Raw genomic sequence first — 915,996 nt, 5'->3', positions numbered from 1 at the left:
CGTGCGCTGGAGTTCGGGCAGCCGGGCGAGCGCCTGCCACAGGACCGCGCGCAGCTCCGTGCCGCGCATCGCGTCCGTGTCGCCGGGCGTCTCCGGCAGCTCCTCGGTCGGGTATTCGTTCAGCTTGCGGCGGCGCCACGCGCTGATGTGCAGGTTCGTCATGGTGCGGCGGAGGTAGCCCCCGACCGCGGCCTTGTCACTGATCCGGTCCCACGCCTTGTACGTCGAGAACAGCGCGCTCTGCAGCAGGTCCTCGGCCTCGAAGCGGTCACCGGTCAGGTGGTAGGCGGTGGCGTACAGGGAGGCGCGGCGCTCCTGGACGTAGGCGGTGAACTCCGCCTCCGACAGCGAACGACGCTCCCCCGTGTCCTCCCTGTACGACGATCCCCCGTGCGATTCCCCCGTGAAGGTGTCAACCACCGACATGTACGCGGTGTGCTGACGCCCGGTGCCGCGAGCGCACCCCCGCCCGCTCACGGCACCGGACTTGTCTGAACCCCGGCCCCCGTTCACGTCGTGGAGACGCGTGATCACTGCGCTAGTGCTGGTGCTGTGCAGCGTGTTCATCTCGCGCCCCCCGTCGTGGACTTCCGGTGTTCGGTCTGCCCGGGCGATGCCGCCTTGCCCGTGCCAAAAAGATTGCCCTCGCACCTTCATGGCCGTGTCCGCCGACTGTCACAGACCTGTCACAGGGGCTGGTCCCAGGAATTGCACAGCGGACCCACGGACGGGTGCCGTACGGACTCCCATGTCCCCACAGGTCGAACCGCACCCCCTCCATGGGCCAGAATGAGCCCGTGCCTTCCCTGTTGCTGATCGAGGACGACGACGCCATCCGTACGGCCCTGGAGCTGAGCCTCACGCGCCAGGGTCACCGGGTTGCCACCGCTGCCACCGGCGAGGACGGCCTCAAACTGCTGCGTGAGCAGCGGCCGGACCTGATCGTGCTGGACGTGATGCTGCCCGGTATCGACGGGTTCGAGGTGTGCCGGCGCATCCGGCGCACGGACCAGCTGCCGATCATCCTGCTGACCGCGCGCAACGACGACATCGACGTGGTGGTCGGGCTGGAGTCCGGCGCCGACGACTATGTGGTCAAGCCGATCCAGGGGCGGGTCCTGGACGCCCGGATCCGGGCCGTGCTGCGGCGCGGTGAACGCGAGTCGACCGACGCGGCGAGCTTCGGCTCCCTGGTCATCGACCGCGCGGCCATGACCGTGACGAAGAACGGCGAGGACCTCCAGCTCACCCCGACCGAGCTCAGGCTGCTCCTGGAGCTGAGCCGGCGGCCCGGCCAGGCGCTGTCCCGCCAGCAGTTGCTGCGGCTCGTGTGGGAGCACGACTACCTCGGCGACTCGCGTCTGGTGGACGCCTGTGTGCAGCGGCTGCGCGCCAAGGTCGAGGACGTGCCGTCGTCCCCGACGCTGATCCGTACCGTGCGGGGTGTGGGCTACCGGCTGGACACGCCTCAGTGACCGAAGCGCAAGGGGGGTTCCGCGACTGGTTCGCGGCTCGCAAGAGTGTGTGGTCACGGCTGCGTTTCACCAGTCTGCGGCTGCGTCTCGTCGTCGTCTTCGGCCTGGTGGCGCTGACCGCCGCCGTGTCCGCGTCCGGGATCGCCTACTGGCTCAACCGCGAGGCGGTGCTCACCCGCGCCCAGGACGCGGTCCTGCGGGACTTCCAGCAGGAGATGCAGAACCGCGCGGGCGCCCTGCCCGAGGACCCCACGCAGGACGAACTCCAGCTGGCGGCGGGACAGATGGCGGGCAGCAGCCAGCGCTTCAGCGTGCTGCTCGTGTCGTCCGACGCCGACGGGAAGACGGTGTACGGCAACTCGGGCGCCCTGGACGGCTTCACCCTCCAGGACGTGCCGGTCTCGCTGCGCGAGGCGGTGAACGAGAAGCAGTCCGTCAACTCCGCCAACAAGTACGCCTACCACCTGTACTGGCAGCGGACCGTGAACCACGACACCCCGTACCTGGTCGCCGGGACGCGGGTGATCGGCGGCGGCCCGACCGGGTACATGCTCAAGTCCCTGGAGCCGGAGGCCAAGGACCTCAACTCCCTGGCCTGGTCGCTGGGCATCGCCACCGGGCTGGCCCTGATCGGCTCCGCGCTGCTCGCGCAGGCCGCCGCGACGACCGTACTGAAACCGGTGCACCGGCTGGGCGTCGCCGCCCGGCGGCTCGGCGAGGGCAGGCTCGACACCCGGCTGCGAGTCTCCGGCACCGATGAACTCGCCGATCTCTCGCGGACGTTCAACTACGCGGCCGAGGCGCTGGAGAAGCGGGTCGAGGACATGTCGGCACGCGACGACGCCTCCCGGCGGTTCGTGGCGGACATGAGCCACGAGCTGCGCACTCCGCTCACCGCGATCACCGCCGTGACGGAGATCCTGGAGGAGGAGCTGGAGGCCGAGTCCGGCTCGATGGACCCGATGATCGAGCCGGCCGTGCGGCTGGTGGTCAGCGAGACCCGCAGACTGAACGACCTGGTCGAGAACCTGATGGAGGTCACCCGCTTCGACGCGGGTACGGCCCGGCTGGTCCTCGACGACGTCGACGTGGCCGACCAGATCACCGCGTGCATCGACGCGCGCGCGTGGCTGGACGCGGTGGACCTGGACGCGGAGCGCGGCATCCACTCCCGTCTGGACCCGCGCCGTCTGGACGTCATCCTGGCCAACCTGATCGGCAACGCCCTCAAGCACGGCGGCTCCCCCGTGCGGGTGTCGGTGCGCGCGGCGGACGACGAGGTCGTCATCCGGGTCCGCGACCACGGCCCCGGCATCCCCGAGGACGTGCTTCCCCATGTCTTCGACCGCTTCTACAAGGCCAGTGCCTCCCGCCCCCGCTCCGAGGGCAGCGGCCTCGGCCTCTCGATCGCCCTGGAGAACGCCCACATCCACGGCGGCGAGATCACCGCGGAGAACTCCCCCGAGGGCGGTGCCGTCTTCACGCTGCGGATTCCCCGGGACGCCTCGGAGCTGGCGGAACAGCTCATGGAGGCCAAGAAGGACGGCGACGGGGCGAAGAAGGGGGAGGCGTGATGGCGACGCGGGGACGGACACGGAGGGCGGGCACACCCCGTGCCGGGCTCACCGCACGGCGACTGCTGGCGCTCCCTCTGCTCGCTCTGCTGGTCGCCGGGTGCGGGATCCGGCCCACCGAGGTGCCCACCGACTTCGGCCCGGCGCCCTCACGGGTGCGGTGCTCGCTGTCCGAGCCGAACGCGGCCGCGCAGGCCTCGCACGGGCTGGCCGTGCAGGTGTTCCTGCTGTGCGGGGCGTCGCTGGTGGCCGTGGACCGCGCGCTGCGGGTGCAGGACGGCACGGCCGACTCTGAGCGGCGGGTGCTGGTCGCACAGGGACTCCTGGACCAGCTCGCCGAGACGCCGTCGGCGGCCGAGCGGGAGGCCGGGTACCAGACGTATGTGCGCGGCGGCATGACCGTCGGCGGACCGCGCCCCAAGGATCCCGAGGACACCCTGCGGCTGAGCACCCCGCCCACCGAGCTCTCCGCCTACGCCCTCGCCCAGGTCGTGTGCACCTTCTCCGACTCGGCCGCGGCCGAGGGCGACGGCTCCGTCGTCCTGGGCGGCCCCACGACCGCTCCCCTGCGCCGCTACGACTGCACGGACGAGGTCCGCTCCCAGCCGGGCAGCCACCAGCCGCCGTCGACCGAGGTGACGGGCGGCTGACGCGGGGCCGACCGCCACGTGTGGCGCAGACCTCACCCAGGTACCTCGGGGTCTTCCGGAACCGATCGTGCCGAGCGCGGCGTCTTGGGGATCGTGCAGCGTCAAGGCTTCGTCGGCGGCAATGCCGCCCTTCGCGTCCGTGTGGCAGGAGGTGCCCTCCTGGTCGCACACCTCGCGTTCGTCGCCTGGTTCACGCTGCGGCCGCTGGACGTGCCGTGGGTCGTCCCGGCCAACCTGCACCCCTTCGCCGGGATCCGCGCCGACCTCGCCCTCGGCGGGCGGGAGGCGGCCCGCCGGATCGGCGAGGGATTCGTTCTGCTGGCTCCGCTCGGCTTCCTGCTCCCGCTGGTGCACGGCCGCCTGTGGGCGTCCCCCCTCGGTTCCCTGATCCGCACCTGCGCCGCGGGCGCGCTGATCTCCCTGGGCATAGAGCTGCTCCAGACCGGCGTCCCCGGTCAGGTCGTCGACATCGACTCCCTGTTCCTGAACACCGCGGGCGTGGCTCTCGCGCACCTCGCGCTGGTGCCGGCGGTGCGCCACTCGCTCCGCCGCAGGACCGAGCACCGGCGGCGCACCGCCGTCCGCCAGGAGGAGCCGGCTCAGGGTAGGACCCCGACGATTCCCAGGGTCGGGATCGCACCGTAGAGCGACGCTTTGTGCTGTTCGTCTCCGTAGCGTTGGAAACAGCTGGAGAGGGTCACTCGGACCACTCCGACCGACGCTCACGAAGGAGCCGCAATGTCCCGCCTTGCCCGCCCCACCAACGGCCGCATGATCGGCGGAGTGTGTGCCGCGCTGGCACGGCGCTTCGGCACCTCCGCGACCACCATGCGCGTGATCTTCCTGGTGTCCTGTCTGCTGCCGGGCCCGCAGTTCCTGCTCTACATCGCGCTGTGGATCCTGTTCCCCTCGGAGGAGAAGGCGCAGGCCGCCTGGTAACACCCGTGCGCACGTACGCCGGTGGGGCGCACCCCGAGACCACGGGGTGCGCCCCACCGGCGCGTGCGAGGAGCGTCGGGCCTAGCCGAGCGGAAGGCCGTTCAGGCCGGTGCCGCTGCCGCCGCCGGGCAGGACCTTGCCGACCGGCAGACCGCCGAGGAGACCGGCGACGGGCGCGGTCGGGCCGTCGGCGAGCACCTTCTGGGCGGCGGGCTGGGCGGCCGCGAGGCCCGCACCGAGCGCCGGCTGGGCCTGCGCCAGCGCCTCACCGGCACCCGGCAGCGCCTTGGTGACGTTCTCGGTGGGGAGCCCCTGGGAGACGGAGCCGAGCGCCTGAGAGGCGTCCGGGACCGCCGGAGCGGCGTTCGCGGCACCCGCGCCGGCGGCGGCGAAGGCGGCACCGAGGGCGGCGACACCGAGGGTCTTGGCAGCAGACTGCTTCATGAAATGCGTCCTCGAAATGGTGTTACGGGGATGTGAGCGGTCCACGACCGTAAACATGGGAACCCGCCCGCCGCAAACATCGAAATGCGGACGGATTGTGAACACCCGCCCGCATTCCGTACCCGAGAATTCCCTCGGTCAGCTCTCCTCGGCCACAGAACCGCTGGTGGAGGCGGTCTGCTGGAACAGCCATTCGGACTTCAGCTCGGCATATCCGGGCTTGATGACGTCATTGATCATCGCGAGTCGTTCATCGAAAGGAATGAACGCTGATTTCATCGCATTGACGGAGAACCACTGCATGTCGTCGAGCGAATAACCGAACGCGTCGACAAGGTGCTCGAATTCCCGGCTCATGCTGGTGCCGGACATCAGCCGGTTGTCGGTGTTCACGGTGGCCCGGAAGTGCAGGCGCCGCAGCAGCCCGATCGGGTGCTCGGCGTACGAGGACGCGGCCCCGGTCTGGAGATTGGAGCTGGGGCACAGCTCCAGCGGGATCCGCTTGTCGCGGACGTAGGAGGCGAGCCGGCCGAGCTTGACCGTGCCGTCCTCGTGGACCTGGATGTCGTCGATGATGCGCACGCCGTGCCCGAGACGGTCGGCGCCGCACCACTGCAGGGCCTGCCAGATGGACGGCAGCCCGAAGGCCTCGCCGGCGTGGATGGTGAAGTGGTTGTTCTCGCGCTTCAGGTACTCGAAGGCGTCGAGGTGCCGGGTGGGCGGGTAACCGGCCTCGGCGCCCGCGATGTCGAAGCCGACGACCCCCAGGTCGCGGTAGCGGTTGGCGAGTTCGGCGATCTCCAGGGCGCGGGCCGCGTGCCGCATGGCGGTGAGCAGGGCGCCGACGCGGATGCGGTGGCCGTTCGCCCTGGCCCTGCGCTCACCTTCCCGGAAGCCCTCGTTGACGGCCTCGACGACCTCTTCGAGGGTCAGGCCCTTGTCGAGATGCTGCTCGGGGGCGTACCGCACCTCGGCGTAGACGACGCCGTCCTCGGCGAGGTCCTCGGCGCACTCGGCGGCCACCCGCGTCAGCGCCTCCCGGGTCTGCATGACGCCGACGGTGTGCGAGAAGGTCTCCAAGTACCGTTCCAGCGAACCGGAGTCGGCGGCTTCGCGGAACCAGACGCCCAGCCGGTCCGCGTCGCTCTCGGGGAGAGCGGCGTACCCGGTCTCCCGGGCGAGGTCGACGATCGTGCCGGGGCGCAGCCCGCCGTCGAGGTGATCGTGCAGCAGAACCTTGGGTGCCCGGCGGATCTGGTCCGAGCTCGGGGCGTTCCCCATCCGGTCAGTCTGGCTCGTCATCCTGGCACTGTAACTCCTACGCGCGTAGAGCGCCCGTTGTACGAATCCGCCGATACGTAACGGTGACCGCCCCGCCCCGTGTCGTACACCCGCGCTTCTGACACTGTTCTGTCATGGCACAGCAAGCGACGCCGGTTCGCAGCGCCCGACTGGGCAGGACACTCGGCCCGGAGCCGGCGGCGGTGAGCGGGGTGGTGCTGCTCCTTCCGGGCGGCGACGAGAACTCTCTGCGCAGACCCGCCTCGATGCGACTCCCCTCCGCCATCCGGGCGTTGGGACGGCGGCTGGCACGCGCGGGGCACTCCGAAGGGCTCGCGGCCCACCTGGTGCACTACCGCTATCGCGGGTGGAACGGCAGCGAGGCGCATCTCGCGCACGATGCCACCTGGGCAGCCGACGAGGTCGTACGGCGTTACGGCGACGTCCCGGTGTCCCTGGTCGGCGTCGACATGGGCGCGCGGGCCGCACTGCGGGCGGGCGGGCACGAGGCCGTCAACTCCGTGGTGGCGGTGGCTCCTTGGCTGCCCGAGGAGGATGTGGCGGCCACCCCCGAACCGGTGAAGCAGCTCGTGGGGCGGCGGGTGCTGTTCGTGCACGGGACCAACGACCAGCAGACGGACCCCGAGTTGTCGTTCCGGCTCGCGTCCCGGGCGAAGAAGGCGAACCGGGAGGTGTGCCGGTTCGAGGTGCACTCCGACGGACACGGGCTGCATCAGTACCGGGCCGAAGTGCAGGCGCTGACCGAGGACTTCGTGATGGGTGCGCTGTTCGGGCGGGCCTTGTCGCGGCCGGTTCAGGACGCCCTCGCCGCCCCGCCGCCGTTGGGGTTGCGGATGCCGCTGGCCTCAGGGTTCGGGCGTCGGCGGTAGGTCAGGGCAGCAGGTTGCCCCTTCTCGACAGCAGGAACTTCTTGAAGGCGGCCACCGGGGGCGTGTCCGGGTGACCGTCCAGCCAGGCGACCCCGATCTCCCGTACCGCTCGTGGCGCGGTGACCGTCAGCTCCGCCACCCCTGGGCGGGGGAAGGCCGGCGGAGGGAGCAGCGCGACCCCGAGCCCGGCCGCCACCAGGCCCCTCAGGGTCTCCGCCTCCTCCCCCTCGAAGGCGATCCTCGGCTTGAAGCCGGCCTCCTGACAGAGGTCGTCGGTGATGCGACGGAGGCCGTAGCCGGGTTCCAGGGTGACGAAGTGCTCCTCGGCGGCCTCGGCGAGGCGCACCCGCCTGCGCGCCGCGAGGGGGTGGTCGGTGGGGACCACGAGCCGCAGCTTCTGTTCGTCGAGGCGACGGGCGACGAGGTCGGGGGCGTCCGGGACCGGCGAGGTCAGGCACAGGTCCAGCTCGCCCGCGCGCAGGCGCTCGATCATCGCCTCGCCGTAGTTCTGGACCAGGCTGAAGCGGACGCGCGGGTGGTCGGCGCGGAAGGCCCGGATGAGGCCGGGGACCGTCTCCGAGCCCATGGTGTGCAGAAAGCCGAAGGCGACCTTGCCGGTGGCCGGGTCGGCGTCGGCGCGGACCTCGTCGGCGGCCCGCTGGATCTCGGCGAGGGCACGTTCGACGGAGGCGAGGAAGGTGCGGCCTGCGGGGGTCAGGGAGACCGTGCGGCCGATGCGGGCGAACAGGTCGACGCCGAGGTCGTGTTCGAGGCGGACCATGGCCCGGGAGAGCGTCGACTGGGGGACGTCCAGCTCCTGGGCGGCACGGGTGACGTGCTCGGTGCGGGCGACCCCCGCGAACTGGGCGAGCCGCGGGGCCAGCAACATCACCATGTCTTCTGTGTCACTGGACGGTGACGACCGCGGCTGTGACCTCTGCTGATGCTCCATGGGAACGATTATGGCGAATCCATGCATTGGACGGATCAGTGAGGTCGCCCGTAGCTTCGAAGCATGCCTGCCAGTACCGAGGCGTCCACCCGCGTGGGCGCCGTACCCCCCGCCTCTGCCTCCGTCGACTCCCGTCTGACCCCGGGCGGACCCGGCTACCGCCGGATGAGCTTCGCCCTCTTCCTCGCCGGTGTCGCGACCTTCGCGCTGCTGTACTCGACGCAGGCCCTCCTCCCGCTGATCTCGGGCGAGTTCGGGGTCGCGGCGAGCGAGGCGAGCTGGACGGTGGCGGCGGCGACCGGCGGTCTGGCGCTGTTCGTGCTGCCGATGAGCGCCCTCTCCGAGCGCTTCGGACGCCGTACGGTCATGACGGCCTCGCTGGCGGTCGCGGTGACGGTCGGGATCCTGGTCCCCTTCGCGCCCTCGCTGCCCGCGCTGGTCGTGCTGCGGGCGGTGCAGGGTGCGGCGCTGGCGGGACTGCCGGCCTCCGCGACGGCGTATCTCGCCGAGGAGGTCCGCCCGAAGGCGCTGGTCACGGCGATCGGACTGTTCGTCGCCGGCAACAGCGTGGGCGGGATGAGCGGCCGGGTCATCACCGGCTGGGTCGCTCAGGAGTGGGGCTGGCGGGTGGCCGTCGGGGTCATCGGGGCGCTCGCGGTGGCCTGTGCGGTGGCGTTCCGCCTGCTGCTCCCGGCGCCGAAGCACTTCGTGGCGGGTTCGCTGAAGCCGCGGGTGCTGCTGGGCACGGTCCGCGCACACCTCGGCGATCCGCTGCTGCGCCGCCTGTACGCCATCGGCGCGCTGTTCATGACGGTGTTCGGCGGCGTGTACACGGTGATCGGCTATCGCCTGACGGAGGCCCCGTTCGGGTTGCCGCAGGGCATCATCGGCTCGATCTTCCTGGTCTACCTGGTGGGCACGGTGTCCGCGTCGACGGCGGGCCGGCTGGTGGGCCGACTGGGCCGCAGGGGCGCGCTGTACGCGGCGGGCGGTACGACGGCGGCGGGTCTGCTGCTCTCCCTGGCCGGCTCGTTGTGGCTGGTCCTCCTCGGCCTGGTCCTGATCACCGGCGGGTTCTTCGCGGGGCACGCGGTGGCGTCCTCGGCGGTCAGCAAGACGGCCACCCACGGCCGCGCCCAGGCCTCGGCCCTCTACCAGTCCGCCTACTACATCGGCTCCAGCGCGGGCAGCACGGTCGGCGCGCTCGCCTTCCACGCGGGCGGCTGGGCCGGAACGGTAGGGGTCGGACTGCTGGCGGTGCTCGGCGTCGTGTCGATCACCGTCCTCGGAACACGTGCGGCCCGGACCCAGCAGCGGCTCGCGACGGCCTGAGCCGCACGTTCGGCTTCCCCCTGGTCGAGGTCGGTCGACCAGGGGGACGCTTTTTTGCCCCGCCGCCGGCAAGAACCCTCTGACCTGCACGTTCATCCACTCGGCACGCCATTGTCAGACCCCTGCGGTAGCTTCCAAGTACTGGGCGCAAAGGCGCGACGCAGCACGGCCACAGGGGTGGGTGGACGATGACGGACGGCACGGCGACGACGACAGACCTCGACATCAGGCTCGAGAAGCACCGCACCGAGCTGACGGGGTACTGCTACCGCATGCTCGGTTCCTCCTTCGAGGCCGAGGACGCGGTGCAGGACACACTGGTGCGGGCCTGGCGGAGCTACGACAAGTTCGAGGGCCGTTCCAGCCTGCGCTCCTGGCTCTACCGCATCGCGACGAACGTCTGCCTGGACATGCTCACGGCGGGCAACAAGCGCGCCCGCCCCATGGACCTCTCGGAGTCGACGCCCCTCGCCCAGGCCGCCCTCTCCCCGCGCCCGGACCACACCTGGCTGGAGCCGATGCCCGACAACCGCATCCTGCCGACCGTCGAGGACCCGGCCGAGGCGGCCGTCGCCAAGGAGACCGTGCGGCTCGCCTTCATGGCCGCCCTCCAGCAACTGCCGCCCAAGCAGCGCGCGGTGCTGATCCTGCGCGAGGTGCTGGCCTGGAAGGCGAGCGAGGTCGCCGAGCTGCTCGACACCTCCGTCGCCTCGGTCAACAGCGCCCTGCAGCGGGCCCGCGCCACCCTCGCCGAGCGGGAGCAGCACGGCGCCGACGCGGCCGTGTCCGACCCGCTGGACGAGGAGCAGCAAAAACTCCTGGAGCGCTATGTGAAGGCGTTCGAGGGGTACGACATGACGGCTCTGACGGCCCTCCTCCACGAGGACGCCATCATGACGATGCCGCCGTTCGACCTGTGGCTGACGGGCCACGACGACATCACCGGTTTCATGACGACCCTGGGCTCGGCCTGCGAGGGCTCCCGCCTGATCCCGGTTCAGGTCAACGGCCTGCCGGGGTTCGCCCAGTACAAGCCGGACCCGGAGAAGGGCGGTTACGCCCCGTGGGCGGTCCAGGTGCTGGAGATCTCAGACGGCCGGCTCACCGGGTTCCACTTCTTCCTCGACACCCAGCGCTGGTTCCCCCTGTTCGGTCTGCCCCTCCACCTCGAAGCGGAGGCCGACGAGGTCAAGGAGGGCGTATAGCGCGGGGTCGGGGTCGCGCAGCCTGATCCGGCCCCCGGCCCGCCGGGCCGCGAGCTGGAGCCGGGCGAGCAGGTCGACGGTGCCGAGCCCCGGCGGCCCGAGCCCGGCGACATCGCACACCACGACCCCGGCCCGGGTCGTCCGCAGCAGCGCCCGCACCTCGTCGCCCAGCCCCGTCACCTCGTCCCGGGTGACGGGGCCGGCCAGCACGAGTACAGCGGGTGTCATGGCGTCCACGATCGGTAGACCTGGCGGGCGGGCACAACTCATCGGCCCCGGCGCGAGGACAGCTGTCTCGGCGCGGACAGAATCACGTTGACCTGCGGGCCGCCTTCCCCCGAGGGTTACCTGTATGCGCCACCCATCAGCACCTCCCCGGATATGTCACGCCCTCCTCACCCTCGGGGAGTGCCCGTGCAGGGAGTGCTGACCGGCTTCGCGGTGATCGCGGTGGTGATCGGGGTCGGCTGTCTCATCGGCCTGCGCGGGTACCTCGGCGACCAGGGCCGGGAGGTCCTGACCAAGCTCGCCTTCCATGTCGCCTCCCCCGCCCTGCTGTTCACCACGCTCGCCAGGGCCGACCTGTCGGTGATCTTCTCCAGCCGCCTGCTGGTGACCGCGCTCAGCACGGCAGCGGCGGCGGGCGTCTTCGTGTCGGTGGGTGTCGTACGGGGCTGGGGCGTCGGCCGCACGACGATCGGCGCGCTGTGCTCGTCCTACGTCAACTCCGGCAACCTCGGCATCCCGATCGCGGTGTACGTCCTGGGCGACGCCTCGCTCGTGGCGCCGGTGCTGCTGTTCCAGTTGGTGGGGGTCACCCCGGTCGCGCTGACGGTCCTGGACCTGGCGTCGGGCGCGGGCTCCGGCGAGAAGCGCCCGCTGTGGCGGAGACTGCTGACCCCGCTGCGCAATCCGATCGCGGTCGGCTCGCTGGCCGGGGTCGCGGTCTCGGCGGCGGGCCTGAAGGTGCCGGCCCCCGTGATGGACCCCCTGACCCTCATCGGCGGCATGTCGGTCCCGGCGGTCCTCCTCGCCTTCGGCATCTCCCTGTGCGGCAGCACGATGCCCGGCCGGGGCCCGGACCGGCAGCTCGTCCTGCTCTCGGTCGCGCTGAAGTCGGTGGGGCAGCCGGCGGTGGCGTGGGTGTTGGCGGCCGGCGTCTTCGGCCTCCACGGAGCCCAACTCCTCGACGTGGTGGTGACGTCAGCCCTGCCGGCCGCCCAGAACCTGTACACCTACGCGTCGACCTACGGGGTGGGTGAACGCCTGGCCCGCGACTCGATCCTGGTGTCGACGGTGCTGTCGGTGCCGGTGCTGGTGGTCGTGGCGGCGCTGCTCGGGTGACTCACGTCTCGGGGAACTCGCCGGTGTCGATGACAAGGTCGAACGGCGCCGGGATGGTGAGCAGCTCACCGAACTTGGCGACGGCCAGCGGCCGGTAGACCTCTCCCTGGGGCTCTCCGTAGAGGGTCGCGGTGGGACCTTCGGGCGCCCAGCGATCGACGAGGAGATAGAGGGGGATGCCGGCGGATGCGTAGGCGGCCGGCTTGCTCACACGGTCGTGGCGAGCGTTCTTCCTGGAGGTGACCTCCACGACGAGTTCGGCCACGGCGCCCGGCAGATAGGTGTCCGCCTCGGTGCACTCCTGGACCGGGGCGACCAGGATGTCCGGGATGAACATGCCGAGCCGCGAGGGGACGGCGATGGCCTGTGTCTGGAAGATCTCCCAGTCTTCGGGGATCACGGAGTACAGGCGACGCTGGATGCGGGCCGCGATCACGTTGTGACGGGGTGCGGGAGCAGGTGACACGGTGATGATCCCCTCGATGATCTCCACCTTGCTGCCCTCGGGCCAGTCCATCTCCTCCCAGAACCGGACGAGGTCGTCCCAGCTCTGCTCGGGGTCGTGGCCCACGGTGAGTGCGCTCATGGCGGTCTCCCTCGGTTGCGTCACCGATCCCAGCATGCCGAACGGGACCGGCGGCGGTCCACCGATCCCGTTCACCCGAAAGGGGAAATGCCTGGTCAGGCGATACGTTCCAGCACAACGGGCGACGCCGTGAACGTCGTACCCGCCGCCCCGATGTCGTAGGACCCCTCGATCGACTGGAGCGCGTACTCGAAGCGTTCCGGGGTGTCCGTGTGGAGGGTCAGCAGGGGCTGGCCCTCGGTGACCGTGTCGCCGGGCTTGGCGTGCAGCTCCACGCCCGCGCCCGCCTGCACCGGGTCCTCCTTGCGGGCCCGGCCCGCGCCGAGGCGCCAGGCGGCCACCCCGATGCCGTAGGCGTCGAGACGGGTCAGGACGCCCGCGGAGGGTGCCTTGATGACGTGCTGCTCGCGCGCCACCGGCAGTTCCGCGTCCGGGTCGCCGCCCTGCGCCGCGATCATCCGGCGCCACACGTCCATCGCCGTACCGTCGGCCAGCGCCTTCGCCGGATCGGCGTCGCGGATGCCGGCCGCCGCCAGCATCTCGTGGGCCAGCGCGATGGTGAGCTCCACGACGTCCGACGGGCCGCCGCCCGCCAGGACCTCCACCGACTCGCGGACCTCGAGCGCGTTGCCCGCCGTGAGGCCTAGCGGGGTCGACATGTCCGTCAGGAGCGCGACCGTCCTCACGCCGTGGTCGGTGCCAAGGCCCACCATCGTGGACGCCAGTTCCCGCGCGTCCTCGATGGTCTTCATGAAGGCGCCGGTGCCGACCTTGACGTCCAGGACCAGCGAGCCGGTGCCCTCCGCGATCTTCTTCGACATGATGGAGGAGGCGATCAGGGGGATCGCCTCGACCGTGCCGGTGACGTCACGCAGGGCGTACAGCTTCTTGTCGGCCGGGGCCAGGCCGTCGCCCGCCGCGCAGATCACCGCGCCGGTGGTGTCGAGGACGTGCAGCATCTCCTCGTTCGACAGCAGCGCCCGCCAGCCGGGGATCGACTCCAGCTTGTCGAGCGTGCCGCCGGTGTGACCGAGGCCCCGGCCCGAGAGCTGGGGAACCGCCGCGCCGCAGGCCGCCACCAGGGGAGCCAGCGGCAGCGTGATCTTGTCGCCGACGCCGCCCGTGGAGTGCTTGTCGGCGGTCGGGCGGGAGAGGGACGAGAAGTCCATCCGCTCGCCCGAGGCGATCATCGCGGCCGTCCAGCGGGCGATCTCGCGGCGGTTCATGCCGTTGAGGAGGATGGCCATCGCGAGCGCGGACATCTGCTCGTCGGCGACCTCCCCGCGGGTGTACGCGTCGATGACCCAGTCGATCTGCTCGTCGCTGAGTTCGCCGCGGTCCCGCTTGGTGCGGATGACGGAGATGACGTCCATGGCCATGCAGGGCTTTCCTTCCGGGAATTACTTGGTGAGGTGCTCGGGCCCGAAGGCCTGCGGGAGCATCTCGGACAGCGGCAGGATGCCCGCCGGGGTCTCCAGGAGCAGGTCCGGGCCGCCGAACTCGTAGAGCAGCTGACGGCAGCGGCCGCAGGGGACGAGGACCTCGCCCCGGCCGTCCACGCAGGTGAAGTGCGTGAGCCGGCCGCCCCCCGTGTTGTGCAGCTCCGCGACCAGACCGCACTCGGCGCACAGGCCGAGGCCGTAGGAGGCGTTCTCGACGTTGCAGCCGGTGATGGTGCGGCCGTCGTCGACCAGGGCGGCGACGCCGACCGGGTAGCCGGAGTACGGGGCGTACGCCCGGGACATGGCGTCCCGGGCCCGCTCGCGCAGGGCGTCCCAGTCGACGTCGGACCGCGGGGTCACTTGCCCTGGCCCTTCCGGTAGCGCATGCCGTCCGCCTTGGGCATCCGCAGGCGCTGCGCGGACAGCGACAGCACCAGCAGGGTGACGACGTACGGGGTGGCGCCCACGAAGTCGCTCGGGACCTCGTCGGTGAGCAGGTACCAGACCAGGACGCCCGCGGCCACCAGGAGGCTGATGCCGCCCTGCCAGTGCGCCTTCTTGTACAGCTTCCAGCCTGCCATCGCCAGGAGCAGCACGAACAGCAGGAGCAGCAGCGCGTGGACGGTCTCGCCGCCGTTGCGCAGCTGGAGCGCGTCGGAGTAGCCGAACAGGCCCGCGCCCATGGCGAGGCCACCGGGCCGCCAGTTGCCGAAGATCATGGCGGCGAGACCGATGTAACCGCGTCCGCCGGTCTGGCCTTCGAGGTACGTGTGCGAGGTGACCAGGGCCAGGAAGGCACCGCCGAGGCCGGCGAGGCCGCCGGAGACGGCCACGGCCATGTACTTGTACTTGTAGACGTTGACGCCGAGGGACTCCGCGGCGATCGGGTTCTCGCCGCAGGACCGCAGGCGCAGGCCGAACGGGGTGCGCCACAACAGCCACCAGCTGCCGACGAACAGCACGGCCGCGATGACCGTCACCACGGACAGGTCGGTGACCAGGCCGCCGAGGATGCCGGCGATGTCGGAGATCAGGAACCAGTGGTGGTTCTCGATGGAGTGCAGTCCGCTGGACAGGCCCGGTACGTCGAAGTTGGGCAGCGAGTCGACGGGCGGGGACTGCTTGGGGTTGCCGCCCGCTTCCGCCGCCTTGCCGTCCACGAAGAACAGCTTGGCGAGGTACTGCGTGGTGCCGAGCGCGAGAAGGTTGATCGCCACACCGGAGACGATGTGGTCGACGCCGAAGGTGACGGTCGCGACCGCGTGCAGCAGACCGCCGACGACGCCGAAGCCGACACCGCACAGCAGGCCGAGCCAGGGGCTGGACTGCCAGCCGATCCAGCCGGCGCCGAAGGTGCCGAGGATCATCATGCCTTCGAGGCCGATGTTGACCACGCCGGAGCGCTCGGACCACAGACCGGCGAGACCGGCGAGACCGATCGGCACGGCGAGGCTGAGGGCCGCGGAGACCTGGCCCTCGGAGGTGAGCTGGTCGGAGCCGGAGATGACCCGGACCGCGGCGACGAGCAGCAGCGCACCGGCGACGATCATCAGGATCTGGCCGAGCGAGCGGCCCGACCGGGTGGCGGTGTCCGCCTTGGGGGCCGCGGGGGGCGGCGTGTCGGTCATCGTGGCAGTCATCACGCCACCTCCTGCTTCTGGGTCGGGGTGGCGGCCTGGGCGGCGAGCTCGGCGCCGACCCGCTGCTGCTGACGCTTGAGTCCGTAGCGTCGTACGACCTCGTAGGCGATGACGACGCACAGGACGATGACGCCCTGGATCACGCCGAGGATCTCCTTGTCGTAGCCCTCGAACTCCAGGTGGTTGGTGGTGCGCTCCAGGAAGCCCCACAGCAGGGCACCCAGCGCGATGCCGACCGGGTTGTTGCGGCCGAGCAGGGCGATGGCGATACCGGTGAAGCCGATGCCGACGGGGAAGTCGTTGCTGAACTGGTGGCTGTCGTTCAGCAGGGTCGGCATGCCGATCAGGCCGGCCACCGCGCCCGAGATCAGCATGCTGGTGGCGACCATCTTCTTCACCGAGACACCGCTCGCGGAGGCCGCGGACTCGGACTGTCCGACGGTGCGCAGGTCGAAGCCGAACCGGGTGCGGCCGAGCACGAACCAGTACGCGATACCGATGATCACGGCGATGACGATGAAGCCCCACAGCTCGCCCGACGCGCCGGTGTCGATCTGGAAGAAGTACGACGACTCCGGCAGCGGACTGGTCGAGACGACGGTGCCGCCGGCCTGGAGTTCGGCGAGCTTTCCGGGCTGGAGCAGGTAGGCGATGATCGCGGTGGCGATCGCGTTGAGCATGATCGTCGAGATGACCTCGCTCACGCCGCGGGTCACCTTCAGAACGCCCGCGATGCCCGCCCACACGGCGCCGGTGGCCATGGCGCACAGGATGATCAGCGGGATGGAGATCCAGCCCGGCGTGGTCAGCGCGCCACCGAGGACGGCTGCGAAGAACGCGGCGATGCGGTACTGGCCGTCGACGCCGATGTTGAACAGGTTCATCCGGAAGCCGATGGCCACCGAGACGCCCGCCAGGTAGTACGTCGTCGCCTTGTTGAGGATGTAGACCTGGCTGTCGCTGGCGGAGCCGTAGGTCAGCATGTCGCTGAACGCGGCGCCCGGGTTCTTGCCGGTGGCGAGGATCACCAGGGTGGTGACGACGAGCGCGGCGACGACCGCGAGCAGCGGGGCCGCGATGGCGAGGAGCAGCCGCTCCTTGTCGATGCGTTGGGTCAGCTTGTTCATCGGGCGTCGTCCTCGTCGTCCTCGGCGGAGACCGCTGCGGAGTCCCCTGTGGAGCCCTCTGCGTGCTCCAGGTGGCCGGTGACCGCGCCGGTCATGGCGGAGCCCAGCTCCTCGGGGGTGATGGTGGCGGGGTCGGCGTCGGCGACCAGTCGGCCGCGGTACATCACCCGCAGGGTGTCGGACAGGCCGATGAGCTCGTCCAGGTCGGCGGAGATCAGCAGCACGGCCAGGCCCTCGCGGCGGGCCTCGCGGATGTGGTCCCAGATCGCGGCCTGCGCGCCGACGTCCACACCGCGGGTGGGGTGGGCGGCGATGAGCAGCTTGGGCGAGTGGCTCATCTCGCGGCCGACGATCAGCTTCTGCTGGTTGCCGCCGGACAGGGAGCCCGCGGTGACGTCGATGCCGGGGGTGCGGACGTCGTACGCCTGGATGATGCGCTCGGTGTCGGTGCGGGACGCCTTGATGTCGAGCAGCTGGCCGCGGGAGTTGGGCCGCTCGGTGACATGGCCGAGGATGCGGTTCTCCCACAGCGGTGCCTCGAGGAGCAGGCCGTGACGGTGGCGGTCCTCGGGGATGTAGCCGACGCCGGCCTCGCGGCGGCGGCGGGTGGGCGCGTGGGAGATGTCGGTGTCGTCGAGGGTGATCGTGCCGGAGTCGGGGGTGCGGATGCCCATGATGGCCTCGACCAGTTCGGACTGGCCGTTGCCCTCCACGCCGGCGATGCCGAGGACCTCGCCCTTGTGGATGGTGAAGGAGATGTCGTCGAGGATGATCCGCTCGACGCCGTCGAGGTCGGTCTGGGCCAGGCGCAGGCCGTCCAGCTTGAGCAGCGCCACGTCGGTGACCGTGGACTCCTCGGTCTCCGGGGTGGGCAGTTCACTGCCGACCATCAGCTCGGCGAGCTGCTTGGAGGTGGTGCCGGCGGGCTCGACGGTGCCGACGGTGGTACCGCGGCGGATGACGGTGATCTCGTCGGCCACCGACAGGACTTCGCCGAGCTTGTGCGAGATGAAGATGACGGTGAGGCCCTCGGCCTTGAGGTCGCGCAGGTTGTCGAAGAGGGCGTCGACCTCCTGCGGCACGAGGACGGCCGTGGGCTCGTCGAGGATGAGGGTCTTGGCGCCGCGGTAGAGGACCTTGAGGATCTCCACGCGCTGGCGGTCGGCGACGCCGAGCTCCTCGAGGAGGACGTCGGGGCGGACGTTCAGGCTGTACGCGTCGGAGATCTCCCTGATCTTCGCGCGGGCCTTGGCGCCGATGCCGTACAGCTTCTCCGCGCCCAGGACGACGTTCTCCAGGACGGTGAGGTTGTCGGCCAGCATGAAGTGCTGGTGCACCATGCCGATGCCGCGGCCGATGGCGTCGGCGGGAGTGTGGAAGGTGACCGTCTCGCCGTTGACCGTGATGGTGCCCTCGTCCGGCTGCTGCATGCCGTAGAGGATCTTCATCAGGGTGGACTTGCCGGCACCGTTCTCACCGCACAGGGCGTGCACGGTGCCCGTGCGGACGGTGATGTCGATGTCCTTGTTGGCGACGACGCCGGGGAATCGCTTGGTGATGCCGCGCAGTTCGACGGCAGCGGGAGGGCTGGACGCGTTGATGGCGCACTCTCCTCGGGGAAAAGGGGCTGCGTAGGGGAGGGCAGGCGTCGGCGACGCTAGCGCGGCAACTCCATGCTACACGCGTAGAGTTGGCACATTGTTATGGCTCGACGAGGGGGTTGTCGAGGCCCCCTCGTCGAGCCCGGGTTCCGGCGGGAACCGTCAGGTCAGCTGGTCTTGACCGTGATGGTGCCGTCGACGATCTTCTTCTTCGCCTCGTCCAGCTTGGGCTGGATGTCGTCGATGAAGCCACCGCTGGTGGACAGGCCGACACCGCCCTTGGCGAGCGAGTAGAGCTGGTTGCCGGTCAGCGGCTTGCCCTCGTGGACGGACTTGACGAAGTCGTAGACGCCGACGTCGACGTTCTTGACCATCGAGGTCAGGATCGAGTTCTTGAACTTGGCCAGACCCGGGATGTTGTACTGGTCCGAGTCCACGCCGATGGCCCAGGCACCCTTGACGCCGGAGACGGCCTCGATCGAGCCGTTGCCGGAGGAGCCGGCCGCGGCGTAGATCACGTCGGCGCCGTTGTCGAGCATGCCGGACGCGGCCTCCTTGCCCTTGGCGGGGTCGGCGAAGCCGGAGAAGTCCGAGCCATGGGTCAGGTACTGGACGTCGACCTTGACCTTGGGGTTGGTGTCCTTGACGCCCTGGGCGTAGCCCGCCTCGAACTTCTTGATCAGCGGGGTGTCCACGCCGCCGATGAAGCCGACGTGGTCCTTCTTGGTCTTCAGCGCCGCGGCGACACCGGCCAGGTAGGAACCCTGCTCCTCGGTGAACGTGATGCTGTCGACGTTCTTGGCCTTCGCGACCGCGTCGATGAGGCCGAAGCTGACCTTCGGGTACTTGGCGGCGACCTTGTCGACCGAGGTGGCGTAGGAGAAGCCGACGGCGACGATCGGGTTGTAGCCCGCGTCGGCGAGGTCGGTCAGGCGCTGCTCGCGGTCGGCCTCGGTGTCGGAGCTCTTGGCGGTCAGCTCCTTGAGGGAGCCGCCGAACTCCTTCTGGGCCTTGTCGGCACCGCGCGCGGCGGAGTCGTTGAAGGAGCGGTCACCGCGGCCGCCGACGTCGTAGGCGAGACCGATCTTGATGCCGCCCTTGCTGCTGCCCGCGGAGGCGGACGAAGAGCTGTCGTCCTCGGAGGAGGTGCTGCCACAAGCGGTGGCAGTCAGTGCGAGAGCTGCGGTGGCGATACACGCAGCGGAAAGCTTGGCTACCCGGCGCACGGGAGGCTCCTTCACCTGACCTGAGCGCCTTGTCGGCGCTTCATGTGAGCACCATGCCAGTGCTCGGGCCCGGACGCCCCTGCGGCGTCGGCTTCGCGGCATCGTAACGCGCGTAGATGTCGGAAACAGACCTCTTCCGAAGCCGTTATCGATTCGAGGCAAACAGCGTCTGAACTGAGGGTCTTCCGGCCTCGCACACCAGGATTGCGAAGAGTGCACGATTGGCTTACGAGCATGTTGCGCCGGGCGGCGGAACGGCCCCCGAAGGGGCCGTTCGTCTCACTTCGCGGCGTCGATCAGTGCGGCGGCCGTGAACATCTCCACGCCTACGGTGATCGCGGACTCGTCGGCGTCGAAGTCGCCCTGGTGGAGGTCGCGCACGGTGCGCTCACCCGGAGTCCGCACCCCGAGGCGGGCCATGGCACCGGGGACGTGCTGCAGGTACCAGGAGAAGTCCTCGCCGCCGAGGCTCTGCTCGGTGCTCTCGATGGAGTCGACTCCGCGCCGAGCCGTCATGGCCGCACGGATCAACGCGGTCACCTCGGCGTCGTTGACGACGGGCGGCACGCCCCGCACGTAGTTGATCTCGGACTTGGCCCCGTGCAGATTGGCGACCTCGTCGATCGCGGCCACGACGACGTCCGGGGCCTGACGCCAGGTGTCGAGGTCCAGGCAGCGCACGGTCCCGGAGAGCTCGGCGTGCTGCGGGATGACGTTGGGCGCGTGCCCCGACTCGATCCGCCCCCAGGTCACGGCGAGCCCGGCCCGGGTGTCGACGCGCCGGCCGACGATGGCGGGCACGTCGGTGACGACGCGGGCGGCGGCGGTGACGAGGTCGGTGGTGAGGTGCGGCCGGGCGGTGTGCCCACCGGGCCCGTCGAGGGCGATCTCCAGGCGATCGCACGCCGAAGTGATCGCCCCGGTCCGCAGCCCGATCTTGCCGGCGTCGACCCGCGGGTCGCAGTGCACGGCGAGGATCTTCCCGACGCCTTCCAGCACCCCGCAGTCGATGGCGTCGGCGGCCCCGCCGGGCAGCACTTCCTCGGCAGGCTGGAAGAGCAGCCGTACGGGCCGCGGAAGCAGCCCCTGCTTGTCGAGCTCGGCGAGGACGAGCCCGGCGCCCAGCACCACGGCCGTATGCACGTCGTGCCCGCACGCATGCGCCCGATCGGGCACGGTCGACCGGTACGAGCACTCGGTCTTCGTGTCCGGGATGGGGAGGCCGTCGATGTCGGCACGCAGGGCGAGCATGGGCTTCTGCCCGTCCCACTCGCCGATGTCACATACGAGCCCGGTCCCGACGCCGAGCACCCGCGGCTTCAGCCCGGCCCGCTCCAGCCGCTCCTTGATCGCCGCGGTGGTGCGGAACTCCTGGTTGCCGAGTTCCGGGTGCATGTGCAAGTCGCGTCGGAAGTGGACGAGTTCGGCATGCAGCGCGTCACTCAGCATCCCGGGGAGCACGGCTTCCCCGGGCAGATCGACCTCGGACTCCAGTGACATCAGTTGCTTCACCCTCTAAAGGGTAGGACGCCGGGGCGACCAACCGACCCGAGATCAACAAAACTTCAACCCTCAGCGGGAAGAAAATTTGGCCGCTCGACGCATGGATGTGGTTTGAGGTGGGTAGGAACCTCGTTTCTCACACATACCATGCTGCGCATACCCCCGGTGGTTCTGTTCATCTGTCGAAACGGGATCGGGACGGGGTTGGGGCGCAGGACCGGAACGGTCACGACCGGATGCCGGGTGACCACGGGGTGTGATCGCGGGGTGCTGAGCAGGGATCTCCGGTGGTGAGGTGCACCCGCGCGGGGCGGTGGTGCAGGCCGGGACAGCGGCGGCGGGGGCACTGACCAGTCTGGGTGGACACGCGCCGAGGAACAAATGTCGTAAGCCCTCGGACACGATTCACCTGGCCGGCCGAGCTCCTCGCCCTCCCAGCACCGCCCACCCTTCCGGCGACTGCCCGATCGTCTGCACCCACAGTCCGCCGACCCTCGGCACCCACGCCCCGCTCGCCGCCGAACCCAGCCGCCGTAGCGCGCTACGCGACCGCGCATCCGGCAACCCCGGCCCACGACTCGACGACCCCGCGCAACCACCCACCCGGCCGCCGCTCTCCCCCGGCCGCCCGTTCGCTTCTCCACCGTGCTGGAGTGAGCCGAGTCAAGGGTGGCCCGCAGGGCCATCGCCGAAGGCGACGCGCGAGCGCCCTTTACTCGGCTCACGGAACCACGACACTGCCAAGGAAGCGGGCGACCCCACGGCCACGTCTAGGCAGCCGCCAGCTCACACCACACGAACTTCCCCCGGTTACGTGTCACTCGGCCCTGAACGGTCGCGCGACTTCATCCACAAGTTGGCCAAGGAGCTGTGAGGCGACCATGTCCACCCCTGACATCTGGCAGAAGTCGAGCTACTCCGGAGGCGGCGAAGGGAACGTCTGCGTGGAGATCACACACCGAACCACCCACGTAGCCGTCCGCGACTCCAAGACCCCGACCTGGGCCACCCTCACCTTCCCGGCCGGAGCCTTCACCGCCTTCCTGGAAGCGCTGAAGTCCCCACACCCCACCCCCCGATGACCGTCAGGGAAACTCCACCCTCCGCCCCGAGCCACCCCGCTAGGGTGCAGCCCGTGAACGCCGAGACCCCCGACTTCATACGGGCCACCCGCACCGCGTACGACACGATCGCCGAGCCCTACACCGAGCAGTTCTCCGACTGGGCCGGCATCCCCACGCTGGACAGAGCCCAGATCACCGGCTTCGCGGAGCTGGTGAAGGAGCAGGGCAAGGGCCCGGTGGCCGACATCGGCAGCGGCCCGGGACACGTGACCGCGGCGCTCCACGAGCTCGGCGTCCCGGTCTTCGGCGTGGACGTCTCCCCGAAGATGGTCGAACTGGCCCGCAGGGCCCACCCGGAGCTCCGCTTCCACGTGGGTTCGATGACGACCCTGGACCTGCCGTCCGAAACGCTGGGCGGAATCACGGCCCTCTACTCGATCATCCACGTCCCGGACGACCACCTCCCGCAAGCCTTCGCGGAGTTCCACCGAGTCCTCACCCCCGGCGCCCACGCCCTGATCGGCTTCCAGTACGAGCCGGGCGGCACCCACATGCACCTGGACGAACGCTTCGGCCACCGGATCTCCCTGGACTACTGGTTGCGCACACCGGAGTCCGTCGCCGAGCCCCTCACCGAGGCGGGCCTCCAGGTGATCGTCCGAGTACTACGAGAGCCCCTGGACGACGAAAAACTGTCCCGCGCCTATCTCGTGGCGAGGAAACCCGTATAGGGATCGCGGAAGGGGCCGGCATCACCTCCCGGCCCCGGCCTCTTGCCGACGCGGCCTGCTCCGGCATCCGGCACTCATAAGCAGGAGTTTCACCAAATCTGAGGCATCACCACGCCCAGCAGCAACTCCTGCGACGCAGGAGGTTGGACGAGGCTCATTGCCCGGTCATTGGTGACGCTGCTGCGACGGACTCACGATTGGATCAGAGCGAACCTGTCCTCTCAAGCCGTCGTGGAGGCGCTGTGTTCCAGCAGGGCGCCAGTAAGCGCAGCGCCACGGGGCCGATGCGAGCGCGGGAACCGCGAACAGAGAAAACCGGTTCCGCCGGCGGTGGTTCGCTATGGCAGGAGCTGGCCATTGGGTCCAACGCATCGCAGGCGATGGATCGTGCTGGTTCGGCGTGGCCACTGCATGTGCAACCCAAACTGACGATGAGCACGCCCGACGACCCGTTGGAGCAAGAGGCGGACCGATCCGCGGAACGGGCCGCCAGCACGGAGATCCGGTCAGCAGTCCAGCCGGTATCGGTCTTGTCGCGCGCCGCTGTTCCGGGCGTCAGGACGAAGCCGACTACCCAACTGGATTCCCGTATCGCCTCAACAAGTGGAGGCCGCCCCCTGCCGGGCAAATTACGCCGCGACATGGAGGCTGCGTTCGACGTGGACTTGTCCGCCGTCCGGCTGCATGACACCCAGCAAGAGCGCACCGACGTCGAAAGCATCGGGGCCCGCGCCTTCACCCACAAGCACCACATCTGGCTGGGGCGTGAGGTGAGGGATGACGACCGAGATCTGATGGCTCATGAACTCACACATGTCATCCAGCAGGGCACCACCGCGCGGCGCCCCAAGCGCAGCGAGTCGCAGGCTCGGCCCGATGTCACTGCCGACAGCCGCGCACCCAATATTCAGGGGGCCTGGTACAACGTCAGCATCCCGTTCACGGAGTACGAGTTCGACCCCTCCTGGAGCGGTGTCAAGACAGCCGTCGGACTGGTGAAAGATGTCGCCGTCGACGTCGGGCATGGGATCGGTACCGCGGCCGAAAAAGCCTTGGACGTCGGAAAGGTGCTATGGCAGGTCACCAAGGTGCTCTACAACGGTGCTGTTCATGCCTTGATCATGCTCATCGAAGCACCCGGCAAAGCTCTGGAGTACATCAAGGAATTCGTCGCTGGTCTCGTCGCGAAGGCTCCCGGCAAGTTGCAGGAGGTGCTCGCCGAGCACCTAGCACCGCGCCTCGGCAGTCCAGCGGACACCCCGGCTGGTGCCGTGGCAAGCATCCAGAACAAGGAGGAGCCGACGACGGCGACCGAGCCCGTTCCTGAGACGAGATGGCAGGCCGTGATGCGGCACCTGGGGGTCCGTGTCAGGTATCTGAAGGACAACTGGTGGCAGGTGATCAAGGACGCCGCGCTGGAGATCCTGGTTCCCGGAGTCGCGCTCTACCGCCACTTCCCAACAATGATCGAAGAATTAAGTGAGGCATACCGCAATCTGATGGCTGGCGAGTACAGCTCGAGCTTCGACCACCTGCTGGCCACTGCCCGCGCCGCGATGGCCATCGTCAGCTCGTTCATGGCCCAGGTTTCGATCGCAGCCTTCATCATCGGTTCGATCATCGGGACGCCGATTGTTGGCGTGGCCGCCCTGGAGACCATCGGGTTGGTCGTGATCACGGCGGACGCATCGATCCAGCTCCTCTCCTTGGGGCAGTCGATCGATAACCTTGATCGGCCGCGGAGTCCTGAGCAACACGAGACCGACTACGGACTGATCGCCGACTCGAGCATCGCCCTCGCGATTCTCCTCACTCTGCTCGCTCTCGGTGCAATCACGAGTGCGGCAGTGGAGGCCTTGCTGCGGCGCTTCCCAGGCATCACTGCCACCTTCGAGTCGGCGCGCACGCGCATCCGAGCTCGCCTCGGTCGCGGTGCCAAGGTCCCCGAGTCGCCGAAGCCGTCCGAACTGCGGGCCGTCGAGGCAACCATCCAGCGCGTGCCCGCCGCGTCGGAATATCCCGTGCGCGCCAGCTTGACGACCGAACAGCAACTGGCGTTCGACCGCTGGATCGCCGAGCGGATCAAGGAGGGCCTCGCCGACGGCAGATCGCTCGGCGACATCCGCGCCCATAACGATGCCGCGCTGGCTGGCAAGGATCCGGCCGCTGTGGCGCGGATGCTTAAGCAGCGGCAGATTCCTTGGGTCCAGGAACAGGAAGCGCAAGCGCGCCGGGCCAACACCCTACGTGAGGGAAACCCTCTCGATCCGAAAAGGGCGAACGGGCCCGTCGATCGGGGTGGTGACGTTTCCATCCGTTGGGATAAAACGGAGCCCTCAGAAATCGCCCAAGCACAGCGCCTCGCCGAAAGGACCGGCGAGCACGTCGAGTTGTTCGGGGACAATTACGAAGGCATAGACGGAACCATCGGAAAGCCGCCGCGGCCCCTCCAGCTCAAGGCGGACCCTGCGGCTGACGCAAACCCCGCAGAGATGGCACAGAAGGCGCTAAAGAATGCCAAGGGCGCTCCCTACACGCGGGTCGAAGTCAGCATCGAGGCCCCTGCTGTCACCCGAGCCCAGGCACGAAAAGCATTTTCCAGAGTGAATCCCAAAACCATCACTGATGGCACTTCCGTAAGCCGTGTCCGGGTCTGGTGCAAGGACGGCGTCTACGAGCCCACCTCATTCACACCGGTGCCGATTCCGCCACATCTGGACGATCCCGATGGCCAGTCCCCGTAGTACGCAGTTGCAGACGCTGGTCGGCGCTGACCTGCCGGATCCGTACGTGTCGTGCAGGTCTCCTGAACACCGGCGACGGGGAGATGCACGGCATCGAGGTGCAGGCCGTCGGACCACGGAACATCGACAGCCTCAACCGGCTTGCCCGCGGCGACGTCAGGTCCCGGCTACCCAAGGGCGGCGCGGTCGCGCGGGTGCCGCGCCGCAACACGGTGCGCTCCACCCGCACCGTCACCGATGTGGCAGGCAAGCGGCAGCTGACATCGTCGCTGGCCCGGGCAGTCAAGCGGCGCATCGTCTCAGGCGTCTCCCGGCTGTATCCGGTGATCGCCGAGGCCGCCGCGAACGGCGGGCGGATCGGCTTCACGGTGCGGGCGCTTCGCAGCACGTTCACCCACGACTCCGGCCGGCTCGCCGACTCCCCCGGGTGCGCCGCAGCGTGGTCCAGCGCCAGGACGGGACCGAGGAGCGCGCGGACGTCGGCGGCTCCGAAAGCTTCGACCGCGGCCGCAGCCTTGCGCGGCGAGTGACTCGGGCGGCTGGAGCGGTCGTACATGCTGGCCCATCCCAGCAGCCTTAGCAGTCCGCCCCCGCTCGACGGTGGTGTGGCTGACCTGGAACCGCTCGGCTGCCCGACGCAACGGACACCTGTCCTCGACCACACACCAGGCCAGACGCAGTCTGCCGGTCGGCGTCAGCGGGGCATTACGGTGGCGCATGAGGGCCGCCTGCCATCGGCCGGTCGATGCCGTAATCCCCACCGAATCCAGAAGGCCCTCACCCATGCAAGACCCGCGTGCCGTCACCAACGTGCCCGAACAGCACACCAGATCGGGCAGAGGTCAGCAGACGATTGCGTCGGCGGCCTGAGGTTGTCCCCTGATGTGCGGTCGCGGAGGCGCCGAGGCTGCGTTGTCCGAGGTCAAGAAGGAAGTTCAGTCGCAGTACATCGAGCCGGTCCGGGGCACCCACCGTCAGCTCGACCGGGCTGACGGCATCCGCGCTCTCGGGTGCCACCGTGCAGGCGTCGGCGGCGGGCAGGGCGTGGCTGAGGCAGACGAAAATTGCACTCAGCCCAATTTTTGCTGTTCCGTCAGCTCCGTCGGTGCACAGAAGACGCTCATCGCGATACTGCTGGCCCTTTCGGGTCTCGTAACCGTCCTCGCCGATTTCATTAAAGAAGGCCACTGACTCCTCATTGAAATTGCGATAACAGAATACTTTCCAGTACTGAGTGGCTATTTTGACAGCTCAGCCGGACCTGTCAGCGATACCAGTCCTCTCCCCCGGCGCCCAGGGCACTCCGCAGAAAGCTCTCAAGGGAAGGTGCGATCCAATTCCTGCCGTCCGTTTCATGATCCCAGACGAACACATCATCCCGTTCGGGCGTCCGCACGAAGGCGAATTGATCTCCACCTCCATTGTCACCAAAAAAGAGGAGCGGGTCGAACGGCATGTAGAGATTCCGGAGCTGGTCGTCATTGCGGAGCGAGGTGTTCTCCGCGAGAATCCGCTCGGCCGACCAAACAATCTCCACTCCATACTCGGCATTAATTCCGTCCGTCTCCGCGAGAAGCGATCGAAGTGAGGGCGGAAGCGGCTGCCCAAATCGTTCTTCAATGAGCAGCAAGGCGCCCTCGGAGGCCGGGTCATGCAACTCTACATTGGAAAAATCAAGGGTGATTTCACGCCACATTGGAATCCTCTGACAGTGCTGGACTATCTAATGCGCGGGCTGAACCAATGGCCAAGCATATCATCGACGTGAGTAACGTGATCGAGTACTTGCTGGCGGGTTGGGTTAGGATGTGCGCCGTAAAAGCGATTCCACGCGACGCGTATCTCGCTGAGATGCACTCTGCTGTTTATATCACCCTTCGGGATCCCTCGAAGATTTTCCAAGGAATGGATCTCGTCTGCCGAGAACAACCCGGGGTAACGCTTGAGGATTTGTTGTTCTATGGCATGGTGGACAACGACTTCACCTTCGAGTTTGGGGTTGGCGTTGAAGAACGTTCGCTTGTAGTTGTGGTCCGTGGTGCTGCCGACGGATGCCTCGGTTCGGGCCGGCACCGTCTTGCCCAGTACGGTCTCCTTCTTCTCCGCTGCCTTTTTCGCTGCTTCTTCGCACGGCGTGAGTCCGAGTGGGTCGGCCCAAGCCAGAGGGTTCTCCACATAAGCAGCCGGGTTAGGGGCCGGGGTGAGGCCCAGCGGGTCTGGCGTTGTGTACCGCGCGGTCTCAGGGTCGTAATGCCGGAAGTAGTTGTAGTGGAGACCGGTTTCAGGGTCGAAGTACTGGCCCGGGAAGCGGAGGGGGGTGTAGGCGGTGCTGTCCGCAGCCCAGGCTGTTGTACCCCAGAGGGTGCTCCGTTTATGCCACGCGATATCGCCCTGCTCGTCGATGAGTTCTGTCGGCGTGCCGACCAGGTCCGTGACGATGGCGAAGAAGCGGGAGTCGATCTCCTGCTGCGGGGCGTCGGCGGTTGCGATGCGTTCCGTCTGGGTCAGCGGGTGCAGGCCCTGGTGGTCCCATGTCAGGGTGACCGGGTCAGGGTGGGACGGGGACCTCGTCGTCTGTTCGCAGAGGGTCGTGCCGTCCCAGGTGAAGTCCACCTGTTCCAGGACCGATTCGCCGTCCGGGGCGAGGCGTTGCTTCGCGATCCTGCGGCCCAGCGGGTCGTAGAGGTAGCGCCACCTCGTGCCGTCCGGGGTTGTCACCGCCCGCAGACGGTCCTCCGCGTCCCACTCGTAGCGCCAGGTGTCCGGCTTGCGGGAGAGGCGGGTTTTCCGGCGGAGGGTGATGCGGCCCGCTGCGTCGTGTTCGTAGCGGACGTTTCCCGCGCGGGTGATGCGGGTGCCCACGTACTCGCGGGTGCCGGTCGATTCGCTGCTCGGGTGCTCGGCCGGCCAGGACGCTGAAGTCTGGTTGCCCGCCTCGTCGTACGCGTACGTCTCCGTCCAGTTCGTGGCGTGGACTGCGGTCACCCGCCCTGCCGCGTCCAGGTCGAAGTGGCTTGTGCCGTTCAGGTGGTCGTCGATGGCCGTGAGGTTGCCGTCGGCCCGGTAGGTGTACGCGCGGTGCTGGAGGCGGTTGCCGGTGGGGCCGACCAGGTCCTGTTTCGTCAGGCGGCCCAGAGGGTCGAAGGACTGGGTGAGGGTCACCGACTCGCCTATGTGACGGGCCAGTTCGCGGCCCGCCTCGTCGTGCGTGAAGGTGAGGGTGCGGCCCGAGACCACCATGCCGGTGCGGTTGCCCGAGGCGTCGTAGGACCACGTCGTCGTCGCACCGGTGGGGGTGGTGCGGCCCGTTCGGCGGCCCAGCTCGTCGTAGGTGCAGGTGAGCGTGCGGTCGTTCACCGTCTCCGACAGCACCCGGCCCGCCTCGTCCCGGTGAAGCCTCAGGACCGCGTCCGGGCCCGTCGCCTCCACCAGGGCGCCCGCCGGGTCGTAGGCGTATGTCGTGACCGCCCCGGCCGCCTCCTTGCGGATCACCCGGCCCAGAACGTCACGGGAGAAGGTGATCGGGTCGCCGGATGCCGTCGTACTGGCACTCAGTTGGCCTGCCGGGTCGTGCGCGTAGGTCAGGGTGCGGTCGTCGAAGTCCGTCTCCGCGATCAGGCGGCCCGCCGGGTCGTATGCGTAACTCCACGTCAGGCCCTGCGGGTTCACCACCTTCGTCAGGCGCAGTTCCGTGTCGTGGGTGAACTCGTAGCGCACGCCGTCCGGGCCGGTGCGGGCGGCCAGCAGGTCGAAGTGCGTGTACTCGTAGCGGGAGACCGCGCCCGACGCGTCCGTGTGGGCGGTGCAGTTGCCTTCGCCGTCGTACGTCCAGGACTCCGTCGAGCCGTCTGCGGCCCTACGGCGGGACATGCGGCCCTCCACCGTCCATTCCAGGGCCGTCACCGCACCCGTGGGGTCGGTGATCCTCACCGGTCGGCCGAAGGCGTCGCGTTCGTAGCGGGTCACCGCGCCCAGGGGGTCGGTGATCTCCAGGGGCAGGCCCGCCGCGTCGCAGCGCACCCGTGTGGTGTCCCCGAGGGCGTTGGTGACGGACTCCAGATGGCCCCGGTCGTCGTATGTGAAGCGGGTCGTCGTCCCCGACGCGTCGGTCACCGCCGTGCGGTTGCCGAACTCGTCGAAGTGCTGCACGACATGGCTGCCGTCCGCGCCGGTCACCGCGACCGGTAGTCCCTGGTCGTTGTACGCGACGCTGCTGTAGCGGCCGTCCGGGCGGACCGCCAGGACCGTGCGACCCGCCTCGTCGTAGGCGTAGCTCACCGTGCGGCCCAGTGGGTCGGTGACCGTGAGGGGGCGGTGGGCGCGGTCGTGGGTGGTGTGGGTCGTGGCGCCGTCCGGGGTGGTCACCGCCGTCACCTGTACGTCGCTGTTGATCTCGTACCGCGTGTCGTGGCCCAGGGAGTCGACCGCCGTGACGATCCGGTTGCCGGTCGCCGGGTCCGGGTCGCCGTAGGTGTACGTGTAGCTCAGGTGGCCCGCCTCGCCGCCCTGGGAGACGCAGCGGTCCTCGTCGTCGTAGGCGTAGTGGTACGACGAGTTGTTCGTGTCCGTCCATGCCGTGATCCGGCCGGACGGGTCGTTGGTGAAGCGGGTCGGCAGGCCGGAGGAGTTCGTCACCGTGGCCAGGTGGCCCTGGTCGTCGTAGCCGAAATGGACTAGCTCGGTGCCGTCGGCCAAATGGAGGGCCGTGATGCGGCCGGCCTCGGTCGTGATTCTCAGGTCGTATCCGGCCGAGTGCACGATCCCCGTGGGGGCGCCCTCGTCGCCGTACTCGAAAGTCAGCCACTGCTGCCCCGACCGGTCGATGATCTGGGAGAGCAGGGCGATGCCGTTGCCGTCGCCGCCCGGGCCCGCGAAGTCCCAGAGACGGCCGGTTTCCGGGTCGGTGACGGTGTAGTCGCCGTACGCGTCCACCGCCAACGGCCAGGAAGTGCCCGCGAGAGGCATCACCGGTACGCCGGGCGCCGGGTGGGGGTAGGCCAGCAGCGAGCCGTCCTCGCGGACGAGGACGACTCCCTCGGCGTCGATCTCCAGGCGCTGGTCGGCCGTCGACGTCCAGCACGGGCCGAACCAGCGGCCCGACCGGTACGACGACTCGAACTGGCGGGAGAACACCAACGGAAGCCGGGCGGGGAGCGTCACGTCCGTCTGGGGCAGGGACATGCGTCCGGTGGCCATGTCGATCGGGTCGCTGCCGAACAGCTTGCACTTCAGTTCCCGGGCGACGTCCGTGAGGCCGCGTCGTGTGCCCTCGCGCGCTGCTCCCGTCGCCGCGTCCTTGGCCGCCCCCCGCAGCGCGTCCTTCAGCGCCGCTCGGCCCACACCCCCCGCGCCCCTCCCGCCGATCAGGTTCGAGAGCAGATATCCGGCCGCGTCCCCCGGGTCACTCGACCACCCCGTCCCCAGCAGCGACATCGGCAGCCGCTCCGGATGCGCCGCGGTCCCCACCAGGCCCGCCAGCAGCAGCTGTGAGTTCTTCGACCACTCACCGGGGTGGGTGAGGTTGTACGGGTCCAGGGGGTTGACCGTGCGGGCGAGTTTCAGGACGTCCGTGCCGCCTCGCAGGAGGCCGCCCAGGACGTGGACCGAGTTGAGCTGGGTGCCGACGAACAGGTCCGCCGCGCCCGCGCCCAGGCGGTCGGTGAACTCCGGTTTCGGCGGGGCCGTTTCCAGGGCGGCGGCCATCGTGCGGCGGGCGTCCTGCGCCACGTCCGTGCGCTGGCGGCGGGCGCGGGAGAGGATCTCCTGCGCTTCCTCGCGCCCCGCCGTGCCAGGGTCGACGAAGTCGCCCGGTTTCGTCGGCTTGACGCCCGGGTCGCCGCCCGCCTCGGCCGTCGCGTTGTAGCGGTCGGCCGCCTGGTTGTACGCCGTCACGTTCGCCTTGTACGCGTCCGCCGCCCGTCGCGAGGCGTCCTGCGCGGCCCGGTACTTCTCGATCGCCACCCGCGCCTGCTCCTGCGCCCAGCGCACCGTGTCCGCGTACGCCTCCAGCGCTGCCGCCGCCGACGTGCACGCGTCCGCCGCCGTCAGCCACTGCTTGGGCTGTACGTCGAACTTCGCGCGGAACGCGTCCGCTGCCTGGCCCCGCCACTCGCCCGGGTCCAGCGAGCGCATGCCCTGGCCGACGTTCTCGAAGGCGGCCGCGAACTTCCGCAGGTGCTCTGCGCGTTCGCGGAGCGCCGGTTCGCTGCCGTGGACCAGTTCCCTCGGGTCCTCGGTCTCGCCCAGGGCGCGTTCGGCGACCGTGCCGCCCAGGCGGTTGTTGACGCTCTCGCCGAAGTCGCGGACCTTCTCGGCCGCCCCGTCCGCGCCCACCTCCGACAGCAGGCCGGCCGTCTTGTCCGTGCCCCAGTCGACCGCCTCGCCGACACCCTTGTTCAGGCCGTCGGCCGCGCTCTCCAAGCCGTCGCCGAGGCCGTCGACGAAATCCCCGAAGCCCATCAGCGCTCGCCCTCCCCGTCCGAGGACGCGGAAGGAGGCCCGCTCCACTGCCAGTCCGTGCGCGGATCGAAGAGCGCGTCCGGCGTCACCGTCGACGTCTCCACGTCCTCCGCCGCCTGCGACCAGGCCGCCTTCACCTCGTCCTGGCCCGACGTGAAGGACTCCGCGCTGTAGTCGGCGTTCGCCACCTGGCTGACCGGGTTGTCCTTCAGCGTCTCCGACCAGGAACGTTCCTTCACCTCGTCCGGGGAGAGGTACGGGTTGCCCGTGCCGGCCGTCCACACCGTCTTCAGGGTGTCGGAGACGTACTGCTCCTGCTCGTGGTAGATCCCCGCCGACAGGCCCAGCCGGCCCGCGAACTCGTTCGCGTCCTGCATCAGGGAGCGCACGCCCCAGCCCCAGCGGTCGCAGAAGTCGGCGAAGACCTGCTGGAGGGCGTCGTCGCCGACCTCCAGGCCGGTCATGGCGAGGTCGTCGAAGCCGCGGCCCAGGTTCGCCTCGATGTCGAAGCCGAACTCCTTCAGCTCCGCCATCGCCTGGTCGATGCCGCGGGTGATCCGTTCCATCGCCTCCGGATCGACCTGGTAGCCGTCGCTCACGCCGCCCCAGCTCCTTCCGGAGAGGCGTCCACGGCGACCGCGTCCGGCACGATCCCCGTCACCGGGGGGAGCACGAAGCCCGTCGGGCTGCCCGCGTCCACCGCGATCCCCGCCGGGCCGTCCACCCTCGGAATCACCTGGTCCAGCAGTCGCGCCCCGTACACCGGCACCCAGTCGGGCACGGCCTCGCCCCGCGCCTCGGCGAACCGTTCCAGCGCAGGGACATCCGTGAACGCAAACAGCCAGCGAACGCCGCCCGCCTCCGCCGACAGCAGCGAGCCGTCGACCACCGGCACCAGGACCTCCCCGCGCCGGAACTCGCCGATCTCCGCCCGTCGTTCCCGCAACGCCTCGGCACTCACGCCAGCCGCCCCCGTCGTAGACCTCATCGAACGTCGCACAAGTGAACGATGATGCTAGACGATTCAGTTGAGAGTCGCCCTCGGGGTTTCAGACAACCGGTACCGCCGTCACCGCCGACAGCCGGTGCACGTCCCGTGCCGTCCCCGTGACCCCCGACAGGAATCCCTGGGCCCGAGGCGAGGCCGTCTCCGTCAGCCAGTCCGGGTCGATGTCGCAGACGGCGACACGGACCTCCGTGCCGGCCAGGGCCAGCGGGAGCGTGTGGACCACCGTCGAGGGGAAGCTCAGGATCGTGCGGCCGATCGGACCCCGGCGGGCGATCAGTTCCAGGGGGAGGTCCGGGCGGACGATCTCCAGCCCCGTCTCCACGGCCAGCCGGTGGAGCTTCTCCGTCGCCTCGCGGCGGTGGGCGAAGTAGCGGGTCGCGCCATGGGTCTTGGCCAGGCCGGTCACGGCCTCCAGGTAGCGGTCGGCGTCCACCACACCCGTCTCGACGAGCGAAGTGCCCACCATGTCCGCGCCCTTGGTGATGCGCGGCGGGCCGAAGCGGGAGCGGGTCCAGGCGAAGGTGTTCGACGAGACCGTCACCCCTGCCGGTGTCTCCGCCATCGGCATCGAGGAGAAGATCTCGACTCCCCGGCCCTCCCCCGGCGTCAGGCGCTTGCGGGCCGCCGCCGAGATCGGGGCGAAGGCGAGGTCGCGCGGGCTCGGGCGGCCGCCCTTGCGGTGCCAGCGCACGAGGCGCTCACCGCGGGCCAGTTGGGCGACGAACTCCATCGTGGCCGTGCCGTCGTCGACGACGACCAGGTCGGGGGCGCGCGTGATCGTCAGCAGCAACTGCACGTAGCGCGAGAAGGGGTCGCCCAGGACGATGCGGTCCGCCCTGCGGAGCATCCCGGCCAAGCCCCCGATGGTCTGGAAGGGGGCCGCGGGGCCGCCCCTCGCCTCCTCCCAGCGGACCTCGTGGCCCTCCTCGCGGGCGAGTTCCGCCATCCGGCGCAGCTGGCCGCGGGTCATGGGGTCGGTCGGGGACAGCACGACGAGGGTGAGCTCCGCGCCGGGCGCGTGGCCGTGCGCCCACTCCAGCACGTTGAGCAGCTGGACCGGGCTCTCGACGAACGCGAGAGTGTGGGGGCCGGTGTTCCCGGCGCGGGGGCTCATCGACGTACGACCGTCCCGTCGTAGGGCGCTCATGAGGGGCGCGTAAGCGGAAGACGCGCCGGGTCCTCAGACGGACGACGTCTGAGGACCCGGTACCTGGTGGATCAGACCGAGACCGGCTCGCCCGCGGCCGCGGCGATCTCCGCCTCGGCGACGACGCCCGGGACGCGGCGCAGCTTCTTCATGGGGCCGAGCTCGGAGTCGTAGACCTTCTTGACGCCGTCGCCGAGGGAGGCCTCGATGGTGCGGATGTCGCGGACCAGGCGCTGCAGGCCCTGCGGCTCGACCGACGCGGCCTGGTCGGAGCCCCACATCGCGCGGTCCAGGGTGATGTGGCGCTCGACGAAGGTGGCGCCGAGGGCGACCGCGGCGAGGGTGGTCTGCAGGCCCGTCTCGTGGCCGGAGTAGCCGATCGGGACGTTCGGGTACTCCTCCTGCAGGGTGTTGATCACGCGCAGGTTGAGCTCCTCGGCCTTGGCCGGGTAGGTCGACGTGGCGTGGCAGAGCAGGATGTTGTCCGAGCCGAGGACCTCGACCGCGTGACGGATCTGCTTCGGGGTGGACATGCCCGAGGACAGGATGATCGTGCGGCCGGTGGCGCGCAGGGCGCGCAGCAGCTCGTCGTCCGTGAGGGAGGCGGAGGCGACCTTGTGGGCGGGGACGTCGAACTTCTCCAGGAAGGCGACGGCCTCGGTGTCCCACGGGGAGGCGAACCAGGCGATCCCCTTCTCCTTGCAGTACTCGTCGATCTGGCGGTACTCGTCCTCGCCGAACTCCACACGGTGGCGGTAGTCGATGTAGGTCATCCGGCCCCAGGGGGTGTCGCGCTCGATGTCCCACTGGTCGCGCGGGGTGCAGATCTCGGGGGTGCGCTTCTGGAACTTCACGGCGTCGCAGCCGGCCTCGGCGGCCACGTCGATGAGCTTGAACGCGTTCTCCAGCTCGCCGTTGTGGTTGATGCCGATCTCGCCGCAGATGTAGACGGGCTGGCCCGGACCGGCGATGCGCTCGGTGCCGAAGGTGCGCAGACGGGAGTTGCTCATGGCGGGGAGGTGTCCTTACTTGTCGAGGGAGTCGAGAGAGGGGCCGAGGATCCAGCTGGCGATCTCTCGGATCGCGCCGTCGCCACCGGGGAGGGTGGTGACCGCACGGGCGGCGCCGCGTACCACGTCGTGGGCGCTCGCGACCGCCACGGGCCAGCCCGCGAGGGCGAAGCACGGGAGGTCGTTGACGTCGTTGCCGACGTAGAGCACGCGCTCGGGCGCGATGCCCTGCTCCTCGCACCACTGCTTCAGCGCGAGGTCCTTCCGGTCGATGCCGTGCAGCACGGGGATCTTCAGCTTCCGTGCGCGGGCGGCGACGACCGGGTTCTGCTCCGTGGAGAGGATCAGCATCCTCAGGCCCGCATTGCGCAGGGCGGCGATGCCGAGCCCGTCTCCGCGGTGCACGGAGACGAACTCCTTTCCATCGGCGTCGATCAGCACCCGGTCGTCGGTCTGGGTGCCGTCGAAGTCCAGGACGACCGCGTCCACGTCCTCGAAGGAAGGCAGCGAACCGGGGCGGTCCGCGTCGAAGAGGGGGGCCAGCGCGCGGGCGCGGGCCAGCTCGTGGTGGTCGTCGATCTCCAGCACGCGCGCGGGGTCGGTGCGCACGAGTTCGGTGCGGCCGAAGAAGCGGTGCTGGTGCTTGCGGAAGCCGGGCGCGTCCATGCCGTAGACGGCGCCGGTCTCCAGGAAGTCCTGGGGGCGGTCCTGGCGGCGCGGCCGGAAGGACTTGTCGTGGTTGACGCCGTAGCCGCCGCCGACGGCCGCGTCGGCCTCCTCGACGGTGCCCGCGCGGGCCTCGTCGTCGGCGTCGCGCCACACGAAGCCGTGGAAGGGGGCGACGGTCATCGCGGAGTCCGCGCCGTTGTCGACGAGCGCGCCGACGACCGCGTCCACGTCCTCGCGGATGATGAACGGGCTGGTGCACTGCACGAGGAGCACCACGTCGACCGGGGCCCCGTGGAGCGCCTCGTGGGTGTCCATGGCGTGCAGGACGGCGGCCTCGGAGGTGGCGGTGTCGCCAGCGATGGCGGCGGGCCGCAGCACGACCTCGGCGCCGGCGGAGCGGGCCGCCGCGGCGATGGCCTGGTCGTCGGTGGAGACGACCACGTCGGTCACCAGACGGGAGGCCCGGCACTCGCGTACGGCACGGGCGACCAGCGGCACACCGCCGACCGGGGCGAGGTTCTTCGCGGGCACGCCCTTGGAGCCGCCGCGCGCGGGGATCACCGCGAGCACGCGGCGCACCGAAGGGCCGTGGCCCGCTTGCGGGTCGGACATGAGGTCCACTTCCTTGGATAGCGAGGGGAAAGACGTCACAGCTCCCCCATCCGCCGGATCACCGGAGCCACCCGCTGCACGCCGTGCCGGTAGGCGCCGCGGGCCGCGCGGCGGACGATCTGCCGTACCGGGCCGGGCTCCTTGTCGGCGGCGGGGGCGCCGGGCAGCGGGGTGCCGTCGGGGCCGAGGTGGTGGCGGGCGAGGATGCCGGGGAGGTATCCGGGGGCGGTGACGGGTGTGTAGTACGGGGTCAGCGGGGGGCGTTCGGGCGTGGCCAGCAGCTTGGTGATGCGCTCGCGGGCCGCGTCGAAGGCGGTCGCGTACGTGCCGTCCGCCACGACGCCCTGCCGGGCCACCCACTCCTCGTCGGGCACCGGCAGATGGCCGGCGTCCAGCTGGTCCCAGGAGGCGAGGCAGCCGGAGCCCACGAAGTGGTGGTTGCCGAGGACCTCGCGGATGCCCAGGTCGCTGAGGATCACCGTCGGGATGCGGCGGTGCAGGGACTCCAGGGCGGCGGTGGAGCTGATGGTGACCAGCAGGTCGGTCCGGTCGAGAACCTCGCCCATGTTGCCGTACACCAGACGGAAGTTGGCCGGCGGAGCGAGCCGCTGGATCAGCTTCTGGTACGGCAGCTCCTCGATGTGCGTGGTGTGTTCGCCGGGCCTGGAGCGCAGCTTGAGCAGCACCTCGCGCTCGGGGTGCAGCCGGGCGTGCCGCACGAGCCGCTCCAGCAGGTAGGTGCGGTCCCTGCGGTTGTCCGGCACGGAGGGCTGGACGGCGAACACCACGGTGTACGGGTCGTGTTCGCCTTCGTAGGGCGCACCGCCGAGGAACGGCAGCGCCACCTCGGTCACCGCGGAGGCGTCGGCGCCGACTCCCTCGTACACCGCGCGGAAACGCTCGGCGTCCTGGCGGGAGTTGGCGAGGACCAGGTCGGCTCCGTGCCGCAGGAGCAGGCCGTCGGCGAGCTTCTCGTAGACGACTCCGACATAGCCGGTGACGACGACGGGCCGCTTCTCCAGGCCGTCCCAGATCCGCGCCAGACCGTGCAGCATGGCCTGGACACCGCCTCCGACCAGGGCCAGGACGACGATGTCGTACGACGTCTCGGCCATGGCGCGCAGGAACTCGACCGCGGTGACCTCCCGCAGGGAGTCCGCGCGCACGCCGACCTCTTCGAGCTGGCGTGCGGTGGGGGTGGCCCGGCCGCGCAGCAGGTATCCGTCCAGCGCGAGGCCGACTTGCGCCCCGCCTCGGGGTCCGGCTTCCATGGACGGACCCGGGGCTATGCGGTCGGCGGTCAGCGCACCCCATTTCCAGCGGGTGTCGGAATCCGCGAGGACGGCGATTCGAAGGGACTTCGTTGTACTTGGCGGCACGACGAAGACGCTAGGAAGCAATTTCTAGGTGCGGCCCAACCGCGAATCAACGAAAAGTTAACAACAGCCCACCGAGAGCCGAACTGGCCCGCCGGGATCCGGGAAGTACACGGGATGCACCGATCCGTCACACCGAGTTCACCCGCAGTCTCTTTTCCCGAAAGTTCTGCTGCCGGACCGCCTCCTAGCGTTTCCCGGGTGCCTAAGCTCTCCGTCATCGTGCCGTTCTACAACGTGCAGCAATACGCCCCGGACACCCTCCGAAGTCTTCGTCTGAATGCCCGACGGGACTTCGAGTTCGTGCTGGTGAACGACAAATCCAAGGACGAAACGCCGGTCATTCTCGACCGTGCGGCCGAGGAGCTCTCGGACGTCGCCCAGGTGCAGGTCATCCACCACGAGACGAACGGAGGGCTCGCCACCGCGCGCAACACCGGCCTGGACGCGGCGCGCGGCGAGTACCTGACGTTCCTGGACGGCGACGACTGGCTCGCCCCGGGATACCTCACCGAACTGGTCTCCTCCATCGAGGAGTTGGGCTGCGACTTCGTCCGCACCGACCATGTGCAGACGGTCGCGCGCGCCCGCACCGTGCACCGGGTCCCGATCGGGCGGCGGAACGAGGTGATGAACCCCCGGGACGCGATCCTGCCCGCCGACCGCTCGACCTCCGTGGACTACGCGTACGCCTGGGCCGGCGCCTACCACCGCCGGCTGCTCGACAAGGGGCTGCTGCACTTCACCCACGGGCTGCGCACGGCCGAGGACCGGCCGTGGATCTGGAAGCTGCACCGCGAGGCCGAGTCGTTCGCCGTGGTGAGCCTGCTGGGCGTGTTCTACCGGCGCGGGGTGGCCTCCTCCCTCACCCAGATCGGCGACGCCCGCCAGCTCGACTTCATCCGCGCCTTCGACCAGGTCATCGAGGAGACGGCCGCGGACCGGGACGCCGATCTGCTCCTGCCGAAGGCGGTGCGCACCTACTGCGCGATCATCGCCCACCATCTCTCCGACGAGTCCAAGTGGGAGCCGTCCGTGGCCCGGCAGCTGCGGGCGATGAGCGCGGCGGCCGTCAAGCGGATGCCGCAGGACATGCTCGGTGACGTGCTCGACACCATGGACCTGCGCCGTTCCGCCAAGCTGCGGCGGCTGCGGCGGCGGGTCACCACTGCGAAGGCGGCCGCGTGATGTCCCCGACCGGTTCCCGTACGACCCAGATCTTCTGCGCCTCGACGCTGTACGGCGCGGTCACGCTGGCCGCCGCGGTCGACTCCGGCCTCTTCGAGGAGCCGGAGCGCCGGGTGCTGCTGGTGTTCAACAACACCGCGACGCCGGAGATCTCGGTGCCGCTGGACGCGATGCCGGGCTTCGCGCCGCTGCGCGACCACTTCGACGAGGTGCTCTCCTGGAACGAGGCCATCCGCCCCTTCCACCCGGGTTCTTGGACGCCCCGCCCGGACGACATCCCGCTCTTCGAACGCTATCTGCGCCTGCTGTGGGGCCTCGGCGACGACCGGGTCGAGCTGGTCCTGGAGTCCATCCAGGTCGCCCCCGCGCTCACCGTCGCCCAGATCTTCACCGGCGCCCCCGTCGACGTCTACGCCGACGGCCTGATGAGCTACGGCCCCACCCGCAACAAGCTCGACCCGCTGGTCGGCACGCGAGTGCGCCGCCTGCTGCACCTGGACCTGGTCGCGGGCCTCACGCCGCTGCTGCTGACCGAGTTCGACGTGCCGCCGGTCGTGGTGCCGACGTCCGCCTTCCTGAAGACCATGGGTGAACTGACCGCCGCCGTCGAGGAGTTGCCGCCGCTGCCGGACAACGCGGCACTGCTGCTCGGCCAGTACCTCTCCGCGCTGGACATCCTCTCCCCCGAGGAGGAGGAGGACCTGCACGTACGGATGCTGAAGGGGGCGGTCGCCCAGGGGCACCGCTCGGTCGTGTTCAAGCCCCACCCCAGCGCGCCGGCCCGTTTCAGCCGTGTCCTGGAGGCCGAGGCGGAGAGGCTCGGCGTGGACCTCACCGTCCTGGACACCCCGGTGCTCGCCGAGGTGCTGTTCGAGAGGGCCCGGCCCGCGCTGGTCGTCGGCTGCTTCTCCACCGCACTGTTCACGGCCTCCGCCCTCTACGACCTGCCGGCGGCCCGTATCGGCACGGAGCTGCTGCTCGAACGGCTGACGCCGTACCAGAACAGCAACCGGGTGCCGGTGGTGCTGGCCGACGCCGTGCTGCCGGACCTGGAGGGCCGAGGGGGGCAGGACGCGATTCCCGTGGACCAGCTCAACGCCCTGGTCACCGCGCTCGGCTTCACCCTGCAGCCGCAGATCCACCCGTCCCTGCGCCCGGCCGCGGAACGCTATCTCGCCCGGCACTTCGGCCCGCGCACCCGGCGCTACTTCCGGAAGAAGCGCCTGACCGCGCTGGGGCTGCCCGGGGGCATTCCGGGGCGGCTGACCTTCCTGCCGCACAACTCCACCGCGCGCCGGATGGTGCGGCGGGCGCGGGCGCTGAAGAAGGCTGTGAAGCGTTAGGCGAAACACTGGGTGAACGACGGGAAAACCGTGTGCGACTCTCCTCGAAAAGGCCAGGTCATATGTTTGCGATCTGGCCTTTTCGTGGAGGTGGGGATTCCGGGCGAACTCGGGAAGCCAAAACGACATTCAGGTGAACTCGCCGGGACCAGAAAGCCAATCGTTGACTCGGCCGGTAAGACATCGTCGTGATTCGGACTAACGTGCTGAGGCGCATCCACAGGAGTGACTTAGGCTCTTCAGAGCTTGCGAAGGGGATATCCGTGACCAGCATGACCGTCCGGCCGGCACCCGACCTGCCCCGGCGGCCGGAAGGGCCACAGTCCGCACCGCGCCCGCGGGAGAACCGGTTGCGGGCCCTGGACGGGCTGCGGCTGGTGGCCGCGCTGATGGTGGCCGCGTACCACTACGGCGGCCGCGGCGGCGAGATCACCCAGTCCTGGGGGGCCTCCGCCCAACGCCAGTTCCCGACGCTGCACACCTATTTCTCCTACGGCTGCCTCGGCGTCCAGGTCTTCTTCGTGATCAGCGGGTTCGTGATCTGCATGAGCGGCTGGGGCCGGCCCCTCACGTCGTTCTTCGCCTCCCGCGCCTCCCGGCTGCTGCCCGCCTACTGGGCCGCGGTTCTGCTGGTCACTGCGGTGTTCGCGTTGCCGATGGTCGCCCAGAAGGCGCTGTCGCCGAGCGACGTCATGGTGAACATGACGATGCTTCAGATGCCGCTGGGTGTCGACCGGGTGCTCGGCGTCTGCTGGACGCTGTGGGCGGAGGTCCGCTTCTACGTTCTGTTCGCGCTGTGCGTGGTCCTGCCCGGGGCCTCCCGGCGCCGGGTGATCATGTTCTGTGCGGGCTGGACGCTGGCGGCGGCGATCACGCAGACCGCGCACCAGCCGCTGCTCGACGTGGTGTTCATGCCGGAGTACGCCTCCTTCTTCATCGGCGGTGTCGGCCTCTACCTCGTCCACCGCGACCGGCGGGACGTGTACGCGTGGGGCATCGTGGTGGTCAGCTTCCTGATCGGGCAGCACTACGCGGTCCGGTCGCTGTGGAACGTGTCCGACCCCAACGCCTTCGCGCACCGCAGCTCGCTGGGCATCGTGCTGGTGGTCGCCTTCGGCTTCCTCGCGGTCGCGGCGATCGCGCTGGGCTGGCTGAAGTGGGCCAACTGGCGCTGGCTGACGGTGGCCGGGGCACTGACGTACCCCTTCTACCTGGTGCACGAGCACCTGGGCTGGGTGGTGATCAAGGTCCTCCACCGCGACCTGGGACTGCCGTCGGCCGTGACCTTCGCCCTGACGATCGCCTCGATGCTGGCGCTGGCCTGGCTGCTGAACCGCTTCGTCGAGGACCGGCTGACCCCGCGGCTGCGGACCGCGCTCAACAAGACGCGTTGAGCTGTTCACCTGACGTTCGTTTCGCCGACCGCTCCGCCGCCGCTGGATGAGCACACTGGTCTCATGGGTGACGCACAGCACACGTACAGGTATCCCGGTGAACTCCGTGATGTGCCCGGATGGTTCCCGCCGCTCGACCAGATGCTGTTCAGCTGGTTCCTGCAGCGCCAGGAGAAACCCGGTGACCTGCTGGAACTGGGCGCGTACATGGGAAAGAGCGCGATCCTGCTCGGGCGGCATCTGCGGGACGGTGAGCGGTTCACGGTGTGCGACCTGTTCGGGGGCGAGGCACCGGACGGCGCCAACCGCGCGGAGACCACGAAGTCGTACGCCTCTCTCACCCGGCAGGCCTTCGAGCGGAACTACCTCTCCTTCCACGACGCCCTGCCGAGGGTGATCGAGGGGCCCACCTCGGTCGTCCCCGGCGAAGTGGCGCCGGACACCTGCCGGTTCGTCCACATCGACGCCTCGCACCTGTACGAGCACGTGTACGGCGACATCGGCGCCGCCCGCGAGATCCTGCTCCCCGACGGCATCGTCGTCCTGGACGACTTCCGCTCCGAGCACACCCCGGGCGTCTCGGTCGCCGTGTGGGAGGCGGTGCTCAACCGCGATCTGCGGCCGATCTGCCTCAGCACGCAGAAGCTGTACGCGACCTGGGGCGATCCCGAGCCGGTCCAGGAGGAGCTCCTTGCGATGCTGCGGGAGCGGACGGACGTGGGCCTGAGTGTGCAGGAGGCGGCCGGTCACCGGCTGGTGCGGGCGCGGGCGCAGAAGATGCAGGCGCCGTCGTTCCCGCGCTCCCGGCACTACGTGGAGCCGGTGGCCGCGCCGAGTCCTCCTCCGCGCCCGCGCCGCTCTCCGGCCCGCCGTATCGCCGTGGACCTGCTGCCGCCCGTGGTCACGCGCGCCGTGCGGAAGGTCAGGTCCCGGTAGGCCGGTACCGCTGTTCGATCCCGGCCAGCACCAGCGCGAGGCCCTCCTCGTAGTGCCGGTCGAAGTCCTGGAAGATCTCCGCGCCCGCCGCCGCCGACAGAGGGAAACCGGACATCAGGCGGGCGCGTTCCGCCACGTCGAAGCCCTCCCGGCGTTCGCCGGGCAGCGGCTCCACGCCCTGTTCCTCGGTGACGAAACCGAGGGTGTAGAAGTACGACGTCGACGTGGCCCGGACCGCCTGGGCGAGGGTGAATCCGGCGGCCGTGAGGAGGCGCAGGGTCTCCTCCATCTGCTCGACGTGGACCAGCCCCGTGAAGCGTGAGCCGCTGTAGACCTTGGCGCCGTCGCGGTAGCCGAGCAGGGCGGTGCGCAGTCCGCGGTTGGACTTGAGCAGGCGTTCGCGCCAGGTGTCGGACGGGTCGAGCTCGGTCCCGGCGACCATCCGGCGGAACATCTCCGTGGCCATCTCGTCGAGCAGCGCCTGCTTGTCCTTGAAGTGCCAGTACAGGGCGGGGGCCTTGACGTCGAGTTCCTTGGCGATGGCACGCAGGCTGAGGCCGTCCAGACCCACGTCGTTCAGGAGCTTCAGGGCGGTGTCGGCGACCCTCGCGCGGTCGAGGGGCGGGCGTTTCTCCGTACTCACGCTTGACAGCTTAACAGCGTTAAGGGCACCCTCGTGGTCGATAGCACTTAACAACGTTAAGGAGACAGTCGTGAACACGGACGTACTCGTCGTCGGCGCGGGCCCCACCGGGCTCGCCCTCGGCATCGACCTCGCCCGGCGGGGCGTGGACGCGCTCGTCGTGGAGAAGGCGGACCGGCTGTTCCCGGGCTCGCGCGGCAAGGGCATCCAGCCGCGCACGATGGAGGTCTTCGACGACCTCGGCGTGCTCGACGCGATCCTCGCGGTCGGCGGGACCTACCCGGTCGGCATGGTCTGGCAGGACGGCGAGCGGGTCGGCGAGCACCGGATGTTCGACCCCGCCGAGCCCACGGAGGACTCGCCGTACAACGCGCCGTGGATGGTGCCGCAGTGGCGCACCCAGGAGGTGCTGTTCGCCCGGCTGGTGGAGCTCGGCGGGCGGGTGGCCTTCGGGCGGGAGGTCGTGGGGTTCGAGCGGGCCGACCAGGAAGCGGACGGGGTGACCGTGCGCTTCGCGGCGGGCCCGGACGTCCGTGCCCGGTACGTGGTCGCCGCCGACGGCGGCCGCTCGGTCGTCCGCCGGACGCTCGGCATCGGCATGACCGGCGAGACCGTCGACCCCAACCCGCTGCTCGTCGCGGACACCCGCATCACCGGCCTCGACCGCGACAACTGGCACATCTTCCCGCCCCGCGGCGAGCACGCCGGCTACCTCTCGATCTGCCCGCTCGCCGGCACCGAGGACTTCCAGGTCGTGGCGCAGTTCCCGGAGGGCACCCGCGTGGACCTGTCCGCCGAGGCCATCCGTGCGGTCGTCGCCGCCCGCTCCCACCTCGCCCCCGAGTCGGTGACGGAGGTCCGCTGGGCCTCCGACTTCCGGCCCCGCGCGGCCCTCGCGGACCGCTTCCGCTCCGGCCGGGTCTTCCTCGCCGGTGACGCGGCCCATGTGCACTCCCCCGCGGGCGGCCAGGGCCTGAACACGAGCGTCCAGGACGCGTACAACCTGGGCTGGAAGCTGGGCGCGGTACTGCGCGGCGGGGCCCCGGCCGCACTCCTGGACACCTACGAGGAGGAGCGCCGCCCCGTCGCCGCGCAGATGCTCGGCATCTCCACGGGCGTGCACCGGGGCGAGGTCCGCCGCGGTGAGGCGACCCGCCAGCTGGGCCTGGGGTACCGGGAGTCGTCCCTCACGGAGGAGACCCGCACGGCCCCGGCCGGACTGTGCGCGGGCGACCGTGCCCCCGACGGCAAGCTGGCCGGCGTACGGCTCTTCGACGCCTTCCGGGGCCCGCACTGGACGCTGGTGGCGGTCGGGGTCGAGGCACCCGAGCTGCCGGAGTCGGTGCGGGTGGTCACCGGCGACGAGCAGCCGTCGTACGGGAAGGGACTGTTCCTGGTGCGTCCGGACGGCTACGTGGGCTGGGCCGGCGAGGACACCTCGCGGCTGGCGGACTACCTCGACCGGGGGGTCACGCGCTAGCGAGCGACAGCTTCACGGCGAACCCGAGGAACAACGCCCCCGCCGCCGAAGTCGCCCCCGCGGACAGCAGCCGGCGCCTTCGGAACGCGGCCGCCAGCTTCGTCCCGCCGAAGATCAGCGCGGTCAGGTACAGGAAGCTGGCCACCTGAGCGAACGCCCCGAGCACGACGAACGAGATCGCCGGATGCGCGTACCCCGGGTCGACGAACTGCACGAAGAAGGCGACGAAGAACAGGATCGCCTTGGGGTTGAACAGGCTGATCACCAGGGCCTTGCGATACGGCCGCTCCCCCGGACCGGCGTCGGCGACCTCCGCCTCGGCCGTCGGCGACCGCCGCGACCGCCACATCCCCCACGCGGCCCGCAGCATCCCCACCGCGAGCCACGTCAGATACCCGGCGCCCGCGTACTTCACGATCCCGAACAGCAAGGCGTTGGCCTGGAGCAGCGAGGCGACCCCCGCCGCGGACAGCGTCATCAGCACGGCGTCCCCGCACCACACCCCGGCCGCGGCGGTGTAGCCGGCCCGGACCCCCCGGCGCGCGGCGACGGAGACGACGTAGAGCGAGTTGGGGCCGGGCAGCAGGACGATCAGGACGAGTCCTGCCAGGTAGGTGGGGAGGTCTATGACACCGAGCATGAGGAGGAGTGTCGCACTCAGAACGCGTCCGAGGGGACATGGGTGCCCCACACCTCGCGCAGCGCGTTGCACACCTCGCCCACCGTCGCCCGGGCCCTCAGCGCGTCCTTCATCGGGTGGAGGACGTTGTCCTCGCCCTCGGCGGCCTTCTTGAGGGCGGTGAGGGCCGCGGCCACCGCCGCGCCGTCGCGCCCGGCGCGGAGCCGCGCGAGCCGTTCGGACTGCTGGGCCTCGATCGCCGGGTCGACCCGCAGCGGTTCGTACGGCTCCTCCTCGTCGAGCCGGAAGCGGTTGACGCCCACGACCACCCGCTCGCCGGAGTCGGTCTCCTGGGCGATGCGGTAGGCGTTGCGTTCGATCTCGCCCTTCTGGAAGCCGTGCTCGATGGCGGCGACCGCGCCGCCGAGGTCCTCGACCTTCCGCATCAGGTCCAGCGCCGCCGCCTCGACGTCGTCGGTCATCGACTCGACGACGTAGGAGCCGGCGAACGGGTCGACCGTCGCGGTCACGTCGGTCTCGTACGCCAGCACCTGCTGGGTGCGCAGGGCCAGCCGCGCCGACTTGTCGGTCGGCAGGGCGATGGCCTCGTCGAAGGAGTTGGTGTGCAGGGACTGGGTGCCGCCGAGAACGGCGGCCAGGCCCTGGACGGCCACCCGCACGAGGTTGACCTCCGGCTGCTGGGCCGTCAGCTGCACGCCCGCCGTCTGCGTGTGGAAGCGGAGCATCAGCGACTTCGGGTTCCGGGCGCCGAACTCCTCCCGCATCACCCGCGCCCAGATGCGCCGGGCGGCACGGAACTTGGCGACCTCCTCGAGGATCGTCGTCCGCGCCACGAAGAAGAACGACAGACGCGGGGCGAAGTCGTCGACGTCCATGCCGGCCGCGACCGCCGTCCGCACGTACTCGATGCCGTCGGCCAGGGTGAAGGCGATCTCCTGCGCGGGCGAGGCGCCCGCCTCCGCCATGTGGTAGCCGGAGATCGAGATCGTGTTCCACCGGGGCAGCACGGTCCTGCAGTACTTGAAGATGTCGGCGGTGAGCCGCAGCGAGGGCTTCGGCGGGAAGATGTAGGTGCCCCGCGCGATGTACTCCTTCAGCACGTCGTTCTGGATCGTGCCGGTGAGCCGGTCGGCGGCCACCCCCTGCTCCTCGGCCACCAGTTGGTACAGGAGCAGCAGCACCGCGGCGGGCGCGTTGATCGTCATGGACGTGGAGACCTGGTCCAGCGGGATCCCGTCGAACAGCACCCGCATGTCCTCGACGGAGTCGACGGCGACACCGACCTTGCCGACCTCGCCGTGCGCGATCGGGGCGTCGGAGTCGTGGCCCATCTGGGTGGGCAGGTCGAAGGCGACGGACAGGCCCGTCGTGCCGTGGGCGATCAGCTGCCGGTAGCGGGCGTTGGACTCCGTCGCCGTACCGAAACCGGCGTACTGGCGCATGGTCCAGGGGCGCCCGGTGTACATCGACGGGTACACACCGCGCGTGAAGGGATACCCGCCCGGCTCGCCGAGCTTGTCCTCGGGGGTCCAGCCCCGAAGGGCCTCGGGACCGTAGACGGGTTCGATGGGCAGTCCGGACTCCGACTCACGCGTCATGCCCACCACCGTATTGCGGTCCCGGGCGATGCGCCGCCGGGTCGTTCGCGACCGGCCGTCCGGGGGGAGACATCCCAGAGACATCCCAGAGGATGCCGGTGAGACGACAGGGGGTCCGGATGCGTAGTACGGGCATGGGGAGATCGTTCGCCGCACTGCTGGTCCTGGCGATGGCCTGCGGCTGCACGGTGCAGACCGCCGACGGGGACGGCGACGGGAAGCGGCGTCTGCCGGTACGGATCGAGGTCCCGAAGCGCAGTACGCCACCGGCGGACGACGACCCGAAGCCGAGTGCGACACCGTCCGCCCCGGCCGCCGCGCCCGCAGTCGTGCTGTGGTCGCGGGGCGACTCCGGGCGGGACGTGCGGGAGTTGCAGGCCCGGCTGCGGCAGGTCGCGTGGCTCTACGACGGGCCGACGGGGTCGTACGACGACCTCACCGAACGCGCGGTCAAGGGGTTCCAGGGCAAGCGCGGACTGCCGAGGACCGGGAGGACCGACACGGTCACCTGGAAGCGGTTGAAGGCCATGACACGCGAGCCGGGCAAGTGGGAGCTGTATCTGATGGGCGGGCAGCCGGCCGACGCGCCGGACGCGCGCTGTCTGACCGGGCGGGTGCTGTGCATCAGCAAGACGAGCCGGACACTGCGCTGGATGATCGACGGTCGGACGGTGACGACCGTGCCGGTCCGCTTCGGCTCGGTGGGCACACCGACTCGTGAGGGCGTGTTCAGCGTCTACTGGAAGTCACGGCACCATGTGTCGACGCTCTACGACTCCCCGATGCCGTACGCCATGTTCTTCAGCGGCGGCCAGGCGGTGCACTACTCGGCCGACTTCGCGGCCCACGGCTACGCGGGCGGCTCGCACGGCTGCGTCAACGTGCGGGACGAGGCGGCGATCGCGGATCTGTTCAGCCAGGTGAGGAACGGCGACAAGGTCGTCGTCCACTGGTGAGGTGCGCGAGGAGGAGTTAGGGGCGCGGACGGGACCGGGGGAACGTGTCCCGCCCGCGCCAGGTGCACGAGCCGTAGGTACGGGGGGAACCCCGGCTCTGTGCGACGGCCGATGACCAGTCGGCTCACTCAGTACTGCGCCGCAGCGGCCGAAAACGTCACACCCACCTGCACCGAAAGCGCACTGGCTGAGAAAAGCGCAGGTCAGCGATGCGGGGAGGGCTCAGAGCGCGCTGTACGACGGACTCGGTCCCGGGTTCGGTGACATCGTTGCCCGGATCATGGTGAGCGGGGCGCCGGAGGTGCCGCCGTCGGGGGCGTGGTGGTTCTTGCGGGGGGACGTGAACCGGCCGCCGTCGCGGTCGCCGTGGTGACCGCTCTTGTCGTCGCGGCCGTCCCGACCGTCGCGGCCGTCGCGGCCGCCGTGGCCGCCGTGGCCGCTCTTGTCGCCGTCCTCGTGGTCGCCGGCGTCCTCGCCCTTGCCGTCGCCCTTGCGGGCGTCGGGGGCGGACTGGGGGTCGCCCTGGGCGCCGGCGCCCGACAGGACGCCCTTGCAGTACTTCCACACCCGCGAGCTGCCGCCCGCCGCGCCCTCCAGGGAGTGCCTGCGGGTCGGGTCCAGCTTCCTGCCGTCGCGCAGGTCCCGGCAGGCCGAGGCGGCGCCGTTCCAGTCGCCGCGGGGGCGTGCACCCCGCCTTTCGGCGCCCGTGTCGGGCGCCGAGCCGGTGTCGCCGCGCGCCGTGTCCCGCGAGCCGCCCCCACCGGAGGGGGAACCCCCGGGCGAGGGCACGGCCTCGGGGGCCGGGGTCGAGGGCGGGACGAGCGAACGGTCCGGGGTGGCGGCGGCCGACACCGACGCCGTGGGTTCCGGTTCGCCGTCCCCGAGGTGCGGCAGGACTCCGATTCCGGCCGCTGCGACCACTCCGCCCGCCATCCCGACGGCCAGTACGGCGGCCAGCGCGAGGTGCGCGGGACGCCGCCCACGGGGACGGCCGGCCCCCGCGTCCGGGGCGCCGATCCGCACGAGACCGGCGTCGACGGCAGCCGTCGCGGTCCGGTGCCGGCCCTGCGCGGGCGGGCTCACCCAGTCGTCCGCGCGCTCCGCGCGCACCTTGCGGAACGCGGCCAGCGCGGCCTCCTCACCGGGGAGTCCGTCGCTGGTCGGCGCGGGTTCCACGGTCAGCGCGTCCAGTGTTTTCGCGAGCCGTTCGGCCTGGTCGCGGGCGGCCTCGTCGACAGCTTCCAGTGACTCGCCGCGCAGCAAACGCTCCGCTGTCTCGAGGTCCAGCCACCTGTAGCTCTCGTCGGCCATCACATGTCCTTCTGCGTCCGCGGACGCATATGCGTCACACTCGCGGACGTCACCGCGCTGTTCTGCGGTTCTCGCTGCGGCGGCATGGCGTCGAGCACACCGGCCGATTCCGGATCCTCGCCGAGGAGCTCGGCGAGCCGCTTCAGACCCCGGTGCGCGGCCGTCCGTACCGCGCCGGGACGCTTGCCGAGGGTCTCGGCGGCGGTCTTGGCGTCCAGGCCGACCACCACGCGCAGCACCACGGCCTCGGCCTGGTCCTGGGGCAGCCGGGCGATGAGCGAGAGGGTGGTGTCGGTGGCCAGCGCCTCGATGGCCTCGCCCGCGGTGTCCGACTCGGCGGGCTTCCCGGTCAGCTCGGTCTCGTCGCCGCCGATGGCGGGGCGGCGGCCGCGCATCCGGATGTGGTCGAGGGCGCGGTTGCGGGCTATCCGGGCGGCCCAGCCGCGGAAGCGGTCGGCGTCCCCGTCGAAGCGGTCCAGGTCACGGGCTATCTGGAGCCAGGCCTCGGAGGCCACGTCCTCGGCGTCCGGATCACCGACCAGCGTCCGGACGTATCCGAGCAGCCGCGGGTGCACCGCGCGGTACACAGTCCGGAACGCGGTCTCGTCCCCGTCCTGTGCCGCAAGCACCGCGGCAGTCAACTCCGCGTCGTCCCCCAGCACCCGTGAATCCTCAATACGTGGTCGCGATCGATGGTCGCCGCTTCGAGCCGTCGAGGGGTTGTGGTGATCGTTCGAGAATCGCGTTGATCATTCAACTTCCGCGCCCGGCGCGAAAGGCACGTTACGACCTGAAACCGCTGCTCGTCCATGTCCGTACAAAATGCAACGACCTCGTGATCCGAGGGCGGGTCCGACGGGGTGTGACAGAAACCGCACTCATGGCGCTGAAGAAAGTACGGGCCGCCGCGCGGCCCGTGCCGCGCGACGGCCGGGGCCTCTCCTGTGGGGGGTGGCGGCCCCGGCCGTCTCCGCGGTGCGCGTCGCTGTGACCCGGGGCGGTGCGAGCCCACGTGGGCGGCCTCTGCCGGGCTTCCCGATGTACGCCTGGTCGATGTCGATGCGCACCCCTCCGTCGGCGCCTGTCCACCACCCCCTGCGGTTCATCCCGTTCACACCCAGAGCTTGACGGCTTCGAGCCAGCGCGTGTTCTCAAGGGCGCCACCGAAGATGAAGCCGGGGCGCGGGTCGGCGCAATCCGAACTGCCCCAGTCGTAGCCGTGGACTTTGGCGGTGCGGCAGACGTGGCCGCTGCCGATGTTGATGGCGAAGCCCGTCATGTACGGGGCGCTCGACTTCGTGCTGCCGATGTAGTTGTCCTTGCCGTCGCCGATGACGGCGGTCCACTGCGGTGCCCACTTGCCCCGGCCGTCGGTCGACCGGGCGTCGTGCACGAAGGCGTTGGCGGACGAGCCGTCGCCGCCGTGCACCGCGATGTTGAGGGCCTTGATCGGATGGCTTCCGCTCGTCGTTCCGGCCAGCGTGCCGTCGCACACCGGCTTCTGCCAGCCCTGTCCCGAGAGGTATGCGCGATAGCAGATGTGCCGCCCGGACGGGTCGTTGCGGTGGAGCCGGTTCACAGCGGTGGCGGCGGTGTCCTGCCGGGGCTTCGCGGTCACGGTGGCCCGCGGGGGCTTCGCCGTCACGGTGACCGTGACACCTCCCACCCCTCCCACCCCTCCCACCCCTCCCCCGCTCTTCGGGGCCTTCGCGCTCTTCGAGGCCTTCGGCCCGGCCGACGGCGAGGTGACTGTCACGCTGGGCAGTGGGGGCAGTCTGCTCGCGGAAGAGGAGGCGGTCGGCGCCGCCGCCTCGGCCTGAGGAATTCCGCTCGTCTCGGCGCTCGAACGCGCAGCCTGCTTCTGGTGCCCTCCGTCGTCCGACGCACCACTGCCCAGGACCACCAGCGGAACGATGACGAGGGCGGCCACGCCGAGGGCCACCGGCCCGACGACCAGCGGCTTGTGGAGCAGACCGGGCGACCCGTACTCGTCGTCCGACTGACGTGATCCGTTCCCCGGGGCGACCCTCGAGCTCGGTCGGGCGGCCAGGCGCGCGGGCGGGGGCGGCCAGGTGAGTCCGCGCTGCCGCTGCTGCTCCAGTGTGTACGCCTCTACGTCGAAGTCGTCGTCATCATCACCGTCGGTGGATTCGGATTCGTCGTCGGATTCGTCGTCGGCTTCGGCTTCGGCGGGATCGAGATCGTCGGCTTCGGTGAGATCGACGTCATCTTCGTCGTCAGCTCCGGCTCCGGCTCCGGAAAGGCCGGTTCCCGCTACGGGTCCGTACGACTGCGCGTGTTCGGCAGGCTCGACCACCTGCTCCTGCTGCTGCTCCAGAAGGCTGCTGGAACCGTCGGGGGCGACCTCGACGAACGCCACGTACCCCGCCGAGGGATCGGAGATGGTCGCCGTCACGGTGGTGTTCCGGTCGCGTGCGTACCCGTGCAGTGTGTCGAGGATCGCGGCGTCGACCGCCGCTCCCTCAGTCACCGGTACGGGTTCGCCGTCGATGGCGGCCGAGCCGTCCCCGGAGATGACCACCGCGTGGCGTGGGGCGGGCTCGGACACGTCCCCGGCGGATTCCGCCTTACCGAGACCCACTGGTTCCCCGGACACGGCGTGGTCGTCCCCCGTGGTCCGCTCGTCCGTCTCTTCACCCCGGCTCATGGCTTTTCCTTTCTGACGCTTCCCGGCCGCATGGACCCGGTAGGGAACGCCGTGACGGTCCCCGGCTATCGCAACGGGCGCCGCACGGGAACGGTTCAACTCCTGAGCCGACAGGGCAGCGACGACCGGAACGGGAGGGGCACGCTCCGTCAGATGGCTCTGGTGGAAATGCTGTTGAGTACAGTCAAGGGGTGAGCGGCTACAAGAACTGCGTGCGCTTCGCCGTGCTCGGGCCGGTCCGGGCATGGCGGGGTGAACAGGAACTGGACCTCGGTTCGCCACAGCAGCGGGCCGTCCTGGCGACGCTGTTGTTGCGACGGGGACGCGCTGTCGCACTCGCCGAACTCCTCGACGCGGTCTGGGGGGAGGAGCAGCCGACGGCTGCCGTGTCCGTCCTTCGGACCTATGTGTCACGCCTGCGCAAGGTGCTCGAGCCAGGACCGGAGGCGGCCGAGACCCGACCGATGGTCGTGTCGGTCGGGGACGGGTACCTGATACGTCTGCCGGAGGACGGACTCGATCTCGCCGTGTTCGAGCAGCGGGTCACGGAGGCGAGGAAGCTGCGCGCCGCCGGGGAGCTGTCCGCCGCCGCGGAGTTGCTGCGCGCAGCGCTCGACGAGTGGCAGGGAGCGGCACTGGGCGGTCTCCCCGGCCCCCTGGCCGAGTCCGAGGGCTCCCGGCTGAACGAGGAGCGACTGGCCACGCTGGAGACCTGGCTGGACATCGAAGTCGAACGTGGACGCCACGGCGAAGTGATCGCCGAACTGAGCTCGTTGACCGGCAAGTACCCGCTGCGGGAGCAACTGTGCCGACTGCTCATGCTGGCGCTCTACCGGTCCGGGAGGCAGGCCGAGGCACTGGCCGCCTATCGCAGTACGCGAAGCACCCTGGTGGCCGAACTGGGCATCGAACCCGGCGCGCCGCTGCGGGATCTGCACGACCGCATACTGGCGGCCGACACGACCCTGGACCCCCGCCCGCCCGACGGGCCGGCTCCCCCGGTGTCCCCCGCCTCCCCGCCCGTCTTACACGCGGCCCGCCCGGCACAACTTCCCGCAGACCTGCCGACGTTCGTCGGTCGATCCGCCGAACTCGACAAGATCCGGGCCCTGTTGCCCGAGCAGGGTGGCGCCCCGGCCACCGTGGTGATCAGTGCGATCGGCGGTATGGCCGGCATCGGCAAGACCACCCTGGCCGTCCACTGGGCGCACGAGATAGCCGACCGCTTCCCCGACGGACAGCTCTACGTCAATCTGCGCGGCTTCGATCCGACCGGCTCGCTCGTGACGCCGGACGAGGCCATCCGCGCCTTCCTCGGCGCGCTCGGTGTCCCGCCGATGCGGATCCCCGCCGGCCTCGACGCCCAGACGGCGCTCTATCGCAGCATGCTCGCCCGGCGGCGGATGCTGGTCCTCCTCGACAACGCCCGCGACACCGAACAGGTCCGCCCGCTGCTGCCCGGGTCCCCCGGCTGCCTGGTCATCGTCACCGGCCGCAACCAGCTCACCGGCCTGGTCGCCGCCGAAGGGGCGCATCCGCTGACCCTGGACCAGTTGACGCCCGCCGAGGCACACGACCTCCTGACGCGCCGTCTCGGCACCGCCCGGCCGGCGGCGGAACCACAGGCGGCGGACGAGATCATCACCCGGTGCGCCCGGCTGCCACTGGCGCTGGCCATCGTCGCCGCCCACGCCGTCGCCCACCCCGACTTCCCGCTCAGTGCCATCGCCGAGGAACTGCGCGACAGCCACGGCAGCCTCGACGCCTTCGCCGGCGGCGACGACATCACCACCGACGTACGGGCCGTCTTCTCCTGGTCGTACAAGGCGGTGTCCGCCCCGGCCACCCGCCTGTTCCGCCTGCTGGGCATGCACTCCGGACCCGACATCTCCGCGCCCGCGGCCGCCGCCCTGGCCGGGCTCCCCCTGCGGGAGGCCCGCGGTCTGCTCGTCGAGCTCACCCGCGCCCATCTGCTCACCGAGTACTTCCCTGGCCGCTACACCCTGCACGACCTGCTGCGCGTCTACGCCACCGAACGCGTACGCGCCGAGGAGACGCCGCTGGAGCGGAAGCGGGCCGTGGAGCGGCTGCTCGCCTGGTACCTGCACACCGCTGACGCCGCCTACCCGCACATCACCCCGCAGCGTCGCCGGATCAGCCTGGAACCGCCGCCGGCCCGGTGCCGGCCCCTGGAGTTCAGGACGCACGACCAGGCTCTGGACTGGTGCGAGACCGAACGGGCCAACCTGGTCTCCGCGGTGCACCAGGCAGCCGGGTCCGGCCTGCCGGGTATCGCGTGGCGACTGCCTGCGGTCCTGTGGGGGTTCTTCTACCTTCGAAGCCACACGCACGACTGGGTCGACACCGCGCGGACGGGACTGGCCGCCGCCCGCGCGGACGACGACCGCCGGGGCGAGGCGCAGGGTCTCGCGGACCTGGCCGCCGCGCTGCGCTGCTCGGGCCGGCTCGACGAGGCCATCGACCACATCTCCCAGGCGATGGTCGCCTACCGAGAGATCGGGGACACGGAAGGCAGAAGGTCGGCCGTGAGCAACCTGGGCGACGCGTATCTGCAGTCCGGCCGGCTCGACAAGGCCGTCGAGTACATCCGCCGGGGGCTGGCGAACGAACGGGCCACCGGCAGCGTCTGGGGGGAGGGAATCTCCCTGTGCAACCTGGGCGACGTCTACCAGCAGCTCGGCCGGCTCGACGAGGCCGTCGGCTGCCTGGAGCAGGCCCTGGACCTCCTGCGCGCCAACGGCAACCGCTGGGTCGAAGGCGTCGCCCTCGACATCCTCGGCACGACCCAACGCCGGCGCCACCGTTACGACGACGCCGTCGAGTACTACCACCAGGCGCTCAGAACGCACCGGGACATCGGCAACCGGTGGGGAGAGGGTCACACTCTGGGCAACCTGGGTGACGCCCAACTGGCGGCCGGTGAACCGGAGGCCGCCCGCGACAGCTGGCGGCAGGCACTGGCGATCTTCGTGGAGTTCGACCATCAGGACGCCGAGAAGATCCGCGAGCGACTCGACCGACCGGAGGACGGTCCGCCCGACTCCGACGTGCAGGGTGCTACGGCGGGGCGGGGTGCCTGACGCGGGTCTCCGATCGATCACGACCCGGCCGTGACCCCGGGGGCTGGGACACGGCCGGGCTGCACCCGGTCAGCTCACATCGTGGTAGACCCGGCCGCTGGCGTTGGCGGTCGTGCCGTCGTAGAGGCCGGTCGGGCTGGTCTGCGTGGACAACGTGAACCACGCGTAGCGCTCGACGAAGTCCAGGCCGTCCAGCATCTGCGCCGATGACTTGATGAAGTCGGTCTGCTCCTGCTCACTGGGGTAACGGGGAGCACCCTGGGAGAAGTCGATCAGCCCGTACTCGGTCAGCCAGATCGGCTTGTGATAGCGGTCCCGGACGGCCTGCAGGTAGCCGCGCAGCTGGTTGGCGGCGTCGGGGCCGAAGTCGGCGCCGTACCAGTGCAGGGGAATGAAGTCGACGCGCAGGCCGCGGGCGGAGGCTCCCTGCATGAAACGGTCCAGCCAGCCTCCGGCGACATCGGCGCCGGAGGCGACCGCGGGTGCGCCCAGGCGCAGACCGGTGGACTCCAACCGGGGCCAGAGGTCCAGGGCTTGCTCGGGCGTCATGTTGGACTGCCCGCCGTTGTCGGGCTCGTTGAAGCCGAGCAACTCCTTGCCCTGACTGGCCGCCGCGCCCAGTTCGGCGTCGGTGACCGAGCCGGGGCCCCAGATCATCGGGACGTAGTCCACGCCGTCCGGCTTGGTGACCGCGCCGGTGGAGGAGGCCCAGTTGAAGTACCAGGACGCGCCGGACTCGGCCAGCGCCTGGGAGGCACCGTCGACGGGGTTGAGACTGACGCCCTTGCGGGCCGAGGCGGCAGTGGTGACCTGGGTGGTGGCGGGGGCGGTGGTGGCGGGGCCGGCCGGGGCGGTGCTGCCGGTTCCGAAGGCGACGGTCAGGCCGCTGCACTTGGTGCACTGGTACATGACCTTGTTGCCCGGCTCGGCGTCCTGCTTGGACCAGGCGTACGCCGTGGGGCACTTCTGGTTGACCATGTCGCTGTACGGGGTCTTCGCATCCCGGTTCGGATTGACGCACACCAGCGGCTGCCCGGTGCCCGCGTCCTTGGTCAGGTTGTCGGCCGGGCAGGCGGACAGCAGATCCTCGACGCACCCCGCCACCGCACACTCGCCGCTCGCGGGCAGTGAGACGTCGTTCGGCGTGATGGTGACCGCGGCGGCCACGGCGTCCACGTAGCTGACGTCGTACCAGGGAGCCGCGGAGTCGGCCGGGTCGAAGTTGAACTCGGCAAGTCCGGTGGGCTGTTGACCGAGGGAACAGCGGTCGGCGTACGGTCCGCAGTCACCGACGGCACAGTGGAACGTGCTGCCGCTGTCGCCGGTGCAGCCCTGGCGGGCGAAGAAGGTACCGCGCCAGTGCCCGGCGCCCTCGTGCTCGGGGATGCCGACCGTGGCGGACTGCCCCGGGTCCAGCGTCGGCAGCCCGGTGAGCGCGGCCGAGCCGTCGGCGTTGACCTCGCTGCCGACCCAGATACGGCTGTCGGTGCGGTTCTGCAGGGTGATGGTGTGGTCGGCGACGGCGGCGGTCGTGGTTTCGTTGATGCCGGTGTCGCTTGAGCGGTGGGTCTGGACCAGTACGGCGGCGCCCGAGACACCGGCGACGACCAGGAGCAGTGCCAGAAGGAACGATGTGCGTCTGCGCATGGAGCGCAACGTGCGCATGGAAGAGGCCTCTCCTTGGGGCTCGTGGGGGTGGATGACGGGGTTTTCACTCGCGCAGGCACGACGGGCGGGGTGGGGTGGAAGGTTCAGCTGGTCGTGAGGCGACGGAACGGCCTACGCCGTGCGCGGCTCGAAGCCGGGCGGCAGCGGCGGCAGCAGCGGCATTTCGGAGACCGGCAGGAAGTGCTCAGGGCGCGGGGCGTCTTCCGCCGGCCGTGACGGAACCTGACGGGAGTACGGCCCATTCGCCTCCGCCGCGAACCGGCGCCGCTCCAGCAGACCCTGTGACGCGAATGGCCACACTCGGGCAACGGGCATGTCCGTACCTCCATGATCGATCAGCTGCGAGGGAGTGCCGGCCGGTCGCCGACATCGGTGCTGTCCACGCAACGGGCCACGCCCATCGGACGGTTCAATCCCTCACCCCGTCCGCGTACCGGTTCAGGCCGGGTAAGGATCCATCCCCGGCGCCTCCTTGGGGCGGTGTGAGCCCACCTTGCAGCCCGCGAAGGGGCCCGCGGGATCCCGCAAGGAGGCCATGACGTGGGTGAGATGGTCGCGGTGCCAGGTCGAGGGGCCACCGGCGGCGGAGCCGGGACCGGTGAGCTCCTGCCATGCCATCCAGAGTCCGTACAGTTGCGCCACCGCCTCCTTGTGCTGCCACCAGCTGGAGCACCAGGGGGCCATGGAGGTGACCTCCCTGCCGTACACCGGCAGCAGCAGATGGCGGACCCACAACGTCAGCCGGTGCAGCCCGTCCTCGTACTCGGATCCGTCCATGTAGACGATGAAGGCGGGCCCTTTCTCCTGCTCCTCCGCCGGTTCCGCCGCTTGGGTCGTCATGTCCGTGCTCCGTCTGCTCAGTGGGTTCTCGTCACCAGCACGACGGGGAGCCGCGCCCCGGGGGTTCAGCTCGCACTGAACCCCCGGGCGTGCACGGGCCGTTGTGCGTGACAGCCGGCGGCGCTGGGCCGCCGTCCCAGGGAGGTACCTGCATGCCCGAGCGTGATCCGGCCAAGGAGCCCGAGAGGGTTCAGATGATCTGGTTCGGAGAGGAGCTGAGCGACAACGCCAAGGCGGGACTGCGGGCGTTGAGCCAGCGGTTCCCGAACTCCCGGCGGGAGCTGGTGGTGCTGCCCCGGCGTCGTCCGGGAGACACCGGGCGCCGGCATGTGCAGGAACTCATGGACGGATACCGGGCGGAGGCGCAGGAGCACGGCGTCCAGGTGCGGCACGTGCGCGACGACACGAGGAAGCTGGCCGCCGGCCTCGGTCCGAAGTACAACCACCGGTCGATCGAGGACATCTTCAACATGGAGATGGGCAACGCGGGGTACATCGCCGCGAAGGACCTCACCACGTACCTGCTGCGGGGAAGCGAAACCGGTCTGAGTCTCGACCTGTCGCACCACCACATGACGGACGAGGAATGGCAGGCGGTCCAGCAGGACGAGAACTTCTCGCACACCGCGGCGGCGCCGTTCGACTTCTCCACCGCGGAGTTGAAGGTCGTCGACCTCTCGCACGGCCAGGACGCCAATATGCGCAACGTCCTGAACGCGGGCTTCCAGGCAATGACGGAACAGCACGGCGACGCGGACATCGAACCCCAGATGATGCGCCACCTCGACACCTTCGCCATCTACACACGCGAGGGCACCCGGGGGCAGGAGGCGGCCAGAACGGCCGCAGTCATGCACATGGGCTACCTCGCCAAGATGGCCCAGGACGAGGTCCTCAAGGGCAACGTGACCTTCAACCCGAGGGACGACGACAAGCGGTTCCGGCCCGACACGGTCAATCTTGCGGACGACAACGATCTGGGCGCGAAGTACAACACGCAGGACCCGAGGCGCGCGGACGTCATCGGGCGTATGAACATCAGCGCCCTCGCCGACGGCATTCACGCCGCCTTCGGCACACCCGCCACACCGCCCGGCGGTACCAGGACGGACATGCCGACACTCCAGGTGGACCAGGCGACCTGGGACGACATCACCATGCGGGCGTTCCAGGTCGGCAATGTGCGGGTGCTGCCGCAACTGAGCCTCGGCAAGGACAACCAGGGTGCCTGGCGCACCGAACCGACCCAGGACCCGAGCGACCTGACGAACCTCAAGGGCGAGAAGATCACCCTGGTCCAGGCCAGCAACATGGGTGTCAGCAAGGCGGCGGAGCTGGGCATGGAGGGGCTCAACAAGCCGGCCCACCTGCCCTATACGGTGGAGCGCTCCGCGTCAGCCGGTAACTCACCGCGCCGCACGCCGAGTCCGTCGTCCTCCTCGGACGAGAGCATGGGGCGGACCGCCAGTGAAGTGGCCGCTCTGCCGATGCCCCGGACGCCGTCTCCGGAGTCGTCGCACCTCACCGATGCCGCGGCTTCGACGACGGCCGCGAGGCCCAAGGTGGTGCGGGCGGCCACCACGCTGCGCTAGCCGTGCACGGGGAAGGCGGCGACGGGAACAGCTTCCCGTCGCCGCCTTCTTCGTGCAGGTCAGGTGCCGGCGCTGAGAGGATGTCAGCGGCGTCGTCCCGCGGCGTACTTGAGCCAGGCCGGGACCTCCTTGGTGGCCTTGGCCTTGCCCTTGTCGCCCCCACGACGGCGCGTCGACTGCGAGTCCGACGGCTCCTGGGCCGGCTGATGGGTCGGCTGATGCTCTCCCTGCGTCAGTGGAACGCCGCCACCGGCGGAGTCCGACGACGAGCTGTGCACCGAGTCCCCGTGTTCCGAACCCCCGTGCACCGAAGTCTCGGGCGGGCTGGGGGTCCTCTCCCCCAGCGGAACGCCGCCCGAAGAACTGGACGTCGTACTCCGCGCCGCGTAACGGGAGTCGTCATACGTGGGGCTGTACGCCGCGGTGTTCACCGGCGCCGAGGGGACGGGGTACGAGCTGCCACCGCCGAACGGGCCTCTGCTGTAGTGGCTGGGGTCGACCATGAACTGAGCGGGGCTCGTGGTCAACGGGGAGAACTCGCCGCTGGAACCGCCACTGACGGACATCCTGCCCATGCCCCCGGTCAGTTGGTCGGCGGTGAAGCCACTCAACGCCTGCATGGTGGGCATCGTGGGAACGGGGAAGGTGGTCGGGGCCTCACTGGCCCGTCGTTCCTGGGCCTCCCGGAAGCTCGTGATCTTCTCCTTGAGTGTCTGCCTGCCCTGAGCCAGAGCGGCCAGCTCGTTGCGCACGTTGGCCGCGGTCAGCGCGCGGCCCGTCAACCCCTGCGTGTCCTCCAGTGCGACGCCACCCGCGGACGAGGCCCTGGAGAGCGCTTCCGGGCTCTGCGAGATCTGACCGTCTCCCGCGTAAGGGTCGACCATGCAGACGATCGCCGAGGGGTCGTTGAACACCTCGTGGAAGTTCGCGAGTGAGAGATTGGACGAGGCGCTCTCGCCGGAGCTGCTGGGAGAACTGGACGAACTGCCCCGGGCGTTCCGTTCCTTCTCCCTGTTCCGCCACCGGTTCTGCTTGTCCGCGAAGTCGGAGTCGGGGGACGGGATGCGGTCGAACGTTCCCTGGCGTCGGACGTCGAAGCTGTCCCTCGTCGCCAGTGACCAAGTGGCCGAGTCGGCCGAGTCGCCCCTGAAACCCATCAACTTGACGTGCATGTGAGGGACCTTGCCGTCCTCGATGAGCTTCTTCAGGTGCGGCCACTCGTACTTCGTCAGTACGCTGCTCGCCACCCGGCCGCCGAGCATCACCGCGGTGACCGGCCCCTCCGCGCCATCCACGTAGTGGCCGGACATGTGCTCCCAGAGCCGGGCCTGCACGGGGGCGTCGGACCAGGATCCGAACCCGAAGTTCTTGGCGTTGAAGATCTTGCCGGGGGGCGACGTCTCCAGGATCAGCCCGCCGTCCTCCGCCGCCTTCTTCGCCGGATAGTACGGTTCCGACTTGCTCCACAGGTATTTGTGCTTCTTGGTCTCCGTCGCCATCGCGGCGAGTTCCCGCGTGGAGAGCTTGTTGTGCCCGTTGTCACTGTACTTGTCCCGCCACCACTTGGCCGGGACGTGCAGCGCCTGGAGGCGGTCGAACTGGGCCACGAGCTTGTCCGCCGCGTCACCGGCCCACCGCTCGTTGGGTGTGTGCCCTTCGGATATCCACCTTCCGTTTTCGGACAGCTGGTGCATGTAGCCGTCGAAGGCCGACATGAAGGCGGCATCCTTGTGGAGGCCGTACCTCTTCAGCTCTTTCCTTGCGGCCGCTTCATCCCTCTCGAATGCTGGCCGGTCGAATTCCGCCATCGTGAGGTTCCTCCTCTTCGGAGTGACAAGTGCTCTTGTTATGCGGCTGGGCGGTCTCGTGGCTTCAACGGGCCCCGCTCCCCTGCGGTTCAACCCGGCTTGCCGACCGGTGAACCGCGCGCCGCCCGGACGCGTTTCAGCCGGATGAAACCTGTGTCTGCACCGCACATCAGAAGGGAGCGTCACGATGACGGTCCGGGCCCCTGGCCTCGAAGACGCGACTGAAGCGCCGACCACAGCCTCCGGCGAAGCCCCGCAGCCCGCCTCCGCGCCGAAGTTCATCCTCTACTTGCAGGGACCTGAGTACGGGCAGTCGCTGCGTCAACTGACCCTGTGGGTGCATCACGTGCTGTTGCCGGTCTACGGCCGCGAGGTCACCTCCATGGCCCCGTGGTGCTCTCGCTGGTGGGAACACCCGGAAGCCGTGGCCCAGTTGCACGCCCTGTGGCTTGCCTGGGACGAGCTGAGCGACACCGGCTCCGAGTCCGGTCTGAGCGGTCCCGCCAGCTGGCACCGGGACTACTTGAACCCGGTCATGCACATCCTGCGCGACCCGACCGGCCCGTTCGCCGGCTGCAAGCCCGGCTCTCACCGTGCGAAGGAGTCGCCGCCCGTCGACGCCACCGACCCGTTCGGGCCGCCGCCCCAGCCGAAGAGCCGGACCTGACGATCGCGGCGAGTCGCGAACGCGATGAGGGGCGGGCCCCGTCCCGGCGGCTCGCCTCCTCGTCGCTGTCCCTGCCCGGCTGTCACGCGTCCGGCCGCACCACCCCCAGTATCTGCATCGACGCCGCCGGCGACTCGTACACGTACCGCCCCGGCCGCGGGGCCGAGATGATGTTCCCGCCCCCGACGTAGATCGCCACATGGCTCGCGTCGGAGAAGTAGATGATCAGGTCACCGGGTCGCATGTCCTCGACCGGGACGTGCTTCAGCTGGGCCCACTGCGTCTCCGACGTGCGGGGGATGGTGACGCCCGCCGCCAGCCACGCCTGGCTCGTGAGGCCGGAGCAGTCGAAGGAGTCGGGGCCCTCGGCGCCCCAGACGTAGGGCTTGCCGATCTGCTTCGCGGCGAAGGCGATGGCCTTCTGGCCGGCGGTCGTCGCGTCGGTGCCGACCTTCTTGAGGATGCCCGTGCTCTCCCACTTCGCCTGGGCCTGCTCGGACTGCTTCTTCTCCAGGTCGGCGAGGCGTCGGCGTTCCTTCGCCGCCAGCGAGGACTCCAGCAGCTTCGCCTCGGCGATGTGCCGCTCGACCGTCCTGCGCTGCGTGGCCATCGCGCGGCGGCTCGCCTGCAACCGCTTCAGCTCGGCCGCCGCCTCGTCCGTGCGGGCGCGCAGGGCCGACTTCGTCGTCTTCAGGTCGGTCAGCAAGTTCTGCGTGTTCTGCTGGGCCCGGAGAGCCAACCCCGCGTTGTCCAGGGCCCGTCCGGGGTCGCTGGCCAGGGCGAACTGCAGTTCGGCGGGCACGCCGCCGCTGCGGTACTGGGCCCTGGCCGCCGCTCCGGCGAGGGAGTTGAGGCGGGTCAGTTTCGCCTCGGTCGTGCGGACCTGGTAGTCGAGTGAACTGACGCGCTTCTTCTGTGCCTTCACCTTGCCGTCTGCCGCGTTGTACCTGTCGGTCGCCACCTCCGCCTGGTGGTACAGGCTCTCAAGCTCCTTCTGTACCTCGGTGAGGGTCTGGGGGTCGGCCTGGGCGCCCTGTTGGGTCGCCGCCGTGAGGGCGCAGGCCAGGGCGACTGCTGCCGCCGCCCGGTAGCCGTGGGTGCGCAGAGGCCGTCTCATCCGGGCCGAAGCTCCCTTCGTATGCGTCGGTCGGGGTTGGACCGTGGGGTCCGTCCGCACAACGGGGACCACCCGTCCGGCGGTTCAAGGAGGGCGTGAACCAGTGGCACCACGGCATCCGTTGTGCGCCGAGAAGAGGTGTACGGGTCGGTGAAGGGGACTGTATGAACGCCAAGCTGCTGCTGCTTGCCCTGAGCACGGGGCTCGGCCTCGGGTTTCTCCTGCTCGCCGTCCGGCAGTTGGTGACCGTGGCACGGTTGTGGGCACGTGGAGTGCTCGTGACGGGTGTCGTGACGCCGCGAGTGTCGGGCGACCGACGGCGGACCGGACTCGTGGTGTTCACCGACCACCTGGGGCGGACCTTCGTCATCGATCCGGGCGCGTACGGGTCGCTGAGCGGAATGCCGCCGGTCGGCGGGACCGTGCCCGTGGTCTATCCGCGCGACCGGCCCGCTGCGGCCAGGTTGTGGACCCCGCGGTATCTGCTGTCACCGGCGCTCGGGTGGTTCCTTTCGTCGACCGTGGCCTTCGCGGGCGGGACCCCCATGGTGACGCGGTGAGGGAGCGCGAGGCGGTCCGCTCGGGGCGGGTCCAGGACGTCGACGTGCTGCGCGGGTTCGCCCTGTTCGGCATCCTGCTCGTCAACGCCCAGCTGATGGCGGGTCCTTACACGGCGTTCGGGGGCGGCCCGCACGCCACCGGCGTGGACCGGGCCGCCGCCTGGGCGGTGACCGCGACCACCAACGTCTACCAGCTGTTCTCCTTCCTCTTCGGCTACAGCTTCGTCCTCCAGGAGCGCTCCGCCCGGGAGTCGGGAAGCCCGTCCGCCGCACACCATCTCCGGCGCGCCGCGGGGCTGTTCGGCCTCGGTCTCGTCCACGCCGTCCTGCTCTTTCCCGGCGACATCCTGATGACGTACGCCGCTCTGGGACTGATCCTGTACGGCCTGCGCGGCCTCTCCCCCCGGGCCGCCCTGCGGGTCGCGGTCTGTCTGGTGGCGGGCCTCGCCGTGCTGCTGCTCGGGTACGGGCTGCTGACCGTCGCCTTCACCGAGCCGGTCACCCCGGCTCAGTACGCCCCCGAGGCTGCGCGCTCCGTGAGCGCCTACCGCGGCGGTTTCCTGTCGGTGATCGGGACCCATCTGCGCGAGCTGCCGACGGCTCTCGGCGCGAACCTGATGTACGCCCCCGACATGCTGGCCGCGTTCCTGGCCGGCCTCGCGGCGGCCAAGGCGGGGCTGGTGGAGCGGCACGGGCGGGACCGGCGGTGGCTGCGAGGAGTCGTCGTACGGTGGCTGCCGGTCGGCCTGGCCGGTGGTGTGGTCACCGCGTGCGGTGCGAACGGGCCGCTGGACAACCGGTGGTTCCTCGTCGGACACGCGGTGTCGCTGCTGACCGCACCCGCGCTCACCGCGTCGTACGCCTGCGGGCTGCTTCTGCTGCTGAGCGTCGTGCGCCCGGCGGCGGCCCGCGTGCTCGCCGCCTCCGGGCGCATGGCCCTCACCCACTACCTCACCCAGTCGCTGGTCCTCGCGCTCGTCTTCACCGGGTACGGCTTCGGTCTCTACGACCGGGTCGGCACGGCCGTCGTCCTCGCCGGGTGCGTGATGCTGTACGGTGCCCAACTCGCCTTCGGCGCTTGGCTGATGGGTCGGGTCCGGTACGCACCGGCCGAGCTGGTGCTGCGGAGGGTCACGCCGGCGCGGTGTCCCGGTGGCTCTGCGCGGCGTTCTCCTTCTCCAGGGTCAGCCCCGGCAGCAGACGAGCCGCTGCGCGTTCCGTGATGGCCGCCGTCTCCGCCCTCGCCGCCGCCGAGATCTCACTGGCGCCGGGCTCCTTGTACCAGGGGCGCAGCCGGATCAGAGCCGGCTTGACGCCGGTGGCGAGGAGCAGGGCGGTGCCCTTGGGGAGGGCGCGGATCCTGTCGGGCGGCAGGACGGACTCCTGTCGGTAGGAGTACGAGCGTGAAGTGCCGTCCTTGCTGCGGGAGACGCTCGGGGTCCTCACATCGTGCTGGCCCACCAGCGTGGAGATCTTCTGGACGAAGTCGGCGTCGTCCAGGCCCGCGCCGAGGAGTTTGATGGTCGCCGCGCTCCACAGCGCGTCCATGCCGACCTCGCCCCACACGCGGGCGCCCTGGCGGTAGCTCTGGAGCAGGGTCACGACGTTGATGCCGCGCGAGCCGAAATGCGAGTAGAGGTCGGGGAGATCGGAGATGCGGCACACGTTGGCGGCTTCGTCGAGGACCGCGGTCAGCGGCGGGTCGAGCCGGCCGCCCATGCGTTCGGCGGCGACGACACCGGCCCGCATCGTCGCGTCGGCGAGCCCCGCGATGACGCCCGCCGCGGAACCACCGCCGTCCTTGGACAGCAGGTAGAGGGTGTCGGTGCCGAGGACGTGCCGGTCCGGGCGGAACTCCGGGAGTTCGGGGTCGGGAGTGACCCAGGCGAGGATCTCGGGGTCCAGGAGGCAGGAGGCGGTCTGCCGGGCGGTCTCGTAGATTCCGTCCCGGGTCTCCACCGCGCCGCGTACGGTGCCCTGCAACTGCTCGGCCATCGCGATGAGACCGACCTCGCGGAGCAGGTCGACCGGGGTGCGGTCGGCCGGGTCCGCGAGCCAGCCGAGGAGTTCCGGCAACGGGGTCCGGCTGCGCGCGGCGGCCAGGAAGAGAGCCGTCAGGGTGTTCTGCGCGGCCGAGATCCAGAAGTCCTTCTTCGCGGTGTCGTCGTTGACGGACGCCACGAAGTGGCCGGCCATCCGGCGGGCGCCCTCGATGGTGTGGCACTCACCGAGGATGTTCCACCACATGGCGCGCGGGGTGTGGGCGATGCCCTGCGGGTCGAACGTCCAGACCGCGCCCGCCTTCTCGCGCTCGGCGCGGGTGACGGCGTACACGTCGGACTTGTTGGAGGTCAGCAGGACCGCGCCCTGGGCGCGCAGCACCCGGGGGACGGCGATGCCGGTGGACTTGCCGGCGCGGGGCGCCATCAGGTCGAGCTCCACGTCCTCGTAACTGCTCCGCAGTTCGGGGCCCTTGGGGTCGAGGTCGCCGAGGAGGTTGCCGGTCTCGTCGGGGTGGAGCTGTTCGCGGCTCTTGAGGGTGGGGCGCAGTTCGCGGGCGCGGGCCTCGATGCCCTTGGGACACATGGCGGCGAGTTCGCGCCGGCCCGCGAGGCCCTTGGGCGCTTTGGCGCGGTCGATGAAGAAGGTGACGAGGAGTGCGGCGGGCACCGCGATGAGCGCCAGCATGCCGAACATGCCCGCGTAGAGCGCGGCGGCCGGTGTGCCGGGCCACAGCGCGGTCGGTCCGTGGACGGCCAGGGTGGCGATGCTGGACCTGGTGAACGGCGGGGCGTTCCACCCGTCGCCGGAGAGCCCGGCGCCGAAGGTGCCGCCGGCCCAGGCGATGGTGAACGCGAGGAGGCCGGTGCCGGCGACGGCGGTGATGGCCCACGGCAGTTGCTCACCGAGGTCGCCGCTGCGGGGTCCGCTCATGCGGTCCACCCCCCGGCCGATGCATCGGCGGCGGGGAACCCGGGGGCGCCGGGGAGGGCGAGGGGAGCCGGGTCGCCGGGGAATCCCAGCGGAATGGGCCCTTCCTGGGCGGCTCGTGCGACATCGGCGGCGGCGCGGGCGGCGGCCTGCTCGATGGCCGCCTCGTTGGTCGTCCAGCGGGTGTTGGTGTTGTGCAGTTCGCGCTCCGCGTCGGTGATGGCGACCTTGATGGGGATGCCGGGGCGACCGCCGACCTTGATGAGGAAGCGGCCCCGGCCCGGAGGTTCCTCGTCCTCGCCGCGGACGCCCCAGCCCGGGGGCGAGGACCAGGACGACACGAGTTCGATCTCGCGCCGGGACAGTCCGACCACCTTGCCGAGGTCCACCATCTCGGTCTTCGGCAGACCGGCGCACACCACCATCCCGGCCCGCTCGACGAAGCCGCGTGCCTTGGCGCGGTCGGCGTCGGTACCGAGTGCCTCGGCGTCCTTGAGGGTGTGGGTGATCTTGGCGTCGCCGAGGCCGAGGGAGCGGTTGAGGCGGGTGAGGGCGTCGATGCGGTCGACGATGCCGGAGGCGGCGCGCAGCGGGCGCCACAGCTCGTCGAGCACGGTGAAGAACCAGCGCCGGGGCGCGAGTCCGGCGTCCGCGAGGGCGTGCGAGGCGGCCACCGTGCCCAGCCCGTCGGACCAGGCGGCGAGCATCGCGGCGGCGGTGAGCTGGGTGTCGGCCTCGCCGATGCCGGAGATGTCGATGCACACGGCGGACGCGTTCGCGTCGATCCGGGTGGACGTCTCGGAGGCGAAGGTGTCGCCGAGCGGGCCGTCGAGGATGCCGAGCAGGGAGCGGTGCAGCGGGTCGACAGCGTCCCGGTAGCGGGAGTCGTCACCCCGGTCGAGTGTGACCGCGCGGACCCGGGCGGGGCCCTCGGTCAGGACTCGCAGCACGTCCGGCAGCAGCACCGTACGGCCGGGAAGGGTGCGTTCGCGCAGGTGGTGCAGGACCGCGGAGAGCACGGACTGCTCGTGGTCGTCCATGGGACGGCCGCGCACGATGGTGATGAGGGCGGCGACCATGTTCAGGACCCGGCCGTGGGCCTCGGCCCTGAGGACCTCGCCGGCCTCGCCGCCGATCTTCGCGGCGGCCTCGCCCATGGCGCCCGGGTCGAGGACGTTGATGCCGCCCCGGCCGCGGCCGATGGAGATGACCTGGCCGCCCAGCGCGCGGACGGTGTCGGCGTAGTCGGGCTTGAGGTCGCCGAGGACCAGCGGGACGACACCGTTCGCGGCGAGCCCGATCAGCATCCGGTTGATGAGGGTGGACTTGCCCAGGCCCGGCATGCCGAGCATGAAGAGTGAGGGGTTGGAGATGTAGCGGGCCCGGGTGAACCAGTTCAGCGGGTCGCCGCAGACCGTGGCTCCGGTGAACAGGTGCTGGCCGAGCGGCACTCCGGTCATGGGTGAGCCCGAACCGGCGGCGAACGGCCACATACCGCATGCCTGCACGGTGGTGGCGCGCCACATGGTGGGCGGGTCCATGTAGCCGACGCGTCCGCCGCCCGCACCCTGCCAGCCGCGGGCCGGGACGTACGGCTCCCTGGGCTTGGCCGGGGCCTTCTGCCTGCCGCCGCGCTTGGCGTCGGGGGTGGCCTTGGCCTGTGCGGACTTCTTCCCGGACGTCTGCGACCCGAACACGTCCGGGCCGAACCGGACCGGCCCGCCGCCCAGTTCCCCGAACGACTGTTCCTCGGCCAGGCGGTCCTCCCGCTCGGCCTGCTTCTGTTCGCTACGGCGGCTCACAGCGCCTCCTGCAGTTCGTGCGGGACGAGGGTCTGCTCCCACGGAAGGATCCCGGCGGGCAGGGTGCAGCTGAAGGCCGCCGCCTGCATCCGGTCGGCGGGGCGCATCAGCACCCGGGAGGCTGCGGTCAGATTGCGTACGGTGACGCTGGCGTCGGCCAGTTCCGCCATGCTGTCGACGGTGACCGTCAGCATCAGCGAGAACTCGACGAGTCCCGCGCCGGACGCCTCCTCGTTGGCGGTCTGTTCGGCCGCCCGCACCTCGGAGGCCGCGCGTGCCTGCACCATGCCCTTGCCGGACGTGGCCATGAACTGCGCACTGCGCCGGTCGGCCTCGACGATACGGGCCGAGGTGGCGGGGTCGATGGCCCGGTAGACCAGGGCGACGCGCTTGCGCCGGGTCCCGGGGGCCGCCTCCAGCATGCCGCGCAGCACCGAGGAGCGGACGGTGCCGCGCGGCGCCAGGGTCAGCATCCAGGTGCGGGAGACACCCGAGTCGTGCTGGTAGGCGTTCACCGTCTCCACGGCGGCGGCGGGGCCCGCGTCGTCCCACTCCAGGCCCGTTCCGCCGTCCAGGGCACGGGCGTTGAGGACGTCGGCGGCGACCGCGGGGTCGTAGGCGACCCGGACGACCTCGGCGATCCGTTCGGACGACAGCGGGTAGGCGGCGCCGCCGCCGGCCGCCACCAGGCCGCTGAGCAGGCCCGGGATACGGATGGCGAGTTCGGTGATCACGTCCTCCTTCTTGCGCTTCTGACCCGCCGGGTTGCCGTAGGTGAGGGTGACGTAGGTGTGCATCTCGGAGGAGGCGCTCGGGTAGCGCTCGACGACCTCCTCCATGACGGCGCGGGCGGCGGGCGGCGCGTCGGGGTGGATGCGGGGCAGCACCTCGTGGGCGAGCCGGGTGCCGGGGTCGGGGGCGGTCTCCACGATCACGGTGGCGCCCTTCAGCCCGGGTTCGTGGGAGAGCCGGGCCAGCCACTCGCCCCACAGCGCGACCCAGACGTCGACCTGGTCGGGGTCGATGAGCGAACCGCCGTCGGGGTCGCAGCCCAGGACGATCGTGTACAGGTCGCGCTGGGGATGGTGCAGGACGCCGAAGGGGCGGTCGTAGGCGTCACGTCCCTCGGTCGCGGTGACCTTGTTGAGCAGCCCCGGTGGGCGGAACCGGCCCCCGGGCCGCGCGGACAGCGGGCCCGAGACGTAGAGGTGCGCGCCCGCGGCCTTCCGGCGCCACCATCCGACACGCAGAGCGAACAACTGGTAGACGTTGCGGCCGTCCTGGGTGCGGATGGCGAGCGGGATGAGGAACAGGACGACGGGCACGAACACGATCACCGCCGCGTACAGCGAGATCAGCGACGCCAGCAGCGTGGCGACGAGTCCGCCGAAGATCACGAAGGTACCGAGGAGCCCGAGCGATCCGAGCCCCGCCCGCCTCGGCCTGCGCCAGTTCCCGTAGGTCGGATGGGAGACGGCTTCCGTGGACATGTGACCGGATTCCTTTCGTGAAGTGACGTGGGTACGGCGCGAGTTGGGGGGATGGGCTGACCGCCGGGCCCCCTGGGGGAAGGGGAGCCCGGCGGCCGTTCGTCAGGGGAGGCGGCGACGGGCGTACGGCTTGGGTGTCGTCGACTCCCCCGGGCTCACTTGTTGTTGCCGAGTTCGCCGTCGGCGCCCTCGACGGCGCCGGAGACGGTCGAGCCGGCGACCTGGGCCGCGGCCACGGCCGCGAGGACCGCGATACCGACAGGGCCGCCCATCGCGGCGGCTTCCTTGCCCGCGCCCTTCGCGACCTCGCCCCCACCGCGCGAACCGGATGAACCGTTGGCGCCGTCCGACCCACTGGAACCGGATGAACCGTTGGCACCGTCCGAGCCGCTGGAACCGGATGAACCACCGGACCCGGACGAGCCGCTGGCACCGCCGCTGCCGCTGCTGCTCGCTCCGCTCGGGCCCGCCTGTCCGCCACCGCCGGACCCGCCGCTCATGGCGCCGACCTGCACGGCACCGGTCGCCAGTTGGCTGCCCGCCTGGCCCGTGGCGGCCATCGGGTTGCCCGTGCCCATGGCCGCGGCGGCGGGCACGATGAGTTTCAGCAGCGCGGGCAGCGCGATGGCGGAGAGGAGCATCACGCCGATACCGGCGATGCGGGTGTTGACGCTGGCGCCCGTGTTGCTGTTCTGGCCCACGGTGATCATCGACATGCCGGCGTTCAGCACGAGAGCGACCGCGGGCTTGTAGAGCAGCCAGGAGATCATCCAGCCGATGTGCTTGCGCCACCAGCCGGCGCCCCAGTCCGTCATCGAGGCCGCGGCGGCGATCGGGAGGGTGCCGAGCATGATGATCATGACGCCGAGCCGGATGTACATGAGGATCGTGTGGAGGATGCCCGCGAGCAGCAGCAGGAAGGCGAGGACCAGCAGCAGGAAGGACTGGATGTTGCTGTTGTCGCCGCAGGCGCCGATGTTGTCCAGCGCTTTCTGCACGGAGTCGCCGAACAGGTAGGTGGAGTAGTTGTCCGCGATCCTCGCGGCGGCCAGGCAGATGGTGGTGGCGGCGCCCGAGACGAGGACGACGCGCATGATGCCCTTGAGCGCGGTGACGCCCGCGGTGCCCCTGCGCTCGATCGCCATCTTGCCGGCCGCGAACAACAGCGAACCGACGGCCAGATAAACCACGATCCACGATGTCTTGTCGCTGAGGTCGTGCGAGGTGGTCGTGTCGTCCAGGGTCGGAACGCTCTCGGCCAGCCCCGCGAACACCGCGATCGCGGCGGCGAGGATGCTCTTGGCGATCAGACCGATGACCGTCCCGACGGGGTCGCCGAGAAAGCTGAAGAAACCGGTGACCGCGTCGGCGAGCGGATTCCCGTTGCTGCAGGCCGCCACGTCAAACCCCCCAAAGCGTGTAGCCGACCGCGCTCTGCTCGGAGGCCAACTGCGAGTACAGTCCGCCGCTTCCGTCGGGCTGGATCTTCCAGTCGCCACCGCTCCAGCGCACCTCGACGCTGGTCCTGGCATAGCCCTGCGCGCTCTTGATCAACAGTCCGACGCTCGCCGCCGTGCCGGTGTACGAGGTCACCTGGAACCCGGCGTACGACGAGGTGGCCGGGGCGCTGTTCGTACCGTCCGTGTCCGGCACGCCGGTGCGCTGGAACACGAACAGTTCGCGTCCCTGCCCGGCGACGACCTGCTGGTCGGTGACGGTGCGCCACTGGGATCCGCTCATCTGGGTGGGGATCACGGTGGCGGCCAGCGCGGCGCCCATGGGTGTGTGCGCGAAGCACCACCACACGGCACCCTGGATTCTGGTCGGCCCCGCCGAGGCGGAGACCGGTACCCGCCCGACGTCGAGCGCGCGCCAGCTGATGTCCTTGGGTACGGATGTGGGGATCGCGTCGCCCGCGCTGTCGTCGGTACGGCAGCCGGCGGGGCGGCCGTCCTTCCTGGTGGAGGTACCGGAGAGCGGGCCGTTGGACGCCGACGACCTGACACGGTCGCCGCCGGTGTCCGAGCCGGACGTCAGCGCGGTGACCCCGCCCAGTACGACGACCAGCCCGAGGAACCCCGCCGATGCCTGCCAGCTGCGCTGCTTCCAGTACGGCCCGGCCTCCTCGGACCGCCGTTCTCCGCGCCGGAACAGACCAACTGCCCGTCCCATCAGAAGACGAACTTGACGAGCGGGCCGGCCGTGGCCACCAGGACACAGCCGCCGAGCACCATGCCGAGGCGGCTCATGTGCTCCGAGCTCTCACCCCGCTTGACGGATATGGCCATCATCGCGCCGGTGACCAGCACGCCGCAGACGCCGGCCGCGGTGCCGGCCCAGGCGAGGATGCCGAGGACGAGGTCGACCTTGTTGGTCAGTTCGGCGGGGGCGTTGCCCTTCGGCTGGGGAACTCCCGCGGCGAGGACGTTGGTGGCTTCGAGCAGTGCGGACATGGGGATTCTCCGAGGAGTCGGCGCCCGGCCTGAGCGGTGGGCGTGAGGGTGAACTTGCGTTACTGGAAGGCGTGTTGGCCTTAAGGGCCTTGAAGGGTCAGGTCGCCGAGGAACAGGACGAGCGGACCGGCCGTGGTGGCGATCACGCAGGCGAGGACGACGTAGAAGACACCGCGGAAGTGCTCGCCGCCCTCGCCCGGGTCGCCGCGGCGCAGCTGGAGCGCCATCTGCATGCCGACGATGATCAGCCCGGCGACGCCGCAGGCCGAGGCGCCCCAGCAGAGGACGTTGAGGATCATCTGGCCGTCGCCGCCCGGATCCCAGGCGGCCAAGTTCTGTGCGCCGGAAAGGAGTTGGCTCACGACACGGCTCCCTCGCCGTAGAGCTCGCCGCCCACCAGCTTGGAGAGCGTGACGAGTTGCCTGGGTACGTACTTCGGGTGGTCGCCGGTGCGCCACGCCGGGATCCACGGCACGCGGTGCACGCGGGCGACGGAACGCAGGACCCGGATCCGGCGCAGCAGACTGAGCGGCAGCCGTCCGGGGGCGTCGGCGAGGAGGACCACGGCCAGCAGTTCGAGCCCCTGCGGGGCCTTGCCGTCCTTGAGCGCGCCGAGCGCCTGGGAGACGGCCCGCAGTCCGGCCGCGCTGGTCCGGCCGACCAGCACGATCCGGTACGGCTCGCCGCGGGCGGGCTCCGGCCAGCGGGCACCCAGGTCCACTCCGCCGAGGGCCTCGACCAGCGAGGTCGCGCCGGACCCGCCGTGCGCCTTGACCCATCCGACGTCCTCCCGCGACCTGCCCCGCGCTGCCGTCCTGGGCCGCTTCGGCCGGCCCCGGCCGGCCTCCGCCGCGCGGGCCGGAGGGGCCTTGCGCGCGGGGGCGGCGGGACGGGGAGCGGCCTGCCGCGGGGCGGGCGCCGTGGTCCGAGGGGCGGCGGCCGGCGACAGGTCGGGGGCCGCGGGCCGGAGGGCGACAGGCGCCGCGGGCCGCGGCGCGGGCTGTGCCACGGCCTGCGCCCGAGGTGCCGGCGCCGCCTGCCGCACGGGTGCCGACGGCAGCCCTCCGCCGAAGCCGTGCTGCGGGGAGTACACCGACTGACCGACAGGGTCCTGGTGTCCGGCCGGTGCGGGAGGTCCGACGGGTGCGGGCGCGGGACCGTCCGTCGCCGGGGGTGCCGGCGGCGCCGACTGTGTGGACTTCGGTCCCCTCACCCATGACTGCGGGCCCGGCGGTGTCGCCGAAGGAGTGCCCATGATGTTCTTCCCGCCTCCCTCTTCGCTGCTCGTACTTCCGCTGCTCTGACTCATCCGGTTTTCCACTGGTTTGAACTTTTTGGCTGTGCGGCCCGTTTCGATCCACCGGGGCCGTCGGACGACACAACGGGCCATGCGGCCACAGCGGTTCAAGCCGAGATGAGAGAAGGCGGTTCAGAGATGGGTGCGGGAGAGAGCGAGGAGGGCGGCAGCTCGAAGGCCGTCATGTACGGGATGGCCGGCGCCGGCGCGGGCGGCTGCATGCTGATCCCGCTCTCCATAGCGGGCGCCGTGCCGCTCATCATCATCTTCGGCGGCTTCGGTGTCCTGCTGGCCCCGCTCATCGCGCTGATCCTGCTCTTCGGAGGAGGCGGCGGCAGCGCCGACAACTACAGCAGCGACAACGACACCGCGAACCGGATGCTGACCGTCCTCCAGGGCGACGGCAAGGGCGAGTTGGACACCTCCACCGTCCCCGAGGACCTGGTGGACCCCATCCAGAAGGCCGGCAAGCTGTGCGACGCCATCGGCCCGATCGTCATCGCCTCCCAGGTGGAGAAGGCGTCCGGCTTCAACGCGACCCTGGTCGGCCCCAGGGGCGAGGTGGGCATCTCGCAGCTGCCGCCGGACGTTTTCAAGCAGTACGGCAAGGACGACGACGACAACGGCAAGACGCAGGCGACGGACAACGCGGACTCGATCATGGCCCAGGGCCGCTACATGTGCGACCTGGCCGACCAGGGCCAGAAGTTGCTCGACGACGGCACGATCGTGAAGTCCACCGACGAGAACGGCACCACCACCAACAGCGTCCTGGACCTCGCTCTGACCGGCTACGCCATCGGGATGGACGCCGTGAAGACGGCCAAGGGAGTCCCGCAGTCGAACGACGCCCTGAGCTACGTCCTGTCCATCCGCGCCCAGTTCGCCAAGTACCAGGGCATCGCCGCCCCGCCCACGGGCGCCACCCCCGGCGTCACCCCCAGCTTCACCGACACCGCCGAACCCGCCGCATGAGGAGGACAGCCATGGACCACTTCGAGGTGTACATCTGCGACGAGGGCCTCGCCGAGATCGACGGCGACCCGCTCGTCCCCGCGCCGGGCCAGTCCGTGCACGAGGCCGTGCTGGACCAGTTGCAGCGCCACGCGGAGGAGCGCGACGCCGCCGTCGAGGCGACGGTCGAGAACGGTCCCGGCGCCGCCCACTTCGTCCTCCAGGTGCTGCCCGACGGCTCCAGCCACATCCTCGGGTACGACGCCGAGGAAGCACCGGAACCCGAACCGCAGCCGACATCCCGGCCGGAACCCGAGCCGGCCTTCGAGCCGTCCCCCGACGTCGCTCCCCCGTCCTCCACCACCCCCGGCGCCACCTCGGTGGCCGCCTCCGCCATCGCCACCGCGGTCGCCCGTGCCCGCGCCACGGCCGCCGCCCGTACCGCCGCGCAGGAACCCGCCCCCGCCGTCGACCTGCCGCCCGCCGAACTCGCCGAACAGATCGGCCGTATCAACGCGTTGGCGACCACCGGCCGACTCGACGAGGCGTTCGCCGACGCGACCGCACTGCGCGAGAGCCTGACCGGATCGGTGGGCGCCGAGCATCCGCACGCGGTGGAGGCGCGGGCTCTGGAGGCGTACCTCGCGCACCTGCGCGGCGACTACCGCGAGGCCGTCGTGCTGGCACTGGCCGTGGCCCGGATCCGGTGCCGGGCCGGGGACGAGCGGGCGCCGACGGAGGTGACCCGGGCGGCGGCGTCCTGGCAGCGGCTCGACGACGAACGGGCCTCCGTCGTCCATGGACGCGAGCTGCTGCACATGTGGGGCATGTTGAACCGTCGCGGTCCGCTGCCCCCCGGCCACACCGAACTCGCCCAACTGGTCCACAGGCACGTGGGAGCGCTGGAGGAGGTGTACGCCTGAATCCCGCGGGCCACCCCGCGCACTCCCTCCGCGCACCACCCCTGACCGGCCCGTCAATCGGCTCGTACAACGAGCGTCAAACGGACGTGGAACGTCCCTCGGAACACTCCATTCCCCCAGGAGACCCCGCTCCGGCCCGCGATCGGCCGGGGCAGGTCGACCCAAGGAGCAGGAGTAATCCATGAACGTGACGGCCATCGGATCGGCGAGCGCGGTCTCTCCCGAGGAACGGGCGCTGCGCGACCTCTACCTGGAGCACGGGCCGGCCCTCTACTCGTACGTACTGCGCATGCTGGACGGGGACACGCACCGCGCGGAGGACGTCCTCCAGGAGACACTGCTGCGCTGCTGGAACAGCCGGAACCTGACCGATGACGAGGGAATGGCCGTACGCCCGTGGATGTTCCGGGTCGCTCGCAACCTCGTCATCGACGCGCACCGGACCCGGATGGCGCGACCGTTGGAGATCAGCGGCACCAGCTGGCTGGGCGACATGTGCGCCGAGGTCGACGACATCGAACAGATGCTGTCGTCCCTGGTGCTGCACAAGGCCCTGCAGAAGCTCACGCCGGCACACCGTGAGGTGCTCCTGGCGACGTTCTTCGCGGACCGCACCACCCAGCAGGCCGCGGACGAACTCGGGATTCCGCGGGGCACCGTGAAGTCCCGCGTGTACTACGCGCTGCGCAGCCTTCGCCTCGCCCTGCGGGAACAGGGGATCGCGGTGCAAGAGGTGTGGGAGGAGGAGACCGACGTGGCTTGCTGACCGATGGGCAGGGCCTGTGAAGACGTCAGTGACCGGCCGCCGCGTCCGGCTCGTCGGCGTCCAGGCCGCGCAGGTCCACGCGCACGTCCTCGGCGTCGGCGTGGCCCATCTCCTCCAGCAGCGCGAGTGCCGAGCCCAGCGCCTCGCGGGCCGCGTCCCGGTCGCCGATGGCACGGCGGGCGGCGCCGAGGTGGCGCAGGACCTCGGATTCGAGAAAGCGGTCGCCGATCCCGCGGAAGAGCCGCGCCGACACCTCGAAGTGCTCGATGGCCGTTTCGTGCCGACCGAGGTGGTGATAGGCGTAACCGATGGTGTCCTGCGTCGCCGCCGCGCCGTAGGGGTCGCCCATCTCCTCGTAGAGGAGGAGGCCTTCCCGACCGCAGTCGAGTGCCTTGTCGTGGTCGCCGATCAGGATGTACGTCCACGCGACCTGGTTGAGCACCCCCGCTTCGCCGTTGAGGTCGCCCTCGGCCCGGAACAGCGCGCGTGCCTGTGCGTAGTGGTCGAGGGCGGCGAGGCGCCGGTCCGTCCGGTTGGCCAGGTAGGCGAGGCCACGATGGACACGGGCTTGACCGAACGGGTCGTCGGTGTCCCGGAACAGGTCCAGCGCACGTTCGAAGTACCGCAACGAGGCCTTCGCGTGGTCGAGCTGGGAGTGGGCCACGCCCAGCCCGCACAGGGAGTACGCCTGGCCTTTGGGATCGCCGAGCTTCTGAGCCGCTCCCAGCGCCACGCTGTTGATCTCCAGGAGGTCGTGCCAGAAGCCGAGCCGGTTGAAGTAGACGTCCAGGGCGGCGGCGGTGCGCCAGGCGTGTCGGTCGTAGCCGTGGGCGGCGGCGTGTTCGACGATCGCGCGCAGCACGTACCGCTCCGTGCGCAGCCAGGCGGTCGCCTGTGCCCGGTCGTTGAACCCAAGGGGCTCGCTGCCCGTTGTGCTCGGCAGCAAGGCGATGGTCTCGCGGAACGGATCGAGGACCGAGGAGGCGTTGTGGGCGGTGTGCAGGAAGTGGTCGTGCATCCTCAGCAGCGCCGCGCCGCGGGCGCTCTCACTGTCCTCGGTCTCGGCGAGTTCGCCGGCGTAGGCGCGCAGCAGGTCGTGGAAGACGAACCGGCCGGGGGCGCGTTCGATGAGCAGGCTCGCCCCGGTGAGCTCGGTCAGCAGAGCGCGGACCTCACGTGGTGGTGCACCGGTCAGCGCGGTGGCCGCGGCGGTGGTGATGTCGGGACCGGGATGCAGGGCGAGGCGGCGGAAGAGCCCGGCCGCCCCGGGCGACAGCGCCTGGTACGACCAGGAGAACACGGCACGGGCATCGCTACCGACGACGTCGCCGACGAACGCGTCGAGGCTGCCGTGGTCGTGCCGGAGCTCCTCGGCGATGGCGGCGAGCCGGAAGTGTGGATGGTGGGCGGCGCGGGCCGCCACGATGGCCAGGGCCAGCGGCAGCCGGGCGCAGAGATCGGCGATGGCGGCGACGGCCTCCGGTTCGGCGTCGACGCGGGCGCTGCCGAGCCGCCGGGTCAGCAACTCGAACGCTTCCTCGGTGCTCAACACGCCCAGCGTGATCGGATGTGCGCCGTGCCCGGCGACCAGGCCGCTGAGCCGGCTGCGGCTGGTGACGATCACGAGGCTGCCGGGTGTGCCGGGCAGCAGCGGCCGTACCTGCTCGGTGTCACGGGCGTTGTCCAGCACGATCAGGACGCGCCGGCCGGCGAGGACGCTGCGGTAGAGGGCGGCCTGCGCGTCGAGTCCCTCGGGGACGGCCTGCGGAGCCACACCGAGCGCGACGAGGAACATCTCGATCGCGGAGCCGGGAAGCATCCGGGAGCCGTGCGGGTCGTAGCCGCGGAGGTTGACGTAGAGACTGCCGTCGGGGAAGCGGTGGGCGATCCGGTGGGCCCAGTGCACGGCGAGAGTGGTCTTGCCCGTCCCGGCCATTCCGTCGACGACGCCGATGACCGCGCTGCCGGGCGGACCATCACCCTCGGGCAACAGGGTTGCGACATGGTCGAGTTCGGCGCGACGACCGGTGAACAGGGTCAGGTCGGCGGGAAGTTGGGCAGGGCCTATGGCCCCGGTCCGGCGGGCCGCTGACGAAGCGTCCGGTTCCTCGTGAGGCCCCGCACCGGGACTGTCCGGGGCATGGGTGCCGTCGGCCGGTGCGTGGAGCTTCGGCTGGGCGAGCGCGAGGTCACCGGCCAGAAGTCGTGCGTGTACGGCACGTAAGGACGGGCCCGGCTCGATGCCCAGCTCGTCGACCAGGGTGCGGCGCGTCCTGGCGTAGGCCTCCATCGCTTCGGCCTGCCGCCCGCACCGGTACAGGGCGGTCAGCAACAGCTCGCTCACGGCCTCACGCAGCGGATGCGCGTCGCGCAGCGCCAGCAGTTCCGGCACCACCGCCTCGTGCCGACCCAGCTCCAGTTCCATGGACAGCCGCAACTCCAAGGCGCCCAGCCGCCGTTCGGCCAGATCGGTCCGCGCGGCTTCGGCGAGGGGGCCGGGTACTCCGGCCAGCGCCGTACCCTCCCCGGTGGCCAGGACGGTACGCAGCAAACGGACCGCGCCGGGTCCGTCGCCGACCGCCCGGCGGCGCTCGGCCCGCGCCACCGCCTCCTCGAACTCGGCCAGGTCGCTGGAGACCCTGTCGGTCCGCAAGGCGTATCCGTCTCCGATGAGGACCAGCAGCGCGGACGGCTGTCCCGGTGTCCGCTCGGGCTCAAGCAGCCTGCGCAGGCGGGAGATGTAGGTGCGCACCATCGCGACGGCGCCCTGAGGCGGCTTTGCGCCCCAGATCCCGTCCACGAGATCGGGCACGGCGACCGCCCGCCCCCGGCTCAGCAGCAGGGCCGCGAGCACGGCACGCTGCTGAGGGGAGCCGAGTGCCAGTTCAGCAGCGCCCCGCCAGGCACGCAGCGGGCCGAGCAGCGAGAACCGGAGGGTCTCTGATCCACTTTCCTCCACGGTCCAGGACAGTAGCCGCCGATATGCCGAACGTCAGATCGAAAGGGTGATTCCGGCCAGGTGCCACGAGGAGGCCGCGGCGTCCGTAGCGACCTCCGACTGGTGGTCCGGGACAGCGACCTGGAGTGCGACGTCCAGGTGCAGAGCTTGACCCCCTTGACGGATCAGCAGGTCACGGCGGCCTGGCCGGCCATGGCGCAGACCGTCCGGGCGCTGCTGCCCAAGCTGCGTTCCTGAGCGGCGGCGGACTGACGCGAATCCTCAACCTCTCTTGACCACGGCGACCAGATGGCGCGGCGCCGGCTCCAGCGGTCACTGCTTGCCGGACGCGTTCCCGTCCGCGTTCTGCCCGCCACTCGCCTTGTCCTTCTGCTTCCCCGGTTTCGCGCCGCCCGCGTCCTCGGCGTTGCCTCCGCCGTTCGCGTTCGCGTTCGCGTTCGCCGTGCCCTTGGCCCCGTCCACGCTCTTCGCGTCGGCCGCGTCCGTCAGCGCGGCGCAGTAGGCGCTCACGTTCGCCTCGCCGCCGGCCGCCGCGACGAGCCGCCGGAACGCCGTGGAGTCCAGCGCCTTGCCGTGGTCCCCGAGCTTCTCGTACACACGGCAGTGGGCCAGGGTGTCCTTCGCGGTGGGCGGGCGGCCGGACGCAGCGGGCGCGGAGGACCGCGCGCCGCTGGGCGACCCGGCCGGGGCGCCCGCCGAGACGCTCGGGCGTACGTCCGTCTCCCGTGCCGCGCCCCGGTCATCACCGCCGCCCGCCGAGCCGATCGCCGCGTACGCGACCCCGCCGAGGGTGAGGCTCGCCAGGAGCACGGAGAGCGTGACCCTCAACGACCGCGCCCTGCCCCACCGCGTGCGGGGCCGCCAGTCGTCGCGCCGCCGCGTCCGCGCCCGATGCTCCCCCGCGTCCCTCGCCGCCCGGAAGGCGCCCACGGCCCGGCGCTCCGCCTCGTCCTCGCACTTCTCCCCACGGATGGCCGCGGCGAGCAGTGCTTCCAGGGGGCTGTCGCCGGACGGGGACTCGTGGCCGTACGACTCCTCCCGGCCGGGCACCGAGCCGTCGCCCCGTGCCCGCCCCCGCACGGCCTTCGCCGAGCGCGCATGCCGGCGGCCGGAGGCATCGCCGCTCCGCTCGTCACCCATGCCGTGTCCGTCCCTGTCCGACGTGGCGTCCTGGCCTGTCATGTCGACTCCCCCAGCGTCCGGGGGCCGTCATCCGTCACACTCTCGACGCCCAGCTGATGCGCGAGCCGCTTCAGACCCCGGTACGCGGCCGTACGCACCGCGCCGGGGCGCTTGCCGAGGACGCGGGCGGCGGCTGGGCCGTCCAGGCCGACCACCACCCGCAGCAGCACCGCCTCGGCCTGGTCCCTCGGGAGCCCCCGGACCAGGTCCAGCGCGTACTGGGTGGACAGGGACTCCAGCGCCTGGTCGGGCGTGCTGTGCGGGCCGGGCAGGTCCAGCATGTCCTGCTCCAGCGCCGCCGACCGGGGCCGCACCTTCTGCCGGCGCAGATGGTCCAGGGCCCGGTGCCGGGCGATGGTCGCGGTCCAGCCGCGGAACCCGGCCCCGTCGCCCCTGAACCTGCCCAGGTCCCGGGCGATCTCCAGCCAGGCGTCCGAGGCCACGTCCTCCGCGTCCTCCCCGACCAGCCCGCGCAGATAGCCGAGCAGTCCCGGCTGCACCAGCCGGTAGGCGACCGCGAAGGCGGTCTCGTCGCCCTCCTGGGCCCGCGCGACGGCCGCGCCCAGTTCCCCGTCGTACGCCTGCACGCGGCGGGGTTCCCCTCCCTGGCCCAAAAACTTTCCTGTCCGTGCCGGTTCGTGGCGGTTGCGCACCGTACGGCGCGGTCGCCCTTGCCCATGTCCCCCATGGTCAACAGCGCCGGGCTTCGCGGAAGTGTCACAGCTGGTCGGACATCCCGGGCACCTCTTGTCGAACACCAGTAACACCTGGCTGCGTTCGCACGCTGTGTAAGTGCCACCTGTGTGACAGGTGGTGTTTCTGTGACCAAATCAAAAGGGTGGGGCAGTGAGTCGTCGGAAGAGCCGTGCGTACAGACCGCTCAGCATGAAGCGGAGGGCGTGGCTGACACTCGGCGCGGTGGTCCTGGGGGGCGGCGGCATCGCGACCTATGCCGTGGCCAGTCCGTCGGCCGACGCAGCGCGGGACGTACAGCCCAAGCGGCCGGTGAAGGTCTACGACCTGACGCTGAAGAGCACCGCGACCGGAAAGCGGGAACTGCCGCGGACCGGGACCAAGGAGTTCTCGCTGCTCGGTGTCTCCTGGACGGGGGTGACCAGGCCGCTGGAGGGCACGGCGCAGGTGCGCACCCGCAGCAGCGCGACGGGCGAGTGGTCCGCCTGGCAGGACCTGGAGACGAACATCGACCCGCCGGAGGACCCCGAGGAGCGCAGCGGGGCGCGCGGCGCCTCCGAACCGCTGTGGGTCGGCCCCTCGGACGGCGTGCAGGCGCAGGTCGTCCACGAGGACGGCACCACGAGTGCCGGACTGCCCAAGGGACTCGAGGTCAACCTCGTCGACCCGGGCATCGCGACGGCCGCCGAGCAGCGGAGCGCGGGCGACGACACGGACCCGGCGGCGTTCGCCGTGGACGGGACGACGACGCCGACACCGACCCCGACGGACACCTCGACGCCCGACTCGACGCCGGCCCCCACGCCCACCTCGACGCCCACCTCGTCACCGACCGAGAGCGACAGCGCCTCCTCGTCACCGACGGACACGGCGACGGCCACCGTCTCCCCCACGCCCACACCGACACCGACGCCGACTCCGACCGCCACCGTCCCCACCGCGCCCCCGTCGACGGTTCCGGAGCCCTCGATCGTCTCCCGCGCCGGCTGGGGTGCCGACGAGTCGCTCAGCCCGGACCCGTCGGAGTACAACGCCGATGTGAAGGCCGTCTTCGTGCACCACACGGACGGCACCAACGACTACTCGTGCGCCGACTCGGCGGCGATCGTCCGGGGCATCTACGCGTACCACACGCAGACCAACGGCTGGAACGACATCGGCTACAACTTCCTGGTCGACAAGTGCGGCACGATCTTCGAGGGCCGCAAGGGCGGCGTGGACCTGCCGGTCCTCGGCGCGCACACCTACGGCTGGAACCGTGAGTCCACCGGCATCGCGGTCCTCGGCAACTACACCGACGCGGGTGCCTCCAACGCGGCCCTCACCTCGGTCGCCCGGATCGCGGCCTGGAAGCTCGGCCAGTACGGCGTCGACCCCAACTCCACGGTCCAGCTGAAGGCGGGCGCGACCCAGCGGAACCTCGCCGGTACGAGCTTCACCGCAGGCTCCCTCTACACCTTCAACCGGATCTCCGGCCACCGCGACGGCTACGCCACCGAGTGCCCCGGCACCTCCCTGTACGCCCAGCTGCCCACCCTCCGCGCCTGGGCCTCCGGCCCGGTGCAGGGGCTGAAGCTCACCTCGCTGACCGGCGCGACCCTGTCCGGCTCGACGTACTACTCGAAGGGCGCGATCACGGCGAAGTGGTCGGCCACCACGCCGGGTTCGCTGATCTCGAAGGTCGAGCTGCTGGTCGACGGCAAGGTCGTCGCCACCACCTCCGGTACGGCCACATCGGCGAGCACCACCCTGACCGCGGGCACCCACAAGGTCGCCGTGCGGGCCGTGCACCAGTCCGGCAGGACCGCGACGACCACCGCGCTGACCGTCGCGACCGACACCGCCGCGCCGGTCTTCTCCACCACCCCGAAGGTCACCCTGCGCACCGGCACGGTCAGCACCACCGCCGTCCCGGTCACTCTCGGCTGGAAGGCCACCGACTCCCAGGCCCTGAAGTCGGTGAGCCTGCTGTCCCCGACGACGGCCACCTTCGGCCCGACCACCACCAGCTCCAGCCGCACCGCCAAGCCCGGTACCGCGAGCACCTGGTCGATGAAGGCGTACGACGTCGCGGGCAACACCCGCACCTCGTCGCCGTCGTACACGCCGATGATCCTCCAGGAGACCTCGGCGACGAGGTCCGGCAGCTGGACCACCCGTTCGTCCACCAGCTACCTCGGCGGGAAGTCGTACTCCAGCGGTTCCAAGGGCGCGAGCCTGACCTGGACCTTCACCGGCCGGTCCGCCGCGTGGGTGGTCTCGCGGGCGTCCACCTCCGGGCAGGCGTACGTGTACGTGGACGGCACGAAGGTAGCCACCGTGGATCTGAAGTCCTCGACCACCGCCTACCGCCAGGCGATCTGGACCAAGTCCTGGTCGAGCAGCGCCAAGCACACCGTGAAGATCGTGGTGGTCGGCACCAGCGGCCGCCCGACGATCACCACGGACGGTCTGGTCTACGTCAAGTAGGGCCCCCGGCCCGGCGTGGCCACCGGCTCGGGCGTCCGCTTCCCCGCGTCCCGGGGAGCGGACGCCCGTTCCGCGTTCACCACGACGTGGAGGGTCAGCGCCGCACGCCACCCGTCGCGTCCCGGCACAGCAGCCGCAGCGAGCCGTCCCCGGCGAAGCAGCGGCGGGCCTCGTCCACCGGGTCCCACAGCCGTCCGTCGGGCGTACGGACCCAGTGCTCGCCGCCGCTCGTCCACCACTCGGCACCGGTCTGACGGACGACGACCTCACCGGCGTAGGCGCCGAACCCGCGCAGCACGGTCTCCACGGCGGCGTACGGCGCGCCTTCCCGCCGTATCTCCTCGATCAGCCGGTCGACGCGCCACAGGCTCTGCGCCGAGTAGTCGAGCCGGACGCGGGCGCCCTCGCGCAGGGCCGACACCGCGTCGGCCGCCCAGCGCACGGGCTTGGCCGCGGCGTGGTGTCTGGGGGTGGGCGCGGATGTCTGGCGGGTCGTCACATGAGCTGTCGTATGAGCCGTCACATCAGTCGTCACACGGGGATAAGCGTTCTGGCGAGGTGTTTCGTCACGTGAATCGGGGACCTTCCGCAGGACCGACGCACCTTCGCCGTATCCCTTGCCGGACGGTCACAGGACCCTTTCGGCAGCGAGGTTGACGGCAGAGTGACGATTCCCCGCTCCCCTGCGCTCCTGTCTCTGATGAGCGACTACTTCCATCTCCGCGCGGTGCCGCCCTCGGCCCTGCGCAACAGCGCGAACTGGATGCAACGGCTGTTCGAGGACGACTGGGACGCCGTGCGCGACCGCATAGGACGGCACCGGGAGGAGGTGCTGGACAAGTCCTATCTGGACCACGAACTCCTCTACGCCGGCGCCGAGGTGGTCCTCGGCGGCCTGCCCGTCTACCCGGGCGACCACGACAAGCCGCCCTTCCTGCTGCTGACCGCGGCCCGGGCCAACCGCGTCTCGACCTACCTGGACGCGGCCGACTTCGAGGCCCTGTGGGTGATCGCCCGCGAGGAGCTGCTGCCAAGACACGGCGGCGCGGCCGCGGAACGCGAGGCGCGGGGCGTGTTCGCGGCGGCGCACCGGGATCTGACGGCGTTCTACGGGCAGACGGCGCAGTACGGGGACGCGGTGGTCAAGTGGCTGATCCACTGAGCCGCTTCACCACCGAGCCACCGGTGCTCACCCCCGCCGGCGGCTCCTGCGGGACACCACCGCGCGCAGCACCCGCCGGCCCTCGGTCGAGACCTCCAGGGCCGGGCGCAGTCCTGCCGGGCCGTGTCCTGCGAGGAGTTCCAGGACGGTGATCTGGCGGCGCAGTTCGGCAGCGACGAGCGGGGACATGCCCTCCGTACGGCCCTCGCGGCGGGCGTCGACCGAGTCGCCGGCGTCCTTCAGGGGATCGAGCAGCCGGTGGATCCGCAGCGCGGCGACCGAGCAGGTGTCGGCCCACTCCCGGACCGCGGCGGCGGATCGTTCGACCGGCGCGGCGGCGAGCATCCGACGGGCCATCAGCACGGCCTCGTCCTCGCCGGAGCACTCCTCGTCGGCCGGCCCGAACTCCTCGCCGCCGCCCAGCTTCCCCCGCACCTGCTCCAGCCGTTCGCCCCACTCCTCGGCCCCGGCGTCGTCCGCGAGCCCCGCCCACAGCGGCCGGAGCACCTCGTCGTCGCCGCCGAGCAGTGGCACGCACCGATCCAAACAAGCCAACCCGCTGGCGGCCAGTCCGCGTTCGTCGGCCTGGCCGATCAGCTCCACCAGACTCATCCACGCCTCCCTCGCCAAGCGGTATTCCCTAACGGAACCCGCACTTCCCCTTACTGCGCGCGATGGCCCGGGAGTGTCACAGGGGCACCACACCGAGTCGGTCGAGCATACGGAAGAAGAGGTTTTCGGCCAATGGGTCGGGTTCGGCGCCCAGTACGTCGAGCAGCGGCCCCTCGGCCACTTGGTGCCCCGCCTCCGCGGCCCAGGCCACGGCCCGCACGGCCGCGTCGCGGGGTTCGAGGAAGTAGTCGTCCAGGTTCAGCCCCTCCTCGCCGCCCCCGATGAACCCGGCCATGGCGGCGCGGGCCAGACAGGTCGTCCAGGCCCCGCTCTCCGGCCCCGCCGCCTCCACCGCCACGGACGCGCTGTCCATGACGTATCCGAAGAGCGCGGGTGAACCGGTCTCCAGGGCGAGGGCGTTCATGTTGCCGACGTCGCCCTCGCCGCTCGCGTACTCCCAGACCTGCCATCCGCCGGGCGCCGACTCGCGCAGGACCATGCCCTCGGCGCCGGCCAGCGCGTCCAGCTCGGCCAGCGGCCGCTCCCCGCGGCCCACGACGAAGTAACCCCAGTAGCCCATCCCCGGCCCCCCGGCTGCTCGGTACCGTCAGGGCCCGAATACACCACATTCGTACGGCAGTTCGCAGCAGGACGGACCAAATCCGTCACACTCCGGCGGGTACCGCCGGTCCCCGCCGGGCCTTCTCGTCCTGCATCCGGGTCAGCCGCAGCACGAGCGCGGCGGCGAGCAGGGCGGCCACGAGGTCCAGACCGTCCGCGGCCATCATCTGCGCCGTGGAGTCGTGGATCCGCTGCGCGGTGTCGGCCTCGTCGAACGCGGCGTACAGGACCTGCCCCACCGTGTTCGAGATGAGCCACAGCGTCCACCAGGCGTTGATCAGGCCATGCCCCTCGGGCTTCTCCCGCGTGCTGCTGGCGTCCCAGATGTCGACGACGACCCGGCGCGGGTACCACAGGCTCGCGATCGGCACGACCCAGCCGGCGATCACCCAGGCGCGCGCCTTGCGGTGCCCGTCGGGGGCGAACACCTCGGCGTTGCGCCGGACCCGCCACAGCCAGATCACGAAGACGACGGCGCAGACGAACAGCATGAGCCCCTGGGCGACACCGGCCGCGTCGGTGAGCGTGTCCGCCAGGTCGGACCGGTCCCGTACGGCGGCACCGGTGCCGCCCCCGAGGATGTCGCCCGTGACGTCGTACAGGTAGAGGTCGGCGCCGAGGGCGAACACGTCGACGGCCGCGGTCACCGCCAGGAGTATCGCGGTGGCCCGCCCGAGCCCGACCGGCGAGCGCAGCCAGAGCTTCGGCGCGCCGGGCGGCGGGGCCTGGAAGCCGGGCGAGGCGGCGCACTGTGCGCACAGGACGCCGTCCGGTGCGGCTTCGAAGTGGTGGCAGCGCGTGCAGAGCATGGTGAGGTCCCCCGAGACGTGGATGTTCAGCGAGCTGCGGATGTTCCGCAGGCCGCGCGGGTTCTCCCCAGAGCCTCACGCGCGGCATGCGGAACATACGGTTCGCCCACCCCGTACGTCCACAGGGAATCGCCGGGAACCGCCGGTTCTCGGCTCGGCCGGTCAGCTCGGCCGGTCAGCTCGGCCGGTCAGCCCAGCCGGTCAGCCCAGCCGGTCAGCCCAGCCGGTCCGCGAGCGCCTTGAACCGGGTCCAGGTCAGGGCGGGCCTGCCCGGGGCCCACAGCTTCTGGGCGGTCGCCCGCAGCGGCATCCGGATGCCCGCCGAGACCTGGTCCTGGGTCTGCGCGTTCGGGAAGTCGCACCAGACCGCGAAGGACCCGCCGAGGATCTGGTCGTCGTACCTGGCCGGGACGGCCGCCGTGCCGCGGACGACTCTCGGGGTCCACTGCTCGTAGATCCGCTGCCCCGTCGGATAGAAGAACCTGTTGGGCTGCCCGAGGACGTAGTAGAGGAACTCGTCGTTGTAGTTGACGACCTTGCGGCCCGCGCTCAGATACTCCACCGGCTGCCGGGCGCCGATCTCCTTGCCCGTCCAGTACCCGACCCGGATGTCGCCGGCGGCACGGACGGCGGTGTTCCGGAAGAAGCCGTCGTTCCACGCGCGCGGGGTCTTGCCGTGCGCCCGGACGGTCTCGGCGCGGTCGTTGAGCCAGCCCGTGGTCAGGTCCTCGACGGTGGCGCCGGTGCCGTAGGCCTTGCGGGCGGCGGTGGCGAGCTGCGGGTAGGTCCCCTCGGGGTTGGACACCATCAGCGCGCGGTACTCGTCCCCGCCGAGGTGCCAGTCGGCGCCGGGGAAGAGACCGGCGTACTCGTTCAGCAGGTCGTCCACGATCTTCGCGGAGGCCGGATTGGAGATGTCGACGGCCCCGCGCGCCGCGTATCCCGCCGCGCTGCGCAGCTGGAGCTCGGGGTGCGCGGCGATGACGGCCCCCAGGTGCCCGGGCGAGTCGATCTCCGGTACGACGGCGATGTGCCGCTGTGCCGCGAGCGCGACGATCCTCTTGACCTGCGCCTTGGTCAGGTGCTGCGCGGACACGATCTCCGGGTGCGAGGAGGACTCGATGCGGAACGCCTGGTCGTCGGAGAAGTGCAGCTGGAGTTCGTTGTACTTCAGCTCGCCCAGCTCCCGGACCCGGTCCTCGATCCAGCCGGCCGTGAAGTTCTTGCGCGCGATGTCCAGCGAGAACCCGCGCACCGGCTTGGCGGGCTCGTCGCGCACGACGCCCTCCGGCGCCGTACCGCCGCCGTGCACCTCCTGCTTGAGCGTGCGGGTGCCGTAGAACACGCCCGCGTCACTGGGCCCGCTGATGGCGACCCGCCCGCCGCGCACGGTCATGCGGTACGACTCCGGGTTCGCCCCCTTGGCGGCGTCGATCGTGAGGCGTACGTCCCCGGCGCGGACGTCGTCCTTCTGCCCGGCGTACGTCAGCCCGAGTTCACCGGCGAGCAGGCGCCCCTCGTCGGCGAGGTCGGCGTCGTTCACGAGCACGCGCCGGCCGGCGGCGGGACGCCAGCCGGGGCCGCGCGCCGGGGTGTGGGCGCGGACGGCGGGAATGGTGCGCGGTGTGGTGGACAGCGGGTAGGACCGGGTGGGGCTGGGGGCCGGGCTCGGGATTCTCGACGGGGCCCGGGAGCCGTCCGTTCTGGTCCCCGAGGGCGACTGGGCCTGGGGCATGGCCGATCCGGCCGGGTCGCCGTCGCCGCCCGCCCACAGCCCGAGGCCCACTCCGGCCGCGACGGTGACGGCCACCGCCCCCGCGATCAGCCCCCGCGTCTGTTTCTCCGGTCGCTTCCTGTGCTGGCTCACATCGTCAACCTAGGGCCTCGGGAGAGGGGCACGCGTCCACAGGGGGTTCCGAAACTCTCCCGTGAGGGTGAAATCCGGGCATCCGTCGGACAGGTCATGTCCACACTCGATAACGTGACGTCACACCGCTCACAGCTTCCTCTGCCGAAACACACGTGACGCCCACACATTCTCCCGGCCGACTGGCCATACCGTCCCTGCCGACCGTCCTGGACGCCTTCAACATCGCGCCCGCCGACGAGGCGCGGCCCCTGCTCCTGGGCTGTCTGGGCAGCCTCCGCTGGGCGGAGCGGGTCGTGACCCACCGCCCCTATCCGACCGTGGACGCGCTGCTCGCGGCCGCGGACGAGGCGGCGTACGACCTGACCGCCTCGGATCTCTCCGAGGCCCTCGCGGCCGAGACGCTCCCCGTGCTGCCGGAGGGGGCGTACTCGGCGGCCCACATGGCCATGGGCGCGGCCCACGCGGCCTACGAGGCCCGCTTCGGCCACGCCTTCGTGATCTGCCTGGACGGCCTGCCCGCCGACGAGGCGCTGGACCATGTGCTGGCAGGCATCCGGTCACGATTGACAAACGATCCCGAGGACGAACGGGTCGTGGCGGCGGAGGAACTCCGCCGACTGGCCAGAGGACGTCTGGTGTCGTGCCTGAGGGGCGCGGGGCCGCAGGGCGCATAGCGGGACAGACCACCCCATTAGCCTCCCAGTTCCGCCATCTGCATGCCACTTTGATCACACAGGTAGGCCCCGGCTAAGCCCAGCGGCAGCGCATCGCTACGATGCTGGGGGCCGGTGGACCGTACCCGGCCGGGCCCGACCGACAGCACAAGCCGGCTGGCCCCGATACCCCGCTCCCGGAGGGACTTCCGTGCCGGCTGGAACGCTGTACCGCGGCCGGGAAGGAATGTGGTCCTGGGTGGCTCACCGAGTCACCGGCGTCCTCATCTTCTTCTTCCTGTTCGTTCACGTGCTGGACACCGCTCTCGTCCGTGTCTCCCCCGAGGACTACGACAAGGTCGTAGCCACGTACAAGACCCCGCTCGTCGCGTGCCTGGAGTACGGCCTGGTGGCCGCCATCCTCTTCCACGCGCTCAACGGCCTGCGCGTCATCGCCGTCGACTTCTGGTCGAAGGGCCCGCGCTACCAGAAGCAGATGCTCTGGACCGTCGTGGGCCTGTGGGTCGTGCTCATGATCGGGGCGATCTACCCCGTCCTCGGCCACGCCGCTCGTGAACTCTTCGGGAGCTGATACCGATGGCGACCACTGAAACCACCGCTTCCGGCATCGGCCCCGTGGAGGGCGACTCCGGCTACGGCGTCGACAACCCGGCGCCCCTCATCGAGGCCCCGCGCAAGCGCACGAAGAAGACCCCTCGCTCGACCCGTGGCAACTTCGAGATGGCCGCATGGCTGTTCATGCGCCTGTCCGGTGTCGTGCTGGTCGTCCTGGTCATCGGCCACCTGCTGATCCAGCTGGTGCTGGACGGCGGTGTCTCGAAGATCGGTTTCGCGTTCGTCGCGGGCCGCTGGGCGTCCCCGTTCTGGCAGGTCTGGGACCTGATGATGCTGTGGCTCGCGATGCTGCACGGCGCCAACGGCCTGCGCACGATCATCAACGACTACGCGGAGCGCCCGAACACCCGGCTGTGGCTCAAGGGCCTGCTCTACACCGCCACGGTGTTCACCATCCTGCTGGGCACGCTGGTGATCTTCACCTTCGACCCGAACATCCGCTAGGCACGGGGCTGCGAGAATCATGAAGATCCACAAGTACGACACCGTCATCGTCGGCGCCGGTGGCGCGGGCATGCGCGCGGCCATCGAGTCGACGAAGCGCAGCCGCACCGCGGTCCTGACCAAGCTCTACCCCACCCGCTCCCACACGGGCGCCGCGCAGGGCGGCATGGCCGCCGCGCTCGCCAACGTGGAGGAGGACAACTGGGAGTGGCACACCTTCGACACGGTCAAGGGCGGTGATTACCTGGTCGACCAGGACGCCGCCGAGATCCTGGCGAAGGAGGCCATCGACTCGGTCCTCGACCTGGAGAAGATGGGCCTGCCGTTCAACCGCACCCCGAACGGCACGATCGACCAGCGCCGCTTCGGCGGTCACTCGCGCAACCACGGCGAGGCCCCGGTCCGCCGGTCCTGCTACGCCGCGGACCGCACCGGCCACATGATCCTCCAGACGCTGTACCAGAACTGCGTCAAGGAGGGCGTGGAGTTCTTCAACGAGTTCTACGTCCTGGACCAGCTGATCACCGAGGTCGACGGCGTGAAGCGGTCGGCCGGTGTCGTCGCCTACGAGCTGGCGACCGGCGAGATCCACGTCTTCCAGGCGAAGGCCGTGATCTACGCGTCCGGCGGCTGCGGCAAGTTCTTCAAGGTGACGTCGAACGCGCACACGCTGACCGGTGACGGCCAGGCCGCCGTCTACCGTCGCGGGCTGCCGCTGGAGGACATGGAGTTCTTCCAGTTCCACCCGACCGGCATCTGGCGCATGGGCATCCTGCTGACGGAGGGCGCCCGCGGTGAGGGCGGCATCCTCCGCAACAAGGACGGCGAGCGCTTCATGGAGAAGTACGCGCCGGTCATGAAGGACCTCGCGTCCCGTGACGTCGTGTCCCGCTCCATCTACACGGAGATCCGTGAGGGCCGCGGCTGCGGTCCCGAGGGCGACCACGTCTACCTCGACCTCACGCACCTCCCGCCGGAGCAGCTGGACGCCAAGCTGCCCGACATCACGGAGTTCGCGCGGACGTACCTGGGTATCGAGCCGTACACGGACCCGATCCCGATCCAGCCCACCGCGCACTACGCGATGGGCGGCATCCCGACGAACGTCGAGGGTGAGGTCCTGGCGGACAACACCACCGTCGTCCCCGGCCTGTACGCGGCCGGCGAGGTCGCGTGCGTCTCGGTGCACGGAGCGAACCGTCTGGGCACGAACTCGCTGCTGGACATCAACGTGTTCGGCAAGCGGGCCGGCATCGCGGCGGCGGAGTACAGCCAGAAGGCGGACTACGTCGAGCTGCCGGAGAACCCGGCGGAGCTGGTGGTCGGCCAGGTCGAGGCGCTGCGCTCGTCCACGGGCACCGAGCGTGTGTCGGTGCTCCGCCGCGAGCTGCAGGAGACCATGGACGCCAACGTCATGGTGTTCCGCACCGAGCAGACGATCAAGACGGCGGTCGAGAAGATCGCGGAGCTGCGCGAGCGCTACAAGAACGTCTCGATCCAGGACAAGGGCCGTCGTTTCAACACGGACCTGCTGGAGGCGATCGAGCTCGGCAACCTGCTGGACCTCGCCGAGGTCATGGCGGTCTCCGCGCTGGCCCGCAAGGAGTCCCGCGGCGGTCACTACCGCGAGGACTACCCGAACCGCGACGACGTCAACTTCATGCGCCACACCATGGCGTACCGCGAGGTGGGCGACGACGGCGCCGAGTCGATCCGTCTCGACTACAAGCCGGTCGTCCAGACCCGCTACCAGCCGATGGAGCGTAAGTACTGATGGCAACCCCTGTTCTGGACAAGAAGGACGCGGCCGGCGAGCCCGAGCCCGGTTTCGCCGACTCCCCGTACATCACGGTCACCTTCCGCGTTCGCCGCTTCAACTCGGAGGTCTCGGCCGAGGCCACCTGGGAAGACTTCCAGCTGGAGATCGACCCGAAGGAACGTGTCCTCGACGCCCTGCACAAGATCAAGTGGGACCTGGACGGCTCGCTGACCTTCCGCCGCTCCTGCGCGCACGGCATCTGCGGCTCGGACGCCATGCGGATCAACGGCAAGAACCGTCTGGCGTGCAAGACGCTGATCAAGGACATCAACCCGTCGAAGCCGATCACGGTCGAGCCCATCAAGGGCCTGACGGTCCTGAAGGACCTCGTGGTCGACATGGAGCCGTTCTTCCAGGCGTACCGCGACGTGATGCCCTTCCTGATCACGAAGGACACGAACGAGCCGACGCGCGAGCGTCTGCAGACGGCCGAGGACCGCGAGCGCTTCGACGACACCACGAAGTGCATCCTCTGCGCGGCCTGCACCTCCTCGTGCCCGGTCTTCTGGAACGACGGCCAGTACTTCGGCCCGGCGGCCATCGTCAACGCGCACCGCTTCATCTTCGACTCGCGTGACGAGGCGGGCGAGCAGCGCCTGGAGATCCTCAACGACCGCGACGGCGTGTGGCGCTGCCGCACGACCTTCAACTGCACGGACGCCTGCCCGCGCGGCATCGAGGTCACGAAGGCGATCCAGGAAGTGAAGCGAGCGCTGATCACTCGGCGTTTCTGATCTTCTCCGAATAGCCTCAGGGCCCTGTTTCCGTCACTTCGGGAACAGGGCCCTCTGGCGTTTTTGTCCGGTTCCCGCTCCTGCCAGAGGGCACTTTCCGGCGTCACACTCCTTTCGGGACAGGGGGCAGGGCAAGGCGGTTGGTCGAGTCGGTTCAAGAGGGCGGGGGCTCGTGGGGACACCACCGGACGACCCGGAACCGGACGGCCTGCCGTTGGACAGCCTGGCACCGCCCACCTGGCAGCGCCCGACCCCGCTGGGGTACGGACACGGCTCCAAGGAGGCCCAGTTCGTCGCCGCTCCCCTGCTGGCGGCCGCCGCCCTCGGCCTGGCCGGAGTAGTGGCAGGGGTCAAGGAAAAGCTGTTCCTGCTGTCCGGCCCGACTCTCCTCGCTCTCGTGCTCTCGGCGATGGCCCTGATCTTCAGCATCCAACTGGCCTATCACGCACGGAAGTTCCTCTACTCAGGGCAGGACGTCTACGACTGGCATCGGCTTGAGGACCCCGACGAGCAGACTCTGGCGGAGCTACGGATCGAGCAGTACAACGACTTCCGCACCTGGACGAAATACAACAACCGGGCCAACAGCCTGTTCAACAAGGGCACTGTGCTGCTCGCGTTCGGTGTCGCCGCGGCGCTGGCCCCCGGGCCCGCGAGCGACCAGCGCTGGTGGCGATGGGGTGCGGCGTTCATCGTCCTGCTCTGCGCCATCGGGGAGATCTACTGGCAGGAGAAGCTCAAACGCGCCGTCGACGAACGAGCCACACCCGTCGGGCAAGGAGGCCCCGAATGACCATGCACGCCATGGTGCTCCCCGGCTATCAACCCCACTCGATCAAGTGCGGATACTGCCAGGCAGAACTCGGACTGGTACAGGGACGGTCCATCGTGCCACGCAGGGTGTCCCTCCTGAACGCTTGGAAGAAGGCACTCCAGGAGGGTCCGGCCGCCATCGACGCCTATCTCGCCGAGCACAACGTCAAGCACAAGCAGGTCGGCTGTCCCTTCTCCGATGTACCGCCCGCGGTGCACGCGTCGTGCGAAGGCCACGACGACGAAGGCAGGGACGCGTGGCACCAGCTCCTGCACGCCAGGGGGGAGCTGGACAGGGCCCGCGCCCGGGGCAACCGCCCCCCAGGCTGAACGGCGGACTCACGTCTGCGTGGGTCCGCCCCTGCGCTCGCGCCGCGCGTCCGGATGCTCGTACGCACGGCCCTCCCTCCGGACCCCGGCAAACAGGTCCGACACGTCGGAGAAGATCTCCTCCTCGCTCTCCCCGTCCGCAGGCAGCGGAAGGTGCAGCGCCTCCAGCAGGTCGAAGCGGTGCAGGTCGTACGCGACGTGCATGAGCCCCGAGTATCCCTGCGCCGTCGTCACCGCACCCTTGTACGCGACCGCCGCCAGCAGCAGACCGGTGCCGCACAGCCACCAGCGGGTCGGCTCGTCGTACAGAGCCGCCGCGCCGGTCACGGTCAGCGCGAGCAGGGACCAGCACAGGTTGACCGCCGTGTCGAGTGCGTCGCGGGCCGAGCGGAGGACCTCAGCCATGCGGTCGGACACCTGGAGGTAGATGCGGGGCCAGGAGGGCAGGGTGGTCAGGCCGTAGCGCTCTCCGGCAGTCAGCTCCCCGGCCCGCAGAGCGTTGCCCAGCGCCGTGGGCAGCAGGAGGTCGCCCGGCGGGCGGGCGGAGAGGCGGCGCAGGGCATCGTCACGCACGCGCCGGTGTCGGTCACCGCTCGCTGTCCCTTGCGCCCGCTGCCGCAATCCCCGCCAACGGTGGCGCTGGACACGCGTCAGCGCACCGGCCAGCCCCGCAGTGACCGGCCAGCGGTCCCAGTAGCCCTCGAGGACCCGCACTGCTCGCACCTGGAACGGCTGCAACAACAGACCTAGCAGCGACGCTCCGGCGACGACCGTCACGACCACTCCGAACACTGCCGCGGGCCGCTCCGGCCACACGGCGCCCCAGTCACTCCGGCCCGAGAAGCTGCCTGCTCGCACCAACGCGAGCACTCCCGCGACAAACAGCGCGCACGGCGCGAAATGCACCGACAGCACCCGTCGCACGAAGCTCGCCCTCCCCATCCGCCTCTGAGCGCTGTTCAGTATGAAGCGCCGTGTCAAGCTGATTGGAGGGAGGGTCCACAGTGCGATCAGGACATGCGAGTGGTCGGCACTGGTCAAGTCCTATGTGACTGCTGTGACTTGGGGGACTCCGGGCGCAGACTGGTCCCATGGCACTCAAGAGAAAAGCCGCCGCCGCGCTCTCAGTTGCCGCGGCCGCGTTGCTCGCGATACCCCCCACTGCCTCCGCAACCCCCACTCCCCACGGAACGCTCGCCCGGGAGAACTTTGACCGGCTCCCCCTCGGCCCCGTCACCCAGGGGCGTGGCTGGAGCACCGACTCGGCGAACGGCACGCTGACCGTCGTACCCGACGCCAAGGGGCACGGGCGGGAACTGCGTATCCGCACCGAGGGCAACGGGCGGGCCTTTCTCGTGTTCGACGAGCTCTCCCCGCCCGGCAACAGCTTCTGGGGGCGGGTGCGGCTGCGGGTCGGTGGGTTTCCCACCGCGCCCGACTGGGCCCACTGGACCATCGCCGAGGCGTCGGGGAAGGACTCCCCGACCCTGGTGCGGCCGCTCGGCGGGCAGTTCGCGCCGACCGACCACGGCAACTTCTGGGGCGTGGGGTCGGATCTCGGGACCACCGGGGACTGGACCTCCTGGAAGACCTCCTCGCCGGCCGTCGCCGGGGCGTGGCAGTGCGTCGAGTTCCACCTCGACGCCCGCGACAACCGCGTCACGGTCTATCTGGACGGCGTGGAGCACAGCGACCTGACGGTGTCCACGAAGGACCACGGGGGCACCGCGGACGACTTCGTCTTCCCGACCTTCGACAAGCTGAAGCTGGGCTGGCAGCTCTACCAGGCGAACCCGACACCGTCGTCGTACGACATCCGCATGGACGACATCGCGCTCAGCACCCGGCGCGTGGGCGGCTGCGGAACCGGCGGCTGAGCCCGGCATTGCGCCCCGGCGCACCACGTGATCCACTGCCGCGGTCATGATGAGCGGCCCTGGGGAGGGGCCGGGAACTCGGGGAGGCAGCGGTGCGTACCGCTGAAGAGGAGATCGTGTCGTCGTGCCCCCAGTGCGGGGTGGAGATCCGTTCGGACCGACGGTTCACCACGTGGTGCGCGGCCTGCGACTGGAACGTGGATCCGCAAGGGCCCGGAGACCGAAAGCGCGGGCTGGAGGGGGCGCGTCGCCGGATCGCGCAGCGGTACGGCGGGCGGCTGTTCGACGAGCTGAGCGCCGAGTCGAGCACCGGGGACGGAGGCCGGCGGACCGGGAGGACCGTCTCCGGGCTGCTCGCCTACGCGATGGCGCTCGCCGTGCACGGCCTGACCCTCGTCCTGGCCGCGATCGGCCTGCTGGGTGTGATCCGTGGCTGGGGCGGGCTCGGTATGGTGTTCGGGCTGTTCCTGCTGGCGCTGGCCTGGTCGCTGCGGCCGCGGCTGAACCGGCTGTCCGACGACGACCGCGTCCTGCTGCGCGCGGACGCGCCCGAGCTGTACGCGCTGGTCGACGAGGTCGCCGCCGCCATGGGCACCCGGGGCGTGGACGCCGTCGTCGTCGATGTCGACGCCAACGCGAGCGTGAGCCATCTGGGGCTGCGGAAAAGGCTCCTGACGCTGGGTCTTCCACTGTGGGAGGTGCTGAGCCCGCAGCAGCGGATCGCGCTCCTCGGGCACGAGCTCGGTCACTTCACCAACGGCGACACCCGCCACGGAATGGTCGTGGGCACCGCCTTCAGATCGCTGAACACCTGGCTCTATTACGTCCGGCCGATGCCGAACCCGAACGTGATCCAGGCCATCACCAACCTGGCCTGTGTCCCGCTCCGCCTGCTGATCACCGGGGTCATGGCGCTGCTCGACCTGCTGACCGCGCGGGCCGCCCAGCGCGGTGAGTACCTCGCGGACACGGCGGCGGCCCGCGCCGGGTCCACCGAGGGCGCGGTCGGTCTGATGGACCGGCTCATGATCACCGACTCGATCGTCACCACCCTGCTCCGCGAGACCAACAACCGCAGGCTGCGCGGCACGGGCCGGGGCGGGCAGCGGAACGCCGACGGCCTGTGGGAGGCGCTCGCCGCCCATCTGGACTCCGTCCCGCAGTCCGAGTTCGAACGCCTGCGCAGGGTCGGGGAACTGCGCGGGCACAGCGTCGACGCCAGCCACCCTCCGACCCATCTGCGCCGCCGACTGCTGCTGGGCCGCGCCCCGGTGCCCGCCGCGGTGACGGCGGACGCCGTCCGGACCGAGCGCATCGCGGGTGAACTGGCGCACCTCCGCGGGACGCTGGCCCGGGAAGTGGTCAGGGACGGTTACGGGAACCTGTGACGGCCTCCCTCGCGTGCCTTTCGACCGTCGCGTGCTTGCCCGCTTCGGCGGTCACAGCTGGCTCAGGATCGTCGGGTCCGTGATCTTCGTGTCGGCCGCCAGCATCATCGCCTTGCTGAGGATGACCGCGAGCATGCGGTCGCCCTCGTAGGGGAGGTAACCGGACTGCGGGGTGGCCGGGTTGGACTTCGGGACGATGCACAGGTACTGGTCGTTCGGCGTGCGCAGGATGTTGCCCGAGCCGAGGTGGATCTTGTACGTGTGCCGGTCGCCCTTGACGTGGAGGAAGCGTCCCTCCAGGGTGCAGCGGTCGGCTATCGCGAGCCTCGGGATCAGACGGTCCAGGAGGAGACGGCGGGTCTCGGCGCTCTGGTTGAGCTCTCCGAAGCCGTACGAGGTCCAGTACTCCTGGAAGCGGCCGCCGGGGCCGCCGTCCTGCCAGGTCGGGTCGTTTCCGATGCTGGCCACGCCGACGAACAGGTCGACGTCCCGCAGGACTTCGGACAGGACCAGGGGCGGGATGTCCGTCAGGGGCAGGGGGTCCACCGGGTCCGCGCCGTCGCGCAGCCACATGTGGTACTCACCGCCGGCGCAGTGTGCCGAGTTCTCCGGGGCGTCGATCGGATAGAAGCGGACCTGGTCGGTGCGCAGGCGCAGGAAGGTGCCGGAGTCGGTGATGTCCGAGTAGTCCGCGCCGCCGTCGCCCTCGATCCAGTACTCGGCCCGCAGGCCCCACCTGGGGAGGTCGCGGGAGGGCGGCGGCGCCTCGTCGTCGACGGCCAGTCGGAGTTTGTTGCGCCAGCCGCGCGCCGCCGCCAGGGAGTGGAACTGGTGCTGGCGCAGGACGTGGGCCGCGAAGCGGTTGGAGTAGGTGCCGGTGGTGCGCTCGGCGTCCGTCAGCAGGTAGACCTCCCGGTGGGCCTGCTTGAACGGCTGGGTGATGCCGTGGCGTTCCAGCCAGTCGCGCCAGGCGACGATCTCGGCGGGGCTGTGGTCCACCGGGTGCCACAGGCGGACCTCGGTGCCTTCGGTGAGGGGTTCGTCCGTGAGGGTGCGCAGGGAGCCCTCGGCGTAACCGGAGGTCGTGCCGTCGACCGTCCACAGCAGGCGGCGGGCGAGGGTGCCGACCAGGGGGTGGTCGAGGTAGCGCTCGCGCCAGATGGCGTAGGACCAGGTGCGGTCGGCCAGGAACTGCCGGTCCAGACGCTCGCTCTGGGCGGAGAGCATCTTGTCGATGTCCTTGACGGCCGCCTTGAGCTCCTTCAGCTCCTCCGCCTGGTCCCGTCGTACGGCCGCGGGCACGCTCCTGACCGGCTTGCCGCTCGCGCTCGTCCAGGTCAACACGGCTCTGGAGCCCTGGACCTCGAGGAGGGCGGTGGCCTCGCCGAGCCGGCGCTCCGCGCGTCCGACCTCGGTCAGGCCGTACGCCGGCACGGCCAGTTCCTCGATCTCCTCACGGCTGAGGCCGAGGGCGACGGCGCGGGTCTCCAGGGCCGCGTCCAGCAGCTTGGCGGTGTTCTTGTACGTCACCCGGGTGGCCAGGCGGGCGAGTTCGGCGAGGGCGGCCTCGCTGTCGATGCGGGCCAGGGCGTTGACGCCCGCGTTGGCGACCTTCGGGTTGCGGGGGCCGAGGCCGGCGACCTTCTTGAGGGAGGTCTCGACGAGGGCGCCGAGGGCGCGGGCGGTGTCGGGGTGCGGCGGGAGGAGGGAGAGCAGCCAGGCGAGGCCCCTCAGGGCGTTCGCGTTGTAGGGGTCGTAGGCGCTGTTGATGTCCGGTTCGTACGGGCCGCGTTCGAGTTCGAAGGTGCGGGGGCGGCCGGCGAGGGCGAGCCAGGGGAGGACGGTCTCGCGGACATGGTCGGCGCCGAGCGGACCGACGAGGGCGGAAGCCTGCTGGTCCCACTTGGCGGAGGGCTTGGCGGCGGTGGCGGTCGCCGTGTGCGCGAGCAGTTCCCGCCAGGCGGTGCCGGTCTCCCGCAGGGCCGCTTCGGCCCACTGCTCACCGACGTTGAGGGGTGGCTCGGTCAGCTTCTTCGCCGTCCTCGGCAGGTCCTCGTTCTGGTAGGCGTGGAGGACGGAACGGCGGACGGTGGCGACGACGGCGGGCGCGATGGGGCGGCCCGCGGCCAGCTCGGCCTCGATGAGGTTCTCGTAACGGGCGCCGTACCAGAACGAGTGCTGGCGGGAGATCTTGTCGAGCAGGGACAGGCGCTCCGCGGTCAGGCGGTCGTGGGGCGGCAGGCCGCGGGAGACGATGCCCAGCAGGATCAGCGCGTTCTCCCGTGCGTTCGGGCCGGCCTGCTCCGAGTGGTACTGGGTGACGAGGCCGTCGGCGACCCGCGCCCGCGCCTCAGGGGGCAGTTCGAGCAGCCTGGCCAGCACGCCGTCCCACAGCCCGGTCCAGTTGCCCTTGTTGGTGACCGCGGCCTTGAGCAGGTCGACGGCGAGTTCCTCGAGGTCGCCGTCGGCGGTCCGCTGCCGGATCAGGTCCTTGTATCTCTGGACGTGGCCCATGGTCAGCCACCCACCAGCGGGACGAGCTTCAGGAAGGTGACCTCGGTGCCGAGCACCAGGTCGATCTCCTCGTCGAGTTCGGTGACCTGGCGGTCGCCGACCAGGACCAGGAAGCCGTTGCCCGCGAAGGCCTTGAGGGCGAGCTCGGTCTGGGTCTCGGGGTCTATGCGGCGGGGCGTGCGCAACGCGTAGCCGTTCAGCACGCGTTCGGTGTCCTCGGGCTGGACCAGGCCCTGGAAGACGGCGGGTGTGCGCGCGTTGTACTCGGCGACCTCCTGGAAAACCCGGCGCCGGATCAACTCGCGCACGGCGAGCCGCTCCTCGGCGATCTCCAGCCCCCAGCCGTCGCTACGGCTCCCGCTTGTCGTCTCGTCGACGAACATCACGATTCCCATGCCGCCGACAGTACGAGGCACCACTGACAACGGGGCTGGAGCCTGTGCGATCAGGGGTGTTCGGGGGCGGAGGTGCCCGGGGGGCCGGGCGTGGCCGGGAGCCGGAGGTGGCCGGGGCCGGGCGTAGCCGGAGGGCCGGAGGTGCCCGGGGGGAGGTGCCGAGAGGGGGCGGAGGTGCCGGGGACCGGACGTGCCCGGAGGGCGGAGATGCCCGGGAGGCCGGACGTGCCCGGAGGGGGCCGGACGCCCCGAGTGGGAGGACGGGCCCGGAGTAAGCGGGCAGTAGACGGAGTGGGCGGACATGAGACGGAGTGGCGCGGAGCGGAGCTGGGGTGGCCGAACTGGCGCCGGTGGCGGACCGAAGCCGGTGGCCGGACTGGAGCCGGTGGCCGAGCCGAGGCCGGGGCGGCTAGGCGAGGTTGCGGGCCACCGTCCACGTCACCGCGACCGCGAGGACGGCCACCTGTGCCCGGGGGCTCAGCGTGGGGCGCCAGCGGCGGCCGTGCAGACCCTCCCACGCCCAGCGGCCCAGCAGGAAGAGGGCATACGGCGACGCGAGCAGCAGGGCCCGGTTGTCCAGCCAGGCCTCGGCGAAGTGGCCGTGCATCAGGTCGTACACCATGCGGGTGCCGCCGCAGGCCGGACAGAGCAGGCCGGTGAGGAGGCGGAAGGGGCACTGCGGGAGCACGTGGCCGGGCTCGTGCGGATCGGTGCGGTAGAGGTACGCGGCACCGGCGGCGCCCGCGGCGAGCACCGCCGAGGGTGCCGTCGCGGGGTGGCGGAGGAGGGAGCGCCGTACGGTCGCCGGGGGTTCGGGCCCCTCCGTCCTAGCTGCGGAGGATCCGGCCGTGTTCATCGGTGTGGTCGTTCCCGGTGAGCAGGAGGATGCCGTCGATCAGCGACCAGACGCCCAGGCCGCCGCAGGTGAAGAGCTGCGCGAGTCCCATCCCGACGTTGCCCAGGTAGAAGCGTCCGACGCCGAAGCCGCCGAGGGTGAGCTGGAGGATGCCCGCGATGACCTTGGACTTGTCGGAGTACGGCCGTCCGTACGGGTCGTAGCCGTAGGGGGCGTTGGGATCGCCTGTGTAGGTCCCCGGGGGCGGGTAGTAGCCCGGCGGCGGGTAGCCCGGGGGTGGGTAGCCCGGCGGCGGATACCCCTGCTGCTGGAATCCCTGCTGCTGATATCCCTGCGGCGGTTCGTCCTGCGGGCCGGCCTGCTGTTCGTGGCGGTGGTGATCATGACCGTGGTGGTCGTGACCGTGCTGTTCGCTCAAGAGGGACTGCTCCTGGGGGCCGAAGCGGGAGGACCCGCGAAAAGACGACAATGCGCCCGGTCATCATGCCCGACGGACACCGCGTCGCAGAAGCCCGTTCCGTCACCTCCCGCTTAATCTGACGACATGTCAGATGACCAGTCGTACGAACTGCTCGGTTTCGACAACGTGCTGCTGCCCGTCGGGGACCTCGGCGAGGCCGTCCCCTTCTACGAGCGCGCGGGCTTCACGGTGGGGTTCCGGCTCGACGAGGCCGGGATCGCACTGCTGAAGGTCGGCGGGGAGACGCCCGGGATCCTGCTCCGGCAGGAGGAGGGACTCGGGCACCGGCCGCCGCCGTGGCCCGCCACGCGCGTGTGGCTGGAGGTGCCGGACGCCAGGACCGCCGCCCGGGAGTTGCGCTCGGCCGGTGTCGAGCTGCTGGACGAGCCCTTCTCCGTGGCCACCGGCTGGACCGTCGAGGTCGCCGACCCCTGGGGGAACGTCCTCGGGTTCACCGACTACACCAAGCGTCCGGAACTCGCCCGGCGCGCCTGAGGCGAGGTGCGCGGCGCAACGTGACGCACACCTCTCCGCAGGCGAGTTGAACACGTTCAAAAGCAGGTCTAGAGTCTCTCCCGTCAGCGTTTTGAACGCGTTCAAGAAGGGGGAGGCGCATGGACCGCACGGTCGTCGCCTACGTCATCTACCTCGTCGTCAGCATCGCCCTGACCGTCTGGGTGGCCCGCACGCTCAGCAGGAACGGACGGGTCTTCCTCGCCGACGTGCTGCGCGGGAACGAGAAGCTCGCCGAGGCCGTCAACCACCTCCTGGTGGTCGGCTTCTACCTCGTGAACCTCGGTTTCGTCGCGCTCTACCTGAGCGGCGACGGGACCATCGAGGACACCCGCGGTGTCTTCGAGGCCCTGTCGACCAAGCTGGGCGTGGTGCTGCTGGTGCTCGGAGTGATGCACCTGGCCAACGTGTACGTCCTCAACCGGATCCGGCGGCGGGGTGCCATGGAGCGTGAGCAGGTGCCGCCGGTCGCGCCGCAGGACTGGGTGCGGGCATGACGGCGAACGCCATCACGGCGGACCGGGTCCCGGTCCGCCGGCTCACCGTCCTCTACGACGCCGAGTGCTCGCTGTGCGCCTTCCTGCGCGACTGGCTCGTACGGCAGCCGCAGCTGGTGCCGCTCGAGCTGGTGTCGGCCGCCTCCGAGGAGGCCCGGCGGCGCTTCCCCGGGCTCGACCACGGCGCCACGCTCGACGAGATCACCGTGGTCGGCGACTCCGGACAGGTCTACCGCGGCACGGCCGCCTGGATCGTCACCCTCTGGGCGCTGCGCGAGCACAGGGGACTCGCGCATCGCTTCAGCACCCCGTCGGGTGCGCGGTTCGCCAGGGGAGCCGTGCTCGCCGCGGCGAAGTGGCGCGGGGCGCAGTGGGGCGGGACGCGTCCGGGCGAGCCGGGGTGGGGCGGGCGGGTGTACCGGCGGAAGGACGGGTGGTCGTACGACCCGAGTCTGGGCTGGACCCACACTCCACCGGGGTGCGGCAACGGCACCTGCGCCACTGGCTAGGCTCTCCTGTTGTGCCCGCCAAGAACGAAGGCCCCGAAGAGGGCTCCGCGCCGTCCACCAAGTCCGAGCAGACTCGCGCGCTGATCCTGGAGACGGCCATGCGGCTGTTCCAGGAGCGGGGGTACGACAAGACCACCATGCGGGCCATCGCTCAGGAGGCCGGTGTCTCCGTCGGCAACGCCTACTACTACTTCGCGGGCAAGGAGCACCTGATCCAGGGTTTCTACGACCGGATCGCCGCCGAGCACCAGGTGGCGGTCCGGGAGGTCCTGGCCCAGGAGAACGACCTGGAGGCGCGGCTCGCGGGGGTGCTGAAGGTGTGGCTGGACATCGCGCAGCCGTACCACGAGTTCGCGGTGCAGTTCTTCAAGAACGCCGCCGACCCCGACAGCCCGCTCAGCCCCTTCTCGCCCGAGTCGGAGCACGCGCGCGTGGAGGCCATCTCGGTGCACCGGGAGGTGCTGCGGGGCGCGACGAGGACCAAGGTGCCCGAGGAACTCCGGGACATCCTGCCCGAGTTGCTGTGGCTCTCCCAGATGGGCCTCGTCCTGTACTGGATCTTCGACCGCACGGAGGGCCGCGAGCGGAGCTACCGGCTCGCGGAGCGAGGTGCCCGGCTCACCGCGAGGGGCGTGTCGCTGGCCCGGTTCCGGGTGCTCAGGCCGCTCGTGCGGGAGGTGCACGAGCTGTTCACGGACTTCCTGCCGGGGATGACGAAGGCGATGCCGGACCCCGGCAGGAAGGCGTAGCTCAGCTCAGTTGACGGCGTCGACCTCGCCCTCGGCCAGCTCGACGTCGTACACCAGCGGCCCCTCCCCCACGACGACGTGCCGCGCGCGTGAGCCGTACGAGGGCGCCGTGGCCGCCAGCAGATACGTCCCCGGCGCCGGGACCGAGACGATGTACGAGCCGTCGGCCAATGACTCCACCCGGTCCAGCTGACGGCCCCCGCCCGACAGCAGCGTGACGGCCGCGCCCTCCACGGGCTCACCTTCTACCGTACGGACGAAGCCGTGGACGGCCGATGCAGGGCCGCTCTCCGCGCGGGCCCTGTCCGAGGGCGCCGCCGCCGCTTCCTCCTTCGGCTCCACCGCCAGGTGCGGCAGCCGCTTCTCCAGCCATGCGGGCAGCCACCAGTTGGCGTTGCCGAGCAGATGCATCGCGGCCGGTACCAGGGCCGTGCGCAGGATGAAGGCGTCCAGGGCGACCGCGGCAGCGAGTCCGACGCCCGCCATGGCGGCCCCGTAGTCGCCGCTGAGCACGAACGCCAGGAACACGCAGACCATGATCAAAGCGGCGGAGTTGATGACCCTGCTGGTCTCGGCAAGACCCACGCGCACCGCGCGCGCGTTGTCCCTCGTGTGCACCCACTCCTCGTGCATCCGGCTGACCAGGAACACCTGGTAGTCCATGGACAGGCCGAACAGGAGCGACAGCATGATGATCGGGAGGAAGGCCGCGATGGGGCCCTCCTTGCCGAGTCCGAGCAGGTCGAGGCCCCAGCCCCACTGGAAGATCGCGACCAGGACACCGAAGGAGGCCGCCGCCGCGATCAGGTTCATGAGGGCCGCGGTCAGCGGGACCACGATCGAGCGGAACGCGATCAGGAGCAGCAGGAAGCCTAGGCCGATGATCGTCGCGATGAAGTACGGCAGCCGGTCCGCCGTCACCGACGCGAAGTCCTTGGAGACCGCCGTGACGCCGCCCACGTGCGCTTGGACGCCCGCCTGCGGGATCACCTCGTCGCGCAGGGTGTCGATGAGTTCGTCGGTCTCCTTGGCCTGCGGTGAGGTCGTCGGGACGACCTGGATGACCGTGATGCCGCCCGCGGGGGGCGCGGAGGCCGCCTGGGCCACGCCGTCCGTCTCGCGGATCGCCGTCACCAGGGACGCGCCCGCGTCGCCGTTCACGACGACCTGGAGGGGGCCGTTGAAGCCGGGACCGAAGCCCTCGGCGAGCAGGTCGTAGGCCTTCCTGGTGGTCGACGAGGCCTCGTCGTTGCCCTGGTCGACGGTCCCGAGGCGCAGGGACAGCAGCGGCAGGGCGAGCAGCGCCATCACGGCGACCGCGAGGACGGCCACCGCGCGCGGGCGGCGTTCCACGGTCGCGGACCAGCGGGCGGCGAGGCCGCTCGGGCGGTCCGTGTCGGGGCCGCTCGCGGCCAGCCTGCGCCGCTGGCGGCGGCTGAGCACCCGGTGGCCCAGAAGGCCCAGGAGCGCGGGCAGCAGCGTCACGGCCGCGAGCACGCTGAGGACGACGGTCAGCGAGGTGCCGATGACCACGCCGTCCAGGAAGCGCAGGTTGGTCACCAGCATGCCGGCCAGCGCGATGCACACCGTGCCGCCCGCGAACAGCACCGCCCGCCCTGAGGTGTTGAGGGCGGTGACCGCCGCCTCCTCGGGGTCCAGGCCGCGCTGGATGCCCTTGCGGTGCCGGGTCACGATGAACAGGGCGTAGTCGATGCCGACGCCGAGGCCGATCAGAGTGGAGAGCAGCGAGGCGAGTTCGGGCACGTTGGTGACATGGCTGATCAGCGTCGTGGAGAACACGCCGGTGCCCACGCCGAACAGGGCCACCAGGATCGGCAGCAGCATCGCGAAGAGCGAGCCGAAGGCCAGGAACAGCACGACGGCCGCCGCGAGGATGCCGACGATCTCGGCGGTGCCGGTGGGCGGCTCCTGCACGCGCGTGATGGCCTGTCCGCCCAGTTCGACCTGAAGGCCGTCCCCGCGCGCGTGCTCCGCCGCGTCGACGACGTCCTGCACCAGGTCCTTCGGTACGGCGTTCGCCTGCTCGGCGAAGGTGACCTGGGCGTACGCGATCCGCCCGTCCTTGCTGACCTGCGCCCCGCCCTGTGCCGCGTAGGGGTCGGTGACCTCGCCGACGCCCTTCATCGCCCCGATCTCCTTCAGCACGGGCTCGATCCGGGACCGTACGGAGTCGTCCCGTACGGAGCCCTCGTCGACCTTCCACACCACGGTGTCGGTGTCGCCCGCGCGCTCCGGGAAGGCCTTCGCCATCAGGTCGTACGCCGTCTTGGAGTCCGTGTTGGGCAGCGAGAACACGTCCGCGTAGTTCGTGCCCGCGGACGTGCCCGCCGCGCCGAGCCCGAACAACGCCCCCACCCACAGCAACAGGACCACCAGCCGGTGCCGATAGCACCAGCGTGCCAATACCGCCACGCTCCACACTCCCCTGTCGGTCGTCGGTCGGTCCCCCAGGTCCTGGGCAACAGGATTGGCTGCGGCACGCGCGCGTGGACACGAGATGCCCATGACTCTCAAGGAACTCCAAAGCGCGAACCGGCCCGACTGTCAGTGGCCCGGCCGATACTGGGGGCATGACTGGGGGAGAGACGAGAAGTCCGGGCACCGTGCTGGTGGTGGAGGACGAGGAGAGCATCGCCGACGTCCTGGCCATCGCCCTGCGCTACCACCGGTTCGAGGTGATGGTCGCGGGCTCCGTCCGTGAGGCGCTCGCGCTCACCGACCGGACCCGCCCGGACGCGGCCCTGCTCGACGTCATGCTGCCCGACGGCGACGGCCGGGCCCTCGGCCGTGAACTGCGCGAGCGGCGGCCCGACCTGGCCCTGGTCTTCCTCACGGCGCGGGACTCGCCCGCCGAGATCGTCGGCGCCCTCGGCTTCGGTGACGACTACATCACCAAGCCGTTCAACATCGACGAGGTCGTCGCCAGGATCACCGCGGTCCTGCGCCGCACCCGCCCTGCCGACGTCCTGCCGCAGCGCCCGCCGCTGCACTACGGCGACCTGGAGCTGGACGAGACGACGTACTCGGTGCACCGCGACGGCCGCACGGTCCAGCTCACCCCCACCGAGTACGCACTGCTGCGCTTCCTGGTGCGCAACGGCGGCCGGATCGTCCCCAAGGAGCAACTCCTGCGCCATGTCTGGCAGTACGAGCACACCCCGCCCGAGTCGACCGTCGTCGAGACCTACATCAGCTATCTGCGGCGCAAGCTGGACGCCCTGGGCCCGCCGGTGATCACCACCCGGCGGGGTGTCGGATACGGGCTCGCATGAGGTTCCGCACGCTTCGTCACCGGCACGGCATCCACTCCCTGCGCGGCAAGCTGACGTTGGCCAATGTGGTGCTGCTCGCGATCGGCATCGTCGCGGCGACCGCCGTGAGCGTGATGGGCATGCGGTACTACCTGCTCGACCAGATCGACACTCAACTCATCAAGACCCGCGACTCCCTGGGCGGTTCACAACTCACCCTGCGGCAGATCGACTCGCTGGGCATGCTGGGCTTCGTCCGCGACCGGCTCATGCCCGCGCCGGAGGACGAGGAGCGCTCGCCGGAGACCGTCTTCGCGGCCGTCGACGGCCGGGGCGAACCCGTCGGCATCCTCGGCTTCGACCCGACCGAGTCCCAGCGGGACCTGGCGAAGGCGGTGGGCGACCCGCGCGCGCTGGTCGCCGACTCCGAACCGCACGAAGTCAGCATGAACGGCTCCGCCTACCGCACCACCGCGGCCCGGCTCGGCGACGGCAGTTACGTCCTGCTCGCCGCGCCCACCGACGTCCTGCACCAGGGCGTCGCCAAGGCCGTCAAACTCGACCTCGCGATCGGGAGCCTGCTGCTCGCGCTGCTGGCCTGTCTGACGATGTTCAGCGTCCGGCGCCGGATGCGGCCGCTGGAGGACATGGTGGAGACCTCCTCGGCGATCGCGGAGGGCGATCTGACCCGGCGCATCCCCTCCAGCTGCAAGACCACCCTGGAGGTCGAGCAGCTGCGGGTCGCCCTCAACTCCATGCTCCACCAGGTCGAGTCGGCGTACCGCACGCGCGAGCGCAGCGCGGCCCAGCTGCGCAGCTTCGTGGCCGACGCCTCGCACGAACTGCGCACCCCGCTGTCCGCGATACGCGGCTATCTCCAGCTGTACGACAAGGGCATGCTGTCCGACCCGGACGAGCGCAAGCGTGCCTGGTCGCGAGTCCTGGCCGAGACCGACCGGATGGGGCGGCTCGTCGACGAGCTGCTCACCCTCGCCCGCCTCGACCAGCAGCCCGAACTGCGGTTCAGGAACGTCGACCTGAGCCGGCTGGTGCGGGACGCGGCCGAGGACCTGCGGGTGCAGCAGCCCGACCGTCCCGTGGAGGTCGCCGCCGAGGGCTCCCTGCTGGTGCGGGCCGACGAGTCGGGGCTCAGACAGGTCCTGGGCAACCTGGTGGGCAACGTGCGCACGCACACGCCCGCCGATGTGCCGGTGCGGCTGGGGGTGGAGCGCGCGGACGGGGTCGTACGGCTGTGTGTCGCGGACGAGGGTCCGGGGCTGCCCGCGGACGACGCGGCCCGTGTCTTCGACCGGTTCTTCAGGGTGGGCGGCGGCGCGGGCAGCGGCCTCGGTCTGGCGATCGTGCAGGGTGTGGTCCGGGCCCACGGCGGTGAGGTGGCGGTCCGCACGGCCCCGGGCGAGGGGCTGGCGGTGACGGTCACGCTGCCGGTGCGGGCGTGCGAGGGGCGGTGACCTCACGCGTACGTCCGCTCAGTGGGCCATCACCAGGGCCCAGACGGTCTGACCGTGCCGTCCCCGGCTCCACACGCCCCACGCGGCAGCGATGTTCTCCACCAGATGCAGTCCGCGGCCGGTCTCCTCGAACTCGCCGACCACCCGCAGCCGGGGTTCCAGCCGGCCCTCGTCGGAGACCTCTATGAGGCAGGAGCCGTCCGCGAGGGCGGTCACCGCGACCTCGAACTCCCGCTCCAGGAGCGGCCCGTGGCGCACCACGTTGGTGGCCAGTTCCGACACCAGCAGGATCGCGTCGGCCAGCGCGGGATCGTCCGGTCCGTGCCCCCAGTCGGCCAGATGGTCCCGGACCCTGCGCCGGGCGAGACCGACGGAAGCCGGATGCCGGGGCAGCCGGAAGGAGTTGCGTCTCAGCACGTTTGCTCCTCACCCCGCGCACACCTCCGTCACATGGTGCTGCGTTGAGTGGCTGCCCGGCGCCACTCGGGCGAATGTCAGTTTCACGGAAATGCGTCAGATACGGCGCGATAGCGACGGGTTCAGATCCAGTTCAGACGCCAGAGCCGGAAGACTCCGGTGCCGTCCGAGAGGTACTGGCCGCCACCGACGTCCTCGCTGGTCACGACGTAGTCCTTGGCCTGCCACAGCGGGATGACCGGGACGTCGTGGGCGACCGACGCCTGGAGGTCGTGGAAGTCCTGCTCGGCCTCGTTGCGGTCGGCGAAGCGCCGGCTGTCCTGAATCAGATGGTCGACCTCGTTGCTGCTGTAACCGGTGTTCATGGTGCCGTCGGTGCCGACCAGCGGGGAGCCGTAGGTGTCCGGGTCGGGGTAGTCGGCCACCCAGCCGACCGCGTAGGCGTCGAGCTTCCCGGTCGCCCAGCGCTTCTGGAAGTCGGTCCACTCGTAACCCTTGAGCGTCACCTTGAACAGGCCGCTCGCCTCCAGCTGCTTCTTGAGCTCCTTGGCCTCCGCGGCGGCGGAACCGCTGGTCAGGCCGTAGCCGTAGGTGAAGCTGACCGGAGTGGTCACACCGGCCTCGGTGAGCAGGGCGCGCGCCTTGCTGACGCTGGGCTCCGGGTAGTCGTCGAAGAACGACGTGGTGTGGCCCGTGATGCCGGCCGGGATCAGCGAGTAGAGCGGGTCGACGGTCCCCTCGTACACCGAGGCGGCCAGCTGCTCGCGGTTGATCAGCCAGGCCATGGCCCGACGCACCTTGACGTTGTGCAGCGGCTTGCCCGCGCGGGTGTTGAGGTAGAGGTTGCGGATCTCGGAGCTGTCGACCTCCGAGACACGCTGGCCGGGGTCGCTCGGGTTGAGTCCGGCCAGCACGTTCGGCGGCAGCTGGCGGTAGGCGACGTCGAGCTGCTTGGACTTCCAGGCGCTGTTCAACTTGTTCGAGTCGCCGTAGTACTCGAGCTCGACCGGGCGGCCGGTGCCCGTGATCTCGCCCTTGTAGTCGCCGTTGGGCGTGAGGACCGCCTTCTTCCCCTTCGTGTACGACGTCAGCTCGTACGGCCCGGTGCCGTCGACGCCGTTGTCGGTGCGCAGGGATGCGGCGGGGTACTTGGTGCTGTCGACGATGGCGCCGGCACCCGTGGCCACCTTGAACGGGAAGGTGGCGTCGGGCGAGGACAGCCTGAAGGTGACCGTGCGGCCGCCGGCGCCGACCGACTCCAGGGTGTCCAGCAGGGCGGCAGGACCGACGTCGGAGTTGATCTTCTTGACCCGGTCGAAGGAGTACTTGACGTCCTTGGCGGTCATCTCGCGTCCGCTCGGGAACGTGATCCCCTCGCGCAGGACGCAGCGGTAGGTGCGCAGATCAGTGCCCACGAACGCACAGCTCTCGGCCGCGTCGGGCACGGGTGTGACACTGCCCGGCTCGAAGGCCAGCAGCGACTGGAACACGTTGTTGAACAGCGCCCACGAACCGGCGTCATAGGCGCCGGCGGGATCGAGTGAGGTGACTTCGTCCGTCGTCCCCACCTTGATCGTCCTACCCGTTTCCCCGTCGGACGGGAGCAACTGCCAGCCCCCCACTCCCACGGCCCCCAGAACGAGCAGCGTCGCGAGAATCCGCATGCGAACCGACCGCATCGGTTTGCCCTCCCCGGACCCCTGTGGGTCCCAGTGCACATGCCACCCCCTAGTGGCGCGGATCACCTAATCACAGGTGTTTCACCTGGGGGAAGAGGGATTTGTCGAGTTGGGCAAGACGTTACCGCAAGGGGTTTCGGCCATATTTCACAGGGCGCTCACAGCCTCTGCGGACGAAGATCCTTCCGGGGTCGTGTCAGGCCTGTCTCGACGCCAGTTCGATCACCGTGATGTCCGACGGGGCGCCCACGCGCGTGGGCGGGCCCCAGGCGCCGGCGCCGCGGCTGACGTAGAGCTGGGTGTCGCCGTAGCGCTCCAGCCCCGCGACCGTCGGGTTCGCGGCCTCGGCGAGGAAGTTGCCCGGCCAGAGCTGGCCGCCGTGGGTGTGGCCGGAGAGCTGGAGGTCGACGCCGTGGTCGACCGCGTCGTGGATCTGGACCGGCTGGTGGGCGAGGAGCACGCACGCGCGTGCGGTGTCCCGGTCGCCGAGCGCCTTGGCGAAGTCGGGGCCCTGGCCCTCGCTCTCGCCCGCGATGTCGTTGACACCGGCCAGGTCGAACCACGCCAGTTCCGTACGGTCGTTCTCCAGCGGGCGCAGACCGAGTCGCCGTACCTCGTCGACCCACTGCTCGGCGCCGGAGAAGTACTCGTGGTTGCCGGTGACGAAGAAGCTGCCGTGCCGGGCCTTCAACCGCGCGAGGGGGGCGGCCGCCGGGCCGAGGTCCTTCACGCTGCCGTCGACCAGGTCGCCGACGACCGCGATCAGGTCCGGCTGGGTGGAGTTGATGGTGTCGACGACCTTCTGGGCGAACCCGCGGCCGAGCACCGGGCTCAGATGGATGTCGCTGACCACCGCGATCCGGTAGCCGTGCGCCGCGCGCGGGAGCTTCGCCAGCGGCACGGTGACCCGCTTGACCCCGGGTCCGCGCAGGACGCCGTAGGTGCCGTAACCGACGGTTCCCACGGCGGCCGCGGCGGCGGCTCCGGCGACGACCCGGGAGACGAACAGGCGGCGGGAGGGGGCGGCGAGGAGAGCGGCCGGGCCGGGCTCGCCCGGTTCCTCGGAGACCGGTCCACCTCTGCCCGGCTCCTCGGACGTCGGGCCGCCCGGCTTGCGGGGCGCACTCACGGCCTCGTGCTGCTCGGCGGGCGCTCCCGCCGGCACCCGCTCCGGCTGCGGTACGGCGGCCGCGGCCTGCTGCCCGCGCCCGTCCCGGCGTTCGAGGAAACGGCGCAGCAGGGGCCGTACGACCTCTCCCGCCACGACCGCGAGCAGCAGGTAGATCGACAGCGCCAGCCACAGGAAGCCGGGCCAGGCGAGCACGCGCTGGAGCCAGAAGGGAGCGCCGGTGCGCTCCGCGACCAGGGCACCGATCGCCAGCAGCCAGCCACCGCCGATGAGCACCGCGCCCACGCGGCGGGTCCGGCCGGGGCCGCTGGTGGTGTCGCGGAACAGGCGACGCCACAGGTACCAGTTGGCCGTCACCAGGACGGTCAGGGCGAGCAGTGCGAAGACGATGACCACGGACTGCTAACTCTCGAGGGTCGGCTGTGAGTTCCGGCGCAGTGCGCGCAGTCCACGCAACCCGATGAGCCCGACGACCGTCCCCAATACGAAGGAGACGACGGCCAGCAGCAGGTGCACCCAGAAATACCCTGTCGGGTCGCCCGCGTCGTCGAACGCGAGCCCGCTGGCGTCCTTGACGAGGTTCTTGACGAAAGTGATCCAGATGATCCAGCTCCACACCCCGAAGGCGAGCAGGAACCAGGAGACGGGGCGGCTGAGCTTCATGGGTCCAGTATCGCGGGCCGCCACCCGGTCCGGCGGCCGGGGTGGGGAGGGTGGTGGGACTTCACGCTCCGCGGCATGTACGTTCCTGAACGTGTCCGCACCCCAGAAGAAGACCACCAGGCGATCCCTGCTGGTCACCTCCGCCGCCCTGTCGTCCCTCGCGCTGACCGCGCCCGTCGCTCTCGCGGCTCCCGGCCCGTCACCGAGCGCCTCCCCGAGCGCGACTCCCCCGGCGAAGATGTCGACGGTGGGCGGCACGCGGCTGGGCCAGGCGGGTACGCAGGTCAATCTGGCGACCGGGGTCCCGGTGCTGCCGAAGGACATCACGGCGCGCTCGTGGATCGTCACCGACGCCGAGTCCGGCGATGTGCTGGCCGCGCACAACGCGCACTGGCGGCTGCCCCCGGCGAGCACCATGAAGATGCTCTTCGCGGACACCGTGCTGCCGAAGTTCGCCAAGACAGAGAAGCACAAGGTCGTCCCCTCCGACCTCGCGGGCATGGGCGCCGGCTCCAGCCTGGTCGGGATAAAGGAGGGCGAGACGTACACCGTCCACGACCTCTGGCTCGGAGTCTTCCTTCGCTCCGGCAACGACGCGGTGCACGTCCTGTCGGCGATGAACAAAGGCGTCGCCAAGACCGTCGAGGAGATGAACGAGCACGCCGAGGAGCTCCAGGCCCTCGACACGCACGTGGTCAGCCCCGACGGCTACGACGCCCCCGGCCAGGTCTCCTCCGCGTACGACCTGACCCTGTTCGCCCGCTCCGGGCTGCAGAAGAAGGACTTCCGCGAGTACTGCTCGACGGTCACCGCCAAGTTCCCTGGCGAGACGAAGAAGAACAAGAAGGGCAAGATCGTCCGCAAGCCCTTCGAGATCCAGAACACCAACCGGCTGCTGAGCGGCGACTTCGACATCTCGCAGTACCCGGGCATCGCGGGTGTGAAGAACGGCAACACCACCAACGCCGGCGCCACCTTCACCGGGGTCGCCGAACGCAATGGCAGGGTGCTCCTCGTCACCGTCATGAACCCGTCCAAGGAAGGGCACAACGAGGTCTACAAGGAGACCGCGAAGCTCTTCGACTGGGGTTTCAAGGCGGCCGGCAAGGTGGCGCCGGTGGGTGAGCTGGTGCCGCCGAGGGGCGCCGCGCAGCCGGGGAACTCCGGTGAGGCCGGGGGCGGTTCCGGAGGCTCCGGGAAGTCGGCGGACTCAGGGGCTTCGGCGAAGCCCGTCGCGTCCGCCACGGCCGACGGCGGCTCCCGCGGCATGGAGACCGCCCTCGCGATCGCCGGCGGCCTGCTCGTGCTGCTCGCGGGCGCCGCGTTCCTCGTCAACCGCCGCTGGCCGTTGCCGGTACGTCGTCGCTCGCCTCGTCCGTGAGCTCCTGCTCCTTGCTCCCCGTCGCCGTCCACGCGGCGCAGAACAGCACCAGTTTCGCCGTGAAGTTGATCCACAGCAGCAGGGCGACGGGGACGCCGAACGCGCCGTACATGCTCTTCGTCGCCACGCCCTGCATATAGCCGCTCAGCAGCAGCTTCAGCAGTTCGAAGCCGACCGCGCCGGTCAGCGCGGCCACGAAGAGCCGGCGGCGCCGCGGCTCGACCCCGGGCAGCAGCGTCAGGACGTACAGCAGGAGCAGGAAGTCGGCGAGTACGGCAACGCCGAAAGCGGCGATCCGCAGCAGGAGCCGGCCCGCGCCGCCCTCCTGGAGGCCGAGTCCGCCGCCGATCCAGTCGACCAGGGCGGAGGCCACGGTGGAGATGGCGAGCGTGACCAGGACCGCGCCGCCGAGCCCGACCAGGATGCCCAGGTCCTTGCCCTTGCGCAGCACCGGGTTCTCGTCCTCGTCGGGCAGCTCCCACACCGCGCGCAGGCACTCGCGCGTCGAGCCGGCCCAGCCGATGCCGGTGAACAGCAGGGCGGCCGCGGCGATGAGGCCGACGGTGCCGGCGTTCTGCACCAGGTCGTCGACGTTCAGCTGGTCGGAGATGCCGGGCACCTGGTCGGCGATCTTGTTCTGGAGGTCGTCCTGCTGCTCCGTGCTGAGCGTGGCCGCGGCGATCGCGGCGGCCACGGTGAGCAGCGGGAACAGCGCGACGAAGCTGGTGAACGTCATCGCCGCTGCCAGCCTGGTCCACTTCACCCGGTCCAGCCGTTCGTACGACCGCCACGCGTGCGTGGCCGTCAGGCGCACCCAGAGCGGCCCGACGACGGGGAGTTTCTTCAGCCAGTCCATGATCGGATCTTGCCCTCCCTGTGGAAGACCGATGTGTGAGTACCCAGAAAACGCGGAAGGGCGGCTCGTGGGGAGAGGCCGAGCGGGCGAGAGGCCGAGCGCGGGAGTGGGCGAGAGGCCGGGTGGACGAGCGGACAGGCCGGTGAGCGACTCGGGGTGAGCGGGCCGAGGGTGGCTACCACCTGGCCACTGCCAGGCCGTACATCGCCAGCCAGGTCAGGGCGATGAGGGCGAGGGCGCGGTCGCGCAGGACGACGTCCTCGGGTTCGCCCGCCGTGCCGCGGTCGGCGAAGACGGCGTATCTGAGGATCGCGAGGACGAAGGCCACCACGGACAGCTGACGCCAGGGCAGCAGACCGGTGTGCGGGGCGTTGTGGTCCTCCAGGGCCCACAGGCAGTAGCCGAGCACGGCGACCCCGGCCGCGAGCTGCCAGACGAAGCGCAGATAGCCGGTGGTGTACTCGGTGAGCAACGCGCGCGTGGAGCCCGCTTTCCCGGCCATCTGGACCGCTTCCGAGTAGCGCTTGGCCGCCACCATGAACAGCGCGCCGAACCCGGTCGTGATCAGGAACCAGCGCGAGAGCGGGATGCCGAGCGCCAGGCCGCCCGCCGCCGCCCGCATCAGGAAGCCGGTCGTGACGACGGCGAGGTCGACGACGAGAACGTGCTTGAGGCTGACGCAGTAGGCCAGTTGCACGGCGAGGTACGCCGCGAGGAGGACCGCCACGCCGGGCGAGGTCAGTCGGGCCGCCGCGAGCGGCGCGAGGAGGGCGAGGGCCCCTCCGGCGGCGTAGGCCACGGGGACCGGGACCTGTCCGGCCGCGACCGGGCGGTGGCGCTTGACGGGGTGGGCACGGTCGGCCTCGACGTCCCGTGCGTCGTTGATCAGGTAGACGGCGGCGGCGCAGGCGGTGAAGAGGACGAAGACGAGGGCGAGTCGGGTGAGCGCGGACGGGGCGAAGAGCCGGCCCGCTGCGGCGGGGGCGGCGACGACCAGGACGTTCTTGACCCACTGCTTGGGGCGAGCGGTCCTGAGCAGGCCCCGGAGGAGGCCGGCGGGGGTGCGCGGCCGGGGCCTCGGGGGGAGGCGTGGCGCTGTGCGTTGTTCCAGGAGCGCGGAGCGGGTGCCGCCGCCGTGAGCCCGGAGCGCCGGGAGAATGCGGTGGTCCATGCCGTCCATGGGGACCCACTGTTCACGGCCCGGCGGTCGGAACTCCGGCAATATTGAGCGACATCCCATTAATCACCCATTTCGGGGAGGGAAGTGATGTTTACGATCGAATTGCCGCCATAGCGACGATACGGTCACCGGCATGCCTGCCGACACCGTTCCCGTCACGGGATGGGGGCGCACCGCCCCCACCGCGGCCCACCCGATCCGTCCACGGAGCTACGAGGAGGCCGTGGCCGCCGTCCGGGGCTGCGGGGCCCGCGGGGGCATCCCGAGGGGCCTGGGGCGCGCCTACGGGGACGCGGCGCAGAACGCGGGCGGCGCGGTGTTCGACATGACCGCCCTGAACCGCATCCACGCGATCGACGTCGAGGGCGGCAGCGTGCTGTGCGACGCGGGCGTCTCCCTGCACCGGCTCATGGAGGTGCTGCTGCCGCTCGGCTGGTTCGTGCCGGTGACGCCCGGCACCCGCCATGTCACCGTCGGGGGCGCGATCGGCGCGGACATCCACGGCAAGAACCACCACGGGTCCGGCTCCTTCTCCCGCCATGTGGTCTCCTTCGAACTCCTCACCGCCGACGGCGAGATCCGCACCGTGCGACGCGGCACGCCCCTGTTCGACGCGACCACCGGCGGCATGGGCCTGACCGGGATGATCCTCACCGCGACGGTCCAGCTCCAGTCGGTCGAGACCTCGCTGATGTCGGTCGACACCGAACGCGCGCGGGACCTCGACGATCTGATGGACCGTCTGACCACCGGCGATCGCGGATACCGCTATTCGGTCGCCTGGATCGACCTGCTGGCCCGTGGGGCCTCGACGGGACGCGCGGTACTGACCCGGGGCGACCACGCGCCGTCGGAGGCTCTGGAGACGCGGGGGCTGCTCGGCGTCGCTCGCGCGCGCAGGGACCCGGCAGGGCTGCTCGACCGGGGCGCGGGCGCACGCAGAGATCCGGCAGGACTGCTCGACCGGGGCGCACGCGCACGCAGAGATCCGGCAGGACTGCTCGACGGAGGCGCACGCGCGCGTAGGGACCCGTTGGGGCTTCGGACTCCGCGCTTCCCGGCCCCGCCCCCCTTCCTCCCCGAGGGGCTCGTCAACCGCACGACCGTGGGGCTGTTCAACGAGCTCTGGTACCGGAAGGCGCCCCGCGCGCGTACCGGCAGCCTGCAGGGGATCTCCGCCTTCTTCCACCCCCTGGACGGCGTGCCCCACTGGAACCGGATCTACGGCCGCGGCGGCCTCGTGCAGTACCAGTTCGTCGTCGGACACGGCCAGGAGGAGACCCTGCACCGGATCGTGCGGCGGCTGGGCGAACAGCGGTGCCCGTCCTTCCTCGCCGTCCTCAAGCGGTTCGGGGACGCCGACCCCGGGTGGCTCTCCTTCCCGATGCCCGGCTGGACCCTGGCCCTGGACGTCCCGACCGGTCTGCCGGGCCTCGGCGCCCTCCTCGACGAACTGGACGAGGAGGTGGCCGGGGCCGGCGGGCGGGTCTACTTCGCCAAGGACTCCCGCCTGCGGCCGGACCTGCTCGCCGCGATGTACCCGCGCCTCGACGACTTCCGCGCGCTGCGCGCGGAGCTGGATCCGCGCGGGGTGTTCACCTCCGACCTGTCCCGCCGCCTGGCTCTCTGAGCCCGCGAGTCCTCCGAGTCGCCCGAATCCTCCGAGTCCCTCGAGTCCCCGAGTCCCCGAGTCCCCGAGTCCCCGAGTCCCCTGAAGATCCCAGGCCCCAAGGAGCTGTTCGTGAAGGACGCCTTCGGCATTCCCCAGTCCCTGCTCGTCCTCGGCGGTACTTCCGAGATCGCGCTGGCCACCGTCCGCCGCCTGGTCGTCCGCCGCACCCGCACGGTGTGGCTGGCGGGGCGCCCCTCCCCCGCCCTGGAGTCGGCCGCCGCGGACCTGCGCACCCTGGGGGCCCAGGTCCACACCGTCGCCTTCGACGCGCTGGCCCCCGAGTCCCACGAGGAGGTGCTCGGCAAGGTGTTCGCCGAGGGCGACATCGACATGGTGCTGCTCGCCTTCGGCATCCTCGGCGACCAGGCCCACGACGAGCGGGAGCCGGTCGCCGCGGTGCGGGTCGCGCAGACCAACTACACGGGCGCGGTCTCGGCCGGCCTGGTGTCCGCGCGCGCGTTGCAGGCCCAAGGTCACGGCTCGCTCGTCGTGCTCTCCTCCGTCGCCGGTGAGCGCGCCCGCCGCGCCAACTTCATCTACGGCTCCAGCAAGGCCGGCCTCGACGTCTTCGCGCAGGGGCTGGGCGACGCGCTGCACGGCACGGGCGTGCACGTCATGGTCGTCCGTCCCGGGTTCGTGCGCTCCAGGATGACGGCCGGTCTGGAGGAAGCGCCCCTCGCGACCACCCCGGAGGCCGTCGCGACGGCGATCGAGCTGGGGCTGCGGCGCCGCTCCGAGACGGTGTGGGTGCCGGGGGCGCTGCGGGTGGTGATGGCGGCGTTGCGTCATGCGCCGCGGGCGGTGATCCGGCGGCTGCCGCTGTAACCACAGGTATGGCTCGTGGAGCTGCGGTGACAGCGGCTGTACCAGGAGTTACAGCTGGCTCGTGGGCAGGGAGCCGCGCTCCACATGGCCGGCCTGGGGCGGCACGACCGCCCCTCCGAAGAGGAACTCGCGCAGCTTGCGCCAGACCCCGTCGGCGCCCTGCTCGTAGAGCGCGAAGCCGGTGCACGGCCACTCCGCCTCGAAGTCGGCGAGCTCCTGGAAGGCACGGTCCATGGCCGCCTCGTCGATGCCGTGGGCGACCGTGACGTGCGGGTGGTACGGGAACTGGAGTTCCCTCGCGACCGGCCCCGAGGCGTCACGGACCTGCTTCTGGAGCCAGGTGCAGGCCTCTGCGCCCTGGACGACCTGGACGAACACGACAGGTGACAGCGGCCGGAAGGTGCCGGTGCCGGACAGCTTCATCGGGAACGGCCGGCCCGCGGCGGCGACCTCGGTGAGGTGCGCCTCGATGGCGGCCAGCGCGGTGTCCGCGACCTCTGTGGGCGGCAGCAGGGTGACATGGGTGGGGATGCCGTGAGCCGCGGCGTCGCCGAAGCCCGCGCGCCGCTCCTGGAGCAGGCTGCCGTGAGGCTCCGGGACCGCGATCGACACACCGATCGTTACGGTCCCCACGTCGTCTCCTGTTCGTTCCTGTCGTCCTGTCGGATTCGTTCCCAGCCGTCCGCCTATCGACTGTACGGCCACGGCTGTGCTGTGGGCAGGCGCAGGCGTAGTGATGTGCAGCGCTCTGCCCGGTGGTGCTGGTGTGCGGTGGTGCGCCCGGTGCCCGCCGACCGGTGCCGACGGGCGCTTTCGGCGGCGATCAGTGCTTGGCGGGCAGGAAGCCCACCTTCTCGTACGTCTGGGAGAGGGTCTCCGCGGCGACCGCGCGGGCCTTCTCCGCGCCCTTGGCCAGGATCGAGTCCAGCGTCTCCGGGTCGTCCAGGTACTGCTGGGTGCGCTCCCGGAACGGCGTCACGAAGTCGACAACGACCTCGGCGAGGTCCGTCTTGAGCGCGCCGTAGAGCTTGCCCTCGTACTGCTGCTCCAGATCGGCCACGCTCGTGCCGGTCAGGGTCGAGTAGATGGTGAGCAGGTTGCTGACGCCCGGCTTGTTCTCGGCGTCGTAGCGGATGACGGTGTCGGTGTCCGTGACCGCGCTCTTGACCTTCTTGGCGGTGGCCTTGGGCTCGTCGAGGAGGTTGATGAGGCCCTTCGGCGTGGACGCCGACTTGCTCATCTTGATCGACGGGTCCTGGAGGTCGTAGATCTTCGCCGTCTCCTTGAGGATGTACGGCTTCGGGATCGTGAAGGTCTCGCCGAAGCGGCTGTTGAAGCGCGTGGCGAGGTCGCGGGTCAGCTCGACGTGCTGACGCTGGTCCTCGCCCACCGGGACCTCGTTGGCCTGGTAGAGCAGGATGTCCGCGACCTGGAGGATCGGGTACGTGAACAGGCCGACGCTCGCGCTGTCGGCGCCCTGCCGGGCGGACTTGTCCTTGAACTGGGTCATGCGGGAGGCCTCGCCGAAGCCGGTGAGGCAGTTCATGACCCAGGCGAGCTGGGCGTGCTCGGGGACGTGGCTCTGGACGAAGAGCGTGCAGCGCTCCGGGTCGAGGCCCGCGGCCAGGAGCTGGGCGGCCGCCAGGCGGGTGTTGGCCGTGAGCTCCTTCGGGTCCTGCGGAACCGTGATCGCGTGCAGGTCGACGACCATGTAGAACGCGTCGTGGGACTCCTGCAGGGCAACCCACTGGCGGACGGCGCCGAGGTAGTTGCCGAGGTGGAACGAGCCTGCGGTGGGCTGGATTCCGGAGAGCACGCGGGGTCGATCAGAGGCCATGCTCATCATTCTCTCAGGTGTCGGGGACCGATCCGGAACCAGTCGGAAACAGATGTGCCACGGGTGGGAACCGATTCGGTCCGGGCGGTGTACCAATCGTGTGAGGACGCGGGAGGGGGGCCGCATCGTCGATGAGGCCGCGGTGATCGCACGCGTACGCGCCGGAGACCCGGAGGCGTACGCGGAGCTGGTGCGGGCCCATTCGGGCCTCGCGATGCGGGCGGCCACCGCGCTCGGGGCGGGTGCGGACGCGGAGGACGTGGTGCAGCAGGCCTTCGTCAAGGCGTACTGCTCGCTGGGCCGCTTCAAGGACGGCTCGGCGTTCAAGCCGTGGTTCATGTCGATCGTGGCCAATGAGACGAGGAACACAGTGCGGACGGCGGCACGCCAGCGCACGCTCGCGGGCCGTGAGGCGGCCTTCGCGGAGGCCGAGCCGCTGATACCGGAATCGGCGGACCCGGCGGTCGCCGCCGTGGAGATAGAGCGCCGTGCCGCCCTGGCGTCCGCCCTGGAGAAGCTGAGCGAGGAGCACCGTCTGGTCGTCACCTACCGCTATCTGCTGGAGATGGACGAGTCCGAGACGGCCCAGGCCCTCGGCTGGCCCCGGGGGACGGTGAAATCCCGGCTGAACCGCGCACTGCGCAGGCTCGGCAAGCTGCTGCCCGATGTCGAGCCTCGGGAAGGGGGTGATGAGCGTGGATGAGTCCTACGGCGGTGAGGGCGCCGGCGAAGGCGGCCGTGAGCGTGCGTCCCGGTTGCCGGAGGAGCTGCGGGCGCTCGGGCGTTCGCTGGACGCACCGGGTGCGGGCGGGTCCGAGTCGATGGTGGAGCGGGTGCTGGAGCAGATACTCGCCGAGCGGCTGCCGGTCCCGGTGGCCCAGGCGCCCGGTCCCGGTGAGCGGCTGCGGGCGGTGCGGCGCTGGACGCGGATGCGCTGGCGTTCGCTGACCGCGACCCTGTGCGGGCTGCTGGCGGTCCTCGCGCTCACACCCCCGGTGCGGGCGGCGGTCCTGGACTGGTTCGACTTCGGCGGGGTCGAGGTGCGGTACGACCCGTCGGCGGTGCCCTCGCCGGGAGCCGAGGTGCCCGGCTGCGGGCGCTCGGTGTCGCTCGCGCAGGCCGCCCGGCGGGCGGGGTTCGAGCCGCTGGTGCCGGCGGCGCTCGGCGTTCCGGACGTGGTGACGGTGACGGCCGAGCCGCGGGGGCGGTCCCTGGTGAGCCTGTGCTGGCGGGAGCGGGGGCACACCGTCCGGCTGGACGAGTATCGGGCCCGTCTGGACATCGGCTTCGCCAAGAGTGTGCGGGAGCAGCCGGAGTGGCTGTCGCTGGACGGGGACTCCTCGGACCTCGGGGCGGCCGACGACACGGCTCTGTGGTTTCCGCGACCCCACCTGCTGAGCTTCTGGCTGGTGGACTCGACCGGCTCCCACTACACCCGCGAGCAGCGGACAGCCGGACCGACGCTGCTGTGGATGCACGGGGCGGGCGCCGTGGACATGCCGGACGTGACGCTGCGGCTGGAGGGGATCGCGTCGAAGTCGCGGGCCCTGGAGATCGCGAACTCACTGGGCGAGCCGGGCAGCGGAGGCGCCGAGAAGTCCCCGGATTAGTGCGAGCGGGGTGGGAACCTCACCGGGCCGGGCGGTGTACCAGAAGTGACACGCGGCTCGCGGACGAGCCGCACGGGGATCGTCTGATGGGGGTCGGCATGAAGAGGAGTGCGCGCGGTTGGAAGGGCCGCTGCCGTGAACTGGCGGCGGGACTGGGCGCGTTGGCGGCGGCGCTGGCTCTGGCTCTGTGGGGTGCGCCTGCCGCGTCGGCGGGCGGACCGACGAGCGTGCTCGTGGTCTCGCCGGAGAGCGGTGAGACGGCGTCGCTGTACTGCTCCGACGAGGAGTACGGCGAGTTGGAGCGGCTGCTCGGCCCTCGGGGTGCGGGGATCCGCACCAAACCACCGGAGGCGAATCTCCTGGCCGCCCGGCAGATCAATGTCACTTGGATGGCGCACGACGTTTCACCGTGGCGCCTGGACCAGGTCTTCCCGCTGGCCGACGGGGACGAGGTGTGGATACACAGCGCGGAAAACCTGCCGGAGGTGAACGGCCGTTGGCACCGCACGAAGAATCCCGCCCAACTGCGCGCCTTGCTCAAGGACTTGGGAGTGATGGGCAAGGTCTCCGGCAAGGGCCACGCCATCTTCCCGAGGCCCGCGCAGGAGCCGGGGAGCGACGCGGGGGCGGTGGAGGCGGAGGCGTCCGCGGTGGCGTCGTCCGCGGCGGACGACGGCACCGACTGGTGGTGGGCGCTTCCCGGTCTGGCGGCCGGGGTGGTGCTGACGCTGGTACTGCGGCCGTTCGCGCTGCGCAGGCCGTGGGACCGCCTGCGCGGGGAGCCGGGGCCGCGCCAGGAACTGCGTGATGTGTGACGAAAGGAGGGGCCCGCGAGCTGAAGACAGCGAGGCCGAGCCGATCGAGGGGGACGACAGTGCGGAGCAGACTCGCAGGACCGCGGCCCGGGCCGCGCAGGGCGTTGGCGGCGCTCGCACCGTTGGCGGTGCTGGTGAGCGTGCTCGCGGCGCCCGCGGCCGACGCGGCGACACCGCTGACGCGGAGGGCGGACGTGGACAGGCTCGACCTGGCGATGGTCGTCGCCGGCGGCTCGGGCCTGACGAAGGCCGTGCGTTCCGACGAGGCGTATTTCATGCGCCTGTGGCAGCTGCTGCAGCCGATGTACCCGGACACGGAGCGGGTGTCGGACGCCTGGGAGCAGGGCCGGTATCCGCCGGTGCGGTTCACCGTGCTGTGGGGGCTGACGGGGGTCGGCGGCTGGCCTCAGACGAATGCGCCGCCGGGTGGTGATGTGGCGCTGGCTCGCCAGGACCAGCTGTTCCTGGCGGAGGACGGCACACCATGGGTGCGCTCGGATCCGGCGCCGGAGCGGGAGGACGACGACATTCGCTGGCATCGGGCACCGCGGGCGGTCTTCGATCAGCTGGACCGGGCGGGCCTTGCGGGAGATGCCGGGAAGGGGCAGGACGAGGGAGGCGGGGGCCCGGTGCGTGGCGCGTGGTGGGCGGTGCCGGGGCTGCTGGTGGGTTTCGCCGTGGGAGTCGGCGGCACGCGGCTGATACGCCGCGCGGCGGTCGGGCCAGGGGCCGGACCGCCGCGCGATGAACCACGACAGGAACTCATCGATCTCTAGGAGTCGCCGGTCTTTGACAACTCAAGAGAGGACGTGGGTCAGCCGAGGTCGACCTCCGGATACAGCGGGAAGCCGGCCACGAGGTCGGTGGCCCGGTGGGAGATCTCTTCCGCGACCTTCGGGTCCAGGATGTGCTGGGCCTTGGAGGGCGCGCCCTTGCTGGTGGTGCCGGGCTCCGTGGTGGTCAGGACCCGGTCGATGAGACCGGCGACCTCGTCCATCTCGGCGGTGCCGAGACCACGGGTGGTCAGGGCGGGGGTGCCGATGCGGATGCCGGAGGTGTACCAGGCGCCGTTCGGGTCGGCCGGGATGGCGTTGCGGTTGGTGACGATGCCCGACTCGAGCAGTGCGGCCTCGGCCTGGCGGCCGGTGAGGCCGTAGGAGGAGGTCACGTCGATCAGGTTGAGGTGGTTGTCGGTGCCGCCGGTGACCAGGGTGGCGCCGCGGCGCATCAGGCCCTCGGCCAGGGCGCGGGAGTTGTCGACGATCCGCTGGGCGTAGTCCTGGAAGGAGGGCTGCCGGGCCTCGGCGAGGGCGACGGCCTTGGCGGCCATGACGTGCGGGAGCGGGCCGCCGAGGACCATCGGGCAGCCGCGGTCGACCTGGTCCTTGAGGGAGTCGTCGCACAGCACCATGCCGCCGCGCGGGCCGCGCAGGGACTTGTGGGTGGTGGTGGTGACGATCTGGGCGTGCGGGACCGGGTCGAAGTCACCGGTGAGGACCTTGCCGGCGACGAGTCCGGCGAAGTGGGCCATGTCGACCATGAGCGTGGCACCGACCTCGTCGGCGATCTCGCGCATGATCCGGAAGTTCACCAGACGGGGGTAGGCCGAGTAGCCGGCGACGATGATCATCGGCTTGAACTCGCGGGCCGAGGCGCGCAGGGCGTCGTAGTCGACGAGGCCGGTGGCGGGGTCGGTGCCGTAGGAGCGCTGGTCGAACATCTTGCCGGAGATGTTGGGACGGAAGCCGTGGGTGAGGTGGCCACCGGCGTCCAGGGACATGCCGAGCATGCGCTGGTTGCCGAAGGCCTGGCGGAGCTCGGCCCAGTCGGCGTCGGAGAGGTCGTTGACCTGGCGGACGCCGGCCTTCTCGAGGGCGGGGACCTCCACGCGCTGGGCGAGGACGGACCAGAAGGCGACGAGGTTGGCGTCGATGCCGGAGTGCGGCTGGACGTAGGCGTGCCGGGCGCCGAAGAGCTCCTTGGCGTGCTCGGCGGCCAGGGACTCGACGGTGTCGACGTTGCGACAGCCGGCGTAGAAGCGGCGGCCGACGGTGCCCTCGGCGTACTTGTCGCTGAACCAGTTGCCCATCGCGAGGAGGGTGGCCGGGGAGGCGTAGTTCTCGGAGGCGATCAGCTTGAGCATCTCGCGCTGGTCGTGGACCTCCTGGCCGATGGCGTCGGCGACGCGCGGCTCGACGGCGCGGATCACGTCGAGGGCGGCGCGGAAGGCCGTGGACTCGGTGGACAGGGGCTGCTGCTCTGACATGGCGGCCTCCGGGCTGCGTGGCTTGAAGCGGTCACGGATCACGGTTCGGCCCAGGCGCACGGCACTTGGTCACTCACAGGCCGCTCCCCGATGGTCCGTCCCATCCCAGCGCGCCAGTCACGGCCTGTCGGCCAGCCTACCGGGCACGTCGAGGCGCCTCGGCGTGGCGTCCACCATGCGAGCGACGGCTTCGAGGCCGGTCCACCGGGCCCGGACCTCGAAGCCGTGGCGGCGGTGAGGGTCAGAACAGTGTGTCGGCCAGGCGGTCGATCTGGTCGGTGTCCGAGGCCCAGCAGTAGAGCATCACCTCGTCGGCGCCGATGCCGAAGTAGGCGTCGGCGGCCTCGCGGATCTGCCGCGGTGCGGTGAGCAGGCCGGCCTCCATGGAGGCGACGTGGCCGCTGAAGGCGTAGTAGTCGCGAAGATTGCGGCGGGCCCCTTCCAGGGTGCTGTCCGGGCCGAGAGCGACGTTCGCCTGGGCGACCAGGCGCGGGCGGCCGGGGCGGTCGTGTTTCTGCCAGGCGGCTTCGGCGTCGCGGAACAGCTTGGACATGAAGGAGGGCGGCAGGGCGGCGCCGAGGAAGCCGTCGCCGAAGCGGCCGACGCGTTCGAGGGCGGCGGGAGCGAAGCCGCCGAACAGCACCTCGGGGCCGCCGGGGGTGGCGGGGGCGGGGCCAATGGGGCCGACGCCCTCGCCGTACGGTTCGCCGGACCAGGTGCGGCGCAGCAGAGTCAGCTGTTCGTCGAGGCGGCGGCCTCGGCGGTGGAGGTCGATGCCGGCGGCCAGGCAGTCGTCCTCACGGCCTCCGACACCGATGCCGAGGGTGAAGCGGCCGCCGGAAAGGCGGTCGAGAGTCGCGGCCTGCTTGGCGAGCAGGGCGGTGTTGTGCAGGGGCGCGATCAGCACCTCGGTCTGGACGCGGATGCGGGAGGTGGCGCCGGCGAGGGTCGCGAGGGTGACGAGGGGCTCGGGGTTGTCGTAGACGAGGCGGTCGAGCAGGCCGAGGGTGCTGAAGAGGCCCGCGTCGGCGCGCCGGGCCCAGGTGAGCAGCTGGGCGGGGTCGTCGATGGGGAGGCCGAGGCCGATGTTCATGGGAGAGTCCTCCGGAGGGCGTGCGGGATCCGCCGGTCGGCCGGATCCTGTGCCGCCCCTCCGTGGTGCCGCGCGCTGTGCGCGGACCTGCTCCCGTTCTGCGGCGTTGGTTCAAGAGAGCGAGTGCGTCAGAGTGCGGCGACCGTAACGCGGTCGAGCGGGACGCGACAACGTGTTTTCGACGGGCGCCTACGCCTGCATGTGGTCGGCAACAGCTCGTAGGACACCCCGGCCGCCCCGCCCCGAGCAGGCCACCGGCCCACCTGCGTCAACGCAGCCCGCATTGACGCAGCCCAGCCCATGTCGACCGCCCCGCCTCGGCCCCCTCAGAGGATCACATGCGGCAGGAACCGCGCGTACTCGTCGGTGATCAGGCCGGAAGACTCCCGGATGCCGAGGCCCGCCGACTCGTCCTCCACGACCCAGGCACCGAGGACGACGTGGTTGCCGTCGAAGTCGGGCAGGGGGGCCAGTTCCTGGTAGCAGCAGGCCTCTTCGCGGACCGTGGCATCGGTGCCGGGTTCGTGGACCGTCACCCCGGCTCCTTCGCGGCCGAGCAGCGGCTTGGCGACGTACCCGGTCGTCGTCGCCAGGTGCCGGGGGCCGTCGAGATAGGTGGGGAGGAGGTTCGGGTGGTCCGGGTACAGCTCCCAGAGGATCGCGAGGAGTGCCTTGTTGCTGAGGAGCATCTTCCAGGCGGGTTCGATCCACAGCGTGCTGCCGGTGCCGCCGCCGTTGTCGAGGGTGTCGAGGACGTGGGTGGCGAAGCGGTCGGTGGTGAGCCACTCCCAGGGGTAGAGCTTGAAGCAGCTGCGGATGAAGCGGAGCTGGTTGTCGACGAAGCGGCCGGAGAGGGAGTCCCAGCCGATCTCCTCCATGGAGATCCAGTCGGTGTCCAGGCCGGCCTGTTCGGCGGTCTCCTTGAGGTAGGCGACCGTCATGAGGTCCTCGCCGAGTTCGTCGGCGGACGAGTGGGCGAAGTAGAGGGGGCTGCCGGGCGGGAGAAGGGCGGCCTGTTTCTTCCAGGCGGCGACGAGCCGTTCGTGGAGAGAGTTCCACTGGTCGGCGCCGGGGAAGCGCTCCTCCATCCAGAACCACTGGGGCGAGGCGGCCTCGACGAGGGACGTGGGCGTGTCGGCGTTGTACTCCAGCAGCTTGGCCGGGCCGTCGCCGTCGTGGCGGAGGTCGAAGCGGCCGTAGACGGAGGGGAGTTCGGCGCGCCGGTGCCAGGACTCGGCAACCGCCTCGGCCACGCGCGGGTCGGTGATGCCGAGGTCGGCGAAGCGGTTCGTGGTGACGATGTGGTCGGCGGCCGCCAGGCACATGCGGTGCAGGTTCTCGACGACCTCCTCCAGCGCCTCCACCTCGGGGAGGGTGAAGGAGTAGTAGGCGCTCTCGTCCCAGTAGGGGTGCAGGGAGTCGTCGGGGTGGCGGGTGAGCGGGTAGACGAGTCCCTGGGCTTCGACGGTCTGCTGCCAGCCGGGGCGGGGGGTGATGGTGTGTCGGCGCATGGTGTTCGGCCGTCAGCCGCCGGAGCTTCCCTTGCCGGTACCGCCGTCGCCTCCGCCGTCGCCACTGCCTCCGCTGCCGAAGCCGCCGCGGTCGACACCGCTTCCGCTGCCGCCGGAGCTGCTCGACGAACTGCCGGATCCCTTGCCGGACTTCTTGGTGAAGGAGCCGCCCGAGATCCAGCCGCCCTTCTTCTTGCCGCCGTAGTAGTAGGAGCCGTTGACCGAGGTGCTGGACTTGCAGTTCTTGTCGCCGACGACCTGGTAGCCCTTGCCGAGGGTGTAGCTGTCGCGGTCGACGCAGCGCTTGTCGGGGTCGGAGGAGCACGCGGTCAGGGCCATGGCGAGCAGTCCCACGCCACCGAGTGCGACCGTGCCCGAGCGAAGTTGCCGGCGTGTGTCCGCCATGTCCGTGTCTCCCCCTTGGTCAGGCCGTGGGCCTGGTGTGCGTGTGTCCGGCGGACAGCTTAGAGATCAGTAAGAGCTCGTCCGGAGGCGGCCCGCCTCCCACCACCTCCCCTAAGGTCACTTTGTGCTCTTTGGAATGGTGTGCGCGCTCGGTGCCTCGGTCTGCTTCGGAACGGCCACCGTGTTGCAGGCGATGGCGGCGCGAGCGGCGGACGCGGACGGCGGTGACCGCGAGGGGACGGCGTTCGCGGTCACGCTGTTCCTGCGAGCGGTGCGGCAGTGGCGATATCTGGCGGGACTGGCCCTGGACGGGCTGGGGTTCCTGCTGCAGATCGCCGCACTGCGGTCGGTCCCGATCTACGCGGTCGGCGCGGCGCTCGCGTCGAGTCTCGCGGTGACCGCGGTGGTGTCGGCGCGGCTGCTGCGGGTCCGGCTGAGCGGGAGCGAGTGGGGCGCGGTGGGGGTCGTGTGCGCGGGGATGGCGCTGCTGGGGATCGCGTCGGGGACGGAGGGCGACCAGGCCGGCCCCGCGGCCTTGAAGTACGTGATGCTCGGGACGGCGCTGGCCGTGCTGGCGCTCGCGCTGCTGGGTGGGCGACTGCCGGAGCGGGGGCGGGCGCTGACGCTCGGGCTGGGGGCCGGGTTCGGGTTCGGGGTGGTCGAGGTGGCGGTGCGGTTGATCGACTCCCTCGCGCCGTCGGAGCTGCTGGCCAACCCGGCGACGTACGCGCTTCTCGTCGGTGGTGCTGCGGCCTTTCTGTCGCTGACCTCCGCGCTGCAGCGGGGGTCGGTGACCGCGGCGACCGCCGGGATGGTGATCGGGGAGACGATCGGGCCCGCACTGGTCGGGGTGGTGTGGCTCGGGGACCGCACCCGGGAGGGGCTGGCGTGGGTGGCGGTGCTGGGTTTCGCGGTGGCCGTCGCGGGGGCGTTGGCGCTGGCCAGGTTCGGTGAGGCCCCGGCGAATAACGCTCCGCAATCCGCTTCCCGAATTCCGTGAGCTTTGATCGAGTTACCGCCGGTACAACTCGGCAGAGCAAGTCATGCCGACCGAAAACCGATAAAGAGTCACGATCCGGACAGCCGAAGAAAGCTTCGTTGAATATTTGAACGAACCGTGAAGGTGCTGCGTATACGACGGGGTGAGCAGTAATCCCGTCACCGTCACCGTGGCCTATCACGTGGTGCCGGGCCGTGAGGCCGACTTCCACTCCTGGGGGTGGGCCATGCTGGCCGCGAGTGCGCGGCAGCCGGGCTTCCTGGGGGGTGGTGTTCTTGCCGACCGAGAGGCGGAGTGGCATGTCGTCTATCGCTTCGCCAGCGAGGGGACGGCCCGGGCCTGGGAGGATTCGCCCGCCCGGACCCAGTGGGACGCCCGGGCGGTGGGCTGCGCCCGGCAGACGGAGCGCAGAAGCGTGCGCGGCTCCAGGACGTGGTTCGACTCCCAGACCACCGCACCTCGGCCGCCCGCCCCGCCGGCGAAATGGAAAATGTGGTTCGTGAACATGAGCGCGGTTTTTCCGCCGGTACTCCTGTTCAATCTGATCGTTCTTCCTTATCTCGGCGGACTCAATCCGCTGATCCGCACGCTGTTGTTGTGCCTTTGTGTGACGGCTCTCGTCACCTGGATTCTCATGCCCCGGCTTCAGCGTTTCTTCAAGAAATGGCTGTATCCGCCGCTCCAGGCCCTTCGCGGACGGCACAAAAGACGGACCGCATAGGTCCGGAACGAACCGAGGGAGGTGGGCGGGTGAAGACCCTGCTCATCGACAATTACGACTCGTACACGTACAACCTGTTCCAGCTGGTCGCCGAGGTCAACGGCGAGGAACCGGTCGTCGTTCTCAACGACGAGGTCGGCGGCCTTCCCGATCTGGGGGCATATCTGGCGCAGTTCGACAATGTCGTGGTCTCGCCAGGCCCCGGGCACCCGGCCGACGGGCGTGACTTCGGACTGAGCGGCGCCGTTCTCGCCGAGTCGCCGATCCCCGTGCTGGGCGTCTGTCTGGGGCACCAGGGCATCGCGCTCGGCGAAGGCGGCCGGGTGGAGCCCGCCCCGGAGCCGCGGCACGGATATCTGTCGGCGGTCCGGCACGACGGACGGGATCTGTTCAGGGGACTGCCGCAGGACTTCACCGCGGTGCGCTACCACTCGCTGGCCGTGTCCGAGCCGCTCCCGCCGACGCTGGAGGCCACCGCCTGGGCCGAGGACGGTGTGCTGATGGGGCTCAGGCACCGCAGCCGGCCGCTGTGGGGCGTGCAGTTCCATCCGGAGTCCCTGCTCACCGACTACGGCCACCGCATGCTGGTCAACTTCCGCAATCTCACGGCGGAACGGGCCCGCAGGCCGCGTACGAAGAACACCGCCGTGCCTGCGCCCGAGGCGGTGATCCCCCGGCCCGCGCGCATCGTGCCGCAGCCCCGGCGGACCGCTCCCGCCCATCGGCTGCACACCCGGCGCATCGCGGGCGCGGTGGACACGGAGGCCGCCTTCACCCGGATGTACGCGGCATCGCCGCGGGCGTTCTGGCTGGACAGCGCCCTGGTCGAGGAGGGGCGGGCACGGTTCTCGTTCTTCGGTGACGACAGCGGTCCGCTCGCGGAGTTCGTCCGGTACGACGTCGAGAGCGGCCGGTGCGAGATCGAGCGGGCCGGGCGGCCGACGCGGAAAGTCGCGGCGAGTGTCTTCGACTATCTCGGACGGCAGTTGACGAGCCGCCGGGTGGACGGCTCCGGACTTCCCTTCGACTTCACGGGCGGCTATGTCGGCTACTTCGGTTACGAGACGAAGGCCGACTGCGGCTCGCCGAACCGGTACACCTCCGACGTCCCTGACGCCTGCTGGCTGTTCGCCGACCGGTTGATCGCCGTCGACCATCTGAAGAGGTTCACCTACGCGGTCTGCCTGGCCGAGGACACCCCGCAGGCCACGCGGGAGGCCGAGGACTGGCTGGAGAGCGCGCTGGCCCAGCTGACCTTCGTGGCCACCGAGCCGGACCCGGCGACCTCCCGGGCGAACGTCATGCCGACCGCCATGCCGACCACCCTGAGGACGGCCCCGACGACCGCCCCGATGACCGCCCTCGGACCATCCGCACCCGCCCCGACGAACGCCCCCGGACCATCCGCACCCGCCCCGCGGACCGACCCCGACCTCGGTGCCGCCGAGCCGTGGCTGGTGCGGGACCGGGCGGCCTATCTCGCCGACATCGAGGCCTGTGGACGCGAGCTGCGGGCGGGCACCAGCTACGAGGTCTGTCTGACGAACACGGCCCGGTTACCCGCCCCGCCGGACGCGTACGAGTTCTACCGGGTGCTGCGGCGGGTCAACCCGGCCCCCTACGCGGCGTTCCTGAGGTTCGGGGACGTCGACGTGGCCGGTTCCTCGCCGGAGCGGTTCCTGCGGATCACCCGCGACGGCGTCGCCGAGGCCCGGCCCATCAAGGGCACCGCACCGCGCGGGGCCGGACCGGAGGAGGACGCCCGGCTGCGGGACGCGCTGGCCGCGGACGACAAGACACGCGCCGAGAACCTGATGATCGTCGACCTGCTCCGCAACGACCTGGGGCGGGTGTGCCGGACCGGGTCGGTGCGGGTGACCCGGTTGATGGCCACGGAGACGTACGCGACCGTGCACCAGCTCGTGTCCACCGTGGAGGGGCGGCTGCGGGAGGGGATCGACGCGGTGAAGTGCGTGCGGGCCTGCTTCCCGGGCGGCTCGATGACCGGGGCGCCCAAGCTGCGCACGATGGAGATCATCGAATCCCTGGAGACCGAGGCCCGCGGGGTCTACTCCGGCGCCCTCGGCTATCTGGGGTGCGGTGGGGGCGCGGATCTCAACATCGTGATCCGTACGGCGGTGTTCGCCGACGGGCTGATGCAGCTCGGCGCCGGGGGCGCGATCGTCCTCGACTCCGATCCGGTCGCCGAGTACGACGAGATGCTGCTGAAGACGGCCGCCCAGATGCGGGCCCTGCACCTGCACACCGCGGACCGGACCGCGGAGCAGCGGCGGCACACGGCGCTGCACGCCGACGCCCGCGGGGGACACACGGCCACCGAGGAGCCCGTCCGATGACGACTGCGCATTCCGTGCTGTCCACGGCCGGCTTCGACGCCCCCGGCAATCTCGCCGCCCAGCTCGCCGATCTCGCGGAGCGGCACGGCTGGGTGGACCGGCCGGCCTTCCACCAGGGCCATCGGGCCTGGACCCACGGGGAGGTGCACGCGCTCGCGGCCCGGGCGGCCGGCGTGCTCGCCGGTCACGGCGTTCGGCCCGGCGACCGGGTGCTGCTGGCGCTGCCCGACGGGATCGCCTGGGTGACGGCCTTCCTGGCCGCCGCGCGTCTCGGGGCCGCCGCCGTCCTCGTCAACCCCGAACTCCCCGCGGCCGAGCACGCGTTCATGGCCGCGGATGCCGAGGCCGCGCTGTGTGTCACGGGGCCGGGTCTGGAGGACCGGTTCGCCGAGCGGCCCCGGCTCGGCGCCGACCAGCTGCTCGCGATGGCCGCCTCCGCCGCGCCGGCCGCCGCCCACCCGGTGGACGCGCACACGCCGCTGTACGTCCAGTACACGTCGGGCACCACGGGCCGTCCCAAGGGAGTCGTGCACACCCACGGCGACCCGAAGGCGTACCACGATCTGATCGGGCGGCGGCTGCTCAGGGTGACCGCGGACGACGTGACGCTCTCGGTGTCGAAGCTGTACTTCGCCTACGGGTTCGGGAACGCGTTCGTCTTCCCGCTGTTCTCCGGTTCCTCCGCCGTCCTGGTGGACCGCCGCCCGGCCCCGGCCGCCGTCGACGAGCTCGTCGTCCGGCACCGGGTGACACTGCTGTACTCGGTGCCGTCGGCGTACGCGGCGCTGGTGGCCGACCGGGGCAGCGGGCACCAGGCGTGCTTCGCCTCGGTGCGGGCCGCGGTGTCGGCCGGTGAGGGACTGCCGCAGGAGCTGGGCAGGCGGGTCTCGGACCTGCTCGGCGCGCCGGTGCTGGAGCAGATCGGCTCCACCGAGGCAGGTCACGCCTTCTGCGCCAACGGCTTCGACCACAACCGCCCGGGCACCGTGGGCAGGCCGGTGCCCGGCTTCGAGGTGGAGCTGCGCGACCGCGCGGGGCACCCGGCCCCGGACGGCACGGAGGGCGAACTGTGGGTGCGCGGCCCGACGGTGACGCCCGGCTATCTCAACCGGCCCGAGGAGACCGGGCGCGCCCTGGTCCGCGGCTGGCTGGCCACCCGTGACCGGGCGGTCCGGGAACCGGACGGCACCTTCCGGCATCTGGGCCGCGCCGACGACATGGAGATGGTCGGCGGCATCACCGTCTCCCCGCTGGAGGTGGAGGCCGTACTGCGCGCCCACCCGGCGGTGAAGGAGGTCGCGGTGGTGGCCGTCACCGACGGGGCCGGGGTGAGCCGGCTGCGGGCGTTCGTCGTCCCGGCCGTCCCGGACGGAACCGGCCGCGCGGAGGTCCACGAACTCCTGAGCCTCCAGAGCCCCCAAGGCCCTCAAGGCCCCCAAGGCCCCCAAGGCCTCCAGGGACTGCAGGAGGACCTCCTGCGGCTCGCACGCGAGCATCTGGCCGCCTTCAAGGTGCCCAGGAGCGTGAGCCTCGTCCCGTCCCTCCCCCGCACCCCCACCGGCAAGCTCCGCCGCCATCTGGTCCGGCAGGGCGCCTGGTGACCCGGCGGCAGACCCCTCGTACCCGCACCGCAAGAGAGGAACGGCCCCATGCGAGAGCAGCAACTCCCCTTCACCGACCGGGGGTTCTACCTGGGCCCGGTGTTCCGCCGGGCGGCCGACCGGCACGGCACGGTGTTCGTCACCCTGGACCGGCCGCTGGACACCCACCCCGCCCTCGGTGTCGATCTGACCTACCCGGCGCTGGCGGAGGTCGTCGAGGAGCTGTCCGGGCGGCTGTGGGAGGCGGGGGTGCGGCCCTCGGAACAGGTGGTCGTGCACAAGACGGACAACGTCGACATCGTGCTGCTGACCTGCGCGGTCTCCCGGATCGGGGCGGTGCCCGTGCTGCTCTCCCCCGGCCTGGCCGGTGAGGTGGCCGGGGAGCTGATCGAGCGGCTCGGGCAGCCGTGGCTGGTCACCGACCGGGCCAAGCTGGAAGGGCCGCTGAAGGGCGTCGGCCTCCGGGTGCGGCAGGTGCTGTCCGTGGACGCCGCGCCGGGAGCCGAGCCCCTGGAGAGGTACGCGGGCTGCGAGGTCCCGCCTCCCGTGCGCCTGCACCCGCGCGAACCGGCGCTGATCACCCACAGTTCGGGCACCACCGGCCTGCCCAAGCTCGCCGTGCACTGCGCGAACACCATGTGGAACCGGCTCGTACCGCAGAAGGCGATGGGCTGGCCGACGCGCGGGGAGACCGCGGCGCTGCACATGTCGTTCGTGCACTCGCGCTTCTACCATCTGCTCGGCGTCCTGCTGCACTTCGGGAGCCCGCTGGTGCTGATCACCGACCCCGATCCGGCCGCCGTGGGTCCGCTGCTCACCCGGCACCGGCCCGGCATCGTGGAGACGCACCCCAACACCTTCGTGCTGTGGGAGGAGCTGGCCGACGCGCCCGGTGCCCCGCTGTCCCGGGTGCGGTCGTACGGCTCGACGTTCGACGCGATCCACCCGCGCACGGTTCGGCGGCTGCTGAACGCCTCGAAGCGCCGTGCGCCCTGGCTGATCCAGCTGTACGGGCAGAGCGAGACGGGCCCGGTGGCCTTCCAGTGGTTCACCCGGCGCAGTGCGGCGCGCGCGGACGGGCGGCGGGTCGGGTTCGGCATACCCGGCTTCACGCGCGTGCGGGTGACGGGGCCGGGCGGTGAGCGGCTGGGCGCGGGCAGGAGCGGCCGCATCGAGGCCCGGACCCGGGGCCGCATCCTGACCTACCTCGGCTCCCAGGACCGCTACGACCGTCAACTGCACGACGGCTGGTGGGAGATGGGCGACATGGGCTACCGAGATCGCCTGGGCACCCTGCATCTGATCGACCGGGAGATCGACCAGATCGACTCGGTGCACAGCAATCTGGAGGTCGAGGACACCCTGATGGAGCGTCTGGAGGAGCTGCGGGAGGTCGTGATCGTGCCGGGCGCCGACCGGGAGCCGGTGCCGGTGGTGTGCGTGCGCGGGGAGCGGCCGCTGGACCCCGCGCGCTGGCGGGCGGCGACGGCGGATCTGCCGGCGATGGCCGAGCCGCGGCAGTGGCGGTTCGAGGAGCTGCCGATGACCGCGACCTGGAAGGTGAAGCGGGTGGAGATCAGCCGGATGCTCGCGGAGGGTGCGCGCGCGTGAGTCCGGTCGTGGTGGTCGGCGCCGGGCCCGTGGGCCTGTCGGCGGCGCTCGCGCTGCGGGCGCGCGGGCGGGAGGTCGTGCTGCTGGAGGCGGACCCGAAGGACCGTGAACGGCCGGGCAGCCGGGCCCTGTTCGTGCACCGCGAGACCCTCGCCCTGCTCGACGGGATGCAGCGGGGGCTGGCCGGCGAGATCACCGCGTACGGGCAGACCTGGCGGACCAGGAGGACCCTGTACCGGGGGCGCGAGGTGTACTGCCGCACCCATCCGCCCGCGCCGGGCCCGCCGCCGTTCACCAGCCTGCGCCAGGTGGACACCGAGCGCTTCCTGCGGGCCGCCTGCGAGCGGGCGGGCGTGGAGTTCGTGTGGGAGGCACGGGTGCTGGACGTCCGCACGTCGGCGACCGGGGTCCGGCTGGGCTGCGGGGACGGCAGGGAGTGGAGCTGCGAGTACGCCGTGGCCGCCGACGGCGCCCGGTCCGCGGTGCGGGACGCGCTGGGCATCGCGATGGAGGGCGAGCGGGGCGCGGGGTTCCATGTGGTCGTCGACGTGGCCCACCTGCCGGGTGCCGAGCCGCCGGCCGAGCGGGTCTTCCATTACGAGCATCCGGGCGTGGGCGGGCGCAGTGTGATGCGGGTGCCGTTCACCGGGGGCTTCCAGGTCGATCTCCAGTGCCGGGACGACGACACGGAGGAGGAGTTCGGGACCGAGGAGGCCGTACGGCGCTGGCTGCCGGCGGTCGTGGGCGAGGGTTACGGCGAGCGGATCCTGTGGGTGTCGACGTACCGCTTCCTGCGCAAGGTGGCCGCCTCGTTCACCGATCCGTACCGGCGGGTGCTGCTCGTGGGGGAGGCGGCGCATCTCTTCCCGCCGTTCGGGGCGCGGGGCATGAACAGCGGTATCGCGGACGCGGCGGCCGCGGCGCGGGCCGTCGTGGACGGGACGGTCGAGGACTTCGCCGACGTACGGCGGTCCGCGGCGCTGTTCAACAGTGCCGCGGCCGGTGCCGCGCTGGACCATCTGCGGCCCCGGCGCCGGATCGTCCGGGCCCGTCAGCGGGCGGCGGCCGCGCTCGCGCCGGTGCTGCCGTGGTGCGGTTCCTGGCTGGAGCACGCGCCCTACGGGCCACGGCACGGAGCGCCGGTGAACGCCGGCCGCAAGTACTGAGGAAGGAACGGCTGTGACACAACCGGTCATCGCGGAGGGGCTGTCGGCGTGGTCACCGGCCCACGGACTGGTGCCCGCCACGGAGCCGGCGCGGGCCCTGCTCGTCGCGGACTCCTGGCTGGTGCGGGACGGCAGGGTGCGTGGGCTCGAACGCCACCGCGAGCGGTTCCTGCGGGCCTGCGGCGAGGCGGGCGGACCGCCGTTGCGCAGGCTGCTGGAGTTCTGGCGGGACATGACCGAGGCGCTGCCCCGCTCCGGCGAGTGGTTCCCCCGCGTCGAACTCGCTGCCTCCTCACCGGAGTTGCGCCTGCTGCTGCGGCCCGCTCCCCCACTCGGGGCCGGCGTGCGGGTCTGGGCGGCCGGGCAGTCCGATCCGCGCACCGTGCCCCGCCGCAAGGGACCGGACCTCGCCGTCCTCGCCGGGGTGCGTGAGCGGGCGTCCGGTGCGGGCGCGGAGGAGGCGGTGCTGGTGGCGCCCTCCGGCAGTGTGCTGGAGGCGGCCACCGCGAGCGTGCTGTGGTGGGAGGAGGACACCCTGTGCCTGCCCCCGCCCCGGCTGCCGGTCCTGCCCGGGGTGACCGTCGCCCTCGTCCAGGAGCGGGCCCGGCGGGAGGGGATCCCGGTGGCGCACCGCGAGCGGACGGTGGCCGAGCTGGGCGGCCGTGAGGTGTGGCTGGTGAACGCGCTGCACGGAATCCGGCCGGTGACCGGGTGGATCGGGGGGCCGCTCGAAGCGGCTCCGGCGCAGCGCGCCCCACAATGGCGGGCATGGCTGGACAGCCTCATGGAGCCGCTGCCGAGCAGCTGAATTCCGCGGACGGAAAATGCGCCGGACCTCATGCGGTCCGGCGCATCAAAGGCTGCCCGAATTCAGTTCTTCGCTGCTTGAATTCAGCCCTTCGGGGCCGGTTGATAACCGCCCGGCACCATTCGCGTGGCGATGGCGATGCGGTTGTACGCGTTGATGACGGTCGCCGCCCAGATCAGCGCTGCGACCTGGGTCTCGTCGAAGACCTCCGCGGCCTCGGCGTAGACCGCGTCCGGCACCCGGCCGTCGTGGACCAGGGTCACGGCCTCGGTCAACGCCAGTGCGGCGCGCTCACGGCCGGTGAAGAAGGGGGTCTCCCGCCAGGCGTTCAGGGCGTGCACGCGCTGCTCGGTCTCGCCGGCCGCACGGGCGTCCTTGGTGTGCATGTCGATGCAGAAGGCACAGCCGTTGATCTGCGAGGCGCGGATCCGGATCAGTTCCAGGAGTTCCGGTTCGACCTTGGCGTCCTGGGCCGCCGAAACGGCGGCGGCATGCAGGGAACCCATCGCCGCGGACACGTCGGGGGTGATTTTCTTCAGGGCCACACGGGATATGGATACGTTCTCGCTCATGCGGTGACTCTATCCGCGCGACCCTATTCCGGAATGGCGAATCCCATGAACAGGCCGCGTTATTCGGGCAGTACCGCGCACAGTGCCTCCAGCGCTCCCGACCAGGCGTGGTCCGGTGGTGTCCCGTAGCCCACGACGAGCGCGTCGCGCCGCTCGACGCTGGCCTGCGGGTGCTGGTAGCGGTGCAGCCCGTGGACGGCGAGGCCCTGCCAGGCCGCCGCCCGCAGCGCCGGCTGCTCGGTGCCCGGGGGCAGCCGCAGCACCACGTGCAGACCGGCCGCGATCCCGGTGGCGTGGACCCGCGGGGCCCGCCGCGCGAGTTCGGCGACGAGGGTGTCGCGGCGGCGTCGGTAGCGCAGCCGGGCGGCGCGCACATGACGGTCGTAGGCGCCGGAGGTCAGGAACTCGGCGAGGGTCAGCTGATCGAGGGAGCCGCAGGCGTCGATGCCGCCCTTCGCCCGCAGCACCTCCTCCATGAGGCCGGGCGGCAGCACCAGCCAGCCCAGGCGGAGACCGGGGGCGAGGGACTTGCTGGCGGTGCCCGCGTGGACGACGTGGTCGGGGTCGAGGCCCTGGAGCGCGCCCACGGGCTGTCGGTCGTAGCGGAACTCGCCGTCGTAGTCGTCCTCGATGACCAGGCCGCCGGTGCGGCGCGCCCACTCCACGACGGCCGAACGGCGGTCGCGGTGCAGGGTGCCGCCCATCGGGAACTGGTGGGCGGGGGTGAGCAGCACCGCGTCCTGGTCGGTCAACTCCCCCGGGTCCGTGCCGCGTTCGTCGAACGGCAGCGGCACGGTCCGCAGACCGGCGGCCGCGAGCAGGTTCCAGTGGACGTCGAGTCCGTACGACTCCACGGCGACCGTGCGCGCGCCCCGGGCCCGCAGCGCCGCTCCGAGGAGGCGCAGGCCTTGCGAGAAGCCGGCGCAGATCAGAATGTGCTCGGGGTCGGCGCGCACCCCGCGCGCGCGGGAGAGGTAGCCGGCGAGGGCGGTGCGCAGTTCGACGCGGCCGCGCGGGTCGCCGTAGTCGAGGGCCTGGTACGGGGCGGTGGCGAGGGCGCGGCGGGCGGCCTTGAGCCACTGCGCGCGCGGGAAGGAGGCGAGGTCGGGGGTGCCGGGGACGAGGTTGTGGGCGGGCTGGCCGGGTGGACGGGAGCGGGGCGCGGTGCCCGTCGGCGGTACGGCCGTGCCGGCCCGCTGCCCCGATGGCGTGGGAGGTGCCCCCGCGGCGACTCGCCCCACGGCGACGGGCCCCGCGGCCACGGACCCCGTCGCGGCGTGCCCCGTCGCGACGCGCGTGCCCGAGCCCTGGCGGGCGGTGAGCCAGCCCTCGGCGACCAGGTCGGCGTAGGCGTCGGCGACGGTGTTGCGGGCGATGCCCAGGTCGGCGGCGAGGGAGCGGGAGGAGGGCAGCCGGGTGCCGGGGGCGAGGCGGCCGGTGCGGACGGCCTCGCGCAGGGCGTCGGTGAGGCCCCGCCGAATGCCTCCTCCGGTCGGTTCCAGGTGCAGGTCGACGCCGAAAGTGGCCCATGGTTTCGCCATGGAAGTGGACCATACCCTTGGGCTGCCCTGCTCGTAGGGTCGAGCCATGACCACAGAGCAGACCGTCCCGCACGCCCCCGAACACGCGCCCCGCCTGGCCTGGGCCCAGCACGCCCCCGAGGTCTACAAGGCGATGCTGCGCCTCGACACGGCCGCCCGGAAGGGTCTCGATTCCCGGCTGCTGGAGCTGGTGAAGATCCGGGCCTCGCAGCTCAACCACTGCGCGTTCTGCCTCGACATGCACTCCAAGGACGCCCTCGCCGCCGGTGAGAGCGTCGAACGGATCATCCAGCTCGGCGCGTGGGAGGAGTCGCGGCACTTCTACACCGAGAAGGAGGTCGCGGCCCTCGCCCTGACCGACGCCGTCACGGTCCTCACCGACGGCTTCGTGCCGGACGAGGTGTACGAGCAGGCCGCCAAGCAGTTCGAGGAGGCCGAGCTGGCCCAGCTGATCGCCGCGATCACGGTGATCAACGCGTGGAACCGGTTCGGTGTGACCTGCCGTATGGTCCCGGGCCACTACGAGGCGGGTCGGCACCAGTGAGTCGTACGGACGTCCTGGACCGCGAGGTCGCGCGGGCCCTGTCCGAACTCAGCGCCACCGCGAAACGGGGCCTCGGCGACCCGGCCCTCGCCGAACTCGTCGTCATCCGGGCCTCGCAGCTCAACCAGTGCGCGTTCTGCCTGGACATGCATCTCACGATCGCCCGCGAGCACGGGGTGAGCGAGCAGCAGCTGGATCTGCTCGCCGCGTGGGAGGAGGCCGAGGGGGTCTACGACGAGCGGGAGCGGGCCGCGCTCGCGCTGACGGAGGCGGTGACCGTGCTGACGGAGGGGGGCGTCCCGGACGGCGTGTACGCCCGAGCCGCCCGGCACTTCGACGACCGTGGACTCGCCCATCTCGTCGGCCTGGTCGTCGCCATCAACAACTGGAACCGGGTGATGGTTGCCCGCCGCGTCGCACCAGGGGGGTACACGCCGTGAGGAAGGTCGACGTCTTCCGTGCCCTGCACAGGAACCGCCTGCCGGACGACCCCCTCGTCCTGCCCGGCCCTTGGGACGCGGTCAGCGCGCGGGTGTGCGAGGAGGCCGGTTTCCCGGCGCTGGCCACGCCCAGCGCCGGGATCGCGGCCGCGCTCGGCCACGAGGACGGGTCCACGCCGGCCGACGAGATGTTCGCCGCGGTGGCGCGCATCTCCCGGGCCGTGGACGTGCCCGTGTCGGCGGACGTCGAGGGCGGGTACGGGCTGGCGCCGAAGGAGCTGGTGGAGCGGCTCCTCGAGGCGGGGGCCGTGGGCTGCAATCTGGAGGACTCCGAGAGCGGCACCCTCAAGGACCCGCGCCGGCACGCCGACTGGCTCGCCGAGGTGCGGCGGGAGGCCGGTGACGAGCTCTTCGTCAACGCCCGCGTGGACACCTTCTCCTACGGCGACGGCGACCCCGGTCGGGCCATCGAGCGGGCCGCGTTGTACGTGGCCGCGGGCGCCGACTGCGTCTATCCGATCGGCGCCCCGGAGAAGCTGCTGCCCCTGCTGCGGTCCGGGATCCAGGGGCCGGTCAACGTGTTCGGGCGCCTCGACGGCGAGGGCCCCTCACCCACCGAACTCGGTGAACTCGGGGCCACTCGCGTCACGTTCGGGCCGGGCCTGCAGCGCTGGGGGGCGCTGGCACTGCAGGGGATGGTCGGCGAACTGTCGAAACGGTGATCAGGACAGCCACGCCTTCCAGGTCGACGCGTGGCCGTCCACCCACTTCTTCGCCGCCTCCTCGGGCGTCAGCTTCTGGTCGGCGATCATCAGGGAGACCTGGTTCTGGTCCTCCGTCGTCCACTTGAACTTCTTCAGGAAGGCCGCCGCCTTGCCGCCGGACTTCGCGAAGTCCGTGTTGAGGTACTTCTGCAGCGGGGTGTGCGGATAGGCGCAGGCGACCTTCGCCGGGTCCGCGTCGCAGCCCTCCTTGTAGGCGGGCAGTTTCACCTCGGTCATGGGGACCTTCTCGAACAGCCACTGGGGGGCGTACCAGTAGGTCAGGAAGGGCTTCTTCTCCTTGGCGAACTGCTTCATCTGGGTGATCTGCGCGGCCTCCGAACCGGCGAACACCACCTGGTAGTCCAGCTTGAGGTTCTTCACCAGCGCCTTGTCGTTGGTGACGTAGGACGGGGAGCCGTCCATCAGCTGGCCCTTGCCGCCGCTCTCCGCCGTACGGAGCTGCGAGGCGTACTTGTTGAGGTTCTTCCAGTTCGTGACGTCCGGGTGCTGCTTGGCGAAGTAGGTCGGCACGAACCAGCCGATGTGCCCGGTCACGCCGAGTCCGCCGCCCGGCGTGATCGTCTTCTTGTCCTTGACGTACCGCTGTTCCTGCTCGGGGTGGCCCCAGTCCTCCAGGATGGCGTCGACCCGGCCCTGGCTGAGGGCGTCCCAGGCGGGCACCTCGTCGACCTGGACGGTGTCGACCCGGTAGCCGAGCTTGTGCTCCAACAGGTACTGGGCGACGGCCACGTTGGCCTGCGCGCCGACCCAGGACTGCACGGACAGGGTCACGCTCTTGGCGCCCTGGGCGTTGGCGAAGGGCGAGGCCTGCTTGGTCATGTCGGCGGCACCGCAACCGGTGAGCAGCATCAGGGCACCGACGCCCGCGATCGCACGTACTCGCATGTCAGGCTCCCTTCCCCGGGCGGCGTTCCGTCGGCTGGGTGACCCGGTCGAGCATCAGGCCGAGGCAGACGATCGCGGCGCCCGCGACCAGGCCGGTCGCCAGGTCGCCCTGGGCCAGGCCGAAGACGGTGTCGTAGCCGAGCGCGCCTCCGCCGACCAGACCGCCGATGACGACGACGGCGAGGACGAGGACCACGCCCTGGTTGACGGCGAGCAGCAACGCGGGCCGGGCAAGCGGGAGCTGCACCTGGCGCAGCTGCTGCCAGCTGGTCGCGCCGAGCGAGCGCGAGGACTCCATCGCGGCCGGGTCGACCTGGCGCAGGCCCTGGGTGGTGATGCGGACGACGGCGGGCAGCGCGTAGACGACGGCCGCCGCGGCGGCGGGCGCACGGCCCACGCCGAACAGGGCGACGACCGGGATCAGGTACACGAACTGCGGCATCGTCTGGAAGACGTCCAGGACGGGCCGGAGCAGGCGCTCGACGCGGTCGCTGCGGGCCGCCGCTATGGCGGTCGCGAAGCCCAGGACGAGGGTGACGGCGACGGCCGCGAGCACCTGCGACAGGGTGTCCAGCGCGGGTGTCCATACGCCGAGGACGCCGATCGCGGCCATGGCGAGGACCGCGGTGAGCGCGGTGCGCCAGGTGCCGATCAGCCAGGCGAGGGTGGCCACGACGAGCAGCACGGACCACCAGGGCAGCCCCTGCAGACCGTCGCGGACCGGGTCGAGGATCCAGGTGGTGAAGTGGGCCGCCCAGTCGGCGGTGCCGCCGATGACGGGAACACCGGAGTAGAGGTGGGCCGTCATCCAGTCGACGGCCCGGTTGACGGGCTCGGCGATGTTCAGGGTCCAGGCGTCGGGCCAGTCGACACGGCCGAGCAGCCGTCCGGCGACCGCCACGACGACGGTCCCGGCGAGGGCGTACGCCCATCCGGCGCGCCCCCGTCCCTCGGTGCTGTCGTCCGCCGCGCCCGCCGCACCGGTCACCCGGTCGAGGACGACGGCCAGCAGCACGATCGGGATGCCGGCCGCGAGGGCCGCGCCCACGTCGACCGAGGCCAGTGCCTGGTAGACGCGGTCACCGAGGCCGGCGGCGCCGATCACGGACGCGATGACGGCCATGGACAGCGCCATCATGATGGTCTGGTTGAGGCCGAGGAGGAGTTCCTTGCGGGCCAGCGGGACACGGGCGGTCAGCAGTCGCTGGCGGGCGGTGGTGCCGAGCGACTCGACCGCCTCCAGGACCTCCTTGTCGGCGCCCTGGAGGCCGAGCGCGGTGAGGCGGGCCATGGGCGGGGCGGCGTAGACGACGGTCGCGAGGACCGCGGCGGGCACGCCCATGCCGAAGACCAGGACCACCGGGAGGAGGTAGGCGTAGGCGGGCATGACCTGCATGGTGTCCAGGACCGGGCGCAGGACCTTGTCCATGCGGCGGGACAGCCCGGCGGCGAGCCCGAGCAGGACGCCGACGACGACCGAGGCGAGCACGGCGACGACCATCAGGGCGAGGGTCTGCATGGTGGGGACCCACATGCCGAGCAGCCCGCAGGCGAGGAACGCGGCCGCCGTGCCCACGGCGAGCCTGACGCCGGCGACCCGCCAGGCCACGAGGGCACCGAACGCGGTGACGCCGGCCCAGCCCGCGCCGAGCAGGACGAGGTACACGGCGCGTACGGAGATCACGACCGCGTTGCTGACGTAGCCGAAGAAGTAGAGGAACAGCGGGTGGCTGTCGCGGTTGTCGATGATCCAGTCGCTGGCGCTGCCGAGCGGCTTGGTGAGGTCGACGGTCAGGGCGGTCGGCCAGCTGCCGCTGGCCCAGCGGGCGTTGGCGAGGGGGACCAGAACGGCTGCGGCGAGGGCGATGAGCAGCAGCTTGTGGACGGCCCGGTGCCTGAGCAGACCGGTGGGCAGGGCGCGGGGTGTGGACGCGGTGACGGTAGCCATCAGACGGCCTCCTCGCGGAGCTCCGTTCCGGTGGCTCCCGGGCGGGGCCCCGTCCCTGCGGTCCCCCCGCGCAGCTCCGTTCCGGCGACCACGCCGAGCAGTCGCTCGTGGTCGACGACGCCGAGACAGCGTCCGTTCTCCACGACGCAGGCCGGCCTGCCGCTGCCGGCGACGACCTTGATCGCGTCGGCGACCACGGCGTTCGGGGCCAGCGCGCCCGGGTGGGTCGGGCCCGCGCAGTCGCCGGGCTTCATGGCCCTGCGGACCGTCATGACCTGCTCGCGCGGGACGTCCCGGACGAACTCGCGGACATAGCCGTCGGCCGGGGAGCCGACGATCTCCTCCGGGGTGCCCAGCTGGACGACCTTGCCGTCGCGCATCAGGGCGATGCGGTCGCCGAGCTTCAGCGCCTCGCTCAGGTCGTGGGTGATGAAGACCATCGTGCGGCCCTCCTCGCGGTGCAGGCGCACGACCTCCTCCTGCATGTCCCGCCGGATCAGCGGGTCGAGCGCGCTGAACGGCTCGTCGAAGAGGAGGACCTGCGGGTCCACCGCGAGCGCCCGCGCCAGACCGACGCGCTGCTGCTGCCCGCCGGAGAGCTGGGAGGGCTTGCGCTGCTCCATGCCCTCCAGGCCGACCTTGGCGACGACCTCGGCGGCCCGGGCCCGGCGCTCGGCCTTTCCGACGCCCTGGATCTCCAGGCCGTAGGCCACGTTGTCGAGGACCGTGCGGTGCGGGAGGAGGCCGAAGTGCTGGAAGACCATCGCGGCGCGGTGCCGGCGCAGTTCACGCAGCCGGGACTTGTCCATCGCACGGACGTCCTCGCCGTCGATGCAGATCGTGCCCGCCGTCGGCTCGATCAGCCGGGTCAGACAGCGCACCAGCGTGGACTTGCCGGAGCCGGACAGGCCCATGACGACGAAGACCTCGCCCTTGCGGACGTCGAAGCTCACGTCACGGACGGCGGCCGTGCAGCCCGTCTGCGCGCGCAGTTCGGCGGGGTCCAGGGCGGACAGCTCGCCGTCCTCGGGGACGCGGTCCGCCTTGGGGCCGAACACCTTCCACAGTCCGTCGACGGAGAACACGGCATTGTCCGTCGTCGGCGGCTTCTCCATGGTCGCGGTCGTACTCATCACGCACCACCTCCCAGCAGGTCCACTGCTTTCTCACCGACCATGAGCACCCCGATCATGGGGTTCACGGCGGTCATGGTCGGGAACACCGAGGCGTCCGCGATGCGGATGCCGTCCAGGCCGCGGATCCTCAACTCGGGGTCCACGACGGCCAGTTCGTCTTCGGCGGCACCCATGCGGCAGGTGCCCGCCGGGTGGTACACGGTGTGCGCGACCTTGCGCGCGTACTCGCTCAGCTCCTCGTCACCCGTGATGTCGGGGCCGGGGCACACCTCGCGCTTGAGCCAGCCGGCGAGCGGTTCGGTCGCCGCGATCTCGCGGGCGATCCTGATCCCGTCGACGAGGGTGCGGCCGTCGTAGTCGTCCTCGTCGGTGAAGTAGCGGAAGTCGAGGGCCGGCTTGACCTCGGGGTCCGCACTCGTGAGGTACAGGCGGCCGCGGCTCTTCGGCTTGGGGATGTTCGGGGTCATCGAGACGCCGTACGCCGGGCGTTCGTAACCGAGGCGTTCGGGGTTGTCGGTGAAGGGGACCTGGTAGAAGTGGAACATCAGGTCCGGGCCCGCGTGTTCGGGGTCGCGGCGCACGAACAGGCCCGCGTCGGAGTCCATCGCGGAGTTCTCGGGGATCGGGCCGTTCGTCTCCCAGACGATGACCGACTCGGGGTGGTCGAGGAGGTTCTCGCCGACGCCCGGCAGGTCGAGGACGACCGGGATGCCGAGTGCTTCGAGGTCCTTGCGGGGACCGATGCCGGAGTGCAGCAGGAGGCGGGGCGAGTCGACGGCGCCCGCGCACAGGACGACCTCGCGGCGGGCCCTGATCAGGCTCTCCTCGCCGTCCTTGGACCGCACGTGCACGCCCTGCGCTCGCGTGCCGTCCAGCTCCAGCCGGTACGCCCAGGTCTCCAGCAGGATCGTGAGGTTGGGCCGCTCGTCCATCACCGGGTGCAGATACGCCACCGACGCCGAGGAACGCTTGTTGTTCTCCGGGTGGTAGGCCAGGTCGAAGAAGCCGACGCCGTCGTCGAAGGGCTTCTTGTTGAAGCCCTCGATCCGGGGCACCTGAACGGCCTTCTGGGCCGCGTCGACGAAGTCGCGGGCGATGGCGTTGCGGTCCTTCTCGTCGACCGGGACGATGTTGTTCTTCAGCCGCGCGTAGTACGCCTCCATCGGCACCGCGCCCCAGCCCTTGGCACCGGCCTCCTCCCACTCGTCCCAGTCGGACGGCAGCGGCTTGAAGGCGATGAGGGTGTTGTGGGAGGAACAGCCGCCGAGGACCCGGGCGCGGCTGTGCCGGATGTGCGAGTTGCCGCGCGGCTGCTCGGTGGTGGGGTAGTCGTAGTCGAGCTCTCCGCCGAGCAGGCCCATCCAGCGGCGCAGGGTGAGGACGTCGTCCCTGCCGACGTCGCTCGGGCCGCCCTCGATGACGGCGACGGTGACGTCGGGGTTCTCGGTGAGGCGGGAGGCTATGACGGAGCCTGCCGTTCCGCCGCCGATGACGACGTAGTCGTACTCGTGTTTGGCATCGGGCATGGGGGTACTCCAGGGAGGTCTTGAGGAGGGGAGAGGAGGGCGAGTGGGCTCAACCGGCGAACCAGCGCACCGGCTTCGGCGCGAGGTTCTGGTAGACGTGCTTGCTCTCGCGGTACTCGGCGAGCCCGGCGGGGCCGAGCTCGCGGCCCACTCCGCTCTTGCCGAAGCCGCCCCACTCCGCCTGCGGGAGGTAGGGGTGGAAGTCGTTGATCCACACGGTGCCGTGGCGCAGCCGGCCGGCGACCCGGCGGGCACGGCCGGCGTCGGTGGTCCAGACGGCGCCGGCGAGGCCGTACTCGGTGTCGTTGGCGAGGGCGATCGCCTCGTCCTCGGTGCGGAAGGTCTCGACGGTGAGGACCGGTCCGAAGACCTCCTCCCGCACGACCCGCATCTCGCGGTGGCAGCGGTCGAGAACGGTCGGCTCGTAGAAGTAGCCGTCGGCGGGCCGCTCGGGCGAGGGCTCGGGACGCCGGCCGCCGGAGCGCAGCACGGCGCCCTCTTCCAGTGCGGAGGCGACGTAGGACTCGACCTTGTCGCGCTGCTGCTCGGAGACCAGCGGCCCGCACTCGACGCCGTCCTCGGTGCCGCGGCCGAGCCGGATCGCCGAGGCCCGGCGGGCGAGTTCGGCGACGAAGCGGTCCCGGACGGACTCCTCGACGATGAGGCGGCCGCCCGCGGAGCAGACCTGGCCACTGTGGATGAAGGCGGCGTTGAGGGCCTGGTCGACGGCGGTGTCGAAGCCCTCGGGGGTGGCGCAGGCGTCGGCGAAGACCACGTTGGGGTTCTTGCCGCCGAGTTCGAGAGCGACCTTCTTCACGGTGGGGGCGGCGGCCTGGGCGACCTTGGTGCCGCTGATCAGACCACCGGTGAAGGAGACCAGGTCGACATCGGGGTGCTCGGAGAGCCGGGCCCCGACGGTGTGACCGGGGCCGGTCACGATGTTGGCCACGCCTTCCGGCAGACCGGCCTCGACCAGCAGCTCGATGAGCGCGATCGTCGTCATCGGGGTGATCTCGCTCGGCTTGACCACGAAGGTGTTGCCGGCCGCGAGCGCCGGGGCGATCTTCCAACTGGCCTGGAGGAGCGGGTAGTTCCAGGGAGTGATCAGCGCGCACACACCGATGGGCTCGTGCACGACGACGCTGTGGATGTCGGGCGAGCCGGCGTCCACGACCCGGCCGGGCGCCTCGGCGGCGACGAGGTCGGCGAAGTAGCGGAAGGCGTCGGCGACACAGTCGATGTCGACCCGGCCCTCCTCCACCGTCTTGCCCGCGTCCCGGCTCTCCAGGAGTCCGAGCTCTTCGCGGTCGCGTACGAGAAGATCGGCGACGCGACGCAGCAGTGCGGCGCGTTCGGCGACGGGGGTGAGCGGCCAGGGGCCCTGACCTGAGTCGAAGGCCCGGTGGGCGGCGGCGACCGCCAGATCGGTGTCCTTCTCGTCACCCTCGGCGACCACGGCGAAGGGCCGCGCGTCGGCGGGGTCGAGGATGTCGCGGGTGGCTCCGGAGACGGCTGCGCGCCATTCGCCGCCCGCGTGGATGGTGTGCGGCTCCTGCCGCGCGTGCTGTCCGGCCATGATCGGTGTTGCCTTCCGTTCCTGTTCGACTCCCCTGGGTCACACGCGTGTCACTCACGGGGACCGTCGTCGCATGCCCCCGCGCCTCGATTGCATGCGCAATCGATGACCGAAAGTGTGCTGGCTCACTGGACATGCGGACAAACAGGGCGAAAAGTACGCTGGACGTGCCCACCGTGGAGGAGACGCCATGACACGGAGAGTGCGGACCGGCAGGGCGCTGCCCCTGCGGGTGACCGGCACGGCGGCGAGTGCGGCCCTTCTTCTGTCGTCGGCCCTTGTTCTGTCCCCGCTCCCTCTGTCTCCGGCCCTGGCCACGGCGGCTGCCGACGATCCGAGCGCCCGCGAGCTGGTCGACCAGGCGAAGAAGAACCTCCTCGACGCCGAGTCCGTGCGTCTGAAGCTGACGGACCGCAGTGCGCAGGCCCGGGCCGGCAGGACCCAGCCCGTCTCGATGGACCTCGCCCTCGACCAGGACGGCAACTGCGCCGGGTCGATGCGGATGGGCTCCGGCGGCGGCAGTGTCGAGATCGTCAAGCGGGGCGCCGAGGTGTGGATGAAGCCGGACACCGCGTTCTGGAAGGCACAGGTGCCGGGCGGGCAGGGCGACGCGGTCGCCGAGCTCTTCAAGAACCGCTACATCCACGGCTCCACCGACGACGTCATGCTCAAGGGCATGGCCGACATCTGCGATCTGACGTCCTTCCAGAAGGAGATCACCGCCGACTCCTCCGACGCGGAGCGGCTCACGAAGGGCCGGGAGACGAGGATCGACGGCACGGACGTGATCCCGCTGAGGGGCACGTCGGAGGGGAAGAAGGCGGTCCTGTACGTCACTTCGGACGCGCCGCACCGGCTGGTGCGGGCCACGCAGCGGGGCGACGGGACCGACATGGCCCTGTCCTTCTCGGACTACGGCAGGCCGGTCCCGTCGAAGACGCCCTCGGCGGACGAGAGCGTGGACGTGGGCAAGCTCCAGGACGAGTTGCAGGGCGTGTGACCGGCCCCGGCCGGGCCCGGGTTCGGTCGACCGCGTCCGGCCGGGCCCCGGTTCAGTCGACCGATGCCGCGTCGCAGGCGTAGGGCGCGCAGAAGCCGGAGAGAGCGGTGGTCAGCAGTTCCAGTTCGTCCGCGCCGCCGTCGTCCTCCTGACCGTACGCGGCGATCGCGTAGATGAGGCCGTCCTGGGCGACGAACCGCTCGTCGTAGACGTGCCAGGGGCCCACGTCCGGCTCGCCGCTGAGGGTGTCGGCCCGGTACTCCAGGCGTTCGCCCGTGAAACCGTTCTCCTCGACGGGCCGCAGGTCCAGCTTCTCGAAGCCGTCCGGCTTGGCGGTGTCGGCGGAGAGGTACAGCTCGAACGACGCCTCCGGGGACTCCTCCGCGACCTGGTACACCTGGATCCGGCGTTCGCCGTCCGCGCTGCGGAAGTTGACCACGTCGATGCCGAACCGGGACGCCACGGCGGTGCGCGACCAGCCCACGGGCCGTGCGATACGGAAGCCCTGTTGGTCCTCGTACAGCTCGTACCCGGCGGGGAGTTCGGGCGCCGAGGCGAGCGGGGACGCGGTGTCCTCGGTCGGTGAGGGGGCCGGCGACTCGTAGGGGTCGCTCTGCTGGGAGACGATCCCGGTGGGCGTCGGGCTCGCGCCGCCGGCCTTGTCGTCCCCGTCGTCGCCGACGACCGTCGTCAGCACCAGGGTCACGGCGACCCCCACAGCGGCGACCCCGACGAGCGCGGACCACACGAGCCGGCGGTTGGTCCCGGTGGGAGCCTCGGGAACGGCCGTCGGGACGGTGGTCGACCAGGCGGACCCCGACCACTCGGCCGACGGCACGGACCCGCCGCCGATCTGCTCGACCGAGGACCAGCCGCCGGAAGCGTCGGCAGCGCCGGGACCGTGCCAGGTGCTGCCACCCCCGGTTCCGGGCCAGCCGGCGGGAGGGGAGGGCGGGGGCGGGGGCTGCGGGGAGGAGGGCGGGCCGGCGTTCGGCCCCGCGGAGCCGATGCCCGCGCCCACGTCCACGGTCCGATCGGGGTCCGCCCCCATCCCGTCCGCCCCGTCCGCCCCGGCAGCCGGCGGCCAGACGGGCGCGACGGGAGGCGCCGTGGGTGTGCGGGGGCCGTCAGCCGACGGTCCGGCGCCCCCTTCGGCATCCCGGGCCCCGGGAACCCCCGGCGGCCACGTCGGCACCGCGCCCGGCAGGGCCGGTGGCGGCGGCGTGACCGGACCGGTCGCGGCCCCGCTCCCGTCCCCGTCCTCCCACCGCTGCGTCTCCTCGTTCCAGTACCGCGCTCCCCCGCTCATGGCGTTCCCTCCCCGCTCGCCCCGCAGCGCTCTCTCACAACCCCAGCAGCCCCGCCACGGCCCCCGCGGACGCGACCAGTCCGACCAGCGCCTGCGAGTCGTCCAGCAGTGCCCGCAGCCGTTCGCGACGGGTCGGTCCGGCCTGGCCCGTCGTGACGATCTCCTCCTCCGTCTCGGCCAGCGCGGTGTCCAGCGCGGCCGTCTCGTCGGTGGCCCGCAGTCGCGTGAGGTCCTCGCGGAGTTCCCGTACGGCGGTCAGGAGCGCCTCGGCGGCCTCGTCCCGCTGGGGCGTCGTACCGTGGTGGCTCTCGGCGTGCGCGTGGCTGCCGATGGCGAAGGTGCTGCCGTGCACACCGCCGCTGATGCTGACGCCTGGCTCATCCGTTGCCATTGCCGCTGGTTCCCTTCTGTGGCGCGGCCCCCGAGCCGCCGGTGGTGGAGGACGCGGTGGCGTTCTTGCCCACCGCGAACGTGCTGCCGTGGACGCCGCCCTCGACGTTCACACCGCCGCTGCTGATGTTCACGATCTTCTGGACGAACTCGCCGGTCTGGTATCCGGATTCGGCCAGCGCGGTCAGCACGCCGTGCGCGACCCGGTCCTGCACGCTCCGCAGGTAGCGGTAGGCGTCCATCTCCTGGAAGCGGGACCCCTCGTCCGTCGAACCGAGCTCCCGCACCGACAGCGCCGGACCGTCGGGCAGCGCGCCCGCGTAGCCGCCGGTCAGCAGCTTCCACGCGTACCCCACGCCCCTGCCGAGGGTGGCGAGGGAACGCGCCGCGGAGCCCGGCACGCGCGCCACCGCCCAGGCGGCCTTGCCGAGCACGTTGTTGTGCCGGTAGGTGTGGGCCGTGCGGTCGGCGTCCTTGAAGTCCTCGCGCACCGGCAGCAGCACATGCGGGGCGATCTCCAGCATGAGCATCCGGCCCTGGGTGTGGACGCGCACGAAGACCGTGACGACCAGCTCCTCCTCCCAGCCGCCGACCCGGATCCGCAGGAAGTGGCGCCGCTTCTCGGCGCCCTCCTCGACCGCGCGCGCCCGGTGGTCCTCGAAGGCCTGCGGGTGGTACGGCGCCTCCTCGCGCCGTCGCAGCCCCTCCGCGGGCAGGAACACGCACTCGTCGATCTCCAGCCAGCGCAGCCGGTCGCGGACCGTGTGCCCGGCGAACTCGGAGGGCAGCCGCAGCTGTTCGAGCAGCGGGCGGATCTTCTCCAGGACCGCCCGGTTGTTCAGCGGCAGTTGTTCCTTCTTCATCTCGTCGGGCCGCAGCTCGACGGCGATCACCCAGGTCTCGTAGGCGGCCCCGGCCCCGCAGAAGGGACGCTTCTCGTGGTACATGACCAGCGGCGCGTGCTGCTCGATCCGGATGCGCTGCTTGAGCCGCTGGAACCGCTGTCCCTCGGCGCGCTCGGCGGGGTCGCCGGCCGCGTCCGGGAAGCGCTGCGGGGACAGTTCCGCGCCCACCGCCCTGGCGAACTGGCCGCGCTGCGCGGCCACGCACACCGCGATCAGCGCGAAGACGACGACCAGCAGCCAGGCCTGCGCGGGCCCGATCAGCCCGCTGACCCCGTCGAAGTCGGGGAACAGCAGATCGGACAGGTCGGAGGAGTCGTCGTAGGAGCTGTACGAGTCGCCGAACGGGCCCGAGTCGCCGTAGGACGACGAGTCGCCCTCGCCCCCGCCGAAGGCGACGACGAGGGCGAGGATCAGGAACATCGCGAAGACGAGACGCCCCCACCAGCGCATGACGAAGGCCGGCACCCGGCGGTACAGCGGCGGGTTCACGCCCTTGCCCCGGACCCATGAGGCGGCCGCGAGCATCAGGCTGGGACCGAGGAACACGAACAGCAGCCCGCCGGTCAGCGGCAGCCCGATCACCCACAGGCCGAGGATCAGCCCGGCCCACAGCAGCTCCTGGCGCCGGGCCCGCAGCGCGTGCGCGAGCACGCGGGCCGCGTCGAGGCCCAGCGAGGGCGCCACGATCCGCTGTTCGTTCAGGTGCAGTTGCTCGATGACCCGATCCCGGTATCCGGAATCCAGGTAGGTGCCCGCGCACAGCAGCCGGGTCGCCTCGCTGGCGTGCGGCGGCGTGGCGGGCCCCGGCGGCGCCGCAGGAGGTGGCGCGCCGCCCTGCGTCGGCTGCGGTTGCTGAGGCACGGATGTAGTACTCACGCCACTCCCCCGATGCGTGCAAGGACCTTGCCCAGTGCTGTTGTTGACGAGGAATCAGCATAGGGGTGCGGGTGGGGTCGGGAAACCGGAATGTCCCGACCTGTGGACAACGACCGATTCCTTTGACTAATGTCAAAGATTATGGACCCGGTGTCGACAGAGCACGTGGCGGAGTTCCGCCGGTTCAACCGCTACTTCACCCGCCGTATCGGCGCCCTGGACGACCACTACCTCGGCCAGGACCGACCGCTCGGCGAGGCACGGCTGCTGTTCGAGATCGGCGAGGGAGTCTCGCTGCGCGAGCTCAGGACCCGGCTCGGGCTGGACGCCGGATACCTGAGCCGGATGACGAAGACCCTCCAGGCGCAAGGCATGGTCCGGATCAGCGTCCACCCGGCCGACAGCCGACTGCGCATGGTCGAGCTGACCCGCGCCGGAAGAACCGAGCTCAAGGAGCAGAACCGCCGGGCCGACGCCCTCGCGGCCGGCCTGCTCGACGGGCTCACCGGGCCCCAGCGCGAGCAGCTCACCGAGGCCATGAGCACCGCCCAGCGCCTGCTGCGCCTGGCCGCCATCACCGTGGCCCCGGTCGACGGCGCCGCCCCCGACGCCCGCGCCTGCCTCGACGCCTACGCCGCCGACATCGACGCCCGCTTCCCGGAGGGCTTCGACAGGTCCGACCTGGTGCGGCCCGAGGAGGTCTCCGGAGCCGCCGGCGCGTTCTTCGTGGCGTACGAGGAGGGCCGCCCGGTGGGCTGCGGCGCACTGCGTCGACTGGAGCCGCGGATCGGGGAGCTCCGGCATGTGTGGGTGCACCCGGACGCCCGCCGCCTGGGCCTCGCCCGACGCCTCCTCACGGCACTGGAGACGGAGGCCGCCGCCCGCGGCCTGACCACCCTGCGCCTCGACACCCACGCGTCCCTCACCGAGGCACAGACGATGTACCGCACCTGCGGCTACACGGAGATCCCGCCCTACGCGGAACACGTCTACGGCGACTACTGGTTCGAGAAGCGGCTGTCCGGCTGACCGCACGGCGATTCACGCACTATCGCGTGTGGCGCGGAACGAGTACTATCGCGTTCGTTCCTCCGCTGTCCGCCCCCGTCCGCAACCGATTGCCCCGAGGAGCCGCGGTGCCCTCTCTTCTGAACCCGGTCATCGGTCTGCTGATGCTCCGCGCACGCGTCGGGGGCGTGGCCTCGGCAGGTCCCGGTACCCGCGTCGGCGAACGGGATCACGGCCCGGCCGGCGCCCCTCCCGCCCCTCGTTCGTACGCGCGGTGCGGGGCGGCGGGCCGTCCGACGGCGGGCCGGGGCCGGGAGCCGCGTCGGCATGCGGGGGTGCGGTGGGCCGGGCGGTGCGGGTCGGCGGATCCCGGGGTTCGTTCGCGCCTCCCCCGGTATCGCCCGCCGTGTTCGGTGCGGCAGGGGGACCGGCTCGTGGGCGAGCCGCTCAGGCGCACTCCGTGTCCGCCGGGCAGAAGGAGGCCAGCGCCCTGGTGAGCGGCTCGCGCACCAGGGCGGGCGCGAGGGAGCCGGGGCCGGTGGCGCGGATCGCGTACAGCGTCCCGTCGGCGGCCTGGAAACGGTGGTCGACGACCTGACGGGCGCCGAGGTCCGTGTCGTCGTAGCGGTAGACGAGCTCGGCCCAGGTGGTGCCGGAGGCCCGGTCGACGACCCGGTAGCCGGGCTGACGAGCGAAGCCGTACCCGCGGTCGTTCTCGGCCAGGTCGAGCGACTGGGCCGGGGTGTCCTCCGTGATCCGGAAGACCTGGAGGCGGCGGCCGTCGGCGGGGGCGTCGTAGATGACGACCGGCGCCGACTGGCCCTGCTTCTCGGTGCGGGTCCAGCCCCCCGGGACGTCGAGTGTGTAGCCGACGGGGTCCTGGACACGGCGGTACCCCGAGGCGGTGGAGCCGGAGGGCGAAGGGGAGGAAGGGCCCGTGACGCTCGGGGCCGGACCGGCGCCCGTGCGGTCACCGGACCCGAGGGCGGTGCCTCTCAGGAGCAGCCAGACACCGGCACCGACCGAGACCCCGACCAGCACGGCCACCGCGAGCGCGGCGAGCACTCGCCGGACCCTGCGGGGTGCCCGCGGCGGGCCCGCGGGCGTCTGCGCCACCGGGGTCCAGGGCGGGAGCGGCGCGGCCTGCGTCCCGGCCGTCGCCCAGGGAGGCGCGAACGAGGTCTGGGTCTCCGCGGAGGCCCACGGCGGAGCGCTCCCCGTCTCTCCCGAGCTCCAGGCCGACCGGCCCCTGTCCTCGCTCGGCTCGTGTTCCGCTCCGGAACCGGAGCTGTAGCCGTTCCAGCCGTTCATCGCGAACCCCCCGAACCGCCCCATCGGGCACGGCTTCGACGGTAGGGCGAAAAACGGCCACGGGCCCCGTTCCGGAAGGAACCGGAACAGGGCCCGTGCAGGCTCGTGACAGAGCTGTGGAGAAAACTCAGATGAGGCCGAGCGCGCGGACCGCCTCGCGCTCCTCCTCGAGCTCCTTCACGGAGGCGTCGATGCGGGCGCGGGAGAACTCGTTGACCTCCAGGCCCTGGACGATCTCGTAGACGCCGTCCTTGGTGGTGACGGGGAAGGAGGAGATCAGGCCCTCCGGGACGCCGTAGGAACCGTCCGACGGGATGCCCATGGAGGTCCAGTCGCCGTCCGCGGTGCCGTTGACCCAGGTGTACACGTGGTCGATGGCGGCGTTGGCGGCCGAGGCGGCGGAGGACGCGCCACGGGCCTCGATGATCGCGGCACCGCGCTTGGCGACGGTCGGGATGAAGTCCTCGGCCAGCCACTTCTCGTCGTTGACGGTCTCGGCGGCGTTCTTGCCGGCGACCGTGGCGTGGAAGATGTCCGGGTACTGGGTGGCGGAGTGGTTGCCCCAGATGGTGAGCCGCTTGATGTCGGCGACCGTGGTGCCCGTCTTCTTCGCGAGCTGGGTCAGCGCGCGGTTGTGGTCGAGGCGGGTCATCGCGGTGAAGCGCTCGGCCGGTACGTCCGGGGCGGCGGCCTGGGCGATCAGCGCGTTGGTGTTGGCCGGGTTGCCGACGACCAGGATCTTGACGTCGTCCGCGGCGTGGTCGTTGATGGCCTTGCCCTGCGGCTTGAAGATGCCGCCGTTGGCCTCCAGGAGGTCACCGCGCTCCATGCCCTTGGTGCGGGGGCGGGCGCCGACGAGGAGACCGACGTTGGTGCCGTCGAAGGCGACGTTCGGGTCGTCCGTGATGTCGATGCCCTGGAGGAGCGGGAACGCGCAGTCGTCCAGCTCCATGGCGGTGCCCTCGGCGGCCTTGAGCGCCGGGGTGATCTCCAGGAGGCGGAGCTTGACCGGCACGTCCGCGCCGAGCAGCTGGCCGGAGGCGATGCGGAAGAGCAGGGCGTAACCGATCTGGCCGGCCGCGCCGGTGACGGTGACGTTCACGGGAGTGCGGGTCATGGCGTTCTCCGTATGACAGCTGGCGGTGGGGCGTCCCTGCCCCGGACGTTTGATCGATCTCTCGGCATCAAGAGATCCACCGGTCAGGCTATCGCGCATCCGGGGACCCGAACGTCCGGGTCCGTGTGGCCCAGCCCACAAAGCCCCGCGGACACCGGCCCGTGGCGCCCCACGAAAAGAGGCGGCCGCCCGTCCGGGAGAGGGGGACGAAGGCGGCCGCCGTATGGGGGTACCGATTGCCGGACTCCCGTGGGGGTACCGGTCGCCTGCCCCCGATTCGGCGACCCATGCGCACTCCGCGGACATTCACCCGGAGAACGGCCCCCGCAGGACCCTCAGCCCGTGCACCCCTGCTGCCCGGACGCCAGCGTCACGCACGCCTTGGCGTCACCCGCGGCCTTGACGGCCACCATCGGCGTGTACGCGATCGTGTCCCCGGCCTCGGTGATGCTCCCGCTCTGCTCGGTCGCCTTCCCGGCGCTCACCTCGACCTTGTCCCCCGGACCGGCCTGGGTGATCCGACCCCACGCCGCCCCGCAGGTCTTGCTGTACCGCACCTCGACCACGGTCGCCCCCACCGTCGCGGTGTTGGCCGTCGTGACCAGGTTTCCGCTGCACCCCATGGCCTCGGCGTCCTTCCCGGTGCACCCCGCGCCACTGCACTTCACCCCGGCGGGCAGCGAGACGGACGTGCTGGCGGACGGCGACGGCGACTTCCCGGCCTGCTTGCCCTTGTCCCCGCCCCGGTCGGTCAGGAAGAACACGGCGGCGATCACGACCAGCACTCCGACGACCCCGGCGAGGAACATCGTCAGCCGCCGCTTCCCCCCGCCGGAACCCCCCGGGTTTCCGGCGGACCCGTCCCCGGGACGGGCGTCCTGCGGCTCGTCGTACGGCCCCGGCGTCCCCGGCGTCCACCCCGGCCCGTCGGCGGAGACGGGCGCGGGAGCGGGCGTGGCCGTACGCCCCTGGGCCTGCGACGGCCCCTGATACCCGGCCACACCCCAGGAGTTGCCGCCCGAGGAGGAGGCGCTGTCCCCTTCCGACGCGGTCGGCTGGGGCGGCACCGTGGGTGCCACGCCCGCCGGCCCCGCCACTCCCGGCGTCGCCGTCGCGCTGCCGCTCCTGCGGGCCGTCTTGCCGCCCTTGGCGTTCGCGGGCGGTGCCCCGAACTCGCCGAGCGCGGCCCGCGCCTGGGAGATCCGGATGGCCTCCATGGTCATGTCGTGGCGCATCTCCGAACGGCTCCAGGCGCGTTCGGCGAGCTCCCACATCGTCGTCAGGTGAATGGGATTGGTGCCGGTGACCTCGGCCAGGGCGACGATCGCGCCCTTCGGCGCGAGCAGCCGGCCGTTCAGATACCGCTCCCAGGACGTCTTGCTGTAACCCGTGCGGTCGGCGACGGCCGCGATGCTCAGGCCGCTGCGGTCCACGAGCCGCCGCAGCTGGCTCGCGAACTCCCTGACCTGCGGATCCAGTTCATCCGGCAAGGCCCTCCAACGAGGCATTGCTCCCCCTCTTTCCCCCCGGTCGGTGCTGGCTGTTCCCCGCTCTTCCCCGTGCCGTAAGGATCTCAGCTCCCCGGGTGGGGGCGCACGGGAGCATCCGCAAGTTCGACACGTTAGCCGTGTCGTCGAACAGCTCCATATCAAATACGCAAACTTGTCGATACATCGTCACAGGCGGAACACACCGGAAATAACGGCCGTCACGCGAGTTCCCTGATCACCCGGACGCAACGGCACCGGCCACCCCGAGCAGCAGCAGGAGGACGAGCAGCAGCGCGGCGGACAGCAGCAGGCGGTTCGTACCGCTCGCGCGCTCCCCGGGGGGCTCGTCCCACCATGGCAGCGTGGGGTCGTCCTCGTACCGTTCCCCTTTCTCAGCCTCCTGGCCCTCCTTGCCCTCCTTGCCCTCGGCGGCCCGCACGGAGGTCGCCGCCGCCGGACGGGGCCAGGCCTGGACCGCCAGCTCCCAGCGCACACCGAAGCGCTCGGCCTCGGCGGTGTCGAGGCCCGCGATCCGGCACAGGGCGGCGACGGCCTGGCGGGGCGGGGGCTGGGTGGCGTTGAGATAGCGGTGCCAGGAGGACTTGCTGTACGCGGTGCGGGCGCCGAGCGAGACGAGGCTGAGCCCCGTGCGGTCCTTGAGCTGTCTGAGCTGCTCCACGAAATGCCGCACCTCCGGCGGCAGATCGTCGGGCAGCGCCTGCCAGCCACTCATCGCCCACCTCCGCGGCGTCCTCACCTGCTTCCAGGCAATTGACGACGTCAGAGGGCTGATCGGTTCCTGGGACCGGGACGGCTGTGGCACGTCACGCACACCGTGCCGGAACCGTCACCGCTGTGCCACAGCGAACGGACAGCGCTTGAACAGGCTGCTCACGGCGCGGGAGGCTGAGTCGTGACGGCGGTCCGTCCCTCATCGGGGGTGGGGGCGGACCGCCCGCCCGCTCCGGGTCAGCTGTTGCTGACCGTGAAGTGCAGGGTGTCCTTGAGGAAGGGAATCACCAGCCACGGGTTCGGCTGCACCATCATCGCCAGCAGAACGATGACGGTGCCGAGCACGCCGTAGGTGGCGATGTCGGTGAAGCGGGAGCGGACGGCGAGCATGCCGACGTCCGGCACCAGCCAGCGCAGCACGGCACCGGCGAGCAGGGCGAGACCGATGAGCAGGGTGCCGTAGCGGAACTGGTCGAGGGCCGTCAGCAGCAGTCCGAGCCCCACCGCCGCCGACACGGCGAGCACCGGCCACTGCCTGGCGGGCGCCGGGGCGTCCCGGGGCGCGGCCCGGCCACCGCCCTCGGGCCTCGCGGTGTCCCTGGTGAACAGCGGGAACCGGCGCGTGGCGCGCCGCGGCCGCCCGTCGACGTCAGGGGCGCTGATCGCGTCCCGTACGACGACTTCGGCCTCCGCCTCGGGATCCGGCACCTTGTCCTCCTGGTCGGCGTCACCGGACTTCCGGGCCGCACCGTCCGTCCGTGTCCCACCCACCGCCGCCTCCCGGGCCGACTGCCCCCGGGGCCCGGTGCCCTCCGCACCAGGCTCAGGCTCCCGGCGCGCACGCGCTCCGGCCGAGCCCGCGCCCTCTTCCCGCGGAGCCTGCGCCGACTCCGCAGCCGGCTCACGCGTCCCGCGGGACTCCGCGCCCGCCTCCCGGGAGATCCGCGCCGCGGTCGCCTCTGCTGTCGTTCCCCGCTTGCCGGGGTCCCGTGCGTCAGCCGGCACTGCGCTCCGCCGCCTCGACCACGTTGACGAGCAGCTGGGCGCGGGTCATCGGGCCGACGCCGCCGGGGTTCGGGGAGATGAAGCCGGCGACCTCGGCGACGCCGGGGTGGACGTCGCCCACGATCTTGCCCTCGGCGTTGCGGGAGACGCCGACGTCGAGGACGGCGGCGCCCGGCTTCACGTCCTCGGGGCGGATCAGGTGGGCGGAACCGGCCGCGGCGACGATGATGTCCGCGCGCTTGAGGTGCGCGGACAGGTCACGGGTGCCGGTGTGGCACTGGGTCACCGTCGCGTTCTCGCTGCGCCGGGTCAGCAGCAGCGGCATCGGGCGGCCGATCGTCACGCCGCGGCCGACGACCACCACCTCCGCGCCCTTGATCTCGACGCCGTAGCGACGGAGCAGGGTGAGGACGCCGTTGGGGGTGCAGGGCAGCGGCGCCGGCTCGTTGAGGACCAGGCGCCCGAGGTTCATGGGGTGCAGGCCGTCCGCGTCCTTGTCCGGGTCCATGAGCTCCAGGATGCGGTTCTCGTCGATGCCCTTGGGCAGCGGCAGCTGGACGATGTAACCGGTGCACGCGGGGTCGTCGTTCAGCTCGCGGACGACCGCCTCGATCTCCTCCTGTGTGGCCGTCTCCGGCAGTTCGCGCTGGATGGAGGCGATGCCGACCTCCGCGCAGTCCCGGTGCTTTCCGGCGACGTACTTCTGGCTGCCGGGATCGGTCCCGACGAGGATCGTGCCGAGGCCGGGCGTGACGCCCTTCTCCTTCAGCGCCGCCACGCGGGCGGTCAGATCGGACTTGATCGCGGCTGCGGTGGCCTTGCCATCGAGAATCTGGGCGGTCATGACCCCATCCTCCCGGATGACCCGGCCCCGGTTCCAATCCGGGTTCCCCCATGGCCCCGCTCATGATCGACGAGGTTGCACTTGCACAACACATACCGAATGAGGCTGGACAACAACACACCTGCCTAGAACCATGTCTGGCGCAGTATCGCGGTTGGTGTTCGGGGGGCAGACCGCTCATACATGACGTTCCTCCGCGCAGTCCCGCATTGTCCCCAGCTCGGCCAACGGAGGATCACCATGAGTTTCGGCTCGCCCAACAACCCTTACGAAAAGCCGCAGAACCCGCAGCAGCCGCCCCAGCAGCCGCAGCAGCCCGGCTACGGCTACCCCCAGCAGCCTCCGCAGCAGCAGCCCGGTTACGGCTACCCGCAGCAGGCCCCCCAGGGTGTGCCGCCGCAGCAGGGCTACCCCCAGCAGCAGGGATACCCGCAGCAGCCCGGCTACGGCTACCCGCAGGCCCCGCAGGTCCCGGCCTCCGCCTACGGCTACCCGCAGCAGCCGGGCTACGGCGCCCAGCCGCCGTACGCGAACTGGGGCCAGCGCTTCCTGGGCACCCTGGTCGACATGCTCGTGTTCGTGGTGCCGTACATCATCGTGGGCGTCGGTGCGGCCAACAAGACGGCCGCCCTGGTGATCATCGGCTACCTCGGCATCATCGGCCTCGCGATCTGGCTGCTGATCATGGAGGGCCGTACCGGCCAGACGCTCGGCAAGAAGGCGCTCGGCATCCGTCTGGTGCGGGAGAGCGACGGGCAGCCCCTCGGTGTCGGCATGGCCTTCGTCCGCCGCCTCGCGCACTTCCTGGACAGCCTCGCCTGCTACCTCGGCTGGCTGTGGCCGGCCTGGGACGCCAAGCGCCAGACCTTCGCCGACAAGGTCTGCTCGTCCATCGTCATCCGTACGAACTGAGCACCGCTTCACCACCGTCGGCGGCGGATCGCCACCTCGCCTTCTCGCCGCGCCTTTCCCCGGGGGCCGTGTCACGTCGTGACACGGCCCCCGGGGCGTCACCGGTGTCCGGTCCTTGCCCTGCGGCCGCGTTCCCCCCCGTATCCCGGCACGCCCCGGCGGCGGGGCGCTAGCCTCTCCTCAGTCAACTCGTGTGACGCGAGAGCACGTTGAGGAACGAAAAGGCAGGTCGGGGGGACCGTGACAGACATACCGGCGGCCGGTGACACCGCGCTGCGGCAGGCGGGCGCGGTCCCGCTGCTGCCCGCCGATCCCAGGCGCATCGGACCCTACGTCCCGCTCGGACTCCTCGGCAGCGGGGGCATGGGCCGGGTCTATCTGGGCCGGCGCGCCGACGACGCCCCGGGTCTCGCCGCCGTGAAGGTGATCCGGCCCGAGTACGCCGAAGGCCCCGACTTCCGGCGGCGGTTCGAGCGGGAGGCCGCCGTGCACGGGCGGGTGCGCACACCGCGCGCACCGCACCTGCTGGGCACCGGATTCGACGACGCGCTGCTGTGGATGGCCACCGAGTACCTGCCCGGCCTCAGCCTCGCCGAGGCGGTCCGCGAGTGCGGGCTGCCGGCGCCGGCCGGGGTGTGGCGGCTGGTGGCGGAGCTCGGGGAGGCCCTGTCGGCACTGACCGCAGCCGGGGTCGTGCACCGGGATCTCAAGCCCTCCAACGTGATCCTGTCCCCCCGGGGCGTGCACGTCATCGACTTCGGCATCTCCCGCGCCGCCGACAGCAGCGCGATCACCTCGACCGGAAACCGGGTCGGCACGGCCGCGTACATGGCGCCCGAGTATCTGCGCGAGGGCCGCTGCGACGCCGCCTCCGACGTCTTCTCCCTCGGCTGCACCCTCGTCTACGCCGCCACCGGCCACGCCCCCTTCGGCGACGGGACCGGCGTGGACGTCATGCACCGGGTCGCCTTCGAGGCACCCGACGCCGACATCATGGCCGAACTCGCGCAGGCGGATCCCGCGTTGGCCGCGCTGCTGTCGGCCTGCCTCGCCAAGGACCCCGCCGGGCGCCCCTCCCCGCGGCAGCTGATCGACGCGGCCACGGCCGCCGGACACGGCCGCGCGTCCCAGTGGCACGACCCGCTGGCCGCCCGGCTCCTGGAACGGCAGCAGGGGTGCGCGGTGCTGGAGGGCGGGCCCGTCCGGCAGTCCGCCCACTTCCGCACTCCCACGCAGCCGGTGGTCTCGCCCGTTCCCGCCCCGGCCGGAGCGCGGCCGAAGCGCCGAAGGCCCTATCTGGCCGGTGTCGCGGGCATCGCCGTCGGGGCCGTGGCCGTGGGCGCGTTCCTGCTCACCCGCCCGGGCCTGGACTCCTCGGCCGCCGCGGCCCCGACAGGCTCGCCCGGCGTCACCGCCTCCGCCGAGGCCGGCTCCGCCGGGCCGAGCGCCTCCGCCTCGCCCTCCGGCACGGACAAGGGGCAGAAGAAGGACGAGGGCAAGGACCGGAGCGAGGAGCAGCCGGCCGCCGACAGGAGCAGCAGCGAGCCGGAGCGGACACCGTCCGCGACCACCACCCCGGGCGGCGGCACAACGGGTGCGGGCGGGAGCACCGCGGCCCCCACCCCTGCCGCCACCGTCACCAGGACGGCCGCGCCCCCGGCCACCCCCGCCTGGATCTCCGGCTGCACCTACTACTCGGGCACCGAACTCACCGACTACGGCGACAAGGGCCAGCGGGTCGTCCAGGTGCAGTGCATGCTCACCAAGCGCGGTTACAGCGTGGGCAGTTCGGGTGTGGACGGCGAGTTCGGCCGGGCCACAGAGTCGGCGGTCAAGCAGTTCCAGAGCGCCAAGGGGCTGGAGGTGGACGGCCAGGTGGGGCCCAACACATGGGCGGCGCTGCGCAGTTCGACGTAGGTGTCGAGCGCGGCGCCGCCCTGTGCGGTGTCCGTCAGTGGAAGAAGTGGCGCGTCCCCGTGAAGTACATCGTGACGCCCGCCTTCTTCGCGGCCTCGACGACCAGCTCGTCACGGACCGAACCGCCCGGCTGGACGACCGCCTTCACACCGGCCTCCAGGAGGACCTCCAGGCCGTCCGGGAAGGGGAAGAAGGCGTCCGAGGCGGCGTACGAGCCCTGCGCGCGCTCGGCACCGGCCCGCTCGACGGCGAGCTTCGCGGAGTCGACGCGGTTGACCTGGCCCATGCCGACGCCGACGGAGGCGCCGTCCTTGGCGAGCAGGATGGCGTTGGACTTGACGGCCCGGCAGGCCCGCCAGGCGAACGCGAGCTCGGCGAGCTCGTCCGCGCTCAGCGCCTCGCCGGTGGCCAGGGTCCAGTGCGCCGGGTCGTCGCCCTCGGCCTGGAGGCGGTCGGTGACCTGGAGGAGCGCGCCGCCGTCGATGGGCTTGACCTCGGCGGGGTGCGCGGGCGCGGCCGGGGCCTTCAGGACGCGGATGTTCTTCTTCTTGGCGAGGGCCTCGAGAGCGCCGTCCTCGTAGTCCGGCGCCACGATGACCTCGGTGAAGATCTCGGCGACCTGCTCCGCCATCTCCTTGCTGACGGGCCGGTTGACGGCGATGACCCCGCCGAACGCCGACAGCGGGTCGCACGCGTGCGCCTTGCGGTGCGCCTCGGCGACGTCCGAACCGACCGCGATGCCGCAGGGGTTGGCGTGCTTGATGATCGCGACGGCGGGCTCGGCGTGGTCGTACGCGGCACGGCGGGCGGCGTCCGTGTCCGTGTAGTTGTTGTACGACATCTCCTTGCCGTGCAGCTGCTCGGCCTCGGCGAGACCGACCCCCGTGCCGTCGACGTAGAGCGCGGCCGGCTGGTGCGGGTTCTCGCCGTAGCGCAGGGTGCTCTTGCGCTCCAGGGCCGCGGCGATGAACTCGGGGAACGGGGAGTCGTCCGCGGGAGCGTAGGCGCTCGCGAACCAGCTCGACACCGCGATGTCGTACTCGGCGGTGTGCCGGAAGGCCTCGGCTGCCAGCCGCTTGCGGGTGGCGAGGTCGAAGCCGCCGTCCTGGACCGCCGCGAGGACGTCCGCGTACCGCTCGGGACTGGTGACGACGGCGACCGACGGGTGGTTCTTGGCGGCGGCGCGCACCATGGAGGGACCGCCGATGTCGATCTGCTCGACGCACTCGTCGGCGGAGGCACCGGAGGCGACGGTCTCGCGGAACGGGTAGAGGTTGACGACGACGAGGTCGAACGGCTCGACACCGAGCTCCGCGAGCTGCTCGCGGTGGCTGTCGAGGCGCAGGTCGGCGAGGATGCCGGCGTGCACGCGCGGGTGCAGGGTCTTGACGCGGCCGTCCAGGCACTCGGGGAAGCCGGTGAGCTCCTCGACCTTGGCGACGGGGACGCCGGCGGCGGCGATACGGCCCGCGGTGGAGCCGGTGGAGACGAGCTCCACGCCCGCCTCGTGCAGCCCGCGCGCGAGATCTTCCAGGCCGGTCTTGTCGTAGACGCTGACGAGCGCCCGGCGAAGGGGCCGCTTGTTGCTCTCGGCGGTCACTGGATAACTACCTTTCGTCCCTCAATGCGATAGCCGTTGCGGGCGAGCCGCCCCACGACCTCGACGAGCAGCCTTCGCTCGACTTCCTTGATGCGCTCGTGTAGAGCGCTCTCGTCGTCCTCGTCCCGGATCTCCACCACGCCCTGGGCGATGATCGGTCCGGTGTCGACGCCGTCGTCGACGAAGTGGACGGTGCAGCCGGTGACCCTGGCTCCGTACGCGAGCGCGTCGCGCACTCCGTGGGCCCCCGGGAAACTGGGCAGCAGTGCGGGGTGGGTGTTCACGAACCGCCCGCCGAAGCGCGCGAGGAACTCCTTGCCCACGATCTTCATGAACCCGGCGGACACCACGAGGTCGGGTTCGTACGCGGAGACGGCCTCGGCGAGGGCGGCGTCCCACTCCTCGCGGGTCCCGAAGTCCTTGACCTTGCACACGAAGGTCGGCAGCCCGGCCCGCTCGGCCCGCGCGAGCCCCTCGATGTTCGCGCGGTCGGCGCCGACCGCGACGATCTCGGCGCCGTACGACTCGACGCCGGTCGTCGCGATGGTGTCGAGGAGCGCCTGGAGGTTCGTACCGGATCCGGAGACCAGCACGACGAGGCGCTTGGCCTGCTTGGCCACGGTGGGGCCCTTTCTCGGGTGAGCTTTTGTACGGTCGTACGAATGCATCGAGCCCCGGGATACGGGGAAGTCTACGAAGCGGCCGACCGTCAGCAACGATACCGGCACACCGGAAGGCCCCCCACGGGACGGGGGCGTGGCCGGAAGGTAGCGTCTGCCTGGAGCCGGTCCGGGAACGCGGGTGGTGCGCGGTGCGTTCACGGGGTGACGGCTCACGCCGGACGCTTCACGTACTCGACGGACTCCAAGGGGAAGACGCTCACTTGATGTCGGACCGCAGCCTGCGACTCCTCACGCTCCCCCAGCATTCGGTGCAGGGAGGGGAGCGCAGCGGCGTGCTGCTGCGGGAGCAGCCCTCCTCTCCGCCGGACGCCCCTCCCTCCGGCAAGAAGCACGACGAGGGACAAGGCGGCAAGGCCGAGGACGACAACCCCTTCGCCCCGCCACCGGAGGGCACCCCGGACCGCCCGTGGCAGCCGCGCCGCCCCGAGGGCTCGGACGACGGCAGGGGCGAGGGCGGCGGTGGCCGCACCCCGTGGGGCAGCCAGTGGAGCGACCGCCAGCCGGGCCGCTCCGACGGAAGCTTCGGCCAGCGTCCGGGCGCGGGCCCCGGTGGCGGCCCGGAGGATCAGGGCACCAACGGTCCGGGCATGCGCTGGGACCCGACGGACCCCTCCCAGCGCCGTGCGCGCTACGCCCTGCTGTCCGGTATGTGGGCCTTCTTCTTCGCCCTCTTCGGCTGGTCGTACGTGGCCCTGCTGCTGGGCGCGCTGGCCATGCACTGGAGCATCAGCGCCCTGCGCGCCAAGCCCCGCACCCCGGACCCCGACACCCCGGCCCCGCCCCAGTCGGCCCGTCCGCAGACCACGGCGGCGGTGAGCGGCCTGGTCACGGCCTCGCTGGCGCTGGTCTTCGTGGCGGCGAGCTTCACCGCGAGGCTCGTCTACGACGACTACTACACCTGCCGGAGCGACGCCCTCACCACCCAGGCGGAACAGTCCTGCGCGGACCTGCTGCCGAAGCAGCTCCGTGGCGTGATGGGCGCGAACAGCTGACACGGCCGGGGCGGTGCGCCCGCCCCGGCGGTCAGTCGGTGGGCGACGACTTCCCGGGGGACTCCTCCAGCGGTACGGCCGCCTCCCTGAGGGCCGCCCAGCGGGACTCGCGTGACGCCTCGTCGTACCAGGGCGTCGGGGTGAGCCCGGGGTCCGGCCCAGGGGCGGGCAGGAAGCCGTAGGGCTCGTAGGTGTCGTCCTGGTCCTGGGGGGCGTAGATGTCGTCCGGGTCCTGGGGAGCGTAGGTGTCGTCCTGCTCGTAGGGGTCGTCCTGCGGGGGGCTCGCCTCCGTCGGGCCGGTCGCTTCCGTCGGGCCGGTCGCTTCCGTCGGGCCGGTCGTGGTGGTGGTTCCGGCGCCGTCCGTCTGCTTGCGCCGCGAGAGCCGACCCCGCACCGACGGCGCCCAGTTCCGCGGGCCGCTCCGTGAGCGGCCCCGCCAGGCGTGTACCGCCAGGGCCACCGGCAGGCCCACCGCCACGATCCACCCCATGACCGCCGCGCCGACCTGCCACCACACCGGGCCGAACCGGGACAGTGCCCCCACGCCCAGCGGTCCGCCGGACAGCGCCGTCAGCACGGCGAGGGCCGCCGCGCACAGCAGCGCCGTCCGCACCACCGCGCCGGCCGTCCGCCCCCGTGTCCACTCGGGGCCCGCGGCCCGCCCCACGAACCCTCCCACCACCGCCCCGGCCAGCAGCGGCACCGCCCCCGCGGCCCAGTGCGCCGGTCCTGTGGCCCCCGCTCCCGGGACCGCCGCCAGCAGCGGAAACGGCGGCAGCAGCGGCGCGGGATCCGAGGACAGCGGTCCCACGACATGCCCCGCGCCGAGGACGAACCCGGGTCCGGTCGCGTACCCGACCGCCCACACCGCCGCGTTCGGCACCAGCGTCAGACACAGCAGCAGCACGGCGAACCGCCCCGACCACCCCTCCGTGAGCTGGAGGAACGAGCCCCGTGTCGCCGTGCCGTGCGCCACCAGCGACACCCCCAGCAGCACCGCCCCACCGCCCGTGAGCACGGCGACCCCGGCCCCGGCGGCCCGTGCCGCCGCCGAGAGCCGGGCCCGCGCCTCCGCGCCGAGCACCAGCCTGCGGACCCCGGCGGGCAGCAGCACCAGTACCGCGTCCACCGCCTCGGCGGGACGGCCGTACGCCGTCCACACCCCCACACCGGCGGCGCCCATGACGACGGCGGGCAGACACACGCAGGTCTCCGTCCACGAGGGCCGCAGCGCCCCGCCGGACGCGTACAGCGCGGCGGCCGCGGCCACGGCGAGGTAGCCGAGCACGACCCCCGCCCACGCCGTCCGCCCGGACGCCTGCGGCGGCTCCTCGTCGCCGCAGGCGAGGTCGCGCGCCGCCCGGTGGGCCAGCCACAGCGGCAGCGCGAGCAGCAGCAGCGGGGTGACCCCGACGGGTGCCGGAACACCGGAGAGCGTGTCCGTCCGGATCAGCTCCGCCCCGTGCGCGAGCAGCCACAGCGCCGCGGCCACGTGCAGCGCGCCCCCCGGGCCGCTGTCGGGATACGGCGAACTGATCCACAGCACCATCACGAGCACGGCGAACGAACCGAGCCCCAGCCCGGCGGCCACCGCACCACCCAGGAGGCTGGCGGCCAGGCCGGGGGTCCGGTCGCGCAACCGGGTGAGCAGGGGCGACAACGACGTTCGGCGAGCGGTCATCTGGATCACGCCCGCCATGCTCCCAACGACACGGGCTTTCTCGTCGTAACAGGCGAACCCCCGAAGTGTCGCTCAATATACGACTATGTACTTTTTCGTACGGAGGGGCGCCCTGTGAAGCAGAGCCAACCGGAGCTCCCGGACACCCGCCTGACGCCCGCTCAGGCCTTCGACGCTCTGTACGCGTTCTGCGCGCCCGCCCTCGTCCGGCAGACCTACCTGCTCACCGGCCGCCGCGAACTCGCCCGCGAGTCGGTCGAGCGGGCCTTCCAACTCGCCTGGCAGCGCTGGCCCGAGGTGGCGGTGGACCGGGATCCGGCGGGCTGGGTACGGGTCATGGCGTACGAGTACGCCCTCTCTCCCTGGCATCGCTTCCGCCCCCGCTACCGCAGCCCCGAGGCACCCGTCGCCGATCCGTCCGACCGCGCGCTGATGGCCGTACTCCTGAGACTCCCGCCACCGCAGCGGCGCACGCTCCTGCTGTACGACGGTGTGGGCCTCGACCTTCCGGAGACGGCGGCGGAGACGGAGGCGAGCACGCCGACGACGGCGTACCGCTTGATGAACGCGCGCTCGGTGATCGCGGAACGGCTCACCGACCTGGCCGACCCGTCCGCCCTGCACGAGCGCCTGGTCTCGCTGGCGTCCAGGGAACGGTTGCGGGCCGCCCAGCCGCCCGCGGTACGGACCGCGAGCGAGCGCCGGGCACGCTTCTGGACGCGGGCGGCGATCGCGTTCACGGTGGCCTTGATCGGCACGACGGCACTCACGTTGCGGACGGCTCCCACGCACTACGAACCACCGGTGGCGCCGGGGGCGGAGATCCAGGGCGTGCCGGCGAGGGTGGGGCAGGGCGCGCTGTCGGAAGGCGAGGTGGAGCTGCGGGAGAAGCTGCGCGGGTCGACGGTGAGCGGTCCGGAGAGGCTGGTACCGGTCAGTCGTTGACGACGGGCCGGTGAGGGGTGCGCGGCCGGCCGGAACTCACCCGCAGCCGGCGGGCGACCCGGACCCGGCCCGGCACCCCGTGACACGGCGGTGGGCCCGCCCCCCGCACAGGGGAACGGGCCCACCGACCAGCGGCCAGGTGCTTCAGCCGGCGAGGATCTCGCGCGCGAGCTTCGCCGTCTCGGTCGGCGTCTTGCCGACCTTGACGCCGGCGGCCTCGAGGGCCTCCTTCTTCGCGGCGGCCGTGCCGGAGGAACCGGAGACGATGGCGCCGGCGTGGCCCATGGTCTTGCCCTCGGGCGCGGTGAAGCCCGCGACGTAGCCGACGACCGGCTTCGTCACGTTCTCCTTGATGAAGGCCGCGGCCCGCTCCTCGGCGTCGCCGCCGATCTCACCGATCATCACGATCAGGTCGGTGTCGGGGTCGGCCTCGAACGCGGCGAGCGCGTCGATGTGCGTCGTACCGATGATCGGGTCGCCACCGATGCCGACGGCGGAGGAGAAGCCGATGTCACGCAGCTCGTACATCATCTGGTACGTCAGCGTGCCGGACTTCGAGACCAGACCGATGCGGCCCGGCTTGGTGATGTCGCCCGGGATGATGCCGGCGTTCGACTGGCCCGGGGTGATGAGACCGGGGCAGTTCGGGCCGACGATGCGGGTCTTGTTGCCCTGCGAGACGGCGTACGCGTAGAACGCGGCCGTGTCGTGGACCGCGATGCCCTCGGTGATGACGACCGCGAGCGGGATCTCGGCGTCGATCGCCTCGACCACGGCGGCCTTGGCGAAGGCCGGCGGGACGAAGAGGACGGATACGTTGGCGCCCGTCTTCTCCATCGCCTCGGCGACCGTGCCGAAGACCGGGATCTCGTTGCCCTCGATGTCGACCGACGTGCCCGCCTTGCGCGGGTTCACGCCACCGACGATGTTCGTGCCGTCGGCCAGCATGAGCTTGGTGTGCTTCATGCCCGTGGCACCGGTCATGCCCTGGACGATGACCTTGGAGTCCTTGTTGAGGAAGATAGCCATGGCTGTGTTCCCTCGTCCTTACTTCGCAGCCGCGAGCTCGGCGGCCTTGTCGGCCGCGCCGTCCATGGTGTCCACGCGCTGGACCAGCGGGTGGTTGGCGTCGGAGAGGATCTTGCGACCCAGCTCGGCGTTGTTGCCGTCGAGGCGGACGACGAGGGGCTTGGTGACTTCCTCGCCCCTGTCCGCGAGCAGCTGCAGCGCCTGCACGATGCCGTTGGCGACCTCGTCGCACGCGGTGATGCCGCCGAAGACGTTGACGAAGACCGACTTGACGTCGGGGTCGCCCAGGATGATCTCCAGGCCGTTCGCCATCACGGCCGCGGACGCGCCGCCGCCGATGTCGAGGAAGTTGGCGGGCTTGACGCCACCGTGCGCCTCACCGGCGTACGCGACGACGTCCAGGGTGCTCATGACGAGACCCGCGCCGTTGCCGATGATGCCGACCTCGCCGTCGAGCTTGACGTAGTTGAGGTTCTTCTCCTTGGCAGCGGCCTCGAGCGGGTTGGCCGCGTCCTTGTCCTGGAGGGCCTCGTGTCCCGGCTGACGGAACTCGGCGTTCTCGTCGAGGGAGACCTTGCCGTCCAGGGCGATGACGTCACCGGAGGCGACCTTGGCCAGCGGGTTGACCTCGACGAGGAGGGCGTCCTCCTCGATGAAGGTCTTCCACAGGGTGACCAGGACGTTCGCGACCTTGTCGGCCACCTCGGCCGGGAACTTCGCGGCCTCGACGATCTGGCGGGCGACCTCGGGGGTCACACCCACGTTGGCGTCGATCGGCGTCTTGGCGACGGCCTCGGGGCGGGTCTCCGCCACCTCCTCGATCTCCATGCCGCCCTCGACGGACGCGATGGAGAGGAAGGTGCGGTTGGCACGGTCCAGGAGGAAGGAGACGTAGTACTCCTCCACGATCTCCGGGGCCGTCTCGGCGATCATCACCTTGTGGACCGTGTGGCCCTTGATGTCCATGCCGAGGATGTTGGTCGCGTGCTCGACCGCCTCGTCGGCGGTGGCGGCGAGCTTCACGCCACCGGCCTTGCCACGGCCGCCGACCTTCACCTGGGCCTTGACGACGGACTTGCCACCGAGGCGCTCGGTGGCTGCGCGGGCCGCCTCAGGCGTGTCGATGACTTCACCGGCCAGCACCGGTACATCGTGCTTGGCGAAGAGGTCCCTCGCCTGGTACTCGAACAGGTCCACGCGCTTCCGTCCCTATCAGTGATCTCGCGGTTCGTTGGATGCGTGGGCGTGCCGCGATGGGCAACGTGACGTCCGCCGTCTGTCACAAGGGAGGCGCACACGGTGTCCGAGCGCGCGGCATGTCCGTCTCGCAGGTTATCGCTGCTTGCAGGAGGCCCCTAAATCGAGGGTCACACCTGAGCGGTGATACCTGTCACATGATGCCGCGCTCACTGGCACCCCGTGCCGAAGGTGAAGGGCCTCACCGGGCTGGGGTCGGCCCGGTGAGGCCCCTTGAACAGCCCCTTCTTCCGTTCTCGAAGGGGCCTGGGCGGTAGATCCCCACCCCAATGGGGACCTCGTCGCCCTGTCCGTGAGGTTCCGGCAGGACAGACCGACGGCTTTCGGCCGTCCGGGGCCCGTCGCCTCACGGAGTCGGTGGAGGAGGACGGTCAGGCGCGGTGCCGGACGTCCTGTGCGTCACGCTGGATCTCGGGGCCTTGAAACGGCAGGGCGACCGGTCGACCGGAGCCGCGGGGCTCCAGGGGATCCGCCCGGAGATCTGAGGTGATCCGGGGGTGTCCGAACGGCTGGGCAGCCCTGTTCCGCCCCGCACGGCAGCTCGCCGGCGGGAGAAGGCCTGTCCTAGCCGGGGAAGACGGGGATGTCCCGGTGCCTGTCCCGGGTCCCGGCCGCGTCGACGCTCGCGGCGGCGCCGGGCACGAGCCGCAGCGGCGCCCGGTGCTCGGGGGTGACGGCATGCGCGTCGCCGTGTCGCGACGGGCCGTTGTCCACCGCCGACTTGCCGCCCAGGGCACCGCCCGGGTGGTCGGAGGGCGCCTTGTGCGCGGGCGGGTGGACGGTGGAGGCGGTGCGGTGGGAAGAGGCGTGCGCGCCGCTCCCGGTCACGGTGCCGTGACCGGCGAACCGCGGCCCTTGGACGGCACGGCCGCGGGGGCCGGTCACGTCGTCGCCGACCGGCTTCGTCACCGCGTGATCACCCGGCTGGGGCTGCGGTGCCGCGGTGACCGGGGCGGGTGCGGGGGTGGGTACGGGTGCGGGCAAGGTCTGGCCCGGGATCGCGGGCACGCCCGGCACCGTCGGAAGACCGGGCACCGTGGGCAGGGTCGGCCACGACGGGGACTCCGGGAACGACGGCGACGCCGGCCACTCCGGCAGTGTGGGCAGCGCCGGTATCCCCACTGTGTCGGTCAACCCCGTGGTCACCGTCTCGACCAGATCACCGACCGGCCGCACGACACCGTCGCCCACGGCTCCGACGACGCCCTCGATCACCGGACGGAGAACCTTGTCGTCGGCCGGGCGCGGGAGGGCGTCGGTGACCGAGCCGCCGGTCTTGCTTGGACCGACGGGTTCGGTGGGACCGACGGGTTCGGTGGGACCGGCGGGAGGGACGGGACCGATTGGTTCAGCCGGCTTGGCTGGCTTGGCCAGAGCTTCGGTGCCGGGCTTGGGGGCGACCGGCTCGGCCGCGGGTTTCGCCGGCTGACCGATGGTGCTGCCCGGCAACACCCCGAGACCGTCCGCCGCGTGCGCCTGCTCCCCGCAGAGGAAGCCGAGCACGAACAACCCGCCCACCAGCAGCCCGACTTGCAGCACGCGCCGCCCGACCGCCGCGCGCAGCACGCGCACAACGGCACCGGGGAGCGCAGCTGACCAGGTCAAGAGGGGGCGGGCCCTTCCGTGCGACGGAACGAAACGGAACGAAGCGAAGCGGAACGGGATGGAAGCGAAAGGAAAACGGAGGGGAAGGGGTGAAGACTGTGGAGAAGCCGATCCTTGCACGGGGTGCCCGAGGTCGCGCAAGTCCCCTGTTACCGATGCGTAGTCATGTCCGTTTTGCTGCCGAGCCGCAGGTCACCGGGTCGACAAATCACCAGCAGCGGGCTCGGGCTCACACTGGGTCAGGTATCGGCAACGGCCGCTTCTCGATCGCCGCCGCCATCACCTCGGGAAACAGGTCGGGAGTGCAGGCGAAGGCCGGCGCACCCAGTGCGGCGAGCGCGGCCGCGTGCTCCCGGTCGTAGGCGGGCGCCCCCTCGTCCGACAACGCGAGCAGCGTCACGAACTGCACCCCGGACGCCTTCATCGCCGCGACCCGCTTGAGCATCTCGTTGCGTATGCCGCCCTCGTAGAGGTCGCTGATGAGCACCATCACCGTCTCCGCGGGCCGGGTGATCTGCGACTGGCAGTACGCCAGCGCCCGGTTGATGTCCGTGCCACCACCGAGCTGCGTGCCGAACAACACCTCCACCGGGTCGTCGAGCTGGTCGGTGAGGTCGACGACCGCCGTGTCGAACACGACGAGCCGTGTGTCGATCGACCGCATGGACGCCAGCACCGCCCCGAACACGGACGCGTAGACGACGGAGGCCGCCATCGACCCCGACTGGTCGATGCAGAGGACGACCTCCTTCTTCACCGACTGCGAGGCCCTGCCGTATCCGATCAGCCGCTCCGGCACGATCGTCCGGTACTCCGGGAGGTAGTGCTTGAGGTTGGCCGAGATCGTGCGGTTCCAGTCGATGTCGTGATGGCGCGGCCGGCTGATCCGGGCGCTGCGGTCGAGGGCGCCGGTGAGCGTGGCCCGGGTGCGGGTGGCGAGCCGCTTCTCCAGGTCCTCGACGACCTTGCGCACGACCGCACGTGCCGTCTCCTTCGTCGTCTCCGGCATCGCCTTGTTGAGCGAGAGCAGCGTGCCGACCAGGTGTACGTCGGCCTCGACCGCCTCCAGCATCTCCGGTTCGAGGAGCAGGGCGGACAGCCCGAGCCGGTCGATGGCGTCCCGCTGCATGACCTGCACGACCGAGGAGGGGAAGTACGTCCGGATGTCCCCCAGCCACCGCGCCACGGACGGCGCCGACGCCCCGAGTCCCGCCGAACGCTCCTTCCCGGCCTGTCCCTTCCCGTCCCCCCGCCCGTAGAGCGAGTTCAACGCCCCGTCCATCGCGGCATCCCGCCCACTGAGCGCACACCCGGTGCCATCGGCCGCCTCCCCACCCAGCACGAGCCGCCAACGCCGGAGCCGCTCGTCGGAGGGAGAGGTGGGGACGGTGGGAGAGGTAGATGCGATGGGGGCGGTGGGTGCGGTGGAGGCCGCCGAGGCCGTGGAGGTGCTTGCGGCAGCGGAGACGCTGTCCGGGACGCTCGCCGGGATCCGCCGGCCCGAGCTCATGACCACATCTGTCGTCCTCTGCCTCGTCCTCGTCCTCGTCCTCTGCCTCGCCGAAGTCGTCACGTCGTTCGGGATGCCAGGGACTGCCCGATCGTTCGTCATGCCCGTGCCCCCGTTCGGAACCGGTCCCAGAGCGGGACCACGGCCACGCTCGTCACCGAGCCGTGCTTCGCCCGGAACCCGGTCCCTTTCCCGGGTGCGCCTCCCCGCCCGTCCCCGACCGCGGCGACCGACCTGTCGGTCCCACCCCTCGATGTCCGCGATACGTCGGTCGTCATCCCGCCACCCCCGCAAGGTCGTTGTCGTCGGCGTGCGCCAAGTCGTCGCCGCCATAGCCGTCGTTGTCGCCGCTTCCGTCGTTGTCGCCGTCGTGGTCGTCATCCAGGCCGAGCAGCAGTCGCACCACCGGCAGCACGGCATCCGCCCGGTCGCCGTCGAGGTCCGCCCCGAAACCCGGTATCCCGGAACCGGCTCCCGCCGCACTCCCCCGCTGTCCGGGACCCCGCCGGACCAGTTCGCCCAGGGTCCGCCGCACTCCCGGCTCGTACGCCGAGAACGTGCGCCGCAGCAGCGGCAGCACATCGGTGAACGCCTCCGCCGACACCCCCGTCAACCAGGCGTCGACGAGCCCGAGCAGCCGCTCGTCGTGCACGAGGAGCATCCCGCCGCCGGACCCGCCCCCGACGAACCCCTCGATCCACGCGGCCGCGTCCCCCGGTGCCGTCCCCGGTGACAGCACGAGTCCCATGAGCCGCGCCGCCTCGTCCTGCGCCAACTCCCCGTCGTCCAGCAGCAGTCGCACGGCCCGCCCCCGAATGACACCGGGCACGGTGTCCCGCAGCGACAGCACCTTGAGCACGGCCTGCCAGCGGCCGCGGAGCCCGAGGTCCGGGGCCGCCACCTCGCCCAGCAGCCCCACCGCCCCGTGGACCGCGTCCACATGACGCCGCATCTCCTCCGCCGCCTCCGCGTCCAGCGCGGCGCAGGCCGGAGGCAGGCCGACGAAGACGCGTTCGGCGAGCCCCGCGGCGACCTCGGTCAGGGCGCCGGTGTCGGTGCCGCGCACATCGCCGTAGCGCAGGGACCGGACGAGGGCCGGCAGGGCCTGGGCGAGGTGGCCGACGTCCGCGTCCAGCGCGGCCCGGTCGGCGAGGATCTGCATCACCGTGGGCAGGGCGTCCGGGAGTTCGGCCAGCAGACAGCGCTCGGCGAGGGCGGTGACGTCGGCGAGCCCGGACGCGGAGACGGCGTCCGCCTCCGCCTTGGCGGTGGCCGCGGCGAGCACGGTCGTGCCCCACACCCCCGCCTCGGCGACCCGCACCGACAGCTCCGGCTCCCATCGCAGCCGCCACGTCTCCCGGAATGTGCCCGTGCTCCCCCGCGAGGCCACCGGATCGCCCCACGCCACACCCAGCAGCCGCAGCCGGTGCAGCAGCCTGCTGCGCTCGGCGTCGTTCTCCTTGCGCAGGTCGAGTTCCAGCTCCCGCTCCAGCGCCTCCGGCTTGATCCGCAGCCGCCGCTGGATCCGGTCGAGGTCCCGCTGCAACGGCACCGCGGGCGCCGCCTGCGGCACCTCCCCCAGCACGTCCCCGACCACCAGCCGGTCGTGCACCAGCGCCAACGGCACGTCCGAGCCCTCGCACATCACCGCCCGCACGGCGTCGGTCGTCTCGCTCAGGCCGGGCAGGGGGCGGCCGCGCATTGCCGCGAGCGTCTCGGCCAGCCGTACGGCTTCGATGACGTGCGCCGAGGACACGATCCGGTCCTCGTCCCGGAGCAGCCCCGCCACCTTGGTCAGCCACCGCTCGACGGGCCGGTCCGGTGCGCCGAACAGATGCCCGTACCAGCCGGGCGAGTCGATCCCGGCGCCGTAGCCGCTGTGCCGCGAGAGCCTGCGGTACGTCCACGGCACCCACGTCATGTCCGCCTTGACCTTGGGGAGGCCCTTGAGGAGGGCCTTGTCGGCGGCGACCGTGCTCTTCCGCCGCAGTGCGGGCACGTGCCAGGCGCCGCACACGACGGCCACGTCGTCCCCGAACTCCCGCTGCGCGGCCCTCATCTGGAGCCGCATGTACGCCTCCCGCACGAGGTCCCGGTCGTGTCCACCGGTCCCGTACGTCTCCCGCAGCACCCCCATCGCCTCTTCCAGCACGGTGAACGGCTCGAACACGTCCCCCTGCCCCGTGCCCCGGTGCTCGACGACGTCCTCCCACCACCGCTCGGGGTCGTCGTATCCGGCGGCCTCGGCAAGCACACCGAGCGGGTCGACCCGGACGGCGTCATGAACAGCGGGCTCGTCACCCGAAGCGGCCGGCTCGTCGCCCGACGCCTCAGGCTCATCGCCCGGCGCCGCAGGCTCGACGTCCGACGCCGCAGGCCCCACGTCGGTGGCGGGTCCGTCGGGTCGGTCGGTGGGCTGTGCGGCCTCCTCGTCCCTCCCCCACACCAGCGTGTGCGTGGCCGGCAGGTCGATGAAGCGGGCCGGGACCTCGTGCTCCAGCGCCCAGCGGATCGCCACCCACTCCGGGGAGAACTCGGCCAGCGGCCAGAAGGCCGAACGGCCCGGCTCGTCCACGGCATGGGCGAGGAGCGCCACCGGCGGTCGCATGTCCTCCTCGGCTGCCAGCGGAATCAACGCGTCGGCCTCGGGCGGCCCCTCGATCAGCACGACCCGGGGCCGGGCCGCGTCCAACGCCGCCCGCACGGCCCGCGCCGACCCGGGCCCGTGATGCCGCACCCCGAGCAACAAAGGCCCCGTCCCGACCTCACCCACGTCGCTCACGCCGTCCCCCTGCCCTTCGGGGCCACTTGGAGTCGTCCTCGCCGACGGCCGCGATGCCACCCTGGCCGCCGTCCCGCTCAAGACCCGTCAGACCTGTCACACCCGTCCCCCTTGCTTCCGCGCGCCTCGGCAACCGGCACCGGCACCGCCGCTACCGCGGCCGCTCCAGGTGCCTCCGTGCGTCGTGCCCTGTGCGTCGTGGCCCCGTGCGTCCCCGCTCGACGAACCTCAGCCCGCGCCTTCTCCTCCGTGGGCTCCGGCCGTTCCAGCCCCTCGCGGCCCCGACTCAGGTCGTCCCTCACGCACTCACCTCCCGGCAGGCCCGATAGAAGTCCTTCCAGCCGTCGCGCTCGCGGACGACCGCCTCCAGGTACTCCTGCCAGATGACCCGGTCGGCCGACGGATCGCGGACGACGGCGCCGAGGATGCCCGCGGCGACGTCCCCGGCCCGCAGGACGCCGTCGCCGAAGTGGGCGGCGAGGGCGAGCCCGTTGGTGACGACCGAGATGGCCTCCGCGGTCGACAGCGTGCCGCTGGGCGACTTGAGCTTCGTACGGCCGTCGGACGTCACCCCGTCGCGCAGCTCACGGAAGACCGTCACGACACGGCGGATCTCGGTGATGCCGTCGGGCGCGGCCGGCAGATCGAGGGATCGGCCGATCTGGTCGACGCGGCGCGAGACGATGTCGACCTCGGCCTCGACACTCTCCGGCAGCGGCAGCACGACCGTGTTGAAACGGCGGCGCAGGGCGCTGGAGAGGTCGTTGACCCCGCGGTCCCGGTCGTTGGCCGTGGCGATGAGGTTGAAGCCGCGGACCGCCTGCACCTCCTGGCCGAGCTCCGGTATCGGCAGCGTCTTCTCGGACAGGATCGTGATCAGCGTGTCCTGCACATCGGCCGGGATACGGGTCAGCTCCTCCACCCGGGCCGTCATCCCTTCCGCCATGGCCCGCATCACCGGGCTGGGCACGAGGGCGTCGCGGCTCGGGCCGTTGGCGAGCAGCTGCGCGTAGTTCCAGCCGTAGCGGATCGCCTCCTCCGGTGTGCCCGCCGTGCCCTGCACGAGCAGTGTCGAGTCGCCGCTGACCGCCGCGGCGAGGTGCTCGGACACCCAGGTCTTGGCGGTGCCGGGCACGCCGAGCAGGAGCAGGGCGCGGTCGGTGGCGAGGGTGGTGACCGCGACCTCGACGAGGCGCCGCGGGCCCACGTACTTCGGGGTGATCACCGTGCCGTCCGGCAGGGTGCCGCCGAGCAGGTACGTCGCCACCGCCCACGGCGACAGCTTCCAGCGGGTCGGGCGCGGGCGATCGTCCTGCGCGGCGAGCGCGGCGAGTTCACCGGCGAAGGCTTCCTCGGCATGCGGCCGCAACGCCTCGGCCGGCTCTTCCTGCTTCGGTTCCACGCTCGTCGGTTCCACGGACACAGACATGGCTGAGGCCCCCTCCAGCTCGGCCGGTTCGGATCTGTCACCAACCGTGCACCACGCCACTGACAATGCGATCCGACCTGCGGAAACTCGCTCACGGGGGCCGGATCGCCGGTCAGCCCCGGGCCGATTGTCAGTGGGGGGATCTACCTTCGATGACATGACTCAGCAGGGGGTGCGCTGGACGGCGGATCAGGTGCTGGCACTGGCTCCTGACGCCGCCTCACGCAAAGCGGGAAGCAAACTCGGCGCGGCCGGGCCGTGGTCCGAGGCGGGGAGTTCCGACGAGGGGACGGTGTGGGGGCTGTGCAAGGGCAGTGGCAGCAAGCCGTATCAGACGGTCATCGACATCGCGGACGCCGCCGGTCCGGCGTACAAGTGCAGTTGCCCGAGCCGCAAGTTCCCGTGCAAGCACGCGCTCGGACTGTTGCTGCTCTGGGCGGGCGGGGAGGGCGCGGTGCCGCCGGGGCCGGTGCCGGACTGGGCGGAGCAGTGGGCGGAGGGCAGGAGGCAGCGGGCGCAGGAGAAGCGGGCGGCGGACGCGGCCGGTTCCGCCGCGGGGTCCGGTGACCCGGACGCGGCGCGGCGCAGAGCGGAGCGCCGGGCAGCGCGGATCACGGCGGGTGCGACGGAGCTGGAGCAGCGGCTGGCGGATCTGCTGCGCGGCGGCCTGGCGGGGGCGGAACAGGCGGGGTACGGCATGTGGGAGGAGACGGCCGCCCGCATGGTGGACGCCCAGGCCCCGGGACTCGCGGCACGGGTGCGGGAGTTGGGGTCGATTCCGTCGTCCGGGCCCGGCTGGCCGGTGCGGCTGCTGGAGGAGTGCGCTCTCCTCCACCTTCTCGACCAGGGCTGGCTGCGCCGCGAGCGGCTGCCGGACGGCCTCTCGTCGACGGTCCGTTCCCGCATCGGCCTGCCCGCCTCGGCGGACGGTCCTGCTCTACGGGACCGCTGGCTGGTCCTCGCCCAGTACGACACGGCCGACGCCCGTCTGACGACCCGCCGGATCTGGCTGCACGGCACGGACTCCGGCCGCACGGCACTGCTCCTTTCCTACGGCGCCGCCGGACGCTCTCCCGAACTGGCGCTTCCGGTGGGGCTGGAACTGGAGGCGGAGGTCTCCGCCTATCCCGGTTCCGGTCAGTCGCGTGGGGCGCTCGGCGAGCAGTTCGCGCCTCCGGTGCCCTCGACGGCCCGCCCGCCGGGAGTGACGACCGAACAGGCCGCCGCCCGCTACGGCGAGGCGCTGCGGGACGATCCGTGGCTCGACTCCGTCCCCATGACCCTGGACCGGGTGATACCGGCCCCGGACGGGGACGCCTGGCAACTGGCCGACGCCGAGGGCGACTCGGCGCTGCCGCTCACCGCATCCGCCCGCTCCCGACCAGGCCTGTGGCGCCTGGTCGCGCTCTCGGGCGGTGCCCCGGTGAAGGTCTTCGGCGAGTGCGGCCACCGCGGCTTCACCCCGCTGACGGCGTGGCCGCAGGGCGCGGGCGAGGCGGTGCGACTGTGCTGACCGGAACCGGCCCGGCAACCGACCGGACGGAAAGGAACCACATGGACAGGACCTCCGCTCCCGCGCCGGACGCCTGGGAGGAGCTCGTCACCTCGGCCCTGCTCGGCACCGCGCGCCGCACACCGCCCGGCGTCGCGGCCGGTCCCGAGGCACCGGTGGCGTTGTTGGACGCGGCGGCCGCGGAGACCGTACGGCGGCGGGCCGGGATCAGGCCCGCGCGCGCCGCCCAGCGGCCGCAGCCGGCGCCCGAGGACACACGCCCCGCCCTGCCCGCGGCGGCGGCCCGCCGGCTCGCGACGCTGCTCGCCGACCGGCCGGGCACGGGCGGTGGGGGCCGCCGGGGCACGGCACCGGATCTGATGGAGCTGCTGCCGCAGTGGCTCGCGACGGCGAACACCCGCGGTTACGCGGCGCCCCCGCAGCTGCTGCCCGCACTGCTGGACGCGGCCCGGGGGCGTACGGATCTACGGCCGGCGGCGCTGGCGTTCGCGGGCTCGCGTGCCATCTGGCTCGCCCGGTTGAACCCGGACTGGCGGTTCGCCCTGCGGGCGACACCGGGCGGTGGAACAGCCCTGCCGTCGCCGCAGGACACGGCAAGCGTCCGCCTGCTGTGGGAGGAAGGCCTGTTCGCCGAGCGGGTGGCGCTCCTCGCGGCGATACGGGCCCGGGAGCCCGCCGCGGCGCGTGAGCTGCTCGCCACGACCTGGGCGACCGAGCGGGCCGAGGACCGGCTGATGTTCCTCGACTCGCTGCGGACGGGGCTGGGGCCGGACGACGAGCCGTTCCTGGAGCAGGCACTGGCGGACCGCAGTCGCAACGTGCGGGCGACGGCGGCGGAGTTGCTGTCGGCGCTGCCGGGTTCGGCCCTGGCGGCGCGGATGGCGGTCAGGGCCGGGGCCTGCGTGGCGGTCGACCACACCGGGGACGCGCCGTCGATCCTCGTAGAGGCGCCGCACGAGTGCGATGCGGGCATGGAGCGCGACGGTGTCGTGGCGAAGGCGCCCTCGGGTCGGGGGGAACGCTCCTGGTGGTTCGGGCAGTTGGTGGAGGCCGCGCCCCTGGGGGTGTGGACGGGACGGCTCGGGGGGCGGACACCCGAGGAGATCGTGGCGCTGCCTGTGACGGACGACTGGCGGAACGACCTGCATGCGGCATGGTGCCGGGCCGCCGTACGACAGCGGGACGCCGGGTGGGCGCGGGCGCTGCTCGGGACACCCGCGGCACCGGAGGCCGGGGGGCCCGGAGCGGTGTCCCTGGCGGAGCGGGCCAAGCTGCTGAGCACCCTGGGGGCCGCCGAACGGGCCGAGTGGGTCGCCGGGTTCATCGCGACGCACGGTTTGTCGGAGGCGTTCCAGCTGCTGGGGGTGTGCGGGGTGCCGTGGGCCGCGCCGCTGGGGCGGGCGGTCGTCGACGCGCTCAACATCGCTCGGGACGCGGGGAGTTATCCGTGGAGCTTCAGCGGGGTGATGGGGCTGGCGGAGCGATGTCTCGATCCGGCCGAGGCGGGTCGACTGGAGGGGCTGATGGCGGTGCCGGACGAAGGGGAGGACGCGAGTCCCGGAGCGGGGGGCTACTGGGCGGAGGCGTTCCAGCGCTTGGTGACGACCTTGCGGTTGCGTGCGGCGATGGCGGAGGAGCTGGAGGTGGCGTAGCTCGCGACCTGTCCGGCGGCGAGGGCCCCGGGGCCTCTGCCTTCACTCTTCACGCGGAACAAGGGCGACCTGTCAACCGGCGCCTACCGACCCCACCCCAGGGGCGCGGGGAACTGCGCGACCAGCCCCCAACAACCCGCACCCGACCCCCGGACCGCCCCCGGCACCCGCACCCGCACCCGCACCCGCACCCGCACGCCCTACGCCCTACGCCCTACGCCCTACGCCCTACGCCCTACGCCCTACGCCCCAGCCGACGCCCGCGCATTCTCCCGCACCCAGTCCACGATCGACTGCGTCGTCGCCCCCGGCGTGAAGATCTCCGCGACGCCCTTCTCCTTCAGCGCAGGGATGTCCGCCTCCGGGATGATCCCGCCGCCGAACACCAGGATGTCCTCGGCCTCCCGCTCCTTGAGCAGGTCGATCACCGCGGCAAACAGCGTGTTGTGGGCGCCGGAGAGGATGGAGAGACCGATCGCGTCGGCGTCCTCCTGGATCGCGGTGCCGACGATCTGCTCGGGGGTCTGGTGGAGGCCGGTGTAGATGACCTCCATGCCCGCGTCGCGCAGCGCCCTCGCGATCACCTTGGCTCCGCGATCGTGACCGTCGAGCCCCGGTTTGGCCACCACGACGCGGATCGGACCGGCTGTCACACCCATCACTGCCTCCATGAAGCGACTGCGTCCATTCGTACCGACTAGTACCGCACAGACCGGGAATGTGAACGAACGTTATCGCTGCCATCACGCACCTTGCAGTTTCGCGGTGGACGCCGAGGGGGAAATCACACCTGGGACACGTTCGGGAGCCGCAACGAGGTCGCCGCACCGCCGGGCCGCAGGCCGCGCGTCACGGTGGTGCGGCGCGCCGGCGACGGCACGAAGGGCACGTAGGACAGGTAAGGCATGACAGCGGGCAGCCTCGTCGCCACACCGGCGGAGCGGCTCGTGACGTCACCGGCGCACCACCAGCACCGCGAGCACCATAGGCACCACCGATACGACCGGCTCAAGCCCCGGCACCGTCGGTACCGCCTGCATCAAACGCACCAACCGCACCACCGGCTCCGTCAGCTCCGCCGGCCCGTCCGGCAGCCCCGGAACCCCGCGCCGACCGCCGCACCCCTCTCCCGCGCTCCCCTCGCGCCACGCAGGCGTCGACCTCCGCCGCGACTCCCCATGAGCGCACACGGGGGACGGAGCAGTCCTCCCGTGTGCCGACAGGAGGTCGGCCATGAAGGTCACCAAGGCGGTGCTGCCCTTTCTTCCGCTCTGCCAGCGCCTGATTCCCAGCAGGCTGGCGGGACTCTCCCTGGCCCTCCTGAAGGCGACCGCCCTGGAGATCGCGATTCTCGCGGGACACCTCCTGCTCTACCCGTCCGGCATCACCCAGGAGCGCCGCTCCCCCCTGCCCGCGCTCCCCGCGCCGGAGGACGGCGCCGCACAGCTGCCGACGGAGGCCAAGCCCCCGGTCGTCCTGCTGCACGGCTTCATCGACAACCGCTCGGTCTTCGTGCTCCTGCGCCGCAGCCTCGCCCAGCACGGCAGGCAGCAGATCGAGTCGCTCAACTACTCCCCGCTGACCTGTGACGTCCGCGCCGCGGCCGAGCTGCTCGGCCGGCACATAGAGGAGATCTGCGAGCGCACGGGCAGTGAGCAGGTCGATGTCGTCGGGCACAGCCTCGGCGGCCTGATCGCCCGGTACTACGTACAGTGCCTCGGCGGCGACAGCCGGGTCCGCACCCTGGTGACGCTCGGCACCCCGCACTCCGGCACCCGGGTGGTGCCGCTGGCCAACGCGCACCCCATCGTGCGCCAGATGCGCCCCGGCTCGGAGTTGCTCGAGGAGCTCACTCGGCCGGCCCCTGGCTGCCGTACGCACTTCGTCAGTTTCTGGAGCGACCTCGACCACCTGATGGATCCGCTGGAGACCGCCTGTATCGACCACCCCGACCTCACGGCGCAGAACGTCCGGGTGAGCGGGATCGGGCATCTCGCCCTGCCCGTGCATCCCGCCGTGGCGACCGGCATACGGCAGGTGCTCGACACCGCGCAGGCCGGGGAGGAGACGGCCGGCCGCACAAGCGGACTGACCGTGGCGTAACGGTCGTACCGGCCACCGGTCACGGCCTGCGGTCACAGGCCGCCGACAGCTCGCCGACAGCCGCCGGAGCGCGGGCCGACATCGAACATCCTTCGAACACAGAGCCAAAGTCGCGCCCGCAGTCCCCCGAAACAGAGCCGAATGCCCGTTTCCTGCGCGCTCAAAACCAGTTGAAGATTGTCGCGCCCGCATACCGCCGGGTACAGTCGCCGCACTGCTCTGGCAGCCCCTGTTGTCGAGGCGAAAGAGAAGTTGGTGAACGACCGTCACCCGTCGGGGACCATGACCACCCCGGCCCCGGCTTCCGACGCCGACTCGTCGCACTACGCGACGTACGGCACCCAGGAAGCCCCGTACGGCGACTTCACCACGTACGGCAGCTACGACGCCACCGGTTTCGGCACCACCGGTCCCGATGTCTCGGGCACCGGCGCGCACGCCACCGGCAGCTTCGAGACCGACCCGCTCTTCGGCAACATGCCGGGCGACGCGACCGGTTCGTACGACGCCTCGACCTGGAACACCGGCGGTCACCAGACCCTGAACTACGACATGTACGCGGCCCAGCACCACGCCGCCTACGACACCGGCGCGTACGACGCCACCCAGTGGGGCGGCGACCACCAGCAGCTCGCCGCGATCCCCCCGCAGGGCGGCGCCGCCGACCACAGCGGGCAGTGGGACGCGAGTTCCTGGCACCAGCAGGACCGGACCGCGGGCCCGGCCGACCAGACCCAGCACTGGGAATGGGGCACGCAGACCTTCGACACCGGGGCGTACGACGCCACGCAGTGGAACTCCGACGGCACGGCGGCCGACCCGCAGCCCACGGCCACCTTCGAGCAGGTCGGCTACGACGAGACCCACACCTACGAGGAAGGCCAGGCGTACGAGGAGAGCCACGCGTACGGCGAGGCGAATCCTTACGGCGAGGCCTACGCCGAACACACCTCGCACGACGGCGAGTCGGCCGCCGCCGACACCACCGGAGCGGCCACCACCGCCACCGGCGAGATGCCCGTCGTCCACGACGAGGACGCCCCGCTCCTGGACGAGCAGGAGGAGCCGACAGCGGCCCCCGCTCCGGGCTCCCGTGTCGCCGCGCGCAACGCGAGCCGCTCCCGCCGCCGTATGCCCGCCAAGCGCTCCGCGCTGCTGACGATTGCCGTCCCCTCGGCGTGTGTCATGGGCGTCGCCGGGATCGCCGCCGCCTCGGTCGGCACCCTGACCGGCGACGACAAGGACACCGCGCGGACCCTCGCGGACGCCACCGCCGTTCAGCCGGCCGCCGCGAACAACAAGCTGGACACCCAGCTCGAGAGCCTCTCGGCCGGCGCCGACGACTTCGCCGACCGGGCCAGCCGTACGCAGGAGCGCATCGACCTCAAGGCCCAGCAGGTGGCCGAGAAGAAGAAGGCGGCGGAGGAGGCGGCCCGCAAGGAGCGGCTGCGCCCGAAGTTCGCGCTGCCGGTCGCTCAACGGGGTCTCAGCGCCTACTTCGGCCAGTCCGGCGTCAACTGGATGTCCGTCCACACCGGCATCGACTTCCCGGTGTCGTACGGCACCACGGTGATGGCCGCGACCGACGGCACCGTCCGCACGCAGTGGAACAGCGCCTACGGCAACATGATGGTCGTGACGGCGAAGGACGGCACGGAGACGTGGTACTGCCACCTCTCCAGCTACCGCGTGGCCTCCGGTACGACCGTCAAGGCCGGCGACCCGATCGCGTACTCCGGCAACTCCGGCAACTCGACCGGCCCGCACCTGCACTTCGAGGTGCACCCGGCGGGCGGTTCGGCCATAGACCCGCTGCCGTGGCTGCGCAGCCACGGGCTGGACCCGACGTAACCGGCCACCCACCGGCTGGACCCGATGTGACTCCCCGGGCCCAGCGCCCTTCCTGACCCGCCCGGTCTACAGCTTCTCCACCGGCGCGTACCGCAGCAGCAGCCGCTTCGGCTTGGCTTCCCCGAAGTCGATCGTCGCCTCGGCGTTGGCGCCCGTGCCCTTGACCCCGACCACCGTGCCGAGGCCGAACTGGTCGTGGGTGACCCGGTCGCCGACGGCCAGCGCGACCACCGGCTTCTCCGAGGTCCTGCGGGTGGCGAACCCGGACGCGCCCGACGCCGAGGAGCGCGAGCGGGAGGACGACAGCGAGGCCGCGACCCCCGAGACCGGTCCCGCGGGAGCGGCGACCGCCCCGGTGCGCTTCCAGTCGACGTGCTGCGCCGGGATCTCCTCGAGGAAGCGGGAGGGCGGGTTGTACGACGGCTGCCCCCACGCGCTGCGCAGTGAGGACCGGGTCAGATAGAGCCGCTCACGCGCGCGCGTGATGCCGACGTACGCCAGCCGCCGCTCCTCCTCCAGCTCCTTGGTCTGGCCGAGGGCGCGCATGTGCGGGAAGACGCCGTCCTCCATGCCGGTGAGGAAGACGACCGGGAACTCCAGGCCCTTGGCGGTGTGCAGGGTCATCAGGGTGATGACTCCGGAGCCGTCCTCGTCCTCGTCGGGGATCTGGTCGGAGTCGGCGACGAGCGCGACCCGCTCCAGGAAGTCGGAGAGCGAGCCGGTCTCCTCGCCCTCACCGGACTCCTGCTCGAACTCCAGGGCCACGGCCGCGAGTTCCTGCAGGTTCTCGATGCGGGTCTCGTCCTGGGGGTCGGTGGAGGCCTGCAACTCGGCGAGGTAACCGGTGCGTTCGAGCACGGCTTCCAGGACGGTCGCCGGACCCGCTCCGGACTCGACGATCGTGCGGAGCTCCTCCATCAGCACGTTGAACCGCTTGACGGCGTTGGTGGAGCGCGCGGCCATGCCGTACGCCTCGTCGACGCGCTTGAGCGCCTGCGGGAAGCTGATCTTCTCGCGCTGGGAGAGGGCGTCGATCATCGCCTCCGCGCGGTCGCCGATGCCCCGCTTGGGGACGTTGAGGATCCGGCGCAGCGGCACGGAGTCCTCCGGGTTGGCGAGGACGCGCAGGTAGGCCAGGACGTCCCGGACCTCCTTGCGCTCGTAGAAGCGGACGCCGCCGACGACCTTGTAGGGCAGGCCGACGCGGATGAAGACCTCTTCGAAGACTCGGGACTGCGCGTTGGTGCGGTAGAAGACGGCGACATCGCCAGCCTTCGCGTCGCCCGCGTCGGTGAGACGGTCTATCTCGTCGGCGACGAACTGCGCCTCGTCGTGCTCGGTGTCGGCGACATAGCCGGTGATGCGCGCGCCCGCGCCCGCGTTGGTCCACAGGTTCTTGGGGCGGCGGGACTCATTGCGCTCGATGACGGCGTTGGCGGCGGTGAGGATCGTCTGGGTGGAGCGGTAGTTCTGCTCCAGGAGGATCGTCGTCGCGTCCGGGTAGTCCTCCTCGAACTGGAGGATGTTGCGGATGGTCGCGCCGCGGAAGGCGTAGATCGACTGGTCGGCGTCACCGACGACACAGAGCTCGGCGGGCGGCAGGTCATGCTCGCTCGGGGGTACGTCCACCGGGTGCTCGGAGGTCCCGACCAGCTCCCTGACCAGCGCGTACTGGGCGTGGTTGGTGTCCTGGTACTCGTCGACCAGGACATGCCGGAAGCGGCGCCGGTAGTGCTCGGCGACATCGGGGAACGCCCGCAGCAGGTTGACCGTCGTCATGATCAGGTCGTCGAAGTCGAGGGCGTTGGCCTCGCGCAGCCGCGACTGGTACATGGCGTACGCCTGGGCGAGGGTCTTCTCGAAGCCGTCGGTGGCCTGGGCGGCGAAGTCCTCCTCGTCGATCAGCTCGTTCTTCAGGTTGCTGATCTTGGCGCTGAAGGACTTCGGCGGGTACCGCTTGGGGTCGAGGTCCAGGTCGCGGCAGACCAGGGCCATGAGGCGCTTGGAGTCGGCGGCGTCGTAGATCGAGAAAGAGGAGGTGAACCCGAGCTTCTTCGACTCCCTGCGCAGGATCCGCACGCAGGCGCTGTGGAAGGTCATCACCCACATCGCGTTCGCGCGCGGGCCGACGAGCTGCTCGACGCGCTCCTTCATCTCGCCCGCGGCCTTGTTGGTGAAGGTGATCGCGAGGATCTGGCCCGGGTGGACATGGCGCTCGCCGAGGAGGTGGGCGATGCGGTGGGTGAGCACCCGGGTCTTGCCGGAGCCGGCGCCGGCCACGATGAGCAGCGGGGTACCGGAGTGCACGACGGCCGCGCGCTGGTTCTCGTTCAGCCCCTCCAGGAGGGCGGCCGGGTCCACGACCGGGCGCGGGGCGCCGTCGCGGTAGTAGGCGTCCCGGTCCGGGGGCACGTCGAACTTCCCACCGAACAGATCGTCCGGAACCTGCTCCGGTACGTGCTCGTCCTCGGGCGGCGGCGGGGGTTCCTCCGCATGCCCGCGAGGGGCCTGGAGGTCCGCCAGGAAGCTGTCGTCAAAGAGGCTGCTCATCGCTCTCCGAGTCTAGGGCTCCCCACTGACAGCCCGCCGCCGCCCCGAGAACATCGCCCGAATCACCGTCCGACCGCGGCTGGCCGGAAGCCGACCCCGGAAAGCGGGCAGATATCGTCAACCAGACGAAATGAGCCCAGGAAAACAAATCATTACGAATCGAACACATGGAGCGGCGCCTGGGAGTTAGGTCACGAAAATGTATCGGGCATATCGAACATCAACCTTCACAGAGGCCACACCAGTTGGCTACCGTTCCGGGCAGGCCGTACGACCCCTTCCGGCGAACCTCGCCGGGCCGTACTGCCTCCGCCGAGTCCGCAGCGCCGCCGCGCGCCCGGAGCCGGGGACCCACCGAACTTGGGGTGAATCGGCCCACTCCCGCGCAGGGGAGCGCCGTAGGGCAAACCTTCCGAAGCACTTCGCCCGAACCCGACAGCTAACTCGGTAGGCGGAGCATGGGAAGGAGTCGCCTCCCTTGGCGTCGCACCGCAAGTCGCGTCCCGTCGGTACGCGCGTGGCAGGCATACGGACCCCGGCCCTCGCAACGGCCGCCCTCACCTCCGTGGCCCTGCTGTCCCAGTCGGCGAACGCAGCGCCGGCCGACGACAGGCCCAGCCTCGAAGAGGTCGAGAAGAAGGTCGACGACCTCTACCGCCAGGCCGAGTCGGCGACCGACAGCTACAACGCCGCCAAGGAGAAGACGACCAAGCAGCGCAAGCAGGTCGACACCCTCCTCGACGACGTCGCCCAGCGCACCCAGAAGCTCAACGAGGCGCGCGAGGAACTCGGTTCCTTCGCCGCGGCCCAGTACCGCACCGGCGCCGCCGCGCCCGACACCGCGACCTTCCTGCTCGCCGACACCCCGCAGGACTACTTCGACCAGGCGCAGCTGATGGGCCGTCTGACGAGCCGCCAGAAGGGCGCGGTCGACGACTACGTCTCCGAGCAGTCCGCGACGATGAAGAAGCGCCAGGAGGCCTCCCAGAGCCTTCAGACGCTCAGCGAGACGCAGAGCGACCTGAAGACCGCCAAGGCGACCGTCCAGAAGAAGCTCGCCGACGCGCGTGACCTGCTGTCGGAGCTGACGGCCCAGGAGAAGGCGCGTCTCGCGGCGATCGAGAAGCGGAAGCAGGAGGAGGCGGCCCGCAGGGCGGCGGAGCTGGCGCAGCAGCAGGCGGCCGCGGAGAAGGCGGCCCAACAGGAGAGCGCGCCGGCTTCCACCGGTTCGAGCACGTCGACGGCGCCCGACTCCTCGTACGCCACCAAGGCCGCCAAGGCCCTCGCCTTCGCCCGCGCGCAGATCGGCAAGCCGTACGTCTGGGGCGCCACCGGCCCCGACTCCTACGACTGCTCGGGGCTCACCCAGGCCGCCTGGAAGGCCGCCGGAGTCGACCTCCCGCGCGTCACCTACGACCAGGTCAACGCCGGCACCACGGTCTCCCTGGCCGACGCCCAGCCCGGTGACCTGGTCTTCTTCTACGACGACATCAGTCATGTCGGCCTCTACATCGGCAACGGCATGATGATCCACGCCCCGAAGCCGGGCGCGTACGTCCGCGAGGAGTCGATCTACTACGACGGCGAGTCGGGGATCCACAGCGTGGTGCGCCCGGCCTGAGCCACCGCTCGTCGGCGGCCCGCGCGGGCAGGATCCTTTCGTCCGCGCGGACAGAACCCTCTCGCCCGAGCCGACAGGCCCCTTCGCCCGCGCGGGCAGGACCCTTTCGTCCGCGCAGGCAGGACCCTTTCGTCCGCGCGGGCAGGACCCCTTCGTCCGCGCAGGCAGGACCCTTTCGTCCGTGCGCCGCGGAGGATTCCAGCGCCCGCGAACGGCGGCGGCTCCTGCGCCCGCGCGTATTTCCGCACGCGCGCGTGCGCGCCCCGCTCGCACGGCACGCGGGGCTTCCTAGCATCGGCACATGTCCGGCACCTCCCCGTACTCCCTGCTGAGCGCCTGGTGGACGCGGCGCCCGCCCGCGGCCGGGGCCGCCGTGATGGCGACCGCCATCGTGTCCGTCGGGCTGCACCTGGCCGGTCACGAGACGCTGTCCCGCATCGCCCTGGTGATCGGCTGCGCGGCCTGGCTGGCACTGGCCGCCGGCTTCGCCGTACGACTGCTGCGGGAGCGCGAGCGATGGGTCGCGGACGCCGGGACACCGGGCGCCCTGACGGCCGTGGCGGCGACCACCGTCCTCGGCACCCGCTTCTCGGCGCTAGGCCGGCAGACCCTCGCCGAGGCGCTGCTGGCACTGTCCGCGCTGCTGTGGCCGCTGCTGCTCGTGCTCGTCATGAGGCACTGGAGGCGGCGGATGCCCGGCGGGGTGTTCCTGTGCTGTGTGGCCACCCAGGGCCTCGCGGTCCTCGGCGCCACGCTCGCCGCGGCCGAGTCGGCGGCCTGGCTCGCGCACACGGCGCTCGTCCTGTTCTGGCTCGGCCTGGTCCTCTACGGTGTCGCGTTCTTCCGCTTCGACCTGCGCCAGGTGCTGGAGGGAGCGGGCGACCAGTGGATCGCGGGCGGCGCGCTCGCCATCTCGGCGCTCGCCGGCTCGAAGCTGATCGCCGCGGACAGCGCGCGCCTGTACCTGTGGAACGACGACGACCACGGCGTGCTGCGCGCGGTGACCGTCGCCCTGCTGATGCTCGACCTGGCCTGGTACGCCGTCCTGCTGACGGCCGAGGTCCTCCGGCCGCGCCCGCGCTACGACGTGCGCCGCTGGGCCACCGTGTTCCCCATGGGCATGACCGCGGCGGCGACCCTGGCGGTCTCGGCCGCCGTGGACCTCCCGTGGCTGAGGACGCCCGGTGAGGTGCTGCTGTGGGTCGCGGTGGCGGCCTGGCTGGCCGTCGCCGCGTGGGCGGCCGGCGCCGCCCGCACCGCCCTCAGGTCCACAGGACGGCGATGAAGACGTTGGCCGTGGTCAACGCGCCGACCAGGCCGAACAGGCTCTTGTCCACCGTCTCGTCGTCCCGCTTCACATAGACGAGGCCGAGGATCACGATCAGCAGGGCCAGCTTCACGCCGATCTTGATGTTGTTGACGTGCTGGTCGTCGGCCTGGTTGAGGCCGACCAGGATCACCCCGGTGACCAGCATCGTCGCGGCGCCGTGCAGCATCGCCGGGACGAACCGGGCGGTGCCCTGGCCCATCGCCTTCATCTGCGTGAGGAACCCGCCGAGCAGCGAGGCGATGCCGATGATGTGCAGGCCGACGAAGAGATGGATGAGTACGTCCATGAGGCCGGAGCCTATTCCTGGGTGCGGGGGACGCTCGCACCGGCCCCTCGCGCGGATCTTGCATATATGCGGCCCATAGCACTCCCCGCCCGTCACGGGCCCCGTTATCCCGGGTTCGGTCAGCGCACCGCGCGAAGTCGACGGTGCCCCCCGGGGATCACGGTCACCTTCGGTCACCAGGCGGTCCCCTGGCGGCAGTTCCGCACAACGCGTTACCTCCCGGACACGGTCCGGTTTAGCGTCCTCCACCAGGTGACCGGCTCCCCACCGCCGCCCGGGCCAGGGGCGGCAGTCGGCCACCACCGCCGAGAAGGTCCGGCGGCGGCCCGCTCCCCCTGTGCGAGCCGTCGCCGGACGCGCACACCGCCCCGGGCGGTCGTACGGCCGCTCCCCCCTGGCGTTCGTACGTCCCTGCGCCCGGGGCGGCCGATCGCAGGAAAGGACGTGCAGTCCACGTGGCAGCACACCGCAAGCCCCGCAGCCGCTCGGCCGGTGGCCATACGGTCCGTACGGCAGCGACGATCGCCCTCGCGGGGGCAGCGACCGCGACGGGTTTCGACGGGATCGGACACGCCGAGCCGCAGCTCACACCGGCGCAGGTCAAGGCGAAGGTGGACCGGCTGTACCAGGAGGCCGAGGCCGCCACCGAGAAGTACAACGGCGCGAAGGAGAAGGCGGAGGCGGCCGAGACCCGGCTGGGCGGCCTGCGGGACGAGGCGGCGCGCAGGACCGAACGGCTCAACGAGGCCCGGGACGCGCTGGGTTCGATGGCCGCGGCACAGTACCGCGGCGGCGGGATCGACCCCGCGATGCAGCTCGCGCTCTCCGACGACCCCGACCGGTACCTGGACGGCGCCGAGTTCGCCGAACGGGCCGGTGCCCGCCAGGCCACCTCGGTGGCGAACGTGCGCCGGGAGCTGCGGGAGATCGAGCAGCTGCGCGGGGCCGCGCACGTCGAGCTGGCCTCGCTGAAGTCGCGTCAGGCGGAGCTGAGACGCCACAAGGAGACGATCACCGGCAAGCTGGGCGCGGCCCGCCGGCTGATGTCCCGGCTGTCGGCCGAGGAGCGCGCGGGGCTCGCGGCGGAAGGGGATCGCGCCTCGCGGGCCGCGACAGGGGCACGCGCGGAGCTCACGACGCCCGGCGCGGCCACCACGGAGGCGCCCAACTCCCGTGCGGCCGCGGCCGTGTCCTACGCCTACTCCAAGCTCGGCAGCCCCTATGTCTGGGGGGCCACCGGCCCGGACGCCTTCGACTGCTCGGGGCTCATCCAGGCCGCGTACCGCTCCGCGGGCATCTCCCTGCCCCGTACGACCTACGCGCAGATCGACGCGGGGCGACGCGTCTCGCGCTCCGAACTCCTCCCCGGTGACCTGGTGTTCTTCTACTCGGGTATCAGCCACGTGGGCCTCTACATCGGCAACGGGCAGATGATCCACGCCCCGAACCCCTCGGCACCGGTGCGGGTGGCGCCCATCGACCAGATGCCGTTCGCGGGCGCCACACGCGTGGTGTGAACGCGTGTGGCCTGTGGCCTGTGGCCTGTGCGTCAGACCAGCCGGCGAGCCGTCGCCCATCGGGTCAGCTCGTGCCGGTTCGACAGCTGCAGCTTCCGCAGCACCGCCGAGACATGGGACTCGACCGTCTTCACCGAGATGAACAGCTGTTTGGCGATCTCCTTGTAGGCGTAACCGCGCGCGATGAGCCTCAGCACCTCGCGCTCGCGCTGGGTGAGACGGTCGAGGTCCTCGTCGACCGGCGGGGCGTCGGTGGAGGCGAAGGCGTCCAGGACGAAGCCGGCCAGGCGCGGCGAGAAGACGGCGTCGCCCTCCTGGACGCGGAAGACGGAGTTGACGAGGTCCGTGCCGGTGATCGTCTTCGTCACATAGCCGCGCGCACCGCCCCGGATCACTCCGATCACGTCCTCGGCCGCGTCCGAGACGGACAGGGCGAGGAAGCGCACGGGCTGCTCGGCGTCGGCCATCAACGGGGCGCACCGGCGCAGCACTTCGACCCCGCCGCCGCCCGGCAGATGGACGTCGAGGAGCACGACCTCGGGGCGGGTCGCGGTGATGACGGTGACGGCCTGCTCGACGTCCGCGGCCTCCCCGACGACCTCGACGCCGGTCTCCTCGGTCCTGCCGATCTCGGCCTGGACGCCCGTACGGAACATGCGGTGGTCGTCGACGAGGACCACGCGCACGTGCCGCTCGCCCGCGCCGCCGGCCGGCGTCGGTTCAACAGGGCCCGTGTTCGCCTCGGTGGGGTCGCTCATGACGTCTTCTCCGCCCTCTCCATCTCCAGCTCGACCTCCGTGCCGCCGTCCGGCACCGCACGCAGCCGGGCCGTGCCGCCATGGCGCTCCATGCGGCCGATGATCGATTCTCTGACACCCATCCGGTCGGCGGGTATCGAGTCGAGGTCGAAGCCGGGGCCGCGGTCCCGGACGGACACGAAGACCGTCCTGCCCTCGACTTCGGCGTAGACCTGTACGGCGCCGCCCTCGCCACCGTACTTGGCGGCGTTGACCATCGCCTCGCGCGCGGCCTGCATCTGTGCGCCGGTTCTCTCGTCGAGCGGGCAGTCGCCGACGACCACGACCTCTATCGGGACGCCGTGCTTGTCCTCGACCTCGGCGGCATTGCGCCGCACCGCGTCGGCGAGGTCGGTGGGTTCGTCGGCCTCGTCCTTGCCGGTGCCCTCGGGTTTGTACAGCCAGGTGCGCAGGTCGCGCTCCTGGGCGCGGGCGAGGCGGCGCACCTCGCTCGCATTCTCCGCGTTGCGCTGGATCAGGGTCAGGGTGTGCAGCACCGAGTCGTGGACGTGGGCGGCGACCTCCGCGCGCTCCTGGGCACGGATGCGCATCAGGCGCTCCTCGGAGAGGTCCTGGGTCATGCGGACGAGATACGGCCCCGCGAGGAGCGTTATCCCGACGAGGACCGCGAGGGCCGCCTGGAGGACGGAACCGAGGTGGGCGGTGGAGCCCTGGAGGACGAAGACCCCGGAGACACCCGCGGTGACGAGGAGGACACCGCCCGCGGCACGCAGCAGCGTCAGGGTGCGCCGACGGCGGCCCACCTCCATCCAGCGGGCGCGGCGGGCATTGTCCGCCTGGCGCCAGACCAGGGCGACGCCCGCGCCGACCAGGACGGCCGGCCAGAGGTAGGCCTTGGCCCCATTGCCCACCTTGACATTGCCGACGAAGACCATGGCGACGACGACCATGAGCAGCAGGGCCACGATCTGGCCCTTGTCCGGGCGGCGGGCGACCAGTCTGCGGCGGCCGTCGGGCGAGGTCTCGGTGGTGACCAGGGACGGGGGCCTCTGCCCCGCGACGCCGCCGACGCCGAGCGGCACGAAGAACCAGAACGCGGCGTACAGCAACGCACCGAGCCCGTCCGCCATGAACAGGCCGACGAAGACCAGCCGCACCCAGATCACGGGCAGCCCGAGATGCCCGGCGAGCCCCCGCGCCACACCACCCAGCCAGCGTCCGTCACTGCTGCGGTAGAGCTTGCGCGGCGGCCGCGGTTCGACGAGTGGCGCTGCAGCGGCTTCCGGCATGCCATCGATGGTCACACGGCCGGAGTCCGGGGGCATCAGGGTTGTCCCCCGAGACTCCCCTGATCTTCGAACGGCGCGCCGTCCGAACGCTTCCCCTCCCCCTCTCAGGGCCGATATCAGGGTCCGGCCAGGGTCGTTCCGACTCCCGCCGCGCCCCCGCGCCCGTCACCATGGACACATGACAGATCACCAGCACGCCGCGGGCGCCGGATCCGGCGGAGGCCCGGACCCGGGCACCGGCCCCGGCGCGGGCACGCCCGCCGACACCGGCGAGGCTTCGCGCGCGCACGGGCGGGCGGGCACGCGGCAAGAAGGAGGCACACCGGCGGACACTCCCACCGAACCCGTCGGGCACCGGACGACGACCGACACCCCCGCCCCGCCCACCACCGCACCCCAGGACACGGCTCCCGCCGAGGACACGCCCACCGCCCCCCTGCGCCTCCGGCGGGACCGACGACACAAGCTGCTCGCCGGGGTGTGCGCCGGACTCGGGCGCCAGTGCGACATGGACCCGGTGATCTTCCGCATCACGCTCGCCGTGCTGTCGGCGACCGGCGGCATAGGCCTCATCTTCTACGGCTTCGCCTGGCTCCTCGTCCCGTACGAGGACGAGGACGAGAACGAGGTGCGCAAGCTGCTCACCGGCCGGGTGGACGGCCAGGCGCTGACCGGCGTGCTGTTCGCCCTGGTCGGCTGCGGGGTCTTCCTGACCATGCTGAGCAACACCGGCGTGCTGGCCTTCGCCGTGGTCCTCTCCCTGCTCCTCGCGGGCGCCGGGTACTGGTCGCGCAACCGCGGCACCCCCGACCCCGACCCGCTCGCCGCGCAGGCCGTCGCCGACGCCCCGCCGGAGGCCCAGGCCCCGCCGGTGGCCGCCGGTTACCCGTCCTGGTGGCGCGACCCCATCGTCAAGGACGGCACCCACGTCGGTGGCACGGGCTATCTGTGGGGTCCGAGCGACTCCCGCGACCGCGACATCGCGGCGGCCGTCAACATCGGCCGGGGCGTCTCCTGGAGCCGCCGCGAGGACATCCGCGCGGCCGGCATCCGCCCCGCCAAGCCTCGCGGCCCCCGCTGGATCGGCGGCTGGGTCTTCCTGCTCGCCCTGCTGGCCGGCGGCCTAGGCACAGGAGCGACCTGGGAGGACCACGCCCTGGGCACCAGCCTGCAGACCGGTCTGTCCTGCGCGCTGATCGTCCTGGGCCTGGGCATAGCGATCAGCTCCTTCCTGGGGCGCACGGGAGCGGGCTCGATCTTCCTCGCGATCGTCACCGCGGGCCTGCTCGCCACCTCGGCCGCGCTCCCGAAGGACATCACCACCCACTGGGTCCGCACGAACTGGACACCGGCAGCGGCCCAGGACATCCGCCCGAGCTACGAACTCGGCACCGGAGTGGGCACCCTGGACCTGTCCCGCGTCGACTTCGCCAAGGGCCGCACGGTGACCACCCAGGCCGACGTCGGTGTGGGCCGGCTGGTGGTGATCGTGCCGCCGGACGTGACGGTGAAGGCGGTCGTCGACGTGGGAGTGGGCGACATCCAACTGCCGGGCGACGACCAGGCGGACGTGGACGTGGCCCCGGGCAAGCGCAAGGAGGTCACCTTGACACCGGTCTCGGGCGACAAGAACACCGGCACCCTCGACATCGACCTACGGGTCGGCATCGGCCAGGCGGAGGTGAGCCGTGCTGCGTCATGAGTTCCGACCGGGAAAACTGGTCGCCGGCGTCTTCCTGACCCTCGCGGGCATCACCTACGCCGGTGACGCGGGCGGCGCCTGGGACACCCCGTGGTTCGCGGTGATCCCCATGGTCGTGGGCGGCCTCTGCCTGGCGGGCGCGGTGGGCCTGCTGGCCCGAACCGTACGCAACCACCGCGACAGGCGCCGCAGGCCCACACCACCCGAGGCCGACCGGACACCGCCCCAGCCGTCCGTACCCCGCTGACCGCGCAGGAGACGCCGCCGCTCCCCCGTCACCGGTAGCTCCGCCGACCGGAGCTACCGGTAGCCTCCCGCCCGTTGCCGTCGGCGGCCACGCAAGGCGGCGTCCACGGAGAACATGGGGGCACCCGCGAGGACGAGCGGCAGCCAGGCCATCAGGTAGGCGAGGTCGTTGCCGTAGTAGTAGGGGTCGGATCCCCAGCTCACGGTCAGCCACAGGCTGAGCGAGATCAGCGCACCGCCGAGCGCGGCCAGGCGGGCGAGGATGCCGAGCAGGGTGCCGATACCGACGGCCAGTTCACCGAAGGCGATGGCGTAGCCGAAGCCGACGGGGTTCTTCAGCGACAGGTCGACCAGTGCGGGGATGGCCGAGGAGTCCCGAACCGTGCGCATCATGTCGCCGATGGAGCCCGAACCGGAGTCCTTCATGAAGGCGCTGTCGGTCAGCTTGTCCAGGCCGGCGTAGATAAAGGTGACACCCAGGAAGATCCGCAACGGCAGCAACGCGTACTGCCCGATGTTGTCCCGCCAGGACCGTTCGTCGTCGTAGTAGGGGGCATGCGTGTCCGTACGAAAACTGTGAGTCATCGCGTCGAGCCGCCTCTCACCAGCGTGCCGAGACCCCTCACAAGACGATACGCACGGGGGCGCTGCGCTGCTCAACACGAACCGAAGTTTGTGCCGGGCGCCTATGGGGGTGCCGGATCAGGTGGTCGGGCGGGTGCGGGTCCGTCGTGGCTGGTCGCGCAGTTCCCCGCGCCCCTGGGGGGTTGCAGTGACCCGGCGCCACCACGAGCCGTTCGCCGGATCGCGCGGTACCACGGGGCGTAAGCCGCGTACGGCGGGAAGGGGACGGGGTGGGGGGTGTCCGCCCGCAGCGGCCGGCGTCCGTCGCCAAGCGCATCTCAAGGCACAGCAACCGCCGGACCGAGGACGGACACCCCCCACCCCGGCCCCGACCCACCCACCGAACCGCACGCGCTACACACGCCCCCACCGAACCGAAACAGGCCGCCGCAGGCCCCCCTCAGTCCGTCACATCGATCGCGTACCGATTCGTCTCCACCCCCGCAGCCGTCACCACCTGCACCTCCACCCGCCCCGGCTCCACATCCGCCGGCACCGGCACGGTCAGCACCTCGTCCGTGGGGTTGCTGAACCCCCCGGCCACCGGCACCAACGGCACGTGCACGTTCACCGGCCCGATCCGCACCACCATCCGGGACAGCCGATCCGCCCGCTGCGCCCCCGGCGGCACGAACCCGGCGCCCCTGATCTCGATGTCGTCCCCGGTGCGGATGGGCCCGTCCAGGTCCCCCGCCTCACGCGACCGCACCACGGAGAGGATCACCGGCCGCCCGCCCTCCGCGTACTTCCCCGCCACATACGTGGCCGCGGACACCAGCACGACCACCGCCAGCCCCCACGGCAGATCCGGCAGCTGATCCGGCCGCCGGGCCAGCCGCACACCCGCGAACAGCAGGGCCACGGCGCCGATCACGACGTACTGAATGTCGGCGAAGGCCCCCCGCCCGGAGTCGTCCGTCAGCAGGTCGGCCGCGCGAGGCCGATCCGCCCGTACCTTCTGCAGCCGCTGCCCGAGCACCCGCAGCCCGACCACCCGCCGCACCAGCACAGCGATCCCGCACACCACGGCCAGCACGGTCACGACCCCCGCGCCCCGGGCCAGGTCGAGCCCGGCGATCAGCGCGTCCCGCTCACGACGGTCGGAGGCCGCGGCCAGCCGCCCCACCAGGACCAGCACCGCGTAGGCGACGAACAGCACCCAGGCCACCGCGACGGCCCGCGAGGTGGACAGCCGGTTGTCCTCGCCGATGACCGGAGCGAGCACCCCACCGCGGGCCCGGTGGAACCAGGACGCAGCGGTCAGTGCCCCCGCGACCAGGAGTGCCGCCAGCAGCCCGGCGGTGCGTGCCGCGGTCCACCCGGCCCCGATGGCGGTCAGCGCCTGGACGAGCAGCAGCACCACGACAGCGGCCCACACCGTGTACGCGGTACGGCGCCACAGCCGCGCGAGCCAGGCGGCGCCCTCCGCCCGCGCCCGCTCGGCCATGACCTCGGCGGACTGGGTCAGTTCCTCCGAGACCCACTGCCGGGAGGCCGACGCGGAGTGCGCCACGGCCGCGGGCAGGCCCTGCCCCGCGGCGAACTCGTCCCGTTTCAGTAGGAATTCGGCCACCGCCCGCCGGTGCCCGGCCCGCGCTCCGTGCGGGCAGTCCCCACAGGTGCAGCCGCCTTCGTGCGCACCGCCGGGCAGACCCCCGGCCGCGCCCTGTCTCGCTTCCTGCACCGCCACGCCCGACGCCCGCCTTCCCACGACTCTTGTGCCTCTCCGACCCCACATGACCGCACGGCCGACCGACTGCACCACGGACAGACCCACACGGCCGACCGCGGAACCCACAACCCCTGGCGCCCCAAGCCCGCAAAGCCCCAAGCCCCGCAAAGCCCCGAGCCTGGCGAAGCCCCAAGCCCCGCGAAGCCCCAAGAAGCCCGACGGACCCCCGGAACAACTCCCCCGCGATGACAGCGAATTGTGCCCTACCGCACACCACCCCCGTCCGCCAGGTCTGGTCAGCGCGGGTGAAGGGGGACCCGCCGTGTTGACCCGGCTGCGAGAATTTCCGTATGGCCGAGATCATCCAGCGTGACGGGACCTGGGCCTTCGACGGCACAACGGTCCGGATCACGCCGGGACTCCACCGCTCCGTGCCCCTGTTCCGGCAGACGTACGGCGAGGTCGCCGTGCCCCTGGAGGCCATTTCGGGCGTGGCGTTCGAGCCGGAACGCAAGCGCGGCCGGCTGCGGATGCGGCTGCGCGAGGGCGCGGACCCGCTGCTGCACGCGACGGGCGGACGCCTGCCGGACCCGGCCGATCCGTACCGGCTGGTCGTGGACGTCGATCGCGCCGGGGTCGCCGAGTACGTGGCGGAGGAGATCCGTCGTGCCCTCCTCCTCGACCAGATCCCGAAGGATCCGACGAAGACGTATCTGCTGCCCGGCCCACCGGTCCCGGTCTCGGTGCGTTCCTCCGACGGCACGGTCTCCTTCGACGGCACCCAGCTCCGTATCGACTGGGCCGACACCTCCGACCGCGTCAAGCGCGCGACGGGCCCGCGGATCATCAACATCGGTGACCTCGTCCAGGTCGAGTGGCTGCCCAACTCCGGTTACGAGGACGGGTTCATGCGGTTCGTGACGCGCGAGACGTCCTTCTCGAAGCTGCCGCCGGAAAAGGACCCGTACGCCCTCGACCTGTGGGGCAGCACGCGCCGCGACCTGCTCACGGCCCTGGTTGCGACGGCGGTCACGGCCCGGCTGCCGCACCCGTCCACCCGCGGCGACCTCGCGTACGACGAGGAACGCGCCCGCCGCCCCCGGCTCACCGCGGGCGCCGTTCCCCCGCCGGCCGACCATCACGACGTACTGCTGCGCAGACTGCGGGAGTTGGGCGAGCTGCATCGCGAGGGGGTGCTCACGGACGAGGAGTTCGCGATGACGAAGGCCGCGGTGCTGCGGGGTTTCTAGCTCAGCAGGTCCGGTTCGCTGCGGCTGATGTCCTGCCAGGTCGGCTGGTAGTTGATCCACGCCACCAGGTCCCCGCCCAGCTGTTCCCGGGTCGCCACCGCGGCCCGGTGCTCGATGAGCACGGGGCGTCCCGCCGCCCTGGCCAGCAGCTGCACCTGGCTGGAGCGCTCCAGCGACAGGAACCACCAGGCCGCCGCGTCCACCGAGTCCCCGACGGTCAGCAGCCCGTGGTTGCGCAGCACCAGCGCCTTCCGGGACCCGAGCGCGGCGGCGATCCGGCGGCCCTCGTCGGCGTCGACGGCGACCCCGGTGTAGGCCTCGTACAGGGCGTGGTCCTCGTAGAAGGCGCAGCTCTCCTGGGTGAGCGGGTCGAGGAGCTCGCCGAGCGTGGACAGGGCCCGCCCGTGCACGGAGTGGCAGTGGGCGACGGCGACGACGTCGGGGCGGGCGGCGTGCACCTGGGAGTGCACGGTGAAGGCCGCCTGGTTGACGTGGTAGCGGCCGTCGAGGACCTGCCCGTCGGAGTTGGCGAGCACGAGGTCGCTCACGGTGACGTGCTTGAACGGCATGCCGAAGGGGTTGACCCAGAAGCAGTCGGTGAATTCGGGGTCGCGTGCGGTGATGTGCCCGGAGACCCCGTCCTCGAAGCCGAGCCGGCCGAAGACGCGCAGCGCACCGGCGAGCCGCTCCTTGCGGTGCCGGCGTTCCTCCTCGACGGAGTCGTGCATCGGCGGCATCGCGAACTGCAGCTTCTCGGTGGGCAGCGGCATCGGCGGAGTGGGCCCGAGGGGCGTCTCGTGCATGTGCTCCTCCAGCACTGGGTTGCCTTACGGGGCGGAAGTTACCGTCGGTCCGCGCAAGAGAACAGGGGTGGTTTGTAAAGATGGCGCACACGATGGATACCTGACAGAAGATGTCGGGTATCGACGGAAGACTGCGCGGTATGAACTGGGCAGACTTCTCCTCCGCGGAACCCGACCTCGCCAGGACCGTCGAGGAGCGCTTCGGCGCCTTCACCCATCACACCCTCGCGACCCTCCGCAAGGACGGCTCGCCGCGCACCACCGGCCTGGAGGTCCGCTTCCTGAACGGTGAGCTCTGGCTCGGCATGATGCCGGACTCGCTCAAGGCACGCGACCTCGAGCGCGACCCGCGTTTCTGCCTCCAGGCCAACCCGGGCGAGGGCCAGACCATGGGCGGCGGGGACGTACGGATCAGCGGCCGGGCACACGAGGTCACCGACCCGGAGACCAAGACCCGGTACACCGAAGAGGTGGAACCGCCGGAGCCGTTCCACCTCTTCCGCACGGAGCTGACGGAGGTCGTGCGGACCTCTGTCGAGGACGACAAGTACCTCGTCGTCCAGGTCTGGAAGCCCGGAGAGCCGGTGCGCACGATCAAGCGCACCTGAGCCGCTTCACGAGGAAGGGCTCACTCCCACTCGATGGTCCCCGGCGGCTTCGACGTCACGTCGAGCACCACTCGGTTGACGTCGGCCACCTCGTTCGTGATCCGCGTCGAGATGCGGGCGAGGACGTCGTACGGCAGCCGCGACCAGTCGGCGGTCATGGCGTCCTCGGAGGAGACCGGGCGCAGGACGATCGGGTGGCCGTAGGTGCGGCCGTCGCCCTGGACGCCGACCGAGCGGACGTCCGCGAGCAGGACGACCGGGCACTGCCAGATGTCGCGGTCGAGGCCGGCCGCGGTCAGCTCCTCGCGGGCGATGGCGTCGGCGTCGCGCAGGAGGTCCAAGCGCTCCTTGGTGACCTCGCCGACGATCCGGATGCCGAGGCCGGGACCCGGGAACGGCTGGCGTTGGACGATCTCGTCCGGGAGCCCGAGCTCCTGGCCGACCATCCGCACCTCGTCCTTGAACAGCTTGCGCAGCGGCTCGATCAGCTGGAACTCGAGGTCCTCGGGGAGGCCGCCGACGTTGTGGTGGGACTTGATGTTGGCGGTGCCGGTGCCGCCGCCGGACTCGACCACGTCGGGGTAGAGGGTGCCCTGGACGAGGAACTCCACCGCGGGGCCCTCGTCCGCGATGATCTCGGCCTGGGCCTGCTCGAAGACCCGGATGAACTCGCGGCCGATGATCTTCCGCTTCTCCTCGGGGTCGGAGACACCCTTCAGCGCGGTGAGGAAGCGCTCCTCCGCGTCGACGACGACCAGCTTGACGCCGGTCGCGGCCACGAAGTCCTTCTCGACCTGCGCGGTCTCGCCCTTGCGCATCAGGCCGTGGTCGACGTACACGCAGGTCAGCTGGTCGCCGATGGCACGGGCGACCAGGGCCGCGGCCACCGCGGAGTCCACGCCGCCGGACAGACCGCAGATCGCGCGCTTGTCGCCGACGCGCGAGCGGATCTCGGCGACCTGCTCCTCGATGACGTTGCCGGTGGTCCAGTCGGGCTTCAGACCGGCACCCCGGTACAGGAAGTGCTCCAGGACCTGCTGGCCGTGCGTGGAGTGCATGACCTCGGGGTGGTACTGGACGCCGTAGAGCTTCTTCTCGTCGTTCTCGAAGGCGGCGACCGGGACGACGTCGGTGGACGCGGTCACGGTGAAGCCCTCGGGGGCGGCGGAGCAGGCGTCGCCGTGGGACATCCACACCGACTGCTCGTCGGGGGTGCCCTCGAAGAGGGTCGAGCCCGACTTCGATACGTGCAACGGCGTACGGCCGTACTCGCGCGCGCCGGTGTTGTCGACGGTGCCACCGAGGGTGGTGGCCATCAGCTGGAAGCCGTAGCACATGCCGAAGACGGGGACGCCGGCCTCGAAGAGCTCGCCGTCCAGGCGCGGGGCGCCCTCGGCGTACACCGAGGAGGGGCCGCCGGAGAGGATGATCGCCGCCGGGTTCTTGGCGAGCATCTCCGCGACCGGCATGGTGCTCGGCACGATCTCGCTGTAGACCCGGGCCTCGCGGACACGGCGGGCGATGAGCTGGGCGTACTGCGCGCCGAAGTCGACGACCAGGACGGTGTCGGGGGCGGCTGGGGTCGCTGATGACACGGGTTGCCTTCCGGCGGTGAGCGAGGTGTGTGTGGGGCCGAGTCTACCGGGACCGGCGGGGCCGGTTCGGGGGTGAGCCCGGTCTCAGGATGCGAACCGGCTTGGACACTCCCGTGGGGCCCTGCATACTGCTCCCATGCTCACGCAGACGACCTACCTGTTTACCTATGGCACCCGGCCCGCCGGCTGCCATGGTCGTGCTGCTTGAGCAACTGACAAGCGACTTCCCAGGCGCCCCGGGCCGACAAGGTCCGGGGCGCCTGCTGTTTTCCGGATCCTGTCGCCCGGGGGCACCCACCCCACCAGGAGCCCTGCGTGACCACCACACCGGAAGCAACCATCGCGGACGCCCGTGAGCGCATCGACGCGCTCGACGACCGGATCATCGGTCTGATCCAGGAACGGATGGCCGTCTCCTCCGTCGTCCAGCAGACCCGTATCGCCTCCGGCGGACGGCGGGTCCACCTTGCCCGCGAGATGGAGATCCTCGGCCGCTACCGCGAGGCGCTCGGCAAGCCGGGCACCCCGCTCGCCATGACGCTGCTCGAACTGTGCAGGGGTCGTATCTGAGTTCGGGCCCCGCCTCACCCGTACGGCGCGTGACCGCGGCGCGCACCGGCTCGTTGGTGGTGGTGTCCGTGCCAGCCAGGGGCGGGCCCGACAGAACCACGCGTGGCTCGCTGGAGCGATGAGGCGTACGGCACGTGCCGTGCGTCGTGGGACCTCGCTCCAGGAAGTGACCGGACGGCAGGGGACAGCAGCCCGGTCACCCAAGAGAACGGTCGGCTCCGGGGACGCCCGGGGCCGACCGGCGGGACAAGTACCGGCACAAGGCTGGGTCAAACGGTTGCGGAGGCCGCGTCCATCCAGCACGATGCCTAGAAAGCCCCCAAGTCCCTCCGCAGACAACCGCATTCGTATTGCGTCCGTGTACTGCCAGAGGTCCAGACCATCTGCGGGCACACACAACGGCACACAGAGCAAGCGGCGCAACCCCCCGGCGCCGCTCCCAGGCACCGGCGCTGCCCTGACGTCGGTGCTGACGAAAGAAGGGCCCCGCGGCTCCGTCCCGCGGGGCCCTTCGCCTGCTCGGCCCGGGAGTTGGGGCGCGTCAGACGCGGGAGACCGTCCCGCAGCCTTCCGCACGCTTCGGGTCGAGGGGCTTGCTGCGGTCGTACGGGTCCGTGGTCGGCCCCGTGGGGTCCGGCCCCGTGGGTTCGGCCGAGCGGAACGACGGGTGCAGATAGCCGTCGTACACCTCGCAGGCCGAGTTGTTGATGTCCTGATCCCAGTTCACGACGGAGAGCTTGCCCGGGGTGACCTGGTACTTGGCCGGGTCGGAGATCTCGACGTCGAGGATCCTGCGGATGATGGTGCGGGTCACCTCGGTGGAGCCGTTGGTCTGCACGACGGGGTAGACGAAGGTGTAGTCGGCGTGCACTGCCACCGAGGCGTGGTCGCCCGCCTTGAAGGTCATCCTGCCGCGGGTCTTCACGACGTCGCCGACCAGCCGGGCCTCCTTGGGGTCGAAGCGGCTGAACATCCACAGCGGGTCGTGCTTCTCGTCCGGCTTGCGCAGGGCGGTCTCCAGGAGGCCGCGAACGTCCTTCTGCAGCGGGTCCAGCACGTCGAGGGCCGCCTTGGGCCGTTCGCCGCGGAGCGTCGCCGGGTCGAGGTTCGACTCCACCAGCAGCTTCTTGGTCAGCTCCAGCGTCTTTGCGACCTGCGCCTGCGACCGGCCGCCGACGGCCTCGGCCTTCGGTACGGAGATCCCGGCGGCGCCGTCGGCCCAGCGCTTGGCGGGCGACCCTGCGAACGGGTCGTCCAGGGTGGGGATCGCGGAGGACTCGGCGGAGGGTGCGGCGGTCGGCGCCGCGGTCTCCTCGGGCAGCGGGGAGGACGCGGCCTCGGAGGAGGTTCTCCCGCCGAAGAGGTCGCCCGGCACCAGTGAGGGCTTCACCGCGACGACGGCCACGACGACCGCGACGGCGACACCGAGGACGCCCCACAGGCCGCGCCTGCTCTTCTTCTGTTGCCAGGCCGGCCCGGTGCGCCAGCCCTCGGGCAGTTCGCCGCGCTCTTCCTGTCGCCGCAGCCGCTCCGTCACCTCCCGGGCCCGTGCGGAGGGTTCCTTGGGGGCGGAGCCTCGGATGTCCCGTTCGGTGTCACGGGCGAACTGTTCCCAGACGTCGTCGGGAATCTTGGGGTCTTCTGACACGTGAGTCAGTTCTAGGGCCTTGGAAAGCGTGTTCACAAGAAGAACCTGTATGTGACTCAGCCCACATAAGTTTTCTGTGAATGCCCGCACAACCATTCACACCCGTCGTGGATCAAACCTCACGAACCACGGGCCCCACCCGCGCCCCACACGCGGAGGCCTCCCCTGACGCGTGCTGCGGACAGCGCAGTACACCTGACTTCCGAGGTCTTCATGAAGCTTCGTCGTGCACTGGCCGCCGCGGCCGCGACCGCCGCGATAGCGCCGCTGGCCCTGTTCGCCGCGCCGAGCGCGTTCGCGGACGAGTCCCCCACGCCGACCGCGACGGACAGCACCCCCGCCGCCGACACCACCGCGACGGACCCCGCGAGCACCCCGGCCGACCCGGCGACGACCCCGGACGACCCGGCGAGCACGCCCGCGAGCAGCAGCCCGTCCACGGGCGCGTCGAGCTCGGCCACCACCAGCAGCAGCCCTTCGGCGAGCGCGTCCAGCTCGGCCACCACGAGCAGCAGCCCCTCGGCGAGCGAGAGCGGCGAGCCTGTCGACGAGTGCGAGGTCGACGAGGACGGCGCCCCGGTCTTCAACGACAGCGACAAGCTGCACAGCTCGCTGACCGGTCTGCCCGACAGCATCGTGGCGGGCAGCGGCTGGACGAACTTCAAGTTCAACGTCAGCAACTCCGGCGACGAGACGATCAAGGACATCCAGCCCTTCGTCGGTGTCGGGGCGGTCGACTGGAACTTCGAGGAGGACTACAGCGACCTGGTCACCGTGCAGGTGAAGCAGGGCGGCAGCTGGGTCGACGTGGCCACGCAGTTCGGCGAGGGCGGTTCGTTCAACGCCTTCTCCCTCGACGGCGGCGACTCCCTCAGCTACCAGCTGCGGGTGAAGGTCGACCGTGAGGTCCCGAGCGCGATCGGCATCGCCATCGGTCTCGCCGAGTACCAGGACGACAAGGGCTGCTGGATCTCCGACGACGAGAACGCCGGCATCTACTACTTCGAGGTCCTGCCGGCCGGCTCCGACCCGGGCAAGCCGAACGACGCCAAGCCGCAGACCGGCGGCAAGGGTGCCATCTCCGACGTCAACGACGTGGACGTGGACGGCAAGCTCGCCGAGACCGGTTCGAGCTCGGCCCTTCCGGTCCTCGGCCTCGTCGGCGGCTTCGCCGTCGTCGCCGGTACCGGTGTGGTCTTCGCGGTCAAGCGCCGCAAGGGTGCCACCGGCGCCCACGCCTGAGTCGTAGGGCCGTAACAGCCGTACAGACAGCTTGACGCAAGAAAAAGAGAAGGACCTGTGCTCGGAGGGGGGTGCAGGTCCTTCTCTTTGGTTTCTTTCGGGTGCTACGACTTCTTCGGCACCGTGGGCATGCCCAGGAACGGCAGCTTCAGCGCGCCGAAGGCCTCCGCCGGGACCGCCGGTGAGGCGGGCTCGACGGGGTTCAGACGCTCGTAGGCCTGGCCCTGCGCCGGACGCGGGTCCCGCTCGCCCTTGTTGGGCCAGTACGACATCGCCCGCTCGGCCTGCGCGGTGATCGTCAGCGACGGGTTCACACCGAGGTTGGCGGAGACCGCGGCGCCGTCCACGACCGAGATGCCGGGGTGGCCGTAGAGCCGGTGGTACGGGTCGATGACGCCGGTCTCGCGGGAGGAGCCGATGGGGCAGCCGCCGAGGAAGTGGGCGGTGAGCGGGGCCCCCATCAGCTCGCCGACGTTGGAGCCGGGGAAGCCGTTGATGTCGGCCGCGATCGCGGACGCGGCCTCCGAAGCGGCCCTGATCTGCTTGGGGTTGGGGGCGCCGTGGCCCTGGCGTGCGGTGAGCAGGCCCTTGCCGACGCCGTCCGGTTTCAGGTACGTCGTCAGGGAGTTGTCCAGCGACTGCATGACCAGGCCGATGATGGTCTTCTCCGACCAGCGGCGGTTGGACAGGGAGCGCAGGACGAGCAGCGGGTGCCTCGCGGCGTTCGCCAGCCAGGCCATGACCCTCGACGAGCCCTCGGCGTACGGCACCTGGAGGATCGACAGTCCGCCCATCGAGTTGGAGCCCTTGCCGTAGCGGACCGGCTCGATGTGGGTGTTCTCGTCCGGGTGGATGGACGAGGTGATGGCGACGCCCCGGGTGAAGTCGACCTTCTGCTCGCCGGTGGCCCTGCGGTAGCGGCGGTTGTCGGTCTGCGCGCCGACCAGGGCCTCGGAGTTGGTGCGGGTGAGCTCGCCCAGCCGGTCCGAGAGGTACGGCAGTTGGCCGCCCGCCTTCATGCGGTGCAGCAGGGTCTGGGTGCCGTAGGTGCCGGCGGCGATGACGACCTGGCGGGCCTTGAAGGTGCGGCCCCTGGACGACTTGCGGCGGTCGTCGGTCGGGAGGGTCGCGATCGCGTAGCCGCCCTGCGAGTCGTCCGTGACCGAGACGACCGTGGTCATGGGGTGCACGACCGCGCCCGCCTTCTCGGCGAGGTGGAGGTAGTTCTCGTTCAGGGTGTTCTTGGCCCCGTGCCGGCAGCCGGTCATGCACTCGCCGCACTCGATGCAGGCCTTGCGGGTGGGGCCCGCGCCGCCGAAGTAGGGGTCCTCGACCTGCTCGCCGGGGCCTGCCTTGCTCCTGCCCTCGGCGTCCTCGCCGTCGCCGAAGAAGACGCCGACCGGGGCCATGTGGAAGGTGTCGCCGACGCCCATCCGTTCGGCGGCCGCCTTCAGATGGACGTCGGAGGGGGTCATCGTCGGGTTGAGCCGTACGCCGAGCATGCGCCTGGCCTGGTCGTAGTACGGCTTCAGCTCCTCCTGCCAGTCCGTGATGTCACGCCACTGGGGGTCCTCGAAGAAGGGCTTCGGGGGGACGTAGAGGGTGTTGGCGTAGTTGAGGGAGCCGCCGCCGACGCCCGCCCCCGCGAGGACCATGACGTTGCCGAGCAGGTGGATGCGCTGGATGCCGAACATGCCGAGCTTGGGCGCCCAGAGGTAGTTCCTCAGGTCCCAGGAGTTCTTGGGGAGCGTCTCGCGGGTGAAACGGCGGCCGGCTTCCAGGACACCTACGCGGTAGCCCTTCTCGGTGAGGCGAAGAGCGGTGACGCTGCCGCCGAATCCGGAGCCGACGACGACGACGTCGTAGTCGTAGGTGTCCTGTGCCACGTGCTCTCCTCGTCGAGAACGTCGTCTGGAACGGGTGTCTCTACTTGAAGCGGAGCGCCTTCATCAACCGCAGGCTCCGGCTCATGAACTGCGCGTACTTCTCGTCGTCCATGCCCAGCGAGGGCGCCATCGGCAGCAGGCGCTGCTGGGCGACGGTCTGGGCCTCGGTGTACTTGAGGATGCCCTCGGAGCCGTGGCGGCGGCCGAGGCCGGAGTCCTTCATGCCGCCCATCGGGGACTGGACGCTGCCGTAGGCGGAGGCGTATCCCTCGTTGACGTTGACCGTGCCGGCCCGCACCCGGGAGGCGATCTCGCGGCCCCGCTTGCCGTCCTTCGTCCACACCGACGAATTCAGGCCGTACGGGGTGGAGTTGGCGAGCTCGACCGCCTCGTCCTCGGTCTTGAACCGGTAGATGGACACGACCGGGCCGAAGGTCTCCTCGGCGCACACCGCCATGGGCTCGGTGACTCCGTCGAGAATGGTCGGCTCGAAGAAGTAGGGGCCGACGTCCGGGCGGGCGACACCACCGGCGATGACCTTGGCGCCCTTGGACAAGGCCTCCTCGACGTGCCGGGTGACGGTCTCCAACTGCCGCTCCCCGACGAGGGAACCCATGTCCGCGCCGTAGGCGAGGGACGTGCCGAGCCGCATGGCCTTCGTACGGGCGGCGAAACGCTCGACGAACGCGTCCGCGATCGACTCGTGGACGTACAACCGCTCGATGGAGATGCAGAGTTGGCCGGCCGAGGAGAAGCAGGCGCGGACGGCTCCGGCGGCGGCCTTCTCGAGGTCGGCGTCCTCGAGGACCAGCATGGCGTTCTTGCCGCCGAGTTCGAGGGAGACGCCGACCAGACGGGCGGCGGCGCCCTGGGCGACCTCGCGGCCGGTGCGGGTGGAGCCGGTGAAGGAGACGTAGTCGGCGTGCCGGACGACCTCGGGACCGACGACGGGACCCTCACCGAGGACGACCTGGAACACCTCGGCGGGCAGCCCGGCCTCGATCAGCAGGTCACGCGCCCACAGTGCGGTCAGGCAGGTCTCCGTGTCCGGCTTCATCACGACGGCGTTGCCCGCGACGAAGGCGGGAAGCGCGTCGCCGACGGACAGCTCCAGCGGGTAGTTCCAGGGGGCTATCTGACCGACGACCCCGCGCGGGTGACGCAGTTCGGTGACCTTGGTGAGGGTCGGCACGGCCCCGGTGTGCCCCTTGGGCTTCAGGTAGGCGGGCGCCTTGCGGCCGTAGTGCCGCGCCGCCACGGCGACCGCCTGCACCTCCTCGTGGGCGTGCAGCCGGGCCTTGCCGGTCTCCAGCTGGATGAGGTCGAGGACCTCTGCCTGGCGTTCGAGGATCAGGTCGTGGAAGCGGAGCAGGACGGCCGCGCGCCGCCGCACGGGGGTCTGCTCCCACACCGCCTGCGCCGTGCGGGCCGCCTCGAATGCCTTCTGCACGTCCTCGGGCGTGGACTCGGGCAGGTCGGCCAGCTTCTCGCCGGTGAACGGCGTGTGGTTGGCGGTACGGCCGGACCCGGTCACCCCCTTGGTGAGCTGGGCGACCAGCTCCGGGGTGACCACGTCGGCCGCGGTACGGGCGCCCTCCGGGGCGGGGGCGAGGGGGTTCGTGCCGGTCTTGGCCGGGGCCTGCGCGTCCGTCATGAGCCGCAGGGTATTCGGGAGCGGGGACTTTGGGTACCCGTCGGTAACGGGCCCTCACGACCTGCACACACCATGCCAGTGATGACTGGCGGTGAATGCGCTGATCAGGGGGTTGGGCGGGGGACGATCAACCGCGTTCGGGTTTTTTCTGCAGCAGCAGGCCCAGGGCGGACAGGGCGGTGAGGCGCCGGGGTTCGTGGATCGCGCCGGCCTGGTCCGGGGCGTCGGCCGGGGTCAGCACGGGGGCCGGCGTCGGGGCTTCCTCGGCCGCGGGCGCAGCGGCCGTCTCCGTGGCCCACTCCGGCAGTCCGGTCCCGGCGACCTCGGCCAGCACCTCGGCGGCCTCCCGAGCCGTCGGCCGTGCCTCCGGCTCGGGGGCGAGGAGCCGCGTCAGCAGGGGATCCAGGGGACCGGTCGCGCCGCCCGCGATCGCCGCGCGCAGCAGCGCGCCCAGCGACCACAGGTCGGAGGCGGGACCCGCGCCCCGCCCCGAGAGGGACTCCGGGGCGACGAAATCGGCGGAGGCCTCCGTGGCAGTGCTCTGGCCGGCGGCGCCTATGCCGAAGTCGGTCAGGACGACACGCCCGCTGCCCGCTTCGAGAAGGACGTTGGACGGCTTCACGTCACGGTGGACGATGCCGACGCCGTGGGCGGCGTGCAGTGCGCCGAGGACGGCGAGGGCGATCCGGGCGGCTTCGGGGGCCGGCAGTGGCCCATGGGCGGCGAGGGCCGTGTGCAGCGACTCGCCCTCCACCAACTCCATGACGATCAAGGGGAGTTCGTTTTCGAGCAGTACGTCGTGAATGGCAACGGCGGCCGGATGGTCGACGCGTGCGGCGGCGCGGGCCTCGTGGGGCAGCCGGTGCGCGGCCCGCCGCCGTTCCTCGCCCTCCGCGTCCCCGTTCAAGTAGGGCTCCTTGACGGCGACATACCGCTCGTCGTGCTCGTCGAAGGCCCGCCACACGGTGCCGCTCGGCCCGGAGCCGATCCGCCCGGTGAGCCGGTAGCGCCCACCGATCAGACGTCCGTCGGGCGGGTGTTCGCCGTCTTCGCTCATGGCACATGAGTACCGTGCGCGTCATGCCCTTGTCTAAGCGGCGGGCTCAGACACCCGACTCCGGCCACCGCAGCCGGATCAGCGGGTCGTCGGCCGAGGGAGCGGAGGGCGGGCGGACCACCGTGCCCTGGAACGTGGCGTAGGGCCACTCCTCGGTGCTGTCGGGTTCCGCGCCGACTCCGCTCACGAAGCCGCGCAGGATCCACCCCGGACCGTCGTGGCCGAGCACACGCGCGGTCTGACGGTCCTTGCCGGGAGGGCCCTGGACCCGTACGACGGCCTGGAGTTCGGTCCCCGCGGGGCCGAAGCGATCCTCCGCGGAGCCGCCCCGGCCGCGGATCGTACGGGCCAGATCCTCACGGACGGTCGCCCAGGAGGTGTCCCCGAGCGCGCGGAACGCCTGGAGCTGGATCGCCGTACGGCCGCGGATGACGGTGACGCCGACGATGGAGCCGTCCTCGCGGGACGACATGAGCTCGATCTTCAGACCGGGCTCCGTGGGCACCAACAGGCCCCCGAGATCGACCAGTTCGCCGCCCAGGGGGCGACGGTCGTCGCTCTCGTCCCACGGTCCGACGGCACGGCAGCTCTCCTCCGCGGCCTCCAGCAGGGCGTCCACCTCTTCCTCGGACATCGACTCCTCGGCGATCACGGAGGCCAGCAGCCCCAGCAGCCGGTCGAGGGTGATCAGATCGCGCCGTGAGGTCTCCGGAACCGCCGTCGCGTCCCCCAGCAGGGTCCTGAGCATCAGCCCCGCTTCCTCCTCGTCCAGTCCGCGCACCGGACGGCCGAGGTCGCTCCGGCCGTCCTCCGCGCGCAGCATGAGGAGTGTCTGAAGGGCGACGAGCAGCACTCGCCCCGGGGTCGTCCGGTCCCAGACCTCGAACTCCGTACGCTCCGCACTCTCCGGCGCGACGAACCCGTCGCGCCTGAACTGCGCGACCACGGAACGCGCCACGTCGCCTGCCTCGCCCATCCCACCGCCTCCTGAGCCCTTCGCACGGCCGTACCGTCCTCAGAGCTTGTCCACTCCCAGGTTCGCGATCGCCGTCCGGGCCACCTCCCGGCCCCGCCCGGTGAAGTCCCCCTTGCCCGGGTAGCTGACGGTGAGCTTGTACATGTCGCCGGTGGAGGCGCGGTAGTAGAAGATCTGGAGTTCGCGCGGGCGCGGGTTCTGGCTGTCGGTGGTCTTGTAGGTGACCGTGTTCTTCGCGGCCTTGCGGCCCTGGTACGTCTGGTCCTCGGGCCGGGTCTTCAGGGCCGGGGCCATGCCGAGGTCGTATGCGCCGTTCTCCTTGAACGTGCTGTCGTCGTCGTACATCTCGGCCGCCGCGGAGCCCGCGATGTTGTTCGCGGTGTCCTCGGCCTTCCGGTCCAGGCTCAGGCCGATCCATATGCTGCCGCTGTAGTCGGTGTACGTGATCCAGTGGGTCTTGTCCGTCTTACGGTCGGGCGTGGTGGGCTGGTAGTCCACCGGCACCGCCAGCGTCGCGGCGACGTCCTTGGTGTGCTTCTTCGTCCAGCCGTCCGGCAGGGGCCCCGCGAACGGGTCCGCGACCACCAGGTACGCCGCCACCGCGGCCGCGACGACCGCCGCGCCCAGGCCGAGCCACGCCGCGCGACCCAGCCGGAGACCGCCGCGCGCCGGGACCTCCACGGTCCGCACGATCTGTGTGGGCTCGGGGGCGGGCGGGTTCGCGGCCGCCTCCAGGAGCGCCCTGACCTGCGCGGCGTTCGGCCGGCGCGCCGGGTCCTTCTGGAGGAGGCCGTTGATGGCGTCGGCGAGCGGGCCGTGCGCGGCGGGCGGCGCGGGCGTGGCGTTGAGGACGGACTGGAGGGTCGCGGGGGTGTTGCTGCGGCGGAACGGCGAGACGCCCTCCGTCGCCGCGTACAGGACCACGCCGAGCGACCACAGGTCGCAGGCCGGTCCGGGGCGCTGGCCCAGCACCCGCTCCGGGGCGATGAACTCGGGCGAGCCGACGAAACCGCCGGTGTCGGTCAGGTTGGTCTCGCCCTCTATCTGGGCGATGCCGAAGTCGGTCAGGACGACCCGGTCGTGGCGGCCGAGCAGGACGTTGTCCGGTTTCACATCCCTGTGCAGAATGCCGGCCGCGTGCGCGGCCTCCAGGGCGCCGAGCACGTCCAGGCCGATTCTCGCCGCTTCCCGTGCCCCGAGGGTGCCCTCCTGCAGCACGTCGCCCAGCGAACGGCCCCGCACCAGCTCCATCACGATCCACGGCCGCCCGTCCACGACCGCCACGTCGTGCACGTTCACGACGGAGGGGTGGTCGAGCCGGGCCGCGGCCCGCGCCTCCCGCCGCATCCGCTCGAAGGCGTTTCCCCGTTCACGTTCGGGAAGATGATCCGGCACACGGGGTTCCTTGACGGCCACCTCGCGGTCCACCGTCTCGTCCTTGGCCCGCCACACCGTACCCATGCCACCGTGTCCGAGCTTGGCGAGCAGCCGGTACCGGCCCGCGATCAGCCGGCCGACACCGGGTTCCGCCTCCGGCTCGGGCTGAGGCGGTCTGGGAGGTTGCAGAACATAACTCGTCGTCTCGTCGGACTCGTGGCCGACTCCCCCGCTGGTGCTCATGGGTTCATCCATATCGCGCCGGACACGCACGTATCCAGAGGTGATGCATTCCGGTCACACACCCGTGACGTATCCCTAGGGCAGCGTGAACGTGTCGACCGCCACGTCGAAGTACTCCCTGGCCTCCCGCACCTTGCCGACCGGCGCCGACACCCAGACGTCGTACAGCCGCCCGTCCTCCTCCCAGCACAGGTCGTAGGTGTGCCGGGCGCCCTCGGCCGCGCTGAAGCCGTCCCAGGTGAACTCCCAGAGCGCGGCCGGGTGTCCCCGGTGCGTGACCGAGGTGACCCGGCCGTCGCGGTAACCGGGGTTGGCCTCCGGCCCCTTGGCGGCCGCGCGCCGCATCACGCCCAGGGGGCCGCCGGGTTGGGGGTCGGTGACCTTGACGCCGATGCGGAAGGTCTCCCCGGCCGACAGGTAGAAGACCCGCTCCCCCTGCGGCTGACGGGTGAACCCCTCGGGCACGGCGAGCGCGAACCCGGCGGGGTCCTCGGCGACGCGATAGCCGGAGGGGGCGGAGGGCAGGGTAGCCACGGGTGCGGAGGGGCGGGTCGCGCTGGAGGCGGAGGGGCGGGTCGCACCGGGTGCGGGCCCCGCCGTCGCCGTGGTGCCGCTCGCGGGCGTCCCGGGCGCCGAACTGCCGGCATCCGTACGGCCCCCGCCCTCGCCCCGGTCCGACAGCAGCACCGCCGCCGACGCGCCCGCGCCCGCCATCACCGCGACCAGCAGGGCCGCCGTGAGCACACCCCGTCTCGACCGCGCCGGTGCCACGGGCCCGCCGCCCCCCGAGGGCTCCGGCGCCGGGGACCGCCGTGGCGGAAGGAGCCGCCCTGCCGCGGAACGCCGTAGCGGAACATCCCGCTGGGTCGGCGTGTACGCGCGCTCGGGCGCCCGGCGCGGCGGGGTGCGGCCCGTGTCCCGGAAGGCCCGCAGCATCCGCTCCGCCTCCACGGCGTCCAGCCGGCGCTCCGGGTCCCGCTCCAGCAGCCCCCGTACGACCGGGAGGAGCGGCGCGGCCTGCGCGGGCGGCCGGATCTCGTCGATGACGACGGCGTGCAGGATGCCGCCCAACGAGTCGCGGCGGAAAGGCGATTCGCCGCTGAGGGCGGTGCACAACAGCGCGCCCAGGGACCACAGATCGGCCTCGGGACCGGTCCTGACCCCGGACATCCGCTCGGGCGCGGTGTATTCGGGCGAGCCGACGAACGAGCCGGTCTCGGTGAGGGTGGTGGCGCCCGCGACCTGGGCGATGCCGAAGTCGGTGAGGACGACCCGGCCGGTGCCGGACTCGACGAGGACGTTGGCGGGCTTGATGTCCCGGTGCAGCACCCCCGCCGCGTGCGCGGCGCGCAGCGCGCTCAGCAGGTCGGCGCCGATCCGCGCGGCCTCGGCGGCGTCGACCGGGCCGTCGGCGGAGATCCGGTCGGCGAGGGAACCGCCGTCGATCAACTCCATGACGATGTACGGCCGTTCGTCCTGCTCGACGACGTCGTGGACCACCATGATGTGCGGGTGGTTCAGCCGGGCGACGGCACCGGCCTCGCGCAGGGTGCGCTCGCGCTGGAGCCGGGCGTCCTCGGCGGAGAGTGTCTCGTCGAGCGGGATCTCCTTGACGGCGACCTGCCGGCCGAGCAGTTGGTCGGTCGCCCGCCACACCACGCCCATGCCACCGCGACCGATCCTCGCCTCCAGGCGATAACGGCCCGCGATCACACGGAAGGTGTCCCCCTCGGTCCCCATGAGCCCCATCATGCCGCAGCGGACGAACCCACTCCGGGGCGGTGACCGGCCAACTCCGTCAGTCGTGCGTCTCGCTCCAGCCCTGGAGCACCGCCGTGAACTGCTTGCTGGTGGTCGGCCAGCTCGACGCGGGCGCCGACATGTAGATCGCGTACTCGGCGCCGTCCCGGGACATGTACGTCTCCTCCACGGCCCGGCGCGGCCCGGGGAAGGCGATGTCCTTGGCCAGCGCGGTCCAGGTGTACTCCCACCGGGCGCCCGGACGGTCCCGGTAGGTGTTCTCGACCATGCTCACGCGGTGGTAGTCCTTGAGCCCGTCGATCTGCTTCTCCAGGTCGATCTGGTGCTGGAGGGGGTCGTCGAAGTCCGGCGAGGTGTCGACGGCGACCCGCAGGAAGTGCTTGCCCTTGTCCGGGGAGTAGTCGATCTGGGTCAGGCCGTCGGCGGGAGGGCTGAAAACCGTGCGCTCCCAGCCCTCGGGGAGCGAGACGCTGAAGCCCACGGGGTCGTTGTACCGGGTCCAGCCGGGCCGGCCCGCGTCCGCGCTCGCCGTCGGCGTGGTGCTGGGCGAGGTGTCCGACGAGGCGGACGTGCCGCCCTTGTCCCGCCCCTCGTCCCACTTCTGCAGCGCGACCACGGTCCCGGCGCTGACGATCGCGGCGAGCGCGACCACGAGCGCGACGGAGCGCAGCCGACGGCGCCTGGGCGGGGCCGTCGGACCGCTGCCAATGTGGTGCGGGGGGCCGATGGTCGTGGGGCCGGTGGCCGGCGGGTACGGCGTGCCCGAGTGGTAGGTCGGGCCCGAGCCCGAGGAGTACGCCGGGCCGGTGGCCGAGGGGTACGACGGACCCGGACCCGAGGGGTAGGACGAGCCGCCGACCGGTGCGCCCGGAACCGGAGTTCCCGGAACCGGTGTGCGCAGCCCACTGTGGGAGCCGCTGTGCGCTCCGGGCTCGTGGCGGGAACCCACATGTTGCGTCGGCACATAGGCCTGTGCCGCGTTCGGCCGTCGGCCCTCCGCCGCCTCGGCGAGCATCTGCTCGGCCTCGGCGGCGTCCGGCCGCGCGGCGGGGTCCTTGTGCAGCAGGGCGGCGATGACGGGCCCGAGCGGGCCGGCTTCGCGCGGTTCGGCGGGTTCCTCGTCGACCACGGCCTGCATGGTGGTCAGCGGGGTCGTACGGCGGAACGGCGACCGTCCCTCGACCGCCGTGTACAGCGTGGCACCGAGCGCCCACAGGTCGGCGGACGGCCCGGGGTCGGCACCGCGGACCCGCTCGGGGGCGAGGTAGTCGACCGAGCCGACGACCTCTCCGGTGCGGGTGATCGTGGTGTCGCCCTCGATCTGGGCGATGCCGAAGTCGGTGAGCAGGACACGGCCGTCCTGGCCGAGGAGGACGTTGCCGGGTTTCACATCCCTGTGCAGGACGCCGGCGGAGTGCGCGGCGCGCAGGGCCCGCAGCACCCACAGTCCGATCCGGGCCGCCTCGCGCGCCTCGATCCGGCCGTCCTCCTTGACGGCGTCGGCCAGCGAACGGCCCTCGACCAGCTCCATCACGATCCAGGGCCGGCCGTCGTGGTCGAGCACGTCGTGCACGGTGACGACGGCCGAGTGGTTGATCCGGGCGGCCGCACGCGCCTCCGCGCGGGTACGGGCGAGCAGGACGGTCTGGTCGCTCTCGGAAACATAGAGCGCGGCGGTCAACTCCTTGATCGCCACGGCCCGGTGCAGCACCTCGTCGTGGGCACGCCAGACCCGGCCCATGCCGCCCTTGCCTATCGGGTCGGCGAGCCGGTAGCGCCCCGCGAGGAGCAGGCCCTGCATCTGATTCACGTTTCCCCGCAATGCTCTTGACGCAGTCAGACTAAGGACCGGCCCGCGCCGAGGGGAACCAGGGGGGCGTCAAGGAGACCTCACTGTGACGGTTGTCGCTTCCGCGAAGGACGAGTGAACCCGCGGCGCCTGTACGGCGTCCGTGAGCCGCTACGGCGTCCGCGAGCCGGCCGGAGTCCGTCCAGCCGCCCGCTGCCGCGTCCGTCAGCCGGTCACCTGATACGTGGCCGACGCCTGCTCGTACAGCCGGGTCACCTCGTCGCGCTCCGCCTCGGGCCCGCGCACCTGCACCACGTGGTACTTCCCGCCGATCAGGATCGCGAGGTTGCGCACGTACAGCTCGCGTCCGTCGTCGGCGGTCCAGGTGAACTGCCCCTCGGCCATGCTCCTGGTGCCCACCTGGATCGACTTCAGCCCGGTGGCCGTGGCCCAGCTGGAGTCGCGGTACGGCTGGAGCTCGGGCTCCTTCTCCCGCTGGTAGACCATCGGATCGCCGCCGTTGGCCGTCGCGGTGTCCCGCCCGGGCACGACGATCAGCTCGAAGCCGCCCTTCGAGTAGACCACCTGACCGCGGCCGTTCCTCGGGGTGCGGTCCCAGCCGTTGGCCACCGCGATCTTGAAGCCCTCGGCGTCCGTGCGCAGGGTGAAGCCGTCGGCGACCTCGGGCCCGGCGGTCTGGGTCTCGGCGGCTCCGCTGGACTGCGACGGCTCGGGGGTGGTCGGCTCGGGTCGGGGGTCGCTGCCGGCCTCCGGGGACTGCGCCGGACCGGCCTGGCTGGTGGAACCCGTCTTCCGGGCGGCGCCGTCGTCGGGGTTCGACTTCGGCATGAAGTACATGGCGTACGCGATCGCCGCGGCCATCACCAGCAGGATCAGAAGCAGCAGATTGCGGCCGAGGCGGCGCGGGGAGGGAGCGGCCTCGTCCCGGGCCCGCTTGTGCCGTCCGTGCGTCGCGGGCAGGCCGGCGCGCCGCCTGCGCACCAACTCGCCCCGGCGCCGCACGATCGGCAGCCGGCTCGCGTCCACGGGCGGTGCGGCGACGACATGGGCGCCGGCCTCCGGCTCGGGGGCGGACCGCACCAACGACCGCAGCCAGCCACGCAGTTCCTCGAAGTCCAGCCGCTCGGTCGGGTCCTGCCGCAGCAACGACTCCACGACCGGCCGCAGCGGACCGCACTCCTCCGCGAAGGCGGGCGGCTCGGCGCACACCAGCTGCACCAGCTCGGCCGTCGACTCCTCGGGATAGGGCGCGTGCCCCTGGACGGCCCGGAACAGCAGCGCCCCGAGCGCCCACAGATCGGTCGCGGGGCCGATGGGCGCGGCGAGCTGCCAGTTCTCGTGCACCGGGCCGGCCTGTTCCGGTGCCCAGCGCTCGGTGACGGGTCCGACCACGGCCATCCGGGCCTGTCGTGCCCGCTCGGCGGCGAGCGCGGTGGTGGGGCCGCGGCGGGCGGGGGCATCGGCCGGGGGGAGGTCCTCCCAGCGGGTGGGCGCGGATGCCTGCTCAACGGCGGGCACGGCGTCCGGAGCGGGCACCTCACCCGCGGATGCCTCGCCCCCACCACGCGGCACAGCCCCGTGCCAGGGCGCGGGCCGCACTCCGTAGGGATCGGCTATCCGCCCCGGAGCCACGACCCCGGGCACCTGCTCGACGCCGTCCACGACCGGATACGGGGGCTGCGCAAGGCCGTTGACCGACGGCCCCGACGACTGCGCGCCGCCGCCCAAGGGGTACGGCGACTGCGAACCGCCGTTGGCCGACGGATACGGCGACTGCGAACCGGAGTTGCCGGACGGGTACGGCGACTGCCCCACCCCGTCGGCCGACGGGTACGGCCGCTGCTCCGCCCCGTTGCCCAGGGCGTACGGCGACTGCGATCCGGGATCATCCGACGGATACGGTGACTGCGGCCCGCCGTTCCCCGAGGGGTACCGCGGTTGCTCCACCCCGTCGGCCTGTACGGCAGGGTGGGTGTCCTGTGTGCGTGAGGTGGGGTCGGCTTCCGGTGCCGGGCGGGCTCCGGGCAGGGCGGCCCTGCTGTTCTGCGACTCCTGGACCCGGGCCGCGGCCCGCGCGCCCGCGCGATACGCGGCGATCGCTCCCGCCCGCGCCGCCCGGACGTCCGTACCGCCGTCGGGTTCCCTGCGGACGAGCTCGGCGGACGCCCCGGTCCCGTTGGCCGCCTCGACCCCGGCTCCGGGCAGCCCCCGCGCCTCCCGCGCCTCGATCGCGGCCCGCCGGGCCGCCTCGGGATCGCCCGCGCCGAAGGTGAGCGCACCACCCGGGCCCGGCCCGGCGTTTCGGGCGCCCAGCCCGAAGGCCGCGTCGGCGGCACCGCCCCCGAGAGCCGTACGGGCGCCACCCGCCCCGCCGGACACCCCGGCACCACCAGCCCTGCCCACGCCGCCGAGCCCACCGCCCGGCCCCGTCGACTGCCCCGGAACCCGGTGTCCACCAGGCCCTGCGGATCCACCAAGTCCTGCGGGTCCTACGGGTCCACCGCGCCCGTCGGCCCTACCGGGCCCACCGCCCCGGGCGTCAACCGCCCCGGCACCCGGCTCCCCGCCACCGGTGCCCCATTCGCCCGCCTCGATCGGCACCGGGTCGTAACCGCACAGTGCCTCCTCGGCCGCGCCGACCGCGAGGCCGGTCAGCATGACCCGGCCGTCGTCGCAGACGAGCACCGTGCGGGCGGTGATGTTGCGGTGCACCCAGCCGTGCGCGTGCAGCACCCGCAGCGCCATGAGCACGTCGGAGGCGACCTCGGCCGCCCGGTACGGCGTCAGCGGCTTCTCGGAGAGCAGCGCCGCCAGTGACCGCGCGGAGACCAACTCGCTGACGATCCACAGCGAGCCGCCCTCGGCGAACACGTCGAAGACCTGGTCGAGACGCGGATGGTCGGGGATCCGGGCGGCGGCCTGCGCGGCCTCGACGGCCCGCCGCACGGCGGGTTCCGTGGGCCGGCGCGCACCGCCCCGTCCCGAGGGTCGCCGCGCGCTCCGGGGATCGCGGGCCGTGAACCCTTCGGGCAGTCCTCCCGCGTCGAGCACTTCCGCCTCGACGACCTCGGGCAAGGGCACCTGCCGGACTAGGACTTCCTGCCCGCTGTAGGTGTCGAAGGCGCGCGTCTCGGTGAGTTCGTACTCGTCGGACGGGGGCAGCGGCAGGCGGTAGCGGTCGGCGAGCACCCGACCCGCATAGTCGTCCACGTTGCCTCCCCCGGCCGCCCGGTTGGTCAATTCCGTTCGCCTCGTGGCCCGTTCCCTGTCCGAACCTGGATGCGGACGGTCCACAAACACTCACGATACGTGCCGGAGGCAACCCGCAAAGAGGGGATGACAGATCTCACGGCGCAATCGCAGAACCCTTCACCGCACGACGCGTCACGACTTCGGTTCGAAGGTACGAGCGAGCGTCTGCCATGTGTCCTTGCGCAGCTCAGTGCCCCAGTTCGCGGCTTTCGCGGTGTACATCAGCGCATATCCGAGATGGCCGTTGACGACGAATCCACGGTCGATCGTCCGGTACTTCGTGCCGCTCTCCACATAGGTGAACTCCCAGTCGGCCGTGTTCCAGCCGCGGTAGCTCACCTTCTCTATTCGGATCTTGGTGTATTGCGAGCGGGTCATGCCGTTTTCCTGGTTCTCCCAGTCCGCCACCGGGTCACCCTTGGGCGTGCTGGTCCAGGCGACCAGGAGTCGCTGCCCGTCGGGCCCGGTGAACCGGTCGCCCGCGGAATCGCTGGTCCGGAACTTCCACCCCTCGGGCAGCCCGATCGAGTACCCCTGGCTCCCCCGGTGCGTCGAGGCCACGGCACCGTCACCGGCGGAGCCCCCCGAACCGGAGGACCCTTCCGAACTCCGGCCGCTCTCCTCGGTGCTCGGCGTGTTCGCGGCTCCCGCGCCCGCCTCCGACGAGGGGGACCCGCCGGTGGATCCGTCGGTCCGGGTGCCCCCGCTCTCGTCCTCCTTGGTGTCGGCACTTGCGCCCGTGCTCGCCGTCGCCTTGGTGCCGCCGCCCTTCGCCCCGTCGGTGCCGTCGTCCCCGCCGAGCGTGAGAGCCAGGACGATGCCGATGACCACCGTCGCCACGACCACCGCGATGATCACCAGCGTCCGCCGCGGCACCACGTCGGTCAGCGGCGCCCTGGGCACCGGCCTCGGCGCCAGGTCCGGCGGCGGCGTCATCACGGGCCATCCCGAACTCCGCCCGTCCGAGACCGCATTGGCCTGCTGCGTCTTGCCGTCCCGGACCCCGGCCGCCCCACTCGAAGCCGAGGCCGACGTCGACGCGGAGGCCGACGTCGAGCCGGACGCGGAACCCGACGTGGAGTCCGAGGCCGGAACCGCCCCCGAGGCCGACGACCCACTCGCCGCGCCCTTCCCCTGGGACGTGGAGGACGCCGAAGACGGCGGAGAGGCCGAAGAGGCCGGAGAGACAGAAGACGCCGGCGAGGCCGAACCCGACGGGGAGGCCGAAGCGGTCGAAGCGGCCGCGGCAGCCCCGGAAGCCTGAGCGGGCACCTTCCCGCCACCCGAGGGCGCCCCACCCGAGCCGGCCCCACCGGACGCCTTGCCGTCCGAACCCCCCTTACCGCTCCCGGACTTGGTGCGGGACGCAGCCGCGGACGTCGCCGCCGCCCCGGCCGCCTTCCGCACAGAACGCAGCGCTCCGCGCAGCCGCTCCCCGCCCGCACGCTCCTCCGGCTGCGCCGGCAACGGCACCACCCGGGTCGCGTCCGCCGGCGGCTCCGGCTCGGGCTCCTTCGGCGCGGGCGCGTGGATCACCGCGGTGAGCATGGCCCGCGCACGGCTGTCGTCGAGCCGCTGGGCGGGGTCCTTGGTGAGCAGGCCGTAGATGACGTCCTTGAGCGGTCCCGCGTTCTTCGGCTCCTCCAGCGGCTCGGTCATCACCGCCGTGAGCGTGGCGATCGCGGATCCCTTGTCGTACGGCGGGGCGCCCTCGACCGCCGCGTACAGCAGCCCGCCGAGCGACCACAGGTCGGCCGCGGGTCCCGGCTTGTGCCCGCGGGCCCGCTCCGGGGAGATGTAGGAGGGGGCTCCGACGAGCATGCCGGTGGAGGTGATGGACGGATCGCCCTCGACCTGGGCGATGCCGAAGTCGGTGAGCACGACCCGGCCGTCCTCGGAGATCAGCACGTTGGAGGGCTTCACGTCCCGGTGCAGGATGCCCTCGCGGTGGGCGGACCTGAGCACGTCGAGAATCGCGAGGCCCACCTCCGCCGCCCGCTTGGGCTCCAGCAGCCCGTCCTCCCGGATGACCTCGGCGAGCGACTTGCCCTCGACGAGCTCCATCACGATCCACGGCCGGTCGTCCTCGTCGACCACGTCGTACACGGTCACCGCGCTGGTGTTGCGGATCCGCGCGATCGCCTTGGCCTCACGCAGCGTGCGCGTGATCAGCCGGCGCTTCTCGTCGTCGTCGATGCTGGACGGGAACCGCAGTTCCTTGACGGCCACCGTCCTGCCCAGGGTCTCGTCCTCGGCGCGCCACACCGTGCCCATGCCACCGCGGCCGAGCACTCCTCCCAGCCGGTACCGGCCGGCGAGGAGACGCTCGCTCTCGTCCTGCCGGGATGCTCCCGCCCGCTCCGCGTCCGACATGCGTCCCCTCATGAACCCGCCCTGACAGAGCCTCCATTGTCCCTCACCCGACAAGTGCCCGACGCCCAGGGTGCCCCTGGCTCCGCCTCGCCCTCGGCGGGGCCCGGCGATGTCGGCACACAGGTCCCGTCGGCCCGCGGCCTTGCTCGACGCACAGTTCCCACCCGCTCACAGCTCACGCACCCCCGGACATCCCGAACGCCCCAATCCCCCTTCCTCGCACGGCCCCCGCGAGCCCCTCGCACCCCTGGACGCCCGCCCTCCGCCGGCACGGCACCCGCACCCGGCGGACCGGGTGAACGTCCCGCTCCGCGACCCTGGATGATGGCCTCCGACAAGGGAGGATCCGCGATGCCGCCGCTTCGGGCACTACTGGCCGTCCCGGTCTCCCTGGCGCTGCTCGCCCTGGCCCCGGCAGCCGCCTCCGCCCCGTCGACCGCACCCACGGACGCCCTGCTGCCGCTGCTGGTGGCGCGGGGCGGCGCTCCCGCAGCGGCGCTCCTGGCCAGGGAGCAGAGCGGGAGCCGTTACGCCGAGGCGGGTCCGGGAATCGCCCGCGCCGACCACTTCCGGGCGGGCAGCATCACCAAGACGTTCGTCGCCACGGTCGTCCTCCAACTGGCCGCGGAACACCGCCTGAAGCTGTCCGACACGGTGGAGCAGCACCTGCCCGGCCTGGTGCGCGGAGCGGGCAACGACGGCCGCACGCTGACCCTCAGGGCCCTGCTCACCCACACCAGCGGGCTGAGCGACTTCACCAGGGACACCCGGGGACTGGTCCCCCTGACTCCCGATCAAGCCGTCCGCATCGCGCTCACCCACCCTCCGGCCGCCCCCGGCCGCTACTCGTACTCGAACACCAACTACGTCCTGCTCGGCATGGTGATCCAGCAGGTCACCGGCGACTCCTACGCCTCCGAGGCCGAGCGTCGGATCATCGCCCCACTGCGTCTGACGGGCACCTCCTTTCCTGGTTCGCGCACCCTGCTGCCCGCCCCGCACGGCCGGGCCTACACCACCGGGGGATCCGAGATCACCGAGCTCGACCCGCGGGTGGCCGGGGCCGCGGGCGAGGTGGTGAGCACCCTCGCCGACCTGGACCGCTTCTACGCGGCACTGCTCGGCGGCCGGTTGCTGCCCCCGCACTGGCTGCACGAGATGACGGACACCCGCACCGCACACGGCCTGTACGGCATGGGGTTGTTCCCGGTGAAGCTGCCGTGCGGCACGACGGTGTGGGGGCACAACGGCCGCATCGCCGGCAGCTATGTGCGCACCGCGGCCACGGTCGGCGGCCGTCGCGTCCTCACCTTCCGTGTGAACACGACGTCGGTGGCAGACCCCGACCTCGAACCGGCCCTGCTCGCCGCCGAGTTCTGCCCCCGCACCTCGTAGAACGAGCTGGTTCCGAACGAAGATCCCGGCTCACGACACTCGTTCGAGTGATGTCGGCAGACCCCGCTTCCGGCGCGCCACAGCACCAGCACCAGCACTACAGCGGCGCGATGTCCGGCGCCCCCAACCGCGCCGCGTCCGCCGTCAGGTCGTCCGGCTGCCGCTGCGACTCGCGCTCCGCCTCGACCCGCTTCTCGTAGTGCTCGACCTCGCGCTCGATCTGGTCCTTGTCCCAGCCGAGCACCGGCGCCATCAGCTCGGCGGCCTCACGGGCGGAGCGCACACCCCGGTCGAAGGTCTCGATGGAGATACGGGTACGCCGGGTCAGCACGTCGTCCAGATGGCGCGCACCCTCGTGCGAGGCGGCGTAGACGATCTCGGCGCGCAGGTAGTCGTCGGCGGCCTGCAGCGGCTCGCCCAACGTGGCGTCGGAGGCGATGAGGTCGAGGACCTCCTCGGCGAGGCTGCCGTACCGATTCAGCAGATGCTCGACCCGGGCGACATGGAGCCCGGTCCGCGCCGCGATCCGCGCTCGCGCGTTCCACAGCGCCCGGTAGCCCTCGGCGCCCAGCAGCGGTACGTCCTCCGTGACGCACTCGGCGACCCGGGTGTCGAGCCCGTGCACCGCCTCGTCGACGGCGTCCTTGGCCATCACCCGGTAGGTCGTGTACTTGCCGCCCGCCACGACGACGAGCCCCGGCACCGGGTGCGCCACGGTGTGCTCGCGCGAGAGCTTGCTGGTGGCGTCCGACTCACCGGCGAGCAGGGGCCGCAGGCCCGCGTACACGCCCTGGACGTCGTCCCTGGTCAGCGGCACCGCGAGCACGGAGTTCACGTGCTCCAGCAGGTAGTCGATGTCCGCGCTGGAGGCGGCCGGGTGGGCCTTGTCGAGGTCCCAGTCGGTGTCGGTGGTGCCGATGATCCAGTGCCGGCCCCAGGGGATGACGAACAGCACGGACTTCTCGGTGCGCAGGATCAGCCCGGTCGAGGAGTGGATGCGGTCCTTGGGCACCACGAGGTGGATGCCCTTGGAGGCGCGGACGTGGAACTGCCCCCGCTCGCCGACCATCGCCTGGGTGTCGTCGGTCCACACCCCGGTCGCGTTGACCACCTGCTTGGCGCGGATCTCGTACTCCCCGCCCGCCTCGACGTCCTGCACCCGGGCCCCGACCACCCGCTCGCCCTCGCGCAGGAACCCGGTCACCCGCGCGCGGTTGGCGGTCTTCGCACCGTAGGCGGTCGCGGTGCGCACGAGGGTGGCCACGAAGCGGGCGTCGTCCATCTGGGCGTCGTAGTACTGCAACGCGCCGACCAGGGCGTCCTTCCGCAAGGCGGGCGCGACACGCAGGGCGTGACGGTGGCTCAGGTGCCGGTGCCTGGGCAGACCCCGGCCGTGCCCCCTGGCCATCGACATGGCGTCGTAGAGCGCGACGCCCGAACCGGCGTACCACCGCTCCCAGCCCTTGTGCTGCAAGGGGTACAGGAAGGCCACGGGCTTCACGAGATGCGGGGCGAGCCGCTCCAGGAGCAGTCCGCGCTCCTTCAACGCCTCGCGCACGAGGGCGAAGTCGAGCATCTCCAGATAGCGCAGGCCGCCGTGGATCAGCTTGCTGGAGCGGCTGGAGGTGCCCGAAGCCCAGTCACGCGCCTCGACGAGGCCCACGGACAGGCCCCGGGTCACCGCGTCGAGCGCGGTACCCGCACCGACGACGCCGGCTCCCACCACCAGGATGTCCAGTTCGCGCTCGGCCATTGCTGCGAGTGACTCGGCGCGCTGCGCCGGCCCCAGTGTCGCTGTCCTCACCACTGCTGCCTCCAGCTGTAGATCGCACCGGTCACCGTCCGGGGCCGGATCTCCCTTGAGGAGTGGCCCGGTCCGTATGTCCCATGCCCCAAATTCTGACCGGCTTGCCCGACTTCAGCCACCAGTCGCCCTCAGCCTGTGGATAACTTTCACCGCTGCGTAGGCCAAAGCTCACAACCCCACAGGAAGACACACGGAACCAATCCCGTATTTCGGTCATATTTACTCCTAGTCTGACATTGCGCTCGCTCGTCCAGTCCACAGGGCTTGCGCACCTGTCCCGCTTCGGTTACTGGGAAGGACGGCCCACGCCATGCCCGCAGATCTCGCCGTGATCGGACTCGGCCCCTACGGACTGCCCCTGGCCCAGGCCGCTGTCGCCGCCGGCATCTCGACCGTCGGCTACCGCACCGGCCCCGAGGCCGGCTCCCTCAGCCCCGCAGAACTGCGCCGGATGCTCTCGGGAGGCTTCCGCACGGCCGCAGGTCCGGCCGAACTCGGCCGCGTCCGTACGGCGGTCATCTGCGCGCCGACCCCACCGGGCCCGGACGGCCGCCTGGACCTGAGCCAGGTGGAGGCGGCCGCGCGCACACTGGCCACCCACCTGCGCCCGCACACCACCGTCATCCTGGAGTCCCCCGTGCCCCCGGGCACCACCGAGGAGTTCCTGCGCCCGCTCCTGGAGAAGGGCTCCGGGCTGCGCGCAGGCCGTGACTTCCACCTCGCCCACTCCCCCACCCGCGTCGACCCCGGCAACCGCGACTTCACGCCGGCCAACACCCCCAAGGTGATCGGCGGCCTCACGCCCGCCTGCACGGAGTCGGCGGCCGCCTTCTACTCGCGCCTCACCGACAAGGTGGTACGCGCGCGTGGCCCGCGCGAGGCGGAGACGGTCCAGCTCCTGGAGACCAACTTCCGGCACGTCAACATCGCCCTCGTCAACGAGATGGCCGTCCTCTGCCACGACCTCGGCGTCGACCTGTGGGACGTCATCCGCTGCGCGGAGACCAAGCCGTTCGGCTTCCACGCCTTCCGCCCCGGACCGGGCGTCGGCGGCCACGCGGTCCCCCGCGACCTGACCGGCGGCAGCCCGGGCGGCGGCCGCGCCCTGCGCATGGTCGAACTCGCTCGGCAGGTCAACGACCAGATGCCCCGATACGTCGTCCAGCGCGCCGCGGCCCTGCTCAACGAGCACGGCAAGTCGGCCCGCGCCGCCCGCGTCCTCCTGCTCGGCGTCACCTACAAGCCCGACCTCGCCGACCAGCAGGCCACCCCCGCCCAGGAGGTCGCCGTACGTCTGATGGAGCTCGGCGCCTCGGTCAGCTACCACGACCCCCACGTCCCGTCCTGGAGCGTCCTGGACCGCCCGGTACCGCGCGCGGACTCCCTCTACGAGGCGGCGGCCGACGCGGACCTGACGATCCTGCTCCAGCAGCACCGGACGTACGACCTCCAGGGCCTGTCGGTGAAGGCGCAGCTGTTGCTGGACACCCGGGGAGCCACGCCCACGGGGGCGGCGCACCGGTTGTGAAGGGGGGCGCAGAGCCCTCAGGGCATGCGGAGGGCCGGCCGCCCCACCCGGGACGACCGGCCCTCCAGCCGCCGTGAGTCCTACCGCTTGTGCTGCGCGTCGGCCACCGTGACCTCGACCCGCTGGAACTCCTTCAGCTCGCTGTACCCGGTCGTGGCCATCGCCCGCTTCAGGGCGCCGAAGAAGTTCATCGAGCCGTCCGGGATGTGCGACGGGCCGGTGAGGACCTCCTCGATGGTGCCGACCGTGCCGAGGTCGACCTTCTTGCCGCGCGGCAGCTCCTCGTTCACCGCCTCCATGCCCCAGTGGTGGCCGCGACCCGGCCCGTCCGTGGCACGGGCGAGCGGGGAGCCCATCATCACGGCGTCCGCGCCGCAGGCGATCGCCTTGGGGAGGTCGCCGGACCAGCCGACACCGCCGTCGGCGATGACGTGGACGTACCGGCCGCCGGACTCGTCCATGTAGTCGCGGCGGGCCGCGGCCACGTCCGCGACCGCCGTCGCCATCGGGACCTGGATGCCCAGCACGTTGCGCGTGGTGTGCGCCGCGCCGCCGCCGAAGCCGACCAGGACGCCGGCCGCGCCGGTGCGCATCAGGTGCAGGGCCGCCGTGTAGGTCGCGCAGCCGCCGACGATCACCGGGACGTCGAGCTCGTAGATGAACTGCTTCAGGTTCAGGGGCTCGTGCGAACCCGACACGTGCTCCGCCGAGACCGTCGTACCGCGGATGACGAAGATGTCCACGCCCGCGTCCACGACGGCCTTGGAGAACTGCGCCGTGCGCTGCGGGGAGAGCGCGGCCGCGGTGACCACGCCCGAGTCGCGCACCTCCTTGATGCGCGCGCCGATCAGCTCCTCCTTGATGGGGGCGGAGTAGATCTCCTGGAGGCGCCGGGTCGCCGTCTCCGAGTCCAGGCCGATGATCTCGTCGAGCAGCGGCTGCGGGTCCTCGTGCCGCGTCCACAGGCCTTCGAGGTTCAGCACGCCGAGGCCGCCGAGCTCGCCGATGCGGATCGCGGTGGCCGGGGAGACGACCGAGTCCATGGGGGCGGCCAGGAAGGGCAGCTCGAAGCGGTAGGCGTCGATCTGCCAGGCGATCGAGACCTCCTTCGGGTCGCGCGTACGACGGCTGGGGACGACGGCGATGTCGTCGAAGGCGTACGCCCGGCGGCCGCGCTTGCCGCGCCCGATCTCGATCTCAGTCACGATGTGTGGCCTTTCCCTGATGCGTTCAGCGTCTTCCAGTATCGCCGACGGGCACGACAAGGGCGGCCCCGGATGCTCCCGGAGCCGCCCCGTCGGACAGTTGCCTACTTACGGCTGTAGTTCGGCGCCTCGACCGTCATCTGGATGTCGTGCGGGTGCGACTCCTTCAGACCCGCCGAGGTGATCCGCACGAAGCGGCCCTTGGACTCCATCTCGTCGATGGTGGCCGCGCCCACGTAGCCCATGGTCTGGCGCAGCCCGCCGACGAGCTGGTGCAGGACGCTGGAGAGAGGGCCGCGGTAGGGCACCTGGCCCTCGATGCCCTCGGGCACGAGCTTGTCGTCGGAGCCGACCTCGGCCTGGAAGTAGCGGTCCTTCGAGTACGACTTCGCCTGGCCGCGCGACTGCATGGCACCCAGCGAACCCATGCCGCGGTATGACTTGAACTGCTTGCCGTTGATGAACTGCAGCTCGCCGGGCGACTCCTCGCAGCCGGCCAGGAGGCTGCCGAGCATCACGGTGTCGGCGCCGGCGGCGAGCGCCTTGCCGATGTCGCCGGAGTACTGCAGGCCGCCGTCGCCGATCAGCGGGATGCCGGCCGGACGGGCGGCGAGGGAGGCCTCGTAGATGGCGGTGACCTGCGGGACGCCGATACCGGCGACGACACGGGTCGTACAGATGGAGCCCGGTCCGACGCCGACCTTGATGCCGTCGACACCGGCGTCGATGAGCGCCTGGGCGCCGTCGCGGGTGGCGACATTGCCGCCGATCACGTCGACGTCGACGCTCGACTTGATCTTCGCCATCCAGCTGAGGGCGTTGCTGTTGTGGCCGTGCGAGGTGTCGACGACCAGGAAGTCCACACCGGCCGCGGCGAGGGCCTGGGCGCGCTCCAGCGCCTCGGGGCTGGCGCCGACGGCCGCACCGACGAGCAGACGGCCCTCGGCGTCCTTGGCGGCGCTCGGGTACTTCTCCGCCTTGACGAAGTCCTTGACCGTGATCAGGCCCTTGAGGACACCCGCGTCGTCGACCAGCGGAAGCTTCTCGATCTTGTGCTTGCGCAGCAGGTCCATGGCCTCGACGCCGGAGATGCCGACCTTGCCGGTGACCAGCGGCATGGGCGTCATGACCTCGCGCACCTGGCGGCTGCGGTCCGACTCGAAGGCCATGTCGCGGTTGGTGACGATGCCGAGGAGCTTGCCGGCCGGGTCGGTGACCGGGACGCCGCTGATGCGGAACTTGGCGCACAACGCGTCGGCCTCGGCGAGGGTCGCCTCGGGGTGCACGGTGATCGGGTCGGTGACCATGCCGGACTCGGACCGCTTGACGAGGTCGACCTGGTTGACCTGGTCCTCGACGGACAGGTTGCGGTGCAGCACGCCGACGCCGCCGAGGCGGGCCATCGCGATCGCCATGCGGGACTCGGTCACCTTGTCCATGGCGGCCGAGAGCAGCGGGATGTTCACCCGGACGTTGCGGGAGATGCGGGACGAGGTGTCGACCGCGTTGGGGAGCACCTCGGACGCTCCCGGCAGCAGCAGCACGTCGTCGTAGGTCAGCCCGAGCGTCGCGAATTTAGCGGGCACTCCGTCGACGTTTGCAGTCATGACACCTTCCCCAAATGGCCTTGATCGGTGCGGATGTCCATGCTAACGGGAAGCAAGGGTGGCAAATTCCACCGATTCCACGGTCCGGACCCGCTCCGGGCTTCGTATGTTCGTACGGAAACGGCGCGCCGCCCGTTCAGGAGCGCGCGCCACCGCGCCATCCCTACTGCTCGGCCAGCGCTCGCAGCCTGCTCAGCGCCCGGTGCTGCGCCACACGGACCGCACCGGGTGACATTCCCAACATCTGACCCGTCTCCTCCGCCGTCAACCCCACGGCGATGCGCAGCAGCAGCAGCTCGCGCTGGTTCTCCGGGAGGTTGGCCAGGAGTTTCTTGGCCCATTCGGCGTCACTGCTGAGCAGCGCGCGCTCCTCGGGGCCGAGCGAGTCGTCGGGCCGCTCCGGCATCTCGTCGGAGGGGACCGCCGTCGATCCGGGGTGGCGCATGGCCGCGCGCTGCAGGTCGGCGACCTTGTGCGCGGCGATGGCGAAGACGAACGCCTCGAAGGGGCGCCCGGTGTCGCGGTAGCGCGGCAGGGCGAGAAGGACGGCTACGCAGACCTCCTGCGCGAGGTCCTCCACGAAGTGCCGGGCGTCGCCCGGCAGACGGGACAACCGGGTGCGGCAGTAGCGCAGGGCCAGCGGGTGGACATGGGCGAGCAGGTCGTGCGTGGCCTGCTCGTCCCCTTCCACGGCACTGTGGACGAGCGCACCGATCGCCCCATGGGGATGAGCCGCCTCGTCGTCACGCATCGGTCCATGGTGCACTGGCGTCGTTGGATCCGTGGCATCGCGCTGGTTGTTGTGCACCGAAGCGTTATGAGCAGGTGCGCCGGAACTCATACCCTGCGCCCTCCCCTTCCGCTCGACCGACTCGTCCCCGAGAGACTCCACATCTCCAAGGATGCGGCATCCGCCACGAAACAAGCAGCGGGGCATCGAAGAGGCCGCTCGACCGCGCCCCTTCAGGGGCGCGGAGAACCGCGCGACCAGCCACAACGGGCCCGCACCAATACGACGACCGATCCGACCGGGTTCCTAGCGAACCAGACCCCACCGGAACCCGAGCGCCACCGCGTGCGCCCGGTCCGAGGCACCGAGCTTCTTGAACAGCCGCCGCGCGTGCGTCTTGACGGTGTCCTCGGAGAGGAAGAGCTCCCGCCCGATCTCCGCGTTGGACCGGCCGTGGCTCATGCCTTCGAGCACCTGGATCTCACGCGCGGTGAGCGTGGGCGCCGCCCCCATCTCGGCGGACCGCAGCCGCCGCGGGGCGAGTCGCCAGGTCGGGTCGGCGAGCGCCTGCGTCACCGTGGCCCGCAACTCCGCGCGCGAGGCGTCCTTGTGGAGGTAGCCGCGCGCCCCGGCGGCCACCGCGAGAGCGACCCCGTCCAGGTCCTCCGCGACGGTGAGCATGATGATGCGCGCACCGGGGTCCGCGGACAGCAGCCGCCGCACGGTCTCGACGCCGCCCAGACCGGGCATGCGTACGTCCATCAGAATCAGGTCCGAACGGTCCGCACCCCAGCGGCGGAGGACTTCCTCGCCGTTGGCCGCGGTCGTCACGCGCTCGACGCCGGGCACGGTCGCGACCGCGCGGCGCAGCGCCTCTCGGGCAAGCGGGGAGTCGTCGCAGACGAGGACGGATGTCATGGCCGCCCTCCGCAGCTGATGCACGTCACCTTGAGCCTCCAGGCTGGTACGAAATCGTCACCTGTGCGGTCGACCGTCTCGGACGCCTGCCCGAGCACTTGTTGTTTCAACCGCCTCCGCACTCTCAACGACGGTCACCCGAAAGAGTTACGGGGCTGTGCACTGTCTTCGGCACTCTACGTGAGGGCTCGGACACGGTGCAGACATGCGCGACGGACCCACAACGTTTCATCACAACCCATGCCCCATTCAGACCCTTTTCTTCCCATTTCCTGGTGTCTGAGGCTAGATTCGCAATGAGTCATATTTTCATCTCCTTAGATCGTAGTTGTACGGTCGTGGACACCGTATCCGCCCAGAACCGCTACAAGGGGTCACGCAATGGCAGATTTCTCCCGCCTTCCCGGACCGAACGCGGACCTTTGGGACTGGCAGCTCCTGGCCGCCTGTCGCGGGGTGGACAGCTCGCTCTTCTTCCATCCGGAGGGCGAGCGCGGTGCGGCCCGGAGTGCTCGCGAGAACTCGGCCAAGGAGGTCTGCATGAGATGCCCGGTGCGCGCGCAGTGCGCGGCGCACGCGCTCGCGGTGAGAGAGCCGTACGGCGTGTGGGGCGGGCTGACCGAGGACGAGCGCGAGGAGCTCATGGGGCGGGCGCGACACCGGCTGGTGTCCGCGTCATCCGTCGGGAGCGGCGCATCGAACAACTGAAGGAACGTTTCTCCTGGAAGGGCACGCGCGCGCGTGCCCTTCCTTGCTTTCGTCCCGCCCCTTACTTTCGTCCCGCCGCGATCGCGAGCTGCTCGAGCGTCGCCGCCACCGCGGGCACCTGGGCCAGGTCGGGCAGCGTGAGCGCGACGATCTCCCGCCGGACCGCCGGTTCCAGCGTCACCGTGCGCGCGCCCCGTGGCCGTACGGACTCGACGGCGAGCTGGGGCAGGACGGCGACGCCGAGGCCGGCGCCCACCAGGCCGACGACCGCCGGGTAGTCGTCGGTCGCGAAGTCGATGCGCGGGGTGAAGCCGGCGCTCTCGCACACCTCCACCAACTGGCCTCGGCAGCGCGGGCATCCGGCGATCCACGACTCCTCGGCGAGCTCCCCGATGGCCACCGACTCCGCGCGCGCGAGCCGGTGCCGCTCCGGCACGAGGGCGACGAGCCGGTCGGTCAGCAGGGGCCGTACGACGAGGTCGTCCCACTCGTCGCCGCCCGCGGCCCCCTCGTACCGGAAGGCGAGCGCGAGGTCGCAGTCGCCCTCCCTCAGCAGCCCGACGGACTGCGGGGGTTCGGCCTCCTCCAGGGAGACCCGGGTACCGGGGTGGGCGGCGCGCAGGGCGGCGAGGGCGGTGGGGACGAGGGTGGAGCTGCCGCTGGGGAAGGAGACCAGCCGGACGCGCCCGGCCCGCAGGCCCGCGATGGCGGCGACCTCCTCCTCCGCCGCCGTGAGCCCGGCCAGGATCCCGGCGGCGTGCCGCACCAGGGCCTGGCCCGCCTGGGTCAGCCGCATCTCGCGTCCGCTGCGGATGAGCAGCGGCGTGCCCACGGACGTCTCCAGGGCCTTCATCTGCTGGCTGACGGCGGGCTGGGTGCAGCCCAGTTCGCGCCCCGCGGCGGAGAAGGAGCCGGTGGCGGCGACGGCGCGCAGAACACGGAGATGACGGGCCTCGATCACCCTTCGAGGATAAGACGCGCTTTGACATGGCGCCCAATAATGCGTGGCACCTTTGAGTGCTGGTGTCCTACCGTGCCGCCATGAAGCTTCTGTCGGTGAATCTGGGCCGCGCGAAGGCCGTTCCGTACACGGACAATCCGGAGGGCGTCACCGGTATCGACAAGCGGCCGGCCGGCGGACCGGTGCGGGTGGCCGCGCCCGGTCCCAAGGGCATCGGCGGGAGCGCGCTCGCCGGGGACGCGGTGTGCAAGAAGCAGCACCACGGCGGCGACGACCAGGCGGTGTACGCGATGGCGCGCGAGGACCTGGACGAGTGGCAGGACGAGCTGGGCCGCACACTGGCCAACGGTGCCTTCGGCGAGAACATCACGACCGAGGGCATCGACGTCTCCGGCGCGCGGATCGGCGAACGCTGGCGCATCGGGCCGGACGTGGTGCTGGAGGTCACCAGCGCGCGGATCCCGTGCGGCACCTTCCAGGGCCACATGGGCGAGCAGCGCTGGGTGAAGCGGTTCACGCAGAAGGGCGCGCCGGGCGCGTACCTGCGGGTGATCCAGCCCGGTGAGATCCGTGCCGGGGACCCGGTCGAGATCGTGCACCGGCCGGACCACGAGGTGACGGTCGCCCTGGCGTTCCGGGCGATGACCACCGAACGGCCGCTGCAGCCAAGGCTGTTGGCGGCGGGCGAGGCGCTGCATCCGGAGGTGCGGCAGTGGGCGCTGGAGTATGTGGAGAAGCACGGCGCCTGACGGGTCCCCGGCAAGCGGACGCTGTCGGTCCCGGTCATTAACCTTGCGCCATGACAACGGCATTGATTACGGGATCGACCGCGGGCATCGGTGCCGCGTTCGCACGACGGCTGGCGGCTGACGGGCACAACCTGGTGCTGGTGGCCCGCGACACCAAGCGGCTCCAGGAACAGGCGACCGAGCTCCACGACCGCCACGGCATCGAGGCCGAGGTCCTCACCGCCGACCTTGCCACGGACCCCGGCATCGAGGCGGTCGCCGCCCGCCTCTCCGACCGCAGGTCCCCTGTCGACCTCCTCGTCAACAACGCCGGGTTCGGCAACAAGGGCCGCTATCTCGACGTCTCCATGGCGGACGAGCTGAAGATGCTCAAGGTGCACTGCGAGGCGGTGCTGCGGCTGACGTCGGCGGCGACGGAGGCGATGCGGGAGCGGGGGCGCGGAGGTGTCGTGAACGTCGCGTCGGTGGCCGCGTTCGTGCCGCGCGGGACGTACGGCGCCTCGAAGGCGTGGGTCGTGCAGTTCACTCAGGGCGCGGCGCGGGATCTGGCGGGGAGCGGGGTCCGGCTGATGGCCCTGTGCCCGGGGTTCGTGCGGACCGAGTTCCACCAGCGCGCCGGGATGGGCACGGACAACATCCCCGGCTGGATGTGGCTCGACGCGGACAAGCTGGTCGCCGCGGCCCTCACCGACCTGTCCCACGGCAAGACCCTGTCGATCCCGGACCCGCGGTACAAGGCCCTGATGGGGTTGGTGAAGGTGGCGCCGCGGGGGCTGCTGGGCGGGATCACGTCGAGGACGGGGCGCAAGTACGGTCCGCAGTGACCGTTGCGGCCAGCGCATGCCGCCATGCTGCCGACGGGCGGACAATGGTGCCGTAATGCCGGACCCAGGGGGGCCGGAGGCGATGGTGGCATGACCTTCGTACAGCTCATCGACTGCAGGACCAGCCGTTTCGACGAGATGGATCGGCTGATGGACACATGGGTCGAGCAGACCAAGGGCAAGCGGACGGCGACGCACGCGGTGGTCGGCAAGGACCGGTCCGACGCGTCGCACTTCGTCGAGATCGTGGAGTTCCCGTCGTACGAGGAGGCGATGCGGAATTCGGGGCTTCCGGAGACGGAACGCATCTTCCAGGGGATGGTCGCGCTCTGTGACGAGATGCCGACCTTCACGGATCTGGACGTGGTGCGGGACGAGCAGCTGAACCCGGGTGTCGCGCGGGAGTTCTTCGAGCACGCCGGGCGGGCCGGGACGGCGGAGCTGTTCGAGCGGTTCGCCGACGACTACCTCGACCACGATCCGGCCAACCCCGCGGATCTGGGGCTCGCGGCGGCGCGCGAGGAGTACGAGGGGTGGCGGCAGGCCTTCGACTTCACCTTCCGGGTGGACGACCAGATCGCCCAGGGCGACCGGGTGTGCACCCGCTGGACCTGGGCCGGCAAGCACACCGGCGAGTTCGTGGGCATCCCGGCGAGCGGACAGAACGTCACCATGACCGGCACCACCTGGCACCGGTTCCGGGACGGGCGGATCTGCGAGGGCTGGTGGCAGTACGACCGTGCGGGGCTGATGGAACAACTGGGGGTACTCGGGAAGTAGGGCCCCTCGGAACCGCGAAGACCCGAGAAGACCCACGGTGACCCACGAAGACCCGCGAAGGGGAAAGCCCCCGTTCCCTCAGAGGGAACGGGGGCCTCCTTGCGACCTGTGAGCGCTGGGCTCAGTGGGAGTGGCCGTGGCCGTGACCACCGGCGGCCGGCTCCTCCTCTTCCTTCTTCTCGACGACCAGGGTCTCGGTCGTCAGGAGGAGGGAGGCGATGGAGGCGGCGTTCTCCAGGGCGGAGCGGGTGACCTTGACCGGGTCGATGACGCCGGCCTTGACCAGGTCGCCGTACTCGCCGGTGGCGGCGTTGAAGCCCTGGCCCTTGTCGAGCTCGGCGACCTTGGAGGTGATGACGTAACCCTCCAGGCCGGCGTTCTCGGCGATCCAGCGCAGCGGCTCGACGACGGCCTTGCGGACGACGGCGACACCGGTGGCCTCGTCGCCGGTCTTGCCCAGGCCGCCCTCGAGCACCTTGGCGGCGTGGACCAGAGCGGAGCCACCACCGGAGACGATGCCCTCCTCGACCGCGGCGCGGGTCGCGGAGATGGCGTCCTCCAGACGGTGCTTCTTCTCCTTCAGCTCCACCTCGGTGGCGGCGCCGACCTTGATCACGCACACGCCGCCGGCCAGCTTCGCGAGGCGCTCCTGGAGCTTCTCGCGGTCCCAGTCGGAGTCGGTGTTCTCGATCTCGGCCTTGATCTGGGCGACACGGCCCTGGACGGCGGCGGAGTCGCCGGCGCCGTCGACGATCGTGGTGTCGTCCTTGGTGACCGTGACACGGCGGGCGGAGCCCAGCACGTCCAGGCCGACCTGGTCGAGCTTGAGGCCGACCTCCTCGGAGATGACCTCGGCGCCGGTCAGCGTCGCCATGTCCTGCAGCATCGCCTTGCGACGGTCGCCGAAGCCCGGGGCCTTGACGGCGACCGCGTTGAAGGTGCCGCGGATCTTGTTGACGACCAGGGTCGACAGGGCCTCGCCCTCGACGTCCTCGGCGATGATCAGCAGCGGCTTGGAGGCACCCGCCTGGATGACCTTCTCGAGCAGCGGCAGCAGATCCTGGATCGAGGAGATCTTGCCCTGGTTGATCAGGATGTACGGGTCGTCGAGGACGGCCTCCATGCGCTCCTGGTCGGAGACCATGTAGGGCGACAGGTAGCCCTTGTCGAAGGCCATGCCCTCGGTGAAGTCCAGCTCCAGACCGAAGGTGTTGGACTCCTCGACGGTGATGACACCGTCCTTGCCGACCTTGTCCATCGCCTCGGCGATGAGCTCGCCGACCTGGCTGTCCTGGGCGGACAGACCGGCGACGGCGGCGATGTCGGACTTCTCGTCGATCGGGCGGGCGGTCGCGAGGAGCTCCTCGGAGACCGCGGCGACGGCGGCGTCGATGCCCTTCTTCAGGGCGGCCGGGGAGGCGCCGGCGGCGACGTTCTTGAGGCCCTCGCGCACGAGCGCCTGGGCGAGCACGGTCGCGGTGGTCGTACCGTCACCCGCGATGTCGTTGGTCTTGGTCGCCACCTCCTTGACCAGCTGGGCACCGAGGTTCTCGTACGGGTCCTCGACCTCGACCTCGCGGGCGATGGTGACACCGTCGTTGGTGATGGTGGGAGCGCCGAACTTCTTGTCGATGACGACGTTGCGGCCCTTGGGGCCGATCGTCACCTTGACCGTGTCGGCAAGCTTGTTGACGCCGCGCTCGAGGGCGCGACGGGCGTCCTCGTCGAACTTCAGGATCTTCGCCATGGGAGCGGTTCAGCCCTCTCGAAAAACGTGGGTGAAACGAACTGCGCCCCAGACGCCCGGCTTCATAAGGTGGCGGGGGCCCGGGGCGCAGCTCACAAGCAGAATGTGCTTGAGGTGAATTACTTCTCGATGATCGCGAGCACGTCGCGGGCCGAGAGGACGAGGTACTCCTCGCCGTTGTACTTCACCTCGGTGCCGCCGTACTTGCTGTACAGCACGATGTCGCCGGTCTGGACGTCGAGCGGCAGACGCTCGCCGTTCTCGAAGCGGCCCGGGCCCACGGCCAGGACGACGCCCTCCTGGGGCTTCTCCTTGGCGGTGTCCGGGATGACCAGGCCAGAGGCGGTGGTCTGCTCGGCGTCGAGCGGCTGGACCACAATGCGGTCCTCGAGCGGCTTGATGGCAACCTTGGAGCTGGTGGTCGTCACGATCCGACCTCCCCCTTCGGAGATCTCACGGGGTTAACTGTCTGAGGTGGCGACCAGGTGGATCCGTCGTCGCGGGTGCCGGACCTGCCCGTCGCTGTGTTGGCACTCTCCAGGGGGGAGTGCCAGACCTGAGACTATGACCGCGATTAGCACTCGGTCAAGCGGAGTGCCAATCGCGTCTCCGGCGGGGGGTGCCGACGGGGCCTTCGCGGCCTCCTACAGATAGTCCTCCAGGCGCCCCACCGTCAGCCCCCGGCGGGCGATCTCCCGCAGCACCGCCACCGTCCGGTCCGTCAGGCCCGCCCCGGTCCCCGTCTCCTCCCCCGACGCCACCGACACGATGTCCCCGGCCCTCAGCGGCCGCTCCACGGCATCGCCCTCCACCGCCACGCTCCACAGCACCACCGCCGCCAGCCCGCAGTCGGCCGCCGCCCGCAGGGTCGTGCCGTCGTACGTGCCGTACGGGGGCCGGAAGAGCCGGGGCCGGATGCCGAAGCGGGAGCGCACCTTCTCCTGCTGGCCGCAGATCTCCGCGCGCTGGCCGCTGTACGGCAGGCCGCGCAGGGCGGGGTGGTCGAGGGTGTGGTTCTGGATGCTCGCGCCGACCGACTGGAGGCGGGCGAAGTGGCCGTACCCGGGGCCGACGACGCTGTCCGTGAGGAACATGCTGACGGGCAGCCGCAGTTCGCGGACCAGGTCGACGAAGCGCGGGTCCTTCTCGGCGCCGTCGTCGTAGGTGAGGAAGACGACCCTGTCGGACGTCTCGACCCGCCTGACGACCGGCGGCGGACCGCCCCGGCCGGCCGTGACGCGCGCCGGCACCCGCGGGGGTGCCGGCAGCGGAGCCGTGAGGCCCCAGTGGCGGTACGGCCGTCCGTCCGCGCCCGCGGGGCCGTACGACCCCACTCGCTGCGCCGCCTTCTTGCCCAGCCGTTCGATGGGGTCGACGGACTGGGCGCAGCCGGACAGGAGTACGACGGCCAGCCCCGCGGCGACCAGGGTCCGCGGTCTCACAGGTAGTCCTCGAGGCGGGCGACGGCGTATCCCTCGGCCGTGACCTTGTCCAGGAAGCGGCGGACCATGTCGGGCATCGTGCCCTTCCAGTCGCTCCGGCCGCGGAAGTGGCTGAGCACGATGTCGCCGGGGTGGATCTCCCGGTCCCACTCGCGGTACTCCCAGTGGTCGACGAAGACCTCCTCGTTCCAGATCGGCGCGTACTTGATGCCGCAGGACCTGGCCGCGCGCAGGGTGTTCTCGTTGTAGTTGCCGTAGGGCGGGCGGAAGAGCGCGGGCCGTGTGCCGTAGCGCTTCTCGATGACGTCCTGCATCCCGCAGATCTCGCGCTTCTGACGGGCGTACGACAGTCCGGGCAGGTAGGGGTGGTGGAGGGTGTGGTTGTTGAGGGTCACTCCCCGGTCCCGCATCCTCGCGAAGTACCCGTAGTCCTCCTTGACCAGGTAGTCGCTGAGGAAGGCGGTGTACGGGATGTTCAGGTCGCTCATCATCCGCAGGAACGCGGGGTCCTTCTCGGCGCCGTCGTCGATGGTGAGGAAGACGATCTTCTGCCGGGTCGGGATCGTGGTGAAGACCGGCGGCAGCCCCTTCTCCTCGTGACCGTCGACCTCGAAACCGCGGCGGGTGGTGATGCGGGGTTTCTCCGCGGGCGCCGGCGGGGCCGTGAGCGGGACCTGCTTGAGGCCCCAGCGTCTGGCGGTGGCGATCCGGGCCTGTTCGGCACGGAGCCGGGCGGCCTGGATGCGGACCTTGTCGGCCTGGACGTCGGCGCCGGGCGCCGGGGGTGCTCCGAGGGGGCGCCGCCCGCGGACGTCGGTGCCGTCCGGGCGGGCGCAGCCGGAGACCAGGGCGGCCACTGCCAGGAGGACGAGGCCGCTGCGGACCGACACCCTCAACACACCATTTTTATAGTTTTGTCCTACTGTTCCCATGGGGCCGGATCTTCGCAGGTCACGGCCTCGCGGCCGGGCCGACACCGCCGCCGGAGGCGGACCGTCCACCGACTGGCCCACAATGACCCGGTGAACGACCTCGCCCCCCTCCTCACCCCCGAGGGCCGTGCCCTCCTCGACGAAGTGCGCGGCACCGCCCCGGCCGACGAACTCGCCGTCGCCACCCGGCTGCGCCGTGAGCACCCCGCCGAACTGGTCTCCGCCGCGCTCGGCCAGGCCCGGCTGCGGCAGCGGGCGGCCGTGAAGTTCGGGGCCGAGGACGCGGGGCGGATGTTCTTCACCCCGAACGGGGTCGAGCAGGCCACGCGGGCGAGCGTGGCGGCCTATCGCGCCGAGCGCTTCGCCGCGCTCGGGGTGCGGTCGGTCGCCGACCTGTGCTGCGGGATCGGCGGTGACGCGATCGCGCTGGCCCGGGCCGGCATCCGGGTCCTCGCGGTGGACCGGGACCCGCTGACGGCGGCGGCCGCGCGGGCGAACGCGGACGCGCTGGGACTCGCCGGCCTGATCGAGGTGCGGGAGGCGGATGTCACGGAGGTCGACACGGCCGCGTACGACGCCGTGTTCGTGGATCCCGCGCGGCGGGGCGGCCGGGGCCGCATCTTCGATCCGGAGGCGTACTCGCCGCCGCTGTCCTGGGCCGTGCAGGCGGCCCTGAAGGCCCCGCACGCCGCGCTGAAGGTGGCGCCCGGCATTCCGCACGAGGCGGTGCCCGCGGAGGCCGAGGCGGAGTGGATCTCCGACGGCGGGGACGTGAAGGAGGCGGTGCTGTGGTTCGGCACCGCGCCGGAGGCGGTCCGGGCGACCCTGCTGCCGGGACCGCGGACCCTGCTCGGCCGGGGTCTTCCCGACCCCGAGGTCCGGCCCGTCGGGCGGTACTTGTACGAGCCCGACGGCGCCGTCATCCGCGCCCATCTGGTCGCCGAGGTGGCCGAGGAGGTGGGCGGCGGACTGCTGGACGCCACCATCGCGTACATCACGGCCGACACCCTGCGGCCGACGCCGTACGCCACGGCGTACGAGATCACCGATCGACTCCCCTTCAACGTCAAGAAGTTGAAGGCCCTGCTGCGGGAACGCGAGGTCGGGATCCTGACCGTGAAGAAGCGGGGGTCGGCCGTCGAGCCGGAGGAGCTGCGGCGCAAGGCGCTGCCGAAGCCGCAGGGGCCGCACTCGGCGACCGTGTTCCTGACCCGGGTCGCGGGGGCGCCGACCATGCTGATCGGCGCCCCCGCCGGGCCGCCTACTGGTGCTGGACCGTCCTGAGCGACTCCAGGTGCGGGTCGGCGCCCACCGGCCCGGTCCGCGCCGCGGTGGCGCTCCGGACCTCCTCGCCGGTGCGCAGGGCGCTCATGCGGGCGCCGGCCGGCTCGTCGCCGTTGCGGAACGGCGTGTAGACGACCTGTGCGCCGTTCGCCGCGACCGAGGCGCCCGCCGAGGAGAGGGTGCCCGCCGAGAGGTTGCCGGTGCCGCCGAAGGCGATCACGGAGTTGGTGCTCGCGGACTCGCGCAGCAGATAGCTCGTCAGCTCGGACGAGAGGCTGGCGCGGGAGGTCCACAGCAGCGGCCCGAAGACGTTCATCGCCCCGGCCGCGGACAGTCCGTCGCGCCAGGAACTGGAGTAGGCGAGGGCGACGTTGCCCGGCGTGCTCCACCAGAACTTGGCGACGGCCACCGAGAGGGCCGCCCGGGTCTTCCCCGAGATCGGGTAGTACGAGTACGAGGAGGGCCACCGCGAGAAGTTCGTGTGGGTCAGCGCGTACCGGGCGTCCGAACCCACCGGGATGACCATGGTCTTGTTGGGGTTCAGACCGTTGAGGTACGACTTCACCGACGACGTCAGCGTCTTGCCGTTGGTCAGGACCAGACCGCCCGCGCTGCTCGTGCCGTCGGCGCCGGCCGCGGCGGCGGCGGGGAGGGACGCGTAGGCGTCGGTGCCGGAGGCCAGGAAGACGTACTTCGGACTGGTGGTGATCGTCTTGGCGACGGCGACCGAGGTCGTGAAGCGGTCCGCGCCGGTCAGCCGCTTGGGCGTGAAGCCGAGGGACTTCACCTGAGAGGTGACCGCGGAGCTCAGGACGGACGTGTTGCCGAGGAGGTAGACGTTGGCGCCCCGCTTCAGCACCCGCTTCAGCTCGGCCTTCACCGCCGCCGACAGCCCGCCCTTCGGGGTCGCGAGGACCGGCCCCTGCTTCTTGCCGGCCAGCGCGGGCGCGGTCAGCGAGTACGCGGTGCTGTCCTGGTTGGTCAGCACGGCCGCCTTGGCGTCCATCAGGCCCGGCACGCTGGTGCCGACCTTGTTCCAGGTCCAGCGGGAGGCCGCGACGACGGTCGGGGTGCTGCCGGAGCCCCAGATCCGGGCGGTGTTGTTCTTGCGCAGCGGCTGCCAGCTGGGGTTGCTGCCCTGCGGGGTGCCCGGGACGGCCGTGCGCTCACCGGTGGCCACGTCGGCGTACTCGGTGGTCTGTACGTCGGTGCTGTCGCCCGTGGTGTGCGCGTCGAAGACGATGCGCTTGCCGGTGGGCGACCAGGACGGGTTGGCGGCGTAGCCCGGGCCGGTGGTGAGCTGCTCGACGCCGGTTCCGTCGGCCTTGGCCGTGAAGATCTGCTGCTTGCCGTCGGCGTCGGCGCGGACGAAGGCCAGCCTGCTGCCGTCGGGCGAGTAGGCGGGCTGCCCGGCGTCGGTGAGGACCCGCTTGACCGTCTTGGCGGACGGGTCGTACACGTACACGCCGGCGTTGTCGTAGCAGCCGTAGTTGATACGGCGTTCGAAGGCGACCGTGCCGGACGGGCTCACCGTCGGGTCGGTGTCGCAGACGGTGGACGGCTCCAGGGCCGACGACAGCAGCGGGCGGGGCGCCCAGGAGGCGTCGGAGGGGCCGTAGGCGAGCTGGCCGCCGGTCGAGAAGACGACGTAACGGCCGCCCCACCAGAAGGTGAGGTCCTGGTACTGGGCGCTGGAGCGCATTCCCTCCGCCCAGGGCAGGTCGAACTTCGCGCCGCCGCTGGGGCGGATGCTGCTGATCTGGCTCCAGGAGGTGACCAGCCGGCTGCCGTCCGGGGCCCAGGCGGCATACCAGCCGGCGGTGTTGGGCACCGCGGTCTGCTTGCCGGTGGCGGTATCGACGAGCACCGGGCCGTCGGTGAGGATCCGGCCCTCGGTGCCCGGCCAGGGCCCCGCGTCGTCGGCGGCGGCGCCGGGAGCGGCGGCCAGGGTGCCCACCGCGGCGAGCGCCGCCGCGGTCGCGAGCGCCGCGGCACGGCGGCGCATGGACTGTCTCAAGTTGTCGTCCCCCCATGGGATGTCACAGCCCCCGCACAGGGGGCCACGTCACTTTAATTCGCAAGGAAACAGGGGGGAACCGAGTTACTGGTAAACGCCTGTGCGAATTCAGGTCAAGATCCGCACTCCCGCGCCCGCTCGAGGAGCAGCTCCCGCTCCCGTTCGTTGCGGGTCAGCGCGGCCGCCCGTTCGAACTCGGCCCGCGCCTCCGTCGTACGGCCTAGGCGGGCGAGGAGGTCGCCGCGGACGCTCGGCAGCAAGTGGTAGTCGAGCAGGGCGGGTTCGTCGGCGAGCGCGTCGACGATCTCCAGGGCCGGGCCCGGTCCCTCGGCCATCGAGACCGCGACCGCGCGGTTGAGTTCGACGACCGGGGAGGGGGCGCGGGCGGCGAGCAGGGCGTAGAGGGTGGCGATGGCGGGCCAGTCGGTGTCCTCGTAGGAGTACGCGTGCGCGTGGCAGGCGGCGATGGTGGCCTGCAGGACGTAGGGGCCGGGGGCGCCGGATGGGGGTCCCCCCGGTCGAGCGAACCCGAGAGCGGGGGAAGTGGCCTCCGCGCGGGACAGGGCTTTGATGCCGCGCGCGATGAGCATGCGGTTCCAGCGGCTGCGGTTCTGGTCCCTGAGCAGGACGGGTTCGCCGCGCGGTCCGGTGCGGGCGGCCGTCCGGGAGGCCTGGAACTCCAACAGGGCCGCGAGGCCGTGCACTTCGGGTTCCTTGGGCATGAGCGCGGACAGCAGACGGGCCAGGCGCAGGGCGTCCTCGCACAGGGAGGGGCGCAGCCAGTCGTCGCCGGCGGTGGCCGCGTAACCCTCGTTGAAGATCAGGTAGATGACGTCCAGGACGGAGCCGAGGCGGGCCTCGCGGTCGGGGCCGTAGGGCACCTCGAAGGCGATGTTCTTCGTGGCGAGGGTCCGCTTGGCGCGCACGATGCGCTGGGCGACCGTGGCCTCCGGGACGAGGAAGGCGCGGGCGATCTCGGGGGTGGTCAGACCGCCGAGCAGGCGCAGGGTGAGGGCGGTGCGGGCCTCCGCCGACAGCACCGGGTGACAGGTGGTGAAGACGAGCCTGAGCAGGTCGTCGTCGATGTCCTCGGGGTCGGCGGGCTCCTCCGGCGGGGCGGTCTCCGACAGGTCCCGGCCGATCTCGGCCAGCTTGCGGGCGTAGTTCTCGCGGCGGCGGACCAGGTCCACGGCACGGCGGCGCGCGATGGCCATGAGCCAGGCGCCCGGGTTGTCGGGGACGCCGTCGCGCGGCCACTGCTCCAGCGCGGCGACCAGCGCGTCCTGGGCGAGTTCCTCGGCGATGCCGACGTCCCGGACGACCCGGGTGACGCCGGCGATGACGCGCGGGGACTCCATGCGGAAGACGGTCTCGACGGTGGAGCGGGCGTCGGTGCGGGAGGGCTGTGAGGTGGTCACAGCCCCCCATTCGACACCGTTGCGGCCGTACGGCCAAGGAAGACGAACCGATCCTGCCGGCTCAGCCCTCCACGATCTCCCGCACCTCGCAGGTGACCGTCCAGTGCTCCTCGTGGACCTTCAGGAAGCGCTTGGTCCACTCGATCGCCTCGGCCATGTCCTTGGCCTGCACGATCGCGTACCCCCCGACGACCTCCTTGGCCTCGGTGAAGGGCCCGTCGGTCACCGACAGCTCGCCCTTCTCCCAGCGGACCCGGGCCCCCTGCGCGGTCGGCATCAGCCCGGCGGTGTCGAGCAGCACACCGGCCTTCGTCATCTCCTCGATCAGCTCGCCCATCCGCTGCATGAGCGCGTCGCTGGGACCCTCGGCGGGAGCGGTCTTCTCGTCGATCTGGACCATCGACAGGTAACGCGGCATGGTGACTCCTCGGTCGCTGCGGGGCCGGTCCTTCCCGGCCTCTCACCAGTGCGTCGATCGGGAGAGGCCGGGATCGACAGACCCCGCGGATTTCTTCGGAGTTTTTTCCGGCCCCTCAAGCAGGGGCCTGACCTGCTACGACAGCGAGCCGCCGAACGTCGCCCGCTCGACCGGCGCCCCGACCGTGCGGGGCCCGAAGGTGAACGCCGCGTCCGTCACGATGCCCGTCGGACGCCCTCGCAGCGACCAGACCGCGCCTTCACCGCTGTTCCCGCCTTCGACCATGTTCTCGCGGGACGCCGCCGCCGCGAGGTCCGCGTAGGCGTTGCCGTTGATGTCGAGGACGCTGACCGCGTCGCCGAAGTTGTCGCTCGCCTCCGCGGCACCGGGGACGCCGTCGGTGTCCTGGGTGAAGCCCTGGGCGCCCGTGCCGGTCAGGCCGTCGCGGCTGCCGTAGAGGACGTTGACCATGCCGGCCCCGTCCTTGTCGCCGAGCTTCTCGCCGGGCGCGCCCACGGCCACGTCGGCGTAACCGTCGCCGTTGACGTCACCGGCGGCCACCGCGTAGCCGAAGGCGTCCTCCTCCTCCTTGCCGCCGGGGACCCCCTCGGTGTCCTGGCTGTACGACTTCCAGGTCGACGCCGGCTTCAGGCCGGAGGCGGAGCCGAGGGCCACGGTGACCGTGGAGTCGTTCGGGACGCCCCGGACGACGTCGTCGAAGCCGTCGCCGTTGACGTCGCCGAAGGCCACCTTGCCGCTGCCCTCGGGGCCCGCGGCATAGGTGAAGGCGCCTCCGGAGGCGTTGGCCACGTAGAGCTGGGAGCCGATGCCGCCGTCGCCGGTGTAGACGGTCAGCGCGAGATCGTCGCGGCCGTCGCCGTTGACGTCACCGGCGGCCGCGTACATCACGTCGTAGGGGTCCACCTTGGTCGAGCCGAAGTCCTGCGTGGCGGTCGGCTTCCCGGTCCTGGAGATCGGGCCCCGCCAGACGGTGGCCTTGGTGCCGAGCGGGTCGTCGCCCGAGGCACGGCCGCCGCGGAACAGGACCAGGTCCGGCCAGCTGTCACCGTCGAAGTCGCCTGCCTGGGTGGTCGCCGCGGGCACGGACACGCCGCCGGACAGGCCCTCCTTGGCGCCCCAGACGACGACCGCGTCCCGGGTCGAGGAGGCCTGACCGATGATCAGGTCGGTGCGCCCGTCGCCGTCCAGGTCCCCCGTGGACAGCTGGTAGCCGAAGTTCTCGCCCGCGGCGGGATCGCCCGGGATCCCGCTGGTGGAACGGCTGATGATGGTGCGGTGGTCCTTGGTCAGGCCGTGCGGGCCGCCGTACATGACGGTGACGTAGCCCGCCCCCTGCTTGCCGCCGACCGTGGCGATCGGGGCGCCGACGGCGAGGTCCTTGTAGCCGTCGCCGTTGAAGTCGTCCTGGACGGCCTTCGATTCGTCCGCCGCGGCGCTGCCGGCGAGGGCGGGGATCCCGCCGAGCGCGAGCACTCCGGCGATCAGCGGTACGGACCAAGCTTTGTACGAACGCGAGTTGGACATCGGTGTTCCCCCTGGTTACTGCAGTGTGGTCACCGCAACAGACACCACTGGACGCCCGCTGGTTGCAACAGGCGTCCAGATTTTCGGTGCACACGTCAGCGAGAACTCAGCGGAGCGACTCCCACAGCTCACTCGCCGCCGGTTCCTTCGCCACCACCCGGTTGGGGTTGGAGGGCGCGGTCACGACCGGCATGGTCACGGTCTTCACCTCGTCGCTCGACAGGCCCTTCAGGCTCTCGCCGAGGCTCATCAGTTCGGTCAGGGAGTCGAGGCCGGTGTCGGTGGTGAGGCTGCCGGTGATCGCGTCGGCGACGGAGTACAGCTTGGTGGGGCTGGTCAGCAGGTTCGTCGAGGAGATCTGCTCCAGCAGGGCCTTCACCAGCTTCTGCTGGAGGCCTATTCGGCCGAGGTCGCTGCCGTCGCCTATGCCGTGCCGGGTGCGGGCGAGCGCGAGGGCCCGCTTGCCGTCCAGGTGGTGGGTGCCCGCCTTCAGGTGCAGGTGACTGTCGTCGTCGTCGATGTCCTCGTCGGTGGTCACCGTGACCCCGCCGAGGGCGTTCACCAGCTTCGCGAAGCCGGAGAAGTCGATCTCGATGTAGTGGTCCATGCGGACGTTCGTGATCGACTCGACGGTCTTGACCGCGCACACCGGACCGCCCACCGCGTAGGCGCTGTTGAACATCGCGCCGTACGACACCGCCGTGGAGCCCCCGCTCTCCAGGGGGCACGACGGGCGGGTGACGAGGGTGTCGCGCGGGATGCTGACCACGGTGGCTTTGGTGCGGCCCGCGTCGACGTGGACGACCATCGCGGTGTCGGACCGGGCCCCGGTGCTGCTGCCGCCGCCGAGCGCCTGGTTCTCCTTGCCGCTGCGCGAGTCGGAGCCCAGGACCAGGATGTTGAGGGCCTCGGTGGGCAGCGCCGCCTCCTCCTGCGAGGCCGTGGGGGTGGGCGTCACCTTGGCGGGGCGGTCGTCGCCGAGCGCGCTGTTGATGTCGACGCTCTTGATGTTGTTGTTGAGGTGCCAGTAGACCCAGCCGGCCGTCCCGGCGCCCAGCACCAACAGGCCTGCCAGGGTGAGGCCGGCGGCCTTCATCAGTCTCGGCCGCCGGCCCGTCCGTCTGTCCTCGTCGTCTCCGCTCACAGGGAGGAACGTAAGTCCGAATTATTACGAGGAACGCCTCCGGGCCGACTTTCTTCGGAAAATCTCAGACTTCTCAACCGGCGCGGGCCGCCTCTCGCAGCGCCTCGAAAGTTTCGACCATGCAACCGATCAGCTTCGGAGGGGTGTGGCCGGAGGCGCCCCCGTGCTGCTGCGCACCACCAGGCTGGTCGCCAGTTCCACCCGCGTCGCGGCCGGGGTCTCGCCGTCCCGGCCCAGGTCGAGCACCAGCTTGGCCGCGGCCTCGGCCATCTCGGTCAGCGGCTGCCGTACGGTCGTCAGCGGCGGCCCCACCCAGGGCGCCACCGGAAGGTCGTCGAACCCGACCACGCTCAGGTCCTCCGGGATGCGCAGTCCCAGTTCGCGCGCGGCCTCGTACAGACCGAGCGCCTGGAGGTCGTTGCCGGCGAAGACCGCGGTGGGCCGGTCCGGGCGGCGCAGCAGCTCCAGGCCCTGCCGGTAGCCGGTCTCGTGGTGGAAGTCGCCGGGCATGATCAGCTCGGGGTCGACGGGCAGTCCGGCGGTCTCCAGGGCGGCCCGGTAGCCGTCGACGCGGGCGCGGCTGCACATCATGCGGGACGGTCCGCTGATCGCGCCGATCCTGCGGTGCCCCAGCTCGACCAGGTGCCGGGTGGCGGCGAGCCCGCCCTGCCAGTTGGTGGCGCCGATGGAGGGCACGTCGGCACCCGGGTCGCCGGCCGGGTCCATCACCACGAACGGGATCGACCTGCTGCCCAGCAGTGCGCGCTGGGACTCGTCGAGCCCGGAGAGCACGAGGACCACCCCGTGGGGGCGGCGGGCGGCGACCTGGTCGGCCCAGGTGCGCCCGGGGGTGAGCCGTCCCGCGCTCTCGCTCAGCACGACACTGAGCCCGGCGTCGCGGGCCACGTTCTCCACGCCGCGGATGACCTCCATCGCCCACGCGCTCTCCAGCTCGTGGAAGACCAGGTCGATCAGGGGCGAACGGCTGGCCTCGGCGCGCCGGCGCCGGTAGCCGTGCGCGCGCAGCAGGTCCTCCACGCGGGCGCGGGTCGCGGGCGCGACGTCGGCACGGCCGTTGAGGACCTTCGAAACTGTCGGCGCCGAGACGCCGGCCTCCCGGGCGATCTCGGCGAGGGTCGCGGTCTGCTGCGACCGTCCCACCGCAGGGGAAGTCGTCCGGGTTTCAGCGGGCTCCGGGGGTGTCATGGCGGCGATCGTATCCCTGCGCGACCTCTTGACGAACCCTCCTGACGGCCCTAGGTTCCCAAAACATTCGGATTACATATCGAAACATTCGCGAGGTTCGTCGACCCGACAGTCGAGCCCGACAGGAGTTACATGACCACCGCGCCCTGGCGTGACCCCGCCCTGACCGCCTCCGCCCGTGTCGACGACCTCCTCTCCCGGATGACCCTGGAGGAGAAGACCGCCCAGCTCTACGGCGTGTGGGTGGGCGCCGACACGGACGGGGACGGAGTCGCCCCCCTCCAGCGCGAGATGACCTCGGACTACGACTGGGACGAGCTGATCACCCGGGGCCTGGGCCAGCTCACCCGCCCCTTCGGCACCGCCCCCGTGGACCCGGCGCTGGGCGCGCAGGCACTGGCCCGCGCCCAGCGCCGTATCGCCGAGGCCGGGCGCTTCGGCATCCCGGCCCTGGCCCACGAGGAGTGCCTGGCCGGCTTCACCACCTGGCGGGCCACCGCCTATCCCGTCCCGCTCGCCTGGGGCGCGAGCTGGGACGCCGAACTGGTCGAGGAGATGGCCGGTGCCATCGGCCGCGACCTGCGCGCGGTCGGCGTCCACCAGGGCCTGGCCCCCGTCCTGGACGTCGTCCGCGACCCGCGCTGGGGACGGGTCGAGGAGACGATCGGCGAGGACCCGTACCTGGTGGGCACGATCGGCGCCGCGTACGTCCGGGGCCTGGAGCGGGCCGGGATCGTCGCCACGCTCAAGCACTTCGCCGGGTATGCCTCCTCGGCCGGCGCCCGCAACCTCGCACCTGTGCGGGCGGGGGTGCGGGAGTTCGCCGACATCACCCTGCCCCCCTTCGAGTTCGCGCTGCGCGAGGGCGGGGCCCGCTCGGTGATGGCCGCGTACACCGACACGGACGGCGTCCCGGCCTCCGCCGACCCCGGCCTGCTGACCGAACTGCTGCGCGAGGAGTGGGGGTTCACCGGCACGGTGGTCGCCGACTACTTCGGCGTCGGCTTCCTGCAGAGCCAGCACCGGATCGCCGGCACCGAGGCGGGCGCGGCCCACGCGGCGCTGGCGGCGGGCCTCGACGTCGAACTGCCGACCCTCAAGTGCTACGGCACCCCCCTGATCGAGGCCGTCCGCGCGGGCGAGGTCCCCGAGTCGCTGATCGACCGGGCGGCCCGCCGGGTCCTGCTCCAGAAGTGCGAGCTGGGCCTCCTGGACGAGGACTGGAACCCCGAGCCCACCGAGCGCATCGACCTCGACTCGACGGCGAACCGCGCCCTGGCCCGCCGTCTCGCCGAGGAGTCGGTGGTGCTCCTGGACAACCCGGACGGCCTGCTCCCGCTGGCCCCCGACACCCGGATCGCGGTCGTCGGCCCCCGCGCCGCCGACGCCCTCGCCATGCTGGGCTGCTACTCCTTCCCCTCCCACGTCCTCACCCATCACCCCGACATCCCGATGGGCATCGAGATCCCCACGGTCCTTCAGGCGCTGCGCACCGAACTCCCCGACGCCAAGGTGACGTTCACCGAGGGCTGCGGGGTCGACGACCCGGACACCGCCGGCTTCGAGGAGGCGGTGGCCCGCACGGCCGAGGCGGACGTCTGCGTGGCGGTGCTCGGCGACCGGGCGGGCCTGTTCGGCCGGGGCACCTCGGGCGAGGGCTGCGATGTGACGGACCTGCGACTGCCCGGCGTGCAGGGCGAGTTGCTGGACTCGCTGGTGGCGACCGGCGTCCCGGTCGTGCTGGTCCTGCTGACCGGCCGCCCCTACGCGCTCGGCCGCTGGCACGGCAGGCTCGGCGCGGTCGTCCAGGCCTTCTTCCCCGGCGAGGAGGGTGGCCCGGCCGTCGCGGGTGTGCTGTCGGGCCGGGTGAACCCCTCGGGCCGCCTCCCGGTGAGCGTCCCGCAGCTGCCCGGCGGCCAGCCCTGGACCTACCTCCAGCCGCCGCTCGGCCTCGCGGGCGAGGTCAGCAACCTGGACCCGACCCCGCTGTACGCCTTCGGGCACGGACGCTCCTACACGGAGTTCGTGTGGGAGGACTTCGGGGGAACGGCCCCCGAGCTCACCACGGACGGCACGTACGACCTGTCCCTGACCGTGCGCAACGCGGGGGACCTGGCGGGCGCCGAGGTCGTCCAGCTGTATCTGCACGACCCGGTGGCCTCGGTGACCCGCCCGGACGTCCGTCTGGTCGGTTACCGGCGGCTGGAGCTGGCCCCGGGCGAGTCCCGTCGCGTGACCTTCCGCTTCCACGCCGAGCTGTCGGCCTTCACCGACCGCAGGGGCCGCCGCGTCGTGGAGGCGGGCGACCTGGAACTGCGGCTGGCGGCATCGAGCGCGGACGTCCGGCACACGGCACGGCTGCGGGTCACGGGCCCGGTGCGGGAGCTGGGCCCGGACCGCCGGCTGCGCTGCGAGACGGCGGTGTCGTAGGAGCCGCCGTCACCGCACGGTCTCGAACCGCCAGCGGTGCACCGCCCGGGCCACCAACGCGCCGTCCGGCTCGGGCAGTTCGGGCAGCTCGGCGTCGTAGGCCGCGTCCCACCAGGTGATGACCAGGACGCGGTCCTGCGGTGCCCGCAGGGTCTCCCGCCGCAGGGGTCGTACGGGAAGCTCCTGGCGGCGGGCCCAGGCGAGCAGTTCCTCGCCGCGGCCCTCCGCCGCCCGGGCCTCCCACATCAGCGCGACCGTCACGAGTACAGGTTCTCCTTGCTGACCTCGTGGACGTGGTCGTGGCCCGGCACATGCGGGTCGGTCACCGGCAGGGAGGAGTCGGCGGAGAGGTCCCAGCTGGAGGCCGGGCGGTTGCGGGCCACCATCTCCGCGCCGAGGGCGGCGACCATCGCGCCGTTGTCGGTGCACAGCTTGGGCCGCGGGACCCTGAGCCGGATCCCGGCCGCCTCGCAGCGCTCCTGGGCCAGGGCCCGCAGCCGGGAGTTGGCGGCCACACCGCCGCCGATCATCAGGTGGTCGACGCCCTCGTCCTTGCAGGCCCGCACGGCCTTGCGGGTCAGCACGTCCACGACCGCCTCCTGGAAGGAGGCCGCCACGTCACGCACCGGCACCTCCTCCCCCGCGGCCCGCTTCGCCTCGATCCAGCGGGCGACGGCCGTCTTCAGCCCGGAGAAGGAGAAGTCGTACGCCGGGTCGCGCGGTCCGGTCAGTCCGCGCGGGAACGCGATCGCCGAGGGGTCGCCCTCGCGCGCGTACCGGTCGATGACGGGACCGCCGGGGAAGCCGAGGTTCAGCACCCGGGCGATCTTGTCGAAGGCCTCGCCGGCCGCGTCGTCGATGGTGGCGCCCATCGGCCGGACGTCGGAGGTGATGTCGCTCGACAGCAGCAGCGAGGAGTGCCCGCCGGAGACGAGCAGCGCCATCGTCGGCTCGGGCAGCGCCCCGTGCTCCAGCTGGTCGACGCAGATGTGGGAGGCGAGGTGGTTGACGCCGTAGAGCGGCTTGCCGAGGGCGTAGGCGTACGCCTTCGCGGCGGAGACCCCGACGAGGAGGGCACCGGCGAGTCCGGGACCGGCGGTGACGGCGATGCCGTCGAGGTCCCTCGCGGAGATCCCGGCCTCCTTCAGGGCGCGCTCGATGGTCGGCACCATCGCCTCCAGGTGGGCCCTGCTGGCCACCTCCGGCACCACTCCGCCGAAGCGGGCGTGCTCGTCGACGCTGGACGCGATGGCGTCGGCCAGCAGGGTGGTGCCCCGGACGATGCCGACGCCGGTCTCGTCACAGGAGGTCTCGATACCCAGGACAAGCGGTTCGTCAGCCATTGATCTCGGTTCCTCGTACGGAAGTTGAAGGGTCGGTGAGGCGCATCACCAGGGCGTCCACATTGCCCGGCTGGTAGTAGCCGCGCCGGAACCCGATGGCCTCGAAGCCGAAGCGCTCGTAGAGCTTCTGGGCGCGGATGTTGTCGATCCGGCACTCCAGCATCACTTCGGCGCACTCGAAGGCGGTCGCGGCCCGCAGCAGCTCGGTCAGCAGGGTCGCGCCGAGTCCGGTGCCCCAGTGGTCGCGGGCGACGGCGATCGTCTGGACGTCGGCGAGCTCCCCGGCGGAGGCGAGGCCCGCGTAGCCCACGATCCGCCCGTCGTCCTCGGCCACCACGTACCGCCGGGTGGCCTCGGGGCCCCGGGAGTGGGCGAGTTCGGACCAGAACATGCCCCGGGACCAGGCGTCCTCCGGGAAGAGGTCCTTCTCCAGCTCCAGGACGGAGTCGATGTCCCACCACCGCATCTCGCGCAGCACGGGAATCACGGGTGCGGTCACTTGGGGGTGACCACCTTGTAGTTCTTGGGGACCTGGGCGTCGGGCCGCCGCAGATACAGCGGCCGCGGGGCGGGCAGTTCCTCACCGGCCGCGATCCGTGCGGCGGCGAGGGAGGCGAGCGCGGCGGCGGAGACGTGCTCGGGGTCGCGGGCGTCGGGGAAGGTGTCGGGGTAGAGCAGCGCCCCGGCGCCGACGGCGGGCAGTCCCTCGACCTGCTCGGCGATGTCGGCGGGCCGGTCGACGGAGGGTTCACCGACCCGGGTGCGGGGGTCCTCGTACCGGGCCCAGTAGACCTCCTTGCGCCGTGCGTCGGTCGCCACGACGAAGGGTCCCTCGTCGAGGCCGGAGGCGTAGGCGAGCCCGTCCAGGGTGCACATCCCGTGGACGGGGATCCCGAGGGCGAGCCCGAAGGTGTCGGCGGTCATCAGCCCGACGCGCAGTCCGGTGTAGGGCCCGGGTCCGGTTCCCACGACGATCCCGGTGACGGCGTCCAGCTTCACCCCCGCGTCCGCGAGCACCCGGTCGACGGCCGGAAGGAGTAGTTCCCCGTGCCGCCGCGCGTCCACCCGACCGGCGGAGGCGACGACGTCCCGCCCGTCGTGCAGAGCGACGGTCACGGCGGGGGTGGCGGTATCCAGAGCGAGCAAGAGCACGCAAACAGCCTACGGCTCCCGGGGGCCCCGGGCGGCCGCAGTCCGTCTTCGGGGCGGTTGACGGCCGACAAGCTGCTACGGTCGCCACAAATCAGGACCAATCACTCAAGAGGTAACCGGTGGCACCCAGCAGCGCAGGCTTCGTAACCGCCCTCACCACCGCGGCCGTCGCGACGGTCGGCTTCCTCGCCTACCAGGCCTCCGCGACGGCTCCGACCAGGACGCACACCAGCGGGAGCGCCCCCGCGGCCGCCGTCGCCAAGGCCCCCCGTGACCGGCAGAACCCCACGGCCCTGCCGCCGGGCTCCGGGACCGGCGCCCGCGTCGTGTACTCCGTGGACGACAACCGCGTCTGGCTGGTCAACCCCGCGGGCCGGGTCACCCGCACCTTCGAGGTGGCCTCCGGCACCGTCGACCCCGCTCCCGGCACCTACGCGGTCACCTCCCGCTCGAACGCCGTGACCGGCACCGACGGCACCCCCATCGAGCACGTGGTCCGCTTCACCAGCGTGGACGGCGTGGCGATCGGCTTCAGCGCGGCCGTGCCGAGTGCGCGGCCCCCGATCCCCTCGGCCACCGCCGTGCGCACGGGCGGCATCCGGGAGTCACGCCCCGACGGCGACGCCATGTGGGCCTTCGCGACGATCGGCGCGAAGGTGGTCGTGATCCGCTGAGACCGCTCAGGCGGCCTTGGGCCGCTCGCGTTCCACGACCCTGTGGCCCGTCCCCGGATCGGGCAGCCGCGGCGGTGTCGAGACGGCCTCCGCCGCCGCGCAGGACGCCAGGAGATCGCGCATGGACACACCGCCGGCGATCGCGTGCGGCTGCGGCTGGGACCGGTTCTCGGTGGCCGACATGGACGCCTCCTCAAGTTCGGGGGCGGCGTAGTTAGGTACACCTAACTACGGGGTGGGTACCATGTGACCACGCACAAGACGACGAATGCAATATCTTGCCGACGTCTTGTCGGAACGTTCACGGAAAAGCGCGCCGAAAGGCGGAGCGGCCGCTCAGGCCGTGAGCACACCGAGGTCGGCCGCGGCCCAGCGCTCCCCGACCGGCGTCAGCGTCACGTGCCGCACCTCGTCGGTGGTGTCACCGACCGCGCGGTGGATCTGCACCTGGAGCCGGTCGTCGGTCAGTTCCTCGACCTTGCCCTCGCCCCACTCCACGACGATCACCGACTCCGGCAGGGACACGTCGAGATCGAGGTCCTCCATCTCGTCGAGCCCGCCGCCCAGCCGGTACGCGTCGACGTGGACGAGCGGCGGCCCGTCGCCCAGGGACGGATGCACCCGGGCGATCACGAAGGTCGGCGAGGTCACGGCCCCCCGCACCCCGAGCCCCTCACCGAGTCCGCGGGTCAGTGTCGTCTTGCCCGCGCCGAGCTCCCCGCTGAGCATCACGAGGTCCCCGGCGCGCAGCAGCTTGGCGAGCTTCAGGCCCAGCTCGCGCATCTGCTCGGGGGAGGTGACGGTCAGCTCGGTCTCAACCGGGTTGCGCGGTACTGCTTCCATAACCGCCAACGGTAGCCCCTGCGGGCACCGCCCCCGCGCGGGTGAGCAGGTCGGCGAGGCGGTCGGTGACCACTTCCGGGTGCTCCAGCATGACCAGGTGCCCGGCGTCCGGGACCAGCACCAGCTCCGCCTCCGGCAGCTGGGAGGCGATCGCCTCGCTGTGCTCGCTGGGCGTGACCATGTCCCCGACCCCGGCGAGGACCAGCACCGGCTTGTCGGCGAAGTGGACGAGGGCCGCGGCCTTGTCGTGGTTGTCGAACGCCGGGTAGTACTCGGCGACCACGTCGATCGGGGTGCCCTCGATCATCCGCTCGGCGAACCGGGCGACGGCCGGGTCGACGTCCCGGGAGGCGAAGGAGTAGCGCTTGATGATCCCGGCGAACAGGTCAGCGGTGGCCCGCCGCCCCTTCTCCACCAGGTCGGCCCGCTGCCCGAGCGCCTTGAGGACGCCCGGCAGCACCCGCCGTACGGCGTTGACGCCGGCGACCGGCAGCCCGAAGTTGACCTCGCCGAGCCCCCCGGACGAGGTACCGACCAGGGCCACCGCGACCACCCGGTCGCGGATCAGTTCGGGGTACTGGTCGGCCAGCGCCATGACGGTCATCCCGCCCATGGAGTGTCCGACGAGCACGATCGGCCCCTCGGGCACGGCCGCGTCGATGACGGCCTTCAGGTCGCGCCCCAGCTGCTCGATGTCGACCGGCACCCCGTCCTGCACCTGCCGCACACCCCGCCCGGACCGTCCGTGGCTGCGCTGGTCCCAGTGCACGGTCCGTACGACGCCCCGCAGCGCCGCCCGCTGGAAGTGCCAGGAGTCCTGGCTGAGGCAGTAGCCGTGGCTGAAGACGACGGTGACCGGCGCGGGGGCCTTGCGCCCGAACAGCCGGCGCCGGCGCGGCGACAGCGGGGGCACGGCCTGCGGGTCGACGTCGTCGACTTCGTAGTACAGCTCGGTGCCGTCGTCGGAGTACGCCTTGCCGGGGGTGCCCCGCAGGGAGCCGTACGGCCCGGTCGAGTCCAGGGCGAGCCGCGCCTTCTGCCGCATGCCTCGTCCGACGGTGAGTCGCTCGATGGCCACGCCCGCCGCGGCTCCTGCGGCGACCACGCCTATCGCGGCGCCCGCGATGCCGGTCGCCCGGCGCCAGCCGCCGCCCGCCGCCGTCGCGGAGGCGAGGGCCACCGAAGCGGCGGCGTCGACGACGGCCTCCGCACTGCTCTCGCTCACGTACCGCTCCTGTTCGCTGGGTCGGGTTTCGCCGGGTCGGGTGATACCGGTGACGCGGGACTGGCTGTTCTCGCACACGCTGTGCGATTACCCCGCTTGTTCCTCATTCACATAGACGCGCGGAACGCGTGTTCCGATGCGGGTCACGATTTCGTAGGCGATGGTGCCCGCGGCCTGCGCCCAGTCCTCGGCGGTGGGCTCGCCCCCGTCGCCGGGGCCGAAGAGGACGGCCCGGGTGCCGGCGGCTGGTTCGTCGCCGCCGAGGTCCACGACGAACTGGTCCATGGCGATCCGCCCGGCGACCGTGCGCCACTTGCCGTCGACCAGCACCGGTCCGGCGCCGGAGGCGTGGCGCGGGATGCCGTCCGCGTAGCCGACGGGCACCAGGCCGAGGGTCGTCTCGCCGGGGGTGACGTAATGGTGGCCGTAGCTGACGCCATGGCCGCCCGGGACGCGCTTGACCAGCGCGATCGACGCCGACAGCGTCATCACCGGGCGCAGTCCGAAGTCGGCGGGGTCACCGATCTCGGGGCTGGGCGAGATGCCGTAGACCGCGATGCCGGTCCGGACGAGGTCGAAGTGGCTCTCCGGGAGCGTGAGCGTGGCGGGCGAGTTGGCGATGTGCCGCACCTCGGGGCGCACGCCCTGGCCCTCGGCGTACGCCAGCATCTCCCGGAAGCGGGTGAGCTGGGCGGCGATGGAGGGATGCCCGGGCTCGTCGGCGCAGGCGAAGTGCGACCAGAGGCCGGTGACACTGAGGAGGCCCTCGGACTGTGCGCGCAGGGCCTCGGCGACCAGCTCGGCCCAGTCCTCGCCGGGCTGGCAGCCGTTCCTGCCGAGGCCGGTGTCGGCCTTGAGCTGCACACGCGCGGGCAGGCCGGTCTCGCGGGCCGCCGCGAGGAGTTCCCGCAGCGCCCACATCCCGCTGACGGACACGTCGAGGTCGGCCTCGATCGCCTCCCGCCAGGGTCCGCCGGGCGTCCACAGCCAGCACATGATCCGCCCCGGCAGCCCCGCCTTGCGCAGCGCGAGGGCCTCCTCCGGTGTGGCGGTGCCGAGCCACCGCGCGCCCGCCTCGACCGCGGCGCGGGCGCAGGGCACCGCGCCGTGGCCGTACGCGTCGGACTTGACCACGGCCATGACGTCGGCTCCCGACGCGCGGGCGCGCAGGGTCCGCACATTGGCCCGCAGCGCGGCCAGGTCGATCTCGGCGCGGGCGCGCAGCGGTGCGGTCGGGGCAGTTGCTGTCTCGTTCATGGCGCCCCCAGTGTCTCAGAGGCGACTGACACCACCGGTGAGCGCGTCCCCCGAGGCGCGCACAGGCGCGCGTCCCGCGTGTGTCACGCGTGCCTCACAGGGTCAGACCGTGCCGGGCCAGGTACTTCACCGGGTCGATGTCCGAGCCGTACGGGCGCCGGGCGCGCACCTCGAAGTGCAGATGCGGGCCGGTGGCACGACCGGTGGCACCGCTGCTGCCGATCCGGGTGCCGGCCTTGACCTTGGCACCGCGCGCGACCGAGATGCGGTTGAGATGGCCGTAGACGACGTAGCGGGAATCGCTCATCTTGATCGTCACGGCCTTTCCGTACGACCCGGACCAACTGGCCAGGACGACGACGCCGGTGCCCACCGCGTAAACCGGGGTGCCCTTCGGCACAGCAAGATCGACTCCGGTGTGGTATCCGACCAGCCAGTTTCCCCGCACCCGGTAACGCATCGTCACCCTGGCCCGCTTCTTGATGGGCCGGCTCCATTTCGCGGGTGCGAGGGAGCGGTCACTGACCTCGACGTCCTCGGCGGCCGCCAGCAGTTCCTCGAATTCGGCGTCGTAGTCGCCGCCGCAGTTCCCGCCGGGCTCTTCCTCCAATGGCTCCGGGTCGTCCCCGCGGAAACCGAGAACGGGACTCCCCAGTACGACTGCCGCGCCGCCCAGCAACTCACGCCGGGTGGTGCCGTGTATGTGTGGCTCATCCATGCGGCCAGCGAAACATCGCCCTTTCGGCGCCGCATATTCGGCCGACCGGTATTGGTCCCATCAGGTAGTAGTTCGCGGCTACGCGTCCATTTGGCCCGTTCACCGGTCCCCGGTCACGCGTCCGTCACGTCCCTCCAGGCCGCCGGAACCGCCTCGGCCACGTCGTGCGCCCCCACCGGGGCCCCGTCCGCCGCGAACCGTCCGGCCAGCCCGTGCAGGTAGGCGCCCACGCTGCCGGCGTCCGGAGCGCTCAGCCCGGACGCGAGCAGGGACCCCGCGAGACCGGACAGGACGTCCCCGCTGCCGGCGGTCGCCAGCCAGGCCGTCCCGGTCGGGTTGACGCGTACGGCACCGCCGCCGGCGTCGACGACGAGCGTGGTCGACCCCTTGAGCAGCACGGTCGCGTCGTAGCGAGCGGCGAGTTCGCGCGCCGAGGCCAGCCGGGCTCCCTCGACCTCCTCGCGGGCCACTCCGAGGAGCGCGGCGGCCTCTCCGGCGTGCGGGGTCATGAGGGTGGGCGCGGTACGCGCGCGTACGGCGTCCCGGTCGGCGAGCCGCAGTCCGTCCGCGTCGATGAGCACCGGCACCTGTGACGCCAGCACCTCGCCCACGGCCGAGGCGTCGTCCCCGGCTCCCGGTCCGACGACCCACGCCTGCACCCGCCCGGCGTGCTTGGGCCCCCGGTCGGAGACGAGCGTCTCGGGAAAGCGGGCGATCACGGCGTCCGCGGCGGGCCCGACGTACCGCACGGCCCCGGCGCCGCCGCGCAGCGCCCCGTGCACGGCGAGCACGGCGGCCCCCGGATACCGGGCGGACCCGGCGGCGATCCCGACGACACCTCGCCGGTACTTGTCGCTCTCGCCGGTCGGCACGGGCAACAGGCGCCGTACGTCGGCGTGCTGGAGGGCCTCGAGCTCCGCCTCGGCGGGCAGCACAGCGCTCAGCCCGATGTCGACGAGCCGCACCGACCCGGCGTACTCCCGGGCGGGATCGACCAGCAGTCCCGGCTTGTGCGTCCCGAACGTGACGGTGAGATCGGCCCGTACGGCCGCCCCGCGCACCTCCCCGGTGTCGGCGTCGACCCCGCTCGGCAGGTCCACGGCGACGACGGCGGCCCGGGACCGGTCGGCCACCTCCGCAAGCCGCGCGGCGTCGGGCCGCAGCCCGCCCTTGCCGCCGATGCCGACGATGCCGTCGAGGACCAGATCGGCCTGCGCGATGAGCCGCTCGACGGTGTGGGTCTCCGGGGCGGGTCCTGCGGTTGCCGGGGCGGATCCCGCAGTTGCCGGGGCGGATCCCGCGGTTGCCGGGGCGGATCCCGCGGTTGCCTGGGCGGCGGGTCCTGCGGTTGCCGGGGCGGGTCCCGCAGTTGCCGGGGCGGCGGGTCCTGGGGTTGGCGTGGCCCGCCCGTCGATCCCCACGGCCCGGCCGCCGGCCCGGCGCAGTGCGGCCAGCCCCGCGGAGTGGGCGCGGTCGGGCGAGAGCAGCACGGCGGTGACCCCGGCGCCCCGCCGCGCGAGCCGCGCCCCCGCGTACAGGGCGTCCCCGCCGTTGTCCCCGCTCCCGACGAGCAGCACGACCCGACGGCCGTACACCCGCCCCAGCAGATCGGCGCAGGCGGCGGCCAGCCCGGCGGCCGCCCGCTGCATCAGCGCGCCCTCCGGCAGCCGTGCCATCAGCTCCCGCTCGGCGGCCCTGACCGTCTCCACGTTGTACGCAGTACGCATGGGATCGAGTGTCCCCCGTCGGCGGCGGAGCCGAACAATGGAGAACCGGGCCCACCGGATATCGGCCCGGCGGTCGTCACCCTTCCGCGATCACCACGGCCGACGCGATCCCGGCGTCATGGCTGAGCGACACATGCCACGACCGCACCCCGAGCGCGGCGGCCCGCGCGGCGACGGTCCCGGTCACCCGCAGCCGGGGCTGCCCGGTGTCCTCGACGTAGACCTCGGCATCGGTCCAGTGCAGTCCGGCCGGCGCCCCGAGTGCCTTGGCCAGGGCCTCCTTCGCGGCGAACCGGGCGGCGAGCGAGGCGATCCCCCGCCGTTCCCCACTGGGCAGCATCAACTCGCTGTCCAGGAACAGCCGCCGGGCCATCCCCGGCGTACGCTCCAGCGACGCCGCGAACCGCTCGATCTCGGCGACGTCGATACCGACCCCGATGATGCTCATCCGGGCACTCTACGATCCACCCGGCACCCCTCGCGGTCAGCTCTGCCCATGCGTCATCACCGGAGCCGTCGTCCCGTGGGATCGCAGGCCAATGTGACCATGACCACGTCAGATGTACCTGTCGAGGAGACCACCACCGTGCAGCGTGAGACGACCGGCGCAGCGACCCGATACCTGTATCTCGTCCGGCACGGCGAGGCGTTGCCGGACGAGAGCGGACTGACCGAGGCGGGACAGCGGCAGGCCGCGCTCCTCGGCCGACGCCTCCAGGACATCCCCTTCACGGCCGTGCATCACGGTCCGCTGCCGCGGGCGGCACAGACGGCTCGTCTGATCCACGACCAACTGGCGAACGTCCCCCTGCTCGTCTCGGACGTCGCGGGCGACTACGTGCCCTACGTACCCCAGAGGGCCGAACTCCCGCCCGAATCAGCGGACTTCTACCTCCGCTTCCTCGCCGACACCACCGACGACGAGCGGGAGCAGGGCGCTGCGCTGGCCCGCCGGGCACTCGACCTGTTCACCGGACCGGTGGACGGCGGGGAGGACCGGCACGAACTGGTCGTCACGCACAACTTCCTGGTCGCCTGGCTCGTCCGGGACGCCATGCACGCCCCGAAGTGGCGCTGGCTCGGCCTCAACCACGCGAACGCGGCGCTCACGGTCATCCGCTACGCGCCCGGCCGAGCGGCCTCCGTCCTCGTCTCCAACGACATGCGACACCTGCCCGCCGAACTGCGCTGGACAGGCTTCCCTCCCGAGTCGCACATCTGACCGTGCCGGTCGAGCCGCGACCAGCTCGCACCACAGCCGTGCCTGGCCAACGGCTGCCAGGTGATCGTGGAGCCGACCCCGTTCGGCGACGTCACGCAGGAGCGGATCGCCGTACTGGACAAGGCCGTTCCCGCGACCCTGTGGCCCCCGTTCCTCGTCACCCTCTTCGTCGAGGGGAGCCACGAACCCGGGACGGAATACGCCGCGGTCAGCCGACTACTCCACAGTGACCGACTTGGCGAGGTTCCGGGGCTGGTCCACCTCGTTGCCCCGGGCCGTGGCCAGTTCGCAGGCGAACACCTGCAGCGGCACGGTCGCCACCAGCGGCTGCAGCAGGGTCGGGGTGGCCGGGATCCGGATCAGATGGTCGGCGTACGGCACCACGGTCTCGTCCCCCTCCTCCGCGATGACGATGGTCCGCGCCCCCCTCGCCCGGATCTCCTGGATGTTGGACACGATCTTGTCGTGGAGCACCGACCGCCCCCGCGGCGAGGGCACGACCACCACGACCGGCAGATCCTCCTCGATCAACGCGATCGGCCCGTGCTTCAACTCCCCAGCCGCGAAGCCCTCGGCGTGCATGTAGGCGAGTTCCTTGAGCTTCAGCGCCCCTTCGAGGGCCACCGGATACCCGACGTGCCGCCCCAGGAACAGCACGGTCTTCTTGTCGGCCAGCGACCGCGCGAGCGCCCGCACCGGCTCCATCGTCTCCAGCACCCGCTCGACCTCACCGGAGATGTGCGAGAGGTCCCGGATGACGGCGGAGATCTCGTCGCCCCACTTGGTCCCCCGCACCTGCCCGAGGTACAGCGCGACCAGGTAGCACGCCACGAGCTGGGTGAGGAACGCCTTCGTCGACGCCACGGCGACCTCGGGCCCGGCGTGCGTGTACAGCACGGCGTCGGACTCCCGGGGGATGGTGGACCCGTTGGTGTTGCAGATCGCCAGGACCTTCGAACTCTGCTCACGGGCGTGCCGCAGCGCCATGAGGGTGTCCATGGTCTCCCCGGACTGGGAGATGGCGATGACGAGGGACCGGGAGTCCAGGATCGGGTCCCGGTAGCGGAACTCGCTGGCCAGCTCCACCTCGCAGGGGATCCGGGTCCAGTGCTCGATGGCGTACTTGGCGATGAGCCCCGCGTGGAAGGCCGTACCGCAGGCGACGATGACGACCTTGTCGACCTCCCGCAGCTCGGACGCGCTGATCCGGACCTCGTCCAGCGTCAGGGAACCGGCCGCGTCGATACGGCCGAGCAGGGTGTCGGCGACCGCCTTCGGCTGTTCGGCGATCTCCTTGAGCATGAAGTAGTCGTAGCCGCCCTTCTCGGCGGCGGAGGCGTCCCAGTCGACGTGGTAGGAGCGGACGTCGGCAGGGCGCCCGTCGAACCCGGTGACGGTCACGCCGTCGCGCCGCAGCTCCACGACCTGGTCCTGACCGAGCTCGATCGCCGAGCGGGTGTGGGCGATGAAGGCGGCGACGTCGGAGGCGAGAAAGGCCTCCCCCTCGCCGACGCCCACCACGAGCGGCGAGTTCCGCCGCGCGCCCACGACCACGTCAGGCTCGTCGGCATGCACCGCGACCAGCGTGAACGCCCCCTCCAGCCGCCGGCACACCAGCCGCATGGCCTCGGCGAGGTCGGCGGTCGCGGAGAACTCCTCGGCGAGCAGATGGGCGACGACCTCGGTGTCGGTCTCGGAGGCGAGGGTGTGTCCTCGCTCCGCCAACTCGCCCCGCAGGGCGGCGAAGTTCTCGATGATCCCGTTGTGGACGACGGACACCCGACCGGCGTTGTCCAGATGCGGATGCGCGTTGGCGTCCGTGGGCCCGCCGTGCGTGGCCCACCGGGTGTGCCCGATCCCGGTGACCCCCGTCGGCAACGGCCGATCGACCAGCTCCTTCTCCAGATTGACCAGCTTCCCGGCCTTCTTCGCCGCCGCCAGCCCCCCGTCCGCCAGCACGGCGACCCCCGCCGAGTCGTACCCCCGGTACTCCAACCGCTTCAGCCCGGCCATCACGACATCGAGCGCCGACTGCGACCCCACGTATCCCACGATTCCGCACATGCGCGGCAGCCTAGGGGCCCAGGCCCACCAAAACACGGCACTTCGTGCCCGATTCCGGATATCCCCGAGAGACGCATACTCGACAACCGGGCCCGCCGAGTTCAAAGGAAGCACGTGAGCTACAGCCTGTACGTCTTGCGGTTCGTCGACGGACAACCCGCCCCCATGGACGAGACCGCGATACGCGAGGTGCTCGGTCCCGTCACCGTGGGCGGAATGCCGGCCACCGGCCTCCCGGAGTGCTGGGACCTCGAAGCCGAGGACGGCGGTGGGGCCGAGGTCCACGGCGACGCCCTCGGCCTCACGTTCAGCCGCTTCGCCTTCGGTGACGTCCTCGACCGCGTGGCCGCACTCGCCCGCAGAACCCGCGCGGGAGTCGTGCCGCAGGACTGCCCGATGATCCTCACCGACGAGGACGACCGCGGACACCTGCCGGAGAGCCTGCGTGCGGAAGCGCTCGTCGTGGCACCCGAGGCCCTGACCGGCCGGGCGATCCAGCACCTGATCTCCCCGCACCCGGAACCCCGCCGACGCCCGGCCCTCCCCCGGTTCCCCTACCACCCCAACCCCGTCGCCACCGGCTCCGTGACCCCCTCCGACGCCCCCTGCGTGTGCTGCGGCCAGGAACGCGGCTGGGTATACACCGGCCCCGTCCACGCCGCCGACGCCCCGGACAGCGGCATCTGCCCGTACTGCATCGCCTTCGGCAAGGCCGCCGAGCGGTACGACGCCACCTTCACCGAGGGCATCGAGAACATCGAGGGCGACGTACCCGAGGACGTCGTGGCGGCGATCCTCAGGCGCACCCCGGGATTCCCCGCCCGGCAGTCCCCGACCTGGCTCACGCACTGCGGTGACGGCGCCGAGTTTCTCGGTCCCGCCGGAGCGAGGGAACTCGAGAAGCACCCGGACGCCGTCGACGATCTCCGCCGTCGCTGCGCCGAGTGGACCTGGCCGCCGCACCAGGTCGAGGGCTTCCTCGCCTCCCTCGACAAGGCCGGCCGGCCCACCGCGTACCTCTTCCGTTGCCGCCTCTGCGCCGCCCACCTCGCCTGCGCGGACAGCCCGACGTGACCCACCCCACCCCCCACCCCGTTCAAACTCCGTTAACAATGGACTGTGATCTCTCCGGTCTCCCCGATGCCCCGGAGCGCCCACCGGCACAAGCCGGAGGCGACTCCTTACGTCGACCTCACCCGCGCCGAGTGGAGCGCGCTGCGTGAGAAGACTCCGCTCCCGCTGAACGCCGAAGAGGTCGAGAAGCTGCGCGGTCTCGGTGACGTCATCGACCTCGACGAGGTGCGGGACATCTACCTCCCGCTGTCCCGGCTGCTGAATCTCTACGTCGGCGCCACGGACGGGCTGAGAGGCGCCCTGAACACCTTCCTCGGCGAACAGGGCTCCCAGTCCGGCACTCCCTTCGTCATAGGGGTCGCGGGATCGGTCGCCGTGGGCAAGTCCACCGTCGCCCGTCTCCTCCAGGCCCTGCTCTCCCGCTGGCCCGAACACCCCCGCGTCGAGCTGGTCACCACCGACGGCTTCCTGCTGCCCACCCGGGAACTGGAGGCCCGCGGGCTCATGTCGCGCAAGGGCTTCCCGGAGTCGTACGACCGCCGCGCGCTGACCCGTTTCGTCGCCGACATCAAGGCCGGCAAGGACGAGGTCACCGCCCCCGTCTACTCCCACCTGATCTACGACATCGTCCCGGACCAGCGGCTCACCGTGCGCCGCCCCGACATCCTGATCGTCGAGGGCCTCAACGTCCTGCAGCCCGCCCTGCCCGGCACCGACGGCCGCACCCGCGTCGGTCTCGCCGACTACTTCGACTTCAGCGTGTACGTCGACGCGAGCGCCGAGGACATCGAGCGCTGGTACCTCAGCCGGTTCAAGAAGCTCCGCCGGACCGCCTTCCAGGACCCCGACTCGTACTTCAGGAAGTACACCCAGGTCTCGGAGGAGGAGGCCGTCGACTACGCCCGCACCCTGTGGCGCACCATCAACAAGCCCAACCTGGTGGAGAACATCGCCCCCACCCGCGGCCGCGCCACCCTCGTCATCCGCAAGGGCCAGGACCACAAGGTGCGCAAGCTCAGCCTGCGCAAGCTCTAGCAACCGGCGCCTGTTAGAAAGGCGTCATGCTGCATCTGCGCCTGATCACCCCGGCCGAGAAGACCGACGACGTGGTCCGCCTGATCGAGAACACGGTCGGCACCACTCACCTCGTCGTGGTGCCGGGCGCCGCCCGCAACCCGGCCGGCGATGTCGTGATGTGCGACGTGGCCCGCGAGGCGGGTGACGAACTCATCGGCGCGCTGCGGAAGTTGGACCTCGACAAGTCCGGGTCCATCGCTGTCGAGAACATCGACCTGTCGCTGTCCAAGCGCGCGGACAAGGCCGAGGACGAGGCTCCCGGCGAGGGCGCGGACGCGGTCCTGTGGGAGCACCTGACGGAGGCGACCCACGAGGAGTCGACGCTCTCCGTCACCTATCTCGCGTTCCTCGTCCTGGCCACGATGATCGCGGCCTGCGGTGTGGTGCTCGACAACGCGATCCTGATCGTGGGCGCGATGGCGGTGGGCCCGGAGTTCGGCCCGCTGGCCGCCCTCAGCACGGCGATCGTCCAGCGGCACCCGCGACTGGCGCTGCGCTCCCTGATCGCCCTGTTGGTGGGCTTCGCGGCGGCGATGGCGGTGACGGTCGGCTTCACCTGGTTCATGGACGCCCTGAATCTCTTCCACAAGTCCGACCTGGAGGGCGACCGCCCCAACACCGCGTTCGTGTACGCCCCCGACGCCTTCTCGTTCGTCGTCGCGGTCCTGGCGGGCATCGCGGGCACGCTCTCCCTGACCTCGGCGAAGTCAGGCGCCCTGGTGGGCGTGGCGATCTCGGTCACCACGGTCCCGGCGGCGGCCAACGCGGCGATCGCCCTGGCCTACGGCGACATGAGCCAGATGGTCGGCTCGACCAACCAGCTCCTGCTGAACCTGCTGGGCATCGTCCTGGCAGGCACTCTCACGCTGCTTCTTCAGAAATGGCTCTGGAAGCGTGCTTAGGGCTTAGGGGCGCGCGGGGAACTGCGCGACAAGCCCGACGCTCCCACAGCCCGCACAGCCCCACCGCCCGCACAGCACGGCCCCCACTGCCCGCACACAGCACGGCCCCCACCCCCGTCCGCCGACTCAGCCGAGCGCCGACTTCACCGCATCGGCGAGCCGCCCGGCAACAGTCCTGGCCTGGTCGATGTCCGCCGCCTCGACCATCACCCGGACCAACGGCTCGGTCCCCGACGGCCGCAGCAACACCCGCCCCGTGGCTCCGAGTTCACGCTCCGCCTCGGTCACCGCCGACGCCAGCTCCCCGGACGTGGCGACCCGCGAGCGGTCCACGTCGGGCACGTTGATCAGCACCTGAGGAAGCCGCTCCATCACGGAGGCCAGCTCCTTCAGCGACCGCCCGCTCTCCGCGACGCGCGCCGCCAGCATCAGCCCGGTCAGCGTCCCGTCACCGGTCGTGGCGTGGTCGAGGATGATGACGTGCCCGGACTGCTCACCGCCGAGGGCGTAGCCGTGCTGCTTCATCTCCTCCAGCACATAGCGGTCGCCGACCGCGGTCTGGACGAGCTTCAGCCCCTCCCGCTCCAGCGCCAGCTTGAACCCCAGGTTCGACATGACCGTCGCGACGACGGTGTCGGACCGCAGCGCCGACCGGTCCTTCATCGCCAGCGCGAGGACGGCCATGATCTGGTCGCCGTCCACCTCGGCACCGGTGTGGTCGACGGCCAGGCACCGGTCGGCGTCCCCGTCGTGCGCGATGCCGAAGTCCGCGCGGTGGTCGACGACGGCGGCCTTCAGGAGTCCGAGGTGCGTGGAGCCGCATCCGTCGTTGATGTTGAGCCCGTCCGGCTGGGCGCCGATGGTGATCACCTCGGCCCCGGCCCGCGAGAACGCCTCCGGCGACACCCGGGCGGCGGCGCCGTGCGCCTCGTCGAGGACGATCTTCAGCCCGTCGAGCCGGTTCGGCAGTACGGCGATCAGGTGCGCCACGTACTTGTCGAAGCCCTCGGTGTACTCACGGACCCGGCCGACACCGGAGCCGGTCGGCCGCTCCCACGGCTCACCGTGGCGGTGCGATTCGTAGACCGCCTCGATCCGGTCCTCCAGCTCGTCGTCGAGCTTGTGCCCGCCGCGTGCGAGGAACTTGACGCCGTTGTCGGGCATGGCGTTGTGGCTCGCGGAGAGCATGACACCGAGGTCGGCGCCGAGCACTCCCGTGAGATACGCCACGGCGGGCGTGGGCAGCACACCGACCTTCAGCACGTCCACACCGGCGCTCGCGAGGCCCGCGACCACGGCGGCCTCCAGGAACTCCCCGGACGCGCGCGGGTCCCGTCCGACCACCGCCGTCGGCCGGTGGCCCTGGAACGTACCCGCCTCGGCCAGCACGTGCGCCGCCGCGACGGACAGACCGAGCGCCATCTCGGCCGTCAGATCCGCGTTGGCGACACCGCGCACGCCGTCCGTGCCGAAGAGTCGTCCCACTTGTCCTCCTGAGGAAGCGTCAGATACGGAGATCATCCGATCACATGAGCCTTTGAGCGCCTTGTGCCGTTATACGCCTGAGGCTGTGATAAACGAACGCCCCGGCGGCACTGTGGCGTGCCGCCGGGGCGTTCGGACGTACAGGCAGCTGCGATTAACGCTTGCTGTACTGCGGGGCCTTACGGGCCTTCTTGAGACCGGCCTTCTTGCGCTCGACCGCACGGTCGTCGCGACGGAGGAAGCCGGCCTTCTTGAGGGCGCCGCGGTTGTTGTCCACGTCGGCCTCGTTCAGCGCGCGGGCCACGCCGAGGCGCAGGGCACCGGCCTGACCGGAGACACCGCCACCCGCGATGCGGGCGATGACGTCGTAGCGGCCCTCGAGCTCGAGCACCTTGAAGGGCTCGTTGACTTCCTGCTGGTGCACCTTGTTCGGGAAGTAGTCCTCGAGGGTGCGACCGTTGATCTTCCACTTGCCGGTGCCCGGGACGATCCGGACGCGGGCGATGGCGTTCTTGCGACGGCCCAGGCCGGCGGCCGGCTGCGGGTCGCCGAAGCGGGACGCCATGGACTCCGAGGTGTACTCGCCCTCGACGGGGACCTCGGACTCGGTGGTGTAGCTGTCGATGTCGACGATCTCTTCGCCCTCGACGGGCGTCTCGACGGTGGTCTCGGCCACGATTCTCCTCAGATTCTTTTCTGTCTTAGGGGGTGTGGCCGGAACTACTGCGCGACCTGGGTGATCTCGAACGGCACCGGCTGCTGCGCAGCGTGCGGGTGCACGTCACCCTTGTAGACCTTCAGCTTGGTGAGCATCTGACGGCCGAGGGTGTTCTTGGGAAGCATGCCCTTGATGGCCTTCTCGATGGCCTTCTCGGGGTTCTTGTCGAGGAGCTCGTCGTAGCGGACGGAGCGCAGACCACCCGGGTAACCGGAGTGGCGGTACGCCATCTTCTGGGTCCGCTTGTTGCCCGACAGGTGCACCTTGTCGGCGTTGATGATGATGACGAAGTCACCGGTGTCGACGTGAGGGGCGTAGATCGGCTTGTGCTTGCCGCGCAGCAGGGAGGCGGCAGTGGTGGCAAGACGGCCCAGGACGACGTCCTGAGCGTCAATGACGTGCCACTGGCGAGTCACATCGCCGGGCTTGGGGCTGTACGTACGCACTTCGCAGCCTTCTTCTTCAGTGGATGGGTGCTGACACATGGCATCACTGAAGCGATCGTGCAGCTGGGGACGACAATGGCCGGGACGATGCCCGTATGCCGCCCACTGGTAACTGCTCCAGGGAACCTAGGTAAAGGCCTCTCGCATGAGAGTGAGCAGGCCAATACACAACGAACCAGCAGGATACCGGGGTCGCACGGACGGGTCAAAACGAGGCCCTCGCGGCACCTTCGCGGCCGAGATGTGCAGCGGTGCCGGAAAGGTCCCCGAGGCCGGTGTCCACAGGCCCGACGGCACCTCCTGTCCCCCGTCTAAGATGCGCCCCATGAGCTTTGGGCAGCAGGGGGGACCCCCGTCCCAGTGGGATCCCTGGAAACCGCAGTCACAGCAGCCGTGGAGCAGCGGCGGGGGCGAGCAGACTCCGGACTGGGCCGCGCTCGCCGAGGCCTCGGAGATCCGTAACAGACGGCGCCGGCTGTTCTTCATCGTCGGCGGCGCGCTCGCCACGGTCGCGATAGGCACCGCCGTGGCGATGGCCGTCGTGTCGGCGGACGGCGGTGACGAGGCGAACAAGCCGACGTCCTCGGTGTCGGCCGCCGCGATCCCCAGCGCGACCGGGACCGCCCCGTCGTTCGCGCCGACCAGTGCCCCGCCGCCGCTGGACCCGAAGGACTTCATCGCCAGCAAGGCCAAGGACACGGCCCCGCTCAGCGCCCGGATCCTCTTCCCGGGGACCCAGCTGACCATGGGCTCGACCGTGTACAAGAAGGGCACGACCTCCGACACGAAGAACTGCGCGGCGACCGACACCGTCCAGGCCAGCCTCGGCAAGATCCTCAAGGCCGACGGCTGCACGCAGTTCATGCGCGTCAGCTACACCAAGGACGGCGTCTCGGTGACGGTCGGGGTGGCCGTCTTCGACACCGAGGCCCAGGCGGCGAAGGCGAAGGGGCAGGTCAACACCAAGAAGGACATCGTCAAGTCGCTGTCGGGCGGTGCGGTCAAGGCCTTCTGCAACTCCGCGATCTGCCGTACGACCTCGAACTCCTACGGCCGCTACGCCTACTTCACGATCGCTGGCTTCGCCAGCGGCAAGAACGTCACGGAGAAGGACACCGCGGTCTTCGGCATCGGCGACAACCTCGCCGAGTTCACCTTCCGCCAGATCCACCGCCGGGGCGAGGCTCAGGCGTCGACAGCCGCGGGCGAATGACACGGCGCGCGACCGTGTGAGAGCCTCCCCCTTCGCGATCACGCGCTGATCAGCTGTCCTTGGGGGGACCTGTCCATGGCCGCGCACCACCCGCCCGAAAACCGTCTGCTCACCGTTGCCGCCGGTCCGGGCCCCGGCCTCGGCGGCACCGCCCTCGCGGCCTCGGCCCTCGTACGGCTCCTCGTGGAACCGGCGTAGGGCGTTGGACATGCGAGGGCGGGCCAGGCTCCTGGGCGCGACGGCGGGGGCGGCCCTGCTGGCCCCGCTGGGGGTGTGGGCCTGGTCCGAGCGCGGCAGCCGACAGACCCCGCTCGTCCCCACCGACCTGCGCGACCGGGACCCGGAGGCGACCCCCGCGGCCCGCCGGGTCTACGCGCTGCTGGCCGGCCTGGAGAACGACGCCCGCCGCGGCCGTCCGTCCCGCACGGTCATCGGCCAGCACGTGGAGCTGCACAACGAGCGCTACAACAAGGCGTACGGCGACTTCCGGGGCACCAAGCAGCCCGGCTACTACTACCGCAAGGCCAGGGACATCACCGGGAAACTGCCCGGTTTCGTGGAGCTGGACCTCGGACCCGGCTACGGACAGCCGGGCTGGGCGGTGGGCACGGCCCGCTCGTACTCGAAGGCCTGGCCGGCCTGCCGCCCCTACTGGGGGTACGTCGACGATGCCGTGGACCTCGCCGTCGGCGTGTGGGCGGGGCTGCCCCGGGCGGCCGACGGCTCGTACCGCCCCTCCGGCACCCACACGGAGTGCGCGACCGGAGCCGAGGTCTCCCTCCCGCACAACGGGGGCGGGCCCGCGGGCATGGTCGGCTTCTCCTTCCACCAGCCGTATCCCGGCAGCCCGGTCAAGGGCTACGCGCAGACCCTGCACCGCAACTCCCCCGGCGCGCAGGACCGCGACTGGTTCGACCGGGTCGTCACGGACGGCACCGCGGAGCACCGGGCCCTTCTGCACGACCTGGACTTCCTCGCCGACCACCTCGGCTACCTCGCCGGCCGTGGGGTGCCGGTGCTGCTGCGGCCGTACCACGAGATGAACACCGCTCCGGGCCACGGTTTCTGGTGGGCGGGGCAGGACCCGGCAGCGTTCCACCGGCTGTGGCGGCTGACGTACGACCATCTCGTGCGCCGTCGCGGTCTGCACAACCTGGTGTTCGTCTGGTCGCCGAACTCCTGGAACGGCCCCTACGGCCGCGATCCCCGGCCGTACTACCCGGGCGGCCGTCACGTCGACGTCGTCGGCGTCGACGACTACAGCGGCTCCCCGGCCGAGCCCTTCGGCGACGGCGCCTGGACCGAGGTCTGGTACCGCGGCCTGGAGGAGTACCGCAGGCCGCGCATCGTGGCCGAATCCTTCCATGTGCCGCTCAACGCCGACCAGCCCCGGACGCTGGACCGGACCCCGTGGGTGCTGTGGACGGTGTGGGGTCAGGCCCTGTCGTACGACAACGTCACGCAGCCGAGCGGCAAGAACACCGCGGCCGATGTGAAACGCACCTATGGGTCACCGAGGGTAATCACGGGCGGACACCGGGTGTAGGTCGACCACTTCGGGCCGAGATCACTACACAAGACGTGACTTGATTAACTTTTGAGCACATCCTCCTCACAAGCGTTTTCAGTCCCACACATATGTGTAAGGATCTGTGTTCTGTTCGGTCAGTCTTCGGCCGCCCGGGGGGGCATCTGAGCGCGGCTGACCGAAAGCGCCAAAGAAGGCGTTGAGGGGATGGACCCGGAACCACATCATCTGTCACGGTGCGTAGCCATGCCGTGATCAAGATCCGTCGTGCCTCAACGCGCCACCGATCTCACGGAGAGTTCCGCAGTCGTCATGGCATCGACAGTCGTCGACGGGGGTGTGCCGCATTCGCGGCACAATCAGAAACTCGCCAAACGAACCGCCGCATGGAAGCCGGGAATCCTCCCGTTCCTGCTGCCCTTCATCCTGCTGGTCGCGTTCGGGCTGTGGAGCTACCGCCCCAGTTCGTCCGTGCTGAGCTGGGCCCTGTCCGTGGTCTGGACCCTGCCGGTGGTCGGCGTCCTGGTCGGAATCCAGGGTGCGCTGCTGATCCGCCGCCGGGTCCGCAAGAGCGACCGGATGATCCCTCCGGCACCGGCCGAGGAGGACTTCCTGATCGTTCTGTGCCCGACCATCGGGCGCAACGACACCTACCCGGCCCTGGAACGCTCGATCCTCTCGTACGTCGAGCACCTGCCCGAGTGGTTTCCGTACCTGCGCGTCGACATCCTCACCGAGGAGGGCTGCGAGGCGGCGGCGGACATCGACCGGCTGGCCGACTCCCACCCGCTGATCCGGGTGATCACCGTGCCCAAGGACTACGTCCCGGCCAACGGCACCCGCTTCAAGGCCCGCGCCAACCACTACGCCCACGAGCTGCGCATCGCCGAGGGCGAGGCCCTCGACTACGTCTGGGTGCTGCACATGGACGACGACACCGGTGTCGGACCCGACACCGCGTCCTCGCTCGCCCAGTTCATCAACCGCCAGCGCCGCGCCCACCCCGACGAGGCCAAGCACATGGCCCAGGGCATCCTCACCTACCCGCGCGAGAACGCGGTCAACATGTTCACGTGGCTCGCCGACGCGGTGCGCCCCGCCGACGACATCGCCCGCTTCCGCGCCCTGACCGGCATGGGCACCCCGGCCGCCGGCGTGCACGGCGAACTGCTGGTGCTGCGCGCGTCCATCGAGGCGACCATCGGCTGGGACTTCGGCCCCAAGGAGATCGTCGAGGACGCCCGTCTCGCCCTGACCTTCTGCCGGAAGTACCCCGGCAGGAGCGACTGGTTCAACGGCCGCTGCTACGGCGCCTCCCCCGCCACCGCCGCCGACTTCATCAAGCAGCGTGACCGGTGGGCCTGGGGCCTGGTGGCCCTCTGCTTCAACAAGGCCGTGCCCTGGCGCTACCGATGGTTCCTGTCGATCTGCGTGACCACCTGGATCCTCGGCCCGCTGCAGCACATCGGCGCCGTGCTGCTCATCGGCTGGCTCTTCAACGACATGAACACCTCGCCCGTGACCCAGTCCATCACCATCCTGTGGGCCTTCAACTTCGCCTATGTGATCTGGACCTACTGGGAGGGGCTGCGGCTGAACGCGCTCGCCTCGGTCAGCGGCCGGCGCAAGTGGTGGGAGCCGATCGTGGTGGTCGTCTGCATCCCGGTCTTCTCCGTGCTGGAGGGTCTCGGCGGCTTCAAGGGCTTCCTGAGGTTCGTCCGGCGCGAGGAGAACAAGTTCGTCGTGATCGCCAAGCCCGCCTGACCGCCCGGAAGACACCAGACTCATGCGCTCACGACTGCCCCTGCTCGCGATCTTCCCTGTGACCGTTCTCAGCCTCGTGCTGGGCGCCCCCTTCGTCCTCGGCGACCACCCGGTCCGCTGGGAGGCGGGTTCGGCCCTGCCCAAGGTCGTCATCGGCGACTCGGAGACCTCCGCGACCCCGTCCGGCAAGACGCCCGGATCCTCTCCCTCCGGCTCTCCCGCCTCCTCCTCCGCCACCGACGCCCTCCGGGTCGCCAAGCCCTGGAAGAAGGGCATGCCGCAGTGGGGCGTGCAGCTCTACTGGGAGGAGGAGACGAAGAAACGATCCGACACGTTCATCGAGAACCAGGCCCGCAAGCAGGCGAAGTACCTCATCGGCCTGGGTGCCAACTCGGTGTCCCTCTCGTTCCCCTACTTCATCGGCGGCCGCACGTCCGACGAACTGTCGGCCGGGGCCAAGACCCCCTCCCCCGAGCGCCTCGAACGGGTGCTGAAGGTCTTCGAGGACGCCGGGTTCCGCACCACGCTCCGCCCGATTCTGGACGAGGGCAACCTGAAGCAGAACAACGGCTGGCGCGGCAACATCGAGCCCGCCTCCCGCTCGGCCTGGTTCGCGTCGTACAAGAAGCTCCTCACGCCGTACCTCAAGACCGCCGAGGAGACGAAGACGAACACCTTCGTGATCGGCACGGAGCTCAACTCGCTGGAGGGCGACCCCGGTTGGGACGCCCTGGTGGCCTCCGCCGAGAAGAACTTCTCGGGCGAGGTCTCCTACGACGCCAACTGGGACAACTACGTCTCGGGCCGCATCAACATGCCGGTCAACCACCTGGGCGTCGACGCCTACTTCCCCGTCAAGGTGCCGGACACCGCCCCGGTCTCCGACCTGGTCGACGGCTGGAACACCTGGCTGGACAAGAAGGCCACCGGCCCGCTGCCGAACATCCTCGTGTCCGAGACCGGGATCGGCGCCATGAAGGGCGCCTATCACGCGCCGGGCGACTTCTACACCCGCCGGGCTCTCGTCCCCGAGGTGCAGGCCAACTGGTACAAGGCGGTCTGCGAGGTCGTCCAGGACCGGAAGATGCAGGGCATCTACTGGTGGTCGCTCTGGTTCGACGACGACCCCAACACCAAGCCCGACGACAAGGTTGCCTCCCGGCTCGACTTCGCCGGACGTCCCCTCTCCGAAAAGGCGATCAAGTCCTGTTTCACCTCTGACTACGCAGGACCCGGGACCGACACCGCAAGCTGACCGAGCGGAGGCAATCATGCAGGAAGCCATCATTCTGGTAGGCGGCAAGGGAACCCGCCTGCGCCCCCTGACCAACCACACCCCGAAGCCCTTGCTGGGCGTCGCCGGCTCCTCCTTCATCCGGCACCAGATCGCCAAGCTGATGGACGCGGGCGTCGAGCACGTGGTCTTCGCGACCTCGTACCTCGCCAGCCTCTTCGAGGAGGAGTTCAAGGACTTCTCCCAGGACCTGAGAATCTCGTACGCAGTCGAGGAGGTGCCGCTCGGCACGGGCGGGGCGATCCGCAACGCGGCCCGTCTCCTGCACGGCACCTCGCCGGACGCGCCGGTCCTCGTGCTCAACGGCGACATCCTCTCCGGCGTCGACCTGCGCACCCTGCTGGGGCGCCACGCGGAGCGGTCGGCGGACGTGACCCTGCACCTCACCCGCGTCCCCGACCCCCGCGCCTTCGGCCTGGTACCCACCGACGGGTCCGGCCGGGTGCTCGCCTTCCTCGAGAAGCCGAAGACGCCCGAGGAATGCGTCACCGACCAGATCAACGCCGGTTGCTACGTCTTCCGCCGCTCGGTCCTCGACGCGATACCGGCCGACCGCGAGGTCTCGGTCGAGCAGGAGACCTTCCCGCAGCTCGTCGCCGCGGGACGCCGGGTGTACGGCCACACGACCGAGGAGTACTGGCGTGACCTCGGCACCCCGCTCGCCTTCGTCCACGGCTCCGCCGACCTGGTCACCGGCCACGCGACCTCGCCCCTGGTGGGGCGGCCGTCCCAGGCCCTGATCCACCCCACCGCCGTCGTCGACCCGACCGCCCGCGTCACGGGCGGCTCGACCATCGGCCCGCGCGCCGTGATCGGCCCGCACGTGGTCGTCGACCGCTCCATCATCGGCTCCGGTGTGAACGTGGCCGAGAACACCCGGATCCACGAGTCGGTGGTGGACCACGACTCCACGATCGGCAGCGCCTCCGTCCTGCGCGAAGTGGTCGTGGGCTGCCACGCACACATCGGCGCGGACAACGAACTGCCCGCCCAGCTACGGCTGTCGTGCGGCATCCGCATTCCCGCCCAAGGTGTGCGCGTCAGCGGTACGGCTGCCGCCTGCCCGACGGTCCACTGAAGTCGTCTGCCTGCCAGCGTGCTCGACCGGAGAGTTCCTTGACAACCGACACCCGCACCCGCCGTCGCCCACCGGCCGCGCAGACAGACCGTCTTCGCAAGTACCGGCCGGACATCCAGGGCCTGCGTGCCGTGGCCATCATGATGGTCGTCAGCATGCACTGCGGCATCCTGGACATCCACGGCGGCGTGGACGTCAGCTTCGTGCTGAGCGGCTTCCTCATCGGCGGCCAGCTCCTGGCCGAGATCGACAAGACCGGCAAGGTCTCCCTGACCAAATTCTGGGCCCGCCGCTTCCGCCGGCTGGCGCCGGCGATGGCCGTCACGATCGTCGGCACAGCGGTCCTGGCCTGGTTGTACGCGAGCCCGCTGCGATTCCGCGGGTACGTGGAGGACGGTCTCGCTTCCTCGCTCAGCGTCATGAACTGGCGCCTCGTCGAGACGGGCACCGACTACTTCGCCAACGACGGCAGCCAGTCCCCGTACCAGCACTTCTGGTCGCTGGGCATCGAGGAACAGTTCTATGTGATCGCCCCGATCGCACTCGTCGTCACGGCCTGGCTCAGCCGCCTGGTCTTCCGCAACCGTGTGCTGGTGGCGCTGTTCCTCATGGCTGTCATCGGCGGGTCGTTCTACCTGGGCTACACGCAGACCTCGGAGAACCAGCCCCTCGCCTACTTCAGCACTCACACCCGCATCTGGGAGATCACCTTCGGTGTTCTCCTCGCCGTCGGCGCACAGCTGCTCTCCCGGATGAACACCGGGTTCGCGGCGGTGCTCTCCTGGCTGGGACTCGGCATCACGCTCGTCACCGCGCTCCTCATCTCCGCCGAGACCCCGCTGCCCGGGTACGCGGTGGCCGGTCCGGTGCTGGGCGCCGGCCTGATCATCGCCGGCGGGTGCGCCGCTCCCCGTCTCGGCGCGGAACGGCTCCTGGACAACCCTGTCTTCAACTTCATCGGGAGCGTCAGTTACGGCTGGTACCTCTGGCACTGGCCGCTTCTGATCCTCTGGCCGTACCTGGTGTCGTGGGAGGTCACCTACGCGGACCGGTTCCGGGTCGCCGTGGCCTCGTTCCTCGTGGCCGTCGCCATGCACTACGCCGTCGAACGCAGGTTCAGGAACAACGTGAAGTTGGTGGCCCGTCCCTGGAAGGGCATCCTCGTCGGCGGAACGGCCACCGCCTGCGCGGCCGGAGCCATGGTCCTGGCCACGATGGTCCCGCTGAACCTCGCGACGGCCGCCTCCGGCACGGTCGCCGTCGGATACACCGACGAGGCTTCGGTCGAGGCGGCCGCGCTCCGTACGAAGCTGTCCGCGACGGTGCAGGGGGCCCTGCCCGAGACAGCGGAGAACCACGCCACGCGCGGATGCATCGACGACACCGAGGTCGCCAAGTTCACGATGCGGGACTTCTGCGTCATCGGTGACCCGGAGGGGAAGAAGACGATCGTCCTCATGGGCGACTCCCACGCCTGGCAGTGGAACGACGCCTTCCACGACCTCGGGAAGAAGCTCGGGGCCAGAGTGGTGACCATGGCCAAGGGTGGCTGCTCTCCGCAGGAGTACCGCATCATCAATGACGAGCTGCACCGCGAGTACACCGAATGCGACAGCTGGCGGGACTCGGTGTTCAAGGAACTGGGCGACCTCAAGCCCGATGTCATCGTCGTCGCCGACCGGACGCGCCGCGAGGCGACGAGGGCGGGCGCCGAGGCCACCTTCAAGGTCCTCAAGTCGACCGGCGCCGAACTCGTCTACCTGACGGACACGCCCCAGCCGGGCCAGAACGTGCCCGACTGTCTCGCCACCCACGTCGACGACATCTCCTCCTGCAACAGGAAGCAGTACGAGGCGCTCGAGTACACCGACTTCCGGACCATGGAGCGGGAGGTGGCGGAGAAGTACGGCGCCTCGATCATCGACACCGTGCCCGCCTTCTGCACGAAGGACGTCTGCCCGAGCGTCATCGGCGACCAGGTCGTCTACTTCGACTCGAGCCACATCACGTCGAGCTACTCGAAGACCCTGGAGCCCTTCCTCGAGCCGACTCTGGAAGAGGCCCTGGCCGGCTGACCCCGTGCACCTCGCCGCGTACCCGGCGGGCCTGAAGCTGCCTCTCGGCCAGCTGATCGTCCGCCGGGTACGCGACCTCTTCCAGGGTCAGCCCGTGCGGTCGTACGACATGCACCGCACTGTCCCGCACCCGCGCGTCGAGGACCTTGCGCGGCCACTCCACACCCCGGTGCCCGTCCCCGACGAACAGCAGCGCCCCGACCATGGACCGCACCTGGTTGTGGCAGAAGGCGTCCGCCCGGACCTCGATCTCGACGATGCCGTCCGCCGTCCGCCGCACCCCGAAGTCGAAGATCTCCCGGACCGTCGAGGCACCCTCACGCTTCTTCGCGTACGCCGCGAAGTCGTGCTCGCCGACGAGGGACCCGGCGGCGGCGTCCATCACGGCGACGTCCAGCTCCCAGTCGTGCCACAGCACATGGTTGCGCAGCAGCGGATCGACACCGCCGGGCCGGTCCCCCACCCGGTAGATGTAGCGCCGCCACAGTGCGGCGAACCGCGCGTTGAACCCCTCCGCGGCCTCGGTGAGCCCCCACACCCGCACATCCTTCGGCAACCGCCCCGCCAGCCGCTTCAGCAGCTTCTCGCGATGCTCCTCCCACAGCCCCTCGGGAAGGTCCACATGGGCCACCTGCCCGCGTGCGTGGACCCCGGCATCGGTGCGTCCGGCGACCGTCAGTTCGTACGTCACGTCCCTCGACCGCGTCACCGTACGCAGCGCATCCTCGATCTCGCCCTGCACGGTCCGCCGGCCGCCGGCCTGCTTGGCCCATCCGGAGAAGTCGGTTCCGTCGTAGGAGAGGTCGAGGCGGACACGGACCCAACCGGGCTGTACTTCGTCGCTCACCCCCAGATCCTCTCAGGAACGCGGGACGGGCCCGCCCCGAGGGGCGGGCCCGTCCGGCCGAAGCCGCCGACGATCAGGGCCGGCCCCTCGGGTTCAGCACGATCGCACCGGAGTCGTTCGCCGGATTGCCCTCGTTCGGCATCGTGTACGCGAAGAACGCCCGGCCGGTGGCGTTCCTGATCACCTCGTCGACGCGCAGGGCGAAGGTGAAGGTGAGGGAGGCGTCCTCCAGGATCGGGGTGTCGATGTTGCAGAGGTAGTCGCCCTCGGCCCCCTCCCAGCCGGCGGCCCGGCAGGCCTCGGGGGCCGTGGTGGCCGTGGTTCCCGGGGGAAGGTCCACCCAGAAGGAGATCGGCTCGCCGCCGGAGCGGAGCAGGGCCAGCCAGGCGGGACCGTGGTTGGCGAAGCCGATGTCCACCGGCACCGTCTGGCCCTTGCGGGCCCGCAGCCGCTCACCGGTCAGGTCGAGGTCGAAGGTGTTCTTCGTCGGGAAGTCCATCTCCGCGTACCGGGTGTAGCCGGCCGGGTCGGCGTCCGGCAGCCGCACCAGCTCCAGATCGGGTCCGGACCCCGCCCGGTAGTCGCCCTCCGCCAGCAGGTCCGCGACCTGGTCGGCGGGCACCGCGCTGAAGGAGTAGGACATCGAGTCGTACAGCGCGAAGCCGGCCGTCCCGATCGGGAAGGGGGTGCTCAGCCCGTAGGCCGCCCCTGCGGCGAACTCGCTGTCGAAGACGCACAGGGCCGTGGACCACCCGCGCAGATCGGCCGGGTCACGCGGGTCGTACCAGCAGTTGCCGAACGTGCCGGGCAGGGAGAGGCCCCGGGTGCCGGAGACGCGCAGCACGACGCCCTTGCCGCCGAGGCCGCCGACGTTGCGGAAGCCCAGCGGCGCCTGGAAGGTGTCGCCGGCCTTGAAGCCCTCGGGCTCGGCCAGCTGCTTGTTCTGCAGCTCGGGGCCGCCGACCAGCACGTCCACCGTGTGCCCGGTGAAGGCCAGGCCCTCCCCGGCGGCCGTGACCTCGATGCTGCCGACCTCGCCCGCGGCGCTCTCGTCGGTCACGTCGAGACGGATGCCGCCCAGGTCGTTGTAGTCCCGGCCGGCGTAGATCTCGTAGCCGCGGCAGGTGGCGACCAGCCCCTCGACGGAGCAGCCCTGCCAGCCGCCGAGCCGGGAGAAGTTCACGGCGGCGACCCCGGCCAGGGAGCTCGCGTCCACGGTGACCGTGTACTCGCCCTGGTGGATCGGGTAGGTGACACCGTTCTCGTCGGGTACGGGCTCGCCGGGCGCCCGCAGTCCCAGATCGATCTGCGGCTCACCGGGCTCCCCCGGCTCCCCGGGCTCGGGGTGCAGCGAGAGGTTGACGCTGTCGGGACCGGTGACGGAGACCGGCAACGGCTCCTCCTCGGCCCGGGCCGGACCGGCCAGTGCGCCGGCGGCCAGCGCGGCCAGCGCGAACGCGGAGATACTGCGCCGCACAGCGGCGAGACTGTTCATGGGACCCCCGTGACTCGGACATCATGCGCACCGGATCGGCGACGCATCTGCATGACCTGTGAGTCAGCTGTGGGGTTGTGCCGCGTTTGAGCCACAACGCGAACGGGCCCGCTCCTCGAAAGGAACGGGCCCGCAATCGCCCTGGAGGCAGAACGCTTACGCGTCCTTCGACTCCTCGGCGGCGCTGTCCTCGGCCTCGTCGGCCTTGGTCGTGTCGACCTTGGTCTCCTCGGCGGCCGGAGCGGCCTCGGCGTCCTTGGCGGCACGCTTGGTGGCGGCCTCGGCCTCACCCGTCGCCTGCTGCGCGACCGTCAGGGCCTCGACCAGCTCGATGACAGCCATGGGCGCGTTGTCGCCACGGCGGTTACCGATCTTGGTGATGCGGGTGTAGCCACCGGGACGGTTCTCGTAGCGCGGGCCGATCTCGGTGAAGAGCGTGTGGACGACGCTCTTGTCCGTGATCACCTGGAGCACCTGACGGCGGTTGTGAAGGTCGCCCTTCTTCGCCTTGGTGACCAGACGCTCGGCGTACGGACGCAGCTTGCGCGCCTTCGCCTCGGTGGTGGTGATACGGCCGTGCTCGAAGAGGCTCTTCGCGAGGTTCGCGAGGAGGAGCTTCTCGTGCGCGGCGCTGCCGCCCAGACGGGCACCCTTGGTGGGCTTCGGCATTTCTTTCTCCTTGGTATCTGCCCCGGCCGTATCAGGTACCGGGGTCAGGAACCCGGCGAGCGGATGCTCACCGGCAACAACCGATCAGTACTGCTCGGTCTCCACGAAACCCGCGTCCGCGTCGTCGTCGGCGCCGAAGGCGTCGGCGGCGGCGGTCGGGTCGAATCCGGGCGGGCTGTCCTTGAGGGCCAGGCCCATGCCGGCCAGCTTCGCCTTGACCTCGTCGATGGACTTCGCACCGAAGTTGCGGATGTCCAGGAGGTCGGCCTCGGAGCGCGCCACGAGCTCACCCACGGAGTGGATGCCCTCACGCTTGAGGCAGTTGTAGGAACGGACCGTGAGCTCCAGCTCCTCGATCGGCAGCGCCAGGTCGGCGGCAAGGGCGGCGTCCGTGGGGGACGGGCCCATGTCGATGCCCTCGGCGTCGATGTTCAGCTCGCGGGCGAGACCGAACAGCTCGACCAGGGTCTTGCCGGCGGAGGCCATGGCGTCACGGGGACGCATCGCCTGCTTGGTCTCGACGTCGACGATCAGCTTGTCGAAGTCGGTGCGCTGCTCGACACGGGTCGCCTCGACCTTGTACGTGACCTTGAGCACCGGGCTGTAGATGGAGTCGACCGGGATACGGCCGATCTCCTGGCCCACCTGCTTGTTCTGCACGGCGGAGACGTAACCGCGGCCACGCTCGACCGTGAGCTCCATCTCCAGCTTGCCCTTGCCGTTGAGCGTGGCGAGGACCAGGTCGGGGTTGTGCACCTCGACACCGGCCGGGGGCGCGATGTCGGCGGCGGTGACCAGACCCGGGCCCTGCTTGCGCAGGTACATCACGACCGGCTCGTCGTGCTCCGAGGAGACGACCAGCTGCTTGATGTTGAGGATCAGGTCGGTGACGTCCTCCTTGACGCCCGGCACGGTGGTGAACTCGTGCAGAACGCCGTCGATGCGGATGCTGGTGACAGCAGCGCCGGGGATCGACGAGAGGAGGGTGCGGCGGAGGGAGTTGCCGAGGGTGTAGCCGAAGCCCGGCTCCAGCGGCTCGATCACGAACCGGGAGCGGAATTCGTCGACGACCTCTTCGGTCAACGAGGGACGCTGAGCGATCAGCATGTGTGGATCAGATCCTTCTTTCGTGGACGCCCGCTATTTGACGCCCGACGGACCCGCACCGGCGAAAGTGCGGGGTACTGCAAGGGTACGGGCGGCACCGCCCCGAAGAGCCGTACCGCCCGCAACCTCAAGACAACCTGGCCTGGAACGCGGCCTGCGTCAGACGCGGCGGCGCTTCGGCGGACGGCAGCCGTTGTGCGGGGTCGGCGTGACGTCCTGGATCGAGCCGACCTCGAGGCCGGTGGCCTGGAGGGAGCGGATCGCGGTCTCACGGCCGGAGCCGGGACCCTTGACGAACACGTCCACCTTGCGCATGCCGTGCTCCTGCGCGCGGCGGGCGGCCGACTCGGCGGCCATCTGCGCGGCGAAGGGGGTCGACTTGCGCGAGCCCTTGAAGCCGACGTGGCCGGCGGAGGCCCAGGAGATCACGTTGCCCGAGGGGTCCGTGATCGAGACGATCGTGTTGTTGAACGTGCTCTTGATGTGCGCGTGGCCGTGAGCGACGTTCTTCTTTTCCTTGCGGCGCACCTTCTTGGCAGCGCCCTGACGACCCTTGGGGGGCATCTACAAACTCCTACGGGGAGGTGGTCGGTCCTACAGCGAAGACCGCTGATGAAGCGTTGTCCGCTGAGGACTACTTCTTGCCCGGCTTCTTCTTGCCGGCGATCGCGCGACGCGGGCCCTTGCGGGTACGAGCGTTCGTGCTGGTGCGCTGACCACGGACGGGCAGACCACGGCGGTGCCGCAGACCCTGGTAGCAGCCGATCTCGACCTTGCGGCGGATGTCGGCCTGGATCTCGCGACGGAGGTCACCCTCGGTCTTGATGTTGTTGTCGACGTACTCACGAATCGCGACGAGCTGCTCCTCGGAGAGGTCGCGAACGCGGGTGTTCGGGTCGATGCCGGTCTCGGCCAGCGTCTGCTGGGAGAGGGTGCGGCCGATACCGAACACGTAGGTCAGGGCGACCTCCACGCGCTTTTCGCGCGGGATGTCAACACCGGAAACGCGTGCCATTCAATGGCTCCTGGTGATCTTCGGAGGTCTTCCACAGAACCGGCTCCCAGCCGCCGTACCAGGTACGAACTGGGTCCCCGGCCTCCGAACCGGGGGTGTCAGACGGACGTACGCCGCCTGGGTCCTGCGTATGAACATATTCAGCTTGCGTCGCGCGAAGAATTGCGGATGCAGAGGAAAAGGTCGGCGATCAGCCCTGGCGCTGCTTGTGGCGCGGGTTCTCGCAGATGACCATGACCCGACCGTGACGGCGGATCACCCTGCACTTGTCGCAGATCTTCTTGACGCTCGGCTTGACCTTCATGGGATTGAGGTTCTCCGGGTCAGAGGAATCTACTTGTACCGGTAGACGATCCGGCCACGGGTCAGGTCGTACGGAGACAACTCCACCACGACCCGGTCGTCAGGGAGGATACGGATGTAGTGCATACGCATCTTGCCGCTGATGTGAGCCAGGACCTGGTGGCCGTTCTGGAGCTCGACCTTGAACATGGCGTTCGGAAGAGACTCGACGACAGTGCCCTCGATCTCGATGGCACCTTGCTTCTTGGCCACGCTTCGCCCTTCGAATCGACTACCTTGATCGACTCTCCTGCGCTCCCCTCAAGGGGCGCATGCGGACATGCGGGTGCACGAGAGCCGACGAGTCAGTCTACTTCAGGGCTCCGAGAAAGACGAATCGAGGATTCATGCCCCGACTCGGAGATCCTTAAGCACCCCGAAAGGGGCGCGGGCCTGTGCTCATATGCGGCTACCGCCGCGCGGGCGCGACCGGCCACAGCCGGGCCCGCGGCCGGCACACGCCCTATGCCAACGGATCCGGAGCCGCAACGACCCCGTGCTCCGCAAGCTTCGCCTTCCCGCCGTCCGGGGACGTCAGCACCAAGGGCCCGTCATCCGTCAGAGCCACCGAGTGCTCCCAGTGCGAGGACCACGTCCCGTCCGTCGTGATGACCGTCCAGTCGTCCGACAGGACCTCCGTCTTCGGGGTGCCCAGGGACACCATCGGCTCGATCGCCAGGCAGAACCCTGTGACCAGCTTCGGCCCCTTCCCCCGGCGCCGGTCGACGTAGTTCAGCAGGTGCGGGTCCATGTGCATCTCGGTGCCGATGCCGTGGCCGCCGTAGTCCTCGATGATCCCGTAGCGGCCGCCGCCGGGCTTCGGCTGGCGGCGGATGTACGTCTCGATGGCCCGGGACACATCGACCAGCCGGGCGCCCTGCTTCATCGCCGCGATGCCGGCCCACATGGACTCCTCGGTCACGCGCGAGAGCTCGATGAGCTCCGGGGCGTGGCCCGAGCCCACGAACGCCGTGTAGGCCGCGTCCCCGTGCCAGCCGTCGATGATCGCGCCGCAGTCGATGGAGATGATGTCGCCGTCCTTGAGGACGACCTCGTCGGACGGGATGCCGTGGACGACGACCTCGTTCACCGAGGTGCAGATCGTCGCCGGGAAGCCGCCGTACCCGAGGAAGTTCGGCTTCGCGTCGTGCTCGGCGAGCACCTTGCGCGCGACCTGATCGAGATCCCTGGTCGTGGCCCCGGGCACCGCGGCCTCTCGGGTCGCCGCGTGGATGGCGGCGACGACCAGCCCCGCCTCGCGCATCTTGGCGATCTGCTCGGGGGTCTTGATCTGCACCATGCGGCGGGAGCCTTTCGAAGGAAGAGGGACGGGCGCATTCAACGATACGTGCACCCACACAGCAGCCGCGGCCCCCTCGGAAGGGAACCGCGGCTGTCGTACTGGAAAACCGCTGCGGGAGAACCGCTACGCGGCGTCGTCCTCGTGCTGGAGCGCCTCCATGGCACGGCCGGTGACGTCCTCCACCTTGCCGAGCGCCGAGATCGTGACCACCAGGCCCTGGGCCTTGTAGTAGTCGATGATCGGCTCGGTCTGGGTGTGGTAGACCTCCAGGCGCTTGCGGACCGTCTCCTCGGAGTCGTCGTCGCGCTGGTACAGCTCGCCGCCGCAGACGTCACAGACGCCGTCCTGCTTGGGCGCCTTGTACGAGACGTGGAAGACGTGCGCCGAGTCCTTGCGGCAGATTCGGCGGCCGGCGATGCGCTTGACGACCTCTTCCTCGGGTACCTCGAGGTCCAGCACCGCGTCCAGCTTCATGCCCTCGTGCTGCAGCATCTCGTCGAGCGACTCGGCCTGCGAGACGTTGCGCGGGAAGCCGTCGAGCAGGAAGCCGTTCTCGGCGTCCGGCTGCTCCATGCGGTCCTTGGCCATGCCGATGGTGACCTCGTCCGGAACCAGGTTGCCCGCGTCCATGTAGGACTTCGCGAGTTTGCCGAGGTCCGTCTGCCGGCTGATGTTGGCGCGGAACAGGTCGCCCGTGGAGATGTGCGGGATCGACAGGTTCTGGGCGAGGAACGCGGCCTGCGTTCCCTTACCGGCACCCGGCGGCCCGACGAGGACGATACGCATCAGCGGAGGAACCCTTCGTAATTGCGCTGCTGGAGCTGGCTCTCGATCTGCTTCACCGTCTCGAGACCGACACCCACGATGATCAGGATGCTGGTCCCGCCGAACGGGAAGTTCTGGCTTGCCCCGAAGCCGACCAACGCCATCGTTGGCACAAGAGCGATCAGACCCAAGTACAGCGAACCCGGCCAGGTGATCCGGTTGAGTACGTAGCTGAGGTACTCAGCGGTCGGTCGGCCAGCCCGGATGCCCGGGATGAAGCCACCATACTTCTTCATGTTGTCGGCGACTTCCTCGGGGTTGAAGGAGATCGCCACGTAGAAGAACGCGAAGAAAACGATGAGCAAGAAGTAGAGCGTGATGTAGATCGGGTGGTCACCCTTGACGAGGTTGGCCTCGATCCAGGTCTTCCAGCCCGAGTTGCCGCTCGAGAACTGCGCGATCAGAGCCGGGATGTAGAGCAGCGACGACGCGAAGATGACGGGAATCACACCGGCCTGGTTGACCTTCAGCGGGATGTACGTCGACGTACCGCCGTAGGAACGGCGGCCGATCATGCGCTTCGCGTACTGCACGGGGATGCGGCGCTGGGCCTGCTCGACGAAGACCACCAGGCCGACCATGACCAGGCCGACCGCGATGACGGTGCCGAACTCGATCCAGCCGTCGGCCAGGGTGCCCTGCTTCTTGATGGCCCACAGCGCGGACGGGAAGGTGGCGGCGATCGAGATGAACATCAGGATCGACATGCCGTTGCCGATGCCGCGGTCGGTGATGAGCTCACCGAGCCACATGACGACGGCCGTACCGGCGGTCATCGTGATGACCATGACGATCGTGGTGAAGATCGCGCGGTCCGGGACGATGCTCGACGCGACGGTGCAGCCGGAGAAGAGAGCGCCGCTGCGGGCGGTGGCCACCAGGCCGGTGCCCTGCAGGATGGCGAGCGCCACCGTGAGATAACGGGTGTACTGCGTGATCTTCGCCGTTCCGGCCTGGCCCTCCTTCTTGAGGGCTTCCAGGCGTGGGATCACCACGGTCAGCAGCTGCAGAATGATGCTCGCCGTGATGTACGGCATGATGCCGAGCGCGAAGATCGTGATCTGCAGCAGCGCGCCACCGCTGAACATGTTGACCAGACCGAAGAGTCCCTGGTTGCCGGACGCCTGGTCCACACACTCCTGGACGGACTTGTAGTCGACGCCAGGGATCGGGATGTGGGTACCCACGCGGTACACCACGATGATGGCGAGCGTGAAGAGCAGCTTCTTGCGCAGGTCGGGCGTCTTGAACGCCCGGGCGAACGCGGTGAGCACGGTGCCTCCTGCGACCCCCGCGCTACTGCGTCAAGGGTGACGGTCTTGAGGTTCGACGAATATGAGAGAAAGCAGTGCAGGCCACCTTACCGGCGACACGGCCTGCCGTGGAACGACCAACCGGGGATACCCCGTTGTGAGGTATCCCCGGTCGGGACTGCTTACGTCATCGAGACGCCTGCGGATCTCAGACGAGCTCGGTGACCGTGCCGCCGGCGGCGGTGATCTTCTCCTTGGCGGAGCCGGAGACGGCATCGACCGTCACCTGCAGCGCCACGGAGATCTCGCCCTGGCCGAGGACCTTGACGAGGCTGTTCTTGCGAACGGCACCCTTGGCCACCAGACCCTCGACGGTGACCTCGCCACCCTCGGGGTAGAGCGCGGCCAGCTTGTCGAGGTTCACGACCTGGAACTCGGTCTTGAACGGGTTCTTGAAGCCCTTCAGCTTCGGAAGACGCATGTGGAGGGGCATCTGGCCACCCTCGAAGCGCTCCGGAACCTGGTAACGGGCCTTCGTACCCTTGGTACCACGACCGGCCGTCTTACCCTTCGACGCCTCACCACGACCCACACGGGTCTTGGCGGTCTTGGCGCCCGGGGCGGGACGGAGGTTGTGGATCTTGAGCGGGTTGTTCTCCGCCATGATCAGTCGACCTCCTCGACCGTCACGAGGTGGCGGACGGTGTGCACCATGCCGCGGAACTCGGGGCGGTCCTCCTTGACGACCTGCGTGTTGATGCCCTTGAGACCAAGGGAACGCAGGGTGTCACGGTGGTTCTGCTTGCTGCCGATGTACGACTTCGTCTGCGTGATCTTGAGCTGAGCCATTACGCAGCACCAGCCCCGGCACGCGCACGAAGCAGAGCCGCGGGAGCAACGTCCTCGAGGGGCAGACCACGGCGGGCCGCGATCTCCTCGGGGCGCTGCAGGCCCTTCAGGGCCTCCACGGTCGCGTGCACGATGTTGATCGCGTTCGACGAGCCGAGCGACTTCGACAGGACGTCGTGGATACCGGCGCACTCGAGCACCGCACGCACCGGGCCACCGGCGATAACGCCGGTACCGGGGGACGCGGGCTTGAGCAGTACGACGCCGGCAGCCTTCTCACCCGTGATCGGGTGCGGGATGGTGCCCTGGATACGGGGGACCTTGAAGAAGTGCTTCTTGGCCTCCTCAACACCCTTGGCGATGGCGGCCGGCACCTCCTTGGCCTTGCCGTAACCGACACCCACGGTGCCGTCACCGTCGCCCACCACGACCAGCGCGGTGAAGCTGAAGCGACGACCACCCTTCACAACCTTGGCGACACGGTTGATCGCGACGACACGCTCAACGTAAGCAGTCTTCTCGGCGGCGGCTGCGCCACCGTCACGACCCTTACGGTCCCGCCGCTCGCCGCCACCGGCACCGCCACCGCGGCGCTGGGGTCCAGCCATTGGATTACCTCTCTCTTTCCGCTAGCTACGAGCGGCTCAGAACTTGAGCCCGGCTTCGCGGGCGGCGTCCGCCAGGGCAGCGATGCGCCCGGCGTACTGGTTGCCACCACGGTCGAATACGACAGCCTCGACACCGGCGGCCTTCGCACGCTCGGCGACCAGGGCGCCGACCTGCTTGGCCTGTGCCGACTTGTCGCCCTCGCCACCGCGGACCGTGGTGTCCAGGGTGGACGCCGACGCCAGGGTGTGACCCTTGATGTCGTCGATCACCTGGGCCACGATGTGGCGGTTGGAGCGGGTAACGACCAGACGGGGACGCTCCGCCGTACCGGAGATCCGCTTGCGGATCCGGATGTGACGGCGCTTGATCGCGGCGCGCTTGTAGGCGTCGCCCTTCAGGATCTTCTGTCCGTATGCCATGGCTTACTTACCCGCCTTTCCGACCTTGCGGCGGATGACTTCGCCCTCGTACTTGACACCCTTGGCCTTGTACGGGTCGGGCTTGCGCAGCTTGCGGATGTTGGCCGCAACCTCGCCGACCTTCTGCTTGTCGATGCCCTCGACCGAGAACCGGGTGGGGGCCTCCACCTTGAAGGTGATGCCCTCGGGGGCCTCGACGGTGATCGGGTGGCTGTAGCCGAGAGCGAACTCGAGGTTCGAACCCTTGGCCGTCACGCGGTAACCGACACCGCTGATCTCGAGCTTCTTCACGTAACCCTGGGTCACGCCGGTGATCATGTTCGCCACCAGCGTGCGGGACAGGCCGTGCAGGGCCTTGTTCTGACGCTCGTCGTTGGGGCGGGTGACGTTGAGAACGCCGTCCTCACCCTTGGCGATGTCGATCGGCGCAGCGACGGTGTGGCTCAAGGAACCCTTGGGGCCCTTGACCGAGACCGTACGGCCGTCGATGGTGACGTCCACGCCGGCGGGAACCGTGATGGGGAGCTTGCCAATACGCGACATAGCTGTTTCCTCCGATTCCTTTCCGCTACCAGACGTAGGCGAGGACTTCTCCGCCTACGCCCTTCTTGCCGGCCTGCTTGTCGGTCAGAAGACCGTGCGACGTGGAGATGATCGCCACGCCGAGGCCACCGAGGACCTTGGGCAGGTTGGTGGACTTCGCGTACACCCGGAGACCGGGCTTGGAGATCCGCTTGATGCCCGCGATGGAGCGCTCACGGTTCGGGCCGAACTTCAGCTCGAGGACGAGGTTCTTGCCGACCTCGGCGTCCTCGACCTTCCAGCCCGTGATGAAGCCCTCCTGCTGGAGGATCTCCGCGATGTGAGACTTGATCTTGGACGCCGGCATCGTCACGGAGTCGTGGTATGCCGAGTTCGCGTTCCGCAGACGCGTAAGCATGTCTGCGATCGGATCAGTCATGGTCATGAATTGGCCTTCGGCCTCTCTCGCCGGGGTTTCCAGGTGCCCATCCCTCTCCTCGATCCGAGACGAGGCGGGTGCGGTGCGGTGGACCTACGGCGTAGTAAGTCGTACGGGCGACCGTCAGGCGCCCAACCCTCCAAGCCTAAGCCATGGAGAGGAGGGCGCCTGACACGCCCATTGCTTACCGAGAGCTTCGGGAATCCCTAAAAAGCGGGATTACCAGGAGCTCTTGGTCACGCCCGGCAGCTCGCCACGGTGAGCCATCTCACGAAGGCACACGCGGCAGAGGCCGAACTTGCGGTACACGGAGTGCGGACGGCCGCAGCGCTGGCAGCGGGTGTACGCACGCACACCGAACTTGGGCTTGCGAGCAGCCTTGGCAATCAGAGCCTTCTTCGCCATCTCGCTCACGCCTCCTTGAAGGGGAAGCCGAGGTGACGAAGGAGCGCGCGGCCCTCAGCGTCGTTGGTCGCCGTGGTCACCACGGTGATGTCCATGCCCCGGGTACGGTCGATCTTGTCCTGGTCGATCTCGTGGAACATGACCTGCTCGGTGAGACCGAAGGTGTAGTTGCCACGGCCGTCGAACTGCTTGGGGGACAGACCACGGAAGTCGCGGATGCGCGGCAGCGCGAGCGACAGAGTGCGGTCCAGGAACTCCCACATGCGGTCGCCACGAAGCGTGACGTGGGCACCGATCGGCTGGCCCTCACGCAGCTTGAACTGCGCGATGGACTTACGGGCCTTGGTGACGGCCGGCTTCTGACCGGTGATCGTGGTGAGGTCGCGAATCGCGCCGTCGATCAGCTTGGAGTCGCGGGCGGCGTCGCCCACACCCATGTTGACCACGATCTTGACGAGGCCGGGGATCTGCATGACGTTCTCGTACTTGAACTCGTCACGCAGCTTGCCCGCGATCTCCTCGCGGTACTTCGTCTTGAGACGCGGAGTCGTGGTGGTAGCCATCAGATGTCCTCACCCGTCCGCTTGGCAACGCGGATCTTGTTGCCCTCGTCGTCGAAGCGGTAACCGACACGCGTGACGACCTTGTTGCCGTCCTTCTCAACGACCAGCTGGACGTTGGAGACGTGGATCGGCGCCTCGGTCGTGACGATGCCACCGGCCTGCGAACCGCGAGCGGTCGGGCCGGCCTTGGTGTGCTTCTTGACCCGGTTGACACCCTCGACCAGGACACGGTCCTCGCGGGGGAAGGCCGCGATGACCTTGCCCTGCTTGCCCTTGTCCTTACCGGTGATGACCTGGACCAGGTCGCCCTTCTTGATCTTCATGCTTACAGCACCTCCGGAGCCAGCGAGATGATCTTCATGAACTTCTTCTCGCGCAGCTCGCGCCCGACCGGGCCGAAGATGCGGGTACCACGAGGGTCGCCGTCGTTCTTCAGAATGACAGCGGCGTTCTCGTCGAAGCGGATGTACGAGCCGTCCGGACGGCGGCGCTCCTTGACGGTGCGAACGATGACCGCCTTGACGACGTCACCCTTCTTCACGTTGCCACCGGGGATCGCGTCCTTGACGGTGGCGACGATGACGTCACCGATGCCCGCGTAGCGGCGACCGGAGCCACCGAGCACACGGATGCAAAGGATCTCCTTCGCACCAGTGTTGTCGGCGACACGCAGTCGCGACTCCTGCTGGATCACGTCTATCTCCTGTTTGTCTGCCGGTTCCCGGCAGGGGCCCTGTTACGGAACCCCTGCCGAGCCTGGCGGAACTGACCTGCGGATTTGCCCCGCAGGAATTACTTGGCCTTCTCGAGGATCTCGACGACGCGCCACCGCTTCGTGGCGGACAGCGGGCGGGTCTCCGCGAGGAGGACCCGGTCGCCGACGCCGGCAGCGTTCTGCTCGTCGTGCGCCTTGAGCTTGTTGGTACGGCGGATGACCTTGCCGTACAGCGCGTGCTTGACGCGGTCCTCGACAGCGACGACGACGGTCTTGTCCATCTTGTCGCTGACGACGAGACCCTCACGGGTCTTGCGGAAGCCGCGGGCCTCTGCAGTCTGCTCAGTCACGTTGCTCTCACTCATCAGGCGCTCTCCACCGTCTCGATGCCCAGCTCGCGCTCACGCATCAGGGTGTAGATCCGCGCGATGTCCTTACGGACGGCCTTGAGCCGACCGTGGTTCTCGAGCTGACCCGTCGCCGCCTGGAAGCGGAGGTTGAACAGCTCTTCCTTGGCTTCGCGGAGCTTGTTCAGCAGCTCCTCGTCACCCAGTTCGCGCAGCTCGGACGCCTTGGTACCGGCCGACATCACGCTTCACCTGCCTCGCGCTTGACGATCCGGCACTTCATCGGCAGCTTGTGGGCTGCGCGAGTCAGGGCCTCACGGGCGATCTTCTCGTTGGGGTAGGACAGCTCGAACATGACCCGGCCCGGGTGCACGTTCGCGATCCACCACTCGGGGGAACCCTTACCGGAACCCATGCGGGTCTCGGCAGGCTTCTTCGTCAGCGGGCGGTCCGGGTAGATGTTGATCCAGACCTTGCCGCCACGCTTGATGTGGCGGGTCATCGCGATACGGGCCGCCTCGATCTGGCGGTTGGTCACGTACGCCGGCGTGAGGGCCTGAATGCCGTACTCGCCGAACGCGACCGTCGTACCGCCCTTGGCCTGACCACGGCGCTTCGGGTGGTGCTGCTTGCGGTGCTTGACCCTACGGGGGATCAGCATGTCGGTCAGGCCTCCGTTCCGGTGCTCTCAGCCGGAGCGGCGGCGGCGGGAGCCTCGGCCTTGGGGGCCTCGGCACCGGCAGCCTGCTGCGGCTTGCGACCGCGCCGCTCGCCACCGCGGCCACCACGGGCCGGGCGGTCGGCACCGCCACCGCGAGCCGGGCGGTTACCCGCACGGGCGGCAGCGTTCTCGGCGCGAACCTCGGCGATGTTCTTGACGTCGCCCTTGTAGATCCAGACCTTCACACCGATGCGGCCGAAGGTCGTCTTGGCCTCGAAGAAGCCGTAGTCCACGTTCGCGCGGAGCGTGTGCAGGGGCACGCGGCCCTCGCGGTAGAACTCCGAGCGGGACATCTCGGCGCCACCGAGGCGGCCACCGCACTGGATCTTGATGCCCTTGGCCCCGGCCTTCATCGCCGACTGCATGCTCTTGCGCATGGCACGGCGGAAGGAGACGCGGGAGGAGAGCTGCTCGGCGACGGCCTGGGCAACCAGCTGAGCGTCGGTCTCGGGGTTCTTGACCTCGAGGATGTTCAGCTGGACCTGCTTGCCCGTGAGCTTCTCGAGGTCACCGCGGATGCGGTCGGCCTCGGCGCCACGGCGGCCGATGACGATGCCCGGACGAGCGGTGTGGATGTCCACACGCACACGGTCACGGGTGCGCTCGATCTCCACCTTCGAGATGCCGGCGCGCTCCATGCCGGACGTCATCATCCGACGGATGGCGACGTCTTCCTTGACGTAGTCCTTGTACAGCTTGTCGGCGTACCACCGGGACTTGAAGTCCGTGGTGACACCGAGCCGGAACCCATGCGGGTTAACCTTCTGGCCCATTACCGGGTTCCTTCCTTGCTGCTGACGACCACGGTGATGTGGCTGGTCCGCTTGCGGATCCGGTAGGCACGGCCCTGGGCGCGCGGCCGGAACCGCTTCAGGGTCGGGCCCTCGTCGACGTACGCCTCGGAGATGAAGAGGCTGTCGGCGTCGGTGTGGTCGTAGTTGTGCGCGGCGTTGGCGATGGCGCTGTCCAGCACCTTGCCGACGGGCACTGAGGCGGCCTGCGGAGCGAATCGCAGGACCGCCTGAGCCTCCGTGGCGTCCATGCCACGGATAAGGTCCACCACTCGGCGGGCCTTCATGGGCGTAACGCGGATGTACCGCGCCTGGGCCCTGGCTTCCATGGTTGTCCCTCTCAGTTACTTACGTGTCTGAATGCGATCCGCTACTAGCGGCGCTTCGACTTCCGGTCGTCCTTGACGTGACCCCGGAAGGTGCGCGTCGGCGAGAACTCGCCGAGCTTGTGGCCGACCATCGACTCGGTGACGAACACCGGGATGTGGGTCTTGCCGTTGTGCACCGCGATCGTGTGGCCGAGCATGGCCGGGACGATCATCGAGCGACGGGACCAGGTCTTGATGACGTTCTTAGAGCCCGCTTCGTTCTGGGCGTCCACCTTCTTGATCAGGTGGTCGTCGACGAAGGGCCCCTTCTTGAGACTGCGCGGCATCTAAACCCGCTCCTAGCGCTTCTTGTTCGTCTTGCGGCGGCGGACGATGTACTTGTTCGAAGCCTTCTTCGGCGAACGAGTACGACCCTCCTTCTGACCCCAGGGGCTGACCGGGTGGCGACCACCGGAGGTCTTGCCCTCACCACCACCGTGGGGGTGGTCAACCGGGTTCATCGCCACACCGCGAACGGTCGGGCGGACGCCCAGCCAGCGCTTGCGGCCGGCCTTGCCCCAGTTGATGTTGCTCTGCTCGGCGTTGCCGACCTCGCCGACCGTGGCGCGGCAGCGCTGGTCGACCAGGCGGATCTCACCGGACGGCATGCGGAGGTGGGCCATGGTGCCCTCCTTCGCGAGCAGCTGCACCGAGGCACCGGCGGAGCGGGCGAACTTGGCGCCGCCACCGGGACGGAGCTCGATCGCGTGGATCGTGGTACCGACCGGGATGTTGCGGAGCGCCAGGTTGTTGCCCGGCTTGATGTCGGCCCCGGGACCGTTCTCGACGCGGTCACCCTGCTGCAGGTTGCGCGGGGCGAGGATGTAGCGCTTCTCGCCGTCCGCGTAGTGCAGCAGCGCGATGCGCGCGGTGCGGTTGGGGTCGTACTCGATGTGCGCGACCTTCGCCGGCACGCCGTCCTTGTCATGGCGACGGAAGTCGATGACACGGTAGGCGCGCTTGTGTCCGCCACCCTGGTGGCGAACGGTCACACGACCGGCGTTGTTACGGCCGCCCTTGCTGTGCAGCGGGCGGACCAGCGACTTCTCCGGCGTGGACCGCGTGACCTCGACGAAGTCGGCGACGCTGGAGCCGCGACGGCCCGGCGTAGTCGGCTTGTACTTGCGGATTCCCATTTCTCAGTCCTCGTCCGATATCGGACGATCCGACCCGCTTACGCGGTCGGACCGCCGAAGATGTCGATACGGTCGCCCTCGGCAAGGGTCACGATCGCGCGCTTGCTGTCGGCACGCTTGCCGAAGCCGGTGCGGGTCCGCTTGCGCTTGCCCTGGCGGTTGATCGTGTTGACGCCGGTGACCTTGACCGAGAAGACCGCCTGGACGGCCTGCTTGATCTGGGTCTTGTTGGCGCCGGGGGCCACGATGAACGTGTACTTGCCCTCGTCGAGAAGCGCGTAGCTCTTCTCGGACACGACCGGCTTCAGCAGGACGTCACGGGGGTCCGTGAAGGCCTTGCTCGCCGGAGTGACGACGGTGTTCTTGCCCTCGGCCTCGTGGCGGCGCGCCTTGGCGACGCGCGCGGCCTTGGCTGCCTTGGCGGCCTTCGAGGCGATGCTCGGGTGACGCGTAGCCATCAGGCTTCGCTCCCTTCGGTGTCAGCGGCCTTGGGGCCAGACACGAAGGACTCGAAAGCGGCCTGGGTGAAGACCACGTCGTCCGAGACGAGAACGTCGTACGTGTTCAGCTGGCCCGGCTCCAGGATGTGGACCTGGGGCAGGTTGCGAGCGGACAGCCACGCGGCCTCGTCGGCACGGTCGATGACGAGCAGCAGGTTCTTGCGCTCGCTGATCTTGCCGAAGAGCGTCTTCGCGGCCTTCGTCGAAGGCGACTCGCCCTCGATGACGCCGGAGACGACGTGGATGCGGTTGTTGCGGGCCCGGTCGGTGAGGGCGTGGCGCAGGGCCGCGGCCTTCATCTTCTTCGGGGTCCGCTGCGAGTAGTCACGCGGCGTGGGGCCGTGAACGACGCCACCGCCGGCGAACTGCGGCGCACGGGTCGAACCCTGGCGGGCGCGGCCGGTGCCCTTCTGGCGGTAGGGCTTCTTGCCGCCACCGCGGACCTCGCCACGACGCTTGACCTTGTGCGTGCCCTGACGGGCGGCGGCCAGCTGCGCGACGACGACCTGGTGAAGCAGCGGGATGCTGATCTTCTCGACGTCGAAGATCTCGGCCGGGAGCTCAACGGTCCCGGCGGTGTCGCCGGAGGGCGACAGAATGTCAATGGTGCTCATAGTCCTCAGGCCCCCTTGGCCGCGGTGCGGACCAGGACGAGGCCGCCGTTCGGACCAGGAACCGCGCCCTTGATGAGGAGCAGGCCCTTCTCCGCGTCAACGGCGTGAACGGTCAGGTTCTGGGTGGTGACCCGCTCGTTGCCCATACGACCCGCCATGCGGAGGCCCTTGAACACGCGGCCCGGGGTGGCGCAGCCACCGATGGAACCGGGAGAGCGGTGCTTGCGCTGGGTGCCGTGACCGGCGCCGAGGCCCTTGAAGTTGTGACGCTTCATGACACCGGCGAAGCCCTTGCCCTTGCTCTTGCCGGTCACGTCGACCTTGATGCCGGCCTCGAACACCTCGGCGGTGATCTCCTGGCCGAGGGTGTACTCGCTGGCGTCAGCGGTACGGATCTCGACGAGGTGGCGGCGGGGAGTGACGTCGGCCTTGGCGAAGTGGCCCTTGAGGGGCTTGTTCACCTTGCGCGGGTCGATCTCGCCGAACGCGATCTGGACGGACTCGTAGCCGTCGGTGTCGTTCGTACGGACCTGGGTCACGACGTTGGGACCGGCCTTGACGACGGTGACCGGAACAACACGGTTGTTCTCGTCCCACACCTGCGTCATGCCGAGCTTCTCGCCCAGGATGCCCTTGATCTGCTTAGCCATCGTTCAGATCACCGGCCTCAGAGCTTGATCTCGATGTCGACACCGGCCGGGAGGTCGAGTCGCATCAGAGAGTCAACGGTCTTGGGGGTCGGGTCGAGGATGTCGATCAGGCGCTTGTGCGTGCGCATCTCGAAGTGCTCGCGCGAGTCCTTGTACTTGTGCGGCGACTTGATGACGCAGTACACGTTCTTCTCAGTGGGCAGCGGCACCGGGCCCGCGACCGACGCACCAGTACGCGTCACCGTCTCGACGATCTTCTTCGCCGAGGAGTCGATGACCTCGTGGTCGTAGGCCTTGAGCCGGATGCGGATCTTCTGTCCCGCCATGGCTACTCCGTAGTCCTGTCTCTTACAGCTCTGGAACTCGGTGTCCCCTCGACTTCCGCCGACCCACGCGGTCGGGCGTGTCGCACTTTCACTGACACAGATGTCCCTTGTTCGAACATCCCTTGCCTGGGAAAGAGGTTCACCGAGCGCCTGGCCAGTGCCGCACCGCACTTCCCGAAAGATTCCCGTACGTCCGCCCCAGCGCTGCCGTACGGCAGTTAGGGCGACGAGTACTGTGGGACTCGCTTCCGGTCCTCCCGGCGGGAGGCGCGCAGCATCAACACTCGACCGAGCAACCCCGCTAGTCTGCCATACGGGGCACGGGCCTGGCCAATCGAGCCGGAGACAATACCCCGAGAGTGACGCAGGTCAAACACGAGTCCTCGCCGGCCGGCCCCCACAGCCCGGACAATCCCATGGGACGGTCCGGGCTCCCCGTTCCGCCCGTGTCGGTGCGGAGGGTGGGTCAGCGCACGTCCACGTGGTCCCCGCCGCTGGTCGTCGCTCCGGTCGTGTCGTTCCCGCCGTACGACCACCGCCACGTCCCGTCCTTCGAGGCGGTGACCGTGGTCTTCAGGGCTCCGGTGCTGCTCGTCGTGACCTTCTTGACCGTGACGAACGAGCTGGTGCCCGTCTCGCGGAACTGGAGGCTGACCGAACGGCCGCCGTAGCCGCCGTACTTCTTGGTCGCCCAGTCCGCCCGGGTGAGCTTCCCGGTGACGGTGATCTTCTTGCCCTTGGCGACCGGCTCGGGCGAGGCGTTCACGGTGACCTTCGCCGCCCGCTTGAGCCGGACGGTCAGCGACCGGGTCTCGTACTCCTCGGCCACGAGGCTCCCGCTGGCCCGGAAGAGGCGCAGGGCCACCGCGGTCCTCCAGGTGGTGGCGTCGCTGTTGGAGTCGACATGCTCCTGGCTGGGGTGGGGGTCGATGTAGAGGGACCCCTCGCACTCGGCCTTCCTGTCGCTCAGCTCGTAGCAGGTGTAGCCGCCCGGGCCGATGTAGTTGTCCCCGGTGTCGGCCGCGTGCGCCAGGCTTCCCCGGTAGATGAAGGGATGCGCGTCGTACCGGGACGGGTCGCTCGTGCTGTACCCGGACGGCAGGCTGATCTTGAAGGTGAGGGACGGCTCGACCGGCTTCGTCGTGCCGACCACGATCGGCTTGCCCTTGTTGATCACGATGTCGGACACGGTGATCCCGGTGTCCTGGGCCTGGGCCGCCGGGGCGTTCAGAAGGGTGAGGGCGAGGGCCCCCACGAGCGCGGCCCCGGTGGCCGTACGTCTGCCAGTGATCATTACCACCGCTTTCATGGTGCGGGAAAAGGAGCGGGCAGACTATCCCATGACCCGATCATGACGTGCGCTTGGCCTAAGGCCAGTCGACCAGCACGGTGAACAGGCCGTACACGCACGCCACCAGGACCGGTGCCGCGAGCGCGAACCCCACGCGGCGGGCCGTGCTGCGGCGCTCCCACGGCAGGGCCCAGCTCGCCGCGAGCAGGAACAGGGCGAGGCCCAACCCGCCGAGCAGCACCGGGAAGGCGACCCCGAAGCTCGACTCGAAGCGGTCGGCCTCGGCGCCCGCGCAGGAGTCGCAGGCCATCGCGGAGAAGCCGCCCACGAAGTAGACGAGCACGCAGGCGGGCAGGGTCAGGAGCGTCGAGACCAGCGGGGCGACCCAGGCGCCGGTCGCGCGGTCGTCGTCGAGTGTGAGGTCCGGCATGGGTCCATCACAGCGCGCGGAAACCCCCGACCGCATGAGCGTTCGTACTCAGAACACACGGTCGCCGTACGGAGTTCAGCCGCTCGCGTTCCGCAGGCGCGCGAACGACGTGTCCAGTCCCCGCTTCAGCAGCCGTGCCACCGGTCGCTCCACGAAGCGGTGCACCAGCCAGCTCAGCAGCAGGAAGCCGGCGATGACGGAGACGACCAGGAGGCGGGCGTCCATCGTGTCGCGGAGACGGTTGATCAGGGCCGTACCGGCCGCGTAGTGGATCAGGTACAGCGGATACGTCAGCGCGCCGGCCGTCACCAGCCACTTCCAGCGCACGCGGTCCGTGGCGCCGAGGGCGATGGCGACCATGGCGAGCAGGAACACGGTGAAGATCGCCACGCTCCCCCGCCATCCCGACACATGCTCGACCTCGTCGATCCGGATGCCCAGTTCGCGCTGGCCCATCAGCCAGGCCATGGCGAGGATGCCCCACAGCAGCAGGTCCTGGCCGAAGCGGTGCATCAGGTAGAGGGCGAGGCCCGCGATGAAGTACCAGGCGCCCTCGGGGTTGGCGACCAGTTCGAGGAGGGGCAGCTTCGAGACCGGGGCCAGCATGGCCGCGGCGCCCCACGCGCAGCAGAAGACGACGACCTTGCGGTAGGTCAGACCGCTCCACACGACGACCAGGAAGAGGAGGTAGAAGCGCAGCTCGGACCAGAGGGTCCAGTAGACGCCGTCGACGTTCATGACGCCCGAACCGGACTGCAGCATCGTGACGTTGAGCAGGACGTCTCGCATGCGCAAGCGGTCCCAGACGCCGGGCAGCAGCATCAGGACGGCGGTGGTGAAGGCGACGGCGAACCAGTACGCCGGGTACAGCCGGATCACCCGGGAGACGAAGAACTGCCTGGGCGTACGGCCCCAGCAGGACATGCAGATCACGAAGCCGCTGATGACGAAGAAGATCTCGACGCCGATCCAGCCGTAGGAGGCGAACCGGAAGACCGTCGGCATGATGTCGGAGACCGGGCGGTCCCAGATGCGGTTGCCCGGCTGGTCGACGCGGTTGGTGCCGGCGTAGTGGTGCACGGCGACCATGAGGGCGGCCAGGAGCCGGATGCCGTCGACGGCGTACAGGCGCCGGCCGGCGCGGTCGCGTACGGCGGCGGGCCGGGCGGCGGGAGCGGGCCGTCCCGGTGGGACGGGCACGGCGAGGGGCGGCAGCGGCTGCTGAAGACCACTGACGACCCGCCGGGGTATCGACCTTCTGCGCTCCGCGTCCTGTATCGACACCTGCGTGTCCGTCCGTCCTCGCGAGGGAATCCCGGGCCGGGAGTGGCCACCGGACGCCTCAGGCTACGACCCTCACAACCACCCCACAGTGACCAGAAAAGAACATTCCTCCCACGCCCACCCGGCAGTTGCCCGAACCCTCGCCGAAGCGCTTCACGAAGTTCGCACAGACTTCATTTGACAGGAGTCGGCGGTGACCCGACAGGGTGAGCCCATGAGCGACACCGTCTACTCGGTCATCCCGGCCGACCCCCACTGGCAGCCCGGCCGCGATGCCGGGGACCGCGCCGCGGCACTCGTCCTCCGTCTCGTCCCCGAGGACGACGGCGGCTTCGACACGGAGATCGAGGTCGACTGGTACGACACGGTCACCGCCGTCGACTGCGGACAGAACCTGACGAGGATCGGCTGTCCGTCCTGCGGGGCACCGATCGGCCACGAATGGTACGGGGACCTGCTCGACGCCCATGACGACGACGGCTTCGCCACCCTCGCCGTCACCGTGCCCTGCTGCGGGGCGGCGACCTCGCTGGACGCCCTGGAGTACGAACGGCCCTGCGGCTTCGCGCGGTTCGAGATCGCCGTATGGAATCCGGACCGGGAGCCTTTCGACGAAGGGGAGTTGAGCGCGATCGGGGAGGTCCTCGGGCATCCCGTCCGGCAGATCCTCGCCCACATCTGACGCCGGAAAGGCGAAAGGGCCCGCACGACCGAAGTCGTACGGGCCCCTTCAGAGACCTACGGGTCTCGGAGACCTGTCAGGTCAAGATCAGGCGGTGATCTTGGTGACCTGGCCGGCGCCGACCGTCCGGCCACCCTCACGGATGGCGAACTTCAGGCCCTCTTCCATGGCGACGGGCTGGATGAGCTCCACCTTCATCTCGGTGTTGTCACCCGGCATGACCATCTCGGTGCCCTCGGGGAGGGTCACAACGCCGGTCACGTCCGTCGTACGGAAGTAGAACTGCGGACGGTAGTTGTTGAAGAACGGCGTGTGGCGGCCACCCTCGTCCTTGGACAGGATGTAGGCCTGGGCCTCGAACTGGGTGTGCGGCGTGACCGAACCCGGCTTGATGATGACCTGGCCGCGCTCGACGTCCTCGCGCTTGATGCCACGAAGCAGCAGACCGACGTTCTCACCGGCCTGGCCCTCGTCGAGCAGCTTGCGGAACATCTCGATGCCGGTGACCGTGGTGGTGGTCTTCTCGGTCTTGATGCCGATGATGTCGACGGTCTCGTTGACCTTGAGGACACCACGCTCGATACGACCGGTGACGACGGTGCCACGACCGGTGATCGTGAAGACGTCCTCGATCGGCATCAGGAACGGCTTGTCGACGTCACGCTCGGGCTGCGGGATCGCCTCGTCGACGGCGGCCATCAGGTCCAGGACCGACTGGCCCCACTCCTTGTCGCCCTCGAGAGCCTTGAGCGCCGAGACCTTGACGACGGGAACGTCGTCGCCCGGGAACTCGTACTCGGAGAGGAGCTCACGCACCTCGAGCTCGACGAGCTCCAGGATCTCCTCGTCGTCCACCATGTCGGCCTTGTTCAGGGCGACGACGATGTAGGGAACGCCGACCTGGCGGGCCAGGAGCACGTGCTCCTTGGTCTGCGGCATCGGGCCGTCGGTGGCGGCGACCACGAGGATGGCGCCGTCCATCTGCGCCGCACCCGTGATCATGTTCTTGATGTAGTCCGCGTGACCGGGGCAGTCGACGTGGGCGTAGTGACGCGTCTCGGTCTGGTACTCGACGTGCGCGATGGAGATGGTGATACCGCGCTGGCGCTCCTCGGGAGCCTTGTCGATCTGGTCGAAGGCCGAGGCCTCGTTCAGGTCCGGGTACGCGTCGTGCAGCACCTTGGTAATGGCGGCCGTAAGGGTCGTCTTACCGTGGTCGATGTGACCGATGGTGCCGATGTTGACGTGGGGCTTAGTCCGCTCGAACTTCGCCTTCGCCACGGGGTCCTCCTGTGGAGTGGTTCTGAACGCCTTGCTTCATCGGCGCCAGGTGATCTTTGCTGGAAAGCCTCGGCCCGGGGGCACTCCCCCACAAATGCGGGTGAATGCCCCTCCGGGCTCCGGAGTCAAGCCTAAAGCGTGCGAACGCGGTGCGTTACTCGCCCTTGGCCTTCGCGATGATCTCCTCGGCGACGTTCCGCGGAACCTCGGCGTAGGAGTCGAACTGCATCGAGTAGCTTGCGCGACCCGACGTCTTGCTGCGGAGGTCTCCGACGTAGCCGAACATCTCCGAGAGGGGCACGAGGCCCTTCACGACGCGGGCACCGGCCCGCTCCTCCATGGCCTGAATCTGACCACGGCGGGAGTTGATGTCGCCGATGACCTCACCCATGTAGTCCTCGGGCGTGGTGACCTCGACGGCCATCATCGGCTCGAGCAGCACGGGGGACGCCTTGCGCGCGGCCTCCTTGAAGGCCTGCGAACCGGCGATCTTGAACGCGAGCTCGGAGGAGTCGACCTCGTGGTAGGCACCGTCGAGAAGCGTGACGCGAACGCCCGTCATCTCGTACCCGGCGAGGATGCCGAACTGCATGGCCTCCTGCGCACCGGCGTCCACCGAAGGGATGTACTCCTTCGGGATACGGCCACCGGTCACCTTGTTCACGAACTCGTACGAGGCGTCGCCGCCCTCGATCGGCTCGATCGCGATCTGCACCTTGGCGAACTGGCCGGTACCACCAGTCTGCTTCTTGTGCGTGTAGTCGACGCGCTCGACGGCCTTGCGGATCGTCTCACGGTAGGCGACCTGCGGCTTGCCGACGTTGGCCTCGACCTTGAACTCACGGCGCATACGGTCGACCAGCACCTCGAGGTGCAGCTCGCCCATACCACCGATGATGGTCTGGCCGGTCTCCTCGTCCGAGTGGACCTGGAAGGAGGGGTCCTCCTCCGCGAGACGCTGGATGGCGACACCCAGCTTCTCCTGGTCACCCTTGGACTTGGGCTCGATGGCGACCTGGATGACCGGCGCCGGGAAGTCCATGGACTCCAGGATCACCGGCTGCTTGTCGTCGGACAGCGTCTCACCGGTGGTGGTCTGCTTCAGGCCCATGACGGCGACGATGTCGCCGGCGCCCACCGAATCGATCTCCTCACGCTTGTTCGCGTGCATGCGGTAGATCTTGCCGATGCGCTCCTTCTTGCCCTTGACGGAGTTCAGCACCGCGGTGCCGGACTCCAGGCGACCGGAGTAGATCCGGACGAAGGTGAGCTTGCCGAGGTGCGGGTCGCTCATGATCTTGAACGCCAGCGCGGACAGCGGCTCCTCGTCGGACGGCTTGCGCTTGACGACGACCTCGGGGTCCTTGACGTCGTGGCCCTCGATGGCCTCGACGTCGAGCGGGGTCGGCAGGTAGCGCACGACCGCGTCGAGCAGGGGCTGGACGCCCTTGTTCTTGAACGCGGTGCCACAGAACACCGGGGTGACCGTGGTGTCCTTGGACTTGCCGGACGCGATGGTGATGCGACGGATCGCGGCGTACAGCTGCTCCACGGAAGGCTCCTCGCCCTCCAGGTACAGCTCCATGATCTCTTCGTCGTTCTCCGCGACGGCCTCGATGAGCTTGCCGCGGTACTCCTCGGCAGCCTCGGTGTGCGTGGCCGGGATGTCGACGGTGTCGTACATCTCGCCCTTGGCCGCCTCGGCGGACCACACGAGGGCCTTCATGGTGACGAGGTCGACGACACCCTTGAAGTCGGCCTCGGCGCCGATCGGCAGCTGCATGACGAGCGGCTGGGCGCCCAGGCGGTCCGAGATCATGTCCACGCAGCGGTGGAACTCGGCGCCGGTACGGTCCAGCTTGTTGACGAAGCAGATGCGGGGCACGCCGTAACGGTCGGCCTGACGCCACACCGTCTCGGACTGCGGCTCCACACCGGCGACGCCGTCGAACACCGTCACGGCACCGTCGAGAACGCGGAGCGAACGCTCCACCTCGACGGTGAAGTCGACGTGACCCGGCGTGTCGATGATGTTGATGGTGTGGTCGACGCCCTCGAGCGGCCAGTGACAGGTGGTGGCAGCAGAGGTGATCGTGATGCCACGCTCCTGCTCCTGCTCCATCCAGTCCATGGTGGCGGCGCCGTCGTGGACCTCACCGATCTTGTACGAAACGCCGGTGTAGAACAGGATCCGCTCGGTGGTGGTCGTCTTGCCCGCGTCGATGTGGGCCATGATCCCGATGTTGCGGACCCTGGCCAGGTCAAGCGAAGTGGTAGCCATAAGGCTTCAGTCTTCTCTCGGTCTCGATGGGGTCTGCGACTACCAGCGGTAGTGCGCGAAGGCCTTGTTGGACTCGGCCATCTTGTGCGTGTCCTCGCGCTTCTTGACGGCCGCACCGAGGCCGTTCGAAGCGTCGAGAAGCTCGTTGAGCAGACGCTCGGTCATGGTCTTCTCACGACGGGCGCGGGAGTAACCGACCAGCCAGCGCAGCGCCAGGGTGTTGGCACGGCCGGGCTTGACCTCGACCGGCACCTGGTAGGTCGCGCCACCGACACGGCGGGACTTGACCTCGAGGGTCGGCTTGATGTTCTCGAGCGCGCGCTTGAGCGTGATGACCGGGTCGTTGCTGGTCTTCTCGCGCAGGCCCTCCATGGCGCCGTACACGATGCGCTCGGCGGTGGAGCGCTTGCCGTTCAGCAGCACCTTGTTGATGAGCGACGTGACAAGAGGAGAACCGTAGACCGGGTCGATGATGACCGGGCGCTTCGGGGCGGGGCCCTTACGAGGCATTCTTACTTCTCCTTCTTGGCGCCGTAGCGGCTGCGGGCCTGCTTGCGGTTCTTGACACCCTGGGTGTCGAGCGAACCGCGGATGATCTTGTAGCGAACACCGGGCAGGTCCTTCACACGGCCGCCGCGCACGAGCACGATGGAGTGCTCCTGCAGGTTGTGTCCCTCACCCGGAATGTAAGCAGTGACCTCGATCCCGCTGGTCAGACGCACACGCGCGACCTTACGCAGGGCCGAGTTCGGCTTCTTCGGGGTGGTCGTGAACACACGCGTGCAGACGCCACGACGCTGAGGGGAACCCTCGAGTGCGGGCGTCTTGTTCTTCTCGACCTTGTCCTGCCGGCCCTTGCGGACCAGCTGCTGGATCGTAGGCACTACTTCTCCGGTTTCTGTGTGCCGAATGGTGAAGCTAACCTGGAACGTCGCCGACCCACGCGGTCGGGTGTGTCGAATCCGGCGGACTCCCGCCGCAAGGCGAAAAGGGCGCAGATTACGGTGGCCGCTCACGGCCCCCCTAGTGCGGTTCAAGGCACGCACGGGAGCCAGGGCACACCCCAGGCACAAGGTCTGAGCGTACCCAGCTCATTCGCTGCGGTCAAAACAGATGGACGACGGCACCCTCGCGGAGCGGTCGATGTCAAGCCCCTACGCCGTGGACGATCTTCGATTTCACATGGTGCACACGTGGGAGCGGCGCCTCCACGCGGCTCCTCGCGGCGCTCACCCGGAGGCGAGACCCACGGCGACCATCAGCGTCATCAGGACCGACCACGCGGCGATCGACAGCCAGCCGAACACCAGCCCGGTCAGCGCGAGCCCGTCCCCGCCCTCCCCCGTCCGCTCCATCTCCGCCCGGGCGGCATGACCGAGGATCACCGCCGGAATCCCGGTGAACCCGAAGGTCGGCACGCACAGCAGCCCGCACACCGCGGCTCCGACCGCCTTCCCGTTGGCCCGCGGCCGCGGGGCGGGCAGAAACGTCCGCGGTACGGCGGTGACGGGCGCCGGCTGCGGCACGGGCCCGAGAGGCAGGTCCGACACGAGCAGCGCCAGCTCGCCCACGGTCCGCGCGCCGTAGGCCCGCTCCACCCGCTTGTCGAACTCCGCCTTCTCCAGCCGCCCTTCGCCGTACCCGGCCCGCAGCACGTCGACGGCCCGCTCCCGGTCGGCATGGGAGGCGAGCATGGCGGAGGCGGCGGCCTGCGGGGCGGCGTACGGGGCGGTGTATCCGGGCCAGGGACGTCCCACCGGACCCCCCGCACCGGACCAGGGCCGGGCCACGGGAGCGTGCGTGCCGGACCAGGCATCCGCCGCCGGAGCGTCTCTGCCCTGCTCCGGCGACGACTCGTCGTTGCCCTGCCACGGTTGCCACGGCGGTTGCGACACAGGAGCACCCCCTGGGCGGTCGAATGCCTCCATGATGCTCCAACGCTGCGATACCGGGACAGGTTCCCGCATCCCCAACCGGAAACGCCCGGACAGATCGCCTCGGACGGCGACATCCCCTGGGCGGCTTTCTCGCCGCTTGCCGGCGCGCCGAGGGAAACGAGGGCTCCGCCAGGGTCGGCAGGGCCCTCGGGACGCCCTCAGGGGCTCCGATGACGGGTCCACGACCACTGCGAGCTCCTGAGGGAACGCCGAAGGGCGGCCACCCCGTAACGGAGTGACCGCCCCTCAGTCGTTCAGACGCAGGTCCTACTGGTTGTACGGACCGTAGTCGTAGTCCTCCAGCGGAACCGCCTGGCCGGAGCCCGTGCCGAACGGCGAGTAGTCGATGTCGTCGTAGCCGACGGCCGAGTACATCGCGGCCTTGGCCTCCTCGGTCGGCTCGACCCGGATGTTGCGGTAGCGGGACAGACCCGTACCGGCCGGGATGAGCTTACCGATGATGACGTTCTCCTTGAGGCCGATGAGGCTGTCGGACTTGGCGTTGATCGCCGCATCCGTCAGGACTCGGGTCGTCTCCTGGAAGGAGGCGGCCGACAGCCAGGATTCCGTCGCCAGCGAGGCCTTGGTGATACCCATCAGCTGCGGACGACCGGAGGCCGGGTGACCGCCCTCCTGGACCACACGACGGTTCTCGGTCTCGAACTTCGAGCGCTCGACCAGCTCACCGGGCAGCAGCTCGGCGTCGCCGGACTCGATGATCGTCACGCGGCGCAGCATCTGCCGGATGATGATCTCGATGTGCTTGTCGTGGATCGACACACCCTGCGAGTTGTAGACCTTCTGGACCTCGCCGACCAGGTGGACCTGGACGGCACGCTGGCCCAGGATGCGCAGCACGTCGTGCGGGTTGGTGGCACCCACGGTGAGCTTCTGGCCCACCTCGACGTGCTCGCCCTCGCTGACCAGAAGACGGGCGCGCTTCGAGATCGGGAACGCCGTCTCGTCGCTGCCGTCGTCCGGCGTGATGACGATCTTCTTGGTCTTCTCGGTCTCCTCGATCCGCACGCGGCCCTGGGCCTCGGAGATCGGGGCGACACCCTTCGGGGTACGGGCCTCGAAGAGCTCGACGACACGCGGCAGACCCTGGGTGATGTCGTCACCGGCCACACCACCGGTGTGGAAGGTACGCATCGTCAGCTGGGTACCGGGCTCACCGATGGACTGGGCGGCGATGATGCCGACCGCCTCACCGATGTCGACCAGCTTGCCGGTGGCCAGCGAGCGGCCGTAGCACATGGCGCAGGTGCCGACGGCGGACTCGCAGGTCAGGACCGAGCGGGTCTTGACCTGGGAGACACCGTGCTTGACGAGCTCGTCGATGAGGACGTCGCCGAGGTCGGTGTTGGCCGGGGCCAGCACCTTGCCGTCGACCGTGATGTCCTCGGCCAGCGCACGTGCGTACACGCTGGTCTCGACGTCGTCCGCCTTGCGCAGCACGCCGTCCGCGCCGACCTCCGCGATGTTGAGCTTGAGGCCGCGGTCGGTGCCGCAGTCCTCCTCGCGGATGATGACGTCCTGCGAGACGTCCACCAGACGACGGGTCAGGTAACCCGAGTCGGCGGTACGCAGGGCGGTGTCGGCCAGACCCTTACGGGCACCGTGGGTGGAGATGAAGTACTCCAGCACGGACAGGCCCTCACGGAAGGACGCCTTGATCGGACGCGGGATCGTCTCGTTCTTGGCGTTCGACACCAGACCACGCATACCGGCGATCTGTCGCATCTGCATCATGTTTCCTCGGGCACCCGAGTCAACCATCATGAAGATGGGGTTCGTCTTGGGGAAGTTCTCGTTCATCGCCTCGGCGACCTCGTTGGTCGCCTTGGTCCAGATCGCGATGAGCTCCTGAGTGCGCTCTTCCTTGGTGATCAGACCGCGCTCGTACTGCTTCTGGACCTTCTCGTCCTGCGCCTCGTAGCCCTTGACGATCTCCTTCTTCGCCTCGGGAACGACGACGTCGGAGATGGCCACGGTGACACCGGAACGGGTCGCCCAGTAGAAGCCGGCCGCCTTCAGGTTGTCGAGCGTCGCCGCCACGATGACCTTGGGGTAGCGCTCGGCCAGGTCGTTGACGATCTCGGAGAGCTGCTTCTTGCCCACCGAGTAGTCGACGAACGGGTAGTCCTCGGGCAGCAGCTCGTTGAAGAGCGCGCGGCCCAGCGTGGTGCGCAGGCGGAAGGTGTCCCCCTGCTGCCACTCCGGCTCGCCCTCCTCCTGCGCAGGCGGCGTCCAGCCACGCGGCGGGATGGTGCCCACCGGGAAGCGGATGTCGATCTGCGACTGGAGCGCCAGCTCGCCGGCGTCGAACGCCATGATCGCCTCGGCCGTGGAGCCGAACGCGCGGCCCTCGCCCTTGGTGTCACGCAGCTCGCCGTCGGTGGTGAGGAAGAACAGACCGAGGACCATGTCCTGGGTCGGCATCGTCACCGGACGGCCGTCGGCGGGCTTGAGGATGTTGTTCGAGGACAGCATCAGGATGCGGGCCTCGGCCTGCGCCTCCGCGGACAGCGGCAGGTGCACGGCCATCTGGTCACCGTCGAAGTCCGCGTTGAACGCGGTGCAGACGAGCGGGTGGATCTGGATGGCCTTGCCCTCGACCAGCTGCGGCTCAAAGGCCTGGATGCCGAGGCGGTGCAGGGTGGGAGCACGGTTCAGCAGAACCGGATGCTCGGCGATGACCTCTTCGAGGACGTCGTACACGACCGTGCGGCCGCGCTCCACCATGCGCTTGGCGCTCTTGATGTTCTGCGCGTGGTTCAGGTCGACCAGGCGCTTCATCACGAACGGCTTGAAGAGCTCCAGCGCCATCGCCTTCGGCAGACCGCACTGGTGCAGCTTCAGCTGCGGACCGACGACGATCACGGAACGCGCGGAGTAGTCCACACGCTTGCCGAGCAGGTTCTGACGGAATCGACCCTGCTTGCCCTTCAGCATGTCGCTGAGGGACTTCAGCGGGCGGTTACCGGGACCGGTGACCGGGCGACCACGACGACCGTTGTCGAAGAGGGCGTCAACAGCCTCCTGAAGCATGCGCTTCTCGTTGTTGACGATGATCTCGGGCGCGCCGAGGTCGAGGAGCCTCTTCAGACGGTTGTTGCGGTTGATCACACGGCGGTACAGGTCGTTCAGGTCGGAGGTCGCGAAGCGGCCACCGTCCAGCTGCACCATCGGGCGAAGGTCCGGCGGGATGACCGGGACGCAGTCGAGGACCATGCCCTTGGGGCTGTTGGAGGTCTGCAGGAAGGCAGACACGACCTTCAGCCGCTTCAGCGCACGGGTCTTCTTCTGGCCCTTGCCGGTACGGATGATCTCGCGGAGACGCTCGGCCTCCTCGTCGAGGTCGAAGGACTCCAGGCGCTTCTGCAGCGCCGCGGCACCCATCGAACCGTCGAAGTAGGTGCCGAAGCGGTCCCGCAGCTCGCGGTAGAGCAGCTCGTCACCCTCGAGGTCCTGGACCTTGAGGTTCTTGAAGCGGGTCCACACCTCGTCGAGACGGTCGATCTCGCGCTGCGCACGGTCGCGCAGCTGCTTCATCTCACGCTCGGCACCCTCGCGCACCTTGCGGCGCACGTCGGCCTTGGCGCCCTCGGCCTCCAGCTCGGCCAGGTCGCTTTCCAGCTTCTTGGCGCGGGCCTCGAGGTCGGCGTCACGACGGTTCTCGACCTGCTGACGCTCCACGGAGACGTGCGCCTCCAGGGAGGGCAGGTCACGCGTACGGCGCTCCTCGTCGACGTACGTGATCATGTACGCCGCGAAGTAGATGACCTTCTCAAGGTCCTTGGGAGCCAGGTCGAGCAGGTAGCCCAGACGCGACGGGACGCCCTTGAAGTACCAGATGTGCGTGACGGGGGCGGCCAGTTCGATGTGGCCCATCCGCTCACGACGCACCTTGGCGCGAGTGACCTCGACGCCGCAGCGCTCGCAGATGATGCCCTTGAACCGGACACGCTTGTACTTGCCGCAGTAGCACTCCCAGTCCCGGGTCGGACCGAAGATCTTCTCGCAGAAGAGTCCGTCCTTTTCGGGCTTGAGGGTGCGGTAGTTGATGGTCTCGGGCTTCTTGACCTCGCCGTGGCTCCACTGACGGATGTCGTCAGCGGTGGCCAGACCGATCCGGAGCTCATCGAAGAAGTTGACGTCGAGCACTATGCGTCAATCCCTCTCAGGGTTGTAAGTCTTGGGGTCTGATACGGGGGTCCTGGGGCCGGCCGGAGGATCCTCACCAGGGCCTCCGGCCGGACTCCCGTCAGACCTCTTCGACGCTGCTCGGCTCGCGCCGGGACAGGTCGATGCCGAGCTCCTCCGCCGCGCGGAAGACGTCCTCGTCGGTGTCACGCATTTCGATGGACATACCGTCGCTGGACAGCACCTCCACGTTCAGGCAGAGAGACTGCATCTCCTTGATGAGCACCTTGAAGGACTCGGGGATGCCGGGCTCGGGGATGTTCTCGCCCTTGACGATGGCCTCGTAGACCTTCACGCGGCCGGTGACGTCGTCGGACTTGATGGTCAGCAGCTCCTGGAGGGCGTACGCGGCGCCGTATGCCTCCAGCGCCCACACCTCCATCTCACCGAAGCGCTGGCCACCGAACTGGGCCTTACCACCCAGCGGCTGCTGGGTGATCATCGAGTACGGACCGGTCGAGCGGGCGTGCAGCTTGTCGTCGACCAGGTGGTGCAGCTTGAGGATGTACATGTACCCGATCGAGATCGGGTCCGGGAACGGCTCACCGGAGCGGCCGTCGAACAGCCTCGCCTTACCGGTCGGCTGCACCATGCGCTCGCCGTCGCGGTTGGGGATGGTGTGGTTCAGCAGACCCGCGAGCTCGTCCTCGCGCGCACCGTCGAACACCGGGGTGGCGACGTTGGTGCCGGGGGCGACCTGGTCGGCGCCGATCACCTGGAGGCGCTGCGCCCAGTCCTCGGCGAGACCGGAGACGTCCCAGCCGCGGCTGGCGAGCCAGCCGAGGTGGATCTCCAGCACCTGTCCCGGGTTCATTCGGGACGGCACACCGAGCGGGTTGAGGATGATGTCGACCGGGGTCCCGTCCTCGAGGAACGGCATGTCCTCGATGGGCAGGATCTTGGAGATGACACCCTTGTTGCCGTGACGGCCGGCGAGCTTGTCACCGTCGGTGATCTTGCGCTTCTGCGCCACGTACACGCGCACCAGCTGGTTGACACCGGGGGGAAGCTCGTCGCCCTCCTCGCGGTCGAAGACGCGCACACCGATGACCTTGCCGGTCTCGCCGTGCGGCACCTTCAGCGAGGTGTCACGGACCTCACGGGCCTTCTCACCGAAGATCGCGCGCAGCAGGCGCTCCTCGGGCGTCAGCTCGGTCTCACCCTTGGGCGTGACCTTGCCGACGAGGATGTCACCGGCGATGACCTCGGCACCGATCCGGATGATGCCGCGCTCGTCGAGGTCGGCGAGGACCTCCTCGGAGACGTTCGGGATGTCCCGGGTGATCTCCTCGGGGCCGAGCTTGGTGTCACGGGCGTCGACCTCGTGCTCCTCGATGTGGATCGAGGAGAGGACGTCGTCCTGCACGAGGCGCTGCGACAGGATGATCGCGTCCTCGTAGTTGTGACCCTCCCACGGCATGAACGCCACGAGCAGGTTCTTGCCGAGGGCCATCTCACCGTTCTCGGTGGCCGCGCCATCGGCGAGGACCTGGCCCTCGATGATGCGGTCGCCCTCGTTGATGATGACCTTCTGGTTGACCGAGGTGCCCTGGTTGGAGCGGGCGAACTTGGCCAGGCGGTACGTGATGTACGTGCCGTCGTCGTTGGCGGTGGTGATGTAGTCCGCGGAGACCTCCTGGACCACACCCGGCTTCTCGGCCTTGACCACGTCACCGGCGTCGACGGCGGAGCGGTACTCCATGCCGGTGCCGACGAGCGGGGCCTCGCTCTTGATGAGCGGCACCGCCTGACGCATCATGTTCGCGCCCATGAGGGCACGGTTGGCGTCGTCGTGCTCGAGGAACGGGATCATGGCGGTCGCGACCGACACCATCTGGCGCGGCGAGACGTCCATGTAGTCGACGTCGTCACCGGGGACGTAGTCGACCTCGCCGCCACGACGGCGGACCAGGACCCGGGCCTCCTCGAACCGCATGTCGTCGTTGAGCGTGGCGTTGGCCTGCGCGATGACGAAGCGGTCCTCCTCGTCGGCCGTCAGGTAGTCGACCTCGTCGGTGACCTGGCCGTCGACGACCTTGCGGTACGGCGTCTCCACGAAACCGAACGCGTTGACGCGGCCGTAGGAGGCGAGCGAACCGATCAGACCGATGTTCGGGCCTTCGGGCGTCTCGATCGGGCACATGCGGCCGTAGTGCGAGGGGTGCACGTCACGGACCTCGAAGCCGGCCCGCTCACGGGAGAGACCACCCGGGCCAAGAGCCGACAGACGGCGCTTGTGGGTGAGACCCGACAGCGGGTTGTTCTGGTCCATGAACTGCGACAGCTGGCTGGTGCCGAAGAACTCCTTGATGGAGGCGACGACCGGCCGGATGTTGATCAGGGTCTGCGGCGTGATCGCCTCGACGTCCTGGGTCGTCATGCGCTCGCGGACGACGCGCTCCATACGAGCCAGACCCGTGCGGACCTGGTTCTGGATGAGCTCGCCGACGCTGCGCAGACGACGGTTGCCGAAGTGGTCGATGTCGTCGGTCTCGACGACGATGTTCGTGCCGCTGTCGCCGACCGTCTCGGTCTCGCCCGCGTGCAGCTTCACCAGGTACTTGATCGTCGAGATGATGTCCTCGACGGTCAGGATGCCCGCGTCCAGCGGAGCCTCCGCACCCAGCTTCTTGTTGACCTTGTAGCGGCCGACCTTGGCGAGGTCGTAGCGCTTCGGGTTGAAGTAGAGGTTCTCGAGCAGCGTCTGCGCGGCCTCACGGGTCGGGGGCTCGCCCGGACGCAGCTTGCGGTAGATGTCGAGCAGCGCGTCGTCCTGGCCCTGGGTGTGGTCCTTCTCCAGGGTGGCGCGCATCGACTCGTACTCGCCGAACTCCTCGAGGATCTGCTCGGTGGTCCAGCCGAGAGCCTTCAGGAGCACGGTGACGGACTGCTTGCGCTTGCGGTCGATGCGGACACCGACCATGTCGCGCTTGTCGATCTCCATCTCCAGCCAGGCACCCCGGGACGGGATGATCTTGGCCGAGAAGATGTCCTTGTCGGACGTCTTGTCGATGGAGGAGTCGAAGTAGACACCCGGCGAGCGGACCAGCTGCGACACCACGACACGCTCGGTGCCGTTGATGACGAAGGTGCCCTTGTGGGTCATGAGCGGGAAATCGCCCATGAAGACCGTCTGGGACTTGATCTCGCCGGTCTCGTTGTTGGTGAACTCGGCCGTCACGAAGAGCGGGGCCGCGTACGTGAAGTCGCGGTCCTTGCACTCGTCGATGCTGTTCTTCGGCGGCTCGAAACGGTGGTCGCGGAACGTCAGCGACATCGACCCGGAGAAGTCCTCGATCGGGGAGATCTCCTCGAAGATCTCCTCCAGACCGGACTTGGTGGGGACGTCCTGACCTGACTCCAGAGCCTCCTCGACCCGACTCTGCCAAGCGGTGTTCCCGAGCAGCCAGTCAAAGCTCTCGGTCTGCAGCGCGAGCAGGTTGGGAACCTCGAGAGGCTCCTTGATCTTTGCAAAAGAGATGCGCAGCGGGGCGGTGCTGGCAGCGTTGTTCGTATTCGCGGTCGAGGCAGTGCGCGAGGCGGCCAAGAGGGGTCCTTCCGAGGGCTCGGACTCACTACGCGCTCCCCGGACCCTCACCGACGGCACAGAGACAGACCTCTTCGATTTGGCCGAAAGGCCAGGTCAGAGATGGTCCGGTCATCGATGCTGAGGCGAGGGCAGACCCCTGGTGACGGGCAGGGGGCAGCTAACAGGCAGCGCAAAGGGTCAGTGTAGCCACTTGGCGCACTGATGTCCAGTCCTGCTTTTCTGCCCGGTCTTCAAAAACTCTCGCTGCCCTCAACGTCCTCGGCATGGTGCCCTCAACGCACGTTGATACTGCCCTCTTCGTCGCCGATCCATGCCTCGGATTCGGACCGTTCTGGCGACGCGTCCTGAGAATTGCGCGCTGCGTGCGGTTCGTCAAGGCCCCCCAGCCCGAACCCTGGGGTCCGGGAGACACGACGAAGATCACCATACCCCCCGCCCGGGAAGCGGCAAGGTAACCGTGGCCGCGCCCCCAGGAACGCCGAAGAGCGACCACCCGGATGGATGATCGCTCTTCGGTGCTTGCGCGTTACAGGCCAAGCGAGGCCTGTGAGAGGTGTTACTTGACCTCGACGGAGGCGCCGGCGCCCTTGAGGGACTCGGCGGCCTTCTCGGCGGCGTCCTTGGCGACCTTCTCGAGAACGGGCTTCGGGGCGCCGTCCACGAGGTCCTTGGCCTCCTTCAGACCCAGGGAGGTCAGCTCACGCACGACCTTGATGACCTGGATCTTCTTGTCGCCGGCACCGGTGAGGATGACGTCGAACTCGTCCTTCTCCTCCTCGGCCGGGGCGGCGGCGGCCGGACCGGCCGGGCCCGCGACGGCGACGGCCGCGGCGGCGGTGACGTCGAACTTCTCCTCGAAGGCCTTCACGAACTCGGAGAGCTCGATGAGGGTCATCTCCTCGAACTGCGCGAGCAGGTCTTCCTGGCTGAGCTTCGCCATGAGGGGCGATCCTTCCACTAATTCGGCTGGTGCCGGGATGTACATGTCTGGCGGGCGTACGTTCGGCCCGCTACGACCACTTCCTGGGGCGGGCTGCCTCAGGCGGCGGTCATGATGCGAGCCGAGTTACTCGGCACCGCCCTGCTCGTCCTGCTTGGCACGGAGCGCGTCCACGGTGCGGACGAGCTTCGACGGGAGCGCCTGGAAGACCTGAGCAGCCTGAGTCTGCTTGCCCTTGAAGGCACCCGCCAGCTTGGCGAGCAGAACCTCGCGGGACTCGAGGTCCGCAAGCTTCTTGATCTCGTCGGCGGACAGCGCCTTGCCGTCAAGGACACCGCCCTTGATGACGAGGTTCGGGTTGTCCTTGGCGAAGTCACGAAGACCCTTCGCCGACGTCACCGGGTCACCGGTGATGAAGGCAACCGCCGTCGGACCGTTGAACAGGTCGTCGAGCGTCGAGATCCCGGCCTCGTTGGCCGCGATCTTGGTCAGCGTGTTCTTCACCACGGCGTACTGGGCGTCTTCACCGAGCGAACGACGCAGCGTCTTGAGCTGCGCCACGGTGAGACCCCGGTACTCGGTCAGCACGGCGGCGTTCGAGCTGCGGAACTGCTCCGTCAGCTCGGCTACCGCGGCAGCCTTGTCGGGCCTTGCCATAGAGCGTCGGCCTCCTTCCGGGTGATGAGGACCGCTCAGAAGGGGCTGGACAAACGAAACGCCCCGGCGCAGGCGCACGGGGCGTAGCTCGACCGGAATCACATACGCAATGCACGTGGTTCTGGGAGCACATCCACAGTCACCTGCGCGGGTCGTCCGCAATTTTCAGCGGATCCTTCGGCCACCGCCCCCTCTTGCGAGGACACGGCAACGACCAGCGGTCTTTGGCTTCTGTAGGAGCGTACGTGACCGGATCCCTGTCAAGCAAATCCGGTCCTGTGACGCTCAGCTGTTCTGGAGCTCCTTCATCATCTCGGCCAGGTCCGCGGTCTCCTTGGCGGGCGGCGCCTCGACGGTGACGGGCTTGTTGTAGTCGAGGAAGGTGAAGGTCATGTCGAACTTGCCCTTGGTGGCATCGCCCTGCATGCGGAACTGCTTGGCGTGGTCCTCGCCGTCGACCCACATGTCCATCTTGAACTTGTCCAGGCCCAGCTTCTCGAGCTGCTCGGTGCTCTTCTCGCGCTGCTCACGGACCGACTTGTCGGCGTCCTTGAAGGAGGCCTTGAGCTCGGCCAGCGTGACGTCGCCCGAGTAGTGGGTCGTCTTGACGCCCTCGACGGTCTCGGTGCCGACCTTCTTCACGTCCTTGGCGCCGTTGAGGAAGGAGGACATGGAGGCCGGGTTCTGGTCGGCCTGGCCGGCGCCGGGCGCGGTGGCGCCGAGGCCACCGTCCTTGCCGAGCGAGGACAGGTCGAACTTCATCCACTTCTTGCCGTCCATCTCCTTGGCCATCTCGGCGTTGCCGCCGATGTACATGGCCTTGTCGACGAGCCGGATCTCGGCGGAGCCCTGCCCGGCCGCGGTCATCTTCATGCTCATCGCGAGGTCGGGCTTGGTCCGCATGGAGGCCTCGGCCTGGACCTGGCCCTGCTCGGGCATCTCGCCCTTCATGCGGTAGCGGAAGGAGGTGATGTCCTCCGTGTTCTTCGCCGCCTTGGCGACCGCCGCCGCGGGCGTCATCTCGGGCGACTCGTCGCCCCCCTTGGAACAGCTCGCCGCACCCGCGGCGAGGGCCACGGCGGCGAGCCCGGCGCCGATGGTCTTAGGGCGCACGGAACGTCGTACGGAAATAGCCATTGATTCCCCCCAAGGAACACATGGTCGATTCACAGCAAGACCGCGAGCTTATCCGAGAGGGACGGGTGGGGTCCGTGAATTCCCTGCGGCTCAGGTGGGGTTGGTGCCCGACTGTGACAGGAGGGTCTTGAAGTCCTCGGTGTCGGCGGCCGGCGGCTTCTGTACGGCGACCTTGACGCCGTAGTCGCTGTAGTGGGCGGTCTGGGTCATCCGGCCGTTCGCCGTGCTGGTCATCTCGACCTTCTTGACCAGCAGGTTCTTCTCGTTGATCCAGATGTCGAGGGTCTCGGCGGTGACACCGGCGTCCTGGAGGCGCTGCTGGAGCTCGGTGTCGGTGACGTCCTCGACGTCGACGGTGCCGGCGTAGTGCGTGGTGGCCTGGCCGTCCACGGTCTGCCTGCCGAGCTCGCGCACGTCGTCGGAGTCCAGCAGCAGCCGCACCGACTGGTCGGGGGTGGTGGAGCGCATCTGGTCGGCGAGGTCGGCGCCGCCGCCGAGGGTCTTCAGGTCGTCGTAGGCGTACCTGAGCCAGTGCTTGCCGCCCGTCTTCGCGGCGAAGGTGTCGCCCACGCGCGCGTAGTAGGCGTCGGAGAGATAGCGGGCCTCCATGGAGGTGACGCCGAGGCCGCGCATCGTCTCGGCCGCGCTGCCGCCGGTGTAGTCGATGGTGAGGGCGCCGGAGAGGCCGTCGCGCCAGGAGAGGACGCCGTCGGCGGTGAGGGACAGCTGGGTGCCCAGCACGGTGGTGGAGCTCACCCGGGCCGTCTCGGCCCGCTCGGTGGAGCGCTCCGCGGTGCGCAGGGCCGGGAGGGCGGCGGGGGCCGAGGCCGTGGGCCGGTCCTGCTCCGGCTTCCCGGAGGAGTGGGAGGACGTGCAGGCGGTCAGTGCCGTCAGTGCGGCGGCCGTGGTGAGCCGGACCGTCGTCCTCTTCATGTGTCCCCCTGGTGCAAGTGCCCTGCTCGCACGCTAACCCAGAGCACGGCACCCGGACATGGGAACGGGCCCCGCACCTCGAAAGGTGCGGGGCCCGTGAACCTGCCGGTGGCTCAGACCGCGGCCGGGTCCTCCTCGACGAGGAGGTTGCGGGTGCGGTTGGAGTCCAGCGGAATGCCGGGGCCCATCGTGGTGCTGATGGCGGCCTTCTTGATGTAGCGACCCTTGGCGGCGGACGGCTTCAGACGGAGGATCTCCTCCAGCGCCGCGCCGTAGTTCTCCACCAGCTTGGTGTCGTCGAACGACGTCTTGCCGATGATGAAGTGCAGGTTCGAGTGCTTGTCGACGCGGAACTCGATCTTGCCGCCCTTGATGTCGTTGACAGCCTTGGTGACATCGGGGGTGACGGTGCCGGTCTTGGGGTTCGGCATGAGACCACGGGGACCGAGCACGCGGCCGAGGCGGCCGACCTTGCCCATGAGGTCCGGGGTGGCGACGACGGCGTCGAAGTCCAGACGGCCCTTCGACACCTCGTCGATGAGCTCGTCGGCGCCGACGATGTCGGCGCCCGCGGCACGAGCGGCCTCGGCACGGTCACCGGTCGCGAAGACCAGGACCCGGGCGGTCTTACCGGTGCCGTGCGGGAGGTTCACGGTGCCACGGACCATCTGGTCGGCCTTGCGCGGGTCGACACCCAGACGGAAGGCGACCTCGACGGTGCCGTCGAACTTGGACGTGGAGGTCTCCTTGGCGAGACGGACGGCCTCGAGCGGGGCGTACAGCTTCTCCCGGTCGACCTTGGCGTCCGCAGCGCGGAGAGCCTTGCTGCGCTTGCTCACAACTGCTCCTGTGTGTTCTGAAAGGAGTCGTGGTACGGGCCGAGCAGGCCCTGCCACTTCTGCTTGCCTTACGGGGGGTTGGGGCTCAGCCCTCGACCGTGACGCCCATGGAACGCGCGGTGCCGGCGATGATCTTCGCGGCGGCGTCCAGGTCGTTGGCGTTGAGGTCGGGCATCTTGGTGGTGGCGATCTCGCGGACCTGCGCCTGGGTGATCTTGGCGACCTTGGTCTTGTGCGGCTCGCCGGAGCCCTTCTCCACGCCCGCGGCCTTGAGGATCATCTTCGCGGCCGGCGGGGTCTTGGTGATGAAGGTGAAGGAGCGGTCCTCGTAGACCGTGATCTCCACCGGGATCACCCAGCCACGCTGCGACTCGGTGGCCGCGTTGTAGGCCTTGCAGAACTCCATGATGTTGACGCCGTGCTGACCCAGCGCGGGGCCGACCGGCGGAGCCGGGTTGGCGGCGCCGGCCTGGATCTGGAGCTTGATGAGCCCCGTGACCTTCTTCTTCTTGGGAGGCATAGCTCTCCGGGTCCTTTCGATTCGGGTCCTGCCTGCGAACGGGGACCACCCGAACGCAGGCATACCGCACAACGATAGCGGGTATAGATGCGCGGCCAAAAACCGAGCAGGTCAGGCAAGCTGTGAAAGCCCGCCTGACCTGGTCGGAAGCTCTTGCCGGAAGAAGCTAGTTCTTCTGGATCTGGTCGAAGGACAGCTCGACCGGGGTCTCACGACCGAAGATCTCGACGAGACCCTTGACCTTCTTGGAGTCGGCGTTGATCTCGTTGATCGTGGCCTGGAGGGTGGCGAACGGGCCGTCGGTGACGGTGACCGAGTCGCCGACCTCGAAGTCCAGGACCTGGACCTCGACCTTGCGCTGAGGCGCCGGCTTGCCCTCGGCCTCGGCGGCCTCGCGGGCGGCCTTCTCCTCGGCCTCCGGGGCGAGCATCTTGACGATCTCGTCCAGGGTCAGCGGGTACGGGTCGTAGGCGTTGCCCACGAAGCCGGTCACGCCGGGGGTGTTGCGGACGACGCCCCAGGACTCGTTCGTCAGGTCCATGCGCACCAGCACGTAGCCGGGGAGCTTGTTCTGACGGATCGTCTTGCGGTCGCCGTTCTTGATCTGGACGACCTCTTCCTGCGGCACCTCGGCCTGGAAGATGTAGTCCTCGACGTTCAGCGAGACGGCGCGCTGCTCGAGGTTGGTCTTCACGCGGTTCTCGTAACCGGCGTAGGTGTGGATGACGTACCACTCGCCGGGAAGGGTCCGCAGCTCCTCGCGCAGGGCGGCGACGGGGTCGACCGGCTCGGCCGGCTCTTCCTCCTCGGCCTCGTCCTCGACGGCCTCGACGTCACCGCCGGACTCGACCTCGGACTCGTCCTCGACGTGAAGGGCGGATTCCTCGGCGGGCTCGCCCGCCTCGGCGTCGGCAGCCTCGACCTCGTCCAGGTCCTCGTCCGCGCCCTCGACGATGTCGAGCTCGTCGTCGACAGACTCGTCGGGCTCGATGGCGTCGTTCAGGTTCTGGTCAGACACGGTGGCTGCTTCTTCCTGGATACATGGGGTGGAACATGCGAAAAGGGGCGCCGGTAACCTCGGCGCCCTTCGCTCTGTGCTCAGCCGAATACGTACTTGGCGGCGTGGTTGAGTCCATAGTCAATCACGGTCACCAGGCCGATCATGACGAGGACGAAGACGATCACCACGGTCGTGTACGTCGTCAGCTGGTTCCGCGACGGCCAGACGACCTTGCGGAGTTCGGCGACGATCTGCCGGTAGAAGGTCGCAAGACGCTTCAGCGGGCCCTTCTTGGCACGCTTGCCGCCCTTGCGGGCCTTCTTCTTGGACTCCGGCACTTCGTCCTGGGCGCCAGGCGTGTCGATGGAGCCCACGGCATCCGCCATTCGTCCTCACCTGTTCCCGGGTCGTGGCCGTGCCGCGCCCGGTTGGAGCCGCACGGCGGTGCATTGCTGTACGTACATGCGCACACATCCTGGCGGTGTGTGTAGCAGGGCCGGAGGGACTTGAACCCCCAACCGCCGGTTTTGGAGACCGGTGCTCTACCAATTGAGCTACGACCCTTTGTGTGTCCCCCAACGTACCGCATCCGACCGAGTGCTCGGTGTGCACCTGGACGCGCGGCTGCTGAAGGCCAACGAGGTGAGAGTGTACGTGGTCCGCGGCCCCTCGTCGAACAGAAAGCGCCCGTAGGGGCCTTGGGGGCGGAAGATCGCCCAGCGTGCGGCGCGAATCCGGACGGTTGTTCAGCCGTTGTTCAGTCTGTGAAACCCGTGTGCCGGGGAAGTTTCCGGTCTGGAACGATGGGCCCATGAGCGCTGCAACCCCTCCCACCGAGCGCCGGGTCTCCGCCCGAGTCGGCGCGATCTCCGAGTCCGCCACTCTCGCCGTGGACGCCAAGGCCAAGGCCCTCAAGGCCGCAGGACGTCCGGTGATCGGCTTCGGCGCCGGTGAGCCCGACTTCCCGACCCCGGACTACATCGTCCAGGCCGCGATCGAGGCCTGCTCGAACCCGAAGTACCACCGCTACACGCCGGCCGGCGGCCTCCCCGAGCTGAAGGCCGCGATCGCCGCCAAGACGCTGCGCGACTCGAACTACGAGGTCGACCCGTCTCAGATCCTCGTCACCAACGGTGGCAAGCAGGCGATCTACGAGGCCTTCGCCGCGATCCTCGACCCGGGCGACGAGGTCATCGTCCCGGCGCCGTACTGGACGACGTACCCGGAGTCGATCCGGCTGGCAGGCGGTGTCCCGGTGGAGGTGGTCGCCGACGAGACGACCGGCTACCGGGTCTCCGTCGAGCAGCTGGAGGCGGCCCGCACCGAGAGGACGAAGGTCGTCCTCTTCGTCTCCCCGTCCAACCCGACCGGCGCCGTCTACAGCGAGGCCGACGCCGAGGCGATCGGCCGCTGGGCCGTCGAGCACGGCCTGTGGGTGCTGACCGACGAGATCTACGAGCACCTCGTCTACGGCGACGCGAAGTTCACCTCGCTGCCCGCGCTCCTGCCCGAGCTGCGCGACAAGTGCATCGTCGTCAACGGTGTCGCGAAGACGTACGCCATGACGGGCTGGCGGGTGGGCTGGATCATCGGCCCGAAGGACGTCGTCAAGGCCGCGACCAACCTCCAGTCGCACGCCACCTCCAACGTGTCGAACGTCGCCCAGGTCGCCGCCCTCGCCGCGGTCTCCGGCAACCTCGACGCGGTGGCCGAGATGCGCACGGCCTTCGACCGCCGCCGCAAGACGATCGTCCGCATGCTCAACGAGATCGACGGCGTGCTCTGCCCCGAGCCCGAGGGCGCCTTCTACGCCTACCCCTCGGTCAAGGCCCTGCTCGGCAAGGAGATCCGCGGCAAGCGCCCGCAGGACTCGGTCGAGCTGGCCGCGCTGATCCTGGAGGAGGCCGAGGTCGCGGTCGTCCCGGGCGAGGCCTTCGGCACGCCGGGCTATCTGCGGCTGTCGTACGCCCTGGGTGACGAGGATCTCGTCGAGGGCGTCAGCCGGATCCAGAAGCTGCTCGCGGAGGCGCGGGACTGAGGTCGCCGCAGGAAAAGGGGCACCTCCTCGGGTGAGGAGGTGCCCCTTTTTTTGTGCGAGCAAGACCACTAAAGGGGAAAGCGGTACCGGGACGCCCGTGACGTACGGCAGGATCCTGGAATGGAGCGTGTACGTGATGTCTCTGAGCTGCCGAAAGCCCATCTGCACCTGCACTTCACCGGTTCGATGCGCCCGGGGACGGTTCTGGAACTGGCTGACAAGTACGGGGTACGACTGCCCGAGGCGCTGACCGAAGCACTGACCAGCGGGGAACCGCCCAGCTTGCGGGCCACCGACGAGCGGGGCTGGTTCCGTTTCCAGCGGCTGTACGACGCGGCCCGCTCGTGTCTGCGCGAGCCCGAGGACATCCGGCGGCTGGTGCGGGAGGCCGCGGAGGAGGACGTGCGCGACGGTTCGGGGTGGCTGGAGATCCAGGTCGACCCGACGTCGTACGCGCCCCGGCTGGGCGGGCTGATCCCGGCGCTGGAGATCATCCTGGACGCGGTGGAGACGACCTCGCGCGAGACCGGGCTCGGGATGCGGGTGCTGGTCGCCGCGAACCGGATGAAGCATCCCCTGGACGCGCGCACGCTGGCCCGGCTGGCGGTGCGGTACGCGGACAAGGGCGTGGTCGGCTTCGGTCTCTCGAACGACGAACGCCGGGGCATGGCACGGGACTTCGACCGGGCCTTCAACATCGCGCGGGAGGGCGGGCTGCTGTCGGCGCCGCACGGTGGCGAGCTGGCCGGACCGTCGTCGGTACGGGACTGTCTCGACGACCTGGAAGCGAACCGGATCGGGCACGGGGTGCGCGCGGCGGACGACCCGCGGCTGCTGAAGCGGCTGGCGGACCGGCAGGTGACGTGCGAGGTGTGCCCGGCGTCGAACGTGGCCCTCGGGGTCTACGAGAAGCCGGAGGACGTGCCGCTGCGGAAGCTGTTCGAGGCGGGGGTGCCGATGGCGCTGGGCGCCGACGACCCGCTGCTGTTCGGGTCCCGGCTGGCCGCGCAGTACGAGATCGCCCGGCAGTACCACGGCTTCACGGACGCGGAACTCGCGGAGCTGGCCCGGCAGTCGGTACGGGCGTCGGCCGCGCCGGAGGACATGAAGGCCAAGCTGCTGTCAGGGGTGGACGACTGGCTCAGTCACCCGGTCTCTTGAAGTGGGCGTAGGGCGGACAGGCCTTGAAGGAGACGACGACCTCGCAGGGGTGCCCGCCGCCGGGCCCGTCCTTGAGCCGGATCCCCGTCACCATGGCCGAGCGCCCTGCGGCGACGCCCTTCTGCCGCGGCCCCCAGCCCGCCGCGTACGCGAGGTTCACGGCCGTCAGGGCGAAGTCCTCCCGGCTGCCGAAGAGGAAGAACGTACGCGCGTGCGTGGCGTGGCGCGGTTCGTCCCGGTGGTCGGCGCGCGTTCCTCGTCTCAGGCGGGCGTCCGCATCTCTCTGCGTACGCGCCTCGTCGGTACGTACGGTCAGGGGGGCGCCTGCCTTGAGTGCGCGCCGGAGACCGGGCCACCTGCTGGGGCGCAGCCCGTACGAGTGGTGCGCGAGGACGAGGTCGACCCGCTCGCCCCAGCCCTCGTCCGGCGGGACCCCGTCCCGCAGCGGTATGTGAACGACGGTGTGGCGTGAGTACGCGGCGAAGGAGAACAGGCCGGCGAGCCGACTGAGTCCGTCGTGGTCGCCGAGGAGCAGGCCGATCGGTTCCGGTGCGGTCAGCGAGGTGTGGCGCAGGGTGTGCCGGGGCTGGACGACACGGTGTTCGTGGGGGCCGGTGCGGGGTCTGAACTCGGTGAGCCTCAGCCGCATGTGAGCCTCAGCCGCACAGCGGGGTCCTCGACGTCATGGGGTCAGCGTGACGGTCACGCCGAGTCCCCGGCAACCGAGATTCCGCGCAGCAGGGTGCCGACCAGCCGCCCCGCGAACTCCTCCACCGGCGGCCGTGCGCCGTCCGCCGTGGCGTCGTAGGCGAACGCCCGCTGCGCGCAGGCGCCGAGCAGCAGGGAGGCGGCGGCGAAGGTGTCGGCCTCGGGGGCGACGCGGCCGATGGACTGCTCGGCCCTGAGGTAGGCGTCGAGCCACTCGATCGGCTTGTGCGGGCCGGACTCCATCTCGCGCATCGCCTCGTCGTGGCGCCGCTTGAGCTGGGTCTCGGCGTACAGCGAGGCCGCGATCGGGAAGCTCTGCTCGTAGAACAGGGCGGCCTGGCGGGCGATCTCGGTGAGGTTCTCCGCCAGCGGGCGGCGGCCCGGCTCGGCGGCGAGCTCGCGCAGGAGGGGGGCGAGTCTCGGGAGCCGTTCCGCGAGGACGCGGATGAACACCTCCTCCTTGCTCGTGAAGTACTTGTACAGCGCCGCCTCCGAACAGCCGGCCGCCTTGGCGATCTCCTTGGTCGTGGCCCGGGCCAGCCCGACGGTGAGCATCAGGTCGTGGGCGGCGTCGAGGATGCGGACGCGGGCGGGCTTCGACTCCATGGCTGATTCGTCCCCTTGAGTTCGGTGGCGGGTCTTGACGAGTGGGTGAGTACTTACTCACTCTAGAGGAGGCAGAGGTGAGTGAATACTCACCCACCTACTTTCGAGCACGGGAGTACCCATGAAACTCACCGTTTTCGGCGCCACCGGCGGCATAGGGCGGGAGCTCGTCCGGCAGGGCCTGGCCGCGGGCCACGAGGTCACCGCCGTCGTACGGGATCCCGCCCGGCTGACCGTCACGGGCGAGCGGCTGGAGGTGGTCCGGGCGGACCTCACCGACGCGGAGGTGCTGCGGCCCGCCGTCGCCGGGCGGGACGCGGTGCTGTCCGGGCTCGGGCCGCGCGGCCGCAAGGACGCCGGGGTCGCCGCGCGGCTGACCCGGGTTCTGCTGGCCGCGACGGTGGCGGAGCAGGTGCGGCGGGTGCTGGTGGTGAGCGCGGCTCCGGTCGGGCCGGCGCCGGTGAACGACGGGGTGGTGGACCGGTGGATGCGGGGGCTCGTGTCCGCCGTGCTCAAGGACGTCTACGCCGATCTGAGCGAGATGGAGGCGGAGTTGGCGGCGAGCGGCACGGACTGGACGGCCGTACGTCCGCCACGCCTTCAGGACAAGCCGGTGACCGGGGTGTACCGGGTGGTGGTCGGGGGGTTTCCGGCTCGGGGGCGGTTCATCTCGCGGGCGGATGTGGCGCACGCGATGTTGGGGATGGTGGGGGACGCGGGGGTGGTGAAGCAGGGGGTGGGGGTGGCGTACTGAGGTGTCGGCGTCGAGGCGTCGGCTGCGGGGCGTCGGCTGCGGGGTGACGTCGACTACAGGGCTACGCCGACTGTCACGGGTTCGTTGACCAGGGTGATGCCGAAGGTGTCCTGTACGCCCGCCACGACCTCTCGGGCCAGGGCGAGGAGGTCCTCCGTGGTGGCGTTGCCCCGGTTGGTGAGGGCGAGGGTGTGCTTGGTGGAGATGCGGGCGGGGCCGGTGCCGTAGCCCTTGGTGAAGCCGGCCTTGTCGATCAGCCAGGCCGCGGAGGTCTTGGTGCGGCTGTCGCCCGCGGGGTAGGCGGGGGGTTCGGCGTCCTCGCCGAGGTGGTTCTTCACGCGCGCGTGGAACTCCGCGAACTGGGTGGCCGTGAGGATGGGGTTGGTGAAGAAGGAGCCTGCCGACCAGGTGTCGTGGTCGTCGGGGTCCAGGACCATGCCCTTGCCCGCGCGCAGCTTCAGGACGGTCTCGCGGGCCTGGGCGAGGGGGACGCGGTCGCCGGGTTCGACGCCGAGGGTGCGGGCGGTCTCGGCGTACTTGATCGGCGCGGAGAGGCCGTGGGCGTCCTCCAGGGCGAAGCGGACGCGGAGGACGACGTAGCGGGTGGGGTGCTCCTTGAAGCGGCTGTGGCGGTAGGAGAAGGCGCAGTCGTCGTTGGTGAGGGTGACGGTTTCGCCGGTGTGGCGGTCGTAGGCGATGACCTCGGTGATGGTGGAGGACACCTCCTGGCCGTAGGCGCCGACGTTCTGGATGGGGGTCGCTCCCGCGGAGCCGGGGATGCCGGCGAGGCATTCGATGCCGGCGAGTCCGGCGTCCACGGTGCGGGTGACGGCGTCGGTCCACACTTCGCCGGCGGCGAGGGTGAGGTCGGTGCCGGTGAGTTCGTAGCCCTTGGTGGCGATGACGAGTGCGGTGCCGTCGAAGCCCTTGTCCCCGATGACGAGGTTGGAGCCGCCGCCGATGACGAGGAGGGGCGTGCCGGTGGCGTCGGCCTCGCGGACGACCTCGATCACCTCGGCGTCGGTCGTCGCGGTGACGAGCCGGGTGGCGGGGCCGCCGAGGCGGAAGGTGGTCAGGGGGGCGAGGGGGGCGTCGTGTCGTTCCTGCACGCGGTACAGCCTACGGGGGTGGCCGGGGGTGCCTGCGGCGGCCTGTTTCGGCTCGGTGGGGGCGTGCGTAGCGCGTGCGGGTGCGTTGGGGGTCGGGGCCGGGGTGGGGGGTATCCGTCCTCGGTCCGGCGGTTGCTGTGCCTTGAGATGCGCTCGGCAACGGACGCCGGCCGCTGCGGGCGGACACCCCCCACCCCGTCCCCTTCCCGCCGTACGCGGCTTACGGCCCGCCGCGGGCGCGCGGTCCGGCGAACGGCCCGTCGTGCCGCACGGTTCGGCCACCGGCCCGTCGTGCCGCGCGGTCCGGCGAACGGCCCGTGGTGCCGCACGGTCCGGCGACCGCCCGTCCTGGCGCAGGCTCACTGCAACCCCCCAGGGGCGCGGGGAACTGCGCGACCAGCCACGACGGACCCGCACCCGCCCGACCACCTGACCCGGCACCCCAATAGGCGCCCCGCTCCAGCCCAGCGCAGCTGACCGCGACAAGCCCCCGCGCACCCGCACCCGCCCGATTACCGGACCGGGCACCCCATCAGGCGCCCGGCCCCAGCCCAGCCACTCAATCAGCCGGCCACCGTCTCCCGCACCCGCACCTCCTGCGACGGCTCCGTCACCGCACCCCGCTTCCGCGAAGGAATCAGCAGGGCCGCAACCCCCGCCACCGCCACCACCGCACTGCCGGTGACCAGCGCCGGTCGGAGGCCGTCGACGAAGGACTGTCCGCTCTCGTATCCGCCCTGCGAGGAGAAGATCGACGCCATGACGGCGATTCCCAGCGCCCCGCCGACCTCACGGAGTGCGTTGTTGGCCCCGGACGCTACGCCCTGCTCCTTGGGCAGCACGCTCGACATGACCAGGTTGGACGCGGGGGCGAAGAACAGGGCCATGCCGATGCCGCTGAGGATCAGACCGGGGAGCTGCGCGGCGTAGGACGCGTCGACGGTGACCACGGACGCCATGTACGCGAGGCCCGCCGCCTGGAGGAAGAGGCCCGTGGCCACGACCGGGCGGCCGCCGATCCGGTCGGAGAGGATCCCGGCGATCGGCGCGACGAGCATCGGCATGCCGGTCCAGGGCAGCATCCGCAGGCCCGCCTCGGTGGGCGAGTAGCCGAGGACGCCCTGCATGTACTGGCTGAGCAGGAAGATCGAGCCGAACATGCCGAGGAACATCAGGAGGCTGGCCGCGTTGATGCCGGAGAAGGCCCGGGAGCGGAACAGTCGCATGGGGAGCATGGGGTTCTTGGCCCGGGTGCTGTAGATAACGAAGGCCGCCAACAGCGCGGTGCCGGTGAACAGGGCCAGGAGGACGAGGGAGTCGGTCCAGCCGTCGGAGGGCCCGCGGACCAGGCCGTAGACGATGCCGAAGAGACCGCCGCTGGCGAGCAGGGTGCCGGGGAGGTCGAGGCGCGCGCCGGTGCCGTGGGACTCGGCGAGGCGCAGGCGGGCGAGGGGCAGCAGGGCGACTCCGAGCGGGACGTTCAGCCAGAAGATCCACTGCCAGGAGATGTGTTCGGTGAGGCTGCCGCCGATGAGGGGTCCGGAGGCCACCGCGAGTCCGTTGACGGCGCCCCAGATGCCGTACGCCATCCCGCGCCTGGCGGCGGGGACCGCTGCCGTGAGGAGGGTGAGCGTGAGGGGCATCATGATCGCCGCTCCCACGCCCTGGACCGCGCGGGCGGCGATGAGGGAGTCGATGCCGGGGGCCAGGGCCGCGGCCGCCGAGGCGCCGGTGAAGATCGTGAGGCCGATCAGGAAGAGGCGGCGTCGGCCGAAGCGGTCGCCGAGTGCCGCGCCCGTCATGAGCAGGACGGCGAAGGTGAGCGTGTAGGCGCTGATCGTCCATTCCAGGTCGTGCAGCGCTCCGCCGAGGTCCTCGCGGATGGAGGGGAGGGCGGTGGTGACGACGAGGTTGTCGAGGGCCGCCATGAATCCGGCGACGCTGGTGATGACGAGGGCCCAGACGGCTCCCCCGCGACGTGCGGTCGGTGCGGCTTGTGCTTGCTGTGACATCGCTCCCCCAGCGGGTGTGATCGGCGATTAGTTATTGATTACTAAGTTTCTCGATCATGAAAAGGCGCCGGTGACGCCTTGTTTCTCCGAAGTTCCTCAGTGCTCCAGTCGGCCCTTGGAGCGCGCCGACGGGTACAGGCCTTCCCAGACCCGGTGCTGGGGCGGGAAACCCATCGCCACCAGGCAGTTGATGAGCATTCCGTACGCCAGGAAGGTCGTCGTCTCGTTCATGTCGGCGCCGAGCGGCAGGTGGACGGTGTCCCACAGCCGCATCCAGTCGGTCCGCACCGCCTCGCCGAACTCGCGGTCGCCCTCCTGCTCGGCGGCCCCGACCGCGACGTACATCTGCATCTGCATCAGCAGCACCTCGGGCCGCTCCGTGATGACCCGGGTGTACGCGTCCGCCATGGCATGCAGGGCCTCTTCGCCCTCCAAGCCCTTCGAGGCCTCCGCGAAGGTGCGGATGGTGTCCTCCATGCAGCGCTTGGCCACCGCCAGGAAGATCGCCTTCTTCCCCGGGAAGAGCCGGAAGAGATACGGCTGCGAGACCCCGACCCGCTTGGCGATCGCCTCGGTCGAGGTGCCGTGGTAGCCACCGCGGGCGAACTCGATCGTCGCCGCGCGAATGACGCTCTCACGCCTCTCTTCTGCACTCATCCTGACCATGCAAGTAAGTTAGTACTCAATCACTAACTCCGTCAAGGGCTCCGGAACTCCTCCTCCCCCTCACCCGTTGTCGCAGGCAGGGGGCCAGACGCAGGTAAGGAGCGCCCCGCAATGGAGAGCGCCCCTTACCAACCAGACCCGACCCGGCCCAACCAGGCCCAACTCGGCCTGACCCGTCTCAGGCCAGCCGTACGACCGCCCGCGACATCCCCAGCACCTTCTGACCCGCGCTGGTCGCGGTGAGGTCCACACGGACCGTGTTGTCGTCGAGCTTGGCGGCGACCTTGCCGCTGACCTCGATCGTGGCGCCCTGGTCGTCGTTCGGGACGACGACGGGCTTGGTGAAGCGAACCCCGTACTCGACGACCGCGCCCGGGTCGCCGGTCCAGTCGGTGACGACGCGGATCGCCTCGGCCATGGTGAACATGCCGTGCGCGATGACGTCCGGCAGTCCGACCTCCTTGGCGAACTTCTCGTTCCAGTGGATGGGGTTGAAGTCCCCGGAGGCCCCCGCGTACTGGACGAGAGTGGCACGGGTCACGGGGAAGGACTGGGCGGGCAGTTCGGTGCCGACCTCGACGTCGCCGTATGCGATCTTCGCCGTCATGTTCTTTGTCACGCCTCCTCTGCCGCGCGCGCGACCAGCTTGGTCCAGGCGGTCACGACGTGTTCGCCGGCCTCGTCGTGGACCTCACCTCGGATGTCCAGGATGTCGTTGCCCGCCATGGACCGGATCGCCTCGATGGTGGAGGTGACGGTGAGGCGGTCGCCGGCACGCACGGGGCGGACGTAGGCGAACTTCTGGTCGCCGTGCACCACGCGGCTGTAGTCCAGGCCGAGCTGCGGGTCCTGCACGACCTGTCCCGCGGCCTTGAAGGTGATCGCGAAGACGAAGGTCGGCGGGGCGACGACGTCGGGGTGACCGAGCGCCTTGGCGGCCTCCGGGTCCGTGTACGCGGGGTTGGTGTCCCCCACGGCCTCGGCGAATTCGCGGATCTTCTCCCGGCCCACCTCATAGGGGTCGGTGGGCGGGTAGGTCCGCCCCACGAAGGACTGGTCGAGCGCCATGGGCTCGGCACCTCCTGGTTGCTCTACTGGCCGGTATCGGGTCTCTCAACGACGCGAGGCCGCCCCCGATCTCTCGGGGACGGCCTCGTGTACGAGCCTGATTTATCGCGTTTCGCGGTGCGCGGTGTGCGCGTTGCAACGCGGGCAGTGCTTCTTCATCTCCAGTCGGTCCGGGTTGTTACGCCGGTTCTTCTTGGTGATGTAGTTCCGCTCCTTGCACTCCACGCAGGCCAGCGTGATCTTCGGGCGGACGTCGGTGGCAGCCACAGGAGTGCTCCTTGACGAACGGATGGGACGATTAACGCATAGAAGAGTAGCCGATCGAAGGACCGACCCCACAATCGGCTACTGTCTGTAGCGGTGACCGGACTTGAACCGGTGACACAGCGATTATGAGCCGCTTGCTCTACCGACTGAGCTACACCGCTGCGATGCGATCAGTTCCCGTCTCGCGACGGGAACCTCTCACACCAGAGCCCCAATACGGAATCGAACCGTAGACCTTCTCCTTACCATGGAGACGCTCTACCGACTGAGCTATTGGGGCGAGCGATGAAGACATTACACGCTCCGCCGCCGTTCGCCCAAATCCGTTTCGCGGAGCCCTGGGTGCCTTGATCCACGGCGTTCCCGGCCGCCTCACCGGCCCCTCCCGTACGGCGGACCACACCGGTACGACTATTGCGCTCCTCCCCGTCAGGGGTGCGCCGCCACCCTAGGCTCGACTCACTCTGCGTGATCTTGCGTCCTCTTGCGCGGTTCCGGCGGCTCCGGGCCCCGCAGCCCCGAGCCCCTGGAGCGCGATGCCCGACAGCCACCCGCAGCCGTCCCACTCCTCGTCCTCGTCGGGTGCCGCGTCGTCGGGCCGGTACGAGGGCGCGGACCTCCTGTTGTGCGGTGCTCGGCTCACCGACGGCAGAACCGTGGACGTACGGCTGAGCGGCGGGCGCATCGAGGCGGTCGGCACCGCCGGGAGCCTGGCCGTGGGCGGCACGCGCGCGTGCGGTGCACGCGTGGACCTCAGCGGCTACCTCCTCCTGCCCGCCCCCGCCGAGCCCCACGCCCACGGCGACACCGCGCTGTCGGCCGACGTCGAGGGGCCCGTCTCCTTCGATCCGCGAGAGGTACAGCGGCGGGCCACGGAGGCCGCCCTCCTCCAGCTCGGGCACGGGGCGACCGCGCTGCGGGCACATGTCCGCGTGGGTGACGTCCAGGGGCTGGGCGCGCTGGCCGCCGTACTGCAGGCACGGCGATCACTGCGCGGGCTCGCCGAGTTGACGGCCGTGGCGATGCCCAGGGTGCTGACCGGGGTGGCCGGGGCGGAGGGGCTCGCGGTGCTGCGGGACGCGCTGAAGATGGGCGCCTCGGTGGTGGGCGGCTGCCCGGACCTCGACCCCGATCCGACGGGCTACGCCGAGGCGATCCTGGAGGTGGCCTCCGAGCACGGCTGCCCCGTCGACCTGCACACCGACGCCACCGACCCGGCCCGGCTCGCCCGCCTCGCCGCCATGGCCGGGGGGCTGCGGCCCGGCGTGACCCTCAGCCCCTGCGCGGGCCTCGACCACCTCCCCGCCGAGGTGGTCTCCCGCACCGCCGACCAGCTCGCGGCGGCCGGAGTCGCCGTGGTGTGCCTTCCGCAGGGCGGCTGCGCGGGCGTGGACCGGCGGGGCACGGCTCCGGTACGGCTGTTGCGCGCGGCCGGGGTCCGGGTGGCCGCCGGCAGCGGTGCGCTCCGGGACGCCTGCAATCCGGTGGGCCGCGGGGACCCGCTGGAGGCCGCGTACCTGCTCGCCTCGCGGTACGGGCTGCGGCCCGAGGACGCCTACGACACCGTCAGCACGTCGGCGCGGGCCGTACTCGGGCTGCCCGAGGTCCGCGTGGAGGCGGGTTTCCCGGCCGAACTGCTCGCGGTACGTGGCGACCGCCTGGCCGGCGCCCTCTCCCTGGCGTACAGCCGGATCGTGGTGCACCGGGGGCGCGTGGTGGCACGGACGAGCGCGGTGCGCGAGTACTGCAACTCGGCGGCGGCAGCGGAGTTGGGGCTGCCTCGGCAGGGGCGGGGGGAAGTGTCGTAGCGGCTGCGGGCGCCTTTGTGGGGCGCGGGTAGCTGCGCGGGCGGCGGGCAGGACGCAGCGGCACCCGCACGCGGTTTGCAGCCGCTGGCGAAGCGGCCCAAAGACCTACGGGCGCACAAGCGCACAGGCGCGCGCGGCTGTACCGGCGTACGGTCGAAGGCATGCGCATTGTCATCGCTGGTGGTCATGGTCAGATCGCGCTGCGGCTGGAGCGGCTGCTCGCCGCGCGCGGGATCAAGGCGGCGGGGATCATCCGCCGCGCGGAACAGGGCGACGACCTACGGGACGCCGGTGCCGAACCGGTCGTGCTGGACCTGGAGTCGGCCTCGGTCGAGGAGGTCGCGTCGGCTCTGCGGGGCGCGGACGCGGCGGTCTTCGCGGCCGGCGCGGGCCCGGGCAGCGGCGCGACCCGGAAGGACACCGTGGACAAGGGCGCGGCGGTGCTGTTCGCGGACGCGGCGGTCCTGGCGGGCGTACGGCGCTTCGTGATCGTGTCGTCCATGGGCGCGGACCCACGGCACGAGGGCGACGAGATCTTCGACGTCTACCTGCGCGCCAAGGGCGAGGCCGACGCCTACGTCACCAGCCTGGACGCGCTGGACTGGACGGTGCTGCGTCCCGGCTCCCTCACGGACGACGCGGGCACGGGCCTCGTGCGCCTGGAGGCACACACCGGCCGTGGCTCGATCCCGCGTGACGACGTGGCCGCCGTACTGGCGGAGTTGCTCGACACGCCCGCGACGGCCGGGCTGACCCTGGAGCTGGTGAGCGGTTCCACGCCGGTGTCGGTGGCGGTGAGGTCGGTGGCGGGCAACTGAGGACGGCCGCCGAACGGGATGTCTTCGCTCTGCCCTGCCGGGCCCGGACGTGGACTGGCCGAAGGTGCCGAACATGCCGAACATGCTGGACGGCGGCCGGCTGCATGGTCGTGAGGCGGTACGCGCGTACTGGGCACGGCAGTTCACAACGGGGCGTCCCCTCGTACGGCTGGAGGGGCTGCGGTCGGGCACGCTGCGGAGCGATTTGCGGAAGGTCCTGTGGGCGGGGGCGTAGGCGCCCGGCATGTCAGAACAGGGGCAGCTGGCCGGGTACGACGGGGACCGCGTAACCGTCCAACGACGGCTGTACCGCTCCGAGTTCCGCCGGTCTCCGAGAACCCGGACACGAGACGAGCTGCCCTCTCTCACGCGCACCGGGCGGATCGTGCCGGGCGAAGCGGCCGGCGACGACAGCAATCTCGCGACGGCACTCGGGGCAGAGCCTGCGACGACTGGACATGCAGTCAGTGTGCCCTGGGTGGGCGGGGTTTGTGCGTGGGGTCGTGGGGGTGGGTGGGCTGATCGGGTGTGCCGGGGGTGGGGGTCCGGGGTCCGGGAGGGGTGGGGTGCGTTGGGGAGGTGGCGTGCGCCAGGGCTAGGCGGACGGTGGGGGGCGATGTGGAGGGGAGCCGCGGTGGAGCGTGCGGTCGCGGTGGGGAGCGGGGGCGGAGTTCCAGCCACTACCGCTGCATGCGCGCAGCACTGCACGGGGACCACGATCGTGTGTCCTGACTCCGCGGCGACACCGCCCGGTGAGGCGCATCACCCTGTTCCGCCGCACCTTCCGGCGCCGGGACATGCGAAACGAAGAGATCCCCTCCGCTCTACGTTTCCGCAGTTCGGAGGGGATCTCTTTCTCAGCGTGGCGGCGCCAGGATTCGAACCTGGGAAGGCTGAGCCGGCAGATTTACAGCGGGCTACTCCGGCCCCGCGTCACCTGCAGCATTTCTTGACACATCCGTTCGTGGGGGAGGCTTGGGGGAGGGATCTCGGAATCAGCCGCTGTCCCCGGAGCGAGACTTCAGCCATTCCATAACCTGTAGGGACTGCTCTAGCTCTGGTCCGCGCACTTCGGGTCGGGACACGGCAAGGGTGCGGCTGATGCTGACGGCTTCTTCGACGGCGGCCAAACCGTCCTCACGCCAGCCGAGGTCCCCGAGCCGAACAGCGAGGTTGTTCAGGCTCGTGGCGAGGTCGGGGAGAAACGCGTCCGGGCGACCCTCCGCCAAGGCGCGGTAGACAGCAACGGCTTCTTCGATGGCGGCCAAACCGTCCTCATGCCGACCGAGGTCCCCGAGCCGAACAGCGAGGTTGTTCAGGCTCATGGCGAGGTCGGGGAGAAACGCGTCCGGGCGACCCTCCGCCAAGGCGCGGTAGACAGCAACGGCTTCTTCGATGGCGGCCAAACCGTCCTCATGCCGACCGAGGTCCCCGAGCCGAACGGCGAGGTTGTTCAGGCTTCCAGCGAGGTCGGGGAGAAACGCGTCCGGGCGACCCTCCGCCAAGGTGCGACGGATGCCGACGGCTTCTTCGATGGCGGCCAAACCGTCCTCACGCCGACCGAGGTCCCCGAGCCGATTGGCGAGGTTGTTCAGGCTCGTGGCGAGGTCGGGGAGAAACGCGTCCGGGCGACCCTCCGCCAAGGTGCGACGGATGCCGACGGCTTCTTCGATGGCGGCCAAACCGTCCTCACGCCGACCGAGGTCCCCAAGCCGAACGGCGAGGTTGTTCAGGCTCATGGCGAGGTCGGGGAGAAACGCGTCCGGGCGACCCTCCGCCAAGGCGCGGTAGACAGCAACGGCTTCTTCGATGGCGGCTAAACCGTCCTCACGCCAGCCGAGGGCCCCGAGCCGAACGGCGAGGTTGTTCAGGCTTCCAGCGAGGTCGGGGAGAAACGCGTCCGGGCGACCCTCCGCCAAGGTGCGGCTGATGCTGACGGCTTCTTCGACGGCGGCCAAACCGTCCTCACGCCGACCGAGGTCCCCAAGCCGAATGGCGAGGTTGTTCAGGCTTCCAGCGAGGTCGGGGAGAAACGCGTCCGGGCGACCCTCCGCCAAGGCGCGGTAGACAGCAACAGCTTCTTCGATGGCGGCCAAACCGTCCTCACGCCGACCGAGGTCCCCAAGCCGAACAGCGAGGTTGTTCAGGCTCATGGCGAGGTCGGGGAGAAACGCGTCCGGGCGACCCTCCGCCAAGGCGCGGTAGACAGCAACGGCTTCTTCGATGGCGGCCAAACCGTCCTCATGCCGACCGAGGGCCCCGAGCCGAACGGCGAGGTTGTTCAGGCTCATGGCGAGGTCGGGGAGAAACGCGTCCGGGCGACCCTCCGCCAAGGCGCGGTAGGCAGCAACGGCTTCTTCGATGGCGGCCAAACCGTCCTCATGCCGGCCGAGGTCCCCGAGCCGATTGGCGAGGTTGTTCAGGCTCATGGCGAGGTCGGGGAGAAACGCGTCCGGGCGACCCTCCGCCAAGGCGCGGTAGGCAGCAACGGCTTCTTCGATGGCGGCCAAACCGTCCTCACGCCGACCGAGGGCCCCGAGCCGAACGGCGAGGTTGTTCAGGCTCATGGCGAGGTCGGGGAGCTGCGCTGTATCGGCGGCCACCTGAGCGCGATGATGCTCGACGAGTCGGATGGTGAGCTGGAGTGACAGTTCGCCGAGGCGGTGACTGGTCTCGGGCAGGGCATCACACAGATGCTCAACAAGTTCGGAGGAGGTATCCGGGGATTCCGCGATGGTGTGCAGTGCGGCCAGCAGCGGCTGCGGATTCTCGGTCTGAGGGACGGCTTGCACAGCCTCGCTCGCCAAAACATCCGGCTTCGATACGCATAGCGCGGTGAGTGCCGCACCGAGTGGCTGGAAGGTGCGATGGCTGGTGGTACGGGCGTAGACGGCCACTAGCTGGGCGAGCTGGGTGTGGGTGGCGCCAGGAAGGATCGTCGTGGCCAGGCCGGGGTTCTTTTGCAGGCGTCGTCCAACATGTTGTTCGGCCAGGCGATCTGGTTGCAGGCTGCCGAATGGCAGCTCACCGCTCCCGGGATACAGGCCGGCGATCCAGGTCCGGGTGGCACTGATCCGGTCCGGGTCGGCGGTGCCGATGACGCGGCGCAGCAGCGCATCGGCCTGCTCGCGGTCACCGGCGCCGGCAAGGAAGACCGCGGCCAGGACGTCTTTGAGGCTCTCCAGCCGCGGCAGACCCGGCGCGTTGGCACCGCGCTGCCAGTAGCTGCCCTCGTGCGCCAGCAGGCGATCTTCCACCGAAGGGGCGAGCATGGCGGCGGACTGGTCGGCGATGACGGGATCGGCTGCGTCAAGGAGATCGGCGAGCGCAAGCATCTGCAAGGTCAGGGCATGGCCCAGTCCCGGATGGGCGGCAGGGGCGGACAACCGGGAAGCCAGCGCCCGCCAGTCGGACCGCTCCTGGCCGACGACTCGCGGCAGGCGTTCGGCGAAGGCGGCCACCGCCTGGCGGTAGGTCTCCGCCCACTCCTTGGGATCGGGCTGGAGCGGGGAGAGCGGGGTGGTGACCGCCGCGCCCAGCAGCTCCTGCGCCAGCCCGCTGGTCTGCAGGTCCTCCCACCACTCGCCGGCGGTACGCGCCAGCAGCAGCACCTTGAACGCTTCTCTCCCGTCGTGGCGGGCGGCGGCCTCCCACACATGCGTCAGCTGCTCGGTTCGGGTCTCGGCATAGTCCACCACCAGCAACAACGGAACCGAGGCGTCTTTGAGGGCCGCGATGTCGCCGCCGTCGGCGGTGCTCCGCAGCCATAGCGTCGTCCACCCGGCAGCCTCCAGCCGTGCAGCCAGCTCATACGCCAGGCGGGTCTTGCCCTGCCCGGCCGGCCCCGTGATCAATCTGACGTCGAAGCCGACCCGGGCACACCAGTCGTCCAGCTCCTGCAGCAGCGCCTGACGGCCGTGGAAGCTCACCACCTGCCGGTCGGCACGCAGCAGCGCTGCCGGCGACTTCGCAGGCCCGGAATAGGCCGACTCGGCCAGGTGCTGCCACTCCACCGGCTCCAACCGCGGCAGGGCGCCGTACCCGCCCTCCCGCAGGGCCTGACGGAACTCAGGATCGGCCAGCAGCACATGCACCGGCACCGCTTCCAGCTGGCTATGACGCCAGCCCCTGGGCGCGACGGCCAGGACAGCCGCCAGCAGGTCGCCGCAAAACAGCGCGGCCCCGGAAATCCCGCCCCAGGGCGAGGCGTCATCCTCCAACTGCTCCGGGGACTGGCCCCCGACCTGCATCACATAGCGCCCGCCGCCCGCGCGCGGGGCGGCCGTCACCCTTCCGAACGGATGCCAGGACAACTCTGGGCTGCCCTGGCGCTGCACCACCTGCGGATATCCCCAGCTCTCGCAGGCCACCCCGGGGGTGTCGGTGACCAACCGGCCCCAGCGAAGTGGCACGCCGCTGACCGGGACCCAGGCCTCATCCGTGATGTAGAGCAGTGCCGCGTCATCGGCCTTCTCCGGCGTGCCGCGCCAGACGGCCTTCGCCCGGTACTCCCGCGGCGGCTCGTGCCTCGGCAACTGCACCACGACATCGCCGCCCACGGCGGGGGTGCAGTGCGCGGAGGCCAGCACCAACCGCGGGCCGATCACATATCCGGACCCCACAGCGGGCCCGGCCACACACACCACCCGACGCTCATCCATGCCGCATCCCCCGCCAGCCGGCTCAGCCCCGAGCTCGGCCCACCGTCCAGTCGCCTCCGCCACGCTGCCGCGGCTGCAGCGAAATCGTCACCCGGTGCGTCCGCCCCTGCTCCACGGCGCCCCGTGCCTCCGCGCTCACCACCCATGCCTTAAAGCCGGCCTTGGCCTCCGCGCTCTCGCGCAACTCCACGGCGAACTCCAGCTCCACGGCACCAACCTTGAACTCCACGTCCTGCCCGACACCACGCGCGGCTGCCTCCAGCAGCTCATCACGCAACGCCGCGACAGCATCCGCCAGTTCAATCTCCATCCCCACTGCCTCCTCCGCACCCACGACGGTGCTCCCACGGCCGCCCGCGCGTGTGTCAACCAGCGGGCTGCCTGCGAGGTTGGCACAACGACTCTGTGCACTGCAGTGGATTCCGCATTTCTGACCAACACGTTGAGACCGAACTCCATGGACGCAGAGAGACGTTGTGACGTGGCGGCCTTCGAGGGGGATCTCGCGGCAGACGGACACCCCTCAGGTGCCCACCACTCGCAAGATCGACATAGGTAGACGCGCGCGCCATCCCGGGGGCACAGGTACCAAGACCGTCTCAAGGAATGAAGGCCCATCAGCAGACTTACTGCGGGCTCCGTTGGCCGCCTACGACCTGGGAAGTTCCGTGCAGCCTCCGCTGTCGGGGAACACCTGGGGGAGAAGCCGCTCAGCGACCGCCTCATAGCGGTGCCATGAATGTAGGAGGTACTGCGGTCCAGGCCGGCTGTGGTCATCTCGGGCCGCCCTCCGACGGCCTACAGCCGCCCCGCGCGGGGGCCCGGCGGATTTACTGTCCTCTCAAGATCAAACATTCGCACCCCGTCCGACCAGCAGGGATGCGCATGCACCGCTCAACATACCGACTTCTCGTCCACATCTCGTCCAGAGCCGGGTACCCGCTCCAGTTCTGCTGCGGCCCGGGAGAGGATGCAAGATCGCGTGGGCTGAGCCAAAGCTGAGCTGGCAAGTGACTGGAGCGCGGACCTCGAAGCACTCCCACTCCGCTCCCCACTGCGTCTCGCCGGTTGATGATTTGGGCTGGCCCTCTACCCCCACGGAAGCGCGAGGGGGCGCTTGCACCACTCACTCGCCGGTCGCGAGCCTTAGGCAGCTGCCGGCAACGAAGGTAAGTCGATTGAACTCGTTGCCGAGTGCCTCAAGGTCATCGATGTCAATACGCTCGAACTGACCTTCCGCCTTCAGGCGCCTGTTGCGCATAGTGCCAGCGATCCCGTCACCCTCCCAGCCGATCGCGCCGTGAACGTAGCGGTGACGCCGCTCGAAGGCCTGCTTCGCCTGGGCCAGCAAGGCCCTGAACTCCTCTTTGCCTTCCTCCGGTATGTCATTGCGAGCATCCACGAGGGCACGGCAGGCAGTAATGACACGGCTTGAGCTCTCACCACTGATCAGCAGAGCGCCATAGGGGCTGCCGCACAGCTGCTTGACGGTCAGCTCGAGGTACATCTCCAGCGTGGCGGCTTCGCGGATCATGCGCCCCAAGAGGTTGTCGAATCGCTGCTGTCCGCCTGTGATCCACTCGTTTGCTTTCGTCACTAGCACAGGGTATTGCGCTTCTAGGCGCCTCGCATCGACATATTCGAGCGCATCAGCCTCGCCCTCCCAGTCGCACGCGGTATGGGCTTGGACGCCTCTTCGAAGAGCCGATTTATCAACCTATGATGAGTTAGAGGCGAGTCGGAGAAACGCTCCGTGGATGGCGGCTCACCGCACCCATCGTCGGCATGGCGCTGAGGGGCACCTTGACTTGTCGCCGGACACCTGATAAATCGACCTGATGTCGCTGGACTTCTCTTGCCAGGCTGGTGGAGACTACCCCGCATTCGTCTCGCTCGCACATTGCGAGATGCGCGCCTGTACCTGTGGGTGTCCTACGATGTCTGCTGGCAGTCTGGTGCTCTCGCGAATATAGGCTCGGCAGATTTGTTCGGGAGTGACACCATGAGCGGTAGCCAGGTCCGCTCCTTCGAGATGGGCCCTTGTCAGCATCGCCCCGTCGAGATTCGCCGAGCTAAAGGTCGCCCCTTGGAGCCGGGCATCGCGGAGCTGCGCGCCAGAAAGGTTAGCCCCCGTGAAATTTGCTTGGCGTGCGTCGACCTTATTGAGGTCGGCATCGTAAAGGATTGTGCCTACTAGTTGGGCGTTTGCGAGTTGGCTACCCAGCAGGGCGGAGTCGTAAAGTTCGGCGTGAGAGAGGTCTGCACCTTTGAGGTTGCAATTGACCAGCACGGCATCATGTAGGTCGGATCTGTTGAGCGCGGCACCTGGCAGTTCCGAGGAAGAGAGTTGGACACTGGGCGCGTAAACTCCGACCATCTGCACCTCTCGAGCGTCCCAGCGAGTCAGGTCAAGAGTACGCAGGTCTGCTCGATAGGCTGCCTCTTCCCAATTCCGGCTAAGTACGGTCAGCGCAGCACGGATGTCTTCGGGAAGGGGAACTAGGGGTGGCGGGTCCGACGGTGGGGGGTCAATGCGGCCACCTCGCCTTCTTGCAGCCGCCAGTTCCTCTTCTTCCCGCAGAATTTCCATGATCTCGGGAGCAGACCCATCCAACCGCTTCCGGACATAGGCGGCCAGCACCTCGGCGATGGTGCCGCGGTCTCTTTCCGAGTCCCTCATGATCCGTTCGAGACTGTAAATTCCACCAAGCTTCTCGGGTGCCCGTTCAGCCGCGAGAAGCTTGATGGCTTCGACATAGCGACCGGTGACCTGTCCCTCTCGGGTGAGTTCAGCCTGCCGCTCATCGCGCCTTTGAGCTTCGCGGACGGTGGTCTCGAACTGCTTCTGACTTTCGGCGAACTGCTGCCGAGCGTGTTCGAACTGCTGCTGTTCGAGTTGGTGTTTCTTGTGGGTGTAATAGAGGCCAGCTCCGGCGACAAGGCCAGCTGCGAGGGCTACGAGGCCGGTGCGGAAACCGGTGATTACGACTCCGTCGGCGGGCCCGAGTTTAGTTTTGCGGATGTGGAGGCTGTCGAACCACCAGGGTCCTTGCCAGAAGAGGAGCACGAAGATGGTGGCGCCAGCGATGAAACCGAGCGCAGCGCGGCACAAAGGCCAGCGAGTTGGCTTCCGGTTTTGGCCATCGCCGTCTTTGGTGGTTTCCCCGGATTCCCTCAGGATGGACAGGAGCACCCAGGCAAGGACGAGGGCTGCAAGGACGAGGCCAGCGACTGGATAGTGCCGAGTCTGGGTCAAGTCGACGGCTAGTGCGGCGTTCATGCACAGCATGATGTCCCGCCTGGGAACAGGCTACGCGGGTACTGCCGGTTCCTGAGGAAAGGTTGAGGGTTTCCTCGGCAAGCCGCCCCAGCGTTGGACGGGATGATGCCTCCGTGCCCCTTTCCAGAATCGCTGGCGCCGTGATCACCCATGGTGGCCGTGTCCTGTTGAGCCGCCGCAGCGCCCCTGCGGGCGCACTGCTGTGGACGTTTCCCAGCGGCAAGGTCGAGTCGAGCGAGACTGCTGGCCAGGCGACAGCCCGTGAAGCGATAGAGGAGGCTGGCGTCGTCGTGGCACCGCTGGTCCTGGGCGAGCGGGTACATCCCGGCACTGGCTGGCGCGTGGTTTACGTGGGGTGCCGTCCCCTGTCCGGCACCGCCCACCCGGCGTCTCCGCGGGAAGTGGCGGAGGTGCGGTGGGTGCGGCTCGGCCAGATCCCGGAGCTCATCCCGGCCGGGCTGTATGGACCAGTACAGGCGTATCTGGACGGCGTGATGCGGTAGCCGCTCCGGGCGCACGGAGGCGCCCAACACAGAGTGGCGTGGGGCGCTTCACATCCTTTGATGAGCCGTCGCTTCTGTGCCTCGAACTCTTCATCGCTGATCAGCCCTTGTTTCCGGAGTCCGGCGAGTTTGGGGATCTCGTCGGCGACGGAGCTACTGAACTTGAACGGGTGAGCAACGTTCGCCCTGTCGTGATGTGTCTCCCAGTTGCTGCGCCGGCGGGCCCCAGACGGGTCTGGTGCAGGTTCGGGTGACAGGTCAGGTCAGGTCAGGTCAGGTCAGGTCAGGTCAGGTCAGGTCAGGTCAGGTCAGGATGTCACCCGATCGTGCGGCAGACCCTTGATGCGGTTCAGGGCCCTTCGGGGGCTTGGGTATCCGCCCCTACGCCAGCGCAGAGCGATCTCCGCGTCTCGCCTGTGCTCGTGCCGACGTCGCGCGTATCCTCCAAGAGTGACGTCTCAAGCCCTGACCGACTGGAGCGCCAAACGCGCACTGTGTATCGACCTTGCTTGGCAGATGCACTCGGCCCAGGTGGCGGCGACTACGGCCGGGTGGGAAGTCGACCAGGCGCTAGCAGTCGTTCTCCAGCGTATGGCGACGGAGTTTCAAGGATTTTGTCGCGCACTGCACGACGAAGCAAGTGAGTTCTTCGCAGTGACTGCATCTAACGGTAATCCACAGCTCGAAAGCACACTCCGCCAGCTACTTACTAAAGGCCGAGACGTCGACAAAGGGAATGCGCACAATGAAGCGATTGCGCGTGACTTTGCGAAGTTTGGATTCCTTTTTTGGCCCGCCATGACTGCGGCCGACAGTCGCGCCAGGACCTGGCCGACAGAACTCAAGAAAATTACCGAGATGCGCAATGGTGTCGCGCACGACGACGTGGCGAAACTGCGCACATTGGCGGGTGAAGGCTACTTCCTGAATGAGCCCACACTGAAAGCATGGCAGACAAATCTGGACGATGTCGCCACAGTGATGGACGACGTGGTTGGTCTATCCCTCGGGGCACTTTTGGGGGTTCCACGGCCATGGTGAGGAACGAAATGACTAATCGTGACTATGAAGTCGGCGATGCGATCCTAGTGCCATGGGGACTTGACGTCGTACAAGGAACTGTCACAGGAGCATACGGGGAGGGGCAAGGTCTCCGGGTGCTCGTTGAAGTGGACCTCGGAGACGGAAACACCGAAGTATTGCCGTTCCCTCCTCGCGTCCTTGAGGTTGCCCAACAGCCAGAAGAAAAAGGCCCACCAGGAACTTGGGTACAGGCGTCACGATATGAACAAAGCCTAGCTCGCGTACTGAGTAAGATCCTACATGCCCATGTCCACGAATGGGCTGGCGACGTTGAGGTTAACGCGCGACTCGGACAGAATCGCGAGATTGACCTTCTCGCACATTTGCCGGATCGCTTGCTTCTTGTTGAGGCAAAGCACTACGGAGAGACACAGCCTTTCAACATCTCCGTACTTAACCAAATGAGGACGTACCTGAGAGGGCAATACAGTACCCCCGGAGTCGGGTTGATCGTCACCAACGTCAAGGTGCATCCAGAGGTAGCGGTATACGCGGAAAAGTACCGCAAGACTGGTGTTCCCGTATGGGTTGTCAGTTGGCGCGAGTGGGACACTCCAGTGGAACTAGAGATGGCCCTGGCTGAGGCTCTTAGCTTCCCTGTTCCAGGATAAAATACTTCTGGACTAGTGGTGCCGCGCCGATACCGCTAACCCCCAAACACCACCCCCCTCGGCCGCAACTCGACGGACCGTCAAGGTAAGCCTCCGAGCCGACGACATGTGAGCCCTGGCTGATGCATATGCCTCAGCCAGGGCTCACACATATTAAGATTATGGCAATACTCCACAATTCGCACTATTAGCGCAAGCTTGCACAGACCTTCCCGGAGGAGAAGTGCGGCCGCACATGACCCTTTCATCGGCCTCTCAGGGCTGCTCTCAGCACGGAGCCACAGCAGCCTCGTGACGATGGAAACCGCGGCCACGATCGGCAACCAGCTTGCCGGGTAGCCAAACCGGCGTGCCCTCGCGTGCCCAAGTCGCCATACTTTAACCATGACACTGAACGTCTCCACCGAGCGCCCGTTCCGAAGCCCACGACAGCTACTTGAACTGGTTACAGCAATTCGCGATGCGGGCGAACACGATGAAAACGACTGGATCGAATGGAAATCTACCTACGACCTGACCAAGAAGGACGTCAAGGCAACGCTGGCCCGTCACATCATCGGCATGGGCAATCGGATGCCCGAGAAGTCATCATCAATTTGCCAGGGTTACAGTTACATTGTGATTGGAGTAGAACCGGGAAGTGTGGAAGGAGTCACAAGTATCGACCTGGCAGATCTTGACTCCGGACTTCAATCCTATCTTGGCCATCAGGGTCCTGAGTGGTCTGCAAGCTACGTAACCCTTGATGGCTTCACCATCCTAGTGATGACCATCGAGCCGCCGCAAATGGGCGACCCAATCCACACCCTGAATAAAGAATTTGGCAATTACGCCGCGGGAATGATTTTCGTACGACGTTCAGGTCGCACCGTCCAAGCGAACCCGGGCGAGGTACTCTCACTGACCCGAAGGGCAAAAGAATCCACATCCTCCACTCAAAACATGACACTCAGGCCGCGCGTCGAACCTGTTGAGATCCCTTTGTGGAAGCTGGACGAATACCTCAACCAGCAGCTCGCGGCACGAAAAGAACAAGTACTGCACCCCGCGAACATAACACGCCGATCTTCCCCTCTAGGTATGGCCAGCATGGACAGTCGCACCGAGGAGGACTACCTGGAGGAAGCAGACGAACACTTGAAGGAGTACAGCGAATATCTTCTGAACATTTCCAGGCAGTGGTACGCCCGAAAGGGGGCCGGGGAACTTGAGCTCACGATCTCCAACCCCGACCAAATCAGCCACCAAGGCGTCCGAGTAGAGTTGGGCTTCCCAGTGTGGTTGAAAGTGATTCTCGCGGAGGACTACACAGCGGAGGAATTCACGCAACCGCGCCCGCCAGAACCGCTGGGTACCAAATACCCCATCTTCACTGGAAATCACTTCGCCAGCTCGATCAATATTCCATATCGAGAGTCCGGCGAGATCAGTACTGCTATCGAGCCCGGCTCGGCTGTATTCAATGTAGCTAGTGTCAGGGCTGAAGGTCATGCACGATTGCCTAAGCTTCACGTCATCGCTGATTCATGGAACTATGACGAAGCAGTAATTACTTGGGCGATCACCGCCCTCAATAGCGGCGGTCGAGCTAAAGGAACCATTCATCTAACTCAAGTGGGTGAAGTGACTATTTCCCAGAATAGCGATTCGTGAACTTCATTCTCCGGAGGCCTTTGGCTCACGCAGACGAGACGCCGCCATCCGAATTTTCCAGCGAAATCTCATAAGGCGTGCACGGAAGCCGTATTCAGGCTCAACGAGACCGACACGGCTACTGTCCGGGCCAAGCCCTGCCGGCAGGATGGAACCGAGGCGCAGGGGGCTGCCACCTGCGATGAGGACTGAGTTGATTCGAGCCTGTTGCCGGTACCGCTCAATCTCCGAGGGGTCATGACACACCTCCGGGTTGGCACCCAACCGGACGGGGGCCAACGCTGGGTATCCGACATCGGAAACTCCCACAACCCAGGTCCGGTAGCCGCCCGGGCGACCGAAGTAGTGGCATTCCGCGTACGAGTACCGTTGGGCGCCCACAGCCCACAGGACGGGCCCTTCGACATCAGGGTTAGGAGCAGGCAGAGAAGACAGGCAGGACTTCCCTAGCCGGACGACATGGTCGGTACCGACCATGACCGCAGGTCGGAAGATCCTGCTACGAGTCGTGATGCTGTACATCTCGACCTCGTCGTCCTCACTACACCAAGTGGTCAGATAGGCCATCCTGCCCAGTGGCCAAGTGCGGACGGTCATCTCTCGTTCGACGGTCCCGAAGTCTCCGGTGTCGGGTACAACGGAGTACTCCTCGATGCTCCGCTTGTACTGCCACGCGGGCTCACCAAACAGGTCCTTGGCGTACTCGTGTCTGACGTGCGGAGCCAGCTTCCGGAGGTTCTTGACAAAGAACGCTCGTTTGCCAAGCGTGTGGCGCCACCACCCACGCACGGTGTTGTAGAGGCCGATGCTGGCGACGATGATCGCAGCAGTCGTCCAAACGTTGAGCTTGGTGTCGAAGGTTGGTAGCCACTGCACGGCAGCATCCTGCCGCAACAGGAGACATGGGAAGCTTGAATCGGACGGCGGGCAGACTGAGAGGGAGAGCGAGTGTCGCAGCAGGCCAGCCCCCGAGGGACTTATCTATGGGTCGCAGACGCGGTGAAGGCCAGGATTGAGGCGGAACCAACGATGACGGAGCTGCCGTCTGCTGCTGATCTGATGCGCGACTACAAGATCTCGCGCGGCGTCGCGCTCCGAGCGTTCGGGGTCCTCCATAAGAACGGCATCGCCGAGCCAGTACCGGGTGGGCGGTGGCGTGTAGTACGGGCCGGAGCACCAACAGATCAACGCCCCCTGGAAGAGCGCATCGCCGACATCATCACGGCTGAGGGGCTCGAAGTGGGGGAAGCCTTCCCGAGCGCTTCCGCTTTGGCTGGCCGGTTCGGCGTCTCGCGCCCCACCGTGACCAAGGCGCTGGAGAAGTTGCAGACCGCCGGCGTGCTGGCGGGCGGCGGACAGGGCAAGGTGCGGACCGTCCGCGCCGTGCCGACGCGAGAGGAGCGTTCGTAGCTTGCCGACGTTGACCGAGTGGGCCTATCCCCTGGCTGAGTCTCTGCTCGCCGAACCGCTTCCGCGGCGCTGGAAGCACTGCCTCGGCGTAGCCGAGCGGGCGCGGACGATCGCGCTCGTTCTTGACCAGGACGCGGATCTACTGGAGGCCGCGGCGGTACTGCACGACATCGGCTATGCCCCGGACCTCGCCAAGACGGGCTTTCACCCGCTGGACGGGGCTCGATACCTCCGGGATGCGGCTGGTGCCGATGAACGGGTCATCAACCTGGTTGCTCACCACTCCTGCGCCTGGCTGGAGGCGGAAGCCCGCGGCATGCGCGAGGAATTGGAGGGCGAGTTCCCCCGCGAGAGCGCGCACCTGAACGATGCGCTCTGCTACTGCGACATGAACACCACACCGGACGGCACGCCCACGAACCCGATCGATCGAATCAATGAGATCACCGGTCGGTACGGACCGGAGAGCCTGATCGGGCAGTTCATCCGCCGGGCCGAACCCGAGATCCTGGCTTGCACCTCGCGCGTGCTCGAACGAGTCGGCGCCGCCAAGCGTCAGCCGATGTAGGGGGTCGGGCGCGTCCGGTCCATGGCGTGCTCGATTCGGAGCCGCATCGTAGGGTGCACGTCCAACGTCGTCAGGTCCGCTGGGTCGACCCAGCGGACCTGAGTGGTCTCGTTGCTCGTACGAAGTTCGCCGCCGACCGGTCGCGCGCGAAAGCAGATGCTGAACTGCTGGCGCACCTCGCCGTCGTCGTACTGCATCACGTGCCCAGGGTCGGTGTAGATCCCGGACATGTCGACGACTTCGGCCTTTACGCCCGTCTCTTCCCAGACCTCGCGCACCACGGTGCCGCTAATGGACTCACCGACGTCGTGCCCGCCGCCGGGCAGGGCCCAACGGCCGTTGTCAGAGCGCTGGATCATCAGCACCTGTCCCGCATCGTTCTGCACGAATGCCACGACGGAAGGCACTACCGAGTTGGCCGGCGGGGCGTCGGGGTCGTGAAGGTAGTCGATGCGTCCCATGGCTCATGCTCCTGTGATGTCGTCTTCGGTCACTGGCCTTGCGCCTTCCCAGGTCTGCTGCACGCTATTGGCGAATGTCTCGAAGAGTCCCGCCCCGGGGAGTCGCCGTAGGTGCAGGACAGGAGCCAGGTAGGCGCCGATGCCGTACACATGCGTGTTCACGAGCATCTCGTCATCCGCTCGGTAGATCGAGTTGTAGAGCACGGTGTCGTGCAAGCGGAACGCGATGTCGGGGTGGCTAGTGAACAGAGGGCTGTAGTTGACCAGGGCGTTGCGAATCTTGCCGTCCATGATGCGGTGGCCTTCGTCGATGCCGCGCTGGATGACGGCCTCACACGCGGGGTCGCCCATCAGGACGCGAATCGCGACGCTCTTCGATTTCGCTTTGAGGACAGAGAGGAAGCGCGGATCTTCGGCAAGGCCGATGCCTGCGTAGACCAGGATGTCGATGCGCTCCTTGGCGCGCTCGCACATCTCCCGCCACAAGTCCGTCGGTACGACGTGGCGGTGCGGGTAGGCCGTGACGATCTCCGCTTTGCTCAGGTCAGTTGCGGACTCCTGAGTCCGGGAGTCGTCCCACAGCATCGTTACGTCGACCTGGAGTGCTGTCGCCGTCGCGTACTGGTGGCGCCGGTACGGCACCTTGCCCTGCGTGACCCAGCGCTCGATGGTCTTGGGGATCACCCCGATCTCGGCAGCCAGATCCTGGATCGTCATGCCGCGCGCCAACAGGGCAGACCTCAGTCGTTCGTTGGACACCTTTACCCCCGCGTGGACTTCTAGGGACTTCTTGACCGTAGCCAGATGATTTCGAGCTGTCTACGTACGGGGTGACTAACTCCCCTGACCTGGGGCGATTCTGAGTGTGCGCCAAGAAGTACCGGCGCGAAACCCAAGCGGATCCGTGCTTGTACTTGACGGACCACCATGCAGTACCTGTAAAACAGGTACTGCATGCGAACGGGCCCCGGATGGGGCAGATCCGGCGTGTGCACCAAGCAGGCCGTTCCTTGAGAACTGAAGAGTGATCGTGCGGGGCTGACGCGAGAGCGGCGGTCACGGCAGGTGCCTAGGGCGAGGGTCCGGGTGGCAAACCGCCGTGATGTACGAAGCTCTCCCCCTACGCGCCTGGCAGGCGCCACCCCATCGCGGGTGTGGGGAAGTACAGCAGGCCCCAACGCACGTGGCGGGATGAGAAGACCGCCCCCGAGACGACCGGGTGATGTCGTCGGCGGCGCAGCCACCTGCATCGGCTCTGGAGAACATCCCTTTGGGGTGCCACCTGGTGCATGCCGCCCTGCTGGCGTCAGAGCAGTGACGATGACGCGCCCGATTACCCGGCTCGGGACCGGTAGTCCGTAGCAACGGAGCGCCGGTGAAGCCGCATCCCTGCTACCTGAGGGAGGTCGGCGTGAGCCGACGACATACACGGGCGCTGCCGGGTGGACCGGTCGGCGGCGCTTGAAGCCCTCCCCGGTCCGCCTCTTCCTGGTCTCGCGGCGGCTTGCGCTGCGGCCGGTTGCCTCTCCTCGCCCGTCCGGCCCGCACCTGGTGCGCTGGCTGCATGGGCGGGGCGGGGGGAGCCGGAAAGTCCGGCCCTGAGCGGTCCCCCGGGGTGCGACCCGAGGGACCGCGAGCAGGCACCTGATGTGGAGGCACCTGTGATCACCAGTCTGACAGACGCGGAACGGGACGAACTGTCCCGCAAGGCAGGCGAGGCGAACAAGCGCAGCGAAGACAACGCCCGTGCTCGGGGCGGCCGTTGATGGCCGGCGGCGAGCACGAGAAGACGAAGGATCCGCTGCCGCCGCGTCCGCGCGGCCCGCACCCCTACTGAACATCTCCACCGCACTGACGGCTCCGGCCGGGTTCGACTCCCGGCCGGAGCACTCCGGCCCGCCGCATCGCGCGGCGGCGCCGTACTTCCCGGACCGGCCGCCGCCCTCTGGTGGGCGCGCTCGCGGCTTCCGGCTTTCTTCGTCCCTTCGACATGGGAGCTCCCATGCACAGTTACGTCGGCGGCCACCGGGCCGACACCCCAGAGGACTTCGTCGAACTCGCCCTTGGCACTCCCGCCGAACTCTGGCTCGGAGTCGACGGCGAGAGCGAGATGGAGCGCGCGGCCCGCCTCGACGCGGCCCGCGACATCCTGGCGGACCCCGAGTACGGCAGCCTGCCCGACGACCTGATCCGGCTGGCCGCGCGGGTAGTCGATGAGAACCCGGACCTGTTCAACGTGGTCCCGCTGCCCCGCCTCGCCCGCCGCCGTACGGCGCGTCGGGGAGTCGCGGCATGAGCGAGGGTCTGACATTGGACGACCTGGCCGTGCCGCTGCGGGCGCTGCGCCTGCTGGCTGCGGACTTCGGGTACCTGTCGGCGCCGGCCGTAGCGGTGTCGACCATCTACCCGGACCGGTTGGAGCTGTCGTTTCACGACGACCTGTCCGGCTTCGAGGCATGGCGCGAGGCCCTGGGCATCCCGCCGGAGGCCGTGGTCCACCGCGAGCAGAGCAACGGCCACACCCGCGTCCTGACAACAAGCGTCGGCCGCGCGGGCACGGTCGTGGACCTGGTCGGATACGGCAGCATCACCGCCCCGCAACCGGCCGGGGCGACGACCTGATGTCCGTCACCTGGGGCAAGTGCTATGACCCGAACGGCGCCCGCCTCGGCATCCCCACCTGGCCGTGGCGGTACGCGCCCGACGGACTGGCGACCAGACGGCAGTTACGGGCCCGCGGATTGCGCCCCGGCGGCCAGCCGATCGCCGGCCAGATACTCCGGCCCCGCTACCGGCGTGGACCGCTGGTCGCCTACCTGTACCGGCTCGACAAAGCCAAGCCGGTCCGGCCGATGACCCCGGCCAAGCGGCGGGCCCTGGCGTGCGCGATGCGAGCACGCCGGACCTGCCCGCAGTGCCGCAAGGACGCCGGATACGTCATCCCCTCATCCCTCGGGGTCTGCGTCCCCTGCGCCTACCCCGACGACCAGAACAAGGAGTGATCACATGGACTGGAAGGAAGTGCGAGCCGTGCTGCGCAGGACGGTGCATTGGAGTCTGCCGGCCGGACTGACCGGCCTCTCGCTGGGCTGGACGGTCTACGCGGTGGGGGAGATCCTCTCCCACCAGGCGCCGGCGCCGCTCGCCTACACCGTGGCCGGGATCTACGACGCGGTGTGGCTGTACGCGCTGGCCATGGAGACCGCCCACCGCCGTCAGGGCTCCAAGGCAACGCTGCCCACCGCCCTAGGGTGGCTGTTCCTCGTGACGTCGGTCGGAGTGCTGTTCACCCACGGCCTGCTGTACGCCACCGCGGTCGTCGCGGTCATCGGCGCCGTGGTCCCGGCCGCCGCCAAGGCCACGCTCATCATGGCCGTGGAACGGGACGCCACCCGAATCTCCCGCGAGGCACAGGCGCAGATCGACGCCGTGCGCAGCGCGACGCGGGACCAGGTCGCCATCGGCCGCGCGGTCACCCGCGCCAAGACCGACCGCCAGACCACCGCGGCCGTCCTGGAGCGCGAGGAGCACAAGGCCCGCGGCAAGGCACAGAAGGTGCGCCACGAGGCAGCCGAGGAGCTGACCAAGCTCACCGCGGAACACCCGGTGGCCGACGTCCCGCAGGCGGTACCGGCGCTGTTCTCGGACGAGGATCTCGCCCGGGTGTTGGGCCAGTGGTCGGACGGGGGTGTGTCCCCCGCCGTGTCCCCGGGTGTGTCCCCTGTGTCCCCCCAGGTCAGCCCCGTGTCCCCGGTACCCGAACTGACCGCTTCCCAGGGCGAGGGACACACCCCGCTCGACTGGTCGGCGCTCGCTCGGGTGGCGGCCGTGGCCGGCGTCGACACCCCCGAGCCAGGCGAGCCGCTGAGCGAGGAACAGCTCACCGTCGTGCTGCGGTGGCTGCGCCACTCCGAGAACCCCCCGCTCTCGTACCGCAAGGCCCTGGCCGCGTACCGCGCGGCCGGCTTCTCCGCGAAGGAAGAGCGGGTGCGCAAGGCCTACGCCGCGCTGATCGACGCGGAGGACGCACAGCCCTAAAGCAGCGTCCGGCACACACCAATGACGGCCAGCCCAGGACTAGTGGGCTGGCCGTCGTTGCGACTGCCGGAAGCAGTCGACACCAGTGAAGCAGACCCGGTGAGCCCCGGCGAGCGGCACGTTCGCAGACCCGGCGCAGACCCGGCGAGCCTCACGGAAACCCACCAGACCAAGTGCGGGCGGGCCGTGCCCGCTTGCGCGAGATCGTGAAGAACGGAGGGGTGTGGGAAGGAAGCCACAGCAGAGCAAGGGCGAGGACACCTACGGGCAGATGACCGGCGCGATCGGCGGCCTGGCGATTGCCTTTGGTGCCCTGGCCGCCATCAAGGACAAGTTGGGCCTGTCCTGGCCGGTCACGGTCCTGGGCACCGCCGGGACGCTGGTTGCGCTGGGCTATCTGGCCTGGAGGATCCGCACGGGCATCCCGCGCCTGTGGGCGCACCGCCCGCAGCCGAAGACCGGAGCCCCGCAGGTGGCTTTCACGCAGGAAGCCCCCGCCGTATGGCAGGGAACGCCTGAACAGGCCGCCGCAGCGGGGCCGACTCCCGGTGGTCCCGCAGGTGAGACGCAATTGCCTGCCGGAACGTCCCCGGGCGGGAGCGAGAGCCACCCGCAACTGACCATGCTGCTCAGCAGGGTCGGGGCGATCGCCAGGAACGAACAGGTCCGCGCCGGGGACGCCACCATCGAGACGCTGCCGGGCATCGGCACCGTCTACGACTTCCTGATGCCGGAGGGGCGCACGCACGACGACGTCGCGAAACGGCTCGACCGGATCGCGTCGATGTTCGGCGTCACCCGCCTGCACCTGAAGCTGGAGACATCCCGCCGCAGCGAGCGCCATGTGCGGCTGCTCGTGCTGAACGAGCCCCCGTTCAGCACCGCGTTCCCCGCACCGACCCGGCAGGAGATCCAGTCGTTCGCGGGGGTTCCCCTCGGACACGAGGTCACCGGCCGGCTCGCTGGGGTGCCGACGTTCGACAAGGCGTCCCTGCTCATCGCCGGCATGACGCAGATGGGCAAGACGACGCTGGTCAACGGCCTCATCACCTGTCTGCTCATCGCGTACGGCGAGTTCGATCTGTATCTGCTCGACGGGAAACTGTGCGGGCTGACCAAGTTCGAGAAACTCGCCGTCCGTTACGAGGCGTCCGACGATCCCGCCGTCCTGGAAGACATGCTCGATGAGCTGAACTCCCGCGTGGACCGCCGGTATACACAACTCCAGGACGCCATCCGCAACCGGCAGCCGGCACCGGTCTTCAAACCGGTGTTCTTCATCGTCGATGAGGCCGCCGACTTCTACACCGACAACGGAACCAAGGAATCGAAAGAGCAGGTCCGCCGGGTAGAGGACAAGTCCCGGTCCCTGGTCTCGAAAGCCCTGGAATCCGGAATCGCCACCGTGATGCTGACCCAGCGCCCGGCAAAGGACGCGATCCCGGTGAAGGTACGGGATCAATTCCTGTACCGAATGTGCCTCTACGTGGCATCGGAGGGCAGCGCGAAAGTGGCCCTCGGGGATTCGTACTTCGATACGGTCGCCCCGATCCACCCGGCGCTTCTGGACCCGGATGTCAAGGGACAGGCCGTGCTGTTCGCCAACGGTACGTCCACCCTGCTCCGGGGGTTCAATTTCGCGGATGAGGTCATCTGGGACGTGGTCGATGAGGTCCACGCCCGCCGCGAAGCAGCGATCCCGGATTCTCCGCTGAAGCAGGCAATCGAGCTGATGCGGAACACCGGAGTGGACTTCATGCCCACGCCCGACCTGGCCCCGGCCCTCGGGATCACGGAAACCGATCCGACCGAACGCGGAAAGCAGCTCTCGCGTCTTCTGGACGGGGTTCCGGCGCGCAAGACCACGCAAGGCCGCGGCTACCGCCTGACCGACCTCACCGCCGCCGCCATGGCCACCACCTGACCGCCACGGGCACCGCCCGCCCACCGCCACCGCACCGCCACAACCGCCACCCCATGGCGGTGGCATGGCGGTGCCCGGCCGAGGTGTGGCGGTGCCCTGACGGTCCTGCATGGCGGTGCTGACCAGCACAGACGATCACAAACCCAGGAAGGAGGGAGGAACCTCGTTGCGTGCCTCTACAGCCGTCACGATCGGCATAGGCGCGACCGCGGCCGTCGCCGTGGCCGCTTGCCTGCAAGCAGCCAGCGACGATCCCGCGGGAACGCTGCTCAGCCTGTCCGTGCCGAGCCAGTACAAAGCCCTGATCCAGGCCGCGGGCAGCACCTGTCCGGCGGTCACGCCGAACCTGCTCGCCGCGCTTCTCACCCAGGAATCGAATTTCAACCCGAAAGCGCGCTCGCAGGTCGGCGCGGAAGGCATCGCCCAGTTCATGCCGTCCACGTGGGAAGCCCACGGCATCGACGGAAACGGCGACGGTGAACGCGACGTGTGGGATCCCGCCGATGCAATCCCGTCGGCGGCCGAATACCTCTGCTCAATCGCCAAGGACGTCAAGGACGTTCCCGGCGACCAGCAGTCCAACATGCTCGCCGCCTACAACGCCGGAAGCGGAGCCGTCCGCAAATACGGGGGCATTCCCCCGTACAAGGAGACACAGAACTACGTCCAGTCCATCGAGGCACTCGCCAAACAACCCTCCAACGGAAAGACCGCAACCGCGGATCAGGGCGTCACTGCTCTCAATGCGGCGTACGCGATGCTCGGTACGCCGTATTCATGGGGCGGCGGCAATGCGAACGGTCCCAGCACCGGAAACTGTTGCTCGCCGATGGGCCGCTCCGGTGCCAAAATCACCGGCTTCGACTGCTCGGGGCTCACGCTCTACGCCTACGCGAAATCCGGAATATCCCTGCCCCGCACCGCGGCACAGCAGTACGCGGCTTCCGAACCGGTAAAGCCGGAAGACGCGCTCCCCGGCGATCTCGTCTTCTACGGAAAGACCGCCGCGGGAATCCACCACGTCGGCCTCTACATCGGCGGCGGCTACATGCTCGACGCCCCCCGCCCCGGCACGAAGGTCCGCATCGACCCCCTGGACACCATGACCGACCTGTACGCCCTCGCCCGCCCCACCCCCCAGCAGAACCAGGAGATCTGACCCATGAACAAGTCCCTCCTCCTCGCCAAACCCGTCGACATGTCCACCGGGTTCAAGGACTTCTTCGACAGCATCAGCCTGACCGGCGCCGGCCTGGTCACCAAGGGCATTGCCGCCGTCATCGCCGTCATCGCCCTCGGCATGCTGTTGAAGACGTCCAGCGACCCCAAGGGCGCCCTGCGCAAGGGGGTTGCCGCGGTCGGCACGCTGGCCGTTGCCGTCGTGCTGGCCCTCTACGGCGACACTCTCTTCTCCACCGTCACCCAGGCCAAGGGCTGACGCCCATGGCAGACAAGGAGAACAAGTGCAGTCTGATCGCTGGACCGATGCGGGGCCTCTGCGAGGAAGACGCACGGCGTCGCGCAGGCGGCGACAGTAGCACTGGCGGCGGCATCACAGACGGTGCCTCCGACAACGTCCGGGACTTCGCAGAGAGCATCATCAAGAAGATCAACGCGTTGGTCGCGCCGAAGGACGCGTGGGCGCCGAAGAGCGCGGACAGCGCCCTGTACGAGCCGTTCCTGTGGCTGGGTCAGCACCTGGCCGTCGCCATCTTCGCGTGCGTGGTCGTCGTGTGCGGCCTGACCGCCTGGCAGGGCGCCCCGCGCCTGCGCCAGATGGGCGCCTCGACGGGCTGGACCCTGGCGGCCGTCGCCGGCATGGCGACGGTCCCGGGGGCGGTGATGATGCTGAACAAGGCCGTAAGCACCGCTTTCACGGCCGCGTTCGACAGCAACGAGGCGACCCTGTTCAAGGCCATCCTCCATGACCTCCAGCACGGCGCGGACAAAGACGTCCCGCTCGCGAAGCTGCTGACCGTCTCCGCACTCGTGGTTGCTCTGGCCCCCGCCACACTGGTGTTCATCACCCGCAACCTCGGCATCCTCGCGTTCGTCTGCATGGCCCCGCTCGTGCTGGCCTCGCTGGCACGCGGGGGCGACACGACGGCCGTGAAAACGTGGGCGATGCGCCTGCTCGGGCTGATGTTCTGCCCGTTCGCCCTGCTGCTGGTCTCCCCATTCGTCACCCTCGCCCACGGCTCGCTCGTGGTCGACACCGTTCTCCTGCTCGCCGCGGACGCCCTGATGCTGCGCATGATCTTCCACGGGATCCCGTACTTCGGACCCCAGATCGCGCGCGGCGCCCGGACCTTCGTGGAACGGCGCACCGACAACCGGGCGGCCCACGCGGTCGTGCGGGCCGGCGCCCCGGACGTCTACGAGCAGGAGAACACCCCGCACCGCAGGCGCACCGTCAACACCCCCGGCCGGGCCGTGCACCAGGACCGCGGGGTCCTGCTCGCCGCCTACGGCGTCCGGCAGCCAAAGCGGCCGGGACGGTTCACCGCAGAGTCCGCCATCGCGCGCCGTCGGGAGCAAACAGCTGACTCCCGCTCCACAGCCCGAACCGCCGCACGCCGCAGCCGGTCGGCGGCTTCACCGCCCGCACCCGGCGGCTCTTCCACCCCGTAACGAGCCCCTCCGGGCCCGGCGTTCTCCCCTCCCGCCCGATCGCGGAAAGGGGCGGAGCGCCGGGCCCGGGGCGGTTCGCCCCAAGCTTCCGGAGGTTCTGCCCCATGTACTCCCTGACACCCGGCTACCGCATCCCCGCCCTCCAGCGCGGACTGAGCCCGGCCGAGACCCTGCTGACCCGGGTGAACGCCGGTGTCGGGAGCGCCGTCCTCGCGTCCGCGATGATCTCCCCGCCCCCGCTGTGGACGTTCGGAGCGGTCGGCGCCGCCGGGGCCCTGCTCAACCTCGCGCCCGGACCGCGCTCGGTGGCCCGGTGGGCGACGGTCGGATACCGGCACCTGCGCGAGCGTGCTGTGCCCGTATCGATGACAGCCCAGCCCGGCGCCACGGCGACATGGGCGCTGTACCCGGACCACGGCACCATGCAGGACGACCAGCGTCGCACCGCCTTCCACGAGGCGTTCTCCCGGGCGCTGACGTTCGCCGGCGGGCAGGCCCGCCACGCGGGCGTCCAGGTCCACGTCACCCACCACGCCGCCGTCGGCGAGTTCACCGACCACACCCAAACCATCTCCGTCCACGTCCCTAAAGGGCTGGTAGGACAGCCGGACCGGCTGCTGGCCACGCTGGAGGGCGAGTTCGCCCGCCTCGGAGCGCTCACCCCCATCGACCCCGAGCCGCTGCCCTCCGTCGCCGACCGCGGCCCCGGGTGGGTCGGATTGGAGGACGGACGGTACGCGGCCACCACCCGCATCACCGGCTGGCCGGACGAGACCGGCGGCGACCTGATGGGCAAGTTCCTGCTTGACGACCAGGCAGAGCGCTCTTTCGCGGTGCTGTACCGGCCGCTGCCCGCGGGCCAGTCCCGCAGGTCGGCGAAGTGGCAGGCCGCGGCGAGCGAGGCGTTCACTGCCGACAAGGTCAAGCAGGACGCCCACCAGATCGCCAGCGGCACCACCCACGGCGCCCTCGTGCAGGGCGCCACCCTCGTGGACATCGACGGCTACCTCACCGTGTGGGGCGACAGCCCCGAGTCCGTCACCGAGGCCCGCTGGCAAGCCTCCCTTGCCGCCGACCGGCACCGCATCCGGCTCGACTGGCTGCCCGGCCAGCAGCACCGCGCCCACGTGATGACCACCCCGCACGGCGCATCCACCCGGAAAGGGGCGATCCTGTGATCCGCCTGCCCTCCAACCACGCCGCGATCACCGCACCCCTCATCGCCTCCAACACGGCCTTCCCCGGCATCCCGATCGGCCGCTCCCTGCTGGACGGACGCGCCTTCCACCTCTCGCCCGTCCTGACCGACGCCGCGATCCTGCCGTCCACGAACTCGCTCGCGCTGGGGGGACTGGGCTCCGGCAAATCGACGACGGCCAAGACCCGCATCCGGCGGGAGATCCTTGACAACGCCCACCAGGCCGTTGTCATCGACTCCTTCGGCGAGGACAGCGCGAGCGGCGAATGGGCGCCCCTGACCCGCTCGCTTGGCGGCCGGGTCATTGAGGCCGGTTCCTTCACCCTCAACCCGTGCAGCGATCTGTTCCCGCGCGAGGTCCGCGAGCAGCTGGTGCGCTCCCTGATCGCCGCTGTCGAGCCCGGCGCACTGACACACCAGGCCGCCCACGCTCTTCAGCACGCTCTCGCCCACCCGAAAGCGACCTCGCTGAACGGGCTGGTGGATGCGCTGGTGGCGCCGGAGGACGGCCGGTGGCCGGCCGCCAAGCTGACCGAGTGGGGCGAGGGCCCGGCGATCGCCCTGTCCCGCTACACCGAAGGCTCCCTGACCGGCCTGTTCGACGGCCAGGACGCCAGCCTCCCCGAGACCGACCTGCCCGTCCTGTCCTTCGACTTCAGTCGGCTGGACCGCAACTCCCCGGCGATCCCGTCGCTGATGGCCGCGATCTCCTGCTGGGCTGAACATGTGTGGCTGCGCCAGTCCACCGCCGTGCACCGCCACCTGGTCCTCGAAGAGGCGTGGCAGATCCTGCTGTCACCGGCCACCAGCGAACTCATTCAGCGGTTGCTGAAGAACTCCCGCAAGGCCGCGCTGTCGCTGGACGTAGTGATGCACACCCTGTCCGACCTCGGAGAGGGCAAGGCGCAGGATCTGGCCCGGCTGTGCGAGATCGCCCACGTCGGACGCCTGGGACCGGAAGAAGCCGCGATCGTCGGCGCCCTGCTCGGACTGCCTCAGGCGCTCATCGACATTATCCCCACCCTTGAACCCGGCCAGGCGGTGTGGAAGGTCGGTCCCGACTACGTCGACGTCGTCCAGACCCTCCTCACAGAGGAGGAGCGCGCTCTCACGGACACGTCCTCGCAGCGCCGCAAGGCGCAGCAGGCCCTAGTCCAGGAGCTGGCTGTCGAGCAGGACACCGCCACCACCGCGGCAGAGCCGGTCACGAAGTCGAGTGAGGGCACCGCAGCCGTCGACCCAAGCGAAGACCTGTACGCGCCGTTCACCGCGGCCGACGACAGCTGGGACTGGAAGAGCCTGCCGCCCAACGTCATCGGCACCCTGACCCGGCACGAACGCGTCCTCCAAGCCGCGCTCGCCGGCCGGTGCGACGAAGCCGCTCAGCTGGCCGCCCTCTACGAGCGCGAGGACATCACCACCCACGGCCTCAACTCCCCCCAAGCGCTTGCCTGGTGGGAGACCCGGGCACAGGTGGCCGACCTTCGCGGAGAGCGCCGACAAGCCGGCCAACTGCGCGCTACCGTCGCCCGCATGGGCACCGACGACGCTGCATGGTTCGAGAAGACCGGCGACAGCACGTCCCCGCAATGGCACCGCGGCCCCCAGCCGTACGCCCCCCAACCCCAGGCCGACCCGCCGCCGCGGACGGGTCGGCGGGCCTGGCCCTACGTCGCCGCGATCGCAGCCCTGGGCATCACGATCGCGGGCGTCTACCAGTACGCGGCCGACGACCAGGAACAGCAGGCCCGTCAGGAGAAGGCCGCCGCCTACAAAGGCCGCTCGGGAGCCGCCCTCCAAGTCGACGGCGTCAACGCCGACCTGGTCGCCCACTGGAACAGCGACCGGGACCGCGTCTACCTGGAACTGCGCTCGTACTTCGACCGCAACGCGAAGTACCTGCGCATCGACGCCTCCGGCAAGACCGCACAGACCACGCGGGGCAATGACCGCTGGTACCCCAAGGCGCCCGAGATCGCGCTGTCGGTCACCGACCCCCTCGCAGACATCACCGTCCGCGTTTCAGTCGGCGGCAAGACCTGGAAGACCGGCACCCGAGCACAGTCCCGGACCATCCGCCTGTCCCCGACCGGCGACGCGTACGACGCAGAGACCGGAACCAAGCTCCCCTCCGATCTCTGACACGCGTTCCTTCATCACTCAGGGCCCGCACCCCGGCAGGGGGTGGGCCCTTTCGCATGCACCCACCCAGATGCTCCGCCTGGCCCTCGCTCCCCCGCTCCGGCGGGAGCGAGGGCCGGACAGGCCACCCGGCCGCCCACACCGCCCCCGAGAGACAAGGAGATCCCGTCTTGGCGCACATCCACGGCACCCACGGTGCCGACTTTCCGTTGCGGCGCTTCCTGTACCCGTTCGCGATCGCCGGCGCGGTCGTCGCCGGCGGATGGGGACTGGCCGCCGCCCTGGCCTGGCTGCTCGACTACGCCGCCCACACGGCCGTCTTCATCGCCCACACCGCCGGGCCCATAGGCGTCGGCGGCATCGCCCTCAAGCTCTTCAGCTCCAAGCGCTGACCTGCGAAAGGAGCACGGTGTTCGAGATCCGGATCATCTGCGAAACCGCGGACGTCCCCCGCGTCGCACAAGCCGTCCTCGGCAGCGTCGACGCCACCTCCATACGCCGCTACCCCACCCGCGACCGCACCCGGACCCGCCTCTACATCACCGCTGAGCACCGCGGCACTCACGCCGACTGCACGGTCTGCGACCAGGACGGCATGACCTTGTGGCTCCTGCCCGACGGCAGCGAACAGCGTCGTCCCTGCACCGGGATCGGCGATGAGGACATGCTCGCGGCCGGGCTCCTGGTGGGCTCCCGCCGCAGCGAGCCGTGGACCGCGAACGACCGCAGCACCCAAGCCCCCTTCTAGCCCGAAACCAGGAGACAGCATGTCGTTCGGAGAGACCCCGATCACCCTCGTCGGCAACCTGACCGACGACCCCGAGCTGAAGTTCACCGAGAGCGGCGCCGCGCTGGCGAAGTTCACCATCGCCGTCACCCCGCGCACCTTCGACCGCACCACGAACGCGTGGAAGGACGGCACCACAGCCTTCTACCGGTGCGCCGCCTGGCGCCAGCTTGCCGAGCACATCGCCGACAGCCTCAAGAAGGGCTCGCGCGTCGTCGCCAACGGCCGCATGCGGCAGCACGACTGGACCACCGACCAGAACGAGAAGCGCTCCATCCTCGCCGTCGAGATCGACGACATCGGCGCCTCGGTCCGCTTCACCACCGTGACCATCAACGCCAAGCGCAACGGACACAATGGCCCGGGGGGCGAGGACCCGTGGGCCGCGGCAGGTACCCCGGCCACTGCCGGAGCGGACACTGAACCGCCGTTCTAACTGCGCCCGGGGCGACCGCCCGTCTCGTCACAGATCCGCGGTCGCCCCGGTCTCACCCCCTTGCCCCATGAGGGACAAGGACATCGGTCAGCCGGCCCCGGCCGCTGACAGCGGGAATCCCGCAAACTCGCCCTCAGCCGTCATCGTCACCAACGCGATGCCCTCTACCTCCAACAGCTCCCGCACGTTCGCGGTGGGCTCCTCAGGCAGCAACACCGCAATGCGCAGCCCGTCAGGGACGTCGATGAGGCGCCGGTAGTCGAGCAACTGCCCGATCGCCATTCGCACGTGGCCGCGGTCGGCCTTGCCCTTAGCCTCGTACAGGACGTTGTCGGTCTCGTCGTACAGGTCGGTCAGCAGAGCGCCTCGCTCGCCGGCCACCGGGATCTGAAACCGGAATACAACGTGCCCGTGGGCCTCCAAGTGCGCCTGAAACGCCGTGGTCAGGCGTCCCTCGCGCCGGAAAACCGTCCGTGAACCGCCGATGATGTCCGCGGTGGTGGAGTCCGTGCCGTGCTGCTCGGTAGCAACCGCCGTCGCTACCGCGCTTGCCGGCTCCGGCTCCGGCTCGGCCGCCGGCACCGGCAACACCTCGGTCGCCGGCGCCACCTGCATCGAATCCTTCGCGGTCAGCGCGAGCGTGACCCCCGGGGCCGGCCGCAGTCGAAACACGAACAGCCGGCGGCCCGGCTTGCCGTCGACCTGCGTCCAGCGCTCCTCAAACGGCTGAATCGGGTCAACGACGACCTGCCCGATATAGCGCTGAACGACGGTGGCGCTGTTCGGCAAGGTGCCGTCCGCGACGAACAGGTGCACGTCCCGGCCGGCCTGCATGTGGTTGCGCAGGGCCAGGTTGCGGTCAGTCATCTGCTGATCGCCCGCCCCTTGTCCGGCGCCCGTGTACAGGTACAGGACGCCGAACTCATCGTCGTCCGCGCGGCCATCGAAGGTGTAATCATGCTCGGCCCCGGCCGCAGGGTCGGAGAAGACGAAAATGTTCTGCGACTTGTTGGCCGGCACGATGCCGCCGCCGTACTGCGAACCGCCGTACGCAGCCGCCAACTCCGCACGCGTCGCGGTGGATCCCTGAGCAAGGTCAAGACTCGACATGCCGCGAATCTAGCCGCCACCACTGACAACCCCATGATCTCGCCCGCCCTCAGCGGGCGCAGAAAGGGACGGCCCTCTCACGCCAATGATCCGGGCCGCCCCTTGATCCACCTGTCCCACAAGACCTGTGGAGGTCTCCAGCATGAACCACCCCACCGACATCCGGCGAGTGCGCGGTGAAGGAGCTGCACCATGAACGAGCCCCTCACTGTGTCCCCGAGCACCCTGCACCTGCTCGCCGCGGCACTGCTGTGCGGCGAGCGAGGTTGGCCCGTCATCCCCCTGGTTCCGGGCGCCAAGCGGCCCGCCGGACATCCCGAGCGCGCCTGCCCCAGCACCGGACGATGCGCCGGCGGGCACCGCACCCCCGAACAGCGAGCCACCACTGACCCCAACCTGATCCACGCGACATGGGCCCACCACCCCTACAACGTGGGGATCGCGACCGGACCGGCGGGCCTCCTGGTGGTCGATCTGGACATGCCGAAGGAGAAAGTGCAAGAAGGAGCGCCTGACGGCGCCACTTCCTTCAAGGGGCTCTGCGAGCGCGCCGGACAGCCGTATCCGTGCACCTACGAGGTGCGGACTCCCAGCGGGGGCCGGCATGTGTACTTCGCGGCCCCGCGCGGCGTGCGGTTGAAGTGCAGCGTCAAGCGGCTCGCCCCCCACATCGACACCCGCGCCTGGGGCGGCTACGTCGTCGCCGCGGGCAGCACTACCCCGCAGGGCGCCTACGAGGTCGCTGAGGCCGCCCCGGTGGCCGCCCTGCCCGTGTGGCTGGCGGCGCTGCTGACCGAACCGGCGAAACCGGCCACACCACCGACGCTCGCGCCGGTGCTGGACGGCAGCAAGGCCGCGCGCACGGCGCTGGAGCGGGAGTGCGCGGTCATCCGGGCCGCTCGCGAGGGCGGTCCGAACGGCCGCAACAACACGCTGCACCGCAGTGCGTGCAAGGTGGCCCGGTTCGTCGCCTGGGGCCACATCGACCGCCACACGGTCGAAGAGGCAATCCAGGCGGCGGGAGAGTCGACGGGACTGCCGGCTGTCGAGTGCCGCACCACGATCCGCAGCGCCATGGAGTGGATCGTCGCGAACGCGACACCGCGGGAGGTCGCGTGACCACCAACCGATCCCCCCGCCTGGATTGCCTCATCCCCACCCTCAACGGGCCGCAGGACGCCCCGCCCGCTCCGCCACGGCCGGGCCTGGGCGGCCGACAGAAGGTCGCCCGAAGGGCGTCCTTTCAGCTCTTTCCTCCGATCCACCGCACCGCGTGCACGACCCGTAACTCCGAAAGGAGGAACGCCGCATGACCAGCCCCAACACCCCCATCGACGGCGCCGCGCTACTCGATGAGGTCGAAGCGTTCCACCGCAGGTTCAACGTCTTCCCCACCGAGCACGCCTACGTCGCGGTCGCCCTGTGGGACGCGCACGCCCACTTGATCGACGCGTTCGACGGCACCGCCCGTCTCGCGTTTCTCTCCCCCGAGCCCGGATCGGGCAAGTCCCGCGCTCTGGAGATCGTGGAGACCCTCACCCCTCGGGCGGCCACCACCGTCAATGCCTCCGCCAACGCCCTGTTCCGGCTGGTGGAGGCTGACGGAGGAACCCCGACGCTACTCTTCGACGAGATCGACACCGTGTTCGGTCCCAAGGCCGGCGGCAACGAAGAGGTCCGCGGGTTCCTCAACTCCGGCTACCGGCGCGGCGCCAAGTCCCTGCGCTGCGTCGGCGACGGCTCGAACCAAAGCACCGAGTGGTTCTCCTCGTTCTGCGCGGTCGCCATGGCCGGACTCGGCTCACTGCCGGACACGATCCTGACCCGCTCGGTCATCATCCGCATGCGCAAGAAGGCCCCCAACGAGAAGGCCGAACCCTACCGCCGGCGCGTCCACGAGAAGCAGGGCCACGCTCTGCGGGATCGACTCGCCGACTGGGCCATCACCATTCATGACCAGGTCGCACAGGCCTGGCCGGAGATGCCCGAGGGTGTGTCCGACCGGCCCGCCGACGTATGGGAGCCGCTCCTGGCGGTCGCCGACGCGGCCGGCGGGCACTGGCCCGAACGGGCCCGCACCGCCTGCGTCGCGCTCATCAAGGCCGCTTCCCAGGGTGATGAGGCATCCCTCGGGGTGCGCCTGCTCACCGATCTGCGCGACCGGGTGTTCTGCGGGGCCGACCGCATGCCCAGCGCCGCCATCCTCGAAGTCCTGCTGGGACTCGATGACGCCCCGTGGGCCGATATGAGCGAGGACGGACAGAGCACCAAACCGCTCACCGCACGTGGCCTGTCCAAGCTCCTGAGCCAGTACGTACGCCCCGACAACACTCCCATCAAGCCCCGCGGCATCCGCGTCGGCAGCGGCACTCCCAAGGGCTACTACGCGGAAGACCTCAGCGACGCCTGGACCCGCTACTGCCCCCCTCCCCCCGAGAAGTCCGCAACATCCGCAACGTCCGCAACACTGCAGGTCAGCGAGGGTGAATCTGTGGCGGAAGACCCCTCCGAGAGCCGCCACATGTCCGCGGAAACCGACACACGGCAACTCCGCATCGCTGGCTGACCAGCCACAACCACAAGGTGCCGCCGCGCGCCCCGCGCGGCGGCACCTATCCGCAACACAACCGGCATCCGCCACAGAACCAAGCCGCTGACCAGCAATGTTGCGCTGTGGCGGATGTTGCGGATTCCTCAGAAGGCCCGAGACAAGGAGTCGCAACAATGGCTCGCCCCAAGATGCTCAAGCTCTCCGAAGTCCTCGAAGAGATCGACATGAGCCGCGCCGCCTTCTATCGAATGCGCGCACGGGGCAAGGCCCCGAAGCTGATCAAACTGCCCAACGGCCAGCTCCGCTGCCGCCGCGTCGACCTCGACGCGTGGTGGGCGTCCATGGAAGACGCTGCCGCCTGACCATCTCCCGCACGCACGAGACACGAGGGGCCCGCTTCCGGCGGGCCCTTCTGGAGTTCCTATGGCAATGACCTACGACGTTCGCCTCTACGCAATCGAGGTTCGCAAAGATCGTCCGAAGCCCTACCGCGTGCGCTGGCTGGTCGGGGAGCGCAAGCACTCCAAAAGCTACGCACTGAAGGTCCAAGCCGAGGGGCGTCGCTCGGAACTGATGTCTGCCGTACGGCGCGGCGACCAGTTCGATGAGGAGACGGGCCTCCCCCTATCTGAGTTGCGCGCCAAGCAGAGTTCCGTCACGTGGTACGAGCACAGCCGCGCGTACGTCGACCGCAAGTGGGCGCTGGCCCCGGCGAAGTCGCGGAAGAACTACGCCGATGCGCTGGCCACCATCACCCCTGCGCTCGTGAAGACGCAGGCGGGAATGCCCGATGCCGCGCTCATGCGACGCGCGCTGTACGGGTGGGCGTACAACCGGAAGCGTTGGGACGAGACCCCACCGGACGATGTGGCTCGTGCCCTCGCCTGGATCGCCAAGCACTCCATGCCGGTCACTGCGATGGAGGATCCAGCAACCGTCCGTCTCGCTCTGGACGCGTTGTCACTACGGCTGGACGGCAAAGAGGCATCACCGCGCACCGCGAAGCGCAAGCGGGCCTGTCTGAGCGACGTTCTTGGACTCGCCGTGGAAAAGCAGTACTTCACCATTCCGGTCAACCCGATCACGATCGTGAAATGGACCGCCCCGAAGTCGGTGGAAGCGGTGGACCCCGAGAGCGTCGCCAACCCTCGCCAGGTCCGCGCCCTGCTGGCGGGGGTGCGTGAGCAGGGCCCGCGTGGACGGCATCTGGAAGCGTTCTTCGGGTGCCTGTACTACGCCGCCATGCGTCCAGCCGAGGCCGCTGGACTGCGGGTGAACCAGTGCCACCTCCCGGAGACTGGGTGGGGGATGCTCACCCTTCGACAGGGAGTTGTCCGCGCCGGACGGAGTTGGACCGACGACGGCACGGCGCACGAGACGCGCCACCTCAAGGCCCGCGCGAAGAAGGACTCCCGTCCGGTACCGATCCCACCGCACTTCGTCCGCCTCCTGCGAGAACACATCTCCACGCACGGGACGGCACCCGATGGCCGCCTCTTCCGGACGAACCGCAACGGCGTTCTACAAGAGACCGGCTACGGCGAGGTTTGGGCCAAAGCCCGGAATGACGTACTGACCCAAGCGGAAACGTCCTCGCTGCTGGCCCGCCGTCCCTACGACCTCCGGCACGCCGGCGTCTCGTTCTGGCTCAGCTCCGGAGTGGACGCCATGGAATGTGCCCGCCGTGCTGGACACAGCATCGCGGTACTGCACAAGGTGTACGCCAAGGTCCTTGACCAGACGCGCGAGCGCGCGAACAGCCGGATCGACGCAGCACTTCGGGAGTGGAACGAGCCCGAGTGATGATGTTCACCCCCGGGGGACACCTGGGGGACACGCACTGATCGACGGTGGGATATGGGCGGTACGAGGTGAGACACGTCCACGTCCCGGCCACAGCGAATCGGACAGCGCGAGCAACGCAGAGACCCCCTCTCACCAGGTAATTAACCTGGTGAGAGGGGGTCTCTCTCAGCGTGGCGGCGCCAGGATTCGAACCTGGGAAGGCTGAGCCGGCAGATTTACAGTCTGCTCCCTTTGGCCGCTCGGGCACACCGCCGGGGTTGCTGCCCTTCGAACCGTCTTTCGGCGGTGCTCCGTGGCAACGACGTAAACAATACCCGATGCCGAGGGGTGCTTCGCCACCCGATTGATCTGCGCCCGGAGGCCATGGGGTGACTAGGCTTGGGCGGATGCGGCCCGGGTCCACGACGGGCTCGGCGCCCGCCCCCACGTACGCCGATACGCATCCGTACGCACGCCGATACGCACCCCGATACAAGGAGCCACAGGACATGGCCGACTCCAGTTTCGACATCGTCTCGAAGGTCGAGCGGCAGGAGGTCGACAACGCCCTCAACCAGGCCGCCAAGGAGATCTCCCAGCGCTACGACTTCAAGGGCGTGGGTGCCTCGATCTCGTGGTCCGGTGACAAGATCCTGATGGAGGCGAACTCCGAGGACCGGGTCAACGCCGTCCTCGACGTCTTCCAGTCCAAGCTGATCAAGCGCGGGATCTCGCTGAAGGCGCTCGACGCGGGCGAGCCGCAGCTCTCCGGCAAGGAGTACAAGATCTTCGCGTCGATCGAGGAGGGCATCTCCCAGGACAACGCCAAGAAGGTCGCGAAGATCATCCGTGACGAGGGCCCGAAGGGCGTGAAGGCCCAGGTCCAGGGCGACGAGCTGCGGGTCAGCTCGAAGAGCCGTGATGACCTGCAGTCCGTCATCGCTCTGCTGAAGGGCAAGGACTTCGACTTCGCGATCCAGTTCGTGAACTACCGGTGAGCCGCTGATCCACCGATCCACGAGGAAGGGTGGGCACCTGGCCGGTGCCCACCCTTCTCGCCTGCTGGCTGCGGTTCGGGGGTCAGTCGCGCGAGTTGCCGAACAGGAGACGGTAGGCGATCAGGAGCACGAGGGAGCCGCCGATCGCGGCGGCCCAGGTGGCCCCGTCGTAGAAGCTCTTGGTGACCGGGTGGTCCAGCCAACGGGCCGATATCCAGCCGCCGATGAACGCGCCCGCGACGCCGATGAGGGTCGTCCCGATGAAGCCGCCCGGGTCCCGGCCCGGCAGCAGGAACTTGGCGATGGCTCCGGCCAACAGCCCGAGGATGATCCAGCCGACGATGCTCATGCCCTGAACCTGCCCTTCCGCGCTGTGCCCGCACTGCCCGGGGACTGTGATCTTCGTCCCGGCAGTCAGGGCCAGTGCTTGTGCACATGGGTCGTACGTCTTGCTCGTGCGGTCTGCTCGCACGCCTGCTCGTACGTCCTGCCTGTGCGCCTTGCGTTCGGTCTTCGTCGAGCGGGTGTTCGCGTCCCGTTGTTGAAGAGGACGTCAGGGCCGCACCGCGCGGTTGCAGGGGATCAGTAGGGTGCGGCCCATGACGCATTCCGGTGCCGAGCTGCGGCGCACGCTGGGAGTAGGGGACGCCGTCGTCATCGGTCTCGGCTCGATGATCGGCGCGGGGATCTTCGCCGCCCTGGGGCCGGCGGCGCACGCGGCCGGATCAGGGCTGCTGCTCGGGCTCGCGCTCGCCGCCGTGGTCGCCTACTGCAACGCCACTTCCTCGGCGCGGCTGGCCGCCCTGTACCCGGCCTCCGGCGGCACCTATGTGTACGGGCGGGAGCGACTCGGACCGTTCTGGGGTTATCTCGCCGGCTGGGCGTTCGTGGTCGGGAAGACGGCCTCCTGTGCGGCGATGGCGCTGACGGTGGGGGCGTACGTCTGGCCGGGGCAGGCCCATGCCGTGGCCGTCGCGGCCGTGGTGGCGCTGACCGCGGTGAACTACGGCGGGATCCAGAAGTCCGCCTGGCTGACCCGGGCGATCGTGTCGGTGGTCCTCGCTGTCTTCGCTTCCGTGGTGGTCGTGTGTGCGGGCTCCGGTGCCTCGGAGTTCGGGCGGCTGGATGCCGGGGTCTCCGGTGGTGTGGACGGGGTGCTGCAGGCGGCCGGTCTGCTGTTCTTCGCGTTCGCCGGGTACGCGCGTATCGCGACCCTCGGTGAGGAGGTGCGGGACCCCGCACGCACCATCCCCCGCGCGATCCCCTTGGCCTTGGGCATCACGTTGGTGGTGTACGCGGCGGTGGCGGTGGCTGTCCTTTCCGTGCTCGGTGCCGATGCTCTGGGCCGTGCGGACGCACCGCTGGCCGAGGCCGTGCGGGCGGCCGGGGTGCCAGGGCTCGTGCCGGTGGTGCGGGTGGGTGCTGCCGTGGCCGCGCTCGGCTCGCTGCTCGCGCTGATTCTGGGTGTCTCAAGGACGACACTGGCCATGGCCCGGGATCGGCATCTGCCGGGCGTGCTGTCCGCCGTGCATCCCCGTTTTCAGGTGCCGCACCGGGCCGAGCTGGCCGTGGGCGCGGTGGTCGCGGTCCTCGCCGCCACGGTGGACGTACGGGGCGCGATCGGTTTCTCCTCCTTCGGTGTCCTGGCGTACTACGCGGTGGCCAACGCGTCGGCGTGGACGCTCGGTTCGGCTCCGGCGGCCCGGGGGGTGCCGGTGGTGGGACTGCTCGGGTGTGTGGTGCTGGCGTTCGCCCTGCCCGGGGTTTCGGTGGTCGCGGGCGCGGGGGTGCTCGCTATCGGCGTGGTGGCGTACGGCGCACGGAAGTGGTGGGCGGGGCGGTAGCTTCCGTGGGCTTGTGCCCCTGGAGGCCGTCAGGTCGCGTGGGCCGGCGGTGCCGTGCGTATCCGGAATTCCGCCCAAGGAGCCATCTCCAGCTCTTCGTTCATCTCCTCGTACCAGCCCGTGCCGTCGACCCAGGTCTGCAGCCAGTTCGTGAGGGTGGGGGCGTCGACGAACCAGGAGGTGTCGCAGTCGCCGGCGTTCGGCTCGAAGAGGAGGACGGTGGCTTCCGGGCTGTGGCAGTCCACGCACGCGTACATCGCGCAGCCCCAGTGGGAAATCGGCAGGACACCCTCGGGCCAGGGCCAGTCGGGGTCCTTGCTGCCGCTCTTGCGATTCTCCAGGTACTGGACGACGGCAGCGGGCTCGCCTGCCGGAGGGCTGTCGAGCAGTGGCAACAGGCCGTACTCGGGACCGAATCCGCCGTCTCCTATCCGCAGGTAGAGGTCGGCGAGCAGCGGCGGCAGGCGGAAGCCCAGCGCGGCCTCGGCGCGGGACAGGGTGGCCGCGTCCACCGGCTCGGGGAGGGAAGCCCAGCCCCACGGACGGGTGCTGCGGGCCTTGTCCGCCACCCGTGCCAGCAACTGCTCGCTCTCGGTCATGCATTCATCATGCAGGGCGGCACTGACAGTCGGGCAGACCTGTGGAGAACCTACGGGTTGTGGAAAACCCGGGGTGAACCTCGGGGCGAGCTCGGCCGGGGTGACACTCCACCGGCCCAGCGGCCCAACAGCCCACCGGTCTGCGGGTCACCCGGTCAGCGGGCCGCGAACGGCTCGTCCGTGGGGACGATTTCGCGGCCCAGCGGGAACAGGGACACGGGGATCAGCTTGAAGTTGGCGATGCCGAACGGGATGCCGATGATCGTGAGGCACAGGACGAGACCGGTGGCGATGTGGCCGAGCGCCAGCCACCAGCCGGCGAGGACCAGCCACAGGACGTTGCCCAGGCAGGAGGGCGCGCCCGCGTCGCGGCGCTCGATCGTGGTGTACCCGAAGGGCCACAGGGCGTAGACGCCGATACGGAAGGCCGCGATCCCGAACGGGATGCCGATGATGGTGATGCAGAGCAGCGCGCCCGCGGCCAGGTACGCGAGGAAGAGCCAGAAGCCGCTCAGGACGAGCCAAATGACGTTCAGGATGGTTTTCACTGGGGTCGACCTGCCATCTTCTCGAGCCGGGCGATGCGCTCCGCCATCGGCGGGTGTGTCGAGAACATCTTGGACAGTCCCTGGCCAGGGCGGAAGGGGTTCGCGATCATCATGTGGCTCGCGGTCTCGATGCGCGGCTCGGGAGGCAACGGCAGCTGCTTGGTGCCCATTTCGAGCTTGCGCAGGGCGCTGGCGAGGGCGAGGGGGTCGCCGGTGAGCTGGGAGCCGGACGCGTCCGCCTCGTACTCCCGCGAGCGGCTGATGGCCAGCTGGATGAGAGTGGCCGCCAGCGGACCGAGAATCATGATCATCAGCATGCCGAGGAGGCCCGGGCCGTCATCGTCGTCGGAGCGGCCGATCGGGATCAGCCAGGCGAAGTTGACCAGGAACATGATCACGGAGGCGAGAGCACCGGCGACCGACGAGATCAGGATGTCGCGGTTGTAGACATGACTGAGTTCGTGGCCGATGACACCCCGCAGTTCGCGCTCGTCCAGCATGCGCAGGATGCCGTCGGTGCAGCACACGGCGGCGTTGCGCGGGTTGCGGCCGGTCGCGAAAGCGTTGGGTGCCTCGGTCGGCGAGATGTACAGGCGCGGCATGGGCTGACGGGCCTGGGTGGAGAGTTCGCGGACCATGCGGTACAGCGCCGGTGCCTCGAACTCGCTCACCGGGCGGGCGCGCATCGCGCGTAGAGCCAGCTTGTCGCTGTTCCAGTACGCGTACGCGTTGGTGCCCAGCGCGATCAGGACGGCCACGACCAACCCCATGCGGCCGAAGAAGCTGCCGATGACGATGATGAGTGCGGACAGTCCCCCGAGGAGGACTGCTGTCCTGAGCCCGTTGTGCCGGCGGTGCACGGTACGCCCTCCAAGTGGTGCAGCAGGGGAACCCTTTGCTTGCTGGTCTCCGATGTCTTCCGATGCCACCGGTCCGTGGTGTCACGTCCAGTGGACCTTCCCGTCTTGCTCAACGCCAGGCGAGGGCCACTAGTTCCCTTGTGCGCACGGAGGCCCAGGTGGGCCGTCCGGGTGACGGCCCAGGAGGGGCGGTTCAGGTTCGGCAGGTCGCCGGTTCAGAAGAGTCCGGTGTCGGCGAAGCGCAGCACCAGTTGGGGTGCGCCCGAGAGGGCGACGCCGAGGACGCCGGTCAGGGCGAGCGCGGCGGTGAGGGGGGCGGGGACGCGGTGGCCGGCGGGTTCGCCCTCCGGGGCCCGGAACAGCAGCGTCGTCCACTGGAGGTAGTAGAACAGCGCGATCACGACGTTGACGGCCATGACCACGGCGAGCCAGCCGAGGCCCGCGTCCACGGCCGCCGAGAAGACGGTGACCTTGGCGAACAGGCCGATGATGCCCGGCGGCAGTCCCGCCAGGCAGAGCAGGAAGAAGGCCAGGAGGAGAGCGGCGAGCGGGTTGGTCGCGTAGAGGCCTCGGTAGTCGGTGATGCGGTTCGCTGCCTTCGTACGACCCACCAGGGCGGCCACCGCGAAGGCGCCGAGGTTCACGGCGGCGTACATGAGGGCGTAGGCGACGGTGGAGCCGACGGAGCGCTCGGCGTCGTCGGAGTACGCGGCGGCGGCGATCGGGACGAGGAGGTAGCCGGCCTGGCCCACGGAGGACCAGGCGAGCAGCCGTACGGCGCTGTACGCGCGCGTGGCCTGCTGCCGGAGGGCGCCGACGTTGCCGACGGTCATGGTGAGCGCGGCCAGCGCGGCGAGCGCCGGGCCCCAGACGTCGGCGTACGACGGCAGGGCCACGACGGTGATCAGGATCAGGCCGGAGAAGCCGACCGCCTTGCCGACGACCGACAAGTAGGCGGCGATCGGGAGGGGCGCCCCTGCGTAGGTGTCGGGCACCCAGAAGTGGAAGGGCACGGCGGCTGTCTTGAAGGCGAAGCCGACGAGGGTGAGGACGACTCCGGTCTGGGCGAGGGTGTGGAGCTGTCCGTCGACGTGCTGGATGCGGTCGGCGACCTGGGTGAGGTAGAGGGTGCCCGTGGAGGCGTACACGAAGCTGATGCCCATGAGGCTGACCGCGGTCGCGGTGACCGACGACAGGAAGAACTTCAGGGCCGCTTCGGAGGACTTCCTGTCGCCGTGCCGGATGCCGACGAGGGCGAAGGCGGGCAGGGAGGCGACTTCCAGGGCGACGATCAGGGTCGCCAGGTCGCGGGAGGCCGGCAGGAGCGCGGCGCCGGCGGCTGACGAGAGCAGCAGGAACCAGTACTCCCCTTCGGGGATCCTCTTGTCGGCGTCCTTGAGGGTGGTGACCGACAGGAGGGCCGCCAGGAGAGCGCCGCCCAGGACGAGGAACTGGATGACGAGCGTGAAGCGGTCGGCGGTGTAGCTGCAGGCGTCGGCGTCCCCGGTCAGGCAGAAGGTGCTGCGGTCGCCGTCCAGGAGGGGCAGCAGCAGGAGCGCGGAGGCGGCCAGACCTGCGACGGAGATCCAGCCGAGCAGGGCCTTCTTGTGCCGGTCGACGAACAGGTCGGCGACGAGGACGCCGAGACCGACGACAGCCGCGAGGGTCGGCGGTGCGATGGCGAGCCAGTCGACCGACTGGACCAGGTTCGCGGCCGTCGCGGCCGGCGGATCGGCCGGCGAAGCCAGTGGCGCGGTCGGCGAAGCCATTGACTGGGCCATGGCGGCCAGGGTGCTCATCGGGTGCCTCCTGCGAGGAGCTGCTGGACGGCCGGGTCGGTGAGGCCGAGGAGAGCCTTCGGCCACAGGCCCGCCACGACGGTGAGGGCGACGAGCGGCGTCCAGGCCGCGAACTCGTACGTGTGGACGTCGGCGAGCCGCGGGGCGTCCTGGGCCACGGAGCCCATGCAGACGCGGCGGACCACGACGAGCATGTACGCGGCCGTGAGAAGGGTGCCGAACGCGCCGATCGCCATGAAGGTGAGGAAGGCGGGGCGGCTGAGGTCCTCGGCGGGCTTGAAGGCGCCGAACAGCGCCAGCATCTCGCCCCAGAATCCGGCGAGGCCGGGCAGTCCGAGCGACGCGACCGCTCCGAAGGCCAGGAGGCCGCCGAGGCGCGGGGCCTTGCCGTACAGGGCGGCGCCGGTCTCCTCGGCGAGGGTGTCGAGGTCGGTGGTGCCCGTGCGGTCCTTGAGTGCGCCGACGAGGAAGAACAGGAGGCCGGTGATGAGGCCGTGGGCGATGTTGGCGAACAGTGCGCCGTTCACGCCGGTCGGGGTCATGGTGGCGATGCCGAGCAGGACGAAGCCCATGTGGCCGACGGAGGAGTAGGCGATGAGGCGCTTGAGATCGCCCTTCGCGCCCCGCTTGGCCAGGGCGAGGCAGGCCAGGGATCCGTAGATGATCCCGACGACGGCGAAGGCGGCGAGGTAGGGCGCGAAGTCGCGGAAGCCGTCGGGCGCGATCGGCAGCAGAATACGGACGAACCCGTACGTACCCATCTTCAGCAGGACGCCCGCGAGCAGGACCGAGCCGACGGTCGGCGCGGCGGTGTGGGCGTCGGGCAGCCAGCTGTGCAGCGGCCACATCGGGGTCTTGACCGCGAGCCCGATCCCGACCGCCAGAACGGCGATGACCTGCACGGATGTGGTCAGCGACCGGCCGTTGTCAGTGGCGAGTGCCACCATGTCGAATGTGCCCGCCTTGATCCCGATCAGGAGCAGGCCGAGCAGCATGACGACCGAGCCGAGCAGTGTGTAGAGGATGAAACGCCAGGCGGCGGCCTGGCGCTCCGCGCCGCCCCAGCGGGCGATGAGGAAGTACATCGGGATGAGCACCATCTCGAACGCGAGGAAGAACAGCAGCAGATCGAGGACGGCGAAGGTCGCGAGGGTGCCGGACTCGAGGACGAGCAGCAGCGCGACGAAGGCTTTCGGGGTCGGGCCCGCAGGCATCTTGAAGTACGAGTAGAGCGCGCAGAGGAAGGTCAGCAGCGCGGTCAGGACCAGAAGGGGGAGGGAGATGCCGTCGATGCCGAGGTGGATGCGCACGTCGAGTGCGGGGATCCAGCTGATGTCGGTCGTGGCCTGCATCTTCGAGGGATGGTCGTGGTCGAAGCCGAGCGCGAGGACGATCGCGGCCATGAGGATCACGCCCGTGACCGTCACACCGTGCCGCAGCACGGCCTGGTCGGGTGACTTCCCCTTCAGTCCGGGCGGGGCCGGCAGCAGGGCTGTGACGGCGCCGAGAAGCGGTCCGGCCACGATCAATGCCAGAAGGAACTGCATCACGGACTCGTTGATATCGATCACGCCTGCTCACGCTCCCGTGGCGACGAGGACGACGGCGACCGCGAGGACGACGGTGCCGGCGAGCAGCGCGCTCACATAGGTCTGGAGATTTCCGGTCTGGGCGCGTCGTACGGCGGTGCCGAGCCAGCGGGGCAGTGCGCCCGCGCCGCGTACATAGGTCTCGACGACCTCGCGGTCCAGGAACCGGACGAGGGTGGCTCCGGCCTGGACCGGGCGGACGAAGAGGGCGGCGTACAGGGCGTCCAGGTGGAAGCCGACGGCCGCGTGGCGGTGCAGGGGGCCGAGCAGCAGCCGTCCGGGGTCCGCGGGGTCGGGCGCCTGTGCCACGTCTCCGTACGCGGGCTCGTGGCTGGCGATGGCCTCGGCCTCGACGAGTCCGGCGTCGCCCTCGGGGTGGGCGGCGACCGCGCCGAGCGGGACCCGGGCCGCGACCGCCCTGGTGTGCCGCCAGGCGGCGTAGGTGACGATGCCGCCGATCAGGGCCACGCCCGTGCCGGTGACGGAGGTGGTGAGGGTCGGGGTGAGGTCGCGGCCGTCGAACCAGTCGGGCAGCACGCGGTAGGCGAACGCGCCGAGGGCCAGGGAGGGGGCCGCGAGGACCCACAGCACCACAGTCATCGTCAGCGGCTGGCGGCCGTGGTCGGGCGCTTCGACGCCCCGCCCGTAGAAGGCCAGCAGCCACAGACGGGTCGCGTACGCGGCCGTCAGCAGGGCGGTGAGGAGGCCGGCGACCAGGGTGATCCAGCCCGCGGCACCGGGAGCGTGCTCGGTGTGGCCGGTGGCGACGTGCTCGGCGGCGCCGAGGACGGACTCCTTGGAGAAGAAGCCGCTGAAGGGCGGGATCGCGGCGAGCGCGAGGAGCGCCACGGTCATCGTCCAGTAGGCGTCGGGGACCCGGGCGCGCAGGTCCTTCATCCGGGACATGGCGGCCAGTGAGTTGGTGCCGGCGGCGTGGATGATCACGCCGGCCGCGAGGAACAGCAGCGCCTTGAAGGCGCCGTGGGACAGGAGGTGGAAGACGGCGGCACCGCGGTCGCCGACGGCGAGGGCACCGGTCATGTAGCCGAGCTGCCCGATCGTCGAGTAGGCGAGGACTCGCTTGATGTCGTCCTGGGCGAGAGCGGCGAGACCGGAGCCGAGCATCGTGACGGCGGCCATGACGGCGAGGACCACCATCGCGGCCTGGGAGGCCTCGAAGACCGGGAGGAGACGGGCGATGAAGTAGACACCGGCGGCGACCATCGTCGCGGCGTGGATCAGCGCGGAGACGGGGGTGGGGCCCGCCATCGCGTCGGGAAGCCAGGTGTGCAGCGGGAACTGCGCCGACTTGCCCGCCACGCCCGCGAGGAGGAGCAGGGCGATCAGGGTCGGGTGCTCGAGTCGGCCGTGCGCGACGGCGTCGAGGACCTGCGTGATCCGGAAGGACCCTGCGTCGGTGGCCAGCGCGAACAGGCCGATCAGGAAGGGGACGTCACCGAGCTTGGTCACCAGGAAGGCCTTGAGGGAGGCGGCGCGGGCCTCCGGGGTCTCCCAGTAGTGGCCGACCAGGAAGTACGAGCAGATACCCATGATCTCCCAGCCGACCAGCAGCACGATCAGGTCGCCGGAGTAGACGACGAGCAGCATCGCGGAGGTGAAGAGGGAGACCAGGGCGGCGTACGAGGGGTAGCGCGGGTCGTCGCGCAGGTAGCCCGTCGAGTAGATCTGCACGCAGGTGGCGACGAAGGCGACCAGGACGGCGACGAGGGCGGCGAAGCCGTCGATGTGCAGGGCGAGTTCGATCGGGACCGAGCCGGTCGGGGTGAGTTCGGTGGCGGCGTTCACCGTCTGGTCGCCGCCCTGGCGTACGGCCACCACCGCGGCGAGCGCGAGGGCGGCCAGGGGCGGCAGGACGGCGAGCGGGCGGACGAAGCCGGGAGCCGTGCGGCCGAGGAGCAGGCCGGCGGCGGCGCCCAGGAAGGGAAGGAGGGGGACGAGGACGGCGAGGGTGGTCGTGGTCACGCGGTGGCCTCAGCCTTCCCGGTCCGCCCGGATTCCGCGGCCTGCTCGGCCGTGCGGGCTTCGTCGTCGGAGGCGTCGGGTTCGTGGCCCTCGGCCGTGTCGCGGAGCTTGTCGATGTCGGCGGTGCCGCGGTTGCGGTGGACGGCGAGGACGATCGCCAGGCCGATGCCGATCTCGGCGGCGGCGATGGCGATGGTGAACAGGGTCAGGGCCTGGCCGGAGTGCAGGGTCTCCTCGGCGGTCTTGCTGAGCCAGACGTCGAAGGCGACCAGGTTCAGGTTGACGGCGTTGAGCATCAGCTCGACCGACATGAGGACGAGGATCGCGTTGCGGCGGGCGAGGACACCGTAGAGGCCGGTGCAGAAGAGGAGAGCGGAGAGTACGGCGGGATAGGCGAGGTGCATCAGCGGGCGCCTTCCTGCTCGGTCGACTCGGATTCCCTGGCCGACTTGGTTCCCTTGTCCTGCTCGGTTCTCTTGTCCTGCTCGGTTCCCTTGGCCGACCCAGTTCCCGCAATCGGATCATTTCGCCTGATCGTGTGATTACGGGAATCAGGGACGGATGGGGAACCACCGGTCGCGGCTCGGGAGTTCACAGGGGGAGAACCCGACTCCGCCTTCGCCTTGCGGGACAGGACGATCGCGCCGACCAGTGCCGCGAGGAGCAGGACGGAGAGGGCCTCGAAGGGGAGGACCCAGTTCTGGAAGAGGCTCGCGCCGGTGGCCTCGGTGGAGCCGGCGGCGGGGCCGTCCAGGTCGATCCAGGTGGTGCGGAAGGCGTCGGCGACCACCCAGACCAGAGCGGCCGCCGCGGCGAGGGCCACCACCAGGGCGGCCCAGCGGTTGCCGGAGTCGGCGTCCGGGGAGCGGCCGATGGGGGCCCTGGTGAGCATCAGACCGAACAGAAGGAGGACGACGACGGAGCCCACGTAGATGAGGACCTGCACCCAGGCGATGAACTCGGCGGTGAGCAGGAGGTATTCGACGGCGAGGCCACCGAGGGCCACCACCAGCCACAGAGCGGCGTGCACCAGCTGCTTGGTGGTGACGGTGACGATCGCGGCACCGAAGGTGACCAGGCCGACGAGGAGGAAGGCGACCTCGACGCCGGTCGGGGAGAGGAAGCCGTGCGCCTCCTGAGCGAGGGTCACGACTCTTCCCCCTCAGGGCCAGCCGGCGTGATCGGCTCCGCCTGAGCCGCAGCCAGCTTCTCGGCGGTCTTGCGGGCGGTGGCGATCTCCTTCGGTTCCTCGGCACCGGGGTCCAGAGCCGGTGGGGCCGGGACGGTCCACATCCACTCGCGGAGCTTGTCCCGCTCGTGGGTGAGGTCACGGATGTCGGTCTCGGCGTACTCGAACTCCGGGGACCAGAACAGGGCGTCGAAAGGACACACCTCGATGCAGATACCGCAGTACATGCAGAGGGAGAAGTCGATGGCGAAGCGGTCGAGGACGTTGCGGCTGCGCTCGCGGCCGCCGGGGGTCGCCGCCGGGACCGTCTCCTTGTGGGAGTCGATGTAGATGCACCAGTCGGGGCACTCACGGGCGCACAGCATGCAGACCGTGCAGTTCTCCTCGAACAGGCCGATCACCCCGCGGGTGCGGGGCGGGAGGTCGGGCTGGGTGTCCGGGTACTGCTCGGTGACGGTCTTCTTCGTCATCGTGCGCAGGGTGACGGCCAGGCCCTTGGCCAGGCCCGAGCCGGGAATGGGGGCCATGGTTACTGGATCACCACCTTGACGATGCCGGTGAGGGCGATCTGTGCGAGGGAGAGGGGGACGAGGAGGGTCCAGGAGAGTTTCTGGAGCTGGTCCTCGCGCAGGCGGGGGTAGGTCACGCGGAGCCAGATGACGACGAAGGCGAGCAGGGCCGCCTTCAGGAGGGTCCAGACCCAGCCGAGACCGTCCGCGCCCCAGGGGCCGTGCCAGCCGCCCAGGAAGAGGACGGTGGTCAGGCCGCACAGGACGACGATTCCGGCGTACTCGGCGAGGAGGAAGAGGGCGAAGCGCAGGCCGGTGTACTCGGTGTAGGCGCCGAAGATGATCTCCGAGTCGGCTACCGGCATGTCGAAGGGAGGGCGTTGGAGTTCGGCGAGGCCGGCGACGAAGAAGACGATCGCGCCGACGATCTGCCAGGGCAGCCACCACCACTGGAAGGCGTCGAGGATGCCGGGGAGGGAGACGGTTCCGGCCGCCATCGCCACCGAGGCGGCGGTGAGGAGCATCGGGAGCTCGTAGGCGAGGAGCTGTGCGGCGGTGCGGAGGCCGCCGAGGAGGGAGAACTTGTTGGCGGAGGCCCAGCCGGCCATGAGGGAACCAAGGACGCCCACGCCCATCACGGCGAGCACGAAGAACACGCCGGCGTCGACGACCTCACCGACGGCGCCCTCGCCGGGGCCGATCGGGATGGCGAGGAGGACGAGCAGGTAGGGCAGGAGGGCGACAGCGGGGGCGAGTTGGAAGACACGGCGGTCCGCGCCCGCCGGTACGACGTCTTCTTTCTGGGCGAACTTCACGCCGTCGGCGACGAGTTGGGCCCAGCCGTGGAAGCCGCCTGCGTACATCGGGCCCAGGCGGCCCTGCATGTGGGCCATCACCTTGTGCTCGGTCTGGCCGATGAGCAGGGGGAAGGTGAGGAAGACGACGAAGACGATCAGGAGTCGCAGGGCGACGTCGAGAGCGTCGTTCACTGCGGGCCTCCTGCGGGCTTGTCGGGGGCGGGGTTGTCGGGGGTGTGCTTGTCGGGGGTCGAGGGCTGCTCGTTCGGGGGTGAGTTCTCGGTGGCCGGGGAGCTCTCCGAAGCCGGGGGCTTCTCGGAGGTCTTGCGCACGTCGGGCTCCTCGGTCTCCGCGGGCTCGTCGGCTTCCGCAGACTCCTCGGACTCCTCGGACTCCCCATAACGCTCGGAGGCTTCGCTGTCCCTGGACGAGGAAGGGGGTTCGGAGGCCCCGGTGCTCCCGGATGAGGAGGGGCTCTCGGGGACCCCGGTGTCCTCTTGTGTGGGGGGCCGCTTCAGTTCCTGGTCGTCGAAGGCCGGGCGGGCGTGGTGCCACGGTGCGTCCGGGCTGCGAGGGGTGGTGGGGGGCTTCGGCTGCTCGGGGTTCGCGCTCGCGTCTGCGGCCGACGACTCGGAGTCGGTCGCGGTGCCACGCCGGCTCGCGGATCCGCTGGAGGCGGTACGTGCTCGACGGGGCCCACTCGGGGCGCCGCCCGCCGCTCGCGGGTGCTGCGGTTCGGGGGCATCCGAGGCCGGGCCATCCGACTCGGGGGCGGGTGCGTTGGTCACCGAGGCGTCCGACGTGGACGCGGGCAGGTCCGTCGCCGGTGCCTCGGACTCGGACGCGCGGTCGGCCGGGGCTGCCGAACCGGCGTCGGTGCCGGCAGCTCCCGGTGCCGTCTGGCTGGTGGAGCCCTGAGCAGCGGTACGTGCACGCCGGGGCGCACCCGTCGGCGCGGTCACGGGAGCGCCGTCCGCCGCCCCGGGTGCGGTCTGGCTCGCGGAGCCTTCGGCCGCCGTACGAGCACGACGCGGGCCGCTTCCCGCAGCCCCGACCGCACTCGAGCCCCCAGACGCCTCCCCCTGACTCGCCGACCCTTCGGCCGCCGAACGCGCCCGACGCGGACCAGCCCCAGCCGCACCGGCCGCCCCAGGTGCCCCCGCGGCCCCCGGCGTCTCCGCCTGACTCGCCGACCCCTCCGCCGCCGAACGCGCCCGACGCGGGCCGCTTCCCGCAGCCCCGGCCGCAGTCGACGCGCCCGACACACCAGCCGCACCCGCCGACCCAGGCGCCCCCGCGGCCCCCGGCGCCTCCGCCTGACTCGCCGACCCCTCCGACGCCGAACGCACCCGGCGGGCGGGGCGGTCGGTGGTGGGGCGGGTGGGGCGTTCTCCTGGGGTGCGGGAGGGGCGGGTGGGGGCTGGGGGGAGCTGGCCCTTCTGGGGACCCCATTCGTTCGGGTCGGGGACTCCTGGGGGGAGCATCTGGCGGCGCTTGGGGCCGCCGTGTTCGGACTCGCCCGGTTCCTTGGCGCCGGGCCAGGCCTTGGCGACGCGGGCGGCCAGGACGAAGTCCTTGCGGAGGGGGTGGCCCTCGAAGGTTTCCGGCAGGAGGAGGTGGTTCAGGGAGGGGTGGCCCTCGAAGGTGACGCCGAACATCTCGTGGGTCTCGCGCTCGTGCCAGGCGGCACCGGCGTAGATGTCGACGGCGGTGGGCAGCACCGGGGTCTCGTGGGAGACCGTCGTGCGCAGGAGCAGGCGGCGTACCGGGGAGAGGGCCGCGACATGGGCGGCCACGCGGAAGCCGGTGCCGGGTTCGTCGACGGCGCTGAGCCAGTCGAAGTAGGTGCAGCCCAGTTCGTCGCGTGCGACGCGCAGTGCGGTGAGCCAGCTGGTGGGCGGGACGTCGACCGTCAGGACCTCGTAGGACTCCTCGGCGGTGGCCTCGGGGCCGAAGAGTTCCTCGGCGGGGGCGGGGAGCCAGCCGACGGCGGTCACCGTGCGTCCCCCTCACCCGGAGTCGGAGTCGGCGCTGGCGGCCTGACCAGCCCGCTCTGCAGCGCAGCCGTCGACGGGCCGGCCGCGGGCGTCCCGTACCGCTCCCCCAGCGACTCCCTGGCGATCTTCTCCTGGAGCTTCAGGATTCCCTGGAGGAGCGCCTCGGGCCGGGGCGGGCAGCCGGGGACGTAGACGTCGACGGGGATGATCTGGTCGACGCCCTTGGTGACGGAGTAGGAGTCCCAGTACGGGCCCCCGCAGTTGCTGCACGCGCCGAAGGAGATGACGTACTTCGGTTCCGGCATCTGTTCGTACAGGCGCTTCACGGCCGGTGCCATCTTGTCCGTGACCGTGCCGGAGACGACCATCAGGTCGGCCTGGCGCGGGCCCGGGGCGAAGGGGATGACGCCGAGGCGGATGAAGTCGTGGCGGGCCATGGACGCGGCGATGAACTCGATGGCGCAGCAGGCGAGACCGAAGTTGAAGACCCAGAGGGAGTAGCGGCGGCCCCAGTTGAGGATCACCTTCATCGGCTCGGGGGCGAGGCGGGCGAGGGCACCCAGCCGTTTCGGCTCCGGCAGCAGGACCGGTTCCGTGACGGCGGAGCTCTCAGAGGCCCCGGCGGCGGAGCTCTCCGGAGCCCCGGCGGCGGAGTCGGCCGCGGAGCTCGCAGAGGACCCGGCAGCGGCGGGGCCGGCCGCGGGGTTCACGTCCATGCCAGGACACCCTTCTTGTACGCGTACAGCAGGCCCACGGCGAGGAAGCCGAGGAAGATGAACATCTCGACGAGGGTCGTCGCGCCGTAGCCGGGGGCCGCGAAGACCGTCGCCCACGGGAACAGGAAGATCGAGTCGACGGCGAAGATGACGTACAGGAAGGCGTAGACGTAGTAGCGCACCTGGGTGTGGGCCCAGCCCTCGCCGACGGGGTCGACCCCGCACTCGTACGTCAGGAGCTTCTCGGGCGTGGGCACCACGGGTCGCAGCAGACGGCCCGCTCCGAAGGCGACGGCGACGAACAGGACGCCGACGACGGCGAGCAGTCCGACGACCGAGTACGACTGGAAGTAGTCCGCCGCGACGACGGTCGGATCGACGACGGTTGCATCGACGACGGTCGGTTCCGGCACGTCCGCCCCTCGCTCCCTGTGAAGACGCTGAACATGACTGTTCGACGATCTGTACGCACGGGAGTCTAGGCCCTGATAAAGGGACGGTAAGCAGCCCGTCACCCGAGGAAAGCCGCCCGAAAGGCCGAGGTGGGGTTTTCCCCAGCAAGCCGCGGCGGTCCGCCTCATGGCGCGCGGCCGTCTCGCCCGGCACGCTAGCCCATATGACCGAACGCCACTCGTCCCCGAGCCGTGCCGTGACCACCGGCAGAGACGGCGGAACCGACGACGGCCGGCCGCCGCCGGCCCGTATCGCCTTCGACGCGCACACCTGGAAGGAGATCGCGCATCTCCTGGCGAATCTCCCGGTGTCGATCCTCGGCTTCGTCTACGTCGTGACGGTGCTCTTCACCGGCTTCTGGCTGACCGTCACCGTGATCGGGTTCCCGCTGCTCGCGGCGGGTCTGCTGGGCGCGCGGCAGCTGGGCAAACTGGAACGGGCCCGGGCCCGGGCGCTGCTAGGGGTGCGGGTGGACGAACCGAGCCCCCTGCCGTGGCGCAGCAGGAACGGCGGCAACGGCTTCTTCGCGCAGCTGTGGATGGGGGTGAAGGATCCCGTGGGCTGGCGGACGGTGCTGTACGAGTTCATCCGGTTGCCCTGGGGAGTGCTCACCTTCTCCATCACGCTGACCTCGTTGTTCGTGCTGTGGCCGGTGCTGCCGTTCATCGCGCGGGGGCTCACCAACGTCGACCGGGCGATGGTGCGCGGTCTGCTGTCGCCCTCCGACGAGCTGGAACGCCGTATCGCCGAACTGGAGTCGGACCGGGGGGTCGTGGTCGACGCGGCCGCGTCCGATCTGCGGCGTATCGAGCGCGACCTGCACGACGGGGCGCAGGCCCGGCTGGTCAACCTGGCCATGGGGCTCGGCCTCGCGAAGGAGAAGCTCCTGGAGGACCCGGAGTACGCGCAGGCGATGGTCGCGGAGGCGCACGGCGAGGTGAAGCTGGCGCTGCAGGAGCTGCGGGACCTGGCGCGGGGCATCCATCCGGCCGTGCTGACCGACCGCGGCCTGGACGCGGCCCTGTCGAGCGTCGCCTCGCGCTGCACGGTCCCGGTGAAGGTGACCGCCGACCTCGACGCGCGGCCGGTCGCGGCGATCGAGGGGATCGCGTACTTCACCGTCTCCGAGCTGCTGCAGAACATCAGCAAGCACAGCGGGGCGCGGTCGGCGTCGGTCGACGTGTGGCGGACGGAGGACCGGCTGCTCATCCAGGTCTGGGACGACGGCCGCGGCGGCGCCGACCTCGACGGCGGCACGGGCATGCGCGGGCTGGCGGAGCGGCTCGACGCGGTCGACGGGCTGTTCGTCGTCGACTCGCCGCCGGGCGGCCCGACGGTCGTCACGGCGGAGCTGCCGTGGCGGGACCGGACCCCGGGCGAGAGGTAGGGAAAACCCCCCTTCCAAGACGCCGACGGCCTCCATGGTCCACGGACCTGCGGCGCAGCAGGGTGGAGGTACGACACCACAGGCGCGGGACGAGAGAAGAAGGACGACGTCGATGGCCACGGACTACGGGTACGACAGTGGGCTCGGGTTCCCCGAGACGGTACGGCGGCACCGGGTGCCGGCCGGGCTGCGGGCGCCGTTCGAGGGGCGGACCTGGCGGGAGTTCGGCTATGTGCTGCTGAGCCTGCCGATCAGCATCGTCATGTTCGTGTACGCCGTCACGATGGTCTCGCTCGGCGCGGGCCTGCTCGTGACCTTCCTCGGGATCCCGGTGTTCGCAGCGGGGCTCGCGGGGTGCCGTGCGCTCGGGGCGATGGAGCGGGCTCGGGCGCGGGGCCTGCTGGGTCTCGAGGTCGGCGATCCGGAGCCGCTCAGGAAGCGCGGGTCCGGGTTCATGGCGTGGGTCGGGGCGGTGCTGAAGAGCGGGACGTCGTGGCGGACGCTGCTTTACTCGGTGCTCCACCTGCCGTGGGCGACGTTCTCGTTCGTCGTCGCGGTGAACTTCTGGGTCTACGGCTGGGCGCTGCTGACGTATCCGCTGTGGTTCTGGGTCTTCCCGGCGTACGTCGGTCAGGACGGGCTGCAGCTGTACGGCGACGAGACCCACCACATCTACCTGGACAACCCGTTCGAGATCGGTGTGACGGCGCTGGTGGGGCTGCTGTTCACGCTGGCCACGCCGTGGATCGTGCGGGCGCTGACGACGGTGGACCGGGTGATGGTGCACGGGCTGCTGGGGCCGAGCCGGCTGTCGGCACGGGTGGTGGAGCTGGAGTCGGACCGGGGGGTCGTGGTGGACACGGCGGCGGCGGATCTGCGGCGGATCGAGCGGGATCTGCACGACGGTGCGCAGGCCCGGCTGGTGGCGCTGGCGATGGATCTGGGGCTGGCGAAGGAGAAGCTCACGGAGGATCCCGAGGCCGCGGCGCGGATGGTGGACGAGGCGCACGGTGAGGTGAAGACGGCGCTGCAGGAGCTGCGGGATCTGGCGCGGGGGATTCATCCGGCGGTGCTGACGGACCGGGGGCTGGACGCGGCGCTGTCGTCGGTGGCCTCTCGGTGCACGGTGCCGGTGCAGGTGGAGGTGGACCTTCCCTCGCGGCCGGCGCCGGCGATCGAGGGCATCGCGTACTTCACGGTGTCGGAGCTGCTGCAGAACATCAGCAAGCATGCGCGGGCGACGTTCGCCGCGGTGGATGTGTGGCGGGTGGAGAACCGGCTCATGCTGCAGGTCGTGGACAACGGGGTGGGCGGGGCCGACGCGTCCTCCGGGTCGGGGCTGGCGGGGCTCGCGGAGCGCTTGGACGCGGTGGACGGGATCCTGGTGGTGGACTCGCCTGCCGGGGGGCCCACGCGGGTGACCGCGGAGTTGCCGTGGCGGGGTGACCGGGTGTGACGGGGAGGGTGTGACGGGTTCCGTGGGTGCTGCGGGGCGGTGGGGGTGCTTACTCGCCCCGCCGCCCTTGCCCGTTCCCGTCCCAGGGACGCCGCCCCTTCGACCCCGGCCCCCTTCGACCCGGCCCCTTCGACCCCGGCCCCCTTCGACCCTTCGCCCTTGGACCCCTGAGGGCTGCGCCCCCGATTCTCGGCCCTTTGTTCGTATCTATCGGCCCCTAATCCCGTTGCCCGCGCCCGCCCGCATCCGAATGCTGGAATGCTGGACTTGTCCAGCAGGTGGGCAGGGAGTGGGCTGGGGGGCCGAGAGTCGTGGAGGACAGGGTGCGGGTGGTCATCGCCGAGGATTCAGTGCTGCTGAGGGAGGGCCTGACCCGGTTGTTGACCGACCGTGGGCACGACGTCGTGGCCGGTGTGGGCGACGGAGAGGCACTGATCAAGACCATCGGTGAGCTGGACGCTCAGGGCGAGCTGCCCGACGTCGTGGTCGCCGATGTGCGGATGCCTCCGACGCATACGGACGAAGGCGTGCGAGCCGCCGTACAGCTGCGCAAGGCACATCCCGGACTCGGGGTACTCGTACTCTCGCAGTACGTGGAGGAGCGGTACGCCACCGAGCTGCTGGCCGGGTCCAGTCGCGGAGTGGGGTACCTGCTCAAGGACCGGGTCGCGGAGGTGCGTGAGTTCGTGGACGCGGTGGTGCGGGTGGCCGAGGGCGGGACCGCTCTCGACCCCGAGGTGGTCGCCCAGTTGCTGGGACGCAGCCGCAAGCAGGACGTGCTCGCGCATCTCACCCCGCGGGAACGGGAGGTCCTGGGACTCATGGCCGAGGGACGCACCAACTCGGCGGTCGCGCGGCAGCTCGTCGTCAGCGACGGGGCGGTGGAGAAGCACGTCAGCAACATCTTCCTGAAGCTCGGGCTGTCCCCGAGCGACGGCGACCACCGACGGGTGCTGGCGGTGCTGACCTACCTGAACTCCTGACCATCTGACACCGTGTCAGACAGCAGGGGCGGCGGTCCGGCGGCCGGGAAAGGGCCGCTCGGACCGAGAACCGAAGAACGATGAGGGAGCGTCTTCAAGGAAAGCGCCGGGGGGCGAGCAAATCGTGACAAGTCAGGGTGTCGTAACGTCTCAAAACCGCGTCCATCATGCGAATGGCCGAGGGAAGGCGACCCTTGCGGTCGTAGGGTTGATCCTGGGAAGGCCTGCGGGAAGGCCGCTCCCGAACAGCCGCCTCGAGGGAGGTCCAGTTCAGTGACCAGTCAGGTCAGCAGCCCAGCGGAGCAGGCCGACGAAGCCGTCGTGGGAGAGCAGCGCAAAGAGGCAGGCGTGAAGGACGTCCGCCGCCTCGACCGGGTGATCATTCGATTCGCGGGCGACTCCGGTGACGGGATGCAGCTCACCGGGGACCGTTTCACCTCGGAGACCGCGTCCTTCGGCAACGACCTGTCCACCCTTCCCAACTTCCCCGCCGAGATCCGGGCCCCTGCCGGAACCCTGCCGGGTGTCTCCTCCTTCCAGCTCCACTTCGCCGACCACGACATCCTCACGCCGGGCGACGCGCCGAACGTGCTCGTGGCCATGAACCCCGCCGCCCTCAAGGCGAACATCGCCGATCTGCCGCGTGGCGCGGAGATCATCGTCAACACGGACGAGTTCACCAAACGGGCGATGCAGAAAGTGGGGTACGCGGCCTCGCCGCTGGAGGATGGATCGCTCGACGGTTACAGCCTTCATCCGGTCCCCCTGACCACGCTGACCGTCGAGGCCCTCAAGGATTTCGACCTCAGTCGCAAAGAGGCCGAGCGCAGCAAGAACATGTTCGCGCTCGGCCTCTTGTCGTGGATGTACCACCGGCCCACCGAGGGCACGGAGAAGTTCCTGCGGACCAAGTTCGCGAAGAAGCCGCAGATCGCCGAGGCGAACCTGGCGGCGTACCGCGCCGGCTGGAACTTCGGCGAGACGACGGAGGACTTCGCCGTCTCCTACGAGATCGCCCCGGCCACGAAGGCCTTCCCGGTCGGCACCTACCGCAACATCTCCGGGAACCTGGCGCTGTCCTACGGGCTGGTCGCCGCGTCTCGCCAGGCGGACCTGCCGTTGTTCCTGGGCTCGTACCCGATCACACCGGCTTCGGACATCCTGCACGAGCTGAGCAAGCACAAGAACTTCGGTGTACGGACCTTCCAGGCCGAGGACGAGATCGCGGGCATCGGCGCTGCGCTGGGCGCTGCCTTCGGCGGCTCGCTCGCGGTGACGACGACCTCGGGGCCGGGGGTGGCCCTGAAGTCGGAGACCATCGGCCTCGCGGTCTCCCTGGAGCTGCCGCTCCTGGTCATCGACATCCAGAGAGGCGGCCCGTCCACCGGTCTGCCGACCAAGACCGAGCAGGCCGACCTGCTGCAGGCGATGTTCGGGCGCAACGGCGAGGCGCCGGTGCCGATCGTCGCCCCCCGGACCCCGGCCGACTGCTTCGACGCGGCGCTGGAGGCGGCCCGGATCGCGCTGACGTACCGCACTCCGGTGATGCTGCTCTCGGACGGCTACCTGGCCAACGGCTCCGAGCCCTGGCGGATCCCGGAGCTGGACGAACTCCCGGACCTGACCGTGCAGTTCGCGCAGGGGCCGAACCACGTCCTGGACGACGGCACCGAGGTCTTCTGGCCCTACAAGCGCGACCCGCAGACCCTCGCCCGCCCCTGGGCCGTGCCCGGCACACCCGGTCTTGAACACCGCATCGGCGGAATCGAGAAGGAGGACGGCACGGGCAACATCTCCTACTCCCCCGCCAACCACGACTTCATGGTCCGCATCCGCCAGGCCAAGATCGACGGCATCGACGTACCGGATCTGGAGGTCGACGACCCGCACGAGGCGCGCACGCTGGTGCTGGGCTGGGGATCGACGTACGGCCCCATCACGGCGGCGGTACGACGGCTGCGGACGGCCGGGGAGTCGATCGCGCAGGCGCATCTGCGCCACCTCAACCCCTTCCCGCGCAACCTGGGCGCGGTGCTGAAGGCGTACGACAGGGTCGTCATCCCGGAGATGAACCTCGGGCAGCTCGCCACGCTGGTGCGGGCGAAGTACCTGGTCGACGCGCACAGCTACAACCAGGTCAACGGCATGCCGTTCAAGGCCGAACAGCTCGCCACGGCTCTCAAGGAGGCCATCGATGGCTGAGACGTCCACGGAAGGCACGGGCACGATCGAGGCACTCACGCTCGTCCCCAAGGCCGAGGGCCGCCAGAGCATGAAGGACTTCAAGAGCGACCAGGAAGTCCGCTGGTGCCCCGGCTGCGGTGACTACGCGATCCTGGCGGCCGTTCAGGGGTTCATGCCGGAGCTGGGGCTGGTCAAGGAGAACATCGTCTTCGTCTCGGGCATCGGCTGCTCGTCGCGGTTCCCGTACTACATGAACACGTACGGTATGCACTCCATCCACGGGCGGGCGCCGGCGATCGCGACGGGTCTCGCGGCCTCGCGCCGCGACCTGTCGGTGTGGGTGGTCACGGGTGACGGGGACGCGCTGTCGATCGGCGGCAACCACCTGATCCACGCCCTGCGGCGGAACGTGAACCTGAAGATCCTGCTGTTCAACAACCGAATCTACGGCCTCACCAAGGGGCAGTACTCCCCCACCTCCGAGGTCGGCAAGATCACGAAGTCGACGCCGATGGGGTCGCTGGACGCCCCCTTCAACCCGGTGTCCCTCGCCATCGGCGCGGAGGCGTCCTTCGTGGCGCGGACGGTGGACTCGGACCGCAAGCACCTCACGTCGGTCCTGCGAGAGGCGGCCGCCCACCCCGGCACCGCCCTGATCGAGATCTACCAGAACTGCAACATCTTCAACGACGGGGCCTTCGAGGCGCTGAAGGACAAGCAGCAGGCCGAGGAGGCGGTGATCCGTCTGGAGCACGGGCAGCCGATCCGCTTCGGGACGGACCTGTCCAAGGGTGTGGTCCGCGATCCGGCGACGGGTGACCTGAAGGTGGTCACGGTGACGCCGTCGAACGAGTCGCAGATCCTCGTCCACGACGCGCACGCGTCATCCCCGACGACGGCTTTCGCCCTGTCCCGCCTGGCCGACCCGGACACGCTGCACCACACCCCGATCGGAGTGCTGCGGTCGGTGGACCGGCCGGTGTACGACACCCAGATGTCGGACCAGCTGGACTCGGCGATCGAGCAGAACGGCAAGGGGGATCTGGGAGCGTTGTTGGCCGGGGGCGATACCTGGACGGTGGTCGGGTAGTACCGACGGACGGCACGACGGAGGGCCCGGGAGCATCACCGCACCGGGCCCTGTGCACGTCGCGCGGAGGCGGGTGCCTCACCAGGACCGACTCAATCGCCCGAGGCCACGACCCACCACTCCTCTAGGTCCTCGGGACGTTCGTCCATGATGGCGTCGATGGCTCTGCCTACTCGGGCCTCGAAGGATTCCGGGGCCAGGCAACTGCGCGCGGTGGCTGTGCGCTCCCAGTACTCAGCGAAGGTCGGGCTACGGCGAAGGATCTTCAAGTTCCCGAGGAGTGCGCTCCGGTCAATGGATCCGATCTGGTGAGCCAACAGAATGAGCCCGTACTGCGCGTTCGCATTGAGCATCTGCCGACGCTCCTCATCGGACAAGTTGGCGAATTCGCCCGTACTAAGCGAGTCCGCCAGCACGGGATCGTCGATCGCCCGATCCAAGCGCTCGAGGAAGAAGCCTCTCAGCTGGATCAGGTTTGCCCTGTGTAGTTCCGTCGCGATCCTGTCGTATCCGTCCGCCATACGGCCGAGCTGCTGGACGAGTGATTGAAGCAGTTCCTGCAATAGCTCTTCCTGTTTCGGCACGGTCAGTCCCACCCCCGATCCGACGGAACAACTCATCCCTCCTCCAGCGTGCAAGCCGGAGCGGGAAGCGGAAAGGGGGCGCGCGTCGACTGGCGCACCATGCAAGCCGAGGGCCTGGGCACCTTGCGCCTCAGGCAAGACACCCAGCCCCTCACTTTTCACACGTCGGGGATATCGCGCTTGGCGCGCAGGAGCGTCTCGCGCGTGATGACCACAATGCGTTCGTAGTCAGCACGGGCAGCGTCAGACGGGAGCAACGCATCCAGCTCTTCGGTCCGGTCGGTTCCGATCACCGCGAAGTCGCCATCGCTTAGTTCGAAGAGGTCCGGGCACGACTCGCCCGTCACCGATCCTCGTTGGCGGGGTGTGTCCCCGAGGCGGCGAGTGATGTGGACAGACCGGAACTCTTTGCTTGGCACTGGGGTGACCTCTTCCTAACAGGCCCCAACTCTGGGCCCCTCAGCCCCAAACGAAAAACGCTACCCCAAGGCACGCGGAGTCATCCGGGCGGGCTGCCGTCTGCCCCCATCCCGACAACCCACCACTCGTCAGGGTCTTCAGCAAGCTCTTCCAGGATCACGTCAACGGCCTTCCCCACCTCTGCCTCAAGGGTCCCCCTCGGAAGACTCCGGCGGTGTTCCACCGTCATCTCCCAGTACTCCTTGAAAACACGGTTGCGGGCCAGGATGCGCAGGTGGCCGATCAGTTCGTTCCAGCCGTAGACGCCGATGCGGTGGCCTAGCAGCACCGCGCCGTACTCTCGGTTGGCGAACAACACTTGCCGCCGCTTGGCGTCCGTCAAGCTGTCGAGCGTGCTCATTGCTGATGCCAGCGCCGGATCAGCCATGGCATGGTCCACCTGAGCCGCGACGATGCGGTGATGCTGTATCAGGTTGGCGTTGCGGATCTCCTCGGCGAGGCGTGTTACTTCGCGAAGGAGAGCCAAGGCCAGTTCTTCCTGCCGCCGTCGCCAGACTTGTCGCGGATAGGGGGTGCGCATCCGACCGGTCCTCACCCTCGCTGAAGAACCGATACTGCGCGCATCTGGATTCTGTGTGGCCAATGCGAACCCCCGGGTCAGGCGTCCGGCTGCCGGTCGGTGGTCTCGTGGGCGGCACGAGGACCGGCGCGCGGGTGGGCACAGCGCCCCGCCCCCAGGATGCCGGGCGACTCAAGTCGGCGTGGGAGGCGGAGAGGGGGCGCATGGGTTCATGTCAGCCAACGCCCTGACATGTATGTGCCCAGCGCGCGCCGTCCGCATTCGCCCAATGAACCCGCTACACATGCATCAGTCCTGCTCAGAGCCCCTCTTCCGCGCGTCGTACCCCTCCCGCGCCTCCTGCACCGCCCCCATCCGCCGCGCCGTCCACTCCGCCAGCCCGCGTACCTGTTCCGCTGCCTCGCGGCCGAGGTCGGTCAGTGAATAGTCGACCCTGGGCGGGATCACCGGCTTGGCGTCGCGGTGGACCAGGCCGTCGCGTTCCAGGGTCTGGAGGGTCTGGGTGAGCATCTTCTCGCTGACGTTGCGGCCGTAGCCGCCGATCGCGCGGCGGAGTTCGCTGAAGCGGTGCGGGCGGTCGAGGAGGCGGATCAGGACCAGGACGCCCCAGCGGCTCGTCACGTGTTCCATGACCAGGCGGTGGGGGCACATCGCCTCGCCCGGCGTCATCGTCTCCGAGAGGAGCTGCTCTGCACTTACCGTCATGCCAGTACCTTACTTCAAAGTGGGTACTTTCGCAGAGTTAGCGCCTCCTCTAGGGTTAGTGCCAACGCACCCCACAAGGAGATCCCACATCATGAGCATCGTCGTCACCGGAGCCACCGGACACCTCGGCCGCCACGTCGTCGAGCAGCTGCTCGAGAAGGTCCCGGCCGAGCAGGTCACCGCCGTCGTCCGCACCCCGGAGAAGGCCGCCGATTTCGCCGAGAAGGGTGTGCGGATAGCCGTCGCCGACTACAACTCCCCCGAGACCTTCGACAAGGTCTTCGCGGCCGGCGACAAGGTGCTGCTGATCTCCGGCAACGAGTTCGACAAGGGCCGCCCCGCCCAGCACCAGGTCGTCATCGATGCCGCCAAGGCCGCGGGCGTGGCGCTCCTCGCCTACACCAGCGCCCCGGGCAGCCTCACCGCCGCGCTCGCCGACGACCACCGGGCCACCGAGAAGGCGCTGCTCGCCTCCGGTCTGCCCTACTCGCTGCTGCGCAACGGCTGGTACAACGAGAACTACACCGAGAACCTCGCCCCCGCCCTGGAGCACGGCGCTGTCGTACAGGCCGCCGGTGACGGCCGTATCTCCACCGCCTCGCGCGCCGACTACGCGGCCGCCGCCGTGGCCGTGCTGACCGGCGAGGGGCACGAGAACTCGACGTACGAGCTCGGCGGCGACGAGCCCTGGGGCTTCGCCGAGTACGCGGCCGAGCTGAGCCGGCAGACCGGCAAGGAGATCGCCTACAACGCCGTTCCCGTCGAGGTCTACACCGAGATCCTGACCGGTGTGGGTCTGCCCGCGCCCCTCGCCGGGATCCTCGCCGGTGTCGACGCCTCCATCGAGAAGGGCGAACTGGTCGTCACCTCCGGTGACCTGGCCCGGCTGACCGGCCGACCCGCCACCCCGATCGCCGAATCCATCGCGGTCGCGCTCAAGGGCTGACCCTCCGCCGCCCCTCCCCGGCCCGCCCGCGAAGCCCCACCCCCGGCTGTCATGACCGTATAGCGATACGGGCATGACAGCCGGGGGTGCTCGGCGTTACCTTCGTGCAGGCGAGGACGGTGCGAGGAGGAGAGTCCGTGAAGTCGAGGGGCGAGCGGCACATAGGTCTGCTGAACGGCTTCGCGGCGTACGGGATGTGGGGGCTCGTCCCCCTGTTCTGGCCGCTGCTCAAGCCCGCCGGGGCCGCGGAGATCCTGGCCCACCGGATGGTGTGGTCGCTCGTCTTCGTCGCCGTCGCGCTCGTCTTCGTACGGCGCTGGGCCTGGGCCGGTGAGCTGCTGCGGCAGCCGCGCAGGCTGGCGCTGATCACCGTGGCCGCCGCCGTCATCACCGTCAACTGGGGCGTCTACATCTGGGCCGTCAACAGCGGCCATGTCGTCGAGGCCTCGCTCGGGTACTTCATCAACCCGCTGGTCACCATCGCGATGGGAGTGCTGCTGCTCAAGGAGCGGCTCCGGCGCGTGCAGTGGGCGGCGGTCGGGGTCGGCGCCGCCGCGGTGGTCGTCCTCACCGTCGGGTACGGGCGACCGCCGTGGATCTCCCTCACGCTCGCCTTCTCCTTCGCCACGTACGGCCTGGTCAAGAAGAAGGTGAACCTCGGCGGGGTCGAGTCGCTGGCCGCCGAGACCGCGATCCAGTTCCTGCCCGCGCTCGGGTATCTGCTGTGGCTGGGCAACCAGGGCGACCTCAGCTTCACCGCCGAGGGGCCGGGGCACGCAGTGCTGCTCGCCTCGACCGGCATCGTCACCGCGCTCCCCCTGGTCTGCTTCGGCGCCGCGGCGATCCGGGTGCCGCTGTCCACACTGGGGCTGCTGCAGTACCTGGCGCCGGTCTTCCAGTTCCTGCTCGGCGTCCTCTACTTCGGCGAGGCCATGCCGCCCGAGCGCTGGGCCGGGTTCGCGCTGGTCTGGCTGGCGTTGACACTGCTCACCTGGGACGCGCTGCGCACCGCGCGGACGCTCAGGAGGGAGATCACGAGGCCCGGCCCCACCATGACGACGACCGGCACGGTCGGCGCCGCGCGGCCGGCGGAGAGCCTGGCCTCGGGTCCGGAGCAGCTGGACTCACCCGCCGCGAGGCCGTAGGACGGCGCCCGCGATGAACAGCGCCGGGAGCAGCGCCGGGAGCAGCGCCGGCCAGGGCAAGTCCGCTCCCGGCATGCCGCGTCCCTGCATGCCGCGTCCCCGCATGCCGCGTCCCTGCATGCCGCGGTCCGCTCCCTCGCGGCCCGGGCCGCGGCGCACCAACTGGACATCGTGGCGGCGCGGGGCCGCTGTCAGTGGGCACCGCTATAAGTGACGGTATGACACCCGTGCACTGGAAAGTCGTGATCGACGCCGAGGACCCGCACGCCCAGGCCGACTTCTGGGCCGCCGCGCTGCACTACGAGACCGAGGACAACAACGCGCTGATCCAGCGGCTGCTGGAGCTCGGCGCGCTGCCGCGCGAGGCCACTGTCGAGTGGCATGCCAGGCTGTCCTTCCGGGATCTGGTCGCCGTACGACACCCGGACGATCCGTACGACAAGGACAGCGGCACCGGTCTGGGGCGGCGGCTGCTCTTCCAGCGCGTGCCGGAGCCGAAGACCGTCAAGAACCGGCTCCACCTGGACCTGCACCCCGGGGAGGGCAGACGAACGGCCGAGGTGGAGCGGCTGACGGGACTCGGGGCGAGCGTGCTGCGCGAGGTCAGCGAACCGTCGGGGGCCTGGGTGGTCATGACGGATCCGGAGGGGAACGAATTCTGCGTCCACTGATCGCAGGCAGTCCGGTATACGAACTCCCCTGACCGGATTCCGCCCTTGACGGAGAGTCAACCGCAGCTTCACCATCCAGGCACCATTCGCTGTGGAATCCCTGTGACTCCAGGGGTTCCCACGGAATTCGGAGCCCCCCACATGAAGCTCTCGGTTCCCGGACGCGTCACGGCCACCGCCGTCGTCGCCACCGTCTCCCTCTTGGCCGGCGGATCCATAGCCGGCGCGGCCCCCGCGGGAACACCCGCGTTGGCCGCGGCCCCGGACATCCCGGTGGCCAACGTGAAGGCGCATCTGACCCAGCTCCAGTCCATCGCCACCGCCAACGGCGGCAACCGCGCGCACGGCCGTGCCGGCTACAAGGCCTCGCTCGACTATGTGAAGGCCAAGCTGGACGCCGCCGGATACACCACCACCATCCAGCAGTTCACGTCCTCCGGGCGCACCGGCTACAACCTGATCGCCGACTGGCCGGGCGGCGACACCAACCAGGTGATCATGTCCGGCTCGCACCTCGACAGCGTGACGGCTGGTGCGGGCATCAACGACAACGGCTCCGGTTCGGCGGCCGTCCTGGAGACCGCGCTCGCCGTCGCCCGGGCCGGCCACCACCCCACGAAGCACCTGCGGTTCGCATGGTGGGGCGCGGAGGAACTGGGCCTGGTCGGGTCGCGGTACTACGTCAACAACCTGTCGACGGCGAACCGTTCACGGATCAGCGGCTACCTCAACTTCGACATGATCGGCTCACCGAACCCCGGCTACTTCGTCTACGACGACGACCCGGCCATCGAGAAGACCTTCAAGACGTACTACGCCGGCCTCGGCGTCCCGACCGAGATCGAGACCGAGGGCGACGGCCGCTCCGACCACGCGCCGTTCAAGAACGCGGGCGTTCCGGTGGGCGGGCTGTTCAGCGGGGCCGACTACACCAAGACGGCGGCGCAGGCGGCCAAGTGGGGCGGCACCGCGGGGCGGGCCTTCGACCGCTGCTACCACTCGTCGTGCGACACCACGGCCAACATCGACGACACGGCCCTGGACCGCAACAGTGACGCGGTGGCGTACGCGGTGTGGGAGTTGTCGCAGTAACGGAACCTCTCCGGGCTACTGGTCGGCGTCGGCGCTCCGGGCGCGTTCCGCGAGGCGGAGCATGCGGGAGCGGGCCGACTCCAGACGGTCCTGCTCGTCGGCCGCCGGGCCCTGTCCGGCGGCCAACTCCGTCCACAGCGTGAGCAGTTCGCGCCCGAGGGCAAGGCCCCGCAGCGGATCCCGCACGGCCTTCCACGCGGTGGCGGCGCTCTGCACGTTGCCGTAGGCCGCCTCGGCGTCCCCGGCACGGTGGTGGACATCGGCCAGATCGAGGGAGATCTCCGCGGCCCGCACCGGCTCGCCGCCCAAGTAGGCGATGTAGGCGGCGAGTTCTCGCACCCGCAGCACGTCGGGGTGCTCGGCGCCCAGGGTCTCGGACGCCTCGCCGACCACCCGCTCCGCCAACTCGGCGGCCAGGTCCGTACGCCCCTCCCGCACGGCCTCGCTGATCCGCCCGACGGGCTCCGCGAGCCCCGTGGCGTCGTCGACCACCAGCCCCTCTCCCATGACGGCTTCGGCCACGGCGTCGAACCCCCGCACGGGGGCCGGCTTCGGACCGGGATCGTCCAGTAGGACCGGATCGATGAGGGGTGCGGGTGCGGGACGGGGGGTGGGCGAGGCGGTGGGAAGCGGCTGAGGAACGGCCGCGAAACCGGCGGGCGGGAAGGGAACGGGCTCGGGGGTGGGAGTCGGGGCGGGCGCAGAGGGCGGCTGGGAGGCCGGCCCGGCGTCCACGGGAGGCGCGTCGGGACCCTCCACGGTCTCGGGGCGTGGCGAGGCGGGCGCCGGCGTCGCAACCGGCGGTGGTGCGTCGAGGCTCGGTGCGGGTGGGGCAGGGGTGGGCTGGGGCAGGGGGCCGGGGGTGTAGGCAGGGTCGGTCGGTGACAGCGGGGGCGGGGTGGGGGTCGAGCCCGCATCCATCACGGGCGGCGGGCCGAACTCGCCTGTCGGGGGTACGACCGTCCCGGGGGCCGGAGCCGGAGCCGGGTCGGTGGGCCGAGAGGGCGGCAGCTGTCGTCGGACCCGCGTCTCGGGCGGTTCGGCGTCCGTGGGCTGCGGCTCGGGCAGGTTCCGCAGCCGGAAGGTCGGGGCCGGGTCCGGCGTGGGCTCTTCGAGTGGCCGGAGGATGTCGGTGGGCCGGTCGTGCGGGGCGAGGCCCGCGGGCGGCCAGGGCTGCTCGGCGGGCTGCTCGGCGGGTTCCTCGCCCGCGGCGGACGGCAGCGGCCGGTCGTCCCACGCGGCGTCGGCCCCGTCCGCCTCCTCCGGCGCGGCCATCCGTACCGGCTCCGCCGTGAAGCGGCTGGCGCCGTCCGTCGCGACTTCCAGGGGGACCACATAGCCGATGCGGGCATCGTGGATCGTGGCGTGGACGGGGTGCCCGCTGCTGAGAGCGAGGCGGTGGAGGTGGGTCAGGACGGTCTGCTGGAGTTCCTCGCCGGGCGGCGCGGTGACCGGTGTTCCGGCCACGGTCGCGGACTCACCCGTCAGGGGGACGCGGACGTCGATCGGGGTGGCCCCCCGCTGGTGGTCCCGCTTCTTGTCGCGGCTGAGTCGAGACATCTCATCCCTCACGGTCGTGCACGTACTGTCGAGTCTCTCCGCCCGCCCCCGGTTCTCACGTCACCGTGATGTCACAGGCCTGTTCCAGGCGAGGGCGGCCGGATGGGATGACAGAGTCGGTGCATGGGCATGCGCACTGACGTGCGACGAGAGGCGGAGAGCGTGCAGCAGGGGCCGGAGATCTGGATCCGCGGGCCGGTGGCCCCGGCCGGGAGGCGGTTCGCATGGGTCGGCACGCACGGCGGTGCCGGTGTCTCCACCCTGGCCGCCGTCTACGGCGGTCACGACAGCGGACGCGACTGGCCCGGCCCGGGCGCCCCGTCCTCCGTCCTGCTGGTCGCCCGTACGCACGCCGCGGGCCTGCTCGCTGTCCGCCGCGCAGTGGAGCTCTTCCGGCGCGGCGAGCACCCGCCGGGACTCGACCTCGACGCCGTCGTCCTCGTCGCGGACGCCCCGGGCCGGCTCCCGCGCCCGCTCGCCCGGCAGGTCAAGGAGATCGAGTCCACTGTCGACGTGTACCGCGTGCCCTGGGTCCCCGCGTGGCGTCTCGGCGACCTGAACGGAACCCCGCCTCGCGGAACCGACGCACTGGTCCGGCTCACCCGGCCCACGGCCCCGTGACCGCCGAGGACCTCGACCTCGCCTCCCTCTCCGCCGTGGACATCGCGTCCGCGGTGCGTTCCCGCTCGCTGCGGGCCGTCGATGTCGTCGCCGCGGCCCTGGAGCGGATCCGGCGCGTGGATCCGCAGCTGTGCGCGTTCGTCGAGGTGTGGGAGGAGGAGGGGCTGCGGCGGGCGCGCGAGATCGATCTGCGCGTCGGGGCGGGTGAGCGGCCGGCGCTGGCCGGGGTGCCGATCGGGGTGAAGGGACGACACGGGCTGCGCGGTGCGGCACGACTGCTCGCGGCCGGGTGCGTACCCGTCGGCGCGACCTCCGTGCCCGGTCCCGGGACTCCCTGGCAGACCTGGGGACTCGGCGCGCACGGTCGTACCGTCAACCCCTGGCGCGCCGACCGCACCCCGGGCGGTTCCTCGGCGGGCTCCGCGGCCGCGGTCGCCGCGGGACTCGTCCCGATGGCGACGGGCAGCGACGGGGCGGGTTCGGTACGGATCCCGGCGGCGTGGTGCGGGGTGATCGGGCTGAAGACGACGAACACCGGGGGTGGGGACGAGGGCCGAGGCAGGGGCGAGGTCAGGGGCGGGAGCCCCGAGCGCATCGGCAACCGAGCCGACCGCGGCAGCTCCGGCTCCAGCACCCCCGATGGCACCGACAGCCCCAGCTCCGGCTCCGGCTCCGGCTCCGGCTCTCCAAGCATCCACGCCGGGACCGGCATCCCAGGCACCCCAGGCATCCCAGGCATCCCCCGCCTCAGCCTCACAGCCCCCGGCATCCTCGTCCGCCACGCCCGCGACGCGCTCGCCTACTGGCACGCGGTCTCCGGCGACGGGGACGGGGACCATGACCGAGACCAGGACCAGGACCGGGACCAGGACCGGCGCGGAGACAGCGGCCCGGACCGGCACCGAGAGCGCACCGCGCCTCCCTCCCCCCGCCCCGTCACCGCCCTCTGGTCCCCCGATCTCGGCTTCGCCGAACCCGACCCCGAGATCGTCGGGATCGTCCGCGCGGCGGTCGGGCGGCTGGTCGGTGCCGGTGTCGTACGGCCGGTCCGACCGTCCCGCACACCGCCGCGTCTGCACGACCCCGCCCCCGCCTGGCTCGCCCTGCGCACCCCCGGTTCGGACCTGGGGGACGCCGACCGGATCCGGGCCGCCAACGACCGTCTCCTCGACGAGGTCTTCGCCGGTACCGATCTGCTGCTGACGCCGACGACCCCCCACCCGCCGCACGGCCACGAGGGGCCAGGTGACCGCTACTCCACCGCTCTCACCTGGGCGTTCAACCTCAGCGGGCACCCGGCGCTCAGTCTCCCGGCCGGTCTCGGCCCGGACGGCTGCCCGGTCGGACTCCAGCTCGTGGCCCGGCACGGCGGCGAGGGGTTGCTGCTGGAGGTGGCGCGGGCGGCGCAGGTGTCTCTCTGAGGGGCGCACCGGCGCACCCCTGGACCTGTACTTGCGTATGCATATAATGCATGTGCGAGTACTTACGTACGCCGATCAGCCGGGAGATCTCCATGACGCGCCGTTTCCTGTTCGTGCTCGGCAGCAGCCGCAGCGACGGCAACACCGAACTGCTGGCCCGCCGGGCCGCCGAGCAACTGCCCCCGGACGTCGAGCAGCAATGGATCGACCTCGCGGAGCATCCGCTGCCCGACTTCGAGGATCTCCGGCACGACACCGACCACGTGCGTCCGACGATCGGCCACACGGCGCTGCTCTTCGACGCCACGCTCGCGGCGACGGACATCGTGATCGCCTCCCCGCTGTACTGGTACTCCGTCTCCGCGCACGTCAAGCGCTACCTCGACTACTGGTCGGGCTGGCTGCGCACGCCGGGTGTCGAGTTCAAGGCGACCATGGCGGGGCGCACGCTCTGGGGTGTGACCGCGCTGGCGCACGAGGAGTTCGAGGTCGCCGACCCGCTGGTCGGCACCCTCAACAACTCGGCCGCCTACCTGGGGATGCGCTTCGGCGGGGTGCTCCTCGGCAACGGCAGCAAGCCCGGTGACGTCCTGCGGGACACCGACGCGCTCGCCCGGGCGAAGACCTTCTTCGACCAGGAGCCCCCGCTCGCGCGATTCCCCTACGAGCAGGTCACGCCGTGATGTCCTTCGCCGTGAACCTCGCCCACGCGGCCGAACCGAACACCGCCGCGTAGAGCGCCTGGAGGCCGAGGTTCTTCACCAGGTCGTCCCAGTAGACCGGCTCACGCATGAGGTCGGCGAAGGACAGCCAGTAATGGGAGAAGAAGTAGGGCTGGAGGGCGTGCAGTTGGGGGATCTGGTCGAGGATCTGGACCGTGATCAGCAGGCCGACCGTCGTGGCCATCGCCGCGATGCCGCTGTTCGTGAGCGTCGAGACGAACAGGCCCAGGGCCGCCACGCCGGTCAGTGACGCGGCCACCACCAGGGCGATGAGCAGGGCTCTTCCCAGACCCTCCGCGAAGGTGATCCGGGTGCCGGAGATCGTCGTCAGGTCGCCCAGCGGGAACAGGATCGCGCCGACCGTCAGTGCCGACAGGGCGACCACGAGGGTGGCGAGCAGGCAGAACGTCATCACCGTCGCGTACTTGGTGAGGAGCAGACGGGTGCGGCCCGCCGGGGCGACCAGCAGATAGCGCAGGGTGCCGGCGTTGGCCTCGCCCGCGATCGCGTCGCCCGCGATGACGCCGACGGACATCGGGAGGAAAAAGGGGAGCGTCGCGGCGAGGGCGGTGAACACCAGGAACAGGCCGTTGTTGGTGATCTGCGAGATGAACGCGGGGCCTCCCCCGCCGCCGTCGCCCGCTGAGCCGCCGTCACCGGTCTCGATCTTCACCGCGATGCCCACGAGGATCGGGACTGCCGCGAGTACGGCCAGCAGGGCGAGGGTGCGCCAGCGGCGGAACGTGGTGTGCAGTTCGTTGCGGAAGAGGGTGCCGTAGAAGGTGGTACGGCGGCTCACGGTCCGTGGGGGCCGCTCGCGCAGTTCCCCGCGCCCCTTGAGGTCAGCCTGCGACATCGAAGCCCTCCCCGGTCAGCGCCACGAAAGCGTCCTCCAGGGAGGCTCGTTCGATGCCGAAGCCCCGGACCCGCACCCCCGCCGCGACCAAGGCGGCGTTGATGTCGGCCAGGTCGCCGTCCGGCGGGTCGGAGGTGACCCGGTCCTCGGCGAGGACCACATCGCCGACGCCCTGTTCCTTCAGCACCCGTGCCGCGTCCGTCGGGTCCGGGGTCGTCACCACCAGGCGTCCCTTCGCCCCCGCCGCCAGCTCCTCCACCGGCCCCTGTGTGATCAGGCGCCCTCGGGCCATCACCGCCGCGTGGGTGCAGACCTGTTCGATCTCGTCGAGGAGGTGGGAGGAGAGGAAGACGGTCGTGCCGTCCGAGGCCAGCTCTCTGACCAGAGAGCGGATCTCGCGCATGCCCTGGGGGTCGAGGCCGTTGGTCGGTTCGTCGAGGACCAGGAGTCTGCGGGGCTGGAGGAGGGCGGCGGCCAGGCCGAGGCGCTGTTTCATGCCCAGCGAGTACGCCTTCGCCTTCTTGCCCGCGGCGGCCGCCAGGCCCACCCGGTCCAGGGCCGACGCCACGCGGGCACGCCGGGTGCGGGGGTCGGCGGTCGGGTCGGCGGCGTCGTAGCGGACGAGGTTGTCGCGGCCGGAGAGGAAGCCGTAGAGGGCCGGGCCCTCGATGAGCGCGCCGACGTGCGGGAGTACGGCCCGGGAGGCGCGCGGCATGGGGCGGCCCAGGACGCGTGCCGAGCCGGAGGTCGGTTCGATGAGGCCCATCAGCATGCGGATGGTGGTGGTCTTGCCGGAGCCGTTGGGGCCGAGGAAGCCGAAGACGCTGCCCGCCGGGACGGTCAGGTCGAGACCGTCCACGGCGAGCTGTCCGCCGCGGTAGCGCTTGGTGAGGGCGTGGGTGTGGATGACGCTGTCACCCGCGCCCGCCGAAGCGCTCTCGTCCGACCCCTCCGGGTCCGGCTCCGTGGCGGACGGCTGGTCCATCGGCTCCCTCGATTCGTCGAGCAGGTGCGCCCCGGCGGGCCCTACTTCCCCGCGTCGGCGGCCTTCACCAGCGCGTCCTTGGTGACCGCGCCGACGTAGACCTTGCCGTCGTCCGTGATCAGGGCGTTGATCAGGCGGGTCTTGAAGACGGTGCCCTCGCCGAACTTGCCGGAGACCTTGTCGCCGAGCGAGTTCAGGAAGCCGCCGACGTCACCGCCGACCTCGGAGCCGGACGGAACGCCCTGGCCGCCGGTGTCGAAGGTGGCGATGGAGTCCCAGCCGTCCCCGATGACGTTCAGCCCCTCGGGGCCGCCCTTGCCGAACTCGCCGGCCGGTCCCTTGCCGAACTCGCCGGCCGAGCCCCTGCCGAGGCCCTCGGAGTGCTCGGGCGCCTTGCCGGCGTCCCCCTCCTCGACCTTCGCGCCCTTCGGCGGGGTGAAGTCGAAGGTGGAGGCGGCCGGCTTGGCGAAGCTGACCTGGGTGAAGCCCGCGTCCACCACGGCGGCACCGCCGCTCGCCGGGGTGAGGGTGAACTTCAGCGGCAGTCCGGTCGCGGAGTCCACGGCCACGGTGATCTGACCGACCGTCGAGCCGTCGTCCTTGGGCTTGATGACCAGGCGGTAGGCGTCCCGCCCGGCGACCTGCGCGGTGCCCTCCACGGTCACCGACGTGGTCTTGTCGGCGGCCTTCAGGGCTTCCTCGGCGAGGTCCTTGGGCGTGGCCGGGAGCTCTTCCTTCTGCTTCCCGTCGCTCTCGGAGGCCGTGGTGTGGAAGACCGAGTTGGACTTGCTGTCGTAGCCCCAGACGTCCTTGCCGTTGTGGATGAGGCTGTACTCGGCCGCGTTCTCCAGCAGCGAGATCTTCTGCTTGTCCTCGCCGTCGGCCGCGACGCGCAGCGTGTGCGTGCCGGAGGCGAGCTCGGTGAGCTTGGTGGACGGGTCGGCGGACGAGCCGTCGCCCGAGCCGGAGGGTCCGGCGGCGGAGCCGAGGGAGCTCTCCAGACCGCCGAGGTCCGGCAGTCCGAGATCGGTGGTGATCTTCACGGTGCCGGACAGCTGCTGCACGTCCGAGGCGGCGATCTTCTCGATGAGTTCCTGTGCGCTGATCTTCGGCAGGTCGGGGTCGCCGGAGTCGGCGAGCGCCGGGACGAGCCCGATGGTCGCCGCCGCGACCCCCACCACCGTGGCGGGCACGACGTATCGCGCGGCCTTGCGCCGGCGCGCCGCGCGCAGTTCCTCGGCGTCAGCGGCGGTCGCGCTGTCGTCGGATTCGTACGGTGCCATGTGTGCCTTACCTCCGTCGTCGGCGGCGGCTGTCAACTCCCCTGCGTCCACCCCGTAGCCGCCATTCTCACCCGAATCGGTGAGGAGTGGTGTTTTCCGTGGTGTCCATCTGACCAAATCGGCCATGAGCATGCGTCAGCCCTCGGGGCCAACTCCGTGTACACCTGGGGTATGACACGACATGCCGGCGCCCCCTACGACCCGTAGGGGGCGCCGGCTTTCGGGACGGTCAGCCGCGCAGGAACACGTAGTCGGCCTGGTAGGGGACGCCGACGATCGTGCCCGGCCGGCAGGAGCCTGCCGGGGCGATGCCGCCGACGGTGTTCAGCCGCAGGATCTCCGCGGTGCCGGCGAGCAGGCCGTGGTGGCGGCCGGACTGCGTGGCCCTGAGGTCGAGCTCGGGGATGTTCCGGTCCCCGTTGGGCGTCTTGGAGACGAGGGTGCCGGTGACCGCGCTGCGGTCGGGCGCGATCCACTGCGGGGTACCGGAGCCGGGCCGGACGAAGGAGTGCGCGATGCGGCCGCCGAGCACGGCGCTGACGTCCCGCTGGGCGAAGGCGTACCCGCCGCCCTCGGCCGGCTTGCACTGGTAGATCTGCTTGCCCTTGACCACGGACGCCTGGAAGTTGTGGAGCGCGGCGCGGAAGTCGAAGGCGGCGACGGTGACCTTGTGGAGCTGGCCGCGGACGGCTCCGCCCGGGAACTGAGCGGTGTGCAGGTTGGCGTAGAAGGAGTTCGGGTCGGCCTTGAGCCGTCCGAGCAGGGCCTTGTCCTCGACCTTCACGGTGCCGGTGACGGTGTGGTTGCGGCTGTTCTTCAGCAGGCCGGTGAAGTCGACCTTGATGCCGCCGTTGACGCCCCGCGCGCCCTGGTGGATGTGGAGGGCGGTGGGCCTGGCGACCCCGGCCCACTTCACGGCGACGGACACCTTGTCGCCCTTGACCTTGATGAACTCCAGTGCGGCGCCGTCCTTGTCGCCGACGGCGGGGCCGCCCGCGACGGGTACCTCGTTGGCCCCGCGCAGGCTCGCGGCGAGCAGTGTGCCGCCTTTGCCGCTCGTCGCGGCAGCGGCCGCGTCGCGGCTCACGATCTCCTGCCCGCTCCCCGCGTGGCCGGAGGGACCCTCGTGGCCGGAGTGACCGGCGCGCCCGGAGTGACCCGCGTGGTCGGCGCGGGTGGCTCCGGTGGCGAAGGCGGGTATCACCGCGGCGGCGATCCCGCCGGCGGCGGCCACCGCGACCGCGGTGACGACGAGGCTCTTACGGCGTGCCGAGAACGTCGTGTTGATGCCCATGATCCTGTTTTCTCCCCGTATTGCGGCCGACGCCCCCTGCGTCGGCTTCTGTGCATGCAATTCGGAGGAGATCTCAGGTTGGATTTAGTCCAACGTAGTGACGTACATCACTATCCCGCGCGGTGGACCACCGCGTCGCACAGTTCCATCAGCGCCGCCTTCGCGTCGCACTCCCGCAGCGGGGCGAGCGCCGCGCGCGCGTCCTGCGCGTAGCGCACGGTGTCCCGGCGGGCCTGCTCCAGCGCGGGGTGTCCGCGCAGGGCGGCCAGCGCCTCCGCGTGCCGTGCGTCGTCCGTGAGGTCGGAGTCGAGCAGCTCGCACAGGGCGATGTCCTCGGCGAGACCGAGCCGGGCGGCCCGCTCCCGCAGCCGCAGCACCGGCATCGTGGGAATGCCCTCGCGCAGGTCCGTGCCCGGCGTCTTGCCGGACTCGTGGGAGTCGGAGGCGATGTCCAGGACGTCGTCCGCGAGCTGGAAGGCCACGCCGAGACGCTCGCCGTACTGGGTCAGGACGTCCACGACCGTCTCGTCGGCGCCCGACATCATCGCCCCGAAGCGGCACGAGACCGCGACCAGCGAGCCGGTCTTGCCGCCGAGCACGTCGAGGTAGTGCTCGACCGGATCACGGCCGTCCTGCGGCCCCGCCGTCTCCAGGATCTGGCCGGTGACCAGGCGCTCGAACGCCTCCGACTGCACCCGGACCGCCTCGGGCCCGAGGTCGGCCAGGATGTGCGAGGCGCGGGCGAACAGGAAGTCGCCCGTCAGCACGGCCACCGAGTTGCCCCAGCGGGTGTTGGCGCTGTCGACACCCCGCCTGACCTCGGCCTCGTCCATGACGTCGTCGTGGTACAGCGTCGCGAGGTGGGTCAGCTCCACCACCACGGCCGACGGCACCACGCCCGGGGCGTAGCGGTCACCGAACTGGGCGGCGAGCATCACGAGCAACGGCCGGAACCGCTTCCCGCCCGCCCGCACCAGATGCTGGGCGGCCTCCGTGATGAAGGGAACCTCGCTCTTGGTGGCCTCGAGCAATCCCTCCTCGACAGCCGCCAATCCGGCCTGGACATCGGCTTCCAGAGCCTGGTCCCGCACGCTCAGCCCGAACGGCCCGACGACGGTCACGAGGGGTCTCCTGTCTGCTGGTGTCTTCTGGCGGTCACACGGAATGTCGATAGGTCGCTGCCATCACTCAAGTCAGCGTATCCGGTCACCTTTGGATCACCGATAGCGCCCGCCCCGTCCATGCCAGGCGGTATCGGATCACGACCGGTATGTTTTTGATCACCTGAAAAGAACGGATATCCATCGACTTGTAGGGAAGTAGTCGCGCGTGTCCCGAACCGGCGCCGAGATCGGGCCCCGGCCGCACCGCGCCGTGCTCCCGGTGCACTGAGACCGACGGGACCCCACCGATGCGCATCCGTACGTCCTTCCCCTACGAGACGGCCCACGAGGACATCCGTGTCCCGCTCGCCGACGGGACGCGCCTGTACGCACGCGTGTGGCGGCCCCTCACCCCCGAACGGGTACCCGCGATCCTCGAGTACCAGCCGTATCGCCTCACCGACCGGACCGCGCCCCGCGACCGGCAGCGCCACCCCTGGTACGCGGGCCACGGCTACGCCTCCGTCCGCGTGGACGTGCGCGGGCACGGCAACAGCGAGGGCGTCCCGGGCGATGCGTACTCGGCGACCGAACTCGCCGACGGGGTCGAGGTCGTCAACTGGCTGGCCGCGCAGCCCTGGTGCGACGGCCGGGTCGGCATGTTCGGCATCTCCTGGGGCGGCTTCACCTCCCTGCGGATCGCGGCCCTCGCACCCGAGCCGCTCAAGGCGGTCGTCACGGTGTGCTCCACCGACGACCGCTATGACAACGACGTGCACTACCTGGGAGGTTCCGTCCTCGCGGTGGACATGCACGCGTGGGCGGCGACGATGCTCGCCCTCGTCTGCCGCCCGCCGGATCCGCTGTACGCGGGCGAGGCGTGGCGGGACCTGTGGCTCGAGCGCCTGGAACAGGTCGACCCGTTCCTCCACACCTGGCTCGACCACCAGACCCGCGACGACTACTGGCGGCGGGGCAGCGTCCGCGAGGGCCTCGGCACGATCGGCGCGGCCGTCCTCGCGGTGGGCGGCTGGCACGACCCGTACCGTGACACGGTCCTCCGGCTCGTCGAGCACCTGCCGGCCGACCGCGTTCGGGGAATCGTCGGCCCCTGGTCCCACCAGTACCCGGACCGCGGCCGGCCGCCCGGCCCGGCGATCGGCTTCCTCCAGGAGACCCTGCGCTGGTGGGACCAGCACCTCAAGGGCGTCGACACCGGCGTCATGCGAGAACCGCTCCTGCGCTCCTACGTCGTGGACTCCCACTCCCCGGCGACGGTCCACGCCACCCTGCCGGGCCGCTGGGTCGGCGAACCGGCCTGGCCTTCCCCGAACGTGACGACGGTGTCGTACGGCCTTCAGGGCGCCCCCGTCCTGGTCCGCTCCCCGCAGCACACGGGCGTGGACGCCGGCCGGTTCCTCCCGTTCGGGAACGACGCGGACCTGCCGCCGGACCAGCGGGAGGAGGACGCCCGCTCGGCCTGCTTCGAGTTCGCGGTGGGCGAGGAGACATGGGTGCTGGGGCAACCCAGGGTGCGGCTCAGGGTGACCTCGGAGGTGTCGCGCGGGCAGGTCGTCGCGCGGCTGTGCGACGTGGCCCCCGACGGGTCGTCGACCCTCGTGACCCGGGGCGCGCTGAACCTCTCCGCACGCCATGGCCAGGACCGGGTGGTGCCCTGGGAGCCGGGGGCCACGCAGGAGGTGACGCTCGCGCTGAACGGCATCGGGCACGCCTTCCCGCCGGGCCACCGCATCCGGCTGGCCGTCTCCTCCGCGTACTGGCCGTGGATCTGGCCGCAGCCCGGGTCGCAGGCGGGGTTCATGTTGGACCCGGCGGGCAGCTTCCTCGAACTGCCGGTACGCGCGCGTGAGGCGTCCTCGGACATCGTGTTCGAGGAGCCGGAGCAGTCCGCGCCGCTGGGGGCCGGCCTCCCGGCCACGCTGGACGAGCCCCGCCCGGAGCGCCTGGTCGTCCGTGACGTGGCCAAGGGCGAGTGGCGCCTGGAGGTCGACCCCCGCGGCGGCGGCACGCGCGTGTACCCCGACGGTCTGGAGTGCACCGAGGAAGCGCTGGAGACGTACACCGTCGACGAGAACGATCCCCTGTCCGCCCGCACCCGCTCGGACCGGTCGATCCGGCTGCACCGGCCGGAGCTCGCGTGGGACACCACCGTCCGCTCCCGCTCGGAGATCACCTGTGACGGGACGGATTTCCGCACCGCGAACGAGGTGGTCTGCACCGAGGGCGGCGAGGTGGTCTTCCACCGGACGTGGGAGAAGCGGATCCCACGGACTGCCGGTTGACTATGAGTTGAGCCCCTTGCCCGTTTTGCACGTCTTGCGCACGGGCGTGACTTGACTCACTCGGGCTGACGGGTCGACGGATATCCGGAACCATTCAATCCGCCTTCCCTTGCGTGCCAGTTGAGGCTTGCGGCCGCAAAGGATCAAGTGCCCCAAATGCCACCGACCAAGGTCAATAGGCGCGGCATGTGAATTCACCACTTGTTCCGGACATGTGCTCTCGCATACGTTCCCGGCCTGTCGGGCGGACGCCGAATCCTGCCACCGCCCGTACACCCACCGAGATCCAGGGCAGGAGCGGGGGAACCAGGTAGGTCGCCGTACCGGGCGTCTTCGGACATACCGGCACGGCTTGGGGTGAAGTCGCGTCTTTCGTGGGCGTGGCCGGGCAGCTCCCGCCCGAACCCGACAGCTCACCTCGCAGGCGACGGAGAGGAACTTCGCCATGCCCGCTGCCGCTCAGCACCGCGCTCCCCGCAGGAACCGTCTCGTCCGCAAGCTCGCCGTCGCCGGCACCGGAGTCGCCGTCCTCGCGCTCCCCCTCATCGGCGCGACCAGCGCGTCCGCGGCCACCCCGACCGTGCAGACCGCAACCACGCTCGGCTACCCCAACACCCTCGACGGCTGGATCCGGGCCTCCCTCGCCGTCATGGCGGAGCACGGGATTCCCGGCTCCTACGACGGTATCTACCGCAACGTCATCCGCGAGTCCTCCGGCAACCCCTGGGCCATCAACCTCTGGGACTCCAACGCGGCCGCCGGCACGCCCTCCAAGGGTCTGCTCCAGGTGATCGACCCGACCTTCAACGCGTACCACGTGGCGAACACCTCGTGGGACCCGTACGACCCGGTCGCCAACATCACCGCGGCCTGCAACTACGCGGCCCAGCGGTACGGGTCCATCGACAACGTGTGGGGCGCGTACTAGGCCGTATCAGCCCTGCGGAAACAGTCTTTCGAGGACGACGGCGACGCCGTCGTCCTCGTTCGACAGGGTCACCTCGTCGGCCACGGCCTTGAGTTCGGGATGGGCGTTGGCCATCGCCACGCCGTGGGCCGCCCAGTCGAACATGGGGATGTCGTTGGGCATGTCCCCGAAGGCGATCGTCACCTCGGGTCCCAGGCCCAGGTGTTCGGCGGCCAGCGCGAGGCCCGTCGCCTTGGTGATGCCGCATGGCTGGAGTTCGACGGTCCCGGGCCCCGACATGGTGACCGTCGTCAACAAACCCACCACCGAGCGGGCCGTGACCGCCAACTCGTCGTCCGACAGGTAGGGATGGCGCAGCAGGACCTTGCTGATCGGCTCGCACCACAGGTCGTCGCGCCGGTTGACCCGCACCGCGGGCAGCGTCGGATGGGGCATCAGATAGCCCGGTTCGATCAGGGTGAGCCCGTCCACACCGTCCTGGTCGACGGCCGCGTACACCTGCCCCACCTCGGCCTCGATCTTGCCGAGCGCGGTCTCGGCCAGCTCCCGGTCCAGGGTCACCGACCAGAGCAGACGGTCCGCGCCGGCGTCGTACACCTGCGCGCCCTGTCCGCACACCGCGAGCCCCGTGCTGCCGAGGTCGTCGAGGAGCGGCCGCACTCTGGGTGCCGGCCGCCCTGTCACCACGAGATGCCGGGCCCCACTCGCCGCCACCCTCGCGAGCGCGGCCAGCGACCGGTCGGAGAGGGTGTCGTCGGCACGGAGCAGCGTGCCGTCCAGGTCGGTGGCGATGAGTGAATATGCGGTGGAGGCGGCCATGATCAGAGAATACGGATGGTTGGCCCCTCCGACTCGACGCGAACCGGACGGCTGCTGCTTTCACATCCGTTGACGGCAGTTCCGGTTCCGGGGGCGCGGCGGTGCGGGCATGTCCCCTACGGTTCCGCCCGGTTGACGCGGCGAGCCGGGTACGGCCGGGAAGTGCGGGACGGACTGTGCCGGCGTGCCCCGTGACACGGTGACCGTTCGCGCCCCCGCCTGCCCTGTGCCGCCCGGCCGTCGAACCGTCCAGTCCGCGGAGCGCTACGCCGAGTCCCGCACCACCAGTTCCGTCGGAAGGATCACCCCGGCCGTGTCCTCGCCGGCGATCTGGGCCAGCAGCATGCGGACCATCTCGGCGCTGATGCGGTCGAAGGGCTGGCGCATGGTGGTCAGGGCGGGGGCGATGGCGGTCGCCGCCGGGGAGTCGTCGAAGCCGCCGACGGCGATGTCGTCCGGGACCGAGCGCCCGGCCTGCTGCAGGACCCCCACCACCCCCAGCGCCATGAGGTCCGAGGCGACGAACACCGCGTCCATGTCCGGGGCCTGGGCCAGCAGTCGGCGGGCCGCCCGTTCACCGCCGCTGCGCCGGAAGTCGCCCTCGACGACGAGTGCCGGGTCGTAGGGCAGCCCCGCCTCCGCGAGCACGTCCCGGTAGCCGGCGAGGCGGTCGGGGCCACCCGGCATGTCCAGCGGCCCGGTGACCATGCCGACGCGGCGGCGGCCGCCCGCGAGGAGATGGCGCACCATGTCCTGGGCGCCCTCCCGGTCGGCCGCGGCCACGTAGCTCACCTTGGTCCCGCGCCCGATCGGCTTGCCGCACACCACCAACGGGATCCCGGCGTCGTGGAGTTCGGCCGCGACCGGGTCACCGCTGTGGTTGGAGAGCAGCAGTACCCCGTCGACGTGCCCCGAGGTGATGTACCGGGTCAGACGGCGCCGGTCGTCGTCGCTCTCGGCGAGCATGAGCAGCAGCGGGATGTCGTGCTGGGCGAGCCGCTCGGTGCAACCGCGCAGCAGGATGTTGAAGTTGGGGTCCTCGAAGAACTTCTCCTGCGGTTCCGTCAGCAGGAACGCCACCGAGTCCGACCGGCCCGTACTGAGGCTCCGGGCATGCCGGTTGACCACGTACCCGGTCTTCCTGATGGCGGCCTCGACCGCTCGCCCGGCGGAGGGCGAGACGTAGTGGCCGCCGTTCAGGAAGCGGGAGACGGTGCCCCGCGAGACGCCCGCCTCCCGGGCCACGTCGTGGATGGTCGGTGGCTTGCGGCGTCCGTTCGCGCTGGTGGTCATGTTCCTCGTTCGTGAAGGTGGATCCGGGGCCTCAGGCCTTGACCGAGCCGCTCAGCAGGTCCAGGGACCAGAACCGCTGGATCACGAGGAAGAGCGCGATCAGCGGGAGGATCGCGAGCAGGCATCCGGTGATGACCAGGGTGTACAGGGCCGGCTGGGAGGCGCCCTGGGCGAGCAGGGTGTAGAGGCCGAGGGTGATCGGGAACTTCTCGTCGTCGGCCAGCATGACGAAGGGCAGCAGGAAGTTGTTCCAGATGCCGACGAACTGGAAGAGGAACACCGTGATCAGGCCCGGCATCATCATGGGTACGGCGATCCGCGAGAAGATCCTCCACTCGCTCGCGCCGTCCATGCGGGCCGCCTCCAGCAGCTCGGCGGGGACGGCCGCGGCCGCGTAGATGCGGACCAGGTAGACGCCGTAGGGCGACAGGATCGACGGCAGCAGCATCGACCAGTAGGAGTCGGCCATGCCGAGCTTCGACAGCAGCAGGTACTGCGGTACGGCCAGCACGATGGACGGCACCAGGACGCCGGCCAGGATCATCTTGAAGACGGCCTCACGGCCGCGGAAGGCGAACCGGCCGAGCGCGTAGCCGCCCGCGGCGGAGACCGCTGCGGAGAGCAGGGCGCCGAGACCGGCGTAGAAGGCGGAGTTGGCCATCCACCGCCAGAAGATGCCGTCCCGGTAGGCGGTCAGGTCGCTCAGGTTCTGGAGGAAGCCGGTGCCGGGGGCGAGGGTGAAGGTGGAGAAGAGCTCCGACCGGTCCTTGGTCGCCGCGACGACCACCCAGGCGATGGGGATCAGGCAGTACAGCGCGCCGAGGACGAGCACGATCGTGGGCACCCAGGCGGTGCGGCGCGCTTTCGCGGTGGTGTCGGCGGTGAGGGTGAGGGGGGTCATGCCCGGTCCTCCCGGGTGTAGCGGTCGGAGATGCGCAGCAGGGTGAAGGAGAGGACGAACGTGGCCAGGGCCAGGACGACCGCGGTGGCGGAGGCGCCGTAGATGTCGGACTGCAGGAAGGCCTTGTCGTAGATGGCCATGAGCGGGCTCCACGAGCTGGGCAGGCCGTTGGTGAGCGGCTTGAGGGCCATCGGCTCGGTGAAGACCTGGAGGGTGGCGATCACCGAGAAGAAGAAGGTGAGCACCAGGGACGGCATCACGATCGGGATCTTGATCCGCAGGGCGATCTTCAGGTCGGACGCGCCGTCGATCCTGGCCGCCTCGTAGATGTCCGGCGGGATGGCCCTGAGCGCGGTGTAGATGACGATCATGTTGAAGCCGGTGCCGCCCCAGACCGCGATGTTCGCGAAGGAGAGGTAGAGGTTGCCGCCGTCGAACAGGTCGGGCTGCGGGAGGCCGAACTTGTCGAGCAGGTAGTAGAAGGGGCTGACGTCCGGCAGGTAGAGGAAGCCCCACATGAGGGCGGCGATGATGCCCGGCACCGCGTAGGGCAGGAAGATCATCAGCCGGGCGAAGGGCGCGCTGCGGGCCTTCGGGGTGTCCAGCATCAGCGCGAACAGCAGCGCGAGGCCCAGCATGGTCGGGATGACGATGAGGCCGTAGCCGAAGGCGCGCAGGACGCTGTGCCCGAACTCCGAGTCCTTGAGGACGTCGGTGTAGTTGCCGATCCCGTTCCAGACCTGTGAGCGGGCGCCCTTGCCGAGGCCGATGCCCTTCACCTGAACCCTGTGCAGGCTCAGCCAGATCGCGTACCCGATGGGCACCACGGTGAAGGCGGCGAAGAGGGTGAGGGTGGGCACCAGGAACCAGTACGGTGCGCTGCGGCCACGGCGGCGGGGGCGGCTGGGGCGGACGGACTGGGCGGTGCCGGTGCCGTCCGCCAAGGGGCCGGCCTCGGTGAGGTCGGCGCCCTTGAGCGGAGCGCTGGTCATGCCTCGGTCACCTCGAAGCCCTGCTTCTTCATGTCGCCGAAGGTCTTCGACTGCATGGTGGCGAGGGCGGAGTCGAACTGGGCCTCCTTCTTCGCCTTGCTGGCCTTGCCGAAGGCGTCCTGGAAGGTGGTGTAGGCCGTGTTGACGTTGGGGCCCCAGGCCGCGGCGGCGGTGGTCGCGGCGATCTCCCCGGCGGTCGTGTAGAAGTCCGCCTGGTTGGGGAAGAACTCGGGCGTGGTCAGGACGTCGCCGGACTGGCCCTTCGTGGCCGCCGGGTAGATCGCGACCTCCTTGACCAGGGCGGCCAGCGCCTCCGGGTCGGTGTTCAGCCAGGTGGCGAACTTGGCGGCGGCCTCGGCGTGCTTGGAGTCGGTGGAGACACCGGTGGAGGAACCGCCCCAGCTGCCGGTGACGTTCTCGCCGGACTTCCACTGCGGCAGCGGGGCCATGCGCCACTTGCCCTTGGTGTCGGGGGCGGAGGAGACCAGCACACCGGGCGCCCAGACGGCGGAGACCCAGGCCAGGTGGGTGCCCTTGTTGAGGGCGTTGTTCCAGGCCGGGGTGTACATCGGCTGGTTGTCGATGACGCCCTCCTGCACGAGCCCGCCCCAGAACTCGGCGACCTGCTGGGTGGCCGCGTCGTCGATGCCGACGGTCCACTTGCCGGCCGAGTCGACGGTCCACCACTTGCCGCCGGCCTGCTGGGAGAGGCCCGCGAACAGACCGGGGTCGTTGGCGGAGAAGGTGGTCAAGTAGGCGTCCGGCACGGCCTTCTTGGCGGCGCGGGCGGTCTCGGCGAACTCCGTCCAGGTCTTCGGGACGGTCAGGCCGTGCTTCTTGAAGAGGTCCTCGCGGTAGTAGAACATCAGCGGTCCGGCATCCTGCGGGATCGCGTAGAGCGCGTCCGTGCCGAGGGTGACCATGCCCCACAGGCCCTCGGCGAACTGGGACTTGGTGCTGTCCGCGTACTTGGTGATGTCGGCCAGGACGTCGTTGGAGACCAGGGTCGGCAGGGACTGGTACTCGACCTGGATGAGGTCGGGGGCGTTGCCGGCCTTCTTCGCGGTGATCAGCTTGGAGACGATCTCGCCGCCGCTGGCCTGCTTGGACACGGTCACCGTGATGTCCGGGTTCTTCTTGTTCCAGATCGCGGCGACCTTCTCCATGTTCGGAGCCCACGACCAGTAGGTCAGCTTGACGGGCCCGCTGCTCTCGCCGGAGTCCTTGTCGTCGGAACCGCCGCAGGCGGCGAGGGTGCTGGTGAGGCCGAGGGCTGCGGCCCCGGCAAGGATGCTGCGCCTGCTGATCTGGCGGCGGTTGATCGACATCTTCATCTCCCCTGACTTGGAACCAGCCGGTCTCGAGACGTCGCGCGTTCGCGGCAACCGCCGTGGGGGGAGGTTCTGCGGACGTGACCGAGAGGCTGTGCGCGAGGGCCGCGCGGCTCTGTGATCGTGCACAGTAGAGAATTGTTTCGGCCCCTTGTCAATGGCGGGACGGTGCGGTTATCTACTTGTTGCCCGCCGATGACAGGGGTGAGGGGAGCTGTGCACGATCACAGAAAATGAGGGTTTTCTGGATCGTCAGGCGGTTCAGCGGCTCCCCTCGCCCCGTGCCCCCGGCCTCCGCCCGGACCGCTTCCCGGCCCTTTCCCGGCCCGACCCCGGGGGCTGAGGTCACCGCGGAGCGGGTATCCGTGTGACCGTCCGCGAAAGGACCCTTTGACATGCGCAGACGCAGTGTTCTCACCGCTGCCGGAGCCGCCGCGCTGGCCGTTCCCGTGCTGGGGGCCACCCAGGCCGTGGCCGCTCCGGTTGCCTCCGGCTCCGCCGGCGGTGGCCGCCTGCGGATCCGCGGCATCGACATCTCCTCGCTGCCGAAGAACGAGGACCACGGCGCCGTGTACCGCACCGCCGACGGCCACCGTCAGGACCCGATCCGCCTCATGGCCCGGGCCGGCGTCACCCACGCCCGCCTCAAGGTCTGGGTGAACCCCGCGGACGGCTACAACGACAAGGCGCACATCCTGCCGCTGGCCCGCCGCCTCAAGCGGGCCGGCGTCGGCATCTGGATCGACTTCCACTACTCCGACAACTGGGCCGACCCGGCCCACCAGACCAAGCCGGCCGCCTGGGCGGGCCTGGACGTGGCGGGGCTGACCAGGGCCGTGTACGACCACACGGCGGATGTGCTGGGCGCCCTGCGCAGGCAGGGAACCCCGGCTCAGCTGGTGCAGATCGGCAACGAGCTGAACGGCGGCCTGATCTGGCCGGAGGGCAACTGGGAGCACTTCGACAACATGACCGCCTTCCTCAAGGCAGGTCTGAGCGCGGCCCGCGACACCACCCCGCGCGTCCGCACGATCCTGCACCTGGCGAACGGCGGCGACAACGGGCTGTACCGCTGGTGGTTCGACAACGTGGTGTCGTACGGCGTCGACTTCGACATCATCGGGCTCTCGTACTACCCGTTCTGGCACGGCCCGGTCGCGGACGCGGCCGCCAACATGGCCGACATCACCGCGCGTTACGGCAAGCCGTGCGTGATCGCCGAGACGGCGTACCCGTTCACGCTGGAGAGTGAGGACGGCGTCAACGACATCATGAACAGCCCGTCCCAGCTGACCGACGGCTTCCCCGCCACCCCCGAGGGCCAGGCCGCGTGGCTGCGCGCGGTGGCCGACCTCGCCGCCGGGGTGCCGGGCGGGCAGGGTCTCGGCTACTGCTACTGGGAGGGCCTGTGGACCTACCGCGCGGGCAGCGGCTGGGACTCCACGGACCCGTCCTCGGGCAACGCGTGGGAGAACCTGGCGCTGTTCGACTTCGAGGACAGGGCGTTGCCGGGGCTGCGGACGCTGGGGCGCTATCGGTCGTAGGACGGGCGGCGGGACCGCGGGGGTGCGGAGCTGCGGAGCTGCGGAGCTGCGGAGATACGGAGATACGGAGCTGCGGAGCTGCGGAGATACGGAGCTGCGGAGATACGAGACCGCAGGGGCGTGGGGGTGCAGTGGGCTACACCCGCATAGGCGGGCCGGCTCCCTCGTGGCCGTGGGCGGGCGGCGGAATCGTGGACGGCGTCGAATCCCGCCCCGAGAAAGGGTTGGCCACAGCCATGCGCCGTAGCCTCACCGCCGCCACCGCCCTGACCGCCGTCGTCCTCACCGCCGTCCTCGCCACCGGCTGCGACCCCGACGGCGTGGACGACTCCCTGCACTGCGCGTCGAACGCCGACGCCATCGCCGACAGCCTGAAGGCCCTCCACGAGGGCGACTCCCTCGACACGGTCGAGAAGAACCTCGACACCATCGGGGACCGGACGTCCGGCGACTCGGACCACGAGGTCGAGAAGGCCGTCAAGGACCTCGACCAGGCCGTCGAGGACTACGACAAGGCCGTCCTCGACGGGGACACCTCCCCGGACGCGAGCAGGATCGACGCGGCGGCCGGCAGGCTGAAGGACCTCTGCGGCTCGTGAGGCTAGCCGTGCGCCGCCGCCAGGTGCCGGGCCAGCCTCGGTGAGGCGAACTCCGTGCCGCACACGAACCGCATCACCGGGCCGTAGGAGGCCGCCGCCGGCAGACCGGTGAAGTACAGACCCGGCACGGAGGAGACGTATCCGGCGCCGAGCCTGGGCGTGCCCCGGCTGACCGCGAGGGCGGTGCGCAGTTCGTGCCCGAGGAAGTCCATCGCGGCGAGGTCGACGCGGTAGCCGGTGGCCGCGATGACGTGGTCGGCCGCCAGACGGTCCCTGCGGCCGGTGTGGCCGAGCACTTCCAGGACCGGGTGACCGTCGGACACGTCCGCGGTGACGATCCGGTCCACCTCGGTGACCTGCACCTTGCCCTCGAAGCGGTCGCGCAGCCACCAGGCGCCGAGCGGGCCGAGAACCCGTCGGACCAGGTAATGGCGGACGCCGGCCGGGAGCCTGCGGTAGGGGTGCGGGTAGTAGGTCAGGGCCCACAGCGACCAGGCCCGTCCGAAGGGCGACTCGGGGCGCAGCCTCGGCTGCTTCCACGGCGGCGCTCCGAAGTCCACGCTGCCGCGTCCGCGGGCGACCACCCTGACGCGGGCGCCCGCCTCCGCCGCGAGGGCGGCCGTCTCCAGCGCGGACTGGCCGGCGCCGACGACGATCAGTTCCCTGCCGGAGTAGCGGGTGAGGTCGTGGTGCTGGGAGCTGTGGGAGACCGGGGCGGTGGGGGCGGGTCCGTCGGGTGCGGCGGCGGCCAGTTCCGGGGGCAGGTGGGAGAGCCCCGACAGGCCGGTGGCGACGACGACCGCGCGCGTGGTGAACGACTCCCCCGAGTCCAGCTTGAGTTGGAAGCCTCCCTGTTCGCTGCGGTCCACGGACACGACCCGCACCTGTTCCAGCTCGGGCACCAGCTTCTGCTGGAACCACCTGCCGTAGGCGATGAACGTCTCCACGGGGACGATGTCCTCGTCCGTCACCAGCCGCGGGATTCCGGCCGCGTCGCAGTAGTCGACGAGGGTGTGCCCGCGCTGGGGCGCGTCGAGGTTGGAGGCGGCCGGGGTCGACTTGAGGAGCATGCCCGCGGGCATGTGGTCGCGCCAGCTGACCATGGGGTCGCCGAAGACGCGTACGGGTATGCCGCGCGCCCGCAGATGGGCCGCGGTCGACAGGCCGAAGGGCCCGGCGCCGATGACTGCTACCGGATGGATCACGAAGTCCCTCCCCAGGACGTCACTTCGTCACTTCGTGGTGGTGCCGCTGTTCTTCCGGCCGTGGTCCCCCCGTGCGGTTCTTCCGGCCGTGTGCCGCTGGTCAGCCGGTCGCGTTGCCGCGGCGGCTGGTACGCCACAGTTGGTAGAGATGCTTCGCGCCGGGCCGTACGAAGCGGCCGAGCATGGTGAGGAACGGCAGCGGGTCGTCACCCGCGAGCCAGGCCAGCTCGGTCCCACTGGGCCGCGCCGGCGCGTGCGGGGTCGTATAGCCGCTGCGGCGGTAGGCGAGCAGGGCGGGCAGGTCGATGTTCTCCACGACATAGCGGCGGCCGGCCCGCTGTTCCCCCTCCGGAACAGCCCGCCCTGTGAGGTCCAGGTGCAGGGCGCGGACGACGTCCACCCCCGACTCGCTCTCGAAGAGCCGGAACTGGGCGCCCATGCGTGGGTTGAAGTCGAGCAGTTTGTACTGGCCGTCGCGCCGGTCGAAGCGCAGGTCGAGGTCGATGATGCCGGTGTAGCCGATCTGTTTGATGAAACGCGCGGCGAGATCCGCGAGTTCGGGGTTGTCGACGACGTACGCGTTGGCCGTCATGCCCGCGTGCGGCGGCCAGGAGCGCACCTTGACGCCGGTGAACAGGGCCAGCGGGCTGGAGTTGGCGTCGAAGTATGCGTGCACGATCCAGTCCTCGGCCTCCTCTCGGGGCAGGTACTCCTGGAGGATCACCCCGGGCCGCTCGCCCCAGTCACGGGCGAGGGCGAGCAGCCCTTCACGGGTGGCGATGCGCGTGGTGCCGTTCACCGCGGGCCGTCGGCGCCGCACGAACGCCTCGCGGTTCTTGGCCACCACCGGGAAGCGGGCCTTCTCGGCGAAGGCCACGACGTCGTCGTACGACTGCGGGAAGGCGGCCTCGGGGCTCGCGATCCCGTGTTCCACGCACAGTTCGTGCAGGCCCTGTTTGCTGGCCAGCCGACGGGTGAGGGCGGGCTCCACGCGCGGGAAGAGGAACCGGCCGAAGAGGTCGCTCTGGTGCTCGGCGATCAGGACCGCCGCCTCCTCGTCGGTCGGTACGAGGACGGCGGGGCGGCCGATGCGGCGCCCGATCCGAATCAGTCCCTCGACCAGCCGGCCCGGGTCCTCGGTGCCGGTCGTCGGCCAGACGAACGCGCGGGTGAGGTACCGGGAGGCAGCGGCGGGCGTGCAGCGGTCCTCCGTGATGGCGTACATGGGCACGCCGAGGCGGCCCAGGCTGCGGATCGCGCCGACTCCGCCGTGGTGCAGCGGGTAGTCGCCGAACTTGACGATCAGGGCCGGGACCTCGCGGTCGGCCTCGAACGGCACACTGCTCGCGTTTCTGGCCACGGTCCCCCCACGCGTCCCCCAACGGACGCGACCCCACCCATCCCGTCCGTGTCTCGCAAAGGACGCTAAGCCGGAATGGAAGCCTCCGACCGTCTCTTAACGGGACATTGCTAACTCTTTAGGCACATTGCTAGCTCTTTAGACACTCCCACGACCGGCGCCTCGGCCGTAACGTGTGGCGCGACCACCCGGACCGCAACGTGTGCCGCGACCAGCAGGTCGGCACGGCACGCGCGAGAGTGAGGCAGCACCCCATGCCCCCCTTCGATGTCCCCTTCGACGTGCCCGAGGGCGACCCCTTCGGCCCGCACAACCTTCCCTACGGCGTCTTCTCGCCCGCGGGCTCCACCGACCGGACCGTCGGCGTCCGGCTCGGCGACCATGTCCTCGACGCGGGTGCGGCCGCCGCCGCCCTCGGTTCCCCGTACGTGTCCCTGCTCGCCCGGCCCTCCTTGGGGCCGCTCCTCGCCGCCGGCCGCACGGCCTGGTCGGACGTGCGGCGCGCGCTGACCGGGTGGGTGACGGTGCCGGCGCACCAGGAGGCGATCGCGGGCTTCTTCCACCCGCTGTCGTCGGTCGACCTCCATCTGCCCTTCGAGGTCGCGGACTACGTCGACTTCTACGCCTCCGAGAACCACGCGCGCAACGTCGGCCGGATCTTCCGCCCCGACGCCGCGGACTCCCTGACCCCCAACTGGAAGCACCTGCCGATCGGTTATCACGGCCGCTCGGGCACGGTGGTGGTCTCGGGGACGGATGTCGTACGGCCGTCGGGGCAGCGGAAGGCCCCCACCGACGAGGCTCCCGTCTTCGGGCCGTCCGTGCGACTCGACATCGAGGCGGAGGTCGGCTTCGTGGTCGGGACGCCGTCGCAGCTGGGCCGGCCGGTCGGGCTCGGCGACTTCCGGGAGCACGTCTTCGGACTGTGCCTGCTCAACGACTGGTCGGCGCGGGACATCCAGGCCTGGGAGTACGTCCCCCTCGGCCCCTTCCTCGGCAAGTCCTTCGCCACGTCGGTGTCGGCGTGGATCACCCCGCTGGACGCGCTGGAGGACGCGCGGGTGGCCCCGCCGGAGCGGACCCACGCGCTGCTGCCGTACCTGGACGACACCGCTGCCGATGTCGAGCCGGGCGGCTACGACCTGCGGATCTCGGTCGCCATCAACGGTCACACGGTGTCCGAGCCGCCCTTCTCCACCATGTACTGGACGGCGGCCCAGCAGTTGGCGCACATGACGGTGAACGGTGCCTCGCTGCGCACCGGCGACCTGTACGGCTCCGGGACCGTGAGCGGGCCCTCGGAGGGCGAGCGGGGGTCGCTCCTGGAGCTGACCTGGAACGGGCGGGACGCGCTGGAACTCCCGGACGGCAAGCGGACGTTCCTCGAGGACGGGGACGTGGTGACGCTGTCGGCGTGGGCTCCCGGTCCGGACGGGGCCCGGGTGGGCCTGGGGGATGTCGTGGGACGGGTGGTGTCCCGGGACGTGTGAGGCGTTCGGAGCCGTCCGAGTCCTGCCGCGGGGCGCCGTGTCACGGCATACTGGCGGCGGGCGGCACACGTGGGACGACGTGCCGGCCGCCCCGCAGCACTTCACCGCACAGCCCCACCCTCCCCTGTCTCCGATCAGGATGCGGAGCCCGTGGCATGACTCTCTGCCTGCTCCTGCTGAGCACCGTCGCCGTTGCGGCCGCCGTGCCGGTGCCGCGCGCGCTCACCCGGGCCGCGTGGCCCGAACGGGAACCGGTGGTCGGGCTGTGGGTGTGGCAGTGCCTGGTCGCGACCGTGCTGCTGTGCTGTCTGACGGCGATGGTGCTCGGGGCGGCGGCGGTCTTCCACACGGTCCGCGACCATGTGTTCGCCCCGGCGCCGCCGGCCGTGACCGCGGCGTACGACCTCTCGGCCGCGCCGGTCTGGGCGGTCGCGACGACCCTCCTGCTGGCGGCCGGTGCCGCCTGGACCACGGCCATGCTGGCCCGCGAACTGGTCGAGGCCCGGCGGCGCCGCGGCCTGGCCCGTGAACATCTGCGGGAGCGCGCGCCCGATCTGCCGGCCGGGCTCGGCGCGGCGACCCGCGGTCCGCTGCTGGTGCTGGAGGACGAGTACCCGGACGCCTGGTGGATGCCGGGGAATCCGCCGCAGCTGATCGTGACGACCGGCGCGCTGCACCGGCTGACCGATCACCAGCTGGACGCGGTCCTCACCCATGAGCGCGGGCACGCGCGGGCCCGCCACGACTGGCTGCTGCATCTGTCGACCGCGCTGGCCACGGGGTTTCCGCGGGTGCCGCTGTTCGCCCACTTCTGCGACCAGACGCACCGGCTGGTGGAGCTGGCGGCGGACGACACGGCCTCGCGGCGGTGCGGACACCTGACGACGGCGCTGGCGCTGATCGAGCTGAACCAGCACCGCGGGGTGCTGTCGTGCGCGTCCAGTCATCGGTTGCTGGGTGAGCGGGTGGACCGGTTGCTGGAGCCGCCGCCGCGGTTGCTGCGCAGGCAGCGGGCGCTGACGTCCGCGACGGCTGCGCTGGTGCCGTTGCTGCCGTTGCTGATCGTTTTCGGGCCGGGGTTGTCGGCGCTGGCGTAGGACAGGTCGGTTCTCGGCCGCCAGGTGGCACATCTCCCCCACAGGCAAGAAACCGCAGGTCAGACTCCGTCGACTCCCGTGCGCGCCCTGGTCCCGGCGACGACGGACTCGGACGCGGACGCTGACGTCAGGGCGTATGCCGGACGGGCCTTGTGACGGGCCGTACGGCAGCTGCGGTCAGGGACGGCGGAAGGCCGCGCTCGGCACCGTGATCCGCACGGAGCGCGGCGCCGGCAGCCGGAGCCCTGCGGCGGCTACATCCAGTCGTCCTCGGGCTCCGGCTCCGCGTCCATCTCGGGCCAGTGGTCGGCGCCGGGATCCTCGTCGCCGGCCCGGTCCGGTGTCTTCGCCACCGCGCCGCCGCCGGACAGTTCGGCGAGCACCCCGACCACGCCCTCCCCGTAGGTCGCGAGCTTCTTCTCTCCGACCCCGCCGATGGAGCCGAGCTGCGTCACGGACGTGGGCCACACCGTGACGATCTCCCTGAGCGTGGCGTCGTGGAAGATGACGTAGGCCGGGACGCCCTGCTCACGGGCCTGCTCGGCGCGCCAGGCCCGCAGTGCCTCGAACGCCGGCACCAGTGCCTCGGGCAGCTCGGCCACCGCGGCCCTGGCCCTGCCCCGGCCGGACGAGGACGAGGAGCCCGACTTGGCGGTCGCGGGCTTCTTGGGCTCCTTGCGCAGCGGCACCTCCCGCTCCCGCCGCAGCACCGCCCCGCTCGCCTCGGTCAGCACGAGCGTGCCGTAGTCCCCCTCGACCGCGAGCAGCCCCTGGGCCAGCAGCTGCCGTACGACACCTCGCCATTCGCCCTCGGAGAGCTCCTCGCCGATGCCGAACACGGACAGCTGGTCGTGGTCGAACTGGATGACCTTGCCGGTGCGCTTGCCGAGCAGGATGTCGACGATCTGCACCGCCCCGAACTTCTGCCCGCGCTCCCGCTGCAACCGCACGATCGTGGACAGCACCTTCTGGGCCGCGACCGTGCCGTCCCAGGTCTCGGGCGGGGTGAGGCAGGTGTCGCAGTTGCCGCAGCCCGTCGGCTCCGGTTCCTGGCCGAAGTAGTTCAGGAGCTGTCCGCGCCTGCACTGCGCGGTCTCGCACAGCGCGAGCATGGACTCCAGGTGGGCGGCGGCCCGGCGCCGGAACGCCTCGTCGCCCTCGCTGGACTGGATCATCTTGCGCTGCTGAATGACGTCGTTCAGGCCGTAGGCCATCCAGGCCGTGGACGCGAGGCCGTCCCGTCCCGCGCGGCCCGTCTCCTGGTAGTAGCCCTCGACCGACTTGGGCAGGTCGAGGTGGGCCACGAAACGGACGTCCGGCTTGTCGATGCCCATGCCGAAGGCGATGGTCGCCACCACGACCAGGCCGTCCTCGCGCAGGAAGCGGGACTGGTGGGCGGCGCGGGTGCCCGCGTCCAGGCCCGCGTGGTACGGGACCGCCTCGATGCCGTTGCGGGAGAGGAACTCGGCCGTGGCCTCCACCGACTTGCGGGAGAGGCAGTAGACGATGCCCGCGTCGCCCGCGTGCTCCTCGCGCAGGAAGGCGAGCAGCTGCTTCTTGGGGTCGGCCTTGGGGACGATCCGGTACTGGATGTTGGGCCTGTCGAAGCTCGCCACGAAGTGCCGGGCCGTCGGCATGTTCAGCCGCTGGGTGATCTCCTCATGGGTGGCGCGCGTGGCCGTCGCGGTGAGCGCGATCCGCGGGACGTCCGGCCAGCGCTCGCCGAGCACCGACAGCGTCAGGTAGTCGGGGCGGAAGTCGTGGCCCCACTGGGAGACGCAGTGCGCCTCGTCGATGGCGAAGACGGCGATCTTGCCGCGGGAGAGGAGGTCCTGGGTGGCGTCGAGGCGCAGCCGCTCAGGCGCGAGGTAGAGCAGGTCGAGCTCCCCGGCCAGGAACTCGGCCTCCACCACACGGCGCTCGTCGAAGTCCTGCGTGGAGTTCATGAAGCCGGCGCGCACACCGAGCGCCCTGAGCGCGTCCACCTGGTCCTGCATCAGTGCGATGAGGGGGGAGACGACGATGCCCGTGCCTGGTCTGACCAAGGACGGAATCTGGTAGCAGAGCGACTTGCCGCCGCCGGTCGGCATGAGGACGACGGCGTCCCCGCCGGCCACCACATGCTCGATGATCTCTTCCTGCTCACCGCGGAAGGCGTCGTATCCGAAGACCCGGTGCAGCGTGGCCAGTGCCTCGCTGTCGCTCGCGTCCGGTGTCCCGGTGATCCCTGGCATCTCGCTGATACCGCCCATCCCGCGCATCGTCCCGTCCCCCGTACGTCGTCCCTCGACCACTGCCCCCACGATAGGGGCCGGGACCGACAGTGCCTGAGTTATCCACAGGCCGGGCCGGTGACGTTGTGTGATCCATCGATCGGCCGACGTCACATGGCGCACTCGTTCGAGGCGGGGAGATGCTGCTGGGGCGGGCTCGGGAGGCCCGCCCGCCCCCTCTCGACGGACGGCGCGTGCCCTGTGTGCGCCGCTCCCGCCCCAAGGAGAACCACCATGGCTTCTCGGCCTCTGAAGGCACTGCTCGCCCTCGCGGCGGCAGCGGCCCTCTCACTGACCGCCGCCCCCGCGCACGCGGCCGACCCCGACCCGTTCGTCTGGACGGAACTCGCCGACACGTACGGGGCCACGGGCACCTACGGCTACGAGCCGTACGCGGTCGACGACAGCTTCGCTCCCGGGGCGTGCGTGCCCGGCATCGGCTACCGCTACGTCAACGAGGAGAACGTCGGGGAGACCGATCCCGACAAGCCCGCGGCGCTCCTCTACGAGAACGGCCGGAACGGGCTGCGGCTCGTCGCCGCCGAGTGGATCGTGAAGGCCGAGTCGGGGGTCACCAGGCCGACGCTGTTCGGCCAGACCTTCCAGGGGCCGGAGAACGTGCCCGGACCCGGCTCCAGCTACACCCTGCGCGCCTGGCTCTACAAGCCGAACCCCGACGGTCTCTTCAGTCCCACGCACCCCGACGTGACGTGCCCGTGAGCCCGGCCCCCTGACGCAGACGGTGGGCCCCGGCTTCCTCACAGGGAAACCGGGGCCCACCGAATGAAACGGGTCACGCAGCACTGGTCAGCGCACCACGGGTCAGCGCACGAAGACACCCGCCTGGTTCGCCAGGTCCAGGAAGTACTGCGGCGCCACACCCAGGACCAGCGTGACCGCCACGCCGACCGCGATCGCCGTCATCGTCAACGGCGACGGCACGGCGACCGTCGGGCCCTCCGGGCGCGGCTCGCTGAAGAACATCAGCACGATCACGCGGATGTAGAAGAACGCCGCGATGGCCGACGAGATCACACCGACCACGACGAGCGGTGCCGCCCCGCCCTCAGCCGCCGCCTTGAACACGGCGAACTTCCCGGCGAACCCGGAGGTCAGCGGGATACCGGCGAAGGCCAGCAGGAACACCGCGAACACGGCGGCCACCAGCGGCGAACGGCGTCCCAGACCCGCCCACTTGGACAGGTGCGTCGCCTCGCCCCCGGCGTCCCGGACCAGGGTGACCACCGCGAAGGCACCGATCGTCACGAACGAGTACGCGGCCAGGTAGAACAGGACCGACGACACCCCGTCCGGAGTGGTCGCGATGACACCCGCGAGGATGAACCCGGCGTGCGCGATCGACGAGTACGCCAGCAGCCGCTTGATGTCGGTCTGGGTGATCGCGACGATCGCACCGCCGAGCATGGTGACGATCGCGACGGCCCACATGACCGGCCGCCAGTCCCAGCGCAGGCCCGGCAGCACGACGTAGAGGATCCTGAGCAGCGCACCGAAGGCGGCCACCTTGGTCGCCGCCGCCATGAAGCCGGTGACCGGGGTCGGCGCGCCCTGGTAGACGTCGGGCGTCCACATGTGGAACGGCACGGCGCCGACCTTGAACAGCAGGCCCATGACGATCATCGCCGCGCCGATCAGCAGCAGCGCGTCGTTGCCCATGGTGTCGGCGAGCGCCGGGTCCACGGTGGTGATGGTGCCGTCGACGACCTGGGCGATGGTGCCGTAGGACACCGAGCCCGCGTAGCCGTACAGCAGCGCGATGCCGAACAGGGTGAACGCGGAGGCGAACGCGCCGAGCAGGAAGTACTTGACCGCGGCCTCCTGCGACATGAACCGCTTGCGGCGGGCCAGAGCGCACAGCAGGTACAGCGGCAGGGAGAAGACCTCCAGGGCCACGAACAGCGTCAGCAGGTCGTTGGCGGCCGGGAAGATCAGCATGCCGGCGACGGCGAAGAGCAGCAGCGGGAACACCTCGGTGGTGGTGAACCCAGCCTTCACGGCCGCCTTCTCGCTGTCGCTGCCCGGCACGGAGGCGGCCTGTGCGGCGAACGAGTCGACGCGGTTGCCGTGGGTCTCCGGGTCGAGCCGCCGCTCGGCGAAGGTGAACAGGCCGACCAGGCCCGCCAGCAGGATGGTGCCCTGCAGGAACAGGGCCGGTCCGTCGACGGCGATCGCGCCCATGGCGGCGATGCCCGCCTTGGTGGTCGCGTATCCGTCGGCGGCCAGTGCGACGACCGCCGCGAAGGCCGCGCACAGGGCCACGACGGAGACGAACAGCTGGGCGTAGTAACGGGACTTGCGCGGGACGAAGGCCTCGACCAGCACTCCGATGATCGCCGCGCCCACGACGATCAGGGTGGGCGACAACTGCCCGTATTCGATCTTCGGCGCGTCGATCTTCGAAATCGGGTCGGCCGCGGTTGTCCACAGGCTGTGGACGGCTACTGCGCTCACTTGGCCGCCTCCACCTCGGGCTTGGGGTCCTTCTTGTGTACGTCGGACATGGTCGACTTCACCGCCGGGTTCACGATGTCCGTGACGGGCTTCGGGTAGACGCCCAGGAAGATCAGCAGAACGACCAGCGGGGCGACGACCACGAGCTCACGCATCCGCAGGTCGGGCATCGCGGAGACCTCCGGCTTCACCGGGCCCGTCATCGTCCGCTGGTAGAGGACGAGGGTGTAGAGCGCGGCGAGCACGATGCCGAAGGTGGCGATGATGCCGATCACCGGGTAGCGCGCGAACGTGCCGACCAGGACCAGGAACTCGCTGACGAACGGCGCCAGCCCCGGCAGGGACAGGGTCGCGAGGCTGCCGATCAGGAAGGTGCCGGCGAGCACCGGGGCGACCTTCTGCACTCCGCCGTAGTCGGCGATGAGCCGCGAGCCGCGCCGGGAGATCAGGAAGCCGGCCACCAGCATCAGCGCGGCCGTCGAGATGCCGTGGTTGATCATGTAGAGCGTCGCGCCGGACTGGCCCTGGCTGGTCATCGCGAAGATGCCCATGATGATGAAGCCGAAGTGGGAGATCGACGCGTACGCCACCAGCCGCTTGATGTCCCGCTGGCCGACCGCGAGCAGCGCCCCGTAGATGATGCTGATCAGGGCGAGGACGAGGATGGCGGGCGTGGCCCACTTGCTGGCCTCCGGGAACAGCTGGAGGCAGAAGCGGAGCATCGCGAAGGTGCCGACCTTGTCGACGACCGCGGTGATGAGGACGGCGACCGGGGCGGTGGCCTCCCCCATCGCGTTGGGCAGCCAGGTGTGCAGCGGCCACAGGGGCGCCTTCACCGCGAAGGCGAAGAAGAACCCGAGGAACAGCCAGCGTTCGGTGTTGGTCGCCATGTCGAGCGTGCCGTTGGCCCGCGCTTCGGCGATCTCCTGGAGGCTGAAGTTCCCGGCGACCACGTAGAGGCCGATCACCGCGGCCAGCATGATCAGACCGCCGACCAGGTTGTAGAGGAGGAACTTCACGGCGGCGTACGAGCGTTGGGCCGCCGCGTTCTCGTCGGAGCCCGCGTGGGCCCGGTCCCCGAAGCCGCCGATGAGGAAGTACATCGGGATGAGCATGGCTTCGAAGAAGATGTAGAAGAGGAAGACGTCGGTGGCCTCGAAGGAGATGATCACCATCGCCTCGACGGCCAGGATCAGGGCGAAGAAGCCCTGCGTCGGCCGCCACCGCCTGCTTCCGGTCTCCAGCGGGTCGGCGTCGTGCCAGCCCGCCAGGATGATGAACGGGATCAGCAGCGCGGTCAGCGCGAGGAGCGCGACCCCGATGCCGTCCACGCCCAGTTCGTAGCGGACCCCGAAGTCGGCGATCCAGGCGTGCGATTCGGTGAGCTGGTAGCGGTCGCCGTCGGGGTCGAAGCGGACCAGGACGGTGATCGCGAGGGCGAGGGTGGCGAGCGAGACGAGCAGCGCCAGCCATTTGGCGGCGGTGCGCCGCGCGGCCGGCACGGCGGCCGTGGCGATGGCCCCGATCGCCGGGAGCGCCGCCGTCGCTGTCAGGAGAGGAAAGGACATCGGTATCAGACCGCCCTCATCAGCAGGGTCGCGGCGACGAGGATCGCCGCGCCGCCGAACATCGAGACCGCGTACGACCGCGCGAAGCCGTTCTGCAGCTTGCGCATCCGCCCGGAGAGGCCGCCGACCGAGGCCGCCGTGCCGTTGACGACTCCGTCGACCAGGGTGTGGTCGACGTAGACCAGGGACCGCGTGAGGTGCTCTCCGCCGCGGACCAGGACGACGTGGTTGAAGTCGTCCTGGAGCAGGTCGCGCCGGGCGGCCCGGGTGAGCAGCGATCCGCGCGGGGCGACGACCGGGACCGGGCGCCTGCCGTACTGGAGCCAGGCGATCGCGACACCGATGACCATCACGGTGACGGTGGCCGCCGTGACCGTGGCCGCGCTGATCGGCGCGTCTCCGTGGCTGTGCCCGGTGATGGGCTCCAGCCAGTGCAGGAAGCGGTCGCCGATGCTGAACAGTCCGCCCGCGAAGACCGATCCGAAGGCCAGCACGATCATGGGGATCGTCATGGACCTGGGGGACTCGTGCGGGTGCGGCTCATGGCCTTCCGCGTCCGGCTGCCAGCGCTTCTCGCCGAAGAACGTCATCAGCATCACGCGCGTCATGTAGAAGGCGGTGATGGCCGCGCCCAGCAGGGCGCAGGCGCCGAGGATCCAGCCCTCGGTGCCGCCCTTGGCGAAGGCCGCCTCGATGATCTTGTCCTTGGAGAAGAAGCCGGACAGGCCCGGGAAGCCGATGATGGCGAGATAGCCGAGGCCGAAGGTGACGAAGGTGACCGGCATGTACTTCCTGAGGCCGCCGTACTTCCTCATGTCGACCTCGTCGTTCATGCCGTGCATGACCGAACCGGCGCCGAGGAAGAGCCCGGCCTTGAAGAAGCCGTGGGTCACCAGGTGCATGATCGCGAAGACGTAGCCGATGGGGCCGAGGCCCGCGGCGAGGACCATGTAGCCGATCTGCGACATGGTCGAGCCCGCGAGGGCCTTCTTGATGTCGTCCTTCGCGCAACCGACGATCGCACCGAACAGGAGCGTGACCGCGCCGACGACGGTGACGACCAGCTGTGCGTCGGGCGCGAGGTTGAAGATGTTGGCGGAGCGGACGATCAGATAGACGCCCGCGGTCACCATGGTCGCGGCGTGGATGAGGGCCGAGACCGGGGTCGGGCCCTCCATCGCGTCCCCGAGCCAGGACTGCAGCGGCACCTGGGCGGACTTGCCGCAGGCGGCGAGCAGCAGCATCAGGGCGATGCCGGTGAGGGTGGCCTCGGAGGCGCCCTCGACGAGTCCGGGCTTCTCGTGGCTGCCGAGGACCGGGCCGAAGGCGAAGGTGCCGAACGTCGTGAACATCAGCATGATCGCGATCGACAGGCCCATGTCGCCGACGCGGTTGACCAGGAAGGCCTTCTTCGCCGCGGTCGCCGCGCTGGGCTTGTGCTGCCAGAAGCCGATCAGCAGGTAGGAGGCGAGACCGACGCCCTCCCAGCCGACGTACAGCAGCAGGTAGTTGTCGGCGAGGACGAGCAGGAGCATCGCCGCGAGGAACAGGTTCAGATAGCCGAAGAAGCGGCGGCGCCGCTCGTCGTGCTCCATGTACCCGATCGAGTACAGGTGGATCAGTGAGCCGACGCCGGTGATCAACAGCACGAACGTCATCGACAACTGGTCGAGACGGAAGGTGACGTCCGCCTGGAAGCCCTCGACCGGGATCCAGGTCCACAGGTGCTGGATGAGCGTGCGGTCCTCGGCGCTCTTGCCGAGCAGGTCGGCGAAGAGGATGGCGCCGAACACGAAGGAAGCGGCGGCGAGGATCGTGCCGATCCAGTGGCCGACGGCGTCCAGCCGCCGGCCGCCGGTCAGCAGGACCGCCGCTCCGAGCAGAGGCGCCGCGATGAGCAGCGCGATCAGGTTCTCCACGATTCAGCGACCCCTTACAGCTTCATCAGGCTGGCGTCGTCGACCGAGGCCGAGTGGCGGGAACGGAACAGCGACACGATGATCGCGAGCCCGACCACGACCTCCGCGGCGGCGACGACCATCGTGAAGAAGGCGATGATCTGGCCGTCGAGATTGCCGTGCATCCGGGAGAAGGCGACGAACGCGAGGTTGCAGGCGTTGAGCATGAGCTCGATGCACATGAACACGACGATCGCGTTGCGCCTGATCAGCACGCCGGTGGCGCCGATCGTGAACAACAGGGCGGCGAGGTAGAGGTAGTTCACCGGGTTCACTTCGACGCCTCCCTCTTGAAGGTGGCCGGTTCGATCTCGGTCCGCTCCAGGCGTTCCTCCGCGCGCTGCTCCAGCGCCTTGAGGTCGTTCAGCGCCTCGGTGGACACGTCACGGATCTGGCCGCGGTCGCGGAGGGTCTTGCTGACCGTGAGCTCGGAGGGGGTGCCGTCGGGCAGCAGGCCCGCGATGTCCACCGCGTTGTGCCGGGCGTAGACGCCGGGGGCGGGCAGCGGCGGGATGTGCTTGCCCTCGCGGACGCGCTTCTCGGCCATCTCGCGCTGGGTCAGGGCGCGCTCGGTGCGCTCGCGGTGGGTGAGCACCATGGCGCCGACGGCCGCCGTGATCAGCAGGGCGCCGGTGATCTCGAAGGCGAAGACGTACTTGGTGAAGATGAGGGTTGCCAGGCCCTCCACATTGCCGCCCGCGTTGGCCTGGGTCAGGCCGTTGAACTCCTTCAGGGAGGCGTTGCCGATGCCGGCGAAGAGCAGGATGCCGAAGCCGAGGCCGCACAGCAGCGCCAGCCAGCGCTGGCCCTTGATGGTCTCCTTCAGGGAGTCCGCCGCGGTGACGCCGACGAGCATCACGACGAAGAGGAACAGCATCATGATCGCGCCGGTGTAGACGACGATCTGGACGACGCCGAGGAAGTAGGCGCCGTTGGCGAGGTAGAACACCGCCAGGATGATCATGGTGCCGGCGAGGCAGAGCGCGCTGTGCACGGCCTTCTTCATGAAGACGGTGCACAGGGCGCCGATCACGGCGACGGTGCCGAGGACCCAGAACTGGAAGGCCTCACCGGTGGAGGTGGAGTAGGCGGCGAGCTGCGCGCTCATGCGCCCACCTCCTCTTCGTCGGGCTTCTCGCCCTTGGACACGGCGACCTGGGGGACCGTGCCGGGCGCGGCCTCGGTCACCAGGCCCCGGTAGTAGTCCTGCTCGTCCGTGCCCGGGTAGATGGCGTGGGGCGAGTCGACCATGCCCTCTTCGAGACCGGCGAGCAGTTGCTCCTTGGTGTAGATGAGGTTGGCGCGGCTGCTGTCGGCCAGCTCGAACTCGTTGGTCATCGTGAGCGCGCGGGTGGGGCACGCCTCGATGCACAGGCCGCACAGGATGCAGCGGGCGTAGTTGATCTGGTAGACGCGGCCGTACCGCTCGCCCGGGGAGTAGCGCTCCTCGTCGGTGTTGTCGGCGCCCTCCACATAGATGGCGTCGGCAGGGCAGGCCCAGGCGCACAGCTCGCAGCCGACGCACTTCTCCAGGCCGTCCGGATGGCGGTTGAGCTGGTGCCGTCCGTGGAACCGCGGAGCGGTGGTCTTCTGCTGCTCCGGGTACTGCTCGGTCAGCCGCTTCTTGAACATGGCCTTGAAGGTCACGCCGAAGCCGGCGACAGGGTTCATGAAACCGGGCTTGGTCTCCTTCGGCTCCTCAGCCATCGGACGCCTCCTTTCCATCCGTGGAACCGCTCAGCGATCCGTCACTCTGAGTATCGGGCCCGCCACTGACAATGAGCTCCCGCTCCTGGCGCGAGCGGCGCCTGGGCACCGGCGGCACCTCCTGTCCGGGCAGCGGCGGGACGGGGAATCCGCCGGCCATCGGATCGAAGCCGACCGGTTCCGCGGCCGGCCCGGTGGCCGCCTTCGACTTCTCGCGGAACATGTCGGCCACGAAGGAGAGCAGCAGCAGGACCAGGACTCCGCCGCCGATGTAGAGCGCGATGTCGGCGAAGTCGTAGTTCTCGTTGCGCAGGGTCCGCACGGTCGCGACGAGCATCAGCCAGACCACGGAGACCGGGATGAGGACCTTCCAGCCGAGCTTCATCAGCTGGTCGTAGCGGACGCGAGGGAGCGTGCCGCGCAGCCAGATGAAGAAGAACAGCAGCAACTGCACCTTGATCACGAACCAGAGCAGCGGCCACCAGCCGTGGTTCGCGCCCTCCCAGAAGGTGCTGATGGGCCAGGGAGCCCGCCAGCCGCCCAGGAAGAGCGTGGTCGTCACGGCCGACACCGTCACCATGTTCACGTACTCGGCGAGCATGAACAGCGCGAACTTGATCGACGAGTACTCGGTGTTGAAGCCGCCGACCAGGTCGCCCTCGGACTCCGGCATGTCGAAGGGGGCGCGGTTGGTCTCGCCGACCATCGTGATGACGTAGATGATGAAGGAGACCGGCAGCAGGACGATGTACCAGCGGTCCTGCTGCGCCTCGACGATCGCCGAGGTGGACATCGACCCGGAGTAGAGGAACACCGAGGCGAAGGCGGCGCCCATGGCGATCTCGTACGAGATCATCTGAGCGCAGGAGCGCAGGCCGCCGAGGAGCGGGTACGTCGATCCGGAGCTCCAGCCCGCCAGGACGATGCCGTAGATGCCGACCGAGGCGACCGCGAGGATGTAGAGCATCGCGATCGGCAGGTCGGTGAGCTGCATCGAGGTGCGGTGGCCGAAGATCGAGACCTCGTTGCCGGCCGGGCCGAAGGGGATCACCGCGATCGCCATGAAGGCCGGGATGGCCGCGACGATCGGTGCGAGGACGTAGACGACCTTGTCCGCGCGTTTGACGATGACGTCTTCCTTGAGCATCAGCTTCACGCCGTCGGCGAGCGACTGGAGCATGCCCCAGGGGCCGTGCCGGTTGGGGCCGATGCGCAGCTGCATCCAGGCGACGACTTTGCGCTCCCACACGATGGAGAACAGCACGGTCACCATCAGGAAGGCGAAGCAGAAGACGGCCTTGATGACGACGAGCCACCAGGGGTCGGTGCCGAACATCGAGAGGTCTTCCGCGGCGACGTACGGGCTGACGTGCGGGCTCATGCCTCCACCTCCTTGGGGGCGTCGGCTGCGAGCGTGGCCGGGCCGATGTGGACGAGGGAGCCGGGCACCACACCGGCGTCGGAGGCGACGCCCCCGCCGGTGGAGTTCAGCGGGAGCCAGACCACGCGGTCGGGCATCTCGGTGATCTGCAGCGGCAGTTCGACGACTCCGGTCTTGCCGGTCACGGCGAGGAGGTCGCCTTCCTTGACGCCCGCCTCTGCGGCCGTCGCGGCCGACACACGCGCGCGTGCCGCGTGCCGGGTCCCGGCGAGTGCCTCGTCGCCCTGCTGGAGCAGGCCCTGGTCGAGCAGCAGCCGGTGTCCGGCCAGCACGGCCTCCCCGGCGGCGGGCCGCGGCAACTGTGCCGCGCTCTCCAGCGGTTCGGTGCCGCGCGGTCCGTCCCACGGGCCGAGCCGGTCGATCTCCGCGCGCGTGGTGCGCAGATCCGGCAGGCCCAGGTGTACGTCCATGGCGTCGGCCAGCATCTGGAGCACCCGTGCGTCGGTGGGCGCGAGCCGGCGGGTCATCTGGTCGGGCTTGAGGGCCGCCTCGAAGAAGCGCACCCTGCCCTCCCAGTTGAGGAAGGTGCCGGCCTTCTCGGCGACCGCGGCCACCGGCAGGACGACGTCCGCGTGCTCGGTGACCTCACCGGGCCGCAGTTCCAGCGACACCACGAACCCGACCTCCTGGAGCGCCTCACGCGCGCGTGCCGGATCGGGCAGGTCCGCGATCTCGACGCCCGCGACCAGCAGCGCCTGGAGTTCGCCGGACAGTGCGGCGTCGACGATCTGACCGGTGTCCCGGCCGTAGCGGTGCGGGAGTTCGGCCACACCCCAGACGGAGGCGACCTCATCACGCGCGCGCGGGTCGGTGGCGGGACGCCCGCCCGGCAGCAGCGAGGGCAGCGCGCCCGCCTCGACGGCGCCGCGCTCCCCGGCCCGCCGCGGGATCCACACCAGCTGTGCGCCGGTCGCGGAGGCGGCCCGCGCGGCGGCGGTCAGTCCGCCCTCCACGGCGGCCAGCCGCTCGCCGACGACGATCACCGCGCCCGCCGTGCGCAGCGCCTCGGCGGCCCGGCTGCCGTCGTCCTCCAGTCCGACCCCGCCGGCCAGCGCGTCGAGCCACTCGGTCTCGGTGCCGGGCGCGGCGGGCAGCAGCGTGCCGCCCGCCTTCTCCAGACCGCGGGTGGCGTGCGTGGCGAGCGAGAACACCTTCTGGCCGTGCTTGCGCCAGGCCTTGCGCAGCCTCAGGAAGACGCCGGGCGCCTCCTCCTCGGCCTCGAACCCGACCAGCAGGACCGCCGGCGCCTGCTCCAGAGCGGAGTACGTGACGCCCGTACCGTCGAGGTCACGGCCGCGGCCGGCGACCCGCGCGGCCAGGAAGTCGGCCTCCTCGCTGCTGTGCACGCGCGCGCGGAAGTCGATGTCGTTGGTGTCGAGCGCCACGCGCGCGAACTTGCTGTACGCGTACGCGTCCTCGACGGTGAGGCGGCCGCCGGTGAGGACCCCGGCCCGGCCGCGCGAGGCGAGCAGCCCCTGGGCGGCGATCTGCAGGGCTTCCGGCCAGGACGCCGGCACCAGCTCGCCCTCGGGGTTGCGGACCAGCGGGTGCTCCAGCCGGTCGCGCTGCTGCGCGTACCGGAAGGCGAAGCGCCCCTTGTCGCAGATCCACTCCTCGTTGACCTCGGGGTCGTTGGCCGCGAGCTTGCGCATGACCTTGCCGCGCCGGTGGTCGGTGCGGGTGGCGCAGCCGCCGGAGCAGTGCTCGCAGACCGACGGAGAGGAGACCAGGTCGAAGGGGCGGGAGCGGAATCGGTACGCCGCCGAGGTGAGCGCCCCGACCGGGCAGATCTGGATGGTGTTGCCGGAGAAGTACGACTCGAAGGGGTCGCCCTCTCCGGTGCCGACCTGCTGGAGCGCGCCCCGCTCGATCAGTTCGATCATGGGGTCGCCCGCGACCTGGTTGGAGAAGCGGGTGCAGCGGGCGCACAGCACGCACCGCTCGCGGTCGAGCAGCACCTGGGTGGAGATGGGGACGGGCTTCTCGTAGGTCCGCTTCTTGCCCTCGAAGCGGGACTCGGCCTGGCCGTGGGACATCGCCTGGTTCTGCAGGGGGCACTCGCCGCCCTTGTCGCAGACCGGGCAGTCCAGCGGGTGGTTGATGAGGAGGAGCTCCATCACACCGTGCTGGGCCTTCTCGGCGACCGGCGAGGTCAGGTGGGTCTTCACCACCATCCCGTCGGTGCAGGTGATGGTGCAGGAGGCCATCGGCTTGCGCTGGCCCTCGACCTCGACGATGCACTGGCGGCAGGCGCCGGCCGGGTCGAGGAGGGGGTGGTCGCAGAACCGGGGGATCTCGATGCCGAGCTGCTCGGCGGCCCGGATGACCAGGGTGCCCTTGGGCACGCTGATCTCGGCGCCGTCGATCGTCAGCGAGACGAGATCCTCCGGCGGGACCGCCGCCTCTCCCCCGCCCGAGGGAGCGCTCGTGGTCACCGTCATGCGTTCACCTCCGTGCGGTCGGCCCAGGCCGTCGACTTGGCCGGGTCGAAGGGGCAGCCGCGGCCCGTGATGTGCTGCTCGTACTCCTCGCGGAAGTACTTGAGCGAGGAGAAGATCGGCGAGGCGGCGCCGTCGCCGAGGGCGCAGAACGACTTGCCGTTGATGTTGTCGGCGATGTCGTTGAGCTTGTCGAGGTCGGACATGACGCCCTTGCCGGCCTCGATGTCGCGCAGCAACTGCACGAGCCAGTACGTGCCTTCACGGCACGGGGTGCACTTGCCGCAGGACTCGTGGGCGTAGAACTCGGTCCAGCGGGTGACGGCACGGACCACGCAGGTCGTCTCGTCGAAGCACTGCAGGGCCTTGGTGCCGAGCATCGAGCCGGCGGCGCCGACGCCCTCGTAGTCGAGGGGGACGTCGAGGTGCTCGTCGGTGAACATCGGCGTGGAGGAGCCGCCCGGTGTCCAGAACTTGAGCCGGTGGCCCGGCCGCATGCCGCCGCTCATCTCGAGGAGCTGGCGGAGCGTGATGCCGAGCGGGGCCTCGTACTGGCCGGGGCTCGCGACATGGCCGCTGAGCGAGTACAGCGTGAAGCCCGGGGACTTCTCGCTGCCCATCGACCTGAACCAGTCCTTCCCCCTTTGGAGGATCGCGGGAACCGACGCGATCGACTCCACGTTGTTCACAACAGTCGGGCAGGCGTAGAGGCCCGCGACCGCAGGGAAGGGGGGACGGAGCCGCGGTTGGCCACGGCGGCCTTCGAGCGAGTCGAGCAGTGCGGTCTCCTCACCGCAGATGTACGCGCCCGCGCCCGCGTGCACGGTGATGTCGAGATCGAGGCCGCTGCCCAGGATGTTCTGTCCGAGGTAGCCGGCCGCGTAGGCCTCGCTCACGGCCGAGTGCAACCGCCGCAGTACGGGGACGACTTCACCCCGCAGATAGATGAACGCATGCGAAGACCTGATGGCGTAACACGCGATGATCATGCCCTCGATGAGGCTGTGCGGGTTCGCGAAGAGGAGCGGGATGTCCTTGCAGGTTCCCGGCTCCGACTCGTCGGCGTTGACAACGAGATAGTGCGGCTTTCCATCTCCCTGCGGAATGAACTGCCATTTCATTCCGGTGGGGAATCCGGCGCCGCCGCGGCCGCGCAGACCGGAGTCCTTGACGTACGCGATCAGGTCGTCCGGCGACATCGCGAGCGCCTTGCGGAGCCCCTCGTACCCCTCGTGCCTCTTGTAGACGTCCAGCGTCCAGGACTTGTCCTCGTCCCAGAAGGCCGACAGCACGGGTGCGAGCAGCTTCTCGGGGCTGGTGTCTTTGAGTTCGGGTGCCAAGGTCATCACTCCCCCTCCTCGGCGGCGGGCCCGGCCGGGTGGGCCGGGTCGGAGGCCGACGTGTCCTGTGGCGCGTCGTGTGAGCTCAGGTGCTCCGACGGGGACGGCGCGTGGGCGCCCCTGTCCTGCGGTGCGCCGTCGCGGTCCTGCGATGCTCCTTCGCGCGGATGGACCACGCGCGCGGGTGCGGTCTCTCCCTTGGCCAGGCGGAGGCCCACCAGCGACGCGGGTCCCGCTCCGCCGGTCGCCTCGACGGCTCCGGCCCGCTCGTCGGGGAAGCCGGCGAGGATCCGCGCGGTCTCCTTGAAGGTGCACAGCGGCGCCCCGCGCGTGGGCTCGACCGGACGCCCCGCGCGCAGGTCGTCGACCATGCGCTTGGCGCTCGCCGGGGTCTGGTTGTCGAAGAACTCCCAGTTGACCATCACGACCGGCGCGAAGTCGCAGGCCGCGTTGCACTCGATGTGCTCCAGGGTGACCTTGCCGTCGTCGGTGGTCTCGCCGTTGCCGACGCCCAGGTGCTCCTGGAGCTCCGAGAAGATCGCGTCGCCGCCCATCACCGCGCACAGCGTGTTGGTGCAGACGCCCACCTGGTAGTCACCGGAGGGCCGGCGCCGGTACATCGTGTAGAAGGTGGCCACCGCGGTGACCTCAGCCGTGGTCAGCTGCAGCACGTCCGCGCAGAACTGCATCCCGGTGCGCGTGACATGGCCCTCCTCCGACTGCACGAGGTGCAGCAACGGCAGCAGGGCCGAGCGGGAGTCCGGGTAGCGGGCGATGATCTCTCGCGCGTCCGCCTCGAGCCGGGCTCGGACGTCGTCCGGGTAAGCGGGCGCGGGCAGTTCGGGCATGCCCAGGCTGACGCCCCGCTCGGAAGAACTCGTGGTCACCGGTCGACGCCTCCCATCACGGGGTCGATGGACGCGACAGCGACGATGACGTCGGCGACCTGGCCGCCCTCGCACATCGCCGCCATGGCCTGAAGGTTGGTGAAGGACGGGTCGCGGAAGTGGACCCGGAAGGGGCGGGTGCCGCCGTCGGACACGGCGTGCACCCCGAGTTCGCCCTTGGGCGACTCGACGGCCGCGTACGCCTGTCCCGGCGGGACGCGGAAGCCCTCGGTGACCAGCTTGAAGTGGTGGATCAGGGCCTCCATGGAGGTGCCCATGATCTTCTTGATGTGGTCGAGGGAGTTGCCGAGCCCGTCGGGGCCGAGCGCGAGCTGGGCGGGCCAGGCGATCTTCTTGTCGGCGACCATGACCGGACCCGGCTGGAGCCGGTCCAGGCACTGCTCGACGATCCTGAGCGACTGGCGCATCTCCTCCAGGCGGATGAGGAAGCGGCCGTAGGAGTCGCAGGTGTCGGCGGTCGGGATGTCGAAGTCGTAGGTCTCGTAGCCGCAGTAGGGCTGTGCCTTGCGCAGGTCGTGCGGCAGACCGGTGGAGCGCAGGATGGGGCCGGTGGCGCCGAGGGCCATGCAGCCCGCGAGGTCCAGGTAGCCGACGTCCTGCATACGGGCCTTGAAGATGGGGTTCCCGGTGGCGAGCTTGTCGTACTCCGGGAGGTTCTTCTTCATCTTCTTCACGAACTCGCGGATGTGGTCCACCGCGCCCGGCGGCAGGTCCTGCGCGAGTCCGCCGGGGCGGATGTACGCGTGGTTCATCCGAAGGCCCGTGATGAGCTCGTAGATGTCGAGAATCATTTCACGATCACGGAATCCGTAGATCATGATCGTGGTGGCGCCGAGTTCCATGCCGCCGGTGGCGATGCACACCAGGTGCGAGGAGAGCCGGTTCAGCTCCATCAGGAGTACCCGGATGAGGGTGGCCCGGTCGGGGATCTGGTCCTCGATGCCGAGGAGCTTCTCGACGGCGAGGCAGTAGGCGGTCTCGTTGAAGAAGGACGTCAGGTAGTCCATGCGCGTCACGAACGTGGTGCCCTGCGTCCACGTGCGGAACTCGAGGTTCTTCTCGATGCCGGTGTGCAGGTAGCCGATGCCGCAGCGGGCCTCGGTGACCGTCTCGCCGTCGATCTCCAGGATCAGGCGGAGCACCCCGTGGGTGGACGGGTGCTGCGGACCCATGTTGACGACGATGCGCTCGTCGTCGGCCTTGGCGGCGGACTGGACGACCTCGTCCCAGTCGCCGCCGGTGACCGTGTAGACGGTGCCCTCGGTGGTCTCACGGGGAGAGGCGTGGGAAGTGCTCACGAGTACGACCTCCGCTGGTCCGGAGCCGGGATCTGGGCGCCCTTGTACTCGACGGGGATGCCGCCGAGGGGGTAGTCCTTGCGCTGCGGGTGGCCCTGCCAGTCGTCCGGCATCATGATCCGCGTCAGGGCCGGGTGACCGTCGAAGACGATCCCGAAGAAGTCGTAGGTCTCGCGCTCGTGCCAGTCGTTGGTCGGGTACACGGAGACCAGGGACGGGATGTGCGGGTCGGCGTCCGGGGCGCTGACCTCCAGGCGGATCAGCCGGTTGTGGGTGATCGAGCGCAGGTGGTAGACGGCGTGCAGCTCGCGGCCCTTGTCGTGGAGGTAGTGGACCCCGCTGACGCCGGTACAGAGCTCGAAGCGCAGGGCCGGGTCGTCGCGCAGGGTGCGGGCGACGCGCAGCAGGTGCTCGCGCTCGATGTGGAAGGTGAGCTCGCCGCGGTCGACGACCGTCTTCTCGATGGCGTTGTCGGGGAGCAGTCCCTGCTCCTCCAGGGCGCCTTCCAGTTCGTCGGCGACCTCGTCGAACCAGCCGCCGTAGGGGCGGGACGCCGGCCCCGGGAGGCGGACCGAGCGGACCAGGCCGCCGTAGCCGGAGGTGTCGCCGCCGTTCTCGGCGCCGAACATGCCGCGCTGGACGCGGATCTCCTCACCGCCGTCGCCGCGCTGGCCCGGGAGGTTGGAGGCGCCGAGATCCTTCTCGGGATTGACGCCGTTGCTCGTGCCGTTCGCGTCGCTCACCGCAGCAGCCCCTTCATCTCGATCGTGGGCAGGGCCTTGAGCGCCGCCTCCTCCGCCTCACGGGCCGCCTCCTCGGCGTTCACGCCGAGCTTGGAGGACTGGATCTTCTGGTGGAGCTTGAGAATGGCGTCCATCAGCATCTCGGGCCGTGGCGGGCAGCCGGGCAGATAGATGTCGACCGGGACGATGTGGTCGACGCCCTGCACGATCGCGTAGTTGTTGAACATGCCGCCCGAGGAGGCGCAGACCCCCATGGAGATGACCCACTTGGGGTTCGGCATCTGGTCGTAGACCTGCCTGAGCACCGGCGCCATCTTCTGGCTGACCCGGCCGGCGACGATCATGAGGTCGGCCTGGCGGGGTGAGCCGCGGAAGACCTCCATGCCGAAGCGGGCCAGGTCGTAGCGTCCGGCGCCCGTGGTCATCATTTCGATGGCACAGCAGGCCAGGCCGAAGGTGGCCGGGAAGACGGACGCCTTGCGCACCCAGCCCGCGGCCTGCTCGACGGTGGTCAGCAGGAAGCCGCTCGGCAGCTTTTCTTCGAGTCCCATGAGTTAAAGGCCCCTCAGTCCCATTCCAGGCCGCCGCGCCGCCATACGTACGCGTACGCGACGAAGACGGTGAGCACGAAGAGCAGCATCTCCACGAGCCCGAAAACACCCAGGGCGTCGAAGGTGACGGCCCAGGGGTAGAGGAAGACGATCTCGATGTCGAAGACGATGAAGAGCATCGCCGTCAGGTAGTACTTGATGGGGAAGCGCCCGCCGCCGGCCGGCGTGGGGGTCGGCTCGATACCGCACTCGTAGGCCTCGAGCTTGGCCCGGTTGTACCGCTTCGGACCGATCAGCGTGGCCATGACCACGGAGAAGATCGCAAAGCCTGCCCCGAGGGCTCCCAGTACGAGGATGGGCGCATAGGCGTTCACCGCTCCTCGCTCCTCTCAGTCGGCACTGACTGCTGGCGATGGCATCGGACTCACACCCGACTCATACGTCCCTCTGACCTCCGTCCGTTCCGACGAAGATCGCGAACATGTGAAGCAGGTCACAAGCCCAACTGACCCGCATCCTATGCCCGCCGGTCTGTGATCTGCGACACGGGGTATTGCACAAGCTTTGTGATCTCCACCACCCGACGAAGGATCATGAAGTCGGATCAGCAGTGATCTTCACACGAGATGCGCCCGAGTGATCACCAGAGGTGACATTTTCGCCAGTCGGCGCAGGTCGGAAGAGGCGTCTCAATATCAAGAGACTTCCCCTGCATGCAAATTGGCGCTGGACGCGACTGCTTGCTAGAGGATCGCGTTCACACATCAGAGGGAGGCGCGAGGACCGATGTGGACGCGTGCACACATTCACGAGCGCCGATCCTCTTCGGACGCAGCCACCGTCGTGACCGTTGCGTGACCTCCGCCACACCCGCAAGAGCTCCACAAGAAGGGGGCTTGGCCAACGGCAGCAACCGATGCTAGTTGCGGGGCAATTAGGGCGTAACAGCGAAAGCCCATGATCACAGGCTTGATCGCGTGCGTCCGCAATGTCCGTTACGGCGTCAATAAAGAGTGGCGCCCCATGATTTCGGGCCGCCGATTGAACAACTGTGGCGCAGCACACGTTTCTTGAAGGTATGGAGGAGCCCCTGATACCAGTTGGTCTCATGTCCCACACCGCTCACATACGCAGCCACCGGAAACCCCGCCGCAGCGCGACGACTTCGATCGCCGTCCGCGCCGGTGTCGCCGGTGGCGTACTCAGCATGGCAGCGGCGGGCGCGTCGGCTTCGGCGTTCGCCGCCGAGTCGACGACGCAGACCCTCGAACTGCCCACCCTCTCGGCCGACCTGGGCAGCCAGGTAGCCGAGTCCGCCGACGCCATGCAGCAGGCGGCCGCCAACTACCAGCTGCAGGCCGAGCGTGACGCGGCCGCCGCGAAGGCCGCGAAGCAGGCCAAGGCGGACCTCGCCGAGGCCAAGAAGAAGGCTGAGGCCAAGAAGAAGGCCGAGGAGGCGCGCAGGGCTGCCGCCGAGGAGGCCGCCTCGCGCAGCTCCGAGCGGACCACCCTGTCCGCCTCGGCGAGCGCCAGTGTCTCCACGAGCTCGTCCACGGCCACCGGTTCGGCCGCGGCCGTCATCGCCTTCGTGAAGGCGCAGATCGGTGACGCGTACGTCTCCGGCGGCACCGGCCCCAACTCCTGGGACTGCTCGGGCCTCGTCCAGGCCGCGTTCAGCCAGATCGGTGTCGACCTGCCGCGCGTCTCGCAGGACCAGTCGACGGCCGGCACCCAGGTCTCGCTGAGCAACCTGCAGCCGGGCGACATCCTGTACTGGGGCAGCGCGGGCAGCGCGTACCACGTGGCGGTGTACGTCGGCGACGGCATGTTCGTCGGCGCGCAGAACCCCTCGACGGGTGTCGCCGAGAAGCCGCTGTCCTACGACCCGCCGACCGGAGCGGTGCGGGTGCTCTGACACCGGGACACCCGGGGACATTTGGGTCACCGGGGCAGCGCGAACGTACGGAAGGGCCGCACCCGCTCGGGGGTTGCGGCCCTTCCGTTTCCTGTCCGGGGGTTGGATGGGTTCTGCGATCCGCATCCGCAGCACCTTCATGGAACAGGAGACATCACCATGCCCAGTGTGTTCGTCCAGGGCAGGCCCACCGACACGTACCCGCCGCTCGCCCCCGAGGCCCGGCGCGGGCGGGTCCGGCGCATCACCGAGGCCGGCGAGGGGGTGCTGCACAGGCCGTGCCGGGACGTGACCGAGTTCGGGCCCGATCTCGCCGCGCTGATCGACGACATGTTCCTGACGATGTACATCGCCGAGGGGGCGGGACTCGCCGCGAACCAGGTCGACGTCGATCTGCGGCTCTTCGTCTACGACTGCCCGGACGACGACGGAGTCCGGCATGTCGGACACATCGTCAACCCGGTGCTCGAGCAACTCGACCCCGCCGGGCGCAGGCTGCTCGAGGACGGCGAGGGGTGCCTGTCGGTGCCGGGTGCCGTCATGGTCGTACCGCGCCCGGACCGGGCCGTGGTGCGCGGGTTCGACCGGGACGGCGAGCCGCTCGTGATCGAGGGGACCGGGTACTTCGCGCGGTGCCTGGCGCACGAGACCGACCATGTGAACGGGCACGTGTATCTGGACCGGCTGTCCGGGCGGGAGCGCAGGGAGGCGCTCCGGCAGATGGCGGACCGGCGGGACGAGGTGTACGCCCGCCGGGCCGCCAACGTCGAGGCGCTGAACGGCGGCCAGGGCTCCGTCAGCGCCTGAGGGAGTGGACCAGCGCCCACACCGACACGGCGATGAGGATGACGAAGACGGGTAGCGCGACCCCTGCGTCCATCCCTCAAAGGTGCCGCACGCGGGGGCCCCGCGTCACGCCTTCGGCGCCACCTTGCTCAGCCCGTTGATGATCCGGTCCATCGCGTCGCCACCCGTGGGGTCGGTGAGGTTGGCGAGCATCTTGAGGGTGAACTTCATGAGCAGCGGGTGGGTCAGTCCGCGCTGGGCCGCGATCTTCATGACCTTCGGATTGCCGATGAGCTTCACGAAGGCGCGGCCCAGCGTGTAGTAGCCGCCGTAGGTGTCCTTGAGGACCTGCGGGTAGCGCTGCAGCGCGATCTCCCGCTGGGCGGGGGTCGCGCGGGCGTGGGCCTGGACGATGACGTCGGCGGCGATCTGGCCGGACTCCATGGCGTAGGCGATGCCCTCGCCGTTGAAGGGGTTCACCATGCCGCCTGCGTCGCCGACCAGGAGCAGGCCCTTGGTGTAGTGCGGCTGGCGGTTGAAGGCCATGGGCAGGGCGGCGCCGCGGATCGGGCCGGTCATGTTGTCCGGGGTGTAGCCCCAGTCCTCCGGCATGGAGGCGCACCAGGCCTTCAGCACCTCGCGCCAGTCGAGCTCCTTGAAGGAGTCGGAGGTGTTCAGGACGCCGAGACCGACGTTGGAGGTGCCGTCGCCCATGCCGAAGATCCAGCCGTAGCCGGGCAGCAGCCGGTCCTCGCCGGGCCCGCGGCGGTCCCACAGCTCCAGCCAGGACTCCAGGTAGTCGTCCTTGTGGCGGGGGCTCTCGAAGTACGTCCGTACGGCCACGCCCATCGGGCGGTCCTCGCGGCGGTGCAGGCCCATCGCGAGGGAGAGCCGGGTGGAGTTGCCGTCGGCGGCGACCACCAGGGGCGCGTGGAAGGTGACTTCGCGCTTCTCCTCGCCCAGTTTGGCGTGCACGCCGGTGATCCGGCCGGTGCGGTCGTCGACGATCGGGGCGCCGACGTTGCAGCGCTCGTACAGCCGCGCCCCGGCCTTCTGGGCCTGGCGGGCGAGCTGCTCGTCGAAGTCGTCGCGCTTGCGGACGAGGCCGTAGTCGGGGAAGGAGGCGAGTTCCGGCCAGTCGAGCTGGAGGCGTACGCCGCCGCCGATGATGCGGAGGCCCTTGTTCCGCAGCCAGCCGGCCTCTTCGGAGATGTCGATGCCCATGGCCACGAGCTGCTTGGTGGCGCGCGGGGTCAGGCCGTCGCCGCAGACCTTCTCGCGCGGGAACTCGGTCTTCTCCAGCAGGAGCACGTCGAGTCCGGACTTGGCGAGGTGGTACGCGGTCGTGGAGCCTGCCGGCCCCGCGCCGACGACGATGACATCGGCGGTGTTCTCGGACAGGGGCTCGGTCACGGCGGGATCTCCCCAGGCTCGGAATCAAGTTCGGAATCAAGTTCTGAATCCGCGTGCCGACCGGCACTGGACATGGGCAGTCTATTCAGCAGAATTGATCACCCGGCTGAAGGGCTGCCCCAGTGAACCGAGCTCTGCCCGTAGTACGGCTGCGCGTCCCCACCGACGAGGACGCCGTGGCCTGGCACCGGGTCTTCGACGACCCGGACGTCATGGAGTTCCACGGCGGCAGGTCCGCCGAGCTGTACGTCTACGAGGAGCTCACCGCGCGGCAGCGCCGGCACGACGCCGAGCGGGGTTTCTGCCTGTGGACCATGGTCGACGAGAGCGGGCAGGTCATCGGCTTCACCGGGGCCCAGCCGTGGCCGCAGGACTGGGGGCCGACGGGCGAGATCGAGATCGGCTGGCGGCTCGGACGCCGGTACTGGGGGCAGGGGTACGCCACGGTGGCCGCGCAGATGACGCTGGAGCGGGTCAGGGCGGCGGGTGTCACCAGTGTGGTGGCGATGGTCAGACCCGGGAACGAGCGGTCGATCGCGGTCACCAAGCGCCTCGGGATGGAACTCGCGCAGACCTTCCCGCACCCCCGGCTCGCGGAAGAGGCGCTGTGCTTCCGGCTGAGCCTGCAGCAGGGTCACGCACAGTAGCCGACTGCTACAGAAAGACACCTGGCACTTCCGGCCGCCACCGGGCCGGAGTTACCCTTCCAGTACCGCTGGGGGTGACATCTGTGCGCATAACACCCAATACGCCCGAAGTGCGCGTACCGCGTCTGGTCGGACTCATGGCCGTCGACGCACGCGAGACGGCCCAGGCGCAGGGCCTGTTCGTCAATGCGCCCGACCGGAAGGACTTCCATCTGGCCGTCGTCGACTACGTCGTACGGCAGTACCCGCAGGCCGGTGCCGAGGTGCCGCGGGACTCGGTGGTCTACGTCTGGTTCGACCTCGGCCCGGGCGAGGGCGGCGGGGGCGTCCATGAACCCCGCATCCCGAGGCCCCCCAGGGGCGGACTCCAGCGCGAGCTGGACGAGCCGGGCGATCCGCACCACGTCCGCTGCACGACGGGACTCTGACCGCACCCCGCGGGGAGCCGCTCAGCTCTCCTTGACGCCCCGGTGCAGGGCCACGATGCCGCCCGTCAGGTTCCGCCAGGCCACCTTCGACCAGCCCGCCTTCTGGAGACGCTCGGCGAGGGCCGGCTGGTCGGGCCAGGCGCGGATGGACTCGGCGAGGTAGACGTAGGCGTCGGGGTTGGAGGAGACCGCCCGGGCGACCGGCGGCAGGGCGCGCATCAGGTACTCGGTGTAGACCGTGCGGAAGGGCGCCCAGGTCGGGTGGGAGAACTCGCAGATCACGACCCGGCCGCCGGGCTTGGTCACCCGGTACATCTCACGCAGCGCGGAGTCGGTGTCCTGGACGTTGCGCAGTCCGAAGGAGATGGTGACGGCGTCGAAGGTGTCGTCCTTGAAGGGCAGCTTCGTCGCGTCACCCGCGGTGAACGGCAGCCAGGTGTGCTTGCGCTTGCCGACCTGGAGCATGCCGAGCGAGAAGTCGCAGGGCACGACATAGGCGCCGGTGCGGGCGAAGGGCAGCGAGGAGGTGGCGGTGCCCGCCGCCAGGTCCAGGATCTTCTGGGCGGGGCGGGCGTCGACGGCCCGGGCGACCTCCTTGCGCCACACCCGGTCCTGGCCGAGCGAGAGCACGTCGTTGGTCAGGTCGTACCGTTCCGCCACGTCGTCGAACATCGAGGCGACTTCGTGCGGCTGCTTGTTCAGGGAAGCGCGGGTCACGTCCCCATTCTTGCAGCACGCCCTCCCGGAAGAAGCTGCGGCTTCTTCTTCGCGGCCACGTCCTCCACCCATCCGCACATCAGGACGAACACGGCGATCAGCACCCACCCGATGCCGAACATGAACCACTGGCTCTCCAGCGGCAGCCATTTCTCGAAGGCCGGCACGTCCCAGAACCGGTCGATCAGCGGCACGGCGAGGATCAGCGCGATCTCGTGCCACAGGTAGATCGTCACCGCGCGGGAGTTGAAGACCGTGACGATCCGGTCGGTCCGCCGGAAGCGGGTCAGCCACGCGAAGTCGATCCCGAAGCACGACGTGGCCCACATCAGCAGCGTCACGTACCCGGCGGACCAGAAGGCCTGCGCGAGGGGGATGTCGTCGAGGTCGTACGACCCGGTCTCGGCCTGGTGGGTGAAGGCGTACCAGCCGCCGAACCCGATGGCGGCGAGCGAGAGCACGACGACGGCGACCGGCTTCAGCCGCTCCAGGACACCGTCCCGGTGGGCGAAGCCGAGCATCCAGCAGAACAGGAAGGTCGCGAGGTCGGTCAGGGCGCTGCCGAGGCGGTCGTCGGGCGGCTCCCAGAGGAAGTGGAAGGCCACGATCGGGGTCAGGGACAGCAGCAGGACCGGCACCGGGGCCGTCCGGAACAGCTTCAGCAGGGCCGGCGACAGCAGGACGAACCAGAGATACGTCCGCAGGTACCAGAGGATCTCCCAGGCCTGCTCGCCCCACGCGTTGCCCGGCGGGTCGCCGAGCGGTACGACCCAGTAGACGATCTGCCAGCCCGGCATCCAGTCGTGGATCAGCATCGCGAGGACCACGAAGAGACCCCAGAACCAGAACGGCGGCAGCAGCCTGCGCATCCGGCTCCTGACCACCTCGAGCGCCGGGCGCTCCAGGGACTTCGCCATCAGCGTGCCGGCCAGGCCGAACATGATCCCCATGGAGGGAAAGACCATGCCGGCCCAGGCCCACCCGAAGGTGTGATAGCTGACGACCCGGATCAGGGCGACGGCCCTGAGGGTGTCGAAGTAGCGGTCGCGGCCCGGGGGCCGAGACGGAGGCTTCTCCTCCTCCGCCTCGGCTTCAGTGGAGGGCGCGGTGACCGGTGGCTCCGGTTCCGGCCCCACCACCGGCAACGGATACGTCGCTTCCGGCACACCCTGCACGTGCTCGACGTACGGCTCGGGCGGGGCGTACGGGTCCACGACGTACGGCTCGGGCGCGACGTACGGCTGCCGCGCGTACTCCGAGTACCCGTACTGCTGGTCGTACCCCTGCGTCTGTCCCTGTCCCTGCCAGTACCCCTGCTGCTCCCAGCTCATCGGCCGACCCCCGCCGGGGTGCCGACCTCGCCGGTGCGCTTCAGCTTCTGCCAGCGCAGGCGGCCGCCGGTGAGCGCGGTGATGCAGGAGTGGATGAGGACGAGGTACATCATCTGGCGGTAGGCCAGCTGCTGGAGCGGCATCATCAGCAGGTACCGGTACTTCTCCCTGTCCAGCTTGAAGGCGTACGCGGCGCACACGAGCTGGACGCCGAGGACCGCCAGCCACGCGTACAGCGCGGCCTGGAAGTCGACGAAGATCATCGAGTAGGCGGTGAACACGTCGATCAGCGGGGCGAAGACCGGCGTGACGATCTGGAAGATCACCACCAGCGGCATGCCGACCCGGCCGAACCGGCCCGAGGGCCCCTTGTCCGTGAGGGACTTGCGGTGCTTCCACAGCGCCTGCATGGTGCCGTACGACCACCGGTAGCGCTGGGACCACAGCTGTTTCAGGGAGCCCGGTGCCTCGGTCCACGCGCGCGCGTGCTCCTGGTAGACCACCCGCCAGCCCGCGCGGTGCATGGCGATGGTGATGTCGGTGTCCTCGGCGAGGGTGTCCTCGCTCATGCCGCCGACCTGGAGAACGGCCTCACGGCGGAACGCGCCGATCGCGCCCGGGATGGTGGGCATGCAGCGCAGCAGGTCGTACATCCGGCGGTCGAGGTTGAAGCCCATCACGTACTCGATGTGCTGCCAGGCGCCGATGATCGTGTTCCGGTTGCCGACCTTGGCGTTGCCGGCGACCGCGCCGACCTCCTCGTTCGCGAAGGGCTGCACCAGCTGCCGTACGGTGTCCGGTTCGAAGACGGTGTCGCCGTCCATCATCACGACGATGTCGTGACCGGCGCTGCGGACACCGTTGTTGAGGGCGGCCGGCTTGCCCGCGTTCTCCTGGCGGACGACCCGGACGTTGGTCATGCCGAGTTGCTCGGCGGCGGCCCGGGCGATCTCCGACGTACCGTCCGAGGAGCCGTCGTCGACGATGACGACCTCGATCGGATGGGTGCTCCTCGCCAGCGACTCCAGGGTGTTGGCGATGCACTCCTTCTCGTTGTACGCCGGGACGATCACGCTCACCGGCCGGGTGACCGCGGGCCCCCAGCCGAAGCGGCGTCTGTTGCGCTGCCGGTAGTGGCGGCGGGCGAGGATCAGCATCATCCCGAACCGCCCCATGACGGCCACGCCCACCACGGCGAGCCCGACCGACAGGGTGGGCACGGCGTACTCGGCGACGGCCACGGCCCCGACGAGCGCCTTGCCCTCGTAGAGGGTCGCGCCGGTGGCCTCGCGGTGGGCGGCCTGAAGGCGGGCGGCACCGTCGCGGTCGGCGTTCTGGTTGCCGTTCTGGCTGGCGTTCCGGTCACCGCCCGGGAGCTGCGCGCCCATGTTCTGTGCCTCGATGACCCCGCTGATGGTGGTGAAGGTGTAGCCCTTCGCCCGCATCTTCTCGATGTACTTCGGCAGCGCCTCGATCGTCTGCTCGCGGTCGCCGCCAGCGTCGTGCATCAGCACGGAGGCGCCCGAGGTCCCGGACGGCGTGGACCACTTGACGATCTTCGAGACGCCCGGCTTCTTCCAGTCGTCGCTGTCGGTGTCGACGAAGACGCTGGTGTAGCCCTCCTCGCCGAGCTTCTCGTAGACGGGCCAGCTGTAGTTGTCGATCGCGTCGGTCTCCGAGGAGTACGGCGCCCGGAACAGCGTGGTGGTGATGCCGGCCGCGCCCGCGAGGGCCAGCTGCGTCTGGGTCATCTCGCGCCGGACGCGGGCGTCGCTCTGGTAGGAGAGGTCGACGTGGGTGAAGGTGTGGATGCCGACCTCATTGCCCTGGTCGACCATGTCCTTCACGATCCCCGGGTAGCGCGAGACCATCGAGCCCACCACGAAGAAGGTGGCCGGGACGTCGTACTTCTCCAGGATCTTCAGGACCTGGGGCGTGTACGTCGGGTTCGGGCCGTCGTCGAAGGTGAGCGCGATCGTCCTGGCCGGCACCGAGGTCGTGGTGGCCTGGCCGCCGCGGAAGCTGATGATCGGCCCGCCGTTGAGGATGGTGTCGGGGACCTTGCTGGAGCTGGCGCCGTCGCGCACCCGCTGGTCGCCGCCGACCTCGGCGCGCAGATAGCCGTCGAGCAGCATCACGCTGGTCAGGCCGAGCAGGAGCAGCAGGGCGAGGATGACCCGCGGTTTCTGCAGCGCCGCGGCCTTGCCCGCCGCCCGCTTCATGCGGGTGGGGGCGCGCCGGCGGCCGCGGGAGGGCGTCGTCGTGGTCATGTGGTGGCCCGTTCCGGTCAGTTGGAGGCCGCGGAGGCGGTCGCTGTCGGGGCGGCGCCCGTGGGCGGAGAACCGGTGGGCAGTGCCGGCGGGGTGCCGATGCCGCCCTGCGGCCTGATGCCGCCGGGGCCGGAGTCGGAGCCGCCGCGCGGCCCGCCGCCCGCGAAGGGCAGCAGGGTCGTGCTGGAGACGCCGATGCCCATGAACGCCAGGCCCAGCACGACGGCGTACCCGAGGGACAGAGCGCCGAGGAGGAGGCCGATCCGGCGCAGCATCTTGGAGCGGCGTCCGGAGTTGTCAACGAACACGGGTCCTTCGGCGGGCCCGTTACTACCGCGTTTGCGGCGGCGACCGCGCGTGTCCGCACGGCTTTCGGTGGCAGTCTCGGAATGCATTCCCCAGACGTTAAGGAGTCTTTATGTGATCGAGTCCGCACTTCTTGTGAGGCGCATATGGGAAACCCCTTAACCTGTCATTTCCCTGAGAGATTCCTCGAACGCCTGCGCAGGTCACCATGGAGGGAAGTGCGTCGAATGCCCAGTTCAGTTCGCCCGGTTGACCCGATTCGCGCAGTGCGGCCCATCGATTCTCTGTGCATCGACTGCCGCCTTGAACAACGGCTCCGTATGAGACGTTCTCCTTTCGAATGACCCCTTGTTTCGGGCCTGAGACGAACATCACGAGAGCGGATGCATGAAAAAAATGCGGGTATTCCTGAGGCCGACCGCCGGTCTCACGTGTCTGTTTGCCCTGGCCACCGCGGGGTGTTCCGACAGGTCCGAACCGGCCTCGTCGGCAGATACCTCGTACGCCCCGTACGTGAGCGCCACCGAGGCCTCGGACAACGACTCCGCGGGCTCGCCCTCGGTGTACAACCTCGCGTTCGTGATCGCCGACGGGAGTGACTGCGCGCCCTCCTGGAACGGCACGTCCGCGGTCGGCGACTCCTCGGTCACGTCCCGGATCAGCGCGCTGAAGGAGGACGGGGCTCAGGTCCGGGTCTCCTTCGGCGGGGCGTCCGGGAAGGAGCTGGCCGAGACCTGCTCCAGTGCGGCGAAGCTCGCGGCGGCCTACGGGAAGGCCCTGGACGCGGCCGGTTCCTCGCTCGCCGACTTCGACGTCGAGGGGGACGCGCTGGCCGACTCCGCCTCGGTGGATCTGCGGTCCGAGGCGATCGCGTTGCTCCAGGAGGAACGGAGCGATCTCGCCGTGACGTTCACGCTTCCCGTGATGCCGTCCGGGCTCGACGACGACGGTGTGGCACTGCTGGAGTCCGCGAACGACAACTCGGTCCAGGTGTCGACCGTCAACATCATGACGATGAACTACGGGGAGTCGTACGACGGGGACATGGGGGACTACGCGATCACCTCGGCGAAGGCGGCGCACCGTCAGTTGAAGGAGGTCTTCGGCACGTCCGACTCCACCGCGTGGCAGGGAATGGCGCTCACCTCGATGATCGGCACGAACGACGTGGACGGCGAGACGTTCACGTTGTCCGACGCGGCTCAGGTGCGGGAGTTCGCCGAGTCGAAGGAGGTGGCGTGGGTGTCGATGTGGTCGACGTTCCGGGACCAGGAGTGCGAGAAGGGGAACGCGGATGAGGATGACGCGTTGACCGACTGCAGTGGGGTTGCTCAGAGTTCGGGGGCGTTCGGGGAGGCGTTGGGCGGTTGAGTTTCGGGTGCGGATGCGTCGTGGCCGGTCGCGCAGTTCCCCGCGCCCCTGAACGTCTCACCTGCGCCGGTGCAGCAAGCGGCCCTTGATCACCGTTGCCACGCATGTCGTCAGGTCGGCCGTCTCGAAGACGGCGAAGGTCGCATCCGCGCCGGGAAGCAGCGGGGTCAGAGGGCCCTCCGGGAGGCTCTGTTCGATCGTCAGGCCCGACCTGTGGACGGCGTCGATCACCGCGGGACGGCTCAGCGGACCCACCACCGCCACCGTCCCGTGCGCCAGCATCCGCTGAACACCCCGCCGCGCACTCGCACCCCACCGGGCGTCGGTCATGCCCAGTGACTCCAGCGCCTCGCCCGAGACGGGCTCGCTGCCCAGGTCCTCACGCGGGTCCGGATGGTAGGCCTGCTCCAGGAGTTCCGGGCCGTGGGGGTTCACCAGGCCCGGGGTGAGAACTCCCGGCCAGCGGCGCACCCTCGTCGTCGGATGTGCGGCGGCCAGTTCCTCGTACACGTCCACGGCCGCGAGCCGCCGCCCCTCGACCAGTACCGCCCCACCGGGCAGCGGTGACTTTCCGCCGCCCGGGATCAGCAGGTCGGCGGTGTGGATCGTCAGCACGACAGGCCTAGTTGGACGTGAGGATCTTCAGCTCGGGATGCGCCGTGCCGCCCTCGATCGCCGTCGACGAGATGTGGGACACGATCCGCTTGTCGACGGGGTCGTTCGCCGGGTCGTCGTGGACGACGAGGTGTTCGTACGTCGTGGAGCGCTGGGCCGGGACGCGTCCCGCCGTACGGATCATGTCGATCATTTCCTGGAGGTTGGAGCGGTGCTTGGCACCGGCCGCCGAGACGACGTTCTCCTCCAGCATGATCGAGCCGAGGTCGTCGGCGCCGTAGTGCAGGGTCAGCTGGCCCGCGTCCTGGCCGGTGGTCAGCCAGGAGCCCTGGATGTGGGCGATGTTGTCCATGAAGAGCCGGGCGATCGCGATCATCCGCAGGTACTCGAAGATCGTGGCCTGGGTGCGGCCCTTCAGGTGGTTGTTCATCGGCTGGTAGAGGTACGGGATGAACGCCCGGAAGCCACCGGTGCGGTCCTGCACGTCACGGATCATCCGCAGGTGCTCGATGCGCTCGGCGTTGGTCTCGCCGGTGCCCATCAGCATGGTGGAGGTGGACTCCACGCCCAGCCGGTGCGCGGTCTCCATGATCTCCAGCCAGCGCTCGCCGGACTCCTTGAGCGGGGCGATGGCCTTGCGGGGACGCTCGGGGAGCAGCTCCGCGCCGGCGCCCGCGAACGAGTCGAGACCGGCCGCGTGAATGCGCGTGATGGCCTCCTCCACGCTCACCTCGGAGATCCGGGCCATGTGCTCGACCTCGGAGGCGCCCAGCGAGTGGATCACCAGCTGGGGGAACTCCTTCTTGATGGCGGCGAAGTGCTTCTCGTAGTACTCGACGCCGTAGTCCGGGTGGTGGCCGCCCTGGAACATGATCTGGGTGCCGCCGAGTTCGACGGTCTCCGCGCAGCGGCGCAGGATGTCGTCCAGGTCGCGGGTCCAGCCCTTGTCCTTGGCGGTGGGCGGGGCGTAGAAGGCGCAGAACTTGCACGCCGTGACGCACACGTTCGTGTAGTTGATGTTGCGCTCGATGATGTACGTCGCGATGTGCTCCGTGCCCGCGTACCGACGGCGGCGCACGGCGTCCGCGGCGGAGCCCAGCGCGTGCAGCGGGGCGTCGCGGTAGAGGTCGAGCGCCTCCTCGGGCGTGATGCGCCCACCCTCCGCGGCACGGTCGAGGACGGACTGAAGGTCGGCCTTCTCGCTCACCGGGGCGTGCCTTTCGTCAAGGGTTCGGACGGTCTCGGCCAGCCTACGCCAGCCCTGTGACGAGCCCGACCTCAGGCCGTGCGCCCCCGCTCTCAGGCCGTGCAGGCGCCGATCAGCAGTCCCGCGTACGCCCCCGCGATCAGGAACGGCCCGAACGGGATCGCCGTCCTGCGCCCGGCCTTCCCCGTCAGCACCAGGACACCGCCGTACAGCGCGCCGAGCAGGAAGCCGGCGAAGGTGCCGAGCAGCACGGTGTCCCAGCCGTACCAGCCGAGGACCGCCCCCGCGCCGAGCGCCAGTTTCACGTCGCCGAAGCCCATGCCACCGGGGTTGATGCGCCACAGCACGTAGTAGCCGGCGCCGAGCGCGAGGGTGCCCAGCGCGGCGTTCGGCCAGTTCCCGGTGTGCTCGGGCACGAGCGAGACCAGCCCGAGCAGGGTGAGCGCGACCGCCGCGAGGGGCAGCGTGAGCGGGTCGGGCAACCGGCGTACCCGCAGGTCGACGACGGCCAGCAGGACGCCCGCGGGAGCCAGCAGCAGCCAGACCCCGAGCTCCGGGCGGGTGCCGGTGGCCGCGGCGAGGGCGGCGCAGACGACGGCGGTGACGGTGGCGAGGAGCGGGGCGCCGGGGCCGTACGACTGCCGCGTGCCGCAGGTGCGGCAACGTGCCCGCCCGAGCCACCCGCCCAGGGGGTGCCCGCCGGGGCAGGTCCGCCGCCAGGGTTCCTCCGAGGGCACGGAGAACCGGTACGCCGGGCGCGGCAGCAGGGCGCCGGTCGCCGCTCCCCACAGCGCGGCGACGGCGATGAGCAGTGCGGTCACTCCCCGACCTTCGACATCCGTGCCTCGGGGTAGCCCTCGGCCGAGCTCTCCGAGGTGTACTTCAGGTCGTCGCCGGCCGGGGTGAGGCGGACCGTGTGGGCGATGGGGTTGCAGCCGGCGTGGTTGTCCTTCGCGCCGACGGCCGTGGTGACGAGCCCGGTGTCCGTGACCTGCTTCAGCGTGAGGATGTCGGTGCACTGGGCCCCGATCGGGTCGGTCTGCACCAGCCGGCCCAGCTCCTCGCCGACGGCCACCTTCTTGACGGTGATCCGGAAGGTCCCCATCGGCACGCTGCCGCCGAGTCCGCTGCCCTGGCCCTCCCAAGTGCCGAGGTAGCGGGCGGGGACCTTGGCCGCCCCGCTCGACGGCTCGCTCGACGCCTCGCTCGTCGTCCCGCCCGACGGCGACGGGGCGACCGAGGAGGACGCCGACGGTGCGGAGGCCGAGGGGGCGGACGTCGGCGCCGAAGAGTACGCGTCGCTGCCGGGCGGGGAACTCGCCGAGTCGTCGTCGCCCCGGCCCGGCAGCAGATCGAACAGGAACACCGACCCCACGGTCACCGCGGCCAGCGCCCCCGCGACGGCGAGCGCCACGGTGCAGCTCATCCGACGACCGCGACCGCCCTCCGCGGACGTGGAGGTGGCGGCCACGGAGACGGAGAGCCGGCCGGGACCGGCGCGCCGGTCGGAGGGCACGACCGTCTCGGGCGACGGGCCCGACTGCGGCACCGCGTCGCGGGGTTCGGGCACGAGCGGCGCGCCGGTGCCGTCCGGCGGTGTGATCGGGTGGGCCGCGGGCCCGAAGGCAGAGGCCGGTGGGGCGCCCGCGGACACGGCCGGCATCACCGGCGGCGGCCCGAACGCACCGATCGCCCCCACCGATCCCGACGCCTGCTCCGATCCCGTCTGCGACGCCCCCGCCGACCCCCCGCCCACCGAAGGGCTGCTGAACCCCACCGGCCCGGACGGCCGCTCGCCCGTCCCCTCCCCCGCCGCCTCAAGATTCAGCAGCTGTACGGCGCTGCGCCCCACCTGCTCGACCAGTGCCCCCGGCAGCCATCCCGCCGCCACCAGCCGAGCCGCGCCCTGGGGAGCCAGCCGCCGGGCCAGCTCGCCCGGAGTCGGGCGCTCCGGTGCCGACTTGACCAGGCAGGATTCCACGACGTCCCGCAACTCTCCGCTCAGCGGTCCGAGTTCGGGCTCCTCATGGACGACCTTGTAGAGGAGGGAGGCCGAGGAGTCCCCCGGGAACGGCGGCACTCCCGTCGCCGCGAACGCCAGTACCGCGCCCAGGGAGAAGACGTCCGCGGCCCCCGAGATGCCCTTGCTCAGGATCTGTTCGGGGGACATGTAGCCGGGTGAGCCGATGGAGACGCCGGTGGAGGTGAGGGACGCCGTGCCGTCCGTGGCGCGGGCGATGCCGAAGTCGATGAGGAGGGGGCCGTCGACGGTGAGCAGGACGTTGGAGGGCTTCACGTCCCGGTGGACCAGCCCCAGTTCGTGCACGGCCGCGAGCGCCTCGGCGAGGCCCGCCCCCAGCACGCGTACGGAATGCTCGGGCAGCGGACCCCCGTCCGCGACCGCCGTCGCCAGCGAGGGGCCCGCCGCGTAGCCCGTGGCGACCCACGGCACCGCCGCCTCAGGGTCGGCGTCGAGGACCGGCGCGGTCCAGGCCCCGCCCACTCGGCGCGCGGCGTCCACCTCGCGGCGGAAGCGGGCGCGGAACTCCTCGTCGAGCGCGAAGTGCGGGTGCACGATCTTGACCGCGACCGTGCGGCCCCCGGCGCTGCGGCCGAGATAGACCCGGCCCATGCCGCCGGAACCGAGCCGGCCGAGCAGCCGGTAGGGCCCCACGGCGGTGGGCTCGTCGACGCCGAGCGGCTGCATCCTGCCTCCCCCGTAAGTCCCCCGTTAGGTACGGATGCAGGTTACGGCTGAAGCAGTTCCACCTTCACGTCCCCGGGGAAACCCGTCGTCGGGCCCACCCGGCGCGCGAACTCCGTGACCGCCGCCAGTTGCGGGGCCCCGAAGCGGAAGTCCAGCGTGGTGAAGTACTTCTCCAGGACCTCCTCGTCGAAGGCCTCCCAGCGGGCCGCCTGCTCGGCGACCTTGCCGACCTCCTCCAGGGAGAGGTTCCGGGAGGCGAGGAAGGCCTCGTGGACCTTGCGGGTGATGACCGGCTCGCGCTCGAGATAGTCCCGGCGGGCGGCCCACACCGCGAAGACGAACGGCAGCCCGGTCCACTCCTTCCAGAGCGAGCCGAGGTCGTGGACCTGCAGGCCGAAACGCGGCCCGTCCAGGAGGTTCGCCCGCAGCGCCGCGTCTCCGATGAGTACGGCCGCCTCCGCCTCCTGCATCATCAGGCTGAGGTCGGGGGGGCAGGTGTAGTAGTCGGGCCGCACGCCGTAGCGCTCGGCGAGGAGGAGCTGGGCGAGGCGTACGGACGTGCGCGAGGTCGACCCGAGGGCCACCCTCGCTCCGTCGAGCTCGTCCAGCGGGACCTGCGAGACGATGACGCAGGACATGACCGGGCCGTCGCAGCCGACGGCGATGTCGGGGAAGGCGACCAGGTCGTCCGCGTTCTTGAGGAACTCGACGAGGGTGATGGGCCCGATGTCGAGATCTCCCTGCACCAGCTTCTCGCTGAGCTTCTCCGGGGTGTCCTTCGTGAGCTCGAAGTCGAGGAGCGTGCCCGTCCTCGCGAGCCCCCAGTACAGGGGCAGGCAGTTCAGGAACTGGATGTGGCCGACGCGCGGCCGGGTGCGAGAATTGTCCACATCGCGACACTAGACCCCCTGGGGTACGCTTCGGACTTCGGCCCTGGGGTCAACCGCCACGCGATCTTCAAACATCCGGGTGACGTGATCTTGGCCTCTATTGCTTTCGGCTGCCCGCGTGCTAGGCTCGCCGCAAGTTGCAGTTTGGTTTCCCTTGCAGTACAGAGCCTGCGGAGCATGTAACCGCGGGCTCTAGTCGTTTTCAGAAGTATGCAGTTGTGCGGCACTGTTTTCACACTTGCAGGTTCTGGAGCAGGGCAACCCTTTTGGGCCCAAGGAGGGCTTATGGCTACCGGAACCGTGAAGTGGTTCAACGCCGAAAAGGGCTTTGGCTTCATCGCCCAGGAGGGCGGCGGCCCCGACGTCTTCGTCCACTACTCCGCGATCAACGCGAGCGGCTTCCGTTCGCTGGAGGAGAACCAGCAGGTCTCCTTCGACGTGACCCAGGGCCCGAAGGGCCCGCAGGCGGAGAACGTCACCCCCGTCTGAGCGATCCCGTCTCATAGGCGCTCCAGCCTCTGATCCGGACCTGAATGCAGTACCCAAGGAGCCCCGCGCCGCACGGCAGCGGGGCTCCTGCCTTTTATGTGTGCTGCATGACCAGCACGAAGGTCGTGCCGGGCGCGAGTGCCTCGTACGAGTGGGCGATGTCCCCGCGGTAGGTCATGTAGTCACCGGGACCCAGCTCGGCCTCCTCCCCCGCCGGTCCGGCCGTCACCCTCCCGGAACTCACGATCAGATGCTCCACGGTCCCCGGAATGTGTGGCTCCGATTCACGCACCTCGCCCGGTTCGGCCCTTAGGTGGTAAATATCCCGGCGCGCCCCGGGCGGGCTGGCCGAGAGCAGGGTGGCTGCGAAGTCGGCCCGCTCCGAGGCGACGGTCGGCCCCTGCCCCGCCCTGACCACCCGCACCGAGGACACCGGCGGCTCCACGAGCGTGCTGAACGGCACCCCCAACGCCACCCCGAGTGCCCACAGCGTCTCCACGCTCGGGTTGCCGCTCGCGGCCTCCAGCTGGGACAGCGTGGACTTGGCGATTCCGGCGCGCTTGGCCAACTCGGAGAGGGAAAGGCCGGCGCGAGTGCGTTCACGGCGGAGCGCGGCGGCGATCCAGTTCAGAGGGCGTTCGGGCATGCTGTTCGCTCCATCGGTACGATCGTTCGCCTTGACGAACAGGACGTCTGGCGTCCAGTGTAGTGAACATGCGTACGGCAGAGCGAACGGCCTTGGTCCGTGACAGTGCGCTCGTGTGGCTCGCGAGCGGGGTGGTGGGCATCTCCTTCGGCGCGATCGCCGTCACCGGCGGGCTGCCGGTCTGGGTGCCGGTGGTGATGTCCCTGGTGGTGTACGCGGGCTCCGCCCAGTTCAGCGCGGTGGGGGTCCTGCTCGCCGGGGGCGGTCCGGTGGCCGCGGCGGTCACCGGGCTGCTCCTGAACACCCGTACGGCGGCCTACGGCCTGGCCGTCGCCGACCTCCTGGGCCCAGGCCGCGCCTCCCGCCTGCTGGGCGCACACCTCGTCACCGACGAAACGGTGGCCTTCGCCCTCGCCCAGCCCGACCCCGCCCGCCGCCGCGCCGCCTTCTGGATCTCCGGGCTCGGTCTGTTCGCCGTGTGGAACACGGGGGTCCTGCTGGGCGCGCTGGCGGGCAGCGCGCTGGGTGACACCGGCACCTACGGCCTGGACGCGGCCTTCCCCGCCGTCCTCGTCGCCCTGGTCCTGCCGACCCTGCGCACGGACGCGGCCGTACGACGTTCCGCGCTGCTCGGCGCCGCCCTCGCCCTGGCGGTCACCCCGGCGGTCCCGGCGGGGGTGCCGGTGCTGGTGGCGCTGGCCGGGCTGCTGGTCCACGGCAACAGGAGGCCGGTGTGAGCCCGACGGTCGCCATGATCCTGGCGCTGGCGGTCGGGACGTACGCCTTCCGGCTGGTCGGGCCGCTGCTGCACGGGCGGGTGGAACTGCCGGAGCGGGTGCGGGAGCTGCTGTCGGCGGGCGCGATCGTGCTGCTGGTGGCCCTGCTGGCGACGGGCGCGCTGACCGAGGGCGGCGGGTTCGCGGGGTGGGCGCGTCCGGCCGGGGTGCTGGTGGGGGCGGTGCTGGCGTGGCGCAGGGCGCCGTTCGTGGTGGTGGTGCTGGGGGCGGCGGCCACGACGGCGGTGCTGCGGGCGGCCGGGGTGGGGTGAGTGTCAGTGGGGGCCGTTAGGGTCCCCGGCCATGACCGACACCGACTTCGTGACCGCCACCCGCACCTTCTACGACGCCATCGCCGAGGACTACGCCGAGCGCTTCCGCGACGAGATCCCCGGCAAGCCGCTGGACCGGGCGGTGTTCGCCGCGTTCGCCGCACTGGTCGGCGAGGGCGAACCGGTGGCCGACCTGGGCTGCGGCCCCGGGCGGGTCACCGCACACCTCGCCTCCCTCGGCCTGTCCGTCTTCGGCCTCGACCTGTCGGAGTCGATGCTGGCGATCGCGCGCCGGGAGAACCCGGGGCTGCGGTTCGAGCAGGGCTCGATGCTGGAGCTCGCCCTGCCCGACGGTTCGCTCGCGGGCGCGGTGTCCTGGTACTCCTCCATCCACACCCCTGTGGAGGAACTCCCCTCCCTCTTCGCCGAGTTCCGGCGGGTCCTGGCCCCCGGCGGCCATCTGCTCCTCGCCTTCCAGATCGGCGACGAGCCCCGCCGCCACGAGAAGCCCTGGGGGCACCCGGTGACGCTGGACTTCCTGCGGCGGCAGCCGGACCGCATGAGCGAGCTGCTGACGGCGGCCGGGTTCGCGCCCGTCTCCCGGACGATCCGCGAACCCCACGACAACGAGACGACCCGCCAGGCCGCGCTGATCTTCCGGCGCGACTAGAGCACCCCGGCGAGATCCCGCGCCGCGATGTACCCGAAGGTCATCGCCGGGCCGATGGTCGAGCCCGCGCCCGCGTAACTGTGGCCCATGACGGCCGCGCTGGCGTTCCCGGCGGCGTAGAGGCCGGGGACGACGGAGCCGTCGGGGCGCAGGACGCGGGCGCGGGCGTCGGTCACCAGGCCGCCCTTGGTGCCCAGGTCTCCCGGGACGAGCCGGAAGGCGTAGTACGGGGGCAGCCAGAGCGGGGCCAGGCAGGAGTTCGGCAGGACCGAGGGGTCGGTGTAGTAGTGGTCGTAGGCGCTGTCACCGCGCCCGAAGTCCGTGTCGTCGCCCTTCAGGGCAAGGGAGTTGAAGCGGTCGACGGTGGCACGCAGGGCGGCGGCGGGGACGCCGATGGACGCGGCCAGGGCGTCGAGCGACCAGGCCTTGTGGGCGGCGCCGGAGCTGTACCAGTCGTCGGGGAGGACGAAGGTCGGCGCGATGTCCCTGAAGAGGTACCGGTTGCGGTAGTTCTGGTCCACGATCAGCCAGGACGGGATGTCGGGGTCGGTCGGGTTCCGGTCGTACATGGTGTGGACGACATCGCTGTAGGGGGCAGCCTCGTTGACGAACCGCCGGCCGGCCGCGTTGACGACGAGGCCGCCGGGGAGGGTGCGTTCGGCGAGGCAGAAGTAGGGCTCGTCGGGGAGCGGGATGGCCGGACCCCACCAGGCGTCGTCCATCAACGCCACGTCGGCGCCCAGCCGTTGCCCGGCCCGGATGCCGTCCCCCGTGTTCTCCTTCGCGCCGACGGTCCACTCCGTGCCGATGGGCTGCCGCTGGTACTGCGCCCGCATGGCCGCGTTGTGCTCGAAGCCGCCGGAGCCGACGATCACGCCCCGGCGGGCCCGGAAGAGACCGCCCGGGGTCACCGCTCCGGCGACCGCGCCGTTCTCGACGTACAGCTCGGTGAGGGGGGTGTTGAGACGGACGGGCACGTTCGCGTTCAGGAGGCCCTTGCGCAGGGCGGCCGCCAGTGACTGCCCCATGGTGAGCGGTGTCTGGCCGAGCAGGGCCGCCTTGGTGCCGCGTGCCAGGCATTCGGCGGCGACGGCGGCGCCCTTGAGGCTCACGGCGGACAGGGCCAGCCATTTGTAGTCGGCGCTGAAGACGACCAGGCCGGCGGGGACGTCGAGGTAGGGCGGGTTCAGGTGGGCGAGTTCGGCGCCGAGGAGCTTGCCGTCGAACTGGTCGGGTTCGATGGAGCGGCCGCCCGGCAGTCCGCCCGGCAGCTCGGGGTAGTAGTCGCTGTACCCCTCCATCCAGCGGAACCGCAGCGGGCTGTTGGCCATGACGAAGGAGATCATCGCGGGGCCGTGCGTGAGGAAGGCCCGCTGGCGGGCGACGGGGACGTCAGGGCCGACGACGGCGGCGAGGTAGGCGGCCGCCTTGGCGGGGGTGTCCGGGACACCGGCGGCGAGGATGACGGGGTTGTTCGGAATCCAGATCCCGGCGCCGGACCGGGCGGCGGACCCGCCGAAGGTCGGCGCCTTCTCCAGCACCACGGTGCTGAGCCCCTGCTTCACGGCGGTGAGCGCGGCGGTCATGCCGGCCGCGCCGGAACCGATGACGACGACGTCGTACGTCCCGATCGTCGGCAGGTCGGCGGCGCTCGCGCCGTGTTGCACCCCGGCGGCGACGGCCGCCCCGGCACCGGCGGCCAGCAGGTGTCTTCGGGTCACGCTCATGGTCGGGTCCCCCCTGCGGTTGGTATGGACGAAGAGGTCCGGAACGTCGCGCGGGGCTCTTGAGAAGTCAAGACGCGTGCGGTGTGCTCCGCGGGGAGCCGGGTGCGTGCGGATGTCCTCGAAGTGCCGCCCGGCGACCGCGGGTTCCCTCCGCCGCCCATCTGGACGCGGTCTGCGCGCGCTGTCGCCGTCGGCGCGGGCGTTCGCGGACACCGTGACGGATACTGCCGAACCCCGGTTCCTCACGATTGATCCGCTTTTTCTGCAATGCCTTGGGAAAATCATGGAACGGGCCATGGAACCCACGCACCGCATCCACCGTCACGCCCACACAGGCGGATTGACACAAAGGACCCAATCGGGACCCCGTCAGAACGGTGCAGCGCCCAGAATACTTTGATTTCTCTTGGCCATTCGACGAATACGTCTTGGCGGTTGCCAGGAATCCGTCACGGATGCGGCCTGCCCCCCTGTTACGTTCTGCGTCGCCCGCGATCACAGCGCCCCCACAGGCGGCGCACGTCGGGCTGGGGGAGAGGAAACGATGAAGCACGTACGCATGCGTGTGAAGGCTTCCGCGACCGTGCTCGCCGCCACCGCGGCCCTGCTGGTCACCGCGGTGCCCGCTCATGCCGGAACCTTCAAAGTGACGTCCAACTGCGATGTTCCATGGGTCAGTTGCTCCGACGAGCCCGAGCTCTGGGAGATGTACAACTCGAAGGCGCTCTCGGTCTCGGGCGGCAGCTACACCACGAGCTGGGCCGAGTTCTGGGGCGATGTCTACGACTACGACGGCACCAGTGAGTACCAGGGTTCGACTCTGGAGACCTACCGGTACATCTTCAACAGCAACGGCAGCGGCTCCGCACAGTACGTCAAGAACAACGCCGGCTCCATGCAGAACTGCTCCGAGGTGAACAACTACCGGGTCTATTTCAACTCGGGTTACGGCGGGCATTCGCAGTACATCCCGCACCGCGACGCGTACGCCGACTGCGTCTGGTACGACCTCGATTCCACGCTGAAGAACAACGAGGCCTCCCAGCACTTCGCCTGAATTCCACCCGGTCGAAAGGTACGTGTCCGATGCCCTTCCGCAGGACAGCCGCGGCGACAGCCGTCGTCGCCGCCACCGCAGCCCTCATCACTTCCTGCTCCGCAGGCAAACCCGGTTCCGCGGCCGCCGAGCCGCAGACGAGACCGGTCGCCAACTCCTCCTCCAGCGTGGACAAGAGCAACTGGCCCGAGGCCACTCCCACCGCCGGTCTCGCCAAGGGGCTCTCCCTGCCCCTGGAGGCCTACATGGAGACCTACCAGGACACCGTCGCTCTCGACGACGCCGAACGGCACCTGGAGACCCAGTGTCTGGCCGACTACGGCCTTCACGTCACGTTCCCGCCGGCGGGCCAGACCCCGCCGCCCAGCGCGGACGACTCCAACATGCCCCGCCGCTACGGCATCACCGACCGGGCGCTGGCGGAGAAGTACGGCTACGGACTGCCCGACGGCCTCCAGCACCAGGAGGGCACCAAGATGCCCGAGCTGACGAAGGACCAGACAGAGGTCCTCACCGGCCGCACGAGCATCCGCCACAGCCCCACCGACCCGGCCCCCGGGAAGGCCCCCTCCACCTACCAGGGCAAGGCGATCCACCAGGACGGCTGCGCCGGCTGGGCCGCCGACCAACTCGGAACCCGGGACATGGACTTCTCACTGGTGTCGCAGCTCGACGGGGAGAGCCTCACGCAGTCCCAGCAGACGCCCGCCGTGCAGAAGGCCATCGCCGCCTGGTCGACGTGCATGAAGGGCGACGGCTACACCGTCGACACCCCCTACCACGCCGACCAGATCGTCCCCCACACCGACGGCAGCCCCTCCAAGGAGGAAATCGCCGTCGCCGTCGCCGACATCGACTGCAAGAAGAGCACCGACCTCGTGAAGATCTGGTTCACCGAGGACTCCAGGATCCAGGAACAGCAGATCAAGGACCACCAGAACGCACTCGACGCCCTCCGTACCCGCCGTACCCAGGCGGTCGGTTCCGCCCAGAAGGCCCTGAAGGACTGAGCCATGCAGCACCTGCGCCCCCTCCTGGCCGGAGCCGCCGTGGTCGCGGCCCTCGTCGGTGCGGTGGTCTACGGCGGCGTACGCGCCTCGGATGCCTCCGGTACCGAATCGCAGGCCTCAGGCACCGGATCGCGAGTGTCGGACCACGGATCGCTGCCCACCACGCTCGTCACGCCCGGGCCCGCCGGAACACGCGCGCCGAGCACGTACGGCTACGGCGAGCCGTTGGCCCGCGCCCAACACGGCGAGGTCCTCGCCTACACCCCCCACCGGCTTCCGTACAAGCTGCTCCAGGTCCCGTTCACCATCACCAACAACGGTCCCGAAGCCGCCATGTACAGCGTGTACTTCACGGTGGAGATCGGCGACGGAGCCGACAAGGCCTCCTACCGGCAGGTCGTCACCAGCGGCGGCCTCGCGGCCCATCACACCATGGCGACCCGGGCCACGATCGGGAACGTCGACAAGCTGCCCGCCGGCGCGATCCGCGTCACGATCACCGACGTACAGAAGAGGACCCACAGTGACCTCCCTTCGTAAGAGACGAAGAGCGCTGACGATTCTCGCCGCCACCGCCGCCGTGGCAGGACTGATGCAGGTCCAGCCCGCCGCCGCGAAACCCGTCTCCCCCAAGCCCACGCCCACGTCGAAACCGGCGCCCGCTGCTCCGAAGGGGGCCGTCAAGGCTCCTGACACCATCCTGGGCAAGGGCTGGAAGACCTCCGGCGACCGGGCCGTGACGAGCGCCGCCGACAGCGACGGACTGCATCTGCTCGTCGCGGACAGCAAGAACGCCTACGCGTGGAAGACGGTCACGGTGCTGAGTGAGCCGCAGCTTCCGGCCGACACCTGGATCGGCAACAGCTGTGTCATGGACGACCACCACGCGGCCGTCGTCTACGCTCCCCGCACCTTCACCAACAAGCCGGACCTGATGATGGGCGGTGCGTTCACGGCGGTCGTGAACCTCGACGACGGCAGCGTCACCAAGCTGCCGTTCACCGCCTCCCTGGCCTACTTCGACCCGACCTGCAACCCGGTCACGCACACCGCCGCCTTCACCGCGCTCCGTGACGCCCAGACGCGCCTGGTCACGGTGGGCACCAAGGGCTCTACCATCGCCGACACCACGGCGAAGGGCGAGATCACCTCCGCCGTGCCCACCAAAGACGGGGTGATCGCGGCCGCCGGAAACCGGCTCGTCCACGTCGACCGCAAGGGCAGGACCGCCGAGCTCGCCGCCACCGAGCACGCCCCGTACGGCATCCGCGTGACCGGCGACGGCACGGTCACCTACATCGACCGCACCGGCGACACCGGCGCCGACGTACAGACCTACGCCCACGGCAGGAAGACGACCGTCGCGAGCGGCCCGCTCACCGCGATGAACCTGCGTCAGGGCACGGACGGCACCGTCTACCTCGCGGGGAAGGCCAGTCGCGGCAAGAGCTTCGCGGCCACTGGCATCAAGCAGTTGAACGTCTCACCCGACGCGGACGTCTCCACCCGCGGACGTCTGGCCGTCGACCCCGTCGTCTCCCCGGCGGTGCTCGCGGGCGTCGACAACATCGAGGACGCCGGCCGGGGCTTCAGCAGGACCACGACCAGGGAACCCGCGGCCCGGACGACACCGGGCCGGGTCAGCCACGCCCTGACCATCACCGGCACCGTTCCGGGCACGGGCAGGCGCACGACCCAGACGGCCGCCGCGCCCGGCACCACCGCGGGCGGCAGGACCTCCCCGGCGCTGACCGGCTCCTCGAAGCCGCAGATGTCGACGATGAGCATGCTGACCACGGCCGACGACGACCCGCGGGCCCACGACCCGGTCGACACCGACGCCTGGTGCTCCGTGCCCCGCAACGACACCGCCACCCAGGCTCTCCAGCCCACCCCGAACCAGGTCGAGTGGGCCGTGGACATGGCCGTCCGGGGCGACCTGCGCTCCGGCTACCTCACCCAGGGCGGCTGGCGCTCCCAGACCGGGCTCTCCACCATCGACCCGCAGGGCATGTTCCCGGTCCCCACGCTGAACACCGGCGGCAGCGGTCGTATCCCCGCACAGGTCGAACTGGGCATCCTCGCCCAGGAGTCCAACCTGTGGCAGGCCGAGTCCGGCGCCATCCCGGGCCAGATGGGCAGCCCGCTCGCGGCCGTCGACGGGTACTACGGACACCAGACCGGCGGCACGCTCGCCGACTACTGGACGATCCACTGGGACAAGTCCGACTGCGGCTACGGCGTCGGCCAGGTCACCGACGGCATGCGCAAGGCCGGATACGAGAAGTCGGGCGAAACCTCCCTCCCGGTCAGCACGCAGCGTGCGATCGCCCTCGACTACGCCACCAACATCGCCGCCTCGCTGTACATCCTCGCCGACAAGTGGAACGAGGTGCACGAGTCCGGCCAGACGATCACCGTGAACAACGACGACCCGGCCAAGCCCGAGAACTGGTTCGCCGCCGTGTGGAACTACAACCTCGGCTTCAACAAGAAGGCGGACGAGGGCACCAACGGCAACTGGGGCCTGGGCTGGTACAACAACCCGGCCAACCCGGTCTATCCGGCGTCCCGGCTGAGCTTCATGAACACCGACGTCGACCCCCTCGCCGCCAAGGACGCCGCCCAGCCCCAGAAGTGGCCGTACGAGGAGAAGGTGATGGGATGGGCCGCCTGGTCCATCGACACCGGTCACTCCTACGCCACCTCGGGCCGCCAGGACTGGCCCGGCGAGTCCGGCTTCTCCTCGGCCGGCTTCCGGCCCGCCTACTGGAACGGCGCCGCCGGCGCCTACACGATCCCGGGCAACGCGACGTACAACCGGGCCCACGTCTCGCCTCCGCTGGACACCTTCTGCAACGCGCAGAACGGCTGTGACGCGGCCAATCCGCCCAACTGCTCGGACGCCGCCTGCTACACCCCGTACTGGTGGAACGCCTCCAACGCCACCTGGAAGTCCGACTGCGCCACGACCTGTGGCTTCGAGAACATCAAGTACCAGACCCTGGTCAGCGAGCCCGGGCGTGGCTCTCGCCTCCAGTACGGCACACCCGTCTGCTCCGGCGCGCCCTCCGGTGCGAAGGTGGTCGACTCCGACCCCGCGGGCGTCAACACCTGGAGCAGCTGCGGAACGACCAGTACCGACGGCTCGTTCCAGTTCACCTTCTACCCCGATCCGAACGCCACCGGTCCGGGACTCGGCCAGTACGACGCCAAGGCCGACCTGCACCAGATCGGCGGCGGCTACCAGGGGCACTTCTGGTACACGCACGCACGCGACACCGACCACCTGGGAGGCGACGGCGGGCGCATGACCATCCTCGGCGACTGGAAGCTGAACTCGGCCGTCTCCGGCAGCCAGGCCAAGGTCTACGTGCACATCCCGGACACCGGCGCTCAGGTCACCAACGCCTCCTACCAGGTCGTCACGCCGTTCGGCACGGTGACCAAGACCGTCGACCAGAACGCCAACGAGTCCAACACCTGGGTCTCCCTCGGCGCCTACAACTTCAAGGACCAGGCGCCGGAGGTCCGGCTGTCCAACTCCACTCCGGACGGCGCCGCCGACAAGGACGTGGCCTACGACGCCGTCGCGTTCGTGCCCGGCGACTACAGCGGCATCCCCTCCGACCTGACCTTCCACGACCCCGACGTCAACGCCGCCCAGCCGGCGGACATCACCACCCCGACCGACGTCGGCATGAGCGTCATCGCCGGAGGCGGTCCGGCCGGACCGTCGGCCACCTCCGCCGCCTCCGTCAGCGCGGTCCTCGCCGACCGGCCGGCCAGCTTCGTCACCTGGTGCAACGTCGAACCCTTCAACCTCGGCCAGCAGTGGGTCAACCGCACCGAGGCCTGCATCAAGGACCACGTCACCGTCGTCATCGTCGACGAGGACCAGAACATCATCGGGACCATGGAGTTCGACGAGCAGGCGGAACTCAAGACCTACTCGGACAACGCGACCTCCAACGCCCTGCTGAAACTCATACCCACCGCGGCGACCGGTGTGGGAGCGACAGCGCCCGTCACCATCACCTCGGCCGCCGTCTGTTCCATCGACTGCACGACCGCCAGCCAGATCTGGAACACCTCCGACACCTGGGACTGGGCGACCGGAGACCGGCACGTCGGGGAGATACAGACGGCCATGATCTGGGGACAGTCCCTCTCGGTGGACCTGCTGGGCATGCAGTGGAAGCTCGGAGCCCTCGTCGCGGACGTACCGTCGGAGACCGAGGCCGCCATCGGCACCGACCGGTACTCCGAACTGCGCTGCGACACCACCGTCACCACGACGCCCGGCTGCATCTTCGACTACTACAAGCCGACCTACTCGATGAACTCCCAGAAGTTCCCGGCCGCGGCGGCCCACGCGTGGCTCGTCCAGCACGAACTGCCCGCCCACCTCGGGCTCAAGGGACAGGGCCAGGCGCTGACCTACCTCGGCGACAGCGTGATGTCCCCGTCCGATCCGACCAAGAAGCAGAGTGACGTGAACCGGGCCCTCATGTGCCCGACCGCCTGGGAGCGCAACCAGAGCGTCACGCTGTCACCGGAACTCTCCTCCAAGGGAACGGACACACCCAGCTGTGACGAGCTGGCCTTCGCCAAGAGCTACCAGAGTGGCGGGACGCCGAGCTCGCTGGGCGGCACCAATCCCGTCGGCTCCGGTGACGACTGCCTGCAGACCTACGCGATGAAGGACGCCGACGGCCTGTGGCGGCTCCACGCGGACCTGCGCTACCCCCTTCCGACCTGGAACGAGGTCTGCGGACGCGCGAGCATGTCCAACAACCAGAACACCCAGTCCATGTCGCTGTTCCCGACGTTCCGCCGGAACTACCGGGTGATGGACAAGGACGACTACTGGCTCGACGTGGCCAAGCCGAACTGAGGCATCCCGGTCAGTCCGTCCAGTGAAGCCTTCCCTCGGCGATGGTGAATCGCTCGTGCGCCACGACCGACCCCGGCGCCTGTCCGGTCTCCAGCAGATCGGACAGGGGCCGGAGGAAATCGCCGAGGGACGGCAGGAAGGAGGTCGGATAGTCGCCCTCGCTGAACCTCAGGAGAGGCGGCGGGCCGGACGGGTTCTGGGCGTCCAGGATGATTCCGTACGGCGCGTCGCTCTGCTCCATGACGGGGATCCACGGCGACTTCCAGTAGTCGTCGTCCCCGATGTCACGGGCGATGTACAGATACTCCGCGTGCTGTCCGGCGATTTCCTTGCAGCCGAGGAACCGCATACCGCCCGGGAAGATGACCGAGTCGCGGTGCGGGAAGAGGGCCGTCCCGCCTGGAATGGGCTTCTCCGTATCCTTCGCGGTACTCCCGTTGTTCATGCGGAGCCAGACCTCGAGAACGTCCGGGATGTCGAATCCCAGCTCCTCGTTCAGACGCGCGATCTCCTCGTCCGAGGCCCCGGGACGAAGCGCCTCCGCACTGGCCGGAGCATTCCTTCGGAGCCAACCGACGATGCGCTCCCATGCAGCGGCGACTTCATCGACCTGCGGCATATCGGTACGTCCTTTCTGAATCCCTCGTCCCGGAGGAAGACTCTCACGACCCCCTGAGGCCCATCTCGGCCCACACCGTCTTGCCGACGTCCCGCTCCGTGACGCCCCAGGTGTCGGCGAGGAGGGTGACGAGGATCAGGCCCCGGCCGTGTTCGCCGTCCTCGTCGTTGACGTACCGGAGCCGGCGGTCGCCTCGTGGATCACTCACCTCGATACGGAGCGTGTTCTCCGGGAGCCTGAGGAGGCGCAGCTCGAAGTCCCTTCCGGGTACGCGGCCGTGGGTCACCGCGTTGGCGGCGAGTTCGGCGACGAGGTGCTGCGCGGTGTCGTTCACCTCGGTGTCGTGGGGGTGGCCCCATGCCGCGAGCTGGGTGGCCGTGAGTCTGCGGGCCAGGCGGGCGCCTCGTGGGGTGGCGCTCAGACGCTGGGTCAGTTCGTCGGTGGGGGTGGAGATTTCGGCGTTCACGTGACTGAGCGTGCTGGCTTGTCTCTACGCTGACCAGGTGCGACTCGGCGACGCTGAGTATCTGTACGGGTGCGGTCGGTTCGGTGTACGGGTTGTCGCGTGGGAGGGGTGAGGCGCGTGGGTGAGCGGAGGCCGGAGACGCCTGCGGAGGCGGACGGTACGGCGGGGTTGTTCGTCGCACTGGGCAAGATGGTGAAGTTCTTGCGGGAGCGGAAGGGGCTCACGCAGAAGGAGTTCGGGGAGCTGGTGGGCTACGGCCCCGACGCGGTCTCCGCCATGGAGCGGGGAGTGCGGACCCTTCGGCCGGAGGTCTTGCTGAAGGCGGACGAACTGCTCGATGCCGGGGGCCTGTTGAAGGAGGTCCTCCCGGAGGTCGAGGAGGCCATGGCGAAGACCCGGACACGGCATCCGGAGTGGTACCGGAACTATGCCGGGCTGGAGGCGGAGGCGGTCTCCCTCTACGACTACAGCACCATGGGCGTGCTGGGCCTGCTCCAGACGGAGGACTACGCCCGGGCCGTGTTCACGCAACGGCACCCGCCGCTGGACGAGGAGACCATCGAGAAGCGGGTCGCCGACCGGCTCTCCCGTCAGCAGCTCTTCGAGAAGTGGCCGCCGCCGGAGTGCAGCTTCGTCATCGAACAGGCCGTGCTGGAACGGCCGATCGGCGGTCCGGCCGTGCACGCGGGTCAGCTTCGGCGGCTGCTGCACGTGGGGCGCATGCGGAACGTACAGCTTCAGGTGATGCCTACAGGGCGGGACGAACACCCCAGCCTGGGCGGCTCGTTCACGATGCTCATCCCCAAGGGAAGGGAGCAGGTGGCGTACATGGAAATCCAGGGCTACCCACGGTTGATCACCGACCGGGAAGAGGTGCGCGTCCTCGCCGCCCGTTATGGGATCATCCGAGCTCAGGCCCTCAACCCGCACGAGTCCCTGGCCTTCATCGAGAAGATGCTGGAAGAGCGATGACCATAGAGAAGCTGAACTGGTTCAAGTCGAGCTACAGCGACGGCGAGGGCGGCCAGTGCCTGGAAGCCGCCCGTACCCCCCACACCATCCACCTCCGCGACTCCAAGCACCCCACCGGCCCTCACCTCACCCTCTCCCCCACCGCCTGGGCCCCCTTCGTCGCGAAGGTCAGCGAACAGACTGGAATTGGTCAAGACCTCTCCTGACCCTCTGGTCACAGGAGGGGGACGCGGGTTCACTGCGGCGCATGAGAAGACCTCACCCTCCCCTGCGCCGGGCCGCCACCGTCCTCGCCGCCGCGCTCGCCTCACTGACCCTCGCGGCGGGCACGGCGGCCGCCGGCGGCCCCACGGTCCCCGTCGAGTTCGGCACCGACTACCACGACCCCGTCACCGCCGCCCCGCCGATCAGCACCCCGCACACCAAGGCGTGTTCGGTCACGGTCGCGGAGGCGCAGTTCAAGGACTTCACGCCGTACACGGGGACGTACACGCCTCCGACCGGCTGCGGCAGGCCCGGCCGGTGGTCGAAGGTCGTGCTGCGGATGGACGGGAACGTGAAGGGGCGCCAGTACGACCGGCTGGGATACCTCGACATCGGCGGGGTGCAGGTGTTCCGGACGTCCACCCCTGAGCCCTCGCAGGACGGCATCGACTGGTCGGTCCAGAAGGACGTGACCGAGTACGCGAAGACGCTGAGCAGCGCGCAGTCCGTCGACATGCTCATCGGCAACGTTGTCAACGACACTTACACGGGCGTGCTGGACGTCAAGGTGACGCTCACCTTCTACGCCCCCGGGCCCGGCCGCGCCTCGTCCGCCCCGGACCAGGTCATCCCGCTCAGCGACCAGGACAGCGTCACCACCGGCGCCTCCCTCACCGTCCCCCGCAACTCCGAGCGCATCCTCGCCGAGGTGTACGCGACCGGGTCGGGCGGCGGCTGCGAGGAGTTCTGGTACTCGGCCACGACCCCGAACGCGTCGTACTCCTGCCAGGGCGGCGACGACGGGCCGTACCGCGAGGTGCAGGTGAGCGTCGACGGGAAGGTCGCCGGGATCGCGTCGCCTTACCCGAACGTGTGGACCGGCGGCTGGTCGCCCTACCTGTGGTCGGTGATTCCGTCCCCGACCGCCTTCGACGTACGGCCGCTGACGTTCGACCTGACCCCGTTCGCGGGCCTCCTCAATGACGGCAAGGCGCACACTGTGGACGTCCAGGTGGTCGGAGTGCCGGCCGGGCAGACCGGGTGGAGCGCGCCGACCAACGTCCTGGTGTGGCAGGACGCCCACAAGTCGGTGGTGACGGGGGCCGTGACGTCGTACAGGAAGGACGCTCCCGCGGTGGGCAACACCTTCACCGACGGCTCGCTGCGGCACCTCGTGACCTCCGGCAAGGACCACCTGAAGGTCACCGGGTACCTGAACACCTCCCACGGCCGGGTCACCACGACCGTCGAGCGGACCCTGACCACGGCGATCGACCACCAGTGGACACCCGACGAGAACACGGACGACCAGACCGGCACGTGGACCGATCACCAACTCGTCACGTCCAACGGCCACTTGTCCCGCACCGACCGCACCTACACCCTCGACGGCCGCGCCACCATCGACAGCGCCAACCGGCTGCGGGTCGTCATGTCCATCAGCGACCACGCCCGGTCGGGCGCCACCCGCATCGACGACACCTACCAGGGCGACGCCACGTTCACCCTGGGCGTCGCCCGCGAGGACCGGCACGCGGTCGCCACCACGAGCGAGCGGTACCGCCTCCGCGCCCCCGGCAGCTGCTACGACCACACGCTCGCGACGGAACAGGGGGTGCTGACGAAGGACGTACGCGACTGCTGAGGAGGACCGGCAGCCCGTACGTCCCTACGCCTCCCTACGCCTCCTTGTGGCTCAGCCTGAGGTCGACCCCGTCCTGGCTGCCGTTCACGGTGACCTGGGTGGCCACCGGCGGGTATCCGCTGGCGATCACCGTGTACTGCTCGCTCGCCAGGTCGGTGAAGGCGTAGCCGCCGTCGACGCTCGTGGTGCGCGTCCCGACGACGTTGCCCGCGGCGTCGATCAGGGTGACCCGGGCATCGTCCAAAGCGCGTCCGTCCGGGGTGTGGACCGTGCCCCGCAGGGTCGCCGCGGCCGTCAGCTCGATGTCGAGGCGGGCGGTCTCGGCGGAGACGGCGGCGGGGACGGCCACCGGGCGGTGGCCGGGTGCGCTGACGCTCAGCGTGTAGTCGCCGGGCAGCAGGTCAGCGAGCCGGTAACCGCCGTCCGTCCCGGCGGTGGCGGAGGCCGTCACGTCACCGCGCTGGTCGGTGGCCACCACCAGCGCGCCGGGCAGGGGCTCGCCGTCCCCGCCGCGCACCGTGCCGGTGAGGCCGCCGGGGCTGGGCAGGATCACGAGGTCGTGGGAGACGGGCGCGCCGTTCACGCTCAGGGTGGCGACCTGCGGCTGGTGGCCCGGCGCCGAGCCGATGAGGACGAGGCTGCCGCGCTCGGCGGTGGCCAGGGCGTACGTGCCGTCCTCTCCGGAGGTGGCGCGGGCCAGTTGGCGGCCGGAGCCGTCGAGCAGGGTGAGGGCGGTGCGGGGTACGGGGGCGCCCGTACCGTTGCGCACCTGCCCGCGGATGACGGGCGCCGCCGTGTCCATGGTGGGAGCGGTGACCGTGGGGGCGGGGGCCGGTGCCTCGGCCTGTTCCGCGGGCGCGGTCTCCCTGCGCTTCGCGCGGAACAGCAGCGCCGTGATGAGCACGCCGACGGCGAAGAAGCCCGCCGACCACCAGTAGGCGACCTCGTAGCTGTGCAGGGCCGCGTTCGCCTTGACCAGCGGGTCGGACAGGTGGTCCTTCGCGTAGTTCGTGGCGGCGGTGGCGGCCAGGGTGTTCAGCAGCGCGGTGCTGATCGAACCACCCACCTGCTGGGTGGTGTTGAGGGCAGCGGAGGCCACGCCCTGGTCGTTCGCCGCCACCCCGAGGGTGGCGTAGCTCATCGCCGCGGGCATCGACATGCCGAGCCCCGCGCCGAGCAGCAGAAGCGGCGGCAGCACATGGGCGGCGTAGCTGCTGTCGAGGCCGAGCCGGGTCAGCCAGACCATGCCGCCCGCGGCCACCAGCATGCCGACGGGTACGACGATCTTGGGGCCGATCCTCGGCACCAGCCAGTTGGTGGACAGCTGCGCCATCACCATCAGCGCGCCCACCATCGGCAGGAAGGCCACGCCGTTCTTGACCGGTGAATAGCCCAGGGTCGACTGGAGGTAGTAGGTCAGGAAGAGGAAGACGCCGAACATTCCGGCGGACGAGATGAGGATGGTCGACAGGGCGGCGGCACGGTCGCGGTCGGCGAGGACCCGCAGCGGCAGCACGGGGTGCTTCGCGCGGGCCTGCCAGAGGAAGAACGCGACCAGCAGGACCCCGCCCGCGGCGAGGAAGCCCCAGGTCATCCAGTTGTCCCAGTCGTGCGTCTCCGCGTTGGCGAAGCCGTAGACGACGCCGAAGAGACCGCCGGAGACCAGGACCACGCCCGGGATGTCGAGGCGGGGCCGTTCGGCCGGGACGGAGCGGCCGATGAAGACGATCGCGCCGATCAGCGCGAGTACCGCGATGACGTCGTTGACGTACAGGGTCCAGCGCCAGTCCAGGTACTCGGTGAGCAGACCGCCGAGGACCAGACCGACGGCCGCGCCGGAACCGGCGATGGCACCGAAGATGCCGAACGCCCGGGCGCGTTCCTTGGGTTCGGTGAACGTCGTCGTCAGCAGGGACAGGGCCGCCGGGGCGAGCAGGGCGCCGAACAGGCCCTGCACCGCACGCGCGACGACCAGCATGGTGAAGCCGTTGGCCGCGCCGCCCACCGCGGAGGCGGCGGCGAAGCCGACGATGCCGACGATGAAGGTCGTCTTGCGGCCGAAGAGGTCGGCGAGGCGGCCGCCGAGCAGCAGCAGGCTGCCGAAGGCCAGGGAGTAGGCGGTGACGATCCACTGCCGGCCGTTGTTGTCGAAGCCCAGGTCCTGCTGCGCGGACGGCAGCGCGATGTTCACGATCGTGGCGTCGAGCACGACCATGAGCTGGGCGAGGCCGATCACGGCCAGCGCCCACCACCGGTGCTTCGACGGGGCGTGGGAGTGGCCGGACGGCACGGCCTGGGCGGTGGCTGCCGGAATGGCTTCCACGATGGTGCTCCCCTCATGGGGCTCGGATCGCTCGGACCCCATGGATCGGTCCGAAACCGTTTCGTACACCTAACCTAGGCCACAGTTGCAACGCGACGCAAACGTCTTCATGGGTTCTGCACCTATCGGGGCGCTCAGCGCTCGTAGAGCCCTTCGATCTCCCCCGCGAAGTCCCGCATGACCGCTTCCCGGCGCAGTTTCATCGACGGGGTCAGATGGCCGGCCGCCTCGGTGAAGTCGGTCGGGAGGATGGTGAAGCGGCGGATGGACTCGGGGCGGGAGACCATCTTGTTCGCCTCGTCCACCGCGCGTTGCAGGACGCTCCGCAACTCCTCGTCGCCGACCAGGAGTTCGGCGGGGACGGGGTGCTTGCCGTTCATCTGGCGCCAGTGGTTGACGCCGTCCATGTCCAGGCTGATCAGGGCCGAGATGTAGGGGCGGCGGTCGCCGAGGACCATGCACTGGGAGATCAGGGGGTGCGAGCGCAGCCAGTTCTCCAGCGGGGCCGGGGCGACGTTCTTGCCGCCGGCGGTGATCAGGATCTCCTTCTTGCGGCCCGTGATCGTCAGATAGCCCTCGTCGTCCAGCTGCCCGATGTCGCCGGTCGGGAACCAGCCGTCGGCCGAGGCGGGGGCCACCCCCTCGCCGTAGGGGTCCCAGTAGCCGCGGAACACCTGGCCGCCGTGCAGCAGGATCTCCCCGTCGGCCGCGATGCGGATCCGGGTGCCCGGGATGGGCCAGCCGACCGTGCCCAGGCGGGGCTTGAGGGGCGGGGTGCAGGTCGCGGCCCCGGTCGACTCCGTCAGGCCGTAGCCCTCGTAGATCTCCATGCCCGCGCCCGCGTAGAAGGCGGCGAGGCGGCGGCCGAGCGGGGAGCCGCCGGAGATGATGTGCCGGATGCGGCCGCCCATGGCGTTGCGGATACGGCGGAAGACGAGCGGGTCGTAGAAGGTGCGGGCCGCCTTCAGGGCCGCGCCCGGGCCGGAGCCGGTGCCCGCGTGGCGGGACTCCATCGCCTCGCCGTAGCGGACGGCCACGTTGGTCGCGCGGTCGAAGACGGTGACCCGGCCGCCGGTCTCCGCCTTGGCCCGGGCGTTGTTGAAGACCTTCTCCAGCATGTAGGGGATCACGAGGAGGAAGGTCGGCTTGAAGCTGCCCAGGTCGGCCAGCAGATCCTCGGCCTGGAGGCTCGGCGCGTGGCCGAGGCGGACACGGGCGCGCACACAGGCGATGGCGACCATCCGGCCGAAGACGTGCGAGATGGGCAGGAAGAGGAGGGTCGCGAGGTCGTCGTCCGACTTCGACTTGAAGACCGGGTAGAGGAGTTCGATCGCGTTGTCGATCTCGGCGAGGAAGTTGCCGTGGCTGAGGACACAGCCCTTGGGGCGGCCGGTGGTGCCGGAGGTGTAGACGACGGTGGCGACCGTGCCCGGGCCCAGCATGCCGCGCCGGACGCCGATCTCCTGGTCGGGGACGGCCTGGCCGAGCTCTCCCAGGCGTTCCACATGGCCCTTCTCCATGACCCACATGTGACGCAGGTCCGGGAGGCGGCTGAGTTCGGGGCCGAGGGCGGCGGCCTGTCCGGCCGTCTCCGTCACCAGGGCGACCGCGCCGGAGTCCTGGAGGATGAACCGGGTCTGGAAGACGGAGGACGTGGGGTAGATGGGGACCGTCACCAGACCCGCCGCCCAGGCGGCGAAGTCGAGGAGCGTCCACTCGTACGTCGTGCGCGCCATGATCGCGACCCGGTCGCCCGGCATCAGGCCCTCGGAGATCAAGCCCTTCGCGACGGCCAGCACCTGCCGCGCGAACTCCGCCGCCGTGAGGTCGACCCAACGGCCGTCCTCCGTACGGCGGCTCATCACCCGCTGCTCCGGCGCCGCCTCCGCGTTGTCGAACGGCAGGTCGGCCAGCGAACCGTGGGTCACCGGCGGGACCAACGGCGGCACCGACACCTCGCGGACCTCACCGTCCAGTCGCACGATCTCGGGTTCCACGAGCACGGGGGCGCCGTCGTAGTCGTGACCGGACACGTACGAGAGGGACATGGTCAACTCCTGGGACGTGCAGCTCGGTACCGCTCCTGCATGAGGTACGCAGGGGACGTACCGGGGCGTTCACCCGCGAGTGCGCCTGGAAGGGTTACCTGGGGTTAGGACGGTGATCCTAAGTGGCTCAAGTGGTGAGCCTGTGCGCGTTCGTTGATGGTCCGGAGCCGGGACTGTGCAACCTCGACCGCAAAGTGAGAGTTTGTCAGCTGTCTACGCCTACGGCCGCTCCAGGATCGCCGTCACCCCCTGTCCGCCCGCCGCGCACACCGAGATCAGCCCGCGGCCCGGACCCTCCCGCTCGGCCAGCAGCTTCGCGAGCGTGGCCACGATCCGCGCGCCGGTCGCGGCGAAGGGGTGTCCGGTGGCGAGGGAGGACCCGGCGACGTTGAGCCGGTCCCGGTCCACCGGGGCCAGGCCCCGCTTCTCCCAGGCCGCGAGGGTCGCCAGGACCTGGGAGGCGAAGGCCTCGTGGATCTCGACGAGATCGAAGTCGTCCATGCCGAGGCCCGCCCGCTCCAGCATGCGGGGGACCGCGTGGGCGGGGGCCATGAGCAGGCCCTCCTCCCCGTCGACGAAGTCCACGGCCGCCGTCTCGTACGCCGTGAGGTAGGCCGACACCTCCAGGCCGCGCGCCTTCACCCACTCCTCCGAGGCCAGCAGGACGACCGCGGCGCCGTCCGTCAGCGGGGTCGAATTCCCGGCGGTCATGGTGGGGTTGGCGTCCTTGACGCCGAACACCGGCTTGAGCGCGGCGAGCTTCTCGGGCGTCGAGTCGGGGCGCAGGTTCTGGTCGCGGGCCAGCCCCCGGAACGGGACCACCAACTCCCGGAAGAAATCCCGCTCGTAGGCCGCCGCCAACCGCTGGTGACTCGTCGCCGCGAGTTCGTCCTGGTCCTCCCGGGTCACTCCCCAGGCGGCGGCGGTGACGGCGGCGTGCTCGCCCATCGACAGTCCGGTGCGGGGCTCGGCGTTGCGCGGGATGTCGGGGACCAGGTGGCCCGGCCTGATGCGCGCGAGTGCCCGCAGCCTGGCGCCGGCCGATTTCGCGCGCCGGGCCTCCAGCAGGATGCGGCGCAGGTTGTCGTTGACGCCGAGGGGCGCGTCGCTCGCGGTGTCCGCGCCGCCCGCGATCGCGGACTCCGTCTGCCCCAGGGCGATCTTGTTGGCGGCGGCGATGACGGCCTGGAGGCCGGTCCCGCAGGCCTGCTGGATGTCGTACGCCGGGGTGCGCGGGTCCAGCTTCGAGCCGAGGACGGTCTCGCGGGCGAGGTTGAAGTCGCGGCTGTGCTTGAGGACGGCACCGGCGACGAACTCCCCCACGGCGCCCGGCTCCTGCAGTCCGTGCCGCTCCACGAGGGCGTCGAGGGCGGCGGTGAGCATCTCCTGGTTCGAGGCGGTCGCGTACGGGCCGTCCGAGCGGGCGAAGGGCACGCGGGCACCGGCGACGACCGCCACACGCCGGGCGACCGGCGGTTTCAGGGGGTTCATCTCCACCAGCTCCTCACCTCTGAAATCGACTTACCTACGGTAACCTTACTCCAGAGTAAGGAAACTACGACCGACCCGGGAGATGGACATGGCCGACCGCTATCTGAGCTTCACCGGAACCGCGCCGGGTCGGTTCCTCACCCGCCGCCTGGGGCTGCCCCAGCCGACGGTGCTGCGCCGCTGGTCACCGGAGACCCCGGAGCTCGAGGGCGGGGTACTGCATCTGACGGCGGGGAAGTCGCTGCTCGCCGGAGCCGACCTCGCCTCCCCCGGGGACACACCCGCCGCGGTCCTCCTCGACGCCACCGGGGTGCGGGACGTCGAGGACCTGGCCGAGGTGCACGCGGCACTGCACCCCGTCGTGCGGTCGGTCGCCGCGAGCGGGCGGGTCGTCGTCCTGGGGGCGCCGCTCTCTTCCGTGGATCACCACCAGGCCGCCGCCCAGCAGGCGCTGGAGGGGTTCACCCGCTCGCTCGGCAAGGAGATCGGGCGGGGCAGAACGGTCAATCTCGTACGGCTGACCGACATGGTCGCGGCCGAGTCGACCCTGCGTTTCCTGCTCTCCCCCAGGTCGGCCTACGTCAGCGGTCAGGTCATCGAGGTCGGGGAGGCCCAGGAGGCCGACGTCGACCGGGACTCCCCGCTCGCCGGGCGGACGGCCCTGGTGACCGGCGGTGCGCGGGGCATCGGCGCGGCGGTCGCCGAGACGCTGGCGAGGGACGGGGCGCGGGTGGTCGTACTCGATGTGCCCGGGGCCTCGGCGGACGCCGAGCGGCTGGCCGAGCGGCTCGGAGGCAGTGCGCTCGCGCTGGACATCACGGCCGCGGACGCGGGCGGGCGGATCGCCGAGGCGCTGCCGGACGGGCTGGACGTGCTGGTCCACAACGCGGGGATCACCCGTGACCGACGGCTGGTCAACATGCCCGCGGACCGCTGGAGTTCGGTGCTCGAGGTGAACCTGGCGAGCGTGCTGCGCACGACGGACGCCCTGCTGGAGTCGGGCACGCTGCGGCGGGGCGGGCGGATCGTCGCCACCGCGTCCATCGCGGGGCTCGCGGGGAACGCCGGGCAGACCAACTACGGCGCGAGCAAGGCCGGAGTCGTCGGGCTGGTGCGCTCCCTGGCGCCCCGGGCGCGGGACCGGTTCGGGGTCACCGTCAACGCGGTCGCCCCGGGGTTCATCGAGACGAGGATGACGGCGGCGATCCCGCTGTTCATCCGCGAGGCCGGGCGGCGGATGAACTCCCTCGGCCAGGGCGGACTGCCCATCGACGTGGCCGAGACGACGGCGTGGCTGGCGCATCCCGCGTCCGGCGCGGTGAACGGCCAGGTCGTCCGGGTGTGCGGCCAGAGCCTGTTGGGGGCGTGATGGAGATACGACCGGACGGCAGGCGGACCGGGGGGCCGGGGGCCGACGGGGGTGACGCGGAAGCGGGGGGCGCCGACGGAGTGCGCGACGAGGTCCGGGGACCCGCCGGAGCGGACCACGAGGCCACGCCCCTCGACGGCCCCGGCGGAGCACACGACGAGGACTCCGTTGCCGGCGACTCCCACGAGGACTCCGCCGACGGCGACTCCCGCGCGAGCTCCACCGGCCGAGGCACCCGCGAGACCCCATCCAGCCGAGGCACTCGCCAAGACCCGTCCGGCCGCCCCTCCCCCTCGCCCGTCGGCGACGGTTCGCGGGTCGTGCTCGGGCGGGTGCCCTCCCTCATCCCCCTCCTCGTCGTGGGCGCCCTGCGTTCCCCCTTCAAGCGGCCCTCGGCCAACGGGGAGTTCCCGAGGACCCGGCTGGTGCTGCCCCGGCTGCGGGTGGACCTGGGGCGGCTGGCCGCCTACGAGCGGGTGTGCGGGTTCCCGACCGGGGAGGACGCGCTGCCGGTGACGTACCCGCATGTGCTGGGCTTTCCCCTGGCCATGAGTCTGATGAGCCGGCGGGACTTCCCGCTGCCGCTGCTCGGGCTCGTGCACACGTCGATCGAGATCACCCGGTACCGGGAGCTGCCGGCCACCGGCGAGTACGAACTCACCGTGTACGTAGACGGCTTGGCGCCGCACCGACGCGGTACGGAGGTCTCCGTGGTCACCGAGCTGCGGGTGGGCGACGACGTCGTATGGGAGTCGGTGAGCACGTATCTGGCCCGGCACCGCACGGAGGGGACCGCAGCGGAGCCGGAGCGGGAGAAGCACGGCCCCTTGCCCGGAGTCGCCGAGTGGCGGCTGGCCGGGGACATCGGACGGCGTTACGCCGCCGCGTCCGGTGACCGCAACCCGATCCACCTGTACCCGCTCACGGCCCGCCTCTTCGGCTTCCCGCGGGCGATCGCGCACGGCATGTGGACGGTGGCCCGCTGCCTCGCGGCCCACGGCACACCTCAAGCGGTGCTGGTGCGGGCCGAGTTCAGGGCGCCGGTACTGCTGCCGGGGACGGTGACGTACGCGGCGGACGGGGAGCGGTTCGAACTGTGCGGCGGGGACCGCGTGCATGTGAGCGGGGGCGTGTACGCGCTGGCCTGAGGTGGGCGCGCCTCGCGGTCAGCCGACTGGCAAGGAGGACGCGGTCAGCCGGCCGCCACGGAGGGCGCGGGCTGCCGGTCCTGAGCGGGTGCGGCCGGGGCGGGCGGGTCCTGGAGGGTCCACGGCCGCCCCTCCATCAGGTTTCCGAGACCGGCCCACGCGAAGTTCATCAGCGTCGCCGCCGACTGCCGCGCCGTCACGCCCGCGGTCGCGTTGGCCCACGCGGCGAGGGACTCGGCGGCGCCGACGAGCGCCTCGGCGAGACCGGCGACCTCACCCTCGGGCAGATCGGGGTCGCGGTGCGCCTCACGGGCCGCGACCACGATCAGGTGGGTCACGAACGCGACGATCTCCTCGCGCATCGCGGTGACCTCGGCGGCGAACGCCTCACCGTGGATACGGGCCTGGAGATGCAGCACGGACCAGCCGTACGGGTGCTGCGAGGTGTGCGTGAAGAAGGCCAGCAGCCCGTCCCAGAGCTGCCGGTCGGCGGGCAGATCGGTCCGCACCCCGGTCCGCACGGCCTCGGTGAGCGCGGCCGCCTCCCGGCGGATGCACGCGGTGAAGAGGTCTTCCTTGGAGTTCAGGTACAGGTAGACCAACGGCTTGGACACACCGGCGAGTTCGGCGATCTCGTCCATCGACGCGGCCATGTACCCGCGCTGGCCGAAGATCTGCACAGCGGCGTCCAGCATCTGCTGCTCCCGCACGGCACGCGGCATCCGCTTGCTCTTCACGACACCCATGCCCAAAGCGTACGGTCACGCGGGCGCCAGGGCGCGGGCGTTGGGCTCAGGATGTCTGCGGGGCCTGGCCCTGGGAGGGAGTGGCCTCGTCCACGGCCTCGTCCTCCTGGCTGCGGTTCGCCTCCAGGTTGGCCTTCATGCGGTCGACGCGCTGGACGACCTGGATGGAGGCGCGGTCGCGCTCCTTGCGCAGGACCACGAAGCTGATGGGGGCCGAGAGCAGCAGGGAGAGCAGGACGATCCACATGCCGTTGGAGTCGCCGAGGCCGCGCGGGGCGAGTCCGGAGTAGACGAGGCCCCAGACGACCACGAGGCAGCCCACGAAGATCCCGAGGCGCATCAGCGTGTAGCGGAGCATGTCAATCCACTCTTCCGGTTCCAAAAAGGGGCACCGTCCAGTGAAGCACGCCGGGCACCCGATCTTCGACGGGGGTCAGGCGAGCGGCAGCAGCATGATCACGTCGTCACGGTCGTCCCCTGGAGCGACCCGTATGGCATCCGGTATGCGGCCGACCTCCTTGTAGCCGCAGGAGCCGTAGAAGCGCTCCAGACCGAGGCCGCCGCGGCAGGTGAGCCGTATCGCCTCGATGCCGTCGATCCCGCGGGCCGCGTCCGCGGCGGCGCCGAGCAGGTCACGGCCGTAGCCCTTGCCCTGGTGACGGGGGTGCACCATCACGGTGTACAGCCAGAGCCAGTGGGTCATCAGCCGGTGCGTGTTGAAGGCGAGGAACACGGCTGCGGCCACCCGGCCCTCGGTGTCCCGTCCCACGAGCAGCCGAGTGCGGCCGTCCGCCATCGCCGCGAAGTGCTTGACCAGCTCGGGGCGGACGGTCTCGCGGTCCACGGGCGGGACGAACCCGACGGCACCGCCCGCGTTGCTGACGTCCGTCCACAGGTCGAGGATGCCGTCCCGCAGTTCGGGCGTCACGGAGGGGTCGAGGGTGAAAGTAAGGGCCACGGGATGATCGTAGCCCTTACATCCCTCGGTCACGGGTGGCTGCTCACACCCGCATCGGCTGCGGTGCCTCCCGGCGTCCCGCGTCCGGGCCGTCGTACTCGCGGATGATCTCGTAGCGCGTGTTGCGCTCCACCGGGCGGAAGCCCGCGTCGCGGATGAGGTCCAGCAGGTCCTCGCGCGTCAGCTTGTTCGGCGTGCCGTAGTTGTCCGCGTCATGGGTGATCTTGTACTCGACCACCGAGCCGTCCATGTCGTCGGCGCCGTGCTGGAGGGCCAGCTGCGCGGTCTGGACGCCGTGCATGACCCAGAAGACCTTGACGTGCGGGACGTTGTCGAAGAGCAGGCGGGAGACCGCGAAGGTCTTCAGCGCCTCGGCGCCGGTCGCCATCTGCGTGCGGGCCTGAAGGCGGTTCCTGACCTTCCCGTCCTTCACGTCCACGAAGTCGTGCTGGTAGCGCAGCGGGATGAAGACCTGGAAGCCGCCGGTCTCGTCCTGGAGCTCACGCAGCCGCAGGACGTGGTCCACGCGGTGGCGGGGTTCCTCGATGTGGCCGTACAGCATGGTGCTCGGGGTCTTCAGACCCTTCTCGTGCGCCAGGCGGTGGATCCGGGACCAGTCCTCCCAGTGGGTGCGGTGGTCCACGATGTGCTGGCGGACCTCCCAGTCGAAGATCTCCGCGCCGCCGCCGGTGAGGGACTCCAGGCCCGCGTCGATCAGCTCGTCGAGGATCTCGGAGGCGGACATCCCGGAGATCGTCTCGAAGTGGTGGATCTCCGTCGCCGTGAAGGCCTTCAGCGAGACGTTCGGGAGGGCCGCCTTGAGCTCCCGCAGCGAGCGCGGGTAGTAGCGCCACGGCAGGTTCGGGTGCAGTCCGTTGACGATGTGCAGCTCGGTGAGATTCTCGCCCTCCATCGCCTTGGCGAGCTTCACCGCCTCCTCGATGCGCATCGTGTACGCGTCCTTCTCGCCCGGCTTGCGCTGGAAGGAGCAGTAGGCGCAGGACGCCGTGCACACGTTGGTCATGTTGAGGTGCCGGTTGACGTTGAAGTGGACGACGTCGCCGTTCTTCCGCGTCCGCACCTCGTGCGCGAGGCCGCCGAGCCAGGCCAGGTCGTCCGACTCGTACAGCGCGATGCCGTCCTCGCGGGTCAGCCGTTCACCGGCCCGGACCTTCTCCTCCAGCTCGCGCTTGAGCCCGACGTCCATGGGGGTCACACCTTTCTCCGACGACTCCGACAACCGTACGTCCTTGCCCCTACGCCTCTTCGGGCAGCTCTCCGACCCGGTTCTCCCACTTCGTGGAGAGCACGATCGTGGTACGGGTCCGGGAGACCCCCTCGGTCCCGGACAGCCGCCGGATGATCTTCTCCAGGCCGTCGACGTCCGAGGCCCGGACCTTCAGCATGTACGAGTCGTCGCCCGCGATGAACCAGCAGTCCTCGATCTCGGTGAGGTCCCGCAGCCGGCGTGCCACGTCCTCGTGGTCGACCGCGTCGGACAGCGAGATGCCGATCAGCGCGGTGACGCCGAGGCCGAGCGAGGCGGCGTCGACGGTGGCGCGATAGCCGGTGATGACCCCGGCCGCCTCCAGCCGGTTGATGCGGTCGGTGACGCTGGGTCCCGACAGACCGACGAGGCGCCCCAGCTCCGCGTAGGAGGCCCGGCCGTTCTCCCTCAGGGCCTGGATGAGCTGCCTGTCCACCGCGTCCATGCGATCGAAGCCTTCCGCTGAGAAGTTCCCGAAGTGATGAGAGGTACTGCCGCTTGCTCTGATGACCCGCTTGCTCCCGTGACCCGCCGGCTTTGCTGCCCGCCGGCCCCGGTGACCCGCATGCCCTAGTGACCCGACGTGCCGCCGCCCAGTTCGCCCTGCCAGCGCCGGTACAGGCCGTGTCCCACGCCCGCCGCGTCCAGCACCCGTCCGGCGACGAAGTCCACCAGGTCCTGGATGTGGGTGGCGCCCGCGTAGAAGCCCGGCGAGGCCGGGACCACGCTCGCGCCGGCATCGTCGAGCGCGACGAGGTGCCGGAGGGTCTGGCCGTTCAGGGGGGTCTCCCGCACGGCCACGACCAGCGGCCGCCGCTCCTTCAGCGTCACGCTCGCGGCCCGCTGCAACAGGTCCTTGGACAGCCCGAGGGCGACACCGGCGACACAGGCGGTGGAGGCGGGGACGATCAGCATCCCCTTGCTCGGATACGACCCCGAGGACGGCCCCGCGGCCAGGTCCCCGGCGTTCCAGTACCGCACGGCGGCGATGTCCGCCTCGAAGGTGCCGGGCTTGCCGTCCGCTCCACGGGCCAGCCATTCCCGCAGGTCCTCGCGCCAGTGCGCGTCCCGGAACGAGATCCCCGTCTCGTCCAGGAGGGTGAGCCGCGAGGCGCGGGAGACCACCAGGTCGACGCTCTCGCCGGCGGCGAGCAGCGCGCGCAGCACGGACGCGGCATACGGGGTGCCGGAGGCGCCGGACACCCCTACGATCCAAGGCGTACGCCGCGTCTCTCCTGGCTTGACTGGGTTCACACCCCCGAGCCTATCCGGCGACGCAGGGTGGGAACCGGCCAAGGGGGTCCGGTCGTTCCCCGTGAGGGGATGAGTGAGTGCTGGGGGTTGCCATGGTCGGCAAGGAACTCGAGTGGTCGCGCGGTGATCGTGCGAAGGCGGCGGCCAAGCTGATGGTGGGCTGGGTCGCCCTGCTGTGGCTGCTGGAAGTGGTGGACGTGGCGAGCGGCCACGCTCTCGACAGCCTCGGCATCACACCCCGCACCCCGTCCGAGCTGGTCGACGTCGTGCCGGCCGCGTTCATCCACTTCGGCTTCGCCCATGTCGCCGCGAACAGCGTCCCGCTGCTGGTCATGGGCTTCCTGGCGGCCCTGGGCGGCCTCCGCCGGTTCGCCGCCGTCTGCGCCCTGATCATCGTCGCCGACGGCCTGGGCGTCTGGCTCATCGCCCCGGCCCACACCAACACGGCGGGCGCGTCGGGCCTGATCTTCGGCCTGTTCGGCTACTTGGTGGTGAGCGGCTTCGTGGAGCGCCGCCCGCTGGGGGTGCTGGTGGGTCTGCTGGTCGGTGCCGTCTGGGGCACGTCGATACTCATGGGCCTGGCGCCCACGCAGTCGGGCGTCAGCTGGCAGGGGCACCTGCTGGGCCTGGTGGCGGGAGTGGCGACGGCGTTCGTGTTCAAGCGCCGGACGCCCGAACCCGCCTAGCGGCGCGGGGCCGTGTCAGACCGTCAGTCCCCGCACCAGCAGATCCAGCAAGGCGCACACGAACAGGGCAATGCCGATGAACCCGTTGACGCTGAAGAACGCCCGGTTCAGCCGGGACAGGTCATGCGGCCGCACGATCGAGTGCTCGTACACGAACGCACCCGCGACGATCATCAGGCCCACCCAGAAGAACCCACCGGCCTCGGTGGCGACGGCGTACCAGACGAGGAGCGACGTGGTCAGGAAGTGACAGACCCGCGCCCCCCAAATCGCCGCCGGGATCCCGAAGCGAGCCGGTACCGACATCACGCCGATCTTCCGGTCCGTCTCCACGTCCTGGCAGGCGTAGATCAGGTCGAACCCGCCGATCCAGATGCCGACGGCGAGACCGAGGATCACCGCGTCCCAGGACCACTCCCCGGTGATCGCGAGCCAGCCGCCCACCGGCCCCATGGCCTGGGCGAGGCCGAGGATGGCCTGCGGGAAGTTCGTGAACCGCTTGCCGTACGGGTAGACCACCATCGGGATCACCGCGACGGGAGCCAGCGCCAGGCACAGCGGGTTCAGCAGCGCCGCCGAGCCGAGGAAGACCACGACGGCGACCAGCGCCCCGGTCCAGGCGTGCTTCACCGACATCGCCCCGGTGACGAGCTCCCGCTGCGCCGTCCGGGGGTTCCGCGCGTCGATCTCCCGGTCGATGATCCGGTTGACCGCCATCGCGAAGGTCCGCAGTCCCACCATGCAGATCGTCACCAGGAGCAGCCGCCCCCAGTGGATGTTCTTGTCCCACTCGTACATCGCGGTCAGCGCGGCGATGTAGGCGAAGGGCAGCGCGAAGACCGAGTGCTCGATCATCACGAGGCGCAGGAAGCCCTTCACCTTCCCGGTCGGCTGCGACGCCGGGCCCGGGCCCACGACCCCGTCGGCGGTGGTCATCATGCGAGGCTCCCGAGGAAGGCGTCGAGGTCGGTCAGGAGTGCGGCGGAGGGCAGCGGTCCCGTCTCCACGGTCACCGGTTTCCCGGAGTCGTCGGGCGGGGTCACGTGCGCGGTGAAGGCGTATCCGTCCGGGCCGGCCGGAGAGGCGTCCAGTCGCAGCGCCGCTCCGCCGTCGACCGTGAACGGACCGTCCGCCGCGGCGAGTCCCGCGCGCAGCCGCTCCGCGAAGTCGGCGGGTTCCGCGTCGCGCACCCCGGGCAGCTCGAAGCCGTCGCCGTCGCCGCCGTGCTCGTAGAGAACCGCCCAGGTGTCACCGGGGCCGACGAGCTCCTCCGGTGTGACGCCCGCCTGTTCGGCGGCCCGGCGGACGCCCGGGTCGGCCGGATCCAGAGCGGGCCGCACCAGCGCCACGTAGTCGGTGTCGGTGCCGACGAACAGGGCCGGGCCGCCCACGGCGATGGGGCTCACAGTCCGTACTCCTTCCACCGGCGGTCGACCTTCGCCGCCGTCTCCGGGTCGGACAGCACCATGTCGGGCCAGCCGCCGTCCCGTGTGTAGCCCTCCTCGGGCCACTTCTTCGTCGCGTCGATACCCGCCTTGCCGCCCCAGAACTGCTGGTAGGAGGCATGGTCGAGGTGATCGACCGGTCCCTCGACGACCGAGAGGTCACGGGCGTAGTCCGTGTTGCCCAGTGCCCGCCAGGCGACCTCGTGCAGATCGTGGACGTCGCAGTCGGCGTCGACGACCACGATCAGTTTGGTCAGCGACATCATGTGTGCCCCCCACACCGCGTGCATCACCTTCTGCGCGTGCTTCGGGTACTTCTTGTCGATCGAGACGATCGCGCAGTTGTGGAAGCCGCCCGCCTCGGGCAGGTGGTAGTCCACGATGTCGGGGACGATGATCTTCAGCAGGGGGAGGAAGAAGCGCTCCGTCGCACGGCCCAGCGGACCGTCCTCCGTCGGGGGGCGGCCCACGACGATTGACTGGAGCAGCGGCCGCTTCCGCATGGTCACGCAGTCGATCTTCAGCGCCGGGAACGGCTCCTGCGGGGTGTAGAAGCCGGTGTGGTCCCCGAAGGGCCCCTCCGGCAGCATCTCCCCGGGCTCCAGCCAGCCCTCGATGACCACCTCGGCCTGCGCCGGGACCTGGAGCGGGACCGTCTTGCAGTCCACCATCTCGATCCGCTTGCCCGCGATGAACCCGGCGAAGAGGTACTCGTCGATGTCGCCGGGGAGCGGGGCCGTGGAGGCGTAGGTGACCGCGGGCGGGCAGCCGAAGGCGATCGCGACCGGGAGGCGCTCACCACGCCGGGCGGCGACCTGGTAGTGGTTGCGGCTGTCCTTGTGGATCTGCCAGTGCATGCCGATCGTGCGCTTGTCGTGGCGCTGGAGGCGGTACAGACCGAGGTTGCGGATCCCGGACTCCGGGTCCTTGGTGTGGGTCAGGCCCAGGTTGAAGAAGGACCCGCCGTCCTGCGGCCAGGTGAACAGGGCCGGGAGCTGGTCCAGATCGACGTCGTCCCCGGTGAGGACGACCTCCTGGACGGGGGCGTCCCCGGACTTCACCTTCTTCGGCGGCACGTGCGTCATCGCGCCGAGCTTCCCGAACGCCTCGCGCACACCCACGAAGCCGTGCGGCAGCTCGGGACGCAGCAGCCCGCCGATCTTCTCGGAGATCTCGCCGTACGACTTCAGGCCCAGGGCCTTGAGCAGTCGCCGGTCGGTCCCGAAGACGTTCATGGCGAGCGGCATCGCGGACCCGCGGACGTTCTCGAAGAGCAGCGCGGGACCGCCCGCCTTCTGCACCCGGTCGACGATCTCCCCGACCTCGAGATACGGGTCGACCTCGGCCTTGATCCGCTTGAGGTCTCCCTCGCGTTCCAGTGCCCTGAGCAGGGAGCGAAGATCGTCGTAAGCCATGGGGTCCAGTATCCCCGAGCCGCTACCCTGAGCCCGTCAGGGGCCTGTCACAGGCTCCACACAACGTTCCCTGGGGGCCAAACCGCATGTTCCGGCTGCTGATGTACCTGATCCCGCTGGCGCTGACGATCTACGCGTTCATCGACTGCCTCAACACCCCCGAGGACGAGGCGAAGCACCTCCCCAAGATCGCCTGGGTCTTCATCATCCTGCTGTTCTGGATCGTCGGCCCGGTCGCCTGGCTCGCCGCGGGCAAGCTGCGCACCCCGCCGGCGAACGGCCGCACCCCCTCCGAGTGGCACCGCAACCACCGCACGGAGTACGTCGCCCCCGACGACAACCCCGAGTTCCTGAACTCCCTCAAGGCCGAGAACAAAAAGGACGAGGCCCTGCTGAAGGACTGGGAGGCCGACCTGCGCCGCCGCGAGGAGGAGCTGAAGCGACGCGAGGCCGGCGAGGACCCCAAGGACGCCTCCTGACAAGGTGTACGTCGGCGGGCCCCCCGAAACGGACAATGCGCCCCTGGGCGCAGGCCGGTACGGACCGGACACTTACCTCGCATGACGACAGCTCCCGCCGACTCCGCCGGCACCCTCGCTCCCGCATACGGTGACAAGGTCATCGCCGTCGAGGCGGCGGGCTCGGAACCCATCCCCGAGTCCGAACGCCACGGCGGCCCGCTCCAGCTGCTGTGGACCTGGGCCTCCCCCAACATCGAGTTCGCCACGGTCTTCATCGGGGTGATCGCGGTCCTCTTCTTCGGCCTGAGCTTCTGGCAGGCCACGGCCGCGATCGTGCTCGGCACCGCCCTCGGCGCGATCACCCAGGGTGTCCTGTCCCTGGACGGGCCCCGGTTCGGGGTGCCGCAGATGGTGATCGGCCGCCTCTCCTTCGGGCACCGCGGCAACATCCTGCCCGCCGCGGCCAACGGCCTGGTGGCGGGTGTCGGCTGGTTCGCGGTGAACAGCGTCAGCGCGGCCTTCGCGCTCAACACGCTGACCGGGCTGCGGCCGCTGCCGTCCCTCCTCCTCGTGGTGGCCGCCGAGATCCTGATCGGCTTCATCGGCCACAACTTCGTCCACGTCTTCGAGAAGTACGCCTTCCCCGCCCTCGCGGTGATCTTCCTGCTGGCCGGGGTGTGGACCTTCAAGGACGCCGACCTCGGCGGGGGCGGCACGGGCGGCGGCATCGGCGGTTTCCTGCTCGCGTTCAGCGCGGCCTGGGGATACGCGGCGGGCTGGAACCCGTACGCCTCGGACTACTCGCGCTATCTCCCCCGTACGGCGAACAGGGCCAGGACGGTCCTGTACCCGGCGCTCGGCCTGTTCCTGTCGGTCACAGTGGTCGCGGTGATCGGCGCGGCCTCGGCGACCATCGTGGCCCCGAAGGACGCGACCCCGACGGCGGCCTTCACCGGCCACCTCCCCGGATGGCTGGGCGACCTGGTCCTGATCGCGATCATCCTGGGAGCGGTCTCGGCCAACGCCCTCAACGTGTACTCCGGCGCGATCTCCATCGCCTCCTTCGGCCTGAACCTGCCCGCCTGGCTGAGCCGGAGCGTGCTGGTCGTGGTGTCAGGGGTCGCGGGCACGGCGGCGGCGTGGGCCTCGCTCTCCGACGCGGGGGCGGCCTACGAGGCGTTCCTGCTGGTGATCGCGTACTGGGTGGCGCCCTGGCTGGGTGTCGTCCTGGTGGAGCGGTGGCTGCGGAGGAGCGTGCCTCAGGAGCGGTCGGCGGCCCTTCTGACCGACCGCACGTTCACCAACCTGCCGGGACTGGCAGCCCTGTTGATCGGCGTCGCGGTGTCCGTGCCGCTCTTCTCCAACCAGGAGGACTACGTGGGCTATGTGCCGGAGCACTGGCCGTCGTTCGGCGACATCACCCCCGTGGTCGGCTTCGCGGTGAGCGCGGTGCTGTACGCGGCGCTGCGCAGGCGGTCTCCGGTGGAGTGAGGGGTCAGCCCTCCTTCGCCGGGTCGCTCCCGTACAACTCCGAGGCGGTGACCGCCTGTCGGGCCGTGCAGGATTTCTGTTCGGCGGCCGGGGCGGTCCACAGGGGGATCAGGTCGGCGTCGGCGGACATGCGCAGGTAGTGGCAGACGCCGTTGACGCGCAGGGCGGCGGCGTACACGCCGTCGCCCGCGGCCTCGCCGGAGACGTCGGTCACCGTGTCCTTGGCGGCGACCAGGCGCTTGTCGTGCAGGAACCGCGTGGCACCCGCGGCGGTGTGGTCGTAGCCGGAGACCGACATCGCGCGGTAGTCGCTCGCGGTGTCGGGCTGCCGGGCGAGCAGTCCGCCCAACTGGGCGGCGAGACTGCCGGGTTCGCCGTCGGTCCGGCCGGTCGGGCAGGTGATGCCGGTGTCCCGCACGCTGTGGGTGCCGCGGGCGAAGGAGATGCGGTAGCAGCGGACGGGGTAGGCGTCGGCGTCGACGGCTGCCCCGGTGGGCGGTTCGAGGCCGAGCATCACCTCGGCCGTGTGGTTCAGGCCCGCGGACCGGACGCTCAACAGCGCCCCGCCGTGCGCCTCGACCCGGGCGACGAGCGTGCCCTCGGTGAAGGGCCCGCCGTAGGTGCCGCCGCCCGCCGAGTAGAAGCCCGCGTTGAGGTCCTTGCGCAGGTCCTGGACGATCGCGGCGGCCTGCGCGTCGACGGCCGAGGTGTCCGGGGCGGTGAGCCACTGGTGTCCCAGGGTGCCGCCCACTCCCGCGGCCCCGGCGACCAGCGCCGTCACCGGATACGACAGCCCCCGCAGGACGCTGCGCTTGCTCATGTCTCCCCCAGCTCCGAACCGCCCCCGGAAGGAAGGCCGTCGCACTGTATCCCCCGTGCGCGTGCCCTTCTCAGCCGACCGTGATCGAGTCCAGCTTGGCCCTCAGGTACACGTGGGAGTCGACGGGTTCGTACGCCACCCGCCCGACCGGTGCCGGGACGGACTCGACGGTCGTGCCGGGCGTGCACTCGCCGAAGTAGACCAGGGACATCAGTTCCTCGGCGGGCTCGTCCGCCGGCGGCGGCAGCACCCGGTGCCGTCCGGACCGCCAGCGGTCACCGGTCCAACGGGCCATCAGGTCACCGATGTTGATGGTGAAGGCCGCGGGGTCGAAGGGGGCGTCCTCCCAGCCGCCCTCGTCCGTGAAGACCTGGAGCCCGCCCTTGCCGGCCTGCCGGTCGAGGATCGTGACCGTGCCGAAGTCGGTGTGCGGGCCGATGCGGAACTGGCCGGGTTGCGGCTCGCCGGTCACCTCGGTCCCCGGATACCAGTTGATGTTGAAGCCGTACGTCGGATGATCCATGTGCCGGGAGAAGAAGTCGTCCTCGAGCCCCAGGGCCGTACCGAGCAGGGAGAGCAGCCGCTTCTCCAGCTCGCCCATCCGCGCCAGGTACTCCTCGCACAGCGTCCTGAGCTCCGGCACCTCGGCGGGCCAGACGTTCGGTGCGTACCACTCGGCGTTGACGACCGGGTCCTCGAAGGGCTCGTGGGTGGCGAAGGTCAGCGACTCCTTCAGGTCGGGCGGGGTCTCGGTGCCCTCCGAGTAGCCGTTGGCCTCGGCGCCGGGTCCCAGCCAGCCGCGGCCGCCGACCTTCGCCTCGTAGGCCCGCTTCGTCTCCGCGGGCAGCCGGAAGAAGGTCCGCGCCGCCTCCCGGATGCCCGCGCGCAGGGCGGGGTCGACACCGTGCCCGGTGACCAGGAAGAACCCCGCGGTCTGCAGGGCCTCGTCGAGCGTGCGGGCGACGGCGGCGCGGGCGTCGGGGTCCCCGGAGAGCCAGGGCCCGAGGTCGATGGTCGGAATACGGGGCTGGGGGGTGTCACTCACCGATGTCCTCATTCCACAGTGCCGGGTTCTTCTCGATGAAGTCGGTCATCATCCGGACGCACTCGGGGTCGTCGAGCAGCACGATCTCCACACCGTGCTCGGCCAGCCAGTCGTGGCCGCCGTGGAAGGTGGCGGCCTCACCGATCACCACGCGCGAGATGCCGAACTGGCGGACCAGGCCCGAGCAGTACCAGCACGGGGAGAGCGTGGTCACCATGGTCGTACCCCGGTACGACCGCTGCCGCCCCGCCGCCCGGAAGGCGGCCGTCTCCGCGTGCATGGAGGGGTCGTCGTCCTGGACGCGCCGGTTGTGGCCGCGCCCGAGCAGGGTGCCGTCGGCGCCGTAGAGCGCTGCCCCGATGGGGATGCCACCCGCGGCGAGCCCGGTGCGGGCCTCCTCGACGGCGGTGGCGAGCCACCGGTGTGCCTGTGCCTGATCCATGTCTCTCACTCTCCTGTGGCCGAAACACGAGGGCAACGTGCGGAAAGTACTCTCCCGGCAGCCCACAGCCGGACGAACTGTCGGGAGGCGCGCATGCCCGCACTCACCCTTCGCGAGATCCTCGCCCTCGATCCCGTGCGCGCTGCCGAGCCCGAGCTGCTGGCCGGACACACCGCCCTGGACCGTCCGGTCCGCTGGGTCCATTCCAGCGAGGTGTACGAGGGCGCGAACTTCCTGGACGGGGGCGAGCTCCTGCTCACCAACGGTTTCGGGCTGACCGACCCGGACGAGGAGACCCGCCGGCGTTACGTCCGGGAGCTGGCCGCCCGGGGCGCCGCCGGGCTGGCCGTGGAGGTCGGCCGGTCCCTGCCGGTCATGCCCGCCGAGGTGGTCGACGAGGCCCGCCGCCGTGGGCTGCCGCTGCTGGCGATGCACCGGGTCGTGCCCTTCGTACGGATCACGGAGGCCGCCAACCGGGCGATCGTGGCCCGTGGGCTGTCGGGCCGTTCGGTGGTACGGCCGTGGGGTGACGACCACACGGCGGCCCTGCTCGCCGACCTCGCCGACCGGGCGGCGCTGAACCAGCCGGAGGTGGAGGCGCGGGCGGCGCTCGCGGGCTTCCACCCCGGCCCCGGCGCTCGTCTGATCGGGGTGTCCCTGCACGGCACGCGGGAGGTGAGCGCGGTCGACCGCGTGCTGCGGCCGCTGGGCGGGGCGGGGGTGCTGCGGGCCGCGTTCCCCGGGGACGTCCTGGCCCTGCTGTCCCTGCCCGGAGGGCGCACCGGTGACCCGGTGAAGGCCGTCCAGGAGGCCTTCCGCACGACGGCGTCCCCCGGACTCACGGTCGCCGTGGGCCACGCGGTGAGCGGGAGCGACGGCTGGCTGCGCTGGAGCGACACGCTGCGGGCGGCCCGGACGACGCTGGAACTGGCGCTGACCGTGCCGGCGGCCGAACCGGCCGGTCCACAGGGCCCGTTGGTGACGTCGTCCAGGGCCCTGGCGCTGGAGCGGGAGCTGACCCGGGGTGGGGTGGACGCCAACCGGGACCGCCTCGCGGCCCTGGTCCAGCACACCCTGGGCCCGTTGCTGACCTGGGAGGCGTCCCACTCCAGCGAGCTGGTCCGCACCCTGGAGACCCACTTGCGAAACGGCTGCTCCCCGACCCGCACGGCCGCCCTGCTCCACATCGGCCGCCAGTCGCTGTACCAGCGCCTGGAGCGCATCGAGTCCTTGCTGGGCCTGGACATAGACGATCCGGACCTGCTGGGCGAGCTGCTGACGGCAACCTGCGCGCACCGGGTCGTGCAGGGCCCCGCGGGGGCGCGGGACCGTCACCCGTACGACTCCGCCGCGCGGGAACGACCGGCCACCGCGCTCCCGCACCCGGCCTACCCGCGAACCGCCTAGCGCAATGTCACCGGACTCGTCCCGTTGAATGGCGCGTAACACGTCACCGTGGACGGTGTCCGCAGCCCGTCCTCCTCAGCGAACACCTTCCGCACGGCCTCGAAGGACACCTCCCCGCTCACCACGGGCGCCACCCGGTCGTACAACTCCCGTGCGCTCGGCGGCAACGGCGTCCCCGGCTCCCCGTCGTCCGCACCCCACACGTCCCACAGCAGGGTCTCCACCTTGTTCAGGGCGGCGAGGTCGAGCCGGATGTTCCCCGCCACGAACCGCTCCCCGAAGAACGGTCCCTCCGTGGGCGGATGCAGCCCGAAGGCCGCCTCGTCCGCCCCTTCCTCCCGGATCGCCCGCCATGCCTCGCCGGCGACGAGGAAACGTGACCGGGGGACGTCCATCGGGTCGAAGTCCACCGGCCAGGCGGCGGTGATCACGGGGTCGGCCAGCTGTGCGTCCGCCAGCAGCCAGCCGCGTTCCCCGTCCCAGTACTCGGTGACCACGTGGTCGTGGTGGAAGCCGTCCGTCCCGAAGTAGTCGGCGAACCCGGACCGCAGCCGGGCCGGGACGCCGGCATGGCGCAGGAGCGAGACGTGCAGCAGGGTGAAGTCGCGGCAGATCCCGACGAACCGGTCGCCGGGCTCGCGCCGCACGGTCAGCGGGGCGTCGTTCCGGTCGACGACGATCCGCAGGATGTCGTCGATGTAGCGGGACTCCGCGTCGTTGTGGAGCCGGTCGGTCGGATGCGTGTGCCCGAAGAGGTCGCCCTCCAGCCGATGGATCATCACATCCCGTACGACACGCGCCAGTCGAGCCGGATCACGCGGCAACCCGGCGTAGTGAGCGGCGAGTTCACCCGGGTCGGAGAACACGCTCTGCTCGGCGTAGAAGGAGAGGGACACGAAGGGCCTCCCGAAAGGCGTCATCGACCACGTGTTCGATTGCGGGCCGGCGCACCCCACCGTGTCAAAATTCCCGGCGAAATGTCCAGGAGGTGGGCGACGAGCGGACTCTCGAACGGCCCCATGTCGACACTTTCGTAACCCAACGGACACCACGCGATCTAGTCCGAACCAACTCCCCCTCCTTACCCTGGGGTTGATACACAGCGCGCATGGGGGGAATGCGGGTGCACAGACAGCTGCACGGGCGCGGGGCGCTGTTCGACACGGAACCGGCGGGTCTCGCGCCCCGGCTCGTGGGACTGCGACCGCACCAGCACCGGGCCATCGCGGTCGAGCATCCGCAGGAACTCCCCTTCGTGGTGCTCACCGGCGCGCGCGGCACGGGCAAGAGCGCCCTGCTCCGCGAAGCGCGGGACGCCTACAAGGGGCACACCCCGGTCGCCCTGATCGACTGCGAGGCCGCCGAGTTCGCGGCACCGCCCGCGGGACGGGACGCCGAGTCCTGGTCGCCGGTGTCGCAGGCCCTGCTGGTGATCGCCGAGCAGCTCGCGGAGCCGGTGACCGGCGCGGGGCGGATCACCTTCCCACGGCTGATGTCGGGCCTGGTCGCGGTCGCCGCCGGAGGGTGGCGGGACGCCGACTCGGAGCGGATCAGGCGCGAGGTCGAGCGGATCCTGCTGCTCAACGAGAGCGGCTCCTGGATCGCCGGGTTCGCGGGGCGCTGGGCCGGAAAGGTCGCCGCCAACGTCACCGCGGCCGCCACCGGCACCGGGCCACTGCTGTCCTCGGCCATCGAGGCGACCCTGGAGTCCATCTCCGACAGTTTCGTCCACCGCCGCCGGCAGCGCGCCGCGACCTGGTGGCGGGACTACCCCAACGCGAGCCGCAACGCCCGGCGCGGACTCATGCTGCTGTCCGGGCACTTCAGGGCCGGCGGCACCTCCCGCGAACACGCCGAGCGGTACCTGGTCCGCGCGTCGCTCGCCGACCTCACCGACGCCTACACCGGTGTGCTGCCCCGCATGCAGCGCCTGGGCCGCCCCCTCGTCCTCGTCGACAACGCGCAGTCCGCGCCCGGCCCCGGACTCACCGACCCCGTCCTGCGCGACCGCTCCGAGGGCATCGCCGACCATGTCGTCTTCCTCACCGCGCTGCGCGGCTCCGGCCGCCCCGCCCTGCGCAACGCCGTACGGCGCACCCTGCCCGAACTCGCCCGGCGCACCGACTGGACGCCCGACCCCGCGTCCCCCTCCTCCCGGGCCCTGCTGGTCTCCCTGCCGCCGCTGACCGCCGACGACACCCTGCACATCGTCGACGAGCACCGGGTGCCGCCCGGGCTCCCGCACGCCGTCCACCGGTTGACCGGCGGCAACCCGCTCGGCATCACCCTGCTCACCGCGTCCGCCGCACAGAACGGCACGGCGTCCCTCGGTGAACTGCTCACCTCGGACGTACGGCTGCACGAGGACCGCGACGGCAGGCCCACCTACGTCGAACTCCTGGACCGGCTCGTGCCCGCCGACCGGCTGGAGGAGCTGACGGTGCTGGCCGCCGCCCACGACCACGACTCCGCCACCGCGCTCGCCGAGGCGCTCCTGCCCGACGACTTCGGTCCGGCCGACGTACGGGCCCTGCAGACCCGGCTCGTCCAGGAGGGGCTGCCGGAGGTGCCGGGCCGGTTCGTCGGCGACCCCTTCGTGCGGACGCTGCTGCTGCTCCGGCTGCACCACCGCTCCGCCGACCACGGGCGCTGGCGCGAGGCGCACGAGACGCTGATCGCGCACTACGCGCCCACCGACCCGGCCGAGGCCCACGCCCGCTACCGGCTGCACCACGAACTCGCCCTGGGCACCACCGAGTCGGCCGTCGCCCATCTGCGCGACACCTTCACCTGCCTGGACACCCGCATCTGGCTGCGCACCCTGCGCTTCGTCGCCTCGGCCCCCTACTTCCACGCCCACGACGCCGAGGGCCACGACTTCGCCGCCCGCGACGACCGGCGCGCGGCGATCGCGCTCGGCCACACCGACGCCGTGCACCGGGTGCCGGACTCCGTCGACCACGCGGTCGCCGCACTGCATCTGCGGATACGCCGGCTGCTGCACGCCGTGTGGCAGCTCACCGACCCGCTCGCGCTGCCCGACCCGAGGGTGTGCGACCGGCTGCGCTTCGAGCTGGAGCAGCTGTCCAACCTGCGTCCGGCCGGCAACGCCCTGCTGTGGCGGGCCTCGCGGGACTGGCCCGAGGACGCCCTCGCGGGGCGCCCGCTCAGGGTCCCGGACGGCAACGACGACGACAGCGGCGACGGCGAGGGGGAGGCGTGATGGCCGGCAGAGGCTTCGGTACCTGGCTGCGGGAGGGCGTGTGGGAGATCCCGCTGCGCCGGTACCTCGCGATCGTGCTCGGCGTGGTGGTGACGGCGGGTCTGGTCGTCGCCGTCCGCGCCCTCGCCCACGACGACCGCTCCTGTGCGGCCGGCGTCGTCAGACCGGAGGGCAGCGACGAGTGCGTCGGCGTCTCGGCGACCGGCTACGACTGGGGCCGGGCCCCGCTGCGGCCGGTGGTCCGGGCGATCGACCGGGAGAACCGGTCCATCAAGGGCCCGTACGTCACCGTCGCCCTCCTCGAGCCCTTCACCGCGACCGACGCCGACAACCTCGGGGACGTCCTGCACGAGCTCCAGGGCGCGTATCTCGCGCAGTACCAGGCCAACCACCAGTCCAACGGGACCGTCCCGGCGATCCGGCTGGTGCTCGCCAACCCCGGTGCCACCGGCGCCCACTGGGAGCACACCGTCGAGCAGCTGGAGGGCATGACCGGCGGGAAGGACAGGCTGCGGGCGGTCGCCGGGGTCGGGCTGAGCACCGCCAACAACAAGCGGGCCGTCGCCGCGCTCACCGCCCGTGGGATCGCGGTGATCGGCACCTCCATCACCGCCGACAACCTCGCCAACGGGCAGAACGGCAAGGACCCCTTCCCCGGCCTCGCCCGGGTCGCCCCCACCAACACCGACGAGGCCCGCGCGCTCACCTCCTTCGCCAAGGTCGCGGCCGACAAGGCGGTCCTCGTCTACGACCAGAAGGCGGACGACCGGGACGACGGCGACCCCTACTCGCTGACCCTCCAGCGCTCCTTCGAGAAGCTGCTCAAGGGCTCGCCGTACGCCCCCTGGTCGTTCAACCCGCCCGACGACCGCAGCCTGGAGGGCAGTACCGCCAACGACTTCGAGCAGATCACCCACCTGGTCTGCGACACGGATGCCGGCACCGACACCATCCTGTTCGCCGGACGCCACACCCAGCTGCGCCAGTTCATCAACGCGCTCGGCGAACGCGGCTGCCAGAAGCGGAGGTTCACCCTGCTCACCGGCGACGAGGCGTCCTACCTCACCGGCGACAAGGACCTGAACCGGGACGCCCTGAACCGCAACCTCACCGTCCGCTACACCGCGCTGGCCCACCCGGACGCCTGGACCGACTCCCCGCCCGCGACCGGGGGTTCGACGGCGGACGCCAAGGTCCTCCAGGAGCTGGTGGCGGCGGGCCAGGGCGACAAGGTGGGCCCCATCGGCGACGTCGACCTGGAGGACGGCCAGCTGATCATCGCCTACGACGCGATGCGGCTGACGTACCAGGGCATCCGGTTCGCCAAGGGCCCCAAGGACATCCCCACCCTCGAAGAGGTCCGCAACGAGTGGCGGCTCATCAAGGGCACCCAGCAGCGGGTCAACGGCGCGAGCGGCTGGATCTGCCTCGACAACCACGGCAACCCGTACGACAAGGCCGTACCGATCGTGGAACTGACCCCGCAGGGCACCGCCCGCTTCGTGCGGATCGCCTGGCCGGAGGGGAAGCCGCCGGCGAAGGAATGCCTGCCCCCGTCGTAGCGCGTCGTACCGGCCGGTCACACACCGTGACTGCCAGGATCGCCCTCATGAACAGCAAGACCTTCTTGAGACTGGCGCTCTGCGCGGTGAGCGCCCTGGCGATGACGATCTCGGGGGCCACGGCCGCCTCCGCCGGGGCGACCGGGTGCAACCAGCGCACCTGTGTGATCGTCGACGGCGCCGGACTGCGCGTGGAGACCGTCGCGGCGGCGACCACCTGGAACGGCGACTTCTCCGGCCACTTCCACATCTGGGGCGGCGGGATCGACACCAACAGCGCGACGCAGTTCTGGGGCTACCACCAGAAGTTCACCGTGCCGGTCCACCGCGACCTGCCCAACGGCGCGGTGCTGTGCGCGGAGGGCTGGGAGCACACGAGCACCGGCCTGGAGTCCCGCGGCCGCGCGTGCGCGGAGGTGCACTTCTAGAAAGAGAAGGTGCACTTCCAGAGAGAAGAGAAGGGCCCCGAACCGGGGCCCTTCCGTCCGTGTCGCTCCGCTACACGCCCGCGTAGGAGTGCTTGCCGGAGACGAAGATGTTGACGCCGTAGTAGTTGAACAGCCAGCAGCCGAAGGCGAGCATCGCCAGGTAGGCGGCCTTGCGGCCCTTCCAGCCGGCGGTGGCGCGGGCGTGCAGGTAGCAGGCGTAGGCGACCCAGGTGATGAACGACCAGGTCTCCTTGGGGTCCCAGCCCCAGTAGCGGCCCCACGCGTCACCGGCCCAGATGGCGCCCGCGATGATCGTGAACGTCCACAGCGGGAAGACGGCCGCGTTGACGCGGTAGGCGAACTTGTCGAGGCTCGCGGAGGCCGGCAGCCGGTCGAGGACGGAGTTCGCGAACCTGCCGGGGGTGCCGCCGGACGCGATCTTGTTCTCGTAGCTGTCCTTGAAGAGGTACAGGATCGTGGCGACCGCGCCCACGTAGAACACCGCGCCGCAGAAGATCGCGGTGGAGACGTGGATGTACAGCCAGTACGAATGGAGGGCGGGAACCAACTGGTCGCTGGCGGTGTACAGGACGGTGACGGCGAGGCCGAGATCGAGGAGGACCGTGGTCACCAGGAACAGCCCGAGCCAGCGCACGTTCTTCTTCAGGGCCAGCAGCCCCAGGTACACGGCGACGGCCACCGTGGAGAAGGTGATGTTGAACTCGTACATGTTGCCCCAGGGCGCCCGCTCCACCGAGGCCGCGCGGGCGATGACCCCGGCGAGCTCGACCAGGAAGGCGAGCACCGTCAGGGAGATGGCGATACGCCCGTAGAGGTCGCCCTGCTCGTCCCCGCCGTGCGCCCCGGGTCCGTCGGGCACGTCGCGCGCGCCCGCTGCCGACCGCACCACGACCTGCGGCCGCTCCAGTACGGCGGTGCTGCCGCCCTGGTTCACGGTGACGGCCGGGGCGTTCGCCTTCTTGGTGTCGGCCGTGAGCGCGGCGGCGGTGCGGCCGACCTTGCTGCGGCTGCCGAAGAGCCATTCGGCGATGTATGCGAAGAAGGCCAGGGTGTAGACGGCCATCGACGAGTAGATCAGCGTGTTGCTGATGTTGGCGAGGTGCTCGTTGGTCGCGGTGGCCAACTCGGTTGCGGCGGCGAGAGTCACTTCTCAGCCCCTTCGGAGGGTGCTTCTTGGGGTTCGGGGGTGGGGTGCGGGGTGGTGTCCTCGGTCGACTCGGCCGGGGTCTGGTCGTACAGGATCCCTGCCAGTTCGCCCAGCTCCTCCGGCACCTTCGCCGATTCGCTGCGGCCCAGGCCGGCCATCTCCACGACCGTGATCCCGTCGGCGCCGCGCACCGCCCGTACCCACACCCGGCGGCGCTGGATGAACAGGGACGCGGCGAGGCCGAAGATCGCGGTGAGGGCGCCGGCGAGGGCCCAGCCACTGGCGGGCTGCTGGACGACCTGGAAGTTCGCCCACTGCTTGGTGCCCTCGTAGGTGACCGAACCGGCGCCGTTCGGGAGCTTCATGGTCTCGCCCGGCTTCAGGTTCTCCCTGAGCTCCTTGCCCTTGGCGTCCTTGAAGTCCTTCACATGCGACTTGTCGAGCTGGTACACGCTCTGCGGGATGCCCGAGTCGACGCCGAGGTCACCGTGGTACGGCGTGAGGTTGAGCACCGGGTTGTTGAGCGCGGGGAAGGTGGAGGCCGTCTCGCTGCCGACGGTGTAGGTCGGCAGGAAGAAGGCCGAGATGCCCAGCTGCTCGCTGACGCCCTTGGCGTTCTTGTAGCCGTCGAGGACCTTGATGACACCGGTGGAGGTGACGTTGGAGTCGAGCGGCAGCATCGCGACCGCGTCGTGGAAGACGACGTTGCCCTTGCCGTCCCGGACCGTGATGAGGGGGGCGTAGCCGTGGGCCGTGAGGTAGACCTTCGCGTCGCCGATCTCCAGCGGCTCGTTGACCTTGACGAGGGTCTTGTGGTCCTTGCCGTAGGCGCCCTCGCTGTAGGTGATGGCGGCCTGGTAGAGGCGCGGAGTGCCCTTGTTGGGGCCGCTGGTCTCGTAGGTGCCGGTGAACTTGTTCAGCGTGAAGCTGAGCGGCACCAGATCGCCGGTGTCGAAGAGGTTCCCGGACTTGAAGTCGTCGTACTGGGTGAGGGTGTTGGAGAAGCCGTCGCCCTCGACGACGAGCTTGTTGCCCTCGGACTTGAAGAGCTGCCCCCAGGCGAAGGCGGTCAGCATCACGATCAGCGCGATGTGGAAGGCGAGGTTGCCGACCTCGCGCAGATAGCCCTTCTCGCCGGCGACGTTGTCCCCGGTGAGGTGGGCGCGGAAGCGCTTCTTCCGCAGCAGGGCGAGCGCGGCCTCGCGGACCTGCTCGGGCTCGGCCGTGGTGCGCCAGGTGGTGTAGGCGGGCAGCCGGGTCAGCCGCTTCGGGGCGCCCGGCGGACGGCTGCGCAGCTGGCCCACGAACTGCCAGGTGCGGGGCACGATGCAGCCGATGAGGGAGACGAACAGCAGGATGTAGATCGCGGAGAACCACACCGAGCTGTAGACGTGGAAGAGGCCGAGCTTGTCGTAGACGTCCCCGAGGGTGGGGTTGTTCTTGACGAAGTCGGCGACCTTCGTGGCGTCGGTCCCGGTCTGCGGGATCAGCGAGCCGGGGATCGCGCCGAGCGCCACCAGCAGGAGCAGCAGCAGCGCGACCCGCATGGAGGTCAGCTGGCGCCAGAACCAGCGGGCCCAGCCGATCACCCCCAGCGAGGGAAGGTTGGGCGGGCCCTCGACCGGCGCGGTGGACAGCTGGGAGCCGGCGGCGCCGAGATCCTGGTCGCCGGCGGAGGCGTCCGCGGCGCCGGAGGCGTCGGAGGCGGCGGGCGTGGTCTTGCTCATGGATCAGATCCCCACAGTGAAGCCGGCGGACCAGGACTGGATGTCCTGCACAAGGCGGTCCCACGCGCCCGTCAGCAGCAGCAGTCCGGTCACGATCATCATGGTGCCGCCGATGCGCATGACCCAGGCGTAGTGGCGCTTGACCCAGCCGAAGGCGCCGAGCGCCTTGCGGAAGGCGACCGCGGCGAGCACGAAGGGCACGCCGAGGCCGAGGCAGTAGGCGACGGTCAGTATGGCACCGCGGCCCGCGCTGCCCTGCTGGGAGGAGAGGGCGATCACCGAGGCGAGGGTCGGGCCGATGCAGGGGGTCCAGCCGATGCCGAACAGCGCGCCGAGCAGCGGGGCGCCGAGCAGGCCCATCGTGGGCTTGTTGTGGAAGCGGAACTCCCGCTGGGTCATCCAGGGCATCAGGCCCATGAAGAAGACGCCCATGAGGATCATGAGCACGCCCAGCACCTTGGACAGCACGCTCTGGTTCTCCTGGAGCGTCTGCCCGAAGTAGCCGAACAGCGCCCCGCTGGAGACGAACACCGCGGTGAAGCCGAGCACGAACAGGGAGGCGCCGGCGACCATCCGGCCGCGCCGCGCCTCGGCCAGGTCGGTGCCGGTGACTCCGGTCACGTAGGACAGGTAACCGGGGACCAGCGGCAGGACGCAGGGCGAGAAGAACGAGACGAGGCCGCCGAGGACCGCGATGGGCAGGGCGAGCAGGAGCGCGCCGTTGAGGACGGTGCCGTTGTAGCCCGTCTCGGCGGCGAGCGTGACGACTGCGGTCACGTCACTTCTCCGCGAGGACCGGGTCGATCATCGTGCGCAGCTTGCTCTCGCTCAGCGCGGCCAGTGAGCGGGCGGCGATCTTCCCGTCCCGGTCGATGACGAGCGTGGAGGGCACGGCCTGCGGGTTGAGGGTGCCCTTGGCGAAGCGGAGCATCAGCTTGCCCGTCGGGTCGTACAGGCTGGGGAAGGTGATGCCCATGTCCTTCTCGAAGGCGCGGGCGTTCTGGACGCTGGTGTCGCGGGTGTTGACCCCGACGAACTGCACGTCCTGGTCCTTGAGCTTCTTGTAGACCGCTTCCAGGTTGGGCGCCTCCGCCCGGCACGGGGCGCACCAGGAGCCCCACATGTTGAGGACGACGACCTTGCCCTTGTAGTCGGCGACGTCGAGCTGTCCCCCGTCGACGGTCTTGCCGGACAAGTCGGGGGCGGTGCCCCGGTCGCCCTGCTTGGCGGTGGAGATGCCGTCCGCGCCCATGATGAAGTTCGTGTCGCCGCCACCGCCCGAGGTGCCGCCGGAGCTGCAGGCGGACAGGGTCAGCGCCGCCGCTGCGGCACCCGCGCTGAGCAGGACGGTTCGGACTCGGGAGCGACTACGACTGGCGGCACTCATGTGAAAAGTTTCGCATGCCCGTTCCGGGGCTCTCGGGCACCCCCCTTGTGGGCGGAAACCCGCATTTCAGGCGGCTTGTCACCGGCCCGTTCAGGCTGCGTTCGAGGGGGTGGCCGAGGTGTCCTTCAGGAACCCGTTCCAGCCACCGACGGGCGCCTGGCCGACATCGAGCGTACGGAGCTTGGCGAGGACCTCCGGCTTCTGTACGTCCATCCAGTCGACGAACTGCCGGAAGGAGACCATGCGGACGTCCGCGCCCTTCTCCTTCTCCCGCGCTATGTGCGTGAAGGCCTGCTCGACGGCGTCCATGTAGATGCCGCCGTTCCAGTGCTCGAAGTGGTTGCCGACGAAGAAGGGGGCGCGGTTTGTCTCGTAGGCCCGCCTGAAGCCGTCGATGTAGGCGCCGGCGGACTGCTTGCGCCAGGCCGGGTAGTTGTAGGCGGGCGCGTTGGTCGAGTTGATCGACTGGTTGGCGAGCATGTTGTAGTCCATGGACAGGACCTCGAAGCTGCGGCCGGGGAAAGGTATCTGCTGAAGCGGCAGGTCCCATATGCCGTCCTTCTTCTCGGGCCAGACCTGACGGCCGCCGGGCGAGGAGGCGTCGTAGCGCCAGCCGAGCTCGCGGGCGGTGGGCAGCAGGTTGTTCTGGCCGAGCAGGCAGGGAGTGCGGCCGCCGACGAGTTCCTTGTCGTAGTCGAAGGGCAGGGCCGGCAGGTCGGTCCAGCCGGTGTTGGTGCGCCACTCCTTGACGAAGGCCTTCGCCTGCTGGATCTCCGAGCGCCACTGCGCCGGCGTCCAGTTGCCGACGGTGCCGTAGCCGGAGCAGAAGTGGCCGTTGAAGTGGGTGCCGATCTCGTGCCCCTCGAGCCAGGCGCGCCGGACGTTCGTCAGGGTCGCCTTGACGTGCTCGTCGGTGAGGTAGCCGATGTCGGAGGCGCCCCGGGGGTTGTTCGGGGGGTCGTAGAGCCGCTTCTTCGACTCGGGCAGCAGATACAGCCCGGAGAGGAAGAAGGTCATGTGCGCGTCGTGCCGCTTGGCGAGGTCGAGGAAGCGCGGGAAGAGGCCGTTGCCGACCTCGCCTGCGCCGTCCCAGGAGAAGATGACGAACTGGGGCGGGGTCTGACCGGGCTCCAGCGGCACGGGCCTGCCGGGCTGGTGGGGCTGCTTGCCGGTGAAGGAGGTGGAGCCGTCGCCGATGGGGCGGGCGGTGGGGGTCGGCTTCTTGCCGGGCGTGGCGCCGGCGCCGTGGGTGACCCCGTCCGAGCCGTCCGACCCGGTGAGGGTTCCGCACCCCGACAGTCCTACGGCGGCCGCGGCACCCGCGCCGAGCCCGAGTGCTCCCCTTCGGGTGAGTGAGTGCATGCTTCCCCGATTCGTCACGTTCTCTGGTGGTCACCCAGTCAGAGGAGACGAGGAGGGGGGAAGGTTCCGGCACTATTTCCGGATTCAGTAACAGAAGCGCGCCCCACAGGGGCGCGGGGAACTGCGCGACCAGCCACGACGGGCCCGCAGCTCCCCACCGCCTTCCTGCTCGGTTTCCCGCGGAGCGCTACGCCCCGAAAGCCTTGCTCTTGCCCTTCACCGGCTTGGCGCCCGCCCGGAGATGAACCGGCACAAGATCGATCGCGGGCTCGCTGTAGCCGACGGAGACGATCCGGTCGCCCTGGTAGGTGAACGAGGTGAGCGAGGCGAGCGTGCACTGCCGCTTGCGCGGGTCGTGCCACAGCCGCCGCTTCTCGACCCACGACCGCACGATCCAGATCGGCAGCTGGTGACTGACGAGCACGGCTTCATGCCCCCGCGCCCGGTCCCGCGCCGCGTCCAGCGCGCCCTTCATCCGGACGACCTGGTCGACGTACGGCTCGCCCCACGACGGCTTGAAGGGGTTGACGAGGTGCTTCCAGTTGTCCGGGTTCTTCAGCGCCCCGTCGCCCACGCCGAAGGTCTTGCCCTGGAAGACGTTCTCGGCCTCGATGAGCCGCTCGTCGGTCGCGATGTCGAGGCCGTGCGCCTTGGCGATCGGCGTGGCGGTCTCCTGCGCGCGCTCCAGCGGGGAGGCGCCGACGTGGGTGATGTCCCGGGAGGCGAGGTGCTCGGCGACCCGGTCGGCCATCTGCCGCCCGAGCTCGGAGAGGTGATAGCCCGCGAGACGGCCGTACAGCACCCCGTCGGGGTTGGCGACCTCGCCGTGCCGCATCAGGTGGACGACGGTGATGTCGCTGTTGGTCGAGGTGCTCATGCTGCCGTGGCCTCCGCCGCCGCTCGGGCCGCCGCCGGAAGGGCGTCGGCGATCCGCTGAACCGCCTGCTCGTCGTGGGCCGCGGACACGAACCACGACTCGAAGGAGGACGGCGGCAGGTAGACGCCGTTCTCCAGAAGGGAGTGGAAGAACGCGGTGAACCGGAAGGACTCCTGCGTCCTGGCGTCCTCGTAGTTGCGCACCGGCCTCTCGGTGAAGAAGACCGAGAACATGTTGGAGGCGTTCTGCACGGTGTGCGCGACGCCTTCCTTGCCGAGTGCCTCGGAGACCAGCGACTGGATCTGCCCGGAGACGGCGTCGATCCTGGTGTAGACGGCGTCGTCGAGCAGCCGCAGCTGGGCGAGCCCCGCGGCGGTGGCGACGGGGTTCCCGGAGAGGGTGCCGGCCTGGTAGACGGGCCCGGCGGGGGCGAGGTGGGCCATGACGTCCGCGCGCCCCCCGAAGGCGGCGGCCGGGAAGCCGCCGCCCATGACCTTCCCGAAGGTCATGAGGTCGGGCCGGACGCCGTCGATGCCGTACCAGCCGGCCCGGCTGGTCCGGAACCCGGTCATCACCTCGTCGGAGATGTAGAGGGCGCCGTTCTGCGCGCAGGCGTCCTTCAGTCCCTGGTTGAACCCGGGCAGGGGCGGCACGACGCCCATGTTGCCGGGCGAGGCCTCGGTGATCACACAGGCGATCTCACCGGGGTGCCGGTGGAAGGCCTCGTGGACGGCTTCGAGGTCGTTGTACGGCAGCACGATGGTGTCGCCGGCCTGGGCACCGGTGACGCCGGGGGTGTCGGGCAGCGCGAAGGTGGCCACGCCGCTTCCGGCCGCGGCCAGCAGCGAGTCGACGTGACCGTGGTAACACCCGGCGAACTTGATGACCTTGGTGCGCCGGGTGAAGCCGCGGGCCAGCCGGATCGCGGACATGGTGGCCTCGGTCCCGCTGGAGACGAGCCGCACCTGGTCGACGGGCTCGACGCGGGCCACGATCTCCTCGGCGAGCGCGACCTCGCCCTCACCGGGTGTGCCGAAGGAGGTGCCCTTCGACACCGCCTCCTGGACGGCGGCGATCACCTCGGGGTGCGAGTGCCCGAGGATCATGGGACCCCAGGAGCAGACGAGGTCGACGTACTCCCGCCCGTCGGCGTCCGTCATATAGGGCCCGGTGCCGGACACCATGAAGCGGGGGGTGCCGCCCACGGCACGGAAGGCGCGGACCGGGGAGTTCACGCCGCCGGGTGTGACGGCGGACGCGCGGTCGAACAGGGCCTGCGAGACAGGCGCATCGTACGAATAGGGCAATTCACTCATATCCTGCGACTACTCCGACCTTCTCCGGTTTGTTCGGCTTTCTCGACTCCGTTGCCGGTGACCACCTCAGGGTAGGCCAGCCCTCGAAAGCCCCCGGCTTCCCACGATCTGCGAAACTGGATGCAGATACACACAGCTCACGGAGACGATGGCACGGAGCCGTTTGTTCAAGGGCTGCGAAGATCCTGCGGACAGGTGTTTCAACGCACGTTTCGGCGCGCGGCCGTGGGGGAGGTCACTGACACGATGATCGGGTTGCGCGGCGGGGCCTGCGCGTCCTAGAAAAGCAGTCGGGTGGAGATATGCATCGCGGTGGCGGACTGGGCGAGGGGACTGATGACCTGGGTCCTCGACGTGCCCGGCGGGGAAGGCACCGGCGCGAGGCGGAGGAAGCGGCCGAGACACGTCAGGGACGCGGTGCCTCGGGCACCCCGGATGAGTCGGAACGCGACGAACGACGTATCGAACGTCGGATCGATCCGTTGAGGGCGGGAAGCAGGAATGGTGGTCGGGTGGGGGTGACGTACAAGTACTTCGGCGCGCCCGACGGCGCGACCGCGGCCCGCGTCCCGATCTCGATGCGCCCCGAGGAACTCGGCGGCGACGAGCTCGGGATGAACGGCATGTTCACCAAGATCAAGCCGGAGACCATGGCGGCCATGGTCCTCACCGGCATCGAGGGCGTCCCCCTCCACAAGGTCCCCCCGCTCGAACTGGTCGTCCTGCACCCCGACTACGCGGTGGTCAAGCTCCCCATGACGGTCGTGGACCCGCTGCGCGGGATAGGCGAGGAAGCGGTCGGCGCGGCGGCGTTCATCTGGTCCACGGTCCCGGACCGGGGCGGCCCGAGGGACGCGTTCAACGTCTACCAACTGCTGCACGAGTGGCAGGACTTCAGCCATCGGCTGCATGAGGCGGGGCATCAGCCCTATTGCCTTGTGTGGCCGTGAGCCGGGGTTTCGGCACAGCAGTGGGCGGGGTCCGAGGACCCCGCCCTTTTCCGTGCCGGGGAGCGCTCAGGCCGCCTTGCGGCCCTTCTCCGTGTGCGCCCGGATGATGTCCGCGTACCGGTGTCCCGTCCCCTTGATCGTGCGCCGCTGGGTCTCGTAGTCGACATGGACCAGGCCGAAGCGCTTGTCGTAGCCGTAGGCCCACTCGAAGTTGTCCAGCAGGGACCAGGCGAAGTAGCCGGCCAGGGGGGCGCCCTTGCGGGCGGCGGACGCGCAGGCGGCCAGGTGGTCGATCAGGTACTCCTGGCGTTCCGGGTCGTCGATCGTCCCGTCGGGGCGTACGACGTCGGGGTAGGCGGAGCCGTTCTCGGTGACGTAGAGCCTGCGGGCGCCGTACTCGTTCGTGAGCCGGAGCAGGAGGGTCTCGATGCCGTTGGCGTCGATCTCCCAGTCCATGCCGGTGCGCGGCACCCCGGGGCGGGCGACCTGGCGGGCTCGCGGGGCCGGTCCCGTGGGGTCGTCGGCGACGGTGACCGGCATGTAGTAGTTGAGGCCGAGCCAGTCCAGGGGTGTGGCGATGACCGCCGAGTCGCCCGGCTTCTCCGGGAGTTCGACGCCGTAGACCTCGCGCATGTCCGCCGGGAAGCCCCGGCCGTGGACCGGGTCGAGCCACCAGCGGTTGGTGTGGCCGTCCATGCGGCGGGCCGCGTCGAGGTCCTCCGGGGCGTCGGTGGCCGCGTGGACGGTGGAGAGGTTGGTGACGATGCCGACCTGGGCGGACGGGGACGCGGCGCGGATCGCCCGCGCGGCCAGGCCGTGACCGAGGAGCAGGTGGTAGGAGGCGCGGACGGCGGCCGTGAGGTCGGTCAGGCCGGGGGCCATCGTGCCTTCCAGGTGGCCGATCCACGCCGAGCACAGCGGTTCGTTGAGGGTGGTCCAGTGGTGCACCCGGTCCCCCAGCCGCCCGGCCACGACCGAGGCGTACGCGGCGAAGTGCTCCGCGGTGTCGCGCGCGGGCCAGCCGCCGCGGTCCTGGAGCACCTGGGGCAGGTCCCAGTGGTAGAGGGTGACGGACGGGGTGATGCCGGCGGCCAGCAGGGCGTCGATCAGCTCGTCGTAGAAGTCGAGGCCCTTGGGGTTGACCGGCCCGTCACCCCCGGGGATCACGCGCGGCCAGGCGACGGACAGCCGATAGGCGTTGGTGCCGAGCCGGCGCATCAGGTCGATGTCCTCGCGCCAGCGGTGGTAGTGGTCGCAGGCGACGTCGCCGGTGTCGCCGCCCGCGATCTTGCCGGGGGTGTGCGAGAAGGTGTCCCAGATCGACGGCGAGCGGCCGTCCTCCGACACGGCTCCCTCGATCTGGTAGGCCGCCGTGGCCGTGCCCCACAGGAAGTCGTGCGGGAGTGCGGCGAGGTCGATGCTCACGAAAGTCCTTTCACGATGGGTCACTTGACGGCGCCCGCCGTCAGCCCGGCGACGAGATAGCGCTGGAGCAGCAGGAACCCGGCGACCACGGGGACGCTGACGACCAGCGAGGCCGCCATGATCTGGTTCCAGTACACGTTGTTGAGCGTGGAGTAGCCCTGGAGGCCGACGGCGAGGGTGCGGGTGGTGTCGTTGGTCATCACCGACGCGAAGAGCACCTCGCCCCAGGCGGTCATGAAGGCGTAGACGGCGACCGCGACGATCCCGGGGATCGCGGCGGGCACGACGACCCGGAAGAGCGCGCCGAGCGGCCCGCAGCCGTCGACCAGCGCGGCCTCGTCCAGATCGCGCGGGACCGAGTCGAGGTACCCGATCAGCATCCAGATCGAGAACGGCAGGGAGAAGGTCAGATACGTCAGGATCAGCCCGCCGCGCGACCCGAACAGCGCGATGCCGGTGGCGTTGCCGATGTTGACGTAGATGAGGAAGAGGGGCAGCAGGAAGAGGATGCCCGGGAACATCTGCGTGGACAGCACGGTGACCGTGAAGACGCGCTTGCCGCGGAAGTCGTAGCGGCTGACGGCGTACGCGGCGAACACCGCGATCACCACCGAGCAGACGGTCGCCGCGCCCGCCACGATCAGCGAGTTCACGAAGTACCGGGCGAGCGGGATGGTCGACCAGATGTCGATGTACGGCCGGAAGGTCACCTTGCTGGGCAGCCAGTGGAATTCGCCCGTGACGTCGGCGAGCGGCTTCAGCGAGCTGGAGACCATCACGTAGACCGGCAGCAGGACGAAGCCGGTGAGCAGGGTGAGGAAGATCCGCCGGGACCAGAAGAACGACCGCGGCGGCGCCATGGGTGAGTTGGTGCTAGGCATCGGCCGGCTTCCTTCCCCGGGAGGTCAGCAGGAGGTAGACGCCCGTCACCACGAGCAGGAACAGCAGCAGGAGCACGGACATGGCGGAGCCGGTGCCGAAGTTCCAGGTGACGAAGGACGCCTGATAGATGTGGACCGAGATGAGGTCCGCGGCCTCCGGGGCCGACTTGCCGAACAGGACGTACGGCGTGTTGAAGTCGTTGAACGTCCACAGGAACAGCACCAGCAGCAGCACCTGGTTGACCGGCCGCAGGGACGGGAGCGTGATGCGGCGGATCTGCTGCCACATACCGGCGCCGTCCAGGGCGGCCGCCTCGTACAGCTCGCCGGGGATGTTCTGCAGTCCGGCCATGACGATGAGGAAGGCGAACGGCCAGCCCTTCCACACCGAGACGGTCAGCAGCGCCCAGAAGCTGTTGTCGCCGATGAGCCAGAAGGACGGCTTGTCGGTGAGGTGCAGCTGGTCGTGCAGGACGTGGTTCACCAGGCCGTTGTCGTGCTGGAACATGAACACCCAGGTGATGACGGCCGCGTAGACCGGCAGGGCGTACGGGATGAGGAACAGCGCCCGCAGCAGGCCCCGGCCGCGGAAGGTGTCCTGGAGGAAGACCGCCGCCGCCGTGCCGATCAGCCAGCACAGGCCGACCGACAGCAGCGTGAAGGCCACGGTGACGAGGAACGAGTGCAGCAGGGCCTCGCCGACCGGGGCGTCGAAGTCTACCGACACCTTGTAGTTGTCGAGTCCGGACCAGGGCGCGGCGCCCCAGTCCCGGATGTAGAACTGCGTGAGCTCCTTGAAGCTCATCACGATGCCGATCACCATCGGCACCAGATGGACCAGGAGTTCGAGGAGCAGGGCCGGCAGCAGGAGCAGATACGGCAGCCCGACGCGGCGGATCCTTCCGGGGCGGCGGCGGGGACCGGGCTGCACCGCCCCGGAAGGGGTCTTGTGCACCGCGGCCTCCGCGGCAGTGGTGGTGGTCATCGTGCTCACTTCGTCGGCATCTGCTGCTGGGCCTTCTCCAGCGCCGCCTTGACCGACTCGGTGGTGACCGCGCGTCCGGCGGCCGCGTCGGCGAACAGGTCCTTGACGGCGGTTCCCACGGCCGTCTCGAACTGCGACTCGTCGGCGACCTGGGGCAGGGCCGCGGCGCTCGTGGCGAGAGTGTCCTTGAGCACCTTGTTGGCGCCCGTGCTGAACACGCTCTCCGCCTGCACGGTCTTCACCGGCGGGATGGAGCTGTACGCGGTGTTGAGGATCTTCTGCTCGGCGTCGCCGGTCATGAACTTCACGAACTTCTTGGCGCCGTCGATGTTGTCGGTGTTCTTGAAGACGGCCAGGTTGATGCCCATGACGGCCGAGTTGACCTGGGTGCCGGTGCCGGGCGTGCCGGACTGCACCGGCACGGGGGCGATGCCGTACTTGTCCGCGCTCATGCCCTGCGACTCGAGGTTGGCGGACGCGGACTGCCACAGCAGCATGGCCTGGTTGCCCTTGGCGAAGTCGCTCACGGACTGGTTCTGGGCGTACTCGGCGTCGCCGGTCGGGATGACCTTGTCCTTGGCCATGAGGTCGACGTACTGCTTGACCGCGGCCACCACGTTGTCGTTGGTGAAGTCGGGCTCGCCGTCGGAGGTGAAGAAGTCGGCGCCGTGCTGCTTGGCGAAGACGAACACGTGGTGGATGTTCTCCGAGAGGTTCGCCCCCTCGGCGCCGAGCGCGGACTTGCCCTTGGCCTGGATCTTCTTGCCGTCGGCGATCAGCTCGTCCCAGGTGGCCGGGGGCTTGGTGATGCCGGCGTCGGCGAAGATCTCCTTGTTGTAGTAGAGGGCGTAGGCCATGGAGTAGAGCGGGACGGCGGCCGGGTCCTGTCCCTGGGCGCCGGTGGAGCCGAGGGCGGAGTCGACGAAGCGGTCCTTGCCGCCGATCGCGGCGAAGTTCTTGGCGTCCCAGGGCAGCAGCGCGCCGGTGGCCTGGAGGGAGGCGCTCCAGGTGTTGCCGATGTTGAGGACGTCGGGGCCCTGTCCGGAGGTGGTCGCGGTGAGGATCCGGTTGAGCAGGTCGGACCAGGGGACGACCTCGACCTTCACCTTGATGCCGGTCTGCTTCTCGAACTTGTCGAGCTCGGGCTGGAGCACCTTCTTGTCGACCTCGATGCTGGCGCCCTGGTTGGAGGCCCAGTAGGTCAGGGTCTTCGGCGAGTCGTTGGACCCGCCGCTCGTCGACGAGCCGCCGCCGCAGGCGGTCACGAGAGTCATGAGGGAAACGGTGACCGCCCCGGCGGCCGCGGCTCGGGTTCTGCGCATGGCTCTGGAGTCCCTTCCAGGGGAGACCTCCGGATGCGTTCGCTTCTCGAACACCGCCCCGGAGTTAATTTATGGCGTGATTTAAGACGCGAAGGAAAGTCGCGTCAAGAGTCGGCGCAGCGGTATCTTGCAGGTCGAGGCTGCTTCGGAAGGGATCCACATGGCGGGGCGGAACGGGCGGACGGTGCGTGACCTGCGGCGCGGCAATCGGGCCGCGGTGCTGCGGCGGCTGTATTTCGACGGGCCGATGAGCCGCTTCGAGCTGGCCCCGGCCACCGGTCTGAGCGGCGGCTCCATCAGCAACGTGGTCGCGGAACTGGTCGAGGACGGGCTGGTCGAGGAGGCCGGCACCGTCGAGTCCGACGGCGGCCGCCCCCGCACCCTGCTGCGCGTCGCCCCCGCCGGCGGCCACATGATCGGCGTCGACGTCGGCGAGACCCGCGTCCGCGTCGAGCTGTTCGACCTCACCCTGACCGAACTCGCCCGCACCGAAAGGCCCCTGGAACACCACGGCTACGACGTCGAGGTCGTCGTCGGTCACATCCGCGACGGCATCGCCGAGGTCCTCGCCGACACGGACGTCACCCCCGAACAGCTCCTGGGCGTCGGCATCGGGGTCCCCGGCATCGTGGCCCGCACGCCCGGGCAGGGCGCGGTGGTCCACGGGCAGACGATCGGCTGGGACGCCGTCCCGCTGGAGTCCCTGCTGCGTTCGACCTGTGAACTCCCCGACTCCGTCCCGTTCTTCATCGACAACGGCGCCCGCACGCTCGGCCAGGCCGAGCTGTGGTTCGGCGCCGGCCGGGGCGCCCGCAACGCGGTCGTCGTCCTCTTCGGCTCGGGCGTCGGCGCCTGTCTCGTCACCGAGGACGTGGACCACGGCCGCCCCCTGGAGTGGGGACACATGACCGTGCAGGTCAGGGGGCGCCGCTGCCGCTGCGGCGCCCTGGGCTGCCTGGAGGCCTACGCGGGCGCGGGGGCGCTCGTCGACCGCTGGCGCGAGGCGGGCGGCCGGCCGCCCGAGGGCGCCGACGAGGAGACCGCGCTGGCCGCGCTGCTCACCGCCGCCTATCCGACGGGGCGCGCCGAGGCCGATGCGACGGGAGGCGCCGAGGCCGAACCGACGGAGGGCGCCGCGGACCGTCCGACCCGGGGCGGCGAGGCCGACCCCGCCACCGCCCACCCGGCCGGACACGCCGAGCCCGATCCCACGGCCCTCGCCGTCCTGGAGGAGACCGCCGAGTACGTCGGCGCGGGCCTGTCCGACCTGGTCAACCTCTTCCAGCCCGAACGCATCCTCATCGGCGGCTGGGCCGGCCTCCAGCTCGGCCGACGCTTCCTGCCGGCCGTGCGCCGGTACGCCGACGCGTACGCGCTGCGCCACCCCGCCGAACGGGTCTCCGTCGACCTCGGCGAACTCGGCCCGGACGCGGTCACGGTCGGCGCGGCGAGCCTGCCCCTGACCGACTTCTTCGCCGCGGGCGGGCGCCGGGGTACGCGCGGCCGCGAACGCGAGGCGGCGAAGGGCTGACCGGGCGGCCCGGCCCGGTCAGGCCACCGGGTCGAGGAACGTCAGCACGGAGGCGTCCTCCTCGATCAGCGGGGTGAGCGCGGCGTTGAACGGACCGCCGTACGGGGCGTTCAGGTGCGCCTGGAAGGCGTCCTCGTCCCGGTAGACCTCGAAGATCCAGAAGGCGCGCGGGTGGGACGCCTTGGTGTAGACGTCGAAAGCGAGGTTGCCTTCCTCGGCCCGCACCTGGTCGGCGTACTCCACGATCATGCGGGCGACCTCGTCCTGCGCCCCCTCACGGGCGGTGAACTCGGCGAGCAGGGTCTTCTTCACGGATGCGTGTCCTTGTCCGTCGCGGTGGCCCCGACGAGTGTCAACGTTGACTTGTGTCATCGATGACAGCCGTGGGTCTGCATGATGAGCGCAACGCGATCGATACGTCAACGGTTCGGGCGCGAAACGGGCGGCCGCCCTCACCGTTGCGGACTTGTGACTGGCGCGGGGCATTGACGCCGCCGGGAGACGGGGTCATCATCCTCGGCAGTGTCAACGATGACATAAGTCAACGATGACACCCAGGGACGGCATGCTCCGATGCCGCCGCTCGCCCGCAATCCCGCTGGAGTCGTCCATGTCTCGCACCCCTCGACTGCCCTCCTCCCTGATCAGAGTCGCCGCGTGCACCTCGGTCGCGGCGCTCGCCCTGACGGCCTGCGGTTCCGGCTCCGGATCGGACTCCGTCGGCGCCGGTTCGGGCAAGGTCAAGGTCGGACTGATCACCAAGACCGACACCAACCCGTTCTTCGTGAAGATGAAGGAAGGCGCGGAGAAGGCCGCCAAGAAGGACGGCGTCCAGCTCATGACCGCCGCGGGCAAGTTCGACGGGGACAACGCCGGTCAGGTCACCGCCATCGAGAACATGGTGGCCGCCGGGGTGAAGGGCATCCTGATCACCCCGAGCGACTCCAAGGCGATCGTGCCCGCGATAGCCAAGGCGAAGGCCAAGGGCGTGCTGGTCATCGCCCTGGACACGCCGACCGAGCCGGAGAGCGCGGTCGACGCCCTCTTCGCCACCGACAACCTCAAGGCCGGCGAGCTGATCGGCGAGTACGCCAAGGCCGCGATGAAGGGCAAGGCGGCCAAGATCGCCACCCTCGACCTCGCCCCCGGCGTCTCCGTCGGCGTCCAGCGGCACAACGGGTTCCTCAAGGGCTTCGGTGCCGCCGAGAAGGACGTCGCGTGCGCCCAGGACACCGGCGGCGACCAGGCCAAGGGCCAGACCGCGATGGAGAACTGCCTCCAGAAGGAGCCCGGCATCAACCTCGTCTACACCATCAACGAGCCGGCCGCGCTCGGCGCGTACACCGCGCTGAAGGCCAAGGGCCGGGAGAAGGACGTACTGATCGTCTCCGTCGACGGCGGCTGCACCGGCACCCAGGCCGTCAAGGACGGGAAGATCGCGGCCACTTCGCAGCAGTACCCGCTGAAGATGGCCGCCGAGGGCGTCAACGCCGTGGTGACGTACGCGAAGGACGGCAAGAAGGCGTCCGGCTACACCGACACCGGCGTCACCCTGATCACCGACAAGGCCCAGACGGGCGTCGCCTCCAAGGACACCGCCTTCGGCCTGGAGAACTGCTGGGGCTGAGCCCCGCCCCGGGGACCGTACGACCTCGCCCCGCCGCTGAGCGGGGCGGCCGGCCCCGCACCTCCCCGCCCCGGGGACGGCCGCCCCCTTGTCCTCCCACCAGGACTTCTGTCTTCCGACAAGGACTTCGCATGACCGCCACGTCCACGCCCCCGAGCACCTCCTCGCCGTACGCCGAACTCAAAGCGCCGACCACGGCCCGCAGACTGCTCACGGCACCGACCACGGGCCCGCTGGTCGCTCTCCTGCTCGCCTGTGTCTTCTTCGCCGTCTCGACCGACCAGTTCCTCACCGGCGGGAACTTCTCGCTGATCGTGCAGCAGGTCATGGTCGTCGGCACCCTCGCCATCGGCCAGACCCTGATCATCCTCACCGCGGGCATCGACCTGTCGTGCGGAGCGGTGATGGCGTTCGGCAGCATCGTGATCGCCAAGATGGCCGCCGAGGGCTCGCTGCCGCCGCTCCTCGCCATCGCGCTGGGCCTGGTCGTCTGCGGCGGCTTCGGTCTCGTCAACGGGCTGTTGGTGCAGAAGATCCCGCTGCCGCCGTTCATCGTCACCCTCGGCATGCTCAACGTGGCGTTCGCGCTGACCCACATCTACTCCGAGGAGCAGACGGTCACCAACCTGCCCGGACCGCTGACGGCCCTCGGGCAGACCTTCCCGATGGGCCACACCGACATCACCTACGGCTCCCTGGTCACCATCGCCCTGTTCCTCCTGCTCGCCTACGCGCTGAGCAGCACCGGCTGGGGCCGGCACGTCTACGCCCTGGGCAACAGCCAGGAAGCCGCGCGGCTGAACGGCATCCGCACCTCCCGGCTGACCATCGGCGTCTACACCGTCGCCGGTCTCCTCTACGGCGTCGCCGCCCTGCTGCTCATCTCCCGCACCGGAGTCGGCGACCCGCAGGCGGGCCAGACCGACAACCTCGACAGCATCACCGCCGTGGTCCTCGGCGGCACCAGCCTCTTCGGCGGCCGCGGCTCGGTGCTCGGCACCTTCATCGGCGTCCTCATCGTCGGCGTCTTCCGCAACGGGCTCCAACTGATGGGCGTCGCCTCCATCTACCAGACCCTGATCACCGGTGTGCTGGTGATCCTCGCGGTGACCGTCGACCAGATCTCCCGGAAGAAGGCCCGATGAGCGCCCTCGCCTCCCCCACCCCCGTCCTCCAGGCCCGCGGTCTCGTCAAGCGCTACGGCCAGGTCACCGCCATCGACGGCGCCGACTTCGACCTGCTGCCCGGCGAGGTGCTCGCCGTCATCGGCGACAACGGCGCCGGAAAGACCAGCCTGATCAAGGCCCTCACCGGTGCGGTGACACCGGACGCGGGCGAGATCCGTCTCAACGGCGAGCCCATCCACTTCTCCGGCCCGCAGAGCGCCCGCGCCCACGGCATCGAGACGGTCTATCAGGACCTGGCCGTGGCCGCCTCGATGGACATCGCGTCCAACGTCTTCCTCGGCCGCGAGCTGCGCCGGCCCGGTGTCCTCGGGAGCGTGTTCCGCATGCTCGACAAGAAGCGGATGCGCCAGGAGGCCGCCGAGCACATGGCCGACCTGAAGATCGGCCTGCGGTCGCTGACCCAGGCGGTCGAGACCCTGTCCGGAGGGCAGCGGCAGGCCGTGGCGGTCGCCCGTTCCGTCGCCTGGGCCCGCAGTGTCGTCGTCATGGACGAGCCCACCGCCGCGCTCGGCGTCAAGGAGTCGGGACAGGTCCTCGACCTCATCCGCCGGGTCCGGGACAGGGGCATGCCGGTCGTCCTGATCAGCCACAACATGCCGCACGTCTTCGAGATCGCGGACCGGATCCACGTCCACCGGCTGGGCCGGCGGGCCGCCCTGATCAAGCCCTCCGACTACTCCATGGCGGAGGTCGTCGCCATCATGACCGGCGCGCTCACCGTCGATGAGGCCGGAGGTACTGTCGTAGCGGATTCCGAGGCCGCGAAGGCCGCGGGCGTCCAGGCCACCTGACCACAGCACTCGACACTCGACGGCATCCGGCCGAGGCCGCGGCCGGAACCGACGAGCACAGGAGACGGTTTCCTCCATGGCAGCGAACCGCCGCCCGACCCTGGCCGACGTCGCCCGCGAAGTGGGCGTCAGCGCCAAGACGGTGTCCCGCGTTCTCAACGAGGACGGACCCGCGTCGGCCGAGACCAGGGAACAGGTGCTGGCCGCCGTGGCCAAGCTCGGCTTCCAGCCGAACCTGATGGCCCGCAACATCCGCGTCGGCGGCCCCGACACCACGATCGGTCTGGTCATCCCGGACCTCGGCAACCCGTTCTTCGGCGCGGTGGCCCGCAGCATCGAGGACACGGTCCGCGACCGTGGACTGACCCTGCTCATGGGTTCCTCGGCGGACGAACCGGACCGGGAACGCGCCCTGACGGACAAGTTCCTGGCTCGTCGCGTCAGCATCCTGCTGGTCGTGCCGTCCGTCGGCGCCGACCACTCCCACCTCAAGACGCACCGCGCGACGGGACTGCCCGTCGTGTTCCTCGACCGCCCCGGAGCGGGCCTGGCCGCCGACAGCGTCGTCAGCTCCAACCGCACCGGCGCCCACGACGGCGTCGCCCATCTGATCGCCCACGGCCATCGGCGCATCGGCTTCGTCGGCGACCTGCCGGTCAAGCTCTACACCCGCCGTGAGCGTCTCGCCGGGTACCGCGAGGCCCTCGACCGGGCCGGCCTCCCCTACGACCGGTCGCTGGTCACCAACGCCCATGACCAGCAGGGGGCTTCGGCCGCGACCTCCCAGCTCCTCGAGCTGGCCGATCCCCCCACCGCCCTGTTCGCCGGCAACAACATCGTCGCCCTGGGGATAGTCGCCGAACTCGCCCGCAGCAGGCGCAAGGACGTCGCCGTCGTCTCCTTCGACGACGTCCCGCTGGCCGAAGCGCTCGAACCGGCCCTGACCGTCGTCGCCCAGGACCCCGAGGAGATCGGCAGAACGGCGGCGACCACGGCACTGTCCCGCCTCGACGGCGACCGCAGCCGGGCCCGGACCATCACCGTCCCGACCCGCCTGATCGTGCGCGGCTCGGGTGAGCGGCCCGCCCCGGAGTTGCAGCGGGCCTGACCCGTCAGCCCGCCTGCCCCGGCACCTCCTTCATCTCGTTCACGACCGCCCGCTGAGTGATCGCGATCGTGAAGTTCACGGTGCCCTTCGGGAAGGTCTCGCTCGGCTCGACCTGCACACTGCGCTCACCGAGGAACGCGTACGTCTTCTTGTCGAAGATCCACTCCGTGCGCTGTCCGCTCTGCTCGTCGAGCCGCGCGACGGCGACGCCGTGGCGGCCCGTCGCGTCCACCGCGACGACCCCCGGGATCCTGGCGGCGGCCTTGTAGAGCGCGGGGGTGAGGTCCGCGGGCGGGTAGCTCTCGGTCAGCCAGGCACAGCACCAGGACCTCGCGTTCGGGGCGTCTCAGCGAGCCGAGTGCGGTCAGCGTGGCGGCGATCCGGCGCCGGTCGTCCACCCGCCCCGCGGTCTCCTCGGCATGGTCGGCAACCTCTACGACACCCGCCTGGACCGCCGCGCTCGCCGCGGCCCGGTAACGCCGGTTGCCGTGGCCGTGGGAGCGGGAGACGTTCGTGGCGATGCCGAGCAGCCACGGCCGCAGCGAACCCCCTTCGGCCTCGATCGAGTCCCGGCGCCGCCATGCCTCCATGAACGTGGCCGACATGACGTCCTCGGCCACGGACCAGTCGGCGGTCAGCCGGAAGGCGTGGTTGTACACCGAGCGGGCGCACTGGCCGTAGAGCTCCGCGAAGGCGTCCGGATCCCCGGCCCGTATCCGGGTTCGCATATCTGTGGTCACGTCCTCAACTGCGCGTCCGGATCACCGAGCTCCAGTGACCCGCGTCACATCTCAGCTAATGTTGTGCACTTTATTGACGACGGTCACTAGACAGCCTAATTTCACGGTGTCCTTCCCCCCGCTCAAGGGAGACCGCGATGTCCCCGTCCCCCACCGCATCGGAACGCAGCCGCCAACTCCGCCGAGTCGCCCTCTCCGGACTGCTCGGCACCGCCGTCGAGTTCTACGACTTCCTCGTCTACGGCACCGTCGCCGCACTCGTCTTCGGCGAACTGTTCTTCCCCGGCGCCGACCCCGCAGTCGGCACGATCGCCGCGTTCGGCACCTTCGCCGCCGGATATGTGGCCCGCCCGATCGGCGGCATCGTCTTCGGGCACTTCGGCGACCGCCTCGGCCGCAAGAACATGCTGCTGCTCACCATGGGCCTGATGGGCGGTGCCAGTTTCCTCATCGGCCTGCTGCCCACGTACGACACCATCGGCGTCTGGGCGCCGGTCCTGCTGATCACCCTGCGCGTGCTGCAGGGCATCGCCATCGGCGGTGAGTGGGGCGGCGCGACCCTGATGGTCGTGGAGCACGCGGGCGACAAGCGCCGCGGTCTGTGGTCCAGTTTCACGCAGATGGGAGCCCCGCTCGGCTCCCTGATCTCCGCCGCCGTGGTCGCGATGGTCTCCACCCTCCCCAAGGACCAGTTCGCGGCCTGGGGTTGGCGCGTGCCGTTCCTGCTGAGCGTGCTGCTGCTCGGCGTCGGCCTGTTCGTCCGCCTCCAGGTGGTCGAGAGCCCGCTGTTCGCCGAGGTGAAGAAGGACCGCGCCGAGTCGAGGCTCCCCATCCTCGACGTCCTGCGCCACCCGCGCCCGGTGCTGCTGGCCTGCTGTGTCGGCATCGGCGCCTTCACCGCCCAGTCCCTGCTGACCAGTTACCTGATCGCGTACGCCACCGGCATCGGCTACCCCCGCCCCCAGGTGCTCACCGCGCTCACCGTCTCCGCCGCGGTCGCCCTGGTCGTCCTGCCCTGCGCCTCCGCGCTCTCCGACCGGATCGGCCGCCGCCCGGTCGTCCTCACCGGCGCGATCCTGTCCGCCGCGACCGCCTTCCCCGTCCTCGCTCTGGTCGACTCCAAGTCGTCGGGAGCACTGATCCTGGCCGTCGTCATCGGCCACGGCATCTCCCAGTCGCTGATGTACGGCCCGCTGGGTGCCCTGTTCAGCGAGATGTTCGGCACCCGGGTCCGCTACACGGGCGCCTCCCTCGGCTACCAGGGCGCGACGCTGGTCGGCGCCGGCTTCTCCCCGATGATCGCCGGAAGCCTGGTCGCGAGCAGTGGCAACGGCACCCCCGTCGCCCTCCTGCTGTGCGGCGGCTCGCTGATCACCGCGCTGACCGTGTGGTTCGTCCGCGAGACGAGCCGTACCTCGCTCGGCGAGGAATCCGCCCCCGAACTCCCCACCACCCCCCACACGGAGGAGATCACCGCATGAGGCACCGCACCCGCATCGCCTGCACGGCGGCCCTGCTGCTCACCCTGACCACCGCACCCGCCGCCACGGCGGCCGACGCGGGCCCCACCCACGTGGACGGCCGACTCCCCTCCGGGGCCACGTACATGATGGACGTCCCCACCACATGGAACGGCACCCTCCTCCTCTTCAGCCACGGCTACAACGCAGGCCCGGCGAACCCCGCCCAGGACGCCCCGGACGCCCCCACCAAGGCCCTTCTCCTCCAGCAGGGTTACGCCCTCATCGGCTCCTCGTACGCCAGCACCGGCTGGGCGGTGACGGACGCGGTTCCCGACCAGATGGCCACCCTGAGCGCCTTCACCGACCGCTTCGGCCAGGCCTCCCGCACCCTCGCCTGGGGACGGTCGTACGGCGGCCTGGTCACCACCGCGATCGCCGAGCGTCACCCGGACCGGATCGACGGCTCGCTCTCGATGTGCGGCCTGGTCCACGGCGGCGTCGCCAACTGGAACAACACCCTCGACCCGGTGTTCGCCCTCAAGACGCTCCTGGGATCCGACGTCCCCCTGGTGGACCTCCCGACCCAGCAGGCGGCCACCGACGCGGCGAACACCCTGACCGCCACGGTCGACTCGGCGCAGTCCACGGCCGAGGGCCGGGCCAGGATCGCCCTCGCCGCCGCCCTGCACAACATCCCGGTCTGGAACGCGCCCACCCAGACCCGCCCGGCCGCCACCGACTGGGACGCCCAGCAGGCCAACCAGTACGACGCCGTCAAGGGGCTGCTGAAGATCGCCGCCTTCAACCGGCGCCAGGAGGCCGAGGTCCGCGCGGGCGGCAACATGTCCTGGAACACCGGCGTCGACTACGCCCGGCTGCTCGCCAAGTCCTCCGTCCGCAAGGAGGTCACCGCGCTGTACAAGAAGGCGGGCCTCTCCCTGACCAAGGACCTCGCCGCCCTCGACCGGGCCCCGCGCATCACCGCGGACCCGGCCGCCGTCGCCTGGATGAGCGGCACCAGCAGCTTCACCGGCAAGCTGGCCAAGCCCCAGCTCTCCGTCCACACCATCGGCGACGCCCTGGTCCCCGTCCAGACGGAGAGCGCGCTGAAGCGGGCGGTCACGGCGGCCGGTTCCGGCCCCCTTCTGCGCCAGGCCTACGTCGACAACGCCGGCCACTGCACGTTCAGCCCCGCCGAACAACTCGCCGCCCTCCGCACCCTGGAGGACCGCCTGACCACCGGTACCTGGCAGGGCACCGACCCGGCGTCCCTCAACGCCCGCGCCACCGCGGCCGACCCCACCACCCCCACCCGCTACATCTCGTACCGCCCGACCCCCTACCTGCGCCCGTACGACCTCGCGCACCCCGCCGACGGCCGGTGACCTCCCACGACGTTCCACGACCGCCCGCCGTACCGTCGGCGGGCGGTCGTACCCTTGCCCCCGTGGAGGACGACGACATCCTGGACACCGCGGACGGGCCGCAGCCGCGCCCGCAGTCGCTCATGCTCACCTTCTTCGGCAACCACGTCCTGGAGGAGGGGGACCTGGGCGTCTACTCGGGCAGCATCATCGACGTCCTGGGCCGGGTCGGCGTGGGCGAACAGGCCGTGCGCTCCACCCTCACCCGCATGGTCAACCGGGGCCTGCTGCAGCGTCAGCGCGAGGGCCGCAAGATGTTCTTCGGCCTGACCCCGCAGGCCACCCGCGTCCTGATCGACGGCCGCACCCGCATCTGGAAGCAGGGCGCCGTCAACGACGACTGGGACGGCTCCTGGACCCTGCTCGGCTTCTCCCTGCCCGACTCCTGGAAACGCCAGCGCCACGACCTGCGCTCACGGCTCACCTGGTCCGGATTCGGCGCCCTGTACAGCGGTTTGTGGATCGCCCCCGGCCAGGTGGACGTCTCCGCGGTGGTCACCGACCTCGGCCTCACGGCCCACGTCAAGATCTTCCACGCGCGGGCCGCCGACGTGACCGACATCGAGCAGATGATCCGCGACACCTGGGACCTGGAGTCCATCGCCGCCCGCTATGTCACCTTCGACAAGCGCTGGAGCACCCACCTGGGCAGCGGCACCGACGACGACCCGATCGGCACCCGTCTGCGCCTGGTGAGCGACTGGCTCCGGACCATCCGCACGGACCCGAGGCTCCCGGCCCGCCACCTGCCCCCGGCCTGGCCGGCCCGCACCGCGCAGGAGACCTTCCACCGGGTCGCGGAACAGACCCACCCGGCACTGGAGTTGGCCCGAGCCGCACTGGAGACGACTCCCCTGCGCCAGGATCCCTGAAGCGCGTCCGCACCGCCGCACCACCGCCCCGCCCCGGCGATGCGCGAGGAGAGCCCGGGCGGCAGGGGCTGGGGGCTGGAGAGGTTCATCTCGAGGCGGGACGCCGACTGGTTCGGTTACCTCAGCGACGCCGAGGACTTCTACGAGAAGGGCCCCGGCTTCGCGGACAGCGACATCACGTACCGGATGGCGGACGTCCTGCTCGACACCTTCTTCGAGCAGGTCGAGGCCAAGCGCGCCGGCACCAGCGACCTGGGCGCCGAACTCCGCTTCACCCACGCCGAGGAGATCATCCCGCTGGGCGCGCTGATGGGCCTGCCGGGCAGCACCCGGGGCGCCACCCCGGCCACGCCGTACACGTACGCCACCAACCCCTGGAGGGGCGCCTCCGTGGCCCCCCTCGGCTCCAACATCCAGTGGGACGTGTGCCGCAGGGGCACCAGGTACCTGGTCCGCATGCTCTACAACGAGAAGGAGACGGCCTTCAAGCCGGCCTGCGAGCCGGTCGCGAAGGGCAGCAAGTTCTACGACCTGGACGAACTGGAGCGCTGCTTCGGCAGGACGGCGAACCGGTGATTCCCCCGGCGGCCGCGGGTGAGCCGTGGCCGACCGCGCGGCTCTCCGCTCACCCGCGGGAGGGGTCCCCGCCCACGGTGAACCCGATCACCGTGCCACCGCCGTCCCGGGGGAACGCGAACGGCGCGCCCCCGTGCGACAGCGCCACCTCGCGCACGATCGACAGCCCGAGCCCCGAGCCCGGCAACGAGCGGGCGTCCGCCGCCCGGTAGAAGCGGTCGAACACCCGCACGAGATCGGCGTCCGCGATGCCCGGCCCCCGGTCCAGCACCTCCACCCGGACCGGTCCGGCCGCGGTGAACGCCGACACCGAGATCTCGATCGGAGCGGCACCGTCCCGGTCGAACTTCGCCGCGTTCTCGACGAGGTTCGACACCGCCCGCTGCAGCATCGCGGGCCGCCCGTCCGTCACCGTCGACCCGTTCGCGTGCACCAGGATCTCCCGCCCGGTGCGCCGCCGGGCAAGCCCCGCCACCTCCTCGGCGACCTCGGCGAGATCGACCCGCTGCGGCGGCTCGTTGTCCGCCTGGCCGGCCGCGAGGTCGACCAGTTCGTTGACGAGATCGGTCAGCTCGCGGGCTTCCTGCGTGAGATCGGCGACCAGTTCGTCACGGGTGGCGGGCGGCAGCTCGTCGATGCGCCGCAGCAGGGAGATGTTGGTGCGCAGCGACGTCAGCGGTGTCCGCAGCTCGTGCCCCGCGTCCTGCACCAGCCGCCGCTGGTCCTCCTCGGACTGCGCGAGCCGCCCCAGCATCCGGTCGAAGGCCCGCCCCAGCCGCCCCACCTCGTCGTAACCGGTGACCGGCACGTCGATCCCGAGCCGCCGGGTCCTGGCCACGTCCTCGGCCGCGGACGTGAGGATGATCAGCCGCCGGGTGATCCGCCGGGCCAGCCACCATCCGAACAGCCCGGCGCCCACCACGACCGCCACCATGAGCAGGAAGGTCCGCTGCTGGAGGGCCCGCAGCAGATCCTCGGTGTCGCTGAACTCCTGGGCCACCTGCACGGCACCGCGGCCGCCGCCCAGCGAGACGGTGGCGATCCGGTACACGTCGCTGCCGACCGAGACCTCCTTGTGCAGGACCATCCGCCCTGCCGGGTCGGCGGCCGCGATCCGCCGGTCGCCGGAGGTCACCGGCAACCCGGGACGCCCGGGATCGGCGACTGCCCCGGTGGGTCCCAGCACCTGCACGTCGGTACGGGCGGGCCGCACGAGGTCGTGTCCGGGCGCCGAGGACGAGAAGTCCTCCGTCGTCATGCGTTGCTGGCGGACCTCGCTCCGCAGATCCTGCACGACCTGGTCGAACACGGACTCCTGGTCCACCCGCACGAGACGGGCGGCGGCGCTGTAGGACAGCACACCGACCAGGACGGTCACCGCGGCCGTCACCGCGGCGAAGGACACGGCGAACGTGGTCCGCAGGGACAGCAGCCGGGGCCGCGGGCGGGCCCACAGCCGGGCCAGCCGCCCCACTCAGTCCTCCCGGAGCACGTAACCCACGCCGCGCACCGTGTGGATCAGCTGCGGCGCACCGGGTTCGTCGAGCTTGCGGCGCAGATAGCCGACGTAGACGGCGAGGTTCTTGGAGCCCGGCCCGAAGTCGTAGCCCCAGATCCGGTCGTAGATCGTGGAGTGGTCGAGCACGATGCCCGCGTTGCGCACGAGCAGTTCCAGCAGCTCGAACTCGGTGCGGGTCAGTTCCAGCTCGCGCGTCCCCCGCCAGGCCCGGCGCGCCTGGATGTCCATGCGCAGTCCGGCCGCCTCGATCCGCCCCTGGGGCAGTTCGGGCGCGACGGCCTTGGGGGCGGCGCCGACCGGGGCCATTCCGTCGGGGCTGGTGCGCCGCAGCAGGGCCCGCAGCCGGGCGAAGACCTCCTCGACGTCGAAGGGCTTGACCACGTAGTCGTCGGCGCCCGCGTCCAGGCCGGCGATCCGGTCCTGGGTCTCCACGAGCGCCGTGAGCATGAGGATCGGCGTGCGGTCGCCCTCGGCGCGCAGCACCCGGCAGACCTGGAGCCCGTCGATCCCGGGCATCATCACATCGAGGACGAGCACGTCCGGTGGCGTCTTGTGGGCCTGCGCGAGCGCCTCGACCCCGTCGGCGACCGCGGTGACCTGGTAGCCCTCCAGGATCAGGGCGCGCTCCAGGGCGTGACGGATGGCACGGTCGTCTTCGGCGAGCAGCACGTTTTGGGGCACCTCCTCAGTGTGCCGTGCCCGCCGAGTCGTACGACGTGATGAGCAGCTCACCCGGAGCCCTTCTTACTGGCCTCTCACCCCGTCGGACGCAACGCGGCGAGCTGCTCCTCGAAGGGCACCACGTCCACGAAGCCGTCCGCGGCATCGGCCCGGGCGGGGGCGGGGCGGGCCGCCGACAGCCCGCCCATCAGCCCGGCGAGCTCCCGCGCGGCCCGCTCGATCCGTCCGTCCAGCCCTTCGGCGCCCCAGTCCTCCGAGGCGGCGTAGACCCCGGTCGGCACGACGACGGCCTTCAAGTAGGCGAAGAGCGGGCGCAGCGCGTGCTCCAGGACCAGGGAGTGCCGGGCGGTGCCACCGGTCGCGGCGATCAGCACCGGCTTCCCGGCCAGCGTCTCCGGTTCCAGCACGTCGAAGAACGACTTGAAGAGTCCGCTGTACGACGCCGAGAACACCGGTGTGACGACGATCAGTCCGTCGGCTTCGGCCACCGCGTCCTGCGCGGCGGCCAGCGCCCGCCCCGGGAAGCCGTTGGTGAAGTTCTGCGCGATCTCGACGGCGAGTTCACGCAGCTCCACGAGCTGCACGTCCACGTCGGCCGTGCGCTCCACGGCCGCGGTCAGCCGGTCCGCCAGCAGCCGGGTGGACGAGGGGACGCTCAGTCCCGCGGACACGACGACGAGCTTCATGCGACGACCTCCTTGTTCTGCTCGGCGGCCAGCAGGGACGCGTGGGTGGGGGCCTCCGGGACGTCCGCCGGGCGTCCGGCCGCGAACTCCTTGCGCAGCACCGGGACGACCTCCTCGCCGAGCAGGTCGAGCTGCTCCAGGACGGTCTTCAGGGGCAGTCCGGCGTGGTCGAGGAGGAACAGCTGGCGCTGGTAGTCCCCGGCGTACTCGCGGAACTTCAGCGTCTTCTCGATGACCTGCTCCGGAGAGCCCACGGTCAGCGGGGTCTGGTCGGTGAAGTCCTCCAGGGAGGGCCCGTGACCGTACACCGGGGCGACGTCGAAGTAGGGCCGGAACTCCTTCACCGCGTCCTGGGAGTTGCGGCGCATGAACACCTGGCCGCCGAGGCCGACGATCGCCTGCTCGGGCGTGCCGTGTCCGTAGTGGGCGTACCGCTGCCGGTACAGCTCGACCATCCGCTTGGTGTGGTCGGCCGGCCAGAAGATGTTGTTGTGGAAGAACCCGTCGCCGTAGTAGGCGGCCTGCTCGGCGATCTCCGGGGAGCGGATGGAGCCGTGCCAGACGAACGGCGCCACCCCGTCCAGCGGCCGTGGCGTGGAGGTGAAGCCCTGGAGCGGGGTGCGGAACTTCCCCTCCCAGTTCACGACGTCCTCGCGCCACAGCCGGCGCAGCAGGGCGTAGTTCTCGATGGCGAGGTTGATGCCCTCCCGGATGTCCTTGCCGAACCAGGGGTAGACCGGGCCGGTGTTGCCGCGGCCCATCATGAGGTCCACCCGGCCGTCGGCCAGGTGCTGGAGCATCGCGAAGTCCTCGGCGATCTTCACCGGGTCGTTCGTGGTGATCAGCGTGGTGGAGGTGGAGAGGACGAGCTTCTCGGTCTGCGCCGCGATGTACCCGAGCATGGTGGTCGGCGAGGACGGCACGAACGGCGGGTTGTGGTGCTCACCGGTCGCGAAGACGTCCAGCCCGACCTCCTCCGCCTTCAGCGCGATCGCGACCATGGCCTTGATCCGCTCACGCTCGGTCGGCGTCCGTCCGGTCGTCGGGTCCGGCGTGACATCGCCGACGCTGAAGATCCCGAACTGCATGGTCGCTCACCCTCCAGGTTGTTGACGGTTCAACTATAACCGCGTACCCGGAGAACGAGACCCGACCCCCACCTATTCCCACCCCGCACCCCGCGGGCCGGGCCTCACCCCCAGCGGGGATCCCTCCCCGTCGCCGCCAGCAACCGCTCGAACGCCGACGCGCCCTCGGCCACCGCCACCGGCTCCCCGAACACCCCCATCTTCCTGGCCGTCGGCTCCAGCGTGGCCACCGCTCCCGCCAGCTCCTCCACCACCGCCGCGTCCGCCTCGCCGTACTCCTGGCCCGTCGCCCGCGCCAGGTCCCACACGTGCACGGTCAGATCCAGCAGCGCCATCGCGCCGACCAGCCGCGCCGGCATGTCCATCGCCCCGGCCGTGCCCTCCTCCGCCCCGGGCGCCGACCAGGCCGCCACCAGCCGGCCCGTCTCGGCCACCAGCCGCTCACGCCAGTCCGCCCCCTCGGCCACCCGGTCGGGAGCGGCCGCGCCGAACTCCGACGGCTCCTTGGCCGCCAGCCGCTGGAACTGCACGACCACCTGGAAGAGATGGTTGACCAGCTCCTTCACGTCGTACTCCGCACAGGGGGTGGCAGCCCCGAGATCCGTGTCCGCGATCCCCCGCACCACCGGAACCGCCCGCTCCCGGGCCATCCCCAGCAGCTCACCGATGCCGTACGTCTTCTTCGCCGCGTTGGTGTCCATGCCCCGACCGTACGAGGGCCGGCGCCCGTCCTTCTTGAACAAACGCGACGCCCGACACCGGACGTACGATCCCCTCATGGCCGCCCCCCGCCGCGACACCCGCGGGATCGTCGACCCGGCCGGACTGCTGACCCGGGTGAGGTTCCGCCGCCACCCGCCCGCCGAGCCGCTGCGCCGGTACGTCGAGCAGTACTGGTTCATCGACTGGGACCTGCCCGAGCCCTACGTCTCCCACGTCGTCCCGCACCCGTCCGTCCACCTCACCTTCCAGAGGGACCGGCGACCGCCCTACGCCGAGCTGACCGGCATCCCCGTCGGCCTCTACACCAGGAGGCTCACCGGCCGGGGCCGGGTGTGCGGGGTGAAGTTCCGCCCCGGCGGCTTCCGGCCGTACGCCCCCGAGCACCCGGTGTCCCACTGGACGGGCCGGGTGCTGCCCGCGCCGGACGTGTTCCCGCGGATCACGGCGGACACCGCCGGTTCCGTGGTGACCCCCGCCGACGACGAGTCCCGCGTCGCCGCGCTCGACGCCTTCCTGCTCCCCCTCGCCCCGGCCGCCCCCGACCCGCGGGCCGACCTCGCCGCTGCCCTCGCCGACCGGGTCCGGGACGACCGCTCCGTCCGCCGCGTCGACGACCTCGCCGCCACGGCGGGACTCTCGGTACGGGCCCTGCAACGGCTCTTCTCGGCGTACGTCGGGGTACGGCCGAAGTGGGTCATCCTCCGCTACCGCATCCACGAGGCCCTGGAGCTCGCCGGCACCCGCGGCCAGGTCGACTGGGCCGCCCTCGCCGCCGACCTCGGCTACGCCGACCAGGCCCATCTGGTACGGGACTTCACGGCGACCGTCGGGGTCCCGCCGACCGCGTACGCCCAGGCGGCCGCGGGCTGACCCAGGGCCTGGCTCCGAAAAAAATCCGGCCGGCCTGTCACACTCCCGCTCCGCCCCGGGTCAACCCGGTGAAACCGAAGCCCGGAGCCCGAAGGAGCCCCCACGATGTCCGTCACCCACACCGTCGTCACCCTGCTCGCCGCCGCCATGGCGGGCTACTCCGGCACCGTCGTCCTCACCCGCGCCGACTGGATCGTCAAGGCCCTCACCGACTACCGCGTCCCCCGCGCCTGGTGGAACCTGCTCGGCACGGCCAAGCTCGCCGGCGCGGCGGGCCTGCTGGCGGGACTCTTCGTCCCTTACATCGGCCTCGCGGCCGGCATCGGCCTGGTCCTCTACTTCACCGGAGCCGTCGTCACCGTGGCCCGCGCCCACCGCTACACGCACATCCCCTTCCCACTGGTCTACGCGACCCCGGTGATCGCGACCCTGACCCTGACCTGAGACGGGGCCCCGGCCCGCCGGCCGGTCCACGGCCTACGGCACCAGCACGAGCCGCCCGCGCACCCCGCCCTCCTCGAGCCGCGCGTGCGCCTTGGACACCTCGTCCAGGGCGTACGCTCCGGCCACCCGGAGCGTCAGCACCCCCTCGTCCACCAGCCGCGCCAGCTCGGCCAGGCGTGCACCGTCCGCGGCCACCTCGACGGACCCCGTCCGCACCCCGCGCACCGATCCGGGGTGCGCTCCGGGCCGTACGCCGACATAGGCGCCCCCGTCCCGCACCCGCTCCAGCGCCGCCTCACCGAGCACCGCCGTGTCCAGGACGGCGTCGAAGGTCCCGGCGGCGACCGTGCTCGTGAACTCCGCGGCGCCCAGGGACCGTACGAACTCCTCGTCGTCCTGGCGGGCCAGCCCGGTCACCGACACCCCCCGGTGCGCGGCGAGTTGGACGGCGTAACCGCCGACGGCCCCCGCCGCCCCCGTGACCAGCAGCGACTGCCCCTCGGTCAACTCCAGCAGATCCAGGGCCTGTACGGCGGTCAGCGCGTTCAGCGGCAGCGTCGCCGCGTGCACCGCGTCGACCGTGGCCGGTGCCTGGGCGACCGCATCCGTGTCCACGACGACGTACTCGGCGTGCGTGCCCAGCGTCTTGGCCACACCGCCGTGCAGAGCCACCACCGCGTCCCCGACGCTCCACACCGTCGCGACGCCCACCGCGTCCACCGTGCCGGCGACATCCCAGCCGAGGCCGATCTGCTTGCCCGCCCCGCCGAAGAAGCCGCCCCGGACACCGAGGTCCACCGGGTTCAGGGCGGCCCCGGCCACCTTGATCCGTATCTGCCGGGCCCCCGGCTCGGGCAGTTCGCTCTCCACCACCTCCACGGTCTCGGGCCCGCCGAAGGTCCTCACCACTGCAGCACGCATGACTGGAAACTCCCCATTGGTAGCTGTTCGCGCCGGTATCTCCGCCGCTGCCAGCAACCCTAGGAAGAGCTACTATCCATTGGTAAGTAGTTACCCAAAGGTGCGTACGTACCCCGGAGGTGAGCCATGCCGACCATGACAGCGGCCCAGCGGCGCGAACAGGCGCGCGAGGAGTACGACGCGTTCATCAAGGGCTGCCCCACCAACCAGCTCCTGGACCGCCTCAGCGACAAGTGGGTCAGCCTCGTCGTCGCGGCCCTGTCGACCGGCCCCATGCGCTACAGCGACCTCAGTCGCAAGATCGCCGGCGTCAGCCCCAAGATGCTCACCCAGACCCTGCGCGCCCTGGAACGCGACGGCATCCTCAGCCGCACGGTCACCCCCTCGGTCCCGGTGCGGGTCGACTACGACCTGACGCCTCTGGGACGCAGCCTCGCGGGCCTCCTGACGGCGGTGAAGACCTGGGCGGAGACCCACATCGAAGAGGTCCACGAGGCAAGAGAGCGCTACGACACGAACTCCGGCTGACGCCCGCCCGGGGCCGTCAGAAGTAGTACTCGTCCCCGCTGTCCAGCACCAGCACCCGCTGCCGGTCGTTCTCCCGGTTGCGGTCCACCGTCCCCCCGTTCCACACCGTGTCGATCTCCAGCAGCACCTCCGACGGCACCCCCAGCAACCGCACCCGCATCTCGACCCGCTCCCCCACTCCGTCCGCCGCCAGTGCCCCCACCCGGCACAGCACCTCCCGCTCCTGCGACCGCGCACACCCCTGCGGCAGCGACTGTCCGTTCACGAGCGGCTCGGACCACCGCAGGCGCACGGTCGCGTCCGGCACCGCGGCGGGCCCGTGATTGCGCGGCGTGAACCGCACGTCCACCCGCCCCCCGGCCATGGACGCGGCCCCGTGATACGCCAGATCCGCCTCGGGCCCGGCCGCGGCGGCCGCCGTACCCCCGCCCGCCACCATCGCGGCGACCGCACCCCACACCGCAAGCATCCGCATGCCACCCACTCCTGTCTGCCGACGGCCGGCCGCCGTGGTCGCATGGATGTATCCCACGTACGGCAGCCGACAGGCGCCCTCCATCAGGTGACAGCGGGTGGACGGCCCCGGCACACCGGCATGCGAAGCTGACCCCCGTGCTCGTAGCCCGCTCCGCCGCCCTCTTCGTCGTCGCCGCCCTCTTCGAGATCGGCGGCGCCTGGCTCGTGTGGCAGGGCGTGCGGGAGCACCGCGGCTGGATGTGGACCGCGGGCGGTGTCCTGGCCCTCGGCGCCTACGGCTTCGTCGCCACCTTCCAGCCGGACGCCCACTTCGGCCGCATCCTCGCCGCGTACGGCGGCATCTTCGTGGCCGGCTCGATCCTGTGGGGCATGGTGGCGGACGGCTACCGCCCCGACCGCTGGGACCTCACGGGCGCACTGGTCTGCCTCGCCGGCATGGCGGTGATCATGTACGCCCCGCGGGGCGACTGAGCGGCCGCGGTCAGGAGGTCTCGCCGTCGGGCAGCAGCCCGAGCTGCCCCAGGAACTCCATCTCGTCGAAGTAGAGCCGGTAGTCCACGATGTGGCCGTCCCGCACCGTGGCGATGTCCACCCCGCGGATCCTGATCTCCTTCTGCGTCGCCGGGAGCGTCTCACCGGTGGGCAGCTGGATCGGCCCGGTGTTGCGTCCGCTGTAGACGCCCTCGTCGATGGCCGTGTCCCCGGCCTCGTAGGCGTGCAGCGACTCGAACCTGGCGTCCGGCACCGCCTCCGTCATCTGCCGCCAGTACTCCACGATGCTGTCGCGACCGCGGATCTCCCCCTCGTCCGGGGTCCGGGCGACCGCGTCCTCGGCGTACAGCTCGGCGATGACCTTCAGGTCCGGGTGCGTGGTGAGCGCATCGGTGAGCCGGTCCATGACCTCACGCGCTTCTCCCATGATCCACCTCCGCATGTCAGGGGACCACCCACCTCATCTTCTCACCGGCCCGCGATCCGGACCGCCCGAGAGGAAGGCCGGGCCGCCCGCCTATCCTGGCGAGGCCGGCTCATCCACCCGTCCGAGGAGCACCCATGCCCAGCGCAGCGTCCCGCATCGCCGTCGTCACCGGTGCGAGCAGCGGAATCGGCGCCGCCACGGCTCGCCAACTCGCCGCGGCCGGCTACCGCGTCGTCCTGACCGCCCGCCGCAAGGACCGCATCGAGGCGCTCGCGGAGGAGATCAACGCGGCGGGCCACCAGGCGACGGCCTACCAGCTGGACGTGACGGACCGGGCCGCGGTCGACGAGTTCGCCACCGCCTTCAAGACGATCGGCGTCCTGGTCAACAACGCCGGCGGAGCACTCGGCGCCGACCCGGTGGCCACCGGCGACCCGGCCGACTGGCGCACGATGTACGAGACGAACGTCATCGGCACCCTGAACGTCACCCAGGCACTCCTGCCCAAGCTCGACGCGAGCGGCGACGGCACGATCGTCGTCGTCTCCTCGACGGCGGGCCTCGGCACCTACGAGGGCGGCGCGGGCTACGTCGCCGCCAAGCACGGTGAACACGTCCTCGCCGAGACCCTGCGCCTGGAGATCGTCGGCCGCCCGGTCCGCGTGATCGAGATCGCGCCCGGCATGGTCAAGACCGACGAGTTCGCCCTGACCCGCTTCGGCGGCGACCAGGAGAAGGCGGCGAAGGTCTACCAGGGCGTGGCCGAGCCCCTCACCGCCGACGACGTCGCCGAGACCATCACCTGGGCGGTCACCCGCCCCAGCCACGTCAACGTCGACCTCCTGGTCCTGCGCCCCCGGGCCCAGGCCTCCAACACGAAGGTCCACCGAACCCAGTGACCCCTGACCGGAAAGACCCCCACGACGAACGCCAGATGTGGTGGTGGCTCGCCTACTTCCTCTTCGGCATCCACATCGTGGCGTTCGTCATGATCTACGCGGTGATGCACGCCCCGAAGTGAACGGCGGCAGTGCCTCACCCCTTCACGCACACGACCTGCTTCAGCTTCGCCACGACCTCCACCAGGTCCCGCTGCTGGTCGATGACCTGGTCGATCGACTTGTAGGCACCCGGGATCTCGTCCACGACACCGGAGTCCTTGCGGCACTCCACGCCCCGCGTCTGCTCCTCCAGGTCCCGCGTCGAGAACCGCCGCTTGGCCGCGTTGCGGCTCATGCGCCGACCCGCGCCGTGCGAGGCCGAGTTGAAGGCCTTCTCGTTGCCGAGGCCCTTCACGATGTACGACCCCGTGCCCATGGAGCCCGGGATGATGCCGTACTCGCCGGAGCCGGCCCGGATCGCGCCCTTGCGGGTCACGAGCAGGTCCATGCCGTCGTAACGCTCCTCGGCCACGTAGTTGTGGTGCGCGCTGATCTCCGGCTCGAAGGTCGGCCTGGCCTTCTTGAACTCCTTGCGGACCACGTCCTTGAGGAGAGCCATCATGATCGTGCGGTTGTACTTCGCGTACTCCTGCGCCCAGAAGAGGTCGTTGCGGTACGCCGCCATCTGCGGTGTCTGCGCGATGAAGACGGCGAGGTCGCGGTCGACCAGCCCCTGGTTGTGCGGGAGCTTCTGGGCCACGCCGATGTGATGCTCGGCCAGCTCCTTGCCGATGTTCCGGGAACCGGAGTGCAGCATCAGCCAGACGGCACCGGTCGTGTCCGTGCAGACCTCGACGAAGTGGTTGCCGGACCCGAGCGTTCCCATCTGCTTTCCGGCGCGTTCGTGACGGAACTTGACCGCATCCGCCACCCCGTCGAACCGCCCCCAGAAGTCCTCCCAGCCGGCGGTCGCGAACCCGTGCATCCGCCCCGGGTCGACGGGATCGTCATGCATCCCCCGCCCCACCGGAATGGCCTGCTCGATCTTCGACCGCAGCCGGGACAGGTCCCCCGGCAGGTCGTTCGCCGTCAGGGACGTCCGCACCGCCGACATCCCGCAGCCGATGTCCACCCCCACCGCGGCCGGGCACACCGCACCCTGCATCGCGATGACCGAACCGACCGTCGCCCCCTTGCCGTAGTGGACGTCCGGCATGACCGCGAGGCCCTTGATCCAGGGCAGAGTGGCCACGTTGCGCAGCTGCTGGAGCGCCACGTCCTCCACCGTCGCCGGGTCGGTCCACATACGGATCGGGACCTTCGCGCCCGGCATCTCCACGTACGACATATCGTCCTCATTCCCCCGCAAAACCAACAGAAGTCTTAAATCGCAAAACCGGCGCCAAGGTCGACGTATGGGATGACGGACCGGCGTTCACGGCAGTGCGTGCGATACACATTGTCTGCAGGGGGCGCCCCCGTGCGGCAAGCGAATAACCTGCGGGGACACTGAGATCCCCACGAGTCGGAGACAATCCGAGAGGAGCCCCACCGTGCAGCGGAAGGCCTACGTACCCGGCGTCGCCGCCCTCCTCGCGGCGCTGTTGGCCGGCTGCACCGGCAGCTCCGGCGGCGACGGCACGACGGACAACGCCAACCCCGGCGACGCCGGCACCGCCTCCGCCGTCGCCCAGCCCGGCAAGTACCGCACCCTGCCCGAGGCCTGCGGCGCGGTCGGCCAGAGCACCCTCGACGCGCTCCTGCCCGGCATCCAGCAAATCCCCGACGAGGACCAGCGCGCCAAGGCCTACGAGGGCGAGGCCACGCTCACCTACGACACGGACCGCAAGGTCGGCTGCCGTTGGAAGGTGGAGGCCACGGACGCCACCGAGTACCTGTCGGTCGACTTCGAGCGTGTGGTGTCGTACGACAACGCGGTCAGCGACGACAGCCAGGCGCAGCAGCTCTTCGCGCAGGCCGTGGAGAAGGCGGATCTGCCGGCGGCTACGTCGAGCGCCACCTCGGACGTGTCCGACAGCTCCACCCCCGGCACCCCGGCCTCCTCCACGGGCACCCCGAGCGGTTCGGCCAGTCCGAGCGCCTCGGCCTCCCTCACCCCGTCCGATCTCCAGCCCCGGCTCCTGGACGATCTGGGCGACGAGGCGTTCCTGGACGACGCGTTGAGCAACTCGGGTTCGACGGCCCAGCAGCGCAAGGTGACTGTGGCGTTCCGCACGTCCAACGTGATCGTGACGATCGAGTACGAGGAGCAGCCGACGACGATCGGCGTCACCCCGGACAGCAAGGAAATGCAGGACAACGCCCGGAAACTGGCCTCTCAGCTGGCCGGCTCGCTGTCCGGCTGAGCGCTCTCCACACAGCCCTCACCCGTGCGCACAAAGCATTCGAAGCTGGACCGCACGGCATCCTCACCGCGTACCGTGGCCCCTCGGACCCGATCCGACGGCAGGAACCACAAGCGTCATGAGTGAAGGAACCATGCAGCGACGAGCAGAGCGTGACCAGGTTGCCCAGCGAGCGAAGCGTCTTCACCGCGTCCTTGTCTGCGCGGCCGCAGTCCCGGTGATGCTGATCGCCACTGGCTGCTCCTCCGACTCCGGCTCCGGCGGCGACAGCGGGAGCGGCAGCGCGAACAGCGGCAAGGGCGCCGACAGTGGTGCGTCCGCCTCGGCGAGCGCGGCACCCACGGTGCAGGCGGCGGCGTACAAGTCGCTTCCCGACTCGTGCGGGGTGCTGTCCTCGAAGACCCTGAAGTCGCTGGTCCCGGAGGCGTCGAAGTCCGGCAAGAAGGGCACCTCGGAGGCGGGTACGCGCGGCAGTTGCTCCTGGAGCAGCCTCGACAACAACGGCGTGAAGGGTTCCCAGTTCCGCTGGCTGAACGTGTCGCTGCTGCGCTTCGAGTCGGACACCTCGCGCGGTACCGGCGAGGCGCAGGCGCAGAAGTACTACACGCAGCAGATCCAGGACGCCCAGTCGGTGGCCGGCGCGAAGAACACCAAGTCGCAGGCGGTGGCCGGGACGGGCGACACGGCGACGCTGGTGCGTTACGACCTGAAGAAGAAGGAAGGCTCCTTCAAGCAGCAGACGGTCGTCACGCGCGTGGAGAACGTCGTCGTCACCGTCGACTACAACGGCGCGGGTCTGGCCGGGGACAAGGCGCCGAGCGCGGACTCGCTGGCGAAGCTCGCGGAGCAGGCCGCCAAGGAGGCGGTGGGCGCGGTGTCGGCGGCGAACGGCGAGGGCGGAGCGGCGAACCCGGCCCCGTCCGAGTCCGCTTCGGGTTCCAAGGCCCCGTCGAAGAACTCCCCGTCCCCGTCCGCGTCGAAGTCGGCTTCGAAGTCGGCTTCTCCGTCCAAGTCGGCCGCGAAGACGAGCTGAAGTAGAACTGACGGCCCATACCGGCCACCCGTGCGCAGCACAAATGTGCCACTCTGTTGCGCGCAACAAGACGCACAGGGAGGGGAGTACGGGTGGCCGCGCCCATGCAACTGACTCGAACGCACCGCGTGCTCATAGGCGTGGTCGTGTTCGGCGCCGTGATCATCGCCGGCATCGGCTTCGCGGGGTCGTACGCGGCCGTCCGTGAACTCGCCATCCAAAAGGGCTTCGGGAACTTCAGTTACGTGTTCCCGATCGGTATCGACGCGGGCATCTGTGTCCTGCTGGCCCTGGACCTGCTCCTGACGTGGATCCGCATCCCGTTCCCGCTGCTGCGCCAGACGGCGTGGCTCCTGACGGCCGCCACGATCGCCTTCAACGGCGCGGCTGCCTGGCCGGACCCGCTGGGCGTGGGCATGCACGCGGTGATCCCGATCCTGTTCGTGGTGTCGGTGGAGGCGGCCCGGCACGCCATCGGCCGTATCGCGGACATCACGGCGGACAAGCACATGGAGGGGGTCCGCCTCACCCGCTGGCTCCTCTCCCCCATCCCCACGTTCCTGCTGTGGCGCCGGATGAAGCTGTGGGAGCTGCGCTCCTACGAGCAGGTCATCAAGCTCGAACAGGACCGTCTGGTCTACCAGGCCCGCCTCCACTCCCGCTTCGGCCGGGCGTGGCGCCGGAAGGCCCCGGTGGAGTCCCTGATGCCCCTGAGGCTCGCCCGGTACGGCGTACCGCTGGCGGAGACGGGCCCGGCGGGGCTGGCGGCGGCGGGAATCGAACCGGTGCTGCTGCCACCGGCCCCGGCGCCCGCGCAACTGCCCGCGGCCGCCCCCGTCGACGCGGCTGCCGGCAGTCGTGCGGCTGTGGCCGCTCCCGTCCCCCAGCAGGCGGCGCCCGCCGGCGAGCAGCGCCCCGCACCCGAGCCCGATCCCGATCCCGAGCTCGATCAGAGTCCGTGGTTCGAGACCCCCAAGCAGATCGAGTACCAGGGCGGCTACAACCCCAACTACGACCCCGCCGAGCAGTACGAGCGGTGGTACGAGGAACAGATCGAGGCCGAGCAGTACGAGCTCCAGCAGATCCAGTACGAGGAGCCCCCGCGGGAGCCCTCGATGGAGGAGACCGGCAGCTTTCCGATCCCGGTGACCAACGGCCGTACCCGCGAACTCGGCGAGGGCGGGGGTCCTCCGGAACCGACCGAGGACGACTTCTACCAGGTCTTCAAGAAGTCGATAGACGGCAGCTACCCCTCCCCCGGCCAGCTCAGGGGCGACGTGGAGGCGACCTACGGCGTGACGCTCCCGCAGCGTGAGGCCGAGCGCATGGTGAACCGCTTCACCAACCGCCACACGGCGGAGCTCGAGGAAGACCACATCGCCTGAGCCGGATGCCCAGGCAGACGGCAGACGCCAGACAGCAGACAGCAGACGGCGACACGAAAGGGGCCCTCGTCCGAAAACGAGGGCCCCTTCGTCGTACCGCCTACTCCCCGAGCAGCGCCCTGACCCGCTCCTGCCCCACTGCCAGCAGCAGCGTGGGCAGCCGCGGCCCGGTGTCCCGCGAGACCAGCAGCTGGTACAGCAGCGCGAAGAACGTCCGCTGGGCCGTCTTGATCTCGGCCGGCAGCTCCTTGGGCGTGGCGTCCGCGGAGAACCCGGCCTGCACCTTGGGCACGCCGTACACGAGATGCGTGAGCCCGTCGAGCGACCAGTGCGAGGCCAGCCCGTCCAGGAGCAGCCGCAGCGACTGCTGCGCCGCCTCGTCGAGGGACTTCAGCAGTTCGGCGTCGGGCTCGGCGCGCACGATGGTCCGCTGGTCGGCGGGCACCTGCGTGTTGATCCAGGCCTCGGCCTTGTCGTACCGGGGCCGGGCCTCGTCCAGCGCCGACAGCGGGTTGTCGGGGTCCAGCTCGCTGAGGATCCGCAGCGCCTGGTCCTCGTGCCCGGCGGTGATGTCGGCGACGGAGGCGAGCGTCCGGTACGGCAGCACGCGTGCCGTCCGGGGCAGTTCCCCGCCGGCCGTGCCCACCGCACGCGCATGTGCGGCGACGTCGGCGGGCAGGGCGGCCCCCTCGGCGACCTTGGCGTCCAGCTTGTCCCACTCGTCGTAGAGCCGCTGGATCTCCTGGTCGAAGGCGATCTTGAAGGACTGGTTGGGCCGGCGGCGGGCGTAGAGCCAGCGCAGGAGCTGCGGCTCCATGATCTTCAGCGCGTCGCCCGGCGTGGGCACCCCGCCCTTCGACGACGACATCTTCGCCATCCCGGAGATCCCGACGAAGGCGTACATCGGCCCGATCGGCTGCTTCCCGCCGAAGATCCCGACGATCTGTCCGCCGACCTGGAAGGAGGAGCCCGGGGACGAGTGGTCGACACCGCTCGGCTCGAAGACGACACCCTCGTAGGCCCACCGCATCGGCCAGTCGACCTTCCAGACCAGCTTGCCGCGGTTGAACTCGTTGAGCCGGACGGTCTCGGAGAACCCGCAGGCGTTGCAGGTGTACGACAGCTCGGTCGTGGCGTCGTCGTAGGAGGTGACCGTGGTGAGGTCCTTCTCGCAGTTGCCGCAGTACGGCTTGTACGGGAAGTACCCGGCGGATCCGGAGGACCCGTCGTCCTCGGCGGCCGCGCCGGACCCCTCGGCGGCCTCCAGCTCGGCCTCGTCGACGGCCTTCTGCTGCTGCTTCTTGGCCGGGGCCTTCTTGGTGCGGTACTGGTCGAGGATCGCGTCGATGTCCCCGCGGTGCGCCATGGCGTGCAGGATCTGCTCGCGGTAGACGCCGGAGGTGTACTGCGCGGTCTGGCTGATCCCGTCGAACTCGACACCCAGCTCGGCGAGCGCGTCGACCATGGCGGCCTTGAAGTGCTCGGCCCAGTTCGGGAACGCCGACCCCTTCGGGGCGGGCACGGAGGTCAGGGGCTTGCCGATGTGCTCGGCCCACGACTCGTCGACCCCGGGCACACCGGCCGGCACCTTCCGGTACCGGTCGTAGTCGTCCCAGGAGATGAGGTGGCGCACCTGATGTCCCCGGCGCCGGATCTCGTCGGCGACGAGGTGCGGGGTCATGACCTCGCGCAGGTTCCCGAGGTGGATGGGCCCGGAGGGGGAAAGCCCGGACGCGACGACGACCGGTTTGCCCGGGGCCCGACGCTCCGACTCCTCGATGACCTCGTCCGCGAAACGGGAGACCCAGTCGGTGGTCTCAGCGCTCTGACCCACGATCGGCACGTCCTCTTTTTACTGATGGCGTTGATGGAGGCTCCATTCTCCCAGACCGCCCCGCGCCGGAGAAAACCGCTTTACCCCCCATGGGATACTGACCGTGTCTATCTGATCCCCCGAGGAGAACGGCACCCACTCCCATGGCCCCGGTCACGTCCCTCAGCGACTCCGTCAACCAGCAGCTCGGCTCCGCGATCTCCGCCGCCCTGCCGGCGGCCTCCGCGGACCCACTGCTGCGACGCAGCGACCGGGCCGACTTCCAGGCGAACGGCATCCTGGCGCTCGCCAAGAAGGCGAAGGCGAACCCGAGGGAGCTGGCGACGCAGGTCGTCTCCGGGATCGTCACCGGTGACGTGATCAAGGACGTCGAGGTCTCCGGTCCCGGCTTCCTCAACATCACCCTCACCGACCGGGCGATCACCGAGAACCTCGCCGCGCGGTACGAGGACGGCGACCGTCTCGGCGTACCGCTCAAGGACGAGCCCGGCATCACCGTGATCGACTACGCCCAGCCGAACGTGGCCAAGGAGATGCACGTCGGCCACCTGCGGTCCGCGGTGATCGGTGACGCCCTGCGGGGCATGATCGACTTCACCGGCGAGAAGACGATCGGCCGGCACCACATCGGCGACTGGGGCACGCAGTTCGGCATGCTCATCCAGTACCTGATCGAGAACCCGGGCGAGCTGGCCCCGCCGGACGAGGTCGACGGCGAGCAGGCCATGTCGAACCTGAACCGGGTGTACAAGGCGTCCCGTGTGGTCTTCGACTCCGACGAGGAGTTCAAGGAGCGGGCGCGGAAGCGGGTCGTGGCCCTGCAGTCCGGCGACAAGGAGACGCTCGACCTCTGGCAGCAGTTCGTGGACGAGTCGAAGGTCTACTTCTACTCGGTCTTCGAGAAGCTGGACATGGAGATCCGGGACGACGAGATCGTCGGCGAGTCGGCGTACAACGACGGCATGCCCGAGACCGCCCGCCTCCTGGAGGAGATGGGCGTGGCGGTGCGCTCCGAGGGCGCCCTCGTCGTGTTCTTCGACGAGATCCGCGGCAAGGACGACCAGCCGGTCCCGCTGATCGTGCAGAAGGCGGACGGCGGCTTCGGCTACGCGGCGAGCGACCTCACGGCGATCCGCAACCGGGTCACCGACCTGCACGCGACGTCCCTCCTGTACGTGGTGGACGTACGCCAGTCCCTCCACTTCAAGATGGTCTTCGAGGCGGCCCGCCGCGCGGGCTGGCTGACCGACGAGGTCACCGCGCACAACATGGGCTACGGCACGGTGCTGGGCGCGGACGGCAAGCCGTTCAAGACGCGTGAGGGCGAGACCGTCAAGCTGGAGGACCTGCTGGACGAGGCGGTCGAGCGGGCCGCCGAGGTCGTGCGGGAGAAGGCACAGGACCTCACCGAGGACGAGATCCAGGAGCGGGCGGCGCAGGTCGGCATCGGCGCGGTGAAGTACGCGGACCTGTCCACGTCCCCCAACCGGGACTACAAGTTCGACCTGGACCAGATGGTCTCGCTGAACGGCGACACGTCCGTGTACCTCCAGTACGCGTACGCCCGTATCCAGTCGATCCTGCGCAAGGCGGGAGAGGTACGGCCGTCCGCGCACCCGGAGCTCGAACTGGCGGACGCGGAGCGGGCGTTGGGCCTGCACCTGGACGCGTTCGGCAGCACGGTCTTCGAGGCGGCCGCGGAGTACGCCCCGCACAAGCTCGCCGCGTACCTCTACCAGCTGGCCTCGCACTACACGTCGTTCTACGACAAGTGCCCCGTCATCAAGGCGGACTCCCCGGCCCAGGTCGAGAACCGCCTGCTCCTCTGCGACCTGACGGCTCGCACCCTGCACCAGGGCATGGCCCTGCTGGGCATCAGGACGCCCGAGCGCCTCTGACCGTCTTGTAGGCGGTGTGGCCGCGAGCTCACGGCAGCCCGAACTCGCACCACACCGCCTTGCCCAACTCCCGCTCCCGCACCCCCCACTTGTCGCTCAGCGCGGAGACCAGCAGCAGCCCCCGGCCGCCCTCGTCCCCGTCGTGCACGACATGCGGCACCCCGGGTCCGCTGTCGTGCACCTCGACGACCAGCGCGTGCACCTCGTGGCGCAGGAACAGCCGCAACTGCCGTCCCGGCGGCACCCCGTGCAGCAGCGCGTTGGTCACCAGTTCGCTCACGCAGAGCAGTACGTCGTCCGCCCGCGAGGTCTCCGCGAGCCCCCAGCCGGCCAGGGCCTCGGCCGTGAAGTGCCTCGCGGCCTGCGCGGATCGGCGTTCGCGTCGGAAGAACCTCTCGCGCAGGAGCGGTGGTCGGGTCGTCTCGTTCACGGGACGAGAGTTGCGGAGAGTGACTACGGTGGATCACTCGGTGAACCCGTACAGATCTTTTGTACGGGCTCGCACCCGGTGACGTACGTGTCCGGAGGGGGATGGAGACCGTCATGAGCGCCAGGAAGCCGCCGCGGCCGAAGAACCTCACGTCCATGAAGATGCTGGGCAAGCAACTCGGCACCGCCCGCCGCGCCGCGGGCCACACCCAGACCGCCCTCGCCGAACTGGTGCGCGTCGACGAGGAGACCATCGCGTCGATCGAGCAGGGCAGACGGACGCTGAAACCGGACCTGGCCGCGGTGCTGGACGAAGTCCTGGAGACGAAGGGGATGTTGGCGGCGGGGGTGGCCAACCTGCCGGACATCGACCAGTTCCCGATGTGGGCCGAGCTCTACATGGAGCACGAGCGGGAGGCCATCTCCCTGTCCTGGTACGACAACGCCGTGCTGCCGGGCCTGCTCCAGACCGACCTGTACGTCCGTGCCGTGCTCCGCAACCGGGTTCCCGCGTATGACGAGGACGAGATCGAGACGCGTACGGCGGCCCGCCTGGAGCGCCAGGAGATCCTGCACCGCAGGAATCCGCCGACGCTGAGCTTCATCGTGTGGGAGCCCGTGCTGCACATGAGGATCAGCGGGCAGGACGTTTGGAGGGAGCAACTGCGGCATTTGCGAGCGCTGACCGAACTCCCCTGCGTGTCCCTCCAGTTCCTGCCACTGAACAGTCCCTACAACGCCGGCCTCAACGGCCCCTTCACGCTCCTCGAAACACCGGACCACCAGCACCTCGCGTACACCGAGTCGCAGCGCGGCAGCCAGTGGGTTTCCGACCCGGATGAGGTGTCCAGGCTGGCGCGCAAATATGCGATGCTGCGGACACAGGCCCTGACCACACAGGACTCCAGGGATCTGCTCGACCGCCTGCTAGGAGAGCAATGAGCGCCGAAGCACTTCACTGGTTCAAGTCGACGTACAGCGGCGACGAGGGCGGCCAGTGCGTCGAGGTGGCCCTCTGCCCCCAGGCCATCCACATCCGCGACTCCAAGAACCCCGAGCCCACCCTCCAAGTCGCCCCCACCACCTGGACCGCCTTCACCACCGGTCTCAAGTAGTGCCGTCGGCCATTGTCAGTGGCTCCCCCTACAGTCACTGACATGGCGACTCTTCCCAACCCGCTGCCCACCCTCGCGGCAGACCCGAGCGGTCGTTCGCTCGGCCTCGGGCTCCCCCTCGGGAGACTGATCGACGCGACCGACGACGGCCCGTGGCACGAACCGCTGCTGTGGCATGCCGAGTACGCGGCCTCGTCCGGAGCGTGGACCGCGCTGGGCGCTCAGGCCGCGCGAACCGGGTTGCTGCCTGTGCTGCTGGACGTCGGTGGCACGCAAGGCGGGCCGGACGAGTGGGAGTTGATGCCCGGGGAGATGTCGTACCCCGGGGATCACGACCCGGAGGAACTCCTGGCGGAGTACTGGGCGTACGCGATCGAGGAGCCCGACGACCTCGACGAGACGATCGCCCCGTTCGACGAGACCTGGCCCGGCCCCGCCCCGGCCCCGGCCCCGGCCTCCCTGCCCGCCGACCCGGACACCCGCGCCGCCGAGACGGCCGACGCGCTTCTCGACGAGGGCTCGTGGTTCAAGGACCCGCGCCTCGCCCTGGTGCCCGCCCGCCGCAGCGCCGACATCCCGGCGGCCATCGGCTGGGCGGGCCCGCTGAACTACGAGGACGACGTGGCCCGTCTCTGCGCGATCCTCCGCTCCTGGGAGGACCGCTTCGGCATACGCGTCATCGCGCTCACCTTCGACCGGCTGATCGTGTCCGTCGCCGCTCCACCCACGACGCAGGACGAGGCGCAGGCCGTCGCCGCAGAACACTTCGCGTTCTGCCCGGACAACATCACCCAGGGACACCACGAGACCCTGTCCGAGTACGCCGACCACGCGGTGCTGGGCCAACGAGTCTGGTCCTTCTGGTGGGACTGAAAGGCAAATCAGAGGTCTCCCATGAGCAAATTGCCTTTCAAGTCACCTCCTCCAGCCTCGACTCGCCGAATCCATCGCTAAACTCCCTTCTCGTTTGCGGTCCTTAACAGGGGGAGGGCGCTCAGCATGCCGGACGGCTTTTCCGTTGACCTCGGCGCGCTGCGCAAGGCCGCCTCCGGGATCAGCACCACGCTGAACGCGATGGCCACCAAGAAGGTGAGCGACATCGACGCCCCCAAGGGTGACTTCGGGCACGACGAACTGGCCTCCGCGATCGTCGACTTCACCGACCGGTGGAACATCGGCGTCTCGCACCTGGCCTCCGACGGCGCCGAGGTCTCCGACCGGCTGAACCGCTGCGTCAAGAACTACGAAGCGGCCGAGGAGCACATCCAGCTCTCCACCGAGGGCATTCTCCAGTCGCCATCCGGAACAGACCCGGGGGCGTCCTGATGGCCCAGCTCGGCGAGACGTCGGACCCCCGCGCGCTCGTCCCCGGCTCACCGGACTCCCTGACCACGACCGCACAGGCCCTGCTCGCCTACGGCGACGTCCTCATCGAGGCCGGCGAAGGACTGGCGAAGGTCGACACCGAGGACGGCTGGCGGGGCCCTGCCGGCGACGCCTTCCGGGACCGTTTCCACGGCCAGCCCGCCCGATGGACCGAGGCGGGCAAGGAGTTCCACACCGCCGCCAACGCCCTGTACGACTACCTGCACACCCTGCGCGCGGCCCAGCAGCGCGCGGCCGAGGCCATAGCGCAGTACGCGCGCGGCGAGGCGGCCACCACGAACGCCAGGAACGCCCATGACCGGCAGGTCGGCGAGGCGCGCGGCAGAGGGGACAACACCGAGATCCCCTTCGACGACCCCGGTGAGGCGGACCGTGCCGCCGCCCGTGCGGCTCTCGACACCGCTCGCGGCAACGTGGAGACCGCCGGGCACACCGCCGCCGCGCTGGTGAGGAAGGCCACCGAGTCCGCCCCGGAGCGCCCGGGGTTCTGGTCCAAGGTCGGCGACTTCCTCGGCGACGTGGGAGACGGGCTGGTGGACGGCGGCAAGACGGTCGTCAACGACCTCGCCTCCTTCGGCAACGCCATGCTCCAGCACCCCGGCGACAGCGCGGCGATGCTCGGCGGCATGCTCCTGGCCGGTGTCAGCGCCGGCGGCGAAGGTCTCGGCGTCGCCCTGGACGCCACCGGGGTCGGTGCCATCGCCGGCGTACCCCTCAACGTCGTGTCCGCCGCCGGGATCACCGCGGGCGTCGGCCTGGCGGGCGCCGGCGCCGTGGACCTCGCCCAGCACGCCACGAGCGACTCCCAGGTCGAACCCCTCCGTATGAACAGCGAGGGCTCCGGCACCGGCGGCTCCTCACAGCAGCCGGCGTCCGACCTGATCAAGAACGGCCAGCAGTACAAGGGCACCGGCGGCCGCGCGGGAAACAACCTGCCGGTGGAGAACGGCCCGAAGGACGGCACCCTCTACAAGACGGACCCGCAGACCGGCAAGGTCACCAACTACACGACGTACGACTCCGAAGGCCGTGCGGTGAAGCGGGTGGACCTGGAGGGCCGTCCGCACGGCGGGGTGGACACCCCGCACGTCGTAGAGTACGAGCGCAACACCAACCCGAAAACCGGCCAGGTCTTCGTGCGCCCGTCGAACGAAGTGCGCGCCGCGTTCCCCTGGGAGATCCCGTGACCAGCAGCAAGCCGTCGTGGACCGACCGGAAGCTGCCGGCGTTCTTCACCCGGTGGCGTACGGAGTGGAAGGACGAGGGGCTCACCCCGGCCAACTACCTCGACTTCGAGGGCGGCCTGCGGTTCGTTCTGGCCGCGGCCTGGCTGTTCTGCCCCGAGACGGTCGAGTACCGCGGTGGTGTGTTCCTCAAGGAGCGGTTCGGTCAGGAGAACGTCGACAACTGGTTCACGAAGCTGGGCGACGACAGGGAACGTGTCGAGGCAGTCACCAACCAGGTCAAGTTGTGGGACACGTTCGTCAACACACCCCTGACGGACGACGACCAGCTCGGCGAGGAACTGCCCCAACTCGCGCTGGCTCTGGGGGAATGCTGGCAGGGCGTCCTGTCCTCCCGGTACCCCGACCTGGAGGTCACCGTCGAGGTGAGCGACGAGGAGGACGGGACCTACGGTCCGACCGTGACCTTCTGGACCTCCCCGTCCGTCACACCCTTCGGCTAGGGCCTGACAGTCCCTCCCCCAGCCTCCGCAGCCCCTCCCCGATCTCCTCCGGCGTCTGCGTCACGAAGCACAGCCGCAGGGTCGAGCGGTCGGGCGCACCGGCGTAGAAGGGCGCCCCCGGGACGTAGGCCACGTCCCGGGTCACGACCTGCGGGAGCAGCGCGGTGGTGTCGTACGACGACGGGAGCCGTGCCCACAGGAACATGCCACCCTCGGGACGCGTCCAGGCCGACCCCTCGGGCAGGGCATCGGCCAGGCCCGCGAGCATCGCGTCCCGCCGCTCCCCGTAGACCCCTGCCACGCGCCGGACATGCGCGTCCAGGTCCCGGTCGGCCAGGTAGCGCGTCGCGGCGAGCTGGTTGACGGTCGGGGTGTGGAGATCGGCGGCCTGCTTGGCGACCCCGCAGGCCCGCCGCAGCTCACCGGGGGCCCGCAGCCAGCCGAGCCGCAGTCCGGGGGCCATGACCTTGGAGAAGGACCCGAGCAGCACGACCCGGTCGCCGGCCTCCGCGTGGGCGGCGATCCACGGCACCCGCTCGCCCTCGAAGCGCAGCTCGCCGTACGGGTCGTCCTCGACGATCCACAGCCCGCACCGCGCGGCCACGGACGCGACGGCGGCCCGGCGCCCCGCCGACATGGTCCGCCCGGTGGGGTTCTGGAAGGTGGGCACGGTGTAGAGCAGCTTGGGCCGCTCCCGCACGACGAGCTCCTCCAGCGCCACGGGGTCGGGCCCCTCCTCGTCCCCGGGCACGGCCACCACCCGGGCGCCGGCGAAGCCGAAGGCCTGGAGGGCGGCCAGATAGCAGGGGCTCTCGACGAGGACCGTGTCCCCGGGCTCGATCAGCGCGGTGGCGAGCAGCGACAGCGCCTGCTGGGAGCCGGTGGTGACGAGGACGTCGTCGGCGCCGGTGGCGAGCCCGCGGGCCGACATCCGCTCGGCGAGGGCCGCCCGCAGCACGGGCTCGCCCTCGGTGGTCGAGTACTGCAGCGCCCGCGAAGGCGCCTCCTCCAGCACCGCCCGAAAGGCGTCGGCGATCCCCTCCGCGTCGAACAGCTCGGGGGCCGGCAGCCCGCCCGCGAAGTTGATCACCTCGGGCCGGGCGGTGACGGCCAGGATGTCCCGTACGGGCGACCCGCCGACCGCGCGGGCCCGGGCGGCGAGCGGCGGCACGGGGGCGTACGTGGGCACCGTCATGGAACGGCTCCTTCGGCTGCGACGACTGGGTGCAGCGCAGCCTAGGCAACTGAGTGCCGCCTACAAGCACCTTTCCGCGATGCGGACGCCACCGCGCGGCCGGCTCGCCCGGAACCGCCGCTCAGGCCTTGGTGCCGGTGGCCCCGTAGACGTTGATGTCGTCGTCCGTGACGTCGTTGATGTCGCGGTAGCGGATCTTCTCGATGTCGTCGAGGGACTCGAAGTCCTCCACGTCGATGGCGGGCGGCGCGGGCGCGGGCCCGGGGTGCCACAGGTGCGCGGGCACCACACCGGGCTCGTCCAGCGAGACACCCGGCGTCTCGGTGAAGAACCGCTCCACCTCGCTCCTGGAGCGGAACACGAAGGTGAACCCGCGCTCGGTGTAGGTCCGCTGGACCGCGCGGGCGGGCTCGGGATGCATCTCGTCGGTCAGATGGCTGAGCATGATCCGGCTTCCCGCGGGCAGGGCGTCCACGAGCCCGCGCACGATCGGATAGGCCTCCGCGTCCTCGACGAAGTGCAGGAGCGCGACCAGGCACAGCGCGATCGGCCGGTCGAAGTCCAGGGTCTTGGCGGCCTGTTCGAGGATCTGCGCGGGATTCCTGAAGTCGGCGTCGATGTAGTCCGTACGCCCCTCGGGCCCGCTCGTGAGCAGGGCGCGGGCGTGCGCCAGCACCACCGGGTCGTTGTCGACGTACACGACCCGCGAGTCGGAGTGGATCCGCTGGGCGATCTGGTGGACGTTCTCGGCGGTGGGCAGCCCGGTGCCGATGTCGAGGAACTGCCGGATCCCGTCCTGCCCGGCCAGCCGGTCGACGGCGCGGCGCATGAAGTCACGGTTGTGGCGCACGTCGAGATAGCCGCGGGGGTTGGCGGCGAGCGCGGCGGCGGCCGCGGCCCGGTCGGCGGGGTAGTTGTCCTTGCCGCCGAGGAAGACGTCGTAGACACGGGCCGGATGGGCCCTGGTGGTGTCGATCCTCTTGGCCAGCTCGGCCGGGTCCTGGCTCAGCGCGTCACCGGACATGGGCGTCTCCCCTGTGAGTGTGTCGGTCCTTCAACGGACAACCACCGCGTTGGTCAAGAACCTAACTCCCAGGCCGACTTGATGGTGCCCGGTGCCCCGGACACCCCGTCCCGCGTCCCACAGGAGACACTCGGGAAACCACATCTGCGCAGGTCGAAGCGGTCCCTGCGGCAAGGCCGTCCCGAATCCCCCACCAGGGCTGGCGATCGCGCCCGCTCCCCCGCAGCCTGATCCCATGCCCACCCGACCCCACACCCCCACCACCCCCACCTTCCTCGCCCTGCTGACCCTCCTCGCGCTCCTCACCCTCACGGGCTGCAAGGACGGCCAGGGCGTACGCGACGAGGGCCCGGCCGCGGACAAGGCGGCCGCGGTGAACTCCGCGGAAAGCCAGAAGGCCGCCCGGAACTGACCGGGCGGCCTCGAAGCAGAGCTGCGTCATCACACGTGCGCGGGGACCAGCTTCGGGTTGGGGCCGTACTTGTTGTCGCCCGGCTCGCTGTCGAGGACCGAGAAGACGAACAGGGTGATGCCACCGACGAGCGGAACGAGCCCGAACAGGATCCACCAGCCGCTGCGGCCCGTGTCGTGCAGACGGCGCGCGGTGACGGCCAGGCCCGGCAGCAGGAAGCCGAGGTAGGGGATCGCCACGAGCCACGACTGCTTGGTGACGACGCCGAGGACGGCGAACACGACGTAGATGATCCCGGCGAACAGGGCGAACATCCAGTATTCCTTGCGGCGCGCACGCCCGCTGAAGACCGCGTACTTCTTGAGAACTTCGATGAACCAGCTCATGGTGGTGTCCCCCCTGAGATCGCCGTTCGGAACCGTTCCGAATGGATCAGGCCAGGCGCAGAAGATATGGAGGATGTCGGGAACTCGTCAATTCGACGCATGTAAGCAGTCCATCAAAGCGAGGGCCTGACAAATCCACCGCATCCGGATGCGAATTACGGACAGAACACCAGAAGATCACCGGGCGAAGTGGGCGTTGTTATCCGGACGTTGGCCGGTTCGAGCTCTGCCCGTATCCGGACCGAGCTCGAACCGTTGCCGTGACACACCGTTCGGCGGCTCCGTCAGCGGAGCTTCTGCGCCACCTCGGTCGCCCAGTAGGTGAGGATGTTCTGCGCCCCGGCCCGCTTGATTCCGGTCAGTGCCTCCAGGATCGCCCGGTCCCGGTCGATCCAGCCCTTCTCGGCGGCGGCCTCGATCATCGAGTACTCACCGGAGATCTGATAGGCGGCGACCGGCACGTCCGCGACGTCCGCGACCCGCGCGAGGATGTCGAGATAGGGCCCGGCCGGCTTGACCATCACCATGTCGGCGCCCTCCTCCAGATCGAGGGCGAGCTCCCGCAGCGACTCCCGCGCGTTCGCGGGATCCTGCTGATAGGTCTTGCGGTCCCCCTGCAACGAGGAGCCGACGGCCTCCCGGAACGGCCCGTAGAAGGCGGACGCGTACTTGGCCGTGTAGGCGAGGATGGCGACATCCTCCCGCCCGATCTGATCGAGGGCATCCCGTACGACCCCGATCTGACCGTCCATCATCCCGCTCGGCCCCACGACATGAGCGCCGGCGTCGGCCTGCACCTGGGCCATCTCGGCATACCGCTCAAGGGTGGCGTCGTTGTCGACCCGCCCCTCGGCGTCCAGCACCCCGCAGTGCCCGTGATCGGTCGTCTCGTCGAGACACAGATCCGACATCACGAGCAACTCGTCCCCGACCTCGGCCCGCACGTCCCGAATGGCGACCTGCAGAATCCCGTCGGGATCGGTCCCGGGCGTCCCGAGAGCGTCCTTCTTCCCCTCCTCGGGCACCCCGAACAGCATGATCCCGGACACCCCGGCGGCCACGGCCTCGGCAGCGGCCTTCTTCAAACTGTCCCGCGTGTGCTGCACGACCCCGGGCATCGCCGAGATCGGCACCGGCTCACTCGCCCCCTCCAGCACGAACGCCGGAAGGATGAAGTCGGCAGGGTGCAGCCGGGTCTCGGCGACCATGCGCCGCATGACAGCAGTACCGCGCAGCCGACGGGGCCGGGTACCGGGAAAGGATCCGTACGTCGTCATACCCCTAAGCTACGCCCGCCCCACACCCCCCTTTACCGACGTCGCGTCGGGCGGTCAGCTGCGCGCTGGCCTTGGGCCGGGCGCCTATGGGGGTGCCGGGTCAGGTGATCGGGCGGCTGCCGGCCGGTGGGGGCTGGTCGCGCAGTTCCCCGCGCCCCTAGGGGGTTGCAGTGACCCTGCGCCAGGACGGGCCGTTCGCCGGACCGTGCGGCACCACGGGCCGGTGGCCGGACCGTGCGGCACGACGGGCCGCAAGCCGCGTACGGCGCGCAGGGGACGGGGTGGGGGGTGTCCGCCCGCAGCGGCCGGCGTCCGTTACCGAGCACAGCCACAGGCACAGCAACCGCCGGACCGAGGACGGACACCCCCCACCCCGGCCCCGACCCCACCACCGGGGCCCATGCGCTACGCACGCCCCCACCGAACCCGCAGCTGCGCCGCAGGCACCCGCACCCCGCAGACCCCCACATGCGCCACCCCACCCCCGGGTCCAAGCTGAAAACACAAGGCAGGAGGCCCCCCATGGCTGCACCCCACGAACCCCTCACCCACATACACGGCCCCGTACTCCACCCCGGCGACCCCACCTACGCCGACGAAGTCACCGGCTTCAACCTGGCCGCCCTCCACACCCCCGACATCGTCGTAGGCGCCACCAGCCCGGAAGACATCGTCACCGCCCTCCGCTGGGCCTCGGCCACCGACACCCCCGTCACCGTCCAGGCCACCGGCCACGGCGCCAACTTCCCGATAGAGAACGGCCTGCTGATCAACACGGCCCGCATGACCGACGTACGCGTGGACACAGACACCCGCACCGCCACCATCGCAGCCGGCGCGAAGTGGCGACACGTCCTGGAGCAAGCCACCCCCCACGGCCTCGCCACCCTCAACGGCAGCTCCACCGACGCAGGCGTCGTCGGCTACACCCTCGGCGGCGGCCTCCCCGTCCTCGGCCGAACCTACGGCTACGCCGCCGACAAGATCCGCTCCTTCGAGGTCGCCACCCCCGACGGCACCCTCCACCACACCGACCCCGACACCGACCCCGACCTCTTCTGGGCCCTGCGCGGCGGCAAGGGCAACGTAGGAGTGGTGACCTCCCTGGTCACCGAACTCCTCCCCCTCCAACGGCTCCTCGGCGGCGGCATCTACTGCGCGGGCGAGGACGCCGAACCCCTGCTGACCGCCTGGGCGAACTGGACGAAGGACGTCCCCCCGGAGATGAACAGCACCTTCAGCGTGCTCCGCCTCCCCCCGTTCCCGGAGATCCCCGAACCCTTCCGCGGCGGCTTCTGGGCAAGGGTCTGCCTCGCCTGGACCGGCGAGAAGGAGGCAGGAGAGAAACTCCTCGCCCCGCTCCGCGAGGCCGCACCGGTGGTGATCGACACGGTGGAGGAGATGGAGTACGCGGCCGTGGACCGCATCTACCTGGACCCCCAGGACCCCCTCCCGGCCCGCGAGTCCTGCACCCTGCTGCGCGAACTGACCCCGGAAGCGATCGGCACGTTCCTCGACCAGGCGGGCCCGGCGGCAGGCGCCGGCGACTACCCGCTCCTCATGGTCGAGATCCGGCACATGGGCGCCGCCCTGGCCCGCCCCGCGAACGTCGAGGACGCGATCTGCGCGAGGGACGCCGCGTACCTCATGGAGGCGGTGGGCGTCCTGGCCGCACCCCCCATGGCCGAGGCGGTCGAGCACGCCACGAAGGCTCTGAACACCGCCATGACCCCGCACGGCACCGGCCGCACCATGGTCAACCTGCACGGCACCCCGGGCGACGACACGGACCGCGCCCGCGCCTGGACCCCGGAGGTCTACGACCGCCTGCGCCGCACGAAGTCGACGTACGACCCGAAGAACCTGCTGCGCTACGGCCACACGGTGGCCCCGGCGGCCTGAACCAGGCCACCGGAACCACCGCGATCCGAGAACGTCAGGTCGTGGACCGGCGCCGCCGGGCCCCCGGCCGCCGCTCGCTCGGCCGTGTCACCGGGTCCCCGGCCTCGACCGCCGCCGCCCGCCGCTTCAGCCCGAAGTCGGCGAGGGCCTCGGCCAGTTTGTGCACGGACGGCTCGGGAGCCATCACGTCCACCCGCAGCCCGTGCTCCTCGGCGGTCTTCGCCGTGGCGGGTCCGATACAGGCGATCACCGTCACGTTGTGCGGCTTCCCGGCGATCCCCACCAGGTTCCGCACGGTCGACGAGGACGTGAAGAGAACGGCGTCGAAGCCACCGCCCTTGATCGCCTCCCGCGTCTCCGCCGGCGGCGGCGAGGCGCGCACGGTCCGGTAGGCGGTGACGTCGTCGACCTCCCACCCGAGTTCGATGAGCCCGGCGACCAGCGTCTCCGTGGCGATGTCCGCCCGCGGCAGGAACACCCGGTCGATCGGGTCGAAGACGGGGTCGTAGGGCGGCCAGTCCTCCAGCAGCCCCGCGGCCGACTGCTCACCGCTCGGCACCAGATCGGGCTTCACACCGAAGGCGATCAGCGCCTTCGCCGTCTGCTCGCCCACCGCGGCGACCTTGATCCCCGCGAAGGCACGCGCGTCGAGCCCGTACTCCTCGAACTTCTCCCGAACGGCCTTCACGGCGTTGACCGAGGTGAAGGCGATCCACTCGTAGCGTCCGGTCACGAGCCCCTTGACGGCCCGCTCCATCTGCTGAGGCGTGCGCGGCGGCTCGACGGCGATGGTCGGCACCTCGTGCGGCACGGCCCCGTAGGACCGCAGCTGGTCGGAGAGCGACGCCGCCTGCTCCTTCGTACGCGGCACGAGAACCTTCCAGCCGAACAGCGGCTTGTTCTCGAACCACGACAACTGGTCGCGCTGGGCCGCGGCGGACCGCTCACCGACCACGGCTATCACCGGCCGCCCGCCCTCGGGCGAGGGCAGCACCTTGGCCTGCTTGAGCGTCTGGGCGATGGTGCCCAGGGTCGCCGTCCAGGTCCGCTGGCGCGTGGTGGTGCCGGCGACGGTGACCGTCATCGGGGTGTCGGGCTTGCGCCCGGCCGCGACCAGCTCCCCGGCGGCGGCGCCCACGGAGTCCAGGGTCGTCGACACGACCACGGTCCCGTCGGACGCCCCCACCTCCGTCCAGCACCGGTCGGAGGCCGTGCGCGCGTCGACGAACCGCACGTCCGCGCCCTGCGCGTCCCGCAGCGGCACACCGGCGTACGCGGGCACACCGACGGCCGCGGCCACACCGGGCACGACCTCGAACGGAACGCCCGCGCGGGCGCAGGCCAGCATCTCCTCGGCGGCGTACGCGTCGAGCCCGGGGTCCCCGGACACCGCACGCACGACCCGCCTGCCGCCCCGCGCGGCCTCCATGACAAGATGTGCCGCATCCCGTACAGCGGGGGCAGGAGCGGTTGTTGACGTGCCGTCAACGACTGTCAGTTGGGGCGCGCCCGTGCCCGGAACCGGAGCCGAAGGCGACTCCGTGTCCGTGTCCACGACGGCGACGCCCGACCGAGCGTGGACGCGCACGACGTCGAGCACCTCGTGCCCGGCGACGAGAACGTCCGCGTTCGTGAGCGCCTCGACGGCGCGCAGAGTCAGCAGTCCCGGATCTCCGGGTCCGGCACCGAGGAAGGTGACGTGCCCGTGTTCAGGACCGGCGGGAAGGGTGGTGGGGCTCACTGTGCTCGCTCCCCCATCAGACCGGCCGCGCCCTGGGCAAGCATCTCGGCCGCGAGTTCACGGCCGAGCGCCATTGCTTGGTCGTACGTCTCGGGCACGGGACCGGTGGTGGACAACTGCACCATGCGCGAGCCGTCGGTCGTGCCGACGACGCCCCGCAGGCGCATTTCCTTGACAATCTGCCCGTCGGCCAGCAGGTCGGCCAGCGCGCCCACAGGAGCGGAGCAGCCGGCCTCCAGGGCGGCGAGCAGTGACCGTTCGGCGGTCACGGCGACCCGCGTGAACGGGTCGTCGAGCTCGCCGAGCGCTGCGATCAGGTCCGCGTTGTCCGCGGTGCACTCGATCGCGAGTGCTCCCTGGCCGGGAGCGGGCAAAACTGTGTCGACCGAGAGGAAATCGGTCACTTCGTCGATACGGCCGCTGCGCTGCAGCCCTGCCGCGGCCAGCACCACCGCATCCAGCTCACCATCGCGCACGAACCGCATCCGGGTGTCGATGTTCCCCCGGATCGCAACCGTCTCGATACCAAGTCCGTGCGCGCGGGCGTACGCGTTCAGCTGCGCGGTCCGCCGGGGCGAACCGGTACCGATCCGGGCACCTCGGGGCAGGTCGGTGAACTTCAGCGCGTCCCGGGCGACGAGTACGTCCCGCGGGTCCTCGCGCTGCGGGATCGCGGCCAGCGCCAGCTCGTCCGGCTGTCCGGTCGGCAGGTCCTTCAGCGAGTGCACCGCGAAGTCGACCTCGCCCTTGAGCAGGGCTTCGCGCAGCGCGGTCACGAAGACACCCGTGCCGCCGATCTGCGCGAGCGCCTCCTTGGACACATCGCCGTACGTGGTGATCTCGACGAGCTCGACGGGCCGTCCGGTCACCTGGCTCACGGCGTCCGCCACCTGCCCGGACTGGGCCATGGCGAGTTTGCTCCGCCTGGTCCCGAGCCGTAGCGCCTTGCTCCTCATGACGAGCCTCGGTCTTTCTCATCGGTGGTGCTGTCCTCGGCGCGGGAGACGGCGGCCACCGTCTCGGGGTCGAGGTCGAACAGGGTCCGCAGCGCGTCCGCGTACCCGGCACCGCCGGGCTCGGCCGCGAGCTGCTTGACCCGTACGGTCGGGGCGTGCAGCAGCTTGTCGACCACGCGCCGCACGGTCTGCGTGATCTCCCCGCGCTGCTTGTCGTCGAGGCCCGGCAGCCGCCCGTCGAGCCGCGCGATCTCATTCGCGACGACATCGGCGGCCATGGTCCTGAGCGCGACGACGGTGGGCGTGATGTGCGCGGCCCTGAGGGCCGCCCCGAAGGCGGCGACCTCGTCCGCGACGATACGACGGACCTGGTCGACGTCGGCCGCCATGGGAGCGTCCGCCGAAGCCTCGGCCAGCGACTCGATGTCCACGAGCCGCACCCCGGCGAGGCGGTGCACGGCGGCGTCGATGTCCCGGGGCATGGCGAGGTCGAGCAGGAAGAGCGAGGGTGCGGGCCGCGGAATCTCGGCGACGGGTTCCGGCTTGCGCCGCTCGGGTACCCGCCCGATGACCGCGGCGGTGGCGGCGAGCGCGGCGATGGCGTCGGCTTCCTCGACGGGATCGACGAGGGCGACGGATCCCTGCGGCCGGGGCGCGTTGTCCACCCAGGCGGCGTGCTGCTCCAGCTCGGAGGCGGCCATCCCGGCGACGGCGGCTTCGCCGAGGACGGAGAAACCGGCGGTGGAGGGCACGGGGGCGAGGTCCAGGGGACAGTTCTCCTCCGTCCCGTGGTCCGCGGGCAGTCGTGCCGCCTGCGCGGCTCCCGACCCGGAACGGGACGGCACCGCGTCAGCACCGGGCCACGCGTCCAGCCCCCGCCCGGCCGCGACGGCCTCGGCAGTCAGAACCAGCCCCGTGGCCCCCGTACAGGACACCACGACATCGGCACGTGTCAGCTCGTCCGGCACCGAACCCATCGGTACCGCACGGGCCACCACGTCCGAGTCGGCCCCGTCGTTGAGGATCTCCGCAAGCCGCTCGGCCCGCTCGGCGGTCCGGTTGGCGACCACGATCTCCGTCACACCGACGCGCGCCAGCGTCGCCGCGGCCAGCGAGGACATCGACCCGGCGCCGATGACCAGCGCCTTCTTGCCGAGAGCCCAGTCCTGCACAGCCGTACCGGAGGCCAACTGCTCCAGCCCGAAGGTCACCAGCGACTGTCCCGCCCGGTCGATCCCGGTCTCGGAGTGCGCCCGCTTGCCCACCCGCAGAGCCTGCTGGAACAGGTCGTTCAGCAACCGCCCGGCCGTGTGCAGCTCCTGCGCCCGGGCGAGCGAGTCCTTGATCTGCCCGAGGATCTGCCCCTCCCCGACGACCATGGAGTCGAGCCCGCAGGCCACGGAGAAGAGATGGTGGACGGCCCGGTCCTCGTAGTGCACGTAGAGATAGGGAGTGAGCTCGTCCAGCCCCACTCCGCTGTGCTGGGCGAGCAGCGTCGACAGCTCGGCCACACCCGCGTGGAACTTGTCCACGTCGGCGTACAGCTCGATCCGGTTGCAGGTGGCGAGCACCGCGGCCTCCGTGGCCGGCTCCGCCGCAACAGTGTCCTGGAGCAACTTCACCTGCGCATCGACATGCAGGGCCGCACGCTCCAGCACACTGACCGGCGCGCTGCGGTGGCTCAGCCCGACGACGAGGAGACTCATGCCGGCATCACGGCGGGTACGTCCCCGTCGGGCCCTTTGTCGGCGGACTCACCGCGCGCGGCGGCGACCGGACCGGCGCCGTCGGAGGCCGCGGCCTCCTCACCGGCCTTGCGCTGCTCGTGGAAGGCGAGGATCTGCAGTTCGATGGAGAGGTCGACCTTGCGCACGTCGACGCCGTCCGGCACGGACAGCACGGTGGGCGCGAAGTTCAGGATGGAGGTGACCCCGGCGGCCACGAGCCGGTCGCAGACGGGCTGGGCGGCACCGGCGGGGGTGGCGATGACACCGATGGACACGCCGTTGTCCTCGATGATCTTTTCCAGGTCGTCCGAGTGCTGCACCGGGATGCCCGCGACGGGCTTGCCGGCCATCGCCGGATCGGCGTCGATCAGCGCGGCGACCCGGAATCCACGGGACGCGAAACCACCGTAGTTGGCGAGAGCGGCGCCGAGGTTGCCGATACCGACGATCACAACCGGCCAGTCCTGGGTCAGGCCGAGTTCACGGGAGATCTGGTAGACGAGATACTCGACGTCGTAGCCGACACCGCGCGTTCCGTAGGAACCCAGGTAGGAGAAGTCCTTGCGCAGCTTGGCGGAGTTGACCCCCGCCGCGGCCGCGAGCTCCTCGGAGGAGACCGTGGGTACCGAGCGCTCCGACAGTGCGGTCAGCGCGCGGAGGTACAGCGGAAGCCTGGCGACGGTGGCCTCGGGAATCCCTCGGCTACGGGTCGCCGGTCGGTGAGTTCGGCCAGTTGCCACGGTGCTCCTGCGGGTAGAGCGGGGCTGTAGGCGGTCATGCGTCCCCAGACCGCCCCGTCGAATGCAGGCTATGTCTTTGTGAACGCGTGCACAAAGATGGTGTCCGATTTGCCCGGCCAACGTGACCGGGGTCACGCGCGTCTCTCTCGGAGGCAAAACCGCACACTTCCCTCATCAATCCCGCCCCCGAGGCCACATCACCATCGATCCTAAGCGACCGGCCGGACGAGTTGGACTAGTCGGTCAGGGCCTTGCGGAGGCGTTCCTCGTTCACCCGCCAGAAGGTGTGCTGCTCACCGTCGACAAGGACCACGGGGATCTGTTCCCAGTACTGCTCGTGGAGTTGAGGATCCTGGTCGATGTCCTTGTATTCCCAGGGAACCCCGAGATCTCCACATACCTTCTCGATCACCAGCTGTGCGTCATCACACAGATGACAGCCCGGCTTGCGGATCAGGGTGACGAGCCGGTCCTCGGGAAGCCTGGCCGCCCTGCGGCGGAAGATGGGACTCATGTCCGCCATTCTCGCCCTTGCTTAACGGCGCGGTCGCGGAGAGTTCACACCCTTCAAACCTCTCGACTCCGGAACCACCGAACAGACTGGCTATGCTCACGCCATGGCCGCTCTCGGATGGCTCACTCCCCGTAGGCGTTCCGCCACGGCGCTGAGCGTGTTGGCAGGCGAGGCCTCGGCGGAGGCTGCGCGCAAGTCGGTTCCGGACGAAGAACCGGAATTTCCGGTGCTCGGCGACGAGAAGGCAGCCGCGTTCTTCGACCTGGACAACACCGTGATGCAAGGTGCGTCCCTCTTCCACTTCGGCCGTGGCCTGTACAAACGGAAGTTCTTCGAGACCCGCGACCTCGCCCGCTTCGCCTGGCAGCAGGCCTGGTTCCGACTGGCCGGCTCGGAGGACCCCGAGCACATGCAGGAGGCCCGCGACTCCGCCCTGTCCATCGTGCAGGGCCACCGCGTCGCCGAGCTCCAGTCGATCGGCGAGGAGATCTACGACGAGTACATGGCCGAGCGCATCTGGCCGGGCACCCGAGCCCTGGCGCAGGCCCACCTGGACGCCGGTCAGAAGGTGTGGTTGGTCACAGCCGCCCCGGTGGAGATCGCCCAGGTGATCGCGCGACGGCTCGGTCTCACCGGCGCGTTGGGCACGGTGGCGGAGTCGGTGGACGGCGTCTACACGGGCAAGCTGGTCGGCGAGCCCCTCCACGGTCCCGCGAAGGCGGAGGCGGTTCGCGCCCTGGCCGCGGCGGAGGGGCTCGACCTGTCGCGCTGCGCGGCGTACAGCGACAGCCACAACGACATCCCGATGCTCTCGCTGGTGGGCCACCCCTACGCGATCAACCCGGACACCAAGCTTCGAAAGCACGCCCGTCAACTGGACTGGCGTCTGCGCGACTACCGCACGGGCCGCAAGGCGGCGAAGGTCGGCATCCCGGCCGCCGCCGGCGTGGGAGCCGTGGCGGGCGGCACGGCGGCGGCGATCGCCCTGCACAAGCGCCGCCGGTAACCAGGCAAACACACCAATCCACGGGTTTTATACGCGTAACTCCGTGTGCAGGCACATTGGCTGCACACGGCCACAACACGCCCCGTTCCCCGACAGAACATGACCGTTTTCGATCAACAACCGGTCACTCTGCGGTACTTGAAGAGCTCCCAATCGGTTACAGAAGCGACGTAATCGATGAATAGAGCAACTGGGTGTAGCAGTGCCTGCACTAAGCGTTATTCTCCTCAGACGCAATCCGGTACCCCTTCCGTCGCTACGACGGGTGAACGGTCCCGCACTGCACGTGATGGAAGCTCTGCCTCTGGGAGTCCCGTGTACCCACACGTCGGGGTTGACGCCTCGGGCCTGGCTACGCTGCGCGCTACGGTCCAAGACCTGTTGCGCGGCTTCGTCCCCACCGCGTACGCCGTCCCCGCCCTCGCCGTAGCCACGGCACCGATCGGCCCGTGCTACGCACTGGCCGACGGTTCCGCGGCCGTCGGCAGACGAGGGCGTTCGACCGGTGCCGCAACGGCCCGCCGTCCGGCCGCGGACAGCGACAGCGCCCGCATGATGGACCTGGTCGAACGCGCCCAGGCCGGCGAGGCCGACGCCTTCGGCCGCCTGTACGACCAGTACAGCGACACGGTGTACCGGTACATCTATTACCGGGTAGGAGGCAAGGCGACCGCCGAGGACCTGACGAGCGAGACGTTCCTGCGCGCGCTCCGAAGGATCGGCACCTTCACCTGGCAGGGCCGCGACTTCGGCGCCTGGCTCGTCACCATCGCGCGCAACCTCGTCGCCGACCACTTCAAGTCGAGCAGGTTCCGGCTCGAGGTCACCACCGGCGAGATGCTCGACGCCAACGAGGTCGAGCGCTCCCCGGAGGACTCCGTCCTGGAGTCCCTCTCCAACGCCGCGCTGCTGGACGCCGTACGCCGGCTCAACCCGCAGCAGCAGGAGTGCGTGACCCTCCGCTTCCTCCAGGGCCTCTCGGTCGCCGAGACCGCCCGGGTGATGGGCAAGAACGAGGGCGCCATCAAGACCCTCCAGTACCGGGCCGTCCGCACCCTGGCCCGCCTCCTCCCGGACGACGCCCGCTGAGAGCGCACGCCCGGTAACCATCAACTCGCTCTCGGTGAAAGTCCGTTGACTCCCCGATCCGATCATCCGCAGTCCGTAACCCAAGTGCCGCGCCGCTCGTTGTGCGGGATGCAGGCTCCCTGTGGTCACGCCCCGGCCGACATCGATCACTCGATCGTGTGCTTGTGGTCAGGGCGTGCAACCCTCAGGACCCCCTGGGGAGTCGACCGTCATGACGAGAGGAGGTGCCGCCAGTGATCGCGAACGTATCGGCGCACCGGCGGGCGAACGCCTTCGCCCAGGCCCTGGAGGAGCAGTCCGACCGGGACCCGGCGGCCGAGCAGTCCGAAGGACAAGCACCGGCCGCCGCGGGACACCCCGACCCGGACCGTCTCTTGGCACTCGCGGAGTGTCTCGGCGAGCTGCCCAGGCCCGAGCTGGACCCCGAGGTCAAGGTCGTCCAGCGAGCCCAGCTGGTGGCCGCGATGGAGGCCATGCTGCTGGAGGGCGACGGGGTGGAACCCGCGGTCCCCGAGCAGCGCTCCCATCGGGCCAAGGGCGCGCACCGGGCGAGTGGACTGGGCAAACTGCGACCGCGCTCCCGGCTCACCAAGGGCTTGGCCGCGGGCGGACTGAGCGTCGGGGTCGCCGCCGGCGCCTTCGGCGGAGTCGCCGCGGCCAGCTCGGACGCGCTGCCCGGCGACTCGCTGTACGGCCTCAAGCGCGGCATCGAGGACTTCAAGCTCACGTACCTGTCCGACGGGGACGACGAGCGCGGGGTCGCCTACCTCGACCAGGCCTCCACCCGGCTGAGCGAGGCCCGGCGCCTGATGGAGCGCGGCCGGGGCGGTCACCTCGACCACGAGTCCGTGGGCGAGATCCGCCGCGCCCTGTCCGGGATGCAGCACGACGCCTCCGAGGGCCACCGCCTGCTGCACGCGGCGTACGAGCGCGACCCCAACTCCCTGGGCCCCATCCAGGCCCTCGCCGGCTTCTCACGCTCGCACCGCGAGGCCTGGGGCGCGCTGCGCGACCGACTGCCCGTGCAGCTCGGCGACGTCAGCGACCAGGTGTCCGAGGTCTTCGACGCCATAGACGAAGAGGTCGCCCCGCTCGAGTCCCTCCTCCCCGAGCCCCCGGCTCAGAGCGGCGGCAAGGGCGGCGGCCAGCGCCAGGGCAGCGGTGCGGGATCCTCGGACACCTCGACCGGCTCCGACCGCTCGACGGCCCCGGGCAGTGGCGGCTCCGCCGAGCACAACGGCAGCACCGGCCCCAGCAAGTCGTCCCCGTCCGACGGCACGGACGACGGCCTGCTCGGCGGCAACACCGGCGGCCTCCTGGACCCCCCGAAGTCCACCGACACCACCACCCCGACCTCCCCGGCCCCCTCGGCCGACCCGGACGTCACCCTCCCGCCGCTCCTCCCCGGCCTCCTGCCGGGCCTGGGCATCAACGGCGAGGACGCCAACTAGCCCTTCCGGTACGACGTCGGGGGCGCCCTTCCTGCGAAGGGCGCCCCCGACGTCGTACGACGAACAAGCTCAGAAGAACACCGACCGCCGCTGCACCAGCAACTTGTACAGCGTGTGCTGGATCTGTTCCCTGACCTGGTCCGTCAGGTTGAACATCAGCATCGGGTCCTCGGCGGCCTCCGGCGGATAGCCGTCCGTGTGGATCGGCTCGCCGAACTGGATCGTCCACTTGGTCGGGAGCGGGATCGCGCCCAGGGGACCCAGCCACGGGAAGGTCGGCGTCAGCGGGAAGTACGGGAAGCCGAGCAGGCGGGCCAGCGTCTTCGCGTTGCCGATCATCGGGTAGATCTCCTCCGCGCCCACGATCGAGCACGGGATGATCGGCGTGCGCTGCCGCAGCGCCGTGGAGACGAACCCGCCCCGGCCGAATCGCTGGAGCTTGTAGCGCTCGCTGAAGGGCTTGCCGATGCCCTTGAAGCCCTCCGGCATCACACCGACCACTTCGCCCTGGCCCAGCAGCCGTTCCGCGTCCTCCGCGCACGCCAGGGTGTGACCGAGCTTGCGCGCCAGCTCGTTGACCACCGGCAGCATGAACACCAGATCCGCCGCGAGCAGCCGCAGATGGCGGTTCGCGGGGTGGTGGTCATGGACGGCGACCTGCATCATCAGCCCGTCCAGCGGCAGCGTCCCGGAGTGGTTGGCGACGATCAGCGCGCCGCCCTCGGCCGGGATGTTCTCGACGCCCTTCACCTCGACCCGGAAGTACTTCTCGTACACCGGCCGCAGCAGGGACATCAGGACCTGGTCGGTGAGTTCCTCGTCGTACCCGAAGTCGTCGACCTCGTAGTCCCCCGTGAGCCGGCGGCGCAGGAAGTTCAGACCCCCCGCGATCCGCCGTTCCAGACCGCCCTCGTCGTTCGCCTGCTGCGGCGGCTCTTCCTCACGCGTCACAGGAACATCATCCTGCGAGAAAGCCCCGCTGGGCAGGGGCTGGACCTCACGGACCAGCGCGGGCTCGGAACCCTTGCGCCGGCTCCCCGCACTCCGGCGCCGCGTCGGCCGCTGTACGGCGCCTGCGCGGGACCGGTCGTCGTCGAACGGAATGACCTTGGCGTCCGCCATCGTTGATGCGCTCCTCAGTTGGCGCTCTGCGTCGGGGGGTGGCCGCTGCCCGCCAGCGGCGGCAGCGCGGCGATCCGGTCGACGGCCTCCGCGACGGCCTCCGGCGGCAGCAGCCCGGGGCCCTGGCTGCGCGCGAAGTCCGCGAAGGCCTCGGCCGTCGTGTACTTCGGCCGGAATCCGAGCGTCTCCCGCATCTGGACCGTCGACACGACCCTGCCGTGGGTCAGCAGCCGGATCTGCTCGGGCGAGAAGTCCGTCATCCCCAGCGTACGGACCAGCGACCCGGCCCAGGTGACGGCCGGCAGCAGCAACGGCACGGTGGGGCGGCCCAGCCGCCGGGAACACTGCGAGAGCAGCAGGACCCCGTCCCCCGCGATGTTGAAGGTGCCGCTGTTGAGCGTGCCCCGCTCCGGTTCGTGCGAGGCGATCCTGAGCACCTCGATCACGTCGTCCTCGTGCACGAACTGCAGCCGGGGGTCGTACCCCAGCACGGTCGGCAGCAACGGCAGCGCGAAGTACGAGGCGAGCGGGGTGTCCGCCGTCGGTCCCAGGATGTTCGCGAACCGCAGCACGCACACGGCCACGTCCGGCCGCCGCCGCGCGAACCCCCGCACATACCCCTCGACCTCGACCGCGTCCTTGGCGAAGCCGCCGGAGGGCAGCGACTTGGGCGGGGTGGTCTCCGTGAACACGGCCGGATCGCGGGGCGCGGACCCGTACACGTTCGTACTGGACTTCACCACCAGCCGCTTCACGTTCGGCGACTTCTGGCAGGCACCGAGCAGCTGCATGGTGCCGATGACGTTGGTCTCCTTGACCGTGGTCCGGCTCCCGCTGCCCAGCGCCATCGCCGTCACGTCCAGGTGTACGACGGTGTCGGCGGCCGTCTCGGCCAGTACCCGCGCGATGCCGGGCTGCCTGATGTCCGCCTGGATGAAGTCGGCACCGCCCAGATGGTGTTCCGGCGACACCGCGTCCACGGCGATCACCCGGTCCACCTGCGGGTCACGCTGTATGCGTCGTACGAACCGGCCCCCGAGCTGTCGGGCCACTCCGGTAACGAGCACGACCTTTCCCAAGATCAGCGCCTTCCTTCCAGCCGTAGTCCAGCCCTGGTACAGCCCCAGTCCTGTGCCGCGTTCCCCGTGTCCGCCAACTTAGCGGGTCGATGTTGCGCTGTGATGACCGCCCACTGCATGAGGTGACGACATCCGGCCCTCGCGCAGGTCCCGACACGCATGTGGCCCCCCACCGGTTTCCGGGTGGGGGGCCACAAACACGCTTCCGCGGCGCCGCTTACTTCTTGTTGCGACGCTGAACGCGCGTGCGCTTGAGCAGCTTGCGGTGCTTCTTCTTAGCCATCCGCTTGCGCCGCTTCTTGATAACAGAGCCCACGACTACCCTCGCTCACTTCTCATCACTCGGTGCTGGGCATCATGGGCCCACACGACCTACGAGGGGCTAGCCTACCCGCCCGAGCGCTGAGGTCGTAATCGAGGTGAACCGGGGAGATCCCACAGGGGTCCACGAGTGCCCTGAGGCCCCTTGGCACCTCCCCGAGTCCGCTCGCCGTCAGGCTGTCTCCACCCCCACATAACTCTCGCGGAGGTACTCGTGAACCGCGTTCTCGGGGACACGGAAGGACCGTCCCACCCTGATCGCGGGCAGATGACCGCTGTGCACCAGCCGGTACACGGTCATCTTCGACACTCGCATCACCGAGGCGACTTCCGCCACGGTAAGGAACTGAACCTCGCTCAGAGGCCTCTGTTCAGCAGCCATGACACACCTGAACCTTCCGCACTCGACGGCCACCGGCTTCCCCTTCCGGTGACTCTTCGTCGCTGCGTGCTCACTCCCCAATGTAGGGGCGGGTGATGCAAGTGGGGAAGAGGTGCACCCATCGGCGGCCTACTGTGACAGACACGCTCGATTGAGTACGTAGCGGGTCAGCGGCAGGTAGTAATCAGACCGCACAGCGTCATCAAGTGGAACGACGACGGACACGACCCCCTCGGCCTCCCCCACAAAGAGGGCGGGGTCATCCGTATCCGCCGGCCCAATGGCCTCAAACCCCAGCTGACCTGCTCCGCAGACCCATCCGTGATCCCCGATCACGAGCTCGGGAAGCAGGCCGTCACTCTCCGCCGCGGCCGCCAGGGCGGTACGAACCGGGAGCGGTGAGTGCGTGTGTGCGCCGGGCTCACAACCGGAGCGCTGCGGGCCGGGTGGCCGCACGAGCGCGACTCCTCGTACGTAGTCAAGGTTGTACGTACGTAGACCGAACCGGGTCGTTATGTCGATACGGCGACCATGCGCAGGGGTGAGGACGGTACATCCCGCCGCCGAGAGGGCGTCCGCGATGGCGGCGTAGAACCCGAGCAGCCGGTGCGGATGACCCGTGCCGAGAAGCACGGCACCGCTGCGCTGGGCAACTGCCGCCAGCCGCTCGGCGAAGGCATCGAGCGCGACAAGCGTCCGGTCGGGATCGATCACATCATGGCCCGTTCTATGCCGAGGATCGCCCGAGACCCCGCACTTGTCAGCCATCAGACCGATCAGATCCCGCTCACTCCAGGACCATTCGGGATCAATCCCGATCAGCACTCTCGGGTCCCGTGCCGCGAACAACCGATAGCTCCGCAGACTCGCCTCCCGGGAGGTGGCCACGGGCCCGGCCAGACGAGCGGCCAGCAGATGGGCGCGGAGAGCGCCGGTGCTCAACACGGGAGCGATGGTGACGGATGAAGGGGGCGGGAGGGGACGGGAACAGCAAAACACCGCACAGTCGGAGTAACCCAGGGGCGCGGGGCTGTATCGATGTGCGGTTCCGCCGCGTGGGCGCGACCAGCCACAACACACCCGCAGACGCCGTACGACCGCACGCGGCACCCCGTGGAGCGCTAGGCCAGCAACCCCCGCAAAGGAAACACCGCCCGCCGAGTGGCCAGCACCGCCTGATCCAGCCGGTCCGCGGGGTCGTACCCCGCATCCCACTCCGCATAGGACACCGGCCACCGCCCGTCCGTCATCCGCGCCGGCGCCAACTGCCGGGTCCGCGCGAACACTTCCTGCCGCCACCCCTCGGGAATCATCGCCTCGGGCTCGATGGCCCGCCCCGCCGCGATCCCCACCAGATGCGTCCAGGACCGGGGCACGACGTCCACCACGGCGTACCCCCCACCCCCGAGCGCGATCCACTTCCCCCCGGCGTACTCGTGCGCCAGCTCATGACAGGCGACCTGCACGGCCCGCTGAGCGTCCAGCGACACCGCGAGATGGGCCAGCGGATCCTCGAAGTGCGTGTCCGCCCCGTGCTGCGTCACCAGCACATCCGGCCGAAAGTCGGCGATGAGCTCCGGCACCACCGCGTGGAACGCCCGCAGCCACCCCGCGTCCGCCGTCCCCGCCGGCAGCGCCACGTTCACCGCGCTGCCCTCGGCCGAGTCCGCCCCGGTCTCCTCAGGCCACCCGGTCTGCGGGAACAGCGTCCGCGGATGCTCGTGCAGGGAGATCGTCAGCACCCGGGGGTCCTCCCAGAACGCCGCCTGCACCCCGTCCCCGTGATGCACGTCGACATCCACGTAGGCGACCCGCGACGCCCCGAGCTCCAGCAGCCGCGCGATGGCGAGGGAGGCATCGTTGTAGATGCAGAACCCGGAGGCACCCCCCGGCATCGCATGGTGCAGTCCGCCCGCGAAGTTCACCGCGTGCAGCGCGTCCCCCCGCCACACGGCCTCCGCGGCCCCCACCGACTGCCCGGCGATCAGCGCGGACACCTCGTGCATCCGCTCGAAGGCCGGATCGTCCATCGTCCCAAGCCCGTACGACTGGTCGGCCGCCCCCGGATCCACGGAGGCCGCCTTCACGGCCTCGACGTAGTCCTCCCGGTGCACGAGCCGCAACGTCGACTCGCCCGCCGCCTTCGCGGACACGACCTCCACGTCCCGGTCCAGTCCGAAGGCATCCACCAGTCGCCGGGTCAGGTCGAGCCGGACCGGATCCATCGGATGGTCCGGACCGAAGTCATAGCCCGTTACTGCCTCGTCCCACATCAGCTGTGCGCGGCCGCTCATGCCCGCCACCGTATCGGTCCGGTTGAGCCGCGAACGACTTGGCGTACACCAGCGTCACCAGCACCAACACCATGGGCACGAGCATGGCCCCGCGATAGCTCCACGCGTCCCCCAAGGCTCCCACCAACGGCGAACCGATCAGAAAACCCACGTAGTTGAAGACATTGAGCCGAGCGACCGCGGCATCCGAGGCCCCCGGGAACAACCGCCCTGCCGCCGCGAACGTCTGCGGCACCAGCACACACAGCCCGAGCCCCAGCAGCGTGAACCCGAGCATCCCCACCCACGGCCCGGGCGCCACGGCCACCACAGCGAACCCCGCGGCCGCCACCAGCGATCCCGCCCGTACGACCGTCGCCGCCCCGAACCGCCGTACCCCGAAGTCCCCGATGGCCCGCCCCAGCAGGGTCGTCACCATGTAGACGTTGTACGGCACGGTCGCCAGCTGCTCACTGCTCCCGAGCACGTCCTGGAGGTACTTCGCGCTCCAGTTGGAGACGGTGGAGTCCCCGATGTAGGCGAAGGTCATCACCAGGCACAGCGGCAGCAGCAGCTTGAAGACGATGCCGTCCCCACCCTGCACCTTCTCCTCCACAGCGCCGCCGTCCCCGTCGACGTACCACCGGCTCCCCACCAGACACAGCGGCGCCAGCACTGCCACGACCGGCAGGTAGGACACGAACAGCGCGAGATGCCAGTGCGCCCCGACCCAGGCGAGGGAGGCTCCCACGATCCCGCCGAGGCTGAACACCGCGTGGAAGCTCAGCATGATGCTGCGCCCGTACGACCGTTGCAGGCTCACCCCGAGCATGTTCATGGACGCGTCGAGCATGCCGACGGCGAGCCCGAAGGCGGCGAGCGAGACACCCAGCTCGACCGTCGAGTCCCCGGCACCCACCCCGAGCAGCGCCAGGAGCACCACGGGCTGGGCGAACCGCAGCAGCCGACTGGGCCGTATTCGCTTCACCAGGTGCTCGGTCGAGACGCTTCCGACCCCGGCGAGGATCGGCACGGCGGCCAGGAAGGCCGGCAGCAGCGCGTCGGAGACGCCGTACCGGTCCTGGATGGCGGGGATCCGCGTCACCAGCAGAGCAAAGGCGACACCTTGCGCGAAGAAGCTGAACGCCAGCGAGGCCCTACCGCGCCGCAGCACATCTGTCATGGCGGCGAGCGTAGGGCCCCGACGTACTCGTGGGTAGATCAGCCAAAGATGAATTTTCCTCAGCTTTATCGGGCGAGGGCGACTTCGGGCCTCGCGGGGGTGCAGGTCCTCGTCTCCGCGATGAGCATCCGAGCCATGGGTCCGGCGCCGATCGCCCCGCTGACCAGGAAGGCAACCGCCATCGACACGATCATGACCACGGACCCGAGCCACACCATCGTGTCCACCGGCAGGGTGTAGGCGCCCACGACCCGCAGCACGCACTCAGCCAGCAGTACGACCCCCCACACCACGGAGAACCGCCGCTCGGCCCGCCGGAAGTCCTCCGACCCGGCGAGCAACCGGCCCCAGGCCGCCTCCCGTTCCGCGATCCCCTTCACCAGCCAGGGCTTCATCCCAGCGGTCATCATCGGCCTCCCCAACGCGACGGAGACGAGGATGCCGATCCCGACCACACTGCTGACCCCGCTGTCCTTGGCGAGCATCAGCCGCGGGTCACCGGCGACGAAGCTGAGCAGCAGCCCCGCGATGTTGACGACGAGGATGAGGGCGGCGAGACCGTTGCCCGTCCGCTCCTTCACCACGCTCCAGCCGGTCCGCACCGCGGGCACGACGCTGCTGAGGCCCAGCGCCATCAGCGTGCTCATCCCGAGCCCGTCCTTGAGCAGGTAGTACGCCCCGATCGGCACAGCCACGTCCACGATCAGGGGAACCAGGTTCGCGCGCTTCGAGTTCGTCTTCGTCGTCATGCCCTCAGCTTCTCGTCCGGCGAGGGTGTGCCAGTAGAAACGATCGTCCGGACCTCGGCATGACAAATGTCAGACGAGCAGGTCCACCAACTCATCCATGTCGGAGAAGAGTCGGGTGGCCTCGGCGAGCTTCGCGGCGGGCGTCATCGCGGTGAACCCGTACACGTCCATTCCCGCCGCATTGGCCGCCTGCACGCCCAGCGGGCTGTCCTCGACCACCACACACCGACCGGGCCGCACTCCCATCCGCTCGGCCGCGTACAGGAACAGATCGGGCGCCGGCTTCCCCCGCCCGACATCCTGCGAACTGAAGACCCGCTCGTCCTCGAACCACCGGTCGAGCCCGGTCGCCCGATGCCCCACCCTGATCCGCTCATGACTCCCGGAGGACGCGACGCAGTACGGCACCCCGTCCGCGGCCAGCTTCTCCAGTACGCCGGTGACGCCGGCCACGGCCTTCAACTCCCGCTCGAACGCGGCGAAGACCCTCGCATGGAAGACATCGTCGAACTCCGCCGGCAACCGCCGTCCGGTCCGCTCCAGGACGAGATCATGGATCCGGTGCATGGCCGAGCCCATGTAGTCCCGGATGGAGTCCTCATAGGAGGTCGGGTGCCCGAGCTCCGTCAGATAGGCGGCGAGGTGCCGATTGGAGATCGGCTCACTGTCGACGAGAACACCGTCATTGTCGAAGATCACTAGGTCGTAGCGCATGCCATCGACCCTAAACGCAGAAAACCCCCGTGCCGAATGGCACGGGGGTTTCCTTAAAAATTGTTCGGCGGTGTCCTACTCTCCCACAGGGTCCCCCCTGCAGTACCATCGGCGCTGAAAGGCTTAGCTTCCGGGTTCGGAATGTAACCGGGCGTTTCCCTCACGCTATGACCACCGAAACACTATGAAGTTAGACCGGAAACACAACACGGTCGTTGCCTCAGAACTAACACAGTGGACGCGAGCAAATATGGACAAGCCCTCGGCCTATTAGTACCGGTCACCTCCACCCATTACTGGGCTTCCAGATCCGGCCTATCAACCCAGTCGTCTACTGGGAGCCTTAACCCCTCAAAGGGGGTGGGAATACTCATCTCGAAGCAGGCTTCCCGCTTAGATGCTTTCAGCGGTTATCCCTCCCGAACGTAGCCAACCAGCCATGCCCTTGGCAGAACAACTGGCACACCAGAGGTTCGTCCGTCCCGGTCCTCTCGTACTAGGGACAGCCCTTCTCAATATTCCTACGCGCGCAGCGGATAGGGACCGAACTGTCTCACGACGTTCTAAACCCAGCTCGCGTACCGCTTTAATGGGCGAACAGCCCAACCCTTGGGACCGACTCCAGCCCCAGGATGCGACGAGCCGACATCGAGGTGCCAAACCATCCCGTCGATATGGACTCTTGGGGAAGATCAGCCTGTTATCCCCGGGGTACCTTTTATCCGTTGAGCGACGGCGCTTCCACAAGCCACCGCCGGATCACTAGTCCCGACTTTCGTCCCTGCTCGACCCGTCGGTCTCACAGTCAAGCTCCCTTGTGCACTTACACTCAACACCTGATTACCAACCAGGCTGAGGGAACCTTTGGGCGCCTCCGTTACTCTTTAGGAGGCAACCGCCCCAGTTAAACTACCCATCAGACACTGTCCCTGATCCGGATCACGGACCCAGGTTAGACATCCAGCACGACCAGACTGGTATTTCAACGACGACTCCACCTGAACTGGCGTCCAAGCTTCACAGTCTCCCAGCTATCCTACACAAGCCGAACCGAACACCAATATCAAACTGTAGTAAAGGTCCCGGGGTCTTTCCGTCCTGCTGCGCGAAACGAGCATCTTTACTCGTAGTGCAATTTCACCGGGCCTATGGTTGAGACAGTCGAGAAGTCGTTACGCCATTCGTGCAGGTCGGAACTTACCCGACAAGGAATTTCGCTACCTTAGGATGGTTATAGTTACCACCGCCGTTTACTGGCGCTTAAGTTCTCAGCTTCGCCACACCGAAATGTGACTAACCGGTCCCCTTAACGTTCCAGCACCGGGCAGGCGTCAGTCCGTATACATCGCCTTACGGCTTCGCACGGACCTGTGTTTTTAGTAAACAGTCGCTTCTCGCTGGTCTCTGCGGCCACCCCCAGCTCATGAAGTAAATTCAATCACCGGTGATGGCCCCCCTTCTCCCGAAGTTACGGGGGCATTTTGCCGAGTTCCTTAACCATAGTTCACCCGAACGCCTCGGTATTCTCTACCTGACCACCTGAGTCGGTTTAGGGTACGGGCCGCCATGAAACTCGCTAGAGGCTTTTCTCGACAGCATAGGATCATCCACTTCACCACAATCGGCTCGGCATCAGGTCTCAGCCACAAGTGCGACGGATTTGCCTATCGCACGGCCTACACCCTTACCCCGGGACAACCACCGCCCGGGCTGGACTACCTTCCTGCGTCACCCCATCACTCACCTACTGCAAGTCTGGTTCGTCGGCTCCACCACTCCCCTTTGCCCGAAGGCTCCGGGGCGGCTTCACGGACTTAGCATCGCCTGGTTCGATGTTTGACGCTTCACAGCGGGTACCGGAATATCAACCGGTTATCCATCGACTACGCCTGTCGGCCTCGCCTTAGGTCCCGACTTACCCTGGGCAGATCAGCTTGACCCAGGAACCCTTAGTCAATCGGCGCACACGTTTCCCACGTGTGTATCGCTACTCATGCCTGCATTCTCACTCGTGAACCGTCCACCACTAGCTTCCGCTGCAGCTTCACCCGGCACACGACGCTCCCCTACCCATCACAGCCGCCGTTGGGCGTATTGCTGCAATGACACGACTTCGGCGGTACGCTTGAGCCCCGCTACATTGTCGGCGCGGAATCACTAGACCAGTGAGCTATTACGCACTCTTTCAAGGGTGGCTGCTTCTAAGCCAACCTCCTGGTTGTCTCTGCGACTCCACATCCTTTCCCACTTAGCGTACGCTTAGGGGCCTTAGTCGATGCTCTGGGCTGTTTCCCTCTCGACCATGGAGCTTATCCCCCACAGTCTCACTGCCGCGCTCTCACTTACCGGCATTCGGAGTTTGGCTAAGGTCAGTAACCCGGTAGGGCCCATCGCCTATCCAGTGCTCTACCTCCGGCAAGAAACACACGACGCTGCACCTAAATGCATTTCGGGGAGAACCAGCTATCACGGAGTTTGATTGGCCTTTCACCCCTAACCACAGGTCATCCCCCAGGTTTTCAACCCTGGTGGGTTCGGTCCTCCACGAAGTCTTACCTCCGCTTCAACCTGCCCATGGCTAGATCACTCCGCTTCGGGTCTTGAGCGTGCTACTCAAACGCCCTATTAGGACTCGCTTTCGCTACGGCTACCCCACCCGGGTTAACCTCGCAACACACCGCAAACTCGCAGGCTCATTCTTCAAAAGGCACGCAGTCACGAGAATGAAAGCAAGCTTTCATTCCGACGCTCCCACGGCTTGTAGGCACACGGTTTCAGGTACTATTTCACTCCGCTCCCGCGGTACTTTTCACCATTCCCTCACGGTACTATCCGCTATCGGTCACCAGGGAATATTTAGGCTTAGCGGGTGGTCCCGCCAGATTCACACGGGATTTCTCGGGCCCCGTGCTACTTGGGTGTCTCTCAAACGAGCCGCTGATGTTTCGACTACGGGGGTCTTACCCTCTACGCCGGACCTTTCGCATGTCCTTCGCCTACATCAACGGTTTCTGACTCGTCTCACAGCCGGCAGACTGTGAAAGAGAGATCCCACAACCCCGCATGCGCAACCCCTGCCGGGTCTCACACGCATACGGTTTGGCCTCATCCGGTTTCGCTCGCCACTACTCCCGGAATCACGGTTGTTTTCTCTTCCTGCGGGTACTGAGATGTTTCACTTCCCCGCGTTCCCTCCACATACCCTATGTGTTCAGGTATGGGTGACAGCCCATGACGACTGCCGGGTTTCCCCATTCGGAAACCCCCGGATCAAAGCCTGGTTGACGACTCCCCGGGGACTATCGTGGCCTCCCACGTCCTTCATCGGTTCCTGGTGCCAAGGCATCCACCGTGCGCCCTTAAAAACTTGGCCACAGATGCTCGCGTCCACTGTGCAGTTCTCAAACAACGACCAGCCACCCATCACCCCGGAGCAACACTCCGAGTTCACTGGGGCCGGCATCGAGGGGGTTCATTCCCTCAGACACCCAACAGCGTGCCCGACCAGATCCCGTCCGGAGATCATGCTTTCCACGCTCTTGCGAGCAGTACTTGCAGCCTCCGACCCGTGAAACCGGCCGAATAATCAACGTTCCACCCATGAGCAACCACCGCAGAACGTTTGCCTGCGTAATGGCCCTGGACCACCAAGCACGCTTGGCGGCCTAGATGCTCCTTAGAAAGGAGGTGATCCAGCCGCACCTTCCGGTACGGCTACCTTGTTACGACTTCGTCCCAATCGCCAGTCCCACCTTCGACAGCTCCCTCCCACAAGGGGTTGGGCCACCGGCTTCGGGTGTTACCGACTTTCGTGACGTGACGGGCGGTGTGTACAAGGCCCGGGAACGTATTCACCGCAGCAATGCTGATCTGCGATTACTAGCAACTCCGACTTCATGGGGTCGAGTTGCAGACCCCAATCCGAACTGAGACAGGCTTTTTGAGATTCGCTCCACCTCACGGTATCGCAGCTCATTGTACCTGCCATTGTAGCACGTGTGCAGCCCAAGACATAAGGGGCATGATGACTTGACGTCGTCCCCACCTTCCTCCGAGTTGACCCCGGCGGTCTCCTGTGAGTCCCCATCACCCCGAAGGGCATGCTGGCAACACAGAACAAGGGTTGCGCTCGTTGCGGGACTTAACCCAACATCTCACGACACGAGCTGACGACAGCCATGCACCACCTGTACACCGACCACAAGGGGGGCACTATCTCTAATGCTTTCCGGTGTATGTCAAGCCTTGGTAAGGTTCTTCGCGTTGCGTCGAATTAAGCCACATGCTCCGCTGCTTGTGCGGGCCCCCGTCAATTCCTTTGAGTTTTAGCCTTGCGGCCGTACTCCCCAGGCGGGGAACTTAATGCGTTAGCTGCGGCACCGACGACGTGGAATGTCGCCAACACCTAGTTCCCACCGTTTACGGCGTGGACTACCAGGGTATCTAATCCTGTTCGCTCCCCACGCTTTCGCTCCTCAGCGTCAGTAATGGCCCAGAGATCCGCCTTCGCCACCGGTGTTCCTCCTGATATCTGCGCATTTCACCGCTACACCAGGAATTCCGATCTCCCCTACCACACTCTAGCTAGCCCGTATCGAATGCAGACCCGGGGTTAAGCCCCGGGCTTTCACACCCGACGTGACAAGCCGCCTACGAGCTCTTTACGCCCAATAATTCCGGACAACGCTTGCGCCCTACGTATTACCGCGGCTGCTGGCACGTAGTTAGCCGGCGCTTCTTCTGCAGGTACCGTCACTTTCGCTTCTTCCCTGCTGAAAGAGGTTTACAACCCGAAGGCCGTCATCCCTCACGCGGCGTCGCTGCATCAGGCTTTCGCCCATTGTGCAATATTCCCCACTGCTGCCTCCCGTAGGAGTCTGGGCCGTGTCTCAGTCCCAGTGTGGCCGGTCGCCCTCTCAGGCCGGCTACCCGTCGTCGCCTTGGTGAGCCATTACCTCACCAACAAGCTGATAGGCCGCGGGCTCATCCTTCACCGCCGGAGCTTTCAACCACCACAGATGCCTGCGGTAGTGGTATCCGGTATTAGACCCCGTTTCCAGGGCTTGTCCCAGAGTGAAGGGCAGATTGCCCACGTGTTACTCACCCGTTCGCCACTAATCCCCACCGAAGTGGTTCATCGTTCGACTTGCATGTGTTAAGCACGCCGCCAGCGTTCGTCCTGAGCCAGGATCAAACTCTCCGTGAATGTTTACCCGTAATCGGGTGCACACACACGAGAGCGGAACAACCACCGGAATAAGGCGGTCGTTCACAGCGTCCTCGCTGTGTTTTCTTCAAAGGAACCTCGCCCTCTCGAAACCGAGAGAGACGGGGTATCAACATATCTGGCGTTGATTTTTGGCACGCTGTTGAGTTCTCAAGGAACGGACGCTTCCTTTGTACTCACCCTCTCGGGCTTTCCTCCGGGCTTTTCCCTTCGGTCTTGCGTTTCCGACTCTATCAGACCGTTTCCGGTTCCGATTTCCTCGGTGCTTTCCAGGTTCCCGCTCTCGCGTTTCCCTTTCCGGCGGTTCCGACTCTATCAGATCCTTTCGGGCCTGATTCCCAGTCAGAGGGGCTTGCCTTCCCGGCTGTTGGGCCGTTCCGACGAGTGAGACTTTAGCGGATTCCCGGCTCCCGAGCTAATCGGGGGCCGCCGTCCTTTCGAACGTGGATTCCTCATTTCGCGAATACACACGCCAATACAGGGACGGCAGACAGAACGACTGTCGTCGTGTGTTGGTTGGTACTGCGGAATGGCTGTCCGGGGACCGACCGGAGTCGGCGCTCACGTCGGACAACTCGGAGAACACTACGTACCGGGCTGGGGAGTGTCAACTCAGGTTCGGGCGGGCCCCTGGAGGCGTAGGCTGGCACGTATGACAACGCGTACGTGCACCCAGCAGTGGTGGGCCGCCTGACGGCGGCCGTAAGCACGTATGCACTCAACGGCCGCCGCCTCGGCGGCCGTTCGCGTATCTCCCTCCAGGACTCCTGAGGGTCGGCCGGCCGGGGACGGCGGTCTCGACCAGGAGGTAAAGAGATGACGCGGGTCTTCAGCGGGGTCAAGCCGACAGGGCATCTGACGCTGGGGAACTACCTGGGAGCCCTGCGGCAGTGGGCCGCGGTCGACCAGCACCAGGCCGAGTCGCTGTTCTGCATCGTCGACCTGCACGCCCTGACCGTCGACCACGATCCGGCGCGGGTCCGCCGGCTCAGTCGGCAGGCGGCGACGCTGTTGCTCGCGTCGGGGCTGGATCCCGAGTTGTGCACCGTATTCGTACAGAGTCATGTGGACGAACACGCGCGGCTGTCGTACGTGCTGGAGTGCGTGGCCACGGACGGCGAGATGCGGCGCATGATCCAGTACCGGGAGAAGGCCGCTCGGGAGCGGACGCGGGGCGGGAGTGTGCGGCTGTCGCTGCTCACGTATCCCGTGCTGATGGCCGCAGACATCCTCGCCTACGGCGCCGACGAGGTGCCGGTCGGCGACGACCAGGCGCAGCACGTGGAGTTGACCCGGGATCTGGCGGTGCGGTTCAACCAGCGGTACGGCTACACGTTCGTGGTGCCCCGGGCCACCGTGCCGAAGGTGGGCGCGCGGGTCATGAACCTCCAGGAGCCGACCTCGAAGATGGGGAAGTCCGACGACTCCGGGCCGGGCATCGTCTATCTGCTCGACGAGCCGGACGTGGTGCGGAAGAAGGTCATGCGGGCCGTGACCGACAGCGGGCGGGAGGTCGTGTACGACCGGGAGGCGCGGCCGGGGCTGGCGAACCTGCTGGAGATCCTGGCGTCCTGCACGGGTGGGAACCCATCGGAGCTGAGCGGTGTATATGAGTCGTACGGCGCCTTGAAGAAGGACACCGCCGAGGCCGTGGTCGAGGTCTTGAGGCCCGTGCAGGAGAGGCACAAGGAGTTGTGCGCGGATCCTGGCTATGTGGAGGGGGTGCTGCGGGATGGCGCGGAGAGGGCGCGGGGAATGGCGCGGCCGACCGTGGATGCCGCCTATCGCGCGATCGGGCTGCTGCCGGCTGCTTCCGATACGGCGGCCACGAATACCGGCGTGATCGGCAGTGGTGCCGTGCTGGGCGCCGCCCGGTAGGCGCGGAGGCTGGTGGCGAGGCGCGATGCGCTGCGATGTACCGGCGGCGCCTCGCTGCCCCGCTGCCCCGCTGCCGAAGCCTGTACGGCGGCCTGAGCGGCGCGGGGCCGGCCGTCGCCGGCCCGAGGGTCAGTCCTTCTTGCCCGAGGCCAGTGCGCGGCTGCGGTCGCGGGCGGCTTCGAGAGCGGCGATGAGGGCGGCTCGTACGCCGTGGTTCTCGAGTTCGCGGATGGCGTTGATGGTCGTGCCCGCGGGGGACGTGACGTTCTCGCGGAGCTTCACCGGGTGTTCGCCGCTGTCGCGGAGCATCGTGGCGGCGCCGATCGCGGACTGGACGATCAGGTCGTGGGCCTTGTCGCGGGGCAGGCCGAGCAGGATGCCCGCGTCCGTCATGGCTTCGACCAGGTAGAAGAAGTACGCCGGTCCGGAGCCGGAGAGGGCGGTGCAGGCGTCCTGCTGGGACTCGGGGACGCGGAGTGTCTTGCCGACGGCGCCGAAGATCTCCTCGGTGTGGGCGAGGTGGTCGGCGGTGGCGTGGGTGCCGGCGGAGATGACGGACATGGCCTCGTCGACCAGGGCGGGCGTGTTGGTCATGACGCGCACGACAGGAGTGCCGGTGGCGAGGCGCTCCTCGAAGAAGGAGGTGGGGATACCGGCGGCGCCGCTGATGACGAGGCGGTCTGCGGGGACGTGCGGGGCGAGTTCGTCGAGGAGGGCGCCCATGTCCTGCGGTTTGACCGTGAGGATCAGGGTGTCGGCGGTCTTGGCGGCTTCCGGGTTGGTGACCGGGGTGACTCCGTAGCGGGTGCGGAGTTCCTCGGCTCGCTCGGGGCGGCGGGCGGTGACCAGGAGGTCGGCCGGGGCCCAGCCGGCGCGGATCATTCCGCTGAGCAGGGCTTCGCCGATCTTGCCGGTGCCGAGGACTGCGACTTTCTGACTCATGCGGTTCAGTCTGGCACCGGGTCGGGGCGTACCGGGTGGGTGTCCGGTGGGCGGGACATGCGGGACATGGAGATGGATGGCGGTGGTGGCTGCTCTTGGGAGGTCCTATGCGGTCCTGCGCCTCAGCGTGGCCGCTCCCAGTCCCAGGACCAGCAGTGCGCAGCCGGCCACGATCAGCGCGTCGCGTACGAAGGTCGCGGTCATGTCCGTGTGCCTGAGGACTTCGTTCATGCCGTCGACGGCGTAGGACATGGGGAGGACGTCGGAGATGGCCTCCAGGACGGGGTGCATGTTGTCGCGGGGGGTGAAGAGGCCGCAGAGGAGGAGTTGGGGGAAGATCACGGCCGGCATGAACTGGACGGCCTGGAATTCGGAGGCGGCGAAGGCCGAGACGAACAGGCCGAGGGCGGTGCCGAGCAGGGCGTCGAGCAGGGCGACCAGCAGCAGGAGCCAGGGGCTGCCGATGACATCGAGGCCGAGGAACCAGACGGCGAGGCCGGTGGCGAGGGCGGACTGGATGATCGCGAGGGTGCCGAAGGCGAGGGCGTAGCCGGCGATGAGGTCGCCTTTGCCGAGGGGCATGGCGAGGAGGCGTTCGAGGGTGCCGGAGGTGCGTTCGCGCAGGGTGGCGATGGAGGTGACCAGGAACATCGTGGTCAGCGGGAAGATCCCGAGGAGGGAGGCGCCGATGCCGTCGAAGGTGCGCGGGCTGCCGTCGAAGACGTAACGCAGCAGGAGCAGCAGCACGCACGGGACCAGGAGCATCAGCGCGATGGTGCGCGGGTCGTGGCGGAGCTGGCGCAGGACCCGGGCCGCGGTGGCGGTGGTGCGGGAGAGGCTGAGGGCACTGGTGGGAGCGGGCGTGAGACCCGGCGTGAGCGTGGTGGTCGTGGTCATCGCGTGTGCTCCTTGCTGCGGCTTGCCTCGACGGCCTGGTCGACCAGGTGGAGGAAGGCTTCCTCGACCGTGTCGCAGTGGGTGCGGGTGCGGAGGGTCTCGGGGGTGTCGTCGGCGAGGATCTCGCCCTCGCGCATGAGGAGGAGGCGGTGGCAGCGCTCGGCCTCGTCCATGACGTGGGAGGAGATGAGGAGGGTGGCGCCGCGGCGGGCGGCGATGTCGTGGAAGAGGTTCCAGAGGTCGCGGCGCAGGACGGGGTCGAGGCCGACGGTGGGTTCGTCGAGGACGAGGAGTTCGGGGGTGCCGAGGAGGGCGACGGCCAGGGAGACGCGGCTGCGCTGGCCGCCGGAGAGGTTGCCGGCGAGGGAGTCGGCGTGGGTGGTGAGGTCGACGTCGTCGATGGCGCGGGTGACGTCGGAGCGGCGGCGGTCGGCGGCGGCGCGGCCGGGGGCGAGGATCGCGGCGAAGTACTCGAGGTTCTGGCGGACGGTCAGGTCGTCGTAGACGGAGGGGGCTTGGGTGACGTAGCCGATGCGGGTGCGCAGGGTGGGGTGGCCGGCCGGGCGGCCGAGGACGTCGAGGGTGCCGGTGACCTTGGCCTGGGTGCCGACGATCGAGCGCATCAGGGTGGATTTGCCGCAGCCCGAGGGTCCGAGGAGGCCGGTGATCTGGCCGCGTGGGACGTCGAAGGCGAGGCCGCGCAGGACGGTGCGGGGGCCTCGGACGACGGTGAGGTCGCGGGCGTGGACGGCCTTGTCGGGGGCGCCGGGGTCTTCGGTGTCGGGTGGACCGGACACTTTATTCATCATGCGATGAATAATGCTCTCGCCCGGGTTGCCAGTCAAGCGCGGTGCACGGGACGGCGCAGGCGCGCGGTGGCGTGATCGGAAGCGGGTGATCCGGTTGCGCGCCTCCGAATTGCCCAGCGGCCGACGAGAAGCCGCTGACTGATCAACTGCCTTAACCGACAATGGATTTCAGTGCCGCACACTCCCCCGGTGCGGCACGCCCACGCATCTCCCGCTCGGTTCGCAACCGGAGGTGCTCCACTCATGCGCTGTCGCGTAGGCAAGGCCGATCTGTTCGCTTCTCTCGTCGTGTTTCTCGTGGCGCTGCCCCTGTGCGTGGGCATCGCCGTCGCCTCCGGTGTGCCCGCCGAGCTGGGACTCGTCACCGGCATCGTCGGCGGGCTGGTCGCCGGCCTGCTGCCCGGCAGCAGCCTTCAGGTGAGCGGGCCGGCCGCCGGGCTGACCGTGCTGGTCCACGAGGCTGTGCGGCACTACGGCGTCGAGGCGCTCGGAGTGCTGGTGCTCGGGGCCGGTCTGCTGCAGTTGGGGCTCGGGGCGCTGCGCCTCGGGCGGTGGTTCCGGGCCGTGTCCATGGCGGTCGTCCAGGGGATGCTCGCCGGGATCGGGCTCGTGCTGGTGGCCACGCAGGTGTACGCGCTGGGTGACGCGGCGGCGCCGGCGAGCGGGCTCGGGAAGCTCGGCGGGCTGGTGGCACTGCCCGGGCGGGCGGATCCGGTGGCGTTGTCAGTGGGGGCTGCCACTCTTGCCGTACTGCTGCTGTGGCCTCGATGGCGGCGGGGAGCTCGGCTGGTGCCCGCGCCGTTGGTGGCGGTGGCGCTGGCCTCGGTGGTGACCGGGGTGTTCGGCCTGGAGGTGCGGCGGGTCGAGGTGCAGGGGCTGGTGGATGCCGTACGGCTGCCGCAGGCGGCGGACTTCGGGCGGCTGACGGAAGTGGGGGTGATCGGGACTGTCGTGGCCTTCGCGCTGATCGCGTCGGCGGAGTCGCTGTTCAGCGCGGCGGCGGTGGACCGGCTGCATGCGGGTCGGCGTACGGACTACGACCGGGAGCTGATGGCGCAGGGGGCGGGAAACGCGGTGTGCGGGGTGCTGGGGGCCCTGCCCATGACGGCCGTGATCGTGCGCAGTGCCGCCAACGTCCAGGCGGGTGCGCGGACCAAGGCCTCGCGGGTGCTGCACGGGGTGTGGCTGCTGGTCTTCACCGTGGTGCTGCCCGGCATGCTCGGGCTGATCCCGGTGGCGGCGCTGGCCGCGCTGCTGGTGCACGCCGGGTGCAGGCTCGTGCCCGTGCGGGAGGTGCGCAAGCTGTGGCGGGGGCATCGGGGCGAGGTAGTGGTCCTCGGGGTGACGGCGGTGGCGATCGTCGTCGGGAACCTCTTCGAGGGCGTGCTGGTGGGGCTGGCACTGGCCGTGGCCAAGACGGCGTGGGACATCAGCCATGTGCATGTGGAGATCGAGGACCGGGGGGAGGCGGGGATCGTCGTACGGGTGCTGGGGCATGCCACGTTCCTGCGGCTGCCGAAGCTGCTGGACGAGTTGGAGGTGCTGCCGCGGGACCGGAAGGTGCGGCTGGAGCTGGGCGGGCTCCGGCATGTGGACCACGCGTGCGCGACGGCCCTTGAGGGGTGGGCCGTCGCGCGAGGTCAGGCGTTGACGGCGACGAGCAGTTCGACGTCGTAGGTCTCCTCGACGTTTCCGTCCGGGAAGAGCTCCAGCAGGATCCGCCGCTCCTCGGTGAGGAAGAGACCCGCGTGATCCTCACCCGCCACCAGGAACATCGAGTGGCTGCCGATGTTGGCGAGGTGGGTGTCGACGGACACGCGGCGGCTCCAGCGGACCACCCGGTGGGCGAAGTCCAGGCGCCCGCTGGGGTCGGCCAGAGTGGCCCGGGCTCCGTTGCCGTTCACCTCGACGGCCGGGTGGGCGCCGTAGTCCATGAAGTGCTCGGCGATCCGGCCGACCTGGCCGGAGATCCACGGGATGTCGAGGGCGTAGGTGTTCCACCACAGGGCGAGTGCGCCGCCCGGGCGCAGCGCGCGGCAGGCTTCCGGGACCGCGCGGGCGGTGTCGGTCCAGTGCCAGGACTGGGCGTAGGTCAGGAAGTCGACGGAGCCCGTGAGGAGGGGGAGGTCGTTGCCGTCGCCCCGGACGACCGGGAGGTCGGGGTGGGCGCGGCGGAACTGCGCGGCCATCCCGTCCCCGGGTTCCACGGCGACGACCTCCGCGCCCCGGGCATGCAGCAACGCGGTCGCGATCCCGGTGCCGGCCCCGACGTCGGCGACCCGGGCACCGGTGAGGCTCCGCCCGGCGAGCTCCTCGATCGCGTCGAAGAGGGCGGGCGGGTAGGAGGGGCGGTTGGCGGCGTACTGGGCCGCGGCGGCGTTGAAGGAGTGGGCCCGGGAGGTGTGGGAGGAAGCGGTCATGAGGCCATGGTGGCCGGGGTGGGTGTCAGGAGGCGGTGAGTTTTTGGTGAGAGGTGGGCATCGAGGGGCGCGAGGGGGCTGCCCCGGGGGGGTGCTCAGCGTTGGCGCTTCTTCTTGGATGGGTTTCCGGTCCGGCGGGCGCCCCGCTTCTCGTGTCGGCGCAGCGCCTCCTCGTACTCCTGTCGGTGCAGCTTCTCGCCCGGGGCCTCTGTGAGGGAGCGGAAGAAGTACGCGAGGAGGGATCCGACGAACCCGATGGCCAGGAGGCCGCGGAGGGAGGCCTGGCGGTCCGGGTCGGGGCGCTTGCCGAAGCCGTCCCAGGTGTTGCGGAAGGCCAGCGCGCTGCAGATCGCGAACATCGCGATGACCAGGACGGTCACGAAGCTGCCGGTGTCGGCGATCTGGAGACCTTCGTAGGCGAAGCGGAGGATCAGGCAGGAGGCGACGGCGGCGACGAGCGAGCCGGTGGCCGCGCCGGCGCGGCGGAGGGCGTAGCCCGTGCCGTGGTCCACCCAGGTCGTGCCGAAGAAGCGGATCGGTTCGGGGCGGGGGCCGCCGCCCTCGGGGGAGCCCGCGGGGATGTCCTGGGTGCCGGATTCGTCGCTCACGGGACGATTATGGCTCCGGGGCGGGGGCGGGCTCCCTTCGGGGATCAGGAGCAGCGGTCGGCTATGTAACCGTCGCTGCCGGTGTTCACGTACGCGTCGGAGATGTACTGACCGTTGGCGATGTTGTCCCAGATGTTCGAGGTGCCGTACGGGCCGACCACCGACGTCCCCGGCGTCTGGCAAAAGATCGCCACCTGCGTGCCCTCGGGCAGGACACGAATGATCGTGTACGACGTGCCGGGCCCGCTGCGGACGTTCACCCGGTAGCCGGGAGCCACCGGGTAGTACCGCAGTGTCGCGGCCTCGGCCGTGGCGGCGCCCACCATGAGGAGTGCGCCGGTGAGGCCCGCGAGCATGACGGATCGGCGTTTCAGGGATGGCACTGCTGGATCCCTTCGGGTGGGTGAGAAGGTCAGCCGCAGCGCGAGGCGACGTAGCCGTCGCTGCCGGTGAGGACGTAGGCGTCCGAGACGAACTCGCCGTTGGCGATGTTGTCCCAGATGTTCGAGGTGCCGTACGGGCCGACCACCGACGTCCCCGGCGTCTGGCAAAAGATCGCCACCTGCGCGCCCTCGGGCAGGACACGGACGATGCCGTACTGCGTGCCGGGGCCGCGGCGGACATTGAGGCGGTAGCCCGGTGCGACCGAGTAGTAGTGCACTCCCGCGGTCGCGGCAGCCGCCGTCGTGACGGCCTTGCTCTCGCCGCTCTCGACTTCTTCGATGCGGTCAACAGACATGAAAATCCTCCCCCGTTGGTCCCCATGACTGCCATGGGGACCCGTTGATTCCCCTGAATCACGCCATGAAACACATGTACGCAACTCGCACGCGGAGACTAGCAAGCCGCCTCTGTCCCGTTCGCTTCATCGACTAGGCTCCGTGCGTCGCGCGCGCGGACGATCAGCACGGGGGTGGTTCCATGGCGCCACAGGGCAACACCGGAGCGGGCGCGGAAGCGGAACTTCCCGAGTACGCCGGTCACTACCGGCTGGAGTCATGCCTCGGGTCCGGCGGTATGGGCGTCGTGCATGTCGCGCGCAGTGCTTCGGGGATGAAGCTCGCGGTGAAGGTCGTGCACACCGAGTTCGCCAAGGACCCTGAGTTCAGGGGGCGTTTTCGGCAGGAGGTGGCCGCGGCCCGGAAGGTGAGCGGGGCGTTCACCGCGTCCGTCGTCGATGCCGATCCCGATGCCGAACGGCCCTGGATGGCCACGCTGTTCATCCCCGGCCCGACACTCTCCGACGAGGTGAAGCGGAACGGCCCCATGCCTCCTGCCCAGTTGCGTCGGCTGATGGCCGGGCTCGCCGAGGCGCTGCGGGACATCCACCGGGTGGGGGTGGTGCACCGCGACCTCAAGCCGAGCAACGTGCTGCTCGCCGAGGACGGGCCGAAGGTCATCGACTTCGGCATTTCTCGGCCAAAGGACAGTGAACTGCGGACCGAGACGGGGAAGTTGATCGGGACGCCGCCGTTCATGGCGCCGGAGCAGTTCCGGCGGCCGAGGGAAGTGGGCCCCGCCGCCGACATCTTCGCGCTCGGATCGGTGATGGTGCACGCGGCCACCGGCCGTGGGCCGTTCGACTCCGACAGTCCCTACGTCGTCGCCTATCAGGTCGTGCACGACGAGCCGGACCTGACGGGCGTACCGGAGAATCTCGCCCCGCTCATCGTGCGCTGTCTCGCGAAGGAGCCCGAGGACCGGCCCACCCCGGACGAGTTGATGCGGGAGCTGCGTTCGGTCGCGGCCTCGTACGACACGCAGGCGTTCATACCGGCGCAGCGCACGGGTGACATACCGGTGCCCGAGCGGCAGGTCGAGGAGCCGGTACGACGGCCCGGGCGGCGCCTGCGCCTGCGCCGAAATGTCGTGCTCGCCGCCGGCGTGCTCGTCCTCGTCGCGAGCGGAGTGTTCGCCTCGATCCAACTGCTCGGGGACGAACAGCCCGCACCGACGGACACCAGCACGCCGGGAGCGGGGGCGTCCGCGTTCCGCGCGTGGGACGCGAAGCCCGTGGCCGGGGGCAAGGGCACGCCCCGGTGCTCGTACGGGGCCGGCAAGCTCTTCTGCGCCCGGGCGGGGCTGGTCTACGCCCTCGATCCGACCGACGGCACGCTGCTGTGGCGGCACTCGGCCGACACGAACCGCTGGAGCGTTCCGCCCGCTCTGTCCGGTGGCCTCGTGCTGCCGTTGGCCGAGTACGGCAACCGTCTGGAGGCGCTCGATCCCGCTACGGGCCGAACGCGCTGGCAGCGGAAGGTGCCGACGTACAACGGTCTGTGGACCGCCGGGGGCATGGTCCTGGTCGCTGGTACGGACGGGACGGTGGCCGGTGTGAACAGCACGTCCGGTGACACCGAGTGGAGCCGGAGGATTCCCGGCCACGCCACGCCGTCGGTCTCCACGTTTCCCGGGGACCCGCTGCTGTACGTGACGAGCACGTCCGTCGACGAGTCGACCACCCGGGTCACCGCCGTGGACGCGGCCACGGGCGATGTGCGGTGGGACGAACGCCTCGAGGGCGCTCTGACGCCGATCGGCTCCGAGGACGGATCCGTCTTCTTCCTCTCCGTCGACCAGGTCTTCGACTACGCCAGGGCTGTCGTCCGCTACACCCCGGCCTCCGGAGCGACCCGAACGGTGAAGTTGGCCGTGCCTCGCCAGGGTGCCCAGGCCACTGTGCGCGGCGGTGTCGTCTATGTGCTGGCCACGGTCGGGGCCATGGAGGCCATCGACGTCGACACGGGTCGGCGACTGTGGCATCTGGAGACGTCCGTGAGCCGGGGATCCGTCCCGGTCGCCGATGGCAGCCACGTCTTTCTCACTGCCTCCGACGGGCGGCTGCTCGCCGTGGACGCGCGCAAGGGGACACTCACCGGGCAGACACCGGTGCGGCTCGGCGCCGACGCGAGCGATGTGATCGCCACGCTGCCCGAACCCGTCCTCGCCCACCACCGCGTCTACGCCACCGCCCCCGACGGCACCGTGTTCGCCATGGACGCCCGCGAGCCCTCCGCCTGGTGATCGGGGCAACGCGAAGGGCCGCCCCGGAAGAGGCGGCCCTCGGGGTTCGGGTGCGTCAGCCGAGCTTCGACACGTCCCGCACCGCGCCCTTGTCGGCGCTGGTGGCCATCGCCGCGTAGGCCCGCAGTGCCGCCGAGACCTTGCGCTCGCGGTTCTTCGGGGCGTACACGCCGTCCAGGGCCGCCTCGCGACGCGCGAGCTCGGCGTCGTCGACCAGGAGCTCGATCGAGCGGCCGGGGATGTCGATGCGGATGCGGTCGCCGTCCTCGACGAGGGCGATGGTGCCGCCGGCTGCCGCCTCGGGGGAGGCGTGGCCGATGGACAGGCCGGAGGTGCCGCCGGAGAAGCGGCCGTCGGTGATCAGGGCGCAGGCCTTCCCGAGGCCGCGGCCCTTGAGGTACGAGGTCGGGTAGAGCATCTCCTGCATGCCGGGGCCGCCCTTGGGGCCCTCGTAGCGGATGACGACGACGTCGCCCTCCTTGACCTGCTGGGTGAGGATCTTCTGCACGGCCTCCTCCTGCGACTCGCAGACGACCGCCGGGCCCTCGAACGTCCAGATCGACTCGTCGACGCCGGCCGTCTTCACGACACAGCCGTCGACCGCGAGGTTGCCCTTGAGGACCGCGAGGCCGCCGTCCTTGGAGTACGCGTGCTCGGCGCTGCGGATGCAGCCCTCGGCGGCGTCCTCGTCCAGGGACGCCCAGCGCTCGGACTGGGAGAAGGCCTCGGCGGAGCGGACGCAACCGGGGGCCGCGTGCCACAGTTCCACGGCCTTCGCGGACGGTGAGCCGCCGCGGACGTCCCAGGTCTTGAGCCAGTCCGCGAGGGAGGGGCTGTGGACCGAGTGGACGTCCTCGTTCAGCAGGCCCGCGCGGTGCAGTTCGCCGAGGAGGGCCGGGATGCCGCCCGCGCGGTGCACGTCCTCCATGTAGTACGTGCGGTTCTTCGCCACGTTCGGGGCGACCTTCGCGAGGCAGGGGACACGGCGGGAGACCGCGTCGATCTCGGGGAGGCCGAAGGGGACCTCCGCCTCCTGGGCCGCGGCCAGCAGGTGCAGGATCGTGTTGGTGGAGCCGCCCATGGCGATGTCGAGTGCCATGGCGTTCTCGAAGGCCGCGAAGGTGGCGACATTGCGCGGCAGGACCGACTCGTCGTCCTGCTCGTAGTAGCGGCGGGTGATGTCCATCACCGTCTCGGCCGCGTCGACGTACAGCTGCTTGCGGGCCGTGTGCGTGGCGAGGACCGAGCCGTTGCCGGGGAGCGAGAGGCCGATGGCCTCGGTCAGGCAGTTCATCGAGTTGGCGGTGAACATGCCGGAACAGCTGCCGCAGGTCGGACAGGCGTTCTCCTCGATACGGAGCATGTCCGCGTCGGAGATCTTCTCGTTCACGGCCTCGGACATCGCGTCGACCAGGTCGAGGGTGCGGACCGTGCCGTCGACGAGGGTCGCGCGGCCGGACTCCATCGGGCCGCCGGAGACGAAGACCGTGGGGATGTTGAGCCGCAGCGCGGCGTTCAGCATGCCCGGGGTGATCTTGTCGCAGTTGGAGATGCAGATCAGGGCGTCGGCGCAGTGGGCCTCGACCATGTACTCGACCGAGTCCGCGATCAGGTCGCGGGAGGGCAGGGAGTACAGCATGCCGCCGTGGCCCATCGCGATGCCGTCGTCGACCGCGATGGTGTTGAACTCGCGCGGGATGCCGCCGGCGGCGACGATCGCCTCGGAGACGATCCGGCCGACCGGCTGGAGGTGGGTGTGGCCGGGCACGAACTCCGTGAAGGAGTTGGCGACCGCGATGATCGGCTTACGGCCGATGTCCGCACCCGGTACCCCGGAGGCACGCATAAGGGCGCGGGCGCCCGCCATGTTGCGGCCGTGGGTGACTGTGCGGGACCTCAGCTCGGGCATCGTCGCTCGCTCCTTCAGACAGTTCGGGCTGCTATCGAGCGTACGCCGGTCATCCAGGGGCCGGGACGAGGTGTCCGGAATGCGGGACGCCTGTCTCGCGATCACGGCTTCGTCAGATGCCCCTGCACCACCGGCGCGACCCGCGCGATGATCTGTTCGATGTCCACCGACGCCAGCGGCTCCACCTTGATCACGTAGCGCAGCATGGCCGTGCCGACCAGTTGCGCGGCGGCCAGCTCGGCACGCAGTTCGGCGTCCGGCAGCTCCAGCCGGTCGGCGATGCGGCGCAGCAGCTGGGTGGCGACGAGCCGGCGGAAGACGGTGGCCGCGGTCTCGTTGTTGACGGCGGAGCGGACGATCGCCAGGAGCGGCATGCGCGTCGCCGGGTTCTCCCAGACGCCGAAGACGAAGCGGGTCAACCGCTCCCCCACGTCCTCCAGGGGGCCCTCGACGAGAGCGTCCCGCGCGCCCAGCGCGGGGGCCGCGGCGACCTCCACGGCCGCCTCGAAGACCTGCTCCTTGGTGCCGAAGTAGTGGTGGACCAGTGCCGGGTCGACCCCGGCGGCCTTGGCGATGCCGCGCACGGACGTCTTCTCGTAGCCCCGCTCGGAGAACTCCTCACGGGCCGCGAGGAGGATGCGGTCGCGGGTGCCGGCCGCGTCCGACTCCGTACGACGGGGCCGGCCGCGCTTCCGGGCGGTGACGTCGCCGTTCGCCGGGGCGCCCTCACTCACGGCCTGGACACCTTGACCGCGGCCGGGCTGCCCACTGCCGCGGGCACCTTCACCATCGCTCGGCTGGTCATGGCCGGAAACACGTTCACGATCGCCCGGCTGGTCATGGCCAAAGGCACCTGCACCATCGCCCGGCCGCCCGCCGCCGACACCCTCGCCATCGCGCTGCCGCTCATGATCGGAGGCACCTGCACCATCGCCCGGTTCCTCATCGTCGGGGCACCTTCACCGGGGAGGCCAGGTGGAGGCGGGTGAAGGCCAGGGCCTCGGCGAGATCGGCCTCGCGTTCGGCGCCGGACATCGCGCGGCGGGTGTTGACCTCGATGACGACATGGCCGTCGAAGCCGCTCACCGCAAGGCGCTCCAGGAGCTCGGCGCATGGCTGGGTGCCGCGCCCCGGCACGAGGTGCTCGTCCTTCGCGGAACCCTTGCCGTCGGCGAGATGGACGTGGCCGAGACGGTCTCCCATGCGGTCGACCATGTCCATCGCGTCGGTCCGGGAGGTCGCCGCATGGCTGAGATCGATCGTGAAGTGCCGGTAGTCGTCCTTGGTGACGTCCCAGTCGGGGGCGTAGGCGAGCATCTCGCGGTCGCGGTAACGCCAGGGGTACATGTTCTCGACGGCGAACCGTACGTCCGTCTCGTTCGCCATGCGCCAGATCCCGCTGACGAAGTCGCGGGCGTACTGCCGCTGCCAGCGGAACGGCGGGTGGACGACGACGGTGCTCGCGCCGAGTTTCTCGGCCGCCGCCCGGGCCCGCTGGAGCTTGACCCAGGGGTCCGTCGACCACACCCGCTGCGTGATGAGCAGGCACGGGGCGTGCACGGCGAGTATCGGGATGCCGTGATAGTCGGAGAGGCGGCGCAGGGCCTCGATGTCCTGGCTGACCGGGTCGGTCCACACCATGACCTCGACGCCGTCGTATCCGAGGCGTGCGGCGATCTCGAAGGCCGTCGCCGTCGACTCCGGGTAGACGGAAGCCGTCGAGAGGGCGACCTTCGCATCCGGGATCCGTACGACTGGTTCTGCCACGTCGGTCAGCCTACGGCGTCCGGCGGGGTGGGACCGGACGCCTATTCGCCGTTGTGGTGTTTGCCACGGGGCGAGTTCAGGTACGTGGGGGCTGGTGGCGCAGTTCCCCGCGCCCCCTAGAGACCCTGCACGGACCCCATGTGGTCAAGTCGGCGCAGGATTACGCCCTCCCTGAGCGCCCATGGGCATATCTCGACCTTTTCCACTCCGAAGAGATCCATGGCACCCTCGGCCACCAGCGCCCCCGCCAGGAGCTGCCCCGCCCGGCCCTCCGACACGCCCGGCAGCTCCGCGCGCTGGTCCGTCGTCATGCCGGCCAGCTTCGGGACCCAGGCCTCCAGGGACTCGCGCTTGAGTTCGCGCTGTACGTACAGGCCCTCGGTGGAGCGGGCCGCGCCGGCCAGGCGGGCCAGCTGCTTGAAGGTCTTGGACGTGGCGACCACGTGGTCGGGGGCGCCGAAGCGGGCGAACTCGCCGACCGTGCGGGCGATCTGGGCGCGCGCGTGCCGTCGCAGGGCCCTGACGGCGTCCGGGTCCGGGGGGTCGCCGGGGAGCCAGCCGGCCGTGAGGCGGCCCGCACCCAGGGGCAGGGAGACCGCCGTGTCCGGTTCCTCGTCGATGCCGTAGGCGATCTCCAGGGAGCCGCCGCCGATGTCGAGCACCAGGAGCTTGCCCGCCGACCAGCCGAACCAGCGGCGGGCGGCGAGGAAGGTGAGGCGGGCCTCCTCGGCGCCGGCGAGGACCTGGAGCTCGACGCCGGTCTCGGCGTGCACGCGCGCGAGGACGTCGTCGGCGTTGCTGGCCTCGCGGACGGCGGAGGTGGCGAAGGGGAGCAGGTCCTCGACGCCCTTGTCCTCGGCCGCCTGGAGAGCGTCCTTGACGACCGAGACCAGCTTCTCGACACCTTCGGGGCCGATCGCTCCGGCCTGGTCGAGGAGTTGGGCAAGGCGCAGTTCCGCCTTGTGCGAATGCGCGGGCAGAGGGCGGGCGCCGGGGTGCGCGTCCACCACCAGCAGATGCACCGTGTTCGATCCCACGTCGAGGACACCGAGTCTCATGTAGGGAACGCTACTGCCAGCTGGGCGTTCGGCTGTCTCCGGAGGGGCCTCGGGCGACTTACCCTGGACGCGTGCCAAAGACGAAAAAGGTGAAGGACGACAAAACGGCCGTAACTGCCGACGGTCCTTCGCGGGCGAAGCCACCGAAGCAGTCTCGGAAGGCCACGAAGGCCCTGAAGGCCGACGAGAAGGGGCTCGACTTCGCGCGCGCGTGGGTGGAGTTCCCGGATCCGGCGGACGACGAGCAGGTCTTCCGCTGCGATCTGACATGGCTGACCTCTCGGTGGAACTGCATCTTCGGCAGCGGCTGCCAGGGCATCCAGGCGGGCCGCGCGGATGACGGGTGCTGCACGCTGGGTGCCCACTTCTCCGACGAGGACGATGAGAAGCGGGTCGCCGAGCACGTGGCGCGACTCACTCCGGAGATCTGGCAGCACCACGACGAGGGCACGGCGAACGGCTGGGTCTCCGAGGACGAGGACGGCGACCGGCAGACCCGCCCCTTCCAGGGCTCCTGCATCTTCCAGAACCGGCCGGGCTTCGCGGGCGGCCAGGGCTGCTCGCTGCACATCCTGGCGCTGCGGGAGGGCCGCGAGCCGCTGGAGACCAAGCCGGACGTCTGCTGGCAGCTGCCGGTGCGGCGGACGTACGACTGGATCGACCGGCCGGACGACACGCGCGTGCTGCAGGTGTCGATCGGCGAGTACGACCGGCGCGGCTGGGGTCCGGGCGGTCACGACCTGCACTGGTGGTGCACCTCGGCGACCTCGGCACACGGCGCCGGCGACCCGGTCTACGTCTCCTACCGCCCCGAGCTGATCGAGCTGATGGGCAAGGCGGGCTACGACCGCCTGGTCGAACTCTGCGAGGAGCGACTGGCCTCCCAACTGCCCCTGCTGGCACCGCACCCGGCGGATCCGACGGACTGAGCACGGCGGGGGCGGCGCCCGCCTGGGCACGGCGTCGGGGGCGGCGCCCGCAGGGAGCCGCCCCCCTGTCGCCCCGCAGGTCTGGGACGAGCCACCCTCCCGTCGCCCCGCGGGGCCGAGATCCTGCGGCTCCGTCCCGCACCCTCGCCCCGCAGGGGCATCGCCCCGCGACCCGCAGGGCAGCACCTCTCGCATCGCCCCGCGCCCCGCGACCCGCAGGGCAGCACCTCTCGCGTCGGCCCTCGCGCCCGCGCTCCAGGTGGGACAGGAACTCCTCGGCGTGCCCCGGCTCCCTGCGACCCGCAGAACAGCGCACCGCATAGCGGCGTCCCCGCGCCCCATCCCGCGCCTCTCGCCCCGGCACACCTCCCCCACCTTCCGCCCCCTCCCTGACCGCCCCGGCCGCCCACGGACCCCCAGCCATGGCCAGAATCCGGCTCGCCCTCCCCGCCCCGCCCCTCCCCTACGACGAGGACGGGCTCGGGTCCTCGGTTGCCGTCGGTGACGGTGTCTGGGTCGGTGGAGTGGACGGCGTGGGGTCGGTCGGGGTCGGGTCGGGGGTGGGTGGTGAGGACGGTGGGTCGCTGGGGGTGGGCGCCGAGGTCGTGGGGCTGGGGCCCGGCGCGGTCGGAGGTGTCGTCGGCTTGCCGGGGGTGCCGGGGCCGGACGGTGCGGGGGCCGTGCCGTAGCCCTGGATGGTGACGACGGCGCCCGCCGGTGAGATCGCCACGCGCGCGCTCCAGGGACCGGACGGCTCGCGCAGGTGGTCGACGTACACCTTGACCGTCAGCGACTCGCCGGGCTTCAGGGTTCCCGAGGACTGGCTCAGGTAGAGCCAGGAGGCCCCCGTGGTGGCGGACCAGCGGACCGGGGCGTCGCCGGTCGCGGTGAGGGTGACCAGGGTGGTGTCGCCGTTGTTGTCGGCGGCCACGTCCAGGTGCCCGGCGCCCTTCCCGCCGGCCCCTGCCACGCTGACGACCTCCACGGAGACGTCGGGCCGGCCGTCCTTGGTGAAGCGGGGGCCGGGTTTGACGGACGCGTTGCCGGCGTTCTGGTAGCCGCCGCTCGCGGTCTCGCCGTCCAGGCTGTCGGGGCCGTGCGCCTCGCTGGCGCTCGCGGGGTGGCCGTCGGCCCCCTCGCCGGGGCCGCCCCGGTAGGCGGCCCACAGGGCGAGCACGGGGGCGGCGACGACGGTGGCGACGACGGTCGTGGTGACGGCACGCGAGCGGAGGCGGTCACGACGGGCGGCCCGGTCCTTGGGATCCATCGGGAAGCCGCGCCGGTCGAAGCGGGGCACGGCGGCGCCACGCGCGCGTGGCGGGTGCGCCAGCGCCATGTGCAGGGCCGCACGCGGAGCTTCGAGCACGGGCAGCTCGGCCGGCGTGATCATGGCTCCGGGCCAGCGACCCGGAATCGCCCGCTCGGCACCGCGGCGGCAGCGCGGGCAGTCGTCGACATGGCGGACGAGTTCGCGGCGCAACGCGGAACTCAGCACGAACTGGTTGTCGCCGGTGAGTCGCGCCACACCCGGACAGTCGCCGGTCTCGACGACGGCGAGGGCCGCGCGTGTGCGCTCGACCTCGCAGGCGGCGGAGGCGAGCAGTTCCCGGGCGCCGGCGAGGTCCATGCCGAGGACGGCGGCGACCTCGTGGGCGGCGAGGTGATGGCGCACGGCGAGTTCGAGCGCCTCGCGCTGCTCCGGGGTGGTGCCGGCCGCCTCCGGCCAGGCGAGCAGGGCGAGTTCGCGGCGCCGCGCCTCCAGGACGTCCTCGGCGACCGGGAGTTCGGCCGGCTTCTGGGCGGCTCCGTGGCGTCCCGCCGCGTGTGTGGCCTGACGTTTCTGCTTGGCCTCGGCCAGCTTGCGCAGACAGGCCCAGCGGGCCAGCGCGTACAGCCAGGGCCTGCGGTCACCGGCCGCGTCCGGGCCGCCGCGCCGCTCGGCGAGCGCGAGGACGTCGCCGAGGGCGGCGGTCGCCGAGTCGTGGTCGCACAGCACGGACATGCAGTAGGTGAACAGGCCGTCCAGGTACGGCTCGTAGCGCGCGGGCGGCCGCTGTGCCAGCGTGCGCGCCGCACCGCGGTCGCGCTCCTGCCGTTGCGCCCGGTGCGCGCCGGTGGTGCGGGTCGAGGTCTCCGGACTGCTGCTCATCATCCGTGGACCGTAGGGCGCGGAAGATGGGCCCTACCTGCACCTTGAGCACTTTTACTCCGTACGGGTGAAACGATCCCTCAATAGGGGACAGGAACCCCGGATTCCGTGGCTCGTTCCCGGCGTGACATGGCCGGTTCGCGTGCCAAAGGCGCGGCGCGGACCGGGGCGGGCGGACCGGGGCGGGGCGGGCGGGAGTGCCTGCGGTCCGGCGGGAGTGCCTGCGGTCCGGCGGGCGCGCCTGCCGTCCGGTGGGCGACGGCCGCGTTGTCAGTGGTGGCGGTTACGGTTCGTGCATGGCCACCCGTACGAAGTCCGCCAAGGAGCGCCCGTCCTACCGCTGCACCGAGTGCGGCTGGCAGACGGCCAAGTGGCTCGGCCGCTGCCCCGAGTGCCAGGCCTGGGGGACGATCGAGGAGTACGGCGCGCCCGCGGTGCGTACGACGACACCGGGCCGCGTCACCACCTCCGCCGTGCCCATCGGCCAGGTCGACGGCCGCCAGGCAACTGCCCGCTCCACCGGCGTGCCCGAGCTGGACCGGGTGCTCGGCGGCGGTCTCGTGCCCGGCGCCGTGGTGCTCCTCGCGGGCGAGCCCGGCGTCGGCAAGTCCACACTGCTGCTGGACGTGGCGGCCAAGTCGGCGAGCGACGAGCACCGCACGCTCTATGTGACCGGCGAGGAGTCCGCGAGCCAGGTCCGGATGCGCGCCGACCGCATCCGCGCGATCGACGACCACCTGTATCTCGCCGCGGAGACCGACCTGTCCGCCGTCCTCGGCCATCTGGACGCGGTGAAGCCGTCCCTGCTAATCCTCGACTCGGTGCAGACGGTGGCCTCCCCGGAGATCGACGGCGCCCCCGGCGGCATGGCCCAGGTGCGCGAGGTGGCCGGGGCGCTGATCCGCGCCTCCAAGGAGCGCGGGATGTCCACCCTCCTTGTGGGCCATGTCACCAAGGACGGCGCGATCGCCGGCCCGCGGCTCCTCGAACACCTCGTGGACGTGGTCCTGAGCTTCGAGGGCGACCGGCACGCGCGCCTCCGGCTCGTACGGGGCGTCAAGAACCGCTACGGCGCCACCGACGAGGTCGGCTGCTTCGAGCTGCACGACGAGGGCATCACCGGCCTCGCGGACCCAAGCGGACTTTTCCTGACACGTCGTGACGAACCGGTCCCCGGCACCTGTCTCACCGTCACCCTGGAGGGCCGCCGCCCCCTGGTGGCCGAGGTGCAGGCGCTCACCGTCGACTCGCAGATCCCCTCGCCCCGGCGCACCACCTCGGGCCTGGAGACCTCCCGCGTCTCGATGATGCTCGCCGTCCTGGAGCAGCGCGGCCGGATCAGCGCGCTCGGCAAGCGGGACATCTACTCCGCGACGGTCGGCGGGGTAAAGCTTTCGGAACCTGCCGCGGACCTGGCGATCGCCCTCGCCCTGGCCTCGGCGGCAAGCGACACCCCGCTGCCCAAGAACCTCGTCGCGATCGGCGAAGTGGGCCTGGCTGGCGAGGTCAGACGGGTCACGGGCGTCCAGCGCAGGCTCTCCGAAGCACACCGTCTGGGCTTCACGCATGCGCTCGTACCGGGCGATCCGGGCAAGATCCCGTCCGGCATGAAGGTCCTGGAAGTCGCGGACATAGGGGACGCCCTGAGGGTCCTTCCGCGCTCCCGTCGGCGAGAGGCCCCACGGGACGAGGAGGACCGCCGGTAGACTTTGCCCTGGTCTCGCCCGTCCGTACGAACCGAATGTACGACACGGGAGCGTCCAAGACCCCGCGACCGGAGGAGAGCAGTGGCAGCCAACGACCGGGCAGCAGCTCCCGGAAAGTCCGGTGGGAGTGCCGGTTCCGATGGCCTGATGCGCGCCTCCCTGAGCGCCGTGGCCCCCGGTACCGCCCTGCGCGACGGCCTCGAGCGGGTGCTGCGCGGCAACACCGGCGGACTCATCGTGCTGGGCTTCGACAAGACGGTGGAGACGATGTGCACGGGCGGTTTCGTCCTGGACGTCGAGTTCGCGGCCACGCGTCTGCGTGAGCTGTGCAAGCTGGACGGCGGCATCGTGCTCTCGTCCGACCTGTCGAAGATCCTGCGGGCCGGCGTGCAGTTCGTGCCCGACGCGACGATCCCGACGGAGGAGACGGGCACCCGGCACCGCACCGCGGACCGGGTGAGCAAGCAGGTCGGCTTCCCGGTCGTCTCCGTCTCCCAGTCGATGCGCCTCATCGCCCTGTACGTCGACGGCCAGCGCCGCGTCCTGGAGGACTCGGCGGCGATCCTGTCCCGCGCGAACCAGGCCCTGGCGACCCTGGAGCGCTACAAGCTGCGCCTGGACGAGGTCGCGGGCACGCTCTCCGCGCTGGAGATCGAGGACCTGGTGACGGTCCGGGACGTCTCGGCCGTGGCCCAGCGCCTGGAGATGGTGCGCCGTATCGCCACGGAGATCGCCGAGTACGTGGTCGAACTCGGCACGGACGGCCGCCTCCTCGCCCTCCAGCTGGACGAGTTGATCGCGGGCGTGGAGCCGGAGCGCGAACTGGTGGTCCGGGACTACGTCCCCGAACCCACCGCGAAGCGCTCCCGCACGGTCGACCAGGCGCTGTACGAACTGGACGCCCTGACCCACGCCGAGCTCCTCGAACTCCCCACGGTGGCCCGCGCCCTGGGCTACACCGGCTCCCCCGAGGCGATCGACTCGGGCGTCTCCCCCCGCGGTTTCCGTCTCCTGGCCAAGGTCCCCCGCCTGCCCGGCGCGATCATCGACCGCCTGGTGGAGCACTTCGGCGGCCTCCAGAAGCTGCTGGCTGCAAGCGTCGACGACCTGCAGACGGTCGACGGGGTGGGCGAGGCCAGGGCGCGGAGCGTCAGGGAGGGCCTGTCGAGGCTGGCGGAGAGCTCCATCCTGGAGCGGTACGTGTAGGAGCTTTTCAGGGGCGCGGGACGGTATTCATCCGGGGCTGCGCCGCGGGGGCGCGATCAGCCCTCACGAAGCAGCGGGCGGCGAAAACCGTCCGCGGCACCCTCAGTCGTTCTCCAGCACGAACGAAGCCTGCACAGTCGCGTACCCGGGCGCCTTGACCTCCACCAGGTAGGTCCCGGCACCGGCCGACCCCGCGGGCGGCGTCGCACACTGCGGAGCACTCGGCTTGCGGTCCCACTTCACGGTGTAGGTGATGCTGCTCCCGGCCGGAGCCCGGTAGACCAGGTTCCCCGCGGTCCTGGGGCAGTCGGCGGACGACCAGTACGTGTCGTCCGAATCGGCCTGCGTGATCGTCAACACCGCGTTCCTGGGCCCGAGATCGACCTTGCAGTCGGTGCCGGAGGAGTTCGTCGCGGTCAGCAGCAACGTGGGCGTCTGGCCCGGGTCGTAGGCGTTGCGCACACTCCGCACGCTCAACTTCACCGCGCCCGCGGTGCAGTTGGGCAGTGCGGAACCGGCCGGGAGGGTGTCGCCCTGGCCGACTCCGGTGCCCGTACCGCCGCCGGCCGCGCTGCCGGACCCGCCGGCCCCGGCGGAGCCGCCCGTACCGGTCTCACCGCCGCCGCCCGAGGTGTCCCCGGCGCCGGAACCTGAGCCGGAGCCCGAGCCCGATCCGCCGCCGGTGTCCCCGCCGGTGGTCGACTCGTCGCGGCCGCCCGGGGCTTGGCTGATGGCCGGCCCGGAGCCGGAGGGCCCGGGGGTGATCGTCGAGGGGGAGGGATTCTTGCCGTTGGACCCGTCCGCGCCGTTCTTGTCGCCTCCGCCGCCGGAGCTGACGATCCACGCGATCAGCAGCGCCAGCACGGCGAGGACGGACAGCATGACGGCCCTCCGTCGCCAGTAGATGGAGGAGGGAAGCGGCCCGACCGGATTGCGCAGAGATCCCACGGCGCAAACTGTACGAGAGATCGGCGAGTTCGCCGCCCTCACCCGCCGCCCGGAGCCACAACTTTTCCGGATCATCATTCCGGAAACGGCAGTCCCCGCACCACCTTTCGCCAGCCATGACACGTGCCCACAACGCAGGGTGACCGAACTCGCGCACTGTGCACGGTCCGTGACCGTGAAGGTCTCCCCGTGCGGGTGACGACCCGAAAGGGGCACGGGGACGGAAGAGGCGTTCGCGATCGCAGCCTTGCACCCATGGCCATGGCTGCAGGCCGTACCTGTTCCGGACCGACCCGTCCCGCAGAACGCCCGTCCGCCTCCTTCGGCATGGCAGGATCGAAGGGCCATGACTGCGCCCATTAAGCCCCCGCACAGCAGCCCCGCCGACGGCGGCACCGATGCTCCCCTCGGAGCGGGCCTGCACTCCCCCGTCATCGACTGGTTCGACGAGCACGCCCGCGATCTGCCGTGGCGGCGGCCCGAGGCCGGGCCATGGGGGGTGATGGTCAGTGAGTTCATGCTCCAGCAGACACCGGTGAGCCGGGTGCTGCCGGTGTACGAGCAGTGGCTCGCGCGCTGGCCACGGCCCGCCGATCTGGCCGCGGAGGCGCCCGGTGAGGCCGTGCGCGCCTGGGGCCGGCTCGGCTACCCGCGCCGGGCGCTGCGGCTGCACGGCGCCGCGGTCGCCATAACGGAGCGGCACGGCGGTGACGTGCCGACGGACCACGCGCAGCTGCTCGCGCTGCCCGGGATCGGCGAGTACACGGCCGCGGCCGTCGCCTCCTTCGCGTACGGGCAGCGGCACGCGGTGCTGGACACCAATGTGCGGCGGGTGTTCGCGCGGGCGGTGACCGGTGTGCAGTACCCGCCGAACGCCACGACGGCCGCCGAGCGCAAGCTGGCACGCGCGCTGCTGCCGGAGGACGAGAGCGTCGCCGCACGCTGGGCCGCCGCCTCGATGGAGCTCGGCGCGCTGGTGTGCACGGCCAAGAACGAGACCTGTCAGCGCTGCCCGATCGCCGCCCAGTGCGCCTGGCGGCTCGCGGGCAAGCCCGAGCACGACGGACCGCCGCGGCGCGGGCAGACGTACGCCGGTACCGACCGTCAGGTCCGCGGCAAACTGCTCGCCGTGCTGCGCGATGCCCACGCGCCCGTATCGCAGACGGTCCTGGACCGGGTGTGGCACGAGCCGGTGCAGCGGGCGCGGGCGCTGGACGGTCTGGTCGCGGACGGGCTCGTGGAGCCCCTGCCGGGTGGTTTGTATCGGCTGCCGTTGACGTAGCCGACACGAGAACAACCGGCGAATCACCCCGAACCGGCACGAATGACCGCGCCGGTTTACCCCTTTTCGGTTTCCGTTACACAACCGACGGACAGCCGATTGCCAGCCGCGCGCTGCTTCGCACAGCTCCGTGACAACCGCTCCGTAGCTTCATTGCCATGCCGCACACCAGGTGACGGCGCAAGCGATGAGAACCGGCAGGGACTGCCGGAACGGGGATCAGGAGGCGGTCGACATGGCGCAGGGCGAGGTGCTCGAGTTCGAGGAGTACGTCCGCACCCGGCAGGACGCGCTGCTGCGCAGCGCACGCCGTCTGGTCCCGGACCCGGTCGACGCGCAGGACCTGCTCCAGACGGCGCTCGTACGGACGTACGGCCGCTGGGAGACCATCGAGGACAAGCGGCTCGCGGACGCCTACCTGCGCCGGGTGATGATCAACACCCGTACGGAGTGGTGGCGGGCGCGGAAGCTGGAGGAAGTGCCGACCGAGCAGCTCCCGGACGCCTCGGTCGACGACTCCACCGAGCAGCACGCGGACCGCGCCCTGCTGATGGACGTCATGAAGGTGCTCGCCCCCAAGCAGCGCAGTGTCGTGGTGCTGCGACACTGGGAGCAGATGTCAACGGAGGAGACGGCCGCCGCCCTCGGCATGTCGGCCGGTACGGTCAAGAGCACGCTGCACCGGGCGCTCGCCCGGCTCCGCGAGGAGCTGGAGGCCCGCGACCTGGACGCACGCGCGCTGGAGCGTGAGGAGCGGGAGCGTTGCGCGGCGGCCTGACCGAACCCGGGCCCACCCGGCCGGACCTCGCTCCGGTCCGGGGGATCTTCCAGGCGGCAAGCACGGCGGTGGTCGTGCTGGCCGCCCTCGCCCTTTTTGTCTCCGCCTGCGCCACCGGCGGCACCGGCACCCGCGACGAGGGTCCGGCGCACGCGGTCGCGGAGGACGGTGCCTCACCCTCGCCCCTGCCGTCCGTCGTGCGGTCCGCCCTGGCCTCCCCACGTCTGGACCGCAAGGGCGCGGTCGCTCTCCTCAAGTCGGACCCGAAGGTCTCCGAGGCGGTCAAGCGCGATCTGGAGCCCTGCGGCACCGACCAGTACCCGGTCGACCTGTTCTACGGCGACCTGACCGGCGGCTCGGCCGACGACGTCGTCGTCAACGTCGTGACCTGTGCGGATCTGGTGGGCGTCGGCTCGTACGTGTATCGGGAGGAAGACGGTTCGTACCAGAATGTCTTCCAGACCGAGGAACCTCCGGTCTACGCCGAGATCGACCGCGGCGATCTGGTGGTGACCAAGCAGGTGTACGAGAAGGGCGACGCGGTGTCGGACCCGTCCGGCGAGAACGTGATCACCTATCGCTGGGTCTCGGGAAGGTTCGCCGCGGTGTACCGGACGCACAGCGACTACAGCGACGTCGGCGGCACGGATCCGACGCCGGTGCCCGACAGCTGACGTACGGCACGGTCCGCCGGCGTACGGCGTGAACCGATCGGGCCGCCCGGAACGATCCCCCAGTGACCGCAACGACACCGAAGAGTGAGAGCACCCGGATGGCAGACCAGACCCATGTGCTGTTCGTCGAGGACGACGACGTCATCCGCGAGGCCACCCAACTCGCCCTGGAGCGGGACGGCTTCGCGGTCACCGCCATGCCCGACGGTCTGTCGGGCCTGGATGCGTTCCGGGCAGACCGTCCCGACATCGCCCTGCTGGACGTCATGGTCCCGGGCCTGGACGGGGTCAGTCTGTGCCGCCGTATCCGCGACGAGTCGACCGTGCCGGTGATCATGCTGTCGGCGCGCGCCGACTCGATCGACGTGGTTCTCGGTCTGGAGGCCGGCGCCGACGACTACGTGACCAAGCCCTTCGACGGGGCCGTCCTGGTCGCCCGGATCCGTGCGGTGCTGCGCCGCTTCGGGCACGCGGGCGGGGCCGACCGGGGCGAGGAGAGCGCGGACGCGGCCGCCGGGGGCGTGCTGACCTTCGGCGAGCTGGAGATCGACACCGAGGGCATGGAGGTGCGCAAGGCCGGGCAGCCGGTGGCGCTCACCCCGACCGAGATGCGGCTGCTCCTGGAGTTCTCCTCCGCGCCCGGCACCGTCCTGTCCCGTGACAAGCTGCTCGAACGGGTGTGGGACTACGGCTGGGGCGGAGACACCCGCGTCGTGGACGTCCATGTGCAGCGGCTGCGGACGAAGATCGGCCAGGACCGGATCGAGACGGTCCGCGGCTTCGGCTACAAGTTGAAGGCCTGAGCAGGGGGACCTGGAGCATGCGGGGGATCCTTCGGGGCCCGGTGACGGAGCGTGTGGTGGTGCGGACGGGCCTGAGATGGAAGCTCAGTGCGGCGATCGCGCTGGTCGGCGCGCTCGTGGCGATCGCGCTCAGCCTGGTCGTGCACAACGCGGCGCGGGTGTCGATGCTGGACAACGCGCGCGATCTCGCGGACGAGCGGATCCAGATCGCCCAGCGCAACTACGAGCTGACGGGCAAGCCGAACTTCCCGAGCATCGCCGTCGACGACCGTCATCTGCCGCCGCCGCTGCGCGAGAAGGTCGAGGAGGGCCGCCGGGCGACGTACGTCTCCGACCGGCCCGACCGCGGGCCGGACATCTGGGCGGCGGTCCCGGTCAAGGGCGGGCACGTGCTGTCGCTGCACACCGGGTTCACCGACCGCAGCACCGACATCCTCAACGACCTCGACCAGGCCCTGGTGATCGGCTCCATCGCGGTGGTCCTCGGCGGCAGCGCGCTCGGCGTGCTCATCGGCGGGCAGCTGTCACGGCGGCTGCGGAAGGCGGCGACGGCGGCGAACCAGATGGCCAAGGGCGAGACGGACGTCCGGGTGCGGGACGCGATCGGCGGGGTCGTACGGGACGAGACCGACGATCTCGCGTCCGCCGTGGACGCCATGGCGGACGCGCTCCAGCAGCGGCTGGAGGCGGAGCGGCGGGTCACCGCCGACATCGCGCACGAGCTGCGGACACCGGTGACCGGGCTGCTGACGGCGGCGGAGCTGCTGCCGCCCGGCCGGCCCACCGAACTAGTCCTGGACCGGGCGAAGGCCATGCGCACCCTCGTCGAGGACGTCCTGGAGGTGGCCCGGCTCGACGGCGCCTCCGAGCGGGCCGAACTGCAGGACATCCTGCTCGGTGAGTTCGTCGCCCGGCGGGTGGCGGCGAAGGACCCGGAGATCGAGGTCCGCGTGGTGCACGAGTCGGAGGTCATGACCGATCCGCGCCGCCTGGAGCGCGTGCTGTTCAACCTCCTCGCCAACGCCGCCCGGCACGGCAAGCCGCCCGTCGAGGTCACCGTCGAGGGCCGGGTCATCCGCGTGCGCGACCACGGCCCCGGCTTCCCCGAGGACCTCCTCGCCGACGGCCCGAGCCGCTTCCGCACGGGCAGCGCGGACCGCGCGGGCCACGGACACGGGCTGGGCCTCACCATCGCCGCCGGTCAGGCCAGAGTGCTGGGCGCCCGGCTGACCTTCCGCAACGTACGACCGGCGGGGGCACCGGAGGGGGTCCCGGCGGAGGGCGCGGTGGCAGTGCTGTGGCTGCCGGAACACGCGCCCACGGCCACGGGGAGCTATCCGCTGTTGCCGTGATCATCGGGCGGGCGGGGACGGTGGCCGCTGTCAGGCGGTGGCCGCCGTCACGGGGCGGACCCCCCGACGCCCTCCCTCACGCCCAGTCCTTCGAGAAGTCCAGCTCCTCGTTGCGCTGGGTCAGGGAGTACCAGTTGCCGTTGTCGTCGCGGAAGATCGCCTCGATGCCGTACGGCCGCTCCTGCGGTTCCTGGATGAACTCCACCCCGCGTGCCCGGAACGTCTCGTAGTCACCTCGGCAGTCGTCGGTCCTGAACGCTCCCGCGCCCATCACACCCTTGCCGACGAGTTTCTTCAGCGCCTCGGCGGACTCCGGGTCCAGGCCCGGTCCGTCGAGGCTCATCAGGGCCAGCTCGACGCCCTCCTGCTCCTTGGCGCCGACGGTGACCCATGTCATCTCGCCCATCGAGACCTCGCTGCGCACCTCGAAGTCCAGCTTCTCGGTGAAGAAGGCCTTGGTGCGCTGCTGGTCGAAGGTCCATACCGTGGTGATGCCCAGGCCCTGGATCATGGCTGCGCTCTCCTGTCCTCTGGGGGTTCCTCTCCGTCACCGTAGGCAGGGGCGGGATCGGGACGCTTCTCCAAAGTTGCGGTTCTCCGCCCGGCTCTCCCGGTGGGGAAGCCGCCGGCCCAGAGCATGGCGTAGCAGCCGGGGATCAGGGCGGCGCCGCGGCCCACGTGCCGGGCGCGGTACTCGCTCGGGGTGAGTCCGGTCCGCGTCTTGAAGCGGGCGCAGAAGGTGCCGAGGCTGCTGAAACCGACCAGATGGCAGATCTCGGTGACGCTCAGGTCGGCGCCCCGCAGCATCTCCTCGGCCCGCTCGATCCGCCGGTGCGTGAGGTACTGCCCGGGTGTCTCGCCGTACGCCTCCTTGAAGGCCCGCAGGAAGTGGTACCGCGAATACCCGGCATGCGCGGCCACGGCGTCCAGGTCCAGGTCCGGATCCGCCCAGTCGCGGTCCATGGCGTCCTTGGCGAGCCGGATCCGCCGCACCTTGTCCATGGAGCCGATGGTGGCACGCGGCACTGACATCGACCCCGCGAGCGCGCACGAGGAAGGCCCCCGGGGCGGACACCAGCCGGGGGCCTTCGGTTCGGGCGGGTCGGCTCAGACCTCGACCAGCGGAGCCGGCGCCGCGTCGTCCGCCGACTTCTGGGGGCCCGCTCCCTTCAGCGGCACCTCCTTGACGAACACCGCCGCCACCAGCGAGACCACGGCCACGATCGCGCCGAGCAGGAACGCCGAGTGCGTGCCGGCCGACACCGCGTACTGGTACGCCTCGCGCACCGCGTCCGGCAGCTTCTCCAGGCTCTTCGCGTCCAGCTGCGCGGACTGCTCGGTCACCTTGGAACCCAGCGCCCCGCCCCGCTCGGCCATGGTGTCCTGGACCCGGTGGTTGAACAGCGCGCCCATGATGGCCACACCGAAGGAGGAGCCGAGGGTACGGAACAGGGTGGTGGACGAGGACGCGACGCCCATGTCCTTCATCTCCACGCTGTTCTGCGCGACCAGCATGGTGATCTGCATCAGGCAGCCCATGCCGAGACCGACGACGGCCATGAAGACACCGGAGGTGAAGCGGGAGGTGCCGGTGTCCATCGTCGACAGCAGGTACAGCCCGATCACCATCAGGATGCTGCCGAGCACCGGGAAGACGTAGTACCGCCCGCTGTTGGTGGTGATCCGGCCCGCGACCATCGAGGTCACCAGCATCGCGCCGAGCATCGGCAGGAGCAGCAGCCCGGAGTTGGTCGCGGACGCCCCCTGCACCGACTGCTGGTACAGCGGCAGGAAGAGGGTGGCGCCGAACATCACGAAGCCGGTGATGAAGCCGATGATCGACATCAGGGTGAAGTTGCGGCTGCGGAAGATGTGCAGCGGTACGACCGGCTCGGCCGCCTTGGTCTGCCAGAACACGAACCCGACGAGCGCGGCGACACCGATGCCGATCAGCTCCATGATCCGCGCGGAGGTCCAGGCGTACTCCGTGCCGCCCCAGGTGGTCACCAGCACGATGGAGGTGATGCCGATGGTCAGCAGGGCAGCGCCCAGGTAGTCGATGCGGGCCTGTGCGCGCTTCTTCGGCAGGTGCAGCACCGCGCTGATCAGGCCGAGCGACACGACGCCGAGGGGCAGGTTGATGTAGAAGGACCAGCGCCAGCCCCAGTTGTCGGTGATGGTGCCGCCGACCAGCGGGCCGCCGATCATCGCCAGCGCCATGACGCCGGCCATCATGCCCTGGTACTTGCCGCGCTCGCGGGGCGGGATCAGGTCGCCGATGATCGCCATGACACCGACCATCAGACCGCCCGCGCCGAGGCCCTGCACGGCCCGGAAGCCGATGAGCTGCCCCATGTCCTGGGCCATGCCGCTGAGCGCGGAGCCGATCAGGAAGAGCACGATCGAGCTCATGAAGACGCCCTTGCGGCCGTACATGTCGCCGAGCTTGCCCCAGAGCGGGGTGGAGGCCGCAGTGGCCAGGGTGTAGGCGGTGACCACCCACGAGAGGTGCTCGAGGCCGCCGAGCTCGCCGACGATCGTCGGCATCGCGGTGCCCACGATCATGTTGTCGAGCATCGCGAGCATCATGGTGATCATCAGCGCGAGCAGGACGACCCGCACACTGCGCTGTTTCTTGTCCGGCTCCGTCTCGACCGTCTGCGTGTCCGCCATCGTTCCCACTCCCCTGAAGTCCTGCGGTACTGCCCTCGCCGGGGTACTTACTTGCCGCCCGGCTAGTTGATTACACTGGGGAAGGTAGACCCGTAACTAGCCGGGCGTCAAGTAAGTTTTATGGAAAGCCGAGGAGCACGAGGATGGGCGGCACCATGGACGTCACCAAGCAGCAGCGCCGCGGCAACACACGCCAGCGCATCCAGGACGTGGCCCTCGAACTCTTCGCGCAGCAGGGGTACGAGAAGACGTCCCTGCGGGAGATCGCCGAGCACCTGGATGTCACCAAGGCGGCGCTCTACTACCACTTCAAGACCAAGGAAGAGATCCTCGTCAGCATCTTCGACGATCGGACGCAGCCGATCCTGGACCTGATCGAGTGGGGCCGGAAGCAGCCGCACACACTGGAGACGAAGCAGGAGATCGTACGGCGGTACAGCGAGACGCTGGCCGGTGCGTCGCCTCTCTTCCGCTTCATGCAGGAGAACCAGGCGGCGGTCCGTGAACTGCGCGTCGGCGAGACCTTCAAGGAGCGGATGCAGGGGCTGCGCGAGATCATCGTCGACCCCGAGGCGGACCTGACCGACCAGGTCCGCTGCGTCAGCGCGATCTTCACCCTGCACGCCGGGATGTTCTTCCTCCAGGACATCACCGGCGACCCTGAATCCAAGCGCAAGGCGGTCCTGGAGGTGGCGACGGATCTGGTCACCCAGGCCCATCGGGGCGGTGGGGAGGAGTAGGGGCAGAGGTAGCGAGCGAGGGCGCCCCGGGGGCCGGCGCATGCGGATCGGCTCGGGGGCCCGGCGCACAGGGTTCGGCTCGGGCGCCGACACCAGCGGCTCACACCCGCGTACGAAACCCGGCAACCTCCGCGAGGACCCGGCCAGTTCGGGCAACAACCCGCCCGAGCGCGACGACACGACACCCCGTCCCGCGAAAGCCCGGCGTGCCCTACCGGCCCACCCAGCCCAACGGCCCACTCCGGCACACGCGCCGCGCGAACGACTCACCCGACAGCCCGCTCACGCCGGACCACGACGCCCGGCCCCCGGCATGCCCTGCCGGCTCGCGAACCACGCGAACAGCCCGCGATCGCCGTACGCCCCAGAGCAGTCCCAATGACCAACGCCGTCGGTCGCCCAGCCCTCTGGGACCAGCACGGCCCCCGGGACTGACGCGGACCACCGGCCTGCGCACCCCTCACCCAGCGGCACCCGCAAGACACGCGCACCTCGCACAACCGCCTCAGACGCGGACGCCCTTGGACCGCAGGAAGGCGACCGGGTCGATGGCGGAGCCGTAGTTCGGGGTGGTGCGGATCTCGAAGTGGAGGTGCGGGCCGCTGGAGTTGCCGGTGTTGCCGGACAGGGCGATGCGCTGGCCGGTCTTGACTATCTGGCCGACCTTGACGTTGATCCGGGAGAGGTGCGCGTACTGCGAGTACCTCCCCTTGCCGTGCTTGATCACGATGGCGTTGCCGTAGGCGGAACCGTCACCGGCACCGCCGGGACCCGCCTTCACGACGGTCCCGCCGTGCGCGGCGACGACCTTCGTCCCGCTCGGCACCGCGAAGTCCTGCCCGCTGTGGGTGGACTGCCACATGCCGCCGGCCTGCGCGTAGCTCGCGCTGAGCGTGTACTTCTTCACCGGGTCGACCCACGAGGGCGAGGACGACGCGGCCGAGGCGACTCCGGATCCCAGCACGGCCGAGGCGCCCACGGACGCGGCCATGACGGCAACCCGGGTGCGGACAAGGGACGTACGGGAAGAGCGGGGGGAGACGCGCTGGAACATTCGGAACCTCATGAAGCCGGGGACAGGAAACCACCCGGCGCACGACGGCGTCCGGATGGGGCATCCCTTGGTAACCCCGAAGGCCAAAGACCCCAAAACGGCCTATCTACGACGGACCGTAGTAATGGGTGCGGTAATGGAGTCCGATCGGTCGAGCGAGAAGTCCGCTTTTCGCCCTGACTCTCTCCACTATTCCGCCTAGTAATGGACAAATCGCCTGTGCGGCAAGTCACCGGCAGCCCCCAGGTAAAACCCGCGCCATGTGACGCACGCCTCTGGCCTCCTACCAATCAGTAACCCTACGGTTCCCCTCGCGCCACCCTCGCCCCCGAACATGCACCAGACAACGGCATACGGACGTGAGAGGACCCCCACGAACATGAGAAGCCGACGCCCCTGGGCGCGCCGCACAGCCGTAAGCATCGTTTCCGCAGCCGCACTGGTCGCCCTCGCCGCACCCGCCGAGGCCGCGACCACCACCACGAGCAGCTCCACGACCGCGACGGCCGCCGCCGAGGACGTCGACTACGCCACCTGGCAGACCGACTGCCAGGCCGTGATGGACCAGGCCCTCCCCTATCTGAAGGCGCGGATCGCCGCCGCCGGACCCGCGGAGAAGCAGGCCATCGTCTTCGACATCGACAACACCACCCTGGAGACGGACTTCGGCTTCAGCTACCCCTCACCGGCCAACAAGCCCGTCCTGGCCGTCGCGAAGTACGCCCAGGAGCACGGCGTCTCCCTGTTCTTCGTGACCGCCCGCCCCGACATCATCGCCTCGGTGACCGACTACAACCTCAAGCACGTCGGCTACCAGGTGAACGGCCTCTACGTCCGCAACTTCATCGACCTGTTCAAGGACGTCGCCGCCTACAAGACGGCCAAGCGCGTCGACATCGAGAACAAGGGCTACACGATCATCGCGAACATCGGCAACAGCACCACCGACCTGTCAGGCGGTCACGCCGAGAAGACCTTCAAACTCCCGGACTACAACGGCCAGTTGTCCTGACCCACTCGCGGCGGACCGCGTACGCGCACCTCGTGGGGCCGGTACCTTCGGGTACCGGCCCCATCACGCGTTCCGGCACAGGGAGGACCCATGAGCGCTGCGGACGAGTCACGCATCGAACTCGCGGACGCCGTACAGACCATCCGCGACGAACTGCTGACCGCGGCCCGGCGTTCGGCTGGACAGGACGTCGTCTTCGAACTCGGCGACATCCAGATGGAGTTCACGGTCGAGATCCGCAAGGAGATCAAGGCCGGCGCGAGGGTCAAGGCCTGGGTGGTGGACGCGGGCGCGGACGGCACCCGGACCGACAGCCGTACCCACAAGGTCTCCTTCACCCTGCGCGCCCAGGACGCCCGCACCGGCGCGCCCGTGAAGGTCGGCAACGACACCGAGGGCAGCGTCGCGGCGTTCGGCCGGGGCACCCCCACCCCGCGGTGATGCTGCGCTCGGCCGTCGAGCGGTCCGTGGTGGTGCTGGCGGGCTCGCAGGGCAGCGGAGTCATGCTGTCGCCCCGGCTGGTCCTGACCAGCGCCCACGTGCTGCGTGACAAGGAGTGGATCCGCACGGTCCACCCCGAGAGCGAACAGCCCCTGCCCAGCCGGACGGTGTGGGCGGACGAGGAGAGCGACGTGGCTCTCCTGCTCACCGGCGAGGAACTGGTCGATCCCGAGCGCTGGGCCCTGGCCAGGCTGCGGTGGGGGGCCGTCGGGACGCCCGATCCGCTGCCCGGCTGCCAGGTCGTCGGCTTCCCCGCCGTCCAACGCTACGGCCCCGACGAGCAGTTGGAGTACGACCAGCTCACCGGCACGGTCCTGCCGATGGCGGGGCGGCTGCGGTCGATGCTGGTGTGCGAGTTCGACCGGGCCCCGGTCGCCGCCCCGAAGCCGGGCCGGTCGCCGTTCGCGGGGCTGTCCGGCGCCCCGGTGTTCGCCGGCTCCGTACTGATCGGCGTGGTCACCCAGGTGCCCGAGGGCCGTGACCACCGGCGGGTCGAGGCGGTCCCCGTCCAGCGCATTCTGGAGGCGCCGGGCTTCCCCCACCATGTGATGGGCGCCGAGCCGGGTCATGTGCCCCCGGTGCTCGAGACCGTCGTACCGGATCATCACCTCCAGGACGAACGCTTCGAGCGGCACTACGCCCGCGCCCTGAAGACCCGTTACCGCAAGATCGAGATCTTCGGCATCGACGAGCTGGGCACCACCGAGACCAACTGGGACCTCGACACCGCCTATCTGAGCCTGGAGGCCCTGTCGGTCTCCGAGCCCCGGGAGGACGCACCGGTGTCCGAGGCCGCCGTCGCCCCGCGCCGCATCAACGACCTGCTCGCCGACCTGCCGCGCACGGTGCTGCGCGGTGAGGCCGGCGCGGGCAAGACCACGCTGGTGTGGTGGCTCGCCTCGCACGCCGCCTGCGGCGCCCTCGACCACGAACTCGCCGAGCTGAACGACCTGGTGCCCTTCGTCATCCCCATGCGCAGCCTGCTGTCCCGGGGGATGGCCTTTCCCAGACCGCACGAGCTGGCGACCGTCGCCGAGCTGCAGATCGACGAGATACCCGAGGGCTGGGCCCGCCGTGTCCTGGAGGCCGGGCGGGCCCTGCTGCTGGTCGACGGCATGGACGAGGTCCCGCCCGCGGACCGGGAGCAGGCCCGGCGCCGCCTCGCCGACCTCCTGTCGATGTATCCGCACAACCGCTGCCTGGTCACCGTCAGGCCGCTGGCGGTGGCCGCCGACTGGCTCGGCTCCGAGGACTTCGAGGAGTTACGGCTGCTGCCCATGCGGGACGAGGACGTCCTGGCGTTCTCGAAGGCCTGGCACGCGGCGGCCCGGCTGGAGTGCGCGGGCTTCCGCGACCCCCACCGGGCCGCCGCCGAGGACGAGAACCTCCATGCGCTGGAGCGGGCCCTGGAACAGGAGTTGGGCCGCAACCCCACCCTGCTCCATCTGTCCCGCACGCCGCTGCTGGCCGCCGTGGTCTGCGCACTGCACCGGCGCCGCCGCGGCTTCCTTCCCGAGACCCGCTGGTCGCTGTACAACGCGGCGCTGACCATGCTGCTGGGCAGCCGGGACACGCTGCGCCGGGTCGCGGCCCCGGAGGGCATCGCTCTCGGTGTGGAGGAGCACCAGCAGCTGCTTCAGCGGATCGCGGCCTGGCTGGCCCGCGGCGGATACGCCGAGTTCAACCACGAACAGGCCCGGCACCAGATCGAGCTCGCCATGCGGGGCATGCCCCAGGTGAGCCGCCAGGGCACCGCCGAGGACGTACTGACCCATCTGCTCAACCGGAGCGGACTCCTCCAGGAACGCAACGACACCACCATCCAGTTCATCCACCGCACCTTTCAGGACTACCTGGCGGCGAAGGAACTCCAGGAGAGCGACGGCCTGGGCGAACTGCTGAGCCACGCGGCCGACGAGGAGTGGCAGGACATCATCCTGCTGGCCGTGGGCCACTGCCACCGGGGCGAGGTGCGCCGGCTCATCGAGGGACTGATCGAGAAGGGCGACCGGGCCGAGGACCCCCGCACCCGCGGCGACATCCATGTCCTGGCCGCCCGGTGCGCCCTCGGCGCGGTGGTGCTGGAGGAGGAGGTACGGGAGCGGATCGCGCACCGCGTCCGCGCACTGATCCCCCCGCCCGACGACACGGCGGCCGCCAAACTGACGTCTCTGGGGTCCTACGTCCTTCCCCTGGTCCCGGACCCGGAAGGGCTCGAGGACCAGCAGGCCAGGGCGGTCGTCCAGGTGATCCGGGACATCGGCGACCCGGCATCCCTGCCACTGCTGCGGCGCTTCGCCGGGCATCCCTCCCACCAGGTCAGCGAAGTCCTCCTCAACGCCTGGTCCCGTTTTCCGACGGAGGAGTACGCCCGTGAGGTCCTCGCCCACATGCCGCTGGAGCACGAGGTGGTCGGCGTGTTCAACCCGGCCATGGCCGCGGCGCTGAGGCACTGCGGACCCATCGGCCTCGTGGTCGTCGGCATGACCGCCAGCGGACCCGAGCTGGCGAAGCTGCTGCCGGACCGGGGCATCCGCAAGCTGACCGTGCTCGGAAACCCCCTGCTCGACAGCCTCGCCTTCGTCCGCGGACTGTCCGGGCTGACGGCCCTGTCGCTCGCCCGGTGCCCCCGGGTCAGACGATGGCCGGCCCTCGAAGGCCTGCCCCTCACCTCGCTCCATCTGGAGCTCCACGAGACGGAGAAGGCCGACCTGGCCGTCCTTCGGACCCTCGACCGGCTGACCGACCTGTCGCTCAGGGGGACGCTGCTCGACAGCAGCATCCCGCTGCCCCCGGGCCACCCGACCGTGCGGCGGCTGCAGCTGAGCAGCCCGGCCAAGATGATGATCAACGACCTGTCCCAGTGGCCCGAGCTGCGCGAACTCGTCGTGTCCGGAGACTGCCACGCGCACTCCCTCCTGCTCGCGGCCTCCCGTGCCCCCTCGCTCAGCAGCCTCGACTTCTCGATCGCCTCGCTGCGGCTGCCGCGCCAGGTCGTGCCGCCGGTCCTCGACAAGGAGGACGGGGTGCTGCCGCGCAGGCCCCGCGAACTCGAACCCCTCCCGGCGATCCGCTCCCTGACCCTGCGGAACGTCACCCGGGGCGGCTCGGCCAGGGACCTCGCCCGGGTCTTCCCCTCCCTCACCCGGCTCACCCTGGAGAACGCGGACGACGCGCCCCTGGACCTGACCGCGCTGAGCCGTCGCACCGACCTGGTGATCGAGGTGAACGGACAGGTCGTGGAGCCGGGCAGGGTGTAGCGACGGACGGGATACGAGGCAGCCGCGTACGAGAGGGAGTGGCACAGGACCGACGGCATGCGAGAGGGGCCGGTGCTCTCAGAGCACCGGCCCCTCTCGTCGGCCCTGCGGCCGTGAGGCTTACGCCTCCTTGCTCAGGTTCGGTCCGGCACCGCCGGCCGCCTGCTCGATCGGCGGGACGTCGGGCAGCGCCGACTTCTCCTCGCCGCGGAAGGTGAAGGTCTGGGTCTCGCCCTCGCCCTCCGTGTCCACGACCACGATGTGACCGGGACGCAGCTCGCCGAAGAGGATCTTCTCCGAGAGCGTGTCCTCGATCTCGCGCTGGATCGTGCGGCGCAGTGGCCGCGCGCCCAGGACGGGGTCGTAACCCTTCTTGGACAGCAGTTCCTTGGCGGCCTGGGAGAGCTCGATGCCCATGTCCCGGTCCTTGAGGCGCTCGTCGACCTTGCCGACCATCAGGTCGACGATCTTGAGGATGTCCTCCTGGCTCAGCTGCGGGAAGACGACCACGTCGTCGACGCGGTTGAGGAACTCGGGCCGGAAGTGCTGCTTGAGCTCGTCCGAGACCTTGTTCTTCATGCGCTCGTAGTTGGTCTTCTTGTCGCCCGAGGCCGCGAAGCCCAGGTTGAAGCCCTTGGAGATGTCCCTGGTGCCGAGGTTGGTCGTCATGATGATGACCGTGTTCTTGAAGTCCACGACCCGGCCCTGGGAGTCGGTCAGGCGACCGTCCTCCAGGATCTGCAGCAGCGAGTTGAAGATGTCCGGGTGGGCCTTCTCGACCTCGTCGAAGAGGACCACCGAGAACGGCTTGCGCCGCACCTTCTCCGTCAGCTGGCCGCCCTCTTCGTAGCCCACGTAGCCGGGGGGCGAACCGAAGAGCCGCGAGACCGTGTGCTTCTCGCTGAACTCCGACATGTCGAGGGAGATCAGCGCGTCCTCGTCACCGAAGAGGAACTCGGCGAGCGCCTTGGACAGCTCGGTCTTACCGACACCGGACGGGCCGGCGAAGATGAACGAACCACCGGGACGCTTCGGGTCCTTGAGGCCCGCACGCGTACGACGGATCGCCTTCGACAGCGCCTTGACGGCGTCGACCTGGCCGATGACCCGCTTGTGGAGCTCGTCCTCCATGCGCAGCAGACGCGAGGACTCCTCCTCGGTCAGCTTGAAGACCGGGATGCCGGTGGCGGTCGCGAGGACCTCGGCGATCAGCTCGCCGTCGACCTCGGCGACGACGTCCATGTCGCCGGCCTTCCACTCCTTCTCGCGCTTGGCCTTGGCGGCCAGGAGCTGCTTCTCCTTGTCGCGCAGAGAAGCGGCCTTCTCGAAGTCCTGCGAGTCGATCGCGGACTCCTTGTCGCGGCGCACGCCCGCGATCTTCTCGTCGAACTCGCGCAGGTCCGGCGGCGCGGTCATCCGGCGGATGCGCATCCGGGAACCGGCCTCGTCGATCAGGTCGATCGCCTTGTCCGGCAGGAAGCGGTCCGAGATGTACCGGTCGGCCAGGGTCGCGGCCTGGACGAGGGCCTCGTCCGTGATGGAGACACGGTGGTGGGCCTCGTAGCGGTCGCGCAGACCCTTGAGGATCTCGATGGTGTGCGGGAGCGAGGGCTCGGCGACCTGGATGGGCTGGAAGCGGCGCTCGAGCGCGGCGTCCTTCTCCAGGTGCTTGCGGTACTCGTCCAGCGTGGTGGCACCGATGGTCTGCAGCTCACCGCGGGCCAGCATCGGCTTCAGGATCGAAGCGGCGTCGATGGCGCCCTCGGCGGCACCCGCACCGACCAGCGTGTGCAGCTCGTCGATGAACAGGATGATGTCGCCGCGGGTGCGGATCTCCTTGAGGACCTTCTTCAGGCGCTCCTCGAAGTCACCGCGGTAGCGGGAGCCGGCGACCAGCGCGCCGAGGTCCAGGGTGTAGAGGTGCTTGTCCTTGAGGGTCTCGGGCACCTCGCCCTTGACGATGGCCTGGGCGAGACCCTCGACGACGGCGGTCTTGCCGACGCCGGGCTCACCGATCAGGACCGGGTTGTTCTTGGTACGGCGGGACAGCACCTGCATGACCCGCTCGATCTCCTTCTCGCGCCCGATGACCGGGTCGAGCTTGGACTCACGAGCGGCCTGGGTGAGGTTCCGGCCGAACTGGTCGAGGACCAGGGACGTCGAGGGGGTGCCCTCGGCAGGCCCGCCGGCGGTGGCGGTCTCCTTGCCCTGGTAGCCGGAGAGCAGCTGGATGACCTGCTGCCGCACCCGGTTGAGATCGGCGCCCAGCTTGACGAGGACCTGGGCGGCGACGCCCTCGCCCTCGCGGATCAGGCCGAGCAGGATGTGCTCCGTGCCGATGTAGTTGTGGCCCAGCTGAAGGGCCTCGCGGAGCGACAGCTCCAGGACCTTCTTGGCACGGGGGGTGAAGGGGATGTGCCCGGACGGGGCCTGCTGGCCCTGGCCGATGATCTCCTCCACCTGCTGGCGGACCGCCTCGAGCGAAATCCCGAGGCTCTCAAGGGCCTTGGCGGCGACACCCTCACCCTCGTGGATCAGGCCCAGGAGGATGTGCTCGGTGCCGATGTAGTTGTGGTTGAGCATCCGGGCTTCTTCCTGAGCCAGGACGACAACCCGCCGCGCGCGGTCGGTGAACCTCTCGAACATCGTTAATCGCTCCTCAGAGCGGTCAGGCAGTGGGGGGAACTTCCCCTCCCTGTCCTTCCGCAGCTTAGTCCCGCAAGCGGGGACCGCTCATTCCAACTGCCGACACCGTCGATGGCCTCCTGACCCCGAACGCCGACATCTGCTCCAACCCGATGGTGCGAGACGATGTTCCCGCAGGCCAGGCAGTTACCCCAGTCGCCAGTACGCCGATGGCGAACGTGAGACGGCCTTTCCTGCGTGTCGCCCCCTCCCACTAGGGATGTCTTACCCGCTCGAACCGACAGTCCATGCCGTACGCCCCCCGTCCCTCCGCTATGGGCGAACAACCTTGCGCCGCACCGCACCCCCGAGCGCCCCCGTTTCAGCCACGCTTCGCACATGTCTGCACACCCAGCGTAACTCTCGCGCCTTTTCTGCGGTTGCACTTGGCATGGTCGGCAGCCACCCTCCTCTCGCCACGGATCTCACCGCGGTCCCGCTCCCCCGTCGACCGCTCGACGCGGCCGCCGACGGGGATCGGGTCCGCCGCTGGTACGAGAACGAACTGGGCTGGCCCACGGTGCCCGCGAGCGCGCCCGAATCTCCCGTACGACTGCGTCTGGGTCTGCGCTTCGACGTACTGGACGTCCCGGCCGAGGCGGGCCGCGCGGCGCTGCGCCATCTCGCCCGGACCTCTCCGGTGGCGGTGCGGGGCGACCGCATGCGGTTCCTGGTGGCAGCGGGCAGCGCGGAGGAGCTGCCGGGGCTGCTGGACTGGCTGGAGTGGGGCACGCTGGCGCTCGACCTGCGCGCGATCGGAACGGGCGGCGTGATGAGGGCACCGCAGCTGCCGGAGCCGGGGGCGGGGGCGGGCGGACTCGGAGAGGTGCCGTCGGTCGGAACCGGGCGTCCGGAAACCGACAGGGGCGGTCCTGGAAAGGTGCCGTCGGTCTCGCCCGAGCATCCGGAAACCGGGATGGGCGGACTCGGAGAGGTGCCGGCGGCACGTACGGGGCGTCCGGAAACCGACAGGGGCGGGCCCGGAAAGGTGCCCTCAGTCCCGCCCGGGCGGCCGGAAACCGGGATCGGCGGGCCCGGAGAGGTGCCGGCGGCACGTACAGGGCGTCCGGAAAACGATAGGGGCGGGCCCGGAAAAGTGCCGTCGCTGCCGACCGGCTGTCCGGAAACCGGCGAGGGGGAATCCCCGGCCCTGCCGTCGCTCCCGGGACCGGGCGGGCTCATGCCTCGGACCTCGGCCGGGGAGGACCGGGCGGCCGGGAGCCGGCGGCCTGTCGTCCTGGGCCGTCCGGGCACCCTGCAGGGGGCCGCCGTATGGCTGCGGCCCCCCGAGCCTGGGTGCGAGGTCGAGGCCTCGCTGCCGACGATGTCGGCGCTGGGGGCCGGTGGGGGCGCCCCCGATCTCGTACGCGTCGTGAACACGGTGGCGACGTGCTGCCACCGGCTGCGGCTGCGGCGCGCTCGGCCATAAGCCTCGTGGGCTTCGGCCTTCGTGGACCTGCCGATCAGGCGTTGGCCTTCTCGTAAGCCTCGCGAATGCTCGCCGGAACGCGGCCGCGGTCATTGACCTCGTAACCGTTCTCCTTGGCCCAGGCACGGATCTGAGCGGTGTCCTGGCTGCCACCGGAAGCGGCCCGCGCCTTTCCGCGCCCGCCCGAAGCACGGCCTCCAGTACGACGACCGCCCTTCACGTAGGGGTCGAGAAGGCCACGGAGCTTGTCCGCATTGGCGGTCGTGAGATCGATCTCGTACGTCTTGCCGTCCAACGCGAACGTGACGGTCTCGTCCGCCTCGCCGCCGTCGATGTCGTCGACAAGAAGGACCTGAACCTTCTGTGCCACCGGATTTCCTTTCATCCAATACTGGAGGGCCGGGGGTCTGCGGCGTCCGCCGTTTCGCCGTCCCCTGTTATATGCAGTACTGCAGTACGTCGGAAAGCAAACCGCTTTTGCTGAGAAAACACAAACCCTCGGGAGAGACCGAGAGGGGTCTCCCCGTCCGGAAACATGCGCGTTTCGGACATAGGGAACCTGGGCAGGGTCGAGCGCCGGAATCCTTGGCGATCACAGATGCAGAAGCATCCGGCTGTTGCCCAAGGTGTTCGGTTTCACTCGTTCGAGACCGAGGAACTCCGCCACGCCTTCGTCATAGGAACGCAGCAGCTCCGTGTAGACATCGGTGTCAACCGGTGTCTCACCGATCTCGACGAAGCCGTGCTTGCCGAAGAAGTCCACTTCGAAGGTGAGACAGAAAACGCGACGAACGCCGAGCCAGCGGGCCGTCTGCAACAACTTCTCCAGCAACTGATGCCCGACACCGGCGCCCTTCAGTCCGGGCTTCACGGCAAGAGTGCGCACTTCCGCGAGGTCTTCCCACATGACATGCAGGGCGCCGAAGCCGACCAGCTCGGCGTTGTCGTCGCGCTCGGCGACCCAGAACTCCTGGATGTCCTCGTAAAGCGTCACCGTCGCTTTGTCGAGCAGGATGCGGTCGCGGACGTAGGAGTCAAGGAGCCGACGGATGCCGGCGACATCGCTGGTACGGGCCCGCCGGACCGTGATGGCTTTTGCGGTGACTTCGGGGTTCTCGGCGGAGGGGCTCTTCGCGGACATGAGCGGACGCTATCGCCCGCCGTCCCGCGATGCCGAGTCGGGGTTCTCCACGGACGGCCCCTGGACCATGCGCACGGCGTCCTCGAGTGCCTGTCGCTGTTCCTCGCTCATCATCCCGAAGAAGGCGACGAGAGCGGCGGCCGGGTTGTCACTCTGGGACCAGGCGTCGTTCATCAGTGCGGCGGCGTAGGCGGCCCGTGTGGAGACCGCCTCATATCGATAGGCCCGGCCTTCCGCCTCACGGCGCACCCAGCCCTTCTGATGGAGATTGTCCAAAACGGTCATCACCGTGGTGTAGGCGATGGACCGTTCCTGCTGAAGGTCTTCCAGGACTTCTCGAACGGTGACCGGGCGGTTCCACTTCCACACCCGCGTCATGACCGCGTCTTCGAGTTCTCCCAATGGGCGAGGCACAGCTCAGCACAATAGTGGGAGATCCGGCTATCGGCGTGACGGACGGGCCCTTTCAACGTCAAACAGCAACAAAAAGGGCGTACGACGCCGAAAGCACGGTGGCTCGGGGAGTCGTACGCCGATGAGGGCGCGGCGGGTCAGTCGGCCTGCTTGGTCGCTTCCGCGCGCGCGAGCGCGGCGTCGACGGCCGCGTCCTCCTTGGCCTTGTTCGCCCCGCCCTGGGTCTTCACGATCACCCGGATCACACCGATGAAGAACACGGCCATGACGACCGGGGGCACGAGCGCGGAGACATAGTCCATGCGTCCAGGGTAGCCACGCGCAGGAGGACAACTCGGGCGGGGTGCGGGATTTCGCGCGTCGGCCCCCCGCGGCCTGCTGCCGCGGGGGACCGACTGTCGGCGCGTCTCAGCCCGCGGCCAGCTGCTGGGGCGGGTTCGCGGAGGGCGGGGTCGGCTTGCGGCGGGGGAAGACCTCGCCCGGGGTGGGAATGGGCCGGGAGGGCTTCGGGGCCCCGGGGGCGGGTTTGTCCGCGGGTTTCACCGGGGGCTTCGCGGGCTCCCTGCGCGGTTCGCGCCGCGGCTCCTTGGCGTCCTGCTCCGCCGGCCCGGACCGGGCACGCCCGACGGAGCCGACGGAAAGGCACTCGGAGAGGCCTCCGGGCAGCGCCAGGAGGCGGGTGCGGGAGGCGGGGACCACCGGGGCCGCATGGGTGCGCCGGGCGCTCGTGGTGCCCGCGAGGCGGGCCCGTACGTCCCGTTCGGCGAGCACCTGGCAGCGGCTCAGCAGCGCCGCCGCGACAGGGTTGCCGCGCAGCGCCCGGAGCGCGGCGAGATCGTCGGGCTCGGGCCGGTACCCGGCGCCCAGCGCCTCCTCCAGCAGGGTGAGGTACCCGGCGGCGGTGCCGGGCAGCGCGGCGCGGTACCGGCCGAGGTCGGCCACCAGGAAGGCGCGCAGCCGGGCACCCTCGTGCACCGCCTCGTCGAGGGACTCGGCGAGGCGGTGGCAGTCCTTGATGTCCTCGGCCGAGGCGGGGGCGGGGTGAAGGGCGAGGGCGAGAGCGCGACGGAGCACACGCAGCTCCTCCGCACCGAACGCCATGCCGCCGCGGGATCCGTATGGCGTGGGCATGCGGCGACAGTACGCGCTAATCAGACAAACTCGTCATAGGGGACGGGTGTGGCGTGACCGGGCCACCCCAATGCCGGTCCGCGCGCCCCGGCCCGCGGCTCACATCCGCGACACGTTCCGCTCGTACACCAGCCGCAGCCCCACCAGCGTCAGCCAGGGCTCGTGCTCGTCGATCACCGAGGACTCCCCCAGCACCATCGGCGCGAGCCCGCCCGTGGCGATCACGGTCACCTCTTCGGGGTCGTCCGCGAGCTCCCGGGCCATGCGGCTCACCACGCCGTCGACCTGGCCGGCGAACCCGTACACGATCCCGGACTGCATCGCCTCGACCGTGTTCTTCCCGATCACGCTCCGCGGCCGGGCCACCTCGATCTTCCGCAGCTGCGCCCCCTTGACACCGAGCGCCTCCACGGAGATCTCGATACCGGGCGCGATCACCCCGCCGACGTACTCCCCGCGCGCGGACACCGCGTCGAACGTCGTCGCCGTTCCGAAGTCCACGACGATCGCCGGGCCGCCGAAGAGCTCGACGGCCGCCACCGCGTTGATGATCCGGTCGGCCCCGACCTCCTTGGGGTTGTCGGTGAGGATCGGCACCCCCGTCTTCACCCCGGGCTCGACCAGCACGGCCGGCACGTCGCCGTAGTAGCGCCGCGTCACCTCGCGCAGCTCGTGCAGCACGGACGGCACGGTCGCGCAGATCGCGATCCCGTCGATGCCGTCGCCCAGTTCGTCCCCGAGGAGCGGATGCATGCCCATCAGTCCCTGGAGCAGCACCGCCAGCTCGTCCGCGGTGCGGCGCGCGTCCGTGGAGATCCGCCAGTGCTCGACGATGTCCTCGCCGTCGAACAGTCCGAGGACGGTGTGCGTGTTGCCTACGTCGATGGTGAGGAGCATCGCGACTACTCCGCCTCGCGCAGGTCGAGGCCGATGTCGAGGATCGGCGAGGAGTGGGTGAGCGCGCCGACGGCGAGGTAGTCGACGCCGGTGTCGGCGTACGCGCGCGCGTTGGCCAGCGTCAGCCGTCCGGAGGCCTCCAGCGCGGCCCGCCCGTGCACGAGCGCCACCGCCTCCTCGCACTCACCGGGGGTGAAGTTGTCCAGCAGGATCAGGTCGGCGCCCGCGTCGACGACCTCCCGCAGCTGGTGCAGGGTGTCGACCTCGACCTCGATCGGCACGTCCGGGAAGGCTTCCCGGACGGCCTTGAATGCCTGCGCCACGCCACCGGCGGCGACCACGTGGTTGTCCTTGACCAGTGCCGCGTCCGACAGCGACATCCGGTGGTTCACGCCGCCGCCGCAGCGCACCGCGAACTTCTCCAGCGACCTGAGCCCGGGGGTCGTCTTCCGGGTGTCGCGCACGCGCGCCTTGGTGCCCTCCAGCGCGTCCGCCCACGCGCGCGTGGCGGTCGCGATCCCGGAGAGCCGGCACAGCAGGTTCAGCGCGCTGCGCTCAGCGGTGAGCAGGTCACGCGTGCGCGTGGTGACCGACAGGAGCCGTTGCCCGGCCTCCACCCGGTCGCCGTCCTCGACGTGCCGCTCGACCTCGAACTCGTCCGTGCAGACCACCGAGACGACCGCCTCGGCGACTCTGAGGCCCGCCACGACGCCCGCCTCGCGCGCGACGAAGTCGGCGGTGGCGACGGCGTCCTCGGGGATGGTCGCGACGGTCGTGACGTCCACGCCGTGGTCGAGGTCCTCCTGGATGGCGACATTGGCGATGTCCTCGACCTCCACGGGGTCGAGCCCGGCGTCGGCCAGGAGCTGCGCGAGCGCGGGGTCGAGTCCGCACTCCAGGTACTCCTCGTCGAGGCCGTCGGAGGCGGCGCCACAGGCGCAGCCGTCGCCGCAGCCGCCGGACGAGGCGAGGGGAAGGTCGTCGGTGCTCACTGCTGTCACTGCTGTCACTGCTCCTGAGGGTGCTGCCGGGTCGGGGGGAAGTCTGCGGTATCGGTGGTGTGCACGGCGAGGGTCCGGTCCGGATTGAGTCGTACGACGATGTGGCGGCGCCATGCCGTGTCGTCGCGCTCGGGCCGGTCCTCGCGCCAGTGGCAGCCCCGGGTCTCCTCGCGCTGCAGGGCGGCGGCGACCAGGACACGGGCCACGCACAGGAGGTTGGTGGCCTCCCAGGTGTCGACGCCGGGCTCGGCCGTCTTGCCGTTCTCGGCGAGGGCGTCGCGGGCGTCGGTGTGCAGCTGCTGCAGCTGGCCGGCGGCCTTGGACAGGGACTCGGCCGAGCGCAGCACGCCCGCGCCCTGGGTCATGATCCGCTGGATCGCGAACCGGGCCTCGGGGGCGAGCAGCGGGTGGGCGGGCCGCTCGGGGCGCTCGACGGGGGCGGGCACGCGCGCGTGGAGACCGGCGCGGCTCGCCGCGATGTCGGCGACGATCCGCTCGGCGTAGACCAGGCCCTCCAGGAGGGAGTTGGAGGCGAGCCGGTTCGCGCCGTGCACACCGGTGCAGGCGACCTCGCCGCACGCGTACAGGCCCGGGACGGTGGTACGGCCCCGGGAGTCGGTGCGCACCCCGCCGGAGGCGTAGTGGGCGGCGGGCGCGATCGGGATGGGCTCGGTGACGGGGTCGATGCCGTGGGCGCGGCAGGCGGCGAGGATCGTCGGGAAGCGGTGCCGCCACATGTCGGCGCCGAAGTGCCGGGCGTCGAGGTACATGTGCTCGGCGTCCTGCTCCTGCATGCGGCGCATGATGCCCTTGGCGACGATGTCCCGGGGCGCGAGCTCGGCCAGTTCGTGCTGCCCGACCATGAAGCGCACCCCGCCGGCGTCGACCAGGTGGGCGCCCTCGCCGCGCACGGCCTCGGAGACGAGCGGCTGCTGGCCCTCCGCGTCCGGGCCGAGGAACAGCACGGTGGGGTGGAACTGCACGAACTCCAGGTCGCTGACCTCGGCGCCCGCGCGCAGGGCGAGCGCCACGCCGTCGCCCGTCGACACGGACGGGTTGGTGGTCGCGGAGAACACCTGGCCCATGCCGCCGGTGGCGAGGACGACAGCGGGGGCGTGCACGGCGCCCACGCCGTCGTGCTGCCCCTCGCCCATGACGTGCAGGGTCACCCCGGCCGTGCGGCCCTCGGCATCCGTCAGGAGGTCCAGTACGAGCGCGTTCTCGATCGTGCGCACACCCCGCGCGCGGGCCGCCTCGACGAGCGCGCGGGAGATCTCGGCGCCGGTCGCGTCGCCGCCCGCGTGCGCGATCCGGCGGCGGTGGTGGCCGCCCTCGCGGGTGAGCTCCAGGTCGCCCTGTTCGGACTCGTCGAAGTGGGCGCCGGTCGCGATCAGGCGGCGTACGGCGTCGGGTCCCTCGGTGACGAGGATCCGTACGGCCTCCTCGTCGCACAGGCCCGCGCCCGCGACCAGGGTGTCGTCCAGGTGCTGCTCGGGGGTGTCGCCCTCGCCGAGGGCCGCGGCGATGCCGCCCTGCGCCCAGCGGGTGGAGCCGTCGTCGAGGCGGGCCTTGGTGACGACGACGGTCCGCAGGCCCTCGGCCTCGCAGCGCAGGGCCGCGGTCAGTCCGGCGACGCCGGAGCCGACGACCACGACGTCCGCGTCGATGGACCACCCGGGGGCGGGCGCGTGCAGTCGTATGCCTGTGCTGGTCACGAGGCGGCTCCGAAGGTTTTGCCGAAGGTGAGGGGGATGTTGTCGATCAGCCGGGTCGTCCCCACCCGGGCGGCGACGGCGAGGACGGCCTCGCCGGTGAAGTCGTCGTCGATCTCGCCGAAGTCGGACGGGTCGACGAGTGCGAGGTAGTCCAGGGCGAGCGGCGGGTCCTGGCGCGCGGCGTCGTCCAGGACCAGGCGGGCGGCCGCGCGGACGGCCGAGGGGGCGCCCGGCAGGGCTTTGGCGACGGCGTGCGCGTCGGCGGCCGCGCGGGACTCGCCGAGGGCGCTCAGGGCCTCGGCACGCGCGTGTGTGGCGGGCACTTCGCGGGCCCGCGCACGCAGCGCCTCCTGTGCCGCGTGCCGGTCACGGCCCGCGAACAGGGCGCGGGAGAGCGCGAGTGCCGTGCGCCGTTCCCGGGGCTTGAGGTAGCGGTTGCGGCTGGACATGGCCAGGCCGTCCTCCTCGCGCACGGTGGGCACGCCGACGATCTCGACGCCGAAGTTCAGGTCGCGCACCATCCGGCGGATCAGGGCGAGCTGCTGGGCGTCCTTCTGGCCGTAGAGGGCGATGTCGGGGCGGGTGAGGTGGAGCAGCTTGGCGACGACGGTGAGCATGCCGTCGAAGTGGCCGGGGCGCGAGGCGCCCTCCAGGCGCTCTCCCATCGGGCCGGCGCTGATGCGCACCTGGGGTTCGCCGCCCGGGTAGACCTCGTCGACGGAGGGCGCGAAGACGGCGTCCGCGCCGGATTCCTCGGCGATCTTGAGGTCGGCGTCCAGGGTGCGCGGATAGCGGTCGAGGTCTTCGCCCGCCCCGAACTGGAGGGGGTTCACGAAGACGGTGACGACGACCTCGCCGTCCGGTCCGGCGATCTCGCGCGCGGTGCGGATCAGGGTGGCGTGGCCCTCGTGCAGGGCGCCCATGGTCATCACGACGGCCCGGCGGCCCACGCGCGGGCGTGCGTGCAGTTCGTCGGCGGTGCGCAGCAGGGCAGTGCTCATCGGGCGTCTCCCTCGGCGCCGTCGGTTCCGGTGGCGAGTACCCCGAGGAGGTCCTCGGCGAGCTCCGGCTTCAGCAGTCCGTGTGCCAGCGCCCGGTCGGCGGTCGCGCGGGCCATCGCCAGATAGCCGGAGACGGTCTGCGGGGCGTGCTTGCGCAGTTCCGTGACGTGCGCGGCGACGGTGCCGGCGTCTCCGCGCGCGACAGGTCCGGTGAGGGCCGCGTCGCCGGAGCGCAGGGCGTTGTCGAGGGCGGCGCCGAGCAGCGGGCCGAGCATCCGGTCGGGGGCCTCGACGCCCGCCGAGCGCAGCAGTTCCATGGCCTGGGCGACGAGCGTGACCAGGTGGTTGGCGCCGAGGGCGAGGGCCGCGTGGTACAGCGGCCGCATCTCCTCGTCGATCCACTCGGGCTCGCCGCCCATCTCGATGACGAGGGCCTCGGCGGCCAGCCGCAGCTCCTCGGGCGCGGTGACGCCGAAGGAGCAGCCCGCGAGGCGCTGGACGTCCACGGGGGTGCCGGTGAAGGTCATCGCCGGGTGCAGGGCCAGCGGCAGCGCGCCCGCGCGCAGGGCGGGGTCCAGCACCCTGGCGCCGTACCGCCCGGAGGTGTGCACGAGCAGTTGTCCCGGCCGCACGGCCCCGGTCTCGGCGAGGCCCTCGACGAGCCCGGGCAGGGTGTCGTCGGGGACGGTCAGCAGCACCAGGTCGGCCCGCTGGAGGACGTCCGCGGGAGCGACGAGCGGGACGCCCGGGAGCATCAGCTCGGCACGCCGCCGGGAGGCGTCGGAGACCCCGGAGACGGCCACCGGGCGGTGCCCGGCGAGTTGGAGGGACGCGGCGAGCGCGGGGCCCACGCGGCCGGCGCCGACGACACCGACGGTGAGCCGCGCGGGGCGGTCCTTGCTGTCTGGCTGTTGGGCTGTACTCACTCGACGGCGGCCTTCCCGTTCCAGTCCGCATCTGGGTACCGGACGATTTCTCGTCATGTTAACGCGATTGGTTCGAGGGGCGTCCGGTTGTCCACAGGCTGTGGGTTTCCGTGGGCCGTGCGTGCCGGAAATCGGCGTGCCCGTGCGCGCGGCCGCACGAGATGATCCGCGCATGAGTGACACAGCGGAGCAGAGCGCCGGACAGGCGGCGGACGAGGGACGACCCGAGCAGGTCACAGCGGCCGACGTGCCGGAGCAGCTCACGGAGGAGGAACGGCTTCTGCGCCGCCGCGCACGGCGCATCAGCGCCTATCACAAGGCAGAGCGCACGCTGGCGCGCCTTGGGTTGCTCGCACCCCTGCGCGAGCGCCTGGCTCTGCTCGACGGGGCGGACGCGCTCCACGACCTGGACGAGCCGGCCGACCTCTACGGCAACGGCGTCGTCGCGGCCCTGGAGGAGAAGGTCGCGGGTCTCCTCGGCAAGGAGGCCGCCGCCTTCTTCCCGACCGGCACGATGGCCCAGCAGGTGGCGCTGCGCTGCTGGGCGGGCCGCACCGGCAACCCCACCGTCGCCCTGCACGCCCTGGCCCACCCCGAGGTGCACGAGCGCAACGCGTTCCGGGAGGTCTCCGGTCTGCGCCCGGTCCGGGTGACGAGCGAACCGCGCCAGCCCACGGCCGACGAGATACGCGGCTTCGAGGAGCCCTTCGGGGCACTGATGCTGGAGCTGCCCCTCAGGGACGCCGGTTACGTGCTGCCCACCTGGCAGGAGCTCACCGAGGTCGTGGCGGCGGCGCGCGAGCGGGACGCGGTGGTGCACTTCGACGGGGCACGCCTGTGGGAGACCACCGTCCACTTCGACCGCCCCCTTCACGAGATCGCGGACCTCGCCGACAGCGTCTACGTGTCGTTCTACAAGTCCCTCGACGCCTTCGGCGGGGCCGCCCTGGCCGGACCGAGAGCGTTCGTGGAGGAGGCGAAGACCTGGCGGCACCGGTACGGCGGCGCGGTCTTCCAGCAGTTCCCGACCGTCCTGTCGGCCCTCGCGGGACTGGAGCGGGAACTGCCCAGGCTGCCCGAGTACGTGACCCACGCGCGCGTGGTGGCCGCCGCGCTGCGCGAGGGGTTCGCGGAGGCCGGGCTGCCGTGGGCCCAGGTCGCCCCCGAGGTGCCGTACACCTGCGACTTCCAGGTCTGGCTGCCGTACGGCGTCGACGAGCTCTCCGAGGCCGCCATCCGGCAGTCGGAGGAAACGAGGACGGCCCTCTTCATCAACCCCTGGGACGAGAAGGGGCCGGGCCTGTCCATGACCGAGGTCTACGTCCGGGCCGCCGCCCTACAGTGGACGGCGGCGGACGCGAAGGCGGCGGCCGTCGACTTCGTCGCCCGGCTGCGGGAGGTCACGGGCTGAGGGTCAGCAGCCGGGACGGGCCTGCCGGTACAGCCACCGGCACAGCGCCTGCCGGATCCGCCCCCGGGCCGGCCGCCCCGCCAGGACCGCCCGGAACCGCCGGTACTCGCGCAGTTCGCGCACGACCCGCGCGTCGTGGGTGCCGGGCGCGGGCGGGACGGGGGTGCCGAGGTGCCGGGCCCGGTGGGTGTCGAGAAGGTGCTGCTGGGTGAGGCTCATGGCTCCAGGCTGAGCCGCGAGCGGCGGCCGCGTCGCGTCGATTGACGGCCGTCGTCAATCGACGGCGGCGTTGTCAGTGGCGGGGTGCACCATGAGGTCATGAGCGTGCACATCGACATCGCGGGGCTGCGGCCGGAGAGGGTCGCCGTCGTGCCCTCCCCCCTGGCCGAGCTCGGCATGGCGCTGCACGCGCTGGCCGAACCGGGGCACCATCCGGGACTCCAGGCCTGGGTGACGGGCGTGACGGCCCGCCTCGACCCGCATCTGGCCGACCGGATGTGCGAGGCGGACTTCCTGTGGCGGACGACGTTCTCGGACCTGTTCATGCCGTTCGCCGGTGTCGCGGGCCGGACCACGCTTCCCGGGGCCTCGATGGCGGAGGACCTGGACCTGCTCGACAAGCTGACGGACGAGCAGTTCGTGGACGCGGCCCTGGAGTTCACCTGCGCCCTGCCGTACTGCTCGCACGGCCCGAGTGTGCTCTCCGACGGCGCGCTGCACCGGCGGGCGCTGGAGCTGGCCGCCTCGCGCGGGCCCCGGCAGGTGCGGTTCGCCGAGCGGCTGCTGGCCGACCCGCCGCGGATCCGGGCCTGGTTCCGGCAGTTCGCGGAGGACTGCGAGGAGGCATTCTTCGCGGACACCTGGTCCCGGCTGCGCCACCAACTGGCGGCGGACGCCCGTCACAAGACCGATCTGCTGCGCCGCAAGGGTCTCGCGGACGCGCTGACCGCGGTGTCGCCGGCGGTGCGGCTCGACGAGGCGAAGGGCCGCGTCACGGTCGACAAGCTGGGCACGGGACACAGCGCCACCGCGGAGGGCGGCCTGCTGCTGATCCCGACGAGCCTGGGCTGGCCGCACCTGAGCGTCCTGCACCGGTACGGCTGGCAGCCCGCCCTGCACTACCCGGTGGGCTCCCCCGAGCTCGCCTCGCCGCCCTCGGTCGAGCAGCTGGCCCTGCGGCTGACCGCGCTCTCCCACCCCGTCCGGATGCGTCTGTGCCGCCATCTGGCCCGCAGCGCCTACACCACGAGCGAGCTCGCTCAGGTGCACGGCATGACCGCCCCGGAGATATCCCGGCACCTGAGCGTCCTGAAGAAGGCGGGCCTGATCACCACCCGCCGCCGCGGCCGGTACGTCCTGCACCAGCTGGACGTCACCGTGGTGGCGCGGCTGGGCAGCGACTTCCTGGAAGGGATATTGAGGTAGCCGCTCCCGGGCCCCGGTCTCTCAGCCCTGCCCGCCGGCCCGCACCAGCCCCGTCTCGTAGGCGAGGACCACGACCTGGACCCGGTCCCGGAGGCCGAGCTTGGTCAGGATGCGGCCGACATGGGTCTTCACCGTCGCCTCGGACAGCACCAGCCGGGCCGCGATCTCGCCGTTGGAGAGCCCCTGCGCGACCAGCACCATGACCTCGCGCTCGCGCTCGGTGAGCCGCTCCAGCTCCTTGTGCTGGGGCTCCTTGCCGGTGGCGGGCAGCATCGGCGCGAACCGGTCGAGCAGGCGCCGGGTCGTGGAGGGGGCGACCACGGCGTCACCGCTGTGCACGGCACGGATCGCGGTGAGCAGTTCGCCCGGCGGCACGTCCTTGAGCATGAAGCCGGAGGCGCCCGCCTTCAGCCCGGAGAAGGCGTACTCGTCGAGGTCGAAGGTGGTCAGGATCAGCACCTTCGGCGGCTCGGGCTCCGAGCAGATGCGGCGGGTGGTCTCCACGCCGTCGAGCTTGGGCATGCGGACGTCCATCAGGACGACGTCCACGGCGGTCGAGCGCAGCACCTGGAGGGCCTCCACACCGTCCCCCGCCTCCGCGACGACCTCCATGTCCGGCTGGGCTGCGAGCACCATCCGGAACCCGGTGCGCAGCAGCACCTGGTCGTCGACGAGCATCACGCGGATCGTCATCGGGCCTCTTCCGTTTCCTCGGGTTGGTACGGCATGTCGCCAGGGGGCGTGACAGGTGTCAACAGGGGGCGTGCGTCGGTGTCAATGCGCTGCTTTGAGCGGCAGCAGCGCGCTGATGCGGAATCCTCCGCCGGGGCGGGGGCCCGCGTCCAGGGTGCCGCCGACCATGCCGACGCGCTCGCGCATGCCGATCAGGCCGTGGCCCGCGCCGTCGGCGCCGCCCTCCTCGTACAGCTCGTGCGGGGCGCCCTTGCCGTCGTCCTCGACGAGCAGGCCGAGGCCGTCGTCGAAGTAGACCAGGCGCACGCTCGCGCCCGCGTTCGGTCCGCCGTGCTTGCGCGTGTTGGTGAGCGCCTCCTGCACGATGCGGTACGCGGTCAGCTCGACCCCGCTGGGCAGCGGGCGCGGGGTGCCCTCGATCTTGAAGTCGACGGGGAGCCCGGAGCCGCGGCACTGCTCGACGAGGTCCTCGATCTGCTCGACGTCGGGCTGCGGGACGTACTCGCCGCCCTCCTGGTGCTCTCCGGTGCGCAGCACACCCAGCAGGCGGCGCATCTCCGCGAGGGCCTGGCGGCCGGTGGAGGAGATGGTCTCCAGGGCCTTCTTGGCCTGGTCGGGCGCGGCGTCGAGGACGTAGGCGGCGCCGTCGGCCTGGACGACCATGACGGACACGTTGTGCGCGACGACGTCGTGCAGCTCGCGGGCGATCCGGGCGCGCTCGGCGGCGACGGCGACCTTGGCCTGCGCCTCGCGCTCCTTCTCCAGGCGGGCGTTGCGCTCCTCCAGCTGGGCGAAGTAGGCGCGGCGGGTGCGGATCGAGTCGCCGAGCACCCAGGCCAGCGCGAACGGCACGGCCTGGAAGATCATGAGGGCGACGTTGCCGAGGCCGCTGGTGTTCTCGTTCCACCACCGCATCTGCGCTACCGGAGCCGCACAGAGGCCGACCGTCAGCGCCAGTCTGGAGGCCCAGCGGGCCCCCGTGGCGGCCACCGTGTAGACGATCACCAGGAAGGCGAAGTCGGCGCTCGTGGTCTCCACGTCCAGCGCGAGCTGCACCACGCCGAGCCCGACGGCCAGCAGGAGCATCTTCTCCGGCATGCGCCGACGCAGCGCGACGACCAGGCACAGGAGCAGCACCACCGGGATGATCGCGAGTAGGGAATCGGTACCCCGGGATTCCTGCCGGGCGGTTTCGCTGGCGAGCGAGATCCCGAACAGGAAGACGGCCCAGAAGACGTCGACCCCTGTCGGGTGCCTGCGGAGGAAGTCATAGAGGCGCTGCACGTAACCCAGCGTAGGGAAGCGTGATGTGTGCAGGGGTCAACCGGAGGACCGATCCGTACCGCCCGCGCGTACTCCCCAAGGTGGAGGCCCTGTTCGCCTGTGCCCCTAGCCTGACGGCGTGACCGATGACACTACGGCCGGGCCGACGGGTGACTGGACGGGCTGGCGGGCCGCCGCCGAGGTCGCCCTCTACGGCCCGGAGGGCTTCTACCGCAGGCCGGAGGGGCCGGCCGGACACTTCCGTACGTCCGTGCACGCCTCCGCGCTGTTCGCCGAGGCCGTGGCCCGGCTGCTGTGCCGCCTCGACGAGGCGCTCGGCCGGCCGCCCCGGCTCGACTTCGTCGACATGGCCGCGGGGCGGGGCGAGTTGGCCACCGGCGTCCTCACGGCGCTGCCCGCCGAGGTGAGCGCCCGCACGCGCGTGTACGCCGTCGACGTCGCCGGCCGCCCCGCCTCCCTCGATCACCGGATCGAGTGGCTGCCCGAGCCCCCGAAGAACATCACCGGGCTGCTGTTCGCCAACGAATGGCTGGACAACGTCCCCCTGGAGATCGCCGAGACGGACTCCGACGGCGTGCCGCGACGGGTTCTCGTACGGCGCGACGGTCGCGAACGTCTCGGGGAGCCGGTCGCCGGCGCGGAGGCCGAGTGGCTGGACCGGTGGTGGCCGCTGCCGGCCGAGGAGGGGCTGCGGGCCGAGATCGGACTGCCCCGGGACCGGGCGTGGGCGTCGGCGGTCGCGACACTCGCCCAGGGGCTCGCGGTCGCCGTCGACTACGCGCACACGGTGTCCTCGCGCCCCCTGTTCGGGACGCTCACCGGCTTTCGGGAGGGGCGCGGCACGGCACCCGTACCGGACGGATCGTGCGACCTCACGGCCCATGTGGCGCTGGACGCCTGCGCGCTCCCCGGAGGGCGTGTGCTGCCCCAGCGCGACGCCCTGCGCGCCCTGGGCATCGCGGGCGCCCGCCCCGCGCTCGCGCTCGCCTCCACGGACCCCGCCGAGTACGTCCGCGCCCTGGCGCGCGCCGGAGAGGCCGCCGAGCTCACCGCGGCGGGCGGGCTCGGCGACTTCGGCTGGCTGCTCCAGCCGGTCGGCATGGCCCCCGGAGCCGCGGACGGACCCCTCGCCGGCCTACTTGTCGATGTCCCCGACGACGAAGAACAGTGACCCCAGGATCGCCACCATGTCCGCCACCAGCGTGCCAGGGAGCAGCTCGACCAGGGCCTGGATGTTGTTGTACGAGGCCGAGCGCAGTTTCAGCCGGTACGGGGTCTTCTCGCCCTTGCTGACGAGGTAGTAGCCGTTGATGCCGAGCGGGTTCTCGGTCCACGCGTACGTGTGCCCCTCGGGTGCCTTGAGGACCTTCGGCAGCCGCTGGTTGATCGGGCCGGGCGGCAGCTCGGCGAGCCGGTCGAGACAGGCGTCGGCCAGGTCGAGGGCGTTGTGGGTCTGCTCCAGGAGGACCTCGAAGCGGGCGAGGCAGTCGCCCTCCTGGCGGGTCACCACCTTCAGGGTGTCCTGGAGCTCGCCGTACGCGAGGTAGGGCTCGTCGCGGCGCAGGTCGAAGTCGACGCCCGAGGCGCGCGCGATGGGCCCGCTCACGCCGTACGCGTGGACGGCCTCCGGGGCGAGGACGCCCACGCTCCTGGTACGGCCCCGGAAGATCTCGTTGCCGAGGACCAGGTCGTCGAAGCGGTCCATGCGCGAGCGCACGGCGGAGACGGCCGCACGCGCGCGTGTGCTCCACCCGGCCGGCAGGTCCTCCTTGAGGCCGCCGACGCGGTTGAACATGTAGTGCATCCGGCCGCCGGAGACCTCCTCCATGACGTTCTGGAGGACCTCCCGCTCCCGGAACGCGTAGAAGACCGGGGTGATGCCGCCGAGCTCCAGCGGATACGAGCCCAGGAACATCAGATGGTTCAGCACCCGGTTGAGCTCGGCGAGCAGCGTGCGGGTCCACACCGCGCGCGTGGGCACCTCCATGCCGAGCATGCGCTCCACACCGAGGACCACGCCCAGCTCGTTGGAGAAGGCCGACAGCCAGTCGTGGCGGTTGGCGAGCATGATGATCTGGCGGTAGTCGCGGGCCTCGAAGAGCTTCTCCGCACCGCGGTGCATGTAGCCGATCACCGGCTCCGCGCTCATGATGCGCTCGCCGTCCAGCACCAGCCTCAGGCGCAGCACGCCATGGGTGGACGGGTGCTGCGGGCCGATGTTGAGCACCATGTCGGTGCTCTCCGCGGCGCCGCCGATGCCGACCGTGGTCTCCGTCGTAGGAGTCATGGACACAGTCTCTCCTACGTACGCTGGCCACATGGAGACGGGGAGCGGGCAGAACACAGAGGTGGCGGACGGCGATCCGGTGTGGATCGGGCTGCCGCCCGGGCTGCTGCGGATGCGGCGGATGTTGCTGGTGGTGTGGCTGGGACTGCTCACCGTCGGCCTCGGTCTGCTGCTCGGTCTGCTCTGCGGGCCGGTGTGGGCGGCGTTCGCGCTGCTGCCGCTCGGCCTCGCCTGCTGGGGCTGGGTGGTGCTCGGCCGCAACTGGCGTTCCTGGCGCTACGCCGAGCGCGCCAACGACCTGCTGATCAGCCGGGGTGTGCTGTGGCGCGAGGAGACCGTCGTGCCGTACGGCCGCATGCAGCTGGTGGAGGTCACGTCCGGGCCCGTGGAGCGGCACTTCGGGCTGGCCAGCGTCCAGCTGCACACCGCCGCCGCGGCGACCGACGCGACCATCCCCGGCCTCGACCCCGCCGAGGCGGAGCGGCTGCGCGACCGGCTCACCGAGCTCGGCGAGGCCCGATCGGCGGGCCTGTGACGGCGCCGGGCGTCGACGACGCCGTAGCGGAGAAGCCGGAGCGGGAACCCGTCCCCGAGCGGCGCCTGCATCCGATAACGCCGCTCAGGCGGGCGTGGGCGCCGGTCGCCGTCGTCATCGGATGGGCCGTGCACGACCCCGACCAGGCGCAGCGCCAGCTGACCCGGCTGACGACCACCACACTGCTGATCGCGCTCGCCGTCGTCGTCCCCGCCGCCGCCCTGTACGGCTTCCTCACGTGGTGGTTCACCCACTTCGCGGTCACCGACACCGAACTGCGCATCCGGACCGGCCTGTTGTTCCGGCGCACCGCGCACATCCGCCTCGAGCGGATCCAGGCGGTCGACGTCACCCAGCCGCTCCTCGCGCGCGTGGCGGGTGTCGCGAAGCTCCGGCTGGACGTCGTCGGCACCGACAAGAAGGACGAACTGGCCTTCCTCGGGGAGCGCGAGGCGCGGGCGCTGCGCGCGGAACTCCTTGCGCGCGCCGCCGGGTTCGCCCCCGAGACGGCGCACGAGGTCGGCGAGGCTCCGGCGCGTGAGCTGATGCGCACGCCCGCGCGTGATCTCGCACTCTCCCTCGTGCTGACGGGCGCCACCTGGGTGAGCCTGGTCGCCGCCCTCGTCGTACCGCCGCTGCTGTGGTGGGCCACCCACAGCCTGTGGACGGTCCTGGCCACCGCCGTACCGCTGCTCGGCGCGGCGGGCGCGAGCAGTGTGGGGCGGTTCGTCAGCGAGTACGACTGGACGGTGGGCGAGTCCCCGGACGGGCTGCGCATCGACCACGGCCTCCTGGACCGCACCCACGAGACCGTGCCGCCGGGGCGGGTGCAGACCGTGCGGATCGTGGAGCCGCTGCTGTGGCGGCGGCGCGGCTGGGTGCGGGTCGAGCTGGACGTGGCCGGCTCGTCCAACTCCGTGCTGGTGCCGGTCGCTCCGCGCGAGGTCGCCGAGGCCGTCATCGCGCGCGTGCTGCCCGGAGTGACCGTGCCGCCGCCGTCGGCGCTGTCGCGGCCCCCGCGGCGGGCCGGGCGGTGCGTGCCCGTGTGGTGGCGCGGCCACGGACTCGCCGTCACCGACGCGGTGTTCGCCTCCCGTCAGGGGCTGTTGCGCCGGAGCCTGGCGCTCGTCCCGCACGCGAAGGTCCAGAGCGTACGGCTCGCGCAGGGGCCCTGGGAGCGGCTGTGGCGGGTCGCCGACGTGCATGTGGACACGGGGGCGAACAAGACCGTCACGGCCCGCCTGAGGGACGCTCAGGAGGCCGCCGAGCTGCTCGGGGCGCAGGCGGAGAGGTCACGGACGGGACGAAAGGGGGCACGGCCCGACCGCTGGATGGTCTGACCGTGCCCCTCGCGAGGAACCGTGCCCCTCGCGCGCGTCCGTACGTCCGTCAGGAGACCGCGCTGCGCAGTCCCTGCAGGTTGATCTGTTCCGTCTCGTCGTGGGCCGTCAGGTCGATGACCTGGCCGACGCCCCGCGACTCCTCGTCGGCCGGCTTGAAGTCCGCCTCCGCCTCGGCCTTGTGCAGGGCGAGGGCCTCCTGGCCGACGACGTCGGCGAGGTCCTCGTTCTGCACGGCCTCCAGGGCGTCCCGCGAGGCCCCCGCCTTCGTGCCGAAGAAGTCGAACCCGCCCTCGACGCGCGGCCGCCGCACGGGAGCCGCGGGCACGACCGCCACCGCGGTCGGCGCTATGAAGTGCCCGGCGGGCTGCTGCGGCTGGGCGGCTCTCGCCGTGGTGGTGGCGGCCGCGCGCTCATGCCCGTCGGCCGCCTCGGGCTTCCCCCGCGCCTCGTCCTCCTGCGCGGCCTCCGCCTCGGTACCGGCGGCGTTCGCCGCGGCGGACCCGGCGCTCACGGTCTGGGCCTCGGGTTCGGCCGGGACGTCCCTGCGGATCGCCTTCGAGCCCTCGAAACCGGCCTCGGGTCCGTGCTTGGCGCCGTCCAGGTTCTTGGGGCCGCCCGTGGGATCCGCCTCGGAGCCGGCCCCGACCTCGGCCTCGGCCTCCGAGTCCGTCTCGGCCTCGGCATCCGCGTCCGTGTCCGTCCCGGCGGCGACCGCCGTCTCGGACTCCGCGCCGGTCTCCGCGTCCGTGGTCCCGTCTATCTCCGTGGCCTCGCCGCCCTCGTCGAGCCGCTTCAGCGCCGCGTTCGCCCGCAGGAACAGCCGGGACCCCTCCGGGGAGAAGATCGCGGGCCGCTCCGGCTGCTCGTCCGAAGCCTCCGGCGCCTCCGACGCACCGGATCCCACCGACGCACCGGGAGTCTCCGTCGCCTCGGTCTCCACCTCGGCCCCGTCCTCGGCGGCCGCCGCCTCGGCCTGCTCCCCCGGCGGCAGCTCGTGCGCCGGGGCGGCCTCTATCTCCAGCAGCCGTCGGCCCTCCAGGGCGCTCGCCCGCTCGGTCTCCGCGGTGGCGTAGCGCCGCAGCAGCGCCGCGTGTTCGTTGCGCAGGCCCGCCAGCTCCGCGCGCTTGGCACGCAGCCGCTGTTCCAGCTTGACCCGCAGCTCACGCGACTCCTCGAGGTCGGTCTCGAGTTCGGCGACCCGCTCCTCGTGCCGCCACTCGTCGCTCGCACGCGCGCGCGTAAGGTCGGCGACCTGTTTGCCCGCCTGTCCGTCCCAACGGCGCATGACGGCCGCCCCGACGATCGCGACCGCCGCGGCGACCGCGGCTATCACGCGCAGCACGGCCTGCTGCGAGAACACCCAGGGACCGAAGGCGCAGACAAGGGAGACGCCTGCGATCGCCGACGGAGGCAGCAGCCTGTGCAAGGGCGGGGAATGGCGGTGACGTCCACGTGGCATGGCCAGAAACTTACCGCGAGTAGGCGAACCGTGGTGCCCCGCCCCGTAAAAACACAGCCACCCCGTTGCGTTCACACGACATCAGGAATCGGAACGGCCGCCGAATTCGGCTCATCGACCACTGAGCCGCCCGCTGATCCACTCTAAGGTCGCCGGGATCTCCCGCCGCCAGGTGTTGAAGTTGTGCCCGCCGCTTTCGAGGATGATCGACGAGATCCGGGTCGTTTCCGTCGCCTTCACCCGCTCTATGAACTTCAACGTGTCCTTGTAGTTCGCCTCACCCACCTTGCTGCTGCTGACGAGCAGTGAGGTGTCGGGCGCGGGCAGGTGTTTGAGGCACCACCACAGGTTCGCGCGGTCGCGCAGCGCCTTGTCGCCGTGGAAGAGATCGCCCGTGGTGGGGTCGACGGGGGCGTTGTAGTACGGGGACAGGCCCGCCCCAGCGGCGTACACCCTGGGGTGGTGCATGGCGAGCTTCAGCGCGCAGTAGCCGCCCGTGGAGTCCCCGATGATCCCCCAGCTCCCCGGCTCCTTGCCCACCCGGTAGTGCTCGGTCACGGCTTCCGGGAGGTCCTTCGCGAAGAACGACTCGGTCTGCGGACCGTCCGGAACGTTCGCGCACTCGGTGTCGCGCGGCGGCGCCACCGTCGGCCGCAGCATCACCAGGATCATCGGCTGCATACGGCCGTCCTTGGCGAGTTCCAGAGCCGTGCGCGGATAGTGGAGTTTGTCCACCAGCGCTCTCGCGGTGCCCGGATATCCCGTGAGCACCACCGCCGCGGGGAAGGTGCGCGACTGATAGCGCGCCTGGAAATACTCCGGCGGCAGATAGACGTACGCGGGACTGGCGATGTGCGACGTCGGGCCGACGATGTCGACCTTCTGCACCTGCCCGACCGAGGACGGCCGAAAGCCGCCCCTGCCGGGCACGTCCCCGACCTCGGTCACCCGAAGCGGGCCACCCGCGCGGGCGTCCGGATTGTGGTCGACCACCACGCCCTGATCGGTCTCCCGCCCCAACAGGTCCGCCCAGGAGGCGTAGAACCCGAAGCTCTGGTTGGCGGCGAGCCCCACACACACGAAGAGCGAGAGCTGCGTCGCGAGCAGCAGCCCCACCCGGCCGCTGACGGACCGCCAGCCCCGGCGCGCCAGCCGTGGCCAGAGCCACACCGTGCCGGCGAACAGCGCCACTGCGGCCAGGACCGCCAGCACCAGCGTGTTGTTGCTCGTGAGACCCATTGCTTGCTTTCGCTTTCCTCGGCCTTTGAAACGGCTTTGAGAAGATGAGTGAACCTCTCCTCACGAGACACCGTCCTAGAGGGCGCAATGTCGCCGGATGCCCGAATCAGGGCTCCGGATCCAAAGTCACTCGCAGAACCACGGGATGCGATGTCTGTCAGGACAGATGAGGAAATGTCGGGCGGGGTTCCGATCCGATCAACACGGCTGCGGCGTGCACTGCACGGACCGCGCCCCGAGGCCGTCCCCGTCCTCGTCGCCAGAGCCTGCGCTCTCGTAGGTCTTCTGGACATCGCCGCCGGCGTGTTCCCACGCTTCCGGCACAGCCGTATGCACACCCTGGCCGAGGTGCTGCCCGGCGCGCTCGGCCCGTTCGCGGCCGCGCTCTCGCTCAGCGCCGGCGTGCTGTTGCTGCTGCTCGCCCACGGCCTCAGGCGCCACAAGCGCCGGGCCTGGCGGGCCGCCGTCGTACTGCTTCCGGCCGGCGCGCTGGCGCAGTTCACGTACCGCCACTCACTCGTCGGGGCGGCCATCTCGCTCGCCCTGCTCGCGCCGCTGCTGCGCCACCGCGACCAGTTCAGGGCGCTGCCCGACCCGCGCAGCCGCTGGCGCGCGCTCGCCAACTTCGTCCTCATGGGCGCCGGTTCCCTCGTCCTCGGGCTGATCATCGTCAGCGTCCACCCGAACCGCATGGTCGGCGACCCGAGCCTGGCCGATCGCCTGACGCACGTCCTGTACGGGCTGTTCGGCTTCGAGGGCCCCGTCGACTACCAGGGCGACACCTCCTGGACCGTCGGCGCCTCCCTGGGCGCCCTCGGCCTGCTCACGGCGATCACGACGATCTACCTCGCCTTCCGCCCCGAGCACCCCGCCGCGCAGCTCACCGAGGAGGACGAGTCCCGGCTCAGGGCCCTGCTGGTCAAGCACGGCGGCCGCGACTCCCTCGGCCACTTCGCACTGCGCCGCGACAAGGCCGTCGTCTTCTCCCCCAGCGGCAAGGCGGCCGTCACCTACCGCGTCGTGTCCGGCGTGATGCTCGCCAGCGGCGACCCGATCGGCGACGTGGAGGCCTGGCCGGGCGCCATCGAGCGCTTCATGGACGAGGCCAAGGCGCACTCCTGGACGCCCGCCGTCATGGGCTGCTCGGAGACCGGCGGCGAGGTCTGGACCCGTGAGACCGGCCTGGACGCCCTCGAACTGGGCGACGAGGCGGTGGTGGACGTCGCGGATTTCTCGCTCGCCGGCCGCGCGATGCGCAACGTCCGCCAGATGGTCAAGCGCATCGAGCGGGCCGGTTACGAGACCCGGGTACGGCGCGTACGTGACCTCGGCGAGACGGAACTGGCACGCGTGCGCCAGGCCGCCGAGGACTGGCGCGGCACCGACACCGAGCGCGGCTTCTCGATGGCCCTGGGCCGCATCGGCGACCTCGCCGACGGCGACTGCCTCATCGCCACCGCCCACAAGACGGACGACCAGCCCGGCCCGTACGGCGACCTCAAGGCGATCCTGCACTTCGTGCCCTGGGGCACCGACGGCGCCTCCCTCGACCTCATGCGCCGGGACCGCTCCGCCGACCCCGGCATGAACGAACTGCTCATCGTCGCCGCCCTCCAGGCCGCCCCGAAGTTCGGCATCACGCGCGTGTCGCTGAACTTCGCCATGTTCCGCTCGGCCCTGGCGCGCGGCGAGAAGATCGGCGCGGGACCGGTGCTGCGCGCCTGGCGGGGCCTGCTGGTGTTCCTGTCCCGCTGGTTCCAGATCGAGTCCCTGTACAAGTTCAACGCGAAGTTCCAGCCCCGCTGGGAACCCCGCTTCGTCGTCTACCGCGCCTCCGGAGACCTGCCTCGCATCGGCTTCGCCGCCATGCAGGCCGAAGGCTTCGTCAACCTCGCCCTCCCGCTGCCGCGCTTCCTGCGCCGCCGCTCGCACCCCGCACGCGCATGTGCCCACGCCGTCGCGGAACGGGACGTACGAGCGGCGTGACCGGCCCCGGAACAGGCCCGGACGGAAGCCCCGCCCCTCCTCCAGCCCAGGGGCTTCCGTCCGGGCCGTGCGGTCCTGCGGCCCCGCACGGGGCCTAGGCTGAACGCATGAGCAAGCAGAGCGGACGCGGGCGCGTCGCGGGCCTTCCGGAATGGGACCGCTGCGCGGTCATGGGAGTCGTGAACGTCACCCCCGACTCCTTCTCCGACGGCGGCCGCTGGTTCGACACGACGGCCGCCGTCAAGCACGGCCTGGCCCTCGTCGAGGAGGGCGCCGACCTCGTCGACGTCGGCGGCGAGTCCACCCGCCCCGGCGCCACCCGCGTGGACGAGGCCGAGGAGCTCCGGCGCGTCATCCCCGTGGTCCGCGGCCTCGCCGCCGAGGGCGTCACCGTCTCCGTCGACACCATGCGCGCCTCCGTCGCCGAACAGGCCCTCGGCGCGGGCGCGGCCCTCGTCAACGACGTCAGCGGCGGTCTCGCCGACCCCGCGATGATCCCGGTCGTCGCGGCGGCGGGCGCCCCCTTCGTCGTCATGCACTGGCGCGGCTTCCTGGAGGGCGGCAACGTCAGGGGCGTCTACGCCGATGTCGTCGCCGAGGTCGTCGACGAGCTCCACGCGCGCGTGGACGCCGTCCTCGCGGGCGGCATCTCCCCCGACCGGGTCGTCGTCGACCCCGGTCTCGGCTTCTCCAAGGACGCCGAGCACGACCTGGTCCTCCTCTCCCACCTCGACCGCCTCCTCGGCCTCGGCCACCCCCTCCTCGTCGCCGCCTCCCGCAAGCGCTTCCTCGGCCGTGTCCTCGCCGGCCCGGAGGGCGCCCCGCCGCCCGCGCGCGAGCGCGACGCCGCCACGGCCGCCGTCTCCGCGCTCGCGGCGCACGCCGGCGCATGGGCGGTGCGCGTGCACGAGGTGCGCGCCACGGCGGACGCGGTACGCGTCGCCCGCGCCGTGGAAGGAGCGCGCACCGGGGTCGCGAGCACCGCGGACTACGGCACGGAAGGAGCCCGGTGAGCGCCCCCCACACCGACGTGGAACAGGTGGAAGCCGCCAACACCGCCTTCTACGAGGCACTGGAGCGCGGCGACTTCGAAGCGCTGTCCTCGCTCTGGCTCACCCCCGCCGACCTCGGCGTCGACGAGACCTACCACGACCCGGCCGACGTGGGCGTGGTCTCCTGCGTCCACCCCGGCTGGCCCGTGCTGACCGGGCGCGGCGAGGTCCTCAGGTCGTACGCGCTGATCATGGCGAACACCGACTACATCCAGTTCTTCCTCACGGACGTGCACGTCTCCGTGACCGGCGACACCGCCCTGGTGACCTGCACCGAGAACATCCTCAGCGGCGGCCCGGCGCCCGAGGGAGGCGAGGAGCTCGGGCCGCTGGTCGGCCAGCTGGTCGTCGCCACGAACGTGTTTCGCCGCACCCCCCGCGAGGGCTGGAAGATGTGGTCCCACCACGCCTCCCCCGTCCTGGCCGAGAACGACGAGGAAGAGGACGAGGACACCCCCTCCTGAACCCGAGGGGAGCAACAAGTGGTTGGAATCACGAACCCACGGGTATGGGCGGCTACCGACCCGTGAGCCGCCGGGTTCCCCCGGGGAAACACCCGGTGAAACCTCCGGTCCCCGGCACCGGCCCGCGTCCCGTGGCGCGGCCCTGTCAGTGCTCGCAGGTAGATTCGTTCGAGGCCGGTGTACCGCCCGCACACGGTACGGACCGGCCGTCACCGACGATTGCAGGAGTGATTCGCGTGGATCGTGTCGCGCTGCGCGGCCTGAAGGCCCGCGGGCACCACGGGGTGTTCCCCGAGGAACGCGAGGAGGGCCAGATCTTCCTCGTGGACCTCGTCCTCGGACTGGACACCCGACCGGCCGCCGCCGACGACGACCTGACGAAGACCGTGCACTACGGCGTCGTGGCCGAGGAGGTCGTGGCCGTCGTCGAGGGCGAGCCCGTCAACCTCATCGAGACGCTCGCCGAGCGCATCGCCCAGGCCTGTCTGAAGCACGAGGGGGTAGAGGAGGTCGAGGTCACGGTCCACAAGCCCGACGCGCCCATCACCGTGCCCTTCGACGACGTGACCGTCACCATCACCCGGAGCCGAGTATGACCGCGTCCTTCGCCGCGGGTCACAGCGACCCGACCGTACAGCCGGTGCCCGCCTCGGTCGTGCAGCAGGTGGACGCCGCCGACACCACCCTCCACAACCCGAAGCGCGCCGTGCTCTCCCTCGGTTCCAACCTCGGCAACCGCCTGGAGACCCTCCAGGGCGCCATCGACGCCCTGGAGGACACGCCCGGGGTCCGCGTCAAGGCCGTCTCCCCGGTCTACGAGACGGAGCCGTGGGGCGTGGCCGCCGACAGCCAGCCGTCGTACTTCAACGCGGTCGTCGTGCTGAAGACCACGCTCCCCCCGTCCTCCCTGCTGGAGCGGGCGCACGCGGTCGAGGAGGCCTTCAACCGGGTGCGGGACGAGCGCTGGGGCCCGCGCACCCTCGACGTCGACATCGTCGCGTACGCCGAGACGGTCTCCGACGATCCGGTCCTCACGCTGCCCCACCCCCGCGCCCACGAACGCGCGTTCGTCCTGGTGCCGTGGCACGACGTGGACCCCGAGGCCCAGCTGCCCGGCCGTGGCCCGGTGGCCGAACTCCTCGACTCCGTCTCGCGCAATGGCGTGGAAGCCCGCAAGGACCTGGAACTCCGGCTGCCCGAATAGCCGTTAAGGTCGACACGACCACTGTCCGTGGGACCGCCCAAGGACCTCGGGGGAGCTGAAGGGGCACCGTGAGAGAGCTGCGCATCAGGTTGCTGGTCGGCGTCTTCGCCGTGGCCGGACTCCTGTCCTGGGCGGGCGCCCGCCTGTGGAACTCGATCGGGACCCTGCCCAGCGTTCCGCTGGCCGCCCCCATCGTCCTCGCCCTGATCGCGGTGGTCCTCATGGCCACGGCGCTCTCGCTCCGCTCCCGCCTGAAGGCCCAGCGCGAGCGTGCCCCCGAGGCCAAGGGCGTCGACCCCCTGATGGCGGCCCGCGCGGTCGTCTTCGGCCAGGCCAGCGCCCTGGTCGCCGCCCTCGTCTCCGGCATGTACGGCGGCACCGGCGTCTTCCTCCTGGAATCCCTCGACATCCCCGCCCGCCGCGACCAGGCCATCTACGCCGGCTTCTCGGTCCTCGCGGGCATCGCGGTGATAGCGGCAGCGATCTTCCTGGAACGCGTCTGCAAACTCCCGGAGGACGACGACCGGAACACGGGGGCGGCTTCGGCGGCTTGAGGCCCGTCGGCAGACCGGCCGGTCAGCGCGCCATGATCAGGCTCATCGCCTCGTTGCGTGTCGCCGCGTCCCGCAGCTGACCCCGCACGGCCGAGGTGAGCGTCTTGGCACCGGGCTTGCGAATCCCGCGCATCGACATGCACATGTGCTCGCACTCCACGACGACGATCACGCCGCGGGGCTCCAGGATCTCCATCAGGGAGTCCGCTATCTGCGTGGTGAGTCGTTCCTGCACCTGCGGCCGACGGGCATAGACGTCCACGAGCCGGGCGAGCTTGGACAGCCCCGTAATCTTGCCTGTGGTGGCCGGAATGTACCCGACGTGAGCGACACCCCGGAACGGGACCAGATGGTGTTCGCAGGTTGAGTACACCTCGATGTCCTTCACGAGCACCATCTCGTCGTGCCCCAGGTCGAACGTCGTGGTCAGGACGTCCTCGGGCTTCTGCCACAGGCCTGCGAATATCTCCCTGTACGCCCGCGCCACCCGCCCCGGAGTCTCCCGGAGCCCCTCGCGGTCCGGGTCCTCGCCGACCGCGATCAGGAGTTCGCGGACGGCGTTCTCGGCTCGCTTCTCGTCGAACTCGCCGATGGAGCCGGCTCCGTCCAGCGTCACGGGGTCGGTCATCTGGTGCCTCGTTCCTAAGAGTCCCTCACGGCCGAAAAACGCCGCGCCCCCCAGGCTAAAACCTGGGGGGCGAGGCATCCATTCCGGGCCCGGTGAGGTCACCGGAGCGGGATGGGTGAGCATCAGCTCTCGGGGCGCTCCTCGGGAACGGCATCCGGGACCTGCTCCGACGCGGTGGCCTTGGCGGTGGTGATCGCCGGGGCCGCGCCATTGGCGCCGTTCGTCAGTGCGAGCTCCTTGGGGGAGAGCACCGGCGGACGGGTGGAGGGCGTACGCCGGGACGAACCGGTCCAGGCGGGCCGTGCCGGGCGCTTGACGATGGCCGAGAAGATCTCGGCGATCTCCTCCTTGCCCAGCGTCTCCTTCTCCAGGAGCTGGAGCACCAGGTTGTCGAGGACGTCGCGGTTCTCGACCAGGATCTCCCAGGCCTCGTTGTGCGCGTTCTCGATGAGCTTCTTGACCTCTTCGTCGACCAGCGCGGCGACCTCTTCCGAGTAGTCGCGCTGGTGAGCCATCTCACGTCCGAGGAACGGCTCGGTGTTGTCGCCGCCGAACTTGATGGCGCCCAGACGCTCGGTCATGCCGTACTGCGTGACCATCGCGCGGGCCGTGGCCGTGGCCTTCTCGATGTCGTTCGCGGCGCCCGTGGTCGGGTCGTGGAAGACCAGTTCCTCGGCGGCGCGACCGCCCAGCATGTAGGCGAGCTGGTCGAGCATCTCGTTGCGCGTGGTCGAGTACTTGTCCTCGTCCGGCAGGACCATCGTGTAGCCCAGAGCACGGCCTCGGGAGAGGATCGTGATCTTGTGGACCGGGTCGGAGTTCGGGGAGGCCGCCGCGACCAGGGCGTGTCCGCCCTCGTGGTACGCGGTGATCTTCTTCTCCTTGTCCGACATGATCCGGGTCCGCTTCTGCGGGCCCGCCACCACACGGTCGATCGCCTCGTCGAGCATCGAGTTGTCGATCAGCTTCTTGTCGCTGCGGGCGGTGAGCAGGGCGGCCTCGTTGAGGACGTTGCTCAGGTCCGCGCCGGTGAAGCCCGGGGTGCGACGCGCGACGGCCGACAGGTCGACGTCGGGTGCGACCGGCTTGCCCTTCTGGTGGACCTTGAGGATCTCCAGACGGCCCTGCATGTCCGGACGGTCGACCGCGATCTGGCGGTCGAAGCGGCCGGGGCGCAGGAGGGCCGGGTCGAGGATGTCGGGCCGGTTCGTCGCGGCGATGAGGATCACGCCGCCCTTGACGTCGAAGCCGTCCATCTCGACGAGCAGCTGGTTCAGCGTCTGCTCGCGCTCGTCGTGACCGCCGCCGAGGCCGGCGCCGCGGTGGCGGCCGACCGCGTCGATCTCGTCGACGAAGACGATCGCCGGGGCGTTCGCCTTGGCCTGCTCGAACAGGTCACGGACTCGGGAGGCACCGACACCGACGAACATCTCGACGAAGTCGGAACCGGAGATCGAGTAGAAGGGGACACCGGCCTCGCCCGCGACGGCGCGCGCGAGCAGGGTCTTGCCGGTGCCGGGAGGGCCGTACAGCAGTACGCCCTTGGGGATCTTGGCCCCGACCGCCTGGAACTTCGCCGGTTCCTGGAGGAACTCCTTGATCTCCTGGAGCTCCTCGACGGCCTCGTCCGAGCCGGCGACGTCCGAGAACGTCGTCTTCGGGGTGTCCTTGGTGATGAGCTTCGCCTTGGACTTCCCGAAGTTCATGACCCGGGAGCCGCCGCCCTGCATCTGATTCATCAGGAACAGGAAGACGACCACGATGAGAACGAAGGGGAGCAGGGAGAGCAGGATCCCGACGAAGGCGTTCTGCTTCGTCGGCGAGACGGTGTACCCGTCGGGGATCTGCTTGTCCTGGAACTTGTTCTGCAGCACGGTGGCGAGGTCACGGCCCTGGTCGCCGATGTAGCTCGCCTGGATCTTCGAGCTGCCCTCGACCTTTTCGCCGTCCTTGAGAGACACCTTGATGGTGTTCTCGTCGCCGGTGGTCAGCTTGGCTGATTCGACCTTGTTGTCATTGATCGCCTGGACGACCTGGCCGGTGTCCACCGTCTTGTAGCCACCGGACGAGCCGACGACCTGCATCAACACGACCACGGCAAGGACGGCCAGCACGATCCACATGACCGGCCCACGGAAGTATCGCTTCACGTCCATCCATACGGAGCGGTGTCGCCCCGTCCCTCCTGCCATAGTGAGTTTGATAAGACAGTTCTTCTGACGGTACCCCAGCATTGTGGACCGAAGCCGCACAGGAGGGCTTCACGAACCCGTCTGCATGCTCCAACGGCGCGAAACCGGCTGGGGTTCCCGATCGTCTTAGAGAGCTGGGGCCATCTGGCTCAGCCGCCGTAGACGTGGGGCGCGAGCGTACCGACGAACGGGAGGTTGCGGTACTTCTCGGCGTAGTCGAGACCGTAGCCGACGACGAATTCGTTGGGGATGTCGAAGCCGACCCACTCGACGTCGATGGCGACCTTGGCGGCGTCCGGCTTGCGCAGCAGGGTGCACACCTTGAGGGTCTCCGGCTCGCGCGAGCCCAGGTTGGACAGCAGCCAGGACAGGGTCAGGCCGGAGTCGATGATGTCCTCGACGATCAGGACGTGCTTGCCCTTGATGTCGGTGTCGAGGTCCTTGAGGATCCGCACCACGCCGGAGGACTGGGTGCCCGCGCCGTAGGAGGACACGGCCATCCAGTCCATCGTGACGGGGGTGGACAGTGCCCGGGCGAGGTCCGCCATGACCATCACCGCGCCCTTGAGGACGCCGACGATCAGCAGGTCCTTGCCCGCGTACTCCGCGTCGATCTTCGCGGCGAGCTCCACGAGCTTCGCGTCGATCTCTTCCTTGGTGATGAGTACCTCTTTGAGGTCGGCACCCATGTCTTTCGCGTCCACCCGCATCACTTTCGGTCGTCCAACCAGCCGTCCCTCGCCCCCCGGAGGGGGCAGCGAATCAGCCTTGCCGAATCACCAGTCTGCCACCCTGCCGCTGGGCGACCACTTTGCCCGGGAGATTGATCGCTCCCTGGCCGCGCCAGCCGGTGATCAGCCGGTCGACTTCCTCGATGTGGCGGGCGAAGAGCGATCCGGCCGGGGCGCCGGCCTCGATGGCCGCCTGGCGCAGGATGCGGCGGCGCACGGCGGGCGGCAGGGCGTAGAGCTTGGCGCACTCCAGGAGGCCGGCGGCGTCGCGTACGGACGCCTCGGCCTGGCGGGCCCAGGTGTCGAGGGCGTCGGCGTCGTCGCGGGAGAGCTGGGCGGTGCGCGCGAGGGCCTCGACGACTCCTTTGCCGAGTGCCTTCTCCAGGGCGGGCAGGCCTTCGTGGCGCAGCCGGGAGCGGGTGTAGGCGGGGTCGGTGTTGTGCGGATCGTCCCAGACGGGCAGGGACTGGACCATGCACGCCTTGCGGGCGGTCTGCCGGTCGAGCTCCAGGAACGGGCGGCGGTAGCGGCGGGCGGCCCCGGGGCCCCCGGACACGGCCGCCATGCCGGACAGCGAGCGGATGCCCGAGCCGCGGGCGAGGCCGAGCAGGACGGTTTCGGCCTGGTCGTCGCGGGTGTGGCCGAGCAGGACGGCGAGCGCGCCATGGCGTTCGGCCGCGGCGTCGAGGGCGGCGTAGCGGGCGTCGCGCGCGGCGGCTTCGGGTCCGCCTTCGCGGCCGACGGTCACGGCGGTGGACTCGACGGGGTCCAGGCCGAGTTCGCGCAGCCTGAGGACGACTTCCTCGGCGCGCAGGTCGGAGCCGGGCTGGAGGCCGTGGTCGACGGTGACCCCGCCGGCGCGCAGGCCGAGTTTGGGGGCCTCGAAGGCGAGGGCGGAGGCGAGGGCCATGGAGTCGGCGCCGCCGGAGCAGGCGACGAGCACGAGCGGCGACGGCGAGGGCTCGTGGGGACGGTGCTCGGCTCGGGCGTGGTGGTCGTTGAGGATGTCGTGGAGGACGCGGCGGACCGCCAGGCGTATCGCCGCGACCGCAGGATGGGGACCCATGTCCGGTTCCCTTCATGAAGTTTTCGGGGGTGAGCCCGAGGTTCGGTCACTCAGAGTGTGTAGATGGTGACAGAACCGGGGCGTTCCCCGAGCATTGCACGCCTACCCCTGCCCCACGGTCCCTCGGACGGGTGATTGAAGGGGCGTTCGCCTGCCGTCGGCCGAATTCCTCTCACGGCGTCCGCACACGGTTCACGACTCGGCCTTGCGGTGCACCCGCGCGACCCAGTCCGCCGGTTTGGCGATCTCCGACTTGGTCGGGAGGGTGTTCGGGGAGGTCCACACGCGGTTGAAGCCGTCCATGCCGACCTGGTCGACGACGGCCCGTACGAAGCGTTCGCCGTCGCGGTACTGGCGGAGCTTGGCGTCCAGGCCGAGGAGCTTGCGCAGGGCCATGTCCAGGCGGGAGGCGCCCTTGGCCCGCCGTTGCTGGAACTTCTCGCGGATCTCGGCGACGCTCGGCACGACGGCGGGGCCCACGCCGTCCATGACGAAGTCGGCGTGGCCCTCCAGGAGGGACATCACGGCGGTGAGGCGGCCGAGGATCTCCCGTTGGGCGGGCGTCTGCACGATCTCGACGAGCGAGCGCCCGCCGTCCTCCTCCTCGCCCTCGGGCCGTCCGCCGGCCAGCGACTGGGCGGCTTCCCGGATGCGTTCCAGGACGGTCATGGGGTCGACCTCGGTCTCCCCCAGGAACGACTGGATTTCGCCCTCGAGGTGGTCGCGCAGCCAGGGCACGGCCGTGAACTGGGTGCGGTGCGTCTCCTCGTGGAGGCAGACCCACAGGCGGAAGTCGTGGGGCTGGACGTCGAGTTCGCGTTCCACGTGCACGATGTTCGGGGCGACGAGGAGGAGTCGGCCGCCGCCGTTCTCCCCCGCCGGGAATTCGCGGGTGGCCGGGGCGAAGGTCTCGTACTGGCCGAGGACGCGGGAGGACAGGAACGACAGGAGCATCCCGAGTTCGACGCCGGTCACCTTGCCGCCGACGGCGCCGAGGACCGCGCCGCCGGGGGTGTTGCCGCGCCGCTCCTGCATCTTCTCCAGGAGCGGTTTGAGGATCTCCCGGAACCCGGCGACGTTGGCCCGGACCCAGCCGGGGCGGTCGACGACGAGGACGGGGGTGTCGTGGACGCCTTCCGTCCCCATCCGGGTGAAGCCGCGGACGTGTTCCTCCGAGGCCTTGGCGTGCCGGCGCAGTTCCGCGACGACGGCCCGGGCCTCGTCGCGGCTCACGTCGGGGCCCGGCCGCACGAGCCGGGTCGCGGTCGCGACCGCGAGATTCCAGTCGACCATCTCGGCACCACCGATGCTCGTCATGCGTCAACCGTACGTGAGCGTTCCCGCTTGGGGCAGGCCGCGCGGGCCGGGAGGGAGCCCGCGCGGGTCAGCCGCAGCCGCAGGCGGCCAGTGCCGAGGCCGTGCGGTCCAGCGCGCTCTGGGCCGCCGCCGGGTCCGTGGTGTCCGAGGTCAGGAACGCGAAGGCCAGCAGTCGGCCGTCCTGGTCGACGACCGTTCCGGCCAGGGTGTTCACCCCCGTCAGGGTGCCCGTCTTGGCCCGTACGACGCCTGCCGCGCCGTCCGTGTAACGGCTTGTCAGGGTGCCGGTGAAGCCGGCCACCGGGAGGCCGGTGAGGACGGGGCGCAGTTCCGGGTGGCCGGGGTCGCCGGCCTTGACCAGCAGGGAGGTCAGCAGGTTCGCGGTGAGCCGGTCGGCGCGGTCGAGTCCGCTGCCGTCGTGGAACGCGGCGCCGGCGAGCGGCAGTCCGAGTTTTTTCAGCTGGTCGCGGATGGCGGCGCCGCCGCCTGCGAAGTCGGCGCGTCGCTTGTCCGCGACCGCGGTCTGGCGGGCGAGGGCCTCGGCGATGTCGTTGTCGCTGTTGGTCAGCATGCGTTCGACCAGGGCGGACAGCGGCGGTGAGGAGACCTCGGCGAGGGTCTCGGCGCGGCCGGTCGCCTTGGAGGGGCCGGGGGCGGTGGTTTTGATGCCGTGGTCCGCGAGGAAGCGCGCGAAGGTGCGGGTCGCGTCCGTGGCCGGGTCGCCCACGCGGGCGACGGGTCCGCTGGAGGAGTCGTCGGTGCGGGCCTCGTCCACCATCAGGGCGCTGACGGGGGCCAGGTTGTCGTTGACCCCGATCGGGTGGATCTCGGAGCCCGCGTAGCGGGTCTTGTCGTAGGACAGCGTGACGGTGGTGATGTTCCGCTTCTTGAGGGCCGCGGCGGTGTCCTCGGCGAGTGCGCGCAGGCTCGCCCAGCCGTCGGTGTCGGACCGGGCGGTGAGCGTGGGGTCGCCGCCGCCGACGAGGACGAGCTCCTTGGTGTCGGGTTCGAGGGCCGCGCGCGTGGTGAGGCGGTGGTCGGCGCCGAGGGCGGACAGGGCGGCGACGGCGGTGGCGATCTTCGTGGTGGAGGCGGGGGTCAGGGCGGTGCCGGCACCCGCGCCGTAGAGCCGTCTGCCGCTGGCGACGTCCACGACGACGGCCGTGTGGCGGGCGCCGAGTGCGGGGGCGTCGAGGAGCGGGGTGAGAACTCCGGCGAGGGCTTTTCCGGTCGGGGCGGACTTCACCGTGTTGGCCGCGCCGCCGAGTCCGGTGAGCACGGACGGGGCGCTCGGGGCGGGACGCGGACCGGCCGCCGTCGTACCGGAATCGCCTTCGTGATCTGTGCCACCCGTCCGTCCGAGGGCGACCGCCCGGTCCCGCTCGGCCGTACGCTGACCCGAGGAGTCCCAGGGACCGGCGGCGGTCGCCACGGTGGCGGCCAGTGCCAGACCGGCAGTGGCGGCGCCCGCGGTGTACTGCCAGGTCCTGACGGTCCCCGGCCGGGCAACCCCGGCAAGCCTTGTGACCTGCGGTTTCACAGCAGCGGCGGTTCGTGCGAGATACGGCCGTACGGTGTCCGTGGCCCGGGTCAGTCCTGGACGTACGGCGCCCGCGGCGCGTGCCAGACGCGGTCGTACGGCGTTCGCGACCCGCTTCACATGCGGTCTCGCGCCTCGCCAAGGCCTCAGTTCAGGCACGACCAACAGCCCCTTTCGCGATCACACACCTGCGTGAGGGACACTTAACCACCAGAACTATGTGTTGATCATGGAGGAGTCACCGGTGGAGTTCGACGTCACGATCGAGATCCCGAAGGGTTCGCGGAACAAGTACGAGGTGGACCACGAGACCGGTCGGATCCGCCTGGACCGTCGACTCTTCACCTCGACCGCCTACCCGACCGACTACGGCTTCGTCGAGAACACCCTCGGCGAGGACGGCGACCCGTTGGACGCGCTGGTCATTCTTGACGAGCCGACGTTCCCGGGCTGCCTCATCAAGTGCCGTGCGATCGGCATGTTCCGGATGACGGACGAGGCCGGCGGCGACGACAAGCTGCTGTGCGTCCCGGCGACGGACCCGCGGGTGGAGCACCTGCGCGACATCCACCACGTCTCCGAGTTCGACCGCCTGGAGATCCAGCACTTCTTCGAGGTCTACAAGGACCTGGAGCCCGGCAAGTCCGTCGAGGGCGCCGACTGGGTCGGCCGCGTCGACGCCGAGGCCGAGATCGAGCGGTCCTACAAGCGCTTCAAGGACCAGGGCGGCCACTGAGCCCTGTGTCGCGAACGGGCCGCACGCGCACGCGTGCGGCCCGTTCGTGTGCCCGCGCATACTGAGGCTTACGGAATGTGTCGTTCAGGGAGCGTTACGGAGTGACGGAGGCGGAGCACCGCAAGCCGCAGTCGGACGAGGCCCGGGGTTTCTACGACTCCGAGATCACGTCCGAGTTCGCCGTTCCCGACGGGCTCGCCATGCCGAGAACCGTCGGCGGTGAGCCGGAGACCACGTCGGAGTTCGCGCTGCCGAAGGGGCTGGAGGTGCCGCAGCCGCCGGCCGTGGAGCCGGAGGGGTCGGCGTTCAGCACGCCCCGCACCTACAGCGCGAAGGACGCGCCGCCCGCGTTCACGCCGCCGACCGGCATACCGGTGGTCAGCCTGACCAAGGACGTGCCCTGGCAGGACCGGATGCGCACGATGCTGCGGATGCCGGTGGCCGAGCGGCCCGCGCCGGAACCGGTGCAGAAGTCCGAGGACGACGCCGGTCCGGCCGTCCCGCGCGTGCTCGACCTGACCCTGCGCATCGGCGAGTTGCTGCTCGCGGGCGGTGAGGGCGCGGAGGACGTGGAGGCGGCGATGTTCGCCGTCTGCCGGTCCTACGGCCTGGACCGCTGCGAGCCGAACGTCACCTTCACGCTGCTGTCGATCTCGTACCAGCCCTCGCTCGTGGACGACCCCGTGACGGCCTCCAGGACGGTGCGGCGGCGCGGTACCGACTACACGCGTCTCGCGGCCGTGTTCCGGCTCGTGGACGACCTCAGCGACCCCGAGACGGCGATCTCCCTGGAGGAGGCCTACCGGCGGCTCGCGGAGATCCGCCGCAACCGGCACCCGTACCCGACCTGGGTGCTCACCTCGGCGAGCGGACTGCTCGCGGGCGCGGCCTCCGTGCTGGTCGGCGGTGACCTGCTGGTGTTCGTCGCGGCCATGCTCGGCGCGATGCTCGGCGACCGGCTGGCGTGGCTGTGCGCGGGGCGCGGGCTGCCGGAGTTCTACCAGTTCACGGTCGCCGCGATGCCGCCGGCCGCGATCGGGATCGCGCTGACGCTGGCCGACGTCGACGTGAAGGCGTCCGCGGTCATCACCGGTGGCCTGTTCGCGCTGCTGCCCGGGCGGGCGCTGGTGGCGGGCGTCCAGGACGGTCTGACCGGCTTCTACATCACCGCGTCGGCCCGGCTCCTCGAAGTCATGTACTTCTTCGTGGGGATCGTGGTGGGCGTGCTGGTGATGCTCTACGTCGGAGTGCAGTTGGGGGCGCATCTCAACCCCGACGAGGCGCTGTCGACGGATCCGCGGCCCTTGTTGCAGACGGCCGCGTCGATGCTGCTGTCGTTGACCTTCGCGGTGCTGCTCCAGCAGGAACGATCCACCGTGCTGGCCGTCACGTTGAACGGCGGCGTCGCCTGGTGTGTGTACGGCGCGATGCACTACACCGGAGAGTTCTCCCCGGTCGCCTCCACGGCCGTGGCGGCGGGACTGGTGGGACTGTTCGGGCAGTTGCTGTCCCGCTTCCGGTTCGCTTCCGCGCTGCCGTACACGACCGCGGCGATCGGGCCGCTGCTGCCGGGATCCGCGACGTACTTCGGGTTGCTGTCGATCGCTCAGAGCCATGTCGACGAGGGGCTGGTGTCGCTGTCGAAGGCGGCGGCGCTCGCGATGGCCATCGCGATCGGGGTCAACCTGGGCTCGGAGATCTCCCGGTTGTTCCTGAGGGTCGGTTCTGCGGGCAAGCGGAGGGCCGCCAAGAGGACGCGGGGCTTCTGACCGCCGTGGCCGCCGCCCCGCGCCCCCGCGGGCGTTTCTAGTACCCCTGGTTGTTGTAGGGGTTCTGCTGGTTCTGGTGGCCGTAGGGCTGCTGGTCGTAGCTCTGCTGCTGCGGGTACTGCTGGGCGTACGGCTGCTGTTGGGCGTACGGCTGCTGCTGGCCGTAGTACTGCTGGGGCGGCTGCTGCTCGTCCTCGGACGGGATGCGGCGGAGCTGGGTCGTCGCGTCGTCCATGGGCTGGTACGGCTGCTGGGGCGGGGCCGCGGGGGTCTGCGCCGCGGCGCGCTTCTTCTTTCCGCGCTCGCGCAGGTATTCGATGAGGATCGGGACCACCGAGACCAGGACGATCAGGACGAGGATCGCCTCGACGTTCTTCTTGATGACGTCGATCTGGCCGAGCCAGTAACCGGCGAGGGTGACGCCCGTGCCCCAGGCCACGCCGCCGATGATGTTGTACGTCAGGAAGGTGCGGTACTTCATCCGGCCGGCGCCCGCCACGATGGGGGCGAAGGTCCGCACGATCGGCACGAAGCGGGCCAGCACGATGGCCTTGGGGCCGAACTTCTCCATGAACTCGTGGGCCTTGTCCAGGTTCTCCTGCTTGAAGAGCCTGGAGTTGGGGCGGCTGAAGAGCCTCGGGCCGAAGAACTTGCCGATCATGTAGCCGACCTGGTCGCCCAGGACGGCGGCCGCCACGATGAGCGTGCACACCAGCCACAGGGGCTGGGTGATGAAGTTCCCCTCGGCCACGAAGAGGCCCGCCGTGAACAGCAGGGAGTCGCCCGGCAGGAACGCGAAGAGCCCCGACTCGGCGAAGACGATCAGCAGAATGCCTGGCAGGCTGAAGGTCTTGATCAGATAGTCGGGGCTGATCCACTCGGGGCCGAGCGCGAGCATGGTCACGGGATTGTGGCTCCTGCTGGTGGGGCGGGCGGGGCTGGCTGCCCAAAAGTATCAACGCAGCCGTGGTGACCCAGGTTCCATGGGGCTCCCCAGGATGCATTGTGAGCCGTCCAGGACAAAGCTGTGAGCCATGGGTATTGACGAATACGGCGGCGGCCAGGGGCCCCAGCCCGATGTGCTCGTGGTGACCACGAACGACGTGCCCGGCCACCGGGTCCAGGAAGTGCTGGGCGAGGTGTTCGGGCTGACCGTGCGGTCCCGGCACCTCGGCAGCCAGATCGGCGCGGGGCTCAAGTCGATGATCGGCGGTGAGCTGAGGGGACTCACGAAGACACTGGTGCAGACCCGCAACCAGGCCATGGAACGGCTCGTGGAGCAGGCACGCGCGCGTGGCGCCAACGCGGTGCTCGCGTTCCGGTTCGACGTCACGGAGGCGGCGGACGTGGGCACGGAGGTGTGCGCCTACGGCACGGCGGTGGTCCTGACCCGGGAGTAGCCCCCGGGTCAGGGTCCCTAGGAGGCGTGCCGGGCGGCGTTCGCCCTGATCGCCTCCCTCAGGTGCTCGGCCAGGCCTGGGCGCATGGCGTCGTAGAACGCCTTGAAGCGCTCGTCCGAGACGTACATCTCGCCCAGGCCCTGGTGCATCTCGTACGGGCAGTCGTAGAACCAGCCGCAGATGTGCTGCCGGTGCTCCTCGGCCATGTCCATGGCCGCCGGGGAGGTCGGCGCGTCACCGGCGGCCATCAGGGCGTCGTAGCGCTCGCCCCAGTCGGCCACCTCGGCCTGCATGCGCTTCCAGTCGTCCTTGGTGTAGCGCGCGGCGCGACGCTGCGACTCGGCGTACGCGTCCGTGCCGCCCCAGCGCCGGCGCGCCTCCTCGGCGTACTGCTCCGGGTCCTTGTCCCCGAACACCTCGAACCGCTCCTCGGGCGTGAGATCGATCCCCATCGTGCGTGCCTCCATGGCGTGCTCCACGGCCGCCGCCATCTTCTGCAGCTTCTCGATCCGGGCGGTCAGCAGCTCGTGCTGGCGGCGCAGGTGCGCGCGCGGGTCCGCGGCCGGGTCGTCGAGCAGGGCGGCGACCTCCTCGAGCGGGAAGCCGAGCTCCCGGTAGAACAGGATCTGCTGCAGCCGGTCGAGGTCCTCGTCGCCGTAGCGCCGGTGGCCCGCGTGGCTGCGCTCGCTGGGCACGAGCAGGCCGATGTCGTCGTAGTGGTGCAGCGTGCGCACCGTGACGCCGGCGAAGCCCGCGACCTGTCCCACGGAGTAACCCACTTCGTCCGCTCCTTTTCTCGGTACGCGCTCCACGGTGGCTCCTCACGCCGCGTGAGGTGCAAGTCCGGCAGGGACACCTCCAGATGTCGCGCCCGTTTTGTCCGCTTATCGTGGGCCCGTGGCCCAGGACACCGCGCAGCAGGCACCCGCCTCCCCGGCGACCCCGGCGCGTGCTCTGCTGCCCTTGATCCTTCCCGCTCTCCTGGTCGGCGTGGGCGCGAGTCTGTTCTTCGTGGGGGTGAGCGCCGCGGCCGAGCAGCTCCAGCACGTGCTGTGGCGCAACCTGCCGGACGCGCTGGGGGTGGGCCGGTACTCCGTGCTGTGGATGCTGGTCGTGCTCACCGCGACCGGGGTGGCGGTGGGCCTGGTGGTGTGGAAGGTACCCGGGCACGCCGGCCCGGATCCCGCCACCACCGGCCTGGACGCCCCCGTGCTGCCACCCGTCGTGCTGCCGGGGCTGGTCCTGGCGACCGCGCTGATGCTCGCGGGCGGCCCGAGCCTTGGCCCGGAGAACCCGATCATCGCGGTGAACGTGGGGCTCGCCTTCTGGCTGGGGCGCAGGCTGGCCCCGCGGATGCCGCGCGGGCTGTGGCCGGCGCTGGCGGAGGCGGCGACGATCGGCGCGCTGTTCGGGACGCCGGTGGCCGCCGCACTGGTGATCTCCGAGGCGCTGGCCGGCCGGCAGCTCAGGGGCGCGCTGTGGGACAACGTCTTCGGTCCCCTGGTGGCGGCGGCGGCCGGCGCGCTGACGACCACGTTGGTGGCCGAGCCGAGTTTCGACCTGCACCTGCCCGCGTACGGGCGGCCCGGCTGGGGCGACCTGCTGGCGATGCTGGTGGTCGCGTCCGCGGCCGCGCTGCTCGGCATGGCGGCCGTGCTCGCCTTCCCGTACGTCCACGGCGCCTTCGCCCGGCTCAGGCACCCGATGCTGGCCCTGCCCGCCGGCGGGCTCGTCCTGGGGCTGCTCGCGGCCGTGGGCGGCCATCTGACGCTCTTCAAGGGGCTCGACGAGATCGGGGAGCTGGCGGCGGACCCGGAGGGCTGGTCGGCCGGGCAGTTCGCCACCATGGCGGTGGTGAAGCTGGCCGCGCTGCTCGTCGCCGCCTCCTGCGGCTTCCGGGGCGGGCGGATCTTCCCCGCCGTGTTCGTGGGCGTCGCCTTCGGGCTGTGCGCCCACGCGCTCGTGGACGCCGTGGACCCGGCCCTCGCCGTGGCGGCCGGGGTGCTCGGCATGTTGCTCGCCGTCACCCGGCAGGCCTGGGTGAGCCTGTTCGTCGCCGCCGTCCTGGTGGCCTCACCCGCGATCCTCGCGCTGCTGTGCATCGGCTCCCTCGCCGCCTGGCTGCTGGTGACCGGGCGGCCGCAGATGCAGCTGCGCGCGGACGGAACTCCCATCCGCTGACCCACGTTGATCCCTTCAGGAGGCACTGCCATGCCACTGCACAAAGGACCTCAGAAGTCCGACGAGCGCCCCTCGTCCATCAACCCCTTCTACGGCGAGGCCGATCCGGTCAGCGACATGACCGAGGCACCGCCCAAGCACCGGCTCCCCACCTCTCCCCTGCCGCCGTCGACCGCCTACCAGGTGGTCCACGACGAGCTGATGCTCGACGGCAACTCCCGGCTGAACCTCGCCACCTTCGTCACGACCTGGATGGAACCGCAGGCCGGGGTCCTGATGGGTGAGTGCCGGGACAAGAACATGATCGACAAGGACGAGTACCCGCGCACCGCCGAGCTGGAGCGGCGCTGCGTGGCGATGCTCGCCGACCTGTGGAACGCGCCGGATCCCTCGGTGGCGGTGGGCTGTTCCACGACCGGCTCCAGCGAGGCGTGCATGCTCGCCGGGATGGCGCTCAAGCGGCGCTGGGCCCAGCGCAACGCCGACCGGTACCCGGGGGCGCGGCCCAACCTGGTCATGGGGGTCAACGTCCAGGTGTGCTGGGAGAAGTTCTGCAACTTCTGGGAGGTGGAGGCCCGTCAGGTGCCCATGGAGGGCGACCGCTTCCACCTCGACCCGCAGGCCGCCGCCGAGCTGTGCGACGAGAACACCATCGGGGTGGTGGGCATCCTCGGCTCCACCTTCGACGGCTCCTACGAGCCGATCGCCGACCTCTGCGCGGCACTCGACCAGCTCCAGGAGCGCACCGGCCTGGACATTCCCGTGCACGTCGACGGGGCGTCCGGCGCCATGGTCGCGCCCTTCCTCGACGAGGACCTGGTGTGGGACTTCCGGCTGCCCCGGGTGGCCTCGATCAACACCTCCGGGCACAAGTACGGCCTCGTCTACCCCGGAGTCGGCTGGGCGCTGTGGCGGGACCGGGAGGCCCTGCCCGAGGAACTCGTGTTCCGGGTGAACTACCTGGGCGGTGACATGCCGACCTTCGCGCTGAACTTCTCCCGCCCCGGCGCCCAGGTCGTCGCGCAGTACTACACGTTCCTGCGGCTGGGCCGCGAGGGCTACAAGGCCGTGCAGCGGTCCACGCGGGAGGTCGCCCGGGGCGTCGCCGAGCGCGTGGAGGCGCTCGGCGACTTCCGGCTGCTGACCCGGGGCGACGAACTCCCGGTGTTCGCGTTCACCACGGCCCCGGGCATCGAGGCGTTCGACGTCTTCGACGTCTCCCGGCGGCTGCGGGAGCGGGGCTGGCTCGTACCGGCGTACACCTTCCCGCCGAACCGCGAGGACCTGTCGGTGCTGCGGGTGGTGTGCCGCAACGGCTTCTCGACCGACCTGGCCGACCTCTTCGTCGAGGACCTGGAACGCCTGCTGCCCGAACTGCGCCGCCAGCCCCACCCGTTCACCGCGGACAGGGCAGCGGCGACCGGGTTCCACCACTAGCGCCTGCCCGGCGGACCGCCTCGGCCGCGACGCGGTCCGCCGCACGGCGGACGACGACGGCGCGACCGGGGCCGGTCGGCTGCGGGCGGGCGGGCCGGCCGTGCGGCACCCGCGCGTGGGGCTCCGTCGGCGGACGCGGCGCCTCACCGACGGCCAGCCGGGGCCGGTTCTAGCGGCTCAGGCGGGCGAACCTCCGTACCGCCAGGGGGAAGAACACCGCCAGGAGGACCAGCGGCCAGGCGACGGCGGCCCACAGGTGCCCCGGTTCGCCGCCGGGGCCGCCCAGCTGGTCCCGGACGGCTGTCGCGGTCTGGGACATCGGGTTCCACTCGACGACCGTGGCCAGCCAGCCGGGCATGGAGTCGGGGGTCGCGAACGCGTTGGACAGGAAGCCCACCGGCCAGACCAGGATCTGCACGGCCTGCACCATCTCCGGCTTCCCGGCGACCATCGCCAGATGGATGCCGATCCAGAGCATGGCGAACCGGAAGAGCAGCAGCAGGCCGACCGCCGCCAGGAGTCCGGTGACGCCTCCGTGCACCCGCCAGCCGATCGCGTACCCGACGCCGATCATCGCGGCCAGGCTCAGCACGGACTGGAGCATGTCGGCGGCCGAACGCCCCACCAGGACCGCCCCGTTGGCCATCGGCATGGACCGGAACCGGTCGATCACCCCTTTGTTGAGGTCCTGGGTGACGGCGATCATCGTCGCCTCGAGACCGAACGCCATGGTCAGCGCGAGCATCCCCGGGACCAGATAGTCGACGTACTCCCCCTCGACGCCCCGGCCGCCGCCGACGAGGTAGCCGAACATCAGGAGCAGCATCACGGGGAAGACCAGCCCGACGACGACCCGCACCGGCTGCCGTGCCCAGTGGGCGAGTTCGCGCCGGGTCATGGTCCACGAATCGGTCAGCGCGTACGTGCTCACACGGCCTCCTTCACTCGGTTCTCGTCGCCGGTGAGGTGCAGGAAGACCTCGTCCAGCGTGGGCCGGCGCAGGACCACGTCCTCCGCCTCGATCCCGGCCGCCTCCAGGGCCCGTACGACACCGGAGAGCGCCGCCATCCGGTCGGTGACCGGCGCGCTGAGCAGCCGGCGGTCGGGGTCGACCGAGACGGTGGCGGCGTCGAGCGGCAACAGGGCCACCGCCGCGCCCAGTTGACCGGCGTCGCGCAGGACCACGTCGACGCGGTCGCCGCCGGTGCGCCTCTTCAGCTCGTCCGCCGTGCCGTCGGCGACGACCCGTCCCCCGTCCACGAGACAGATGCGGTCGGCGAGCTGGTCGGCCTCCTCCAGGTACTGCGTGGTCAGCAGCACCGTCGTCCCACCGCCGACCAGGGAGCGGACCGCGGCCCACACCTCGGCGCGGCCACGCGGGTCGAGGCCGGTGGTGGGTTCGTCCAGGAACAGCACCTCCGGGTCGCGGATCAGGGAGGCGGCGAGGTCGAGCCGGCGCCGCATGCCGCCGCTGTAGGCGCGGACCGGTTTGCGGCCGGTGTCGGCCAGGCCGAAGCGCTCCAGGAGTTCGCCGGCACGCACGCGCGCGTGGCGGGCGCCCAGGTGGTGGAGGCGGCCGAACATCTCCAGGTTCTGGCGGCCGCCGAGCTCCTCGTCGAGGGCCGCGTGCTGGCCGAGCAGACCGATGCGCAGCCGTACCTCGTAGGCTTCGCGCTCCACGTCGTGGCCCGCCACCCGGGCGCGGCCCTCGTCCGGGCGCAGCAGGGTGGACAGGACGCGGACCAGGGTCGTCTTGCCCGCTCCGTTCGGCCCCAGCACGCCGAGGACGCTGCCGCGCGTGACCGCGAGGTCGAGCCCGTCCAGGGCCGCCTTGTCGCCGTACCGTTTGCGCAGGCCTTCCGCGACGATCACCTCGGTCATCGGACCCCCTCCAGGATCAACACTGTAGTCAAACTTGACTACCTTCCCAAAGTAACCCCGCCGATGAGGTTAGTCAAACTTGATTAGCGAGCGTCCTCGGGATGCCGTTCACCGGTGGCGTACGGGTTCTCCTCACCCTCGGTGAGAACGCCGACGAACGGGTCGCCCTCTCCCGCGAAGGAGTACGCCCCGTCCTCGATCCGGGCGATGAGTCCCTGGGTCCACTCGGCCTCGGCGTCGGCCGTGTGGATCCAGAGCTTCATGATCTCGCCGATGTGCCCGAGCTGCTGCGGCCCCTCCTCGGGCACATAGTGCTCGGTGACGGCGGAGCGCCACTCCTCGATGCGCCGGATGCGCTCCTTGAGCAGCGACACCGCCTCCGCGCGCGGCAGGTCGACCATGAAGCCGATGGCCGCCGACTTGATGTCCATCTTCTGGTCGTAGGAGGTCAGCGCCTCACGCACCAGCCGGAGGAACTCCTCGGTGCCCGTGTCCGTGATCTCGTACTCGGTCCGCGGCGGACCGCCGGCCGTGGAGGGGGCGATCTCGTGCGCGTGCAGCAGCCCTTGCTTCGCCATCTGCTTCAGGGCGTGGTAGATCGAGCCGGGCTTGGCGTTGGACCACTCGTGCGCGCCCCAGTACTCCAGGTCGTTGCGCACCTGGTAGCCGTGGGCCCGCCCGTGCTGGCGCACCGCGCCGAGCACGAGAAGACGGATCGCTGACATGCGGTCCAGGTTAGGACGTCACTGTCCGGCCAGGGCAACCAGCTCGAACGCCGTCTTCCCGTCGAGGGACTCGCGGATGATGTCGGCGTGCCCGGCGTGACGCGCCGTCTCCCGGATCAGGTGCAGCAGCACCCAGCGCACGGAGACCCGGCCCTCGGGCGGGAACCAGGGCTGGTCCGGGAGCGGGAAGGTCTCGTCGAGGCTCGGCACCGAGCGGGCGAACGCCTCCGTCTCGGCGGCGACCTTCTCCCAGTACGCCAGCTGCGACGCGACGGTCTCGTCGCCGACCAGGGCGAAGCACTCGTGCCAGTTGGACGCCTCCCGCTCCACGGCCGGCTTCTCGCCCTTGGCCCGGGCGATCCAGCTCTGCTCCACCTCGGCGACGTGCTTGAGCAGCCCGCCCAGGGAGAGCTCGCTCGCGCTGGGCTTGGCGGCGGCCTGCTCGTCGGTCAGCCCGAGCAGCGAGCGCCGGATTCCGCCGCGCTGCTCCTCCAGGAAGGACAGCAGCGCCCCACGCTCGTCGCCGTACTCCTCCGAGGGAACGTGAGTGACCATGACCGTCGCCTTTCGTCGGGCTCGGGGGCCTTCCCCCCGACACCCATCAAGCTACGGGCCCTTGAGGACAGGTACGGTCCTCAAGGGCCCGTGGCGGCCGTCGTGCTCAGGAAATCAGAACGGGAAGCGGCTCCGGCCGTGCTGGACCGAGATCCACTTGGTGGTGGTGAAGGAGTCCAGCATCGTCTCGCCGTTCAGACGGCCGATGCCGGAGCGCTTCTCGCCGCCGAAGGGCACGATCGGCTCGTCGTGGACGGTGCCGTCGTTGACGTGGAACATCCCGGTGTCGATCTGCTTGGCGAAGGCGACACCGCGCTCGATGTCCGCGGTGTGGACGGCGCCGCTGAGGCCGTAGGGGGTGTCGTTGACCAGGCGGACGGCCTCCTCCTCGCCGTCGAAGGTGACGAGGAGGGCGACCGGGCCGAAGAGCTCCTGCCTGAGCAGGGGCGAGTTCGCGGGGAGGTCGGTCAGGACCGAGGGCTCGACCAGGTTGTCCGTGGTGGTGCCGTGCACCAGGGCGGTCGCGCCGTCGGCGATCGCCTGCTCGACGGCGCCCGAGATGGCGTCCGCCTGCGAGGAGTTGATGACCGGGCCGATGACCGTCTCGGGGTCGCGCGGGTCGCCGGCCTTCAGGGTCCTCACCTTGGCGACGAACTTCTCGGTGAACTCCTCGGCGACCGTACGGTCCACCAGGACGCGGTTGGCCGCCATGCAGACCTGACCCTGGTGGACGTACCGGCTGAAGACGGCGGCGTCGACCGCGTAGTCGATGTCGGCGTCGTCGAGGACCACGAGGGCGCTGTTGCCGCCCAGTTCGAGGACCGAGCGCTTGAAGTGCGAGGCACAGACGGTGGCCACGTGCCGGCCGACCTTGTCGGAGCCGGTGAAGGAGATGACCTTCGGGATCGGGTGCTCCAGGAACGCGTCGCCGATCTCCGCGATGTCGGTGATGACGACGTTGAGCAGACCGCCGGGCAGGCCCGCGTCCTCGAAGATCTTCGCGACCAGGGAGCCGCCGACGATCGGCGTGTTCTGGTGCGGCTTGAGGACGACGGCGTTGCCGAGCGCGAGCGCGGGGGCGACCGACTTGATCGACAGCAGGAAGGGGAAGTTGAAGGGGCTGATCACGCCCACGACACCGACCGGCACGCGGTAGACGCGGTTCTCCTTGCCGTCCACCGGCGAGGGGATGATCTTGCCCTCGGGGCGCAGCGACAGGTTGATCGCCTCGCGCAGGAACTCCTTGGCGAGGTGGAGTTCGAACCCGGCCTTCAGACGGGTGCCGCCGAGCTCCGCGATGATCGCCTCGGCGATCTCCCCCTCGCGCTCCTCGATCAGCCGGAGCGCCTTCTCGAACACCGCACGGCGGGCGTAGGGGTTGGTCTCGGCCCACTTCTTCTGCGCGCGGGCGGCGGCCTGGTACGCCTCGTCGACCTCGTCGACCGTGGCTATCGTGATCGACGTCAGCTTCTCGTCGTCGTACGGGTTGAAGTCGATGATGTCCCAGGAGCCTGTGCCCGGGCGCCACTCACCGTCGATGTACTGCTGGGCCAGGTCGGTGAAGTACGACGACATGTGATCCCCAAATCACTAGCAGACACACGATCAACGTCACGGTCTGATCACACGTCATCGTACTTGCGCGACACGCCAGTTGGGCACGCTGAGCAATCTTCTGGGGAGAACCCTAGGAATGCCGGTGGAGATTCCGTGCACCCGTCCGCGCGCTCGTCCCCGCCTCGTCCGCGCGCTCAGGAGAGCTGGAGCAGGCCGCGCAGCAGATCCCGGCTCTCGTCCGGGCCCGGACTGTCCTGCTGGAGCTCCTTGAGCGCCTTCTCGTACTGCGTGACGTCCTCGCGCTTGTCGAGATAGAGCGCGCTGGTGAGCTGCTCCAGGTAGACGACGTCGGTCAGGTCGGACTCGGTGAAGCTGAGGATCGTGAAGGCGCCGCTCTCGCCGGAGTGCCCGCCGAAGCCGAACGGCATGATCTGCAGCCGGACGTTGGGGCGTTCGGAGATCTCGATGAGGTGCTGGAGCTGACCGCGCATCACCTCGCGGTCGCCGTACGGCCGGCGCAGGGACGCCTCGTCGAGCACCACGTGGAACTCGGGCCCGCCCGGGTCGGCGAGGTGCTTCTGCCGCTCCAGGCGCAGCGCCACCCGCTTCTCCACGTCCGCCTCGCTCGCGCCCTTCATGCCACGCCGCACCACTGCACGTGCATACGCCTCGGTCTGCAACAGGCCGTGGATGAACTGGACCTCGTAGACGCGGATGAGGGAGGCCGCGCCCTCCAGGCCCACATAGGTGGGGAACCAGGTCGGCAGGACGTCGGAGTAACTGTGCCACCAGCCCGCGACGTTGGCCTCGCGGGCGAGGGAGAGGAGCGAGGCCCGCTCCTGCTCGTCCGTGATGCCGTACAGCGTCAACAGGTCTTCCACGTCACGCGTCTTGAAGCTCACCCGGCCCAACTCCATCCGGCTGATCTTCGACTCGGACGCGCGGATCGAGTAGCCCGCCGCCTCACGCGTGATGCCCCGTGCCTCACGCAGCCGCCTGAGTTGCGAGCCGAGCAGCATCCGCCGCACCACCGATCCGGGCTCTCCCGCGCTCACGTTCGCCAGCCTCCCCAACGTCTTCAGGGGCCGAAGTCTGCCACTAAAACACTCCGAGCAGTACTCGTCCGATTACAGATATGGAAAGAAGCCAAAGATTCTGCACAGGGCCGAGACAGCCAGAGGGGAGGGAGAGGCAAGAAAGAGGGGAGAAGATGGCGGAAAAAATGGCCAACAAGCGGTACGGGTGCCACCAATTCGGTCACGTGCACGTGCATCTGCACCTTGCATCTGCATCGCTCATCCGAAACCATGGTCCCGCGCAACCGCTGCATCGCAACGACCGCGAGTTCCCGGGAGTGCCTCGCATGGGGATGAATGGATCGACCATGCTCGAGCCGTTACGGCAGGGCCTTCCGCCGCTGGATCCCGCGGCCGTGTCCGACGCCGCCTCCTGTTCCCTGCCCGCCCGCTACGAAGCGGTGGGCGACGCACGGAGGTTCACCCGCAGAACGCTCGACCAGTGGGAGCTGGGCGACCACTTCGACGACATCTGTCTCGTGGTCTCCGAGCTGGTCACCAACGCGCTCCGGCACGCGATGCCGGCGAACAGCGTGCACGCCGGGGAGCACAATCCGCCCGTGCGTCTGCACCTGATGCGGTGGACCGAGCGACTGGTGTGCGCGGTGCGCGACCCCAGCCAGGACAGTCCGGTCGCGCGCGATTCCGACGACTTCTCGGCGGAGTCGGGGCGTGGACTGTTCCTCGTCGACTCCTTCAGCGACAGCTGGGGGTGGCACCCGATGGCGGGGACACTGGGCGGCAAGGTGGTCTGGGCGCTGTTCAGGCTGCAGCCGCACCCGGGCCCGGCCGCCACTTCCGCCGAGTGACGCACCGCGGCGTTTTGCGAGGCCATTTTTCTACGCGCGTCACACCGTGCACGAGGACGGTTACCCCGGGTCACCCTCAGGTGACCCGGGTTCAGCCCGCAATCAGGTGGTCGAACTCGCCGTCCTTGATGCCGAGGAGCATCGCCTCGATCTCCGCGCGCGTGTAGACGAGCGCCGGGCCGTCCGGGAAGCGGGAGTTGCGAACCGCAACTCCCCCGTCGGGCAGGCGCGCGAACTCCACGCAGGAACCCTGCGAGTTGCTGTGCCGACTCTTCTGCCAGGCCACCCCGTGCAGAGCCGTGGCCGTCATGCCGTTGTACACGTCGAGGTCCACAGGTCGCTCCCCGGTGGTGCGGTGGCCTTGTGGCCAATGATGCAGTGGTCAACTGTTCCGGATCATAGCTCTGTTCACGTGCAGATGCATGAGCAGATGCACGTGCACGCGGGGTGTTCCCATGGTTACAGATGTGACGTGTGGGGCACTAGATACGTTCCATCGTGTGCCCCAGAGCCCGCATCACATGCGTCCGCCAGCCCCCGTCCATGATCGTCCGGGCCATCAGCTGAGCGGGGTCGTCTGGATCGAATCCCTCGTGCACTAGGAAGAGACGCGTACCGCGCCCTTCCTGTTCCACCTTCCATGTGACGGTCCAGTCCGCGGAGTTGGCCGGATCGGAATCGGTCCAGCGCAGACTGAGCATCCGCTGCGGCTCGAAGGCGAGAACCTCCACGTCGACGGTGCCGGAGAAGTTCGAGTTGGGCCGCGGGACGGAGGTCATGGTGTACCGGTGTCCGACCTCGAGCCGGAAGGCCTCAGCCCCCTGCATCTGCCACTGCACGAGCAGCTCGGGCTCGGTGAGGGCGCGCCAGACCTTGGCGGGCGGGTGCGGGAAGTACTGGTCGACGCGGATGACCGTGAGGTCCTCGTCCGGTGCGTTGCTCATGTCACGTCATCGTCGGGCATGCGGTCGAGCAGCGCCCCGAGGTCCTTCAGCCGGCCGCGCCAGAACCGCTCGTACGGGTGGAGCCAGTCCTGCACCTCGGCGAGCGGGGCGGCCTCCAGCCGGTAGATGCGCTGCCGCCCGGAGCGCTGCTCGGAGACGAGGCCGGCCTCGCGCAGCACCTTCAGATGCTCGGACAGGCTCGGGCGGCGCATGTCGAAGTGGTCCGCCAGGGCCTGGACGGGCTGCGGCCCGCCGTCGCGCAGCAGGCGCAGCACCTCGCGGCGCACGGCGCTCGCGAGCGCGGCGAAGACGCGGTCCGCGTCGGCCTCGGCGGTCCCGTGCTCGACGGCTCCTGGTGCGGTCATGCCGGCCTTCCTACTGGTGTGCCTCCGTCAGCAGCATCAGACCATTGCCGTCGGGGTCCGTGAAGGAGGCCATGCGACCCCACGGCAGCTCGTCCGGTCCCTGTACGGGGGTCCCGGCCTCCGTGAGCCGTGCGCAGTCCGCGTCGACGTCGGTCGTGACCAACATGATCCCCCGGGCCGAGCCGGGCTCGAAGCCGCCCATGCCCGGGCCGGAGAGCGTGAAGACGGTCTGCGCGCCCTCCGGGGCGACCTGGAGCCAGCGCCCCTGGGGCAGATCGCGGTCGGCGGTGACGGTCAGGCCGAGGACGTCGGTGTAGAAGCGCAGGGCGCGGTCCTGGTCGGAGACGGGCAGGGTGACGAAGGAGGCGTGCGTGATGGTCATGGCACGAGAATAGGTAGGAGATTCCCTACGCGTCAATCGTAGGGAATCTCCTACCTATAGGGCCTCACCTGCTGGAGTAGGGAAGCAGTGCCATCTCACGGGCGTTCTTGATGGCACGGGACAGCTGTCGCTGCTGCTGGGCCGTGACGCGGGTGACCCGGCGGCTGCGGATCTTGCCGCGGTCCGAGATGAACTTCCGCAGCAGGTCGGTGTCCTTGTAGTCGATGTAGGTGATGCCGGCCACGTCCAGCGGGTTGGGGCGGTTCTTGGCGGGCTTGCGCTCGGGTTTGCGGGGCATGCGGGGTCAGACCTCCAGGAGGGTGTCGAAGGCAGGCGGGAGTTGTTTCCAGGCGTCGCGCCCGGCGGCGTACTCGGCGTCCGTCAACAGGCAGGACTCCAGGAGCCGTTCGAGTCCGTCGCGGTCGAGGCCGGGCGAGGTGAAGACGAGGTGCTGGCAGCAGTCGCCGTGCTCGGGATGCCAGTCCATCGCGGCGGCGGCCCGGCGCACCGGCGGAACCATGTCCCAGGCCGCGTCCGGGAGGGACGCCAGCCAGGGGCCCACGCTCTCCACGCACAGGGCGCCGCCGGCCGCGTCCCAGTGCAGGAGCACGTCCGGCTTGTCGGCGAGCCAGAACCGGCCCCTGCTGCGCGCGGCCGCGCAGGTGATGTCCTCCAGGGCCTCGTAGAGCCGCTCGGGGTGGAAGGGGCGGCGGCGGTGCCAGACCAGCGTGGCGACGCCGTGCGCGTCGGCCTCGGCGGGCAGCAGCGCGCACGCCGGGTGCTGGGCGGCGGCCGCGGACTCCACGTCGAAACCGGCGAGAGCGGCCCGGGCGAGCGCCGACCGCGCGGAGGGCCGTACCGGATAGCGGGTGCCCGCCGCGTCCGTGGGCCGGGCCCCGAAGCCGTCGGGCCGGACCCCGAAGCCGTCCGCGGACCGCTCCGTGAACCAGTCGGCGGGCCGGTCTGCGGGCTGCCCGGTGGGCCGGTCCGTGGGGTGATCCGCGGGCCGGTCCGTGGGGTGTCCCGCGGGTCGACCGTCCTCCCCGATGGGGACCTGGCGGGCCGTCGGGTGGAGTTGGGCGAGGAGTTCGCGGTCCTCCTCGTCGGCCTCCGGGGAGTCGAGGACGGCGAGGACGGGGGCGTACTCCAGCTGGCGGGCGAAGGTGTCGGCGACCGTGCGCTGGTCGGTGGCCGCGGCGGCGAGGCCGCGCTCGGCGAGGTCGTCGCCGTTGCCGAGGTACGGCAGCACGAGGGCCGGATCGACCGCGGTGATCACGCCGGTGACGGTGAGGCCGCCGGCCGCGACCACCTCGGCCATCGCCTTGGGCTCGACGGAGTCCCACAGCTCGACGACCGCGAGCCGGAGCGTGCCGGCCGCGTCCAGGCGGCGCAGCTCCGGGACCAGGTCCTCCCGCAGTGCGCAGCAGGCGCAGTCGTTGACCAGGGGTGTCTCGCCCGCGGACAGGATGCCGGTGGCGTCGCGGATCGTCCGTACGACGGTGCCGGCCGCGGCCGTAGCCAGGTCGTGGTGGAGGACGACGCTGCCCGGCACCTCAGCGAGCAGCTGGTCCACGGCGGCCTTGCGGGCGTCGGCGTGCAGCCCGCCGACGATCACGACGGAGAGCATCAGCCCTTCTTTCCGTACCGGCGCTCGAAGCGCTCCACGCGGCCCGCCGTGTCCAGCACGCGCGCGGTGCCCGTGTAGAAGGGATGGCTGACGTTCGAGATCTCGACGTCGACGACCGGGTAGGTGTTTCCGTCCTCCCACTCGACCGTCTTCTCGCTCGTCATCGTCGAGCGGGTCAGGAAGGCGTGGTTCGCGGCCCGGTCGCGGAAGACGACGAGGCCGTAGGCGGGGTGGATGCCCTGGCGCACGAGGATCAGCGCTCCTCTCGGAAGTCGACGTGGCGGCCGGCGACCGGGTCGTACTTCCGCAGGGTCATGCGGTCCGGGTCGTTGCGGCGGTTCTTGCGGGTCACATAGGTGAAGCCGGTCCCGGCGGTGGACCGGAGCTTGATGACCGGACGGAGTTCGTTGCGTGCCATGCTGCTATCTTACTGAAAATGAATTCCATTTACATAACCGCTTCGAGAGAGGTGCATCACCCGTGTCCGCCCACTGCATGCTGACCGGCGCCCGGCCCGGCTTCGGCAACCGCATCTCCCGTTCCCACCGGCGCACCTCGCGCCGCTTCGACCCCAACATCCAGTCCAAGCGCTACTGGCTGCCGAGCGAGGGCCGGTACGTACGGCTGCGGCTGAGCACGAAGGGCATCAGGACCGTCGACTCGATCGGCGTCGAGGCTGCCGTGGCGCGGGTCCGCGCGCGCGGTGTGCGGATCTGAGGGGAGCACCGGTATGGCGAAGAAGAGCAAGATCGCGAAGAACGAGAAGCGTCAGGAGATCGTCGCGCGGTACGCCGCACGGCGGGCCGAACTGAAGGAGATCATCCGCCGGCCCTCCTCCACGGACGCCGAACGGCTCGCCGCACAGGAGGAGTTGCGGCGGCAGCCGCGGGACGCGAGCGCCACGCGCGTGCGCAACCGCGACCAGGTGGACGGGCGGCCGCGCGGCTACTTCCGGGCCTTCGGACTGTCCCGGGTGGGGCTGCGGGAGCAGGCGCACGCGGGATATCTGCCAGGTGTCCGCAAATCGTCCTGGTAGTTCTCACGGGCGGTGCTGGTAGCTTGCTGCGATCGTCTGGGACCGCTACAGCTTGGGAGCTTCCAGTGACTTCGGCGATCTTCTCGCGCACCGCGTCGGGCACCGTGTCGGGTCGGCGGGCGGGGCTCGCGGCCGTGGGGCTGGTGGGCGCGCTCGCCCTGACCGCGTGCAGCGGCGGGGACTCGGACGACGGCGCGTCCCCGAGCTCCAGCACCTCCGTGTCCTCCTCGGCAACGGCCTCCGCGTCCGGTGGCACCGGTGGGGGCTCCGGCGGTACGTCGTCCTCGGCGTCCGGCGAGGTGGCGGGCAGCTGGCTGGCCACCACCGGCGGCAAGGCGGTGGCGCTCCTGGTCAACGGCGACCAGGCCGGGCTCTTCGTCACCGGCGGCACGGTGTGCAGCGGCAGCGCGAACGCGGAAACGATCCGCCTGAAGTGCACCGACGGCAGCACGGACCGGGCCGACGGGACCGTGGTGTCGGTGGGCAAGACCACGCTCAAGGTGAGGTGGACGGGCGGGATCGGCACCGAGACCTACAGGCGGGCCGAGGGCGGCCGACTGCCGAGCGGGCTGGCTACGGCGAGCCCTGGTTCCTAGGGCAGGCCTCCTGGCGCGCGGGATGCCGTGGTGAGGGGTGCCGAGGCCGAGGGCGTCGGTGGGGGCGGGCAACCGTGGTGTCCCGTCATGCGTGATGATCCATGCACCGGATCGCTCACATCAGAGGACTTCACATGCGCGCCGCCCCTCTCGCCGTCACCGCCTTCGCCGCGGCCCTGCTCCTGACCGGCTGCTCCAGTGACAGCGACGGCTCCGGCTCCGGCGGCGACAGCGCCGCCGCGAGCCCGAGCAACGGCACCACCTGCCGGATCGGTGACATGGACGTGGAGGTCGGACCCGCCAACGTGGCTCCCGCCGCCGGGGACACCGGCAACATCCCCGTCACGCTCACCAACCAGAGCGCCGACTGCACGCTGGACGGCTTCCCCGCCGTCGACCTGAACGCCGCGGACTCCACGGCGAGCCTCTCGCCCGAAGCGGGCGCGAAGTCCGCGAAGCTGACCCTGGCCAAGGGCACGGCCGCCACCTTCACGCTCACGTACACGCGCGGCGAGGCCGGCGCCAAGGCGAGCCTCGAGGTGAAGACGCTGGAGATCGGGCTGCCGGGAGCGGACACGCAGAAGAGCTTCAAGTGGTCGTACGGGCCGGTGCAGGGCAAGGGCGACAACGCCGGCGACCCGACCGCCTCCGTCGGCGCCTTCACTCAGGCCGGGGACTGAGCCGGGGCTTGTTGCCGACCTGCGCCCGGTCGGCCGCCCGGGCGCCCTCGGTCCAGCCCGCCTCGTCATTGACTCCGCGCAGCCGGGTCGTGGTGGTCCGCGGGAACATCCGGTCCATGCGGTCGGTGACAGCGACCTCGCGAGAAGCCAGCACCGGCAGCAGGTCTGCGGTCACCGGAGCCTCGGCGGCGGTGCGCAGGCGGTCGCCGACGCGGTGGGCGTAGGCCGCGAGGAAGGACTGCCGGAAGGTCTTGGTGCGCTTGCGGCCACCCGCCCGCTGGGCCGCCTCCGCCTTCGCCATCGCGGACTGCGCCTGCACGAGCAGCGAGGTGTACAGCAGCTCGACCGCCTCCAGGTCGCCCTCGAAGCCGACGACCGTGGAGAAGGCGAACGGTTCGTTCCACACGGCCCGGCAGTGATTGGCCGTGGCGACCGCGTCGAGGAGCACCGCCTTCGCCTGCTCGTACGGCGGCTCGACCCCGATCCGGCAGGCCCCGGGAGCGTCCTTCGCGGGTGCCTGGGCGTCGAGCAGCGCCTCGTCGACGCTGTGCCGGGCCATCAGCTCCTGCGCCTTGGCGGTGAGCGCCTCCGCCTCCTCCGGGTAGCCGGTCGCCTCCGCCTTGGCGAGCAGGGCGCGGATACGGCCGAGCATGCGGGTGTCGCCCCTGTGCTCCCTGTGCTCCCCGTGTCCCTTGTGGTCCTGCCGGGCATCCTCCAGCGGTTCCAGCGCGGGCAGGCGCAGCAGCAGGCGGTACAGCTCCAGTACGGCGGTGGCGTGCGTGAAGCGGTCGGGGCGCGGGGTGTTCTCGTCGGGCTCCTCCAGCTGGGCGAGCTGGGCGGTCCAGCGGGGGCCGCGCGGGCGGTCGTCCGGGGCCTGTGCGCGGATCAGGGCCGCGGTGAGCCGGACATGGGCGTCGTCCAGTTCGCGTCGCACGATCCGTACGACGTCGGCGGGCTGCCAGCCGCGCCGCCAGGCCTGGGCCACGAACTCGGCGCCGCGCCGGGCCAGTTCCGCGTCCGTGGCGGGGTCGGAGGCGAGCAGGGAGGCACCGGTGTCCAGCGCGGTGTCGTCCTGCGCGTAGAGGGCGGCCTCGAAGGCGCGGTCGACGATGCGGGTCGCGTCGCCGGCACGGTCGCCGCCCGTGCCGCTCGTGCCGCCCGTCGTGCCGTCGTTCCAGTTGCCGCGCTCGCCGCCGCTCGTGTTCCCGCGTTTGCCGCCGCCCCTGCTGCTCACAGGGCGATCGTCTCACTGCACGAAAATCGGTCGCCGACGTGGCGTTCCTGACCCGGTTCACGGGGAGGCAACCCTGGGTTGACACCCCTTGCTTGTCAACCTAGGGTTGACATCATGACGAACCCCGACATCACGTCATCCGTACGGCTCGACGACCTCATCACGGCCATCAAGAAGGTCCACGTCGAGCCCCTCGACCAGCTTCAGGACGCGGTGATCGCCGCCGATCACCTCGGGGAGGTGGCCGACCATCTGATCGGCCACTTCGTGGACCAGGCCCGGCGTTCGGGCGCGTCCTGGACGGACATCGGCAGGAGCATGGGCGTCACCCGGCAGGCGGCGCAGAAGCGGTTCGTGCCGAAGGAGTCGGCGGACCTCTCCGCCGACCAGGGCTTCAGCCGCTACACCCCGCGGGCGCGCCACGTGGTGATGTCGGCCCACAGCGCGGCCATCACCGCCCGCAACGCCGAGGGCCGTCCCGAGCACCTCGTCCTGGGCCTGCTGGCCGAACCGGAGGGCCTCGCCGCCAAGGCGATCGTCGCGCAGGGGGTCACCCTCGACGCCGTCCGCCGGGCCGCGACCGACGCGCTCCCGCCCGCCGTCGAGGACGCCCCCGAGCTCGTGCCCTACGGCTCCGACGCCAAGAAGGTCCTGGAGCTCACCTTCCGCGAGGCGCTCCGCCTGGGCCACAACTACATCGGCACCGAGCACATCCTGCTGGCCCTCCTGGAGTTCGAACACGGCACGGGGGTCCTGTCGGGCCTCGGCGTCGAGAAGGAGCCGGTGGAGAGCGCCCTCGCCAAGGAGCTGGAGGCCTGTGCGAAGGCGCGGGCGGAGCAGGGCGAACGGGACTGAAGGGGCGTCCGCCCACCGTTCCCGGACGGCTGGGACCCGTAGCCCGACGACGACGGATCGCCGCTGCCGGGAACCGGTCGATGTCCGGAAGGTCCGTTGTCAGAGGTGCCTGGCAGACTCGCAGACATGACCGACCGCTGGGCTCTCGCGCCGACCGAGGACGGTGGTGCGGAAGTCGCCGCCCTCGGGCCTGACGGGCTGCCCGTCGGCCCGGTGCGGTGGGAGCGGGATCCGGCCGAGGCCGTGCGGGGGCGGCCGGAGGTGGCGCGGTGGGTGTGGCGGTCCACCGCCGAAATCTATCCGCGCCTGCTCGCCGCGGGGGTCCGGGTGGAGCGGTGCTACGACATCGAGGACGCCGAGACCCTCCTGCTCGGCCACGCCGGGCGCTCCGGCGAGCCCCGTTCGGCCGCCGCGGCCCTGGCCCGGCTGCGCGGCGGCCCCGTACCCCCCGACCCGCCCCAGCGCGCCGCCGAGCCGGGGTCGCAGTCGTCCCTGTTCGAGCCGCAGAGCGTCCATCTGCCGCTGTCCGACCTCGTCGAGGTCTACGCCGACCAGCTGCGACGGCACGAGACCACCCAGCACCCCGACCGCATGCGGCTGCTGACCGCGGCCGAGTCGGCGGGGATGCTGGTGGCCGCCGAGATGAACCGCGCCGGGCTGCCGTGGAGCGCCGAGACCCACCGCCGGGTGCTGCACGAACTGCTCGGCGAGCGGTACGCGGGCGGCGGCGAACCCAGGCGCCTCGCCGAACTGGCCGACGAGGTGTCCGAGGCGTTCGGGCGCCGGGTGCGGCCCGATCTTCCCGCCGATGTCATCAAGGCGTTCGCGCAGGCCGGCATCAAGGTGAAGTCGACCCGGCGGTGGGAGATCGAGTCCCTCGACCACCCGGCCGTGAAACCCCTGGTCGAGTACAAGAAGCTGTACCGCATCTGGGTCGCCCACGGCTGGTCCTGGCTCCAGGACTGGGTGCGGGACGGCCGGTTCAGGCCCGAGTTCCTGGCGGGCGGGACCGTCACGGGCAGATGGGTCACCAACGGTGGCGGGGCCCTTCAGATCCCCAAGGTCATCCGGCGCGCGGTGGTCGCCGACCCCGGCTGGCGGCTCGTCGTCGCGGACGCCGACCAGATGGAGCCGCGGGTGCTGGCCGCGATCTCCCGCGACCCGGGGCTCATGGAGGTGGCGGGACGCGAGGGCGACCTCTACCAGTCCGTCTCCGACCGGGCCTTCTCCGGCGATCGCGCCCAGGCCAAGCTCGCCGTGCTCGGCGCGGTCTACGGCCAGACCTCGGGCGACGGCCTCAAGAACCTCGCCGCGCTCAGGCGCCGCTTCCCGAAGGCGGTGGCGTACGTCGACGACGCGGCCCGCGCGGGCGAGGAGGGCCGGCTGGTGCGGACCTGGCTCGGGCGGACCTGCCCGCCGGCGGCCGGGGCGGGTGACGCGGAGGAGGCGGGCATCCCCCAGGACGACCCGGCCGGCCGACCCGCTCCCGGCGAGGACGGCTGGGTGCCCGGGTACGCCTCCACCAACACCCGTGCCCGCGGCCGGTTCGCCCGCAACTTCGTGGTGCAGGGCAGCGCCGCCGACTGGGCCCTGCTGCTGCTCGCCGCGCTGCGCCAGGCCTGCGCGGGGATGGCGGCCGAGCTGGTCTTCTTCCAGCACGACGAGGTGATCGTGCACTGTCCCGAGGAGGAGGCGGAGGCGGTCGTGGCGGCGATCCGGGAGGCGTCGGACCTGGCCGGGCAGCTGACGTTCGGCCGGACGCCGGTGCGGTTCCCGTTCACGACGGCGGTGGTGGAGTGCTACGCGGACGCGAAGTGAGCATCGCGGGCCGGGGCCAGTGAGCACCGCAGGCCGGGGCCAGTGATCACCGCGGGCCGGGGCCAGTGATCACCGTGGGCGGGTAGCAGTGATCACCTGAGGCAGGAGTCATCGAGCAGTGCGATGAGTTCCTGGAGCACCGTCTTCTCGTCCGTGCCGTCCAGCGCGTCGAGAGCGGCCCGCCACTGCACGTACGCCTCCTCGGCCCTGCCCCGCTCGCGCAGCAGGAGCCCGTGCTGGTGGCGGGCGAGGGCGCCGGTGTAGCGGTCGGCGCGGGCGTCCGCGCGGCGCAGGAGTTCCGCGCACTCGGCGGCGGCGCGTTCGCCGTGGCCGATCAGGCGCAGGGCACGGACCAGGCCGAGGCGGCTCTGCGACTCGCCGTGCCAGTCGCCCGGGCTGCCGAGGATGCGCAGGCTCTCCTCGAAGTGCGCCAGGGCGGCGGCCGGTTCGCCGAGGGTGAGGTGGGCGTAGCCGATGTTGCAGTGCGCCGAGTACCGGACGACCAGGCTGCCGGTCTCCTCGCCGATCGCGAGCGAGCGGCGGTGCTGCTCCACGGCGGCCCGCGGGTCGGTGTGCTCGTACAGGTTGCCCAGGTTGCTGTGGGTGACGGCCTCGCCGAAGGGGTCGTTCAACTGCCGTGCGTAGGCGAGGCTCTGCCGCAGCGCCTCCCCCGACTCGGCGTACCGGCCCAGGCCCTCGAGCAGCAGGCCCCGGTTGTTGAGGCAGCGGCGGGTCCAGGAGTCCCTGCCCAGTCGCCGCCAGATCGTCAGCGCCCGGTCGTTGAGGACCAGGGCGTCGCGATGCCGGCCGGTCAGGAAGTGCAGTCCCGCGAGGTCGCCCAGGGCGCACGCCTCGGCCTCCTCGTCACCGAGCCGCCGCGCCACCGTGAGCGCGGCCCGGCCGAGAACCTCCGTCTCGGCGACCCGGCCGCTGCGCTGGAGGAAGGGCGAGAGCAGGCGCAGCAGGGTGGAGACATGAGCGGCGGTGCGCTCGTCGGGGGTGTCCGTGTGCCGTTCGACCAGGACGACGATGTTCTCCAGCTCCGACTCGCCCCAGGCGAAGGCCTTCTCGGAGGAGGGGAAGGGTGGAATGGCCAGCACATGGGCCGCGTGCTCCGGCGGCTGCGCGGCGGTGGGGCGGCGGCGGTCCTCCAGGTCGAGGCCGGGTTCGACGATCGCGGTCAGGGCGCGTTCGGCGACGGCCGCGTACCAGCGCAGGGCGGTGCGGGCGATGTCGGGGGCGTGTCCGGTGCCCGCGAGTTCCCTCGCGAAGTCGCGGACCAGACCGTGCGGGGCGTAGCGGCCGTACGCCGTCTCCTCCAGGAGGGCCACGTCGACGAGGCGGTCCAGCGCGTCCTCGGCGCGGGTCTCGTCGGAGCCGTCGGTGCCGAGGAGACGGGCGACCAGGGGGACGCCGTAGGAGGGCAGGTCGAGGGCGCCGATGCGGCACAGGGTGAGGGCGGCGTCGCGGTCGGACCTGCGACCGGAGGCGGCGAGGGCGTCGTGCGCGACGGCCAGGGAGCGGCGGACGGAGAGGTCGTCGTACTCCAGGTGCCGCAACCGGTCCTCGGCGGCGGCCAGTTGGTCGGCGAGGACGTCGGGGGTGAGGGCGTGCCGGGCGGCGAGTCGGGCGGCCACGACGCGGAGGGCCAGCGGGAGGCGACCGGTGAGTTCTATGAGGGGGTGGGTGGCGTCTATGGAGGTGGCGGCGTCCGGGGTGGGGCGGGGGTCGGTGTCGGGCGTGGGGCGGGGGTCGGCGTCCGAGGGGGCCGGGGTGGCCGGGGTGATGGGGCCGGCGGGGTCGGATTCGGTGCGGTCGGATTCGGTGCGGGGGGCGTCTCGGCGGTGGTCCCGACCGCCCCGGCCCGACGCGGCGCGCAGCAACTGCGCGCTCTCCTCGGCCGAGAGCGGGGAGAGCGGGAAGCGGTGGGCGTCGTCGAGGGCGGTCAGGGGGGAGCGGCTGGTGACGATCACCGCACAGCCGCCGCCGGCCGGCAGCAGCGGCCGTACCTGAGCGGCGCTCGCGGCGTCGTCCAGCACCATGAGCGTGCGGGTGGGCGCGAGCAGCGAGCGCAGCAACGCGGCTGCCGCGTCCGGGTGTTCGGGGATGCTGCGCGGTTCGGCGCCGAGGTCGCGCAGCAGGGCGGCGAGGGCCTGGGCCGGGGTGAGGGGGGTCATGCCCGGGGAGGCGCCCTGCAGATTGACGTAGAGCTGACCGTCAGGGAAACGTTCCCGCAGGCCATGGGCCACGTGGAGCGCGAGCGCGCTCTTGCCGACACCGGCCATGCCACTGACGACACCGACGGCCGGGCCGCCGTTGGGGGTGAGGGCACGGCGGAGGTCCTCGCGGGTGGCGACCCGGCCGGTGAAGTGCCCTGGGGGTGGCGGAAGTTGGGCGGGGCGGGGCAGGGCGAGGGGGGCCTGGTGACCAGGGGCCGACGGATCGGCCTCGGGGTGCGGTGAGGGGAGAGCGGGCGGGGCGTCTCCGCGCGTAGCGTCTGCGGGAAGCGCGCCGACGGACGCCGACCGACCCTCCTCGGTGTCCTCGCCGACGCGGACGGCCTGTTCTGGGCGGTCTGTTGCGACCTCCCCGCCGGTCTGCTCAGCCTCGCCGCGGCGAAGGGACGTGGCTGTCAGCGGCTCTGTCGGGGGGTGGTGATGAGGGGTGGACGCCGAGGGATCAGCAGGGTCGGACGAATCAGCGCCTTCGCTGCGGTCGCCGGCTGCGCCTCGGTCACCGGCAGCGCTTTCACGGCCGTCTGTGCTTCGACGGGTCTCGCCGTCCACCGGCTCCGCCGGGAGGTGGTGGCTGGAGGTGGACGCCGGTTGATCAGTCGGGTCTGCCGGGGCAACGCCTGCGCCCCGGTCACCTTCCTTGTCCCAACCGCCGTCGCCTGTCCCCGGTCGTCCCGGTCCGTCGGCTCGGCTCGCAGCCCTGCCGACCCGACCGCCGTCGGCTTTTCCGGCGTCCCTCCCGGCGGCCACTCCCCCGCGGAGCACCTCGACATGTGCCTCGCGGACCGCTGGGCCCGGTTCCACGCCGAGTTCCTCGACCAGGCGGGTGCGCAGGTCGCGGTGGACGGCGAGGGCCTCGGCCTGGCGTCCGGTGCGGTGGAGGGCGAGCATCAGCTGGCGGTGGTAGGACTCGCGCAGCGGGTGCTCGGCGGCCAGCGCGGCGAGTTCGGGCACGAGGGCGTCCGGACGGACCGGAGCGAGGGCGAGTTCGGCGTCGTAGTGCCACTCCAGGAGGAGCAGCCGGGCCTCCTCCAGGCGTTGGACGAGGGCGTATCCGGCGACTTCCGAGGGGACCCCGCTGAGTGGCGCGCCCCGCCACAGCGCGAGCGCCGCTGCGCACGCCTGGAGGGTCTCCGTCCAGTTCCCGGCGGTGTGCGCGCCGCGGGCCCGGGCGGCGTGGCTCTCGAACACCTGGACGTCGAGTTCGCCCGGCGTGACGCGCAGCAGATAGCCGGGGGCCACCGCCTGCAGCCGTTCGGGGTCGTCGAGCAGCCGTCGCAGCCGGGAGACGTGGTTGTGCAGGGAGGCTTTCGCCGAGGCCGGCGGGGCGCTGCCCCACAGCGCCTCCTTGAGGGACTTGGTGGAGACCACCCGGCCGGCTTCGAGAAGCAGCGCGGCCAGCAGGATCCGCTGCTTGCGGCTGCCGACGACCCGTACACCCGCGCCGCCGTGACCGTCGTAGAGGACCGGCGGCCCGAGCAGTCCGAACCGCAGCCCCGACTGCGATCCGCGCCCCATCACGCCGCCCAATTCTGGCGGAATTCCGCCCTCTCAACGGCGGTTTCCCGCCAGCCGTCCGACGCCGGCCGCTGCCGGAATCCGCTACCGCCCCGCGGCATCACACCGCCGGTTCCCCATCGCCGCCGTCGACTTCACGCCAACCGGCGAACATCAAAACGTGGATGCGTTGGCCAACATGTTAGCGATTTGTTGGCGCAACCTGATGTGATCACAACATCGGATCTGGCCCGAGGGCGCGCGCGTAGGACGCGCAACTCGGGGGAGTGTCGCCGTCGCGGCCGGATCCGTGGGACGCGAGAGGGTTCCGGTCGGTGGAGGTGAACGACCGGGACCCTCGTCCTGTCTCCGGGTCCGTCGGCCCTCAGATCACGGGCGGGCGTCCCAGCCGGGTGAGCCGCCACACCGTTCGCCACCGCATCGGCCGCCGTTCGCCGGCCGGTTCCCGCAGGCCCTCGACGAACCCGCCGAACCAGGCGCGCAGCCCGCTCGGCGACCGGGTCCGCAGCAGGGTGAGCGCCGTCCACACGCCCAGGTGCACGGGGATGAGCGGCAGGGGCAGCCGGCGGCGGACCAGCCAGACGCGGTTGCGGGCGTTGACCCGGTAGTAGATGGCGTGCCGGGCCGGAGAGGTCCTCGGGTGCTGGAGCAGCAGCTCGGGCGCGTACAGGATGTGCCAGCCGTGGTCGACCGCCCGCCAGGCGAGGTCGATCTCCTCGTGGGCGAAGAAGAACTCCGCGGGCCAGTCCCCGGTCTCGTCGAGCATGGCCATGCGGAAGGCGTGGCCGCCGCCCAGGAACCCGGTGACATGGCCGCCGCGCATCGGGTCGGAGGAGCCGACGCGGGGCACGTGCCGCTGCTGGGTCTCGCCGCTCTCGTCGGCGATCCGGAAGCCGACGATGCCGAGGCGCTCGTCGGCCGCGAACAACTCCTGTACGCGGCGCAGCACATCGGGGTCCGCGAGCAGGCCGTCGTCGTCGAGTTCCACTACGACGTCCACGTCGCCGAAGTCGCGCAGCCGGGCGAGGGCCACGTTGCGGCCGCCGGGGCAGCCGAGGTTCTCCTCGACGTCGACGGTGGTGACCTCGCCGGGCAGGGAAAGCCGCTCGGTGAACTCGGGCAGTCGGCAACCGTTGCCGACGATCACGATCCGGGCCGGGGCGATGTCCTGCTTGGCCACGGACCGCAGCAGGGCGTCGACCTCCTCGGGCCGGTTCCCCATGGTCACCACGGCCACGGCGATCCTCGACGCGCCCATGTCCCACCTCGTCCCTCGTCCCGGTCCACCCCGACGGGCACCGACCGGCGCGATGCTAGCCGTTCACGGTAAGGACTTCTCAGGTATGGGGATGCGTGGGCGGGGCGGGGGGTGGTGGGGGTAAGGGGGTTCACTCGATGGGGGGGCAGCGGGTGGGGTGGGCACTGGCGGGGCAGAGGGCGGTGCTGCCCAGCGGGTTCGCCCACTGCCAGGCGGAAGGCCCACCGCCGACCGCCGACCCGCGACCGCCGACCGCCGACCCGCGACCGCCGACCGCCGACCTGCGACCGTCGACCCACCGACCGCCGACCGGCCGCCCCACCGACCAGAACCCCGAACAGGCCCGCAGCGCTACTGCCGCACCTCGCCCGCCCCGCCCCGCCCCGCTCGCTCCCCCGGCCCTCACCCCCGCCGGTTCTCCCTCCGCCGTACGAACTTCAGTCCCGACCAGTCCTCCCCCAGGGCCGCGACCTTGACGTCCACGACTCCGAGGGGGAGGAAGACCTCCCGCAGGGCGTTCTCGGTGATGTCGCTGACGTGTCCGGCGGCCCTGCGTGGCCAGGCGATCCACAGTGCGGCTTGGTCCGCGAGCCCGGCGACCAGTTCGTCCGCCTCGGCCGCGAGCCGCGCATACTCGCGATGGAAGGCGAGCACGACATCCGCGCCGTGCGAACCGCCCGCGGCGACCTCGCACCCGTCGGGCAGACCGGGGATGTCCCACCCGTCGGGCGCGCCGTCGAGCCGTACCCGATGCCCCGCCTTGATGCCGAGCTTCTTGGCGAGGGGCGTGGCGGAGTACCCGCCCGCCGACGCACCAGCCGACCCGGTTCCTGACATACGGCACCTCCGCGCACTGATCCAGCCCGTCCACTCCATCGTGACGGCCCGGGCGGAGGATGCCGGTCGGGACACGGCCTCTGGGACACCGCGTCACCGAACACCGCGTCACAGCAGACAGACAGATGCAGGGGCTCGTCCCACGCGGAAGACCTGCCCCCTACCCCTACCGCACCACCCGCGCGAGCACCGTCGCGAGGTCGGCCAGGAACTGGAGCCAGGGTCTGGCCTGTTCGGCCCGGCGTCCGAACCGTCTGCCCCAGCCGCCGGGCCGGACGTCCTCCCGGCGCTGGACCGCCCTGTCCCGCACGCGTCGTAAGGACATGGCACGGGTCGTTCCGATGCGCTTGCGTCGCCTCATGTCCGGACGCTAGCCGGGACGCATCCGGCGGCGCAGGGCAGCGGACCGCCAAAGCCGGCGGGCGATTATTGGCGGTAACCGGTAACCAGCAACCAACCACCGCACCACAGCCGTCACCGCCTCACGAAGCCAGACCGATCCGCCGCAGCCCCGCAACCCTGTCCCCCACGAAGGCCGAGTACTGCGCGGACATCTTGTCGACGTAGGCGTGGAGGTGAGGTTGAACCACCGCTCCACGTGCCTGCGCCCCCGCTGTCCCCATCAGCCGAAGAACTCCGGATCGAGGATCAGGCTCCGCACACCGCTCCCCCAGCCCCCGCCCCCATCCACCTGCGGGTGCACCTCTCGGAGCACCCCCTCGTCCAGCGGATCGAGGAGGAGCTGGGGGACGGTTCCGGCCAGGCGCCGGGCGAGACCGTGGACGAGGCTCGTTCCTGAGATCCCGTCACATCCCTTGTAGTGCGTTCCCGGGGCTCCGTAGGATCGCGCCCGAGACAGCGGACTGAATCGTTTCAATGGCGAGCGAGGGACGCGTTCATGGGTGAGAGATGGAACCGCAGGAACTTCCTGCGAGGCACCGCCGCGACGGCGGGCACAGGCATCGTCGCGGCCGCCGGCGGCACGACGGCCGCGGCGGCCACCGGCGCACCGACGGCGGGCAGGGCGGCGCGCACACCGCGGGGCGGCGGGCTCGAGGTCGTGAGGACCAGCGTGGAGTACGCCGACACGCTGCTCGGCACGGACGCCGAACGGCCCCGGCTCTCCTGGGAGTTGGCGGCACCCGGGCGCGGTGCCCGGCAGACGGCGTACCGGATACGGGTGACCAGAGACCGCTGGGGAGGTCCGCCGGTCTGGGACTCCGGAAAGGTCACCTCGGACCGGACCGTCGGCATCGTCTACGACGGCCCCGCGCCGCTCCCCCGCACCCGCTACCACTGGCGGGTCCAGGTGTGGGACGCGGCGGGACGCGCGTCGCGCTGGAGCGAACCCCGCTGGTGGGAGACAACGTTGTCGCCCACCGACTGGAAGGCCCGGTGGATCGGCGCCGACGCCCCGGAGCAACCCCCCTCCTTCGAGGGGGCGTCGTGGATCTGGTCACCGGGCGCCACCACCTCCGACGCCCCGGAGGGACCACGCTGGTTCAGGGCACGGCTGGCACTGCCCGCGGGCACGGACGTACGCCGGGCCACCGTGGTCGCCACCGCCGACGACGACTTCACGCTGTACGTCGACGGCGAGCAGGTGCTCGGCGCCCCGCAGCAGACGGACGGCTGGCGCACCGGCCGGACGGCGGACGTCACCGCGCGGGTGCGGGCCGCCGGTGCGGAGGTCGTCGTGGCCGCCCTCGCCACCAACCGCGGCGGCGCGTCCGTCAATCCGGGCGGCCTGCTGGTGCGTCTGATCGTCGACACGGCCTCCGGGCCGCCCCTCCACCTGGTCACCGGGCCCGGTTGGCGCAGCGCCGAAGCCGAGCAACAGGGCTGGCAGCGACCGGACTTCGACGACTCCGGCTGGGCACAGGCCGTCGTCCTCGCGCCCTACGGACAAGGTCCCTGGGGCTCCGGCGTGACCGTCGCGGTGCCGGAGCAGCCCGCGCCCCTGCTCCGCCGCTCCTTCACCGTGCCCCGGAAGATCACCCGGGCCCGGCTGTACATCAGCGGACTCGCCTACTACGAGGCGGAGATCAACGGCCGCCGCGTCGGACACCAGGTCCTCGACCCGGGCTTCACCGACTACGACGAGACCGTGCTGTACGCCGTCCACGACGTGACCGGGCTGCTGAAGCGGGGCGAGAACGCCCTGGGCGTCACCCTCGGCCGCGGCTTCTTCGGCATGACCACCCCCAACGTCTGGAACTGGCACAACCCGCCCTGGCACGGCGAACCCCGCCTCCTCGCCCAGCTCGAGATCGACCACCCGGACGGCTCCCGCACGACCGTCGTCTCGGACGGCGACTGGCGGCTGACCGAGGGCCCGACCCGCTCCGACTCCCTCTATGCCGGCGAGACCTACGACGCCCGCCTGGCCCCGGCGGGATGGAGCAGCCCGGGTTTCGACGACACCGGCTGGCGCGTGCCGGGCGTGCAACCGGCGCCCCGGGGAAAGCTGCGCGCCCAGCCGCACGACCCGATCGAGATCGTGGAGACGGTACGCCCCAGCGCGATCAGCGAACTCGTCCCCGGTGTCCACCTCGTCGACATGGGCCGCACGATGGCGGGCTGGACGCGCCTGACCGTCCGGGGCGCCGCCGAGGGCACCGTCGTACGCCTGACCCACGGCGAGAAACTGCGGTCCGACGGCAGTGTGCACGCCCAGACCGACCACGTCCCCGGCCGCTTCCAGACGGACGAGTACATCTGCGCGGGCGGCCGCGAGGAGGTCTGGGAGCCGTCGTTCTCCTACAAGGGCTTCCGCTACGTGCAGATCAGCGGACTGCCCGCCCGCCCCACCCTCGACCAGGTGCTCGGCCGCGTGGTGCACACCCGGGTCGAGGAGGTGAGCTCCTTCGCCTGCTCCGAGCCGTTCTACGAGTGGCTGGACGGGGCCATGCGCCGCACGGTCCTGAACAACCTGCACGGCATCCCGACCGACACACCGATGTACGAGAAGAACGGCTGGACCGGCGACGCCCAACTCGGGGCGCCCGTCATGACGTACGCCTTCGGAGTGCACCGCTTCCTGTCCAAGTGGCTCGGCGACCTGGCCGACAGCCAGACCGGCGCGGGCCAGCTCCCGGTGATCGTGCCGAGCGGCGGCTGGGGCTACGGCGATCTCGGGCCCTCCCCCGAGTGGACCACGGTCTACCCCTTCGTGGCGCGCGAGATGTTCCGGGTCTACGGCGACGAGCGCGCCGCCCGCGACCACTGGGCCCCGCTGGTGCGCTACCTGGACTGGGAGCTGTCCCGGCTGAGGGACGGACTCGCGATCACCGCGCTCGGCGACTACCTGCCTCCCGGTTACGGCGGCAACCCGCCCGAGGACACCCGGCTGACCGCGACGGCGTACCTGCACCGCGCCCTGCTGCACACCGCCGAGCTGGGCGACCTGCTGGGCGAGGGACCCACGTCCGCCCGCTACCGACAGGCCGCGGACGGCCTCCGGACCGCCTTCAACGCGGCCTTCCTCGCCCCCGAGGGCCACTACCGCACGTCAAAGGACCCGGACTACCGGCAGACGTCCAACGCGATCCCCCTCGCCTTCGGACTCGTGCCCGCCGGCGCCCGCGCCTCCGTCCTCGACAGCCTGGTGAAGGACATCGAGCAGCGCGGCAACCACCTCAACACCGGGGCCCTCGGCACCAGCGTGCTGCTGCGGGTGCTGTGCGCGCAGGGCCGCCCGGACGTGGCCCACGCGATCGCCACGCAGCGGACCTACCCGAGCTGGGGGTACTGGCACGAGAACGGCGCGGACACCATGTGGGAGATGTGGCCCCTGGACTCCCGCTCCCGCGACCACTACTTCCAGGGCACGGTGGCGCAGTGGCTCTACGAGAACGTCGCCGGCCTGCGCCCCGGTGACGCCGGCTACCGCACCTTCACGGTCCGCCCCGACGCCCGTACGGGAGTGAACTGGGCCCGCACCTCGATCCGCACGGTCCGCGGGCCCGCCGCGGTGTCCTGGACCCGCGTCGACGACCGTCTGCGCCTGTCGGTACGGGTCCCGGTGGGCGCGACGGCGGACGTCCACGTACCGGGCACCGACAGGTCCCGGGTCACTGCTCCGACGGGTGCGCGACACCTGCGGACCGAACCCGGCTTCGTGCTGTACCGGGTGGCGCACGGGGAGTGGGAGTTCACGGGGGAGGCCTGAGACAGGGGCCTCACCCCAAGGCCTCCCGCCAAGGCCTCACGCCGAGGCCTCACGTCAAAAAAAGGCCAGGTCACCCATCGTGTGACCTGGCCTTTGCGGCAGAGCCGCCTTCGGGTGCGCGTCAGCTGATGTAGCCGGCCACGTCCGCGATCACGTGGGTGGTGCTGCTCGCGTAGAAGTCCACCTTGCCGTCGGAGCCGACTGGCACGATCACCTGGTTGGCGATGGTCCTGCCCTGCGCCCAGTTCAGGTTGGAGGCCGTCGGACGGCTGCCGCCGTCGGCCCAGGCGGTGAGGTAGCCACTGCCGGTGGTGCCGGTGACGGTGACGGTCAGCACGACGGCCTTGGCGCCGGTGGACGGGATGGCGTCCCGCCCCGAGACCTGCAGGGCCAGCGTCTTGCCGGCGCCCAGCGCCGTTGTCTGACGTGTGTCCAGCAGCCGCAGCGGGGTGACCGTGTCGAAGGTCGAGCCGCTGGTGGAGAAGTAGCCGGAGACGTCGGCGATGACGTGGCTGGTGCCGTGTACGTAGATGCTGACGTTTCCGTCGCTGCCGATCGGCACGACCACCAGGTTGGGGATGGTGGTCCCGGTGGCCGACCAATTGACGTTGGACGCGGTCGGGCGGGTGGCGCCCTCGGGGTAGGCCTCCAGGTAGCCCCCGCCGACGGTCTGGGTGGCCGTCAGGTTGAGCACCGCGGCGGTGGCACCGGTCGGCACGCCTCCATGGCCGCGGACCTTGAGGCTGATCACCGCGTTGGAGATCTTGGTGGTGGTGGAGATGCCGACCTTGGAGCGGGTGTCCAGCAGGCGGGCCGGGGTCAGCGGCGTGTACTTGGAGCCGGAGGTGCCGCTGGTGTAGTAGCCCTGGACGTCGGCGATCAGGTGGGTCGTACTGCTCGTGTAGAGGTCCACGACGCCGTCGTCGGCCACCTTCACGGTCGCCGATGCGGCGATGGTCTGGCTCGCGCCGGTCCAGTTGAGGTTGCTGGTCGACGGCCTGCTGGTGCCATCGGCCCAGGCGATCAACGAACCCGCGCCGGTGGTGCCGGTGACCGTGAGGTTGAGCACGACGGCGGTCACGCCGCTGCTCGGGATCCCCCCGGCGCCCTCGATCTTGACCGGGGCGGTGCCGCCCGCGACGAGGGGCTTGGTGGTGGGGATGGAACTGAGGCCCCAGCCGGTGCCGTTGCGGGTGTCCAGCAGGCGCTTGGGGCTGCTGAGGGGGTGGAAGGTGGAGGCGCCCGTGGCTGCCGTGCCCCGGGCCGCGCACAGTGCGGTGGACAGGGCGGCCCCCCTGGGCGAGCCCAGGCCGGTGACCTCGTCGTAGCCGGCCGCCGCCGTGTAGCCGGTGGCGTACACGGAGTTGTTGCCGCTGGTGACGTCCCAGAAGTTCGTCGGGTAACTGCTGCGCGCGGCCTTGTAGAGGGCGTTGTTCAGGAAGCCGACCCGGCCGTTGGCCTGACAGGCCGTGCCCGCATTCGCCTGGACGATCGCGGCGGCCCAGGTCGGGGCCGCACCGCTGGTGCCGCCGACGATGCCGGGGACAGGAGTGGGCGACTGGCTGTCGTCCTGGAGGTAGACCGGATACCCCTCGGCCGGGTCCGCCAGGGCGGAGACGTCCGGAACGGCACGCTTGGCGGTGGTGGCGACACCGCCCTGGTAGACGACGGGAGCCCAGCGGGAGGAGACGCCGCCACCGGTACCGCCGGCGTCGTTGTTCCACGTCGTCTGGGTCGTGGTGCTGCCCGAGGTGGTCATCGTGGTGCCGCCGACACCGGTGACGTAGGGCTGGCTCGCGGGGTCGTCGACAGCCTTGGCCGTGGAGCCGGTCGCGAGGTAGCAGTCGCTGGAGCCGTCGTCGCCCGAGGCGGCGACGATGCTCTGCCCCTGGGCGGCGGCCTCCGCGAAGACGGTGTTCTCGGCGGACGCGGTCGTGCTGCTCTCGACCGCCTCGCATTCGCCCCAGCTGGTGGAGATGACCTGCGCCTGGTCGTCGGTGACCATCCGCTGGTAGACGTCGAGCACGTTCTGGTCGGTCGCGGACGTGGCGTCCGGGCCCTGGTAGTCGATGATGCTCGCGCCGGGCACCAGACCGATCAGGTCCTCGATGTCGAGCGCGGACTCCACGCCGACCGATCCGTCGGTGGCCGGCGCACCGGCCCCTGATGTCGTGTCGACGTACACGTGGGAGACCGAGGTGTCGGTGCCGACGCAGGACTGGTACGCGGCGATGCTGGCGGCGTCGACGTTCTCCAACTCGAACACGGCCACGGTCTGCCCCGCGCCGGCGGTGGCGGAGCTGGTCATCTTGTAGGCGCCGGCCAGTTTGCCGGGGCTGTAGTAGTCGGTACCGTCGGTGAGGCCCGAGCCGGTGAAGTCGGCGCAGAGCGCCGGGGTGTACGCGTTGGCGGTCACCGTGTGCGAACTGCGTCCGGAGATGCTGCCCTTGACGGCGTCGGGCCTGCTCGTGCGACGCACCGCGGAGTGGCGGCTGCTGACGGTTTCGATGCTGCTCAGGCCGACGATCCCGGTCACCGAGGACGCCACGTTCGCGGGCAACGAGGGGGCCGCGGTGTTGAGGTAGTCGGTGGTGCCGTCCTTGAGCCGGACGTTCCGGAAGCCGGTGCCGAAGGCGTGGGACGCCTTTTCGGCGGTGGCGGTGACCGGGATGGACAGTCCGTCCGGGCTGACCTTGCCGGGAGTGAGACCGGCCGCCTTCAACGCCCGTGAGACTCCGTCGATGGTGGCCCGCGTCGGACCGAAGACCGAGGCGAACTGCCCCTTGCCCAGGTAGTGGTGGTACTGGGCGTTCCCCGGTGTGGACACCGCGGTGACGAAGTCCGCCAGCGACTGCGGGTCACGCGGGGCCATGTTCACGCTGAGGTGCAGCAGGGTTCCCGACGCGGTGGTGCCGGTCACCGTCGCACCCGCCGGGACACGCGGTGCCGTCCCTATTCGCTTCGGTGGGTTCGATCCGGCCGTTCCCCCTTGGGCGACCGCGCCACTGGCGGTCGCGGTGACGACGAGCAGAGCGACGGCAGCGGTGGACGCCGCCGTGATCACCCTTGGCCGTCTGCCGGTCTTGACCGCCGCGCGCCCGGGACGTCCCGGTGCAGCGTGAACCCTCTTGGCCATGCAGAAGTCTCCTAGGAATTGACGCATCGTCACGCCTGCGGCCGTGACGGTGGTCGAAGCGTCACTCGGGTCGGCGGGTGCATCCATGCCTGGAGCGCAGGAGCCATCCTTCTTAACCGGAGTGTGCGCATTTCCTATCAGGACAAGACAGTTGCTGGCACAGTTCGCGGGGGAACCATGAGCGGATCTTTACGCCACCATCGCAACGCGAGCGTGCGCGCCGCATCGGCGAGTGGTGACCGCACTACCGCGGATGGCTGCCGCACCGACTCGCAGGTCGGCGGGAACCGACGTGATCGTCTCCCCGGGTGCGGCGGATCGTGCTCCATGATCACGAGAGCTGCCCGCTCCTCAAGATCCACACCTCACCCGCGAGGTCCCGGCGACCGCCCGGCAGCCGACCTGCAGCCGACCTGCACGCTCGCGGCCACGCGCCCGATCGGCCCGCATTCCAAGGTCACCGCAAAAACCATGGACAGTCGCGCGGCCCTTGCGCGGCGCCGTCCCCGCATCCGGGAAAAGCAAAAGCCCCAGGTCACGGCGAGTGAGTCCTGAGGCTTCCACAGAGCCGCCTTCGGGATTCGAACCCGAGACCTACGCATTACGAGTCGAAAGAACCCCTTGACGATCTTGCTCGATCCTGCTCGATCTGTAGCGTTTTAGCAGGTCAGACGAGGTGTGGCGTACTGCTCTTGCTGGGTCTTTCTCGATCCTTCCCGGTCCTTCTGTTCCCCCAGCGTTCCCCTTGGTTCCCCGGCCGGCCCCGCGCAGAGCAGCCGCGACAGGCGCTGGCAGCAGATGCGCTGGCAAAAGCGGGGAATACGAACCTTGGAGCTACGCACGTCCATTGAGGCGAGTTGGGCTTCGCATCCCCTGCACCCGGGGTGGAGCCAGTGGCCGTTGTCACAGGTCAGCCGCGTGATGACAGCGTAGCGCAGTCGCGAACTGGTGAACCCTGCGACGGATCACGCGCGACCGCCAGCCTATGATCCTCGCCCAGCTCATGCCGTGCAGCCGGGCCCGCCACGGGTCCGGCTGCACCGACGCCGTTCGGTCTACCGGGAGTTGCGCAGACCAGGGATCAAGCGGCGGTCCGTGAGGAACCGATCCAGCTCGAAGCGGCCATGGAGGTCGGGCGGCCAATGGAGCGTCCGAACTCCCCGACGGCTACCGCCGGGTCGAGGTTGCTTTCTCAACGCGGGATGGCCCCGAGGGACGCGGGCGTGAGCACCGTTGCGATCTTGACGGCAGGACCGTTGTCACTGTTCAGGTGTCGGCATCCGGGAGTTCGGGCCAATCAAGCTCCATGAAGCCGGTGTTCTGATCTGCCCACATGTGCCGCAGGTCTCGCACGAACTCGTCCGGCGTGATCGCCTTTTCCGCATTCAGATCTCCTTCGATTGAGAAGGAGAGGCACTCACCAGGTTCATTGAGGAACGGTGGTGGAGAGCTGAGGTCATTCCAAATGCCATATCCGCCGCGAGCCAAGTCGCGCACGAACCAGACGAGATACTCCGTTGTGGCCCAGCCATCACGGTGAGGGCCAGCATCGAAGACGCGCGCACCCTCCTCGGCGGGGAGAACGCCCCACCCGATTCGCCACCATCCAGAGCGGGGGTGCGAATCTTGGACATCGGGCATATCGAAGTACAGCGGCACGATACCCGGCAGAACGGCGAAGACAGCTGCCGCACGGCGCATAGCGTCAGGAACTCGATCTTCGTCTGGGCCTTTCTCTGCCAGGAGCCGTCTCCATGTCTCAAGGGGCGGCGGCTCCATGCCTGCGGAGCGGTGGATGTACCGAGCCCGGTCTTCTGCTTCCTCCAGCACGGCGAACTCGTCGTCGCTGACGGCGCTGATGTCGTAGCTGTTCCGGCCTCGGAGAACAACGCGGGCCTGCATGAGCACATCGCGTGCCCGGAGACCCGGGGCTAGCTGATCCGCCGGCACCTCACAAACCCCGGGGCGCATGAGAATCTCCAACGCGCTCCGAAACAGTTGGCGATCTTGGGCTCGCGACTCAGAGACAGCCGCAGAGACTGCTTTGGCGCTGACGCCAAGCTCAGCGGCGACGGATTCACCTGTATGTCCTGGCCGCAACGTCGCTTCGTAGATCGCTTGGCGGCGCACCCGCCCAATGGCTCCTTGAACGCTCCGCGCCTGCTCAGCCAGGTCGTCTGCGCTTCGAACTCGAGCAATGGGGTCCGCGATCGCCGCCAGCCTCGCCAGAGCGCGCTCTGTACGCAGGCCCTGGGTGTAGTCATCGACGCCATCCGTGGGCGCGACATCAAGCACATCCCTGTCGCGCTGATCAGTCATCCTGAGGTCCACCGTTCCGGTTGAGATCTCCCGCTCGTTTACACATTACCCCCGCCCTGGACTTTATTCCAGGGCGGGGTCTAGCATGCGGACGGCGACGGCAGCCTCACACCGTCCTGCACCCGAACCGACCATGACTGAGGACTATGATCGATGAGCGACAACGTTGGTGTACGTGTCCTACTACTCCTCGTGGCAGCCCTAATCAGCCTGGTCGCCGCCTTGGTAACTGGTGCGCTTGCCCGCTCGGGTGGAGCGAATATGAGCAACGCGATCCAACGCGCGGGTGTCGCCTTCGGAGGCACAGCAACCTTGATCATTCTTGCCATGAGCTCCGTCGGCCTGTTCCCCTCCTGAGGGGCCATCCCGTTTCGTTGGGTAATGAAATTCATGCCGTTTCCGTCCAAGCTGACCAACGGCCACCGAGCAACGTGGCTACTAAGTTGTCCGCGCGGGAGGGTTGTGGGGCTCGGCACGCCACGGGTCGTTGGCTCCGGGGAGGCGACAGTCGAGGACTTTGGCCGCGACAATGGCACCGTACTGGTCGCGCTGTTCCTGGGCGCGTGCATCCTGTCCGTGCTGTAGGTCGCGGATGGTGTGATCGCCTGATGTGTGGTGTCGCTTCCTGCGCATTTCGAGGTTCCAGCGGTCGCAGTCGAAGTAGCCGATGAGATAGATGCCCGCGGTACTGGGGGCGCGCAGGTAGTCGCGGACAAGCTGGTCGGCCAAGGCGGTAGACAGGTCTCGGTGCCAGCACCCCTTGCATTCGATGACTACGGTCAGTGTGCCGTCGCTGCTGCTGGTGGGTGGGGCCGTAGCTTGGATCTGGATGTCGGTACGCCTGCCGGGAAACCCGGAGCGGTCAACTTGGACTTCGCGGTTGATCACGACGCGGTTTCCGCCGATGTCCTGGCGCAGGAGAGCTGCGACCATGTCGCTGAAGTCTTCTTCCCAGCAGGGCCACCAATCGGTGTGATCCACTGTCCAGGTGTCCCGGTTCCACAGGTTGACCACAAGGCCGTTGGACCCCTGAAGCACCGTCTGGAGACGGTCGAGGCTGGCCAGCACGATGTCCTGGAGATGGCGGGCGTCGGTGACGGTGCGCAGGTTGGTGTCTGCGGCCAGGCGCCGAAGTTGCTCCGGTACCAGGGGTTGAGCCTGGAGTTCGGCGACATCGCGGGCCGTGGCCTTGGCGTGCTGACGCAGGTCTGCAAGTTCGGGATAGCGAGTCGCGAGATCGGCCAACTCACGGACCGCTTCCGGGCTGGTCTTGGAGATCAACAGGCCCAGAAGCCCTCGGTGCAGGTTGCTGCGAGCATCGGTATAGAAGCCACCCTCGAACTGGTAGTCCAGGAGCCTGGCGATACCGATGTGGTCGGTAACCATGGTGTACAGGTCAGCGAGGGCAGCCTCGGGCAGTTGTCCGGTCCCGGGCGGCCAGGTTCCCTTGGGGTCGGTGGCGATAAGGCGCTCCAGGAGGGCAGCCAGAGCGTCGGGGGTAGCCAGGGTTGCCCTGATGGTGGGCCAGATCTCGGGCAGTTGTGGTTGTCCCATTAGCGCCGCAGCGGCGCGGGTCCATCGTGAGCTGCTCCGCGCGGCGTCTCGTTGAAGGTCGGGGTCGGTCACTGCGGCGGACAGGATTTCTTGGGCTGGTCGGTCTCCCGCCAGCGCGAGTGAGGTCAGGACGCCAGCCCACTGCACGTCGGTGCGGCTCGGATCGTTGGCCCAGTCTCGCAAGGTCTGAACCGCATCAGGAATGGTGGTGCGGGCGAACGCGGTTGCCAGACTGTTCAGTTCCGGCTCGCTGCAACCGTCTAGTGCCTGGCGGAGCAGGGTCGGCAGTTCGTGGCCGGCCAGTCGGGCGCACTGTGTGATCAGGCTGTGCTGTAGTGCAGTGTCGTCGGAGTCGTGGCAATCGTAGGCCGCCAGCGCCATGGCGGCCCAAGCCGCTCGACGGGGCTGGTCGTCGAATGCCTCAGCCAGGTGTGAGGCATCAAGCAGGGCCAAGGCAGTCAGGGCGGTGGCTGCCCGGTCCCAGTCTGCTGTGGCTGAAGTGGCCACTGCGCCATTGAGGGCTGTTGAGCGGCGGGTGACGGTGACAGCCGCGTCCAGCAGCAAGCGGTGCAGCTCGTTGCCCTCACGTGGGAAAGACGGTGCAGCAGCCACGACGCCCAGCCTGTCCGGTGGCGCTTGGCTGCCGTCCACGGTGCGGTACAGCTCGGTGGTGATGTGTTGCCATAGCCGCTCGGGTGATCCTTCTCCGGTACTGAGCGCGGTGAGAGCAAGCCGTAGGCGGGCTTCGTTGAATGCCAGCAGGTGGCGCTGTTCTTCCTGCTCGCGCTGTTGCCGGTCTTCTTCTTCCGTGCGGGTGTCCCACCGTGCAGTGGCGGCCTTCAGGTCCGGGTAACGCTCACGCAGTTCAAGGGCGGATGACAGGTCCGGATCCGCTGGATCGGGCCACGCTGTCACCAGGCACTCAGCGTGCCGGCGTGCGTCCGGGCTCAGTGTGGGCCACTGCAGAGTCCAGTACACCGAGTCGTCGTTGGAGAACAGGGCAGGGCTGCCTGACCAGGGTAGGAGCCGAGTGACCTGGTGGCCATCACCGCGTTCCAGGACACGCTGGCCCAGCTCTCGGCGGATGTCCGGCCGACTCAGCAGCACCTCGCCCACTGGTTGCGCAAGTTGGTGCCGGTCGTCGAAATCGGCACGTCCCGCCAGGGTGAGCAGGGCATCGGCGGCCTGGTCGAGCCGCCTGTACCGTTGTACAGAGTCGCTGTTGGTGTCGTCTTCGTCGAAGAGCGCGATCGCCTGGGCGAGGATGCGAACTGGCAGTCGCACGGACAACTGCGACTCGCCGGACTGGGTCAGGCCGGCCCGGGGGTGCCGCGAACCCAGAGTCTGGGTCGCCCACGCTACGGCTTCGTCGACGTCTTCGGGTCTCAGCAGGTTCGGGACCTTATGGATCAGGAGCCATGCGGAACGGACCTGCGTGGGGTTATCGGCGGGCGGGATCAGGTCCAGAAATTCGGGCAGCCGCAGATGCTGCGGCCACAACCGCTCCAGCGCGGCCGCCGCCAGGTCCGCGTCACCGCGCCAGGCCAGCGCCCTCAGCAAGGCCAGCCGCTCCGCGTCTTGTTCGAGGACCGCCAGCCGGCCCAGGTCCGCATCGTTGTGCTCGACCAATGACCTGAGGCGGGCCACGTGGTCCGCGTCCAGTTCGTCGCCGAGTGCTTGGACGGCTAGGCGGCGCAGTTTCGGATCGATCCCCTGTGTCTCGGCCAACGTCAGCAGCTGGTCGTTGAGCTCGGGCAGTTGGCAGGCTCGCGCGATGCGGAGCACTGTGGAGAGCAGCGGAGGTGCAGCCGGGAGAGACAGATGAGGACGGAGCTGAGAGGACAGCCCTGGGTGCTTCAGGCGGTGCATCAGCCCTCGGTCCAGTTGGACCGTGTCATCGCTGGAAACTAGGTCGAGGAGCCGGTCCACCACGGCCTCGCGCTGCTGATCGCGGAGTGCCGTGAGGTCAGCCAGCAACAGCACTTCGGGGTCGTACCTCAGGACTTCGGCGAACAGCTCCGTATCGTCCATCACCCGCCACGCGGCCACCTCGCGGTGTCGTTCCACAACATGACGGGACGTTCCGTCACCGATCCATAGCAACTGCCCCTGCGCGGCGTCGTGCATGTCGTGCCGTGCCAGGAACTGGGCAGCCAGGTACTGCTGGTAGCTGTCATGGGCGAAGGCCCAGCGGCGCAGCCCGACCTCGACCATCAGCCCGGAATCCACCAACGCCAGCAGTTCCCGCATCCCGCAATGGTAGAAAACCCCCGCCGCTCCCGGCTCGTCACCGCCGTCAAGATCAGCCAGTGCCACGTCAGTCTCCATGGCACTCGAGGTGTCATGGATCGCTGCATAGTGGCCGAACTGCATGGCGGCAGCCACTCGGCTCGCGAGTGCCGTCAAGTGATCGGGGGCCAGCGGATTTCCGTCGCGGTGGCCATGGGAGCTCAACTGCCGGCAGGCAAGCCGATAGGCGTCAGCCACCGTCGAAGGCAGGCCCCATCCTTCCCGTTCGGCTTCCAGCAAGGGTTTCAAGGTGATCGGGGACCAGGCCAGAGCCACCGCACCCTTCTGCTCCAGCCGCCGAGTGACTCTACGGCCGTCGAGACGATCGCAGGCGGCGGCCGTCTCCACATCGGACCGGGTCAGCGGCGTCACACCAACTACCGATACCGCCTCAGGCGCCCACAGCGACTGGAGATGCCCTTCCAGACCGCGGGGCCACCGGCCCGAACGGCAGGCGATACGCAGCCGTAGTCGACTTCTCCGCTCGTGGCCGAGCTCTTCCAGACAGCCGACCAGAATGTCATCGAGAACCCCGAGTCGGTCCAGCCCCTCGTCAAGGCTGTCCAACAGGACGTATCCCGGATCGCCGTCAGAAGCCCGCTCCAGGACCGCGTCCAAATCCCTCCGCGCACTGACCGCTTCGTAGAACCGTCCCCGCGCACTCAGGTCGACCAGCTCCACGACGTGCCCTTCGGACTGCAGCGCCGCGGCTTCCTCAATGATCAAGTCACTCTTGCCGCAACCGCGCTCGCCCCACACCACAAGCAGATTGTCCTCCCGCCGACCGGCAAGCGGGACCCCTGCTCGCTCCCACGGCAGGTCTACCAGCCAGCCAAAGCGGTCAACTTGTGGCGCCGAGCCAATCGCGTGCACACGGCGGATCCAGGGGTATCGGCCCCCGTCCTCCCCGACCTCGGCCATACCTCTTGCCCCGTCCATATCCGCAGACATTACGCGCGGTATGACCCCATGGGGACCAGAAGCACCGGACCGTTCTCCATACCCGGAGACAGCACACGCTGCCCATCTCCTTACTCGCCTTCGCAGCCCATACGAGCGCAAGGTGGGCACGGCCACCATGCGAGCCAGCCGTAGGCCATCCAGCTCCCAGCCCTGCCCTGCGTCGGCTGTCCTGTGGTCAGCCGACCAGAACTCGCAAAGCCTCATCGTTGATGAACACCCGGTCGTACTTCCCGTCGCCGTACTGGCGCAGCAGGTCGAGACTGACGAGCTTCTTCACAGCATTACTGACCGTCTGGTAAGTCACGTTGTACCTCTTCGATGCCCAGGTGATCGTGAGCATGGGGTAGCCGATCAGGTCCTCTGCGATGCGCAAGGTGACACCAGTGGACTTAGCCTGGTGCAGTGTGCCGAGCATCCGCTTCTTGAGGTCAACGAGCGTCCTGATGCGGTCCACGGCCTCTTTCGCCTGGGCAGTCGCCGCGGCGCAGATGAATTGGATCCACGGCTCGAAGTCGCCCGTTGCGCTGACCTCGAAGAGTAGATCCTGGTAGTCGCGTCGCCGGACCTCCAGCCAGGGCGACAGCGCAACGACGGGGTGCGCGAGCTCCCTCGCCCTCATTAGCTGGAGGAGCATCACGAGTCTGCCCAGGCGGCCGTTGCCATCATTGAACGGGTGCAGGGTCTCGAACTGGTAATGCCCGACAGCCATGCGCGCGATGAGGTGCATTTCGGGGCTGGCGTCGTTGACCCAAGCCTCCCAGTCGAGCAGTCCGTCCCTAAGGTGGTGGCCGTGTGGACAGGGAACAAAGCGTGCGGCCTCGACAGCGGCACTCTGGACGCCGATGAATGCGTCCGTCGTGCGTACATGTCCAGCCTGTGTGGTGCTACTGGACGTCCCGCTGACAAGGATGCCCTGCAGGTACTCCAGTAGCGCAACCGTGACCGGCCGATCCTTGATCGCTTCGGTAGCGATCTCAGCGACCTGGATGTAGTTACGGACCTCAGCTACGTCAGAACTGATGTCGGAGGCGTCCTCGAAGTCCGCTTGGAGGACTTCTTCCATCCCCACGTAGGTGCCCTCGATCGCGGAGGTGCTGCGGGCCTCCCGCAGGATCGCGAGTCGTGCCAGCAGTTCGGGATTGGGAAGCTCATTGACGGCCTGGTCCGCACGGGCGATCCAGCTCGCCGCCTGGGCGATGGCCAGGTGTGTCGGGGTACTGAGGTTGTCAAGCCGCTTGGGTAGCTGAGCAGGCAGGAACGCGTGAGTGTTGTACTCGCTCTGCGTGCGAGGGTCGAACCCGTTGATCGGAACGAGGGACCCGATCGGGGATTGACTGAGTCGAGAGATGTCCACAAAATTCAAGTCTACAAGGTCATACTTGAAAAGAAGGCCGCCGTTTTCAAGTCGCCACACGACAGCGCAGACAACCTGCCTGAGCTGGTGCTTAGCACGCATCTAGGCGGATGCCGACAACGCCAGACACCTTGAAGAGCTGGACCAAGAATTCAAGTCGATGCGCGAGCAGCCCCAGGCGGGCAGCTCACGCCCGGTAGTCGGCCGCACCAGATCCACCCCACCGCCACCCCACCCCCAGGTGGCGAACAGATCACGCACGTCGATGACAGTCGCAACTGTTTCCATACAGAACATAAGCGCCATAGCGCAGATAAGGGGCGCTCACCGTTCCCCCAATGTTCCCCTCAGGCACGAAAAAGCCCTCCGCGAACCTCGCGGAGGGCCTCACAACCTTCTGACCTGCACTTTTAAGAGCCGCCTTCGGGATTCGAACCCGAGACCTACGCATTACGAGTGCGTTGCTCTGGCCATCTGAGCTAAGGCGGCGTGCCGTGCACACCATGGTGCGATCAGCAACGTCGGTAAGTCTACACAGTTTCCGGGGGTGCTCCGCACCAGCCCTGGGGGCACCCCCGGACGCTCCGGTGACCTGGGCTAGGAGCAGCGTTTGCCGTTCTTCGGCGGGGTCCCGTGGAGCAGGTACGTGTCGATGGCGGAGTCGACGCAGGAGCTGCCGCGGCCGTACGCGGTGTGGCCGTCGCCCTCGTAGGTGAGCAGGCGGGCCGAGGAGAGCTGGGCGGCCAGGGCACGGGCCCAGCGGTAGGGGGTGGCCGGGTCGCGCGTGGTGCCGACCACGACAATCGGAGCGGCGCCCCGCGCCTCGATGCGGTGCGGCTCACCCGTGGCGCCGACCGGCCAGTACGCGCAGTTGAGGGAGGCCCAGGCGAGGCCCTCGCCGAAAACGGGGGACGCCTTCTCGAAGCTCGGGACGGCCTTTTCCACCTCCTCCGGACCGGCGAAGGCGGGCGGGAGGTCGAGGCAGTTCACGGCCGCGTTGGCGGACATCAGGTTGCTGTAGCGGCCGCCGGCGTCCCGTTCGTAGTAGCTGTCGGCGAGGACCAGGAGACCCGCGCCGTCCTTGTCCTTGATCGCCGACGTCAGCGCCTCCCGCAGCTGTGCCCAGGAGCTCTCGTCGTACATCGCCGCGATGACGCCGGTCGTGGCGAGGGCCTCGCCGAGCGTGCGGCCGTCCGGGTCGCCGGTGGGGACCGGGTGCGCGTCCAGCCTCCGGAAGAAGGCCGTGAGGTTGCGGCCGACCTGGGCCGTCGTCGTGCCCTTCGTGCCGAGCGGGCAGTCCGGCTGCTGCACGCAGTCCTTCGCGAACGACTGGAACGCCGTCTCGAAGCCCGCCGTCTGGTCGAGGTTCATCCGGCGCGCGGGCAGCGAGGGGTCCATCGCGCCGTCCAGCACCAGCCGCCCGGAGCGACCGGGGAACAGTCCCGCGTACGTCGCCCCCAGCAGCGTCCCGTACGACGCCCCCACGTAGTTCAGCTTCGCGTCCCCCAGTACCGCCCGCACGATGTCCATGTCACGGGCCGTCTCGACCGTCGACACATGCCGCAGCAGCTTCGCGGAGTGCGCGCCGCACCCTTCCGCGAACCTCTTGTAGGCGTCGACGAGTTCCGTGATCTCATGCGCGTCGTCGGGGGTGCTGTCCGTCTCCGTGTACGCGTCCATGTCCCGCCCGTCGAGGCATTCGACGGGCTCGCTGCGGGCGACTCCGCGCGGGTCGACCGCGACCATGTCGTAGCGGGCCCGCACCGCGGCGGGGTAGCCGATGCCGGCGTACGCCTGGAGGTAGCCGATCGCCGAGCCGCCCGGCCCGCCCGGGTTCACGAACAGCGACCCGATCCGTTCGCCCGGACCGGTGGCCTTCTTGCGGGACACGGCGAGCCGGACGTCCCCGTCGGCCGGCCGGTCGTAGTCGAGCGGGGCCTTCAGCGTCGCGCACTGGAAGCCTGGCACCCCGCAGCTGCGCCAGCGCGCCTTCTGCCCGTAGTACGGCGCGAGCGCGGCCGGCGTCGACCGCGGCAGCGGGGCCAGCGCCACGTCGGCGGCGGACGTGGCCGAGGTGGCCGTACTCGTCGAGGCGCCGACGGAGCAGGCCGAGACGAGAAGTGCGGTGGCCAGAAGGGTGCCGCCGGTGCGGAGGGAGCGGGAGCTGCGCCTGGTGTGCATCAGGCGAGAGTAACTCTGCGCGGTTTACTGATTGCCCTCTGTGTAAACAAAGCCTCGTACGAGTGACGGGGTCAACCGGCTCTGAGCGCCATCGTCATGGCCTCCACCGCGAGCAGCGGGGCCACATTGCGGTCGAGGGCGTCGCGGCACGCGCCGATCGCCTCGATACGCCGGAGCGTGGTCTCCGGGGAGCTGCCGCGGGCGAGCCGCTCCAGGGCGTCCTCGGCGTCCGCGTTGGCGATCGCCACCCGGGAGCCGAGCTGGAGGGCGAGGACGTCACGGTAGAACGCGGTGAGGTCGGTCAGGGCCAGGTCGAGGCTGTCGCGCTGGGTACGTGTGCGGCGGCGCTTCTGGCGGTCCTCCAGATCCTTCATCACGCCCGCGGTGCCGCGGGGCATCCGGCCGCCCTGGGAGGCTCCCATCGCCGCCTTCAGGTCCTCGGTCTCCTTGCCGTCCATCTCCTCGGCGAGCTGCTTGGCGTCGTCGGCCGCCGCGTCGACCAGCTCCTGTGCCGCCCTGAGACAGCCGCCGACGTCCTCGACGCGCAGCGGGAGCTTCAGCACGGCGGCGCGGCGCTCGCGCGCGGCCGGGTCGGTGGCGAGGCGGCGGGCCCGGTCGACATGGCCCTGGGTGGCGCGGGCGGCGGCCATCGCGGCGGCCGGCTCGACGCCCTCCCGGCGCACGAGCATGTCGGCGACGGCCTCCACGGAGGGGGTGCTCAGGTTCAGGTGGCGGCAGCGGGAGCGGATCGTCGGCAGGACGTCCTCGATGGACGGCGCGCACAGCAGCCAGACCGTGCGGGGGGCGGGCTCCTCCACGGCCTTGAGGACCGCGTTGGCCGACTTCTCGTTCAGCCGCTCGGCGTCCTCGACGAGGATGATCTGCCAGCGGCCGTTCGCCGGCGAGGTGAACGACTTCCTGACGGTGTCCCGCATGTCGTCGGCGAGGATCTGGGTGCCGACGGCGGCCACGGAGGTGACGTCGGCGTGGGTGCCGATGAGTGCCGTGTGGCATCCGTCGCAGAATCCGCAGCCGGGCACTCCCCCGAGGGCCCGGTCGGGACTGACGCACTGCAGCGCGGCGGCGAAGGCCCGCGCCGCCTGGTTCCGGCCCGCCCCGGGAGGTCCCGTGAACAGCCAGGCATGGGTCATCTTCGACGCCTCGGGCGGCGGGGCATCGGTGGCGATGGCGGTGACCAGGGCGTCGGCGTCCCGAGCGGCGGCCGCGAGCTGCTCGCTCACCCGCTCCTGGCCGACCAGGTCGTCCCATACGGTCATGGGTCACGCCGCCCTTTCATTGCGTCCGGTGCTTCGGTCCATTGTGGGGGCGAGCACTGACAACGGTCCGACGGCCGGTTGTCGGCTGCGGGCGGGTGGGGGGGTGGTGGGGGGCGATCGCGCAGTTCCCCGCGCCCCCCTGAGTGGGTACGGTCCAAGCCCGCCGAACAACACCCACTCAGGGGCGCGGGGAACTGCACGACCAGCCACGACGCACCCGCACCCGCGAGACGGACCGCTACCGTCCCCGCCGCCGGCCCCGATCGTCGCCGTATCCCTCGTCGTGCGGGCCGAGCAACTCGTCGGCCAGCGACGGCAGATCGTCCAGCGGCGTCTCCTCGGCCCAGTCCGACCGCGCCCTGCGCCGAGGCGTTCCCGTCTCGTCGACCTGCGGCAGCTCCCGCGTCCGCTCCTCGTCCCGGAAGTACCCCGGCGGCACCCGATCCGCAGGCCCGCCCCCGGAAACAGGCGGCAGCACAGCGGTCTCGTCCGCCGCACCCGGAGGCACCGGCGGCAACACAGCCGTCTCCTCGGCAGACCCCGGAGGCACCGGCGGCAGCACCGCCGTCTCGTCCGCCGCACCCGGCGGCACCGGCGGCTGCGGCAGTTCGGTCGTCGCCTCGGAGTCGGCGCCGCCGGAGGCGGAGCCCGGCTCACCGCTGCTCCCCTCCTCCTTCTCCGCCTTGTCCATGCGGACGCGGGGCAGCACGGCCGTCTCGTCCACCGGGCCGCCCGACGCGTTCGTCGGCGTCACGACAGGCGTGGGCACGGTCGCCGCGTCCATTCCCGCCCGGGGAGCGGCGGGCTGCTGGGGCCCCGCCTCCGCCGCCGCGGCCGCCGACTCGGCGAGCCGCCGGGCCTGCTCGGCCCTCAGCAGCGCCTCCTCGGCCTTGCGCTGCTTCTCCAGCCGGCGCTCCTCGGCCTCGGCGCGCAGTCGCGCCTCCTCTTCGGCCCGCTTGCGGGCGGCCTCCTCCTGGGCCTTGCGCCGGGCCTCCTCCTCCGCGCGTGCCTTCTCCTCGGCGAGGAGGCGTGTCCGCTCCTCCTCGGCCCGCCTGCGCGCTTCCTCGGCCCGCAGCCGGGCCTCCTCCGCCTGGCGTTCGGCCTCGCGGCGCTGGGCCTCCTCCAGCTCGCGGCGCTTGCGCTCCTCCTCCTCGGCCTTCAGCCGGGCGAGCTGCTCCTGGCGCTCACGCTCCAGGCGCTCCTCCTCGGCCTTGCGCGCGGCCTCTTCCTCGGCCCTGCGCCGCGCCTCCTCCTCGGCCTTGCGGCGGGCCTCCTCCTGCTCCCGGATCTCCTGCTCGGACAGCGGCAGCATCTGGTCGAGGCGGTGCCGTACGACGGTGGTGACGGCCTCGGGCTCCTGTCCCGCGTCCACGACCAGGTACCGGCCGGGGTCGGCGGCGGCCAGCGTGAGGAACCCGGACCGCACGCGCGCGTGGAACTCCGCGGGCTCCGACTCCAGCCGGTCCGGAGCCTCGGTGAACCGCTCGCGGGCGATCTCCGGGGACACGTCCAGCAGGACCGTCAGATGCGGCACCAGACCGTCCGTCGCCCAGCGGTTGATGCGGGCGATCTCCGTCGGGGACAGATCGCGCCCGGCGCCCTGGTAGGCCACCGAGGAGTCGATGTACCGGTCGGAGATCACGACAGCGCCGCGCTCCAGCGCGGGCCTGACCACGGTGTCCACGTGCTCCGCGCGGTCCGCCGCGTACAGCAGCGCCTCCGCGCGGTGCGAGAGCCCGGCGCTCGACACGTCCAGCAGGATCGACCGCAGCCGCTTGCCGACCGGGGTCGCCCCCGGCTCGCGCGTCACCACGACCTCGTGGCCCTTGGCCCTGATCCACTCGGCGAGCGCCTCGGCCTGGGTGGACTTCCCGGCTCCGTCCCCGCCTTCCAGGGCGATGAAGAACCCTGTGGCGGCGGGCACCGTCTCCGGGTCGTCGCCGCCGAGCAGCGCGTCCCGCAGGTCGTGCCGCAGGGGGACACCGGACCGGTCGTCGACCTTGGCGAGCACGAGTGCGGCCACCGGCAGCAGCAGCGCCCCGACCAGCATCAGGGTGAACGCGGCACCGCCGTGCGCGAACACGAACTTGCCGTTCACCAGCCGGTGCGGTCCGATCGCCGCGGCCACCACGGGGGCGACCAGCGCGCCGAGCGCCACACCGACCCGCACGACCGCGTGCAGGTGCTCGGTGGTCCGCGCCCGCCGGTACTCCTCGGTCTCCTGGTCGAGCAGGGTGTGCCCGGTGTTGGCCGCGACGCCCGCGCCGACACCGGCCAGCGCGTCGATCAGCAGCACGGTGGTGACGTCCGGGACGAGCCCGGCGGCCAGCAGGGCGACGCCGGTGAAGGCGATCGCCAGCGCGAGCAGCCGGCGCCGCGAGAGCGTGACCAGCACCTTGGGTGCCGTACGGACACCGACCACGACACCGCCGGTCAGCGCGAGCACCATCAGCCCGTACAGCACCGGGCCGCCGCCCAGGTCCTTGGCGTGCAGCACGGCGGTGGCCACGGCGGCCGCTATCGCCCCGGCGACGGCCGCGCAGGCCGGCACCAGCAGCGGGATCGCACCGGTTCGGCCCTTGTCGACACCGGTGCCGGTCTTGGGCCGGCGCAGTCCCTCCAGCGGCGAACGCGCGCGCGGGGTGCGGGTGTCGGGGAGCTCCAGGAAGGTCACCACGGACAGGGACGCGGCGAACAGCCCGGCCGCGACGTACGAGGCGAGGGCCGCCTGGTGCTGACCGAACCAGTCGATGCCGGAGCCCAGCAGGTTGTTGAGCAGGCTCGCGGCGACCAGCACGGCACCGGCCAGCGGGATCGCCACGAAGGTCGTCCGCAGCGACAGGCGGCGCAGGGCGTCCAGGTGGTCCGGCAGCGGTCGTACCGTCGCCCCCTCCGGAGGCGGAGCCGGCAGCAGGGCGGGCGCCGCGCTCTCCCTGCACACGGTCCAGAAACGCTCGGCGACACCGGTCACGAAGACGGTCACCAGGAGCATCGCGAGGGCGTCGGCCGGCATCCAGTCGATCCACAGCGGCGCGACGATGAGCAGCGCGAGCCGGACTCCGTCGGCGCCGACCATGGTCCAGCGGCGGTCGAGCGGCCCCTCCTGCGAAGTGAGCGAGGTCAGCGGGCCCAGCAGGACGGCGCCGAAGAGCAGCGTCGCCAGGATGCGCGTACCGAAGACGGTCGCCACTGCGAACGCCACGCCGCGGTAGCCGCCGCCGAACGAACCCTCGGCGATCGCCGCCTGAAGGGCCAGCAGTACCAGCACCAGCAGCGCGAGGGTGTCGCCGATCCCGCCGACGAGCTGGGCGCTCCACAGGCGTTTGAGCTGGGGCCTGCGCAGCAGGGCGCGGACCGCTCGCTCGCGGGAGTCCGCGACCAGGGCGTCGTCGGGGGCCGGTTCAGGGGCCGTTGGCTGCTCCGCACGAGTCATGCGTTCAGCCTATCGGGAGCCACCGACAGCCCGGGGTGCCCGTCCTGACGTGCGCACGTCCCGACACCAAAGTGATGCCGGGACGTTCGCAATGCGAAGCCTCGGTGGAGGAACAGCGCCGGACTCAGTCCTCGGACGCCGCCTTCGAAGCCGCCGCCTTCTTCGCGGTGGCGGTCGTCTTCTTCGCCGTCGTCTTCTTCGCTGCCGTCGTCGTCTTCTTCGCCGCGGTCTTCTTGGCGGCCGTCGCCTTCTTGGCCGGGGCCTTCTTCGCGGGCGCCTTCTTGGCCGTCTTCTTGGCCGGGCCCTTCGCCCGCTTCTCGGCGAGCAGTTCGAAACCGCGCTCCGGGGTGATCTCCTCGACGCTGTCGCCGGAGCGCAGGGTCGCGTTGGTCTCCCCGTCGGTCACGTACGGCCCGAAACGACCGTCCTTGACCACGACCGGCTTCTCGCTGACCGGGTCGGTGCCCAGCTCCTTCAGCGGCGGCTTCGCGGCGGCCCGGCCGCGCTGCTTGGGCTGGGAGTAGATCTCCAGCGCCTCTTCGAGGGTGATCGTGAAGAGCTGGTCCTCGGTCTGGAGCGAGCGCGAGTCCGTGCCCTTCTTCAGGTACGGACCGTAGCGCCCGTTCTGCGCGGTGATCTCCTGGCCCTCGGCGTCGACGCCGACGACCCGCGGCAGCGACATCAGCCTGAGGGCGTCCTCCAGCGTCACCGTGTCCAGCGACATCGATTTGAACAGCGAGGCCGTACGCGGCTTCACGGCGTTCTTGCCGGTCTTCGGGGTGCCCTCGGGGAGCACCTCGGTGACGTACGGGCCGTAGCGGCCGTCACGGGCGATGATCTGGTGGCCCGTCACCGGGTCGGCGCCGAGCTCGAAGTCGCCGCTCGGCTTGGCGAGCAGCTCCTCGGCGAGCTCGACGGACAGCTCGTCCGGCGCCAGGTCCTCGGGCACGTCGGCCCGCTGGTGGTTCTCGGAGTCCTTCTCGCCGCGCTCGATGTACGGGCCGTAGCGGCCGACCCTGAGCACGATGTCGTTGCCCACCGGGAAAGAGGAGACCTCGCGCGCGTCGATCGCGCCCAGGTCGGTCACCAGCTCCTTGAGACCGCCGAGGTGGTCCCCGTCGCCGTTGCCCGCGTCGGCCGCGCCGCCGGTCGCGCCGCTCTCGCCCTCACCGAAGTAGAAGCGCCTCAGCCACGGCACCGACTGCGCCTGCCCGGCCGCGATGCGGTCGAGGTCGTCCTCCATGCGGGCGGTGAAGTCGTAGTCGACGAGCCGCCCGAAGTGCTTCTCCAGGAGGTTGACCACGGCGAAGGACAGGAAGGACGGCACGAGTGCCGTGCCCTTCTTGAAGACGTAGCCGCGGTCGAGGATCGTGCCGATGATCGAGGCGTACGTCGACGGACGGCCGATCTCGCGCTCTTCGAGCTCCTTGACCAGGCTGGCCTCGGTGTAGCGGGCCGGGGGCTTGGTGGCGTGCCCGTCGACCGTGATCTCCTCGGCGCTCAGGGCGTCGCCCTCGGCGACCTGCGGCAGCCGGCGCTCACGGTCGTCCAGCTCGGCGTTCGGGTCGTCGGCGCCCTCGACGTAGGCCTTGAGGAAGCCGTGGAAGGTGATCGTCTTGCCGGAGGCGCTGAACTCGACGTCCCGGCCGTCGGCGGCGGTGCCGCCGATCTTCACGGTCACGCTGTTGCCGGTCGCGTCCTTCATCTGCGAGGCGACGGTGCGCTTCCAGATCAGCTCGTAGAGCCGGAACTGGTCGCCGGTCAGGCCGGTCTCGGCCGGGGTGCGGAAACGATCACCCGACGGACGGATGGCCTCGTGCGCCTCCTGGGCGTTCTTGACCTTCCCGGCGTACGTGCGCGGGGCCGACGGCAGGTAGTCGGCGCCGTAGAGCTGGGTGACCTGGGCGCGGGCGGCGGCGACCGCCGTGTCGCTGAGGGTCGTGGAGTCCGTACGCATATAGGTGATGAAGCCGTTCTCGTACAGCTTCTGGGCCACCTGCATGGTCGCCTTCGCGCCGAAGCCGAGCTTGCGCGAGGCCTCCTGCTGGAGGGTCGTCGTACGGAAGGGGGCGTACGGCGAGCGGCGGTACGGCTTGGACTCGACCGAGCGGACCGCGAACCGCGTCTGCTCCAGGGCGGCGGCGAGCGCGCGGGCGTTCGCCTCGTCGAGGTGGAGGGTGTTCGCGCTCTTCAGCTGTCCCAGGGAGTCGAAGTCACGGCCCTGCGCGACCCGCCTGCCGTCGACGGTCTGCAGGCGGGCGACCAGCGACGACGGGTCCGAGGGGTCTCCCGCGCGGCCGGTCGCGAAGGTGCCCGTCAGGTCCCAGTACTCGGCGGAACGGAACGCGATGCGCTCGCGCTCCCGCTCCACGACGAGCCGGGTCGCGACCGACTGGACACGGCCGGCCGACAGGCGCGGCATGACCTTCTTCCACAGGACCGGCGAGACCTCGTAGCCGTAGAGGCGGTCGAGGATGCGGCGGGTCTCCTGGGCGTCGACCAGCTTCTGGTTCAGCTCGCGCGGGTTGGCGACGGCGGCCTGGATCGCGGCCTTGGTGATCTCGTGGAAGACCATCCGCTTGACCGGGACCTTGGGCTTGAGCACCTCCTGGAGGTGCCAGGCGATGGCCTCGCCCTCGCGGTCCTCATCGGTGGCGAGGAAGAGCTCGTCGGAGTCCTTCAGCAGGTCCTTGAGCTTCTTGACCTGCGCCCTCTTGTCGGCATTGACGACATAGATGGGCTCGAAGTCGTGCTCGACGTCCACGCCGAGGCGGCGGACCTCGCCGGTGTACTTCTCGGGCACCTCGGCGGCGCCGTTGGGGAGGTCGCGGATGTGCCCCACGCTCGCCTCGACGACGTATCCGGGGCCGAGATAGCCCTTGATCGTCTTCGCCTTGGCAGGCGACTCGACGATGACGAGTCGGCGGCCGCCCTGTGCGGTCTCGCTGGTCGGGGACAACTTCGCTCTTCTCTCCGGTCGACGCTGGGCTCTCCCCAGGTCTTGGTTCCCGGGGTCGGGTCATGCTGACGCTGCGGAGTGTGACGGTACATCCCGCCCCCGTGTCAAACGGGAAAAGCCCGCAACGGCCACTCGAACGGTAACCCGACTACCGCCATTCCTGCCGCCCGGAGTACCCACCGGCCTTTTCGAGCTCATCCGGAGGGCGATCTCCCCATTACCGGTCGACCCTCTTGTGAAGACGTCCCGGCAGCCGTCCCGGATGCCGCCCGAGCAGCCGTCCTAGAGTCGGGTGAAGCACCACGCGGCGAGGGCCAGCGCAATGAGCGAGGCCAGAGTCGCGAGGGTCGCGGATGCGACGGGACTCACACCGTGGGCGACGCCTTCACCCTGGCGTACCCGGGCCGCGGTCCACACCAGCAGCCCTCCTCCGAACAGGGCGAACACCATTCCCGCGAAGATCGCCGGTCCGCTCTCCATGGTTCCCCGTGCCCCTTTTCTCCCGCTCCGCGCGTGTGTCTGCGACGGAGACTGGCACGCGCGGACGGCGGACAGACGAACCCCGGGTGAACGCCGCACCGACACGGTCTTCGGTTCCCCCTGACCGGTCCCCGCCACGCCCCCGCCACGCCCCCGACCGACCGCCGGCCCGCCGACGGAGCCACCGCGATCGCCCGCGGATCGCGCCCGGTCCCGCGCGGATCCCGTCCGGATCCCGTTCCGGATGCCGTCCGGTTCTCGTTCGCTTCTCGTCCGGTTCTCACCCGGATCCCGCACTTGTGGGACCGGACACGCACCGGATTCGGCACGGAAAGCGGCCGGATTCAGACCGCGCCGGGCGGGGGTATCTTCCCGCTCGACTTCTTGTTGTCGGTCAGGCTGACCGTGCACACGATCTTGTTGAATCCCTTCTTCCAGTCGTCCTCGTCGGCCACCCAGCCGTACACAAGGCGCTCCTGGTCGGGCGCCCAGGCCGACTCGAATTTGTTGCCGCACAACTTCGTCGCGTTGTCGGTGCCCTTCTTGTGGCTCATTCCGGCCGGGGCCTGAACTGTGCCGATCACCTGGTCGGTGTGGGGTTTCGAGCAGTCGGTGAGCGGAGCCTTGTAGCCGTCGTCGAGCTGCTGGTACACCCAGCAGTCGCCGAGGCTCATCTGACCCACCCACAGGTCCGTCCCGAGGTCCCGGAAGCGGCCCACCTCACCGCCTATCGCGGCATGGCGGCCGAGCACGAGACATGCCGTACCGCTGCCCGCCGCACCGAAGCCCTCCTCGGTGGGCACGACGGCGTAGCCGGCCGCGTCCGGCAGCGCGTCCACGACGGCCCGGGTCAGGTTCGCGCAGCGTTTCGCGCCCTGAGCCCTGGCGTCGGCGAAGTCGGTCGCCGTGTCGACCGCCACCACCTGGCCGTCCGGCCAGTCGTCCGCGCAGTCCACGACCCCCAGGTTCGGTGCCGACCTGAACGGCGTCCCCGACCACACCGCCTGCACGCAGTCGCCGGTCTCCAGGGGCTGGTCGAGCCCGACGACGTCGCCGTACGGCAGCACGGGCCCCGTGGGCGACGCCCCCTGTGACGTACGCCCGCTCGCGCTCGGCGAGGACTTGGTCGCGGTGTTCTTCCGGCCGTCGTCCCCGGTCAGCGACACGATCGCCCACGCGCCGCCGGCGATGACGAGGAGCACACCGACGACGAGCGCGACGACCGCGAGGCGCTTGCTGGCGGCGGGACGGGGTGGTGGGGGCGGAGGCTGGGGCGCAGGGAACGGCGCCATGCCTCCGGGGCCGCCGTGAGCGGTGGGCGCACCGGACGTACCGAGGGTGTCGGATCCGCCCGCCGCGCCGTATCCGCCCGAGCCGCCGTATCCGCCCGTCGGTCCGCTCCCGTACGGCTGCGAGTACGGGAGCGGCGTCGGAGCACCCTCGCCGTAGGGCGGCGGGCCGGCGTACGGGTTGGCCTGGCCGCCGCCAGGGGGCGGCTGCGGAGGCCCGCTCCCGTAGGGGCCGGGCCGGGCTTCACCGCGTGCGTACGGACCGGCCGGCGCATAGGGGTTGCCGGGTTCCGGTGTGTGCCCGGCGGCGGGTGGCCATGCGCCGTACGGCGGCGCCGGTGGCGAGCCGGAGGGCGTTCCCGGCGTGCCCGGCGTGGCCGGTCCCCTGGCGTGGAAGGCACCGTCGGCCGACCCTGCTCCGGCCGGGCCCGCGTCGACCGGACCGTCGCCTCCCGGTGCGGCCGCACCCCCCGCACGGGCTGCGGCGGAACCGGCGCCGGCCGCGTCCACCGGGGTGTGCGGTGTCTGTGGAGTGCCCGGAGCCGAACCCCAGCCCCCGGCCGACGGACCGAACCCTCCCCCGGGATACCCGTATCCCGGCCCCGACGCGACCGCACCGGCACCCGCACCCGCGGCCCCGCCCCACGCATCCGCCGTCCCCTGCAGGACCCGCTCCAGCCCCCGCTTCACCGCCTCCGGCGAGAACCTGCGCACGGGATCCTTGACCAGCAGTCCCAGCAGCACCGGCGTCAGTTCGCCGGACCGGACGGGCGGGGTGGGGTCCTCGCCCAGCAGAGCCGTCAGCGTGGCGAACTCGCCGTGGCGGTCGAAGGGGCCGCGGCCCTCGACGGCGGCGTACAGCGTGGCGCCGAGGGAGAACAGGTCGGCGGCCGGAGTGGGCGGTTCGCCCCGTGCGCGCTCCGGCGCGAGATATCCCGGCGTGCCGAGGATGCCCGCGGTCGCGGTGAGCCGGGGTTCGCGGGACTCGGGCTGGAGGGCGATGCCGTAGTCGGTGAGCAGCACGCGCGCGTGAGGGTCGCCCGAAGCGTCCGGTGCCAGAAGGATGTTGGCCGGTTTCACATCCCGGTGGAGGATGCCGACGCGATGTCCCGCGGTGAGGGCGTCGAGGACAGCGAGACCGACACGGGCCGCCTGCTCGGGCGACAGCGGCCCGGAACGCCGTACCTGGGCCTGGAGGTCGATCGCGTCGGGCACGTACTCCATGACGATCCACGGCAGCCCCTCGTACACCACCACGTCGTGCACCGTCGCCACATGCGGATGACCGCGCAGCCGGGCCGCGTGCCGGGCCTCGCTGCGGGCCCGGGCGATGCGCTGGGCCGTCTCGCCGGCGTCCATGGGCGCGTCCGGAAGCGCGATCTCCTTCATCGCGACCTCGCAGGCCAGCTCGTCGTCGTACGCCAGCCACACGCGGCCCATGCCGCCCGCGCCGAGCGTACGCAGCAGGCGGTACCGGCCGTTGATGGTCCTGCCTTCACCCTGATCCGGCGTATCCCCCGCCATCACGCCTCCCCCCGAGACCCGGACACCGGGTCCGAGACAGCGCGCCTCCCCCGAGAACGCGTCAGCTCTGTCTCTCGAAGGTAGCTTCGCACCCACCACTGACAGGAGCCCTTTTCCGGGGCAATCCCGCCAGAGCGGACACATGGGTCTCAGGAGCGCGAGTACGCCTCAGCGGCGGCGGGCAGGACGCCACGAGCTGCGGGGAAAGGTCGCCTCCGGCAGCGGCGGATCACCGGGCGCAGCGGGGCATCACCGGTCGCAAGGACGGATCACCGGTCGCGGGGCCGGATCACCGGTCGCTGGGACGGATCACCGGTCGCTGGGACGGGTGGCGCGGATTCCTGGAACGGCTCACGCCGGTTCCAGGAACCCCTGTTCCACCAGCACCCGGATCTGCGCGGGCGTACGGTCGCGCAGCATGACCGGGTCCTCGCCCATGAGCTGGGCGATCGCGTCGAGGATGCGGCCCGCGCTCAGCGAGCCGTCGCACACGCCGGCGAAGCCCGCGCCGACGGTGTCCACCTTGGTGGCCCGGCGCATCCCGCGGTGCTGGCGCAGCACGACGTGTTCCGGGTCCTCGGCCCCGGGCAGTCCGACCTGCTCCTGGATGATCTCGGGGGCGAGTGCGAAGTGCGCCTCCAGCAGGGCCGCGTCGTCATGGGCGCGCAGGTAGTCGAGGCGCTCGAAGTGCGCCCGGACGGTGTCGCCGAGCGGCTGCTCCACCGGGTGCGGCCACTCCTCGACGGTGATGGAGGGTACGGCGGAGCCCGTCCTGCGCAGGGTGATCCAGCCGAAGCCCACGGCCTTCACCTTGCGCGCCTCGAACTCGTCCAGCCAGGCGTCGTACAGCGCCTGGTACTCGGCCGGGTCGCCCCGGTGGTCGCCGGCGTCCCTGAGCCACAACTCGGCGTACTGCGTGATGTCCTGGACCTCGCGCTGCACGATCCATGCGTCGCACCCGCGCGGCACCCACGACCTGAGCCGGTCCTGCCAGTCCTCCCCCGCCACGTGCTGCCAGTTGGCGAGGAACTGCGCGAACCCGCCCTCGTTCAGCAGTTCCCCCGCTCCCTGAACGACCGAGCGGCACAGATCGTCCCCGCCCATCCCGCCGTCCCGGTACGTCAGTCGGGCACCGGGCGAGATCACGAAGGGCGGGTTCGACACGATGAGGTCGTACGTCTCGCCCTGCTTGAGCGGCTCGAACAGCGAGCCCTCCCGCAGATCGGCTGCGGGGGCGCCGGACAGGGCCAGCGTGAGCGCGGTGATGTGCAGCGCGCGCGGGTTGAGGTCGGTCGCCGTCACGCGCGTGGCGTGCCGCGCGGCGTGCAGGGCCTGGATGCCGGACCCGGTGCCGAGGTCGAGGGCGGACGAGACGGGCGTACGGATGGTGATCCCGGCAAGGGTCGTGGAGGCGCCGCCGACCCCCAGGACGACACCCTCCTCACGGCTCCCGATGCCACCGGCGCCGCCGACGGCACAGCCGAGGTCCGACACGATGAACCAGTCCTCGCCATCGGGTCCGCCGTACGGCCGTACGTCCACCGTCGCGGCGACTTCGTCCGCGCCGGCGCGCACCAGCCAACCGCTCTCCAGGCACGCGTCGACGGGCAGAACGTCCGCCACGCGCGCGTGGAGCACCGGTTGCTGGAGGAGGAACAGGCGTACGAGCACTTCCAGCGGGGTGTCCCCGCGGGTGGCCCGGAGCGCGGGCACGGTCTCGCTGCGGGCGAGCGCCGCGTACGCGGGGGCGCCGAGCAGCTCGAGCAGTCCGTCGGCGGTGAAGGAGGCCCCGAGCAGGGCGTCCCGCAGCCGGGCGATGACATCGGGACCGCCGGGGGCGGAGGCGGGAGCGGAGGGCAGCGTGGGCAGGCTGGAGATACTCACGCCCCCATTGTGGCCCGGCTCCACCGCACGGCACGCCTCACCGAACGCCTCACGGAACGCCTGGGCGGCTCACCGAGGCGGAAGCGAGCACGCAGGAGCGCGGGAGTGCAGGAGCACAGGACCGCGGGCCCACAGGGCTGCAGGCGCTCAACCGCCGACAGCCCGAAGGCCGGGTTGCCGACATTCAGCCGTCCGCGGCCCGGATGCGCCCGCGCCCCACGCCCCGAACCTGGTCGCCCGAGTGCGCACGCACCCAGCCGCCCACCGGGCCCGCCCGGAGCCCCCGAACGCACTCAGCTGTCGGTCGCCGACGCGGAACCCGCCGGTGACGTGGAGGCCTGCTTGCAGCCCGACTGTTCGGCAAGTGCCTGCTTGGTGTCGCCCGACTCGAGGTCCTTCAGCGCGGTGAGGGCGGTCTGGCGCTGCGTCTCCACCTTCTTCATCTCGGCCGAGACGTCCTTGAGGCCCGTCGCGAACTTCGCCTGGTCCTTGGTGTCGAGCCCGTCCACCTGTGTCTTCATGTCGGCGTACGCCGTGGCGAGGGCGGTGAGCTGCTTGACGGCGTCCTGGAGCTTCTTCGCGCCGTCCTCGGCACCGGGAGGCGCCCCGGCGTTGCTGATGACCGTGGCGCGCGCCTTGTAGCCGTCCGACAGATCCTGGAAGGCCTGGGAATCGGCCTTCTGGAGCTCCACCGGGGTGCTCTCGGTGTCCTCGGCCGCCTTGGTGATCGCGTCGTAGGCCGCCGTGATCTTCTTGTTCTGGGCCGGCACCAGGTCACAGACCTTCTTGGCCCAGGCGTCGAGTTCCTTGTTGTCCTCGCTGCCACCGCATCCCGACAGCGCCAGTACCAGTACCGCACCGCCGGACAGTGCGGCCGCGAGCTTCTTGTTCACCGGATTGGTCCCTTCCATGGCCTCTCGGCCACCGGACGTTACACGGCAACGGCACCACATCCACACGTCGAATGCCCTGAATGAGAGCTTTTGCCGATGTTTGCACCATGCGAGAGAAGGCTCACGGCTGAGGGGCGTACACACGGAAGGCGGGCGGGCGGCGCACCAACATGCGCCGCCCGCCCGCCTCTTGAGCTGGGCCTCGTGCCAGGACCTACGAAACCACCGCGGGATCCGCCGACTTGGCCACCTTCTTCTCGTTGTCTTCGTCACCCATGGCGATACCGCGCCGCTTGGAGACGTAGACCGCGCCGGCGATCACGAGGAACGCGAGCACGGCGATGAAGATCCGTACACCCATGCTCTTGTCGTCGCCGTAGCTGAACTTGATCACCGCGGGGGCGATCAACAGCGCCACCAGGTTCATCACCTTCAGGAGCGGGTTGATCGCGGGTCCTGCGGTGTCCTTGAAGGGGTCGCCGACCGTGTCGCCGATCACCGTCGCGGCATGGGCCTCACTGCCCTTGCCACCGTGGTGACCGTCCTCGACGAGCTTCTTGGCGTTGTCCCAGGCACCGCCGGAGTTGGCCAGGAAGACCGCCATCAGGGTGCCGGCGCCGATCGCACCCGCGAGGAACGCGCCGAGCGCGCCGACCCCGAGGGTGAACCCGATGAAGATCGGCGCCAGTACGGCGAGCAGACCGGGTGTGGCCAGTTCGCGCAGGGCGTCCTTGGTGCAGATGTCGACGACCTTGCCGTACTCCGGCTCCTCGCTGTAGTCCATGATCCCGGGATGGTCGCGGAACTGCCGCCGCACCTCGTACACCACGGAACCCGCCGACCTCGACACCGCGTTGATCGCCAGCCCCGAGAAGAGGAAGACGACCGCCGCGCCGGCGATCAGGCCGACGAGGTTGTTGGGCTGCGAGATGTCCATCATCAGACTCAGCGGCGCGCCGTCCCCGCTGAGCTTCTCGCCGACGTCCTGCGCGCCGGTCGTGATCGCGTCACGGTACGACCCGAAGAGCGCCGATGCCGCGAGGACCGCGGTGGCGATGGCGATGCCCTTGGTGATGGCCTTGGTGGTGTTGCCGACGGCGTCCAGGTTGGTGAGCACCTGCGCGCCCGCGCCCTCGACGTCGCCGGACATCTCGGCGATGCCCTGCGCGTTGTCGGAGACCGGCCCGAAGGTGTCCATGGCGACGATCACGCCGACCGTGGTGAGCAGGCCGGTGCCGGCCAGCGCCACCGCGAACAGCGCCAGCATGATCGACGTACCGCCGAGCAGGAACGCCCCGTAGACGCCGAGGCCGATCAGCAGCGCGGTGTAGACGGCCGACTCGAGACCGATCGAGATACCGGCGAGGACGACGGTGGCGGGCCCTGTGAGAGAGCTCTTGCCGATGTCCTGGACCGGGCGGCGGTTGGTCTCCGTGAAGTAGCCGGTCAGCTGCTGGATGACGGCCGCGAGCAGGATGCCGATCGCCACCGCGACCAGGGCGAGGACCCTCGGGTCGCCGCCCTTGCCGCTGATCGCCGTGTCGGTGACCCCGTCGAGGTCGGCGTACTTGCCGGGGAGGTAGACGAAGACGGCGACCGCCACCAGCACGAGCGAGATCACCGCGGAGATGAAGAACCCACGGTTGATCGCGGACATGCCGCTGCGGTCGGAGCGGCGCGGGGCGACCGCGAAGATGCCGATCATCGCGGTGATCACGCCGATCGCCGGGACGAGCAGCGGGAAGGCGAGTCCGGAGTCGCCGAAGGCCGCCTTGCCGAGGATCAGCGCGGCGACCAGGGTCACGGCGTACGACTCGAAGAGGTCGGCCGCCATGCCCGCGCAGTCCCCGACGTTGTCGCCCACGTTGTCGGCGATGGTCGCGGCATTGCGCGGGTCGTCCTCCGGGATGCCCTGCTCGACCTTGCCGACCAGGTCGGCGCCGACGTCGGCGGCCTTGGTGAAGATGCCGCCGCCGACCCTCATGAACATCGCGATGAGCGCCGCACCGAGACCGAAGCCCTCCAGGACCTTCGGCGCGTCGGCCGCGTACACCAGCACCACACAGGAGGCGCCGAGCAGACCGAGCCCCACCGTGAACATGCCGACCACGCCGCCCGTGCGGAAAGCGATCTTCATGGCTTTGTGGGAGACGGCGGTGAGATCCTTTTCCGGCTCGCCTTCCGCCGGAGTGGCTTCTCGGGCCGCCGCGGCCACCCGCACATTGCTGCGCACGGCGAGCCACATGCCGATATAGCCGGTGGCCGCCGAGAACCCCGCTCCGATCAAGAAGAACAGGGATCGGCCTGCGCGCTGATTCCAGTCGTCCGCGGGCAGCAGCATGAGCAGGAAGAACACGACGACGGCGAAAACGCCGAGGGTGCGCAACTGGCGAGCCAGATAGGCATTCGCGCCCTCCTGGATGGCCTTCGCGATCTTTTTCATGCTGTCGGTGCCCTCGCCGGCCGCGAGCACCTGGCGTACCAGGACGCCTGCCACCACGAGCGCCGCCAGGGCCACGACCGCGATGACCGCGATCAGCACCCGGTTGTCGTCGGTGAGCACCGCGGCCGCGAGGGTTGTTGTGGGCTGGTCCAACTGATCAGGGGTAGAAAGCCCCGCCATTCGTCCTCCTTGACGCTTGGGCTGAGCTCAAGATGTGGACGGATTGTAGGTACCCCGCCGTGATCAAAACAGGGCGCGGTAAACGGAATTAGCCTTTACGGAACCTGAAAGAAGTAATGCCTCGAAGGCATTGTGATCCATTTGCTAGATCGTGAATTGCTTCACGAAATGGATGCACAGACCACTGTAGGCACAGAAAGGGCCCCGTGACATGCCGAAGGGCCCTAACGGGTAGGGCCCTTCGGTGCAAGAAAACGCGGTGCGAGTCAGGGAAGCGTCGCGGCCGGCGGCGTGGTCGGCCAGGTCATACGGATCTGTCCGCCGTGCTCCCCTGCGGTGACCTCGACGTCGTCGACGAGGCCGCTGATGACCGCGAGGCCCATCTCGTCCTCCTCGGTCTCCACGTCGTGGTCCTCACCCGGCGCGCCCGATGCCCGGTCGCCCGGGGCCGAACGCGGCGCCTCGTCGCCGACCTCGATGGAGAACTGCTTCTCCTCCTCGATCAGCAGCACCTTGACCGGCGCGCTGATGCCGCCGCTCTGGTGCAGTCCGACGGCACGGGTACAGGCCTCGCCGACGGCGAGCCTGACCTCGTCGAGGACGGCCTCGTCCACTCCGGACCTGCGCGCCACCGCTGCCGCCACCAGTCGGGCGGTCCTGACATGCTCGGGCAGCGCGCTGAAACGGAGTTCAACGGTGGCCATGCGTCCCCCTCGGAACTACGGGCGTGCTGTCGAGGGACCGGGCCGCCGAAAGCCCGGACCCCCTCCTTTTGCTTCTACCGACGTCCTTCTGCCGATCCGGGCACGGGCCCGGGAATCAGGTCAGTCGGTCGCCGCCACCGCTTCCTCGACCGAGGTGTGGATCGGGAACACCTTGGTGAGGCCGGTGATACGGAAGATCTTGAGAATGCGCTCCTGGTTGCAGACCAGGCGCAGCGAGCCCTCATGGGCACGCACACGCTTCAGGCCGCCGACCAGCACGCCGAGTCCGGTGGAGTCGAGGAAGTCCACGCCCTCCATGTCGACGACAAGGTGGAAACTGCCGTCGTTCACCAGCTCGACCAGCTGCTCGCGCAGCTTGGGCGCGGTATATACGTCGATTTCGCCACCGACCCTGACGATCGTGCGATCGCCGACGGTCTCGGTCGACAGGGACAGGTCCACGGATCCTCCAGCACCTTGCTATCGAGCGGTCGCCCCTCGGGACACCTCGGCAGAGCCCCCGGGACGGTTCGCCAGCCGCGATGGCATTCAATCACTTACCGGCAGGCGTGCACGACGCCTTGGTCCCATTGTCCGTCACGCCAGTGACACACTCGGTGCCGATGGCCAAGAATCTCCGATCCGATCGACCCTCGACGGACGCCGGTCCCCGCCCCGCGCCGAGCACGGTTCTGGACCGGCTCGCCGCCGGGCCGAGCCGGTCTGCGCGCATCACTCATACGGAGCACTTGCCCCCACGTGCGGGTCGCCATGCCGTCTGGCCCGACCGGATCCGCCCCGAGGTCATCGCGGCCGTCCAGGCGTGCGGCATCGAGCACCCCTGGGCCCACCAGGCACGCGCGGCCGAGCACGCCCTGGACGGCGAGTCGGTCGTCGTCGCCACCGGCACCGCCTCCGGCAAGTCCCTGGCGTACCTCGTGCCGGTCCTGTCCACCCTCCTGGACGGCTCCGAGGCCCCGAACGGCCGCGGTGCCACCACGCTCTACCTGTCCCCGACGAAGGCCCTGGCAGCGGACCAGTGCCGCTCGGTGAAGGAACTTTCACAACCGCTGGGCAATTCCGTGCGTCCCGCGGTCTACGACGGCGACACGCCGTTCGAGGAACGCGAGTGGATCCGCCAGTACGCCAACTACGTGCTGACCAATCCGGACATGCTGCACCGCGGGATACTCCCGTCCCACTCCCGCTGGTCCTCCTTCCTGAAGGCGCTCAAGTACGTCGTCATCGACGAGTGCCACACCTACCGGGGCGTGTTCGGCTCCCATGTCGCCCAGGTGCTGCGCCGTCTGCGCCGCCTCTGCGCCCGCTACGGCGCCTCCCCCGTCTTCCTGCTGGCCTCCGCGACCGCCGCCGAGCCGTCGGTCGCCGCCCGCCGCCTGACCGGCCTGCCGGTGGTCGAGGTCGCCGACGACGCCTCCCCCCGCGGCGAACTGGTGTTTGCCCTCTGGGAGCCCCCGCTCACCGAGATGCAGGGCGAGAAGGGCGCCCCGGTCCGCCGCACCGCCACCGCGGAGACGGCGGACCTCCTCACCGACCTCGCCGTGCAGGGCGTGCGCTCGGTCGCCTTCGTGCGCTCCCGGCGCGGCGCCGAGCTGATCTCCGTGATCGCCCAGGAACGGCTGGCCGAGGTCGACCGCTCCCTGGCCCGACGCGTGGCGGCGTACCGCGGCGGCTATCTCCCCGAGGAGCGCCGCGCCCTGGAACAGGCCCTGCACTCGGGAGAACTGCTGGGCCTGGCCGCCACCTCGGCTCTGGAACTCGGCATCGACGTCTCGGGACTGGACGCCGTACTGATCTGCGGCTACCCCGGCACGCGCGCGTCCCTGTGGCAGCAGGCCGGCCGGGCCGGACGGGCCGGCCAGGGCGCCCTGGCGGTCCTCGTGGCCCGCGACGACCCCCTGGACACCTACCTCGTCCACCACCCCGAGGCCCTCTTCGACCGGCCGGTGGAGTCCACGGTCCTGGACCCCGACAACCCGTACGTCCTCGCCCCGCACCTGTGCGCGGCCGCGGCGGAACTGCCGTTGACCGACGAGGACATGGAGTTGTTCGGGCCGGAGACCGAGAGCCTGCTGGGGCAGCTGGAGTCCGCGAAGCTGCTGCGCCGCCGCACCAAGGCCTGGCACTGGACCCGTCGGGAGCGGGCCGCCGACCTCACCGACATCCGCGGGGAGGGCGGCCGTCCCATCCAGATCGTCGAGTCGGGCACCGGCCGCCTCCTCGGCACGGTCGACGCGGGCTCCGCCCACACCGCCGTCCACGAGGGCGCGGTCCACCTCCACCAGGGGCGCACCTATCTCGTCCGCTCGCTGGACCTGGAGGACTCGGTCGCCCTGGTCGAGGAGGCGAACCCGTCCTACTCGACGGTCGCCCGCGACACGACGGCGATCTCCGTCCTCGAGACGGACGTCGAAGTGCCCTGGGGCGAAGGCCGGTTGTGCTACGGCTCCGTCGAGGTCACCAACCAGGTCGTCTCCTTCCTCCGCAGACGCCTCATCACCGGTGAAGTACTGGGCGAGACGAAACTGGACCTCCCTCCTCGTACGCTGCGCACCCGCGCGGTGTGGTGGACGGTCACCGAGGACCAGCTCGACGAGGCCCGGATCAACCCGGAGATCCTCGGCGGCGCCCTGCACGCCGCGGAACACGCCTCCATCGGCCTCCTCCCGCTCTTCGCGACCTGCGACCGCTGGGACATCGGCGGGGTCTCCATCCCCCTCCACCCCGACACGCTCCTCCCCACGGTCTTCGTCTACGACGGCCACCCGGGCGGCGCGGGCTTCGCGGAGCGCGCCTTCCACACCGCCCGCGCCTGGCTCACCGCCACCCGCCAGGCCATCGCCTCCTGCGAGTGCGACGCCGGCTGCCCGTCCTGCATCCAGTCCCCCAAGTGCGGCAACGGCAATGACCCGCTGCACAAGAGGGGGGCGGTACGCCTCCTCACGGTGCTGTTGCGGGGGGCGCCGGAGGAGGGAGTCTCCGGGGCGCCGGGGACGGTGCCCCACGAGGTGCCGGAGGAAGGGCGCGCCGGGGCTCAGGAGGGAGCACCCCCTGGAATCCCGGATCCCGGCTCCCCGGAGCGGCCGGACCTCCAGGGCGCGGCGGGCTCCAGCCCCGAGAAGACGTAACCGCAGCGCCCTCTAGGGCTGGCGGAAGCGGCGCCTTTGGCGGAACCGGAGCCATTGGCGGAACCGGCCCCGCAGGTCCCGCCCGTGCCCTGACCTCCGCCGTGAACGGCCCCCGTCCCGAGGCCGCCGTCACGTCCGAGACCTCGCCGACCAGCGCGCACCTCACGAGCCGCGCATTCTGGTTCCGCGCCACCTCACCAGCCCGGGCGCAGGCCGCCGCGGGCCCGTCGGCCCAGTGGTCCGCGGCCGCGAGCGCCGCGAGATCCGCACCGCCGGCCGCCCGATGCCGTACGACGACGGCCTGCCCGAGAGCCAGCACGAACCCGAACACCACGCACAGCACCGCGATGGCACCGACACTCCAGACGGTGGCAGAACCCCGGTCCGAACGGCCGGCGGCGACATGCCCGCCGACGAACCGGACGGCAGCGCGGCGGACCCGGTCGAACCACTGACCGGCGGACCGATCGCCCCCTGCACGGCCGATTCCTGCGCGCCCGATCCCCGACCGCACGGTGGCGAACCGTGCTCCAGGACGCCGTCCCTGATTCCCCTTCATCCCCCTCCTCAGCCCCCTTCCCCCACCGTCGCCTCCACCAGCGCCACGGCCTCCTCCCGCACCTCGAAGGGCAGACCGTGCAGCGCGGGTGGCCTCGCCACGACCACGACACGGACCCGGTCGCCCTCCCGGGCGACCGTCACCTGCGCGTCGCGCGGTGCCGTGTCCCGAACCACCCGGACGACCGCCTCGTCGGGGTCCTCGCGAGCCGCCGCGCGGGCTCCCGTCCTGGCCGCATCCACGCACTGGATCTGCGCGGCCACCACGAGCAGCCCCCACACCAGCGCCATCGCGAACATCACCAGAACGGGCAGCACCATGGCCGACTCCGCCGTCACGAACCCCTGGTCCGCCGCCCCTTCACGCCTCCGCATCGAGCGCCCTCTTCACGATGGCCTCGAGTTCCGCGCTGACGGTCCCGCTCGTCACCACCTTGTAGAGCACCACCGCGAACGCCACCGCCGCGACAATCCCCATCGCGTACTCGGAGGTGACCATTCCGTCGTCCCCGCGCATCGACCGCGCCCGGCACACCGTCCTGCACACCAGGGCCCGCATCCGCGCCCGTACTGCCTTGTACATCTCAACCCCCGTAAGGTTCAGTCCCGTTGATCAGCGGTCCGACAGCTCGTCCGACCGCGCGTCCGGCTTCTCGCCCGACCGCTCGTGCACCTGCTCGCCTGTCTGCCGACGCACCCGGCTCATCCGACAAACCCGGCTCACCACCCGTCCGCCGTCATCGCCCACCCCCTCCCAGCACTCCTCCCGCGAGCCCGATCACGATCGGCAGCACGCCGACCGCGATGAACGCGGGCAGGAAACACAGCCCCACCGGCGCGGTGACCAGCACGGCGGCCTTCCGAGCCCGGGCCGTCGCGGCACGCCCCCAGTCGGCGCGGGCGTCAGCCGCGAGCCCGGCGACCGGTCCGGCCGCGGGCACCCCGGTCACGTCGGCGCGCTCCAGCAGCCGGGCCAGCGCCCCGGCGCCCGGTGTGGAGGCGAGCTTTCGCCAGGCCTCGCCCGGTGCACCGCCGAGGCGTACCTCCGCCGCCCCGCGCGCGAGTCCCTCTCCCACCGGACCGCCCAGTGCCTCGCCGACAGCCTGTGCCGCGATCACGGGGCCGGCGCCCGCCGCGATGCAGGCGGCCAGCAGATCGGCGGCGAGCGGCAGTTGCCGAGCCGCCTCGCGCGCGTCAACCTCTCCGGCACCGGCACCGGCACCGGCACCGGCGCTCTGCCGAAGCCGCCACCGCCACCGCCACAAGCCCGCCGCGACGACCAGTCCGACCACGACACCGGCGACTCCGCCGACCAGGACCCAGCCGGAACACCCGACGCCGAGCACGGGCAGCCACCGTCGCGCGAACTCCCGCCCTTCGAAGCGCGGGCCCTCGACCCCGGCCTCCGCGGCGGCAAGCAGCGCTCCGAGCCGTCGCCGCAGTCTCCGCTCACGCCGCACCTGCGCGGCCCACCGGGCGAACCAGGCGACCGCCAGCGCGGTTCCCAGCACTACCCCCAGCCTGTGGACAACTTCCGCGCTCATGCCGCCTCGGCTCCCCGTACGATCCGCGTCGCCCACCACATCCCGACGCCCTCCAGCAGGCCACCGACCAGCAGACAGCCCAGCCCGGTCCCGGTGTGCAGCAGGACGTGCAGGGGATCGGCGCCGAGCGCGGCACCGAGGCCCAGCCCCAGCACCGGCAGCCCGGCGAGCATCCACGCCGTGGACCTTGCTCCCGCCAACTGGGCGCGCAGGTCGGCCCGTTGGTCACGCTCGGCCCGCAACGCCCCTTCGAGCCGATCGAGGCCGGCCGCGAGCCCCGCGCCCTGGTCCACGGCCACCCGCCAGCACGCGGCAAGCCCCAGCAGTCCCTCGGCACCGGGCCGGCGGGCCGCCGCAGCGAGCGCGCCCGGAACATCCCCGCCGAACCGGGCCGCCGCCAGCACGGCGGCCTGTGTCTCCCCGATCCCACCGAACGCCGACGCTCCAGGACTGGACCCGACCGAACCGCCCCGGACGTCTCCCGAGTCTCCGGCCCCGGCCCCACCCGAGCCGACCCCGACGTCTCCCACGCGCCCGCCTCCGGCCCCACCCGAGCCGACCCCGACGTCTCCCACGCCCCCGCCTCCGGCCCCACCCGAACGGACCCCACCCGCTCCCCCAGGACCGCCGTCTCCCGCCCTCTCGAAGTCCCGCACCCCCCGCACCAGCGCCTCCCCCGGCTGCCGCCCCGCCCGTACCTCCCCGGCGACCACCGCGCACAGCGCGATCACCGCGTCGGCCCGTCGCTCACGCACCCGACGCTCCTCCCGGGCCAGCCGCACCCGCCGCAGCAACGGCACCCCGGCCGCCCCCGCCACGACCGGCAGCACCGAGGCCCCCAGCACGGCGAGCACCAACCCGGCGGCCACCGCCCACCACTCGAACCCCAGCCGCCGACGGACCCGCTGCAGCTCCCCAGCCACTCGCAGCCATGGCGCAGGCCCGGCTCCCACCACCCCGCCGCCCGCCAGCAGCACCTGCGCCCGCCGCATCCCGGAGCGCCGCCCGCCCCACAGCCACACAGCCGCCCCGAGGCACCCCACGGCCACACCCGTCGACACCACCGACATCTCCCCCATCCCGATCACCACGTCCTCCCACCGCCCGAGCCGTCCCGTCACCGGCCAACCGGCCCATCACCGTCCGAGCCGTCCCGTCACCCTCAAGCCGGCCCCGATCCCCCCGGGTCATCCGCCCTCCCCCGGCAGCCGCACCGCACCCCCGAGGAGCCCTCGCAGCCGCTCCCACCCCCGCTCGTACGCGAACGCCTCCGCTCCCCACCGCAGCGCCGGAACCGTCCGCACCAGCCCTGTGGCGTCCCGCTCCAGCACCCGCACCTCGGCGATCCGCCGCCGCCCGGCCCGGTCGCGCACGAGATGCAGGACGACCGACAACGCGGCCGCCAACTGGCTGTGCAGTGCGGCCCGGTCGAGGCCGGCCGCCGTCCCCAGCGCCTCCAGGCGGGCCGGCACGTCGGCCGCCGCGTTGGCGTGGACGGTCCCGCAGCCGCCCTCATGGCCCGTGTTCAAGGCCGCCAGCAGATCCAGCACCTCGGGCCCGCGCACCTCACCCACCACGAGCCGGTCCGGCCGCATCCGCAGGGCCTGTCGCACCAGGTCCTCCAGCGTCACGAGTCCGGCGCCCTCCTGGTTGGCGGGTCTCGTCTCCAGCCGGACGACATGCGGATGGTCCGGTCTGAGCTCCGCCGAGTCCTCGGCGAGCACGATCCGCTCGCCGGGTCCGACGAGCCCCAGCAGGGCGCTCAGCAGCGTCGTCTTGCCGGTGCCGGTCCCGCCGCTGATGAGGAAGGACAGCCGCGCGTCGAGCAGCGCCCGCAGCACCCGGTCCCCGCCCGGCGGGACCGTGCCGGCGGCGACCAGTTCGTCGAGCGTGAACGCGCGCGGCCGTACGACCCGCAGCGACAGACAGGCGCAGCCGACCGCGACCGGAGGAAGCACCGCGTGCAGCCGCGTGCCGTCCGGAAGCCGGGCGTCGACCCAGGGCCGCGCGTCGTCGAGGCGCCGCCCCGCCACCGCGGCGAGCCGCTGCGCGAGTCGTCGTACGGCGGCCGCGTCCGGGAAGGCGACGGCGGTCAGTTCGAGTCCGCCGCCCCGGTCCACCCAGACCCGGTCCGGGGCCGACACGAGGACGTCCGTCACCGACGGGTCGGCGAGCAACGGTTCCAGGGGTCCGCTGCCGACCAGTTCGGAACGCAACCTCTCGGCCGCGCCCAGCACTTCGGCGTCTCCTAGGACCCGTCCCTGCTCCCGCAGCGCCTGCGCCACCCGCGCGGGCGTCGGTTCGGCTCCGCTCTCGGCCAGCCACTGCCGTACGCCGTCGAGCATCCCGGGAGCCATGTCGGCACCGGCAGCCGAGGACACCACCGGCACGTCCGCGGGGGCCGACCGCAGCCGCCCTGAGGCAGCACCGGCCTGCACCTCACCCGACCACCGTCGCTCAACGGAACCAGAACCGGAACCGACGCCGACACCGACACCGACACCGACACCGACACCGACACCGACACCGACACCGACACCGACACCAGGATCATCCAGCCGCCCCCGCCCCGCAGCGCCGCCCCGCTGTGCTTCGCGGTGCGCACCGCCACGCACCTGCCCGAAGTCCGAGAACACGCTCATGCCGCTCCCGCCTCCGTCAGCGCGCGCTCCCAGAAGTCCTTGCAGAACCGCGCCAGCGGCCCCCGCACGGCAGCCCCCGGTGGTGATCCGCTCCCCTGGGCCCGCTGGAGACCCGACTCGACCGGGATCTCGCCCACCAGGGGAAGTCCCAGCAGACGGGCCACCTCGCGGTCGTCGAGTCCGGGTGCGTAGGGGCCGCGTACCGCCACCCTCAGATCGCGCAGGACCATGCCGACCGCCGAGGCCACCCGGCCGGCCGCGGCGACGGCGCGCAGTTCGGCGGGGACCACGAGGATCCCCAGGTCGATCTGGGCGAGTGCCTCGGCGACGCCGTCGTCGAGGCGGCGGGGCAGGTCGACGACGACGGTGCCGCCCCGGCGCCGGGCCGCGGCGAGCACCGCCCGCACGGCCTGGGGCGGGACGGCGATGCGGTCGCCGCGGTCCCAGCTCAGCACCCGCAGCGAGTGCAGCCGTGGCAGCGACTCCTCCAGGGCGCCGCCGCCGACCCGGCCGCGCGAGGCGGCGAACGCGGGCCATCGCAGCCCTTCGGTGCTCTCTCCGCCGAGGAGTACGTCGAGTCCGCCGCCCAGCGGATCTGCGTCCACGAGGAGTGTGCGCAGGCCCTCACGCGCGGAGGTGACGGCGAGGGCGCACGCGAGCGTGGAGGCTCCGGCCCCGCCGCGTCCGCCGATGACGCCGACGGTGAGGGCGGGCCGGCCGACGCCCTCGGTGACGTCGGCGATCCGGTCGACCAGCCACTGCTCGCCGTCGGGCAGCATCAGGACGTGGTCGGCGCCGATCTCGACGGCCCGCTTCCACACCCCGGAGTCGTCCTGGTCCCGGCCCACGAGCACCACTCCGCGCCTGCGGGCGGCCCCGCGCACACGTCGTGCGGCGTCGTCGCCGACCAGGACGAGCGGGGCGGCCTCCCAGCTGCCTCTGGGCTCCGGCACTCCGTGGTGGACCTCGGCCTTGGCCCCGGCCGCCGCGCACAGCCGCAGCAGGTCGTCGAGCAGGTCCTCGTCCTCCGTGACGATCAACGGCTGTCCCGGCCGCCCTCCGGCGGCGGGCTGCCCTTCAGGTGTGACGGCTGCGGTCACGGTCTCCATCCCCCTTCGCCGCGCAGCGCCGGGCCTCCTCGGTGAGCCCGCGCGACGCCTCTCTCACGCGGCCCCTTCGGCCCCGCGATTCCCATACATGTGAAGAACCGGCAACCGGCCTCCATATGAGCGGCCGATAGAAACCGGCCAAACACACCCGACTAACCAGAACCGGCCATGAAGTCGGCGGGAGCAGGGCGTGTGGGAATCACGGTGCAGCGGTCCCGGAAATCGTGTGGATCTTGGTCGATAACTGTGGACAACTCTGCGGTTGTGAATATCGCCGTCACCCATACCGGTGAGCCCCCTGGCGCCTGTGTACGACTTCCGCAGAGCAGCGCGACAGCTACCCACAGTGACGAATCATGGGCATGACGAAGGGGCGGCCGAAGCCGCCCGAAACGGTCGCGGGACCGCGGACAGAAGAGGAAAAACCCACCTGGACATGCGACGACCCCCACCGGGGGGGAGAGTGGGGGTCGTCTCCACGGCCGACTCGGGGGGGGAGGAGCCGGACCGCGTTAGCACGGTCGCGAACGATCCGTGACTTCCATGGTGTACCCGAGAGCCTTCTCAGGCAAACCCACGCGCCTCACCTTACGCCGAATGGGCTGCGCCTATGCTCGGGGTCGTGGAAAACCACTCCTTGCCCCGCACAGCCGCCTTCTTTGACCTGGACAAGACGGTCATTGCGAAGTCGAGCACGCTCACGTTCAGCAAGTCGTTCTACCAAGGCGGCCTGATCAACCGCAGGGCCGCCTTGCGGACCGCATATGCCCAGTTCGTCTTCCTCGTCGGCGGTATGGACCACGACCAGATGGAGCGCACCCGCGAGTACCTCTCCGCGCTCGTGCGCGGCTGGAACGTCCAGCAGGTCAAGGAGATCGTGGCCGAGACCCTGCACGACCTGATCGACCCGATCATCTACGACGAGGCCGCCTCCCTCATCGAGGAGCACCACACCGCCGGCCGGGACGTCGTCATCGTGTCCACGTCCGGCGCCGAGGTGGTGGAGCCGATCGGCGAACTCCTGGGCGCCGACCGGGTGGTGGCGACCCGCATGGTGGTGGGCGAGGACGGCTGCTTCACCGGTGAGGTGGAGTACTACGCGTACGGCCCGACGAAGGCCGAGGCGGTTCAGGAGCTGGCGGAGTCCGAGGGGTACGACCTGGAGCGCTGCTACGCCTACAGCGACTCGGCGACCGACCTGCCGATGCTGCAGGCGGTGGGCCACCCGCACGCGGTCAACCCGGACCGGACGCTGCGCAAGGAGGCCCTCGCGCGCGGGTGGCCGATTCTCGATTTCCACCGGCCGGTCCGGCTCAAGCAGCGACTGCCCGGATTCGCCGTACCGCCCCGCCCGGCACTCGTCGCGGTCGCCGCGATCGGAGCGGCGGCAGCGACGGCGGGCCTCGTCTGGTACGCGAATCGACGGCGGTCGACCGTGGCCTGAGGGGATTCCGCCTACTTGGCTCCTATTTGCGGATGTAAGTAAAGAACAGCCAGCAGGGGTTCCACTTGCCCGGGTCCAGGAGTACAAAGGGGTTAACGGCCCGCGAGACCAAGGACATCCGAGAGGATCACCTTAAAAACGCATTTGGCCCCACGGACCGAGCATGGACACCGAGCACCCACGCGACGTCGACCCGTCGATTACGGGCCAGCCGCACCAGGTGACGGGCAAAGTTCCCGACCTGATGGGCAATACATCGAGGACGCTTGGTAACCCGGTGAACATGCCAGCGGCGGTACGAGGATTCGTACCGCCGCAACCCTGTTCAGGGGTTTCTACGCCGCCCCGCGCTGAAGCGCCTCGCACACCGCCGTGGACTCACGCGCACCCAGTTCGATCGCGCTGCCGCAGTGGGCGATCCAGGCGGCCATGCCCTCGGGGGTGCCGGAGACGTAGCCGTCGAGAGCCGCCAGATAGGCCGCACGGCCCAGTTCGGCGTGACCGATCTCCGCCGGGCAGACCGACTTGGGGTCGAGGCCGCTGCCGACCAGGACGATCCGCGCGGCCGCGCGCGCGACCAGGCCGTTGTGGGACACGAAGGGCCTGAGGGCGAGGAGTTCTCCCTGCACGACGGCGGCCGTGACCAGGGCGGGGGCCGAGCTGCCCGCGATGATCAGGCCGGACAGGCCCTCCAGCCGGCCGGAGACCTCGGCCGCGTCGGGCAGGGGCAGTTCGATGAGCGGCTCGTCGACGCTCTCGCCGGCCTGGCGGGGACGCCCGATCTCGTCCTCGTCGGTCGCCGCGGCGACCAGATGCAGCCGGGCCAGCACCCTCAGGGGCGACTGTCGCCAGATGGAGAGCAGTTGACCGGCCTCGGCGGTCAGCCTGAGGGCCGCGCCCACGATGCGTGCCTCGTCGTCGACGCCGAAGTCGGAGCGCCGGCGCACCTCTTCGAGGGCCCAGTCCGCGCCGGACAGCGCGGCCGAGCCGCGGGCGCCGCGCAGGGCCGCCTCCGAGGTGATCTCATTGCTGCGGCGCCGCATGACACGGTGTCCGTAGACCCGGTCCACGGACTTGCGCACGGACTCCACGGACTCGGCCACACCGGGCAGCGAGCCCAGGGCCGCCAGCGGATCGGCGTTCGCGCCTGTCGTACTCATGAGTACGACCCTACGCAACCGAGCCCCGCACCCCTCGATGGAGTGGTCTTCCTCACGCCCGTCTGCCACATACAGCTATCACCCGACTACGCTTCGTGAACATGAAAATTGCTTTCGTCGGGAAGGGTGGCAGCGGCAAGACCACCCTGTCCTCCCTGTTCATCCGCCACCTCGCGGCCACCGGAGCCCCGGTGATCGCGGTCGACGCCGACATCAACCAGCACCTGGGTCCGGCACTCGGCCTGGACGAGGCGGAGGCGGCCGCGCTCCCCGCCCTGGGTGAGCGGCTGCCGCTGATCAAGGAGTACCTGCGCGGCACCAACCCGCGGATCGCCTCGACCGCGGAGATGATCAAGACCACTCCGCCCGGTGAGGGTTCGCGGCTGTTGCGGGTGCGTGAGGACAACCCGGTCTACGACGCCTGCGCCCGGCCGGTGGAACTCGACGGCGACGTCGTCCGTTTGATGGTCACCGGCCCCTTCACGGACGCCGACCTGGGGGTCGCCTGCTACCACTCCAAGACGGGAGCGGTGGAGCTGTGCCTGAACCACCTGGTGGACGGGCAGGGCGAGTACGTCGTGGTGGACATGACGGCGGGCTCCGACTCCTTCGCCTCCGGCATGTTCACGCGTTTCGACATCACGTTCCTCGTCGCCGAGCCGACCCGCAAGGGGGTCTCCGTCTATCGCCAGTACAAGGAGTACGCCCGCGACTTCGGCGTCGTCCTGAAGGTCGTCGGCAACAAGGTGCAGGGCCGGGACGACCTCGACTTCCTCCGCGCCGAGGTCGGGGACGACCTGCTGGTGACGGTCGGGCACTCCGACTGGGTGCGCGCCCTGGAGAAGGGCCGGCCGCCCCGGTTCGCGCTCCTGGAGGACGTCAACCGCCGCGCCCTGCACCGGTTGCGGACGGCCGTCGACGCGACGTACGACCTGCGCGACGCCGAGCGCTACACCCAGCAGATGGTGCACTTCCACCTCAAGAACGCCCAGTCCTGGGGCAACGAGCGCACGGGGGCCGACCTGGCGGCGCAGATCGACCCCTCGTTCGTCCTCGGCGAGAGCGCGGTGGCGGCCGTCTGAGGACAACCTCCGGTCGGCTGGCGCCGACTGGCCGCCGGACGGCTACCGTCGCCTGGCCGCTGGGCGCCTACCGCTGCTTCGCCGCCGGCGCCCCCGGTACGCCCTTCGGTGCCGGGGCGGGTCGGCCGGACAGGAAGGCCGGCCAGCCCTGCTTCGGTGCCTCGCCGACGCCGAGGGCGCGCAGCTTCTCCAGGGTGTCCGGGTCCTGCGCGTCCAGCCAGTCGGAGAGCTGCCGGAAGGAGACACAGCGCACGTCGGGCTTGTTGCAGACCTGCTCGATGGTCTCCTCGACGGCCCGCATGTAGGTGCCGCCGTTCCAGGACTCGAAGTGGTTGCCGATGATCAGCGGCGCGCGGTTGCCGTCGTAGGCCCGGTGGAAGCCCTTGAGCAGTCCTTCGCGCATCTGGTCGCCCCAGAACGCGTGCTTGCTCGGGTCGCCCTGGGTGGCGGTGCCGGACTGGTTGACCATGAAGTTGTAGTCCATGGTGAGCTGCTCGTAGGAGTGCCCGGGGAACGGCACGAGCTGCATCGACAGGTCCCACAGGCCCCGCTTCTTCCTCGGCCACAGCTGGTCGTTGACCCCGCTGGTGTCGTAGCGGAAGCCCAGCTCGCGGGCGGCCTCCATGAAGTTCTTCTGCCCCTCGAGGCAGGGGGTGCGGGCGCCGATGAGCTCCTTGTCGTAGTCGAAGGGCAGCGGGGAGGCCTTCGACATCCCGGTGTTGGTCTTCCAGGACTTGACGAACTTCTTGGCCTGGGCGATCTCGTCCTTCCACTCCGAGACGGACCACTGGCCGACCCCGCCGGAGCTGCCGCAGAAGTGGCCGTTGAAGTGGGTGCCGATCTCGTTGCCCTCCAGCCACGCGAGGCGCAGCTGCTTGACGGTGTCGGCGATGCCCTGCTCGTCGTTGAAGCCGATGTCGGAACGGCCCGGGGAGTGCTGCGGGGGCTTGTACTCGGCGCGCTTGTCCTCCGGCAGCATGTACACGCCGCTCAGGAAGTACGTCATCGTCGCGTGATTGGCCTTGGCGACCTCACGGAAGTGGGAGAACAGCTTCTGGCTGTCCTCGCCCGCGCCGTCCCAGGAGAACACCACGAACTGCGGCGGCTTCTCGCCGGGCTTGAGACGTTCGGCTCTGGGCAGGTGCGGCTGGGCTCCGGTGTACGCGGTGGAGCCGTCGCCGATCAGACGGAACACCCGCTTGGGCGGGGCCTGGGCGGGCTTTCCCTTCTGCGGGCCCGCAGCTCCTCCCTCGGTGACGTCGGTGCCGGTCGCGCAACCGGCGAGCGAGGCGGCGCAGAGCGCGGCGACCACGGCTCCCGCGGCAATCCTGTGGGTGGCGGCCATGTTCCGCCCACCTTCTTCCTTCTCTCGGGGCAACGACAGCGCCGCCAAGTTCGCATGAGCCCGAGAAGGAATTAGTACGACAAGCCGATGAAATTGCCACTTCACCCATTCAGGTGAGCCTTTAACCCATTTGCCCGGTAAGTCTATGCCTGGCCTTTACTCTGCATTACGATCCATTTACCGAGAGTTGATTCATCCCGCCGCTGCACGCCGTGACCCACGGCCGCGACCCGACCCCCGTCACCGACGGGGACCACCTGTTCCGCGACCGCGCTGCCCCGGAGGAGACGGGAAAAATGTCAGCCTGTGTTCCCACCCGCGCCACCGACCCGAGCGACTCGCACCACACGAGGCGCGCCCACCCACCCCACAGCCCCCCGCCGTCCCCGTCCCCGCCCCGCCGTTTCCGTATCGCGGGCGCCGACGTGTCGGCCTCGATCGCGGTCTTCCTGATCGCCCTGCCCCTGTCCCTGGGCATCGCCCTCGCCACCGGAGCTCCCCTCCAGGCCGGCCTCGTGGCTGCCGCCGTCGGAGGAATCGTCGCCGGCCGGCTCGGCGGCTCGCCGCTCCAGGTCAGCGGACCCGCCGCCGGACTCACCGTGGTCACCGCCGACCTGATCCACCGCTACGGCTGGCGGACCACCTGCGCCATCACCGTCCTGGCCGGAGTGGTCCAACTCGGCCTCGGCTGCCTGCGCGTGGCCCGCACCGCACTCGCCGTCAGCCCCGCGATCGTGCACGGCATGCTCGCCGGCATCGGCGTCACCATCGCGGTCGCCCAGCTGCACATCGTCCTCGGCGGCACCCCCCAGAGCTCCGTCCTGGACAACCTCCGTGCGCTGCCCGCCCAGTTGGCGCACCTTCAGCCCGCCGCTGTCTCGGTGAGCGTGCTGACCCTGGCGCTGCTCTTCCTCTGGCCGCGTGTCCCCGGCCGCGCAGGGCAGTTCCTGCGCAGGATCCCGGCCGCGCTGGTGGCCGTCGCCGGTGCCACTGCTGCCGCCTGCCTCGCCGGACTCACCGTGCCCAGGGTCGATCTGCCGTCCTGGAGCAGCCACGCGCTGGCCGGGCTGCCCGAGGGTCCCGTGCTGGGCCTCGCCGCCGCCGTGCTCACCACCACGCTGGTGTGCAGCGTGCAGTCGCTGCTCGGCGCGGTCGCCGTGGACAAGCTGGCGTCGGGCCGCCCCGACCTGATCGCCGCGAGCTCCGGGCCGGGTCACGACACCCGGGTCGGCCGCTCCGACCTGGACCGCGAACTGCTCGGGCAGGGCGCCGCCAACATCGTCTCCGGCTCCCTCGGCGGACTGCCCGTCGCCGGTGTGGCGGTGCGGAGTTCGGCGAATGTCCAGGCGGGTGCCGTCAGCCGGAACTCCACGATGCTGCACGGCGTCCTCGTAGTGATCGCCGCGCTGCTGATGGTCCCCCTCCTCGAGTTCATCCCGCTCGCCTCGCTGGCCGCCCTGGTGATGGCCGTCGGCATCCAGATGGTCTCCCTGCACCACATCCGCACGGTGACCCGTCACCGAGAGGTGCTGGTCTACGCCGTCACCACCCTCGGCGTCGTCGTGTTCGGCGTCCTGGAGGGGGTGACGCTGGGCATCGCCGTCGCCGTCGGGGTCGCCCTGCACCGCCTCACCCGCACCCGCATCACGCACGACGAGAGGGAAGGGATCCATCACGTACACGTCCGTGGGCAGTTGACGTTCCTCGCGGTGCCCCGCCTCAGCCGGGCCCTGCATCTGGTCCCCCAGGGGGCGGCCGTCGTCGTGGAGCTGGACGGGTCGTTCATGGACCACGCGGCGTTCGAGTCGTTGCAGCACTGGCAGAAGACGCACACCGCGCAGGGCGGTTCCGTCGAGCTGACCGGGCGCAGACCGGGGACGCGCATCGCCGAGCCGTCCGACGCGGCCGACTGCCGCTGCCGCCCCTGGACGGCCTGGCGCAACCACCAGTGCGAGCGCCCGCTCACCGGCCAGGAGGCCGCCGACACCCCAGTGCCCGGCGAGCCGGGCGCACCGGGCGGCACCCTCGCCACCCCGGGCTCGAGCGGGCACGAACTGGCGCGTGGCATCAGCGCGTTCCAGCGCAACACCGCCCCGATCGTGCGCGGTGAGCTGGCTCGGCTGGCACGTGAGGGCCAGCAGCCGGACCAGCTCTTCCTCACCTGCGCCGACTCCCGGCTGGTCACCTCGATGATCACCTCCAGCGGTCCGGGCGACCTCTTCGTGGTGCGCAATGTGGGCAACCTCGTCCCGCCGCCCGGCGAGGAGAGCGGGGACGACTCGGTGGCGGCCGCGATCGAGTACGCGGTGGACGTGCTGAAGGTGCGCTCCATCACGGTGTGCGGGCACTCCGGCTGCGGGGCCATGCAGGCTCTGCTCAACTCCGAGCCGGGCGGCGCCCGCACCCCGCTGAAGCGGTGGCTGCGGCACGGCCTGCCCAGCCTGGAGCGGATGGCCGACGCCGGTCGGCCCTGGGCCGGACTCGCCGGGCGGGCGCCCGCCGACGCCGTGGAGCAGCTCTGCCTGACCAACGTGGTGCAGCAGTTGGAGCATCTGCGCGCCCATGAATCGGTCTCCCGGGCCCTGCGGGAGGGGGCGCTGGAACTGCAGGGGATGTACTTCCATGTGGGCGAGGCCCAGGCGTACCTGCTCACCGGGGCGGACGGGGACGGGCTGTTCGAGCACGTGGAGGCGGCGGCGGACCTGCCGGCGTGACCCTCACGGGGTGTTCGGCCCCCTCCTGAAGGGGCCGAACACCGCTCGCTACGGCCCGCTCGGCGTCGGCTTCACCGGGACACAGGGCTCGACGTCCGCCTCGGTCGGGTAGACGTCGACCCTGTGCGGCAGTTCGCCGTCGTTGGTGTTCACGAAGACCAGCACATTGCCCGGGTGCAGAGTGGTCGGCTTGTTCAGCTTCAGGGCGGTGAGGGGGACCCTCTCGCCCTGCTGGGTGACCGCCCAGATCACCAGGTCGCCCTCGCAGACATAGCCGGGCCGGAGGATCTGCACCTCCACCGCGATCCCGTTCGGGCGCAGCCGCCTCGCCAGCGCACGCTGCGCCTCCACGTCGATGTCCTGGTCCTTGACCGTGAGGGTGACGGTGCCGTCGTGGTGGCGCTCCACGGCATACGCCGGAGACTGGGCCGGCGTGCCCGGCGACAGCATCACCGCGAGCCCGGCCGCCGCGCAGACCCCCGCGGCCAGGGCGAGTCGGCGACCGGTGAGCAGAGCGCGCCGCGCAGCGGGCACCGGCCCGGTCTCCCGCCGCTCGATCTCCCCCCGCAGCTCCGCCAGCAGTCGGTCCTCGAACGTCGTCCCAGTCGTCATGCCGCTCCCCCGGTCCCTTCCGTGACGTACGGCAGGGAGGTGCCGTACGGCTCCCCGCCCGATGATTCCGCCTGCTCCCGCAGGGACTTGCGCGCCCTGTGCAGCCGTACGCGGGCCGCCACCTGGCTGATTCCCAGGGCCGCCGCGGCCTCCGCGACGGTCAGTTCGTCGACGGCGACGAGTTCCAGGACGGCTCTCTCCCCCGCGGGGAGCCGTTCCAGAGCGGCCAGGGCGCGGCGGCCCGGGCTCTGTGCGTCGAGCTTGTCCTCCAGGCGTGCGATGTCGTCGGGTTCCAGCAGCCGGCGGCCCGAGATGCGCCGGGCGCGGTCGGTCTCGCGGGCGATCCGACGGCGTTCCCCGGCGACCGTGTGGCGCGCGATGCCGTAGAGCCAGGCCCGTTCGCTGCCCCGGGACGGGCGGTAGGTGTGGGCGGAGTCCAGGACCGCCAGGAAGATCTCGGCCGTGAGGTCGGCGACCGTGTGAGGGTCCGCGACACGCCGGGCCACGAAAGACGTCATCGCGTCCACATGGCGCCGGTAGAACTCTTCGAAGAGCTGTGGATCGCGAGCCGCCGCCCGCGGCCCGCCCCGTATCCCATCCACTCGGGCTCCCTTCACGAAATGCGTCGATGGCGCTTCACCCGTACTTGGGCGGGAGTGTGAAAGGCGTTACAGGCCCTGAACTTCGCCTGGTCGGCGTCCGTGGGTACGGATGAGCCGGCCGCCGGACTCGACGGGTCCACAGGTCTAAACCAATTTCCGGTCGACCCTTGTCATCGCACCCCCGGTCTGATGAGCTGTGGCTTGGGACACAACGGACACCCTGGGAAAGGCAGATGCCGTGAGCAACGAAAGCCTGGCCAACCTGCTCAAGGAAGAGCGCAGGTTCGCACCCCCCGCCGACCTGGCCGCGAACGCCAACGTCACGGCGGAGGCGTATGAGCAGGCCAAGGCTGACCGGCTGGGTTTCTGGGCCGCACAGGCCCGCCGGCTGAGCTGGGCCAAGGAGCCGACCGAGACACTGGACTGGTCGAACCCGCCGTTCGCCAAGTGGTTCCAGGACGGCGAGCTCAATGTGGCGTACAACTGCGTCGACCGGCATGTCGAGGCGGGCAACGGCGACCGGGTCGCCATCCACTTCGAGGGCGAGCCCGGCGACAGCCGCGCGATCACCTACGCCGAGCTCAAGGACGAGGTCTCCAAGGCCGCGAACGCCCTGCTGGAACTGGGGGTCGGGAAGGGCGACCGGGTCGCCGTCTACATGCCGATGATCCCCGAGACCGCTGTCGCGATGCTCGCGTGCGCCCGGATCGGCGCCGCGCACTCCGTGGTCTTCGGCGGCTTCTCGGCCGACGCGCTCGCGACCCGCATCCAGGACGCCGACGCCAAGGTCGTCATCACCTCCGACGGCGGCTACCGGCGCGGCAAGCCGTCCGCGCTCAAGCCCGCCGTCGACGAGGCCGCCGACAAGGCGGGCAACGTCGAGCATGTGCTCGTGGTCCGCCGTACCGGCCAGGAGGTCGCCTGGAACGACAGCCGGGACGTGTGGTGGCACGAGATCGTCGAGCGGCAGTCCGCCGAGCACACCCCCGAGGCCTTCGGCGCCGAGCAGCCGCTGTTCATCCTGTACACGTCCGGCACGACGGGTAAGCCCAAGGGCATCCTGCACACCTCCGGCGGCTACCTCACCCAGGCCGCCTACACCCACCACGCCGTCTTCGACCTCAAGCCGGAGACCGACGTCTACTGGTGCACGGCCGACGTCGGCTGGGTGACCGGGCACTCGTACATCGTCTACGGCCCGCTCGCCAACGGCGCCACCCAGGTCATGTACGAGGGCACCCCGGACACCCCGCACCAGGGCCGCTTCTGGGAGATCGTCCAGAAGTACGGGGTGACGATCCTGTACACGGCACCCACCGCCATTCGTACGTTCATGAAGTGGGGCGACGACATCCCCGCGAAGTTCGACCTGTCCAGCCTGCGCGTCCTCGGCTCCGTCGGTGAGCCGATCAACCCCGAGGCGTGGATCTGGTACCGCAAGCACATCGGCGCGGACCTGACGCCGATCGTGGACACCTGGTGGCAGACCGAGACCGGCGCGATGATGATCTCCCCGCTGCCGGGCGTGACCGCGACCAAGCCCGGCTCCGCACAGACCCCGCTGCCCGGCATCTCGGCCACCGTGGTGGACGACGAGGCGAACGAGGTCCCGAACGGCGGGGGCGGCTACCTGGTCCTGACCGAGCCGTGGCCGTCCATGCTGCGCACCATCTGGGGCGACGACCAGCGGTTCCTCGACACCTACTGGTCGCGCTTCGAGGGCAAGTACTTCGCCGGTGACGGAGCGAAGAAGGACGACGACGGCGACATCTGGCTGCTGGGCCGGGTCGACGACGTCATGCTGGTCTCCGGCCACAACATCTCCACCACCGAGGTCGAGTCGGCGCTCGTCTCCCACCCGTCGGTCGCCGAGGCGGCCGTGGTCGGTGCAGCCGACGAGACCACCGGCCAGGCCATCGTCGCCTTCGTGATCCTGCGCGGCACGGCGAACGCCGAGGACGAGGGCCTCGTCGCCGACCTGCGCAACCACGTCGGCGCCACCCTCGGCCCGATCGCCAAGCCGAAGCGGATCCTGCCGGTGCAGGAGCTGCCGAAGACCCGCTCCGGCAAGATCATGCGCCGCCTGCTGCGGGACGTGGCCGAGAACCGCCAGCTCGGTGACGTCACCACGCTGACGGACTCCACGGTCATGGACCTCATCCAGGCCAAGCTGCCGGCCGCGCCCAGCGAGGACTGACGTACCGCCTAAAAGGGGCGTCCGGCGCGCCGGGCGCCCCTTTTAGGTAAACTAAACAAAGCAGCGTGACCCTCAAGGTGAGCCGGGAAGTCTGGTCGGCAAGCAGCACTGTCCTGCCCACCCACCGGAGGTCCCCCCGATGCCCGCGCCCACCCGTAAGGTCCTCGGACGCCTCTCCCTTCCCGAGCGGACCTACGTCGCGGACGCCCTACGCACCGAGACGGTCGGCGGTGTGCTGCTGCTCGTCGCCGCGGTCGCCGCGCTGATCTGGGCGAACGTCCCCGCACTGCACGCCAGTTACGAGTCCGTCAGTGACTACCACCTCGGCCCCGCCGCCCTCGGCCTGGACCTGTCGATCGAACACTGGGCCGCCGACGGACTCCTCGCGATCTTCTTCTTCGTGGCCGGCATCGAGCTCAAGCGCGAGCTGGTCGCCGGTGACCTGAAGGACCCCAGGGCGGCCGCGCTGCCCGTGGTCGCGGCCCTGTGCGGGATGGCCGTACCGGCGCTCGTCTACACGCTCACCAACGTCACCGGCGGCGGCTCCCTGAGCGGCTGGGCCGTGCCCACCGCCACCGACATCGCCTTCGCGCTCGCCGTGCTCGCCGTCATCGGCACCTGGCTGCCGAGCGCGCTGCGCGCCTTCCTGCTCACCCTCGCCGTCGTCGACGACCTCTTCGCGATCCTGATCATCGCGGTCTTCTTCACCGCCGACATCAACCTCGCCGCGCTCGGCGGGGCGGCCGTCGGCCTCGCGGTCTTCTGGCTGCTGCTGCGCAAGGGCGTGCGCGGGTGGTACGTCTATGTCCCGCTCGCGCTGGTGATCTGGGCGCTGATGTACAACAGCGGGGTGCACGCCACCATCGCGGGTGTCGCGATGGGCCTGATGCTGCGCTGCACCACACGAGAGGACGAGAAGCACTCTCCGGGCCAGCAGATCGAGCATCTCGTACGACCGCTCTCGGCGGGCCTGGCCGTCCCGCTGTTCGCCCTCTTCAGCGCCGGCGTCTCCGTCTCCGGCGGCGCGCTCGGCGACGTGTTCACCCAGCCGGAGACGCTCGGCGTGGTGCTCGGGCTGGTCCTCGGCAAGGCGGTCGGCATCTTCGGCGGGACCTGGCTGACGGCCCGTTTCACCCGGGCCTCGCTCAGCGACGACCTCGAGTGGGCCGACGTGTTCGCGGTGGCGACCCTGGCCGGCATCGGCTTCACCGTGTCCCTGCTCATCGGGGAGCTCGCCTTCGACGGCGACGCGCGACTGACCGACGAGGTCAAGGCTGCCGTACTCCTCGGTTCGCTCACCGCGGCGACCCTCGCGACCGTGCTGCTGAAGCTCCGCAACGCCAAGTACCGCCGGCTGTACGAGGCCGAGGAGCGCGACGAGGACCTCGACGGCATCCCGGACATCTACGAGGAGGACGAGCCGGCGTACCACCTGCGCATGGCGGCCATCCACGAGCGCAAGGCCGCCGAGCACCGCCGCATCGCCGAGCTCAAGACCGCCGAGCGGCTTGCCGAAGTGGCGGGCGGGGCAGGCGAGGAGGACGACCGTCGGGCATGATCTGACGGGACGGTACAAAAGACACGGCTCACAAAGAGTTTCACTTGAGAGTCCCAGTGAAGAGGGAGATCGCGATGAGCGCACCCGACGGCAGCCCGGTCGGCGCCGAACGCAGCATCGGCCAGCTGTTCGCCTCGGCGACGACCGAGATGTCGGCACTGGTGCACGACGAGATCGCGCTGGCGAAGGCGCAGCTCAAGCAGGACGTCAAGCGGGGCGCGATGAGCGGCGGCGCGTTCAGCGTGGCCGGCGGGGTCCTGCTGTTCTCCCTGCCGATGCTCAACTTCGCGCTGGCGTACGGCATCCGGACCTGGAGCGACTGGAACCTCGCGGTCTGCTTCCTGCTGTCCTTCGCCGCCAACGTCCTCGTCGCGCTCGTCCTCGCGCTGATCGGCGTCGTCTTCGCGAAGAAGGCGCAGAAGAGCAAGGGTCCGCAGAAGGTCGCCGCCTCGATGAAGGAGACGGCCGGCGTGCTGCAGAACGCCAAGCCGCACCCGCGGCCCGCCAACGACAACAAGATCCTGGAGGAGCGAGTCCGGGAGACCAAGGCCATCGAGGCTGTGGCACGCTCGTCGTCATGAGCGATCCCGCCACCCCTTCGGCGCAGCAGCCCGCCTCTCTCGTGCGGCCCGACGGTCCCTGGACGCACCGGGACGTGGCCGCCAACGGCGCGCGCTTCCACATCGCCGAAATGGGCGACGGACCGCTCGTGATGTTCCTGCACGGCTTCCCCCAGTTCTGGTGGACCTGGCGCCACCAGCTGGAGGCGCTCGCCGACGCCGGATTCCGGGCCGTGGCCATGGACCTGCGCGGCGTCGGCGGCAGCGACCGCACCCCGCGCGGCTACGACCCCGCCAACCTCGCCCTCGACGTCACCGGCGTGATCCGCTCCCTCGGCGAGCCGGACGCCGCGCTGGTCGGCCACGACCTCGGCGGATACCTGGCGTGGACGGCGGCCGCGATGCGTCCCAAGCTCGTACGGCGCCTCGCGGTCGCCTCGATGCCGCACCCCCGGCGCTGGCGCTCGGCGATGCTCTCGGACGTCAAGCAGACGCGCGCCGGTTCCTACATCTGGGGGTTCCAGCGGCCCTGGATCCCCGAGCGGCAGCTGACCGCGGACGACGGCGCGCTGGTCGCCGAGCTGATCCGGGACTGGTCCGGCCCGCGGCTGCCGGACGACACGGCGGTGGAGACGTACCGCAGGGCGATCTGCATCCCCTCGACCGCGCACTGCTCCATCGAGCCGTACCGCTGGATGGTGCGCTCCCTGGCGCGTCCCGACGGCATCCAGTTCAACCGGCGCATGAAGCGGCCCGTCCGGGTGCCGACCCTCCATCTGCACGGCTCGCTCGACCCGGTGATGCGGACGCGCAGCGCCGCGGGATCCGGAGAGTACGTCGAAGCGCCGTACCGCTGGAGGCTGTTCGACGGTCTGGGGCACTTCCCGCACGAGGAGGATCCGGTCGCCTTCTCAACAGAACTGATCAATTGGTTGAAGGACCCCGAACCCGATCGGTGACCGAACGGCCACTTGCCCGGCGCATAGGCCAATTGGGGGGCGTGGGGGCGGTTATCGACCTTGGGGCAGGGGCACACGTCCGGGTATGGGCTGGACGCACGACTACAGTGACGCAGCACGCAATCGGCGCTCGGGGGCTGCCCTGAGCTCACACCATCAGGGCGGTGCCCCGCAATTGCCGGGCGGCACGGACCTGAGGGTGGGCATTCCGCGCATCCTGCGCCGCCGGGCCCGCTGGGTCTCGGTACGGCTGCGTCACCCTCGAGGCTGACGCACCCGCCTTCTGACACCTCTCACAGCGCGCAGCTGTCGCTGTCCACCTGCTGGTTCGCGGTGCGACCCGTAGCGATGTCGTCCTGGATCTCGTCCACGGTGAGCGCGTAGCCGGTGTCGGGGTCGTCGAGCGACTTCGCGAAGACCACGCCGTACACCTTGCCCTCCGGGGTGAGCAGCGGACCGCCGGAGTTGCCCTGGCGGACGGTCGCGTAGAGGGAGTAGACATCGCGGCTGACGGTGCCGCGGTGGTAGATGTCCGGTCCGTGGGCGTCGATGCGCCCGCGCACGCGCGCGGAGCGGACGTCGTACGAGCCGTTCTCCGGGAAGCCCGCGACGATCGCGTCGTCCCCGCTGGCCGCGTCCTCGGACGTGAACTGCAGCGCGGGCGCGTCCAGATCGGGCACGTCCAGGACGGCGATGTCGCGCTCCCAGTCGTAGAGGACGACCGTGGCGTCGTACTTGCGGCCCTCACCGCCTATCTGGACCGTGGGCTCGTCGACGCCACCGACGACATGCGCGTTGGTCATGACGCGGCGGTCACCGAAGACGAAGCCGCTGCCCTCCAGGACCTTGCCGCAACTCTGCGCGGTGCCCATGACCTTGACGATGGAGCGCTGGGCGCGGGCCGCGACGACGCTGTTCGCGAGCTTGGGATCGGGCGGCTGGACCTCCTTGATGGGCTCGTCGGAGAACGGGCTGAAGACCTGCGGGAAGCCGTTCTGCGCGAGGACCGAGGTGAAGTCCCTGAACCAGGTGTCGGCGCCGGAGGGCAGCGCCTCCTGCACGCCGAGGAGCACCTTGGAACCGCGGACCTCCTTGCCGACCGTCGGCATCGTGGTCTGCGCGAGGGTGGCACCGATCAGCCAGGCCACCAGGAGCATCGCGACGACGTTGACTAGGGCGCCGCCGGTCGCGTCCACGGCGCGGGCCGGGGACCAGGTGATGTACCGGCGCAGCTTGTTGCCGAGGTGCGTGGTCAGGGCCTGGCCGACGGAGGCGCAGACGATGACGACGACCACTCCGACCACGGCGGCGACCGTGCCGACCTCCGCGTGGTCGGTCAGCGCGTCCCAGATGACGGGAAGGGTGTAGACGGCGACGAGGCCGCCGCCCAGGAAACCGATCACCGACAGGATGCCGACGACGAAGCCCTGGCGGTAGCCGACGATCGCGAACCACACGGCGGCGACCAGCAACAGGATGTCCAGCACGTTCACCGGTTCGAGCCTCGCCTCATCACTTCGCGTTCACCACAGGTCGGCCGGAGGTACGGCCCGCCGCGAAGCGGCCATCGGAAACCGGGCTCCCCGGGAAGACACACCACGGACGCCACCCTGTCATGCGCGCCAGTCGAGCGGGACCTGCTTCTCCCGGTCCCAGGCCCGCTCCCAGCCCGCGAAGTGCAGGATCCGGTCGATGATTCCGGCGGTGAAGCCCCAGACCAGGGCGGATTCGACCAGAAATGCCGGACCTCGGTGGCCGCTGGGGTGGACGGTCGTCGCACGGTTGTCGGGGTCCGTGAGATCCGCCACGGGGACCGTGAAGACGCGGGCGGTCTCGTTGGGGTCGACGACCCCGACCGGGGTCGGCTCGCGCCACCAGCCCATCACCGGGGTGACCACGAAGCCGCTGACCGGGATGTACAGCTTGGGCAGCGCGCCGAAGAGCTGGACGCCCGACGGGTCGAGGCCGGTCTCCTCCTCGGCCTCGCGCAGGGCGGCCCTGAGCGGCCCGTCGCCCTGCGGATCGCCGTCCTCCGGGTCGAGGGCACCGCCGGGGAAGGACGGCTGCCCGGCGTGCGACCTGAGCGAGCTCGCCCGCTCCATGAGCAGCAGCTCGGGCCCGCGCTCGCCCTCGCCGAACAGGACCAGCACGGCCGACTGCCGCCCCGCGCCGTCCGCCGGCGGCAGGAAGCGGCTCAGCTGGCGCGGCTCGACCGTCTCCACGGCGTGCACCACCGGGTCCAGCCAGCTCGGCAGGCCGTCCTTGCTGAGCGTCACGCCCTTCGTACGGCTCGCCCGTGTCATCGCCACCCCCGTCGTCCTGCACTGCTCAACGCCCGAGCGGCCCTAGATCGTTCCGCCCGGACGGGCCGGTACGGCAGGCCGACCCCCGCAGGTCCTCCCGGCAGCACCGCCCGCACCCTCACTCGCCGGCCCCCAGCGGCGGTGCGGCCTTGCCGCCCGCGTCCAGGTAGGCCTGCGGTGGGTTCAGCCGCTGCCCCGGGAAGCCGCCCTTCTCGTACTTGAGGAGCTTCTTCGCCTTCTCGGGGTCCGTCTCGCCCTCGCCGTAGGCCGGGCAGAGCGGGGCGATGGGGCAGGCGCCGCAGGCGGGCTTGCGGGCGTGACAGATGCGGCGGCCGTGCCAGATGACGTGGTGCGACAGGTCCGTCCAGTCGCTCTTCGGGAAGAGCGCGGAGACGGCGGCCTCGATCTTCTCGGGTTCGGTCTCAGCGGTCCACTGCCAGCGCCTGACCAGCCGCATGAAGTGCGTGTCGGCGGTGATTCCGGGCCGCCCGAAGGCGTTGCCGAGGACGACGAAGGCGGTCTTGCGGCCCACTCCGGGCAGCGTCACGAGGTCTTCGAGCCGCCCCGGGACCTCACCGCCGAAGTTGTCCACGAGGGCCTTGGACAGCCCTATCACCGACTTGGTCTTGGCCCGGAAGAACCCGGTCGGCCGCAGGATCTCCTCGACCTCCTCGGGGTTGGCCGCGGCCAGGTCCTCGGGGGTCGGGTACTTGGCGAACAGCGCGGGCGTCGTCTGATTGACCCTCAGGTCGGTGGTCTGCGCGGACAGGACCGTGGCCACGATCAGCTGGAAGGGGTTCTCGAAGTCCAACTCGGGGTGGGCGTACGGGAACACCTCCGCGAGCTCGCGGTTGATGCGCCGGGCGCGGCGGACGAGGGCGGTCCGCGACTCGTGCCCCGGAGCCTTCGCGGCGACCGTCTTCGCGGCCGAGGCCTTCTTCACCGGAGCCGCCGCCTTCCTGGGCGCGACGGTCGCCTTCTTCACGGCGGCGGTCTTCCGCACCGGAGCCGCCTTGTTCGCCGCCTTGTTCGCCGAAGCCCTCTTCTCCACCGGAGCCTTCCCTGCCGCTTTTGCCGTTTTCTTTCCGCCCCCGGCGCCCTGTTCGCCCACAGCGGAATCTCGACGTGCAACCACCCGTCCAGCCCCCTTGGCCTGTGCTCTCACCGGCGTTTTGGACACCCGGCCAGCCTAGGGCCCGGCACTGACATCCGCCCCGGACCCCGAGGACCGGCCCCCAATTGGACCCCTGCCGCTTACCCCGGGACATGTGTGCGGCATCCTTGTGACAGATCACACTGTTTGGACCGTCCGGCAAAATGGGCACCGGGTTCCCCTGGTACCAAAGGGGAACAAGATCCCCTGAGCAGGTCGACAAGGAGAGAACTCGTGGACGACGTTCTGCGGCGCAACCCGCTCTTCGCGGCACTCGACGACGAGCAGTCCGCGGAACTGCGCGCCTCCATGAGTGAGGTGACCCTCGCGCGAGGCGACTCCCTGTTCCACGAGGGCGACCCGGGCGACCGGCTCTACGTCGTCACCGAGGGCAAGGTCAAGCTCCACCGCACCTCCCCCGACGGCCGCGAGAACATGCTCGCCGTCGTCGGCCCCGGCGAGCTCATCGGTGAACTGTCCCTGTTCGACCCGGGCCCGCGCACGGCGACCGCCACCGCGCTGACCGAGGTCAAGCTGCTGGGTCTCGGCCACGGCGACCTCCAGCCCTGGCTGAACGCCCGCCCCGAGGTGGCCACCGCTCTGCTGCGCGCCGTCGCCCGCCGCCTGCGCCGCACCAACGACGCGATGTCCGACCTCGTGTTCTCGGACGTCCCCGGCCGCGTGGCCCGCGCCCTGCTCGACCTCTCCCGCCGCTTCGGCGTGCAGTCCGAGGAGGGCATCCACGTCGTCCACGACCTCACGCAGGAGGAGCTGGCCCAGCTGGTCGGCGCCTCCCGCGAGACGGTCAACAAGGCCCTCGCGGACTTCGCCCAGCGCGGCTGGCTGCGCCTGGAGGCCCGCGCGGTGATCCTCCTGGACGTCGAGAGGCTCGCCAAGCGCTCACGCTGACCGCGGACCGCCGTACGACATCGAAGGGCCCCGCCGCACGGTGGGGCCCTTCTCGTACCGCCAGGACGACAAGCACGAGGACAGGGGCCACCGGTCGAGGAGGACGGCTGGCTGGCCACCTGCGGCGCCTCCCGCCCCTCCCCGCCTCCCCTTCCGCCCCCCTGACCACGTTCGGGCCCACACGCCCCGCCCAGGGCCGTAAATGACCTGCTCCCGGACCCGCGCCCGGGCACAGTGATCCCATGGCCGCCGAAGCAGCTCCCCCCATCGCCCCCACGGGACTCGACGCCCAGGGGTACATCGAGCGCGAGGGCTCCCTGGGGCGGATCCCGCAGCCCTTCCGTCCGGTCGTCGCCGCCGCCCGCGACCGGGTGCTGGACCTGTTCGGGCCTAGGCTGCACAGCGCCTACCTGTACGGCTCCGTTCCGCGCGGCACCGCGCGCGTGGGCCGCAGCGACCTCGACCTCCTGCTCGCCCTGCGGGACGAGCCGGCCGACGCGGACCGGGAGGGCGTACGGCAGCTCGGGGAGGCGCTCGACAAGGAGTTCGCGCAGATCGACGGCGTCGGAACGCTGCTGTACAGCCGCGATCTCCTGCTGAGCGAGACGGAACGGCACGACCTGGGCTGGTTCGTGGCCTGTCTGTGCACCCCGCTGCTCGGCGACGACCTGGCGGAGTACCTCCCCCGCTACCGCCCGGACTCCCTCCTGGCCCGCGAGACGAACGGCGACCTCGCCGTCCTGCTCCCCCGCTGGCGTGAACGGATCGAGACGGCGGACTCGGACGAGACCCGGACCCGTCTCGTCCGCTTCATGTCCCGGCACCTGGTCCGGACCGCGTTCACCCTGGTCATGCCCCGCTGGAACGGCTGGACGAGCGACCTCGCCGACATGGCAGAGGTCTTCGGCGCGTACTACCCGCAGCGCGCCGAGCAGCTCCGTACCGCGGCGGCCTTGGGCCACGCCCCGACCGCCGACACGGCCGTGCTGCGGACGTACGTCGACGATCTGGGCCCCTGGCTGGCGCAGGAGTACGCGCGCGTGCACGGCACGAAGACCCCTAGATGAGCCCGTGCTCCTCCAGGTACTCCATCTGGGCCCGCACCGACAGCTCGGCGGCGGGCCAGAGCGACCGGTCCACATCCGCGTACACGTGTTCTACGACGGCACCGGGCGTCCGGTATCCGTCCTCCACGGCCGTCTCGACCTGGGCGAGCCGGTGGGCGCGGTGCGCGAGATAGAACTCGACGGCACCCTGGGCGTCCTCCAGGACGGGCCCGTGACCCGGCAGGACGGTGTGGACGCCGTCGTCGACCGTCAGGGACCTCAGCCGCCGCAGGGAGTCCAGGTAGTCGCCCAGGCGGCCGTCGGGGTGGGCCACGACCGTCGTACCGCGCCCCAGGATGGTGTCACCGGTCAGGACGGCCCGATCGGCCGGGAGATGGAAGCACAGCGAGTCGGCGGTGTGCCCGGGAGTGGGCACGACCCTGAGCTCGAGGCCACCCACCCGCACCACGTCCCCGGCGCCCAGCCCCTCCTCCCCCAGCCGCAGGGCCGGGTCGAGGGCCCGCACCTTGGTGCCGGTCAGCCCGGCGAAACGGACGGCGCCCTCGGCGTGGTCGGGGTGTCCGTGGGTGAGCAGCGTGAGCGCGACGCGCTTTCCGGCGGCCTCGGCGGTGTCGAGGACGGCACGCAGATGCCCCTCGTCGAGCGGGCCCGGGTCGACGACGACCGCCAGCTCCGAGTCCGGCTCCGACAGGATCCAGGTGTTGGTCCCGTCCAGGGTCATCGCGGAGGCGTTGGGCGCGAGGACGTTGACGGCTCGCTCGGTGGCGGGGCCCGAGAGGACCCCGCCCCGTGGCTGGCCGGGCAGGGCTGCGGCGTCGGTCATGCGGGGGCTCCACCGGTCGGGATGTGTTTGGTGAACTCGTCGTGGCCCGGCCAGGAGAGCACGATCTCGCCGTCCACCAGCCGGGCCTGCGCGAGCACGGGCGTCAGATCCCGCCCGGGAGCGGCGGCGAGCGCCTCGGCGGCACTGCCGTACGCGGCGATCTGCCGCAGCGTGGCGATGGTGGGCGGCATCATCAGCAACTCGCCCTTGTCGTAGCCGTCCGCCGCGTCCTGGGGCCGGATCCACACCGTACGGTCGGCCTCGGTGGAGGCGTTGCGGGTGCGCTGTCCCTGCGGGAGGGCGGCGACGAAGAACCACGTGTCGTAGCGACGGGGCTCGAACTCGGGAGTGATCCAGCGCGTCCAGGCCCCGAGCAGATCGGATCGCAGCACGAGCCCCCGGCGTTCCAGGAACTCCGCGAAGGAGAGATCCCGCGCGACGAGGGCAGCACGGTCGGCCTCCCACTCCGCGCCCGTGGTGTCACCGATCACCGACTCGGCCGTCGGCCCGGCGAGCAGGACGCCCGCCTCCTCGTACGTCTCCCGCACGGCCGCGCACACGATCGCCTGAGCCGCCGTCTCATCCACCCCGAACCGGTCCGCCCACCACGCGCGCGTGGGGCCCGCCCAGTGGATGTGGTGCTCGTCGTCCCGCGGGTCGACACCACCCCCGGGATAGGCGTACGCCCCTCCCGCGAACGCCATCGACGCCCGCCTGCGCAACATGTGCACGACCGTCCCGGCCGGCCCGTCCTTCAGCAGCATCACGGTGGCAGCGCGTCTGGGCACGGCCGGCTCGAGCGAGCCGTCCGCGAGCGCACGGATACGGTCCGGCCATTCCGCTGGGTACCACTGCCCGTTTGCCATGGCCGGAGGCTAACTCCTGAAGAGCAGATGTTCGAGAGCGATCAGCTGCGCTGGGCTGGAGCGGGGCGCGTATGGGGGTGCCGGGCCAGGTGGTCGGGCGGGTGCGGGTGCGTCGTGGCTTGTCGCGCAGTTCCCCGCGCCCCTGGGGAGGTGCAGTGACCCGGCGCCAGGACGGGCCGTTCGCCCGGACCGCGCGGCACCACGAGCCGTTCTCCGGACCGCGCGGCACCACGAGCCGGTGGCCGGACCGCGCGCCCACGACGGGCCGCAAGCCGCGTACGGCGCGCAGGGGACGGGGTGGGGGGTGTCCGCCCGCAGCGGCCGGCGTCCGTTACCGGGCCCTGCTCAATAGACAGCAACCGCCGGACCGAGGACGGACACCCCCCACCCCGGCCCCGACCCCACCACCAGGGCCGATGCGCTACGCACGCCCCCACCGAACCCGCAGCTGCGCCGCAGGCATTTCAAGGGCGCGGGGCCCGCCCCCACCGGAGGACCTCACGCCGAAGTCAGCTCCACCTGCACCTCGACCTCGACCGGCGCGTCCAGCGGCAGCACAGCCACTCCCACCGCACTCCGCGCATGCACACCGGCCTCGCCGAGGACCTCGCCCAACAGCTCGCTCGCCCCGTTGATCACACCCGGCTGCCCCGTGAAGTCCGAGGCCGACGCCACGAACCCCACGACCTTCACCACACGCGCGATCCGGTCCAGGTCACCCGCCACGGACTTCACCGCCGCCAAGGCATTCAACGCACACGTCCGCGCCAGCGCCTTCGCCTCCTCGGCCGTGACCTCCGCCCCCACCTTCCCGGTCACCGGAAGCTTCCCGTCGACCATGGGCAGCTGACCGGAGGTGTACACGTACACCCCCGACTGCACGGCCGGCTGATACGCGGCCAGCGGCGGCACGACCTCCGGCAACGTCAGCCCGAGCTCCGCGAGCCGCGCCTCGACCGCCCCGCTCACGCCGCCTTCTCCCGCTTCAGGTACGCCACCAGCTGCTCGGGGTTGTTCGGCCCGGGCACGACCTGCACGAGCTCCCACCCGTCCTCGCCCCAGGTGTCCAGAATCTGCTTCGTGGCGTGGACGAGCAGCGGCACGGTCGCGTATTCCCACTTCTTGGTCATGCGGCCGACTTTAGCCGCTGCTCACCCCGGGCTCTGAGCCGCTCCGCACCCCGCGCTCCGGCCTCCCCCGACCCACAGTCCGCACCCGCGTTATCCACAGCCTCCTGCTTAGGTTCGCCGCCGACTGGTTACGCTCGAATACGTGAGCAGGCTCCAGGTCGTCAGCGGCAAGGGCGGGACCGGAAAGACCACGGTCGCCGCAGCCCTCGCGTTGGCCCTCGCCACCGAGGGGAAGCGCACGCTTCTCGTCGAGGTGGAGGGTCGCCAGGGAATCGCGCAGCTCTTCGAAACGGAGGCGCTGCCCTACGAGGAGCGGAAGATCGCCGTCGCTCCGGGGGGCGGGGAGGTGTACGCACTGGCCATCGACCCCGAACTGGCCCTTCTGGACTACCTCCAGATGTTCTACAAACTCGGCGGTGCGGGCAGAGCCCTCAAGAAGCTCGGCGCGATCGACTTCGCGACCACCATCGCGCCCGGGCTCAGAGACGTCCTCCTGACGGGCAAGGCGTGCGAGGCGGTCCGCCGCAAGGACAAGTCCGGTCGCTTCGTCTACGACTACGTCGTGATGGACGCGCCCCCCACCGGCCGTATCACCCGCTTCCTGAACGTCAACGACGAGGTCGCGGGACTCGCCAAGATCGGCCCGATACACAATCAGGCACAGGCCGTGATGCGGGTGCTGAAGTCCAAGGAGACGGCCGTCCACCTGGTGACGCTCCTGGAGGAGATGCCCGTCCAGGAGACCGCGGACGGCATCGCCGAGCTCAGGGCTGCCCAGCTCCCGGTGGGCCGGATCGTCGTGAACATGGTGCGCCCGGAGGTGTTGGACGGCACCGATCTGGAACTCGTACGGACCACACAGCGTTCAGCCGTGGCGAAGGCGCTGTCCTCGGCCGGACTCGGCGGCGCCCGCCGCGGTGGCAACGCCGAGAAGCTGGTCGACCCGCTGATCCAGCAGGCCGAGGAGTACGCCGAGCGGTACGAACTGGAGCACGAACAGCGCTCGGTCCTCGGCGAGCTGGGGCTGCCGCTGCACGAACTGCCCTTGCTGACCGAGGGCATGGACCTGGCGGGTCTGTACGAACTGGCCACCGAGCTGCGGAAGCAGGGGATGTCATGAGCCCGGACGCCCACGCGCACGACCGGCACCACCGTCTCTCCCCCGCCCCCGTGCTCGACCTCGATCCGCTGATCGACGATCCCGGCACCCGCATCGTGGTGTGCTGCGGTTCGGGAGGTGTCGGCAAGACCACGACGGCGGCGGCGCTCGGCCTGCGCGCCGCCGAGCGGGGCCGCAAGGTCGTCGTCCTCACCATCGACCCGGCCCGCAGGCTCGCCCAGTCGATGGGCATCGACTCGCTGGACAACGTCCCGCGGCGGGTGAAGGGTCTCGACGACTCGGCGAGCGGCGAGTTGCACGCGATGATGCTCGACATGAAGCGCACCTTCGACGAGATCGTCGAGGCGCATGCGGACCGCGAGCGGGCGGCCGCGATCCTGAACAACCCCTTCTACCAGTCGCTCTCTGCGGGCTTCGCGGGCACGCAGGAGTACATGGCGATGGAGAAGCTCGGGCAGCTGCGGGCCCGGGACGAGTGGGACCTGATCGTCGTCGACACCCCTCCCTCCCGTTCCGCCCTCGACTTCCTGGACGCGCCGAAGCGGCTGGGCTCGTTCCTCGACGGAAGGCTCATCCGGCTGCTCACCGCCCCGGCCAAGCTCGGCGGACGGGCGGGGATGAAGTTCCTGAACGTCGGGATGTCGATGATGACCGGCACCCTCGGCAAGCTGCTGGGCGGTCAACTCCTCAAGGACGTCCAGACGTTCGTGTCCGCGATGGACACGACCTTCGGCGGGTTCCGCACGCGCGCGGACGCGACGTACAAGCTGCTCCAGGCGCCCGGGACGGCGTTCCTGGTGGTCGCGGCCCCGGAGCGGGACGCGCTGCGCGAGGCCGCGTACTTCGTGGAGCGGCTGGCCGCCGAGAGCATGCCGCTGGCCGGCCTGGTGCTCAACAGGGTCCACGGCAGCGGCGCCGACCGGCTCTCGGCCGAGCGGGCGCTCGCCGCCGCGGAAAATCTTGAAGAGCCCCGCATTGTCGATCAGGAGGGCGGGAAAGCTGGACTTCGTAACTCTCCCGACACGTACGACAGTTCAGAATCTCCCGCTTCCGAGTCGGACTCCCCCGTCGACCCGGAGCGCACCGTCGACCAGCTCACCGCAGGCCTGCTGAGGCTGCATGCGGACCGTATGCAACTGCTCTCCCGCGAGCAGCGCACGCGTGACCGCTTCACCGCGCTCCACCCCGAGGTGGCGGTGGCCGAAGTGGCCGCGCTGCCCGGCGATGTGCACGACCTCGCGGGGCTGCGGGACATCGGAAACCGGCTCGCGGCCGGGCGGCCGGAGCTGCCCGAGCCAGGCACGGACGTCGGCTGAGCCGACCCTGCGCGCACCGTGAACCGAGGGTTGTGCCCTCAGCCCACCGCCGCGTAGTTCTCGTAGATCTCGTCGTCCTCGAGGGGCAGGATGCCGACCCCTCGCTCGTACTCGACGCGCGCCGTCTCCAGCAGCCTGCGCCACGACGTGACCGTCGGCCGCCGGCGCAGCAGCGCGCGACGCTCGCGCTCTGTCATGCCTCCCCACACGCCGAACTCGACGCGGTTGTCCAGCGCGTCGGCGAGGCACTCCGTGCGCACCGGACATCCGGTGCACACCGCCTTCGCCCGGTTCTGCGCTGCTCCTTGAACGAACAGTTCATCCGGATCGGTAGTGCGGCAGGCCGCCTGCGCACTCCAGTCGACTACCCAGCCCATACCGGCGCCGTCCTCTCCCGAATCGAGGCTCCCCCACGGCGGCAGCGGCATATTCACCGCCGCCAGTTGAGGACGTTACGGAAGGGAGGCACAGCGCAACACCCCCTTCGGGCCCAATCTTGAATGGCCCGAACGGACTATGCGTAAGCGGCAGATCACCCGGGGGAGTGAGGCCGCGACATACATGACTATCCCGGCAAACCAGGACACTTGTCTTGCGTCACAACGGGCACCTGATGACACACGAGGCGGATTCGGACACGTCCTCAACAAAAAAGTCGAGGAACGACCGGAACGATTCGGGGTCGCCGGACGTATTGATACGTGGCCCTACTGCTGTGACAGTTGAGAGCAGCTTAGGCCAAGGCCTGTGCGCGTGTCCGGCGAATGAGAAGGTAGGGCGCTCTGTCGTCATGCCCGCTCCGACGCGGTCGTGCCCGCTTCCGTCGCCATGCCGTGACATGGGCTCCCTCTGAACGCTCATGAGTACGGATTAGGCTGCCCCCTATGTCGAAGAAGCGCTCGGGCGGCGGTCTGTCGCCCACGCAGCAGGCCGCCAAGTTCCTCGGTGTCAGTGTCCTCGCGGGAGCGGTGATGGCCGGCATCGCGCTGCCCGCGGCCGGCGCGCTCGGGCTCGCGGCCAAGGGGTCGGTGGAGAGTTTCGACGAACTCCCGACCAACCTGAAGACCCCACCGCTGAGCCAGCGCACCACGATCCTCGACAGCGAGGGCGGCACCATCGCCACGGTGTACTCGCGCGACCGCACGGTGGTCGACCTCAAGAACGTCTCGCCGTACATGCAGAAGGCGATCGTCGCGATCGAGGACTCGCGCTTCTACCAGCACGGCGCGGTCGACCTGAAGGGCGTCCTGCGCGCGCTCAACAAGAACGCCCAGAGCGGCGGGGTCGCCCAGGGCGCCTCCACGCTCACCCAGCAGCTGGTGAAGAACGTCGCGGTGGAGGAGGCCGGTGACGACCCGACGAAGGTCGCCCAGGCCACCCAGCAGACCATCGGCCGCAAGATCCGCGAGCTGAAGTACGCGATCCAGCTCGAAGAGGAACTCGGCAAGAAGAAGATCCTCGAGAACTACCTCAACATCACGTTCTTCGGGCAGCAGGCGTACGGCGTCGAGGCGGCCTCGCAGCGCTACTTCTCCAAGCACGCCAAGGACCTCAACCTCGAGCAGTCGGCCCTGCTCGCGGGCATCGTCCAGTCCCCCAGCCGCTACGACCCCGTCAACGACGAGGCCGAGGCGACCAAGCGGCGCAACACCGTGCTCCAGCGCATGGCCGAGGTCGGTGACGTCTCCCAGGCGGAGGCCGACAAGGCCAAGGAGCAGCCGCTGGGCCTCAAGGTCAGCAAGCCGAAGAACGGCTGCATCACCGCGGTCAAGGGCGCCGGCTTCTTCTGCGACTACGTCCGTGAGGTCTTCCTGACCGACCCGGTCTTCGGCAAGACGAAGGAGGCCCGGGCCAAGGTCTGGAACCAGGGCGGTCTGACGATCCGCACCACCATGGACCCGCAGGCCCAGAGGTCGGTCCAGAAGTCCATCAAGGAGCACGTCTACCAGGACGACGACGTGGCCACGGCGGCGACCATCGTCCAGCCCGGCACCGGCAAGATCCTCGCGATGGGCCAGTCACGGCCGTACGGCATCAACAACAAGAAGAACGAGACGACGCTCAACCTCTCGGTCAACCAGGACATGGGCGGCGGAGCGGGCTACCAGCCCGGTTCGACGTTCAAGCCGATCGTGGCCGCGGCCGCCATAGAGGGCGGCACCCCGGCGACGCAGATCTACCCGTCGCCGTACAAGATGGACTACCCGGCCCCGGTCCAGGAGTGCAACGGCAACGTCTGGAACGAGAAGGGCGTCCCGGTCTCCAACGAGAACACCTCCGAGGTGGGCCCGTACGACATGAAGACCGCGACCGCGAAGTCGGTGAACACCTACTACGTGTCGTTGATCAGCGACATCGGCATCTGCCCGGTGACGGAGATGGCCGCGAAGATGGGCGTCCAGCGCGCCGACGGCCGCAAGATCCAGCAGGCTCCGTCGATCGCCCTGGGCACCCAGGAGATGTCCCCGCTGACCATGGCGAACGCGTACGCGACCTTCGCCTCGCGCGGGATGTACTGCACCCCGGTCGCCATCGAGTCGATCACCCAGCGGGTCGGCGAGAAGTCGAAGTCCCTCCAGGTCCCGAAGTCGACCTGCTCGCGGGCGATGTCGGAGAACACCGCGGACACGATCAACACGCTCCTCAAGGGCGTGGTCGAGGACGGCACCGGCTCGGAGGCGGGCCTCGGCGGCGGCCGTGCCAGCGCCGGCAAGACGGGTACGACCGACGAGCGCTACGCGGCCTGGTTCGTGGGCTACACGCCGAACATGGCCGGCGCGGTCTGGGTCGGCGACCCGGCGCACAAGCGCAAGATGCAGAACATCACCATCGGCGGCGTCTACAGCCAGAAGGTGTTCGGCGGCAAGGTCCCCGGCCCGATCTGGCGCGACATGATGAGCGGAGCGCTGGAGGGCAAGGACGCCCCGAGCTTCAACCTCGTCCACATCCCCGACATGCCGAAGAAGGAAGACCCCGGCAAGGGCGACGACGGCGACAACGGCGACAACCGCGGGAACGACAACGGCGGCAACGACAACGGTGGGAACGACGGCAACACCACCTTCCCGACGCCGACCTTCTCCATCCCGGAGGGCTTCATCCAGGGCACGAACAACGGGAACGGGAACGGCAACGGAGGCGGGCGCGGCTGACACCCGGCGGCCTCCCCGCGGGCGCGGCTGACACCCGGCCGCCTCACCGCGGGCGCGGCTGACACCCGGCCGCCTCACCACAGACGCGGCTGACACCCGGCCGCCTCACCACAGACGAGAGCCCGGTCCCGCGCATTCGGCGGGACCGGGCTCTTGTACGACTGGCAGGTGCCGTTCTCAGCCGGCCAGGAGCTTCTTCACGGCGGCGGCGACCCGGCCGCCCTCGGCCAGGCCCGCGACCTTCGGGTTCACGATCTTCATGACGGCGCCCATGGCCCGCGGGCCCTCGGCGCCGGCCGCCTTCGCCTCCTCGACGGCCTGGGCGACGATGTCGTTGAGCTCGTCGTCGCTGAGCTGCTTGGGCAGGTACTCGGCGAGGACCTGGCCCTCCGCCTTCTCCCGCTCGGCGGACTCGGCGCGACCACCCTGGGCGAAGGCGTCCGCGGCCTCGCGGCGCTTCTTCGCCTCCTTGGTGATCACCTTCAGGACCTCGGCGTCGGAGAGCTCCCGCTTCTCCTTGCCCGCGACCTCCTCGGTGGTGATCGCGGCGAGCGTCATCCGGAGCGTCGAGGAGCGCAGCTCGTCTCGCCCCTTGATCGCGGCGTTGAGGTCTTCCTGCAGCTTCGACTTGAGCGTGGTCATGGGTCCGATTGTCGCAGGTGTGGGGCGACGGGCGCCCGCCCATTTACCGTGCGGGCGGCGGCCGGTCAAGGATGCCCCCGCGATCTGACACGATGGAGGCATGCGCGCGCGATACGGAGTCCCCTTGGGAATCGCGGCGGTTGGCGCCGCCGGTCTGGTCTACTCCGCGGGTTTCGAAGCCCGCTCCTTCCGCCTGCGGCGGGTCACGGTCCCCGTCCTGCCGTCCGGCATGCGCCCGCTGCGCGTGCTCCAGGTCTCCGACATCCACATGGTCGGCGGCCAGCGCAAGAAGCAGCGCTGGCTGCGCTCGCTGGCCGGCCTGCGCCCGGACTTCGTGATCAACACGGGCGACAACCTGTCGGACCCGGAGGGCGTCCCGGAGGTCCTGGACGCGCTGGGCCCGCTGATGGAGTTCCCGGGCGCGTACGTGTTCGGCTCCAACGACTACTACGGCCCCAAGTTCCGCAACCCCGCCCGCTACCTGTACGAGAAGGCCCAGGGCCGCCACGGCCTGAACGGCAACGCACCCGCCGTGGGCGTCGTCCACAACCCGTGGGAGGACCTGCGGGACGGTTTCGAAGCGGCGGGCTGGCAGAACCTCACGAACACGCGGGGCATGCTGAAGGTCGAGGGCGTGTCGGTGGAGCTGACGGGCCTGGACGACCCGCACATCAAGCGGGACCGGTACGACGAGGTGGCCGGCGGCCCGTCGGGCGCGGCCGACTTCTCGATGGGCGTGGTGCACGCGCCGTATCTCCGCGTCCTGGACGCCTTCGCCGCGGACGGCTACCCGCTGATCCTGGCCGGCCACACCCACGGCGGCCAGATCTGCCTCCCCTTCTACGGCGCCTTCGTGACGAACTGCGACCTCGACACCGACCGCGTGAAGGGTTTGTCCACGCATGAGGCGGAGGGCCGCAGGTCGTACCTGCACGTGTCGGCGGGCTGCGGGGCGAACCGCTATACGCCGGTACGGTTCGCGTGCCCGCCCGAGGTGACGTTGCTGACGTTGGTGGGGCGGGGGTAGGTGTCCGTACGGGGACGTGGGCGGGCGTTCGGGTTCGGTGCGGGGCGTTGGTTCCCGTGCACTGGACGGGTGGCTTAACCCGCACGGCCCGCCCAAATCGCCCCTTTTGTCGCACATGTCTAGCGTGAGGGCATGACCGCGCCGATACCGAGGGACATCCCGGACCTCCCCGCAGTCCCGGGCATGCCCGTCTTCCTGCCCTCGCTCGTCCCCGCCACGGCGGTGGTGGCTCCTGTGCGCCATCCCGTCGCCGCCGCCTACCGCGTACTGGTGGCGATGGCGGCCGCGGGGGCGGTGACCGTCGAACTGCTCCTGAGCAGCCCGGTCCGCACCCTGAGCCACTTCTCGATCCAGAGCACGATCCTGCTGACACCGGTGCTTCTGCTGTCGGCCCGCAGGGCATGGACCGCCCGCCGCCCCCTGCCGTCGTCCGTGACGGGCGCGGCCCTCCTCTACGTCACGATCACGGCGCTGGTGTACCACCTGCTGCTGGTGAACACGGCGAGCCCTTTCGCCCTGACGGGCGCGGCGGCGAACCCGACGGGCTGGCACGCGGTGACCGCCCTCCTCCTGCACACGGTGATCCCCGCGGCGGCCCTGGCGGACTGGCTCCTGCTGACGCCCCCCGGCCGACTCCACCTGCGCCAGGCTGCGACCTGGCTGCTGTACCCCCTGGCCTACCTGCTGTTCTCCTTCACCCGAGGCGAACTGATCCCTCCGGGCACGGGCGGCCGCTACCTCTACCCCTTCCTGGACGTGGACCTGCACGGCTACAAGAGCGTCCTGGGCAACGCCCTCCTCCTCGGCCTCTCCTTCTACGCCCTCGCGATCCTCCTGGTAGCCCTGGACCACGCCCGCCCGAACCCCATCCGCCACCGCACCAAAACCGGATTTCGTCTCCAGCCACCGGTGGGCTAAAGTAAACGACGTCGCCGCGACAAGCAGCGACAATCGGGGTGTAGCGCAGCTTGGCAGCGCGCTTCGTTCGGGACGAAGAGGTCGTGGGTTCAAATCCCGCCACCCCGACAGCTAAAACAACAGGTCACCCACCTCCGGATTTCCGGAGGTGGGTGACCTGTTTCTGCGTGCGTGTCTATCTGCGTGACCAACGCTCCGGGCCCGGCTTGAAGATGCCGTCCATGACCACGGCGCCGGTCTGGATCACGGGCCGGATCTGCTTCCGGTAGACCTCCTCGGTGACCGCCGGCCGGGGCGCAGTGTTCCTCCCAGGCGTCACCGGCGGCGAGCCGGTCCCAGACCTGATCTTCGAATTGCTGCCAGAGAGCCTCGACGCAGCGTGCCGGCAGGGCGAGAGTGCGCCGGCTGCTTCTGCGAGAGGGGTAAAGATCAGACTAAGGACCTGACCGGTTGATTCCCGTCGTATGACTGGCCTGGCAGGCTCTCGGCGCAGAGGGAACGAGTCGCAGTGATGACGTGACGCGCAGATCCATGCCGACGAGGGGTATCGATGCTCAGGTTCATGGACTGGTCTGTCGTCGTGATGGGCTGCTTGCTGGTTCTTATCAGCTTCGGCCGCCGCTGGTGGGAGCGGGCAAAGATCCGCAAAGGAGCGCGCCCCCGCCAGGACATGCGCTTCTACTCGATATGGATGCCCCTGCTCATGGGTCTTGGCATGATCGTCGCCAAGGTGCCGCACATGGCCGGCGCACCCTTCGCCATCGTCATGGCTGCTGACACGTTGAACCTTGTGCTGGCGGTCACGACGGCGCTGGTCTTGGCTGTACAGGTCAGGCGTCGGACCGGCTCTGGGCCGTCCGCTGAGTGACGGCAATGCATGCCAAGGCCGCATGCGACGGCCGGCGCGAACAGCAGCGGTCGGCGCCGGACCTCAGCGGACGATCGACCGAGGGGCAGCGACCTTTGGTCGACATGATGTCCTTCATCGATGGACGGTGCCTGCCGCCGTGGCTCGACCCATTGTCTCCACCGACCTCACAGCGCCTCAGCTCAGGGCGAGGGCTTGAAGTCGGCGGACAGGTCGAGGTGGAAGGGGGAGCCTGGAGCAGTTGGGCTCCAGCCCTCACGAAGGGCACGTTTGATGGCTTGGGCAACGTCGGATGGCAGTACAGGCTGGGCCCCACGTCCGATCCAGTTGCTCGCATGTGGCTGGTTGGTGGTGACCACGAGCATTGTCCCGACGGCGTCTGCATGCACGACCGCGAAGCTGCACGGCGTCCAGCACAGCCCCTGAAAGTAGGTCGGCCTGCGTCGCAACCGCCAGCGGTAGGCCGTACTGTCGACGACGATGCGTCGCGATCCCTTGCGGCCCAGTGCCATGGCTCCTCCTCGAGACGAAGGATGTTAGCCAGCCCAGCCCGCCCGGGCTTCTCAGTTTCCGTCTCATTCAGCCCCGTTCACGGGCGCTCATCGAGGACCGCACGCCGAAATCGCCTCCCGGGCCAGACTCCCATGAACGCAGGTGAACGCCCCTGCACACAGCCCACCACCACAGTTGGAAAGCGTGCAGGTCCAAGGGCTGGAGGAGCGCCGGATAGGGCAGCTTGAGGCTTGGCTTTGCGAGGTGTCGGGCAGCTCACTCTCATGCGATCGCGTTGGAAGCGCGCAGGGCTGGCTGTTGGTCTTGTTCTTGTGGTGTGCGGATACGTCGTGCTGCTCTGGCAGGGGCCGTGGTGGCTGGACGGTGAGCATCTGAGAACAGACGACTTGCAGCCGGCCGACGGTGTTGTGGTCACGGGGGTGCGCACGGCTCTGGTTGCCCTCGGAGCGGGAGTGGTCGCGGCGGCAGGTCTCTACTACACCGACCGCAGCTTGCGGCATACGCGAGAACGGGATCGCGAACAGGCCGAGCTGTCGCGAGAAGCGCAGGTGACCGACCGTTATGTGGAGGCCATCAAGCTCTTGGCCTCGGATCGGACCGTCGAGCGGTTGGGCGGTATATACGCTCTCGAGCGCATCATGCGTGACTCCCCCAAGGACCACCTGACGGTGGTCGAGGTCCTTGCCTCGTTCATCAGGGAGCACACTCTGATGGCCGCAGGAGAAGGAGAGGCACTCCAAGCCGATCGTCATCCGACCGAGCCTGTTCAGGCGGCGTTGACCGTGCTGGGACGTCGGCCCGTAGCGCAGGAGCCCTTCCGCATCGACTTGCGGGCGACGGATCTGAGGGGCGCTGATCTCAAGCAGGCTCGGCTGGACCGTGTCCGTCTGGGCAGCGCGAGGTTGGACGGCTCGGACTTGACGGAGGCGCGGCTGGAGGACGCGTGGCTGCAAGAGACCGGGCTTGAAGGTGTCTGGCTGGACCGCGCCGACCTCAACAAGGCGAATCTGCGCGCCGCCAATCTGCGGGGCGCGAGTCTTGTGGATGCCAATCTGGCGCAGAGCAAGCTGATGGGCACCGATCTGTCGACAGCTCACGGGTGCACGGTTGAGCAGGTCCGGGCAGCTTCGGTGCTGGACGAGGCGACCAAGCTGCCCACCGACATCGCGGCCGGGCTACCTGCGATCGAGTGACGGCAGGACCGTGGTCACCGGCCCAATGCCGGGCGTACGGAGTCGATGGCTGCCGTGGACCGTCTCAGTCGCATGTGTGGGCCACCACGAGGCTGTCGAAGGTGAGGCGGTTGGACTGCCAGGCTGTGACTCGGAGGGCGGCGTCCTCGGTGGCGTCCTGGGTGGGGAGGCGGGTGGCGGAGATGTGGCAGGGGGTGGACAGGGCCACGGGGTGGTGGAAGGCGCTGCGCAGTTCGACCGGGAGGACGCGGTAGGGGGCGCAAGCCGCCTGGACGGCCTGGCGGGCGGCCTCCAGAAGGACCATGCCGGGCACGTCCCCCGTGGGGTGGTCGAAGAGCACGGGGTGGCCGGGGTCGATCCGCAGGTCCCAGGCGAGGCCGCGGCGCTCGGCGGCGGAGGCGGGGACGCCGAGGACCACGTCGTGTTCGTCCAGGCGTCCCACGATCGCGGGCGGGACCGGGTCCGGCAGGGGCGGGTACCCGCCGCCCTCCCCTGCGGCGGGGTCGCGGCGGTCCGACACGTGCAGGGTGAGGCGTCCCGCACCGGCGTAGTCCCCGCCGCGCAGCAGATCGGCCTCCAACGTGAGGGCGGTGAGGGTGCCCCGCCTGCGCCGTACGTCCGTCGCCGTGAACTCCAGGCGCATCTCCGCGGGCCTTGCACCCAGGAGCAGGGCTCCGGGCACCACCTCGAACTCCAGTTCGGCGATGGTGAAGTGGTGGTCGGCCGGGACTCCGTAGTACGTCTGCCCCACCAGGACGGACGCCTGGCGCAGCGACTCCGCGGCGAGCAACGGGTCGTACCAGGTGCCGGCGACCGGTGCGTAGAAGTGGTGGCCGCGCGGCCACTGCGCGCCCAGCCGGAACGTGTCGGGGCCCAGCTGCCGCCAGTCCGTGATCAGCACCTCGGCCACCGCACTGCGGGCCACGAGGTGGCGCGGGGCGGTCCGGACGTAGTCCAGGTCGCGGTCCAGGTCAGGGGCCACGTCGCGGTCGAGGTATGCCTCGGCCCTCGCGTCCGGTGGAAGGGGAAGGGTGGGTATGGGGTCGGTGGGGGACACGCGGGTTGCCTTTCTCATGGGCGTCGACGCGGGGTGTGGCGGACCGGTACGGGTGCGGTGCCGGAGAGGCCGAAGGCGGCGGTGACTTCGGCCGGTGGGCGTTCCGGCTGGCGGGCCCCTATGGGGGCCTGTAGGCGGGCCTCTGGCGTCGGGCGGCTACGAGCAGCGACGGCGGTGTGAGGTGGGGCGGTGGACGGACTGGGTGACATGCGGCGGGCCGGGGGCCCGAGGTCGGGGGCGGGTAGCCAGTGGCGGGTGGCCGGCACCGGTGTGCTCGATCGAGCGCGGTGGTGGCCGGTGGTGGGCAGTGCTCGGCTGAGCGGGATGGTCGGCCCGGTCGGCGGAGGCAGGCCTGTGGCGACTTGAGCGGGCGGGACGGCGAGACTGGGCTAAGCCGGATCGCGCCGAGTCTGTCAGGGCCGGCCTCGACACGTCGGGCCCAACTGGGCCGGGTTGGTCCGGGCTGCGCCGGGCCGGTTGACCTCGGCTGAAGGCCTCAGCCGGCCAGATCAGGACCTGCCGGATCCAGAACAGCAGGCCAGGTTGGCAAGGGCGGGTTGGGTAGGTCGGGTTGGCAAGGGCGGGTTGGGTAGGTCGGGTTCGGTAGTTCCGGATCAACAGGCCCGGTTCAGCAGACCCGGTTGGGCGGGTCGGGTTGGCCGACCTGGTTCAACAGGTCCAGTTGGACAGGTCGGTTGGGCAGGTCGGGCTGCTAGACCCGCTTCAGCAGGCCCGGTTGGGCAGGACCCGCCGGCCAAACCGTTTCGGCAAGCCGGGTTCGCCAAGACGCGTTGTCTAGGACGCATACGGCGAGACGGATCCGTCACCCCGGCACCTTCAACCCTGCACCACCACCCCGGCACCACCCCGGCACCACAACCCCGGCGCCTCCACCCCCACCGCACCAAGCCCCGCAGTGGCCGAGCGTCAGGCCGCCGCCAGTGCCGTGAAGCGGCCCGCGTGGAAGACCAGGGGGCCCGCCTGGTCCGTCAGGGCGCCCTCCAGGGCCTCGGCGATGACCAGTTCGTGGTCGCCCGCCCGGTGGAGCGTGCTGATACGGCAGTCCAGCCAGCCGAGTCCGTCGGTGGGGATCGGGTGTCCGGCCCGGGTGGCCGACCAGCCGTCGCCGGCGAAGCGGTCGGCGCCCTTGGTGCTGAACAGGCGGCACAGTTCGGCGTGCCGATCGCCGAGGATCGTCACCGCGAAGTGTCCGGCCTCGCGGATCGCCGGCCAGGTGGAGGAGGTGTCCGCGGCGCACAGGGCGACCAGCGGCGGGGTCAGGGAGACGGAGGTGAAGGAGTTGACCGCCATGCCCTTGGGGCCGTCGGCGGTGTCGGCCGTGATCAGCACCACTCCCGTGGTGAACCGGCCGAGTATGTCGCGGAACGAGCGTTGCTCCAGCATGAGTTCTTTCCGATCGGACGGGACGCCCGGCCGGGCCGGCAGACCGGCCCGGCGTGGCGTGAGCGGCGTGCGGTGAGCGGAGTGCGGGGTGCAGGGCGCGGAGCGCGGGCTTAGCGGTTGCGGCTGGCGATCGCGAAGTCCACGGCCTCCTGCGGGCGGGCGGCGGAGCCGGTGAGGCGCGGGGAGACGTAGCGGGCCAGCAGCTCCATGCTGCGGTTGGTCTTCTCCCAGGACGTCCAGTCGGCGACGTAGACGAGCAGGGTGCCGAAACCGCCGGTGATCTCCTGCAGTTGCTCGATGCCGGCGACCACGTCGTCCACGGAGCCGACGAGCGCTCCCCCGGCCTCGACCCGGGCCTCCAGCGCCCGCTCGCGGGGCACGTCCGGGCTGAGCACCTCGCGTCCTGCCGCCTTGCCGAAGTACTCGAAAAGCCAGCGGTCGTAGCCCTCGCGGACGTCCGCGTACGCCTCCTCGCGGGTCTCGGCCACGTGCACCGGCAGGGCGATGCGCCACTTGTCGCGGTCCAGGGTCTGTCCGTGCTCGGCGGCCGCCTCCTCCGCGTACTTCCACTGGTGGGCCAGATTGATGTGCGCGGGGGCGCCCGGCGTCAGCAGGGCGAAGGGCAGGGCGAAGGAGGTCATGCTGAGCCCGTACTGGCCGATCAGGCGCGGGCTGGACTGCGAGGTGCCGGAGGTCGCCACGGCCACCTCGATGCCCTGCGGGCTGAACCGCGGCAGCTGGAGCTTGGCCTCGCGCAGGTCGAACCAGTCGGTCTGCTGGGTGATCCGCTCGTCGCCGTTGACGAGTTCCAGGACGGTGGGCAGGGCCTCCTCCAGGCGGCGGCGCTGCACCGGCTGCTCCAGGCCGAACATCTTGGCGTCGAAGGGCACGCCGGGACCGACGCCCAGGATGTACCGGCCGCGGGTCAGATGGTCGAGGTGGACGGCCCGGCTGGCCACGTGGAAGGGGTGGTGGCCGGACAGGGGTACGACGCCGTGGGCCAGCTTGATCTGGCGGGTGCGCTGCGAGGCGGCGGCGATCAGGGTCTCGGGCGCCCCGACCAGGCCCCAGCCCAGCGTGTGGTGCTCACCGAACCACGCCTCGTCGAAGTTGAGGTCGTCGACGTACTCGACGAGGTCCAGGTTCCGGCGTATCGCCAGGTTCGGGTCCTGGCCGGTCTCGTGGACGGGGGACAGGAACAGACCGATACGGCTGTGCACGATGAGCCTCCTGAGAGAAACGAACCTGAGAAAAAGAGAGGGGGAGCTGGGAAGACGGGACGTCAGGCGACGACGTACACCGCGTCCTTCAGCGAGCGGACCTTCTCGTAGTCGGCCGTCAGCGCCGTCTCGTCCGGGGCCGTGAGGTACACCCGGAGAGGGGTGGTGAGCAGGTCGACCGTGGGGGTGATTCGGGCGCCGGGCGCGAGCTTGACCGTCGCGGAGAAGACGCTCTCCAGGGAGCGGATCTCCGCCACCGCCGTCCCGTCGACGGACTCCACGACCCCGTCGAGCTCGGTCGGGGTGTTGTAGACGACGGCCGGCTGGAGCCTGGCGTACGTCCGGCCGCCGTAGCGCGCGCGGAACTCCTCGGGCCTCCTGTACGCCTGTGCGGTGAGCGCCGCCTGGTTGTGGCCCAGGCACACGTCGTGGAAGGGGGCGCTGATGTTGCCGTTGAGGCGGGTGCCGATCTCGACCAGGACGGGGCCCTCGTCGGTGACGATGACCTCGGCGTGGGCCGGTCCCCAGGCGACGCCGAGAGCGGCGAGGACCTCGTCGACGTACGCGGTGAGTTCGGCGACGACCGGGTCGGTGTCCGGGTCGGCGAGCAGGTCGCGGTTGTAGATGTTCTTGCCGGAGGGCAGCAGTGTCTTCTCGTACTCCCAGACCCCGCACACATAGCGCTCGCCGCCGCAGCTGACGGTGTCGACGATGTACTCGGTGCCCTTGAGGTAGGACTGCACGAGGATCTCGGTGTTGGCGATGCCGAACATGTTGGGGGCGTCGAGGACGGCTCGGGCGGCGGTACGGACCTCGTCGGGGCCGGCGCACACGACGACGCCGTCGGAGGCGGCCGAGCTGAGCGGCTTGACGACCACCGGGTAAGTGCCCTGGCCCTCGGCCCAGTTCACCGCGGCGTCCGGGTCGTCGGTCTTGAACTGCGACACGCACCGCACCCCGGCCCGCCGCAGTGTCTCGGTCATCTCGTACTTGTCCCGGCGGGCCGGGGACTGCGCCGACCCGTTGGAGGGGACACCGACGGCCTCGCTGAGCCGGTCGGCGAGCGGCACGGACGACTCCTGGCCGGCGATCACGCACACCGGGTCGAGAGCGCGCAGTACGTCGACGAGTTCGGCCTCGTCGGTGACGACCACGGTGTCGTCGTACGCGCTGAGATCCGGCGGGGCCATCGCCGGGATCAGCTCCGGGGTGCTCTGGACGTGGACGACGGCCGTGCCGTACGCGGCGAAGGCGGCCGGGTAGAAGTTGCCGGCGGAGTAGCCGTCCACGACGACGGCGACGGGGCGCGGGGCATCCGTACGGGCCGCGGCAGGCGCAGCGGACGCTGCAGATGCGGCGGATACCGCGGATACGGCGGATACCGCGGATACGGCGGATACGGCGGACTCGGCGGACGTGGTGCTCATGCGTGGGCCTCCGATGCGGACACGAAATCGGGCAGGGACGCGGAGTGGACCTCGATCACGGGCCCGATCGCGGACTCCGCCCGGATGAAGCCGGCCAGGCGGGCGATCCCCTCGCGGATCGCGGCCGGGGTGAGGTTGCTGAAGCCGAGGCGCAGGGCGCGTTCGCCGCCGCCCTCGAGGTGGAACATGCTCATCGGCGCCCAGCTGACCGCGTGGTCGCGCGCCGAGCGTTCCATGGCGGGCAGGTCGGCCTCGAAGGGCACCTCGACGACCAGGAAGAAGCCGCCGCGCGGCCGGTTCCAGCGCACCCCGTGCTCGGCGTACCGCTCGGGCGGGAAGTGCTCGGCGAGGGCGTCGAGGGTGGCGGCGAGCCGTTCCTGGTAGATGGCGGCCAGATCGCGGGTCGCGGTGCGCAGGTCGTGGTCGGCGTCGACGAGGATGCCGCCGATCGCCGCCTGGGAGAGCGAGGACGAGCCGACCGTGAACATCGCCTTGGCCTTGGAGAGTTCCTGGGCGAGGGTGCGCCGGACGCCGTCCTCGCCGACGACCTCGCGGTCACCGACCAGATAGCCGAGACGGGCGCCGGGGAACGCGGACTTGGCGAAGGAGCCCAGGTAGACGACGTCGCCGCGGGTGTCCAGCGACTTCAGGGTCGGCAGCCGCTCCTCGTCGCTCGCGAACAGCCCGTACGGGTTGTCCTCCAGGATGGTGAAGCCCTCTTCGGCGGCCAGCGCGAGCAGCCTCCTGCGGGCTTCCAGAGGTACGACCGTGCCGGAGGGGTTGGAGAAGTCGGGGACCAGGTAGAGCGCGGCGGGGCGTTTGCCCTCGGCGCGCACGGCCCGTACGGCGGCGGCCACGGCCTCGGGCTCGAGTCCGTCGGGTCCCTCGGTGATGCCCTTGACCGGGATGTCGAGCATGCGGGCGGCGCCCCGGATGCCGACGTAGGCCGGGGACACGGACAGCAGCACGTCGTCGGGTGACCGGAACAGTCCGCGCAGGGCGACGAGCGCGGCCTCCTGGAAGCCGTGCGTGATCATGATCGCCTCGGGTGCGACATCGATGTCCTCGTCCCGGACGAGCATGCGGGCGACCTCTTCCTGGATGAACCCGTTGACGGGTCCGTACTGGAAATGCAGCCGGGTGATGCGCTGTTCGGGCACGCCCCGCTGCCGCAGGTGCCTGATGTACCGGTCGACGTGGTACGAGAGCTTCGCGAGGTCGTGGGTGCCGTCGTGGGGGGCTCCCGAGGAGAACGACAGGGCGTCGGGGAACCTCATCGCCGTCTCGCTGAGCAGGCGCATCGAGTCCATGTCCGGATCGACGATGCCGGCGTGCAGTTCTTCGCGGCGCAGGGTGGTGGCTTGCCGGACTGGCGTAGTGGACACGTCAGTTGGATCCTTCCGGGTTCACGGGCGGGGAGGGGCGGGGAGGGGGGCCGAAGGAGCGGGGTCAGGCCGCCGACGGCTCGGGCGCGGCGATCCACGTGCCCTTGCCGGGCGCCCACTGGCGGACGCGGACGTGGCAGACGATGCCGCCCTGGACGTAGGGCTCGGCGGCGAGGATCTCCTCCAGGCGCGCGCGGTCCTCGGCCTCGTAGACCAGCAGACCGCCGTTGGTGTCCTGGAGCGGGCCGGCGAGCAGGAGTACGCCGTTGTCGGTGAGGGTGCGCAGGTAGTCGGTGTGGGCGCGGTGCAGGGGCTCCCGGCCCGCGCGGTCGACGTTGTACTCGAATTCGACGACGAACTTCGCCATGGGTGTCTCCTGGAGGGGATCAGTGGGAGCGGCCGGGCTCACATGTAGAGGCCGCCGTTGATGTCGATGACGGCGCCGGTCGAGTAGCCGGCGCTCTCGGAGCAGAGGTGCAGCACACTGCCGACCGCTTCGGCGACCGTGCCGTAACGCCCCATGGGCAGCCGGGACATGACGTCCTTCTTGGACTCCTCGGTGCGGCGCTCGAAGGCGCCGGCCACGCGGTCGGTCGCGATCGGTCCGTGGGCGACGACGTTGGCCACCACGCCGGTGCCGGCCAGCTCGTAGGCCATCTGCTTGGTCATGCCGATCACGGCGGCCTTGGCGCCGACGTACGCGGCGTTGTTGAAGTGGCTGTACGTACGGCCGCCCGCCGAGGCGAAGTTGACGATGCGGCCGTAGCCGTCGGCGGCCATGCGCGGGGCGCACACCTTGACCGCGATCCAGCTGCTGACCACGTTCTCCAGGTACGTCTGGTCGAAGTGGTCCCGGGCCAGGTCGGCGTAGCCGATGACGCGGGTGTCGCCACCGACGCCGTTGACCAGGATCGACGGGGCGAACCGGTCGACGATGTCGGTCAACTGGCGTTCCGCGGCCGGGATGTCGGTGATGTCGCCGACGACGGCCTCGACCTTGGTGAGCCGGCCCAGTTCCTCGGCGAGCCGGTGCACGGCGTTCTCGTCACGGTCGAACAGGACGAGGGTGTGGCCCTCTTCGGCGAGTCGGCGCGAGACCTCCTTGAGGATGCCTCCGGCGGCGCCGATCAGCAGGGCGGTGCGGGGGGTGGGTGCGGACATGCCGGGTCACCTTGTCTCTCGGGTCAGCTGTTCTGCGGTGTCGAGGTGGTCGCTTGGGGGTGCCGGAGCCTTCGTGAAGCCCGTGAGCCGGGGCAGCAGGGCGAAGCCGAGCGTCACCGCGCACCCGAGGCCGAGGACGGACATCCACAGCGCTCCGTAGCCGTGGGCGTGGGCGAGGGCGAGGCCGGCGGGGCTGCCGACGACGAACGCGGCGTTCCAGGCGAAGAAGTAGGAGCCCTGGTAGGTGCTGCTGCGTCCGGCGGGTGCCCGGTCGGCGATGAAGGTCGCGGACATGGGGGCCCACAGCACCTCGCCGAGCGTCCAGACGACGGTGGCGAGAGTGAAGGAGACCATGCCGTCGGCCAGGACGTTGGCGCCGAAGCCGACGGCCATGAAGGCGGCGGCCATCATCAGCGGGACGTGCGGGCGCAGCCGGCCGACGAGCCGGGGCACGAGCGGCAGGAGCAGGACGGACAGCACCGCGTTGACCGCGAGGACGAATCCGATGCCCCCGGCGGTCAGCCCGCTGTCGCGCATGTCCAGCGGGAGCGCGGAGTTGACCTGGAGGTAGATGCAGGCCAGCAGGAAGGTCAGCAGCAGGAAGGCGACCAGGACCGGGGTGCGGAAGGGCTCGGCGATGCCGCGCGCCGCCGATGCGAGGGCGGCCGCGACTCCGCTGGGCCGGTCGGCGGCCCGGGGCACGGGGTCCGCGGGCACCGCGAACACCAGCGCCGCGTACAGCAGGCTGGAGACCGCCCAGACGACAAAGAGGGCGCCGGGGCTGACTTCGAGCAGGAACCCGGAGAGCACGGGGCTGAGCGACATGCCGATGTTGAAGCCCACCAGGAAGAGGCTGTACGCCTTCGAGAACTGCTCCGGGGGCACGATCGCGGAGATCAGCCCGGCCCCGGCGGGGCGGTCGACGGCCGACAGGAAACCGGTGATCAACGACAGCGCGCACAGCGCGACCACATTGTCGGCGACGGCGAACAGCAGGGCCATCCCTGCGGTGAACGGCTGGGCCGCGACGATGGTGCGCCGCGGTCCGATCAGATCGGCGACCGCGCCTCCCACCAGCCCGGACAGCACCACTCCGGCGCCGAAGAGGCCGACGACGAGCGGGGTCGTGCCGGGGGCGACGAGGCCGTTCTGCTCCAGGTAGAGGACGAGGAAGGCGGGGGCGAGGGTGCCGAGCCGGCTGACGGTCTGGCCGCACCACAGCAGCCAGAACGCCTTGGGGAGGGCCATCAGGAGCATCCCGTTCGTGTCGGTGTCGTCAGGGTCCGCGCCCGGCGTGGCGGACGGCCGGGCTGGGGTCCGCGCGAGGCGCGGGCGGGGCGGGTGGGGGGCATGGCCGCGCGGCCGAGGGCGCGGTAGGCGAAGGCGGCGGAGACCAGCGTCATGTGGTGGTGCCAGCCGGGGTACGAGCGCCCTTCGAAGGCGCGCAGTCCGAAGTCGTCGGCGAGCCGCTCCATGGTGTCGGCGGCGCCCGAGTGCAGCCGGGCCAGAGCCGGCACCTCGGATACGGGCCGGTCCACGAGGTCGGTGAGCCAGAACCGGTCGCCGCCGGACGCGCTCGGGCGCCGCTCGACGGTCAGCCGGAGGGGGACGGGGATACCGGGGAGACGCACGGGCACCACGGGCGCCGCCGGGGGCCGCCCCGCCGACCGGGCGTCATGGGCGGCGAGGAGCTCCCGCACGGGCAGACCACCACCGGGCACAACGGCCCGCACGGCAACGGCACCGGCGCCGACCACGCCCGAGACTCCGGGGAACCCGGAGGCCCCACAACCGCCGACCCCCCAGGAACCCCCCGATCCCCGGGCCCCGGCCTTGGCCGCGGCCCCGGCCCGGTCGGGTACGACCACCAGATCCCCGGGTACCGCCACCACGAAACGGCGCCGTCGGGCCACGAGCCCGGCGGCCAGTGCCGTGGTGTCCGCGAAGCCGACCAGGTCGGCGACGACGGGCACCCCGTCAGGCTCGGTGTCCGTGCCGGTTCCGGAGCCGGGCAGGCTGCGCTCGACCCCGTCCACCAGATCCAGCGCCTGGGCCGCGCCCGAGTCCTGGGTGCCGGCGGCGTTCTCGGGGACGCGGGCCCGGTCGCGTACCTGTGGGTCCGCGGACCAGGCTCCGGGCAGCAGCAACCGCCAGTCGACGGGGACCGTCGCCCGGTCCGCGGCGAGGAACGCACCGATGCCGACCTGGCAGTTGACGGTACGGCCCTCCTGCGGGACGAAGCGGCGGTGCACTCCGCAGGAACGGTCACCGCGCTTGGGCAGCACCGCCGTACCGAGGAGCAGGGCTCGGGGCCCCGACCTGCGCACCACCCAGTCGGCCAGCCGGGCGCGGACCGGCTCCCAGTCCCACGGGCTGGCGTTGACGAACTGGTGCAGGGCCTGGGCCGCCGTGGCCGAGTCCGACACGGAGGCCGCGAGCCGCCGTACCGTCTTGCGGCCCGGTGTCATCAGCAGGCCCCGCGTGTAGAGATGGGCCCATCGGCGCTGGTCGGCGCGGGGCAGTCGCTCGAAGATCTCCGCGACGAAGGCGTGGAGGGCATCGGGGGCGCCAGGAGCGGCGCCGGGAGCGGCGTCATGGGCGTCGAAGGCGGGGTGGTCCGGGGAGCCGGTCCGGACCCGCGGCGCGGATGCGGCCGTGCGCGTGGCCGCCGTAGCGCCAGGCCCGGGAGCCACCGTGGAAAACGCCCTCACCATGTCGCGTCCCCCTTTCTCTGGAGTGGGCGGACCCCGCCGGTTCGGAGCCCCCTCCAAAAAAATAGAGAACGAACTCTTTGTTTTCAAGACGAGGGCCGATCCCCGAGTACGACTTTGCCGAGTCGGCGTCACCGAACCGCTGTCACCTGCGGTTTCACAAACGCACGGAAACGGGCCGCGTCAGCACGGCCTCGCTCAGCTCCCGCTCCGCCCTCGCCGCCCAGCCCTCACCGAGCCCCCGTGAGGCGAGGGCCACGGTCAGAGCGCCCTTGAAGGAGGACAGATACAGCGAGCTCCCGGGCCTGCCTGCGCCACGGGCCGCGACGGTACGGAGCCCCGTGATCCTGGCGGCGTGCGGACCGAGCGCGGTGTCGACCGAACCGGCGTCGACGACGCACACCTCGGGTCCACGGGCCGTCGTCTCCCGCTCGACCGCATGACGGATCCCGGCGTGCGCCCGCCGCTCCGGGCGCCAGGTCCGCCCGGCCGAGCACAGCACCGCCGCGTTCGCCCGCGCCCGGCCCAGCGGATCACCGGCCGCCCCGGCGTTCAACCGGGCCCGCACGATCCCCAGGACACATCCCGGTTCGGCGATCAGCGTGCGCTCGGCATACCGCCGGCGCAGGGACATCGCCGTGGCCGCGGTGACCTCCGTGCGGCCGGTCTCCCGGGCGAGCGCGTCGGCCAGGACGGTCGTGAGGAACCCGCTCACCGTCACCTGCCCGGCCCCGCACCAGTCGCGCAGCCGACGACTCTCGTACGGTGTGAGCGCGAGCGTCACGACACCGGCCGCACGACCGTCACGTGGCCCGGCCCCCGACCCGCCCCGGAGCTCGGACACGGGCCCGGCCGCGCGTTCACCGACTCCCGAGGTCCGCCCGTGACTCCGCCGGTCCCCGCGCCCGTCCCGGTGCACTGTCGCCGCCCCGGTCCGTCGCGCCGAACCGGCCCCGCAGACCCCGCACACACACCCGCCGCCGCCCTCGTAGGTGAGTTCGTCGGTGTCGGGCGGCAGCGCCCGCGCCGAGCGGTCGGCGGCGTCGGGGCCGGGGGTGTCGAACAGGGCGTCCAGCAGGGGCCGTACGAAACGGCCGACGGAGTATCCGTCACAGATCGCGGGGTGGAGGGTCAGGCGGAAGCGCGTCGTCCCCGCCTGGCCCGGTCCTGCCCGCAGCCGCCACAACCGCTCCCCCGCCACCGTGTCGTCCGCCCCGGCCCACGTGGCGACGGCGGAGTCCACCGGATCCGGCTCCGTGCGGAGGGCGGCCGGTGTCCCCTGCCGGAAGCACAGCCCGCCCTCGGTGCCGGCGATCCGCAGCGACAGCAGCGGCAGCCGGCCGAGCCAGCGCCGGACGGCCCGCTCCACCCGCTCCGGTGCGAACGTGCCGTGCACCGTGAAGGAGGTGGTGAGCCGGCCGCCGCCGCGCGTCAGGGCGTGGGTGTAGGCGAACGCGGCCTCCGTGTCGCTGAGTGCGCGCTCCCCCTCGCGCCCGCTCACGCTCCCTCGCAGCGCACGGTGTTGGACAGGGTGACCCCGTGGCTCGCGAAGTCCAGGGTGACGCGGTCGCCGTCGGCGATCCGGAAGCCGGCGTGGAAGCTGCTGCGGTCGGCGCCGAGGTAGACGTAGTGCACCCGGCCCGGGGTGCTCAGGGCGTCGTAGGAGAACAGCTCGGACATGATGGCGTCGAGGCCGTAGTGCAGGGCCTTGGTGCCGGTGGTGAACTCGCCCCGCCACGAAGGCTCGCCGTCCCGCTCGATCGTCACGTGCCCGGTGACGTGCCGCGGGGGCTCGCCCAGGAACAGCCAGGGCGCCACGGCCGCGTCGCAGAGCTTGGCGTAGGACAGGTGGCCGCGGTGGCGCCGGAAGCGGCCGATGTCGGTGAGGTCGTTGCCGAAGGTGTAGCCGACATAACGGGGTTCGCCCGCCGCGTCGGTGACGTAGACGAGGACGACCTCCGCCTCCTCGGTGAGCGCGACGGACCCGGCGGGTGCGCGCAGGTCCTGCCCGGGGAGTTTCAGCACGTCACCGAGGCCTTTGAGGAACCAGTTCGGCTGGGCCGGGGTGTCCGCGTCCACCTTGACGTTGTGGGTCTGCATGAAGCCGCCGACCATCGCGCCGCCGGGGTGGTCGGGCAGCAGCGGCGGCCTGAGGGTCACCTCGCCGGCGGGGACGGTCACCGTCTCGGCGTCGGCGAGCTCGTCACCGGCGAGCAACAGGTCGGCCGGGTTCCGGTCGCCGAGCGGGACGAGGCGCAGCGGCTCGCCCTCCCGGGGCAGACCGAGGCCGAGGTGGCGGCGGCCCTGGTAGGTGCATTCGAACAGGACGGTCGTGGCAGCGGTCGGGGAAGCGGTCATGGGAGTTCCTGCCTTTCCGGCATGAGGGGAAGACGTCACGGATCGCGGTCACGGATCGCGGTGGCGTATCGCGGTCACAGGTCCCGTACGGCCCACCGCTCGGCGTGTCCGGCGAGGTCCATGCCCCAGCCGGTGCCGCCCGCGGGGCGCAGGGTGTTGGTGTCCCGGTCGACGGCCGGGGGCGGGGCGACGATCATCCGCGGGAAGAACCGGTCGGACTGCCCGGCCTCTACGGTGAGCGCGTCCGGGTGGGCGAAGGCCAGGGTCCGGCCCGCGTTGATGAGCGGGCCCACCTCGGCGACCTGGACGCCGAACTGGAAGCGGATGCCGTTCTCCCGGGCGTACGCGACGAGTCCGGCGGCCGGCAGTGGCCCCCCGTTCTTGGACACCCGGATGTTGAAGGCGTCGCAGGCCCCGGACTCGACCGCCGTACGGGCGTCCTGGGCCGTGCACACCGACTCGTCCAGCATCACGCGCACCCCGCCGTCCCGGCGCAGCGTGCGCAGGGCCTCCCAGGAGCCCTTGGGCAGCGGCTCCTCCACGTAGTCGACGCCCGCCTCGCGCAGCCGGCGGGCGTGACCGACGGCGTTCGCCGGGGTCCAGCTCATGTTGGCGTCGACCATGACGGGGACGTCGTCACCGAGCTTGTCGCGCAGGGTGCGCACGGTACGGGCGTCGTGCTCGACGTCGTACGACGCCTTGATCTTCACGAAGTGGAAGGGCCCGCGGGTGGCGAGGAACTCCTCGGTGTCCAGGCTGAGATCGAGCACCTGGGAGACGGGAAGGCGCCGAGCGGCCCGCTCCTCGGCCGGGCCCGGCGGCAGCAGGTCCCGGCCGCCCGCCTCCAGCCGTCGGCCCAGCCAGTCGAGGACCGCGGTCTCCAGCAGACACAGCAGGTTGTTGCCCCCGTCGATGCCGAAGGTGCGGGCGAAGCCGTCCTCGTGCAGCGACGCCAGCAACTCCCGCGGCGGACGTCCCGTCAGCCGGGCGAACAGGGCGTCGAAGTCGACTCGTTCCAGCGCGGCGCGCACGCTCGCGGTGGTCTCGCCGGTGACGTACGACCGCGGCGCGCACTCTCCGAGGCCCGTCGCGCCCCCGGCCGACAGGCTCAGGACCAGGCTGTCGGAGGTGGTGCGGCGGGCGGCGGGGTGGTCGAACGGCGTCCGCATCGGCAGCTCGACGTGGTACAGCCGGGCCCGCCCGGCCTCAGGCGCCACGGTTCACCCCCTGGAGCAGGGTGTACGTCGACGTCCAGTCGACGAGGTCGTCGCTGACGTCGGTGTAGAAGAGGTAGTGCCGGTCGGTGGGGAACCGCATGAGGGCGCCTCGCCCGGACACCAGGTCCTGGAAGACGGACTGGGCGGCGTCCAGGTCCACGATCGGGTCGGTGATCCCGGAGACGAAGGTGGCGGCGGGCACCGGAGCGGTCGTGGGCCCGCCGCTCAGATAGCGCCGTTCCAGGTCGAGCAGCACGGCCCGCGACTGGCGCGTCAACTGCCGTACGGCCAGGTCGTCGTGGTCGATGAAGTGCTGGTACTTGACCTCGTCGGTGAAGTCGCCGGCCTTGAGCCCCGCGTCCCACAGCTGTGCGCTCCGGTCCGCCGCGACGGCCTCGCGGGTGTCCGCGTCGAGGGTGGCGTGCATCCGGCCGAGCCAGGAGGAGCAGAACACGGCCGCGTCGTAGGAGGTGGTGAACCCCTCGTGGCACATCAGGGCCGCCATGAAGGACCCGCCGAGGCAGTGCCCGAACAGGGACAGGGGTACGGTCTCGCCGATCATCGCCCGGACGAACGCGACGGCCTGCGCGTAGTCGTCGAGGACGGTGTCGGCGTCCGGTATCACCCCCCGGGGGCCGGGGCTGATGCCGCTGCCGCGCCGGTCGAGGACGAAGAACGCGATGTCGTTGTCGGCGAAGCGCGGGCCCACTTCCCACAGCCACCCGGCGTGGCTCTGGAGTCCGTGGAAGTAGAAGACGGCGCCCTTGACGCGCTCCGGCCGCCAGACGTGCAGGGCGAGCCGGGCGTCGCCGCACGGCACGTCGATGATCTCGCGGCGGATGTTCTGCGGGGGCCTGATGGTCTCGATCACGGTCGACTCTCCTTGGGTGGAAGGGTGGTTGAACGCTCAGCCGGCGACGATGGCGTCGACGAAGTCGACGTCCTGCTGGAAGGGCTTGTACTTGTACTGGGTGGCGTTGCCCTGCTGCCGCCGCGACTCGACGTAGGCGGCGATCGCGCCCTGCCGCACGGTGCGCACCCGCAGGGCGGCCAGGCGCCCGCTGTCCCGCTTCGAGGCGTACTCGATGTTGATGACGGACAGCTCGCGGTCGATGGCGCCGGACAGCTCCCGGTCCAACTCCCGGTCGGGCTCGGGCACTTCGACGACGACGGTGTAGGACGGCAGCTCGTCCCAGCGCGGGCCGCACATGTACAGCCCGGTCTCCAGGCCGCTCGCCGCGAGGCCCTGGCGGATGGCCTGGGTGACCTGGCCCTCGGTGATCTTCTCGCCGGTGAAGGAGTGGAAGACGCCGTCGCGGTGGGTGAAGTGGATCCAGGGCGTGCCGTCCACGATCCGGTCGACGCGGTAGATGTCGCCGGTCCACAGCCGGTACAGGCCGTTGCCCTGGGACATGATCAGGTGGTAGTCGCGTCCCGCCTCCACCTCGTCGTACAGCAGCGTCTGCACCTTCTCGCCGGCGTCCAGGAGCGTGCCCAGCGGTACCTCGGCGGGGACGAACTCGAAGTACGCCTGGTTGACGGCGAGCGGCTGGCTCTCCAGCGAGTCGTCCACGGGGATGGTGGTGACGCCCTCGGTCCCGCAGCTCATGAACGGCAGCTTGGCGACGCCGGGCAGGACGGCGTCCAGCCGCGGCCGGTAGAGCTCGGCGGAGGCCGACAGCCAGCAGCTGTACAGGGTCAGCGACGGCCAGACGTCGACGAGGCTGAACTCGTCCTTCGCCAGCGCCCGTTCGAGGTGCGCGGCGGCCCGCTCGTCCGGGTCGGTCCACGGCCTGCCGTGCAGGGTGCCCTCGCGCAGGTCGCGCACCAGCTCGGCGCCGTGCTCCGCGATCAGGTCGCGCAGCGAGACCAGGGTGCTGGGGTTGATCGCCGAGATGTAGTGCAGGTCCTTGCCGACGAGGTGCCGCACCCGGTGGTACATCCGTCCGGCGTGACCGGTGGGCGAGTCGGGGCCGAACCAGGGCGACTCGTACCACGGCGGGTTCCAGTCCCGGCTGTTGAGCTGCGGATGCCGGTTGCTGATCGCCTGGTGCTCGACCCCGTGCACGAAGTCGTACACGTCCTCGCGGACCGTCTGGGTGTCGAGGGTGGCCCAGGGGTGCGCGAGGATCTCGGGGTGGTGCTCGAGGCAGGTGCCCCACATGGCCTTCATCGCGGGGATCCGGTACGTCAGCAGCCAGTGCAGCGTGTACGGGACCCGCTTGGGGGTGCCGGTCGTCCCGCTGGTCTTGAGCCAGCGCAGCACCGGACTGCACGACAGGATGCCGCCCTTGGTGCGGGTCTCCCGGTCGATCTCGTCGACGAAGTCGTTGTAGCGCATGATCGGCAGGACCGACCGGAAGCTGCCCGGGTCGGCGGCGATCACGTCGTAGCCCCGCTCCTTCCAGTGCAGCGAGGCGGCGCCGATGTCGATGAGGTCGTCGAGGACGCGGGCCTGCGCGGTGGCCGGGTCCTTCAGGTCGGCGAGCAGGTTCTCGCGGGCCCGCAGGCACTCGTCGACGAAGGGGTCGCGCCGTGCCTGCCAGTGCTGCTGCCACTGGGAGGTCTGCGGGAGCTGGGTGTTCTGCATTGTGTCCACTGCTGTCTCTCCTCGAAGAACCGCGCCGACGGCCTGTTTTCGGGCATGCGTCGGCACCGCGCGGCGGTGGCCGGACGGTGGGGTGAATGGGGATCTACGGGCGAGGGGCGGGGTGGGCCCCTGCGGGGTGCCTGTCGGTCAGGCGCCGTTCGCCGGGGTGGCGTCGTGCGCCCCGGCGGTGTCGCCGGCCACGAGCGCGGCGAGTTCGTTCAGGTCGTACAGGGCCTGGCGGCGTGTCCCGTAACGGGTGATCCTGCCGCGGCGGGCCCACTGGCGGATCGTGCCCTCGCGGACGTCGAGGGCGAGCGCCGCGAGCGAGGTGGGGACGCGTTTGCCGGGGGCGGGGTGTGCGCTGTTCATGCCGTCTCCTTGGCCTCGGACATCGACTGACGTCGGTTCAGAAGGAGCCACTGGCGTGGCGTCAGGACATGCCCGGCGCCGCACATCGGTCCGCGCAGCACCAGATCGTCGCCGCCCCGCTCGGGCAGTGTCACCTCGGCCTCGCAGCCCGGCTCGACGCACCGGCCGAGCGGTACGAGGTCGGGCTTGGGCGGTGCGACGACGAGCCGCAGGGCGGCGGCCACCCGGGCGATCTCGTCGGCCGCCGCGCCCGCGGCGGGGTGGGCGGCCAGCACGGGGACATGCCGGCCGAGGAACGCGGCCAGCTCGGGAACCGTGCGCTTCGGCGGCGCCTTCGCGGGCCCGGCCGCGTCCAGCACCAACCGGGCCCAGGACGCCAGACGTACGACGGCGTCGTGCCGGGCCTCCAGTGCCGCGTCGCTCACGGGCGGGGGGTCCGGGCGGTGACCGGTGACCCGGGCGAGGCCACCCTGCCGGGCGGGGAGCACCAGGTGCTGCTCGCTCTCGCGGTGGAGTGCCGGCAGGGCGGCCAGATCGGCGGCCAGGGTGCGCCTGCACGGTCCGCAGAGCCGGGCGTCCGGTTCGGCGGGCCTGCGCCGCGGGACACCGGCGCGGGCGGCCCGGCGGCAGCGGCTGGACGCGCACTGCGCCGGGAGGGGTCGGGAGGACATCGGGGCGGCCATGGTCGCCTCACCTTCGAAAGGGGCGGAGAAGAAAGGAGCGGAGAAGAGCGGAACCGGGGCAACAAAAAAGCGCCGCTCGACGGCGGCGCTACGGCAGTGCGGAAGGCTCCTGTAAAAGGGCAGACTGCCTCGCGAAAGAGTGTTACACGTCTGCTGCGTCGGGCACAAGGGGTTGTCGGAAAAGATGCGGCCCGGGAGAACGACGACGGCAGGTGCCGTCCGCCCGGCGGTCGCGGGGCGGACGGCACCTGCCGTCTGGGGGCACATGTCAGCGGAGCGCCGGCACACCGAGAACCCGGTCGCGCAGGGCGGGGAACTCGGCGCGCGTCTTCGCGACGAGCGCGGGATCGAGGTCGACGACGAGCGTCTCCTCGTCCGTCCCGGCCTCGGCCACGACCTCGCCCCACGGATCGACCACCACGCTGTGGCCGGCCTGCTCCACCCCGGCGTGCGTGCCGGCGGTACCGCAGGCGAGGACGTACGCCTGCGACTCCACGGCCCGGGCGCGGGCCAGCAGCGACCAGTGGGCGCGGCGCGCGGCGGGCCATCCGGCGGGGACGAGGAACAACTCCGCACCGGCGTCGACCAGCAGCCGGAACTGCTCGGGAAAGCGCAGGTCGTAGCAGGTGGCGAACCCGACGGTCAGCCCCGCCGCGGGACCCGCGGTCGATCCCGCCGCCGGACCCGCGGTCGGCCCCGCCGCCGATCCGGTCGCCGGTCCCGGCGTCGGTCCGGAAGCAGGGTTCGCCGTCGGGCCGGAAGCAGGGTTCGCCGTCGGGCCGGTCGCGGGTCCAGCCGTCGCGTCCCCGTCGAGCACGGCCGTGACGGTCTCGACGCCCCGGGCCAGCAGGGTCGCCTCGCCGCGGTCGAAACCGAAGCGGTGGATCTTCCGGTACGTGCGGCGCAGACGGCCGTCGGGGCCGAACAGCAGGGAGGTGTTGTACAACTCGCCCGCCGGACCGCGCTCGACGACGGAACCGGCGTGCAGCCACACCCGCGCCTGAGCCGCGGCCGCGCTCATCTCCCGGGCGGTGGGGCCGTCCAGCGACTCGGCGTGCTCATGGAACGCGTCGAAGGCGAAGGCCCCGACGGTCCACAGCTCCGGCAGCACCACCAGGTCGGAGGCGTCCTGGCGACGGACGAGGTCGCCGACGCGGGCCCGCCGCTCGTCGGCCGGTTCGTCGGGTCGTACGGCGATCTGGAGGACTGAGGCGCGCACGGGGTCTCCGTTTCCTGGTCGGTGGCTGGGCGGGGCTCGGGTGCGCGGATCAGCGCAGGTGGGAAGCGCCGTTGACGTCGAGTACGGCACCGCTGCACCACTCGGCCGGGGCGCTGCTCAGCCAGGCCACCGCGGCGGCGACGTCCGAGGGCACGGCGATCCTGCCGAGCGGACTCTGGCTGCGCACCTCCTCCTCGACGGCTCCGACGAGCATGGGTTCGGTGAGGTCGGTGCGGACGAACCCCGGCGCCACGGCGGTCACCGCGATGCCGAGCGGTCCCAGTGACTGGGCGAGCGACTGGGTCAGCGCGTGCAGGGCGGCCTTGGTCGCCCCGTAGGCGGGGGCGTCGGGTTCGCCGCGATAGGCGCCGCGCGAGCCGACGTTGACGACACAGGCGCCCTGCGGCCCCTGCAGACGGTGGCGCAGATGGTCGACCAGGCACCAGATGAGGTCGGCCGGGCCGAGGAGGTTGACGTCGACCAGGCGCCGCCAGTCCGCCTGCCAGTCCTCGTACGAGGTGGTGGCGACGGGCTGCTCGGCGTACACACCGGCGTTGTTGACGAGCACGTCGACCGTGCCGAGTCCGGCGACCGCGGAGTCGATGACCTCCCGGGCTCCGCCGGGGGCGCCGACATCGCCGGTGACCAGGATGTGTCCGGTGCCGGGCAGGCTGTCGAGGACGGCGTTCGCGGCCGCGGAGTCGGCACGGCAGTGGACGGCCACGCGGTGTCCCGCGGTGGCGAGTTCGGTCGCGACGGCGGCCCCGATGCCCCGGGAGCCGCCGGTGACGAGCGCACAGCGTCGAGTCATGGATCGAGCCTTTTCATGGAGGGGATTGCGGATCACGGGGACCGGCGCGGGATCAGGACGGCTCACGCAGGGGCGCGCCCGCCGAGCACTCCTGGCCCCCGAGCGGTGGTCCGGGAACGAGCACCAGGGCCCACAGGCACTCCAGTTGGGCGAGTACCTCCTTGCCGGTGCGGCCCTCCCGGAGCGCCGCCTCGGCGCCGGCCGTCAGGTAGACGGCCAGGAGTTCGAGTTCCGCGGGCCGGGGTCCGCAGCCGGGGCCGGAGGGTTCGGGGGCACGGGCCACCAGGTCGCGCAGGACGGCCCGCCAGACGGTGTGCCAGGGGGACGGGACGGCCCGTTCCTGGGTCAGCCGGGCCGCGGCGCGGACGGTGACCTCCTCGTCCAGCAGCCTGGCCACGACGAGGGTGAACTCGACGACCGGCAGGAGGGCGCCCACCGGTGCGAGCCGGGTCAGTGCGCCGCGGGTGATGGTCTCGGCCTCCTGGCAGACCGCGCTCGCCAGGTCGGCTTTCGCGCGGAAGTGGAAGGTGAGCGCGCCCATCGTCATCCCGCAGGCCCGGTGCACGGCGGACAGCGAGGTGCCGGCGTACCCGTGCCGGTCGAACTCGAGGGCCGCCGCCGCGATCAGCGCCTGGCGGGTGCGCTCCGCTCTCACCTGCTTGACCATGGGCCTGACCTCGGTATTCATCACGGGAACTGACTCCACGGGCCGCGGGATGGCGGGTTGCGTGCCAGATGGCCGAGGAGGGGGCCCGTCGTGGGCCTCCCGTCCGCTCGCGCCGCTGTGGATGACGGGAGGCCGCCGGCCCCGGTCCTGCGAACGTACCGCCGGTTCACCGCGCGGACACCTGCCGTGCCGCGCTCCGGGACGACTTGGCCAAGTTGGACGGCACTTCCCCGTCTTCCACCCGGCTTCCACACAACTGCCCCGATCCCCAAGGGACTTCGCCGAGCAGCCGCGGCCCACCCGCGATGACGGCGGCAGGTCCGTTCAGCCCGCCGCAAGGTGCCGGTTCAGCCCGCCCCGAGGTGGGCCCGGTACCACGGCGCCGCGTCGGCCAGCCGCTCCAGCGGGCCGGGGCCGGGTGCGCATCCCGCGAGTCGCCAGATCTCCTCGCTCTCGTAGAAGTGGTCGCGGGCCAGCAGGGCGAACTGGCGCTCGCTGATGCGGCCGGGCGCCTTCCGCAGTCGCTCCAGGCACTCTTCCCAGGTCAGGTCGTCGGTGACCGGTGGCAGCACGTCCAGTCCCGCGAGCCTCGTCATCAGGTCGCCGCAGCGCACCGGGACCGGGTGGCTGGCGTGGTGGACCCCTGAGGGCACGGCCTCCGGCGCGGTGGCCAGGGCCGTGACCAGCCGGGCCAGGTCCTCGACGGCCACGACGGAGATCTGCCCGCGCCCGCCGTCCCAGCGGGCCGGTACCCGCCGGAGCAGCTCGCGGAGTCCGGGCACGACCCAGCGGTCCCCGGCGCCGAGGACGAGACCGGGGCGCAGGACGAGGGCGCCCGCGTCGAGCGCGATCCGCTCGGCGGCGAGCCGGGTGCGGCTGGCCGGGGACACGGGCGCGGGCGTGACCCCGTCGACGGGGATGCCCCGGTGCGGGCCGGGGCCGTAGACCGCCGCCGTGGACAGGTGCACGACGCGCCGCACCCCCGCCCGCCGGGCCTCCTCGACGACGGCCCGGGTGCCGCCGATGTTGGTCCGTTCGCACTCCTCGTCCGAGCCGACCACCCGGGCGGCGAGGTGGACGAGGACGTCCACGCCGCTCGCCGCCCCGACGAGCGAGGCGGGATCCGAGAGATCCGCGCGCCACCACTCCACGCCCGCCCGCTCCGGGTGCTCCCGCTCCCGGTGCTCCGGGTGGCCTGCCCGCTCCGGACGATCTGCCGGTACGGCGCGGGCCAGGGCGCACACCTCCAGGGCGGCGCCGTCCGCCCGTTCGCGCAGCAGCCGGTCGAGGACCGCTCCGCCGACGAATCCCGTCGCACCGGTCAGCAGCACCCGAAGCGGTCTCATGGGGCGGTCTCCTCCGTGTCGTCGTCCGGCGTCCCGGGCTCGTCCTCGTGCCGGGGGAACTCCAGCGTGGCGATGACCTCCGGCGGCGCGAGGGCCGGCAGCAGGCAGCGCAGCATGGTCTCTATGCGTTCGGGCAGGTCGCCGCGGGCGCTGGAGAGCCGCGACATGATCTGCGTACCGGTGTACGAGGCGACGATCACCTGGGCGAACGCGGCCTCGTCGACGTCCGGGCGCAGCTGGCCCAGGTCGCGCGCCTCGGCGAGGTGGGTGCCGAACTGCTCGGCCCACCAGTCGTAGATCGAGTAGTTGAGCAGGTTCACCTCGCTCTGCTCGACGGCGAGCCGGACGCCGGCCCGGAACAGCACGTTGGAGCGCATCTCGACGGCCAGGTACTGGCACACGTCGATCAGCTGCTGCAGACCCTTCTTCCCGGTGGGCCACTTCAGCTCGGCGGCCTGTTCGACGATGACCGCACGAGCCAGTTCCTCCTTCGACTTGAAGTGGAAGTACATGGCTCCGGTTGTGGTCCCGGCCTCTCGCAGGATCGCGTTGAGACCCGCTCCGTGGTACCCGACCTGGTCGAACATCTCCGCGGCCGCGCGGATGAGTGCGGCCCTGGTTCGCTCTGCGCGCTCCTGCCGTTGTCGTGCCATCGGCAGACTCCCTCGTACCTGTAGACAAACAAAAAGAACGACCTCTATTTTATTCACGTCGACGCCGCCTTGTCACCGCCGGCGCTGTCGCTCATCTGCGCGTGCCCAACTCGGACGTCACCGCATCAGGGGGGAACACCATGACCATCGACCTCGCCCAGCACGGCCTCAAGAATCGTTTTGAGACGGTATCCGCCGATTACACCCACAAGACGAACCAGGACGAAATGCTGCTGCGCAGCTGGCGGCGGACCGGGGCCGACACCTTCACGGTGAGAGCCGCCTGGCCCGCCGCGCACCGGTTCTACGTCAGCCGCCTGGGCCTGTACGACCCGCTGCTGCTCAGCGAGACCGTGCGCCAGACGCTGCCACTGCTGTCCCACGGCGCCTACCGGGTGCCGTTCGGCCACCAGTTGCTGTGGAAGGACTTCAGCTGGACGCTCGACCCCGCGGCCGCGCAGACCGACGCCGGCCCGGCCGAGCTGGAGCTGCACATCAACTGCCACGACGTGACGTACCGTCGCGACCGCGCCTCCGCGATATCCGCGACCGTGGAGGTCGAGCGGGCCGGACGGCACCTGGCCACCGCGCACTCGCGCTTCACCATCCAGGACCGCACGGTCTACAACCGGCTGCGCGGGGCGTACGCCGACGCCACGGCGGCCACCGCGGGCGCGGTGCCGCTGCCGCCGCCGGCCGGTCTGACGCCCTTCGGCCGCGACCGCTTCGAGGACGTGGTGCTCGCCGCGACCGACCGTCCCGACCAGTGGCAGCTGAGGGTCGACACCACCCACCCCGTGCTCTTCGACCATGTGGTGGACCACGCTCCCGGCATGCTGCTCCTGGAGGCCGCCCGCCAGGCGGCCCTGGCCACCGCGCATCCGCGGCCGATGGCCGTCACGGGCATGGACTCCGACTTCGTCCGGTACGCCGAGATGGACGCCCCCTGCCTGCTCCGGGCCGAGCGCCTCACGGAGCCCGACCGGGTCCGGGTCAGCGCCCTGCAGCACGACCGGGAGATCTTCACCAGCGTGGTCACCCTGGCCGCCGCACCCGTCGCGCTGCCCGCCCCTCGCGACCTCGCCGCCTGACCCGCACGACCGCCGGCACCCGACCGGGACCAGGCGACTCGCGGCGGTGCGTGCGCCGGACAGGCCCCGCGGGGTACGGGTCACCACCCCGACAGCGCGCACCCGCTGCAGGATTCGGACCCGCACCCCGACCGCGCGCACCCGCTGCCGGATTCGAGCCCGCACCCCAACAGCGCGCACCCGCTGCCGGATTCGAGCCCGCACCCCGACAGCGCGCACGCCCCACCGGGTACGGGTCACCGCCCCGACAGCGCGCACGCGCCCGGGGATCCTCTCCAGCCCGGCGCCCCCGGCCGTCGTACCCGCCCGGCGACTCCCGCCCGTGTCCCCGGCCGCCGTACCCACTCAGCGACCCCTGGCCGTCGTACCCACTCGGCGGCCCCCGCCCGCCACCTCGCCGTTGGACCCGCGGTCACCGTGCCGCGGGTTCGTCGGCCGGTTCCGTCGCGGCCGCGTCCCGCAGGGCCGTCAACAGGCCCCGCAGGGCGGGCTGGTCGAGGGCGGTCTCGCGGGCGACCGCCGAGATGACCCGGACGGGCTCGGGATTGCGGACCGGTCGTACGACGACACCGGGGTGCCGGTTGCGCAGTCCCAGCCTCGGCATCAGGCCGACACCGAGGCCGGCCGCGACGAAGCCCTGCGCGGTGGCGTAGTCCTCGCTGCGGATGACGAAGTCGGGACTGAAGCCGGCCGCCGCACAGGAGTCGATCACCGGTTCCAGACAGGGCCCGGGCGGTTCGCTGCCGACCCACTGTTCCCCGGACAGCTCGTTGAGGTCGATGACCTCCCGGTCCGCGAGCGGATGCCCCAGCGGCAGGACCGCGGCGTACGGATCGTCGAGCAGGTGCACGAGACGGAAGCCGTCAGCCGCCCGGCCCCGCGCCTGGACCACCACGGCCAGGTCGGCCCGGCCGCGCACGACCTCCTGGAACGGGTCCTCCGGGTCGGCGAGTTCGAGGTCGACCCGTACGCCGGGGTGTTCCGCGCGGAGCCGGGCCAGGGCCGGGGCCACCAGCGTGGAGCCCGCCGTGGCGAAGTAACGGACCGACAGCGTGCCGATACGTCCGGCGCGGAGGTCGGCGAGGGCGGTCTCCGCCTGGGCGACCGCCGAGCTGATCAGGGCCGCGTGCTCGGTGAGCAGCAGACCGGCGGGGGTGGGCCGCACCCCGCGCCCGACCCGCTCGAGCAGCGCGGTGCCTGCCTGCTTCTCCAGCGCCGCCACCTGCTGGCTGACGGCGGACGGTGTGTAGCCGAGGTGGGCCGCGGCCGCGGTGACCGTTCCGCTGGTGACCACCGCCCTCAGGACCTGGAGGCGCCTCACATCAAGCATGTAGCACAGCTTAACAGACTAGGTAGAACCATTTGCTTGTCCTCACAGTTCGACTGGGGCATCGTCGAAGAACGGACAGGCAGGGGACGCACCGGACCGCGTACCGGGCCGCACGTCGACGGAATGGAGGAAGCATCGTGAACGCTGGGACACGGAGTCTGCGGGGCGGGGTGCGGGTGGCCGTGCTCGCCCTGCTGTGGGGCTCGACCTTCCTCTGGATCGAACTGGCGCTGCGCGGACTCTCCCCGCTCCAGGTCACGTTCGTGCGCTGCCTGCTGGGCGCGCTCGTCCTCACCGTCGCCTGCTACGTGTCGGGCCGCCGCATGCCCCGTGGCCTGACCGTCTGGCGGCACATCGCCGTCGCGGCCTTCTTCTGCAACGCGCTGCCCTTCGCCCTGTTCAGCCTGGGCCAGCAGACCGTCGACTCCGGCCTCGCGGGGGTCCTGAACGCCACGACCCCGCTGTGGTCGATCGCCCTCGGTCTGGCGCTCGGCTCGGAACGCGGGCTGCGCCCGGTCCGCCTGGCGGGGCTGCTGCTCGGCTTCGCCGGCACGATCGTCATCCTCGCCCCGTGGCAGTCGGCCGGGGCCACCGGCTGGGGAGCGCTGGCCATTCTCGGCGCGGCCGCCAGTTACGCCGTCGCGTTCACCTACATGGGCCGCACCCTGGTGCGCAGGGGCACCCCCACCATCTCGCTCTCCGCCGCCCAGCTCGTCGCCGCGAGCGGGCTGACCGCCGTGGCGCTGCCGGTCGGCGGTCTGGACTCGATCGATCCCGGCCCGGCGGTCGTGGTCGCGGCCCTGGTCCTCAGCGTCTTCTGCACGGCGATCACCTTCCACCTCACCTACCGGATCATCAACGACGAGGGCGCCACCAACGCGGCCGTGGTCGGCTATCTGCTGCCCGTGGTCTCGGTGCTCCTCGGCGCGGCTGTCCTGGGCGAGAGCCTGAGCGTCCGGGTCGTGCTGGGCATGGCCGTGGTCCTCGTGGGCGTCGGACTGACCCGCCGGAAGGACGCGGTGGCCGCGGCGGCGGCCCGGCCCGACGAGGGTGCGGCGCAGGACGCCCGACCGGCATCCGCCGAAAGCACGACCACCGCCGCCGACCCGGCCACCCCGCCCACCGCCCGTCGCGGCGCCCTGGAGAACGCGGTCTGACTTCCGGCGAACCCCGGCCACGGTCGGCGCTCCACGACCTGCCCGAGGGCACGGTCCGCACCGCCCCGCCACCGCCATCGGCCACGAGGCCTCCCCCGGCTTTCCGAGTCGGGGGGCCTCGTCGTCGCCGTCCCGGCATCCCCACCCCCGCCGTCCTGAGACGGCTCCCCTGGACGGTTGCGTGACCTCTAAACTGTCCGCGTGGACGCAGCGGAGACAGTGGAGACGGCCGACGTGACCGGATGGGAAGTCGCCGTCCTGGACGGCGGACCCGCCGACGGGATGCGGGTCAAGGTCGCCGACCGGCCCCGGGTCGTGCAGGTGTCGTACCCGTGCCGGGCCGAGGGCGCGCCCGCCGGGGTGCGGGTGGACGGCGTCTACGTCTACCGGCTCGATCACGGAGTGACGGAGGAACCCCTGCGGTACGGGTTCGACATCGCCTGCCCCTGACCCGTCAGCCCGCGGATCGCGCGCCCGTGCCGCGGTGCTCGTGACGCGCCCGGGCCGCGAGCAGGCCCACGGCGTACAGGGCCAGGACGGCCGCGAGCAGTCCGTAGTACACGCCGGGCAGCGGGCTCAGTCCCAGCGCGGCGCCCGGCGGTGAGGCGGGCAGGAGCAGACCGACGGCGGCCAGTGCGGCGGCCGACCAGGTCACCGGGCCCGGCCGCGGACCGCCCCTGCCGAGTGAGCCGGGCGACAGCAGCACCATCACCACGGCCTGCGTCAGCAGGTTCTCCGTGAACCACCCCGAGTGGAACAGTGCCTCGTCGTCGCCCGGACCCCGCAGCGCGAAGGCCAGAACCCCGAAGGTCGCCAGGTCCGCCACGGCGTTCAGGGCACCGAACCCGACGATGAACCGGAGCAGCGCCCGGGGGTCCAGGACGCTCGGCCGGCGCAGCGCGGACGGGGCCGGACGGTCGTGGGCGAAGGCGAGCTGGGCCGCGTCGAAGCACAGGTTCTGCACGAGGACCTGGGCCGGGAGCATCGGCAGGAAGGGCAGGAGCAGGCCCGCGGAGAGCATCGCGATCACGTTGCCGAGGTTGGAGGAGAGCGTGATGCGCAGATACGAGGCGATGTTGCCGCCCGCGTGACGGCCGGCGGCGACCGCGTGGTCGATCGCGGTGAGGTCCTTGCCGGCGAGGACGAGGTCCGCGCTCTCCCTGGTCACTCCGGCCGCGTCGCGCGGGGCGATGCCGACGTCGGCGGTGCGCAGGGCGGGCAGGTCGTTGACGCCGTCGCCGAGGACGCCGACCGTGTGCCCGCCGGCCTGCAGGGCCCGGGTGATGCGGGTCTTGTGCTCGGGTGTGCAGCGGGCGAAGACGGTGGTGTCGCGGGCCAGTGCGGTGAGTTCGGGGTCGGTGAGGGTGTCGAGGCGGTCGGCGGTGAGGACTCCTGCCACCGGGAGCCCCAGATCACGGCAGGCCCGGACCGCGGTGCCCGGGTGGTCGCCGGTGAGGACCTTGACGCCGACGCCCCGCGCGGCGAGCCGGGCCAGGGCCTCGGCGGCGGTGGGAGCGAGGTCGTCCCGCAGCGTGACCAGGCCGCGGAAGGTGAGGCCGCGTTCGACGGCCCGGGTTCCGGCGGGGCGTTCGGCGGTGGCGACGGCGAGGACGCGCAGCCCGGCCGCGGCCTGCTCCTGCGCCAGCTCGCGCAGCCGGGAGCGCTCCTCGTCGGACAGCGCACAGCGTGGCAGTACGGCCTCGGCGGCCCCCTTGGTGATGAGGGTCCGGGTGCCCAGCCGGCCGGGGGTGCGGACGATCACGGTGGCCAGGCGGCGGGCCGGGTCGAAGGGGAGGGCGGTGACGCCGTCGTACGCCATGAGGGCGTCCTCGTCGGCGGCGGCGAGCAGCGCCTCGTCGAGGGCGTCGGGGGCCGGGAGGTCGGCGAGCTGGAGCGACCACCAGGCGGCGGCCGCCGCCCAGCGCAGTACCTCGGGGTCGTCGTGGCCCTCGGCGTCCAGCGCGCGGTGGACGACCGGGCGGTCCTGGGTGAGGGTGCCGGTCTTGTCCACGCACAGGACGTCCATGGCGCCGATGTCGTGCAGGGCGGGGAGCCTGCGGACGATGACGCCGTGGGTACGGGCGAGGAGGGCGGCGCCGCGGGCCAGGCAGGTGGTGACGAGGACCGGCAGCATCTCCGGGGTCAGCCCGACCGCCACCGCGACGGCGAAGGGCAGGGTCTCCAGACCGCGGCCGCGCAGGGCGGCGTTGGCCATGAGCACCAGGGGCGGGGTCAGCAGCGCGAAGCGGATCAGGATCCAGGAGACGCCCTGGACGGAGCGTTCGAAACTGGTCGCCGGGGGCTTTCCGGTACGGCGGTGGGCGGCGGCGAAACGGGTGTCGCCGCCGGTCGCGGTGACCACGGCGGTGGCGCTGCCGGCGGCGACGCTGCTGCCCTGGAAGCAGAGCCGGGGGTCGTGGAGGACACCGCCGTCCCCCGGGTCCCCGTCCGCGGACTTCTCCACCGGTGCGGACTCCCCGGTGAGCGCGGCCTGGTGGACGGTGAGTCCGGTCGAGCGCAGCAGTCGTACGTCCGCGGGGACCAGGTCGCCCGGGCCGAGCCGTACGACATCGCCGGGGACGAGCTCCTCGACCGGGATCTCACGGGTGACGGGGGGCGCGTCCTCATCGGCCCGGCGCTGGACCGTGACGGTGGTGGCCACCAGGCGGCGCAGTGCCGCCGTGGAGCGGTCGGCCCGGTGTTCGCCGGAGGCCCGCAGGACGCAGCTCACGACGACCAGCAGGAGGATCACCGAGGCGGTGCCCCAGGCGGACACGGCGGCCGACACCAGTCCCAGGCAGAGCAGCACCGCGGTGAACGGATCCCGCAGACTCCGCGCGAACCGGCGCGGCCAGGAGGGATCCCGGGCCTCCGGAACCACGTTCTCCCCGAACCGCACCAGCCCCTCCGCGGCCCGCACCTCGCTCAGCCCCCGCGGCCCACTGCTCAGCCGCCGGAAGACCTCGAGGAGACTCCCGTCGGGATCACGGGCATCGGGACGCATCGCGGAACGGCGTTCGGGATCACCCACGGAAGGAAGACCACGCAGAGCCACGGGTTCGCCCGGCGCCCGCCCCGGCTCGGTCGTGCCCGGTGGTGAGGGGCGTTCTGTGCTCGGCACCCGGTGGACCGGGTCGGTCGGCGTGGTGGGGAGGGCCTCGTTGTCCTCCTCCCGCGCCCCCGACTGCTCAGACACCGGCCTCGCGCAGTCGGTCCGAGGTGCCGGAGGAGGTCTCGCGAGCGGTGAGCTGGCCGACCATGACGCGGACCACGGTCACGATGTCGGGGTCGTCGACGTAGTAGATCTGCCGACGGCCCTCGCGGCGGGAGCGGACGAGCCCGGCGAGTTTCAGCTTCGCCAGATGCTGACTGACCGCGGGCAGCGCCCCGCCGACCCGGTCGGCGAGACCGGTGACGTCGCTCTCGCCCTGGGACAGCGCCCACATGATGTGCAGCCGGGCGGAGGACGCGAGGAGTCCGAACACCGCGGCCGCCTCGGCGAGCACCTCAGCCGACGGGTCCTGGAAACCGCCGACGATCTTCGCCACAGCCCTCTCCCGTCCTCCCGGGCGATCGAACCGATCACCGAACCGACCACCGAACCGCCGGAGCAAGTGTAAAGGCGGCGCAGTGATCGTCCCGCTTCGTCCGGTACCGGTCCCTCCCCTCGTGGGGACCGGTACCGGAGGAAGCGGGTGACCGTGGGCGGAATGTGGCCGAGGAATTACGGCGCGCTGGTTGGAATGCGCGGCGCCGGACTGGTGGCCTGTCCTGGCGTCGTCCGACGGCCGCGCCGCAGGAGCATGATCCTGCCAGCCGGGTGACCCGGATGAGGAGGTTCCGGTACCGGAGCCGGTGCGTTACCGCAGGTCAGCCGTATAGGGTGAGTTTTCCGGTCCGGATTCAACCGCGTGGGAAGTAAGGGGTGGAAGACCTTGGGCTCCGACTCAGGAGCACGCACGGCCTTCGCGGAGCGTCTCGCACTGTTGTACAAGGAGGCAGGAAATCCGCCCCTCAAGCGGGTCTCCGAGGGCGTCGGCCGGCTCCAGCGCGTCGACGAGCGCGGCCGCCCCGTCCGGGTCTCCGCCCAGCGGATCAGCGACTGGCGACGGGCCCGGAACGTACCCGCTCAGTTCACCGCCCTCGCGGCCGTGCTGCACATCCTGATTCCCGAAGCCCGGCGGATCAGTCCCACCCCCGTCTCGGCCGGTCTGTACGACCTCGGCCAGTGGCAGCGGCTGTGGGAGCGCGCGCTGGCACCCGACGAGGACGAAGCCACCCAGCCCGAGACCCCCGCCGGGGTCTGCCCGTACCGCGGCCTCGCCTCCTACCGGCAGGAGGACGCCCGCTGGTTCTTCGGCCGGGAACGGAGCACGGAGGCACTCCTCAAGCTCCTCCGCTCGGCGACCGAGACTGGGACGGGCACCCGCACCGGCGGTCTGGTGATGCTCGTGGGCGCCTCCGGCGCCGGCAAGTCCTCGCTGCTCAACGCCGGCCTGGTGACCGCCCTGGAGGAGGGCGCGCTCGACGGTGACGGCGAGCACGGTGGCCGCCGCACGATCCTCCAGCTCGTGCCGGGCGCCGATCCGCTGACGGAACTGACCGGTCGTATCCCCGAACTGAAGACGGTCCTCTCCGCCACAAAGACCGCGGGACCGGACATCGACCATCCGCCGGAATTCGCGCACACCGTTCGGGAAGCGGTCGCCTCGTGGGCTCAGCGCGAGGCCGCCACCGCCCGGCCCGTCGTGATCGTCGACCAGTTCGAGGAGGCGTTCACGCTCTGCTCGGACGAGTCGGCCCGGCGCACCTTCGTCCGGCTGCTGCACGCCGCGTGCACGCCCGGCCCGGACACGCCCGCGCCCGCCCTCGTCCTCCTCGGTATCCGCGCCGACTTCTACGAACGCTGCCTCGACCACCCCGAGCTGGCCGACGCGCTCCAGCACCGGCACATGGTGCTCGGGCCGCTCACCGGCGGCGAACTGCGCGAGGCCGTGACCGGTCCCGCCCGGGCCGTGGGCCTGGAGCTGGAGCCGGGGCTCGCGGAGCTGATCGTCCGCGAGGTCAGCGCCGACGGCCCGCGCGGGGCACACGACGCGGGCGTGCTGCCGTTGCTCTCGCACGCCCTGCTCGCGACCTGGCAGCGCCGCAGGGCGGGCCGGCTGACCGTGTCCGGCTACCGCGCGGCCGGCGGTATCCAGGGCGCGGTCGCGGCGACCGCCGAGCGGGCCTGGTCCGCTCTGGACCCGGCGGCGCGCACGGCGGCCCGGTTGCTGCTGCTGCGCCTGGTGCGCCTCGGCGAGGACACCCAGGCCACCCGCCGGCGCGGCACCCGGCGTCAGCTGGCCGCCGAGTCGACGGACCCCGGCAAGACCGAGGAGTCCCTCGAGGCGCTGGTGCGCGCCCGGCTGGTGACGCTGGACGCCGAGACCGTGGAGATCACCCACGAGGCCCTGCTGACGGCGTGGCCGCGGCTGCGCGAGTGGATCGACGAGGACCGCAGCGATCATCTGCTGCGCCAGCGCATCGAGGAGGACGGCCACTCCTGGGAGGGCTCCAACCGCGACTCCTCGCTGCTGTACCGGGGCTCGCGGCTGGAACAGGCCCGTACCTGGGCGAAGTCCGCCGGGGACACCTATCTGACCCGCAGCGCGGTGGAGTTCCTGGCCGCCTCGGTCCGGCTGCGCCGGCGTACGGTCCTGCTCGCCCGGGGCGCGGTGTCGGCCCTGGTGGTCCTCGCGATGGTGGCCGTGGGTTCGGCGGTGGTGGCCTGGCAGCAGCGCAACGACGCCGTGTTCGAGCAGGTCGTCGCGGAGGCGGACCGGGTCCAGTACACCGACCCCTCGCTGTCCGCCCGGATCGACCTGGTGGCGCACCGCCTCAGGCCCGACGACGAGGGCACCAACACCCGGCTGATCTCCATCGTCAACGCGCCGCTGGCCACCCCGCTCAGCGGCCACACCGGTGCCGTCTACCTCACCTCGTTCAGCCTGGACGGCCGACTCCTCGCCACCGCCGGCTACGACCGGACCGTACGGCTGTGGGACGTCGGCGACCGACGTCACCCCAAGGCGCTGGGCGCACCCCTGGCCGGTGGCACGAGCTGGGTGAGCAGCGCGGTCTTCAGCCCGGACGGCAAGACGCTGGCCGCCGCCGGGGACGACGGGAGGATCCGACGCTGGGATGTCACCGACCCGGCCCGGCCGCGCTCCCTCGGTGCACCCCTGACCGGCCACCGCGGCACGATCTACCTCATCGCCTACAGCCCGGACGGGCGCACGCTGGCTTCCGCCGGCGAGGACCACACCGTACGGCTGTGGGACATGCGCGACCGGCGGCGTCCTGCCCCGCTCGGCGCGCTGACCGGGGCGGACGCCGCCGTGCGGTCCGTGGCGTGGAGCCCGGACGGGCGGCTGCTCGCGGCGGGCGGCGACGACACCGAGGTCCGGCTGTGGAACGTCACCGACCCGCGCCGGCCCGAGCGGTACGGGACGGCGCTGAGCGGCCACACCGGCCTGGTGCACTCGGTCGCCTTCAGCCCGGACGGCACCGTGCTGGCCAGCGGCAGCTCCGACGACACCGTCCGGTTGTGGAACGTCGCCGACCCCCGGCGGCCGAGCGGGATCGGCTCGCCCCTCACCGGCCACACCGGTCCCATCTGGTCCGTGGCCTTCAACTCCGCCGGGACCATGCTCGCCGCCGCCAGCGCGGACTCCACGGCGAGCCTGTGGAACGTGACAGATCCGGCGTACCCCTCGCAGATCGGCGAGCCCCTCGCCGGGAGCAGCGGTGAGATGTACGCCCTGGGTTTCAGCCCCGACGGCCGGACCCTGGCCACCGGCAGCGGCGACAGCAAGGTGCGCCTGTGGTCGATCCCGGCGGGAGACCTGGTGGGTAGCAGCGGGGCGTTCCGGCGGGACGGCAAGGTGCTCGCCACGGCCGGGCGGGACGGGCGCATCCGGCTGTGGAACGTCACGGAGCCGGCCCGCCCCGTGGCCCTGGGCAAGCCGTTCACCCCCGCGGTGCGCGACCCGGACTCCCAGGTGCTCTTCTCCCCCGACGGCCACACCCTCGCGGTGCTCACCACCGGCCGGGTCCACCTGTGGAACGTCACCGACCCGGCCCGCCCCGTCCCCTACGGTCCGGCGCTCGTCCTGCGCTCCCGGTTCATGGGCCCCGACGCCCTGGCGTTCAGCCCGGACGGGCGCACCCTGGCCACCGCCTACGACAGCCGCGACCTCCAGCTGTGGGACGTCAGCGACCCGGCCCACCCGGTCTCCCACGGCCCGATCGCCGGCCACCGGGGATACATCGACGGCCTCACCTTCAGCCCGGACGGCCGGACCCTGGCCAGCAGCAGCGCGGACGGCACGATCCGGCTGTGGAAGGTGACGGACCCGGCCCGCCCGGTCCTGCTCGGCAAGCCGCTCACCGGGCACACCGGGCCCGTCAACGTGCTCGTCTTCAGCCCGGACGGACACACCCTGGCCAGCGGGGGCGACGACGACACGGTCCGGCTCTGGGACGTGGCCGACCCCGCGCACGCCGCGCAGGCGGGCCCCGCCCTCACCGGGCACACCGAGGCGGTCGTGTCGCTGACGTACAGCCGCGACGGCGCCAGACTGGCCAGCGGCGGCAACGACAACACGGTCCGGCTCTGGGACGTGGCCGACCCGTCCGCGGCCGGCCCCATCGGGCAGTCGATGAGCCCCAGCGCCAAGACCGGCAGCTTCCTCGCCTTCAGCCCCGACAGCCGCATGCTCGGGATCTCCAGCGGCGCGGACACCATCCGGCTGTGGGACCTCGACGTCGACGAGGCGATCGACCACATCTGCGCCACGACCGAGAACGTCCTGACCCGCCAGGAGTGGGAGGAGTACCTGCCGCGGCTCTCGTACGATCCTCCCTGCGACTGAAGCGCATTACGTGATCCCGCTCACAACTTCTCCCCCCGGCTGAGCAGTCCGCTCCCGCTGTTCCATTTGCCTTGTTAGTCTTGGCCACAGCCCGACCGCTGGTGCATCCCCCGTCGCCAGCGGTCGGGTCTTTTCGTGCCTGGGGCACGTTCTAGGGTGAGGCGGTGCACATAACGATCATCACGGCCGTCCACGCCCCGTCCGCCCGCTTCCTGCCGGAGGCCCACGCCTCCCTGTGCGCACAGGAACTGCCCGGGGACTGGGAGTGGCGCTGGGTGATACAGGAGGACGGCCGGACGGACGAGGTGCGCCGGCACGTCCCCGACGACCCCCGGGTGACCTTCCGTCAGGGCCGCCCCGGCGGGCCGGGTGTCGCCCGCACCATCGCGCTCGCCCACGCGACAGGCCCGTACGTGAAGGTCCTGGACGCCGACGACCTGCTCACCCCGGGCGCGCTCGCCCGGGACCTGGCCGCGCTGGAGGCCGATCCCGCGCTCGGCTGGGCGACGTCCCGGGCCCTTGACCGGCTCCCCGACGGCTCCACGGTCGCCTCCCCCGGCGACCCCGAGGAGGGCCCGCTCGCACCGGGCGCGCTGCTCGCGCACTGGAAGACCCACGCCTTCCCGCCGGTCGTCCCCGGAACCCTCTTCGTCCGCCGTGAGCTGCTGCTCGCCCTCGGCGGCTGGATGGCCCTGCCCGCCTCCGAGGACACCGGCCTGCTGCTGGCCCTGGACGCCGTGAGCCGCGGCTGGTTCACCGCCGAGCCCGGCCTCCTCTACCGCAAGTGGGAGGGCCAGGTGACCGGACAGGCGGCGCACCTGGACACGGTGGAGCTGGAGGCCCGCATAGCGGTGACGGAGGCACGGGCGCGAGCACTGGCCGCCCTCGACTGGAGCCGCTGACCGCGCCACCCGACTCCCGGTCTCCCGGTCTACCGGTCTACCGGTCTACCGGTCGAAGTCGAGGTCGAGCATCCGGATCGCGTTGCCCCGCAGCAGCTTGTAGATCACGTCCTCCGGCAGCCCGGCCACGTGATCCTCGGCGACCTTCTTGGTGTGCGGCCAGGTCGAGTCGACGTGCGGATAGTCGGTCTCGAAGGTCGCGTTGTCCACACCGACGGTCTCGATGGACGCGATGCCGTGCTTGTCCCGGAAGAAGCAGCAGAAGATCTGCCGGTAGTAGTACGTCGACGGCGGTTCCGGGATCAGGTCCTTGACGCCGCCCCAGGCCCGGTGCTCCTCCCACACGTCGTCGGCGCGTTCCAGGGCGTACGGGATCCAGCCCATCTGGCCCTCGCTGTACGCCAGTTTGAGCCGCGGGAACTTCACCAGGACCCCGGAGAACAGGAAGTCCATCATCGAGGCCATGGCGTTGTTGAAGGACAGGGAGGCCTGGACGGCGGGCGGGGCGTCCGGGGAGGCGGCCGGCATCTGGGAGCTGCTGCCGATGTGCATGTTGACGACCGTGCCGGTCTCCTCGCAGGCCGCGAAGAACGGGTCCCAGTAGCCGGAGTGGATCGACGGCAGCCCGAGGTGGGTCGGGATCTCGCTGAAGGTCACGGCCCGTACGCCCCGTGCGGCGTTGCGGTGGATCTCCGCGACCGCGAGGTCGGTGTCCCACAGCGGGATCAGGCACAGCGGGATCAGCCGGCCCCCGCTGTCCCCGCACCACTCCTCGACCATCCAGTCGTTGTAGGCGCGCACACAGGCGAGCCCGACCTCCTTGTCCTTGGCCTCGGCGAAGGTCTGCCCGCAGAACCGCGGGAAGGTGGGGAAGCACAGGGACGCCTCGACATGGTTCATCTCCATGTCCTCGATGCGGGCCTTGGGGTCCCAGCAGCCCCGCCGCATCTGCTCGCGGGTGATCCCGTCGAGGGTCATCTCGTCCCGCGAGAAGCCGACGGCCGCGATGATCCGCTTGTACGGGAAGAGGTCGCCCTCGTACTCCCACCAGTCCGTCAGCTGTCCTTCGGGGTCGGTGGTGAACCGGTACTTCCCGCCGACGTACGCGAGGTCCCCGATGCCGGCGGTGAGCGGCTTCGGCCCCCTGTCGCGGTACTTCGCCGGCAGCCAGGTCTCGAAGAGATGCGCGGGCTCGATCACGTGATCGTCCACGCTGATGACTTTGGGGATGTCCCTGGTGCCCGGTCCCGTTCCGGTTCCGCTCTCGGTGGTGACGGCCATTTGCCTGCCCCCTAGCCGGTATCTGATGGGTCGTCAGATTGCAGGCTAGGGGGAGGTACCGGCATGGGCAAGGGCCAGAGGGGTCGCGCCGGTCGCGGTCAGTTGTTCCAGGTCTCGTCGTACGGGTCGTGCGGCGTCGCCACCGGCTTGGCCTCGGTGACGTCGAGGTACGGGATCGGGCCGCCGTTCACCGTGTCCTTGGTCCGCTTGGCCGTGTAGGTGCCGGTGACCTGGAGCCAGCCGTCCGGCTTGAGGACCGGCGGGATCCGCCCGGTGAGCCCGACCTTCACCGGCTGGGCGTCCGCCGCACAGCAGTTGAGGGCCATGCGGACCAGGTAGGGCGCGCCGGAGTGGTCCAGGGCGACGAACCCGGTGATGACGATCTGCCGACCGGCCAGGCCCCTGCCGTGCTCGTAGACCGCGCGGCCCGCGTAGTCGGCGAGGCCGAGCCGCAGGGGCCCGCTCTCCGGGAGCTTCGTGTAGCCGTACGACTGCTGCAGGGCCGTCCCCGTGCGCATGGCGCTGTAGGAGCCGAGGGCGGGCGGGGCGACGAGGATCAGGGCGAACAGGGGCAGGACGAGCAGCCAGGAGACCCGGGGTTCGCGATGGGCGTGCTCCCCCGCGTGCTCCTCCACGTGCTCCTCCACGTGGTCCCCTGCGTGCTCCTCCGCGTGCCGCTTCTTCTGCCCGGCCCTGGCCCGCCACTCGTACCAGGCCGTCGCCAGCGCCGTCGCGATGAGGACGACACCGGCCGCGAGGACCAGCGGGCGCAGGCCCGCCTTGACGTAGCGGAGGTAGAGGTCGGTCAGGCCCGCGTGCAGGAGGGCCGCGCCGAGGACGAACAGGACCGCCGACTGTGCCTGCCGGTTCACAGCATCACCCACCCGGTCAGGACCGAGACCACGATCGCGAGGGCGAGGGTGGCGGGGGCGAACCGCAGGGCGAAGGCGCGGCCGAAGGTGCCCGTCTGCATCGCGAACAGCTTGAGGTCGATCATGGGGCCGACGACCAGGAAGGTCAGCCGCGCGGTGAGCGAGAACTGGGTGAGCGAGGCGGCCACGAACGCGTCCGCCTCCGAGCAGATCGACAGCACCACGGCCAGGGCGGCCAGCGCCAGCACGGCGATCACCGGGTTCTCGGCCGCCGTACGCAGCCACGTCTGCGGCACCACGGCCTTCAGGGTGGCCGCCGCCATGGCGCCCACGACCAGGAAGCCGCCCGCGTGCATCACGTCGTGCCGGACCGAGCCCCAGAAGGCGGCGCCCCTGCCCTGGCCCTCGTACGCGTGCCGGGTCGGCTCCTTCAGCAGGTCCGTGCGGCCGAGGCGCAGCCACAGCCAGCCCATCGCGCAGGCCACCAGCAGGCTCGCGACGAGCCGGGCCACGACCATCTCCGGGTTGCGCGGGAAGGCCACGGCGGTCGCCGTCAGCACGATCGGGTTGATCGCCGGGGCGGAGAGCAGGAAGGCGAGGGCCGCGGCCGGAGTGACACCCCGCCGGACCAGGGCGCCCGCCACCGGCACGGACGCGCACTCGCAGCCCGGCAGCACCACACCCGCCGCCCCGGCCACCGGCACCGCGAGGGCGGGGTTCTTCGGCAGGGCGCGGGCGAAGAACGACGGCGGCACGAACACCGCGATCGCCGCCGAGAGCAGCACCCCGAGCACCAGGAAGGGCAGCGCCTGGACGAGCACGGCGACGAACACCGTCATCCAGCTCTGCATCACCGGCGCGCCCAGCGCCCCGCGGATCGGGCCCTGGCAGAGCACCACCAGCAGCATCAGCAGGGTCAGCACGAGCGGCGAGTTCAGGCGCCGCGCTTCCGGATCCGGCGCCGGACGCGGTGCGGGGTCCGGTGCCGGATGCCGGTCCTCGCCGGTGTCCCGCGTGTGCGGGGGAGCTTTGGTGACGGCCACGGCCGGGATCCTCCGGTGGTGAGGTGCTGGTTTCCCTCTTCGTGCGTACGACAGGGAAGGCCCGTTTGCTCAGTGTGCGCGGTGGTTTGGGGATTTCTTGGGAGATCAAATGGGCGTGCGCCTGTCAGTGGGGGCCGTTACCGTGCCCACAACTGACATACAGGGAGGGAAAGTTGACCACCACACGAAAAAGACCCGGCCGCCGGGGCGCGGTGCGCGCGCTCGTCGCCGCCGTCGGCGCGGGAGTGATCGCGCTCGCCGTGGCACCCGTGTCGTACGCGTCCGACCAACTGCGGGTGCAGTCCGCGAGCGGCGTCTCCGAGGCCCCCGGGTTCCTCCAGGTCACCGCCGAGTCCGGCAGCGACATCACCGAGGTCGAGGCACATCTCGTGTCGTACGCCACGGGCGCGCAGGTCGCCGAGCTCGGCCCCGGGGACTTCGCGCTCGCCTCCGGCACCGCCGCGAACGGCACCTGGCGCAGCAAGCAGCCGCTGGCCCTCGACAAGCTCGGCATCTACCGCATCGACGTCGAACTGACCGACGCCGACGGCGACCACGTCGAGAAGAAGTCGGCCGGCGACTTCGGGTACTGGGCCGCCACCCGGATCGGCGCGCTGACCGTGGACCGTACGTCGATCGACCGCGGCCACCGCGAGGTGACGGTCCAGGGCACCCTGTACGGCAACTGGCCCGCCCAGGCGGAGAAGCCGCTGGCCGGGTACCCCGTCGACATCGATGTCGACTACTGGCCGCAGACGACGGTCACCACCGACGCCGACGGCCGCTTCACCGCCACGGTCACCCTCGACCAGGCCACCGGAATCCAGGCGTTCTACCGGTACGACAACCAGCACCCCGGCTATGTGTACAGCGAGTCGGAGCTGCTGCAGATCGGCATCGACCAGATCCCCACCCGGTTCGTCACGGACGTCTCCGCCACGGACATCGACGACGGCGACCCGGTCACCCTGACCGCGAAGGCCGAGCAGCAGACCGCGGACGGCAGCTGGGTGCCGCTGGCCGGACAGTCCGGCGGGATCCTCTTCGGCGACCCGGACGGCCAGAGCGACTTCGTCGAGCGCTTCACCACGGCGGCCGACGGCACCTTCTCCACGACGTACACCCCGTGGGACCGCGGACGCTTCCTGCTCGCCCTCGACACCTCCGAGGACCCGTTCCTGGCCCCCGCCTCCGCGCAGAGCGCGCTGGTCCACGTCCACCACGCGGCCGCCTTCACCGCATTCTCGGCGACCCGGACCGACGCCGCCGCGGTCCATGTGGAGGGGCTCATCGACTTCACGGACGGCTTCACACCGGCCACCATCCTGGTCCACGTCCAGTACTCGGCCGACGGCACCCGGTGGAGCGACCTGACCACGGTCGAGGCGTACTGGGGCGGCAACGGCAGCGACTTCGCCGCGGACGTCGAGGGCAGCGGTCCCGGCCACTACCGGGCGGTCTTCGAGGGCGGCGACAGCTTCCAGGACGCCGTCACCGAGAGCGTGTTCGTCGACGGCTGACCACCCGGCCCGGACCCGGTCGTGGCACCATCCGTCCCGGTGAGGCAGTCTTCTCCCTCGTGGGGAGCGTTCCGAACCAGAGTCCCGGACTGCCGGGCGACACGGCCGCGCACATGGTGGTGTGCGGGGACGACGGGCTCGCGCACCGGCTGGCGGCCGAACTCAGAGGGGTCTACGGCGAACAGGTCACCCTCGTCGTACCGGCCTCCGAACGGTCCGTGCGGCCCCCGGTGGTCGTGCGGGCCAGGACCGCGTCCGCGCTGCTCGACCGGGTGGTGACCGCGGCCGCAGGACTGACCGGCAACGGCGGTGCGGGCGGCGGCAACGGCAACGGCGCTGTCGCCCCCACCGGTGAACCCCCGGGCGGGATACGGCTGATGGAGGCCGCCGAACCGAGCGAGGCGGCGCTCGCGGAGGCGGGCGTGGACCGCGCGGACGCGCTCGCGCTCGTGTACGACGACGACGAGACCAACATCCGCGCCGCCCTCACCGCCCGCCGCCTCAACCCCCGGCTGCGGCTCGTGCTGCGGCTCTACAACCGGCGCCTGGGCCAGCACATCGAGGAACTCCTCGACCAGGCCTCGGCGTTGTCCGCCGGCGGCCCGGCCGACGGCACCGGCTTCGACGCCTCCACCACCGTGCTCTCGGACGCCGACACGGCCGCGCCCGCGCTGGCCGCCACCGCCCTCACCGGCACCAGCAAGGTGCTCCAGACCGGCGGTCTGCTGCTGCGGGCCGTCGAACGGCCCCCGACCGCGGCCGGGCAGGGCGCCGGCCCGGGTCTGGCCACGCTGGCCCTGCTCTCGCCGACCGACACCGCCGGGCCCGCGGGCGATCAGGGTCCGACCCTGCTGCCGGACGCGGCGGCGGTACGGGACGGCAGCGGGCGCGCGACCGTCGTGCTGGAGCAGGTGTCGTACGCCGGGCCCGCGTTGCCCGACGGACGGGGCGTGATGCCGTGGTTCGCCTCGCTGTTCTCGCCGCGGCTGCGCTGGTCGCTGGCCGGGATGGTGGGGTGCGTGGTCGCGCTCGCCGTCGCGCTGTGGCTGGTGACCGGGATCCACCCCCTGCGCGCCTTCTATCTGACGCTGCTCGACCTGTTCGCGATCGACGACCCCGCGATCGGCCAGTCCGTCGGACGGCAGATCCTCCAGCTCCTGTCCGGATTCGCCGGACTGCTGCTCCTCCCGGTGCTCCTCGCCGCGGTCCTGGAGGTCCTCGGCACCTTCCGCACCGCGTCCTCCCTGCGCAAGCCGCCCCGGGGCCTCGGCGGACACGTCGTGCTGCTCGGACTCGGGAAGATCGGCACCCGGGTGCTGACCCGGCTGCGGGAGCTGAACATCCCGGTGGTGTGCGTCGAGTCCGACCCCGAGGCACGCGGACTGGCCACGGCGCGGCGGCTGCGGGTACCGGTGGTGCTCGGGGATGTCACGCAGGAGGGGGTCCTGGAGGCCGCCAAGATCCACCGCGCGCACGCACTGCTCGCGGTGACCAGCGCGGACACCACGAACCTGGAGGCCGTGCTCTACGCGCGGGCCGTGCGGCCCGATCTGCGGGTGGTGCTGCGGCTGTACGACGACGACTTCGCGACGGCGGTGTACCGCACCCTGCGGGCCGCGCACCCCGGTGCGTCCACCCGCAGCCGCAGCGTCTCGCATCTGGCGGCTCCCGCGTTCGCCGGGGCGATGATGGGGCGGCAGATCCTGGGCGCGTTCCCGGTCGAGCGGCGGGTGCTGCTGTTCGCGGCGGTGGACGTGGGCGGGCATCCGCAGCTGGAGGGCAGGACGGTGGGCGAGGCGTTCCGGGCGGGGTCCTGGCGGGTGCTGGCCCGGGAGGAGTCCGGGGACGCTCCGGGGCTGGCGTGGGATCTGCCGGACACCTATGTCCTGCAGGGCTCGGACCGGGTGGTGCTGGCGGCGACTCGGCGGGGGTTGGCGGAGCTGCTGGGGCGCAGGGGGCGGGAACAGGCGGGGGCATAGCCGCTCGGCGCGACCCGCCCCCACCCGCCCCCACGCATGCGCAGCCGGGAGTCCGCCCCGCTAGCCCAGATGCCGGGCCGCGAAGTCCAGTTCCAGCCTCACCTGCTTGATCCGCTCGTCCACCACCAGCGACCCGTGCCCGGCGTCGTACCGGTACACCTCGTGGACCGCGCCCCTCGACTCCAGCCGCTTGACGTAGTTGTCGATCTGGCGGATCGGGCACCGCGGGTCGTTGACGCCCGCCGAGATGTACACCGGGACCTTCACCTGGTCCACGTACGTCAGCGGCGACGACGCCTCGAAGCGCTCCGGCACCTCCTCCGGCGTGCCGCCCAGCAGCGTCCGGTCCATCGCCTTCAGCGCTTCCATCTCGTCGTGGAACGCTGTCACGTAGTCCGCGACCGGCACCGCCGCGATGCCCAGCGCCCATGCGTCCGGCTGGGTGCCCAGACCGAGGAGGGTGAGGTAGCCGCCCCACGAACCGCCGGTGAGGATCAGCCGGTCGGGGTCGGCGAGGCCGGAGGCGACCGCCCACTCCCGCACCGCCGCGATGTCCTCCAGCTCGATCAGGCCGACCCGGTGCTTCAGCGCGTCGGTCCACTCGCGGCCGTACCCCGTGGAACCGCGGTAGTTGACCCTGACGACCGCGTACCCGTGGTCCACCCAGGCCGCCGGACCCGCCGCGAAGGAGTCGCTGTCGTGCCAGGTCGGTCCGCCGTGGATGTCGAAGACCGTCGGCAGCGGCCCGGTCGTCCCGGCCGGCCTCTGGACCAGGGCGTGGATCCGGCCGCCCGGACCGTCCACCCACACGTCCTCCACCGGCACCGAACCGGGGGACTTCGGACCGGGCGGGTCCAGGACCACCTCGCCGGTCGTCGAGCGCACCGCCGAGGGCTCGGCGGCCGAGGACCACAGGTACTCGACACTGCCGTCGGGGCGGGCCGTCGCCCCCGAGACCGAGCCGGCCGGGGTCTGGACCTTCTCCAGCTTGCCGCTCTCCAGGTCGTACCGGAAGAGCTCGCTGCGGGCCTCGAAGCTGTGCACGACGAGCAGCCCGGTGCCGTCCGGGTACCACTCGGCGCCCACGTCACCGGGCAGGTCCAGGGCGAGGTCGCTCTCCACGCCGGTGGCCACGTCCCACACCAGGGGCTCCCAACGGCCGCGCCGCTGATGGCCGACGAGCAGCCGGGTGTCGCCGTCGACCGGGGCGAAGCCGAGGACCTCGAGGCCCAGTTCCTCGGTGCCGCCCTCGGTGTCGTCGAGCTCGGCGACCGCCTTGCCGTCGGGGCGCACCACGCGCAGCGCCGAGTGCATGGCGTCGCCGTGCTCGGTGTGCTCGATCGCGATCAGCGAGCCGTCGTGGGAGACGTCGCCGACGCCCGCCGACTCGCGGTGCCGGTAGATCTCCACCGGGTCCTCGCCGGTGCGCACGAGGTGGATGGAGGTGCCCTCGTCGTCGGTCGAGCGGCCCACGACCGCCGTACGGCCGTCCCGGCCCAGGGCCAGGCCCGCCGGGTAGGAGGCCTCGAGACCGGGCGCGGCGGGCTCGTCCGCGCCGCCCTCGAAGGGCTGGCGGCGCCAGATGCCGAACTCGTCGCCGTCCTTGTCGTCGAACCACCAGATCCACGCGCCGTCCGGGGAGAGCACGCCGTCCGTGGTGCCGTTCGGCCGGTCCGTGACCTGACGCTGTTCGCCGGTGACCCGGTCCCAGGCGTACAGCTCGTACGTCCCCGTGGCGTTGGAGACGAACAAGGAGCGGTCGGGGGCGTCCTCCGCCCAGTCGGGCAGCGACACCCGGGGGGCCCGGAAGCGCTGCTCCCAATCCGGCATCTCGTTCTTCCGCTCGGCCGCGGCGGACCCGTTGCTCTCAGTCATGACCCCATACTGCCTGCCTTCACAGACAATCCGCAGACGAGGTCCCCAGCCTGTGGACAACTTCTACCCGCCGCTTACCCGAACCCCCTGCCACCAGGGCCGAAAGCCCGGTCCGGGCCGATTGTCAGTGGCCCGGTGCAGACTCGGCCCCATGACCGATCTGCGCAAGACCGTCGAGAGTTTCTGGACCTCTCTGGAGGCCCGTGACTGGAGCACGTTCGCGGACACCCTCGCCGAGGACGTCGCCTACACCCTCCCGCAGACCCGCGAGCGCATCAGGGGAAGGGAGCGGTACGTCGAGTTCAACCGGGAGTACCCGGGCGACTGGCACCTGCGGGTGGAGCGGATCGTCGCCGAGCCGGACCAGGCCGTCGCCCGGGTCCACTTCACGGTGGGTCTCGAGGAGATGTACAGCATCACGTTCTTCACCGGGGACGAGAGCGGCCGTATATCCGCCGTCACCGACTTCTGGCCGGAGCCGTACGAACCCCCGGCGGGCCGGGACCACCTCGCCGAAAGGTACTGACCCCGCGCCCGGGCGGCCCGGGGCGGCCCCGTACCGTGGGAGTGTGTACCGGTTTCTGCTGACACCCCGCTGGTTTGGCATCAACGTCTTCGTGCTGCTCGCCATCCCGTTCTGCGTCTTCATGGGGTCGTGGCAGCTGAGCCGGTTCGAGGACCGGATGTCCGAGAGCCGGGACGCCGAGAAGCAGGTCGTCACCGACGTGCGGGAGGCCCCGCGGCCGCTGGCGAAGCTGCTGCCGGTGAACAAGGCGACCTCCGGCAAGCAGGTCACCGCGACCGGCCGGTACGACAAGCAGCTGCTCGTCCCCGACCGGCAACTGGACGACCGCGAGGGGTACTACGTCCTGGCGCTGCTGCGCACCGACGGCGGCAAGGCCCTGCCCGTGGTCCGGGGCTGGCTGCCGGGCACCCCCGATCCGTCGAAGGTCCCGGCCGCGCCGAAGGGCGAGGTCACCGTCACCGGCGCGTTGCAGGCGTCGGAGACCCCGGGGGACAACGGCGTCAGTGCGCAGGGCGGGCTCCCGGCCGGGCAGACCGCGGCGATCAGCGCGGCCTCGCTGATCAACCTCGTGCCGTACGACGTGTACGACGCGTGGGTCACCCTCAACACCGGCGACGCGGGGATGAAGGCCGTACCGGCGACCGCGCCCGCCGACAGCGGGCTGGACCTGAAGGCCTTCCAGAACCTCGGCTACACCGGTGAGTGGTTCGTCTTCGCCGGCTTCGTGGTCTTCATGTGGTTCCGTCTGGTGCGCCGCGAGGTGGAGTTCGTCCGGGACGCGGAACTGGGCATCCTCCCGGACGACGACGAGCCGCAGCCGCAGGAGCAGCCCCAGGAGAAGGCGACCGCCTGAACCGGAGCGTCCCCCGGCGCCCGGCACCGCGTCCGGGCCGGGGCACTCCGTCCGAGCGGGGTCACCCCTTCCCAGCCCGTGCACGCCGTCAGGACGACGTGAGCACTCCCGTCCAGTACACGACGCCCGCGCACGCGTTGGGCACCGTCGTCGACACGGACGGTCCGCCCTCCGCGGTGTTCGTCACCAGGACACTGCCGTCGAGGGTGCCGCCGTCCGTGAGGAGCTGGGTGGACGTGCCGGTGTCGCCGCCGGTGGAGGAGCCCGCGCTGGAGGAGCTGTCCGGGGACGTCGTGGGGTCGGGGGTGGGGTCGGTCGAGGGCTCCGAGGTGGGACAGGTCTCGGAGGGCACCCAGGCGAACTTCACGTCGTAGGACGAGCCCGGCTGGAGCACCAGCTGGGAGACCTCCTGGGACGGGTCGGGCAGCCCGGCCGAGGCCGCGTCACCGGACGTGTGCCGGACCGCGCTGATCTTGCTGCTGTCGGCGGCGCCCTGCGCGCTCCAGGTCAGGCTGCCGGGGCCGGTGACCGTGCAGGCGGCGGTGGAGCCGTTGGTGATGTGGAACGTGCCGTAGACCGTCCCGGAGGCGTCGGGCACCGTGGTGCCGGCCGTGGGTGTGCCGAGCTGGGCGGCCGTGCAGACCCCGGCGCTCGCGGCGGTCGAGGCGGACGGGCCGGTACCGCTGCTCGCTCCGGTGCTCGCGCCCGCGGTCTTGCCCTTGTCGTCGCCCTTCGACTCGCCCTTGCCCTTGTCCTCGGGCTTGCCCGCGGAGCCGCCGGAGGTGGACTCGCCGCCGTCCTCCTGCTTGCCCTGGCTCGCGCCGCCCTGCATCTGGGAGGTGTGCCCGGCGTTGGAGGTGTTGGCGTTGGTGCCGGTGGAGGAGACGTGCACGAGGGCGGGGATCGCGGTGCCGATGAAGAGGGCCGCGGCCGCCATGCCGACGAGGGCCTGGCGCTTGCGTGCCCGCCGTGCGGGCACCGCCCTGCGCAGATGGTCCAGGGTGCCGTCACGCGGTTCCATCTCCTGGACCGCCTGGTGCAGCATCCGTCGCAGTGCCAGCTCGTCCGAGTCGAACTCCCCCGTGGAGCTCAGATCGTCGGGGCCGTGATTCACAGTTCCGTTCCCAGCGTGCGATTGCTTCGGCTCTTCGGTTGCATCGGTCTCGGAGACCCATGCCGGCTCGTGCCGCCGCCCCCCGGTGTCCCCGGACCCGCTCATACCGGCTCCTCCATGGCGACCCGCAGTGCGGCGATCCCGCGGGAGCCGTACGCCTTCACGGAGCCCAGCGAGATGCCGAGCGTATCGGCGACCTGGGCCTCGGTCATGTCCGCGAAGTAGCGCAGGACCAGGACCTCGCGCTGACGGCGCTGCAGGCCCTTCATGGCCTTGATGAGCGAGTCGCGCTCCAGCTGGTCGTAGGCCCCCTCCTCGGCGCTCGCCATGTCGGGCATCGGCTTGGAGAGCAGCTTGAGCCCGAGGATGCGCCGGCGCAGGGCAGAGCGGGAGAGGTTGACGACCGTCTGGCGCAGATACGCGAGGGTCTTCTCCGGGTCGCGGACGCGCTTGCGCGCCGAGTGGACCCGGATGAAGGCCTCCTGGACGACGTCCTCGCAGGAGGCGGTGTCGTCGAGCAGGAGAGCGGCGAGGCCCAGCAGGGAGCGGTAGTGCGCCCGGTAGGTCTCGGTGAGGTGGTCGACGGTGGTACCGGCTGCCGCCGTGTCCTCGGCGTACTCGGCTCCGTCACGCTGACTGGGTATGCGGGCGGGCCGCGCTGCGGGCATGGGCGCGATCACCGGCATGCCACCGGGCGCCCCGGGCCTGCGGGGCCGGAGGACAGCCGCGCCGCTCGGCGCGGCAGGGAAGTCGAGTACCTGAGCCACGACAGTTGGACACGCTCACCCCGGTGAGGGTTGTACGCGGCCGTCCATCTTCTCTCAGGCAGCACAACTGACCGTGCGTCGAACGCGCTCATGCCTACCCGCTCTTCCCCTGTGTCCTGAATGGCCGAGGCGTCCCCACGCCTCGCATGCATCCCCGCACCCCCTGAAAGGGCGTTCGCAAAGACGCTCCCCGCCCTTCGCGCGGTTGCGGAGAGCGGGGAGGAAAATCTTCGGACGCCGAAGCGCCGGGATCAAGTGGTTCGGACCATTAGCCGCACCACATGTCGCACACAGATCCTACAAAGTGATCCGGCCATGGCCAGGACTTTTCCCGCAGGCGCAACCGCGGACCGGAGATCCGCAACCCGGCGTCACCCGAACTCGGCCGCCACGAGCTCCGCGATCTGCGCGGTGTTGAGCGCGGCGCCCTTGCGCAGGTTGTCCCCGCACACGAAGAGTTCGAGCGCCGTGGGGTCGTCGAGGGCCCGCCGGACCCGCCCGACCCAGGTGGGATCGGTGCCGACGACGTCGGCGGGGGTGGGGAACTCACCGGCCGCCGGATCGTCGAAGAGGACGACCCCGGGGGCGGTGGCGAGGATCTCGCGCGCCTTGCGGACGGTGACCTCGCCCTCGAAGCGGGCGTGGACGGTGAGGGAGTGCACGGTGACCACCGGGACCCGGACACAGGTCACGGCGACCGGCAGCGCGGGCAGGCCGAGGATCTTGCGGGACTCGTCCCGCACCTTCATCTCCTCCGAGGACCAGCCGTCCTCGCGCGGGGACCCGGCCCACGGCACGACGTTGAGCGCGACCGGCTCCGGGAACGGCCCGGTGTTGTCGCCGACGGCCCGCCGCACATCGCCGGGGTGCGTACCGAGCTCGGTGCCCGCGACCAGGGACAGCTGCTGGCGCAGGGTCTCCACACCGGCCCGCCCGGCGCCGCTCACCGCCTGGTAGCTGGACACCACCAGCTCCCGCAGCCCGAACTCGGCGTGCAGCGCGCCCAGGGCGACGATCATGGACAGGGTCGTGCAGTTGGGGTTGGCGATGATCCCGCGCGGACGCATCCGGACCGCGTGCGGATTGACCTCGGGGACGACGAGGGGCACGTCGGGGTCCATCCGGAAGGCGCCGGAGTTGTCCACGACGACGGCACCGCGCGCGGCGGCGACCGGGGCCCACTGCTCGGCCACCTCGTCGGGCACGTCGAACATGGCGACGTCGACCCCGTCGAAGGCCTCCTCCGACAGGGCCACCACCTCGACCTGCTCCCCCCGCACGGCCAGCTTGCGGCCGGCCGAGCGGGGAGAGGCGATCAGTCGGATCTCGCCCCAGATGTCCGCGTGCTGGGACAGGATCTGGAGCATGACCGTGCCGACGGCCCCGGTCGCGCCTACGACCGCGAGCGTCGGGCGTACGGTCATCGGCCGGTGCCTCCGTAGACCACGGCCTCGTCGCTGTCGGAGTCGAGACCGAAGGCGCTGTGGACGGCGCGGACGGCCTCGTTGACGTCGTCGGCGCGGGTGACGACCGAGATGCGGATCTCGGAGGTCGAGATCAGCTCGATGTTCACGCCCGCGTCGGACAGGGCGGTGAAGAAGTCCGCCGTGACGCCCGGGTTGGTCTTCATGCCCGCGCCGACCAGGGAGATCTTGCCGATCTGGTCGTCGTAGCGCAGCGAGTCGAAGCCGATGCCGGACTTGTTCTTCTCCAGGGCGTCGATGGCCTTGCGGCCCTCCGCCTTGGGGAGCGTGAAGGAGATGTCCGTCAGCCCGGTGGAGGCGGCGGAGACGTTCTGCACGATCATGTCGATGTTGATCTCGGCGTCCGCGATCGTACGGAAGATCACCGCGGCCTCACCCGGCTTGTCCGGCACGCCGACGACCGTGATCTTGGCCTCGGAGGTGTCGTGCGCGACACCGGAGATGATGGCCTGCTCCACCTTCTGGTCCCCTTGCTCGATCGGCTCACTGCTCACCCACGTGCCCTGCAGTCCGCTGAAGGACGAGCGCACATGGATCGGGATGTTGTAGCGACGGGCGTACTCCACACAGCGGTGGAGCAGCACCTTCGAACCGGAGGCGGCGAGCTCCAGCATGTCCTCGAAGGAGATCCAGTCGATCTTCTTCGCCTTCTTCACCACGCGCGGGTCGGCGGTGAACACACCGTCGACGTCGGTGTAGATCTCGCAGACCTCGGCGTCGAGGGCGGCCGCGAGGGCGACGGCGGTGGTGTCGGAGCCACCGCGCCCGAGCGTGGTGATGTCCTTCTTGTCCTGGCTGACGCCCTGGAAGCCGGCGACGATGGCGATGTTGCCCTTGTCCAGGGACTCCCGGATGCGGCCCGGCGTGACGTCGATGATCCGGGCTTTGTTGTGGACCGAGTCGGTGATGACGCCGGCCTGGCTGCCGGTGAAGGACTGGGCCTCGTGGCCCAGGTTTTTGATCGCCATGGCCAGCAGTGCCATGGAGATACGCTCTCCGGCGGTCAGCAGCATGTCGAACTCACGCCCGGCAGGCATGGGTGATACCTGCTCGGCGAGATCGATCAGCTCGTCCGTCGTGTCGCCCATCGCGGAAACGACGACGACCACCTGGTGGCCGTTCTTCTTCGCTTCGACGATTCGCTTGGCGACGCGCTTGATGCCCTCGGCATCGGCTACGGAGGAGCCTCCGTACTTCTGCACGACAAGGCCCACGTGCGCTCCTCGCTCAGTCCATTGGTGTCGGCTCAGTTTAACGAGCGCCCGGTTTCCACCTCTGCGGTATCGCATCGTGAGATTCGGACGCCCAGGTCAGCGCATGCCCAACTCCCGACCTTCGGAAAAGTGCACCGCGTCACACGACCATGTGAGGCGCAGGTGACAGCTGTGAATTAAGTTTCAAGGATTAAGGTGCGGCTGTGCGCGTACTCCTGGTGGAAGACGATGAGCCGGTCGCCCAGTCCCTGAGACGAGGCCTGGTCCGCTACGGCTTCGAGGTCGAGTGGGTCTCCACCGGCGGGGCCGCGCTCGGCCACGAGGGCCCCTACGACGTCGTACTCCTCGATCTCGGTCTGCCCGACACCGACGGCCTCGACGTGTGCAAGGCGCTGCGGGAGCGCGGTGACGTGCCGATCATCGTCATCAGCGCGCGCAGCGACGAGACGGACCGGGTGGTCGGCCTGGAGCTCGGGGCCGACGACTACGTGTCCAAGCCGTTCGGGGTCCGGGAGGTCATCGCGCGGATACGGGCCGTGATGCGGCGCGCGCGACCCCGTACCGAAGGCGCCGCCGCCGGCCCCGACGTCTACGGCTCCCGTCTGACCGTCGACCGCAAGGCCGCCCGGGTCCGCCTCGACGGCGAGGAGGTGGCCCTCGCGCCCAAGGAGTACGACCTGCTGGCCTTCCTCACCGAGGAGCCGGGCGCGCTGATGTCGCGCGAGCAGATCATGGAGGCGGTCTGGGACGCGAACTGGTTCGGGCCGACCAAGACGCTGGACGTGCATGTGGCGGCGCTGCGGCGCAAGCTTGCCGGGGCGATCGTCATCGAGGCGGTGCGGGGGGTCGGCTTCCGGCTGGAGATCGCCGGGGACGACGGGGCTTCATGAACCGGCAGCTCATCCGGAGTTACATCCTGCTGGTGGCGGTGGCCATCTTCCTGTTCACGGTGCCGGTCGCGTTCACGCTCACCGATCAACTGCGGGACGACACCCGGCAGTCGGTGCTGCGCGAGGCCAAAACGATGGCGCTGCTGCTGGGCAACGGCGACAGGGCCTCGTGCGAAGCGCTGACCAAGGTGGCCAAGGCGTACGGCGATGTGGAGGCGACGCCCACCGCCGCCTGTGACCCGCGGCTGGAGCGGCCCACCGCGGACGCGGCGCTGACCCGGGCCGTGGAGAGGGACGAGCCGACGACCGACTGGGGTGCGGACTTCGTCTGGGGCGAGAACCTGACGGTCACCGTCCCCGCCAAGGGCGACGCCGCCGTACGGATCGTCTACTCGACCTCGGACATGACCAAGCGGCTGTGGCAGATCTGGGGCTTCCGGGCCGGCCTCGCCGTGCTGGTGCTGGGCGCGGCCGCCGCGATCGGCGCGTTCGCCGCCCGCCGGATCACCGCCCCCCTTCGCGAACTCAACTCCATGGCGAGCAAGTTCAGCGACGGCGACCTCACCGCGCGCTCCCCCGTGACGGGCCCGCCGGAGACCCAGACCCTCGCCCGCACCCTGAACCAGGGCGCGGAACGCCTGGACACGCTGGTGGCCTCGCAGCGCATCTTCGTGGCGGACGCCTCGCACCAGCTCCGCACCCCGCTCACGGCGCTGCGCCTGTCGCTGGACAACATCGCGGACGGCGTGGACGACGAGTTCGTGCGGGAGGACGTGGAGCAGGCGACGGCGGAGGTGGTCCGGATGAGCCGTCTGGTCAACGGCCTGCTGGTGCTGGCGCGGGCCGAGGCGAAGGTGACCGCCGCGGAGCCGCTCGCGCTGCGGGACATCGTGGACGAACGGCTGACGGTGTGGAGGCCGGCCGCCGACGAGCGCGGAGTCACCATCGCGCTCAGGGGGAGTGTTGTCGACGACCGGCCGTCTGTGCTGGCCAGCCCCGGTCATCTGGACCAGGTGCTGGACAACGTGCTCTCGAACGCCCTGGAGGTCTCGCCGGACGGCGGGAGGATCACCGTGGAGGTCGAGTCCCGGGCGGACACAGTGGTGTTGTCGGTGCTGGACGAGGGACCGGGCATGCCCGATGCCGACAAGTCCCGTGCCTTCGACCGCTTCTGGCGCGGTCAGGGCCTGACCGGACGCTCCGGCTCCGGCCTGGGCCTCGCCGTCGTCAAACAGCTGGTGACCGACGACGGCGGGACCGTGACGCTGGCGGACGCTCCGGGAGGCGGGCTGAAGGTGGAGATCAGCCTTCGGGCATCGCCGAGGAGTGGTGGTTGACGATCTTCCACACGCCGTCGCGCTTCTCGTACTCGTACGTGTAGCGGGCCTCGACGACACGCTTGGCACCGGTCTTCGGGTCGGTGAGCGTGAACTCGTAGACGCCGGTGTCGATCGCGGAGTTGGTGTCGAGGACGTTGACGATCGTCTGGACCTTCTTGCCGACCGGCTTGTTCTGCAGGAAGTGCTCGAAGTAGTCGACGATGCCGGCGTGGTCGGTCCTGACCTTGTTGGAGACGGTGGGCAGCAGCACCGCGTCCTTGGCGTACAGGGCCGCCACCTTGTCGGGGTCACCGGTCTGCAGGGTCGCGTTCCAGCGGTCGAAGAGGGCCGCGATCTGCTTCTTGGAGGGCTTCTTCGCGTGCTCGGGACCAGCGGTGGCGGCGACGGTGCCGACGGTGCCGAGCGCGACCACGGCGGTGGCGGTGACGATGGCGGCGCGCTTGGTTATGGATCGACGGATCATCGCTGTCTCCTGCGGTGAGAGGTTGTGCTCTGGAGTGACTCCAGCCTCTCTTCGCGCTGGTTAGGGCCCGTGCAGCCCAGATGCAGGGCAGAGCCAGCGAACGCCCAATTCACGCCGTGTGACCGCCCGTTCGCCGTCCGCGCAGCAGGCCGACCCCGGCTCCCAGGGAGACGACGCCCATGCCCACGGCGGTCAGCAGACCCTGCGTTCCGTCGACGACGAAGGGGGCGGCCGCGGCGACGACGAGGTTGAACAGTAGGAGGAACCAGCGGACGGGGGTGGAGGAGAGCAGCGACTTCATGGTCGCTTCCTTCGGTACGGGGTGGTTGACCTGGCGCGTTCCACGATCCCGTGGGGCAGGGCCCGTCACGAGGGGGTGCTCTCCCGGACCGGGGGTGGAATGCGGTACACCATGCCTGTGACGGCTGATGTGCTGCTGACGGGAATCGTGCTGCTGGGCTCCTGTGTGCAGTGGCTCACCGGGATGGGCTTCGCGCTGGTGTCCGTACCGGCGCTGGTCCTGCTCCTGGGCCCGGCGGAGGGAGTGATCCTCGCGAACTGCGCGGCCGGGGTGATCTGCCTGCTCGGCCTGGCCGGGGGCGTGCGCCTGGTGCGCCCGCGCGCGATGTTCCCGCTGTGCCTGGCAGCGGCCTGCACGGTCCCGGCGGGCAGCTGGCTGACCCGCCGACTCCCCCAGTCCTGGCTGCTGTTGGTGATGGGCGCGCTGGTGACGGTGGCGGTACTGCTCGTCATGCGGGGCGCGAAGGCGGCCGCTCTGCGGGGCACGCGGGGCGCGGTGTGCGCGGGCGCGGTGGGCGGCTTCATGAACTCGGCGGCGGGCGTCGGCGGCCCGCCGTTCTCCCTCTACGCCCTCAACGCCGGCTGGACGGTACGGGAGTTCGTCCCGAACGCGATGTTCTACGGCGTGGTCGTGAACGCCTTCTCGGTGGTGTCGAACGGGGTGCCGGGGCTGACCGGGACGCAGTGGGTCCTGGTGTGCGCGGCGATGGGGGCGGGCGGGCTGATCGGGCGAGGGCTCGCGTCCCGGACGCCGGAGAGGCACGCCCGCGTCCTGGTGCTGTCGCTCGCCCTGCTGGGCGGGGTCACAGCCGTGGGAAAGGGACTGTGGGGACTGTGACCGGCCCCCCACCGGGGACCGTGACCGGTCCCCCACCCGGAGCGCCCCACAAACCTGGAGCGCACCACGAACCCGGAGCGCACCGCGAACCCGAAGCGCACCACGAACCCGAAGCGCACCACGAACCCGGAGCGCCCCCCGGCCCGTGGCTCACACCCGCCCGCCGAACAGCGACACCAGCCCGTGGTCCAGTTCCGCGCGCACGGTCTCCTCGCCCGCGGCCACGACCGTGTACGTACGGGCCAGGAAGCGCAGCAGGTCCGCGGAAGCGAACCGGAGCCGGGCCATGCCCTGCGCCGCGTGGAACTCCACGTAGGTGTGGGCCGAACCGGCCGGACGGACACGGACGTTGCCGATGCCGGCCGTCGCCCGCAGCCCCTCGCCCAGCAGGACGCGGGCGAACGTCCAGGTGGTGCCCTCGCCGTCGACCGTGACATGGGGCGGGAAGTCGATGTGCACGGCCAGCGGGTCGGCGGAGGTGTAGCGCAGGGTCGCGGGGATCGCGAGCACCTGGTCCGTGGCCGTGATCAGGCCGGCGCCTGTCGGCTGCTGGAGGGTGACGTGCATGAGGGGCTCCAAGTCGGCGGGGGCACGGGCCGGGTGTGGTCCGTTGTGCAGTCAGACCACCCCAGGTGCCCGCGCATTACGCCGTTCCGGAAGCCTTCTCCTATGACACGCGTCACACACGCGTCACATGAGCGCTACTGGGGGGAGCGCAGGCCCAGCGGAGCCGCGATCTCCTCCACCATCACCTTGCCCGCCTCGAACTCCAGCGTCTCGTCACCCATCGCCTGGTCGGTGTCGAGACCGTCCAGTTCCGCCAGCGGCTGGTTCAGGCGGACGTGCGCCACCACCGACTGGAGGGCGCGCAGGGTCGCGGACGCCGTGGAGCCCCAGTTGGAGAAGTACGAGAACTGCCACCACCACAGCGCCTCCGAGGTACGGCCCGCACGGTAGTGGGCCATGCCGTGGCGCAGGTCGGTGATGACGTCGGTCAGGTCGTCGGAGATCCGGGCCGGGACCGGGGCCTTGCGCGGCTCGTAGGGGTCGAAGACCTCGGAGTAGACGTCGATCGGGTCCAGCAGCCGGGCCAGGTTCTCGCGGAGCTCGTCCACGTCGGCGTCCGGGCCCGTGTCGGGCTCGTAGCGCTCGTCGGGGACGATGTCCTCGTGCGCGCCGAGACGGCCGCCGGCCAGCAGCAGCTGGGAGACCTCCAGGAGCAGGAAGGGCACGGCGGAATCGGGCTCGTCGCCCTTCGCCACCTCCATGACGGCCACCAGGAAGCTCTCGACCTGGTCGGCGATCTGGACCGCGAAGTCGTCCGGGTCCTGGGCAGTCGCGTGCAGTGCGGCGTCAGACATCTAGGAGTCGTCTCCCCTCGAAGGCGCGGCCGAGGGTCACCTCGTCCGCGTATTCCAGGTCGCCACCCACCGGGAGGCCGCTGGCCAGGCGGGTGACCTTGAGGCCCATGGGCTTGATCATGCGGGCGAGGTACGTCGCCGTGGCCTCGCCCTCCAGGTTCGGGTCGGTGGCCAGGATCAGCTCCGTGACCGTCCCGTCGGCCAACCGCGCGAGAAGTTCTCGTATCCGCAGGTCGTCCGGACCGACACCCTCGATGGGGCTGATCGCGCCCCCCAGGACGTGGTACTTGCCACGGAACTCCCGGGTGCGCTCGATCGCGACCACGTCCTTCGGCTCCTCCACCACACAGATGACGGAGAGGTCGCGGCGGGGGTCGCGGCAGATGTTGCACAGCTCTTCCTGAGCGACATTGCCGCAGGTCGCGCAGAAGCGGACCTTCGCCTTGACCTCCATCAGGGCGTGCGCGAGGCGCCGTACGTCCGCCGGTTCCGCCTGGAGGATGTGGAAGGCGATCCGCTGCGCGCTCTTGGGACCGACGCCGGGCAGCCGCCCCAGTTCGTCGATGAGGTCCTGGACCACGCCTTCGTACAACGGACTGCCGTCCTTCCTGGGTTCCTTGCGCTACGTACGCTAGTTGGCCGGGGCCTGTCTTAGAAAGGCAGCCCGGGGATACCGCTGCCGCCGCCGAGTCCCTGGGCGAGCGGACCGAGCTTCTGCTGCTGCAGGGTCTGGGCGTTCTCGTTGGCCGCCTGGACCGCCGCCACGACCAGGTCGGCGAGGGTCTCGGTGTCCTCCGGGTCCACCGCCTTCGGGTCGATCTTCAGCGCGCGCAGCTCGCCGGCACCGGTGACGGTGGCCCTCACCAGACCGCCGCCCGCCTGGCCGTCGACCTCGGTCCTGGCGAGTTCCTCCTGTGCGTTCGCCAGGTCCTGCTGCATCTTCTGGGCCTGCTGGAGCAGCTGCTGCATGTTGGGCTGGCCACCACCGGGGATCACGATCAGCTCCTGTGTCGGTACGGCTGTGTGGGCGAGGATTTCCCTCCCTGGCACGAGCCTACGTGGTCGGGACGGGCGTCGCCCCAGCACTCTTTCGAGTGAGTCGACCTGGAGTCCTATACCTGATCAAGGCCCTCTTCCGAGCGGAAAAGCGACCAAAGCACCCCCTTCGCCACCCATTGGGCGGTAGGAAGGTTCCCCGCACATCAGCATCAGGCGTCACGCAGGGTGACCGATCAGTAGGGAGCGCCGGGTGGGTCAGCCGGAGATGCAGCCCGAGGGCCCGCCTCAGGACGGACGGGCCGATCTGGCCGGGCGGCCGTTTCCGCTCGGCGACTGGGGCGAGCCCGCCGCACGGCTGGACGAGTTGTACCGGTGGGTGGAGCGCGGGGCGCTGGAGACGGCGTCCTGGTATCTCGCCGACCGGGTGTGGAAACGGCGCTGTGCGCGGGTCCTGCGGGGCGGCGCCGCGGCGGGGGCGGTGGCCGGGGCCGCGCTGCCGTTGCTGGGCCTGGCGGGGGTGGCGGGCGCCGGCCTCGCGCCCTGGGGTTATCTCGCGCTGCTGCTCGCGGTGGCCTGCGTGGCCGTGGACCGGTACTTCGGTGTGACCTCGGGCTGGATAAGGGACGTGGCCACCGCGCAGGCCGTGCAGCGGCGGCTGCAGGTGCTGCAGTTCGAGTGGGCCTCGGAGGGCGTGCGTGAGGTCCTGGGCCCCACGGAGGGCACGGCCGCGGAGGCCACCGAGCGCTGCCTGGGCGTCCTGCGGCGTTTCTCGGAGGACGTGACGGAGCTGATCCGCGTGGAGACGGCCGACTGGATCGTGGAGTTCCGCAACGGGTCGACGCCCATGGGCATCCAGGGCGCGGTGACCTCGGGCGGCCGCCAGGACCCCGGCGGCCCCCAGGGCCGCTTCCCCCTGCCCCCGGGCCCCCCGGCCCGCCCGAACATGCCCCGCCAACGCCCACCGGAGCCGCGGTGAGCCGTGTCGGGGCGGCGCCCGTGGTTCTCGGCACACACCGGCGGGGACTTCAGGGCGACGCCGAAGGGGGCGTCGGGGACGTGCTCGGGGTGTTCTCGTGCAGGACGCCGTAGACCGTTCCGCCGGCGCCCAGGGCCACCACGAGTGCGATCAGCAGCAGTGCCACCGTGGCGGCACGGCTGCGGGGAGCCGCCTCCGCGTCCGGGTCCGACGGGTACGGCGTCAGATAGGTGCCGGGCGCGGGGCGCTCGCGGGCGTGGCCGCGTCCCTCGCTGTCCGCCGGGCCGGCGGAGCCGTGTTCCTCCATCGCTGGTCCTCCCCCGAGACCGCGCGCCCGCACACCCACGCGACAGAAGACCAGTGTCTATGTCCGTCCGTCGGCCGTCGAGATCTGTTCGAGCGCCTTGGACAACCTCTCCAACATCCCTACGGTCTCAGCGAGTTCGGCCTCCCCGAGGACCTCCGCGAGCCGGTCGGCGAAGGCCGTGTGGCCCGGGTCGATCCGGCGCACGGCGGCCAGCCCCTCCTGGGTCGGCGCGAGGAGCTTGGCGCGGCGGTGGGCGGGGTTGGGCCGGTACTCGGCGAGCCCCCGCTCCACCAGCAGATCGGCGATCCGCTGCACGCTCTGCCGGGTGATGCCCATCTCCCGGGCGATCCCGGCGACCGGAAGCGGCTCCCGCAGCACCGCGCCGAGCACCTGCCACCAGGCCGCGGTGAGCCCGGCGGGTCCGGCCAGCTCCTCGGCCACGGCGAGGAACTGGCCGTTGAGCCGGAACACTCCGAGCGCGCCCCGGCTGAGCAGGTCCTGCCGCTCCCGGCTCACCGCGCGGCCGCCTTCTCCAGCACGGCGTACGCCTGCGGGTCGGAGTCGTGGAACAGCCGGTACCAGGCGTCCAGCACCTCGCCCTCGTACACCCCGAGCAGCCGGAAGATCTCCCGGGCGAAGGCGACGGGCTCGGTGGGCCCCGCGGTGATCAGGCGGCCGTCGGTCACGGCGTCCGCGTCGACGTACCGCTCGCCGCCGCCGTACCCCGTGGCCGCCAGATAGAAGGACACGGCACTGGTGTGCTCGCGGTCGTCGAGCAGCCCCTCGCGCGCGAGCCCCGCGGTGGCCCCGCAGATCGCGGCGACGGGGACCCCGGCGTCGAGGAACTCGCGCGCCTTGCGGGCGAAGGGGGCGAGGTCGTCGCCCGCGTCCCAGAGATCGGCGCCCGGGAGGATCAGCAGGGAGCTGTCGGACGGCCGCACCTCGTCCAGAACGCACGCGGGCTGCACCCGCAGGCCCCCGATGGAGTCCACCGGCTCGCGCGAGAACCCGACCGTCCGGATCTCGTACCCGGCGCGGGCGAGGTAGGCCGTGGCGTGGCCCGTCTCCCAGTCGGCGTAGGTGTCGTACACGGCAAGATGCACTGGCTTGAGGTTCATGACAGCATCCTGTCACTTCGACAGCAAGCTGTCAATCACGCGGTCCTCACGAGCCCTGGACAACCTGTCGCGGAAAGCTCCCGTCCACAGACAGGACGCCGATACCGCTTCCGCATCGCGGACATTTACGCTCACTCGCATGACCCCTCAGCCACACCCCGAGGTCGGCGCCGCCGTGAAGGCCGCGGACCGTGCTCATGTGTTCCACTCCTGGTCCGCGCAGGAGCTCATCGACCCGCTCGCCGTCGCCGGTGCGGAGGGGGCGTACTTCTGGGACTACGACGGGAACCGCTACCTGGACTTCACCAGTGGGCTCGTCTACACCAACATCGGCTACCAGCACCCGAAGGTCGTCGCCGCGATACAGGAGCAGGCGGCGACGATGACGACCTTCGCGCCCGCCTTCGCCGTCGAGGCCCGCTCGGAGGCGGCCCGGCTGATCGCCGAGCGGACGCCCGGGGACCTGGACAAGATCTTCTTCACCAACGGTGGCGCGGACGCCGTGGAGCACGCCGTGCGCATGGCCCGGCTGCACACCGGACGGGCCAAGGTGCTGTCCGCCTACCGCTCGTACCACGGCGGTACGCAGCAGGCCGTCAACCTCACCGGTGACCCGCGGCGCTGGGCCTCCGACAGCGCCTCCGCCGGAGTCGTGCACTTCTGGGCGCCCTTCCTCTACCGGTCCCGCTTCTACGCCGAGACCGAGGAGCAGGAGACCGCGCGGGCGCTGGAGCACCTGGAGACGACCATCGCCTTCGAGGGGCCCGCCACCGTCGCCGCCATCGTCCTGGAGACCATCCCCGGGACCGCCGGGATCATGGTCCCGCCGCCCGGCTACCTCGCCGGGGTCCGCGAGATCTGCGACAAGTACGGGATCGTCTTCGTCCTGGACGAGGTCATGGCCGGGTTCGGGCGGACCGGCGAGTGGTTCGCCGCCGACCTGTTCGACGTCACTCCCGACCTCATGACCTTCGCCAAGGGCGTCAACAGCGGGTACGTGCCGCTCGGCGGTGTCGCCATCTCCGGTGCCATCGCGGAGACCTTCGGCAAGCGGCCCTACCCCGGCGGGCTCACCTACTCCGGGCACCCCCTCGCCTGCGCCGCCGCCGTCGCGACGATCGACGTCATGGCGGAGGAGGGCGTCGTCGACAACGCCAAGCACCTCGGTACGGCCGTCCTGGAGCCGGCGCTGCACGAGCTCGCCGAGCGGCACCCGAGCATCGGCGAGGTGCGGGGCGTGGGCATGTTCTGGGCCCTGGAGCTCGTGAAGAACAAGGAGACCCGCGAGCCGCTCGTGCCCTACAACGCGGTGGGCGAGGCGAACGCCCCGATGGCCGCGTTCGCCGCCGCCGCGAAGAAGCAGGGCATCTGGCCGTTCGTCAACATGAACCGGACGCATGTCGTGCCGCCGTGCAACGTCAGCGAGGCCGAACTGAAGGAGGGCCTCGCCGCCCTGGACACGGCGCTCTCCGTGGCGGACGAATACACGGAGTAAGTCCGCCGGTCCTTCGAACGCGTAAGGTGGCGTGCTCGTAGACATGTGTACGAGCACGCCATCTGCACACGCGCGAGGGAGGCGCCCCGACGATGCCCGGCAGCAGCGGCAACGGTGCCGTCACCCGCAGCACGCTGCGGCAGCAGATCGCGGACGCGCTGCGCGACGAGGTACTGGCCGGGCGGCTCCAGCCGGGGCAGGAATTCACCGTGAAGGAGATCGCCGAGCAGTACGGCGTCTCCGCCACCCCGGTCCGCGAGGCGCTCGTCGACCTGTCCGCGCAGGGACTCCTGGAGGCCGACCAGCACCGCGGCTTCCATGTGCACGAGTACTCCGTCGACGACTTCCGGGGCATGATCGAGGCCCGCAGCCTGGTCACGGACGGTATGTTCCAGGCGCTCGACGCCGGTCACCGCATCCTCCAGGAGCTGGACGAACCCCGTACCGCCGCGGCCGTGGCCGGTGTACGGCGGCGCGGCGAGGAGGCCCAGCGGGCCGCCGCCGCGGGCGACCTGACCGTGCTGATCGGCTACGACCTGCGCTTCTGGCGCGAGTTGAGCGTGCTGTTCGGCAATCCCTATCTCGCCGACTTCCTGCACCGGCTGCGGGTGCAGACCTGGGTGTGCACCGTCCAGCACCTGCGCAGGCTCACCGATCTGCGCGGCAGCCTGTGGGCGGGGCACACCGAGATCGCCGACGCCCTGTACGAACGCGACACCAAGACCGCCCGCGAGCTTCTCACCGCCTACAACGGCCACTATCTGACCCTCATCGAGGGCCTGACCGCCGACTGAGCGCGCCGGTCACGGGTACAACGTGCACTACAGGAGCCGCCGGGGCGCCCCACCGACTACCCTGCCTTGACCACCGTATGAAGACATCCGCGCACCGCGAGTATCCGAGGAGCTGACTTTTGGCCTGTGACCTGTGGCTGGTGCCTCTCGTCGACGTCCTGTGCCACACCCCGGACAACCCGTTCGCCGAGGAACTCGCGCAATACAACAAGGTGCTCGCCGAGGCCGGGTTGCCGCCGGTGCCGGTGTACCAGTACATGCCGGGACTGTCCGGCGAGGTCGCCCCGGTGGCCGGTTTCGACTACGACGCCCTGCACTTCCTGCGCCGCGCCTATCTGCTCCAGGTCTGCGGGCTCGCGGTCACGCCGGTGGACGAACTCGGCGGTGACTACGAGCAGTTGCTGGAGATGTTCGAGACGACCGCCCAGCAGTCCCACCTGGTCTGGCACTACGACCACGCGGGCGCGTACGTCCCCGTCGACTTCCCGCACCCGCTGGCCAACGACGAACTCCTCGCGGGCGGCGGCCCCTTGGGCTCCTCACAGGCCCTGCTGCGGGAACTGGAGTTCGTGGCCCCGGTGATCGGCATCGATCCGGCCAATCCCCCGGCGCCCCCCGAGCCGCCGCACGCCCCGACCGAGCTGGAGGAGCCGGCCGTCGCGCCGCCGTACGACCCCAGCCCCTTCGCCCGCGAACGCCATGTCTGGCTGGGGCTGCACGCGGCGGCCACCCGGAGTCTCGCCCAGGGGTCGATGATCATCTTCAGCTGAGGGTCAGCGCCCCAGCTGGGCAAGCCCCTTCTGCAGGTCGTCGCGGTTCATCACCGGGGTGTAGCTGACCTTGGCGCCCAGGTTCATGAAGAACGGCTCACTGATCACCGGCATCAGTGAGCTGTCCTGCAGTTCGAAGAAGATGAAGGCGGTGCGCTGACCGTTCTCGGTGGTGAAGTAGGCCGCTTCGGGCTTGATCTGTTCCATCGACGCCTCGATCAGCTTCGGCAGGGTGCCGTTGCTGATGGCCTCGTTCGCCTTCTCGGTGTCCATGGACACCTTGAGCAGTACGCGCATCGCACTCACCTTCTCCGGATCGACGGACGCCGATGCACCCTCCCAGAATATGCCCGTATGCGGTATTTCTCCCTGGCGGCTCCGGAGGGAGCAGGCGCACGGCCCACCGGGGCTCACAGGTGCCCGCGGCCGTAGGTAGGCACCTCACGGCAGTTGAGTACCGCTACTCAGGCGGTGGCCGCCACCGCCCCGGCATCGTGGGGATCACGGACGGAGCCCGCAGCTCCGCAACGACTTCCTGGGGGTCCCCGATGAACGGTTCGCGCTACATCCTCAACCCGCTCTCCCTCGGCTACCTGCTCCTCGTGGCCGCCGTCGTCGGCTGGGTCGGCGTGGACACGCTGTTCGTCGAGCACGCCGACGCGAGCTTCGCCGGGGTGTGGGCGTTCGTGGTCACGGCGCCCGCCTCGCTGCTGCTCGTGATGGTGCCGGGAGCGGGGGCGTGGGCCGGGATCGTCATCGGGGCCGCGCTGAACGCGGTCGTGCTCGGCGCGGCATACCGGAGCATCGCCGGCCGCCGTCTGCGCCCCACCGCCTGAACCACGCTGAACCAGGCTGAACCGGGCCGAATCACCCCGGCCCGCCGCTCCGGACCCGCTCGAACCACCCCGGCCCGCCACCCCGGCCCCGCTCGAACTACCCCTCCACGAGCGCCACTTCCGTCTTCCGCAGCCGCTCCGGCTCGGCCACCACGTCGATCTCCCGGATGAGGTCGCCGTCGAAGGCGAACCGGAGCAGCACCCGCAGCCGGCCCTTCTCCAGCATCGCCATACCGACCTCGCCGTCGACGAGGACGAGCGCCGCGGACCGGGCCCGGCCCAGGGAGGCCATCGCGCCCTCGGCCACCGGGCGGGCACCCCGGACGAGGAGCGGCTCGGGGGTCGGTACGACGGCCCGGTCGGCGTGCAGCACCACGTCGGGGTGGAGCAGGGCGAGCAGTGCGTCGAAGTCGCCGCCTCGGGTGGCGGCGAGGTAGGCGTCGACGACCCGGTGGCGCCGCGAGGCGTCCGCGGTGGGCGCGGCGGACGCGGGGGCTCCCCTGACCCGGCGGCGGGCCCTGCCGGCCAACTGCCGGGTGGCCGCCGGGGTTTTCTCGATCATCGGGGCGATCTCGTCGAACGGCACCTGGAACATGTCGTGCAGCACGAAGGCGAGCCGTTCGGCGGGGGCGAGCGTGTCGAGGACGATCAGCAGCGCGAGTCCGACGGAGTCGGCGAGAAGGGCCTCCTCCTCCGGGTCCGTGGCACGTGCCGCCGACGCCGGGACCCGGTCGTCCGCCAGTTCCTCCTCGCGCCGGGCCTCCCGCGCCCTCAGCAGGTTGAGGCAGACCCGGGCCACAACCGTGGTCAGCCACCCTCCCGGGTTCTCCACGCCGGACGTGTCCGCGCGGTCCACCCGCAGCCAGGCGTCCTGGAGGGCGTCGTCCGCCTCGCCGAGCGAGCCCAGCATGCGGTGGGCGACGGCCCTCAGCCGCGGCCGGTGCTCCTCGAACTGCGCGGCCATCCCGTCCCGTTCGGACATGGCGTCCACCCCTCCCCCTGCTCCCCCGAACATCCCGACGCACCCTAGAGCACCGGCCGACGATGATCCACTGAACGGGTGAACGCCCGCATACGCCCACAAACCGGTGGGCATGCAGCGCGCATGCGCCCTGCCTTGATCACGTCCGTGCTGCTCGCCGCCCTCCTCCCGCTCGCCGCCCCGCCCGCCCACGCCGCCGCTGCCGTGCCGCCGGGGCACGTCTACTTCTGGGCCGAGCCGGGGCAGATGGGGCCGGGCGGCGCCTGGGACTACGCGCCGCCGGGGTACAGGGAGGCGGAGCCGCGGGTGAAGCGGCACGCGTACTCCTTCGACTCGCACGCGTCCGTGACCGTGTACGCGATCAGCTTCCAGGGCGGCGGCGCCTGTGTGTACCGGGCGATCCGGCCCGACGACTACTCCGACAACTGGGGCTGGGCCACGAAGTTCGACGGGGTCAGCGACACCACCATGGGCTGCGCGGCCGGCTGACCGTCCATGCGTGCCCGTACGGCGACGGCCCTGGCCGTCCTCATCCTGCTCGCCGGATCCGCCTGCACGGCCCGCCCGGCGCCCCCGCCCGACGATGTCATCAAGGCCGCCACCCGCGCACTCACCGACGACTGCCTGACCCGGCGGGGCCTCACCCCGCGGTCGGGCGAACAGCGCGTGTCCGACGCGCTGTTCGGCACGGGCAAGGCGGAGCTGTCGCTCCGACTGCCCAGCGGCTATGTCGTCCGCACCCACACCGACGGCTGCCTCGCGGCGGCCCAACAGCGGCTCTACGGCGACCAGGACCGCTGGTTCCGTACCTCGGTCGTCGTCAACAACCTCACCCCCGAGGCCGCCAGGACCGGCCGCCCGCTCTCCGAGGTCCGTGCCGCGCACCGCGCGGAGATCGCGGAGTGGCGGCGGCTGCGCGCCCGCGCCCTCACCACAGCGACCGCCCTGCTGGAGGGCGGCGGCACCACCCCGAAGGGAAACCAGTGAAGCGCTTCATCGCCGTCCTGTCCGCCGGACTGCTCGCCACCGGAGCCGTCCTCGCCACCTCGGCCTCGGCCCAGGCGGCGGCCTGCGGCAGCGGGAACTTCTGCGCGTGGACGGACGCCAACTACCAGGGCCAGAAGATCGAGTGGACCGGCGACGACGGCTGGTGGGAGGGCAACATCGCCGACCAGGACTCCTCCTGGGCCAACCACGGCATCTCGGGCCCCGGCATCAAGGACCACGTCAAGGTGTACGCCTCCGCCAACCAGCTCGGCCCGATGACGATCTGTCTCGCGCCCGGCCAGGAGGCCGGCTACAACGGCGTGGCCAACGACCGCGGTGACTCCCACATCTGGGCGACCGGCTGCTGAGACGCCGGACGCCCGAGCGGGGCGGGACTCCGGTCAGAAGACCGGCGTCCCGCTCTGCGTCAGCCTCCAGTTGGTGACGGCGAAGTCCTTCGGGTCCAGGGCGCCCTTCGAGGTCACGTAGTCGATCATCAGCTGGCGGATCTCGTTGGTGGAGCTGTAGGCGATGTCGGCGGCGGCGATGTGCGGGTAGCCGGAGCCGCCGTTGGCCCGGTAGTTGTTGACGGCGACGACGAAGACCTGGTCGTCGGTGACCGAAGTCCCGTTGTAGGACAGGTTCTTGATGCGGGAGCCCTCGGCCGCCGCGATGTCGATGTCGTACGAGACGCCCGCAGCGGTGTCGTACATGTAGTCCCAGAAGCTGTTGGCGTTGGTCAGGGTCGCGGTGTCGACCTTCGTGCCCGCCGGGACCTGGTAGTAGTACTTGGCCGCGTACTCCAGGTAGTCCTTGAGCTGGGCGCCGGTGAGCTTCTTGCCGTAGAGGGTGTTGTCGTAGATGTAGAGCCCGGCGATGTCCTTGATGGTGACGCTGCCCGCGGGGATGTCGGCGGTGCGGGAGAAGGGCGCGGCGACGGAGATGAGCGGGAGGGCGGCGTCGGAGGCGGAGAGTCCCGCCTTGACGGTGTCCATCTGGACCTGGTGGATGAAGTCCATGATGGGGACGTCCTTCCAGCAGGAGTCCGCCGCGGAGAGGTCCTCGGTGCAGGTGCCGACGGCCGTGTTGACGTACTTCACGACCAGCTCGTGGTCGGCCTCCAGGAGCTTTTTGATCTCCGGGTCCTCGTCGACCGTGTTGGGGTTGAGGGTCTGGGCGGTCTTCTTGGTGACCTTCCACTGCCCGCGCACGAGTTCCAGCTCGAAGTCGAAGACGCTGAGCCGGTAGCCCCAGCAGTACGGCTCGGACAGCAGGACGTCCTCGCCGGTCTCGTCGTTCTTCACCGTGTACGAGGGCACCTCGATGTGGGTGTGCCCGACCAGGATCGCGTCGATGCCCGGGACCTGCTGGGCGACGAGGTTGGAGGCGTTCTCGACGTACGGCAGCTCGTCGCCGTACGAGGAGGAGCCGTCCAGGCCGGAGTGGTCGGTCAGGAAGACGACGTCACAGCCGAGCGCGCGCAGCCGGGGCACGTACTTCTTCGCCTGCTCGACCAGGCCGGGGAAGACCATCTTCCCGCTGACGTTGTCCTTGTCCCACAGGGCGATGCCGGGGTTGGTGAGGCCGAGGATGCCGACCTTGATGTCGGGGGCGCCCGGCACGCAGATCCGCTTCACGGTGTACGGCTGGAAGGCGGGCTTCAGGGTCTTCGCGTCGAGCGCGTTGGCGCCCAGCAGCGGGAAGCGACACTGGCTCTCGAACTTCCTGAGCACCTCGATGCCGTAGTTGAACTCGTGGTTGCCGAGGGCGGCGGCGTCGTAGCGCATGTGGTTCATGGCGACGGCCATCGGGTGCTTCGGCGCGCCCTTGTCGGTGATCGGCTGCACGCGCGCGAAGTAGTACGCCAGTGAGGTGCCCTGGATGATGTCGCCGGCGTCGACGAGCAGCACGTGCTCCTCGCCCTTGGCCGCGCGCTGCTGCTTGATGAGCGTGGCGACGCGGGCGACACCCACGGAGTTGCCCTTGCTGTCGGAGTAGGCCTTGTCGAGGTAGTAGTCCCAGTCGAAGACATGGCTGTGCAGGTCGGTGGTGCCGAGGATGGAGAACGACCAGGTCCTCGGCGCCTTCGCGGGCTTGTGCTCGGCAGCCTGCGCGGGCGCGGCGGCCACGGTGCCCGCGGCGGCGACGGCCGCTCCGGTGACGGCCGACTTCTTCACGAACGCACGGCGGTTCATGGGACTGACGGGCATGGGGGACTCCTGGGAGCTGGAGAGGGCGGAGGGACGGAACTACCCGCGTAGATAGTTGCGTCCCGCCGGTCGCCCACGGAACCAGGAGCAAGCCATGGGCCGGTCAAGGAAGTCCATGACCGGCCCAACGACTGTCGAACAAAAGGGATTTACAGGAACGAGTTGATCTCGATCGTCTCGTCCCGGCCCGGGCCCACGCCGATCGCGGAGATCGGGGCGCCGGACATCTCCTCCAGCGCCTTCACGTAGTCCTGGGCGTTCTTCGGGAGGTCGGCGAAGGTCTTGGCCTTCGTGATGTCCTCGCTCCAGCCCGGCAGGTACTCGTAGACCGGCTTCGCGTGGTGGAAGTCCGTCTGCGAGTAGGGGAGCTCCTCGACCCGCTCGCCGTCGATCTCGTACGCGACACAGACCGGGATCTGCTCCCAGCCGGTGAGCACGTCGAGCTTGGTGAGGAAGAAGTCGGTGAGGCCGTTGACGCGGGTCGCGTACCGGGCGATCACCGCGTCGAACCAGCCGCAGCGACGGTCACGGCCGGTGGTGACACCCCGCTCACCGCCGATGCGGCGCAGCGCCTCGCCGTCCTCGTCGAAGAGCTCCGTGGGGAAGGGGCCCGAGCCCACCCGGGTCGTGTAGGCCTTGAGGATGCCGATGACCCGGCTGATCTTCGTCGGGCCCACGCCGGCGCCGGTGCAGGCGCCGCCCGCGGTCGGGTTCGACGAGGTGACGAAGGGGTACGTGCCGTGGTCGATGTCCAGGAGCGTGCCCTGGCCGCCCTCGAACAGGACGACCTTGTCCTGCTCCAGGGCCTGGTTGAGCACCAGGACCGTGTCGGCGACGTACGGCTTCAGCCGGTCCGCGTAGCTCAGCAGCTCCTCGACGACCTGGCCCACCTCGATGGCCCGGCGGTTGAAGACCTTGGTCAGGAGCTGGTTCTTGCCGTCGAGGGCCGCCTCGACCTTCTGGGTCAGGATCGACTCGTCGTACAGGTCCTGGATGCGGATGCCCACGCGGTTGATCTTGTCGGCGTAGGTGGGGCCGATGCCGCGACCGGTGGTGCCGATCTTGCGCTTTCCGAGGAAGCGTTCCGTCACCTTGTCCACGGTGACGTTGTACGGCGTGATGATGTGGGCGTTACCGCTGATCAGGAGCTTGGAGGTGTCGACGCCGCGGTCGTTCAGTCCGTTCAGCTCGGAGAACAGGACCGACGGATCGACGACGACACCGTTGCCGATGACCGGGGTGCACCCCGGAGACAGGATTCCGGAAGGGAGGAGGTGGAGGGCGTACTTCTGATCGCCCACGACTACCGTGTGGCCGGCGTTGTTGCCGCCCTGGTAGCGCACCACATAGTCCACCGAGCCACCGAGCAGGTCGGTCGCCTTTCCCTTGCCTTCGTCACCCCACTGAGCACCGAGCAGCACAAGTGCGGGCACGCGCGTACACCCCTTCCGGGCGGGGCATGTCCAAGGTCGGGGGCGTACGCGTACGGTTCCTCCGTCGCGTGCACCACGGCCGTCGTCGGCCGCTGCCCGTCGGACCCGGATGCCCCGGAATAGACGAAGCCCCTGGCGCAATAGCGCAAGGGGCTCTTGCACAAAGATGCTACCCGAGGAAGCGAGGCATGGCCGAGGTGGCGACTTCCGCGACTTCCGATCACCTGCTGGTGGTGATCGACCCGGTCGCCCGGCAGACGGACGGCGAGTCCGTACGGATCGTGAAAGACGTGCTCAGCGCGGGTGCGGCGACGAAGGTGTGTCTGCCGGAGGGGCCCGAGGAGTTCGCTCGGGCGCTGGCCCGGCGCGGCTCGCGGCGCCCGGTGGTGGTCGGTGACGACCGTGCGCTGATGCGGGCGGTGGTACTGCTGCACCGGCAGCGGGCGCTGGCCGAATGCGTGCTGTCGGTGGTGCCGGTGGGCGCGGTCCTGGGCGTCGCCCACTCGCTCGGAGTCCCCACGGGCGCGGTGGCCGCCGCCCGGGCGGTCCTGGACGGGGCCGAGCGGCGGCTGGACATGCTGGTGGACGACAGCGACGGGGTGGTCCTCGGAGCACTGCGGATCCCTGCCCTGGTGGCGCGGGAGGAGCCGGGGGAGGCCGCGCGGCCGTGGCTGCGGACCCAGCAGGCGGAGGCGGCGCGGCCCTGGCTGCGGACCTGCCAGTCCCTCGTACGGACCCTGGTGCCGGCTCGTCCCGCGCGGGACGCCGCGCCCGCCGTCGCCGGGCCCTCGCGGCTGCGGGTGGAGGTCGACGGGGTGACCCTGGTGGACCTGGACCAGCCCCTGGAGGCGGTCTCGGTGACACCGGGCTCCGGCACCGGGCTCGCCTCGGTGGAGGTGCGCCCGCTGTCGGTGGGGGCGGAGGCCTCCCCGCTGCTGGCCACCGGCAGGACGGTGACCGTCACCGGCGCGGACTTCCGCTACCGGGCGGACGCGGGGGTCGCGGGCCCGGTACGGAGGCGGACCTGGACCGTGCGGGAGGGGGCGCTGGGGTTGGTGTTGCCGGGGCGGTGAGGGGGGTTCGTCGCCAGGGTGGTGTGGGGGCGACTCCGGGCCCGTGAGGGGGCGACTCCGGGCCCGTGCGGGGGCGTCTCCGGGCCGTGCGGGGACGACTCCGGGCCGTGCGGGGACGACTCCGGGCCGTGCGGGGGCGACTCCGGGCCGGTGAGGTGGCGCGCCGCCGAGGGGGTGCCTGGGCGCGGCGGGCATCGTTGTCGACGGCGATGTCTGGGCGCGGCGGGCATTGTCGGCGGGGCGTCGCCTGTGTGGTGAAGGTGTCCGAGGCCGTCCGAGGGTGTCAGGTCTCGGTCATGCCTCCGTCACCTCTCCGCAGCCGCTCTCGTCCTTCAGCCCCACCCCCGTCACCCCCGACCGCCGTGCCCTCTCCATCAGCCCGGCCAGCTTCTCCGCCGCCCCCTCGTACGACAGCCCCAGCGGCGGCCTGATGTTGGACAGGCAGTTGCGGCCGGCGTCCGTCGTCACGCCCGGGACCGGCCGGTACGTCAGATACGCGCCGAGGGAGTCCGCCGCCGACATGCCGGGGCGTTCGCCGATCAGGACGACGACTGTCGTGGCGCCCATCGCGTGGGCGACGTCGTCGCCGAGGGCCACGCGAGCCTGTTCCGCGAGGACGACCGGGGCGATGTGCCAGGAGTCCAGACGGGCCGCCGTCTCGTGGACGACCGCCGCCGCGTGTGCGTGCACCGCCCGGCTGGAGAGCCCGTCGGCGATCACGAAGACCACGTCCCACTCCCCCACCGGGAGGTGGGCGCGGTCCGTCCGGTCCAGACGGCGGCCCAGGTCCGGTCGCTGGAGATACGTCGTCCGGTCGGGAGCCGCGCTGCGCACCCGTACCGTCGGCATCCCGGCCAGTCCCGCCGCGACGGCGCCCGGCTCGAACGGCGAGTGCACCGCGTCCCGGGCCGCCGCGTGGGCGGCCTGGAGTTCGAGGCGGTGGCGGGTGGGCAGGGCGGAACCGGCCCGGCCGAGGCCGATCCTGGCCTGGGTGCGGTGCCGCAGCGCCGCCCACAACTCGCTTGTCTGCAGGGTCACTTCGCTCATGCCGCCAGTTCCCTTCCGATCTCCGTCAGCGGGTGCGCGCCGACCTCGCGGATCGCGCCCCGCTCGTCCAGCAGCCCGATCGAGGCGAGCCACGCCTCGAACTCCGGTGCCGGGCGCAGGCCCAGCACCTCCCGCAGGTACAACGCGTCGTGGTACGAGGCGGACTGGTAGTTGAGCATGATGTCGTCGCCGCCCGGGGTGCAGATCACGAAGGACGCCCCGGCCACGCCGAGCATCGTCAGCATCGTCGCGATGTCGTCGTCGTCCGCGTCGGCGTGGTTGGTGTAGCAGATGTCCAGACCCATCGGCAGTCCGAGCAGCTTGCCGCAGAAGTGGTCCTCGAGGGCGGCGCGCAGGATCTGCCGGCCGTCGTAGAGGTACTCGGGGCCGATGAAGCCGACGACGGTGTTGACCAGCAGCGGGTCGTAGCGCCGCGCGACCGCGTACGCCCGTGCCTCCACCGTCTGCTGGTCCACCCCGTGGTGGGCGTCCGCCGACAGGGCGCTGCCCTGACCGGTCTCGAAGTACATGACGTTCCGGCCGACGGTGCCGCGCTCCAGCTTCGACGCGGCCTCGTACGCCTCGTCCAGCAGCCCCAGCGTCACCCCGAAGGACGCGTTGGCCGCCTGGGTCCCCGCGATGGACTGGAAGACCAGGTCGACGGGGGCGCCGCGCTCCATCAGGTCCACGCTCGTCGTGACATGGCACAGCACGCACGACTGGGTCGGGATCGCGTACCTCCGGATCACCCCGTCGAGCAGCTCCAGCAGGTCCCGTACGGCCCTGGGGCTGTCGGTCGCCGGGTTGATGCCGATCACCGCGTCGCCGGAGCCCAGCAGCAGTCCGTCCAGGAGTGCCGCCGCCACGCCCGCCGGGTCGTCGGTGGGGTGGTTGGGCTGGAGGCGGGTGGCGAGCCGCCCCGGCAGTCCGATCGTCGAGCGGAACGCGGTGACCACCCGCACCTTGCGGGCGACGGCGACCAGGTCCGCGTTGCCCATGAGCTTGGAGACCGCCGCCACCATCTCGGGCGTGAGTCCGGGCGACAGCGCGGCCAGCGACACGGCGTGCGCCTGCTCCGACAGCAGCCACTCCCGGAACCCGCCGACCGTCAGCCCGGCCACCGGCGCGAACGCGGCCGGGTCGTGGGTGTCGAGGATGAGCCGGGTCACGTCGTCGGTCTCGTACGGGATCAGCGGCTCGGTGAGGAAGTCCGCGAGCGGTACCTCCGCGAGCGCCCAGCGCGCGGCGACCCGCTCCCGTTCCGAGTCGGCCGCGAGTCCGGCCAGCCGGTCACCGGACCGCTCGGGGCTCGCGGCGGCGAGCAGTCGGGCGAGGGTGTCGAAGCGGTAGCGCTGACCGCGGAGAACGGACTCGTAGCTCATGCCCAGGACGCTACGAGTCGTGTGTTGCCACCAGATTTCTAAAGGTCTGGTTGACAAACATTTAACGGCCCGAGACCCTTGCTCGACTCATTCGGGCTACAGAGTTCCGGTCCAGTACGTAGTGACGGGCAAGGAGAGAGGCCACCCGATGGCAGTGGACGAGGGAGTCGCCCCGGCGGCGAAGACGGATGGCGACGGCACGGTTCATCGACTGAAACCCAATGCCATCGGCTTGCTCGGCGTGGTCTTCATGGCCGTGGCGACCGCCGCGCCGATCACCGCGATGACCGGCAACGTGCCTTTCATGGTCTCGGCGGGCAATGGCATCGGCGCGCCCGCGAGCTATCTCGTCGCAATGGTCGTCCTGGCAATCTTTTCCGTCGGCTTCACCTCGATGGCGAAGCACATCACCTCGACGGGCGCCTTCTACGGCTTCATCTCCTACGGCCTCGGGCGCACGGCCGGACTCGCGTCGGGACTCCTCGCCACCTTCGCGTACGTGGTCTTCGAGCCGGCGCTCATCGGCATCTTCTCGTCGTTCGCGACGGGGACGCTGAGGGACCAGACCGGGGTGCACATCCCCTGGTGGGCGTTCGCGGCCCTGATGCTCGCGGTCAACGCGATGGGCACCTGGTTCGGCGTCTCGGTCGCCGAGAAGCTCCTGGTCGTTCTGCTCGCCACCGAGGTGACGATCCTCGCCGCGATGGCGGTCTCCGTCGCCTTCCACGGCGGCGGCCCGGACGGCTTCGCCCTCGCCCCGGTGAACCCGGTCAACGCCTTCAAGGGCACGTCCGCCGGGCTCGGCCTCTTCTTCGCCTTCTGGTCGTGGGTCGGCTTCGAGTCGACGGCGATGTACGGCGAGGAGTCCCGCAACCCGAAGAAGATCATCCCCAAGGCGACGATGATCTCCGTCCTCGGCGTCGGCGTCTTCTACGTCCTCGTCTCCTGGATGGCCATCTCGGGCACCGGCCAGGCGAACGCCGTCAAGGTCGCCACCGCCGACCCCTTCGGGCTCTTCTTCGGCCCCACCGAGCGGTACGTCGGCCACTGGGCGGTCGACGTCATGCAGTGGCTGATGATCACCGGCTCGCTGGCCTGCGGAATGGCCTTCCACAACTGCGCCGCCCGCTACATGTACGCGCTGGGCCGCGAGGGAGTCCTGCCCTCGCTGAAGAACACGGTCGGCCGCACCCACCCCCGGCACGGCTCGCCGCACATCGCCGGCCTGGTGCAGACGGTCGTGACGGCCGTGCTCCTGCTGGCGTTCTGGGCGGCCGGCAAGGACCCGTACAGCGGCACGTACGTCCTGCTCGCCATCCTCGGCACGATGGCGATCCTGATCGTGCAGGCGGTGTGCTCCTTCGCGGTGCTGGTGTACTTCCGCACGCACCACCCCGAGAGCCGCCACTGGTTCCGCACCCTCGCGGCCCCGCTGGTCGGCGGCGTCGCGATGCTCGCCGTGGTCGCCCTGCTGGTCTCCAACATGGGCGCGGCGGCCGGCTCGGAGTCCGGATCCCTGGTGCTGAAGGCCACGCCATGGCTGGTGGCGGCCGTCGCGGCCCTGGGCATCGGGTACGCCCAGTACTTGAAGCGGCGCTCCCCCGAGCGGTACCTGCTGCTGGGGCGGACGGTGCTGGAGGAGACCAAGGAACGTTAGGGGCTCCCGAAGAGCTTCTCGCGGTGCGCCCGCCACCGCTCCATCATGGCCGCGACCTCGCCCTCGACGAACTCGAAGAAGGCGAGCGTCTCGGCCATGCGGCGTCCTGCCGGGGTGTCGGCGCCGAGGCTGCTGACACCCTCGCGCAGAGCGACCTCCCACCGCTTGAGGACTGCCTCACGGTTGGTCAGGGCCTCGTACCACTGGTCGCCGTGCACCCGGTAGCGCTCCCGGCGTGAACCGGGCTCCCGCTCCCGCGAGACCATGTGCGTCTGGGCGAGGTAGCGCACCGCCCCGGACACCGCCGCGGGGCTGATCTGCAGCTGCTCCCCCAGCTCGGCGGAGGTCATCGAGCCCTCGTCCGAGGACAGCAGCGCGGCGAAGACCCGGGCCGGCATGCGCTGCATGCCCGCCTCGACGAGCTGGGCCGCGAAGCCCTCCACGAACTTCGAGACCGCCTCCGGGTCACGACCCACCGCATCCGTCATGGTCACCACCCTAACGGGGCTTCATACGCTTCCTTAACTTCACAAATTTCTGAAAGAAGCGTACGTTCTGAAGCATGACGAAGGCAATCACGGTCTCCGGGCTCCACAAGTCGTTCGGCCGCACCCACGCCCTCGACGGCCTCGACCTGGAGGTCACCACCGGCGAGGTGCACGGCTTCCTCGGCCCCAACGGCGCCGGGAAGTCCACCGCCATCCGCGTCCTGCTCGGCCTGCTGCGCGCCGACTCCGGCGCCGCGCAGGTCCTCGGCCGCGACCCGTGGGCCGACGCGGTCGAGGTGCACCGCCGGATCGCCTACGTCCCGGGGGACGTGACGCTGTGGCGCAACCTCTCCGGCGGCGAGGTCATCGATCTCTACGGCCGTCTCCGCGGCGGCCTCTCGGTGACGAGGCGCGCCGAGCTGATCGAGCGCTTCGAGCTGGACCCCACCAAGAAGGGCCGCACCTACTCCAAGGGCAACCGGCAGAAGGTCGCCCTGGTCGCCGCGTTCGCTTCCGACGTGGACCTGCTGATCCTGGACGAGCCGACCTCGGGCCTGGACCCGCTGATGGAGGAGGTCTTCCAGCGCTGCGTGGAGGAGGAGCGGGAGCGCGGCCGTACGGTCCTGCTGTCCTCGCACATCCTGAGCGAGGTCGAGGAACTCTGCGACCGGGTCAGCATCATCCGGCGCGGCCGCACGGTGGAGTCGGGCTCCCTGGCCGAGCTGCGCCACCTCACCCGCACCAGCGTGACGGCCGAACTCGCGGGCGCCCCCAACGGGTTGGCACAGTTGCCGGGCGTGCACCACCTGGACGTCCAGGGCCGCCGGGTCCGGATGCAGGTCGACACCGACAAACTCGACCCGGTGCTACGGCAGTTGAGCGAGTCGGGAGTGCGCTCACTGACGTCGACACCGCCGACGCTCGAGGAACTGTTCCTGCGCCACTACCAGGACGAGGCGGCCGTGCGATGACCTCCCTCGTGGGCACGGGCGTGCTGCTCCGCTTCCACCTGCGCCGCGACCGGGTGATGATCCCGGTGTGGGTGGCGGTCAACGCGCTGATGGTCCTCTCCATGCCGAACACCCTGAAGGGCCTGTACGGCACCGAGGCCGAGCGCGCCGACCTGCTGCGGCAGGTGGCCACCAACTCCTCCCTGCGCGCGCTGATCGGGCCCGTCTTCGACGACTCCCTCGGCGCCCTCACCGCCTGGCGCGTCGGCGCCTACGCCGGGGTGCTCGCCGCCGTCACCAGCCTCCTGATCGTCGTACGCCACACCCGTGACGAGGAGGAGAGCGGGCGGCAGGAGCTGATCGCCTCGGGCGTGGTGGGCCGGCGGGCGTCCCTGACCGCGGCGCTGCTGGCGGCGGCCGTGGCGAGCGGTGCGCTGGGGTTGCTGGTGACGGCGGGACTGGCGGGCCACGGACCGGCGGGCGCGCTGGCGTTCGGCCTCGGGCTGGCCGCCGTGGGCATGCTCTTCGCCACGACGGCCGCGATCGTCGCCCAGCTGACGGAGAGCGCGCGGCTGGCGCGGGGGCTGACGGCCGGGGCCCTGGGCGCGGCCTTCGTGCTGCGGGCGGCGGGGGACTCGGGCTCCGCCGACGGTTCCTCGGTGCTGTCCTGGCTGTCACCGCTCGGCTGGCTGTCGCAGCTGCGGCCCTTCGCCGGGGAACGCTGGTGGGTGCTGGGCCTGTTCGCGGCGGCGATCGCGGCCCAGGCCGCGCTGGCGTACGTCCTGGCGGGTCGCAGGGACCTGGGCATGAGCTTCGTGCCGACCCGCCCCGGACCCGCGTCCGGCCGACTGGGCACGGCGGGCGCCCTGGCCTGGCGGCTCCAGCGGGGCGGTGTCCTCGGCTGGTCGATCGGCTTCTTCCTGGCAGGGGTGGTCTACGGCGGTCTGACGGACAGCGTGGCCGACCTGGTCGGCGACAACGACAAGGCCCGCGAGATCTTCGAGCGGATGGGCGGACGGTCCGGGATCACGGACGCCTTCCTCGCCTCGATGACCGGGATGCTGGGACTGGTGGCCGCGCTGTACGTCGTCGCCTCGGTGCTGCGGCTGCACGGCGAGGAGACCTCGATGCGGGCGGAACCGGTGCTGGCGAACGCGGTGGGCCGGCTGCGGTGGGCCTCGGGCCACCTGGTGATCGCCTTCGGCGGCTCGGCACTGATCATGCTGCTCGCGGGTCTCGGCCTCGCCCTCGGCTACGGCAAGGAGGCCGGCCCGATCCTCGGCGCCTGCCTGATGCAGGTGGCCGCGGTGTGGGTGATCGGCGGACTGGCGGTCCTGCTCTACGGGCTGGCCCCGCGCCTCGCCCCGCTGGCCTGGGGAGTCGCCGGGGCGGTGCTGCTCATCGGCTGGGTGGGTCCGGCGCTGGACGCCCCGCAGGTGGTGCTGGACCTCTCCCCCTTCGGCCACCTGCCGAAGCTGCCGGGCGGGGACATGGAGTGGGGGCCGGTGCTGGTCCTGCTCGGGCTCGCGGGGGTGCTGGTGACCGGAGGCCTGGCGGGGTTGCGGCGCCGGGATCTGACGACCTGAACCGCAGGCCGGGATCTGACGACCTGAACCGCAGGCCGGGATCTGACGACCTGAACCGCAGGCCGGGAACCTACGTCCCTTCAGACATGAAACGGCGTGTGGACAAAGTGGCCTGCGGGGGCTGTGTGCTGTCGGCGGCGGGGGCGACGGCGGCCCCCCTGCTGTGGCTGTCCATGCCCCGCACCTGGCGCCACCTGGGCGGCGGCTTCGAGAACGAGGGCATGGACTACACGGTCCTGCTGACGGAACTGCCGTTCGTGGTGCTGGGCGGAGCCTTCCTGCCACTGCTCGCGCTCACCGTGCTGATGCGGCTGCGGGACCGCCGCCGGCTCTAGCCGACGTGGACGCGCAGCCCCTCCAGTCCCCGGATCACGAAGTTCGGCTTCCTCTCCGGCTCCGCCGCCAGGCTCAGCGTCGGGGCCTTCTCCAGGAGGGCCGTCATGGAGGCGGTCAGTTCAATGCGGGCCAGGGGGGCGCCGATGCAGTAGTGGATGCCCGCGCTGAAGGAGATGTGCGGGTTGTCGGCGCGGGTGAGGTCGAGGCGTTCCGGATTCGGGAACGTGGCCGGGTCGTGGTTGGCGGAACCGAAGAGCAGGGCGACCTCGGCGCCCCTCGGGACGGTCGTCCCGTCGATCTCGATCTCGTCCAGGACCCAGCGTTCGAAGAGCTGGAGCGGGGTGTCGTAGCGCATGAGCTCCTCGACGGCCCCCGGGACGAGGGAGTGGTCGGCGCGCAGTTCCCGCAGTTGGCCGGGGTTGCGGAAGAGGGCGTACCAGCCGTTGACCGTGGCGTTCACAGTGGCCTCGTGGCCCGCGTTGAGCAGCAGCACGCAGGTCGAGATCATCTCCTGCTCGGTGAGCCGGTCGCCCTCGTCGTGCGCGGCGATGAGCCCGGAGATCAGGTCGTCGCCGGGGTTCTTGCGGCGCTCGGCGATCAGGTCGGTCAGGTAGTCGGAGAACTCGACCGAGGCCCGCACCGCCCTCGCCGCCACGTCCTCCGGCGGGTTCAGCTCGTACATCCCGCAGATGTCCGCCGACCACGGCCGCAGCGGCGCCCGGTCCGCCTCCGGGATCCCCAGCATCTCGGCGATCACCGCGACGGGCAGCGGCTCGGCGACATCGGTGAGCAGATCACCGCCGCCCTCCGCGACGAGCCGGTCCACCAGCTCACCGGCCAGGTCGGTCACATACGGCCTGAGCTGCTCGACCGTGCGCGGGGTGAACGCCTTCGACACCAGGCGCCGGATCCGGGTGTGGTCCGGCGGCTCCAGGTCCAGCATCCCGTGGTCGTTGAGCGTGTGGAAGGGCTCGTGCTCCGCCGGCGGTGCCGTGCGCCCGAAGTCCTCGTGCGTGAACCGGTGCTGATAGGTCCGCCCGAGCCTGCGGTCCCTGAGCAGCGCGGAGACGTCCGCGTGGTGCGGGACGAGCCACTGGTTCGTCGGCTCGAAGTAGTGCACACGGCCCTTGGCGCGGAGCTCGGCGTAGGCGGGGTAGGGGTCGGCGAGAAACGCCGGGTCCCAGGGATCGAAGGCGGTCATGCGGGGACGCTAGCCCGGGAGGGGGGCGTCTGACCAGGGGTGTTCTTTCAGGTGGTCGATGAGGGCGGCGAAGGCGGGGGTGGGGAAGGAGAGGGTGGCGCGGGCGGGGGCCTTGGAGTCTCGGACGGCTATCCGGGTGGGGAGGGGGGCGATCTCGACGCAGGTGTCGCCCTCGCCGCCATCGGAGTACGTGGACTTACGCCAGTTCATCAGAGTTCCTTCGCCATGCGGTGGATGAAGTCGCGCGACGCGATCGGGTCCAGCGACGCGCTCTCGATCCTACGAATCAGCGCCCGCATTCGATCCAGCTGGATTTCGGCATCGATGAACGCGACACCGGTGGGCGAGTCCCGCATGCCGGTGTCGAGCCGGGACACGGGACCTCCGGCATACATCATCGACGCCCCGGAACCGGCGAACCCGTCCTGATCAGTGGGGATGACGCGTACGGTGGCGCAGCCCCGCTCGACCATGGCCAGGATCTGCCGGAGTTGGGCACGCGACGACTCACGGTCAGCGACTCGAAGACGTAGCGCCATCTCATGGACGATCGCCTCGTACGGAGTGGGGTTGTCACCCTCGATCACCGCACGGCGCCTCATCCGGTACTCCACCTTCCTGTCCACCTGGCTGTCGGGGAGCCCGGGGTTCATGTAGGCGAAAACCGCACGGGCGTAGTCCGGCGTCTGAAGCAGCCCGGGGACGCGGGTGATGACGATGTCTCGCAGGTACGTCGCGTGGTGCTCCACCTCCGCCACGTCCAGGTTCACCTGCGGCAGGACTTCCCGGTACTCCTCCCACCAGCCACGCGTGCGATCGGTCGCCATGGCCACCAACGCCTCGACCAACGCGTCTTCCGTACAGGCGTAGTTGGAGGCGAGCCGACGCACGCGCTTGGCGCTCACGCCCACGGTGCCGGACTCGATCTGACTCATCTGGACGGAGTCCGCCTCCAGCAGCTCCGCGGCCTCCCGAGCCGTCAAGCCCACCGCCTCGCGCAGTTTCCGCAGCTCAGCACCTAGTCTCACACGCCGGGCCGTGAGATGCCTCTTCGGCGGCAACCGGTGCCTCCTCGCTCCAACTCCCCCGTGAACGTCCCTCGTTCGAGCGCCAGAATACGGCAACGGCTTGCAACTTCCTAAGCATAGGAAATACCGTCGGTGACGCGACGCACACGCCGCGGAACCCCGGGGTACCGGAAGCGCACCGCCCCGTCCTGCCATGACGGCGCGGCACTGCCACCGCCCGCCGACCGCAACCCCCCACCACCCCAACGGAGTTGCCGCATGCCCGAAAGCGAATCGGGACCCTGGGAGTACGTGCTCCACATCCCCAACGACCCCCGAGCCGTCACCGTCTGCCGCCGCACCCTTCGCCTGATCCTGACGATGCACGGCCTGATCACCCTGGTCGACACCGCGGAGCTGCTCGCCACGGAGCTGATCTCCAACGCCGTACTGCACACCAAGGGCCCCGCCGCCCTACGGGTGGGCTGGTCACCCCCCGGCACCCTCCGCCTCGGCGCGTGGGACACCGACCCCGAACCACCCCAGCCACCCGGCGCGTTGGACCACCTCACCGACGTCGAGAACGGCCGCGGCATCGCTCTGGTCCGCGCTTGCGCCGACCTGTGGGGCTGGCAGCCCCTGTCCAGAAACGGCAACCGCGGCAAGTACGTGTGGTGCGAACTGTCCGCGGCATGAGGGGCGAGCCCTGTGCCCGGGAGAAATACTCCGCGCGTGGCATGTCCATGCACCAGGATGCGTGCATGACGCAAAACACGCGTGCTCTGCTCTCTCTCCTCCTCCTGTCGGTGCTGCTCACGGGATGCGGTGCGGACGACACGGACAAGGAAGAGGGAACGGCACGGACCGCCGCCGGTCTTGACGCCGCCGCCAAGACCTGGGGTGTCGAACCGGAACTCGTCTATGTCACCGAGGTCTCCGGCTACACCGTCTTCCAGGAGTCGGTCGGCGAGTACAACGGCGAGTTCGCCGCCGCCTATCGGTCCGAGGACCGTGCCACCCGGTTCGGCCTCTTCGTGGATCGCCGAACGCTGACGGCCGAGAACTGCTCCGAGCAGGCGCTGGGCGAGGTGACGGCCAAGCGGGTCAGCTGTGAGCGCGACGGTGACGCCTGGTATCGCAAGGCGGGCGCTTCCCACGAGTACGCGATACCCCGCGACGGTGTGGTGATCCGGCTCATCGCCGACACGAAGAAGGTCGACCGCGCCGTTCTGCGCGAGGCGGCCGAGGCGGTCCACCGCCCGGACGACGCCGAGCTGGCCGCACTCCTGCCGGCCACGAACGGCGCGGGCATCTGAGCGGACGGCAGTCGCCCTGAGTCCGTCGCGCGGAGTGCGTCGCGCGGAGCGAGAATGCGCGCTCCGCCGGCGCCTCGCCCCGCGCGCCCACGGAGCCGGGTTGACCCTCGACCTTGTGCAGGGCCCAGAGTTCAGGGCGTGGAGAACGACATGCGCAGCATCGGCGAGACGGCCCGCGACAGCGGCCTCGGGGTGAGCGCCCTGCGGTTCTACGACCGTGCCGGTGTGCTCGTGCCCGCCTGGGTGGATCCCGTCAGCGGGTACCGCTGGTACGCGCCCGAGCAGCTCGAAGAGGCCCGGCTGCTGGCCGGGCTGCGCCGGGCCGGGATGCCGCTGGCGGACATCCGGCTGGTGCTGGCCAGTTGGGCCGGAACGGACAGCGATCTGGTCCGGAAACTGCTCACGGCCCATCTGCGCCGCCTCGAACAGGGGCTGTCCGATGCCCGCCGCGAGTTCTCCGCACTCCGAGCGCTACTCGACCAACGGGAGAACCTCATGACGTCGCTCCGTGCCGCCACCCTCCGGCTGACCGTCGCCGCGCCCGAGCTGGCGGCCGCGCTGGACACCGTCCGTTTCGCGGCGAGCACCGACCCGGAGCTGCCGATGCTCTGCGGGGTCCTGTTCGACATCGAGGGCGAGAGCCTCCATGTCGTGGCCACCGACCGGTACCGCATGGCCGTCGCGCGGGCCGGTGTCGACGGGCCCGAGGGCTATGACGGGAGCCGGGTCCAGGTCATCGTGCCCACCCCGCTCGCCGACGCGATGCGGGCGCTGTCGCACGGGGAGGGGCCTGTGCGGCTCTCCCTCGACGGTGACCAGGTGACCCTGGAGGCCGGGGACCGGCAGGCGGCCGGTCGGTGCCTCGACCACGACTTCCCCGACTACCGTCGTCTCCTGCCCCAGGCCGGTGACCGCCGCGCCCTGGTCGAGGTCGCGGACTTCCGCAGGGCCTTGGAGACGGGTCCTGCCCGCCGCGACGAGACCGGGACGCACGACCTGAGCGTGCTCAGGGTGGAGGAGGACGGCACGGTGGCTCTCTGCGGCGATGGCGACGACCGCGCCGAGAGCCGTCAGGGCCACGTCGCGGTCAACCGCGCGTTCCTGCTGGACGCGCTGGCCGCCGGGGGCCGGGACCGGCTGGTTCTGGAGGTCACGTCCCCCACCGCCCCGATCGCGATCCGCCGCCCCGACGACGAGGGCGGGTTCTCGGTCCTGATGCCGGTCCGCCTGGAGGACTGACACCCGCCTCACCGCAGAAGAGGTCCGCACGCCCACCCCTACCCCGGCGTCACCAGCCGCGCCTCGTACGCGAACACCGCCGCCTGGGTCCGGTCCCTGAGGCCCAGCTTCACCAGGATCCGGCTGACGTGGGTCTTGATCGTCGACTCGGCCACCACCAGGCGCTCGGCCATCTCCGAGTTCGACAGGCCCTGCGCGATGAGGACAAGGACCTCCGTCTCACGGTCGGTGAGGTCGCCGTAGGCGGTGTGGGCCGAGGCCATGAGGCGGGGGGACTCGGAGAGTTTGGAGAACTCCGTGATCAGGCGCCTGGTGACCGAGGGGGCCAGGAGTGCCTCGCCGGAGGCCACCACCCTCACTCCTTCGGCGAGCTGGCGGGCCGAGGCGTCCTTGAGGAGGAAGCCGGAGGCTCCCGCGCGCAGGGCCTGGTACACGTACTCGTCGAGGTCGAAGGTCGTCAGGACCAGGACCTTCGCCGTACTGTCGGCCGCGACGATCTCCCTGGTCGCCTCGATGCCGTTCAGCTCCGGCATCCGGATGTCCATCAGGACCACGTCGGGGGCGAGTTCGCGGACCCGGTCCACCGCCTCGCGGCCGTTGACCGCCTCGCCGACCACCTCGATGTCCGGCATCGCGTTCAGCAGCACCGAGAAGCCCTCGCGGACCATCATCTGGTCGTCCGCGACCAGGACACGGATCGTCATGCCTCACCCTCGTCCCTGAGCGGCACCGGCAGGAACACCGCCACCTCGTAGCCTCCCTCGTCCGTGGCGCCCGCCGTCATCTCGCCGTTCAGCATGGAGACCCGCTCCCGCATGCCGGTGATGCCGTGCCCCGCTCCGGGCGAGGGCTTCAGCAGCGACAGCTCGGGCCGCGGGCCGTTGACTATCCGCAGGCCCAGGCCGCCCAGGACGTAACCGATCTCGACCCGTGCGCTCGCCCCCGGGGCGTGGCGCAGGGTGTTGCTCAGTGCCTCCTGGACGATCCGGTACGCCGACAGCTCGACGCCCTGCGGGAGTTCGCGCACCGCCCCGGTGACGGCCTTGTCGACGCTCAGACCCGCCTCGCGGACGTTGGCGATCAGCCCGTCGAGGTCGGCGAGGGTGGGCTGCGGGGCGTCCGGCGCCTCGTAGTCCTCGGCGCGGACCACGCCGAGGACCCGGCGCAGTTCGGTGAGGGCCGCCACCGCGTTCTCCCGGATGGTGGCGAACGCCTTCTCCAGCTCCGGGGGCGGGTTCTCCACCCGGTAGGGGGCGGCCTCCGCCTGGATGGCGACGACCGACATGTGGTGGGCGACCACGTCGTGGAGCTCGCGGGCGATGGTCGTGCGCTCCTCCAGGAGGGTGCGGCGGGAGCGTTCGTGCGCGGTCACCGTCTGCTGGGCGGTCACCTCCTGCTCCGCCGAGCGGCGTATGTGCCAGACGGTGACGACGAGGAGGGACAGGGCCAGGACGACCAGCATGGGCCCGGTGTTCGAGGAGTAGTGGCCTCCCCCGATGGTGGTCTCGGACCCGATGCCGTAGACCGCGGTCAGGATCCACATCCAGCCCGCGGTGCGGGGCCTGGCCCGGATCGCCGCGACCGTCACCACGACCAGGTGGGCGACGAAGCCACCGGCCGGCCACGGCCAGTCGTAGGAGCTGTTGCCGAGCACCGCCGCGAAGGGGGCGGCCACCAGGGAGAACCAGAAGGCACCGATCGGGCGCAGCAGCACCAGCAGCACGGGGCAGAGGGCCAGCAGGGCGCACAGCAGCGAGCCGATGTCGCCGACCCCCTCGGCCGAGGAGGCCCCGATCAGCGCGGCCAGCAGTCCGGTGAACGCCACCACGGCGTGGGGCGTCCAGGCCGCGTACTCCTTGAGGCGCGCGGGCAGCCGCCGGGTCAGCGGTCCGTCGACCCTCATGGGGGCGAGCGGGCGGTAGGCGAAGGCGTCGTGGAACAGGTCCTGCCGCAGCCCGCGCAGGGCGTCCACGGCCAGCCGGAACTCCGGGCTGCGCGGCTTGTCCCCGCCCCCCGGCTGCGTCGGCTGCGTCTGGGTCGTCTCGGTCACAGGGAAACCGTAGGCGCTGCCCTGCGGCCCGGTCGTCACCAGTGAGAGGGGTCCTCGGCCGTCCCCCTCAGGTACTACGGGTACCGGGATCAGTACCCCGCCGGTCTCACCAGCCCCGACTCGTACGCGAACACCGCCGCCTGCGTACGGTCCCTGAGGCCCAGCTTCACCAGGATCCGGCCCACATGCGTCTTCACGGTCTGTTCGGCCACGACGAGCCGCCCGGCGATCTCGGCGTTCGACAGGCCCTGCGCGATCAGGGCGAGGACCTCCGTCTCCCGCTCGGTCAGCTCCTTGACCCGGCGCTTGAGCGGGGCGCGGGGCCGGTCGTCGAGGCGGGAGAACTCGGCGATCAGGCGCCGGGTGATGCCGGGCGCGAGCAGCGCGTCACCGGCCGCCACCACCCGCACGGCCTCGGCGAGCTGCTCCGCGGAGGCGTCCTTCAGGAGGAACCCGGACGCGCCGGCCCGCAGCGCCTCGTAGACGTACTCGTCGAGGTCGAAGGTGGTCAGCACCAGGACCCGGATCTGCGGGCGTTCGTCCGTGATGCGGCGGGTGGCCTCAATGCCGCCCAGCTCGGGCATGCGGATGTCCATCAGGACGACGTCCGGGACGAGTTCGTCGACCTTGGCGATGGCGTCCAGGCCGTCGACAGCCTGCCCGATCACCTCGATGCCGGGCTGGGCGCCCAGCAGCACGCTGAAGCCCTGCCGGACCATCTGCTGGTCGTCGGCGATCAGTACGCGGATGTTTCCGCTCGTGCCGCTGGTCATGCGGTGCCGTCCTTCGAGTCGGTGACCTGGTCGGGCGCGCCCGGGGGTGCCGTCGGAAGATACGCGGCGACCTCGTAGCCGCCGTCGGGGCGGGGGCCGGCGCGCAGGGTGCCGCCGAGCATCGCGGCCCGCTCCCGCATGCCGAGCAGGCCGTGTCCCGCGCCCGGGGAGGGCGGCACGCTGCGGGTGGGCCGTGAGTTGACGACCCGCACGTCCACCCCGTGCACGTAGTGGACGAGTGCGACGGTGGCGGTCGCGCCGGGCGCGTGACGCAGGACGTTGCTCAGCGCCTCCTGCACGATTCGGTACGCCGACAGGTCCACGCCGGACGGCAGCGGCCGCCGGGCGCCCCGCACGTCGACCTCGACGGTCAGTCCGGCCGCCCGGGTGTTCTCCACCAGCGCGTCGAGGCGGTCGAGGGTGGGCTGCGGGGCGTGCGGCGCGGTGCCGGTGGCGGGATCGGCGGACTGCTCCGGCGCCCCGGGGTGCTCGGCCCGCAGCACGCCGAGCACCCGGCGCAGCTCCGTCAGGGCCTCCAGCGCGTTCTGCCGGATGCCGTCGAGGTTCTCCCGGAGCTCGGCGGACGGGTTCTCCACGAGGTGCGGGGCGACCTGGGCCTGGATCGAGATGACGGACATGTGGTGGGCGACCACGTCGTGCAGTTCACGCGCGATACGGCTGCGCTCCTCCAGCAGGGTGCGCCGGGCCCGCTCCTCCGCGGTGAGGGTGGTCTGCTCGACGAGCGCCCTGCTGGCCTCCCGACGGCCGCGCAGGGCGGAGCCGAGCACCACCACCACGGTGAACAGGATGACCGCGAGCACACCGGTGGGCTGGAAGTCGGCCGCACCCAGCACACCCTCGATGAGGTAGGTGAGCAGCAGGGTGATCGCCAGCGCCTCGACGGCGACCCGGGCGGGCACCCGGAGGGCGAGGAGCAGCAGCACGGCCAGCTGCCCGATGAGTCCGGCCGAGCTCCAGGGCCAGGTGAATTCGTGCGCGCCACCGGCCAGCAGGTGCCGGCGGACCTCGAGGGCACCGACCACCATGGCCGTGGTCGAGAGCCACCACGCGGGGACCGGCCGCCACATCGCGAACACGACGGCGGCGCCCTGTGCGATACCGATCGCGAAGGCGAGGGAGGACCCCACCCCGCCGTTGTCCCCGAGCTGCGCCACGGCGCCGATCGAGACGCCGAGGGCGACCAGGCACAGCAGTCCGTGCGGCAGCCAGCGCAGCCACACCGAAGGGGGCAGTGGATCGACCCGCAGTGTGCACAGGTCCTCGCGCAGCACATGCAGCCAGCGCCGTATGCGGCCGGCCACCAGCTGCCGGCTCCCCGTCTCCGTCACGCCGACCACCCTAGGCACGACGCGCCTCCTCCACCGCTGCCCGCTCGGTACGGCGGTGGACCCGGATCACCCGTGACGTGCGGCCACCGACCCTGCGCGGCCCCTGCTCGAAGGACCGGAAGGCCGACCGGCAGACCGCCAGGACGAGGACGAACACCGGGATCCAGGCCAGCCGGGCCGCGACCCAGCCCAGTCCGTCGGGGACGGTGTGCAGGCCGGGGAGCCTGCCGAGGGCGAGGCCGGTGGCCGTGGTGGCCATCAGCGCCGTCTGGTGCCACAGGAAGATCGTCATCGCGGAGAGGTTGACCACCGCGACCGCCGCCCAGGCCACGGGGCGTCGCATGCCGCGGCGCAACCGGTCGCGCAGCAGCAGGGCCAGGCCGCACTGGGCCAGACCGAAGGTGACGGCGGCCAGCGTCGGCGGGTTCAGGTTGGAGACGGCGGCGCCCGGCACCCCGACCATCGCCGCCGGGTACCCGGCCCACGCGACGAGCGCCGCGGTCGCCACCGCACCGCCCCCGAGCAGGAGCAGGCCCGCGCGCCGCCCCTCCAGCTCGCCGCGGGTCCAGGCCGCGCCCAGGGTGTACGGGACCAGCCAGCCGGCCGCCAGGTTGACCCACCCGAGCCAGTCCGGGCCGCCGAGCCCGAAGCGCACGAGGTCCACGTGCAGGACCACGGCCAGCGGCCACAGCGGGTGCAGCCGCAGCAGCAGCGGGGTCGCCGCCGTCAGGGCGCCGAAGACCAGGAGGAACCACATCGGCGACAGGGCGAGCTTGACCAGGGTGCGGACCGTCCCGAACGGGGCGCCTGTCAGCAGCAGGGCCGTCGCCGCGACCGTCCACAGGGCGAGGACGGCGGCCACCGGCCTGAACAGCCGGGACAGCCGGCTCGTCAGCCACTGCCGGTACGTCGTCCCGCGGGCGCGTGCCGAGCGGTAGCCGCGGGTCGCCACATGGCCGCCGACCAGGAAGAACACGGCCAGTGTCTGGAAGACCCAGGAGATCGGGGCCAGCCAGGGCAGGTGCTGCAGCGGGCTCGCGGCGTGCAGGGCGGTGCCGTCGGCGACCAGGGCCGTCACCAGCCAGTGGCCGAGGACCACGCCGAGGATCGCGCAGGCGCGCAGGGCGTCGACGGCACGGTCCCGCTCGGGGGGTGTCGCCGCGTCGATCCGGTCGACGGCCCGGCGTATGCCGTGCGCGCCCTGGCGTATGCCGTCGCGTGCGCCGCCCCGGATGTGCTGGGTCTCAGGCACGGGTCACCTCCGCGGTGTCTCCGAGGACGATCCGGGCGAGGTTGCTCAGGGAGACCGAGCCCGGGCTGAAGTAGTCGCTGTGGCCGCCCTCGCCGGCGGCGAAGACGCGGGCGCCGTAGGCCGGGGAGAGCGGGTCGGTGCCGAAGCCGACGGTGACGCCGAAGAGGTCGGTCCTGACGTGGGGGACCTCGGCGACCCAGTCGTCCTTGCCCCGGGCCGCCCAGACGCGGGCGGGGGTGTGCAGGTCCGCGGCGGTGTCCGCGCCGGTGCCGGGGCTGCCGACGAGCGCCAGGTCGTCGATGTCGAGGTGGGAGGCGGCTCGGGCGCAGACCACCGTGCCGTAGGAGTGGCAGACGAGGGAGACGGTGGTGTCGCGGCCGACGACGCCGTGGAGTCGGCGTATGAACGCGCGCAGGTGAGGGGCGGCTTCGTCGGCCCGGTCCGCGGTCAGGACCGTGGTGCTGATCGTGTCCGGGGTGCGGTAGCCGAGCCAGGCGACCACCGCGGTGCCCGTGCCCCTGGGCGCGGTCCTCGTCAGTTGCCGTCGGAGGGCCTCGGCGGTCGCCCGGAAGCGGGGGTAGGTGTCCAAGGAGGTGTCGGAGCCGGGGACGAGGACCGCCACGTGATCGGCGTGGGCGAGGTCGCCGAAGACCTCCGTCGCCGTGCCGTCGCCCCGGCCGTCGAAGGCCAGGAGGTGACGGGAGGAGGCGGCCAGCTCGCCGTCGGCCGCGGCACGGTGGGTGTCGCCGTGCGCCGCGGCCATGCGGGCGGCCGCCGAGGCGTTGGCCCGGTTGGCGGCGTAGATCCCCTCGAGGTTGGCCGCGGTGGGCTTCGGCAGGGCGGCGGGGAGCGGGGCGGGGATCTCCGGGCGGGCCGCGGCGGAGAGGGGGACGACCACCGCGGCGGTGATCAGGCTCGCCAGGAGGGCCCGGCGCCACCTGTGGGTGCGGCGGCGCGGGAGCTCCGCGCGGTCACCCTCTGCCCGGCGCCCCTCGCGCCGTCCCCTCCAGCTGCTCCCCACAGTCCCCGTCCCTTCCCGCCGGCCCGGCCATCGGGCTTGCCTGGAAAGGAAGTTACGGAGCAGCGGCCGTCGACCGCGTCACGCCAGGGAGCTCATTGGCGTCGTAGCTCTCAGGTATTACGGGTATCACCGGGACGGGCCGAAGGAGGCTTTCGAACCGAGCTCACCACGCCAGTTGCGCGATCTCCTCCGCCACCACCGCGCACGCGTCCGCCGCCGGGTCGATCAGCGGGAAGTGGCCGACGTCCTCCAGCAGCGTCAAGCCCACCACCTCGCCCGCCTTGGCCGCCGCGTCCGCGTACGCCTCGGCGACCGCCTGCGGGACGACCGTGTCGGTGCGGCCCTGGACGAGGGTGGTCGCGATGCCCGTCGGGAGCAGCAGGGCGGGGTCGGCGTACGGCAGCCGCGCGGTGAACCCCTCGTCCCCGCCCAGGAGCTGACGGCACGCTCCGCCGCACACGTCCAGCTTCTCGGCGACGGTGAAGTCGGCGATCGGGGCGAGGGCGACGACCCCGCGCAGGGGCGCCGGGCGGTCGGTGCGCCACACGGCGTCGTCCGGCAGGAGGTGCCGGGCCGCGGCCCACAGCGCGAGGTGGCCGCCCGCGGAGTGCCCGGTGACCACCATGCGGCGCGGATCGGCCTGCGGGAGGAACTCCCGTACGAGCCCGGGAAGCGCGTCCATCGCGGCGGCCACGTCGTCGAAGGTCTCGGGCCAGCGCCCGGCGACGGGGCCGGCGGCCCCCGTACCGCCCCCGGCCGGGGCACCCTGCGCCGGCAGGGAGACCCCGCCGCGCCGGTACTCCACGTTGGCCACCGCGAAGCCCCGCCGGGCCAGGAAGTCGGCGAACGGGGTCACATGGCGCCGGTCGTACGGCGCCCGCCACGCCCCGCCGTGCAGGACGACGACCAGCGGTGTGAGAGCGCCGCCCGCCGGAGCCTGACCGCGCGGGGCGTAGAAGTCGATCACCTGGTCGGGGTCGGCGCCGTACGCCGCGGTGGCGTCGGGGTCGACCGCCGGGTGCGAGAAGGCCGACTCCTCCTCGGCCGTGGCGCGGGCTTCTGCGGCGGCACGGGCAGCGGCGTCGTCCGGCATGCTCCAACCTCTCAGCGACGAAACGGATTTGACGGACCGTGAAAGCATCCTGAAAGAGAATTCGGCCGTTGGCCGGGACGGTATCAGGCCGATGACGTGCGCGGACACGGGGATGTCACGCTCGGTGAGGGTTAAACGGTTCTGCTGTTTCGTTACGCTGACGGCGGGTCCGCTCCCGCGGATCCGGAGCGCGCCGAGGAGGCCGTTATGTCCGCCGAACCCGGCACCGTCCGTCCCGGAGGGCGTACCGCGCGTGTCCGAGCGGCCGTGCTGCGGGCGGCCGGGGACGTGCTCGTCGAGCAGGGATTCGACCGCCTCGATCTCGCCGAGGTCGCCCGCCGCGCGGAGGTCGGCAAGACGACCGTGTACCGCCGCTGGGGGTCGGTCACCGCGCTCGTGGCCGACCTGCTCGCCGACATGGCCGAGCAGTCGCTGCCCCGCGCCCGCTCCGGCTCGGTCCGCGAGGACCTGCGGGCCAACGCCCTGCTGGTCCAGCGGACGCTCGCCGACCCCCGGCAGGGCGCCCTGTTCCGCGCGGTCATCGCCGCGGCGGCCTGCGACGAGCGGACGGCCCAGGCGCTGCGGCACTTCTACGCCGTACGGATCGCCGAGTGGGCCCCGTGCGTGACGGAGGGCGTCGCGCGTGGGGAGCTCCCGGCCGGCACGGACCCGGCGACCGTCGTACGGGCGGTCTCGGCCCCCCTCTACTACGGCCTGCTCACCGCGGGAACGGTCCCCGACCCGGCCGACGCCGAACGCGCGGCGGACGCGGCGCTGGCCGCGGCGAGGGCCGGGGTGTACGTCAACCCGGCCTGACGCCACGACGAGCCGATCAGCTGACGAGCGTCTCCGCCAGCACCCGCGCGGCCCGCTCCACGTCCGCGAATCCGACGTACAACGGCGTGAAGCCGAACCGCAGCACGTCCGGGTGCCGGAAGTCGCCCACCACGCCCCGCTCGATGAGCCGCTTCATCACCTCGCCCGCGTCCTCGCAGCGCAGCGCGACCTGGCTGCCCCGCTCGGCATGGGCCAAGGGGGTCACACACGCGACCCGGCCCTCGTCGACGTAGGCGGACACGCACTCCAGGAAGAAGTCCGTCAGGGCGAGGGACTTGGCGCGCACCGACTCGACCGACACCCCGTCCCAGACCTCCAGCGCCGCCTCCAGGGCGAGCATGGAGAGGATGTCGGGCGTGCCGACCCGGCCCCGCAGCGCGCCGTCGGCGGGGGCGTAGGACGGGCTCATGCCGAAGGGGTCGGCGTGCGAGGTCCAGCCCGGCAGCGGGGAGTCGAAGCGGTCCTGGTGCTCACGGCGCACATAGAGGTACGCCGGTGAACCGGGCCCGCCGTTCAGGTACTTGTAGGTGCAGCCCACCGCGAGGTCGACGCCGTGCGCGTCCAGCCCGACGGGCAGGGCGCCCGCGCTGTGGCACAGGTCCCACACCGCGATCCCGCCCACCGCGTGCACGGCGGCCGTCAGGGATTGCAGGTCGTGCAGGCGGCCGGTGCGGTAGTCGACGTGGTTGAGCAGGACGGCCGCCGTACGGCCGCTCAGCACCTCCGGCACCTCCGCCGGGGTCACCGCCCGCAGGGTGCAGCCGGTCATCCGGGCGGCGGACTCGGCGATGTACCCGTCCGTGGGGAAGGTGGTCGCGTCGACGACCACCTCGTCACGACCGGAGCCGGGACCGCCCGCGAGCCGTACGGCCCCCACAAGTGCCTTGAAGACGTTGACACTCGTCGAGTCGCCGACCACGATCTGCCCGGCCGCCGCCCCGACCAGCGGAGCGATCCGGTCGCCGATCCGCTCGGGCGCGGTCCACCAGCCGCTCTCGTCCCAGGACCGGATCCGCAGGGACCCCCATTGACGGCGTACGACGTCCTCGACACGCCCCGGCACGGTGGCCGGGAGCGCGCCCAGTGAGTTCCCGTCGAGGTACACCACGTCATCGAGCACGAACCGGGAGCGCACGCCCGCCAGTTCATCTCCCGCGTCCAACTCCTGTGCCTTGAAAGCGAGTTCCTTGAAAGCTGGTTCCTTGAAAGCGGGTTCAGACATGGGAGCGCGCCGTCCACAGCTCAGGGAACACGTTCTTCCGCGCGCGCTTCTCCAGCCAGGCCACCCCGGCGGAGCCGCCCGTGCCGGACTTGGCGCCCATCGCGCGGCGGGTGGCGACGAGATGGTCGTTGCGCCAGCGCCACACCAGCTCGGCGACATCGGTCAGCGCCTCGCCGAGGCGGGCGAGTTCGTCGCCCTCGGGGCCGGAGTAGAGGGCCGTCCAGACGGCCTCGACCTCCTCCGACGGCTCGTAGCGGAGCGAGACGTCACGGTCGAGCACGGCCGCCGGGACCGCGTGCCCGCGCCGCGCGAGGAGCCGCAGCACCTCGTCGTACAGGCTCGGTTCGTGCAGCGCCTTCTCCAGCTCGGCGTGCACGCGGGGCGCGCCCCGGTGCGGCACCAGCATGGACGCGGACTTGTCGCCGAGCAGGAACTCCATGCGGCGGTACATCGCCGACTGGAAGCCGGAGCCCTCGCCGAGGGCCGAGCGGTAGGAGTTGAACTGCGCGGGGGTCAGCTGGCCGAGCGGCTTCCAGGAGGCGGTCAGCGCCTCCAGCTCACGGACGGACCGCTTCAGCGCGGCGACCGCCGTGGGGACGTCGTCGGAGCGCAGCGCGCCCGCCGCGGTCTCCCACTCGTGGACGATGACGGTGAACCACAGCTCCATGACCTGGGTCGTGACCAGGAAGACCATCTCTCCGGGATCGTCGGAGAGGGTGTGCTGGAGGTGGGTGAGCACGTCCGCCTTGACGTAGTCCTCGTACGGCGTCGTGCCTTGGAAGTCGAGATGCGGGGTCTCCGGCTCCTGGGATTCCTGAGCCTCGTGGGACGACATCGCTGTCTCCTGATGTGTACTCCGGGTAGCGGTCCGCCCTGCCGTTACCGACACGGGGCCCCGGTCCCCGCCGGGCATCCTCTTCCATGCTCCCCGGAAATGGCAAGGCCCACCTGATCGCACAGGCGGGCCCGGGAAGCGGTGACGGCTCAGCCCAGCGTCTCGGCCGCCGTGAGCGAGGAGTCCTTCAGGAACTGCGTGCAGCGCTCGTACTCCTCCTGCTCACCGATGGATCCGGCGGCGCGGGCGAGGGCGTGCAGGGCGCGCAGGAAGCCGCGGTTCGGCTCGTGCTCCCACGGGACCGGCCCGTGGCCCTTCCAGCCGTTGCGGCGCAGCGAGTCCAGGCCGCGGTGGTAGCCGGTACGGGCATAGGCGTACGACTCCACGACGCTGCCCCGCTCGAACGCGTCGTCGGCCAGCTGGGCCCAGGCCAGCGAGGAGGTGGGGTACTTCGCGGCGACATCCGCGGGGGCGGTGCCGTTCGCCAGGAGCTCACGGGGCTCCGGGTCGTCGGGGAGGTGGGTCGGGGGCGGGCCCCCGAGAAGGTTCTCGTGAATGGACATGGGTCCAGTCTCCCTCGCCGGTGCCACGGTTTCGTCCGCGGGCCGGTGGGGGCCGATGGGGGCCGGTGGGGGCCGGTGGGCCGGTGGGGGCCCGGTCGGCCACGACGCCCCCGCGGCCGCCCTACGACAGCCGCCCCCGAGTCCGCCCTACGACAGCCGCCCCCGAGTCCTCTCCCCCTCCAGCGGCGGCGCCAGCACGGCTCCGTGCGTCCGGCACTCCGGCTTCCGGCACCCCGGCGGCAGCGACCGTACCGTCGCGAAGGCCACCGCGGACCCCACCACCAGCACCCCCGCGCACACCGTCATCGCCCGCTGGAACGCACTGTCGAACGCCGTGGGCGACCGGTACGCCTCCTCCCCCATCCCCGCGACCAGCGGCAGCGCGGCCACCGCGATCAGGCCCGCCGCACGGGCCGCCGCGTTGTTGATGCCGCTCGCCAGACCCGCCCGCGCGACGTCCACGGAGCCCAGCACGGTCGCCGTCAGCGGGGCGACCAGCGTGACCATGCCGGTGCCGAGGACGAGCAGCGCGGGCACCACGTCGGCGAGGTACGAGGCCCCCGGCCCGACCCGCAGCATCAGCAGCATCCCCGCCGCGCACAGCAGCGGGCCCACGGTGAGCGGGATGCGCGGCCCGATGCGGTCGGCGAGGGCGCCCGAGCGGGCGGAGAACAGCAGCATGAGGGCGGTCGTCGGCAGCAGGGCCGTACCGGCCTGGAGGGCCGAGTAACCCACCACCACCTGGAGCTGGAGCGCGGCCAGGAAGAAGAAGCCGCCGAAGGCCGCGTACACGCACAGGGTCACCAGATTGACCGCGGTGAACTGCCGGGACGCGAAGATCCCGAGCGGCATCATCGGGTCGGGCCGGCGTTTCTCCACGGCGACGAAGGCCACCCCGGCGGCCACCCCCGCGACCGCCGTGACGGCGACCAGCAGGGACCCGGAACGCGCCTCGATCAGCGCGTACGTCACCAGCGCGAGCGCCAGCGCGCCGAGGACCGCGCCGAGCACGTCGAAACGCCCGTGATCGCTCCGGCCGTCCGCCGACTCGGGCACATGCCGTACGGCGATCGGCGCGCACACCAGGGCCAGCGGCACGTTGAGCAGGAACACCCAGCGCCAGCCAGGACCGTCCACCAGCCAGCCGCCCACGAAGGGGCCGACGGCCGCCCCGATGCCGCCGAACCCGGACCACAGGCCGACGGCCCGGCCCCGGTCGTCGGGGTGGAAGGAGGCCTGGATCAGGGCCAGGGACCCGGGGGTGAGCAGGGCGCCGCCCACTCCCTGCAGGGCCCGGGCGGCGATGAGGACCCCGGCGTTCGGGGCGAGGCCGCACAGCAGGGAGGCGGCCGCGAACCACACGACCCCGACCACGAAGACCTTGCGGCGGCCGTACCGGTCCCCGAGGGAGCCGCCGAGCAGGATCAGCCCGGCCAGCGTGAGCATGTACGCGTTGACCGTCCACTGCAGGGCGGCGAGGTCCGCGTCCAGGTCGCGGCCGATGCGCGGCAGGGCGACGTTGACGACGGTCGAGTCCAGCATCGCCATGCTGGAGCCGAGGACGGTGGTGAGCAGGATCCACTTGCCTTGCGGCGAGGCCAGCCGGACGTCGGACATGGCCCCAGGTATACAGCGAGCCCGGTGCTGTGGCACCGGGCTCACCGCAAACAGCCGTGAAGGGTCTTACTTGATCTTCGTGCCCGCCGAGCGCAGGTTCTGCGTGGCCTCGACGACCCGGGCGGCCATGGAGGCCTCCGCGAGCTTGCCCCAGGTGCGCGGGTCGTAGGTCTTCTTGGAGCCGACCTCGCCGTCGACCTTCAGGACGCCGTCGTAGTTGCGGAACATGTGGTCGGCGACCGGACGCGTGAAGGCGTACTGCGTGTCGGTGTCGATGTTCATCTTGACGACGCCGTTCTCCAGCGCGGTGCGGATCTCCTCCTCCGTGGAGCCGGAGCCGCCGTGGAAGACGAAGTCGAAGGGCTGCGAGCCGGCCGGCTTGCCGAACTTGGCGGCGACGCCGTCGTTCAGCTCCTTCAGCAGGTCGGGGCGGAGGACGACGTTGCCCGGCTTGTACACGCCGTGGACGTTGCCGAAGGACGCGGCCAGCAGGTAGCGGCCCTTCTCACCGAGCCCGAGGGCCTCGGCGGTCCGGATGGCGTCGTCGACCGTGGTGTAGAGGGAGTCGTTGATCTCGTGCGAGACGCCGTCCTCCTCGCCACCGGTCGGCGTGATCTCGACCTCGAGGATGATCTTGGCGGCGCGGGCGCGCTCCAGGAGCTCCTGGGCGATGGAGAGGTTGTCGGCGAGGGTCTCCGCCGAGCCGTCCCACATGTGCGACTGGAACAAGGGGTTGCCGCCGGCCTTCACGCGCTCCTCGGACACCGCGAGCAGCGGGCGTACGTACCCGTCGAGCTTGTCCTTGGGGCAGTGGTCGGTGTGCAGGGCGACGGTGACCGGGTACTTCTCGGCCACGATGTGCGCGAACTCGGCGAGGGCCACGGAACCCGTGACCATCTCCTTGCTGTACTGGCCGCCCAGGAATTCGGCGCCACCGGTCGAGATCTGGACGATGCCGTCGCTCTCGGCCTCGGCGAAGCCACGCAGCGCCGCGTGCAGGGTCTGCGTCGAGGTGACGTTGATGGCCGGGTAGGCGAACTTGCCCGCCTTCGCCCGGTCGAGCATCTCGTTGTAGACCTCGGGGGTTGCGATCGGCATCTGTCCGCTCCTTGTATCTGCGGGTTGGCGTACTACGTGCTTACGGCCCTGACCTAGACCTTGTGTGGGGGTTCGACGTCATCGTCGGCCCCATCCTTCCAGACTTGGCCGGATGGTCCATCCCCTGGTCAGTGCAGTCCCAGCTCGTCCTTCGAGTACGCGAAGAGGTACGGCACGCCCGCGCCCTGTTCGATCTTCTCCGCGGCGCCGGTCGCGCGGTCCACGATGGTCGCGACGGCGACGACCTCCGCGCCCGCCTCGCGGACCGCCTCGACGGCCGCGAGCGGGGAGCCGCCGGTGGTGGAGGTGTCCTCGACGACCAGCACCCGGCGGCCCGCGATGTCGGGGCCCTCGACCCGGCGCTGCAGGCCGTGCGCCTTGGCGGCCTTGCGGACGACGAACGCGTCCAGGCGCTGCCCGCGCGCGGCGGCCGCGTGCAGCATGGCGCCCGCGACCGGGTCGGCCCCCATGGTCAGCCCGCCCACCGCGTCGAAGTCCAGGTCCGCGGTCAGGTCAAGGAGCACCTGCCCGACCAGCGGGGCCGCCTCGCCGTCGAGGGTGATGCGGCGCAGGTCGACGTAGTAGTCGGCCTCCAGGCCCGATGACAGGGTCACCTTGCCGTGCACCACGGCCTTGTCGAGGATCTGCTGCTTCAGGGAGGCGCGTGCGTCAGTCATGCCTGTCAGCTTAGAGGCGGCGCCAGCTCCAGGTCGTCGAGGCCTCCAGCGGCTCCAGGGGCGTGACCAGGCGCGGCAGCGTGTTCAGTCCGTTGGGCGGCCCGGTCTGCGGCTCCACGCAGACGGCGGCCTCCTGCTCGTCGTACACCACGACCCACTCCTCGCGGCTGGTGACCTTCAGCTCCAGCTGCCCGGGCCAGGTGAGCGTGACGTCGACGCCGTCGGGCATGCCGAAGCAGTCGTCCCAGGGGCTCGGCCTGGGCTCGACGCGGTTGCCGGTCGGCAGGTGGTCGTCGCCGCGCTCCTCCTGCCAGGCGGCGGTGAAGTCGAGGCGCACGGGCTCACCGCCGTCCAGGGTGCGGTTGAACCAGGGGTGCCAGCCGATCTGGGCCGGGAAGGAGGAGTCGTACGTCTCCACGGACATCGTGAGCGTCAGGGCGTCCTCGGTGAGGGCGACGACCTGGGTGACACGGCCGGGGAAGGGCCAGGGGTCGACGAGGTCGTACGTGATGACCGCCTCGTCGGTGCCGCTGCGGGCGACGGTCCAGGCGCCGTCCCGCGCGGTGCCGTGGATGGCGTGCGGCGGGGAGTTGAGCGGCATCTGACGCACCGTCGCGCCGTCGCGGAAGCGGCCGTCGCGGATGCGGCCGCACCAGGGGACCATCGGGAAGCAGCCGAACCGCTCGCCCTGGCGCAGGAGTTCGGTGCCGGCGATGCGCAGACCGCCGATGCGTCCGCCGTTGGCCGGTTGTACGGTCACCTCCGCGGTGCCCGCGGTCAGCGTGATCTCTTCTTGGCTCACGGGGAGACAGTACTCAACGGCGTTTTCTCAGCACCCGGGTCACCACGATCGCCGATGCCAGGGCCACTGCCGCCGCCGGCGCCGCCCAGCGCAGGGTCGCGCCGGCGACCACCGTCTGGGGGGCCGGTACGGGGGCGTAACGGCCCCTCGGGGGCGCGTGGTCGACCTCCTCCGCGCTGCGGCCGATCATGGTCCGCCGGGCGTGGGCCGCCTCGGCCGGGGGTTCGGCGGGTTGCGTGAAGTCGTCGGCGAGGGGGGCCGGGGGGTGCTCCTCCTCCGGCGTCCGGGCGGTTTCCGGGGTCGTCTCGGGAGCGTCGGTGTCCTCAGGTGCCTCGGGGGCATCCGTAGCCTCAGGTGCCTCGGGGGCATCCGTGGTTTCAGGCGTCTCGGGAGCATCCGTTGTTTCAGGTGCCTCGGGAGTCCCCTCGGCCTCCGCCACCCGCTCCGGCTCCTCCCGGGCCTCGCCCAGCGCCTCCGCGAAACGGTTCAGCAGGCGTACGACGGCGGAGCGCACCGCGTCCTGGGGGAGTTCCGTGACCCGGCCGTCCGCCGTCGCCGTGCCGTCGAAGGTCAGGGTCGTGCCACCGTCCGTGTCGCGCAGGCGCAGGGTGAGGGCGAGTTTGACCGAGCCGGTGCCGCGGGCCTCGGTGGCGTCGCCCTCGACGGCGTAGGAACCGTCGTCCCGGGCCGAGACGTGCGCCGCGCCCCGGTAGGTGACGGAGTGGCTGCCGACCCGCACCTTCACGCGCCCCGCGACGGGGTCCGCACCGGCGTCCTGCTGGAGCCCGGGAACCGCCCGGGCGACCCTGACGGGATCGCCCAGGGCCTCCCGCAGCCGCTCGACCGGAACCGGAACGAACACCTCATGCTCCATGGTTGCCGAGCCTACCCAGGGGTGACGGACATGCACCCCGGTTGCGGGAAAGTGGCTGCGCCCGTCGGTCTCAGTAGCGCGGATGCAGCAGCGTGGAGGCCGCGAGACCCTTGATCCTGGTCGCCTCCGCCGCCCGTGCCGCGGCCTGCAGGGACTCCCGCGTCACCGTCGCCGTCTCCCGCGGGCCCGGTCCCAGCACCGGGCGGGCTCCCCGCGAGGCCAGCACGAAGCCCCAGTCGCCGGGGGCACGGGACGCGCCGGCCGTGCGGCCCGGTGCGGAGCCGGAGTCGAGGCCGTCGACGCGGTAGGGCGTGGTGCGCAGGCCCGCGGCGCGCAGGGTCGCGTCCACCGTCCAGAAGACCCGGGGGCACGAGGAGAGCGGTCCCGCGTGCACGACGAGACGGCCGCCGGGGGCCAGGACGCGGCGGACGAGGCCGTAGAACTCCTGCGAGTACAGCTTGGTGCTTGCGGTGGCGCCGGGGTCGGGCAGATCGGCGATCACCACGTCGTACGACGGCACGGGCGCCGCGGTACGCAGCAGACGGAAGGCGTCCGCGGTGCTCACATGGACGCGGGAGTCGCCGTAGACGTGGTCGTTGAGCCGGGCGAGTGCCGGGTCGCGGCGGGCCAGGTCGACCACCGCGGGGTCGAGTGCCACGATGTCGACCCGGCGCACCCCGGGGTACTCCAGCACCTCGCGGGCCGCGAGGCCGTCACCGCCGCCGAGGACGAGCACGCGCGCGTGGGGGCCGTCCATCGCGGGGTGGACGAGGGCCTCGTGGTAGCGGTCCCCGTCGTGGCTGCTGACGCGCAGGCGGCCGTCGACGTAGAGGTCGAGGGGGCGGCCGTCGGTGCCGCCGGTGAGGGCGATCTCCCGGACGCCGGTCCGCAGAGCGACGCGCACGTCCTTGCCGTAGACCGCCTCCCGCGCGGCCCGCTCGAAGTCGTCGGCGAGGACGGTGGCGGTGGCCAGCACACCGAGGACGGCGAGGTTGGCGACCAGCAGCAGCCAGCGGGCCCGGACGGACAGGTCGCGGCGGAACAGGCCGAGGACCAGGGCGCCGCCCACGACCGCGTTGACCGCGCCGGTGAGCAGCGTGCCGGTCAACTGGCCCAGCAGCGGCAGCAGGAGGAAGGGGAAGGCCAGGCCGCCGACCAGCGCGCCGACGTAGTCCGCCGCGAACAGGTCGGCCACCGCGCCGCCCGCGTCCTGGCGGCGGATGCGCTGGATCAGCTCCATCAGCAGGGGGACTTCGGCACCGATGAGCAGACCGATGGCGAGCGAGAAGGCGACCAGCAGCAGGCGCGGGCCGCTCGCCCACAGCCCGCCCCAATCACCGGTCCACGCGAACACGGCGTACAACGCCATCGCACTGCACCCGCCGACCAGCGCGAGCAGCGCCTCGAGGGCGCCGAACGCGGCCGCCGCGGTCCGGCGCAACCGCTTGGCGGCCAGCGAGCCGATGCCCATCGCGAAGACCATCACGGACAGCACCACGGACGCCTGGGTGACGGTGTCGCCGGTCAAGTACGAGGCGAGCGCGACCAGTTCGAGCTCGTACACCAGTCCGCAGGCTGCGCAGACGAAGACACAGGCGAGCACGAGGAACCGCCCGGTGCCCTGCCGGACCGGCAGCCGCGCGGGCCCGGCCCAGGGCGGCGGAGCGCCGGGCGGGGCAGGGGCGTGCGGCTCGATCACGGTGCGACGTTACGTCACGGCCATGGCACGCTTCGTCACCCACACGTGTGGAACTGGGAGTGAACCGGGAAACACGGGTTTGCCTGGCTCAGTGCGCCGTCCCCACCGGGACCCGGACCCCGACGCGCGTCCGCGTGGCCACCAACTGGCCGTCCTGCGGGTACGCGTGCCAGGTCCGCCAGTGCACCTGTCCGTCGTACCGCTGGGCCAGCAGGGCCGTGAACGCGTGCGGGCTCCCGGGAAAGACGCCGGCGAGTCCGTGCGGATGATCGGACACCAGTGCCAGCAACTCCTGTGCCCGGCCCGCGAACTGACCCGGCGACAGCACCTCCACGCGCGCGGCGAACTCGTACTCCCAGTCCCCGATCCGCTTGGCCACGCCCAGCGGCAACGGCGTACTGCTGCCGGCGATGCACGCCACCGTCTCCGAACACGTGCCACGGTCCTCCTCCAGGAGCACTTGGTGGGACGCGCCGAGAAGTCTCAACTGAAGCTTCGCCCCGGCGATCTCGAGGTCGAGCGTGGCGAGGGCGGGCAGCGGCTCACGCCCCAGGGCCCAGGCGAGGTCGGCCGCGCGCGTGTCGGTGTACGAGGTGTTCAGGGTCGTGAGCATGGGTCGGCTCCGCTAGCACGCAAAGAAAGGGTGGTGTGGGGTTCCGGCACACCCGGGCGACTGTGGGGGGATCGGCCCGGTCAGCCCAGTCGGAAGGTCAGGAGTTGTCCGTGTGACGTCCGAGGGGCTGTGTTGGTGTTTTAGAGGGAATCATGAACAGTGGCGCCACCACAGCGTTTTTACCCAAGTTCGTGGGGTTTCCATCCCTCCGTGGGCTCCTCAGCTCAACTGTTCAACCAAGGCGCGCGTCACGGCGGCCGGAGCGTATGCCGGAGCACCGGAGTTCCGGAGTGAAAGTGCGACAAGCGGGGGCGTGCGTCCCGACCCAGGTCAGGACGCACGCCCCCGCGCTCCCCCGTGCGGGGATGCGGTTCCCCCTGCCGGAGCTCAGCTGCCCCGTGTCAGCTGCCTCCCCCGCATCCGCCCCCGCCGCCGCAGGACGACCCGCCACCACAGGACGACCCACCGCCGCAGGAGTGCCCACCACCACAGGAGTGCCCGCCGTGGTGCCCCCCGCCGTGTCCCCCGCTGTGCCCGCCGGAGCTCCCGCCCGACGCCCCGCACGTCGAGCCGACACCCGTGCCACCTCCGGCCCACCAGCTTTCGCGGTGCACCCGGGTCCGTCCGCCGCGGGGCTCCTTGATCAGCCGGACCCGCTGCCTCTTGTTCGCGGCGGACACCAGAACCCCGACGAACAGGACCGCGAACACCGCAAGGATGATGCCGACGACCATGGCTCACCCTCCTTCCCTTACCCCCCGAAGCGACCCCCCGTGGGCGCCTCGCCGGTTGCGTGAGCTGGAGATGCCCCTCCGTCTCACGGGCCAAAGCAGAGTTGAGCTACTTCAGAGGCTTCTGTCGGGCCCGGGAGACCGGTATGGCCGTCGGGCGGCGACGACTTCAGTCGACGGGTGAGATTCCCGGCGACGGGCGACCGTACCCGCGGAATGCGCGGACCGGGTCGCCTGCGTCGTTCCGCGCGGGCTCCGGTCGGCGCTTGCGGCATCACTGGGCCACGTACGCGCCGTACTGGTCGGCGAGGACGTTCACGGCCGCCGAGCCGCCGTTGTAGATGTCGACGTACCCGTCCGAGCCGACCGGAGGCATGATCTCGTTCGGTGTCGTCCGCCCGGTGCCGTAGTCCAGGCTCGCCGTACCCGGCCGGGTGGTTCCGTCGGCCCAGGCGGTCAGGTAGCCGCCGGCGGCGGGGCTGACGGCGGTCAGCACCAGGTCGGCGGCCGTGGTGCCGGACGACGGGATGCCGTGGACGCCGCTGAACCTGAGCTTCAGCGTCTGGTGCGCCCCGAGCTTGGCGATGCGGCCCCCGGTGCCGGTGCCGTTCCGGGTGTCGAGGATCCGGGTGGGCGTGGACGGCAGGTAGACCGAACCCGTGCCGGTCGCGTCGGCGTAGCCGAAGACGTCGGTGACCAGTTGCACGGAGCCGCTGCTGCTGTTGTGCAGCACGACCTTGCCGTCGGCGAGCGGCACGACGGTCAGGTTCGACACCGTCTGCCCCTTGGTCCAGTACGACGTGGTGACGGCCGAGTCCGCGATGCCGTGCGAGGTGACGGTGAGCGACCCGGAAGCCTGGGTGCTCGTCGTCTGGACGTCGAGGACGACGGCCGCCGCGTCCGCCGGGATGCCGTGGGTTCCGGCGACGCTGACCGTGATCGACTTCCCGGACGCCACCGGGCCGGTGACGCCGCCCGTGCCGTTTCGTGTGTCGAGCACGCGGACGGGGGCGACGGGCGTGTAGGAGTGCCCGTACTGGGCGTGGCTGAAGATCCCGGCGGTGACGACCTTCACGCTGACGGAGGCCGCGCTGCCGTTGTAGAGGTACACGTCCCCGGAGGGGCCTGTCCTGACCGTCATGCCGTTCTCGGCGGTCTGGTGCGCGGCGAAGTTCACAGCGGAGACGGACGGCCGTGCCGTGCCGTACGGATAGAGGGTCAGATAACCGCCCGCGGTGCCGCCGGTGACCGTGACCCTCAGGGCGGCCGCGTCGACGCCGTTCGTATCGGTGTGCAGGGTGCTGCTGGTGAGGTCGAGGAGGCCGTGTGCCTTGACGGTGCCCTGGTAGTCGTACTCCGGCGGCGTCAGCGGCGTGTAGGAGTCGGCCGGCCGGAAGGTGGCGGTGGCGGTTGCGGTGCGCCCGAAGATGTCGGTCTGCGTCAGCTTCAGCAGGTAGCTGCGGAACGGCTCGTCGTCGTCGTAGTCGTGCCCCGCGGCTCCCCTGGTGACGGGCACGCTGTCGGACGAGGCGTCGCCCCAGGAGACCGTGCGTGAGGCGAGCTCCCAGTTGTCCGAGTGGTCGAGCGTGAGGGAGGCGCTTCCCGCGTCGACGGTGCCCTGGAAGATCTCCGGGCGCACGGTCAATGACGTGGCCGGAGGCGTCGCCGTACCGACGGTGACCTTCGCCGTCCGGGTCGCGCCGGACCCGTTGGCGTCGGTGACGGTGACCTTCTCGGCGTAGACGCCGGGGGTGGTGTACGTGTGCGTGACGGTCCCCGAGACGTCCGTGACGGCTGCGCTGCCGTCGCCGAAGTCCACCGTGTACGTCAGCGGCAGACCCCAGGAGCCGGGATTCCCGATGCCCGGTGTCACCGACACGCTGAGCGGGCCGATACCGCTGGACGACGTGGCTCCGCTGGGCATGGGGAGCGTGTCCTGCCGCTCGAAGGCCCCGCGGTCGTACGTCGTGTGCGCGCCGGTGCCGGTGTCCGCGACGAGGGGGTCGTCGACCCGGGGCGCGCCGTTCACGTCGGTGGCCGGTTCGCCCGGCGCGTCGGCGTCGGCCGAGTCGATCACCGGGGAGTTCTCGTCCGTGGCGTCCGGGTACGCGTAGCCGACGTGGTCGAGGTCATGGGCGCCCTGGCCGGTGGCCGCGGTGAAGGCGGCGACCATGGTGTAGCCGGTGCCGCCCCAGGAGTACTCGCTCCGGCCGCTGTCGAGCGCGAAGGCGTTGTAATCAGCGGCCACGGAGGCCGCCGAGTCGGCGGTGACGGAGAAAGCGGGGGCGGTCGGCGCGGGACAGACGGTGCCGTGCCCGACGCCCGTGAAGACGTTGTTCTCCACCGTCGCGGAGGAACCGCCGTCGATGGTGAGGCCCGGGCCGCACGCGTCGTCGAGCGTGTTGCCCGTCAGATCCGCGGTGGCGGTGCCGCTGACCGCGATCTCGGCGTACCTGCTGCCTTCGAGCTCGTTGGTCGTCACGGTGACGTCGTGCGCGCCGGACGCGACCTGGACGGCGTTCCCGTGGCTGTCATAGATCTTGCTGCGGGAGACGGTGACGTCCGACGAGGCGCCGTCGACGGAGACCCCGTCGGTGGCCGCGGTCGCGTCCTCGGGGCCCTGCTGGGCGATGTACAGACGGTCGAGCACCACGCCCTGCGAGCCTTTGACGTCGACGGCGTCGGTCGTGGTGTGGTCCAGCTGGAGGTTGGAGACGTGGACGTCGTGCACGCCCGACAGGGTGATCGTTCCGCCCAGGAGCGGCGGCAGGATCAGGGCGGCCGAGGTGCCGATGGGGTCGGAGGAGACGCCCTGGAAGGTGATCGGCTCGGAGGAAGTGCCGGACCGGGTGATGGTCACCGCCCCGCCGTAGCGCGGGGGGCCGACGATGTCGACCGTCTGGCCCGGCACCACCACGTCGGCGGCGGCCTGCACCGAGCAGAACGGCACGTCCTGCGTGCCCGGGCCCGTGTCGCTGCACCAGTCGACGTTCTGCACGTACAACGTCCCGGGCTGCCCGGTGTCCGCCGCGGCGGCCGGCGCCCCGGCCAGAGCGCCCACGACGACCAGCGTGCTCGCGGCCAGGGCGACGAAGCGTGACGTGCCCACCATTCCCCCCATGGATCAAATGCCCTGACGCGCAGTCTGGCACCGGCACCACAAAGAGGGGGTCTTGCGTTTCCCTTGATCCTCTATCCGCTTGAACGTGATTCGGTCAGGTCGCCCCTGGCACGGAGGACCGCTGCGGGTGGCCATCGAGTACCGCCCGGAGCCGGTCGGCGTCGGCCGGGGCCCGGATGCCGCGCTTGCGGCGGTTGCGGACCCGGTCCGCCGGGAGATCCACGTTCGCCACAAGCCCTAGTCGCCGGGCGCGGTCACGCACGGATGGTGCACGCATCCGTCCTGCGGCAGGGCATGGATTCCCCAGCGGATCGCGAACACCACGGCCGCCGCGGCCGCCAGGAAGACCAAGGCGTGGGCCGATCTGGCCCACCAGGCGTCCCACATCCTGACCGTCAGCGCCAGGATCAGGACGACCAGCCCCGAGAGGATCACGGCGGCTATGGCGAGGCCTGTGATGAGTAGCTGATACATGAGATGACGATGCCCACGCCCGCCCGTGCCCATCCTGGACCGGAGGTGCGGCGAGAGGCTCGCCCGGGCCTCTGGGCCGGGCCGTCCATGGGCCGTCTGGCGTCCGTGGGCCGTCCGGAAGCGGTCGACGCAGACGGACGACGACAGGGGCCGACCACGACAGGTGCCGACCGCTCTCCCCCTGCTCAGGGACGGTGCGCCGGGTCCCGCCAACGGGTGCCACTCCCCGGACGCAGGTTGAGGAACTCCGGAGCTTGGGCGCAGGATGGCCGGCATGACCTCCAGCGCGCGTCCCCTGCTCAACCGCCGTCTCGCCGAGTTCGGGACGACGATCTTCGCCGAGATGTCCGCTCTCGCCCTGCAGACCGGCTCGATCAACCTGGGTCAGGGCTTCCCCGACACGGACGGCCCCGAGGAGGTCAGGGAGGCGGCCGTGCGGGCGCTGCGCGACGGACGCGGCAACCAGTACCCGCCGGGCCCGGGGATCCCGGAGCTGCGCACGGCGATCGCCGCGCACCAAAAGCGCCGCTACGGCCTGGCCTACGACCCCGACACCGAGGTCCTGGTCACGGCCGGCGCCACGGAGGCCATCGCCGCCGCCCTGCTCGCCCTGGTCGAGCCGGGTGACGAGGTCGTCGCGTTCGAGCCGTACTACGACTCCTACGCGGCCTGCATCGCGATGGCGGGCGGGACCAGGGTCCCGGTCACCCTGCGGCCGCACGACGGCAGCTTCCGCCTGGACCTGGACGAACTGCGCGCCGCGGTCACCGACCGGACCCGCCTCCTGCTCATCAACACCCCGCACAACCCCACCGGCACCGTCCTCACCCGCGAGGAGCTGACCGCGATCGCCGAGCTGGCGGTGGAGCGGGACCTGCTGGTGGTCACCGACGAGGTCTACGAGCACCTGGTCTTCGACGAGGCCGAGCACCTCCCCCTCGCGACCTTCCCCGGCATGCGGGAGCGCACGGTCTCGATCGGCTCCGCCGGCAAGACGTTCTCCTTCACCGGCTGGAAGGTCGGCTGGATCACGGCGGCACCCGGCCTGGTCTCGGCGGTCCGCTCGGCGAAGCAGTACCTCACCTACGTGTCCTCCGGCCCCTTCCAGTACGCGGTCGCCGAGGCACTCGCCCTCCCCGACAGCTACTTCGCCGCGTTCCGCGAGGACATGCTGGCCAAGCGGGACCTGCTGGCCGCGGGTCTGGCCGACGCGGGCTTCGAGGTCTTCAGGCCCGCCGGCACCTACTTCATCACCACCGACATCCGCCCCCTGGGCGAGAGCGACGGCTTCGCCTTCTGCCGCGCCCTGCCCGAGCGCGCGGGCGTCGTCGCGATCCCGAACGCCGTCTTCTACGACGACCGGGAAGCGGGGGCACCGTTCGTGCGGTTCGCGTTCTGCAAGCGCACGGAGGTCCTGACGGACGCGGCGGACCGGCTCCGCAAGGCCTTCACACGCTGACCACGGGGCACAGTGAGTCCGGGTCGCCGGCGGGAGGCCGACCCGGGTCGGGGCTGTTGACCCACGGACACCGAGCACACAGTGCTCGCTTATGCCCGGTTTCCCATGCAATGTGCTGATGTGACCCAAGCCAGCACCCTCGCCCCGCCCACCGTCACACAACCCGGAACCCACCTCCGGACCACTCTCCGGCACCCCCTGGTGGCGGCCCTCGGGCTCTTCGCCGTCGCCCGGCTCACCGGGCTCGGCGTGGTCGCGGTGACCGCGTGGGCCACCGGTCACGGGCCGCTCGCGCTGCTCGGGCGGTCCTGGGACTCGCGGTGGTATCTGGGGATCGCCGCGCACGGGTACGGCCGCTCGCTCGACGTCCGGCCGGGTGTCGTCTTCAGCGACCTGGCGTTCTTCCCGCTGTATCCGGGGCTGGTCCGGGCCGTGACCGCGCTGACGCCGCTCGGCTGGGGCGCGGCCGGCCTGCTGGTGTCGTGGACCGCCGCCGCGGTGGCCGCCGCCGGCATCCACGCGCTCGCCCTACGTCTGCACGGACGCGCCGTGGCCGCCGCCCTGGTCCTGCTGTGGGGCCTGCTGCCGCACTCGGTCGTGCTGTCGCTGGCGTACACGGAACCGGTCCTGACGGCCTTCGCCGCGTGGTCGCTGTACGCCGTGCTGACCGGGCGGTGGGTGTGGGCGGGGGTGCTGGCCGCCCTCGCCGGGCTGTCCCGGCCCAACGGGTTCGCGGTCGCGGCGGCGGTCCTCGTGACGGCCGCGTACGAACTCGTGCGGGGCCTTCGAACAAACCGGGGTCTTCGAGAACACCAGGGCCTTCGGACAAACCGAAAAGTTACCCACAGGCTGTGGACGGGCGCCGCGCTCGCCCCGCTGGGCTGGCTGGGGTACGTGCTGTGGGTGGGCCGGCGCGAGGGTGATCCGCTCGGCGGCTACTTCGCGGTGCAGCGCCGCTGGGGCTCCCGCTTCGACCTCGGCCGGGGCTCACTGCGCTTCGTACGGCACCTGGTGCTCCAGGGCGACCGGCTCGTCTTCCCGATGGCACTGCTGCTGGTCGCCGCCGCCGTACTCCTGTACGCCCTGCTGCTCGCCGACCGCGCCCCTCTTCCGCTGCTGGTCTACAGCGGGGTCCTGCTGCTGGTCGCGCTCGGCGGGTCGGGGTTCTTCGCGTCCAAGCCGCGGTTCCTGCTGCCCGCCTTCCCGCTGCTGCTGCCGCTCGCGCGGGCGCTGGTGCGAACGGCGAGAGCCCGGCCCTGGCACGCGGCCGTGGTGGCCGGTGCCCTGGCCGGGCTCTCGTTCGCCTACGGCGCGTATCTGGTCGTGATCGCCGACACGCCGCTGTAGCGGGCGGAACGCCTACTCGTCGTCCTCGGGCTTCTCGGCGTCGTTGACCTCCTCCTCGAGGCCGAGCTGCTCGACGAGCCACTTGTCGAACTCGATGGCGGCGCGCACCCAGCTGACCGTCGAGGAGACGAAGTGCTCCAGGCTGACGCCGGTGCCGATGAGCATCTGCGCCTCGCCGATCAGGCGGACGGTGCCGTCGTCATGGGTGTGGCTGTAGACCTTGGGCCACAGGGTGCGCCGGTTCCAGTCGTCGATGGACTCCAGCAGCTGCGGCTTCTCGTCGATCTGGTGGGGCCGGTCGTAGAACGTCCGCACCGAGAAGACCTGCTGGTCACCCTCGCCACGGAACATGAAATACGTACGGAACTGCTCCCACGGCGCCGCGAGGTCACCCTCGTCGTCGACGACATACTTCAGCTCCATCTGGTCGAGGAGCTGCTTCACAAGATCCTGATCCGGGACGACGGGGCCCGCCGGTCCTTGCTGCGGCTCGGGCTGGCCCCCGAAGTTCGGAATCGAGGACGGGTCGATGGTCACCGTGAATTTCCCTTCGTACGGATTCCGCCATCCTCCCCCATCCGGGGAGGGGGGTGGCAAGCCCCGACAGACCCTGTCCTCCCAGGGCTGACATGATCCGGACAGACCTGGAAAGCACGTGTCGAGGAAACGGGGAAGACATGACACAGACGCAGACCGAAACGGTGGCGGAACAGGCCGAGCCGGGCGGGACCCGATGGGGGGTCTTCCTGGCGATCGTGGCCGTGCCGACGCTGGTGGTGGCGGGCCTGATCGCGCTGGGGATCGCCTGGCTGTTCACCGACGACTCGGTCGAGCCCGACGTGAAGAAGACCTCGTGCGCCGAGGCCCTGGCCTTCGGCGGGGCAAAGCTGCCGGCGGGGACACGCCACGCCTGGTGCGGGCTCCAGGCCGGGCCGGAACCCCGCTACGAGGCGCGTTTCCTGATGCCACGCGGCGAGATCGACGCCTGGGTGGCGGCAAGCTTCCCGCAGGGGCCGGAACTGCGGACCGCGCAGTGCGGCGACGCCCAGGTCGACGCGTGTCTGAGCGCGGGCCCGGTCGCAGGAGAGCGGGCCTCCGTGCAGATCGAGATCATCCACGACAGCCGCAAGTGGTCCGAGGTGCGGTTCGAGGCGTTCACGCTGTGAGGGGAGGGCGGCGCCGCCCCCGTGCACGCTGTGAGAGGACGGCCGCGCCGACCCTCGTTCACACTGTGAGGGCAAGGCAGCGCCGACCCCCGTTCACGCTGTGAGGAGGGGGCGGAGCCGCCCCCTCCTCACCACGCCCGTCAGAGCGTCTTGCCGGTCGCCGGGCCCACGATCAGGCCGTCGCCGAAGGCGTCCACCCGGACCGTGTCGCCGTCCTTGACCTCGCCCGACAGGATCTCCTTGGCGAGCCGGTCGCCGATGGCGGTCTGGACGAGGCGGCGCAGCGGGCGGGCACCGTAGGCCGGGTCCATGCCCTCGTCGGCGAGCCAGGCCAGGGCCTCGTCGCTGATCTCCAGGGCGAGCCGGCGCTCGGCGAGGCGCTGGGCGAGCCGGTCGATCTGCAGCCGCGCGATCCGGCCGAGCTCGTCCTTGCTGAGGGCGGAGAAGACGACGAGGTCGTCGAGCCGGTTGAGGAACTCCGGCTTGAAGGAGGCCCGCACCACCTCCAGGACCTGTTCCTTCTTCTCCGCCTCGCTGGTGATCGGGTCGACCAGGAACTGGCTGCCCAGGTTGGACGTCAGCACCAGGATCGTGTTGCGGAAGTCGACGGTACGGCCCTGACCGTCCGTCAGACGCCCGTCGTCCAGCACCTGGAGCAGGACGTCGAAGACCTCCGGGTGGGCCTTCTCCACCTCGTCGAGGAGCACCACGCTGTACGGCCGCCTGCGCACCGCCTCCGTCAGCTGGCCGCCCTCCTCGTACCCGACGTAGCCGGGAGGCGCGCCGACGAGCCGGGCGACGGTGTGCTTCTCGCCGTACTCGCTCATGTCGATGCGGACCATCGCCCGCTCGTCGTCGAAGAGGAAGTCGGCGAGGGCCTTGGCGAGTTCGGTCTTGCCGACACCGGTGGGGCCGAGGAAGAGGAAGGAGCCGGTGGGCCGGTCGGGGTCGGCGATACCGGCCCGGGTGCGCCGTACGGCGTCGGACACGGCCCGCACGGCCTCGCTCTGGCCGATGAGCCGCTTGCCCAACTCCTCCTCCATGCGCAGGAGTTTCTGCGTCTCGCCCTCCAGGAGGCGGCCGGCCGGGATGCCGGTCCAGGCGGCGACGGTGTCGGCGATGTCGTCGGCGCCGACCTCCTCCTTGACCATGGTGTCCTTGGCGGCCTCCTCCTCGGCCTCGGAGGCGGCCTCCAGGTCCCGTTCCAGGGTGGGGATCTCGCCGTAGAGCAGCTTGCTGGCGGTGTCGAAGTCGCCGTCGCGCTGGGCGCGTTCGGCCTGGCCGCGCAACTCGTCCAGCTTCTCCTTCAGTTCACCGACCCGGTTGAGGGACTGCTTCTCCTTCTCCCAGCGGGCGGTAAGGCCCCGCAGCTCCTCCTCCTTGTCGGCGAGGTCGCGGCGCAGCCGCTCCAGGCGCTCGCGGGAGGCCGGGTCGGTCTCCTTGACCAGCGCGAGCTCCTCCATCTTCAACCGGTCGACACCGCGCTGGAGTTCGTCGATCTCCACGGGTGAGGAGTCGATCTCCATCCGGAGCCGGGAGGCGGCCTCGTCGACGAGGTCGATGGCCTTGTCGGGCAGGAAGCGGGAGGTGATGTACCGGTCGGAGAGGGCCGCGGCGGCCACCAGCGCGCTGTCGGCGATCTGGACCTTGTGGTGGGCCTCGTAACGTCCCTTGAGCCCGCGCAGGATGGCGATGGTGTCCTCGACCGAGGGCTCGGCGACCAGCACCTGCTGGAAGCGCCGCTCCAGGGCGGGGTCCTTCTCGATCCGCTCGCGGTACTCGTCGAGGGTCGTCGCGCCGACCATCCGCAGCTCGCCGCGGGCCAGCATGGGCTTGAGCATGTTGCCGGCGTCCATCGAGGAGTCCCCGCCGGCGCCCGCACCCACGACCGTGTGCAGCTCGTCGATGAAGGTGATGATCTGCCCGTCGGAGTCCTTGATCTCGGCGAGGACGGTCTTCAGCCGCTCCTCGAACTCACCGCGGTACTTGGCACCGGCCACCATGGCGCTCAGGTCGAGCGAGACGAGCCGCTTGTCCTTGAGCGACTCGGGCACGTCGCCCTTGACGATCCGCTGGGCGAGCCCCTCGACGACGGCGGTCTTGCCGACACCCGGCTCGCCGATGAGGACCGGGTTGTTCTTCGTACGGCGGCTGAGCACCTGTACGACCCGGCGGATCTCCTGGTCGCGGCCGATGACGGGGTCGAGCTTGCCGTCGCGCGCGGCGGCGGTGAAGTCGGTTCCGAACTTCTCCAGGGCCTTGTACTGCCCCTCGGGGTCGGCGGTGGTCACCCTGCGCCCTCCTCTGGCCTTCTGGAAGGCGTCGATCAGCTTCTTCGGGGTGGCGCCCTGCTGGGTGAGCACCTCGGCGGCCGGTCCGCCCTTGGCGGCGATGCCGATGAGCAGGTGCTCGGTGGAGAGGTACTCGTCGCCGAGATCCTTGGCGCGGGCCTGCGCGTCGGCGATGACGGAGAGCAGGTCGCGGTTGGGCTGCGGGGGCGCGACGGTGGACCCGGCCACGCTCGGCAGCGAGCCGAGCGCCTTCTCGGCCCCGGCCCGCACGGCGGCCTGGTCGGCGTCGACGGCCGCGAGCAGATCGACGATGTTCTCGTTGTCCTGCCCCTGGAGCAGAGCGAGGAGCAGGTGGGCGGGGGTGAGGTCCGGGTGTCCCTCGGTCACGGCCCGGTTGCTGGCCGCGTTGATGGCGTCCCGGCTCCGGTTGGTCAGCTCGGCATCCACGTGTCCGTACTCCTCCTCGGGTGTCAGCTCCTGCACCGACTCTGCACTGACTCAGTCAGCGTACATAAAGTTGAGTCTATTCCACTCAAGGCCATCCGTGGCAGGGATGGGGGACTAGCGTCCCGGCATGACCTCCTACGCCCAGGATCCGGGTGCCCCGGACCCGTCGTTCCTCAGCTTCTGGCGCGAACGGCATCTGTGCACGCTGACGACACCCCGCCCGGACGGCAGTCCGCACCTGGTGCCCGTCGGGGTGACATACGACCCGGAGGCCCGTCTCGCTCGGGTGATCGCGAGCCGGACGAGCGCGAAGGTGCGGCACGTGCTGGCGGCCGGCGAGGGTGGGGCACGGGTGGCGGTGTGCCAGGTGGCGGGGCCGCGCTGGGCGACGCTGGAGGGCGTGGCGCACGTCAGCACGGAGCCGGAACGGGTGGCGGAAGCGGTGCGGCGGTACGCGGAACGCTACGAACGCACGCCGTTGCCGAACCCGCTGCGGGTGGTAGTCGAGATCTCGCTCACGGGAGCGATGGGGCGTTTTTGAGCCACGACTCGATCATGCGATAACCGGAAATGTCGCCTGAAACTGCAGCGGCGTCACCGTGTTCAGGTCACGGTGACGCCGCTGCGGGGGGAAGCACCTGAGCGATCTGTTACGACGGGGGAATCGCGTCAGGCACTGCGGGGGGTGGCTGAGATGGTCCGCGGGGTGGGGGTTTCCGGTTCCACCAGCCGATGGTCTCGTTGGTCCAGGTTCACAAAGATCATTCCGTACCGGATGGCACACCGAACAGGCTGCGGCGCCCCCCGAGGCCGCCGCAGACACCGGTACGCCCGTACGTCCTCGTCCTCGTCCCGCGTGACGACCACCGGTTCGCCGAAGACGGTCACCATCAACGAGTCACCGGGGTGGGGGATCGCGGTGACGAGGTCGATGAAGTGCCATCCGGAGCGATAGGCGGTGGCCATTTCCCTGCGGAAGGAGCGGTCGTCGGGTGGAGTAGTCATGTCAAGACCAGATGCTGTCGGCAGGGAAGAGCTGAGCACTCTCGTCGGCAGGCGCAGTCGACGCCACCGCCACTGTCCCGGCATCGCCGGCTTGCGCATCACCCTTCGCAGCAGAGAGGCCACTCAGTGTTCCGAAGGCCACAACGGCGGAGAAGGCGGCGACAAGCACCGAGCGAAGCATTCTCTTCCTCATAGTCGGCTTCGTCCTCACTTGAAGGTCCCCTCTTCCCCCGTCGGATAAGACGATGGCTCATTCAGGCACTTCATGGCCACACAATCAGTGCATCATGTTCCTGCATGTTCAGGACCCTGGGGGGTGGAGATTTGACAACAAATCGGACCAACGCGACACATCCCCATGCGATCACTGAACTGTGTGCAGAGGGGGAGCGCCTGTACGCCAGCGCCCTGCGCACGGGCCGCATCACCCGCGCGGACGTGGAACCCGCGCCCTGCCTGATGGAATACGCCCTCCTGCACCCCGATCCCGACGACGCGAACTGGCTGCGTCCGGTTCCCCCTTCCGTCGCACTGGCCCAGCGCCTCAACCCGATCGAACGCGAGATCTCCGAACGCCGCCGGACCTCGATCGAGCTGGCCGAGGTGTTCGAACCCTTCATGACGCTCAGCGCACAGGGGGCGGCACCCACCCACGCCATCACGGTGCTGGAGGGCCTGGACCGGATCAACGCGGCTCTCGACCTGGCCACGGAGCAGTGCCAGAAGGAGATGCTCACGATCCAGCCCAGCGCCAACCACCCCGAGCGCAGGGTCATCGAGGGACTGGAGCGCGACCGGACCCTCACCGAACGGGGGGTCCGCATCCGGACCCTGTACCAGCACACGGCCCGCTACAGCCCCGCCCGGATCGCCTACATGGAGCGGTTCGCCGACGGCAAGGTGGAGTACCGGACCATCGACGAGCTGGTGGAGCGGCTGATCATCTGCGACGAGTCCGTCGCCTTCCTCCCCGTCCGCGACGACCGCCAGGTCGCCCTGGAACTGCGCCACCCGGGCCTGGTCGGCTATCTCATCAAGGTGTTCGAGTTCATGTGGAGTCGCGCGGTACCGCTGAGCGCCGGCGCTCCGTACGAGACGGCCCCCGACGGCATCACCGACATCCAGCACTCCATCGCCAAGCTCCTCGTGGAGGGCCACGTCGACGAGGCGATAGCCCGCCGCCTGGGCATGAACGTACGCACCTGCCGGGCCCACATCGCCAAGCTCGCCACGGCCCTCGGCAGCGGCAGCCGCGCCCAGCTCGGCTTCCTCATCGCGCAGTCGGGCATCCTGAAGCCCGACCAGCCGATATCCGGGGGAGACGACCACCCGTGACCGCGGCGCACACGCACGGAGCGGAGGAACTGTGCGAGTCGGGTCTGGCCCTGTACACCCGCGCGCTGCGCGAGGGAGGGGTACGGGCCGCGGAGGCGGACGAGGCACCCTGTCTGGTCGACCTCGGTCTGCTGCAGCCGGACCTCGGGGATCTGCGGTGGCTGCGCCCCGTCACCCCGGCCTTCGCCCTGCACCGCCTGCTGCGCGGGATCGAGGACCGCATCGCGGACGAGCGGCGCCGTGAGGAGCGGCTGACGGCAATGTTCGAGTCGCTGGTGGCGATCGACGGACCGCACACCGCGGGGGCTCCGATGATCAGCGTCCTCAGCGGTCTCGACCGCATCGGACAGGCCATCCACCGCACGGTGGCGGACGCCTCGGGCGAGGTGCTCACCATCCAGCCCCACACCAGTCACACCCACTCCCCCGCCGAGATCCACGCCGAGGCCCTGGACCGCGACCAGGCCCTGCTCGACCGCGGCGGCCGTATCCGCGTCCTCTACCAGCACACGCTCCGGCACGCCCCCAGCATCCTGGCCCGCTACGAACGACTGCACGGCGACGTCGAGGCCCGCACGCTCGACGAGGTCACCCAGCGGCTGATCGTGGTGGAGCGCGAGGTCGCGTTCATCCCCGCCAACAAGGACCGCACCCTGGCCCTGGAGATCCGCCACCCCGCCATCGTGGAGTTCCTCGCGACCGCCTTCGACCGCCTGTGGCGCCTGGCCACCCCGATGTATCCCCGGGCCGTCCAGCAACCGACCCTCAACGGCATCACCCCCCGCCAGCGGGCCATCGCCGCCCTCCTCGTCGAGGGCCACACCGACGCCGTCATCGCCGACCGGCTCGGCATGAACATCCGCACCGCCCGCGTCCACATCGCCAAGCTCGCGGCGACACTGGGCAGCGAGAGCCGGGCCCAACTCGGCTATCTCATCGGGCAGTCCGGCATCCTCGACCAGCAGGACACGGGCGAGTGACCGGGGCGGCGCACCAGGAGCACGGCCGCGAGGACCCGTGCCCGCAGGGCATCGAGCTCTACGGGCGGGCCCTGCGCGAGGGCGGGCTCGGCAGCGAGGAGGCCGCGGCCGTCCCCTGCCTCGTCGGCACCGGACTGCTGCGGCCCGACGCCCGGGACCCGGCCCGGCTGGAACCCGTGCCGCCCGCCCTGGTCCTGCACCGCATGCTCCGCGCCACCACGGAGCGCACCGCGCACGAGCGGCGGCGGGAGGAGCGGCTCGCCGAGGCGTTCGCGCCGCTGCTGCGGACCGGTGGACGGATGGACGGGCGCGGCACGGCGGGCGCGGAGGACCCGGCGATCAGGGTCGTCAGCGGCACCGGCCCCATCAACGAGGCCATCACCGAGGCCATGACCCGCACCTCCCGCGAACTGCTGTGCGTGCAGCCCAACGTGCACTACAACGACAGCCGGGGCGCCGCCGCCCAGGTCGTGGCGATGGACCGGGACCAGGCACTGCTCGACCGCGGCGCGCGCATCCGCACCCTGTACCAGCACACCCAGCGCAACATGCCGCTCGTCCTCGCCCGGTACGAGCAGCTCCGCGGCGACGCCGAGGCCCGCTCCCTGGACGAGGTCACCGACCGGCTCATCGTCGCCGACCGGGACGTCGCGTTCATCCCCGCGGGCGGGGACGGGACGATCGCGCTGGAGGTGCGGCACCCGGCGCTGGTGGAGTTCCTGGCCGCCACCTTCTACCGGCTGTGGTGGCAGGCCACGCCCATGTATCCGCAGACCGTGCACCGGCCGAGCCTCAACGGCATCACCCCCCGCGGGCGGGCCATCGCCGGACTGCTCGTGGAGGGCCACACCGACGCCGTCATCGCCGACCGGCTCGGCATGAACATCCGCACCGCCCGCGACCACATCGCCAAACTCGCGGCGACACTGGGCAGCGAGAGCCGCGCCCAGCTCGGCTACCTCATCGGACGGTCCGGGATTCTTGACCGGGGAGCGTGATCGAGGAGACGGCGTTCGGGCCGTCCAGGCCCACCTGCGCTATCCGCACGCCCAGTTGCGTACGACTGGCCGCCCCGAGCGTCTCCGAAAGGCGCGCGATATGGGCCCGGCAGGTGCGCACGCTGATCCCCAGCCGTTCCGCGATCACGGCGTCCTGGTGGCCCTCGGCCAGCAGGGCGGCGATGGACTGCTCACGGTGGGAGATGCCCTCGATGCCGGTGTCGGGCAGCGGGGCGGTGAGGGGGATCGCCAGCCGCCACAGCCGCTCGAAGACCGTCACCAGGTACTCCACCAGCGCCGGGTGCCGCAGTTCCAGGGCGAGGGTGCGGTCGGCGTTCGCGGGGACGAAGGCCACCGTGCGGTCGAAGAGGATGAGCCGGTCGATGACCTCGTCCAGTGTCCGCGCCTGGACCGAGCCGCCCATCAACTCCAGGTAGTTCAGGAGCCCTTGGCCGTGCCGGGCCACATGGGTGTACAGGTCCCGCATCCGCACGCCCCGGCCGCGCAGGGCCAGCGCCCGGTGCAGACCCTCCGTCAGCTCGTGCTCGGGGCGGATGCCACCGGGCTGGACGGTGAGGACCTCCGTCGTGCACGCCTCGGTCGCCTCGTCCATCGCGGCCTGGATCCGGGACAGACCGTCGAGAACCCGGATCGCGGTCCCCTCGCCGGCGCCCGGGACGACGCTGGGCCCCAGGCCCGCGTACCGCTCCACGGCCGCGACCGCCGCGCCCACCCGCCGCTGGCTCGCGCTGACCTCGTCGTGGACCCCGCGCAGCAGCCGGGTCATGACCTCCTGCGGTGCCGTCGGCACCAGCCAGTCCATGTCGTCGGGGTCCGGGTGCAGCAGGGCCAGTTCGAGCAGACAGGGCACCGGTTCGGCGTCGGCGCGCGGCACGCGGCCGCGCCGTACGGCCCGGGAGTACACCCGGTCCCCGGCCTCGCACAGCCGGTCAGCACCGTGTGGATGGTTGTCCGCCCCGAGCCCGGCCATTGCCCATCCCACCCCCGGTTCCAGCGTCTACCGCCCTCTTGTCCTGTTCCCCAGCGGAGCCTCGAAGCCCCCTCGGCTCCGCAACTATGCGCGGCCCGGACCGGCTCCGCAACACGGCTCCTCGGGCCGGGGGCGGTGAAAACGGCCGGTATACCCCGTTACTTACGGGCCTCCGGCCGCCCGTCTGCAACAAGCTGATGGCGCCACGGCCACCCTCACGGGTGCATCGTGAAGCCGCGGAACATCCGGCTCCGTGTGTCAACTCCCGGAAACCACGCAGTGATCACCCCGTTACGTGCCGCACTTAACGTCAGCGCATGGCGGACATATTTGACGCATACGCGTTGGCCGACGCGTGGGACGAGATGTTCGAACGGCCGGGCGAGGTCAGGACCGCCTATGAGCCGGTGCTGGCGGCGCTTCAGCCGATCGAGCCGAGTGAACTCAGGTTCCGCGCCGACCAGATGGCCCGGGCCTTCACCGACCGGGGCGTGACCTACGCCTTCGCGGGCGAGGAGCGGCCCTGGCCGCTGGACCTCGTACCCAGGATCCTCGACGCCCTCGAATGGGATCTCGTACAACGCGGGGTGAGCCAGAGAGTCAGAGCCCTGGAGGCCTACCTCGCCGACGCCTACGGACCCGCCCGTGCCTTCGAGGACGGCGTGGTGCCCTGGCGGCTGCTGCTGAACTCCCCGCACTTCCACCGGGCCGCGCACGGACTGGAGCCCGTCAACAATGTGCGCATCCATGTCGCCGGCATCGACCTCGTACGGGACGAACAGGGCGACTTCCGGGTCCTGGAGGACAACGTCCGGGTGCCCAGCGGGGTGTCGTACGTCATCGAGAACCGGCGCGCCATGACCCGCGTCTTCCCCTCGCTCTTCGCCGAGCAGCACGTCCTCCCCGTCGACGGTTACACGCAGAAGCTGCTTGCCGCCCTGCGCGCCGCCGCCCCCGACGGCGTCCAGGACCCCCGGGTCGTGGTCCTCACCCCCGGCTCCAGCAACGCCGCCTACTTCGAACACGCCCTGCTCGCCCGGCTGATGGGCGTGCAGCTGGTCGAGGGGCACGACCTGGTGTGCCGGGGCAACCGGGTGTGGATGCGCACGACACGCGGAGAGGTGCCCGTGCATGTCGTATACCGGCGTCTGGACGACGACTTCCTCGATCCGCTCCAGTTCCGCCCCGACTCGGTGATCGGCTGCCCGGGCATCCTCGGCGCGGCCATGGCGGGCCACGTCACCCTCGCCAACGCGGTCGGCAACGGGATCGCGGACGACAAGCTGCTCTACACGTACGTCCCTGACCTGATCCGCTACTACCTTTCCGAAGAACCGATTCTTCCCAATGTGGAGTCGTTCCGCCCGGAGGAGCCGGGGCAGTTGGAAGCCGTCCTCGACCAGATCGACCAGCTGGTCGTGAAGCCGGTCGACGGGGCCGGCGGGCAGGGCATCGTCATCGGCCCCAAGGCCGACCGCGAGACCCTGGAGAGAACCCGCGAGGCCGTCCGGCGGGACCCCCGGGGCTTCATCGCGCAGCGCCCCGTCGCCCTGTCCACCTCCCCCACCCTCGCGGGCGAACGCATGGCGCCCCGCCACATAGACCTGCGTCCCTTCGCCGTCAACGACGGCAACGACATCTGGGTCCTGCCCGGTGGCCTGACCCGGGTCGCCCTCCAGGAGGGCAACCTGATCGTCAACTCCAGCCAGGGCGGCGGCTCCAAGGACACCTGGGTGCTCGCCGAGGGCCCCGCGGAGCCGCCCACGCCCGCGGACAGCAGTGCGCACCTGGACATCGCCCCACGTCAGCACGGTCCCGACGGCACCCCCACCGTCGTACAGGAAGGGGCGCAGCAGCAGTGAACGACGTGATCCTCTCCCGGATAGCCGAGGCACTGACCTGGACCGGCCGCTACGTCGAGCGGGCGGACAACACCGGCCGGATCCTCGACGCCTACCTCCACCGGATGCTGGAGGACCCGTGGCGCGACGAGGACGTGGCCTGCCGGTCGCTGTACGCGATCCTCGGCGTCGACGCGGGCGGCACCCGCGTCGACATGCAGCAGGTCCTGGACCAGCTCGCCTTCGACGCCCGCTCGACCTGCTCCATCGAGGGCGCGCTCGGCGCGGCCCGGCTCAACGCCCGCAGCGCCCGTGAGGCCGTCTCCTCGGAGATGTGGGAGTGCCTGAACTCCACCTGGCACGCCCTGGCCGACCAGCGCCTCGCGGCCCGCCGTACCGGCCCCTACGCCTATCTGGAACTCGTACGGCGGCGCGCGGCCCTCTTCTTCGGGCTCGCCGACTCCACCATGAGCCGCGACGACAGCTGGCGCTTCGTGGTGCTGGGCCGGAGTCTGGAGCGGGTGGACATGACCGTGCGGCTGCTGTCGGTCCGGGTCCTGGACGCGGCCCACGCGCCCGACTGGCCGACGCTGCTGAGCGCGTCGGGCGCCGACGAGGCGTACGCGCGCGTGTACGGCGGCTTCGGCGACACCCCGCGCGTGGCCGAATTCCTCCTCCTGGACCGGGACTTCCCGCGCTCGGCACTGCACGCCCTGACGACGGCGGAGGAGTGCCTGACCGCGCTCGGCCGCCCCCGCCAGGACCCCGCGCGCCGCCCGATCGGCCGGATGCGCACCCGCCTCGAATACCTCGACCTGCACGCCCTGGAAGAACAGCTCCCGCTGCTGCTGAGGGACTTGCAGACCGCCTGCATGGCCTCCGCGGAGGCGGTGGCGGAGCGGTTCTTCCCGTACCAGGGGCCCGTCGAGTGGGCCCAGGAAGGAGCCTGAGATGACCAGCCGGCTCCGCATCAAGCACGTCACACGGGTGGCTTACGCCCAGCCCGCGGCCTCCTCCCACAACGAGGTCCGCATGACCCCGCTGACCCTGCCCGCGCAGACCACCCTGGACGCCCGGGTCACCGTCAGCCCGACGACGCCCACCTGGTCGTACTGGGACTACTGGGGCACCCAGGTCACCGGCTTCGACCTGATGGACCCGCACGGCCATCTCACCATCACGGCCTCCAGCCTGGTCGAGACCCACCCGGCGGGCCCGCTCCCCGAGCCGCCCACCTGGGCCGAGCTGGCCGAACAGAAGGCGAACTCACGGCTGCTGGAGTTCCTCGACCCGACCGTCCGCACGACCGTCCCGGCCGAGCTGGTCGAGCGGGCGCGGGAGGCCTCGGCGGGCCTCGACGTCCACGCGACGGCGGTCGCCGTGTCCGCGCTCGTCGCCGACCGGGTCTCCTACCTGCCCGGCACCACGGGTGTGAACACCTCCGCCGCCGAGGCCTGGGAGCAGGGCGCCGGTGTCTGCCAGGACATCGCCCATGCCACCCTCGCCCTGCTGCGGGGCCTCGGGCTGCCGACGCGGTACGTCTCCGGCTATCTGCATCCGGAGCGGGAGGCGGAGCTGCACCGGCCGGTCGCCGGCCAGAGCCACGCCTGGGTCGAGTACTGGGCGGGCGAGTGGTGCGGCTACGACCCCACCAACCGGGTCCGGGCCGACGAGTCCCACGTGGTGGTGGGCCGGGGCCGTGACTACGACGACGTGACCCCGCACAAGGGGATCTACCGGGGTGTCCCGGGCGGGCCGCCGGAGGTGACGGTGGAGTTCACGCGGGTGGCCTGAACGGCCGGAGGGGGCCACAGGGGCGCGTCCCCTGTGGCCCCCTTCTGACGGCTACTTCAGGCCCGCGGCCGCGCAGGCGCTCGCGTACTCCGAGGTGCAGATGTCCTTGACGGTGTAGATGCCGTCCTTGACGACCGTGCTCTTGATGTTGTCCCGCGTCAGGGCGACGACCTGGACGAGCTGGGCCGGGATGTCCTTGTTGGTCGGGCTGTCGACCCGGTCCGAGGCGAGCGCGTCGAACTGGATGCCCTTGCCCTGGATCTTCGTCACGGCCATCTCGGCGGCGGCCTCGGCCTCGTCCGGGTAGGGCTTGTAGACGCTCATGTACTGCTCGCCCGAGACGATCCGCTGCACCGCGGTCAGCTCCGCGTCCTGGCCGGTGATCGGCGGGATCTTGGTCATGCCCGCGTTCTCCATCGCCTTGATGGCGGCGCCGGCCATGGCGTCGTTGGCGGAGTACACGGCCTTGATGTTGCCCTTGCCGATCGCGGTGATCGCCTCGGACATGTTCTTCTGGGCGATCTCCGGCTTCCAGCCGTCGACGTCGTAGGTCTCGGCGATCGTCACCTTGCCGTTGAGCTCCGACATCGCGCCCGCCTTGAACTGCCCGGCGTTCGGGTCGGACGGCGAGCCGTTGATCATGACGATCTTGTCGGAGGTGTCGATGTCGGAGCCGATCGCCTCGATGAGGGAGCGGCCCTGCACCTCGCCGACGAGCTCGTTGTCGAAGGAGACGTACCCGTCGATCGGTCCCTCGGCGAGCCGGTCGTAGGCGACGACCGGGATGCCGGCGTCCTTGGCCTTCTGCACCATGCCCGCGATGGCGTGCGAGTCCACCGCGTCCAGCAGGATGACGTCGACCTTCTCGTCGATCATCTGCTGCATCTGCGCGGCCTGCTTCTTGGCGTCCGCCTCGCCGTTGGCGTAGACGGTCTTGCCCTGCTTGTTCGTGAGCTCGGCGACCTTCCTCTTGATGATCGGGTAGTCGAACTCCTCGTAGCGGGTGTTCGTCTTCTCCGGCATCAGCACACCCACGGTGATGTCGTTGCCCTTGGTCGGACTCGCCTCACTCCCGCTCGCGGCGCCGAGCGCCCCACAGGCGGCCAGCGAGAGGGTCATCGTGGACGCGGCCACGGCTATGGCGATACGACGCATGGGGCTGCTCACTTCTGATGCTTTCCGGACGCGGGCGCGGCATTGCGGCCCATGTGACTGAAAAGCCAACGCGGGGCCGCCCATCGACGTCAAGCGGAATCACTTAACGAGTGCGCAACGCCACTCTCCGCCGATGGTGTGAAGACTTGGCGCGAACACTAGTACAACCAACTTCACACCTCGCGAGTCGTGATCACAGCAGCCCCACAACTGCTGTTCCGTGTACGACCAGAGGATCGAATGAAGTCAGCCAGACGGACGACCGCCAGCGCCGTCGTCCTCGCCACCGCCGGCACCCTCGTCACCCTGACGGCGGCCCCCGCCTCGGCGGCCGTGTCGTGCGCCTCACCCGTGTTCAAGCGGCAGTTCTACGCGAACACGTCCTTCTCCGGCACCCCGAAGAAGACCGACTGCGACGACGCGATCGACCAGAGCTGGAGCGGCGCCCCCGTCTCCGGTCTGCCGAAGGACAACTTCGGCGTCCGCTGGAGCGTGACCCGCGACTTCGGCTCCGGCGGCCCCTTCGCGCTCAACGCCACCGGCCTCGACGGGATGCGGGTGTACGTCGACGGCGTCCGCAGGATCGACCTGTGGAAGAACGTCTCCACCACGGTCAAGAAGACCGCCAACGTGACGATCCCGTCCGGCAGGCACACCCTGCGCATCGACTACGCCAACTGGACCGGCGCCGCCAAGGTCAAGGTCACCTACGCGCCCCGCACCTCGGCCGACGTCGACAAGGTCAGGCCGCTGGTGCCGACGGGCACTTCGGTGTCGTATGACAGGCCCACCGGCAAGGCCAAGGTCACCTGGGCGAAGAACAAGGAGATGGACCTCGCGGGCTACCGGGTCTACCGGCGCCTGAAGGGCACCTCCTTCGGCGGCACGCCGCTCACCACGACCACCTCGACGTCGTACACCGACAGCGCCCTGCCGGTGACCGGCGACACGTACTACTACGAGGTCCGCGCCTACGACAAGGCGGGCAACGAGTCCGGCGGCACCGCCGACCAGGCCGTGGCCACAGTCGACCGCACCGGCCCGGCCGCGGCCACCGGGACGACCGCGCTGGGCACCACGGCGGGCAACTCCGTCACGTGGCAGGCGTCCTCGTCGGCGGACGTCGAGCACTACGAGGTGTGGGCCGCGCGCAACGGCGATCCCGACCCGGACGGGCCCGAGATCGTGTTCGGCACGTCGTTCCTCGACAAGGTCGCGGAAGAGGGAGTGCCGTACACCTACAGGGTCCAGGCCGTCGACGGCGCGAACAACCTCTCGCCGGTCTCGGCCCCGGTGACCGTCACCCGTCCCGTCGCCTCGGCGGTTCCCGCCCCGACCGGAGTCACCGGCACGCCCGCCGACGCGTCCACCGCAGTGACGTGGACGGCGGCCGACGCCACCGGCTACCGCGTCTACCGCCGTACCTACGTCAACGGCGCCTGGAGCCTGCTGGGCACCGTGTCCGGGACGTCGTACGAGGACACCTCCGCCCCGAAGGGCAAGGCCTTCTACTACGTGGCCGCCGTCGACGCCCAGGGCGCCGACTCGGTGCCCTCCACCGAGGTCACCGTCGACCGGCTCACCCCGGCCACCGCGACCGGCCCGGCCGCGCCGAAGCTGACCCTGGTCACGAACGGAGTGCCGGCGCGCGCCCCCGTCCAGGTCACGGCCGCCCCCGGCACGGGTGACGAGGGCCGCGTCCTGAAGGGCTGGTCGTGGGAGATCTCGGGCGCCTGCGGATCCAGCGGCGTCCAGTTCTCCACCACCGGCACCCTCTCCTGGACGGCCCCCTGGAACGGCCCCTGCGTCGCCGAGGTGTACGCCGTGGACGCCTACGGCCGCCAGGGCACGCAGAGCGCCTCCCTGGAGTTCTTCAGCGGCCGCTGACGCCCAGCCGCTGACGGAAGCATGAAGAGCATGAGGAAGGGGCCCGGAGAGATCTCCGGGCCCCTTCTCGTGGCTGTGCATAGTCCTTGCTGTGCCTAGTCCTTGGCCTTCTTGGGCCGCCACACCACCAGCGCGCTGGTCTGCTGGACCTCCTGGTACGGGACCAGGTCGCGGCGGTACGACGCGTGCACCGCCGCCTCGCGCTGCTGCATGGCCGCCGCGGCCCCCTCGACGGCCGCCTGGAGTTCGGCCACCCTCGACTGGAGCGCCGCGACCTGGTTCTCCAGCTCGATGATGCGCTTGATCCCGGCGAGGTTGATGCCCTCGTCCTGCGACAGCTGCTGGACGGTGCGCAGCAGTTCGATGTCGCGGGCCGAGTAGCGCCGGCCCCGGCCCGCGGTGCGGTCCGGGGACACCAGCCCCAGGCGGTCGTACTGGCGCAGGGTCTGCGGGTGCAGGCCGGAGAGCTGGGCCGCCACCGAGATGACGTACACCGGGGTTTCCTCGGTCAGTTCGTACGGACCTCGAAAACCGTCACTGCGTCGACGACCGTCCATCTCCGTCATGCTCCCTTCGCGGCCTGGAACAGCTCCGCCCGTGGATCCTCACCCACGGTCGCCTCGCGATACGCCTCGAGCGCGTCACGAGCCTTCCCCGACAGCTCGGTCGGGACACTCACCTCGACGGTGACCAGCAGATCGCCCCGGGTGCCGTCCTTGCGGACCGCGCCCTTGCCCCGCGCCCGCATGGTGCGGCCGTTGGGCGTGCCCGGGGGCAGTTTCAGCGTCACGGCGGGCCCGCCCAGGGTGGGGACCCTGACCTCGCCGCCGAGCGCCGCCTCGGAGAAGGTCACCGGGACCGTCACCGTGAGGTTGTCGCCCTTGCGGCCGAAGACGGGGTGCGCGTCGACGTGCACGGTGACGTACAGGTCGCCCGCGGGGCCTCCGCGTTCGCCCGGTGCGCCCTTGCCGCGCAGCCGGATCCGCTGGCTGTCCGACACCCCGGCCGGGATGCGGACCTGCATGGTGCGGGAGGACTTGGCCCGTCCGGAGCCCTTGCAGATCTCGCAGGGGTTCTCCGCGATCAGGCCGCGGCCCTTGCAGTCCGGGCAGGGGTCGGTGAGGGAGAAGCCTCCCCCGGAGCCCCGCGCCACCTGGCCGGTGCCCACGCACGTCGGGCACACGCGCGGGTTGCCGTTGGCGTCGCCGGTGCCCGAGCAGGCCTTGCAGGGGGCCTGCGAGGACATCCTGAGCGGGACGGTCGCGCCCTCGATCGCCTCGGTGAAGCTGAGGGTGACCTCGGTGTCGATGTCCTGCCCGCGCCGGGGCTGGACGCGCGTAGTTCCGGAGCTGCCCCGGTTGAACAGACCCCCGAAGACGTCTCCGAGTCCGCCGCCGAAGCCACCGGCTCCCTGGCCCCCGCCCTGGGCGCCGCCTCCGAAGAGGTCGCCCAGGTCGAAGTTGAAGGAACCGCCCGCGCCGCCCGGCCCCGGGCGGTAGCCGCCGTTGCCGAACAGGGCGCGGGCCTCGTCGTACTCCTTGCGCTTCTTGGGGTCACCGAGGACGTCGTTCGCCTCGGAGATCTCCTTGAAGCGCTCCTCGGCCTTGGTGTTGCCCTTGTTGGCGTCCGGGTGGAACTCGCGGGCGAGCTTCCGGTACGCCTTCTTGATCTCGGCCTCGGTGGCGTCCTTGGGGACGCCGAGGACCTTGTAGTAGTCCTTCTCGATGAAGTCCTTGGTGCTCATCCTCGACGCGCCCCCTTTCCGGTGTCCCGATGGTTCTCTTCGACCTCAGCCCTCCTCAGGGCCGTTGTCCTTGTCGTCGCCGGCCTCGGAACCGTCCTCGGCCTTGACCGTCTGCGCGCCCGGCTGCGGCTCGGCCACGGCCACCCGCGCGGGGCGGATGGTGCGCTCGCCGATGCGATACCCGGGCTGCAGAATCGCCACGCACGTCGTCTCGGTGACGTCGGGCGCGTAGCTGTGCATCAGGGCCTCGTGGATCGTCGGGTCGAAGGGCTCGCCCTCCTTGCCGAACTGCTGCAGACCCATCTTCGCCGCGACGGTCTCCAGCGACTCACCGACGGACTTGAATCCGCCGACGAACTCGCCGTGGTCCCGCGCGCGGCCGATGTCGTCGAGCACGGGCAGAAGCTCGGTCAGGAGGTTCGCGACGGCGATCTCCTTGACTGTGATCCGGTCCCGCTCCACGCGGCGGCGGTAGTTCTGGAACTCGGCCTGGAGCCGCTGGAGGTCCGCGGTGCGCTCCTCGAGCGCCTTGCGCGACTGGTCCAGCTGGGCCGTCAGGCCGGCGATCTGCGCTGTTGCGTCCCCGGCCGGGGCCGCCCCCGCCTCCGAAGAGGGGGCGGCGGCCTTCGGCTCGGCGTCGTCGGGGGTGGCGCCGGAGGGGACGTCGGGCTTCTCGTCGAAGCCCGGGGTCTCCTCCGTCACGCGGCACCGTCCTTGCGCTCGTCGTCCACGATCTCGGCGTCCACGACGTCGTCGTCGGCCTTGGGAGCCTCGGCACCGGCGTCGGCGCCGCCCGCGGCCTGCGCGGCCTGGGCGTCGGCGTACATGGCCTGGCCGACCTTCTGCGAGACGGCCGCGACCTTCTCGGTGGCGGTGCGGATCTCGGCGGTGTCCTCGCCCTTGAGCGCGGTCTTCAGCTCCTCGACGGCGGCCTCGACCTCGGTCTTGACCTCGCCGGGGACCTTGTCCTCGTTGTCCTTGAGGAACTTCTCCGTCTGGTAGACGAGCTGCTCGCCCTGGTTGCGGGACTCGGCGGCCTCGCGGCGGGCGTGGTCCTCCTCCGCGTACTTCTCAGCCTCTTCGCGCATCCGGTTGACCTCGTCCTTCGGCAGCGAGGAGCCACCGGTGACGGTCATCTTCTGCTCCTTGCCCGTGCCGAGGTCCTTCGCGGTCACGTGCATGATGCCGTTGGCGTCGATGTCGAAGGCGACCTCGATCTGCGGGACACCGCGCGGGGCCGGCGGCAGACCGGTCAGCTCGAACATCCCGAGCTTCTTGTTGTACGCCGCGATCTCGCGCTCGCCCTGGTAGACCTGGATCTGCACGGAGGGCTGGTTGTCCTCGGCGGTGGTGAAGATCTCGGACCGCTTGGTCGGGATCGTCGTGTTCCGCTCGATGAGCTTGGTCATGATGCCGCCCTTGGTCTCGATGCCGAGGGACAGCGGGGTCACGTCGAGGAGCAGGACGTCCTTGACCTCACCCTTGAGGACACCGGCCTGCAGGGCGGCGCCGATGGCGACGACCTCGTCCGGGTTGACGCCCTTGTTGGCGTCCTTGCCTCCGGTGAGCTCGCGCACGAGCTCGGCGACGGCGGGCATACGGGTGGAGCCACCGACGAGGACGACGTGGTCGATCTCGTTGATGGAGACGCCGGCGTCCTTCATGACGTTGAAGAACGGGGTCTTGCAGCGCTCCAGGAGGTCCGCGGTCAGCTGCTGGAACTGAGCCCGGGTGAGCTTCTCGTCCAGGTGCAGCGGGCCCTCGGCGGAGGCCGTGATGTAGGGCAGGTTGATCGAGGTCTCGGTGGAGGAGGACAGCTCGATCTTGGCCTTCTCGGCGGCCTCGCGGAGGCGCTGGAGGGCCATCTTGTCCTTGGCGAGGTCCACGCCGTGACCGGACTTGAACTGCTGCACCAGGTAGTCGACGACGCGCTGGTCCCAGTCGTCACCACCGAGGTGGTTGTCACCGTTGGTGGCCTTCACCTCGACGACGCCGTCGCCGATCTCCAGGAGGGACACGTCGAAGGTGCCGCCACCGAGGTCGAAGACGAGGATCGTCTGGTCGTCCTTGTCGAGGCCGTACGCGAGCGCGGCCGCGGTGGGCTCGTTGACGATGCGCAGGACGTTCAGGCCCGCGATCTCGCCGGCCTCCTTCGTCGCCTGGCGCTCGGAGTCGTTGAAGTACGCCGGGACGGTGATGACCGCGTCGGTCACCTTCTCGCCCAGGTAGGACTCGGCGTCCCGCTTCAGCTTCTGAAGGATGAAGGCGGAGATCTGCTGCGGGTTGAAGGGCTTCCCGTCCAGCTCCATCTTCCAGTCGGTGCCCATGTGACGCTTCACCGAACGGATGGTCCGGTCCACGTTGGTGACCGCCTGGCGCTTGGCCACCTCGCCGACCAGCACTTCGCCGTTCTTCGCGAAGGCGACGACGGACGGCGTGGTCCTGGCACCCTCGGCGTTGGTGATGACGGTGGGCTCGCCGCCTTCGAGAACGCTGACGACGGAGTTAGTCGTGCCCAGGTCGATGCCGACCGCACGTGCCATGGTTGATTCCTCCAGCTGACTTGAGTGGAACGGACTCAAGTGTGCACGACACGTCCGGCTCGGTCAACAGACCTGAGTCGTGCGGGCTCAACTCTTATCCGTTCCTTACACGCAACTGGGCTCTGACCTGCGTCGATACCGGACGCGGAGCATTGCTGGGCCTGATGCGAAGCAGTGCGAGCACGACGATCAGGGCGCCCGCGGCGACCCACAGGGCCCCGGTCGCGGCGATCCAGCCCAGATGCACGAGGACTGCGACGAGTACCCCGGCGAAGGCCCCGACACCCAGGACGACGGACGCCCCCTGCACCGTGAGCCCGAGCCGCCGCAGCCGGTGCGCGAGATGGTCGGGCGCGGCCCTCAGCAGCGGCCGCCCGGACAGCCGCCGGGCCAGGACGACGAGGACGACGTCGGCGGCCACCAGCGCCGTCAGCGCGAACAACACCCCCGCGCCGGAGCCGAGTTCCCGCCCCGCGCGGGTCGTCACGGCCGCGGCCGCGAGCACGAAGCCGGTGAACAGCGCCCCGCAGGAGCCGAGCCCCACGCGCGCGGGATGCCAGTTGTGCATCAGGAACCCGGTCAGCGCGGCGGCCAGCACGCTCAGCAGTACGGCGAGCCCGTCCATCACCTCCGCCGCCGCGCAGGCCGCCGCCCCGAAGGCGGTGACGACCCCGACCGTCCCGGCGAGCCCGTCGGCGTGGTCCAGCGCCTTGAAGCCGAGGGCGACGAAGACGATCCAGCCGACCGCGAGGATCCCGGCGAGCACCCCCGTCTCCTCGTACGGCACGACACACGCCGCCGCCACGGCCGTACCGCCCACGAGGAACCGGGCCTTGACCCGACGCACGTCGGCGACGAGCCCGAGCAGGGCCACGCCGGCCGCGGCGACGAGCAGCCGGCCGGCCTCGGGCCCGAGCGGGACGACACCCCGCCAGTCCCCGACCAGGGCCACCCCGCAGGTGGCGGCCACCACCGCCGCCCCGCCGGACAGCGGCATGGGCCGCCGCCATCGCCGGTCGACGATGCCGAGGCGCAGGGCGGGCATCCGCAGCAGGGCGGTGAGCACGGCGGCGAGGAGCAGGGCGGAGGTGGCGGCGAGGATCCCGTAGAGCACAAGCCCAAATTAGCGCCGTATGTACCAATTCAGCACGAATAACACGATCGGGTTTTAAGGTAACCCTCAGCGATTCAGATCACCCCGTGCCCGGCTACAGTGCGGCGGAGGATGGGGGTAGTCTCAGACGGACTGCATAAGTTACCGCTTAGTAATGACGAGATCCCTTCTCACGGATCTCGCGTAGACCCCTCGCAGGCCCGAGGAGCCCCGAAATGCAACTCGCCGCGATCATCGTGTCGCTGGTACTGACCGTGGTCGGCGTGGCACTGCTCGCGCGCGCCATCGGCCAGTTCGTCCGGTACTTCAAGCTGGGCCAGCCGGTGCCCGCCGGAAGCAGGACCGACAACCCCTACGCGCGCAGCGTGACGCTCGTGAAGGAGTTCCTCGGCCACACCCGGATGAACCGGTGGGGCATCGTCGGCTTCGCGCACTGGTTCGTGGCCATCGGCTTCCTGACCCTGCCGCCGACCCTCGCCCAGGCCTTCGGCCAGCTCTTCGAGGCCGACTGGACGCTGCCGGTCGTCGGCGACTGGCTGCCGCTGGAGATGTACACCGAGTTCATCGGTGTGATGACGGTGCTCGGCATCATCGTCCTCATCGCGATCCGCCTGTCGAACCTGCCCTCGCGGCCCGGCCGCAAGTCCCGCTTCGCGGGCTCCAAGGCGGGCCAGGCGTACTTCGTCGAGTACGTCATCCTCACCATCGGCCTCGCGATCTACGTGCTGCGCGGCCTCGAGGGCGCCATCCACCACGTGGACGGCTACGACGCCTCGTACTTCGCCTCGTACCCGCTGGTCCTGGCCTTCAAGGGACTCAGCGTCTCCGCGCTGCAGAACCTGATCTACCTGGTCGCCATGATCAAGATCAGCACCTCGTTCATCTGGATGATCGTGGTCTCGCTGAACACCAACATGGGTGTGGCCTGGCACCGCTTCCTGGCGTTCCCGAACATCTGGTTCAAGCGCGAGGCGACCGGCGGGACCGCCCTCGGCGGCCTCCAGCCGATGACCTCCGGCGGCAAGCCGATCGACTTCACCGACCCCGGTGACGACGACGTCTTCGGTGTCTCCCAGGTCGAGCAGTTCTCCTGGAAGGGCCTGCTCGACTTCTCCACCTGCACCGAGTGCGGCCGCTGCCAGTCGCAGTGCCCCGCCTGGAACACCGGCAAGCCGCTCTCCCCGAAGCTCCTGATCATGTCCCTGCGCGACCACGCGCACGCCAAGGCGCCCTACCTGCTCGCGGGTGGCGGCAAGACCATGGAGGGCGAGGAGAAGGCGTCCGAGGAGCAGCTGAAGGACGTCCCCGCCGCGGCTCTCGCCGAGGCCGAGCGCCCGCTGATCGGGACCGTCGAGGAGAACGGCGTCATCGACCCGGACGTCCTGTGGTCCTGCACCACCTGCGGCGCCTGTGTCGAGCAGTGCCCGGTGGACATCGAGCACGTCGACCACATCGTCGACATGCGCCGCTACCAGGTGATGATCGAGAGCGCGTTCCCGTCCGAGGCGGGCACGATGCTCAAGAACCTGGAGAAGAAGGGCAACCCCTGGGGCCTGGCCAAGAAGCAGCGCCTGGAGTGGCTCAAGGAGGTCGAGTTCGAGGTCCCGGTCGTCGGCCAGGACATCGAGGACCTCACCGAGGTCGAGTACCTGTACTGGGTGGGCTGCGCGGGTGCCCTGGAGGACCGCGCGAAGAAGACCACGAAGGCCTTCGCCGAGCTGCTGCACATCGCGGGCGTCAAGTTCGCGATCATGGGCGGCGACGAGAAGTGCACCGGTGACTCCGCCCGACGCCTGGGCAACGAGCCCCTGTTCCAGGAGCTCGGCATGGAGAACGTCATGGCGCTGAACATGGCGTTCGGCGAGGAGCTGGACGACGACGGCAAGGTGGTCGCCGAGTCCGCCAAGCCGAAGTCCGCGAAGAAGATCGTCGCGACCTGCCCCCACTGCCTCAACACCATCGGCAACGAGTACCCGCAGCTCGGCGGCGACTACGAGGTCATCCACCACACCCAGCTGCTCCAGCACCTCGTCGACGAGGGCAAGCTGGTCCCGGTCACCCCGGTCGAGGGCATCATCACCTACCACGACCCCTGCTACCTGGGCCGCCACAACAAGATCTACACGCCCCCGCGCGAGATCATCGCCAACGTTCCCGGCCTGCGGAACGAGGAGATGCACCGCCACAAGGAGCGCGGCTTCTGCTGCGGTGCCGGTGGCGCGCGGATGTGGATGGAGGAGCGGATCGGCAAGCGCATCAACAACGAGCGCGTCGACGAGGCCCTTTCGCTGAACCCGGACATCGTCTCCACGGCCTGCCCCTTCTGCCTCGTCATGCTGACCGACTCGGTCAACGGCAAGAAGAACGACGGCAAGGCGAAGGAGTCCATCCAGGTCGTCGACGTCGCCCAGCTCCTGCTGGAGTCCGTCAAGACTCCGGTCGACCCGCAGGACACGGCGGAGACGGAGAGCGAGCCGGAGCCGGAGCCGGTGAAGTGACGCCGGTGAAGTAACGGTTACGACGGTGCTGTTCACGGCGCCCCCAGGTCCTGCCGGGCCCGGGGGCGCCGTCGTCCGTCCGGCTCCGCTTCGGAAGTGGGCGGCGCCCAGAAGTGGGTGGCGTCAGAAGTGGGCGGCGTTCAGAAGTGGGCGGCGTTCAGAAGTGGGTGGCGATCCCGAACACGCGCCGCAGCAGAGCCATGTCGTGCCGGTCGCGCTCCGTCGGCTCGTACCCCTGGTGGAAGCGGACCTGCTGTGCGGCGGAGAGACACGGGACGACCGTCCCGCCGATGATCCCGGTCACGAAACAGGAGGCCGGATACCGGAGGGGCCGTTCCGGCTCCCCGGACGCCTGCGCGGCGGAACCGTCCCCGGCGAAGACCAGCGGGTGCAGATCGATCTCCCGGCCGCCGGGCGCGGTGACCACGAACCGCACCGGCCGCAGGTCGAGGCTCTCCGTGAAACCCGCGCCGGCCAGGGCCGCCGGCACGGCGGGCTCCTGCTCCCGCCGGTGCATCAGGTCCAGGTCGCGATGGTCCCGGGTCCGCTCGCCCACCAGTGCGTCGATCCCCCACCCGCCCCCGACCCAGACCTCCGTCCCGGCCCGCCGCAGCAGGTCCAGGACGTGCAACACCTCGTCCGCCTCCACCACGTGACTCCAGGGTCGTACGGGGCTGTCGCCGTCTGTCGAACACGTGCATCATTGCCGGGGTCGTTGTCGATGATGCTGACGAGGTGAGCGGTGCGTGTGCGGATCGTGCGGAGAGACGTGATGGGCACGACACCCCCGGGCGGCACCCTGCGCACCGCCCTCGCGGCCGTCACCGCCGCCCTCCTCCTGGCCGCCTGCGGCCCCACCCAGCACACCGGTTCCACGGACCCCACCCCCGTACGGATCGCCGACGCACCGGCCAGGCTCCCCGTCCCGAAGGGCAAGGGCAGCAGAACGGCGGACGACTTCAACGGCGACGGCCACCGCGACCTCGTCCTGGGCGACCTGGTCAAGAAGCAGGCCCACGCCGACGACGCCGGCATCGGCATCGTCTACGGCAGCGAACGCGGACTCGTCCCGGGCACACGGCAGTTGATCACCCCGCGCGGACAGGGCGCGGCCACCGACGGCCAACTCCCGGCCGTGTTCGACGCGGAGGCCTCCTGCGACCTGGACAAGGACGGCTTCACGGACCTCGTCGTCTCCACCGACCCGCCCTACGACGGCCAGGGCCGTCCCCCGGTCCCGCTCCAGATCCTCTTCGGCTCCCCTACCGGCCTCACCGGCAAGGCCGTCCACCTCACCGTCCCGGCCGCCGCCCGCGTCGGCAACGACTGGCCCGACCAGCCGGTCTGCGGCAACTTCGACGGCGACGGCGCGAAGGACCTGGTCCTGCACGCCACCGGCGGCCATCTCACCTACCTGCGCGGTCCGTTCACCCGCAAGGGCGCCCCGCGCAAGGCCGGCGCCCCGATCACCTCGCCCGGCGAGGTCCCCACGGGCCCGGCGGCCGACGTCGACCGCGACGGCTACGACGACCTCATCGTCCGTACGACACAGGGCACCGGCCCCGCGGCCGTGGTCCTCGGCGGTCCGGCGGGCCCGACCCGCACCGGGGCCGTCCTGCCGTCCGGGATCGACGTGGCCCTCGGCTCCTTCGGCCGCGGCAAGACCCTGGACGCGGCCGTCGGCGCCATGGGCGGAACGTCACTGCGCTACGACCTCCCCACCGCGACGAAGGGCTCCCTGGCCTCCCCCGGCTCGGTCCTGGACTCCGCCGACTTCGACGGCGACGGCCTGAGCGAACTGGTCTCCAGCGGCTCGCGCCTGCGCGTCTTCGAGGGCCGTACGACAGGTCCGTCCACCAGGGCGACGGTCACCGTCGAACCCCCCGCCACCGGCACCACCCGGGTCGTCGCGGTCGGCGACTTCGACGGCGACGGCCGGGCGGACCTGGCGGTGCGGACGTACCGGAGCGAGACGAAGGACACCGTGGCCGTGTTCTCCGGGGCCAAGAAGGGGCTTCTGAGCCCCGAGCCCGCCGTGACGTTCTCCACGTCGGCGTTTCTCGGTTCCTGACACCACGGGTCTCGGTTCCTGACATCACGGGCGGGCGCGAACTCCCGTACAACCCAAGACGCTCGGCAGCAAGTTCTGGCGCGCCGGCGCGGTCACCGTCCTGCGCGGCGGACGGTCCGGTCTCACCGGCACCAACTCCCGCCAGACCGACTACACCACGCCCGGCTTCCAGCGCCCGGCCGTCGAGGGCGACTCCTGGTTCGGCACCTCGGCCCTGCTGCGCGACTACAACCGGGACGGCCGCGCCGAACTCGTCGTCTCCGCACCGGACATCGGCCGCCTGCACCTCTTCCCCGGCACCGCCTCCGGCCCGACGGGCACGGGCTCGACCACGCTGCCCGTGAACGGCCTGGGCCTGGGCAACCGCGCGTTCTTCGGCGGGGCGCTGGCTGACTGAGGTGGCGGGTGGCGGGGTGGGGAGCCCCGTACCCGGGATGCGGGGTCCCGTACCCCGGGTGGCGGGTCCCGTACCACCCCGGGTGCTGGAGCCGCGCACCCCTGGTACGGGAGCGGCGCAACGTGGGCGCGGGAGCCGCGCAACCTCGGTGTGGCAGTCCCGCATCCCCGGTGGCGAGCCCCGCATCCCCGGTGCGCGAGCCCCGCATCCCCGGTGCGGCAGCCCCGTAGGGGACGGCTGAGAACTCCCTTAAGGGATGTCACAGCTCGGCAGCAAAGCCGTCCCCGGGACGCCGGGCCGCGCACACCGTCCTCCGGGACCAGGTACGTTCGAAGACGTGGCTGGATTCAGGATCGGACGCGGCCGGGACAACGGCGCTCCTCACACGCGACCGCAACAACCTCCGTACGGGCAGCAGGCGCCCCAGGGACAGCCGTACGGCTATCCCCCCGCGCCGCAGCCCCACCCGGGTCAGTGGACCCAGGGCGGCGGTGGCGGCTACGACGAGCCGGAGTACTTCGGCGACGGCAGCGGCGCCCCGCATCCGCAGGGCGGCCATGACCCGTACGCGGCGAACAACCCGGGCCACACCCAGGCGTTCTCGGTCGATGAGGACCCCTACAACCAGGGCGGCACCTACCGCGCGGGCTCGGCCCCCGCCGGCCCGGTGGGCCCCCGCCTGCACTGGAAAGAACTCCTGAAGGGCATCCTGCTCTCGCCCAAGCAGACCTTCCTCCAGATGCGTGACTACACGATGTGGGGCCCGGCCCTCGTCGTGACCTTCTTCTACGGCCTGCTCGCGGTCTTCGGCTTCGAGGGCGCCCGAGAGGACGCGATCAACGCCACCCTGTCGAACGCGATCCCCATCGTCCTGACCACGGCCGTCGCCATGGTCCTCTCCGCCTTCGTCCTGGGCGTCGTCACCCACGCCCTGGCCCGCCAGCTCGGCGGCGACGGGGCGTGGCAGCCCACGGTCGGCCTCTCCATGCTGATCATGTCCCTGACCGACGCGCCCCGCCTGATCGTGGCCATGTTCCTCGGCGGCGACGCGCCCTTCGTCCAGATCCTGGGCTGGGCGACCTGGGTGGCGGCCGGCGCTCTGCTGACCCTGATGGTCTCCAGGTCCCACGACCTCCCGTGGCCGAAGGCCCTGGGCGCCTCGGCGATCCAGCTGATCGCGCTGCTGTCGATCGTGAAGCTGGGCACCTTCTAGGTTCCCCGGCACCGCCAAGGGCTCCCGACGCACTGCGGCCGGGAGCCCTTCGCCGTTGACGTCAGGGGCGTGTGGCACGATCTTCCCCGTGGAGTGGGGGACGCTTGTAGGAACGGCCCTGGGCGCGGTGCTCGGCATCGGGGCGACACTGGCCGGCGAGCACTTGCGGTGGCGGCGGACCGTCAGGCACAACAGGTTGCAGGACCGCCGGACCATGTACGCGGATTGCCTGGTGGCCCTTCGTCGCGCACACGAGGCCATGCGGCTCGCCGCCGACGAGGACTGCTCCGACCCTCAGCTGAGGGCGGCCAAGATACGGCAGGCGTTCCAGGCGTCGGGGTGCGACGAGGCGCGAGAACGGCTCGTCCTCACGGCACCGGACGACGTCTCCGAAGCCGTGGACGCCTCGTACCACGCCCTGCGCCGCATCCGGGAGACACTCGCGTCCGGATCCACACTGGCGTCCCACGAGTACGACGCAGCCCGCCAGGCCCACGGAGACGCAACCCGCGCGGCCCGCACGGTCTTCCGGCGGGACCTGGAGGCCCTGGAGTCCTGAGCACTCCGGTGCGACCGTTGCCCCTGGGAACCGTCCGGGACGGCGATCTCGAAGACCTGCTGTCGCCAAGGACAGCACGCGGATCAGGGGGACGACTTGCTGGCGAATCTGTTGCCGGGCCTTCGCGATGTCCGAGCACCGCTCGCGACAGGCTGCATCTGGCTCCTGACGCTCTGGCTGATCCTGGAGGACCGGGTCCCGACACCGCAGAAGGCACACGGCGTATGGGCTTCGCTGTATCGCCTCGGGGACTTGATAGGTCCCACCGGAGTGCTCGCGTCCGGAGCCTTCCTCGCCTACCTCATCGGCGCCATGCTCGCCGTTCGCGTGGTCACCGTGAACGCGCGGGAAGCGCCGAAGGCGGCGAGGTTCCGCAGCGGTGGCACAGCCCTCGCACCGCGCGTGTCGCGTCTCGCGTACGACGACCTGGTCAGCTTCCTGCAGGACCAGGGACGGCTGCCCCGCTCCGCGCCGGAGGCCACCGCGGCCGTGAACCCGGAACGCGAACGCGGCGAACGCCTCGTGGTCGGCCTGGCGGTACGGGACATCCTCGGCGAGACCCGCCAGCTGCGCACCAAGCTGCTGATCGCCAGCTACGACCTGTTCAACGAGTACGACCGAGCGGTGGGCGAAGCGGAGTTCCGCAAGAACGTCGCCTACGCCCTCCTGGGCCTGACAGCCACCCTCAGCTGGCTGCAGTCACCCTGGTGGGCCCTCCTCCTGGTCGTCCCCGCCCGCCTCTACACGGCGGGAGTCGGCAGCGAACGAGCCGCCAACGACGTCATCGTCCAGGCCGTGGTGGCGGGCCTGATCACTCCCCTGTCCCTCACGGGGTCCGCGGGGGTGCCGGCCGTTCCCACGGGACGAAGCCAGTAGAGAACCAAGGCGCTGCGCACAATCGACCGACCACCGCCCCGGCGACAGTTTGTATGCTGCGGCATCACGCGACTTACCGGGGGGAACGCAGTTGCACACCACGCTCGCGAGCGACACGAACTACGGCATCCCGTTCCTGATCATCGCTGTTCCCTTCGGCATCACGTCGCTCCTTTTCATCCCCCAGCAACTGCGAAACCGTCGGCTGCGGAAGAACGGGGTGGAAACCCTGGCCGTCTGCCATGAGCGCATACGCCGCGGCGGCACGGCGGTGGAGAAACTGAACTGTTCCTTTCGGACGGCCGACGGCGAGGAGGTCTGGGCGCTCGTCACCGCCCCCAAGCCACCGCCGTGGGAGGGTGAGGAGGTTCCCGTCGTGTTCGACACCCGCAAACCCTCGTCCGCCGAGAGCGCGTACTATCTGGCCTCTTTCGGATCCCACGTGGGTCTCGCAATCCAGCTGCTCGTCGCTTTGCTGCTCGTGGCAGGGGCCGTGGCAGGAGCACTCTCCTGACACCGTCCAGTGCACCTTCGATGAGCGACTTCGCCGAGACTCAAGCCGCCATCCACGTGCGCAGCCGGGTCAGAGCGCTTCCTTCGACGGGGTGAGCGGCTCCCCCGCCTTACGCACCACAGGCAGAACACTCCACGGAAAGTTGATCCAGTCGTCCGTGCGCTTCCAGACGTACTCGCACTTCACCAGGGACTGGGACTTCTCGTAGATGACCGCGGAACGGACCTCGGCGACGGCGTCGAGGCAGAAGTCGCGTACCAGTTTGAGCGTCTTGCCGGTGTCGGCGACGTCGTCGGTGATGAGGACTTTCTTGTCGGAGAAGTCGATGGTGTTGGGGACGGGAGCCAGCATGACCGGCATCTCCAGGGTGGTCCCCACACCGGTGTAGAACTCGACGTTCACCAGGTGGATGTTCTTGCAGTCGAGCGCGTAGGCCAGACCCCCGGCGACGAAGACCCCGCCGCGGGCGATGGAGAGCACGATGTCCGGCTCGTAGCCGTCGTCGGCGATGGTCTGCGCGAGCTCACGGACCGCGGTGCCGAACGCCTCGTAGGTGAGGTTCTCCCGTACGGCGCTCATACCTGGGTCCGGTGGAAGTTGAGGAAGGAGCGGGAGGCGGTGGGACCGCGCTGGCCCTGGTACCGGGAGCCGTAGCGCTCGCTGCCGTAGGGGAACTCGGCCGGCGAGGAGAGCCGGAACATGCACAGCTGGCCGATCTTCATCCCCGGCCAGAGCTTGATGGGGAGGGTCGCGAGGTTCGACAGCTCCAGGGTGACGTGCCCGCTGAAACCGGGGTCGATGAACCCGGCGGTGGAGTGGGTCACGAGCCCGAGCCGACCGAGGGAGGACTTGCCCTCGAGCCGCGAGGCGAGGTCGTCGGGGAGCGTGATGACCTCGTACGTGGAGGCGAGCACGAACTCCCCGGGGTGCAGGATGAACGGCTCGTCGCCCTCCGGCTCCACGAGCCGCGTGAGGTCCGACTGCTCGACGGCGGGGTCGATGTGGGGGTAGCGGTGGTTCTCGAACACCCGGAAGAAGCGATCGAGGCGCACGTCGATGCTGGACGGCTGCACCATGGATTCGTCGTAGGGATCGATCCGTACCCGCCCGGCGTCGATCTCGGCCCGGATGTCCTTGTCTGAGAGAAGCACGCCCCGAGGATACGCAAGGCGCGCGGACCGACCACAATCGGACGGACCCGCGCGCCTGCTACCGATCTCTACCGCTTCTCTTCAGTGCTTCTCCAAGGCCACCGGAACGACGCTGCGAAGCCGGGCACAGCGAGGACACCGGACGAGCCGTCCGGGACCGAGGCGCTCGGCCTGCTGCATCGGGAACGAAGCGGTGCTGAACACGTGCCCATCGGCACAACGGACGACGGTGCGCTCCATCAAGTCCTAGAGTCCCTTCCCCAAGAGCCGCGTCGGGCTACTGCTCACCTGACGACAAATGCCACATTACGGGATGGACGGGACGACCCTCCAGGCGGCACTCCGGTCCCGCCCGGACCCTCTTCCACCTCTCCACCGTACGCCCCAACTCCCGCGCCCCGCAGCCCCGTCCCACCCCCCGAACGCACTCAGGCCCCACGGCTTCAGCGCCGGGGGCCTGGCATGAGGTAAGGTAACGTTGCGTTCGACACCGGTTCCGTCCGGTGCCTCACGCGGGTGTAGTTTAATGGTAGAACATCAGCTTCCCAAGCTGAGAGCGCGAGTTCGATTCTCGTCACCCGCTCCACGACTAAGGCCCAGGTCAGAGACCCGGGCCTTTTTGCTGTCGGTGATGATCAGCGGTCGCGTGCCAGATTCGTGCCAGATGGATGATCGTCGTGGTCGGGGGTCTCTGGTTCTGGCACGGCAGCAGCTTCCTGCGCTTGCTTCTCCGCTTCCTGGCGTGCCTTGCGTACGGTCGCGTCGAGCCCGGCAGCAACTTCCTGCTGTCGGTCGTCGTCGGAGTGCTGGTAGATCAGCGCGGCCTTCTCGGACGACTGGCCGGCGCGGACCATCGTGTCTTTGAGGGTGGCACCCGAACGGGTCGAGAGCGTGTGTCCGGTGTGGCGAAGGTCGTAGAACCGGAAGCCCTCGGGGACGCCGACGACCGTGCGAGCCTTACGCCACTTCCGGCCGAAGCTGCTGCGCCGGAACGGGGCGCCCTTCTCGCCTAGGAAGACCAGCCCGTCAGGCCCCTTGCCCGCGAACAGCTCCATGTGGATGCGCAGCTCCGGGCGGAGGAACTCTGGCAGGTGGACGGCCCGGGTACCGGCCTCGGACTTGGTGTCGCCCGGGGCGCGACGACCGTTCGTACGCTCCGGCTCGGCGAGGCGGACCGTGATCTTCAGCTGGTCGAGGTCGATGTCCCGGCGGCGAAGACCCGCGAGTTCCTCGGGGCGGAGAGGGCCGTAGGCGCCGAGGAAGACCATGAGGCGCCAGCGCGGACCGAGCTGGTCGGCGAGGGCATCCACCTGGGCGACGGTGGCGATACGGCGTTCGGTCGCTTTCTCCTTTCCGGCGCCCTTGATCCGGCACGGGTTGCGCTTGATCAGGTCGTCGTCCACGGCCGTCTCCATGATGCCTTTGAGGAGGCGGTACGCCTTGGCGGTCGTGGTCTTGGCGCCAGTCTTACGAAGGCGTTCAGCGCGCCATTCACGGACGCGGGGTGCGGTGATCTCGTCGAGGTCCGATTCGCCGAAGGTCGGAAGGATGTGATCGTTGAGGAGGTAGCGGTAGAGGTCCTCGCTGAGGATCGAGAGTTCCCGTTCCTCCACCCACTTCTCCGCGTACACCTTGAAGTTGACCGAACCCGCCTCCGGGTCGCGCCACTCCCCCCGCCTGATCTCCGTCTGCTTCTCGGCGAGCCAGTCGTCAGCGTCCGCCGTGGTCGCGAAGGTGTCGGGTGCTGGACGCATCACGCCGTCCGGGCCCGGATAGCGCGCCTGGTAGCGGCCGGACGGAAGCCGTCTGATCGCGCCGAAGCGGCGGCGCCTGCCCTTGCTGTTGGCCATCAGGCAGCCCTCCTGTAGCTCGGGCGAGGCCGCCTCAGCGGCTGCACGGTCCGGGCCTGGATGAACTCCTCCACCGCGCTCTCCGGAATGCGCACATGCCGGCCGAGCTTCACGTACCGGATGCGCCGTTCCTCGATCAGCCGCCGGGGAAAGCGGGCGGTCGTGCCCAGCAGCTCGGCGACCTGGTCGACGGACAGGTAGCGATCGGTCATGCGGTGGGTTCTCCTTCCGTTCCGGGGGCGGGTTCGAGGGATTCGGACAGCCAGGCTTCGGTGTCAGTGAGGCCGGTACCGGCGAAGACCCAGTGGGCGAGGACGTATGTCGTCTCCGGCTGAGGGCTGGTGGCTGTTGCGGCTTGGGCGCGGCGCCATTCGGCGCGGGCGTTGCGGAGGGCGCCGAGGGTGGTGGAGTAGCGGCGGGACTTGGTGGAGAAGTGGCCGCGGAAGCCGAGCATGTGGGCCCAGGCGCGGAGGCGGAGGTGTTCGAGGCTCTTGCGGGCGCCGAGGGTCCAGGCGGTTCGGATGAGTTGGCGTGCGTGGTCGCTGATGTCGAGCTGGGCGAGTTCGGCGACGAACTTGAGCGGGCGGTCGAGAGCTCCCGTCGCGGTCTCGGCGCCTTTGGTGGCGTACTTGGCGATGTAGGCGGCGACGGCGCGTTCGGTCAGCTCCTGGCCGTCGTTGAAGTCGGCGGATCGGATGGTGCGGACGTCGAGTTGGCGGCCGAAGGTGAAGGTGTGAGTGCGGCCGTCGATGACCGGGCCGTTGACGCGCACCTTGGAGGCGGCGGTTTGTATGGCGTCGGTGAGGAGTTCGGCCGTGGCCCATGCGGGCGGTGAGGTGTTGCCGCCTCCCGGGCCGTCGATGCGGATGACCGCATGGAAGTGGACGGCTCCGCGCTTCTGGTACTCGGCGACCTTGGCGAAGGAGACGCGGGCGTGATCGCGGAGACGTCGTTGTGAGATCCCTGCGCGCTTGGCGACCTCCCGGCGGAGGTAGATCGAGAAGCGGCGCCAGAGGGCGCCTGCGTGGGCGTTCCAGAGAACGGCGGCTTCGTAGTCGTAGGTGTCGGGGTTGAGTGGAGTGCCGAGGGTGTCGTCCTCCTGGTCGTGGTGGAGGCCGCAGCGGCAAGGGCGTCCGTCGGTGCGGCGGTTGTGGACCGGGCCGAAGCCGGGGGCGGTGAAGGTGGCGAACACGCGGGGGTGGGTGCCGACCTGTTCCGGGGTGCCCTTGCCGCCGCGCAGTCCGGCGGTGATCAGGTGGAAGGTGTCGCGGCGGTAGACCTCGGCGCAGGCCGGGCAGCGGGTGACGCGGCGGTTGTTGCAGCGGACGAGGAGTTGGCCGGCGGGGAGGCTGGTCGAGTCGAGGTGGTGGAGGATGCGGCCGATCTCGCCGGTGGTGGTGTCGATGTCGTATTCGGTGCGGTGGCCGTCGAGGCGGATGGGGTGGGTGCAGCCGCCGAGGCCGGAGAGTTGCCGGAGGATACCGGGGAGGGTGCCCTGGGCGGCCAGGTTCGCGAGTTCCGGCATGGGGGCCGGGGTGGTGCGGGTGAAGATGGCGTTTCCCTTCTGACTGGCTCGGTCGGGAGGAAGGCCCCGGGGCGGCGTAATGCTTGGTCGTGTGCCGTCGCCCCGGAGGCCGGGCAGGTCTAGCGGCGGTGCTGGTCGCGGAGCATCGAGCGCAGGACGATCGCGGCCACGGCTACGGAGATGGCCGTGACGGCGACGGCGGCCAGGAGCGCGGTGAGGACGACTCCGCCGACGACCAGGACCGCAACCGTCTTCTGATCGATGGACACCGAGGGCAGCGAGCGGCGTGCGGGTGCCGTGTCGGTCGTTGCGGTGTGGGTGTGTGCGGGCGGCGGGGTCGGGTTGTCGGGGTACCTGGGGAGGAACACGGCCCGGACTCCTTATCTACTCGTCTAGATGTGTCAGCTGTTTATGACGGTCACGCCGGAGCGCGTGCCGGACTCGATGGCGGGGGCGAGGAAGGTGTGCGAGAGCCAGAAGCCGAACAGGGCGATCAGGACGACGATCCAGGTGCGGACGCCGAGGAACTTGACCGCTCCCCAGGCGAAGAAGCCGAGGACGACGACAAGCGGCAGGCTGACGGTCACGGGAGGGTGGGTCCTTTCAGCGGACGGGGCAGCGGTGGGTACGGGCGGCCAGTTCAGCGGCGGCGCGGCTGTCGTAGTCGGCGGAGAAGTTGCAGCGCGGGGCCGTGCAGGCGGCGGTGTGCTTCTCGCGACCCCTGCCGTCGTAAGAGGTGGCGACCTGAACAGGGCCGATGCGGGTGACGTTGCGGAAGCGGCGGTTGGCGGTCATGTGCGGGCTCTCCCTTCAGAGTTGGGTGGCGATGGCTTCGGCCAGGGGTGCAGGGACGCCGAGGCGGGCGCGGAGGGTCGGGGTGTCGATTGGTGCGCCGGTGCGGGTGTGGTGTTCGGCGGCGACTTTGCGGGCGTGGTCGACCAGGGCGGTCGGCACCGAAACGGGCGGGGTTGACGGGGATGGCTCGATGGCGGCGGGTTGGGCGGGCGTTTCGGGTGTGGCTTCGGGCTCGTCCTCCTGGTCCTCGATGAGCTCTGTGCCGTTCTCGTCGGTGGTCTCCTTGGGCGCCGAGTGGGCGAGGAGGGTCCCGCCGAGGAAGGCGACCGCGGGCCAGCCCGCGACGAGGATGCGCAGCCAGGCCGGCACGTCGGTCATGTCGAGGAGTCCGGCGGTGGCGACGTTGGCGCCGAGGGAGGCGGTGAGGGCGATGACGAACCAGCACCAGGCCGCCGCTTTGGCCGTACCGGTGCGGAGTCGACGCCATGCGGCGACGAGCAGCAGGTCAACGCTGATCGGGTAGGCCCACGCCTTCCATCCGTCCTGTCCGGCCGCCATGGCGATGTCGTGGATGTGGGCGAAGGACAGTGCGCCGGCGATGAGCGCCTGGACCAACACTGCATCGACACGAGCCAGATGAGCGCGCACGGTCCGGCTCCTTTCGGTTTCGGGCATGGCAGGGGTAGGGACGTGGCGTGAGGCGGTCACGCCGACCGGGTGAAGAGGGGGTGCGTCAGTCGGTCACCGGGTGCGGCAGGACTGCCGGGGCCGGAGTCTCGACGAGGCGTACAGGGATGTCAGGCCGGAAGGGCTTGAGCGCGGCCAGGTCGGGCACCAGGTGCGCCGATTCCCGGCAGATCTCGGCGGCGTCGCCGAGGGAGAGGTAGGGCGTGCGGATGCGGGACCAGCCGCCGGAGGTGTCGCCCGCGACGGCGAGGCCGGGCAGTTCGGGGGCGATGGCGCAGGCGGCGGAGACCGCTTCCGGGGCGATGTCGCCGAGGGCCATCTTGGCGGAGGCTTCGTCGTTGACGCGGTGGCAGACCCGGCCGGTGAGCTGGGCCCGGAGCATGGTGGCGCCCTTGCCGAGTTCTGCGCCGAAGCGTTGCCCGCAGACCTCCAGGTAGATGCCAGCCGCGCGGCCGAGCTGGGCGAGGCGGATGAGCTGGGTGACCATCTCGTCCCGGCGTTCCTCGTCCTTGCGGGTGGCGGTGAGGAAGAGTTCGGCCACCTCGTCGACGAACAGGACGACGGGAGTGGGCCGTTCACTCTCGGGCAGGCCCCAGATGTCGGAGGTGATCTCCTCGTCCGGGGTGTCGGGCGCGATGCCCTGCCGGGCCTTGATCAGGTCGTATCGGTCCTCCATTTCCTTGACCAGTGCGGGCAGCAGCTCTGCGGCTTCGTCCGGGTCGGTGGCGAGGGCGGACAAGCGGGCGGCGAAGGGCGCCAGCTCGACGCCCCGCTTGCAGTCGATACCGACGAGGGCGACGGCCTGAGGAGCCAGCCCTGTGATGAGGTGGCGCAGGTACATGGACTTGCCGGACAGGGTGGCGCCGAGGGTGAGTTGGTGGGGAACGGTTCGGTAGTCCCGTACGAAGGGCATGGCGTCCTCTCGCAGGGCGACCGGCACCTTGAGGAACCCGGAGTCGGTCTTGCGGGGCATGCGCACCCTCCGCAGCACGTCGTAGCCGACGAGGCGCAGTTCGACGACACCCGGCTTGACCGTGGTGACGTAGACGGCGTGAACGCCCCAGGCGTGCCGCAGCCGTTCGGCCGAGGCCGCGACATCGGCGGGTTCCTGCCCGGGTGCCAGCCGCAGCCGGATACGCAGCCCGGTCGAGGTGGGACGGATGAGCCCCCGGCGGGGCGGGACCGGCCGGACCTCCCGCCGAGTAGTGGCCTTCACGGCGAGGACCCGCAGCCGGGACGGAGCCACGGTCAGGCCGCACGCCTCCATGACGGAGCTGTACGAGCTGAGCAGGCGGGCAGTGGATATCGGGCCGCCGACGGCGGACCAGTAGACCGCCGGGTACTTGGCCCGGGTGTAGGCAGCCCCGCCGCCAAGCGCGGCGAGGGGACCACCCACCTCCAGGAGCGTCGTCAGGTCGGTCATCAGGCAGTGGCCCCCATGGCGGCCGGGAACGCGGCCGGAGTGATGGCGGCAGCCCGGAAGGCGATGCCGTGCCGCTGCTGCCCGTTGAACACCGACTCCCACGGCCGGGCGACGAGCCCCGGCAGCGAGACCGGAGCACCCAGGTTCAGGCCCTCGGAGACACCGCCCTCGGGCAGGGTGACCTTGATCAGCGAGGACTCGCCGTCCTCGATGTAGACGACGCCGAGCGTCATCAGCGCCTCACCACTGACGGCGTCCTTGGCGATCTCGCCGGTCTGACGGTCGCGGACCTTGGGCTCGGGAGCCTCGGTGAGGAGGATCGTGGCGGCGGAGGTCTCAACACGGATGGTGCGCAAGGCAGTTTCCCTATCTACTCGTCTACACATGTAACGATCTATGAACCCGATCTCCCGGGCTCACGACGATCACCCTGCCACACAACTTGCCCACTCGTCTATACGAGTATGCATGCTGAGGTGTACGAGTTCGGGAGGGCGTCTCAGCGCACCATCGCAAACCGGGACGATCAGGTCGCCGGAAGCTGATACGACAGCACGTAAGCGTCCGCCGCCATGACCGTGTCGCACACCTCGACGGCCCGTCCCTCGGTGTCGAAGGCGGTGCGGATCAGGTGGATGACGGGCACGCCGGAGGCCAGCCGGAGCGTCTTGACCTCGTCCGGCGAGGGCATCCGGGCCCGAATCTCCTCCTCGAAGTGGTCCAGGCGGTGACCGAGTTCTTCGAGGCGGGCGTAGATGCCACCCGGGCCGGGGTTCGGCTCGGCGATCTGTGTACCGCGGGCGATGTCGAGGGGGAGGTAGGAGGTGGCGAACTCGACCGGCTTCCCGTCCAGCAGATACCGGCGCCGGCGGGCGAGCACCCGTCGTACGGAGCCGAGCCGGGTGGAGATGTCCTGACTGGCCTTCTCTTCCTTGACCTCAAGGCTGTCGACCTGGGGATGGCTGCCGACCGTGTCCGCCTCGACGATGAAGGCGGACTTTCCCTGCTCTCGATGCCGGCGGGCGAACCGGTCGGAGGCGAGCCGCCGCACGGGGGGCCGGGGCCGGACGAAGACGCCCTTGCCGTGCTCGGCGTGGACGAGTCCTTCGCCCTGGAGGATGGAGAAGGAGTTACGGACGGTCATCCGGGAAACCCCGTAGTGGTCCACAAGCTCAGCCTCGGAGGGCAGCTTCTCGCCCTCCCTGAATCGCCCGCGGTCGATGGCCTCGCGCAGCTGGTCGGCGATCTGCCGGAAGACCGCACGATCGCTCGTGGGGTCGAGATCACCGAGCTGGCCGGAGGGAAGAGCAGGGGTCACGAGTGCACTCCTTTAGGTATCTAGACGTGTGGGCGAGTGTTGTTGCTACGGTGGAGAGCCTAGCCATCCGAGAGGGCCGAGGAACGTGAGCACAGAACGCCCGCACTCCGTGAGCGTCGCCGGAGTCGTCATCGACGACTTGGGCCGGGCCCTCCTGATCCAGCGCCGGGACAACGGCAAGTGGGAACCCCCGGGCGGCGTCCTCGAACGCGAGGAGACCATCCCCGAGGCCCTGCAACGCGAAGTCCTCGAAGAGACCGGCATCAAGATCGCCCTTCCGGCGACTCTCACCGGCGTCTACAAGAACATGACGGGCCTGATCGTCTCCCTGGTCTTCCGCTGCCAGGCCGCCGACGGCACGCCCACCACCGGCGACGAGACCCGCGCACTGCGCTGGGCCACCCGCGAAGAAGTCTCCGAGCTTGCCGACGAGGCGTACGCCATCCGCGTCCTGGACGCGATGGACGCGGCGTCTCCACCTGCCATCCGCGCCCATGACGGCGTGAAACTCGTCTAGCCCGAACCCGCTGCACATGGCGGCCTACCAGCACGAAGGAACTTGTATGCACGAGTATACGAGTACGGCCCGGGTCTGGGGGCTCACTTGCCCAGGTTTCCCGGAAGAGGTCAGCCGGGCCCGCCGCTGGACCCGCGACATCCTGCACGGATCGCCATGGGCAGAGGACGCCGAACTGATCGTGAGCGAGCTGAGCGCGAACGCGATCCTCCATACGGCCAGCGGTCGGGAGTCGGGCAGCTTCCATCTGGCCCTGGCGGTATCGGCACAGGTGATCGCGTTGTCGGTGACGGACGACGGGGGTGCCGGCAGCGCCCCGAAGATCGAGCGCTGGGACCAGGACGCCGAGCACGGGCGGGGCCTGGGCATGGTCAGCGTGATCGCACACCGGGTCGTCGTGCATGAGAGTGACGGTGGGCACACGGTCACCGCGGAACTGTTCACAGAACCGCCCGCGGGAGGCCACCCGTGCTGATGGACCAGCCGCAATGGGGTTACTGGTGCGAGTGCTGGACCGAAGACCTCACCGTCGAAGCATGGCCGGTCCTGCGAGCATCCTTCGACGCATATTCAGCACCGCAGGCCGACAGATGGGTAGCGGTCGCACTACGCACGATCTCACCGGCATTGGACCCCGACGCCTCACAGGAAGCGTGGGGGTGGCTGTACGACGGCCGCATCGCGACGAGGAAAGCACTCCTACGCGCCGAGCCCAGCACAGTGACGCTCACCCAGTCTCACACCCGCATCACCTGGACGATCCGACCCGTGATCTTCCTTCCCCTGGCAGACCGTCAGATCGGACTACCGTCCTGTGCGGACAGCTTTCAACCGCACCGGCACGACTGACGCCAGGGCGCCTGGCTCGGATCGCAACCGGCGATCACTGCCTTCCGGGCCAAGGCTCAGGCATGCTCAGCACCGTGAACACCGACAGCAGCGACGTGCTGACTGGCACTGACTGGACCACGCTGGAGCACGCCTACGGATCTGCCGCTGAAGCGCCCAGACAGCTGGGAGCCCTCCTCGACACAGACCAGGGCGCCAGAACCCGGGCGCTCAACTACCTGCACCACACCTTGCACCACCAAAACACGCTCTACGAGGCCACAGTGCCCGCAGCGTTGTACGTGGCCGCGATCCTTACGGACCCGCGAACGACCCGCGCAGTGGACAAAGACCGCCACTCCTCCCCTGGCAGCTTGCGCGCTGAGCTACTCCGCTGGATCGCCTCTGTGGCGAATGAGGTCACCGACGAGGCCGCAGTCCTCAGCAAGCACCACGGATTCCCTCTCGACGACTACGCGCCGGCCGTCGGCATCCAGAAGATTCGACCAACCCTCTTGTCAGCGTCTCTCCCGTATACCGAGGAATCCGACCGCCACGTGCGTGAAGCAGCCCTGACGGCCTGCATCCCCCTCCTCGATGACCCCCGGTTGCTGCACCACCGACAACCCCTGGTGCCCTTGATCCGGGAGGCCTTGGGTACAAGTGAGCTGTGGCGGCACCGCGAACGTGTCATCGACACCCTCAACGCATGGGGCGAGGACTCCTCGGGCCTGGAGGGCCAGCGAAACCCGTTCCTGGTTTGCGATTCCGACCTACCAGCCGACGGCTCGCCGATCTGGTCCGCCGACCGTAGCTCCACCGAGGGACACAACGAAGAGCCGCCGTTCTGATCGCCAAGGCCTTCGGCCAGTGAGTTACAACCTTCTCTACTGGTTCAAGGGCCCGCGCAAAGCGCGGGCTGGCCCCTTGGGCCTGGCCCTCTGCGCCTTCGGCGCCGGGCCTGGCCCCTGGGGCCACAAGCATGTTACGGCCCGGACGGTAGAGCCCTAGACGGGCAGGCCACGGTCAGAACGATGCCTCCGGCGGGGGGATCGGCCGGCACCGGGATGGAGGGGGCCCGTACGCGGCCGCGGGTCCGTAGTGGTGTGCGCGGGGAGCTCCCATCCCGTCCGCCATCAACCCAGGCAGAGCCGAGCAGACGCGGCCCATGGCGTCCAGGTCGTTCGTACAGTGGCGCGCTCCACCTGGACGCCATGAACCACGCCCGCTCCACGGTGTGTGGGTCGACGGCGGACGGGATGGGAGCTTGGGACGGGTGGTGGGTTAAGGAAGGGGGTCAGCTCGCAGCAATCCGCCAGATCCCCCCAAGATGACGGGGCTACCATGCACAATCACTCCATGGATCAAGCGACGGCTGCGTTACTCGGTGCTGTGGTTGGCATCGTTGGGACGACGACGGCTGCCGGCCTGGCCGCTTGGCAGGGACGCTGGGCGACCCGTACACAGATAGATGCGACTAACAGTCAATGGCGCCGGCAGATGCAGCGGGATGCGTACAGCGCCCTCATCCAGCAGGCAATGAGCATCAGCCGACTGTTCGACGAAATTGACTACAAGATCTGCAACGGGCAGTACGCCGACTCTCACACGGACCCCATGGCAGATGCGGCCGCGCAGGGCCTGCATGATCTGTCAGCTGCGACGTTTGCAGCCATCCTTGAGGGGCCTTCCGATCTAGCGGATGTCGCTGGGCCCATCGAGGATGCCCACAGGGAGTGGTGGATCAAGCTGCGGACTTTCGGCGACATGGTCGCCGAAGGCCAAGACGGCGATGAGGAACGAGCGGCAATGATCACGGCCCAAGAAGCTTCCGGCGTCGCACTGGGCCGGTTCATGGGAAGGGCGCAGGCCTACCTGAATCACGGTTGACCTCTGTCGCAATGACGAAGTGCCGGCCACATGCCAGCCCCAGATCTTCGCCTGGCACTAGCGGCCGACGCCAGCAGCACCGAACGGAGGCGAATCCCGGTGGATCGATGCGCAGTACCGGCCCCACAGCTATCAACGTACAGATCCAACGGTCACCTCGATCGACCTGCCAAGGACGAGGTCATGAGGCAAGCTTTTCTTGCAAACATCTCCTTCACGAGACACCGGACGAACACGGGAGTACGCGATGGCCGTGATCTACGTAGACGAGGCTCCAAACAGTGTGATGATGGCGGCGGCCAAGGCCCTCGAAAATGGCCGAAGGGTCTTCGTCTACGAGTTCAGCGAAGCCCATACGGAAGCCGAACGTAAAACCACCCTCGCTGAAGCGATCGATGCCGTCGAGGAACTCGACTGGCAGTTGGATCACCTGGTGTCTGCGGGCCAGTCTCGATCGGTGGAGGGCTCAGGTACCATGATCCTTTGCTTGTTCCGGAGGAAGTAAGCATCCAAGGAGTCCAGCGGTCTCGTGGACGTCAAATGGCGCCACGCCGACCCGGAGGGCATGGGCGGTCGGCAAGGGCAGCAGAAGCCGGCGGGTGCCCTTTCGAGCAGCGCCCCGCGGAGGGTTACGGGGAACATCGGTACGCATGTCAAGGTGCCCAACTCAGCCTCAAGCCGTATTTGAGATTCTCGAGGTGGTGCTCTAGCGATCGGGCAGCGGCGCTGGACTGGTCATTGAGGCCTCCGCCGACCTAGTCCGGAAGCTCTTCCAGATTAGGGTCTCCGACCACCCACCACGTCGGAGGGAAGCCGGGCAGCGGCGGTGCAATACCAAGATGATTAGCCAGCAGCCACTTCCCGTCGCATTTATGCATGAGAAAGGTAAAGCCGCCCGGTATCGGAGTGGGAAAGTTGACGAAGTAACCACCGCTTTCGCCAAGCGGGGCTAGTACCACCAAGTCGTAATCTGGGCCAACTCGGCGGCGCCTACTTGCTCCACCCAGTCGATCCGGATCGATCTCGCCCCACTCCTCCTGGAAGGCGTTGACTTCTGCAGAGGAGAAAGCATCCCACAAGTCATGCTCCCCGCGAGAACTCATGATGGCATCTGTTGTGGCTTGGAGTTGAGTCTCGTCGCCTCCAATAAAAGCTCGCGCATTCCAAAGCCAAGTCTGGATGCGGCATTTCAGCCAGTTTTCATCTGCGAGGCTCAAGGCCTCGTCGAACTCGCTAGCTGCCATGTGGCGCACGAAGCGAAACGCTACGCCAAGCTGACCATCATCTTCGTACCTGCCGTCTGAACTCATGGCGGCCATGGCCACAGATGTAACTATGGCCTGTGAGGCAGATTCAGACTGGAGAGGGTGAGCCCCCTCTGGCAATCCGCCCTCTGGGTCAGGGGGGATCTCTCTGTTTGTTGTCATTCCTAGGATTGAAATGAGCATTGAGGCGGCCAAAGCGCCTGTGACCAATGAATACCAGACGAAGCCGTCCCGGTTGAGCCAATAGGTCCATCCGCCGAACGCGAGTAGGAGGACGGTTGCGAAAATCAGAGCGCCTTTCGGGATTGGCTTCTTCGGGGCCCCAATAGGTTGACCAGACAGTCTGGCTACGTCTAAGGCGATTTTCCCGTGTAGCCAAGCGACGGCAGGAGTGTGGTCGCGTAGGATTTCATTTTTTTGAAGCTCTTCGGCCAAAGCCAGGTTTTCTTTGATCTCGTTGCGTCGTCGCCTTGTGCGGCTAGTTACGCCAGCCAGTGTTCCTGCGGCGGCGAGTACCGAGACCACTGCGTTGGCGATCCCCTCCGGAGTCATGTGTTGAGCGTACCCACCGGACGAGCGGACTGCGGCAAGGCATGGGAGCTGTCCGGAGCCAAGGCCGCCGTAGGCAACGCCGTAGTGATCGCGGATGGTGGCGACCGAGGCATCGGCCTGGTCATCCCGCACCGCCGCGAGCCCGGTCAGACCGAACTCCAGGACTGGAAAGAGGAACACAACGCCTCCCACCGCAAAGTCCGAGCCCGCGTCGAGCACGTCTTCGCCCGCATGAAGAGCTGGAAGATCCTGCGTGACTGCCGCCTGAAAGGCGGCGGGGTGTCCACCACGCGATGCTCGGCATCGCCCGCCTGCACAACCTCGCCCTCGCCGGGTGACCAAGGAACGAGCGGGTGAGCAGGTAAGTCGAAAATCATTTATGGGACAGCCCTTAGTGGACCCTTCAGCCGGCACCGCGGCTTCGTAGGACCCCTCAGAGGGCTCGTAATGCTGCACCAGACGGGGTGAGGTAACAACAACATTGTTCCTCGCGTCACACCTCGATGCTCTGCTGTCCCGTTCTGACCCAGAGGACACGTACGTAATCTATGGAGGCGGTTGTTGTAGACCCCTTGCTCCTGCCGGATTCTGCTGGAACCGCGGATCAGGAAGGAGGGAGCCCTCCGCCTCCATGCGTTCAAGGAACTGCAAAAGTACGGGGAAGTAATCGTTACGCACGCAGCGTGGACCTAGGTCGGAAAGGGCACGTGCCACGGCACTGGCCAGAACTTCCGTTATTGGATCGTTGCCCCATAGAATGACTCTCACATCATGAATAGTGACTCCAGGCAAATAGGCCCTGGTTTGCTGGGTGATCCGGTCTAGCGAAGGGCATCCAGCTCTTCGCCGCCAGAGCCTCATTAGGTGCGCGAGTTCACGCAAAGCCGTATAGTCAGTGACCGACACGGTCTGTTCATGTTCACTCGACGTATATTCATGTTCAGTCGACACGGCAATAGACCATTGTGTTGCGGAATCAGGTTGCTTGCTTGTTACGGTATTAGGTTCGCCGCCCACCTCACTACTCGCACTCAGCAACATAAGGCGAATATGACGATCGAACGTATCCCAATTGTATGAGCTTTTCCACTGAGCGGGCCGGGTGTCCATCTCCGCCAGTGTGTAGGCCAAGGCCAGGGCTGGCCCCATACTGGTTGTCTCCCCCACAAGCAGCCTTCGCACCGTAGCTGTACTGAGATCCCTTCCACAATTACCGGCTTGTTTGCTCACCTTCGCAAGTGAGGGCATCCCTGCGCCCAGCCGCAGATCAGCTAGCAACACCAGCCAAGCGCGTAGATGGCCTTCCGGGATCGAGTCAGGGATCTTCACTGCCCTGCTTGCTGATCCTGGCATCGTGCCCTCCCCCGTCGTGGAGCCGAGGACTCGGTTCACCACGATTCATCACGATTCTTTCCACCTCACAGCGTACCTCCGTGAAATATCGCTGTGAGGTGACCTGCAAGCTCAACTCACCTGCACAGATGGAGAGGTGAGCGGCATGAAGCTCGACAGGGAGTGGTGGCGCACCGTCCGATACGCGATTGAAGAGGAGCATCGGACGGTTCGCCTGATCGGCGTCCTGGTGACAGTGGGCGCCATCATGGCTGTGCTGATCATTATCAGCAACGGGTTCTCTGTGACGATTGGTTGAGTCAGGCGCCCCCTCAGAAGGGGCGCCCGTACCATCACTCACACTAAGGGCTGTCCCATAAATGATTTTCGACTTACCTGCTCACCCGCTCGTTCCTTGGTCACCCGGCGAGGGCGAGGTTGTGCAGGCGGGCGATGCCGAGCATCGCGTGGTGGACACCCCGCCGCCTTTCAGGCGGCAGTCACGCAGGATCTTCCAGCTCTTCATGCGGGCGAAGACGTGCTCGACGCGGGCTCGGACTTTGCGGTGGGAGGCGTTGTGTTCCTCTTTCCAGTCCTGGAGTTCGGTCTGACCGGGCTCGCGGCGGTGCGGGATGACCAGGCCGATGCCTCGGTCGCCACCATCCGCGATCACTACGGCGTTGCCTACGGCGGCCTTGGCTCCGGACAGCTCCCATGCCTTGCAGTCGTTGCGGTTGGACCTGCTGGGAAGCATCTGCCGGACCGAGTAATGGCACTCCGCCGCCGCGGCGGCGAGGGACAGCAAGTACTACACCAGCTACAGGGAGCAACCCGGCTGGGAGGCGGCCGCCAGCAGCAGTAACCGCAGGCCGGCCAGTCATCGAAGGTCTCGCCGCATCCGTGCGGCTGGAGGAGGTGGCTCCTGCTCGCAAGCTTCTGCGGGTCATGAACGAGGTGCCGCCGTTTCCAAAGCTCTGAGCGGTCATTGCGGGACAGCCTTTAGAGCAGTGATTACGACACCCGATCGCGCTGGGCCGTCCCTGGGCCGTCCGAAGCCGACCAACGCCGACAGTCGGCACCCGCAGGTGACCACCCCCACCCCGCTGTGGCCCGGGCTCCCCGCGTTGATCTGCCACACTGGAAGGGTTATGCCTGCACCCGGAGAACTGGCAGTGGTACGAGACGAATGCGCTCCTGACTCGGCACCCTTGTCGTAGGTGTGGCGTGTTTGGCGGGTCAGCTCGCACACTGGACGGCGAGGGGGCGCATCGATGCCATCGGGTGAGCCGGAGCATGGGTACAGGGATTCCAGGTGGTGGCCGATCTCGTTCAGGTCCGCCGGAATGCGCACACCGCCCGATCCGCCCGTAGAGGCCGATCCCTTCGTCGTCGTCTCGCACTATGTCGCCTGGTACGAGAAAGAGTTCGCTCGGTTACGGGTGATATCGCGGACCAGGGTGGACCGGGTGATCACGCTCATCGCTGCGCTGAACGCCGTGATCGCGGTCCTCGGGGTCGCTAGCGCAGCGTGGAAATATCCGTGGTTCGGGATATCCAGCACCGCCCTGGCCGGGGTGTCCGGCATCGTGGCTGCGAAGAACAACCTCTTCAGGGACCAGGAGTTGTGGCAGCTGCGATCCTCGGTCCTCGCCCGGGTACAGCGGCTCAAGCAGGAGATGCAGTACCGCAAGGCGTCCGGCGAGGAGACGGCGCGGGTTGCGGAGGAGGCCCTGATCACCTTGAACGAGATTCTGGACACCGATCTTCAAGGATGGTCTGGGGTGAACCGGTCGGTGCTGCAGGTGATGCCGGGGAGCGAACCGCAGTCTCCGTAGCCGCACCCCGTCCGCGCTACGACCCGCAACGCCTCGACAACCTCGTCATCAGTCACGGGCTCAGACTCTCAGCCCGGAGTGGTCGGACGTGCCAGATGTGTGCCAGATCCTGCGGAGAACCACGGGGAACAGTGGGGAACAAGTCGGCGACCGCCTGCGCACCCGTTCAGGGTCTACCGCAGGTCAGCGGGACAACCGCCCCCAAAGACTCCGAGCTTCCCAAGCTGAGAGCGCGAGTTCGATTCTCGTCACCCGCTCCATGTGAAACCCCCAGGCCATGGGCCCGGGGGTTCTTTGTTGTCCAGGCCGGTGGGCGGGGTCGTCCCTGTAGCCCTTCGCACGCTCGGCGCGCACGAGGTCGTCGAGCCCGCCGCCCTGGATCATGGCCCCAAGCCGGTCGGCGATGGCCCGGTCCCGGTCACTGGTGATGTGCTGGTGGATCAGCGCGGCTCGGGAGCTGCTGTGGCCCATGCGCGTCATCGGCTCCCGGGTGCCGGCTCCCGCCGTCGAGGCGAGCGTGTTGCCCGTGTGCCGAAGGTCGTGGAAGTGCAACTCGGCCGTGACACCGCAGCCTTCCGAGCCTTCACCCAGTCGTCCCTCCGCCGCAGTTGCCCGCCTCTGCGGATCGACGAAGACGTGTGTCTCGGTCGGCAGCGGCGAAGTGCTCCACATGATGCGTGACCGTGTAGACGAGTGTCTGGACCACGTCAGGTCAGGAGGTATGCCTTCAGGATCGTCACCGCGTAGGTGTTGCCCGTGGTGTCGGTCAGGGTGGATTTGAGGGATACCGAGCGGGCGTTTTCCGGGTGGGTCAGGGTGAGGGTCCTTCTGCCGTGGGTGGTGGTCACCGGGGCGGGGGACCATGTCTTGCCGGCGTCGTAGGAAACCTTCACCGTCAGGGATTTCAGGTCAGTGGCCGCCGGGCCCTGGAGGGAGAGGGGGATCGTGGTGCGGCGGCCTGCGGGGGCCGTGCCGGTCGGGGTCAGCTTCGGGTGGAAGCGGACCGTGGAGAGGGGCAGCGAGCCGGAGTCGGACGGGCTGGACGTGAAGGTCCAGGCCGCTGTCAGGCGGGTCGTGGTCGTGGCCACGCCCGGCGGGCGGGTCAGGTTCGTTCGGATCGTGTAGCGGGCCGGGGCGGACGGGAGCTTCTCCACGGTCTGGCAGAGGTCGCCGTCGTTGTCGAGCAGGGTGCTGCCGTCCGCGGTCACCGTGGTGTGGCGTTTCGCTGTGGAGGAGGCGGGGTGTCCGCTCCCGTCGGCGAGGTCGGGGACGCACAGGTCGAGGGTGTCGCCGTCGCGCCGCGCGCCGTACGGGCCGCCGGTGATCGGGCTGAAGACGCCGACGTTGTACGTCGCCGCGTAGGTCCGGCCCGCCTGGTACGACCTCGCGCTCTCCGTGCCGTAGAAGACGTCGTCGTCTCCGGAGGCGTTTCGCTGGCCCAGGTTGGCCGTCCACTTGAAGCCCTTGGGCGTGGTGACGTAGATCTTCGCGGTCGTCGGCAGCGGGAAGGGGTCGCTCACCGTGCCCAGCGACAGGGTGGGGCCGCTCCACAGGACGTTGACGATGCCCTTGCGGTGCGCGACGGACGAGCCGAAGTTCCGCTTCAGCAGGGCCAGTTCGTTCATGCGCGTGGTGTGCCGATAGCCGGTGGGGAAGCGGTCGGGCAGGTTGTGGAGCAGGTGGTAGGTGGTGCTGCCCTTCTGCCACAGGCCGCCGAGCTGCGTGCTGAGCCTCCCGGCCGGGGCGGCCGGTCCCAGGGTCGCGGTGCGCAGGTTCTCGAACGTTCCCCAGAACAGGGTGCTGTTGTGCTGTCCGCTTCCGGTGCCCACGGCGACGTTGAGCTGGCCGTCGGACATCTTCGCGCCCTGCGGCGCGGTGATCCCGACCGGCTTCGCCTTGCGCGCGTCGAAGACGACCGTGGTGTCCCCGGTCAGCGAGAGCCGCGGCCGGACCAGCGCGGAGGTGCCACTGGCGTCCTCCATCACGGTGTCCACGACGTAGTCGCCGCGCGGGACCCGCACCCGGTACACGCCCTTGGAGATCTGCTCGGAGTCCCCGAGGCTCGTGGTCCAGTACGTGCCCGAGTACCCGAGGATCTCGGTCAGCGGAGCGCTCACGGGCTTGCCGCCGCGGTCGAGGAACTTCAGGGTGAGGTCGTACGACTCGGCCTCGCGTACGACGCCGAAGGCGGTCCGTACGGCAGCGGGTTCGGCGCCGTTTTGCGCGGTGGCGACCAGCGTGCCCGAGTAGGTGCCGTCCGCCGCCTCGACGCGGGTGTCCGCGGTGAGGTCGACGCCGGCGGTGCCGCCCGCCGGGACGGTGAGCCGTGTGGTGCTCAGCGTGAACATGCCTTCGGGGGCCGTGCTGCCTCCTGGGCCGGTCGCGCCGGCCGTCAGGTCGAGGGTGACGGGGTGGTCGCCGTCGTTGCGGTAGGTGATGTGCCGGGTGACCGGCCGGTCGTCGGTGTGGGGCCACCGCTGCTTGCCGAAGGACACGGAGGTCTGTTCGCTCGCCACCACCCCCTGAAGTGCCCGGGACACGTCGAGCCGGCCCGTCCCCTGCTGGTAGACGGTCGCGCCGGTGGTCGGGGTGGTGGACGCGGTGAGCGCCTGCTTGATCCGTGCGCCGGTCCAGTCGGGGTGCCGCTGGGCGAGGATCGCGGCCGCCCCCGCCGCATGCGGCGTCGCCATCGACGTACCGGACATGGAGACATAGCCGTCGGCCGCCGGGTCGCCCAGGTAGCCGTGCGCCGCCTTCGCCGAGACGATGTCCACGCCCGGTGCCGTGAGGTCCGGTTTCAGCGCGTTGTCGGCGGTCGGGCCGGTGCTGGAGAAGTCGGCGAGCCGGTCCTCGCCGTCGACGGCGCCCACGGTGAGCGCCGATTCCGCGGCCCCCGGGGAGCCGACGGTTCCCGCGTCGGGGCCCTCGTTGCCGGCCGCGGCGACGGTGAGCATGCCGGTGCTCTTCGAGAGGGCGTTCACCGCCGCCTCGACCGGGTCCTCCCCCGGGGTGTCCTCCTGGCCCAGGCTGAGGTTGGCCACCTTGGCGCCCTGCCCGGCGGCCCACTCCAGGCCGGCGATGACGCTGGAGTCGCTGCCCTCGCCGTTGTCGTCCAACACCTTGGCGTTGAGGATCCCGGCACCGGGCGCGACGCCCTTGTACCGGCCGTCGGACCGTGTGCCCGAGCCCGCCAGCGTCGCTGCGACATGCGTGCCGTGGCCGACCTTGTCGTCGGTGCCGCCACTGCTGGTGAAGTCCTTCGACGCCGTCACCGCCGAGGCGAGGTCCGGGTGCGTGGTGTCGACGCCGGTGTCGAGGACGGCGACCTTGACGCCCTTGCCGTCGTATCCGGCCGCCCAGGCGGACGGGGCGCCGATCTGCGCGACGCCGCCGCCCGCCTCCGCGGCCGCGCCGTCTTCGTCCGCCGACGCCTTGAACCGGCCGTCCAGCCAGACCCGCGCGACTGCCTGCTCCTCGGTGAGGGCCTGCCACATGTCGTCGGCCCCGGCCTTGGGGACGGTGATCGCGGCGCCCGCCACACTGGGCAGTTCCCGGCGCACGGTGGCGTCCGCGTCCGCGACCAGTGACTTCTGGGTGCTCCGGCGCTGGGCGGACTTGCCCTCGTACGACACGATCAGCGGGAGCGTGCCGCGCCGGGTGTCGTCGTAGCCGGCGCGTATCAGGCCGCTGACGTCGAACAGCCGCATGTCCAGGACGCCTTGGCCGATCAGGGCTGCGGCGTCGGCGGGAACGACGTACTGATCGCCCCCGACGCCGCGCACGGACACCGGGACGTCCTCACGGCCCGGTGCCCGCCGTACGCCCGTCACCCGGCCCCGGGCGTCCAGCCGGACCCGGTCGCCGGTGAGGAGGGTGACGTACCGGCCGGCCGCGGAGGCGGAGCCGGTGGTCCGCGCGCCGGAGGCGGGGCTGCCGGGCGCCGCGACGGTGGCGGTGTCCTGCGTCCGTACGCCGAGGCCGGAGCCCGTGGCGGCCACCGAGACGCCCGTCATCAGCCCCGCCACCAGCAGGGCGGCCAGCGAGGCGCTTGTGGTTCTGTCGCGCATTCAGCTCACCTGCCCGGGGAGCTGCTTGTTGGCGTCGACGACCGCGCGCTCGGTGATCGCGCTGGTGTGCGTGACGGTACCGACCTTGAGGGGATTGTCCGCCGTGGCCTTGACCACCACGATGCGCTCGCCGAGGAACCGCAGGGTCTTCTTGTCGAAGATCCACTCGATGCGCTCGCCGTTGCCGGAGTCCTCCCGCGCGATCGCGACCCCGTGCCGGCCCGTGGCGTCGACCGCGTCATCCACCGAGACGACTCCGGGGATCTTGGCCGCGGCCTTGTAGAGAGCGGCGCCGACCTCGGCGGGCGGGTAGCTCTCGAACAACAGATCGCCGATCGCGACGAAGGCTGCCTGGTCGCGCGGGACTTCGGGGTCCCGGACGGCGTCCGACTCGCGGTAGATCCGCTGGAGCAGCGCGTCGGGGTCGGTCGGCAGCGCGGCCAGGGCGTTGTAGGCGCCGCTGAACGGGGTGTCGCCCTTCAGGGTGATGCCCTTGTCGCTGGTCTGACCGGCCTCGATCAGCCAGCCGTCCCTGCCGTCGAGGGAGTTCCAGACCTGGCGGGAGTGCAGCTCGTCGCTGACCGCCTCGCTCTTGTCGCCGACGGTCTTGATGTAGGTGTCGGCCACCTTCGAGGCGATGTAGATGTACTGGCCCTTGCGCGGGGTGGGCTCGGAGGTGTCGGCGGCTGCCAGAGAGATGCGTTCGAGGAGCTGGGGGGCGCCCTTGGCGTCGGCGGCGCCGATCCTGGTGGTCAGTGCGGGGCCGGTGGCCAGGGTGGTCTTGCCGTCGTCCGCCCCGCCGCCGGTGAGGGCGAGGCCGCCCACGACCGCGCCGGCCAGGGCGAAGGCCGCGGCGGGCAGGAGGATCGCACGGCGCAGGAACGGATTGGAGCGCTTCACGGGCGCGACCGGAGAGGTGGCGGGCGTACGGGAGGAGGTGCGGAGGTCTTCGTGGATCCGGGCCATCATCTGCTCCTTGTGGAACTGGTGGCGGCCCGCCGGCAGATCCCGCTCGGCGGAGGGCAGCAGACTCTGCGTCTCCGTCCACTCGGCCGGGTGGGGCCGGTGGGAGGGGCTGGCGTTCATCGGTTTCCTTCCTGTGCGGACCGGACCGCGTATCCGCGATCACCTGTTATCTGCCGGTTCGTGCGGGTGGGTTCCCTTTTTTCTCCGAGCAGTTGCGCGTCGGCGAGCTTGCGCAGCTTGGCGCGGGCGCGGGAGAGGCGGGAGCGGACGGTGCCGACCGGGATGCCGAGGGCGCGGGCCGCCTCGGCGTACTCCATCCCCTCCCACAGGCACAGCGTCAGGACCTCACGCTCGGGGCGCTTGAGCAGGCTGAGGGCGGCGAGCGTGGCGTTGATACGGCGCCGGTCGTCCAGGCGTCCGGCGGTCTCCTCGGCGTGGTCCTCGATCCGTTCCTCGGCGGCGTGCGCGGCTGCCGCGGCGCTCGCCGCGTTGCGGTAGCGACGGTTGCTGCGGTGGTGGGAGCGGGCGACGTTGGTGGCTATGCCCAGCAGCCACGGCCGCAGCGAGCCGCCTTCGGCCTCGACCGAGGCACGGCGCCGCCACGCCTCCATGAAGGTCGTCGACATCACGTCCTCGGCCAGCGACCAGTCGGCGGTCAGCCGGAAGGCGTGGTTGTACACCGCGCGGGCGCACGCGTCGAAGAGTTCCGCGAAGGCGTCCGGATCTCCGTTTCGCACCCGGGTTCGCATATCTGTGGTCACGTCTTGAACTGACTTATGGTGCGGGCGAGTTCCCGTGAGACACGTCACAGCCGTCGTACAGGTCACCGGGGCGGTGACCGCACGAGGACTCGGTGGACATGGCACCCGCTCAGCCGCGCACCGCTCAGGCTGCGAGGCCCGAGAGCAAGGCTCCGATCTGATGCGGGGCCCGGTCCGGGGGTGCCCAGGCTGGTCGAGAAGCGTCTGGAGGTGTCGAGGCCGAACGCGGGCCCGGAGCAGGCTGATCCGGCAACGCCCGTCGGCGCGGGCGGGCACTGGTCTCACCAACGGTGAACGGCGCCGTTGTCGTCGTACGCAAACCAGGCCCGGGCTTCGGCGGAGCTGCTCGCCCACGGGCCGCAACACCTGCGGACCGGAGCGGCCGGGAACCGACGGGGCCAGGGCCTCGGGCTGACGATCGCGCCGGTCCAGGCACAAGCCCTCCAGGCGCGCCCGGAACAGATCTCCCTTGCCCGACGATGCTCCGCCCTGTCCCGAGTGCAACAGCCCCTGTTGTCGCGCGGCCTGGCGCTCGCCGGGCAGGACGACGACGGCCGACGGACCTGCCGGACTTCGTGGCGGCGCCCATGTCGTCAGACGCGATGCCCCAGACCCACCCCTTGCTGCCGACGCCGACGTGGCCAAGGCACTCGGCACCAGCACCAGCACCAGCACCAGCACCAAGAAGGAGACGGTCAACACCGCCCTGCGCGAAGTGCTGGAGAACCGACGGCGCGCCCTGGCACTCACCCGCCTGCGAGCGGCGGCCGACGAGGGCGCCTTCGACCTGGAACTCTTCGAGGACAAGGGGAACTGCCGCCGGTGAACGCCGCGCAGTTCCTCATCGACACCAGCGCGCTCGCCCGACTGCTGCGCGGCGACGCCGAACAGTACGGATGGGACCAGGCGGCAGCCGCCGGACTCATCGCCACCTGCCCCATCACCGAGCTGGAGTTCTTCTGCAGTGCGCGCTCCCCGGCCGACCGCGCACAAGGCATCGAGGACATGCGCCTGCTCTTCGGCTGGGTGCCGGTCGACGACCGTGCCTACGACCGCGCCTGGCGGGTCCAGGAGCTTCTCACCCAGCGCGGACAACACCGCAGCGCCGGGACGGTTGATTTGGTGGTGGCCGCCACAGCCGAGCTGCAGGGGCTCACTCTGCTGCACCGCGACCGGGACTTCGAGTGCATCGCCGCGGTCACCGGCCAGGCACTGCAGTGGTACGGCCCTGAAGCCGGCAAGTGAGCCAGGTGCGGGCGGGACGCTTGGCCGACTGGCTCCGCACTCGCGAAACGCTCCCCGAGCCGAACATGTGAGCCGACCGAGCCGGGCACGGATCCCGTCCACTCCGGCGCTCGGGCCGCCGCGCTCCCGAACCGTGCCCACGGCGTGCCCGTAAGAGCGGGCAGCCACGGTCGACAGCGGTGCGAACCAGCTCTCGCGAGGCGGCCGCCAAGCCGCATCAGCGCAGGTCAACGATCACATGACCTTCCAAGCGCCGTCGCTTCCCGAGCTGAGAGTGCGAGTTCGATCCTCGTCACCCGCTCTTTCCCGAGCCCCAGGCCAGTGGCCTGGGGCTCGTTGTCGGGGGCGGGTGACGTGACTCAGAACACGCCCTTGTAGCTCTGCCAGCCGGTGGTGAGTTTGGTGCGGCCGCCGAAGGAGCCCTTGCCGTTGCCGTTGTTGCGGTAGAGGGCACCGGAGGTGTCACGGGAGACGACGTCGGCCCTGCCGTCACCCGTGATGTCGCCCACGCCGACGATGACGTTGTACGAGGCCCCCCAGTCGTTGAAGACCTTCACCCGGCTCTTGAACTTGCCCGTCGTGGTGCCGTCGTAGCGCCACAGCTCGTTCGACTTGTCCTGCGCCAGCAGGTCGCCGTGGCCGTCGCCGTTGAGGTCGCCGACACCCACGATCTTCTTGTATCCCGTCCACTTGGAGGCGATCTTCGTCCGCGCCGACATCTTGCCCGCGCTCGTCGCCTTGTACAGGTAGACGTCCCCGGTGGAGGCCTGACGGGCAATCAGGTCCGCACGGCCGTCACCGCTGACGTCCCCGGGCGAGGTCAGCACGTCGTACTGTGTCCAGCCGCTGGTGCCCAGCGAGGTGTACGCCGTCGACGGGGTCACCGCCGCCCCGCACGCGGGCCGGTAGGCGCGCAGCGCACCGCTGGCGTAGCGCACGAGGACGTCGTTGCACCGGTCGCCGTTGAGGTCGCCGTACGGCACGAACTTCGCGCTCGTCGGCCAGCCGGAGCCCGTTTTCTTACCGGTCAGGGTCCCGGTGCCGGTGCCGTACTGGTACGTCAGTCCGCCCGAGCCGTTGAGGGTGAGCACCTCGCCGAAGCCGTCCGCGGTGGCGAAGTCCCGCCGGACCGGGGTCGCGCCGGTGACCTTGAGCGTGCCGGTCCTGGTGAGGGCCGCGCCCTGGCCGTCGGCCGGGGTGGCGGTGAGCGTCCAGGTGTAGGCGCCGTTGGCGACGAGCGTGCCGGCCGTGTCCTTGCCGTTCCAGGAGGTCTGGAGCGCGCCTTGTGCCGTACCGCCGGAGAGGGTGCGGACGGTCGTACCGGTTGCCTTGTTCTTGAGGGTGAGCGTCCAGGACGCGACCTGCTTCGACAGCCACCAACGCGGGTTCCAGGCCGCGCTCTTGACGTCGACCGA

The 915,996-nt window shown here is 70.5% G+C and carries 843 protein-coding genes, 7 tRNA genes, 3 rRNA genes, 9 pseudogenes and 3 riboswitches (2 of these 865 only partly in view); of the genes and pseudogenes, 325 read left to right on the top strand and 537 right to left on the bottom strand.

What is annotated here, in order from left to right; translation table 11 throughout:
• A protein-coding gene (locus tag IOD14_RS05635; protein WP_123991315.1) for a SigE family RNA polymerase sigma factor crosses the window boundary here: on the bottom strand, nt 1–567 show its 5' portion. It extends 177 nt beyond the left edge of the window; the window shows 567 of its 744 coding nt (coding positions 1–567); the start codon lies at nt 565–567; its stop codon lies off the left edge, out of view.
• 230 nt (nt 568–797) lie between these two features.
• Here IOD14_RS05635 and afsQ1 point away from each other — a divergent pair, with 230 nt between their 5' ends.
• From afsQ1 to IOD14_RS05610, 5 genes are all read left to right on the top strand, one after another.
• Nucleotides 798–1,475, top strand: coding sequence for a two-component system response regulator AfsQ1 (afsQ1, locus tag IOD14_RS05630; RefSeq protein ID WP_020118753.1), 678 nt, complete (start codon nt 798–800; stop codon nt 1,473–1,475).
• Complete coding sequence (locus IOD14_RS05625) at nt 1,472–3,049, top strand: HAMP domain-containing sensor histidine kinase (RefSeq protein ID WP_123991314.1); 1,578 nt, start codon at nt 1,472–1,474, stop codon at nt 3,047–3,049. Before afsQ1 ends, IOD14_RS05625 begins: the two co-directional genes overlap by 4 nt.
• On the top strand, nt 3,049–3,699 hold the full coding sequence (locus tag IOD14_RS05620) for a hypothetical protein (protein WP_123991313.1): 651 nt from the start codon (nt 3,049–3,051) through the stop codon (nt 3,697–3,699). Before IOD14_RS05625 ends, IOD14_RS05620 begins: the two co-directional genes overlap by 1 nt.
• 93 nt (nt 3,700–3,792) lie before the next feature.
• Nucleotides 3,793–4,344, top strand: coding sequence for a VanZ family protein (locus IOD14_RS05615; RefSeq protein ID WP_212669790.1), 552 nt, complete (start codon nt 3,793–3,795; stop codon nt 4,342–4,344).
• A gap of 93 nt (nt 4,345–4,437) precedes the next feature.
• Nucleotides 4,438–4,638: a PspC domain-containing protein gene (locus IOD14_RS05610; protein ID WP_037718826.1), complete on the top strand. Its 201-nt coding sequence runs from the start codon at nt 4,438–4,440 to the stop codon at nt 4,636–4,638.
• Between the two features lie 81 nt (nt 4,639–4,719).
• Here IOD14_RS05610 and IOD14_RS05605 read toward each other — a convergent pair whose 3' ends face one another.
• Both IOD14_RS05605 and IOD14_RS05600 read right to left on the bottom strand, forming a co-directional pair.
• On the bottom strand, nt 4,720–5,082 hold the full coding sequence (locus IOD14_RS05605; protein ID WP_123991311.1) for an ATP-binding protein: 363 nt from the start codon (nt 5,080–5,082) through the stop codon (nt 4,720–4,722).
• 138 nt (nt 5,083–5,220) lie between these two features.
• Nucleotides 5,221–6,384: an adenosine deaminase gene (locus IOD14_RS05600; protein ID WP_212669789.1), complete on the bottom strand. Its 1,164-nt coding sequence runs from the start codon at nt 6,382–6,384 to the stop codon at nt 5,221–5,223.
• A 113-nt stretch (nt 6,385–6,497) separates the two neighbouring features.
• On the opposite strand from IOD14_RS05600, the gene IOD14_RS05595 reads away from it, so the two are divergent.
• Nucleotides 6,498–7,253, top strand: coding sequence for an alpha/beta hydrolase (locus IOD14_RS05595; protein ID WP_123991309.1), 756 nt, complete (start codon nt 6,498–6,500; stop codon nt 7,251–7,253).
• Between the two features lies 1 nt (nt 7,254).
• Here the strand turns inward: IOD14_RS05595 and IOD14_RS05590 are convergent, their stop codons facing one another.
• Nucleotides 7,255–8,205: a LysR family transcriptional regulator gene (locus IOD14_RS05590; protein WP_123991308.1), complete on the bottom strand. Its 951-nt coding sequence runs from the start codon at nt 8,203–8,205 to the stop codon at nt 7,255–7,257.
• 63 nt (nt 8,206–8,268) lie between these two features.
• Here IOD14_RS05590 and IOD14_RS05585 point away from each other — a divergent pair, with 63 nt between their 5' ends.
• Both IOD14_RS05585 and IOD14_RS05580 read left to right on the top strand, forming a co-directional pair.
• Entirely contained in the window at nt 8,269–9,537 is a 1,269-nt protein-coding gene (locus IOD14_RS05585) for an MFS transporter (protein WP_212669788.1), read from the top strand.
• A 188-nt stretch (nt 9,538–9,725) separates the two neighbouring features.
• Nucleotides 9,726–10,742, top strand: a complete 1,017-nt coding sequence (locus IOD14_RS05580) for a sigma-70 family RNA polymerase sigma factor (protein WP_123991306.1) — start codon at nt 9,726–9,728, stop codon at nt 10,740–10,742.
• Here the strand turns inward: IOD14_RS05580 and IOD14_RS05575 are convergent.
• Nucleotides 10,626–11,012, bottom strand: coding sequence for an STAS domain-containing protein (locus IOD14_RS05575; RefSeq protein WP_123991305.1), 387 nt, complete (start codon nt 11,010–11,012; stop codon nt 10,626–10,628). The genes IOD14_RS05580 and IOD14_RS05575 overlap by 117 nt on opposite strands.
• A gap of 144 nt (nt 11,013–11,156) precedes the next feature.
• Between IOD14_RS05575 and IOD14_RS05570 the strand changes: the two genes are divergently transcribed.
• A complete protein-coding gene (locus IOD14_RS05570; RefSeq protein WP_123992842.1) occupies nt 11,157–12,086 on the top strand; it encodes an AEC family transporter in 930 nt (309 codons plus the stop codon).
• 1 nt (nt 12,087) lies between these two features.
• On the opposite strand, the gene IOD14_RS05565 is transcribed toward IOD14_RS05570, so the two are convergent.
• The 8 genes from IOD14_RS05565 to IOD14_RS05530 form a co-directional block, all read right to left on the bottom strand.
• Nucleotides 12,088–12,672 carry a Uma2 family endonuclease gene (locus IOD14_RS05565; RefSeq protein WP_212669787.1) on the bottom strand — a complete coding sequence of 195 codons (585 nt, stop codon included), beginning with the start codon at nt 12,670–12,672 and terminating at the stop codon, nt 12,088–12,090.
• 95 nt (nt 12,673–12,767) lie between these two features.
• Nucleotides 12,768–14,045 carry a thymidine phosphorylase gene (locus IOD14_RS05560; protein WP_212673212.1) on the bottom strand — a complete coding sequence of 426 codons (1,278 nt, stop codon included), beginning with the start codon at nt 14,043–14,045 and terminating at the stop codon, nt 12,768–12,770.
• Nucleotides 14,046–14,072: 27 nt separating this feature from the next.
• Complete coding sequence (locus tag IOD14_RS05555) at nt 14,073–14,474, bottom strand: cytidine deaminase (protein WP_123991301.1); 402 nt, start codon at nt 14,472–14,474, stop codon at nt 14,073–14,075.
• Nucleotides 14,471–15,754: an ABC transporter permease gene (locus tag IOD14_RS05550; protein WP_123991300.1), complete on the bottom strand. Its 1,284-nt coding sequence runs from the start codon at nt 15,752–15,754 to the stop codon at nt 14,471–14,473. Before IOD14_RS05550 ends, IOD14_RS05555 begins: the two co-directional genes overlap by 4 nt.
• The gene (locus IOD14_RS05545; RefSeq protein ID WP_123991299.1) at nt 15,754–16,881 is read right to left on the bottom strand and encodes an ABC transporter permease; all 1,128 of its coding nucleotides are present in this window, start codon (nt 16,879–16,881) and stop codon (nt 15,754–15,756) included. The genes IOD14_RS05550 and IOD14_RS05545 overlap by 1 nt, the downstream gene beginning before the upstream one ends.
• Nucleotides 16,878–18,449, bottom strand: a complete 1,572-nt coding sequence (locus tag IOD14_RS05540) for an ABC transporter ATP-binding protein (protein ID WP_174269320.1) — start codon at nt 18,447–18,449, stop codon at nt 16,878–16,880. The genes IOD14_RS05545 and IOD14_RS05540 overlap by 4 nt, the downstream gene beginning before the upstream one ends.
• Nucleotides 18,450–18,649: 200 nt before the next feature.
• Complete coding sequence (locus IOD14_RS05535) at nt 18,650–19,708, bottom strand: BMP family ABC transporter substrate-binding protein (RefSeq protein WP_123991297.1); 1,059 nt, start codon at nt 19,706–19,708, stop codon at nt 18,650–18,652.
• Nucleotides 19,709–19,987: 279 nt separating this feature from the next.
• The gene (locus tag IOD14_RS05530; RefSeq protein ID WP_123992841.1) at nt 19,988–21,208 is read right to left on the bottom strand and encodes a M20 family metallopeptidase; all 1,221 of its coding nucleotides are present in this window, start codon (nt 21,206–21,208) and stop codon (nt 19,988–19,990) included.
• Nucleotides 21,209–22,092: 884 nt separating this feature from the next.
• Here IOD14_RS05530 and IOD14_RS05525 point away from each other — a divergent pair.
• The 4 genes from IOD14_RS05525 (at nt 22,093) to IOD14_RS05510 (ending at nt 26,280) form a co-directional block, all read left to right on the top strand.
• Nucleotides 22,093–22,293 carry a DUF397 domain-containing protein gene (locus tag IOD14_RS05525; RefSeq protein WP_212669786.1) on the top strand — a complete coding sequence of 67 codons (201 nt, stop codon included), beginning with the start codon at nt 22,093–22,095 and terminating at the stop codon, nt 22,291–22,293.
• A 53-nt stretch (nt 22,294–22,346) separates the two neighbouring features.
• On the top strand, nt 22,347–23,006 hold the full coding sequence (locus tag IOD14_RS05520) for a class I SAM-dependent methyltransferase (RefSeq protein ID WP_212669785.1): 660 nt from the start codon (nt 22,347–22,349) through the stop codon (nt 23,004–23,006).
• Between the two features lie 242 nt (nt 23,007–23,248).
• On the top strand, nt 23,249–25,750 hold the full coding sequence (locus IOD14_RS05515; protein WP_212669784.1) for a DUF4157 domain-containing protein: 2,502 nt from the start codon (nt 23,249–23,251) through the stop codon (nt 25,748–25,750).
• Nucleotides 25,751–25,833: 83 nt separating this feature from the next.
• Nucleotides 25,834–26,280: a hypothetical protein gene (locus IOD14_RS05510; RefSeq protein ID WP_174269215.1), complete on the top strand. Its 447-nt coding sequence runs from the start codon at nt 25,834–25,836 to the stop codon at nt 26,278–26,280.
• Here the strand turns inward: IOD14_RS05510 and IOD14_RS44180 are convergent.
• From IOD14_RS44180 to IOD14_RS05465, 10 genes and pseudogenes are all read right to left on the bottom strand, one after another.
• Nucleotides 26,265–26,469, bottom strand: a pseudogene (locus tag IOD14_RS44180) (leucine zipper domain-containing protein); the annotation flags it as partial. The gene IOD14_RS05510 and the pseudogene IOD14_RS44180 sit on opposite strands and share 16 nt — an antisense overlap.
• 355 nt (nt 26,470–26,824) lie before the next feature.
• Nucleotides 26,825–26,992: pseudogene (locus IOD14_RS44855) on the bottom strand (hypothetical protein); the annotation flags it as partial.
• A gap of 22 nt (nt 26,993–27,014) precedes the next feature.
• Nucleotides 27,015–27,446 carry an SMI1/KNR4 family protein gene (locus IOD14_RS05500; protein ID WP_123991291.1) on the bottom strand — a complete coding sequence of 144 codons (432 nt, stop codon included), beginning with the start codon at nt 27,444–27,446 and terminating at the stop codon, nt 27,015–27,017.
• Between the two features lie 23 nt (nt 27,447–27,469).
• Nucleotides 27,470–32,209: a putative T7SS-secreted protein gene (locus tag IOD14_RS05495; protein WP_249125842.1), complete on the bottom strand. Its 4,740-nt coding sequence runs from the start codon at nt 32,207–32,209 to the stop codon at nt 27,470–27,472.
• Nucleotides 32,209–32,808: a hypothetical protein gene (locus tag IOD14_RS05490; protein ID WP_123991290.1), complete on the bottom strand. Its 600-nt coding sequence runs from the start codon at nt 32,806–32,808 to the stop codon at nt 32,209–32,211. Before IOD14_RS05490 ends, IOD14_RS05495 begins: the two co-directional genes overlap by 1 nt.
• Nucleotides 32,805–33,170, bottom strand: a complete 366-nt coding sequence (locus IOD14_RS05485; RefSeq protein WP_249125841.1) for an SseB family protein — start codon at nt 33,168–33,170, stop codon at nt 32,805–32,807. Before IOD14_RS05485 ends, IOD14_RS05490 begins: the two co-directional genes overlap by 4 nt.
• A gap of 88 nt (nt 33,171–33,258) precedes the next feature.
• Nucleotides 33,259–34,332 carry a hypothetical protein gene (locus IOD14_RS05480; protein ID WP_212673211.1) on the bottom strand — a complete coding sequence of 358 codons (1,074 nt, stop codon included), beginning with the start codon at nt 34,330–34,332 and terminating at the stop codon, nt 33,259–33,261.
• 104 nt (nt 34,333–34,436) lie between these two features.
• The gene (locus IOD14_RS05475; protein WP_123991288.1) at nt 34,437–35,375 is read right to left on the bottom strand and encodes an N-acetylneuraminate synthase family protein; all 939 of its coding nucleotides are present in this window, start codon (nt 35,373–35,375) and stop codon (nt 34,437–34,439) included.
• 15 nt (nt 35,376–35,390) lie between these two features.
• Nucleotides 35,391–36,656, bottom strand: a complete 1,266-nt coding sequence (locus IOD14_RS05470) for an acylneuraminate cytidylyltransferase (RefSeq protein WP_212669782.1) — start codon at nt 36,654–36,656, stop codon at nt 35,391–35,393.
• A 35-nt stretch (nt 36,657–36,691) separates the two neighbouring features.
• Nucleotides 36,692–38,035, bottom strand: coding sequence for a DUF6716 putative glycosyltransferase (locus IOD14_RS05465; RefSeq protein WP_123991286.1), 1,344 nt, complete (start codon nt 38,033–38,035; stop codon nt 36,692–36,694).
• A 198-nt stretch (nt 38,036–38,233) separates the two neighbouring features.
• On the opposite strand from IOD14_RS05465, the gene IOD14_RS05460 reads away from it, so the two are divergent.
• The 4 genes from IOD14_RS05460 (at nt 38,234) to IOD14_RS05445 (ending at nt 42,893) form a co-directional block, all read left to right on the top strand.
• A complete protein-coding gene (locus IOD14_RS05460) occupies nt 38,234–39,220 on the top strand; it encodes a glycosyltransferase family 2 protein (protein ID WP_123991285.1) in 987 nt (328 codons plus the stop codon).
• The gene (locus IOD14_RS05455) at nt 39,220–40,563 is read left to right on the top strand and encodes an alpha-2,8-polysialyltransferase family protein (RefSeq protein WP_212669781.1); all 1,344 of its coding nucleotides are present in this window, start codon (nt 39,220–39,222) and stop codon (nt 40,561–40,563) included. The genes IOD14_RS05460 and IOD14_RS05455 overlap by 1 nt, the downstream gene beginning before the upstream one ends.
• Nucleotides 40,564–40,835: 272 nt before the next feature.
• Entirely contained in the window at nt 40,836–41,957 is a 1,122-nt protein-coding gene (locus tag IOD14_RS05450) for an acyltransferase (RefSeq protein WP_212673210.1), read from the top strand.
• Between the two features lie 63 nt (nt 41,958–42,020).
• Nucleotides 42,021–42,893, top strand: coding sequence for a class I SAM-dependent methyltransferase (locus IOD14_RS05445; RefSeq protein ID WP_212669780.1), 873 nt, complete (start codon nt 42,021–42,023; stop codon nt 42,891–42,893).
• Here IOD14_RS05445 and IOD14_RS05440 read toward each other — a convergent pair.
• Nucleotides 42,880–43,536 (bottom strand): TetR/AcrR family transcriptional regulator, encoded by a 657-nt coding sequence (locus tag IOD14_RS05440; RefSeq protein WP_123991282.1) that lies wholly within the window; start codon nt 43,534–43,536, stop codon nt 42,880–42,882. The two genes, IOD14_RS05445 and IOD14_RS05440, sit on opposite strands and share 14 nt — an antisense overlap.
• 70 nt (nt 43,537–43,606) lie before the next feature.
• On the opposite strand from IOD14_RS05440, the gene IOD14_RS05435 reads away from it, so the two are divergent.
• The gene (locus IOD14_RS05435; RefSeq protein WP_212669779.1) at nt 43,607–45,016 is read left to right on the top strand and encodes an FAD-dependent oxidoreductase; all 1,410 of its coding nucleotides are present in this window, start codon (nt 43,607–43,609) and stop codon (nt 45,014–45,016) included.
• On the opposite strand, the gene leuE is transcribed toward IOD14_RS05435, so the two are convergent.
• Nucleotides 45,006–45,656, bottom strand: a complete 651-nt coding sequence (leuE, locus tag IOD14_RS05430) for a leucine efflux protein LeuE (protein ID WP_212669778.1) — start codon at nt 45,654–45,656, stop codon at nt 45,006–45,008. The two genes, IOD14_RS05435 and leuE, sit on opposite strands and share 11 nt — an antisense overlap.
• A 17-nt stretch (nt 45,657–45,673) precedes the next feature.
• Nucleotides 45,674–47,254: a methylmalonyl-CoA mutase family protein gene (locus IOD14_RS05425; protein ID WP_123991279.1), complete on the bottom strand. Its 1,581-nt coding sequence runs from the start codon at nt 47,252–47,254 to the stop codon at nt 45,674–45,676.
• A 134-nt stretch (nt 47,255–47,388) separates the two neighbouring features.
• Here IOD14_RS05425 and IOD14_RS05420 point away from each other — a divergent pair, with 134 nt between their 5' ends.
• Nucleotides 47,389–48,210, top strand: coding sequence for a L,D-transpeptidase family protein (locus IOD14_RS05420; protein ID WP_123991278.1), 822 nt, complete (start codon nt 47,389–47,391; stop codon nt 48,208–48,210).
• A gap of 222 nt (nt 48,211–48,432) precedes the next feature.
• On the opposite strand, the gene IOD14_RS05415 is transcribed toward IOD14_RS05420, so the two are convergent.
• From IOD14_RS05415 to IOD14_RS05405, 3 genes are all read right to left on the bottom strand, one after another.
• Nucleotides 48,433–49,521: a hypothetical protein gene (locus tag IOD14_RS05415; RefSeq protein WP_249125840.1), complete on the bottom strand. Its 1,089-nt coding sequence runs from the start codon at nt 49,519–49,521 to the stop codon at nt 48,433–48,435.
• Nucleotides 49,521–50,183, bottom strand: coding sequence for an RNA polymerase sigma factor (locus IOD14_RS05410; RefSeq protein WP_123991276.1), 663 nt, complete (start codon nt 50,181–50,183; stop codon nt 49,521–49,523). Before IOD14_RS05410 ends, IOD14_RS05415 begins: the two co-directional genes overlap by 1 nt.
• 449 nt (nt 50,184–50,632) lie before the next feature.
• Entirely contained in the window at nt 50,633–52,189 is a 1,557-nt protein-coding gene (locus IOD14_RS05405; RefSeq protein ID WP_212669776.1) for a hypothetical protein, read from the bottom strand.
• Nucleotides 52,190–52,380: 191 nt separating this feature from the next.
• On the opposite strand from IOD14_RS05405, the gene IOD14_RS05400 reads away from it, so the two are divergent.
• Nucleotides 52,381–55,290 carry a BTAD domain-containing putative transcriptional regulator gene (locus tag IOD14_RS05400; protein WP_212669775.1) on the top strand — a complete coding sequence of 970 codons (2,910 nt, stop codon included), beginning with the start codon at nt 52,381–52,383 and terminating at the stop codon, nt 55,288–55,290.
• 69 nt (nt 55,291–55,359) lie between these two features.
• Here the strand turns inward: IOD14_RS05400 and IOD14_RS05395 are convergent, their stop codons facing one another.
• On the bottom strand, nt 55,360–56,937 hold the full coding sequence (locus IOD14_RS05395; RefSeq protein WP_249125839.1) for a glycosyl hydrolase: 1,578 nt from the start codon (nt 56,935–56,937) through the stop codon (nt 55,360–55,362).
• Between the two features lie 459 nt (nt 56,938–57,396).
• Nucleotides 57,397–57,798, bottom strand: coding sequence for a DUF4913 domain-containing protein (locus tag IOD14_RS05390; protein WP_212669773.1), 402 nt, complete (start codon nt 57,796–57,798; stop codon nt 57,397–57,399).
• Between the two features lie 152 nt (nt 57,799–57,950).
• Here IOD14_RS05390 and IOD14_RS05385 point away from each other — a divergent pair, with 152 nt between their 5' ends.
• On the top strand, nt 57,951–59,390 hold the full coding sequence (locus IOD14_RS05385; RefSeq protein WP_212669772.1) for a hypothetical protein: 1,440 nt from the start codon (nt 57,951–57,953) through the stop codon (nt 59,388–59,390).
• 83 nt (nt 59,391–59,473) lie between these two features.
• Here the strand turns inward: IOD14_RS05385 and IOD14_RS05380 are convergent, their stop codons facing one another.
• Nucleotides 59,474–61,105, bottom strand: coding sequence for a hypothetical protein (locus IOD14_RS05380; protein ID WP_123991270.1), 1,632 nt, complete (start codon nt 61,103–61,105; stop codon nt 59,474–59,476).
• A 280-nt stretch (nt 61,106–61,385) separates the two neighbouring features.
• Between IOD14_RS05380 and IOD14_RS05375 the strand changes: the two genes are divergently transcribed.
• Nucleotides 61,386–61,865: a DUF4913 domain-containing protein gene (locus IOD14_RS05375; RefSeq protein ID WP_123991269.1), complete on the top strand. Its 480-nt coding sequence runs from the start codon at nt 61,386–61,388 to the stop codon at nt 61,863–61,865.
• A gap of 82 nt (nt 61,866–61,947) precedes the next feature.
• Here the strand turns inward: IOD14_RS05375 and IOD14_RS05370 are convergent, their stop codons facing one another.
• Nucleotides 61,948–62,982, bottom strand: a complete 1,035-nt coding sequence (locus IOD14_RS05370; RefSeq protein ID WP_212669771.1) for a C40 family peptidase — start codon at nt 62,980–62,982, stop codon at nt 61,948–61,950.
• 164 nt (nt 62,983–63,146) lie between these two features.
• Here IOD14_RS05370 and IOD14_RS05365 point away from each other — a divergent pair, with 164 nt between their 5' ends.
• Nucleotides 63,147–63,542: a DUF3592 domain-containing protein gene (locus IOD14_RS05365; protein WP_212669770.1), complete on the top strand. Its 396-nt coding sequence runs from the start codon at nt 63,147–63,149 to the stop codon at nt 63,540–63,542.
• On the top strand, nt 63,539–64,765 hold the full coding sequence (locus IOD14_RS05360) for a DUF418 domain-containing protein (RefSeq protein WP_212669769.1): 1,227 nt from the start codon (nt 63,539–63,541) through the stop codon (nt 64,763–64,765). The genes IOD14_RS05365 and IOD14_RS05360 overlap by 4 nt, the downstream gene beginning before the upstream one ends.
• Here IOD14_RS05360 and IOD14_RS05355 read toward each other — a convergent pair.
• From IOD14_RS05355 to IOD14_RS05320, 8 genes are all read right to left on the bottom strand, one after another.
• Nucleotides 64,674–66,476, bottom strand: coding sequence for a type IV secretory system conjugative DNA transfer family protein (locus IOD14_RS05355; RefSeq protein WP_212669768.1), 1,803 nt, complete (start codon nt 66,474–66,476; stop codon nt 64,674–64,676). The two genes, IOD14_RS05360 and IOD14_RS05355, sit on opposite strands and share 92 nt — an antisense overlap.
• A complete protein-coding gene (locus tag IOD14_RS05350) occupies nt 66,473–68,275 on the bottom strand; it encodes an ATP/GTP-binding protein (protein WP_123991264.1) in 1,803 nt (600 codons plus the stop codon). The genes IOD14_RS05355 and IOD14_RS05350 overlap by 4 nt, the downstream gene beginning before the upstream one ends.
• A complete protein-coding gene (locus IOD14_RS05345) occupies nt 68,272–69,765 on the bottom strand; it encodes an SCO6880 family protein (RefSeq protein ID WP_123991263.1) in 1,494 nt (497 codons plus the stop codon). The genes IOD14_RS05350 and IOD14_RS05345 overlap by 4 nt, the downstream gene beginning before the upstream one ends.
• 155 nt (nt 69,766–69,920) lie before the next feature.
• Nucleotides 69,921–71,165 carry a hypothetical protein gene (locus IOD14_RS05340; protein ID WP_212669767.1) on the bottom strand — a complete coding sequence of 415 codons (1,245 nt, stop codon included), beginning with the start codon at nt 71,163–71,165 and terminating at the stop codon, nt 69,921–69,923.
• Nucleotide 71,166: 1 nt separating this feature from the next.
• Nucleotides 71,167–71,937, bottom strand: a complete 771-nt coding sequence (locus tag IOD14_RS05335) for a hypothetical protein (RefSeq protein ID WP_123991261.1) — start codon at nt 71,935–71,937, stop codon at nt 71,167–71,169.
• Entirely contained in the window at nt 71,937–72,218 is a 282-nt protein-coding gene (locus IOD14_RS05330) for a hypothetical protein (protein WP_123991260.1), read from the bottom strand. The genes IOD14_RS05335 and IOD14_RS05330 overlap by 1 nt, the downstream gene beginning before the upstream one ends.
• Nucleotides 72,219–72,298: 80 nt before the next feature.
• Entirely contained in the window at nt 72,299–72,580 is a 282-nt protein-coding gene (locus IOD14_RS05325; protein ID WP_123991259.1) for a hypothetical protein, read from the bottom strand.
• Nucleotides 72,577–73,227 (bottom strand): hypothetical protein, encoded by a 651-nt coding sequence (locus IOD14_RS05320; RefSeq protein WP_249125838.1) that lies wholly within the window; start codon nt 73,225–73,227, stop codon nt 72,577–72,579. The genes IOD14_RS05325 and IOD14_RS05320 overlap by 4 nt, the downstream gene beginning before the upstream one ends.
• A 426-nt stretch (nt 73,228–73,653) precedes the next feature.
• Between IOD14_RS05320 and IOD14_RS05315 the strand changes: the two genes are divergently transcribed.
• The 3 genes from IOD14_RS05315 (at nt 73,654) to IOD14_RS05305 (ending at nt 76,158) form a co-directional block, all read left to right on the top strand.
• On the top strand, nt 73,654–74,490 hold the full coding sequence (locus IOD14_RS05315; protein WP_123991257.1) for a lytic transglycosylase domain-containing protein: 837 nt from the start codon (nt 73,654–73,656) through the stop codon (nt 74,488–74,490).
• Between the two features lie 11 nt (nt 74,491–74,501).
• Complete coding sequence (locus IOD14_RS05310; protein WP_160160166.1) at nt 74,502–75,392, top strand: hypothetical protein; 891 nt, start codon at nt 74,502–74,504, stop codon at nt 75,390–75,392.
• A gap of 181 nt (nt 75,393–75,573) precedes the next feature.
• A complete protein-coding gene (locus tag IOD14_RS05305; RefSeq protein WP_212669766.1) occupies nt 75,574–76,158 on the top strand; it encodes a sigma-70 family RNA polymerase sigma factor in 585 nt (194 codons plus the stop codon).
• A 25-nt stretch (nt 76,159–76,183) separates the two neighbouring features.
• Here the strand turns inward: IOD14_RS05305 and IOD14_RS05300 are convergent, their stop codons facing one another.
• The 3 genes from IOD14_RS05300 to IOD14_RS05290 form a co-directional block, all read right to left on the bottom strand.
• Nucleotides 76,184–79,117: a BTAD domain-containing putative transcriptional regulator gene (locus tag IOD14_RS05300; RefSeq protein WP_212669765.1), complete on the bottom strand. Its 2,934-nt coding sequence runs from the start codon at nt 79,115–79,117 to the stop codon at nt 76,184–76,186.
• Between the two features lie 312 nt (nt 79,118–79,429).
• A complete protein-coding gene (locus IOD14_RS05295) occupies nt 79,430–80,299 on the bottom strand; it encodes a hypothetical protein (protein ID WP_212669764.1) in 870 nt (289 codons plus the stop codon).
• Nucleotides 80,296–80,913 (bottom strand): RNA polymerase sigma factor, encoded by a 618-nt coding sequence (locus tag IOD14_RS05290; protein WP_123991252.1) that lies wholly within the window; start codon nt 80,911–80,913, stop codon nt 80,296–80,298. Before IOD14_RS05290 ends, IOD14_RS05295 begins: the two co-directional genes overlap by 4 nt.
• 271 nt (nt 80,914–81,184) lie before the next feature.
• Between IOD14_RS05290 and IOD14_RS05285 the strand changes: the two genes are divergently transcribed.
• Nucleotides 81,185–83,461 (top strand): peptidoglycan recognition protein, encoded by a 2,277-nt coding sequence (locus IOD14_RS05285; RefSeq protein ID WP_212669763.1) that lies wholly within the window; start codon nt 81,185–81,187, stop codon nt 83,459–83,461.
• A gap of 94 nt (nt 83,462–83,555) precedes the next feature.
• On the opposite strand, the gene IOD14_RS05280 is transcribed toward IOD14_RS05285, so the two are convergent.
• Nucleotides 83,556–83,960, bottom strand: coding sequence for a hypothetical protein (locus tag IOD14_RS05280; RefSeq protein ID WP_174269214.1), 405 nt, complete (start codon nt 83,958–83,960; stop codon nt 83,556–83,558).
• Between the two features lie 201 nt (nt 83,961–84,161).
• On the opposite strand from IOD14_RS05280, the gene IOD14_RS05275 reads away from it, so the two are divergent.
• Nucleotides 84,162–84,623 (top strand): DUF1877 domain-containing protein, encoded by a 462-nt coding sequence (locus tag IOD14_RS05275; protein ID WP_212669762.1) that lies wholly within the window; start codon nt 84,162–84,164, stop codon nt 84,621–84,623.
• Between the two features lie 27 nt (nt 84,624–84,650).
• Here IOD14_RS05275 and IOD14_RS05270 read toward each other — a convergent pair whose 3' ends face one another.
• From IOD14_RS05270 to IOD14_RS05255, 4 genes are all read right to left on the bottom strand, one after another.
• Entirely contained in the window at nt 84,651–85,235 is a 585-nt protein-coding gene (locus IOD14_RS05270; protein ID WP_212669761.1) for a hypothetical protein, read from the bottom strand.
• Nucleotides 85,236–85,311: 76 nt separating this feature from the next.
• A complete protein-coding gene (locus IOD14_RS05265) occupies nt 85,312–85,815 on the bottom strand; it encodes a hypothetical protein (RefSeq protein WP_123991248.1) in 504 nt (167 codons plus the stop codon).
• Nucleotides 85,816–85,900: 85 nt separating this feature from the next.
• Nucleotides 85,901–86,665, bottom strand: a complete 765-nt coding sequence (locus tag IOD14_RS05260; RefSeq protein ID WP_212669760.1) for a DUF4328 domain-containing protein — start codon at nt 86,663–86,665, stop codon at nt 85,901–85,903.
• Nucleotides 86,666–86,879: 214 nt separating this feature from the next.
• Nucleotides 86,880–88,532, bottom strand: a complete 1,653-nt coding sequence (locus IOD14_RS05255) for a glycoside hydrolase family 20 protein (protein WP_212669759.1) — start codon at nt 88,530–88,532, stop codon at nt 86,880–86,882.
• A gap of 155 nt (nt 88,533–88,687) precedes the next feature.
• On the opposite strand from IOD14_RS05255, the gene IOD14_RS05250 reads away from it, so the two are divergent.
• The 7 genes from IOD14_RS05250 to IOD14_RS05220 all read left to right on the top strand — a co-directional run bounded on the left by IOD14_RS05250 (nt 88,688) and on the right by IOD14_RS05220 (nt 93,964).
• Entirely contained in the window at nt 88,688–89,209 is a 522-nt protein-coding gene (locus tag IOD14_RS05250) for a 2-oxo-4-hydroxy-4-carboxy-5-ureidoimidazoline decarboxylase (RefSeq protein WP_123991245.1), read from the top strand.
• A gap of 190 nt (nt 89,210–89,399) precedes the next feature.
• The gene (sdhC, locus tag IOD14_RS05245) at nt 89,400–89,780 is read left to right on the top strand and encodes a succinate dehydrogenase, cytochrome b556 subunit (RefSeq protein WP_112474795.1); all 381 of its coding nucleotides are present in this window, start codon (nt 89,400–89,402) and stop codon (nt 89,778–89,780) included.
• 5 nt (nt 89,781–89,785) lie between these two features.
• Nucleotides 89,786–90,268, top strand: coding sequence for a succinate dehydrogenase hydrophobic membrane anchor subunit (locus IOD14_RS05240; protein WP_037718879.1), 483 nt, complete (start codon nt 89,786–89,788; stop codon nt 90,266–90,268).
• 19 nt (nt 90,269–90,287) lie between these two features.
• Nucleotides 90,288–92,042 (top strand): succinate dehydrogenase flavoprotein subunit, encoded by a 1,755-nt coding sequence (sdhA, locus tag IOD14_RS05235; protein ID WP_123991244.1) that lies wholly within the window; start codon nt 90,288–90,290, stop codon nt 92,040–92,042.
• On the top strand, nt 92,042–92,821 hold the full coding sequence (locus IOD14_RS05230; RefSeq protein ID WP_123991243.1) for a succinate dehydrogenase iron-sulfur subunit: 780 nt from the start codon (nt 92,042–92,044) through the stop codon (nt 92,819–92,821). The genes sdhA and IOD14_RS05230 overlap by 1 nt, the downstream gene beginning before the upstream one ends.
• Nucleotides 92,822–92,993: 172 nt before the next feature.
• Nucleotides 92,994–93,614, top strand: a complete 621-nt coding sequence (locus IOD14_RS05225) for a hypothetical protein (RefSeq protein WP_212669758.1) — start codon at nt 92,994–92,996, stop codon at nt 93,612–93,614.
• A complete protein-coding gene (locus IOD14_RS05220) occupies nt 93,611–93,964 on the top strand; it encodes a hypothetical protein (protein WP_212669757.1) in 354 nt (117 codons plus the stop codon). The genes IOD14_RS05225 and IOD14_RS05220 overlap by 4 nt, the downstream gene beginning before the upstream one ends.
• Nucleotides 93,965–93,973: 9 nt before the next feature.
• Here IOD14_RS05220 and IOD14_RS05215 read toward each other — a convergent pair whose 3' ends face one another.
• Nucleotides 93,974–94,537, bottom strand: coding sequence for a hypothetical protein (locus IOD14_RS05215; protein ID WP_212669756.1), 564 nt, complete (start codon nt 94,535–94,537; stop codon nt 93,974–93,976).
• A gap of 518 nt (nt 94,538–95,055) precedes the next feature.
• Here IOD14_RS05215 and IOD14_RS05210 point away from each other — a divergent pair.
• Both IOD14_RS05210 and IOD14_RS05205 read left to right on the top strand, forming a co-directional pair.
• Nucleotides 95,056–95,841, top strand: coding sequence for a hypothetical protein (locus tag IOD14_RS05210; RefSeq protein WP_212669755.1), 786 nt, complete (start codon nt 95,056–95,058; stop codon nt 95,839–95,841).
• A gap of 92 nt (nt 95,842–95,933) precedes the next feature.
• Nucleotides 95,934–97,229 carry a M48 family metallopeptidase gene (locus IOD14_RS05205; protein ID WP_249125837.1) on the top strand — a complete coding sequence of 432 codons (1,296 nt, stop codon included), beginning with the start codon at nt 95,934–95,936 and terminating at the stop codon, nt 97,227–97,229.
• A gap of 51 nt (nt 97,230–97,280) precedes the next feature.
• On the opposite strand, the gene IOD14_RS05200 is transcribed toward IOD14_RS05205, so the two are convergent.
• From IOD14_RS05200 to IOD14_RS05185, 4 genes are all read right to left on the bottom strand, one after another.
• The gene (locus tag IOD14_RS05200) at nt 97,281–99,743 is read right to left on the bottom strand and encodes a DUF4132 domain-containing protein (protein WP_212669754.1); all 2,463 of its coding nucleotides are present in this window, start codon (nt 99,741–99,743) and stop codon (nt 97,281–97,283) included.
• A 2-nt stretch (nt 99,744–99,745) separates the two neighbouring features.
• Entirely contained in the window at nt 99,746–100,138 is a 393-nt protein-coding gene (locus IOD14_RS05195; protein WP_123991239.1) for a hypothetical protein, read from the bottom strand.
• Nucleotides 100,139–100,547: 409 nt separating this feature from the next.
• A complete protein-coding gene (locus tag IOD14_RS05190) occupies nt 100,548–100,994 on the bottom strand; it encodes a DUF2752 domain-containing protein (protein WP_212669753.1) in 447 nt (148 codons plus the stop codon).
• Nucleotides 100,966–101,412 (bottom strand): TM2 domain-containing protein, encoded by a 447-nt coding sequence (locus IOD14_RS05185; RefSeq protein WP_123991238.1) that lies wholly within the window; start codon nt 101,410–101,412, stop codon nt 100,966–100,968. The genes IOD14_RS05190 and IOD14_RS05185 overlap by 29 nt, the downstream gene beginning before the upstream one ends.
• 126 nt (nt 101,413–101,538) lie before the next feature.
• On the opposite strand from IOD14_RS05185, the gene IOD14_RS05180 reads away from it, so the two are divergent.
• The 4 genes from IOD14_RS05180 to IOD14_RS05165 all read left to right on the top strand — a co-directional run bounded on the left by IOD14_RS05180 (nt 101,539) and on the right by IOD14_RS05165 (nt 103,722).
• Nucleotides 101,539–101,949 carry a VOC family protein gene (locus tag IOD14_RS05180; RefSeq protein ID WP_123991237.1) on the top strand — a complete coding sequence of 137 codons (411 nt, stop codon included), beginning with the start codon at nt 101,539–101,541 and terminating at the stop codon, nt 101,947–101,949.
• 119 nt (nt 101,950–102,068) lie between these two features.
• Nucleotides 102,069–102,464, top strand: a complete 396-nt coding sequence (locus IOD14_RS05175) for a hypothetical protein (RefSeq protein WP_123991236.1) — start codon at nt 102,069–102,071, stop codon at nt 102,462–102,464.
• Nucleotides 102,461–102,973, top strand: a complete 513-nt coding sequence (locus tag IOD14_RS05170; RefSeq protein WP_212669752.1) for a DCC1-like thiol-disulfide oxidoreductase family protein — start codon at nt 102,461–102,463, stop codon at nt 102,971–102,973. The genes IOD14_RS05175 and IOD14_RS05170 overlap by 4 nt, the downstream gene beginning before the upstream one ends.
• A gap of 11 nt (nt 102,974–102,984) precedes the next feature.
• On the top strand, nt 102,985–103,722 hold the full coding sequence (locus IOD14_RS05165) for a TetR family transcriptional regulator (protein WP_123991234.1): 738 nt from the start codon (nt 102,985–102,987) through the stop codon (nt 103,720–103,722).
• 6 nt (nt 103,723–103,728) lie between these two features.
• Here IOD14_RS05165 and IOD14_RS05160 read toward each other — a convergent pair whose 3' ends face one another.
• Nucleotides 103,729–106,146 (bottom strand): MMPL family transporter, encoded by a 2,418-nt coding sequence (locus IOD14_RS05160; protein ID WP_212673208.1) that lies wholly within the window; start codon nt 106,144–106,146, stop codon nt 103,729–103,731.
• A gap of 167 nt (nt 106,147–106,313) precedes the next feature.
• Between IOD14_RS05160 and IOD14_RS05155 the strand changes: the two genes are divergently transcribed.
• On the top strand, nt 106,314–107,015 hold the full coding sequence (locus tag IOD14_RS05155; protein ID WP_123991233.1) for a response regulator transcription factor: 702 nt from the start codon (nt 106,314–106,316) through the stop codon (nt 107,013–107,015).
• Complete coding sequence (locus tag IOD14_RS05150; RefSeq protein WP_123991232.1) at nt 107,012–108,466, top strand: HAMP domain-containing sensor histidine kinase; 1,455 nt, start codon at nt 107,012–107,014, stop codon at nt 108,464–108,466. The genes IOD14_RS05155 and IOD14_RS05150 overlap by 4 nt, the downstream gene beginning before the upstream one ends.
• Nucleotides 108,467–108,484: 18 nt before the next feature.
• Here the strand turns inward: IOD14_RS05150 and IOD14_RS05145 are convergent, their stop codons facing one another.
• The 4 genes from IOD14_RS05145 to IOD14_RS44175 all read right to left on the bottom strand — a co-directional run bounded on the left by IOD14_RS05145 (nt 108,485) and on the right by IOD14_RS44175 (nt 112,354).
• Nucleotides 108,485–108,883: an ATP-binding protein gene (locus IOD14_RS05145; protein WP_123991231.1), complete on the bottom strand. Its 399-nt coding sequence runs from the start codon at nt 108,881–108,883 to the stop codon at nt 108,485–108,487.
• Nucleotides 108,884–109,005: 122 nt separating this feature from the next.
• On the bottom strand, nt 109,006–110,562 hold the full coding sequence (locus tag IOD14_RS05140; protein ID WP_123991230.1) for an ABC transporter substrate-binding protein: 1,557 nt from the start codon (nt 110,560–110,562) through the stop codon (nt 109,006–109,008).
• Between the two features lie 196 nt (nt 110,563–110,758).
• Entirely contained in the window at nt 110,759–112,087 is a 1,329-nt protein-coding gene (locus IOD14_RS05135) for a metallophosphoesterase (protein ID WP_212669751.1), read from the bottom strand.
• A gap of 6 nt (nt 112,088–112,093) precedes the next feature.
• Nucleotides 112,094–112,354 carry a hypothetical protein gene (locus IOD14_RS44175; protein ID WP_057607776.1) on the bottom strand — a complete coding sequence of 87 codons (261 nt, stop codon included), beginning with the start codon at nt 112,352–112,354 and terminating at the stop codon, nt 112,094–112,096.
• A 91-nt stretch (nt 112,355–112,445) separates the two neighbouring features.
• Here IOD14_RS44175 and IOD14_RS05130 point away from each other — a divergent pair, with 91 nt between their 5' ends.
• A complete protein-coding gene (locus tag IOD14_RS05130; RefSeq protein WP_249125836.1) occupies nt 112,446–113,735 on the top strand; it encodes a D-alanyl-D-alanine carboxypeptidase in 1,290 nt (429 codons plus the stop codon).
• On the opposite strand, the gene IOD14_RS05125 is transcribed toward IOD14_RS05130, so the two are convergent.
• Together IOD14_RS05125 and IOD14_RS05120 are read right to left on the bottom strand one after the other, a co-directional pair.
• Nucleotides 113,686–114,591, bottom strand: coding sequence for a YihY/virulence factor BrkB family protein (locus tag IOD14_RS05125; protein WP_174269212.1), 906 nt, complete (start codon nt 114,589–114,591; stop codon nt 113,686–113,688). The genes IOD14_RS05130 and IOD14_RS05125 overlap by 50 nt on opposite strands.
• Before the next feature lie 175 nt (nt 114,592–114,766).
• A complete protein-coding gene (locus tag IOD14_RS05120; RefSeq protein ID WP_123991226.1) occupies nt 114,767–115,762 on the bottom strand; it encodes a decaprenyl-phosphate phosphoribosyltransferase in 996 nt (331 codons plus the stop codon).
• A gap of 142 nt (nt 115,763–115,904) precedes the next feature.
• On the opposite strand from IOD14_RS05120, the gene IOD14_RS05115 reads away from it, so the two are divergent.
• Both IOD14_RS05115 and IOD14_RS05110 read left to right on the top strand, forming a co-directional pair.
• Nucleotides 115,905–117,401 carry an FAD-binding oxidoreductase gene (locus IOD14_RS05115; RefSeq protein ID WP_212669749.1) on the top strand — a complete coding sequence of 499 codons (1,497 nt, stop codon included), beginning with the start codon at nt 115,905–115,907 and terminating at the stop codon, nt 117,399–117,401.
• A 111-nt stretch (nt 117,402–117,512) separates the two neighbouring features.
• Nucleotides 117,513–118,268 (top strand): decaprenylphospho-beta-D-erythro-pentofuranosid-2-ulose 2-reductase, encoded by a 756-nt coding sequence (locus IOD14_RS05110; protein WP_212669748.1) that lies wholly within the window; start codon nt 117,513–117,515, stop codon nt 118,266–118,268.
• 48 nt (nt 118,269–118,316) lie between these two features.
• On the opposite strand, the gene IOD14_RS05105 is transcribed toward IOD14_RS05110, so the two are convergent.
• Nucleotides 118,317–118,901: a 2'-5' RNA ligase family protein gene (locus IOD14_RS05105; RefSeq protein ID WP_123991223.1), complete on the bottom strand. Its 585-nt coding sequence runs from the start codon at nt 118,899–118,901 to the stop codon at nt 118,317–118,319.
• Nucleotides 118,902–119,091: 190 nt separating this feature from the next.
• A complete protein-coding gene (gene trpS / locus IOD14_RS05100) occupies nt 119,092–120,105 on the bottom strand; it encodes a tryptophan--tRNA ligase (RefSeq protein WP_123991222.1) in 1,014 nt (337 codons plus the stop codon).
• 142 nt (nt 120,106–120,247) lie between these two features.
• On the opposite strand from trpS (IOD14_RS05100), the gene IOD14_RS05095 reads away from it, so the two are divergent.
• From IOD14_RS05095 to IOD14_RS05080, 4 genes are all read left to right on the top strand, one after another.
• The gene (locus IOD14_RS05095) at nt 120,248–120,808 is read left to right on the top strand and encodes a sigma-70 family RNA polymerase sigma factor (protein ID WP_249125835.1); all 561 of its coding nucleotides are present in this window, start codon (nt 120,248–120,250) and stop codon (nt 120,806–120,808) included.
• Complete coding sequence (locus tag IOD14_RS05090; protein ID WP_212669747.1) at nt 120,795–121,715, top strand: hypothetical protein; 921 nt, start codon at nt 120,795–120,797, stop codon at nt 121,713–121,715. Before IOD14_RS05095 ends, IOD14_RS05090 begins: the two co-directional genes overlap by 14 nt.
• 98 nt (nt 121,716–121,813) lie before the next feature.
• Complete coding sequence (locus tag IOD14_RS05085; RefSeq protein ID WP_249125834.1) at nt 121,814–122,530, top strand: hypothetical protein; 717 nt, start codon at nt 121,814–121,816, stop codon at nt 122,528–122,530.
• Nucleotides 122,531–122,745: 215 nt separating this feature from the next.
• Nucleotides 122,746–123,306 (top strand): hypothetical protein, encoded by a 561-nt coding sequence (locus IOD14_RS05080; RefSeq protein ID WP_249126246.1) that lies wholly within the window; start codon nt 122,746–122,748, stop codon nt 123,304–123,306.
• A 38-nt stretch (nt 123,307–123,344) separates the two neighbouring features.
• On the opposite strand, the gene IOD14_RS05075 is transcribed toward IOD14_RS05080, so the two are convergent.
• From IOD14_RS05075 to IOD14_RS05060, 4 genes are all read right to left on the bottom strand, one after another.
• Nucleotides 123,345–124,796 (bottom strand): glycine hydroxymethyltransferase, encoded by a 1,452-nt coding sequence (locus IOD14_RS05075; RefSeq protein WP_123991219.1) that lies wholly within the window; start codon nt 124,794–124,796, stop codon nt 123,345–123,347.
• A 41-nt stretch (nt 124,797–124,837) separates the two neighbouring features.
• Nucleotides 124,838–124,927, bottom strand: a riboswitch (ZMP/ZTP riboswitch).
• A gap of 110 nt (nt 124,928–125,037) precedes the next feature.
• Nucleotides 125,038–125,889 (bottom strand): LLM class flavin-dependent oxidoreductase, encoded by an 852-nt coding sequence (locus tag IOD14_RS05070; protein WP_123991218.1) that lies wholly within the window; start codon nt 125,887–125,889, stop codon nt 125,038–125,040.
• Nucleotides 125,890–126,215: 326 nt separating this feature from the next.
• Nucleotides 126,216–127,400 (bottom strand): glutathionylspermidine synthase family protein, encoded by a 1,185-nt coding sequence (locus IOD14_RS05065; RefSeq protein ID WP_123991217.1) that lies wholly within the window; start codon nt 127,398–127,400, stop codon nt 126,216–126,218.
• 12 nt (nt 127,401–127,412) lie between these two features.
• Entirely contained in the window at nt 127,413–127,805 is a 393-nt protein-coding gene (locus IOD14_RS05060; RefSeq protein ID WP_212669746.1) for a hypothetical protein, read from the bottom strand.
• A gap of 136 nt (nt 127,806–127,941) precedes the next feature.
• Between IOD14_RS05060 and IOD14_RS05055 the strand changes: the two genes are divergently transcribed.
• The 7 genes from IOD14_RS05055 to IOD14_RS05025 all read left to right on the top strand — a co-directional run bounded on the left by IOD14_RS05055 (nt 127,942) and on the right by IOD14_RS05025 (nt 137,069).
• On the top strand, nt 127,942–128,805 hold the full coding sequence (locus IOD14_RS05055; protein ID WP_212673207.1) for a hypothetical protein: 864 nt from the start codon (nt 127,942–127,944) through the stop codon (nt 128,803–128,805).
• 142 nt (nt 128,806–128,947) lie between these two features.
• On the top strand, nt 128,948–129,526 hold the full coding sequence (locus IOD14_RS05050) for an antibiotic biosynthesis monooxygenase (protein WP_123991215.1): 579 nt from the start codon (nt 128,948–128,950) through the stop codon (nt 129,524–129,526).
• A 29-nt stretch (nt 129,527–129,555) separates the two neighbouring features.
• A complete protein-coding gene (pabB, locus tag IOD14_RS05045; RefSeq protein ID WP_212669745.1) occupies nt 129,556–131,883 on the top strand; it encodes an aminodeoxychorismate synthase component I in 2,328 nt (775 codons plus the stop codon).
• On the top strand, nt 131,880–133,484 hold the full coding sequence (locus tag IOD14_RS05040) for an AMP-binding protein (RefSeq protein WP_212669744.1): 1,605 nt from the start codon (nt 131,880–131,882) through the stop codon (nt 133,482–133,484). The genes pabB and IOD14_RS05040 overlap by 4 nt, the downstream gene beginning before the upstream one ends.
• Before the next feature lie 48 nt (nt 133,485–133,532).
• Entirely contained in the window at nt 133,533–135,095 is a 1,563-nt protein-coding gene (locus IOD14_RS05035) for an AMP-binding protein (RefSeq protein ID WP_212669743.1), read from the top strand.
• Entirely contained in the window at nt 135,092–136,261 is a 1,170-nt protein-coding gene (locus IOD14_RS05030; RefSeq protein ID WP_212669742.1) for an FAD-dependent oxidoreductase, read from the top strand. The genes IOD14_RS05035 and IOD14_RS05030 overlap by 4 nt, the downstream gene beginning before the upstream one ends.
• Before the next feature lie 13 nt (nt 136,262–136,274).
• Nucleotides 136,275–137,069, top strand: a complete 795-nt coding sequence (locus tag IOD14_RS05025) for an aminotransferase class IV (RefSeq protein ID WP_123991210.1) — start codon at nt 136,275–136,277, stop codon at nt 137,067–137,069.
• A gap of 83 nt (nt 137,070–137,152) precedes the next feature.
• Here the strand turns inward: IOD14_RS05025 and IOD14_RS05020 are convergent, their stop codons facing one another.
• Both IOD14_RS05020 and IOD14_RS05015 read right to left on the bottom strand, forming a co-directional pair.
• A complete protein-coding gene (locus IOD14_RS05020) occupies nt 137,153–137,641 on the bottom strand; it encodes a carboxymuconolactone decarboxylase family protein (protein ID WP_212669741.1) in 489 nt (162 codons plus the stop codon).
• 59 nt (nt 137,642–137,700) lie between these two features.
• The gene (locus IOD14_RS05015; protein WP_212669740.1) at nt 137,701–139,182 is read right to left on the bottom strand and encodes a PLP-dependent aminotransferase family protein; all 1,482 of its coding nucleotides are present in this window, start codon (nt 139,180–139,182) and stop codon (nt 137,701–137,703) included.
• 46 nt (nt 139,183–139,228) lie between these two features.
• Here IOD14_RS05015 and IOD14_RS05010 point away from each other — a divergent pair, with 46 nt between their 5' ends.
• Genes IOD14_RS05010 through IOD14_RS05000 form a run of 3 tightly spaced genes read left to right on the top strand, consistent with a single transcriptional unit; the run spans nt 139,229 to nt 140,888 of the window.
• Complete coding sequence (locus tag IOD14_RS05010; RefSeq protein WP_123991207.1) at nt 139,229–139,726, top strand: carboxymuconolactone decarboxylase family protein; 498 nt, start codon at nt 139,229–139,231, stop codon at nt 139,724–139,726.
• Entirely contained in the window at nt 139,723–140,166 is a 444-nt protein-coding gene (locus tag IOD14_RS05005) for a carboxymuconolactone decarboxylase family protein (RefSeq protein WP_123991206.1), read from the top strand. Before IOD14_RS05010 ends, IOD14_RS05005 begins: the two co-directional genes overlap by 4 nt.
• Nucleotides 140,163–140,888 carry an isocitrate lyase/phosphoenolpyruvate mutase family protein gene (locus IOD14_RS05000; RefSeq protein ID WP_123991205.1) on the top strand — a complete coding sequence of 242 codons (726 nt, stop codon included), beginning with the start codon at nt 140,163–140,165 and terminating at the stop codon, nt 140,886–140,888. Before IOD14_RS05005 ends, IOD14_RS05000 begins: the two co-directional genes overlap by 4 nt.
• Here the strand turns inward: IOD14_RS05000 and IOD14_RS04995 are convergent, their stop codons facing one another.
• Genes IOD14_RS04995 through IOD14_RS04975 form a run of 5 tightly spaced genes read right to left on the bottom strand, consistent with a single transcriptional unit; the run spans nt 140,889 to nt 148,022 of the window.
• Complete coding sequence (locus IOD14_RS04995; RefSeq protein WP_123991204.1) at nt 140,889–141,836, bottom strand: ABC transporter substrate-binding protein; 948 nt, start codon at nt 141,834–141,836, stop codon at nt 140,889–140,891. It lies immediately after the preceding gene.
• A gap of 1 nt (nt 141,837) precedes the next feature.
• Complete coding sequence (locus IOD14_RS04990) at nt 141,838–143,784, bottom strand: ABC transporter permease subunit (RefSeq protein WP_123991203.1); 1,947 nt, start codon at nt 143,782–143,784, stop codon at nt 141,838–141,840.
• Nucleotides 143,784–144,917: a glycine betaine/L-proline ABC transporter ATP-binding protein gene (locus tag IOD14_RS04985; protein ID WP_123991202.1), complete on the bottom strand. Its 1,134-nt coding sequence runs from the start codon at nt 144,915–144,917 to the stop codon at nt 143,784–143,786. The genes IOD14_RS04990 and IOD14_RS04985 overlap by 1 nt, the downstream gene beginning before the upstream one ends.
• Complete coding sequence (locus tag IOD14_RS04980) at nt 144,917–146,446, bottom strand: GMC oxidoreductase (protein WP_212669739.1); 1,530 nt, start codon at nt 146,444–146,446, stop codon at nt 144,917–144,919. The genes IOD14_RS04985 and IOD14_RS04980 overlap by 1 nt, the downstream gene beginning before the upstream one ends.
• Before the next feature lie 49 nt (nt 146,447–146,495).
• Entirely contained in the window at nt 146,496–148,022 is a 1,527-nt protein-coding gene (locus tag IOD14_RS04975; RefSeq protein ID WP_212669738.1) for an aldehyde dehydrogenase family protein, read from the bottom strand.
• A gap of 190 nt (nt 148,023–148,212) precedes the next feature.
• On the opposite strand from IOD14_RS04975, the gene IOD14_RS04970 reads away from it, so the two are divergent.
• Nucleotides 148,213–149,022 carry a hypothetical protein gene (locus tag IOD14_RS04970; RefSeq protein WP_212669737.1) on the top strand — a complete coding sequence of 270 codons (810 nt, stop codon included), beginning with the start codon at nt 148,213–148,215 and terminating at the stop codon, nt 149,020–149,022.
• 52 nt (nt 149,023–149,074) lie between these two features.
• Here IOD14_RS04970 and IOD14_RS44170 read toward each other — a convergent pair whose 3' ends face one another.
• The 3 genes from IOD14_RS44170 to IOD14_RS04955 are packed head-to-tail and all read right to left on the bottom strand — an operon-like array spanning nt 149,075 to nt 152,502.
• Nucleotides 149,075–150,331: a hypothetical protein gene (locus IOD14_RS44170; RefSeq protein WP_249125833.1), complete on the bottom strand. Its 1,257-nt coding sequence runs from the start codon at nt 150,329–150,331 to the stop codon at nt 149,075–149,077.
• Between the two features lie 34 nt (nt 150,332–150,365).
• Nucleotides 150,366–150,722: a hypothetical protein gene (locus tag IOD14_RS04960; RefSeq protein ID WP_123991198.1), complete on the bottom strand. Its 357-nt coding sequence runs from the start codon at nt 150,720–150,722 to the stop codon at nt 150,366–150,368.
• A complete protein-coding gene (locus tag IOD14_RS04955) occupies nt 150,709–152,502 on the bottom strand; it encodes a hypothetical protein (RefSeq protein WP_212669736.1) in 1,794 nt (597 codons plus the stop codon). The genes IOD14_RS04960 and IOD14_RS04955 overlap by 14 nt, the downstream gene beginning before the upstream one ends.
• Before the next feature lie 141 nt (nt 152,503–152,643).
• On the opposite strand from IOD14_RS04955, the gene IOD14_RS04950 reads away from it, so the two are divergent.
• Nucleotides 152,644–153,531, top strand: a complete 888-nt coding sequence (locus IOD14_RS04950) for a bifunctional helix-turn-helix transcriptional regulator/GNAT family N-acetyltransferase (protein ID WP_212673205.1) — start codon at nt 152,644–152,646, stop codon at nt 153,529–153,531.
• A 426-nt stretch (nt 153,532–153,957) separates the two neighbouring features.
• Here IOD14_RS04950 and IOD14_RS04945 read toward each other — a convergent pair whose 3' ends face one another.
• From IOD14_RS04945 to IOD14_RS04920, 6 genes are all read right to left on the bottom strand, one after another.
• Nucleotides 153,958–154,821, bottom strand: a complete 864-nt coding sequence (locus tag IOD14_RS04945) for a hypothetical protein (protein ID WP_212669735.1) — start codon at nt 154,819–154,821, stop codon at nt 153,958–153,960.
• A 127-nt stretch (nt 154,822–154,948) separates the two neighbouring features.
• On the bottom strand, nt 154,949–155,938 hold the full coding sequence (locus IOD14_RS04940) for a malate dehydrogenase (RefSeq protein ID WP_123991195.1): 990 nt from the start codon (nt 155,936–155,938) through the stop codon (nt 154,949–154,951).
• A 335-nt stretch (nt 155,939–156,273) separates the two neighbouring features.
• Nucleotides 156,274–157,428, bottom strand: a complete 1,155-nt coding sequence (locus IOD14_RS04935) for an XRE family transcriptional regulator (RefSeq protein WP_249125832.1) — start codon at nt 157,426–157,428, stop codon at nt 156,274–156,276.
• Between the two features lie 235 nt (nt 157,429–157,663).
• Entirely contained in the window at nt 157,664–158,161 is a 498-nt protein-coding gene (locus tag IOD14_RS04930) for a helix-turn-helix transcriptional regulator (protein ID WP_212669734.1), read from the bottom strand.
• Between the two features lie 236 nt (nt 158,162–158,397).
• A complete protein-coding gene (locus IOD14_RS04925; RefSeq protein WP_174269210.1) occupies nt 158,398–158,931 on the bottom strand; it encodes a DUF3017 domain-containing protein in 534 nt (177 codons plus the stop codon).
• Nucleotides 158,932–159,154: 223 nt separating this feature from the next.
• A complete protein-coding gene (locus tag IOD14_RS04920; RefSeq protein WP_123991192.1) occupies nt 159,155–160,009 on the bottom strand; it encodes a bifunctional methylenetetrahydrofolate dehydrogenase/methenyltetrahydrofolate cyclohydrolase in 855 nt (284 codons plus the stop codon).
• Nucleotides 160,010–160,249: 240 nt separating this feature from the next.
• Between IOD14_RS04920 and IOD14_RS04915 the strand changes: the two genes are divergently transcribed.
• Both IOD14_RS04915 and IOD14_RS04910 read left to right on the top strand, forming a co-directional pair.
• Nucleotides 160,250–160,921 (top strand): RDD family protein, encoded by a 672-nt coding sequence (locus tag IOD14_RS04915; RefSeq protein WP_123991191.1) that lies wholly within the window; start codon nt 160,250–160,252, stop codon nt 160,919–160,921.
• 240 nt (nt 160,922–161,161) lie between these two features.
• Nucleotides 161,162–162,838: a protein kinase gene (locus IOD14_RS04910; RefSeq protein ID WP_212669733.1), complete on the top strand. Its 1,677-nt coding sequence runs from the start codon at nt 161,162–161,164 to the stop codon at nt 162,836–162,838.
• Between the two features lie 34 nt (nt 162,839–162,872).
• Here IOD14_RS04910 and purH read toward each other — a convergent pair whose 3' ends face one another.
• The gene (gene purH, locus IOD14_RS04905; RefSeq protein WP_212669732.1) at nt 162,873–164,438 is read right to left on the bottom strand and encodes a bifunctional phosphoribosylaminoimidazolecarboxamide formyltransferase/IMP cyclohydrolase; all 1,566 of its coding nucleotides are present in this window, start codon (nt 164,436–164,438) and stop codon (nt 162,873–162,875) included.
• Entirely contained in the window at nt 164,435–165,106 is a 672-nt protein-coding gene (gene purN / locus IOD14_RS04900) for a phosphoribosylglycinamide formyltransferase (protein WP_123991188.1), read from the bottom strand. The genes purH and purN overlap by 4 nt, the downstream gene beginning before the upstream one ends.
• A 218-nt stretch (nt 165,107–165,324) precedes the next feature.
• Here purN and IOD14_RS04895 point away from each other — a divergent pair, with 218 nt between their 5' ends.
• Nucleotides 165,325–166,113 (top strand): hypothetical protein, encoded by a 789-nt coding sequence (locus IOD14_RS04895; RefSeq protein WP_123991187.1) that lies wholly within the window; start codon nt 165,325–165,327, stop codon nt 166,111–166,113.
• Nucleotides 166,114–166,144: 31 nt separating this feature from the next.
• Here the strand turns inward: IOD14_RS04895 and IOD14_RS04890 are convergent, their stop codons facing one another.
• Nucleotides 166,145–167,812: a DUF6350 family protein gene (locus tag IOD14_RS04890; protein ID WP_212669731.1), complete on the bottom strand. Its 1,668-nt coding sequence runs from the start codon at nt 167,810–167,812 to the stop codon at nt 166,145–166,147.
• 96 nt (nt 167,813–167,908) lie between these two features.
• Here IOD14_RS04890 and IOD14_RS04885 point away from each other — a divergent pair, with 96 nt between their 5' ends.
• The gene (locus tag IOD14_RS04885; RefSeq protein ID WP_123991185.1) at nt 167,909–168,739 is read left to right on the top strand and encodes a sigma factor-like helix-turn-helix DNA-binding protein; all 831 of its coding nucleotides are present in this window, start codon (nt 167,909–167,911) and stop codon (nt 168,737–168,739) included.
• Between the two features lie 144 nt (nt 168,740–168,883).
• Here the strand turns inward: IOD14_RS04885 and sucD are convergent, their stop codons facing one another.
• The 6 genes from sucD to IOD14_RS04855 form a co-directional block, all read right to left on the bottom strand.
• Nucleotides 168,884–169,768, bottom strand: coding sequence for a succinate--CoA ligase subunit alpha (gene sucD / locus IOD14_RS04880; RefSeq protein ID WP_212669730.1), 885 nt, complete (start codon nt 169,766–169,768; stop codon nt 168,884–168,886).
• A gap of 18 nt (nt 169,769–169,786) precedes the next feature.
• Nucleotides 169,787–170,965 (bottom strand): ADP-forming succinate--CoA ligase subunit beta, encoded by a 1,179-nt coding sequence (gene sucC / locus IOD14_RS04875; protein ID WP_123991183.1) that lies wholly within the window; start codon nt 170,963–170,965, stop codon nt 169,787–169,789.
• A 624-nt stretch (nt 170,966–171,589) separates the two neighbouring features.
• Complete coding sequence (locus IOD14_RS04870; RefSeq protein ID WP_212669729.1) at nt 171,590–172,630, bottom strand: hypothetical protein; 1,041 nt, start codon at nt 172,628–172,630, stop codon at nt 171,590–171,592.
• A gap of 229 nt (nt 172,631–172,859) precedes the next feature.
• Entirely contained in the window at nt 172,860–174,038 is a 1,179-nt protein-coding gene (locus IOD14_RS04865) for a VWA domain-containing protein (RefSeq protein ID WP_212673204.1), read from the bottom strand.
• Nucleotides 174,039–174,414: 376 nt separating this feature from the next.
• Nucleotides 174,415–176,922 carry a DUF5682 family protein gene (locus IOD14_RS04860; protein WP_249125831.1) on the bottom strand — a complete coding sequence of 836 codons (2,508 nt, stop codon included), beginning with the start codon at nt 176,920–176,922 and terminating at the stop codon, nt 174,415–174,417.
• A 298-nt stretch (nt 176,923–177,220) separates the two neighbouring features.
• A complete protein-coding gene (locus IOD14_RS04855) occupies nt 177,221–178,351 on the bottom strand; it encodes an AAA family ATPase (protein ID WP_212669728.1) in 1,131 nt (376 codons plus the stop codon).
• Between the two features lie 157 nt (nt 178,352–178,508).
• On the opposite strand from IOD14_RS04855, the gene IOD14_RS04850 reads away from it, so the two are divergent.
• Nucleotides 178,509–179,864 carry an SWIM zinc finger family protein gene (locus IOD14_RS04850; RefSeq protein WP_123991180.1) on the top strand — a complete coding sequence of 452 codons (1,356 nt, stop codon included), beginning with the start codon at nt 178,509–178,511 and terminating at the stop codon, nt 179,862–179,864.
• Between the two features lie 41 nt (nt 179,865–179,905).
• Entirely contained in the window at nt 179,906–181,516 is a 1,611-nt protein-coding gene (locus IOD14_RS04845; protein ID WP_123991179.1) for a DUF5691 domain-containing protein, read from the top strand.
• 242 nt (nt 181,517–181,758) lie between these two features.
• Here IOD14_RS04845 and IOD14_RS04840 read toward each other — a convergent pair whose 3' ends face one another.
• Complete coding sequence (locus tag IOD14_RS04840) at nt 181,759–182,175, bottom strand: cobalamin B12-binding domain-containing protein (protein WP_212669727.1); 417 nt, start codon at nt 182,173–182,175, stop codon at nt 181,759–181,761.
• Between the two features lie 125 nt (nt 182,176–182,300).
• Nucleotides 182,301–182,423: a hypothetical protein gene (locus IOD14_RS44715; RefSeq protein WP_280844817.1), complete on the bottom strand. Its 123-nt coding sequence runs from the start codon at nt 182,421–182,423 to the stop codon at nt 182,301–182,303.
• 326 nt (nt 182,424–182,749) lie between these two features.
• Between IOD14_RS44715 and IOD14_RS04835 the strand changes: the two genes are divergently transcribed.
• Complete coding sequence (locus tag IOD14_RS04835; RefSeq protein ID WP_212669726.1) at nt 182,750–183,619, top strand: alpha/beta fold hydrolase; 870 nt, start codon at nt 182,750–182,752, stop codon at nt 183,617–183,619.
• A gap of 282 nt (nt 183,620–183,901) precedes the next feature.
• Nucleotides 183,902–185,470 carry a M23 family metallopeptidase gene (locus tag IOD14_RS04830; RefSeq protein WP_212673202.1) on the top strand — a complete coding sequence of 523 codons (1,569 nt, stop codon included), beginning with the start codon at nt 183,902–183,904 and terminating at the stop codon, nt 185,468–185,470.
• Between the two features lie 66 nt (nt 185,471–185,536).
• Here IOD14_RS04830 and pcrA read toward each other — a convergent pair whose 3' ends face one another.
• Entirely contained in the window at nt 185,537–188,020 is a 2,484-nt protein-coding gene (gene pcrA / locus IOD14_RS04825; protein ID WP_123991176.1) for a DNA helicase PcrA, read from the bottom strand.
• Between the two features lie 300 nt (nt 188,021–188,320).
• A riboswitch (cyclic di-AMP (ydaO/yuaA leader) is annotated at nt 188,321–188,490 on the top strand.
• Nucleotides 188,491–188,498: 8 nt separating this feature from the next.
• Here pcrA and IOD14_RS04820 point away from each other — a divergent pair.
• On the top strand, nt 188,499–189,641 hold the full coding sequence (locus IOD14_RS04820) for a C40 family peptidase (protein WP_212669725.1): 1,143 nt from the start codon (nt 188,499–188,501) through the stop codon (nt 189,639–189,641).
• Between the two features lie 301 nt (nt 189,642–189,942).
• A complete protein-coding gene (locus IOD14_RS04815; protein ID WP_212669724.1) occupies nt 189,943–190,926 on the top strand; it encodes a tellurite resistance/C4-dicarboxylate transporter family protein in 984 nt (327 codons plus the stop codon).
• Here the strand turns inward: IOD14_RS04815 and IOD14_RS04810 are convergent.
• Nucleotides 190,904–191,257 carry a hypothetical protein gene (locus tag IOD14_RS04810; RefSeq protein WP_123991173.1) on the bottom strand — a complete coding sequence of 118 codons (354 nt, stop codon included), beginning with the start codon at nt 191,255–191,257 and terminating at the stop codon, nt 190,904–190,906. The genes IOD14_RS04815 and IOD14_RS04810 overlap by 23 nt on opposite strands.
• Nucleotides 191,258–191,712: 455 nt before the next feature.
• On the opposite strand from IOD14_RS04810, the gene IOD14_RS04805 reads away from it, so the two are divergent.
• Entirely contained in the window at nt 191,713–192,774 is a 1,062-nt protein-coding gene (locus IOD14_RS04805; RefSeq protein WP_212669723.1) for a C40 family peptidase, read from the top strand.
• Between the two features lie 32 nt (nt 192,775–192,806).
• On the opposite strand, the gene IOD14_RS04800 is transcribed toward IOD14_RS04805, so the two are convergent.
• Both IOD14_RS04800 and IOD14_RS04795 read right to left on the bottom strand, forming a co-directional pair.
• Nucleotides 192,807–193,532: a response regulator transcription factor gene (locus tag IOD14_RS04800; RefSeq protein WP_123991171.1), complete on the bottom strand. Its 726-nt coding sequence runs from the start codon at nt 193,530–193,532 to the stop codon at nt 192,807–192,809.
• The gene (locus tag IOD14_RS04795) at nt 193,529–194,821 is read right to left on the bottom strand and encodes an ATP-binding protein (RefSeq protein WP_123991170.1); all 1,293 of its coding nucleotides are present in this window, start codon (nt 194,819–194,821) and stop codon (nt 193,529–193,531) included. Before IOD14_RS04795 ends, IOD14_RS04800 begins: the two co-directional genes overlap by 4 nt.
• Nucleotides 194,822–194,999: 178 nt before the next feature.
• Between IOD14_RS04795 and IOD14_RS04790 the strand changes: the two genes are divergently transcribed.
• Nucleotides 195,000–196,523 (top strand): PspC domain-containing protein, encoded by a 1,524-nt coding sequence (locus IOD14_RS04790; RefSeq protein ID WP_212669722.1) that lies wholly within the window; start codon nt 195,000–195,002, stop codon nt 196,521–196,523.
• The gene (locus IOD14_RS04785; protein WP_212669721.1) at nt 196,510–196,770 is read left to right on the top strand and encodes a hypothetical protein; all 261 of its coding nucleotides are present in this window, start codon (nt 196,510–196,512) and stop codon (nt 196,768–196,770) included. Before IOD14_RS04790 ends, IOD14_RS04785 begins: the two co-directional genes overlap by 14 nt.
• 53 nt (nt 196,771–196,823) lie before the next feature.
• On the opposite strand, the gene IOD14_RS04780 is transcribed toward IOD14_RS04785, so the two are convergent.
• Entirely contained in the window at nt 196,824–197,354 is a 531-nt protein-coding gene (locus IOD14_RS04780) for a DoxX family protein (protein WP_123991167.1), read from the bottom strand.
• Nucleotides 197,355–197,793: 439 nt separating this feature from the next.
• Complete coding sequence (locus IOD14_RS04775) at nt 197,794–199,083, bottom strand: hypothetical protein (protein ID WP_123991165.1); 1,290 nt, start codon at nt 199,081–199,083, stop codon at nt 197,794–197,796.
• Nucleotides 199,084–199,415: 332 nt separating this feature from the next.
• Between IOD14_RS04775 and IOD14_RS04770 the strand changes: the two genes are divergently transcribed.
• Nucleotides 199,416–200,315: a DUF4429 domain-containing protein gene (locus IOD14_RS04770; protein WP_123991164.1), complete on the top strand. Its 900-nt coding sequence runs from the start codon at nt 199,416–199,418 to the stop codon at nt 200,313–200,315.
• Here IOD14_RS04770 and IOD14_RS04765 read toward each other — a convergent pair.
• A complete protein-coding gene (locus IOD14_RS04765; RefSeq protein ID WP_123991163.1) occupies nt 200,312–201,118 on the bottom strand; it encodes a class II aldolase/adducin family protein in 807 nt (268 codons plus the stop codon). The genes IOD14_RS04770 and IOD14_RS04765 overlap by 4 nt on opposite strands.
• 140 nt (nt 201,119–201,258) lie before the next feature.
• Here IOD14_RS04765 and IOD14_RS04760 point away from each other — a divergent pair, with 140 nt between their 5' ends.
• On the top strand, nt 201,259–201,726 hold the full coding sequence (locus tag IOD14_RS04760; protein WP_123991162.1) for a pyridoxamine 5'-phosphate oxidase family protein: 468 nt from the start codon (nt 201,259–201,261) through the stop codon (nt 201,724–201,726).
• Nucleotides 201,727–201,746: 20 nt separating this feature from the next.
• Here IOD14_RS04760 and guaA read toward each other — a convergent pair whose 3' ends face one another.
• Nucleotides 201,747–203,321 carry a glutamine-hydrolyzing GMP synthase gene (guaA, locus tag IOD14_RS04755; RefSeq protein WP_212669720.1) on the bottom strand — a complete coding sequence of 525 codons (1,575 nt, stop codon included), beginning with the start codon at nt 203,319–203,321 and terminating at the stop codon, nt 201,747–201,749.
• Between the two features lie 315 nt (nt 203,322–203,636).
• Between guaA and IOD14_RS04750 the strand changes: the two genes are divergently transcribed.
• Nucleotides 203,637–203,891, top strand: a complete 255-nt coding sequence (locus IOD14_RS04750; protein ID WP_123991160.1) for a chorismate mutase — start codon at nt 203,637–203,639, stop codon at nt 203,889–203,891.
• A 541-nt stretch (nt 203,892–204,432) separates the two neighbouring features.
• On the opposite strand, the gene IOD14_RS04745 is transcribed toward IOD14_RS04750, so the two are convergent.
• On the bottom strand, nt 204,433–205,575 hold the full coding sequence (locus IOD14_RS04745) for a hypothetical protein (RefSeq protein WP_212669719.1): 1,143 nt from the start codon (nt 205,573–205,575) through the stop codon (nt 204,433–204,435).
• 177 nt (nt 205,576–205,752) lie between these two features.
• Here IOD14_RS04745 and IOD14_RS04740 point away from each other — a divergent pair, with 177 nt between their 5' ends.
• Nucleotides 205,753–206,781, top strand: coding sequence for an LPXTG cell wall anchor domain-containing protein (locus IOD14_RS04740; protein WP_212669718.1), 1,029 nt, complete (start codon nt 205,753–205,755; stop codon nt 206,779–206,781).
• Nucleotides 206,782–206,885: 104 nt separating this feature from the next.
• On the opposite strand, the gene IOD14_RS04735 is transcribed toward IOD14_RS04740, so the two are convergent.
• From IOD14_RS04735 to IOD14_RS04695, 9 genes are all read right to left on the bottom strand, one after another.
• Nucleotides 206,886–208,667, bottom strand: a complete 1,782-nt coding sequence (locus tag IOD14_RS04735; protein ID WP_123991157.1) for a GMC family oxidoreductase — start codon at nt 208,665–208,667, stop codon at nt 206,886–206,888.
• A 40-nt stretch (nt 208,668–208,707) separates the two neighbouring features.
• Entirely contained in the window at nt 208,708–210,321 is a 1,614-nt protein-coding gene (locus tag IOD14_RS04730) for a succinic semialdehyde dehydrogenase (protein ID WP_212669717.1), read from the bottom strand.
• Between the two features lie 127 nt (nt 210,322–210,448).
• Nucleotides 210,449–211,378 (bottom strand): serine/threonine-protein kinase, encoded by a 930-nt coding sequence (locus IOD14_RS04725; protein ID WP_212669716.1) that lies wholly within the window; start codon nt 211,376–211,378, stop codon nt 210,449–210,451.
• Between the two features lie 46 nt (nt 211,379–211,424).
• Nucleotides 211,425–212,354, bottom strand: coding sequence for a DUF3710 domain-containing protein (locus tag IOD14_RS04720; RefSeq protein ID WP_212669715.1), 930 nt, complete (start codon nt 212,352–212,354; stop codon nt 211,425–211,427).
• Between the two features lie 39 nt (nt 212,355–212,393).
• Nucleotides 212,394–213,974, bottom strand: coding sequence for a serine/threonine-protein kinase (locus IOD14_RS04715; protein ID WP_212669714.1), 1,581 nt, complete (start codon nt 213,972–213,974; stop codon nt 212,394–212,396).
• A gap of 75 nt (nt 213,975–214,049) precedes the next feature.
• Nucleotides 214,050–215,714 carry a serine/threonine-protein kinase gene (locus IOD14_RS04710; RefSeq protein ID WP_212669713.1) on the bottom strand — a complete coding sequence of 555 codons (1,665 nt, stop codon included), beginning with the start codon at nt 215,712–215,714 and terminating at the stop codon, nt 214,050–214,052.
• A 58-nt stretch (nt 215,715–215,772) separates the two neighbouring features.
• Nucleotides 215,773–217,536 (bottom strand): serine/threonine-protein kinase, encoded by a 1,764-nt coding sequence (locus IOD14_RS04705; protein WP_212673201.1) that lies wholly within the window; start codon nt 217,534–217,536, stop codon nt 215,773–215,775.
• Nucleotides 217,537–217,749: 213 nt separating this feature from the next.
• Nucleotides 217,750–220,755 carry a protein kinase gene (locus IOD14_RS04700; RefSeq protein ID WP_212669712.1) on the bottom strand — a complete coding sequence of 1,002 codons (3,006 nt, stop codon included), beginning with the start codon at nt 220,753–220,755 and terminating at the stop codon, nt 217,750–217,752.
• 174 nt (nt 220,756–220,929) lie between these two features.
• Nucleotides 220,930–223,170, bottom strand: a complete 2,241-nt coding sequence (locus tag IOD14_RS04695; RefSeq protein ID WP_212669711.1) for a serine/threonine-protein kinase — start codon at nt 223,168–223,170, stop codon at nt 220,930–220,932.
• A 351-nt stretch (nt 223,171–223,521) separates the two neighbouring features.
• Here IOD14_RS04695 and IOD14_RS04690 point away from each other — a divergent pair, with 351 nt between their 5' ends.
• Nucleotides 223,522–224,565, top strand: coding sequence for a serine hydrolase domain-containing protein (locus IOD14_RS04690; RefSeq protein ID WP_212669710.1), 1,044 nt, complete (start codon nt 223,522–223,524; stop codon nt 224,563–224,565).
• Nucleotides 224,566–224,662: 97 nt separating this feature from the next.
• On the opposite strand, the gene IOD14_RS04685 is transcribed toward IOD14_RS04690, so the two are convergent.
• Nucleotides 224,663–226,369 carry a glycerol-3-phosphate dehydrogenase/oxidase gene (locus IOD14_RS04685; RefSeq protein ID WP_123991149.1) on the bottom strand — a complete coding sequence of 569 codons (1,707 nt, stop codon included), beginning with the start codon at nt 226,367–226,369 and terminating at the stop codon, nt 224,663–224,665.
• Between the two features lie 313 nt (nt 226,370–226,682).
• On the opposite strand from IOD14_RS04685, the gene IOD14_RS04680 reads away from it, so the two are divergent.
• Nucleotides 226,683–227,900, top strand: a complete 1,218-nt coding sequence (locus IOD14_RS04680) for a nucleotide sugar dehydrogenase (RefSeq protein WP_123991148.1) — start codon at nt 226,683–226,685, stop codon at nt 227,898–227,900.
• 80 nt (nt 227,901–227,980) lie between these two features.
• Here the strand turns inward: IOD14_RS04680 and IOD14_RS04675 are convergent, their stop codons facing one another.
• The 4 genes from IOD14_RS04675 to IOD14_RS04660 form a co-directional block, all read right to left on the bottom strand.
• Entirely contained in the window at nt 227,981–229,105 is a 1,125-nt protein-coding gene (locus IOD14_RS04675; protein WP_123991147.1) for a GuaB3 family IMP dehydrogenase-related protein, read from the bottom strand.
• A 104-nt stretch (nt 229,106–229,209) separates the two neighbouring features.
• Nucleotides 229,210–230,712, bottom strand: coding sequence for an IMP dehydrogenase (gene guaB / locus IOD14_RS04670; RefSeq protein WP_123991146.1), 1,503 nt, complete (start codon nt 230,710–230,712; stop codon nt 229,210–229,212).
• A gap of 163 nt (nt 230,713–230,875) precedes the next feature.
• Entirely contained in the window at nt 230,876–231,463 is a 588-nt protein-coding gene (locus IOD14_RS04665) for a sigma-70 family RNA polymerase sigma factor (protein ID WP_007384137.1), read from the bottom strand.
• Nucleotides 231,464–231,748: 285 nt separating this feature from the next.
• Nucleotides 231,749–232,360, bottom strand: coding sequence for a response regulator transcription factor (locus IOD14_RS04660; RefSeq protein WP_003948568.1), 612 nt, complete (start codon nt 232,358–232,360; stop codon nt 231,749–231,751).
• 381 nt (nt 232,361–232,741) lie between these two features.
• Here IOD14_RS04660 and IOD14_RS04655 point away from each other — a divergent pair, with 381 nt between their 5' ends.
• A complete protein-coding gene (locus IOD14_RS04655) occupies nt 232,742–233,068 on the top strand; it encodes a WhiB family transcriptional regulator (protein WP_007384136.1) in 327 nt (108 codons plus the stop codon).
• Nucleotides 233,069–233,129: 61 nt separating this feature from the next.
• Here IOD14_RS04655 and IOD14_RS04650 read toward each other — a convergent pair whose 3' ends face one another.
• A complete protein-coding gene (locus IOD14_RS04650) occupies nt 233,130–234,029 on the bottom strand; it encodes a LysR family transcriptional regulator (RefSeq protein ID WP_123991145.1) in 900 nt (299 codons plus the stop codon).
• A gap of 80 nt (nt 234,030–234,109) precedes the next feature.
• Between IOD14_RS04650 and IOD14_RS04645 the strand changes: the two genes are divergently transcribed.
• From IOD14_RS04645 to IOD14_RS04635, 3 genes are all read left to right on the top strand, one after another.
• Nucleotides 234,110–234,778: an MOSC domain-containing protein gene (locus tag IOD14_RS04645; RefSeq protein ID WP_212669709.1), complete on the top strand. Its 669-nt coding sequence runs from the start codon at nt 234,110–234,112 to the stop codon at nt 234,776–234,778.
• 50 nt (nt 234,779–234,828) lie between these two features.
• Nucleotides 234,829–235,602: an SDR family oxidoreductase gene (locus tag IOD14_RS04640; RefSeq protein ID WP_123991143.1), complete on the top strand. Its 774-nt coding sequence runs from the start codon at nt 234,829–234,831 to the stop codon at nt 235,600–235,602.
• Nucleotides 235,603–235,692: 90 nt separating this feature from the next.
• On the top strand, nt 235,693–236,382 hold the full coding sequence (locus tag IOD14_RS04635) for an ester cyclase (RefSeq protein WP_123991142.1): 690 nt from the start codon (nt 235,693–235,695) through the stop codon (nt 236,380–236,382).
• Nucleotides 236,383–236,503: 121 nt separating this feature from the next.
• On the opposite strand, the gene groL is transcribed toward IOD14_RS04635, so the two are convergent.
• The 4 genes from groL to IOD14_RS04615 form a co-directional block, all read right to left on the bottom strand.
• Nucleotides 236,504–238,129 (bottom strand): chaperonin GroEL, encoded by a 1,626-nt coding sequence (gene groL / locus IOD14_RS04630; RefSeq protein ID WP_123991141.1) that lies wholly within the window; start codon nt 238,127–238,129, stop codon nt 236,504–236,506.
• Nucleotides 238,130–238,248: 119 nt separating this feature from the next.
• Nucleotides 238,249–238,557 (bottom strand): co-chaperone GroES, encoded by a 309-nt coding sequence (gene groES / locus IOD14_RS04625; RefSeq protein WP_028807844.1) that lies wholly within the window; start codon nt 238,555–238,557, stop codon nt 238,249–238,251.
• A gap of 216 nt (nt 238,558–238,773) precedes the next feature.
• A complete protein-coding gene (locus tag IOD14_RS04620) occupies nt 238,774–239,571 on the bottom strand; it encodes a polysaccharide deacetylase family protein (RefSeq protein ID WP_212669708.1) in 798 nt (265 codons plus the stop codon).
• Nucleotides 239,568–240,503: a polysaccharide deacetylase family protein gene (locus IOD14_RS04615; protein WP_212669707.1), complete on the bottom strand. Its 936-nt coding sequence runs from the start codon at nt 240,501–240,503 to the stop codon at nt 239,568–239,570. Before IOD14_RS04615 ends, IOD14_RS04620 begins: the two co-directional genes overlap by 4 nt.
• A gap of 90 nt (nt 240,504–240,593) precedes the next feature.
• On the opposite strand from IOD14_RS04615, the gene IOD14_RS04610 reads away from it, so the two are divergent.
• On the top strand, nt 240,594–241,787 hold the full coding sequence (locus tag IOD14_RS04610; protein WP_249125830.1) for a methyltransferase domain-containing protein: 1,194 nt from the start codon (nt 240,594–240,596) through the stop codon (nt 241,785–241,787).
• Here the strand turns inward: IOD14_RS04610 and IOD14_RS04605 are convergent.
• The 6 genes from IOD14_RS04605 to IOD14_RS04580 all read right to left on the bottom strand — a co-directional run bounded on the left by IOD14_RS04605 (nt 241,765) and on the right by IOD14_RS04580 (nt 249,535).
• Nucleotides 241,765–243,804 carry a cell wall-binding repeat-containing protein gene (locus tag IOD14_RS04605; RefSeq protein WP_249125829.1) on the bottom strand — a complete coding sequence of 680 codons (2,040 nt, stop codon included), beginning with the start codon at nt 243,802–243,804 and terminating at the stop codon, nt 241,765–241,767. The genes IOD14_RS04610 and IOD14_RS04605 overlap by 23 nt on opposite strands.
• 113 nt (nt 243,805–243,917) lie before the next feature.
• Nucleotides 243,918–245,222 carry a sigma-70 family RNA polymerase sigma factor gene (locus IOD14_RS04600; protein ID WP_212669705.1) on the bottom strand — a complete coding sequence of 435 codons (1,305 nt, stop codon included), beginning with the start codon at nt 245,220–245,222 and terminating at the stop codon, nt 243,918–243,920.
• A gap of 61 nt (nt 245,223–245,283) precedes the next feature.
• Nucleotides 245,284–245,640 carry a YciI family protein gene (locus tag IOD14_RS04595; RefSeq protein ID WP_123991136.1) on the bottom strand — a complete coding sequence of 119 codons (357 nt, stop codon included), beginning with the start codon at nt 245,638–245,640 and terminating at the stop codon, nt 245,284–245,286.
• Between the two features lie 135 nt (nt 245,641–245,775).
• Complete coding sequence (locus tag IOD14_RS04590; RefSeq protein ID WP_212669704.1) at nt 245,776–247,185, bottom strand: FG-GAP-like repeat-containing protein; 1,410 nt, start codon at nt 247,183–247,185, stop codon at nt 245,776–245,778.
• 106 nt (nt 247,186–247,291) lie between these two features.
• A complete protein-coding gene (locus tag IOD14_RS04585) occupies nt 247,292–248,281 on the bottom strand; it encodes an LCP family protein (protein WP_249126245.1) in 990 nt (329 codons plus the stop codon).
• Nucleotides 248,282–248,458: 177 nt separating this feature from the next.
• Entirely contained in the window at nt 248,459–249,535 is a 1,077-nt protein-coding gene (locus IOD14_RS04580) for a LacI family DNA-binding transcriptional regulator (protein ID WP_123991134.1), read from the bottom strand.
• 132 nt (nt 249,536–249,667) lie between these two features.
• On the opposite strand from IOD14_RS04580, the gene IOD14_RS04575 reads away from it, so the two are divergent.
• Complete coding sequence (locus IOD14_RS04575; protein WP_123991133.1) at nt 249,668–251,965, top strand: glycoside hydrolase family 3 N-terminal domain-containing protein; 2,298 nt, start codon at nt 249,668–249,670, stop codon at nt 251,963–251,965.
• 9 nt (nt 251,966–251,974) lie between these two features.
• Here the strand turns inward: IOD14_RS04575 and IOD14_RS04570 are convergent, their stop codons facing one another.
• Genes IOD14_RS04570 through tsaB form a run of 4 tightly spaced genes read right to left on the bottom strand, consistent with a single transcriptional unit; the run spans nt 251,975 to nt 254,460 of the window.
• The gene (locus IOD14_RS04570; RefSeq protein ID WP_123991132.1) at nt 251,975–252,226 is read right to left on the bottom strand and encodes a hypothetical protein; all 252 of its coding nucleotides are present in this window, start codon (nt 252,224–252,226) and stop codon (nt 251,975–251,977) included.
• Entirely contained in the window at nt 252,223–253,308 is a 1,086-nt protein-coding gene (tsaD, locus tag IOD14_RS04565) for a tRNA (adenosine(37)-N6)-threonylcarbamoyltransferase complex transferase subunit TsaD (RefSeq protein WP_123991131.1), read from the bottom strand. The genes IOD14_RS04570 and tsaD overlap by 4 nt, the downstream gene beginning before the upstream one ends.
• Nucleotides 253,301–253,807, bottom strand: a complete 507-nt coding sequence (gene rimI, locus IOD14_RS04560; protein ID WP_123991130.1) for a ribosomal protein S18-alanine N-acetyltransferase — start codon at nt 253,805–253,807, stop codon at nt 253,301–253,303. The genes tsaD and rimI overlap by 8 nt, the downstream gene beginning before the upstream one ends.
• The gene (gene tsaB / locus IOD14_RS04555) at nt 253,804–254,460 is read right to left on the bottom strand and encodes a tRNA (adenosine(37)-N6)-threonylcarbamoyltransferase complex dimerization subunit type 1 TsaB (RefSeq protein ID WP_212669703.1); all 657 of its coding nucleotides are present in this window, start codon (nt 254,458–254,460) and stop codon (nt 253,804–253,806) included. The genes rimI and tsaB overlap by 4 nt, the downstream gene beginning before the upstream one ends.
• A 119-nt stretch (nt 254,461–254,579) precedes the next feature.
• On the opposite strand from tsaB, the gene IOD14_RS04550 reads away from it, so the two are divergent.
• On the top strand, nt 254,580–255,134 hold the full coding sequence (locus tag IOD14_RS04550) for a hypothetical protein (RefSeq protein ID WP_123991128.1): 555 nt from the start codon (nt 254,580–254,582) through the stop codon (nt 255,132–255,134).
• A 6-nt stretch (nt 255,135–255,140) separates the two neighbouring features.
• Here IOD14_RS04550 and IOD14_RS04545 read toward each other — a convergent pair whose 3' ends face one another.
• From IOD14_RS04545 to IOD14_RS04515, 7 genes are all read right to left on the bottom strand, one after another.
• A complete protein-coding gene (locus tag IOD14_RS04545; RefSeq protein WP_174269209.1) occupies nt 255,141–255,317 on the bottom strand; it encodes a hypothetical protein in 177 nt (58 codons plus the stop codon).
• Between the two features lie 153 nt (nt 255,318–255,470).
• Nucleotides 255,471–255,977, bottom strand: coding sequence for a tRNA (adenosine(37)-N6)-threonylcarbamoyltransferase complex ATPase subunit type 1 TsaE (gene tsaE, locus IOD14_RS04540; RefSeq protein ID WP_123991127.1), 507 nt, complete (start codon nt 255,975–255,977; stop codon nt 255,471–255,473).
• Complete coding sequence (locus tag IOD14_RS04535; RefSeq protein WP_123991126.1) at nt 255,949–257,202, bottom strand: alpha/beta hydrolase; 1,254 nt, start codon at nt 257,200–257,202, stop codon at nt 255,949–255,951. Before IOD14_RS04535 ends, tsaE begins: the two co-directional genes overlap by 29 nt.
• A gap of 87 nt (nt 257,203–257,289) precedes the next feature.
• Nucleotides 257,290–258,459, bottom strand: coding sequence for an alanine racemase (gene alr / locus IOD14_RS04530; protein WP_123991125.1), 1,170 nt, complete (start codon nt 258,457–258,459; stop codon nt 257,290–257,292).
• 94 nt (nt 258,460–258,553) lie between these two features.
• Complete coding sequence (locus IOD14_RS04525) at nt 258,554–259,177, bottom strand: M23 family metallopeptidase (RefSeq protein ID WP_123991124.1); 624 nt, start codon at nt 259,175–259,177, stop codon at nt 258,554–258,556.
• Nucleotides 259,178–259,290: 113 nt separating this feature from the next.
• Nucleotides 259,291–260,853 (bottom strand): NAD(P)H-hydrate dehydratase, encoded by a 1,563-nt coding sequence (locus IOD14_RS04520; protein ID WP_212673199.1) that lies wholly within the window; start codon nt 260,851–260,853, stop codon nt 259,291–259,293.
• A 127-nt stretch (nt 260,854–260,980) separates the two neighbouring features.
• Nucleotides 260,981–261,352 carry a holo-ACP synthase gene (locus IOD14_RS04515; protein ID WP_123991123.1) on the bottom strand — a complete coding sequence of 124 codons (372 nt, stop codon included), beginning with the start codon at nt 261,350–261,352 and terminating at the stop codon, nt 260,981–260,983.
• A gap of 99 nt (nt 261,353–261,451) precedes the next feature.
• On the opposite strand from IOD14_RS04515, the gene IOD14_RS04510 reads away from it, so the two are divergent.
• Nucleotides 261,452–262,126: a histidine phosphatase family protein gene (locus tag IOD14_RS04510; RefSeq protein WP_123991122.1), complete on the top strand. Its 675-nt coding sequence runs from the start codon at nt 261,452–261,454 to the stop codon at nt 262,124–262,126.
• A 216-nt stretch (nt 262,127–262,342) separates the two neighbouring features.
• On the opposite strand, the gene glmS is transcribed toward IOD14_RS04510, so the two are convergent.
• Nucleotides 262,343–264,190 (bottom strand): glutamine--fructose-6-phosphate transaminase (isomerizing), encoded by a 1,848-nt coding sequence (gene glmS, locus IOD14_RS04505; protein ID WP_212669702.1) that lies wholly within the window; start codon nt 264,188–264,190, stop codon nt 262,343–262,345.
• Nucleotides 264,191–264,304: 114 nt separating this feature from the next.
• On the opposite strand from glmS, the gene IOD14_RS04500 reads away from it, so the two are divergent.
• The 3 genes from IOD14_RS04500 to IOD14_RS04490 all read left to right on the top strand — a co-directional run bounded on the left by IOD14_RS04500 (nt 264,305) and on the right by IOD14_RS04490 (nt 267,243).
• Entirely contained in the window at nt 264,305–265,264 is a 960-nt protein-coding gene (locus IOD14_RS04500; protein WP_249125828.1) for a CbrC family protein, read from the top strand.
• A 66-nt stretch (nt 265,265–265,330) separates the two neighbouring features.
• Nucleotides 265,331–266,299: a type I pantothenate kinase gene (coaA, locus tag IOD14_RS04495; protein WP_174269208.1), complete on the top strand. Its 969-nt coding sequence runs from the start codon at nt 265,331–265,333 to the stop codon at nt 266,297–266,299.
• 26 nt (nt 266,300–266,325) lie between these two features.
• Nucleotides 266,326–267,243 carry a DUF389 domain-containing protein gene (locus IOD14_RS04490; protein WP_212669701.1) on the top strand — a complete coding sequence of 306 codons (918 nt, stop codon included), beginning with the start codon at nt 266,326–266,328 and terminating at the stop codon, nt 267,241–267,243.
• 126 nt (nt 267,244–267,369) lie between these two features.
• Here the strand turns inward: IOD14_RS04490 and glmM are convergent, their stop codons facing one another.
• The 3 genes from glmM to rplM all read right to left on the bottom strand — a co-directional run bounded on the left by glmM (nt 267,370) and on the right by rplM (nt 269,892).
• A complete protein-coding gene (gene glmM, locus IOD14_RS04485) occupies nt 267,370–268,728 on the bottom strand; it encodes a phosphoglucosamine mutase (RefSeq protein WP_212669700.1) in 1,359 nt (452 codons plus the stop codon).
• Between the two features lie 154 nt (nt 268,729–268,882).
• Nucleotides 268,883–269,404: a 30S ribosomal protein S9 gene (gene rpsI / locus IOD14_RS04480; protein WP_031038459.1), complete on the bottom strand. Its 522-nt coding sequence runs from the start codon at nt 269,402–269,404 to the stop codon at nt 268,883–268,885.
• 44 nt (nt 269,405–269,448) lie between these two features.
• Nucleotides 269,449–269,892 carry a 50S ribosomal protein L13 gene (gene rplM / locus IOD14_RS04475; RefSeq protein ID WP_123991117.1) on the bottom strand — a complete coding sequence of 148 codons (444 nt, stop codon included), beginning with the start codon at nt 269,890–269,892 and terminating at the stop codon, nt 269,449–269,451.
• Nucleotides 269,893–270,217: 325 nt separating this feature from the next.
• Between rplM and IOD14_RS04470 the strand changes: the two genes are divergently transcribed.
• The 7 genes from IOD14_RS04470 to IOD14_RS04445 all read left to right on the top strand — a co-directional run bounded on the left by IOD14_RS04470 (nt 270,218) and on the right by IOD14_RS04445 (nt 278,844).
• Nucleotides 270,218–271,105: a hypothetical protein gene (locus IOD14_RS04470; RefSeq protein ID WP_123991116.1), complete on the top strand. Its 888-nt coding sequence runs from the start codon at nt 270,218–270,220 to the stop codon at nt 271,103–271,105.
• 75 nt (nt 271,106–271,180) lie between these two features.
• Entirely contained in the window at nt 271,181–271,303 is a 123-nt protein-coding gene (locus tag IOD14_RS44710) for a hypothetical protein (RefSeq protein ID WP_280844795.1), read from the top strand.
• A gap of 10 nt (nt 271,304–271,313) precedes the next feature.
• Nucleotides 271,314–272,651 carry a glycosyl hydrolase gene (locus IOD14_RS44705; RefSeq protein ID WP_212669699.1) on the top strand — a complete coding sequence of 446 codons (1,338 nt, stop codon included), beginning with the start codon at nt 271,314–271,316 and terminating at the stop codon, nt 272,649–272,651.
• A gap of 294 nt (nt 272,652–272,945) precedes the next feature.
• Nucleotides 272,946–274,397 carry a glycosyltransferase family 2 protein gene (locus IOD14_RS04460; protein WP_249125827.1) on the top strand — a complete coding sequence of 484 codons (1,452 nt, stop codon included), beginning with the start codon at nt 272,946–272,948 and terminating at the stop codon, nt 274,395–274,397.
• A gap of 22 nt (nt 274,398–274,419) precedes the next feature.
• Nucleotides 274,420–275,652, top strand: coding sequence for a hypothetical protein (locus tag IOD14_RS04455; protein WP_249125826.1), 1,233 nt, complete (start codon nt 274,420–274,422; stop codon nt 275,650–275,652).
• Between the two features lie 16 nt (nt 275,653–275,668).
• Nucleotides 275,669–276,769 carry an NDP-sugar synthase gene (locus IOD14_RS04450; protein ID WP_123991114.1) on the top strand — a complete coding sequence of 367 codons (1,101 nt, stop codon included), beginning with the start codon at nt 275,669–275,671 and terminating at the stop codon, nt 276,767–276,769.
• Between the two features lie 38 nt (nt 276,770–276,807).
• Nucleotides 276,808–278,844 carry an acyltransferase family protein gene (locus tag IOD14_RS04445; RefSeq protein ID WP_249125825.1) on the top strand — a complete coding sequence of 679 codons (2,037 nt, stop codon included), beginning with the start codon at nt 276,808–276,810 and terminating at the stop codon, nt 278,842–278,844.
• On the opposite strand, the gene truA is transcribed toward IOD14_RS04445, so the two are convergent.
• The 35 genes from truA to IOD14_RS04270 all read right to left on the bottom strand — a co-directional run bounded on the left by truA (nt 278,774) and on the right by IOD14_RS04270 (nt 300,679).
• Nucleotides 278,774–279,691, bottom strand: a complete 918-nt coding sequence (gene truA, locus IOD14_RS04440; RefSeq protein WP_212669697.1) for a tRNA pseudouridine(38-40) synthase TruA — start codon at nt 279,689–279,691, stop codon at nt 278,774–278,776. The genes IOD14_RS04445 and truA overlap by 71 nt on opposite strands.
• 73 nt (nt 279,692–279,764) lie before the next feature.
• The gene (locus IOD14_RS04435) at nt 279,765–281,186 is read right to left on the bottom strand and encodes a hypothetical protein (protein ID WP_123991111.1); all 1,422 of its coding nucleotides are present in this window, start codon (nt 281,184–281,186) and stop codon (nt 279,765–279,767) included.
• A gap of 156 nt (nt 281,187–281,342) precedes the next feature.
• Entirely contained in the window at nt 281,343–281,855 is a 513-nt protein-coding gene (gene rplQ, locus IOD14_RS04430; protein WP_212669696.1) for a 50S ribosomal protein L17, read from the bottom strand.
• A gap of 84 nt (nt 281,856–281,939) precedes the next feature.
• Nucleotides 281,940–282,962, bottom strand: a complete 1,023-nt coding sequence (locus IOD14_RS04425) for a DNA-directed RNA polymerase subunit alpha (protein ID WP_003966937.1) — start codon at nt 282,960–282,962, stop codon at nt 281,940–281,942.
• Nucleotides 282,963–283,121: 159 nt separating this feature from the next.
• Nucleotides 283,122–283,526, bottom strand: a complete 405-nt coding sequence (rpsK, locus tag IOD14_RS04420) for a 30S ribosomal protein S11 (protein WP_003956432.1) — start codon at nt 283,524–283,526, stop codon at nt 283,122–283,124.
• Nucleotides 283,527–283,596: 70 nt separating this feature from the next.
• Nucleotides 283,597–283,977, bottom strand: a complete 381-nt coding sequence (rpsM, locus tag IOD14_RS04415) for a 30S ribosomal protein S13 (protein ID WP_020135802.1) — start codon at nt 283,975–283,977, stop codon at nt 283,597–283,599.
• Between the two features lie 190 nt (nt 283,978–284,167).
• Entirely contained in the window at nt 284,168–284,281 is a 114-nt protein-coding gene (gene rpmJ / locus IOD14_RS04410) for a 50S ribosomal protein L36 (protein ID WP_003998809.1), read from the bottom strand.
• Nucleotides 284,282–284,310: 29 nt separating this feature from the next.
• Entirely contained in the window at nt 284,311–284,532 is a 222-nt protein-coding gene (gene infA, locus IOD14_RS04405) for a translation initiation factor IF-1 (RefSeq protein WP_003948620.1), read from the bottom strand.
• A 250-nt stretch (nt 284,533–284,782) separates the two neighbouring features.
• Nucleotides 284,783–285,619, bottom strand: a complete 837-nt coding sequence (map, locus tag IOD14_RS04400) for a type I methionyl aminopeptidase (RefSeq protein ID WP_123991109.1) — start codon at nt 285,617–285,619, stop codon at nt 284,783–284,785.
• A 126-nt stretch (nt 285,620–285,745) separates the two neighbouring features.
• Nucleotides 285,746–286,408 carry an adenylate kinase gene (locus tag IOD14_RS04395; RefSeq protein WP_123991108.1) on the bottom strand — a complete coding sequence of 221 codons (663 nt, stop codon included), beginning with the start codon at nt 286,406–286,408 and terminating at the stop codon, nt 285,746–285,748.
• On the bottom strand, nt 286,408–287,721 hold the full coding sequence (secY, locus tag IOD14_RS04390; protein ID WP_123991107.1) for a preprotein translocase subunit SecY: 1,314 nt from the start codon (nt 287,719–287,721) through the stop codon (nt 286,408–286,410). Before secY ends, IOD14_RS04395 begins: the two co-directional genes overlap by 1 nt.
• Before the next feature lie 187 nt (nt 287,722–287,908).
• Nucleotides 287,909–288,364, bottom strand: coding sequence for a 50S ribosomal protein L15 (gene rplO, locus IOD14_RS04385; RefSeq protein WP_003974249.1), 456 nt, complete (start codon nt 288,362–288,364; stop codon nt 287,909–287,911).
• A 2-nt stretch (nt 288,365–288,366) separates the two neighbouring features.
• On the bottom strand, nt 288,367–288,549 hold the full coding sequence (gene rpmD / locus IOD14_RS04380; RefSeq protein ID WP_005481207.1) for a 50S ribosomal protein L30: 183 nt from the start codon (nt 288,547–288,549) through the stop codon (nt 288,367–288,369).
• The gene (rpsE, locus tag IOD14_RS04375) at nt 288,549–289,157 is read right to left on the bottom strand and encodes a 30S ribosomal protein S5 (protein ID WP_030671799.1); all 609 of its coding nucleotides are present in this window, start codon (nt 289,155–289,157) and stop codon (nt 288,549–288,551) included. Before rpsE ends, rpmD begins: the two co-directional genes overlap by 1 nt.
• A gap of 36 nt (nt 289,158–289,193) precedes the next feature.
• Nucleotides 289,194–289,577: a 50S ribosomal protein L18 gene (gene rplR / locus IOD14_RS04370; protein ID WP_030317315.1), complete on the bottom strand. Its 384-nt coding sequence runs from the start codon at nt 289,575–289,577 to the stop codon at nt 289,194–289,196.
• Nucleotides 289,578–289,580: 3 nt separating this feature from the next.
• A complete protein-coding gene (gene rplF, locus IOD14_RS04365) occupies nt 289,581–290,120 on the bottom strand; it encodes a 50S ribosomal protein L6 (protein WP_123991106.1) in 540 nt (179 codons plus the stop codon).
• Between the two features lie 25 nt (nt 290,121–290,145).
• Nucleotides 290,146–290,544, bottom strand: a complete 399-nt coding sequence (rpsH, locus tag IOD14_RS04360) for a 30S ribosomal protein S8 (protein WP_007384075.1) — start codon at nt 290,542–290,544, stop codon at nt 290,146–290,148.
• A gap of 213 nt (nt 290,545–290,757) precedes the next feature.
• Complete coding sequence (locus tag IOD14_RS04355; RefSeq protein WP_003956452.1) at nt 290,758–290,943, bottom strand: type Z 30S ribosomal protein S14; 186 nt, start codon at nt 290,941–290,943, stop codon at nt 290,758–290,760.
• 5 nt (nt 290,944–290,948) lie between these two features.
• Nucleotides 290,949–291,506: a 50S ribosomal protein L5 gene (rplE, locus tag IOD14_RS04350; RefSeq protein WP_007384074.1), complete on the bottom strand. Its 558-nt coding sequence runs from the start codon at nt 291,504–291,506 to the stop codon at nt 290,949–290,951.
• A complete protein-coding gene (gene rplX / locus IOD14_RS04345; protein WP_003992365.1) occupies nt 291,506–291,829 on the bottom strand; it encodes a 50S ribosomal protein L24 in 324 nt (107 codons plus the stop codon). Before rplX ends, rplE begins: the two co-directional genes overlap by 1 nt.
• A 2-nt stretch (nt 291,830–291,831) precedes the next feature.
• Nucleotides 291,832–292,200, bottom strand: a complete 369-nt coding sequence (gene rplN / locus IOD14_RS04340) for a 50S ribosomal protein L14 (protein WP_003998823.1) — start codon at nt 292,198–292,200, stop codon at nt 291,832–291,834.
• Nucleotides 292,201–292,298: 98 nt separating this feature from the next.
• Nucleotides 292,299–292,586 carry a 30S ribosomal protein S17 gene (gene rpsQ, locus IOD14_RS04335; RefSeq protein ID WP_007384073.1) on the bottom strand — a complete coding sequence of 96 codons (288 nt, stop codon included), beginning with the start codon at nt 292,584–292,586 and terminating at the stop codon, nt 292,299–292,301.
• A complete protein-coding gene (gene rpmC, locus IOD14_RS04330; protein ID WP_005481220.1) occupies nt 292,586–292,810 on the bottom strand; it encodes a 50S ribosomal protein L29 in 225 nt (74 codons plus the stop codon). The genes rpsQ and rpmC overlap by 1 nt, the downstream gene beginning before the upstream one ends.
• Nucleotides 292,810–293,229, bottom strand: a complete 420-nt coding sequence (gene rplP, locus IOD14_RS04325; RefSeq protein ID WP_004927269.1) for a 50S ribosomal protein L16 — start codon at nt 293,227–293,229, stop codon at nt 292,810–292,812. The genes rpmC and rplP overlap by 1 nt, the downstream gene beginning before the upstream one ends.
• A 5-nt stretch (nt 293,230–293,234) precedes the next feature.
• Nucleotides 293,235–294,062, bottom strand: coding sequence for a 30S ribosomal protein S3 (gene rpsC / locus IOD14_RS04320; RefSeq protein ID WP_030039758.1), 828 nt, complete (start codon nt 294,060–294,062; stop codon nt 293,235–293,237).
• A complete protein-coding gene (gene rplV / locus IOD14_RS04315; protein WP_003974262.1) occupies nt 294,062–294,409 on the bottom strand; it encodes a 50S ribosomal protein L22 in 348 nt (115 codons plus the stop codon). Before rplV ends, rpsC begins: the two co-directional genes overlap by 1 nt.
• Before the next feature lie 44 nt (nt 294,410–294,453).
• Entirely contained in the window at nt 294,454–294,735 is a 282-nt protein-coding gene (gene rpsS / locus IOD14_RS04310) for a 30S ribosomal protein S19 (protein ID WP_007384069.1), read from the bottom strand.
• 12 nt (nt 294,736–294,747) lie between these two features.
• Complete coding sequence (gene rplB, locus IOD14_RS04305; RefSeq protein ID WP_007384068.1) at nt 294,748–295,584, bottom strand: 50S ribosomal protein L2; 837 nt, start codon at nt 295,582–295,584, stop codon at nt 294,748–294,750.
• A gap of 38 nt (nt 295,585–295,622) precedes the next feature.
• Complete coding sequence (rplW, locus tag IOD14_RS04300; RefSeq protein ID WP_037719147.1) at nt 295,623–296,042, bottom strand: 50S ribosomal protein L23; 420 nt, start codon at nt 296,040–296,042, stop codon at nt 295,623–295,625.
• Nucleotides 296,042–296,698 carry a 50S ribosomal protein L4 gene (gene rplD / locus IOD14_RS04295; RefSeq protein WP_057607914.1) on the bottom strand — a complete coding sequence of 219 codons (657 nt, stop codon included), beginning with the start codon at nt 296,696–296,698 and terminating at the stop codon, nt 296,042–296,044. Before rplD ends, rplW begins: the two co-directional genes overlap by 1 nt.
• 5 nt (nt 296,699–296,703) lie before the next feature.
• Nucleotides 296,704–297,348, bottom strand: coding sequence for a 50S ribosomal protein L3 (gene rplC / locus IOD14_RS04290; protein WP_123991105.1), 645 nt, complete (start codon nt 297,346–297,348; stop codon nt 296,704–296,706).
• 17 nt (nt 297,349–297,365) lie between these two features.
• Entirely contained in the window at nt 297,366–297,674 is a 309-nt protein-coding gene (rpsJ, locus tag IOD14_RS04285) for a 30S ribosomal protein S10 (protein WP_003948644.1), read from the bottom strand.
• A 466-nt stretch (nt 297,675–298,140) separates the two neighbouring features.
• Complete coding sequence (locus tag IOD14_RS04280) at nt 298,141–298,968, bottom strand: hypothetical protein (RefSeq protein WP_212669695.1); 828 nt, start codon at nt 298,966–298,968, stop codon at nt 298,141–298,143.
• A 73-nt stretch (nt 298,969–299,041) separates the two neighbouring features.
• Nucleotides 299,042–299,395 (bottom strand): hypothetical protein, encoded by a 354-nt coding sequence (locus IOD14_RS04275; RefSeq protein ID WP_123991103.1) that lies wholly within the window; start codon nt 299,393–299,395, stop codon nt 299,042–299,044.
• A 75-nt stretch (nt 299,396–299,470) separates the two neighbouring features.
• Nucleotides 299,471–300,679, bottom strand: a complete 1,209-nt coding sequence (locus IOD14_RS04270; protein WP_212669694.1) for an acyltransferase — start codon at nt 300,677–300,679, stop codon at nt 299,471–299,473.
• Nucleotides 300,680–300,893: 214 nt separating this feature from the next.
• On the opposite strand from IOD14_RS04270, the gene IOD14_RS04265 reads away from it, so the two are divergent.
• A complete protein-coding gene (locus IOD14_RS04265) occupies nt 300,894–301,361 on the top strand; it encodes a hypothetical protein (RefSeq protein ID WP_212669693.1) in 468 nt (155 codons plus the stop codon).
• Nucleotides 301,362–301,448: 87 nt separating this feature from the next.
• Here IOD14_RS04265 and tuf read toward each other — a convergent pair whose 3' ends face one another.
• The 16 genes from tuf to IOD14_RS04185 form a co-directional block, all read right to left on the bottom strand.
• A complete protein-coding gene (tuf, locus tag IOD14_RS04260; RefSeq protein WP_007384061.1) occupies nt 301,449–302,642 on the bottom strand; it encodes an elongation factor Tu in 1,194 nt (397 codons plus the stop codon).
• A 154-nt stretch (nt 302,643–302,796) separates the two neighbouring features.
• Entirely contained in the window at nt 302,797–304,923 is a 2,127-nt protein-coding gene (gene fusA / locus IOD14_RS04255) for an elongation factor G (protein ID WP_123991100.1), read from the bottom strand.
• A 39-nt stretch (nt 304,924–304,962) separates the two neighbouring features.
• Nucleotides 304,963–305,433, bottom strand: coding sequence for a 30S ribosomal protein S7 (gene rpsG / locus IOD14_RS04250; RefSeq protein ID WP_007384059.1), 471 nt, complete (start codon nt 305,431–305,433; stop codon nt 304,963–304,965).
• A gap of 2 nt (nt 305,434–305,435) precedes the next feature.
• Nucleotides 305,436–305,807 carry a 30S ribosomal protein S12 gene (rpsL, locus tag IOD14_RS04245; protein ID WP_003948652.1) on the bottom strand — a complete coding sequence of 124 codons (372 nt, stop codon included), beginning with the start codon at nt 305,805–305,807 and terminating at the stop codon, nt 305,436–305,438.
• 345 nt (nt 305,808–306,152) lie between these two features.
• The gene (locus tag IOD14_RS04240; RefSeq protein ID WP_123992819.1) at nt 306,153–306,617 is read right to left on the bottom strand and encodes a DUF1707 and DUF4190 domain-containing protein; all 465 of its coding nucleotides are present in this window, start codon (nt 306,615–306,617) and stop codon (nt 306,153–306,155) included.
• A gap of 510 nt (nt 306,618–307,127) precedes the next feature.
• Entirely contained in the window at nt 307,128–311,027 is a 3,900-nt protein-coding gene (locus tag IOD14_RS04235) for a DNA-directed RNA polymerase subunit beta' (protein ID WP_123991099.1), read from the bottom strand.
• Between the two features lie 100 nt (nt 311,028–311,127).
• Complete coding sequence (gene rpoB, locus IOD14_RS04230; protein WP_123991098.1) at nt 311,128–314,613, bottom strand: DNA-directed RNA polymerase subunit beta; 3,486 nt, start codon at nt 314,611–314,613, stop codon at nt 311,128–311,130.
• 559 nt (nt 314,614–315,172) lie between these two features.
• A complete protein-coding gene (gene rplL, locus IOD14_RS04225; protein WP_053846801.1) occupies nt 315,173–315,556 on the bottom strand; it encodes a 50S ribosomal protein L7/L12 in 384 nt (127 codons plus the stop codon).
• Nucleotides 315,557–315,682: 126 nt separating this feature from the next.
• Nucleotides 315,683–316,213 (bottom strand): 50S ribosomal protein L10, encoded by a 531-nt coding sequence (gene rplJ, locus IOD14_RS04220; protein WP_007384048.1) that lies wholly within the window; start codon nt 316,211–316,213, stop codon nt 315,683–315,685.
• Between the two features lie 285 nt (nt 316,214–316,498).
• Complete coding sequence (locus IOD14_RS04215; protein WP_212669692.1) at nt 316,499–317,350, bottom strand: DUF1396 domain-containing protein; 852 nt, start codon at nt 317,348–317,350, stop codon at nt 316,499–316,501.
• A 90-nt stretch (nt 317,351–317,440) separates the two neighbouring features.
• Complete coding sequence (locus tag IOD14_RS04210; RefSeq protein WP_212669691.1) at nt 317,441–318,283, bottom strand: LppX_LprAFG lipoprotein; 843 nt, start codon at nt 318,281–318,283, stop codon at nt 317,441–317,443.
• 113 nt (nt 318,284–318,396) lie between these two features.
• Nucleotides 318,397–319,122 (bottom strand): 50S ribosomal protein L1, encoded by a 726-nt coding sequence (gene rplA, locus IOD14_RS04205; protein WP_020118519.1) that lies wholly within the window; start codon nt 319,120–319,122, stop codon nt 318,397–318,399.
• Between the two features lie 85 nt (nt 319,123–319,207).
• Nucleotides 319,208–319,642: a 50S ribosomal protein L11 gene (rplK, locus tag IOD14_RS04200; protein ID WP_007384044.1), complete on the bottom strand. Its 435-nt coding sequence runs from the start codon at nt 319,640–319,642 to the stop codon at nt 319,208–319,210.
• Between the two features lie 166 nt (nt 319,643–319,808).
• A complete protein-coding gene (nusG, locus tag IOD14_RS04195) occupies nt 319,809–320,660 on the bottom strand; it encodes a transcription termination/antitermination protein NusG (protein ID WP_123991095.1) in 852 nt (283 codons plus the stop codon).
• An 80-nt stretch (nt 320,661–320,740) separates the two neighbouring features.
• On the bottom strand, nt 320,741–321,028 hold the full coding sequence (gene secE / locus IOD14_RS04190; protein ID WP_123991094.1) for a preprotein translocase subunit SecE: 288 nt from the start codon (nt 321,026–321,028) through the stop codon (nt 320,741–320,743).
• Nucleotides 321,029–321,133: 105 nt separating this feature from the next.
• Nucleotides 321,134–321,206 (bottom strand) — tRNA-Trp (locus IOD14_RS04185).
• A gap of 247 nt (nt 321,207–321,453) precedes the next feature.
• Between IOD14_RS04185 and IOD14_RS04180 the strand changes: the two genes are divergently transcribed.
• Nucleotides 321,454–322,680 carry a pyridoxal phosphate-dependent aminotransferase gene (locus IOD14_RS04180; protein ID WP_212669690.1) on the top strand — a complete coding sequence of 409 codons (1,227 nt, stop codon included), beginning with the start codon at nt 321,454–321,456 and terminating at the stop codon, nt 322,678–322,680.
• Nucleotides 322,681–322,800: 120 nt separating this feature from the next.
• Nucleotides 322,801–323,841, top strand: coding sequence for an adenosine deaminase (locus tag IOD14_RS04175; RefSeq protein WP_123991092.1), 1,041 nt, complete (start codon nt 322,801–322,803; stop codon nt 323,839–323,841).
• Here the strand turns inward: IOD14_RS04175 and IOD14_RS04170 are convergent.
• A complete protein-coding gene (locus tag IOD14_RS04170; protein WP_212669689.1) occupies nt 323,822–324,490 on the bottom strand; it encodes a hypothetical protein in 669 nt (222 codons plus the stop codon). The genes IOD14_RS04175 and IOD14_RS04170 overlap by 20 nt on opposite strands.
• Nucleotides 324,491–324,543: 53 nt before the next feature.
• Entirely contained in the window at nt 324,544–325,155 is a 612-nt protein-coding gene (locus tag IOD14_RS04165; protein WP_212669688.1) for a TetR/AcrR family transcriptional regulator, read from the bottom strand.
• A 121-nt stretch (nt 325,156–325,276) separates the two neighbouring features.
• On the opposite strand from IOD14_RS04165, the gene IOD14_RS04160 reads away from it, so the two are divergent.
• On the top strand, nt 325,277–325,909 hold the full coding sequence (locus tag IOD14_RS04160; protein WP_212669687.1) for an NAD(P)H-binding protein: 633 nt from the start codon (nt 325,277–325,279) through the stop codon (nt 325,907–325,909).
• A 53-nt stretch (nt 325,910–325,962) separates the two neighbouring features.
• On the opposite strand, the gene IOD14_RS04155 is transcribed toward IOD14_RS04160, so the two are convergent.
• From IOD14_RS04155 to IOD14_RS04120, 8 genes are all read right to left on the bottom strand, one after another.
• Nucleotides 325,963–327,018: a UDP-N-acetylmuramate dehydrogenase gene (locus IOD14_RS04155; protein WP_212669686.1), complete on the bottom strand. Its 1,056-nt coding sequence runs from the start codon at nt 327,016–327,018 to the stop codon at nt 325,963–325,965.
• Between the two features lie 563 nt (nt 327,019–327,581).
• A complete protein-coding gene (locus IOD14_RS04150; RefSeq protein ID WP_212669685.1) occupies nt 327,582–329,030 on the bottom strand; it encodes a DHA2 family efflux MFS transporter permease subunit in 1,449 nt (482 codons plus the stop codon).
• Between the two features lie 96 nt (nt 329,031–329,126).
• Complete coding sequence (locus IOD14_RS04145; protein ID WP_174269207.1) at nt 329,127–329,696, bottom strand: TetR/AcrR family transcriptional regulator; 570 nt, start codon at nt 329,694–329,696, stop codon at nt 329,127–329,129.
• A 178-nt stretch (nt 329,697–329,874) separates the two neighbouring features.
• Nucleotides 329,875–330,303 (bottom strand): MaoC family dehydratase, encoded by a 429-nt coding sequence (locus IOD14_RS04140; RefSeq protein ID WP_123992818.1) that lies wholly within the window; start codon nt 330,301–330,303, stop codon nt 329,875–329,877.
• Nucleotides 330,304–330,311: 8 nt separating this feature from the next.
• Complete coding sequence (locus IOD14_RS04135) at nt 330,312–330,764, bottom strand: MaoC family dehydratase N-terminal domain-containing protein (RefSeq protein WP_123991085.1); 453 nt, start codon at nt 330,762–330,764, stop codon at nt 330,312–330,314.
• 102 nt (nt 330,765–330,866) lie between these two features.
• Nucleotides 330,867–331,031 carry a 50S ribosomal protein L33 gene (gene rpmG / locus IOD14_RS04130; protein ID WP_003948671.1) on the bottom strand — a complete coding sequence of 55 codons (165 nt, stop codon included), beginning with the start codon at nt 331,029–331,031 and terminating at the stop codon, nt 330,867–330,869.
• Between the two features lie 88 nt (nt 331,032–331,119).
• Nucleotides 331,120–331,192: transfer RNA gene (locus IOD14_RS04125), tRNA-Met, on the bottom strand.
• A gap of 46 nt (nt 331,193–331,238) precedes the next feature.
• A tRNA-Thr gene (locus IOD14_RS04120) sits at nt 331,239–331,311 on the bottom strand.
• Between the two features lie 256 nt (nt 331,312–331,567).
• Here IOD14_RS04120 and IOD14_RS04115 point away from each other — a divergent pair.
• From IOD14_RS04115 to IOD14_RS04105, 3 genes are all read left to right on the top strand, one after another.
• Nucleotides 331,568–332,839 (top strand): amidohydrolase family protein, encoded by a 1,272-nt coding sequence (locus IOD14_RS04115; RefSeq protein ID WP_212669684.1) that lies wholly within the window; start codon nt 331,568–331,570, stop codon nt 332,837–332,839.
• A 161-nt stretch (nt 332,840–333,000) separates the two neighbouring features.
• Complete coding sequence (locus IOD14_RS04110; protein WP_212669683.1) at nt 333,001–333,657, top strand: SDR family oxidoreductase; 657 nt, start codon at nt 333,001–333,003, stop codon at nt 333,655–333,657.
• 73 nt (nt 333,658–333,730) lie between these two features.
• A complete protein-coding gene (locus IOD14_RS04105; protein ID WP_249125824.1) occupies nt 333,731–333,892 on the top strand; it encodes a hypothetical protein in 162 nt (53 codons plus the stop codon).
• 12 nt (nt 333,893–333,904) lie between these two features.
• On the opposite strand, the gene IOD14_RS44160 is transcribed toward IOD14_RS04105, so the two are convergent.
• The 5 genes from IOD14_RS44160 to IOD14_RS04085 form a co-directional block, all read right to left on the bottom strand.
• A complete protein-coding gene (locus IOD14_RS44160; RefSeq protein ID WP_123991082.1) occupies nt 333,905–334,117 on the bottom strand; it encodes a hypothetical protein in 213 nt (70 codons plus the stop codon).
• 535 nt (nt 334,118–334,652) lie between these two features.
• Nucleotides 334,653–338,318, bottom strand: coding sequence for a tetratricopeptide repeat protein (locus tag IOD14_RS04100; protein WP_212669682.1), 3,666 nt, complete (start codon nt 338,316–338,318; stop codon nt 334,653–334,655).
• A gap of 22 nt (nt 338,319–338,340) precedes the next feature.
• Entirely contained in the window at nt 338,341–338,628 is a 288-nt protein-coding gene (locus tag IOD14_RS04095) for a trypco2 family protein (protein WP_037722285.1), read from the bottom strand.
• Between the two features lie 816 nt (nt 338,629–339,444).
• Complete coding sequence (locus IOD14_RS04090) at nt 339,445–339,915, bottom strand: hypothetical protein (protein ID WP_212669681.1); 471 nt, start codon at nt 339,913–339,915, stop codon at nt 339,445–339,447.
• Nucleotides 339,916–340,191: 276 nt separating this feature from the next.
• Nucleotides 340,192–341,511, bottom strand: a complete 1,320-nt coding sequence (locus IOD14_RS04085; protein ID WP_212669680.1) for a pentapeptide repeat-containing protein — start codon at nt 341,509–341,511, stop codon at nt 340,192–340,194.
• Between the two features lie 200 nt (nt 341,512–341,711).
• On the opposite strand from IOD14_RS04085, the gene IOD14_RS04080 reads away from it, so the two are divergent.
• The 3 genes from IOD14_RS04080 (at nt 341,712) to IOD14_RS04065 (ending at nt 345,448) form a co-directional block, all read left to right on the top strand.
• Complete coding sequence (locus IOD14_RS04080; protein WP_212669679.1) at nt 341,712–342,101, top strand: NUDIX domain-containing protein; 390 nt, start codon at nt 341,712–341,714, stop codon at nt 342,099–342,101.
• A gap of 450 nt (nt 342,102–342,551) precedes the next feature.
• On the top strand, nt 342,552–343,142 hold the full coding sequence (locus IOD14_RS04070) for a hypothetical protein (protein WP_212669678.1): 591 nt from the start codon (nt 342,552–342,554) through the stop codon (nt 343,140–343,142).
• Between the two features lie 1,037 nt (nt 343,143–344,179).
• Complete coding sequence (locus IOD14_RS04065) at nt 344,180–345,448, top strand: ATP-binding protein (RefSeq protein WP_212669677.1); 1,269 nt, start codon at nt 344,180–344,182, stop codon at nt 345,446–345,448.
• Nucleotides 345,449–345,451: 3 nt separating this feature from the next.
• On the opposite strand, the gene IOD14_RS04060 is transcribed toward IOD14_RS04065, so the two are convergent.
• A complete protein-coding gene (locus IOD14_RS04060; protein WP_212669676.1) occupies nt 345,452–346,324 on the bottom strand; it encodes an ETEC_3214 domain-containing protein in 873 nt (290 codons plus the stop codon).
• 153 nt (nt 346,325–346,477) lie between these two features.
• On the opposite strand from IOD14_RS04060, the gene IOD14_RS04055 reads away from it, so the two are divergent.
• Both IOD14_RS04055 and IOD14_RS04050 read left to right on the top strand, forming a co-directional pair.
• Nucleotides 346,478–346,858, top strand: coding sequence for a GntR family transcriptional regulator (locus tag IOD14_RS04055; RefSeq protein ID WP_349252425.1), 381 nt, complete (start codon nt 346,478–346,480; stop codon nt 346,856–346,858).
• A gap of 1 nt (nt 346,859) precedes the next feature.
• Complete coding sequence (locus IOD14_RS04050; protein WP_212669674.1) at nt 346,860–347,426, top strand: HD domain-containing protein; 567 nt, start codon at nt 346,860–346,862, stop codon at nt 347,424–347,426.
• Here the strand turns inward: IOD14_RS04050 and IOD14_RS04045 are convergent.
• Nucleotides 347,414–347,887 (bottom strand): NUDIX domain-containing protein, encoded by a 474-nt coding sequence (locus IOD14_RS04045; protein ID WP_212669673.1) that lies wholly within the window; start codon nt 347,885–347,887, stop codon nt 347,414–347,416. The genes IOD14_RS04050 and IOD14_RS04045 overlap by 13 nt on opposite strands.
• A gap of 3 nt (nt 347,888–347,890) precedes the next feature.
• Nucleotides 347,891–348,604, bottom strand: coding sequence for an XRE family transcriptional regulator (locus IOD14_RS04040; protein WP_212673196.1), 714 nt, complete (start codon nt 348,602–348,604; stop codon nt 347,891–347,893).
• 1,285 nt (nt 348,605–349,889) lie between these two features.
• Here IOD14_RS04040 and IOD14_RS04035 point away from each other — a divergent pair.
• The 13 genes from IOD14_RS04035 to ssb all read left to right on the top strand — a co-directional run bounded on the left by IOD14_RS04035 (nt 349,890) and on the right by ssb (nt 361,043).
• Entirely contained in the window at nt 349,890–350,183 is a 294-nt protein-coding gene (locus tag IOD14_RS04035; protein WP_212669672.1) for a hypothetical protein, read from the top strand.
• Entirely contained in the window at nt 350,180–350,509 is a 330-nt protein-coding gene (locus IOD14_RS04030) for a hypothetical protein (protein WP_212669671.1), read from the top strand. Before IOD14_RS04035 ends, IOD14_RS04030 begins: the two co-directional genes overlap by 4 nt.
• On the top strand, nt 350,509–350,889 hold the full coding sequence (locus tag IOD14_RS04025) for an RRQRL motif-containing zinc-binding protein (RefSeq protein WP_212669670.1): 381 nt from the start codon (nt 350,509–350,511) through the stop codon (nt 350,887–350,889). Before IOD14_RS04030 ends, IOD14_RS04025 begins: the two co-directional genes overlap by 1 nt.
• 4 nt (nt 350,890–350,893) lie before the next feature.
• Entirely contained in the window at nt 350,894–351,925 is a 1,032-nt protein-coding gene (locus IOD14_RS04020) for a hypothetical protein (protein WP_212669669.1), read from the top strand.
• 271 nt (nt 351,926–352,196) lie between these two features.
• Entirely contained in the window at nt 352,197–353,849 is a 1,653-nt protein-coding gene (locus tag IOD14_RS04015; RefSeq protein WP_212669668.1) for an FtsK/SpoIIIE domain-containing protein, read from the top strand.
• A gap of 109 nt (nt 353,850–353,958) precedes the next feature.
• Complete coding sequence (locus IOD14_RS04010) at nt 353,959–355,008, top strand: bifunctional lytic transglycosylase/C40 family peptidase (RefSeq protein WP_249125823.1); 1,050 nt, start codon at nt 353,959–353,961, stop codon at nt 355,006–355,008.
• A 3-nt stretch (nt 355,009–355,011) separates the two neighbouring features.
• The gene (locus IOD14_RS04005; RefSeq protein WP_212669667.1) at nt 355,012–355,287 is read left to right on the top strand and encodes a hypothetical protein; all 276 of its coding nucleotides are present in this window, start codon (nt 355,012–355,014) and stop codon (nt 355,285–355,287) included.
• Between the two features lie 5 nt (nt 355,288–355,292).
• Complete coding sequence (locus IOD14_RS04000; protein WP_212669666.1) at nt 355,293–356,480, top strand: hypothetical protein; 1,188 nt, start codon at nt 355,293–355,295, stop codon at nt 356,478–356,480.
• A gap of 104 nt (nt 356,481–356,584) precedes the next feature.
• Nucleotides 356,585–357,658: a hypothetical protein gene (locus IOD14_RS03995; protein WP_212669665.1), complete on the top strand. Its 1,074-nt coding sequence runs from the start codon at nt 356,585–356,587 to the stop codon at nt 357,656–357,658.
• Complete coding sequence (locus IOD14_RS03990) at nt 357,655–359,820, top strand: hypothetical protein (RefSeq protein ID WP_212669664.1); 2,166 nt, start codon at nt 357,655–357,657, stop codon at nt 359,818–359,820. Before IOD14_RS03995 ends, IOD14_RS03990 begins: the two co-directional genes overlap by 4 nt.
• Nucleotides 359,821–359,990: 170 nt before the next feature.
• Nucleotides 359,991–360,212, top strand: a complete 222-nt coding sequence (locus IOD14_RS03985) for a hypothetical protein (protein WP_249125822.1) — start codon at nt 359,991–359,993, stop codon at nt 360,210–360,212.
• 17 nt (nt 360,213–360,229) lie between these two features.
• On the top strand, nt 360,230–360,568 hold the full coding sequence (locus tag IOD14_RS03980; protein ID WP_212669663.1) for a hypothetical protein: 339 nt from the start codon (nt 360,230–360,232) through the stop codon (nt 360,566–360,568).
• Between the two features lie 19 nt (nt 360,569–360,587).
• Nucleotides 360,588–361,043 (top strand): single-stranded DNA-binding protein, encoded by a 456-nt coding sequence (gene ssb / locus IOD14_RS03975; protein ID WP_212669662.1) that lies wholly within the window; start codon nt 360,588–360,590, stop codon nt 361,041–361,043.
• Between the two features lie 87 nt (nt 361,044–361,130).
• Here the strand turns inward: ssb and IOD14_RS03970 are convergent, their stop codons facing one another.
• Nucleotides 361,131–362,153: a hypothetical protein gene (locus tag IOD14_RS03970; RefSeq protein WP_212669661.1), complete on the bottom strand. Its 1,023-nt coding sequence runs from the start codon at nt 362,151–362,153 to the stop codon at nt 361,131–361,133.
• Between the two features lie 192 nt (nt 362,154–362,345).
• Here IOD14_RS03970 and IOD14_RS03965 point away from each other — a divergent pair, with 192 nt between their 5' ends.
• The 4 genes from IOD14_RS03965 to IOD14_RS03950 all read left to right on the top strand — a co-directional run bounded on the left by IOD14_RS03965 (nt 362,346) and on the right by IOD14_RS03950 (nt 366,507).
• Nucleotides 362,346–363,272 carry a bifunctional DNA primase/polymerase gene (locus IOD14_RS03965; RefSeq protein WP_212669660.1) on the top strand — a complete coding sequence of 309 codons (927 nt, stop codon included), beginning with the start codon at nt 362,346–362,348 and terminating at the stop codon, nt 363,270–363,272.
• A 190-nt stretch (nt 363,273–363,462) separates the two neighbouring features.
• Entirely contained in the window at nt 363,463–364,719 is a 1,257-nt protein-coding gene (locus IOD14_RS03960; protein ID WP_212669659.1) for a DUF3631 domain-containing protein, read from the top strand.
• A gap of 158 nt (nt 364,720–364,877) precedes the next feature.
• Complete coding sequence (locus IOD14_RS03955; protein WP_212669658.1) at nt 364,878–365,066, top strand: helix-turn-helix domain-containing protein; 189 nt, start codon at nt 364,878–364,880, stop codon at nt 365,064–365,066.
• Between the two features lie 61 nt (nt 365,067–365,127).
• The gene (locus IOD14_RS03950) at nt 365,128–366,507 is read left to right on the top strand and encodes a tyrosine-type recombinase/integrase (protein ID WP_212669657.1); all 1,380 of its coding nucleotides are present in this window, start codon (nt 365,128–365,130) and stop codon (nt 366,505–366,507) included.
• Nucleotides 366,508–366,681: 174 nt separating this feature from the next.
• On the opposite strand, the gene IOD14_RS03945 is transcribed toward IOD14_RS03950, so the two are convergent.
• Nucleotides 366,682–366,763: transfer RNA gene (locus IOD14_RS03945), tRNA-Tyr, on the bottom strand.
• A gap of 235 nt (nt 366,764–366,998) precedes the next feature.
• Between IOD14_RS03945 and IOD14_RS03940 the strand changes: the two genes are divergently transcribed.
• Complete coding sequence (locus IOD14_RS03940) at nt 366,999–367,487, top strand: YajQ family cyclic di-GMP-binding protein (RefSeq protein WP_007384029.1); 489 nt, start codon at nt 366,999–367,001, stop codon at nt 367,485–367,487.
• 82 nt (nt 367,488–367,569) lie between these two features.
• Here IOD14_RS03940 and IOD14_RS03935 read toward each other — a convergent pair whose 3' ends face one another.
• Complete coding sequence (locus IOD14_RS03935) at nt 367,570–367,836, bottom strand: GlsB/YeaQ/YmgE family stress response membrane protein (protein WP_123991081.1); 267 nt, start codon at nt 367,834–367,836, stop codon at nt 367,570–367,572.
• Nucleotides 367,837–368,086: 250 nt separating this feature from the next.
• Between IOD14_RS03935 and IOD14_RS03930 the strand changes: the two genes are divergently transcribed.
• Nucleotides 368,087–369,331, top strand: coding sequence for an APC family permease (locus IOD14_RS03930; RefSeq protein WP_212669656.1), 1,245 nt, complete (start codon nt 368,087–368,089; stop codon nt 369,329–369,331).
• 29 nt (nt 369,332–369,360) lie between these two features.
• Here IOD14_RS03930 and IOD14_RS03925 read toward each other — a convergent pair whose 3' ends face one another.
• From IOD14_RS03925 to IOD14_RS44155, 13 genes are all read right to left on the bottom strand, one after another.
• Nucleotides 369,361–369,930, bottom strand: coding sequence for an SMI1/KNR4 family protein (locus IOD14_RS03925; protein ID WP_212669655.1), 570 nt, complete (start codon nt 369,928–369,930; stop codon nt 369,361–369,363).
• A 155-nt stretch (nt 369,931–370,085) separates the two neighbouring features.
• Nucleotides 370,086–370,478, bottom strand: a complete 393-nt coding sequence (locus tag IOD14_RS03920) for a YccF domain-containing protein (RefSeq protein ID WP_123991078.1) — start codon at nt 370,476–370,478, stop codon at nt 370,086–370,088.
• Nucleotides 370,475–371,338, bottom strand: coding sequence for a zinc metalloprotease HtpX (htpX, locus tag IOD14_RS03915; protein ID WP_123991077.1), 864 nt, complete (start codon nt 371,336–371,338; stop codon nt 370,475–370,477). The genes IOD14_RS03920 and htpX overlap by 4 nt, the downstream gene beginning before the upstream one ends.
• A 215-nt stretch (nt 371,339–371,553) precedes the next feature.
• Nucleotides 371,554–373,107, bottom strand: a complete 1,554-nt coding sequence (locus tag IOD14_RS03910; protein ID WP_212673194.1) for an NADH-quinone oxidoreductase subunit N — start codon at nt 373,105–373,107, stop codon at nt 371,554–371,556.
• Between the two features lie 26 nt (nt 373,108–373,133).
• On the bottom strand, nt 373,134–374,708 hold the full coding sequence (locus IOD14_RS03905) for an NADH-quinone oxidoreductase subunit M (protein ID WP_123991076.1): 1,575 nt from the start codon (nt 374,706–374,708) through the stop codon (nt 373,134–373,136).
• Nucleotides 374,709–374,714: 6 nt separating this feature from the next.
• Entirely contained in the window at nt 374,715–376,709 is a 1,995-nt protein-coding gene (locus IOD14_RS03900) for an NADH-quinone oxidoreductase subunit L (protein WP_123991075.1), read from the bottom strand.
• Nucleotides 376,706–377,113, bottom strand: a complete 408-nt coding sequence (gene nuoK / locus IOD14_RS03895; protein ID WP_123991074.1) for an NADH-quinone oxidoreductase subunit NuoK — start codon at nt 377,111–377,113, stop codon at nt 376,706–376,708. The genes IOD14_RS03900 and nuoK (IOD14_RS03895) overlap by 4 nt, the downstream gene beginning before the upstream one ends.
• Nucleotides 377,113–377,859, bottom strand: a complete 747-nt coding sequence (locus IOD14_RS03890) for an NADH-quinone oxidoreductase subunit J (RefSeq protein ID WP_123991073.1) — start codon at nt 377,857–377,859, stop codon at nt 377,113–377,115. Before IOD14_RS03890 ends, nuoK (IOD14_RS03895) begins: the two co-directional genes overlap by 1 nt.
• Nucleotides 377,856–378,425, bottom strand: a complete 570-nt coding sequence (locus tag IOD14_RS03885) for an NADH-quinone oxidoreductase subunit I (protein ID WP_123991072.1) — start codon at nt 378,423–378,425, stop codon at nt 377,856–377,858. Before IOD14_RS03885 ends, IOD14_RS03890 begins: the two co-directional genes overlap by 4 nt.
• 2 nt (nt 378,426–378,427) lie before the next feature.
• Nucleotides 378,428–379,396: a complex I subunit 1 family protein gene (locus IOD14_RS03880; RefSeq protein ID WP_123991071.1), complete on the bottom strand. Its 969-nt coding sequence runs from the start codon at nt 379,394–379,396 to the stop codon at nt 378,428–378,430.
• A complete protein-coding gene (locus IOD14_RS03875; RefSeq protein WP_212669654.1) occupies nt 379,393–381,201 on the bottom strand; it encodes an NADH-quinone oxidoreductase subunit C in 1,809 nt (602 codons plus the stop codon). The genes IOD14_RS03880 and IOD14_RS03875 overlap by 4 nt, the downstream gene beginning before the upstream one ends.
• Nucleotides 381,198–381,917 carry an NADH-quinone oxidoreductase subunit B gene (locus tag IOD14_RS03870; RefSeq protein WP_249125821.1) on the bottom strand — a complete coding sequence of 240 codons (720 nt, stop codon included), beginning with the start codon at nt 381,915–381,917 and terminating at the stop codon, nt 381,198–381,200. Before IOD14_RS03870 ends, IOD14_RS03875 begins: the two co-directional genes overlap by 4 nt.
• Nucleotides 381,908–382,330, bottom strand: a complete 423-nt coding sequence (locus IOD14_RS44155) for an NADH-quinone oxidoreductase subunit A (protein ID WP_053848603.1) — start codon at nt 382,328–382,330, stop codon at nt 381,908–381,910. The genes IOD14_RS03870 and IOD14_RS44155 overlap by 10 nt, the downstream gene beginning before the upstream one ends.
• A 203-nt stretch (nt 382,331–382,533) precedes the next feature.
• On the opposite strand from IOD14_RS44155, the gene IOD14_RS03865 reads away from it, so the two are divergent.
• From IOD14_RS03865 to IOD14_RS03845, 5 genes are all read left to right on the top strand, one after another.
• On the top strand, nt 382,534–383,757 hold the full coding sequence (locus IOD14_RS03865) for a sensor domain-containing protein (RefSeq protein ID WP_123991067.1): 1,224 nt from the start codon (nt 382,534–382,536) through the stop codon (nt 383,755–383,757).
• 112 nt (nt 383,758–383,869) lie between these two features.
• Nucleotides 383,870–385,213 carry a sensor histidine kinase gene (locus IOD14_RS03860; protein ID WP_123991066.1) on the top strand — a complete coding sequence of 448 codons (1,344 nt, stop codon included), beginning with the start codon at nt 383,870–383,872 and terminating at the stop codon, nt 385,211–385,213.
• A gap of 323 nt (nt 385,214–385,536) precedes the next feature.
• The gene (locus IOD14_RS03855; protein WP_277922183.1) at nt 385,537–386,196 is read left to right on the top strand and encodes a response regulator transcription factor; all 660 of its coding nucleotides are present in this window, start codon (nt 385,537–385,539) and stop codon (nt 386,194–386,196) included.
• A 273-nt stretch (nt 386,197–386,469) separates the two neighbouring features.
• On the top strand, nt 386,470–388,398 hold the full coding sequence (locus IOD14_RS03850) for a 2-oxoacid:acceptor oxidoreductase subunit alpha (protein WP_123991065.1): 1,929 nt from the start codon (nt 386,470–386,472) through the stop codon (nt 388,396–388,398).
• Entirely contained in the window at nt 388,391–389,470 is a 1,080-nt protein-coding gene (locus IOD14_RS03845; RefSeq protein ID WP_212669652.1) for a 2-oxoacid:ferredoxin oxidoreductase subunit beta, read from the top strand. Before IOD14_RS03850 ends, IOD14_RS03845 begins: the two co-directional genes overlap by 8 nt.
• A 92-nt stretch (nt 389,471–389,562) precedes the next feature.
• Here the strand turns inward: IOD14_RS03845 and IOD14_RS03840 are convergent, their stop codons facing one another.
• The 4 genes from IOD14_RS03840 to IOD14_RS03825 all read right to left on the bottom strand — a co-directional run bounded on the left by IOD14_RS03840 (nt 389,563) and on the right by IOD14_RS03825 (nt 391,759).
• The gene (locus tag IOD14_RS03840; RefSeq protein ID WP_212669651.1) at nt 389,563–390,066 is read right to left on the bottom strand and encodes a DUF6082 family protein; all 504 of its coding nucleotides are present in this window, start codon (nt 390,064–390,066) and stop codon (nt 389,563–389,565) included.
• Between the two features lie 146 nt (nt 390,067–390,212).
• Nucleotides 390,213–390,473, bottom strand: coding sequence for a hypothetical protein (locus IOD14_RS03835; protein ID WP_212669650.1), 261 nt, complete (start codon nt 390,471–390,473; stop codon nt 390,213–390,215).
• Nucleotides 390,474–390,553: 80 nt separating this feature from the next.
• On the bottom strand, nt 390,554–391,054 hold the full coding sequence (locus IOD14_RS03830; protein ID WP_249125820.1) for a DUF6082 family protein: 501 nt from the start codon (nt 391,052–391,054) through the stop codon (nt 390,554–390,556).
• A 288-nt stretch (nt 391,055–391,342) separates the two neighbouring features.
• Nucleotides 391,343–391,759 carry a helix-turn-helix domain-containing protein gene (locus IOD14_RS03825; RefSeq protein WP_212669648.1) on the bottom strand — a complete coding sequence of 139 codons (417 nt, stop codon included), beginning with the start codon at nt 391,757–391,759 and terminating at the stop codon, nt 391,343–391,345.
• A 91-nt stretch (nt 391,760–391,850) separates the two neighbouring features.
• Here IOD14_RS03825 and IOD14_RS03820 point away from each other — a divergent pair, with 91 nt between their 5' ends.
• The 4 genes from IOD14_RS03820 (at nt 391,851) to IOD14_RS03805 (ending at nt 395,613) form a co-directional block, all read left to right on the top strand.
• Entirely contained in the window at nt 391,851–392,705 is an 855-nt protein-coding gene (locus IOD14_RS03820; protein WP_212669647.1) for an SDR family oxidoreductase, read from the top strand.
• 137 nt (nt 392,706–392,842) lie between these two features.
• Nucleotides 392,843–393,850 carry an EamA family transporter RarD gene (gene rarD, locus IOD14_RS03815; RefSeq protein ID WP_123991060.1) on the top strand — a complete coding sequence of 336 codons (1,008 nt, stop codon included), beginning with the start codon at nt 392,843–392,845 and terminating at the stop codon, nt 393,848–393,850.
• A gap of 218 nt (nt 393,851–394,068) precedes the next feature.
• Entirely contained in the window at nt 394,069–394,521 is a 453-nt protein-coding gene (locus IOD14_RS03810; RefSeq protein ID WP_123991059.1) for a VOC family protein, read from the top strand.
• A gap of 141 nt (nt 394,522–394,662) precedes the next feature.
• A complete protein-coding gene (locus IOD14_RS03805; RefSeq protein ID WP_123991058.1) occupies nt 394,663–395,613 on the top strand; it encodes a M28 family metallopeptidase in 951 nt (316 codons plus the stop codon).
• A gap of 15 nt (nt 395,614–395,628) precedes the next feature.
• Here IOD14_RS03805 and IOD14_RS03800 read toward each other — a convergent pair whose 3' ends face one another.
• Nucleotides 395,629–397,173, bottom strand: a complete 1,545-nt coding sequence (locus IOD14_RS03800) for a hypothetical protein (RefSeq protein WP_212669646.1) — start codon at nt 397,171–397,173, stop codon at nt 395,629–395,631.
• A 129-nt stretch (nt 397,174–397,302) separates the two neighbouring features.
• Between IOD14_RS03800 and IOD14_RS03795 the strand changes: the two genes are divergently transcribed.
• The 3 genes from IOD14_RS03795 (at nt 397,303) to IOD14_RS03785 (ending at nt 399,898) form a co-directional block, all read left to right on the top strand.
• Nucleotides 397,303–397,794 (top strand): DUF6668 family protein, encoded by a 492-nt coding sequence (locus IOD14_RS03795; RefSeq protein WP_123992816.1) that lies wholly within the window; start codon nt 397,303–397,305, stop codon nt 397,792–397,794.
• On the top strand, nt 397,791–399,215 hold the full coding sequence (locus IOD14_RS03790) for an amidase (protein WP_212669645.1): 1,425 nt from the start codon (nt 397,791–397,793) through the stop codon (nt 399,213–399,215). Before IOD14_RS03795 ends, IOD14_RS03790 begins: the two co-directional genes overlap by 4 nt.
• A gap of 92 nt (nt 399,216–399,307) precedes the next feature.
• Nucleotides 399,308–399,898: an NAD(P)H-dependent oxidoreductase gene (locus IOD14_RS03785; RefSeq protein ID WP_123991056.1), complete on the top strand. Its 591-nt coding sequence runs from the start codon at nt 399,308–399,310 to the stop codon at nt 399,896–399,898.
• Here IOD14_RS03785 and IOD14_RS03780 read toward each other — a convergent pair.
• From IOD14_RS03780 to IOD14_RS03760, 5 genes are all read right to left on the bottom strand, one after another.
• On the bottom strand, nt 399,888–400,793 hold the full coding sequence (locus IOD14_RS03780) for an ABC transporter permease (protein ID WP_212669644.1): 906 nt from the start codon (nt 400,791–400,793) through the stop codon (nt 399,888–399,890). The genes IOD14_RS03785 and IOD14_RS03780 overlap by 11 nt on opposite strands.
• A complete protein-coding gene (locus IOD14_RS03775; RefSeq protein WP_212669643.1) occupies nt 400,780–401,778 on the bottom strand; it encodes an ABC transporter ATP-binding protein in 999 nt (332 codons plus the stop codon). Before IOD14_RS03775 ends, IOD14_RS03780 begins: the two co-directional genes overlap by 14 nt.
• Before the next feature lie 41 nt (nt 401,779–401,819).
• Entirely contained in the window at nt 401,820–403,061 is a 1,242-nt protein-coding gene (locus IOD14_RS03770; protein ID WP_212669642.1) for a sigma-E factor regulatory protein RseB domain-containing protein, read from the bottom strand.
• 229 nt (nt 403,062–403,290) lie between these two features.
• A complete protein-coding gene (locus tag IOD14_RS03765; protein ID WP_212669641.1) occupies nt 403,291–404,355 on the bottom strand; it encodes a CHRD domain-containing protein in 1,065 nt (354 codons plus the stop codon).
• Between the two features lie 110 nt (nt 404,356–404,465).
• A complete protein-coding gene (locus tag IOD14_RS03760) occupies nt 404,466–405,476 on the bottom strand; it encodes a polyprenyl synthetase family protein (RefSeq protein WP_123991051.1) in 1,011 nt (336 codons plus the stop codon).
• A 290-nt stretch (nt 405,477–405,766) separates the two neighbouring features.
• Here IOD14_RS03760 and IOD14_RS03755 point away from each other — a divergent pair, with 290 nt between their 5' ends.
• Both IOD14_RS03755 and IOD14_RS03750 read left to right on the top strand, forming a co-directional pair.
• The gene (locus IOD14_RS03755) at nt 405,767–407,761 is read left to right on the top strand and encodes a CocE/NonD family hydrolase (protein ID WP_212669640.1); all 1,995 of its coding nucleotides are present in this window, start codon (nt 405,767–405,769) and stop codon (nt 407,759–407,761) included.
• Between the two features lie 267 nt (nt 407,762–408,028).
• A riboswitch (cyclic di-AMP (ydaO/yuaA leader) is annotated at nt 408,029–408,201 on the top strand.
• 5 nt (nt 408,202–408,206) lie between these two features.
• Entirely contained in the window at nt 408,207–408,689 is a 483-nt protein-coding gene (locus tag IOD14_RS03750; protein ID WP_123991049.1) for a transglycosylase SLT domain-containing protein, read from the top strand.
• Nucleotides 408,690–408,695: 6 nt separating this feature from the next.
• Here IOD14_RS03750 and IOD14_RS03745 read toward each other — a convergent pair whose 3' ends face one another.
• From IOD14_RS03745 to IOD14_RS03725, 5 genes are all read right to left on the bottom strand, one after another.
• A complete protein-coding gene (locus IOD14_RS03745) occupies nt 408,696–409,508 on the bottom strand; it encodes an HAD family hydrolase (RefSeq protein WP_123991048.1) in 813 nt (270 codons plus the stop codon).
• 264 nt (nt 409,509–409,772) lie between these two features.
• The gene (locus IOD14_RS03740) at nt 409,773–410,801 is read right to left on the bottom strand and encodes a LacI family DNA-binding transcriptional regulator (RefSeq protein WP_123991047.1); all 1,029 of its coding nucleotides are present in this window, start codon (nt 410,799–410,801) and stop codon (nt 409,773–409,775) included.
• A gap of 31 nt (nt 410,802–410,832) precedes the next feature.
• A complete protein-coding gene (locus tag IOD14_RS03735; protein ID WP_123991046.1) occupies nt 410,833–411,702 on the bottom strand; it encodes a carbohydrate ABC transporter permease in 870 nt (289 codons plus the stop codon).
• A complete protein-coding gene (locus tag IOD14_RS03730; RefSeq protein ID WP_123991045.1) occupies nt 411,699–412,694 on the bottom strand; it encodes a sugar ABC transporter permease in 996 nt (331 codons plus the stop codon). The genes IOD14_RS03735 and IOD14_RS03730 overlap by 4 nt, the downstream gene beginning before the upstream one ends.
• Nucleotides 412,691–414,028 carry a sugar ABC transporter substrate-binding protein gene (locus tag IOD14_RS03725; protein ID WP_123991044.1) on the bottom strand — a complete coding sequence of 446 codons (1,338 nt, stop codon included), beginning with the start codon at nt 414,026–414,028 and terminating at the stop codon, nt 412,691–412,693. The genes IOD14_RS03730 and IOD14_RS03725 overlap by 4 nt, the downstream gene beginning before the upstream one ends.
• 392 nt (nt 414,029–414,420) lie before the next feature.
• On the opposite strand from IOD14_RS03725, the gene IOD14_RS03720 reads away from it, so the two are divergent.
• Nucleotides 414,421–415,569 (top strand): arabinogalactan endo-1,4-beta-galactosidase, encoded by a 1,149-nt coding sequence (locus IOD14_RS03720; protein ID WP_123991043.1) that lies wholly within the window; start codon nt 414,421–414,423, stop codon nt 415,567–415,569.
• Nucleotides 415,570–415,805: 236 nt separating this feature from the next.
• Complete coding sequence (locus IOD14_RS03715) at nt 415,806–416,168, top strand: hypothetical protein (protein ID WP_212669639.1); 363 nt, start codon at nt 415,806–415,808, stop codon at nt 416,166–416,168.
• 2 nt (nt 416,169–416,170) lie between these two features.
• Here IOD14_RS03715 and IOD14_RS03710 read toward each other — a convergent pair whose 3' ends face one another.
• Complete coding sequence (locus IOD14_RS03710; RefSeq protein WP_212669638.1) at nt 416,171–417,373, bottom strand: FAD-dependent oxidoreductase; 1,203 nt, start codon at nt 417,371–417,373, stop codon at nt 416,171–416,173.
• Nucleotides 417,374–417,473: 100 nt separating this feature from the next.
• Nucleotides 417,474–418,712 carry an ATP-grasp domain-containing protein gene (locus IOD14_RS03705; protein ID WP_123992814.1) on the bottom strand — a complete coding sequence of 413 codons (1,239 nt, stop codon included), beginning with the start codon at nt 418,710–418,712 and terminating at the stop codon, nt 417,474–417,476.
• A gap of 275 nt (nt 418,713–418,987) precedes the next feature.
• On the opposite strand from IOD14_RS03705, the gene fahA reads away from it, so the two are divergent.
• Together fahA and IOD14_RS03695 are read left to right on the top strand one after the other, a co-directional pair.
• Complete coding sequence (fahA, locus tag IOD14_RS03700; RefSeq protein WP_123991040.1) at nt 418,988–420,223, top strand: fumarylacetoacetase; 1,236 nt, start codon at nt 418,988–418,990, stop codon at nt 420,221–420,223.
• 155 nt (nt 420,224–420,378) lie between these two features.
• The gene (locus IOD14_RS03695) at nt 420,379–421,320 is read left to right on the top strand and encodes a M56 family metallopeptidase (RefSeq protein WP_123991039.1); all 942 of its coding nucleotides are present in this window, start codon (nt 420,379–420,381) and stop codon (nt 421,318–421,320) included.
• 254 nt (nt 421,321–421,574) lie between these two features.
• Here IOD14_RS03695 and recQ read toward each other — a convergent pair whose 3' ends face one another.
• Nucleotides 421,575–423,554: a DNA helicase RecQ gene (recQ, locus tag IOD14_RS03690; RefSeq protein WP_249126242.1), complete on the bottom strand. Its 1,980-nt coding sequence runs from the start codon at nt 423,552–423,554 to the stop codon at nt 421,575–421,577.
• Nucleotides 423,555–423,827: 273 nt separating this feature from the next.
• Between recQ and IOD14_RS03685 the strand changes: the two genes are divergently transcribed.
• Complete coding sequence (locus IOD14_RS03685; protein ID WP_212669637.1) at nt 423,828–424,313, top strand: hypothetical protein; 486 nt, start codon at nt 423,828–423,830, stop codon at nt 424,311–424,313.
• A 102-nt stretch (nt 424,314–424,415) separates the two neighbouring features.
• Here the strand turns inward: IOD14_RS03685 and nuoN are convergent, their stop codons facing one another.
• From nuoN to IOD14_RS03615, 14 genes are read right to left on the bottom strand one after another with little or no spacing between them, the layout of a single operon-like run.
• Nucleotides 424,416–426,065, bottom strand: coding sequence for an NADH-quinone oxidoreductase subunit NuoN (gene nuoN, locus IOD14_RS03680; protein WP_123991032.1), 1,650 nt, complete (start codon nt 426,063–426,065; stop codon nt 424,416–424,418).
• A complete protein-coding gene (locus tag IOD14_RS03675) occupies nt 426,062–427,633 on the bottom strand; it encodes an NADH-quinone oxidoreductase subunit M (protein WP_123991031.1) in 1,572 nt (523 codons plus the stop codon). The genes nuoN and IOD14_RS03675 overlap by 4 nt, the downstream gene beginning before the upstream one ends.
• Nucleotides 427,634–427,638: 5 nt before the next feature.
• The gene (nuoL, locus tag IOD14_RS03670; protein WP_123991030.1) at nt 427,639–429,552 is read right to left on the bottom strand and encodes an NADH-quinone oxidoreductase subunit L; all 1,914 of its coding nucleotides are present in this window, start codon (nt 429,550–429,552) and stop codon (nt 427,639–427,641) included.
• A 14-nt stretch (nt 429,553–429,566) separates the two neighbouring features.
• On the bottom strand, nt 429,567–429,866 hold the full coding sequence (nuoK, locus tag IOD14_RS03665) for an NADH-quinone oxidoreductase subunit NuoK (protein ID WP_003974374.1): 300 nt from the start codon (nt 429,864–429,866) through the stop codon (nt 429,567–429,569).
• On the bottom strand, nt 429,863–430,699 hold the full coding sequence (locus tag IOD14_RS03660; protein WP_123991029.1) for an NADH-quinone oxidoreductase subunit J: 837 nt from the start codon (nt 430,697–430,699) through the stop codon (nt 429,863–429,865). Before IOD14_RS03660 ends, nuoK (IOD14_RS03665) begins: the two co-directional genes overlap by 4 nt.
• Nucleotides 430,696–431,298: an NADH-quinone oxidoreductase subunit NuoI gene (gene nuoI, locus IOD14_RS03655; protein WP_123991028.1), complete on the bottom strand. Its 603-nt coding sequence runs from the start codon at nt 431,296–431,298 to the stop codon at nt 430,696–430,698. Before nuoI ends, IOD14_RS03660 begins: the two co-directional genes overlap by 4 nt.
• Entirely contained in the window at nt 431,291–432,679 is a 1,389-nt protein-coding gene (nuoH, locus tag IOD14_RS03650) for an NADH-quinone oxidoreductase subunit NuoH (protein WP_123991027.1), read from the bottom strand. Before nuoH ends, nuoI begins: the two co-directional genes overlap by 8 nt.
• Complete coding sequence (locus IOD14_RS03645; protein ID WP_212669636.1) at nt 432,676–435,180, bottom strand: NADH-quinone oxidoreductase subunit G; 2,505 nt, start codon at nt 435,178–435,180, stop codon at nt 432,676–432,678. Before IOD14_RS03645 ends, nuoH begins: the two co-directional genes overlap by 4 nt.
• The gene (gene nuoF, locus IOD14_RS03640) at nt 435,177–436,526 is read right to left on the bottom strand and encodes an NADH-quinone oxidoreductase subunit NuoF (protein ID WP_174269206.1); all 1,350 of its coding nucleotides are present in this window, start codon (nt 436,524–436,526) and stop codon (nt 435,177–435,179) included. Before nuoF ends, IOD14_RS03645 begins: the two co-directional genes overlap by 4 nt.
• Entirely contained in the window at nt 436,523–437,404 is an 882-nt protein-coding gene (gene nuoE / locus IOD14_RS03635) for an NADH-quinone oxidoreductase subunit NuoE (RefSeq protein ID WP_123991024.1), read from the bottom strand. The genes nuoF and nuoE overlap by 4 nt, the downstream gene beginning before the upstream one ends.
• Nucleotides 437,401–438,723 carry an NADH-quinone oxidoreductase subunit D gene (locus IOD14_RS03630; RefSeq protein ID WP_212669635.1) on the bottom strand — a complete coding sequence of 441 codons (1,323 nt, stop codon included), beginning with the start codon at nt 438,721–438,723 and terminating at the stop codon, nt 437,401–437,403. Before IOD14_RS03630 ends, nuoE begins: the two co-directional genes overlap by 4 nt.
• Nucleotides 438,720–439,466: an NADH-quinone oxidoreductase subunit C gene (locus IOD14_RS03625; RefSeq protein WP_123991022.1), complete on the bottom strand. Its 747-nt coding sequence runs from the start codon at nt 439,464–439,466 to the stop codon at nt 438,720–438,722. Before IOD14_RS03625 ends, IOD14_RS03630 begins: the two co-directional genes overlap by 4 nt.
• A complete protein-coding gene (locus IOD14_RS03620) occupies nt 439,463–440,017 on the bottom strand; it encodes an NADH-quinone oxidoreductase subunit B (RefSeq protein WP_007383964.1) in 555 nt (184 codons plus the stop codon). The genes IOD14_RS03625 and IOD14_RS03620 overlap by 4 nt, the downstream gene beginning before the upstream one ends.
• 14 nt (nt 440,018–440,031) lie before the next feature.
• Nucleotides 440,032–440,391, bottom strand: a complete 360-nt coding sequence (locus IOD14_RS03615) for an NADH-quinone oxidoreductase subunit A (protein ID WP_007383963.1) — start codon at nt 440,389–440,391, stop codon at nt 440,032–440,034.
• A gap of 734 nt (nt 440,392–441,125) precedes the next feature.
• Between IOD14_RS03615 and IOD14_RS03610 the strand changes: the two genes are divergently transcribed.
• Nucleotides 441,126–441,932, top strand: coding sequence for a C40 family peptidase (locus tag IOD14_RS03610; protein WP_123991021.1), 807 nt, complete (start codon nt 441,126–441,128; stop codon nt 441,930–441,932).
• Nucleotides 441,933–442,091: 159 nt separating this feature from the next.
• Complete coding sequence (gene def / locus IOD14_RS03605; protein WP_212669634.1) at nt 442,092–442,739, top strand: peptide deformylase; 648 nt, start codon at nt 442,092–442,094, stop codon at nt 442,737–442,739.
• A gap of 105 nt (nt 442,740–442,844) precedes the next feature.
• Here def and IOD14_RS03600 read toward each other — a convergent pair whose 3' ends face one another.
• Nucleotides 442,845–444,131, bottom strand: a complete 1,287-nt coding sequence (locus tag IOD14_RS03600) for a geranylgeranyl reductase family protein (protein ID WP_037720722.1) — start codon at nt 444,129–444,131, stop codon at nt 442,845–442,847.
• Between the two features lie 122 nt (nt 444,132–444,253).
• Between IOD14_RS03600 and IOD14_RS03595 the strand changes: the two genes are divergently transcribed.
• Both IOD14_RS03595 and IOD14_RS03590 read left to right on the top strand, forming a co-directional pair.
• The gene (locus IOD14_RS03595) at nt 444,254–444,778 is read left to right on the top strand and encodes a GNAT family N-acetyltransferase (RefSeq protein ID WP_123991019.1); all 525 of its coding nucleotides are present in this window, start codon (nt 444,254–444,256) and stop codon (nt 444,776–444,778) included.
• Nucleotides 444,779–444,888: 110 nt separating this feature from the next.
• The gene (locus tag IOD14_RS03590; protein ID WP_123991018.1) at nt 444,889–445,206 is read left to right on the top strand and encodes a PASTA domain-containing protein; all 318 of its coding nucleotides are present in this window, start codon (nt 444,889–444,891) and stop codon (nt 445,204–445,206) included.
• Nucleotides 445,207–445,227: 21 nt separating this feature from the next.
• Here the strand turns inward: IOD14_RS03590 and IOD14_RS03585 are convergent, their stop codons facing one another.
• From IOD14_RS03585 to IOD14_RS03570, 4 genes are read right to left on the bottom strand one after another with little or no spacing between them, the layout of a single operon-like run.
• Nucleotides 445,228–445,923, bottom strand: a complete 696-nt coding sequence (locus tag IOD14_RS03585) for a demethylmenaquinone methyltransferase (protein WP_123991017.1) — start codon at nt 445,921–445,923, stop codon at nt 445,228–445,230.
• On the bottom strand, nt 445,920–447,254 hold the full coding sequence (locus tag IOD14_RS03580) for an acyltransferase (protein WP_212669633.1): 1,335 nt from the start codon (nt 447,252–447,254) through the stop codon (nt 445,920–445,922). The genes IOD14_RS03585 and IOD14_RS03580 overlap by 4 nt, the downstream gene beginning before the upstream one ends.
• A complete protein-coding gene (locus IOD14_RS03575) occupies nt 447,251–449,524 on the bottom strand; it encodes a bifunctional polysaccharide deacetylase/glycosyltransferase family 2 protein (RefSeq protein ID WP_212669632.1) in 2,274 nt (757 codons plus the stop codon). The genes IOD14_RS03580 and IOD14_RS03575 overlap by 4 nt, the downstream gene beginning before the upstream one ends.
• Nucleotides 449,525–449,541: 17 nt before the next feature.
• Nucleotides 449,542–449,832 carry a hypothetical protein gene (locus tag IOD14_RS03570; RefSeq protein WP_249125818.1) on the bottom strand — a complete coding sequence of 97 codons (291 nt, stop codon included), beginning with the start codon at nt 449,830–449,832 and terminating at the stop codon, nt 449,542–449,544.
• 394 nt (nt 449,833–450,226) lie between these two features.
• Here IOD14_RS03570 and IOD14_RS03565 point away from each other — a divergent pair, with 394 nt between their 5' ends.
• Nucleotides 450,227–451,201, top strand: a complete 975-nt coding sequence (locus tag IOD14_RS03565; protein WP_212669630.1) for a chitinase — start codon at nt 450,227–450,229, stop codon at nt 451,199–451,201.
• A 57-nt stretch (nt 451,202–451,258) separates the two neighbouring features.
• On the opposite strand, the gene IOD14_RS03560 is transcribed toward IOD14_RS03565, so the two are convergent.
• The 5 genes from IOD14_RS03560 to IOD14_RS03540 all read right to left on the bottom strand — a co-directional run bounded on the left by IOD14_RS03560 (nt 451,259) and on the right by IOD14_RS03540 (nt 456,620).
• A complete protein-coding gene (locus tag IOD14_RS03560; RefSeq protein ID WP_212669629.1) occupies nt 451,259–451,816 on the bottom strand; it encodes a hypothetical protein in 558 nt (185 codons plus the stop codon).
• Nucleotides 451,817–451,823: 7 nt separating this feature from the next.
• Nucleotides 451,824–453,023, bottom strand: coding sequence for a cyclic dehypoxanthinyl futalosine synthase (gene mqnC / locus IOD14_RS03555; protein ID WP_123991012.1), 1,200 nt, complete (start codon nt 453,021–453,023; stop codon nt 451,824–451,826).
• A gap of 92 nt (nt 453,024–453,115) precedes the next feature.
• Nucleotides 453,116–453,844: an A24 family peptidase gene (locus tag IOD14_RS03550; RefSeq protein ID WP_123991011.1), complete on the bottom strand. Its 729-nt coding sequence runs from the start codon at nt 453,842–453,844 to the stop codon at nt 453,116–453,118.
• The gene (locus tag IOD14_RS03545) at nt 453,841–455,730 is read right to left on the bottom strand and encodes a serine/threonine-protein kinase (RefSeq protein WP_212669628.1); all 1,890 of its coding nucleotides are present in this window, start codon (nt 455,728–455,730) and stop codon (nt 453,841–453,843) included. The genes IOD14_RS03550 and IOD14_RS03545 overlap by 4 nt, the downstream gene beginning before the upstream one ends.
• Nucleotides 455,731–455,771: 41 nt before the next feature.
• Nucleotides 455,772–456,620 (bottom strand): menaquinone biosynthesis protein, encoded by an 849-nt coding sequence (locus IOD14_RS03540; protein ID WP_123991009.1) that lies wholly within the window; start codon nt 456,618–456,620, stop codon nt 455,772–455,774.
• Between the two features lie 285 nt (nt 456,621–456,905).
• Here IOD14_RS03540 and IOD14_RS03535 point away from each other — a divergent pair, with 285 nt between their 5' ends.
• Nucleotides 456,906–457,109 carry a cold-shock protein gene (locus tag IOD14_RS03535; protein WP_003992177.1) on the top strand — a complete coding sequence of 68 codons (204 nt, stop codon included), beginning with the start codon at nt 456,906–456,908 and terminating at the stop codon, nt 457,107–457,109.
• 94 nt (nt 457,110–457,203) lie between these two features.
• Here IOD14_RS03535 and IOD14_RS03530 read toward each other — a convergent pair whose 3' ends face one another.
• A complete protein-coding gene (locus IOD14_RS03530; protein WP_123991007.1) occupies nt 457,204–457,755 on the bottom strand; it encodes an XRE family transcriptional regulator in 552 nt (183 codons plus the stop codon).
• 68 nt (nt 457,756–457,823) lie between these two features.
• On the opposite strand from IOD14_RS03530, the gene IOD14_RS03525 reads away from it, so the two are divergent.
• From IOD14_RS03525 to IOD14_RS03515, 3 genes are read left to right on the top strand one after another with little or no spacing between them, the layout of a single operon-like run.
• Complete coding sequence (locus tag IOD14_RS03525; RefSeq protein ID WP_212669627.1) at nt 457,824–458,492, top strand: AzlC family ABC transporter permease; 669 nt, start codon at nt 457,824–457,826, stop codon at nt 458,490–458,492.
• Nucleotides 458,489–458,803 (top strand): AzlD domain-containing protein, encoded by a 315-nt coding sequence (locus IOD14_RS03520; protein ID WP_123991005.1) that lies wholly within the window; start codon nt 458,489–458,491, stop codon nt 458,801–458,803. The genes IOD14_RS03525 and IOD14_RS03520 overlap by 4 nt, the downstream gene beginning before the upstream one ends.
• Before the next feature lie 31 nt (nt 458,804–458,834).
• Complete coding sequence (locus tag IOD14_RS03515; RefSeq protein WP_123991004.1) at nt 458,835–459,473, top strand: class I SAM-dependent methyltransferase; 639 nt, start codon at nt 458,835–458,837, stop codon at nt 459,471–459,473.
• Here IOD14_RS03515 and kstD read toward each other — a convergent pair.
• Nucleotides 459,470–461,200 carry a 3-oxosteroid 1-dehydrogenase gene (gene kstD, locus IOD14_RS03510; RefSeq protein WP_212669626.1) on the bottom strand — a complete coding sequence of 577 codons (1,731 nt, stop codon included), beginning with the start codon at nt 461,198–461,200 and terminating at the stop codon, nt 459,470–459,472. The genes IOD14_RS03515 and kstD overlap by 4 nt on opposite strands.
• Before the next feature lie 544 nt (nt 461,201–461,744).
• Here kstD and IOD14_RS03505 point away from each other — a divergent pair.
• From IOD14_RS03505 to IOD14_RS03490, 4 genes are read left to right on the top strand one after another with little or no spacing between them, the layout of a single operon-like run.
• A complete protein-coding gene (locus IOD14_RS03505) occupies nt 461,745–462,257 on the top strand; it encodes a hypothetical protein (protein WP_123991000.1) in 513 nt (170 codons plus the stop codon).
• A gap of 29 nt (nt 462,258–462,286) precedes the next feature.
• Nucleotides 462,287–463,267, top strand: coding sequence for a hypothetical protein (locus IOD14_RS03500; RefSeq protein WP_212669625.1), 981 nt, complete (start codon nt 462,287–462,289; stop codon nt 463,265–463,267).
• Between the two features lie 3 nt (nt 463,268–463,270).
• Entirely contained in the window at nt 463,271–463,807 is a 537-nt protein-coding gene (locus tag IOD14_RS03495) for a hypothetical protein (protein WP_123990998.1), read from the top strand.
• Complete coding sequence (locus IOD14_RS03490) at nt 463,791–468,164, top strand: Tat pathway signal protein (RefSeq protein ID WP_249125817.1); 4,374 nt, start codon at nt 463,791–463,793, stop codon at nt 468,162–468,164. Before IOD14_RS03495 ends, IOD14_RS03490 begins: the two co-directional genes overlap by 17 nt.
• 10 nt (nt 468,165–468,174) lie before the next feature.
• Here IOD14_RS03490 and IOD14_RS03485 read toward each other — a convergent pair whose 3' ends face one another.
• Both IOD14_RS03485 and IOD14_RS03480 read right to left on the bottom strand, forming a co-directional pair.
• Nucleotides 468,175–468,783 (bottom strand): SMI1/KNR4 family protein, encoded by a 609-nt coding sequence (locus IOD14_RS03485; RefSeq protein WP_212669624.1) that lies wholly within the window; start codon nt 468,781–468,783, stop codon nt 468,175–468,177.
• A gap of 43 nt (nt 468,784–468,826) precedes the next feature.
• Nucleotides 468,827–469,249 (bottom strand): ATP-binding protein, encoded by a 423-nt coding sequence (locus tag IOD14_RS03480; protein ID WP_123990996.1) that lies wholly within the window; start codon nt 469,247–469,249, stop codon nt 468,827–468,829.
• 117 nt (nt 469,250–469,366) lie between these two features.
• Here IOD14_RS03480 and IOD14_RS03475 point away from each other — a divergent pair, with 117 nt between their 5' ends.
• From IOD14_RS03475 to IOD14_RS03465, 3 genes are read left to right on the top strand one after another with little or no spacing between them, the layout of a single operon-like run.
• Nucleotides 469,367–470,221 (top strand): helix-turn-helix transcriptional regulator, encoded by an 855-nt coding sequence (locus tag IOD14_RS03475; RefSeq protein ID WP_212669623.1) that lies wholly within the window; start codon nt 469,367–469,369, stop codon nt 470,219–470,221.
• Complete coding sequence (locus tag IOD14_RS03470; RefSeq protein ID WP_212669622.1) at nt 470,218–470,427, top strand: DUF397 domain-containing protein; 210 nt, start codon at nt 470,218–470,220, stop codon at nt 470,425–470,427. Before IOD14_RS03475 ends, IOD14_RS03470 begins: the two co-directional genes overlap by 4 nt.
• Nucleotides 470,428–470,468: 41 nt before the next feature.
• Entirely contained in the window at nt 470,469–472,070 is a 1,602-nt protein-coding gene (locus IOD14_RS03465; RefSeq protein WP_212669621.1) for a peptide-N4-asparagine amidase, read from the top strand.
• A 34-nt stretch (nt 472,071–472,104) separates the two neighbouring features.
• Here the strand turns inward: IOD14_RS03465 and IOD14_RS03460 are convergent, their stop codons facing one another.
• The 3 genes from IOD14_RS03460 to IOD14_RS03450 all read right to left on the bottom strand — a co-directional run bounded on the left by IOD14_RS03460 (nt 472,105) and on the right by IOD14_RS03450 (nt 477,932).
• A complete protein-coding gene (locus IOD14_RS03460; RefSeq protein WP_249125816.1) occupies nt 472,105–474,393 on the bottom strand; it encodes an MFS transporter in 2,289 nt (762 codons plus the stop codon).
• Nucleotides 474,394–474,527: 134 nt separating this feature from the next.
• On the bottom strand, nt 474,528–476,441 hold the full coding sequence (locus tag IOD14_RS03455) for an AMP-dependent synthetase/ligase (RefSeq protein ID WP_123990991.1): 1,914 nt from the start codon (nt 476,439–476,441) through the stop codon (nt 474,528–474,530).
• 219 nt (nt 476,442–476,660) lie between these two features.
• Nucleotides 476,661–477,932, bottom strand: coding sequence for an acetyl-CoA C-acetyltransferase (locus IOD14_RS03450; protein ID WP_123990990.1), 1,272 nt, complete (start codon nt 477,930–477,932; stop codon nt 476,661–476,663).
• Between the two features lie 88 nt (nt 477,933–478,020).
• Between IOD14_RS03450 and IOD14_RS03445 the strand changes: the two genes are divergently transcribed.
• Together IOD14_RS03445 and IOD14_RS03440 are read left to right on the top strand one after the other, a co-directional pair.
• On the top strand, nt 478,021–479,301 hold the full coding sequence (locus IOD14_RS03445) for a 3-oxoacyl-ACP reductase (RefSeq protein WP_212669619.1): 1,281 nt from the start codon (nt 478,021–478,023) through the stop codon (nt 479,299–479,301).
• Nucleotides 479,302–479,621: 320 nt separating this feature from the next.
• Entirely contained in the window at nt 479,622–480,449 is an 828-nt protein-coding gene (locus IOD14_RS03440) for a MaoC/PaaZ C-terminal domain-containing protein (protein WP_212673191.1), read from the top strand.
• A gap of 44 nt (nt 480,450–480,493) precedes the next feature.
• Here the strand turns inward: IOD14_RS03440 and IOD14_RS03435 are convergent, their stop codons facing one another.
• From IOD14_RS03435 to IOD14_RS03410, 6 genes are all read right to left on the bottom strand, one after another.
• The gene (locus tag IOD14_RS03435; protein WP_123990988.1) at nt 480,494–481,195 is read right to left on the bottom strand and encodes a TetR/AcrR family transcriptional regulator; all 702 of its coding nucleotides are present in this window, start codon (nt 481,193–481,195) and stop codon (nt 480,494–480,496) included.
• 46 nt (nt 481,196–481,241) lie between these two features.
• On the bottom strand, nt 481,242–481,553 hold the full coding sequence (locus IOD14_RS03430) for a DUF4229 domain-containing protein (protein ID WP_123990987.1): 312 nt from the start codon (nt 481,551–481,553) through the stop codon (nt 481,242–481,244).
• Between the two features lie 75 nt (nt 481,554–481,628).
• Nucleotides 481,629–482,153, bottom strand: a complete 525-nt coding sequence (locus tag IOD14_RS03425; RefSeq protein WP_123990986.1) for a GNAT family N-acetyltransferase — start codon at nt 482,151–482,153, stop codon at nt 481,629–481,631.
• A 43-nt stretch (nt 482,154–482,196) separates the two neighbouring features.
• Complete coding sequence (mqnE, locus tag IOD14_RS03420) at nt 482,197–483,360, bottom strand: aminofutalosine synthase MqnE (protein ID WP_123990985.1); 1,164 nt, start codon at nt 483,358–483,360, stop codon at nt 482,197–482,199.
• A gap of 49 nt (nt 483,361–483,409) precedes the next feature.
• Nucleotides 483,410–483,865, bottom strand: a complete 456-nt coding sequence (locus tag IOD14_RS03415) for an Lrp/AsnC family transcriptional regulator (protein WP_123990984.1) — start codon at nt 483,863–483,865, stop codon at nt 483,410–483,412.
• 125 nt (nt 483,866–483,990) lie between these two features.
• On the bottom strand, nt 483,991–484,674 hold the full coding sequence (locus IOD14_RS03410; RefSeq protein WP_123990983.1) for a UbiX family flavin prenyltransferase: 684 nt from the start codon (nt 484,672–484,674) through the stop codon (nt 483,991–483,993).
• Nucleotides 484,675–484,766: 92 nt separating this feature from the next.
• Here IOD14_RS03410 and IOD14_RS03405 point away from each other — a divergent pair, with 92 nt between their 5' ends.
• Entirely contained in the window at nt 484,767–485,360 is a 594-nt protein-coding gene (locus IOD14_RS03405) for a rhomboid family intramembrane serine protease (RefSeq protein WP_212673190.1), read from the top strand.
• 15 nt (nt 485,361–485,375) lie between these two features.
• Here IOD14_RS03405 and mqnP read toward each other — a convergent pair whose 3' ends face one another.
• From mqnP to IOD14_RS03390, 3 genes are read right to left on the bottom strand one after another with little or no spacing between them, the layout of a single operon-like run.
• Nucleotides 485,376–486,296 carry a menaquinone biosynthesis prenyltransferase MqnP gene (gene mqnP, locus IOD14_RS03400; RefSeq protein WP_212673189.1) on the bottom strand — a complete coding sequence of 307 codons (921 nt, stop codon included), beginning with the start codon at nt 486,294–486,296 and terminating at the stop codon, nt 485,376–485,378.
• Complete coding sequence (locus tag IOD14_RS03395; RefSeq protein ID WP_123990982.1) at nt 486,296–486,766, bottom strand: hypothetical protein; 471 nt, start codon at nt 486,764–486,766, stop codon at nt 486,296–486,298. Before IOD14_RS03395 ends, mqnP begins: the two co-directional genes overlap by 1 nt.
• Nucleotides 486,763–488,220: a menaquinone biosynthesis decarboxylase gene (locus IOD14_RS03390; RefSeq protein ID WP_123990981.1), complete on the bottom strand. Its 1,458-nt coding sequence runs from the start codon at nt 488,218–488,220 to the stop codon at nt 486,763–486,765. The genes IOD14_RS03395 and IOD14_RS03390 overlap by 4 nt, the downstream gene beginning before the upstream one ends.
• 86 nt (nt 488,221–488,306) lie before the next feature.
• Here IOD14_RS03390 and IOD14_RS03385 point away from each other — a divergent pair, with 86 nt between their 5' ends.
• Nucleotides 488,307–488,699: a PLD nuclease N-terminal domain-containing protein gene (locus IOD14_RS03385; RefSeq protein ID WP_123990980.1), complete on the top strand. Its 393-nt coding sequence runs from the start codon at nt 488,307–488,309 to the stop codon at nt 488,697–488,699.
• A gap of 81 nt (nt 488,700–488,780) precedes the next feature.
• A complete protein-coding gene (locus tag IOD14_RS03380) occupies nt 488,781–490,172 on the top strand; it encodes a cytosine permease (RefSeq protein WP_212669618.1) in 1,392 nt (463 codons plus the stop codon).
• A 4-nt stretch (nt 490,173–490,176) separates the two neighbouring features.
• Here IOD14_RS03380 and IOD14_RS03375 read toward each other — a convergent pair whose 3' ends face one another.
• The 3 genes from IOD14_RS03375 to IOD14_RS03365 form a co-directional block, all read right to left on the bottom strand.
• Nucleotides 490,177–490,992: a hypothetical protein gene (locus tag IOD14_RS03375; RefSeq protein WP_123990978.1), complete on the bottom strand. Its 816-nt coding sequence runs from the start codon at nt 490,990–490,992 to the stop codon at nt 490,177–490,179.
• Nucleotides 490,993–491,062: 70 nt separating this feature from the next.
• Entirely contained in the window at nt 491,063–492,037 is a 975-nt protein-coding gene (locus IOD14_RS03370) for a 2-oxoglutarate and iron-dependent oxygenase domain-containing protein (RefSeq protein WP_123990977.1), read from the bottom strand.
• The gene (locus tag IOD14_RS03365) at nt 492,030–492,479 is read right to left on the bottom strand and encodes a nucleoside deaminase (protein ID WP_174269202.1); all 450 of its coding nucleotides are present in this window, start codon (nt 492,477–492,479) and stop codon (nt 492,030–492,032) included. The genes IOD14_RS03370 and IOD14_RS03365 overlap by 8 nt, the downstream gene beginning before the upstream one ends.
• 93 nt (nt 492,480–492,572) lie before the next feature.
• Between IOD14_RS03365 and IOD14_RS03360 the strand changes: the two genes are divergently transcribed.
• Nucleotides 492,573–493,886, top strand: coding sequence for a PucR family transcriptional regulator (locus tag IOD14_RS03360; protein ID WP_212669617.1), 1,314 nt, complete (start codon nt 492,573–492,575; stop codon nt 493,884–493,886).
• Here the strand turns inward: IOD14_RS03360 and IOD14_RS03355 are convergent.
• Nucleotides 493,883–494,782, bottom strand: a complete 900-nt coding sequence (locus IOD14_RS03355) for a transglutaminase domain-containing protein (RefSeq protein WP_249125815.1) — start codon at nt 494,780–494,782, stop codon at nt 493,883–493,885. The genes IOD14_RS03360 and IOD14_RS03355 overlap by 4 nt on opposite strands.
• A 221-nt stretch (nt 494,783–495,003) precedes the next feature.
• On the opposite strand from IOD14_RS03355, the gene IOD14_RS03350 reads away from it, so the two are divergent.
• From IOD14_RS03350 to IOD14_RS03340, 3 genes are read left to right on the top strand one after another with little or no spacing between them, the layout of a single operon-like run.
• Nucleotides 495,004–497,109 carry a hypothetical protein gene (locus IOD14_RS03350; protein ID WP_212673188.1) on the top strand — a complete coding sequence of 702 codons (2,106 nt, stop codon included), beginning with the start codon at nt 495,004–495,006 and terminating at the stop codon, nt 497,107–497,109.
• On the top strand, nt 497,109–498,671 hold the full coding sequence (locus IOD14_RS03345; RefSeq protein WP_212669615.1) for an ABC transporter substrate-binding protein: 1,563 nt from the start codon (nt 497,109–497,111) through the stop codon (nt 498,669–498,671). Before IOD14_RS03350 ends, IOD14_RS03345 begins: the two co-directional genes overlap by 1 nt.
• Before the next feature lie 47 nt (nt 498,672–498,718).
• Entirely contained in the window at nt 498,719–499,099 is a 381-nt protein-coding gene (locus IOD14_RS03340; RefSeq protein WP_123990972.1) for a hypothetical protein, read from the top strand.
• Nucleotides 499,100–499,169: 70 nt separating this feature from the next.
• Here the strand turns inward: IOD14_RS03340 and ccsB are convergent, their stop codons facing one another.
• The 7 genes from ccsB to hemL form a co-directional block, all read right to left on the bottom strand.
• Nucleotides 499,170–500,267 (bottom strand): c-type cytochrome biogenesis protein CcsB, encoded by a 1,098-nt coding sequence (ccsB, locus tag IOD14_RS03335; protein ID WP_123990971.1) that lies wholly within the window; start codon nt 500,265–500,267, stop codon nt 499,170–499,172.
• Nucleotides 500,264–501,994 (bottom strand): cytochrome c biogenesis protein ResB, encoded by a 1,731-nt coding sequence (locus IOD14_RS03330; RefSeq protein ID WP_123990970.1) that lies wholly within the window; start codon nt 501,992–501,994, stop codon nt 500,264–500,266. Before IOD14_RS03330 ends, ccsB begins: the two co-directional genes overlap by 4 nt.
• Nucleotides 501,995–501,997: 3 nt before the next feature.
• Nucleotides 501,998–502,771: a cytochrome c biogenesis protein CcdA gene (locus IOD14_RS03325; protein WP_123990969.1), complete on the bottom strand. Its 774-nt coding sequence runs from the start codon at nt 502,769–502,771 to the stop codon at nt 501,998–502,000.
• Between the two features lies 1 nt (nt 502,772).
• The gene (locus tag IOD14_RS03320; protein WP_212669614.1) at nt 502,773–503,381 is read right to left on the bottom strand and encodes a TlpA disulfide reductase family protein; all 609 of its coding nucleotides are present in this window, start codon (nt 503,379–503,381) and stop codon (nt 502,773–502,775) included.
• Nucleotides 503,382–503,471: 90 nt separating this feature from the next.
• Nucleotides 503,472–504,743, bottom strand: a complete 1,272-nt coding sequence (locus IOD14_RS03315) for a hypothetical protein (RefSeq protein ID WP_123990967.1) — start codon at nt 504,741–504,743, stop codon at nt 503,472–503,474.
• A 187-nt stretch (nt 504,744–504,930) separates the two neighbouring features.
• The gene (locus IOD14_RS03310; RefSeq protein WP_123990966.1) at nt 504,931–505,620 is read right to left on the bottom strand and encodes a histidine phosphatase family protein; all 690 of its coding nucleotides are present in this window, start codon (nt 505,618–505,620) and stop codon (nt 504,931–504,933) included.
• A complete protein-coding gene (gene hemL / locus IOD14_RS03305) occupies nt 505,617–506,936 on the bottom strand; it encodes a glutamate-1-semialdehyde 2,1-aminomutase (protein ID WP_212669613.1) in 1,320 nt (439 codons plus the stop codon). The genes IOD14_RS03310 and hemL overlap by 4 nt, the downstream gene beginning before the upstream one ends.
• A gap of 302 nt (nt 506,937–507,238) precedes the next feature.
• Here hemL and IOD14_RS03300 point away from each other — a divergent pair, with 302 nt between their 5' ends.
• Entirely contained in the window at nt 507,239–507,886 is a 648-nt protein-coding gene (locus tag IOD14_RS03300; protein WP_174269201.1) for a hypothetical protein, read from the top strand.
• Between the two features lie 66 nt (nt 507,887–507,952).
• Here the strand turns inward: IOD14_RS03300 and IOD14_RS03295 are convergent, their stop codons facing one another.
• From IOD14_RS03295 to IOD14_RS03280, 4 genes are read right to left on the bottom strand one after another with little or no spacing between them, the layout of a single operon-like run.
• Nucleotides 507,953–509,311: a GH1 family beta-glucosidase gene (locus IOD14_RS03295; protein ID WP_212669612.1), complete on the bottom strand. Its 1,359-nt coding sequence runs from the start codon at nt 509,309–509,311 to the stop codon at nt 507,953–507,955.
• A gap of 20 nt (nt 509,312–509,331) precedes the next feature.
• Nucleotides 509,332–510,171, bottom strand: coding sequence for a carbohydrate ABC transporter permease (locus IOD14_RS03290; RefSeq protein WP_123992806.1), 840 nt, complete (start codon nt 510,169–510,171; stop codon nt 509,332–509,334).
• A 13-nt stretch (nt 510,172–510,184) separates the two neighbouring features.
• Nucleotides 510,185–511,177, bottom strand: coding sequence for a sugar ABC transporter permease (locus tag IOD14_RS03285; protein WP_212669611.1), 993 nt, complete (start codon nt 511,175–511,177; stop codon nt 510,185–510,187).
• Between the two features lie 5 nt (nt 511,178–511,182).
• Nucleotides 511,183–512,499, bottom strand: a complete 1,317-nt coding sequence (locus IOD14_RS03280; protein ID WP_212669610.1) for a sugar ABC transporter substrate-binding protein — start codon at nt 512,497–512,499, stop codon at nt 511,183–511,185.
• A gap of 160 nt (nt 512,500–512,659) precedes the next feature.
• Here IOD14_RS03280 and IOD14_RS03275 point away from each other — a divergent pair, with 160 nt between their 5' ends.
• Nucleotides 512,660–514,030, top strand: a complete 1,371-nt coding sequence (locus IOD14_RS03275; protein WP_212669609.1) for an ROK family transcriptional regulator — start codon at nt 512,660–512,662, stop codon at nt 514,028–514,030.
• Between the two features lie 18 nt (nt 514,031–514,048).
• Here IOD14_RS03275 and IOD14_RS03270 read toward each other — a convergent pair whose 3' ends face one another.
• Entirely contained in the window at nt 514,049–514,342 is a 294-nt protein-coding gene (locus IOD14_RS03270) for a putative quinol monooxygenase (RefSeq protein ID WP_212669608.1), read from the bottom strand.
• 298 nt (nt 514,343–514,640) lie between these two features.
• On the opposite strand from IOD14_RS03270, the gene IOD14_RS03265 reads away from it, so the two are divergent.
• From IOD14_RS03265 to IOD14_RS03250, 4 genes are all read left to right on the top strand, one after another.
• The gene (locus IOD14_RS03265; RefSeq protein WP_123990951.1) at nt 514,641–515,657 is read left to right on the top strand and encodes a sugar ABC transporter substrate-binding protein; all 1,017 of its coding nucleotides are present in this window, start codon (nt 514,641–514,643) and stop codon (nt 515,655–515,657) included.
• Nucleotides 515,658–515,788: 131 nt separating this feature from the next.
• Nucleotides 515,789–516,802 carry an ABC transporter permease gene (locus IOD14_RS03260; protein WP_123990950.1) on the top strand — a complete coding sequence of 338 codons (1,014 nt, stop codon included), beginning with the start codon at nt 515,789–515,791 and terminating at the stop codon, nt 516,800–516,802.
• Nucleotides 516,799–517,635, top strand: a complete 837-nt coding sequence (locus tag IOD14_RS03255; protein WP_123990949.1) for an ATP-binding cassette domain-containing protein — start codon at nt 516,799–516,801, stop codon at nt 517,633–517,635. Before IOD14_RS03260 ends, IOD14_RS03255 begins: the two co-directional genes overlap by 4 nt.
• A gap of 76 nt (nt 517,636–517,711) precedes the next feature.
• Nucleotides 517,712–518,743, top strand: a complete 1,032-nt coding sequence (locus IOD14_RS03250; RefSeq protein ID WP_123990948.1) for a LacI family DNA-binding transcriptional regulator — start codon at nt 517,712–517,714, stop codon at nt 518,741–518,743.
• 4 nt (nt 518,744–518,747) lie between these two features.
• On the opposite strand, the gene IOD14_RS03245 is transcribed toward IOD14_RS03250, so the two are convergent.
• Entirely contained in the window at nt 518,748–518,975 is a 228-nt protein-coding gene (locus IOD14_RS03245; protein WP_249126345.1) for a hypothetical protein, read from the bottom strand.
• A complete protein-coding gene (locus tag IOD14_RS03240; RefSeq protein ID WP_249125814.1) occupies nt 518,869–519,483 on the bottom strand; it encodes an RNA polymerase sigma factor in 615 nt (204 codons plus the stop codon). Before IOD14_RS03240 ends, IOD14_RS03245 begins: the two co-directional genes overlap by 107 nt.
• A gap of 137 nt (nt 519,484–519,620) precedes the next feature.
• Between IOD14_RS03240 and IOD14_RS03235 the strand changes: the two genes are divergently transcribed.
• The 4 genes and pseudogenes from IOD14_RS03235 to IOD14_RS03220 form a co-directional block, all read left to right on the top strand.
• A complete protein-coding gene (locus IOD14_RS03235; protein ID WP_212669607.1) occupies nt 519,621–520,964 on the top strand; it encodes an MFS transporter in 1,344 nt (447 codons plus the stop codon).
• On the top strand, nt 520,961–522,331 hold the full coding sequence (locus tag IOD14_RS03230) for an alpha/beta fold hydrolase (protein ID WP_212669606.1): 1,371 nt from the start codon (nt 520,961–520,963) through the stop codon (nt 522,329–522,331). The genes IOD14_RS03235 and IOD14_RS03230 overlap by 4 nt, the downstream gene beginning before the upstream one ends.
• A gap of 62 nt (nt 522,332–522,393) precedes the next feature.
• Nucleotides 522,394–523,242, top strand: a complete 849-nt coding sequence (locus tag IOD14_RS03225; RefSeq protein ID WP_212669605.1) for a PaaX family transcriptional regulator C-terminal domain-containing protein — start codon at nt 522,394–522,396, stop codon at nt 523,240–523,242.
• A 30-nt stretch (nt 523,243–523,272) separates the two neighbouring features.
• Nucleotides 523,273–523,818 (top strand): annotated as a pseudogene (locus tag IOD14_RS03220) (histidine-type phosphatase); the annotation flags it as partial.
• A gap of 49 nt (nt 523,819–523,867) precedes the next feature.
• Here the strand turns inward: IOD14_RS03220 and IOD14_RS03215 are convergent.
• The 5 genes from IOD14_RS03215 to IOD14_RS03195 all read right to left on the bottom strand — a co-directional run bounded on the left by IOD14_RS03215 (nt 523,868) and on the right by IOD14_RS03195 (nt 528,493).
• On the bottom strand, nt 523,868–525,292 hold the full coding sequence (locus IOD14_RS03215; RefSeq protein ID WP_123990945.1) for a HAMP domain-containing sensor histidine kinase: 1,425 nt from the start codon (nt 525,290–525,292) through the stop codon (nt 523,868–523,870).
• A complete protein-coding gene (locus IOD14_RS03210; RefSeq protein ID WP_123992804.1) occupies nt 525,293–526,006 on the bottom strand; it encodes a response regulator transcription factor in 714 nt (237 codons plus the stop codon).
• Between the two features lie 86 nt (nt 526,007–526,092).
• Nucleotides 526,093–526,704 carry an FMN reductase gene (locus IOD14_RS03205; RefSeq protein ID WP_212669604.1) on the bottom strand — a complete coding sequence of 204 codons (612 nt, stop codon included), beginning with the start codon at nt 526,702–526,704 and terminating at the stop codon, nt 526,093–526,095.
• Nucleotides 526,701–527,792 carry an LLM class flavin-dependent oxidoreductase gene (locus IOD14_RS03200; RefSeq protein ID WP_123990943.1) on the bottom strand — a complete coding sequence of 364 codons (1,092 nt, stop codon included), beginning with the start codon at nt 527,790–527,792 and terminating at the stop codon, nt 526,701–526,703. The genes IOD14_RS03205 and IOD14_RS03200 overlap by 4 nt, the downstream gene beginning before the upstream one ends.
• Before the next feature lie 104 nt (nt 527,793–527,896).
• Nucleotides 527,897–528,493: a TIGR03086 family metal-binding protein gene (locus IOD14_RS03195; protein WP_212669603.1), complete on the bottom strand. Its 597-nt coding sequence runs from the start codon at nt 528,491–528,493 to the stop codon at nt 527,897–527,899.
• A 76-nt stretch (nt 528,494–528,569) separates the two neighbouring features.
• Between IOD14_RS03195 and IOD14_RS03190 the strand changes: the two genes are divergently transcribed.
• The gene (locus IOD14_RS03190) at nt 528,570–529,385 is read left to right on the top strand and encodes a helix-turn-helix domain-containing protein (RefSeq protein WP_123990941.1); all 816 of its coding nucleotides are present in this window, start codon (nt 528,570–528,572) and stop codon (nt 529,383–529,385) included.
• 105 nt (nt 529,386–529,490) lie between these two features.
• Entirely contained in the window at nt 529,491–529,829 is a 339-nt protein-coding gene (locus IOD14_RS03185; RefSeq protein ID WP_123990940.1) for a DoxX family protein, read from the top strand.
• 33 nt (nt 529,830–529,862) lie between these two features.
• Here the strand turns inward: IOD14_RS03185 and IOD14_RS03180 are convergent, their stop codons facing one another.
• The gene (locus tag IOD14_RS03180; protein WP_212669602.1) at nt 529,863–530,750 is read right to left on the bottom strand and encodes an NADP-dependent oxidoreductase; all 888 of its coding nucleotides are present in this window, start codon (nt 530,748–530,750) and stop codon (nt 529,863–529,865) included.
• Between the two features lie 126 nt (nt 530,751–530,876).
• Here IOD14_RS03180 and IOD14_RS03175 point away from each other — a divergent pair, with 126 nt between their 5' ends.
• A complete protein-coding gene (locus tag IOD14_RS03175) occupies nt 530,877–531,278 on the top strand; it encodes a helix-turn-helix domain-containing protein (RefSeq protein WP_123990938.1) in 402 nt (133 codons plus the stop codon).
• Between the two features lie 16 nt (nt 531,279–531,294).
• Here IOD14_RS03175 and IOD14_RS03170 read toward each other — a convergent pair whose 3' ends face one another.
• Nucleotides 531,295–531,753, bottom strand: coding sequence for a hypothetical protein (locus tag IOD14_RS03170; protein ID WP_123990937.1), 459 nt, complete (start codon nt 531,751–531,753; stop codon nt 531,295–531,297).
• Between the two features lie 137 nt (nt 531,754–531,890).
• Here IOD14_RS03170 and IOD14_RS03165 point away from each other — a divergent pair, with 137 nt between their 5' ends.
• A complete protein-coding gene (locus IOD14_RS03165) occupies nt 531,891–532,226 on the top strand; it encodes a YnfA family protein (protein WP_123990936.1) in 336 nt (111 codons plus the stop codon).
• 10 nt (nt 532,227–532,236) lie between these two features.
• On the opposite strand, the gene IOD14_RS03160 is transcribed toward IOD14_RS03165, so the two are convergent.
• Complete coding sequence (locus tag IOD14_RS03160) at nt 532,237–532,674, bottom strand: nuclear transport factor 2 family protein (RefSeq protein ID WP_123990935.1); 438 nt, start codon at nt 532,672–532,674, stop codon at nt 532,237–532,239.
• A 134-nt stretch (nt 532,675–532,808) separates the two neighbouring features.
• Here IOD14_RS03160 and IOD14_RS03155 point away from each other — a divergent pair, with 134 nt between their 5' ends.
• Both IOD14_RS03155 and IOD14_RS44700 read left to right on the top strand, forming a co-directional pair.
• Entirely contained in the window at nt 532,809–533,573 is a 765-nt protein-coding gene (locus tag IOD14_RS03155; protein ID WP_123990934.1) for an SDR family NAD(P)-dependent oxidoreductase, read from the top strand.
• Entirely contained in the window at nt 533,570–533,695 is a 126-nt protein-coding gene (locus IOD14_RS44700; protein ID WP_280844731.1) for a hypothetical protein, read from the top strand. The genes IOD14_RS03155 and IOD14_RS44700 overlap by 4 nt, the downstream gene beginning before the upstream one ends.
• Nucleotides 533,696–533,709: 14 nt before the next feature.
• Here IOD14_RS44700 and IOD14_RS03150 read toward each other — a convergent pair whose 3' ends face one another.
• Nucleotides 533,710–534,903 (bottom strand): RtcB family protein, encoded by a 1,194-nt coding sequence (locus IOD14_RS03150; protein WP_123990933.1) that lies wholly within the window; start codon nt 534,901–534,903, stop codon nt 533,710–533,712.
• 205 nt (nt 534,904–535,108) lie between these two features.
• Between IOD14_RS03150 and IOD14_RS03145 the strand changes: the two genes are divergently transcribed.
• The 3 genes from IOD14_RS03145 (at nt 535,109) to IOD14_RS03135 (ending at nt 538,339) form a co-directional block, all read left to right on the top strand.
• The gene (locus IOD14_RS03145) at nt 535,109–535,921 is read left to right on the top strand and encodes a DUF3558 domain-containing protein (protein ID WP_212669601.1); all 813 of its coding nucleotides are present in this window, start codon (nt 535,109–535,111) and stop codon (nt 535,919–535,921) included.
• Between the two features lie 220 nt (nt 535,922–536,141).
• Entirely contained in the window at nt 536,142–536,954 is an 813-nt protein-coding gene (locus tag IOD14_RS03140) for a DUF3558 family protein (RefSeq protein ID WP_123990931.1), read from the top strand.
• A 104-nt stretch (nt 536,955–537,058) separates the two neighbouring features.
• The gene (locus IOD14_RS03135) at nt 537,059–538,339 is read left to right on the top strand and encodes a DUF2637 domain-containing protein (protein ID WP_212669600.1); all 1,281 of its coding nucleotides are present in this window, start codon (nt 537,059–537,061) and stop codon (nt 538,337–538,339) included.
• Between the two features lie 100 nt (nt 538,340–538,439).
• On the opposite strand, the gene lysS is transcribed toward IOD14_RS03135, so the two are convergent.
• On the bottom strand, nt 538,440–540,182 hold the full coding sequence (lysS, locus tag IOD14_RS03130) for a lysine--tRNA ligase (protein ID WP_123990929.1): 1,743 nt from the start codon (nt 540,180–540,182) through the stop codon (nt 538,440–538,442).
• A 134-nt stretch (nt 540,183–540,316) separates the two neighbouring features.
• Here lysS and argS point away from each other — a divergent pair, with 134 nt between their 5' ends.
• Nucleotides 540,317–542,071, top strand: coding sequence for an arginine--tRNA ligase (gene argS, locus IOD14_RS03125; RefSeq protein WP_212669599.1), 1,755 nt, complete (start codon nt 540,317–540,319; stop codon nt 542,069–542,071).
• A 28-nt stretch (nt 542,072–542,099) separates the two neighbouring features.
• On the opposite strand, the gene IOD14_RS03120 is transcribed toward argS, so the two are convergent.
• Nucleotides 542,100–542,501, bottom strand: a complete 402-nt coding sequence (locus IOD14_RS03120) for an ATP-binding protein (RefSeq protein WP_212669598.1) — start codon at nt 542,499–542,501, stop codon at nt 542,100–542,102.
• 113 nt (nt 542,502–542,614) lie between these two features.
• On the opposite strand from IOD14_RS03120, the gene IOD14_RS03115 reads away from it, so the two are divergent.
• From IOD14_RS03115 to IOD14_RS03090, 6 genes are all read left to right on the top strand, one after another.
• On the top strand, nt 542,615–543,442 hold the full coding sequence (locus IOD14_RS03115) for a helix-turn-helix transcriptional regulator (protein ID WP_123990926.1): 828 nt from the start codon (nt 542,615–542,617) through the stop codon (nt 543,440–543,442).
• On the top strand, nt 543,439–543,615 hold the full coding sequence (locus IOD14_RS03110) for a DUF397 domain-containing protein (RefSeq protein ID WP_212669597.1): 177 nt from the start codon (nt 543,439–543,441) through the stop codon (nt 543,613–543,615). Before IOD14_RS03115 ends, IOD14_RS03110 begins: the two co-directional genes overlap by 4 nt.
• A 42-nt stretch (nt 543,616–543,657) precedes the next feature.
• Nucleotides 543,658–544,488 carry a DUF4253 domain-containing protein gene (locus tag IOD14_RS03105; protein WP_212669596.1) on the top strand — a complete coding sequence of 277 codons (831 nt, stop codon included), beginning with the start codon at nt 543,658–543,660 and terminating at the stop codon, nt 544,486–544,488.
• 126 nt (nt 544,489–544,614) lie between these two features.
• Nucleotides 544,615–544,941: a hypothetical protein gene (locus IOD14_RS03100; protein WP_123990923.1), complete on the top strand. Its 327-nt coding sequence runs from the start codon at nt 544,615–544,617 to the stop codon at nt 544,939–544,941.
• The gene (locus tag IOD14_RS03095; RefSeq protein ID WP_212669595.1) at nt 544,941–546,188 is read left to right on the top strand and encodes a putative T7SS-secreted protein; all 1,248 of its coding nucleotides are present in this window, start codon (nt 544,941–544,943) and stop codon (nt 546,186–546,188) included. Before IOD14_RS03100 ends, IOD14_RS03095 begins: the two co-directional genes overlap by 1 nt.
• A complete protein-coding gene (locus IOD14_RS03090; RefSeq protein ID WP_123990921.1) occupies nt 546,185–546,688 on the top strand; it encodes a hypothetical protein in 504 nt (167 codons plus the stop codon). The genes IOD14_RS03095 and IOD14_RS03090 overlap by 4 nt, the downstream gene beginning before the upstream one ends.
• On the opposite strand, the gene IOD14_RS03085 is transcribed toward IOD14_RS03090, so the two are convergent.
• Complete coding sequence (locus tag IOD14_RS03085; protein WP_212669594.1) at nt 546,672–547,883, bottom strand: PLP-dependent aminotransferase family protein; 1,212 nt, start codon at nt 547,881–547,883, stop codon at nt 546,672–546,674. The genes IOD14_RS03090 and IOD14_RS03085 overlap by 17 nt on opposite strands.
• A gap of 121 nt (nt 547,884–548,004) precedes the next feature.
• Entirely contained in the window at nt 548,005–548,907 is a 903-nt protein-coding gene (locus IOD14_RS03080) for an SAM-dependent methyltransferase (protein ID WP_123990919.1), read from the bottom strand.
• A gap of 235 nt (nt 548,908–549,142) precedes the next feature.
• On the opposite strand from IOD14_RS03080, the gene IOD14_RS03075 reads away from it, so the two are divergent.
• Nucleotides 549,143–549,319: a hypothetical protein gene (locus tag IOD14_RS03075; RefSeq protein WP_174269197.1), complete on the top strand. Its 177-nt coding sequence runs from the start codon at nt 549,143–549,145 to the stop codon at nt 549,317–549,319.
• A gap of 29 nt (nt 549,320–549,348) precedes the next feature.
• On the opposite strand, the gene IOD14_RS03070 is transcribed toward IOD14_RS03075, so the two are convergent.
• Nucleotides 549,349–549,705, bottom strand: a complete 357-nt coding sequence (locus tag IOD14_RS03070) for a DUF805 domain-containing protein (protein ID WP_123990918.1) — start codon at nt 549,703–549,705, stop codon at nt 549,349–549,351.
• A 284-nt stretch (nt 549,706–549,989) separates the two neighbouring features.
• Nucleotides 549,990–550,982, bottom strand: a complete 993-nt coding sequence (gene hemB, locus IOD14_RS03065; protein WP_123990917.1) for a porphobilinogen synthase — start codon at nt 550,980–550,982, stop codon at nt 549,990–549,992.
• Nucleotides 550,983–551,504: 522 nt separating this feature from the next.
• On the opposite strand from hemB, the gene IOD14_RS03060 reads away from it, so the two are divergent.
• On the top strand, nt 551,505–552,884 hold the full coding sequence (locus tag IOD14_RS03060) for an FAD-binding oxidoreductase (protein WP_212669593.1): 1,380 nt from the start codon (nt 551,505–551,507) through the stop codon (nt 552,882–552,884).
• A 34-nt stretch (nt 552,885–552,918) separates the two neighbouring features.
• Here IOD14_RS03060 and IOD14_RS03055 read toward each other — a convergent pair whose 3' ends face one another.
• The 5 genes from IOD14_RS03055 to IOD14_RS03035 form a co-directional block, all read right to left on the bottom strand.
• Entirely contained in the window at nt 552,919–554,625 is a 1,707-nt protein-coding gene (locus IOD14_RS03055; RefSeq protein ID WP_123990914.1) for a bifunctional uroporphyrinogen-III C-methyltransferase/uroporphyrinogen-III synthase, read from the bottom strand.
• A complete protein-coding gene (hemC, locus tag IOD14_RS03050) occupies nt 554,622–555,581 on the bottom strand; it encodes a hydroxymethylbilane synthase (RefSeq protein ID WP_123990913.1) in 960 nt (319 codons plus the stop codon). Before hemC ends, IOD14_RS03055 begins: the two co-directional genes overlap by 4 nt.
• On the bottom strand, nt 555,578–557,287 hold the full coding sequence (locus tag IOD14_RS03045) for a glutamyl-tRNA reductase (RefSeq protein WP_123990912.1): 1,710 nt from the start codon (nt 557,285–557,287) through the stop codon (nt 555,578–555,580). The genes hemC and IOD14_RS03045 overlap by 4 nt, the downstream gene beginning before the upstream one ends.
• Entirely contained in the window at nt 557,284–558,048 is a 765-nt protein-coding gene (locus IOD14_RS03040; RefSeq protein ID WP_123990911.1) for a redox-sensing transcriptional repressor Rex, read from the bottom strand. Before IOD14_RS03040 ends, IOD14_RS03045 begins: the two co-directional genes overlap by 4 nt.
• Before the next feature lie 235 nt (nt 558,049–558,283).
• Nucleotides 558,284–558,571: a glutaredoxin family protein gene (locus tag IOD14_RS03035; protein ID WP_123990910.1), complete on the bottom strand. Its 288-nt coding sequence runs from the start codon at nt 558,569–558,571 to the stop codon at nt 558,284–558,286.
• A gap of 94 nt (nt 558,572–558,665) precedes the next feature.
• Here IOD14_RS03035 and IOD14_RS03030 point away from each other — a divergent pair, with 94 nt between their 5' ends.
• The 3 genes from IOD14_RS03030 to IOD14_RS03020 all read left to right on the top strand — a co-directional run bounded on the left by IOD14_RS03030 (nt 558,666) and on the right by IOD14_RS03020 (nt 562,108).
• Nucleotides 558,666–559,568, top strand: coding sequence for an HAD-IB family hydrolase (locus IOD14_RS03030; protein WP_212669592.1), 903 nt, complete (start codon nt 558,666–558,668; stop codon nt 559,566–559,568).
• A 315-nt stretch (nt 559,569–559,883) separates the two neighbouring features.
• The gene (locus tag IOD14_RS03025) at nt 559,884–560,657 is read left to right on the top strand and encodes an ECF subfamily RNA polymerase sigma factor, BldN family (RefSeq protein ID WP_123990908.1); all 774 of its coding nucleotides are present in this window, start codon (nt 559,884–559,886) and stop codon (nt 560,655–560,657) included.
• Nucleotides 560,658–560,890: 233 nt separating this feature from the next.
• Complete coding sequence (locus tag IOD14_RS03020) at nt 560,891–562,108, top strand: DUF5667 domain-containing protein (RefSeq protein WP_123990907.1); 1,218 nt, start codon at nt 560,891–560,893, stop codon at nt 562,106–562,108.
• 69 nt (nt 562,109–562,177) lie between these two features.
• On the opposite strand, the gene IOD14_RS03015 is transcribed toward IOD14_RS03020, so the two are convergent.
• From IOD14_RS03015 to IOD14_RS02960, 12 genes are all read right to left on the bottom strand, one after another.
• Nucleotides 562,178–563,230 carry a lysophospholipid acyltransferase family protein gene (locus IOD14_RS03015; protein ID WP_123990906.1) on the bottom strand — a complete coding sequence of 351 codons (1,053 nt, stop codon included), beginning with the start codon at nt 563,228–563,230 and terminating at the stop codon, nt 562,178–562,180.
• 14 nt (nt 563,231–563,244) lie between these two features.
• Nucleotides 563,245–564,309 carry an NAD-dependent epimerase/dehydratase family protein gene (locus IOD14_RS03010; protein ID WP_123990905.1) on the bottom strand — a complete coding sequence of 355 codons (1,065 nt, stop codon included), beginning with the start codon at nt 564,307–564,309 and terminating at the stop codon, nt 563,245–563,247.
• 217 nt (nt 564,310–564,526) lie between these two features.
• On the bottom strand, nt 564,527–564,625 hold the full coding sequence (locus IOD14_RS03005) for an AURKAIP1/COX24 domain-containing protein (RefSeq protein WP_003948845.1): 99 nt from the start codon (nt 564,623–564,625) through the stop codon (nt 564,527–564,529).
• Between the two features lie 177 nt (nt 564,626–564,802).
• Complete coding sequence (locus tag IOD14_RS03000; protein ID WP_016437488.1) at nt 564,803–565,012, bottom strand: helix-turn-helix domain-containing protein; 210 nt, start codon at nt 565,010–565,012, stop codon at nt 564,803–564,805.
• Between the two features lie 129 nt (nt 565,013–565,141).
• Nucleotides 565,142–565,957, bottom strand: coding sequence for a phosphatase (locus IOD14_RS02995; RefSeq protein ID WP_123990904.1), 816 nt, complete (start codon nt 565,955–565,957; stop codon nt 565,142–565,144).
• 176 nt (nt 565,958–566,133) lie between these two features.
• A complete protein-coding gene (locus IOD14_RS02990) occupies nt 566,134–567,306 on the bottom strand; it encodes an acetoin utilization protein AcuC (RefSeq protein WP_123990903.1) in 1,173 nt (390 codons plus the stop codon).
• Nucleotides 567,257–568,522, bottom strand: a complete 1,266-nt coding sequence (locus IOD14_RS02985) for an MFS transporter (RefSeq protein WP_349252448.1) — start codon at nt 568,520–568,522, stop codon at nt 567,257–567,259. Before IOD14_RS02985 ends, IOD14_RS02990 begins: the two co-directional genes overlap by 50 nt.
• A gap of 11 nt (nt 568,523–568,533) precedes the next feature.
• Nucleotides 568,534–569,217, bottom strand: a complete 684-nt coding sequence (locus IOD14_RS02980) for a VC0807 family protein (RefSeq protein ID WP_212669590.1) — start codon at nt 569,215–569,217, stop codon at nt 568,534–568,536.
• A 69-nt stretch (nt 569,218–569,286) separates the two neighbouring features.
• Nucleotides 569,287–569,931 (bottom strand): HAD family hydrolase, encoded by a 645-nt coding sequence (locus tag IOD14_RS02975; RefSeq protein WP_123990900.1) that lies wholly within the window; start codon nt 569,929–569,931, stop codon nt 569,287–569,289.
• A gap of 62 nt (nt 569,932–569,993) precedes the next feature.
• Nucleotides 569,994–570,110, bottom strand: a 5S ribosomal RNA gene (gene rrf, locus IOD14_RS02970).
• Nucleotides 570,111–570,181: 71 nt separating this feature from the next.
• Nucleotides 570,182–573,304 (bottom strand): 23S ribosomal RNA (locus IOD14_RS02965).
• Between the two features lie 307 nt (nt 573,305–573,611).
• Nucleotides 573,612–575,137 (bottom strand): 16S ribosomal RNA (locus IOD14_RS02960).
• Together the 16S, 23S and 5S rRNA genes form the textbook arrangement of a ribosomal RNA operon.
• Nucleotides 575,138–575,974: 837 nt before the next feature.
• Here IOD14_RS02960 and trpS (IOD14_RS02955) point away from each other — a divergent pair.
• Nucleotides 575,975–577,036: a tryptophan--tRNA ligase gene (gene trpS, locus IOD14_RS02955; protein WP_212669589.1), complete on the top strand. Its 1,062-nt coding sequence runs from the start codon at nt 575,975–575,977 to the stop codon at nt 577,034–577,036.
• A gap of 129 nt (nt 577,037–577,165) precedes the next feature.
• Here trpS (IOD14_RS02955) and proC read toward each other — a convergent pair whose 3' ends face one another.
• The 3 genes from proC to IOD14_RS02940 all read right to left on the bottom strand — a co-directional run bounded on the left by proC (nt 577,166) and on the right by IOD14_RS02940 (nt 579,684).
• Nucleotides 577,166–577,978 carry a pyrroline-5-carboxylate reductase gene (gene proC, locus IOD14_RS02950; protein ID WP_212669588.1) on the bottom strand — a complete coding sequence of 271 codons (813 nt, stop codon included), beginning with the start codon at nt 577,976–577,978 and terminating at the stop codon, nt 577,166–577,168.
• Between the two features lie 105 nt (nt 577,979–578,083).
• The gene (locus tag IOD14_RS02945) at nt 578,084–578,875 is read right to left on the bottom strand and encodes an ABC transporter permease (protein WP_212669587.1); all 792 of its coding nucleotides are present in this window, start codon (nt 578,873–578,875) and stop codon (nt 578,084–578,086) included.
• The gene (locus IOD14_RS02940; RefSeq protein ID WP_212669586.1) at nt 578,872–579,684 is read right to left on the bottom strand and encodes an ABC transporter ATP-binding protein; all 813 of its coding nucleotides are present in this window, start codon (nt 579,682–579,684) and stop codon (nt 578,872–578,874) included. Before IOD14_RS02940 ends, IOD14_RS02945 begins: the two co-directional genes overlap by 4 nt.
• Before the next feature lie 243 nt (nt 579,685–579,927).
• Here IOD14_RS02940 and IOD14_RS02935 point away from each other — a divergent pair, with 243 nt between their 5' ends.
• Nucleotides 579,928–581,361 carry a SulP family inorganic anion transporter gene (locus IOD14_RS02935; protein ID WP_212669585.1) on the top strand — a complete coding sequence of 478 codons (1,434 nt, stop codon included), beginning with the start codon at nt 579,928–579,930 and terminating at the stop codon, nt 581,359–581,361.
• Here the strand turns inward: IOD14_RS02935 and IOD14_RS02930 are convergent.
• The 4 genes from IOD14_RS02930 to IOD14_RS02915 all read right to left on the bottom strand — a co-directional run bounded on the left by IOD14_RS02930 (nt 581,325) and on the right by IOD14_RS02915 (nt 583,451).
• On the bottom strand, nt 581,325–582,104 hold the full coding sequence (locus IOD14_RS02930; protein ID WP_212669584.1) for a class I SAM-dependent methyltransferase: 780 nt from the start codon (nt 582,102–582,104) through the stop codon (nt 581,325–581,327). The two genes, IOD14_RS02935 and IOD14_RS02930, sit on opposite strands and share 37 nt — an antisense overlap.
• Nucleotides 582,105–582,199: 95 nt before the next feature.
• Nucleotides 582,200–582,712, bottom strand: a complete 513-nt coding sequence (locus tag IOD14_RS02925; RefSeq protein ID WP_212669583.1) for an EamA/RhaT family transporter — start codon at nt 582,710–582,712, stop codon at nt 582,200–582,202.
• A gap of 44 nt (nt 582,713–582,756) precedes the next feature.
• Nucleotides 582,757–583,068, bottom strand: a complete 312-nt coding sequence (locus tag IOD14_RS02920; RefSeq protein ID WP_212673187.1) for an SH3 domain-containing protein — start codon at nt 583,066–583,068, stop codon at nt 582,757–582,759.
• A 56-nt stretch (nt 583,069–583,124) separates the two neighbouring features.
• Nucleotides 583,125–583,451, bottom strand: a complete 327-nt coding sequence (locus IOD14_RS02915; protein WP_212669582.1) for an SH3 domain-containing protein — start codon at nt 583,449–583,451, stop codon at nt 583,125–583,127.
• A gap of 182 nt (nt 583,452–583,633) precedes the next feature.
• Here IOD14_RS02915 and IOD14_RS02910 point away from each other — a divergent pair, with 182 nt between their 5' ends.
• The gene (locus IOD14_RS02910; protein ID WP_212669581.1) at nt 583,634–585,736 is read left to right on the top strand and encodes a serine/threonine-protein kinase; all 2,103 of its coding nucleotides are present in this window, start codon (nt 583,634–583,636) and stop codon (nt 585,734–585,736) included.
• A gap of 55 nt (nt 585,737–585,791) precedes the next feature.
• On the opposite strand, the gene ilvD is transcribed toward IOD14_RS02910, so the two are convergent.
• The 5 genes from ilvD to IOD14_RS02885 all read right to left on the bottom strand — a co-directional run bounded on the left by ilvD (nt 585,792) and on the right by IOD14_RS02885 (nt 590,470).
• Nucleotides 585,792–587,645 carry a dihydroxy-acid dehydratase gene (gene ilvD / locus IOD14_RS02905; RefSeq protein ID WP_212669580.1) on the bottom strand — a complete coding sequence of 618 codons (1,854 nt, stop codon included), beginning with the start codon at nt 587,643–587,645 and terminating at the stop codon, nt 585,792–585,794.
• A gap of 101 nt (nt 587,646–587,746) precedes the next feature.
• Nucleotides 587,747–588,379, bottom strand: a complete 633-nt coding sequence (locus IOD14_RS02900) for a TetR family transcriptional regulator (RefSeq protein WP_123990889.1) — start codon at nt 588,377–588,379, stop codon at nt 587,747–587,749.
• Nucleotides 588,376–588,576, bottom strand: coding sequence for a hypothetical protein (locus tag IOD14_RS02895; protein WP_212669579.1), 201 nt, complete (start codon nt 588,574–588,576; stop codon nt 588,376–588,378). Before IOD14_RS02895 ends, IOD14_RS02900 begins: the two co-directional genes overlap by 4 nt.
• Nucleotides 588,577–588,587: 11 nt before the next feature.
• Nucleotides 588,588–589,412 carry a sugar phosphate isomerase/epimerase gene (locus IOD14_RS02890; protein ID WP_212669578.1) on the bottom strand — a complete coding sequence of 275 codons (825 nt, stop codon included), beginning with the start codon at nt 589,410–589,412 and terminating at the stop codon, nt 588,588–588,590.
• Nucleotides 589,413–589,528: 116 nt separating this feature from the next.
• Nucleotides 589,529–590,470: a Ppx/GppA phosphatase family protein gene (locus tag IOD14_RS02885; protein WP_123990886.1), complete on the bottom strand. Its 942-nt coding sequence runs from the start codon at nt 590,468–590,470 to the stop codon at nt 589,529–589,531.
• Between the two features lie 173 nt (nt 590,471–590,643).
• On the opposite strand from IOD14_RS02885, the gene IOD14_RS02880 reads away from it, so the two are divergent.
• The gene (locus IOD14_RS02880; RefSeq protein ID WP_249126240.1) at nt 590,644–591,399 is read left to right on the top strand and encodes a hypothetical protein; all 756 of its coding nucleotides are present in this window, start codon (nt 590,644–590,646) and stop codon (nt 591,397–591,399) included.
• 463 nt (nt 591,400–591,862) lie between these two features.
• Here IOD14_RS02880 and IOD14_RS02875 read toward each other — a convergent pair whose 3' ends face one another.
• Nucleotides 591,863–593,551: a sigma-70 family RNA polymerase sigma factor gene (locus IOD14_RS02875; RefSeq protein ID WP_212669577.1), complete on the bottom strand. Its 1,689-nt coding sequence runs from the start codon at nt 593,549–593,551 to the stop codon at nt 591,863–591,865.
• Between the two features lie 293 nt (nt 593,552–593,844).
• Here IOD14_RS02875 and radA point away from each other — a divergent pair, with 293 nt between their 5' ends.
• Both radA and disA read left to right on the top strand, forming a co-directional pair.
• Nucleotides 593,845–595,254, top strand: coding sequence for a DNA repair protein RadA (gene radA, locus IOD14_RS02870; RefSeq protein ID WP_123990883.1), 1,410 nt, complete (start codon nt 593,845–593,847; stop codon nt 595,252–595,254).
• Between the two features lie 81 nt (nt 595,255–595,335).
• Entirely contained in the window at nt 595,336–596,460 is a 1,125-nt protein-coding gene (gene disA, locus IOD14_RS02865) for a DNA integrity scanning diadenylate cyclase DisA (RefSeq protein WP_123990882.1), read from the top strand.
• Nucleotides 596,461–596,562: 102 nt separating this feature from the next.
• Here disA and IOD14_RS02860 read toward each other — a convergent pair whose 3' ends face one another.
• A complete protein-coding gene (locus tag IOD14_RS02860) occupies nt 596,563–597,408 on the bottom strand; it encodes a hypothetical protein (protein WP_123990881.1) in 846 nt (281 codons plus the stop codon).
• Between the two features lie 346 nt (nt 597,409–597,754).
• Here IOD14_RS02860 and IOD14_RS02855 point away from each other — a divergent pair, with 346 nt between their 5' ends.
• The 5 genes from IOD14_RS02855 to cseC all read left to right on the top strand — a co-directional run bounded on the left by IOD14_RS02855 (nt 597,755) and on the right by cseC (nt 602,297).
• Nucleotides 597,755–598,690, top strand: coding sequence for an A/G-specific adenine glycosylase (locus tag IOD14_RS02855; RefSeq protein WP_212669576.1), 936 nt, complete (start codon nt 597,755–597,757; stop codon nt 598,688–598,690).
• Nucleotides 598,691–598,925: 235 nt separating this feature from the next.
• On the top strand, nt 598,926–599,468 hold the full coding sequence (locus IOD14_RS02850) for a SigE family RNA polymerase sigma factor (protein ID WP_020122536.1): 543 nt from the start codon (nt 598,926–598,928) through the stop codon (nt 599,466–599,468).
• Nucleotides 599,453–600,142, top strand: coding sequence for a hypothetical protein (locus tag IOD14_RS02845; RefSeq protein ID WP_123990879.1), 690 nt, complete (start codon nt 599,453–599,455; stop codon nt 600,140–600,142). Before IOD14_RS02850 ends, IOD14_RS02845 begins: the two co-directional genes overlap by 16 nt.
• A 98-nt stretch (nt 600,143–600,240) precedes the next feature.
• Nucleotides 600,241–600,945, top strand: a complete 705-nt coding sequence (gene cseB / locus IOD14_RS02840; protein WP_212669575.1) for a two-component system response regulator CseB — start codon at nt 600,241–600,243, stop codon at nt 600,943–600,945.
• Nucleotides 600,946–600,962: 17 nt separating this feature from the next.
• On the top strand, nt 600,963–602,297 hold the full coding sequence (gene cseC / locus IOD14_RS02835; protein ID WP_123990877.1) for a two-component system sensor histidine kinase CseC: 1,335 nt from the start codon (nt 600,963–600,965) through the stop codon (nt 602,295–602,297).
• Nucleotides 602,298–602,373: 76 nt separating this feature from the next.
• Here cseC and IOD14_RS02830 read toward each other — a convergent pair whose 3' ends face one another.
• The 3 genes from IOD14_RS02830 to IOD14_RS02820 form a co-directional block, all read right to left on the bottom strand.
• Nucleotides 602,374–602,808, bottom strand: coding sequence for a VOC family protein (locus tag IOD14_RS02830; protein WP_123990876.1), 435 nt, complete (start codon nt 602,806–602,808; stop codon nt 602,374–602,376).
• A complete protein-coding gene (locus IOD14_RS02825) occupies nt 602,805–603,299 on the bottom strand; it encodes a helix-turn-helix transcriptional regulator (RefSeq protein ID WP_123990875.1) in 495 nt (164 codons plus the stop codon). Before IOD14_RS02825 ends, IOD14_RS02830 begins: the two co-directional genes overlap by 4 nt.
• A 105-nt stretch (nt 603,300–603,404) precedes the next feature.
• Nucleotides 603,405–604,970 carry an MDR family MFS transporter gene (locus IOD14_RS02820; protein ID WP_123990874.1) on the bottom strand — a complete coding sequence of 522 codons (1,566 nt, stop codon included), beginning with the start codon at nt 604,968–604,970 and terminating at the stop codon, nt 603,405–603,407.
• Nucleotides 604,971–605,113: 143 nt separating this feature from the next.
• On the opposite strand from IOD14_RS02820, the gene IOD14_RS02815 reads away from it, so the two are divergent.
• A complete protein-coding gene (locus IOD14_RS02815) occupies nt 605,114–605,710 on the top strand; it encodes a TetR/AcrR family transcriptional regulator (RefSeq protein ID WP_123990873.1) in 597 nt (198 codons plus the stop codon).
• Nucleotides 605,711–606,215: 505 nt separating this feature from the next.
• Here IOD14_RS02815 and IOD14_RS02810 read toward each other — a convergent pair.
• Nucleotides 606,216–606,764, bottom strand: a complete 549-nt coding sequence (locus IOD14_RS02810; RefSeq protein WP_123990872.1) for a M23 family metallopeptidase — start codon at nt 606,762–606,764, stop codon at nt 606,216–606,218.
• A gap of 379 nt (nt 606,765–607,143) precedes the next feature.
• Here IOD14_RS02810 and IOD14_RS02805 point away from each other — a divergent pair, with 379 nt between their 5' ends.
• The 3 genes from IOD14_RS02805 (at nt 607,144) to IOD14_RS02795 (ending at nt 611,537) form a co-directional block, all read left to right on the top strand.
• The gene (locus IOD14_RS02805) at nt 607,144–607,776 is read left to right on the top strand and encodes an HAD family acid phosphatase (protein ID WP_123990871.1); all 633 of its coding nucleotides are present in this window, start codon (nt 607,144–607,146) and stop codon (nt 607,774–607,776) included.
• Between the two features lie 90 nt (nt 607,777–607,866).
• A complete protein-coding gene (locus IOD14_RS02800) occupies nt 607,867–608,217 on the top strand; it encodes a trypco2 family protein (RefSeq protein ID WP_123990870.1) in 351 nt (116 codons plus the stop codon).
• On the top strand, nt 608,217–611,537 hold the full coding sequence (locus tag IOD14_RS02795) for a serine protease (RefSeq protein WP_212669574.1): 3,321 nt from the start codon (nt 608,217–608,219) through the stop codon (nt 611,535–611,537). Before IOD14_RS02800 ends, IOD14_RS02795 begins: the two co-directional genes overlap by 1 nt.
• A gap of 120 nt (nt 611,538–611,657) precedes the next feature.
• On the opposite strand, the gene IOD14_RS02790 is transcribed toward IOD14_RS02795, so the two are convergent.
• On the bottom strand, nt 611,658–614,183 hold the full coding sequence (locus IOD14_RS02790) for an ATP-dependent Clp protease ATP-binding subunit (protein ID WP_123990868.1): 2,526 nt from the start codon (nt 614,181–614,183) through the stop codon (nt 611,658–611,660).
• 430 nt (nt 614,184–614,613) lie between these two features.
• Here IOD14_RS02790 and IOD14_RS44150 point away from each other — a divergent pair.
• Together IOD14_RS44150 and IOD14_RS44145 are read left to right on the top strand one after the other, a co-directional pair.
• Nucleotides 614,614–615,015 (top strand): annotated as a pseudogene (locus IOD14_RS44150) (SCO3374 family protein); the annotation flags it as partial.
• A gap of 456 nt (nt 615,016–615,471) precedes the next feature.
• Nucleotides 615,472–615,651, top strand: a pseudogene (locus IOD14_RS44145) (hypothetical protein); the annotation flags it as partial.
• 34 nt (nt 615,652–615,685) lie between these two features.
• On the opposite strand, the gene IOD14_RS02780 reads toward IOD14_RS44145, so the two are convergent.
• The 10 genes from IOD14_RS02780 to IOD14_RS02735 form a co-directional block, all read right to left on the bottom strand.
• Nucleotides 615,686–616,021, bottom strand: coding sequence for an Lsr2 family protein (locus tag IOD14_RS02780; protein ID WP_037717519.1), 336 nt, complete (start codon nt 616,019–616,021; stop codon nt 615,686–615,688).
• Nucleotides 616,022–616,243: 222 nt separating this feature from the next.
• Nucleotides 616,244–616,792: an amino-acid N-acetyltransferase gene (locus IOD14_RS02775; protein ID WP_123990866.1), complete on the bottom strand. Its 549-nt coding sequence runs from the start codon at nt 616,790–616,792 to the stop codon at nt 616,244–616,246.
• Between the two features lie 9 nt (nt 616,793–616,801).
• Complete coding sequence (locus tag IOD14_RS02770) at nt 616,802–617,194, bottom strand: BlaI/MecI/CopY family transcriptional regulator (protein WP_123990865.1); 393 nt, start codon at nt 617,192–617,194, stop codon at nt 616,802–616,804.
• 149 nt (nt 617,195–617,343) lie between these two features.
• Complete coding sequence (locus IOD14_RS02765; protein ID WP_037717523.1) at nt 617,344–617,508, bottom strand: hypothetical protein; 165 nt, start codon at nt 617,506–617,508, stop codon at nt 617,344–617,346.
• A gap of 106 nt (nt 617,509–617,614) precedes the next feature.
• Nucleotides 617,615–618,307 (bottom strand): hypothetical protein, encoded by a 693-nt coding sequence (locus IOD14_RS02760; RefSeq protein ID WP_123992802.1) that lies wholly within the window; start codon nt 618,305–618,307, stop codon nt 617,615–617,617.
• 129 nt (nt 618,308–618,436) lie between these two features.
• Nucleotides 618,437–619,234: a type III pantothenate kinase gene (locus IOD14_RS02755; protein ID WP_123990864.1), complete on the bottom strand. Its 798-nt coding sequence runs from the start codon at nt 619,232–619,234 to the stop codon at nt 618,437–618,439.
• 5 nt (nt 619,235–619,239) lie between these two features.
• Entirely contained in the window at nt 619,240–620,226 is a 987-nt protein-coding gene (nadC, locus tag IOD14_RS02750; protein ID WP_123990863.1) for a carboxylating nicotinate-nucleotide diphosphorylase, read from the bottom strand.
• Nucleotides 620,227–620,240: 14 nt separating this feature from the next.
• Nucleotides 620,241–621,950: an L-aspartate oxidase gene (locus IOD14_RS02745; RefSeq protein ID WP_123990862.1), complete on the bottom strand. Its 1,710-nt coding sequence runs from the start codon at nt 621,948–621,950 to the stop codon at nt 620,241–620,243.
• Nucleotides 621,947–622,951, bottom strand: a complete 1,005-nt coding sequence (gene panC / locus IOD14_RS02740; RefSeq protein ID WP_212669572.1) for a pantoate--beta-alanine ligase — start codon at nt 622,949–622,951, stop codon at nt 621,947–621,949. The genes IOD14_RS02745 and panC overlap by 4 nt, the downstream gene beginning before the upstream one ends.
• On the bottom strand, nt 622,948–623,877 hold the full coding sequence (locus IOD14_RS02735; protein WP_123990860.1) for a DUF2520 domain-containing protein: 930 nt from the start codon (nt 623,875–623,877) through the stop codon (nt 622,948–622,950). The genes panC and IOD14_RS02735 overlap by 4 nt, the downstream gene beginning before the upstream one ends.
• Before the next feature lie 172 nt (nt 623,878–624,049).
• Between IOD14_RS02735 and IOD14_RS02730 the strand changes: the two genes are divergently transcribed.
• The gene (locus IOD14_RS02730; RefSeq protein WP_212669571.1) at nt 624,050–625,288 is read left to right on the top strand and encodes a beta-eliminating lyase-related protein; all 1,239 of its coding nucleotides are present in this window, start codon (nt 624,050–624,052) and stop codon (nt 625,286–625,288) included.
• Nucleotides 625,289–625,291: 3 nt separating this feature from the next.
• Here the strand turns inward: IOD14_RS02730 and IOD14_RS02725 are convergent, their stop codons facing one another.
• A complete protein-coding gene (locus IOD14_RS02725) occupies nt 625,292–625,507 on the bottom strand; it encodes a hypothetical protein (RefSeq protein ID WP_212669570.1) in 216 nt (71 codons plus the stop codon).
• Nucleotides 625,508–625,606: 99 nt separating this feature from the next.
• On the opposite strand from IOD14_RS02725, the gene IOD14_RS02720 reads away from it, so the two are divergent.
• Entirely contained in the window at nt 625,607–626,713 is a 1,107-nt protein-coding gene (locus IOD14_RS02720; RefSeq protein WP_212669569.1) for a DUF5937 family protein, read from the top strand.
• Nucleotides 626,714–626,734: 21 nt separating this feature from the next.
• Here IOD14_RS02720 and IOD14_RS02715 read toward each other — a convergent pair whose 3' ends face one another.
• A complete protein-coding gene (locus IOD14_RS02715) occupies nt 626,735–627,406 on the bottom strand; it encodes a response regulator transcription factor (protein ID WP_123990856.1) in 672 nt (223 codons plus the stop codon).
• A gap of 81 nt (nt 627,407–627,487) precedes the next feature.
• The gene (locus IOD14_RS02710; RefSeq protein ID WP_212669568.1) at nt 627,488–628,690 is read right to left on the bottom strand and encodes a sensor histidine kinase; all 1,203 of its coding nucleotides are present in this window, start codon (nt 628,688–628,690) and stop codon (nt 627,488–627,490) included.
• 118 nt (nt 628,691–628,808) lie between these two features.
• Between IOD14_RS02710 and IOD14_RS02705 the strand changes: the two genes are divergently transcribed.
• On the top strand, nt 628,809–629,861 hold the full coding sequence (locus IOD14_RS02705) for an SAM-dependent methyltransferase (protein ID WP_212669567.1): 1,053 nt from the start codon (nt 628,809–628,811) through the stop codon (nt 629,859–629,861).
• Here the strand turns inward: IOD14_RS02705 and IOD14_RS02700 are convergent.
• On the bottom strand, nt 629,826–630,977 hold the full coding sequence (locus IOD14_RS02700) for an NADH-quinone oxidoreductase subunit D (RefSeq protein ID WP_212669566.1): 1,152 nt from the start codon (nt 630,975–630,977) through the stop codon (nt 629,826–629,828). The two genes, IOD14_RS02705 and IOD14_RS02700, sit on opposite strands and share 36 nt — an antisense overlap.
• Before the next feature lie 31 nt (nt 630,978–631,008).
• Between IOD14_RS02700 and IOD14_RS02695 the strand changes: the two genes are divergently transcribed.
• Together IOD14_RS02695 and IOD14_RS02690 are read left to right on the top strand one after the other, a co-directional pair.
• Nucleotides 631,009–631,512 carry a PH domain-containing protein gene (locus tag IOD14_RS02695; protein WP_212669565.1) on the top strand — a complete coding sequence of 168 codons (504 nt, stop codon included), beginning with the start codon at nt 631,009–631,011 and terminating at the stop codon, nt 631,510–631,512.
• Complete coding sequence (locus IOD14_RS02690; RefSeq protein WP_212669564.1) at nt 631,509–632,852, top strand: PH domain-containing protein; 1,344 nt, start codon at nt 631,509–631,511, stop codon at nt 632,850–632,852. Before IOD14_RS02695 ends, IOD14_RS02690 begins: the two co-directional genes overlap by 4 nt.
• A gap of 49 nt (nt 632,853–632,901) precedes the next feature.
• Here IOD14_RS02690 and IOD14_RS02685 read toward each other — a convergent pair whose 3' ends face one another.
• Together IOD14_RS02685 and IOD14_RS02680 are read right to left on the bottom strand one after the other, a co-directional pair.
• Nucleotides 632,902–634,314, bottom strand: coding sequence for a hypothetical protein (locus tag IOD14_RS02685; protein WP_212669563.1), 1,413 nt, complete (start codon nt 634,312–634,314; stop codon nt 632,902–632,904).
• A gap of 111 nt (nt 634,315–634,425) precedes the next feature.
• The gene (locus IOD14_RS02680) at nt 634,426–635,553 is read right to left on the bottom strand and encodes an alpha/beta hydrolase-fold protein (protein WP_123990849.1); all 1,128 of its coding nucleotides are present in this window, start codon (nt 635,551–635,553) and stop codon (nt 634,426–634,428) included.
• Nucleotides 635,554–635,727: 174 nt separating this feature from the next.
• On the opposite strand from IOD14_RS02680, the gene IOD14_RS02675 reads away from it, so the two are divergent.
• The 6 genes from IOD14_RS02675 to IOD14_RS02650 all read left to right on the top strand — a co-directional run bounded on the left by IOD14_RS02675 (nt 635,728) and on the right by IOD14_RS02650 (nt 640,813).
• Nucleotides 635,728–637,539 (top strand): phosphatidylglycerol lysyltransferase domain-containing protein, encoded by a 1,812-nt coding sequence (locus IOD14_RS02675; protein ID WP_123990848.1) that lies wholly within the window; start codon nt 635,728–635,730, stop codon nt 637,537–637,539.
• Nucleotides 637,540–637,646: 107 nt separating this feature from the next.
• The gene (gene folP, locus IOD14_RS02670; protein WP_123990847.1) at nt 637,647–638,552 is read left to right on the top strand and encodes a dihydropteroate synthase; all 906 of its coding nucleotides are present in this window, start codon (nt 637,647–637,649) and stop codon (nt 638,550–638,552) included.
• Nucleotides 638,549–639,055 (top strand): nuclear transport factor 2 family protein, encoded by a 507-nt coding sequence (locus IOD14_RS02665; RefSeq protein WP_123990846.1) that lies wholly within the window; start codon nt 638,549–638,551, stop codon nt 639,053–639,055. The genes folP and IOD14_RS02665 overlap by 4 nt, the downstream gene beginning before the upstream one ends.
• Before the next feature lie 236 nt (nt 639,056–639,291).
• Entirely contained in the window at nt 639,292–639,651 is a 360-nt protein-coding gene (folB, locus tag IOD14_RS02660; RefSeq protein WP_212669562.1) for a dihydroneopterin aldolase, read from the top strand.
• Entirely contained in the window at nt 639,648–640,259 is a 612-nt protein-coding gene (gene folK / locus IOD14_RS02655; protein WP_123990844.1) for a 2-amino-4-hydroxy-6-hydroxymethyldihydropteridine diphosphokinase, read from the top strand. The genes folB and folK overlap by 4 nt, the downstream gene beginning before the upstream one ends.
• A 68-nt stretch (nt 640,260–640,327) precedes the next feature.
• Nucleotides 640,328–640,813 carry a DUF3180 domain-containing protein gene (locus IOD14_RS02650; protein WP_123990843.1) on the top strand — a complete coding sequence of 162 codons (486 nt, stop codon included), beginning with the start codon at nt 640,328–640,330 and terminating at the stop codon, nt 640,811–640,813.
• 22 nt (nt 640,814–640,835) lie between these two features.
• On the opposite strand, the gene folE is transcribed toward IOD14_RS02650, so the two are convergent.
• The 6 genes from folE to dacB form a co-directional block, all read right to left on the bottom strand.
• Complete coding sequence (folE, locus tag IOD14_RS02645; protein ID WP_123990842.1) at nt 640,836–641,441, bottom strand: GTP cyclohydrolase I FolE; 606 nt, start codon at nt 641,439–641,441, stop codon at nt 640,836–640,838.
• 122 nt (nt 641,442–641,563) lie between these two features.
• Complete coding sequence (gene ftsH, locus IOD14_RS02640) at nt 641,564–643,597, bottom strand: ATP-dependent zinc metalloprotease FtsH (RefSeq protein WP_123990841.1); 2,034 nt, start codon at nt 643,595–643,597, stop codon at nt 641,564–641,566.
• A 185-nt stretch (nt 643,598–643,782) separates the two neighbouring features.
• Nucleotides 643,783–644,343 (bottom strand): hypoxanthine phosphoribosyltransferase, encoded by a 561-nt coding sequence (gene hpt, locus IOD14_RS02635; protein WP_123990840.1) that lies wholly within the window; start codon nt 644,341–644,343, stop codon nt 643,783–643,785.
• Between the two features lie 52 nt (nt 644,344–644,395).
• Nucleotides 644,396–645,430: a tRNA lysidine(34) synthetase TilS gene (tilS, locus tag IOD14_RS02630; protein ID WP_123990839.1), complete on the bottom strand. Its 1,035-nt coding sequence runs from the start codon at nt 645,428–645,430 to the stop codon at nt 644,396–644,398.
• Nucleotides 645,431–645,622: 192 nt separating this feature from the next.
• Complete coding sequence (locus IOD14_RS02625) at nt 645,623–646,747, bottom strand: zinc-dependent metalloprotease (RefSeq protein ID WP_123990838.1); 1,125 nt, start codon at nt 646,745–646,747, stop codon at nt 645,623–645,625.
• A 67-nt stretch (nt 646,748–646,814) separates the two neighbouring features.
• Complete coding sequence (dacB, locus tag IOD14_RS02620; RefSeq protein ID WP_123990837.1) at nt 646,815–648,407, bottom strand: D-alanyl-D-alanine carboxypeptidase/D-alanyl-D-alanine-endopeptidase; 1,593 nt, start codon at nt 648,405–648,407, stop codon at nt 646,815–646,817.
• 124 nt (nt 648,408–648,531) lie between these two features.
• On the opposite strand from dacB, the gene IOD14_RS02615 reads away from it, so the two are divergent.
• Nucleotides 648,532–649,023: an inorganic diphosphatase gene (locus tag IOD14_RS02615; RefSeq protein WP_007383738.1), complete on the top strand. Its 492-nt coding sequence runs from the start codon at nt 648,532–648,534 to the stop codon at nt 649,021–649,023.
• A 101-nt stretch (nt 649,024–649,124) separates the two neighbouring features.
• Entirely contained in the window at nt 649,125–650,792 is a 1,668-nt protein-coding gene (locus IOD14_RS02610; RefSeq protein WP_123990836.1) for a threonine/serine exporter family protein, read from the top strand.
• Between the two features lie 37 nt (nt 650,793–650,829).
• On the opposite strand, the gene IOD14_RS02605 is transcribed toward IOD14_RS02610, so the two are convergent.
• Nucleotides 650,830–651,696, bottom strand: coding sequence for a VTT domain-containing protein (locus IOD14_RS02605; RefSeq protein ID WP_123990835.1), 867 nt, complete (start codon nt 651,694–651,696; stop codon nt 650,830–650,832).
• A 130-nt stretch (nt 651,697–651,826) separates the two neighbouring features.
• On the opposite strand from IOD14_RS02605, the gene IOD14_RS02600 reads away from it, so the two are divergent.
• On the top strand, nt 651,827–652,192 hold the full coding sequence (locus tag IOD14_RS02600; protein ID WP_123990834.1) for a YbjQ family protein: 366 nt from the start codon (nt 651,827–651,829) through the stop codon (nt 652,190–652,192).
• A gap of 17 nt (nt 652,193–652,209) precedes the next feature.
• Here IOD14_RS02600 and IOD14_RS02595 read toward each other — a convergent pair whose 3' ends face one another.
• On the bottom strand, nt 652,210–652,971 hold the full coding sequence (locus IOD14_RS02595; protein WP_123990833.1) for a MerR family transcriptional regulator: 762 nt from the start codon (nt 652,969–652,971) through the stop codon (nt 652,210–652,212).
• 118 nt (nt 652,972–653,089) lie between these two features.
• On the opposite strand from IOD14_RS02595, the gene IOD14_RS02590 reads away from it, so the two are divergent.
• Both IOD14_RS02590 and IOD14_RS02585 read left to right on the top strand, forming a co-directional pair.
• Entirely contained in the window at nt 653,090–654,373 is a 1,284-nt protein-coding gene (locus IOD14_RS02590; RefSeq protein ID WP_212669561.1) for an ion channel protein, read from the top strand.
• 30 nt (nt 654,374–654,403) lie between these two features.
• Complete coding sequence (locus IOD14_RS02585; protein WP_123990831.1) at nt 654,404–655,810, top strand: glutamate decarboxylase; 1,407 nt, start codon at nt 654,404–654,406, stop codon at nt 655,808–655,810.
• Between the two features lie 169 nt (nt 655,811–655,979).
• Here the strand turns inward: IOD14_RS02585 and IOD14_RS02580 are convergent, their stop codons facing one another.
• From IOD14_RS02580 to IOD14_RS02555, 6 genes are all read right to left on the bottom strand, one after another.
• A complete protein-coding gene (locus IOD14_RS02580; RefSeq protein ID WP_174269196.1) occupies nt 655,980–656,741 on the bottom strand; it encodes an ABC transporter permease in 762 nt (253 codons plus the stop codon).
• A complete protein-coding gene (locus IOD14_RS02575) occupies nt 656,738–657,691 on the bottom strand; it encodes an ATP-binding cassette domain-containing protein (RefSeq protein ID WP_123990830.1) in 954 nt (317 codons plus the stop codon). Before IOD14_RS02575 ends, IOD14_RS02580 begins: the two co-directional genes overlap by 4 nt.
• Nucleotides 657,692–657,774: 83 nt before the next feature.
• Nucleotides 657,775–658,416, bottom strand: a complete 642-nt coding sequence (locus tag IOD14_RS02570) for a PadR family transcriptional regulator (protein ID WP_123990829.1) — start codon at nt 658,414–658,416, stop codon at nt 657,775–657,777.
• Nucleotides 658,417–658,434: 18 nt separating this feature from the next.
• Nucleotides 658,435–658,971, bottom strand: coding sequence for a DinB family protein (locus tag IOD14_RS02565; RefSeq protein ID WP_212669560.1), 537 nt, complete (start codon nt 658,969–658,971; stop codon nt 658,435–658,437).
• Between the two features lie 114 nt (nt 658,972–659,085).
• Complete coding sequence (locus IOD14_RS02560; RefSeq protein ID WP_123990827.1) at nt 659,086–660,546, bottom strand: aldehyde dehydrogenase family protein; 1,461 nt, start codon at nt 660,544–660,546, stop codon at nt 659,086–659,088.
• A gap of 176 nt (nt 660,547–660,722) precedes the next feature.
• Nucleotides 660,723–661,547: a helix-turn-helix transcriptional regulator gene (locus tag IOD14_RS02555; protein WP_123992800.1), complete on the bottom strand. Its 825-nt coding sequence runs from the start codon at nt 661,545–661,547 to the stop codon at nt 660,723–660,725.
• A 365-nt stretch (nt 661,548–661,912) separates the two neighbouring features.
• On the opposite strand from IOD14_RS02555, the gene IOD14_RS02550 reads away from it, so the two are divergent.
• The gene (locus IOD14_RS02550) at nt 661,913–662,413 is read left to right on the top strand and encodes an ATP-binding protein (protein WP_123990826.1); all 501 of its coding nucleotides are present in this window, start codon (nt 661,913–661,915) and stop codon (nt 662,411–662,413) included.
• Nucleotides 662,414–662,504: 91 nt separating this feature from the next.
• Here IOD14_RS02550 and IOD14_RS02545 read toward each other — a convergent pair whose 3' ends face one another.
• The 8 genes from IOD14_RS02545 to rpmG (IOD14_RS02510) all read right to left on the bottom strand — a co-directional run bounded on the left by IOD14_RS02545 (nt 662,505) and on the right by rpmG (IOD14_RS02510) (nt 666,149).
• Nucleotides 662,505–662,747 carry a DUF397 domain-containing protein gene (locus IOD14_RS02545; protein ID WP_123990825.1) on the bottom strand — a complete coding sequence of 81 codons (243 nt, stop codon included), beginning with the start codon at nt 662,745–662,747 and terminating at the stop codon, nt 662,505–662,507.
• A gap of 148 nt (nt 662,748–662,895) precedes the next feature.
• Nucleotides 662,896–663,357, bottom strand: coding sequence for an SRPBCC domain-containing protein (locus IOD14_RS02540; protein ID WP_123990823.1), 462 nt, complete (start codon nt 663,355–663,357; stop codon nt 662,896–662,898).
• Nucleotides 663,354–663,722, bottom strand: coding sequence for a metalloregulator ArsR/SmtB family transcription factor (locus IOD14_RS02535; RefSeq protein WP_123990822.1), 369 nt, complete (start codon nt 663,720–663,722; stop codon nt 663,354–663,356). Before IOD14_RS02535 ends, IOD14_RS02540 begins: the two co-directional genes overlap by 4 nt.
• Nucleotides 663,723–663,732: 10 nt before the next feature.
• Nucleotides 663,733–664,104 (bottom strand): VOC family protein, encoded by a 372-nt coding sequence (locus IOD14_RS02530; protein ID WP_057612401.1) that lies wholly within the window; start codon nt 664,102–664,104, stop codon nt 663,733–663,735.
• Between the two features lie 64 nt (nt 664,105–664,168).
• Nucleotides 664,169–664,402, bottom strand: a complete 234-nt coding sequence (gene rpsR / locus IOD14_RS02525) for a 30S ribosomal protein S18 (protein ID WP_123990821.1) — start codon at nt 664,400–664,402, stop codon at nt 664,169–664,171.
• 6 nt (nt 664,403–664,408) lie between these two features.
• On the bottom strand, nt 664,409–665,731 hold the full coding sequence (locus tag IOD14_RS02520; protein ID WP_123990820.1) for a GTP-binding protein: 1,323 nt from the start codon (nt 665,729–665,731) through the stop codon (nt 664,409–664,411).
• Nucleotides 665,731–665,979, bottom strand: coding sequence for a type B 50S ribosomal protein L31 (locus tag IOD14_RS02515; RefSeq protein ID WP_123990819.1), 249 nt, complete (start codon nt 665,977–665,979; stop codon nt 665,731–665,733). The genes IOD14_RS02520 and IOD14_RS02515 overlap by 1 nt, the downstream gene beginning before the upstream one ends.
• A 5-nt stretch (nt 665,980–665,984) precedes the next feature.
• The gene (gene rpmG, locus IOD14_RS02510) at nt 665,985–666,149 is read right to left on the bottom strand and encodes a 50S ribosomal protein L33 (protein ID WP_015658813.1); all 165 of its coding nucleotides are present in this window, start codon (nt 666,147–666,149) and stop codon (nt 665,985–665,987) included.
• Nucleotides 666,150–666,211: 62 nt separating this feature from the next.
• On the opposite strand from rpmG (IOD14_RS02510), the gene rpmB reads away from it, so the two are divergent.
• The 4 genes from rpmB to IOD14_RS02490 all read left to right on the top strand — a co-directional run bounded on the left by rpmB (nt 666,212) and on the right by IOD14_RS02490 (nt 668,043).
• The gene (gene rpmB / locus IOD14_RS02505; protein WP_123990818.1) at nt 666,212–666,448 is read left to right on the top strand and encodes a 50S ribosomal protein L28; all 237 of its coding nucleotides are present in this window, start codon (nt 666,212–666,214) and stop codon (nt 666,446–666,448) included.
• A 13-nt stretch (nt 666,449–666,461) separates the two neighbouring features.
• Nucleotides 666,462–666,767, top strand: coding sequence for a 30S ribosomal protein S14 (gene rpsN / locus IOD14_RS02500; protein ID WP_123990817.1), 306 nt, complete (start codon nt 666,462–666,464; stop codon nt 666,765–666,767).
• A gap of 65 nt (nt 666,768–666,832) precedes the next feature.
• Nucleotides 666,833–667,363 (top strand): hypothetical protein, encoded by a 531-nt coding sequence (locus tag IOD14_RS02495; protein WP_123990816.1) that lies wholly within the window; start codon nt 666,833–666,835, stop codon nt 667,361–667,363.
• A gap of 134 nt (nt 667,364–667,497) precedes the next feature.
• Nucleotides 667,498–668,043 carry a DUF4232 domain-containing protein gene (locus IOD14_RS02490; RefSeq protein ID WP_123990815.1) on the top strand — a complete coding sequence of 182 codons (546 nt, stop codon included), beginning with the start codon at nt 667,498–667,500 and terminating at the stop codon, nt 668,041–668,043.
• Here the strand turns inward: IOD14_RS02490 and IOD14_RS02485 are convergent.
• Nucleotides 668,024–669,154 carry a DUF2786 domain-containing protein gene (locus IOD14_RS02485; RefSeq protein WP_123992799.1) on the bottom strand — a complete coding sequence of 377 codons (1,131 nt, stop codon included), beginning with the start codon at nt 669,152–669,154 and terminating at the stop codon, nt 668,024–668,026. The two genes, IOD14_RS02490 and IOD14_RS02485, sit on opposite strands and share 20 nt — an antisense overlap.
• A gap of 234 nt (nt 669,155–669,388) precedes the next feature.
• Here IOD14_RS02485 and IOD14_RS02480 point away from each other — a divergent pair, with 234 nt between their 5' ends.
• Nucleotides 669,389–670,132, top strand: coding sequence for a Clp protease N-terminal domain-containing protein (locus IOD14_RS02480; RefSeq protein WP_212673186.1), 744 nt, complete (start codon nt 669,389–669,391; stop codon nt 670,130–670,132).
• Between the two features lie 126 nt (nt 670,133–670,258).
• Complete coding sequence (locus tag IOD14_RS02475; protein WP_212669559.1) at nt 670,259–671,950, top strand: bifunctional 3'-5' exonuclease/DNA polymerase; 1,692 nt, start codon at nt 670,259–670,261, stop codon at nt 671,948–671,950.
• A 92-nt stretch (nt 671,951–672,042) separates the two neighbouring features.
• Here the strand turns inward: IOD14_RS02475 and IOD14_RS44140 are convergent, their stop codons facing one another.
• From IOD14_RS44140 to IOD14_RS02450, 4 genes are all read right to left on the bottom strand, one after another.
• Nucleotides 672,043–675,702, bottom strand: coding sequence for a BTAD domain-containing putative transcriptional regulator (locus IOD14_RS44140; RefSeq protein ID WP_249126239.1), 3,660 nt, complete (start codon nt 675,700–675,702; stop codon nt 672,043–672,045).
• A 364-nt stretch (nt 675,703–676,066) separates the two neighbouring features.
• Nucleotides 676,067–676,960, bottom strand: a complete 894-nt coding sequence (locus tag IOD14_RS02460) for a glycosyltransferase (protein ID WP_212669558.1) — start codon at nt 676,958–676,960, stop codon at nt 676,067–676,069.
• 402 nt (nt 676,961–677,362) lie between these two features.
• Nucleotides 677,363–677,797: a DUF3052 domain-containing protein gene (locus IOD14_RS02455; RefSeq protein WP_123990812.1), complete on the bottom strand. Its 435-nt coding sequence runs from the start codon at nt 677,795–677,797 to the stop codon at nt 677,363–677,365.
• A 166-nt stretch (nt 677,798–677,963) separates the two neighbouring features.
• Nucleotides 677,964–678,158: a hypothetical protein gene (locus IOD14_RS02450; protein WP_212673530.1), complete on the bottom strand. Its 195-nt coding sequence runs from the start codon at nt 678,156–678,158 to the stop codon at nt 677,964–677,966.
• A gap of 537 nt (nt 678,159–678,695) precedes the next feature.
• Here IOD14_RS02450 and IOD14_RS02445 point away from each other — a divergent pair.
• Complete coding sequence (locus IOD14_RS02445) at nt 678,696–681,968, top strand: family 78 glycoside hydrolase catalytic domain (protein ID WP_212669557.1); 3,273 nt, start codon at nt 678,696–678,698, stop codon at nt 681,966–681,968.
• 121 nt (nt 681,969–682,089) lie between these two features.
• Here IOD14_RS02445 and IOD14_RS02440 read toward each other — a convergent pair whose 3' ends face one another.
• The 16 genes from IOD14_RS02440 to bldG form a co-directional block, all read right to left on the bottom strand.
• The gene (locus IOD14_RS02440) at nt 682,090–684,888 is read right to left on the bottom strand and encodes a S53 family peptidase (protein ID WP_212669556.1); all 2,799 of its coding nucleotides are present in this window, start codon (nt 684,886–684,888) and stop codon (nt 682,090–682,092) included.
• A gap of 1,482 nt (nt 684,889–686,370) precedes the next feature.
• Nucleotides 686,371–687,423 (bottom strand): hypothetical protein, encoded by a 1,053-nt coding sequence (locus IOD14_RS02435; protein ID WP_212669555.1) that lies wholly within the window; start codon nt 687,421–687,423, stop codon nt 686,371–686,373.
• A 438-nt stretch (nt 687,424–687,861) separates the two neighbouring features.
• Nucleotides 687,862–692,187: a hypothetical protein gene (locus IOD14_RS02430; RefSeq protein WP_212669554.1), complete on the bottom strand. Its 4,326-nt coding sequence runs from the start codon at nt 692,185–692,187 to the stop codon at nt 687,862–687,864.
• Between the two features lie 217 nt (nt 692,188–692,404).
• Entirely contained in the window at nt 692,405–693,583 is a 1,179-nt protein-coding gene (locus IOD14_RS02425) for a Fic/DOC family N-terminal domain-containing protein (protein WP_212669553.1), read from the bottom strand.
• A 415-nt stretch (nt 693,584–693,998) separates the two neighbouring features.
• Nucleotides 693,999–694,072: transfer RNA gene (locus tag IOD14_RS02420), tRNA-Thr, on the bottom strand.
• A 108-nt stretch (nt 694,073–694,180) separates the two neighbouring features.
• Nucleotides 694,181–695,764: an alpha/beta hydrolase gene (locus tag IOD14_RS02415; protein ID WP_212669552.1), complete on the bottom strand. Its 1,584-nt coding sequence runs from the start codon at nt 695,762–695,764 to the stop codon at nt 694,181–694,183.
• A 71-nt stretch (nt 695,765–695,835) separates the two neighbouring features.
• The gene (locus IOD14_RS02410) at nt 695,836–697,041 is read right to left on the bottom strand and encodes a DNA polymerase III subunit delta' (RefSeq protein WP_123990807.1); all 1,206 of its coding nucleotides are present in this window, start codon (nt 697,039–697,041) and stop codon (nt 695,836–695,838) included.
• 238 nt (nt 697,042–697,279) lie between these two features.
• A complete protein-coding gene (gene tmk / locus IOD14_RS02405; protein WP_212669551.1) occupies nt 697,280–700,474 on the bottom strand; it encodes a dTMP kinase in 3,195 nt (1,064 codons plus the stop codon).
• Nucleotides 700,475–700,598: 124 nt separating this feature from the next.
• Complete coding sequence (gene topA / locus IOD14_RS02400; RefSeq protein ID WP_123990805.1) at nt 700,599–703,433, bottom strand: type I DNA topoisomerase; 2,835 nt, start codon at nt 703,431–703,433, stop codon at nt 700,599–700,601.
• Between the two features lie 282 nt (nt 703,434–703,715).
• Nucleotides 703,716–703,913: a hypothetical protein gene (locus IOD14_RS02395; RefSeq protein WP_123990804.1), complete on the bottom strand. Its 198-nt coding sequence runs from the start codon at nt 703,911–703,913 to the stop codon at nt 703,716–703,718.
• Nucleotides 703,914–704,257: 344 nt separating this feature from the next.
• Nucleotides 704,258–706,726 carry a serine/threonine-protein kinase gene (locus IOD14_RS02390; protein ID WP_212669550.1) on the bottom strand — a complete coding sequence of 823 codons (2,469 nt, stop codon included), beginning with the start codon at nt 706,724–706,726 and terminating at the stop codon, nt 704,258–704,260.
• Nucleotides 706,727–707,077: 351 nt separating this feature from the next.
• A complete protein-coding gene (locus tag IOD14_RS02385; RefSeq protein ID WP_123990802.1) occupies nt 707,078–708,610 on the bottom strand; it encodes a class I SAM-dependent methyltransferase in 1,533 nt (510 codons plus the stop codon).
• A gap of 293 nt (nt 708,611–708,903) precedes the next feature.
• Nucleotides 708,904–709,521 (bottom strand): small secreted protein, encoded by a 618-nt coding sequence (locus IOD14_RS02380; RefSeq protein WP_212669549.1) that lies wholly within the window; start codon nt 709,519–709,521, stop codon nt 708,904–708,906.
• A gap of 196 nt (nt 709,522–709,717) precedes the next feature.
• The gene (locus tag IOD14_RS02375) at nt 709,718–712,126 is read right to left on the bottom strand and encodes a sodium-translocating pyrophosphatase (RefSeq protein WP_123990800.1); all 2,409 of its coding nucleotides are present in this window, start codon (nt 712,124–712,126) and stop codon (nt 709,718–709,720) included.
• 266 nt (nt 712,127–712,392) lie between these two features.
• Nucleotides 712,393–712,830, bottom strand: a complete 438-nt coding sequence (locus IOD14_RS02370) for an ATP-binding protein (RefSeq protein WP_123990799.1) — start codon at nt 712,828–712,830, stop codon at nt 712,393–712,395.
• Between the two features lie 120 nt (nt 712,831–712,950).
• Nucleotides 712,951–713,292, bottom strand: coding sequence for an anti-sigma factor antagonist BldG (gene bldG, locus IOD14_RS02365; RefSeq protein ID WP_006132569.1), 342 nt, complete (start codon nt 713,290–713,292; stop codon nt 712,951–712,953).
• Nucleotides 713,293–713,372: 80 nt separating this feature from the next.
• Between bldG and IOD14_RS02360 the strand changes: the two genes are divergently transcribed.
• The gene (locus IOD14_RS02360; RefSeq protein WP_249125813.1) at nt 713,373–715,979 is read left to right on the top strand and encodes a DEAD/DEAH box helicase; all 2,607 of its coding nucleotides are present in this window, start codon (nt 713,373–713,375) and stop codon (nt 715,977–715,979) included.
• Nucleotides 715,980–716,037: 58 nt separating this feature from the next.
• Here the strand turns inward: IOD14_RS02360 and IOD14_RS44135 are convergent.
• The 7 genes and pseudogenes from IOD14_RS44135 to ssd form a co-directional block, all read right to left on the bottom strand.
• Nucleotides 716,038–716,328, bottom strand: a pseudogene (locus IOD14_RS44135) (Rv3654c family TadE-like protein); the annotation flags it as partial.
• Between the two features lie 218 nt (nt 716,329–716,546).
• A complete protein-coding gene (locus tag IOD14_RS02350; RefSeq protein WP_212669548.1) occupies nt 716,547–716,912 on the bottom strand; it encodes a TadE family type IV pilus minor pilin in 366 nt (121 codons plus the stop codon).
• Nucleotides 716,899–717,120, bottom strand: a complete 222-nt coding sequence (locus tag IOD14_RS02345; protein ID WP_123990796.1) for a DUF4244 domain-containing protein — start codon at nt 717,118–717,120, stop codon at nt 716,899–716,901. The genes IOD14_RS02350 and IOD14_RS02345 overlap by 14 nt, the downstream gene beginning before the upstream one ends.
• 154 nt (nt 717,121–717,274) lie before the next feature.
• On the bottom strand, nt 717,275–718,081 hold the full coding sequence (locus tag IOD14_RS02340) for a type II secretion system F family protein (RefSeq protein ID WP_212669547.1): 807 nt from the start codon (nt 718,079–718,081) through the stop codon (nt 717,275–717,277).
• Nucleotides 718,078–719,202 (bottom strand): type II secretion system F family protein, encoded by a 1,125-nt coding sequence (locus tag IOD14_RS02335; RefSeq protein WP_349252424.1) that lies wholly within the window; start codon nt 719,200–719,202, stop codon nt 718,078–718,080. Before IOD14_RS02335 ends, IOD14_RS02340 begins: the two co-directional genes overlap by 4 nt.
• Nucleotides 719,203–719,268: 66 nt before the next feature.
• The gene (locus IOD14_RS02330; protein ID WP_123990794.1) at nt 719,269–720,438 is read right to left on the bottom strand and encodes a TadA family conjugal transfer-associated ATPase; all 1,170 of its coding nucleotides are present in this window, start codon (nt 720,436–720,438) and stop codon (nt 719,269–719,271) included.
• 281 nt (nt 720,439–720,719) lie between these two features.
• Nucleotides 720,720–721,832 carry a septum site-determining protein Ssd gene (gene ssd, locus IOD14_RS02325; RefSeq protein ID WP_212669546.1) on the bottom strand — a complete coding sequence of 371 codons (1,113 nt, stop codon included), beginning with the start codon at nt 721,830–721,832 and terminating at the stop codon, nt 720,720–720,722.
• A 610-nt stretch (nt 721,833–722,442) separates the two neighbouring features.
• On the opposite strand from ssd, the gene IOD14_RS02320 reads away from it, so the two are divergent.
• Nucleotides 722,443–723,276 (top strand): HAD family hydrolase, encoded by an 834-nt coding sequence (locus IOD14_RS02320; RefSeq protein ID WP_123990792.1) that lies wholly within the window; start codon nt 722,443–722,445, stop codon nt 723,274–723,276.
• 335 nt (nt 723,277–723,611) lie between these two features.
• On the opposite strand, the gene IOD14_RS02315 is transcribed toward IOD14_RS02320, so the two are convergent.
• Nucleotides 723,612–724,436, bottom strand: coding sequence for an oxidoreductase (locus IOD14_RS02315; RefSeq protein ID WP_212669545.1), 825 nt, complete (start codon nt 724,434–724,436; stop codon nt 723,612–723,614).
• A gap of 101 nt (nt 724,437–724,537) precedes the next feature.
• Here IOD14_RS02315 and IOD14_RS02310 point away from each other — a divergent pair, with 101 nt between their 5' ends.
• Complete coding sequence (locus IOD14_RS02310) at nt 724,538–725,518, top strand: ATP-binding protein (RefSeq protein WP_123990790.1); 981 nt, start codon at nt 724,538–724,540, stop codon at nt 725,516–725,518.
• 67 nt (nt 725,519–725,585) lie between these two features.
• Here the strand turns inward: IOD14_RS02310 and IOD14_RS02305 are convergent, their stop codons facing one another.
• Nucleotides 725,586–726,863, bottom strand: coding sequence for a hypothetical protein (locus IOD14_RS02305; protein WP_123990789.1), 1,278 nt, complete (start codon nt 726,861–726,863; stop codon nt 725,586–725,588).
• A gap of 296 nt (nt 726,864–727,159) precedes the next feature.
• Here IOD14_RS02305 and IOD14_RS02300 point away from each other — a divergent pair, with 296 nt between their 5' ends.
• The gene (locus IOD14_RS02300; protein WP_212669544.1) at nt 727,160–729,577 is read left to right on the top strand and encodes a SulP family inorganic anion transporter; all 2,418 of its coding nucleotides are present in this window, start codon (nt 727,160–727,162) and stop codon (nt 729,575–729,577) included.
• A gap of 48 nt (nt 729,578–729,625) precedes the next feature.
• Here the strand turns inward: IOD14_RS02300 and IOD14_RS02295 are convergent, their stop codons facing one another.
• Both IOD14_RS02295 and IOD14_RS02290 read right to left on the bottom strand, forming a co-directional pair.
• Nucleotides 729,626–730,189 (bottom strand): hypothetical protein, encoded by a 564-nt coding sequence (locus tag IOD14_RS02295; protein ID WP_212669543.1) that lies wholly within the window; start codon nt 730,187–730,189, stop codon nt 729,626–729,628.
• Nucleotides 730,186–730,791: an RNA polymerase sigma factor gene (locus tag IOD14_RS02290; protein ID WP_212669542.1), complete on the bottom strand. Its 606-nt coding sequence runs from the start codon at nt 730,789–730,791 to the stop codon at nt 730,186–730,188. The genes IOD14_RS02295 and IOD14_RS02290 overlap by 4 nt, the downstream gene beginning before the upstream one ends.
• Nucleotides 730,792–731,029: 238 nt before the next feature.
• Here IOD14_RS02290 and acs point away from each other — a divergent pair, with 238 nt between their 5' ends.
• From acs to IOD14_RS44130, 5 genes are all read left to right on the top strand, one after another.
• Nucleotides 731,030–732,988: an acetate--CoA ligase gene (gene acs, locus IOD14_RS02285; RefSeq protein ID WP_123990785.1), complete on the top strand. Its 1,959-nt coding sequence runs from the start codon at nt 731,030–731,032 to the stop codon at nt 732,986–732,988.
• A 139-nt stretch (nt 732,989–733,127) separates the two neighbouring features.
• Entirely contained in the window at nt 733,128–734,546 is a 1,419-nt protein-coding gene (nhaA, locus tag IOD14_RS02280) for a Na+/H+ antiporter NhaA (protein ID WP_123990784.1), read from the top strand.
• 74 nt (nt 734,547–734,620) lie between these two features.
• Nucleotides 734,621–735,127: a phage holin family protein gene (locus IOD14_RS02275; RefSeq protein ID WP_123990783.1), complete on the top strand. Its 507-nt coding sequence runs from the start codon at nt 734,621–734,623 to the stop codon at nt 735,125–735,127.
• The gene (locus tag IOD14_RS02270) at nt 735,124–736,065 is read left to right on the top strand and encodes an alpha/beta hydrolase (RefSeq protein WP_123990782.1); all 942 of its coding nucleotides are present in this window, start codon (nt 735,124–735,126) and stop codon (nt 736,063–736,065) included. Before IOD14_RS02275 ends, IOD14_RS02270 begins: the two co-directional genes overlap by 4 nt.
• Before the next feature lie 85 nt (nt 736,066–736,150).
• Nucleotides 736,151–736,336, top strand: coding sequence for a hypothetical protein (locus IOD14_RS44130; protein ID WP_078959898.1), 186 nt, complete (start codon nt 736,151–736,153; stop codon nt 736,334–736,336).
• Nucleotides 736,337–736,358: 22 nt separating this feature from the next.
• On the opposite strand, the gene IOD14_RS02265 is transcribed toward IOD14_RS44130, so the two are convergent.
• The 3 genes from IOD14_RS02265 to nth all read right to left on the bottom strand — a co-directional run bounded on the left by IOD14_RS02265 (nt 736,359) and on the right by nth (nt 739,419).
• Nucleotides 736,359–737,558, bottom strand: coding sequence for a MarP family serine protease (locus IOD14_RS02265; RefSeq protein WP_123990781.1), 1,200 nt, complete (start codon nt 737,556–737,558; stop codon nt 736,359–736,361).
• Between the two features lie 120 nt (nt 737,559–737,678).
• Nucleotides 737,679–738,368: a CoA pyrophosphatase gene (locus tag IOD14_RS02260; RefSeq protein WP_212673184.1), complete on the bottom strand. Its 690-nt coding sequence runs from the start codon at nt 738,366–738,368 to the stop codon at nt 737,679–737,681.
• Between the two features lie 118 nt (nt 738,369–738,486).
• Nucleotides 738,487–739,419 carry an endonuclease III gene (nth, locus tag IOD14_RS02255; protein ID WP_212669541.1) on the bottom strand — a complete coding sequence of 311 codons (933 nt, stop codon included), beginning with the start codon at nt 739,417–739,419 and terminating at the stop codon, nt 738,487–738,489.
• Between the two features lie 336 nt (nt 739,420–739,755).
• On the opposite strand from nth, the gene IOD14_RS02250 reads away from it, so the two are divergent.
• Both IOD14_RS02250 and IOD14_RS02245 read left to right on the top strand, forming a co-directional pair.
• Nucleotides 739,756–740,430, top strand: coding sequence for a Crp/Fnr family transcriptional regulator (locus IOD14_RS02250; RefSeq protein ID WP_015658871.1), 675 nt, complete (start codon nt 739,756–739,758; stop codon nt 740,428–740,430).
• A gap of 242 nt (nt 740,431–740,672) precedes the next feature.
• Nucleotides 740,673–741,497: a nucleotidyltransferase gene (locus IOD14_RS02245; protein ID WP_212669540.1), complete on the top strand. Its 825-nt coding sequence runs from the start codon at nt 740,673–740,675 to the stop codon at nt 741,495–741,497.
• On the opposite strand, the gene IOD14_RS02240 is transcribed toward IOD14_RS02245, so the two are convergent.
• From IOD14_RS02240 to IOD14_RS02225, 4 genes are all read right to left on the bottom strand, one after another.
• Complete coding sequence (locus IOD14_RS02240; RefSeq protein WP_123990779.1) at nt 741,490–742,320, bottom strand: MBL fold metallo-hydrolase; 831 nt, start codon at nt 742,318–742,320, stop codon at nt 741,490–741,492. The two genes, IOD14_RS02245 and IOD14_RS02240, sit on opposite strands and share 8 nt — an antisense overlap.
• The gene (locus tag IOD14_RS02235) at nt 742,317–743,186 is read right to left on the bottom strand and encodes an NUDIX hydrolase (protein WP_123990778.1); all 870 of its coding nucleotides are present in this window, start codon (nt 743,184–743,186) and stop codon (nt 742,317–742,319) included. The genes IOD14_RS02240 and IOD14_RS02235 overlap by 4 nt, the downstream gene beginning before the upstream one ends.
• A gap of 498 nt (nt 743,187–743,684) precedes the next feature.
• Nucleotides 743,685–744,155: a RidA family protein gene (locus tag IOD14_RS02230; RefSeq protein WP_123990777.1), complete on the bottom strand. Its 471-nt coding sequence runs from the start codon at nt 744,153–744,155 to the stop codon at nt 743,685–743,687.
• Nucleotides 744,152–744,316 carry a DUF4177 domain-containing protein gene (locus IOD14_RS02225; RefSeq protein ID WP_007383662.1) on the bottom strand — a complete coding sequence of 55 codons (165 nt, stop codon included), beginning with the start codon at nt 744,314–744,316 and terminating at the stop codon, nt 744,152–744,154. Before IOD14_RS02225 ends, IOD14_RS02230 begins: the two co-directional genes overlap by 4 nt.
• Before the next feature lie 142 nt (nt 744,317–744,458).
• Between IOD14_RS02225 and IOD14_RS02220 the strand changes: the two genes are divergently transcribed.
• Nucleotides 744,459–745,436: an ArsA-related P-loop ATPase gene (locus IOD14_RS02220; protein ID WP_123990776.1), complete on the top strand. Its 978-nt coding sequence runs from the start codon at nt 744,459–744,461 to the stop codon at nt 745,434–745,436.
• Nucleotides 745,433–746,752 carry an ArsA family ATPase gene (locus IOD14_RS02215; RefSeq protein ID WP_123990775.1) on the top strand — a complete coding sequence of 440 codons (1,320 nt, stop codon included), beginning with the start codon at nt 745,433–745,435 and terminating at the stop codon, nt 746,750–746,752. Before IOD14_RS02220 ends, IOD14_RS02215 begins: the two co-directional genes overlap by 4 nt.
• A gap of 38 nt (nt 746,753–746,790) precedes the next feature.
• Here the strand turns inward: IOD14_RS02215 and wblA are convergent, their stop codons facing one another.
• Nucleotides 746,791–747,129 carry a transcriptional regulator WblA gene (gene wblA / locus IOD14_RS02210; RefSeq protein WP_020118772.1) on the bottom strand — a complete coding sequence of 113 codons (339 nt, stop codon included), beginning with the start codon at nt 747,127–747,129 and terminating at the stop codon, nt 746,791–746,793.
• A 507-nt stretch (nt 747,130–747,636) separates the two neighbouring features.
• On the opposite strand from wblA, the gene IOD14_RS02205 reads away from it, so the two are divergent.
• Nucleotides 747,637–749,904 (top strand): transglycosylase domain-containing protein, encoded by a 2,268-nt coding sequence (locus IOD14_RS02205; RefSeq protein WP_123990774.1) that lies wholly within the window; start codon nt 747,637–747,639, stop codon nt 749,902–749,904.
• 177 nt (nt 749,905–750,081) lie between these two features.
• Here IOD14_RS02205 and IOD14_RS02200 read toward each other — a convergent pair whose 3' ends face one another.
• Nucleotides 750,082–750,546 carry a GatB/YqeY domain-containing protein gene (locus IOD14_RS02200; protein WP_123990773.1) on the bottom strand — a complete coding sequence of 155 codons (465 nt, stop codon included), beginning with the start codon at nt 750,544–750,546 and terminating at the stop codon, nt 750,082–750,084.
• 100 nt (nt 750,547–750,646) lie between these two features.
• Here IOD14_RS02200 and IOD14_RS02195 point away from each other — a divergent pair, with 100 nt between their 5' ends.
• The 3 genes from IOD14_RS02195 (at nt 750,647) to IOD14_RS02185 (ending at nt 752,599) form a co-directional block, all read left to right on the top strand.
• Nucleotides 750,647–751,573: a metallophosphoesterase gene (locus IOD14_RS02195; RefSeq protein WP_212669539.1), complete on the top strand. Its 927-nt coding sequence runs from the start codon at nt 750,647–750,649 to the stop codon at nt 751,571–751,573.
• Nucleotides 751,574–751,705: 132 nt separating this feature from the next.
• Entirely contained in the window at nt 751,706–752,491 is a 786-nt protein-coding gene (locus IOD14_RS02190; protein ID WP_123990771.1) for a Pr6Pr family membrane protein, read from the top strand.
• A gap of 34 nt (nt 752,492–752,525) precedes the next feature.
• Nucleotides 752,526–752,599, top strand: a tRNA-Pro gene (locus tag IOD14_RS02185).
• Between the two features lie 67 nt (nt 752,600–752,666).
• Here the strand turns inward: IOD14_RS02185 and IOD14_RS44125 are convergent.
• Nucleotides 752,667–752,904, bottom strand: a pseudogene (locus IOD14_RS44125) (site-specific integrase); the annotation flags it as partial.
• 149 nt (nt 752,905–753,053) lie between these two features.
• Between IOD14_RS44125 and IOD14_RS02180 the strand changes: the two are divergent.
• Nucleotides 753,054–753,359, top strand: a complete 306-nt coding sequence (locus tag IOD14_RS02180; protein WP_212669538.1) for a hypothetical protein — start codon at nt 753,054–753,056, stop codon at nt 753,357–753,359.
• A gap of 182 nt (nt 753,360–753,541) precedes the next feature.
• Here the strand turns inward: IOD14_RS02180 and IOD14_RS02175 are convergent, their stop codons facing one another.
• Nucleotides 753,542–753,871 (bottom strand): hypothetical protein, encoded by a 330-nt coding sequence (locus tag IOD14_RS02175; protein ID WP_212669537.1) that lies wholly within the window; start codon nt 753,869–753,871, stop codon nt 753,542–753,544.
• A gap of 330 nt (nt 753,872–754,201) precedes the next feature.
• Here IOD14_RS02175 and IOD14_RS02170 point away from each other — a divergent pair, with 330 nt between their 5' ends.
• Nucleotides 754,202–755,065, top strand: coding sequence for a pentapeptide repeat-containing protein (locus IOD14_RS02170; RefSeq protein WP_249125812.1), 864 nt, complete (start codon nt 754,202–754,204; stop codon nt 755,063–755,065).
• A 64-nt stretch (nt 755,066–755,129) separates the two neighbouring features.
• On the opposite strand, the gene IOD14_RS02165 is transcribed toward IOD14_RS02170, so the two are convergent.
• The 21 genes from IOD14_RS02165 to IOD14_RS02065 all read right to left on the bottom strand — a co-directional run bounded on the left by IOD14_RS02165 (nt 755,130) and on the right by IOD14_RS02065 (nt 777,343).
• The gene (locus IOD14_RS02165) at nt 755,130–756,122 is read right to left on the bottom strand and encodes a ScbA/BarX family gamma-butyrolactone biosynthesis protein (RefSeq protein WP_212669535.1); all 993 of its coding nucleotides are present in this window, start codon (nt 756,120–756,122) and stop codon (nt 755,130–755,132) included.
• 927 nt (nt 756,123–757,049) lie between these two features.
• Entirely contained in the window at nt 757,050–757,526 is a 477-nt protein-coding gene (locus tag IOD14_RS02160; protein WP_123990731.1) for a flavin reductase family protein, read from the bottom strand.
• A 110-nt stretch (nt 757,527–757,636) separates the two neighbouring features.
• Entirely contained in the window at nt 757,637–758,746 is a 1,110-nt protein-coding gene (locus tag IOD14_RS02155; RefSeq protein ID WP_212669534.1) for an LLM class flavin-dependent oxidoreductase, read from the bottom strand.
• A 62-nt stretch (nt 758,747–758,808) separates the two neighbouring features.
• Complete coding sequence (locus tag IOD14_RS02150) at nt 758,809–760,173, bottom strand: ATP-grasp domain-containing protein (RefSeq protein WP_212669533.1); 1,365 nt, start codon at nt 760,171–760,173, stop codon at nt 758,809–758,811.
• On the bottom strand, nt 760,170–761,558 hold the full coding sequence (locus IOD14_RS02145; RefSeq protein WP_249125811.1) for a PLP-dependent aminotransferase family protein: 1,389 nt from the start codon (nt 761,556–761,558) through the stop codon (nt 760,170–760,172). The genes IOD14_RS02150 and IOD14_RS02145 overlap by 4 nt, the downstream gene beginning before the upstream one ends.
• A gap of 64 nt (nt 761,559–761,622) precedes the next feature.
• The gene (locus IOD14_RS02140) at nt 761,623–761,925 is read right to left on the bottom strand and encodes a YciI family protein (protein WP_123990728.1); all 303 of its coding nucleotides are present in this window, start codon (nt 761,923–761,925) and stop codon (nt 761,623–761,625) included.
• 38 nt (nt 761,926–761,963) lie between these two features.
• On the bottom strand, nt 761,964–762,719 hold the full coding sequence (locus IOD14_RS02135; protein ID WP_212669532.1) for an SDR family NAD(P)-dependent oxidoreductase: 756 nt from the start codon (nt 762,717–762,719) through the stop codon (nt 761,964–761,966).
• Between the two features lie 6 nt (nt 762,720–762,725).
• Nucleotides 762,726–763,967, bottom strand: a complete 1,242-nt coding sequence (locus tag IOD14_RS02130; protein WP_212669531.1) for an MFS transporter — start codon at nt 763,965–763,967, stop codon at nt 762,726–762,728.
• Nucleotides 763,967–765,433: a transposase gene (locus IOD14_RS02125; RefSeq protein ID WP_249125810.1), complete on the bottom strand. Its 1,467-nt coding sequence runs from the start codon at nt 765,431–765,433 to the stop codon at nt 763,967–763,969. Before IOD14_RS02125 ends, IOD14_RS02130 begins: the two co-directional genes overlap by 1 nt.
• Before the next feature lie 154 nt (nt 765,434–765,587).
• The gene (locus IOD14_RS02120) at nt 765,588–766,931 is read right to left on the bottom strand and encodes a hypothetical protein (protein ID WP_212669530.1); all 1,344 of its coding nucleotides are present in this window, start codon (nt 766,929–766,931) and stop codon (nt 765,588–765,590) included.
• Entirely contained in the window at nt 766,928–767,788 is an 861-nt protein-coding gene (locus IOD14_RS02115) for an FAH family protein (RefSeq protein ID WP_212669529.1), read from the bottom strand. Before IOD14_RS02115 ends, IOD14_RS02120 begins: the two co-directional genes overlap by 4 nt.
• A 74-nt stretch (nt 767,789–767,862) precedes the next feature.
• The gene (locus tag IOD14_RS02110) at nt 767,863–769,005 is read right to left on the bottom strand and encodes an enolase C-terminal domain-like protein (protein ID WP_249125809.1); all 1,143 of its coding nucleotides are present in this window, start codon (nt 769,003–769,005) and stop codon (nt 767,863–767,865) included.
• A complete protein-coding gene (locus tag IOD14_RS02105; protein WP_212669528.1) occupies nt 768,995–769,876 on the bottom strand; it encodes an alpha/beta fold hydrolase in 882 nt (293 codons plus the stop codon). The genes IOD14_RS02110 and IOD14_RS02105 overlap by 11 nt, the downstream gene beginning before the upstream one ends.
• A 36-nt stretch (nt 769,877–769,912) precedes the next feature.
• On the bottom strand, nt 769,913–771,595 hold the full coding sequence (locus IOD14_RS02100; RefSeq protein ID WP_123992790.1) for a GH3 auxin-responsive promoter family protein: 1,683 nt from the start codon (nt 771,593–771,595) through the stop codon (nt 769,913–769,915).
• 147 nt (nt 771,596–771,742) lie between these two features.
• Complete coding sequence (locus IOD14_RS02095; RefSeq protein WP_212669527.1) at nt 771,743–771,964, bottom strand: hypothetical protein; 222 nt, start codon at nt 771,962–771,964, stop codon at nt 771,743–771,745.
• A complete protein-coding gene (locus IOD14_RS02090; RefSeq protein WP_212669526.1) occupies nt 771,961–772,647 on the bottom strand; it encodes a hypothetical protein in 687 nt (228 codons plus the stop codon). Before IOD14_RS02090 ends, IOD14_RS02095 begins: the two co-directional genes overlap by 4 nt.
• Nucleotides 772,648–772,915: 268 nt before the next feature.
• On the bottom strand, nt 772,916–773,866 hold the full coding sequence (locus tag IOD14_RS02085) for a nitrilase-related carbon-nitrogen hydrolase (protein WP_212669525.1): 951 nt from the start codon (nt 773,864–773,866) through the stop codon (nt 772,916–772,918).
• A gap of 49 nt (nt 773,867–773,915) precedes the next feature.
• Nucleotides 773,916–774,677, bottom strand: a complete 762-nt coding sequence (locus IOD14_RS02080) for an SDR family oxidoreductase (RefSeq protein WP_123990720.1) — start codon at nt 774,675–774,677, stop codon at nt 773,916–773,918.
• A gap of 52 nt (nt 774,678–774,729) precedes the next feature.
• Nucleotides 774,730–775,365 (bottom strand): TetR family transcriptional regulator, encoded by a 636-nt coding sequence (locus IOD14_RS02075; protein ID WP_249126237.1) that lies wholly within the window; start codon nt 775,363–775,365, stop codon nt 774,730–774,732.
• A gap of 326 nt (nt 775,366–775,691) precedes the next feature.
• Complete coding sequence (locus tag IOD14_RS02070) at nt 775,692–776,690, bottom strand: NAD-dependent epimerase/dehydratase family protein (protein WP_212669524.1); 999 nt, start codon at nt 776,688–776,690, stop codon at nt 775,692–775,694.
• Entirely contained in the window at nt 776,687–777,343 is a 657-nt protein-coding gene (locus tag IOD14_RS02065; protein ID WP_123990717.1) for a ScbR family autoregulator-binding transcription factor, read from the bottom strand. Before IOD14_RS02065 ends, IOD14_RS02070 begins: the two co-directional genes overlap by 4 nt.
• Nucleotides 777,344–777,483: 140 nt before the next feature.
• Here IOD14_RS02065 and IOD14_RS02060 point away from each other — a divergent pair, with 140 nt between their 5' ends.
• Nucleotides 777,484–778,434, top strand: a complete 951-nt coding sequence (locus IOD14_RS02060) for a ScbA/BarX family gamma-butyrolactone biosynthesis protein (RefSeq protein ID WP_212669523.1) — start codon at nt 777,484–777,486, stop codon at nt 778,432–778,434.
• Nucleotides 778,435–778,846: 412 nt separating this feature from the next.
• On the opposite strand, the gene IOD14_RS02055 is transcribed toward IOD14_RS02060, so the two are convergent.
• On the bottom strand, nt 778,847–779,764 hold the full coding sequence (locus tag IOD14_RS02055) for a LysR family transcriptional regulator (RefSeq protein WP_212669522.1): 918 nt from the start codon (nt 779,762–779,764) through the stop codon (nt 778,847–778,849).
• 137 nt (nt 779,765–779,901) lie between these two features.
• Here IOD14_RS02055 and IOD14_RS02050 point away from each other — a divergent pair, with 137 nt between their 5' ends.
• Both IOD14_RS02050 and IOD14_RS02045 read left to right on the top strand, forming a co-directional pair.
• Complete coding sequence (locus IOD14_RS02050; protein ID WP_249125808.1) at nt 779,902–780,921, top strand: DMT family transporter; 1,020 nt, start codon at nt 779,902–779,904, stop codon at nt 780,919–780,921.
• Between the two features lie 219 nt (nt 780,922–781,140).
• On the top strand, nt 781,141–781,371 hold the full coding sequence (locus IOD14_RS02045) for a hypothetical protein (RefSeq protein ID WP_174269318.1): 231 nt from the start codon (nt 781,141–781,143) through the stop codon (nt 781,369–781,371).
• A 4-nt stretch (nt 781,372–781,375) separates the two neighbouring features.
• On the opposite strand, the gene mgtA is transcribed toward IOD14_RS02045, so the two are convergent.
• Both mgtA and IOD14_RS02035 read right to left on the bottom strand, forming a co-directional pair.
• Nucleotides 781,376–783,925, bottom strand: coding sequence for a magnesium-translocating P-type ATPase (gene mgtA, locus IOD14_RS02040; protein WP_249126236.1), 2,550 nt, complete (start codon nt 783,923–783,925; stop codon nt 781,376–781,378).
• 184 nt (nt 783,926–784,109) lie between these two features.
• Nucleotides 784,110–784,469 (bottom strand): metalloregulator ArsR/SmtB family transcription factor, encoded by a 360-nt coding sequence (locus tag IOD14_RS02035; protein WP_123990714.1) that lies wholly within the window; start codon nt 784,467–784,469, stop codon nt 784,110–784,112.
• A gap of 387 nt (nt 784,470–784,856) precedes the next feature.
• Between IOD14_RS02035 and IOD14_RS02030 the strand changes: the two genes are divergently transcribed.
• Both IOD14_RS02030 and IOD14_RS02025 read left to right on the top strand, forming a co-directional pair.
• Nucleotides 784,857–788,837: a WD40 repeat domain-containing protein gene (locus tag IOD14_RS02030; protein WP_212669521.1), complete on the top strand. Its 3,981-nt coding sequence runs from the start codon at nt 784,857–784,859 to the stop codon at nt 788,835–788,837.
• A 164-nt stretch (nt 788,838–789,001) separates the two neighbouring features.
• Nucleotides 789,002–789,739 (top strand): glycosyltransferase family 2 protein, encoded by a 738-nt coding sequence (locus tag IOD14_RS02025; protein ID WP_123990712.1) that lies wholly within the window; start codon nt 789,002–789,004, stop codon nt 789,737–789,739.
• 45 nt (nt 789,740–789,784) lie between these two features.
• Here the strand turns inward: IOD14_RS02025 and IOD14_RS02020 are convergent, their stop codons facing one another.
• The 3 genes from IOD14_RS02020 to IOD14_RS02010 all read right to left on the bottom strand — a co-directional run bounded on the left by IOD14_RS02020 (nt 789,785) and on the right by IOD14_RS02010 (nt 792,935).
• Nucleotides 789,785–791,020: an amidohydrolase family protein gene (locus tag IOD14_RS02020; RefSeq protein WP_123990711.1), complete on the bottom strand. Its 1,236-nt coding sequence runs from the start codon at nt 791,018–791,020 to the stop codon at nt 789,785–789,787.
• Nucleotides 791,021–791,118: 98 nt separating this feature from the next.
• Complete coding sequence (locus tag IOD14_RS02015; protein WP_212669520.1) at nt 791,119–791,892, bottom strand: TIGR03943 family protein; 774 nt, start codon at nt 791,890–791,892, stop codon at nt 791,119–791,121.
• Complete coding sequence (locus tag IOD14_RS02010) at nt 791,889–792,935, bottom strand: permease (protein ID WP_212669519.1); 1,047 nt, start codon at nt 792,933–792,935, stop codon at nt 791,889–791,891. The genes IOD14_RS02015 and IOD14_RS02010 overlap by 4 nt, the downstream gene beginning before the upstream one ends.
• A 173-nt stretch (nt 792,936–793,108) precedes the next feature.
• Here IOD14_RS02010 and IOD14_RS02005 point away from each other — a divergent pair, with 173 nt between their 5' ends.
• Both IOD14_RS02005 and IOD14_RS02000 read left to right on the top strand, forming a co-directional pair.
• Complete coding sequence (locus IOD14_RS02005; RefSeq protein ID WP_249125807.1) at nt 793,109–794,455, top strand: hypothetical protein; 1,347 nt, start codon at nt 793,109–793,111, stop codon at nt 794,453–794,455.
• Between the two features lie 113 nt (nt 794,456–794,568).
• Nucleotides 794,569–796,434: an NAD-binding protein gene (locus IOD14_RS02000; RefSeq protein WP_212673179.1), complete on the top strand. Its 1,866-nt coding sequence runs from the start codon at nt 794,569–794,571 to the stop codon at nt 796,432–796,434.
• A gap of 60 nt (nt 796,435–796,494) precedes the next feature.
• Here the strand turns inward: IOD14_RS02000 and IOD14_RS01995 are convergent, their stop codons facing one another.
• The gene (locus IOD14_RS01995; RefSeq protein ID WP_123990708.1) at nt 796,495–798,309 is read right to left on the bottom strand and encodes a prolyl oligopeptidase family serine peptidase; all 1,815 of its coding nucleotides are present in this window, start codon (nt 798,307–798,309) and stop codon (nt 796,495–796,497) included.
• A 151-nt stretch (nt 798,310–798,460) separates the two neighbouring features.
• Here IOD14_RS01995 and IOD14_RS01990 point away from each other — a divergent pair, with 151 nt between their 5' ends.
• A complete protein-coding gene (locus IOD14_RS01990) occupies nt 798,461–798,835 on the top strand; it encodes a nuclear transport factor 2 family protein (RefSeq protein WP_123990707.1) in 375 nt (124 codons plus the stop codon).
• A gap of 43 nt (nt 798,836–798,878) precedes the next feature.
• A complete protein-coding gene (locus IOD14_RS01985) occupies nt 798,879–799,688 on the top strand; it encodes an SURF1 family protein (RefSeq protein ID WP_123990706.1) in 810 nt (269 codons plus the stop codon).
• Nucleotides 799,689–799,776: 88 nt separating this feature from the next.
• Here IOD14_RS01985 and IOD14_RS01980 read toward each other — a convergent pair whose 3' ends face one another.
• The 4 genes from IOD14_RS01980 to IOD14_RS01965 form a co-directional block, all read right to left on the bottom strand.
• Nucleotides 799,777–800,802 (bottom strand): hypothetical protein, encoded by a 1,026-nt coding sequence (locus IOD14_RS01980; RefSeq protein WP_212669518.1) that lies wholly within the window; start codon nt 800,800–800,802, stop codon nt 799,777–799,779.
• Nucleotides 800,803–800,903: 101 nt separating this feature from the next.
• Nucleotides 800,904–801,569, bottom strand: coding sequence for a SigE family RNA polymerase sigma factor (locus tag IOD14_RS01975; RefSeq protein WP_078960181.1), 666 nt, complete (start codon nt 801,567–801,569; stop codon nt 800,904–800,906).
• 371 nt (nt 801,570–801,940) lie between these two features.
• Nucleotides 801,941–802,993, bottom strand: a complete 1,053-nt coding sequence (locus tag IOD14_RS01970) for an aspartate-semialdehyde dehydrogenase (protein WP_123990704.1) — start codon at nt 802,991–802,993, stop codon at nt 801,941–801,943.
• Entirely contained in the window at nt 802,990–804,267 is a 1,278-nt protein-coding gene (locus IOD14_RS01965; protein ID WP_123990703.1) for an aspartate kinase, read from the bottom strand. The genes IOD14_RS01970 and IOD14_RS01965 overlap by 4 nt, the downstream gene beginning before the upstream one ends.
• 203 nt (nt 804,268–804,470) lie before the next feature.
• Here IOD14_RS01965 and IOD14_RS01960 point away from each other — a divergent pair, with 203 nt between their 5' ends.
• Nucleotides 804,471–805,157, top strand: a complete 687-nt coding sequence (locus IOD14_RS01960) for a response regulator transcription factor (RefSeq protein ID WP_123990702.1) — start codon at nt 804,471–804,473, stop codon at nt 805,155–805,157.
• On the top strand, nt 805,154–806,494 hold the full coding sequence (locus IOD14_RS01955; protein ID WP_212669517.1) for a HAMP domain-containing sensor histidine kinase: 1,341 nt from the start codon (nt 805,154–805,156) through the stop codon (nt 806,492–806,494). Before IOD14_RS01960 ends, IOD14_RS01955 begins: the two co-directional genes overlap by 4 nt.
• Here IOD14_RS01955 and IOD14_RS01950 read toward each other — a convergent pair.
• A complete protein-coding gene (locus IOD14_RS01950) occupies nt 806,460–806,960 on the bottom strand; it encodes an SgcJ/EcaC family oxidoreductase (RefSeq protein WP_212669516.1) in 501 nt (166 codons plus the stop codon). The genes IOD14_RS01955 and IOD14_RS01950 overlap by 35 nt on opposite strands.
• A 109-nt stretch (nt 806,961–807,069) precedes the next feature.
• Complete coding sequence (locus IOD14_RS01945; protein ID WP_123990699.1) at nt 807,070–807,261, bottom strand: hypothetical protein; 192 nt, start codon at nt 807,259–807,261, stop codon at nt 807,070–807,072.
• Between the two features lie 111 nt (nt 807,262–807,372).
• Here IOD14_RS01945 and IOD14_RS01940 point away from each other — a divergent pair, with 111 nt between their 5' ends.
• Nucleotides 807,373–808,098: a sulfite exporter TauE/SafE family protein gene (locus IOD14_RS01940; RefSeq protein WP_249125806.1), complete on the top strand. Its 726-nt coding sequence runs from the start codon at nt 807,373–807,375 to the stop codon at nt 808,096–808,098.
• A gap of 150 nt (nt 808,099–808,248) precedes the next feature.
• Here the strand turns inward: IOD14_RS01940 and IOD14_RS01935 are convergent, their stop codons facing one another.
• The 4 genes from IOD14_RS01935 to IOD14_RS01920 form a co-directional block, all read right to left on the bottom strand.
• Nucleotides 808,249–808,665 carry an SsgA family sporulation/cell division regulator gene (locus tag IOD14_RS01935; RefSeq protein ID WP_123990697.1) on the bottom strand — a complete coding sequence of 139 codons (417 nt, stop codon included), beginning with the start codon at nt 808,663–808,665 and terminating at the stop codon, nt 808,249–808,251.
• Between the two features lie 134 nt (nt 808,666–808,799).
• Nucleotides 808,800–809,459, bottom strand: a complete 660-nt coding sequence (locus IOD14_RS01930; protein WP_123990696.1) for a DUF5063 domain-containing protein — start codon at nt 809,457–809,459, stop codon at nt 808,800–808,802.
• The gene (recR, locus tag IOD14_RS01925) at nt 809,452–810,051 is read right to left on the bottom strand and encodes a recombination mediator RecR (protein WP_123990695.1); all 600 of its coding nucleotides are present in this window, start codon (nt 810,049–810,051) and stop codon (nt 809,452–809,454) included. The genes IOD14_RS01930 and recR overlap by 8 nt, the downstream gene beginning before the upstream one ends.
• A gap of 59 nt (nt 810,052–810,110) precedes the next feature.
• A complete protein-coding gene (locus IOD14_RS01920) occupies nt 810,111–810,455 on the bottom strand; it encodes a YbaB/EbfC family nucleoid-associated protein (RefSeq protein ID WP_123992782.1) in 345 nt (114 codons plus the stop codon).
• Between the two features lie 253 nt (nt 810,456–810,708).
• Between IOD14_RS01920 and IOD14_RS01915 the strand changes: the two genes are divergently transcribed.
• Nucleotides 810,709–811,434, top strand: a complete 726-nt coding sequence (locus tag IOD14_RS01915) for an SLATT domain-containing protein (RefSeq protein WP_212669515.1) — start codon at nt 810,709–810,711, stop codon at nt 811,432–811,434.
• 49 nt (nt 811,435–811,483) lie between these two features.
• Here IOD14_RS01915 and IOD14_RS01910 read toward each other — a convergent pair whose 3' ends face one another.
• Genes IOD14_RS01910 through IOD14_RS01900 form a run of 3 tightly spaced genes read right to left on the bottom strand, consistent with a single transcriptional unit; the run spans nt 811,484 to nt 812,859 of the window.
• Nucleotides 811,484–811,741: a hypothetical protein gene (locus tag IOD14_RS01910; protein ID WP_212669514.1), complete on the bottom strand. Its 258-nt coding sequence runs from the start codon at nt 811,739–811,741 to the stop codon at nt 811,484–811,486.
• 57 nt (nt 811,742–811,798) lie between these two features.
• Entirely contained in the window at nt 811,799–812,257 is a 459-nt protein-coding gene (locus IOD14_RS01905; RefSeq protein WP_212669513.1) for a helix-turn-helix domain-containing protein, read from the bottom strand.
• A complete protein-coding gene (locus IOD14_RS01900) occupies nt 812,254–812,859 on the bottom strand; it encodes a type 1 glutamine amidotransferase family protein (RefSeq protein WP_123990690.1) in 606 nt (201 codons plus the stop codon). Before IOD14_RS01900 ends, IOD14_RS01905 begins: the two co-directional genes overlap by 4 nt.
• 139 nt (nt 812,860–812,998) lie before the next feature.
• Here IOD14_RS01900 and IOD14_RS01895 point away from each other — a divergent pair, with 139 nt between their 5' ends.
• The 3 genes from IOD14_RS01895 (at nt 812,999) to IOD14_RS01885 (ending at nt 815,918) form a co-directional block, all read left to right on the top strand.
• Complete coding sequence (locus IOD14_RS01895; RefSeq protein WP_212669512.1) at nt 812,999–814,354, top strand: aspartate aminotransferase family protein; 1,356 nt, start codon at nt 812,999–813,001, stop codon at nt 814,352–814,354.
• 92 nt (nt 814,355–814,446) lie between these two features.
• A complete protein-coding gene (locus IOD14_RS01890) occupies nt 814,447–815,148 on the top strand; it encodes a GntR family transcriptional regulator (protein WP_123990688.1) in 702 nt (233 codons plus the stop codon).
• A gap of 119 nt (nt 815,149–815,267) precedes the next feature.
• On the top strand, nt 815,268–815,918 hold the full coding sequence (locus tag IOD14_RS01885; protein ID WP_123990687.1) for a hypothetical protein: 651 nt from the start codon (nt 815,268–815,270) through the stop codon (nt 815,916–815,918).
• 3 nt (nt 815,919–815,921) lie between these two features.
• Here IOD14_RS01885 and IOD14_RS01880 read toward each other — a convergent pair whose 3' ends face one another.
• Nucleotides 815,922–816,215 (bottom strand): hypothetical protein, encoded by a 294-nt coding sequence (locus IOD14_RS01880; RefSeq protein WP_123990686.1) that lies wholly within the window; start codon nt 816,213–816,215, stop codon nt 815,922–815,924.
• Nucleotides 816,216–816,466: 251 nt separating this feature from the next.
• Between IOD14_RS01880 and IOD14_RS01875 the strand changes: the two genes are divergently transcribed.
• Nucleotides 816,467–816,754: a hypothetical protein gene (locus IOD14_RS01875; RefSeq protein WP_212669511.1), complete on the top strand. Its 288-nt coding sequence runs from the start codon at nt 816,467–816,469 to the stop codon at nt 816,752–816,754.
• Between the two features lie 97 nt (nt 816,755–816,851).
• Here the strand turns inward: IOD14_RS01875 and IOD14_RS01870 are convergent, their stop codons facing one another.
• Nucleotides 816,852–817,736 carry a sigma-70 family RNA polymerase sigma factor gene (locus IOD14_RS01870; RefSeq protein WP_212669510.1) on the bottom strand — a complete coding sequence of 295 codons (885 nt, stop codon included), beginning with the start codon at nt 817,734–817,736 and terminating at the stop codon, nt 816,852–816,854.
• Nucleotides 817,737–817,859: 123 nt separating this feature from the next.
• On the opposite strand from IOD14_RS01870, the gene IOD14_RS01865 reads away from it, so the two are divergent.
• From IOD14_RS01865 to IOD14_RS01855, 3 genes are read left to right on the top strand one after another with little or no spacing between them, the layout of a single operon-like run.
• Nucleotides 817,860–818,225 (top strand): hypothetical protein, encoded by a 366-nt coding sequence (locus IOD14_RS01865; RefSeq protein WP_123990683.1) that lies wholly within the window; start codon nt 817,860–817,862, stop codon nt 818,223–818,225.
• A 6-nt stretch (nt 818,226–818,231) separates the two neighbouring features.
• On the top strand, nt 818,232–818,723 hold the full coding sequence (locus tag IOD14_RS01860; RefSeq protein ID WP_123990682.1) for a hypothetical protein: 492 nt from the start codon (nt 818,232–818,234) through the stop codon (nt 818,721–818,723).
• Nucleotides 818,720–819,091, top strand: a complete 372-nt coding sequence (locus tag IOD14_RS01855) for a peptidase inhibitor family I36 protein (protein WP_123990681.1) — start codon at nt 818,720–818,722, stop codon at nt 819,089–819,091. The genes IOD14_RS01860 and IOD14_RS01855 overlap by 4 nt, the downstream gene beginning before the upstream one ends.
• A 33-nt stretch (nt 819,092–819,124) precedes the next feature.
• Here the strand turns inward: IOD14_RS01855 and IOD14_RS01850 are convergent, their stop codons facing one another.
• Nucleotides 819,125–820,933, bottom strand: coding sequence for a 5'-nucleotidase C-terminal domain-containing protein (locus IOD14_RS01850; protein ID WP_212669509.1), 1,809 nt, complete (start codon nt 820,931–820,933; stop codon nt 819,125–819,127).
• Between the two features lie 149 nt (nt 820,934–821,082).
• Nucleotides 821,083–822,366: an adenylosuccinate synthase gene (locus IOD14_RS01845; protein WP_123990679.1), complete on the bottom strand. Its 1,284-nt coding sequence runs from the start codon at nt 822,364–822,366 to the stop codon at nt 821,083–821,085.
• A gap of 188 nt (nt 822,367–822,554) precedes the next feature.
• Between IOD14_RS01845 and IOD14_RS01840 the strand changes: the two genes are divergently transcribed.
• The gene (locus IOD14_RS01840; RefSeq protein WP_212669508.1) at nt 822,555–823,439 is read left to right on the top strand and encodes a diacylglycerol kinase family protein; all 885 of its coding nucleotides are present in this window, start codon (nt 822,555–822,557) and stop codon (nt 823,437–823,439) included.
• Between the two features lie 294 nt (nt 823,440–823,733).
• Here the strand turns inward: IOD14_RS01840 and eutC are convergent, their stop codons facing one another.
• Nucleotides 823,734–824,486 carry an ethanolamine ammonia-lyase subunit EutC gene (gene eutC, locus IOD14_RS01835; RefSeq protein ID WP_123990677.1) on the bottom strand — a complete coding sequence of 251 codons (753 nt, stop codon included), beginning with the start codon at nt 824,484–824,486 and terminating at the stop codon, nt 823,734–823,736.
• The gene (locus IOD14_RS01830) at nt 824,483–825,868 is read right to left on the bottom strand and encodes an ethanolamine ammonia-lyase subunit EutB (RefSeq protein ID WP_123990676.1); all 1,386 of its coding nucleotides are present in this window, start codon (nt 825,866–825,868) and stop codon (nt 824,483–824,485) included. Before IOD14_RS01830 ends, eutC begins: the two co-directional genes overlap by 4 nt.
• A 148-nt stretch (nt 825,869–826,016) precedes the next feature.
• On the opposite strand from IOD14_RS01830, the gene IOD14_RS01825 reads away from it, so the two are divergent.
• On the top strand, nt 826,017–827,525 hold the full coding sequence (locus tag IOD14_RS01825) for an APC family permease (protein WP_212669507.1): 1,509 nt from the start codon (nt 826,017–826,019) through the stop codon (nt 827,523–827,525).
• Here the strand turns inward: IOD14_RS01825 and IOD14_RS01820 are convergent.
• Nucleotides 827,522–828,013 (bottom strand): MarR family transcriptional regulator, encoded by a 492-nt coding sequence (locus IOD14_RS01820; RefSeq protein ID WP_123990674.1) that lies wholly within the window; start codon nt 828,011–828,013, stop codon nt 827,522–827,524. The genes IOD14_RS01825 and IOD14_RS01820 overlap by 4 nt on opposite strands.
• Nucleotides 828,014–828,087: 74 nt before the next feature.
• Here IOD14_RS01820 and IOD14_RS01815 point away from each other — a divergent pair, with 74 nt between their 5' ends.
• The 3 genes from IOD14_RS01815 (at nt 828,088) to IOD14_RS01805 (ending at nt 830,884) form a co-directional block, all read left to right on the top strand.
• A complete protein-coding gene (locus tag IOD14_RS01815; protein ID WP_123990673.1) occupies nt 828,088–828,984 on the top strand; it encodes an ABC transporter ATP-binding protein in 897 nt (298 codons plus the stop codon).
• Entirely contained in the window at nt 828,981–830,549 is a 1,569-nt protein-coding gene (locus IOD14_RS01810; RefSeq protein WP_212669506.1) for an ABC transporter permease, read from the top strand. The genes IOD14_RS01815 and IOD14_RS01810 overlap by 4 nt, the downstream gene beginning before the upstream one ends.
• 86 nt (nt 830,550–830,635) lie before the next feature.
• Nucleotides 830,636–830,884 (top strand): hypothetical protein, encoded by a 249-nt coding sequence (locus tag IOD14_RS01805; protein ID WP_212669505.1) that lies wholly within the window; start codon nt 830,636–830,638, stop codon nt 830,882–830,884.
• On the opposite strand, the gene IOD14_RS01800 is transcribed toward IOD14_RS01805, so the two are convergent.
• From IOD14_RS01800 to IOD14_RS01790, 3 genes are read right to left on the bottom strand one after another with little or no spacing between them, the layout of a single operon-like run.
• The gene (locus tag IOD14_RS01800) at nt 830,881–832,086 is read right to left on the bottom strand and encodes a cytochrome P450 (RefSeq protein ID WP_212669504.1); all 1,206 of its coding nucleotides are present in this window, start codon (nt 832,084–832,086) and stop codon (nt 830,881–830,883) included. The genes IOD14_RS01805 and IOD14_RS01800 overlap by 4 nt on opposite strands.
• Nucleotides 832,087–832,095: 9 nt before the next feature.
• Complete coding sequence (locus IOD14_RS01795) at nt 832,096–832,296, bottom strand: DUF397 domain-containing protein (protein ID WP_123990669.1); 201 nt, start codon at nt 832,294–832,296, stop codon at nt 832,096–832,098.
• Nucleotides 832,296–833,147 carry a helix-turn-helix transcriptional regulator gene (locus IOD14_RS01790; protein WP_123990668.1) on the bottom strand — a complete coding sequence of 284 codons (852 nt, stop codon included), beginning with the start codon at nt 833,145–833,147 and terminating at the stop codon, nt 832,296–832,298. Before IOD14_RS01790 ends, IOD14_RS01795 begins: the two co-directional genes overlap by 1 nt.
• A gap of 225 nt (nt 833,148–833,372) precedes the next feature.
• On the opposite strand from IOD14_RS01790, the gene IOD14_RS01785 reads away from it, so the two are divergent.
• From IOD14_RS01785 to IOD14_RS01775, 3 genes are all read left to right on the top strand, one after another.
• Entirely contained in the window at nt 833,373–833,789 is a 417-nt protein-coding gene (locus tag IOD14_RS01785) for an ATP-binding protein (protein ID WP_212669503.1), read from the top strand.
• A gap of 65 nt (nt 833,790–833,854) precedes the next feature.
• The gene (locus IOD14_RS01780) at nt 833,855–834,409 is read left to right on the top strand and encodes a hypothetical protein (protein WP_249125805.1); all 555 of its coding nucleotides are present in this window, start codon (nt 833,855–833,857) and stop codon (nt 834,407–834,409) included.
• 138 nt (nt 834,410–834,547) lie between these two features.
• Nucleotides 834,548–835,648 carry a MerR family transcriptional regulator gene (locus IOD14_RS01775; RefSeq protein WP_249125804.1) on the top strand — a complete coding sequence of 367 codons (1,101 nt, stop codon included), beginning with the start codon at nt 834,548–834,550 and terminating at the stop codon, nt 835,646–835,648.
• A gap of 38 nt (nt 835,649–835,686) precedes the next feature.
• Here the strand turns inward: IOD14_RS01775 and IOD14_RS01770 are convergent, their stop codons facing one another.
• The 7 genes from IOD14_RS01770 to IOD14_RS01740 form a co-directional block, all read right to left on the bottom strand.
• The gene (locus tag IOD14_RS01770) at nt 835,687–836,352 is read right to left on the bottom strand and encodes a response regulator transcription factor (protein ID WP_123990664.1); all 666 of its coding nucleotides are present in this window, start codon (nt 836,350–836,352) and stop codon (nt 835,687–835,689) included.
• Nucleotides 836,349–837,698, bottom strand: coding sequence for a histidine kinase (locus tag IOD14_RS01765; protein WP_123990663.1), 1,350 nt, complete (start codon nt 837,696–837,698; stop codon nt 836,349–836,351). The genes IOD14_RS01770 and IOD14_RS01765 overlap by 4 nt, the downstream gene beginning before the upstream one ends.
• An 89-nt stretch (nt 837,699–837,787) precedes the next feature.
• Nucleotides 837,788–838,471, bottom strand: a complete 684-nt coding sequence (locus tag IOD14_RS01760; protein WP_123990662.1) for a response regulator transcription factor — start codon at nt 838,469–838,471, stop codon at nt 837,788–837,790.
• On the bottom strand, nt 838,468–839,820 hold the full coding sequence (locus tag IOD14_RS01755; RefSeq protein WP_249125803.1) for a histidine kinase: 1,353 nt from the start codon (nt 839,818–839,820) through the stop codon (nt 838,468–838,470). The genes IOD14_RS01760 and IOD14_RS01755 overlap by 4 nt, the downstream gene beginning before the upstream one ends.
• A 10-nt stretch (nt 839,821–839,830) precedes the next feature.
• Nucleotides 839,831–841,030 (bottom strand): acyltransferase, encoded by a 1,200-nt coding sequence (locus IOD14_RS01750; protein ID WP_212673178.1) that lies wholly within the window; start codon nt 841,028–841,030, stop codon nt 839,831–839,833.
• A 34-nt stretch (nt 841,031–841,064) separates the two neighbouring features.
• Nucleotides 841,065–841,994 (bottom strand): alpha/beta hydrolase, encoded by a 930-nt coding sequence (locus tag IOD14_RS01745; protein WP_212673177.1) that lies wholly within the window; start codon nt 841,992–841,994, stop codon nt 841,065–841,067.
• Between the two features lie 262 nt (nt 841,995–842,256).
• Complete coding sequence (locus IOD14_RS01740; protein WP_212669500.1) at nt 842,257–843,186, bottom strand: alpha/beta hydrolase; 930 nt, start codon at nt 843,184–843,186, stop codon at nt 842,257–842,259.
• Nucleotides 843,187–843,393: 207 nt separating this feature from the next.
• On the opposite strand from IOD14_RS01740, the gene IOD14_RS01735 reads away from it, so the two are divergent.
• Nucleotides 843,394–844,002 carry a TetR/AcrR family transcriptional regulator gene (locus IOD14_RS01735; protein ID WP_123990659.1) on the top strand — a complete coding sequence of 203 codons (609 nt, stop codon included), beginning with the start codon at nt 843,394–843,396 and terminating at the stop codon, nt 844,000–844,002.
• A 16-nt stretch (nt 844,003–844,018) separates the two neighbouring features.
• Here the strand turns inward: IOD14_RS01735 and kynU are convergent, their stop codons facing one another.
• The 12 genes from kynU to IOD14_RS01675 all read right to left on the bottom strand — a co-directional run bounded on the left by kynU (nt 844,019) and on the right by IOD14_RS01675 (nt 858,349).
• The gene (gene kynU / locus IOD14_RS01730) at nt 844,019–845,245 is read right to left on the bottom strand and encodes a kynureninase (RefSeq protein ID WP_212669499.1); all 1,227 of its coding nucleotides are present in this window, start codon (nt 845,243–845,245) and stop codon (nt 844,019–844,021) included.
• Nucleotides 845,238–846,080: a tryptophan 2,3-dioxygenase family protein gene (locus IOD14_RS01725; RefSeq protein ID WP_123990657.1), complete on the bottom strand. Its 843-nt coding sequence runs from the start codon at nt 846,078–846,080 to the stop codon at nt 845,238–845,240. The genes kynU and IOD14_RS01725 overlap by 8 nt, the downstream gene beginning before the upstream one ends.
• A gap of 149 nt (nt 846,081–846,229) precedes the next feature.
• Entirely contained in the window at nt 846,230–846,643 is a 414-nt protein-coding gene (locus tag IOD14_RS01720; RefSeq protein ID WP_212669498.1) for a DUF3151 domain-containing protein, read from the bottom strand.
• Between the two features lie 147 nt (nt 846,644–846,790).
• A complete protein-coding gene (locus IOD14_RS01715; RefSeq protein ID WP_123990655.1) occupies nt 846,791–848,260 on the bottom strand; it encodes an MFS transporter in 1,470 nt (489 codons plus the stop codon).
• Between the two features lie 66 nt (nt 848,261–848,326).
• On the bottom strand, nt 848,327–849,358 hold the full coding sequence (gene fbaA, locus IOD14_RS01710; RefSeq protein ID WP_123990654.1) for a class II fructose-bisphosphate aldolase: 1,032 nt from the start codon (nt 849,356–849,358) through the stop codon (nt 848,327–848,329).
• 128 nt (nt 849,359–849,486) lie between these two features.
• The gene (gene pyrE, locus IOD14_RS01705; RefSeq protein WP_123990653.1) at nt 849,487–850,035 is read right to left on the bottom strand and encodes an orotate phosphoribosyltransferase; all 549 of its coding nucleotides are present in this window, start codon (nt 850,033–850,035) and stop codon (nt 849,487–849,489) included.
• A gap of 10 nt (nt 850,036–850,045) precedes the next feature.
• Nucleotides 850,046–850,837, bottom strand: a complete 792-nt coding sequence (locus tag IOD14_RS01700; protein WP_212669497.1) for an aldose 1-epimerase — start codon at nt 850,835–850,837, stop codon at nt 850,046–850,048.
• Nucleotides 850,838–850,850: 13 nt separating this feature from the next.
• Nucleotides 850,851–851,711: an SRPBCC domain-containing protein gene (locus tag IOD14_RS01695; RefSeq protein ID WP_212669496.1), complete on the bottom strand. Its 861-nt coding sequence runs from the start codon at nt 851,709–851,711 to the stop codon at nt 850,851–850,853.
• Between the two features lie 70 nt (nt 851,712–851,781).
• Entirely contained in the window at nt 851,782–853,410 is a 1,629-nt protein-coding gene (locus IOD14_RS01690) for a polyamine aminopropyltransferase (RefSeq protein ID WP_212669495.1), read from the bottom strand.
• 88 nt (nt 853,411–853,498) lie between these two features.
• Nucleotides 853,499–854,023 (bottom strand): DUF2617 family protein, encoded by a 525-nt coding sequence (locus IOD14_RS01685; RefSeq protein WP_212669494.1) that lies wholly within the window; start codon nt 854,021–854,023, stop codon nt 853,499–853,501.
• A gap of 1,005 nt (nt 854,024–855,028) precedes the next feature.
• The gene (locus IOD14_RS01680) at nt 855,029–857,875 is read right to left on the bottom strand and encodes a right-handed parallel beta-helix repeat-containing protein (protein WP_249125802.1); all 2,847 of its coding nucleotides are present in this window, start codon (nt 857,873–857,875) and stop codon (nt 855,029–855,031) included.
• A 237-nt stretch (nt 857,876–858,112) separates the two neighbouring features.
• Nucleotides 858,113–858,349 (bottom strand): hypothetical protein, encoded by a 237-nt coding sequence (locus tag IOD14_RS01675; RefSeq protein ID WP_123990647.1) that lies wholly within the window; start codon nt 858,347–858,349, stop codon nt 858,113–858,115.
• Between the two features lie 265 nt (nt 858,350–858,614).
• Between IOD14_RS01675 and IOD14_RS01670 the strand changes: the two genes are divergently transcribed.
• Nucleotides 858,615–859,808 (top strand): pyridoxal phosphate-dependent aminotransferase, encoded by a 1,194-nt coding sequence (locus IOD14_RS01670; protein ID WP_212669493.1) that lies wholly within the window; start codon nt 858,615–858,617, stop codon nt 859,806–859,808.
• A 201-nt stretch (nt 859,809–860,009) separates the two neighbouring features.
• Complete coding sequence (locus IOD14_RS01665) at nt 860,010–861,155, top strand: hypothetical protein (protein ID WP_212673175.1); 1,146 nt, start codon at nt 860,010–860,012, stop codon at nt 861,153–861,155.
• Between the two features lie 12 nt (nt 861,156–861,167).
• Here the strand turns inward: IOD14_RS01665 and IOD14_RS01660 are convergent, their stop codons facing one another.
• The gene (locus tag IOD14_RS01660) at nt 861,168–861,692 is read right to left on the bottom strand and encodes a YbjN domain-containing protein (RefSeq protein WP_123990645.1); all 525 of its coding nucleotides are present in this window, start codon (nt 861,690–861,692) and stop codon (nt 861,168–861,170) included.
• 140 nt (nt 861,693–861,832) lie between these two features.
• Here IOD14_RS01660 and IOD14_RS01655 point away from each other — a divergent pair, with 140 nt between their 5' ends.
• Nucleotides 861,833–862,321, top strand: coding sequence for a hypothetical protein (locus tag IOD14_RS01655; protein ID WP_212669492.1), 489 nt, complete (start codon nt 861,833–861,835; stop codon nt 862,319–862,321).
• A 140-nt stretch (nt 862,322–862,461) separates the two neighbouring features.
• Here IOD14_RS01655 and clpB read toward each other — a convergent pair whose 3' ends face one another.
• Nucleotides 862,462–865,059 (bottom strand): ATP-dependent chaperone ClpB, encoded by a 2,598-nt coding sequence (clpB, locus tag IOD14_RS01650; RefSeq protein WP_212669491.1) that lies wholly within the window; start codon nt 865,057–865,059, stop codon nt 862,462–862,464.
• Nucleotides 865,060–865,186: 127 nt separating this feature from the next.
• Here clpB and IOD14_RS01645 point away from each other — a divergent pair, with 127 nt between their 5' ends.
• Nucleotides 865,187–865,600, top strand: a complete 414-nt coding sequence (locus tag IOD14_RS01645) for a TIGR03618 family F420-dependent PPOX class oxidoreductase (RefSeq protein WP_212669490.1) — start codon at nt 865,187–865,189, stop codon at nt 865,598–865,600.
• Nucleotides 865,601–865,728: 128 nt separating this feature from the next.
• Here IOD14_RS01645 and IOD14_RS01640 read toward each other — a convergent pair whose 3' ends face one another.
• Both IOD14_RS01640 and IOD14_RS44120 read right to left on the bottom strand, forming a co-directional pair.
• Nucleotides 865,729–866,064, bottom strand: coding sequence for a hypothetical protein (locus tag IOD14_RS01640; RefSeq protein WP_028809089.1), 336 nt, complete (start codon nt 866,062–866,064; stop codon nt 865,729–865,731).
• A gap of 1 nt (nt 866,065) precedes the next feature.
• Complete coding sequence (locus tag IOD14_RS44120) at nt 866,066–866,245, bottom strand: hypothetical protein (protein ID WP_123992777.1); 180 nt, start codon at nt 866,243–866,245, stop codon at nt 866,066–866,068.
• Nucleotides 866,246–866,361: 116 nt separating this feature from the next.
• Between IOD14_RS44120 and IOD14_RS01635 the strand changes: the two genes are divergently transcribed.
• Genes IOD14_RS01635 through IOD14_RS01625 form a run of 3 tightly spaced genes read left to right on the top strand, consistent with a single transcriptional unit; the run spans nt 866,362 to nt 869,377 of the window.
• Complete coding sequence (locus IOD14_RS01635; protein ID WP_249125801.1) at nt 866,362–867,399, top strand: helix-turn-helix transcriptional regulator; 1,038 nt, start codon at nt 866,362–866,364, stop codon at nt 867,397–867,399.
• Complete coding sequence (locus IOD14_RS01630) at nt 867,396–868,379, top strand: helix-turn-helix transcriptional regulator (RefSeq protein ID WP_212669489.1); 984 nt, start codon at nt 867,396–867,398, stop codon at nt 868,377–868,379. The genes IOD14_RS01635 and IOD14_RS01630 overlap by 4 nt, the downstream gene beginning before the upstream one ends.
• Nucleotides 868,376–869,377 (top strand): LuxR family transcriptional regulator, encoded by a 1,002-nt coding sequence (locus IOD14_RS01625; protein WP_123990639.1) that lies wholly within the window; start codon nt 868,376–868,378, stop codon nt 869,375–869,377. The genes IOD14_RS01630 and IOD14_RS01625 overlap by 4 nt, the downstream gene beginning before the upstream one ends.
• On the opposite strand, the gene IOD14_RS01620 is transcribed toward IOD14_RS01625, so the two are convergent.
• Nucleotides 869,340–870,368: a LuxR C-terminal-related transcriptional regulator gene (locus tag IOD14_RS01620; protein WP_212669488.1), complete on the bottom strand. Its 1,029-nt coding sequence runs from the start codon at nt 870,366–870,368 to the stop codon at nt 869,340–869,342. The two genes, IOD14_RS01625 and IOD14_RS01620, sit on opposite strands and share 38 nt — an antisense overlap.
• Before the next feature lie 317 nt (nt 870,369–870,685).
• Between IOD14_RS01620 and IOD14_RS01615 the strand changes: the two genes are divergently transcribed.
• From IOD14_RS01615 to IOD14_RS01605, 3 genes are read left to right on the top strand one after another with little or no spacing between them, the layout of a single operon-like run.
• Entirely contained in the window at nt 870,686–872,230 is a 1,545-nt protein-coding gene (locus IOD14_RS01615) for a circularly permuted type 2 ATP-grasp protein (RefSeq protein ID WP_212669487.1), read from the top strand.
• Nucleotides 872,227–873,159, top strand: a complete 933-nt coding sequence (locus IOD14_RS01610; RefSeq protein ID WP_123990636.1) for an alpha-E domain-containing protein — start codon at nt 872,227–872,229, stop codon at nt 873,157–873,159. Before IOD14_RS01615 ends, IOD14_RS01610 begins: the two co-directional genes overlap by 4 nt.
• Before the next feature lies 1 nt (nt 873,160).
• Complete coding sequence (locus tag IOD14_RS01605; RefSeq protein ID WP_123990635.1) at nt 873,161–874,003, top strand: transglutaminase family protein; 843 nt, start codon at nt 873,161–873,163, stop codon at nt 874,001–874,003.
• A gap of 51 nt (nt 874,004–874,054) precedes the next feature.
• On the opposite strand, the gene IOD14_RS01600 is transcribed toward IOD14_RS01605, so the two are convergent.
• Complete coding sequence (locus IOD14_RS01600; RefSeq protein WP_123990634.1) at nt 874,055–875,158, bottom strand: substrate-binding domain-containing protein; 1,104 nt, start codon at nt 875,156–875,158, stop codon at nt 874,055–874,057.
• A 240-nt stretch (nt 875,159–875,398) separates the two neighbouring features.
• On the opposite strand from IOD14_RS01600, the gene IOD14_RS44115 reads away from it, so the two are divergent.
• Nucleotides 875,399–877,045: a PA14 domain-containing protein gene (locus IOD14_RS44115; protein WP_249125800.1), complete on the top strand. Its 1,647-nt coding sequence runs from the start codon at nt 875,399–875,401 to the stop codon at nt 877,043–877,045.
• Between the two features lie 95 nt (nt 877,046–877,140).
• On the opposite strand, the gene IOD14_RS01590 is transcribed toward IOD14_RS44115, so the two are convergent.
• The 5 genes from IOD14_RS01590 to IOD14_RS01570 all read right to left on the bottom strand — a co-directional run bounded on the left by IOD14_RS01590 (nt 877,141) and on the right by IOD14_RS01570 (nt 882,446).
• Nucleotides 877,141–877,602, bottom strand: coding sequence for a helix-turn-helix domain-containing protein (locus tag IOD14_RS01590; protein WP_123992776.1), 462 nt, complete (start codon nt 877,600–877,602; stop codon nt 877,141–877,143).
• Nucleotides 877,603–877,607: 5 nt separating this feature from the next.
• Nucleotides 877,608–878,789: a molecular chaperone DnaJ gene (gene dnaJ, locus IOD14_RS01585; protein ID WP_123990633.1), complete on the bottom strand. Its 1,182-nt coding sequence runs from the start codon at nt 878,787–878,789 to the stop codon at nt 877,608–877,610.
• A 45-nt stretch (nt 878,790–878,834) separates the two neighbouring features.
• Nucleotides 878,835–879,491 carry a nucleotide exchange factor GrpE gene (gene grpE, locus IOD14_RS01580; RefSeq protein WP_123990632.1) on the bottom strand — a complete coding sequence of 219 codons (657 nt, stop codon included), beginning with the start codon at nt 879,489–879,491 and terminating at the stop codon, nt 878,835–878,837.
• A complete protein-coding gene (dnaK, locus tag IOD14_RS01575; RefSeq protein WP_123990631.1) occupies nt 879,488–881,332 on the bottom strand; it encodes a molecular chaperone DnaK in 1,845 nt (614 codons plus the stop codon). Before dnaK ends, grpE begins: the two co-directional genes overlap by 4 nt.
• 94 nt (nt 881,333–881,426) lie before the next feature.
• Nucleotides 881,427–882,446 carry an MraY family glycosyltransferase gene (locus IOD14_RS01570; protein WP_212669486.1) on the bottom strand — a complete coding sequence of 340 codons (1,020 nt, stop codon included), beginning with the start codon at nt 882,444–882,446 and terminating at the stop codon, nt 881,427–881,429.
• A gap of 215 nt (nt 882,447–882,661) precedes the next feature.
• Here IOD14_RS01570 and IOD14_RS01565 point away from each other — a divergent pair, with 215 nt between their 5' ends.
• Nucleotides 882,662–884,944 carry a 4Fe-4S dicluster domain-containing protein gene (locus tag IOD14_RS01565; protein WP_212669485.1) on the top strand — a complete coding sequence of 761 codons (2,283 nt, stop codon included), beginning with the start codon at nt 882,662–882,664 and terminating at the stop codon, nt 884,942–884,944.
• A 157-nt stretch (nt 884,945–885,101) separates the two neighbouring features.
• Here the strand turns inward: IOD14_RS01565 and IOD14_RS01560 are convergent, their stop codons facing one another.
• Nucleotides 885,102–885,593, bottom strand: coding sequence for an amino acid transporter (locus IOD14_RS01560; protein ID WP_174269317.1), 492 nt, complete (start codon nt 885,591–885,593; stop codon nt 885,102–885,104).
• Nucleotides 885,594–885,716: 123 nt separating this feature from the next.
• On the opposite strand from IOD14_RS01560, the gene IOD14_RS01555 reads away from it, so the two are divergent.
• The 6 genes from IOD14_RS01555 (at nt 885,717) to IOD14_RS01535 (ending at nt 890,574) form a co-directional block, all read left to right on the top strand.
• A complete protein-coding gene (locus IOD14_RS01555; RefSeq protein ID WP_212669484.1) occupies nt 885,717–887,015 on the top strand; it encodes a VCBS repeat-containing protein in 1,299 nt (432 codons plus the stop codon).
• A 100-nt stretch (nt 887,016–887,115) separates the two neighbouring features.
• Nucleotides 887,116–887,412, top strand: coding sequence for an FG-GAP repeat protein (locus IOD14_RS44850; protein WP_280909907.1), 297 nt, complete (start codon nt 887,116–887,118; stop codon nt 887,410–887,412).
• Between the two features lie 256 nt (nt 887,413–887,668).
• Complete coding sequence (locus IOD14_RS01550) at nt 887,669–888,625, top strand: Yip1 family protein (RefSeq protein ID WP_123990626.1); 957 nt, start codon at nt 887,669–887,671, stop codon at nt 888,623–888,625.
• 88 nt (nt 888,626–888,713) lie between these two features.
• Nucleotides 888,714–889,184, top strand: coding sequence for a hypothetical protein (locus IOD14_RS01545; protein ID WP_212669483.1), 471 nt, complete (start codon nt 888,714–888,716; stop codon nt 889,182–889,184).
• Nucleotides 889,185–889,454: 270 nt separating this feature from the next.
• Nucleotides 889,455–890,060: a hypothetical protein gene (locus IOD14_RS01540; RefSeq protein WP_212669482.1), complete on the top strand. Its 606-nt coding sequence runs from the start codon at nt 889,455–889,457 to the stop codon at nt 890,058–890,060.
• A gap of 91 nt (nt 890,061–890,151) precedes the next feature.
• On the top strand, nt 890,152–890,574 hold the full coding sequence (locus IOD14_RS01535; RefSeq protein ID WP_212669481.1) for a hypothetical protein: 423 nt from the start codon (nt 890,152–890,154) through the stop codon (nt 890,572–890,574).
• A gap of 69 nt (nt 890,575–890,643) precedes the next feature.
• On the opposite strand, the gene IOD14_RS01530 is transcribed toward IOD14_RS01535, so the two are convergent.
• Both IOD14_RS01530 and dcd read right to left on the bottom strand, forming a co-directional pair.
• Complete coding sequence (locus tag IOD14_RS01530) at nt 890,644–891,153, bottom strand: phosphoribosyltransferase (protein ID WP_123990622.1); 510 nt, start codon at nt 891,151–891,153, stop codon at nt 890,644–890,646.
• A complete protein-coding gene (gene dcd / locus IOD14_RS01525; protein WP_123990621.1) occupies nt 891,150–891,725 on the bottom strand; it encodes a dCTP deaminase in 576 nt (191 codons plus the stop codon). Before dcd ends, IOD14_RS01530 begins: the two co-directional genes overlap by 4 nt.
• Nucleotides 891,726–892,237: 512 nt before the next feature.
• Between dcd and IOD14_RS01520 the strand changes: the two genes are divergently transcribed.
• Nucleotides 892,238–892,311: transfer RNA gene (locus tag IOD14_RS01520), tRNA-Gly, on the top strand.
• 49 nt (nt 892,312–892,360) lie between these two features.
• Here the strand turns inward: IOD14_RS01520 and IOD14_RS01515 are convergent.
• The 10 genes from IOD14_RS01515 to IOD14_RS01470 all read right to left on the bottom strand — a co-directional run bounded on the left by IOD14_RS01515 (nt 892,361) and on the right by IOD14_RS01470 (nt 899,323).
• Nucleotides 892,361–893,575: a tyrosine-type recombinase/integrase gene (locus IOD14_RS01515; RefSeq protein ID WP_212669480.1), complete on the bottom strand. Its 1,215-nt coding sequence runs from the start codon at nt 893,573–893,575 to the stop codon at nt 892,361–892,363.
• On the bottom strand, nt 893,575–893,787 hold the full coding sequence (locus IOD14_RS01510; protein WP_212669479.1) for an excisionase family DNA-binding protein: 213 nt from the start codon (nt 893,785–893,787) through the stop codon (nt 893,575–893,577). The genes IOD14_RS01515 and IOD14_RS01510 overlap by 1 nt, the downstream gene beginning before the upstream one ends.
• Nucleotides 893,784–895,100: a replication initiator gene (locus tag IOD14_RS01505; protein ID WP_212669478.1), complete on the bottom strand. Its 1,317-nt coding sequence runs from the start codon at nt 895,098–895,100 to the stop codon at nt 893,784–893,786. Before IOD14_RS01505 ends, IOD14_RS01510 begins: the two co-directional genes overlap by 4 nt.
• Before the next feature lie 119 nt (nt 895,101–895,219).
• Nucleotides 895,220–895,468: a SpdD protein gene (locus IOD14_RS01500; protein ID WP_212669477.1), complete on the bottom strand. Its 249-nt coding sequence runs from the start codon at nt 895,466–895,468 to the stop codon at nt 895,220–895,222.
• Between the two features lie 33 nt (nt 895,469–895,501).
• Nucleotides 895,502–895,687 (bottom strand): hypothetical protein, encoded by a 186-nt coding sequence (locus IOD14_RS01495; RefSeq protein ID WP_212669476.1) that lies wholly within the window; start codon nt 895,685–895,687, stop codon nt 895,502–895,504.
• A gap of 16 nt (nt 895,688–895,703) precedes the next feature.
• A complete protein-coding gene (locus IOD14_RS01490; protein WP_062244619.1) occupies nt 895,704–895,895 on the bottom strand; it encodes a mobile element transfer protein in 192 nt (63 codons plus the stop codon).
• Between the two features lie 15 nt (nt 895,896–895,910).
• Nucleotides 895,911–896,543, bottom strand: a complete 633-nt coding sequence (locus IOD14_RS01485; RefSeq protein WP_212669475.1) for a DUF2637 domain-containing protein — start codon at nt 896,541–896,543, stop codon at nt 895,911–895,913.
• Nucleotides 896,544–896,628: 85 nt separating this feature from the next.
• Entirely contained in the window at nt 896,629–898,005 is a 1,377-nt protein-coding gene (locus IOD14_RS01480; protein WP_212669474.1) for an FtsK/SpoIIIE domain-containing protein, read from the bottom strand.
• Complete coding sequence (locus IOD14_RS01475) at nt 898,005–898,361, bottom strand: hypothetical protein (protein ID WP_212669473.1); 357 nt, start codon at nt 898,359–898,361, stop codon at nt 898,005–898,007. The genes IOD14_RS01480 and IOD14_RS01475 overlap by 1 nt, the downstream gene beginning before the upstream one ends.
• Before the next feature lie 170 nt (nt 898,362–898,531).
• Nucleotides 898,532–899,323, bottom strand: coding sequence for a GntR family transcriptional regulator (locus IOD14_RS01470; RefSeq protein ID WP_212669472.1), 792 nt, complete (start codon nt 899,321–899,323; stop codon nt 898,532–898,534).
• Between the two features lie 109 nt (nt 899,324–899,432).
• Here IOD14_RS01470 and IOD14_RS01465 point away from each other — a divergent pair, with 109 nt between their 5' ends.
• From IOD14_RS01465 to IOD14_RS01440, 6 genes are all read left to right on the top strand, one after another.
• Nucleotides 899,433–899,840, top strand: coding sequence for an NUDIX hydrolase (locus IOD14_RS01465; protein WP_093721932.1), 408 nt, complete (start codon nt 899,433–899,435; stop codon nt 899,838–899,840).
• Nucleotides 899,841–899,886: 46 nt separating this feature from the next.
• Nucleotides 899,887–900,315, top strand: a complete 429-nt coding sequence (locus IOD14_RS01460; protein ID WP_212669471.1) for an ATP-binding protein — start codon at nt 899,887–899,889, stop codon at nt 900,313–900,315.
• Nucleotides 900,309–900,689 (top strand): hypothetical protein, encoded by a 381-nt coding sequence (locus IOD14_RS01455; RefSeq protein ID WP_212669470.1) that lies wholly within the window; start codon nt 900,309–900,311, stop codon nt 900,687–900,689. Before IOD14_RS01460 ends, IOD14_RS01455 begins: the two co-directional genes overlap by 7 nt.
• Nucleotides 900,690–900,763: 74 nt before the next feature.
• Nucleotides 900,764–901,519: a hypothetical protein gene (locus IOD14_RS01450; RefSeq protein WP_249125799.1), complete on the top strand. Its 756-nt coding sequence runs from the start codon at nt 900,764–900,766 to the stop codon at nt 901,517–901,519.
• Nucleotides 901,520–902,027: 508 nt separating this feature from the next.
• Nucleotides 902,028–902,558, top strand: a complete 531-nt coding sequence (locus IOD14_RS01445; RefSeq protein ID WP_212669468.1) for a hypothetical protein — start codon at nt 902,028–902,030, stop codon at nt 902,556–902,558.
• A 247-nt stretch (nt 902,559–902,805) separates the two neighbouring features.
• On the top strand, nt 902,806–903,063 hold the full coding sequence (locus tag IOD14_RS01440; protein ID WP_212669467.1) for a hypothetical protein: 258 nt from the start codon (nt 902,806–902,808) through the stop codon (nt 903,061–903,063).
• A 250-nt stretch (nt 903,064–903,313) separates the two neighbouring features.
• Here IOD14_RS01440 and IOD14_RS01435 read toward each other — a convergent pair whose 3' ends face one another.
• Complete coding sequence (locus tag IOD14_RS01435; RefSeq protein WP_212669466.1) at nt 903,314–904,375, bottom strand: hypothetical protein; 1,062 nt, start codon at nt 904,373–904,375, stop codon at nt 903,314–903,316.
• A gap of 36 nt (nt 904,376–904,411) precedes the next feature.
• Here IOD14_RS01435 and IOD14_RS01430 point away from each other — a divergent pair.
• Nucleotides 904,412–904,713: pseudogene (locus IOD14_RS01430) on the top strand (transposase); the annotation flags it as partial.
• 1,160 nt (nt 904,714–905,873) lie between these two features.
• A complete protein-coding gene (locus IOD14_RS01425; protein WP_212673529.1) occupies nt 905,874–906,026 on the top strand; it encodes a hypothetical protein in 153 nt (50 codons plus the stop codon).
• Between the two features lie 100 nt (nt 906,027–906,126).
• Here the strand turns inward: IOD14_RS01425 and IOD14_RS01420 are convergent.
• Nucleotides 906,127–906,443 (bottom strand): annotated as a pseudogene (locus IOD14_RS01420) (transposase); the annotation flags it as partial.
• A gap of 607 nt (nt 906,444–907,050) precedes the next feature.
• Between IOD14_RS01420 and IOD14_RS01415 the strand changes: the two are divergent.
• Entirely contained in the window at nt 907,051–907,542 is a 492-nt protein-coding gene (locus tag IOD14_RS01415; RefSeq protein ID WP_212669465.1) for a hypothetical protein, read from the top strand.
• 183 nt (nt 907,543–907,725) lie between these two features.
• On the opposite strand, the gene IOD14_RS44110 is transcribed toward IOD14_RS01415, so the two are convergent.
• From IOD14_RS44110 to IOD14_RS01395, 4 genes are read right to left on the bottom strand one after another with little or no spacing between them, the layout of a single operon-like run.
• The gene (locus tag IOD14_RS44110; RefSeq protein WP_249125798.1) at nt 907,726–908,214 is read right to left on the bottom strand and encodes a hypothetical protein; all 489 of its coding nucleotides are present in this window, start codon (nt 908,212–908,214) and stop codon (nt 907,726–907,728) included.
• Between the two features lie 35 nt (nt 908,215–908,249).
• On the bottom strand, nt 908,250–911,609 hold the full coding sequence (locus IOD14_RS01405; protein ID WP_212669464.1) for a S8 family peptidase: 3,360 nt from the start codon (nt 911,607–911,609) through the stop codon (nt 908,250–908,252).
• Nucleotides 911,610–912,695: a CU044_5270 family protein gene (locus IOD14_RS01400; protein WP_123990614.1), complete on the bottom strand. Its 1,086-nt coding sequence runs from the start codon at nt 912,693–912,695 to the stop codon at nt 911,610–911,612. It lies immediately after the preceding gene.
• Complete coding sequence (locus tag IOD14_RS01395) at nt 912,692–913,336, bottom strand: RNA polymerase sigma factor (RefSeq protein WP_212669463.1); 645 nt, start codon at nt 913,334–913,336, stop codon at nt 912,692–912,694. Before IOD14_RS01395 ends, IOD14_RS01400 begins: the two co-directional genes overlap by 4 nt.
• Nucleotides 913,337–913,973: 637 nt before the next feature.
• Here IOD14_RS01395 and IOD14_RS01390 point away from each other — a divergent pair.
• Both IOD14_RS01390 and IOD14_RS01385 read left to right on the top strand, forming a co-directional pair.
• Nucleotides 913,974–914,162, top strand: a complete 189-nt coding sequence (locus tag IOD14_RS01390) for a type II toxin-antitoxin system VapB family antitoxin (protein WP_212669462.1) — start codon at nt 913,974–913,976, stop codon at nt 914,160–914,162.
• Complete coding sequence (locus tag IOD14_RS01385; RefSeq protein WP_212669461.1) at nt 914,159–914,581, top strand: PIN domain nuclease; 423 nt, start codon at nt 914,159–914,161, stop codon at nt 914,579–914,581. Before IOD14_RS01390 ends, IOD14_RS01385 begins: the two co-directional genes overlap by 4 nt.
• Before the next feature lie 359 nt (nt 914,582–914,940).
• Here the strand turns inward: IOD14_RS01385 and IOD14_RS01380 are convergent, their stop codons facing one another.
• Nucleotides 914,941–915,996 carry the final stretch of an FG-GAP-like repeat-containing protein gene (locus IOD14_RS01380; RefSeq protein WP_212669460.1) on the bottom strand. It continues 2,007 nt past the right edge of the window, so 1,056 of the gene's 3,063 nt are visible here — the last part of the coding sequence; its start codon lies beyond the right edge, outside the window — the gene reads right to left on this strand; the stop codon is at nt 914,941–914,943.

This window comes from Streptomyces sp. A2-16 (assembly GCF_018128905.1).
In the GTDB taxonomy this organism is placed as follows: Bacteria; Actinomycetota; Actinomycetes; order Streptomycetales; family Streptomycetaceae; genus Streptomyces.
This window is presented reverse-complemented; position numbering and strand designations above follow the sequence as displayed.

Coding starts and splice junctions, on each gene's coding strand:
- IOD14_RS04580 (WP_123991134.1), bottom strand. CDS start 249,535: ATGACACCCCCGGAGCCCGCTGAAACCCGGACGACTTCCCCTGCGGTG.
- nuoI (WP_123991028.1), bottom strand. CDS start 431,298: ATGGCTGAGGAGCCGAAGGAGACCAAGCCCGGTTTCATGAACCCTGTC.
- IOD14_RS01530 (WP_123990622.1), bottom strand. CDS start 891,153: ATGAGCGCCGTACGGGAGAACCTCACCTACGAGGCGTTCGGCACCGCG.
- IOD14_RS04455 (WP_249125826.1), top strand. CDS start 274,420: ATGCGCTCACGACTGCCCCTGCTCGCGATCTTCCCTGTGACCGTTCTC.
- IOD14_RS02980 (WP_212669590.1), bottom strand. CDS start 569,217: ATGACGACGAAGACGAACTCGAAGCGCGCGAACCTGGTTCCCCTGATC.
- IOD14_RS02550 (WP_123990826.1), top strand. CDS start 661,913: ATGCTCGAGCCGTTACGGCAGGGCCTTCCGCCGCTGGATCCCGCGGCC.
- IOD14_RS02135 (WP_212669532.1), bottom strand. CDS start 762,719: ATGTCCGCACCCACCCCCCGCACCGCCCTGCTGATCGGCGCCGCCGGA.
- rpsH (WP_007384075.1), bottom strand. CDS start 290,544: ATGACCATGACTGATCCGATCGCAGACATGCTTACGCGTCTGCGGAAC.
- IOD14_RS03230 (WP_212669606.1), top strand. CDS start 520,961: ATGAGGCACCGCACCCGCATCGCCTGCACGGCGGCCCTGCTGCTCACC.
- IOD14_RS44110 (WP_249125798.1), bottom strand. CDS start 908,214: ATGTGGAGCACTTCGCCGCTGCCGACCGAGACACACGTCTTCGTCGAT.
- IOD14_RS03800 (WP_212669646.1), bottom strand. CDS start 397,173: ATGTCTCGACTCAGCCGCGACAAGAAGCGGGACCACCAGCGGGGGGCC.
- IOD14_RS02490 (WP_123990815.1), top strand. CDS start 667,498: ATGCGCGCCGCCCCTCTCGCCGTCACCGCCTTCGCCGCGGCCCTGCTC.
- mgtA (WP_249126236.1), bottom strand. CDS start 783,925: ATGCGTCCCGATGCCCGTGATCCCGACGGGAGTCTCCTCGAGGTCTTC.
- rpsQ (WP_007384073.1), bottom strand. CDS start 292,586: ATGAGTGAGAGCAACGTGACTGAGCAGACTGCAGAGGCCCGCGGCTTC.
- IOD14_RS05270 (WP_212669761.1), bottom strand. CDS start 85,235: ATGAGTCTGGTGGAGCTGATCGGCCAGGCCGACGAACGCGGACTGGCC.
- IOD14_RS05010 (WP_123991207.1), top strand. CDS start 139,229: ATGACCACAGAGCAGACCGTCCCGCACGCCCCCGAACACGCGCCCCGC.
- IOD14_RS02070 (WP_212669524.1), bottom strand. CDS start 776,690: ATGAGACCGCTTCGGGTGCTGCTGACCGGTGCGACGGGATTCGTCGGC.
- dnaJ (WP_123990633.1), bottom strand. CDS start 878,789: ATGAGCACCAAGGACTTCATCGAGAAGGACTACTACAAGGTCCTCGGC.
- IOD14_RS03455 (WP_123990991.1), bottom strand. CDS start 476,441: ATGTCCCTCTCGTACGTGTCCGGTCACGACTACGACGGCGCCCCCGTG.
- folK (WP_123990844.1), top strand. CDS start 639,648: ATGACCGCGTCCTTCGCCGCGGGTCACAGCGACCCGACCGTACAGCCG.
- IOD14_RS02720 (WP_212669569.1), top strand. CDS start 625,607: ATGAGCGTGCACATCGACATCGCGGGGCTGCGGCCGGAGAGGGTCGCC.
- IOD14_RS05015 (WP_212669740.1), bottom strand. CDS start 139,182: ATGGCGAAACCATGGGCCACTTTCGGCGTCGACCTGCACCTGGAACCG.
- IOD14_RS04980 (WP_212669739.1), bottom strand. CDS start 146,446: ATGCCCGATGCCAAACACGAGTACGACTACGTCGTCATCGGCGGCGGA.
- IOD14_RS03390 (WP_123990981.1), bottom strand. CDS start 488,220: ATGGCTTACGACGATCTTCGCTCCCTGCTCAGGGCACTGGAACGCGAG.
- IOD14_RS44115 (WP_249125800.1), top strand. CDS start 875,399: ATGAAGTCAGCCAGACGGACGACCGCCAGCGCCGTCGTCCTCGCCACC.
- IOD14_RS04665 (WP_007384137.1), bottom strand. CDS start 231,463: ATGCGTGACGACGAGGCGGCTCATCCCCATGGGGCGATCGGTGCGCTC.
- IOD14_RS04995 (WP_123991204.1), bottom strand. CDS start 141,836: ATGCGAGTACGTGCGATCGCGGGCGTCGGTGCCCTGATGCTGCTCACC.
- nuoH (WP_123991027.1), bottom strand. CDS start 432,679: ATGAGCCCGCACGTCAGCCCGTACGTCGCCGCGGAAGACCTCTCGATG.
- trpS (WP_212669589.1), top strand. CDS start 575,975: ATGACGCGGGTCTTCAGCGGGGTCAAGCCGACAGGGCATCTGACGCTG.
- IOD14_RS01435 (WP_212669466.1), bottom strand. CDS start 904,375: ATGACTCCGGAGGGGATCGCCAACGCAGTGGTCTCGGTACTCGCCGCC.
- IOD14_RS03310 (WP_123990966.1), bottom strand. CDS start 505,620: ATGAGCACCTCGACCAACAGCGACATCACCGTCGTCCACCTGATGCGG.
- eutC (WP_123990677.1), bottom strand. CDS start 824,486: ATGAGCGAAGTGACCCTGCAGACAAGCGAGTTGTGGGCGGCGCTGCGG.
- IOD14_RS05545 (WP_123991299.1), bottom strand. CDS start 16,881: ATGAACAAGCTGACCCAACGCATCGACAAGGAGCGGCTGCTCCTCGCC.
- fahA (WP_123991040.1), top strand. CDS start 418,988: ATGCCCCCCTTCGATGTCCCCTTCGACGTGCCCGAGGGCGACCCCTTC.
- IOD14_RS05380 (WP_123991270.1), bottom strand. CDS start 61,105: ATGTCGGCCTTCGACGGCTACATGCACCAGCTGTCCGAAAACGGAAGG.
- IOD14_RS04945 (WP_212669735.1), bottom strand. CDS start 154,821: ATGAACGGCTGGAACGGCTACAGCTCCGGTTCCGGAGCGGAACACGAG.
- IOD14_RS04940 (WP_123991195.1), bottom strand. CDS start 155,938: ATGACCCGCACTCCCGTGAACGTCACCGTCACCGGCGCGGCCGGCCAG.
- IOD14_RS04840 (WP_212669727.1), bottom strand. CDS start 182,175: ATGGGTGTGACAGCCGGTCCGATCCGCGTCGTGGTGGCCAAACCGGGG.
- IOD14_RS05565 (WP_212669787.1), bottom strand. CDS start 12,672: ATGAGCGCACTCACCGTGGGCCACGACCCCGAGCAGAGCTGGGACGAC.
- IOD14_RS03805 (WP_123991058.1), top strand. CDS start 394,663: ATGAAGCTCTCGGTTCCCGGACGCGTCACGGCCACCGCCGTCGTCGCC.
- IOD14_RS03485 (WP_212669624.1), bottom strand. CDS start 468,783: ATGCCGCAGGTCGATGAAGTCGCCGCTGCATGGGAGCGCATCGTCGGT.
- IOD14_RS03275 (WP_212669609.1), top strand. CDS start 512,660: ATGGCGGGGCGGAACGGGCGGACGGTGCGTGACCTGCGGCGCGGCAAT.
- IOD14_RS04850 (WP_123991180.1), top strand. CDS start 178,509: ATGACTCAGCAGGGGGTGCGCTGGACGGCGGATCAGGTGCTGGCACTG.
- rpmC (WP_005481220.1), bottom strand. CDS start 292,810: ATGTCGGCCGGTACCAAGGCGTCCGAGCTGCGCGAACTGGGTGACGAG.
- IOD14_RS03320 (WP_212669614.1), bottom strand. CDS start 503,381: ATGAGTGCCGCCAGTCGTAGTCGCTCCCGAGTCCGAACCGTCCTGCTC.
- IOD14_RS01655 (WP_212669492.1), top strand. CDS start 861,833: ATGACACAGACGCAGACCGAAACGGTGGCGGAACAGGCCGAGCCGGGC.
- IOD14_RS01990 (WP_123990707.1), top strand. CDS start 798,461: ATGACCGATCTGCGCAAGACCGTCGAGAGTTTCTGGACCTCTCTGGAG.
- IOD14_RS01550 (WP_123990626.1), top strand. CDS start 887,669: ATGTCACAGCTCGGCAGCAAAGCCGTCCCCGGGACGCCGGGCCGCGCA.
- IOD14_RS03925 (WP_212669655.1), bottom strand. CDS start 369,930: ATGACCGAGAGCGAGCAGTTGCTGGCACGGGTGGCGGACAAGGCCCGC.
- ilvD (WP_212669580.1), bottom strand. CDS start 587,645: ATGCCCGAGCTGAGGTCCCGCACAGTCACCCACGGCCGCAACATGGCG.
- IOD14_RS04165 (WP_212669688.1), bottom strand. CDS start 325,155: ATGGAGTCGAAGCCCGCCCGCGTCCGCATCCTCGACGCCGCCCACGAC.
- IOD14_RS01940 (WP_249125806.1), top strand. CDS start 807,373: ATGCCTGTGACGGCTGATGTGCTGCTGACGGGAATCGTGCTGCTGGGC.
- IOD14_RS02575 (WP_123990830.1), bottom strand. CDS start 657,691: ATGACCGAGGTGATCGTCGCGGAAGGCCTGCGCAAACGGTACGGCGAC.
- sdhA (WP_123991244.1), top strand. CDS start 90,288: ATGAAGATCCACAAGTACGACACCGTCATCGTCGGCGCCGGTGGCGCG.
- IOD14_RS03685 (WP_212669637.1), top strand. CDS start 423,828: ATGGCTTCTCGGCCTCTGAAGGCACTGCTCGCCCTCGCGGCGGCAGCG.
- IOD14_RS03080 (WP_123990919.1), bottom strand. CDS start 548,907: ATGTCCGGTGACGCGCTGAGCCAGGACCCGGCCGAGCTGGCCAAGAGG.
- IOD14_RS04710 (WP_212669713.1), bottom strand. CDS start 215,714: ATGGGGACCGAGGGGGACACCTTCCGTGTGATCGCGGGCCGTTATCGC.
- IOD14_RS02180 (WP_212669538.1), top strand. CDS start 753,054: ATGGACTGGTCTGTCGTCGTGATGGGCTGCTTGCTGGTTCTTATCAGC.
- IOD14_RS03580 (WP_212669633.1), bottom strand. CDS start 447,254: ATGAGCTGGGAGCAGCAGGGGTACTGGCAGGGACAGGGACAGACGCAG.
- IOD14_RS02450 (WP_212673530.1), bottom strand. CDS start 678,158: ATGAGGCGACGCAAGCGCATCGGAACGACCCGTGCCATGTCCTTACGA.
- IOD14_RS04830 (WP_212673202.1), top strand. CDS start 183,902: ATGACCACCCCGGCCCCGGCTTCCGACGCCGACTCGTCGCACTACGCG.
- IOD14_RS01620 (WP_212669488.1), bottom strand. CDS start 870,368: ATGGCCGGGCTCGGGGCGGACAACCATCCACACGGTGCTGACCGGCTG.
- IOD14_RS04660 (WP_003948568.1), bottom strand. CDS start 232,360: ATGACATCCGTCCTCGTCTGCGACGACTCCCCGCTTGCCCGAGAGGCG.
- IOD14_RS44705 (WP_212669699.1), top strand. CDS start 271,314: ATGCGAGGGCGGGCCAGGCTCCTGGGCGCGACGGCGGGGGCGGCCCTG.
- IOD14_RS02370 (WP_123990799.1), bottom strand. CDS start 712,830: ATGGCCACCGTTGAACTCCGTTTCAGCGCGCTGCCCGAGCATGTCAGG.
- IOD14_RS05080 (WP_249126246.1), top strand. CDS start 122,746: ATGGTCGTCGCCGGCGGCTCGGGCCTGACGAAGGCCGTGCGTTCCGAC.
- rpsN (WP_123990817.1), top strand. CDS start 666,462: ATGGCGAAGAAGAGCAAGATCGCGAAGAACGAGAAGCGTCAGGAGATC.
- IOD14_RS03645 (WP_212669636.1), bottom strand. CDS start 435,180: ATGACGGTGACCACGAGCGCTCCCTCGGGCGGGGGAGAGGCGGCGGTC.
- ftsH (WP_123990841.1), bottom strand. CDS start 643,597: ATGGACGTGAAGCGATACTTCCGTGGGCCGGTCATGTGGATCGTGCTG.
- IOD14_RS01780 (WP_249125805.1), top strand. CDS start 833,855: ATGACGCAAAACACGCGTGCTCTGCTCTCTCTCCTCCTCCTGTCGGTG.
- IOD14_RS01795 (WP_123990669.1), bottom strand. CDS start 832,296: ATGAACTGGCGTAAGTCCACGTACTCCGATGGCGGCGAGGGCGACACC.
- IOD14_RS02520 (WP_123990820.1), bottom strand. CDS start 665,731: ATGCTCTCCGTCGTGATCGTCGGCGGGCTGCACGCCGACGCCCGCAAG.
- IOD14_RS02235 (WP_123990778.1), bottom strand. CDS start 743,186: ATGGCAAACGGGCAGTGGTACCCAGCGGAATGGCCGGACCGTATCCGT.
- IOD14_RS03150 (WP_123990933.1), bottom strand. CDS start 534,903: ATGTCGTACGTGGAGATGCCGGGCGCGAAGGTCCCGATCCGTATGTGG.
- IOD14_RS05355 (WP_212669768.1), bottom strand. CDS start 66,476: ATGAGCGGACCCCGCAGCGGCGACCTCGGTGAGCAACTGCCGTGGGCC.
- IOD14_RS05075 (WP_123991219.1), bottom strand. CDS start 124,796: ATGTCAGAGCAGCAGCCCCTGTCCACCGAGTCCACGGCCTTCCGCGCC.
- IOD14_RS02190 (WP_123990771.1), top strand. CDS start 751,706: ATGACCGCGCCGATACCGAGGGACATCCCGGACCTCCCCGCAGTCCCG.
- IOD14_RS03825 (WP_212669648.1), bottom strand. CDS start 391,759: ATGACGGTAAGTGCAGAGCAGCTCCTCTCGGAGACGATGACGCCGGGC.
- IOD14_RS01415 (WP_212669465.1), top strand. CDS start 907,051: ATGCGCACACCGCCCGATCCGCCCGTAGAGGCCGATCCCTTCGTCGTC.
- IOD14_RS01405 (WP_212669464.1), bottom strand. CDS start 911,609: ATGCGCGACAGAACCACAAGCGCCTCGCTGGCCGCCCTGCTGGTGGCG.
- mqnP (WP_212673189.1), bottom strand. CDS start 486,296: ATGACCACCGCCGACGGGGTCGTGGGCCCGGGCCCGGCGTCGCAGCCG.
- IOD14_RS05305 (WP_212669766.1), top strand. CDS start 75,574: ATGAACGTGACGGCCATCGGATCGGCGAGCGCGGTCTCTCCCGAGGAA.
- IOD14_RS01555 (WP_212669484.1), top strand. CDS start 885,717: ATGGGCACGACACCCCCGGGCGGCACCCTGCGCACCGCCCTCGCGGCC.
- IOD14_RS04845 (WP_123991179.1), top strand. CDS start 179,906: ATGGACAGGACCTCCGCTCCCGCGCCGGACGCCTGGGAGGAGCTCGTC.
- radA (WP_123990883.1), top strand. CDS start 593,845: ATGGCCACCCGTACGAAGTCCGCCAAGGAGCGCCCGTCCTACCGCTGC.
- IOD14_RS03505 (WP_123991000.1), top strand. CDS start 461,745: ATGAAGCACGTACGCATGCGTGTGAAGGCTTCCGCGACCGTGCTCGCC.
- IOD14_RS04100 (WP_212669682.1), bottom strand. CDS start 338,318: ATGGATGAGCGTCGGGTGGTGTGTGTGGCCGGGCCCGCTGTGGGGTCC.
- IOD14_RS02310 (WP_123990790.1), top strand. CDS start 724,538: ATGAAAATTGCTTTCGTCGGGAAGGGTGGCAGCGGCAAGACCACCCTG.
- IOD14_RS04970 (WP_212669737.1), top strand. CDS start 148,213: ATGACACGGAGAGTGCGGACCGGCAGGGCGCTGCCCCTGCGGGTGACC.
- rplQ (WP_212669696.1), bottom strand. CDS start 281,855: ATGCCGAAGCCCACCAAGGGTGCCCGTCTGGGCGGCAGCGCCGCGCAC.
- IOD14_RS02775 (WP_123990866.1), bottom strand. CDS start 616,792: ATGTCCGCGAAGAGCCCCTCCGCCGAGAACCCCGAAGTCACCGCAAAA.
- IOD14_RS02570 (WP_123990829.1), bottom strand. CDS start 658,416: ATGTCAGCGATCCGTCTTCTCGTGCTCGGCGCGGTGCGCCAGCACGGG.
- IOD14_RS03960 (WP_212669659.1), top strand. CDS start 363,463: ATGACCAGCCCCAACACCCCCATCGACGGCGCCGCGCTACTCGATGAG.
- IOD14_RS02195 (WP_212669539.1), top strand. CDS start 750,647: ATGCGCGCGCGATACGGAGTCCCCTTGGGAATCGCGGCGGTTGGCGCC.
- IOD14_RS02080 (WP_123990720.1), bottom strand. CDS start 774,677: ATGACTCGACGCTGTGCGCTCGTCACCGGCGGCTCCCGGGGCATCGGG.
- IOD14_RS03030 (WP_212669592.1), top strand. CDS start 558,666: ATGGCCGCTCTCGGATGGCTCACTCCCCGTAGGCGTTCCGCCACGGCG.
- IOD14_RS03970 (WP_212669661.1), bottom strand. CDS start 362,153: ATGTCGAGTCTTGACCTTGCTCAGGGATCCACCGCGACGCGTGCGGAG.
- rplK (WP_007384044.1), bottom strand. CDS start 319,642: ATGCCTCCCAAGAAGAAGAAGGTCACGGGGCTCATCAAGCTCCAGATC.
- IOD14_RS03810 (WP_123991059.1), top strand. CDS start 394,069: ATGACACCCGTGCACTGGAAAGTCGTGATCGACGCCGAGGACCCGCAC.
- IOD14_RS03955 (WP_212669658.1), top strand. CDS start 364,878: ATGGCTCGCCCCAAGATGCTCAAGCTCTCCGAAGTCCTCGAAGAGATC.
- fbaA (WP_123990654.1), bottom strand. CDS start 849,358: ATGCCGATCGCAACCCCCGAGGTCTACAACGAGATGCTCGACCGGGCG.
- IOD14_RS03995 (WP_212669665.1), top strand. CDS start 356,585: ATGTACTCCCTGACACCCGGCTACCGCATCCCCGCCCTCCAGCGCGGA.
- IOD14_RS44140 (WP_249126239.1), bottom strand. CDS start 675,702: ATGGGGCGCGGATCGCAGTCGGGGCTGCGGTTCGGACTGCTCGGGCCG.
- IOD14_RS03775 (WP_212669643.1), bottom strand. CDS start 401,778: ATGGACCAGCCGTCCGCCACGGAGCCGGACCCGGAGGGGTCGGACGAG.
- IOD14_RS02915 (WP_212669582.1), bottom strand. CDS start 583,451: ATGTCTGTTGACCGCATCGAAGAAGTCGAGAGCGGCGAGAGCAAGGCC.
- IOD14_RS02820 (WP_123990874.1), bottom strand. CDS start 604,970: ATGGCGGACACGCAGACGGTCGAGACGGAGCCGGACAAGAAACAGCGC.
- IOD14_RS05365 (WP_212669770.1), top strand. CDS start 63,147: ATGAACGCCAAGCTGCTGCTGCTTGCCCTGAGCACGGGGCTCGGCCTC.
- IOD14_RS04110 (WP_212669683.1), top strand. CDS start 333,001: ATGCGCATTGTCATCGCTGGTGGTCATGGTCAGATCGCGCTGCGGCTG.
- IOD14_RS04490 (WP_212669701.1), top strand. CDS start 266,326: ATGCTGCATCTGCGCCTGATCACCCCGGCCGAGAAGACCGACGACGTG.
- IOD14_RS01810 (WP_212669506.1), top strand. CDS start 828,981: ATGACCTCCCTCGTGGGCACGGGCGTGCTGCTCCGCTTCCACCTGCGC.
- rplF (WP_123991106.1), bottom strand. CDS start 290,120: ATGTCGCGTATTGGCAAGCTCCCCATCACGGTTCCCGCCGGCGTGGAC.
- IOD14_RS04095 (WP_037722285.1), bottom strand. CDS start 338,628: ATGGAGATTGAACTGGCGGATGCTGTCGCGGCGTTGCGTGATGAGCTG.
- IOD14_RS05525 (WP_212669786.1), top strand. CDS start 22,093: ATGTCCACCCCTGACATCTGGCAGAAGTCGAGCTACTCCGGAGGCGGC.
- IOD14_RS01640 (WP_028809089.1), bottom strand. CDS start 866,064: ATGACTACTCCACCCGACGACCGCTCCTTCCGCAGGGAAATGGCCACC.
- IOD14_RS01820 (WP_123990674.1), bottom strand. CDS start 828,013: ATGACGGATGCGGTGGGTCGTGACCCGGAGGCGGTCTCGAAGTTCGTG.
- IOD14_RS01425 (WP_212673529.1), top strand. CDS start 905,874: ATGAAGCTCGACAGGGAGTGGTGGCGCACCGTCCGATACGCGATTGAA.
- rpsC (WP_030039758.1), bottom strand. CDS start 294,062: ATGGGCCAGAAGGTTAACCCGCATGGGTTCCGGCTCGGTGTCACCACG.
- folE (WP_123990842.1), bottom strand. CDS start 641,441: ATGACCGACCCCGTGACGCTGGACGGAGCCGGCTCCATCGGCGAGTTC.
- IOD14_RS05260 (WP_212669760.1), bottom strand. CDS start 86,665: ATGCTCTGCACGCGCTGCCACCACTTCGAAGCCGCACCGGACGGCGTC.
- IOD14_RS03470 (WP_212669622.1), top strand. CDS start 470,218: ATGACCATAGAGAAGCTGAACTGGTTCAAGTCGAGCTACAGCGACGGC.
- IOD14_RS03360 (WP_212669617.1), top strand. CDS start 492,573: ATGCCCGCACTCACCCTTCGCGAGATCCTCGCCCTCGATCCCGTGCGC.
- IOD14_RS02675 (WP_123990848.1), top strand. CDS start 635,728: ATGTCGGGCGGGGTTCCGATCCGATCAACACGGCTGCGGCGTGCACTG.
- tilS (WP_123990839.1), bottom strand. CDS start 645,430: ATGGGTCCCCATCCTGCGGTCGCGGCGATACGCCTGGCGGTCCGCCGC.
- IOD14_RS03610 (WP_123991021.1), top strand. CDS start 441,126: ATGTCCCACACCGCTCACATACGCAGCCACCGGAAACCCCGCCGCAGC.
- IOD14_RS05195 (WP_123991239.1), bottom strand. CDS start 100,138: ATGGGAATCGTGATGTTCGTCGACGAGACGACAAGCGGGAGCCGTAGC.
- IOD14_RS03000 (WP_016437488.1), bottom strand. CDS start 565,012: ATGGCTGCTGAACAGAGGCCTCTGAGCGAGGTTCAGTTCCTTACCGTG.
- IOD14_RS05125 (WP_174269212.1), bottom strand. CDS start 114,591: ATGGACTGGCTGAAGAAACTCCCCGTCGTCGGGCCGCTCTGGGTGCGC.
- IOD14_RS02150 (WP_212669533.1), bottom strand. CDS start 760,173: ATGAGCACCACGTCCGCCGAGTCCGCCGTATCCGCCGTATCCGCGGTA.
- IOD14_RS02390 (WP_212669550.1), bottom strand. CDS start 706,726: ATGGCGGGGGATACGCCGGATCAGGGTGAAGGCAGGACCATCAACGGC.
- hpt (WP_123990840.1), bottom strand. CDS start 644,343: ATGCGGGTGGACGCGAAAGACATGGGTGCCGACCTCAAAGAGGTACTC.
- IOD14_RS05425 (WP_123991279.1), bottom strand. CDS start 47,254: ATGACGCGTGAGTCGGAGTCCGGACTGCCCATCGAACCCGTCTACGGT.
- IOD14_RS05315 (WP_123991257.1), top strand. CDS start 73,654: ATGGGTGCGGGAGAGAGCGAGGAGGGCGGCAGCTCGAAGGCCGTCATG.
- nuoK (WP_123991074.1), bottom strand. CDS start 377,113: ATGCACCTCGCCTATCCCGCCGTACTCTCCGCTCTCCTCTTCTGCACC.
- IOD14_RS44120 (WP_123992777.1), bottom strand. CDS start 866,245: ATGCTTCGCTCGGTGCTTGTCGCCGCCTTCTCCGCCGTTGTGGCCTTC.
- IOD14_RS05180 (WP_123991237.1), top strand. CDS start 101,539: ATGTCAGATGACCAGTCGTACGAACTGCTCGGTTTCGACAACGTGCTG.
- tmk (WP_212669551.1), bottom strand. CDS start 700,474: ATGACTCGTGCGGAGCAGCCAACGGCCCCTGAACCGGCCCCCGACGAC.
- IOD14_RS01460 (WP_212669471.1), top strand. CDS start 899,887: ATGCACGAGTATACGAGTACGGCCCGGGTCTGGGGGCTCACTTGCCCA.
- IOD14_RS04545 (WP_174269209.1), bottom strand. CDS start 255,317: ATGTCGGCCACCGAGAACCGGTCCCAGCCGCAGCCGCACGCGATCGCC.
- fusA (WP_123991100.1), bottom strand. CDS start 304,923: ATGGCTACCACTTCGCTTGACCTGGCCAGGGTCCGCAACATCGGGATC.
- IOD14_RS03530 (WP_123991007.1), bottom strand. CDS start 457,755: ATGCCCGAACGCCCTCTGAACTGGATCGCCGCCGCGCTCCGCCGTGAA.
- IOD14_RS03315 (WP_123990967.1), bottom strand. CDS start 504,743: ATGCACTCACTCACCCGAAGGGGAGCACTCGGGCTCGGCGCGGGTGCC.
- nhaA (WP_123990784.1), top strand. CDS start 733,128: ATGCCCGCGCCCACCCGTAAGGTCCTCGGACGCCTCTCCCTTCCCGAG.
- IOD14_RS01950 (WP_212669516.1), bottom strand. CDS start 806,960: ATGATCCGTCGATCCATAACCAAGCGCGCCGCCATCGTCACCGCCACC.
- IOD14_RS04355 (WP_003956452.1), bottom strand. CDS start 290,943: ATGGCGAAGAAGGCTCTGATTGCCAAGGCTGCTCGCAAGCCCAAGTTC.
- IOD14_RS44160 (WP_123991082.1), bottom strand. CDS start 334,117: ATGTCCAGTCGTCGCAGGCTCTGCCCCGAGTGCCGTCGCGAGATTGCT.
- tsaE (WP_123991127.1), bottom strand. CDS start 255,977: ATGGAAGCAGTACCGCGCAACCCGGTTGAGACCGAGCTGACCGTCACC.
- IOD14_RS04450 (WP_123991114.1), top strand. CDS start 275,669: ATGCAGGAAGCCATCATTCTGGTAGGCGGCAAGGGAACCCGCCTGCGC.
- IOD14_RS04780 (WP_123991167.1), bottom strand. CDS start 197,354: ATGACTCACAGTTTTCGTACGGACACGCATGCCCCCTACTACGACGAC.
- IOD14_RS03930 (WP_212669656.1), top strand. CDS start 368,087: ATGACGCATTCCGGTGCCGAGCTGCGGCGCACGCTGGGAGTAGGGGAC.
- IOD14_RS01725 (WP_123990657.1), bottom strand. CDS start 846,080: ATGTCGTCCCACGAGGCTCAGGAATCCCAGGAGCCGGAGACCCCGCAT.
- rplD (WP_057607914.1), bottom strand. CDS start 296,698: ATGAGCACCATTGACATTCTGTCGCCCTCCGGCGACACCGCCGGGACC.
- IOD14_RS01590 (WP_123992776.1), bottom strand. CDS start 877,602: ATGGACGGTCGTCGACGCAGTGACGGTTTTCGAGGTCCGTACGAACTG.
- IOD14_RS04460 (WP_249125827.1), top strand. CDS start 272,946: ATGGCATCGACAGTCGTCGACGGGGGTGTGCCGCATTCGCGGCACAAT.
- IOD14_RS02700 (WP_212669566.1), bottom strand. CDS start 630,977: ATGACTCCTACGACGGAGACCACGGTCGGCATCGGCGGCGCCGCGGAG.
- IOD14_RS05480 (WP_212673211.1), bottom strand. CDS start 34,332: ATGAGCCCCCGCGCCGGGAACACCGGCCCCCACACTCTCGCGTTCGTC.
- rplC (WP_123991105.1), bottom strand. CDS start 297,348: ATGGCTAAGCAGATCAAGGGCATCCTGGGCGAGAAGCTCGGCATGACG.
- IOD14_RS02910 (WP_212669581.1), top strand. CDS start 583,634: ATGGCGCCACAGGGCAACACCGGAGCGGGCGCGGAAGCGGAACTTCCC.
- IOD14_RS04395 (WP_123991108.1), bottom strand. CDS start 286,408: ATGCGTATCGTCCTCGTCGGGCCGCCGGGTGCCGGTAAGGGAACGCAG.
- IOD14_RS02205 (WP_123990774.1), top strand. CDS start 747,637: ATGTCGAAGAAGCGCTCGGGCGGCGGTCTGTCGCCCACGCAGCAGGCC.
- IOD14_RS03255 (WP_123990949.1), top strand. CDS start 516,799: ATGAGCGCCCTCGCCTCCCCCACCCCCGTCCTCCAGGCCCGCGGTCTC.
- IOD14_RS05395 (WP_249125839.1), bottom strand. CDS start 56,937: ATGCGCAGACGCACATCGTTCCTTCTGGCACTGCTCCTGGTCGTCGCC.
- IOD14_RS01875 (WP_212669511.1), top strand. CDS start 816,467: ATGAACGGTTCGCGCTACATCCTCAACCCGCTCTCCCTCGGCTACCTG.
- IOD14_RS02270 (WP_123990782.1), top strand. CDS start 735,124: ATGAGCGATCCCGCCACCCCTTCGGCGCAGCAGCCCGCCTCTCTCGTG.
- IOD14_RS04960 (WP_123991198.1), bottom strand. CDS start 150,722: ATGGCAACGGATGAGCCAGGCGTCAGCATCAGCGGCGGTGTGCACGGC.
- IOD14_RS01635 (WP_249125801.1), top strand. CDS start 866,362: ATGTTCAGGACCCTGGGGGGTGGAGATTTGACAACAAATCGGACCAAC.
- IOD14_RS01480 (WP_212669474.1), bottom strand. CDS start 898,005: ATGACCGACCTGACGACGCTCCTGGAGGTGGGTGGTCCCCTCGCCGCG.
- IOD14_RS05055 (WP_212673207.1), top strand. CDS start 127,942: ATGGTGTGCGCGCTCGGTGCCTCGGTCTGCTTCGGAACGGCCACCGTG.
- IOD14_RS03170 (WP_123990937.1), bottom strand. CDS start 531,753: ATGCGGATGCTTGCGGTGTGGGGTGCGGTCGCCGCGATGGTGGCGGGC.
- IOD14_RS04135 (WP_123991085.1), bottom strand. CDS start 330,764: ATGGCGCTCGACCAGTCCTTCGTGGGGCGGACCTACCCGCCCACCGAC.
- IOD14_RS03845 (WP_212669652.1), top strand. CDS start 388,391: ATGGCTGAGACGTCCACGGAAGGCACGGGCACGATCGAGGCACTCACG.
- IOD14_RS44715 (WP_280844817.1), bottom strand. CDS start 182,423: ATGCCTTACCTGTCCTACGTGCCCTTCGTGCCGTCGCCGGCGCGCCGC.
- IOD14_RS02305 (WP_123990789.1), bottom strand. CDS start 726,863: ATGGCCGCCACCCACAGGATTGCCGCGGGAGCCGTGGTCGCCGCGCTC.
- ssd (WP_212669546.1), bottom strand. CDS start 721,832: ATGGAGACCGTGACCGCAGCCGTCACACCTGAAGGGCAGCCCGCCGCC.
- IOD14_RS04740 (WP_212669718.1), top strand. CDS start 205,753: ATGAAGCTTCGTCGTGCACTGGCCGCCGCGGCCGCGACCGCCGCGATA.
- rplV (WP_003974262.1), bottom strand. CDS start 294,409: ATGGAAGCCAGGGCCCAGGCGCGGTACATCCGCGTTACGCCCATGAAG.
- rpsM (WP_020135802.1), bottom strand. CDS start 283,977: ATGGCACGCGTTTCCGGTGTTGACATCCCGCGCGAAAAGCGCGTGGAG.
- IOD14_RS02855 (WP_212669576.1), top strand. CDS start 597,755: ATGACTGCGCCCATTAAGCCCCCGCACAGCAGCCCCGCCGACGGCGGC.
- IOD14_RS02260 (WP_212673184.1), bottom strand. CDS start 738,368: ATGACACGGGCGAGCCGTACGAAGGGCGTGACGCTCAGCAAGGACGGC.
- IOD14_RS04730 (WP_212669717.1), bottom strand. CDS start 210,321: ATGACGGACGCGCAGGCCCCGGCCAAGACCGGCACGAACCCCCTCGCC.
- IOD14_RS01685 (WP_212669494.1), bottom strand. CDS start 854,023: ATGCTCACGACCCTGAACACCTCGTACACCGACACGCGCGCGGCCGAC.
- IOD14_RS04510 (WP_123991122.1), top strand. CDS start 261,452: ATGACCACGTCAGATGTACCTGTCGAGGAGACCACCACCGTGCAGCGT.
- IOD14_RS05405 (WP_212669776.1), bottom strand. CDS start 52,189: ATGAGCCGGGGTGAAGAGACGGACGAGCGGACCACGGGGGACGACCAC.
- IOD14_RS04855 (WP_212669728.1), bottom strand. CDS start 178,351: ATGTCTGTGTCCGTGGAACCGACGAGCGTGGAACCGAAGCAGGAAGAG.
- IOD14_RS03765 (WP_212669641.1), bottom strand. CDS start 404,355: ATGGGCATCAACACGACGTTCTCGGCACGCCGTAAGAGCCTCGTCGTC.
- IOD14_RS01970 (WP_123990704.1), bottom strand. CDS start 802,993: ATGACCGTACGCCCGACGCTCGCGGTCGTAGGCGCGACCGGGGCCGTC.
- IOD14_RS04715 (WP_212669714.1), bottom strand. CDS start 213,974: ATGAGCACCAGCGGGGGAGTCGGCCACGAGTCCGACGAGACGACGAGT.
- IOD14_RS02990 (WP_123990903.1), bottom strand. CDS start 567,306: ATGAGCGGCCGCGCACAGCTGATGTGGGACGAGGCAGTAACGGGCTAT.
- IOD14_RS02320 (WP_123990792.1), top strand. CDS start 722,443: ATGCTCGGGGTCGTGGAAAACCACTCCTTGCCCCGCACAGCCGCCTTC.
- IOD14_RS01605 (WP_123990635.1), top strand. CDS start 873,161: ATGACCAGCCGGCTCCGCATCAAGCACGTCACACGGGTGGCTTACGCC.
- IOD14_RS04175 (WP_123991092.1), top strand. CDS start 322,801: ATGGAGCGTGTACGTGATGTCTCTGAGCTGCCGAAAGCCCATCTGCAC.
- rpsR (WP_123990821.1), bottom strand. CDS start 664,402: ATGCCCCGCAAACCCGAGCGCAAGCCCGCCAAGAACCGCCCCAACCCG.
- IOD14_RS02125 (WP_249125810.1), bottom strand. CDS start 765,433: ATGGTGAGGGCGTTTTCCACGGTGGCTCCCGGGCCTGGCGCTACGGCG.
- IOD14_RS04695 (WP_212669711.1), bottom strand. CDS start 223,170: ATGTCGGACGCGGAGCGGGCGGGAGCATCCCGGCAGGACGAGAGCGAG.
- IOD14_RS04595 (WP_123991136.1), bottom strand. CDS start 245,640: ATGCCGCGTTACCTGTCGATGGTCCAGATCGACGAGAAGACCGCTCCC.
- IOD14_RS01910 (WP_212669514.1), bottom strand. CDS start 811,741: ATGGAGGAACACGGCTCCGCCGGCCCGGCGGACAGCGAGGGACGCGGC.
- IOD14_RS03430 (WP_123990987.1), bottom strand. CDS start 481,553: ATGCTCCGCTACACGCTGATGCGCCTCGGGATCTTCGTGGGCTGCCTC.
- IOD14_RS05020 (WP_212669741.1), bottom strand. CDS start 137,641: ATGAGCGAGAACGTATCCATATCCCGTGTGGCCCTGAAGAAAATCACC.
- IOD14_RS01945 (WP_123990699.1), bottom strand. CDS start 807,261: ATGAAGTCGCTGCTCTCCTCCACCCCCGTCCGCTGGTTCCTCCTACTG.
- IOD14_RS04015 (WP_212669668.1), top strand. CDS start 352,197: ATGACCGGCGCGATCGGCGGCCTGGCGATTGCCTTTGGTGCCCTGGCC.
- IOD14_RS01645 (WP_212669490.1), top strand. CDS start 865,187: ATGACCTCCTACGCCCAGGATCCGGGTGCCCCGGACCCGTCGTTCCTC.
- rplW (WP_037719147.1), bottom strand. CDS start 296,042: ATGGCTACGCGTCACCCGAGCATCGCCTCGAAGGCCGCCAAGGCAGCC.
- IOD14_RS03160 (WP_123990935.1), bottom strand. CDS start 532,674: ATGGGAGAAGCGCGTGAGGTCATGGACCGGCTCACCGATGCGCTCACC.
- IOD14_RS02585 (WP_123990831.1), top strand. CDS start 654,404: ATGCCACTGCACAAAGGACCTCAGAAGTCCGACGAGCGCCCCTCGTCC.
- IOD14_RS01510 (WP_212669479.1), bottom strand. CDS start 893,787: ATGACCGATCGCTACCTGTCCGTCGACCAGGTCGCCGAGCTGCTGGGC.
- IOD14_RS03445 (WP_212669619.1), top strand. CDS start 478,021: ATGGCCGACCGCTATCTGAGCTTCACCGGAACCGCGCCGGGTCGGTTC.
- IOD14_RS02225 (WP_007383662.1), bottom strand. CDS start 744,316: ATGACCAAGAAGTGGGAATACGCGACCGTGCCGCTGCTCGTCCACGCC.
- IOD14_RS04145 (WP_174269207.1), bottom strand. CDS start 329,696: ATGGTCAGGATGAGTGCAGAAGAGAGGCGTGAGAGCGTCATTCGCGCG.
- IOD14_RS05620 (WP_123991313.1), top strand. CDS start 3,049: ATGGCGACGCGGGGACGGACACGGAGGGCGGGCACACCCCGTGCCGGG.
- IOD14_RS02240 (WP_123990779.1), bottom strand. CDS start 742,320: ATGACCGACGCCGCAGCCCTGCCCGGCCAGCCACGGGGCGGGGTCCTC.
- IOD14_RS04815 (WP_212669724.1), top strand. CDS start 189,943: ATGTCCGGCACCTCCCCGTACTCCCTGCTGAGCGCCTGGTGGACGCGG.
- IOD14_RS02565 (WP_212669560.1), bottom strand. CDS start 658,971: ATGGTCACTCACGTTCCCTCGGAGGAGTACGGCGACGAGCGTGGGGCG.
- IOD14_RS04105 (WP_249125824.1), top strand. CDS start 333,731: ATGCCGAACATGCTGGACGGCGGCCGGCTGCATGGTCGTGAGGCGGTA.
- IOD14_RS03185 (WP_123990940.1), top strand. CDS start 529,491: ATGTCCGTCACCCACACCGTCGTCACCCTGCTCGCCGCCGCCATGGCG.
- IOD14_RS03195 (WP_212669603.1), bottom strand. CDS start 528,493: ATGGACACCAACGCGGCGAAGAAGACGTACGGCATCGGTGAGCTGCTG.
- argS (WP_212669599.1), top strand. CDS start 540,317: ATGGCCCCGGTCACGTCCCTCAGCGACTCCGTCAACCAGCAGCTCGGC.
- IOD14_RS02725 (WP_212669570.1), bottom strand. CDS start 625,507: ATGAGCCTCACCCAGCAGCACCTTCTCGACACCCACCGGGCCCGGCAC.
- IOD14_RS02130 (WP_212669531.1), bottom strand. CDS start 763,967: ATGGCCCTCCCCAAGGCGTTCTGGCTGCTGTGGTGCGGCCAGACCGTC.
- IOD14_RS02475 (WP_212669559.1), top strand. CDS start 670,259: ATGACCGACCGCTGGGCTCTCGCGCCGACCGAGGACGGTGGTGCGGAA.
- IOD14_RS02330 (WP_123990794.1), bottom strand. CDS start 720,438: ATGGCTCCCGGGATGCTCGACGGCGTACGGCAGTGGCTGGCCGAGAGC.
- IOD14_RS04000 (WP_212669666.1), top strand. CDS start 355,293: ATGGCAGACAAGGAGAACAAGTGCAGTCTGATCGCTGGACCGATGCGG.
- IOD14_RS02415 (WP_212669552.1), bottom strand. CDS start 695,764: ATGCACACCAGGCGCAGCTCCCGCTCCCTCCGCACCGGCGGCACCCTT.
- IOD14_RS05590 (WP_123991308.1), bottom strand. CDS start 8,205: ATGGAGCATCAGCAGAGGTCACAGCCGCGGTCGTCACCGTCCAGTGAC.
- IOD14_RS01680 (WP_249125802.1), bottom strand. CDS start 857,875: ATGGGGGGAATGGTGGGCACGTCACGCTTCGTCGCCCTGGCCGCGAGC.
- IOD14_RS03110 (WP_212669597.1), top strand. CDS start 543,439: ATGAGCGCCGAAGCACTTCACTGGTTCAAGTCGACGTACAGCGGCGAC.
- IOD14_RS04835 (WP_212669726.1), top strand. CDS start 182,750: ATGAAGGTCACCAAGGCGGTGCTGCCCTTTCTTCCGCTCTGCCAGCGC.
- IOD14_RS05155 (WP_123991233.1), top strand. CDS start 106,314: ATGACTGGGGGAGAGACGAGAAGTCCGGGCACCGTGCTGGTGGTGGAG.
- map (WP_123991109.1), bottom strand. CDS start 285,619: ATGGTGCAGATCAAGACCCCCGAGCAGATCGCCAAGATGCGCGAGGCG.
- IOD14_RS03795 (WP_123992816.1), top strand. CDS start 397,303: ATGCGCACTGACGTGCGACGAGAGGCGGAGAGCGTGCAGCAGGGGCCG.
- IOD14_RS04645 (WP_212669709.1), top strand. CDS start 234,110: ATGAAGCTTCTGTCGGTGAATCTGGGCCGCGCGAAGGCCGTTCCGTAC.
- IOD14_RS03495 (WP_123990998.1), top strand. CDS start 463,271: ATGCAGCACCTGCGCCCCCTCCTGGCCGGAGCCGCCGTGGTCGCGGCC.
- IOD14_RS02395 (WP_123990804.1), bottom strand. CDS start 703,913: ATGGAGAGCGGACCGGCGATCTTCGCGGGAATGGTGTTCGCCCTGTTC.
- IOD14_RS01935 (WP_123990697.1), bottom strand. CDS start 808,665: ATGCACGTCACCCTCCAGCAGCCGACAGGCGCCGGCCTGATCACGGCC.
- IOD14_RS03770 (WP_212669642.1), bottom strand. CDS start 403,061: ATGGCACCGTACGAATCCGACGACAGCGCGACCGCCGCTGACGCCGAG.
- IOD14_RS03095 (WP_212669595.1), top strand. CDS start 544,941: ATGGCCCAGCTCGGCGAGACGTCGGACCCCCGCGCGCTCGTCCCCGGC.
- IOD14_RS03070 (WP_123990918.1), bottom strand. CDS start 549,705: ATGAGCTGGTTCATCGAAGTTCTCAAGAAGTACGCGGTCTTCAGCGGG.
- IOD14_RS02300 (WP_212669544.1), top strand. CDS start 727,160: ATGTCAGCCTGTGTTCCCACCCGCGCCACCGACCCGAGCGACTCGCAC.
- IOD14_RS03780 (WP_212669644.1), bottom strand. CDS start 400,793: ATGTCGCAGGCTGACCTCAAGGGGCGCGGGGAACTGCGCGAGCGGCCC.
- IOD14_RS01675 (WP_123990647.1), bottom strand. CDS start 858,349: ATGTATCAGCTACTCATCACAGGCCTCGCCATAGCCGCCGTGATCCTC.
- recQ (WP_249126242.1), bottom strand. CDS start 423,554: ATGCCAGGGATCACCGGGACACCGGACGCGAGCGACAGCGAGGCACTG.
- IOD14_RS03515 (WP_123991004.1), top strand. CDS start 458,835: ATGACCGACACCGACTTCGTGACCGCCACCCGCACCTTCTACGACGCC.
- IOD14_RS01860 (WP_123990682.1), top strand. CDS start 818,232: ATGCGTGCCCGTACGGCGACGGCCCTGGCCGTCCTCATCCTGCTCGCC.
- IOD14_RS04915 (WP_123991191.1), top strand. CDS start 160,250: ATGAGTTTCGGCTCGCCCAACAACCCTTACGAAAAGCCGCAGAACCCG.
- kynU (WP_212669499.1), bottom strand. CDS start 845,245: ATGTCTGAACCCGCTTTCAAGGAACCAGCTTTCAAGGAACTCGCTTTC.
- IOD14_RS04215 (WP_212669692.1), bottom strand. CDS start 317,350: ATGGCTATTTCCGTACGACGTTCCGTGCGCCCTAAGACCATCGGCGCC.
- leuE (WP_212669778.1), bottom strand. CDS start 45,656: ATGCTCGGTGTCATAGACCTCCCCACCTACCTGGCAGGACTCGTCCTG.
- IOD14_RS04025 (WP_212669670.1), top strand. CDS start 350,509: ATGTCCGTCACCTGGGGCAAGTGCTATGACCCGAACGGCGCCCGCCTC.
- IOD14_RS01770 (WP_123990664.1), bottom strand. CDS start 836,352: ATGACGATCCGTGTCCTGGTCGCGGACGACCAGATGATGGTCCGCGAG.
- IOD14_RS03620 (WP_007383964.1), bottom strand. CDS start 440,017: ATGGGACTCGAAGAAAAGCTGCCGAGCGGCTTCCTGCTGACCACCGTC.
- IOD14_RS04005 (WP_212669667.1), top strand. CDS start 355,012: ATGAACAAGTCCCTCCTCCTCGCCAAACCCGTCGACATGTCCACCGGG.
- IOD14_RS01490 (WP_062244619.1), bottom strand. CDS start 895,895: ATGACCGCCAACCGCCGCTTCCGCAACGTCACCCGCATCGGCCCTGTT.
- guaB (WP_123991146.1), bottom strand. CDS start 230,712: ATGACTGCAAACGTCGACGGAGTGCCCGCTAAATTCGCGACGCTCGGG.
- IOD14_RS03060 (WP_212669593.1), top strand. CDS start 551,505: ATGGCTGCACCCCACGAACCCCTCACCCACATACACGGCCCCGTACTC.
- IOD14_RS03695 (WP_123991039.1), top strand. CDS start 420,379: ATGACTCTCTGCCTGCTCCTGCTGAGCACCGTCGCCGTTGCGGCCGCC.
- IOD14_RS04140 (WP_123992818.1), bottom strand. CDS start 330,303: ATGACGGCGAAGATCGCATACGGCGACGTCGAGGTCGGCACCGAACTG.
- trpS (WP_123991222.1), bottom strand. CDS start 120,105: ATGGCCTCTGATCGACCCCGCGTGCTCTCCGGAATCCAGCCCACCGCA.
- IOD14_RS05445 (WP_212669780.1), top strand. CDS start 42,021: ATGGGTGACGCACAGCACACGTACAGGTATCCCGGTGAACTCCGTGAT.
- IOD14_RS05510 (WP_174269215.1), top strand. CDS start 25,834: ATGCACGGCATCGAGGTGCAGGCCGTCGGACCACGGAACATCGACAGC.
- IOD14_RS02920 (WP_212673187.1), bottom strand. CDS start 583,068: ATGCTCGCGGGCCTCACCGGCGCACTCCTCATGGTGGGCGCCGCCACG.
- IOD14_RS04010 (WP_249125823.1), top strand. CDS start 353,959: ATGGCGGTGCTGACCAGCACAGACGATCACAAACCCAGGAAGGAGGGA.
- IOD14_RS03660 (WP_123991029.1), bottom strand. CDS start 430,699: ATGAGCGCGCAGCTCGCCGCCTACTCCACCTCCACCGGTGAGGCCTTC.
- IOD14_RS03525 (WP_212669627.1), top strand. CDS start 457,824: ATGCGTACGGCAGAGCGAACGGCCTTGGTCCGTGACAGTGCGCTCGTG.
- IOD14_RS02800 (WP_123990870.1), top strand. CDS start 607,867: ATGAGCGCTGCGGACGAGTCACGCATCGAACTCGCGGACGCCGTACAG.
- IOD14_RS05275 (WP_212669762.1), top strand. CDS start 84,162: ATGAGCGACTACTTCCATCTCCGCGCGGTGCCGCCCTCGGCCCTGCGC.
- IOD14_RS02360 (WP_249125813.1), top strand. CDS start 713,373: ATGGCATTCAATCACTTACCGGCAGGCGTGCACGACGCCTTGGTCCCA.
- IOD14_RS01720 (WP_212669498.1), bottom strand. CDS start 846,643: ATGTCCATTCACGAGAACCTTCTCGGGGGCCCGCCCCCGACCCACCTC.
- IOD14_RS05475 (WP_123991288.1), bottom strand. CDS start 35,375: ATGAGCAACTCCCGTCTGCGCACCTTCGGCACCGAGCGCATCGCCGGT.
- IOD14_RS02000 (WP_212673179.1), top strand. CDS start 794,569: ATGGTGGTGTGCGGGGACGACGGGCTCGCGCACCGGCTGGCGGCCGAA.
- IOD14_RS03100 (WP_123990923.1), top strand. CDS start 544,615: ATGCCGGACGGCTTTTCCGTTGACCTCGGCGCGCTGCGCAAGGCCGCC.
- IOD14_RS05575 (WP_123991305.1), bottom strand. CDS start 11,012: ATGAGTTGTGCCCGCCCGCCAGGTCTACCGATCGTGGACGCCATGACA.
- IOD14_RS03340 (WP_123990972.1), top strand. CDS start 498,719: ATGAACAGCAAGACCTTCTTGAGACTGGCGCTCTGCGCGGTGAGCGCC.
- IOD14_RS04160 (WP_212669687.1), top strand. CDS start 325,277: ATGAAACTCACCGTTTTCGGCGCCACCGGCGGCATAGGGCGGGAGCTC.
- IOD14_RS05065 (WP_123991217.1), bottom strand. CDS start 127,400: ATGCGCCGACACACCATCACCCCCCGCCCCGGCTGGCAGCAGACCGTC.
- IOD14_RS04895 (WP_123991187.1), top strand. CDS start 165,325: ATGTCGGACCGCAGCCTGCGACTCCTCACGCTCCCCCAGCATTCGGTG.
- IOD14_RS05335 (WP_123991261.1), bottom strand. CDS start 71,937: ATGGGACGGGCAGTTGGTCTGTTCCGGCGCGGAGAACGGCGGTCCGAG.
- kstD (WP_212669626.1), bottom strand. CDS start 461,200: ATGAGCGTGACCCGAAGACACCTGCTGGCCGCCGGTGCCGGGGCGGCC.
- IOD14_RS04515 (WP_123991123.1), bottom strand. CDS start 261,352: ATGAGCATCATCGGGGTCGGTATCGACGTCGCCGAGATCGAGCGGTTC.
- IOD14_RS03385 (WP_123990980.1), top strand. CDS start 488,307: ATGTTCCGGCTGCTGATGTACCTGATCCCGCTGGCGCTGACGATCTAC.
- IOD14_RS02760 (WP_123992802.1), bottom strand. CDS start 618,307: ATGGCGTTCGGTGCGGAGGAGCTGCGTGTGCTCCGTCGCGCTCTCGCC.
- IOD14_RS05580 (WP_123991306.1), top strand. CDS start 9,726: ATGACGGACGGCACGGCGACGACGACAGACCTCGACATCAGGCTCGAG.
- IOD14_RS02065 (WP_123990717.1), bottom strand. CDS start 777,343: ATGGCACGACAACGGCAGGAGCGCGCAGAGCGAACCAGGGCCGCACTC.
- IOD14_RS03180 (WP_212669602.1), bottom strand. CDS start 530,750: ATGCGTGCTGCAGTGGTGAGGACCTTCGGCGGGCCCGAGACCGTGGAG.
- IOD14_RS05550 (WP_123991300.1), bottom strand. CDS start 15,754: ATGACTGCCACGATGACCGACACGCCGCCCCCCGCGGCCCCCAAGGCG.
- rplL (WP_053846801.1), bottom strand. CDS start 315,556: ATGGCGAAGCTCAGCCAGGAAGACCTGCTCGCGCAGTTCGAGGAGATG.
- IOD14_RS02315 (WP_212669545.1), bottom strand. CDS start 724,436: ATGAGTACGACAGGCGCGAACGCCGATCCGCTGGCGGCCCTGGGCTCG.
- ssb (WP_212669662.1), top strand. CDS start 360,588: ATGTCGTTCGGAGAGACCCCGATCACCCTCGTCGGCAACCTGACCGAC.
- IOD14_RS04575 (WP_123991133.1), top strand. CDS start 249,668: ATGACCACCGCGCCCTGGCGTGACCCCGCCCTGACCGCCTCCGCCCGT.
- IOD14_RS03435 (WP_123990988.1), bottom strand. CDS start 481,195: ATGGGTGTCGTGAAGAGCAAGCGGATGCCGCGTGCCGTGCGGGAGCAG.
- IOD14_RS01880 (WP_123990686.1), bottom strand. CDS start 816,215: ATGCGCGTACTGCTCAAGGTGTCCATGGACACCGAGAAGGCGAACGAG.
- IOD14_RS01600 (WP_123990634.1), bottom strand. CDS start 875,158: ATGCGTCGTATCGCCATAGCCGTGGCCGCGTCCACGATGACCCTCTCG.
- IOD14_RS02175 (WP_212669537.1), bottom strand. CDS start 753,871: ATGGCACTGGGCCGCAAGGGATCGCGACGCATCGTCGTCGACAGTACG.
- IOD14_RS02215 (WP_123990775.1), top strand. CDS start 745,433: ATGAGCCCGGACGCCCACGCGCACGACCGGCACCACCGTCTCTCCCCC.
- tsaD (WP_123991131.1), bottom strand. CDS start 253,308: ATGGCTGACGAACCGCTTGTCCTGGGTATCGAGACCTCCTGTGACGAG.
- IOD14_RS03140 (WP_123990931.1), top strand. CDS start 536,142: ATGCTGATCGCCACTGGCTGCTCCTCCGACTCCGGCTCCGGCGGCGAC.
- IOD14_RS02945 (WP_212669587.1), bottom strand. CDS start 578,875: ATGACCACGACCACCACGCTCACGCCGGGTCTCACGCCCGCTCCCACC.
- IOD14_RS02160 (WP_123990731.1), bottom strand. CDS start 757,526: ATGCTGGAGCAACGCTCGTTCCGCGACATACTCGGCCGGTTCACCACG.
- IOD14_RS02680 (WP_123990849.1), bottom strand. CDS start 635,553: ATGGGTCTCACGAGCAACAACACGCTGGTGCTGGCGGTCCTGGCCGCA.
- IOD14_RS05310 (WP_160160166.1), top strand. CDS start 74,502: ATGGACCACTTCGAGGTGTACATCTGCGACGAGGGCCTCGCCGAGATC.
- IOD14_RS04705 (WP_212673201.1), bottom strand. CDS start 217,536: ATGCAGGGCCTGCTCCTCGCGGGGCGCTACCGGCTCGCCGACCCGATA.
- IOD14_RS01830 (WP_123990676.1), bottom strand. CDS start 825,868: ATGAGCTACGAGTCCGTTCTCCGCGGTCAGCGCTACCGCTTCGACACC.
- IOD14_RS02460 (WP_212669558.1), bottom strand. CDS start 676,960: ATGGGCGCGTCGAGGATCGCCGTGGCCGTGGTGACCATGGGGAACCGG.
- IOD14_RS05500 (WP_123991291.1), bottom strand. CDS start 27,446: ATGTGGCGTGAAATCACCCTTGATTTTTCCAATGTAGAGTTGCATGAC.
- IOD14_RS02375 (WP_123990800.1), bottom strand. CDS start 712,126: ATGGCGGGGCTTTCTACCCCTGATCAGTTGGACCAGCCCACAACAACC.
- IOD14_RS04055 (WP_349252425.1), top strand. CDS start 346,478: ATGACGGAGCTGCCGTCTGCTGCTGATCTGATGCGCGACTACAAGATC.
- IOD14_RS02345 (WP_123990796.1), bottom strand. CDS start 717,120: ATGTACAAGGCAGTACGGGCGCGGATGCGGGCCCTGGTGTGCAGGACG.
- IOD14_RS04770 (WP_123991164.1), top strand. CDS start 199,416: ATGGCCGAGATCATCCAGCGTGACGGGACCTGGGCCTTCGACGGCACA.
- IOD14_RS04930 (WP_212669734.1), bottom strand. CDS start 158,161: ATGAGTGGCTGGCAGGCGCTGCCCGACGATCTGCCGCCGGAGGTGCGG.
- IOD14_RS02350 (WP_212669548.1), bottom strand. CDS start 716,912: ATGCGGAGGCGTGAAGGGGCGGCGGACCAGGGGTTCGTGACGGCGGAG.
- rplX (WP_003992365.1), bottom strand. CDS start 291,829: ATGAAGATCAAGAAGGGCGACCTGGTCCAGGTCATCACCGGTAAGGAC.
- IOD14_RS04635 (WP_123991142.1), top strand. CDS start 235,693: ATGACCTTCGTACAGCTCATCGACTGCAGGACCAGCCGTTTCGACGAG.
- IOD14_RS02625 (WP_123990838.1), bottom strand. CDS start 646,747: ATGACGAGCATCGGTGGTGCCGAGATGGTCGACTGGAATCTCGCGGTC.
- IOD14_RS05060 (WP_212669746.1), bottom strand. CDS start 127,805: ATGGCGGACACACGCCGGCAACTTCGCTCGGGCACGGTCGCACTCGGT.
- IOD14_RS03190 (WP_123990941.1), top strand. CDS start 528,570: ATGGCCGCCCCCCGCCGCGACACCCGCGGGATCGTCGACCCGGCCGGA.
- rpsG (WP_007384059.1), bottom strand. CDS start 305,433: ATGCCTCGTAAGGGCCCCGCCCCGAAGCGCCCGGTCATCATCGACCCG.
- IOD14_RS03285 (WP_212669611.1), bottom strand. CDS start 511,177: ATGACCACCACCACTGCCGCGGAGGCCGCGGTGCACAAGACCCCTTCC.
- IOD14_RS03755 (WP_212669640.1), top strand. CDS start 405,767: ATGCGCATCCGTACGTCCTTCCCCTACGAGACGGCCCACGAGGACATC.
- IOD14_RS02100 (WP_123992790.1), bottom strand. CDS start 771,595: ATGCAGAACACCCAGCTCCCGCAGACCTCCCAGTGGCAGCAGCACTGG.
- IOD14_RS02435 (WP_212669555.1), bottom strand. CDS start 687,423: ATGACTGATCAGCGCGACAGGGATGTGCTTGATGTCGCGCCCACGGAT.
- IOD14_RS01890 (WP_123990688.1), top strand. CDS start 814,447: ATGCCCGGCAGCAGCGGCAACGGTGCCGTCACCCGCAGCACGCTGCGG.
- IOD14_RS02090 (WP_212669526.1), bottom strand. CDS start 772,647: ATGGCCGCCCCGATGTCCTCCCGACCCCTCCCGGCGCAGTGCGCGTCC.
- IOD14_RS02815 (WP_123990873.1), top strand. CDS start 605,114: ATGGGCGGCACCATGGACGTCACCAAGCAGCAGCGCCGCGGCAACACA.
- IOD14_RS03885 (WP_123991072.1), bottom strand. CDS start 378,425: ATGGCCCCCATTCCCGGCTCGGGCCTGGCCAAGGGCCTGGCCGTCACC.
- IOD14_RS03715 (WP_212669639.1), top strand. CDS start 415,806: ATGCGCCGTAGCCTCACCGCCGCCACCGCCCTGACCGCCGTCGTCCTC.
- IOD14_RS01670 (WP_212669493.1), top strand. CDS start 858,615: ATGGCCGGCATGACCTCCAGCGCGCGTCCCCTGCTCAACCGCCGTCTC.
- IOD14_RS02805 (WP_123990871.1), top strand. CDS start 607,144: ATGAGAAGCCGACGCCCCTGGGCGCGCCGCACAGCCGTAAGCATCGTT.
- IOD14_RS01895 (WP_212669512.1), top strand. CDS start 812,999: ATGACCCCTCAGCCACACCCCGAGGTCGGCGCCGCCGTGAAGGCCGCG.
- IOD14_RS05370 (WP_212669771.1), bottom strand. CDS start 62,982: ATGAGACGGCCTCTGCGCACCCACGGCTACCGGGCGGCGGCAGCAGTC.
- IOD14_RS03035 (WP_123990910.1), bottom strand. CDS start 558,571: ATGGCGGACATGAGTCCCATCTTCCGCCGCAGGGCGGCCAGGCTTCCC.
- IOD14_RS01815 (WP_123990673.1), top strand. CDS start 828,088: ATGACGAAGGCAATCACGGTCTCCGGGCTCCACAAGTCGTTCGGCCGC.
- IOD14_RS03015 (WP_123990906.1), bottom strand. CDS start 563,230: ATGGCGGACGCCAAGGTCATTCCGTTCGACGACGACCGGTCCCGCGCA.
- IOD14_RS04615 (WP_212669707.1), bottom strand. CDS start 240,503: ATGGGAACAGTAGGACAAAACTATAAAAATGGTGTGTTGAGGGTGTCG.
- rpsK (WP_003956432.1), bottom strand. CDS start 283,526: ATGCCCCCCAAGGGTCGTCAGGGCGCTGCCAAGAAGGTGCGCCGCAAG.
- IOD14_RS02535 (WP_123990822.1), bottom strand. CDS start 663,722: ATGACCGCACCAGGAGCCGTCGAGCACGGGACCGCCGAGGCCGACGCG.
- rplB (WP_007384068.1), bottom strand. CDS start 295,584: ATGGGAATCCGCAAGTACAAGCCGACTACGCCGGGCCGTCGCGGCTCC.
- IOD14_RS04520 (WP_212673199.1), bottom strand. CDS start 260,853: ATGGCACGGCTGCCGGAGGGCGCGCTGATGCAGCGGGCGGCCGCCGGG.
- pyrE (WP_123990653.1), bottom strand. CDS start 850,035: ATGACTGACGCACGCGCCTCCCTGAAGCAGCAGATCCTCGACAAGGCC.
- IOD14_RS04115 (WP_212669684.1), top strand. CDS start 331,568: ATGCCCGACAGCCACCCGCAGCCGTCCCACTCCTCGTCCTCGTCGGGT.
- proC (WP_212669588.1), bottom strand. CDS start 577,978: ATGAGTCAGAAAGTCGCAGTCCTCGGCACCGGCAAGATCGGCGAAGCC.
- IOD14_RS03250 (WP_123990948.1), top strand. CDS start 517,712: ATGGCAGCGAACCGCCGCCCGACCCTGGCCGACGTCGCCCGCGAAGTG.
- IOD14_RS03375 (WP_123990978.1), bottom strand. CDS start 490,992: ATGAGCAAGCGCAGCGTCCTGCGGGGGCTGTCGTATCCGGTGACGGCG.
- IOD14_RS04170 (WP_212669689.1), bottom strand. CDS start 324,490: ATGCGGCTGAGGCTCACCGAGTTCAGACCCCGCACCGGCCCCCACGAA.
- IOD14_RS04470 (WP_123991116.1), top strand. CDS start 270,218: ATGAGCTTTGGGCAGCAGGGGGGACCCCCGTCCCAGTGGGATCCCTGG.
- IOD14_RS05120 (WP_123991226.1), bottom strand. CDS start 115,762: ATGGACCACCGCATTCTCCCGGCGCTCCGGGCTCACGGCGGCGGCACC.
- IOD14_RS03405 (WP_212673190.1), top strand. CDS start 484,767: ATGGTCGGCAAGGAACTCGAGTGGTCGCGCGGTGATCGTGCGAAGGCG.
- IOD14_RS02555 (WP_123992800.1), bottom strand. CDS start 661,547: ATGCTGCTCGGCTCGCAACTCAGGCGGCTGCGTGAGGCACGGGGCATC.
- IOD14_RS01695 (WP_212669496.1), bottom strand. CDS start 851,711: ATGGAGCATGAGGTGTTCGTTCCGGTTCCGGTCGAGCGGCTGCGGGAG.
- IOD14_RS02295 (WP_212669543.1), bottom strand. CDS start 730,189: ATGACGACTGGGACGACGTTCGAGGACCGACTGCTGGCGGAGCTGCGG.
- IOD14_RS44710 (WP_280844795.1), top strand. CDS start 271,181: ATGGCCGCGCACCACCCGCCCGAAAACCGTCTGCTCACCGTTGCCGCC.
- IOD14_RS03545 (WP_212669628.1), bottom strand. CDS start 455,730: ATGCAGCCGCTCGGCGTCGACGAGCCCACCGCCGTGGGGCCCTACCGG.
- IOD14_RS03720 (WP_123991043.1), top strand. CDS start 414,421: ATGCGCAGACGCAGTGTTCTCACCGCTGCCGGAGCCGCCGCGCTGGCC.
- rplP (WP_004927269.1), bottom strand. CDS start 293,229: ATGCTGATCCCCCGTAGGGTCAAGCACCGCAAGCAGCACCACCCGAAG.
- IOD14_RS04950 (WP_212673205.1), top strand. CDS start 152,644: ATGGACCCGGTGTCGACAGAGCACGTGGCGGAGTTCCGCCGGTTCAAC.
- mqnE (WP_123990985.1), bottom strand. CDS start 483,360: ATGGACGTCGGGCTCAAGCGCGAGCTGGAGGAGAAGGTCCGGGCCGGT.
- IOD14_RS05140 (WP_123991230.1), bottom strand. CDS start 110,562: ATGCGGTCGGTTCGCATGCGGATTCTCGCGACGCTGCTCGTTCTGGGG.
- IOD14_RS03745 (WP_123991048.1), bottom strand. CDS start 409,508: ATGGCCGCCTCCACCGCATATTCACTCATCGCCACCGACCTGGACGGC.
- IOD14_RS05115 (WP_212669749.1), top strand. CDS start 115,905: ATGCCTGCCGACACCGTTCCCGTCACGGGATGGGGGCGCACCGCCCCC.
- IOD14_RS02060 (WP_212669523.1), top strand. CDS start 777,484: ATGACCATCGACCTCGCCCAGCACGGCCTCAAGAATCGTTTTGAGACG.
- IOD14_RS04975 (WP_212669738.1), bottom strand. CDS start 148,022: ATGGCCGGACAGCACGCGCGGCAGGAGCCGCACACCATCCACGCGGGC.
- IOD14_RS01740 (WP_212669500.1), bottom strand. CDS start 843,186: ATGCCGGACGACGCCGCTGCCCGTGCCGCCGCAGAAGCCCGCGCCACG.
- IOD14_RS04790 (WP_212669722.1), top strand. CDS start 195,000: ATGACAGATCACCAGCACGCCGCGGGCGCCGGATCCGGCGGAGGCCCG.
- IOD14_RS03740 (WP_123991047.1), bottom strand. CDS start 410,801: ATGACCACCAGCGCGAACGGACGCCGCAAGCCACCGACCATCCACGAC.
- IOD14_RS05090 (WP_212669747.1), top strand. CDS start 120,795: ATGAGCGTGGATGAGTCCTACGGCGGTGAGGGCGCCGGCGAAGGCGGC.
- rplJ (WP_007384048.1), bottom strand. CDS start 316,213: ATGGCAAGGCCCGACAAGGCTGCCGCGGTAGCCGAGCTGACGGAGCAG.
- IOD14_RS03155 (WP_123990934.1), top strand. CDS start 532,809: ATGCCCAGCGCAGCGTCCCGCATCGCCGTCGTCACCGGTGCGAGCAGC.
- IOD14_RS04760 (WP_123991162.1), top strand. CDS start 201,259: ATGAACTGGGCAGACTTCTCCTCCGCGGAACCCGACCTCGCCAGGACC.
- IOD14_RS04275 (WP_123991103.1), bottom strand. CDS start 299,395: ATGCCGGACCTCACACTCGACGACGACCGCGCGACCGGCGCCTGGGTC.
- IOD14_RS03500 (WP_212669625.1), top strand. CDS start 462,287: ATGCCCTTCCGCAGGACAGCCGCGGCGACAGCCGTCGTCGCCGCCACC.
- IOD14_RS02445 (WP_212669557.1), top strand. CDS start 678,696: ATGGGTGAGAGATGGAACCGCAGGAACTTCCTGCGAGGCACCGCCGCG.
- IOD14_RS05415 (WP_249125840.1), bottom strand. CDS start 49,521: ATGGCCGACGAGAGCTACAGGTGGCTGGACCTCGAGACAGCGGAGCGT.
- IOD14_RS03450 (WP_123990990.1), bottom strand. CDS start 477,932: ATGAACCCCCTGAAACCGCCGGTCGCCCGGCGTGTGGCGGTCGTCGCC.
- IOD14_RS04040 (WP_212673196.1), bottom strand. CDS start 348,604: ATGACGATCCAGGATCTGGCTGCCGAGATCGGGGTGATCCCCAAGACC.
- sucD (WP_212669730.1), bottom strand. CDS start 169,768: ATGGCTATCTTCCTCAACAAGGACTCCAAGGTCATCGTCCAGGGCATG.
- IOD14_RS03045 (WP_123990912.1), bottom strand. CDS start 557,287: ATGAGTCTCCTCGTCGTCGGGCTGAGCCACCGCAGCGCGCCGGTCAGT.
- IOD14_RS02095 (WP_212669527.1), bottom strand. CDS start 771,964: ATGAACAGCGCACACCCCGCCCCCGGCAAACGCGTCCCCACCTCGCTC.
- IOD14_RS04020 (WP_212669669.1), top strand. CDS start 350,894: ATGGACTGGAAGGAAGTGCGAGCCGTGCTGCGCAGGACGGTGCATTGG.
- IOD14_RS03865 (WP_123991067.1), top strand. CDS start 382,534: ATGACCGAACGCCACTCGTCCCCGAGCCGTGCCGTGACCACCGGCAGA.
- IOD14_RS02140 (WP_123990728.1), bottom strand. CDS start 761,925: ATGGCGAAGTTCGTCGTCGAATTCGAGTACAACGTCGACCGCGCGGGC.
- IOD14_RS02055 (WP_212669522.1), bottom strand. CDS start 779,764: ATGCTTGATGTGAGGCGCCTCCAGGTCCTGAGGGCGGTGGTCACCAGC.
- alr (WP_123991125.1), bottom strand. CDS start 258,459: ATGAACGAGACAGCAACTGCCCCGACCGCACCGCTGCGCGCCCGCGCC.
- IOD14_RS05150 (WP_123991232.1), top strand. CDS start 107,012: ATGAGGTTCCGCACGCTTCGTCACCGGCACGGCATCCACTCCCTGCGC.
- IOD14_RS02075 (WP_249126237.1), bottom strand. CDS start 775,365: ATGAATACCGAGGTCAGGCCCATGGTCAAGCAGGTGAGAGCGGAGCGC.
- IOD14_RS05175 (WP_123991236.1), top strand. CDS start 102,069: ATGGACCGCACGGTCGTCGCCTACGTCATCTACCTCGTCGTCAGCATC.
- IOD14_RS04890 (WP_212669731.1), bottom strand. CDS start 167,812: ATGGCGGGCGTGATCCAGATGACCGCTCGCCGAACGTCGTTGTCGCCC.
- IOD14_RS05420 (WP_123991278.1), top strand. CDS start 47,389: ATGGGGAGATCGTTCGCCGCACTGCTGGTCCTGGCGATGGCCTGCGGC.
- IOD14_RS02695 (WP_212669565.1), top strand. CDS start 631,009: ATGGAGACGGGGAGCGGGCAGAACACAGAGGTGGCGGACGGCGATCCG.
- IOD14_RS05605 (WP_123991311.1), bottom strand. CDS start 5,082: ATGAAGCAGTCTGCTGCCAAGACCCTCGGTGTCGCCGCCCTCGGTGCC.
- IOD14_RS05220 (WP_212669757.1), top strand. CDS start 93,611: ATGACCATGCACGCCATGGTGCTCCCCGGCTATCAACCCCACTCGATC.
- rpmJ (WP_003998809.1), bottom strand. CDS start 284,281: ATGAAGGTCAAGCCGAGCGTCAAGAAGATCTGCGACAAGTGCAGGGTG.
- IOD14_RS04590 (WP_212669704.1), bottom strand. CDS start 247,185: ATGTCCAACTCGCGTTCGTACAAAGCTTGGTCCGTACCGCTGATCGCC.
- IOD14_RS02530 (WP_057612401.1), bottom strand. CDS start 664,104: ATGACCATCACGCACGCCTCCTTCGTCACCCTGCCCGTCTCCGACCAG.
- IOD14_RS05085 (WP_249125834.1), top strand. CDS start 121,814: ATGAAGAGGAGTGCGCGCGGTTGGAAGGGCCGCTGCCGTGAACTGGCG.
- rpmG (WP_015658813.1), bottom strand. CDS start 666,149: ATGGCACGCAACGAACTCCGTCCGGTCATCAAGCTCCGGTCCACCGCC.
- IOD14_RS02340 (WP_212669547.1), bottom strand. CDS start 718,081: ATGAGCGCGGAAGTTGTCCACAGGCTGGGGGTAGTGCTGGGAACCGCG.
- IOD14_RS02410 (WP_123990807.1), bottom strand. CDS start 697,041: ATGACCGTATGGGACGACCTGGTCGGCCAGGAGCGGGTGAGCGAGCAG.
- IOD14_RS05240 (WP_037718879.1), top strand. CDS start 89,786: ATGGCGACCACTGAAACCACCGCTTCCGGCATCGGCCCCGTGGAGGGC.
- IOD14_RS02940 (WP_212669586.1), bottom strand. CDS start 579,684: ATGATGAATAAAGTGTCCGGTCCACCCGACACCGAAGACCCCGGCGCC.
- IOD14_RS05450 (WP_212673210.1), top strand. CDS start 40,836: ATGACCGTCCGGCCGGCACCCGACCTGCCCCGGCGGCCGGAAGGGCCA.
- IOD14_RS05495 (WP_249125842.1), bottom strand. CDS start 32,209: ATGGGCTTCGGGGATTTCGTCGACGGCCTCGGCGACGGCTTGGAGAGC.
- IOD14_RS03860 (WP_123991066.1), top strand. CDS start 383,870: ATGGCCACGGACTACGGGTACGACAGTGGGCTCGGGTTCCCCGAGACG.
- cseC (WP_123990877.1), top strand. CDS start 600,963: ATGCGGGGGATCCTTCGGGGCCCGGTGACGGAGCGTGTGGTGGTGCGG.
- IOD14_RS04720 (WP_212669715.1), bottom strand. CDS start 212,354: ATGGGCGAGGCAGGCGACGTGGCGCGTTCCGTGGTCGCGCAGTTCAGG.
- IOD14_RS01785 (WP_212669503.1), top strand. CDS start 833,373: ATGCCCGAAAGCGAATCGGGACCCTGGGAGTACGTGCTCCACATCCCC.
- IOD14_RS03280 (WP_212669610.1), bottom strand. CDS start 512,499: ATGCGCAGAACCCGAGCCGCGGCCGCCGGGGCGGTCACCGTTTCCCTC.
- IOD14_RS02885 (WP_123990886.1), bottom strand. CDS start 590,470: ATGAGACTCGGTGTCCTCGACGTGGGATCGAACACGGTGCATCTGCTG.
- IOD14_RS02200 (WP_123990773.1), bottom strand. CDS start 750,546: ATGACCACGCTCAAGTCGAAGCTGCAGGAAGACCTCAACGCCGCGATC.
- IOD14_RS03565 (WP_212669630.1), top strand. CDS start 450,227: ATGCGGGTATTCCTGAGGCCGACCGCCGGTCTCACGTGTCTGTTTGCC.
- IOD14_RS02600 (WP_123990834.1), top strand. CDS start 651,827: ATGGGTATTGACGAATACGGCGGCGGCCAGGGGCCCCAGCCCGATGTG.
- IOD14_RS02825 (WP_123990875.1), bottom strand. CDS start 603,299: ATGGACAAGGTGCGGCGGATCCGGCTCGCCAAGGACGCCATGGACCGC.
- purN (WP_123991188.1), bottom strand. CDS start 165,106: ATGCATTCGTACGACCGTACAAAAGCTCACCCGAGAAAGGGCCCCACC.
- IOD14_RS03750 (WP_123991049.1), top strand. CDS start 408,207: ATGCCCGCTGCCGCTCAGCACCGCGCTCCCCGCAGGAACCGTCTCGTC.
- IOD14_RS03345 (WP_212669615.1), top strand. CDS start 497,109: ATGGCCGGCAGAGGCTTCGGTACCTGGCTGCGGGAGGGCGTGTGGGAG.
- IOD14_RS05390 (WP_212669773.1), bottom strand. CDS start 57,798: ATGACGACCCAAGCGGCGGAACCGGCGGAGGAGCAGGAGAAAGGGCCC.
- IOD14_RS05585 (WP_212669788.1), top strand. CDS start 8,269: ATGCCTGCCAGTACCGAGGCGTCCACCCGCGTGGGCGCCGTACCCCCC.
- IOD14_RS04435 (WP_123991111.1), bottom strand. CDS start 281,186: ATGAACAGTCTCGCCGCTGTGCGGCGCAGTATCTCCGCGTTCGCGCTG.
- IOD14_RS02810 (WP_123990872.1), bottom strand. CDS start 606,764: ATGTTCCAGCGCGTCTCCCCCCGCTCTTCCCGTACGTCCCTTGTCCGC.
- glmS (WP_212669702.1), bottom strand. CDS start 264,190: ATGTGCGGAATCGTGGGATACGTGGGGTCGCAGTCGGCGCTCGATGTC.
- IOD14_RS05610 (WP_037718826.1), top strand. CDS start 4,438: ATGTCCCGCCTTGCCCGCCCCACCAACGGCCGCATGATCGGCGGAGTG.
- IOD14_RS01515 (WP_212669480.1), bottom strand. CDS start 893,575: ATGGCCAACAGCAAGGGCAGGCGCCGCCGCTTCGGCGCGATCAGACGG.
- IOD14_RS03675 (WP_123991031.1), bottom strand. CDS start 427,633: ATGTCCTTTCCTCTCCTGACAGCGACGGCGGCGCTCCCGGCGATCGGG.
- IOD14_RS04920 (WP_123991192.1), bottom strand. CDS start 160,009: ATGACCGCCCAGATTCTCGATGGCAAGGCCACCGCAGCCGCGATCAAG.
- IOD14_RS02430 (WP_212669554.1), bottom strand. CDS start 692,187: ATGGCCGAGGTCGGGGAGGACGGGGGCCGATACCCCTGGATCCGCCGT.
- IOD14_RS02795 (WP_212669574.1), top strand. CDS start 608,217: ATGCTGCGCTCGGCCGTCGAGCGGTCCGTGGTGGTGCTGGCGGGCTCG.
- coaA (WP_174269208.1), top strand. CDS start 265,331: ATGCCCCGGAGCGCCCACCGGCACAAGCCGGAGGCGACTCCTTACGTC.
- IOD14_RS03350 (WP_212673188.1), top strand. CDS start 495,004: ATGCGGGTGCACAGACAGCTGCACGGGCGCGGGGCGCTGTTCGACACG.
- IOD14_RS04680 (WP_123991148.1), top strand. CDS start 226,683: ATGCCCGCAGATCTCGCCGTGATCGGACTCGGCCCCTACGGACTGCCC.
- IOD14_RS01865 (WP_123990683.1), top strand. CDS start 817,860: ATGCGCCCTGCCTTGATCACGTCCGTGCTGCTCGCCGCCCTCCTCCCG.
- IOD14_RS02115 (WP_212669529.1), bottom strand. CDS start 767,788: ATGACCGCTTCCCCGACCGCTGCCACGACCGTCCTGTTCGAATGCACC.
- IOD14_RS04985 (WP_123991202.1), bottom strand. CDS start 144,917: ATGAGTACGACCGCGACCATGGAGAAGCCGCCGACGACGGACAATGCC.
- IOD14_RS01445 (WP_212669468.1), top strand. CDS start 902,028: ATGGATCAAGCGACGGCTGCGTTACTCGGTGCTGTGGTTGGCATCGTT.
- IOD14_RS05035 (WP_212669743.1), top strand. CDS start 133,533: ATGCGAGAGCAGCAACTCCCCTTCACCGACCGGGGGTTCTACCTGGGC.
- IOD14_RS04265 (WP_212669693.1), top strand. CDS start 300,894: ATGAGCGACACCGTCTACTCGGTCATCCCGGCCGACCCCCACTGGCAG.
- IOD14_RS05600 (WP_212669789.1), bottom strand. CDS start 6,384: ATGACGAGCCAGACTGACCGGATGGGGAACGCCCCGAGCTCGGACCAG.
- IOD14_RS03135 (WP_212669600.1), top strand. CDS start 537,059: ATGCAACTGACTCGAACGCACCGCGTGCTCATAGGCGTGGTCGTGTTC.
- IOD14_RS02730 (WP_212669571.1), top strand. CDS start 624,050: ATGAGTGACACAGCGGAGCAGAGCGCCGGACAGGCGGCGGACGAGGGA.
- rplE (WP_007384074.1), bottom strand. CDS start 291,506: ATGGCTACCACCACGACTCCGCGTCTCAAGACGAAGTACCGCGAGGAG.
- IOD14_RS04210 (WP_212669691.1), bottom strand. CDS start 318,283: ATGAAGAGGACGACGGTCCGGCTCACCACGGCCGCCGCACTGACGGCA.
- IOD14_RS04810 (WP_123991173.1), bottom strand. CDS start 191,257: ATGGACGTACTCATCCATCTCTTCGTCGGCCTGCACATCATCGGCATC.
- IOD14_RS04990 (WP_123991203.1), bottom strand. CDS start 143,784: ATGGCTACCGTCACCGCGTCCACACCCCGCGCCCTGCCCACCGGTCTG.
- IOD14_RS02875 (WP_212669577.1), bottom strand. CDS start 593,551: ATGATGAGCAGCAGTCCGGAGACCTCGACCCGCACCACCGGCGCGCAC.
- IOD14_RS02930 (WP_212669584.1), bottom strand. CDS start 582,104: ATGACCGCTTCCTCCCACACCTCCCGGGCCCACTCCTTCAACGCCGCC.
- rplO (WP_003974249.1), bottom strand. CDS start 288,364: ATGGCGGAGAACAACCCGCTCAAGATCCACAACCTCCGTCCCGCCCCG.
- IOD14_RS03200 (WP_123990943.1), bottom strand. CDS start 527,792: ATGCAGTTCGGGATCTTCAGCGTCGGCGATGTCACGCCGGACCCGACG.
- IOD14_RS01955 (WP_212669517.1), top strand. CDS start 805,154: ATGAACCGGCAGCTCATCCGGAGTTACATCCTGCTGGTGGCGGTGGCC.
- IOD14_RS01565 (WP_212669485.1), top strand. CDS start 882,662: ATGCAACTCGCCGCGATCATCGTGTCGCTGGTACTGACCGTGGTCGGC.
- IOD14_RS01995 (WP_123990708.1), bottom strand. CDS start 798,309: ATGACTGAGAGCAACGGGTCCGCCGCGGCCGAGCGGAAGAACGAGATG.
- IOD14_RS04035 (WP_212669672.1), top strand. CDS start 349,890: ATGCACAGTTACGTCGGCGGCCACCGGGCCGACACCCCAGAGGACTTC.
- IOD14_RS03175 (WP_123990938.1), top strand. CDS start 530,877: ATGCCGACCATGACAGCGGCCCAGCGGCGCGAACAGGCGCGCGAGGAG.
- IOD14_RS03205 (WP_212669604.1), bottom strand. CDS start 526,704: ATGAAGCTCGTCGTCGTGTCCGCGGGACTGAGCGTCCCCTCGTCCACC.
- IOD14_RS05595 (WP_123991309.1), top strand. CDS start 6,498: ATGGCACAGCAAGCGACGCCGGTTCGCAGCGCCCGACTGGGCAGGACA.
- hemL (WP_212669613.1), bottom strand. CDS start 506,936: ATGAGTGAATTGCCCTATTCGTACGATGCGCCTGTCTCGCAGGCCCTG.
- IOD14_RS04640 (WP_123991143.1), top strand. CDS start 234,829: ATGACAACGGCATTGATTACGGGATCGACCGCGGGCATCGGTGCCGCG.
- IOD14_RS04725 (WP_212669716.1), bottom strand. CDS start 211,378: ATGAGCGAAGACGGCGAACACCCGCCCGACGGACGTCTGATCGGTGGG.
- IOD14_RS05070 (WP_123991218.1), bottom strand. CDS start 125,889: ATGAACATCGGCCTCGGCCTCCCCATCGACGACCCCGCCCAGCTGCTC.
- IOD14_RS05455 (WP_212669781.1), top strand. CDS start 39,220: ATGTCCCCGACCGGTTCCCGTACGACCCAGATCTTCTGCGCCTCGACG.
- folP (WP_123990847.1), top strand. CDS start 637,647: ATGAGCAAGCAGAGCGGACGCGGGCGCGTCGCGGGCCTTCCGGAATGG.
- IOD14_RS05470 (WP_212669782.1), bottom strand. CDS start 36,656: ATGTCCGACCCGCAAGCGGGCCACGGCCCTTCGGTGCGCCGCGTGCTC.
- IOD14_RS05230 (WP_123991243.1), top strand. CDS start 92,042: ATGGCAACCCCTGTTCTGGACAAGAAGGACGCGGCCGGCGAGCCCGAG.
- IOD14_RS03290 (WP_123992806.1), bottom strand. CDS start 510,171: ATGGCGCCGCCGCGGTCGTTCTTCTGGTCCCGGCGGATCTTCCTCACC.
- IOD14_RS02790 (WP_123990868.1), bottom strand. CDS start 614,183: ATGTTCGAGAGGTTCACCGACCGCGCGCGGCGGGTTGTCGTCCTGGCT.
- IOD14_RS03365 (WP_174269202.1), bottom strand. CDS start 492,479: ATGGATCAGGCACAGGCACACCGGTGGCTCGCCACCGCCGTCGAGGAG.
- rpmD (WP_005481207.1), bottom strand. CDS start 288,549: ATGGCTCAGCTCAAGATCACGCAGACGAAGTCGTACATCGGCAGCAAG.
- IOD14_RS03235 (WP_212669607.1), top strand. CDS start 519,621: ATGTCCCCGTCCCCCACCGCATCGGAACGCAGCCGCCAACTCCGCCGA.
- rpsE (WP_030671799.1), bottom strand. CDS start 289,157: ATGGCTGGACCCCAGCGCCGCGGTGGCGGTGCCGGTGGCGGCGAGCGG.
- IOD14_RS02755 (WP_123990864.1), bottom strand. CDS start 619,234: ATGCTCCTCACCATCGACGTAGGCAACACGCACACCGTCCTCGGACTG.
- IOD14_RS03575 (WP_212669632.1), bottom strand. CDS start 449,524: ATGACCACGACGACGCCCTCCCGCGGCCGCCGGCGCGCCCCCACCCGC.
- IOD14_RS05385 (WP_212669772.1), top strand. CDS start 57,951: ATGCCCGAGCGTGATCCGGCCAAGGAGCCCGAGAGGGTTCAGATGATC.
- IOD14_RS04690 (WP_212669710.1), top strand. CDS start 223,522: ATGCCGCCGCTTCGGGCACTACTGGCCGTCCCGGTCTCCCTGGCGCTG.
- IOD14_RS03870 (WP_249125821.1), bottom strand. CDS start 381,917: ATGGACGTGAACCCCGCGGCCGGCCCCGCCGCTGCCGGGTCCTCTGCG.
- IOD14_RS04030 (WP_212669671.1), top strand. CDS start 350,180: ATGAGCGAGGGTCTGACATTGGACGACCTGGCCGTGCCGCTGCGGGCG.
- IOD14_RS03265 (WP_123990951.1), top strand. CDS start 514,641: ATGTCTCGCACCCCTCGACTGCCCTCCTCCCTGATCAGAGTCGCCGCG.
- IOD14_RS02380 (WP_212669549.1), bottom strand. CDS start 709,521: ATGGAAGGGACCAATCCGGTGAACAAGAAGCTCGCGGCCGCACTGTCC.
- IOD14_RS01930 (WP_123990696.1), bottom strand. CDS start 809,459: ATGTCTGACGCCGCACTGCACGCGACTGCCCAGGACCCGGACGACTTC.
- IOD14_RS03830 (WP_249125820.1), bottom strand. CDS start 391,054: ATGCGCACCCCCTATCCGCGACAAGTCTGGCGACGGCGGCAGGAAGAA.
- IOD14_RS04065 (WP_212669677.1), top strand. CDS start 344,180: ATGACACTGAACGTCTCCACCGAGCGCCCGTTCCGAAGCCCACGACAG.
- IOD14_RS05210 (WP_212669755.1), top strand. CDS start 95,056: ATGGCACTCAAGAGAAAAGCCGCCGCCGCGCTCTCAGTTGCCGCGGCC.
- IOD14_RS04795 (WP_123991170.1), bottom strand. CDS start 194,821: ATGCCGGAAGCCGCTGCAGCGCCACTCGTCGAACCGCGGCCGCCGCGC.
- rpsS (WP_007384069.1), bottom strand. CDS start 294,735: ATGCCGCGCAGTCTCAAGAAGGGGCCCTTCGTCGACGACCACCTGATC.
- IOD14_RS02975 (WP_123990900.1), bottom strand. CDS start 569,931: ATGCGCTACGACCTAGTGATCTTCGACAATGACGGTGTTCTCGTCGAC.
- rpsJ (WP_003948644.1), bottom strand. CDS start 297,674: ATGGCGGGACAGAAGATCCGCATCCGGCTCAAGGCCTACGACCACGAG.
- IOD14_RS03105 (WP_212669596.1), top strand. CDS start 543,658: ATGGCGACTCTTCCCAACCCGCTGCCCACCCTCGCGGCAGACCCGAGC.
- IOD14_RS04045 (WP_212669673.1), bottom strand. CDS start 347,887: ATGGGACGCATCGACTACCTTCACGACCCCGACGCCCCGCCGGCCAAC.
- IOD14_RS03330 (WP_123990970.1), bottom strand. CDS start 501,994: ATGAGCAAGACCACGCCCGCCGCCTCCGACGCCTCCGGCGCCGCGGAC.
- IOD14_RS01400 (WP_123990614.1), bottom strand. CDS start 912,695: ATGAACGCCAGCCCCTCCCACCGGCCCCACCCGGCCGAGTGGACGGAG.
- IOD14_RS02275 (WP_123990783.1), top strand. CDS start 734,621: ATGAGCGCACCCGACGGCAGCCCGGTCGGCGCCGAACGCAGCATCGGC.
- IOD14_RS02685 (WP_212669563.1), bottom strand. CDS start 634,314: ATGCCACGTGGACGTCACCGCCATTCCCCGCCCTTGCACAGGCTGCTG.
- IOD14_RS03415 (WP_123990984.1), bottom strand. CDS start 483,865: ATGGACGCGGTGGACAGGCAGCTCATCCAGGCCCTGAGGGAGAACGGC.
- IOD14_RS05375 (WP_123991269.1), top strand. CDS start 61,386: ATGACGGTCCGGGCCCCTGGCCTCGAAGACGCGACTGAAGCGCCGACC.
- IOD14_RS01805 (WP_212669505.1), top strand. CDS start 830,636: ATGAAACGGCGTGTGGACAAAGTGGCCTGCGGGGGCTGTGTGCTGTCG.
- IOD14_RS01800 (WP_212669504.1), bottom strand. CDS start 832,086: ATGACCGCCTTCGATCCCTGGGACCCGGCGTTTCTCGCCGACCCCTAC.
- IOD14_RS05330 (WP_123991260.1), bottom strand. CDS start 72,218: ATGTCCGCACTGCTCGAAGCCACCAACGTCCTCGCCGCGGGAGTTCCC.
- IOD14_RS04585 (WP_249126245.1), bottom strand. CDS start 248,281: ATGAAGGCCGCCGGCCTCACCCTGGCAGGCCTGTTGGTGCTGGGCGCC.
- IOD14_RS03935 (WP_123991081.1), bottom strand. CDS start 367,836: ATGAGCATCGTCGGCTGGATCATCCTCGGGCTGTTGGCCGGAGCCATC.
- IOD14_RS05190 (WP_212669753.1), bottom strand. CDS start 100,994: ATGAACACGGCCGGATCCTCCGCAGCTAGGACGGAGGGGCCCGAACCC.
- IOD14_RS04425 (WP_003966937.1), bottom strand. CDS start 282,962: ATGCTGATCGCTCAGCGTCCCTCGTTGACCGAAGAGGTCGTCGACGAA.
- IOD14_RS04150 (WP_212669685.1), bottom strand. CDS start 329,030: ATGTCACAGCAAGCACAAGCCGCACCGACCGCACGTCGCGGGGGAGCC.
- IOD14_RS05200 (WP_212669754.1), bottom strand. CDS start 99,743: ATGGGCCACGTCCAGAGATACAAGGACCTGATCCGGCAGCGGACCGCC.
- dnaK (WP_123990631.1), bottom strand. CDS start 881,332: ATGGCACGTGCGGTCGGCATCGACCTGGGCACGACTAACTCCGTCGTC.
- IOD14_RS44175 (WP_057607776.1), bottom strand. CDS start 112,354: ATGAAGCTCAGCCGCCCCGTCTCCTGGTTCCTGCTCGCCTTCGGGGTG.
- IOD14_RS02935 (WP_212669585.1), top strand. CDS start 579,928: ATGCGCTGTCGCGTAGGCAAGGCCGATCTGTTCGCTTCTCTCGTCGTG.
- IOD14_RS04765 (WP_123991163.1), bottom strand. CDS start 201,118: ATGCACGAGACGCCCCTCGGGCCCACTCCGCCGATGCCGCTGCCCACC.
- IOD14_RS02245 (WP_212669540.1), top strand. CDS start 740,673: ATGGCCGCCGAAGCAGCTCCCCCCATCGCCCCCACGGGACTCGACGCC.
- IOD14_RS02850 (WP_020122536.1), top strand. CDS start 598,926: ATGGCGCAGGGCGAGGTGCTCGAGTTCGAGGAGTACGTCCGCACCCGG.
- IOD14_RS05345 (WP_123991263.1), bottom strand. CDS start 69,765: ATGTCCACGGAAGCCGTCTCCCATCCGACCTACGGGAACTGGCGCAGG.
- IOD14_RS05265 (WP_123991248.1), bottom strand. CDS start 85,815: ATGGGCTACTGGGGTTACTTCGTCGTGGGCCGCGGGGAGCGGCCGCTG.
- IOD14_RS03735 (WP_123991046.1), bottom strand. CDS start 411,702: ATGACCCCCCTCACCCTCACCGCCGACACCACCGCGAAAGCGCGCCGC.
- IOD14_RS05285 (WP_212669763.1), top strand. CDS start 81,185: ATGAAGCGGAGGGCGTGGCTGACACTCGGCGCGGTGGTCCTGGGGGGC.
- IOD14_RS02560 (WP_123990827.1), bottom strand. CDS start 660,546: ATGTCGTCGTACTTCACCGACCTGGCCCAGCAGTACATCGACGGTGAG.
- IOD14_RS03820 (WP_212669647.1), top strand. CDS start 391,851: ATGAGCATCGTCGTCACCGGAGCCACCGGACACCTCGGCCGCCACGTC.
- IOD14_RS03085 (WP_212669594.1), bottom strand. CDS start 547,883: ATGACGGTGCCCACGTACGCCCCCGTGCCGCCGCTCGCCGCCCGGGCC.
- rplR (WP_030317315.1), bottom strand. CDS start 289,577: ATGGCATACGGACAGAAGATCCTGAAGGGCGACGCCTACAAGCGCGCC.
- IOD14_RS03950 (WP_212669657.1), top strand. CDS start 365,128: ATGGCAATGACCTACGACGTTCGCCTCTACGCAATCGAGGTTCGCAAA.
- IOD14_RS03465 (WP_212669621.1), top strand. CDS start 470,469: ATGAGAAGACCTCACCCTCCCCTGCGCCGGGCCGCCACCGTCCTCGCC.
- IOD14_RS01760 (WP_123990662.1), bottom strand. CDS start 838,471: ATGACCAGCGGCACGAGCGGAAACATCCGCGTACTGATCGCCGACGAC.
- IOD14_RS04240 (WP_123992819.1), bottom strand. CDS start 306,617: ATGCTCGCCTCCCATGCCGACCGGGAGCGGGCCGTCGACGTGCTGCGG.
- IOD14_RS02895 (WP_212669579.1), bottom strand. CDS start 588,576: ATGGTGCAGGTGCCTCCGATCATGAGCGGCAGCGCGATGGCGAGGGTG.
- IOD14_RS05560 (WP_212673212.1), bottom strand. CDS start 14,045: ATGGACGTCATCTCCGTCATCCGCACCAAGCGGGACCGCGGCGAACTC.
- IOD14_RS03785 (WP_123991056.1), top strand. CDS start 399,308: ATGACGCGCCGTTTCCTGTTCGTGCTCGGCAGCAGCCGCAGCGACGGC.
- IOD14_RS04280 (WP_212669695.1), bottom strand. CDS start 298,968: ATGATCACTGGCAGACGTACGGCCACCGGGGCCGCGCTCGTGGGGGCC.
- IOD14_RS03910 (WP_212673194.1), bottom strand. CDS start 373,107: ATGGCTTCGCCGACCGCGCCACTGGCTTCGCCGGCCGATCCGCCGGCC.
- IOD14_RS04180 (WP_212669690.1), top strand. CDS start 321,454: ATGAGCGCTGCAACCCCTCCCACCGAGCGCCGGGTCTCCGCCCGAGTC.
- IOD14_RS02455 (WP_123990812.1), bottom strand. CDS start 677,797: ATGTCAGGAACCGGGTCGGCTGGTGCGTCGGCGGGCGGGTACTCCGCC.
- IOD14_RS02765 (WP_037717523.1), bottom strand. CDS start 617,508: ATGGACTATGTCTCCGCGCTCGTGCCCCCGGTCGTCATGGCCGTGTTC.
- IOD14_RS03115 (WP_123990926.1), top strand. CDS start 542,615: ATGAGCGCCAGGAAGCCGCCGCGGCCGAAGAACCTCACGTCCATGAAG.
- IOD14_RS01505 (WP_212669478.1), bottom strand. CDS start 895,100: ATGCCGGAACTCGCGAACCTGGCCGCCCAGGGCACCCTCCCCGGTATC.
- IOD14_RS04525 (WP_123991124.1), bottom strand. CDS start 259,177: ATGGATGAGCCACACATACACGGCACCACCCGGCGTGAGTTGCTGGGC.
- IOD14_RS04800 (WP_123991171.1), bottom strand. CDS start 193,532: ATGAGCGACCCCACCGAGGCGAACACGGGCCCTGTTGAACCGACGCCG.
- IOD14_RS44170 (WP_249125833.1), bottom strand. CDS start 150,331: ATGAGCGGGGGAGCGCGGTACTGGAACGAGGAGACGCAGCGGTGGGAG.
- IOD14_RS01840 (WP_212669508.1), top strand. CDS start 822,555: ATGGCCGAGGTGGCGACTTCCGCGACTTCCGATCACCTGCTGGTGGTG.
- IOD14_RS03300 (WP_174269201.1), top strand. CDS start 507,239: ATGCATCGCGGTGGCGGACTGGGCGAGGGGACTGATGACCTGGGTCCT.
- IOD14_RS03725 (WP_123991044.1), bottom strand. CDS start 414,028: ATGAAGATGTCGATCAACCGCCGCCAGATCAGCAGGCGCAGCATCCTT.
- IOD14_RS05530 (WP_123992841.1), bottom strand. CDS start 21,208: ATGTCACTGGAGTCCGAGGTCGATCTGCCCGGGGAAGCCGTGCTCCCC.
- IOD14_RS04655 (WP_007384136.1), top strand. CDS start 232,742: ATGGCAGATTTCTCCCGCCTTCCCGGACCGAACGCGGACCTTTGGGAC.
- IOD14_RS05170 (WP_212669752.1), top strand. CDS start 102,461: ATGACGGCGAACGCCATCACGGCGGACCGGGTCCCGGTCCGCCGGCTC.
- IOD14_RS05040 (WP_212669744.1), top strand. CDS start 131,880: ATGACGACTGCGCATTCCGTGCTGTCCACGGCCGGCTTCGACGCCCCC.
- groL (WP_123991141.1), bottom strand. CDS start 238,129: ATGGCGAAGATCCTGAAGTTCGACGAGGACGCCCGTCGCGCCCTCGAG.
- cseB (WP_212669575.1), top strand. CDS start 600,241: ATGGCAGACCAGACCCATGTGCTGTTCGTCGAGGACGACGACGTCATC.
- def (WP_212669634.1), top strand. CDS start 442,092: ATGCCCAGTGTGTTCGTCCAGGGCAGGCCCACCGACACGTACCCGCCG.
- pcrA (WP_123991176.1), bottom strand. CDS start 188,020: ATGAGCAGCCTCTTTGACGACAGCTTCCTGGCGGACCTCCAGGCCCCT.
- IOD14_RS05295 (WP_212669764.1), bottom strand. CDS start 80,299: ATGACAGGCCAGGACGCCACGTCGGACAGGGACGGACACGGCATGGGT.
- IOD14_RS02715 (WP_123990856.1), bottom strand. CDS start 627,406: ATGACGATCCGCGTGATGCTCGTCGACGACCAGGTGCTGCTGCGCACC.
- IOD14_RS01900 (WP_123990690.1), bottom strand. CDS start 812,859: ATGAACCTCAAGCCAGTGCATCTTGCCGTGTACGACACCTACGCCGAC.
- IOD14_RS01850 (WP_212669509.1), bottom strand. CDS start 820,933: ATGCCCGTCAGTCCCATGAACCGCCGTGCGTTCGTGAAGAAGTCGGCC.
- IOD14_RS44130 (WP_078959898.1), top strand. CDS start 736,151: ATGGGCTGGACGCACGACTACAGTGACGCAGCACGCAATCGGCGCTCG.
- IOD14_RS02020 (WP_123990711.1), bottom strand. CDS start 791,020: ATGGCCGTCACCACCGAGAGCGGAACCGGAACGGGACCGGGCACCAGG.
- secE (WP_123991094.1), bottom strand. CDS start 321,028: ATGGCGGATGCCGTGGGCTCCATCGACACGCCTGGCGCCCAGGACGAA.
- wblA (WP_020118772.1), bottom strand. CDS start 747,129: ATGGGCTGGGTAGTCGACTGGAGTGCGCAGGCGGCCTGCCGCACTACC.
- IOD14_RS03940 (WP_007384029.1), top strand. CDS start 366,999: ATGGCCGACTCCAGTTTCGACATCGTCTCGAAGGTCGAGCGGCAGGAG.
- IOD14_RS01735 (WP_123990659.1), top strand. CDS start 843,394: ATGTCCGCCGAACCCGGCACCGTCCGTCCCGGAGGGCGTACCGCGCGT.
- IOD14_RS03260 (WP_123990950.1), top strand. CDS start 515,789: ATGACCGCCACGTCCACGCCCCCGAGCACCTCCTCGCCGTACGCCGAA.
- panC (WP_212669572.1), bottom strand. CDS start 622,951: ATGAGCACTGCCCTGCTGCGCACCGCCGACGAACTGCACGCACGCCCG.
- IOD14_RS03965 (WP_212669660.1), top strand. CDS start 362,346: ATGAACGAGCCCCTCACTGTGTCCCCGAGCACCCTGCACCTGCTCGCC.
- IOD14_RS02830 (WP_123990876.1), bottom strand. CDS start 602,808: ATGATCCAGGGCCTGGGCATCACCACGGTATGGACCTTCGACCAGCAG.
- IOD14_RS03535 (WP_003992177.1), top strand. CDS start 456,906: ATGGCTACCGGAACCGTGAAGTGGTTCAACGCCGAAAAGGGCTTTGGC.
- hemB (WP_123990917.1), bottom strand. CDS start 550,982: ATGACGACGTACGGATCCTTTCCCGGTACCCGGCCCCGTCGGCTGCGC.
- IOD14_RS02540 (WP_123990823.1), bottom strand. CDS start 663,357: ATGAGCAACGCACCGGACGAGGACCTCACGGTCATCCGCGTCGACCAG.
- IOD14_RS03380 (WP_212669618.1), top strand. CDS start 488,781: ATGACGACAGCTCCCGCCGACTCCGCCGGCACCCTCGCTCCCGCATAC.
- hemC (WP_123990913.1), bottom strand. CDS start 555,581: ATGAGGAGCAAGGCGCTACGGCTCGGGACCAGGCGGAGCAAACTCGCC.
- IOD14_RS01825 (WP_212669507.1), top strand. CDS start 826,017: ATGGCAGTGGACGAGGGAGTCGCCCCGGCGGCGAAGACGGATGGCGAC.
- IOD14_RS03730 (WP_123991045.1), bottom strand. CDS start 412,694: ATGACCAGCGCTCCGCTCAAGGGCGCCGACCTCACCGAGGCCGGCCCC.
- IOD14_RS01615 (WP_212669487.1), top strand. CDS start 870,686: ATGGCGGACATATTTGACGCATACGCGTTGGCCGACGCGTGGGACGAG.
- IOD14_RS03075 (WP_174269197.1), top strand. CDS start 549,143: ATGCCCACCCGACCCCACACCCCCACCACCCCCACCTTCCTCGCCCTG.
- IOD14_RS01715 (WP_123990655.1), bottom strand. CDS start 848,260: ATGTCCGACGTCCGGCTGGCCTCGCCGCAAGGCAAGTGGATCCTGCTC.
- IOD14_RS01440 (WP_212669467.1), top strand. CDS start 902,806: ATGGCCGTGATCTACGTAGACGAGGCTCCAAACAGTGTGATGATGGCG.
- IOD14_RS01870 (WP_212669510.1), bottom strand. CDS start 817,736: ATGTCCGAACGGGACGGGATGGCCGCGCAGTTCGAGGAGCACCGGCCG.